Consider the following 904,954-nt stretch of genomic DNA (forward strand, 5'->3'; position numbering starts at 1 on the left):
CGGGGGCCCGCACAAGCGGTGGAGCATGTGGTTTAATTCGAAGCAACGCGCAGAACCTTACCACCTTTTGACATGCCTGGACCGCCAGAGAGATCTGGCTTTCCCTTCGGGGACTAGGACACAGGTGCTGCATGGCTGTCGTCAGCTCGTGTCGTGAGATGTTGGGTTAAGTCCCGCAACGAGCGCAACCCTCGCCATTAGTTGCCATCATTTAGTTGGGAACTCTAATGGGACTGCCGGTGCTAAGCCGGAGGAAGGTGGGGATGACGTCAAGTCCTCATGGCCCTTACAGGGTGGGCTACACACGTGCTACAATGGCGACTACAGAGGGTTAATCCTTAAAAGTCGTCTCAGTTCGGATTGTCCTCTGCAACTCGAGGGCATGAAGTTGGAATCGCTAGTAATCGCGGATCAGCATGCCGCGGTGAATACGTTCCCGGGCCTTGTACACACCGCCCGTCACACCATGGGAGTTGGTTCTACCCGAAGGCGCTGCGCTGACCGCAAGGGGGCAGGCGACCACGGTAGGGTCAGCGACTGGGGTGAAGTCGTAACAAGGTAGCCGTAGGGGAACCTGCGGCTGGATCACCTCCTTTCTAAGGATGCTTCTCCAGACCGTCTCTCACGAGGCTGTCTATTGAGGCTCCAATAAACTGCGGGACGCCGCCGTCTCCGTTTCTCTTTCCACTTTCGTCATCGACGCATCGACCATACGGGTTGATGTATTGGTGACGCGATCGCGAGCCTGGGTCTTATAGCCCGGCTGTCGCTGCCATAGGCCCGTAGCTCAGGTGGTTAGAGCGTACGCCTGATAAGCGTAAGGTCGGCAGTTCGAGTCTGCCCGGGCCTACCAGGACTTCTGGTTCGCTGGGGGTTCTCAGCCTCAAGACGGCATCGCCGACAGCTCTCCTGGGCTTCGCACTGTTCCTGATGGAACGGGGCCATAGCTCAGTTGGTAGAGCGCCTGCTTTGCAAGCAGGATGTCGTCGGTTCGACTCCGTCTGGCTCCACCAGGACCTTGTGATCGCATTCGAGTTTGCCGTTGGCCGTAAGGCTGGCGTGCATTGAAATCGTGAAGGAAGAACGTGACCGGCTCCCCTGAGCTTGAAGGTCTTGTTCGAGAAGAAGACATTGTCTGACAAAAATCAGGCTTGGTCCCCCGGCAACTTTCCAGTCGGGCGGAATAAACCAAGCATGAGTTTTGCTGAGAAACGATCAAACGTTGAAGGGCTTCTGACGGATGCCTTGGCGTAGAGAGGCGATGAAGGACGTGGCAAGCTGCGATAAGAACCGGGGAGGCGCTAGCACCCTTTGATCCGGTTATTTCCGAATGGGGAAACCCACCTTTACAGTCTTCCAACTTCGTTCTGACTTCGGTCAGGGCGGCGATTGGCGGATTGTTTAAAGGTATAATGAGCTGAATACATAGGCTTCATTAAGCGAACCCGGGGAACTGAAACATCTCAGTACCCGGAGGAAAGGACATCAACCGAGACTCCCGTAGTAGTGGCGAGCGAACCGGGACCAGGCCAGTGCTCTTGTGAAATAAAGACGAACGATCTGGAAAGGTCGGCCATAGTGGGTGAAAGCCCCGTAGTCATCAAACAGCAAGAGACTCGAGTAGGGCGGGACACGTGAAATCCTGTCTGAACATGGGGGGACCACCCTCCAAGCCTAAGTACTCCTCTACGACCGATAGTGAACAAGTACCGTGAGGGAAAGGTGAAAAGCACCCCGACAAGGGGAGTGAAACAGATCCTGAAATCGGAAGCCTACAAGCAGTCGGAGCCCCCAAGCGGGGTGACGGCGTACCTTTTGTATAATGGGTCAGCGACTTCATGTGTCGAGCAAGCTTAAGCCGTTAGGTGTAGGCGCAGCGAAAGCGAGTCTGAATAGGGCGCTAAGTTCGACGTATGACGACCCGAAACCAGGTGATCTATCCATGAGCAGGTTGAAGGTTGGGTAACACCAACTGGAGGACCGAACCCGTGAATGTTGAAAAATTCTGGGATGACTTGTGGATAGGGGTGAAAGGCCAATCAAACCTGGACATAGCTGGTTCTCCGCGAAATCTATTTAGGTAGAGCGTCCGACGAATTCCTTGGGGGGTAGAGCACTGGATGGTTGCGGGCTGCGCGAGCGGTACCAATACTAACCAAACTCCGAATACCCAAGAGAACTATCGGGCAGACACACGGCGGGTGCTAACGTCCGTCGTGAAAAGGGAAACAACCCTAACCATCATCTAAGGCCCCCAAGTCACGGCTAAGTGGGAAACGATGTGGGATTGCTTTGACAATCAGGAGGTTGGCTTAGAAGCAGCCATCCTTTAAAGAAAGCGTAACAGCTCACTGATCAAGCGATCCTGCGCGGAAAATGTAACGGGGCTCAAGCCGTGCGCCGAAGATATGGGTTTGCAGTTTACTGCAAGCGGTAGCGGAGCGTTCCGTAGGCCGGTGAAGGTCAGGCGTGAGCCTGGCTGGAGGTATCGGAAGTGAGAATGCTGACATGAGTAACGATAAGAGTGTGAGAGACACTCTCGCCGAAAGACCAAGGGTTCCTGCGTAAAGCTAATCTGCGCAGGGTTAGTCGGCCCCTAAGGCGAGGCTGAAAAGCGTAGTCGATGGGAAGCAGGTAAATATTCCTGCACCAGCTGGAAGTGACGGATGGCTTAACTCGTACCCACTTATTGGATTGTGTGTGCGGGGGCGTTGTCCCAGGAAATAACTCCAGCAGAGACCGTACCCGAAACCGACACAGGTGGTCAGGTAGAGCATACCAAGGCGTTTGAGAGAACTATGCTGAAGGAACTCGGCAAATTGCACGCGTAACTTCGGAATAAGCGTGACTCACCCTGGGCAACCAGGACTGAGTGGCACAAGCCAGGGGGTAGCGACTGTTTAGCAAAAACACAGGGCTCTGCGAAGCAGCAATGCGACGTATAGGGTCTGACGCCTGCCCGGTGCCTGAAGGTTAAAGGGAGATGTGAAAGCGTCGAACTGAAGCCCAGGTAAACGGCGGCCGTAACTATAACGGTCCTAAGGTAGCGAAATTCCTTGTCGGGTAAGTTCCGACCTGCACGAATGGCGTAACGACTTCCCCACTGTCTCCAGCATAGGCTCAGTGAAATTGAATTCCCCGTGAAGATGCGGGGTTCCCGCGGTCAGACGGAAAGACCCTATGAACCTTTACTATAGCTTCGCCTTGGCGTTAGCGACCGTATGTGTAGGATAGGTGGGAGACTATGAAACCGGGGCGCCAGCTCTGGTGGAGTCGTCCTTGAAATACCACCCTTACTGTCGTTGACGTCTAACCGAGGGCCGTTATCCGGTCCCGGGACATGGCGTGGTGGGTAGTTTGACTGGGGCGGTCGCCTCCTAAAGTGTAACGGAGGCGCGCGATGGTGAGCTCAGAGCGGTCGGAAATCGCTCGTCGAGTGCAATGGCATAAGCTCGCCTGACTGCGAGACTGACAAGTCGAGCAGAGACGAAAGTCGGCCATAGTGATCCGGTGGTCCCGAGTGGAAGGGCCATCGCTCAACGGATAAAAGGTACTCTAGGGATAACAGGCTGATTTTGCCCAAGAGTCCATATCGACGGCAAAGTTTGGCACCTCGATGTCGGCTCATCACATCCTGGGGCTGGAGCAGGTCCCAAGGGTATGGCTGTTCGCCATTTAAAGTGGTACGTGAGCTGGGTTCAGAACGTCGTGAGACAGTTTGGTCCCTATCTGCCGTGGGTGTTCGAAGCTTGAGAGGATCTGTCCCTAGTACGAGAGGACCGGGATGGACATACCTCTGGTGTACCTGTCATGGCGCCAGCTGTGCAGCAGGGTAGCTAAGTATGGAATAGATAACCGCTGAAAGCATCTAAGCGGGAAACTAACCTCAAAACAAGGCTTCGCTGAGGATCGTGGAAGACTACCACGTTGATAGGCCAGGTGTGGAAGTGGGGCGACCCATGAAGCTTACTGGTACTAATAATCCGATCGGTTTGATCGTTTCTCAGCAAAACTCATTCGATGATTGCTCCTTGACCGAAGCAATCTCAGACAATGTCTTCTCATCATCCGCTGTCCGCCTTGTTGACCTGGTGGCTATGTCGGAGGTTCCCCACCCGATCCCATTCCGAACTCGGTCGTTAAGCCCTCTAGAGCCAATGGTACTTCGTCTCAAGGCGCGGGAGAGTAGGTCGCCGCCGGGTCTACAAGGCGGACAGCCGATGATGAAAAACAAATCACCGCTCTAAGCGGTCTTCTCGAAACGTTCTTCCTCACGAAACTACCGTTTGCCGCGGGATGGAGCAGCCCGGTAGCTCGTCAGGCTCATAACCTGAAGGTCGTAGGTTCAAATCCTACTCCCGCACCCAGATCAACCTCACACCTTGTGAGGCCCCCAGAAGCCCCGCCCGAAACGGCGGGGCTTTTTGCTGTCTGGGCTTCACTCAGACCTAGCAACACGGCCAGGCTGCCATGCACCTGCAGGTCGAACTTGCCCAGGCCTTCCAACGGATAGAAATCGACGTGGTCGATCAGCTTGCGGATCTCTGTGCGGACCTCTTCGCCGTCATCGCCGTCTAAGGCTTCGTGCAAGCGTCCGGCGAGTTGGCCGTAGGCGCTCGCGGCGGAGGGATGCAGCGTGACCACGCTGGGTTCGTCGACCTCGGCCAGCAAGGCCTGAAGCTCGCTGCGGCGCGCCTTCAGTGGAAGGCTGCGCGTCTTGAGGTCTTCGATCTCCATCGCGCCTTCCATACACATCAGCTGAGCGCGTTCGATCTGACGTTCGATGGACGCGAGTTCCTTCTCCATCGGAGCCCGCGCCGACAGCGTCGCCTGCCGGCGGGCGTCGTTGGCTTGCCGCAGGCCCTCGACGGCCTCAGCCATGGCCTGTGGCGTGAGCAGCTTGGCGCGGATGCCGGCCAGAACCCGCGCTTCGACGGTCTTGGCGGCGATGATCTTGGTGTTGCTGCAGGTTCCGCGTTCACGCGCCGCGCTGCAGGCGAACTTCTGGCCGTTCAGCGTCATGCCTGATCCGCAGGTAGCGCACTTCATCAGCCCTGACAGAAGACGTTTGGGCTTGCGACTATGAGCACGGGGTTGATCCGCCACCGCCTCCTGCCTGGACTGCACGGCCGCCCAAAGGCTGTCGTCGATGATACGTAGGTCGGGCACGGCCTCGCGCAGCCATTCCGACTCCGGATTGAGCACCGACGAGCGCCGCCCTGTGTCTGGATGCTTGCGATAGCGACGGCGGTTGAACAGGCGCACGCCGATATAGAGCTCTTGGCACAGAATGCCGTCGCCGGCGCGGCGATCGCCGTAGATCGCGGACGGGGTCCAATCTCCGCCACGCGGACCTGGTTCGCCCTCAGCGTTGAGCGCGTGGGCGATGGTGCGCGGGCTCTTGCCGTTGGCGTAGTCGGAGAAGATCCGACGCACGACCCTAGCCTCTAGCGGATTGATCGCGAGGAGACCTCGCTCCTCGGTGGCGTCGCGGTAGAGTTGGTAGCCATAACAGCGGCCTCCGCCTGAGCGGCCGGCCTTCACGCGGGCCACCAAGCCGCGCCGTGTCTTCTTGCCGAGCTCCACCAGGAACAGCTGGTTCATCGTGCCATTGAGGCCGACGTGGAGTTCGCTGATGCGGCCTTCCGAGGTGGTCTCCAGGGCGACGCCGTAGAAGCATAACCGCTTGTAGAGGTGGGCGGTGCCCTCCTGGTCGCGCGACAGGCGGTCTAGGGCCTCGGTCATGACGACATCAAACCCGCCGCGCTCAGCCTCTCGTAGGAGGCTTTGCACGCCCGGTCGGTTCGCAAGGTTGGCGCCGGAGATGCCGCGGTCGGCGAAGCAGGCCACCTCGATCCAGCCACGCGCCTGGATGATGGTTCGCACCGCTGCGAACTGATCCTCCGCCGAACGCTGGTTCTGCAGGTCGGACGAGTACCGGGCGTAAAGGGCTACGCGCATCGACGCACCTCTGGGTCGCAGGATGGGGTCGCGGCGCATAGCTGCTTGTCGACCATCCGCGCAAGCGCGGAGATCAGCGGTTGCAAGATGACGAGCTCTTCAGCCGTGATTGAGGAGGGCAGGGGAGCGCCGGCGTCGGTGACGCAGGCCTCCCCAACGGGGGCGTTGTCGTTAGAACCGCGCACCATTCGCGCAGAGCCTCGCTTGGCATAGCCAGATGCGGACTTACACATGTGCGGCGTCCCGGAGCTTGCTCGTAATGGCGAAGCCGAAATCATTGGCGGCTTCGGGAAGGAGGGCGGCGAGTTTACTCCGCGCTTGTTCGGTGTTCGTGATCAAGGTGGGGGGCGAAGGTCGCCACTTCGCTTGGTTCACGTAGGAGAACATCTCGTTCTTGGTCAGGCGCTGCGCCAGGAGAAGGCGGACGTCCTCCGGAACGGGCATCAGCTCCACGCGTGGTGCGGTAGGGAGCGCATCGCCTTCGAATCCCGCGCCCAGAGCTAATTTAGAGCTCTTAGAGTCTTCCATATATGTAGGTCGAAACTCGCCGGACCGGTTGTCGAAACTGCCGGACCGCGCCCGTCCGGCTCTTCGGACGAGCGCCTGGATGGCGTCTTCATGGGGCGCGAGGAGATAGACCTTATAAGCGACGCTTGGACGGATCACGAGATCGCCTGTCTCTGCGATTAGACCCTCATCGATCAGGCGGCGCGTACTGGCTGTGATCGTGCGCACCTTGACGCCGACCAGGCCGGCAAACCGGTGGCGGCAAATGTAGACGGTGGCGTCTTCGGCGTTAGCGTGAGAGGCAAGGCGGAAGAGAAGGCTTTTAGCATTGCCGCCGACCATTCGCTCTCGGTCAGCCCAGTCTCGTAATGCGAGCTTGAGCGGGCTGAGGTTGTCATTTGCGGCGCGAGTTTGGGGACCGCTATTGTAGGGCGCCATGTGGCAAGGCCTTTTAAAGAGGCGCGGCAAGTTCCACGCCCCCAACAACTCGCGCGGTCGGCCGGTGCATTCTATGCGGCCTTGTTGTGCGGTGCGGGCCGCACAACAAGACGTGTGTTCAGGTCGGCTGATAACGGTTGGAAAGCACCGCGGCGCGGGCCTGGTCCCAACGATTCATCTCTTGATGCAGATTGAGGCCGTCCATCGAGCGACCTTGCAGGACGCTCAGGCGATCCTGAAAGGCAAGAGCCTGACTGAACCAGGCGTAGGCCGCCTCAGGGTCGCGCTCCCACCATCCGCCGAGATCATCGATCGGATGCTGGTCGAGAAATGCGGCCCAGTCCGCCGTGAAGGCAGGCGTTTTTAACGGTGCGTAGTTCGCCTCGACGACGCCCTCGAAGTCTTCACCAATGGATTCGACCGCGAAGGCGGCGACTTCGACGAGGTCGGCTTTGTGATGCTCTCTAAACGAGCGGAGCAGCATGGGTTCGAGGCCCGGAAGGATCGGCGTAAAGAGGGCGTCGAGTTGGTAGAAGGCGGCGGACCTCAGACTTCCCACGCGCGGAGGCCTACCGATCTGAACGGCGCCGCTGGCGGTCAGTCGGTTGAGACTCGCAGCATAGGCCTCGGCGGAAAGTCCCGCGACTGCTGCAATGCTCGTATCGGAAATGACGACAGCGAACGGATGTTGCGCTGCCCCTTCGCGATCTGCCCAGGCCCGCCACCATGTGGAAAGCAGAGCTTCGACGACCAGCACGTCGGTCTCTGGGCCCATATGCGACCCGGCAAACTGCCGGACAACGCGCATCGCCATCATCATGCGCAAGGCGTCCTGCTCAACCCGATCAAGGTTGCATTGGTCGTCCTGGAGGTCGTTGGATAGTGGCAGGTCGTTAGTGGTGGACTTAACGAGCATCGAAAACTCCAAAGGAAATCGTCGCCAGCGATAGCTCCAACAGCAATGACACGTCTAGGGGACAGCTTCGCGCTGTCGTTTGCGGCCATGTCCGGCCATGGATGTGGTCCAACTTCTTGGGCGGAATGTGCGCGAGAGGCGCACCCACCTCGGCCTGTCGCAGGAAGAGGTGGCGTTCCGCGCCGGTATGAAGCGCAGCTATCTCAGTGATCTCGAGCGGGGTGTTCGCAACCCGACGGTACGCGCCCTAGGGCGCCTGGCCGTCGCGCTCGAGTTGGACGCCTCAGAGCTACTCCGCTCTGAGGCTTGAACGCGTAGGTCGGTTCGAAGACGCGCGCCGCACTTTTCCCCCCGCCTCGCCCGCGGGCTTCCAATGTCGGAAAAAACTTACGGAGCGGCCCTGCGGAAACTGTGTGCAAGCCTGCTTGAACGAGACATTCGGCGCGCGTTTCTAGTACGCAGAACTACGCACACTTGCCGTTCTGAAGAATCGTCCGAATCTACGTCCTCTCGCCGGTGCGAACTCTCCGCGACACCGGTGCTCGTACCCTTCTAAAGTGCGCCGATTGCCGGTCGGATCAATATCGTCGCCGATGGCATCTGCGTGTTTGCGGCGGGTTGAACTTCCGGCTCAGAAACTTGGCGGGCGGCAATTCCCGCCCGCTCGCCCGCTGTCTTTTTGTGTCGGAAAGTCACCATCGACTCCCTCCAAACTCAGTGCCGGCGTGCTTGTCCCGCGAAGCATCGTCCCCGCCACGATCCAAGCCCATAGTTGCGCGCACCGCCGGGCATCCTCGGCAGATAGCCGTTGAAACGTCCCGCCGCGATTGCAAGACTACCTTGACGGGTCGCCTAGCTATCACAAGAGCCCCGGGGGAAGATTGTGAAGCCAGATAAATTGACCATCCACGACCTATTCCAGCGGGAACGTCGGTACGTCGTGCCGCTCTACCAGCGTGCTTATGTGTGGGGGCAGCAGGGCCAGTGGGAGCCCCTATGGGAGGACATCGAACGCCAGGCGGAAGCGTGTCTTGACCCCGAAACGCAGATTCCACGGCGATCTCATTTTCTTGGCGCGATAGTGCTGAACGTCTCGCGTATCGTCGGGGCTGGGGTTGCACGGTCGGAGGTGATCGACGGACAGCAGCGCCTCACCACCCTTCAGTTGCTGATTGCGGCGCTCCGTGACTTCGCCGTGGAGGCAGGGTCTGAGCATATATCGAAGCTCAAACGCCTGACGGTCAACGAAGACGAAAAGGAGGGGGCAGAGGGATCGTTCAAAGTCTGGCCGACCAATGCAGATCGGGCAGTGTATCGAGAGGTGCTGACGTCAGGCTCGCCGCAGGCCTTGCGAAAGGCCTTGGCAATCAGCGACCGCGCAAGCGCCCCGCGCCTTGCGGCGGCCTATCTCTTTTTCAGTGATCGGATCCTCGAGTTCGTAAACGCTGCTGGCGAGGGCAAAGAGGCCCGCGACGGTCGCCTCTTTGCGATCTACCAGGCGCTGCGGACCGCGCTGCAACTGGTGGTGATTGAACTCGAAGATGGCGACGACCCGCAGGTCATCTTCGAAACGCTGAATGCTAGGGGGCAGCCGTTGCTGCCGTCCGACCTCATTCGAAATTACATCTTTTTGAACGCGGCAAATGACCCAAGCTGCGACGCAGATGACCTCTACGAGCGCTATTGGCGGGCGTTTGACGATCACCGCATCGACGGGGTCGTCAACGGCGAGAACCGCTTTTGGCATGTCCCCGAGCGGCAGGGCAGGTTGCTACGGCCGAGGATCGATCTGTTCCTCTTTCACTACCTCACCATGAAGACCGAGCGCGACTTGAACATTGGTCAGCTCTTCGGTGAGTTCCGGGATTGGCGTGACAGCGACCCGCAGAAGATTGAGGCGCTCCTGGCCGATCTGAAGACCTATAGTGCCGTGTTCCAATCGCTGGTTCAGCCGAAGGGGGATGACCGAGCTGCGCTCCTAGCAAAACGCTTACGGGTGCTCGACAACAGCACCGTCTATCCCGTGCTGCTCTATCTGATGTCCGTGCCTGCCGAACGCTTGCCGGTTGCGTCGCGCGACCAAATCCTGGCCGACATAGAGTCCTGGCTGGTGCGTCGGTTCGTGTGTCAGCTGACCAACAAGAACTACAACCGCTTCTTCGTTCAGCTGCTCAGCAAGCTCAAAAAGGCACCGGTCAATGCGGACCTCGCGGACGTTGCTAGGGCGGAGCTCACGCGATCCCGCGACGTTACCACGCGATGGCCGTCTGACCAGGAGTTTGAAGCGGCGTGGCTGTCCAAGCCGATCTACGCCAAGTCCCGTCCTGATCGCAGCGCCATGGTTCTCCGCGCCATCGAGGCCCATATCAGGACCTCGAAAAGCGAAGCCGTAACCCTGCCCGAGGTGCTTACTGTCGAGCATCTCCTCCCGCAGAAGGGGTCTTTCGCCAACTACCCGTACGCGGACCAGCTGTTTCTGCAGACGGGAGAGACGGCGGAGCGGTGCCGGGACCGGCTGCTCCATACGCTTGGAAACTTGACCCTGCTCACAACTGAGCTGAACGCCTCCGTCAGCAATGGCCCATTCCCTGGGAAATGTGCCAGCATCGCCGCTAACAGCGACCTGCGCTTGAATGCATGGCTGCGCACCAACCCTCCTGAGGCCTGGTCCGAATCCTCGATCATCGCGCGCGGTGAAACCCTGTTCCAAGCGGCCGTCGAAATCTGGCAACGCGTCGAAGGCGGCTCCGAGGACCTCGACGACGAACTCATCCCGCAGTCGTTCAAGGGCGAGACGAAGGTCTCCGATCCAGTAATGCGGGAGGAGCGACGAGACGCGGTCATCGCAGCGTTGGAGGCTCGTGAGCACGTTAAGCTGAAGGCGGAAACGGTCTCCAAGCGCAGCAGCGTCGACGGGTCAGTGCGAGCGGTCGTCGCGGTCTCCAAGCTCTATGAGGATCGCGGCCACTGGTATGCCTATCATCCCGATTGGGTGGCCTATCTGAGCGACGCCGACCGCGGCTACCTGCTGCTGGGATGCATGGAGCGCGACGCCGGATACGCTATCCCACGGGATGTGTTTCATCCGTTGTTGGATGCGCTGAACGTCACCACCCGCCCCGACGGAAAGTTCCACTGGCATATTCATCTGGCCGAGAGAAACGGGCGATTGGAGCTCCTGCTGCCCAAGATCGAAAGCACGCTCAGCCTCGATCCCTACCGCCTTGAGGCACCCACGCCGCGCCCGGTGTCAGCGCCCGCGGAGGCCATGTAGATGGGGAGAAGCGCACTTAGGGCGGAACCGAGCGACATCACTGCTACAAATGCCGTTTCCGCCCGCAGCACTCGACAATCCGAATGACCATCGTTCGAGCAATCTATAGCTATCACGCAGTAGGCCAAGGACTATTCGCCTCTAGCCAGTTTTCGATCGGCTCTAAGCGCTTTCACTGGATTTATGACTGCGGAACCGTATCAAAGGGTAGTGCGAAGCTAATCGGCAACGCAATCGACAGAATGCTTCTGTTGCGGCGTTCCAGCACGAACACAAAGCCGTTTGTCGACTTGTTGGTCATTTCGCATTTCGACGCCGACCACATCAACGGTGTCCTTCAGCTGCTCAAGAGAGTGCGGGTGGGGACGTTGATGCTCCCCTACTTTGACCTCTGGCAGCGCCTTGTCATTGCGTTTGCTGACCCCGCACGTGCATCGTTCGTTGATTTTTGCACTGATCCAGCGGCCTTTCTGAACGCACTCCGTGGGGCATCCATCGACAGGATTATACTCGTCCCGCCCAGTGATCCTGACGAAAGAGGCTCCGTGGAGATGCCCCCGATCTCTGATGGGCCGCGGGACTTCGAACTGACGTTCAAGAGAGCCGACCTGGGGGCAGCGGAGTACCGGGACGATCCGATGCTCTCGTCACCCCCAGCCAACGTAGAAATGTTGGCTCCAAGCAGCGGATTAACGGTCGGTGGCTTTTGGGAGTTTGTGCCCTATTCGGATCCCAAGGCGAAGGCTGCCCCACGACCGAACTTCAAGAGGCACGTCGATTCGTTTTCTCGGGTTCTCATCGGCCGGCGGACGGATAAGCAGAGGGCTAGAGCCCTTTCCGCGCTGAAGGCTCTGTTTGATCGTACTTTTGCACGCGGCCCGACTGGCAGTGCCCCGGTGTCGTCCCGGGCGCGGAACCGCATATCTCTTTGCCTATACGCAGGCCCCATCGATCCTTCGTCTGTGGTCCTCCAATGCGCGCTAGTCGAAAAGCTTTCGGGGTCGTGCTCAACAAGTCTTTCATGCACCCCAAACCGGCGCGCCGGCCAGATATTCACTGGCGATGCGTTTTTAAAGTCAAAGGCTGCAACGCTTCGCTTTTCGACTCACTTCGATGCCACTCGGCTGGCCCGACTGGCGGGTTTTCAGGTGATGCACCACGGTGCCGACGCTAATCACGGACCACACATTTGCCGAATGGTGCGCCCGACCTTTAGCGTATTTAGCTCCGATCCTACCGAGTCCCCGTGGCACCCAAATGTCTCTGCTAAGAAGGCTTTTTCTAGCATTTCCCAGACGGTACAGGTCGACCTCGGACAGGAGTTCCACCTCTATACACGCGTTAAGTTCTAGTCAGTTGAGAGCGTGCAACGTGACTGGTGCCCCATGCTTTGATCAGTTTGATCTTCCCCCGCAAAAGTGGACGGGGTTAAGCCGCTCTGCGTTCGGCCTCGGCGGGGCTGATATAGCCCAGTGACGAGTGCAGGCGACGGGGGTTGTAGAAGCCTTCGATGTATCCGAACAGGTCTCGCCGGGCCTGGTCGCGGGTGGCGTAGACGCGGTGATGGACACGCTCGGTTTTGAGGGTGTGGAAGAAGCTTTCCATAGGCGCATTGTCCCAGCAGTCACCCTTGCGGCTCATGGACGGCGTGATGCCGGATCGGGCCAGGGCTGATCGATAAGCTTCGGCGGCATACTGGATTCCACGATCGGAATGGTGGATCAGGCCAGGCGCGGGGCGCTGGCGTTCGACGGCCATGTTGAGGGCGTCCAGAGCGATCTCGGTGTGCAGGGTCTGGCGCATGGACCAGCCGACGATCTTGCGGGTGTGCATGTCGAGGATGGCGGCGAGGTAGAGCCAGCCTTCACCCGTTGGGATATAGGTCAGATCGGCGAGCCAGACCTGGTTGGGCGCCGCCGCCTCGAAGTTCCGGGCCAGCCGGTTGGGCGCGATCGGATAGCCGTGGCGACTGTTCGTTGTCCGGGCGCGACGCGGCAAGGCCGCCAATCCTCTCAGGCCGGCGCGGCGCATCAGCCGTTCCACGCGGGAGCGACCGATCCGACGCCCATGCCGACGCAGGGTGGCGTGAATGCGCGGCGAGCCGTAGCAGCCGCTGCTCTCGGCATGGATCAAACGGATATCCTCGGTCAGCTCGCGATTGGCGACCGACCGCCGGCTCTCGGGGCGACCGCGCCAGGCGTAGTAACCGCTGGCCGACAGCCCCAGGACCGCGCACATCACGCGGACAGGCCAGACCTGACGATGCCCATCGACGAACCCGAACTTCATCGGGAGGTCGCTCCGAAGATGAGCGCGGCTTTTTTTAGGATGTCGCGCTCCATCCGAAGCTGACCGTTCTCCCGTCGTAACCGGGCCAACTCCGCCGCCATGTCCGACGGCGACGGGGACGACGCCTGCGTTGTGGGGCGCCGCGACGTCCCCGTCGCCTGCACCCCGAACTGCGTCATCCATCGACGCAGCACCGTCGCCTGCACCCCGAACTGCGTCATCCATCGACGCAGCACCGTCTCGTGCAGCCCGAGCTCGCGGGCAACCGCCCCGGCGCTCAGGCCGCTGTTGGCGACCCGATCAACGGCCTCACGCTTGAAAGAATCCGGGAAGTTCCGGCGTTGAACACTCATCAGACACTCCTCTCCAGCTCCGAAAAGCTAGCATGGGTGTCCACCAAAACGAGGGAGGATCAGATCGCAAACCTCCGTCGAAATCGGCGGCCCGGCGATCGGTTGATCGCGTTCAGGCGCTTCAGTGCAGAATAGGAAAATTGCACTTTCCGCGGCCACCTTAGCAGCCTGAGCTTATGAAAATGGATTGTTGAGCTCGCCGTTTGATGGCGTGTCAGACGCATAAATTGCTGTCCGCCGGCTTCTCTAGGAGATCCGCGTGAAACCCACCGCTGTAATCACCCTCGGTTGCGCACTGAGCGGCGGTCTAAGGGGGCTCAGTTGTACTGCAGCCTGACGCGCTAGGTTCGCCGTTTGCCGAGAATTCCGCTAAGCCGCACAAGTAGGCTGACCAGGTATATGCCGATAGCAATCTGAGCGACCACGGTAAGGGCGAATGCGGCTTTGATGGCGTCATATCGATACCTAGGATCAGAGGCGTATCGTCCAGTCTCGCTCACTACCGAAACCAGATCAGGCACAAAGATCGCGATAGATGCGATGACAAAGCAGGTGAGGGGGAGGACCCGCGTCCAAAGCGCAGCGCGGATCGTTTTGAGGGGCAGTTTTGCGTTGGCTTTTTGGGTGGGTATTTTCAGGGCTAGAGCCTGCTGAACTTCACCCGACCACAAAGCTACAAGAGCTGCGAGAGCCGCCAGGATGAGGCTTGAGGCAGAAAGCAGTGCTTCCATCTAGACACCGAATTCGGCGCAAAGGATTACGTACGACGCCGGAGCGATTTCGTAGATTGATACGCTGTCTTTCTGTTTGCGGACCCGGCGTTGTGAACCGTCGCGGACCGCAAGTCGCTGATTAAGAAGTTCGACGAGATTGATGCTGTTTATGGACAGCGTGAAGTCCGCGCCCTCTTCTTCCTGCTGTGCCGTCTGGAGGAGGGTGCGCACAGACCCGGATACGGCTTCCTGCAGCTGATACTGATATTTCGCCAGCAGGGCTCTAAGCATGCCGCGACTTGCTTGGGCGGATGTCTGGAAGAGCCGAGAAACACGCGCTTCGTCCGGAAGCGATCCGTCAAAAGCATGCTGTGTCAAAAGCCGAAGGCGGAACTCCAACAAGTCGCTCCCACGAGTGAATACGCCTCGCCCAAGGAACATTTCTGCATACTCACGTAGAGCTGCATCTGCATATCCACTGAGTTCATCGGCAAGCTGCGCGTGATCACATCCCAGGATCGCCGCTAAAGCCTGCTCATCTTCGTCGGACAGTTCGAGTGAGGCGGCGACTTCGACCATAGCATCTTCCTGGATATCAACCGAAGATAATCGCCATTGCTGGATTATGCTACCGACGATTTTGCTGGAGCCATCTGCGCGACCGTCGGGGTACATCCGGAAAAAATGCACTGACATCGACGGCAACGTCATTTCATCTTGAGGCGAGGAAAGCGCTGCGATCTAGACGCGCTAGCGCTGGTTCCTACCGTCCAAATGGCGTTCCGAATGGGCATCTGCGTGTGGTCTTAAGGCGTTGCCGAGCGATTAGATATCGAGCGGCGGAAGCGACCTGACGATCTTCATCGTTTCCAGGCTAACCGTGATGACGCGACGAAGGAGGTCGTAGGGATAGCGAGGGTCGCCGACGGTTTCATTGGCGTAGTCATTGGCGTCGTTAATGATGCCGCTGTCCTTGTCCTGCTTGACCACCTGACGCTCCATCACCCAATCGATCGCAGACTTCCCGTTGACGACGTAGTCGTAGGCTTCAAGCGGTACGCCCGTCAGGGTGATGTTCGGGTTGTAGTGGATAACCGAGCGGTCCTTGCCCTTGCCGTAAGCCATCTTTTCGACGCGGAAGAACTTCGCCGGATCATCGATCGAAGCCAGCGATAGGTCGCCCTGCTTCAGTGTGACTGGATGGGGTTCGACGCTTTCGTAGCCCACATGAAGGTCTCCTAGCGCGCGGCCTGCCTGGACGAATGCCCAGAAATCTCCAGCCTTTCTGACGCAAGGTATGCGGGGCAGCTCTTTGCTTAGGTTGTCGGCAAATCGACGGCGGTAGTCCTCGGAGTGCAGCAGGCCGTAAGTGTAATAGAAGATGTCATCCTTGGTGATCGCCTCACTAGGATAAGCCGTCTCAAATAGCTCTTTCCCCTCATCAGTGATGCCGTGTCGGCTGGTATAACCAGAGGCCCCTTCCTCGCGAACCGAGAAGAGATCATCCGATGAGGCGATTTCGGGGCGTTCATAAAGTGTGAGTGGGAAGCACTGATATCCACCCATTGCAGGAGCAAGATTGAGGTCTGGAATGTTGTCCAGCAAGAAGGCTGAAAAACCCTTGTCCCCGCCTTTACCTGGAACGGCGATTACGCGGTTATAGGTGTTCTTTTCTGGGAAAATCTTCGGAACTTGGTACATTCTCTCATTTAAACGACGGCTGAAATAGAGCCATTGCCGGAAGAATGGTCGATATGTCGCCGGTACAATCTGCCCATCTTCGTAGGCTAACGGTTTCAGCTTGGTGAAATCGTTGCGCAGGGCATCGGTCCACGAGATTTCTCTAAGTGCGGACCGCATGAAAATTTCAGCTTGCGCGGTTGATTTAGCGGAAATGAACTGATTTAGCTGCCTGTTGTAATAGTTGATCGTGTGACGCACTTGTTCTTCAAGCTGCTTAGGTGAAGAATTGTAGCACCACACGTCCCGCGCTGTAGCTACGCCACGTGAATAGTTCTCAAACAGTGTTGGGGTTGTTTTGTCTTTTTTATCACCGATGCTGATGTATTTTGCTGTGCTGTCATCACGCTGTTTAAGCCAGTCCCCGTGGTCATCTGGGATGATCTCTTGCCAGCCCGATTGGGCCGTGATGCCTCGGATCGAGCGGAGCTCTGCGACGATCTTCAGCTTGTCCTCACGAGACAGGTAGTCCCCGATATCGTGATAGAAGACCTGGCCCTGTGTTTCAGCGTTAGGGTTCTTAATGAAAATAGTGATGACGATAGGCGCGCGGCTACCTGCGCCGAATATCTTGCCGCCTTCTCTTTTTGAGGCCTCGCCAGAGGTGCGCTGATTGCCGCGGAGGTGGAAGACGTAGATTGAAGAGAACTCGTCCACCATCGACTTCCGCATACCGTCTGCCGTGTTGGCATCGACCCAGCCCCCGTTGGTGACATAGGCCAATACACCGCTGTCACCGAGTCGATCAGCGCCCCACCGGATGGCGCGGATGTAGCTGTCGTAAAGTGCGTTCTTGTTGGTGGCGGTCGAGCGGGCCGCGTAGGTATCGGCGATGCGACCGTCCAGGTGCGGATAGTCGATGTGTTGGGCGACCGCATAGGGTGGGTTGCCCATGATGACACGGATATCCAGCTCTTGCTGGCGACGACGGCGCTCTGAGTTGTCCGGCATGACAAGAGCCAGCTCATCCGTGCCCTCGCTCATGGCGAAGGTGTCAGTCAGCAGGATGCCGTTGAAGGGCGTGTAGGAACCGTCTTGAAGGCCGCTATAGACGCTCTCGATGTTGATCGCGGCGATATAATACGCCAGCAGCACGATCTCATTGGCGTGCAACTCGTAGCGGAATTTGTGCTCCAGCTCGGCGGGCGAGATCAGGCCCGATTGCAGCAGGCGCGTGATGAAAGTTCCGGTTCCAGTGAATGGGTCGATGATGTGGACCCCTTGAGAGCCGAGGGTCTGTCCGAACTCATCCCTTAGAACGTCGTTGACCGAGTGGATGATGAAATCGACGATCTCAATCGGCGTATAGACGATGCCCAGCTTGTCGCGGGTGTCTTTGAAGGCGACGCCAAAGAAGTTGTCGTAGAGCTGCCGAACAAGCTCCTGTTTGGCAGCGGGGTTGGTAATCCCCTGTGCCTTCATTCGGACGCTGCCGTAGAAGTCCTCTAAGTCGCGACTTTCCTTTTCCAGGTGCTCGCCATCCAGAGCGTCTAGGACGCTCTGGATGGCCTTAGAAACGGGGTTCTCTTGCGTGAAGGCATGGCCCTCAAACAGGGCGTCAAACACCGGGCGCGTGATGATGTGCTGCGCCAGCATTTCAACGGCTTCGATCTCGGTGATGCCGCCGTTCAGATCGTCACGGAGTTCTGCAAGGAAGCTATCAAAGGCCAAGCGGGCCGGGCTCCCCGCTACGGAAAGAATGCCGTTGAGGCGGGCGATATGAGCTAGTGCGATATCACGCAGGCTTGCGGACCAACGATCCCAGTATTCCCTGTCGCCACACTTTTTGACGACCTTGGCTTTGATGGCGCGGCTGAAATCGTCAAGGATTAGGCCGTATTGCTCGGGCTCAGTCTGACCACCGATGTCGATGTCTTCATCGCCAAGGTCGAAGCCGTTTTCTCCAACGCTTGAGCGTTTCTTGGGCTTGGCATTTGGCAGGTTTTCGACCGTGGCGGTGACGGAGCTAAGCTCCTTGCTGTCGAGGCCCAGGATTTCAAAACGATCCGATACATCCTGCCCCAGAGACATCTGATTGATGGTCGCATCGAAGCGTTCATCGTGGGCGCGCAGGGCGTTGAGAATTTGCCAGATGACGCGATATTTTTCGTTGTTGTTCAGGGCGTCTTCGGCGTTCATGCCAGCGGGAATGCCTACTGGAATAATGACATAGCCCATGCGCTTGTTCGGGGCGCGGCGCATAACGCGGCCCACCGATTGCACAACATCAATCTGGCTTTTGCGGGGGTGCAGGAACATGATGGCGTCGAGCGCCGGAACGTCCACGCCTTCTGACAGGCAGCGGGCGTTCGTCAGGATCCGACAGGTGTTTTCTTCGGTCTCGGCCTTTAGCCAGTCGAGAAGTTCGCCTCTGGTTTTGGCGTTATAGGTGCCGTCAACGTGCTCGATCGCGCATCTGAGCTGCTGCTCAACGATATCGGCTTCTTGCGTCTGGACCTCCGAAGAGGCCAGATAGTCATTCACCACCGCCGAGAACTCGTCGCGAACGAGCTTGGAAGATTTGATGTCCCGACAAAATGCCAAGGCGCGGCGCATGGGCTGGGTATCAGCACCCAGATCGGATGCGATATCGACCTTTGTAAGGGCCTTGTAGCAGCCGAGGATGCGTGTCGCGTCATCCAGCACCAGACCATTGTCAGGATCGGCCATGCGGGCTTGAAGAGTGCGCGCAACGCGGCCTTCGTCCATAGCTAGGACAATGACCTTGTAGTCTGTCAGCAGCTCGTTCTGCACCGCCCAACCAAAGCCCCGATAGAAGAGGGTTGGGCCAAACAGCTTCTCGTCATCCATCGTAGCGAGGGTGACGCCGAGATCGGCGGCTTTGGACTTTGCTCCATCGCCATAGATGCGAGGCGTAGCGGTCATATAGACGCGCTTGTCGCCGCCTACGACCTCATCGCGGTGGATGCGTACGAAGTTGCTTTCCTCATCACCGATCGTTGCGCCGGTGGTCCTGTGCGCTTCATCACAAATAATGAGATTGAAGCGCCCCATTCCGAAATGGATTTGGGCGTCTGAAACGGCCTGGATGGATTGATAGGTGGCGAACACCACCGTCATTTTGCCTGGAGCAGCCTCAGTAACGCCCTTAGCCAAGACGGCGGCGTTGGTTGTCGCTGGGAACGCTAGGTCCAGGGAGCTGATCTCAGCGACATCGTCCTTGGACACCCGGCGTTTGCCGACCTGTGTGTCAGAGCAAACCGCAAACGAGCGTAGAGGGGTCTTGGTATCGTTCGTCCATTCCCGAACCGTCTGAGCCATAAGAGCCAGCGAGGGTACAAGGAACAGGACGGTCCCATTGGCGCCGACCAGGTCTTCGGCGATCTTCAGGCCGGTGAAGGTTTTGCCCGTACCGCAGGCCATAATGATCTTGCCACGATCATGATCGGCAAGGCCGCTACGCACAGCGTTGAGGGCATCCTGTTGGTGGGGCCGAAGCTCTTTTTTTGTCTCAAGTACGATCTCTTCCGAGGCGGCGAACTGGCTCCACTGTATCGGAGATGCACGCATATCCCCCAAGCCGATCCGCAGAACCGGGATGCTCTGACCGACAAGCATGGTTTCAGCGTTGTCCGACCATTCTACCTCGGTGGAATCCATGACCACGCGGCGTGCGAAGGGCTCCTTTGAGGAGGCGGCAAGGAAGGAGTCGATGTCGGCTTTGGCGATCTTGTGCTTCGGGCTGAAGAACTTGCACTGAATGGCTGCAAAGCCTTCTTCATCACGGAGTTTCGCTACGAGATCGATCCCTGTATCTTTGCCGGACACACCGTGCTGGGGAGCCCATTCAGTCCAAGTCCATGCCGCAGAATATTGCTCGGCCTGTACTGGGTCATTCAGAAGGAATGCTTTGCAGAGGCGCTCGTAGTAGGTGCCTTTGTCCCTCTCTGTGATGGCGTACTCACGATATGTTTGCAGCAGATCGTCGACAGATAGAGACATTGTTTCCCCAGCAAGGCATGCGTGCACAGCCTTATGATTGTTCGATGCTATAGGCAATCAGACCTATGGCAGGCCAGACTTGGAGCGGTGTCAGGTTTATGAGAGCAAGGCCATCGACTTGCGCTAGGACAGCGTCCAGTCGATGAGCGTGGCCAATTTCGCGCATTTCATTCGCAACAGAGCACCTGTTCCCACCATTGAATGGGAAGGCCCAAGGTCCGAGGCCGACTCTCCAACCGCCGATTCTATACGACTGATCGCTCAGTGCAGATTGAGACAAATGCGCTGAAGAGGGGCGGGACCTCTGCCTTCCCCCAAGAGCAGACTCCCACCGCAGACCACCACCCCGGTTCATTGGCGGAAGTGAGGTATGCCCGGCGCGCCCGTTCGAGACATAGGAAGATAACTCCTGAGCGGGAGTTTCTTTTGGAAGGTGCCGCTAAGGCAAAGCTCTTTACTCGTGCGGCGCGAGAGCGTTACATCAAGCATGCTCTTAAGGGTTGATGCGGTTCAGGAAATCGGGCGCTTTTCGTCGCTCAAGCACAAGGCGCCTGCTTTTAGTCGCTTGAGCTTCATCTACGCGCGTAACGGCCTCGGGAAGAGCACCCTGTGTTCCATTCTTAGGTCCGCAGTCGAAGAGGACGTCAAGCTTATCGCCGCTCGCAAGCGGCTCGGGTCCGGCGCGGAATCCCGCGTCCAAACGAAATGGAAAACCCACGGGCAAATCGACTTCAGCGGCGGAAAGTGGAACGGGTGCCCTGGCGACGTCTACATCTTCGATTTAGAGTTTGTTCTTCGAAACCTTCATGTCGGGGAGAGCGTCACTCGGGAGAACAAGCGCAATCTTGTGCCGGTCGTTCTCGGCGCTCAGGGTACCTCAATCGCTGCCAAGATTTCCAATCTGGACAAAGAGCAAAGAGACATCGTCGCTGCGCAGGCGGCTCACGAGAAGGTCGTAAAGACAGCTCATCCCTCGGTGTCGGATATGCAGGCCTTTGCCGATGCACTGGTGCCGTCGGACATTGACGAAAAGATCGCGTCCGCCATTCGAGCGTTGGCTCTCGCAAATAGCGGGATGGCTGTGCGGCAGCGTCGCGAACTGACCAACATCGCGTTGCGGTCGCTCGAGGAATTTGAGGAGCTCGCAGAACGCTCGATCGATGACGTTTCCGAGGGTGCTGCTTCGATGGTGCAGACGCATCTAGATCAGCACGGTATGCATCCCAACGGATCGCGCTGGCTGAAATATGGGGTCGATCATATGAGCGGCGCCGATTGTCCGTTCTGCACTCAGGACACGTCGGGCATTCCTCTTGTCGCCGCGTTTCAGGGCTATTTCAGCGAACAGTTCACGCAGTTGACGCAGGACCTGGACGCAGCGCTGGACGAGGTCAAAACGCTCTACGGCGAGAACGGCAGCGCGTGGGATAAACTGCTTGCGGACCACGCCGCTGATTTTGATTTCTGGGGAACTGTCTGCGACCTCACCGCTATTCCCACCCTTTCAGACGAACAGCGCGCCTCTGCGACGTCGGCTTTGAAGATGGTTCAGGACTTGATGTCCGCCAAGGTGAAGAACCCTTTGGCGAGACAGTCTCTGTCGGTCGACCAACGCACTGAGGTGGCCACCGGGATCGCTGCGATCCGCACCTACATGAGGGCCGTGGCTGCTGAAGCGGTAACGATCGCAACTGCGCGCACGAATGCGTCGCAAGCTGATATTGCAGGCGCGACGTCCACGAGAAACAAGCTGCAAGCGCTCAAAGCTAAGGCCTCAAACCCTATCAAGGATGAGGTCGAAGAATGGACCAAGGGAGCCAAACGACGCCTGCAAATCGACGCCGACAAGAAGGCCGCTCAGAACGATCTGCGCACCTATGCAGCGGCGACAACGGGGGCCCGTCAGGACGACATCAATGCGCTGCTGGAGCTCTTCGGTGCCGACTTCCGCATCTGCGATACGAAAGCGAGTTTCGTGGGGCGTGAGCCAAACGCCGATTACTCGATCGAGATAGGAAATCACCGTGTGAATGCCGGCGAGCGCGCCGACGACAAACCTAGCTTCAACACCATCCTGAGCGCCGGCGACAAGTTCACGCTGGCCTTGGCATTCTTCATCACTCAGGTCCGTTCCGAGCCCAACCTGGCCAGCGCGGTGATCGTTTTCGACGATCCGTTCAGCAGTCAGGATATGCAGAGGCAATGGGAGACAACGAGCCAACTGCGCGCGCTGTCCAAGCAGGCGTGCCAGGTGATTGTGTTCTCGCACGATCCTCGTTTCCTGCACCTCATTGAGAAGAATGCGGACAAAGCGGATTGTGCATCGTTCCAGATCATGTGCGATGATCAGGGAGTTGCCAGCATCTCAGATTGGTCGTCGGAGAAAGAACTAGAGAACGCTTACGTCCGAAGCGCGCAGGTCATCCGTGAATACGCCAACAATGGTGTGTTTCTCGACGGCGAGAACGCGGACACCGTGGTCAAACGCCTGCGTCCCTTTGCCGAAGATTTCATTCGGGCACGCTTCCCAGCGCGCTTCCCGTCGTTGGTGATGCTCGACGCGATGGCTAACGACATTGACACTACAGGGGCATCAGATCCGCTTCACGACGACGTTCCCGCGTTCAAGGCGATCAACGAATACAGCCGGGACCACATGCACGCGAACTCGCCGCCGGTGAACCCTGCTGAGCTCCGTGCGCAGTGCAGGCGTATCGTTGCATTCCTCGGCCACTACTGACTGCTAGTTCCGGCAAGCCGGTGTCCAGAGGACCCCAGGTCCCTTTGGTCTATGTTCAGTGCACATTGCGAAAAGTGCTCTGATGGGTGGTATAGGCGCTGCTACGACCGTATTTGACGCGCGTCCGAGCCAAGCTTGATCGAAAGGAGACTTTTGATGAACTCACGTCCCTGGTTTGGAAAACTCACGACCGACCGCCGAGTGGCATTCTCTGAACTGACCTCGTTGGATCTCACCGTCCGCCAAGATCCGTTTCAAATGCACGCGCGACATGATTGGCAACGGATGAGCCGCTTCGACGAGACCAACTTCCCCACGCTCGTCGCCTGTCTGAACAACAGGTGTCAGCAGGGCGGGCTTGAACTCGAGAACGTCATCAGGTTCTCGCCTGAAGGCACCACGCGCCATTGCTGCCGTGGCCATGAGGGGACCCCCAAGGGCCGCCGCCGCGGCGATCCATGCGACAACTATTTCGACGTCGATCTCAAGATAGTGCGCGATTCCCGCTAGTCATCGTCGCATCGGCGACGGCGATCTCAGTAAGGCCACCAAAGGTTGTTTGTTACTGCTCGGATTTCGAGGAAGCGATCGTCGCTACCGGTGTGAGAAATGAAGGGGGAGTTCTGATCGGGGAGTGGCGTTATGTCGATAAGTTCGCCGCACGCTGTGTGAACGATCGAATGCGCTGCGATGTATGCGGTGTCGGCCGACGTGCTGATCACCACCCACCCTCTGATCGGACGTGATCCCGGGTTCTCGCAAACGTATTGATCGACGTTGTCGTGGCAGTGCGAGGCCTGCGGCCGCGATCCGTCCTGAAAAACAACCTCACGCCGCTCGATGTGCACCGCTTGGTGCAGTCGAGAAGTCACGTCGTCGAGGTAGGTCGCTATCTCAGGTGTGATTTCGATCATCCGCTGTCCTCGACCGTCAAAGAGCGCATACTGCAGATGAAGACAAACGCACTGAGACACTTGTGCAGCGATCTCATGGGGCAGGGCAGCGCAACTCACCATAGCGGATTATCGCGAATCCGCCCTCGACCTGGGCGCAGGAAAGATCGCGTTCTTCAACCGCACAGAACGCGACAACGCGCCCGTATCGATCGGTGTCGGTTTGGCGGCAGATGATCTCGCCCCCCGCAGTCAAAGTCTCCAGATTGCTCTTGCTCGCTATCGGGTCACCCGGCACGCACGTCCGCCCTCGGCGACAATGGCCAGGCATTTCCGATGAATCGATCGAGGCCAACCGAACCGAGATGTCTCCGCAGTGAATCGTATCCCCATCAATCACGCGATGGCGATCACAGATGAAAGTGTTGCCGACGCGGACCGTGGATGGCTGGGGCACCGCCGCGACGGGCGGGTCAGCAAAGTCATTCGATTCTGGCTGTGATGACGGACGTTCGAGTGGGGCAGGTTGTTGGCCTCCATGATGCCTAGCCAACGCGAAGCAAAACGCTGCAATAAAAATCACCGCCACGAGCGCCATGATTGCCGTGTCTCGAAGACGTGACCGACCAGCTCCAGTCGCGGCATGAGACCTTGGACGATCGCGCGAATACCGCCCAGCGGTGCTCTTGTCGCGCGAAGTGTATCGCCGGTGCTTTACCGGCTTCGCCAAAGGATCAATCGTTCGAAAAGTGTCGGCCGCCGGTCGCTCAGACTTGGCCCCGTCTCGGACAGCCGCTGCGTGGTGCGGGGGGCTAAGAGCGCTCGCCGAAGCCGTTCTAGATTTCTGTCCAGCTCGTCGGGTCCGGATGCCATGGTCAGTTTTCCCTTTGCGGGACGGCTTGGTCAGTAGACTTGCGAAGGCGAATTTCAATGCGACGGCGGGACTGATCGTCGCGGGCGGCGGTGCCATCGGCCATTCGGTCGATGGGTACAATCATCTGAGCGCCAGAGAGGGGGAGGATCGCCGTGCTGGCCAAGCGAGGGTCGGACCTCAGCACGCGAACCACTGCGACAGCGCGCGCCATCGCCAGCCCAGCGTTGTCGGTAGAACGGAGGTCGGAGATCGGGACTTGGCTGACCGACGCGGCAATCAGGCTTTTGTCGAGGTTGCTGGACCCCACCATTGGAACTTCATCAGTGTGCCCAATGACTTCGATCACATCCACGTCGTAGTCTTCGATCTGAGTGGCGAGCATGGGGATGATTGTTGAACGGAGGCTACGCTCGAATTCAGGTCTGAGTGTCGCTTTGCCGCTCTCAAAATAGTAACCGCCGGCCTCGCTGAGACTGAAGAACGGTGGCCATTCCCCCTCTCTGCCGCGTTGAGCGGCTGAGATCGCCCGACGAACATAGGCATCAGGATCTGTGGAGCCCGCGGCCTCTCGCATTTTCCGACCCAGCTCCGCATCTTCCACCAAGGTCGCTGCGCCGGCTTTTTCCCCTGACGCCTCCACTCGCTTGCGGATGTCGATGGCCCGAACAAGCTCCTTGAAGTAGTCGTCGCTCGTCTTGGCTTGAGGGTAAGCGCTTTGGAGCTGCTCAATCATCCGAGAGGCACCGCCGCTGTCGAGCGCGGCGATGCGTTGATCGCGGTTCTGGAGCGTCGCGCCTAGAGCCATGAGCAGCAGGAAAATGAGCAGGATCATGACTTCGGCCATAGTCAAGCCGAGGACGAGCCCTCGCCTGTAGGCCTTTTCCTGACGGATGTCGGGGTGGTCGGTCATCAGAGGCTGGCTTCCGCCCGTGAAGCGAGCGTTCCGGTCATATCGACGAGCGCGGAGTGTACCTTTGCGACGTTGTCGCGCGATCTGGCCAGCTCAGTCTCAAGCGCAGCGTTGTGACGACCAGCCGTTTCGGCACCACGTTTGATCTGGTCGTTCAATCCCTCGACCACCTTACCCTGTGCGTCGACGATCGATTGGAGGTCAGCCTGCAGACGTCCGATCGCCTCTTCCACCGCTGAGATCGCCGCCTGGGCGACAGCTTGTGGAATGGCCTGAACTTGCTCGATCTTATCTACCAGAACGCCTTCAAAACGATCGGTCGAGGCTGTCATTCCGCCAACCTGATCGCGGAGGGCTGACGCCGCCTCAGTCAAATCCCTAACGGCAGAGGCCGCGCCGGACTGAATCTGGCTGACTTGGCCAGTCTGCGTCACCAAGCCGTCGAGGATTGTTTTCGAGTTACCTGCTGCCCCCTCCAGGGCCGCTAGACTCGCAGCAATGCTCGCATGAGCACTGTCTAGCCCAGATAGGCTTTCAGTGTGCCTCTCCATGCCACCGACGATTTTGTCGGTCGCGTTCGTCAGTTTCTTGGAGCGCGCAACAGCGGCTTCGGCATGCTCTGCCACAGCTGTCGAGGCTCTTTCGGAGCTCTCCTTTACAGACAGTTCGGCGGCGTCTTTGATCTGCTGGATGCTGGCGACGACTTCATCCCGCAATTCCTCCAGCGACTGACGCGTCTGACGGCTGAAGTCGTTCATGCTGACGATCGATCTGGACAGCTCGGACTTGAGTTTTCCGGAAGCGGCGGCCAGTTCTAGGCGCGCGGAGGTCTCGGATTCGGCTATGTCGGGGCGGCTTTGGTTGAAATACACCCGAAGAACCAAGCCGATGATTGTCGTCGCCAAGGCGACACCGAACCCCTGGATGATCGTGGTCGCTGTGTCAGCAGGATCGAAGGTGAAGATCGCATAGGCCAGACTGGCCAGCGTATAAATCAGGCCCAGATAGTAGCAGTTGTCACCAGCCTGATCAGACCGAAGGCGGCCTGTTCCGGTACCCTGGACCAAAACAGCGTAGACGACGATCGCCACTGCCGCCGCTACCGCGACGATCAGCGCAGGAACGCTGAAAGCCTTCGCTAAGACGATGAGAGCAGCACCGCCGAAGGCGAAGCACAAAAAACCAAATCGATCGACCAGACCACGCTCAGCCAGCCGATCTACAAATGCCAAGGCACCGCGCCGCATGGTTATCCACTCACATTGTAGATACGGCGAACGGAGCCGCCTTGTTCGGTAAAGGTCGTTTCCCAAAGCCGGCTGAGAGCGCGCGGCTGGGTTTGTGGCGCATCCGCGCGCTCCAACATCCAGACTTCGATTTCTATCTGGCGAAGGTCCGAACGGACGCGACGGAACGATGCAGAGTTGATCAACTCGTCGGGCGTGGGGAGGCCGGCGTAGAACGATATCGTGTCGGTGTTCTGGAGAAGGTCTGAGGCGAGTATGAGCGTGCGAGGCAGCTCGATTACGTCAGGGGTTAACAGTTCGGTCAAAGCCACTGACTGAACCGACTCGAATATCGGAGAGCGGTCGGAGCCACTGGCGATGGAAAGGCTGGCAAAGACATCGGCCAAAGGTTTTTCAAACCCCTCGCGATATTGCTTTTGCACCCCCTTAGGATCACCCGTCCAATCGCTTACGTCGTCCGCCGTACCGGGATTGCAGCGCACGATGACCGGCTTAAGCAATGTCTGCGATGTTGAATCCACCTTGGCGACAATTAGCTTTCCGTATCGCGGGATCGAGTTACGAAGCTTCGTGAGCTGGTTCTGGAAATCCTGACGCTGCGCTACCGTCATTGGGTCCGTAACATCGACCAGCAGCACGGTAATGCTCGACGGAATAGTCGGACAGAGCGTTTCCGGATCAAGGGATCGATTGCTACGAGACACCATGACAAAGGTCGTCGCGATCACGGCGACGACAGCAAGGACGCCCCCGATCTGCAGCCACCCCTTGCGCGTCTCCTCAGCCGCGCGTTGAGACGCTGCGGTCTGACGCTTCTGTCGCGGCTTACGCATCGCCGAGCCTCAACTTAAGTGTTTCCAACGGCTCAAAGCGTTGGATGCCCTCGTCAAAGGCTGCGGACATTTCCGTTACGGCCACGTCCAGTGCGGCTTCTGCTGCACGAATGTCGCTATCGTTCACAGCAATGATGGGGGGAGGGGGCACGGTCGACCTAGGCAGCGACCAGCGAGCGAAGAAGGTCTCAGGAGCCTCGCTGGAGCGAGCGGTAAGATTCGCCGTGCGGTATTCTTGGAGCAGAGCATTTGCGATCACTTCAAGCTGCGCACCAAACTCGTCAAAGCGTCTAACGAAGGCTGCACGTGCCGCGAGTATCTGACCACGTTCGGATTGCTGGCGATCAAGCTCGCTGCGCACGCTGAGCGCCTCGTTGATGGCTTCGTCTCTGATTCCGGTCAGTTGGTCTGTGGCAGCCTCGACATCCTCTGCGTAGATTTGGCATCGGTCATCGTGTCGGCGCGAGACGCCGCCGTAACCGGGGTAAGGATCATCCATGCGGAAACCCGAAAGGGCAGCCATGGCCGCGAAGACGATCCCTGCAAGCAGAAGGGCCCAAGAATAGATGCTATCGAGGCTTCCAAACATGAGATGGAGAGCCTCAACTTCCGGGCTATCGACCCCGCTCACTTTTGCATCGCGATAGTGGGCTGCGCCCCAGTTCCAAGTGACGACGAGTGCGAGCCACAGTGCGACGCCAACCCATCCAAGAGTTTTTTTCGCTGCTGACCGGTGTTGGGTGAGCGGCCACACCATTCGCCCGACGACAGCAGCGACCCCCACGTTGAGGGCGCCGATAGCCGCAGCTGCTATGACGCCGCCGAGCAAACCCATCGCGTCGTTCTGACGAAGTAGAACCGAGTTCAGCCCAGTTTCCAGGGCCCAAGAAACGAGAATGTATCCATAGGCCGATGCCGACGACGTCGATCGATGAGCCGGCCGGCGCAGGCTGTGTTCCAGGCGGAAGTCGCGCAGCTCGGAATAGGAACTCGTGATTGCATCGCGACTGTTTGAAAGTCTGTTTAGAGCGTTCGTCACGGCGGCCTTGAAGTCGCTCGCAGCCAGCCTTGCTGAGACTCCGATCTGCGACACGCCCGTCAGAAGACCGAGCTCTGCCATTCGCCCGTCATAGGTTCGCACGTTGTTTGCTGCGTCATTTTGTGCGCGCGAATAGACTTCGTGAACGTGCGCGACGATCTCGGATTCGACGACATCAAGCGTTCGCAGCTGGCTTGACGGCTGCTCCAGCGCGCCTTGCTCCGCTCCTCGCGCGCGGAGTTTCAGACGCTCCGACGTTGCAGTCGTGTCGATCTGAATAAACGGATCATCCATCGGCGCGAGCAGCGACTCATGCCGAACGAACAGCTCTTTTAGCTTTTGTAGTCCCCCCATGACGTTGGTTTAGCAGGTGCAATCGAGAGTGGAAGGCCTCTATTTTCGACAACGGGAAAAATGTTGATTCGTACTCATCGGAATGGATTGCAGCCTCTCAGTGCAGATCACGACAAACACCCTGAGACGCCCTTTGCGACTGCCGATGCTAATGATTGCGCTGGCGTCGCTCGCCGTTTCCGCATGCGACCAGATCGGGATCGCAGCCCAGAAGACCACAGACCTCATCGGCATCGGTCCGCGTTCAGAGCCCGCAGTTACCTTTTGCGCGCGCGTTGTAGGCGTGACCGATGGCGATACGCTGACTGTGCTTGATGAGAGCAATCAGCAGCACACGATCAGGCTTGCCGAGATCGACGCCCCTGAACGTGGGCAGCCATGGGGTGCGCGCGCGAAGCAGACATTATCCTCGCTCGTGTTCGGCAAAACGGTTTCGCTGCAGCAGACCGATACCGATCGCTATGACCGTGTCGTGGCGCGCGTCTTTGCCGACGTTGAAGACATCAATCGCGCGATGGTCGGGCAGGGTGCCGCGTGGGCTTACAGAAGGTACCTGAACGATCAGACACTGATCGCTGTCGAAGCGAGAGCTCGCCAGGACCGGCTGGGTCTGTGGTCGCTCAGCGATTCCGAGACGGTTGAGCCATGGGAATGGCGAAAGGGAAAGCGCGAGGGTGACGGTAACATCCCAACCGACGGCACCCGTGGGGTTCGATCACTCGTCGCCCCTCCTCAGAGCGTGGTGACCGAACCGGCAAACGGCAGATTTAACTGCTCTGGGAAACGCTATTGTCGCCAGATGAGTTCGTGCGCGGAAGCCCACTTCTATCTGCGGCAATGCGGGGTGGCTTCGCTGGACGGAAACAGCGACGGCGAACCATGTGAAATGCTCTGTGGGACGGCCCATTAGAGCGCGTGATCAGGACAACCTCTCCGACCGTTTCTGACGTATCGTCGCGCTAGCCCTCGATTCGAAACGTTAACGGTCGAAGGCCGACGGGAGGAATACGACGATGAACGAACCTACGATCACGTGCCCGAAGTGCAAGTCAGACATCAAGCTGACCGAGTCTCTGGCCGGGCCGCTCGTCGAGCAAACCCGTCTCGCCTTCGCTGAGCAGCTTTCTGCGAAAGACCAGCTGGTGGCGCAGGCTCATGCCGAAGTCGCTTCTGAAAAGAAGCGCATCGAACTCGAGCGCCAAGCGATTGATGCGACGCTAAACGCTAAAATGGACGAAGCGCGAAAGCAGATTGCTGTCGATGAGACTGAGCGCGCAAAGCGCGTCGTCGCCGCCGACATGGAGGAGCGCGATCGCAAGTTCGCTGAGCTTCAAGAAACCCTGGCCAGCCGCGAAGAGAAGCTGAGGCTGTCACAGGCCAAAGAGGCGGAGATGCTGAAAAAGCAGCGCGAGCTCGATGACAAGCTGCGAGAAGTGGACCTCGCTGTGCAGCGGCAGGTCAATGAGGGGCTGGAGGCTGTTCGAGCGACGGCCAAACAGGAAGCCGAAGACGTGCTTTCGTTGAAGGTCAAAGAGCGCGACACGCAGATCGCATCGATGCAGCAGAAGATCGAAGAGCTGAAAAAGAAGGCCGAGCAGGGATCTCAGCAGCTTCAGGGGGAAGCGCAGGAACTGATGCTCGAAGACATGCTGCGCGCACGCTTCCCCTTCGATCAGATTGAACCGGTCGGAAAGGGCGAGTTCGGGGGCGATGTCCTGCAGCGCGTGGTCAATCCAGCCGGCCAGGTTTGCGGATCCATCCTTTGGGAAACCAAGCGCACGCGAGCGTGGAGCGATGGCTGGCTCAGCAAATTGAAGGGCGACTTGAGGGCAGCGAAAGCTGACCTCGCGCTGATCGTCTCTCACGCTTTGCCAAAGGACATCGAGACGTTTGGGCAGATGGAGGGGGTCTGGATCACCGGCCCGAAGTGCGCAATGCCCGTCGCGATGAGCTTGCGCGAGAGCCTCGTGCTCATGAACGGCGTGCGGGCGGCCGGGGAGGGGCAGCAGACCAAGTCAGCGCTAATGTATGATTATCTGACAGGCCCGCGTTTTCGTCACCGTATCGAAGCGGTCGTCGAGAAGTTTTCAGAGATGCAGGATGACCTCGCTAGCGAGCGCAAAGCGACGATGAAACGATGGGCTAAACGCGAGCAACAGCTGCACACGGTGCTGGACTCGACGGCGGGGCTTTACGGCGATTTGCAGGGGATCGCTGGCCGTTCGATGCTGGAGATCGAAGCTCTGGAAGCGCCTTTGCTGGAAGGTCCGGACGACGAGGACTGATTGGTTGATCATCCCCATCACGGGCGAAATCCTCGCGCGAGATCCCTCTCAGAGCAGATGTAGAAAATGCACTAGTCTGTGTGTATTTCTGCATCTAGTAGCGCGGCGGAAGCGGGCGCTTTGAGCGCCAACGCTTCAGCCGCGCCGTCGGCAAACCAAATGGCGGCCTGCCTAGCGGGCTCCGAACGGGATCGCCGTCATCCCCGCCACCGTCCTTGATCCGCCCCACACGGCGGCTTCTCCGACGGTCCCGGCGCTTACTGGGTCCCGGTCCCCAAACGCACTTTGATCAGGCCGCTTGGGCGGTCTGATCCAGCGAGGCGGCCGACACGACCGATCGAAATGTCTGCAGCATCTCGGTGTGTGCCTCAGCCAGGTAGCTCTCAATCACGGGACGCGAGAGCAACCGCTCTAAGAAACCTGCGGCGATCACGAGCACGAGCGTGTCATCGCCATATGAGGCTTCGAGCTCGTGGTAGTCCTGCGATCCCGCGTCCAACTCCCGTTGCAGCTTTTCGATCTGCTCGGGATTTAAGCCGGGAATGTTCTTTGCTTCTGGCCTCACGAGGTCCGCTGGCCTCGTTGTGATAAGTAGGGCCCTGGCGTAGCTGGCGCTATAGTTGTTGGCGGACACCATCAGTTCGGCCACTTCCAACTGTCGAATGGGCCTCATTTTCCGCAGCTTCTGGAAGGCTTGAATGCCGACAGGCTTGTCCTTCAGGAGCTCGGCGACATCCTCGTGGATGCCATTCAAGAGCTGACGTCGCTGCCTGATCGCGCCGATATCGACGTTGAGTGCGCGGGCCAGTTTCTCTTCGGAAACACCGCGCTCAATCGCCCGCACGATCATGTAGTGCTCCTGGATCGTCGCCAGCCTGTTCACCCGCTTGTTGTAGGTGAAGCTCTCGTCGTCCGATGACACGACGCATCGTGCTGTCTCGACACCCAGCTCTTTCAAGATGCTGAGTCTGACGTGGCCGTCCAGAAGGGGATGGGCGTTTCCCGATCGGACCTGAGCCACGACAAGCGGCTCCACTAGGCCAACCTCTGCCACCGAGGCGGCGATCCGCTTGTATTTTGGGGAATCGATGACAGCGGCAGACAGCATCTTCGACGGAAGGATTTGATCGAGTGGAAGAACATGCACTCGTTGCTCGAAGGCGATCTTGACCGGGTCCATCACCCGCGCTCCTAGCTGAGCCGCGCCGCCAAAGCCGACGGGAGTGTATGAATTCCCTCAGCCCTCATCAGCAGCTGAAATCGCTCCTCCCCGAGTAGGTGCTTCAGAGCGTTGATGACGAACACCAGGCGGTTGCGCGTGAGGGAGGCGCGCCGCGCGAAAGACTGGCGGCGTTCAGTCTCTCGCTGGAGCGAGCGGATCAGCGTGTCAGCTGTGACCGGCTTCTGGTTCCGGTGAGCGGTGCGACGATTGTGAATGCCTTTGCCGCTGGTGTTGCGTTGCTCAATGATCTGCCGGATCGCGAGGATCTGATCCTCCCTCGTTTTGGTGGACACCCATGCTAGCTTTTCGGAGCTGGAGAGGAGTGTCTGATGAGTGTTCAACGCCGGAACTTCCCGGATTCTTTCAAGCGCGAGGCGGTTGACCGCGTCGCCAACGGCGGCCTGAGCGTCGGGGCGGTGGCCCGTGAGCTGGGTCTCCACGAGACGGTGCTGCGTCGATGGATGACGCAGTTCGGGGTGCAGGCGACGGGGACGTCGCGGCGCCCCACAACGCAGGCGTCGTCCCCGTCGCCGTCGGACATGGCGGCGGAGTTGGCCCGGTTGCGACGGGAGAACGGTCAGCTTCGGATGGAGCGGGACATTCTAAAAAAAGCCGCGCTCATCTTCGGAGCGGCCTCCCGATGAAGTTCGGGTTCGTCGATGAGCATCGTCAGGTTTGGCCGGTCCGCGTGATGTGTGCGGTCCTGGGGCTTTCGGCCAGCGGTTACTATGCCTGGCGCGGTCGCCCCGAGAGCCCGAGGTCCGTGGCCAATCGCGAGCTGACCGAGGACATCCGGCTGATCCATGCCGAGAGCAGCGGCTGCTACGGCTCGCCACGCATCCACGCCACCTTGCGTCGGCATGGACGTCGGATTGGTCGATCCCGCGTGGAGCGGCTGATGCGCCGTGCCGGCCTGCGAGGGCTGGCCGCCCTGCCGCGTCGCGCCCGGACGACGAACAGCCGCCACGGCTATCCCATCGCGCCCAACAGGCTGGCCCGGAACTTCGAGGCGGCGGCGCCCAACCAGGTCTGGCTCGCCGATCTGACCTATATCCCAACGGGTGAAGGCTGGCTCTACCTCGCCGCCATCCTTGACATGCACACCCGCAAGATCGTGGGCTGGTCCATGCGCCAGACCCTGCACACCGAGATCGCCCTGGACGCCCTCAACATGGCCGTCGAACGTCAGCGCCCCGCGCCCGGCCTGATCCACCATTCCGATCGCGGAATCCAATATGCCGCCGAGGCCTATCGCTCCGCGCTTGCTCGATCCGGCATCACGCCGTCCATGAGCCGCAAGGGGGACTGCTGGGACAATGCGCCCATGGAAAGCTTCTTCCACACCCTCAAAACCGAGCGCGTCCATCACCGCGTCTACGCCACCCGCGACCAGGCGCGGCGAGACCTGTTCGGATACATCGAGGGCTTCTACAATCCCCGTCGCCTGCACTCAGCACTGGGCTATATCAGCCCCGCCGAGGCCGAACGCAGAGCGGCTTAACCCCGTCCACTTTTGCGGGGGAAGATCAGATCTGGTTGCCGGGGATGGCCTTTTCTTCATACGCCTGCGCGAGGGCTCGCTGAACGTCGCCGTCCTTCGCGCGAGCAATTTCCATGGCGATCGTGTGTGGGATAACCCCGCGTTCAACGGCGGCGATCAGCTTCTCTTCGCCATTCTCGAGCAGGTAGCAGATGGCGCTGACGTAATCGGCGCTGAAATCGACTTTGGCGGCGATCTCATTGATCGAGTAGCCACGCTCACGCAGGGTGCCGATGGCGCGGACTAACTCCAGGGGCGTGTGCTGGCGACGGGCGAGGTTTTCGACCAAGCTCATAACGTAGCAATCGTCCTCAGACGCCTCGATGACGACGGCGGGGATCTGCTCCTGCCCAAGAGCTATGAAAGCTTCCAGACGGCCTTGGCCGCACACCAAGTCGTAGCGCGAGCGGCCCGGTCGCTGGCTTACGGTAATCGGCTTTTTCAGCCCTAACCGTTCGATGCTGGTGACCAGTTCCTGAAACACGCGCTTGTTGCGTGCGCGTGGGTTCAGAACTGTGATGCCGTTCACAGGGATCATGCGGATTTTTTGAGCGTCGATCATGCGGCGGCTAGCTCCGTGCGCTTGGCAAGGTCGTAGAAGGCCTCAAGGGTGTCGAACCGGAAGGTGTCCAGGAGGATGCCGTTGTCCGGCGCCAGGCGAACGCTCGGATCGGAGCCGTACTCAATCCAGGGGAGCAGGTAGTAGTCGCGAACATCGACGTTTCCCGGCTCCAAACGGACCGCGATCGTGATGTCGGGCCGGAGGCCCTGATCGATCCGGATTTTCCACCGCAACCCGCCTGCCGGCGTTTCCAGGCATCGCGCGATGACGATGGATGCTGTGAACTCGTCGTTGATGGTGACCAGTCCATCGGCTGCTGAGACCGCCTGGCCACCAGCATCGACAAGGCCCGCGAGAACTGACGCCATGACGTCCGGATGCATCGCGCGTATTGCTCGGTTCGCCTCGATGTAGCGATAGTCCCGGCCGGGCGAGTAGCCGATCAGCTGGTATGCTTGGAGTAGGCTGCCGAACCGGTGGCGATAGACAGAACTCGACGGCATGTCGTCGAACTCGTCAATGACGACGCCGGATAATGCCCCCCTGCGTTCCAGCAGCTGTGTCAGCTTGGCCAACAGCTCCTCATCGGTGAAACGGGCGCATCGACCCTGGATGATCCGTTGAGCCGCGTCGAAGAAGTCGGGGTCTACAATGCCTTCGAAAGCGCCATCCTTGCGCACCCACATATCGGGTGTGTTCGTCACCCGCTTGGCCTTCAACTTGAAAGATGAGCGGTTGAAGATGTTGTTGCCAATGTACTTCTCGTTGGTGAGGACCTGGTGCACCGACGCTCGCGTCCAGGGCTGACCGCGATCCGTTACCAGACCTTCGGCGTTAAGTTGTGCCGCGATTTCTGTCTCGGAGCGCTGCTGCAGCACGAAGAGCCGATAGAGCCGGCGGACGACTTCCACTTCCTTGGCCGGGCCGGGCGTAAGAATGACGCGATCAGTCTGGAAGCTCTTGTGTTCGCCCTTCGAAAGGATGGCTTTCGGCTTGCCGTGCTCATCGACGAGCTGGCGCCGAAGGCCATACCCGGCCGGACCGCCTTGCCGGTAGCCCAGAGTGATCAGACGGCATTGACCGGCGAAGACCTTCGCCGAGAGCTCGCGGCTGTATTCCCCAGCCATGGCGCGCTTCATGCTCTTGATGACCGTCGCGCTGAGGCTGCCGTCGTTCTCGAACTGCTCGGCACAGTAGTGAACCGCGAGGCCCGCTTCGCGGCATATGAACTCGTAGTAGGCGCTCTCGTCAGAGTCCTGAAAACGGCCCCAGCGGCTGACGTCGTAGACGAGGATGGCGTTGAAATCGGAGAGGCCGTTTCGGACGTCGGCGATCAGCTTCTGGAGCCCCGCACGGCCATCTATTCTCAAGCCGCTTTTACCAGCATCCTCGTAGGTCCTGACGATCTCAAATCCGCGCCTGGCTGCATAGGCAGCGATCGCCTCAGCCTGGTTCTCGGTCGAGTACTTCTGATGCTCCGTCGACATGCGCACATACTGCGCCGCGCGCACGACGCGCTTGGGATCGCCTTCGTGCTGAACGCGGTCTCGGTCCATATCGCACGCACAAGCTTGCCGCCGTTACGAGGCGGTCAAAGAAGGGGCGTAGTCACAGGCGCGTTGAAAGTCTTTTCCGATTTTGGACTGAAAACTTCGGTCCAAAACCGGAAAAAAATTTCCGGATTGTGAGGTGTAAGATGGACGCCTTCCCGAAGCTCATCGCTGATGCCCTGCACGCGGAGTGGGGATCAACGCTCTCGTCGCGAAAGATCGTCAGCCGAATAACCAACTCTAACGAGCGAGCCGTGAAGAACTGGTTCGAAGCAAAGAATGCTCCGAGCGGCGAAAACCTGGTTGTGTTAATTAAACACTCCGGTGCGGTGCTTGAGGCTGTGCTTACAGCTTCAGGCCGAAGCGGTGGGTTTCAATCCTACAATATCGAAGCGGTTGAAAAAGCGCTGCGTGAACTCCTTAACTTGATAGAGGGGGGACGCCGGAGGCACTAGCTGCAGAATCGTGGTCTTTGGTCTGCTGCCGCAGTGGTAGTGCCCAACACATGCGCTACTGCGATTGAAGTGGGCAACCGTCAACTTTCGAAACTTATGTTGCAGCGAAGCGCTCACGATGCTCCCGACTTTGACGCATCGATCTTAGGTCGCCAGATCCACTTAAAATCGTCGCGATCCCGTTTCAACTGTATTATTTCCGTCAGGCATTGAACTTCACCGCGGGTGTGAGGTGAAGCGGCGTGCGAGCTCCCGCACCCAAACAAATAAGCCGCCAGATCAATGATCCGGCGGCTTTTTGCTGTCTGAGATTGAGCGTGCCCAGCTAGCAGAAAGAACGCAAAGGGCGCAGTCCACATGCCCCCAAGGACGTGAAGGCTGGCGCTCGATCTTGCGCCTCAGTGACGTGCCCCCCCTTTTCTCATCCAGCCACAACGAGAGTCCTGTGGTGATCTGAACTGGGGTTTGTGGGGTTGGCAAGAGGCCGGTCAGCGCAGCGCTATAACCAGCGCAGCGGACCGGCCGATCTGTCCGTTGAGCGCATCTGCGTAAGCCTGCGGCGTCAGCCACCCAAGCTTCGAGTGCGGCCGAGTTTCATCGTAGTTGCGCCGCCAGGCCTCCAGCACCGCACGGGCGTGCGGCAGGGAGCGGAACAGCGTCTCGTTCAGCAGTTCTTCACGCAGCCGGCCATTGAAGCTCTCGTTGAAGCCGTTCTGCTGCGGCTTGTCCGGCGCGATGTAATGCCAGCCCACGCCGGTTCGCGACCAGGAGGATCTCCAAGGGACGCCGCGTGCCAATGGCCCGTTTGCGCCCGCCGCGCCGGCGCACCGTCAGCTTCTCCTCGCGATAGATCCGCTGGACCCGTCCGCCACCGGAACACCCGCCTCCTGCTCGCGCAGAATCCCGATGATCTGTTTCGGGGTGGCGTATACGCCACCCCATCAATCCGTGAACCGCGATCTCTTCATTTGGTCCGTCCTTTCAAGGGCCGGAATCTAGCTATTCTTGGAGGAGTTTCAGGGGGGGGGGGGGGGGCACGTCAGCCTCTACAAATTTCCCTTCCACACTAAGTTGAAAAATAATTCGGCCAACTAGGCCACTTCGTATTCCGCTGCGATTGGTTACTCTAAATCGCGCGCCTTGGGCTTCGGCCAGCGTGTGAACGATCGCCAGGCCGAGGCCGGAGCCGGACGCCTGGGATGAGTTGGCGCGGAAGAAGCGGTCGGTGAGGTGGGGAAGCGTGGCCTCATCCACGCCTGGCCCGTGATCCCAGACGCAGACCGCACCCGTCGTTTGCACATGAACCATCACGGGCGGCGCGCCGTGGTGGAAGGCGTTGTCGATAAGATTGAGGATCTGTTCGGCGATTAGGTCTTCGGCGCCGAGAACCGCAACTGACTCGGCCGGCAGGCGGAGGCGCAGGGCGCCGTCGGGAAAGCCGCGGCGCTCTTTGGCGGCCTGACAGGCGCGGCGTGCGGCGCGGCCAAGGTCGGCGGAGGACGAGATCCGTGCGCCGTCGGCGCGGGCCGTGGAAAGCAGTTGTCCGACGAGGCGCGTCATGCCGCTGACGGCGTCGCGAGAGTCGGCGATCAGCCGCTTCTCCTGAGGCGTCCAGGCTCGTGGCGAGCCTGCCAGAAGTTCGAGATTGGCGGACACGATCGAAAGTGGCGTGCGCAGTTGATGCGAGGCGTCGGCGGCGAACCGCTGAATGCCGGAGGTCGAGGTCTCCAGCCGCGCCAGAAGATGATTGAAGGCGGTCAGAACCGGCCAGAGCTCGCGGGGCGCCAGATCGACATTGGCCGGTGCAAAGTCGGCCGAGGGGCCGGGGCGGCGCGTGAGGTCGTCAATCAGACGCTTGAGCGAGTTCAATCCCCATTGCAGGGCGGGCCAGACCAGAAGTGCGGCGAGCACCACCAGCAGGGCGGGGAGAAGCAGCATGCTGCGGTAAAGCTCGCGCAGGCTGGCTCGGCGAGAATCCAAGCTCTGGGCGACCGAGACGCGCACGGGGGCGTCACGACCGGGGATGATGAGGGTCTGTTGCGCCATGCGCACCGAAACCCCTCTGACGGACAGGTCTGAAAAGACGGGTTGGTCCGCCTGGGCCTGAGGAAGGTTCGGCAGTTCGGCGTAGCCGGTGACCAGCCGGTCGCCTTCGCGGACGCTGTAGAAGACGGCGTCGCGTTCGGGGCCGTCCAGCAGCGCTAGGGCCCAGGGCGCGACGTCCACGGTGATACGGCCGTCGGCGACCGACACCGTCTCGCGGATGGTCTGAAGTGCGCCCGCCAGAAGGCGGTCAGCATTGTTCGCCACCACCCGCTGGGCCGTCCAGGCGCCGACCGCCAGGACGACAGTGGCGAAGATCGCCAGTGGAACCACCTGTGCAATCAACAGGCGTTTGACCAGGCTGTGGGAACGAGCAGGCGGCGCGCGGCTCATGGGTCGAGACGATATCCGCGGCCACGGATGTTGGTCACGGCGGGGCCGTCAGGCTGAAGCTTGCGCCGCAACCGGCCGACATGGATTTCCAGCGCATTGAGCGAGGGCGCCTCGTCCTGCGGAAAGACCTCGGCGGCCAGCAGGTCGCGGTCCACCACCTGTCCTGGCCGGGACGCGAGAACACGCAGCGCCGCCCATTCGCGGGGACGCAGGGCGAGGTCGCGCTCGTTGACGTGGGCGCGGCCGGTGCGCCAGTCGCAGAAAAGGGTTCCGATCACCACGGCGCCGGCCGCCTGCCCCTGGCGTCGACGCACGATGGCGCGCAGACGGGCGACCAACTCGGACGGGGCGAACGGCTTGATCAGATAGTCGTCGGCCCCAAGGTCCAGGCCCGCAACCCGGTCGCCGAGGCCATCGCGCGCGGTCAGCATCAGCACCGGCGTTGATGATCCCCGAAGCCTCAGGGTCCTCAACACTTCGAAGCCGTCGATGTCGGGAAGGCCGATGTCCAGGATGGCGGCGTCGAAAACCTCAGCGCTCTCGAGCTGCAGGGCCTGTTCGCCGCTTTCGACGCACCTTGCGTCGAAACCCGCATCGTGAAGACTGGCTTCGAGCGAATGCCGCAACGCCTTGTCATCTTCGACGACGAGTATTCTCATGGCGACGAGAGGGGGCGACGGATCATGCGTGACACATAACCAGAAAGCCGGAGCGGTGAAAACGGATCGACGACATCTGCTTCTCGGCTTGGCCGGGTTAAGCGCCGCCGCCTGTTCGCCGGAACCGGAAGGCGCGGGGACGGCGCCGCGGGTGCGCTGGCTGGCGCGGCGAGAAGAGGCGCTGCACATCCTGACCAACACAAGCCTGATGGGCCCTGTGTTGGAGGCCTTTCGTCGTCGCTGGCCCGAGATCCGGGTGCGTCTTGAGGACATAAACTCCACTCGGATCGCCGAGGAGGTGCGGCGGCTTGCGGACAGCGGGTTGGATGGCCCGGATCTGGTCTGGAGCACGGCGATGGACGTGCAGGTCAAGCTGATCAACGACGGCTATGCCCAAGCCTATAGATCGCCGCACCGCGCGGCCATGCCCGACGGGTCGGTATGGCGTGATCAAGGCTATGGATTGACGGCGGAGCCGATCGTGTTCGCCTATAATCGAAACCGGCTCGCGCCCGATCTGGCGCCCCGCAGTCATGCGGATCTGCTCCGGCTGCTGAAAAGCCGGCCAGAGGTGTTTGACGGTCGTGTGACCCTCTATGACGCCGAACGGAGCGGCGTCGCTCTCATGCAGTTGTCGGCGGACGTGCAGATCTATCCTGACGCCTGGCCGTTGATGGAGGCGCTGGGCGCCCAACGTCCGCGGCTGGACACTTCGGGGCAGAGAATGATGGGCCAGATCGCCGATGGGCGGATGGCGTTCGCCTATAATATGAACCAGTCCTACGGTGCGTCCTGGGCGGCGCGCGCGCCAGAGATCGGACTGATCACGCCGGACGATTATCACCTGTCGGTTTCGCGCGTGGCCTTCATCCCGCGCAACGCCGCCCATCCGAATGCGGCGAGGCTGTTTCTGGATTTCCTTCTGTCCAGAGAAGGGCAGCGGGTGATCGGCGCCCTGGGGGTTCGACCAGTCCGCGACGATGTGTATGCGCCCATGCGTCCCGCCGCGCCGGGTGTTCGACCTGTCCGGGTGGGGCCGGCCCTGCTGGCCAATCTGGATCAAGCGCGCCGCGCGACCTTGCTTACCCGATGGGGCGAAGCGATGCGGGACGGCGTCAGGGCGCCTTCAGATCCGGCCGCGCCGTGATCGTTCCTGTGGATAACTCCAAAAGATCCGAATCCCGACTTCCTGTCACGACGCCGTCATGGCGGCCGGCGCCGCGAAGCGGGCGGCGGATCTGGCCAATGGGATCTACGCGTGCATAGCAACGATAGGCGAATATTGCGCCTATTTGGGCAATAAAATTGCACAACCAGCGTATTTGACACAAACGAGAGGGTCGATCTTACTCGGCTTCAGCAAGGCGGGAGAGATCGGCTCCAGCCGACGCCGAAGGCGCAACCGCCCCGGAAACGCTCAGGCAAACGGACCGTCTTGCTGAAGGAACGCTGGAGAGAAGGCCGGATCCGGGGGATGCGGCCTCGCCGAAGGAGAAAGGGTCGGCGACGGCCCGAAACTCTCAGGCCCAATGACAGCGGGGGCGAACGGACGCCGGAGAGCGTCAGTCGCATTGGGCATCCCTGGGGAGGGGCGTCGTCGCCATGAGGAATCTCGCTTTGTCTCGTCTTAACCGTCACCTGACCCATTATTGCAGCGCTATTGCGCTATTGGCCTGCGCCACTTCGGTTCACGCCCAGGAAGCAGAAGGCTCTGCGGACGCCGACTCTTCCGTTGGTGAAATCGTCGTCACGGCCTCGCGCATCGACCGCGCCGGCTTCGAGGCGCCGACGCCGACCATCCACCTGTCCGCCGAGGATCTGTCGGTCGGGGCCCGTCCCAATATCGCCGCCGCGCTCAACGACATGCCGCAGTTTCGCGCCACCACCTCGGCCCAGACGACCGGCACCAACACCGGCGCCGGCAACGCACCGGTCGATCTTCGCGGTCTGGGCATCAACCGGACCCTGGTCCTGATCGATGGGCGCCGCGTCTCCAGCGAGAACGACCTGAACGCCGTGCCGTCGGTCTTGGTCAAGAGCGTCGACGTGGTCACCGGCGGCGCCTCCGCAGCCTGGGGATCGGGGGCCGTGGCCGGCGTCGTCAACATCGGCATCGACCGGTATTTCACCGGCGGCAAGCTGGGGGCCGAATACGGCATCTCCTCGTATGACGACGCCGAACAGGAACGGTTCGAAGGCGCCTGGGGCACGGACTTCGCCGACGGTCGCGGTCACTTCGTCATCGGCGGCGAGTATCTCGACAACGAAGGCGTCATCCCGAAGACCTCGCGCCCGAACATCGGCCGGTGGGCCACGGTCAACGGTGCGATTACGCCCGACGTCGGCTTCGCCAACGCCGCCTATGGCGGCCTGATCATGTCAGGCGTCAACGCCGGCAAGGTGTTCAACTCCGACGGCACGCTGCGCGCCTTCGGCTACGGCACGGTCAGCGGTACGAACTCGATCGGCGGCGAAGGTCCGTCGAACGACGACCTCAGCCCCCTGGTCACGCCGCAGCGCCGCTACACCGGTTTGGCCAGCGCGGTCTATGAGATCAGCGACAAGCTGCGGGTCACGGCCGATGTCCGTCACTCGCGGATGTGGAACAACTACGTCTGGTTCGGTGACCATGACCGCGGCGACCTGACGATCAGCATCGACAACGCCTTCCTGTCCGACGTGATCAAGCAGCAGATGGCGGACGCCGGTCAGACCTCCTTCACCTTCGGACGTTTCAACTCTGACCTGTCCTATTCGACCATCGATTTCGAGCGCGTCACCACCCAGGCCACTCTCGCCGTGGACGGCGAGTTCGGCGACAGCTGGCGCTGGGGTGTCTATTACAGCCACGGCGAGTTCGAGAACAACATCGACACGCCCGGCTTCCTGCTGAAGACCGAGTTCGCCAATGCGGTCGATTCCGTAATCGATCCCGGCACGGGGCAGGCGGTCTGCCGCGTAACTCTCACAAACGCCAACTCGGGCTGCGTCCCGATCAATCTGTTCGGCCTGGGTTCGCCGACGCAGGAAGCCATCGACTATGTCACCGGCACCCCGCAACAGCGCACCACGACCAAGCTGGACGTGGCGGGGGTCAGCCTGCGCGGCGAGCCTTTCAGCCTGCCGGCCGGCGACGTATCGATCGCCGTCGGTCTGGAAGCCCGCAAGGAGCAGACCGATCAGCGCGTCGGCGAATTGGACGCCGCCAAGGCCTTCAAGACCTTCAGCTTCTCGGCCATGTCCGGCGAGTTCAGCGTCAAGGAGGCCTTCGCCGAAGTCCTGGTCCCGATCGTCAAGGATCTGCCGATCCTAAACGATCTGCAGTTCAACGCAGCGGCCCGCATCTCGGACTACGACACCACGGGCTCGATCTGGTCCTGGAAAGTCGGCGCCACCAACGAGTTCTTCCCCGGGTTCCGCGGCCGCGTGACCCAGTCGCGTGACATCCGCTCGGCCAATCTATCGGAGCTGTTCACCACCACCACGACCGGCTGGAACAACATCAACGATCCGGCCAAGAACGGGGCCTTGGTCTACACGCTGAACAACGGCGGCGGTAATCCGAACCTGCGTCCCGAGACGGCGGACACCCTGACCCTCGGCGTCACCTATGCGCCGCCGTCCATCCCCGGTCTCAACCTGTCGCTCGACTATTACGACATCAAGATCGACGACGTGATCACGACCATTGCAGCCCAGGATCTGGTCAACCGCTGCTACAACGGCAACCTCGATCTCTGCACCAAGGTCGAGCGGGATGCGGCCGGCAACCTGACCCGCACTCTGTCCACCTATGTGAACCTGGCCGAGTATCACACGGACGGAATCGACGCCGAGGCGTCCTATGCGTCGGACGCCGATCTCTGGGTTCCGGGCGCGACGGGCCGGGTGACCATGCGTCTGGTCGGCACCTGGGTGAACAGCCTGACCACCGACGACGGCGTGACCGAGATCGAATATGTCGAATCCCAGGGCTATTCCTTCGGTCTGGGCGTGCCCAAGCTGCGCGTCAACGCCAGCCTAGGCTGGAAGGGCGAGGTGTTCGGCGCGAACCTGCGGGCCCGCTATATCTCGGCGGGCGATTACAACAGCACCGTCGCCATCTCGAACAACCACATCGACGCCTACACCTATGTCGATCTGGGGCTGACGGCCGACCTGGCACACTACGGTGCGAACGGGGTCGAGCTGTACGCCAACGCGACCAATCTGTTCGACAAGGACCCGCCCGTCGGGTCGCTCTATTCGCCGTACTACGACGTCATCGGTCGGTACGTCACGGTTGGCGCGCGGTACCGCTTCTAGTTCTGGTCCGCGCTCCGGATCGCCGGCCCCGCTCCTCCAAGGGGGCCGGCGATCTCCCCCATTTGCTTCTCCCAATTACTGCACGGTCTGTTCCATGATTACCCGTCTGCCGATGGCCCTATTGTTCGCCCTGGGCGTCGCCCCTGCGGCCCTGGCTGAAGCGCCCAAGCCGGCCGCCATCGTGGCGGACGGCCTGCCGGCGGTGCCTGACGATCTGGTCGCGGCGACCCAGCCCTATCTCCAGGCGCGCCGGGCCGCCTTCCTGGGCTGGAACGTCGCTGATCGTTCGATGCTGATCAAGACCCGGTTCGGCGCGACGGACCAGCTTCATGTCGTCGCCGGTCCGGACGGCGCACGCACGCAGATCAGTTTCGAGGCGGAGCCGATCCTGGCCGGCGCCCTGTCGCCGTCCGGCCAGACCCTGCTGGTCCAGAAGGACAATGGCGGGGACGAATTCTATCAGCTCTACACCCTGTCCGGCGGCCGGTTGACCCGCATCACCGACGGCAAGAGCCGCAACTGGTTCGGCGCCTGGAGCCCGGACGGGAAACGGGTCGGCTATGCCTCGTCGCGCCGCAACGGCGCCGACATGGACCTCTATGTCGTCGATCCTGAAAATCCCTCGACAGACCGTCTGGTGGCCCAGGTTTCCGGCGGCGGCTGGAACATCGCCGACTTCTCCAAGAACGGGACGAAGGCCCTCGTCCTGAACCGGATGTCGATCAACAACGCCGTGGTCTATGAGCTGGATCTGGCGTCCGGCCGCATGACCCCTCTGACCGATCCGGCAGAGCAGGTCTCCTATGTCGATCCCAAGTATGCGGCCGACGGCACGGTCTGGGCGACGTCGAACAAGGCGTCAGACTTCCTGCGTCTGGGGCGGATCGGGCAGGGCGGCTTCGTTCCCGTCAGTCCCGAGACCCGGTGGGACGTCAGCGACTATGCCCTGGCGCCCGACGGGAGCTTCGTCGCCTATGCGGTGAACGAGGCGGGCGTCTCGCGGCTCAAGGTCATGGATGTCGCCACGGGCGCCGTGCGTGTCGTCACCGGCCTGCCCCAGGGCGTCATCCCCTACAGCATCGGTCCGGCCATCGACATCGCCCCCTGGGGCGCAATCGGCCTGAGCCTGTCGTCCGCACGTGTGTCCGGCGACGCATTCTCGATCGATCCGACGACCCTGGCCGTCACCCAATGGACCCACAGCGAGACCGGCGGCCTGGACCCCGCCGTCAACATCGAGCCCCAGCTGGTCGAGGTGAAGAGCTTCGACGGCGAGACCGTGTCCGGCTTCCTCTATCGGCCCGACGCGACCAAATTTCCCGGCAAGCGCCCCCTGATCGTCGACATCCACGGCGGGCCGGAAGGCCAGACCCGCCCCGACTTTCTGGGGTCTCAGAACTATCTGCTGAACGAGCTGGGCGTCGCCCTCTTCTTCCCGAACGTGAGGGGGTCGTCGGGTTACGGCACGCGGTTCGTCAATCTGGACAACGGCCCGTTCCAACGCGAGAATTCGGTCAAGGACATCGGCGCCTTCCTCGACGCGCTGGAGGTCGATCCGACCCTGGACGCCGCGCGCTTCGCCGTCACCGGCGTCTCGTACGGCGGCTATATGTGCTACGCTACGGCGGTGCACTACAGCGACCGGCTGAAGGGGGCGAACTGCTACGTCGCCATCTCCAACTTCGTCACCTTCCTGGAAAACACCCAGTCCTATCGTCGCGATCTGCGGCGCGTGGAATACGGCGACGAGCGTGATCCGGCCCATCGCGCTCAGCTTCAGGCGATCTCACCCCTGACCAGCGTGAACAAGATCACTATTCCGCTGCTGGTCGCCACAGGCGGCAATGACCCCCGTGTGCCGGCGTCCGAAGCGGACCAGATCGTCAGCGCGGTTCGCAGCAACGGCGGCACCGCCTGGCACCTGTTGGCGCAGAACGAGGGCCACGGTTTCCACAAGAAGGAGAACGAGGACTACTATTTCTGGACCAGCCTGTTGTTCTGGAAACAGACGTTGTTGGGCGACGCCGCGCGCTGAGCCTGACCGGCGTCTTTCAGAAATCCATCCATGACTTTCAAACGCATCGTCGTGGCGAGCGCGGTTTTGGCCACGCTCCTTGCCGCGCCCGCGATGGCGCAGACCCGCATCCCGGTTCAGACCGACCATCACGTCCACGTCCATTCGCCGGCTATTCTCGAGATTTTGCCGGCCTATTGCGGCAGTCCGGGACGGCTCGGCGCCTGCGACCCGGCCTTCGTCGAACCGCGGACGGCTGATGCTCTGCTGGCGGATATGGACGAAGCGGGGGTGCAGACGGCCTGGATGATGTCCACGGCCTATCTGGCTGAAAGCCCGATGATGGTTCCCCCCCTGGCCGACGCCGCAACGCGGGTTCACGACGCCAACGCCTTCACCGTGGCCACGGCGGCGGCGCATCCAAGGCGACTGGTCGCCTTCGTGTCGGTCAACCCGGTGGCGCCCGATGCTCTGGCTGAGATCGAAGCGTGGAGGGACGAGCCTTTCGCCGACGGATTGAAGTTGCACCTGACCAACTCGGGTGTCGATCTGCGCAATCCCGCCCACGTCCGTCGCCTAGCGGACGTCTTCGACGCCGCATCCGACGCCCGACTGACCATCATGATCCACATGCGCACCCGCACAGAGGACTACGGTGCGCGAGACGTCCATATCTTTGTCGAAGAGATACTGCCCCACGCCCGCAACATCCCCGTCGTTATCGCGCATTCCGGCGGCTGGGGCGGGCTGGACGCGAACACCTGGGACGCATTGGAGGGTTTTCGGCAAATTCTGGCGGAACGGCCTGACACGGCGCAGAATCTCTTTTTTGACCTAGCTCAGGTCTTCGATGCTGAGACAACGCCGGAAAGCCGGGCGCGACTGGTCGAGGCCATGAGGGGAATCGGCGTTGAGCGTTTTGTGCCGGGTTCGGACTGGCCGTTCTCTGGGCCTTTGGACGAATATCTGAACGACGCCATGGGGTTGTTGCCGCTCTCGTCCCAAGAAGCGGCGGCTCTGAGGCAACGACACGTTGCCGTGAGGTGACGATATCGGTCATCGGGAGGCCGTTTAAAGCTGCATCGCCGGGTGATCTGGCGATCACCCGACAAAAAGCTTTTGAGAGACTTAGGGCTCCTGCGCGGTCGGGCGGAACAATATTTCGTTGATCCCGACGCCCTCGGTGACGATCAGGGTCTGGCCTAGCGGATGGACGTGCCAGGCGGTGCGGGCTCCGGGCTCGAAGTGGACGATGGCGCCGCTGACGCGCGACGGGGCCTCGCGCTGGAACAGGCTGGTGATGGTGACGCGTCCCGAGAACCATTCAGCCGGACCCTCGACGGTGGTCTGGTCGGCCTTGCGGGTGATATCCATGAAGGGGGCGTTTCCTGGCGTCTGCGGGGCGGCTTCGCCGCCGAACAGGGCTGCCGTGGTTGAGAGAACCGAAGTCATCATGAGAGATGCTCTTGGAAGAATTGGGTCAGCCGATCGAACGGGATCAGATCGACGCGATCATAGAGATCGACGTGGCTTGCGCCCGGAATGATCAGCAGTTCCTTGGGTTCGGCCGCCGCCGCAAAGGCCGTTTCGCTGAAATAGCGCGAGTGGGCGTTCTCTCCGTGAATCAGCAGAATGGGCCTGGGGGATATCTCCGCGATGTAGGTCATGAGCGGGAAGTTCATGAACGAGAGCAGGGTGGTGGCGGTCCAGGCGTTGCCGGAGTTCACCGCACGCGCATGGTAGCCGCGCGGCGTCATGTAGAAGTCGTGGTAGTCGACCATGAACTGGGGTTCGCCGCCCCTCAGCACATTACCCTTGGGACCATAGGTCGGGACGCCGTTGCGGGCGTCGACCCAGCGCTGACGGCTCACTTGTTCAAGCGTTTGCGTCCGCTGCGCAGGGGTGACGCTGTCGTTGTAGCCTCGCGACATGACGCGGCTCATGTCGTACATGGTGCTGGTCGCGACGGCCTTGACCCGCTTGTCGACCGCGACGGCGTTCAGCGCCATGCCGCCCCATCCGCAGATCCCGATGACGCCAATCCGCTCTTGATCGACCGAGGGGTGCAGACCGAGGAAGTCGACCGCCGCCATGAAGTCTTCGGTATTGATGTCGGGCGAGGCGAGGTTGCGGGGCTGTCCGCCGCTCTCGCCGGTGAAGGACGGATCGAAGGCCAGGGCGACGAAACCGCGCGCCGCCATCGTCTGGGCATAGAGACCCGACGACTGTTCCTTGACCGCACCGAATGGACCACCGACGGCGATGGCGGCCAGGCGTTCGCCGTCCCGGCCCTTGGGTCGATAGAGGTCGCCGCTCAGGGTGACGCCGAAGCGATTGGTGAAGACGACCTTCTGATGATCGACGGTCTCGTCACGGGGAAACACCTTGTCCCAGTCATTGGTCATGGTCTGCGCCTTTGCATCGGAGGTGGGGAGGAGCGACGCGGCGGCCAGGGCGGTCATGCCGGCGCCGGTCAGTTTGATCAGGCCTCTAGGGTCCATCGCGGGGGATGTTCGGGTCTGAAGGTTGGGGGAGGTCGAGGTCATGTCGGGGCTCCGGGTGTGTGTTCAGCGGGGTTTCAGCAGGGCGCGGCCGTCGCGGACGATCAGGACAGCCATGGCGGCGAGGGCGACGCTGGCGATCAGGACGGCGCGGATCGAGAGGTGGTCCAGCAGGAGGCCGCCAATGACGGCGCCGAGCAAAATCGAGGTCTGGACGGCGGCGACCATCAGGCCTCCGGCGGCCTCAGGCGCGTCGTCGGCGTTCTGCGACATCCAGGTCATCCAAATCACGGACATGGCGGTGTTCATCGCGCCCCAGACGACCAGGAGGAGACCCGCCGCAGTGGGCCAGGCGCCGACGAGCAGTAGGCCGGCGGTGGCCGCGCCCATGACTAGGGCCGGCAGGCGCAGAAGCCTGGAGACATCACCCTTGATGAAACGGCCAGAGGCCCAGGTGCCGACGAAGCCGGCGCAGCCGAGTGCGAGCAGCAGGATCGACAGGCCGGTGACATCCACGCCCGTGACCCGTTCGAGGAAGGGCCGCAGATAGGTGAAGAGGGTGAAGGCCGATCCCCACGACAGCATCGAAGCGATCAGGCCGACCAGGAAATACCGGCGGCGCAGCAGGTCGATCATGCCGCCGATCCCCCGCTGTCCACGGGCCGGCAGCGACGGCAAGGCGACGAGGTGCCAGACCAGATTGGCGGCCACGAGCGGCGTCAGCGCCCAGAAGACCTCGCGCCAGCCGAACAGGCCGCCGAGATAGCTGCCGATCGGCGCAGCGAAGGCGGCGGCGATCGCCTGTCCGCCATACATCAGAGCCAGGGCGCGCGGCACATCCGCCGCCGGGACCAGCCGCATGATGACGGATGTCGCCAGCGCCCAGAAGCCGCCGATGCACAGGCCCAGCAAGGCGCGCCCCGCCATCAGGACCTCGAAGTTCGGCGCTGCAGCGACCAACAACAGCGACACGCCCATCAGGCTTGTCAGGCCGACTAGAACCCATTTTCGGTTAAGCTGGCCCGCGACCGTGCTTACCCCCAGGCTTGCGACGACGGCGAACAAGCCGCTGATTGAGACGGCCTGGCCGGTGTGTCCAACCGATGCGCCCAGACCTTCGGCCATGGGTGTCAGCAGGCTGACCGGCATGAACTCGGACGCGATCAGCAACGCCACGCACAGCGCCATCGACATCATCGCACCCCAAGCGGCGGTCGGTGTCGTGGCTTCCGATGTCGGTGCGGTGGCCGCGGGCATGGTCGTCTCCCTCGTTCGTCGAGGGACAAACTAGGCGCCGGCGATCAAAACGATTAGTCAGGCAGATCGGCATGAACTAATCGATATAGGCGATTAATCGAGGAAGCCGTCCATGGCCGGACCGGACCTGAACCAGTTGACCTGGTTCCAGATCGTCGCGGAGGAGCGCAGCTTCACCAAGGCTGCCGCCCGGATCGGCGTGGCGCAGTCCACCCTCAGCCATGCCATTCGGCAGCTTGAGACGCGCCTCGGCATCCGGTTGCTGACCCGCACGACCCGCAGCGTCGCGCCCACGGCGGCGGGCGAGCGGCTGCTTCAGACGATCATGCCGCGCCTGGCCGAGATCGAACAGGAGATCGAAAGCCTGACCAGCGTGCGGGACAGGCCGGCGGGCTCCATCCGTTTGACCCTGTCCGATCATGCGCTGGACAGCGTTGTGTGGCCTAAGTTGAAGCCGGTGCTGGCCGCCTATCCCGAGATCCAGGTTGAGCTGATCCTCGACAGCACCTTCCGCAATATCGTCGAGGAGCGGTTCGACGCCGGCGTTCGGCTGGGCGAAAGCGTTGAGAAGGACATGATCGCCGTGCGCATCGGTCCCGACTGGCGTCTCGTCGCCGTCGCCTCGCCCGGCTATCTGGCCGAGCGCGGCAGGCCCTCTCACCCGAAGGACCTGGTGGCCCACTCGTGCATCAACATGCGCCACGAGTCGGCGGGCAGCCTCTATGCCTGGGAGTTCGAGAAGGACGGTCAGGCCCTGCGCGTTCGGGTCGACGGCCAGGTCACTTTCAACAACTCCTACGCCATGATCGACGCGGCGGTCAGCGGGCTGGGGATCGCCTACGTGCCGGAGGACATTGTCGCGTCCAGGATCTCGTCAGGCGCGCTGAAACTCGTCCTAGACGATTGGTCTCCGATGTTCGACGGCTATTTCCTCTACTATCCCAGCCGTCGCCAGAACCTCGCCGCTTTCCAGATTGTGGTGGATGCGCTTCGCCATCGAGGGAGCTGAAGGACTGCTTTCCAGCCAGACGTCAATGTCCGCTGCTGGCGCATCTGCGGCATCAGCGAAAGACCTTGCCTGGCGCGTTTCCGGCCTACGCGGCCCGTCCGACGGTAGCTGAGTAATTCTCCGGATGATCCACGGCGGCGTACCTGCGAGAGGTCGGGCTCAGCCCTCTTTGGTGCGATTGCCTAAGACAGGCCTGATTCAGAGTCGCCGTCGGCAGAGACGCTCTGGACCTTCCCTCATGGTTTTTGACGGAAAGTCCGTCTTCACTCATCGTCCTCCTGAAGGGGGAGAGAATTGGCATCGGGTGGAGTGGAATCTGAGCAGGCGCGGGTGCGTTGGCTGGCGCAGGAGGTGCTGCCTCATGAGCGGGATGTTCGCGTCTGGCTGAAGCGTTCGCTTGTCACATCCAACGATGTCGATGACGTCGTTCAGGAAGCCTATTGCCGACTTGCCAATCTGAAGGAGGTGGAGCGGATCGAAAGCCCGCGCGCGTATTTCTTCCAGACTGCGCGTTCGATCGTGTTGGAACAGATGCGTCGGGCGCGGATCGTCAGGATCGACGCCGTGACGGAACTCGACGCCTTGCGCATCGAATGGGACGAGCCGTCGCCCGAACGTATCGCCGGGGGACGCAAGGAACTCGAACGCGTCATGAAGATCGTCGCCACCTTGCCCGAACGCAGCCGGCGCATCTTTGAGATGCGGCGGATACTGGGCCTTTCGCAGCGCGAGATCGCCGCCCGGCTGGGCGTGACCGAGAATGTGGTGGAGAACGAAGCCAGTCGTGGGCTGAAGGTTTTGCTCGCCGCCCTGGCTCAGGACGAAACCAAGGGGCGGGCAGACGCCGCCGAAGAGCGTCGGGCATGATCCGCGACACCCCGTCCGAAATTGAAGAGGTGGCTGCGCGTTGGGCCGTACGGCTGGACGCCGGGCCGATGACGGTCGGCGAGCAGGCCGCGCTCGACGACTGGCTGGGCGGCGATGTCCGGCGACAGGGGGCCTTGTGGCGCGCGAGGGCGGCCTTGAGCCTGCTCGTGGCGCCGGTCGAAACGTCACAGGCGCGAACGCCGCGCCCGAAACTGGACCGACGCATAGTGTTGGGCGGCCTGGGGCTCGCGGCGGCCGGCGTCGCGGGCGTCGTCCTGACGCCCCTGTTGTCGCGTCAGTTGTACCGCACCCAGGTCGGGGAAATTCGCCGCGTCCCGCTGGACGACGGCTCCATGGCTGCGATCAATACGGATACGACCGTCGAAGTGGCCTTCGAGACGTCCGTGCGCAGGGTGAAGCTGGATCGTGGAGAGGCCTGGTTCCAGGTCGCCAAGGATCGGACCCGCCCCTTCGTCGTCGCCGCAGGGCCCGTTCGTATTCAGGCGGTCGGAACCGCCTTCGCCGTGCGGCGCAAGGCCGTGGGCGCCGAGGTCATGGTGACTGAAGGGGTGGTCGAGGTCTGGACCGGCAAATCGGGCGCTAGCGCCCGTCGCAGGGTCTCCGCCGGCGAACAGGTCTTCGTCAGCGACGACGGGGGAGCGTCCCGCCCGGTCAAGCGGCCGTTGGAAATGGATCGCGCCCTGTCGTGGCGCGAAGGCGGCATCGTGCTCGACGGCGACACAGTCGCTGCGGCGGTCGCCGAGTTCAATCGCTACAACAGTCGCAAGATCGTGGTCGTCGATCCCGATCTGGAGCGGCGAACCGTCATCGGCTGGTTCCGCACCAATGAGCCGGAAAGCTTCGCCGCCGCTGTCGCCGTGGCCCATGGCGTTCGCGTTCAAACCTCGGACGGCGTGATCATGCTGGGAGGGCCGGACTGAATTTTTTCGGTCCGGCGACGGAAAATCGGCAGCCGGACATCGAGTCTTCGGAACCCTCGTCAGAAGGGTCCGGGAACCAGGAAACAGAAGGGAGGGCCGCCGCATGCCCATTTCGCGGTACGAAGGCGCCAAGGCGTCAATGATGATCGCCGTCAGCACGCTGGCTCTGGCCAGCGCCGGCGCGGTGCAGGCGCAAGCGCGACAGTTCAATGTTCCTGCCCAACCGGCGTCGACCGGCGTGCCCGCCTTCGCACGTCAGGCGAACCTGCAGATCCTCGCCTCGACGGACGCGGTCGCCGGCCAACGGACGGCTGCCGTGCAAGGCGCCTATTCGGTCGATCAGGGCCTGGGCCGTCTCCTTCAGGGCAGCAATCTGGTGGTGGCGTCGAACGACGGACGAACGGCGGTTCTCGCCGCCGGCGCCGTCCTGCCCCAGAGCGCGGCCCAGGGAAGCGAGGTCGAAGACCAGACGGCCGAAGTTGAAACCATTGTGGTAACCGGTTTCCGCGCCTCGCTGAGCAGTGCCCTGAGCACCAAGCGCCGGGCGAACGGCGTCGTCGATGTGATCAAGGCCGAAGACATGGCCGACTTCCCCGACGCCAACCTGGCGGAATCGATCCAGCGCGTGCCGGGCGTCTCCATTGCGCGTGACGCCGGCGAGGGACGCCAGATCACCGTGCGGGGCCTGGGGCCGCAATTTACGCGGGTGCGCATCAATGGCGTCGAGGGCCAGAGCACGGCGTCGGGCACCGACAGCTCCGGCGGAGCCAACCGTAACCGCGCCTTCGACTTCAACGTCTTTGCGTCCGAACTCTTCAACAGCATCACTGTGCGAAAGACCGCTTCGGCCGAGACCGAGGAGGGTTCGCTGGGCGCTACGGTCGATCTGCAGACCGGCCGGCCGTTCGACTATTCCGGCGCCAATCTCGTTCTGTCTGGCCAGTACGGCTACAATGATCTGTCGCGGAAGTGGGACCCGCGTTTCGCGGCCCTGGCCGGCAATACCTGGCTGGATGGTCGGCTCGGCGCACTGGTCTCGGTCGCCTACACCAAGCGCCAGCTGCTGGAAGAAGGCCACGGCTCCGGCGGCTGGCTGAACGGGACAGAGGCGGGTGGATATAATGTCGCGTCGCCGTTCGCAGAGGCGCGTGACGCCGATGTCTATTCGCCGCGCTTCCCGCGTTACGGCCGGCTGACGCATGATCAGGAACGTCTGGGTCTGACCGGATCGGTCCAGTTCCGTCCGCAGGAAAACACCCTGATCAACCTCGATCTGCTCTACTCAGATTTCAAGGCGACCCGTCAGGAGAACTGGCTGGAGGCGCTGTCCTTCGCCCGCAACGCCTCGCAAGGCGGGCGTCCTGAAATCATCGTCCGCGACGGCGTCGTCGATGCGAACGGAGACATGGTCTACGGCCTGTTCGACGACGTCGATGTGGAGACCGAGACCCGCTACGACGAGCTTGAGACCAAATATACGCAAGGCACGCTGAGCGTCGAACATGACTTCAGCGACCGGTTCCGGGTCAAGGCGCTGGTCGGCTATTCGAAGTCCGATTTCGACAATCCGATCCAGACCACGGTCATCCTGAACCGGGAAAATTCCGACAATTATTCATACGACTATCGCGGCAACCGGAATGCACCCCTGATCAGCTTCGGCTATGACGTCACCGATCCGCTGGCCTATAATTTCGGGGCGGCGCGGTCGGAAATCCGACTGCGGCCGCAGGGGGTGACCAATACGATCAAGACGGCCCAGTTCGACGCCGGCTATGATCTCACCCCGTCGCTGACGCTGAAGGGCGGTCTGAACTACAAGGAATATGAGTTCGATTCCTGGGCGCTGGCGCGCGTCAGCGAAGGCGTCGTGCCGCAGCTGCCCGCAGGCGTGACCCTGGCCAGCCTGACCGAACTGGTCAGCGGCTTCGGTCGCAACCTGGATGCGCCGGCCGGGTCCATCACGAGCTGGATCGCACCGAACCTGAGCGCCTTCGCCGACCTCTTCGACATCTACAGCGGCACAGGTCTGTTCGAACTCAGCGGCGCGTCGAACAGCAATGCGCGCGGCAATATCCGCAGCGTCACCGAAAAGGACTCAGCCGCCTATCTGCAGCTGGACTTCAATACCGAGGTCGGCGGCATGCCCATTCGGGGCGACGTCGGCGTTCGCTATGTGAAGACCGAACAGAGCTCGACCGGCTATCAGCTGGTTGCGGGCGCGGCGCAGCAGACGACCGTTGATCGTGACTATGACGACATCCTGCCGGCTCTGAACATCACGGCGGAGATCACGCCGGACGTCCTGGTGCGTTTCGGCGCGGCCAAGGTGATGACCCGGCCTAATCTGGGCAGCGTCACGCCCGGCCGCAGCCTCAGCACCGTGGGCGTGTTCAGCGTCAGTTCGGGCAATCCCTATCTCGATCCCATCCGGGCGACGACCTACGACCTGTCGGCCGAATGGTATTTCGCGCCGGAAGCCCTGCTGTCGGTCGGTCTCTTCTACAAGGATATCGACAGCTATATTCAGACGTCGCGCATCTCCCAGCCCTTCAACCAATCGGGCCTGCCGCTGGACCTGCTGGATGGACTGGGGGTTTCGCCCACCGACGTCTTCCTGTTCAGCCAGCCGGTGAACACCGAAGGCGGTCCGCTGAAGGGCGTCGAAATCAGCTACCAGCAGCCGTTCAGCTTCCTGTCCGGACCGTTCGACAATCTGGGCGCCATCTTCAACGTCACCCTGGTGGATTCGGAGATCAGCTACATCTCGTCCCGCTCGGCCACCGGCTTCGTCGACAACGACCTGATCGGACTGTCGAAGACCGCCTATAACGCCACTCTCTATTATGAGGACGACCGGTTCAGCGCCCGGGTCTCGGCCGCCTATCGCGACCGCTATCTGACGGCGGTGCCCAGCGGCACCAGCACCAATGACGTCGACGGGGTGCGTGAGATCGTGACGGTGGACGCCTCGGCCTCCTATGCCTTGAACGACCGGGTCAAGGTGACGTTCGAGGGGCTGAACCTGACCGACGCCTTCAACGAGCAATATACCGACAGCACGCGCGACAGCATCTACGTCTATTCGCACACCGGACGGCAGTACAACGTCGGCGTCCGCTACACCTTCTAGGAATCCTCTCCCTCCAGGGGATGGGCGTCGGCCAGTTTACCGGTCGGCGCCTTCTTTTCCATTCGGAGCCTCCATGACCTTGTCCTTCTCGCGTCGCCAGGCCCTGACGGCGGCGGCGGCCCTGCCGATGGCGCTCTCGACGAGGGCCTGGGCCGCGCCCAGCGGCTATGACGCCGTGGTCAGAAACAACGAGACCAACCTGGCGCCCGGCGCCCCCGCCTATCCCAGCCTGTCCGCCGCCGTCGCCGCCGCCCCCGCAGACGGGCGCAAACCCTTTCGGATCCTGATCAGTCGGGGGATATGGAACGACCAGGTCGTGGTCGACAAACCCTTCGTCCATCTGGTCGGCGAGGATCGGGCGGGGTCGGTGATCAACCATCTCGCCGCGTCAGGGCTGGCGGCGCCGGACGGCCGGATGTGGGGCACCTTCCGGACCCCGACCCTGTTCGTCCGCGCTCCGGATTTCAGGGCCGAACGGCTGACGATCAACAACGCCTTCGACGGTCTGGCCGAGATGACCAAGCCGAACGGCCTGCATTCCCACAATGGCGCAGGCCCCCAGGCCGTGGCCCTGATGATGGACCAGGGGTCCGACCGGGCGGCCGTGGTCGACTGCGACATCCTCAGCTACCAGGACACCCTGTTCCCCGATGCCGGCGCGACCCTGTTCGAACGTTGCCTGATCGCCGGCAGCTATGACTTCATTTTCGGCGGCGGGCGCGCCTGGTTCGAACGGTGCGAGATCCGGTCCAGGGTTCGGCCGACCGATCCGGTCGAAGGCTATATCACCGCCCCCAGCACGCCGATCGACCAGGAGTTCGGCTTTGTTTTTCATGATTGTCGCCTGACCAAGGATCGGGGCGTCGCCCCCCAGTCGGTCTTCCTGGGACGTCCGTGGCGGCCGTCGAGCGCCTTTCCTGACGGTCGTTACGGCGATCCGCGTTTCGTCGGCGCGGCCGCCTTCCTGGACTGCTGGATGGACGACCATATCGCCCCGGCCGGCTGGACCGAGATGTGGTACACGGGCCGCGACGGCAATCCACGCACCATGCTTCAGCCGGAAGAGGTCCGGTTCGCCACGTTCGGCTCCCGCGGCCCCGGTCGAGGAAGCTTCCCGCGCGGCGCGCGCCTGACGGCTCGTCAAGCGGACCGCCTCATGCGGGACGCCGCCCTTCCCACCAACGGCGGTTAGCCGGTCTTTGGGCAGAATGCCGACAATTTCCATCACGCCAGAGTGTCGCGCTTAAGAACCGACATCGTGTTCCGCTGCCGGCGCATCCTGGATTAATGGAGGCCGCCGCATCGTTAGTGGAAAGGCGCTGAACCTTAAAACAGGTGTGACACTTCCCCTGCAAACGCGGAAAGTCCTACTTCTCCATCGCAATCCAGGCGTCCATGCGCTGGTCCAGCAGCGCCAGCGGCAGCGGGCCCTCCGTCAGAAGCGCGTCGTGGAAGGTGCGGATGTTGAACCTGGAGCCCAGTTCGCGTTCGGCCCGCGCGCGGATCTCGCGCAGGCGGATCTCGCCGATCTTGTAGGCCGTGGCCTGGCCCGGCCAGCCGATGTAGCGCTGAAGCTCAGTCTCGATATTGTGGGGCGCCAGGGCCGAGTTGTCGCGGAAACAGGCGCGGGCCTGTTCCTCGCTCCAGCCCATCCAGTGCAGGCCGGTGTCGGCCACCAGACGACAGGCGCGCCACATCTCGTAGGACAGGCGGCCGAACCGTTCATACGGCGTGCGGTAGAAGCCCATCTCCTCGCCCAGATATTCGGCGTACAGACCCCAGCCCTCGGTGAAGGCGGTCACATTGGCCTGGCGACGGAAATAGGGTTGGCCCTCGGCCTCCTGCTGCAGAGCGATCTGGAGATGGTGGCCCGGCACCGCCTCATGCAGGGTCAGGGCCGGCAATTCGTACAGGGGCCGCTGGTTCAGTTTCGACGTATTGACCACATAATGGCCGGCGACGCCGTTCTGCATCGAGCCGCCGTTGTAACGGCCGGTGGTGTAGTTTTCCTCGATCTGGGGCGGGACCGGCTGCACCTCATAGGGCAGGCGGGGCAGGGTGGCGAACAGGGCGGGCAGGCCGCCGTCCGCGCGTTTCGCCATCTCCGACGCCTTTTCGATCAGGGCCTCGCGGGTGGGGGCGTAGAACTGCGGGTCGGTGCGCAGGAAGGCCAGGAAGCCGGCGAAGTCGCCGGTCCAGCCAGCGGCCTTCATCTCCACATCCATGCGGGCGCGGATCCGGGCGACCTCGGACAGGCCGATCTGGTGGATCTGGTCCGGCGTCAGGTCCGTGGTGGTGTGGCCCCGCACCAGATAGGCGTACATTTCCTTGCCGCCGGGGCGGTTCCCCAGACCCGGTTCGACCGGGGCCTTGGGCAGGTATTCGGCCTCAAGGAAGGTCAGCCAGGCCCGACGCGCCGGGACGATGGCCGAGGCGACGGCCGAAGCGGCCTGGGCGGTCAGCCGGTCCTTATCGGCCTGAGATACAGTCGGGGGCAGGGTGGTCAGAGGCTTCAGCAGAGGCTCGGCGTCGGGCGTGATCGCCACGTCGTTACGCGCATTGGCCAGGGCGCTTTCGGTCACGGATCGGGCCTGGACCATGCCGGTCGCCAGGCCGCGCCGGGCGTTGTCGGTGGTCTGGGCGTAGAGGCCGCCGAAGCCCTGGATGCGCCGGATATAGGCCTCGGCCTCCGCGACCGAGTTCAAGCGCGTGCCGCCCCCGACGTACAGCGCCCAGGTTCCGGGCCCGCCCTCGCTGTCGAAGGCCAGGCGCGAAATGTCGTAGTCCAGACCCTCGATACTGCGGTTGAGGGTGTAGAGCAGAAAGGCGTGGTTGATGCCCGCAGCCTGGGAAAGACCTGCCGGGTCTATGGCCTTGAGCCTATCGACGAAGGCTTGCAGCGGCGCGCGCTGGGCTAGTTCGAACGACCGCGACAGATCCGGGACGCGCGCCATGGCCTCGACGTCGCCCTCGCTGGAGGCGGCCATCGGGTCGACGGATTTCAGATAGGTCTCGTAATCGGCGATCACGGCGTCCAGCGCCCGCTCGGCCGGGTTCGCGGAGACGGCGGCGGGGGGCGTCGCGGGACGCGATTGCGCCCACGCCGCCGCCTGGGGCGTGGCGGCGATGACAGCCGCGACGGCCAGATAATGGAACTTCATGACACCCCTCCGGAACAGAATGCTCAGGCAAGCCGAGCGGGAGGGGGGCGTCAAGCCGCGCGGTTCATTTGCAGGCGACGAAGAAGCGTTCGATGTCGCCCTGCGACTGCGGATGGGCGACGTAGGTCCGCCGCGTTTCACCGTCCCAGACGGCGATCCAGCCTAAGCGGCGGAAGCGTTGGAAGACGGGATCCTTGGTCTTGGCGTCAGCCTGAGCGTAGTGGCCGTCGGTGATGCCGGCGTCTTCCGACACGGCGGCATAGCGTTCGGTGTCGCCGCCGGATTCGAGAAGCAACTGGCGGGACGGCTTTTCCAGCATCGCCGCGAGTTCCAGCGCGCCCGAGCCGGGGGCGCAGCGCAGCTGAAGCTTCACCTCGTCGCTGTTGGCCACGCCATAGGCCAGCCCCGCTTCCTGCGGCTCAAGACTGAGATGCCAGTCGTAGTTCGGCAAGGGCGCCGGCGCCCCAGAGCTCGCTAAAGGCGTCGTGTCAGGCGCGCCGCCTGGCGTGGCGCAGGCGGCGAGGGCCGACAGGGCGAACGCCGACGCCAGGATTTTCGATAAATGCATGAACGGCTTCCCCTATCCCGCACAACGATCCGCGAAGCGGCGCAGCTTGGCAAGATGGGGCCGGTCCACCTTGACGGCGAGGGTCTGGTCGCCGGCCATGACCGTCATGTCGCCCGAGCCGACGAAGGCCGCGAACAGGGGGTGGTCGGTGCGCAAGGTGATTTCCACCCGACCGCCCCGGCCGACACGGGCCTCGCCCGTGGTCGTTACGGCGCCCGAGGTCAGGCGGGCGAAGCCGGATGGGGCGGGGGACCGTCGGCCGTCGGGCGCATAGACCGCGACGTCGACGACGCTGGATCCCGGCGCGCATTGGAGGGTGGCCTTCAGATCAGGGGTGTCGGGCCGTTCGTTGGCGAGAACGATCGGACCGTCGCCCTCGTACAGCGTCCAGGTCCAGGCCGCAGGCGCCTGAGGCCCTGACGCCTGAAGACCAAGCGCCAGCACGGCCGATAGGATGAAGCTCATCGATCAGCCCCCGCTGACGGTCCGGCGCGAAACAGCGCCTCCATCCATTTCGTCAAGCGCGCGACGATCCGCAATAGGTAAGGAAACCTGCGATCATCCGACGCTCGTCGGCGCTGGCGCGCAGGGCGAAGGTTCCGGCGTCGCCCTGAACGTTCAGGACGCCTTGCGAGGCCAGGCCCGTAAGGCTGGCGTCGCGGAGAGCCAGTCGAGTCTCGGTCGCGTCTCCGCCGCTGATGGGATCGATCGGCGTCGGTCCGTGCGAAGCCGCAATCAAGCGCGGCGTGTCCGGCTGGACGTCGCCATAGACCACAGCGGTGGAGTCGCCGGGCGAGCAGGTGACCATCAGGGCCAATTGGTCTGAATTTTCAACGCCATAGGCCAGTTTCGCCATCGCGCCCTCGTGACTGAGATGCCAACCCATGGCCGGGGCTTGAACGGGGGAGGCCACCGGCATTGCCTCGGCTGCGACGGACTCGACCGACTGGGTGCTGGCGGCGAAGGCGACCAGGGCGATGGAGGCGGCGGCGGGGATCAGAACCTTGAACATGTCAGTACTCGCGTCTGACCAGCAAACGCGGTTACACGTTAAGGGTTCACGGCTGCGCTTCAACGAATCCCATCCGTGGCGCCTCAGCATCACAGGCATCAGGTCAGAACGGACTGAAACGCTCCACCAGGCTCTGGGCCGCCGGGGTCGCCTGCATCCGGCTGATGTCGCCGCGACCGCCGTAGGAGATGCGGGCTTCGGCGATCTGGGTGTGGTTGATGGCGTTGGCCGACGAAATGTCTTCCGGCCGAACGATCCCGGCGACGGTCAGTTCGCGGACCTCGCGGTTGGTGCGCACTTCTTGCCGACCCTGGATCACCATATTGCCGTTCGCCAGCACCTCGGTCACTACGGCGGCGACGGTCAGGGAGACCTTTTCCGAGCGGGAGACAGAGCCCGAACCAGAGGCGTTCGTTTCGCCCTCCATGCTGACCATGCTGGCGGGGTCGAACCCGCCGGGGAGGATACGGCCCAGGCTGCTTTCCAGGCCGAACAGGTTGGACACCCCTGCGGAGGAGTCGTTCGAGCGCGCTCGCGTGGTCGAGTTCTGTGTCTGGGCGCTGTCGTCGATGTCGATATTGACGGTCAGGATGTCGCCGACATGGCGCGCGCGCTGGTCGCCGAAGAAGGTGCGGGCGCCGACCCGCCACAGGCTGTTAGCGCTGGCGGGGGTGGCTTCACCCCGCATTCCGGGGCCGGCCATATAGGATTGCTGAACCGGCATCAGGGCGGCGGGATAGCCGATGGGCGCCAGTTGCGGGCCCCGCACGGCCTCGACGGCGGTGGAACAGGCGCCCAGCGAGGCGGCGACGGCGGCGACGATCAGGATATTGCGCATGACGAGGTTTCCCTAGCGGGCGGCGAATTGGTGGGTGTTGGCGCGGGCCATGTCAGCCGCAGGACCAGCGACGGCCTGCCCTGGGCCGGAAGCGACGGCGTCGATTATCCGGTTGGAACTGGTGTTCAGGACCGCCACGGGTTCGCCGATGGCGGCGTTGCGCATGGCCTTGCCCATGACGCTCAGGTTCACGCCGCCGACCTGGTAGGTGACGCGCACCATGTCGTTGCGGGCGATGACCGGCTGGCCCACGGGAGGAGCGGCCGTACGCAGCTGGGAGGCGGCGGGCTGGCTGGCCGTCGCGACCTGCATAGCCTGGACTGGGCCGGAGGACTGTCGAACCGCGATGCGGCGCAGTCCATTGGGATTGTCCCAGCTCAATCCGGCCTGACGCGCCTGGGCCTGGACCTGGCCGGCCTCGAGAACGACCGAGGGGCCGACGCGTTGCGCGACCACGACATCGCCGGCCGCGCCGGCGTTGTCGAAGATGTCGCCCAGGGTGACGCGGCCGTCGTCGTCCACCGGGTTCGATTTCAGCGAGACCGTGCCGGCCCAGGCGGCGCCTGCGAGAGCGCCGCTGAAGGCGACGGCGAGAAGCAGGGTGCGGCGGATCGCGATCATGGCTTAGCCCTTCACCTGAGCGGTCACCGACAGCATTTCGTCGGCGGTCGAGATCACCTTGGAGTTCATCTCGTACGCCCGCTGGGCGATGATCAGCGAGCTGATCTCCGACACGGCGTCGACGTTGGACGCCTCGGTGTAGCCGTGCAGGATGCTGCCGAAGCCGGCGTCGCCCGGCGTGCCGATATTGGCGGCGCCTGATGCGGCGGTCTCCAGCAGCAGATTGTCACCGATGGCTTCAAGCCCCGCCTCGTTGAAGAAGGTGGCCAGTTCGATCTGGCCGACCGTCGTCGGCGCGGTCTGACCGTCCTGGGTCACCTGGACCAGGCCCGACTTGGAGATGGTGACGTCCACCGCATCCTGCGGGATGGTGATGGCCGGCTCCAGCGCATAGCCGTCGTCGGTGACCATCTGGCCTTCCTGGTTGACCTGTAGATTGCCGGCGCGGGTATAGGCGATCTCGCCCGAGGGCAGGGTGATCTGGAAATAGCCCTCGCCGTCGATGGCCATGTCATAGTCGTTTCCGGTCTGGGCCGGCGTGCCCTGTTCGGTCACGCGATAGACGGCCCCGGCCTTGACGCCCGCGCCGATCTGGATGCCGGTCGGGACGACGGTGCCCTGGCTGGACGACTGGGCGCCCATCCGTTCGACGTTCTGGTAGAGCAGATCCTGGAACTCGGCGCGCTGCTTCTTGAAGCCCACCGTGTTCATGTTGGCGATGTTGTTGGAGATGACCTCCACGTTCAGCTGTTGGGCGGCCATGCCCGAGGCTGCGGTTCTGAGCGCGCGCATTGTCCGGCTCTCCCTTAAGCGGCCTTGCCGAGGCGCTCGACGGCGCGACGGCTCAGGTCATTGGTGTTCTCGATCATTCGGGTGATGCTTTCGTAGGCCCGGCTGATCTCGATGAGATTGGTGATTTCGGTCAGCGAATTGACGTTCGACGCCTCGAGCGATCCTTGGTGGATCTGGACGTCGTTGGCCTCGACCGGCTGAGTGTTGGACCCATTGCGATAGAGGCCGTCGCCGCCCTTCTCGAGCACGCCGAGCGTGTCGAAGCGGACGACGGACAGCCGGCCCGTGATCTGCCCGTCCTGGGTGATGGTTCCATCCGCGCCGACCGAAGGCTCGCCCAGCGCCGGGTCGAGCACGATTTCCGCGCCGCCGCCCAGTACGGCCTGCCCCTGTTTGGTGGTCAAACGGCCTTCGGCATCCAGGGTGAAGGCGCCGTCACGAGTGTAGGCCTCGCCGGCTGCGCCGTCGCGGACCGTGAAGAAGGCCCCTTCGCCGGCGATGGCGAAGTCGAGCGGACGGCCGGTCTCGGACATCGAGCCCTGACCGAAGTCGCGGCCCACGCCGTTGTCCAGCACGAAGCTGGCCGAGGGGCGGATGGAGTCGTTGCGGGCGCGCTGGCCCACTTCCGTGCCGACCATCAGCTGTTCGACCTTGAATCCGGTGGTGTTCGCGTTGGCGACGTTGTTGGCCACGATGTCGAGTTCGCGGCGCAGCGTCATCTGACGAGACAATCCGATATAGGCGGCGTTTTCCACGAGAGGCGTGCTCCTTCGCCCATCCGCCTCGCAACGGCCGTGCCAATAGGGTTAATCGAGGCGGAATGCGGGTTTGCGCCCTAAGGGCCTCCCCTTAGCTCGGCAAAATCTGCCGTTTGTAAACGTGGCGTTAACCAAGCCGGGTCGATCTTCCCAGTGAGATTCTCCGGGGCGAGCGCATGTTGAAGTTTGGCAAGAAGAAGGGCGATCCGAACGCTGAAGCCGAAGCGCCCGCTGCGGAAGGCGCCGAGGGCGAAGAGGGCGCGCCCAAGAAAAAGAAGCTGCCGATTCTGTTCATCATCGCCCCGGTCGCCCTGCTGGTGCTGGGGGGAGGCGGCGCTGCGGCCTTCTTCATGATGAAGCCCAAGCCAGCCGCCGAAGCGCCGGCGGAAGGTCACGGCGAGGAAGCCGCGGCGGGGCATGGCGAGGAAAAGGCCGAGGCCGGCGGACATGGCAAGGAAGAGAAGAAGGAAGAGGGCGGGGGGCACGGCGCGCCTGCGGAAGGCGGCGAGCCCGATCCGACCCTGGGCAAGATCGCCGAAGGTCCCGACGGCGTCACCTTCTACACCCTGCCGGACATGGTCATGAACATTCAGTCGCCCGACGGGAAGGCGACCTTCCTGAAACTGAAGCTTACGCTGGAGATGCATGACGCCGAGCTGGCGACCCAGCTTCAGTCCGAACTGCCGCGTCTGCAGGACATGTTCACCGGATTCGTGCGTGAGCTTCGTCCCGAGGATCTGAGCGGTTCGGCCGGCACCTATCAGCTGCGCGCCGAACTGCTGCGCCGCATCAACCTGGTCGCTGCGCCGGGCAAGGTCGACGCCGTGCTGATCGAAGAAATGCTGGTTCAGTAGGCATGACCGACACATCGCTCGAGTCCTTCGGCGGCATGGGTGATCCTGCGGACGCCGTCGCCGAACGCGTCCTGAACCAGGACGAGATCGATAGCCTGCTGGGTTTCGATCTGGGCGATGACGACGGCAGTGAAAGATCCGGCATTCGCGCCATCATCAATTCGGCGCTCGTCTCCTACGAGCGTCTGCCGATGCTCGAGATCGTGTTCGACCGCCTGGTGCGGTTGATGACGACCTCGCTGCGCAACTTCACCTCTGATAACGTCGAGGTGTCGCTGGACAATATCTCGTCGATCCGGTTCGGCGACTATCTGAACTCCATCCCGCTGCCGGCGATCCTGGCGGTGTTTCGGGCCGAGGAACTGGACAACTACGGTCTGCTGACCGTCGATTCCAACCTGATCTATTCGATCGTCGACGTGTTGCTGGGCGGGCGTCGCGGCACGGCGGCCCTGCGGATCGAAGGGCGTCCCTACACCACCATTGAACGGGTGCTGGTGCAGCGGATGGTCGAGGTGGTGCTGAACGACGCCCGCCAGGCGTTCGAGCCTCTGACACCGGTCAGCTTCAACCTGGACCGGCTGGAGACCAATCCGCGGTTCGCGGCGATCGCGCGCCCGGCCAATGCGGCCATTCTGATCAAGCTGCGCATCGACATGGAAGACCGCGGCGGCCGAATCGAGCTTCTTCTGCCCTATGCGACGCTGGAACCGATCCGGAAAATGCTGCTGCAGCAGTTCATGGGCGAGAAATTCGGCCGCGACAACATCTGGGAAGGCCACTTGGCCACCGAGCTCTGGACGACCGAGACCGAGGTGCGCGCCGTGCTGGACGAGCAGATGATGCCCCTGTCCACCGTACTGAACCTGAAGGTCGGCGACACGATGATGCTGAACGCCACGCCGGATTCGGAAGTCTCGATCCGCGCGGGCTCGATTCCGTTGACGACGGGACGCATGGGCCGAAAGGGCCAGCATATTGCGGTGCGTATCGAGGCGCCGGTGAATCCGGAAAGCGCCGCCCGCATAAGAGGAGCCCGCTGATGGCCGGCATGATCATGGATGCGGTGCTGATGCTGCTGCTGGTCGCGGCGGTGGGCTATGGGATCAAGCTGGAACGCAAGCTGGCGACCTTACGCGCGGGCCAGGTCGCCTTCGCCCAGGCGGTGAGCGAGTTGAACACGGCCGCCGGACGAGCCGAGACGGCGCTGGCGACCCTGCGCGCCTCGGGTCAGGAGACGGATCTCCTTCATGACCGCATCATTAAGGCGCGTGAGGTCAAGCAACAGCTGGAGAGCCTGATCGCCCGCGCGCCGGTCTCTGCGCCGGTTGAAGCGCCGGCCCCCGCGCGTGAACGCGACCTGGAGCTGGCGCCGGCCGTCGGCGTCTCGACCGCGCTGGTCAATGACGACGAGGAACGCGCCCGCCGCATGGCGGCGCTCGCCGATCGGATCCAGGGCATGTCCAAGCCTGCTGCGAAAGCCCAAGACGGCGGACGGAGGACGGCGGCGCCGGGCGGGCGCGACAATGTCGCCGCCATCGTCCAGGCCCTGACAGCCGCCGGCTCCGCTAACCACACTGCAAAACAAAGCCTCAACGCCGCGCGTCGTAATCTCGACGACGATCTGTTCGCCGCCTGAGTCCGGAACCCTCGTCCATGGCCCGTATCCCCCGCCTTCTGCCCCTGATCGCCGTCGCCATTGGCGGCGTCGTCGCGGTGCGCGCCATCGGCGTCGCGCCGGGCCTGTTTGAGGGCGCCAAGGCCTGGGCCGAGGAAGCCGCGCCGGCCGCTGCGGGCGCGCCGCCCAAGCCGGCCCTGCCGGGCACCTGCGCCCTGTCGCCGGAGCAGTTGGCCCAGCAGGCGGGCATCTCCCCGGCCGAACTGAAGATCATCCAGTCGCTGTCGGCGCGCCGCACCGAGCTGGACGCCCGCGATCAGGACTTCGCCACCACTCTGCCGCTGATGGTCGCCGCCGAACAGAAGCTCGATGCGAAGGTCAAGGCGCTCGAAGCGCTGAAGGCCGAGATGAAACAGATGCTGGGGCAGGTCGACGAGCGCGAGAAGGCCGAGATCGACCGCCTGGTCCAGGTCTACTCCGCCATGCGACCCAAGGAGGCCGCCCCGGTCCTGGCCACGCTGGAAGATCGTGTCCGCCTGCCGGTCGCCGCCGCTATGCGCCCGCGCACCCTGGCCGCCATTATGGCCCAGATGACGCCGGCCCAGGCTAAGGAACTGACCGAAAAACTGGCCGCCCGCTTCCAGGCTCAGCAGATGGCCGCCCGCGCCGCCGCCGCCGAGGCCGCCACGCCGCCGGCTGTACAGGACGCCCAGAACCCCGCCCCCGGCCAGACGGCCGCCCCGAGCGCTACGCCCGTCGCTGCGCCTGCTGCAGCCCCGGCGCGTCAGACGCCCCGTCCGGCGGCGCGCCGCCCCGCCCGTCCTGCGGCGGCCCCGGCCGCAACGCCCGCCGCTGCGGGGCCGCAGGCCTATCAGCCCTCCGGCGGGGACAACGCCCAGCCGCGTCAGACGGTGCAATAGGTCGCATCCGGACTCACCCCTAGTCCGGCTTAACCGACAAGCTAACCATTCTAGCGGATTATCCTCCTATGCCCCGTCAGAGGGCGAATTCATGGTGGATGGTCCGACATGATCGGCGAATTTCTTTATCTTGCTCACCGCCTGCGGCGGCCCCTGATCATGGGTCTGTTCGGCGCGCTCTACTGGTTCGCGGCCCTGGCCACCCAGATGGTCATAGGCCGCTGATCGGCGGTTTCGGTTGGCATAGGGGCCGGGCGCGGCTATCACCGCGCCTTCCCGATATTCGAGCCGCCGAACGATCATGTCCGACACGCCCCCCGACCGCCTTTCCGTCGATCCGTCCAGCCCCTTCCATGATGCGGACGTGCTGCAACGCGGCGTCGGCATTCGCTTCAAGGGCGAGGAAAAGACCAATGTCGAGGAATATTGCGTCTCTGAGGGCTGGGTGCGGCTTGCGCTGGGCAATCGGGTGGATCGCAAGGGCAAGGCTCTGACCGTCAAATTGCAGGGTCCGGTCGAACCCTATTTCCAGAACGGCTAAGTCTTTCTAGGGTCGCGGCCTTCCCCAGTCCGGAGTCTGCCGATGTCCCTTCGCCTGCTGTCCGTCAGCGCCCTCGCGCTCGGCCTTGTCGCCCTCGCACCGCAGGCTTCGGCCCAGGACGCCGCGACCGTGGAGCGGGCCATCGCGATCCGCGACGCCGCCCTGTCGTCGAACATCGCCCTGGATTACGTCACCCAGCTGACCACCCGTTTCGGCGCGCGGCCGGCCGGTTCGAAGTCCGAGCAGGACGCCGCCGCCTGGGCCGCCGACTATCTGCGCGCGCACGGCTTCCAGAACGTCCGCGTCGAGAAATTCCCGCTGGTCGGCTGGGAGCGGGGCGAAGGCTCCGCCGCGATTGTCGGCAAGAACGCCCAGGCCCTGGTCGCCGCCGCCCTTGGCCATTCGCCCGCCACGCCGAGGGGCGGGGTCGAGGCGGACGTAGTCCGTTTCTCCAGCCTTGAAGACCTTCAGGCGGCGCCCGACGCCGCTGTTCGCGGCAAGATCGTCTATGTCGATCTGGGCCAGATGCACCCCATGCAGGACGGTTCGGGCTATGGGCCCCAGACCGGCGTGCGCGGCGCCGGTCCGGGCGTGGCGGCGGCCAAGGGCGCGGCGGCCTTCGTCATGCGGTCGGTCGGCTCGGACGAGGACCGCATGCCCCACACCGGGACGACCCGCTATGTCGACGGCAAGCCCACCATTCCGTCCTTCGCCCTGTCCGCGCCGGACGCCGACCAGGTCAGCCGTCTGATCGCCCTGGGCGAGCCGATGCGGATGCGCCTGACCTCGACCGCCCACACCTATGAGACCCACAGCCAGAATGTGATCGGCGACCTGCCCGGCGCGACTCGGCCGGACGAGATCATCGTTCTGGGCTCCCATATGGACAGCTGGGATCTGGGCACCGGCGCCATCGACGACGGCGCGGGCGGCGCCATCACGGTCGCAGCGGCCAAGGTTATCGCCGACAGCGGCCGCCGTCCCGCCCGCACCATCCGGGTCATCTTCTACGGCTCCGAAGAAGTGGCCCAGCCGACGCCTGAGACCGGCAACGGCGGCGGGGTCTACGCCCGCAGCCTGGGCGCGGCGGCGGAAAAGCACATCATCGCCGGCGAAAGCGATTTCGGCGCCGACCGGGTCTACGCCCTGCGACTGCCGGCCGGCGCACAGGGGTCGGAATTCCAGAAGGCGGCTGATCGGGTTCTGTATCCGATTGGCGTTCTGGCGTCGGACCGGATCGAGACCTTTGGGGGCGTCGATGTCGGCCCCCTGGGCCCGCTCGGCGTGCCGTTCTTCGGCCTGGCCCAGGACGGAACCCGCTATTTCGACCTGCACCACACCGCCAACGACACTCTGGACAAGATCGATCCGGCCCAATTGACCCAGAATGTCGCCGCCTGGGCGGGGCTGGTCTGGCTGATTGCCGACTCCGACGTCGACTTCCGCGCCATGCGGTCCACCACTTCGACCGCCCCCGCGCGTTGAGCCGCTTGGCCCCGCGGGTCGGTTCTGGCTATAGAGCCGGACCGGCTCGCGGGCGTGGCGAAACTGGTAGACGCAGCAGACTTAAAATCTGCCGGACGAAAGTCCTTGCCGGTTCGATCCCGGCCGCCCGCACCAGGCTTGTTCTGCAACTAAAGATACGGCTCGAATCGCCGCTCTCTAGAACCGCGTTGTTTCTTCAGCGAGTCCTTCGGTTTTTCGTACGACTGTTTTCTGAACGTCACTGTTGAGCCGTAAAGCCCCATCCAGCGGGGGGCGAATGGCGGTTCAGGATCCAGGGGCAGAAGGCGTATTGGCGAAGAACGCCCCGCGGCTGCGCGCCTTCGTCAGAAGCCGCGTCCGTAACGACGCTGATGCCGACGACATCAGCCAGGAGGCCTACGCCCGCGTCCTGGCGCGCTCTCGCGGCGCGCCGCTGAAGGACCCTGTGGCCTACGCCTTTCGCGTCGCGCTCAATCTGCTCAGCGACAAGGGGCGGTCGGGCGCGCGAGGCGGCGAAGAGGAAATCGCCGACGACATGGCCTCGGCCGATCCCTCTCCGTTCGAGGTTCTGGACATGAAGCAGAGAGCCGACCTGTACGCCCGAGCCTTGCGGGCCATGCCGCGTCTCAGGCGCGAGGTCTTTGTCCTCCGCCAATCCACCGACTTGAGTTATGGGCAGATCGCCGACCGCCTCGGCATCTCCGTCGAGGCCGCACAAAAACACTTCAGCAGGGCGGTCATTGACGTGCGTCGCGCTATGGATACGGAGCGCGCCTGATGAGAGATGGATTGCGCGAAACCGAGGAACAGGCCGCGCTGTGGGCGGACCGTCTTAGACGTGGCCCGCTTGATGCGGATGAAGCTCGTCGTCTCGACGACTGGCTTGCCGCCGGGCCGGAACGCCTTGAAATGCTGGATCTGCATGGGAGGGTGCTGGCCGACCCCGCCCTGGCGGCTGCGATGCGGATGGTGGCCTTTGACGGCTTGCGACCAACCCGCAAGGTCTGGCGACCAATGGCTCGGCCGGCCTGGGCGGCGACGGGGTTAGGCGCGGTCGCTGCTGCGGCGATCGTCGCCGTGCTCGTCTGGCCTTCGGAGAAGGGCTTTGTCCACGAGACGCTTGCGGCGACGGCGGGCCAAACGGTTCAGGCGTCCCTTGAGGACGGGTCTTCGGTGCAACTGAACGGCGACAGCACTGTGCGAACGGCTTTCGGCGCCGGCCGTCGCGAAGTCTATCTGAAGGGCGAAGGCTTCTTTTCGGTCGCCAAGGATGCGAAGCGGCCCTTCTCGGTCATTACGGCGACACACCGGATCACCGCCCTCGGCACGCGCTTCAATGTCGACGAACGCAGCGGCGGGGCGGTCGAGGTCAGCGTGCTGGAGGGGAGGGTCGAGGTTGCGGCGTTGAAACACCCAGATCAGCGCAGGGTGCTGAGCGCCGGCGGGCGTCTGCTGGCGCAGCAGGATGGGCTGAGGGCCGTCGCCGTCGCTCGCCTTGATCCGGCGGCCACAAAGCCGGACTGGACCCAGGGGTGGATAGACGCCGAAGACATGACCTTGTCGGATTTGCTGGTGGAGCTCAGGCGACAGTCGCCGGGATTCCGCGCGGATTTCGCCGATCCTGACCTGAGCAAACGCCGCATCAGCGGTCGGTTCGAGACCGCCCAGCCTGAAAAAGTGCTGACGGTGGTTGCGGAGACGCAGGGGCTGACGCTGCGCAAGGACGCCTCCGGCCGTCTTCTGATCGACCGGTGAGCCGAGCGTGAAACCGGGGCGGGCATCTGTTCTGGGCGCAGCGGTGCTGGCGGGCTTGGCGGTTTGGGCCACGAGCGCGACGGCGGAGCCTTTGTCTGGCGGGGTGCGGCGATTCCAGATCTCGGCCGGTCCGCTGGCGGAGGCGCTGCGCGACCTGTCGCGGCAGTCGGGGGTGGCGGTCATCGCCGACGCCGACCTGGTGCGCGGTCGCACAGCCCGCGACGTCCGGGGGCGAACGACGGCGCGGGCCGCCCTGGCCGGTCTGCTGGCCGGCAATCCCGACCTGCGCAGTCGCATGGTGGGCGACACCCTGATCGTCGAGCGCGCCGCGCCGACGTCGGATTCGCCGCCGCCTTCGGCCGAGCTGGAGGAGGTCGTGGTACTGGGCCGCCCGGGGGCGATCCAGGAGGCGCTGGAGATCAAGCGCGACTATGACGGCGTCAGCGATGTGGTCAGCGCCGACGACCAGGGCCTGCTGCCGACCAGCAATATCGCTGAGAGCCTGGCGCGGCTGCCGGGCGTCAACGCCGTTCGCAACCACCAGACCGGGGAAGGCGACCGCCTGACGGTCCGGGGCATGTCGACCGAGTGGAACGCCTACCGGATCAACGGCGTGCGGTTGGGCGGCGCGGGGTCGCGGGCGGACAAATTCTATCGCGGCGTCCGCCTCAGCTATCTGCCGCCTGAGGGCGTACAGAGCCTGATCGTCCGCAAAACCCTGACGCCCGATCTTGACGGGGACGCCCTGGGCGGGCTGATCGATATTCAGACTCCGACGGCGTTTGACGCCGCGCAAGACTATGTGCGTCTGTCGGCGGAGACCGGTTGGCTGATGCGGTTCGATCAGCCAGGATCGGAAAAGCTGGCCGTGGCGGTGTCGCATCGCTTCTCGGATCGATTGGGCCTGTTCCTCGCCGCCAACTGGAGCGATGCGCGATCCAAGTTCGAGATGGTCGGCGGCGACAGCGACGACCTGCCGCCGGTCTGGTACGAAACTACCTATTCGACGGGGTGGGACTTCGACAGTTTCGTCATGCGCGGCATGGAGTTGGCCGTCGGCGAAACCCAGGTCCGACGCCTCGGCTTCAACGGCAGTCTGGACTGGCGTGGCGCCCAAAACGACCTGCACCTTCGTGTCCAGTACAATCGCTATGAAGGTGACGAGTACCGGAACCGTCTGAATTTCCGCAACGACGGCCTGGCGGGGACGGAGCGTCTGGTCCAGGTGGACAGCGGCTTGGCTGATCTGGCCCAACCGGACGAGATGGTGGTCGAGTCCGATCCCGAACTGGGCCGCATCTACGGCTATACGACAGCTCAGGTGAAGGACGCTGACGGGGACGGGCGGATCACTGACGCGGATCGCGCCGTCCGCTCGATCTACAGTCTGGCCGGCGCGTCGGGCGTGTGGGATCCGATGGGGTTCCGGCTCCGGCGGTTCTGGGAGGCGACGCAGGAATCCGGCCTGCTTTCGTCCGTCACCTTGGGCGGGCGAAGCTGGGGCGGTCCCTGGCGGATCGACTATGATCTCTCCCTGTCCCGATCACAGGACGATCTAGACAACGGCTCGACCTTGGAATTCAGGACCGACGCCGTCGAATGGCTGGGCAACCGCGGCGTCGAGGTGATCGAGACCGGCGACCCGCGTTTTCGGCTGTGGGGGCTAAATCCTGCGGGGCTGGCTGCAGTGCAGGATCCCGCCGCCTACGACTTCAGAAACCTGACCAACGGCTGGGAACAGACTTCGGAAAACCTGGCGCAGGCGCAGTTTGACCTCGCCTACGCCACGGGCGGCGGACTGCTGGAATCGGTCAAGCTAGGCGGGCGCTACATGTATTCGGATCGCCGCAGCGCCGCCGGCGCGCGTCCCGATCTGATCGGCCCCGAGACAATGGCCGACCTTCAGGGGCTGTTCGGCGCGACGGTGACCGACCTGTTCGACGGCCGCTACACCGGCGACCATCAGCTCGGCGTCGTGCTGGACAGTCGGCGAATGCTGGCGGAGATCGAACGCTCCTATCGCGGCGACAGCCCCTATTTCATTGTCGATCCCGAGTTCGAGGCGGACGAGGAACCCGAGAATTTCCGACTGAAGGAACAGGTGGCGGCCGGCTATGTGATGGCGACGGGCCGTTGGGCCGACACTGAACTCACGGGCGGGGTGCGGGTCGAGCACACCCGCTCGAACGTGGGATTCCCGGTTCTCGACGCGATCCGCGGCGACGGACGGGCCCATCGCCGCAACAGCTTCGTCAATGTCCTGCCGTCGTTCCATCTGCGACGCGCCCTGGGCGCCGAGGCCGTGCTTCGCGCCGCCGTCTGGACCAGTTTCGCCCGCCCGGACATCGCCCGCATGACCACGGCGCGGCAGTATGTCTATGATCAGGACCCCGACGACGACGGCGAGACCAATCCCAAGACCGACTGGGTGCTGCTAGAGGTTCGCGAGGGCAATCCCGATCTACAGCCGATGGAGGCGATCGGCTACGACCTCTCAATTGAACATTACGGACGATCGACGGCCTGGTCGGCGGCCCTGTTCCACAAGGACATCCGCAACTTCCTCTACAGGGCCTCGACCAGTTCGATCCGGGATGGCGGCCTGGAGGATCGGGGCGATGAAGACGGAGTACCGGTTCGGGCCTATGTCAACGGACGACGGGCGCGGATCAGCGGGGTCGAACTGGCGATGCGTCACGGGTTCGATTGGGCCCCGGCGCCGCTGGACGGGCTTGGTGTAACGGCCAATCTGACCTGGCAGGTCAGTCACGCCGACGCCAATATCTCCTGGCGCGCGGGCGACGTGCTTCCGTTTACGGAAACCCCGGAGACCTTGGCCGCCGTCGAGCTGTTCTGGCAGGGCGGCGGCTGGGAGGCGGCGGTTGGCTGGAGCCGCCAGGCCGGCTTCCTTGAGGGCATGGATAGTTTCGCCAACGACCCTTACGAGCGGCCCTACAGTTTCGTGGACGTCAGCTTGCGCAGGCGGCTGGGCGGCGATGGTCTGGCGTCAATCCAGATACGTAATCTCCTGAACAGCCATACCTATTGGTACACCTTTGGCTCGGGTTCTGAGAACTTGCGCGAGTATATCCGCACCGGGCCGACCGTGACGCTGGCGATCAGCCGCAGCTTCTGACGATCTCACAAATGCGAGCCTCGAGTCGCAGCAACGATGGGCTTCCGCGACGTCAATATGGCCACCAATCCAGTCAGTAAAATTGCCTATGATCTCATTATAAGGTCCGAAGGGTAGTTCGTCGTATTTAAGTGAACAAGCTAAAGATCGCAGGTGACGAATAGACGTTACAGAACGATCTGCATGCTGGTTCGAATATTCATCTAATAAATACGGGAAGAGTCGCCTTGAAATTTCTCTATCTCAGCGTTGCGCTGGCGCCCTTGTTAATCGCTACCCCCTCGTTCGCCCAAACTGAACAGGCTACGGCGCGCCAGACGGCCTGGGAGGCCAGTCGCACTAGGGCGAATGACGACCTCGTCGTCACCGGCGTCGCCAAGGCGCGGGACCGTCTGGACAGCGCCACTTCCACCAGTTCCATTGATGACGTTGATGTGCTGCGGATCGGCAATACCTCGATTAACGCCATCTTCCGCACCATTCCGGGCATCCGGGCCGAGGCCGGCTCGGGCGAGACGCTTGGCAACTACACGATTCGTGGGCTGCCGATGGTAAGCACCGGCGCCAAGTACCTGCAGTTCCAGGAAGATGGTCTGCCGGTGCTTCAGCTTGGCGATATTGTGGCCTTCACGCCCGACCATTTCATGCGCTTCGACTTCAATGTCGCCCAGATCGAGTCGATCCGCGGCGGCTCGGCCTCGACCTTCGCCTCCAACGCACCCGGCGGGGTGATCAACCTGATCTCGAACACGGGTGAAGTCGAGGGCGGGTCGGTGCAGGTCTCGACCGGTCTGGACTATGACAGCCAGCGCGTGGACTTCAGCTACGGCGGACACCTATCCGACACCCTGCGCTTCCACGTCGGGGGCTTCTACCGCGAAGGCGAGGGGGTTCGTGACATCGGCTTTGAAGGCCATCGCGGCGGGCAACTTCGCTTCAATGTGACCAAGGACTTTGACGGCGGCTTCTTCCGCCTCGAGGGCAAATTGCTCGATGACCGCGTGCCCGTCTACCAGTCCGTTCCAATCGCGGTGAGCGGCACAAATGACGATCCATCCTATGGCGATCTCCCGGGATTTTCGATCCGAGAGGGCAGTCTCACGTCGCGGAACATCGGCGTCATTCCCTACATGACCCCCGACGGGACTGTGGCTGAGACCGATATTCAAGACGGCAGCCATGCTCTGGTCCGGTCCATCGGCTTCCAGACCCGCTTCAATCTTGGCGGTTGGACGATCTCCGAACATATGCGGTACTCGGATCAGTCGGGTGACCAGTTCTTCAACTTCCCGGTCGGGCTGGCCCCTGCAGCGTCCCTCCCGCTGGCCTTCGGCGGCCGGTCTGGAACGATCGCCTATGCCTCGGGCCCGCAGCGTGGGCAGGCGATCTCCGATCCTGCGAGCCTGAATGGAAATGGCCTCATCGCCATCGCCAGTCTGGTCAACAGCCAGGTCGACAGCCTCAACAACTTTGCCAATGACCTGCGCGCGAGCCGCGTATGGGCCGTCGGCGGCGGCGACCTGACCACCACCCTCGGCGTCTATAACGCCACCCAGGACATCGGCTTCGATCGCCAGCAGATCACGGCCTTCCAGGACGTTGTCGATGGTGGGAACTCGGCGCTGGTGGACATCATCAATACCGACGGCACTCGTCGTACTCAGGATGGCGTCTATAGCTGGGCCAGCAACGCCCGGACCGATGTGGAGTACCGTATTCTGGCGCCCTACGCCTCGCTCAACTACCGCATCGGGCGACTGGCGCTGGGGGGGTCCGTGCGGCTCGAGACGGGTGAAGTGCGTGGCGAGACCTTCGGCAATACACCGACCTCGTCCCGGGCGATCGATATCAACGGCGACGGCGTGCTTTCTGAGGCCGAGCTCACCTTTGGCCAGACGTCGAGCCGTATTCCGGTCAACTATGACTACGACTACACCTCATACTCGATCAGCGCGAACTACCGGCTGTCTCAGAGCTACTCGACCTTCGCTCGCTACAGCAGCGGCGGCCGAGCGGCCGGCGAGCGCATTCTGCGCACGACTGCGATCAATCCGGTGTCGGGCGGTCTGACCAACACGGACATCTCCTACGACCCGGTCGACCAAGCCGAGGTCGGCGTAAAGTTCCGCACCCCAGGTCTCTTTGCGAACCTGACCGGTTTCTGGGCCGAAGTCGGCGAGACCAATCAACAACTGCGGCCGGACGCCAACGGTCAGACGACGTTCTTCCTTGTCACCCAGGGCTATGAGGCGATCGGCGCCGAATTTGAAGGCGGGATCCAGCGCGGCCCCTTCAGCCTGACGGGCAGCGTGACCCTAACCAGCGCCGAGATCACCGAAGCGGCGGACCCCGCCCTGATCGGAAATACGCCGCGTCGTCAGGCGGACATGATCTTCGCCATGATGCCGCAGTACGAGACGAACCTGTTCACGGTCGGCGCCAGCCTCGTCGGCACGACCGAGAGCTTCTCTCAGGACGTCAACCAACTGATCATGCCGGGCTACACCACGGTGAATGCTTTTATGGAGGTGCGGCCCATGGAGCGGGTCGTGGTGTCCCTCTATGCGACCAACTTGCTGGATGAGATCGCGCTCACGGAGGTCGCCGCGCCAACCTTGCCGGCTACCGGCGTTGCGCTAGGCCGCACCTTGCCGGGCCGGACGGTCACGGCAGCCGTGCGCTTCTACTTCTGATCGAGCCCAGGCTCACCGGAGGTTCGAGGGCGGGGTCGTAAGGCCCCGCCCTTCGACACGTTCCAGCCTGGGGCGGCGCTAGGCCTCGCTGATGTCCTGCGGCATGCGCACCCGACCCGCAAAACGACGGCGGAAAGCGCCGCCGACCCGTGAAATCGATACGTCGTACCAGCCGCCAGGCTGCACCGGCACGCGCAGATGGGGACGTTCGCCGGCGCGGACTCTCGAACGTCGCGCCGCTCGCCCGCCGGTCTCGTCGATGACGCAGAACCAAGCGGTCTCTGCACTTGTCAGGCCCAGGATCAGACCCAGGCCCCGGCGCGCCGGAACCAGCTTGGCCGAAGTCGCGCCGTCGTCAGCCGAGCGACCGGCGAAGCGCCTGTACAGGCCGTCGGGCGCGACGATGTGAAGATCATAGGGGTCGGCCGGCCAGTTCAGCGACAGCGCCTTGCCGGCCTTCAGGCGATAGCGATGCGCCGGGGGCGAAACCGCGAGGCCGTCGTATAGGTGGAAAACCGCCTCGTCCGGCCCGTCATTGCGGATATCCAGTATCAAAAGACCCTGGTCGAAATCGAGCCGGTCCTGGATCGCGAGGGGGAGGGGCGGCGTCGGCGACCGGCCGCCGCAAGACAGGAACGGGCCTTCGATGGAAAACGCCGCCTGAATGTCCCGGCCTTGGAACATCCGCGTCACTGCGCCGCCTCCAGGCCGCAGGCCGACAGCGTGCGTCGCAGGTCTTGGGGCCGGTCGGTCTGAATCACGTTGGCGTCCAAGCCGAGCAGAGCCTCCAGCCGGGCGCAGACATCGGGCGCGCCTGAGACGACGGCGGTATCGACATCGCCCAGGCTGTTGACCCAGACGCGTGCAGGCAGGGCCCGAATGTCCGCCCTCAACTGCGGCGCCAGCGACTCCGGATCGCCGTGGACCACCACCGGCGCCAGACGACGCATGGCGGCCGTCAGGCCGTCCGGACGGCTGATGCGCGGCATCGCCATGGCCTTCGGCGCCAACCGCCGCACCTGCGCCAGCACTTCGCTGTCGGAGTCGAAGAACAGGACCTGGTCCGTCATGCCCAGCCCCTCGACCACAGCGACAATGGGGGCGACGCGGTCCGTCTTGAGGTCCAGATCCACCAGCACGCGTCCGCAGGCGGTGCGCAGCGCCTCGACCAGGGTCGGCGGCGGCTCCGAACTGTCTTCCAGCCGCAGCGCCCGCACCTGGGCGTAGGTCAGGCTTTCGGCCTCGCCGACGCCGCCGGTGGTGCGGGTCACGGTCTGGTCGTGCATCAGGAAGGGGACGCCGTCGGCCGAAACCTTGACGTCGATCTCGATGATGTCCGCGCCGGCCCGCACGGCTTCGTCGATGGCGGCCAGCGAGTTCTCGGGCGCCTCGAGATGGCCGGCCCGATGCGCGGCAATCAGCAGGGCGCCGCGCGGCTTCGCCAGCTCGGCCTGAAGGCGCGACATGACGGCGGTTTCCCCGCAGACCGGATCGGCCAGGGCCGGCGTCCCCGCCAGCCCCGCCGCCCATGCCGCGAGCAGCCCGACGATCGCGGTGCGCGCGATCACTACTGGTCCTCGCGCCGCAGGATCAGCTCCGGCGTCGCCGGCTTCAGATCGGTCAGACGCGCCGGACCCGCTCCGGCCTTGTCCAACTGGAAGCCGTCGTACAAGGCGCCGTCCATGGTGAAGGCCCGCACCGTCAGTCGGGCCGAAGAGACCTCGACCTGCTGGAACACCTGCACGCCGCTGGCCTTGCGCTCCGTCCAGTTCAAGTCGCCCAGCGGATACTGCTTCGGCCCGACGTTGGAGACCATATAGACCGGGCCCTGATCGTGGGGGCGGCCGCGGCCATAGGTGTGGTCATGGCCGGCCAGAACCAGGTCGACGTGATAGCGGTCGAACAGGGGTTGCAGCACGGCGCGCAGTTCCTCGCCGCTGCGGCCCCGGGCGGTGGAATAGAGGGGGTAGTGCAGGAAGACGACCGTCCAGCGCGACGGGTTGTCGGCCAGTTGCCGCTCCAGCCAGGCCACCTGATCCTGTGCCGCCTGCGGGTCTTCGTCGATCATGTCGGCGTCGAGCGAGATGATGCGCACGCCCTGATAATCGACCCGATACACGGTTTCGGTCAGCGTGTCGGACGGGCCGTTCTCGGGCAGGGTGAACTGGAGCCGCCACTGGGGCGCCAGCAGCTGCGGGGTCGAGCCCTGGGGCTTCATGTATTCGTGGTTGCCTGGGGTCATCAGCGACGGGGTCTCCGCCAGCCGGTGGGAATCCATGTCGAACCACTCGCCCCATTCCGCGTCATTGTCGGCCCGGTTGATCAGGTCGCCGGCGAACAGCATGAAGGCCGCGTCCGGGGTCTGGCGCAGGGCGCGGCGCACGGCCAGGCCGCCCATGGAGCGGATGTCGTTCTGGACGTCGCCCATATAGAGGAAGGTGAAGGGGCGAACCTCGGCGGCGGCGGTCTTCACCTGGCGCCACGGCGACCAGGCTCCCTCCTTGCCCACGCGATAGACGTACTGGGTGTCGGGGGTCAGGCCGGTCAGCCGCGCGCTGTAATAGTCAGCGGCGACGTTCTGCTCGTCCCGCGTCGTGAAGGCGGCGGATGTGCGCTGTGCGGGGAGGCGAACGGCCTGGGCCGGATAGGCCGGCCCCGGCGTCAGGGTCGCATATTCGATGAAGCCGTCGCCCGCGCCCGCTTCGGCGCGCCAGTTGAAGGCCAGGCTGGTCGACGGCGTCTCGGTCAGATTGACGATGACGCGTTCGGGCAGGGAAGCCGTCTGGGCTTGCGTCTGGGCTTGCGTCGGGGCGGTCTGGATGGCGGCGAAGGCCAGGACGCTGCAGGACAGGGTCGCGGCGAGGCGCAGGGACAGGCGCATGGAGTATCCTCGATGTCTGGAAAAGGCGCCGCTCGCGGGAGATCTCCCGCGAGCGGCAGGCGCGATCAGAGCCGCCAGTTCAGGTTCAGGCTCAGGTAACGACCGTTCTCGATGTAGTCGCGGACGCCGCCCTTTCCTTCACCGAAGGTGTAGAAGTAGGTGTAGTTGTCCAACAGGTTCTGCACCTTGAAGGTCGCCGTCAGGTTCGGCGTGATCTGACGCCGGGCCATCAGGTCTACGAAGTGATAGTCCTGCTCGTACGGGTCGTTGCCGTAGTCCTCGATGTCTTCCAGCGACACGTCCTGATAGTTGTAGGCGACATAGGCCTCCCAGCCGTTGCGCTCCCAGAACAGTTCCAGGTTCACGATGTGGTCAGGGGTTTCCATGAAGGGCAGGGTGTAGCCTTCCGGGTGCCAGGACAGGCCGGTCTCGGCTTCCGAGCGCTGGATGGTGGCGTTCACCGCCACGCCCAGGCCGTCGAACGGCGCCGGCAACCAATGAAGCTGCTGGCGGGCGTTGATCTCGACGCCGCGGATCTCGGCCTTGCGGCCGTTCATCGGCATGGAGACGGGCACGCCCGACGGATCTTCGAACTCGCCCTCCGTGCCGTTCTGGATGACCGACGACGATGAGCGGAACAGGAACTTGTCCAGGTCCTTGTAGAACAGGGCGACCGAATAGGCGCCGGTGCGTCCGTTGTAATATTCCGCCGACAGGTCGTAGTTGACCGAGGTCATCGGCTCCAGGTCGGGATTGCCCTGAACGATGCCAGCCAGCACCCATTCGTTGGTCGGATTGGTCACGCCGTCGCCGTCGGGATCGCTCTCGTAGCTGTATTCCTTGACCGAGGTCATCCGGTTGATGTCCGGACGCGACACGCTGGTCCAGATCGCCGCCCGCAGCTTGGCGTTCCGGCTGACGTCGTAGTTGACGTGGATGGAAGGCAGCCAGTTGGTGAAGCCCGAGGTGTCGGTGGTGTAGTCCTCGCCCCGCACCGGGTCTTCGGTCCAGGCGCGGATGTCGTTGCTGGTGTCTTCGACCCGCACCCCGGCGATCACTTCGGCCGCGCCGAAACGAGCGGTGCCCATGACATAGGCCGACACCACCTGTTCGTCGTAGAACCAGGTCGAGGCGTAGTCGATCGAGTCCGCCTCGTTCAGCGTCAGCAGGGTCGAGTTCCCCGCCTTGGCGCGTTCGATCTCGGCCATCATCTTGCCGGTGTCGATGACGGCGCCGAGTTGGTGCTGGCCGGTGTACTGGCCGTCGAACATGTCGGTGACCGCCTCGCCGAACAGGGCGGAATAGTCGGCCATGGTGCCCTGCGGCTCCAGGTCGATCAGCGACCCTTCCAGGCGTTCACGCTCGGACTTGTAGTATTTGGCGCCGGCGCGGACCTCCTGCAGCCAGGAGCCGGTCGGCTCGTAGCGCAGGTTGAACTGGGCCTGGTTCAGGGTTTCCTTGGCGCCGCCGTAGCTGCCGCTCAGGCTGGAGGCGGTGTACTGGGTCAGGTCTTGGACGCCCGCCATGCCGGCGGGGTTCAGCACCCATTTCAGGTACTGCGGATCCCCCTGGCTGACGATCTCGACGCCTTCGTTGCCCTTCCAGAGGTAGGCGTTGCGACCGAAATACATCTCGTAGCTGTCGACGATATTGTCCTCGGACTCCGAGTGGGACAGATCGTAGTCGAGGATGAACTGGCCGAGGCGGCTCTCGCCCCCGAAGTTGACCATCTGCAGCACGCCCTCGGTCGTGCCGCCTTCCCAGTAGCGGCGCAGGCGGAAGCCTTTGGGATCCCAGGAGCCCGACGAGCCGTTCAGGCTGTAATAGCCGGTGGAGCCCTTGTCCGCGTCGGTGATTACCCCGTCCTTGTCGCGGTCCACGATTTGGGCGGTGGTGTAGTTGTAGATGGCGCCCTTGGGGCCATAGCCGATGACGGCGTTCGCGGGCTGGGTCAGGTCGCCGCGCGACTTGTCGACCTGCTCCAGGCGCGCCGAGGCGCTGGTGCCGGCCTCGTTGCGGAAGTTGAGACGGTTTCTGAACTGGGTCTCTTCGTACTCATTGTACTGGCCGCGCAGGTGGAAGTCGTGGTGGTCGCCGCGCCAGTCCAGCGAGCCGTTGAAGCCCCAACGGGTCACGTCGGTGTCGCCAGTGGACATTTCCAGACCGCGGGTCACGAAGGTCTGAGGATCGAAGTCCAGGCTCTGGGTCGTGCTGTACCAGGTGCGGGGCATATTGTCCCCGGAGTTGCCGACCTGCTCGAACTGCGAGGCGCGCTCCGAATAGTTTCCGGTCACGAACAGGCCCAGCCGCTCCGAGAACTGCTTGCCGAAGGCGACGTCGGCCGCCCACGAAGTCCGGTCGTCGCGCTGTTGCAGCAGGGTGCCCTCGATCGAACCGGCGACGTGGGTCGGGTCATAGTCGAAGGCTGTCGGCGTCTTGATGTCGATGGTGCCGCCGATGGCGTCGCCGTCCATATAGGGCAGCAGGCTCTTGTAGACCGTGATCGCATCGACGCCCGACGTCGGCAGGAAGCTGAGGCGCACGCCGCGGAAGAAGTTGTCGCCCGGCGATCCGGTGCCGCCCATGCGCACGCCGTTGACGGCGTAGGCGTTGTATTCGGTCGCCATGCCCCGGATCACCACCCGGTCGCCTTCGCCGGTGAAGTGGTTGCGGACCGCCGACACGCCGGGAATGCGCGATGCGGCCTCGGTCAGGTTGGACGAGGGCAGCTTGCCCATGTCGTCGGCGCTGACGCTGTCCGAGATCATGTCGTTGTTGCGCTTCTCGTCGATCGAGCGGCGCAGGCCCTGAAGATAGCCGGTGACGACGACTTCATCGAGCACCGCCTCCGGGGCGGCCTCTGCGGGCGCTGCTGACGGCTGTGTCTGGGCTAGAGCCCAGTGCGGAAATGCGGCGACGAGCGCCAGGCCGCCGGCGGCGGCCATATAGCGAGATTTGGTCTTGAGCATGTGATCCCCCGTGATCTGCTTCGGCGCAGACCGGGGAGAGACGGGCTGGTTAGCCAAGCCTGACAGGCGTCATCAAGATTTCATCCCCCTGTCGCTGATCCGCAGATTTCGGGCGCGGCAAGCGTGAAAAATCGTGCGGGCGGGTCGAAGCTGAAGTCTTTCTGTCACACCCGACTTCTATGAACCTCGCCCATCGACACCGAAGCGAACCTCGGCCGTCGCCGCCTGTCTCAGCCCGGATCCGCCATGCCCCAGATCGACCGCCGCGGCCTGTTGGCCGGCCTCGCCGCCGCCGCCGCTTTCCCCTCGTTGGCGCGGGCTCTGAGCATTGCGCCCAAGGTGCGGACGGGCACGATCCAGGACGTCGACCATGTGGTCATCCTGATGCAGGAGAACCGGTCCTTCGATCACTACTTCGGCACGATGAACGGGGTGCGGGGCTTTTCGGACCCGCATCCGGCCCCGGCGCCGGGCGTCGACGGCAAGGCCCGTGACGTCCTGCTTCAGCACGACGGCGGCGGCCAGGGGCCGGCCTGGCTGGCGCCTTTTCCGCTGAACACCCGCCAGACCTTCGCCCATATGCGGGTCGAGGGCACGCCGCACAGCTGGTCGGACGCCCAGGCGGCCTGGGACGAGGGGCGGATGGGGCGTTGGCCCGAGGCCAAGCACGCCCATTCGATGGGCTATTATGAGCGGGCGGACATCCCCTTCCAGTACGCCATGGCCGACGCCTTCACCCTGTGCGACGCCTATTTCTGCTCGCTTCAGACCGGCACCAATCCGAACCGGGTGATGCTGTGGTCGGGGACGAATGACGGGTCGGGCGAGCGGGGCGGGCCCTGTATCGGCAATTCGCACGACAGCCTGCCGGGCGAGGGCGAGGCTATGGAGCCCTATCGCTGGACCACCTATGTGGAGCGGTTGCAGGCGGCGGGGATCGACTGGCGCGTCTATCAGGACATGGCCGACAATTTCACCGACAACCCCCTGGTCGGGTTCGAGGCCTTCCAGAAAGCCGTGGCCGGCGCGCCGGGATTCGATCCCGCCCTGGTCGAACGGGGCCTGACCACGCGGGCGCTGGACGGATTGAAGGCCGACGTCCTCGCCGGACGACTGCCCCAGGTCTCCTATGTCATCGCCACAGCCAGCGGTTCGGAACACCCCGGCCCGTCCAGCCCGGCCCAGGGCGCCGACTATACGGCCCAGGTGATCGACGCCCTGACCGCTGACCCGGACGTTTGGGCGCGCACGGTCCTGCTGGTCAATTTCGACGAGAACGACGGCTTCTTCGACCATGTGCCGCCGCCGGCGCCGCCGTCGCGCGACGCCCAGGGCGGCCTGCGGGGCGGCTCCACTGTCGATCTGACGGGCGAGCATCACCTTCAGGCCGCCCGCGCAGACAAGCAGTTGGACCTGCCGCAGTATCGCGGGCGCCCCTACGGCCTGGGCCCGCGCGTGCCCATGTATGTGCTGTCGCCCTGGAGCCGGGGCGGGAAGGTCAATTCCGAGGTGTTCGACCACACTTCGGTAATCCGCTTCCTGGAGACCCGGTTCGGCGTCATGGAGCCCAATATCTCGCCCTGGCGCCGGGCCGTCTGCGGCGACCTGACCTCCTGCCTAGACTTCAGCGGCTCGGACGCCCGGCTGGTTTCATTGCCCGCGACCCAGGACGACGCCGTGCGCGCCGCCGCCCTGGGCGGACGCACCATCCCGCCGATCCCGGCGACCCCGGCGCGGCCCGAACAGGTTGCGGGCTTCAGACCCGCCTGTCCCAGCGTCTATGCGCTGGAGTGCGAGTTTGAAGTTCTGGCCGACGGCGGCGTGCGGCTGGCCTTCATCAACACCGGCGCGCGGGCGGCGGTGTTTCACGTCTATGACCGTCTCGACCTGGAGGCCGGCCCCCGGCGCTATACGGTCGAGGGCGGCAAACGGCTTCAGGACGTCTGGGCGGCGTCGGGCGGCGTCGATGTCCAGATCATGGGCCCGGAGGGCTTCCATCGCCGCTTCGTCGGATCTGGCGCGGCGCAGAGGGTGTCCGCGCGGCTGGAGTGGTCCGGCCAGGAGCCTGTCTTGGTGCTGACCGGCAAGGGCGCTGCGCGGGTCTATCTCGGCCAAGGCGAACAGAGTGTCGCCATGGATGGCGAACACAGGCTTCGCATTGACCGGATGGACGCCAACCAGACCTATGATCTGTCTGTCGAAGCCGGCGGCTGGCGAAGCGAGTTCGCCGGTCGGGCGCCGGCCGCGCATTTCAGGGCCTGATCAGCCGCCCCGCCCGCCCGCGATAAAGGCAGAGACCGTCGGGAAGGACTTGCCCTGTGGCCGCATGTCTTCGCAAGCGAAGGACTTCAGTCCGCCATAGACGCCGCCCGACGGGGTCGCTTCCCAAGGGCTCTCATCGGCGTAGCGGTCGGTTTCCGCCCCGGCCGGGCCATGGGTGATCGTCGCGACTGTGCGGGACTGACCGTCCGAACAGCGGATGGCGACCTCCTCGACCTCGTGGCTCAGGTCGGTGGCTTCGTTTCGGGCCGGGACGCGGGCGAAACGGACAGTCGCGACGCCGTCCGTGGCTGTCAGCGTGTCCTGATCGACGATGTAGATGATGCTGTCGCTAGCTGAAAACCGGGTCCAGGTCTCAGCCGCCACTGGCGAGGCTGCGGCCAGGACGCCGAGGCATAAGACTGTCAGTTTGGCGATTCCGCGCATGATGATCCTCCCGTTAGGGGAGGGATTTGATACCCGCGATCGTCCAATTTCAAGCCGGTTCCAGACAGACGTTTCGGCGTCCCGAACAGGGGCAGGGTCAGGGGCAGTAATGGAGTCAGGGACGCGCGCGGCTCGGCAGGGCGGCGACCTCTTCGGCGTTCAGCGACTTGGTCACGAAGGCCCGGCATTTGCCCGACCCGAACGACGAGCCGGGCACGAGGACGTGGACGGAATCGCCGACGCAGACATTGTCCGAACCGCCGGCCGTCGGCGTCACGGCGATCGAGATGGCGGAATCGAGATCGTGACACCCGCCGGCGGTGTTGATCAGGAAGACATCGTCACGCAGCGAGCGGATATAGAGGTCCGACTGCCGGTCGACACGGAAGTTGCGGATATTGTCGGTGCGGAAACAGCGGGCCGTCGCGCTTTCACCCTCGGCGACGGCCGCAGTGGTTGCAGCGGGCGCGCAGGCCGACAGGCTGACAGCAGCGGCTGTCGAGGCGACCAAGGTCAAAGACAGAATACGCATCGAACATCCCCTTGCTATGGCGGGATCAGCAAACCCCGCTGCAGATGAACACAGGCTGAACCGCGATCAGGCCGACGATGGGCGGTTCGGATCGATCCGCGCCGCAAGCACCGCAGGAAGGGGAGAGGGGGCGCCAGAAATCAACGCCGCGACATGCTCGCCCAGCAAGGGAGCGACGCATAGCCCGCGCGACCCCAGACCGGTCAAGACATAGACTCCGTCCGCCCGCCGTCCGGCCAGGGGCAGGCGGTCGCGCGTGGTGGCGCGAATGGCCACGCGGCGATGAAGGTCGGCCGTCTCCGCCTGATCGGCGAGCCGGGGCAGGCGGTCGCGCAGGATTTCCAGGTTTTTCGCGGTTTCGGCGTCTCGGGGTTCGAGCGAGACATCGCCCCGCCCATGGCTCGCGCCGAATAGGACGCCCCTCTGCGTCGGGGCGATGTAGCCGCCCCAGGCCGCCGCGGGTGCGGACGGCCCCTCGCACCAGTCGGCCTGGCCCCGGACGGGCGTCAGGCCGTTCGTCGGCGACAGTTCGGCCGACCCCCAGCCGGCCGTAACGACGACGGCGTCGGCAAGGGCCAGAGCCCGCCCCTCGGCGTCGTGAATGATCCAGCCGTCGGCGTCCTGTGTAATCCGTGCGGCGAAGCCCTTTACGACTTCCGCACCGGCCAGCCAGGCGTTCAGGGCGGCTGCGGGCTGGATGACGCGGGCGTCGGCCATCAGGAGCCCGCCTTCAGCCGTCGGTTCGCCCAACCGCGCCCCCGCCCCCTCGGCGTCGATGACGGTCATGGCGCCCTCGCGCCAGATCGGCTGGGCCGCAATCTTGGCGAAGCGTGCGGCGTCGCGCGGCGCCTGTGGCAATTGCAGGACGCCCCGGTCCAGCACGGCGCCGGGCGTGGCCTCATAGAGATGTCGCGCCCGCTCCAGCGCCTGGGCGTAAAGGCCCGCGATGGCCTGATCGCCGGCGTCCAGCCGCGGCGTCGCCAGACCGGCGGGAAAGCCCGATCCCCCCGCGCCAGGACGGTCGCCTTCGATGACGACGGAGGCGATCCCTGCGTCGGTCAGGGCGCGTACGACAGCGGCTCCGGCTATTCCGGCGCCGACGACGGCGACGCGAGCAGGGGCGGCGGCAGATGCGTCTCCGGCATCATCCGTTCGACGAGCCTCCAGTCGTTCGCGCTTGCGACCGTGGCCGGGCTTCTTTTCGACGACGAAGCCGCGCTCCGCCAACCCGCGCCGCACGGACCCTGCGACTGTGAAAGTCGCCAGGCGCGCGCCGGGCGCCGAACGGGCCGCGATCCCGTCCATCACCTCGGGCGACCACATGCCAGGGTTCAAGGCGGGCGAGAACCCGTCCAGGAACCAGGCGTCCGCCTGACCCGACCATTGGTCCAGAGCCCAGGCGGCATCGCCAACAGCCAGGTCCAGGACGGCGTTGAACGCCGGCAGGTCCACGCGGTGGAACCCGGGTGTCCGGTCCGGCCAGGCCTCGGTCAGGGCATGGGCGGCCTGCGCCAACTCGGGCCAGTTCGACAGGGCGCGCCCTGCCTCCTCGGCGGTCAGGGGGAAGCCTTCGATGGAGAAGATGTGCAGCCGTCCGCCTTCCGGACGCGTCCGCCGCCACAGGTCCAGCAGGGCGACGATGTTCAGACCGGTGCCGAACCCCAGCTCCGCCACTGTGAACCGGCGCCGCCCGGCCCAGGCTTCGGGCAGTCCACAGCCTTGCAGGAAGACCGCCCGGGTCTCCGCAAGCCCGTCATCGCGCGAGAAATAGACATCGCCGAACCGTCCCGAGCGGGGTTCGTCTTCATCGGTCCAGGTCAGGTGGGGGGAGGTGTCGTCGCGCGTCATGGCGCGGCTCTAGCACCTTCGGCCCCATTACGAAAAAGGCCGCCTCCCTGCGGTGGCGGCCTATTTATGAAATCGGCTTCAGTGCCCTTCGCTATGGGCTTCGCCGTGATCGGCCGTTGGGGCGGCGGCCGGCGCAGCGGCGGCGTGCGTCGTGTTCGGCGTGGCGTGCCCATCGGTTTGAGCGTCGGCGGTCTCGGCTGTGGCCGCGTCGGCTTCCGGGGCGGGCGCGTTTGCTGCGATGGCGGCTTCCGCTGCGGCCTGGTCCGCAGTCAGGACTTCCTCGGCGGCTGCGCCCGCCGCCTCGGCGGCGTCGCTCGGGGCGTCATGCGGTTCAGGTTCCGGCGCCTTCTGGCATCCGGCGATGACGAGAGCCGCGACCGAAGCGGCAATAACGGCTTTGATTCGCATGGGAAATCCTCAGATATCTGTCCGCGAGGTCTGAAACCCCGCCTTAACCTCAGTCGCTGCCGACATTGTTCAGCACTTCTTCCATTTCTGCGAACGAAGGCTGTGCGGTGGACGGGATGTCGACCCGGCCGAGCTCGACCGAGATCTGGGCGGCGTTGCCGTGAAGGTGTGCGACCAGGACCGACTGAATGATCTTGTAATAGGCGCTGTCGCCGTCGACGACCTCTTTCAGGCGCGCTGCGAGCGGCCCCACCAGCCCGTAGGCGAGAAACACGCCAAGGAAGGTGCCGACCAGGGCGCCGCCGATCATGCCGCCCAGAACTTCAGGCGGTTCGGTGATCGCCGCCATGGTCTTGATCACGCCCAGGACGGCCGCGACGATACCGAGCGCGGGCAGGGCGTCGGCCATGTTCTGCAGAGCATGCGACGGGCCCAAGGCCTCGTGGTGGTGTTTCTCCAACTGCTTTTCCATCGCATCCTCGACCTGATGCGGATCTTCCATGTTCATCGTCATCATACGCAGGGTGTCGCAGATGAAATCGACCGCGAAATGGTCCTTCAGCACCTTGGGGTACTTCTGGAAGATCGTGGATTCTTTGGGCTTTTCGATGTGGGTTTCCAGGGCGACGACGCCCTTGGACTTCATCGTCTTGGTCAGTTGGAACAGCAGGCTCAGCAGGTCCTTGTAGTCCTGCTTCTTCCACTTGTTCCCGCCGAACATGAGCCCGAAACTGCCCACCACGCCTTTGAGCGTCGCCGGAGAGTTGGACATGACGAGGGCTGCCACGGCGGCGCCGCCGATCATCATCATCTCGTAGGGCAGGGAGTGAATGATCACCCCCATCTTGCCGCCGGCGATGGTGTAGCCGCCGAACACCATGCCGAACAGAAGGACAATGCCGATGATCTGGAACATGTGACGCGGTAACCCAAGCCTAGAAGAGCTCAAGGATGGGCCTTTAATGATTAAGACGGCGTTTCGCGAACGCCGTCTTATCTCGCTTCAAAGCCGGCCTTCGCCGTTCAGGATGGCGGTGCGCGCCGCCGGCGTCAGCTTCTGATAGCCGGTCTTGCCGCCGCGAATATAAAGCGCCGTCCCAGTCTTTTCTGGATCGAAGCCGTCCGCCACCAGGTCGGCCTTGCGGTACTTGAAGGTGCCGGTGGTCTCGGCCGCCTCGATCAGACGCACGAACACCGGCTGGGCGTAGGCGGGCAGGCGTTCCTCGACATGGGCGGCGAAGGCTTTGGGGTCGAATTTGGCGTCGGTCACCAGGGCGGCCATGCCGGCCTTGCCGTCCTGACCGGGCACGGGAACGCCATAGACGATGGCCTCCGATACGCCGGGCGCTTCCATCAGGGCCTGTTCGACCTCTGAGGTCGAGACGTTCTCGCCCTTCCAGCGGAAGGTGTCGCCCAGGCGGTCGACGAAGTAGAAATAGCCCTCGGTGTCCTGTTTCATCAGGTCCCCGGTGCGGAACCAGCGGTCGCCCTTCTTGAAGACGTCGGTCAGGATCTTCTTCTGCGAGGCGGCCTTGTCGGCATAGCCCGAGAAGTCGTGGCGGATGTCGTTGCCGATCTCGCCGATGGCCTCGCCGATTTCGCCCACACGGGCCAGGCGGCACAGGCCGTCCGTGCCGCGGATCGGCTGTTCGCTGTCCACGTCGAACTGGACCAGCCGGATATTGATCTGCTTCTTCAGATAGCTGGGCACGCGACCGATGGCGCCCTGTTTGCCGTCGAAGTTGAACAGGGAGACATTGCCCTCGGTCGAGCCGTAGAATTCCAGCACGTCGGGAATGGCGAACCGGCTCTGGAACTCGGGCCAGACGTCGGCGCGCAGGCCGTTGCCGAAGGCCAGCCGCAGCTTGTGTTTCTGCTCATAGGCCTGGGGCGGGCAGTTCACCAGGTAACGGCACAGCTCGCCGATATAGACGAACATGGTCGCCCCGGACGCCACCACGTCAGGCCAGAAGCTGGAGGCGGAGAAGCGTTTGCGGATGACCAGCCGCGCGCCGTTCAACAGGGCCGCCCCGACGCCGACAAGGCCGCCGGTCGAGTGATACAGCGGCAGGACGTTGAAGATCCGGTCCTTCGGCGTCGAACGCGTGGCGCCGGCGAAGGCGCGCATATAGGTCCGGGCGCGCGAATGGGGGATGCGGGCGGCCTTGGGCAGGCCCGTGGTGCCCGAGGTGTAGATATAAAGGGCGGTGTCGCGGTTGGTCAGGCCCTCGCGGACCGAACGGGCCGGGCGCACAGACGAGGCGCCGCGCACGGGCTTGTCCAGGCCACGCCGGTCGCTGGTCTCGTCCTCGTCGCCCAGACCCAGCACCCACAGCATCAGGCTGTGGCCGACCAGGGGGCGGGTTGCCTCGATCTGGCGCCAGCAGTCCTCGTCCGCCACCACCTGGAAGGCGTTGGAAATGGTCAGGCAGTGGGCCAGGCCGGGCCCGCTGAGGTTGGTGTTGATCAGGGCGGTGGCGATGCCGACCTTGGAGAAACCGATCCAGGCCGCCAGATATTCGACCCGGTTGGTCATCATCAGGGCGATGGTGTCGCCACGGTTCAGGCCCCGACCCTTGGCCCAGTGCCCATAGCGATTCGCCATGGCGTCCAGGTCACGATAGGTCAGGCTGCGGCGCTCGTCTTCCAAGGCCACGTTGTCGGGGAACTTGTCGACGGCTTCTTCAATGTCGTCACACAGCAGGACGTCGCTATCCAGCTCGATCGGCTTGATGCGCTTGAGCAGACGGAACAGGCCGCGTGCGAACCGCACGTCCCTACCGATATTCGCTACCAAACCCATGCTCGCCGTTACTCCGGTCTATGCGTGTTCCACCCGCCCTCGTGATGAACGAAGGCGGCCCGTCCGGTCAACCGCGCGGCGAATAAACGCCTTGGAAACTGTCGCGATCATTACAGGGCCGTGTCTCATTTGTTCCGGTGACGTCGGGGAAATCCAGAGCGGGCCTGCGGATTTTCCCATTTGCTCGGTCTTTTCGGCCGGGAAAGATCCGACCTTGCCCCGAATGGACCTAGCGTGATGGCAGTTCGGGAAACTCCAGCCGGCTGACGTCATAGCCCAGCGCTCGCGCCCGATCCGTTAGGGCCCGCACCTCGGGCTCCGTCGGCACTTCCCGCGTATAGATGAACAGCCGCTCGAACGTCGGGTCCGCCGATATGAACCAGCTGTAGTCGTCGGCCCGGTCCAGCACCCAGTAGTCCCAGGTCACTAGTCCGTGCAGATAGCGGACCCGCAGCTTGGCGTTCACGCCCGGATCCAGGATGCGCCCGCCGCCCTCGATAGCCTTCTCCTTGCCTTGCGGCGAACCGACCTGGCAGGTGTCGCGCACGTCGATGCGGTCGCCGCCGACCGGCGTGTAGATCGACGCTCCCGCCACGCAGCCGTCCGTCAACCGGTCGGGCAGGCGGGCGACTTCGTGCCACCGTCCGGACCACAGCCGGTTCGGGTCGATGGCCTTGGTCGGCTGCGGCGCTCGATATTCGGACGGGGAGGGCGCGGTGACGCAGCCCGCAAGCGAGGTGAGAAGGCCGGCGGACAGCGCCAGGGCGGCGGTCAAGGTTTTCATCGCGGACATCGGGCTTTCTGTTCTCGCCATCAAGGCGCAACACGCGGTCAAGGTTCCGTCACCGAGGTGCGGCACGATGACGACCGTCTCCAAAATCTCACAGCGACCACCAGTATCAATCGCTTGCGACCCATTGCACAGTATCGTTTTACGTCGGCCCTCTATGGAGGCCTGACCTAGTGGACGCCGCTATCCTGACCGAAGTCCTGAACACATCCAGCCTGACCCAGCCCGATCCCTCGCGGCTGACCCATCTTCAGCGCCTGGAGGCCGAGAGCATCCACATCATGCGCGAGGTGGCGGCCGAGGCCGAGCGCCCGGTCATGCTGTACTCGATCGGCAAGGATTCGGCGGTGATGCTGCACTTGGCGCGCAAAGCCTTCTATCCGTCCACGCCGCCTTTCCCCCTGCTGCACGTGGATACGACGTGGAAGTTCCGCGCCATGTACGCGATGCGCGAACAGGCCGCCGCCGATCTGGGGGTGGAGCTTCTGGTTCACCAGAACCCGGAGGCGGTAGCGCGCGGGATCAATCCGTTCGACCACGGCTCGGCCCTGCACACCGACCTCTGGAAGACCGAGGGGCTGAAACAGGCTCTGTCGCACTATGGCTTCGACGCGGCCTTCGGCGGCGCTCGCCGCGACGAAGAGAAGTCGCGGGCCAAGGAGCGGATCTTCTCCTTCCGCACGGCCGAGCACCGCTGGGACCCCAAGAACCAGCGGCCCGAGCTTTGGCGACTCTACAACACCCGCAAACGGCCGGGCGAGAGCATCCGCGTCTTCCCCATCTCCAACTGGACCGAGCTGGACGTCTGGCAATACATCCACCTGGAGCAGATCCCCATCGTGCCCTTGTACCTCGCCGCTGAGCGGCCGGTGGTCGAACGCGACGGCGCCCTGATCATGGTCGATGACGACCGGTTCCGGCTGCGTCCCGGCGAGACGCCGCAGATGAAGTCGGTGCGCTTCCGCACCCTGGGCTGCTACCCCCTGACCGGGGCGGTCGAGAGCACGGCTGAGACCCTGAGCGAGGTCATCCAGGAAATGCTGCTGACCACCACCTCGGAACGCCAGGGCCGGATGATCGACCACGACCAGTCCGCTTCGATGGAGAAGAAGAAGCAGGAGGGCTATTTCTGATGGCTCACCAATCGGATCTCATCGCCCGCGACATTGACGCCTATCTGGACGCTCACCAGCACAAGAGCCTGCTGCGTTTCATCACCTGCGGCAGCGTGGACGATGGCAAGTCCACCCTGATCGGCCGACTGCTCTACGATTCCAAGATGATCTTCGAGGATCAGATGGCGGCGCTGGAGGCGGACAGCCGCCGAGTCGGCACGCAAGGCGGCGACATCGACTTCGCCCTGCTGGTCGACGGTCTGGCGGCCGAGCGGGAGCAGGGCATCACCATCGATGTGGCCTATCGCTTCTTCTCGACTGAAAAGCGCAAATTCATCGTCGCCGACACGCCGGGCCACGAACAATATACCCGCAACATGGTCACGGGCGCCTCGACCGCCGACGCCGCCGTCATCCTGATCGACGCCCGGCGCGGCGTCCTGACCCAGACGCGGCGGCACGCCTATCTGGTCAGCCTGCTGGGCATTCGCCATGTGATTCTGGCGGTCAACAAGATGGACCTGATGGGCTGGTCCCAGGACGTCTTCGACGCCATCGTCGCCGACTTCCGCGTCTTCGCCGACCAGATCGGGCTGAAGACCTTCGACGCCATCCCGATGTCCGCCCTGCGTGGCGACAACATCACTGAGCCCAGCGCCCATTCGCCCTGGTACGCCGGCCGGCCGCTGATGAGCCTGCTGGAGACGCTGGAGGTCGGGGACGATCTTCAGGCCGATCCGTTCCGCCTGCCGGTTCAGTGGGTTAATCGGCCCAATCTCGACTTCCGCGGCTTCTCCGGCCAGATCGCCGCCGGGACCGTGCGCCCCGGCGATCCCGTCCGCGTCCTGCCGTCGGGCAAGACCTCGACCGTCGCCCGCATCGTCACCGCCGACGGCGACCTGGCCCAGGCCGTCGCCGGCCAGTCGATCACCCTGACCCTGGCCGATGAGATCGACGTCTCACGCGGCGACGTCCTGGCCAGCGCCGACGCCCCGCCCGAGGCCGCCGACCAGTTCGAGGCCACCGTGGTCTGGATGGACGACGAACCCCTGCTGCCGGGCCGGCCCTATCTGCTGAAGATCGGCGCCAAACTGGTCGGCGCCACCATCACCGAGCCCAAGCACAAGGTGAACGTCAACACCCTGGAGCAGCAACCGGCCAAGCGGCTGGAGCTGAACGAGATCGGGGTCTGCAACCTGTCGCTGGACGCCCCGGTGGCTTTCGCTCCCTATGTCGAGAACAAGGACCTGGGCGGCTTCATCCTGATCGACCGGATCTCGAACCGGACGGTCGGGGCGGGCCTGCTGAACTTCGCCCTGCGCCGCGCCCACAACATCCACTGGCAGGCCCTGTCGGTGGACAAGGATGCGCGCGCCACGATCAAGAACCAAAGGGGTCGCGTGGTCTGGCTGACCGGCCTGTCGGGCGCCGGCAAGTCGACCATCGCCGACCTAGTCGAAAAGCGCCTCTACGCCGACGGCCGCCACACCTATCTGCTGGACGGCGACAATGTCCGCCACGGCCTGAACCGCGACCTGGGCTTCACCGAGGAGGATCGGGTCGAGAACATCCGCCGCGTCGCCGAGGTGTCGAAACTGATGGTGGACGCCGGGCTGATCGTCCTGGTCAGCTTCATCTCCCCCTTCCGCGCCGAACGCCGCCTGGCGCGCGACCTGCTGGGGCCCGGCGAGTTCGTCGAGGTCTATGTCGACACCCCGCTGGCCGTCGCCGAGCAGCGCGACGTCAAAGGCCTCTACAAGAAGGCGCGCGCCGGCGAACTGAAGAATTTCACCGGCATAGACAGCCCCTACGAAGCGCCTGAGGCGCCAGAGATCGTCGTGGACACGACCACCATGTCGCCCGAAGACGCCGCCGAACGCATCGTCGCCTGGCTGGACGGCCGGTTCTCGACGGAAGATTTCAGCATCTGATCCGGTGGGGAGGGCGGCGGTCAGCCGTTCTCGTATCCCCGCCACCATTTGACGAAGCGCGGCAGGCCGTCGGCCAGGGTGACCTTGGGCTTGTACCCGGTCAGGGCGTTCAGCTTAGAAACGTCGGCATAGGTGGCGGTGACGTCGCCGGGTTGCATGGGCCGCATGACCTTCTCCGCCTCGGCGCCCAGGGCGTCTTCCAGGGTGGTGATCATCTCCATCAGGCCGACGGGCGAGCTGTCGCCGATGTTGTAGACTTCGTGTCCGCCCTGCGCCGGCGGATGATCCAGCACGCCCACGATCCCGTCGACGATGTCGTCGATATAGGTGAAGTCGCGCGCCATCTTGCCTTCGCCATAGACCTCGATCACCTCGCCGCGCGCGATCTTCCGCGTAAAGCTGAAATAGGCCATGTCGGGCCGGCCCCAGGGGCCATAGACGGTGAAGAAGCGCAGGCCCGACTGGGGAAAGCCGTACAGTTTGGCGTAGCTCTGGCTCAACAGTTCGCACGAGCGTTTGGTCGCCGCATACAGCGACACCGGCTCCACCGTCGGATCGTCCTCGCGGAAGCCCGCCCCCTCCAGCGGCCGGTCGCCATAGACCGAGCTGGACGAGGCGTAGACCAGATGGGTCACGCCGTTGTGGCGCGCGGCCTCCAGCATCGACAGGTGGCCCGCCAGATTGGAGCGCTCATAGGCGAAGGGGTTCTCGATCGAATAGCGAACCCCGGCCTGGGCGGCCAGGTGGACGATCCGCTCCACGCCGTTGTCACGCACCAGGGCCAGCATCTTCTCATGGTCGGCGATGTCGGCCCGCACCATGTTGAAGCCCTCGCGCGCTTCCAGCCGCGCGGCGCGGGCTTCCTTCAGGGCGGGGTCATAGTAGTCGTTGAAATTATCGACCCCGATCACGGTCTCGCCGCGATCCAGCAGCCGTTCCGCCGTGTGCATGCCGATGAAGCCGGCCGCGCCGGTGACAAGGATCGGTGTCTTCATCCTGCCCGCCCGACTGTACCGATCATTACGACGCGCATTGAACATCCCTCTCGAAAACTGGGACGGCGTCTAGCGCCAATCCTGCCGTGAGGCGATGGACCGCTTCATCGAAATCCGAGCGTCGATCCTGTGGCTCGTCGCGGGCACGGACGAACCAGCGCGACACGTCGCCCGGTTCGTCCGTCCTGGCCTGCCTCAGGCCGAGTAGTATTTCTTGTACTCGCTGTAGTAGTAGCCGGCGTCGCCATAACCTTGCTTGGCCTGGGCGTTGACGTCGACCTGGGTCATCGCGGCGCCCAGGATATAGGCGCCGGACTGTTGCAGCATCTTGACCGCCGCATTGGTGGCGCGGGCAGGGGTCTTGCGCCAACGCACCAGCAGGATGGTCATATCGGCCTTTGCGGCCAGGATCCGGGTGTCGGCCAGGGCCAGAACCGGAGCCGTGTCCATCAGGATCAGGTCGAAGGATCCGCGCAGCTTGGCCAGCAGATCATCCATGGCCTGGGTTCCGAAGACATCCTGGGTCGCCACCACGTTGGACAGCGGCAGGATATAGGCGCCCGACGCCTCGTCACGTTTCAGCACGGTCTCAAGCGTGGCAGAGCCCTGAAGTAGTTCGACCAGGCCCACGTCGGTGTTCAGGCCCATAGCGCGGGTGACGGCGCGGCGACGCAGGTCGCAGTCCAGCAACAGAACCCGGCTGCCGGCGATGGCGGACACCTGAGCCAGGCCCACAGCCGTCGTCGTCTTGCCTTCGCCGGGAAGCGCCGAGGTGATGACCACCAGCTTGCTGCCCTGGCTGCCGGCGGCATAGTTGATCGAGGTCCGCAGCGACCGGAAGGATTCGGCGAAGACTGACAACGGCTTCTTGACGGCGAAGTCGATGGGGCTGATCCCGCGATCCGCCGATTCCGCGATCGACGAGACCAGCGGAATGGAGCCGACGGACGGCAGACCCAGTTTGCGCTCGACCTCGTCGGTTGTGCCGACGCCGGCCTCCATCATCTCCAGCAGCACGACAGCAGCGAGGCCCGCGCCGAGACCCAGGACCAGGCTGAGCGCCAGGTTGAGCATCACATTGGGCGCGCTTTGCGAGGTCGGGATGGAGGCGCGCGACACCAGGGTGGCGTCCGCCTGTTCGGTGCCGGCCTGGGCGCTGGTCTGGCGGTAGCGGTCCAGGAAGCTTTGATAGACCGCGCGCGCCGCTTCGGCATTGCCTTCAAGTTCACGCAGTTGAACGGAGGCGCCGCTGTTGCTGGCCAGGGCGCCGCGCGCCGCCGACAGGCTGGACTGGACCGAGGCGGTGCGTTCCTGGGCCACCCGGACCTGGGCTTCCAGGTTCGAGATGATGCGGCGGATTTCGGCCTGGATCTGGGCGTCGATATCGGCCAGTTCGCGTTGCGAGCGCACCATGTCTGGGTGCAGCGGGCCGTAACGGCTGCTCATGTCGGCGACGCGTGCGCTGATGGCGGCGCGTTGCGCCCTCAGATTCTGGACGACCTGGGACGTCAGGGCTTCGCCGACGTCGTCGCCGCTGGAGCCTGAGGCCAGTTGGGCGCGCGCGGTGCGAAGGCGGGCGACCTGCTCGGCCTCTTGAGCCCGGACCGAAGCCAGCTGCTGATTATAGGCCGAGATTTCCTGCTCCGTCAGGGTGAAGCCTTCGGAGCTGAGCAGGTTGTTGGCGATCCGATAGTTGGAGACCGCAGCATCCGCAGCCTGCATCTGTTGACGCAGTTCGTTCAGGCGCGAACCCAGGAAGCTGTTGGCGTCGCCGGTGGCGTCCAGCTTCCGGTTCAGCTGCGATTCAAGATATTTGTCGGCGAGCAGGTTGGCGATACGGGCCGCTTTGACCGGGCTTTCCGACGTGAACGCCAGATTCATCGAATAGGTCAGACCCACGCGGCGGGCGCTGAGCCGTTCGCTGACGGCGTTGATGACTTCCTGACGTTCCGCTTCGCGACCGGCTTCGGTGGTTGGTGCGCTGCGATCGGGTGCGAGGCCGAACCACCCTTGAATGGTTCCGATAATGCCTGGCGTCTGTAGCCGCGCATTGAACTCGGGATCTTGCACGAGCCGGAGCTCATCGACCACGGCAGCGGCCAGTTCTGGCGATTTGAGCGCCTCGACTTCAGTATCGACCACACTGGTCTCGGGCGTCAAACCCGACAGAACAGCCTTTGAATCCACCACCTGCTCGGTACGGGTATTGATTTGAAGGTTTGCGGTCGCCGTGTACTTCGGGGTCTCGCTGAGCGTGACAAGGGCCACGATCAGGAAAATACCGGCAGCAACGGCCGCGAATAGCTTCAACCGGCGGCGGAAAACCGCGAGCAGGCGATGTAGGTCGATCGTCTCTCCGGCGGCGTCGCCGGAAGAAGGCGAATAATCGTTCGTATCAGTCATCGCACCATCGTCAGGGCTCGGCCGAAGCCGGATTTCAAGGATCGTTCCGGTCGGGAAGCGAACGTCGCCTATTATACCGCACTGCACAAAAACAGCCTAGCGATGGTGAATAGGTGATCGAAATCGATCCAACAACCGGAATAGTGCCGTTCGCCCTGCACTTAGCATGCCGCGTCGCGACGCATGAAAGGAATCGAGCGCCAGCCAGATATCGTGGTGCGGCCTTTGATCTAATTCGCGTATTCGATCTCCATCTCACCCGAGACGAAACCGTTGTCGAGCACCTTGGATTTGCGATCTCACCCTAGGGAAGGAAGCCAGATGGAACTGATCATAGGCCCTCGGACCTATTCGACCTGGTCGTTGCGGGGCTGGCTGGTGATGAGGCGCACAGGCGCGGATTTCACCGTGATCGACGCCCGCTATGAGACCGAGGCGCAGAAGGCGGCGCTACGGGAGATGTCGCCGTCTGGCTTCGTGCCGGTCCTGAAGGTGGATGGTGAACAGATCTGGGACACGCTGGCCATCGCCGAATGGGCGGCCGAACACTATCCCGAGGCGCGCATGTGGCCCGCCGATCCGATTGCGCGCGCCCTGGCGCGTTCTGCGGCGGCTGAGATGCATGCCGGCTACTCGGCTCTGAGAAACATCTGTGGGACCAGTTCCGAGCGGCCCATGGTCGGCGATGCGCGGTCCGAGACGCCCTCCGACCCGGCGCTGGATCGCGATCTGTCGCGGCTGGTGACCCTGTTCGGGCAGATGCGCCGTCGGTTCGGCGCGGCCGGCCCCTGGCTGTTCGGCGAGTGGTCGATCGCAGACGCCTTCTACACCCCGGTCGCCGCGCGGCTGCGGCATTTCCAGATCGACCTCGCCGACTACGGCGACGACGGAACCGCCGGGGCCTACGCCGCAACCCTGCTGGCCCAGCCCGACTTTCGTCTGTGGGAGGCCGAAGCCCAAGCCTAGAGTCCGAGGTTTAACGGCCCGGAAACCAGTCCCGCGCACCCTGTATTAAGCTGACGTCGTTATCCGTGGATCACACACGGAACCGACTGTTCCGCCGGGAGGAAGACCAATGCGGGCTCCGGCCATAGAAACGACCCAGACCGACAAGGCGCGGGTTCAGGTTGTCGCGTCGCGACTGGTCAACCCGATCACGGGTTACGCCCTCGCCGCCGTCGTCAGCGCCGCCTTCTGGGCGATGCTGCTCACGGCCATCTTCTAAGCCTAGCGGCTACCGGCCACGCTGGGCTCCTGGGCGACCAGGATCGGTTCGGCCGTCGGCGCGGGCGGCACATAGTCCAGCGACACCGGCACCAATTTCGCGCCCGAAGCCACGGCGTCCAGGGTGTTCAGCGGCCCGCCGAACATCCGCTGGTAGATCCAGTAGCCGGCCACGACCTTTTCCACATAGTCACGCGCCTGGGGCACATCGATCGTCTCGATCAGCAGCAGCGGATCGGCGTCCGGCCCCAGTTTGCGCACCGCCGTCAGCATCGGCCCCGGCCCGGCGTTGTAGGAGGCGACTGCCCGCAGCAGGTCGCCTTGGAAGGCCGGCAGCTGAAGCATCCGATTGATATAGGCCTGGCCCAGCCGCATGTTGGTGGCGGGAACCAGCAGCTTGGACGGATCGGTGACGAAGGTCCGGTCGCCGGTCATTTCCGCCGCCGTCGTCGGCATCACCTGCATCATCCCATAGGCGCCGGCGCTGGAACGGGCGTCGGGGTTGAAGTCGGTCTCTTTGCGGGCAAGAGCGTAGACCAGAGCCTTCTCGATGACGAAGCCGCCCTCCGGCTCAAGCACCGGCATGGGAAAGCGGGTCGCGTCGATCCGTGTCGCATCGCCGCCGTTCCCCGACATCATCACGCGCGCCAGGGCGGTCCACATCCGCGCGGCGTCGCCCACGGCGGTGCGCAGGCCCGAGCGCAGTTCGTTTTCGCCTTCGCTGCGGCGACCGACTTCATAATAGGCGACGGTGCGTTTGGCCCGCGCGTCGTTGCGGACGAAGGCCTCCAACTCGGTGGCCTCGACGCCCGCGCCCTGGGGCACATAGACGGCGCGTCGCAGCCGGGGCGCCGCCTGATAGGGGCGGGGACCCAGGTTCTCGATCACCGGCTCTTCGCCCAGCTGACGCAAGGCGATTTGACCGTAGAAGGTCGCCGGCCATTGGGCCGACAGGCGCAGATAGTCTTCCACCCGGTCCTGCCGGCCCGACTGGGCGGCGGCGCGCGCGGTCCAGAAGGCGGCGCCGGCGCGCACCCACGGGTCCTCTGTCGGATCATTGGCGACCCGTTCGAAGGCCGTAAAGGATTCATGGAACTGACCCAGCCGCCATTCCGCCAGCCCAACCGTCCACCAGTCGCCGATCTCGCGCCCCAGGGCAGAGGCGCCGGTCAGATCGTCGTTGTTATAGGCAATGCGCGCCGCCTTCATCGGATCGACCGTCGGCCCGCCCGAGACGGCGGAGACGACGCTGTTCCAGGTCCGGCCCAGCAGGCCGCCGGGCTTCACGGGCTCGGGCGCGCCGTCGGGCCGGCGGCGCATGGCCAGGGTGTAGACCCGGTCGGCGCAGGGCAGGTCGGAATAGGTCTCCAGCCAGGCCGCCAGCTCATCGTAGGTGGCGACATGGTCGGGATGGAACAGGCTTTCGAACTCGACCTGACCCAGCAGGACCCGATCCTGAGCCTGTCGGGCCGAAGCGCGGGCCGCCTCGATATCGCCGCGCCTCAGGGCGTCGAAGGCGGTGGTGTAGGACAGTCGGTCGGCTGAACTCAGGGCCGTGGGACGGGTGGAACCGGAAGAGGCTGCGGACATTCCGTCATAAGGCGTCTCCGCCAGGACCGGACCTGCTGCGGCCCAACCTGTGACGGCGGCTGCAAAAATCAGCGTCGAGGCGAGACTTGCCCGGCGGAATATATTCATACGCGGCGGCCCCGTTGGCGTCGCCCTGCCCATTCTCGTCAGGCGGGGATCGTGTGGCGTTGGTCGTCAAACGACCAGCATGCCTTAAACCGGCGGTAACCTCAACCTGCGCCGTCCAGCCGCGCTGAAAGCGACAGCAGATCGGCCCAGACCTGCCGTTTGGCCTGGGGCTGCCGCAGCAGGAAGGCGGGGTGCAGGGTCGGCAGGGCAGGGGCGGACAGCCCCCCTTCCGCCAGCCGCCATTCGCGCCACTGGCCGCGCATCTTCATGATCCCGTCTTCGGTTTGCAGGATCGACTTGGCCGAGGCCGCCCCCAGCAGCAGCACCGCCTTGGGCTGCAGCAGGGCGAAGGTCCGCTCGACGAAGGGGGCGCAGACGGCCTGTTCCTGCGGGGTCGGGGTGCGGTTGCCGGGCGGGCGCCAGAAGACCGTGTTGGTGATGAAGACCTTGCCGGTCAGGCCCGCCGCCGCCAGCATCCTGTCCAGCAGTTTGCCGGCCGTGCCGACGAAGGGTTGGCCGATCCGGTCCTCGTCCGCGCCGGGGCCTTCGCCGATCACCAGCACCTGGGCGTTGGGATCGCCGCGCCCGAACACCGACTGGGTCGCCCCCATGCCGCGCAGGGAGCAACCCTCGAACGCCGCCACCGCCGCCGCCAAATCCTGCAGCGTCGCCGCGCCTGCGGCCAGACGACGCGCCTCGGCCACGGCATCTTCGGGGGTGTATCCGCCGATGGGGGCGACCACCGATGCGGTGGCCTTTTGCACCGCCTTCAGGGCCGGGGGCGGGGCGAGATGGGTGTGATCGACCGGCGCATCGCCATAGCAGGCGTCCACCCCCGCATCCCGCCAGAAGGCGAGCAGGCTTTCGACTGCAGCGATGTCATGGGGTTGTGCGTTCATGTCTAAGGTACCGATAGGCCTTGACCGCCCTCGCGTCACCTTCCGATAAGCGGCATAACCACACGAACAAGCTGGATTTCAGGGGAAGATATGGCCGAAGAAGCCATCGAGGGCGGCGCAGAGAACGCCCGCCAGGAAGCGATCATCGACAATCTGCCGCCGCTAGAGGCGCTGGCCGGGGTCGAGCGCGAGGTGATGGAATACGACGTCGTCATCGTCGGCGGCGGCCCCGCCGGCCTGTCGGCGGCCATCCGCCTGAAGCAGCGGGCGGAAAAGGACGGCAAGGAAATCACCGTCGCCGTGCTGGAAAAGGGCGCCGAGGTCGGCGGCCATATCCTGTCAGGCGCCGTGATCGATCCCAAGGCGCTGAACGAACTCTTCCCTGACTGGAAGGACCGCGGCGCGCCGCTGGAGACGCCGGTCACCAAGGACAAATTCCTGCTGCTGGGCCCGCAGGGCGAGGCGTCTTTGCCTATGCCCCTGCTGCCGCCCTTCATGCACAATCACGGCTGCTACATCGCCTCGCTGGGCAATGTCTCGCGCTGGCTGGGTGAACAGGCCGAGGCCCTGGGCGTCGAGGTCTATCCCGGCATGGCCGCCAGCCACGTCGTCTGGGAAGATCAAACTGGTCTAGTGAAGGGCGTCGTCGCCGGCGTCTTCGGCATCGACCGCGAGGGCAAGCCGACCGGCGACTTCCAGCCGGGCATCGAACTGCACGGCAAATATGTCTTCATCGCCGAGGGCGTGCGCGGCTCCCTGGCCAAGACCATCATCGCCAAACACAAGCTCCAGGACGGCAAGTCGCCCCAGAAGTACGGCATCGGCCTGAAGGAGTTGTGGCAGGTGCCCGCCGAACAGCATCAGCCGGGCCTGGCCCAGCACACCACCGGCTGGCCGCTGGACGAGCACACCGGCGGCGGCAGCTTCATGTATCATTTCGGCGACCGCTACGTGGCCATCGGCTATGTGGTGCACCTGAACTACAAGAACCCGTTCCTGTCGCCGTTCGACGAGTTCCAGCGCTTCAAACACCACCCGTCCATCGCCCCGCATCTGGAAGGCGGCACGCGCATCTCTTACGGCGCACGGGCGATCACCGAGGGTGGCTTGCAGTCGATTCCGAAGCTCAGCTTCCCCGGCGGCGTCCTGATCGGCTGCTCGGCCGGCTTCGTAAACGTGCCCCGCATCAAGGGCACCCATAACGCCATGAAGACCGGCATGCTCGCCGCCGACGCCGCCTACGAGGCCGTCCAGGCCGGACGCGGCGGCGACGAACTGGTCGAATACCAGACCGCCTTTGAAAAGAGCTGGGTCTACAAGGAACTGTCCGTCGTCCGGAACGCCAAGCCCCTGTTGTCGAAGTTCGGCACCACCCTGGGCGGGGCGCTGGGCATGGTCGACATGTGGTGCCGCACCCTGCTGGGCGGCTGGTCGCCGATCCCGACGCTGCAACACGACAAGACCGACGCCGCCTCGACCGAACTGGCGGTCAAGCACAAGCCGATCGTCTATCCCAAGCCGGACGGCAAACTGTCGTTCGACAAGCTGTCGTCGGTCTTCATCTCCAACACCAACCACGCCGAGGATCAGCCAGCCCACCTGAAACTGCTGGACCCGTCCAAGCCGATCCAGGTCAACCTGCCGAAATATGGCGAGCCGGCGCGGCTCTATTGCCCGGCGGGGGTGTACGAGGTCGTCTATGCCGACGAGGTCGCCAAGACCGATCCGCGCTTCGTCATCAACGCCCAGAACTGCGTCCACTGCAAAACCTGCGACATCAAGGATCCGTCGCAGAACATCGTCTGGACCACGCCCGAAGGCGGCGGCGGCCCGAACTATCCGAACATGTGAGGCAACGTCTCTAACCCGCTAATCCCGGCGAAAGCCGGGACCCAGATCTTTGGGCGCAAGGCGGTCGAGGTTGAAGGTCCGTGGTCATCCGACGCACCGGGGATGCGAAAGCACTGGGTCCCGGCTTTCGCCGGGATGAGCGGAGTTGGAGAAGCAACCGTTCGCCCTCTTGCGGGGGCGGATGAAAGCGTGAAGGGTCGGCGTATGATCGCCTCCCGTTCGCGCCTGTTCGCCGCCTCCCTGACCGTCCTCGCTCTGGCCCTGGCCCAAGGGGCTGTGGCGCAGCAAACAGGACCGGCCTCTGCGCCCGTCAATCCGTCCGACGCCCATCCTCCCGCCATCATTCTGGAGCCGGGCCAAACGCCCGACGTGGCGCCCGCCGAGGACGAACCGGAAGACGGCGCGCCGCAAACCGAAACGCCCGACGGCGATGTGGCCATCGACGTCGTGATCAACGACGAGCCGGCCGACCCGCCCATCCCTGAGATCTGGTCACCGATCCCGACCGACGCCCAGGGCCGCAGCGCCTACGGCCTCTATCTCGCCGGCAAACTGGCCCTGATGACGGGCGAGGGGGAGAAGGGCGCCGACCGGCTGGCGCAAGCCAACGCCCTGACGCCGGAACAGCCGCGCGTGCGCGAGCAGGCTTTCACTTCGGCCCTGCTGAGCGGCGATCTGGATGTCGCGGCGCGCCTGGCCCCGACTGCCGACGCTTCGCCCGCCTTCACCGAGGGCGGCCGGCTGATCTCGGCTGTTCAGGCCTTCGTCCATGGCGATCCCCGCGCCGCCAACGCCGCCCTGGCCGCCCGGCCCATCGCCGCCCCCCACAGCCGCGCCGGCCTGATGGTTGCGCCCTGGATCGCGGCCGCCGCCGGCGACTGGACCCGCGCCCTCGCCGCGCCCCCGACCCAGGGCGACGCCCTGACCCTGGCCTTCGCCCGCCAGAACCGCGCCCTGCTGCTGGAGAAGCGCCGCAACTACGCCGAGGCCGAAACCGAGCTGAAGGCCCTGTCCGACATGCCGACCATCGGCGTCCTGTTCCACCGCGCCTATGGCGAGTTCCTGGAACGACGTGGCAAGCGGGACGAGGCCTTGGCCGTCTATATCGCCGCTGTTCAGGGTCAGGCGGTCGATCTGGCCACCACCCGCGCCCTGGTGCGGGCGCGCTCCGGCGGGCGTCCCCCCGCTGCGCCGGACTTCCGCCAGGGCGCAGCCCAGGCCCTGACCACCGCCGCCGCCCAGGCCGTGGCCGAGCGCGGCAACGAGTTCGCGGTGGTCTATCTGCGCCTCGCCCTGAACCTGCATGAGGACGCCCCCACCCAGATCCAACTGGCCCAGGTGCTGGACCGGGTCGGGCTGAAGGCTGCGGCTCGCACCACCCTGTCGCGCGTCGGGCCCGAGGACCCGGTCCTCTACGCCAACGCCCGCGCCCAGCTGGCCCTCAATCTGGCCGAGGATGAACAGCTCGACGCCGCCTTGACGGAGTTGCGCGCCGCCGCTGCGGCCCAGCCTAACGACCCCCGTATCGCCTTGGTGATGGCCAGCCAGCTTCTGCAGCTGGAACAGTATCAGGAGGCGCTGGACCTGCTGAACGGCCCGCTGCTGAACACGGCCAACCAGGGCGCCCAGATCCACTTCCTGCGCGGCGTGGCGCTGGAATCCCTGAACCGCATCCCCGAGGCCGAGGCCGAGCTATGGGCGGCGCATCAGGCGGATCCGAACAACGCCGACACCCTGAACTATCTGGGCTATCTGTGGGTGGACCGGGGGCTGCGGGTCGATCAGGGCGCGGGCCTGCTGGCCCAGGCCCACGCCGCCGATCCTGAGAACGGCAATATTCAGGACTCCCTGGGCTGGGCCCAGTTCAAACAGGGCTATTTCGACACCGCCGTCGTCACCCTGGAGGAGGCGGCCGACAAGGAGCCCGCCAACGCCGAAATCAACGACCACCTGGGCGACGCCTATTGGCGGGTCGGCCGCCGCCGCGAGGCGGTCTGGCTGTGGAACCGCGTCCTGAGCCTGGACCCAGAGCCTGAGCGCAAGGTCGAGGTCGAACGCAAGATCGCCAACGGCCTCGACGACGCCTCGCCCGCGACCGGCGTTTCGCAGTAGGTCCTCGTACGTCCCATGTCCGCGCTTTCGGCCCTTGCTCCGGCCAAGATCAATCTGTTCCTGCACGTCGGCCCGGTGGACGCCGACGGCTATCATCCGCTGTCCAGCCTCGTCGCCTTCGCCGATGTCGGCGACCGGGTGACGGTCGAACCGGCGGAGCGGCTGTCGCTGACCGTGACCGGTCCGTTCGGCGCAGGCCTGGCGGCCGAGCCCGACAATCTGATCCTGCGCGCCCTTCGCGCTCTGGGCGAGGCGACGGGAACCGGTGAACCGCCGCTGAAGGTCACGCTGGACAAGCGTCTGCCCATCGCCGCCGGCCTGGGCGGGGGCTCGTCCGACGCCGGGGCGGCGTTGAAGCTGGCGCGTCGGGCCCTGGGGCTGGACCTCGACGATGCGGCGCTGGAGGCCGTGGCCGGCGTTATCGGCGCCGACGGTCCCATGTGCTTGCGGATGCGCACCGCCTGGGCCGAGGGCCGGGGCGATGTTCTGACCGACGAACCGCGCCTATCGCCGCTGTGGGCCGTCTTGTTCAATCCCGGCGTCCCGTCACCCACGGGGGCCGTCTACCGCGCCTATGACGCCGGCCCGCTCCGCGCCGCCGACCGGCCCGCGCCGCCTGGGGACTGGAGCCCGGCCGCCGTCATCGACTGGCTTGCGGGTCTCCGCAACGATCTTCAGCCGCCCGCCCAGGCCCTGACGCCCGCCATAGCCGACGCGGTTCGTGCGGTGGCGGCGACGCCCGGCGTGGCCCTGGCGCGCATGTCGGGCTCGGGCGCTACCGTCTTCGGCCTGTGCCGGTCCAGCGCGGACGCGGCCGCCGCCGCAACCTCTCTATCCGCCGCCCATCCGACCGCCTGGGTCGCCGCGACCCGCCTCGCCGCCGACTGAGCCATAAATCCCCAGCGCGTGTTGAAGCGGGCGGCGCCGGGCCCTATGGTCCGCCGTCCTTTTTCCAGCCCCTCCCGAGCCCGATTTGACCACCTCGACCGAGCCGCTCGCCTTCCAGGATCTGATCCTGACCCTGCACCGCTATTGGGGCGAGCAGGGCTGCGCCATTCTCCAGCCCTATGACATCGAGGTCGGGGCCGGCACCCTCCACCCCGCCACTGTCCTGCGCGCGCTCGGCTCAAAGCCGTGGAAGGCCGCCTATGTCCAGCCCAGCCGCCGCCCCGGCGACGGCCGCTATGGCGAAAACCCGAACCGCCTCCAACACTATTACCAATACCAGGTGATACTAAAACCGAACCCGGACAATCTTCAGGAGCTGTACCTGGGGTCGCTGGCGGCGATCGGGATCGATCCGAAGCTGCACGATATCCGCTTCGTCGAGGACGACTGGGAGAACCCGACCGTGGGGGCCTGGGGCCTGGGCTGGGAGGTCTGGTGCGATGGGATGGAGGTGACGCAGTTCACCTATTTCCAGGGCGTCGGCGGCATCGAGGTGGATGTGGTCTCGGGCGAACTGACCTACGGGCTGGAGCGTCTGGCCATGTATGTCCAGGGCGTGGACAACGTCTATGATCTCAAGTTCACCAAGGAGGGGCTGACCTATGGCGAGGTCTTCCTCGAGAACGAGCGTCAGCAGTCGGAAGCCAACTTCCACGGCTATGATGTGGACGGGCTGAAGCGCCGGTTCGAGGACATGGTGGCCGAGGTCTCGCGCCTTCTGGCCATGACCGGCCCGCAAGGCCAGCCCCTGGTCTTGCCGGCCTATGATCAGGTGCTGAAGGCCAGTCACCTGTTCAACCTGATGGACGCCCGCGGCGCCATCGCCGTCGCCGAACGCCAGAGCTACATCGGTCGCATCCGTGAACTCTGCAAAGCCTGCGCCCTGGCCTATGTCGAGCATGAGAAGGCCGCGTCGTGAGCACTGTTTCTGGAATCCTCTCCTTCGATCTGGCCGACATCAATCTGGAGCAGCACCCCGGCGAGCCGATCTCGCTGTTTTCGAGCGGCCGCGTGGAAATCGAAGGCCAGGAGTCGTGGGCCGAGGTTCGCATCCTCCGTCAGGCCGCTGACCTGAGCAGCCACCTGGCCTCGCAGCCCGGCGGCTGGCGCGGCGTGGTGGGGGTCAGCGAAGAGTGGTTCGGCATCCTGCAGAACGCCTTCCTGGCCCCGCGGCCCTTCCTGCTGAACATCGCCTTCAGTGCAGAGCCGGGTGCGGCTGACGCGCCGCTGGCCCTGCGGGACGTCGCCCTTACCCTGATGCGGTCTGCCGCTACGACCGAAGAGTCCGCCGCCTGATGCCCCAACTCCTTCTCGAAATCTTCTCCGAAGAAATCCCCGCCCGCATGCAGCAGGGCGCCGCGCGCGACCTGGAGCGCATGGTCTCCGACCGGCTGAAGGCCGCCGGCCTGACCTGGGATGCGCTGACGACCTACGCCGGGCCGCGCCGCCTGACCCTGGTCATCGACGGCCTGCCCGCCGCCACGCCCGACCGCGAGGAAGAGGTCAAGGGGCCGCGCGCCTCGGCCCCGGAACAGGCGCTGGAAGGCTTCCTGCGCAAGACCGGCCTGACCCGCGATCAACTGACCGAGCGTGACGGCGTCCTCTACGCCGTCCTGTCGTCCAAGGGGCAGCGCACTAAGGACATGCTCTTTGATGTCCTGCACGACGTTATCGGTAACTTCCCTTGGCCGAAGTCGATGCGTTGGGGCACGGGCCTTGTTAAATGGGTGCGACCGATCAAGCGCATTCTGTTTGTGTTCGATGGAGAGGTGGTCAAATTCAATCAAGGTAATGGTGCGCAAGTGATCGAAAGCGACGCCATCACCGAGGGCCACCGCTTCCTCGGCTCGGGCCAGTTGCTGAAGGTCAGCGACTTCGTCGACTACCGCACCCAGCTGGAAAAGAACTTCGTCCTGATCGACGTGGCCGACCGCAAGCTGCGTATCCTGGAACAGGCCAAGGCCGCCTGCGCCGCGCGCGGCCTGGTGCTGGTCGACGACGACGGCCTGCTGGACGAGGTGGCGGGGCTCGCCGAATGGCCGACCCCGATCCTGGGCGACATGGACCCGCAGTTCCTGGCCCTGCCGCCCGAGGTCGTGCGCCTGTCGATGAAGGTGCACCAGAAGTATTTCGCCGTCCGTGATCCGTCGAAGGACGGCCTGGCCCCCAACTTCCTCGTCGTCGCCAATGTCGAGGCCACTGACGGCGGCAAGGCCCTGGCCGCCGGCAACTCCAGAGTCCTGTCCGCCCGCCTGAACGACGCCCGCTTCTTCTGGGACGAGGATCAGAAGGTCGGCTTCGACGCCTGGAACGCCAAACTGTCCGGCGTCACCTTCCACGCCAAACTGGGCACATTGGCCGAGCGGGTCGAGCGCATCGCGGCGCTCGCCCGCGAAATCGCTCCCCTGGTGGGCGCCGACGCGGATGAAGCCGAGATGGCCGCCCGCCTGTCCAAGGCCGACCTGCTGTCGGGCATGGTCAGCGAATTCCCGGAACTGCAGGGGATCATGGGCGGCTATTACGCCCGTCTGGCCGGCCATTCCGACGCCGTCGCCGACGCCGTCCGCGACCACTACAAGCCGCAAGGCCCAGCCGACACCATCCCGACCGCGCCCGTCACGGTCGCCGTCGCCCTGGCCGACAAGCTGGACACCCTGGTCGGCTTCTTCGCCATCGACGAAAAGCCCACAGGCTCGAAGGACCCGTTCGCGCTGCGGAGAGCGGCGTTGGGGGTGATCCGGTTGGTGCTGGAGAATGGGGTTCGTCTTTCGATGGTCGACGTGGGCGAGAGAGCGGATTTCATTCGCGCTGAACAGCCGGCAGGGGCATTGGGCACCTTCAAGGCGCAAGACCTGACCTCCTTCTTCGCCGACCGCCTGACCGTCCTCCTCCGCGACCAGGGCCAACGCCACGACCTCGTCGCCGCCGTCTTCGCCCTGGGCGACGACGACCTCGTGCGCATCGTGCGCCGCGTAGAAGCGCTGGCCGCCTTCCTCGCCACCGACGACGGGGCCAATCTGCTGGCCGGCTACAAGCGCGCCTCCAACATCCTGCGCGCCGAGGAGAAGAAGGGACCCGTCCCGACCGGCATGGTCCAGACCGGTCTGCCGAACCAGCCCGAGCCCGAGACCGTCCTGGCTTTCGCCGTCGGCGCCGCCCGCACCGCCGTCGAGACCGCGCTGGAGACCGAGGATTTCGCCGCCGCCATGACCGCCCTGGCCGGTCTGCGCGCCCCGGTGGACCGGTTCTTCGAGGATGTGCTGGTCAACTCCGACGTGGCTGAGGAACGCGACAACCGGCTGAAGCTGCTGGGTCAGGTGCGGGAGGTGATGGGACAGGTGGCGGACTTCGGCCAGATCGCGGGCTGAGCCGGGCCCCCTCCGTCTCGCCGCTACGCGGCGATCCACCTCCCCCAAGGGGGGAGGATCTCTGTCATCACGGCGCGCATTCCTCCCCCGTTGGGGGAGGGGGACCGCCGCGCCTCTTGCGCGGTGGTGGAGGGGGCCTGACGCAGACGAGGTCTAGCCCGACGCCCCCAACCGCCCTAAACCTCGCGCTCACTCCGTCGGACCCGCCTTGACCCCAGTTTCGGACATTGCCGCCAAAACCCCCGCCTGGGTCTGCGCGCCCGGCGTGCTGAAGGTCCCCTTCCTCGACGTCTTCCTGAACGACTACGACCTGCGACGCCTGCCGGGGGCGGAGGTCCAGGCCGTGCTGGGCTGGGGCATGAAGCCCACCGCCGCCGCCGGCCGTCGCTGGGCGGAAGCGAACAATCGGCCCTATGTCGCGCTGGAAGACGGTTTCCTGCGCTCGGTCGGGATAGGAGAGGCGGGGGCCGCCAGCCTCAGCCTGATCGTCGATGACCTCGGCGTCTATTACGACGCCACCCGGCCCAGCCGCCTCGAACATCTTATCCAGACCGCCGACGCCTGGTGCGACGCCGCCATGACCGCCCGCGCCCGCGCCCTGATCGATCGGATCGTCGCCTCGGGCGTGTCCAAGACCAATATGGGCGGGCCGCTGGATCCCGGCCTGCTGCGGCCCGGCCGACGCGTCCTGATCGTGGACCAGACCTTCGGCGACGCCTCCATCGGCTACGGCCTGGCGAGGCAAGACAGTTTCGACGCCATGGTCGCCGCCGCCCGGCGCGACGAACCCGACGCCCAGCTGATCGTCAAACGCCACCCGGCGGTCGCAGCGGGCAGGAAGCGTGGCTGCGTCACGGACCTTGCGGGCGTCACCCTGGTGGACGCCGATGTGCGGCCCGCCGACCTGCTGGCGGCGGTGGACGCCGTCTATTGCGTGACCTCTGCCTTGGGGTTCGAGGCCCTGTTGCGCGGCCTGCCGGTGCGCTGTTTCGGGGCGCCCTTCTATTCCGGCTGGGGTCTGACGACCGACGCCGTGGCCACCGGCCGACGCGGCGTCGCCCGCACGGTGGAACAGGTCGCCGCCGCCGCCCTGATCGCCTACAGCCGCTATGTCGATCCCGTCACCGGCGAGCGGTGCGAGGCTGAACAGGCGCTGGAGCGGTTGATCGCCCTGCGTGACCGCGCCGACCGTCTGGCGGGACCCTGGTCCGCCGTCGGCTTCGCCCCGGCCAAACGCCCGCCGGTGCGTCGCCTGCTGAACTCGCCCAAGGCGCGGATGCGATACTTCATGTCGCCGTCGCGCGCCGCCGCCCACGCCTCCGCCACAAATGGCCGGCTGATCTGGTGGGCGGGCAAGGAGAGCGAGGCCGTGCGGCGGGCCGCCGACGCCTTTAGCGGCCCGACCGTCCGCATGGAGGACGGCTTCATCCGTTCGCGCGGCCTGGGGTCGGACTTCGTCGGCGCCCTGTCGGTCGCCCTGGACGACCAGGGCGTCTATTACGACCCGTCGCGCCCGTCGCGGCTGGAGACCCTGATCGAGACGACGGACGCGACGCCGGAGCAACTGGCCCGCGCCGCCGCCCTGCGGACCCGCATCGTCGAGGCGGGCCTGTCGAAATACAATCTGAAGGGCCAGGCTCCGGCCGATTGGCCTCTGGACCGCGACATCCTTCTGGTCGTCGGCCAGGTCGAGAACGACAAGTCGATCCTGCTGGGCTGCGAACCCGATCTGGCCACCAACTCCGCCCTGGTCGAGGCGGCGCGGGCCGATCATCCCGACGCCTTCCTGGTCTATCGCAACCACCCCGACGTCCTGGCGGGCAACCGGCCGGGCCGGCTGGAGGCCTCGGCCCTGGCCTCGGTGGACGCCAGCGCGGACGGGCTGGACATCATCGACTGCCTGAACGCCTGCGCGCGGGTGGCGACCCTGACCTCCCTGACCGGGTTCGAGGCCCTGATGCGGGGCAAGGCGGTGTCGGTCTATGGCCGGCCCTTCTATGCGGGCTGGGGCCTGACCGACGACCGGCTGGGGTTTGCGCGCCGTACCCGGCGCGCCACGGTCGATCACCTGATCCTGGCCGCCCTGATCCACTATCCCCTCTATGTCACGCCGACGGGCTGGCCCTGCGAGGCCGAGGATCTGGTCCAGGCCCTGATCGCCGCCCGCGACCAGCCGCCGCCCAAGGCGCCGCGCGGCCAGATCCAGCGCTGGGCCGCGGGGATCATCGCCTCTCTCGACCGCAGGCCGCCGCCGTCCTATTGAAGGCGTTCGTAAAGGAAACCCTCTTCCGGTCGCGCAACGACAGGACGAGCGTTTCCTCAAGCAGCGAGGCGCCGCGCGCCGAGCGTTAGGAAAAGCAAGAACGTGCAACACGCCGTCATCGCCGCAACCGGCCTCTTCACCCCCGAACAATCGGTCTCCAACGCCGAACTGGTCGACAGCTACAACGCCTGGGCCGACGGCTGGAACGCCCGCCACGCGGCCCAGATCGAGGCCGGGGAACTGGAGGCGAAGTCGCACTCCTCGCCCGAGTTCATCGAAAAGGCCTCGGGCATCAAACAGCGGTTCGTGCTGGATAAGGCCGGGGTGATCGACCCTGAACGGATGGCCCCCAACCTGCCGGAACGCAGCAACGAGGAACTGTCGATCCTGGCCGAGATGGCGGTCAAGGCCGCGCGTCAGGCCATCGAGGCCTGGGGCAAGCCGGTCAGCGAGATCGGCGCCGTCCTGTGCGCCGCCTCCAATATGCAACGCCCCTATCCGGCCATGGCCATCGAGGTGCAGCAGGCGCTGGGGATCGAGGGTTTCGCCTTTGACATGAATGTGGCCTGTTCTTCCGCCACCTTCGGCATCAAGACGGCGGCGGACTTCATCGCCGGCGGCTCGGTCAAGGCCGTGCTGATGGTCAACCCCGAGGTCTGTTCGGCCCACCTGAACTTCACCGACCGCGACAGCCATTTCATCTTCGGCGACGTGGCCACGGCCGTGGTCGTGGAATCTTCCGAGACGGCGGGGCCGGGCGGCTGGGACGTGCTGGGCACACGGCTGAAGACGGTGTTCTCGAACAATATCCGCAACAATTTCGGCTTCCTGAACCGCAACGCGCGCGACACCGACCAGATGGATTCGCCGGTCGCCGACGACAGCGTCCAGAACGACAAGCTGTTCATCCAGCAGGGCCGCAAGGTCTTCCGCGACGTCGTGCCGATGGTCTCGGACATGATCGTCGACCACGCCGGTGAACTGGGCCTGAATCCGCACGAATTGAAGCGGTTGTGGCTGCACCAGGCCAACATCAACATGAACACCATGATCGGCAAGAAGGTGCTGGGCCGCGAGCCGTCGTCGGATGAGAACGTCATCATCCTGGACGACTACGCCAACACCTCCTCGGCCGGCTCGATCATCGCCTTCCACCTGCACAACGACGGCTTCGCGCCGGGCGAGACCGGCCTGATCTGCAGCTTCGGCGCCGGCTATTCCGCCGGGACGGTGTTCGTGCGCAAACGCGGCTAGGCAAGCGGGTCGCGGTCAGGCGGCTTTCAGGCAGGTGTCGATCTGCTGGATTGCTGCGGTGTTCATGGCGTCCAGGCGCTCTGCGGCGTTGTTCGCCGCGGCGTCGGCCAGCGCCTTATCCACGGCCAGGACCCCGACGGCTCCCGGCGGCGGGGGCGGCGGGGGCGGCGGCGGCGGGGGGGCTGCGCCTTGTCTTAGCCGGGACGCCTCGCCCCTCGCATTGTTCATGAAGGCCTCGATCCCCTCTTTCGAGATCGCCCGACCGGTCCGGCGGGTCAGGAACTCGGAATAGACCGTGTCATAGCCGTTCCCCACGCTCATATAGGCGCCGCGATAGACGGCGAGTGCAGTGCGCTCCTTGTCCGTGGCGATCCCGCCCGCCACGCGCTGCTCGATCAGGGCGATGGCTTGAAGGGTCTTGGCGTCCATCCCCGTCATAGCCGCCCGGCTGAGGCAGGCCGTCTTGCCCAGGGCGTTGACCCAGGCCTCGGGACCGCCCTCGTTCACCAAGGGTTCTAATGCCCCTAGCGAAGTGCCGGTCAGGGCGCCGAGGAAGATGTTGTCGGCGTGGGCGCCCAGCCCTGCCGCTCCAGTCGTATAGGTCGTGGCGGCCCATATGCCGATATTGAACATCCGGCGCTGGCCGTTCGCCCTCTCGAACCCTTGCGCATAATAGCCGATCAGCTGCTGTCCGAAATGGTGGGCTTCCGTCATCGAGGTTACCGCCGGAAGACTGTCATAAGGCGAGGCTGCCCGGCCTTGCATCCCCATGGTTCCGCATCCGCCGAGGCTTATCAGGCCTGCGACGAGCGCCAGTAGTCCGAAACGACGCATAGTGATGTCCTCCCTGTAATTGTTGTTGAGAACAACGATATCTGAAATTTTAATCCATGCAACCTATGATTGGTTTTTGCTCGATGCCGGGTCGCCGCAGGCCGCTATTCATCATCGGCGTTCGATCTGACGGTGTTGGGGCCGAAACGGGTCCAGGGCCGGAGAACCAAAAAGTTTGACCGCCGTTACGTCAGGTTAATCCTGATCTGGGAGGATAATTGCTCAGGCCACGCTTGAATCCTGTACGGGTTTTTGCGAGGCCTTTGATTGTCGAGAACAGGGGAGTTCCCAGATGGCTCAGACGACACCGAAGACGGTGCTGGAAAGCCTGGCCCAGGATATCGCCGCCGTGCTGAAGAGCATGGGCGGTTCGGCCCATCAGAATCTGGTCGTGGACTGTGTCGCGGCCCTCAGACGTCAGCGCGGCGAGGCGGTGAACACGCCCGACCTGCGTCAGAAGATCATCGAGACCTTCGAACAGTACCGCGACTGGTTCGTGCGTCCGTTCGGCGAAGGCTCGCAGCGCTGGGCCTTAGCGGGCGACCTCGCTTAAACACAAAACAAAAGGCGCGCTCCTTGTGGAGCGCGCCTTCGTTATTTCGCCTGACCGTCGGGATCAGAAGCGACGGATGTAGCTGACCGAATAGGCGTCGGCCTCGCCCGCGTCGTCGCGGTAGTCGCGACGGGTCCAGTCGGCTCGCACGCCGTTCACGCCGTCGAGGTAGTAGTTGGCGCCGGCGCCGTAGTTCCAGCTGTCGCCGCCCACGTCGGTATTGGCGCCCGGGAAATCCTGCTTCAGTTCGGTATGGCCGTAGCCGCCGCGCGCAAACAGCTCCAGCTTGTCCGACACCGGGTATTTGCCGACCACGTAACCGGCGGCGTCCCACTCGTGCTTGATCGAGCCGTCGACGCCGGCGACGGTGAAGTCGTCGTCCTTCACGCCGACCGAGGCTTCGGTCTCGACGGCCAGGTAACGGTTCAGGTTTACGCCCAGGCGACCGGTGACGGCGCCCGTGGTTGCATTGTCGCCTTCAAGATGAGTGTAGCCCAAAGAACCGTATCCGCGCGGCTCGGGATTAGTTTGAGCAAATGCGGGCGCGGCGATTGCAGAGACAGCGACAGCGGCGAGAATAATGTTACGCATTGTTTCTTATTAACTCCTAGATGTGATGACCGGTTGGATCATCAGCCCCATCCAGCGAGTGCTTAAATAGGTGACGCTGTCGTCTGTTCCATAGGTAGTTTTGGCATTGCATCGTCTGTGCGCGCCGAGACACACACTGTGTTCCGTCAAGTGCGACAGAAATGCGACGCGCAACGAAAAGGGGCGGCGTCTCGCGACGCCGCCCCTGGCTCAGACCCTGGCTGACGGATCAGCGGTCCTTTTCACGCTCCACATTCAGCGCCGCCTGGGCCGCCGCCAGTCGCGCGATCGGCACGCGGTAAGGCGAGCAGGAGACGTAGTCCAGGCCGGCCTTCTCGCAGAAGGTGATCGACGACGGATCGCCGCCGTGCTCGCCGCAGATGCCCAGTTTCACCTCGGGCCGCACCGCGCGACCCCGCTCGGCCGCGATCTCGATCAGGCCGCCGACGCCGTCCTGGTCCAGACGCACGAACGGGTCGGTCTCGAAGATGCCCTTGTCCAGATAGGCCTGCAGGAACCGCCCCGAATCGTCGCGGCTGATGCCGAAGGTCGTCTGGGTCAGGTCATTGGTGCCGAAGCTGAAGAACTGGGCGTATTCCGCCAGGTCCCCGGCGCGGATGGCGGCGCGGGGCAGTTCGATCATGGTGCCGACCAGATAGTCGACGCTGTCGCCGGCGTCGGCGAACACGGCCTTGGCCGTGCGGTCGGTCAGTTCGCGCAGGTACTTCATCTCCAGGCCGAGGGCGACCAGCGGGTGCATGATCTCCGGGATCGGCGCCTGGCCCGAGGTCTTCTTCACCTCCAGCGCGGCCTCCAGCACGGCCCGGACCTGCATCTCGTAGATCTCGGGATAGGCCACGCCCAGGCGGCAGCCGCGGTGGCCCAGCATGGGGTTGGTCTCGTGCAGCTCCTTGGCCCGGCGCTTCAGCTTGTCGGCGTCGATGCCCGACGAGGCGGCCAGGGCGTCGATGTCCTCGTCCGTGTGCGGGATGAACTCGTGCAGCGGCGGGTCGAGCAGGCGCACCGTCACCGGCAGGCCGGCCATGATCTCGAACAGCTCTACGAAGTCCGATTTTTGGAACGGCGCAATCTTGGCCAGGGCCGTGCGGCGCCCGGCCTCGTCGTCGGCCAGGATCATCTCGCGCACGGCGGCGATCCGGGTGTCGTCGAAGAACATGTGCTCGGTCCGGCACAGGCCGATGCCCTCGGCGCCGAAGCCGCGCGCGGTCTTGGCGTCCAGCGGCGTCTCGGCGTTGGCGCGCACCTTCAGGCGGCGCACCTTGTCGGCCCAGGCCATCAGGGTCTGGAAGTCGCCGGTCAGCTCGGGCTCGATCATCGGCACGGCGCCGTCCAGCACCTCGCCCTTCGAGCCGTCGATGGTGATGATCTCGCCGGCCTTGAAGCTGCGGCCGCGTGCGGTGAAGACGCCCCTGGCCTCGTCGATATGGATCTCCCCGGCGCCAGAGACGCAGGCCCGGCCCATGCCGCGCGCCACCACGGCGGCGTGGCTGGTCATGCCGCCCCGCGCCGTGACGATGCCGCGGGCGGCGTGCATGCCGTGGATGTCCTCAGGCGAGGTCTCCTCGCGCACCAGGATGACCGCCTCGCCCAGGCCGGACATCCGCTCGGCCTCGTCGGCGTCGAACACGATCTTGCCGGTGGCCGCGCCGGGCGAGGCGGGCAGGCCGGCGGCGACGACGGTGCGGGCCGCATCCGGGTCCAGGGTCGGGTGCAGCAACTGATCGAGCGCCGAGGGCTCGACCCGGCTGATCGCCTCTTCCTGGGTGATTACGCCTTCGGCCGCCAGATCGACGGCGACCTTCAGGGCCGACTTGGCGGTGCGCTTGCCGTTGCGGGTTTGCAGCATCCAGAGCCGGCCCTGTTCGACCGTGAACTCGATGTCCTGCATGTCGCGGTAATGGCTCTCCAGCGTGTTCACCACCGTGACGAACTGGCCGAACACCTCGGGCATGGCCTCTTCCATCGAGGGGGCGGTCTCGCCCATCTCCTCGCGGCCGATCTTGGTCAGGGACTGGGGCGTGCGGATGCCCGCGACCACGTCTTCGCCCTGGGCGTTGATCAGGAACTCGCCATAGAGCCGCGCCTCGCCGGTCGAGGGGTTGCGAGTAAAGGCCACGCCGGTGGCCGAGGTCTCGCCCATATTGCCGAACACCATCGACTGGACGCTGACGGCCGTGCCCCAGCTTTCGGGGATGTCGTGCATGCGGCGATAGAATTTCGCTCGGTCGTTCATCCAACTGGCGAAGACGGCGCCGACCGCGCCCCACATCTGGTCGCGCGGATCCTGCGGGAAGGGGTGGCCCAGTTCGCGTTCGACCACGGCCTTGTAGTCGACGACGATCCGTTCCCAGTCCTCGGCCTTCAGGTCGGTGTCGACGCTGACGCCCAGCCGATCCTTGTGCGCGTCCAGAACCTCTTCGAAGTCGTCGTGGCTGAGGCCCAGCACCACGTTCGAGTACATGGTGATGAAGCGCCGGTAGGAATCAAAGGCGAAGCGCCGGTCGCCCGACAGCTTGGCCAGCCCCTCGACCGTCTGGTCGTTCAGGCCCAGGTTCAGCACCGTGTCCATCATGCCGGGCATCGACGCCCGCGCGCCAGAGCGAACCGAGACCAGCAGCGGGTTCTCGACGTCGCCGAAGGTCTTGCCGACAATGGCTTCGACCTTGGCCAGGGCGGCCTTCACCTGGTCTTCCAGATCGGCGGGATAGGTCTCGCCGTTGGTGTAGAAATAGGTGCAGACCTCGGTCGTGATGGTGAAGCCTGGCGGGACGGGCAGCCCCAGCGAGGACATTTCGGCGAGGTTCGCGCCCTTGCCGCCGAGAAGGTTCTTCATCGACGCGTCGCCGTCGGCGGACCCGCCGCCGAAGCCGTAAACCCACTGAGTCATCTATAGCCCCTGAGCTAGGAGAAGGTTCGGCGGGTTGGCCCGCTCGCAGATGCAACATGATCTAGCGCGGCGAAACCGGCTTGGCCATGGCGGATGTAACAATGCGTGAGCGGGAAACCGGTTTCCCATGCTCAGGCGTCACATCCCCGTTCGCCTTCGCGAACGGGATGCGAGGTCATCGGCTTTCGCCGACCCGGAACAGCAAAGACCCGTCGCCGTAGGAATAGAAGCGGTAGCCGTCGGCGACGGCGTGGGCGTAGGCGCTCTTCATCGCAGCCTGGCCGGCGAAGGCGCTGACCAGCATGAAGAGGGTGGATTTCGGCAGGTGGAAATTGGTCATCAGCACGTCAACGGCGCGGAAACGGTAGCCCGGGGTGATGAAGATGGCGGTGTCGCCGTGGAAGGGGCGGATTTCGCCGGCCTCGGTCGCAGCGGATTCCAGCAGGCGCAGCGAGGTGGTGCCGACGCAGACGATGCGGCCGCCGGCGGCGTGGACGGCGTTCAGGGCGGCGGCGGTGTCCGGCGAGACCTCGCCCCATTCGCTGTGCATCTTGTGGTCGGCCAGGTCGTCGGCCTTGACCGGCAGGAAGGTGCCGGCGCCGACGTGCAGGGTGACGGCGTGGGTGGAGACGCCCCTGGCCCGGATCGCCTCGAGCAGGGCGGGCGTGAAATGCAGGCCCGCCGTGGGGGCGGCGACTGAGCCGTCGTGTTCGGCGAAGACGGTCTGATAGTCCGACCGGTCGCGATCGTCCTCAGGCCGTTTGGCGGCGATATAGGGGGGCAGGGGCATGACCCCGACAGCGCGGATCGAGTCGTCCAGGGCCGGGCCCGAGACGTCGAACTTCAGGGTGATCAGGCCGTCGTCGCCCTTGGCCGTGACCGTGGCGTCGAGACGGCCCAGGTCGCAGGCGGCGTCGGTTTCCTGTCCGAAGCGGATTCTATCGCCGGGCTTGATGCGTTTGCCGGGCTTCATGAAGGCGGACCAGACATCTGGGGCGTCGCGGTGGTGCAGGGTGGCCTCAACCGCGACGGTCAGGATTTCGCCCTCAAGACCGGTGCGCTGGCGGACGCCCGACAGGCGGGCGGGGATGACGCGGGTGTCGTTGAAGACCAGGGCGTCGCCCGGCCGCAGGAAGTCGGGCAGGTCGCGGATGATGCGGTCGTCCAGGGCGCCGTCCTTGACCACCAGCAGGCGGGCGGAATCGCGCGGATCGGCGGGACGCAGGGCGATGCGGTCCTCGGGCAGGTCGAAGTCGAAATCGGCGGTCTTCATCAGGCGGGGCACAGGCCACGCCGCGCGCGAGGGGTCAAGAGGCGGGCGAGCGGGCGGGCAGATCCGGGGCGTCGGGCGGCGGCGGATTCCGCGACAGGTCGGCGATGAGCGTGTTCATTTCGCCGATCTCACGCACCTGGGCCTCGATGATATCGTCGGCGAGCGCGCGCACGCGCGGATCGCGGATATGAGCACGCTCGCTGGTCATGATGGCGATGGAGTGGTGCGGGATCATGGCCTTCATATAGGCGAGGTCGCCGACGGTGGCCTGGCTGCGGACCAGCCACAGGGAGCCGGCGAAGACGACCACGGCGCCCGCGACGATCATCTGTTTGACGCGCGGCTTCTCGTACATCGACCACATGAAGCCGATCATAATAGCGGCCATGACGGCGCCCATCAGCAGGGCCATGTAGAGCCGCGTCTCACTGAAACGGACGTGTTCGATCTGATAGGTGTTCAGATACATCAGGCCGTACATGACGACGGTGGAGACCGCGATCATGGCGGCGAAACGGCGATAGCTCATGGGAACCTCGATGAGAGCCTGTGCGGGATCTGTCAGAAGGACAATGCGAGTGCGCCGGGAATGATCCGGCTGAACCTTCCGACCCAGCGCGTGTTTAGCGGACATGAAAACCCTCGCACTCCTCCCGTCCGTCCTCATCGGCGCCGTCGCCAGCGCCCGGTCCATGACGCCCATGGCGGCCATTGCGGGGGCGCGGCTGGCGCACCGGGAGACGCCGGGGCGGCTGGTGCTGCTGGATCATCCGCTGTTCAAGTTCGGCGGTCTGGCCATGGGGGTGGGCGAGCTGTTCGGCGACAAGATGAAGTCGGCGCCGGATCGGACGGTCTTCCTGGGACTGTTGGCGCGGGTGATGAGCGCGGGGATCGCCGGGTCTGCGCTGGCGCCGCGCGGGCGTGAGAAACTGGGCGCGGCCCTGGCGGTTGGGACGGCCGTGCCGTTGGCTTATCTGGGGCTGGCGGGGCGGAAAAAGGCGATGAAGCGGATCGGGCAGACGAAGAGCGGGCTGATCGAGGATGTGGTTATCGTGGCGGCCGGGGCGGCGGTGGTGAGCTGGGCGGTGGGAGCGTTCGACCAAGGGCGGTGAGCGGGTATGATAGGGACCAACTAATCAGGAGCCCTCCCCATGATCACCCGTATCCAGCCCGGCGCCCGTATGAGCGAAGCCGTGGTTCACGGCGACACCGTCTATCTGGCCGGACAGGTCGGGGAGCCCGGCGACGATGTGATCGCCCAGACGAAGACGGCGCTGGCCGAGGTGGACGCCCTGCTGGCCCAGGCGGGCAGCGACAAGTCGAAGATCCTGATGGCCCAGATCTGGCTGGCCGACATCGCCGATTTCGACGCGATGAACAGCGTCTGGGACGCCTGGGTCGATACGGCCAATCCGCCGGCCCGCGCCACGGGCGAGAGCCGGCTGGCCTCGCCGGACTACAAGGTCGAGGTGATCGTCATCGCCGCCAGGGGCTGACGGGGCGGGGGATAAGGCGGTTGACCCGGCGGGTTGCAGACTGCAAACCGCCGCCATGCTTCAGAACCTCGAAATCCTCGCCCGTGAGGCCAAGTCCTGGCCGTTCGAACAAGCCCGCAATCTGCTGGCCCATGTTTTGAAAAAGCGGCTGGGCGAGAGCGAGCGGGCCGAGGCGCGGGCGCTGATCGATGCGGGCAAGGCCGACGAGGCCTTGGCGAAGTTCGAGGCTCTGCGGCGGCCGGTGGTGCTGGAGACCGGATACGGGCCGTCGGGCCTGCCGCACATGGGCACCTTCGGCGAGGTGGCGCGGACCACCATGGTGCGCAACGCCTTCCGGGCGCTGACCGGCGACCACTGGCGCACGCGACTGATCGCCTTCAGCGACGATATGGACGGGCTGAGGAAGGTTCCGGAAGGCGTGCCGAACCCGGAGATGCTGCGCGAGGACCTGAACCTGTCGCTGACCCGGGTGCGCGATCCGTTCGGCACGCACGACAGTTTCGGGGCGCACAATAATGCGCGGCTGCGGGCCTTCCTGGACTCGTTCGGCTTCGACTACGAGTTCATGAGTTCGACCGAGACCTACAAGTCCGGCGTGTTCGACGCGACCCTGCTGACCCTGCTGGAGCGGTTCGACGCGGTCATGGCCATCATGCTGCCGACCCTGGGCGAAGAGCGGCGGGCGACCTATTCGCCCTTCCTGCCGGTCAGCCCGATCACGGGCCATGTGCTGCAGGTGCCGACTCTGGAGCGGAATGTCGAGAAGGGGACCATCGTCTTCGACGATCCGGCCGGCGGGCGCACCGAGCTGCCGGTCACGGGCGGCCATGTGAAGCTGCAATGGAAGCCGGACTGGGCCATGCGCTGGGTCGCGCTGGACGTCGACTACGAGATGTCGGGCAAGGACCTGATCGAGAGCGTGCGCGAGAGCGGCAAGATCTGTCGCGCGCTGGGCGGCACGCCGCCGGAAGGGTTCAACTATGAACTGTTCCTGGATATCGAAGGCAAGAAGATCTCCAAGTCCAAGGGCAACGGCCTGACGATGGACGAATGGCTGCGCTACGGCACGCCGGAGAGCCTGAGCTGGTACATGTTCCAGTCGCCGAAGTCGGCCAAGAGCCTGCACTTCAACGTCATTCCGCGCGCCATCGACGACTATCTGGCCTTCATCGAGAGCTACAAGACCCAGGAGCCGGCCAAGCGGATCGACAACGCGGTCTGGTCGATCCATGCGGGTGAACCGCCGACCCATACCTCGCCGGTGTCGTTTGCGCTGCTGCTGAACCTGGTGGGGGTGGCCAACGCCTCGACCAAGGACCAGCTGTGGGCCTATTTCGCCAAATATCTGCCGGAGGCGACGCCGCAGAACGAGCCCCTGCTGGACCAGCTGATGGACCGGGCGTTGAACTATTACGAGGACTTCGTGAAGCCCTCGAAGGCGTATCGCCTGCCCGATGACAAGGAGAAGGCGGCGCTGCTGGATCTGGCGGAACGGCTGAAGGCGTTGCCGGCGGACACCACGGACGGCGAGCTGATCCAGAACGAGGTCTATGCGGTGGGCAAGGCGCATGAGTTCGAGCCGCTGCGGGCCTGGTTCGGGGCGCTGTACGAAGTGCTGCTGGGCGCCAGCCAGGGGCCGCGCTTCGGGTCTTTCGCGGCCATCTACGGCCTTTCGCAGACCATCGCCCTGATCGAGGCGGGCGCGCGCGGCGAATTGGCGCAAGCTTGACGTAAGGTAATATTTCTTAACTGTAACGCGATGGTATGTGGGCGTGGCCGGGGAGGCGACGTGCGTTACGAGATCGACGAACAGGCTCGGATCCTGTGGATGGACCTGGTCTCGGCCGGGTCAGCCGACAAGGTACTGACGGCGACGGTGGCGCTGATTACGGCGCGGCCCGAGCTGTGCGGCTGGGATTGGATCGTCGAATGCGAGCCCGTGCCCGACGACGCCGGGACCCAGCATCTGGCCCAGTTGTCCGAGGCTTGGGGGCCGCCGCCGGAGTTGGAGGCGGTCACGGTCTTCGTCACCCAGGATCGGCTGTTGCACCTGTGGGCCCGGGTGATGGACTTCCAGTTCGTCCGCCGAAAGCACTTGGTCGAGCGCGACATTGAGGCCGCGCGCCGATTGATCGAACGCCGACGCGCCCTGCGGCCGCTAAGATGAACCGAAAATAACGGCGAAGCTCCGGGAGCCTTCAGGTTCGGCCGGGCATTGTCTCCACATCGGCAAACCCGATGACAGGAGATACAGTGATGTCGAGCAAGTTTCTGAAGACGGGTCTGGCCACGGCTGCGGCCCTGGCCGCCCTGGTGACCGCCGCCCCGATGGCCGCCCAGGCCCAGGCCAATGGCGTGACCAACTGCGACGCCCCCGGCGGTCGCCAGCGCGCGGGCGCCCTGATCGGCGCCGTGGTCGGCGGCGTGGTCGGCTCGAACCTGGCGCGCAATGAGCGCACGGCCGGGACCGTGGTCGGCGCCGGCGCCGGCGCGGCGGCAGGTTCCTATATCGGCTGCAACCAGCAACGCACCCGCGCCGCGGCCCAGGCCAACGCCAACACCTATCGCGCCGGCACGAACCTGCGCATCCGCAGCGGCCCCGGCACCGGCTTCCGCCAGGCGGGCAGCCTGTCGGCCGGCCAACAGTTCACGGCCGTCGCCTCGCAAGGCGACTGGATCCAGATCGCCGGCGGCGGTTGGGTCAACGCCAACTATGTGACCCGCTAAGGGTCGCTTTCGGAAAGGCCGTTTCGGCGGCGGGGCCGTTCATGCCCCGTCCTGTTCCCGCCGCCGGGACAGTCGCAAGGCTCGCGGTTCGCCGTTGGAGCCTGGCCCCGTCCGGGTCGCCGGGCGGGGCATTTTACTGACTGACCCACAGGATGCGGGCCATCCATTCGATCTCGCGCCGGGGCACGACGCGGGGCGGATAGTCGGGATTGATCGAAGACAGGGTGGCGGCGCGGGCCGTCAGTCCAGTCACCTCCTTAGCCACCACCTCGCCCGAGGTCAGGCGGACCACGACCCGGTCGCCACGCCGCACGGCGGGGTCGCCGCGGTCGACGATGACCCGGTCGCCCTCGCGGTACAGGGGCGCCATAGAATCCCCTGTAATGCGCAGGCTGAAAGTGGTGGGGGTGACCTGCGGCAGGTCGGTCTGGTCCCAGCCGTCGCCGGTCGGCAGGCCCGCATCGTCGAAGAAGCCGTCCAGACCGGCCCGGGCCAGACCCAGCAGAGGCACGGTCGCCCGGCTCGGCGGCGCGTCCTCGGCCAGGGCCGCGAACTCGGCCAGGGAAACCCCGGTCGCCTGGAGGATCAGGGTCATGCTTTCGGTCGAGGGCCAGCGGGGACGCGGCGGATCCCCGGCGCCGAACCGTTTCGACGGATTGAAACTGGTCGCATCCAGCCCCGCCCGCCGCGCCAGCCCCGACGGCGACAATCCCTCGCGCCGCGCCAGGGCGTCCACGGCCTTCCACAGTTTGGCGTGCGACAGGGGCATGGGGGTCCCGAGGATGAGTCGGGAGGGAGTTTAGGGGATGGGGGTAGGAATATCTACCTAGCTATACGTTGCGCATACTCGTCGGCCGCTTTGCGGTCCTGCCAGACGAAGAAGGTGCCGACAGCGATGCAGATTATGATCAGATAGCCGATCAGGTTCATCGCCGTATAGATCGACGTCAGCGGCGCCTGGTTCGTGGTCACGATCATGATGTGGCCCATGACGGCGATCAACTGAAGGCCGGCCGCCCAGGTCGGCCAAGAGTGCGGGGATCGCCAAGCGATAGCGACGAGCGCCAGAAGCGTAGCAGTATCGATTGCGAATAAACCGTAGGGCCAGTCGCGAAAACCGGCGTTCTCTTGAGCGACAAGAGAAGCGAACCAAGCAAACAGGTAAACGCCTGCTCCCATCTTCTCACGGGGGCCGCCTTTCAGAAAGGCGAACAGTCCCATAACAACCATGAATATGGCGCCTACAACTGCGTAACCCATATTAATCATGCAAATCGCCCCCGCGCTGTGTGCACGGGGGCGATAATGACCGAATTCTGGTTAAGCTGAAATGTCAGTCTGCTAAGCTTACCAAGAATTCACCCGACAGAGCGGAGGCGGTTGAGCGGGCGTGCGTCCTCCGGATCGAGCCAATCGTCGGGCTTGCCGATCGGGCCGGCGGCGTAGGTTCCGAAGCCCATGCGGCGGTGGTCTTTTTGGAGTTCGGCGTGGCAGGCGACGATGGAGTCGCGAGCGGCGGCGAGGGCGGCGATGGTTTCCATGGCCTTGGCTTGCGACGCCGTGGCGGCGACGGGCGAAAGCGAGAGGGCGGCGCGGGCGCCGATGAAGGATTGCACCAGAACGGTCGCCTGGGTGATGGCGGCGTCGATGGCGTGTTCAGTCGCATGCAGATCGCCAGCGACGCTGGCGATGACTTCAGTCCGTTCCATTAGAAAAGCCCCTCAAACTAAGGTTTACAATGGATGAATCTTAACACGGCTTAACCATATCCGATAGAGTCTTGTTAACCATTTAAGCAATCGCGCACACAAGGCGCGACGTTCGTCGATCCTTGTCTTGTAAAGCTTTGGGGGAGGGGCGGGGGCGCTGGAAATCCCTAGGGATTGTCCAGCAGGAAATGGGCGGTGAGGGAGGCGATGGGTTGGTTGCGGGCCTCCTGCCAGGCCTCGGCCTGGACATGGGCGACGCGGCGGCCGGCGCGGCTGATGCTCGCGCGGGCGAAGACGTCGACCGGGCGGCCGGTGCGCAGATAGGCGACGGTGACATTGATCGGGCGGGGCAGGCGCGGGCTGGGGAAGGCCAGGGCGACCTGGGCCATGGCCGTCATCTCGAGCAGGGCCGCCGTCGAGCCGCCGTGAAGGGCGGGCAGCATGGGATTGCCGATCAGCCGGTCGGCGAAGGGCAGAATGACGGTGACCTCGTCCCCGCTGACCAGGGTCTGGAGGTTCAGGAAGCGGGCGTAGGGGATGCGGTCGAGAAGGTCGCTCATGCTGCAATCTCGTCTCGTGCGGCGCGCGTGCGGTTCAGGACATAGGCGGACTGGGCGGCGGCGACGGGGTCCGACGGATCGACCTCGAAGGCCCAGGCGCGGACGAAGGCGATGGTGGGCGTCAGGCGGAAGCATTTCGCCTGGGCCAGCAGGTCCATGCGCGGATGGGCGGCGCGCATATAGTCCACCCGCAGGTCCAGGGTGGCGATGGGCTGGAACTCGTCCATGGCGGTCCACACGGCCAGGCCGCCGATATGATCCAGCAGGGTGGTGACGAGGCCGCCGGCCAGGACCCCCGTGTCGGGATCCCCGACAAGGTCTTCGCGCCAGGGGACGCGAATGCGGGGATCGCCGTCGTGCAGGCCGTCGAAGACGAAGCCCAGGGCGCCGGTGTGGGCGGAGCCCGCCGCGAGCTGGGGCAGGATGGTGTCGACGAAACTGTCGTGCATGCGAACGGATGTCCGTGAAGCCGATGATCGTCTCCTGTATGGAGGGGGGACCCGACGGCGTCGAGAGCGTTACGGTCCCATGATCCGCCCCGAAGACCTGCTGCACCCCACGCCCGCCGGCCTGTATTGCCCGCCGGGCGACTTCTACGTCGATCCGGTGCGGCCTGTGGACCGGGCGGTGATAACCCATGGCCATTCAGACCATGCCCGGGCCGGGCATGGCGTGGTCCTGGCCACGCGACAGACCCTGGCCATCATGGCGGAACGATACGGCGCCGAGTTCGCCGGGCGACAGCAGTCGGTCGAATACGGCGAGGATTCTGCGATCAACGGCGTGGACCTGAGGCTGGTCCCGGCCGGTCATGTACTGGGTTCGGCCCAGGTCGAGGTGAAGTGGAAGGGGCTGACCATGGTGGTGTCGGGCGACTACAAGCGCCGGCGCGACCCGACCTGTCCGGCCTTCGAGCCGACGCCCTGCCATGTCTTCATTTCGGAGGCGACCTTCGGCCTGCCGGTGTTCCGCCACCCGCCGGCCGAGGAGGAGATCGGGCGGTTGGTGCGCTCGCTGGGACAGTTTCCCGAGCGGGCCCATCTGGTCGGGGCCTATGCCCTGGGCAAGGCGCAGCGGATCATCATGAGCCTGCGCGAGGCGGGGTGGGAGCGGCCGATCTATATCCACGGGGCGATGGAGCGCCTGAACGCCCTGTATGAACGCGAGGGGATCGACCTGGGGCCGATCCTGCCGGCGCGCGGTCTGGGAAAAGGGGTGTTGGGCGGCGATGTGGTGATCGCCCCGCCGTCGGCGATACAGGACCGATGGGCGCGCAGCTTCGCCGATCCGGTGACGGCCTTCGCTTCCGGCTGGATGGGGGTGAGGGCGCGGGCGCGCCAAAAGGGGGTGGAACTGCCGCTGGTGATCTCCGACCACGCCGACTGGGGTGAGTTGATCGCCACCTTCGAGGAGCTGAAGCCGGACGAGGTGTGGATCACCCACGGCCGCGAAGAAGGGCTGCTGCGCTGGGCGGAGCTGAACGGCCAGAAGGCGCGGGCGCTGCGCCTGGTCGGCTATGACGAGGAGGACGAAGAGACGCTGGAGGTCCGGCCGGACTGACGGCGGATCAGCCCGCCTTGCGCCTGGACGTGGATTGGCGGTGCTCGACCCGTTCAGCGCTGGCCAGGGCGGCGTTCATGGCCATGCGCAGACGTTCCGGCTTGATCGGCTTTTCGACCACGGCGGCCATGCCGACGGACAGATAGTGTTTGGCGTCTTCCGGATCGGCATTGGCGGTCAGGGCCACGATGGGGACGCAGCTGACGGGGCCGTCCAGGGCGCGAATGGCCTGGGTGGCCTGGACGCCGTCCATGCGCGGCATCTTGATATCCATCAGGATCAGGTCGTAGCGGTTTTCCTGAACGGCCTGGAGCGCCTCGAGCCCGTCCTCGGCCAGTTCCGAGCTGCAGCCGAACATCTCGCACAGAGCTTGGGCCACGACGCGGTTAGTGGCGTTGTCGTCGACGATCAGAATGTGGGGCGTGGACTGCAGGTTCAGCTCGGACAGGTCCGACACGTTCGACGGCGTCTCGACTGCGGCGACGGCGCGTCGCGCGGCCAGGTCGAAGGCGAAGGTGGCGCCTTGCCCCTTGTTGTTCTCGGCCCAGATGCGGCCGCCCATCCGGTCGATCACCTGGCGGCAGATGGACAGGCCCAGGCCGGCGCCGTCGGGGCCGGATCCATGGACGAAGGGTTCGAAGATGGAATCGACGCGGTCGCCGTCCACGCCCGGGCCGTCGTCGCGGACGCGGGCCTCCATATGGACCTGATCGCCCTCGACCCAGGCCTTGAGCCGCGCCTCGACCAGACCGTTGCGAGCGAATTTGAGGGCGTTGCCGATCAGGTTGCTGAACACCTGTTTCAGCCGCACGCCGTCGATGACTGCCGCCAGCTCGGTGTCGCCTTCGTAACCGACCATTAGGGTCACGCCGTCCTGGGATGCGCGCGGCTCCCACAGGGCCTGGATGTCGTCCATGACGGCGCGCAGTGGCGTGGGGGCGGGGCTCAGCTCCAGCTCGCCGGCCTCGGCTTTGGACAGGTCCACGGCGTCCTGAAGAATGCGCAGCAGGCTTTCGGAAGAGTCGACGATGGTCTGGACGTGGGCCTGGGCCGCCGCGTTCAGGGGTTGGCGGCGCAGCAGTTCGGCGACGGCGAGCACGCCGTTCATCGGAGTGCGCAACTCGTGGCTCATGATGGCCAGAAACTGGCTCTTGGCGCGGGCGGCGGCGAGGGCCTGGGCGCGGGTGTCGTCGAGGATGGCGGCCTGGTCGGCCATCTGGGCGTCATGCGCGCGCTGGCGATCCGTCGCGACCTTGAGCAGTGTGGCGGCCGTTCCGACGCCATGATAGCGGCCGGCCTTGGTGACGATGAAGCCGCGCAATAGGGCGGCGGGACCGCCCTTCAGAATAATGTCGCAGAAGGCGTCCATTTGGACGTCGCCTTCGACCACCGCAGGTTCGGGGTCCATAGCGAAGCTGATGGGGCGGCCGTCGTAGAGGGCGTGGCCGAAACGGCCGGCGATCTTTTGCAGGAAGGCGGTGCGTTCGACGAGGCCGACGGGGCGGTCATTCTCGACAACCGGAATGACCAGCGTGTCCGGTTCGCGCTCGAACCGGGCGAGGACCTGGCAGCCGAGGGTCGACGGCGCGACCGGCTGCGTCTGCTCTGAAAGGGTCTCGATAATCGGCATACTGCCTAGAACTCCTTACTCCAGCTGGTTATGCACAGGCAGCGCTTGCGGATTAGTTAAGCCGGATCAAAAAGTTTCGTCCGTTACAAGCGGTGTCATAGGCGGATTTTGCGCCGGGCCCCGGTCTGGTGTAGAAGGCCGCCCCGACCCATGTAGGGTCCTCATCCCTTTGAGCATGCGCGCGGCCGACCGGCCGACCGCAGATTCGTCATGAGCGTCATCCTGGAAAAGACCCCCACATCGGCTCTGGTTCTGTTCTCCGGCGGGCAGGACAGCGCGACCTGTCTCGCCTGGGCGCTGGAGCGGTTCGAACGGGTGGAGACGGTCGGCTTCGACTATGGCCAGCGGCACGTCGTGGAGATGGAGGCGCGCCAGGCTGTGCGTGCGGGGATCAAGACGGCCCTGCCGCAATGGGCCGGCCGGCTGGGCGACGACCATGTGGTGGACCTGACCGGCTATGGCCGGATCGCGGAGAGCGCCCTGACCGCCGACCGCAAGATCGAGATGGATGCGCGCGGCCTGCCGACCACCTTCGTGCCGGGGCGCAACCTGATTTTCCTGGTGGCGGCCGCCGCCCTGGCGGATCGGCGCGGGTTGGAGGTGCTGGTCGGCGGCATGTGCGAGACCGACTATTCCGGCTATCCCGACTGTCGCCACGAGACGATGGAGGCCATGGCGCGGGCCCTGTCGCTGGGGCTGGACAAGCCGGTGGTGATCGACACCCCGCTGATGTGGCTGACCAAGGGGCAGACCTGGGACTTGGCCGATCGGATCGGGGGCGAGGCTCTAGTCGAACTGATCATCGAGGACAGCCACACCTGCTATCAGGGCGACCGGACGCATCGGCACGCCTGGGGCTATGGCTGCGGCGAATGCCCGGCCTGCGAGCTGCGTGCGGCGGGGTATGAAGACTGGGTCGCGTCGAAGTGACCTATTCGGCCAAGGAAGTCTTTCTGACGGTGCAGGGCGAGGGCGGACAGGCGGGACGGCCGGCGGTCTTTCTGCGCTTCGCCGGCTGCAATCTGTGGAGCGGGCGCGAGCAGGATCGAGCGAGCGCCGTCTGCAGTTTCTGCGACACGGACTTCGTCGGCGTGGACGGGGACGGAGGGGGCAAGTTCGCCACGGCGGACCTGTTGGCCGATCATGTCGCGGCGATGTGGCGGGGCCGGGAAGGCGATCCGAAATTGGTGGTCTGCACCGGCGGCGAGCCCCTGTTGCAACTGGACCCGCCGCTGATCGCGGCCCTGCACGCGCGCGATTTCGAGATCGCCATCGAGTCCAACGGCACCCTGGCGGCGCCGGACGGGATCGACTGGATCTGCGTCAGTCCCAAGGCGGACGCGGCGGTGATCCAGATCAAGGGGCAGGAGCTGAAGCTGGTATACCCGCAGGCCAAGGCCTTGCCTGAGCGGTTCGAACACCTGGCGTTCGAGCGGTTCTGGCTCCAGCCCATGGACGGCCCCGACCAGGCGGCCAACACCGCCGCCGCTATCGAATACTGCCTGACCCATCCCCAGTGGCGCCTGAGCGTCCAGACCCATAAGTACATCGGCGTCCGCTAATGCCCGTCTTCGAGATCACCAAACAGGCCACCTTCGACGCGGCCCACCACTTCCCCAACGAACCCGAGGGCAGCATCTATCGCCGCGTCCACGGCCACTCCTTTACGGTCGAGGCGACAATCCGCTCCGAGACCCTGGACGTCGAGCACAACTGGGTCGCCGACCTGGGGGCGCTGGACCGGGCGCTGAGGGCGGCTGCGGAGCAGCTGGACCACGGCATGCTGAACGAGCACGAGGGGCTGGAACTGCCCAGCCTGGAGAACCTGTGCCTGTGGTTCGTGAAGACGCTGAAGCCGGACTGGCCGGGGCTTTGCCGGGTGCAGGTGGCGCGACCGACGATCAACGAGCGGTGCGTGCTGAGCCTATAGGCCCAGATTGCGGCGGATCACGCGAAGCGTCGGGTCTTCCGCCTTGCAGGCCGATTGGACCTTACGCCAGTCCTCGGCGGACAGGGCGGGGGCGCCGGGGCGTTCGGCGGCGCGGGCCTCGCGAGCGCGACGGCCGGAGGCCGGGTGGGTGGCGGCGAACTCGGCCGCCTCGGCCAGCTTCTGATCCTCCATCTTCGACAGGCGGTCGAAGAAGGCGGCCATGCCCTTCGAGCTTAAACCCGCTTCGTGCAGCAGGGCGCGGCCCCGTTCGTCGGCTTCGTGTTCGGCCGCGCGGCCGTAGCTGAGGTCAGTCGCCTGGCCGGCCAGGATCACCGCCTGCTGGCCCGCGCCGGAGCCGCCGCCGACCACGGCGTCGAGGATCAGGCCGAAGCCCAGGCTGCGCCACACCGCCTGCATGACGTGGCGCTTCTCGACATGGGCGATCTCGTGGGCGACCACGGCCGCGACCTCGTCGGGGGTGTCGGCCGCGCGGATCAAGTCGTCGGTGACGATGATGGAGCCGCCGGGCAGGGCGAAGGCGTTGATCATCGGCGCCTGGACGGCGCGGATGCGGATGTCGAACACGGTGTCGGCGTTGGAGGCCAGCCGGTCGGTCATGGCCTGGAGCGCGGCCTGACCCTCCTCGCCCTCGCAGCGCGGGAAGAGGGCGTTCATCTGCAGGTCGAAGTTTCGACCCATGTTGCGCTCGTATTCGACCGGCGTCGCCCGGGCGAGCGGACCCGACAGGGCCGGTATGCCGATGAAGACGAAGCCGGTCACGGCCGCCGCCACGACGGCGAGGGCCACGGCCAAGCGTCGCTCGCGCGAGCGGTCGCGGCGGGCGGTCTGTTTGGCCAGCAGACCGCCCGCTAGGGTCCAGTCGGACCGGGACACCACCAGCCGGGCGTCCGGTTCGGCGCTGTGCGACAGGCGGGCCTCGTTCGCCTCGAAGGTCACCGACAGGCCCTTCGACGGCCAGCGACGCTCCTGGCCGTCGACCGACAGGATAACGGCCTCCGCGTCCACGGAGACGACGACCGGATGAGACCGGGCGCTCTTGCCGTCGTAGAAGCGGCCGTCCACTTCAGATCGCCGAGAAGCCGAAGGCGTCGGCCAGGCCCTCGCCCGATCCGGGGCCGCGGCCGGTCTGATGCGCCAGCCCGACCTTGGCCTTGCCCGCGGACTTCAACCGCTGGATCAGGAACCGCGCCGTCCGGGCCTGGGCCCAGGGCATGAGGAAGCCCAGGGTGACGATGATCAGGAACAGGTTGCTGACCGTCAGCCACCACAGGGGCATAGCCTTGACGTCCAGTACGAAGCCGGCGCTGTCCATCGTCACCCCATGAGCGATCGACCGCATCATGGCCGCCTGATAGGGTGCCCAGACCAGCAGGAAGATCGGCGCCAGAACCGCCATGGCGGCATAGACGCCGAGCAAGACCACAACATCGGGCGGTACGGGCGTATCGGGCGTCGGAGCGGGGGCAGCCTGGAGATGGGCGAACGCCACTCCGCTGACGACGACGACCAACAGGATATAGCTCACTGCCGTGCCGAACCAGCCGATGGCGTAGGCGCCATAGACGCCCTTCTTTTCGGCGCGACCCATGCGGAAGGCCAGGCGGCGGTCGCCGAAGCGCAGTCCGTCCCAAAGGGATTCAGACAGCTTGCGCTCGGCGGTCGGCCAGAACCAGCCCACAGTGATGCTGGAAAGTAGCAGATAGCCAAGGAAGTTGACGCCGTAGATGGCGGCGGATCCGGTCAGTCTGAACCGTATCCCGCGCCAGGTCGTGCGGCTGGCCATGTAGCGGAAGGCGCTGAAGACGCCGAAGCCCCAAAGCCAATAGAGGAAGAGATACAGGGGCATGAGCAGCAACCCGAACAGGGCTGGGTGAAGGAACTGTCCGGCGAAGACCACCAGCAACAAGGGCGCGCCCAGGACGACCAGGGCCAGCAGGAAGCCGACGAACAGTTCGACGCCGCGCCCGGTGTATTCGAAGGCCTCGTCGTTCAGCCGGACGCCGCGCCAGACGCGGCGACGCACCTCGGTCTTGCCCCAGAACCGCCAGAGGGTCAGGGTCACGATGTTCAGCAGGCCGTTCTTCAGGCTGAGGCCCAGGAATTTCGACGGCTGCAGCGTGGTGGAGAAGACCAGGGTCTCGGCGCCTTCGTCGGGATCGGAGATCGGACCCAGGGCGTCATGAAGCGGACGCGCCGGCGTCGGCGCGTCTTCGGTGATGTCGGTCAAACTGTCCCCCTACCAATGTCCCCTGCTCTGGATATCCGCAGACAACGCGAGGGTGCAATCGATTAAATCGAAAGCGGGCGTCATCGCCGAGGGAGGCGGCTGACGGGGCGCCTCAGGCGGAGAGCCACTCCACCAGGGCGGCGCTGACCGCCTCGGGCTGTTCCAGGGTGGAGGCGTGGCCGCAATCGGGGATGACGACGAGGCGGGCGCCGGGGACGGCCTCGGCGATTTCCTGTGCGCGGTCCGGCGGCGTCAGCGGGTCGCGGTCGCCGACCAGGACGAGGGTCGGAACCCCGATGTGGGCGAGGTGCGGACGCGAGTCGATCCGCTTGGTGATCGCCGCTTCCTGGCGGATGAAACCGTCTGATCCGACATCGCGGCCCATGCGGATCTGGATGTCGATCAGGTCCTGACGGCCCCGATGGTTTGGATGAAGCAGGTTGGGCGTGACCTGGGCGAGGACCGCTTCCAGTTCGCCGTTCCGAACGCGTTCCATAAGCAGGCGTCGCGCCTCGATCTGTTCAGGGGTGTCTGCTCGGGCCGAGGTGTTGAGCAGGGCCAGTCTCACGACCCGTTCAGGCGCCTGGCGCAGGATCTCCATGGCGATATAGCCCCCCATCGAGATGCCGCCGAGCGCGAAACGGGCTGGGGCGTCGCGCAGGATGGCGGCCGCCATGGCGGCGATGCTGTCGCCCTCGAGCGTCGAGGCGACGGTGACGGGGCCGTGTGGCCACAGGGCGACGGTCTGGCGCGCGAACATTTCGGCCGTGCAGGCGAGGCCGGGGATCAGGACGGTCGGGGTCATTTGAGGACCGTAGCACGAAACCGCTTTCGGGCCGGAAGACGAGAGACTGTGGGATCAGCCGATCAGCAGCTCTTGCCCTGACGCTGGCGCTGTTCGCAGCGGCGTTGTTCGCGCTCGTGGTCGCGCTGCTCGCGTTCGCGACGGGCGCGGGTTTCCTCGTCGGAGGTGGTGACGGCGTCGAAGCCGGCGCCGACGACCGCGCCGCCGGCCTTGGCCGTGCCGCCCACGACGGCGGCGGTTCCGCCGACCACGGCGCCGACGACACAGCCCTGGAGCAACAGCGCAGCGCCCAGAAGGACGGGGAGGGCGGCGGCGCGCAGGGAGCGGCGGTCGGTCATCGGAGATTCTCTCGTGAGATGTCGAGGATACAGCCGAATGGTGAACGGGGCCTGACCGTCGTCGCCCCCAATCAGGCGCTGCGTTGCGGGAGCAGTTTGCGGCGTTGGCGCGCGATGGCCAGCGGGGTTCCGTCCGCACCCCAGGCTGTCGCCTCGTCCACTGTCCAGCCCAGGCCGAGGTCCAGCATTCGGAACTCGAAGAAGGCCCAGCCGTCCGGCGCGGTCTGCGGCGTCGGGTCGGTCAGGATGTCGATGCGCAGATCGACGGTGGTCATGGGCGTGAACGTGGAGGAGGCGGTCCAGGCCGGGGGATAGAGGGCGTCCAGCAGATAGCAGAGCCCGACCTCGTCCAGCGGCCGACGGTCGGCCATCCGCATCCAGGTGCGCTCGATCACCGGCTTGCCCGCATTGCCGCCCAGGATGTTGGGGCCGCCGTCAAAACGGTATTCGACGTGCTGGGCGAAGTGGGGCGACATCGGCCCGTGAATGGTGGCGGCGGGGTTCAGGCTGTCCAGCGGGGGCGGCGGCATATGAAGCGGGGTGAGCGGCGGGTTGTCGCCGTCCAGGCCATAGGTGCCGGTGGCGTGATGGGTCATGCGGCCGTCCTGTTCCGCCTCGACCGCCGCATAGATCACATTGCGGCCGCCCTTCAGCAGGCGCGGGCGAAAGGCGACCTGGTCGCCGAACCGGGCGGCCGACAGATACTGGACCGACAGGGTGCGTAGCGGCGCGGTCAGTGACAGGCCCCGGCGCATCGACTGGGCGCACAGGGCCGCCAGCAGGCCGCCGAAGGGGAAGCCCTTCTCCGGCGCCAGGCCCGAGGGGCCGTTGGAGAAATGACCGGGCACGGGGGCTGATAGACCGCCGTCGTCCAGGGTGTGGAAGGCCAGGGCGGCGTCGAGGGAAATGGGAGTCGTCATGTGAGCCATGGGCGCGATCCTGCGTCAGGCGAAGAAGAGGCGGAAGGCTAAAAGAGAGCCTTCCGCCAGTCGGGAACAAGGGCGACGAACCGGGAGGTCCGTCAGTCCGTTGCGAAACAAAACTGACCTAGCGGGTTCGGTTTGGCAACCCTCTTGCCAAGCGGCTGACGCGGGGTCACTTTTGTCGCATGGGACGCACCGCAGACTACAGCCGCCAAAGCTGCTCCATCGCCGCCACGCTGGAGGTGATCGGCGATCCGTGGACCCTGCTGGTCATCCGCGACGCCTTCAACGGGGTGCGCCGATTCGAGCAGTGGCAGGACAATCTGGGCGTGGCGCGCAACGTATTGGCGGCGCGTCTGAAAAGCCTGGTCCAGCACGGGGTGCTGGAGCCGCGTCCCTATTCCGAACGGCCGCCGCGCAACGAATATGTGCTGACCGCCAAGGGCAAGGATCTGTACGGGGTGCTGGTGACCCTGCACGGCTGGGGCGCCAAACACGTCTATGGCGAGACCGACTGCGGCATCGACATGGTCCACTCGACCTGCGGCCAGACCCTGACGCCGCGCATCGCCTGCGGCTGCTGCGGCGAGATCGTCAAGCCGAGGGAGATCCTGCTGACGCGCGCGGAGAACCGGCCGACGGTGGGGGATGTGATGCCGAAGGACGAGGCGGCTTAGGGGGCGGCCCCCCTTTCAGTTCGGTTGTCCAGCCGCCATCCAATCGTGCATGGCGCGGATCATCTCATCGGTCGGATAGGACCGGATGTCGTCCTCGGAGGAGCCGGCGGCCAATTGGCTTTCCCAGTACCATTCCTGAAATGCGATATATTTGCCTTGTATGAGGGCGGCGCCGATCTTGGGCGCACCAGCCTGTGCGATTAGCCAAGTGCGGACGTGGCGAATAGCCACTTCGAAACTGCCGCCATGAGCGCGGATATCCCAGCCGGAGATATCCGACAGTCCTTTCTGATAGTCGTAGCGGGCATCCTCGAGGACCAGGATGGTCTTGGTGTCGAGCGGCGCTGCGCCTGATTGTCGGCTGCCATAGTCGATGCCCAGTTCGAACGGCATATTCATGCGTGCGAAGTCGCCAGCCTGATCTGCTCGACATCGTGACAGGTCATGGATGCCGAACTTTGAGCCCTTAACTAACTCGACGATACGGTCCAGCCGGGCGGCTCCGTTGTCGGCGTTCTCGGGCGCCAATCGAGGATAGAGGCCCATGAAGACGACGCAGAAAGCGATTGCCTGGAGAATGGACGAATAATCCTCGTCGAACGGACAATTTATGAAGACGGAACGTTCGAAGGGAGGATGCACGCTCATCCCTTAGGCGGATGAGGGTCTTTTCCAAATGAACTGCGTTCGCGAATTCGGCCATCGACCCCGTGGACGTAGAGTTCCGTTTTCTGGTTTCGCGCAATCTCGGCTCCGGCCTTGATCGCGTCTGCTTGAGTGGCGTGTGTACTTGTTGCCCGTACGGCGCCAGCGCGTCGAACGCTCCATCCGCCTGCATGGGGGACAACGTGTTGCCCGTTCTTTGACATAAGAAGCCGCCTCTTTTCGGAGCAATCTCTAGGTGTGCTTGTTGATCATCTTAGATTGATTGAATGTTACCTCGAGATTGCGTGTGACGCCATCTGTTTTCAACGACGAAAGCCGGCCCCACCCTGCGGCGGAACCGGCTCCCGTCATCCCTTGACGCACACCACCTGACGCAGGGTGTGCACGACCTCGATCAGGTCGGTCTGGGCCGCGATGACCGCGTCGATGTCCTTATAGGCCATCGGGGTTTCGTCGATCACCTCGGCGTCCTTGCGGCATTCCACGCCCTCGGTGGCGCGGACGTGGTCCTCGATCGTGAAGCGGCGCTTGGCTTCGGTCCGGCTCATGGCCCGACCGGCGCCGTGCGAGCAGGTGCAGAACGAGTCCGCATTGCCCTTGCCGCGCACGATGAAGGACTTCGCCCCCATAGAGCCGGGGATGATGCCCAGTTCGCCGTCCTTGGCCGACACGGCCCCCTTGCGGGTCAGGAAGACGTCCTTGCCGAAATGCTTCTCCTTCGAGACGTAGTTGTGGTGGCAGTTCACCGCCTCCTGCGTCGTCTCCAGATCCGGCCAGAAGGCCTTCAGCACCCCGAGCACGCTGTCCATCATCACCTCGCGGTTGGCGCGCGCGTACTTCTGCGCCCACGACACCGCCCGCACATAGTCGACGAAGCCGTCCGTCCCTTCCGGGAAGTAAGCCAGGTCCTGGTCGGGCAGGTTGATGTGCCAGCGACGCATCTCGTGCTTGGCCCGTTCGATGAAATAGGTCCCAAACCGGTTGCCCACGCCGCGCGAGCCGGAGTGCAGCATCACCCACACATCGCCCGCCTCGTCGAGGCACAGCTCGATGAAGTGGTTGCCCGTGCCCAGGGTGCCCAGGTGGCCGAAGCCGCGCGGGTGCGCTGCCTTGGGGTGTTTTTCCACCACGGCGTCATAGCCCGCCTTCAGATCGGCCCAGCGCGTCACGGCCGAGGCCGGCGGTTCGGCGGCCCAGGCGCCCTTGTCGTTGCGCCCGCCATTGTCGGTGCGGCCGTGCGGAACGGCGGCCTCGATGGCGGAGCGGATGGCCGACAGGTCGTCGGGCAGGTGTTCGGCGCGGATCGAGGTCCGCACCGCCATCATGCCGCAGCCTATGTCCACGCCCACGGCGGCCGGGATGATGGCCCCCACGGTCGGGATCACCGACCCGACCGTCGCGCCCATGCCCCAGTGCACGTCGGGCATGACCGCGACGTGTTTGTGGATGAACGGCAGCGAGGCCACGTTCTTCAGCTGTTTCAGCGCCGCATCCTCGATGGGCACCCCTCGGGTCCACGCCTTGATCGGCGCGCCCGAGCCTTCGATCACGTCGTAGCCTGACATGGCCGACGTCTCCTTCTCTGTCTGTGATCCTCCCGGACCGGACGGAGAGACGTCGCTTGCGGATACAAGAAACCCCTCCGGCCGGTGGCGGGAGGGGTTGCTGGAAAACCGAAGTCGATGACCGGTCGTTCCCTACCTACCCCTCACGCATGTGCATTCGCCCTGGACCGGCAGTCGGTCCAAGCCCTTGGGCGCATTCATGGGGACGTAGTGGGTGAACATGGGTCTCTCGTCTTCGGAGGTGGGCGTTTACACTTCGAAGTCCGCCTGCACAACCCCGCCGGGCGCGAGGGGGCACAAGAGACCCGCGACCATTACCCCTGCGGCGTAATGAACACCGGGTTGGCGTAGAACCACAGGTCTTTCCAGGGGTCTTCGCCGGCGGGGTCGGGCGTGGGCTCAAGCTCGGCGCCGTTGGCGCCGCGCACGCGGATGTAGCGGGGCGTGGTTGAGGCGGGGAGGGTGTGGCGGATGGTGATGACCTCGCCGTCGCGGGTCCAGTCGGCGGCGGTGAAGCGGCGCTCGACCCGGGTGGAGGGGTTGTGGTCTGCGTCGCGGTCGGGGCGGGGGCCGGTGACGTCGCCGACGATCAGGTCCAGGCGGGCGACGGCGCTGTCCTTGCCCGAGGCGTTGGGGCCGGCGGGGTCGCGAAGACGGATGGTGACGACGACGGGCTGGTTCGCCGGGGCCTTCAGTTCGCCGCCGATGTCCGCCGAACGGCCGCCCGATTGGGCCGTCACGTTCAATTCGGAGATCAGGTCGCCGGTGGTGACGAAGATGCGGCCTTCGCGCAGCCCGTCCAGCACGTCGGCATGGTCGCGGCGGGCCAGGACATAGGTCTTGGAATATTCGCCGGGCCAGAAGTCGACGCCGCCCTCGGTATAGTGGCGGTGCGAATCCGAGGTCGAGGTGACCCACCAGCGGCGGCCCTCGCCCAGCATGGAGTCCCAGAAGCCGCCCAGGCGCGCTGTCATCTGGTCGAAGCCGCCCATGGTCGGGGCGCGGCCATAGATGCCGCGTACGCCGTTGGGCTTGATCGAGCCGTCGGGGTTCAGGGTGGCGGCCTGGTGGCCCGGCGCGCCCTCCATGCCCACAGCCACCTTGGGCGCGGTGTCGTTCCAGTCGCGCAACTCGGCCGGGTCGTACTGGCCGTATTCGCCCAGGCCCGTCGCCGAGCGCGACGGGTGGTTGGCGATCACCACGGGTCGGTCGTTCAGCGCGTCCATGACGCGCAGGGCCTCGATCATGCGCGGCTCCTGATCGCGGGCGGGGTCGGCGGGCCAGGGCTCACGCTTGGCGAAGCGGCTTTCGAGGTCGCGCAGGGTGTCGCGCTCGGCCTCGGTGCGCGGCAGGATCAGGCTGGAGTGATCGCCGCCGGGGGTGTCGAACTCCATGCCGTAGAAGAGCAGCAGGTCGGGGATCTCCTGGCGCGCCATCAGCAGTTCGGGATAGGCTTGTTCGGCGTTCAGCTTGGAATGGTTGGGGCCGCCGTGGTCGGTGGAGACCATCCAGGCCAGGCCGAAACGATGGGCCATGCGGGCGTTCTGGGGGATCGGATGGATGGCGTCGCCGGCGATAATCGCGGTGGGCGGGGCGTCCGGGTTGGCCGGATCGGGCGTGTAGCCGACGCTGTAGCGGCTGTGGACGTGGTGGTCGCCGGCCAGCCAGGTGCGCGCTTCGTCCGTGGCTGCGGCTGCGGCGGGCGCGACCGGCTGGAGTCGGGCCGGATGGTGGTGGTCGTGCCCCTCGTGCGCAAAGGCCGGCGCGGCGATGACGGTCAGGGCGATCAGGATCGCGGCGTGAGGGCGAAGGGTCATGCGACGGGTTCCGGCAGGGTTCGACCCCGCCTAACGGCTCCATATGACAGACTGACGAAAAGCCGGAGCGACAGATGGCGTCCAGGACGAGGTTGAGGGGAATGGATGCTGCCGCTTTCTGGCAGCAGGTCTGCTAAGGATCGCGTCGTGTCCCGGTCCGAACGCCTTCTCGATCTGCTGAACGCCCTGCGGCGGCGTCGCCGGCCGGTCAGCGGTCGTGCGCTGGCCGAGGAGATGGGCGTCAGTCTGCGCACCCTGTATCGCGACATCGCCAGCCTGCAGGCCCAGGGGGCGACGATCGAGGGGGAACCCGGGGTCGGCTATGTGCTGAAGCCGGGGTTCCTGCTGCCGCCTCTGATGTTCACGCCGGAGGAGGTGGAGGCCCTGGTGCTGGGGTCCCGCTGGGTGGCCGACCGGGCTGATGCGCGGATGCGCGAGGCTGCTCTGGGCGCGCTGGCGCGGATCGCGGCAGTGGTGCCGCCCGATCTGCGCGACGAGATGGAGACCTCGGCCCTGTTGGTCGTGCCCGGCGCGCCGTTTCCGACCGATCTGGTCGATCCCGCCCTGCTGAGGAAGGCGATCCGCACCGAGCGGCGGCTGAGGCTCTGTTATCGCGACGAGGCGGGGGCGGCATCGGAGCGGGTGGTCTGGCCCTTCGCCCTGGTCTTCTTCGACCGGGTGCGGCTGCTGCTGGCCTGGTGCGAGCTGCGGCAGGATTTCCGCAGTTTCCGCACCGACCGGATCGTCGAGGCCGAGGTGACGGAGGCCCGCTATCCCGCCCGCCGTCAGGCCCTGCTGAAGACCTGGCGCGAGGCGCAGGAAAGCGCCGAGCGCTCCGCATCATGCTGACAGGAACTGGCAGTAGTCCGGTCTAGGTTTGTTCTCGTAGAAGGCGGAGGGCGAACATGACTGACATCGACGACATTCTTCTGGCGGTGGCCGATCCCGAGGCCAGCGCCCGCTTCTATTCCGGCCTTCTGGGGCGCCGTCCCTTGATGGCCGGGCCGGACCGCGCGCTGTTCATGATGCGCTCGGGCCGGGCGCTGGGCCTGATGCGGCGGGCCGGCGCTGAGGCGGGCGAGGGGCGCGAACTGGAGTTCCCGCTCGACGACCCGGCCGCCGTCGAACAGGCTCATATCGACTGTTGGGACCGGGGCGCGCGCATCCTGATCCCGCCCACGGAGATGGAGGCCGGGCGCGGCTTCGTGGCGCGCGACCCGGACGGACATCGGCTGAGGGTTTACGCCGCCGTTTGAGGCTAAAGCGCTTCCAAGAAGGCGACGAGATCGGCCCGTTCCTGGTGCGTCAGGTCGCGCTTGACCAGCAGGGCGTCGGTGGTGGGGAAGAGCGGATCGTCCGTCTGGTCCGGGCCGGGGCGGGGACGGGCGCCGCCCGCGTCGTAAAAAGCGACCACTCCCTCAAGCGTCGGGAATAGGCCGTTGTGCATCCAGGGGCCCGTGCGGTTGGTGTTCAGCAGGGAGGGCGTTCGGAAGGCGCCGACGTCGGCGGGGTCGCGGGTGCCTTCATAGCGGCCCAGATCCTGACGCGCGCGGCCGTAGAAGCTGAGGCCCAGATTGTGGAATTTCTGGTCGCTGAGCAGGGGGCCGGAGTGGCAGTTGGCGCAGCCGGCCTTGGTGCGGAACAGGTGCAGGCCGCGCAGCTGTTGGTCATTCAGGGCGTCGGCCCGGCCGGCGAGGAAACGGGCGTAGGGGCTGGAGCGGGGCTTCAGGGTGCGCTGGAAGGCGGCCAGGGCCTTGGCGATCCGGTCGGTGGTGACCTCGGACGAGCCGAAGGCCTGGGCGAAGGGGGCGGCGTAGGATGGGTCGGCCGCGATGCGCGCGGTGACCACAGGCAGGTCGGCGGCCATCTCCTTGGCGTCGACGATGGGATGCAAGCTCTGCTCCTCCAGGGTCCTGACCCGGCCGTCCCAGAACAGGCTGGTCGCCCAGGCGGCGGTCGCCACAGATGGCGCGTTGCGCCGTCCCCTTTGGCGGTCATGGCCGAAGGAGGTGCGGACGCCGTCGGCGAAGCCCAGTTCCCGCGCATGGCAGGAGGCGCAGGCGATCTGGCCCGAGGCGGACAGTTTCGGATCCTCGAACAGGCGCCGGCCCAGGGCGGCCTTTTCCGGCGTGGTGGGGTTGTCGGCCGGTTCGGGCGCCGGGGGCAGGGGGGCGAACTCGGCGAAGCTCGCGCCCTCTTGCAGGAGCGGGCGGGGCCAGGTGTCCGGGCCGCCGGCGTAGGCGAGGCGAAGCTCGGCGTCGCTGGACGGCGTCTGAACCCGTGACACCGCCGCCCCCACGCCCAGATGGAGCGCGAGGACGGCGACGACGAGAGTGGTGATGTCGCGGGCGGGCTTCAAGGTGTTCAGTACTTGTATTTCAGCGTGACCCAGATGTTCCGGCCCAGCTGATAGGGCTGGGTCGTCGCGGTCGAGTTGTTGTTCCGGATCGTGTCGAAGAGGTTGTTGACCCGCAGGTCCAGGGTCGTCGTGCCGAACTGGGTGCGGGCGATTTCAGCCTGGAGCGACAGATTGGCATCGACGGAGGCGTCGTAAGTGATCGGGCCATAGACGGCGTAGCGGGCGCCATCGACGGTCATGGTTTCGCCGGTGGCTTCAACTCGGGAAAACTCGTCGCGGAACCGGGCATTAAGATTGGTCAGGACACGTCCGCCCAGCCAGGACGAGCCCCAGTCTGCATTGATGACGATCGGCGAGGCGAAATCTTCGCGCTGGTTGTCGGACAAGGCTTCGAACAAGGAGACGATCCGGCCGTTGTAATAAACCAGCTCAGCGCCATCGACATCGTCGCTTTCTTCGAAGAAAGTCAGGTTGGTCGATTGGGCGCGCGAGAAGTTGGTGTTCAACGCAAGGCTATGACGTCCGAAGTCTCGGTTCCATTCTAGCGAAACGCCGCGATAGTCGGAGTGCCCGTCATTGTTCGGCGTGGTCACCAAGCGTGAGCGGGTTTGGCCCAGTTCGTTGACATAGTTCTCACGGACGGCCGTCGTGGAGAACTGATCCTTGCCGTCGCGGAGTATGCCCTTGATCCGATAGCGACCTCCCAGAAGATCGCCCTGAATGGCCGCAGTCAGTTCGTCGGAATACGGGGTGGCGAGATTATATTGGGAAAAGCGGGTCGCTGTGGTGTCGCCAGTCTGAAACCATGTGTCGCCCCAGACGCCATCGACGGCTTCACGTTCATACTGCAGGGTCTGCAGGCCGTTCTCGCGCACCGCATAGCCCAGGAAGGACTGGCGATAGTAGCGGTTCGCCCCGATGGTCGCTGTCATGCCCCACCAGGGCAGGTGGCGGGCGACGGACAAGCGCGGCGCTATGTTGTGGTTCTCGAGATAGGTTTCATAATCGTACCTCAGGCCGGCCCTGACCTGGAAGCCCGACCAATCGAAGGCATACTCGCTCCACAGTCCGTAGGTCTGCACGGCGGTTTCGCTGCGATAGGCCTGATAGACTTGATGACGGGTCAGGACATACGAACCGGTCACACAGGTCAGCGAATCCTCGTTAGGATCAGCGCAGACGATGTCAGAGGATACGACGCCAGTTTGCCAATTATGATTGGTCTGCGGGCGATTCTTCCTCACCTCGGTTCGGGCGAAATCCAGGCCCAGCTTCAGCTCGCCGCCGCCCAACGGCTGACGCCAGTCAGCCTTTAGCCCGTAATCCTTCTGATTTTGGTCGATGTCGCCCAAGCCGCCGGTCGTGCAGTTGGGGTTTGTGCACCAATCGATCTCCTTAGCCTTGCTCGGCAGGCTGTACTGGACATCAGGGGCTTCGCGGCCGCTGTCTAGATCGGCATAGCTGAGCTGGACGCTCCAGTCGGCGTCGCCGCGCCGACCGCGCAACCGCCCCTTGGTGGTCAATCCGCCGCCCTGTTGATACATCAGGGCGTTGATCGCGACGAGAGAGGCATTGGTGCTTTCATAAGGGCTCCAGTTGATCTGGCCGTCGAAGGTCAGATCGTCGGCGATGTCGTACTCCGCCTTCAGCAGGAAATTCTCCGCCTTGCTGGACTGGCCAAAGTTTCGGTCCACGTATTTAGCGTTTCGATAGTAGGTGACCTCGGAGTCGGAATAGCTGTAGGCGGCGAGCAGACGCAGCCGTTCGTTGACGGGTAGATCGACGGTAAAGCCGTAACGGCTCTTCTCGTAATCAGGCGCTTCGGGCGCGTCGTCGCCAAGTTCGCGACGGACCGAATCCGGCATTCGGAAGCTGGCCATGTCGGTCCGGGTCATGCCGTAATAGGCGGTGACGCCGAAGACTGCGGCCGGCGCGCGGGTCTCTACATCGACCACTCCGCCGAGGAAGCCGCCATACTCGGCTGAGATGTTAGAATCGAGTAGGGTGATCTTTCCGATCAGGCTGGAATCGACCCAGGTTCCCTGAGGCGAGCCCCCGGCGACTTCGTCGATGGCCAGAAGATTACCGGCCTTATAGAGACGCGAGTTCACGCTCACCCCGTCCAGAATGAACTGGTTGTCCAACGGACTGGCCCCGGCGATGGATATCTGGGCCGGACGGATGTCTTGGACGCCTTCGCGGGTCGCCATGCCCTCGTCGTTGCTGAACTGCACTGTCGGGGCCAGTTTCAGCAATTGGTTACCGTCGCCGGAGCCGGGGGCGCGGTCGCGGATCGAGTCGGCGCTGAAGGTCGTTTCGCCGGAGTTGATCGGGGCGCCGTAGCTGTAGGCGGTGGAGGCGCGGGATTCGTCGGTGACGACGACGGTGGGAATGGCGGCGTCGGCTTGATCCGCCTGGTTCTGCGTCTGGCCCTGAGCCTGAGCTGCGCCGGCGAGCAGAAGAGCCGCCGCGCTGGCGGATGAGACGAGTGCGATACGCATGGTGATGAACCCCAGCCCTATTGAAGGGGACGCGGGGTACGCGCGACATGACTTAATTGCAACTCATTATCAGTTGCGTTCTCAACAATCCGGCTCTATCCGGTCGCGCATGCCGTCCGAGTTTGTTTCCCCGTTCGCCAAGGTGGCGACCGGACTGGTCGTCGCGGTCGTTCAGCTGGGTCTGCTGGCGGCGCTTGCGGTCGACGCCGTCCATCCGCCCGCGCCCGACCAGGGCGGGGCTCCGGTGATCGAGCTTACCCTGACGCCGCGTGCGGCCTTCGACAGCGAAAACGGATCGGCGGATTTTATGGCGGCCAAGTCCGCGCCACTCGCCGAGACGGCCCCGAAGCCGACGCCCAGCACGGCGCCTGTCCTGCCGACGCCGACGATCCGGCCGACCCCGGTTCTTGGCCTGGAGACGACACCTGTCGCCGCCCTGACCTCCGTCGCCTCGGCGCCGCTCGCGACGATCCAGACCGAAGGGACGGGCCGGGGTGAGGCGAGCGCAGACGGGGCGCGGGATTCACGGCGGGGTATGACGGGCGGCGGGGCGGCGGCGACGACCGGCGCCAATGCCGGCGCCCAGGTGGACGACTATTACGCCCAGGTCCTGCGCTGGGTGGAGATGCACAAGCGGCACCCCGGCGGGGTCACGGGCATGGTGACGGTGGCCTTCACCCTGGATCGGCGGGGGCGGGTCAGCAACGAGCGTATACTGACCGGCAGCGGCCGGGCCGCGCTGGACGCCGCGACTCTGAGCCAGATCAGGGCCGCAGAGCCCTTTCCCCGGCCGCCGGCCGATACGACCTGGCGGACGCGCGAGTTCCGGGTGCGGCTGGACTATAGGCCGCGCGAGGGCGGGCGATCTGCGCGCTGAGACCTAGACCGCGACGGCCGTCGTGTCGCGGATGAAGCCACCGCCCAGGACGCGGTCGGGGTCGGTCGGGTCGTACAGGGCGCAGGCCTGGCCGGGGGCGACGCCTTCTTCGCCCTCGTCGAAGACGATGCGGACATCACCGTCGATCAGGGCCAGACGGGCGGGCGAGGGCTGGCGGGTGGAGCGGACGCGGGCCAGGACGGGGAGGCCGGACGTGGCGGCCTCCTGGATCGTGGCTTCGTCGCCCAGCCAGTTGGTTTCTTCCAGCGTCAGGGACGCGGTCAGCAGGGCTTCGCGCGGGCCGACGATGACGCGGCGGGTTTCGGGTTCCAGCTTGACGACGAACAGGGGCTCGCCCACCGCGACGTTCAGGCCCCGGCGCTGGCCGATGGTGTAGTCGGTGATGCCGGGATGGGTTCCCAGCACCCGGCCATCCATGTGCACGATCTCGCCGGCCTCGCGCCCCTGCGGACGCAGACGGTCGATCAGGGTGCGATAGTCGCCGGAAGGGACGAAACAGATGTCCTGGCTGTCCGGCTTGGCCGCGATCTTCAGCCCCAGTTCGGCGGCGACGCCGCGCACCTGGGGCTTTTCCAGATCGGCTAAGGGGAAGCGCAGATAGTCGAGCTGGTCCTGGGTGGTGGCGAACAGGAAGTAGGACTGGTCGCGCGAATGGTCGATGGCCTTGCGCATCTGCGAGCGATTGCCGAGGGCGGCGCGGCGGACATAGTGGCCCGTCGCCATGGCCTCGGCGCCCAGGTCGCGGGCGACGTCCAGCAGGTCGCGGAACTTGACCGTCTGATTGCAGCGGATGCAGGGTACCGGGGTCTGGCCCTTCAGATAGGAGTCGGCGAATTGGTCGATGACGGCGTCCTTGAACCGGCTTTCGTAGTCCAGGACATAGTGGGGGATGCCGATGATCTCGGCCGCCAGGCGGGCGTCATGGATGTCCTGGCCCGCGCAGCAGGCGCCCTTCTTCTTCAGGGCCGCGCCGTGGTCGTAGAGTTGAAGCGTTACCCCCACCACGTCATAGCCGGCCTTGTGCAGCAGGGCGGCGACGACGGTGGAGTCCACCCCCCCCGACATGGCCGCGACGATGCGCGCCCCGACCGGCAGGCCCACCGCCGCCCGCGCGCTCTCGACCGCCGCATCCATGTCGGTGCGGCGAATGTCGGGAACGGGGCAGAGGTCTTCGGCCAGGGTCATTGCGGCCATTTAGTGCGTAACCGGCGCGATTTCGAGGCCCGACAAAGAAAAGGGCCGCATCCGTTTCCGGATGCGGCCCTCCTGGGTCGTCTTCGGGGAGAAGCCTTAGGACCGGTAGCTCTGGATCCGCGTCGTGCGCAGACCCTGCATGCCCCATTTGTCGATGGCCTTCTGCCAGGCGAGGAATTCTTCCGCCGTCAGGCGGTACTTCGCCAGGGCGTCGTCAAGACTCAGCAGGCCGCCGCGAACGGCGGCGACGACCTCGGCCTTGCGGCGGATCACCCACCGGTCCGTATTGGACGGCGGCAGATCGTTCAGGGTCAGGGGCGTGCCAGTCGGTCCGACCACGTATTGTTCGCCTTTGCTATTCAGGCGTCGCTCTTGCAACATGGGCTTATGCCTCTTTCACCAACACCGTAGTGTCATGAATGTAGGCCGGGCCCGCTAAGGTCGGTTTAAGCGTCGTGGTGAAGGAACGAATAAAATCCCTCCCTGCCCGAACGACTCTGTAAACCTTCCTTGAGCGACGATTCATTGAAACTAACGCTTACTTACTCGCCGATCAGCGTTTGATGTTGATCAGCTCGGCCAGCATTTCGTCGGCCGTGGTGATGATCTTGGATGAAGCGGAATAGGCCCGCTGGGTCGTGATCAGTCCGGTGAACTCGGCCGACAGGTCAACGGTCGAGCTTTCTAGTTGCTGGGCCGCCACCGTGCCGGCGCCGCCGGTGCCGGCCGCCTTCAGGTTGAAGGTGCCGCTTTCCAGGCTGACGGCGTAGGCGTTGCCGGAAACTTCCTTCAGGCTGTCGGGGCTGGGGAAGGTGGCGATGGCGACCTGGGCGATGCGGCGCATGACGCCGTTGTCGAAGATGGCGGTGACGAAGCCGCTCTCGTCGATGGTGATTTCGCTCAGATTGCCAAAGGCTGTGCCGTTGGTAACGGTCGATTGCACCACCGAGGCAGTGTTCAACTGGCTGAGCCCACCGGCCGAGGTGTTCAGGTCCAGGGTGACGGTCTGAGCCGCGATACCCAGGCCGTCGGCCCATTTGACCTTGCCGTTATCGAGCGGGTCGGCGGGGTCGATGGTGTTGTCGGGATCGGATTCCAGGAAGGACAGGGTCGCCTGTTCCGGATCGTCGAACAGGCCCATTCCGGATGGCCAAGTCTGCATCGTTTCGATGTCGAGACGACCCGACGGGGTGAAGGCGATCAGGCCCGTCTTGATCTGGCCGTTGTTATAAGGGGCGCCGGTGACGACGTCTTCGGCCGGCACCGCCACGATTTCGGCATACCACTGGTTCGGTTCCGCGCTCTTCAGGAAGCGGATTTCCAGATTGCGCTGGCCGCCTTTGGAGTCCGACACCGGGATGTTCATCTTGAAGTCCGGCTTAACGCCTACCGGGTTGTCGTCGTCGGCGTTGTACATCGCCATCGAGTTGACCGAAGGATCGTATTTGGTCTGGGCGATGCCGTCCGTGGCCATGCCGATGTCGGCGAAGTCGATCGCGAACGGCGTGCCCGCAACCGGCGGCGTGCCGCTGGTGGGGGTAATGGTGATTGCTGTGGCCGTCGCCGTGGCTGAACCATTGGTTCCAGCCGAGGGGACAAAGCCGGTCAGGGCGCCCGCCGCGTATGTCGCCGTACCGGTGATTCTGGTGATGCCGGTCTTGATCGTCACTTCATAGGTGTTGGCGCCGGTACGGACATAGGAAACGTCGATATCATGCTCGACCGGAGGCAGGGCGGCGTCTTCGACTCCGTTGTAGCGGTTCGGCGCGGCGGCGCTCGAGACGACCTGGGTAGAACGCAGGTTGGCGTTGACCTGGACGCGGGTCGTGGGTTCAGCCGTACCGCCGACCTGGCCGATATTGATCGAGCGCAGGCGCGAAAGGTCCGACGGATCGGTCGAGATGTCGCCGTTGGAATCGACGGGCCAGCCCTGCAGGTAAAGACCAGCGCTGTTTTTCAGATAGCCGAGGTTATCGACGCGGAAGGCGCCGGCGCGCGTGAACAGGCGCGTATCGGTAGCGCCGACATTCTCAGCCTGGGTGGTGGTGACGAAGAAGCCCTGTCCGCTGACGGCGAGATCGGTGTTCTCGGTCGTGCGCTGGAGCTGACCTTCCTGGCTGATGTACGACCGGGTGGCGGACATGACGCCGCCGGCGGAGAAGGAGCCGCCCGCGCGGGTCTGGCTGTTGACCAGGGTCTGGAACTCGCCCTGCGAGCGCTTGTAGCCGACGGTGTTGACGTTGGCGATGTTCTGGGAAATTGCCGCCAGGGCGGCGGAGTTGGCGGCCAGGCCGGACACGCCGGCCAGCATTGCGCTGTTCAAGCTCATGAATACGCTCCTTGAATGGAAGTCATCGGGAAGGCGGCGGAGCGCATCATGCGGCCGCCTCCTCGGTCGGGACGTCCGGATTCTCCGTATCGTCATTGTCTGCGTCGGCGGCCTTCTCGTTCAGCGAGATGACCGTCGAAAGCGGGAGTATGGAATCGCCGATCACCAGATAGGGGGCGCCGTCGTACATCTCGACGCCGGTGACGCGGCCGCGGATCAGGGCCTGGCTGTCGATCTTGGCGTTCTTGGCGTCGGTGGCCGCGACCTTCAGCGTATAGACGCCGCCGTCCTCGGCCGTGTCGCCGCCGGTCATCTTGCCGTCCCAGGTGAAGTCGTGCAGGCCGATGGTCTTTTCGGGGGCGTCGCCTTCCCAGACCACCTTGCCGGTGCTGTCGACCACCTGAAGCTTCACGTTTTCGGCCGTGGCGCCCAGTTCGTAGCTCCAGGTCGCCTTGCCGTCTTCCAGCGAGGTGGCGGTCCAGGCGGCGGTCACCTGCTTGCCGATATAGTTGGAGGCGTTGTCCAGGCCGCCGGCCGACTGGGCGGCGACCAGGCTGGTTAGCAGATCGTTGGTCAGCAGTTGCTGCTCAACCCCGGCCATCTGGGTCAGCTGGGCGGTGAACTCGTTGGAATCGAGCGGCGACAACGGGTCCTGGTTCTTCATTTGCGTGGTCAGCAGGGTCAGGAAGGTCTCGAAGTTCGAGGCCAGCATCGTCGTGCCGCTGTTCAGGCGGCCGGCGGCGTCGACGGATGAAACGGCGGTGGCCATGGGGTCAGACCCTCACATCGACGCGGTCGCGCGTCTGGGAATGGTTGGTCCAGGCGCCCGGAGGCGGCGTGACGGAAAGATCTGCCTGGTTTGTAAGGCGCGCGGCGCCGGCGAACAGGGATTGACGTTGTTGCTGCTGGCGGTCGAAGCCGCCGCCGGATGACGTGTCGCGCTGGGTGAAGTCGAGCGAGTCGCTGGCGACCTGGAAGCCGGCGTCCTGAAGCTGGCGGCGCAGTTCGTCGGCCCGTCCGCGCAGCTCTGCAGCCGCCGCAGGATTGTCGAAGGCGAGGCGTGCGGCCAGTTGGCCGTCAGCGCCGATTTCCAGGCTGACATCGACGCGGCCCAGATCCTCGGGCGTCAGGACCATGTCGAATCGGGTCGAGCGGCCTTCCAGCTTGCGGGCGATCTGTGCGGCGAGATGGGCCGTCGTCTCGATGGTGGCGCGGGACAGGGACGAGGCGGCGGTCTGGGTCGTGGTGGTCGCGCCGTCGAGCGCGCGGACTTCAGCCGGCGTGTCGACGGGCGTGGTCGGGTCGAGAGGCGCCACTGCGGCGTCGATGAGCGGAGCGGCGGCGGGTGTGACGCCGTCAGTCGCCGGTGCGACCTGACCCAGGCTGGCCTGTCGGGTCTGGCTCATGCTCGAGGCGGCGTCGGCCATGGCGACGTGATCGGTAGCGAGGGTGTCTGATCCGCCCAGCGGCGGCCGAGCGCCACTGGTGGGCGCGGTGTTGTCGAAGGCGGAGTGCAAGGGCGTCGAGGGTGCAGGTGTGGTCGCTGCGCCCTTGGTCGGCGCGGCCTGCGACGACTGAGTGGCCTCGATCAAGGGAGGATCGGTGTCGGAAACATTTTGCTGAGGCGCGTCGGCCTGGGTTTCGATCGCTTTGACCGCTTCGGCGACGGCAAGGTTGGAAACGACGGCGGCCGTCTGGATCGGCATGACGATCTGAGCGGCGGTGGTTGCGGGCTGGGCGGTGATCTTCACCTCAGCCTTGGGCGACGACAGCTCGGTCAGGCGAACCGCCGCGGCGACCTCGGCCTTGGCGGTGTTTGAGGCAGGCGTGGCCGTCGGCTTTTCAGGCGTGACTAACTGGGGAGCTGCGGCGGTTTCAGCCGTCGTTTGGTGGGATGGGTTGGAAATGGTGGGCGCTGCAGCGACGAGAGGTTCTGCCTTGGTTAGAGCAGACTCTGGAGACTGGGGCTGGGCCGCCGCCGCCATTTCAGTCGCGGCAGGCTGCGACGCGGGAGCGGTGTTTGGCGTCAGCGCGGGCTCAACTATGGGCGTGGAGATCGGCGTGGCGTCCACGACCTGCGCCTGGTCTTCGGAGACCGCTTGCAGCGCCGGGGCGGGTTCCCGCGTCGTTTCACTAGGCTTGGCCGTCGTGACGGCGCCGTCGGCCGCAAAATCTAAGGCCAGATCGGCGACGGGGGCTTCTTGGCCGACCTGAGTAGCCGGCGCCGGGGTCGGCCCGGTCGTTTCGGTCACGCCGTCTGTGGCGGCGCCCTCGGATGGCGGGGCCTGAATGGCCACAGGGACGACGATCTGTGGAGCCACTGGTTGAGGGGGGGGCGCGACGTCAGCGGCCTCCAAGGCGGCTTCTGCCGGTTCCGCATCTTGGTCCGACGGCGGGAGGTCGTGCGCCGCCTCCCGCAGGGCTTCGGCCGCAGATTCGGCGGCGAGGTCGGCGGTCAGGTTCGCGGAGTCTTCTGCTTCCACTGCCGCCAAGTCGGTGGTCGAGATTGCCTGCAGAGCGAGACGGCCAGGCGCGCGTTGCGGCGGCTCGGCCTTTGTGGCGCCGGCCTGATCCAGGTCCTGGAAGGCCTCGGCGAGCTTGGAAGAGAACAGATTCGCGGTCTGGCCGTCCTGACCGCTGGGCGCAGCAGCGGGTGTTCCGGCGGAGGCCGGAGGCGCTGAGGCGAACAGGGCGAATGCGGACGACATGGGGCGCAGGCGACTTTCAGGTCTGGGCGGCGCCTGCTGCGCCTGATTATTCGAACCGCCTGTCGCAAGGGGCGGGCCAGTTTCGTGGACGTTGATATTGCGGGAGAAAATCGACCATGGCGGAAGGGCTGGGCGGTCGGAGAGGCGTTTCTTGCCGTCCTTCGCTACTTTTTGCCCGGCAGCGAATGCAACGGGCCTGTGTCGAGTTCGTCAGGAAGCGGAGTCTTGGATTTCGCTATCGACACATTTGGCCCGAGGTTTGCGCACCTCACGGGTCATGAAGACTGCGCGATCCGCAATGTCACGTGAAAACAACGCTCTGTTTGAGCGGGGGCGACGCGTGGCCGGGCAAGATTTGCGCGCTGCAGGGCAGGGCCTGCCGGGTAAGGCGAGGAAGATGGTTCCATGTCGCTGACGTCCATCATGAACATCGCCACCACGGGTCTGCAGGCCGCGCAGACCCAGTTGCGCGTAACTTCGGACAATATCGCCAACGTCAACACGGCCGGCTATGTCCGCAAGGTCGCCGATCAGACTGCAGCGGTCACCGAGGGTTATGGCGCGGGCGTGGATGTCTCGCGCGTTCGTCTGGCCACCAATCGCTTCCTCCAAGCCGCAGGCATGGGCGCGAACGCGGACGCCGCCCGCCAGAATGTGCGGTACGAACTTTACGACCAGATCCAGACCCAGTTCGGCGATCCCAGCGGCGACGGCGGCTTCTTCGCCAAGATTGACAAGCTGTTCGCCAGCTATGCGACCCTGGGGGAAAGCCCGACATCGTCGGCGGCGCGGCAGGACACGGTCTACAAGACCCAGGCGATGTTCAACGAAGCGGCGAACATTGCGGCGCAGATCCAGACGGCGCGGCAGGAGGCGGACAGTCGTCTGCTGAGCGCCGTCGATGCGGTCAATCCGCTGCTGGAGCAGATCGACAAGCTGAACAAGACGATCGCCGCCGGCTCGATCATCAACCAGGATGTGACCGGGGCCCAGAACGCCCAGCAGACGCTGATCAACGAACTGTCCCAGTATATGGACGTCAAGATCGAGCCGCGGGCGAACGGCGGGGTGACGCTGCGGACCGGGACGGGGATGACCTTGGTCGGCGACGGGCATGCGGTGCTGTCGTACAAGGCTGCGGGGACCGTCGATTCCATGACGGCCTTCTCGGACATCATGGTCACAGAGCCCAACGGGACGCGCTGGCCGCTGCTGGACGGCGTGTCGTCGGGGGAGATCCGCGGCCTTATCGAACTGCGCGACACCGACGCCCCGGCGGCGGCAGCCCGCCTGGGCGAGCTGACGGCCAAGTTGGCGGACGAGCTGAACCGGGCGCACAACGCGAACAGCAGCGTGCCCGCTCCGACCCTGCTGAGTGGTCGAAACACCGGTCAGTCTCTGACGACCGCCCTGACCGGCTTCACCGGTACGACCACGATCACGGCGGTGGACAGCGCGGGGGTGGTCCAGGCCTCGGCCCAGATCGTTTTTTCCGGCGCCACCATGACCGTCAACGGCGTGGCTGCAGATCCGACGACCTTCCTGGCCACGGTCAACGCTCAACTGGGCGGCCAGGCCACGGTTGGGTTCTTTGACGGGCAACTGCGGATCGAGGGTCAAGGCGGCAACGGCGTCGCCGTGGCGGATGACGCGACCACGCCCAGCAGCAAGGGCGGACGCGGCTTCTCCCACTGGTTCGGGCTGAATGACCTGGTCAGCACGACGACTCCCACCTTTTACGACACTGGCCTGACGCTGACGTCGCAGCATGGCTTCGACGCCGGTGAAAGCCTGACCTTCCGTATCGGCAGCACCTCGGGCGCCCGGCTGCGAGACATCAGCATTCCCGTGCCGACGGGAACGGGCACGATGGGCGAACTGCTGACCGCGCTGAACGATCCGGTCGCGGGCGTGGGGCGGTACGGCGCCTTCAGCCTGGACTCGTCGGGGACGCTGAGCTTTAGAGCCTATGACTCCTCTTCCACGACCCTGAGCGTGGTGAAGGACAATACGACGCAGAACCCCTCGGGCGTGACCATGTCGCAACTGTTCGGCCTGGGCGAGACGGGTGCGACACGCGCGGGCGCCTATTCGGTCCGTAGCGACATCCAGAAGGACCCGAATAAGCTGGCCCTGGCCCAGTTGAACCTGTCGGCGGCTGCTGGAACCTCGGCCTTGAGCAAGAACGATGGTCGTGGCGGTCTTTTGCTGGCTGATGCGGGACGCAAGAACGTCAACTTCGCCGCAGCGGGCGGCAACAGCGGCGGCACCAAGAGCCTGTCCGCCTATGCGGCGGACTTCGCTGGCGACATCGGCGGCAAGGCCTCGGCGGCCAAGACCGCCAGCGAAACCGCCACGGCCATCGCGCAGGAAGCCGACAATCGTCGCAACTCCGCCGAAGGGGTCAATATGGACGAGGAGTTGGTCAACATGACCACCTTCCAACAAGCCTACAACGCCTCCGCTCGCCTGATCCAGGCGAGCAAGGACATGTACGACGTGCTGATCGGGATCCTATAATGACGCGGGTCGCCACCTTCGGAAATTATCAGTCCGCCCTGCTCAATCTGATGAGCGCCCAGACCCGCGCTGAGCAGGCCCAGGAACGGATCGACAGCGGGACCATCGCCACCGACATGTCCGGTTATGGTCGAGGCGCTGAGCAGCTGACCAGTCTGACCTCGACCCAGGCGCGACTGGACGGGTTTATCGGCGCGGGAGAGAGCGCGGCCGCGCGGCTGAGCGCGCAGGACCTCGCGATGAACCGCATCTATGACGCCGGCGCGGCGGCGCGGGAGGCGGTCGCCAATGGCATAGCGGCGGGCAACATCACCAATATGATGACCGAGCTGGGGCTTCAGTATCAGACCGTCCAGAGCGGGCTGAACGCCGAGCACCAGGGCGCCTATCTCTTCGGCGGCGGTCGCGGCGACGCGGCGCCGGCGACGGCCAAGACGATGGCGGATCTCGCCGCCGCGCCCTCGACGGCGTCGACCTTCGCCAACGACGACCTGAAGCAAAAGTCGCGTATCGACGAGAACACCATGGTCGAGACGGGATTTCTGGCCGATGAGATCGGCGGGCCCCTGACTGAGGTGTTCCGCAATATGCAGGCCTATCAGAACGGGAACCCGGTCATCATCGGCGGCGTCACCTATACGCCGACCGGCGCGGGCACCCTGACCGGCAAGCCGGGCGCGAACGTCGTCGCCTTCCTGACCGCCCAGATGGGCGAGTTCAGCAACGCGAACCAGGGCCTGACGAACCAGACCGCCAAGAACGGACTGGTCCAGAACCAGGTCGAAGCGGCGCTGGATGCGCACGAATCCCAAAAACTGGCCCTCGACAAGCTGATGACCGACAAGGCGGGATATGATCCCGCTCAGGCGATCACCGACCTGCAAGCGGCCCAAGTGGCGATCGAGGCCTCGGCCCAGGTGATCAACTCGCTCCGCAATACGTCGCTGCTCGATCTTCTTCGTTAAGCTGCTCTAGAAAGAAAAATACGGCTCAGCTGGACGATGATGTGTGTGGAACGTATCGTGAACATATGGCACGTCTCGATCTGCGGAAAAAGCTCTCAATCCTGGCGGATGCGGCCAAATACGACGCCTCCTGCTCATCGTCGGGGACGTCGAAGCGGGACTCGGTCGGGGGCAAGGGGATCGGCTCGACCGAGGGGATGGGCATCTGCCACGCCTATACGCCGGACGGGCGGTGCGTCAGCCTGCTGAAGATCCTGCTGACCAATTTCTGCATTTACGACTGCGCCTATTGCATCAACCGGGCGTCGTCGAACGTGGCGCGGGCGCGGTTTGATGTGGACGAGGTGGTGGACCTGACGCTGAACTTCTACCGCCGGAACTATATCGAGGGGCTGTTCCTGTCGTCGGGCGTGATCCGCACCAGCGACTATACGATGGAGCAACTGGTCCTGGTGGCCAAGACGCTGAGGGAGGTCCACGACTTCCGCGGTTATATCCATTTGAAGCTGATCCCAGAGGCCGATCCGAAACTGGTCGAGATGGCGGGCCTCTACGCGGATCGACTGTCGGCCAATATCGAACTGCCGCGCGACGAGGCCCTTGCGCGGCTGGCGCCGCAGAAGGACGTCGGGGTCATCAAGAGGGCGATGAGCCAGGTGCGGCTGGGTGTCGAGGCGGCCAAGCCCGGCAAGCGCGACAAGATCAAGCCGCCCAAATTCGCGCCGGGCGGACAGAGCACGCAGTTGATCGTTGGAGCGGACGGGGCGCCGGACACCGAGATCCTGGACCGAAGCGCCTCCCTGTACGGCGGCTATGGGTTGAGGCGGGTCTATTATTCGGCCTTCAGTCCTATCCCGGACTCCAGTTCAGCCCTGCCGCTGTCCAAGCCGCCGCTGATGCGCGAGCACCGGCTGTATCAGGCGGACTGGCTGATGCGGTTCTATGGCTTTTCCGCGCCCGAGATTGGGGAGGGGACGGCCGAGGGCATGCTGGACCTGGCGGTCGATCCGAAGCTGGCTTGGGCGCTGAACAAGCGTGCCCTGTTTCCCGTCGATGTGAATCGGGCGCCGCGCGAGATGCTGTTGCGGGTGCCGGGGCTGGGGGTGAAGGCGGTGGACCGGATCATATCGGTGCGCCGGTACCGAACGCTGAGGCTGGAAGACGTCGGACGGCTGACGCGGTCTGTGGAGAAGCTGAGGCCGTGGATCACGGCGCTGGACTGGACGCCGGGCGGGCTGACCGACGCGGCCGATCTGAAGGCCCGGGTGACGACGCGGGCTCCGGAACAGTTGAGCCTGTTCTGATGCGGACGGCTGTGCTGGCGTCGGAGATGGATTTCGACGGGTGGAGGGTCGCGGCGCGCGAGATGCGGCTGGCGGGGGTGGAGCCTGCGACGGCGCGGTTCGTGGTCGAGGGAGCGCCATCTTCTGTGCAGGGCGGGTTGTTTGAAGCGCCGGCTATGTTTGCCCACCCGCCCGCCACACCTCGTCATCCTCGCCCCTGTTGCAAGGATTTATACGCCGTGACGAAGACGGGGGGCACACTGGAAGCACCGGGAGTATGTGTCCTCGGGACAAGCCCGAGGATGACGGATCAGGGGAAGGGCGAGCGGAAGGAGAAGGGATTCTCCGCGCCCGCCGCCTTTGTGGATCTGGCGCGCGAGGTGATCCTGCATCGGTCCGCCGACCGGTTCGACCTTCTGTATCGGCTGCTGTGGCGGCTTAGGGATGAGCCGGACCTGATGAAGGTGATCTCGGACCGGGACGTGGCCGAGGCGATGGAGCGGGCCAAGAACGTCAGTCGGGCCTCGCACAAGATGAAGGCCTTCGTCCGGTTTCGGCAGGTCGAGGATGCGCAGGGCGAAGCCTGGGTCGCCTGGTTCGAACCGCCGCACCGCGTGCTGGAGAAGACCGCGCCCTTCTTCCAGCGACGGTTCACGACGATGCGGTGGTCGATCCTGACGCCGGACGGGTCGGCCCATTGGGATGGAGAGGCGTTGAGCTTCGGCCCGCCGGCGACTCGCGACATGGCGCCGGCCGAGGACGAGATCGAGGAGTTCTGGAAGACCTACTACGCTTCGACCTTCAATCCTGCTCGGTTGAAGGTGAAGACGATGCAGGGCGAGATGGCCAAACGCTATTGGAAGAACCTGCCCGAGGCGGCGCTGATCCCGGAACTGGTGGCCGCTTCGTCGGTTCGGACGGATGTCATGGTCGCCACGCCCGCCCCGCAACCCAACGCCCGTTTCGTCCGCGCCCTGGCGCGCGACCTGCACGCGGCCCGACCGGACCCCGAGGCGGTTCCCGACAGCCTGGCCGATGTCGAGCGCGGGGTTCAGGCCTGTCGGCGCTGCCCCCTGTACCGCGACGCGACGCAAGGGGTTTGCGGGGAAGGACCGAAGAATGCGCGATTGATGATCGTGGGCGAACAGCCGGGCGACCAGGAAGACTTGGCGGGGCGACCGTTCGTCGGACCGGCGGGCCAGGTGCTGGACGCCGCGCTGGAAGAGGCTGGGATCGATCGATCGGATGTCTATGTCACCAACGCCGTGAAGCATTTCAAGCACGAGCCGCGCGGCAAGCGGCGGCTGCACAAGACGCCGAATGCGGGGGAGGTCCAGGCCTGCCGCTGGTGGCTGGACGCCGAGCGGCGGCTGATCCAGCCCAAGGTGGTGCTGGCCCTGGGGGTGACGGCGGGTCTTGCGATCCTGGGGCGCAAGCCGGCGGTGACGAAGGAAAGAGGTCAGGCCCTGGCGCTGGACGACGGTACGGCCGGGATGGTCACGGTTCACCCGTCCTATCTGCTGCGGCTGCCGGATGCGGCGGCGAAGGCCCAGGCGCGTCGTGGATTTATTGATGATCTGGTCGCTGCGCGGCGTCTTGTAAGCTGAAGGCTCGAACGAAAGACGGTCGGCGGCGTTTGCATAGGTCGCCAGCGTGGCGGTTAGGGGAGATCAGATGAGGCGCGCAGGTTCGACACAGTGCGAAAGGAAAGCGCCGAACAAATGTCATCGCACGTTGACTTCAACTGGAGCCTTGACCATTAGGCGGATCAGGATTTCGGCTGTTCCTTGCGTGGGTTGGGATCGTCCGAGGCCCGTTCTGACTTCCGGGGCGTGATGAGCCAGACCGACTACGAAATCACGGACGCAGGCGACGGCGCGGCGAAGCTGCGTCTTGTCGGCGACTGGACGACGACCGCCCTGGGGAGGCTGCCTCAGCGGCTGGACAAGGATTTGGACGGCCGCAAGATCGCGAGCGTAGACACCAGCGACCTGGGCCGGTTCGACACGGCCGGCGCCCTGGCCCTGGTGCAAGCGTCGCATTGCGGCCTGCCCAAGTCGGCGTGGACGGATCGGCCCGAGGCCGGCCGCATCTACACGATGATCGAGACGCTGGAGCGCAAGAGTTCGCCTCCGCCTAAGCAGGCGGACGCCTTTACCCGAAGCTTCGCAAAGATTGGGCGCGGGGTTTATGATTTCGGGGCAGAGGCGATGCTGTCCCTGGCTTTCCTGGGACGCCTGATGGAGGCCGTGGTCGAGGCGGCCAAACATCCCGGCGGCATTCGTTGGCCGGCCTGGGTTAGCCAGGGCGAGCGGGCCGGGCTGGACGCCATTCCGATCGTGATGGTGACGAACTTTTTCATCGGTGCAGTGGTGGCCTTCATTGGGGTGGACCTGCTGACCGACTTCGGCGCCCAGGTGTTCGCGGTGCAGCTGATCGGCGTGGCCATGTTCCGCGAGTTCGCGGTGGTGATCGCCTCGGTCCTGCTGGCTGGGCGGTCGGCCTCTGCCTTCGCGGCCGAGATCGGCTCGATGCGGATGAACCAGGAGGTGGACGCCATGCAGGTGATGGGCGTCAATCCGTTCCAGGCCCTGGTGATCCCGCGCGTGGCCGCCCTGGTGCTGATGCTGCCGTTGCTGACATTCATGGGGATGATCGGCGGGCTGATGGGCGGGCTCATCGTCTGCTGGACTTCGCTGAACCTGGGGCCGGCCTTCTTCTTCCAGCGGTTGGTCGAGGATGGAACCATGGCGCAGCACATGATGGTGGGGCTGGTGAAGGCGCCGGTGTTCGCCCTGGTGATCGCGGCCATCGGCTGCCGTCAGGGAATGTCGGTGGCGGGCGATGTGGAAAGCCTGGGGCGACGGGTGACCGCGGCGGTGGTGCAAGCGATCTTCGCCATCATCCTGCTGGACGCCGTCTTCGCCCTGGTCTTCCTGGAGCTGGACATATGACCGACGCGACGATGTCGGCCGCCGCGCCGGAAGACAAGGTCGAGAACCTGATCGAGGTGCGCGGCCTGTTGAGCCAGTTCGGCGAACGGACCATCCACGAGAACCTGGATATCGACCTCAAGAGGGGCGAAGTCATGGGCGTGGTCGGCGGGTCCGGCGCCGGCAAGACGGTGCTGTTGAACACTATCATCGGCCTGAAGGAGCCCGAGGGCGGGTCGGTCAAGGTGCTGGGCTATGACCGGGCCACCCTGACCGGCGACGAGGCGGCGGATATCGAACAGAGGACGGGCATCCTGTTTCAGCAGGGGGCGCTGTTCTCATCGCTGACCGTGCTCGAGAATGTGGCCTCGCCGCTGGTGGAACACACCAAGCTGCCGAAGTCGGTCATGTACGAACTGGCGGAGCTGAAGATCGCTATGGTGGGCTTAAAGCCCGAGCACCATCACTTGAAGCCCGCCGAACTGTCGGGCGGGATGAAGAAGCGGGCTGGCCTGGCGCGGGCCTTGGCGCTGGACCCCGAACTGGTGTTTCTGGACGAACCGACGGCAGGGCTGGACCCGATTGGCGCGGCAGCCTTCGACGAGTTGATCCGCCAGTTGTCGGACGATCTGGGTCTGTCCGTCTTCATGATCACACACGACCTCGATAGCCTGTACGCCATCTGTGACAAGGTGGCGGTGCTGGCGGACAAGCGGGTCGTCGAAAAAGCCACGGTGCAGGAGCTGGAACGCTCCGATCATCCGTGGATCAAGGAATACTTCCTGGGGCCGCGCGGTCGCGCGGCCACCAAGGCGGCTTGAGGAGAGCCAGGTATGGAAAGAGACGCACATTACGCCGCCGTCGGCATCGCCACCGTCGCCTTGCTGGCGGCCCTGGCGGTGTTCACGATCTGGCTGGCCCGGTTACAGTTCAACAGCGACTATGACCTGTACGACATCGTCTTCTACGGGCCGGTCAACGGACTGTCGGAAGGCGGCGAGGTGCATTTCAACGGCATCCGCGTCGGCGAGGTGACCGACCTGAACATCGACACCCAGCGCGGCGACCAGGTCATCGCCCGGGTGCGGGTGGACGGCACGACGCCCGTCCGCGTGACCTCGCGCGCCCAGCTGGAGCCGCAGGGCATCACGGGCCTGAACTACATCCAGATCACGGCGGGCTCGCCCAACAGCGCCCTGCTGAAGGACCAGTATCCGGACAATGTGGTGCCGGTGCTACAGAGCCAGCCGTCGCCGATCGCCGAACTGCTGAGCGGGTCGGGCACGGTGCTGGCCCAGACGGTGGATGCGCTGAACCGGATCAACCGGGTCATGTCCGACGACAACATCCGCAGCTTCTCGACCAGCGTGAAGAACGTCGAGGCCCTGACGACCGAGCTAGAGGCCCGCAAGGCCATCTTCGCCGAGCTGGAAGAGGCGGTGAAGAACGCCAACGCCACCATTCTGGAATACCAGGGACTGGCGGCCGACATGCGCGCGGTGGTCAACACCGACGGCCGTGAAGCCATCGCCAATATCAATCAGGCCACGGCGGAGGCCCGCACGGCCATCGCTTCGGCCAACCGGTCCATTACGGGCCTGGAACGACCGTTGGGTGACTTCGCGACGTCCAGCCTGCCGCAACTTAGCGGAACCATAGAGGAACTTCAGGAGGCGACCCGTTCGCTGCAGCTCCTGATCGATGACGTCCGCACCAGTCCGCGGGATTTCATCGCGAAACCGCAATCGAAAGAGCTGGAGGTGCAGCCGTGATCCGTTCCCTGGTTCAACTGGGCGCCGTCGCCGGCGTCGTCGTGTCGCTGAGCGGCTGTTCGCTGCTGTCCACGCCGGATCCGGTGCAGAACTATCGGTTCGGCCTGCCGCTGGACGCGCCGTCGGTCGAAGGCGACACGCCGGCGCCCCTGTCGGTGTCGATCCGCCGGATCGAGTTTCCGGAGGCGAGCGGCGACGACCGGATCCTGGGCGTCACCGGGACCGAGACCGCCTATATCGGCGGCGCGCGCTGGGTGTCGCCCGCCTCGACCCTGTTCGACGACAGCCTGAAGGCGGCCTTCGCCAATCGGGCCGACCAGATCCGCGTCCTGGGCCGACGCGAGCCCGGCACGCCGCCGCTGGTGCTTCAGGTGTCGGTGACGATGTTCGAGGCGCGCTATGCTGCGCCGGGGGCGGCGCCGGACGTGGTGATCACCGCCCGCGCCCAACTGCGCTCGACTCCTGAGCGTCGCGCGGGCGGGGACGCGGCGATCCGCCCTGAAGAGGGGCGGTCTGTAGAGCGGGTGTTTACGGTGACCCAGCCGGCGAGCGAGAACCGGGTGTCGGCCATCGTCGCCGCCTTCGACACGGCGACGCGCGACATCAACACCCAGATCGCCGACTGGACGATTCAGTCGGCGAAGTGACGGCTCAGGTGACCCACTGAAGGGACTCGGCTTCGACCGGGTTCCTGTAGGGGGCGTCGTCGCGCTGGGCGCGGAGCAGGGCGGCCTTCGAGGCGAAGTAAAAGGCGGACGGGCGATCCGGGTCGCCGGCGAAGACCAGCGGCAGATGCGGGCTGCGGCCTTCCAGCCGCTCCAGTATGGCCACGTCCTGACGCAGGAAGGTCCGGCCCCAAGCGGACAGCAGCGGGCTGCCGAACCGCAGGGCGGCGACCGAGCAGAGGATCAGGTTGCGGATCACGACGTCGCCCTCCGCCTGAGGCGTGACGGTGGTCAGGTTGATCAGTTCGAACCCGCGCGCCGTGACGCGCTCCAGCCGGATCGAGGGCAGGCGGAACTCGATACTGACCTTGCGGTCTTCGGACACCAGATCATAGGCGGGGGTGGAGGCGAAGGCGTCGGCCGCGACGGCGGTGAAGCCGAAGGGCGAGGGGCTGTAGCTCTTGGTCTTGGTGCGTCGCGCCTGGCTGCGCCACCACCAGGCGTTATGGATCATCGGCACATGGGCCGGATCAAGCAGACCCAGGACCGCCTGGTCGTAGTCGGCGCGCGCGGGAGCCTTGGAGTAGGCGATCAGGGCCAGTGGCGCCTCGGGCGTCGGAGGCATGTCCGGCGGGACGATCGAACCGGCGGGGCAGGCCCAAATCAGTCCAAGCCGATTGATCAGTCGCCATCCGCCGCAAGCGGTCGTCTGGACGGCGTCTGACGCGACGGCGGCGGGTAGGTCGATCCATTCGCCGTGAAACTGAGCCCGCGTGGCGGTTCGGGTCCGAGCGGCTCGCACGGGGTACCAGGCGTGGATCGGGGCGCCGAAGCGGCGGTCGCCCGGCTGGCGCGCCATCAGAAGGGCGCCGAGATCGAGCGGGGCTTCCGGCGAGGCGTCGCCGTTGGTCTCTGCGGGCCGAGCCTGGAGCGAAGTCGCCATGGGACGGAGGTCGCCTGTTCTCGCCCCGGGAGGCGTCGAGTGCCGGGAGCGGGCGCCCGGGGTCGCACCCGGAGGTCACGAATGACTTCCGGGTCATCGACACTAGCGGGCGCGTCATCGCCCAACAAGGTTCGATTGGGCGACCCCGGAACGGCCGAAGATCAGGCCGACTTCAGTCCCTGCGACACCGTGTAGGCGGCCTCGGTCTTGGCGGCGACCTCGTCCAGGGTGACGCCGTCGGCGAGTTCGATCAGTTCAAGGCCCGACCCGTCCGGTTTGACGTCGAAGGTGGCCAGGTCGGTGATTATGCGGCTGACCACGCCCGTGCCTGTCAGGGGAAGGGTGCAGGACTTCAACACCTTGGACTGGCCGTGCTTGTTGGCGTGTTCCATGACGACGACCACGCGCTTGACGCCCGCGACCAGGTCCATGGCCCCGCCCATGCCCTTCACCAGCTTGCCGGGGATCATCCAGTTGGCGATGTCGCCGTTCTGGGCCACTTCCATGGCGCCCAGGATCGACAGGTTGATGTGGCCGCCGCGGATCATGGCGAAGCTGTCGGCGCTCGAGAAGTAGGACGACTCCGGGATCTCGGTGATCGTCTGTTTGCCGGCGTTGATCAGGTCAGGGTCCTCATCGCCCTCATAGGGGAAGGGCCCCATGCCCAGCATGCCGTTCTCGGACTGGAGGGTCACGGTCATGCCGGCGGGGATGTAGTTGGCGACCAGTGTCGGGATGCCTATGCCCAGGTTCACATAGAAGCCGTCCTGCAGCTCTTGAGCAGCGCGTTCGGCGAGTTGTTCGCGACTACGGGGCATCAGTTCTTCCTCGCGATGAGACGAGCGGAATAGGTCAGAAGCAGCCCAAAAAGGCCGACCCCAACAGCCACCCTGTCCAAGCTCATGCTCGACAGGACGGCTAAGGCCAGACCCGCAATGCCGCACAGGCAGACGGCCACGATGGCGATGATGTTCAGCTTGGTCATCAGCCGGCGACTCCGACAGTTTCTGAACGCTGACGCACAGTCCGCTGTTCGATGCGCTTCTCGGACACGGTTTGGACCAGGCGGTCGACATAGACGCCGGGCGTGTGGATGTGGTCGGGATCGAGCGAGCCGACCGGGACGATCTCTTCGACCTCGACGACGGTGACCTTGCCGGCGGTGGCCATCATCGGGTTGAAGTTGCGGGCGGTCTTGCGGAAGACGAGGTTGCCGCGCTCGTCGGCCTTCCAGGCCTTGACGATGGACAGGTCGGCGATCAGGCCGGTCTCCATGACGTAGTCGCGGCCGTTGAAGTTGCGGACCTCCTTGCCTTCGGCGACCAGGGTGCCGACGCCGGTGGCGGTGAAGAAGGCGGGGATGCCGGCGCCGCCGGCGCGGATGCGCTCGGCCAGGGTGCCCTGGGGGTTGAACTCCAGCTCCAGCTCGCCGGCCAGGTACTGGCGCTCGAACTCCTTGTTCTCGCCGACGTAGGACGAGATCATCTTGGCGATCTGGCGGGTGCCGAGCAGCTGGCCCAGGCCGAAGCCGTCGACGCCGGCGTTGTTGGAGATGACCGTCAGTCCCTTGACGCCGCTGTCGCGCAGGGCGGCGATCAGGTTTTCGGGGATGCCGCACAGGCCGAAGCCGCCGGACATGACCGTCATGCCGTCGAAGGTCAGACCCTCCAGCGCGGATGTGACGTCAGCGTAGATCTTACCCATCGCTCTCCCTTTTCACTGCCTGATGAATATCGGCGCGTTTGACCACGCGTAACGCGGAGGGGGGCGGGGGGCAAGTCGGGAGGCGGGGGAGACGCTGCATTTTACACGGAATCCACTCGATAATTTTTGAGTCTCTTTTCGTGTATCTTCCGACGTGCGGATCCGGGGACGGAAGTGCGTGCATCCGTAAATGATGGTCGGGCGTATTGAGAGAACAAGCCTGACCACGGACTCCCCATGAACCTGACCAATGTCGCCATTCGCCAGTTGCAGGACGCGCCCTTTCCCGATTTCGTCACCCGGCCGGCGATCGACAGCCTGGTAACGGACGCGCGCAAGCGGCTGGATCGCGACGGTCCGCATGACGAGGCGGCCTTTGCGCGCGAGATGGCCGAGCGGGGCATCGCCGAACATACAGAGGCGGCGAACCGTCAGCACTACGAACTGCCGCCCGAGTTTTTCCGCCTGTGCCTGGGCGAGCGGCTGAAATACTCGTGCTGCCTGTATCCGACCGGAACAGAGACGCTGGACCAGGCTGAGGTCGCGGCCCTGCTGGAGACCTGCGCCCACGCTGATCTGCAGGACGGTCAGACCATTCTGGAAATGGGCTGCGGCTGGGGTTCGCTGTCGCTGTGGATGGCCGAGACCTATCCGCGCGCGCGGATCACGGCGGTGTCGAACAGCCACGGCCAGCGCAAGCATATCGAAGGTGAGGCGAGGGCGCGGGGCCTGGCCAATCTGACGGTCGTGACCCAGGACATGAACCTGTTCGACACCGACCAGAGGTTCGACCGGATCGTCTCGGTCGAGATGTTCGAGCATATGGCCAACTGGCGCGCCCTGCTGACCAAGGCGAAATCCTGGCTGAAGCCGCAGGGGCGGATGTTCATCCATGTCTTCACCCACCGCGACGCCCCGTATCGGTTCGACCACACCGACAGCGGTGATTTCATCGCCCAGCATTTCTTCACCGGCGGGATCATGCCCAGCCACGGGCTGATCCAGCAGTTCCCCGACCTGTTCGCGGTCGAGCAGGAATGGACCTGGAACGGCGGACATTACGCCCGCACCGCTAATCACTGGCTGGCCAATATGGACCGCAACGCCGCGCGGATCGCCGTGCTGATGCGCGAGACCTATGGCGACGACGCCAAGCTGTGGACCCGGCGCTGGCGGCGTTTCTACCTGGCGACCGCCGGCCTGTTCGGCAACGACTGGGGCTGCACCTGGATGGTCAGCCATTATCGCTTGAAACCCGCCTGAGGAGTTTGTCGTGATCAAATATGTCTTCGCCTATCTGGGAGCCGGGATCACCTTCGCGGTGATCGACGCCGTCTGGCTGACCACCATGACCGACCGGCTGTACAAGCCGGTGCTGGGGCCGATCCTGGCGGATAAGCCGGACATGAGGGCGGCGGTTCTCTTCTATCTGATCTCCATCGCCGGGACGGTCTTCCTGGCCATCGCACCGGCCTTGAAGGATGGAGGCTGGACACGGGCGGCGCTTAATGGGGCCGTGCTGGGCTTCGTCGCCTACGCCACCTATGACCTGACCAATCAGGCGACCCTGGCGATCTGGCAGACCAAGCTGACGGTGATCGACCTGATCTGGGGGACGGTCCTGACCATGGTTTCGGCGACCGGCGGCTATTTCGCCGCGCGCTGGGCCGAGGGGCGTTTCGGCTGAGGTCGCTGTCGTCGGGCTGTCTTTCGCCTGACACGGGACCGGCATGGCGCAGGCCGGGGTCGTTAAGCTATAGCTAACCCTGTTTTCGACGGGGGCGGATTTGCGCGCAGGCATCAACGGATTGACGGCGGCCCTGGTCGTCGGGGTCGTGATCGGCCTGGCCCTGACGCCGGACGGGCGCGACTGGCTGCGCCATCCGACCCTGATGCTGGGCGGAACCGCCAACGCATCGGCCAGTTCGCCCGCAGTCGTCGCGCCGGTCGAGAGCCTGACGCCCGCGCCGGTCGCCAAGGCGACGGTGACGCCGCTGAAGACGCGGCTCGCGCGGGGCGAACTGAGGATCGGGGTGTTCGGTGATTCGATGGCGGACGGTCTGTGGGCCGCCCTGTATCGCGATCTGCACGGCGAGACGGGGGTGACGGTGACCCAGTTCAGCGCAGTTTCCACCGGCCTGTCGCGCTATGACTATGTGGACATCCAGGCCAAGACGGCGCGGCAGTTGAGCGAGACGCCGGTCGATGCGGCGGTGGTGATGTTCGGGACCAATGACGCCCAGGGCATTAGCCTGGACGGGGTGATCCATGATTTCGGCACGCCTGGCTGGAAGGCCGCCTACGCCAAGAGGATCGACGATCTTGTGGGCCTGCTGCGGGCCAATGACGTGGCCGTCTATTGGGTTGGGCTGCCCAAGATGAAGCGGGCCGGGTTCGACGCCAAGATGACGGTGATCAACGCCGTGATGCGCGAGCGGATGACGGTCCTGGGCGTGCCTCTGATCGAGACGACCGGCGTCACGGCCGATGGCGCCGGCGAATACGCGGCCTATCTGCCCGGCGCGAACGGTCGGCCGCAACTGATGCGGGCCAATGACGGGATCCACATGACCATGGCCGGCTATCGCCGCATGGGCGCGCCGGTGGTGGAGCGGCTGAAGCGCGACGCGGGTCTGGATGCGGCGGCGGCTCAGCCGCAGACGACCGGCTGACTATGAGTCTGGGGGCCGTGGGGGCGGCGGTGCTGATGCTGGGGATGCACAGCGGGACCGAGGTCCCCTATGCGCCCATGCCCGCGCCGGCGCCGGGGGCGTCGGTCTGTCCTGAAGGCATCTGCGGGGTCGAGGCGCTGGAGAGGGTGTTCGCGGCCTTGCGGACGGCGGAGATCGGCCGGGGCGAGCGGCCGGTTCACATCCTGCAGATCGGCGACAGTCATACGGCCGGGGACCGGATCACCGGCGCCCTGCGCGCCCGGTTGCAGGCGCGGTTCGGCGCCGGCGGTAGAGGAGGCTTACCGCCGGGAATTCCCTATGCCGGCTACGGGCCGATGCAGGTCGAGGTGACGGCTAGTGATTGGCCCATATCGGTCGCGCCCCTGATCGGGCCGGACGGGGCGGCGACCCTGAGGGCGGGGTTGAGCGGGGCGTGGTCGGAGACGGGCGAGGGGGCGGTGCTGAGCCTGACCGCCGAGCCGGGCGCGGCCTTCGACATTGTGGGGCTGTGCGGCGACAGCGGGCCGCAGGCGGGACGGATCACGGTGACGACGCCGGAAGAGACGGTCGAGGCGGAGTTCCGCGCGACCGAGGCGGCCCCCCTGTGTCGGAGCCTGCGGCTGGGCGCTGCGACGACTTCCGTCAGGCTGGGCCCGACGGGGGCCGTGACCCTGCACGATGTCTGGATCGAGCGGCGCGGGCCGGGTGTGGTCGTGTCCAGCCTGGGCGTGGTCGGGGCGAAGTTGCGGGATCTGGCGGCGCGGGATCAGGCGGTGGTCGCGGCGGAGCTGGAGGCGTGGCGGCCGTCGCTGATCATTCTGGCCTTTGGCGTCAATGATGGATTTGAAGGGGTGGAGTCCGAGGCCTACGCTGGCCTGCTGCGGGGCCAGATCGAGCGGCTGCGGCGGCTGGCGCCGGGGGCGTCGCTGCTGATCCTGGGGGCGCCGGAGGGGCTGAAGTCAGGCATGGCGGGCGGTTGTGGGGCGGACGGATCGCGGGCGGCCCCGGCGGCTCTGGCGGTGGTCCGGGATGTGCAGCGTCGGGTCGCGGGCGAGACGGGCGTCGCCTTCTGGGACTGGTACGGACGGATGGGGGGCGACTGTTCGGCGGAGCGGCTGGCGACTAGCCCTGAGCCCTATATGCGGCCCGACCGGGTGCATTTCACCTCCCAGGGGGCGGAGTGGATCGGCGGGGTGCTGAGCGACGATCTGACGGGCGCCTATGACCGTTGGGCGGCGGCGAAGGGGGAGGCGGACTGATGCTGTTTCCGACCCTGGCCTTCGCGGTCTTCTTCCTGTTCGTCTATCTGGTCAGCTGGAGCCTGGATCGCGAGAACGGGCGGCGCAAACTGTTCCTGCTGCTGGCCAGCTGGTTCTTCTACGCCCAGTGGGACTGGCGGTTCGTGGGCCTGCTGATCGCTTCGGCCGTGCTGAACTGGGGCGTGGCGGCCTTGATCGTGCGCAGCGACCGGGCGGGACGGCGCAAATTGTGGGTCAGCCTGGGTGTGGCGGCCAATCTGATCATCCTGGGCTTCTTCAAGTATTACGGCTTCTTCGTCGAGCAGGCCGTTGATCTGCTAGCCCAATTCGGTTGGGAGCGTGATCTGCCGTTGTTGCAGGTGGTGCTGCCGGTGGGGATCAGCTTCTTCACCTTCCAGGGCATCAGCTATGTGGTCGACGTCTATCGCGGCAAGACCGCGCCGGCCGAGAGCCTGCTGGACGTCATGCTGCTGATGAGCTTCTTCCCGCATCTGGTGGCGGGGCCCATCGTGCGGGCGTCGGACCTGTTGCCCCAGTTCGCGCGCGTGCCCAGGCTGACGCGCGAAATGGCGACCCATGGGCTGCTGCTGATCGTCTGGGGCCTGTTCAAGAAGACGGTGATCGCGTCCGAGCTGGCGACGCGGCTGGTGGACCCGGTCTTCTTCGACCCGTCGGCCTACGGGGCGATCGACATCGCGGCGGCGGTCTATGCATATGCGGTCCAGATCTACTGCGACTTCTCGGCCTATTCAGACATGGCCATCGGGATCGCGGCCCTGCTGGGCTATTCCTTCCCGCGCAACTTCGACCAGCCGTACCGGGCCGCCTCGATGCAGGCCTTCTGGCGGCGGTGGCATATCAGCCTGTCCAGCTGGCTGCGCGACTATCTGTATGTGCCGCTGGGCGGGGGGCGGAAGGGGCTTTGGTCGTCGTGCCTCAATGTGATGATCACCATGCTGCTGGGCGGGCTGTGGCACGGGGCGGCCTGGACCTTCGTGGCCTGGGGCGCGCTGCACGGCGGGGCGCAGGTGGTCGAGCGTTTAGGGCGCGCGTTGGTCAAGGACCGCAAGGTCATCCCCACCTGGCTGGGCGTCCTCATCACCTTCCACGTCGTCTGTTTGGGATGGATCCTGTTCCGGGCCGAGACCTTTGACCTGGCGATGCAGATGCTGGCCGGGCTGGGGCGGTTCGAGGCGTTCAGCCTGGTGACGCCGTTCGTGCTGGTGCTGATCGTCGGCGGGCTGGCCATGCATGGGCTGCCGCCGCGCGCTGTCGAGGGGCTGGCGGAACGGCTGAAGACGGCGCCGTCGCCGACCCTGGGGGTGCTGATCGGGGCGGCGATATTGCTGATCGAGGCGATGCGGCCCGAGGGCGTGGCGCCCTTCATCTATTTCCAGTTCTGAGGCCTTGATCCGACGATGAGCGATCCCAAGGACCCGGTCGATCCCTTCCCGACCCAGGCGCACCCGCCGGTGTCGCCGTTTCCGCCGCTGGATCCACCCAGCGACTGGATCGATACGGCGGACGCCCACGACCTGCCGACGCGGGAAAACGCCCTGGTCGCCCTGGGCCGGTTCGCCTTTCCGCCTGCGCCGGCTCTGGATGAGGAGGGCGAGGCGTCGCGGGCGCGGCGGTGGACCAGCCAGACCCTGTTCATCGTCTGCGTCTTACTGATGATCTTCAACGCGGGGTCGGTGCAGAACTGGGCGCGTCAGCAGCCGCCGGGCTGGGGGCAGTCAACCGTTGATCGACTGGCGACCGTCTGGGTGGAGCAGTTGAGCCTGCTGGGCACCGATCTGCCGGTGGAAGGTATGCGCCAGACCTGGCGCGAGCTTCAGGCGGTGCGGTTCGACGGGCGCAAGGACGAGCCGGCCTGAACGACCACGCCTTGTCGTTCTGATTTTGACGTGTATTATCTGCTCGCGCAGGTTGCTTTCGCGAGGGCGATAATGGACGGGAGCGGGCGGCCATTGTTGTCGGCCAGGGGCGTGATCGACGCCGGGCTGGTCTATGGCGCGCACGGCCTGCGGTTCCTGGCGCCCCTGCTGCTCTATCCGGTGCTGACAAGACGGTTCGGGGTCGAGGGGTTCGGCCTCTATGTGGCGGCGGTCTCGCTGGCGACGATGGTGGCGGTGGTCGTCGATTACGGCGTGTCGCTGTCGGGGCCGCGCGACATCGCAACAGGCATGGGGGCGGCGGGCAGACAGGCGGCGGGAGCGATCATCGGACGGGCGCTGGCGCTGCGGGCCGTGTTGGTCCTGCCTGCGGTCCTGCTGGGTTTTGGGCTGAGTTGGATCAATCCGGTGCTGGACGGCGCCTGGGCGGTCGTTGGGGCGGGGATCGCCCTGGGCGTCGGGCAAGGGGCGAGCCTGGTCTGGGTGTTTCAGGGTCTGCGCGAGCCTGGGCCGGCGGCCCTGGCCGAGGTCGGGGGCACGTTGGCGGCGGCGGTCGTGGTGATGTTGTCGCCGGGGCTGGGCGTGGCCGGAGCCCTGGCCGTGCAGGCGGCGGGGCTGTGGCTGGGCGTGGGGGTCGGGGCGGGGCTGATGTTGCGGTGGGTCCGGCTGGAATGGCCGGGGCGGGGCTTTGTCCGGCAGGGACTGATCGAGGGCGGCGCGCTGTTCGCCAGTCGGGCGGCGGTGGTCGCCTATACGGGTGCAGGGGGATTTGTGGTCGCGGCCCTGGCGGGGCCGGGGCAGGCGGCGATCTACGCTGTGGCGGACAAGGTCGTGGCGGCGGCGAGTTCGCTGATGCGGCCGCTGGCGGGGCTGGTGGGGCCGAGGATCGCCGGTCTGTTGGCTGAGGATGCGCCGACCGCCTTTCGCACCGCGCGGTGGAGTCTGATCGTGACGCCGGGGCTGTTTCTGGGCGTGGCGGCGGGGCTGTGGCTGGCGGCGCCGGTGCTGGTGCGGTTGCTGGTCGGGGATGGGTTCGAGGACGCGGTCGGGGTGTTGAGGACCCTCCTCTTCGTCCTGCCGCTGGTGGCGGCCAGCCAGGTGCTGGGGCTGCAACTGATGACGGCGCTGCGGATGGATGGACGGTTCGCCCTGATGGTGGGCGTCGGCAGCGTCGCCACCCTGGGGCCGGCGGCGCTGCTGGCGCCGGCATGGGGCGCGCAGGGCATGGCCTGGGCGCGGCTGATCGGGGAGGCGGTGGTGGTGCTGACCTGTCTGGTCTGCCTGCGGCCGCACTGGCGTTTCCTGTTCGCAAGGGGGCGTCATGTCCCGGCAGTATGACTGGCTGATCGTCGGGGCGGGCTTCACCGGGGCGACGGTGGCCGAGCGGCTGGCGCGCGGGCTGGATCAGACGGTGCTGGTCATCGACCGGCGCGACCATGTCGGCGGCAACGCCCATGACCGGCGCGACGAGAGCGGGCGGACGGTCCATCCCTATGGCCCCCACATCTTCCACACCAACAGCCGGCGCATCTTCGACCATCTGGGCCGGTTCACCGAATGGCGGCCCTATTTCCATCGGGTGCGGGGGCATGTGGACGGCCAATTCGTGCCGATCCCGTTCAACCTGGATTCGATGCGGATGCTGTTTCCGTCGGGGATGGCGGAACGGCTGTCGGAGCGGCTGATCGCCGCCTTCGGCTTCGGGGCGCGGCCGACCATCGCGGATCTGCGGCAGGCCAGAGAGGATCCGGACCTGCGGTTCCTGGGCGACTATGTCTTCGACAAGGTCTTCGCCGCGTACAGCCGCAAACAGTGGGGCATGGAGCCGGAAGATCTGGACCCGTCGGTCACCGCCCGGGTGCCGGTGGCGGTCAGCCGCGACGACCGGTATTTCACCGACCGCTATCAGGCCATGCCGCGCGACGGATATGCCGCCCTGTTCCAGCGGATGCTGGATCACCCGAACATCCATGTCTCGCTGAACACCGACCTGTCGCAGGTCGAGCCGGGGCGGTTCGAGCGGATGGTCTATTGTGGGGCGCTGGACGACTATTTCGGCCGGGTGGCCGGGGCGCTGCCGTATCGGAGCCTGAGGTTCGAACACCAGGTCGTGGGGGCGGAGGACGGGCTGCCGGTCGGGACGGTCAACTATCCCAATGAGTTCGACTTCACCCGCGTCACAGACTTCCGCCACCTGACTGGCGAGCGGAGCGAGACGACCTGTCTGCTGACCGAATACTCGATCCCGCATGAGCCGGGGCGGACCGAGCCCTTCTATCCGATCCCGACCGAGGCCTCGCAGGCGCTGGCGGACCTGTACCGGGCCATGGCGCGGACGCTGGAGGGGCGGGTCTGGTTCGCCGGGCGGCTGGCCGACTATCGCTACTACAATATGGATCAGGCGGTGGGGCGGGGGCTGAGCCTGGTTGAGAAGGCGCTGGCGCCGGCGATCCTGAAGGCGGCGGCGTGAGCGGGGCCTCGAGAGTCTGGGCCGTGGTCGTGACCTGGAACCGGCGGGATCTGCTGGAGCGGTGCCTGGACCATTTGGCCGCCCAGACGCGGCCCTGCGACCGGATTCTGGTGGTGGACAACGCCAGCGACGACGGCACGGCGGAATGGCTGGATCAGGTCTGGGCCGGGCGGATCGACCGGCTGAGACTGTCGGTCAATACGGGTGGGGCGGGCGGCTTCAACGCCGGAATACGGGCGGCCATGGAGGTCGGGGCGGGGCGGCTGTGGCTGATGGACGACGACGTCCTGCCGGCGCCCGACGCCTTGGAGCGGCTGTTACAGGCCGAGACCGAACTGGCGGCGGAGGGGGTGGAGCCGGCCTTCCTGTGTTCGACGGTTCGGACGCCCGAGGGCCTGCTGACCAATACGGCCGAGATCGATCTGCGGACTAACGCCCTGGGCTATGCGGCCTGGGGCGAGCGGCTCGAGCGTGGGCTGGCGCCGGTGCGGCAGGCGACCTTCGTGTCCCTGCTGGTCGCACGGTCGACGGTGCAGAGATGCGGGCTGCCGCTGGCGCCCATGTTCATCTGGGGCGACGACACCGAATATACGCTGCGGCTATCGGCGGAGCGGCCGGGATTTCTGGTCGGGGCCAGCCGAGTCGAACATGTCCGGGCCGCGCCGGGCGGGCTGAGCCTGGAGACCGAGACCGACCCCCGGCGCGAGCGGCTGCACCGCCTGCTGACGCGCAACGTCATCCTGGCCAAGCGCCGCCATGAGGGGACGGGGTCGGCCCTGCGCTATGCGGCGTCACGGGGGCGGATCGCGCTGAGGCTGGCGGCGAAGGGGCAGTGGCGCAAGGCGGGGGTTCTTATCGCGGGAGTTCTGGATGGCGCGCGGTTCGACCCGGAGGTCGAATATTGCGCGTCATGATCCCGCGCACGACGCCGTGGCGAGGTGTTCGCCTGTCGGATGTCCGGGCGGCCTATGAGGCGTGGGTGCTGGTGCTGCTGGGCGTGGGGGTGACCCTGCCGGTGTTTCTCGTGCCGGGATGGGTCAGTGCGCCGCGTCTGGGTGATCTGGCCCTGGCGGCGGCGCTGCCGCTGACGGTCCTTCAATGGCGGCGGATGGGGCCGGTGGCGCGGGCGGTGGGACCGGCGGCGGGCTTGGTGCTGGTGGCGACGATGCTGATCCAGGTGTCCAGTATCGGGCAGACGTTGAACGTCTCGGACGTCGCCTTCTGGTTCCGCTGGTTGGCGGCGGCGATGATCGCACCGGCGGTCGCCGTCCTGATCGTCGAGGATGCGGGGCGGCGTCGGCTGTTCTTCGCCGCCGTCCTGGCGGGGGCGGTCTGTCATCTGGCGACCTATGGGCTGTTGTCGCTGTTAGGGCGGGACGGGCTTCAGGCCGTGGGGCTGGCGTCGCCGCGCGCGGCCTATACCTCGGTCGTGGCGCGGGTGCGGATTACGACCGTGGCCGAGCATCCGAACGCCGCCATGGGGATGATCGGCCTGGCTGTGCCCGCCGCCTTCGAAGTGCTGAGCCGGCGGTGGTCGCGGCGGACGGTGGCCTTGTCTGCAGCGGGCGTGGCGGCGGTGGGTTTCCTCTGCACCCTGTCGCGGGGCGGGCTGATTGCGGCGACGGCGGCCTGGCTGGCGCGGGCGGTGGTGGGGCGGCGGTGGCGAGAGCCGGGCAGTCCGCTGGGTCTGCTGCTGGCGGTGTGCCTGCTGGCGGGCGGTCTGGTCGCGATTCAGGTGGCGCGGGTCGAGGTGGATGTCAGCCGGTTCGCGGCGCGTCTGGATATGGACCAGATGGACGAGAATCTGCGCGGGCGGATTGAGACCTGGACCCGCACCCTCGACTTCGTGGCGGAGCGGCCGCTGGGTGTCGGCTGGTCGACGGCGGACGAACTGGGGACGTTTCGGGCGCTGACGGTGAGCCACAACGGCTATCTGTTCATGGCGCGGACGGTGGGGGTTTTGGTCGCGGTCGTGGCCCTGGGGCTGCACCTGTGGTCGGCGGCGCGGCTGGACGCCTTTACGCCCCTGTCGGTCTATCTGCTGACGATGATGTTCAGCGAGGATCTGGCCCAGGGGGCGGGGTTCATCTTCCTGATCTGCCTGGTCGCCGCGCTGGCCTGGCGCAGGCCGGTCGCGCCGTGAGGGTGCTGTTGGTCAACAGCCTGTACCCCCCGGCCGATGTGGGCGGGGCGGAGCGCAGCGTCGAGCAACTGACGCGTGGGCTGTCGGTGGCGGGCGTGACGGTGTCGGTGGCGACCTTGGTCGAGAAGGACGGGGACGTCGAGGTTCGCGACGGGGTGCGGGTCCATCGTCTGCCGTTGCGGCATGTCTATTGGCCCTATGGCGGGCGGCGACGGGCGGGTGTGCTGCGCGCCCTGTGGCATGGGCTGGAGGCGGTCAGTCCGCTGATGGACCGGGCGGTGACGCGGGTGGTGCGGGTGGAGCGGCCGGACCTGATCCATGCCCATGTGACGACCGGGTTCGCGGGGGCGGTGCATCGCGCGGCGCGGCAGGCGGGACTGCCGCTGGTGCAGAGCCTGAGGGACTATTCGACCCTGTGCAGTCGGGCCGCCCTGTTTCGGCGGGGAAGGCTTTGCGAACGGCGATGTGGGGACTGCGTGCTGCTGGGCGAGCCGCGGCGGCGGGCGACGGCGGGCGTGGATCATGTGGTTGGGATCAGCCGGGCGGTGCTGGAGCGGCATCAGGCGGCGGGCTGTTTTGGCGACACGCCTGCGACGGTCATCGGCAATGCGGCCGGATCAGTCAGGCGCGGCCTCGAGGTGGTTCGCGACGGCGGCGCCGGCTTCGGCTTTATCGGGCGGATCGAGCCGGAGAAGGGGATCGAGGTCCTGCTGAGGGCGACGACAGACCTGCGCGGGGACTGGCGGCTGAGGATCGCGGGGCGGGGGGAGGCGGCCTATGTCGCGCGGCTGCGTCAGGCCTTTCCCGATCCTCGCATCGACTGGTTGGGACAGGTGGAGGCCGAGCTCTTCTATCGGAGCGTCGATGTGGTCGTGGCGCCGGCGATCTGGGCCGAGCCGTTTGGGCGGGTGGTGGTCGAAGCCTTAACGCGGGGGCGGGGCGTGATCGCCTCACGCATCGGCGGCCTGCCGGAAGCGGCGGCGGGCGGGGAACGGGTGACGCTGGTCGAGGCCGACGACGCAGGGGCCTTGGCGGCGGCGATGGGGGCGGTGGTTCAAGATCCCTCCTTCTGGCGAAATCCTGGACTCCCGTTCAAGCCGGTATGGACCGAGGCGTCGGTGGCCCAGGCTCATCTCGCCGTCTATCGGGAGGTGTTGGCGGGGCGGTCCTCGGCCAGCAGGGCTTCGAGCCGCCGCGCCGATCCGTCCCAAGTGTAGAGGGCCAGACGGGCGCGGCCTTGTGCGAGACGCTGCGGAGTAGGGCCTGCGCGCAGCAGGGCGGCCATGCGGTCGGCCAGGGCCGCATCGTCGTGCGGATCGAAATAGTCGGGGGCGTCGCCGCAGACCTCGCGCACGGCCGGAATGTCGGAGGCGATGACGGGGCAGTCCTGGGCGAAGGCCTCCAGCGGGGGGATGCCGAAACCTTCATAGAGGCTTGCGAAGACCAGGGCGCGGGCGCCGCGCAGCAGAACTGCGACTTCGGCGTCGGTGCGGCGGCCGGCGAAGAGGATGCGGGGATCGGAGGCGGGAGCGGACCGGTCAAAGACGGCGGGAGCGTCGGCGCCGATCAGGACCAGCCGCAGGGCTGGATCGGGCAGGCGGCGCAGGGCGCGGATCATGACGGCGATGTTCTTGTTCGGCGCCAGATTGCCCAGGGCGACGAAATAGGGGCGGCCGGACAGGCCGAGCGTTGAGCGGACGCGGTCGTCGGGCGCGGAGCGCGCCAGATGGTCCGCGCCGTTCGGGACGACCGTGATCGCGGATGCGGGCCTGTTCAGCACCGACGCCAGTTCGTCGCGGGAAAACTGCGAGACGGTCGTCAGCCGGGCGCGGAGGGCGAGGAGGCGCCCCATCCCCCGATGAAAAGCGGCGTAGCCCCGGCGGAAATGGCCCGGGTGGCGGAAGACGGCGGCGTCGTGGATGACGACCTGCTGGCGCGGATGAAGGATCGGGCCCGCGCCGCCTAGAGACAGCAACTGTCCATGGCGCGCCGCCCAGGCCAGGGCGGTCTGCTCCCACAGGTGACCGCGCCCGCCCCTGACGGGACGAACGGGGATGGATTGCAGGTCCAGGTCCGATGCGTCGGCGCCTTGGGGCGTCAGCAGCACATAGCGGGCGCCGGCGCCGGGCCTTCGATCCAGGGCGCGGACCATCTCGCGCGCATAGCGCTGGACGCCGCTGAGCGACTGGGTCAGGAATCGGCCGTTGATGAAGACGGTAGGCTCAGCCACGGGCGGCCCAGCGGCGCGCATGGGCCATCCGGTAGACGGCGATTGTGTCGGCGGTCATGCGCTCGGCCGAGAAGCGTTCGAGCAGGGCGGGCGTGACCGAGGGCGGGGTCGGGTGCTGGAACGCCGCGACAATGGCGTCGCCCCATTGCCCGGCCGTGGCGGACAGGGGCAGGGACGAGATGCGCGCCCCGGCCTGCGCCACGGTCGAGACCCCGCCTACGGCCGTCGTCAGAATGGGCAGGCCCGCCGCCGCCGCCTCCACCATGGCGTAGGAGAAGCCTTCGTAACGGCTGGTCATGGCGAAGAGGTCGAACCCGGCCATCAGGCGGCGGGCGTCGAGGGCGCCCAACAGCCGGACCGCGTCGCCTCCGGCGGCGCGAGCGTCATTGGACAGCGGGCCTTCGCCGATCATGGCGCCGATGATGCGGGGATCGCGCGTGTGGGCCAGGCAGAGCGCTTGGGCGAAACGGACAGGATCCTTCTGGGGACAGAGCCGGCCGACGAAACCCACGACCCAGGCGTCGTCGTCCAGTCCCATGATCCGGCGGGCGGCGAGACGGTCCGCGGTTTGGCAAGCCGCCACACCATTGGGGATCGTGTGCAGACGTTCGATTGGAAAGCCCCGGCGGGTGGCGTGAAGCGCCTCCTCGTCCGACACGGCGATGACGGCCTCGCTGGCCAGCCGCGCCAGCAGGGTCTCGACCAGGCCATAGGGCGTCGCGCCGACCTTGAGCGGGCTCTGCGTGGCCAGGGCATGGGGGGTGTATATCCGGGCGGCGGACAGGGGCGCCGCAAGTCGAGCCAGGGCCCCGGCCTTGGCGCTGTGGCCGTGGATGATGTCGAATGGCCCCAGGCGCGCGATCAAACGGCGCAGGCCGATCAGGGCGCCGATGTCCCAAGGGCCGACGGCGCGGCGCAGCGGGAGGCGTTCGAGATGTTGCAAGGGGAGGGCGGCTGCCTCGGCTTCGAAGCGCGGCTCGGCCCGGGTCGGCGAATAGATTAGGGAGACCATATGGCCGTCGTCGATCAGACCCTGGGCCAGATCGACGACATGACGCCCGGAGCCGCCGCCTGACGGCTCGATCACCAGCAGTATGCGCACCCCACGTCCCCCGCGGATCGTATCGGTATGCAACCGACACGATCTACGAGAAACGTCAAGGTTGTTTGGTTAGTTGACGGTCGCCTTGACGATCTTGCCCGGCGCGCGCGGCGGCTCGCCCTTCGGCAGGGCGTCGACGTGTTCCATGCCGGATTCGACTTCGCCCCAGACCGTGTACTGGCGGTCCAGGAAGGTGGCGTCGTCCAGGCAGATGAAGAACTGCGAGTTGGCGCTGTTGGGATCGGACGTGCGGGCCATCGAGCAGACGCCGCGCTTGTGCGGCTCGGCCGAGAACTCGGCCTTCAGGTTCGGCTTCTTGGAGCCCGAGGTGCCGGTGCCGGTCGGGTCGCCGCCCTGGGCCATGAAGCCGGCGATCACGCGGTGGAAGACGACGCCGTCGTAGAAGCCTTCCGAGGCCAGTTCGGTGATGCGTTCGACGTGGCCGGGAGCCAGGTCAGAGCGCAGTTTGATGACCACGTCGCGGGCTTCGCCGTCGCCGGTGTCCAGGGTGAAGGTCAGGGTTTCGGCCATTTCGGTCGTCCTCTTGGGGGTTGATTTGAGGCGGGACATAGCCCGCAACGCCGGTCGGGGCTATGTGGGAACGATGAGTGAAGATGAAAAGCCGCAGGAACGTCGCCGAATGGTGAGGCCGCCCACGGGCGGAACCGCCGCCGGGCGCGGCATGGGCACCAAAATGAAGACGGCCGACACCAAGTCGATGTCGAGCCAACAGTGGATCAAGCGCCAGCTGTCCGACAAATGGTCCGAGAAGGCGCGGGCCGAGGGCTGGCGTTCGCGCGCGGCCTTCAAGCTGATCGAGATCGACGACCGGTTCCACCTGATCAAGCGTGGCTCGAAGGTCATCGACCTAGGCGCGGCGCCGGGCGGCTGGATCCAGGTGGCGGTCAATCGCGGGGCCGGGGCGGTGGCGGGCGTGGACCTGCTGATGATCGAGCCGATCCCGGGTTCGACCCTGTTGCAGGCCGACTTCACCCATCCGGGCGTGGATCAGCAACTGATCGACGCCATCGGCGGGGCGCCCGATCTGGTGCTGTCGGACATGGCGCACAATACGGTCGGCCACCGCCAGACCGACCACCTGAAGATCATCGCCCTGATCGAGATCGCCGCCGACTTCGCCATCCGCACCCTGCGGCCGGGCGGGAATTTCGTCTCCAAGAACTTCCAGGGCGGCGACGCCGGAGGGGTTCTGGCGCGGCTGCGCGAAGAGTTCGAGACGGTCAAATACGTCAAGCCGGAATCGAGCCGGAAGGACAGCGCCGAGGTGTTTCTGGTGGCGCTGAACAAGCGATGAGCCCGGTCGGATCCGCCTAGCTGCAGAAGTCGTCCGCATGCGGCCCAAGCGTAGCCTTATGACAACATCCGTCGTCCATCGGCATTTCGGATACCTCTGTCATCAAACTCCAGCGAAGAGTTTGCTGAGCCGTCATCGGTCGGCGCTAGCTCGGGCTTAAGCGCGATCTGCGCTGACAGCGGGGGCTGACATGACTTCCAATCGTTTCCTTTCGGGCGCGTCGCTTCTGACGTTGGCCCTGTTGATGGCTCCTGGCGTCGTCGCCGCTCAGGACGCCACCGTCGCCATGGCGACGGCCGACACCCAGGTCGCCGAAATCGACGAAGTGGTGGTGTTCGGCCGCGGCCAAACGCGCCAGCAGGCCTCGGTCAACGCCGAGGCCATCGCCATCGAGGCGCCGGGCAGCAGCCCGCTGAAGGCCATCGAGCGTCTGCCGGGCGTCAGCTTCCAGTCGGCCGACGCCTTTGGGTCGTATGAATGGTCGGCGCGCATCACCCTGCGCAGCTTCAACCAGAACCAGCTGGGCTTTACGCTGGACGGCGTGCCGCTGGGCGACATGAGCTACGGCAACCACAACGGTCTGCACATCTCGCGCGCCATCATCTCCGAGAACGTCGCCCGGGTGGATGTGGCCCAGGGATCGGGCGCGCTGGGCACGGCGTCGTCCAGCAATCTGGGCGGCACGGTCGAGTTCATCAGCCGCACGCCGACCCAGGACTTCGGCGTGGATGTGTCGGGCGCCTTCGGCAGCGACGACACCCTGCGCGGCTTTGTGCGTCTGGACACCGGCGCACTGGGATCGGCCGGCACGCGCCTGTCGGTGTCGTACGCAGACCAGAACGCCGACAAGTGGAAGGGCGAAGGCGAGCAGAAGCAGCAGCAGATCAACGCCAGCTTCGTCCAGCCCATCGGCGCCGGCGAGTTGCGCGGCTTCGTCAACCATTCCGAGCGCCGCGAGAACGACTACCAGGACATGTCCCTGGGCATGATCGACCGCCTGGGCCGCGACTGGGACAATATCTCGGGCGACTACGCCCTGGCGGTCCAGGTCGCCGACATCTACCAGGCCAATCCGGCCGGCGACTGCACGACCAATGCCTATCCCAGCCCGATCAAATGCGTCGATGACGCCTATTACGACGCGGCGGGTCTGCGCGACGACACCATCGGCGCCGTGACGCTGGATTACCCCGTCACTGACAACTTCAGCATCTCGCTGACCGGCTATGGCCACAAGAACGAGGGCCAGGGTCTGTGGTGGACCCCCTATGTGGCGACGCCGACAGGGGCGAAGGGACAGGACGGTTCGGTCATCGCCAGCCCGGCCCCGCTGGCCGTCCGCACTACGGAATACGACATCGACCGCAAGGGCGCGATCGGGTCGGCGACGCTGGATCTAGGCGCCCACAGCATCGAGGCCGGCTTCTGGGTCGAGGACAATGACTTCAACCAGGCCCGCCGCTACTACGGCCTGAGCCGCAGCGGCGACGGCGGCCGCGACTCGCTGGATTTCCTGGAAAACCCGTTCGCGACCGAGTGGGAATACAGCTTCAACACCAAGACGACCAACCTGTACCTGCAGGACGCCTGGTCGATCACCGACGCCCTGACGGTGAACGCCGGCTTCAAATCGCTGAAGGTCGAGAATGAGGCCAGTACCGTCGTCGGCGCCAACAAGACCGGATCGATCAAGGCGGAAGACAACTTCCTGCCGCAGATCGGGGTCAGCTATGATCTGAACGCCGACCATCAGCTGTTTGCGTCCTATGCCGAGAATATGCGGGCTTTCGAATCCTCGAACACTGGCGGACCCTTCTCGGCCTCGGCGGCCGGTTTCAGCGCGCTGAAGAACACGCTGGAGCCGGAAAGCTCGCGCACGATCGAGGCAGGCTGGCGCTTCCGCTTCGACGGCGGGCTGCAAGGCTCGGTCGCGGCCTATGACGTCGAGTTCGAGAACCGTCTGCTGACCGTCGCCCTGGGCGCCCCGATCCTGGGCCTTGGCAACGGCATCCAGAACGTCGGCTCGGTCAAGAGCCGGGGCTTTGAGGCGGCCGCCCTGTGGAACTTTGCACAGGATTGGTCGGCCTTCGGCTCCTACAGCTACAACGACTCGACCTACGAGGATGACGTTCGTGACGGGGCCGGCGTCCTGGTCGCCGCGACGGCCGGAAAGCGGGTCGTGGCGACGCCTGAAAACCTGTTCCGGGCCGAGCTGTCGTATGACAATGGCGCGGTGTTCGGGACCTTGGCCGCCGCCTATACCGGCGAGCGTTTCTCCAGCTACCTGAACGACGAAAGCGTCGACGCCTACACCACGGTCGAACTGACCGCTGGGTATCGGTTCGACGGTACGGGAAGCTGGCTGGACGGGACGCAGGTGCAGGTCAATGTCGTCAACCTGACGGACGAGGACTATATCTCGACGGTCGGGTCCGGCGGCTTCCAGAACAACGCGGGTCGTCAGACCTTCCTGCCGGGCGCGCCCCGTCAGGTGTTCGCCAGTATCCGTCGCCGCTTCTAAGAGACCCTTGGAAAGGGGATGCGCCTTCGGGCGCGTCCCCGATCCTGCTTTTACGCCGTCGCCGGCTGCCGGCTGGCGCGGCGTTCCTCGATCCGCGACCAGATGCGGTCGTGGACGGTGAAGAAGACAGTCTGAACCAGGGGTTCGATCATGCCAATGGCCAGGGCGGTGCGGATGTCCTGGGTCAGGGCGAAGGCGACGGCCACCGCGACGGTGAAGTGCATGACGCCGTAGGTGACGGTCTTGACCGCCACCTGTTTGAACGAGCGGGGCAGGGCGTGGCTATGGCCGTGCCCATGGTGATCGTGGACGCGGGTCTGCTCGTCCGGCGACATGATGTCGAGCCGCGCGGTGAAGGCCTCGGCCGCCTCTTCGATGTTCGACGCCATGCGGCGGCGTTCGATACGGTGCCAGACGCGGTCGTGGATCGAATAGGCGATGGTCTGGAAGAAGGGCTCGACCATGCCGACCGCCAGGGCGATGCGCCAGTCGCGGGTGATGGCGAAGGCCACCAGGATGGCCACGACAAGGTGCATGACGCCGTAGCTGGCGATCTTCAGAGCCAGTTTGCGCGCGGTGCTGAGGATGACGCCGACCATGTTGCAAGAATGGTCATTGGCCGCCTCGGTTGCAAACCAATAAAATCTATCGGGGCCATAAGCCGCAAGACCCTTGCCGTAGCCCCCCGCACCCCGTTATACGCGGCCCGCAAAACGGAGACTCCCTATGGAGATACGCGAAGGACTGACCTTCGATGATGTTTTGCTCGAACCCGGCCCGTCCGAGTTCATGCCGGCGATGGTCGATGTCTCGACCCAGCTGACACGCGACATCAGACTGAACATCCCGCTGCTGTCGTCCGCGATGGACACGGTGACGGAAAGCCGCCTGGCCATAGCCATGGCCCAGTCCGGCGGCCTGGGCGTGCTGCACCGGAACATGACCATCGAGGAGCAGGCCGATCAGGTCCGCGCCGTGAAGCGTTATGAGAGCGGCATGGTGGTCAACCCGGTGACCGTCGGTCCGCAGACGACCCTGGGCGAGGTCCGCGAGATCGTCGCCGCCAAGAAGATCACCGGTTTCCCCGTCGTCGATCCGGCGACCGGCAAGCTGGTCGGCATGCTGACCCACCGCGACATGCGGTTCGAGAGCGACCTGAACCTGACGGCCGCCGCGCTGATGACCACGGGCGACCTGATCACGGTGCGCGAGGGCGCCGGCAAGGAAGAGGCGCGCCAACTGCTGAAGACCCGCAAGATCGAACGGGTCATCGTGGTGGACGAGGATTATCGGGCCGTGGGCCTGATCACCATGAAGGACATCGAGAAGGCCCAGGCCTTCCCCCATGCGGCCAAGGACGACCAGGGTCGTCTGCTGGTCGGCGCCGCCTCGACCGTGGGCGATGCGGGCTACGAGCGGGCCATGGTCCTGGCTGACGCCGGCGTGGACGTGGTGGTGATCGACACCGCCCATGGGCACTCGGCCTCGGTCGCCCAGGTGGTCGAGCGCATCAAGCGCGAGAACAACCGGCTGCAGATCATCGCCGGCAATGTCGCCACCTATGACGCGACGCGGGCCCTGATCGACGCGGGCGCGGATGCGGTCAAGGTCGGCATTGGTCCCGGCTCCATCTGCACCACCCGGATCGTCGCGGGCGTGGGCGTGCCGCAGTTGACGGCCGTGATGGACTCCGCGCGGGCCGCCAAGGGCACGGGCGCTTCGGTCATCGCTGACGGGGGGATCAAATACTCGGGCGACCTGGCCAAGGCCATCGCGGCCGGCGCCAATGTGGCCATGATGGGCTCGATGTTCGCGGGCACCGACGAAAGCCCCGGCGAGGTCTTCCTGTACCAGGGCCGGTCCTACAAGTCGTACCGCGGCATGGGTTCGGTCGGCGCCATGGCGCGCGGCTCGGCGGATCGCTATTTCCAGAAGGAAGTCTCGTCCGAGAAGCTGGTGCCCGAGGGCATCGAGGGCCAGACGCCGTACAAGGGGCCGATAACCCCGGTTCTGCACCAACTGGTCGGGGGGCTGCGCGCCTCCATGGGCTATGTGGGGGCCGGCGCCATCGCCGACTTCCAGGAGCGCGCCCGCTTCGTGCGCATTACCGGCGCGGGTCTGCGGGAGAGCCACGTCCACGACGTGATGATCACGCGCGAAGCGCCGAACTACAGACAGGGATAAGGCCATGACGACCGAACTGACCTATCTGGCCCTGACCTTGATCCTGGCCCTGGTGCAGATCTTCCTGCCGGCGGGGGCGCGGACGGTCGAGTTCGGTTCGAAGTGGAATGCGGGTCCGCGCGACGAGACGCCGGCGGCGAAGAAGCCGCTGACCGGCCGTCTCGAGCGCGCCCAGTCCAACCTGTATGAAACCCTGCCGCTGTTCATCGGCGCGGTGCTGATCGCCCATGTGATCGGGGCGTCCAGCGCCCTGACCGTGTGGGGCGCGGCCCTCTATTTCTGGGCGCGCGTCGTCTATGTGCCGTTCTACGCCCTTGGCGTTCCCTATATCCGGTCGCTGGTCTGGCTGGTCTCGCTCGCGGGACTGGTCATGGTCCTGGCCTCCCTGTTCCTTTGATCTCTGAAAGTTCGCATTGACCCCAGCCGCCCGTCTCGCCGCCGCAGCCTCTGTCCTGGACTCCATCGCCCAGGGCAACCAACCGGCGGAAACCGTCCTGAAGGCCTGGGGGACCGCCAACCGCTATGCCGGGTCCAAGGATCGCCGGGCCATCGCCGATCATGTGTACAAGGTGCTGCGCGCGCGCGGCCGCCTGTCGTGGATCATGGGCGGGCGCGAAGACGGTCGCGCCCTGGTGATCGGATCGCTGCACGCCATTGACGGCCTGTCGGTGGAAGAGATCGAGGCTCTGCACTCGGGCGACGGCTATGGCCCCCGGCCTCTTTCAAAACAGGAACGCAGCCGTATCACCGCCGCGCCGGGCGAACTGCCCGGCTGGGTCGCGGCGGGCCTGCCCGAGTTCGTGGTCGAGGATTTCAAGGCCACTTTCGGCGACCGCTGGGCCGAAGAGGCCCACGCCCTGATGGCGCCGCGCGCGCCCATCGATCTGCGGGTCAATGGCGCGGCGGCCACGGTCGACGAGGTCGAGGCCGAGCTGCGCGAGGCCGGTCTGGAGGTGACGCGCACCCCCTGGTCGATCTGGGGCCTGCGCGTGCCGTCGGAGCCGCCGCCCAATATCCAGGCCCTGGACGGGTTCAAGGCCGGCAAGTTCGAGATCCAGGACGAAGGCAGCCAGGTCGTCTGCTGGCTGGCGGGCGCCGAACCGGGCACGACGGTGGTGGATTACTGCGCCGGCGGCGGCGGCAAGACCCTGGGTCTGGCCCAGGCCATGACGGGGCAGGGCAAGCTGGTCGCCTCGGATGTCGTCAACAAGCGGCTCGAGAACATCCGCCCCCGCCTGCAACGCGCAGGTGTCGAGGCCGAGCTGGTGCTGATCGGTCAGAACGGCGGCGGACTGGAAGCCGTCAACGGCCAGGCCGATCTGGTCTTTGTCGACGCCCCCTGCTCGGGTTCGGGCACGTGGCGGCGTCGGCCCGAGGACGCCTGGCGTCTGACGGCCGAAGAGGTCGAGAAGCTGCACGCGCTCCAGGTGCGTATCCTGAGCCAGGCGACCAAGCTGGTGAAGCCGGGCGGCCGTCTGGTCTATGTCACCTGTTCGATGCTGGCGCGCGAGAACGAGGCCAGCGCCGACGCCTTCGAGGCCGCCAATCCCGACTTCCGCCCGGTGGCCGTCGCCGATGTCCTGTCGGCTCCGCAACTGACCGAGGCGGCCCGCGCCAAGTTCGCCGAACTGGCGTCCGGCGCGCGTCTGCGCCTGTCGCCGGCGACCGCAGACACCGACGGCTTCTTCGCCGCCGTTTATCAGCGCGCCGCCTGATGGGGGCTGGGCTGGCGCAGTATGGCGAGGTTTCGGTCCTCCACGTCATGGCTGCGCCCGCCGAATACGGCGACCATCTGCGCGCCCGCATCCAGCCCTTGATGACCGGCGTCGGCCCGGTCGAGGCCGCCGTCGTCCTGACCGCCGCCCTGGCGCGGCTGGAGGCGGCGGGCGACCTGCCGGACCTGATTGTGTCGCTGGGCTCGTGCGGCTCGCGGGTGCTGGACCACGCCGCCGTCTATCAGGCCGCGTCGGTCGCCTATCGCGATATGGACGCCAGCGCCCTGGGCTTTCCCAAGGGGGTGACGCCTCTGCTGGATCAGCCCGCGGTCCTGTTCCTGCCGTGCCCCATCCCCGGCGTGCCGACCGCGACCCTCTCGACCGGGGCCAATGTCGTCTCCGGCGCCGCCTATGACGCCATAGACGCCGAGATGGTGGACATGGAGACCTGGGCTTTGGTCCGGTCGGCCCAGACGTTTGGCCTGCCCCTGATCGCCCTGCGCGGCGTGTCGGACGGCCGGGCCGAACTGAAGGCGCTGGAGGACTGGACCTCGACCCTGCACCATGTGGACGAGAACCTGGCCGCCGCCCTGGACCGTCTGATCTCCGTGCTGGAGGCCGACGGCCTCGCCGCGCTTGAAATTCCGGCCTCACAAGGCCAAGACCCCGCGCAACTCTCCCCGGATTCGATCACGCCATGACCACGCCGCACGACCACCAAAAGGTCCTCATCGTCGATTTCGGCAGCCAGGTGACGCAGCTGATCGCGCGCCGCCTGCGCGAGGCCAGCGTCTATTGCGAGATCCATCCGTTCCAGAAGGCCGAGGCGGCGCTGGCGGGGATGAACCCGGCGGCCATCATCCTGTCGGGCGGTCCCGAGAGTGTCCACGAAGAGGGCAGCCCCCGCGCGCCCCAGGCCGTGTTCGAGGCCGGCGTGCCGGTGCTGGGCATCTGCTACGGCGAGATGACCATGTGCGAACAGCTGGGCGGCAAGGTCGAGGGCGGCCACACCCGCGAGTTCGGCCGCGCCGAGATCACCGTCGAGAAGACCTCGCCCCTGCTGGCCGACCTGGCCCCGGTCGGTGAGGAGGAGACGGTCTGGATGAGCCACGGCGACAAGATCGTCGCCATTCCCGAGGGCTTCGACGTCGTCGCCTCTTCGGCCGGTTCGCCCTATGCGGTGATCGCCGACGAGACCCGCCGCTTCTACGGTGTGCAGTTCCACCCCGAGGTCATGCACACCCCGCGCGGCCACCAGATGCTGAAGAACTTCACCCACGGCATCGCCGGGCTGAAGGGCGACTGGACCATGGCCGCCTATCGCGACGAGAAGATCGCCCAGATCCGCGAACAGGTCGGCGACGCCAAGGTGATCTGCGGCCTGTCCGGCGGCGTCGATAGTTCGGTCGCGGCCGTGCTGATCCACGAGGCCATCGGCGACCAGCTGACCTGCGTCTTCGTGGACACCGGCCTGCTGCGCAAGGACGAGGCGAAACAGGTGACCACCCTGTTCCGCGAGCACTACAACATCCCTCTGGTGCATGTGGATGCGTCGAAGGAATTTCTCGGCGAGCTGGCGGGTCAGTCGGACCCGGAGACCAAGCGCAAGATCATCGGCCGCGTCTTCATCGAGGTGTTCGACCGCGAAGCCAACAAGATCGAGGGCGCCGAGTTCCTGGCCCAGGGCACCCTCTATCCCGACGTGATCGAGAGCGTCTCCTCGTCCAGCGGCAAGGCCCACGTCATCAAGAGCCACCACAATGTCGGCGGCCTGCCCGACTATATGAAGCTGAAACTGGTCGAGCCCCTGCGCGAACTGTTCAAGGATGAGGTTCGCGCCCTGGGCCGCGAGCTGGGCTTGACCGACGCCTTCGTCGGTCGCCACCCCTTCCCCGGACCGGGCCTGGCCATCCGCATCCCCGGCGAGATCACGCCCGAGGCCGTCGAGACCCTGCAACAGGCCGACGCCATCTATCTGGACGAAATCCGCAAGGCCGGGCTGTACGACGACATCTGGCAGGCCTTCGCCGTCCTGCTGCCGGTCAAGACCGTCGGCGTCATGGGCGACGCCCGCACCTACGAAAAAGTCCTGGCCCTCCGCGCCGTCTCCTCCACCGACGGTATGACGGCCGACTTCTACCAGTTCCCCTGGGACGTCCTGGCCAAGACCGCCACGCGCATCATCAATGAAGTCCGCGGCGTCAACCGGGTGGTCTACGACGTGACGTCGAAGCCGCCTGGGACCATCGAGTGGGAATAATTCGGGGTGATCCTCCCTCGTTTTGGTGGACACCCATGCTAGCTTTTCGGAGCTGGAGAGGAGTGTCTGATGAGTGTTCAACGCCGGAACTTCCCGGATTCTTTCAAGCGCGAGGCGGTTGACCGCGTCGCCAACGGCGGCCTGAGCGTCGGGGCGGTGGCCCGTGAGCTGGGTCTCCACGAGACGGTGCTGCGTCGATGGATGACGCAGTTCGGGGTGCAGGCGACGGGGACGTCGCGGCGCCCCACAACGCAGGCGTCGTCCCCGTCGCCGTCGGACATGGCGGCGGAGTTGGCCCGGTTGCGACGGGAGAACGGTCAGCTTCGGATGGAGCGGGACATTCTAAAAAAAGCCGCGCTCATCTTCGGAGCGGCCTCCCGATGAAGTTCGGGTTCGTCGATGAGCATCGTCAGGTTTGGCCGGTCCGCGTGATGTGTGCGGTCCTGGGGCTTTCGGCCAGCGGTTACTATGCCTGGCGCGGTCGCCCCGAGAGCCCGAGGTCCGTGGCCAATCGCGAGCTGACCGAGGACATCCGGCTGATCCATGCCGAGAGCAGCGGCTGCTACGGCTCGCCACGCATCCACGCCACCTTGCGTCGGCATGGACGTCGGATTGGTCGATCCCGCGTGGAGCGGCTGATGCGCCGTGCCGGCCTGCGAGGGCTGGCCGCCCTGCCGCGTCGCGCCCGGACGACGAACAGCCGCCACGGCTATCCCATCGCGCCCAACAGGCTGGCCCGGAACTTCGAGGCGGCGGCGCCCAACCAGGTCTGGCTCGCCGATCTGACCTATATCCCAACGGGTGAAGGCTGGCTCTACCTCGCCGCCATCCTTGACATGCACACCCGCAAGATCGTGGGCTGGTCCATGCGCCAGACCCTGCACACCGAGATCGCCCTGGACGCCCTCAACATGGCCGTCGAACGTCAGCGCCCCGCGCCCGGCCTGATCCACCATTCCGATCGCGGAATCCAATATGCCGCCGAGGCCTATCGCTCCGCGCTTGCTCGATCCGGCATCACGCCGTCCATGAGCCGCAAGGGGGACTGCTGGGACAATGCGCCCATGGAAAGCTTCTTCCACACCCTCAAAACCGAGCGCGTCCATCACCGCGTCTACGCCACCCGCGACCAGGCGCGGCGAGACCTGTTCGGATACATCGAGGGCTTCTACAATCCCCGTCGCCTGCACTCAGCACTGGGCTATATCAGCCCCGCCGAGGCCGAACGCAGAGCGGCTTAACCCCGTCCACTTTTGCGGGGGAAGATCACTTCTGGTGTCTGGATCTGCGGGTCGATTTTGCTCTGTTTAGCAACGGCCGGCGCCAGTTCTCCGAACTGGGTCTGCCCGGCGACTTCATGGACCTGCACAGCCTGGTGATGAAGCGGCTTGATCACAGCGTCATGGCGATCTCGGAGTGTGACCTGGCCGCCGGCTGCGCAAGTTGGTGGCGGACATGTCGCTGGACCGGGAGATGTTACAGGACGTCATCCGGCGAACCGAAGATCGGCGTAGCCAAAGCTCTGCGGCCTGGTCGCAAGCGCGAGCTGGTGAACGGGTGTCGAAGTGATTGGGGCGTGTCGATCCGGCGGGCTTGCCGGGTGCTTGAGATGGACACGTCGAGCTATCACTACCGATCCCGTCGCCCCGACCAGGCCGGTCTCGAATCCCGGATCAAGGCGATGTGTCAGACGCGTGTGCGCTATGGCTATCGCCGGATCCATGTTTTGCTGCAGCGCGAAGGCTGGCGGCTTAAGCCTACGCCCACGGCGTCACCCTGGACTTCTCCCGCCCCGGCAAGCCGACGGACAACGCCTTCATCGAAGCCTTCAACGGCCGCTACCGCGCCGAGTGCCTGAAAGCCCACTGGTTCCTCACGCTTGCAGACGCGGCCGAATAGTTCGAGGCTTGGCGCAGAGACTACAACGAGGTTCGGCCCCATGGGGCCATAGGCAACAAGCCGCCGATCGCGTTGATGAAACCGAGTGACGCAGCCAGCCCGTCACCCTGACTCGGGCCGGAAAACTCCAGCTCCGGGTGCTCCAGAGAATGGGAGCAGATCACGCGTATGACCCGGTTCTGGATTTCACTGCGTCGGGGCGTTGACCACTATGTGATCGCGCCCACGACCCGCTTCCACAGCTCAAATGCGGATTTCGGCCGCAACGCCTTGGGGGAAATCGGCGAGCGGGTCACGCCCGGCTTCCAGTATGATTCCGCGACCAGTCCCCACTTCCTGACGGTCGAGGAAACGCGGGCCTTCAACGCCCAGGCCGCCTACTAACCTGACCTGACCAACTGCATCTTCAGCTCGGCCAGTCGCCAGTCCGTCAGGGTGTCGATGTCCTGTGCCTCCATCGCATCGATGACGAAGCTGCCGGCCCGGCCGGCGAATGTCGGCTGTTTTGTCACGCAGATTTCGCGGGTCATCCAGTAGAACTGAGCCGCGTCATGATACGCGGGCTCCAAGTCCTGCGATCGACTGGCGTAGTGTTCCGGCTGGCGCATTTCCGTCCGGCCGTGCAAGTCACGGCGCAGGGCGCGCTGGATCGGATAGTCGAAGGCGACAACGGGAAAGACCGTATCGAAATCCCCAGTGTCCATCAGATCGGCGGCGCGCTTCAACGTCGAGGAGCGCAAGAGCGGCGCCGTCGCCGAAATGCAGCACAGGCGATCGAACCGCTGGCCGTCCGCCTCGTAGCGCTCTACCACCTCGGCCATCACGTCGAGGATGATAGCATGATCGTCGGCGGTCCTGGCGCTGCGCAGGAACGGGACGCTGGCTCCGGCGGCGCAGGCCGCCTCGGCGATCTCCTCGCTGTCGGTCGACACCATCACCGTGTCGAACAGGCCGCTTTCCAGCGCCGCCTCGACCGACCAGGCCAGCATCGGTTTGCCGGCGAAGTCGCGGATGTTCTTGCCCGGCAGCCGATTGGAGCCTGCACGCGCGGGAATGACGGCCAGCGACTTCACGCCATACACCCCGACGCCAGGCCCTTCACCGCAGAAATCACGCGCTCCACCTCCTCGTCGGTCATGGCGGGGAAAAGCGGCAGGCTGAGCGCTCTCTCGTAGTAGCGATCGGCGGCGGGGAAGGGGCCGGCCTCGCCATAGGTCTGGCGATACCAAGGCTGTCTCGGGACGGGGATGTAATGCACCTGCGAGCCGACGCCCAAGGCGGCGAGGGCGGCCATCACCTCGGCGCGGGACCGGCCGATACGCTCGAAGTCGATCTGGACGACGAACAGGTGATATGCGGTGCGAGTGAGCTCCCGGCGCGGCGGAAGAAGCCAGTCCAACTCTGCGAATGCGGCCTGATACTGGTCGACGATGGCGAGTCGCCGATCAATGAAGCGATCCAGCTTGCTCAGTTGGCTCGAGCCCAGGGCCGCCTGGATCTCGGTCATGCGATAGTTGAAGCCCAGCAACTGCTGTTCGTACCACCAGGTTCCGGGCTGCTCTGAGAGGCGGGCAGGGTCGCGGGTTATGCCGTGGGAGCGGAGGAGGAGAAGGCGTTCGTAAAGCTCCGGATCATTGGTCGTCACTGCGCCGCCTTCTCCCGTCGTCATCGTCTTGACGGGATGAAACGAGAAGACGGTCGCGTTCGAGTGGCGGCAGTCGCCGACCTTGCCGTCGCCATGTTCTGAGCCGATCGCATGGGCGGCGTCCTCGACGATACGGACGCCGGTCTCGTCGGCGATTTTGCGGAAGGCGGCCATGTCGGCCGGGCGGCCGGCGAAATGGACTGGCGCAATGACGCGAGTTCGATCTGTCATTGCGGCGCGCGTGGCCGCAGGCGACAGGTTCAGGGTCTCCGCGTCAATATCGGCGAACACCGGGGTTAATCCCACATAGGCCATGGCGTTGGCTGTCGCCACGAAGGTGATCGGGCTGGTGATCCCCTCGCCGGGACCGAGATCCAGCGCCGCCATCGTCAGATGAAGGCCTGCAGTGGCGTTGCTCACCGCGACTGCGAACCGGGCGCCGACGTAGGCGGCAAGCTCGGCCTCGAACTGGGGCGTCGCCGGGCCCTGGGTCAGAAAGTCGGATCGGAGCGCGGCCAGCACGGCGCGCTCATCGTCCGCGTCGATCCACTGGCGACCGTAGGGGATGAAGCCTTGGGGCTCCATGTTCAGCGGCCCTGCGCTGCCGGCGCCCGAAGGATTTCAGGCCGCATCAGGCCGCGATCCGCTCGTGCGATCCGACAGAAGCTCCTCGCTCAGGGCCTCGGCCATCTGCTGCATCACCTGCTCCCACTGATCGAACTGTGTGGCGTGGAAGACGCGGGCGGAAGGATAGCAGGGCGCTTGATCCGAACCGAACCCCGTCCACGAACCCGGACCGGCGCTGACAAACACCCGCGCGCCCACCGCCGCTGCGATATTGGTCGTCGCCGTGGATGGCCCCATGACGGCGTCCAGCGCGCAGCAGAGCGCCGCCAGGTCGTCGAGATCCATCTTCAAATCGATGCCGGGCGGCGTCCAGATGTCGAACCCGCGCGCCCTGGCCGCCGCCAGGTCTTCCTCGGCATTGGCGTACTGGAGGTTGACGAACCGAACGCCTGGCGTTTCGAGAACGGGGCTCCACAGTGTGAACGGCGAATAGTGGCGCTGGCGCGACCCGCCCATCTTCATGCTCTTCCACAGCACGCCGACATAGGGGCCGGGTCCGCTGTCTTCGAGCACCTGACGCCAGTGCGCCACGCGTTGCGGATCGGGGGCCAGGAACCCCGGATCGCGGGGGAAGGCGGCGAGGCTGGTCCGGAAACGCCGGAAGAGACTGGCCATGGGAGTCCAGAAGTCGATCGGCGCGGGCTGATCGCCCAGATCGACCATCCGAAACAGGGTGTTGAACTGACGGACGGTCTTGTGCGGCCGCACGTCTGCCTGCGGAAAGCTGCGCTGGAACAGGGTCACCAGTCTTCGTTCGACAGCGATGATCAGCCGGCCATCTGGGCCGAGGGCGTCCAGGGTGTCGCTTATGATATTGGCGAAAAGGACTTCATCACCCAGGCCCTGTTCGCCGTAAATCAGCAGGCTCTTGCCGCGCAGGTCGTCGTCAAGCGCCCACCGCCTGCCGAATTCGGTGAAGACAAAGGCGCCTTCCGAGGCCGCATCGAACCGAGCCTCATAGCTGTCGAACCCGCCGACCAGGTCGCCGGTCAGCAACTGGGTGAAGGCCTTCGCCAAGCGGATGGAGGCAATTTCGCGGGGGTGGGTCAGGCCTTGCGAGGCAAGGTCCATGTCCTGAAGCGCCCTTTCGGATTCGCCGAGAACGGTGAGGCAGTAGGCCCGGTTATGGCGGGCCTTGTGGAAGCCTGGATCCAGTCGAAGCGCCTCGTCATAATAGACCATCGCTCCGGCAATATCGCCGCTCTCGCTCAACACCGTGCCGAGGGTGTTCCATAGAACCGGGCGTTCGGGATTGCCGTTGATGCTGTCGCGCAGCAGCGCGAACGCCTCATCATATCGGTTCTGGTCGCGAAAGACGCAGGCCAGGCCGTCGGCGACCTCTTCATTGCCTGGCTCGCCCGCCAGAAAGCGTCGGAACAGCCTCTCGGCGATCTCCAGCTTGCCGAGGCGATAGGCCAGCTGACCCACTTCGCGCACCACGGAGAGGTCATCGGGGGCCAGCCGCGCGGCGGCTTCATAGGCGGTGAACGCCTTGGCGAACTCGCCCTGTTTGTCGAAAGCCACGGCCAGCATCCGCCAGGCCAAGGCATTGCTGTCGTCCAACTCGAGCGCCCGCTGAAGACGCGTCGAGGCGGTGACATAGTCCTGGCGAGCCAGGGCCTCCAGGCCGGTCTTCAACCGGATCAGGGTCTTTCGCCGACTCGCCTGCGCCTTGGCCGAAAGCTTGGCGCCGCCGCGGCTGTCTTTTTCCTGCGCCTTTATGAGGCGGGCGAGGGAGTCCGATAGGGCCGAATCCCCTTTAAGCCCTTCGAGGATGGGGCGCGGTCGTGATGCGGAATCTTTGAGCCGGTTCACCAACTATCTCCTCGATCGGAACATAGTTGCAAAACGGGGTTAACGTGATCTTTCCCCGCCTCGGCCAAGTCCTCCAGGACCCGGCGGCGCGACTTTGCGAGCGACCCTGTGCGGCGACGGCGCAACGGGCTCTCTTTCTGGAGAGCGCCAGGCGATTAGGCTGTCTGGTCAGGAGGACTCTGAAGATGCGCAGCGCTCGAGCGACGTGCAGCGTCTCGTTAACGCCTCGTTTAACGAAGCACACCAACTTGAACATAAAAGGATAGACGGTCGCTCATCATGCTGGTTTCCCATGCCCTCGAGGACGTCACTTTCCCGCCGACCCTGGAGGACGGCTGCGGCGCCCTTGCCCGTGGAGATGCGGACCAAGCGGTCGAACTGTTCTACGCCATAACGCAGAACAAGCCTGCTGACTGGGAAAGCCGATACTGGCTTTACAGCGCGCTTGTTGCAGCCGGACATGAGACTCTTGCGCGTCAAATTCTGACCGATGCCTGCAATCTGCATGCTGTGGCGGTCATGCGGGCGGGCGGCACGGACATGGAGCGGTTCCGCTCCGATCCCGGCTACTGCGGGTCCGTGGGTCGACAGCTGTATATCGCCAATCAGATGGGAGCCGCGACGCTGGCTCTGAGCAATGCGCTGGATTTCGACAATCTCGTCCCGGATGTCCTGATCAGTTACGGCCTCTCGATGCAGCATCAGGGTCGGATGGCCGAGGCGATCGATGTCTTTACCCTTGCCGTCGAGCGCTTTCCCGGGCCTGCAATCCACGGCTTTCTGATCTACGCGCTGTTTCACGGGCCTGACCGTCTGAAGCAGGTCTCCGATGAGGCGCGCAAATGGGCCGCGCTCTACGCCGCGCCACACACATCTGGGACGAAGACGATCGCCAATTCGTCGGCCGCAAATCGACGCCTGCGGATCGGCTATGTCGGCCCGAGCTTCTCGCGCAATCAGGTGGCCCAGTTTCTTGTTCCCGTTCTTGAGTCTCACGACCCGGCGTCCGTGGAAGTCTTCCTCTACTGCGCGGATCCATCCGTTGAGATCGGCCTGCCAGAAGCCTGTACAGTCAGGGCGATCGGGGCGATGCCGGACACCGAGGTCGTCGAGCAAATCCGCGCGGATGGGATCGATGTCCTCGTCGACGTCTGGGGTCACACGGCTGGCAGCCGGCTATCGGTCTTCGGGCATCGTCCGGCGCCCGTGCAGGTGGCCTGGATCAATTTCGTGCAGACCACCGGACTGAGCAGCATGGACTATGTGCTGCACGCCGACAGCATGGACGCCCCCGGAACGGCGGATTATTTCGTCGAGAAGATTTGGCGAATGGGCGACATCATGGCGCCCTATCGACCGGCGCCGGATCGCCCCGAGCCTGCGCCGACGCCGGCGTTGCGCAACGGTTACGTCACCTTCGGATCCTTCAACAATCCGGCGAAGATCAGCGAACAGACCGTGATCGCCTGGGCGGAAATCCTTCGGACCCGTCCGACGAACCGGCTGCTATTCAAGTACCGATACTACGTCGATCCCGTCCTGCAACGGACCACGCAGGCTCGATTTTCCGCCTATGGGGTCAGCCCCGAACAACTGCAGTTCCAAGGCCACAGCACGGGGCCGGACTACCTGAACGCCTTCTCCGAGGTCGATCTGGCGCTCGATCCTTCGCCCTGCACGGGCGGCACCACCACATGCGACGCCTTGGCGAACGGCGTGCCGGTCCTGACGCTCGAGGGCGAAGACTTCTTCTCGCGGATTGGCCTGCCCGCGCTTGTGCCGTGCGGACTGACCGAGTTGATCGCGAAGGACTGGGGCGACTACGTCAGGCGCGCCTTGGACCTGACCGGCGATGCTTCACGCCTTGACGGTCTCCGTCAGCGGGTTCGCCCCGCGTTTGACGCCTCGCCCTACCGTGACGAGGTCGGCTTCACGCGCAATCTCGAAAGTATTTTTCGCGAGATGCACGCGCGCGCGATCGCGGAGGCGCACTGAAGTCATGACCGAAACAGTCCTCGTCTTTCCGGCCGGGACGCCGGACGCTCTGAAATACCGGAGCGAGGCGGCTGAGCGGGGACATCGTGTCGTCGGGGCGTCGTCTCTTGCGTGGAATCCCGAGGCGGGTCGCTACGACAGCTGGGAGTACCTGCCTTATGTCCATGATCCTGACTTCGCCGAGGCCTTGCGACGCCTGATCGCGCGTCTGGGCGTCACGGCCATCTATTCCCCTCATGAAGTCGTCAGCGCCCATCTTGCCGAAGTTCTTCCGCGGCTCTCTGCGAAGGTCAGCTTGATCAGTGTCTCGCCGCTTCTGGCCAAGGAGCGGGCTTACCGCGCTCTCTGGGACCGCGCAGCCGAGATCAGCACTGCGCCCGACTGGTTCGGCGGCGGCGCTCCGCGTCTCGCCGGTCCCCGGCTGGCCGGTCTCTTGCGTTTCGTGGACGATGTGCCCGGCATGTCCGACAACGACAAGATCGCGGCGATGATCGAGGTCGCGCGTCACGTTCCAGCCGGAGATATCGTCGAGATCGGTTCGTGGTGGGGCCGGTCAGCAGCCTTGTTGGCCCTGTTGTCACGCCATCACGATCTTGGGCCGGTGCTGTGTATCGATCCATGGCGAGCCGACGCCTTGGCGCAGGGCGTGGCGATGTTGGACAAGGCCAGCGCAGCCATGAACCTGGACGACGCTCTCACCATCTTCGAGACCAATCTCGCGCCCCTCGCGGACGGGCGAATCAACTATATTCGCGCGACATCGACTGTGGCCGCCGAATCCTATTGTTCCGGCTTGACGGTAGAGACCGAGGTCCTGGGCCGCACCGTCTATGAGGGCCGGATCGCTCTTTTGCATATCGACGGCAACCATTCTCTGGAGCGGGTGACCGAAGACGTTGAGAACTGGACGCCGCACGTGGCGCCTGGGGGCTGGGTGGTTTTTGACGACTATGTCTGGGCCTTCGGCGATGGACCTCGAACCGTAGGCGACGCCTGGTGCGCGCGTCACGCGGACCGGATCGCCCGCAGCTTCGTCATGGGCACCGCCCTGTTCGTCCAACTGGAACCCTAATGACCTTGGATCAGAGCCAGATCGACGAACAGATGCGGACCTTGGGATGGGTGCGTTTCGAGGGCGTGCTGGACGCAGACCATGTCGCCGCCTTGGGACGAGACGCAGAGGCCCTCTATGCCGAGCGCCGCATGGTCCAGGTGCGGAACGGCGTCGCCGCCAATATGGAGGGCGCGGGTCATCACGCGCTCGGCCTGAACAATAGTCTGGATCGTCTTGTCGGGGATATGCCGTTGATGGGCCAGATCGAGCACTATTTCGACGGCAAGACCATTCTGCTGAATTTCGGGGTGACGCTGCACCCCCCGGGGGTCACGACCTATACGCACAAGCCCCACAGGGACATCCGGACCTGGTCCAACGGTTTTCGACTGTCGCTGAACATGCTGGTGATGCTGGACGACTTCACCATCGAAAACGGCGCGACCCGACTACTGGAAGGATCGCACCGCGTAGAGGACATGCCCTCGGCGGACCATTTCGCCCAACAGGCTATTTCTCTTACCGGCCAGGCAGGGGACATCATTCTGTTCGACAGCCTGGCGGTTCATAGCGCGGCGCCCAATCGTAGCGGCGCGCTGCGCCGCGGCCTGACGCTTTGTTTTGGCCGCCCGTTCATGAAACCGCATATGGACTGGCCTCGCTTCCTGCCCGTCGAAACCCATTCCGGCCTGACGCCGACAGCGCGCCAACTTCTGGGATTTCATGCCCGGGTGCCGACCAGCGTCGAGGACTATTATCAACCCCCCGAAAACTGGGCGTTCAAGGCGGATCAGATATGAGCGCGACAGATCCAACTCTCCCCCCCAGCACCCTCGCCTCGGCCGAACATCACCGGTTGGCGGCGGCCGTGGCCTCCTACGGCGAGGGCGCAGCTCCGTTCGACGCCCTGATGCGGGGGTACATGATGCGCGCCTTTTCACCATGGTTCGCGGACGGCGCCTGTCTTCAGGTCGGCTGCGCGCACGGCGACCAGACCAGCCTGCTGCTTGAGCGGTTCGACGACCTGACGGTTCTGGAGCCTGATCCCACTTTCGTCGCCCACACGCGCAAACGGCTGGGTGATCGTGTGGTCCTCATCGAGGCCCTGCTCGAGGACTACGAGACCGATCGGCGGTTCGACACCATCGTATTTTCGCACGTGCTGGAGCACGTCGCGGACCCGGTGGCCGCCCTGCGTCGACTGGGTGCGCTTCTGGCGCCCGGCGGGCGTCTCTATGTGGTTGTGCCCAACGCCGAGGCTCCATCGCGACGCATCGCGGTGAAGATGGGCTTGTTCAGCCATCTGGAAGGCCTGTCCGCCGCAGATGAGGCGGCGGGTCATCGCCGTGTCTACAGGCTGGACACCCTGCAACGCGATGTCGCGGCCGCGGGACTGAACGCTGAGCACAGCGGAGGAATTTTCTACAAGCCCTTGGCCAATTTTCAGTTCAACGCGCTGATTGGAGGTCCGCTGATCAGCGACGATTTCCTCGAAGCCTGTTATGCTCTCGGCCAGGAACGGCCGAGCGAATGCGCCAGCATCTTCGTCGTCGCAAAGGCTGCAGAATGAGCATTTCAGGTCGCCGAATACGTCTGCGGGCGCTGGAGCGGGGCGATATCCCGATGCTTCATCGCTGGGCCAATGACCCTGACATCTGGAGGCAGTTGGGCGGCTGGCAATTTCCCTCCAGCGAGGCGAGCACCGTGGCCTGGCTGGACGGTCTGGCGACCGACCGGTTGAGTCAGCGTTTCGCGATCGAACGCTTGGACGACGGCCTGCTGCTCGGTACGGCCAACCTCGTCGCCATAGACTGGAAGAATGGGACCGCCTTCCACGGCATGATGCTGGGCGCCGCCGAGATACAGGGCAAGGGCTATGGTCTCGACACGGTCATGACGGTCATGCGCTATGCCTTCGATGAGCTGCGGCTGGAAAGGCTGGACGGCGACATAATCGAATACAACGCCGCATCGCACCGGCTCTATGTCGGCAAATGCGGGTGGCGCGAGGAGGGTCGGCAAAGAGGCTGGCATTTCCGCGAAGGACGTCGCTGGGACAGGATCCTCGTCGGCGTCACACGCCAGGACTATGCCGATCTGGTCGCCGAAAACCGTTACTGGGACAGCTGAGCTCGTGCATCCCTATGCGAGCCTGGCCTACGCCCACGCGCTAGGCCACGCGGGACGGCCGGTGGCCGTACCGGAGTGGGGCGTCCCGATCCTGGCGCGCTCCATTCCTCGGGATCTCAATCCCGCCTTTGGCTACGGCGAGGATGCCATGGGCCTCTACCCCTTGGCGGCGCTTGCGACGACCGCAGACTTGAGCGGCGGACTGGAGCGGTTGCGCGGCCTCGGTCTGATCTCGGTCGTTCTCGTGCCTGATCCGCTTGCAGGCCCCCCGCGGGTGCGTCTCTCGGAGGCGTTCGGCTTCGTCCAGCCGTTCAAGGCCCATCTGACCATCGACCCCGCCCGCGGCCGCTACAGCCCCAGCCGGCATCACGCCGAACGCATCCGCCGGGGACATCGCCGGTGCCGAATCGATGTCGGCTCCTTGCCGCTCTGGCTGGAAGACTGGAAACGCCTCTACCGGGGTCTGGTGACCCGCCGGAGCGTCTCCGGGGTGGCCGCCTTTCCCGACGCCAGCTTCGAGGTCATGGGGAAGGAACCGGCGCTGGTGGCCTTCGCAGCCTCGGTCGGAGATCGTGTCGTCGGCATGACGCTATGGTTCGCCTGCGACGGCGTCATCTACAACCACCTGACTGCGGTCGATGAGGATGGATACGCCAACGGCGCCAGTTTCGCCCTTTACGACACGGCCATCCAACATTTCGAGGGGCGGGGCGTGGTCAACCTGGGCGGAGGCGCCGGGATCGGCTCCGGAGAGGGGGGGCTCTTTGCCTTCAAAAGCGGTTTCGCCAACGGAGAGGTCATGACTTCGCTGTGCGGTGCGGTTCTCGATCCTGCGCGATATGCCGCCCTGAGCGCCGGCGTGGAGACCGAATTTTTTCCGGCTTACCGCGCTTAAGCGGTGGGCAGAGGTGTAGAGCCTGCGAATTCCAGGACGGCGTCGACGATGCGCATCATCTCTGGCCGCCCGTAACGGCCGTCCAGGGGCAAGGAAACACAACGATCGCTGAGCCGGTGGGCGGCGCCAAATTGGCTGGGAGAGGGAAGGTTCTCCCAATGGCGAGCAGCCCAGATTCGCCGGTCCGCAAGATGGGCGACGAGATCGGCTGCATTCGGGACGACGACAGGAAAAGCCAGGGGCGCGAATTGCGGAGCCGGATCGGGCCACAACGCAAACGGAGCCAGATGTGCAGCGAGGCTTTCCCAGTTGCGGCGGCGGGCGTCCGCTTCGGGTTGGATGGCTACGAGATCAAGAGCGGCGAGGGTTCGATCGCTGCAACAGCGGGGCTCGGCGTCATAGGCTGTCTCGCGGGCTCGGTAGTCTGGGAACCATGTGTCAGGATCCCGCCCCTCGGGGTCCGCACGCCGGCGGTCATTGGCCGTCCACAGGTCGGGCGACCCGGGCCGGGTCGGGGGAGCAGGCAGGTCTGACCCAACGAGAAGGCCGCCGTCAGCCACGCCCAGCAGCTTGCGCGGACTGTAAAGCCGGATTGCCCCTGGGATGCCCGCTCCCGGGTCCAACGCCTGGGCGCGGTCCTCGATGATCAGGAGGGAGGGAAAGTCGGAAGCCAGCATCTGGAACTTGGCCTCGGGCGGGCGACCAAACCAGCAGATCGTCAGGACCGCATCATCGGGCGCCAGGCCGGCGCGCACCGCCTCGACGTCGCAGTTGAGTTGATCGTCCACTCCGTACCAGATCGGTTCGACCCCCGCCCTTGTCACGCCCTCGACCAAGGCGCGGCAAATATAGGCCGGCAGCCAGAGCCGTTTCACTTGGCGGGCCACAAGCAGAGCGGCGAGGGCCGCGCGGGCGGTCGAAAAAGCGCGGTTGTCGCTCTGTCCAGCCGTCCAAGCCGACCACACTGTCGCCGCGAATGACGATGGGCTGGCCCGGTCAGCCGCAGGGAAAAGGCTGCCTATGCCTTTGGGCGGCGTTCCCATCATCGACTTTCCTTCCTGCTCCGTGACACGGAAGGAGCCGGCGCTGCCGCCATTGACGAATTGGGTGCGCGGCACACGCGGTCAACGGCCTGCAAGCGCCAATTTCAAGGCGGCGGCGACACGCGAAATATCATCCCCGTCCATGTCGATCGCGAAGGGCAGGCCGAGCACGGAACGGCTCAGCGTCTCGGTCACGGACAGATCCCCACGCGGGCATTCAGCGAAAGCCGGATTCAAGTGACAACCCCGATCCCACCAGCGCCGGGTGTGAATGTCCTGGTCCTGGAGCCTGTGTTCAACGGCGTCAACCGATCCGTTCGGAAGGCCCACGGAGCACACGCTGGTGACCCAGCCGTCGCCCCAGCCCGGCTGGAACTGAACCTCAGGAAGAAAGGTCATGGCGACCTTCATCATCTGCGCGGCGCGTAGAAACTGCAGCCGGTCGCTCTCCCAGCTGTCCAGGGCGGCCAGCCCCACTGCGCTCGCATACTCGCTGAGTTTCGCATTCGTCGCCGCGATGTCCGAGAGGCGTGAGCCGCGAAAACCGAACGTCGTTGACTGCCTGACGCGCGCCGCCAGTTCGGCGTCCGTTGTCGCCAGAAATCCACCTTCGCCGATACCGAGGACCTTGGTCGCGTGCAGGCTTACGACGGTGGGGATTTCCGCTACGCGCGCCTGATCGAAGGCGGCGGCGGCGTCCAGCACGACCGGCAAGCCGGTGTCTTCGCGCAGCGCTTTCCAGGCTTCGAGATCCGGCATGGCGCCGAAGGCGGCGACAACGACCACGGCCGATACCTGAGCGGGCGCCCATACAAGGGCGTCGCGCACGGTCTCAGGTCGAAGCATCCAGTCGTTCGGCTCCACGTCGAGAAACAGGGGGGTCAGGCCGGCGGCGATAACGGCATGGGCTGTGGCGACGAAGGTGTAGGACGGAATGGCGACCAGACTGCCCTTCGCGAGGTCCAGCGCATTTAGGGTCAGGGTCAGGGCCTGGGTTCCATTCACGCAGGTGACCACCTTGGAACCCGGCTCGAAGCGCCTCGCAAGTCGGGATTCGAACTCCGTGAGAAGAGGGCCAAAGTTCGAATAGCTCCGAGCCGCGTCTATGCGACGCAGATACGGGAGAATTGCGTCGGCGTCGGGTAGGCGCGGACGAGCCGCTGGAATAAGTCGCCGAGCGAATTCGATGGGCTGATGTTGGGCGGCGATGGGGTCAGACATGTTCAGGGCTGCGCAATTTTCTCGATGAGAAGATGTTGGGCACGATTCATGCGGCGTTGGCACGTAAGGGGGTCAACCCTCGGCTGTGCGCACCAAGTTGTTTTTGATCTGCGCTGATCCGTCCGCTGCCAGATCCATCCGCGTCGTCTCCAGGAGAAGCGGGCCTCGAATGGCTGCGTTCACGGCGGTAAGTCCCCCTGCGGAAGGGGATCGCCGGCTGATTAGATAGCGCAACGAGATACGTTCGTGGTCCGCAGTATCCGGCTGAGTTCCATGCAGGGTGAAAGGGTGCCAGAGGGCGGCAAATCCCGTCTGGCCTGTCAGAACGGTCTGTCGCACCTCTACAGACTGCCCATCCAGGCTGTTGTAGAGCCAGGCTTGTCCGTCCTTGCGCGAGAGCATGTGCGGGAAGGTCGTCGCACCGAGCACATGGCTGCCCTCGAGCAGGAAAAGCGGCGCGTCAGATCGGGCGACCGGATGAAGGTAAACATATACCGTGACAAAATCGGCTTCCCGGTCTTTGAAGTCGATGATGTCCTGGTGGAAGTCGATCCCGTAAAAATAGGTCACATCCCGGTACTCGGGTTTCACATACGGACCCAGATTGTTGACGGGGGCGCCTTCGATGCGCGCCTTCAACCAGTTTGGAATCGATCGGGATGGGACGCCGCAGACAATCTTGCGGTCTGTGATGACATAGTCAGGTCCAAGCACCTCTGTGAGGGCGCTCATCATACCGCGATCCTGCTCAACAAAAGCCAGCTCGGCATCGAACCGTTCAAGAAGATTTCGCCCAGGACGAGGGTTTACGCCGCGATACTGCGGATTGAGGTCGAAGGCTTTTTCTTCCAGGAACAGGCTCTCGTCGAACCGACGCACAGCCCTGATCTTGTTCAGCAGCGCTGTCGCGCCTGCGGGGTCCAGCGGCCATTCGAACCGATATGCGCCATCAGAGATCAGCGCCTCTGTCACAGATGGCCCTATGCTGGTGTTCTCGGCCGCCGTGCTCATTGCCTTCCCCCGCTTGTAGTCGTTTTCATCTTATCCTTCGGCGTCGAACCGCTCGTGAGCGGTAGGCAAAAAGAGGTTCTCAACCGTGCGAGCCCTCGAAACTTGAGGGACATTCGGATCAAACTACCCTGATTCCGGACCGGAGCGAGCGGTTAGGGTTTCGGTGGCAAAGCCAACGGAGGGTCGACTATAGGGTCAAAGTCTTCGTGCAGCGACTTTGGTCGTCGCGACAGCTTGTTGAGCCTTATTGTCAGTTCAATAGTCGTGCATCGCCGCGGCAAATCGCGTAGCTAGCTAGGCGAGACGACAACCCGGCCTAACCCTTTCGCGGGGACATTATACGCAATGACCCACGTCGAAATCGAGGTTCAAGACATGGACGCCAAAGTGGATTGGCGGCTGACCGAACGCCAACAAAGTCTGCCTCATTCCGGCGCATCGCGATGACTACGCCGGGATTGCTTATAGTGTTCACCGAAGGCGATCGGGTCCGGGGCCTCGGCCACGTCAGTCGGTGCAGCGCATATGCGGAAGGCTGGTTGCTGCGAGGCGGACAGGTTCGCTGGATTCTGGACGGTGACGCGGTCGCTGTCGCCGCGATCGGCTCCGGGCAGGACGTGATCCAGCGTCGCTGGCAGGAGGACGGGGAGACCCCGGGCGGTATTCGGGCGGGCATCGCTCTGATCGACAGCTATGCCGCCTCGGCCGAGGCCATGGAGACGATCGCATCCAATTCTGACGTCACAGTCTTCATCGATGACCTGGGCTGGTCCTATCCGTCAGGCGTGGTCGTTCATCCGGCCCCGGATCGGCCGGTCTCCGAGACGTCCGAAAGCGAAAGGGTGCTGAACGGCCCGTCGTGGCAGCCTTTGCGTCCGCCGTTCTGGGATCTGCCGGAGCGCCTGCCCGCGCGGCCTGACGTCGAGCGGATTCTGGTGATCTTCGGCGGAGGCGACCTGCACGGGCTCGGCGTGCCCATGGCCCGTTTGGCCCGGGAGGCCTTTCCTGCGGGGAGGATTGATCTGGTGCTGGGCGCCGGCCAGCCGGCGCCGCCCGTGATGCCCGGCGTGTCCGTGCATCAGGCGATCGACGCCGCCGCCATGGCGTCCCTGATGCTGGAGGCGGACATCGCAATCAGCGGTGCGGGGCAGACGGTGTTCGAACTCGCCCGGTGCGGCACGCCGGCCATCCTCGTCGGAATCGCCGCAAACCAGAAGGCCAATCTCGATCACTGGCCGGCCTTGTGCGGCTACATTGTCGCGGGCGTTTGGGACGCTGCGGACCTCGAGGTGCGAGTGAAGGCGGCGATGGCTCATCTGCAGGATCCCGTCGTGCGACAGAGCATCGGCGCCAGAGCCGCAGGCGTGGTCGACGGGCAGGGGGTTCGACGTCTGTTCGATCATCTCGAGCGGTCCATGGTTCAGGAGCGCGTCTGATGCGATACGCCGACTGCCGATTGCGGCCGATGGCTGAGGAGGATCGCGCCCTCGTCCTGTCGTGGCGCAATCAGGATCGCATACGCGCCAACATGTACAGTGACCACATCATCACGGTCGACGAGCATGACCGTTGGTTTGATAGCAGCCTGGTGGACCGATCCGCCGCCTATCGCATATTTGAATACAGCGACCGGCCGGTCGGCTTCGTATCCTTCACCGAAATTGACCGGGCCCATGGCCGCGCCAACTGGGCCTTCTATCTCGGAGAGTCGGACATGCCGCGCGGATCGGGCGCCGCCATGGAACTGCTCGCGCTGGACGAGGCGTTCGGGCCGCTTGGGATCCGTAAACTGTGCTGCGAGGTGTTCGCCTTCAACGGCGGCGTCGTCCGGCTGCACGAGCGGTTTGGTTTCACCCGTGAAGGCTTGCTTGCGAAAGCGCGTCTGAAGGATGGCGAGATGCAGGATATCATCTGTATGGCGCGGTTGGCCGACGACTGGCCTTCTGATCGGGCGGCCTTGATGGCGAGCGTATTCAAGGAAGATGCGGCATGAGCTTCACCTATCCGGACCATGTGTTCATGGTGGCGGAGCTTTCGGCCAACCATGGCGGTTCGCTTGAGGTTTGCCTCGAGACCGTGCGCGCTGCGGCGGCGGCTGGGGCCGATGCGATCAAGGTCCAGACCTACACGGCCGACGGGATCACCCTTGACTGCCGGACGACGCCTTTCCAGATCAACGACGGAACCCTGTGGGACGGCGCGACCCTGCACGACCTCTACCTCGAGGCTCAAACGCCGTGGGAATGGCATGCACCGATCCAGGCGGAGGCCCATCGTCTCGGCCTGACCTTCTTCTCGTCGCCGTTCGATCTCGAGGCTGTCGACTTCCTGGATGAGATGGACGTGCCGATCTTCAAGATCGCCTCGTTCGAGATCGCGGACATCCCGCTGATCGAACATGCGGCGTCCAAGGGGCGCGCGATGATCATCTCCACCGGCATCGCCAACATGGGGGACATCGAGGAGGCGATCACGGCCTGTCATCGGCAAGGCAACCATGACATCACCTTGCTGAAATGCACCTCGGCTTATCCGGCGCTGCCGTCGGACGCCAATCTGGCGACGATACCGGTCTGGGCCAAGACCTTCGGCCTCAGGATGGGCTTGTCGGATCACACGACCGAGAATGCGGTCGCCATCGCCGCAGTGGCGCTGGGCGCCCGGGTGATCGAGAAGCACTTCATTCTCGACCGCGCCATCGGCGGACCTGACGCCAGCTTCTCGCTGACGCCGGACGACTTCGCCAGCCTGGTCAAGGGAGTCAGGATCGCCGAGCAAGCCATAGGCGGCGTCCAGTCTGGCCCCACGGGCCAGGCTCTGATCAACCGCCGCTTCGGCCGATCACTGTTTATCGCGATGGACATGAAGAAGGGGGAGGCTTTGACCCCCGAGAACCTTCGTTCCGTTCGCCCCGGCGACGGCCTCCACCCCCGCCATTATCGCGAACTCCTCGGGCGCAGACTGCGGCAGGACGCCGTGAAGGGCACCCCGCTGGTCTGGTCATTGCTGGACTGACAGACCATGGGGCGATCGCGGGAGGCTCTCGGCGCCTTGGAGAGTGTTGCTGATGCTGCTCAGGACATGCGAAAACTTGCATTAGAGCCTTCCGGGCGCTCTTCAGACGCGTCGGCGCTGCGGATGCCCTGCGCGCAGCATTAGTTTAGGGCACCAGAAATCGCCATGTTCGACGACAAATCGGTACTGATCACGGGAGGCTCGGGCTCCTTCGGGCGGATGTATGTCCGCACCATCCTGGAGCGCTACGATCCTAAGCGGGTAATTGTCTATTCGCGCGACGAGCTGAAGCAGTTCGAGATGCAGCACGAGTTTTCCGATCCGCGCATGCGTTTCTTTCTCGGCGACGTGCGTGACAGGGAGCGGCTGATACAGGCCACGCGCGGCGTTGATTTCATCATCCATGCGGCGGCGATGAAACAGGTGCCGGCGTCGGAATACAATCCGACGGAGTGTATCCGCACCAACATCAGCGGCGCCGAGAACGTCATTGCTGCGGCCCTGGCCAATGACGTCGAGAGCGTGATCGCCCTGTCGACCGACAAGGCCGCCAGTCCGATCAACCTCTATGGAGCGACCAAACTCGTCTCGGACAAGCTGTTCGTGGCCGCCAACAATATGGCGGGCAGCCACCGCACGCGCTTCTCGGTGGTCCGCTATGGCAATGTGGTCGGCTCGCGGGGCTCGGTTCTGCCTCTGTTTGAAAAGCTTATCGCAGAAGGGGTGGAGTCCCTGCCCATCACCGACCCGCGCATGACCCGGTTCTGGATTTCACTGCGTCAGGGCGTTGATTTCGTCCTCACCAACTTCGAGCGGATGCAAGGCGGCGAAATCTTCATTCCGAAGATTCCCTCGGTGAGGATCCTCGACCTGGCAGAGGCGCTGGCCCCGGGAATGCCTACGCATGTCATCGGCGTGCGGCCAGGCGAAAAGCTGCATGAAGTCATGTGCCCGACCGATGACTCCCACCTGACCTACGGCTTCCCTGACCACTATGTGATCGCGCCCACGATCCGCTTCCACAGCTCAAATGCGGATTTCGGCCGCAACGCCTTGGGGGAAATCGGCGAGCGGGTCACGCCCGGCTTCCAGTACGATTCTGCGACCAATCCCCACTTCCTGACGGTCGAGGAGACGCGCGCCTTCAACGCCCAGGCCGCCTACTGACCCGACCTGGCCAACTGCATCTTCAACTCGGCCAGTCGCCAGTCGATCAGGGTGTTGATGTCCTGTGTCTCCATCGCATCGATGACGGCGCGGGCCTCGGCCAGGCAACGCCAGTGCGGTTGGTCCATTCAAGGATCGCCCGGCTGGTCATCTGGCTGCGCCGTCCTTCGGTTCGGTCCCGCTGTCGCTGACGATCATGGCCGGGCGCCCGCGTCGGGCGATCAGCCGATCCAGCTCACGGACCAAGAAGCGCGGCAGCGTCAGAAGCCTCTCGCGCAACATCTATAAATCTTCATAGTTTATATAGGTGCGTATTTTAGGGTGGCGGGTACATTTTGAACCGCCTAATCATGCGTGATGAATTTTATTGAGAACACGCTTGCCGTCGAAGGCGCACTCGGCGCTGCGGGGCTGCGCCCCCTTCGCATTAATGATCCGGCGCCGGACTTCATCGCGCGCACGACCCAGGGCGAGAAGCGGCTCAGCGACTATCGCGGGCGTTGGCTGGTGCTGTTTTCGCATCCGGCCGATTTCACGCCGGTCTGCACCAGCGAGTTCATTGCCTTGGCCAAGCGGGCGGATGCGTTTGAGGCCTTGGGCTGTGACCTGATGGCCCTGTCGGTCGACAGTCTGTATTCCCACCTGGCCTGGCTGAAGGACATCTATCGCCGCTTCGACGTCAAGGTGACCTTCCCGATCATCGAGGATCCGTCCATGGCCATCGGCCACGCCTTCGGCATGGTGGACGCCGGCGCCAGCGACAGCGCCACGGTGCGGGCGAGCTTCGTCATCGATCCGGCCGGAATCGTGCGCGCGATCAGCTGGTATCCGATGAACATCGGCCGTTCGGTCGAGGAACTGCTGCGGCTGGTGACGGCGCTGCAGACCGCCGACCGCGAGCAGGCGTCGACTCCGGCGGGATGGTCTCCGGGCGAGCCCTTGCTGGAGCCCGCCGCCACCACCCTGGACGCAGCCCTGATCGACGGCGAGGGCGACGCGCCCTGGTATTACCGCGAGCGCGGCGTATGAGCGAAGATCACGCCGCCGCTATGGAGCGGCTGAGGAGCAAGGCGCCCCAGGCGGCGGAACTGCTGCGTCAGCTGGCCAATCCCAATCGCTTGCTGATCCTCTGCCATATCGCCGCAGAAGAGCGGTCGGTCGGCCAACTTGAAGCCGATCTGGGCATCAAGCAGCCGGCGCTGTCGCAGCAGCTGGCGGAGTTGCGCCAGTCCGGCCTGGTGAAGACCCGGCGCCAGTCCCGCTCGATCTACTACTCCATCGCCGACGCCAAGGCTCAGGCTGTGATGGGTATGTTGTACGAAATCTTCTGCGGCGACGGCGGCAGGCTCTCCCAGCGCGCCGAGCCGAGGGTGTCAGATGCGCCGCCCCGTCCGCGCGGCGACGCGGCTCATTTCGCCCGCGTGGCTCCTGTGCATCGGGGGTAGCGGCGAACGGCTGTCGTGGGGCGGAAACGCCCCCGGCCGGTCAATGGCTCAACCGCGGTTTTTCTGGACGACCGAAGCGGTCGCATAAGGTTTCTACGAGCTGGCGTACCTCAGGGTCGGCGAGGCTGTAGTAGATTGTCGAGCGGACGCGGCGCGTCTTGACCAGACCGCCCTCGCGCAGACGTCTGAGGTTTTGCGAGACGCCGGATTGGGACGAGCCGCACAGGGCCACGAGCCGCCCGACCGACATCTCCTCCTGGGCCAGCCGGCAGAGCAGCAGCAGGCGGTGTTCGTTGGCCAGCAGCTTCAGTACGGCGGCGGCCTGGTGGGCGTGGTCGGCCAGATCCGCCAGGGGGGCGTCCTGCGTCGTCATCGGGTCGCCGGCTTTCCGTCATCCCGCAGCACGACATAGATGGCCGGAATGACCAGGACGGTCAGCAGGGTCGAGGAGGCCAGGCCGAACAGCAGCGAGATCGCCAGACCCTGGAAGATCGGATCCGTCAGGATCACCGCCGCCCCGATCATGGCCGCCAGGGCGGTCAGCAGGATCGGCTTGAACCGGATGGCGCCCGCCTCGATCAGGACGTCGCGCAAGGGTTTGTCGGGCGAGGCCGTATGCCGGATGAAGTCCACCAGCAGGATCGAGTTGCGCACGATAATGCCCGCCAGGGCGATGAAGCCGATCATTGAGGTCGCGGTGAAGGGCGCGCCGAACAGCATGTGGCCGATGACGATACCGATCAGGGTCAGGGGGATGGGGGTCAGGATGACCAGGGGCAGTCTGAAACTGCGGAACTGGGCCACAACCAGCACATAGATGCCTAGCAGGGCGACCATGAAGGCGGCGCCCATGTCGCGGAACGTGACCCAGGTGATCTCCCACTCGCCGTCCCACAGCAGCGAGGGGACGGATTCGTCCTCTGGCTGGCCGTTGAGGCGGATCGCCGGCTTTTGCAGGCCCAGCGCGTCCCAGTCGTGGGCCTCGATGGCGCGATTGACCGCCAGCATGCCGTAGATGGGGGCCTCGTATTCGCCGGCCAGTTCGGCGGTCACCATGTCGAGCGGTCGGCCGTCGCGACGGAAAACGGCGTGACTGCCCGCTTCACGGCGACCGTCAACGACCTCGCCCAGTTCGATCAGGCGCGGCCCCGCAGGGCCGGTCGTCACCGCCACCGGCGTCGTGGCCAGGGTGCGGCTCCAGCTGCGCGCCGACTGGGGCAGGGCGACGGTGATCGGCAGGGGGACGCGACCGTCCCCTCGCGGGGCGTAACCGACCGTGGAGCCGGCCAGGATCGCGCCTATGGAATCCTGTAACTCGCGTTCGGACAGGCCATAGTAATCCAGGCGATCCCGTACCGGGACCAGCCGTAGCCGTGGCCGTTCCTGGCCGAAACTGTTGTCGACATCGACGATATAGGGGACGGAGCGGAACAGTTTTTCGACTTCCAGCGCGGTCTTGCGCCGGGTTTCAGCGTCGGGGCCATAAATCTCCGCCAGCAGGGTGGCCAGGACGGGCGGTCCGGGCGGCGTCTCCACCACCTTGATAGAGGCTCCGGCAGGCAGAGGCAGGGCCTTCAGCTTGGCGCGCAGATCCAGCGCAATGGCGTGGCTGGAGCGGCTCCGCTCGTCCTTGGGCAGGAGGGAGATCATCAGATCGCCCATCTCGGGCCGGTCGCGCAGGAAATAGTGCCGCACCAGGCCGTTGAAGTTGAACGGCGCCGAGGCGCCGGCATAGACCTCCATGGCCGCCGCCTCCGGCAGGGCGCGGATCTGGGCGGCCGCCTCGTCAAGGGTGCGGGAGGTGGCTTCCAGGCTGGTCCCTTCGGGCATATCGACCACCACCTGGATCTCCGACTTGTTGTCGAAGGGCAGCAGTTTCACCGTGACCGCCTTGAAGTAGAACATCGAACAGGCGAGCAGGGTCGCGACGCCGACGCCGATCAGGAAGTTGCGGGCTGACGACCGCTTGTCGATCACGCGATGGGCCACGCGGGCGTACAGCCGCCCCAGCTTGCCGCCGCCCTCTTCATGGGCCTGATCGGGCCCGCCGTGGGCCAGGGTCTTTCGCGCGAACCGGATCATCAGCCAGGGTGCGATCACCACAGCCACGAAGAAGGAGAAGATCATCGCCGCCGAGGCGTTGACCGGGATGGGGGCCATATAGGGCCCCATCAGTCCCGACACGAACAGCATGGGCAGCAGGGCCGCCACGACGGTCAGGGTCGCCACGACGGTGGGGTTGCCTACCTCGGCCACCGCCTCGACGGCCGCTTCCGTTCGGCTGCGGCCGTCGCGCATCGCCCAGTGACGGGCGATGTTCTCGATCATGACGATGGCGTCGTCGACCAGGATGCCGATGGAGAAGATGAGCGCGAACAGGCTGACGCGGTTGATCGTGTAGCCCATCACATAGGAGGCGAAGAGGGTCAGCAGGATGGTGGTGGGAATGACCACGGCGGTGACGGCGGCCTCGCGCCAGCCGATGGCGAAGCCGATCAGCACGACGATCGACACGGTCGCCAACGCCAGGTGGAACAGCAGCTCGTTGGCCTTTTCATTCGCCGTCTCGCCATAGTCGCGGCTGACGGCGACTTCGACTCCCTCAGGGATCAGCTTGCCTTCCAGGTTTTCGACGCGCTGACGCACGGCCTCGGACACCACCACCGCATTGGCGCCGGCGCGTTTGGCGATGGCGATGCTGACGGCGGGCGTGCTGGCCCACTGACCGTCATGCCGGGCCCAGCGCCAGACGCGGGCCTGGTCTTCGCGCGGCCCCTGGGCCACGTCTGCGACGTCGCGCAGATAGACCGGCGCGCCGGTGACGGAGCGGACGGTCAGCAGGCCGACGTCCTGGGATGAGGCCAGGGTCTGGCCTGAGGTGACGGCGACGGCCTGACCGTTCTCGCGGATATTGCCGACCGGGAAACTGCGGTTGGCCTGGGACGCCGTCTCGATCACGCGGCCCAGCGGAACGCCATACTGATTGAGCTTGGCCGGATCGGGGGCGATGCGGATCTCGTCGGGTCGGCCGCCGGTGATGAAGGTCAGGCCCACGTCATCGACCTTGGCGATTTCGGTGCGCAGCTTGTGCGCCAGGTCATAGAGGGCCTGATCGGTCCATTGACCCGCTGCGCCCGGCTTTGGGGTCAGGGTCAGGACGATGGCCGGAACGTCGTCGATCCCGCGCACCGTCACCTTGGGATCGGGGACGCCCACCGGAATCCGGTCCTGGTTGGCGCGCAGCTTTTCCTCGATCCGTATGGCGGCGTCCTCGGGATTCGACCCCACCAGGAAGCGCGCTGTCACCAGCACCCCGTTGTCTTCGGCCTGGGTGTAGACGTGCTCGACCCCGTTCACGCTCTTGACGATGGTCTCGAGCGGAATGCCGATCAGTTCGACGGCGTCGGCGGCCGCCAGGCCGGGCGCCGCCACCTGGACGTCGACCATGGGCACGCTGATCTGCGGCTCTTCCTCGCGCGGGATCGAGAACAGGGCCAAGAGGCCGACCGCGATGGCCGCCAGCAGGAACAGCGGCGTCAGCGGCGAGGCGATGGTGAAGCGCGTCAGGCGCCCGGAAAGGCCCAGTTTCATCCTTGCGTCCTCGTCGCGACCAGCCGGTCGCCGGCCTTGACGCCGCTCAGGATTTCGAGCGTTTCAGGGTCGTTCGTGGGGGCCGTCTGGACCGGGACGGCGCTGCGCTTCCGGTCAGGGGACATCACCTCCACATAGTCCAGGCCGTAGCGGGTCGTCACGAAACGCCGGGGTACGGTCAGGGCCTGACGTTGGCCGATCTCGATCGAGGCCGCGACCCTGCGGCCGACCAGTTCGGTGGTCAGGCCCGGTACGGTCGCATCAATCTGAATCCGCCCGCCGACGATGGCGGGATAGACCTGGGTCACCTGTCCCTGGCGCGCTTCGGCCGGAAGATCGTCGGCCGTCAGCAGGACGCGCGCGCCGGGTTTGACCTGGCCGGCGAGCGATTCCGGCAGCTCAAGACGCAGGACGGGCGGACCGGCGGTGATGGTCGCGATCGACATGCCGGGGCTGACCGCCGACCCCGCCGTGACCTCGACCTTCAACACACGTCCGGCGGCCGGCGCCAGGATCGCGCCCTGGCCGGCCATGCTGGCGCTGGCGCCCCGTTGCGCGCGAGCGGCGGCGGCCTGGGCGTCGGCGGCGCGCGACGCTGCGACGGCCTGATCCAAGCGCGCCTTGGCGTAGATATTGTGGTCGTACAGATCCTGAATCCGTCCCAGATCGGCGCGGGCGCGAGTCGCCTCGGCCTCCGCGGCGGCGATCTGGGCGTCATAGGCGCGGGTCTCGAAACCGATCCGGTCGTCGACGACCCGTCCGATCTGCTGGCCTTTGCCGACCATATCCCCCTCGCGCACCGACAGGACGACGAGGACGCCCGAAATGCGCGCGCGGGCCTGTGACTGGTCGCGGGTAGTGATCTCGCCGCCGACCGTCTTGGTGTCGGCAAGGCTGTTGGAGGTCAGGACGAGCTGCTCTCCCACGGCCGCAGCCTTGGCGGACGGCGTCGTGTTTTCTTCCGAGCCGCCGCAGGCGGACAGGGTCAGGGCGACCGCCGCCATGAGGGTCCACATCTTCATCGCCGTCGTCCTTCCGTCTTTCCCGCGGGTCAACCGCGCTCGACCGGGAGGCCTGCCGACTTCCAGGCGCCCAGGCCTCCGGCCAGATGGGTGTCGATCGCGGCCTGCGCCTTGGCGCAGCGTTCCAGCGCCATGCCGGAGCGCTTTCCGCCGGCGCACTGGAGGATGACGGTCTTTCCGTCCGCCGCGGGCAAGCGGGCCGGATCGAACGACGACAGAGGCAGGTTGACCGCGCCCGCTATGCGTTCGGCGGAAAACTCGTCCGGTTCTCGTACATCGACCAGCACCGCCTGGCCCTGTGCGAGCATGGACTGCAACTCGGCCGGACCGATCTCGCGATGGGTCGTCGTCTTTCCAAATCCGAACATTTCAACATCCCTTGATCCGCCGATCGCGGCGTCACACTTTTATGATTGTATATATCATGTAATCATTATATTCAGTCAAGCCACATAAGGGCGATTGAAACGCCTCTGGAGGAAACCGTGAGCAAGCCCAGAATTGTGATTATCGGCGCCGGATTGGGCGGGACAATCGCCGCCTACGAGATTCGAGCGGCGGTCAAAGGTCGCGCCGACGTTCTGATGATCGCTGAATCGGAGACATATTCATTCGTGCCGTCAAACCCTTGGGTCGCAGTTCGCTGGCGCGAGCCTGAGGAGATCCAGGTCCACCTGCCGCCCATCTTCGCGCGCAAGAAGATTGGCTTCACCGCCGTCGGCGCAAAACGCCTCCACGCCTCTGAGAAGAGGGTCGAGCTGAACAACGGCGAGAGTGTTGATTACGATTATCTTGTAATTGCGACGGGGCCCGATCTGGCCTTCGATGAGATCGAAGGGCTGGGGCCGGATGGCTACACGGTGTCGGTCTGCCAGACGTCGCACGCCTCGCACGCCGCCGCTATGTTCGACGCCTATGTGGAGAACCCCGGTCCGATCGTCGTCGGCGCCGTCCAGGGCGCGTCCTGCTACGGTCCGGCCTATGAGTTCGCTCTGATCCTGGACACCGAGCTGCGACGTCGGAAGATCCGCGACCGGGCGCCGATGACCTTCGTCACCGCCGAACCCTATATCGGCCACCTTGGCCTAGACGGCGTCGGCGACACCAAGTCCCTGATGGAAAGCAAGCTGCGTGAGCGGCACATCAAATGGATCACCAACGCCCGTGTCGCCAAGGTCGAGCCGGGCCTGATGCACGTCGAGGAGATCGCCGAGGACGGCGCCGTCGCCAAGAGCCATCAGCTTCCGTTCGGCTATTCGATGATGTTGCCGGCGTTCCGAGGCGTGCCTGCGGTCCGCGACATCGCGGGCCTGACCAATCCGCGCGGCTTCATCCTGATCGACAAGCACCAGCGCAATCCCACCTTCCCGGAGATCTTCGCCCTGGGCGTCTGTGTCGCCATCGCCCCGACCGGCCCGACCCCCGTGCCGGTGGGCGTGCCCAAGACCGGTTTCATGATCGAAAGCATGGTCGCCGCCGTCGCCGCCAATATAGCCGCCCTGATCGCCTGCGAGACGCCCCAGGCCGAGGCGACCTGGAACGCCGTCTGTCTGGCGGACTTCGGCGACGGCGGCGTCGCCTTCGTGGCCCAGCCGCAGATTCCGCCTCGGAATGTGAACTGGGCCGCGAGCGGCAAATGGGTCCACCTGGCCAAGGTCGGCTTCGAGAAATACTTCCTGCGCAAGGTCCGCAAGGGCGAGAGCGAACCCTCCTACGAGCGGCTGGCGATGCACATCATGGGCATCCGCAAGCTTCGCATGTGACCCATTTTTCTTGAAACGGAGCCTACCGATGAACCTTGATCGCGCTGTTATGATCTTCGCCGGATGCGTCGTGCTGGCGGGGGTGGCGCTGTCCCTCGCCGTCCATCCCTGGTGGATCGCCCTGACCGTCTTCGCGGGCCTCAACATGATCCAGGCGGGCTTCACCGGCTTCTGCCCCGCGGCGATGGCGTTCAAGGCGCTGGGCCTGCGTACGGGAAACGCCTTCCGATGAGCCTGCGCCGCGCCATTCCGTGGGCCTTGGCCCTGATCCTGGCCGCGCCGGGTCTGGCGCAGGCGACGACGCTGGAGGAGGCGATCGCCGCCGCCATCGTCAACGCGCCCGAAATCACCGCCGCCGACGCCGAAGTCGACGCCGCGAAAGGTCGGCTCAGCCAGGCGCAATCCGCCCGCGCCCCGTCTCTGAGCCTGAGCGGGACCATCGGCCAGGGCCGACTGGATCCGAGGGATTTCTTCGGTCTGGGCGCGGCGGACGTCACGCCGCGCGCCGCCCAGCTGACGTTCGAACAACCCCTGTTCACCGGCGGTCGAGCAGGGGCGGGGATTGCACAGGCGCGCGCCGGAATGGCGGCCGCCGACGCCGGCGGGGACGCTGTTCATGGCCAAGTCGTCCTGGCTGTGGTCCAGGCCTATGGCGACATGCTGACGGCTGAAGAAGTGCTGAGACTCTATCGTGAGCTTGCCGTCCAGACCGTAGAGATCGAGCGACAGGCGCGGGAACGTTTTCGGGTTGGCGAAACCCCGATCACCGATGTCGCCCAGGCTGCGTCGCGCGCCGCCGAAGCGCGGGCCGACCTGGCCCGCGCGGAGGGCATGGTGGTGTCCGCCAGGGCCCGCTACCGCAATCTGACCGGCCTGGAGCCGATCGACCTAAAGCCGTTGCCGTTCAATCCCCCATTGCCGGGTTCACTGGACGAGGCCCTGGCCTTGGCCGTCGGCGGCAGTCCCGCCCTGCGGCGGGCGAGGGCCGACCTCGACGCGAAGGAGGCCGCCGCCCGCGCCGCCAGAGGCGAACGCCTGCCGACCGTCAGCGCCTTCGCCGAGGCGGGTTCGGTTCGGGATCAGTTCTTCCCCGACTATCGCGCCGACAGCGCGACAGTGGGAATTCGTGGCCGCTGGACCCTGTTCAGCGGCGGTCTGACCTCCGGCAAGATTGCAGAGGCGAGCGCCGAGGTGCGCGCCGCCTCTGCTCGCCTGCGCGCGGCCCGCATGAACCTTGAGGAACAGGTTCTCGCCGCCTGGCAGGACATCCACACCGCCGAACTGGTGGCCAAGGCGTCCGACGAACAGAGGGCCGCTGCGGTCCAGGCCCTGACCAGCGTCCGTCATGAAGTCCGCGTCGGCCTGAAGCCCCAAATCGACCTGTTGAACGCCGAGCGCGAGGCCACAGGCGCCGCCGCCAGCGCCACCCGGGCCAATACCGCCCGGATCGTCGCCGCCTATCGCTTGAAGGCCTTGATAGGATCGGTGTGAGGTTAGGGCGTGAGGTCAGGAAGCGGCGACTGAGGCCGTGTCGTGACTATCCCTAAGGCCTGCCGCAAGCCTGGGGCGCGGCCCTATCGGCCTGCCGTTGGTTCGGGCGCGCAATTCATCCGTCATTTGCCGGCTCGGTCCAAGCGATCGCTGACGGGAAAGGATGAAGCGCCGCTGGACGAAGCGGGCGAGTGTTTCTATGATCCGGCTCAGCCGTCGGGTCTTTTCTGCGGTGATTTCGCGTGGGTTTGACGACGTGCTGAACAAGATTTTCGCCTGGTGGAACGGGGCCACGATCGGCACCCTCTTCACGATCGCCAAGCGTGGCCGCTACGTCGGGACCGACGAAATCGGCAATAAGTATTACGAGGCTAAGGACAACTCGAGCTACGACGGCCGCAAGCGCCGTTGGGTCGTGTACGAAGGCTATGCCGACGCGTCCAAGGTTTCGGCCGATTGGCACGGCTGGCTGCGCTACACCTTCGACCTGCCCCCGACCGAGGCGCCCTTGCCGCGCCGCGCCTGGGAAAAGGACCACCTGCCCAATTTCACCGGCACGCCCATGGCGTGGCGCCCGCAGGGTTCGCTGGCCGCCGAGGCCAAGCGTCCCGCCGCGACCGGCGACTATCAGGCCTGGACGCCCGAGTGAGACCGAATCGGCTCCTGCTGGGCGGAGCGGCCGTTGCTGCGGTGCTGAGCGCCGGGGCTGTGACCGCCAGCGTCCTTCAGGATTCGCCGCGTGACGCCCGTCCGGTGCAGGAGCCGGCCGCGCCTGCGTCCACTGCTCCGGCCGAGACGCCGCCTGCCGGCGCGCCTGCGCCTTCTACGCCTGTGGTCGTGACCCCGCCGCCGTCCGTCATCATCGCCGAAGACGCCGCCGTCGCCGAAAAGGCCGAAGAAGAGGCCGAAGCTGAGAAGCCGGTCGTCGAAAAGGCCATCGAACAGCCGGCCACGCCCGCCCGCCGCCAGCGGCGCAAGTTCGCGGTCATCCAGGCCATCGACAAGACCACCGCCGAGACCATGAAGTTCGAGGTCGAGGTCGGCGGGCGGCCCGTGCGCTTCAACCGCAACCTGATCTTCAGCGTCCGCGCCTGCGAGGTCAGCACGCCTGACGAACTGACCGAAGACGCCATCGCCTATGTCGACGTCTCGCTTCAGTCGCGCGGCGTGAACCAGCCCGCCGATCCGCGGCAGCTGTTCCGGGGCTGGATGTTCGCTTCGTCCCCGGCTGTCAGCGGCCTGCAGAGCCCCAACTACGACGCCTGGGTGGTGGGCTGTAAGAACTGAGCGCGAGGAGGCCGGAATGAACCGCCAAAGACCCCTCAAGAAGAGCGAGACGGTGGAGGTGCGCCTGCCGCACGCGACCAAGACCGCCTTTATGGACAAATGCCGCACCGAGGGCCGCACGGCCAGCGACGCCATCCGCCGCTTTATCGACAGCGAACTGGATCGGTCGAGCACAAGCCGGTCGTCGGTCCGCATGGGCTGGCGTCAGTTGCTGGCGGCGGCCATCGCCGGACTGGCGCTAGGCGCCGTCGCTGCCCCGTCTCTGGCCCAATCCGTGACCCCGGATCGGACGGTGTTCGAGCGGCTGGATCGGAACCATGACGGCGCGGTCAGCTTCGAGGAATTCCGCGCCCGCTAGCGGATGGGCTTCAGGAACCGGTCCCATTGCAGGTTCAGCCAGGTCCAGGGCTTGAACAGGCCGGCGCCGGGCTTCCACGAGGCGGCGATGATCTCCGCGCGTCCGACGATGTTCGCGGCCGGCAGCAGGCCGACGCCCAGATCGGCAGGCCAGCGGCTGTCCAGCGAGTTGTCGCGATTGTCGCCCATCATGAAGTACTGACCCGCCGGCACGCGGTAGATCGGCGTGTCGTCGCCCGGCTGATCGGGCCCTCCCTCATAGGTGACATAGGTCTTGCCGCTCGACAGGGTTTCGCGGACTTCGAGCACGCGGCGATGGGGGGCGTCATGGTCGCTGACCATCTGGAGAGGGGTCTGAGCGACGCCCTGTCCATTGACGAAAACCTGCCCGTGCCGGACCTGAACGGCGTCGCCCGGCAGACCGATGACGCGCTTGATCCAGACCTCGTCCGGGTCGTGGGGACGCTGGAACACCACGACGTCGCCCCGTTTCGGCTGACGTCCCAGCAGCCGGCCGTCGGGCAGGGGCGGATTGAAGGGCAGGGACGCTCGGCTCCAGCCATAGGCGTATTTGGACACGACGATATAGTCGCCGGTCACGAGCCCCGGCTCCATCGACGAGGAGGGAATGGTGAAGGGCTGGAACAGCAGGATGCGGAAGAGGGTCGCCAGGACCAGGGCGACAAGGACGGTGACGCCGATCTCCCGGAGTTCGCGCAGGCTGGAGACGACGGACGGGGCGTCGGCGGATGAGGCGGCGGTTTGGGTCATGCCGTCATAGGCCGCACAGCAGAGGGGCTGCGCCAGCTCAAGCTTGTCCGGACAGGGCTGAAACCGTGTCCGGACAGGGATCAGGCGGGGCGAAGCGCCCAGTCCACGGCTTCGGCCCCGGTCATCGGCGCCATCAGAGCCGTCTCGTCCACGGCCTGCTTCAACGCGGGCTTCAGCCGCCTCAGATAGGCCGCCTGGGGCGTCTCCACCGCGCCGAACTGGCTGAGGTGGTCGGTCAGGAACTGAGCGTCCAGCAGGGTCCAGCCGCCCTTTCGCAGACGCGCGACCAGATGCACCAGCGCCACCTTGGAAGCGTCGCGTTCGCGGCTGAACATGCTCTCGCCGAAGAAGGCGCCGCCCAGGGTCACGCCGTACAGGCCGCCGACCAGCCGCTCGTCCTTCCAGCATTCGACGGAATGGACGAAGCCCTGGGAGAACAGGGCGGCGTAGAGGCGGCGGATCGGGGCGTTGATCCAGGTGTCCTCGCGCTCGGGCCCCTGGACCGCCGCACAGCCGTCCAGCACGGCCTCGAAGGCGGTGTCCACCCGCACCTCGAACGGTTCGCCGCGCACGGTGCGGCGCAGACGGGTGGGGATGTGGAAGCCGTCCAGCGGAATGACGCCCCGCTGCTCCGGCTCGATGATGAAGACGCGCGGATCGTCGCGCGTCTCAGCCATCGGGAACACGCCCCTGGCGTAGCAACCCAGCAGGTCCTCGGGACCGAAGCCGCCGAAAGGCCCCTGGGCGCTGTAGTCGGGCTCGTTCATGGGGCGGGGCGGATCTGGTCGGCGGTGACCCGATTGGCGGGGACGCGGCCGGCCTCGATCTCGGCCAGACCCGACAGGGTGGTCACGGCGATGGCCGTCAGCGCCTCTTCGGTCAGGAAGGCCTGGTGGCCGGTGACCAGGACGTTCGGGAAGGTCAGCAGGCGCTGGAACACGTCGTCCTGAACGATCTCGTTCGACAGATCCTCGAAGAACAGGTCGCCTTCCTGCTCATAGACGTCCAGGGCGACGCCGCCGACACGATGGCTCTTCAACGCGTCGATCAGGGCCTGGGTGTCGATCAGGGCGCCCCGGCTGGTGTTGACGATCATCACCCGCGGCCGCGCCGCCGCCAGGGTCGGGCCGTCGATCAGGTGGCGCGTATCCGGCGTCAGCGGACAGTGCAGGCTGATGATGTCGGACTGACGCAGCAGGGTTTCGCGATCGACGTAGCGGACGCCGATCTGGGTCAGGGCCGGATCCTCGACCACATCATGGGCCAACACCTCGCAGCCGAAACCCAGTTTCAACGCCCGCGCGACTAGGGCGCCGATGCGGCCCGTGCCGACGACGCCGGCGGTTCGTCCCGACAGGTTGCGGCCGATCAGGCCGTCCAGGGCGAAGTTGTTCTCGCGCACCCGGGCCGAGGCGCGGGGGATGTTGCGGTTCATCGCCAGCAGCAGGCCCAGGGTGAACTCGGCGACCGCCTCGGGCGAATAGGCCGGCACGCGGATGACGGTCAGGCCCAGGCTTTGGGCGGCGCGCAGATCGACATTGTTGTAGCCGGCGCAGCGCAGGGCCACGGCGCGCACCCCGCCTTGCGCCAGGCGGGTCAGGGCGGCGGCGTCCAGCCGGTCGTTGACGAAGACGCAGACGGCGTCGAAACCGTCGGCCAGTGGCGCGGTGGTCTCGTCCAGCCGCGCCTCGAACCAGCTCAGGTCGTGGCCGAAGTCGGCGTTGGCCAGATCGAGGAACCGGCGGTCATAGGCCTTGGTCGCAAAGACCGCGATACGCATGGGCCGGTTCCTCTGATCAAGCGGGCGTCAGGCGTCGCCCTTCTGACGGGCGGCCCACTTCTCCAGCCAGTGGATGTCATAGTCGCCGGACAGGATGTCGGGTTCCTGCAACAGCTTCTGGAACAGGGGGATGGTGGTGTCGACGCCGCCGATGACGATCTCGTTCAGCGACCGCTTCAGGCGGGCGATGGCCTCTTCGCGGTCGCGGCCGTGGACGATCAGCTTGCCGATCAGGCTGTCGTAATAGGGCGGGATCGAATAGCCGGCGTAGATGGCGCTATCCAGACGCACGCCCAGGCCGCCGGGGGCGTGGAAGTCGGTGATCTTGCCCGGCGACGGAGTGAAGGTCTCCGGGTTCTCCGCGTTGATCCGCACCTCGATGGCGTGGCCCTGGAACTTGATGTCGTCCTGGGTGAAGGACAGGGGCAGGCCGGCGGCGATGCGGACCTGTTCGCGGACCAGATCGACGCCGGTGATCATTTCCGTAACCGGATGCTCGACTTGCAGGCGAGTGTTCATCTCGATGAAGAAGAACTCGCCGTCCTCCCACAGGAACTCGATGGTGCCGACGCCCAGATAGCCGATGGCGGCGATGGCCTTGTTGACCGTCTCGCCGATCTGCTTGCGACCCTCGGCCGACAGGGCGGGCGAGGGGGCCTCTTCCAGCACCTTCTGGTGACGGCGTTGCAGCGAGCAGTCGCGTTCGCCCAGGTGGACGACATTGCCGTGGCTGTCGGCGATGACCTGGATCTCGATATGGCGCGGCTTCTGGAGATAGCGCTCCATATAGACGGCGCCATTGCCGAAGGCGGCCTTGGCCTCGGACTGGGCGGTCTGCACCGCCTCGACCAGGTCGTCAGCCGTCAGGGCGACCTTCATGCCGCGTCCGCCGCCGCCCGCCGCCGCCTTGACGATCAGGGGGAAGCCGATGGTCTTGGAGGCCTCGATCGCCGCCTCGACGGTCTCGACCTCGCCCTTGGAGCCGGGGACCACCGGGATGCCGGCGTCCATGACGGTCTGTTTGGCGCTGATCTTGTCGCCCATGACCCGGATATGTTCGGGCTTGGGGCCGATGAAGGTCATGCCATGGGCCTCGACGATCTCGGCGAAGCGGGCGTTTTCGGACAGGAAGCCGTAGCCGGGGTGGATCGCCTGGGCGCCGGTGATCTCGGCCGCCGCGATGATCGAGGGGATGTTCAGATACGACTTGGCCGCCGAGGCGGGGCCGATGCAGACGCTCTCGTCCGCCAGCCGCACCCACATGGCGCCGCGGTCGGCTTCGGAGTGCACGGCGACGGTGGAGATGCCCATCTCCTTGCACGCGCGGTGGATGCGCAGCGCGATCTCGCCGCGATTGGCGATCAGGACCTTGGTGAACATGGCTTAGCCCTCGAGCAGGACGAGGGGCTCGCCGAACTCGACCGGCTGGGCGTCGCCGACCAGGATCTCGACCACCACGCCGTCGCGCGGGGCCTGGATCGGGTTCATGGTCTTCATGGCCTCGACGATAAGAAGGGTCTGGCCCTTCTTGACCTTGTCGCCCGGCTGGACGAAGGGCGGCGCCTCGGGCGAGGCCTGCAGATAGGCGGTGCCGACCATCGGCGACTTCACCTCTTCGCCGGCGCGGGCGACGATGGTGGCCGGGTCCGACGGCATGGAGACCGGAGCAGCGGCGGCGGCCGCGGGCGCAGCGGCCGGAGCGGGGGCGGCGGCGTACTGGACCGGGGCGGCGTGCATGGTGATTTCGCGCGCCACGCGGATGCGCAGCTCGCCGCGCTCGACCTCGACCTCGGTCAGGTCGGTTTCGTTCAGGATTTCGGCCAGCTGGCGAACCAGGGCGGCGTCGATCTCGGCGTGTTTCTTGTCATCGGCCATTGGGGTGCGCCTTTGTCTTTCGTCTTGGAATGCGAACGGGTCGGCCCTCAGGCGCGTTCCCGAACCTTGGTGAGGGCCGCCTGGACGGCCAGTTCATAGCCGGCCGAGCCGAAGCCGGCGATGACGCCGGTCGCCGCGGACGACACATAGGAGTGATGGCGAAACGCCTCGCGCGCCGCCGGATTGGACAGATGAAGCTCGATCACCGGAATGGTCAGGGTCTTCAGCGCGTCGTGCAGGGCGACCGAAGTGTGGCCATAGGCCGCCGGGTTGATGATCAAGGCCTGCGCGCTCTCACGCGCCTCCTGGATCCAGTCGACCAGCACGCCTTCGTGGTTGGTCTGGCGGAACACGATCTGCGCCTGGCCCCCCGCCGTCACGCAGCGCTGTTCGATGTCCGCCAGGGTGTCGCGGCCATAGATCTCCGGCTCCCTTGCCCCGAGAAGGTTCAGGTTGGGGCCGTTCAGCACATAGATGACGGACGTGTCGGACATCGGTTCTCGAATCGAGGCTCCGGAATCGGGCGACCTCTGACGGTTCAGGGCCGGCCTTGTAGCTTAGGCGCGGCGCGGGTCAAAGCGCAGCGTCGAAACGGCTTGACCTAGCGTCATGCGCGCGGGCGTCAACGGATTTCCCGTCGCGGGGGCGATAAGGGCTGGGAAAAGGGGGAGGGCGGACGGTTTGGAGGGCAGCAGCCGGGGCGGCGGCGGTCTTGGTCCTTCGGCAGACTAGGCGCTCGAGAACCGTTAAGTGGCCTTGCGTAGAACGAGGATGCTGGCAAAGCCAAGGATCACACCTAAGATCAAAATCCAGGTGATTGTGGGGACCAGAATGCCCTGGCGGAATCCATAAAATAACAAGCCAGCACACAAAGCTCCGAACCAGGCCACCGCCTGTAGAATGGCGAAACCTCTAGAATGCTTCTTCATTTCGCCACCCATGGAACCGCGACTTGGAGGTTTGTCAAATCGTCGGGTCTTGGCAAGAGGGCGAGTAGCGATGGAGCTTGAGATGCGGTTTCCAATCACCCGCCACCGTCATCCTCGGGCTTGACCCGAGGATCGGGCGCGGATCGGGCGTTGCGTCTGGGCGGTCGCACAAGCGGCGGGCCACGCGATCCTCGGGTCAAGCCCGAGGATGACGAATAGGGGGAGGCCACGTGATGCGGCGGCGCCTCATGCCCTCCGCGCCGAAACGCGCTATGACACGCCTACATAGGATATCGAGGCAGACGGTTTGCGTATTCAAGTCAACGGCGATCCACGCGAGGTCTATGCGACGACCGTGACGGAGCTGGTCCAGGAACTGGCGCTGGACCCCCGCAAGGTGGCGGTCGAGCGTAATCTGGAGATCGTGCCCCGGTCGCTGCACGCCGTCACCGCCCTGGCCGAGGGGGACCGGATCGAGCTGGTCCAGTTCGTCGGCGGCGGGTGATCAGACTGCCAGTATGGCCTCCTGATAAAGGGTGATGTCGCGGTCGGCGGTCATGAGGACCAGGTTTTCGCAGCGGGCCTGTGCGATCAGGGCGCGGTCGAACGGGTCGCGGTGCAGTAGCGGCAGGGCCTGGACGGCGAGGCCGTGCAGGCTGGTGAAGTCGATCTCGTTGTAGCCGTTGGCCAGAAACTGATTTCGCAGCCGCTCCGGGTCCAGCTGGAAGTCGAGCCGTTCCAGCCGGCGCTTTATCCCAATCTCCCAGATGCTGACCGCGCTGAAGAACAGGAGGTTATGCGGATCTTCCAGATAGCCGCGCGCCCTGGCCGACAGACGCTCGGGCCGTGTCGCCGTCCAGACCAGCAGATGGGTGTCCAGCAGGATGTTCACGGCTTGCCGTAGAACATCTCTTCGATCTCGTCCTTGAACGGCGTCTTGATGTCGTCCGGGATGACGCCTTCGCCCTCCATGAAGCCGATGCGTTGCACGACCTTTTTCGGGGCCTCGTCCAGCGGGACCAGTTTGGCGACGGGCTTGCCCGCCTTGGCGATGGTGATGGTTTCGCCCTTGGCCGCCCGGTCCAGCAGGCGCGACAGGTGGGTCTTGGCCTCGTGGACGTTGACCGTTTCCATGCGTCGCTCCGGGTGAACTTAGTCCACTTAGTTTAGTCCATCGGGGGGCATCTCGCAACGCGGCGTGATCGATCCGCCCTTTCGCATCGGGCGCGACAGGACTAGGTCACCACCCATGACCGATACAGCCCCCGAAACCTGGTCCGTCGCCGGCCGCACCTTCAACTCCCGCCTGATCGTGGGCACCGGCAAATACGCCGACTACGCCCAGAACGCCGCCGCCGCCGAGGCGGCGGGGGCCGAGATCGTGACCGTGGCCGTGCGCCGGGTGAACCTGACCGATCCGAACCAGCCGATGCTGGTCGACTATGTGAAGCCCGACCGGTTCACCTTCCTGCCCAACACCGCGGGCTGTTTCACCGGCGAGGACGCGGTGCGGACCCTGCGCCTGGCGCGCGAAGCGGGGGGATGGAGCCTGGTGAAACTGGAGGTGCTGTCCAACACGGCCCACCTGTATCCCGACATGATCGAGACACTGCGGGCGCTGGACCTGCTGATCAAGGACGGGTTCGACGTCATGGTCTATTGCACCGACGACGTGGTCATGGCCAAGCGGCTGGAAGACGCCGGGGCCGCCGCCATCATGCCGGCCGCTGCGCCGATCGGCTCGGGCCTGGGCATCCAGAACGAGGTCAATGTCCGGCTGATCGTCGAACAGGCCAAGGTGCCGGTTCTGGTGGACGCCGGCGTGGGCACGGCCTCGGACGCGACCCGGGCGATGGAGCTGGGCTGCGACGCCGTGCTGATGAACACCGCCATCGCCGGAGCCAAGGATCCGATCCGCATGGCGCGGGCGATGAAGCATGCCGTGATCGCCGGCCGCGACGCCTATCTGGCGGGACGGATGGCCAAGCGGATGTATGCGGACCCCTCGTCGCCGCTGGCGGGATTGATTTAATAGCCTTCCCTCTCCCGCCGGGAGAGGGCTTGAGCGCCCGAGAGCGTCAGCGATCGGTCTTGCGCGAAAGGGTGAGGGGCACAGGGGTGCGAACTGGCCCACCGGCGGACCCCTCATCCGGCCCTTCGGGCCACCTTCTCCCGCAAGGGGAGAAGGAAAGTCGGTGGGCGCCATCGCGCACAATGACGCTGGTCTCACTCTTGCGTTTTCAACCGCTTGCCCGTTTCTCGCGCCGTCTTTCCCACCGGGGTTCGCCGCGCCTGTAAAATGCGTCCCATGACCCACGGCGGCGCCATCTCAATGCATAGTCTGTCGCCTTGGCGGTTTGGCGGTTTGTCACCCTGTTTTTACGACAGGGCGCCAAACCCTCACCAACCCAGCGCCGCCTCGCCCCTCAGAATCGCCTCGGCCTCGGGCGTGTGTTTGGCCCCCGAGCGGTCGTGCAGGACCAGGGGCGGCAGCAGGCGCAGGGGCGCCTTGCCGGTCTTGATCGCCTGGACCAGCACCCGCTTGGCAGGCTGGTCGACAAACGGTTGCACCGGGCGGATGGCGAAAGAGCCCGCCTTTTCCCCCAGCAGGGCCAGCAGGTCCGCCAGACGGTCGGCCCGGTGGATGATCACGATCCGGCCCCCCTCGCGCACCGCTTTCAGCAGCAGGCCGGTCCAGGCCGCCAGGCCGTCGTCGGCCATCCAGGCGCCCTGTTTGCCCGGCGCCGGCGCGCGCAGGGCGCCGGGGTCGTCGAAGAAGGGCGGGTTCGACACGGCCCAGTCGAAGGGCGTCAGGTCCAGGGCGCGAAACCCCGCCGCCACATCGCCGTCGATGATGGTGGTGCGATCCCCAAACCCGTTCAGCGCCGCATTCTCGCGCGCCAGATCTGCGGCGAGCGAATCGCGCTCCAGGCCCGTCAGCGACGTCCCGTCATGACGGGCGGCGATCTGCATCAGCACGGCGCCGGCGCCGCAGCCCGCCTCGAACAGCCGCTCGCCCGACCTGGGCGCGACAGCGGCGGCCAGCAGGGCCGCATCCATGCCGGCGCGATAGCCGCGCGCGGGTTGCCGCAGGTGCACGCGGCCGTTCAGCAGGGCGTTCTCCACGACATCCGGCGCGGCGGGGACGGTGTCCAAACCTCAATCTCCTTGACCCTCCGGGGGTCGATCACCATTGTGCGCGCCATCGCGATCCGGCAAGCGGACGCGGTCGGAATTAGCTGCGCGGCGGACGTCGCGCGACCTGTGAAAGAGTATCTCTTGGACGTTGTCCCCGCCGCCTTTCCCCGTCCGAAGGGGGATGTGAACGCCCTCGTCCGGCTGGCCGGAACCGACATGGCCGAGGTGGATTCCCTGATCATCGACCGGATGCAATCCGACGTGCCGATCATCCCCAAACTGGCCGAACACCTGGTCTCGGCCGGGGGCAAGCGGTTGCGGCCCCTGCTGACGGTCGCCGCTGCAAGGGCGTCGGGCGCTGAGGGGGACATCCTGTCGCCGAAGAAGCTGGCCGCCGCGGTCGAGTTCATCCACACCGCCACCCTGCTGCACGACGATATCGTCGACGCCTCCGAACTGCGGCGCGGCAAGGTCGCGGCCCACCTGATCTGGGGCGCCCCCACCAGTGTTCTGGTGGGCGACTTCCTGTTCGCCCGTGCTTTCGAGCTAATGGTCGAGACCGATTCGATGCGGGCCCTGGGCATTCTGGCCCAGGCGTCGCGGGTGATCTCGGAAGGCGAGGTGCTGCAGCTGACGCGCGCCCACGACCTGAACCTGGATCAGGCCACCTATCTGCAGATCATCTCGGCCAAGACCGCCGAACTGTTCGCCGCCGCCGCCGAGGCGGGAGCCGTGGGCGCCGGCGCCGATGCGGCTGCGACCGCCGCCCTGCGCGACTACGGCATGGCCCTGGGCATCGCCTTCCAGCTGGCCGACGACGCCCTGGATTACGGCGCGACGGCCGAGGCCCTGGGTAAGAACGCCGGCGACGATTTCAACGAGGGCAAGGCCACCCTGCCGCTGCTGTTGGCGGTCGCCCGCACCCGGGGTCGCGAGGACGATTTCTGGGAGCGGACCGTGACCAAGGGCGAACGCACGCCTGAGGATTTCGCCCGCGCCCGCGAACTGGTCGTCGGTTCCGGCGCCATAGGCGCGACCCTGGATCTGGCCGGCGACTATGCCGATCAGGCCAAGGCCGCCCTGTCGGTCCTGCCCGCCACGGACTGGCGCGCGGCCCTGGAAGACCTGGCCGATTTCGCCGTTTCGCGTGCCGCCTGAACCTGTGCATGAACCCGATCCGGCGGCGGTGGCGGGAACCCTGGACGCCCAGGTCCGCGCCGCCGACCTGGACCGCTGGCTCTCTAGCCGCCTGGTCGCCGACGAGCGCGCCCGCGCCGACCTGATCACGCTGTACGCCTTCGAGGCCGAGCTGATGGCCATACCCACGCGGGTGACCCAGCCCCTGCTGGCCGAGATGCGCTACACCTGGTGGGCGGAACAGCTGGACGGGGTCTTCGCCGGGATCGCGCGCAAGGGCCATCCGGTGCTTGAGGCCCTGACCGACCTGGTCGCCCGCTACGCCCTGGACCGCGCCCCCCTCGACGCCCTGATCGAGGCTCACATCGGCCGCGTCCACGGCGAGCCCCACGACCTGGACGCCTTCTACCTGGGGCCGATGCAGACGGCGGTCGATGTGCTGGCCGGACCGGGCCACGCCGACAAGGTGGTCGAGGCGGGGCGGGTGCGGGGGCTTGGACAGGTGGGGCGCGCGGACGAGGCGAGGGCGGGGCGCAAGGCGGCGAACGCGGCGTTGAAGGGCTTGCCCCCAGCGGCGTTTCCGGCTGTGGCCTCGGCGACCTTGATACGTGCGGATGAGCCCGAACCGGTCAAACGCCTCCGCCTCATCTGGGCGACCCTCCGCGGGCGGATTTAGGTCGCCGCCTACGCGCAACACCCCGGATCCATACCCTCGGCCTGGAAGCGGGATACCGCCGCCGGCTTCGGGATTATGGACCTTAGGATGATGGGACTTGTATTCGCCAGCCTTAAGCGGCCTGGTTCGACCCTTCCGGCGCGGACCAGCGCAGGACCGGCGAGCGGGCGGCGCGGGTCTCGTCCAGGCGCTTCAGCGGGGCGTGGAAGGGCGCGCCCTTGAAGCGATCCACGTCGCCGGCTTTCGCGGCCTCGGCCAGCAGGCGCATCGCGTGGATGAAGCGATCCAGCTCGGCCTTGGACTCGGTCTCGGTCGGCTCAATCAGCATGGCCCCGTGGACGACCAGGGGGAAATACATGGTCATCGGGTGGAAGCCCTCGTCGATCATCGCCTTGGCGAAGTCCAGCGTGGTGATGTCCGTGCCCTTCAGCCATTCGTCGTCGAACAAGGCCTCGTGCATGCAGGGGCCGTCGGGGAAGGCCGCCGACATCAGGTCCGACAGTCGGGCCTTGATGTAGTTGGCGTTCAGCACGGCATCCTCGGCCACCTGACGCAGGCCGTCGGCGCCGTGGCTCATCATGTAGGACAGGGCGCGCACATACATGCCCATCTGGCCCTGGAAGGCGCACAGGCGACCAAAGGCCTGAACCGCCTCGTCCTCCTCGCGCTCGATCAGGCGATAACCGTCCTCGTCGTGCACGACCCAGGGCGCCGGGGCGAAGGGCGCCAGGGCCTCCGACAGCACCACCGGACCCGCGCCCGGCCCGCCGCCGCCGTGCGGCGTCGAGAAGGTCTTGTGGAGGTTGATGTGCATCGCATCCACGCCCAGGTCGCCCGGACGAACCCGGCCGACGATGGCGTTGAAGTTGGCCCCGTCGCAGTAGAAGTAGGCGCCCGCTTCGTGCGTCAGCCGGCTGATCTCCAGGATGTCGCGCTCGAACAGGCCGCAGGTATTGGGGTTGGTCACCATGATGGCGGCCACGTCGTCGCCCAGCTTCGACGCCAGGTCGGCCACGTCCACGCGGCCGTCCTCGGTCTGGGCGACCTCGACGACGGTGTAGCCGACGAAGGCGGCGGTGGCCGGGTTGGTGCCGTGGGCGCTGGTGGGCACCAGAACCTTGCGGCGCTTCTCATGCTGGCCCGAGGCCTCGTGCGCTGCGCGGATGGCCATCAGGCCGCACAGCTCGCCGTGCGCGCCCGCCTTGGGCGAAAGGGCGACGGCGGGCATGCCGGTTAGGGTCTTCAGCCAGTGGGCCAGCGTATCCATCAACTCCAGCGCGCCCTGCACCGTCGAGATCGGCTGCAGCGGGTGGATGTCCGAGAAGCCGGGCAGGCGCGCCATCTTCTCGTTCAGACGCGGGTTGTGCTTCATCGTGCACGAGCCCAGCGGATAGATGGCCAGGTCGATGGCGTGGTTCTTCTGGGACAGGCGCACATAGTGGCGCATGGCCTCGGGCTCGGACAGGCCGGGCAGGCCGATCGGATCCTTGCGGACCAGGTCGCCCAGGTCCGAGCCATCGGTCTTGGGCTCAGCCAGATCGACGCCGGTCTTGCCCCAGCCGTCGCCCTCGAAGATCAGGGCTTCGTTCTGCAACAGGCCGCGGCCGCCGGTCAGGGTGGCGGGCTTTGAAGCGACTTCGTTCGGGGCGGTCGGGCGGCCGACAGTGTTCATGGTGCTCATGGTCGTTATCCCTTACGCGCCGAGGACTTTGGAGAGCGACTTGGCGAGGATCTGGATGTCGACATCCAGGGTGGTCTCGGTCGCGGCGACCAGCAGGACGTCGTCCATGCCGGCGTCGGGGGCCAGGCGGCTGTAGGGCACGCCGGCCAGCACATGATGATCGGCTAGGGTAGAGACGACCTCGGCCGCGTTCCTGGGCAGGCGCACCGCGAACTCGTTGAAGAAGCGGTCCGTCAGAATCTCGACGCCGGGAATCGCCGCCAAGGCGTCGCGCGTGGCGACGGCCTTCTCATGGTTCAGCAGGGCCAGTTTACGCAGGCCCGTCTCGCCCAGCAGGCTCATGTGGATGGTGAAGGCCAGGGTGCAGAGGCCGGAATTGGTGCAGATGTTCGACGTCGCCTTGTCGCGGCGGATATGCTGTTCCCGCGTCGACAGGGTCAGGACGAAGCCGCGCTCGCCGTCGGCGTCCACCGTCTCGCCGGTCAGGCGGCCGGGCATCTGGCGGATCAGCTTCTCGCGGGTGGCGAACAGGCCGACATAAGGACCGCCGAAGTTCAGGGCGTTGCCGATCGACTGGCCCTCGGCCGCGACGATGTCGGCGCCCATCTCGCCGGGCGACTTCAGCAGGCCCATGGACACCGCCTCCGTGACCACGACGATCAGCAGGGCGCCGGCGGCGTGGGCGGCCTCGGCGATCTTCGTGACATCAGTTGCGGTGCCGAAGACGTTCGGGGTCTGGACGACGACGCAGGCGGTGTCGGGACCGATCTGGTCGATCACGGCGGCCTCGGCGTCCAAGGCGGGAGCCAGAACTTCCGTCTCAACGCCGACGGCGTGGACCACGGTCTCGGTCGCCTTGACGTAGTGGGGGTGCACCCCGCCCGAGATCACCGCCTTGTTGCGACGGGTCACGCGGGTCGCCATCAGCACGCCCTCGGCCATGGCGGTCGAGCCGTCATAGAGGGAGGCGTTGGCCACCGGCATGCCGGTCAGGTTCGCGACCTGGGTCTGGAATTCGTACAGATACTGCAGGGTCCCCTGGGCGATTTCCGGCTGATAGGGGGTGTAGCTGGTCAGGAACTCGGACCGCTGGATCACGTGATCCACCGTCGCCGGGACATGGTGCTTGTAGGCCCCTGCGCCGCAGAAGAAGGGCACGGCGCCGGCCGTGGCGTTCTTGGCCGCCATGGCGGACAGGGCGCGTTCGACCTCCATCTCGCCGGCCACGCGGGGCAGGTCCACCGGCCCGTCCAGCCGCGCCGCCTCGGGCACGTCCACGAACAGGTCGTCGATCGATTTCGCGCCGATGGCGGCGAGCATCGCCGTGCGGTCGTAGGGCGTCAGGGGGAGATAACGCATGGTCTTGTCCTGGGCCATGAAAGGCCGAAGACCCGCTGACTCTTAATCAGCGGGTCCGATGGGGGCTTAGAGGGTGGCGAGGAAGGCGTCGTAGGCGGCCTGGTCCATCAGGGCGTCCAGCTCCGAGGCGTCCGACACCTTGATCTTGGCGAACCAGCCGTCGGCCTGCGGGGCGGAGTTGACCGTTTCCGGCGCGGTCGACAGGGCGTCGTTGGCCTCGACCACTTCGCCCGAGACGGGGGCGTAGACGTCCGAGGCGGCCTTGACGCTCTCGACCACGGCGAAGCTGGCGCCCTTGGCGACGGTCTTGCCGACCTCAGGCACTTCCACGAACACCACGTCGCCCAGAGCGTCGGCGGCGTGCTTCGAGATGCCCACGGTGGCGATGTCGCCGTCCAGGCTGACCCACTCGTGATCCTTGGTGAACTTCATGATCTGATCCTCAGACGGTCTTCGGTTTGCGGTAATAGCGCTGCGCCACGAAGGGCATGGCGACGACTTCGGCGGCGGCGGACTTGCCGCGCACGATGACCTTCAGGTCCGTGCCCAGGGCCGCAAAGGCCGGCGGCACGAAGCCCATGGCGATGTTCTTGCCCAGGGTGGGGGAGGGGCCGCCCGAGGTGACCTTGCCGACGACATTGCCCTCTGCGTCGGCGATCTCGGCGCCTTCGCGGGCCGGGGCGCCTTCCTTGACGATCAGGCCCACGCGGACGCGTGCGGCCCCATCGGCCAGTTCCTTCAGGATGCGGTCGGCGCCGTTGAAGTCCGCGCGCTCCTTGCGCGACTTGGACAGGGCGAAGGTCAGCGCCCCTTCGACCGGCGAGGTCGTCGGGTCGATGTCATGGCCGTGCAGCGGCAGGCCGGCTTCGAGCCGCAGGCTGTCGCGGGCGCCCAGGCCGATCGGCTTGACGCGGGCGTCTTCCAGGATGGTGTTCCAGACGCGCTCGGCCTGGTCCGCCGGGACCGAGATCTCATAGCCGTCCTCGCCGGTATAGCCCGAACGCGAGACATAGCAGTCGACGCCGAACAGCATCAGCCGGGCGCATTCCATGAAGCCCATTTCCGCCAGGATCGGTTCGTGGGCGGCCATGACCTCGGCGGCCTCCGGCCCCTGGATGGCGATCAAGGCGCGGTCCAGCACCGTTAGCTTGGCGTCGCCTTCGAGGTTCGCCTCCCAGAAGGCGAAATCCTCGTCCTTGTTGCCGGCGTTGACGACGACGAACAGGCCGTCGTGGTCGGGGCGGCCGGCCATCAGGTCGTCGATGATCCCGCCGTCCTTGTTCAGCAGCAGCGAATACTTCTGCTTGCCGGCCTTCAGGATTTCATAGTCGCCGGGCACGAACCGCTCGAACTGGGCGGTGGCGTCGGCGCCGGTGATCTTGCACTGGCCCATGTGAGACACGTCGAACAGGCCGGCGTGTTCGCGGGTCCAGCGGTGCTCGGCCAGGACGCCCTCATACTGAACCGGCATGTCATAGCCGCCGAAGCCCACCATACGGGCCCCCAGGGCGCGGTGCGCGGCGTTCAGGGGCGTGGTCTTCAGGGTTTGGTCGGTCATGGTTCAGACTTTCACGGTCGCGTGTTTTGGCGGAGCTCCGCCGTCGTCGCGCCCCCGCTGTCCTGAAGCCTGAGAGATTCCGGCGGTCAGACCGCCTTGCTCCGTCGGCGCGCCCCTAAGAGCGGCTTTCCAGCGTCCGTATGCTGTCGCGGTCCGTTTGCCTGAGCGTTTCCGGGGCGGTTGCGCCTTCGGCGTCGGCACGCTGAAAGCGCGCCGAACTCTCCCGCGAGAGCGCCCGACCTAAGGCATCGACTCAGGCTCAAAGTCAAGCGCCGTCGGCCCGATCTGGCGCGCATCTACGAGCCGCATGGCCATTCCGAGGACAAGCTGTACCCGGTCGTAGTCTATTTTCACCGTTCAACGCACGAGTTCTTCGGCATGGCCATGGTCATGCCCGACGCTATGGCGGCCCAAACCTTCGCCGCCCACGAACTGAAGCGCGCATTCGATACGGCGATCCTGCCGATTTGACCTTGCTCAAAGCCTAGAAAGACAGGGGTGAGATGTCCCGTACCCGGTACGATTTTAGGGCATGCTTCCCTAGCGGCATCTTGCGCTCGCCGCAGAGTGGCGCATCCTCCCGTGTAACGGTCGCGATACACGACGATCGTGGGAGGAAATAAATGTCACGCTATCTCACCGGCGGCGCCGTCGCCGCCTTGGTCGTCGCCGCCTGCGCCTTTGCGGGCTCGGCCTCGGCCCAGACCTACAACCGACTGGTCGTGTTCGGCGACAGCCTGAGCGACAACGGCAATCTGTATCTCGCGTCCGGCGGCACGCAGCCGCCCAGCCCGCCCTATTTCCAGGGGCGTTTCTCGACGGGTCCGGTGTTTACGGAACTGCTGGGCTTCAACGCGGTCAATTTCACCGGATCCGTCAGCGGCAGCATCAACTACGCCTTCGGGGGCGCCCGCACCGACGCCTCGGTTGGCCCGCCGCCGGGCATGCTGACCCAGTTGGCCGCCTACACCAGCAGGGGCGGGACCTTCGGATCCAATGATCTGGTCAGCGTCCTGGGCGGCGCCAATGACATCTTCCAGGGCCTGCCTGCCGCCGGCGCCTCCGCCAGTCCGGTGGCGGCCATCACTCCTGTGGCGACGACGGCTGCCGCCAACATCAACAGCCTGGTCAACAGCGTCGCCGGGGCGGGAGCGGGGACCGTACTGGTGACCAACCTGCCCAAACTCAGCCTGACTCCGCAGTTCCGCGGCACGGCGGCGGCGCCCCTGGCCGATTATGCGGTGACGACTTTCAACTCGAGCCTGCTGACGGGTTTGAACACGACGGCGGCCGCGCGGCCCGGCAGCAACATCATCCTGATGGACCTGTTCAAGATCGGCGACACCGTGGCCGCCAATCCCGGTCAGTTCGGCATCACCAATGTCACCCAGGCCTGTTTCAACGGGGTGACGGTCTGTTCGAACCCTAACAGCTACTTCTACCTCGACGGGGTGCATCCGACCGCAGCTGGGCACCAGATCATCGCTCGTCTGGCGACCGACTACCTCTATTACGGCGATATTGGTTCTCAGGCGGCCTTGCAGGGCGAAACCGCCTTCCGGCACCGCGAGGACGCCCTGGATGCGGCGAGCGAAGCCCTGTCCGGGCGTGAAGCCTGGGAGGCCGGCGTGGCGGTCACCGCCTCGGCCATGGTCGACAGCGTGGATACGGACGCCCGGGGCGCGGTCACTGAATCGTCCAGCGACGGCTGGGGCGGTCGTATCGCGCTGGAGGCTGGACCGTCGGCGAATTGGCGCTTCGGCATGGCCGGCACGGCGCGCAAGACCGATGTCGAGAGCCAGGCTCTGACGTTCAACGTCGAGAGCTTCGGCCTGGATCTGTATGGCGGCTGGCGCTCAGGCGACCTGTTCGTCAATGCGGCGGTCGGGGTGGCGCGCGACAATATCGACGACATCGAGCGCACCACCAGCCTGGCGCCCATCGTCCACACGGCCGAGACCCGCGCCTTCAGCACGGGCGCTCGACTGCAGGGCGGGATGTGGTTCGACATGGGGGGCGTGGCCCTGTCGCCGCGCGCCGCCGTGACCTGGGCGACCAGCGACGTCGACGGCTATTGGGAGCAGGGCGTCGCCGCCCAGTACCAATATGAGGACCGCGAGATGAAGGCGATCAGCGGCGAGATCGCGCTGCGGGCCGAGGCGGAAATGGGCGGGTTCGGCCTGTTCGCCGAGGGCGGCTATCGCGACGCCCTGGACGACAGTTCGGACCCGGTGCGCGTCGGGATCTACAACAACCCGGCGCAGGTGCTGGAGCGGGAGGTCGAGGATCCCTTCGGCGGCCAGTTCCTGGCCTCGGCCGGGGTCGAAGGCTCGGTGGGACCGGTCAAGGTGACGGTCGCCTATCGTGGCCGGTACGGCGAACACGCCGACAGCCATATGGGCGGCATTCAGTTGCGGCTGCCGTTGTAAGACAAAGGGCGGGGAAGGGGCCTCAGCGCCCCTTCTTGCGCACCCACATGGCGGCGTCGGCCTCGGTCAGCCAGACCTCGGGGTCCGAATGGCCGTCCCAGGCGCGGACGCCGAACGAGCCGCCCAGCGGGGTCTGCTCGCCGTTCCAGACGAAGCCTTCCGTCTTCAAAGCTTCGGCCAGCTGGCGCGCCTTGGCCCGGCCTTCCTCGACGCCGGCGTTCAGCATCAGCAAGGCGAACTCGTCGCCGCCCAGTCGCCCCACGGCGTCTGATTCGCGCAGGTGGCCCAGCATCATCCGCGCTACGGCCACCAGGGCGGCGTCGCCAGCGGCATGGCCCAGCCGGTCGTTGACGCCCTTGAACCCGTCCATGTCGAGGTACAGTAGCACCGCAGGCACATCGTGCCGCTGGCAGTAGGCCATGGTGCGCTGGAGGGCGGCGATGAAGCCGCGGCGATTGAGGGCCGGGGTCAGGACGTCGTGATCCGCCGCCGCCTCGGCCGCAGCGGCGCGCTGCTTCCAGGCGTCCAGCTCGGCGCGCAGGCGCTCGATCTCGGCGGTCAGGTCGTGTTCGGCCACGTCGGTCACGGCGCAGGCAGGCTCCGGCGGCGCGACTCAGTCGGACGCGCGATAGGCAGATGGTAGAGGCTGAACGGCCGAGATTGAAGGCGGGGCCGTACCGAAACCCATCTCAACCTCAGCCTGTTTCGGTTGCGGGCGTCCGCCGCGTGCTGTAACGGGCGGCCTTTCCGCGAGGGGCCTTGAAGATATGGCGACTTCCGCAACGCCGGTGGCGATCATCATGGGCAGTCGTTCGGACTGGCCGACGATGAAGCTGGCCGCCGACAAACTGGATCAATTGGGCGTCGCCTGGACGGCCAAGGTCGTCAGCGCGCACCGCACCCCCCAGCGGCTGGTCGAGTTCTCGACCGGCGCCAAGGCGGCGGGTTTCAAGGTCATCATCGCTGGGGCCGGGGGCGCCGCCCACCTGCCGGGCATGGCCGCCTCGATGACCGAACTGCCGGTGCTGGGCGTGCCGGTTCAGTCCAAGGCCCTGAAGGGCATGGATAGCCTGTTGTCCATCGTGCAGATGCCGGCCGGGGTTCCGGTCGCCACCCTGGCGATCGGCGAGGCGGGCGCCGCCAACGCCGGCATTCTGGCCGCCCAGATCCTGGCCCTGTCGGACGAGGCCCTGGCCGCACGTCTGGCCGCCTTCCGCGCCGCCCAGACGGATTCCGTCGCCGAAACCGTCGAGGACTGAGTGCCCACGCTTCCGCTTCCCCCCGGTTCGACCCTCGGCATTCTCGGCGGAGGCCAACTGGGCCGGATGCTGAGCCAGGCCGCGTCGCGCCTGGGCTTCGACGTGGTGATTCTGGATCCGGAGCCGGACAGCCCGGCGGGCCGGGTCTCGACCGCCCAGATCGTCGCCGCCTATGACGATCCCGAGGCCCTGACGGCTCTGGGTCGGGCGGCCGATGTCGTGACCTTCGAGTTCGAGAACGTGCCCGCCGCCTCCATCGAACGGCTGGCCGAGGCCGGGGCCCTGGTCGCGCCGGGCCCCACGGCCCTGCGCGTGTCGCAGGACCGGGTGGACGAGAAAACCTTCCTGAACGCCGTCGGCGCCCCGACGGTCGCCTTCGCTGTGGTCGATACGCTGGACGATCTGGTCGTCGGCCTGACGGAACTGGGCCTGCCGGCCCTGCTGAAGACGCGTCGCGAAGGCTATGACGGCAAGGGCCAAGTCTGGATCCACACCATCGAGGACGCGCCTGCGGCGCTGGAAAGCCTGGGCGGTCGCCCGGCGATCCTGGAGGCCAAGGCGACCTTCGTGCGCGAGCTGTCGGTCATCGCCGCCCGCGACTGGGACGGGCATATGGCGGTCTATCCCCTGGGGGAGAACCGCCATGAGGGCGGCGTCCTTCGCACCACACTTGCGCCCGCCGCCGTGGACGAAAAGACCCAGGTCCGCGCCCGCGCCATCGCTGAGGCGATCCTGGACGGTCTGGATTATGTGGGCGTCGTGGGCGTCGAGCTGTTCGACCTCGGGGACGACATCCTGCTGGTCAACGAGATCGCGCCCCGCGTCCACAACACCGGCCACTGGACCCAGGACGGCTGCGTCTGCGACCAGTTCGAACAGCATATCCGCGCCGTCGCCGGCTGGCCTCTGGGCCCGACGACGGCCCATGCCCGCGTCGAGATGAAGAACCTGCTGGGCGACGAGGTCGATGAGTGGCGGGCTTTGTCGGCCAAGGCGGATGAGCGTCTGCACCTGTACGGCAAGACCGAGGCCCGGCCAGGCCGCAAGATGGCGCATGTGAACCGGGTGCTGGGGGCGGTCTGAGTTCACCCATTGCCCCGTCATCCTCGGGCTTGACCCGAGGATCAGATGTGGACCTGGCGTTGCGTATCACGTTCGCATAAGCGGCGGATGGCCCGGTCCTCGGTTAAAGCCCGAGGATGGCGGAAAAGGGGGAGTTGGCTTTACTCCCGCGCCCCGTACCGCACGCGACTCAGTACATCCGTCACCTTGCGGAACGGCGCTTCGAAGTCCTTGCCGGCCTTCCACTTCTCGAAGGCCATGACGTTTTCGATGCGGCGGGCGACGAAGGCTTCCGCCGCCTCGCGGCCGTCGAACCAGCGCATCGTCAGGGCGGGGATCAGTATGCCCGACAGGATGGTGCGCTTCGAATAGTGGTTCCAGTCGGTCGATTCGTCGCCGGCCCAGCGCCACAGATGGTCGGCGCTTTCCCAGGCCAGTTTCAGGCCCAGATCGGCATTGACCGGCAGGGCGAGGAAGGCGGCGCAACGGCGCGTGGCCTCCAGGTCAGCGGCGCCGGCCTCCATCCGTTCGGACACGGCGCGGGCGATTCGTTCGCGAATCTTCAAAGACTTGGCGTCGATCGCCGCCAGGGCTTCCAGCGCACGGGCGTCGTGACGGCGCGACAGCAGGGCGGCCAGATCGCGCGCGCCGTTGGGCAGCAGCAGTTCCTCGTCGCCGCGCGACAGGCCGCAGGCCTCGCAGGCTTCGCGGACCAGACGGGCGTTCCAGCCCAGGGCGGGCGCTCGGGCGACGGCCGCGTCCAGCACGGTCTGTTCAGTCCGGTCGGCCCAGTCGTCATTCTGTGTCATGGGTCGATCATACGCCGGTCCGATCGGGGTTTCGAGCCTCGAAGAATGGTTGCGACGAACTGGCCAGGCGATCTGGACAGAAACGGGCGGCTCGTGTACTAGCGCGCCTTCATCCGAGGGCTTGGCTTTCGGACGCTGATTTTATTTGTTCGCCCGTCTCCCTCAACAGGACGCGGCGGGCGGCCAAAGGAGAGTTCAACCTGGTACAGATTTTCGTTCGCGATAATAACGTCGATCAAGCGCTGAAAGCCCTCAAGAAGAAGATGCAACGCGAAGGCAGCTTCCGTGAAATGAAGCGCCACGTGCATTACGAAAAGCCGTCGGAAAAGCGCGCCCGTCAAAAGGCCGAGGCTGTCCGTCGCGCTCGCAAGCTGGCTCGCAAGCGCGCCCAGCGCGAGGGTCTGCTGCCCGCGCCGAAGCCGCGCGTTCCGGGCGCCGGCGCCGGCAGCCGGTAAGTTCTCGCGAACTGAAGAATTCGAGGCCGTCTCCGCAAGGAGGCGGCCTTTTTCTTGGTCTGGCTCTGATCCGTCGTTGCGCCGCACGCCTTGATCCCGCCCGAAAAGCCGGGCGGTATGGGGAGATTGAAGGCTGTGCTTCCCGGATGACAATGACGACTCGCTCGATCGTGCTCGCCGCCGCCCTGGCCCTGTCGGCCTGCGGCAATCCCACCAACTCCAAGGCGCAGGAGGGCGAGTTCGCCCAGCCGACCCGCACGGCCCCCAGTGACGCGGCGGGGATGAAGTCCAGCTTCGCCCCTGTGGTGCGATCGGCCGCTCCGGCGGTGGTCAATATCTCGGCCCGCAGCGTCCAGCGGGTCCAGGCGGATCCCTTCTTCCAGTTCTTCGGCGGCGGCATGCCTCAGGCGCGGGTGGCCGAATCCGTGGGCTCGGGCGTCATCGTGCGATCCGACGGAATCGTGGTGACCAACAACCACGTCATCCAGGGCGCCCAGCAGATCAAGGTCGTGCTGAACGACCGGCGCGAGTTTCCGGCCACCGTCATCCTGGCCGACGAGCGCAGTGACATCGCCGTGCTGAGGCTGGAGAACGTCAGCGACCGCCTGCCGGTCCTGGCCATCGACGATCAGGAGGAGCAGCAGGTCGGCGACCTGGTTCTGGCCATCGGCAATCCCTTCGGGGTGGGCCAGACCGTGACCAACGGCATCATCTCGGCCCTGAACCGGACTGAGACCGGCATTTCCGACAGCGGCTCCTTCATCCAGACCGACGCGGCCATCAACCCCGGCAATTCCGGCGGGGCGCTGGTGGACATGGACGGCGACCTGATCGGCATCAACACCGCCATCTTCTCGCGCTCGGGCTCGTCCGCCGGGGTCGGGTTCGCCGTGCCCGCCGCCATGGTCAAGCGGGTGGTCGATTCGGCTCTGGGCGGGGCCAAGGCGGTGGTCCGACCGTGGCTGGGCGTAAAGGGCGACACCGTCACCGGCGACATCGCCGGCAGCCTGGGCCTGAGCCGGCCGCAGGGGCTGGTGGTCACCGACGTCTATGCGAACGGTCCCGCCGCCCGCGCGGGCATCCGCCAAGGCGACGTCATCACCGCCGTGGACGGCCAGGAGATCAACGACCAGAACGGGCTGAACTACCGCATCGGCTCTCGCAATCCGAACGACCAGGTTCAGGTCGCCATCCTGCGTGACGGTCGGGCCCAGACCCTGACCGCGCGCGTTCAGACCCTGCCGGGCGACGCTGATCCGGATCAAGGCGTGACCATCCAGTCCGGCCCCTTCGCCGGCGCCGAGGTGGTGGCCCTGAATCCCGCCCTGGCCGACCGGCTGGGCGGAGATCCGTTCGCGACGGGCGTGATCGTCACCGGCGTCTCGGGCCGAGGCTACGCCGCCCGCGCCGGCTTCCGCCAGAATGACCTGATCGTCAGCATCAACGGCCGCGCGATCGTCTCGGCGCGCGACGTCGAAGCCGCCGGCGCAGGTCGCGGCCCGTGGGAGATCGTCGTCAACCGTGGCGGGCGTCAGATCAGGGGCGTGCTGAGATAGGGACTGGACACAGTTATCGGTTGTGGAAGATGGTTGGGAAATGGGTGAACCATCTATTTTCGAGCTTTTCATCGCAGCCGTTGGCTTTGCGGTCTTCGTGGTCGCCGCCTGGAGGCTTGCTTCGTGGTTCACAAAGCGGGGGAAGGTGATCCGACCCCTCACGCTGATGGATTCACTCATGACGAAGGCCGAGAAGGCGGCGGCTAAACAGAGGCGCGTCGAAGGGACGCCGGGCAAGCACGATTGATCCCGTATCAGCCCTTCGTCGGTCCGCCGATCGACCAGGTGTGGCCGAAGGGGTCGCGAAGGACGCCGTAGCGGTCGCCCCAGAACTGGTCCGCCATGTCCATCAGCGGCTCAGCGCCGCCGACAGTCATGGCCCTGGTCCACCAGGCGTCCGGGTCGGCGACCCGGAGATGAAGGGTCACCCCGACCGGGCGAATGTCCGCCTGACCCGTGTATTCCGGGAACTCGTCGTTCAGCATCAGGCTGGCGCCGTTCACCTTCAGATGGGCGTGGATCAACCGTTCGCCGTCTTCGGCCAGGCGGCGATCCAGCACCTCGGCGCCGAAGGCGATGATGTAGAAGTCGACGGCGGCCGAGGCCCCGCGCGACGGAATCGTCAGGTGCGGGGTGAGGCCTGAGCTGGGGCCTTGGTTCGGATGGGCGTCGGTCATGATCGATCTCTACAGCGCTGACCGATACTAACGGGTGAAAACCGCTTTAGGCACGACTACATAGGTCGCAATGAGCGATCTTTTCGAAGCCTCCGGCATCTTGCCGCCCGACGCGCCCTTGGCCGACCGTCTGCGCCCGCGCACGCTGGACGAGGTGGTGGGCCAGGACCATCTGCTGGGGCCGGGCGGGCCGATCCGTCGGATGATTGAGGCGGGGCGGCTGGGCTCGATGATCCTGTGGGGGCCGCCCGGCACCGGCAAGACCACCATCGCCCGGCTGCTGGCCCAGGCGGCGGGCTATGAATACCAGTCGATCAGCGCCGTCTTTTCCGGCGTCGCCGATCTGAAGAAGGCGTTCGAGGCGGCGCGGATGCGGCGGGCGGCGGGCCAGAGCACTCTGTTGTTCGTCGACGAGATCCACCGGTTCAACCGCGCCCAGCAGGATGGCTTCCTGCCCTTCGTCGAGGCCGGGGTCGTCACCCTGGTCGGGGCCACGACCGAGAACCCCAGTTTCGAACTGAACGGGGCGTTGCTGTCGCGGTCGCAGGTCTATGTGCTGAAGCGGCTGGACGATGCGGCTCTGGATCAACTGTTGAGCCGCGCCGAGGCCCATATGGAGCGGCCGCTGCCGCTGTCGCCGGAAGCGCGCCAGGCCATGCTGGCCCTGGCCGATGGCGACGGTCGCTATCTGCTGACCATGTCGGAGGTGCTGTTCGACCTGCCCGCCGGCGAAACCCTGGACGTTCAGGGTCTGGCCGGCGTGCTGCAACGCCGCGCGCCCGCCTACGACAAGTCGAGAGAAGAACACTACAACCTCATATCCGCCCTGCATAAATCGGTGCGGGGGTCGGACCCGGACGCGGCCCTGTACTGGCTGGCGCGGATGCTGAACGGGGGCGAGGACCCGCTGTATCTGGCGCGGCGGATCGTGCGGATGGCGGTCGAGGACATCGGCGAGGCGGACCCCCTGTCGATCCTGGTCGCCAATGCGGCCAAGGACACCTACGACTTCCTGGGCAGTCCCGAGGGCGAACTGGCCCTGGCCCAGGCCGTGGTCCACCTGGCCACAGCGCCCAAGTCGGTCGGTGTGTACGAAGCCTTCAAGGCGGCGAAGAAGGCGGCCTATGAGACCGGCTCGCTGATGCCGCCCGCCCATATCCGCAACGCCCCGACCAAGCTGATGAAACAGCTCGGCTACGGCAAGGGCTACCAGTACGATCCGGACACGCCCGAGGGCTTCTCGGGCGCCAACTTCTTCCCCGACGAGATGGAACGCCGCACCTTCTACAAGCCCAAGGGCGAGGGGCATGAGGAGAAGGTCAAGGCGCGGCTGGAGCGCTGGGCCGAGATGCGGGCGCGGATGGCGGGTGAAGCAGAGGAGCAAACATGAATCTGAATCAGGTCACCGTTCAGGTCACGGACATCCCGTCGTCGCGCGCATTTTACGAGACCTTGGGTCTGACCCTCATCGTTTCCAGCCCCCACTACGCACGCTTCTTGTGTCCAGGCGGTGCGACCTTCTCGATCCATCTCGCGTCCGATGTGCGAGCGAACGGGACAGCGGTCTATTTTGAGTGTCAGGATCTGGATGAGCGCGTCGCGGCTCTTAAGACGGCAGGTCTGGCGTTTGACGTCGACCCCGTCGAGCAGACTTGGCTGTGGCGGGAGGCCTGGCTGCGAGACCCGGATGGCAATCGGATTTGCCTGTATTTTGCAGGCGATAACCGGATCAACCCGCCATGGCGTATGAAAGATGAGGCCTGATGCCTTATCCGGAAAAGACATGAAGCCGGACTCGGATTTTTGGCGATGAAACGTCTAGAAGCCCCCGATGAGCACTCGCCAACCCGTCGCCCTGTCCGAGGATGAGATCGCCGCCGTCCGGTCGTGGGTGATCCATGAGGACGCCCATGTGATCGCCTTCTCCAAGCCGTCGGGCCTGTCCAGCCAGGGCGGGCGGATACAGGCCCATACGCTCGACGATCTGTTGTGGGCCTTTGCGCGGTCGAACGGCAAGCGGCCGGAGCTGGTGCATCGTCTGGACCGCGACACCTCGGGCGTCATCCTGGCGGCCAAGACCAAGCCGGCGGCGGGTTTCCTGGGCAAGGCGTTGCAGATGCGGCGGTTCCGGAAACAGTATCTGGCCCTGCTGTCCGCCGCGCCTGAGCCGGCGTCTGGGACGATCGACGCCCCGCTGCGGCGGGAGGAGATCGGGCGCGAGTCCTATATGCGGGTCGTCGCCTTCGACGCGCCCGGCGCTCAGGGCTCGCAGAGCCGTTATCGGACCCTGGCCGCCAATGATCAGGGGGCGGTGGTCGAGCTGGAGCCGCTGACCGGGCGGATGCACCAGTTGCGGGTCCATATGGCCCATCTGGGCCGGCCGCTGATCGGGGACGTCCGCTATGGCGGCGCCCTGACGACGCCGGTCGGAGCGGCGCCGCGCCTGATGTTGCACGCGGCCAAGCTGAGTTTTCCTCATCCCGAAGGCAGGACCACCACGGTGGAGGCGCCGGCGCCGGCCGATTTCGCGGGTTTGCGAACCGCGCTGGGCCTCTAGACGGAACGCTCCGGCTCAAGCAACGCTATCTCCGTCAAAGGGAGACAACGCCATGAAGCGCCTCGCCATTCTCAGCCTCGCCGCCTCGACCTTCGCGCTGGCCGCCTGCGCCAGCCTGGCCCCCTACGGCGCTCAGCGCGCGCCGGGCGGGCAGGGGTATTCGGAGCAGCGAATCGAGTCGAACCGCTATCGCGTCACCTACAACGGCGTCGGCGCGCCGGGCGCTGTGGCTGATTTCGCCCTGGTGCGGGCCGCCGACCTGACCACCGATCAAGGCTATGACTGGTTCGAAGTGACCCAGAGCTGGACCGACGGCCGCCCCGGCGGCGCGGGCGGGGTTCGTCCCAGCGTCTCCATCGGCGGCGGCTCCAGCCGGTATGGCGGCTATTCCGCCTCGGGCGTCGGCGTCGGCCTGGGCCTGAACTTCAGCGGGCCCAGCCCGACCTCGACCTCGCTGGAGATCGTCATGGGACGGGGTCAGAAGCCCGACCGTCCGAACGCCTATGACGCCCGGTCGGTGCAGGCCTCCATCCCGCGCTGATCAGCGGCCTCGGGTCAGGGCGCGATATTCGACCAGCCGCTCCTTGTCGCGCCGCACCTGGTCGCCGACGGTATTGTCCACGTCCAGCGAAGCGTAGCGGACCCAGCCCTCGGCCCCCAACTTGTCCTGGATCGCCTGGGCGGGCGTCTGCCAGCGGAAATAGGACAGCCAGGACACGCCGCCCGCCAGCAGGACGGCGATGATCTGAAGGATACGGAAGCCGATCTCATTAGCCTGTGGCGCGGGGAAGAAGGCGAAGAAGATCAGCCAGATCAGCAGCACCGCTGGCGCGGTGATCCGTCCGAACCAGCGCATCCAGTAGCGTTCGCGACGCACGCGCCACAGCTCCATCTGGATGAACTTCTCCAGATACTCCATCCGCGCCCCGATCCACATGACCAGACGCGTCAGATAGAGGGCGCGCTGGCCCCAGGCCTTGCCGTCCATCTGATAGGTGGTCTCGGCCTGGTCCGACAGGGCGCGGGCGTTGGTGAACAGGTTCTGCAGCTCACGCGTCCTCTGCACGATCTCGCGCGACAGTTCGTAGGAGTCGTTCTCCAGCCGGAAACGGTACTGGATGAACAGGATGGTCGAGACGCCGAAGAAGATCCCGCCCGTGATGAGCATGGCCAGGACGCTCAGGCCCAGACCGGCCGGTTGCCCGCCGGCCCAGTCCGCGAACAGGGTCGGGCCCATTTCGGCCAGGACGGCGAAGGCGATCAGGGCCAGGGCCTGGGTCAGCCGCTTGATGCCGACATGGACGCACAGGGCGCGGAAGATGCGCCGGCCGTAGGCGTGAACCCGGCCGCGGATGTCGCGGTCCGCCGGAAACCGCTCTTCGATCTGGCGCGCGAACAGGACGTGGAAACGGTCGGGCTTCTTCTCGTTCTCCCAGAAGGGAAAGATCTCAAGCGGCTGGTTGAAATAGAGGTCGATATTGCCCGAGATCTTGGCGATCGAGGCGTCGTCCAGGGTGAAATAGTCGCTTTCCTGGATGGGCCGCAGCACGCCTTCATCGGACACGGCCGGGGTGTCGCTGGGCGTCGGTGTCGGCGGCGCGGTGCGCGGAGCCTCCGCCGGAGCCTCGGCCAGATCGTGCGGCTGCTCGGCTGCGGGCGTTTCCGGCTCGGCGGCGGGCGGCGGCGGCGTCATCGTCGGCGCGATCACCGGGCTCTGGCTGTCTTCCTGCGACATGACTTGGCTTCCCCCAAACCGCTGACGGCTCATCTTGGATATCGCCGTTAACCGTGTCCGAGGGCAAGTGAAGTTTCGGTCAGACGGGCGTGACGGCGCGGGAGGCTTCGCTTTCGGCGGCGGCGGCGTATATAGCGCGGGATCATGACACGGTTTCTTCTCGTCGCCGCCGGCGGAGCCCTGGGCTCCATGGCCCGGTTCGGCCTCGGCCTTCTGGCCGCCCGGCTGGCCCCGAACGCCACATGGCCGATGGGCACCTTTGCGGCCAATGTTCTGGGCGGTCTGGCCATGGGGCTGCTGGTCGGCTGGCTGGCCTTCAAGGGCGGCGCGCACCAGGAGACCATGCGCCTGTTCGCCGCCGTCGGCGTGCTGGGCGGGTTCACCACCTTCTCCTCCTATTCGCTGGAGGCGGTGATGATGATCGAGCGGCGGGATTACGCCCTGGCCGCCGCCTATGTGGTCGGATCGGTGGTCTTGGCCGTTGTCGCCCTCTTTATCGGCCTGATGGTCGCCCGCCGCGCCTTTGGAGCCGCCCTTTGACCGACCAGCCCCCCATTGAGGACGCGCCCAAGCGCGAGGTCCTGACCATCTACGTCGCCGAGGACGAGGACGGCATCCGTCTGGACCGCTGGTTCCGCCGCCGCTGGCCGCACCTGTCCAACATCCAGGTGCAGAAGATGGCCCGCAGCGGCCAGATCCGCGTGGACGGCGCGCGGATCAAGCCGGAAGGCCGCCTGACCGCCGGCGCCGCCGTGCGCGTGCCGCCGATCCCCGACGACACCTCGCGTCAGGCTGGGGATCTGCACACCCTGTCGGAACGCGACATCGCCTTCGCCAAGTCCCTGGTCCTCTATGAGGACGACATGGTCATCGCCATCAACAAGCCGCACGGCCTGGCGGTGCAGGGCGGCACCAAGACCAGCCGCCACGTCGATCGTCTGCTGTCGGCCTGGGGCGAGGGGATGGACCGGCCGCGCCTGGTTCACCGTCTGGACCGCGACACCTCGGGCGTTCTGCTGCTGGGCAAGGGGCCTGAGGCGGCCAAGCGGCTGGCAGGGGCCTTCGCTCGGCGTCAGGCCAAGAAGACCTATTGGGCCATCGTCATCGGCAATCCGAAACCCTATTCGGGCCAGATCGACATGCCGCTGAAGAAGACCGGCATCAACGACTTCGAGATGATGCGGCCGGCCGAGCGCAAGGATCCTAAGGCTGAACCGGCCGAGACGGCGTTCAGCACGGTGTCGCGCGCCTCGCACCGCGCCTCTTGGATGGCTCTGCGCCCCTTCACCGGCCGGACCCATCAGCTGCGCGCCCATATGGCCGGGATCGGCCATCCGATCCTGGGCGATCCCAAATACGGGGATGAGAAATCCAGGGAACTGTCCGGTCCGCTGAAGCTGCAGCTCCATGCTCGAAGCATCGAACTGGATCACCCACGCGGTGGAGTGCTGAAAGTCACCGCGCCCCTGAGCCCCGAAATGAAGGCCGGATTCGCCCACTTCGGCTTCTCGGAGGACGAGGCGGAGGATGATCCGTTCCTGGGCGTGAAGAGAATTCGATGAGCCATATTCCCCCGCTCGATCCCATGGTCGCCGCCCGCAAGGGGTTTCGCGAGACCGAGGAGGCAGTGCGTCGCTTCTGGACCGATGTGACCGTCGGCCCCCATTCCGGCGGCGGCTGGGCCGTGCTGCTGGACGGGCGGACGCCCAAGACGCCGGCCAAGGCGCCGTTGGTGCTGCCGACGCAGGCCGCCGCTCAGCTGGCGGCCGAGGAGTGGGCGGCGCAGAGGGAAATCGTCGAACCTTCGACCATGCCCGCGACGCGGCTGGCCTCGACCGCCATCGACCGGATCGGCCAGGCGCGGGAGCCGGTTGCTGACGAGATCGCCGCCTACGCTGGGTCTGACGTGGTCTGTTATCTCGCCGAACATCCGACGCCGCTGGTCGAGCGCCAGCAGCGCCAGTGGGGACCGTGGCGCGACTGGGCGGCGCGCGAGATAGGGGTGGTGCTGGAGCCTGTCGCCGGGATTGTGCATCGGCCTCAGTCAACGGAGGCGATAGCACGGGTGAAGGCGCACGCCCTGTCTATGGACGATTTTCGCCTGACGGGGCTGGCGACGGCCGTGCCATTGCTGGGATCGGCGGTGCTGGCCTTGGCTGTGGAGCAGGGCGCGCTGGCAGGCGGCGTCGCGTTCGACCTGTCCCGGATCGATGAGCTGTTTCAGGAGGAACAGTGGGGCGTGGACGCGGAGGCCGCAGAACGCACCCAGGCGCGTCGCGCCGAGGCGGAACTATTGGACCGGTGGTTCAGGACGTTGGACTAGCGGTCGAGGCGGCGATGAGCGCGGCGCGTTCCTGATCGGTCAGGTGACGCCACCGCCCCTCGGGCAGCTCGCCCAGCTCCAGCGGACCGATGCGGATGCGGTACAGGTCGATGACCTCAAGCCCGACCAGTTCACACATGCGGCGGATCTGGCGGTACTTGCCCTCGGTCAGGACGAAGCGCAGGCGTTGGGGTTCGATCTGCGTGACGCGGGCCGGCTTGAGCGGCTTGTCGTTCAGCACCAGTCCGTGGCGCAGGCGGCTGAGCTTGCCCTCGGTGATCACGCCGTCGACGACGACCAGATATTCCTTGTCGAGTTCGGACGCCGGGCCGATCACCGCCTTGGCCACGACGCCGTCCGACGACAGCAGCAGCAGGCCACGCGAATCCTCGTCCAGTCGGCCGATGGGGGGCAGGGAGGCGTCACGGGCCGGCGTCTCGCCCTCGCCGATGCGATTGGGCGTTTTCAGCAGGCGGACGGCGGGGATCTTGCCGGGGTCTGGCTGGCCCGAGACGTAGCCGACCGGCTTGTGCAGAACCAGGGTCATGCCCGAGGCCAGGGCCTGCTGGGCCGTGTCGTTCAAGGTCAGGGTCTGGCCGGGCTCGATCTTGCGGCCGGCGTCGCTGATGGTCTCGCCGTCTATGGAGACCAAGCCTTCGGCGATCAGACTCTCGGCTTCGCGCCGCGAACAGACGCCGGTCTGGCCCAGCCACTTGTTCACGCGAACCGGTTCGTCGCCGTCGTAGGTGCGGGTGAAGGCCATCGGATTCCGTCGCTCAGTCAATGCCGCTCTCTAGAGCCGGGTGGTGATGCGAGCAAGCCGATCCGGCGCGTCAGGATCACGACACGTTCAGGCCTTGGTCGGAAAGGTTGATCTCGGCGCCGTTTTCACTATATCAGGCGGCATTCCACAAACGATCCAGAGTGCGGGACGGCCAGCGCCGGACCCGTCGATTTTCGTTATTCTGGTCATTTGTATCGCTGGTTCGACGGTCCTGATCGTTGGATCTGGATTTTTATTGAAACCCTTGAAGGAGACGTCTTGTACGCTCAAAGCAAATCTTCCGCCGGACCCCGTCGCACTGGTTACAATCGTCCTGTTCCGACCCGACTCCGCATGGGGCTGGTGATGCGACGTGACATGGAATTCGGCGAGCTGGGCGACGTCGAAGGCGCGCTGCGGGCCGAAGGCGTGGGCCTGGCGCCCATCTCGACCGGCGACGCCAGCTTGGTCACCGGCGGCGTCACTGTACTGGCCACTGCGACGGCCAACGACATCGTCGAAGGGCGGTTGCGGGGCCTGGTCGTGCCGGGCGGTTCGCAAGATGAAGCTTCGTTGGCCGCTGTGCGGTCGCTGATCGATCTGGCCCGCGCCAACGACCTGTTGGTGATCGCCTTCGCTGACGGCGTGGCTGTAGCGGCCGAAAGCTTCGGCGTCGCGGCAGAGGCGCACGGCTCCCTGTTCAAGGCCGGCAAGGCCACTCTGCTCAACGAGCGCGCCGACCTCTCGGCCGCCGTCTCCGTCCTGTAATCAGGCGCTTCTGAACAGAAGCATCAGATTATTGGCCGGCATCTGCACCCGACGCGTGGCGGCTAGGCCATGCGATCGGGCCAGAGCCTCGACCGCCTCGCGGTCGCGCAGGCCCCAGGCGGGGTCTCGCGCCTTCAAGCTGTCGTCGAAGGCCGCGTTCGATTCCGCCAGCGGGACCTCCGCCTCGCGATAGGGGCCGTAGAGGGCCAGAAGACCGCCGGGGCGTCTCAGGACGCGACCGGCCAGATCCATCAGCCCCTCGGTCGCCGACCAGGGGCTGATGTGCGTCATGTTCGCACAATAGAGGGCGTCGAAGTCGTCCAGAGGCCAAGTCTCCGGATCGCCGGCGTCCAGCGCCAGCGCCGTACGCAGGTTCGATGGGCCGCCGTGCGCCCAGGCCGAGATGCTGGCGCGCGCCTCTGCGCTAGGATCGCTCGGCGTCCAGTCCAGGTTCGGCAGGGCCGAGGCGAAGGCCAGGGCGTGTTCGCCCGAGCCTGCGGCGATTTCCAGCACCCGTCCGCGGGCAGGCAGATGCGTTCTTAGCACGCCTAGAATCGCGTCGGCGTTTCGTTGGGCGGCCGGGGAGGAGAGGGCCCCGTCAGGAAGGGCGGCGAGCGAGTCCAGAGTCTGCATGCCTGTTCTTAGACGTCCTGGATGGGGAAGGGGAGGCGACGCCCGTCTTCTGTTTCGTCTGGCAGGCGCATTCATTTGCCTGGGGTTTAATCAATCGTTTATGTCTGTCATCGACGTTAAGCGATTGGTAACCACGATGCGGCGCGCGCTTCATATCGGATTGTTCATCGGCACCGTGCTGGGCATGTCCGCCTGCGCGTCGCAATATGACGCCGACGGCCGGCCGGTTTCAGGGGCCTATGGCTCGGTCGAGGCCGGGCGGGCGGGTTGAGGTCGAAGGAAAACATGGCGTAAAGCCGCGTCGTCCTCTAGTATCCTTGCGCGGACGCCGTCTGTCGCGCCGCGTTGGTCTCCAAAAACCCCTAGATGTTACTCATCGCTATTGTCGTCGTTCTGCTCCTCGTGGTGCTCAACGGCCTGTTCGCCATGACCGAATTGGCGGTCGTCTCGTCACGGAGATCCAGGCTCCAGAGCAGGGCGGAAAGAGGGGACCGTGGCGCGCGCAAAGCGCTGAAACTGTCAGAAGAGCCGACGCAGTTTCTGTCCGCCGTCCAGGTCGGCATCACCCTGATCGGTATTTTGGCCGGCGCATACGGCCAAGCGACCATTGCGGCCGAACTGGATCGGATTCTGGAAGTCAGCTTCCCGGCTTTGGCGGCCTATACCGAAGTCTTCTCGACCGCCCTGGTGGTCGTCTGCATCACCTATATCTCGCTGATCGTCGGCGAACTGGTGCCCAAGCGTCTGGCTCTGATCTTCCCCGAGACGATCGCCTCGAAGATGGCGCCGCCGATCTCGACGCTGGCGATTGCGCTGAAACCCTTCGTGCTGCTGCTGACGGCCTCGACTTCGGGCATTTTGAAGCTAATGGGCGTCAAGGATCGCGACGGTTCGGATGTCACCCAGGAAGAGGTGGCGACCATCCTGGCCGAGGGCACCTCCGCTGGCCTGATCGAGCCGGAAGAACAGGTGATGATCGAGGAAATCCTGCGTCTGGGCGACCGCCCGGTGCGGGTGGCCATGACGCCGCGCCATGACGTCTTCTGGATCGCCCTGGACGATCCCGAATCGGTGCTGCGCGAGGAGATCCGCACCTGTCCCTATTCGCGTATCGTGGTGGCGCGCGAGAGCGACGTCGATAATCCCCTGGGCGTGGTCCACAAGAAGGACCTGCTGGACGCCCTGCTGACCGATGGACGGTTCGACATCGAACCCCTGGTCGCTGAGCCGGCCTTCATCCCCCAGTCGACGTCTGTCCTGAAGGCGCTGGAGATCCTGAAGGGCTCCAAGGTCCACATGGCCTTTATTGTCGACGAATACGGCGCCTTCGAAGGTGTGGTGACGGCGACCGACATCCTGGAAATGATCGCCGGCGACTTCAACGAAGGTCACGACGAGGAACAGGCTTGGATCCATCAGCGCGCCGACGGCAGCTGGTTGGTCGACGGCCAGACAGATCTGGACGAACTGGCCGACACTCTGGGCGAGGACTTCGGCGAGCACGAAGGCTTCCACACGGTCGCCGGTCTGATTCTGCACCAGCTGTCGCGCGTGCCGGACGAGGGCGAGGTGGTGCAGGTTGGCCGATTCGAGGTCGAGGTCGTCGATATGGACGACCGCCGGATCGACAAGCTGATCTTCAAGGAACTGATCCAGGCCCAGGACGAGCGGGCCGCCATTGCGGCGCATCTGGAAGACTAGGCACAAGTGTCACATCGCCCTTGAAATGCAGGGCGGTGTCGGGCATACGCCCCCCTCTGGCGAACGCAAGGACCCGAGGGTTCGTGCGATTGTCTAGGAGTTTAGCTCAGCTGGTAGAGCACCGGTCTCCAAAACCGGGGGTCGTGGGTTCGAGTCCCCCAACTCCTGCCAATCCCCCCTGTCGCTTCCGGATGGGACTTCCCATCTGGGGCGACAGGAACAATTGTGTGAAGAGCAACTGATGGCCAAGGCCAAATCTCCCGGCAAGCGGCCCCAGGCGGGCGCCAAGCCCCAGACGGCTGCGGCCGCGGCCGCCATCACCGTCGATGCGCCCGCGCCCAAGAGGCCGCGCACGAGCCCCGGCGACTTCTACAAGCAGGTCATGGCCGAGGGTCGCAAGATCGTGTGGCCAAGCCGCAAGGAGACCTGGATCACCTCGGTGATGGTCTTCATCATGGTGGTCATCGCCGCGATCTTCTTCTGGGTGGTCGATTCCCTTCTGGGTATCGCCTTCCGCTACATCATCGCTCTCGGATCCTGAGAAAGACGCGCCCATGACCGATGCAGCGCCCGCAAAGCCCGCCAATCCGCGCCACAAGTGGTATATCGTCAACGCCTACTCGAACTTCGAGAAGAAGGTGGCGGAGCAACTGCGCGACCAGGCCAAGCAGCAAGGCCTGGAAGACGCCTTCTCCGAAATCCTGGTTCCGACCGAGGACGTCGTCGAGATCCGTCGCGGCCGCAAGGTGAACTCGGAACGTAAGTTCTTCCCCGGCTATGTGCTGGTGAAGATGGAAATGACCGACCAAGCCTATCACCTGGTCAAGAACACGCCGAAGGTTACGGGCTTCCTGGGCGCCGCCGGCGGCACCAAGCCCCTGCCGGTTTCGGAACGTGAAGTTCAGAACATCATCGGCCAGGTGGAAGAGGGCGTCGAACGTCCGAAGCCCACGATCCGCTTCGACATCGGCGAGAAGGTCAAGGTCATCGACGGCCCGTTCGCCAGCTTCGACGGTTCGGTCGAGAGCGTGGACGAGGAACAGGCCCGCCTGCGCGTCGCCGTTTCGATCTTCGGCCGCGCCACGCCGGTCGAGCTGGAATACGCCCAGGTGGAGAAGGTCGCGGGCTGAAGCTCACGCACCTGTCGAGATTTGAAGCCGCGTCCGAAAGGGCGCGGCTTTTTTCTTGTCGTCTCCGAATGGGGGCAGGGGGCACGTGTTGCCTTCCACTCGCGCCTGCTGGATGTTTCATCCCGTCAGGGGAGGATGTGATGTCGGCCGTTAGGATCCACGAAGGCGGCTGCGCCTGCGGTGCGGTGCGTTATCAGGTCGAGGGCGAACCCATCTTCGTCAACAACTGCCACTGCCGCCTTTGCCAGAGGCAGACTGGGTCCACCTCCGTGGTCAACGCCTTCTATGAGACGGAACGGCTGACCCTGATTGAAGGCGAGCTCTCCGATCACACCGTCCCGGCCGGCAGCGGCGGACCGCACGTCATACGGCGCTGCAAATCGTGCGGGGTGGCCGTTTGGAGCCACTATCCCCGTCTGGGCCGGCTGGGCGCCGGCGTGCGGGTCGGCACGTTGGATCAACCCGGCGACTTTAGGCCTGACGCGATCATCTTCACCGAGAACGCCATGCCGTGGGCGGTCTTTCCGGACGACATTCCCGTGTTCGAGACGGTCTATGACCAGACGCAGCTTTTGCCGCCCGAGCGGGTCCAACGGCTGATGGGATTGATCGAGCGACGCAAGGCGGGAGAGGGCTGAGGCGGAGCGCCGCGTTCGACCTCCGTTTGCCTTTCCGCCCCCCCTCTGTTACACGCGCGCCTTCGCTCGGCAGGCCTCGGCTTGCGGAGCGTTAAATCCGTGGGAGGCAGCCATGCCGCACCACGGCTCACCGGCCCTGCGTTCATTCGTCGGGTCATTCATAGGAGAGACCAATGGCCAAGAAGATTCTCGGCTATATCAAGCTGCAAGTGCCGGCCGGTTCGGCCACGCCTTCGCCCCCGATCGGCCCGGCTCTGGGTCAACGCGGCGTGAACATCATGGGCTTCTGCAAGGAGTTCAACGCGCGCACCGAGAAGGAAGCCAAGGGCACCCCGCTTCCGACCGTGATCACCGTCTATCAGGACAAGTCGTTCACCTTCCTGACCAAGACGCCGCCGGCGACCTGGTACCTGAAGCAGGCCACGGGCCTGAAGTCGGGTTCCAAGCTGGTCGGCCGTGAAACGGCTGGTACGGTCAAGGTTTCGCAACTGCGCGAGATCGCTGAAAAGAAGATGAAAGATCTGAACGCGAACGACCTCGACGCCGCGACCAAGATCATCGAAGGCTCCGCCCGCGCGATGGGCCTCGAAGTGGTGGAGGGCTAAACCATGGCCAAGCAAACCAAGGCTCAAAAGGCCCGCACCGGCGTCACCCAAGACCTGCTGCCGTTCACCGACGCCATCAAGCTGGCCAAGGAAAACGCCAAGGCCAAGTTCGACGAATCCCTGGAGATCTCGGTCAACCTGGGCGTCGATCCGCGTCACGCCGACCAACAGGTCCGCGGCGTCGTCAACCTGCCGTCGGGTACGGGCCGTGACGTTCGCGTCGCCGTCTTCGCCAAGGACGCCAAGGCGGCCGAAGCCACCGCAGCCGGCGCCGAACACGTCGGCGCCGAAGATCTGTATGAAAAGATCGCCGGCGGCTTCATGGAGTTCGACCGCGTGATCGCATCGCCGGACATGATGGCCCTGGTCGGCCGTCTGGGTAAGGTGCTGGGCCCGCGCGGCCTGATGCCGAACCCGAAGGTCGGCACCGTGACCCCGAACGTCGCCCAGGCCGTCAAGGACGCCAAGGGCGGCGCTGTCGAGTTCCGCGTCGAGAAGGCGGGCATCGTCCACGCCGGCATCGGCAAGGTCTCCTTCACCCAGGACGCCCTGGAAGCCAACGTGAAGGCCATCGTGGACGCCCTGGTGCGCTCCAAGCCGGCCGGTGCCAAGGGCACCTATGTGAAGCGCATCAGCCTGTCGACCACGATGGGCCCGGGCTTCAAGGTCGACCCGTCCTCGCTGGGCGCCTAAGCCGCCTGCGTCGAAAGACAATCGGTACTGAAGAGCGGCGGGGAGCAATCCCCGCCGCTTTTTTGTCTTACCGCCTCAGCCCTGCATGAAGGCGCGTTGGGCCTTCATCATGGCCGTGATCAGCAGCTTTTCCTGCTCGGTTAGATAGGGGTTCCAGACGTCGAAGATCAGGATGACCCGCATGTCGTCGGCGTCGTTCCAGGCCTCGTGCTCGATGGTGTCGTCGAAGACCCAGGCCTGGCCCATCTTCCAGTTCCGCACGGTATTGCCCACGCGGAAGCGCGCGCTGCCCGGCAGCCGCAGTGGAAGGTGGGCTAGCAGCCGAACGTTGGAAGATCCGGTGTGCGGCGGAATATGGGTGTGCGGCTGAAGCGCCGAGAAGACGGCCGTGGGCGAGAAGCCGTCCTGATGGGCCATCGGAAGGCCTTCCAGTATCCGCGTCGTCTGCGGGCAGCGGTCGCACATCGCCTGCTGTTTCTCGCCGTTCTTCCAAAGGAAAAGCGACGTCCATTTGCGAGAGTGATTCAGCTCGCCCCACTGGTTGACCGGGGCGCCTTTTGGGAAGGCTATGTAGGGAGTGAAGGCGTCGAAACTCTCTTCCAGCAGCGGCTCCAGCTCAGCCTGGATGGTCTCGGTCGCCGCCTCCAGTTCTGCCAGCCAAGGAAAGAGCGTTCGGTCGTAGAACGGAATGACGGGCAGCCGGGGGTAGTTCAGCAACAGCGGCTGCTGCTTCACCGGCTGTTTGAGCCCCGCATAGATTTCAAGGCTCTCGTCGAAACGGTCGCGAACGGTGTCGTCGAGGCCGTCCTTCAGAGCGGCGACCTCGGCCTGCATGAAGTCGCGCAGGGCGTTTGCGTGTGTGTCCACGAGATGGGCGGCGTAGTCCATCTGGGCCGTCACCGTCGGCGGAATATGGGTGCGCGGCGGGGCGATCTTCAGGGCGTCGCGATAGATGGGAACGGCGGCCCTCGCGCCCGCGATCTTCTCGACCATGGCGCCCTTGGCCAGAAGCGCCATGAAGTCGTAGGGCTGCAGTTCAAGCGCCTGGTCGAGAATGCCGATCGCCGCCGTGAAGTCGCCGAGAAGACGATAGGCGATGGACCGGTTGAGCAGGCCGTTGTGCGTGCGTCCGAAGGCGTCGGCGCGATCCAGCAACGTCAGAGCCGTACGGGCGTCATGTCGCGCCAACGCCTGGCCCGCCTGGAGCAGAAGCGTCTCCTGCTCGCTGTCGATCTTGGCCATGCGACGCTCCCCCAAGCGCAGATGAATATTCTGTAACCTTGCACGCCCCAGCCCGGGGTCAATGCGGAATCGTCCGTATCGGGAGGGGTGTCGCTATTTGGCGGCGAGTGTTGCAGAGGCCTGTGGCGGCGGGACCGAAGTCCCGCCGTCGGCTGTGTCTCAGTAGGCGGCCGTGAAGCGGGCGCGGCTGTGGTTGTGCTGTTCCAGTTCGTCCACCATGGCGATGGCGTAGTCGGCGAAGCTGATGCGGCTTTCGCCCTTGTCGTCGGTGATCAACTGGTCCCCGCCGGTGCGGAAGACGCCCAGGCGGGGGCCCTCTTCGATGAAGGCGGCCGGGGAGAAGAAGGTCCAGTCGATCTCGGTCTCGCTCCGAAGGACGTCCAGGAAGATGATCCCCCCTTGCGCGAAGGTCTTCCATTCTTCCGGGAACTCGGGCGTGTCGATCAGGCGGACGCCAGGCGCGACCTCCAGGCTGGCGGCGCCGCCCGTGACCAGCAGGCGGGGAACCTCGGCGGTCTTCAGCGCCCCGAGTAAGGTCGCAGCGGGCACGTCGAAATGTAGGGCGCTGATCACAGCGTCGGACCCCTTGATGATCGCGGCCAGGGCGGTTGCGTCCGAGGCGTCTCCGGCGACTGGCGTGACGCCGGGTGCGGCAGGGACGGCGTCGGGTTTGCGCGCGATGGCGACGACGACGTGACCGCGAGCGGCCAGTTCCTTGGTGATTTCCGAGCCGGCGCGACCGCTGGCGCCGAGAACTGCGACCTTCATGGATTGATCTCCTATGGTATCCAATGGGTACCAAGTGTTATGAGATGGGCCATGTCACAAGAAGGCACTTTGCTCTCATCTGGTCACCTGACGGAAACCCGTCCGCCTGACGTCTATTCCTCCGCCTGCCCGACGCGGCAGCTGCTGGACCGGGTCGCGGACAAGTGGACGACGCTGGTCCTGACGCTGCTGCGGGACGAACCCATGCGGTTCAACGCCTTGCGTCGGCGTATCGAGGGCGTCTCGCAGAAAATGTTGAGCCAGACCTTGCGCCAGCTGGAGCGGGACGGATTGGTCACCCGCACGGTGACGCCGACCGTGCCGGTCTCGGTATCCTACGCCCTGACGCCGCTGGGCGGCACGCTGGTCGATGCGCTTCAGGCCATGATCGACTGGGCCGAGGACAATATGGCCGAGGTCGGCAAGGCGCAGGCGGCCTATGACGAACGGCGCCTCGACTGAACTTTCCGGGCGCGGAGCGGTTGACGGAATGACGGAAACGGCGTTCTGGAGGCCGCGCCTGACGGGGATAGAGTATGGCCAAAGCCGCGAAACGCACAGGCCGGTCCGAAACGCGCCAGGTCGCCGCCCTGCCTTGGCGACGCGGCGAGGCGGGTCTGGAAATCCTGATGATCACCTCACGTGAGACGCGTCGTTGGGTCATTCCCAAGGGCGGTCGCATGGCCGGCAAGACCGACGCCGAGGCGGCGGCGCAGGAGGCCTTGGAGGAGGCGGGGATCCACGGTCCAATCGGGGCGACGACCATTGGTCATTTCCGCTACGCCAAGATCGTTCGCAGCGGCGAGCTGAGGCGCCACGTCGTCGCCGTCTATCCGATGGAGGTCGTGCTGCAGCTGGGCGACTGGCCCGAGGCGCACCAACGCGACCGGCGTTGGATGACGCCCGAGGCGGCGGCGGACAGCGTTCACGAAGCTGACCTCGCCCTGCTGATCCGCGACTTCGCCGCCACGCCTCCGAGCGATTGAGCAACCGAGGGGCGATTCTCTCTGGTCACCTGCACGCCGTGCTCGGATAAGAAGGGCGAGGGGGATGATATGCGTATCATTGGGCTTTTGACGGTCGCGGCTCTGTTTGGCCTGTTCGCGGTCGGACCTGTCGCAGCGCAGGATCGCGGCCTGGCTCAGCGGACGGCGTTGGCGGAGCGGGTAATTCGACTCTCAGCCGGGCCGAACTTTAGCAAGGTCATGGAGGCGATGATCGCCGATCAATTGGCCAAGGCGGACGCAGAGGGGCAGGGCACCGAGGAGGCGGCTTGGATGCGGAGCAATGCGCCGCGCATGCTGACCGCCATGGTCGATGACATGATGGCGGACATGGTCCCTCACTATGCCGCCACCTTCACAGTCGAAGAGCTGGAGGCCCAGATCGCCTTCTATGACAGTCCCGTAGGCCGCCAGGTCGCGACGAAGACGCTTCAGCTAAGCGCGGTGATGAACGAGATCACTATGGAACATCTGACGATCTTCACCGAAGAGTTGATGACCAAATATTGCGCCCAATTCGACTGCGAGGCGGGTGGCCAAACAGGGCGCAAGTCCGGGCGCCAGTAAGCCTCAGCCGTCCAGTTCGGGATAGCGACGGAATATGCCGTCGTCGTTGAACGGGATGCGGCGGTCGCTCTTTAGATAGGCGCTGACGCGGGGCAGAGCGGCGACCCTGTCGCGGACGGCGACAATATGCGGCGTGGTCTTGAGCACGGCCTCGGTCGCTTTGGGGAAGGCATAGCCTAGGCCCTCCACCACTTGGAACAGAGACAGGTCGGCATAGGTCAGGCTTTCGCCGACCAGCCAGTCCTGGCCGGAGGGATTGGCTATGAGGACCTGTTCGGCCCAGCGGAAAAATTTCCCGATCCGCTGCTCCCGGAAGACTTTCGATCGGCGTGCGGCCTCGGATTTCTGCGCGTCGTAGTAGGCCATCAGATCGACCGGGTGGTGGGTGTCGTGGGTCTCGGCGATCAGGTCGGCGAAGGTCAGCTGGATCTGGTTAAGCCAGGCGCGGTCGCTGTCGCCGTTCGGGCTGAGCCCCAGTTGCGGACCCAGCCAGGCCAGGATGGCGGCCACCTGGCCGATGGTGCGGTCCCCCAGGCGCAGAAAGGGCGGAGCAAAGGAGGGCGTCGCTGCGGTGTCCATCAGCGTCATCATCGCCTTGCCCTCGTCCTGCCGCGAGACGTCGACATAGTCGGCGCCGGCGGCCTCGAGCGCCAGGCGGACGAACTCGCCCCGCCCCTGGATGGTCGGCCAGTAGTAGAGTTCATAGGCCATGCGCTCGGCTCCTTGATTTCCTGTCGGGCTCCCTGTATGAGCGCCGCTTCCCGTCAGAGGTTCATGCCTTTGACGGTCCTGTCCGAGAACTTCGGGGCGTGGGGGTCACCTAGGCCATAACTGTCAGAGAGCCCTCTGACGCCGTGGGGAGATGGGGACGCGACCCTGCGCTGTCAGCCCGCATTCCGGGACGGACGCCGTCAGACGCATCCTTCGGACAATACGACCGGCCTGAACGCTTCGCAGCGATGCGCGGCGCTTTGGCCAATCCGTCGTCGGGAATAAGCCCGGCGGCGAATACCAAGACTGGAGACCGCAATGGACCGCGCTCAAAAAGCCGAGTCGATCGAAACGCTCAAGGGCGTATTCGCCGACGCCGGCTCCGTGGTCGTGACCCACAACCTGGGTCTGACCGTTGCGGAAATGGAAGATCTGCGCGGCCGTCTTCGTAAAGAAGGCGGCGCGTTCAAGGTGGTCAAGAACCGCCTGGCGCTGAAGGCGCTCGAAGCCGAAGAAGGCAGCGACTACCACGGCCTGTTCAAGGGTCCCGTGGGCATCGCATACGCCGAGAACCCCGGTACGGCCGCCAAGGTCGCCACCGAGTTCGCCAAGGCCAATGATCGTTTCAAGATCATCGGCGGCTTCATGGGCGAAACCGTCGTCGACGTGAAGGGCGTGGAAGTTCTTTCCAAGCTCCCGACCCTCGACGAGGTCCGCAGCCAACTCATCGGCCTGCTCAATGCGCCCGCGACCAAGATCGCCGGCGTGCTGCAAGCACCCGCCGGTCAGCTGGCTCGCGTGTTCAACGCCTACGCCACCAAGGAAGCCGCGTAAGCGGCCCAGCCTTTCATCTCTGCATCACTCCCTAATCCCAATCCTCCGAAGGAAAACTGACAATGGCTGACCTCGCCAAGATCGTCGAAGACCTGTCCGCTCTGACCGTTCTCGAAGCTGCTGAACTGTCGAAGCTGCTTGAAGAAAAGTGGGGCGTCAGCGCCGCTGCTCCCGTCGCCATGGCCATGCCGGCCGGTGGTGGCGCCGCTCCGGCTGAAGCCGCCGAAGAGCAAACCGAGTTCACCGTCGTCCTGATCGACGGCGGCGACAAGAAGATCAACGTGATCAAGGAAGTCCGTGGCGTGCGTTCGGACCTGGGTCTGAAGGAAGCCAAGGACCTGGTCGAAGGCGCTCCGCAGAACGTCGTCGAGAACGTCTCCAAGCAAGCCGCCGACGAAGTCGCCAAGAAGCTGACGGAAGCCGGCGCCAAGGTCCAGATCAAGTAAGATCTGACTTTCGGCATTTGCTGAATATCGGAAAGGCCCGGCGGGAAACCGCCGGGCCTTTCTTTTTGGGGGCCTATCGCGCTTCGCGCTACTTGAGGCCGTTGGTCGGGGCGTCAGTTCTGCGGGCGTGATCGGGCGGCGAAGAAGGCCCACATGGCTTCGTTGTCGGCGACCCAGCTGTGGCCGCCGTCGCGGGTGATGCGGCCGACGACGTCGGCGCCCTCGCGGCAGTCGGCGTAGCCCTCCTCATAGACCGAGGCCGAGACCCAGAGCGTCGGGCGGGTCGTGGCGCAGCCGTTCAACTGAGCCCAGCGCTGCTCGGCCGCGTGCATCGTATAGCTCCAGTAGGGCGCGCCGCCGCCCTGGATCGGATTGGTGGTGTCGGCGTCGCCGGCGAAGGCGATGACCGGCATGGGGCGGGACGGCCGGCAGGTGGTCGCATCGGGCCGCTCAGGCGAGCCTTTGCGAGGGTTGCCCGCTCGCAGGCCGACCACCGGCGCAATGGCGGCGAACCGGTCGGCGGCCACGCAGCCCAGCCAGGACGTCATCCGACCGCCGCCTGACAGGCCTGTGGCGTAGACCCGGCTGTCGTCGACGCAGCCTTGGGACGCCAGTTCCTCGACCGTCTCCACCAGGAAGGCGACGTCGTCGGCGTCCTGTGGACCCGGCACGTCGCCGGTGATGGTCGGCACGCCGGGGACGTTCCAGACGAAGCCCCGTTCGACCGGGATGCCGGCGTCGGGCGCGGCGACGATGAAGCCGTGGCGGTCGGCGGTCTCGGCCAGTTTGGAATCTCTCAGGATCGCCGCGCCTGTGCCGCCGCTGCCGTGCAGGACGAAGACAAGGGGCGCGGGCCGAGCGGGGGCGAAGCTGCGCGGAATGTGGATCTGCACCGTGCGCCGGTCGGGACCGAAGGCGACGCTGCGGGTGGCGCCGGGCTCCCCGATCGCGCAGTCCGCCTTGGCGACCGAGGTCAAACCAAATGCGGCCAGTCCGAACGCCATGGCTCCGAGCCAATGTCTCATGCTTCGTGTCTCCTCTGAACTGCTCGCAGGGTGCAGCGATTCCCGAACTGCGACACACGGCCGACCGTCGCATTGGCGGGATCGGTCTGGCTTCCCATTTGTTAGGCCTGAAAAGGAGATCCCCCACATGAAGATCCTGATGGTTCTGACCTCGCACGACCAACTCGGCGACACCGGCAAGAAGACCGGCTTCTGGCTGGAGGAACTGGCCTCCCCCTATTATGCGATGAAGGACGCGGGCGCGGAGATCGTGCTGGCTTCGCCGAAGGGCGGACAGCCGCCGCTGGATCCCAAGAGCGATGACGCGGACGCCCAGACCGAGGACACCCGCCGGTTCAAGGCCGACGCCGAGGCTCAGGCCGCCCTGGCGGCGACGGTCGAACTGGCGTCGGTCAAGGCCGAGGATTTCGACGCCGTCTTCTACCCCGGCGGGCACGGGCCGCTGTGGGACCTGGCGAACGACGCCGATTCCATCGCCCTGATCGAGGCCTTCGCCAAGGCGGACAAGCCGACTGGCTTCGTCTGCCATGCGCCCGGCGTATTGAAGTCGGTCAATGGCCCGAATGGCAATCCGCTGGTCGAGGGCCGCAAGGTGACTGGGTTCACCAACTCGGAAGAGGAGGCCGTGGGCCTGACCGAGGTGGTGCCCTTCTTGGTCGAGAATGTGCTCAGCGCCAACGGCGGCGACTATTCCAAGGGGCCGGACTGGGGGTCGTATGTCGTGGTCGACGGCAAGCTGGTGACGGGGCAGAACCCGGGCTCATCGCGTGAAGCGGCTGAGGCCCTGCTGGGGTTGTTGAAGGGGTGATGCTCACCTCTCCGCGCGCGAAGGCGCGTGGGGAGGACCGGTCGCGCTTGCGACCAGGCGGGGGCGACTCCGACGGCGGTGACGACCACGCCAGCGTCAGACACCGCCTCGCCCCCTCCTGGCGCGCGCTGACGCTCCCGCCTGTCCTCCCCGTCGGCCTTCGCCGACGGGGAGGTGACCGTTCTAACGCCGACGTGGCGCGAGGATGTCCGACAGGCGATCCGCCGTTCCCTCGATCCGTTCCAGGCGCGGATAGCGCAGGCCGTCGTGGTAGTCGAAGGCGACGGTGCGGAAGCGGTCGCCGGACTTGATCAGCAGTTCGAGGGGGGCGTCCGTCCCCTTGGCGGCGGTGACGGCGTTGCGCAGCGCCTCGGCCGAGCCGGCCTTGCCGTTGACGGCGACCAGGCTCCAGCCCGCGCCAATCCCCTGTTCGAAGGCGGGACCGCCCCAGCGGACGTTGGCGATCTTGTCGCCGGCCAGGGTGAAGCCCAGCGAATACTGGAAGTCGTTGGCCCAGCCGGTGTTGACGGCCTTCTCGTCGGCGGTGGGGGTGTCGGTATAGGTCAGGCGCCAGCCGCCGCGCTCGATCCCCGCGAGAGGGGCGCGGGCGTCGGGGCCGACGGCGTCGAGCCGGTCGCGCAGGAAGCTGGCCCAGTCATGCGGGTGGACGGCGTTCAGGGCGGCGACCACCTGATCGAAGGTATAGCCTTGGGGATCCCATTCGCCGTCGCCGTGGCCGAAGAAGCCCTTGGCGAAGTCGTCGAGCGACTTGCGGCCGTTGGTCTCGGCCCGGATCAGGGTGTCGGCGTCCAACCAGACCAGCAGGCTTTCGCGGTAGTAGTCGCCTGTGCCCCGCATCCATGACGGGAACTGGCCCGGCACGCGGTAGCCGAGCAGGTTGTGGTTGTTCGTGTCCTGAAGGGCCCGCCACTGCCGGCCCGGCTGGTTGTCGTAGAAGGCGGCGACATTGGCCAGGGTGGCCAGGGCGACGGGCTTGGAGTGCAGGCCGGCGCGGGCGGCCAGAACGTCGCCCCAGTATTCGGTCTGGCCCTCATAGACCCACAGCAGGGTGTTCTGGGTCGGGACATTGTGGTTCGCGGTCAGTTCGTCCGCCGGACGCATGAATTTGCCGTTCCAGGAGTGGGTGTATTCGTGCGGCAGCAGGCCCCGGTCGCCGGCGCTCTTGGCCCAGTCGGTGAAGAAGCCGGGGGCGCCGGTGTTCTCGGAACTGCGGTGATGCTCCAGGCCGATGCCGCCCATCTGGTCGGTCAGGGCGAACAGGAACTCGTACCGGTCGAAATGGCGGGCGCCGAACAGCCGGTCGGCCTGGGCGACCATATTCTCGTAGAGCTTCAGCTGCTCGTCGGTGGCGGCGAGGCCCTTCTCCTCGTCGGCGAGGAGGTTCAGGTGCACCCGGTCACCGGTCGGGTCGATGTCCACGCGGCGGTAGTGGGCGCCGGCGAACATCGGGCTGTCGATCAGGGTGTAGAGGTCGGTCGTCTCGAAGGCGGCGACGTCGCCTTCGCGGGACGCCGTAGTCAGGGCCGTGCCGTACTTCCAGTTTGCAGGTAGGACGACGGAGGCGGCGACCGGGATCTGGCGGCTGTAGTAGCCGGCCGGATAGAGGATGGCCTTCTCCCACTGGAGATTGACCATGGCCTGGGTCATCAGGACGCGCCAGTTGGAGCTGTCCGGCTGGGTCAGTTGCTGGAAGGCGACCTCGATGCTGGTCACGCCCGCCGGGATGTCGAGGTGGAAGGCGTAGGGTTCGAGGGTGTCGCGCAGCCACTCGATCCGCTGTCCGTTCGCCGTGACCGTGAGGCCGGCCAGCAGCTGGATCGGGCCGGTGTCGGCGTGGTTGCCCGGAAGGTATTTCGGATAGAGCAGGGTCAGGGGACCGGGACCGGCGACGGGGATGGTCTGGCGGACGCGGATGATGCGGCGGTCGAGGTCGGTGATGTCGGCCCGGTACTGGATGACGCCGGGATAGGGGGTGTCGGCAGGGGCGGGGATGGCGGGCTGAGGCCGGGGCAGGGCCAGGGCGGCCCGGCTGGCGTCGGTGACGACCGGGGTGGACTGGAAGTCCTGGGCCAGGGCCGGGGCTGCGGCGGTCATCAGGGCGGCGAGGCAGGCGGCGGCGGTCAGGCGGGTACGCGACATCAGGTCATCCGAACGGGAGGGCAGGCACGCACCGTCGGGGAGCGGAGGAGAGGCGTCAAGGGACACAACGTCACCTCCCCGTGCGCGAAGGCGCGCGGGGAGGACCGGTCGCGCTTGCGACCAGGCGGGGGCGACTCCGACAGCGGTGATGACCCTTGCCAGCGTCTGACACCGAGTCGCCCCCTCCTGGCGTTCGCTGACGCTCCCGCCTGTCCTCCCCGTCGGCCTTCGCCGACGGGAGGTGAGTGGGGTTCAGCGTTTGCGGGGCGTCAGGATGTCGCTCAGGCGGTCGGGGGTTCCCTCGATCCGTTCCAGGCGCGGGTAGCGCAGGCCGTCGTGGTAGGCGAGGGCGATGGTCCGGTACTGGTCGCCGTCCTTGACGATCAGGGTGACGGAGACGGCCGGGTCCTTGGCGGCGGTGATGGCCGAGGCGATGCGGTCGGGGTTGGAGGCCCGGCCGTTGACGGCGACGATCTCCATGCCCGGCGCCAGGCCGGCGTCGAAGGCGGGGCTGCCCCACTGGACGCTGCGGATGGCGTTGTTCTCGCCGGTCTGGAAGCCCAGCGAATAGGTGAAGTCGTTGCGCTTGAACTCCCCGAACAGGGTCTTCTGATACGCGGTCGGGGTCTCGCCATAGGCCAGGCGCCAGCCGCCGCGCGTCAGGCCGTCGAGGGGGGCGTTGGCGTCGGGTCCGGTCGCGTCCAGGCGGGCGCGCAGGAAGGTCGCCCAGTCGTTGGCGACGACGCCGTTCAGGGCCGCCACCACATCCTCGAAGGTGTAGGGCGCGGGTTCGAAACTGCCGTCCTGGACGCCGTAGAAGGCATTGGCGAAGTCATCCAGCGACTTGCGGCCGCCGGTCATCTCCCGGATCGTCGTATCGACGTCGAGCCAGATCAGCTGACCTTCCGAATAATAGTCCTCGTCCCGCTGCCAGGCGAGCCAGCCCTTGGGCCGGCGCTGGCTGATGATCGGGTCGTTGGTCGTGTCCTGAAGCGCGCGCCATTGGCGGCCGACGCGGGCGTCATAGGTCGCGGCGGTCATGGCCAGGGACTCCATCGCCTGGTCCTTGGTCAGCAGGCCGGAGCGGGCGGCGATCACCTGGCCGTAATACTGGGTCTGGCCTTCATAGACCCAGAGCAGACTGTTCTGCATCGGGCTGTTGAAGTTGGGGACGAGCTGGTCGGCGGGGCGACGCCATTTGCCGTCCCAGGAGTGGTTCATCTCGTGGCTGAGCAGGTCGCGGTCGCCGAGATGGGTGGCCCAGCCGGTGAAGAACTCTGGATCGACCGAGTTCTCGGAACTGCGGTGATGCTCCAGTCCGATGCCGCCCAGCTTGTCGGTCATGGCGATCAGGAAGTCGTAGTGGTCGAAGTGGCGGGCGCCGTACAGGCGGTCCATCTGATCGACCAGATTGCGCAGGATCTGGATCTGCTCGTCGGTGGCCTCAAGGCTCTTGGCCTCGTCGGCGACGAAGTTGGCGCGGACGGGCGAGCGGCCGCCGGGGTTCAGGTCGATCTGGCGATAGTGGAGGCCGGCGAAGACCGGGCTGTCGACCAGGACCTCCAGATTGACCGGCTTGAAGGTTTGAACGTCGCCGGTCTTGGTCTGGGGCTCCAGCGCCGTGCCAAACCGCCAGCCGGTCGGGAACTTGACCGTAGGCTGGACCATGATGTTCCGCGACCAGTGGCCGGCGGGATAGAGCAGCATCTTCTCCCACTGGATGTTCAGCATCTCGGGCGTCATCGTCACCCGGCCCTGATTGCCGCTGGTCGGCGACAAGTGCTCCATGGTCACAGTCAGGCTGGTCGCGCCGGCCGGGACGGTCAGGTGGTAGGCGAAGGGCGAGAGGGTGTCGCGCACCCATTCGACGCGCTGGCCGTTCGCGGTGATCTCGATGCCCGCCAGTTGGGTGATCGGGCCGACGGGGCCGTGGTTGCCGGGCAGCCATTCAGGGAAGAACAGGGTCATCGGACCCGACTGCGCCACCGGAATGGTCTCGGTGATCGCGAAGATGTGCTGGGCCAGGTTGGTGGCGTCGATATCGAGCGTGATCACGCCCGGATAGGCGACGTCGCGGGCGGCCGGGATGGCGGGCAGGGGCGCGGCCAGGGCGGGCGGCGCGGCCGACGCCTGCTGGGCCAGGGCCGCCGGCGCGGCAGAGACGAGCAGGAGGGCGACGCCAAGACCGAGGGAGGCGGCGCTCAGGCGGGAAGGGGACATTGACACGAACTCTAAAGCCACGGGAGGGCGCGACAGTCCGTCGCAGGGCGCAGGGCGTCAAGGGTTCCCGGCGGCGCATTCGCAGCTATGGGCGCCGGGCAGACGAAACCGGGCCCGAGTGGCCGGCGGCTGCTGCCCTTAGTTCGCAGAACCCGCAGGCTTGACCTCAAGCAGTTCGACCGAGAAGCGCAGGGTCGAATTGGGCGGCAGCTCGCCGCCGCCGACCCAGCGCGAGCCGTAGCCGAGCGAGGCGGGGATGACGAACTCGTAGATCTCGCCCACGCGCATCAGGGCGACGCCCTCGGTCCAGCCCTTGATGACGCGGTTGAGCGGGAATTCGGCCGGCTCGTTGCGGGCGTAGGAGCTGTCGAACTCGCGTCCGTCGATGAAGGTGCCGCGATAGTGGACCTTGACCGTGTCGGTCGCCGACGGCTGGGCGCCTTCGGGATGGGCCTTGCCGACACGACGATATTGCAGGCCGCTGGCGGTGGTGGTCCAGCCGCGCCGGGCGCCGTTCCAGGCCAGATAGTCGGTGTTGCCCGCGTCCCAGACCTGCTGCGGCGTCTGAGACGCCTGACCCTCCACCTCGGCGGCCGCGCGGGCGGCGGCCGAGGCAGTCTCGGCATAGGTGACGGGCTCGCCGCGCGTGGCGCAGGCGGATAGGGCGAGGGCGGCGAGCAGGGGCAGGGCGATGCGAGTCATAAGGCGACGCTAGGACGCCCTGCAGGGCGCGTCCAGTTCAGAGCCCGGCCAAGGCCGCCGAAACGCGGGGCTGGAAGTCGGGCTGTTTACCGACGTCGTTATGACCGGCCTGAGGGAACGCCAGGTGCTCGACGGCGACGCCTTCGGCTTCAAGGTCATGGGCCAGGCGGAGACTGAGCGACGCGGGCAAAGTGTCGTCGCGACCCGCCTCCAGCACCACCACCTTTCCGGGATAGCCCTGAAGCGCGGCCGGGATGTCGATACTGTCCAGATTGGGGGCGATATGGATGCGCACGAAGGGGCGGGCCCAGCCGACCATGGTGTCGACGGCGGCGCGGGTGCTGGGGGTCGTCGTCTCCAGCACCAGGGCGTCGGCGCGCATATATTGCGCGGCCTGGGCGCAGACGGGGCCGCCCAGGGAATGACCCCAGGCGATCAGCTTGCGGCCCTCGGCGTCGGCCTGGGCGCGGGCGGCGTCGGCGACGGCTGCGCCGGCGGCCATGAAGCTCGCGTAGTCAGCCTGGCCCGCCGTGTCGCCATAGCCGGGATAGTCGAACATCAGGGCGTCGCCGAACGGGGCCAGCTTGACGGCGGTCTTGCCCGCGCCGGCGCTGCGCCGGAACATGTTGCCGCCGCAGAACAGGATCAGGGGCGCATCGGCGCGACCGGTCCGAACGCGGGTGACGCCCACGGTTCCGCCCGAGTAGGGAAGGCTGAGGACGTCGGCCTCAAAACCCATGGGGATATCGGCGGGCAGGGTGATCTTCTCGGCGGCCAGCCGGGTGTCGGGATAGAAGAAGGCGTCCTCAGGGACGTTCATCGACAGGCAGCCGGACACCAGAACGGCGGCGGCCAGGATCGTAAGGCGTCTGTGCATGTATCGCGCTCCCTTGAAACGATCATGCGGCGGTCGTCGAGGTTGTCAATCGGGTGTGGAGGCGGTGGTTTGCAGGCAGCGTCGTCTGGTTCCCGAAAATCTGCGATCCAGGTCTTTATTTCGCCGTGGAAGCGAGTATATGTTCGCGTTCCGCAACACTCCTAAAGAGTCTGCGCGCAAGCGCCGAGGCCCGGTCCGTCGCCCTCCGACCGGAGCGAAGGCGCGGCTCCTTCCCCAGGGAGCCGGTACAATTCAGGCGTCCTGGCCCGGCAGCGGGCCGAGGGTGGACGCCGAAAACCTGGCTACGGACGCGGAAACGCGCACCGTGGCTGCTGCATTTCACGCGCGACTTCCCCGGGTCGTGCGTCATGGGAAACACTGAATGACTGACGTCGCCCACGATCTCGCCATCAACGGTCAGATCGCTTCCGCCACTTCGTTCACCGGCAAGAAGCGCATCCGCAAATCCTTCGGGCGCATCCCCGAAGCGGTCGCGATGCCGAACCTGATCGAGGTCCAGCGCGCTTCCTATGAACAGTTCCTGCAACGCGAGGTCCGTCCGGGCCAGCGCAAGGAGCAGGGCATCGAGGCGGTCTTCAAGTCGGTGTTCCCGATCAAGGACTTCAACGAACGCGCCATCCTGGAATACGTCTCGTACGAGTTCGAGGATCCGAAGTACGACGTTGAAGAGTGCATCCAGCGCGACATGACCTATGCCGCGCCGCTGAAGGTCAAGCTGCGCCTGATCGTGTTTGAGACCGACGAGGAAACGGGAGCCCGTTCGGTCAAGGACATCAAGGAGCAGGACGTCTACATGGGCGACATCCCGCTCATGACGGACAAGGGCACCTTCATCGTCAACGGCACCGAGCGCGTGATCGTGTCGCAGATGCACCGTTCGCCGGGCGTCTTCTTCGACCACGACAAGGGCAAGACGCACAGCTCGGGCAAGCTGCTGTTCGCCGCCCGCGTGATCCCTTACCGCGGTTCGTGGCTCGACTTCGAGTTCGACGCCAAGGACGTGGTCTACGTCCGCATCGACCGCCGTCGCAAGCTGCCGGCCACGACCTTCCTGATGGGTCTGGGCATGGACGGCGAAGAAATCCTGAAGACCTTCTACGAGACCGTGCCTTACGAGAAGCGCGGCGAGGGCTGGGTCACGCCGTACAAGGCCGAACGCTGGCGCGGTGTGAAGCCGGAGTTCGACCTGGTCGACGCCGACACCGGCGAAGTGATCGCCCAGGCCGGCCAGAAGATCAGCGCCCGCGCCGCCAAGAAGCTGGGCGACACGACGACGTCGCTGTCGCTGGCCGCCGACGCCCTGGTCACCAAGTACCTGGCCAATGACGCCGTCAACTTCGAGACCGGCGAGATCTTCGCCGAGGCCGGCGACGAGCTGGACGCCCCGACCATCGAAGTGCTGGAGCAAAACGGCTTCACCACCATCGAAGTGCTGGACATCGACCACGTCACGGTCGGCGCCTACATGCGCAACACCCTGCGCATCGACAAGAACGACACCCGTGAGGACGCCCTGTTCGACGTCTATCGCGTGATGCGTCCGGGCGAGCCGCCCACCCCGGAAGCCGCCGACAACATGTTCAACTCGCTGTTCTTCGACAGCGAGCGCTACGACTTGTCGGCCGTCGGCCGGGTCAAGATGAACATGCGCCTGGAGACCCCCGAGGTTTCCGACGAGATCCGCGTTCTGCGCAAGGACGACGTGCTGAAGGTGCTGCAGATCCTGGTCGGGCTGAAGGACGGCCGCGGCGAGATCGACGACATCGACAACCTGGGCAACCGCCGCGTCCGTTCGGTCGGCGAACTGCTGGAAAACCAGTACCGCGTCGGCCTGCTGCGGATGGAGCGCGCCATCAAGGAGCGCATGTCCTCGGTCGATATCGACACGGTCATGCCGCACGACCTGATCAACGCCAAGCCGGCCGCCGCTGCGGTTCGCGAGTTCTTCGGTTCGTCGCAGCTGTCGCAGTTCATGGACCAGACGAACCCGCTGTCGGAAATCACCCACAAGCGTCGCCTTTCGGCGCTTGGCCCGGGCGGTCTGACGCGTGAGCGCGCGGGCTTCGAAGTCCGCGACGTTCACCCGACCCACTACGGCCGCATCTGCCCGATCGAAACGCCGGAAGGCCCGAACATCGGCCTGATCAACTCGCTGGCCACCCACGCGCGCGTCAACAAGTACGGCTTCATCGAGAGCCCGTACCGTCGCGTGAAGGACGGCGTGGCCCAGAACGAGGTGGTCTACATCTCGGCCATGGAAGAGTCGAAATACACGATCGCCCAGGCCAACATCGAACTGAAGAACGGCAGCATCGTAGAGGACCTGGTCCCCGGCCGGATCAACGGCGAATCCCAGCTGCTGAACCGCGACGCCGTGGACATGATGGACGTGTCGCCGAAGCAGGTCGTTTCGGTCGCCGCCGCCCTGATCCCCTTCCTGGAAAACGATGACGCCAACCGCGCCCTGATGGGCGCGAACATGCAACGTCAGGCCGTGCCTCTGGTGCAGTCGGACGCGCCGCTGGTCGGCACCGGCATGGAAGCGGTCGTGGCCGTGGACTCCGGCGCCGTCGTGGTCGCCCGTCGTGAAGGCGTCGTCGAACAGATCGACGGCACCCGGATCGTCGTGCGCGCCACCGGCGACGTGGACGCCGCCCGCTCGGGCGTCGACATCTATCGCCTGTCGAAGTTCCAGCGTTCCAACCAGTCGACCTGCATCAACCAGCGCCCGATCGTGCGCGTGGGCGACCAGGTGAAGGCCGGCGACGTCATCGCCGATGGCCCGTCGACGGACCTGGGCGAACTGGCCCTGGGCCGCAACGCCCTCGTCGCCTTCATGCCCTGGAACGGCTACAACTTCGAAGACTCCATCCTGATCTCGGAGCGCATCGTGCGCGACGACGTCTTCACCTCCATCCACCTCGAGGAATTCGAAGTGATGGCGCGTGATACGAAGTTGGGTCCGGAAGAAATCACCCGCGACATCCCCAATGTCGGCGAGGAAGCCCTGCGCAACCTCGACGAAGCGGGCATCGTGGCCATCGGCGCCGAGGTCCAGCCGGGCGACATCCTGGTCGGCAAGGTGACGCCGAAGGGCGAAAGCCCGATGACCCCCGAAGAGAAGCTGCTGCGCGCCATCTTCGGCGAGAAGGCTTCGGACGTGCGCGACACCAGCCTGCGCCTGCCGCCCGGCGTCGCCGGCACGATCGTTGACGTTCGCGTCTTCAACCGTCACGGCGTCGACAAGGACGAGCGCGCCATGGCGATCGAACGCGCCGAGATCGAACGCCTGGGCAAGGACCGCGACGATGAGCTCAAGATCCTTGAGCGCAACGTCTATGGCCGCCTGAAGCCGCTGATCCTGGGCAAGAACGCCGTCTCCGGTCCCAAGGGCATCGGTCGCGGTGAACTGACCGAAGAGAAGCTGGCCGAGGTCAGCCGTGGTCTGTGGTGGCAGATCGCCCTGGACGACGAGAAGGCCATGGGCGAGCTGGAGGCGATGAAGCGCCAGTTCGAGGACGCGCGTAAGCAACTGGACCGTCGTTTCGAAGACAAGGTCGAGAAGCTGCAACGCGGCGACGAACTGCCCCCCGGCGTGATGAAGATGGTCAAGGTCTTCGTGGCCGTGAAGCGCAAGCTTCAGCCCGGCGACAAGATGGCCGGCCGTCACGGCAACAAGGGCGTCATCTCCAAGATCCTGCCGATCGAGGACATGCCGCACCTGGAAGACGGCACGCACGTTGACGTCGTTCTGAACCCGCTGGGCGTGCCTTCGCGCATGAACATCGGCCAGATCTTCGAAACCCACCTGGGTTGGGCCGCCGCCGGCCTGGGCAAGCAGATCTCCGGTCTGCTGGAAGCCTGGCAGCAGGGTGGTCAGAAGCAGGCGCTGATCGATCGTCTGACCCATATCTACGGCCCGGAAACCCCGTTGCCGCAGGATGAGGAAGAGCTGATCGAACTGGCGAAGAACCTGTCCAAGGGCGTGCCCTTCGCGACCCCGGTCTTCGACGGTGCGCACATCGGCGACATCGAACGCCTGCTGGAAGAGGCGGGGCTGAACAAGTCGGCCCAGTCGATCCTGTACGACGGTCAGACCGGCGAGCAGTTCAAGCGTCCGGTCACGGTCGGCTACATCTATATGCTGAAGCTGCACCACCTGGTCGACGACAAGATCCACGCCCGCTCGATCGGCCCATACTCGCTCGTCACCCAGCAGCCGCTGGGCGGCAAGGCGCAGTTCGGCGGTCAGCGCTTCGGGGAAATGGAGGTCTGGGCTCTGGAAGCTTACGGCGCCGCCTACACCCTGCAGGAGATGCTGACGGTGAAGTCCGACGACGTGGCCGGCCGGACCAAGGTCTACGAGGCCATCGTCCGCGGCGACGACAGCTTCGAGGCCGGCATTCCCGAGAGCTTCAACGTGCTCATCAAGGAAATGCGTTCGCTGGGTCTGAACGTGGAGCTGGAGAACAGCTGAGGGTGAGCAAGGTGTGAAGAGTGAGCGAAGGAGTGAGCGCGCAGGTTGCTCTTTCTTCGCTCACGTCTTGCTCACTTTTCACTTTTCACCAGCGGCTCCCACGCTCTCAAAGATTTACCGCGGCCCCCGCCGCAGAAGGAAAACAAGATGAACCAGGAAGTCCTGAACATCTTCAACCCGGTCCCGGTCACCCCGACCTTCGACCAGATCAAGATCGCCCTGGCCTCGCCGGAGAAGATCCGGTCGTGGTCGTTCGGCGAGATCAAGAAGCCGGAAACCATCAACTACCGCACGTTCAAGCCCGAGCGTGACGGCCTGTTCTGCGCCCGCATCTTTGGCCCGACCAAGGACTACGAATGCCTGTGCGGCAAGTACAAGCGCATGAAGTACAAGGGCATCATCTGTGAGAAGTGCGGCGTTGAAGTCACGCTGGCTCGCGTTCGCCGCGAGCGTATGGGTCACATCGACCTGGCCGCCCCGGTCGCCCACATCTGGTTCCTGAAGTCGCTGCCGTCGCGCATCTCGCTGATGCTGGACATGGCGCTGAAGGACGTCGAGCGCGTCCTGTATTTCGAGAACTACATCGTCACCGAGCCGGGCCTGACCCCGCTGAAGCAGAACCAACTGCTGACGGAAGACGAGTTCTACCGCTACCAGGAAGAATACGGCGATGACGGCTTCACCGCCGAGATCGGCGCCGAGGCCGTCCGCAACCTGCTGATGGGCATCGACCTGCACGCCGAGGCTGAAAAGCACCGTGGCGAGCTGGCCGACAGTCCGTCGGAAATGAAGGCCAAGAAGGCGTCCAAGCGCCTGAAGCTGATCGAGGCCTTCCTGGAATCGGGCAACAAGCCCGAGTGGATGATCCTGACCATCGTGCCGGTCATCCCGCCGGAACTGCGCCCGCTGGTGCCGCTGGACGGCGGTCGTTTCGCGACCTCCGACCTGAACGACCTGTATCGCCGCGTCATCAACCGGAACAACCGCCTGAAGCGCCTGATGGAGCTGCGGGCGCCGGACATCATCATCCGTAACGAAAAGCGGATGCTGCAAGAGTCCGTCGACGCCCTGTTCGACAACGGCCGTCGCGGTCGCGTCATCACGGGCGCCAACAAGCGTCCGCTGAAGTCGCTGGCCGACATGCTGAAGGGCAAGCAAGGCCGCTTCCGGCAGAACCTGCTGGGCAAGCGCGTCGACTACTCGGGCCGTTCGGTCATCACCGTGGGTCCGGAACTGAAGCTGCACGAGTGCGGCCTGCCCAAGAAGATGGCGCTGGAGCTGTTCAAGCCGTTCATCTATGCGCGCCTGGACGCCAAGGGCCTGTCGGGCACCGTCAAGCAATCCAAGCGCATGGTCGAGCGCGAGCAGCCCGCCGTCTGGGACATTCTGGACGAGGTCATCCGCGAGCACCCGGTTCTGCTGAACCGCGCGCCGACGCTGCACCGTCTGGGCATCCAGGCGTTCGAACCGAAGCTGATCGAGGGCAAGGCCATCCGCCTGCACCCGCTGGTCTGTACGGCGTTCAATGCCGACTTCGACGGCGACCAGATGGCCGTTCACGTTCCGCTGAGCCTCGAGGCCCAGCTGGAAGCGCGCGTCCTGATGATGTCGACCAACAACATCCTGTCGCCCGCCAACGGCAAGCCGATCATCGTGCCGTCGCAGGACATCGTTCTGGGTCTGTACTATCTGTCGCTGGTCAAGGACGGCGAGCCGGGTGAAGGCAAGCTGTTCGCCAACATCGGCGAGATCGACGCAGCGCTGGACGCCAAGGTCGTTACCCTGCACAGCCGCATCAAGGCGCGCTGGACGGAACAGGACGCCGAAGGCAAGGAGGTGACCAAGGTCATCGACACCACGCCGGGCCGGATGAAGCTGGCGGCCCTGCTGCCGCGCAACCCGAACGTCGGCTATCGCCTGCTCGAGAAGAACCTGACCAAGAAGGAAATCGGCAATCTGATCGACGTGGTCTATCGCCACTGCGGTCAGAAGGCGACGGTCATCTTCGCCGACCAGATGATGGGCCTGGGCTTCCGCGAGGCCGCCAAGGCGGGCATCTCGTTCGGTAAGGACGACATCGTCATTCCGGCGAAGAAGGCCGAACTGGTCGCCGAGACCCGCACCCAGGTCGAGGAGTACGAGCAACAGTACGCCGACGGCCTGATCACGCGCGGCGAGAAGTACAACAAGGTGGTTGACGCCTGGGCCAAGGCCACGGACCGGATCGCCGACGCCATGATGGGCGAGATCGCGCAACCGCGCGTGCTGATCGAGGGTGAAAACCCCGACATCAACTCGGTCTTCATGATGGCCAACTCCGGCGCCCGGGGTTCGCAGGCGCAGATGAAGCAACTGGGCGGCATGCGCGGCCTGATGGCCAAGCCGTCCGGCGAGATCATCGAGACGCCGATCACCTCGAACTTCAAGGAAGGCCTGACCGTCCTTGAATACTTCAACTCCACCCACGGCGCCCGTAAGGGTCTGGCCGACACCGCGCTGAAGACCGCCAACTCGGGTTATCTGACCCGCCGTCTGGTGGACGTGGCGCAGGACTCCATCGTCACCGAACAGGACTGCGGCTCGACGCGCGGCATCACCCTGCGTGCGGTGATGGAAGGCGGCGACGTCCTGGTCTCGCTGGGCGCCCGGATCCTGGGTCGCTATGCGGCCGAGGACATCAAGGAGCCGGGCACGGACACCGTCCTGTTCCCCGCCGACACCTATCTGGTGGAAGAAGTGGTCGAGGCGGTCGACGCCGCCGGCGTTCAGTCGGTCAAGGTCCGTTCGGCCCTGACCTGCGAGGCGGAAGCCGGCATCTGCGCCCACTGCTACGGGCGTGACCTGGCGCGCGGCACCAACGTCAACATTGGCGAAGCGGTCGGCGTCATCGCCGCCCAATCGATCGGCGAGCCGGGCACCCAGCTGACCATGCGGACCTTCCACATCGGCGGTACGGCCCAGGTGGCGGAAACCTCCTTCATGGAGGCGACCAACGCCGGTACGGCCAAGATCACCGGCCCGACCGTCACCGCCGCCCACGGCGACCTCGTGGCGATGAGCCGCAACGTCATCGTGACCGTGGTCGTGGACGGCAAGGACCGCGAGACCCACAAGGCCCCCTACGGCGCCCGGATCCGGGTCAAGGAGGGCGGCGAGGTCAAGAAGGGCCAACGTCTGGCGGAGTGGGACCCCTACACCACCCCGATCCTGACGGAAGTCGGCGGTCTGATCCGCTTCGAGGATCTGGTCGAAGGCCTGTCGGTCAAGGAAGAAACCGACGAAGCGACGGGCATCGCCCAGCGCGTCGTCAGCGACTGGCGCGCCAGCCCTCGTGGTTCGGACCTGCGTCCGGCCATGGGCGTCACCCTGGGCGACGCCTACGCCAAGCTGGCCTCGGGCTCTGACGCCCGTTACCTGCTGCCCGTGGGCGCGGTTCTGTCCGTGTCGAACGGCGACGAGGTCAAGCCGGGCGAGATCATCGCCCGCGTCCCGACCGAAGGCGCCAAGACCCGCGACATCACCGGCGGTCTGCCGCGCGTCGCCGAACTGTTCGAAGCCCGTCGTCCCAAGGACTGCGCGGTCATCGCCGAGATGGATGGTCGTGTCGAATTCGGTCGCGACTACAAGAACAAGCGCCGCATCAAGATCACGCCGGAAGTCAACGCCGACGGCGTGCAGGGCGAACCGGTCGAGTTCCTGATCCCGAAGGGTAAGCATATCTCCGTCCACGACGGCGATCTGATCCAGAAGGGCGACTACATCATCGACGGCAACCCGGATCCGCACGATCTGCTGCGCATCCAGGGCGTCGAGGCGCTGGCCGAGTATCTGGTGAACGAAGTGCAGGAGGTTTACCGACTGCAAGGCGTGCCGATCAACGACAAGCACATCGAAGTCATCGTGCGTCAGATGCTTCAGAAGGTCGAAGTCCTGGATTCGGGTGAAACCACCCTGATCCGCGGCGATACCGTCGAAGTGGCTGAAGCCGTGCTCGAGAACGAGAAGGTCGAGAAGCGCGGTGGCCGGATCGCCACCACCCAGCCCGTCCTGCTGGGCATCACCAAGGCGTCGCTGCAGACCCGCAGCTTCATCTCGGCGGCGTCCTTCCAGGAGACCACCCGCGTCCTCACCGACGCCTCGGTCCACGGCAAGAAGGACATGCTGGAAGGCCTGAAGGAGAACGTCATCGTCGGCCGCCTGATCCCGGCCGGTACGGGCGCCTATCTGCGGGCCCTGCAGAAGATCGCCAACGATCGCGACGCCGAGCTGACGCAAGCCCGCGAAGACGCGATCGAGCCGTTGCCGGCCGATCTGCAACTGGAGCTGGAGAGCAGCGAAGGCTGATCTCCGGGTTCGGATGTGATGAAGTGAAGAGGGGCGGCGCCGGCGACGGCGCCGCCCTTTTTCGTTCAGTCCTTCCAGCGCTCCAGCGGCGCGGAAGCGCCTGGCGTGATCGGCACGCCGCCGGCCCGGTGGCCGTCGCGCCGGGTTTGGACGTTGCGGCTGGAGTCCGGGGCGAGCGATGGGTTCAACTGAGCGCCTGCGCAGCCCGTGCCGAAGTTCGAGCCGACGCAATCGGCGGGACCGACCACGCCTACGCCGCCGGACAGGGGCCGACGCGTGGCCTCCCATTCCGCCAGACGGCGCGCGCCCTCGCGGGCGAAGGCGGCGTCGCGCTGGGGATTGCCCGAGCCGGTGATCGGCGCGGCGTTTTCCCCCCGGCGGGCGAACTCATCGCGGCAGTGGCGGCGTTCCATCTCGTTCAACAGGTCGGGCGAGGCGCAGCCGGGCAGACCTTGGCGCAGCGACCGCGCCATGGCCCCGCCGCGATTGGCGGGATCCACGCGCCAGACATCGGCGGGCGGGGGCGCGCCTGGAGGGGCCGGCGCCGCCAGACGTGGACGCAACGGGGCAGGGCGGGGCACAGCCTCCGCTTCGGGCGCGGGCGCTCGAACCGAAGGCGCCGCCGAGGACGTCTGGGCGGTTGCGGCGGGCGCGATATCCGGCGCGGCCAAGGTCGGCACGCGGGGCCGTTCGTTGGGCAGCAGGGGGCGAGGGTCGATGTCCAGATAGATCGGCGGCGGCGCGGCGACGATGTCGCGCCTCTCTATCCCCAGGGCCGTGAAGGATAGGGCGGCGATCAGGGCGGTGTTGATGGCGATGGAGGCCGTCGCCAAGCCCGCCTTGCGCCAGTCCGGGCGCCGAGGGTTTGGACGGGGCAGGGCGGACACGCTCATTCACGACGCTTTCGCAGATTGGGCAGGAGGCTGTCCCGCGAAAAGAAGAGATCGACTTTATGTTCACGCCTGCGTGCTTGGACGTCGGCTTGGGATCGTCCGCAGGGCGGTTCGCCCCTTCGCCGAATCGCCCCGTTGGTCACCCCCCGCTGCCAGCCGACTGTGGCCACAGGCGTATCCCTAGCTGGGGCGCAAGCATGGCGACTTTCGGGTCGATACGTCATCCTGATCAGTTCTTGCCGAACAGGGATCGAAGGCCGGGATATTCGCCTTCCCCCGCCCGGTAGTCACGCCACCGCTTCTTGGCGGCCGCCTCGCGGGCGAAACTTGAGGTTCGGTCTTCGTCGCCGGATCGTTGCGGCGGCGTGTTGCTCGGATCGACCTGGGCGACGGCGAAATCCTGGCAACGGCGCTGTTCGGTCACCGTCAGGGTTTCCGGCCAGGCGCAGTTCGGCGGGCCATGGCGTGGCGCACGCTCCCCCGAAGGCGCTCTGTGTGCGAGTAGGCTGTTGCGCCGTTCGAGCCACTCACGGGAAAGGCCCGCCGGGCCAGGCGCCGGGCCAGGCGCCGGGGCGACCGGCGGAGCCTTATACGCCTCCGGCGCCTGAGGAATTTGGATCCTAGGCGAGGCTGAAGGGAGAGAGGGTACGGCGATGCTGTCGCCTCTCCGATTCTGGGTGCTCGCTGCGGGAAGCTTGGCGCGGATATGAGAGGGCGCGGGTTCCATTTCGAGATATAGAACCGGTGCAGCAGCTGGGGAGCGCGGCGTCCGCGCCCGTCGGTCCTCGATAGACAGCAGGGCTAGAACCACGGCGTTGACGCCCAGAGCAACGGCCGTCGCACCCGCCCAGCCGATCTTGCCCGTCCTCGCCATGCCGTCCCCCGACCGTTCGCTGCGAAGCTCGACTGCAAGGGTGGCTGGATTCAGGCGCTGGTTTGACTTGTTCGCGTCACGGCTGTGTAGTGTCGTACTGTTAGGGGATGCGGCCGATGTCGATATTGGTGGTCTTGGTCTTGTATCTTCAAGCGACTCCGGCGGTCGCCAGGCCGGCGCTTATCGACGACCTGCAGCATTGTCCCGCCGTGCCGGTCGAGACCAATTCGGGTCGCGAGTGGGAGGATTTCGAGTTCTCCACGGACAAACCCGGCAGTCCGATGTGGTACGCCGATCAGGGTTGCTACCGGCGAGCGGCCGAGGCCAGTCGGGAGTATCTGGCGCGCGGGCCGCTGCTCGGGGTGCGGGAGTCAGCGATTTCGCATCTGCATATGGCGCGTTACCTGGCCTTTGCCGGAGACGAAGCCGGCGCCGCCCAAGCGCTGGCCGGAGCGAGGCGGTCGGATCAGCGGACGGGCGCCGAGATTCCGCTGGACTGGAACGCCTATGTCGAGGGGCTGTATGAATTCCTGGTCAAGGATCGGGGACTGCTGGAATCGCGGTTGGAGACGTTGCGAGCTTCACCCAACGAGGGCGACCGGTATAACGGCCGGAATCTCTACTGGCTGTCTCGGTGTTTCGAGCGGACCTATATGGAGGCTCAGACCGCAACGGAATGCGCCGTCGAGCCCCCGCCGCCTTGACCTTTCCCCCCATCGCGCGTAGAAGCCGCCCACTTTCGAGGCGTGGCCGGTTCGCTGGTCGCTGAGATCGTGACAATTGAACGGACGGGCTGTGCCCGCCGGAACGCCCAAAGCGCGCGTTCCGGCCCTTTGTGTTTTCCGGCTCGCCGGAACAAACCTGGGCTGTTTGTTGTCACGCGATCAGTCTCGATGACACCCGGGCGAGGGGATGGTCCCCCGTTCACAAGAAGGCGAGAGGCGCTTCGGTCGAAAGACACACGCCTCCATCAGAAGTCGAGATAAGTTTCGAATGCCTACGATCAACCAGCTGATCCGCAAGCCGCGCAAGCCCAAGCCTACCCGTAACAAGGTGCCGGCTCTGGAGGGTTCGCCCCAGCGTCGCGGCGTCTGCACCCGCGTTTACACCACGACCCCGAAGAAGCCGAACTCGGCTCTGCGTAAGGTCGCCAAGGTTCGTCTGGCCAAGAACGGCTACGAAGCCGTTTGCTACATCCCCGGTGAAGGCCACAACCTTCAGGAACACTCGGTTGTTCTGATCCGCGGCGGCCGCGTGAAGGACTTGCCCGGCGTTCGCTACCACATCCTGCGCGGCGTGCTCGACACGCAAGGCGTCAAGGACCGCAAGCAGCGTCGTTCGCACTACGGCGCCAAGCGTCCGAAGTAAGCCATTCGCGTCCGGGCCATCGCGCCCGGAGGCCTTTTCGAGATCTTCCCGGCGAGCGCCGGGCACTGCAAGGAATACTCCATGTCGCGTCGTCACCGCGCCCAGAAGCGTGAAGTTCTGCCGGATCCCAAGTTCGGCGATCTGATCGTCACCAAGTTCATGAACTACGTCATGTACGAAGGTAAGAAGGCCGTCGCCGAGAACATCGTTTACGGCGCCTTCGACATCCTGGCGGACAAGAAGAAGGAGCAGACTGCGGTCGAGACCTTCCACACCGCTCTGGACAATGTCGCGCCTTCGGTCGAAGTCCGCTCGCGTCGCGTCGGCGGCGCCACCTATCAGGTGCCGGTCGAGGTCCGTCCCGACCGTCGCCGCGCCCTGGCCATCCGCTGGCTGGTGAACGCTGCGCGCAAGCGCGGTGAAAACACCATGACCGAAAAGCTGGCCGCCGAGCTGCTGGACGCCTCGAACAACCGCGGCACCGCGGTCAAAAAGCGCGAAGACACCCACAAGATGGCCGAGGCGAACCGCGCCTTCAGCCACTATCGCTGGTAAGCGTCTTAAAACCGTCTCCCTTTCGAAGCTAAGGGACGGTTCCTATCTAAGACTATCCGGCGCGGGCGGTTTAAGCTAAATCGCCCGCGCTCGCTTATCCGCCGCATCGACGATCATTCCCGGGGGCGCCGTCGCGTCCTTGACCTACTTCTAAGGCACGTTTTCATGGCTCGTACGCACAAGCTCGAGGACTACCGCAACTTCGGCATCATGGCCCACATCGACGCGGGCAAGACGACGACGACCGAGCGGATCCTCTATTACACCGGCAAGAACCACAAGATCGGCGAAGTCCACGACGGCGCCGCGACCATGGACTGGATGGACCAGGAGCAGGAGCGCGGCATCACCATCACGTCCGCCGCGACGACCGCCTTCTGGCAGGGCAAGCGCCTGAACATCATCGACACCCCCGGCCACGTGGACTTCACCATTGAAGTCGAACGTTCGCTGCGCGTCCTCGACGGCGCCGTGACGGTGCTGGACGGCAACGCCGGCGTTGAGCCGCAGACCGAAACCGTCTGGCGCCAGGCCGACAAATATTCGGTGCCGCGCATCGTCTTCGTCAACAAGATGGACAAGATCGGCGCCGACTTCGACGCCTCGGTCCAGTCGATCCGCGACCGCCTGGGCGCCAAGGCCGTGCCGATCCAGTTCCCGATCGGCGCCGAGTCCTCGCTGACCGGTCTGGTCGACATCGTCGAAATGCGTTCGGTTGTCTGGGACAACGACGCCCTGGGCGCCAACTTCACCGTCGGCGAGATCCCGGCTGACCTGCTCGACAAGGCCAACGAAGCCCGCCAGTACCTGATCGACAACGCCGTCGAACTCGACGACGAGGCGATGGAAGCCTACCTCGAAGGCACCGAGCCTTCGGTCGAAGTGCTGAAGAAGTGCATCCGTAAGGCTGTGCTGACCGGCGCCTTCTACCCGATCCTGTGCGGCTCGGCCTTCAAGAACAAGGGCGTGCAGACGCTGCTGGACGCCGTCGTCGACTATCTGCCGTCGCCGCTGGACATCCCGCCGACCCCGGGCATCGACTTCAAGACGGAAGAGCCGATCACCCGCAAGGCCTCGGACGAAGAGCCCCTGTCGGTCCTGGCCTTCAAGATCATGGACGACCCCTTCGTCGGTTCGCTGACCTTCTGCCGCCTGTACTCGGGCAAGATGGAAACGGGCATGAGCCTGCTGAACTCCAGCCGTGACAAGCGCGAGCGCGTCGGCCGGATGCTGCAGATGCACTCGAACAACCGTGAAGACGTCAAGGAAGCCTTCGCCGGCGACATCGTCGCCCTGGCCGGCCTGAAGGAAACCCGCACCGGGGACACCCTGTGCGATCCGCTGAAGTCGCCCGTCATCCTCGAGAAGATGGAATTCCCGGCCCCGGTCATCGAGATCTCGGTCGAGCCCAAGACCAAGGCCGACCAGGAGAAGCTGGGCGTCGCCCTGGCCAAGCTGGCTTCGGAAGATCCGTCCTTCACCGTCTCGACCGACCACGAGTCGGGCCAGACCATCCTGAAGGGCATGGGCGAGCTTCACCTGGACATCAAGATCGACATCCTGAAGCGCACCTACAAGGTCGAGGCCACCATCGGCGCGCCGCAGGTCGCCTATCGTGAATCCCTGGGCCGCAAGGTCGACATCGACTACACCCACAAGAAGCAGACCGGCGGTACGGGCCAGTTCGCCCGCGTCATGATCACCTTCGAACCGGGCGAGCCCGGCTCGGGCTTCGTGTTCGAAAGCGCGATCGTCGGCGGCGCGGTGCCGAAGGAATACATCCCCGGCGTCGAAAAGGGCCTGAACTCCATCAAGGACTCGGGTCTGCTGGCCGGTTTCCCGCTGATCGACTTCAAGGCGACCCTGACGGACGGCAAGTACCACGACGTCGACTCCAGCGTGCTGGCGTTCGAAATCGCGGCCCGCGCCGCCTTCCGCGAACTGAAGGAAAAGGGCGCGCCGAAGCTGCTCGAGCCGATCATGGCGGTCGAAGTCGTGACCCCCGAGGAATACCTCGGCTCGGTCATCGGCGACCTGAACGGCCGTCGCGGCATGATCCAGGGTCAAGACATGCGCGGCAACGCCACCGTCGTGAACGCCTTCGTGCCGCTGGCCAACATGTTCGGCTATGTGAACACGCTGCGCGGCATGTCGCAGGGCCGCGCCCAGTTCACCATGCAGTACGACCACTACGAGCCGGTGCCGCAACACGTCGCCGACGAAGTGATCAAGAAGTACGCCTAAGCTTTTCCTTTCGGAAAAGCGGACCTAAAAGCGCCCGGCCCGAAAGCCGGGCGCCCTTAACCCCCAGACTGCAGGAACCCCGGTTCGGGGACCTAGGAGCTAGAAAATGGCCAAGGAAAAGTTCGAACGCACGAAGCCGCACTGCAACATCGGCACGATCGGTCACGTTGACCACGGCAAGACGACGCTGACGGCGGCGATCACGATGACGCTGGCGAAGGCCGGCGGCGCGAAGGCGATGGCCTATGCGGACATCGATGCTGCGCCGGAAGAAAAGGCGCGCGGCATCACGATCAACACGGCGCACGTGGAATATGAGACGGCCAACCGTCACTACGCCCACGTCGACTGCCCCGGCCACGCCGACTATGTGAAGAACATGATCACCGGCGCGGCGCAGATGGACGGCGCGATCCTGGTGGTTTCGGCCGCTGACGGCCCGATGCCGCAAACGCGCGAGCACATCCTGCTGGCCCGTCAGGTCGGCGTGCCGGCCCTGGTGGTCTTCATGAACAAGGTCGACCTGGTCGACGATGAAGAACTGCTCGAGCTGGTCGAGATGGAAGTGCGCGAGCTGCTCTCGTCGTACCAGTTCCCGGGCGACGATATTCCGATCACCAAGGGTTCGGCCAAGGCCGCGACCGACGGCGTGAATCCGGAAATCGGCGAACAGCGCGTTCTGGCCCTGATGGAAACCGTCGACGCCTACATCCCGCAGCCGGAACGTCCGGTCGACCTGCCCTTCCTGATGCCGGTCGAAGACGTCTTCTCGATCTCGGGCCGCGGCACCGTGGTCACGGGCCGCGTCGAAAAGGGTATCGTCAAGGTCGGTGAAGAAGTCGAAATCGTCGGCATCCGTCCGGTCCAGAAGACGACCTGCACCGGCGTCGAAATGTTCCGCAAGCTGCTGGACCAAGGTCAAGCGGGCGACAACGTCGGCGTTCTGCTGCGCGGCACCAAGCGTGAAGACGTCGAGCGCGGTCAGGTTCTGTGCAAGCCGGGTTCGATCACCCCGCACACCAAGTTCCTGGCTGAAGCCTATATCCTGACCAAGGAAGAGGGCGGCCGTCACACCCCGTTCTTCACCAACTATCGCCCGCAGTTCTACTTCCGCACGACCGACGTGACCGGCATCGTGCAGCTGAAGGAAGGCGTCGAAATGATCATGCCCGGCGACAACGCCGAGCTGAACGTCGAACTGATCACCCCGATCGCCATGGACCAAGGCCTGCGCTTCGCCATCCGTGAAGGCGGCCGCACCGTCGGCGCCGGCGTCGTCGCCAAGATCATCGAGTAATCATTCTTTTGGCCTAACGCGCTCACGCGCTACTTGAGGCCAGACGGATGTAGTCTGCGTAACAGAACGGCCCCCGGAGAAATCCGGGGGCCGTTTTGCTTTGGGGCATAGGACGAAAGGTCCGGGTCCTGCGGCTTGCATTCGGCGCGGCGCGGGTCGATCTGGAGGCGGTGATGTCTTCCCCTACCATCGTGATCGTGGGCGCCGGCGTGCTGGGCCTGAGTACGGCGTTCGAGCTGAAGCGGCGCGGCCATGCGGTGACCGTGATCGATCCCGGCGGACCCAACGCCTCGCGCGTGGCGGCGGGCATGGTGGCCCCGGCCATGGAGGCGGCGATCGACGACGTGTCGCCCGACAGGGCGGCCTTGTACCGCGCCGGCCGGGACCTGTGGCTCGGCTTCGCCGTCGCCTCAGGCGTGGCCCTGACGCAGGGCCCTGCGGAGTGGCGCGGCGGGGACGCGGACGCCATAGAGGCGCGTCTGCAGGCCCTGGGGTTCGCAGCCTGGCGCGACGGGGATCGCGTGATTACGGACGAGGATCTTCAGATCGAGCCGGAACAGGCGATGGGCGCCCTTTCCGCCGCTCTGGGCGACGCAGTTGTCGAAGGGCGCGTCACCGGGCTGCAACAGGAGGCGGGCGGTTGGCGGGTCGAGGTGGACGGTCTGCCGCTGACGGCGTCGGCGGTCGTTCTGGCGACCGGCGCGGAGGCGTTCATTCCTGGGACGCCCGAGGCGACACGCGCCCTGGTCGAAAGCGTTCAGCCGATCCGAGGGCAGATCGGGACGGCGCCCCAAGCCCTGACGCCGCGCGTCGCTCGCGGGCCAGGGGCCTATGTGGCGCCGATGACCGGCGGGACCGTGATCGGGGCGACGATGGAGCCGGGACGGCGTGATACCGCGCCCGATGCAGCCGTGGGCGAGCGACTGACCGAGGCCGCCTGGCGGGTTCTGGGCCAGGCGCCGGAACCCCTGAACATCGAATGGCGCGCCGGGGTGCGCGGCGCCTCGGCGGACGGTCTGCCGATGGCCGGGGCGGCGCCGGACGGGGAGGGGCTGTTCCTGGCCCTGGCGCCCCGTCGCAACGGCTGGCTGCTGGGGCCGCTGGTCGCCAGCGTGGTCGCCGATGCGATCGAGGGGCGGACGCCGTCGCCGGAAGCCCGCGCCCTCGATCCTCGACGTTTTTAATCCGCCATGGCGAAGCGGACGGTGAAGTTGACCGTCGCCCCGTCCACCGCGCGGCCGTCGACCGTGCGGGGGTTCATGCGGAAGTCGCGCGTCAGGCTCATGGCCGCCCGCCCGAAGCCTTGCCCCTTGGGGGTTTCGTCGGCGACACGGCAGGCGGTCAGGCCGCCGTCGATACGCACGATGCAGGACAGGTTGGCTGCACCGGAAAGACCATTGTCGGCCGCGCGGGTCGGATAGGCGCGCGCCATCTGCGCGGCCGAGGGGCGGCTGGCCCAGGTCGGATTATTGATGACCGAGACAGCGCGGATGGGCGGCGTCTCAATCGTCGCTGTCCCACCTTCGACGCCCTTGGGGGCCGTACTGACGATTAGGCCCGGCGTCGTCCCGACGACAGGGACGTCAGGCGGTGTGAACGGCGATAGCTCCGTTGTCGGGAAGACCACCGGCGGTTTGTGGGTCGGGGTCTGCGGTGCGGGCGGCGCCGCTGTCTCGACCTTGGGCAGGGGCTTCGGCTTGGGCAGATCCAGGGTCACGATGGTCGGCGGCGTCGGCAGCGGAGCGGCCTCGGGCATCTCCAACTGGAACCGCTGATTATAGAGGGCCACGCCCACCCCGACATGCGCCAGGACAGACAGGCCGATGGCGGCCCACATCCAGCGCGGCAAAGGTTTTCTACGTTCCCCGAAGTCGATGGGGCTGATTGCGCCGGGTCCTCCGGCGGCACGGATCATCATCTCGACATTCCCTCGTTCACCGCCCCCGCAGCGCCCGTAACCGAAAGTGAGCGCGCAGGTTGTGGCGACTTTGCGGCGCGGCGCCAGGGCTCGACCAACGTCGATCCCCAGCACTGGTTAACGCTGCCGTTAACGATTAAGGGTTGATTAACCACGTTCGACGAGGCTTCGCCTGTCATGGGCATCCGAGCGATTCCATCTTCCGGCGGCGTAGAAGCGGCCATCCGGCGCGCCTCCACCGCCGTGGGCGTGGATTATGACTTTCTGATCAAGACGGCGCGCCGCGAGAGCGCGATGAATCCGTCGGCCAAGGCACCGACCTCGTCGGCGGCGGGCCTGTTTCAATTCATCGAACAGACCTGGCTGGGCACGGTCAAACAGCATGGCGCCCAGCACGGCTATGGCCAGTATGCCGACCTGATCCACAAGGGATCGGACGGGCGCTGGCGGGTCGAGGGATCGGCGCGCAATGTGGTGCTGGATCTGAGGTTTGACCCCCATGCGGCCTCGACTATGGCGGCGGAGCTGACGGCGTCGAACGCCGCCTATTTGCGCGGCCGCACCGGCAAGGAGCCGGGAGCGGGGGATCTGTACGCCGCGCACTTCCTGGGGGCGGCGGGCGCGGCCAGCCTGATGACGGCGATGGATCGCAATCCGGGCGGAAGCGCCGTCGCGCTGTTTCCCGAGGCGGCGCGGGCCAATCGCAGCATCTTTTACAAGGACGGCCGGGCGGCCACGGTCGCCGAGGTCCACGCCAATCTGCAACGCACCGCCGGCCATGGCGCGCCGGCGGCTGGGATTGGCGAGACGCGCTCGCCGTCGCCGGAGCTGAGTGACCGCGATCAGGCCCTGGCCGCGCGCATGGACCGGCTGAAACAGGAGCAGGGCCTCCTGGCCCTTTTGCTGGGGCAGGATGGATCGTCGTCGTCAGGGTTCGGCGGAGCCTTTTCGCCCAATGACAAGGATTCGACCTGAGATCGGCAAGCCTCGATGGTAAACCGACCGTTAAGCATGGCAGGGTCATGATGTCGGCAAGCCCGATTCCCTGACGAGCCGTCCATGACCGCCTTCCGCGCCCGCCTCACCGAAATGGACATCCAACGCCTGGTCAAGGCGGTGGATGAGGACGAGCGCGCCGAGGCCGCCCACAAGCTCTGCCGCAACATGGATCGGGCCGAACTGGATGACCGCGAGCGGGAGGCGGCGCAGAAGATCGTGCGTCTGCTGGCCAATGATGCGGCCGAACTGGTGCGCCGGGCCATGGCCGTGACGCTCAAATCCTCGGACCTGATACCCAATGATGTGGCGCGGCGTCTGGCGGCGGATCTGGACAGTATCGCCCTGCCGATCATCGGCGCCTCGCCGGCGCTAAGTGACGACGATCTGATAGAGATCGTGCGCGCCGGTTCAGCCCTGCGCCAGATCGCCATCGCTGGACGGCCGAGCGTGTCCCGCGACGTGGCCCAGGCCCTGGCCGACGAGGGGAACGAGCAGGCGGTCCGGGTTCTGGCGGCCAATGACAACGCCGATCTGTCGGAACGCGCCCTGGGCGTGATCGTGGATCGTTTCCCGGAGTCGGGCGAGGTGGTCGCCGCCGTCGCCTATCGTCAGGTGCTGCCGCTCCATATCACTGAACGGCTGATCGAACTGGCCAGCGAGACGGTGCGCGAACACCTGGTCTCGCGCCACGCCGTGGCGCCTGAGACGGCCATTCGACTGGCGCAATATTCCCGCGAGCGGGCCACGATCGATCTGGTCGAACAGGCCGCGTCCAGCGCCGACCTGCCGGCCTTCATGGCGCAGCTGAACCTGCGTAAAGTCTTGAACGCTTCGCTGTTGCTGCGTGGGTTGGCGCGCGGCCAGATGACGATGCTGGAACATGGCTTGGCTGAGTTGGCGGCGACGCCGCATCACCGGGCCTGGCTGATGATCCATGACGCGGGGCCGCTGGGGCTGAAAGCCATCTATGATCGGGCGGGCCTGCCGCCGCGCCTGTTCCAGGCCTTCCGCGCCGGGGTGGACACTTGGCGGGCGCTGTCGGCCGAGGGGGTGGATACGTCGAGCGACGTCTTCCGTCAGCGGATGTTGGAGCGGTTCCTGACCCAACGGCCCAACGTGCCGCGCGATGACCTGGCCTATCTGATGGAGCGGCTGGACCAGGCGCCGATGCGTCCGGCGCAGATGGCGGCCTCCGCCGCCTGAATCCTCGCGTCGCGGAGAAAAAAAGGGGCCGTCCGCAGACGAGCCCCTTTGCTGTAGTCGACCTGGAATGGCTCAGCGGGACTTGTGCTGAGAGACCTCGGCTTCGAGGGACTCAGCCAGGACGCGGCCGGTGGGGTTTTCGTCGGTCTTGATCTGATCGCGGACCACGGAGCGGATCGCATCGACGTGGGCGTTGACGATGGTCAGGGGCGCATCCGCGCGGGCCGCAGCGTCGTCCAGCAGCCGGCACAGCGAACCGGCGATGCGGGTCACCAGGGGATATTCGTAGGTGGTTCCCAGGCCCTTCAGATCATGGGCGCGGAAATAGAGAGCTTCCGCCGTTTCGGCCGTCAGGCCCTTTTCGCGGATGTCGGCCTGGGCCTGATCCAGTTTGACGATCTCGTCGTTGAGCCACTGGCCGAACTGGGCCGACATGGCCTTCAGCGCTTCCTCGGCTCGGGCGATAGCGTCGGCATTGATGCCGAAGCCGCCGCCTACCCGGGGGCGAAAGGACGGCGTAGGGGACTTGACGTTCGCCGGATCGCTCATGGCGGACCTCCATAGAATTTGGGCGGAGCTTAGCCCTGCCGCCTTAAGAAGCCGTATAAGCGGGGCGTCAGTTGGTGAACTGCTCGGTCATGACCCGTTCGTCGAAGGATCGGCCGGCGTCGAACAACATGGTCAGGGCGACGTCGCGCCGTTCGCGCACCTCGACCCGCGACACGCGCCGGACCTCGAAATTATCGGCGGTGGCGGAGACCGGGCGCTTGTCCGCCTCCAGAACGTCGAACCGCACCCTGGCGCCATGGGACAGGAGGGCCCCGCGCCAGCGTCGGGGGCGGAAGGCGCTGATCGGGGTCAGGGCCAGTATGCGGGCGTCCAGGGGGATGATCGGGCCGTGGGCCGACAGATTATAGGCCGTGGAGCCCGCCGGGGTGGCGACCAGACAGCCGTCGCAGGACAGTTCTTCCAGTCGCACCCGTTCGTCGACGGTGATCTTCAGCTTGGCGCTCTGGCGCGTCTGGCGCAGCAGGGAGACCTCGTTGATGGCCAGACCGGTATGGACCTCGCCGCTTTCGGTCCAGGCGTCCATCTGAAGCGGATGAATGACGGTGCGTTCGGCGGCGACGACGCGGGTGATCAGGTCGTCTTCGTCATAGTCGTTCATCAGGAAGCCAACCGACCCTCGGTTCATGCCGTAGACGGGGGTGCGGCGGCGAAGATTGCCGTGCAGGGTTTCCAGCATCTGTCCGTCGCCGCCGAGGGCGACGATGATGTCGGCCTCTTCCTCGGGCACAGCGCCATAGCGGGCGATCAGGGCCTGGCGCGCCGCCTGAGCTTCGGGTCGGTCGCTGGCGACGAAGGCGAGTGCGGGGATCTGGGTCACGCCGAACGTGAGCCCCAGCTTGACCGCGAAGTCAAACGGTCGCGGTCTTTTCCATCATCTGACGAAAAGCGCGGGCGGCCGAATGGCTGTTCATCGGCGTGGTGGTCCAGCCGCCGTCGCCGGGCAGACCGTCCGCCAGTTTGCGCACCTCGGCCAGCAGGGAGGGGAAGACGGCCTTGTCCATGCCGACGGCGAGGCAGGCGAGATACAGGGGCTCTGCGGTCGGCGCATAGACGGCGGCGCGGATTTGGGCGGGCGTGAAGTTTCCGAGTTGACCCAGAGCCTGTTCGAACAGGCCGAGGCGCTGCTCACGCAGGGCGCGGATCAGGATGCCGGGGCGGAGTTGACCCGCAGCCATCAGCTTTTCGATCAGGCGACGCTCCATCTCCTGGCGCTCGCGATCCTCGATTCGGCGTTCGTTCGGAATTGGGCGCCATGTCGGATTACGCGCGGCGTTGGCGGAGGCGGCGCGCACCGCCGCGTTCAGCAGACGGTCGTCGATCTCGAACCGTTCGCCGATGGACTGACGCAGGGCCTGCCCGACCCATTGGTAGAGCTCGTGGGCCAGGGATTCGCTCAGCCGCGGATGGCGGGTCAGGGGCGCGCGCAGACCGGCGATGCGACGCGAATGCTCGACCAGCCGGTGCATCGCCGCTTCGCCGATATCGGCGCTGCGGTTCGACGCCAGGGCGGTCATGGTGATCGGATCGGCCTGGTCCAGTATGGCGTCCACGACCCCACCCGAGAGGTGGGGGCGGCGGGCGACCGCGATCTGATGCTCGAGCGTGGTTTCGACCAGGACGCGGATCAGGGCGGCGTCCTTCAGCACGGGACTGGATGCGATGACCGGGGCGGCGATGTCGATCTCGTCCAGCGCCAGCATTTCGACTAGCGTCAGCGGGGCCCAGTCGGCGGAGGCGATACGTTCGGCCAGCTGCTGGCGGATGTCCCGCTCGGCCTGGACGGCCAGGGTCAGGAAGATTTCGCCGAGCACGGGCGGCATGGGCGTGGACGGGACGGCGGCTTCGCAAAGGCTGATGACGCCGGAGAGAAGGCGTAGGCGGTCGTCGGGGGCCTTGCTGCGCGCCAGATCAAGGAGGTCCGTTGCGGAGAGGCCGGGCGCGAGCGCCTCAGACGTCGGCATTCGAAGGGCAGCGGACACGGCGACTCCCGGACGCAGTAAGCTCACACGCAGCACATTATGGTCCCTGTCGTGAAGGTGCGGTTAACGGAAGCTGAAAGGCGAAGGTTAACGTCGCCGTCTTAAGTCCGCCGCTTGACGGATGGCGGGTGCGGGAGGACGGTCAGGCAAAGCCCGTGAGAGGCATGTTGAACCCAGGAGGAACCCCATGGCCGATGGCGCCAGCCCCGCGTTGAAAACCCGTGTGTCCGAAGCCGAGTGGCAGGTCCGTGTCGAACTGGCCGCCCTTTACCGCCTCGTGGCGTTGCACGGCTGGGACGACATGATCTTCACCCATATCTCGGCCCGCGTGCCGGGGCCGGAACATCATTTCCTGATCAATCCCTACGGCTACTATTTCGAGGAGATCACCGCCTCGTCGCTGGTGAAGGTCGATCTGGACGGGAACATCGTTCAGGAGACGACGAACTTCATCAATCCGGCGGGCTTCACCATCCATTCGGCGGTCCATGCGGCGCGCGAGGATGCGAAGTTCGTGATCCATCTGCACACCGTCAGCGGCGTGGGCGTGGCGGCGCAGCAGCATGGCCTGCTGCCAATCAGCCAGAACGCGTGTTTACTACAGCATCAAGTTGCGTATCATGGGTATGAGGGATTGGCGCTGAACCATGACGAGCGCGAACGTCTGGTGGCCGATCTTGGAGACAAGCCGCTGATGCTGTTGAGAAATCACGGTACGCTCGCGGTCGGGGAGACGGCGGCGCAGGCATGGATCGGGATATTCTTCCTGGAAAGGGCCTGCGCGCAGCAGGTGGCCGCCCTGGCCGGTGGGCGCGAACATGTGCTGATCGCCCCGGATCACGCCCAGGCGGAGACGAAGGAGCAGGGGCGGGGGATCGGCTTCATCTCGGCGCTCGCCTGGCCGGGGGCCTTGCGACAACTGGATCGGAAGTCGCCAGGCTACGACGCCTAGGTCAAACCGGGGCGGTCGCCGGGGTGGCGGTCGCCCTCGCGGGCCTGGCGAGTACGGCCTCCGCCGGAGCCTGGACTCAGCCTAAAGGCCAGGCACAGGCGATCGTCAAGTATGACGACATGCTGGCCAAAGAGGGGTTTGATCCCGCAGGCGAGAGGCGGCCGCTGGAATTGGATCGAACGGACCGGACGGCGGGCCTGTTCGCCGAATACGGACTGACCGACCGGCTGACGCTTCAGCTGAAGGCTGATTGGCAACAAGGGGAAGACGCCTTCATCGATTACGAAGGTCGGGGACCGATCGAGGTCGGGGCGACCTGGCAGGTCTGGCGAACCGATCACAATGCCGTCAGCCTGTATGGCGGTTACGCTCGCGCGGGGCAGGGGCGCAACGCCGGTTACGCCGCGCCCGGCGTCGGCGAGCACGACTGGGAAGCGCGGGTTTCAGCCGGTCGGTCGCTGGGCGCCGTCGGGGGCCGCTGGGGGATGGATCGATCGTTCGTCGAGTTGCAGGCGGCGCGTCGGTTGCGTGACGGTCTACCCGACGAAACCCGCGTGGACGCTACGGTTGGCGGCAGGATCGGGCGGGATTGGCTGGTGATGGGCCAGGCGTTCGGCGGCGCGGCGGACGGCGGGGCCCGTTGGCTGTCGGTGGAAACCTCGGTGACGCGCGACTTCGGCGACTGGAGCGTGCAGGCGGGCTGGCGACAGACGGTGGCGGGTCGGGAGACGGCTATCGCGCAGGGACCGGTTGTGGCGATCTGGCGCAGATTTTGATCGTCATCTGTGCGACGGAATTCGTCGTACACGACGTTACCAATAGGTAATCTTGCGCCCGGTCGAGAAGCCGCTAAGCGTGCGCGTCCTCTGAATTTGAAAGTCTGTTGCGTGATAAGACGCCACTTCTTCCTGATCGCCGCAGCTGTGCTGTTGGGGCTGATGGTCCTCGCCGCCGTGCTGAAGGTGGCGTTCGCCGACGATGAGGCTGCGGGCGGGCCGGGCGGTGGGCGCCGGGGCGGGCAGCAGGTGTCCGAGGCGACCGTGTCCGAACGCCAGTTCTCGGATCAGATTCGCGTCCTGGGCGTCGCAAGGGGGCAGAGGTCGGTCAATATCACCTCTTCGACCACAGAACTGATCACCCGTGTTCTGTTCACGGACGGGCAGACGGTCTCGGCGGGCGCGCCTCTGGTTGAATTGCAGGCGCGTGAAGAGGACGCGGCCATCATCGAGGCGCGCGCCAATGTCGCTCAGGCGCAGCGGGAATATGAACGCTACAAGGCGCTGACGGATCGCGGCATCGCCCCGCAGGTGCTGCTGGAACAGGCCGAGACGGCGCTGGAGACCGCACGCGCATCGCTGGACGCAGCGCAGGCGCGGCGCGGCGATCGTGTTATCCGCGCGCCTTTCGCAGGGACTTTGGGCCTGACGACCGTCACGCCCGGAACCCTTATCAATCCTGGCGCAGTGATTGCGACCCTGGACGACACATCGACCATTCGCGTCGATTTTCCCTTGCCCGAGCGTTACCTGAATGTCCTGCGCGCCGGCGTCTCGATCACCGCCACGGCCGACGCCTATGGCGACACGCCGTTCCAGGGGCGGATCGCCCTGATCGACACGCGTGTCAACGAAACCACCCGCGCCGCCACCGCCCGCGCCGAATTCCCCAATCCCGGTGGTCGCATCCGCCCCGGCATGCTGCTGCGCGTCGCGGTTCAGCAGGGCCAGCGCCAGGCGCCTGCCGCGCCGGAGTCCGCCATTCAGTATGAGGGCGAGGGCGCCTTCGTCTATCGCATCGCTCCCGGCGCCCAGGGCACGACGGCCCAGCGTGTGGAGATCGAGACCGGCGTCGTCGAGAACGGCTTCGTCGAGATTCTGTCCGGCTTGGAGGTGGGCGACCGGATCGTCGGTTCGGGCCTGAACCGAATCCAGCCCGGCGCGCCGATCAGCGTCGCCGGCGCCGGACGCGGGCCAAATCTTAAGGCCGCTGAGAGCGCCGCACGATGATGCTGTCCGACGTTTCGGTCCGGCGACCGGTCTTTGCGGCCGTCGCCGCCATCGTCCTGTGCGTGATCGGGGCGGCCGCCTTCTTCTTCCTGCCCGTGCGCGAACTGCCGGACGTGGATCCGCCGATCGTCTCGGTCAACACCAGCTACGCCGGCGCCTCGGCCGAGGTGATCGAGAGCCGGATTACCGAGCCGATCGAACAGCAGATCGCCGGCATCCAGGGCGTCGAACGCATCAACTCGACCAGCCGCGACGGCCGCTCGAACGTCAATATCGAGTTCTCGCTGGACCGGAACATCGACGACGCCGCCAATGACGTGCGCGACCGCGTCAGTCGGGTGGTCGGACGTCTGCCGGACCAGGCCGATCCGCCGGAAGTGGCCAAGGCGGATTCCGACAGCCAGCCGATCATCATTGTCTTCCTGCGCTCGACGACGATGAACCGGCTGCAGCTGACCGACTATGCCGACCGCTATCTGGTGGATCGGATGGCGACGGTGCCGGGCGTGGCCCAGGTCAATATCTACGGCGAGCAGCGCTATTCGATGCGGATATGGCTGGACCCCGCGGCGCTGGCGGCGCGGGGTCTGACGGTCAATGATGTCGAGACTGCTCTGATCAGCCAGAACGTCGAACTGCCGGCCGGATCTCTGGAATCGACCGACAAGGATTATACGGTCCGGGTGGCCCGCACCTACGCCCGGCCTGAGGACTTCCGACAGCTGCCCATCGGCACGCGGGGCTCTGCGTCGGCGTCGGCTTCGGTCGCGACCGGTACAGGCAGCGGCTCTTCGGCCATCATTCAGGGGCAGCCGACCTATGTGACCCGCCTAGGCGACGTCGCCCGCGTCGAAGAGGCGCCGGAGGAGGATCGCCGCCTGTTCCGTGGCAACAGCATGGACCAGATCGGTCTGGCCGTGACCCGCCAGGCCCAGTCGAACGATCTGGCCATCTCGGACGGCGTCCGCAAGATGATCGACGACATTCGCCCCAGCCTGCCGCCTGGCGTGACGCTGGAGATCGGGTCGGACAACTCGGTCTTCACCTCGCACGCCATCGACGAGGTGTGGATCACCATCGGCATCTCCATGGCCCTGGTGGCCCTGGTCAACTTCGTCTTCCTGGGCAGTCTTCGGGCTGCTCTGATCCCGTCCATTGTCGCGCCCATCTGTCTGTTAGCGACCTTCATCGTCCTGGCGCCCCTAGGCTTTTCGCTGAACCTGCTGACCCTGCTGGCCCTTGTGCTGGCCATCGGTCTGGTCGTCGACGACGCCATCGTGGTGGTCGAGAACATCCAGCGTCGTCTGGATCACGGCGAGCCGCCGTTGGTGGCCGCCGAACGGGGGGCGCGGCAGGTGTTCTTCGCCGTTGTGGCGACGACCATCGTCCTGCTGTCGGTGTTCGCGCCGCTGCTGTTCCTGCCCGGCTATGTCGGGCGGTTGTTCGTCGAACTGGCGGCGGCGATTGCTGCGGCGGTGGCCTTCTCGGCCTTCCTGGCGCTCAGCCTGTCGCCCATGCTGGCGTCCAAGATCCTGAAGCCGGCGCAAAGCGGCGGCTGGCTGGCGCGGCGGGTCGACTGGGCCATGGACGGGCTGAAGACCTCTTATGGCCGTTCCCTGGACATGCTGCTGGGGCGTCGCATCGCGGTGATCGGCGTCGGCGCTCTGATCGCCCTGGTCGCGGCCGGCGCGGGCGGCATCTTCCTAATCCTGCCGAACGAGCTGGTGCCGGACGAGGACCGGGGCCGTGTGTCGGTTCGCGTCGCGGGACCTGAGGGTGCGGGCTTCGACTATACCCGCAAGATCATGATGGGCTTGGAGCCGCTGTTGGCTGACTACAAGGCCAGCGGGGAGGCGGACTCCTATCTGGTGTCGGCCCCTGGTTTCGGCGGCGGCAGTTTCAACACCGGCAACGGGGTTCTGGTTCTGTCCGACTGGTCCAAGCGCGACCGGTCGGCCGCCGAGATCGCGCAAGAGCTGAACGGCAAGCTGCGCGGACAGACGGACGCCCAGGTCAACGCCTCGACCCCCGGCGCCTTCCAGCGCGGCGGCGGCAACTCCAACTCGGTCGAGCTGGTCGCCACCGGGACGGACTACGACCAAATCTATAGGTGGCTTCAGCCCATGCTGGCGGCGGCGCAGGCCAATCCGGGCTTTTCGCGTCCCCGCCTGAACTATGAGCCGAACTCGCCGCGCCTGCTGGTCGATGTCGATCCGCAGAAGGCGGCCGCCTTGGGCGTGTCGTCCCAGTCCATAGGCCGAACGCTGGAGACCATGTTCGGGTCGCGCACCGCCACCACCTATATCAAGGGCGGGCAGGAGTATGACGTGATCCTGCAGACGGATCGCGACAACCGTCGCGAAGTCGCGGATCTGGAGGCCCTGTATGTCGCGACCGGCGCCGGGCAACTGGTGCCCCTGTCGGCGGTGGTGACAACCCAGACCTCGGGCGACACGCCGGACCGGCGTCGTCTGGATCGCCAGCGGTCAATCTCGCTCCAGGCCGATCTGAACCCCGGAACGACCATCGACGATGCGGTGCAGTTCCTCAGCGCCGAGGCGGCGAAACAGCCCCAAGGCGGCGTCGTCACCCAATGGGGCGGTGCGGCGCGGGATCAGCAGGAGGCGGGCGGCGCTGTCGTCGCGGCCTTTGGTCTGGCCTTGCTGCTGGTCTTCCTGGTGCTGGCGGCCCAGTTCGAAAGCTGGATCACGCCGGCGGTCATCATGCTGACGGTGCCGCTGGCGGCGGCGGGGGGACTGTTTGGCCTGCTGATGGCCGGGTCCAGCCTGAATCTCTACAGCCAGATCGGCCTGATCATCCTGATCGGGGTGGCGGCCAAGAACGGCATCCTGATCGTCGAGTTCGCCAACCAACTGCGCGATCAGGGACGGTCGATCCGCGAGGCGATCATCGAGTCGGCCTCGCTGCGTCTGCGGCCGATCATCATGACCTCCATCGCCACCGCCTTCGGCGCCCTGCCGCTGGTGCTGTGGCAGGGGGCGGGGGCGGGCAGTCGCCAGACCATCGGCGTGGTCATCTTCACCGGCGCCATCTTTGCGACCGTGCTGACCCTGTTCGTGGTGCCGGTGATCTACGGCGTCCTGGCGCGCTTCACCAAGTCGCCGGAATGGACCGCCCGCAAGATCGAGGAGTGGGAGGCCCACGAGCAGCGTGAAGGCGGCCCCAAGCCGATCACCGAAGGCTGAGGCTCAGGCTGAGGCTTCAGGGCGCGGGCGCCGTAGGCGCAGGCGGGCGATAGCCCGTTTCGGTCTTCAGGAAGGCGATCACGTCGCGACGATCGTCGGCGTCGGGCAGGCCGGCGAAGCTCATCTTGTTGCCGGGCAGGAAGCCGCGCGGGCTCTGAAGCCAGCGATCCAGGGTCGGGGCGTCCCAGACGAAGGTCGCCGTTCGCATGGTGTTGGAATAGTTGTAGCGCGGCCGGTCGCCGGCCTTGCGCCCAAATACGCCGTAGAGGTTGGGGCCCGCCAGATCCGGCCCATCCTGACCGATGGTGTGGCAGGCGCGACAGCGCGCGAAGACACGCCGGCCATTCGCCAGATCGCCGGCGTTGTAGGGCGCCGGCAGCGAGGCTAGCAGACTGGCCTTCTCCGTCTCGGTGAGGCCAGGCGCGGGCTTGGCCTTGGCGACGGTGGGGGTGTCGTCACCACTCGCGTCAGGACTACAGGCTGCGAGCGCCAGAACAAGAGGGACGGCGAGGGACAGGCGGCGCATCGGAGACTCCAGTTTGCGGCAGGTTAGGGCGGCGGATAGGGCAAATGTCCAGCGCGGCAATTGGTCAAGCTGTCCCGCTGGACGGGGAGGGGGCGCGCCTGATAATCAGTGTCAATGAAACGCGGAGCCGTTGGGGCGGCACCCGCTCGTGCGAGCCTAGATTTGACCGATACAATAAAGCTGAGCCAGGCCCGACGCGGTGATCGTGGCGTCATCGTCCAGGTGGGCGGCCACTGTCACCACAAGGATAACGAGGTCGAGCTGGAACGCCGGCTGCTGGAGCTGGGCTTTGTCGAGGGGGCCAGGATCGAACTGCTGCACGAAGGCCTGTTCGGTCGCGACCCGATCGCCATGAAGGTGGACGACATGCGCGTGGCCCTGCGCCGCCATGAGGCCGCCAGCCTGACGATTAAGCTGGACGCCGCTTGATGGACATGGCCCTGAAGATCGCCCGCGTCGCCCTGGTCGGCAATCCGAACAGCGGCAAGACCGCCCTGTTCAACGCCCTGACCGGCGCCCACCAGAAGGTCGCCAACTACGCCGGCGTCACGGTGGAGCGCAAAGAGGGGCTGATCCGCGCCTCTTCCGGCCGGACCATGTCGGTGCTGGACCTGCCCGGCACCTATTCTCTGCGCGCCCGCAGCCCCGACGAGGAAGTCACGCGTGACGCCGTCCTGGGCCGTCTGGCCGGTGAGACGCCGCCGGACTTGGTGGTCTGCGTCGCCGACGCCACCAACCTGCGGCTGGTGCTGCGGCTGATCCTGGAACTGAAGGCGGTTGGCCGGCCGATGGTGCTGGCGCTGAACATGTACGACATCGCCCAGCGCCAGGGGTTGCGGATCGATCTGGAGCAACTGCGCGCCGAACTGGGCGTGCCGATCATCACCACGGTGGCGACGCGCAAGCGCGGGATCGACGACCTGGTCGCCGCCGTCGAAGCGCAGGCCGAAGCGGCCGCCCTGGGCGAGAACATCTGGCATAGCCCCGACGCCGCCGAGCTGCGCACCGCCGCCCGCGAGGCCGAGCGGATCATGAAGACCTGCGTGCGCCCGCCTGAGCGGCCCGACACCCTGACCGGACGGATCGATTCCGTCCTGTTGCACCCTGTCGGCGGTCTGATCGTACTGTCGGTCATAATGTTCGTCATGTTTCAGGCGGTGTTTAGCTGGGCGACGCCCGTGGCTGACGGCATCGACGCGATTTGCGTCGCTTTTGGAACTTTTGTGGCCGGTTTGATCCCCGACAGCGGCGCGGGGGTCTTGCTGCAGAGCCTGCTCGTGGACGGCATAATTTCAGGCGTGGGCAGCGTGCTGGTCTTCCTGCCGCTAATTTTGGTCCTGTTCCTGTTCATCATCGCGCTTGAGGATTTCGGCTACATGGCGCGGGCTGCCTTTTTGCTGGACCGCATCATGGGTTTCGCGGGCCTGCATGGCCGCGCCTTCATTCCGCTGCTGTCCAGCGTGGCCTGCGCTATTCCGGGCGTCATGGCGGCGCGGGTGATCGATTCCAAACGTGACCGCCTGACCACCATTCTGGTCGCGCCGCTGATGACATGCTCGGCGCGGATCCCGGTCTATACGCTGATCATTGCCGCCTTCATCCCGAACGAGACGGTCTGGGGTTTCGCCAATTTGCAGGGGCTGGTCATGTTCGGCCTCTACGCCGCCGGCATCGTCAGCGCGCTTCTCGTGTCGTTGGTAATTCGCAAGGTCTTCTGGCGCGGCGCGGTCGAGCCCTTCATGATGGAACTGCCCACCTACAAGGTTCCCGATCTGAAGAGTGTCGGCTTCAACCTGTGGCTCCGGGCGAAGATATTTCTGAACCGGGCGGGCCGCATCATCCTGCCGCTCGTGATCATTGTTTGGGTGCTGGGGACCTTCCCCTATCCGCCCGAGAACGCGACCCTTCCGGCCATCGACTATTCGTTCGCCGGCATGATCGGTCGGGCCCTGGAGCCGATCTTCGCCCCCATCGGCTTCAACTGGCAGATGGTCATCGCCCTGATTCCCGGCATGGCGGCGCGCGAGGTTGCGGTGGCGGCCCTGGGCACCACCTACGCCATCGCCGACGCCGAGAATGCGACGGGTCTGCTGGCCTCGACCCTGTCGGCCCAATGGTCGCTGGCGACGGCCCTGTCCTTCCTGGCCTGGTACATCTTCGCGCCCCAGTGCGTGGCGACCCTGGGCGTGGTGAAGCGCGAGACAAACTCGTGGAAATGGACCTGGGTCATGATCGTCTACATGTTCGGTCTCGCCTATCTGGCCTCGTTCGCGACCTATCATGTGGCGGTGGCGCTCGGGGGCGGCTAAGCGGGGGCGGTTCTTCACCGTCCGGACCTAGAAATGAGCCCTGTCTTCGCCGCCGTCGTCATGGGCCTTCTGGGCCTGATCATCGGCAGCTTCCTGGCGGCGGTCAGCGTCCGCCTGCCGCGTGAAGAAGACATCGTCGTCGCCCGGTCGCGGTGCATGGGCTGCGACCAGCCCCTGCGGCCGTGGGAACTCGTCCCGTTGGTCAGTTGGCTGGTGCTGCGCGCGCGCTGCGCCCGGTGCGGCGTCGCCATCTCGCCGCGCTATCCGCTGATCGAACTGGGAGCAGGGCTGGTCGGCGCCTGGGCGGGCTTCAGCGGATCGTCATGGCTGATGGTCGCAACGACCGCCGTGCTGGGCTGGCAACTGCTGCTGATCGCCATCATCGACGGCGAGAATTTCTGGCTTCCCGATGTCCTGACCTGGCCGCTGGCGGCGACGGGCCTGATCGCGGCCGCTTTGATTGGATGGGACGTGGCCCTGTCGCACCTGATCGGGGCAGCGGTCGGTTTCGGCGGGCTGTGGCTGGTCGGCTGGATGTACAAGGCGGTCCGCAAGCGCGACGGCCTGGGCGGGGGCGACCCCTTCCTGTTCGCCGGAGCGGGGGGCTGGGTCGGATGGATCGGCCTGCCCAGCGTGCTGCTGTGGGCCTCGGCCGCGGGGCTTAGTCTGGTGTTCGGTCTGCTGGTGGTGCGCCGCTCGGTCAGCGCGACGGACAAGCTGCCCTTCGGGGTGTTTCTGGCCGTGGGGATCTGGCTAACCTGGCTGTATGGGCCGCTGGGCCTCTAGCGCCCCGTCGTCAGCTTGACGATGATGATGGCGGCCGTGTCCAGAATGGCCTCGGGCGTGTCGGCGCGACGCAGCAGGTCGAAACTGGCGGCCGTGGATTCAGCGATCGAGGCGATCTGGTAGGAGGCCAGGCGCGGATTGTAATCCTTGGGGTGCAGACCTGCGGCGTGGGCCTGAGCAACGCGGCGCTCGATCGCCAGGTGCAGCCGACGCAGGCGGCGAACCCGACTTTCGACAAAGGCCGCGTCGCCATTGTCGGCCAGCATGTGCTCGACCCGCAGAACCTGGCCGTGATCGCGCCAGATGGCCATGACGTCCAGAATGAAGGCCCGGCCTATGCCAAAGGCTTTGTCGCCGGGCCAGTCGGCCTGGAAGTGGGCGGCTAGACCCTGAAAATCGGTCGCCGCGGTCTCGCATAGGGCCAGGACCGGTTCTTCGACCGTCTTGAAATAGGTGTAGAAGTTGGAGGGCGACACGCCCGCGGCCGAGGCCAGGTCGGCGACGCGGATTTCGCCATAGTGACGCGAGTTGAGCAGTGTCCGGGTCGCGTCGAGGATCGCCTGGCGGGTTCGGCCCCCGCGCGCGCCGATCTTGTGGCCCAGCTTGTTGGTCTTGTCGGCCATATCCCCGATGGTCGGTAAAGGCGGAGCGCGAGAACTTCGAGCCGGCCGCATTCGGTACGCGGAAGCGAAACTGTATCGTAGGCGGATCAGGTTATTGCACAGGTGGCCAAAAATCCAGCGGCTGTCGGGATTTAGTCGCTTTCGTTTCGCTTCTGGATGCACGGGTGGCGATCTCGAGCTCACAGGCTTTCGACCTAGAGTGTCGGCCTTCATCCCGGCGTCCGATCATGCCAAAACCTTGCTTCGACGGTTTCGGCCAGAAGCGCGCAGCGATGGATGGACGGTCTAGATGGCCGCCCCTCACGGCCTCGCCGCCGCCTGGGGCGGGCTGTGCGGACCCGCCAGACCGCCCGCCAGCGGCTCCTGCGCGGCAACAGCGGGGGCGGGCGGCTCGTAGTGGACGCCCACGCCCGGCCCCACGGGCAGGTCGAACGCCACCCAGGCCGCCACCATGGCCAGGCCGGCGACTAGGAAGGCCCCCGCATAGGGCAGCATGGTCGCCATTAACGACCCTAGGCCGAAGCGCGGGTCCCAGCGCTGGGCGAAGGTCAGGATCAGCGGAAAATAGCTCATCAGCGGCGTGGCGATATTGGTCACCGAGTCGCCCATCCGATAGGCGGCGGTCGTCATCTCGGGCGAGATTCCCAGCAGCATGAACATGGGCACCACGATGGGCGCCAGGGCGGACCATTTGGCCGATGCCGAGCCGATGAACAGATCGAAGACGCAGGAGACCAGAACGACGCAGATCAGCAGCAGTGGGGCGGGCAGGGCCAGGGTCTTCAGCTCGGCTGCGGCGTTGACCGCGAGGATCGGCCCCAGGCCCGACCAGTTGAACATGGCGACGAAGTGGGCGGCGAAGAAGGCCAGGACGATATAGGGCGCTAGCTGGGCGATCCCGTCGCGCATCATCTTCACCAGGTCGCGATGAGACTGGATCGAACCGGATCCGGCTCCATAGGCGCCGCCCAGGACAAAGAAGGTCACGGCGAAGAAGGCGACCAGCGAACGATACAGCGGATTGAACCTCTGTTCCGCCACCGCCTCCGGATCTACGAATGGCGAACCGGGTAGAAGAGTGATCAGGGTCCAAAGGCCGATCATGCCCAAAAGCGCCAGGCCGGCCCAGGACAGACCGCGCTTTTCCGTGGCGGTCAGGGGCTGCTTTTCCGACGCTGCGGGCGCGGCCACGCCTTCGGACGGGGTCCAGCGGCCCAGTCGGGGTTCGATCACCCGGTCGGTCAGGAACCAGACGATGGGCGTGAAGACGACCACCACCCCGACGATGAAGAACCAGTTGCCGGCGATGTTCACCGAATAGGAGGGGTCGATCAGATGGGCCGCCGGCTCGGTGATGCCCAGGATCAGGGCGTCGCTGGCGCCGGGGAACAGATTGCCGGCGTAACCGCCTGATACGGCGGCGAACCCCGCCGCTAGCCCCGCCAGAGGGTGGCGACCCGCCGCCGCGAAGATCACAGCCGCCAGCGGGATCACCACCACATAGGAGGCGTCGGACGCATGGTGGGACACCATGCCGGTGATCACCACGACGGGCGTCAGTATGGCGCGCGGCGCATTCAGCAGGGCGCCGCGAATCGCTGTGGCGAACAGGCCGGTCCTTTCCGCGACTGACGCGCCATAGATGATGGTGATGACGATCCCCAACGGTGGGAAGTCCGCAAGGGTGCGCGGCATGCCGATGATCAGCCGCTCGAGGTTCTCTGCCGAAAGCAGGCTTTGCGCCACCAGCCGATCTCCGGTGACCGGATTGACGGCGGACCATCCCAGACCGGCGCCGACCAGACTGAGCAGGATCAGTGCGCCGATCAGCCACAGAAAGAGGAAGACGGGATCGGGCAGCCGATTCCCCACTCTCTCGACGGCGTTCAGAAGACGGCTGCCAGCGCTCATCCAGATGACTTTCGGTTACGATTTCAAGGCGCCAGTAGGGCCGGGAAGGGGGCAAAACAGCAAGCGGAGCCGCTGCGACATATGGCCTCGCGACTTGCGATCCGTTCTCAATAAAAAACCAATCACAGCAGGGGTTTGAACCGCGCGAACGTTGGGTCTAAGAAGCGCCGAATCCCGCCTCTCCCCGGCGGCCGAGGTTCTTTGAATGAACGCTTTTCTGCTCGAATATCTGCCGGTCCTGATCTTCGCCGGCATCGCCGCCTTCATCGGCGTGCTTTTCATCGCCCTGCCGATGCTGCTGGCCCCCAAAAACCCCGACGCGGAAAAGCTGTCCGCCTATGAGTGCGGGTTCAACGCCTTCGACGACGCACGGATGAAGTTCGACGTTCGCTTCTATCTGGTGTCGATCCTCTTCATCATCTTCGACTTGGAAGTGGCCTTCCTCTTCCCGTGGGCGGTGTCGATGTTCGACCTGTCGCACGCGGGGATGATCTTCGCCTTCTGGTCGATGATGGTCTTCCTCGGCGTCCTGACCATCGGCTTCATCTACGAATGGAAGAAGGGAGCCCTGGAATGGGAATAGTCGCACCTTCCTCGCCGCTTCCCGGCGCGCTGGTTCCGGCCAATTCGGCCGCTCGTTCGACGGTCGAGGGCTATGATCCCAAGATCCACGACAAGTTCTTCGAGTCGGTGAACATGGAGCTGGGTGAGCGCGGCTTCCTGACCGCCTCGCTTGACGACGTGATCACCTGGGCGCGCACCGGGTCGCTGATGTGGATGACTTTCGGCCTGGCCTGCTGCGCCGTCGAGATGATCCAGATGTCGATGCCGCGCTTCGACGTCGAACGCTTCGGCATGGCTCCGCGCGGCAGCCCGCGTCACTCGGACCTGATGATCGTCGCCGGCACCCTGACCAACAAGATGGCCCCCGCCATCCGCAAGGTCTACGACCAGATGCCCGACCCGCGCTATGTCGTGTCCATGGGCAGCTGCGCCAATGGCGGCGGCTATTATCATTACAGCTACAGCGTCGTTCGCGGTTGCGACCGCGTTGTTCCGGTGGACGTCTATGTGCCCGGCTGTCCGCCGACGGCGGAGGCGTTGCTGTACGGGCTGCTGCAGCTGCAGAAGAAGATTCGTCGTACGGGGACCATCGACCGATGAGCTCGCTGGCTGTTCAGGCCCAGTTCGAGGCCGCGCTGACGCCGATGGGCGCCGAGCTGGTGGGCGCGCTTGGCGTCGAGGCCCAGGTGGCGTTCGGTGAGCTGACCCTGGTGGCGCCGCGCGAACGGATCGTCGAGGTCATGACCGGGCTGCGTGACCGCTTCGGCTTCCAGCAACTGTTGGACGTGTGCGGCGCGGACTATCCGGATCGCGAAGAGCGGTTCGAAGTCGTCTATCATCTGCTGTCGATGACCCGGAACGCGCGGGTTCGCGTCAAGGTCGTGACCGACGAGGTCCAGCCCGTTCCCACGGTCTGCCACGTCTATCCGTCGGCCGGCTGGTTCGAGCGCGAAGCCTACGACATGTACGGCGTGATCTTCTCGGGTCACCCCGACATGCGCCGCCTGCTGACCGACTACGGGTTCGAAGGCCATCCGCTGCGCAAGGACTTCCCGATGACGGGCTATGTCGAGGTCCGTTACGACGAGGAGCAGAAGCGGGTCGTCTATGAACCCGTCAAGCTGACCCAGGAATTCCGGACGTTCGACTTCCTGTCGCCGTGGGAGGGCGCCGACTATCCGGCGCCTGTGCTGCCCGGCGACGAAAAGGCAGGAGTGAAGGGCTGATGGCTGACGACGTCCGCATCCCCGCGTCCGCAAACAGCGGCGGCGCCGTCGATCCGTTCGAGGACATGCCGGTCGATCACCGCACCGACCATGCCAAGGCGATGGACGACCGCAAGTTCACCATCAACTTCGGTCCGCAACACCCGGCCGCGCACGGCGTGCTGCGCCTGGTGCTGGAGCTGGACGGCGAGATCGTCGAACGCGTCGATCCTCACATCGGCCTGCTGCACCGCGGCACCGAAAAGCTGATGGAGGCCCGCACCTATCTGCAGAACGTGCCGTATCTGGACCGGCTCGACTATGTCGCGCCGATGAACCAGGAACACGCCTTCTGCCTGGCCATCGAGAAGCTGCTCGGCATCGAGGTTCCGTACCGGGCCCAGCTGATCCGCGTCCTCTATTCGGAGATCGGCCGGATCGGGAACCACCTGCTGAACGCGACCATGCAGGCCATGGACGTCGGCGCCCTGACGCCCCCGCTGTGGGGACACGAAGAGCGCGAGAAGCTGATGGTCTTCTACGAGCGCGCCAGCGGCGCCCGTCTGCACGCCAACTATTTCCGGCCCGGCGGCGTCCACCAGGACCTGCCGATGGACCTAATCGACGACATCGGTCGCTGGTGCCTGGAGTTCCCCAAGGCCCTGGCCGATATCGAGAGCCTGGTCACCGAGAACCGCATCTTCAAGCAGCGCAACGTCGACATCGGCGTGGTGTCCAAGGAAGAGGCCCTGGCCTGGGGCTTCACCGGCGTCATGCTGCGTGGCTCGGACATCGCCTGGGATCTGCGCAAGTCGCAGCCGTATGAGTGCTATGCCGAGCTGGAGTTCGATATTCCGGTCGGCAAGAACGGCGACTGCTGGGATCGTTACCTCTGCCGCATCGAGGAGATGAAGCAGTCTGTGCGGATCATGGAGCAGTGCATCCACAAGCTGCGCAACTGCCCCGGCGAACCGGTGATGCTCGAGGACAACAAGATCGTTCCGCCGCGTCGCGGCGAGATGAAGCGGTCGATGGAATCCCTGATCCATCACTTCAAGCTGTACACCGAGGGCTTCAAGACGCCCGAGGGCGAGGTCTATGCCTCGGTCGAAGCGCCCAAGGGCGAGTTCGGCATCTATCTGGTGTCGGACGGCACCAACAAACCTTATCGCGTCAAGATCTCGGCGCCGGGCTTCCGTCACCTGCAGGCGATGGACTGGATGAACCGCGGCCACCAGCTGGCCGACGTCTCCGCCATCCTGGGCTCGCTCGACATCGTTTTCGGAGAAGTGGACCGATGAGCGTTCGTCGTCTCGCCAAGGAACAACCGGCCTCGTTCGCCTTTTCGAAGGACACCAAGGCCAAGGCCGAATGGTGGATCAAGAAATATCCGGAAAACCGCCGCCAGTCGGCGGTGATCCCGATCCTGTGGCTGGTGCAGAAGCAGGAAGGCTGGGTCTCCGAGCCCGCCATCCGCGCCATCGGCGAACTGCTGGGCATGCCCTTCATCCGGGTGCTGGAGGTCGCGACCTTCTACACCATGTTCATGCTGGAGCCGGTCGGCAAGACCGCCCTGATCCAGGTGTGCGGCACCACGCCGTGCATGCTGCGCGGCGCCAATGAGCTGATGAAGGTCTGCAAGGAGAAGATCGGTCCCAAGGACCATCTGTCCGCCGACGGCCGTTTCACCTGGCAGGAAGTCGAATGCCTGGGCGCCTGTTCGAACGCGCCCATGGCACAGATCAACGACTATTATTTCGAAGACCTGACGCCCGAAACCATCGGCCAGATCATCGACGACTTCGCCGCCGGCAAGACGCCCAAGCCGGGCTCCTATCAGGGCCGTGCGACGTCCGAGCCGGCCGGCGGGGCCAAGACCCTGCTGGATCCGAAACTGTATGACGGTTCGGCCGCCAAGCCGATCAAGAAACTGCCCAACAGCGATCCGGCGCCGGTCGAGAAGGCCCCGGCCTGATGCCTGCACCCGACCTCGACAGCGACGAAGGCCGCGCCGCATACCGCAAGGAGCTGCGCCAGGTCGCGCGCCCCCTGCGCGCGGGCGGGCTCGCGCTCGTGGTCGGCGCGGCCATGCTGATCCTGCTGACCCGTCAGGGGACGCCGGGCCTCGGCGAATGGGCCTTCACCCTGTCCTACGTCATGCTCGGCTTCGGCTGGGCCTGCGTCATCGGCGCCATCTACACCCGCAATCGGCATCACAAACGCCGGATGCGCGAGTTGGAAGGCGCAACGTCATGACGCCGTCGATCTATTATGTTTCCATGAATTCGATGCAGCGTGCCGGGGGGCGCCATGTCGATGGATCAGAAACGGGCAGGGCGCCGCGCGCCCAAGCGCGGCCGAGGCGGGTGGAGCCCCGCCGGGACGGGCCGATTGCTGGTCAATCTGGCCGGCGCGGCCAGTCTGTCGCTGAGCGCCGGGCCCGTATCGGCGCAAACCCCGCCAACATCCCCTTCGGTCGCCCCCGCGACCGCTCCTTCTACGCCTTCACCCGGTCCTGCTGATGCTTCCGAACCGCGTAACAACCCCAGCCCTGAACCGCGTCAGCCGCCTCCCGGCCAGCGCGATCTCGGCCTCGAACGCCAGTCCGCTCTCGGTCCCCCCCGTCGGCGTAGACGGAGGAGCAGCCTGATGGTCGGCATTCTCGAAGACAAGGACCGGATCTTCACCAACCTGTACGGTTTCCAGGACTGGACGCTGGACGGGGCGAAGAAGCGCGGCGCCTGGAACGCCACCAAGGACATGCTGGACCTTGGCCGCGACTGGATCATCAACAACGTCAAGGCGTCCGGCCTGCGCGGCCGTGGCGGCGCCGGTTTCTCGACCGGGCTGAAGTGGTCCTTCATGCCCAAGGAAGTGAAGGACCGTCCTCACTACCTGGTCGTCAACGCCGACGAATCCGAGCCGGGCACCTGCAAGGACCGGGAGATCATGCGTCATGATCCCCAGCTGCTGATCGAAGGCTGCCTGATCGCGTCCTTCGCCATGCAGGCCCACGCCTGCTACATCTATCTGCGCGGCGAATATGTGCTCGAGCGCGAGCGGATGGAGGCGGCGGTCAAGCAGGCCTATGAGGCCCGTCTGATCGGCAAGGACAACGTCCACGGTTGGGACTTCGACGTCTATATCCACCACGGCGCCGGCGCCTATATTTGCGGCGAAGAGACCGCCCTGCTGGAATCGCTGGAGGGCAAGAAGGGTCAGCCTCGTCTGAAGCCGCCGTTCCCGGCCGGCGCGGGCCTGTACGGCTGCCCCACCACGGTGAACAACGTCGAGTCGATCGCCGTCGTCGGCACCATCCTGCGTCGCGGCGCCGGCTGGTTCGCCGGCTTTGGTCGTCCGAACAACACCGGCACCAAGCTGATGGCCATCTCGGGCCATGTGAACGCGCCCTGCGTGGTCGAAGAGGCCATGTCGATCCCGCTGCGGCAGCTGCTGGAAGAACACTGCGGCGGCGTGCGCGGCGGCTGGGACAATCTGAAGGCCATCATTCCGGGCGGTTCGTCCGTGCCGCTGATCACGCGCGAAATGTCCGAGACGGCGCTGATGGACTTCGACAGCCTGCGCGAAATGCGTTCGGGCCTGGGCACCGCCGCCGTCATCGTGATGGACAACTCCACCGACCTGGTGAAGGCCATCGCGCGCATCAGCTATTTCTACAAGCACGAGAGCTGCGGCCAGTGCACGCCGTGCCGCGAAGGCACCGGCTGGATGTGGCGCGTGCTGGAGCGGATGTCGGTGGGCGAGGCCGATCCGTCGGAAATTGACCTGCTGCTGGACGTCGCCGGTCAGGTCGAGGGCCACACGATCTGCGCCTTGGGCGACGCGGCCGCCTGGCCCGTTCAGGGCCTGATCCGTCACTTCCGCCACGAGATCGAAGAGCGTATCGCCAACTACCGCAGCCGCCGCGCGAACTTCGCCGGCCACGCGATCGCTGCGGAGTAGGAATGCGCCGTTTGTCCGCCATCGTGATCGGAGCCTTGGCTCTCGCCGCTTGCGGCGAGCGCGAAGCTGCGCCCACGCCTGCGGAAAAGGTTGCGGCTGCGGCCAAACCGTCCGACGCCGTGCAGACGGCGCCTGAGGTTCTGAACGCGGCCGATCTGCGCCGCGTCTGCCGCGCCGGTCTGGCCGCGATCCACGGCCAGCCGCCGATGGCGATCGACGTCGACGGTGTCGACGGCGGGGTGGTCCACGCCTCGTGGCGCGCCCCGGTCGACGGCGGCCGGATGCGCGCCGACTGCCGGGTCGAGAAAGACCTGATCGTGTGGAAACCGCTCGATCTGCCTGACGCCACGCTCGTTCGCTGGATGAACCAGGCGGATGACCCGGTGATCCGCTACGTCATGGACGGTCAGGCAATCACCGTCACTCAGACGCTCCCGGACGGGACGACGGAACAGGCCGAACTGGCCGTTCCCGCAGAAGAGGAGGCGCGGTGATGGCGGATGAACCCGACAACCTCGTTCTTCAGATCCTGCGTCGCGTCGAAGGACGTCTGACGTCGATGGAAACCAAGATGGATCGGCTCGGCGAGGACATGCACGACCTGAAGGTCCGCACCACCCACGTCGAAGAAGGGCTTGCAGGCGTCAATCGTCGCCTGGATCGCCTGGATCAACGTATCGAACGGGTCGAGACACGTCTGACCCTGGTAGACAGCCCTTACGGCGGAGTTCGAGAATAATGCCCATCGCCAAGGTCAACGGCGTCGAAGTCGAGTTCGAGCCCGGGATGACCGTGCTCCAGGTCGCCGAGCGCGCCGGGCAGGAAATCCCGCGCTTCTGCTATCACGAACGCCTGTCCATCGCCGGCAACTGCCGCATGTGCCTGGTCGAGGTGAAGCCCGGGCCGCCGAAGCCGCAGGCCTCGTGCGCCCTGCCGGCCGCCGAAGGCCAGGAAATCTTCACCGACACCCCGATGGTCAAGAAGGCCCGGGAAGGCGTGATGGAGTTCCTGCTGATCAACCACCCGCTGGATTGCCCGATCTGCGACCAGGGCGGCGAGTGCGATCTTCAGGACCAGTCCATGGCCTATGGCCGCGATGGATCTCGCTATGCCGAGAACAAGCGCGCGGTCGAAGAAAAGAACATGGGTCCGACGATCAAGACCTTCATGACGCGGTGCATCCAGTGCACCCGTTGTGTCCGCTTCATCACCGAGGTCGCCGGCGTGCCGGACATCGGCATGATCTCGCGCGGCGAAGACGCCGAGATCACCACCTATCTGGAGAAGTCGGTCGGGTCGGAACTGTCGGGCAACGTCAATGACCTGTGCCCGGTCGGCGCCCTGACGCACCGGCCCTGGCAGTACCACTATCGTCCGTGGGAACTGAAGAAGACCGAGACCATCGACGTCATGGACGCCCTGGGCTCGAACATCCGCGCCGACTTCCGCGGCTCCGAGGTCATGCGGGTTCTGCCGCGCGTGAACGAGGGCATCAACGAGGAGTGGCTGTCGGACAAGAGCCGCTATGTCGTCGACGGCCTGACCGCGCGCCGCCTGGACCGCCCGTGGATCCGCGAGAACGGCAAGCTGCGCGCCGCCTCGTGGAACGAAGCCCTGGACGCCGTCGCCGCTCGGCTGAAGGCGGCTTCGGCCGACCGGATCGGCGTGATCGCCGGCGACCTGCAGGACGCCGAGTCGATGAAGGCGACCCTGGACCTGTTCCGCGCCCTGGGGTCCAAGAACACCGACTGCCGCCAGGACGGCGCCGCGCTCGGCTATGGCCCGCGCGAGAGCTGGTTGTTCAACTCCGGCCTCGAAGGCATTGAAAAGGCGGACGCCATCCTGATCGTGGGCGTCAACCCGCGCATCGAGGCGCCGCTGCTGAACGCCCGCCTGCGCAAGAGCTGGATCAAGGGCGGGGTCGAGATCGGCGTCATCGGCGAACAGGCCGACCTGACCTTCGACTACGCCTATCTGGGCGCCGGGTCGAAGACCCTGGCCAAGCTGCCGAAGTCGGCGATGGACTTCCTGACCAAGGCGGAGCGTCCGGCGATCATCGTCGGCTCGGGCGCGCTGAACGGGGAGGGCGGCGCGGCCGTCCTGAACGCCCTAGGCGCCCTGGCCAAGAAGGTCGGCGTCATCGGCGAAGGCTGGAACGGCTTCAACGTCCTGCACCACGCCGCCGCGCGCGTCGGCGGTCTGGACATGGGCTTTGTGCCGACCGAAGGCGGTCTGACGGCAGCGGACATGCTGAAGCCGGGCGCGCTGGACGTGCTGTTCCTGCTGGGCGCCGATGAGGTCGATCCCACTGGTTCGAACGCCTTCCGCGTCTATCTGGGCAGCCACGGCGACCGCGGCGCGCACGGCGCCGACGTCATCCTGCCGGGCGCGGCCTATACCGAGAAGTCGGGCCTTTACGTCAACACCGAGGGCCGGGTGCAGATGGCCGAACGCGTCGTCTTCCCCAAGGGCGAGGCCAAGGAAGACTGGGCCATCATCCGCGCCCTGTCCGCCCGTGTCGACCAGACCCTGCCGTACGACACCCTGGACCAGCTGCGCGCCAAGCTGATGGCCGATCATCCGACCTTCGGCCGGATCGACTATCTGCCGACGCCGGCCGCCTTCGATCCGTCCAAGCTGGGCGTCAAGGGCGACCTGGGCGACCGGGTCTTCGCCTCGGCGATTTCGGACCCCTATCTTTCCAACCCGATCGCGCGCGCCAGCGCGACCATGGCCGAGCTGTCCGCCCTGCGGATTGCCCCGGTCGCGATGGCGGCAGAATAACCGATGACCGACGTTCTTCCTGTCCAAAAGAAAAATCCGCTGCTGGCGATCGTGATCGGCGCATTGGTGCTGGTTGCTCTGGCCGCCATCGGCTTTGGTCTCGTCAAGGCTTGGGGGCTCATTCCGCCTGCGTTCTGGACTTCTGCCGGCGGCTGGACGCTGATCACCGTCGGTCAGATCCTGCTGATTACGGTCGGCGTGCTGATCGCCGTGGCCTTCCTGCTTCTGGCCGACCGCAAGGTCTGGGCCTCGGTGCAGATGCGCAAGGGACCGAACGTGGTCGGCCCCTTCGGCCTGCTGCAATCCTTCGCCGACATGCTGAAGTTCGTGCTGAAGGAGGTGGTCATCCCCTCCGGCGCCGACAAGGCGGTCTTCATTCTGGCGCCGATCATCACCGTCATCCTGGCCTTCATGGCCTGGGCTGTGATCCCGTTCGCGCCGGGCTGGGTGGTGTCCGACCTGAACGTCGGCATCCTGTACATCTTCGCGGTCTCGTCGCTGGGCGTGTACGGCATCATCATGGGCGGCTGGGCTTCGAACTCGAAGTATCCGTTCCTGGGATCGCTGCGTTCGGCGGCGCAGATGGTGTCCTATGAAGTCTCGCTGGGCCTGATCATCATCAATGTGATCCTGCTGGCCGGCACGATGAATCTGTCGGAGATCGTCGAGGGCCAGAGCGGCTATTTCTGGAACTGGTACGCCTTCGGCGGCGGGCAGGGCACCTGGCCCCTGATCTTGATCCTGTTCCCGATGTCGATCGTCTTCTTCGTCTCGGCCTTGGCGGAAACCAACCGCCCGCCGTTCGACCTGCCGGAAGCGGAATCCGAGCTCGTGGCCGGCTATCAGGTCGAATACAGCTCGACCACCTATCTGCTGTTCATGATGGGCGAGTACGTCAACATCGTCTTCATGTCGGCGATGATGAGCATCCTGTTCTTCGGCGGCTGGAACCCCGGCTTCCTGTCTCAGGAGACGCTGGACGATCTGCCGGCCTGGATCGCCTACACCATCTATCTGCTGACCTTCGTCACCAAGACCGTCTTCTGGTTCCTGGCCATCGCCCTGGTGAAGGCTTTCGTGCCGCGCTACCGCTACGACCAGCTGATGCGCCTGGGCTGGAAGGTCTTCCTGCCCGCGTCGCTGGTGGCCGTGGTCATCACCGCCGCCTGGCGCGTCTTCGCGGTGGGTGCGTAGATGAACCCACGCGCCGTCATCCTGGCCCTGGTCGCGTCGTGGGGCCTCGTCGCCTGCACCTTCGCGCCCATCGCCGCTCCGGCGCCGACCGATCCGGTCGCGTCGATGGAGCGGCGCGAGGATGACGTGCGTCGCGGCGGCGAACGGGTCAACCTGTGCCGGATGATGAGCCGGGACGACCCGCGCTATAAGACGATGGACTGCAAGGACGTGCTGCGGGGAGGCGGGGCATGAGCCGTATGAGCCTGCTGCTGCTGGTCCTCGCACCCGTGATCACAGCCTGTGCGCCCGATACGCGCATGCCCGAGTCCGGCTATCAGTGGGAACGCCGTCAGGAACGCATCGAGCGTGAATGGCGCGACGCCCAGACCAAGGCCGCTTCCCAGGCCGCACCGACCAAGACTTCAACCAACGGCGCCCCGGCGCCAGAGGATCGCTTCTGATGTTCACTCGTATCGCCCAGGCCGCAAAGGGCGCGATGATGCTCGATGCCATCGGCGCCATCGGCCTGACCCTGAAGTACATGGCTCGCCCCAAGGCGACCGTGAACTATCCGTTCGAGCGAAACCCGCAGTCGCCGCGGTTCCGCGGCGAGCACGCCCTGCGCCGCTATGCGAACGGCGAAGAGCGGTGCATCGCCTGCAAGCTGTGCGAGGCCATCTGCCCCGCCCAGGCTATCACCATCGAGGCCGAACCGCGCGCCGACGGCAGCCGCCGCACGACCCGCTACGACATCGACATGGTCAAGTGCATCTATTGCGGCCTGTGCCAGGAGGCCTGCCCGGTGGACGCCATCGTCGAGGGGCCGAACTCCGAATTCGCCGTCGAAACGCGCGAGGAGCTGCTGTTCGACAAGGCCCGACTGCTCGACAACGGGGATCGCTGGGAACGGCAGATCGCCAAGAATCTGGAACTCGACGCGCCTTACCGCTAAGGCGCTCACGCTAACGGGTCAGCGATTCCCAAACTGGGGTCGCGGCCGAGACGAAAGGGGCTTCGTCCCGACATGCTGCAAGGCATTGCCTTCTATCTGCTGGCGGCGACCGCCGTGGTGTCCGGCCTCCTGGTCGTGACCGCGCGCAATCCGGTGCACAGCGTGCTGTGGTTGATCCTCGCCTTCTTCTCGGCGGCGGGTCTGTTCGTCCTGCTGGGGGCCGAGTTCCTGGCCATGCTGCTGGTCGTCGTCTACGTCGGCGCCGTGGCGGTGCTGTTCCTGTTCGTCGTCATGATGTTGGACGTCGACTTCCTGAAGCTGCGTGAGGGCTACGCCAAATATCTGCCGATCGGCGGCGTCGTCGCGGCCGTGCTGCTGGCCGAGATGATCGTGGTGTCCAGCGCGGTGATCCAGGGCGGGGCGACCGCCGGCCTGACCGGACCCGGCGCGCCCGATCCCGACATGAGCAATGTCGAGGCCATCGGCCGGGTGCTCTACACCGACTATATCTACTTCTTCCAAGCCGCCGGCATCGTGCTGCTGATCGCCATGATCGGGGCCATCACCCTGACCCTGCGCCACAAGCCGCACATCAAGCGCCAGAACATTTCGGACCAAGTCAACCGCTCCGCCGCCAAGGCGATGGAGATCAAGTCGGTTCCGACCGGGCAGGGCGTGACGCCCGAGGAGCTTCTCTGATGGACATCGGTCTCATCCATTATCTCAGCGTGGCGGCGATCCTGTTCACCATCGGGGTCTTCGGCATCTTCGTGAACCGCAAGAACGTCATCATCATCCTGATGTCGATCGAGCTGATCCTGCTGGCCGTGAACATCAACTTCGTCGCCTTCTCGACCTATCTGAACGACATCAGCGGGCAGATCATGGCCATGTTCGTCCTGACCGTCGCCGCGGCCGAGGCCGCCGTCGGCCTGGCCATCCTGGTGACCTTCTTCCGTAACCGCGGCGACATCGCCGTCGACGACGCCTCCGTGATGAAGGGCTGAGCGTGAACCTCCACACCCTGATCATTCTCGGGATCTTCGCCCCGCTGCTGGGCGCGACCGTCGCCGGCCTGTTCGGCCGCCGGATCGGCAATATCCCGTCGCAGACCATCACGACCGGCCTGCTGTTCTTCTCGTGCGCCGTGGCCTGGACGGTGTTCGGCCAGTGGACCTGGGGCCATCTCGAGCCCTTCACCATCCGCCTGGCGCCCTTCATCAATGTGGGCGACTTCCAGTCGGCCTGGTCGATCCGAATCGACGCCCTTTCGGCGACCATGCTGATCGTGGTCACCAGCGTCTCGTCACTGGTTCACCTGTATTCCTGGGGCTATATGGCCGAGGACGACAGCCGGCCGCGCTTCTTCGCCTATCTGTCCCTGTTCACCTTCATGATGCTGGCGCTGGTGACGGCCGCCGACTTCATGCAGATCTTCTTCGGCTGGGAAGGCGTGGGTCTGGCCTCCTATCTGCTGATCGGCTTCTGGTTCAAGAAGCCGACCGCCAGCGCCGCCGCCATCAAGGCCTTCGTCGTCAACCGGGTAGGCGACTTCGGCTTCGTCCTGGGCATCATCACCATCTTCTGGATGTACGGCACGATCGAGTTCGCCGAACTGTTCCCGCTGGTGGCGACCAAGGCCGGCACGACCTGGGAGTTCCTGGGCGTCCAGTGGTCCGCGCTCGACCTGGCCGGCTTCCTGCTGTTCATCGGCGCCATGGGCAAGTCGGCCCAGTTCTTCCTGCACACCTGGCTGCCGGACGCGATGGAAGGCCCGACCCCGGTCTCGGCCCTGATCCACGCCGCCACCATGGTGACCGCCGGCGTCTATATGGTCTGCCTGCTGTCGCCCATCTATGAGTACGCCCCCGGCGCGTCGCAGATCATCGCCATCATCGGCGCGATCACGGCCCTGTTCGCCGCCACGGTCGGCCTGACCCAGAACGACATCAAGCGGGTCATCGCCTATTCGACCTGTTCGCAGCTGGGCTACATGTTCTTCGCGGCGGGCGTCGGCGCCTATCAATCGGCCATGTTCCACCTGTTCACCCACGCCTTCTTCAAGGCTCTGCTGTTCCTGGGCGCCGGTTCGGTGATCCACGGCATGCACCACGAGCAGGACATGCGGAAGATGGGCGGGCTCTGGAAGCTGCTGCCGATCACCTATGCCGTCATGACCATCGGCACCATCGCCATCACCGGCCTGGGCATCCCCGGCGTCGGCGGCTTCGCGGGCTTCTATTCGAAGGACTCGATCATCGAGAGCGCCTTCGCCTCGGCCGCTTCGGGTCATTCGGCGGTCGGCATGTTCGCCTTCTGCATCGGCCTGATCGCGGCCGGTCTGACGGCCTACTATTCCTGGCGTCTGATCTTCATGACCTTCCACAACAAGCCGGTGTGGAAGGAAGAGGGCGACGCCCATCATGAGGACGACCACGCTTCGCACGCCCAGCTGGAAACCCATTCCGAGCCGGTCGCGGATTCGCACGCCCATGACGACCATGCTCATGACGATCACGGCCACCACGGCCCGCTGCACCCGCACGAGAGCCCCTGGGTCATGCTGGTGCCGCTGATCCTGCTGTCGGTCGGCGCCGTCGCCGCAGGCTTCGTGTTCGCGCCGCACTTAATCGGCCACCACGAACACGAGTTCTGGCGTGGAGCCATCTTCACCGGTGAGCACAACCATGTGCTCCACGAGAGCCACGACGTCCCGACCTGGGTGAAGTGGTCGCCGCTGATCCTGACCCTGACCGGCACGGCCTTCGCCTACTGGATCTATGTCGCTCGCGAGGGCATGGGCCGTCGCATGGCCGAGCGAGACGGCGCGATCTACCGCTTCCTCTACAACAAGTGGTATTTCGACGAGCTGTACGACTTCGTCTTCGTGCGCGGCTTCAAGGCCATCGGCGACTTCTTCTGGAAGATCTTCGACGTGAAGATCATCGACGGCCTCGGCCCCAACGGCGCCGCCTGGGCGTCGCTGAAATCGGCCGGCTGGCTGTCCAAGTTCCAGTCCGGTTTCCTCTATTACTATGCCTTCGTGATGCTGCTCGGGGTGGCCGGTCTGCTCACCTTCGCCATCTTCGCGTGGGGAGTCTGAGCCCGTGCCCTACATCCTGAGCCTCGTTACATTCCTGCCGCTGGTCGGCGCCCTGGCGATCTTCCTCGCCCGGCTGGCGTCCAAGACCCAGGACGCCGCCGCCCCGGCCGCGCGCTGGATCGCTCTGCTGACGACCCTGGTGGTGCTGGGCGTGTCGGTCGTGCTGGTCGCCGGTTTCGATCCGTCGAACCCTGGATACCAGTTCGTTGAAATGGTCCCCTGGTTCGCCGGGGCCAGCTATCATCTCGGCGTAGACGGGATTTCGATCCTGTTCGTCCTGCTGACGGCCTTCCTGATGCCGATCTGCATCCTGGCCAGCTGGAAATCGATCGAGACGCGCGTCGTCGAATATATGATCGCCTTCCTGGTGCTCGAGACCCTGGTCATCGGCGTCTTCACGGCGCTGGACCTGTATCTCTTCTACATCTTCTTCGAAGGCACCCTGGTGCCGATGTTCCTGATCATCGGCATCTGGGGCGGCGCCAACCGGATCTACGCCGCCTACAAGTTCTTCCTCTACACCCTGCTCGGATCGGTGCTGATGCTGCTGGCCATGCTGTGGATGTCGCACACCGCCGGCACCACCAGCATCCCGGAACTGAAGCAATACGCCTTCGACCCGGCGGTTCAGCCCCTGCTGTGGCTGGCCTTCTTTGCCTCCTTCGCGGTGAAGATGCCGATGTGGCCGGTTCACACCTGGCTGCCCGACGCCCACGTTCAGGCGCCGACGGCGGGTTCGGTCATCCTGGCCGGCATCCTGCTGAAGCTGGGCGGTTACGGCTTCATCCTGTTCAACGTGCCCATGTTCCCGGTCGCGTCCGAGATGTTCCGCCCGCTGGTCTTCACCCTGTCGGTGATCGCCATCGTCTACACCTCGCTGGTCGCCTGGCGTCAGACGGACATCAAGAAGCTGATCGCCTATTCCTCGGTCGCTCACATGGGCTTCGTCACCCTGGGCATCTTCGCGGGCAACGACCAGGGCATGCAGGGCGCCGTCTTCCAGATGATCAGCCACGGTCTGATCTCGGGCGCGCTGTTCCTCTGTGTCGGCGTGGTCTACGACCGGATGCATACGCGTGAGATCGCCTTCTACGGCGGCCTGACCTCGCGCATGCCCTGGTTCGCCGCCATCTTCCTGATGTTCACCATGGCCAACGTCGGCCTGCCGGGCACCTCGGGCTTCATCGGCGAAGTCCTGACCATGACGGGCGCCTATCAGGCCTCGACCTGGGCGGCCCTTGTCGCGGCCTCGGGCGTCATCTTCTCGGCGGTCTACGCCCTGACCCTGTATCGTTCGGTCATGTTCGGCGAGATCACCAATCCGAAGCTGATGACCATCGCCGACATCGACAAGCGTGAGCTTGCGCTGTTCGTGCCGTTGATCCTCGGCACCCTGTGGCTGGGCGTCCATCCGGCCGCCGTCCTCGATTACACCGGGCCCGCCGTCGAGGCCCTGACCAATGCCTATCGCGTCGCGATCGGCGGGTGAGACCAAGCATGCCTGATCTGTCCTCCGCCCTGCACCTCGCCGCCTCGGAGCTGACCCTTGCGGTCGGCGCCCTGGTCCTGCTGATGGTCGGCGCCTTCATCGGCGACAAGAGCGCCCGGCTGGTGTCCATCCTCTCGGTCCTGCTGCTGATCGCCGCCGCCGTCATCGCCTTCATGGGACCGTGGGGCGTCGCCTTCAACGGCGCCTATGTGGCCGATCCGCTGGCCATCTACGGCAAGAGCGTCATCTATCTGTCCGCCGCCGTGGCCATCATCCTCGGCGACGGCTGGATGAAGCGCACGCACATCGCCAAGTTCGAATATCCGGTCCTGATCGTGCTGGCCTCGGTCGGCATGGGGATGATGGCGTCCTCGGGCGACCTGATCTCCATGTATGTCGGCATCGAGTTGCACTCGCTGGCCCTGTACGTCCTGGCCGCCTTCCACCGCGACGACGTCAAGGCGTCGGAAGCGGGCCTGAAGTATTTCGTCCTAGGCGCCCTGTCGTCGGGCCTGCTGCTGTACGGCTCCAGCCTGATCTACGGTTTCGCCGGTTCGATGCGGTTCGAGGACATCGCCGCCTTCGCCCAGAACAATCCGGGCCCCGGCCTGGTGTTCGGTCTGGTCTTCCTGATCTGCGGTCTGGCGTTCAAGGTCTCGGCCGCGCCCTTCCACATGTGGACGCCCGACGTCTACGAGGGTGCGCCGACGCCGGTCGTGGCCCTGTTCGCCACGGCCCCCAAGGTCGCCGCCATGGTCCTGATCGCCCGCGCCCTGGAGGGCGGCTTCAGCGAGGCCCACGCCCAGTGGTCGCAGGTCCTGGTCGCCATTTCCCTGCTCAGCTTCGTCGTCGGCGCCTTCGGCGGTCTGGCCCAGAAGGACATCCAGCGCCTGCTGGCCTATTCGTCGATCGCCAACATCGGCTACGCCCTGTTGGGCATCGCGGCCGGCACCAGCGAAGGCCTGCAGGCGATGCTGATGTTCATGACCCTGTATGTCATCGATCAGCTCGGCTTCTTCGCCATCCTGCTCAGCCTGTCCAAGTCGGGCCGTCCGATCCGCCGCATCGCCGATCTGGCTGGTCTGAAGAAGGACCGTCCGGTCACGGCCGTCGCCCTGACCATCCTGTCGCTGTCGGTCCTGGGCATGCCGCCGTTCTCGGGCTTCTGGGGCAAGTATTATGTCTTCGGCGCCGCCGCCGACGCCGGTCTGTGGCCAGTGGCCGCCGCCGGTCTGGTCGCCTCGGTCGTCGCCGCCTTCTACTACCTGCGGATCATCAAGCTTATGTGGTTCGACGCACCCGTAGACGACATCCAGATGGACAAGTCCTCGCCCGAAACCAGCATCATTGGCTGGGCCTGCGCCGCCTTCGCCTTCCCGCTGGTGATCGTCGGTCTGACCTGGCTGGAGCCGCTGACCAAGGTTGCGAGCGCCGGCTTCGGGAACGGTTAGGGCGTTGACGCCCGCCCCCCTGGTCATTCTCGACGAGGTCGACTCGACGCTGTCGGAAGCCCGGCGGCTGGCGGAGGCAGGCGAGGTCGGCCCGAAGTGGATCATCGCGCGCCGCCAGACGGCGGGGCGTGGCCGCCGTGGTCGGAGCTGGGTGGACAAGCCCGGCAATCTGGCCGCGACCTTGCTGATCAGGGTTCATGCGACGCCGCGTGAGGCGGCTCAGGCGACCTTCATCGCCGCCCTGGCCGTCGCCGACCTGTTGGACGTCTTCGTCTCGCCTGCCCTGGTCTCGATCAAATGGCCGAACGACGTCCTGCTGGACGGTCGCAAGGCGTGCGGCATCCTGGTGGAAAGCGGCGCACACGCGTCCGGGGGGCTTTGGCTGGCCGTCGGGATCGGCGTCAACCTGACCCATGCGCCCGAGGGAACCGAGAAGGCCTCGGCGGCGATCGCGGAAAAGCTGCGCGAGGACCTCGCCTTCGCGCCGCCGGTTGAGGCCGCCGCCGAGATATTGGCCGAGACCTTCGCCGTCTGGTGGGGGCGCTGGCAGACGATGGGCTTCGAGCCGGTTCTGGACGCCTGGACCAGTCGTCTGACCGGGCTGAACGGCCCGTGCACCGCGCGTCTGGACAACGAAACGATCGAGGGCCTGGCCGAGGGGGTGGAGCCTGACGGGGCCTTACGCCTGCGTCTGGCCGACGGTTCGGTTCGCCTGATTTCGGCCGGCGACGTCTTCTTCGGCAAGGCCGCGTGATGCTGCTCGCCATCGAACAGGGCAACACCAATACGCTGTTCGCCGTTCACGACGGGACGGACTGGATCGCCCAGTGGCGCGCCGCCACCGAGGCCAGCCGCACCGCCGACGAATACGCCGTCTGGCTGAACCAGCTGATGGTCATGAAGGGTCTGGCCTTCGGCGCCCTGACCGGCTGTATCATCTCCAGCGTCGTGCCCCAGTCGATCTTCAACCTGCGCAATCTGGCGCGCCGTTATCTGAACATCGAACCCCTGGTCATCGGCGAGAACGCCGAGCTGGGCATCGACGTCCGCATCGCCAAGCCCAGCGAGGCCGGCGCCGACCGCCTGGTCAACGCCATCGGGGCTAAGCTGGTCTATCCCGGCGATCTGATCGTTATCGACAGCGGCACGGCCACCACCTTCGACATCGTCGCCGACGATGGCGCGTTCGAGGGCGGCCTGATCGCCCCCGGCATCAATCTGTCGCTCCAGGCCCTGCACGAGGCGGCGGCCAAACTGCCCCGCATCGCCATTCAGAAGCCCGAACACGTGATCGGCAAGGGCACGGTCGAGGCCATGCAGTCCGGCGTCTTCTGGGGCTATATTTCGTTGATCGAAGGCTTGGTCGCGCGCATCAAGGCGGAATGGGCGCGGCCCATGACCGTCATCGGAACCGGCGGCGTCGCCAGCCTGTTCGAAGGCGCGACCGACAGCATCGATCACTTCGATCCCGACCTGACTATTCGCGGCCTCCTGGAAATCTGGCGTCGTAACGCCCAAATGACTGACTGAATGAAAAAGCAAACCCAAGACGAACTCGTTTTCCTGCCGCTGGGCGGCTCGGACGAGGTCGGTATGAACCTCAACGCCTATGGCTTCGGGCCAGAGGCCAATCGTGAATGGCTGATCGTCGATGTCGGCGTTACCTTCGGCGACCTGTCCACGCCCGGCGTGGACGTGATCGTGCCCGATCCTTCCTATCTGGAAGGCGAGACGATCAAGGGTATCGTCCTCACCCACGCGCACGAAGACCATATCGGCGCCCTGGGCTGGCTGTGGCCGCGCATCAAGGCGCCGATCTACGCCACCCCCTTCACCGCCTATCTGATCCGGGACAAGCTGCGCGAACGCGGCATCCTGGACGAGGTGCAGTTGATCGAGGTGCCGCTGGGCGGGACCGTCGACATCGGCTCGTTCGGCGTGACCTTCGTCAATATGAGCCATTCGATCGCCGAGCCGAGCGGCCTGGCCATCGACACCCCGTTGGGCGTGGTGTTCCACACCGGCGACTGGAAGATCGACGACCAGCCGATCATCGGCGAGAAGACCGACGCCCCCGCTATTCGCGCCATGGGCGACGAGGGCGTGCTGGCCATGGTCTGCGACTCGACCAATGTCTTCGTGCCGGGCGTCGCCGGGTCCGAAGGCGATGTGGCCGTCGCCATCACCAAACTGATCTCCAGCCTCAAGGGCCGGGTCGCCGTGGGCTGTTTCGCCTCCAACGTCGCCCGGATGGACAGCGTCATCCGCGCCGCCGAAGCCTGCGGTCGTCGCGTGTCCCTGGCCGGCCGTTCGATGCACCGGATCACGGCGGCGGCCAAACACGTCGGCATGCTCCAGGACGTCAAACCCTTCCTGTCGGACGAAGAGGCCCGCGTCTGGCCCGCCGACCAGATCCTGTATCTGTGCACCGGCAGCCAGGGCGAGGCGAGGGCGGCCCTGTCGCGCGTCGCCGACGGCACTCATCCGGTCGTCAAACTGGGCCTGGGCGACCACTGCATCTTCTCGTCGCGCCAAATTCCCGGCAACGAACTGGCCATCGGTAATCTGCAGGATCGTCTCGCGGACCGGGGCGTGCGCCTCTACACCGAGAAGGACCACCCCGGCATCCACGTCTCGGGCCACCCGTGCCGCGACGAGTTGAAGCAGATGTACGAATGGGTGCGGCCGCAGATCGCGGTGCCGACCCATGGCGTGCGTCGTTTCCTGCTGGAACACGCCAATCTGGCCAAGGACATTGGCGTCAAGGAAACCGTGACGCCGCGCAACGGCGACATGGTGCGCCTGGCCCCCGGGCCGGCCAAGATCATCGACGAGGTGCCGAACGGCCGCCTGTACGTCGACGGCGGCATGCTGGTGACCGAACAGGGCGAGGCCCTAAAGGAACGCCGCCACGCCTCGACCAACGGCGTGCTGATCGTCAGCTTCGCCCTGGACAAGCGCGGCCGCATCGCCAGCGACATCGATATCCGCAGCGTCGGCCTGCCCGGCGACACCGCCACGCCGCTGGGGGATGCTTTGGACAAGCTGGCCGAGCGCGTCGAACAGGTGGTCAAGGGCCTGAAGGGCGACGCCCTGGACGACGAAATGGTCATCGAACAGGCCGTTGCTCGCGTGTTGAAGAAGGCCAGCCAGCAGATCTGGGATCGCCGTCCCATCGTCGAGACGGTCGTCCTGCGGGTCTGATGCAACCTTGACCGTTCAGGCGCATTTCTTGCGCCTGAACGGTTGGGGAAACTCATGTCGGACAAGCCCGCGCGCGCGCGCCGTCTGCTGGAAAGGGTGCGCCACGCCCGTCACCCCTTGCGCGGGTGGCGCCGCTGGGCGGTGATCGCGGGGCAGGGGATCGGCGGCTTCGTCGCCCTGTTCGCCGCGGTGAACCTGGCGCTCAGCCTTTCGACCTTTCGCGGCGACGAGCCGCTGTCGCGCACCGTCCACGAACTGCGCGTCCTGTGGTTCAGCCCGCCCGACGGCCAGCCCATGTCGCCTACGGCCTTTCCGACCGTCTATGGCCGCGACCTCGGCCCCGCGCCCGACACCGCCGCCATCCAAGCCTATCTGGAGCGGGAGGCCGAGGACGGGGTCTTCCTGCTGGACGATGTGATGGTGGACCGGATCCTGAAGCTGAACGGACGGATCGACGCGCGCAGCCTGCCGTCCGGCGTCTACGTCGGCGCCCATGCCCTGGGGCCGGATCGCCTGCCTTTGGTGCCCGTGACCAAATACATGGCCCACTATCTGCTGTTTCCGCGCCACGCCTACATTCTGGTCGTGCCGCAGACGGGCCCGGCCATCGCTTTTTCCGCCAGCCAGAACGCCAAGTTCGGCGTCACGGATCACCCCGACCGTCTCTCGGCCGAGATCGCCCCCTATACGCCTGAGGCCTATGACTTCCCCAGTTCGGGCGAGGCCCTGCACGAGATGACGCGGATCACCAGAGACCCGGCCCGCGTCGCCGAGGCGGTCGAGGCCCTGAAAGCCGCCCAGGCCCGACTGGAGGCCGAAGGTCTGACCTACGGCCTGCTGGCCCCGAACTCGAACACCGCGGTCGGCTGCGTCCTGGAACGGTCAGGCTCCATCACCCAGGCGGAGCGGTCGTCCATCCTGTTGGCGTTACGCGCGCCGGGCTTCGGCGCGCCCTGCGAATAGACGTCGCGGAATCCGGTGGAGGTCCGCTATATCCCGCCCATGACCGAACGACTTTTCCTGCTGAACCCCGACTGGCACGACGCGCAGGGCGGCCCGTGGTTCTGCCCGGCCGGCGCCTATATCGAGGGCGTTCTGGCCTTCTATCCCCAGCTGAGGAACGCGCTTGAGGTGGTCTATCTGGACCATGCCCGGCCGCGCCCGCCGGTAATCGCCGAGGTCGGCGAGGCGCATCAAAGCTGTCCGATCCTGATCCTGGACGGCGAATTGGACTGGCCCGAGGTCCAGGTCAGCGAAACGACCGGGCGCCGCTTCCTTCAGGACCACGCCATCGCCCCCTATCTGGCGGCGCGGTATGGCGTCGGGCGGCCGCATCCCTGAAGGCGCAGCCAACCAGCATGTCGCGTCAGCCGAGCGTGGCCTTGCGATAGGTCTCGTTCAGTTCGAACACCTCGGCCGACACCTCGACCTTGCCGGTCGGCTGGGGCAGGGCGGCGGTCAGTATCTCCAGCACCCGTTCGCTTAGCGCGCTCTTCTGCTCCGGCGTGCGGCCCAGCATCAGGCCGATGCGGCAGGCCAGCATGCCGGTCTCCGGCGCATCATCGGCGATGACGACATGGTCCAGGGCGATCAATCGGGTCTTGCAGGCCGACAGGGCGGCGCCGGCGATCTCGACGGCGGCCTGGTGGATCTCCAACGCGACGGGGGGCCAGTCGGTCTCGGCCAGGTGGCGGGTGTATTCCAGGGTGATCTGCGGCATGTCGGGGACTCGTCGAGGGGAGGCTGATCCTCTAGACCGGTTTTAACCGGACGCCAAAGTTCGGACAGGAGGTCTCATGCCCATCGGCCCCGCCACCATGTTCGGCATCTACATCATCGTCTGGTGGACGGTGTTGTTCGCGGTCCTGCCGCTGGGAACCTCGCGCGAAACCCACACGCCACCGACGGACGGGGCGCAATGGGGCGCGCCGGCCACGCCGAACCTGAAGCGCAAATTCATCACCACCACCTGGGTCGCGGCCATCGTCTGGGCCTTCGTCATGGTGCTGATCTTCACCGGCTGGCTGCCCCTGCCGGACTTCTCGCGCGCGCCAGCGGTCTGACCGTTTACGTGAGACCGTCACCGCTCTCCAATCGTCGTTTTAGGCGCAAGGCCTAAGATGACGGGTGTCGGGGTGTGCTGGCCGCCAGTCGCCACGCCGCCGCGACCGGTTGGATGTCCAGATCGGCGGCTTTTGCCAGCCGGATCAGGCGGTCGATATCCTCGGGCTTGCAGCCGTAGGGGGTGGGGGCGTCGCTGACGTCGTGGCCATAGGCGATCAGCCAGCCCTTCGAAGCCGCGGTGTCGTCGATAAGTTTGTCGAGATCGTAGCCGGGGAGGCGGCGGCTCTCCAGGCCAATCGCCTGCAACAGGTTGCGGTCGACTCGGCCCTCGTTGATCCCGTCGCGCACACCTCGACCGCACAGAAAGCGACCGTCGATCAAAGACTTGGCCCCCGCGGCGCAATCGCCGAACGGATAGGCGAAGCTGAGCATCTGATAATCGTCCAGCCGTTCCGACACCCAGGCGGCGTTGCGGGCCAGGCTGGCGTCCAGTTCGGCCGGCGACAGGCGCAGGGTCGAGACGTGTTCATAGGTGTGGCAACCGACTTCGTGACCGGCCTCGTGCAGAGCCTGAAGGTGCTCGGTCTCGAATTGCGGCAGGTCCAGATTGCGCCCGCCGGCTAGGCCGCCACAGACATAATAGGTGGCCTTCACCCCGTGCTGGGCCAGCACCGGTCCGGCTTCCAGCCAGGCGGAGGCGGGGATGTCGTCGAACGACAGGCTCAGTACGCCTCGCGCGGGCTGGATCGTCGCGGGGCGGACATCCAGATAGCGGCCGGCGCGGCGGCGCATCTTGTCGATGAAGGCGTTCATGCCGCCCTTATGACCTAACGGACTTAAGGGCGGGTTTCAGACCTCGACCGGTCGTGCGGTCAGGCCGCGGACGCCGAAGACGCGGCGATAGCGTTCGATTTCGGCCGGATCGCCGACCGCTTTCTCCGGATTGTCCGACAGTTTGACGGCCGGGCGCCCGCCGGCCTCGACGACCTTGCAGACCAGAGAGATGGGCTCGAGCTCAGGGGCGGGCGCAGGCGAACAGTCACGGAAGTCGTTGGTCAGATTGGTGCCCCAGCCGAAGCTGAGACGCGCTCGGCCATGGAAATGGGCGTGGGCGGCTTCGATGCCGTCGATGTCCATGCCGTCGGAGAAGATCAGCAGTTTCTCCTTCGGATCGCGCCCGCGCTCGCGCCACCAGTCGATCAACCGTTCGCCTGCAGCGATGGGCGGGGCCGAGTCGGGGCGGAAGCCGGTCCAGTCGGCGACCCAGTCGGGAGCCTTGTCCAGGAAGGCCTCGGTGCCGAAGGCGTCGGGCAGGACGACCAGCAGGTTGCCGCCATAGTGTCTGCGCCACTCGTCCAGCACCGCATAGGGCGTCTGGGCCAGGGCCGCGTCGTCGGGCGCCAGGGCGGCCAGGACCATCGGCAGCTCGTGGCCGTTGGTGCCGATGGCCTCCAGATCGTTCTCCATGGCGTGGAGCACGTTGGAGGTGCCGATGAAGGACCGGCCCAGACCTTCCTTGAGCGCCTGGATGCACCAGCGCTGCCACAGGAAGCCGTGGCGACGACGGGTGCCGAAGTCGGAGATGGCCAGGTCAGGCAGGTCGCGCAGCCGCTCCACCTTGGACCACAACCGGGTTTTGGCCCGGGCATAGAGGATATCGATCTCGAACCGTCCGAGGCGACGCAGTCCGACCCGGCAGCGCAGCTCGTTGAGGATGGCCAGGGCCGGGATCTCCCACAGGGTGACCTCGGCCCAGGCGCCGGAGAAGGTCAGGACATACTGGCCGTCCTGGACCGACAGGTCGTAGGCGGGCAGGCGGTAGTCGGTCAGCCAGGCGATGAAGTCAGGCGAGAAGATCTGTTTGACGCCATAGAAGCTGTTGCCCGCCAGCCAGACCAGCTCCTTGTTGGTGAACCGCAGGGTGCGGGCGTGATCCAGCTGGTCGCGCAGGGCGGCGATGTCGATCTCGTCGGCCAGGCGGACGGACTTGGTGCGGTTGATGACCTGGAACACCACCGGCGTGTCGCGATGCTCGCGCCAGATCATCTGCAGCATCAGCAGCTTGTAGAAGTCGGTGTCCAGCAGGCTGCGGACGATCGGGTCCAGGCGGAAGCCATGGTCGTAGGCGCGTTTGGCGAGGTCCATGCGGCTTCCTAAGACTTCAGCGCCCGTCCCGCCACCACGGCGTCCTTGCCAAATTTTTCTCGCAGTTTGTCGATGGCGCGTTCGGTCTTCAGGGTTCGGGTTTCGGTGGTCTGGAACAGGCCGGCGGGGGCGTCATCGGCGTCCTGGATGTCCGCCATGCCGATGCCGATCAGCCGATAGGGCTGACCCAGTTCCGGCTTCAGCAGGTCACGGCCGGCGGCGAACAGGGCGCGGGCGGTCTGGACGGGTTCGGCTAGGCTGATGCGGCGGGTGATGATCTTGAAGTCGGTGCGGCGCAGCTTCAGCACCAGGACGCGGCTGGCGACGCCGTCGCGGCGGGCCTTGGACGCCAGTTTCTCGCACAGGGGCCAGAGTTCGGCCTCGAGCGCCTCGGCCGTGATCAGGTCTTCGTTGAAGGTGGTCTCGGCGCTCATGCCCTTGCGGTCGCGGTCCGGGTTTACAGCGCGGGCGTCGCGGGCGTGGGACAGGTCGTAGAGGCGCAGGCCGGACTCGCCATAGCGTTTGACCAGGTCGCGCACGTCGGCGCGGGCCAGGTCGCCGATGGTGGCGTAGCCGTCGCTGCGCAGGGCCTTGCCGAACACCGGGCCGACTCCGGGCAGCGTGGTGACCGCGCGGGGCGCCAGCAGGGCCTGGGCGTTGGCGGCGCCCACGACCGAAAAGCCGCGCGGCTTGTCCATCTCTGACGCCATCTTGGCCAGAAAGCGGTTGGGGGCCAGTCCGATGGAGACGGTCAGGCCGGTCTCTTCCTCGATCTGCTTCTGGAAACGGATCAACTGGTAAGCCGGCGGGCCTCCGTTCAACCGTTCCGTGCCCGACAGATCGACCCAGGCCTCGTCCAGTGACAGGGGTTGGATCAGCGGCGTGAGCCGGCCGAGGGCGCCGAGGATGCGTTCTGATTCGAAAACATATTTGGCGAAGTCGGGCTTGATCACCACGGCTTCGGGACAGGCCTTCAGCGCCTTGAACATCGGCATGGCGCTGCCGACGCCGTATTGGCGTGCGACATAGCAGGCGGTGGAGACCACGCCCCGCTTGCCGCCGCCGACGATGACGGGTTTGTCACGTAGCTCAGGCCGGTCACGCTTTTCCACCGAGGCGTAGAAGGCGTCGCAGTCCATGTGGGCGATCGAAAGTTGATCCAGTTCCGCGTCCGCAACGATGCGGCGCGACCCGCACGACGGACAGCGGCGTCCAGGCGGGCCGGCGGGATCGTCGCCGGTCCACAGGCAGTCGCGGCAAACGGCCTTTATGGCCACGCTTAAGGTCTCCGTAACCTTGGCTTCATCCCAACTTAAGACTGGGACGGGCAGTATCGCACACAACGAAGCGTCGCCAATTCGCAGGCGCCGCAGGTCAGGTGACGATGTCCAAAAAAGTCCTCATCGTCGAGGATAACGAGCTGAACATGAAGCTTTTTCATGATCTGCTCGATTCCCAGGGCTATGAAACCTTGCAAACCCGTGAGGGCCTGCAGGCGTTGGCTCTGGCGCGCGCGCATCATCCGGACCTGATCCTGATGGATATCCAGCTGCCCGAAATCTCGGGTCTCGAAGTCACCAAATGGCTGAAGGACGACGAGGAGCTGAACCATATCCCTGTCATCGCCGTGACCGCCTTCGCCATGAAGGGCGATGAGGAGCGTATCCGCCAGGGCGGGTGCGAGGCCTATATCTCCAAGCCGATATCCGTCATGCACTTCCTCGACACCATAAGGCAGCATCTGGGATGAGTGCGCGGATCCTGGTGGTCGACGATGTGGACGTGAATGTTCGTCTGCTGGAAGCCAAGCTTACGATTGAATATTATGACGTTCTGACCTGCAACAGCGGGGCGGCCGCGCTGGAACTGGCGGCTGAGCATCAGCCGGACCTGATCCTGCTCGATGTCATGATGCCCGGCATGGACGGGTTCGAGACTTGTCGACTGCTGAAGGCGCGGGCTGAGACGCGGCATATTCCGGTGGTGCTGGTGACGGCGCTGGACGGGCGAGAGGACCGGATTCGCGGCCTGGAGGCTGGGGCCGACGACTTTCTGACCAAACCCATCGACGATGTCGTCCTGTTCGCGCGCGTCAAGTCGCTGACGCGGCTGAAACAGGTGATGGACGAACTGCGCGAGCGCGAGGAAAGCAGCCGGCGCATGGGCGTGGAAGGCGAGGGGGCCGCGCGGCTGCGCAGCGAAGGCGGGCGGGTTCTGATCGTCGACGACAACGCCGCCCAGGCTGAGAAGATTGCTGCGGAGCTGGGGCGCGAGCATCGCGTCGCCATCGAGACCGATCCCGATGCGGCCATGGCGGCCGCTAAGGGGCCGCTGGATCTGATCATCGTCAACGTGGCGGCCGAGAGTTTTGATGGTCTCCGGGTTGTGGCCCTGGCCAAATCGGGCGACGCGCGTCGGGCGCCGATCCTGGCCATCGTCGAGCCGAGCGAGCGACCGCGCATGGTCAAGGCGCTGGAGCTGGGCGCCACAGACATACTGCCGCGTCCCGTCGATCCCGAGGAATTGTCGGCGCGTGTCCGCACCCAGATTCGTCGCAAGCGCTACACTGATTTCCTGCGCCAGAAGCTGGACAGCAGTCTGGAGATGGCCGTCACGGACGCCCTGACCGGCCTGCACAATCGACGCTACATGACCGGGCAGTTGCAGGCTCTGGTGGGCCGTGCCGCGCACGGTGGCGCTTCTGTGGCTGTGTTGGTGCTCGACATCGACCACTTCAAGTCGGTCAACGACGGCTTCGGTCACGATGCCGGGGACGAGGTGCTGGCCGAGTTCGCCGTGCGTCTGGCCACCAACGTGCGCGCCGTCGATCTGCCGTGCCGGATGGGCGGCGAAGAGTTTGTGGTGGTCATGCCCGGCGCAGGGCTGGACGACGCCCAGATGGTGGCCGAGCGAATCCGTCGCGATATCGCCTCCGCCCCCTTCCGGGTCATGGGCGGCAAGGAGCATCTGACCATCACCATTTCGATCGGCGTCGCTGCGACGACGGGGGACGGGGATACGCCGGAAGGCTTGCTGAAGCGAGCCGACGAGGGCGTTTACGAGGCCAAGGCGAGCGGACGGAACAAGGTCATCACCAAGGCCGCCTGAACGCCGAACCAGGCGCCAGACAAACGAAAACGCCCGGCTGTCACCAGCCGGGCGTTTTGCATTATCTCAGCCGATCAAGGGATTACTTGATCTTGCCTTCCTTGAAATCGACGTGCTTGCGCACGACCGGGTCGTACTTCTTGACGACCATTTTCTCGGTCATGGTGCGGGCGTTCTTCTTGGTGACATAGAAGAAGCCGGTGTCGGCCGTGGAGTTCAGGCGGATCTTGATGGAAGCCGGTTTGGCCATCGGAATTACCTCTGCGACGGCGAAAGCCGCTTAAAATAAGAGGCGCGGAACATACTCAGGATCGCCCCAAAGTCAACGGGCGCGATGCCGCCTTGATGCGGTGCGGCGCATATATAATCTGGGCGTATGAAAATCGCATCCTTGCTGGCCGCAGCGGCCCTGATTTCCCTGTCGTCTGTGGGCGTCGCAGATGCGGGCCCCGCTCCGGTCCAGAACGATTTCCTGGCGCGGCTGAACGCCCTGTGTGGCCAGCGATTCGAAGGCCGGGTCGTCACGACCGACGCCGCCGACGCCAGGTTCGCGAGCGAGCGGCTGATCATGCACGTCCGCGACTGTTCGCCGGACGAGGTGCGGATACCGTTCGCGGTGGGCGAGGACCGGTCGCGCACCTGGGTTGTGACCAGGACGGACGCCGGTCTGCGTCTGAAGCATGATCACCGGCATGAGAACGGCACGACCGACGTGCTGCACTGGTACGGCGGCGATACGACGAGCGTCGGCACGGCCGAGCGGCAGGAATTCCCGGTCGACGCCGAATCGATCGCCCTGTTCAAGGCCAACGACGCGGCGGTCTCGACCACCAATGTCTGGGCGATGGAGGTCCATCCCGACCGGATGTTCGCCTATGAGCTGCGCCGGCCGAACCGGCACTTCCGCGTCGAGTTCGACCTGACGAAGCCGGTCGCCGAATAGGTCAGACGGCGCGCCAGGGCTGGAGTGGGCGCACGGTGGCGCAAGCCGGGCCGCCGTCGCGGGCGCGGCCGGGCAGGATGACTTCCAGCACGCGCCCCTCGCGCGCCAGGGCCAGAAGGTCGGCGGGAATGTCATGGACGTCGATCTTGGCGCGACGGCTCCATTCGCTGTGCTGTCCGGCCGATGTGCCGATGGCGATATAGACGAAACGTCGCGACGGTCCCTCGCGCCTCACGAAGGGGCCCGTCAGCCGGCCGTCGTCGGACAGGGTGACGGGGACGTCGAAACTGATCGGACCATCGTCGGCGATACGGGGATCGACCGGCGCGTTGGCCTTATCCTGCAGGCTGTATGCGACGCCTGGGACCGGGTCGGCGGTGGTCAGGCGCAGGGTGATGGCGCTGGGCATGGTCAGTCCCTGTGATCGACGACGTGGCGGCCGCGCACCATGCGGACGAAGGGCAGGGGGCGGTCAGGATTGGCGCGGTCCTGGGCCAGGCGCTCGGCCAGTTCGCCCAGCACGAAGCGGGTAATGGCGGGCAGATCAAGGGCGCGAGCGTCTTCCAACGGCAACCAGGCGATTTCGTCCAGTTCGCCTGATCCTGCGGTCGGCTCGGGCGTCAGCAGGGCCTCGGCCGGGGCCATGAAGAAGCGGGCGTCGAACCGGCGCGTGCGGCCGGGCGGGGTGATGGCGCGGGCGATGTAGGAGAGGACCGACAGGTCGGGCAGGGCGCCCGCTTGCCGATATTCGCGCCACGGTCCGGCTGTGTTGGCGGGCGGCGCGGGGCGGCCCAGGATCAAGCCGGTCTCCTCGAAGGTCTCGCGCACCGCCGTCAGGGCCAGGGCGCGCGCGCGGCGGGCGGGAACCTCGGCCTCCAGCCTGCGGGCGACGTCGGACGTCAGATCGCCCGTTGCGGCGGCGGTGAAATCCGCCCGGTCGATCCGCCCGCCTGGAAACACCCACTTCGACGCCATGAAGACATGGCCCGGCGCGCGTCGCCCCATCAGTACTTCCGGGCGCGCCCCGCCCCGCGTCAAGATCAGGGTCGCCGCGTCCTTGGGCCGCTGGCCGCCGCCGACGCGAGGGGCGTCGGTCAGGTCCTGGGCGGCGTCGAAGGGGGCTGGCGACATGACAGGTTCAATGAACCGAGACGGCAGGGCGGGCAAGCCGCCCCGCCGCCCCGATGCGTGTCAGGTCTTTCGACGCCAGTAGGAGGCGAATACGGCGGAAGACGATGGTCCGTTGGTGGAGCTGAAGTGGTGGACGACGGCGTCCAGCGGCAGGCGCGGCTCTGATCTGTCCAGCCCCTGAACGCCCTCCATGAACGCATTCATGTCGTCGCTGGAGATGTCGGCGCGCGCCTTGCCAGCGACTTCGCACAGGGTCGCTGCGCAGGTCACGCTGAGGACCTCGACACTGTTCTCGAAGCCGGGAAGGGCATGATAGCGCTGAGACAAGGTCTGTTCCGTGGAGGAGGACCAAGCTTGGTCAGTTGAGGGCGTCGCGGCTTCGGCATGAAGGGTGGCGATATCGGGCGAAGCCGGCATATCCGCGAGGATTTCTGCAATGGGGTTGTCGCCGGTCGATGTCTGTGGCGACGCGACCGGCGGCGTGGCGGTCTGATAGGCCAGAAGGCCGGCGGCCACCAGGGCGGTGATGATCACGATCAGTCTCCATCGTCTGGTGAGGAACGCGCGGCCGGAGGGCGGCGCGTCGGGACGAGGAAGGCTTGCTGCTTGGCTCGGGATGGCGGCTAGATCGATTAAATCGTCACGATTTTCTTGGGCGACCAGCAGCCGGGCGATCTCCCGACTGCTGCCCAGACCCGTTTTGCGACGGGCCGAGCGGAACCGCTCGTTCACGGCCGCGACCGAAAGGTCTTTCATAGTCGCAATGGACTTGGCGGTATGGCCCCGCCCTAGCAGAAGCAGCAGTTCCCGCTCTGTCGCGTTCAGGCGGTCGAGCGCTGGCAAGATGTCCGCTGGGGCCATGGCGACCTACTTCCGCTTGCCCTTGCGTACGCCCTTCAGTCCGCCCGCCGGCTTGGAGCCGTTGCGAGGCTTGGGGCCGCCCGGCCGGCCCTTGCCACGCATCGGCGGGCCGTCGCCGCCGCGTCCGCGAATGCCATAGCGCGGGGCAGGGGCGTTGGGATCGCGCGGCTCCGGTTCGCTGAGCATTTCGAACACCAGGCCGCCGGTGACGGGGGTGGCCTCCATCAGCTTGACCTCGACCTTGCGGCCCAGGGTGAACCGCTTGCCGGTGCGTTCGCCGACCAGGGCGTGGGCGCGGTCGTCGTGGGCGAAATATTCGCTGCCCAGGGTCGAGACGGGGACTAGGCCGTCAGCGCCCGTCTCGTCCAGCCGGATGAACAGGCCGAAGCGGGTGACGCCGGTGATCCGTCCGGTGAAGGTGGCGCCGACCCGGTTCTCCAGGAAGGCGGCGATATAGCGGTCCATGGCGTCCCGCTCGGCGGCCATGGACCGGCGCTCGGTCATGGTCACGCCCTCGGCGATGGCGGGCAGTTCGGCGATTTCGCGATCCGTCAGCCCGTCCTTGCCGAAGCCCAGCGCCCGGATCAGTCCGCGGTGGACAATCAGGTCGGAATAGCGCCGGATCGGCGAGGTGAAGTGGGCGTAGCGATCCAGGTTCAGGCCGAAGTGGCCGACGTTGTCCGGCGAATAGATGGCCTGCATCTGGGTGCGTAGAACCACTTCGTTGACCACATCGGCGTATTCGCCGTCGCGCGTCTCGTCCAACAGCTTGTTGAACCGCTTGGTCGTGCCCGGCTCGCCCTTGTTCCACGGCTTGCCAATGGTCGAGAGGAAGTCGGCCAGGTTGAAGATCTTCTCCTGACTGGGCGCGTCATGGACGCGGTAGATCAGCGGTGTCTTCTTCTGCTCCAGGGTCTCGGCGGCGCAGACGTTGGCCTGGATCATCATCTCCTCGATCAGCCGGTGCGCCTCCAGCGAGGCGCGTTTTTCGATCGAGGCGATGCCGCCATCAGGCGCCATGCGGATGCGGCGTTCAGCGGATTCGATCTGCAAAGGACTGCGCTTCAGACGGCCCTTCAGCATGGCGTGGTAGGCGTTCCACAGCGGATAGAGGATGGCCTCCATGATCGGGCCGGTGGCGTCGTCGATCTGGCCGTCGATGGCGGACTGGGCCTGTTCGTAGCTGAGCTTGGCGTGGGACCGCATCAGGCCGCGAACGAAGCGATGGCCGGTCTTGCGGCCGTCCTTGTCGAACACCATCCGCACGGCTAGGCAGGCGCGGTTCTCGCCTTCCTTCAGGCTGCACAGGCCGTTCGACAGCACCTCCGGCAGCATCGGTTCGACGCGGTCGGGGAAATAGGTCGAGTTGCCCTTGTCGCGGGCCTCGCGGTCCAGATGGGTGCCGGGCCGGACATACGCGGCGACGTCGGCGATGGCGACCCAGACGATCCAGCCGTTGGGGTTCTTCGGATCCTCGTCACGCGCCGCATAGACGGCGTCGTCGTGGTCGCGCGCATCGGCGGGGTCGATGGTGATGAAGGGGACCTCGCGCAGGTCCTCGCGGCCCTTCAACGTCGGCAGGGCCTGATCCTCGGCCTCGCGCTCGACCGCTTCGGAGAAGCCGGTCGGGACGCCGTGGGCGTGGATGGCGATCAGGGAGGCGGCGCGGGGATCGTCCTCCTTGCCGATATGTTCCAGGATCTTGCCGCGCTTGGGCCCATAGCGCTGCTCGCCCTTTTCGATGGCGGCCAGGACCAGGTCGCCGTCACGCAAATCACCCGACTGGGCCTGGGGCACCAGCAGCACGTCCTTGGAGCGGCGGTCGACCGGCTCGACGCGGGTCTCGCGCGCCGATTTGCGGATGACGCCCAGAACGCGGTTGGTCCCCACGTCCAGCTTCTTGATCAGCCGGGCCTCCCAGCCGTCGCCGCCGCGCTGGAACTTGACCAGCAGACGGTCGCCCAAGCCGGGCGCGGGGCCGGGCTTGCCCTTGTCGGGCATCAGCAGGGCGCGCGGGGCGTCTGCGCTGGCCTCGACCAGGCGGACATACAGTTCGCCGTCGCCGTCGCGTTCGATCACATCGGCGACGCCGACAGGGGGCAGGGCGCCGGCTTCGGAAAAGCCCTTGCGACCGCGCTTGCCCAGTTTTCCTTCTTCTTCCAGTTCGCGGATCATTTCGCGCAAGGCCCGGCGGTCGCCGCCCTTCAGGCCGAAGTGGCGCGCGATATCGGTCTTCTCGGCCGATCCGGCCTCGCGCAGGAAGGCGAGGAGGGTGTCTTTGTCGGGGAGACCGGCGGGCGGCCTCTTGGATGAATTGGTCATTGCGTCTTTCGTAGCGCGGAACCGCGCCCTTGGGTCAAATCTTGCGTGAGTTGACCATGTGAATGTGAGGCCTCAGCCTCTCTGCGTCCTGAACCGGAGTCTTCGATGTCCCTGAACGCCCCCGCCCTGAGCGCGACCGTCAAGTCGCCGCTGGATCTGATCGGCAAGACGCCGATGGTGGAGGTGACGAAGATCGACACCGGCAACTGCCGGCTGCTGTTGAAACTGGAGTCCCAGAACCCCGGCGGTTCGATCAAGGATCGGATTGCGGTTGAGATGCTGGATGCGGCCGAGAAGGAAGGCTGGCTGAAGGAAGGCGGCACCATCGTCGAGGCGACGGCCGGCAATACGGGGCTGGCGCTGACCCTGGTCGGTCGGGCGCGGGGTTATAAGGTGCTGCTGGTCATTCCGGACAAGATGTCGAAGGAAAAGATCCAGCATTTGCGGGCCATGGGCGCCGATGTTCGCCTGACCCGTTCGGACGTGCCGCACGGGCATCCGGAATATTACACCGACATGGCCGAGCGCCTGTCGCAGGCCATTCCCGGCGCCTATTACGTCAACCAGTTCGCCAACCATTCGAACGCTGACGCCCATGTGAAGACGACGGGGCCGGAGATCTGGGAGCAGACGGGGGGCGACATCGACGCTTTCGTCGCCGGTATCGGCTCGGGCGGGACGATCACCGGCGTGGCGCGCTACCTCAAGAGCGTCGGCTCCAAGGCCCAGATCGTCCTGGCCGATCCGGTCGGATCGACCCTGGCCGGCATCGTCAACGACGGCGTGCCCGGCCCGGACGGCAGCTATACCGTCGAAGGCATCGGCCAGAACTTCGTGCCCGATACGGCGGACATGAGCCTGATCGACAAGGCCTATTCGATCCCCGACGCGGAGGCGATCGCCACGGCGCGCGAACTGCTGCTGAAGGAAGGCATCCTGGCGGGATCGTCCTCGGGCACCCTGATTGCCTCGGCCCTGCGCTGGTGCCGCGAACAGACCGAGGCCAAGACCTGCGTCACCTTCGTCTGCGACACCGGGGCCAAGTATCTGTCCAAGGTCTATAACGACGCCTGGCTGGCGGATCAGGGCCTGGGCGAGCGCGAGCTGCACGGCGATCTGTCGGACCTGATCAACCGCAAATACGAGAAGGGCGACGTGGTCGTTGCCGGCCCGGGCGACACCCTGGACACCGCCTTCAAGCGGATGAAGGGCGCCGACGTGTCCCAGCTGCCGATCATCGAGGACGGCCGTCTGGTCGGCATCCTGGACGAGAGCGATCTGATCCAGGTGATGAACACCGACGAGATCACCCGCAAGGAGCGGTTCGCCAAGCCGGTGGCCTCGGCCATGACGCGCGATCTGGATACGCTTCAGGTCAAGGAGTCGTTGGACGCCCTGATCCCCGTGTTTGACCGCGACCGGGTGGCCATCGTGCTGGACGGCGAGCGGTTCGTGGGCCTGATCACCCGCACCGACCTGATCAACCACCTCAGCCTGAACCGTTAATGCTGAAGCTGATGGGCCATGAGTTCGCGGACGATCAGGCGGCCATCGTGTGCAGGCATGTGACCGATGGTCAGCCGGTGGTCGAGGTGGCTCATGACGTTGATAGGGTCGTGCAGGTGTTGTGCGCCCGGTTCGATCATGGCGCCGAAGATGCCCAGGTCGTGCACCTGCACCACTTAATGCCCGTACTTGCGCCGCTCGGTTTACCCGCCATAGAGCCTGGCCATCTGGCCCAGCTTTCGGAAGGGGGATGGATCGTCAAGGCGATGCCTCCCGAAGAGGAAGACGAATGAATTCCGACAAGAAGAACAGCCAGGGTTTCTCGACCCGCGCCATCCATGCCGGTCAGCACCCCGACCCGACGACCGGGGCGGTGATGACGCCGATCTACGCCACCTCGACCTACGCCCAGGAAAGCCCGGGGGTGAACAAGGGCTATGAGTATGCGCGGGGCAAGAACCCGACGCGCGAGGCGTTCGAGGCCTGTATCGCCGACCTGGAGGGCGGGACGCACGGCTTCGGCTTTGGCTCGGGCATGGCGGCGACCTCGACGGCGCTGGAGCTGCTGGACGCGGGCGACCACGTGGTCACGGGCGACGACCTGTACGGCGGTTCGTGGCGGCTGTTCGAGCGAGTGCGTCGGCGCACCATGGGGCTGGATTTCGCCTATGTGGATCTGAGCGACATCGCCGCGGTCGAGGCGGCCATCACGCCCAAGACGAAGATGCTGTGGGTCGAGACCCCGACCAATCCCTTGATGAAGCTGGCCGACGTCACCGCCCTGTCGAAGGTGGCCAAGGCGCATGGCCTGCTGCTGATCGTGGACAACACCTTCGCCACACCCTTCTGCCAGCAGCCGCTGAGCCTGGGGGCGGATGTGGTGATGCACTCGGCGACCAAATATCTGAACGGCCACTCGGACATCATCGGCGGGGTGCTGGTGACGGCCGATGCCGACTTGGCGACGCGGATCAAGTTCCTGCAGAACTCGGTCGGCGGCATCATGGGGCCGTTCGACGCCTTCTTGGCCAACCGGGGCCTGAAGACCCTGGCGCTGCGGATGAAGGCCCACTGCGAGAACGCCCTGGCGGTGGCCCGCTGGCTGGAGACCCGCAAGGGGGTGGCCAAGGTCATCTACCCCGGCCTGATCGCCCATCCGCAGCACGCGCTGGCGGCGCGGCAGATGCACGGGGGCTACGGCGGCATGGTGACGGTGATCCTGGACGGCGACCTGGAGCGGACCCGGCGGGTGCTGGAGCAGGTGCAGGTCTTCACCCTGGCGGAGTCGCTCGGCGGGGTCGAGAGCCTGGTGAACCACCCGGCCATCATGACCCACGCCAGCGTGCCCAAGGAGGTGCGCGAGGCCGGCGGCATCACCGACAGCCTGATCCGGCTGTCGGTCGGGGTCGAGAACGTCGAGGACCTGATCGCCGATCTGGATCAGGCCCTGGGCTGATCCTGGGCGTCGCTCATGCTCAGGGCGACGAAGCTGCCTTCGAACCGTCCTGCGGCCTTACCATCCTCGGTCAAGGTCGCAACGACTGTGACTCGCGCCTTGCCGCGCCGATTGAACAGGGCGACGAAGCGCGGCCAGCCGGCGGGATCGGCCAATGTGGCGGTGGACTGGAATGTCCCCGCCATCGCTCGGTCATAGTGGACGGTGTTGGACTGGATCACCAGTCGCGCCTTCAGCCCTTCGGCTGTCAGCCGGGTGTGCACGAGCGACCAGGCGGAGAGAATGGCCAAGGCTGAGGCGCTTCCACCAAACACTGTGTCGCGGTGATTGATATTGGGCGCGAGAGGCGCCTGAAGCGTCAGGGTGTCCGGTGTGATGGCCTCGACACTGGCCTGCATCGCGCGGGAGAGCGGGATGTGGTCTTGGAGATAGGACTGGAGGGCGTCAGGCGTCATGGACGCCTTTTAGCAACCTTGCAGCACGCCCAGCCAGCCTGGTGTCGTCGTCAGCCTCAGCTGGACGGCAGAGCCGTCTGGTGGCCGGTGACGGGCGGCAGCTTCTTCTTGGGGGCGGCGCGCTTGACCGGGGCCTTGGCGGCCTTGGGCAGGGCGGCGCGGCGGGCGAGTTCGTCGTCGATGACCGGCAGGATGTCGCTGGCGGCCATGACCTGGGTCGAGGCGCCGTGTTCGACCAGGCGGGCCGCGTTGGCGCGCAGGGTGTTCAGGTCGGCGTCGGTCATCGTCGGGATCATGTCGGCGAGCGGGGTCATGTCGTCATCCGTGCAGAAAGGCTTCAGGGCCGGCGCGCGAGGCGCCAGCCCTTCAGCTGATTGAAGGCGATCTCGACCACGACCTGGTCGCCCAGCCCGGAGACGCCGTTAGGCGAACCGAGCGTGGGCAGAACCGTCACGACGTGGCCGTTGTCCAGGCGAACCTTGCGGCGGCCCAGCGGCAGTAACTTCGTCACCTCGCCGGCGAAGGCGATGGTGTTGAGGCGCGTGTCCTACTCCGCCGCCGTGAGGCGACCGGCGGATTCCTTGCCGGAGCGCTGGTCGCGCTCGATTTCGTAGCCGATTTTTTGGCCTTCGTTCAGCGAGCCGAGGCTCGAGGTTTCGACGGCCGAGGCGTGGACGAAGACGTCCTTGCCGCCATCATCGGGAGCGATGAAGCCGTAGCCTTTGGTGGGGTTGTACCATTTAACAGTGCCGGTAGCCATTTGGAGACCTCCGTCTGGCGTTGACCGCAGGGAGGGATCCCTGGTCGGCCTGTCGGGTCTGAATGGGATCGGCTTTTGGACCTCGGTGCGTGATGCAAAGGGAGCAGCGGCGTTACGCAGAGAGATCGACCCTCCCCATATGGGCCTCCCGCCCCCCAGGCGCAAGGGCGGGGGGTCAGAAGGCGTAGGCGACCTCTGCGACCAGAGCATCCTCGTACTGTTCGCCGAAGGTGTGGGCGTTGGTGTCGTAGTAGCGGATGTCGAGGTCCAGCGCGTCGGTCAGCGCATAGGTCACGCCGGCGTTCCAGCCTGTGTAGTCGGGTGCGCCGTTCTGTTCGCGACGACCGACGGCGGCCGTGCCGTTCAGGCGATTGGTGAAGTCCCAGCCGACCCGGCCCTCGACCCAGGTGAAAGAGTCGGTCGAACCGGCGGCGTCCGGCGAATACTGGACCTGGAGCCGTGCGCTGGCGGGGCCGATGGAGCGGCTGATGTTGCCCGTCAGCTCCCAGCCATCCTCGTCGTAGCCGGCCTCGGCGTCGAGGCGGTTCTTGTAGGCGGCGTTGAAGTCGAAGCGGTAGCCGAAGGCCTCGGGCTGATAGCCGACCACGAACTCGGCCTCGACATTGGAGCCGCCCGCCTGGATCGTCTCGACGCCGGGGGAGACGTAGAACAGGCCGTCCGCGCTTTCCCAGACTGCCGAGCCGAAAACGTAGCCGTCGTTGCCGGACTTGGACGCCGCCTTGGAGCGGTTGTCCGTCCCGGCGCCCACCACGAACGACCAGGCGTCCCACGACGTCGAAGGGTTTGAGCCCGATTGGGCCGCCGCAGGGGTGGTGAGGATGGCTGCGGCGAGGACGGCGAGGGCGGTGCGGATCATGAGGGCTCCAACGCGCGAGAGGCGAGTTGGAGCCGCCCTTAACCTGCTCTGGTTTTGATGGCGAATTCTTCCGTGGCCTGAGCGAACTCTTGTCGCAGGCGGGCGACCAGTTCGGCGGTGGGCAGGACGTCGTGGATGGCGCCCGCGCCTTGGCCGGCGGACCAGACGGTCTTCCAGGCCTTGGCCTCGTCGCCCATGTCCAGCTTGTGCTCGGGCAGGTGTTTGGGATCGATCCCGTTTTCGATCAACGATTTGCTCATGAAGTTGGCCGGGATGCCGGACACCGCCGGGGTGTGGATGATGTCGGTCGAACCGCTGTCGATGATCATCTGCTTATAGGCGTCGACCGCCAGGGCTTCGGTCGTATTGATGAACCTGGTGCCCATATAGGCGAAGTCGGCGCCCAGCATCAGGGCCGCCGCGACATCCTGTCCGGTCGAGAGGGCGCCGGACAGGATGATGGTCCCCTTGAAGAAGCTGCGCACCTCGTTGACCAGGGCGAAGGGGTTGATGATCCCGGCGTGGCCGCCCGCGCCGTTGGCGACCAGGATCAGGCCGTCGACGCCGGCCTCGGCCGCCTTCCGGGCGTGGCGGATGTTGGCGATGTCGTGGAAGACCTGACCGCCATAGCCGTGGACGGCGTCCACCACGTCGCGCACCGCGCCCAGCGAGGTGATGATCAGCGGCACCTTCTCCTCGACCGACACCATCATGTCGGCCATCAGCCGGGGATTGGTCGGGTGGACGATGTGATTGACGCCGAATGCGGCCGCCTCGGGCTTCAGCCGGCCCTTGATCTCGTGGATCCAGTCGCGATAGCCCTCGGTCGTGCGCTGGTTCAGCGACGGGAAGGTGCCGATGATCCCGGCGTTGCAGGCCTCGACCACCAGATCCGGGCCGGAGACCAGGAACATGGGCGCCGAGATGATCGGCAGGGTCAGGCCTTTTGCGAGCGAAGCGGGAATGGCCACGGGCGTCTCCAGGGTTTTGTTTCGCTACGCTTAGCGGGGTGTCGCGGGGGAAGGCAATCGGGAGGGTGCAGTCTGCAAAGCAGTGAAATTGGGGCGGCGGGCCGACTTCGTCCCCTCTCTCATGGGATGGAAGCTGTGTGCGGGGAGGATTTTCTTACGCGCCGCAAACGCCTAAATGCGCCCCATGACCCACTACACCGACAATCTCAGCCAGCTCGGCGCCCAGACCGCCGCCCCGACCAGCCCCGAGACGGCCGTGCTGGAGCGGGTGCCTAACCCGCATGCGGATACGCTGTATCTGGCCCGATTCACGGCGCCCGAGTTCACCAGCCTGTGCCCGGTGACAGGCCAGCCGGACTTCGCCCATATCGTCATCGACTATGCGCCGGGCGAGTGGCTGGTCGAGTCCAAGAGCCTGAAACTGTACCTGACCAGTTTCCGCAACCACGGCGCCTTCCACGAGGACTGCACCGTGGCCATCGGCCGGCGGCTGGCGGACCTGCTGGCGCCGAAATGGCTGAGGATCGGGGGGTACTGGTATCCGCGCGGGGGGATACCGATCGACGTCTTCTGGCAGACGGGCGTCGCGCCGGAGGGGCTGTGGCTGCCGGATCAGGGCGTGCCGACGTATCGCGGGCGGGGGTGAGGGCTTGCGTCCTTCTCCCTCTCCGAGCGAAGGTGGCTCATTGAGGGGTGCAGAGGGGCGCAATGCTGCTGTTCATTTTCGCCATTCTGACAGGCCAGGACGCCGGTCAGAATACGGCCCCGGATGTCGCGGATCGGACGCCGCCTGTTCTTGAGGCATCGCCCTTCATCCAGCCGCCAGCGGATTTCATGGATCTGGAAGGCGAAGGGGTTGTTAGACTGACCTGTTTGGTCACGACGGAAGGCCGTGCGCGCGACTGCAGCGTCGTCTCGGAAACGCCCGAGGATCTCGGGCTGGGCCAGGCCACTCTGGCGGCGAGTACGGATTTCCGTTTTCAGCCTGCGACCGCAGCCGGTTTGCCCGTTGAAGATGAGATCAGCTTCAATGTTCGCTTCAGAGTCTCAGGCGAGATGGGACCAAGGCGAGAAGGAGCCGTCCGGGCGCCCCCAGAGATGGATAGGGCGATAAGGCCGGTCGATCATTTGGGTTATATCCAGGGTCTGTGTGCGAGGTTCCTGAGTGCAGGCGAAAGGGGACGGCTCGAGGCGGGGTACGCGCGGTTTAAAGCCGATCAAAAGAAGTTGCCCCTGTTCGATCAGGTTCTGTTCGGCGCCTTTGGCCGCGCCAAATATGGGGACAGCGCACCACCGATGTCCGAGGATTACTGCGCCGCCTCGCTAGAGTCGGCGTGGGAGGGATACGAGGAGGCGTCCGAACTGATAGCGACTGTTGAGGCTTCGCTTCCGCCGATGGCCAGACGGCGATAGGCGGTTGTTCCTCGATCTGCGAACTTGCGTCCTCCTCACCCTGTGGGAGAAGGTGGCCGAGCGGAGCGAGGTCGGATGAGGGGTTGTTCGGTCTTGCCGCCTGTCTTGTTATTCGCGTCGAGGTTTGTGTGCCCCCTCATCCGTCGGCCTGCGGCCGCCCCCTTCTCCCGCAAGGGGAGAAGGAATGAGTCATCGCCTTCCGCTGGAAGTCTGGGGGCGCCGTCTCCTCACACGCGCCGAGACCTGGGCCGACCGGTCCCGCCTGCGGCGCTACGCCTACGAATTCCTCTGGTTCGGGCTGAAACAGGGGTGGGCCTGCCTGTTCGGGGGGCTGATGCTGGCGCTGATCATCGGCACCTTCCTGTGGTGGCCGGATCAGGCGCCCATCTCGCGCTATGATTTTCTGGCCGTCGGGGCGGTGGTGATCCAGGCGGCCATGCTGGCCTTCCGGCTGGAGAGCTGGGAGGAGGCGCGGGTGATCTTCCTGTTCCATGTGGCCGGGACGATCATGGAGCTGTTCAAGACGGCGCACGGGTCGTGGGTCTATCCGGAGGACAGTCTGCTGCGGATCGGCGCCGTGCCGCTGTTCTCGGGCTTCATGTATGCGGCGGTGGGCAGCTATATCGCGCGGGTGCAGCGGATCTTCCATATCCGGGTGCGGGCCTATCCGCCGCTGTGGACGACCTGGGCGCTGGCGGCGGCCATCTACGTCAACTTCTTCGCCCATCACTGGCTGCCGGACGTGCGGATCGTGCTGTTTGCGGCGACCTTGGTGCTGTTTGGGCGGGGGTGGTTCTATTTCACGGCGGACCGGCGCAGGCGGTCGATGCCGCTGCTGCTGGGGTACGGGCTGGTGGCCCTGTTCATCTGGTTCGCCGAGAACCTGGGCACGTTCGCGCGGGCCTGGTCCTATCCGGGGCAGGAGGCGGGGTGGGAGATGGTGTCCCTGGGCAAGCTGGGGGCCTGGTTCCTGCTGATGATCATATCCGTGGTGCTGGTGTCGATCGTGCACCGGCCGGAGGAAGAACCGTCAGGCGGTGCGGGCCAGTGAGGTCGTCGCGCGTGGCCATGCGACCGGCGCCAGGGCCTCAAGCGCCGGCTTGCCCAGCAGATAGCCTTGCATCAGATCGACGCCCAGGTCGCGCAGGATGTCGTGTTCGGCCAGGGTCTCGACCCCTTCGCACACCGGCTCGACGCCCAGGTCGCGCAGCATGTTCAGGGTGTTGCGCACGATGGTGCGCTTGACCGGGTCGGTGTCGATGTCGCGGATCAGGGCCATGTCCAGCTTGACGATGTCCGGCTGGAACAGGGCCAGCAGGCCCAGGCCGGCATAGCCGGCGCCGAAGTCGTCGATGGCGGTCTTGAATCCCATGGCGCGATAGGACCGCAGGATGTTCAGGATATGATCCGCGTCCATCGCCTCGCTCTCGGTGAACTCGAAGATGATCTGGTTCACCGGGAAGCCGGTGCGCATCGCCGCCGCAAGCGTGGTGCGGATACAGGCGCGCGGCTCATAGACCGCATTGGGCAGGAAGTTGATCGACAGGTTGGCGCCCTCGGCCGCCATGTCGAGGCTGGCCGCCAGTTCGATGGCGGTGGTTCGGCACAACTGGTCGAAGGCGTAGCGGTTGTCGGCTGAGATCTGCGCCAGGACCTGCCCGGCGCCGGCGCCGTCCTTGCCGCGCACCAGGGCCTCGTAGGCGAAGACGGCCTGGTTCGCCACATCGACGATCGGCTGAAACGCCATGGTGATGGGCAGATCGAAACCCGTTCCGTCTTTGCAACCCACACAGGACATCGGCCGTAACGTCTCCAGTTAAGGCGCTGATGTTAAGAGGGGAAGATTAACAGAGGCCACTGCTCCGCTTAGGGCAGGCGCGTGACCTTGGCGGTCAAGTCCGGGCGGGGACGTTCCAGGGCGGGTTCGGTCAGGGATCCGATGTGGATGAAGCCGGCGACGGTTTCGCCCTCGGTCAGGCCGAACAGGGCTGTGGCCTGGGGGTCATAGCTGTACCAGTCGGTGATCCAGCTGGACGAATAGCCGAAAGCGCCGGCCGCGTGTTCCAGGTTCATGCAGACGGCGCCGGCCGACAGTTGCTGCTCCCAGATCGGCTTGGCGTCGGGGACCGGGGTCGAAACGACCAGAATGGTGATGGGCGCGGCGGTCAGCTTGGCCAGGACAGCCTGATCCTTGGCCGGCTTGTCGCGGAGCTCGGCCAGGACGGCGAGCTTTTCGGCGATTTCGGCCCGGCTGCGCGGGCCCAGGACGACGAACCGCCAGGGGAAGAGCTTGCCGTGGTCGGGGGTGCGGGCGCCGAGGGTGAGGATCTGGTCCAGCTCGGTCTCGGTCGGGCCGGGGCCGGTCAGGGCCTGGGCCGGGGCGGAGCGGCGCGTGGCCAGTCGGTCGCGCAGTTCCTGTGAGAGAACGGGGGCAGGCAGGGGCGCGTTCAAGGGGATCATGGGCAGCTCGGTCATGCGGTCTAGCTAGGCTTTCGGGTGGTCATCCGCCATAGCTGGGGCATGAGCAATTCCGACGAACCGAAATGGGCCGAGGGGCTGGTCAATCCCCCGGTCTGGCGCAGCGAGACCGAGGAGACGGTGTTCGAAAATCCGTGGATGCGGTTGACGCGCCACCGGGTGATCGCGCCGACGGGCAACCGCGGCGAGTATACGGTGATGCGGCCCAAGAACTTCGCCGCAGGGGTGCTGCCCGTTCACGACGACGGGACGGTGGTTCTGGTCGGTCAGCAGAGGTTCGCCTTCGGCAACTATTCCTGGGAGATGCCCGAAGGGGGCGCGCCTCCAGGCGAGGATCCGTTTGACGGTGCGCAGCGGGAACTGGCCGAAGAGGCCGGGCTGGAGGCGGCGTCCTGGGTTCCGGCCCTGACGATGGAGATGTCGAATTCGATCACGACGGAGCTGGCCCAGACTTGGATCGCCTGGGATCTGAGCCCCGTGCCCGTGGCCCCGGACCCGACTGAGGTGATCGCCCTCGTGCGCGTGCCCTTCATGGACCTGCTGGACGAGATCGGGCGCGGGACGGTGAAGGATGCGATGACGGTGGCGACGGCCTACAAGGCCTATCATATGGCGTTGAACGGGGAACTGCCTCCGGCGCTGGCGCAGGCCATGCTGGGGCGGGTATGATGTCGCCGAAGGAGCCGGTCATGGCCAAGCTTGAAATCGTTGCGGAAACCGACAGCGTGTGGCGCCAGCTGCGCGCCTCGGCCGAGGCTGCGTCGCGGGAAGAGCCCCAGCTGGGGTCGCAGATGAACGCCGTCATTCTGTCGCACGACGATTTGGCCGGCGCCCTCAGCTTCCAGATCGCGCGCAAACTGGCCGACGGGGAAATGAGCGCCATGTCCGTGCGCGAGGTCTGCCTATCGGCCTTTATCGCCGATCCGGCCATGGTGGCGGCGGCCGAGGCCGATCTTCAGGCCGTGGCCGAACGCGACCCAGCCATCCGCAACCTGTTGCAGCCCTTCCTGTATTTCAAAGGTTTCCAGGCGCTGCAGGCCTGGCGCGTGGCGCACTGGCTGTGGCGGCAGGGGCGCGAGACCCTGGCCTTCCATTTCCAGAGCCGGATCTCCGAACTGTTCCAGCTGGACATCCATCCGGCGGCGCGGCTGGGCCAGGGGCTGTTCCTGGACCATGGCACCGGCATCGTCATCGGCGAGACGGCGGTGGTCGGCGACGACGTCTCGATGCTGCACGGGGTGACCCTGGGCGGCACGGGCGCCGAGCGCGGCGACCGCCATCCCAAGATCGGCAAGGGCGTCCTGCTGGGCGCCGGGGCCAAGGTGCTGGGCAATATCCACGTCGGCGACTACGCCAAGGTGGCCTCGGGCTCGGTGGTGCTGAAGGCCGTGCCGTCGGGCTGCACCGTCGCCGGGGTGCCGGCGCGCCTGGTCAACTGCCCCACCGGGGCCGAGCCGGCGCGGACCATGGACCATACGCTGGCCGACGTGGTGTACGACTTCGTGATCTGACGGGTTCCCCTTACGGCCCGACTTCTCTAGGGTCCGCCGCCAACCCAAGACCATGAGGCCCCCCGTGAAAGACACCGACCTGAAGCGCATCGAGGCCCACCTCAAGCGCACCTTCAACACCGGCGGCATCATCGTGAAGGCCCGTCCCAAGCAGAACGACTCGGCCGAGGTCTATGTCGGCGACGAGTTCATCGGCATCGTCTTCGAGGACGAGGACGAGGAAGGCTCGTTCATGTTCGAGATGGCGATCCTGGCCGAAGACCTGCCGGAATAGGCTGTCGTCCCATTCGTGATCGTCCGGCGCAGACCGGGCGATCACGCACGACGGCGGGCGGGGGCCCCTAGAGCCAGCCTGCCGCTTTCAGCACGGGGCCGTGGGTCCGGCTGACCGGCGCCGTCAGGCCGCCGACGAGGCGGATTTCGCCCGTCCCACGCCGCCAACGCACCTCTTCTACAGCATCCGCCGCCACCCACCACGAGCGATGGACCCGCCATCCGTGCGCCCGCGCCAGTTCGTCCAGGGCGTCGGCGAACCGCAGGGTGATCAACTCCGCGCCCGCATCGGTATGGACCCGCAGGTAATGGTCGTGCGCCTCAATGGCGATCAGCCGCGCGCTGCGGCGTCTGGCTGACAGTCTGCGGCGGAAGACCGCCTCGGCCTCGGGCAGGGGCGGGACGACGAGGGTGCGGGTCTCGACGCGCGTGGGAAGCCGACGCCAGACGAGGGCCCGAACCGCCATGGCCGCCAGCATGATGGGCCAGACCTGCCAGAGCAGCGGCAGATAGATCGACCAGCGCTGCTCTGCGAACATCAGATGCTGGGTCAGGACGACGAACAGGGTCACCAGCGGGGTGGCGAGCGCCGAGGTGAGGAACACGCGTCTCCACAGGACGGGCAGGCGACGGCCCAGGCTCTCGTCCACCGCGACGGCGATCAGCCCGCCGCCCAGCATACAGATCATCCAGTAGGCGTAGCGGGGCGCGAGGGGCGTATCGTTCGAGTCGAAGGGGCCGAGGAAACCTAGCAGCAGCCCCATGGCGGCGAGCATGAGGGCGTCGACGGCCCAGCGTCGTGCGGTTTTCGCCCCGATGATGGTCTTCGCCCTGTGGCCCATGCCGTCCCATTCGCGCACCCACGGCGCCGTTCGCGAAGTCGGGCCTAGCGAGCCGGCGGCCGCGCGGCAATGGCGTTGGGCGAGAACCCACCCGCTGATCGGAACACCCATGTCGCAATCCTGGCTCATCGCCGCCCTGATTCTCGTCGTCTCCACCGTCTCCACCGTCGCCGCCCCAGCCTTGGCCCAGGCGCCGGGGGCCGACGTCGATGCGCGGCCCGATCCGGCCGTGGTCTGTCATGTCGGCGTCTATCGGCTGGACGACGGCAGTTGGGTGGATGTCGCGCCGCTGGCGAACAAGGGGCTGCGGTGGCGTCGACTGGACGGGTCCACGGCCAGGATGATGCCGGACGCCCAGGGTCGTTGGGGCAGCACTCTGGGATTTACCACCCGCGTCGAAGGCCCGCAGCCGCAGCTCGGACCCTGCGAAGAGGGGCGGATCGTGTTCGAGGGGCGCACCGGCAGGCGCCTGGTCCAGGACGTGCGCGAGACGAGCTTCGTCGGCCAGGGCGGCACGCGTTTGAAGGGGCGGCTGATCCTTCCGCCGGGCGACGGGTCGGTCCCCATCATGGTCGAGGTGCATGGGTCGGAGGGCGCCAATGCGCTGGACTTCAACGCCTTCCAGCGGTTCGCCCCGGCCGAGGGCGTGGGCGTTTTCGTCTACGCCAAGCGGGGTTCGGGCGGCTCGGAGGGGCGGTACACCCAGGACTTCCATGTCCTGGCCGAGGACGCCGCCGCCGCCGTGGTCGAGGCCCGTCGGCTGGCCGGAGGTCGGGCGGGCCGGGTCGGCCTGCACGGCGCCAGCCAGGGCGGCTGGATCGCGCCGCTGGCCGCCAGCCTGACGCCGGTGGACTTCGTCACCGTGGGCTTCGGCCTGGCCTATGGGGCGTTGGCGGAGGACAGCGACCAGGTCATGCTGGACCTGAAGGCCAAGGGCTGGGGCGTCGATGTGCTGGAACAGGCGCGCGAGATCACCGATGTGACGGGGGGCTTCATCGCCTCGCACGGGGCGGTCGGTTTCGACGGCCTGGAAGCCGTGCGGGCCAGATATCGCGCCCAGCCCTGGTTCGGCGACATCCGGGGCGAGTTCACCGGCTTTTTGCTGAACACGCCGAACGCGCAGATCGTGGCCATGGCCCCGGTGCTTGATGTCGGAACCTCGTGGGACTACGACCCGCTGCCGGTGCTGAGCCGTCTGGACGCGCCCATGCTGTGGATCCAGGCGGAGGACGACACCGGCGCGCCGCCCGAAGCCACACGACAACGGCTGATCGACCTGGCGGCTCAGGGACGACCGGTCACCCTGCTGGAATACCCCGACACCGACCACGGCATCGTCCGGTTCGAGACGGCGGCGGACGGCAAGCGCACCGCGATCGGCTATGCGTCCGGCTATTATCAGGCCGTGCTGGATTGGGCGCGGACGGGGCGGCTGGGCGGCGTGTATGGCGACGGGCGTCTGCTGGCGACGCCCAGGCCGTGAAACGTGGCTCACGGTCGCCCTGCGACATCGTGCGCAGGGCGATCCTGAGAACGTTCTCAAAAATGGCTTGACGGTTCGTCGCGTCCCGTCCCTAATCCGCGCCGAAGGGCGGCGGATCGATCGCTCGGGAGCAGACGCACAGGGTGAGGGGCCGGAATATCGCCATTCCGCCGCGCCTGTCCGCCTGTCTTCCGATCCGTCAGACGCACGCCTCCTGGTTCATCCTGCGAGGAAAATCCGATGCGCGCGACTGTGTCCCTGATGGTGCTGGCCCTGGCCGTAGGCGGCGGCGCCCCAGCCTTTGCCCAGACGGTGGCGGTTCCCGAGGCCTCGAGGGCCCATCCGGCGCTGTGGCCCAAGGCGGCGACCCCCGCGGCGATCAGCGACGCGCGGACCGAGGCCTTCGTCACCGAACTGATGGCCAAGATGACGCTGGAGGAGAAGGTCGGTCAGCTGATCCAGGCCGACATCGGCTCGATCACGCCGGACGATCTGAAGACCTATCCGCTGGGCTCGATCCTGGCGGGCGGCAGCTCGGGTCCGTGGGGCGACGACAAGGCGACGGCGCAGAAGTGGCTGGACTTGGCCCGCGCCTTCCGCGCCGCCAACGAAGCGCGCGGGGGCACGACTATCCCGCTGATCTACGGCATCGACGCGGTTCACGGGCACAACAACGTGCCGGGCGCGACCATCTTCCCGCACAACATCGGCCTGGGCGCCGCGCGCGATCCGGACCTGATCCGGCGGATTGGGGCGGCGACGGCGCTGGAAGTGGCCGTGACAGGGGCGGAATGGACCTTCGGCCCGACCCTAGCCGTGCCGCGCGACGACCGGTGGGGCCGGGCCTATGAGGGCTATGCCGAGGATCCGGAGGTCCAGCGGTCCTACGCCGGGCCGATGACCCTGGGGCTTCAGGGCGAGCTGCAGCCGGGGCGGCCCTTGGCGCCCGGCCATATCGCCGGATCGGCCAAGCATTTCCTGGCCGACGGCGGCACCTTCGAGGGCGAGGACCAGGGCGATTTCCGGGGCACGGAGCAGGAGCTGATCGACGTCCATCTGGGCGGCTATGTCCAGGCCATCGACGCGGGCGTGCTATCGATCATGGCCAGTTTCTCGGGCTGGAACGGGTTCAAGCATTCCGGCAATCCGACCCTTCTGACCGACGTGTTGCGCGGGCCGCTGGGGTTCAAGGGCTTCGTGGTGTCCGACTGGAACGCCCATGGGCAACTGCCGGGCTGCACCAACGAGAGCTGCGCCCTGGCGGTCAACTCCGGCATCGACATGCTGATGGCGCCCGACAGCTGGAAGCCGCTTTACGCCTCGACCCTGGCCCAGGCCAAGTCGGGCGAGATCCCGATGGCGCGGGTGGACGAGGCGGTGCGCCGCATCCTGGTCGCCAAGGTCAAGACCGGCCTGTTTGAGCCCGCGCGGCCGATGGAGGGCCGGTTCGAGGAGCTGGCCTCGCCCGCGCACCGCGCCCTGGCGCGCGAGGCGGTGCGCAAGTCTCTGGTGCTGCTGAAGAACGACAGCGTCCTGCCGGTGCGGGCCAATGCGCGTGTTCTGGTCGCGGGGACGGCGGCCGACGACATCGGCCAGGCCTCGGGCGGCTGGACCCTGAGCTGGCAGGGGACGGGCAATTCCAACGCCGACTTCCCCCAGGGCCAGTCCATCTGGGGCGGCATCGAGGAGGCCGTCAAGGCCGGGGGCGGGAGCGCGACCCTGAGCGCGGACGGCAGCTTCACCCAAAAGCCCGACGTGGCCATCGTCGTCTTCGGCGAGACCCCCTATGCCGAGTTCCAGGGCGACGTGGACAATCTGGATTACGTGCCCAGCGCGCCGCTGGAGACGCTGAAGCGGCTTAAGGCGGCAGGGATTCCGACCGTGTCGGTCTTCCTGTCCGGGCGGCCGATGTGGACCAATCCGGAGATCAACGCCTCGGACGCCTTCGTGGCCGCCTGGCTGCCGGGGACCGAGGGCGGCGGGGTCGCCGACATTCTGGTGGGCGGCGCCGACGGCAAGCCGCGCAACGACTTCCACGGCAAGCTGTCGTTCAGCTGGCCCAAGGATGCGACGGGGACGCCGCTGAACCACGGCCAGCCCGGCTATGATCCCCAGTTCGCCTATGGCTATGGCCTCAGCTACGCCGCGCCGGCGACGGTCGGGATGCTGTCGGAGGAGAGCGGAGTCTCGGCCCAGGCGACCAATCTGGACCGGTATTTCGTCGATGGGCGGTTCGTCTCGCCGTGGAGCCTGCTGCTGAACGACGCGGGCGGCCAGACCCGGCCCGGCACGGCCAAGACTGCGTCCAGCCCGCGCGCCGGCGTCGCCTCGCGCCCGGTTGACGACCTGGCCCAGGAAAGCGGCCAGCAGTTCGCCTTTGCGGGAACGGGAGCGGCCAGCGTCGAGATCTGGGGCACGCCCGTCGATCTGACGCGTCAGGCCAATGGGGCCGTGGCCCTGGGCTTCCGCTACCGGGTGGACGCTGCGCCGAGCGCGCCGGTGGCCTTCAAGCTGGGCGGCGGAGCCATCGACCTGACCGGCCTGCTGCGCTCGGCCCCGGTGGGCCAGTGGCGCGAGGCCCGCATCCCCCTGACCTGTTTCCGCACCGACGGCGGGGATCTGTCGAAGGTCGAGGTTCCGTTCCACATGGCGACCAGCGGGACGCTGACGGTGTCGGTGTCGGAGATCAAGCTGGACTCCAGCCAGACCGAGACGCGCTGCCCGGCATAAGGGGCTGTGAACACCCTAAGCGGAAGCGCTGAGCTTCCGCTCAGGGTGGAAAGCGCACATTCAGATGCTTGGCTCTTCGTCAAAGCCTCGACGAAACGTTCAGTTGATCCGGTCCGTCACTGGCGACCTCGTCCGGCGCATATTCGAGGATGTCGGCGGGCGTGCAGTCCAGATAGCGGCAGATGGCGTCCAGGGTCGCGAACCGGACGCCCCGCACTTTCCCGGACTTGAGTAGGGACAGGTTGGTCTCCGAAATCCCGATCGCGCGGGCGAGCACCTTTGAACGCACCTTGCGACGGGCCATGATGACGTCAAGGCGGACGACGATAGGCATCAGACGAACCGCGATGCGTCGTCGTGGACCTCGGCCGCCAAGGCCATGACACGGGCCACGACGAACAGGATCAGCCCCAGACCCAAGGCCTTGACGCTGTCCATCCGCAACCAGCCCTCGTCGTCGAACCCGGCCAGGGTCACCACGACATGGCCCAACGACGGAGCGACCGCATAGGCCATCAGCCACAACGCGATCGCCGTCATGCAACGGGCGTTCTCGGGCTCCAGCACGACGCCCGCTCCATAGAGCCGGAACAGCCGCCGGAGGTGCCACAGCACTGCAAGAGCCGGGGCCATCATTAGGGTGGCGGAGGTCGCTAAGGCCAGCTTCTGGATCACAGGCAGACTGCCCACCGTCCACCAGCCCGGGTGCAGGGCCGGCGCTTGGGCCTCGATGAAGATCTGCATTCCGCCCGGTCGGACCTGAAGCCGCGTCCCCGCATAGGCGAGGACCGCCACGACCGCGACGGCGAGCAGAAGCGCGCCGAGAACGAAGAGACCGGCGAACAGCCATTCCAGCGGCCGGCTCAGCCGGCGAATGCGGCGGAACGCCTCCGGCTCGGACGGAACGGGGGGTGGAAACTCAAAAAGCAGGGCCATGGAGCACGTCTGACTGGCTGATTGACAGCTATATTTTTATGTATTTCGATATGCGCCTGAACGCAATCGAGGATATTCCATGGCACGCCCGCTCCTGTCTCTGCTCGCCGGATTGGGGAGCGCCCTCGCGCTGTCGGCCTGCGCGACCCCGACCACGCGCCACCCCGTCATCACCGCCGATCTCGGCGCATCGGCCGCGACCTCGGACATGGCCGCCAGCTTGGCGCGGCCGGGGATCGTGACATTCGAGCGTGTCGCCTTCGCCCGCTGGACCAGCGGCCGCGGTACCTTCATCGACCGCAACGATCCCCGCACGGCCTCCGTGCCCAAGGGAGATGAGGAGGCAACCATCTATGCCTACGTGATCGACCATCCTCGGTTCGGGCGGATCCTGATCGATTCAGGCGTTTCGGCCGGGCTGGACGACCGGCTGAGCTGGGTCATGCGGCGTGGGGTGCGAGACCTGAACATCCGGATCGAGCGGACGACGGGCCAGTGGCTGGCGGGTCAGGCCGCGCCGGGCGCCGTCTTCCTGACCCATCTGCATTTCGACCATGTCGGCGGCCTGATCGACCTGCCCGTGACGACACCAGTCTACGTCGGACGGGGCGAGGCCGAGGAGCGCAGCCGGATCAATCTCCTGCTCGGCAGCCCGGCCGACGCCATTCTGGAAGGGTACGGCCCCTTGCACGAATGGGCCTTCCCGTCCGACCCGGACGGCGCGTTCGACGGCGTCCTCGACGTCTTTGGTGACGGCTCGGTCTGGGCCCTCAGCGTCCCCGGCCACTCGGCGGGCTCCACCGCCTATCTGGTAAACGCGGTCGACGGGCCGAAACTGGTCGTCGGCGACGCGGTCAGCACCCGTCTCGGCTGGGAGTCCGCCATGCCACAGCTCGTCCCTGCGGCCGCCCGTGCCGCCACCGAGCGGTCGGCAGATCGCCTGAGACGCTTTGCGGAAGCCCATCCCGAGGTGGAGGTGTTCCTCGGGCACCAATCGCGAACAGGGCAAGCAGAAGCGCTGAACGAGGTTCGGCTACCGATCAGCCTGCGATGATCTGAACGACCGCAACGGGTCGATTTGCGAAATGGGGTGCGGTCCGGAAAGCGGGCAGGGGTTCGCCGGGCCTGTTTTCGTCGAGGGGGGCTCCGGGCGCCTCCGCTCTCGACCGGAAGGCGCGCGTTCAGGCCGGCGTTTGCAGCGGGTCGAGTGGGAAGACGACTTCGACGATCAGCCCGTCGGTCGCCCACTGGCGGGTCAGCGCGCCGCCTAGCTGACGGACCACGCTGGCCTTCAGGGAGGATCCGAAGCCTTCTCGGGTCGGCGGAACAACCGTGGGGCCGCCGGTTTCGCGCCACTGGAGCGTCACCTGACCTTCCTTCAGCGTCCAGGTCACCGAGACACGGCCGCCGCCATTGCTGCAGGCTCCGTATTTGTTGGCGTTGGTCGCCAGTTCGTGGAGCAGCATGCTGAGGGGCTGGACCTGTTCGGGCGAAAGCCCGATCTCGGGCCCCTGCGTATCCACGGTGTCCCTGGGGCAAAGGGCTTCCAGCTCTTCCCTGACCACATCCTCCAGCCGGCCGCCTTCCCAACGCCGACTGGCCAGGGAGGTCTGAGCGCGCGCGAGGGCGCCGATCCGCCCGGCGAGGACGTCCCTGTAGGTTTCGACATCGTCGGCGCGGGTCAGTCGCGTGAGCGACTGGACGATGGACAGAACATTGCGCGCCCTGTGATCGACCTCGTTCATCAGCAACTGGCGAGCTTCCTCGCTGCGCCTTTGTTCGCTGATGTCACGCGCTTCGATGACGGTGCCGACCACCTTCGCCTCGCCGTCGTAAATCGGGCTGGCGGTGAAGGCGACGGGATAGAAGGAGCCGTCCTTGTGAACAAAAATCTCCTCGCCCTGTATCCCGGCCTTCTTCGGAAAGGCGCGGTCAATGGCGCACTCCGAAATGGGGAAGGGCGAGCCGTCCGGATAGGTGTGATGGATCACATCGTGGAGGGGACGTCCGGTCGTTTCTTTGAAGGCGTAGCCTGTGAGTTTCTCCGCCGCCCTGTTCATGAATACACAGTGCTGTCGCTCATCCATGAGGAAGACAGCCATGGTCGTATTGCTCAATATTACATCAAGCCGGGTGGCTGTTTCTCGTAGCGCAGCTTCAACGCGCTGATAATCTGTCGTGTCTTTTATAGCGGCATAGAAGACTGCGTCATCGCCGTCGTCGAATAGCTGAAGCTTGACGGACACATTGTATGTGCTGCCGTCCTTGCGCATGTGGACGGTGTCGAAGTCAAGTCTGTCGATCTTGCCGGATTGGAGTGGTTTGATCAGGGTCAGGAAATCAGAACGACTGATGTTTGGCTTGATATCCCAAGGAGTCAGCCGAGAGATTTCTTCAGCGCTATAGCCGAGATTGTCACGTGCGCCCTTGTTTACAAGCCGAAATAAGAAGTCATTTGCACCAAATATATAAACTTCGCTTGCAGCTTCTTCGACGATCCGCCCTAAGCGCTCGCTGGTCATACCGGTAGTTTTGTTCATGACCATCTGCTTCCAACGGGCGTACGACCGTAGATAGTCGCTCGATCCGTGGCAATGGGCTGATGCGATCAGCAATGGTCAAGCTTTCATCTAAAGCCGGTGATCAAGAGAAGGGAAAATAAGCTCCTCGGCGAAATGGAAGGCCCCCGCGCGGACGCGTCTGTTCACCCACCGAGAGGAGACGGCGATGGCGAAGCGTGCGTGGGTGTTCTGGGCCGGGAGCGTCGGCGGTTCGGGCGCGTCCGCCGGCTATTTTGACTGGAGCCGCGCCTAGCTAAAAGCCAGGCGCGGCCCGCCGCCTCACCCCGCGTCGGCGATGAAGGTCAGGGTGTGGGTGTAGCTGCGGTAGGGGGTGGGGGCGCCGGCCGGGGCGGCGGTGCGATGGCGGACCTGGGTCATATAGGCGCCGGGCGCTGAGACGCGCAGGGTCAGGACCCCCGAGGCGTCGGTGGCGGTTTCGGCCTCGACCTTCTTGCCGTCGTATTGGCCGGCTTCGCGGAAGACGGTGACGGGGGTGTTGGCCAGGGGCTGGCCGTCGAACAGCAGGCGGAAGCTTGCGTCCTCGCCGGCGACGATCTCGTTCGGCTGGATCAGGGGTTGGAGTTCGAGACCCTGGCCGGTGGGCTTGAGCGCCGCCTCGTCGGGGGCGCCGCGCACCACATAGACCTCGGCGACGGTGATGCTTTGCACATCGACCAGTCCCGCGCCGGGCGGAGGCGGCGTGTCTTCCTCGCCGACCATCTTCCAGCCGGAGGGGGTGTTGTACATCTTGGCCGCGCGGCCGGCGCGGGGGCCGGACGACAGGCGGTAGAGGCCGTCCACCGGCGTCGGCGCCTCGAACACCGCCAGGTCGCGCAGATAGGTGACGGCGCTGATCGGCGTGGCGCCATTGGGGCCGACCACGTGGAAGCTGTCGGAGCGCATGACCACCTCGGCGTTGAAGACGTCTTCGGTGAAGCTGGCTTCGACGGTCACATGGTCGCGCCGACCGGCGTCGAACAGGTTCGGCCGCAGATAGGGGGAGTGGGCCTGGGCCGCCCCGGCGCTCCAGACCGCTAGGATGGAGGCCAGCAGGCCGGCGTGGATGGTGGGTCGAGTCATGGGGGCGTCCTCCGCTTTCGGGCGGGGAGATTATAAGATTGAGAGTCGTTTGCAATTCATTTCAACTTGCACGACCGGGGCGTGCGCGGGCAGGCTTGGGGTTCAGACATCCCCGCTTTTGAGGTTCCCATGCCCGTCAAGACCGTCGCCGAGTTCGTCGCCGCCTATAGGGAGAAGGACGTCAGCCCCGAAGCCTTCGAACTGGAGAACCCCTATCTGCTGGAGGTGCGGCTGAACGGGTCGGTCTGGGCCAAGTCCGGGGCCATGGTGGCGCGGACCGGTCAGGTGAAGTTCACGCGTCAGGGCCTGATGGAGCAGGGCCTCGGCAATCTGCTGAAAAAGGCGGTCAGCGGCGAAGGCATGGTGCTGATGAAGATGGAGGGCCAGGGGCGGGTCTATCTGGCCGACAAGGGCAAGAAGATCACCCTGCTGCGGCTGGAGAATGATACCATCTTCGCCAACGGCAATGACGTACTGGCGCTGGAGACCGGCGTCAGCAACCAGATCACCATGATGAAGCGGGTCGCGGGCATGATGTCCGGCGGCCTGTTCAATGTGAAGCTGAGCGGCAGCGGCATCGTGGCCATCACCTCCCACTATGATCCGCTGATCCTCAAAGTCAGCGCGGTCACCGGGCCGGTATTCACTGATCCGAACGCCACCGTGGCCTGGTCGGGAAGCCTGTCGCCGGAGATCGCCACCGACATCTCGTTCAAGACCCTGATGGGCCGGGGTTCGGGCGAGAGCATTCAGCTCAAGTTCGCCGGCGAGGGCTGGATCGTGGTCCAGCCCTATGAGGAAACCTATATGCAGGCCAGCAGCGGGGGCTGACGGGCGTCAGGGTGTGAGGGGCGAAACCTCCAGGCTGAGCCTGTAGTCCGTGCCGCCGATCACCATTTTGGCCTGTCCGTTGCGCCGCAAGGTCAATGTTGGGGCTGACTTCATATGGTCGCCATGGTCGATGTTGAGAAACAGGCCGAGGTCTGCGTCCGTCTCATTCTCCGCCTGCACGACCAACTCAGCGTTCAGGAGGAAGAAGGCGTCGTTCCCGTCGGACACCGAAATTTCCGCCTGTCCCTCTTCGCTGATCAGGGTGCGGGCGGCGACCGTCTCGACGCCTTCGCTGATGACCGAGACCTCGATCGCGTAACGAGCGGTCGAAGGAGCGGCGTCGGCGGGCGCGTCGGCGGGCGCGGCGGCGGTGCCGAGAATGGCGAGAAGTGCGGCGAGCATGAGCGATTCCCCCTGGATGTCGAAGGGGATTTGGGCATGGCCTCACGTTGAGGTCAATAACTACGCCACCTCGGCGAGCGCCTCTTCCGCAGCGACCCAGGCGACTTCGGCGGCGTCCAGGTCGGCTTGCGTTTTGGCGCGGGCGCGGGTCAGACCTTCCAGGGCCTTGGGGTTGTTGATTGAGGCGGTGGCCATGTCGTCGTCGATGCGGGCGATCTCGGCGGTCAGGCGCACCATGGTCTCCTCCGCCTTCTTCACCGCGTGACGCAGGGTCGAGGGCGAAGGCCCTGATTTGCGGTCGTTCTTCTTGCCCTTGTTGTTCTGGGCGGCGGGAGCGGCGGCGGCCTCTTCCTTCTTGATCTGGCTGGGCTTGGCGATGGCCTGTTTGGCGCGGTCCAGGACGAATTTGGCGTAGTCGTCCATGTCGCCGTCGAACGGCTTGACCGTGCCGTCGGCGGCCAGCCACAGCCGGTCCGCGACCATCTCCATCAGCGAGCGGTCGTGGGTTATCAGGATGACGGCGCCGGAATAGTCGTTCAGCGCGTCGAGCAGAGCCCGGCGGCTGTCGATGTCCAGGTGGTTGGTCGGTTCGTCGAGGATCAGGACGTGGGGCGCGTCCATCGCCACCATGTTCAGCAGTAGGCGGGCGCGTTCGCCGCCCGACAGGCTGTCGACCGTGGTTTCCTGCTTCTCATAGCCCAGGCCGAACTGGGCCAGTTTGGAGCGGCGGGCGCTTTCGGGGGCGTCCGGCATGGCGCGGCGGATGATCTCCAGCGGCGTGTCGGTGGGGTCCATAGCTTCGATCTGGTGCTGGTGGAACCAGCCCACGCGCATCTTGCGGTCGCGGTGCAGTTCGCCCTCGGACACGTCCAGGGCGCCGGCGATCATCTTGGCGAAGGTGGACTTGCCGGCGCCGTTGACGCCCAGCAGACCAATCCGGTCATCCAGGTCCATCCGCAGGTTCAGATTACGCAGGATCGGCTTGCCGACGTCATAGCCGACATTGGCCCGTTCCAGCCGGATCAGCGGCGGGGCCAGGGGGCGCGGCGGCGAGGGCAGGGTGAAGGGAGCGACCCGTTCCTCGATCGTGGTGGCGACAGGCTGCATCTTCTCCAGCCGCTTCATCCGCGACTGGGCCTGGGCGGCCTTGGAGGCCTTGGCCTTGAATCGGTCCACGAAGGCCTGGAGGTGGGCGCGTTCGGCGTCCTGCTTGGCCTTGGCCGACAGCTGCAGCCGGGCCTTCTCGGCGCGGGCCTTTTCGAAGGCGTCGTAGTTGCCGGTGTAGAGGGTCAGGGTGTGGTTCGCGAGGTGCAGGATATGGGTGCAGACCTCGTTCAGCATCTCGCGGTCGTGGGAGATGATCAGGGCAGTGTGCGGATATTTCTTCAGCCGCGCCTCAAGCCACAGGGCGCCTTCCAGGTCGAGGTAGTTGGTCGGTTCGTCGAGCAGCAGCATGTCCGGCTCGGCGAACAGGGCGGCGGCCAGGGCGACGCGCATGCGCCAGCCGCCCGAGAACTCGGACATGGGCCGGGCCTGATTCTCCTGGTCGAAGCCCAGGCCGACCAGGATTTCGGCGGCGCGCGCCGGGGCGGCGTCGGCGTCGATTTCTATCAGGCGCGACCAGATCTCGCCCATCTCTTCCGGCTCGGCGGTCTCCAGCCGGCCGAGCAGGGTGTGGCGTTCGACGTCGGCCTCAAGGATGGTGTCGATGACGCTGACGGGGGTGGCCGGGTGTTCCTGGTCGACCGAGCCGATGCGGGCGGTCTTGGGCAGGCTGATCTCGTCGCCGGCGGCGTGAAGCTCGCCCAGGATCAGTTTGAACAGGGTCGACTTGCCGATGCCGTTGCGGCCGACCAGGCCGACCTTGGAGCCCGGCGGCAGGCTGACGGAGGCGTCCACTAGGAATTTGCGGCCCCAGGCGTTGAAGGTCAGGTCGGTGATCTGGAGCATGGGAGGCGCAATGGACTTTCTGACCGGTCATCTCTATATGACCAGTCATGACGTATGATCTTGTAAGCGGCGAGGTCGTCATAACGGCCACGGAGTTCAAGGCCAAGTGCCTGGACCTGCTGGATCGCGTGAACTCGGGCGAGATCCGCAGGGTTCGCATCACCAAACGCGGCAAGGAGGTGGCGGTTGTCAGGTCTCCTGACCACCCGACAGAGAAGCCGTGGGACCCCAACAGCATCTTCGGCGGTATGAAGGGCACAGTGATTATACCCGAGGGGTTGGACATCGATGGTCCGATCTACGACCCCGCCATCCACGGGGTGTGCGACCCGGAGCGTGGTCTGTGGGATGAAGGATGAGCGGCGTCCTTCTGGACACGAACGCCTTCATCCGCATGGTTCTTGGAGCTTCGATCCGTCAAGAGGCGCGCGACGTCATCGCCAAGGCGGCGCAAGCCGACGACCTCTGGATTTCTTCGGTCTCGGCCTGGGAAATCGGCATGCTGGCGACCGCGACCCGAACGGGGCGCGTGCTGCAGATTACCGGAGATCCTGTCGTCTGGTTCGAAGCGGCGAGGTCCAGCGCAAGTGCGCAGGCTTTGCCTCTTTCGACGGCGGCGGCGATCACCGCCGCAAGTCTGCCTGCACCGTTTCACAAGGATCCTGCTGACAGATTGCTGGTGTCGCAGGCTCGGGTAGACGATCTCGTCGTCGTGACCCGCGACCGCGCTATTCTGGACTACGGCGCCGCCGGTCACGTGCGGGCCATCGCCTGCTGAAAGACGGCTTGGCGCGGGGGCGGGGCGTCGCTATAAGCCCGCGACCTTAATCTCCCTAACAAGAAGTCAATTCCCATGACCGAACGCACCTTCTCGATCATCAAGCCCGACGCGACCCGCCGCAATCTGACCGGCGCGATCAACGCCGTGATCGAAGGCGCCGGCCTGCGCATCGTGGCCCAGCGCCGCGTCAAGCTGTCGACCGACCAGGCCAAGAAATTCTACGAAGTCCACGCCGAACGCCCGTTCTACGGCGAGCTGGTCGAGCAAATGACCGCCGAGCCGGTCGTCGTCCAGGTGCTGGAAGGCGACAACGCCGTCGCCGCCTATCGTGAAGTCATGGGCGCCACCAACCCGGAACAAGCCGCTGAAGGCACGATCCGGAAGCAATTCGCCCTGTCGATCGGCGAAAACTCGGTCCACGGCTCGGACAGCCAGGACAACGCCAAGCTCGAGATCGCCCAGTTCTTCACCGATGACCAAATCGTCGGCTAAGGCGCTCAAGCCGCGAGGGACCGCGTCCCAAGCGTAGCGCAAAGTCAGCGCTCAAGTCGCGTTCCGCAGTTCGCAACAGCGACTGAGACATTAAGGCCCGCGTCCGGAACCGGACGCGGGCCTTTTCGTTGGGTCAGTCTCGTCTCAGTCCCCCGGAGTAGCCTTATGAAAATCCTGCTGAAACTGACCCCCGTCATCGGCGCCGTGGCCCTGCTGGCCGCCTGTGGCCAGACCATGGAACAGCGCGCCGCCACCGGCGCCCTGGGCGGCGCTGTCGCCGGCCAGGTCGTGGGCGGCAACACCGGCTCGACCGTCGCCGGCGCCGCCATCGGCGCTGTCGCCGGTGCAGCCACCACGCCCAAGTAAGACCTTCGGCTTCACGGCTGAAAAGCCCAACGGCTGAAAAGAAAGGCCCGGAGCGATGCTCCGGGCCTTTTTCGTTAGGGCTGTGTGATCGCTTACCAGATGCGGGCGCGGGCCTCGGGGGCGATGTACGCCTTCTGGTCCGGCGAGACGCCGAAGGCCGCGTACCAGGCGTCGATGTTGCGCGGCGAGGTGGCGGCGCGGACCGAACCCGGCGAATGCGGGTCGGTGGTCAGCTGTTCCTTCAGCGCCGCCTCACGCGACTTCTCGCGCCAGACCTGGGCCCAACCCAGGAAGACGCGTTGGTCGCCCGACAGGCCGTCGATCACCGGCGCCGGCTGGCCGTTCAGCGACTTGTGGTAGGCGTCCAGCGCCAGCAGCAGGCCGCCCAGGTCGGCGATGTTCTCGCCCATGGTCAGGTCGCCGTTGACGTGAACGCCGGGCAGGGGCTCCAGGCTGTTGTAGATGTCGCCCAGCACCTTGGCGCGCGCCTCGAACCGGGCGGCGTCTTCCGGCGTCCACCAGTCGCGCAGCACGCCGTCGCCGTCGGACTTGCGGCCCTGGTCGTCGAAGCCGTGGGTGATCTCGTGGCCGATGACCGCGCCGATGCCGCCGTAGTTGACGGCCGGGTCCGCGTTCGGATCGAAGAAGGGCGCCTGCAGGATGGCGGCCGGGAAGACGATCTCGTTGCGCGGCGGGTTGTAATAGGCGTTCACCGTCTGGGGCGTCATGCCCCATTCCAGCGGATCGACCGGCTTGCCGATCTTGCCGCGCTGATACGCCCACTCGAACGCCGAGGAGCGTTCGACATTGCCGTACAGGTCGCCGGCGGTCAGTTCGAGCCCGTCATAGGACCGCCACTTGTCGGGATAGCCGATCTTCACTCCGAACTTGGACATCTTGTAGAGCGCCTGTTCGCGCGTGGGCTCGCTCATCCAGTCCAGGGTCTTCAGCCGCTCCGTCATGGCGGCGCGGATGTTGTCGACCAGGGTCTCCATCTGGGCCTTGGACGAGGCGGGGAAGTGCAGGCGGACATATTCCTGGGCCAGGACCTCGCCCAGCTGGCCGTCGACCAGGGCCACGCCCCGGTTCCAGCGCGGACGGTTTTCGGGTTGGCCGCGCAGGGTCTTGCCGCGGAACGCGAAGCGGGCGTCGACGAAGGCCTTGGACAGATAGGGGCTGGCCTGATCGACGATCTGGGTGGCTGCCCACGCCTTCAGGGTCTCGATCGGGGTTTCGGCGAAGACCTGGGCGATGCCCGGGAAGGCCGTGTTCTCCATCAGCACCAGGGTGTCGAGGTTCCCCACCTGGGCGCCGTCGAGGAAGGCGGCCCAGTCGAAGCCGGGGGCCAGCGTCGCCAGATCGGCGACCTTGGACGGGTTGTAGAGCTTGTCGATCTGGCGACGCTCGACCGTGGTCCAGTGCTTCTCGGCCACCTTGGTTTCGAAGGCCAGGATGTCGGCGGCGCTCTGGGCCGGGTTGGTCCAGCCGATGGCGGTCAGGGTCTGGGTCAGATAGGCCAGATAGGCGTCGCGCTGGGCGGCGAAGTCCGGCTTCAGATAATAGTCGCGGTCGGGCAGGCCCAGGCCGCCCTGGGCCAGATAGGCGGAGTTGATGTTCGGGTTCTGCAGGTCCTCGAAGACTGCGACGCCGAACAGGGTACCGCCGAAGCCCGAATGGCTGGCGCCCATCAGGCGGGCCATGGCGGCGTGGTCGGTCACGGCCTTCACGGCGGCGAGGTCGGCGGCCATCGGCGCGGCGCCCAGCTGTTCGACGCGGGCCTCGTCCATGAAGCTGGCGTAGAGGGCGCCGACCTTCTGGGCGTTGGCGTTGACCGGATTGGCGGCGCTGGTCTCGATGATCGCCTTCAGCTGGGACTGGGCGTTCTCATAGAGGACGTCGAAGGGGCCGAACCGGGCCTTGTCGGCGGGGATCTCTGTGGTGCTGAGGTAGGTTCCGTTGGCGTATTCGTTGAAGTCGTCGCCCGGCTTGACCGCCGTGTTGCGACCGGCCAGGTCGAAGCCCCACGCGCCGAAGCCAGGCGCGGCATGGGCCCCGTGCGAATGGTCCTGGGCCGAGGCCCCGCCGGTCAGGGCGACGACGATACAGGCCGAGCAGGCGGCCATCAGGCGAATACGTTGCATGAAGAATAAGGTCCCGATTTTGGTCGGCGGCACCTTTGCGCCGGTGCGACGCCCTGTCGCATGAAGTTTTCGTAATCTGGGGACGGAGGGTATGCGCAAAGAGAGAGGGCGTCAGGCGGGATGAGGGCGTGCGACGGTAAGACGGTCGTGGGAGGCGAGGCGCGAATATCCCCAACCCGGCCTAGCTTTCGCCCCGGTCCAGCGGCTAAAGCCTTGGTCTGTCTCTACGCCTAGGATTCCCCATCATGCGCCTGTCGCGCTTTTTCCTGCCCACGCTGAAGGAAGCCCCTTCGGACGCCCAGATTGTCTCGCACCAGCTGATGCTGCGCGCCGGCATGATCAAGCAGGAGGCCGCCGGCATCTACGCCTGGCTGCCGCTAGGCCTGCGGGTGCTGCGCAAGATCGAGCAGATCGTCCGTGAAGAGCAGCAGCGGGCCGGGGCGGTCGAACTGCTGATGCCGACCCTGCAACTGGCCGACCTGTGGCGCGAGAGCGGCCGCTATGACGCCTATGGCCCCGAGATGCTGCGCATCACCGACCGTCACGAGCGCGAGCTGCTTTACGGCCCGACCAATGAGGAGATGATCACCGACATCTTCCGCGCCTATGTGAAGTCCTACAAGTCGCTGCCGCTGAACCTGTTTCACATCCAGTGGAAGTTCCGCGACGAGCGCCGCCCCCGCTTCGGCGTGATGCGCGGCCGCGAGTTCCTGATGAAGGACGCCTATTCCTTCGACGTGGACGAGGCCTCGGCCCGCAAGGCCTATAACCGCATGTTCGTGGCCTATCTGAACACCTTCGCCCGCATGGGCCTGAAAGCCGTGCCGATGCGCGCCGACACCGGCCCGATCGGCGGCGACCTGAGCCATGAGTTCATCGTCCTGGCCGAGACGGGCGAGAGCGCGGTCTTCTGCGACAAGGCCCTGGTCGAAATGCCGGCGCCGGGCGCGGACGTGGACTGGGACGATCTTCAGTCAATCGTTGATCAACGAACCGCGCTCTACGCCGCGACCGAGGAAATGCACGACGAAGCCCGGTTCGAGGCCGAGACCGCCGAGGGCGACCGCCTGTCGGCGCGCGGCATTGAAGTCGGCCACATCTTCTATTTCGGCGAGAAATATTCGGCGCCGATGAAGGCCAAGGTGGCCGGTCCGGACGGCCAGGACGCCAATGTCCATATGGGCAGCTACGGCGTCGGCGTATCGCGCCTGCTGGGCGCCATCATCGAGGCCAGCCACGACGAGGGCGGCATCATCTGGCCCGACGCCGTGGCCCCGTTCGACGTGGTCGTGATCAATCTGCGCGCCAATGACGCCGCCGTCTCCGCCGCCTGCGAGGACGCGGTCGCCCAGCTGGAAAAACTGGGCAAGGACGTGTTGTACGACGACACCGACGAACGGCCGGGCGGCAAGTTCGCCACCGCCGATCTGATCGGCGTGCCCTGGCAGCTGACCATCGGTCCCAAGGGTCTGGCCGACGGCGTGGTCGAGCTGAAGCGCCGCGCCACCGGCGAGAAGGTGTCCGTGCCCCTGGCTGAAGCCATCGAAAGGTTGACTGCTTGAACCTGCCGTCCCGTCCTTCCGGCGCCTTCTCCTCGTGGGAGATCGGCCTGGCCCTCCGCTACCTGCGCGCCAAGCGCAAGGAGGGCGGGGTGGCCACCATCGCGGTGATCAGCTTCATCGGCATCATGCTGGCCGTCGCGGTCCTGATCAGCGTCATGAGCATCATGGCCGGCTTCCGCTCGGAACTGCTGGGCCGGATGCTGTCGTTCAACGGCCATATGTACGTCCAGGGGCCGGTGCTGACGTCGGAAGACCGGGACGCCGCCTTGAAGCGCATCGCCGACGTGCCCGGCGTGGTCAGCGTCACGCCTCTGAACGAGAGCCAGAGCCTGGTCCGGGTCGGCAACTTCACCACGGGCGCCATGGTGCGCGGCGTGCGGCCCCAGGACCTGGCCACCACCAAATACGTCTTTGACAGCCTGACGCCCCAGGAACGGGCCGACTTCGGCAAGGGCGCCTATGGCGGCGACCGCATCCTGATGGGCGCGGCCCTGGCCAACTCCCTGGGCCTGCGGGTCGGCGACCCCGTCACCCTCTATTCCCCGACCGGCGCCGACAGCGCCTTTGGCAATCTGGGCGGTCTGGAAAAGACCTATTTCGTCGGCGGCCTGTTCCGCTCGGGCACGGCCGACTTCGACCGCGCCTTCCTGTTCATGCCGCTGGAGCAGCAGCAGCTGTTCTTCGGCAAGGAGGGGGTCTGGGACGCCATCGAGATCAAGGTTGACGACCCCGACCGGGTCGGTGACCTGACCCCCGCCATCCGCGACGCCGCCGGCCCGGGTTCGGTCATCAGCGACTGGCGCGAGCGCCTGGCCGCCTTCTACGGCGCCCTGCGGGTCGAGCGGGTGGCCATGAGCATCATCCTGGGCCTGGTCGTCGCCATCGCCGCCATGAACATCATCTCCGGCATCGTCATGCTGGTGAAGAACAAGACGCGCGACATCGCCATCCTGCGCACCGTCGGCGCCAGCCCGTCGTCGATCCTGCGCATCTTCTTCATGTCCGGCGCCATGATCGGCGTGGCGGGCACCCTGGCCGGTCTGGCCCTGGGCCTGCTGTTCTGCTGGAACATCGGCGCCATCCAGCACGCCATCGAGGGCCTGCTGGGGGTCCAGTTGTTCAACGCCGACGTCTATCAGCTGGACGCCATCCCGGCCCTGGTCGATCCAATGGACGTGACCTGGGTCGCCCTGCTGTCCTTCAGCATGAGCTGCCTGGCCAGCCTGCCGCCGTCCTGGACGGCCTCTCGCATCGATCCCGTGGAGGCGCTCCGCTATGAGTAGTCCCATTCTGTCGGTGCGCGGCCTGACCCGCACCTATGACACCGCCAACGGCGGCCTGACCGTGCTGAAGGGCGTGGATCTGGACGTCATGCCCGGCGAGATGGTCGGCCTGATCGGCCCCTCGGGCTCCGGCAAGTCCAGCCTGCTGCACGCCGCCGGCCTGCTGGAGAAACCGACCGAGGGCACGGTCGCCATCGACGGCGAGATGGTGGGCGATCTGGACGAGCGCGCCCGCACCCGCCTGCGCTTGTCGCGGATTGGCTTCGTCTATCAGTTCCACCATCTGCTGGCCGAGTTCGACGCCCGCGACAATGTCGCCCTGCCGATGCGGATCGCGGGCATGAGCCTCGCCAAGGCCCGCGCCCAGGCGGAGGAGACGCTGACGACTCTGGGCCTGGGCGAACGCCTGACCCACCAGCCGGCCCAGCTGTCGGGCGGCGAGAAACAACGCGTCGCCATCGCCCGGTCCCTGGCCAACAAGCCCCGCCTGCTGCTGGCCGACGAACCGACCGGCAACCTCGACCCGACCACCAGCCAGTCTGTGTTCGAATCCCTGCGCGACCTGGCCAAGACCACGGGCGTCGCCGCCCTGATCGCCACCCACAATATGGAACTTGCCGGCCACATGGACCGCGTCTTCGCCCTGAAGGACGGCCATCTGGAAGAGCGGGCGGCCCAAAGCCAGGCCTACTGAGCCAGGCCTACGGAAGGCCCGCCTGCGTCACCCCACGGCCGCATCGCCCCAGATGGCGCGCAGCTGTTGGGGGCGGCGGCAGCCCTGGCGGTAGGCTTCGTAGTGGGCGTGGTGGCGCCGGGCGTAGTCCTGGTGCTCCGCCCCGGCGGGCCAGAACCTCTGAGCGCCGACGACAGGAGTGGTGAAGCTCTTGCCCAGCACGCGCATCGCCGCATCGCGTGACGCGACCGCTGCCGCCCGCTGATCCGCTGTGGCGAACACGGCCGTCCTGTACGACGGCCCCTGATCGCAGAACTGTCCGTCCGGATCGGTCGGATCGATGGTGCGCCAATAGCGGTCGACCAGGGCGCGATAGCTGACGACGCGCGGATCGAAGGTCACCTGGACCGCCTCCATATGGCCGGTCCCGCCGCGCACCACCTGCTCATAGGTCGGGTTAACCGTCTGGCCGCCGACGAAGCCCGACACAGCCGAACGGACGCCGGGCAGGCCGTCGAACGCCTTTTCCTCGGACCAGAAACAGCCGCCGGCGAAGACGGCGGTTTGGGTGGCGGGCGGGTTCTGCGCGTCGGCGGCGCCCAGCGGCGACAGGCCGGCGATCAGCGACAGGGCCAGGGCGGCGGCGAAGGTGCGGGTCTTGGGCATGGGACATCTCCCTTTCTGCAAAGCCCATACGACGCGCCGGGGCGATTGGTTTCAACCCCGCCCGCCTGGGGCTAAGAGCGGGGGTTGACGAGAACAATGAGAGAACATAGAACAAGTCAGGAACATTGATCGACCTGGGGATAAGACCATGCCGCGTTTGATGAGAGATCTGCTGTCGCTTGCATCGTGCGGCGGCTTCGTCTGGATGGCCTGGCAGGCGGCCCTGATGGTCACCTCGGTCTGACAGGCAGGCATTTGGCACGTTTGGCGCCTTGTCACCCTGTTTTAGCGCCAAGGCGCTGGGCGCCATTGGTGCGTTGACCGAGTCGGGGTCTTATCTGCATTCAAGCTGAAGGAGTGGACGGGTGAGCGCGGCAGAAGGTCAGGGTTTCGTCCATCTGCGGGTCCGCTCGGCCTATTCGCTGCTGGAAGGCGCGATCAAGGCGGGCAAGCTGGGCAAGCTGGCGGCGGACGCCGGCATTCCGGCCGTAGCCATCGCCGACCGGTCCAATCTGTTCGGCGCGCTTGAGTTCAGCCAGTACACCAAGGACGCAGGCGTCCAGCCGATCGTCGCCTGCGCGCTTCCGGTATTGGGCATCGGCGGCCAGCAGGCCGTCCGCTGGGCCAAGACCCCGACCGTAGTTCTGCTGGCCCAGAACGAGGCGGGCTGGCGAAACCTGTGCGCCCTGTCGTCCTCGGCCTATCTGGACGCGGGGGAGATGGCAGAGCCCGGCGTGGCCTGGAGCCTGATCGAGGCGCGGTCCGAAGGCCTGATCCTGTTGTCGGGTGGACCGGACGGCCCGGTCGATCCCCTGTTCGCTCAAGGCAAGACGACGGAGGCGGCGGCCGCCCTGGCGACGATGAAATCCGTCTTCGGCGACCGCTTCTATGTCGAGCTTCAGCGCCACGGCCTGGACGACGAGCGGCGGGCCGAGCCGGGTCTGGTCGAATGGGCCTATGCCAACGACGTCCCCCTGGTCGCCACCAACGACGTCTATTACGCCAAGGCGGCCCAGGCGAAGTCCCACGACGCCCTGCTGTGCATCGCCGACGGCGCCTTCACCGGCCAGGAAGACCGCCGCCGCATCACCGGGGAACACTGGTTCAAGTCGGCCGAGGCCATGCGGACCCTGTTCGCCGACCTGCCCGAGGCCTGCGACAACACCATCGACATCGCCCGGCGCTGCGCTTTCCTGGTCAAGACTCACGCGCCCATCCTCCCGCGCTTCGACACCGGGGCGGGGCGGTCCGAGGCCGACGAACTGGCCCACCAGGCGCGCGAGGGATTGAAGGTCCGCCTGAGCCAGATCACGCCCGCCGTGTCGGTCGAGGAATACTGGAGCCGGCTGGAGTGGGAGGTCGGCATCATCCAGCAGATGGGCTTCCCCGGCTATTTCCTGATCGTGTCGGACTTCATCAAATGGGCCAAGGAGCACGGCATTCCGGTGGGGCCGGGGCGGGGCTCCGGGGCCGGGTCGCTGGTCGCCTGGTCCCTGACCATCACCGATCTGGATCCGCTGCGGTTCGGCCTGCTGTTTGAGCGGTTCCTGAACCCCGAACGGGTCTCCATGCCCGACTTCGACATCGACTTCTGCCAGGAGCGGCGCGAAGAGGTGATCGACTATGTCCAGGCCCACTACGGTAAGGACCGGGTCGCCCAGATCATCACCTTCGGCACCCTGCAGGCGCGCGCCGTGCTGCGCGACGTCGGCCGGGTGTTGCAGATGCCGCTGGGCCAGGTGGACCGGCTCTGCAAGATGGTGCCGAACAACCCGGCCGCCCCGGTCACCCTGGCCCAGGCCATCGACCTTGAGCCGCGCCTGAAGGAGGCGAGGGACGCCGAGCCGGCGGTCCGCACCCTGCTGGAAACTGCGCTGGAACTTGAGGGGCTGTACCGCAACGCCTCGACCCACGCGGCCGGCATCGTCATCGGCGATCGGCCCCTGGTCGAACTGGTGCCCCTGTACCAGGATCCGCGCTCCACCATTCCGGCCTCCCAGTTCAACATGAAATGGGTCGAGCCGGCGGGTCTGGTGAAGTTCGACTTCCTGGGCCTGAAGACCCTGACCGTGCTGGACCGGGCGCGCGGCTATCTGGAGCGGCGCGGCGCGGCGCCGGACTGGAGCGGCCTGCCGCTGGACGACGCCCGCACCTATGAACTGATGGCCTCTGGCCAGACGGTCGGGGTGTTCCAGCTGGAATCCCAGGGCATGCGCGACACCCTGCGCAAGATGCGCTGCGGCTCCATTGAGGAGATCACCGCTCTGATCTCGCTGTATCGGCCGGGGCCGATGGAGATGATCGACACCTATATCGACCGGAAGTTCGGCCGGGCCGAGGTCGATTATCTGCACCCCAGCCTGAAAGAGGTGCTGACCGAGACCTACGGCGTCATCATCTACCAGGAACAGGTGATGAAGATCGCCCAGATCCTGGCGGGCTACAGCCTGGGCGAGGCCGACCTGCTGCGTCGCGCCATGGGCAAGAAGAAGAAGGAGGAGATGGACTTCCAGCGGGCGCGCTTCGTCAAGGGCGCCCTGGAGAAGACCGTCCCCGAGACCCAGTCCGGCTCGATCTTCGACCTGGTGGCCAAGTTCGCCGGCTATGGTTTCAACAAGTCGCACGCCGCCGCCTATGCGCTGATCTCGTTCCAGACCGGCTGGCTGAAGGCCAATCATCCGGTCGAATTCTTCGCGGCGTCCATGAGCCTGGACCTGTCGAACACCGACAAGCTGGCGGTCTTCTATCAGGACGCCAAACGCTTCGACGTGCCGGTGCTTCCGCCCGATCTGAACCGGTCCTCGGCTGACTTCGACGTGGCCTGGGACGACAGCCGGGGTTCGGTCCTCTACGCCCTGGGCGCGATCCGCAACGTGGGTCTCGAGGCGATGCGTCACGTGATCGAGGTGCGCCAGACCGGCGGCCGGTTCGCCGACATCTTCGACTTCCTCGAGCGGGTCGATCCCCGCAGCGTCAACAAGCGTGCGCTGGAAGGCCTGGCCAAGGCCGGGGCCTTCGACAGCATCCACCCCAACCGTCGCCAGCTGGTCGAACAGGCCGACGTCCTGATGGCCTATTGCCAGAGCGTGGCGGCCGAGCGCGCCTCGTCCCAGGTCTCCCTGTTCGGCGGCGATCAGGCCCATGTGGGGCGGCCCCGCCTGAAGAGCGTCGAACCCTGGGTCGGGCCGGAACGTCTGGACCATGAACTCTCCGCGGTCGGCTTCTATCTGTCGGGCCACCCGCTGGACGAGATGACCTCGGCCCTGAAACGCAAGCGCGTCACCTTCGTCGCCGAGGCCATCCCCTTGGCGGAGTCGGGCCACGAGGCCTTCCAGATGGCCGGGGTGGTGCGCCGCAAACAGGAACGCGCCAGCGCCCGCACCGGCGAGAAGTTCGCCTTCGTCACCTTCTCGGACCCGACCGGCGAGTTCGAATGCCTGTTCCCGCCCGAACAGCTGCGCAAATGCCGCGAGGTGCTGGAGCCCGGCGCCTCGGTCATGGTGCGGGTCCGCGCCAAGGCGTCCGAGGGCGAGGTGCGGTTCTTCGGCGACGACGCCAGCCAGATGGACAATCTGCTGGACGACGCCAACATCGGCCTGCGTATCCACGTCTCGGCCCGCACCGCCGACGCCGACGCCCTGAAGGCCCGTCTGGAGCGGGCGCGTTCGGGCGCCATCGGCAAGGGCGGCGAGGTGTCGCTGATCGCCTCGCTGGAGGGGCTTCAGGAGGTCGAGGTCAAATTGCCCGGCCGTTACCGGCTCGACGGCGCCCTGCGTGGCGCGCTGAAGTCGGCCCCGGGCGTGCTGATGTTGGAGGAGGCCTGATGATCGCCCTCATCCTGACCGCCGCCCTCTTGTCCGCTGCCTCCGATCCCGCCCCCATCGCGACCGCGGCCGCGCCCGCCGTCAGGAGCCCCGCCATGTCCCACGCCGTCGGAACCTTCGACGTCCAGATCACGCCCGTCGAGCCAGACCCGGACGCGCCCGCCGGCGCCCCGGGCCGCATGCTGCTGGCCAAGACCTTCCACGGCGCGTTTGAAGGCAGCGGCGCCGGCGAGATGCTGGGCCTCTTGGCCGGCGGATCGGGCGCCTATGTCGCCATGGAGCGGGTGACGGGCGTGCTGGACGGCCGCCGTGGGGCCTTCGCCATGGTCCATCGCGGCGTGATGGACGCCGGCGCGCAGGACCTCCTGATCACCATCGTCCCCGGCTCGGGCGAGGGTGAACTGGCCGGGATCAGCGGCGTCTTCCATCTGACCATTGCCGAGGGCGAACACCGCTACGACCTGGAATACAGCCTGCCCGACGCCCCTTGACGGGGATCAGGCCTCGCCGGGGGTGTTCAACAGCCGTCCATAACTGTCCACCAGGCTGGTATAGACCGGCACGAAGATCACCGCCGTCGACCCGCCCGAGGTCACCGGCGCCTTGATCTCGAAGTGCAGATGGATCGTCGTCGCGTTCCCGCCGAAGTCGGCCGAGACCGTGCCGATCTTCTGCCCCCGGGTCACGGCCTGCCCCTCATGGATCAGGGCCCGGACCCCAGGCATGTCCATGTGCAGATAGCGATAGATCCGGCCGCTGGCCCCCTGGATGAAGACAGTATAGCTGCCGATGGAGGTCACCGTACCGGACTCGGCCGCGACCACGGCGTGCACCTTCTTCACACAGGTCGAGGGCCGAATATCCTGCCCCTGGTGCCCCTTGCCGCTGGGACACATTCCGTTGGTCCAGGACCGGCTTTCGCAGAAGTTGTCCCGCCAGGGATAGGCGTAGTTCCGACTATCGCACTGCCCGCCCTCGCCCGGCGCATGATAGCCGCCGTAGCCGTAGACCTGGGAGTTGGCGAAGGCCGGCGCCGCCTCGATGGGAAACCGCATGCCCGGCGCCCAAACAGTCACGTCCGTCGCCCCGGCCCCAGACCCTGGGTAAAGGCTCCCGGCGGGTTCGTGCGGCCAGGTGACGGGCTCCGGCGCCGGCGGAGTGGGCTGCGGTTCAGCCGGCGGGACGGGAGGTGTGGATGGCGTCGCCGGGGCGTCCGCCGGGGGCGTCGTCTGGCCGCAGCCCGATGGTGAACAGGCGGCGAGCAGAAGAAGAGCGGGGAGGGCCAGACGTCTCACTGTCCGCCTCCGCCCAGCAGTTGCAGAGACGCGGCGAAGGCCAAGGCGGCCGGCTCCGTACAATCCGGCGGCCCCATGGAGTCACAGACGAAGGTCAGATTATAGGCGGCGCCGAACCGGACAAAGGCGACGTCGACGCCATATTCCGTCTGTTCGGTATGGACCTGCGTGAGGCCACGCTCCGCCGCCAAGGCGCGCGCGGCCGGCGCAGCCGCGGGCGGCCGCACCAAGGCTCGAGTTTGCGGGGCGACGGGGGCGGGGGGCGCGGCGCCCGTCGGTGACTGAAGCGCTCGGATCGAGCCGAAAATCTCGACGATCAAGCCCTCTTTGCGGACCACCAGCGTGTACTGGCGGTCGCCCGGGTAAAAGCGGGCGCTACGCAGCAGGCTGGGATCGGCGGGGCCAAGCACGGGGACCGGCGAGGCTTCGATCTGCGATAAGAGCGGCGCCGTTGCTCTGTCCTGGCCAAGAATGCTTCGAAGCCGCCCCGCCAAGGGATCTTGTCGCGCGAGACCGACCGCGGCCTGGTCCGCGCGACTGCGGGTAAGGGGAACCTCCGCCGGCGCCGGGCCAGCAGGTGGCGGTCGGTTCGCCTGCTGAGGCTGCGCCTGCGTCCAGGCAACGCCGGCCCCGAGAGCCGCCGCCGCAAAAATCGCCCCTAGGCTGGCTCGCCAAGCCATAGCCGCATCCCCCATTCTTCAGGTGAAAATATCACTGTTTGCTGAAGTGAGCGAGAGTCGGAATGCACGGATCGGAATATGGCTAAGCTTATGAAATCGTGGAACCTCGTTGTGGCGGAGGGGTTTTGAGGGTCTCAAGGGAGACAACCAATGAAGAATATTCTCATCGCCGGCGCCGCGTCGCTGGCTCTTCTTGCAGCCTGTAACCAGGGCGACGACACTGCGGCTCAGAATACCAGTGAGGCTGTGAACGCGACGCAGGACGCAGCCGCAGGCATGGTTGGGCAGACCTCTGCCGCCACTCTGGGCGCCAACACCGTCGATGGCTTCGTCACGAACTTGGCGGAAGGCAATATGTACGAGATCGAGGCCGCCCGTATCGCCGAGACCAATTCCAATAACGCCGACGTCAAGGCTTTGGCCTCGATGATCGAGGAGGACCATACGGCCGCCGGCGAAAAGCTGCGGTCGACGGCTTCCACCGCTGCTCCCGACGTCACCATGCCGACGATGCTGGACCAGCGCCGCCAGGGCATGATCGACAATCTGAACGCCGCCGCGCCTGACGACTTCAATAGGGTGTATCTGGATCAGCAGGTGGCCGCTCACAACGAGACTTTGACGCTGCTGAACGGCTTTTCGGACAATTCCGACGCCCCGGCCCTGGCGACCCTGGCGCGGGAGATGATCCCCACCATCACGAAGCATCGCGACCGGGCCCAGGCCTTGGTCAACGCCATGTAGTTTGATCCTCCGGGTTACAAGACGAGGGCGGTCCCGCAAGGGGCCGCCTTTCGCCTTTGTGGGCGCAGCGCTTGCTATTTGGGCGCATCCCGCCTACATGGCCCCCGCACTTCGCAACGCGGGCGAGGCGCGTTTCGGGGAGACATCCCGACACGCTCCATTCCGAGGGTCCTCAGGCCTTTAATCCCCGCGCCACGTTTGATCGGAAAAAGGAACTAACGATCATGGCTCTGCCTGAATTCTCGATGCGCACCCTGCTGGAAGCGGGCGCCCACTTCGGCCACCAGACTCACCGCTGGAACCCGAAGATGGACCGCTACATCTTCGGCTCGCGCTCGAACATCCACATCATCGACCTGTCGCAGACGATGCCGCTGTTCCACCAGGCTCTGGTGGCTGTGCGCGACGTCGCCGCCAAGGGCGGTCGCGTCCTGTTCGTCGGCACCAAGCGCCAGGCCGCCGATCCGGTCGCCGAGGCCGCCAAGCGCTGCGCCCAGTACTACATGAACAACCGTTGGCTCGGCGGCACGCTGACCAACTGGCGCACCGTCTCCGGCTCGATCGCCCGTCTGCGCGAGCTGGAAGGCATCCTCGAGAACGGCGGCGAAGGCCGCGTCAAGAAGGAGCTGCTGAACCTGCAGCGCGAGAAGGACAAGCTGGAACTGTCGCTGGGCGGCATCAAGGACATGGGTTCGATTCCGGACATCATGTTCGTGATCGACACCAACAAGGAAGCGATCGCGATCCAGGAAGCCCGCAAGCTGAACATCCCGATCATCGCCATCCTGGACACCAACTCGGATCCGGACGGCATCACCTATCCGGTCCCCGGCAACGACGACGCTGCCCGCGCCATCCAGACCTACTGCGACCTGATCGCCGACGCCGTCCTGGACGGCTTGGCCGCCGGCGCCTCCGCCTCGGGCGTGGACCTGGGCGCTGCGATCAATCCGGAAGAGCCCATGCTGCGTGAAGCCTCGACCCCGGTCGAAGCCGAAGCCGCGCCGGCCGGCACGGAAGAAGTCGCCGCTGAGATGCTGGCCTCGGACGACGCTTCGGCCAACACCGAAGCTCTGGACGCGGTCGAAACCGAACAGGCTGCAGGCTAAACGTCTGACGGCCTTCGCGCTAAAGCAGCGAGCCGCCGTGCGGCAAGCGATAGCGCAATATGAAGGCCGTGGTTTGAACTGACACACGGCCGGGCTAAGTCAGCCCGGCCGTTCCCACATACGAAATCCCCCAAGGAGAAGAACATGGCCGAGATCACTGCCGCCCTCGTGAAGGAACTTCGCGAGCGTTCGGGCGTCGGCATGATGGACTGCAAGAAGGCGCTGGTCGAAAACGACGGCAACATCGAAGCAGCAATCGACTGGCTGCGCGCCAAGGGCCTGTCCAAGGCCGCTAAGAAGGCCGACCGTGTCGCCGCCGAGGGTCTGGTCGCCGTGGCGTCCAAGGAAGACGGCAAGGGCGAAGTCGCCGCCGCCATCGAGTTCAATGCGGAAACCGACTTCGTCGCCCGCAACGAGCTGTTCCAGAACGCCGCCAAGTCGTTCGCCCAGCTGGGCCTGGAGCATCACTCGGTCGAAGCCCTGCACGGCGCCGAACTGGAAGCCGGCAAGACGGTCCAGGACGAAGTGACCAACATGATCGCCACCATCGGCGAGAACATGCAACTGCGCCGCGCCGCCCGCCTGTCGGTGTCGGAAGGCGTCGTTTCGACCTATGTCCACAACGCGGTTTCGCCGGGCGTGGGCCGTATCGGCGTGCTGGTCGCTCTGGAAGGCGAGGGCGACAAGACCGCCCTGCGCGAACTGGGCCGCAAGATCGCCATGCACGTGGCCGCGACCGCCCCGCTGTCGCTGAACACCGACGACCTGGACCCGGCCGCCATCGAGAAGGAACGCACCGTTCTGACCGAAAAGGCCAAGGAAGAAGGTCGCCCGGAAGCCATGATCGCCAAGATCGTGGAAGGCCAGATCAACAAGTTCCAGAAGGACGTGGTGCTGTCCAAGCAGCCGTTCGTGATGGACCCGGACGTGACCATCGAACAACTGGTCGCCAACTCGGCCAAGGAACTGGGCTCCTCCAACCTGCACCTGGCCGGCTTCGTCCGTCTGGCGCTGGGTGAAGGCGTCGAGAAGGTCGAAGGCCCCGATTTCGCGGCCGAAGTCGCCTCGATGATGGGCGGCAACTAAGCCTCACTCCCTCATTCGTGAGGGATTTCTATCAGAAGGGCGCGTTCGGCTTTGATGGTCGGCGCGCCCTTCGTCTATAAGAAGTCGCCTGATTCAACGGCGCCGCAGACAACGGACCCACCCGCATGCCCGACGCCCCCTCGAACTTCCGCTACAAACGCGTCCTGCTGAAGGTTTCCGGCGAGGTGCTGATGGGCGATCAGTCCTTCGGCGTCGACATGAAGACCGTGGACACGGTCGCCAAGGCCGTGGCGCAGGTCGCCGCCGAGGGCGTCGAGATCTGCCTGGTGATCGGCGGCGGCAACATCTTCCGCGGCCTGTCCAAGGCGGCTGCGGGCATGGAGCGCGCCCAGGCCGACTATATGGGCATGCTGGCGACGATCATGAACGCCCTGGCGATGCAGTCGGCGTTGGAGAAGATCGGCGTCTCGACGCGCGTGCAGAGCGCCATTCCTATGGCCGCCATCGCTGAACCCTACATCCGCCGTCGCGCCCTGCGTCATCTTGAAAAGGGCCGGGTGGTGATCTTCGCCGCCGGCGTCGGCGCGCCCTTCTTCACCACGGACTCCGGCGCCGCCCTGCGCGCCGCCGAAATGGGTTGCGACGCCCTGTTGAAGGGCACCAGCGTGGACGGCGTCTATACCGCCGACCCCAAGAAGGACCCGACCGCGACCCGGTACGAGACCCTGACCTATCAGGACGTCCTGGCCAAGGACTTGCGGGTCATGGACGCCTCCGCCATCGCCATGATGCGCGACACGGGCATTCCGATCGTCGTCTTCTCGATCCGCGAAGACGACTCCCTTCGCCGGGCCCTGACCGGCGAAGGCACCTGCACGATCATTCAGGACCTCGCCTGATCGTTCGGACGACCGTTCAAGACAAGAGAGACCAAGACCATGGCCAAGCCCGAAGTGAAAACCTATCGCGACCGCATGGAAAAGGCGGTCGTGGCGCTGAAGGAAGAGTTCAGCGGCCTGCGCACCGGACGCGCCAACGCCGGCCTGCTGGAGCCCGTGCGGGTCGAGGCCTATGGATCGGCCTCGCCCCTGTCGGCGGTGGCCGCTATCAGCGTGCCCGAGCCGCGGATGATCTCCGTGAACGTCTGGGACAAGGGGATGGTGGTCGCGGTCGAAAAGGCCATTCGCAACGCCAACCTGGGCCTGAACCCCATCGTCGACGGCCAGACGCTGCGCATCCCGGTGCCGCCGCTGACCGAGGAGCGCCGCAAGGATCTGGTCAAGCTGGCCGGCAAATACACTGAGCAGCAGAAGATCGCCGTGCGTAACGTGCGCCGCGACGCCAATGACGATCTGAAGAAGGCCGAGAAGGCCGGCGAGATCAGCCAGGACGAACAGAAGAAGCTGGAGGCGGACATCCAGAAGGAGACGGACGCCGCCATCAAGCGCATCGACGAGGCCTTGAAGACCAAGGAACAAGAGATCATGCAGGTCTGAGGCGGATCAACTTGGGCCTGAAGGGATCGAACGACAGATGACGGCAGACAGCGCCGCGCCTTCAGGCCCGGGTCCGGATGGACCGCGCCATGTCGCCATCATCATGGACGGCAATGGGCGCTGGGCGAAGGCGAGGGGGTTGCCGCGCGCGCTGGGCCACCGCGAGGGCGTCCAGGCGTTGAAACGGACGATCCAGGCTGCGCCGGACTTCGGCATCCGCTGCCTGACCGTCTTTGGCTTCTCGACCGAGAATTGGAGCCGCCCCGCCGAAGAGGTCTCGGACCTTATGGGACTGGTGCGGACCTATGTCGCCAGCGACCTGGCGCGGCTGGAAAAGGCGGGGGTGCGTCTGCGCATCCTGGGGCGTCGCGAGGGCCTGCCCGCCGACATCGCCGCCATTATCGACAAGGCCGAGGCGCAGACGGCCCACAATGAGAAGTTCATGCTTCAGGTCGCTTTCAACTATGGCGGCCGGGCTGATCTGATCGACGCAGCGCGGCGGCATGCGGAGCGCATCCTGGCCGGCGAGACGACCGAGCCGCTGAACGAAGAGAATTTCGCGGCTGGGCTGGCGACGGCGGGGTCGCCGCCGCTGGATCTGATTATCCGCACCTCGGGCGAGCAGAGGTTGTCGAACTTCCTGCTTTGGGAGGCGGCCTATGCCGAACTGGTGTTCCAGGACATCCTGTGGCCCGACTACGGCCCCAAGGCCTTGGGCGAGGCGGTCGCAGCCTTCGCCCAACGTGAGCGCCGCTATGGCGGACGAGAACCCGCGCCTGCCCGTGTGCCGGCCTGATGGCGGTCAAGGGACGTGATATCGCGCTGAGGGCGGCGTCAGCCGCCGTGCTTGCGCCGGCTGCCGTCGCGGCCACCTGGTTCGGGGGCGTCTGGTTCCTGGCGCTGGTTCTGGCCGCCAGCGTGGTGCTGTCCTTCGAATGGGGGGCGATGAGCGCGCCGGGAGCCCGACGCCCGGTCGGCGTCGCTGTCGCGCTCGCGGTCATGGCCTCGGTCGTCAGCGCCTATTTCGGCGTCATGTCCGTGGCCTTCGTCGTTCTGGTGTTCGGCGCGGCTGCGGCAGGCCTCTATGCCCGCAAGCAGGGACAGCAGGCGATCGATGCGGCCTATGGCGTCCTCTATCTGGGCTGGCCCTCCGTTCTGCTGATCTGGCTGCGTGACGGCGAAAGTCCGGTCGGGCTGCACTGGACGGCGCTGGTCTTCGCCGTCACCTGGTCGGCGGACATCCTGGCCTATCTGGCCGGTTCCACCTTCGGCGGCCCCAAGCTGTGGCCGCGCTATTCGCCCAACAAGACCTGGTCTGGTTTTGTCGGCGGCATTCTGGCGGGCGCAGTCGCCGGCGCCGTGCTGACGGCCTGGTTCGACATGGGGCGGCTGACGATTTTCTGGGGCGCGATCCTGGGGCTGGCGGCGGCGCTGGCGACCATGGCGGGCGATCTCTGGGAATCCGCGCTCAAGCGGCGGTTCGGGGTCAAGGACGCGGGCAACACTATCCCCGGGCATGGAGGCTTGCTGGACCGCGTGGACGGATTGATGTTCGCCGTGGTCGTGGTGGCGGCCGGCCGTCTGCTGGTGGTTCTTCTGGAACGAGGCGCGTCTTGATCCGTCGTCGCGTCACGGTTTTGGGCTCGACCGGCTCGGTCGGCTCATCGACGCTTGATCTGATGGATCAGGCCGAGGCGACGGGCACGGGCGGATTCGAAGTCGAGGCCCTGACTGGCGGCGCCAATATCGTGAAGCTGGCCGAGCAGGCGCGGCGGTGGAAGCCCAAACTGGCTGTGACCGCCGATCCGGCAAGGTTGGACGATCTGCGAGACGCTCTGGCGGGAACCGGCGTGGGTGTGGCGGCGGGCGAGGCGGCGATTGTCGAGGCGGCGACGCGGCCGGCGGACTGGATCATGGCCTCCATCGTCGGAGCGGCGGGGCTTAAGTCGGCCTGGGCGGCGGCGGACACAGGCGCAATTCTGGCTCTGGCGAACAAAGAGAGCCTGGTCTGTTGCGGACCCGCGCTGATCGAGCGCGTCAAGCGGGCAGGGGGGCGGCTGATCCCGGTCGATTCCGAGCATTCGGCCATCTTCCAGGTCTTTCCCGCCGAGGCGCCCGAACAGGTGGCGAAACTGGTGCTGACGGCGTCCGGCGGTCCTTTCCGGCAGACGTCGCTCGCCCAGATGGCGGGGGTCACGCCCGAACAGGCCGTCGCCCACCCGAACTGGAGCATGGGCGCCAAGATTTCGGTCGACAGCGCCACCATGGCCAACAAGGGCCTGGAGATGATCGAGGCTGCCTATCTGTTCGGCATGCCGCAGGAGCGGATCGAGGTGGTGGTCCACCCGGAGTCGATTATCCACAGCCTTGTGGAATATGTGGATGGCTCCACCTTGGCCCAGATGGGGCCCCCGGACATGCGCACGCCGATCGCCTGCGCCCTGGCCTGGCCGGATCGGATCGCCTGGCCTGCACCCAGGCTGGACTTGGCCGCCTTGGGGCGGCTGACGTTTGAAGCGCCCGATCTGGCGCGGTTTCCGGCCTTGGACCTGGCGCGCCAGGCACTGGCCGCAGGGGGCGCCGCCCCGGCTGTGTTCAACGCCGCCAACGAGGCGGCGGCCTTCGCATTTCTTGACCGCAAGCTGGGCTTTCTCAATATTGCCGCAGTCGTCGCCGAAACCCTTGAGCGTGCGACGAAAGCGGGGATGGTTTTCGGCTCTGGAGACGCCTGTGGCGCGGCCCTTTCGGTCGATGCCGAGGCCCGTCTGATGGCTGGGACCATAATCGCCGGACTGGCGAACGCGGCCTGATAGGCCTGGGGAGACGAATTTAATGCTGGGCGCCCTGGGTCAGATCCTGATCTACATCGTGCCGTTCCTGCTGGTGCTGACCTTCATCGTCACCATCCATGAGCTGGGTCACTTCCTGGTCGCCCGCGCCTTCGGCGTGAAGGTGGATCGTTTCGCTATCGGCTTTGGCAAGGCGATCTTCAGCCGCACGGATCGCCACGGCATTGAATGGCGGTTCGGCTGGATGCCGCTGGGCGGCTATGTGAAGTTCTCGGGCGATCTGGACGCCTCCAGCGTGCCCGACCAGGCGGGGTTGGCTGAACTGCGCCAGCGGGTGATCGCCGAGGGCGGTCCGGGCGCCGAGCGTGACTATTTCCACTTCAAGCCGGTATGGCAGCGCGCGCTGATCGTCGCGGCGGGCCCGATGGCCAACTTCATTCTGGCCATCACCATCTTCGCGATCGTTTTCATGAGCGTGGGGACGCAATTGCGTCCCGCCCGCGTGGCGCAGGTCCAAGCCGGTTCGCCCGCCGCTGCGGCTGGCTTTCAGGTCGGCGATCTGATCACCGGCGTGAACGGCAAGGCGATTAAGGACGGCGGCGAGGTGACTCGCACCGTCATGTTGTCGAGCGGCGATCCGGTTCGCTTCACTGTCGAACGTCAGGGACAGGCTGTTGAACTCACGGCCACGCCCGAACGTCGCGAGGAAAACGACCCTATCGCGGGGCGGGTCAAGGTCGGCCGTATCGGCCTGGGTCTCGCGCCGGCGCCCGGTGATCTGCGCCATATCCGCTATGGCCCGGTCGAGGCTGTGGCCGAGGGCGTGCGCCAGACCGGCGACGTCATCGGCTCGACCCTGACTTATCTTGGACGTCTGGCGACAGGGCGTGAGTCCGGCGATCAGTTCAGCGGTCCGCTGGGCATAGCCAAGGCGACGGGGTCTCTGACGACGGCTGCGGTCGAGGCCAATCCCGATCCCGGCGCCATCGCGATCAATCTTCTGCTGACGTTGACAACCTTCGCCGCCATACTTTCGATCGGAATCGGCTTTCTAAATCTGTTGCCCATTCCTGTGCTGGACGGCGGCCATCTGCTTTTCTACGGCTATGAAGCCGTAGCCCGGCGGCCCGTGGCGGCGCGGTATCAGGAGATGGGCTATCGCGCAGGTCTTGCGCTTCTGGCGGGATTTATGTTGTTCGCGACGTGGAACGACCTACAGAAGCTCAACATCTTCCAATTCCTCGGCGGGCTCGTCTCGTGAGCCGACGCCAGCCCCCGATGGTTTTCAGAATGAACGACATGAAATCTCGCGCCGCCGTCCGACTGGGCGCCCGTTCCAGCCTCCTCGCGCTGGCCGTCGCCGCCGGGCTCGGCGCCCCCGCTCTGGCGCAGTCGGCTCCGGCGCCTGCCCCCCAGGCCGCGCCCGCTGAAGGCCAACCGCCGCGAGTCGAGATCGCCGCGCCCCAGACGCTGACGGTCAACCGTATTCTGGTCCAGGGCGCGCAACGGATCGACCAGACGACGGTCCTGTCCTATCTGCCGATCCGTCCCGGGGACAATGTCGACGCCCAGGTGCTGGACGTCGCAGTGCGGACCCTGTCGCGCACCGGTCTGTTCGCCGACGTGCAGCTCGGCGTCCAGAACGGCGACCTGATCGTTCAGATCGTTGAGAACCCGATCATCAACCAGGTGGTGTTCGAGGGGAACAGCGCCTTGTCCGAGGACAAGCTGACCAAGGAGGTCACGCTCCAGCCTCGTGGCATCTATACCCGCGCCAAGGTGCAGGAAGACGTCGGCGCCATCGTCGAACTGTATCGCCTGCAAGGCCGTATTTCCGCGACCGTGACGCCCAAGCTGGTCCAGCTTGAGCAGAACCGCGTTGACGTCATCTTCGAGATCAACGAAGGCCCCCAGACCGGCATCAGCGCCATCAATGTGCTGGGCAACCAGGCCTTCTCCGACAATGACGTGCGTGACGTCATGGTGACGGAGCGCTCGCAGTGGTGGAAGTTCTTCTCCAGCAACGACAACTACGATCCGAACCGCCTGGATTATGACCAGGAGCAGCTGCGCAAATTCTATACGAACCGCGGCTATTACGACTTCCGCATCATTTCGTCGGTCGCCGAGTTGCAGCCGGATGACCAGGCCTTCCAGATCACGCTGACCCTGAACGAAGGCGACAAGTACAATTTCGGCAAGGTCGACGTCATCACCGAGAATGACCGCCTGAACGCCGAGTTCCTGAAGGCCCTGGTGCCGATACGCGAAGGCCAGCTCTATGAGAGCGACAAGATCGAGCAGGCGGTCGACGCCCTGACCTTCGCCGCCGGGTCGGCCGGCTACGCCTTCGTCGAAATCAATCCGACCTACAAGGCCAATCCCGAGACCGACACGGTGGACGTCACCTTCAACGTCTCTGAAGGCCAGCGCGTCTACATCGACCGCATCAATGTGGTCGGCAACACCCGCACTGTCGATCCGGTCATCCGGCGCGAACTGATGCTGACCGAAGGCGACGCCTTCAATCGCGCCCTGATGGAGCGTTCGCGCAACAATCTGCGCGCACTCGGCTTCTTCAAGGATGTGACGATCGAGGAGACGCGCGGCAGCGCGCCGGACCGTTCGGTCATCAACGTCAATGTCGAGGAACAGCCCACGGGCGAGCTCTCGGTCGGCGCCGGGTTCAGCTCGGTCGACTCCTTCACGGTCAACCTGGGCATCTCGGAGCGGAACTTCCGCGGCCGCGGCCAGAACGTCGTCGCCCGGATGGAATGGGGCTCGCTGCGCCAGCAGGTCGATTTCCGCTTCACCGAGCCCAAGTTCCTGGGCCGCGACCTGCGCGCCGGCTGGGATCTGTTCCACTCGCGCTACGACCTCAGCGAATATTCGTCGTACGACTACCGCTCGACCGGCGGCGGCCTGCGCCTGTCCTATCCGCTGAACGGCAATATGCTGCTCAGCACCCGCTACTTCCTGAAGTCGGACGAGATCATCGTGCCGACCGGCTATTGCACCACGACCGGCAGCGGTTCGTCGGCCCTGTGCGACCAGGTCGGCTCCTATCTGAACTCGTCGATCGGCTATACCCTGCAGATGAACTACACCAATGACCCGGTCCGGCCGACGCGCGGCTGGTCCAGTTCGTTGCGCCAGGACTTCGCCGGCATCGGCGGCGACGTGAACTATGTGAAGACTGAGGCCGACGCTGCCTGGTACTATGGCTTCACGCCGCAGTGGGTCGTCAGCGTTCAGGGCCAGACCGGCTATATCAGCGGCTGGAACGGCGATCCTATCCGGATCAACGACCGCTTCTTCAAGGGCGGCAACAGCTTCCGCGGCTTCGAAACCGCCGGCATGGGGCCACGCGATCTGGATACGACCGACGCCCTGGGCGGCAACTTCTATGCCATCGGCACCGTGCAACTAACCCTGCCGAACTATCTGCCCGAACAGTATGGCATCAAGACCGAGCTATTCGTCGATGTCGGTACGCTGGGCGTGCTCGATGACCGCTACAAGCTGACCTCGACCGGCACCGTCGATTCGACCATCGCCGACGAACTGTCGCTGCGGGCCTCGGCCGGCGTCAGCATCCACTGGAAGTCGCCGATGGGTCCCATTCGGTTCGACATCTCTAAGGTTCTGTCCAAGGAAGACTACGACAAGACGGAATCCTTCCGCTTCTCGACCTCCACCCAGTTCTAAGGAAGCGACGCAAAAGCGCTCGCACGAGGATTACCCCATGAAAGCTCTGATCATCGCCGCCACGGCCGCCGCTTCTCTGGTCGCCACCGCCGCCTCTGCCCAGACGGCCGCGCCTGCCAACCCGGGTCCGGTCGTTCCGGGCGTCTGCGTCTTTTATAACGCCCGCCTGCTGGCCCAGTCGGCCGCCGGTCAGGCCGTCGAGGCCCGTATGCAACAGCTGGCCCAGGAAGTTCAGGGCGAGCTCCAGCCCTACGCCACGGCCATCCAGTCTGAAGCCCAGCAGCTGCAGTCTCAGGGCGCCAGCATCCCTGCCGACCAGCTGCAACAGCGCCGCCAGCAACTGCAACAGCGCGCTCAAGAGGCCCAGCAACTGGAAGGCACGCGCGAGAACGAACTGCGCTACACTCTGGCCATGCAACGCCAGGCCATCACCGAGGCCGTGTCGCCCATCCTGACCGCCCTGTACCAGGAGCGCGGCTGCGGCCTGCTGCTGGACCGCGAGAGCGTCTTCATGATGAACCCGGCCATGGACCTGACCGATGCGGCCATCCAGCGCCTGAACACGGCCCTGCCGACCCTGTCGTTCAACCGCATGGCGGTTCCGGCCCAGCAGTCGCAACAGCCGGCCGCCGCCAACTAAGGTCCACATGCCCGATACCCGCTTCTTCGAAACCCTCGCCCCCCTGTCCGTCGCCGATCTGGCGGCGCAAATCGGAGGCGAGGTCGAGAGGGGCGGGGATCGGATCATAGGTTCCGTCGCGCCCCTGTCCTCTGCGGACGGGGGCGCGATCGCGTTTCTGGGCGACCGAAAGTTCGCTGCGGCCCTGGCGACGACCAAGGCGGGCTGTGTGATCGTGCCGGCCGAGGCTGTCGCATCCGCGCCGCCCGAAGCCGCTGTCATCGTTTCCCGCACGCCCCAGGCCTCTTGGGCCATGGCCTCGGCCCTGCTGCACCGCCCGGTCGCCCTCGATCGCGCCATCACGGCTTCCTCGGCGGCCGAAGACGACAGTGTGGTCGTGGAGCCGGGCGTGGTTCTGGGCGAGGGCGTCCGTATCGGACGCGGAACGCGCATCTGCGCCAACACCGTCATCGGTCCGGGCGTGCAGATCGGCCGGAATTGCGTGATCGGGTCGAACGTCACCGTCGGCTTCGCCCTGATCGGTGATCGGGTGAAGCTGTACGCCGGTGCGCGCATCGGCGAGGCGGGCTTCGGCGCCACCGGCACGGCCGCCGGCGCCATGGATATTCCCCAGCTGGGCCGCGTCATCCTGCAAGATGGTGTGACGGTCGGCGCCAACTCGTGCATCGATCGTGGCGCCTATGACGACACGGTCATCGGCGAGAACACCAAGATCGATAATCTGGTCATGGTGGGCCACAACTGCGTCATCGGCCGCAACAATCTGATGGCCGCCAATACGGGCATTTCGGGCTCGGTGACCAGCGGCGACAATGTCATCTTTGGCGGCAAGGCGGGGATCGGCGACCACATCACCATCGGCGAGGGCGCGCGGGTCGCGGCCGGGGCCGGGGTGCTGGCGAACATTCCGGCGGGCGAGACCTGGTCCGGTTATCCGGCCCGTCCGATCCGACAGTTCTTGCGCGAAACCATCTGGCTCGCCAAACAGGCCTCTTCAAAGAAGGCCCCGAAGGAATCATAGGGATGAGCGAAGACGGCAAGATCGATTACGCCGAGGTGATGCGGCGGCTGCCGCACCGTTATCCCTTCCTGCTGGTGGACAAGGCCGAGGCCTTCGTGCCCCGGACCTCCATCGTGGGCATCAAGAACGTCACCCATAACGAGCCCTTCTTCCCGGGCCATTTCCCCATCGATCCGGTCATGCCGGGCGTGCTGATCGTCGAGGCCATGGCCCAGACGGGCGCACTGCTGATGTCCAAGACCCTGGACGTGGCCGTGGCCGACAAGGTCATCATGTTCATGTCCATCGACGGCGTGCGCTTCCGCAAACCGGCGCGGCCGGGCGACCAACTGCGCATGGAGGTCAAGGTGATCAAGGCGCGCGGCGACGCCTACAAGTTCCGCGGCGAGACCTTCATTGACGGAAAGCTGGCCGCCGAAGCCGAATTCATGGCCATGGTCGTGACCGTACCCACTCCAGCGACAGAGCCCGCCGCCTGATGACCATCCACACCACCGCCCTGATCGACGCCACGGCGACCCTGGCCGAAGGGGTCGAGGTCGGGCCCTGGTGCACCGTCGGGCCGAATGTGGTCCTGGCCGAGAACGTGCGTCTGGTCAGCCATGTGGTGGTTCAGCAGGACACGACGGTGGGGGCCGGGACGGTGATCCATCCGTTCGCCGTCATCGGCGGCGACCCGCAGCACAACGGCTACAAGGGCGAGCCGGTGCGGCTGGAGATCGGCGAGAACAACCAGATCCGCGAGCACTGCACCTTCAACCGGGGCACGCCGCAGGGGACGGGCGTGACCGTGGTCGGGTCCAACAATCTGTTTATGACGGGCGCACACATCGGTCACGACTGCGTGGTCGGCAGCAATCTGGTCATGGCCAACAACGCGACCCTGGGCGGCCATGCTCATATCGGCGACAAGGTCTTCCTGGGCGGCCTGTGCGCCGTCCACCAGAACGGGCGTGTGGGGCAGGGGGCGATTATCGGCGGTCTGGCCGCCGTGACCCGCGACGTCATCCCCTATGGCTCGGCATGGGGCAATCACGCGCGACTGCGCGGGCTGAACCTGATCGGGCTGAAGCGCAAGGGCTACGGCAAGGATCAGGTGCGGCGTCTGCTGGCGGCCTATCGCGACCTGTTCGAGGGGCAGGGCGAGTTCGCCGGCCGGATCGACGGCGTGGCCCAGGCCTATGCCGACCTGCCCGAGATCATGGAGATCATCGCCTTCATCCGCGACGGCGGGCGGCGTCCGCTGTGTCTGCCGAACGCGGAATGAGCGCGCCCGGCAAGCTGGGCCTGATCGCCGGCGGCGGCGACCTGCCGGCGGCGGTGGCGGCGCGGTGCGACGCCGAGGGCCGGCCGCTCTTCATCATCCGTCTGGCCGGGTTCGCCGACCCCCATCTGACCCGCTGGCCGGGCGCCGAGTTCGGCATGGCCCAGATCGGGGGCATACTGAAGGCGCTGAAGGCTGAAGCCTGTACGACCGTCTGTCTGGCGGGGATCGTCAACCGACCCGATTTCAAGAGTTTGAAGCCGGATTTCAAGGGCGCGACCCTGCTGCCGGGGATCGTCGCAGCGGCGACCCAGGGCGACGACGCCTTGCTGCGTAAGATACTGTCGGTGTTCGAGGCGGAAGGGTTCGCGGTGGAAGGCGCCGACGACATCCTTGGCGGCGAGACCCTGGCGCAGGGCGCGCTCGGCGCTGTGACCCCGACGCCCGAGCAGTTGGCCGATCTGAGAAAGGCGCTGTATGTCGCCGAAAAGTCGGGCGAATTGGACATCGGCCAAGGCGCGGTCGTCTGTGACGGCCTGGTGCTGGCGGTCGAGGCCCAGGAGGGCACTGACGCCATGCTGAACCGGGTGGCGGGCCTGCCGGCCGATCTTCGCGGTTCGGAGGCTGCCCGCAAGGGCGCGCTGGGCAAGGCGCCCAAGCCGATCCAGGACCTGCGCGTCGATATGCCGGTGATCGGGCCGCGCACGGTTGAGCTGGCGGCGGCCGCGGGCCTGGCGGGCATAGGCGGCGTGACCGGGCGGCTGATCCTGATCGACCGGTCGGCTATAGTGGCGGCGGCGGACCGTCTGGGTCTGTTCGTCTGGGGTGAAGACCGATGAGCCGTCCGTTGAAGATCATGCTGGTCGCGGCGGAGGCCTCGGGCGATGCGCTCGGCGCCGGCTTGGCGCAGGCGCTGCGGAAGCGGCTAGGCGAGGCGGTGAGCTTCGTCGGCGTCGGCGGGCCTCGCATGGCGGCGGAGGGCGTCGTCAGTCCGTTCGATATCGCCGAGCTGTCGATCCTGGGCTGGATCGAGGGGCTGCGCGCCTATGGCATGGTCCGGCGCCGGGTCCAGGAGACGGCGGCCCTGGCCGCAGCCGAACAGCCCGACGCCGTGGTCCTGATCGACAGTTGGGGCTTCACAATCCGGGTGGCCGAGGCGATCCGCGCCGCACGACCGGACGTGCCCCTGATCAAATATGTCGGACCACAGGTCTGGGCGTCTCGCCCCGTCCGGGCCAAGACTCTGGCGCGGACCGTCGATCACCTGCTGGCCCTCTACAGCTTCGATGCGCCCTGGTTCGAGCGGGCGGGCCTGCCCACGACCGTGGTGGGGTCTTCGGCGCTTCATGTGGATATGGACCACGCCGACGGCGCGGCCTTCCGGGCTCGGCGGGGCATAGCCGCTGATGCGAAACTGCTGCTGATCCTGCCGGGCAGTCGCCCCGCTGAGATCGTGCGGATGACGCCCGTCTATGAGGCGACGGTGGCTCGCCTGAAGGCGCAGGATCCGAAGTTGGAGGTCGCTGTGGCGGCCGCGGGCACGGTGTCCAAGGATGTGATCGGTCGGGTCTCCGCCTGGCCCTTCCGCGTCCATCTGGTCGACGAGGCCGAGAAATACGACGCCATGCGCGCCGCGACGGCGGCCCTGGCCACCAGCGGCACGGTCTCGACCGAATTGGCCCTGGCCGGGGCGCCCATGGTCATCGCCTACAAGATCGGCGGGCTCAGCTATGAGCTGATGAAACGGGTCGTGACGGCGAAACACATCACCCTGTTCAACATCGCCGCCGATCAGCGGATCGCCCCGGAGTTCATCCAGGGCGAGGCGTCTGCGGAAAATCTAGCGGCCGCCGTCGGGCGTTTGCTGAACGATGCCGAGGCTGCGGCCGAGCAGGCAGGGCGTCAGACGGCGGCGCTGGATCTTATGGGGCGGGGCGGGCCGGATCCTTCGGCCCTGGCCGCCGAGGCGGTGCTGCGGGTCATAGAGGCCAAGGCCGCCAGATAGGCGCGTCGGTTCTGTCTCAGACAAAGAAAAACGCCGGGGCCAGCGCCCCGGCGTTCTGCATTTCAGGCCCTTGGCCGTCGATCAGCCGCGCTGTTCGATCGGCACATAGTCGCGCTCGGTCGGGCCCGTGTAGAGCTGACGCGGGCGGCCGATCTTCTGCGACGGATCCGCCATCATTTCCTGCCACTGGGCGATCCAGCCCACGGTGCGGGCCAGGGCGAACAGGACGGTGAACATGCTGGTCGGGAAGCCCATCGCCGACAGGGTGATGCCCGAATAGAAGTCGACGTTCGGGAACAGCTTGCGCGAGGTGAAGTATTCGTCGTTCAGGGCGACCTTCTCCAGCTCCTTGGCGACCAGGAACAGCGGGTCGTTCTCGCGGCCCGTGGCGGCCAGGACTTCATAGGCCGACTGCTGCATGACCTTGGCGCGCGGATCGTAGTTCTTGTACACGCGGTGGCCGAAGCCCATCAGCTTGTACTTGCGGTCCTTCACGCCCTGGATGAACTCCGGGATGTTGTCCGGGGTGCCGATCTGCTTCAGCATGGTCAGCGCCTCTTCGTTGGCGCCCCCGTGCGAGGGGCCCCACAGGCAGGCGATGCCGGCGGCGATACAGGCGAACGGATTGGCGCCCGACGAACCGGCCAGGCGGACGGTCGAGGTCGATGCGTTCTGCTCGTGGTCGGCGTGCAGGGTGAAGATGCGGTCCATGGCGCGAACCAGGGCCGGATCGACGTGATAGTCCTCGGCCGGCACGGCGAAGCACATGCGCAGAAAGTTCTCGGCATAGGACAGGTCGTTGCGCGGCGACACGAACGGCTGGCCGACGTGATACTTGTAGGCGCGGGCCGCGATGGTCGGCATCTTGGCGATCAGGCGGATGGCCGAGATGTCGCGCTGGACCGGATCATGGATGTCTAGGCTGTCGTGATAGAAGGCCGACAGGGCGCCGACCGTGCCGACCATGATCGCCATCGGGTGGGCGTCGCGGCGGAATCCTTCGAAGAAGCGGTCGAACTGGCTGTGAAGCATCGTGTGCATGGTGATGCTGTTTTCGAACTTCTCGTACTGCGCCGCAGTCGGCAGTTCGCCGTGCAGCAACAGGTGGCAGACCTCCACGAAGTTCGACTTTGACGCCAGTTGGTCGATCGGATAGCCACGGTGCAGCAGCACCCCGGCGTCGCCGTCGATATAGGTCAGGGCCGACTCGCACGCAGCGGTGGAGGTAAAGCCCGGGTCGAAGGTGAAGGCGCCCGTACCCGCATACATCTTGCGGATGTCGATGACGTCCGGGCCGGTGGAGCCCGAAAGGACCGGCAACTCGATGGTCTTGCCCTCGAAGGACAGGGTCGCCGAGCCGGCGGTATTGGCTTGTTCAGTCATGAAATGCCCCTTTGCATCACACGTCCAGGCGCGGGGAGGCGTCGGCCGCTTTTTTGGTTGTGGGTGATCACTTAGTCTGTTGCAGCGCATCATCCAAGCGCCCGAGACTTTCGTCGCGCCCAAGAGCGGACAAAGTTCGTGCGATATCGGGTGAAGTTGACCCAGCGGTAAGGGCCGTCCGCATCGGCGGACCGATCTTGCCGAACCCGACCTGTTCGGATTCGGCGAAGCTTTTGAGTTCGGCTTCCAGGGCGAAGACGTCCCAGGACTGGAACAGGGCCAGCCGGTCGCGCAGGCGCGCCAGGCGATCCAAGGTGTCGCCCGACAGCAGGGCGCGACCCTTTTCGTCCAGGGCCAGGGGGCGGGCCTTGAGCACAAACTCGGTCTGGTCGGCCAGGTCCAGCACGGTCTTGGCGCGGTCCTTCACGAAGGGCATGGCGCGCTGAAGCCTGGCCTCGTCGGCTTCGGCAAGGCTGCGGCCTCGGGCCAGATGAACGTCCAGCGTCAGCTTGGCCAGCCGCTCGTCGTCGGCCAGGCGCAGCCAGTGCGAATTGACGTGGGCCAGCTTGTCGAAGTCCAGCCGGGCCGGGGCCTTGCCGATTCCGGCCAGGTCGAACCATTCGATCGCCTGGGCGTCGCTGAAGAGTTCGTCGTCGCCGTGCGCCCAGCCCAGCCGGGCGAGGTAGTTGCGCATGGCCTCGGGCAGATAGCCCATCTCGGCATATTCGTGGACCGCTTGGGCGCCGTGCCGTTTCGACAGCTTGGCGCCGTCGGGGCCGTGGATGAGGGGGATGTGGGCGAAGGTCGGGCGGGTCCAGCCCAGGGCGTCGTAGATCAGGCTCTGGCGGGCGGCGTTGTTCAGGTGGTCGTCGCCACGGATGACATGGGTGACTCCCATATCGTGGTCGTCGACCACCACGGCGAGATTATAGGTCGGGGCCCCGTCCGAGCGCAGCAGGACCAGGTCGTCGAGGTCGTCGGTCGACCAGCTGACCGAGCCCTGGACCTCGTCCGCGACGGTGATGGTGACGGACTGAGGCCGGCGGAAGCGGACGACGTGCGGCAGGGCCAGGTCGTCGACGGTCGGGGTGCGGTCGCGCCAGGGCGATTCGAAGGCTCGGCGCTCGGCCTTGGCGGCGTCGCGCAGGCGGCCGGTTTCCTCGGCGGTCGTGAAGTCGCGATAGGCGTGACCGGTCTCCAGCAACTGATCGACCACTTCGCGGTGACGGTCGGCGCGGCTGAACTGGAAGACGGGTTCTTCGTCGGCGAACAGCTCCAGCCAGCTCAGGCCGTCGAAGATGGCCTTCACCGCTTCGTCGGTCGAACGTTCGCGGTCGGTGTCCTCGACCCGGATCAGGAAGCGCCCCGCGTGTCTCTTGGCGTACAGCCAGTTGAACAAGGCGGTTCTCGCACCGCCGATATGCAGATAGCCTGTCGGCGAGGGGGCGAAGCGGGTGACGACAGTCGAAGAGGGCAGGGTCATGGGGGAAGGGTCCGTAAGCGAGGCCCTTATACGCCCCGACGCGTCAAAGCCTACCCCCGCCGCGAGATTGAGCGCCTGGCTGGCTGAAGAGGTCGCAGCCCAGACGCTGCGATGGCGGCTATGGGCGCCCGTGGCCTTCGGGGCGGGAAGCGCGATCTATTTCGCCCTGCGGTTCGAGCCCTTGTTGTGGCCGCTGCTGGCGGCGGCCGGACTGGCGCTTGCAGCTTGGCTGATGGTCAAGCGGCGCGGTTGGAGGCGGAGCCGGACTTGGCCGTTGATGATCCTCGCCTGTCTGCTCGGGGGCATGGCGGCCGCGAAGGTGCGAACCGAGGCCGTCACCGCGCCGATCGCGCCCACCTTGAGCGAGGCGACGATTATCGAAGCCTGGGTGGTCGATGTCGATAGCCCGGGCCAGAACGGCGCGCGTGTTGTAGCGGCGCCGGTTTTGATTCGAGGGGTCGAGGCGGAGCGGACGCCGGTGCGGTTGCGGGCCACGGTGCGGGGCGAGCCGCCGAGACCGGGCGAGGCGATCCGACTGTTCGCCATCCTCAATCCGCCGCCTGCGCCCGCCAGCCCCGGCGCTTATGATTTTGGCCGCAACGCCTTCTTCCAAGGCATGGGGGGCGTGGCCTTCGCCTTGGGCGAGACGCGGCGGATCGATTTACCGCCGGCGCCGTGGCGACTGCGGCTGGCTATGGCGGTGAACGGAGCGCGCTACGCCCTGGCGGAACGGATCGTGGCGCGGCTGGGGGAGCGGACCGGCGGGATCGCGGCGGCGATGACCACCAGCCACGAGGCCTGGATCAGCCAGGAGGATATGGATGTGATGCGGGATTCGGGCCTAGCCCACATTCTGTCGGTCTCGGGCCTGCACATGGCGATTGTCGGGGGCTTCGTATTTTTCGCTGCGCGTCTGGTAGTGGCGGCCTGGCCTTGGCTGGCGCTGCGGGTTTCGGGCAAGAAGGTCGCGGCTGTCGCGGGCCTGGCGGCGGTGGGCGCCTATCTGGTGGTGTCGGGCGCGCCGCCGCCAGCCGAGCGGGCGGCGATCACGGCCTCCATCGCCTTCCTGGCCATTCTCCTGGATCGGCAGGCGGTGACGATGCACGGGTTGGCGGTGGCGGCGTTCGCCGTGCTGGCGATACAGCCTGAAGCCATCGTCACGCCGGGCTTCCAGATGTCGTTTGCGGCGACGGCGGCGCTGGTGGCCCTGGTCGAGGCCTGGCCCAAGCGGGTGCGCGAGATTTCCGCGCCCTGGCCCATAGTGGCGGCGCAGAGGTTCGGCGGCTGGCTGGCGGCGGCGGTGGCGGCCAGCGTCGTGGCGGGACTGGCGACGGGACCGTTCGCCATGCAGCACTTCAACCGGACGGCCATGTATGGGCTGCTGGCCAATCTGGGGACGGCGCCGGTGGCGGACTTTGTCTTGATGCCAGCCTTGGCGCTGGGGGCGGCGCTGGAGCCGTTGGGGATGGGGGCCCCGTTTCTGGCGGTGGCGGGGTGGGGCGTCGACCTGATGTTGGCGATAGGGGGCTGGACGGCGGGGCTGCCGGGCGCTGTGCGAACGGTGGCGAGTGCGCCTGACTATGTGCTGCCCCTGGCCTTTCTGGGCGTGCTGTTCGTCTGTCTGTGGCAGGGGCGGCTGCGTTGGCTGGGGTTGCCGCTGGCGGCAGCGGTGCTGGTCTGGCCGCGCGCGCCGACGCCGGACGTCTGGATCGGCGACGGCGGGACCAATGCGGCGTTTCATCATCAGGGCGAGGCGGTCGTGATCCGGCCGGGTGTGCGTGAGTTCGCGGCGGACCTTTGGTCCCGGCGGCGCGGGCTGAGCCTGGCGGATCGGGCGGAGGCGGGCTGGGCCTGCGACCGATACTCATGCCGGCCCGAGACCGCCGAGGCGGGGGCGGTCGCCCTGTGGTGGGGCAGGCGGGCGCCGGATGTGCAGCAGATGGGAGCCCTGTGCCGTGCGGCGCCGGTCGTCAGCGTGCGGGCGGTCGTTCATGCCCTGCCCAGCTCATGCGAGGGGCGGCTGGTGCTGGACGGAGCCGACTTCGCGCGCGGCGGGGCGGTGGAGTTGTGGCGCGACGGAGCGGACCGCTGGACAGCGGTGTGGACGGCCGACGTGCGCGGGGATCGACCCTGGGCGCGCCGGCCGGATCCGGATGTCAGTGATAGCGGCGCATGAGGCCGACCAGCTTGCCCTGGACCTCGACCTGGTCGGGGCCGAAGATGCGGGTCTCATAGGCGCGGTTTGCGGGCTCCAGGGCGATGGAGCCGCCCTTGCGGCGCAGGCGTTTCAAGGTGGCTTCTTCGCCCTCGACCAGGGCCACGACGATCTCGCCGTTGTTGGCCGTGTCGCCGCGACGGATGACCACAAGGTCGCCGTTCAGGATGCCGGCCTCGATCATCGAGTCGCCCTCGATCTCGAGGACATAGTGATCGCCCTTGCCCAGCATGGATTCGGGCACGGACAGGCGCTCCTGCTCGTGCTGAATGGCGGCGATGGGGGTGCCAGCGGCGATCTTGCCCAGCAAGGGCAGTTCGCGCGTGTCGTTGGCGGCGGATGCCGCAGCGGGGCGGGGCGCGCCGCCGCCGCCTTCGATGACGTCAGGCTTGAAGCCGGCCCGGCCGCGCGGGGCGCCGGCGGTCGCCTGTTCAGGCAGTTTGGTCACTTCCAGAGCGCGGGCGCGGTGGGCGAGGCGGCGGATGAAGCCGCGTTCCTCCAGCGCCGTGATCAGCCGGTGTATGCCCGACTTGGACGCCAGATCCAGCGCCTCCTTCATCTCGTCGAACGAGGGTGAGACGCCGGTCTCTTGAATCCGTTCGTGGATGAACATCAGCAATTCGTGCTGCTTGCGCGTGAGCATCGCCTGGCCCTCATGAGCCCCTTCCTCGAATCGGAACGGGCCGTGAACATTGACGATGTTCTGTAAGTGTTCCTTCCTAATGTCAACTTAACGGCGTCGCTTCACCACGCGCCTCGGGCTGAATCAGGCGGCCAGCAGCTTGCGGGTGGCGGCCTCGACGTCGGCCTGACGCATCAGGCTTTCGCCGACCAGAATGGCCTGGGCGTGGGCGGCGGAGACGCGCTCGACGTCCTCGGGCGTGAAGATGCCGCTCTCGGCGACCAGCAGGGCGCGGACGGGGCTGAGCATGGACAGGCGCTCGGTCACTTCCAGATCGACCTCGAAGGTGCGGAGCGACCGGTTGTTGATCCCGACCAGGTCGCCGTTCAGGGCGCAGGCGCGGGCCATTTCGGCTTCGTCGTGGGTTTCGATCAGGGCGTCCATGCCGAAGCGCTCGGCCTCGGCCAGCAGTTCGGCGGCCAGGGCGTCGTCGATCATCGCCAGGATGATCAGAATACAGTCGGCGCCCAGGGCCCGGCTTTCGGCCACCTGCCAGGGGTCGACCAGGAAGTCCTTGCGCAGGCAGGGCAGGGCCGTGGCGGCGCGGGCCTGGCCCAGATAGGCGTCGTCGCCCTGGAAACTGGGGCCATCGGTCAGAACCGACAGGCAGGACGCGCCGCCGGCCTGGTAGGCGATGGCCAGGGCGGTCGGGTCGAAGTCAGGGCGGATCAGGCCCTTTGACGGGCTGGCCTTCTTGATCTCGGCGATCAGGGCGGGGCGGCCGGTTTCTTCGACGGTTCGGTCGAGGGCGGCGCGGAAGCCGCGCGGAGCCGAGGCGGCCTGGGCCAGGGCCTCGATGGCGTCCTGGGAGGTCGCGGCCTTGCGGGCGGCGACATCCTCGCGCTTGTAGGCGGCGATGCGGTCCAGGACGTCGGTCATGCTTTGTCTTCGGTATCCAGCGGCGTGGAGGTGATGCGGGCCAGACGCTCCAGCGCCTGTGCGGCGCGGCCGTCGTCGATGGCGGCGGCGGCGAGGACGGCCCCTTCGGCGAGGTCCGTCGCCTGATCCGACACCACCAGGGCGGCGGCGGCGTTCAGCAGGACTATGTCGCGATAGGCGCCGGTCTGACCCGCCAGCAGGGCGCGCAGGGCCGCGGCGTTCTCCTCGCCGTCGCCGCCGCGGATGGCGTCGATGGAGGCGCGAGGAAGACCGGCGTCCTCGGGCGTGACCTGGAAACGGCGGACGGCGCCGTCCTTCCATTCTGCGACTTCCGTCGGGCCGGATGTGGCCAGTTCATCCAGGCCCTGGCCATGGACGGTCCAGGCGCGGGTGGCGCCAAGCCGGCCCAAAACTTCGACCAGGGGCTCGAGCAGGCGGGGGTCATAGACGCCCATGACCTGGCGTTTCGCCTGGGCCGGGTTGGACAGCGGGCCGAGCAGGTTGAAGACGGTGCGGAAACCGATCTCGGCCCGCACCGGCCCGACGTGGCGCATGGCGCCGTGATAGGCGGGGGCGAACAGGAAACAGATTCCGGCCTCGTCCAGCGCCTTGCGCTGCTGATCCGGGGTGGCGGCCAGGTTGACGCCCAGGATCGACAGGACGTCGGAGGAGCCGGATTTCGAGGATATGGCCCGGTTGCCGTGCTTGGCGACCTTCAGGCCCGCGCCGGCCAGGACCAGGGCGGCGGCGGTGGAGATGTTGTAGGTGTGCTGGCCGTCGCCGCCGGTGCCGCAGGTGTCGATCACCTCGTAGGGATGGTCCAGCGTCAGGGCGGCGTCGCGCATGGCCTGGGCGAAGGCGGCGATCTCGTCCACCGTCTCGCCCCGGATGCGCAGGGCGGTGACGGCGGCCGCGACCTGCGACGGGGTCGGTTCGCCACGCAGGCAGGCGGCGAAGAAGTCGTGCGCCTGCTCGGACGTCAGGGGGTGGCCCTCGACCAGTCGGGCGAGGATCGGCTTGAATCCGTCAGCCATGATCAGGCCGCCACGATCAGGCGGCCGCGAGGCGCTTCACGCCGGCGATCTCGAGGAAGTTGGCCAGCATGTCGTGGCCGTGTTCGGTGGCGATGGATTCCGGGTGGAACTGGACGCCATGAATCGGGCGGCTGCGGTGCTGGAGCCCCATGATCTCGCCGTCGGCGGTCCAACTGGTGACTTCCAGACAGTCGGGCAGGGTTTCGCGCTTCACCGCCAGTGAATGATAGCGGGTGGCGGTGAAGGGCGAGGGCAGGCCGGCGAAGACGCTCTTGCCGTCGTGCAGAATCGGCGAGGTCTTGCCGTGCATCAGGGTCTTGGCGCGGATCACGTCGCCGCCGAAGGCCTGGCCGATGGCCTGGTGCCCCAGGCAGACGCCCAGGATCGGCATGGAGGCCGGGGCGCTCTCGATCAGCGGCAGGCATATGCCGGCCTGGTCCGGCGCACAGGGGCCGGGGGACAGCAGGACGGCGGCGGGGTTCAGCGCCCAGGCCTCGTCCGCCGTCAGGTCGTCGTTGCGCACCACATGGGTCGGCGCGCCCAACTCCGCGAGGTAGTGGACGAGGTTGTAGGTAAAGCTGTCGTAGTTATCGACGACGAGGATCATGATCTGGCTTCTAGGCGTGACAAGCCGCCGCGCCAAGCGTGCGCGGCGTTAAAGCGCATCTTAACATTGGTGCGGGCAGATGGGGGTTGTGAAACTGAGCGCCGAAAAAGACATCGCCGACAAGATCGCCGCCGCCAAGGCGAAGCTTGTCGTGGTCGAACCCAAGCCAGCCAGCCCCTATGCGGCCCTGGCCGCCGCCGCCCTGGCCGCGACGGCGGCCGTGGTCATGGCTGGGGTCGTCGTGTTGGGGCCGGGCGTCCGCTTTGACGAACCCCCGGCGACCTACGGGCCCTAGCGATTGCCGGTGCGGAAGCGCCAGGCGTCGTCGGCGGCCCGCATGGGTGCGCGGGCCTTGTGCCGGGTCTCGGCGTATTCGGCCGCAGGATCGCTGTCGGCGACCACGCCGGCGCCGGCCTGGACGAAGATCTGATCATCGGCGAACAGGGCGGTGCGCAGGGTGATGCAGATATCCGCCTCGCCCCCGGCCGAGATGTAACCGACCCCGCCGCCGTAGCCGACGCCGCGCTTTTCGGTCTCCAGCTCGTCGATCACTTCCATGGCCCGCACCTTGGGCGCGCCTGACAAGGTGCCGGCGGGAAGCGCCGCCAGCAGGGTGTCGACGGCGTCCAGTTTCGGATCGGCCTTGCCGCGCACATTGGAGACGATGTGCATGACCTGGCTGTAGCGTTCGACGACGAAGCTCTCGGTCACTTCGACCGTGCCCGGCGCCGCGACGCGGCCGACGTCGTTGCGGCCCAGGTCCAGCAGCATCAGATGTTCGGCGCGTTCCTTGGGATCGGCGAGCAGTTCGACCTCCAGCGCCTTGTCGGCCTCGGGCGTCGCGCCGCGCATGCGGGTGCCGGCTAGCGGGCGGATGGTGACCTGGCCGTCCTTCAGCCGAACCAGGATCTCCGGGCTGGAGCCGGCCAGCTGGAAGCCTTCGAAGTTCAGATAGAAGAGATAGGGCGACGGGTTCTGGCGACGCAGGGAGCGGTAGAAGGCGAAGGGATCTTCGGTCCAGGGGGCCGAGAAGCGGTGGCTGAGCACGACCTGGAAGATGTCTCCGGCGGCGATATAGTCCTTGGCCTTGGCCACCATCTCGCCGAACCCGGCCTCATCTACGGGTGAGGCGAAGGTCGGAGCGGGCGTCGGCTGCGGGGCCGCGCGCACCGGGAGCGGCTCGCGCAGGGCGGTCTCGAAGGCGTCCAGCCGGGCGACGGCGGCGTCGAAGGCGTCACGTGCCGCGCCCCCCGTGTCGGGATAGGCGGCGGAGACCAGGATGATCTCCTGGCCCACCGAATCGAAGATCGCCACCAGGGAGGGGCGGGTCAGGACCGCGTCGGGCAGGTCCAGCGGATCGGGATTGGGTTCGCCCAGCGGCTCGAGCAGGCGCACCATGTCATAGCCGAAGACGCCGAACAGGCCGGCGGCCATGGGCGGCAGGCCCTCCGGCAGGTCGAATTTGGAAGCGGCGATCAGGGCGCGGAGCGACTGGAGCGTCGGCAGGGCCTCGGAAATGAACCGGCCCTCGGCGATGGCGGGACCGCGCGCCAGTTCGGCCGCGTTCGACCGGCAGCGCCAGACCACGTCGGGATCCAGGGTCAGGATCGAATAGCGGCCCTTGACCGCGCCGCCTTCGACCGATTCCAGCAGGCAGGCGTAGGGCCGGCTGTGACCCAGTTTCAGGTAGGCGGAGACCGGCGTCTCCAGGTCATCGATGACGCGCCGCACCAGCACCTGCGGCCGACCGGCCGAGAGGCCGGCGGCGAAGGCGTCGAAATCGGGTTTGCCGGAAGTCGCGTCGGTCATTGGGCCGGAGCGGCGGGGGCGGTCGGCTGGGCGGGCAGACCCAGGGCTTGACGCGCCAGGGCGACGTCGTTCTTGGCCTTGGAGCGTTTGGCGCCGGCGGTCATCGAGGTCTGGACCATGGCCTGGACCATTTCCTGGGTGATGCGCGGACGGGCCTGTTCAGCCAGTGGGCCGGCGACGGCCGGGTTGGCGGCGTGGATGTTATCGACGCGGCCGACCAGATAGCCGCCTTCGCCGGGTTGCGAGAAGACCTGGCCCTTGGCCGGGCCGAACAGGCCCTGCAGCACGCCCTGACCGAGCGACTCCTGCGTGGCCTGGTCGCGCACCACGCCGGTGCGGACCGTCAGGGGCGCGTTGACCGAGCGGGCCACGGCGGCGATGTCCTGGCCCTGGCGGACGCGGCCAGCCAGTTCCTCGGCCTTGGCGGAGATGCGGCGCGAAATCTCGCGTTGGGTCCATTGGGCGGCCAGAGGCTCACGAACCTCGGCCAGGGTCGGCAGGGCCGACGGGCGGATGTCGTTCACGCGAACGGCGAAATACTGGCCCTGGCCGGCGTCGATCAGGTCGCTTTCGCCGCCCTTGGTCAGGCTCCAGGCCGTTTCGAAGATCTGCGGCGGAGCATTCAGGGCCTGGCCGTTCGTCAGTTTGCCGTCCTGGGTGAAGGGGGGCAGATTGACGATCCGGCCGCCGGCTTCACGCGCGGCGTCGGCCAGGTTCTTGCCGGCGGTGCGGGCGGCCTCGTATTTCTCGACCTTGGCGTAGGTCTGGCCCTTCACGTCCTCGGCGCGCAGTTCCTGGACGATCTGCTCTCGGGCGCTTTCCAGCGTGGCGGGCTGGCCCGGCTGGACCGCAGTCAGTTTGGCGACGGCGAAGCCGACGCCGGCCTGGACAGGATCAGAAACCTGACCGGCTTGCAGGCCGAAGACGGCGGCGGCGGTGGCGGCGTCGCCGATGGCGGCGCGCGGGGTGGCGTTGAAGTTGGCGGGCTGGATGCTGTTGGCGCGACCGACGTTTTCGGGCGACTGACCGGCGCGCAGAGCGGCGGCGATCTTCTGAGCCACGTCGCGGCTGGGCGCCGTCAGGGTGACGAAGGTGCGGGTTTCGGGCTGGCTCAGGCTGTCCTTCTTGAACTCGAAACGTTCGCGGATCCGGTCATCGGAGATGGCGGGGGCCGCGCCGGGGTCGGGCGTGAACAGCACGACCGAGACCATCCGGAACTCGGGCGCGCGCAGACGGGCGGCGTTTTCCTGGATGAAGGCGTTCAGCTGGGCGTCGGTGGGGGCGGGAACTTCGCCGGTCATGGCGGGCGTGACCTCGAACCAGCGGCCGTCGCGGGTTTCGAAGGCGGCGCCGGCGAGCAGGGCGCCATAGATGCGCGGCGCGCGGGCGCCGGCGAAGATGGCGGAGCCGAAATGCTCGGTCGCATACTGGTCGCGCAGGTCCTGCTCCAGCATGGCCGGGGTCAGGTTTTGCTGAGCCAGAGCGCTCTCATAGGCCTGCTGGTCGAACTGGCCGGTGACCGAGTTGAAGAAGGCCGGGATCTGGCGGATCTGTTTGACGATCAGTTCCTTGCCGGGGCGGATGCCCGCCTTCCAGGCCCAGTTCAGGAAGCCGAGCTGTTCGGTCTGGCTGTCCAGGAAACGGGTATGGATGTTCTCGGCGATCAGGTCCTCGTTGGTCACGGGACGGCCGGCCTGCTGCTGGATGTTCTCGCGCACCCGCCCGAAGGCGGCGGTGAACTCGGCCTCGTTCATCGAACGATCGCCGGCGTCGATCACATGTCTCGGGCCCAGGTTGGCGAAGACATCCATCCGCGCGCCCACGATCACGAAGCTGATGGCGATCAGCACGAGCAGGGCGGCGGCCCACTTGGAGCGCGAGAAGGCGCGGAAGGCGGTGATCATTCGAAGACCCGGAGATTTGCCGACAGTGGCGTCGCTCCGGCGTATAGTCGGGGCGGGCGCGCCCCCGCAAGGACAGCGTGGTGTCCAGATTGCGGCGCCCCCCTTGGCTTGGCCCTTTTCGCCCCCTAGACAGGCGCGATGAAACAATCCGTGAAGCTGATCATCGGCAATTGGAAGATGCACGGCGTGGCGGCCGACTTAGCCGAGGTTCGGGCGCTGGTTGAAGGGGGGCAAGACTTTCGGTCTGACTGCCGCATCGCCCTGTGTCCTCCTGCCACTCTGACGGATCGCATGCGGCATGTCCTGGCCGGCAGCCGGGTCGAACTGGGCGGGCAGGACTGCCATCAATCGCCTTCCGGCGCCTGTACCGGATCGGTCTCTGCCGAGATGCTGGTCGATGCTGGCGCCACTCTGGTGATTCTGGGGCACTCGGAACGTCGCGGGGCCTTTGGTGAGACGGACGCCGAAGTGGCGGCCAAGGTCGAGGCGGCGATTGCAGTGGGACTGGAACCCATCGTCTGCGTCGGCGAGACCCTGGAGCAGCGCGAGGCGGGGCAGGCGGCTGCGATCGTCAGCGCCCAGGTCGAGGGGGCGCTGGCGGACGGTCTATCCGAGAGGCCGTTTGCGGTCGCCTATGAACCGGTCTGGGCCATAGGTACGGGCCTGACGCCTAGCCTGGAGCAGATTGCAGAGGTTCACGCCGCAGTGCGATCCGCCATGATCCGGCGTCTGGGTCAGGCGGCGCGGCGGGCGCCGATCCTTTACGGCGGGTCGGTAAAGCCGGACAATGCGGCCGAAATTCTTGGCGTGTCCGAGGTTGGCGGCGCCCTCGTCGGCGGGTCTTCGCTGAAGGCTGAGGATTTCCTGAAGATCATCCGCGCGGCCTGACGACGGCTTGAGGTTTGCCCCCCGGCGGCTTCGGTGATAGAGGCCGCCGCTTGATCGGCGCAGCTCCGCGCCTACATGAATGACGCCATGCTCCAGACCATCCTGCTCGTCGCCATCATCCTGATCGCCGTCTCCTTGACGGGCGTCGTGCTGCTGCAGCGCTCCGAGGGCGGCGCGCTGGGCATGGGCGGCGGCCCTTCGGGCTTCATGACGGCGCGCGGCGCCGGCAATCTGCTGACCAAGATCACCTGGGTGCTGGCCTTCCTCCTGTTCGGCCTGACCATCGTGCTGACGGTCGTGGGCAATATGGACCGCGCCTCGGTCTCGGTGATCGACGCCGACGCCGTGGGCTCGCTGGCCACTACGCCGCAGACCCAACAGCAACAGCCCGCTCAGCCGCAACCGGCCGCGCCGGCCCAGCCGGCGGCGCCTTCGCTGGACGATCTGGAAGCTAGTCTGCCGTCGGCGACGACGGCGCCGGCGACCGCTCCGGCCCAGCAGCCCGCCCAGTAACGGGCCGGCGACCGACCCGAAATCCCCGAAAGCGCGCCGCAGGGCGCGCTTTCTTCTTTTGATCAACAGTTCGATTCGCGGCGGCCCATGCGTCGTTCGCGAATCATGGAGTAAGGTGTCCGCCCATGGCTCGCTATGTGTTCATCACCGGCGGCGTGGTTTCCTCGCTAGGAAAAGGCCTCGCCTCCGCCGCTCTCGGCGCTCTTCTGCAGGCGCGCGGCTACAAGGTCCGTCTGCGCAAGCTCGACCCCTATCTGAACGTCGATCCGGGCACGATGAGCCCGTACCAGCACGGCGAGGTCTTCGTGACCGACGACGGCGCCGAGACCGACCTGGATCTGGGCCACTATGAGCGGTTCACCGGGGTGTCGGCGGCCAAGTCCGATAATATCACCACGGGCCGGATCTATTCGACCATCCTGGAGAAGGAGCGTCGCGGCGACTATCTGGGCGCCACCGTCCAGGTCATTCCGCACGTCACCGACCAGATCAAATCCTTCTGCCTGACGCCGGCCCTGACCGATGAGGGTGAGGCCGTCGACTTCGTCCTGGTCGAGATCGGCGGCACGGTCGGCGACATTGAGGGCCTGCCCTTCTTCGAGGCCATCCGCCAGCTGGGGCAGGACCTGCCGCGCGGCCGGTCGTGCTTCGTCCATCTGACCCTGCTGCCCTTCATCAAGACGGCCGGCGAGATGAAGACCAAGCCGACCCAGCATTCGGTCAAAGAGCTGCGCTCGATCGGCATTCAGCCGGACATCCTGCTGTGCCGCTGCGAACAGCCGATCCCGGCCGAAGAGAAGCGCAAGATCGGCCAGTTCTGCAACGTCCGCGAAAGCGGCGTCATCCAGGCGATGGACTCGGCTGACATCTATGCCGTGCCGCTCGATTATCACCGCGAGGGGCTGGACAAGGAGGTCCTGGCTCATTTCGGCATCGAGGACGCTCCGGAGCCCGATCTGTCGCGCTGGCAGGAGATCGCGCGCCGCCGGCTGCACCCGGACGGCGAGGTCACCATCGCCGTGGTCGGCAAGTACACGGTGCTGAAGGACGCCTATAAGTCCCTGATCGAGGCCCTGCACCACGGCGGGGTGGCCAATAACGTCAAGGTCAATATCGACTGGGTCGAGGCCGACACCTTCGAGGGCGACCCTGAGGCCTGCGAGGAGCGTCTGCAGGGCGCCCATGCTGTTCTGGTGCCCGGCGGCTTCGGCGAGCGCGGTTCGGAGGGCAAGATCGAGGCGGCGCGGTTCGCTCGCGAGCGCAAGATTCCCTATTTCGGCATCTGTTTCGGCATGCAGATGGCGGTGATCGAAGCGGCGCGGAACCTGGCCGGCTATCCCAAGGCCTCGTCCACCGAGTTTGGTCCGACGGCCGAGCCGGTCGTGGGCCTGATGACCGAATGGACCCAGGGCAATCAGCGGGTCCTGCGTCAGCAGGGCGGCGACCTTGGCGGCACCATGCGGCTGGGCGCCTATGATTCGACGCTGACCGAGGGCTCGAAGATTGCAGAGATCTATGGCTCTACCGCCATCAGCGAGCGGCACCGCCACCGCTATGAGGTCAATATCAACTATCGGGAAGCGATTGAGGCCAAGGCCGGCCTGGTGTTCGCCGGCCTGTCGCCCGACGGCGTCCTGCCGGAGACGGTGGAGCGGCCGGACCATCCGTGGTTCATCGGCGTCCAGTATCACCCTGAGCTGAAAAGCCGGCCGTTTGCGCCGCACCCGCTGTTCGCCAGCTTCATCGAGGCGGCCGTGGTGCAGAGCCGGCTGGTCTGATCAATCCGTGTTCACGGACCTGCGATTCCGTCCGGTGCCGGTTTTGCAGTAAAATGCCTGGAACGGATCGAATTGGGACGATCCGACAGGATGGATCGTCGATGATCGGCGCCTTGCTTTATCACCTGCACCGGCATGTCCGCCTGGTGCTGATCGCCGGAGGGCTGGGGCTGGTTTTCGGCATGGCGGTGGTCGGCTATGAGCTGGCCCGCAGCCTGGAGGCGCCGTCGGCCCACTCGGCGGAGGCCGAGCGGGCCTGAGCGGTCAGTCGATCTTCAGGCGCATGAAGATCATTCCGCCGTCCGGATCGCCGCCGTAGATAGGCTCCAGCGCGTCCGGCACGCGGTTCATCGCGTAGAGAGCGCCCAGGCCGAAGCGGACGCGGGGGGCGATCCGCCAGTCACGAACCGCGCCAAGCGAGGCTTTCCCGACCGTGTAGAGGTCGCCGTGGCCGCCGTGGTCGCCGGGGACCAGTTCGTCCGTCTCGATCCGTTCGGCCCGGGCGAAGACGGTCCAGCGGTCGTTCGGATGGACGGCGGCTTCCAGCAGCCAGCCGTCCTTGGACTCTTCGTGACTGTTGGTCTTGCGGCCCCAAGCCAGGGTCGAGGACCACCAGCCGGTCTTGCCCAGGCGGCGGGTATGGATCGCGCTGGCCGACCATTTGGTCTCGTCCTCGTCTGGCTCCAGCTGTTCCGGGGCCGAGACGTCGGCGTAGGAAGCCTGGAAAGACCAGTCGGCCGTCGGATTCCACGAGCCCCGCACCGACCAGCTGTCCAGTTTGGGCGTATCTATGCCCCAGCGTTCCTCGTCGGGTTCGCGGCCCTTGAAGGCCGAGGTCTCGATCTTGAAGCGGTCGTGGGCCCAGCCCAGGGTGGTGACGCCGAAGACGATATGGGTCGAGTCCAGCCAGTGGTGGGTGATGGGCGCCTCGGGACTGTCCATGGCGCTCATCCGGTGCATGAAGGCGGGCGGGCCGAAGGCGGGCTCGCCGGGCAGGCCGATGTAGCCGTACACGCTGTCCTTGTCGGACAGGCGTTTCGAATAGCTGGCCGACAGCTCCATGAAGAAATCGTGCGGATGCTGGCGGTCGACCAGGGGATCGACGCCGTTCGCCGTTTCGCCGGCGGCCAGCAGCAGAGGATAGCCGGACTTGCCCATCAGGGGGTCGGGGCTGAGCATGGCGCGCAGGTTCAGGGTCGAACCGTCGTCGAAGGCGCGGCGGGCCGTGGTCATCAGCATGCCCGAGACGAAGGTCTTGTCGCCGCCGCGCGGCCCGGACTGGGTGTCGTAGGTCAGGTTCAGCAGGGCGTGGGTCATCACCGTCCAGTCGCCCCGGACGGTGTGGATGCCGGCGTGTTCGCCGGAGTCGGGCTGCCAGCTGGTGCCGGAGGCGTCGCGGCTCATGGGCCAGGGGCCGTAGGGGCTGGTCATGATGTGGGGCATGTCGGCCATGTCGTGGCCGGCATGGGGATCGGCGGCCGGAGGCGTCTGGTGGTGAGAATGGTCCTGCGCCGTCGCCACCTGAGCGAGGGCGAGCAGGGAGACGCCGGCGAGGGCGCCGACGAGGGTATGGGGAGCCATGAAGGCCTCCTTGAATGATCGTGACTGAGGGCGCCGCGAGGGGCGGGGGAGTTCAGGCGATCGGGAGGCGGGGCGGGCCGGGCTCGGGCGAGAGCCGACGGCCTGCGGGCAGGTCGAACAGGGGGGCGTTCAGGCGAGCCGGGGCGACGGTTGGCCCGGGACGGGAAACGGGCTCCAGCGCCGGCGCCGTGACGCAGGCGGCGCAACAGGCCATGGCCTTCATCGCCTTGTTCTGGTGAGCGGGCGTCTGGTCCGGCGCGGCGCGACGGGCCTCCGCGCTCGTCTCGTGGCAGGGCGCCTCGGCCATGGCCGGCCCGGCCGAGACGCCGAGGGCGCCCAGGGTCAGCACCGCCAGGGCGCCGATCAGCAGCAGAAGGGACGAGACGATCTTCACGACGCCGAGGATAGGCGTTGCAACCCGGCGCCGCAATGTATCGCCCGTGTCATTCACCGTGCGGGCTTCTTGTCGACCAGAGGCAGGCCCGGGGCGTCCGGCGGGGTCTGTCCGCCCGGACCCAGCTCGCGCTGCATGAAGACGACGTCGCGCCAGTCGTCGTGTTTCCAGCCGGCCGCCTTGAACACGCCGGCGTCGGCGAAGCCGCGCGCGCGGTGCAGGGCGATGGAGCCGGCGTTGTCGGAATCGCCGATCACGGCGACCATCTGGCGCAGGCCCAGGGCTTCGCAGGCGAGGATCAGTTCGTCGAGCAGGGCGCCGGCGACGCCGCGGCCCCGGGCTTCGGGGGCGACATAGATCGAGTCCTCGACCATGTAACGGTAGGCCTGGCGGGTGCGGAACGGGCCGGCGTAGGCGTAGCCGACCACCGCGCCGTCGATCACGGCGACCAGACGGGGCAGGCCCAGGGCCTGGACCGCCGCGAACCGGGCGGCCAACTCGATCTCGTCCGGCGGCTCCAGCTCGAAGGTGCCGCGCCCGTTGGCGACGCTTTCGGCATAGATAGCGGTGATCGCCGCCATGTCGGTGGAGGTCGCCGCGCGAATCTGGACGTCAGGCCGCATCAGCCCAGCAACCGCGCGGCCTGGGGCGCGAAATAGGTCAGGACGCCCGCGCAGCCGGCGCGCTTGAACCCGTGCAGGGTCTCCAGCACGGCGCGGTCGTGATCCAGCCAGCCGTTGGCGACGGCGGCCTGGATCATCGCGTACTCGCCCGACACCTGATAGGCGAAGGTCGGGACGCGGAAGGTTTCGGACACGCGGCGAACGATGTCGAGATAGGGCATGCCCGGCTTGACCATGACCGCATCGGCGCCTTCCGACAGGTCCATGGCGACCTCCTTCAGGGCCTCGTCGGAGTTGGCGTAGTCCATCTGATAGGTCTTCTTGTCGCCTTTCAGCGCTTTCGAAGAGCCGACAGCGTCGCGATAGGGGCCGTAGAAGGCCGAGGCGTATTTGGCCGCATAGGACAGGATCAGGGTGTCGTGGAAGCCGTTGGCCTCCAGCGCCTCGCGCACCGCCTGGATGCGGCCGTCCATCATGTCTGACGGGGCGACCACGTCGGCGCCGGCGTGGGCGTGGATGAAGGCCTGTTCGGCGAGGCGGTCCAGGGTGGCGTCATTGACGATCCGCTCGCCCTCCAGCACCCCGTCGTGGCCGTGGTCGGTGTAGCAGTCGAGCGCGACGTCGGTCATGACGCCGATCTCCGGCGCGGCGTCCTTGATGGCCTTGATACAGTCGGGGATCAGGCCGTCGGGATCGGTGGCGCCCGTGCCGACCGCGTCCTTGATGGCGCCGTCCACATTGGGGAAGAGGGCCAGCATCGGAATGCCCAGGTCGCGCGCCTCGACCGCCGCTGCGGCGGCCGCCTTAGGCGACAGGCGGAAGACGCCGGGCATGGAGGCGACGGGGACGCGGTCCTCGGCGCCGTCGTGGACGATCAGGGGCCAGATCAGGTCGGCAGGGGTCAGGACGGTCTCGGCGACCAGACGGCGGACCCAGGGACTGGCGCGCAGGCGCCGGGGACGGGCGAGCGGGAAGGGGGCGGGCTGGTAGGGAAGCATGGCGGGACTTTCGAAATCTGTCGCCGGACTAGCGCCGCCGGGGCCGGGGCGCAAATCGCGTGAAGCTTCGGATCGTTTCGAACGTGATACCGGCTTGCGCGCGTCGACGAAATGCGAGCCTATCCCATCAAAATCTGGCGCATCAAATCCAGGGAGACGGCGATGATGAGACGTTTGGCGGCGAGCGCGGCGGTTCTGGCCCTGGCGGCGGGGCTGTCCGGATGTCTGATCATCGCCTCCGACGGCGGCGAGCGGACGGTGGTCGTGGACGGCGCAGCCCCGTCCGCGCCCGCCTATGTCTCGCTCTATACGGATGCGGTCGCCGATCCGAAGCGTCCGGCGGAGGAGGTGGCGCGCGATCCGCTGCGTCATCCGGCCGAGATCCTGGCCTTCGCTCAATTGGCGCCCGGCGACAAGGTGGCCGATGTGCGCCCCGGCGCCGGCTATTTCACCCGCCTGTTCTCGGACGTGGTCGGGCCGAACGGTCGAGTCTACGCCTTCGTCCCCGAGCGGACCATGACGCGGGAGAACCCGCTGGCCGACGCCCTGGTCGCCGCCTATCCGAACGTGACGCGGGTCAACGGCCTGCTGGACGCCATGACCTATGACCAGCCGTTGGACATGGTCTTCATGAGCCAGGAATATCACGACTTCCACATTCCCGGTTTCAACACCGACGTGGCCCGGATGAACGCCGCCGTGTTCGCGGCGCTGAAGCCCGGCGGCCGCTATATCCTGATCGACCACCAGGCGGCGGCGGGGACCGGGATCTCGGCTGTCCAGACCCTGCACCGGATCGAGGGTGACTATCTGAAGCGCGAGGTCGAGGCGGCGGGTTTTGTCTTCGAGGGCGAAAGCGCGGCCGTGGCCAATCCGGCCGACGACCACAGCCTGAACGTCTTCGACGCAGCCATTCGCGGCAAGACCGACCAATTCGTCTATCGCTTCAGAAAGCCGGGCTGAGGTCTTCAGGTTCGGGATCGTCGGTCGAGCGGGCGCTCGCCTCCCGCGCCTCCCGCGCCCGTCTGAGGGCGCCGGTCTCGGCCCGGAGAAGCGGACCGGGGACGATATAGTCGGCATAGGCCGGACGGCGACGGGCCTTGACCTGCCGCAGGAACAGGCGTTCGCGCTCCGTCAGGGGTTCGGCCTCGCCCGAGGCGATCAGCTCCAGCCGATGTCGCTGAAGCGTATAGACGAAGGCGTCGTCATGGCGGGCGCTGGACGGACGGCGAGGGCGCATCGGAGGCTCCTTCCGGGGCTCGGGTGAATTGGCTCTGTCTTCGCGGCGGACCAGCGAAGTTCGGGGAGGGGTCGGGACGCCGGGACTGCGCCCGGGGTGGAATTGTTTTTACCGTTTCGGCGCAGGCGTCGTCCCGAGCGGCCGTTTTCCACACGCGCTCCGGCTGGCGGCCCTATTCTTCGAGCCTTGCCGGATCGGCGGGCCGCCTTGCGACGGCTTCGCCGGGGCGGACATGCCGATTGAAAATCGACAGCGGTCCGCTTTCCTAGGCGTGCGGCGAGCAGGAGACGGCATCCATCGCCGCCCCTAAGGACCCCGGCGGTCTCCTTCCCGCCGGCTTCATCGCTCGACCACAGCCCCGCCGCCGTCAGGGCGCTGGATCCGACGCCCTCCCCATCGGCGGGGATGGGAGGAGGTTACGCGCGATTGCTGGTATGGCGCGGAAGTCGGGGTGAGATTCTTTTAGGCCATTGAAATCGTTCGATTCAGACCAGCGTCATTGTGGGCGTTGGCCTAGGTTGTCGATCATCACTTTCGTCATTCCGGGCGGAGGGCCGCTTGGCCCGCAGACCCGGAACCCAGCGGCGCCGAAGGCGAAATCTATCCGCCGCACCGCTTCTGGAGGCTGAGTCCGCGACAACTTCGCGCTCTCGCGCGCCACTGGGTTCCGGGTCTCCGCTGCGCTTCGGCCGGAATGACGAAAGAGGGAGGGCAGCGTCACCTCTCCGCGCGCGAAGGCGCGTGGGGAGGTGAGAAGTCAGCCGCCGAAGCCGCCTTCGTCGAGGAAGGCCTGTTCCTCGGGCGTGGTCGTGCGGCCCAGGGCGGAGTTGCGGTGGGGGAAGCGGCCGAAGCGGAGGATGATGTCGCGGTGGAGGCGGCCCCATTTCTCGAGCTCGGCGTCGCCGGCGATCAGGGCCATGTAGCGGTCCTGATCCTCGAGCCGTTCGGAATGTTCGAAGGGGAGGAGGAGGAAGTTCTTCAGCTCGGGGGCGACCTGAAGATGGAGGTCGCGCGCCACGGCCTGGTTCGCGAACATCAGCGCCAGGGGGTCGGTAGCGAACTGATGCGCCGTGCCGCGGAAGCTGTTGCGCGGGTACTGGTCCAGCAGGATCAGCAGGGCGAGGGCGGTCTCGGGGGTCTCGATCCAGTCGTCGCATTCGCGGCGGGCGGCGGACAGGTGCAGATCATGGCCCCGCGCGCGAAATTCGGCGTCGAACGCCTCGTCCTTGGCGAACCACTTGTCGGGACCAGCCTCTTTCCAGAAGGCGACGACGTCGGATGGGGCTATGAAGGCGGTCATGAGCCAGATCCTAGCCAATCCGTTGCCCGTCTTCCATGACCGCGACTGCGACCTTTCGATCCTTCGCGGCAAGCGCGTGGCCATGATCGGCTACGGCAGCCAGGGGCGAACCCATGCGCTGAACCTGCGCGATTCGGGCGTGACCGACATCGTCGTGGGCCTGAAGGCCGGGTCGAAGACGCGGGAACGCGCCCAGGCCGACGGATTCGCCGTGATGACCGCGGGCGAAGCGGCGGCGGGGGCGGATGTCGTCGCCGTCATGACCTCGGACGAGGCGCACCGTGACCTGTGGCGCGACGAACTGGCGCCGAACGTGCGGCCTGGGGCGGCCCTGGTCTTCGCCCACGGCCTGTCGGTGCGGTTCGGGCTGGTGGAGCCGCGCGCCGACCTGGACGTCATCCTGGCCTCGCCCAAGGGGATCGGGCCGCGTATCCGCGACCTGTACGAGGCCGGGGAGGGGGTCTTCTGTCTGTTCGGGGTGCATCAGGACGCCACGGGCGGCGCCCACGCCCTGGGCCTGTCCTATGCGGCCGCCCTGGGCTGCGGACGCAAGGGCATCCTCGAGACGACGATGAGGGACGAGTGCGAGAGCGATCTGTTCGGGGAACAGGTGGTGCTGTGCGGCGGGATCGCCGAACTGATCGATTCGGCCTTCATGAAACTGGTCGAGGCCGGCTATCCGCCCGAGGTGGCCTGGTTCGAGTGTTTCTACGAGGCCAAGCTGGTCACCGACCTGATGTACGAGCGCGGCATAGCCGGCGCCTTCGCCAAGATCTCCAATACGGCGGAATACGGCGCCTATCTGACCGGGCCGCGCATCATCAACGCCGCCTCGCGCGCGGCGATGGACCAGGTGCTGGCCGAGGTGCAGGGCGGGGGGTTCGTGCGGGCCCTGATGGCGGATTACGACGCCGGCTCGCCCGACCTGCTGGCGCGGCGCGGGGCCCTGGGGCGGCGGCCGATCGAGGCGGTGGGGGCGCATCTGAACGAGGTGGCGCGTCTGGCGCGCGAGACGGCGGCGAACGACGACTGAGGCGCGTGGGCTTCGTTATCATCGGGCTGAGCGACCTCATTGAGGCAATGCGGCGGACGGCCCGGCCCTCGGGGCGAGCCCGAGGGTGACGATTATTGGATTTTGCAAAAAGAGAAGATGGTCGGAGTGAGAGGATTCGAACCTCCGACCCCTGCGTCCCGAACGCAGTGCTCTACCAGGCTGAGCCACACTCCGACCGTGGGGGCTGGCCTGGCGGCGTCGCCCCGAAGTGAGGACGCGGCTTATAGCCATGGGTTTCAGACCCCGCAAGCACCCATTTCGACCTTCTTTGCACGGGGCTTTGCACGGGGCGAAAATAGTCCTGAAAGAGGGTGTTGCATCCGAAAACGGTTTGGCCTATCTGACCGCCTCCGCCGCGCGAGAGCGCAGCGGTCGCCGGACCTGCTGGGGAATGGTGTAATGGTAACACTCCGGTTTTTGGTACCGTCATTCTAGGTTCGAGTCCTAGTTCCCCAGCCACCGCCCTCACTGGATTTGAGCGCTTTTGAGCCCCAGTCTGGTCCAGAGCCCCAAGACCACCTTGGATCACATGGCGTCCGTGGACGACTACATCGACCTCGATGGCGGGCCCCCTCGGCGGAATAGCGCGCTTCGATCTCCCGCGCGCTGATCCCGATCTGCCCGCCTGAAGTAAAAACGACATCAACTCGTCGAGTTTCCGTTACGGGCCGCTTCTATATCCGCCCCTTCGGTAAGGGGCTGCCAGTTGAGTCACGAGCACGAGGTGGGGCAGGCGCTTGTGACGCACAATCGTGTGCTTCTCGCCTATGTCCGACGGAGACTGGCGTCGAGCGCTGATGCGGAAGATGTCGCGCAGGAGGCCATTCTGCGTGTTCTTTCCCGGGCGCGCGTGGCGCTGATCACCGATCCGCTGTCCTATGCGATGCGGGCCGCCCGCAATATTCTGATCGATCGCGCGCGCCGGTCGGACTCCACGCCCTTTGACGATTTTGGCGACGCGGACCATCAAGCCGACGACGCCGCGTCCCCCTTGGAAGCGCTGGACATGAGCGAAAGGCTGCGCCTGTGTCAGAAAGCCCTGGACGCTATGCCCGCCGTGCGCCGCGAAGTGTTCGTGAGACGCCGCGCCGGCGAGGAATCCTATGAACATATCGCCGGCGAATTGAACATGTCGGTCGAGGCGGTGCAGAAACACTATAGTCGCGCCGCTCAGACGCTTCGCAAGACGGCGGAGGGGCGTCATGTCGATTGATTCCTTTGACGCTCGCGACGACCGGGCGGCGGCCCTTTGGGCGGATGAAAAACAGGGGGGCGGCTGGACCCCAGCAAGGCAGTCCGCTCTGGACGCCTGGCTGGCGGGACGGCCGGATCGACAGCGGCTGCTGCAGCAGCACGAGGCCCTGATCGCCGATCCGGCCGTCCTGTGGGCGGCGCGGCGAGCGGCTCACAGCACGGTGAAGCCGGGCCTGTTCGCCTCTACGCCGGTCTGGGTGAAGGTCTGGGGGCCGGCGGGGCTGGCCGCCTGTGTCGCCTGCGCGGCTCTGTTCGGCGCAACCTCCTCCCTTCGGGGAGATCTGATCGTGGGTCGCCGCGGTGCTCCGCAAGCTGTGGCCCTGGCGGATGGGTCGGCGGTTCGGCTGAATGGCGCAAGCCAGGTGCGTGTTCTGCTGGGCGACACGGAACGGCGACTACGACTGGACGGCGAAGGCTTCTTCGAAGTCGCCCATGACGCCGCACGCCCGTTCACGGTGGAAGCCGAAGGGGTGCGGATCACCGCAGTCGGCACGCGGTTCAACGTGGACACGCTCGAGACCCCCGACGGCCCGATGGTCGAGGTCGTGGTGTTCGAAGGCGCCGTCGATGTGGCGCCGAACAAGGGGGACGTCGTGAGAATCCGAGCCGGAGAGCGTGTTCGGGTGCTGAAGGCCGGTGTGCAACGCGCTCGTCTGCGACAAGCCGAGGCCGAGACGGACCTTCCATCCTGGACCAAGGGCTGGCTGGAACTGGACGAGACGACCCTGATCAGCGTGATCGACGATCTGAAACGGACCACGGGGGTGGAGGTCTCGCTCTCTGATCCGCAACTTGGCCGCGCGCTCGTCAGCGGCCGCTTCTCTTACGAAAATCCCGAGAACGCCTTGGCCGCGATCGCCCGGCTTCATGGGCTCAGACTGATCCGAAAAGACACCGGTCACTATCTGCTGTCTGAAGCTTAGGTGACGGATAGAGCAAGTTTTCACGACGGGTGTCAGGACTGCGAAGTCGGTCGTCTTCCCCAATAGCGGCCAGGTTCGGCCGCGGGGGATCTACCATATGCGTATTTACAAGACTGGCCTCCTTGCGGCGGCCGCCGTCGCCGTCCTGACATCCGCCGCCGCCCCGGCCCAGGCCTGGCAGGCCGCCAGCAGCGCCGAGGCGCGCGCCACTTTCAATATCCCGGCGCAGGACCTGGGGCGCGCGATCCAGACCTTGTCACGTCAGACCGGCCTGCAGATTGTCTTCGACCCTGAACTGACGCGCGGGCTGCGGGCTCAGGCCGTTTCCGGCTCGATGACGCCCCGAGAGGCGCTCCGTCGGATGATTGCGGGGTCCGGGGTTGAGGCGCGCGAGGTGCGCGGCGTTCTGACCCTGGTGCGTCAGTCGGCCGAGGCCTTGACGCCCAGCCCGGATGCGACGGTGTTGGAGGAGGTCCTGGTGGTCGGCTACGCCGCCGGCATGCGGCGCTCGCTGGACGCCAAGCGCGACGCCGACTTCATCTCTGACGTCATCAGCGCCGACGACATGGGCGACCTGCCGGCTAACAATGTGGCCGAGTCCCTGTCGCGCCTGCCTGGCGTCAACGCCGTGCGCAACCACACCACGGGCGAGGGCGACCGGATCACCATCCGGGGTCTGTCGACCGAGCTGAACAACTACACCATGAACGGCGTCCGCATCGGCGGCACAGGCTCGCCCGACGACAGCTTTTATCGCGGCGTGCGGCTCAGCTTTCTGCCGCCCGAAGGCATCGACTCCATCACCGTGGTCAAGAGCCTGACGCCGGACCGCGACGGCGACGCCCTGGGCGGCTCCATCGACATCCGCACCCCCACGGCCTTCGACCATAAGCCGACCTACGGCGTCCTGTCCGCCTCGGCCGGGTTTCTAGACAAGTTCGACGACAAGACCTCGGGCGAAGTCTCAGGCTCCTTCGGCCGCCAGTTCAACGACCACTGGGGCGTGTTCGTCACCGCCAGCTGGTCGCGACGCAAGTCCCAGTTCGAACAGAACGGCGTCGATGGCGATAACCAGCCTCCGGTCTGGTACGAAGACAGCGAGAGCCTGGGCTGGGATACCAGTACTTTCGTTCTGCGCGGCATGAACCTGGCGTTCGGCGAGACCGAGGTCGAGCGCAAGGGGCTGAACGCCAGTCTCGACTATCGCGGCGATAACCACGACTTCCACTTTCGCGGCCAGTTCAATGAATACACCCAGGACGAGTTCGACAACCGTCTGAACTTCCGCAACGACACGTCAAAAAACTCGACGCGACTGACCCAGGTGGACAAGACCGCCACGGGCTTGGTCAACCCGGACGACGCCATCATAGGTTCAGGCGCCAAGGGCAATATCTATTCCTATACCACCGCCCAGATCGTCGACCGGGACGGCGACGGCGTCATCACCGATGCGGACCGATCGACCAAGTCCTACTACACGCTGAACGGCGCCTCGGGGACCTGGGATCCGCAGGGCTTCCGCCTGCGTCGCTTCTGGGAAGGCTCGCGCGAGACCGGCTCGCTGATGTCGCTGAACCTGGGCGGCGTCAGCCGCTACGGCGATGTGAAGGTGGATTACGATCTGTCCTACGCCAAGTCCGAAGACAATATCGACGACAGCTACGAGATGGAGTTCCGCAGCGACAAATACGGCTGGCTGGGCAACGAGGGCGTCGATATCGTCAACTTCGGCGACAGCCGCTTCCCCAAATGGGTGCTGAACGACGCCGGCATGGCGGCGGTGCAGGACCCGAACCAATACAACTACGCCGGCCTGTCCGGCGAGGTCGGCGGGGCGGAAGAGGATCTGTGGCAGGGCCAGTTCAACGCCGAATGGCGGCCCGTTTCGCCCTGGCTGGAGTCGGTTAAGGGCGGGGCGAAATTCTATTCCTCCAAACGCGCGACCTATAGCGGCGAGTTCCTTGATCTGGACGCGGAGGGGACCCTGGCGGACTTCTCGGCCTTCTACGGCAAGGAGGTCACGAACCTGTTCGACGGCGAATACACGGGCCTCTATCGCCTGGGCGTGGTGCTGGACAATCAGGCCGTGTTGGCGGAGCTGAGCCGGGCGATGAACGGCGACAGCAGCTTCTTCGAAGGCTTCGCCACCGACCCCTCCAGCGCCGAACTCAGCAACGAGGACAGTTTCGAGTTCAAGGAAGACATTCTCGCCGGCTATCTGATGGCGACGGCCCGCTTCGGCGACGCCCAGATCATCGGCGGCCTGCGGGTTGAGAGCACGCGCAACGACATCTCGGCCTATGTGCTGGACGAGGTTCAGGGCGAGCGGTTCACTACGGACAAGAGCGACTTCGTCAACGTCCTGCCGTCGATCCATCTGAACTATGCGCTGAACCGCAGCACTAAGGTGCGGGCGGCGATCTGGACCAGTTTCGCCCGTCCCGACATCGCCCGAATGACCTCGGCGCGGGAGTACAGCTACGACATCGATCCGGATGGCGATGGCGAGGAAAATCCCACCTCGGACTGGGTGCTGATCGGCATCGAACAGGGCAACCCGGATCTGAAGCCGATGAAGGCGATCAACTACGATCTGTCGATCGAGCGCTACAACGGCGACACCGGCGCCTATTCGCTGGGCCTGTTCTACAAGGATATCGAGAACTTCCTGTTCCGTTCGGCCTCCAGCAACATCCGCGACGGTACGGCGGGGGCGAACATCGGGCCGGATGGCGTCACCATCTCCATGCCCAACAACGGCAAATGGGCCGAGGTTTACGGCGTCGAGATGAGCGCGCAGCAGATCTTCTACTGGTTGCCGGGCGCCCTGTCGGGCCTGGGCGCCAGCGTGAACGTGACGCTGCAGCGCTCGGAAGCCGAGACTGGAATCTCCTGGCACCCGGCGGGCTACACCCTGCCGCTGATGGAGACGCCCGAGGCCATCGCCAATGTGCAACTGTTCTGGCAGTACAGCGGATGGGAAGCTTATGCCGCCTACAGCTATCAGTCGGAATTCCTGGAGGGAATTCAGGACTTCGGCAATAATCCCTACGAACAGGACTATGAGTTCGTGGACCTGAACGTGCGGCGCAAACTGTGGGGCGGCGCCACCGCCTCGCTGCAGGTGCAGAACCTCTTCGACAACCACACCTACTGGTACACGGCCGGTTCGAGCACGGCCTCCAGCCGGGCCTATATCAAGAACGGGCGGTCGATCTCGCTCGGCCTGACCTACGTCTTCTGAGGGTGACCAAAATGAAGTTTGCTCGATCCCTCATGCTCGGGGCCGCCGTTGCGGCCCTGAGCGCTTCTCTCGCCATGGCCCAGACGCAGCGTCCGGATCGCCCCGAACCGGCGCCGGTCCAGGCGTCCGAACGCCCGATAGCGCCGGCGACGGTCCAGCCGGAGCGGATCATTCTGAACCTGACCGCCGATCCGGCGCATGAGATGGCCGTCACCTGGCGCACCGCGCCGGGCCTGGACGGGCAGGTGGAGTTCGCCGAGGCCCAGGACGGGCCGGACTTCATCGCCTCGGCCGTTCGTGTGGCCGCAACCACCGACGACGCCGTCCTGGCCGTGCGTGAGGCGACGGACTTCCGGGCCGCCTATCATTCGGCCGTGATGACGGGGCTGAAACCGGCGACCGTCTATGTCTATCGGGTCGGTTCGGGCGGGGCCTGGTCGGAATGGCTGCAGTTCAAGACGGCGGCTGCGACGCCCGAGCCCTTCACCTTCCTGTATTTCGGGGACATGCAGAACAATATCCTCAGCGAGGCGTCGCGCACGCTCAGGATGGGGTTCCGCAAGGCGGGCGACGCCGCCTTCGTCATCCACGCCGGCGATCTGATCAACCGGCACGACAGCGACAATGAATGGGGCGAATGGTTCGCCTCGGGCGGCTTCCTGTACGCCCAGACGCCGCAGATGCCGACGCCGGGCAATCACGAATACGGTCGTGGCCCGATCCTGAACCCCCAATGGCGCCGGCAGTTCACCCTGCCGGAGACCGGACCGGCGGGCGTCGAGCGGCTGAAGGAAACCGCCTGGACCGTCGATTATCAGGGTCTGCGCCTGATCTCGATCGACGCCCCGCTGTTCCACGGCGACGAGGCCATGCGGGCCGAAATGGTGCGATGGCTGGACCAGATTCTGGCCGATAATCCGAACCGCTGGACGGTGCTGTTCCTGCACTTCCCGCTGTTCTCGATCGATCCCGACCGCGACAACAGCCGGGTTCGCGACGCGCTGAAGCCGCTGATCGACAAATATGGCGTCGACCTGGTGCTTCAGGCCCATGACCACGGCTACGCCCGCGGCGCCATAGGCGAGGGCGCCATGAGCAACGTCGGGCCGGGGCGCCGGTCGGACCACGGCTCGACCTATGTTGTCTCGGTCGCCGGTCCGAAGATGTACCCTGTGGCGAACCTGACCTGGGCCGATCGGATGGCGGAGCGGACGCAGACGTTCCAGACCCTGGACGTGTCGCAGGAGGCGGTGGTCTATCGGGCCTTCACCGCGACTGGCCGAGAACTGGACGCTTTCCGACTGACGAAAGGGGAGGACGGCGTGGGCAGGGTGGAAACGCTCACCCGCGACAGCCAGGCGCACTAGGGGCGCTTCCTCCTTCAGCATAAGGCGGCGCTCGCGGCGACCGTCCTGGATAAGGCGTGGGCGTAGCGTTCGAACCTCGGGCGACGGCAGGAAGCAGTCCTGCCGTCGTTGCCCATATGAACCCGCCGACACGTGTTGGTTTCGTCGTCGGAAATTCCGGGTCAGGCTCGGGATGCGATGGTTTGGTCGAAACCAAAGGCGTGGTTCGACGCAAGGGTTTTGCGAAGACGCAGCGAAAAATAGGTCTGCGGACAGCCGAGGCCGCCCGCGCGTCGCCGCCCTATCGGCCTATAGCGTAAGACGCGTCCAGACCCTCGCCGCCGACCTTGGCCTCGATCAGATCGCCGGACTGGATCAGGCCCTTGGTGAAGGGACGCTGGTCATAGACCTGGAAGCGGACGGTCGACTCGGGCCGGATCGTCGTCGTGTAGCGGTACAGGGTCGGATCCGTCGCGTCGGGCGACAGTCTGACGATCATGTCATTGGCCCCCAGGAAGTCGCCCCAGAGCCACAGAGGCCCCGTCGCGCCTTGCGGGCGCCGGATGGTGATCTCGACCGGCGCGGGCTCCTGATAGGTCTCCTTGGCGAAATAGGCCGCCGGGGTCGGCTCGTTGCCGCGCCGCCAGTCGAAATAGGTCGCGTTCTCCCAGTTCGAGCCCTGGCCCCAGCGGGTGGAGCAGGGGGTCGAGACCCAGGCCGGCTCCCAATAGACCACGCCGACGCCGCCCGCGAACTTCACCCTCTGGGTCAGGTCGTGCATGTACTGGCGCTGGCCCTCATAGGTGGCCGGATAGCCGGGGAGGAGCGAGTCCTCGCCCAATAGATTCGGAGAGTTATCGGCCGAATCTGTCGTGAAGGGATAGGCGGTCTCGACCACCACCACCTCAGCCGGATAGCGGTGACGCAGGCGAGTGATCGTCTGCTCCAGTCCATCCAGACCCTGGGTCGACCATTTGCGATAATAGCTGACGCCGATCAGGTCGAAGTCGGTGACGCCGTGCTTCCAGGCGTCGGCGAACCAGGGTTCCACGTTCTCGGGCTGGGCGATGTGCAGCATGACCAGGGGCTGGATGCTGGATTGAGCGCCGGCGTCACGCACGGCCTTGATGCCGGCGTTGAACAGGGCGGCGTTGCGTTCCCAGTTGATGCCAGGGCGGGCGGTCTTCCAGTCGAGCTCGCCCATCATTTCGGGATTGGTCTCGTTGCCGACCTGAACCTGGTCCGGCATCAGGCCTTCGGCGTCGAGGGCCCGAAGGGTCTGGAAAGTGTAGTCATAAAGGGTCTGGGCCAGAGCCGGCGTGTCATCCCGCATCGACCGCCAGGCCTTGGGCACGATCTGCTTGTCCCCGTCGGCCCAGTCGTCCGAATAGTGGAAGTCGAGCAGCACCTCCATGCCCGCGGCACGGGCACGGCGGATGGTTTCGCGCACGTCGTCCAGGTCGCTGTAGTTGGTCCATTCGGCGTCGTTCCAGATCCGGACCCGCACCAGATTGGTCCCCATTTCGGCGAACAGGCCATAGGGATCGCGGGCCTGACCGTCCTTGCGATAGATCGCGCCGCAGTCCTCCATCTCGTTCACATAGGACAGGTCGGCGCCGAAATAGAAGGGCGCCGGCTGTCCCGCCTGCTGGGCTTGCGCGGGCAAGGCCATCAGGGCGGCGAAGGCGGGAAGGAGGATGCGGCGGATCTTCATGGGCGATTCCGTAGGCTTGAGGTGCGACGCGGGGTCAGTAGCGGAAGGTGGCGTCGAGGCTGAACCGGCGACCGAAGCGGGTGTTGCTGGCCAGACGGTTCTCGTCGTTGTCGTAGTAGGTGTTGACCTCTTCATCGGTCAGGTTGCTGGCCTGGAAGCGCACGCCCAGGTTCGACGTCACCTGATAGGAGGCGCTGAAGTCCAGGGTGGATTCGCTGTCCAGCGTGCGCAGGGCGGAGCCGTCCCAGCCGCTGATGACGGTGAAGGGGCTGTGGTACTTGTAGCCCAGGCGGCTCTCGAACTTGCCGTCGGAGTACCAGAGGTCGACCGTCGCCGTCTCGCGGGCCAGGCCGGTCGACTCCAGCGGGTTGTTGGCCGGCGAGAACTCCTTCACGTCGGAATCGACGTAGGCGAAGTTGGCGTAGACGCCGAAGTTCTCGAGCGCCGGGATAAAGCGGAACGGCGTCTGGAAGGTCAGCTCGATGCCGCTGATGCCGCCGCCGTCGCCGTTGAACGGACCGGTGACATTGTAGGTCACGCCGTCGATCGTAACCGGCTGGGTGAAGTAGCCGATGTGGGTCTCGACATCCTTGTAGTAGGCCGCGGCCGCGAACAGGGCTTCCGGCGCGAAATACCACTCGTAGGACAGGTCGACCTGGTTGGCGATGTAGGGGTTCAGGTTCGGGTTGCCGGCCGTGCCCGACGGGGGCGGGCTGGTGTTGTACAGGGTGCGGCCGGCGCGCAGTTCATCCAGAGGCGGACGCGCCATGGTGCGGGCCAGGCCGAACCGCAGTTGCTGCTCCTCGGCCAGGGCGAAGGTCAGGTTCAGGCTGGGCAGCAGTTGGAAATAGTCATTGTCGATCGAGATCGGCGTCAGGGCGCCGCTGTTGACGGATTCATAGCCGTTGCTGGTGGTCTCGGTCTGAACCGCACGCATGCCGACGTTGCCAGTGACGGGCAGGCCCGCGAAGTCGCCGGCGAAGTCGACCTTCACATAGGCCTCGAACACCGTTTCATCGACGGACCATCCCGAGGCCTCGTCCACGGCGTCTGCGGGCTGGACGAAGCCGCCGTAGGCCGCCTGGGCCACAGCGTCGAAATCGCCGTTCAGGAAGCCCGGGGTGTCGAAGTCGGAGACGGTGAAGCTGCTGAGCAGCGACGAGGGAAGGGTGGCGACGATCGGCGCCTGGGTCCACAGCAGTCTTTCGTAGGCCTTGGACCGGTCAGAGGCGCGGACGCCGAAGGAGGTCTTGGTGACGCCCGTCTCGCCGCCGTAGTGGGCGACGTCGAACTGGGCCGACGTCAGCTCGTCCGTCAGCTTGCCGCCGTCCGCCTGGCCGGGAACATAGTCAAACAGCGGCTGGAAGCTGGGGTCTGACGTATCATAGCTGGCGAAGGCCGACGGCGTCTGGCCCGGCGTCATGTCGACGCCGGCGAGCGCCGGATAGTGTTCGGTGAAGATCGCGCGCCACAGGTTCTCGCGCTCGGCCTTCGAATAGGCGACGTCGCCGGTCAGGGTCCAGGCGCCCGACATCCACTTGCCGTTCAGGCCGGTGGCCAGCAGCGTCTTGTCCTCGACGTATTTGGCGATGACGTTGGTGACCGACGCGAAGGGCAGGGTGGCGGCAACCACTGTGCCGTCGATGATGGTGTAGGCGGCGGCGGGATCGCCGTAGGCCCAGCCGGAGGCGCCGTCAAAGTTCGCGTAGGCGTTGTTCCTGCCAAACCAGATCTGGTTCTGGTCCTCGTCGATCTCGACCTTCGAATAGAGGGCGTCCATGTTCAGTTCGAACTGGTCGGACGGCTTCCACTGCAGAGCGCCGTTGACGCCGTTGCGGGTCTCGGTCAGGCGCTTGACCTGAGCCTGGGCGCCCCAGAAGGTCGCGTCCAGATCGCCGTCGCCGTCGATGTCGCCGGGCGAACCGCCCGTATCTTCGTCGTTCCAGCCCCATCCCTCGAAGGTCGAATAGCCGTTCTTCTGCTCCTGGTGGGTCACGCCGAGGTTGACGCCCAGGGTGTCGGTCAGCCGATGGGTCAGGCTGGCGCTGAAGCGGGAGCCCAGCGGATCATAGTCGGGCAGGTCCTCGCCGCCCTCGTAATAGACCGCGCCGGCCGTGCCGACGAAGCTGGGGCCGCGATAGTCCAGTGGGCGGATGGTGCGGATGTTGATGGTGCCGGCGATGCCGCCCGAGATCAGATCGGCGGACTGGGACTTGTAGACCTCGACGCCCGAGACGACCTCCGAGGGGTAGATTTCCCAGCGGACGTTGCGGTCCGGCTCCGACGAGGCGACTTCGCGGCCGTTGACGAGGCCCAGCACCAGACGCGGGCCGAGGCCTCGGATCGAGGCCTGGCTCTGGTTGCCGCGGTCACGCGTGCCGTTGACGCCGGGCAGACGGACCAGTTCTTCGGCGATGGTCACGTTCGGCAGTTGGCCGATGTCCTCGGAGGAGATGGCCTCGACCACCAAGTCCGAGCGGCGCTTGACGCCGATCGCATCGCGCAGCGAGGCGCGGATGCCGGTGACGACGACCTCATCGACCTGTGCGGCCTCCGTAGGCTCGGCGGCCGGCGCCTCCTGGGCCCAGACGGGCGCGGCAGTGAGAAGGGCGGCCAGCGATACGCTGGCGGCGGCGATGGTCTTGCGATTGGCGGTCATTAGAACTCCCCCTGTGCTCGCCTGATTTTCAGGTCGATTGTTTGGTGGTGCGGGCGTCGAGACGAAGCACGGCGGGGCGCAGCCCCTCCGCCCGCGCCGTGACGGTGATGGGGCCGCCTTTGCGGCCCGTCTGGACGATGGCCTGGGCCAGTCCGTTGAACAGATGTCTGCGGTCGCTTCGGTCCGCCTCGTGGCTCACCGGATCGCCGTTGCCGACGCCGATGACCCGGGCGTCGCCCGCGACTTCGAAGACGACAAGGTCGCTGGCGCGCGGACAGGGTCGGCCGCGGGCGTCCACGACGCTGGCGGCGATCATGGCCACGTCCTCGCCGTCGGCAGTCAATCGTTGACGATCAACGGACAGACGCAGAGTCGCCGGGGCGCCGGCGGTCTCGCGACGCTGGGTCGAGACCAGCCGGCCGTTCTTGTACCCGCGCGCCTCCAGCACGCCCGGCGCATAGGGCACGGACCAGGCCAGGTGACGATTGCGCTCGACGGTCTTCGCTCCGACCGAACGGCCGTTCACGAACAGTTCGACGCGATCCAGGTTGGAATGGACCCAGACCTCGATCTCCTCGCCTTCGCGCCCTTCCCAATTCCAGTGCGGGAACAGGTGCAGCAGCGGCTCAGGCCGCCACCAGGCGCGGTAGTACCAATAATTGTCCTTCGGGAAGCCGCAGGAGTCCATGGCGCCGAAGTAGGAGCCGACGCTGGGCCAACGGCTGTAGGGCGTCGGTTCGCCGCGATAGTCGAAGCCGGTCCAGATGAAGCCGCCGGCGATATAGGGCCGCTCCGCCGCAATGGTCCACCATTCCTCGGCGGTCGAGGCCCACCAGGGGTGTTCGCGGTCATAGGCCGGGACGATGTGGCGGGCCGCGTCCAGCACATATTCGCCCCGGGTCGAGACGGTGCTGCCCGTCTCGCTGCCGAGGATGGGCTGATCCGGGAAGCGGGCGTGATAGCCCTCCATCTGGGGGGTGCGATAGTTGAAGCCCAGCACGTCGACGACGCGCGACACGCCGGTGTCGAAGTCCTGGTCCTTGGCGGCGGTGACAGGACGGGACGGATCCAGCCGGTTGACCAGCCGCTTCATGGTGCGGGCGATGGCGGCGCCGGTCTGATTGCCCTGGATCGCCTGTTCTTCATTGCCGATCGACCAGGCGATGACCGAGGGGCGGTTGCGGTCGCGCCGAACCAGGGTGGCCAGTTCCGTCATCGACTCTTCGTCGGAGGACATGCGCCGCGTCTCGGCGATGACCAGCATGCCCAGGCGGTCGCAGGCGTCCATCAGTTCCGGCGTGGCCGGATTGTGCGAGGCGCGATAGGCGTTGCAGCCCATGGCCTTCAACTGCTCGATGCGCCAATCCTGGAGCCGATCCGGGATGGCCGCGCCGACGCCGGCGTGGTCCTGGTGGCAGCAGGCGCCGAGAAGCTTCAACGGCTGGCCGTTGAGCAGGAAGCCGCGCTTGGCGTCGAACACCACCGAGCGGACGCCGAACGCGGTCTCGGTGCGATCTGTGATCCGACCTCCGACCTCGACCTCGACCACGAGGCGGTGCAGTTGCGGATCGGACGGCGACCACAGGGGAGCGGTGTTCCAGGCCAGATCATGCTCGACCTTGCCGTCGCCCCAGGAGGTGATGGTTAGCCCGGTCTCATGGCGGGCCATCTCAAGACCGTTCGGGGCCAGGACGAAGGTGCGAATTCGGGCTTCGGGGGCGGCGTCGGACTGGTTACGAACGTTGATGCTGATCTTGGCGGTCGCGCCCGCGCCGCGCGGGGCGGCCTGGATGAAGACGCCGTGCGGCGGAAGGTGGATGGGGGCCGTGGCCGTCAGATGAACATGGCGGTACAGGCCCGCGCCTTCATAGAACCAGCCTTCGCCGAGGCTGGCGTCTACGCGAACGACCAGCCAATTGGTTTCGCCCGGCCGAGCGACGTCGGTGATATCGACAGTGAAGGGGACGTAGCCGCCGGCGTGTTCGTCGACGATGATGCCGTTCAGGAAGACCACGACCTGACGGAAGGCGCCGTCGAACTCCAGGCTCAGCCGCCGTCCAGCCCAATCCGCAGGAATGTCGAGAGGCCGTCGATACCAGCCGACGCTGTTCTCAGGATGATCGCGTCCCAAGGCGCGATAGCCGTGGGCCGCCCGAGGGTCGTCCTGGTCGGGACCGAAGCCGCCGGGGCCCGGATCGAAAGGCAGATCGATGGCCCAGTCGTGGGGGATTTGGACCGGGGTCCAGCCGGAATCATCGAAGCCGGCCATCGCCGCCGTCGCGATCGGCGAGGTCTCCGAGCCGCCGGTCTTGGCATAGGTGCGCTGATCGCGGCCAAAGCCGAAATCCTTTGCCATATCTGAGGCGTGACCGAGCGCGAACTTCCAGTCGAACGCCAGTCTTACGTTCTGACGGGGCGACAAGTTTGAAGCAGGCGTCGCCGAGTCCGCGACTGCTGGCCCAGCCAAAGCGGTCGAGGCGAGCGTCAAGCCGCCTGCGCCCTGCAACACGACACGGCGATCAACCGTCAGATCTGAACCCTTGCGCTGCAATGCGCGTCTCCCTGAGCACTCGGGCCTGTTGGCGGCCTCTTGAGGTCAAGAAAGCGGTCGTCGCCCCGTTCTGTCAATGAAATAATTTTCATATGCGATATGAAGTCGCTGCGGCAGCGGTGTGGAGCAGGCCTGTTCCTGCATAGGGGCATGGGCCCTAAACCCTTGCGGGCTTAGCGGCGCGTCGGAATGTGCCCACAGAGGCACGCCAACATATTGTCGGAGGTCGCTTGGCTCGGCTTGGCGGCCGGCGCCTTGTGCGGAGAGCGCCGGTCCTTGGACGTAATCGGTCGCTGCGTCGCCAAGCTGGGCGGGGACGTGGTGCCGGTTGCAGGAATCGAACCCGCGACATCCAGTTTACAAAACTGGCGCTCTACCAACTGAGCTAAACCGGCGCCGTCCTTGAGACAGCAGGCCTTATGCGGATGGATCGTAGCGGGTGCAAGATGCCGCCGGCGGGAATTCAGTCCAGCGCCGCCGCGATCTTTTGGGCCAGGGGCTGCAAGACGGCCGCCTCGGCCATCGGCGCGTGCCCATGTCCCTTCATCGGACGATCGGCCCAGCGGGGAATGATGTGGAAGTGCAGGTGGAAGACGGTCTGACCGCCCGCGTCGCCGTTGAACTGCATGACCGAGATCCCGTCGGGTTTCAGAGCCTTCTCGACGGCCTTGGCCGTGCGTTGCAGGGCGGCGGTCACACGGGCAAGAACCTCAGGCTCGATCTCCAGCAGGGTCCGAGCTTGCGACTGTTTGGCGATGACCAGGACATGGCCCTCCGACTGGGGGAAGACGTCCATGAAGGCCAGGACGTGATCGTCTTCCCATACCTTCACCGAGGGAATCTCGCCGCGCAGGATCTTGGCAAAGATATTGTCGGGGTCGTAGGCGCCGTGAAGGCTCATGGCTGGTCTCCGTCTGATCTTGATCGGCGCACTGGTTAGCAGCGTGGGACGGCGAGGGGGAGCCTTCCTGGATATCCGGCGTTATGGTGACGCTTCACAAGCTGTCGAGGACCTCATGATCCGTTTCATCATTCAAGCCGCCGTCACCATGATCGGTCTTTGGCTTTCAGCCCAGGTCGTGCCGGGCGTCGATTTCACCAATACGGGTTCGTTGGTCGCGGCGGCCATTATTCTGGGACTGATCAACGCCGTGGTCCGGCCCATCATGGTCGTGCTGACCTTCCCGATCACGGTCATCACCCTGGGCCTGTTCCTGCTGGTGGTGAACGCCGCGATGATCGGCCTGACCGCCGTCTTCCTGGGCGGCTTCGCCGTCGACGGACTGTGGGCCGGGATCGGCGCGGCCATCGTCACCGGCGTCGTCAGCTGGATCGCCGGGGCCTTCATCGGCGGGGACGAGAAGCGCGGCTAAAGCCTTGTGAAGGCGCGGCCGTTCGCATCGAACAGATGGGCCTGGGCGGCGGAGACGTGAAGGCGCATGTTCTCGCCCGGCCGGGTCGGAACCTCGCCCGCCAACTGCACCGTCAGTGTGTCGTCCGAGGCCGCGTGCCTGAGGTGGACCATGGTCGCGGCGCCCAGGGTTTCGACGAAGAGAACCTCGGCGGTCAGGGTGTCGGCGTCAGGGGCGGTTTCGCCGGTCGGCCGGGTCAGATGCTCCGGGCGGACGCCGAGGGTGACGGCGTCTCCGGCCTTGGCGGAGGTCGCGTCGACCGCCACCTGCAGGGTCTCGCCGGCCGTCGTCCGGATCGTGGCGCCTGTGGACGAGCCCTCGACCAACTCGGCGGCAAGCATGTTCATGCGGGGGCTGCCGATGAAGCCGGCGACGAACAGGTTGGCGGGACGTTGATATAGATCCATCGGCGCGCCGACCTGTTCGATCCGGCCGCCGTTCAGCACCACGATCCGGTCGGCCAGGGTCATGGCCTCGACCTGATCGTGGGTGACGTAGATCATCGTCGTCTTCAACTCGGCGTGGAGCCGTGCGAACTCGTAGCGCATTCGGACTCGAAGGGCGGCGTCCAGGTTCGACAGCGGCTCGTCGAACAGAAAGACCTCGGGTTCCCGCACGATGGCGCGGCCGATGGCGACCCGCTGGCGCTGCCCGCCCGACATGGCCTTGGGCTTTCGGTCCAGATAGTCGGTGATGCTGAGGGCCTCGGCGGCGGCGCGGACGCGGCGGTCGATCTCGACCTTGTCCGTCTTGGCCAGCTTGAGCCCGAAGGCCATGTTCTCGTAGGCCGTCATATGCGGGTAGAGGGCGTAGGACTGGAACACCATGGCGATGCCCCGGTCCGAGGGCGACAGGTCGTTGACCACGCGGCCGCCGATGGACACCTGGCCCGTCGTCGCCTCTTCCAGGCCGGCGATGGTGCGCAGCAGGGTGGACTTGCCGCAGCCCGAAGGGCCGACGAAGACCACGAACTCGCCGTCGGCGATCTCAAGATCGACGCCCTTCAGCACCTCAACGGCGCCGAACGCCTTCTTCACGTCGACCAGACGGACGTCCGCCATGCTTCCTGTTCCCTGAGCCGTTTGATTTTGCGCGCACCGTAACCGGTTACATGGCGGGATCAACGGCTCGTTTGCCGCGCCCCGTATCGTCAGCTGTTGGGCGCGCAAATTTGCAAAACTGCAAAATTGATCTTTCGCAAATAGCGAGCGATGGCTAGAAGCCCGCGGGCAAATCGCGGGGAGATATGGTGATGCGGCGTTCAATCCTGATGGCGACGGCTTCGGCCGCATGGCTGGCCGGCGTCTGCGCAGTGCAGGCGCAAGAGGCCGCGTCGTCTGTGGACGATATCGTCGTCACCGGCTCGCGGATCGCGCGCGGGGACCGGATTGCGCCGGTCGAAACCGTGGACCGCGACGTCATCGCGGCGGCGGGCGTCGCCGACGCCTCGCAGTTGGTCCGACTGGTGACCGCCAATTCGGGCTCGGAAGCCCAGGTCGATCAGTTGAACCAGCCGCAGAGCTCTGGGACGGCCCAGTTTAATCTGCGCAATCTCGGCCTGGGCTCGACCCTGGTGCTGGTCGACGGTCAGCGCTGGACGTCCAGCGCCGTGGTCGCGACCGACGGCTCGGCCTTCGTCGACATCAACTCGCTTGTGCCGATGATCGCCCTGCAACGGGTCGAGGTGGTCAAGGACGGCGCCTCGGCCGTCTATGGCTCCGACGCCGTAGCCGGCGTGGTCAATTTCATCACGCGTCATGATGTCGCCCGGCCCGAGGTCAGCGCCAAATATGCGGTCGCCGACGGGTCCGAGGAGAGCGTTGTCCAGGCCATCGGCGGGTTCGGGCTGCTGGGCGGCGACCTGACCCTGGCGGCCTCGCATTTCCACAGGTCGGCCCTGAGCACCGACGAGCGCGACTTCACCCAGGCCGAAGGCTACGACCGCGCGTCCTGGACCGCCGTGACCAGCTATGGGCAGCCCGGATCCTATTATCGGCCGAGCGCCAACGCCTATGCGCCGGACCCCGACTGCGACAACCCCGCCTTCGACGCCGCCTATCGCAACAGTGCGAGCGATGCGTTCTGCCGTCTCGACTATTCCGACTTTTTCGATCTGACGCCGGAAGAGACGCGGACGCAGCTGTTCGCCGACTATCGTCGGCCGGTCGGGGACATGACCCTGTCGCTGCAGGGGGCCTGGTCATCGACCGGGACCGTGGCGCGACAGACGCCGTCCCTGCCGATCCTGGCGCAATCATTGACCGTGCCGGCGTCCCATCCAGACAATCCGTTCGGCGAGGACGTGTTGTTCCGGGGGCGGCTGTTGGGCGCAGAGGCCGGGGCGTCGAAGGCGGAGTTCGACTATGAGACCTGGCGTCTCGCCGCGGGACTGGAGGGTGGTTTCGCCAATGGCTGGAGCTGGAGCCTTGCCGCCACCGCCAGCCGTCAGCATGTCGCCTATGACAAGCCCGATGTGATCGGAAGCGCATTGCAGAACGCGCTGAACGGCTTGGGCGGCGCGGGCTGCGACGCCGCCACCGGCACGTCCGGGGTCGGCGCCTGCCAGTATTTCAACCCGTTCGGCAGCGCCTATCTGGGGACGGGTACGGCCAATAGCGACGCGCTGATCGACAGTCTGATCGGCTCCACGGGTCTGCGCGGTTCCGCCAGCCTGACGACCGCAGACGCCTCCACCAGCGGTCAGGCGTTCGCCTGGTCCGGCGGCTCTGTCGATGTCGCCCTGGGCGTCCAGTACCGGCGCAGCGCCTTCCGTCATGACTGGAGCGACCTGGTGAACGCCGGCGATTTGCTGACGGCGGGCTATTCGCCCGACTTCGACGGCGATCAGCAAACCCTGGCCGCCTATGCCGAAGGGCGCCTCCATCTGGGGGAGCGGGTCGAGGCGCAACTGGCTGGGCGGTACGAATCTTATGACGGGGAAAGTCGGTTCAGCCCGAAGGCCGCCGTCCGTTGGGATGTCGCCGAAACCGTCGCGCTCCGGGCGTCGTGGGGGCAGGGTTTCCGCGCGCCGTCGGTCTATGCGCTGTCCGGGGCCCAGGCGTCCCAGCCTTCGGTGTTGGATCGCGGCGCCTTTGTCTTCGTCAACACCCTGACTTCGGGCGATGCGGACCTGAAGCCCGAGAAGTCCGAGAGCCTGACTTTCGGGGTGCAATGGCGTCCCGTTCAGGGCCTCGAGTTGGGCCTGGACGCCTGGCGGTTCGACTATACCGACCAGGTCGTCAAGGAATCGGCCCAGGCGATCATCAACCAGGCGGCGGCCGACACGGCGGCGGGTCTGACGGGCACGGACGCCCAGTCGCGCCTGACCCGCTCGGCCAGCGGCGCCCTGACCTTCGTCCAGCTCTATTTCGTCAATGCGTCGTCGGTGGAGACCCAAGGCGTGGATGTCTCGGCCCGCTATGGTCATGGGCTCTGGGGCGGTCAGGCGACGGCCTCGGCGACCTGGACCCATGTGGATCGTTACGACATCCGCCTGAACGACAGCGCGGCGGAAGCGTCCGGCGTCGGTTCGACCAATCTGAACAACATCGGCCGTTCCCTGCCGCGCAATCGCGGGGAGTTCGTCCTGGGGTGGAGCGGCGGCGTCCATTCGGTGACCGGGCTGGTTCATTATACTGCCGGCTATGACAATGACCGCAGCGGCGTCACGGACACGACCATCGCCAGCCAGACGACGATCGACCTTCTGTATAGCCGCGCCCTCGGCCCCGATCTCGACCTGGCTGTGGGCGTGGTCAATCTGGCCGACAAGGCGCCGCCCCTGGCGCAGTTCGCCTTCGGCTATGATCCCGTCGTCGCCGATCCGCGCGGACGTGTGTTCAGCCTGGGGCTGACAAAGCGCTTCTGATCAGGCCGCCAGGGGCGTGCAGGGGGCAGGGCGGCGCTCATGGCCTCGATCAACATGTGAACGTCCAGCGGCTTGGCGACGAAGCCGTCCAGGCCGGCTTCTCGGCCCTGTTCGCGGACCGAGGCGGAAACGTCGCCGGAGAGCAGGATCAACGGGGTGCGGCGTCCGTCAGCCTCTTCCGTGCGGATCCTGCGGGCAGCCTCGAAGCCGTCGCAGACCGGCATGCGAAGGTCCAGAAGGACCATGTCGTGGGCGCCGTCGCGCCATGCGGCGACCGCCTGGTCGCCGTCCTCCACAACCGTGACCTCCATTCCGAGGTTTGGCAGGATGGCGGCCAGCACCTTGCGGTTGACCGCATTGTCGTCGGCCGCCAGCACGCGCAGTCCGGCCAGGCAGGGCGCGCTCTCCGCCTCGGCAGCGACTGCGACGGCGCGACCGCGCTTGAGCGGCAACTTAACCGTGAAGCAGGACCCCTGGCCGGGCGTACTCTCGACGGTAATATCGCCGCCCATCATCCGGGCCAGAGACCGGGAAATGGACAGGCCGAGGCCCGTGCCTCCATGGGTGTGCGAGGTTTCGGCGCTGGCCTGCACATAGGGGGCGAACAGTCTTCCGAGGGCGGCCTCGTCCATGCCGATGCCGCTGTCGCGCACATCCACGCGAAGCCCACCCGCCGTCGAGACTGAGACGGCCACGAGGACCTCGCCACGAGCGGTGAACTTGACGGCGTTGGAGATCAGATTGGCCAGGATCTGCCCTATCCGAACCTTGTCGCCGATCCAGTCTCCGGCGGCGTCCGGCGTGACTTCGATCCTCAAAGCGACGCCATTTTTGTGGGCGACTTCGCCGAACGCGGCCTTCATGCGATCCAGCAACCGCGCCAGGTCGAAGTCCGCCTCCACGAGTTCCAGTCTGCCGGCTTCGATCTTCGAGGCGTCCAGGAGATCGTTGAGAAGGGACGTCAGGGTTTCGCCCGACTCCAGAGCAACCTCCAACCTCTGCTTCTGGGCGGGATCCATCGGCTCGCCGGCCATGACCTGCAACATGCCCAGCATGCCGTTCAGCGGCGTACGAATTTCGTGGCTGACCACGGCCAGCATTCGCGTCTTGGACTTGGCGAAGGCCAGGACCTCGCGTTCACGTCGGTCGGCGATGCGAACAGCCCAAAGGCCCATGCCGGCGCCGAAGCCGAGGGCGGCCAGACCGACGGCGACGATAGTGACACGCGCGGTCGCATAGGCGAGATTGCGCGCGCCCTCGCGTTCGAGCGTCATGGCGGCCTCTTGCGCACGAAGGGCTTCCAGCCGGCGGCGAAGCTCGTCCATCGCGGCTTGTCCCTCGATCGCCAGGATGGGGTCGGCGCCCTTGTCGCTCAAGCTCGACAGGCGAGGTTCGGCGTAGACCGTTCGCCAGGTTTCCATCGCCGTCCGCACGCCGTCGAGCTGAGCCTTCTGGGAGGGATTGCCGAACGTCAGCCGGGACAAGATCTGGAGCTCGTCAGAAAATTTCTGCTGGCCCTGGATGTAGGGAGCCAGGAAATTTCCATCGCCGCCGCTCTCGACATAGCCTCTGACGCCCGTTTCCTGATCAAGAGCCGCCGTCAACAGATTGGCCGCTGCGCGTTCCACCATCGCCGTGTGCCTGACGGACTGATCGGCTGAGTTGAGCGTGGATAGATTGGCCCAGACCACCAGCAACATGACCGCGACCATCGCCGTCATCGTCGCCAGCATGGTCAGGGCGGAGCGCGCCGCCCGTGTCTGGATCAAGGCCCGAAGGCGAGCCGTCGGGACGGAGATCGTCATTTGGGAACCGTATGTCAGCGTCTGACGCGACTTACGGCGCTCCCGATGAAAAATGTCTTTCAGGACCGATCAGGATGATTATCTAGGCGGCTGAAATCTTCTCCTCAGCATGGATCTCCGATGGCTGTCGTTCTGTATGGCATTCCCAATTGCGACACCGTCAAAAAGGCGCGCGTCTGGCTGGAGCAGCAGGGCGTCGACTACGTCTTTCATGACTACAAGAAGGCGGGCGCCGATGCCGGCGCTCTGGGGCGTTGGGTCGATGAGCATGGCTGGGAGACGGTGCTGAACCGCGCCGGGACGACGTTCAAGAAGCTGCCTGAAGCCGATAAGACAGATCTGGACGTCGACAAGGCCATCGCCCTGATGCTGGCCCAGCCGTCGATGATCAAGCGGCCGGTGCTGGACCTCGGCGATCGCCGCCTGGTGGGGTTCAAGCCTGAGGCCTATGCGCAGGCCTTCAGTTGAGCGCGACCGTCGCGGTGACGCCGAAATGATCTGACGGGTATTCGCCGTTCGTGGGCTGGTCGCCAAAGACATGGGCGGCGGTTGGGGTGAAGAACTCCGGCTCCACGAAGATATGGTCGATCACGCGGCTGGCGTGGCCCTTGGCGGGATTCAGGGTGGTCGTCGCCGAACCGGGGGGGAGGGCGCTGGCGAAACGAGGGCCGGTCATGGTCGCCAGACCGGGATCCTCTTGCGGCGCATTGAAGTCGCCCATGACAACGAGGGGGACGCCGTCCTGGGGCAGCCAGGACAAGAGGTGTGAAATCTGGCGGGCCCGCACGGCTCCCGCCTCGGGCTGGTGCGCCAGGTGGGTGACGACGACATCGACCGGCCGGCCCGCAACGGACACTCGCACCCGCAGCGCCGTGCGGTAGTCATCGAGCGGCTCCAGCCGAACGGAATCCTGGGCCAGTGTGGGCAACCGTGTGAGCAAGGCGCTTCCGTATCGGCGAGGCGCACCCTCGGGGTCGGTCGAGACGAAGGCGACCTCATAGCCGCCCAGTTCTCGCGCCAGCATCTCAGCCTGGTTCTCCAGCCCAGTGTTGGCGTCTTCCAGGACTTCCTGCAAGGCGATGACGTCCGCGTTCTGGGCGCGCAAGGCATCGATCAGCAGCGGCCGCCGCGCGGGCCAGTCGCCCATGTTGTGCCAGATGTTGAACGTCGTCAGCGTCAGGTGCGATGAGCCGGCCGTGACCGGCTCGGAACCCAAGCCGGCGTTCAACGCCGGCGCGCAGGCCGCCAGCGGCAGAAGCGAAGCTGCGGCGATCAAAAAGCGGCGGGAAACCACCGGCGACGCCCTTAACCTTCGACCTCGGTGGTGGGCCGGTCGTGGCCGTCGGCGGCTTCGGTGATCCAACGACCGTCTGCGGTTTCGTATTCGATGGCCGCGTTCTGGTCTGGAACCTTCTGTTCGCGGGCGGCGCGGACAGCGGCGGCCTTAGCGGCGTCGTGGCTGGAGAAGGTCTCGGAATAGGTGCCGTCCGACTGATAGGCCCAGCCGCCGTCGTGCTCGACGATGCGATAGGTGACGGTGGTCATGGGAACTCTCCTCTTGGGGTCGGGCGATCATCGTAGCCCGAACCGGCCGCCGCAGGAACAGCAGTTGCACCGTCGCCCTCCTTCGATCAGCCGGGACGTTTTGTCGGCCCCAAGTCATGCTGTTCGACAAATATTGATCGACGGCGCATCCAATGGCTCGGTCGGTGACGACTATTCCCGGTGAACGCAGGACGATGGTCGTGCTGCTGAGGAGATGAGACATGGCTGATCTGGCGCGCGAGTTCTGGTGGATACTTTTTCCCATGTCCGCCTTCGCTTTTGTCGGCTGGTCGCAATGGTTGAACTACCGACGTCAGAAAGCGCTGCTCGATGTCGTGAAGACCTATGCGGAAAAGGGGCGGGACGCGCCTCAGGCGATCATGGATGCCCTTGCCCGAGCCTCTGCAAACGATGTCCCCGCCCGGCAGAGCGTACGGCAAGGGACGGCGGCCCACTACTGGTCGTTGGTTGGATTGTTCACGGCGCTCTGCGTCGGTTTCACGGCGGCAAGCTGGGGCGGACTGGACGGCGGCACCGGGGCCTTGTTCATCGTAGCCTTTGTCATGGGGACGGTCGCGCTATGGTCCTTGGTCTGCGCCTTGGTGTTGCAAATGCGCAGGCCGCGCGACTGAGCGGACGCGAGGACAGGCGTCGTGACCGACGTTGAACTTGTACACGCCGCTCGTGACGGGTCCGACGCCGCATTTGCGCGGCTTGTCGAGCGCCATCAGGCGGCGGTCCGCAACTTCCTCCGCCGGATGCTCGCCGGCGGGTGGGCTGAGGCCGACGATCTGGCGCAGGAGGTATTCCTTGCCGCATGGCGGGACCTGGGGCGGTTGAGAGATCCCGCGGGGCTTCGCGCCTGGCTGCTCGGGATCGCCTGGCGCAAGGCGCAAGACCGCAACCGGAGCGCGCTGCGAAGTGCGGCCCGTGATGGGATCTGGGCGCAGGATCATCCGCCGTCATCTGGTGTGTCGCCTGAAGAGAGGATCGCACTAAGCCGTGCGATGGCCGAATTGCCACCGGCCGTCCGAGCTTGCGTGGCGCTTTGTGTTGCGGACGGATGGTCCCATGTTGAGGCGTCCGTTGCGCTAGGCTTGCCGGTTGGCACCGTGAAGTCGCATATCAGCCGCGGGCGTAGCCGCCTTCTGGCGGTGCTGGGAGGTCGTGATGACACCTGAAGACAAGCTGCAGTCGCTATTCGCAGCTGAAGCCGCGCCCGTGCGTGATCCCGTTTTTGAGGCGGTGGTGGTCGAACGGATCGCCCGTCGTCGCGCCGTCGCTGTTGTCGCGGCCTTTGCGCCGCTGGCGGTGGCGATGGCGACGATCTTGTGGGGGCTCGGGCCGGTATGGCGCGGCCTGGCGGATATTCCACGCGAAGGCGCGCCCGTTCTGATGGCTGCGATCATGGCGACGGCGACGGCCTTGGCGGTCATCCGACAAGTGCTGCGGACCTGATGGAGCGACCTTACGAAGATTTCACGTCCGCTTGCGCATCCATGGGCGCATCCCGCAGCCTCTTGTGATCAGAAGGCCGCCGCATCAGGCTGTCGCACTGGATCAAGAGGGCCCACGCCATGGAAGACTTCATCCCGCTGTTCGCCATATTCGCCGTCTTCGGCACCATCACGGCCATCGTCTTCGGTCCGACATTCCTGAAGTATCGCGAGAAGCGTGACATTCAGGAGACCGTTCGTCATGCGGTGGACAAGGGGCAGGAGTTGCCACCTGAGTTGATCGACGCCCTTACCAAGGACGTCCAGAAGAGCCTTCCCTCGCGAACCAAGGACATCCGCCGCGGCATCATCTGGCTGGCGACAGGCATCGGCATCGCAGCTTTTGGCGTTGTCAGCGACCTCGGCGGCAATGAATGGAATGGCGGCATGCAGAATCCCCTATTGGGCGTGTCCTGCATCCCGATCACCGTGGGCATTGCCTTTATCGTCTTGAGCTTCTTCAACAAGCATATGGACTGACGGCCGCCGATTGGGGGGACCTGTCATGAACAAGTCACTGCGCGATCTCCACGACGTCGAACTGGCTGCCCAGGCGGCGGCCGGCGGCCGGCGGGAGTATGGCGAACTGGTCCGCCGGCATGGTTCGGCGGTCCGGGGGCTTCTGCGCCGCATGGGCGCGGCGCCGTCCCTGGCCGATGACGTGGCCCAGGACGCCTTCCTGCAGGGGTTCCAACGCTGCTCGGAATTCCGAGGGCAGGGGACGTTTGCGGGCTGGATCAAGAAGATCGCCGCGCGCCTCTATCTGAAGCGCGTCGCCCGCGAGGCCCGCTATGTCGCCGAGGTCGAGGCTGATGAGGCCGACGTCGTCGTCGATCGGGCGGGAGTCATGGACCTGGACGAGGCCCTGAAGACGCTCAGCGAGACCGAGCGTGTGTGCGTGTCCCTGTGCCACGGCGCAGGAATGTCCCATCCCGAAATCGCGGCGGCCATGGATTTGCCGCTCGGCACGGTGAAGTCCCATGTCAAACGTGGTCTGGATAAACTCCGCGCCCGGCTTCAGCCGGCGCAGGCATCAGGCGGGAGGTCGACCCATGTCGGCTGATGAATTCGATCCGATGATCGAGCGGCTGTTCGCGCAGACGCCTCGAATGGCCGATGAGGCCCTGTTCCTGGCCACGGTTCAGGCCAGTATGGAGAAGCGGTCGCGCTGGCGGACCCTGGCTCTGACGAGCGCCGGCTTGGTCGGCGGCGTGTTGGCGGTGAGGGAAGGGGTCAATGTCAACTTCTCCGCCAGCGACGAAACGACCCTGACGCAAGGGGTGCGGACGGCGGCGGCGACGGCCCAGGGGGCGGCTCAATCCGGGCTGGAAGGCTTGGGTGTCGGGTCGTTCGATCTGATGGACGGGTCGGGCATGATGGCCTTCTGGATCGTGGCGGGGGCGCTTGTCGCCCTGCTGGCGGCGGGGCTGGTGAAGCTGTCGCAGGACGTCTGAGGGTGACTTGGCGGAGCGCGGGGCCTATCTGACCCGACTTGAAGTCAGGAGGCCCTTCGATGTCCGTTCACACCCAGGAGACGATCAAGCGCATTTCCGTGCCTGATGTCGCCGGCCGCAAGGGCGGCGAGCCCATCGTCTGTCTGACGGCCTATGACGCCCCCATGGCGGGATTGCTGGATCCGCACTGCGACGTGCTGCTGGTCGGGGACAGCCTGGGCATGGCGGTTCACGGCCTGCCGAACACCGTCGGGGTGACGTTGGAGATGATGATCCTGCACGGCCAGGCGGTGGTGCGGGGATCGCGTCGGGCCCTGGTCGTGGTGGATATGCCTTTCGGTTCGTACGAGGGCGGCAAGGAGGTCGCCTACGACAACTGCGTGCGGGTGATGAAGGAGACCGGCGCCCAGGCGGTGAAGCTTGAGACCAGCGTCGAGCTGGCCGAGATCGTCGCCTTCCTGGTCAAGCGCGGCATCCCGGTCATGGGTCATGTGGGGCTGCGGCCTCAGGCGATTTTGGCCGAGGGTGGGTTCAAGGCCAAGGGACGCACTGATTTTGAACGCGACCGTGTCATGGCGGAAGCAAAGGCCACGGCCGAGGCCGGCGCCTTCTGCATCGTCATCGAGGGTGTCGCCGAATCGCTGGCGCGGGAAATCACCGAGAGTCTTGACGTCCCGACCATCGGCATCGGCGCCTCTGCCACCTGTGACGGCCAGGTGCTGGTGGTCAACGACATGCTGGGGATGTTCGATTGGACCCCGAAATTCGTGCGGAAGTACGCGGATCTGCGCACCGAGATCGACCGCGCGGCCGCCGCTTTCGCCAATGATGTGAAAACCCGCCGTTTTCCTGCCGAAGTCGAGACCTACTTCTCGAAAAAGCCGGCTTCGCAGTAACGGACGACGTTGCGGGCGGGGAGCCGACCTTCTAGGGTCCGCGCCGGTTTGCTTTTTGCGATTTTGGGGCGACGTTTCAGTGGTTGATGTCTTCGAGCAGGTCGAGGAGGAGCTTCGCTCCGACCGGTACAAGCGCCTGGCCCGCACATGGCTGCCTGTCGTGGGCGTCGTTCTGGTGGTCGCCCTGGTCGCGGCCCTTGGCTGGTGGGGCTGGGACAGCCTGAACTCGAGCAAGGGCGCCAAGGCCGCCGAGGCCTATGATCGCGGCATGGAGGCCCTGCGGGCCGAAAAGCCCGCCGAAGCCCGTCTTGCCTTTGAGGAAGCGGTCAAGGAAGGCAATGGCGCCTACAAGGTTCTGGCCTTGCAGCAGCAAGCCGGCCTGGCCGTGACCGCCGACAAGATCCCTGACGCGGTTCGGCTGTTCGATGAGGCCGCAAAGGCGTCGAGCGACCCGATCCTGTCCGATCCGCCCGCCTTGAAGGCCGCCTTCCTGGTGATGGACACCGCGCCGCTTGCCGATATCGAGGCGCGTCTGACCCCGCTGGCCGAGGATGACCGCCCCCTGCACGCCTTCGCTCAGGAAGCTTTGGCCCTGGCGCGTCTCCAGCATGGCAAGACCAAGGAGGCTCGTGAGGCCTTCGTCCTGCTGCAACTGGGGCAGGACGTTCCTGACGACGTTCGCCAGCGCGCCAATATCGCCGTGGCCACCATCGACGCCGGCACGGCGGGTGCGCTCAAGGACATTGCGAATGCGGCCAAGACCGCCGCTCCGTCGGCCGCCGGCGCCGCCAATGCGCCCACTTCCGCGGCCCCGGCCCAACAGTGACGACCCCTTACAGGACGCCCAAGATGAACCGAGTTCTGAAAGTCGCGCTGATTTGCGGCGTCGCCACGACCATGGCTTCCTGCGGCGCAGTCAGCCGCAACCTGCCCTTTGGCCTGGGCAAGAAGGATGATCCGCAGGCGACCGCATCCGCCGGCGACCGAATCTCGGTGCTGGAGTTCGAACAGCAGCTGACCCCGTCGGCGGCCCTGTCCGGCCGCGACTTCTTCCTGCCGGGGCCCCAGGCTGCGACGGCCTGGACCCAGCCGGGCGGTTCGTCCGAGAACCTGGTCGAGCATGTCATCGCGGCTCCGAACTTCCAGATCGCCTGGAAGCGCAGCATCGGCGAAGGTTCGGCGCGGGTCGGCAATGTCATGGCGCCGATCGTCGCCGCCGACGGCAAGATCTTCGTCATGGACGGCGAATCGACCGTCTCGGCTGTTTCGGCCGACAGCGGCGAGATCCTGTGGAAGGCCAACGTCAAGGACGCCGACCGTGACCGCAACGGCGGCTTCGGCGGCGGCGTCGCCTACGCCGGCGGCAAGCTGTTCGTCTCGTCCGGCTATCGCTCCATGACTGCGCTCGACGCCGGCACCGGCGCCGTCGTCTGGACCCAGCAGGTCGATTCCCCGATTCACGGCGCCCCCACGGTCGTCGGCGCCCACGTCTTCGTCGTCGATGTGGACAGCCAGCTGTTCGCTTTTGACGTGAACACCGGCGCCCAGGACTGGACCTATCGCGGCATCGCCGAGCCGGCGCGTGTGCTGCGCGCCTCAAGCCCCGCCGTGACGGGCAATACGGTCATTGCGCCCTTCGCCTCGGGCCAACTTGTCGCGCTCAGCGCCCTGAACGGTCAGCCCCTGTGGGAACAGACCCTGTCGCGCACCAGCCGCACCAGCGCACTTTCCGAAGTGCGCGATGTCGCCGGTCGTCCGGTCATCAGCCGGGGCATGGTGTATGGCGTCAGCCATTCGGGCGTGCTGTCGGCGCTGGACCTGCGCTCGGGCCAGCCCAAGTGGCAGCTGCCGGTCACCGGCGTGAACGCGCCCCTGCCGGTCGGCGACGTCGTCTTCGCTGTGTCGAAGTCGGGCGAACTGATCACCGCCAACCGCGACACGGGCCAGATTTACTGGACCCGCGAGTTGAACGAGGGACGTCAACGCAAGGTCGGCGGCTTCCTGAACTTCGGGCGTCGCACCATCTATCCGCAATGGTCGGGACCTCTGTTGGCCTCCAACCGCCTGGTGATGGTCAATTCCTACGGCGAGGCCGTCGCTTTCGACCCGAAAACCGGCGTGGCCCAGACGACGCTGAAGCTCGGCGCGCCGGCCTATATCGCGCCCGCCGCCTACAACGGCGCCCTGTACGTGCTGACCGACAATGGCCAGCTGATCTGCATCCGCTGACTCTTCAGCCCGAAATAAGCTAGAAAGCCGAAATGGCTCTGAAGGTCGCGATTGTCGGCCGCCCCAATGTGGGCAAATCGACACTGTTCAACCGCCTCGTCGGCAAGCGCCTCGCGCTTGTCGATGATCGCCCCGGCGTGACCCGGGACCGGCGCTACGCCGACGGCAATATCGGCGACATGGATCTGACGCTGATCGATACGGCCGGCTACGAGGATGTCACCGACGACAGCCTGGAAGCCCGGATGCGCGAGCAGACGGAGGCCGCGCTGGACGACGCCGAACTGGTCATGTTCATGATGGACGCCCGCGAAGGCGTCACCTCGCTGGACCGGATCTTCGCCGAGCGCCTGCGCAAGGTGCACAAGCCGATCATCTTGCTGGCCAACAAGTCCGAGAGCCGCGAGAGCGGCGGCGGCGTCGGCGAAGCGCATGCTCTGGGCTTCGGCGAGCCGGTCGCCATCTCGGCCGAGCACGGCGAGGGCATGGCCGACCTGTACAAGGCCATCCGCGCAGCGTCCGAAGACATCTTCATCGAAGAGATCGACGAGCCGGACAAGCCGATCCGCATCGCCGTGATCGGTCGTCCCAACGCGGGCAAGTCCACCCTGATCAACCGTCTGATCGGCGACGACCGCCTCCTGACCGGACCTGAAGCGGGCATCACCCGCGACTCCATCTCGGTCGACTGGCAGTTCGAGGGCAAGAACATCCGGCTGGTCGATACGGCCGGGATGCGTCGCAAGGCGCGGGTGCAGGAGAAGCTGGAGAAGCTGTCGGTCGCCGACACCATCCGGGCCATCACCTTCGCCGAAGTCGTCATCCTGATGATGGACAAGGACGACGCCTTCGACACCCAGGACCTGCAGCTGGCCGACCTGGTCGAGCGCGAGGGCCGGGCCCTGGTCTATGTCGCCTCCAAATGGGACCTGGAAGACGAGCCCCAGGCCCGCATGGCCAAGTTGAAGGGCATGGCCGAGGACAAGCTGCCCCAGCTGAAGGGTTCGCCCTTCGTGGCCCTGTCTTCGCACAGCGGGCGCGGCGTCGAACGCCTGATGCCGGCCGTGCTCCAGGCCTATGACACCTGGTCGGTCAAGGTGAAGACCAAGGACTTGAACACCTGGCTGTCCATGGCCACCCAGCGGCACCCGCCCCCCGCCGTGGACGGCAAGCGGATCAAGCCGAAATACATCGCCCAGACCAAGGCCCGTCCGCCGACCTTCGTGCTGATGGCCAACCGCGCCGAGTCGATGCCGGAGCATTACAAACGCTATCTGGTCAACTCGATCCGCGAGAGCTTTGACCTGCCGGGCACGCCGATCCGCCTGAACGTCAAGTCCAGCGGCGTGAACCCCTATGCCGAGGGCGGCGCCAAGTCCGGCCCGGAACGCTATAAGGGCGACGCCAAGACCGCGCCGCGCCGCATCAAGAAGGCCGAGAAGGAAGAGGCCCTGTCCAAGCTGCCCGGCAAGGCGCTGGAGCAGAAGAAGACCCGCAAGGCCCAGCCCAAGGTCCTGGGCGGCCTGAAGTCCAGCGCGTCCAAGAAGGCGGGATCGTCGGTGGCCGTTCAGAAGGGCGCCCGTGGCGGCGCCCGTCAGGTCTCGCGTTCGGGCCGTATCCGTACCGGGCAAAAGGGCGGCGCCAAGAAGTGACGGCGTGACCGAGGTCGCGCCTGTCCTTCCCGACCGGCCGACCGCGCGCTGGCTGATCTTGGACAGGCAGGGGCGGGTGCTGCTGTTCCGGTTCGCCTTCGCCGACGGCCCCCTCGCGGGGTCTGAGTTCTGGGCCACGCCCGGAGGCGGCTGCGAACCGGGCGAAACCTACGAGGACGCCGCTCGACGCGAACTGTTCGAGGAGACCGGCTTGGTCGTTGCCGATCCAGGCCCCCAGGTCGCACGCGTTCGTGTCAGCTTCCGTCTGCCCGACGGCCGCATGGCGGATGTAGATCAACGGTTTTTCCTGCTCCGCACTGAAACCTTCGACCTGTCCTCTGCCGGTTGGACCGAGGAGGAGCAGCGAGTCCTGGCTGAACACCGCTGGTGGAGCCTCGATGAGATCCGCGCTTCGAACGAGACGATCTGGCCGGAGGAATTGGCGGACGTCATGTCGACACTCTGAATCCGTCCGTTTCCGGCCTTTTCGAGACCGATTTTCGCTTGCAAACATACCGCTTGCGCCGATGCGCAAAGCGGCGCTTGGCTTTGTGAGCAATCGGAGTGCGTCATGACCACGACCCAGATTTTTGATCTTCAGGCGGTTCAAAAGGTCCGCAAGGGCGCTGTGCTGGTCGCTCTGTTGGCCCTGGTGGGGCTCACAATGGTGTCCCAGTCCGCCACAGGGCTGGAGAGCCCGCTTCATGAAGGCGTCGAGGCCGTGGGCCTAGCGGCCATCATCTTCGCCATCGTCGGCCGCGCCTGGTGTTCCCTCTACATCGGCGGGCGAAAGAAGGCCGAGATCGTCTCGCGCGGGCCCTATTCAATCAGCCGCAACCCGCTCTACATCTTCAGCTTCTTCGGCGCCTTCGGCATCGGCGCCCAAAGCGGAAGCCTCACTTTGGCGGTGTTGTTCACCCTTGCGTCGCTCGCGGTGTTCTACCTGACGGTCCGCCGTGAAGAGGCCTGGCTCGGCGCGACGTTCGGCGCCGACTATGCGGCGTACAAGGCCCGCACGCCGCGTTTCCTGCCCAACTTCGCCCTGTGGCGCGACGAGCCCGAACTGTCGGTGCGACCTTCCTTCTTTCTGACGACCATCCGCGACGGCCTGGTCTTCCTGCTGGCCATCCCCTTGTTTGAAGCCATCGACCTAGCGCAAGCAGAAGGCTGGCTAATGGTCTTGGCCCACCTGCCTTAAGCCTCTCGACTCCTGTTCGGCTCATCGACCGCGTAGGTCTTGCGCATCCGCGCCGCATCCCGCCCCGGCGGCAGGCCGAACTGGCGGGCGTATTCGCGGCTGAACTGGGACGGGCTGTCATAGCCGACGGCGAAGCCGGTTTCGGCCGCGCCGTCGCCGCCGCTCAACAGTCGGGCGCGCGCCTCTCGCAGCCGCACCTGTTTGTGGAACTGCAGCGGGCTCATGGTCGTCACCGTGCGGAAATGCCGGTGGAAGGTCGACAGGCTCATGCCCGCCAGGTCCGACAGGGCCTCCAGCCGCATTGGTTCGGCGTAGTGGGCGCGGATCCAATCGATGGCGCGGCTGACGCCCGACAGGCGGCTTTCGGTCGAGCCGATCTGACGCACGGTCGCGGCGTACCGGCTGTGCAGTAGCCGCCAGACCAGCTCGCGCTCGATCATCGGCGTCATTACGGCGATCTCTGCGGGGCGGTCCAGAAGGCGCAACAGGCGGGCCATGGGCTCCAGCAGTTCGTCCTCCAACCGCGTCACATGGATGCCGGATGGCGGCGGCTGATCCGAGGCGGCAGGGGCGTCGATCTCCAGCATCAGGCCGGCGATGGTCGCGGTGTTCAGGTCGAAGCTGAGGGCGCGATAGGGCGCCTCTACGATGCTGCCGCACACCGGCAGTTCGGCCGACACCACCAGGCAGTCCCCGGCCCGATAGGAATAGACCGTCTCGCCCAGGATCGTCTGTTTGGCGCCGCACACCACCAGGCACAGCATGGGATCATAGGCGACGGCGATCATTCGCGTCTGCGTGTCGCTGCCATACAGGCGCAGGCCAGGCACGGCGGAGCGCGACAGGTCCGGCGGCGCGTGGCGCGCGACGATGTCGGTCATTTCGGGCAAGAGGCTCATGAACGCATCCAACGCTCGTCGTCACGTTCGCGCAAGCCGACGCGTGGAGCTTGACAGGATTGTGCAAGAGAACGCTCGGATCGCCCTAACGCGGTGCGGCCGAAACGGCGTCTTCTCCACCTTGTCAGACAGAGGAGACTTCCAATGACAACGACCACTCAAAAGACCTGGTTCGTCACCGGCGCGGCCCGTGGGCTGGGCGCTGGCATCGCTCGGGCGGCCTTGGACGCCGGCGATCGCGTCGTCGCCGCCGGTCGAAACCGAGACGCCTTGGTCAAGACTTTCGGGCCGGATAGCGACATCGTCCTGTCCGTGGCGCTGGACGTCACCGACACGGCCGCCGTCGCCGCCGCTGTCGAGGCCGCCATGGCCCGCTTTGGCCGCATCGACGTGCTGGTCAATAACGCCGGCTATGGCCACCTGGGCATCTTCGAGGAGACGACCAGCCACGACGCGCGCATCCAGTTCGACACCAATGTCTTCGGCCTGTTCGACATGACCCGCGCCGTCCTGCCGGTCATGCGTGCCCAGGGTTCAGGGCATGTGTTCAACGTCTCGTCCGTGGGGGGCATGGTCGGCGGGGCGTCCGGCGCGATCTATTGCGCCTCCAAGTTCGCCATCGAGGGCTTCAGCGAGTCGATCGCCCAGGAAGTCAGTCCCTTTGGAGTCCATGTGACCATTGTCGAGCCGGGCTTCTTCCGCACCGACTTCCTGGACGCCTCATCGGTCGTCTACGCCGCCCATCCCATCGCCGACTATGCTCAGGCCTCGGCCGCACTTCGCGGATTCTATGAGGCCCGCAGCCATAACCAGGCGGGTGATCCGGCAAGGCTGGGTCAGGCTCTGGTGGCCTTGGCCAATGCCGAAAATCCGCCCCTGCGATGGGCGGCCGGGACGGACGCCTTGGGCATGATCGAGGGCAAGATCGCCGGGCTGACGACGGAGTTGGAGGCCTGGCGCGACCTGTCCGCCTTCACCGACGGCGACTTCGCTTTCCGTGAGGAGCCGGGCGCCGGCGCCTGGGGCTGACCTCGGCCTAGACCAGGGCTTCCGCCGTCGGTCCGGCCTTCCAGTCGCGGAAGCGGATCGTTGGCGGGGGCGTGGCGTCGCCGCGCGCCAGGTCGACGACCAGTTGGCCGATCTCGGACGGGTGGGGCAGGGTCTGCGGATCCTCGCCTGGGAAGGCCTGAGCCCGCATGGCCGTGCGCATCCGGCCGGGATCGACGATGCTGACGCGGATCGGGGTGCTCTCCACCTCGTCGGCCCAGGCCTTGATCAGGGCCTCGGCGCCGGCCTTGGTCGCGGCGTACATGCCCCAGAAGGCGCGGGGCGTCGTCGCGACGCTTGAGGTGAAATGGATCGCTCGCCCGGCGTCGGAGGCGCGTAGCAGCGGCTCCAGCGAGCGGATCAGTCGATAGACGGCGGTGAAATTGACCTTCTCGACCTTGGCGAACTCGCGCGGATCGGCATGGGCGACCGGCGTCAGGCCTGACGGCCCCATGGTCGCCGCCGCCTGGACCCAGATGTCCAGCTTCTTGAAACGATCGAAAATGGCTCCGCCGAGCCGGTCGATCCCGCCGCCGTCCACCAGGTCGAAGGGGACCAGGGTGGCGTGTTTGCCGGTCGCGGCGAAGATGGCGTCGTCCAGTTCCTCAAGCCCGCCTTGCGTCCGTGCCGTGGCGACCACGTGGGCCCCGGCCTTGGCCAGCGCCAAGGCGCCCTCGTAGCCGATACCTCGAGAGGCCCCGACGACGAGGGCGATACGGTCTTTCAGGGGCAGGACGTCAGTCATCCTAGGGTGGTAGGAGTGGCGATGCGACGGGTCAATGTGTTATGATGTGTTCAGATGTGCACAGGAGCATTTCGCCATGGCCGCCAGCACGACCGTCACTGTCCGCATGAGTGGAACGCTCAAAGAGCGGTTGGGGCTGCTTGCCGAGAAGACCCAGCGTACGCAGTCTTTTCTCGCTGAACGCGCCATCGCCGGCTACGTCGATCGCGAGTTGGAAATGATGGCGGCCGTCGAGCAGGGGCTGGAAGATTTTCGCAACGGCGAAGTCGTTTCGCACGATGAGGCCAAGCGTCGGATTCGCGAGACCATCGCCAAATACGAACCCTGATGCGCGCAGTCGTCTGGTCGCGGCGGGCCTTGCTCGAACTGACCCATGCCATCGACTATCTCGCACAGCGAAACCTGGCCGCCGCCCAACGGATCGAGTTGAGAATCCTCGAGACGACGGAAAAGCTAGCCGCACGGCCCATCGGGCGACCAGGCAAGCGGCCCGGGACGTATGAGAAGTTCGTCACCGGCGCGCCATATCTGATCGTCTACGCCCTGACCGACGGCGCTGGCGGCGGCCAGGTTCAGATCATTCGCCTGTTCCATACGGCCCAGGATCAGGGTTGATATCCCTCAGGCGCTGACGAGCAACGACAACTGCTTGGCCCCAAATTCCCGGCCACCTTCCTCGATCTCGCGATCCAGCAGACGGGTGGGGTAGTCGCCGGTGAAATAGTGGTCGGTGAACTGGGGGGCGGCGTTGTTGCGGCCGGTCTCGCCCATGGCGCGGTACAGGCCGTCGATGGACAGGAAGCCGAGGGAATCGACCTCGAGCAGTTCGCGCATTTCTTCCAGCGTCTTGTTGGCGGCCAGCAGTTGGGCCCGTTCCGGCATGTCGATGCCGTAGAAGTCGGGGAACAGGATCTGTGGGCTGGCCGAGCGCAGGTGGACCTCCGTCGCGCCGGCGGCGCGGACGGCGCGGACCAGTTTGACCGAGGTGGTGCCGCGCACGATGGAATCGTCGATCAGCACGACCCGCTTGCCGGCCAAAGCCGACTTGTTGGGGCTGTGCTTCATGCGCACGCCCTTCTGACGGGCGCCCTGGCTGGGCTGGATGAAGGTGCGGCCCAGATAGTGGCTGCGGATGATGCCCATCTCGTAGGGGATGCCGCTTTCCTGAGCATAGCCCAGGGCCGCCGGCACGCCCGAGTCCGGCACCGGCACGACGATGTCGGCCTCGACGCCCAGTTCGCGGGCCAGGCCGCGACCCATCTCCTTGCGGACCTCATAGACCGAACGGCCGTTCACGACCGAGTCGGGGCGTGAGAAATAGACATATTCGAACAGGCAGGGGCGGGCGGCGCGGGCGGGGAAGGGTTTGATCGATTCCACGCCGTTCTCGTCGATGACCACGACCTCGCCATGTTCGACGTCGCGTACGAAGGTGGCGCCCATCATGTCCAGGGCGCAGGTCTCGGACGCCAGCACCCAGGCCTCGCCGACCTGGCCCAGCACCAGCGGACGGATGCCCAGCGGGTCGCGGGCGCCGATCATCTTGTGACGGGTCTGGGCGACCAGGGCGTAGCCGCCCTCAATCCGCGCCAGGGCGTCGATGAACCGGTCGACGATCTTGGCCTTACGGCTGCGAGCGATCAGGTGGAGGATGACCTCCGAGTCCGACGTGGACTGGAAGATGGCGCCTTCGCTGACCAGCTGGCTGTGCAGGAACTTGAAGTTGGTCAGATTGCCGTTGTGGGCGATGGCGATGCCGCCCTGGTCCAGGTCGGCGAACATCGGCTGGATGTTGCGGAGGAAGGACCCGCCGGCGGTGGAATAGCGGGTGTGGCCCACGGCCGCACGGCCGGGCATGCGGGTCATCAGGTCGGCGCCGCCGAAGGCTTCACCCACCAGGCCTTGGTGCCGTTCGGTGTGGAACCGCTCGTCCTTGACGCTGGCGATGCCGCAGGCTTCCTGGCCGCGATGCTGCAGGGCGTGGAGGCCCAGGGCGACGACGGCCGAGCCTTCATCCTCGTCCGCGCCCCAGACGCCGCAGACGCCGCACTCCAGGCGGAGTTGATCATCCTCCGGCTCGCGCCAGTGCTCGCGGTGAACGACGGGATCGGCGATATGGTGGCGCATCGTGGGGCTCCGATGACCGGGGAAACTTACGGGGCGGCTTCGCGCGGCGAGTTAGTCTCGGATTGCGTCCGAGGCAAGGCTTCGTCGTTCGAAAACCCTTTGCGCACGGATGAATCCACCACAGGCGTGATCGCATCGGCGCCCCGCCCGATCCCGGGCAGGATGATCTGAATGGCTCGAGCGCCTACGGCGCTGACTTTGTAGAGGGCGGCTTCGCTGAGCCAACGCGGCGTCCGTTCGCCCGGCATGGCGGCCACGATGACCAGATGCACGGCCCCCAGCAGCACCAGGGCCCGGCCGGCCCCGACGAAAACCCCGATGAATCGATCGATCCCGCCCAGTTGCGGATGGGCCTGGGCCTGCTTCGACAGATAGGAGCCGAAGATGCGGATGCCGAAATAGACGATCAGGAAGGCGACGATCGCCGCCAATATGGTTCCCGCCCAATCCGGATTGACCAGGGCCCGCCCCAGCATCGCCGTCCACGGCAGGGTGACCAAGGCGACCAAGGCCGCCAGCAGGGCGCTGAGCAGGGTGATGATCTCGCGCACGCCGCCGCGCACCCAGCCGGCCGCTGCGGAGAACAGGATCACCACGATGGCGAAGACGTCGTAACCGGTCACTCAGAGGTCCAGCGGCTGTTGCGTCTGTCTAATAGCGGTTTTGCGAGATTCGTTCGACCACATCCGTCAATCGTGTCGCAGACGTCACCTTGACCCCCTTGGTTTTGCCGCCGTTCTGGGCCAGGGGCGGGCAGAGCACATGTTCAAAGCCCAGTTTCTGGGCCTCCCGAACCCGCGCCTCGGCCCGGCCGACGCTGCGGACCTCGCCCGACAGGCCGATCTCGCCGAACACGACGCAGCCCTGGGGCAGGGGCATGTCCAGGGCCGAGCTGATCAGGGCCGCCGCCGCCGCGAGGTCTGCGGCGGGCTCGTTGATCCGCAGGCCGCCGGCGACGTTCAGATAGACGTCCTTGTCCCCGAACCCCAGGCCGCACCGCGCCTCAAGCACCGCCAGCAACATGGCCAGGCGCCCGGAATCCCAGCCAACCACCGCTCGGCGCGGCGTACCATAGGCGGACGGCGCCACGAGGGCCTGGATCTCGACCAGCACGGGCCGCGAGCCCTCGATCCCGGCGAAGACCGCCGCGCCGGGCGCCCGGTCCTTGCTGTCGCCCAGGAACAGGGCCGACGGATTGGCGACTTCGCGCAGGCCGCTGTCGCCCATTTCGAACACCCCGATCTCGTCGGTGGCGCCGAACCGGTTCTTGCCGGCGCGCAGGATGCGGAACGGATAGCCGCGCTCGCCCTCGAAGGTCATGACGGCGTCAACCAGGTGTTCGACGACGCGGGGGCCGGCCACCTGGCCGTCCTTGGTGACGTGTCCGACCAGGACGACCGCCACCCCTTGGGTCTTGGCCAGACGCACCATCTCGCCGGCGCAGGCGCGGACCTGGGTGATCGAGCCAGGGCCGCTCTCATGGACGTCGGACCACAGGGTCTGGATCGAATCGACGATGACGATGTCGAACTGCTCGCGCTTCAACGTACCGAGGATGTCGCGCAGGGCCGTCGCCGCAGCCAGATTGACCGGCGCCTGCTCCAGCCCCATCCGCTTGGCTCGCGCCCGGATCTGTTCGACGGCCTCCTCGCCGGAGATATAGGCGATGCGGGCGCCGCGCAGGGCGGCCTTGGCCGCCACCTCCAGCAGCAGTGTGGACTTTCCCACCCCTGGATCGCCGCTCAGCAGTATGGCCGATCCCGGCACCACCCCGCCGCCGCAGACGCGGTCGAACTCGGCGACGCCCGTCGTAATGCGCGGCGGCTCGGGCGTGTCGGATTGAAGCGTCTCGAACTGCAGACCGCGTCCGCGCGCCGAAGCGGCCGCCGAGGGCTTGATCGCCCCCGGTGGGGCCGAGCGGCTCTCTTCAGTGAGGGTGTTCCATTGTCCGCATGACGAACACTGGCCCGACCACTTGCCGTGGACCGAGCCGCAGGACTGACAGACATAGAGGGCGGAATCACGAGCCATGGGCTTCCTTAGCAGAAGGGCGAAGCGGGGGTGGGCGTCCGCGCTTCGCCTTCATCGCCGCCCGCGACGTCAGCTTCGGTCGTAGCGGCCGACATGGGCGCGAGGAATCCGGTCGCTGACGGCGGTCAGCAGTTCATAGCTGATGGTCCCGGCCGCTGCGGCGGCATCATCCAGGGAGCGGTGGGCGCCGAATAGTTCGACCCGGTCGCCGACTGCGACCTCAAGGCCGGTCACGTCGATTGTGCAGACGTCCATAGAAATCCGGCCCAACAGCGGCCGGGTCTCGCCCGCGACCCAGACTGCGCCGTGCGTCCCAAAGGCACGCATCACCCCGTCCGCATAGCCCGCCGCTACGACGGCCGCTCGCACAGGAGCATCGGCGACGAAACCTCTGGAATAGCCGATGCTTTCGTCCGACCTCACGTCGCGGACCTGCAAGATCTCGGCCGTCAGGGTCGCCACGGCGGCGATCCGGTCGTCCGGCCGCCCCTCCGGCCCGCCGCCGTAAAGACAGACGCCGGGGCGCACGGCGTCGAAGCTGTAGTCGCGGCCCAGGAAACAGCCGCCCGAGTTGGCCAGCGACCGCGTCACGCCCGGATATCGCGCGGCCGCCGCCGCGAAGGCGTCGCGCTGGCGTCGGTTGATCGGCTGGTCGGGTTCGTCGGCGCAGGCCAGGTGGCTCATGACAAGGCTGAGGCCCGCGAACGGCGCCGGCGCGTCTTCGGGGCGGAACCCCAGCCGGTTCAGGCCGGTGTCGATCTGAAGCCCGCAGGCTCCGCCGCCCGCTTCGGCCCAGGCCTGCATCTGCCTCGGCTGGTTCAGCACCGGACGCAGGTCGGCCGCCTTCAGCACGCCTGCCGCGCCGTCGTGGCAGCCGTCCAGCACATAGATGGTCGGCGCATCCCCCAGCGCCGCCCGCAAGGCCACACCCTCGTCGGCGCGGGCGACAAAGAAGGTCCGCGCCCCCTCGGCCATCAGCCGGGTCGCGCAGGCTTTGGCGCCAAGCCCGTAGGCGTCGGCCTTGACCACCGGATGCACCGGCACGCCGGTCACGGCTTCAAGCGTGTGGAAATTGCGGGCCAAGGCGTTCAGATCGACGGACAGCAGGGCGGGGGAGGGCATGGCGGCCCTTATTGGCGCAACTTCCCGACGATGGAAGAGCCGGGAGGGATCAATCCTCGTCGCTGAACGGCGGGGGCAGTCGTCCGGACTTGAAGATGATGGTCGGTTCTTCGTCGTAGTCGCCCATCTCGGTGTCCGCCGAGACCGAAAAGGCCACCACGCCCAGCCGCAGGGGCGCCAGTCGTTCCGCTTTGCGGCGCGCCTCCTCGGCGTCCTTGCAGCCCACCTGCGGCTCGGCCTTCAGCCCCTTGCCGCGTCCCTGCACATAGGTCTGGAGGATGTAGACGGTTTCACTGGCCATCCGCACCCAAGGGGCCTGTTCGCGGTCGAGGTCAACCGCTGCCTGCTATTCGTAGCTGACTTCCTCATAGCCGTGCGCCAGGTTGCCGAACCGGACCGTGTCGGCGTCGAAGGCCAGTTTGACGATGCCGATGGGGCCGTGGCGTTGCTTGCCGATGACGACCTCGGCCTGGCCTTGCAGCCGGTCCATGTCCTGCTGCCATTGCAGGTGTTCCTCGGTGCCTTCGCGCGGCTCGGCCCGGCCCAGGTAGTAGCTTTCGCGATAAACGAACATCACGCAGTCGGCGTCCTGCTCGATCGAGCCGGATTCGCGCAGGTCGGACAGTTGCGGCCGCTTGTCCTCGCGCTGTTCCACCTGACGCGACAGCTGCGACAGGGCGATGATCGGCACCGACAGTTCCTTGGCCAGGGCCTTCAAGCCGCCGGTGATCTCGGACACCTCCTGCACCCGGTTCTTCTGCCCGCCACTGTCGCCGGTCGTCACCAGTTGAAGATAGTCGACGATGATCAGATCCAGCCCGTGCTCCATCCGCTTCAGCCGTCGCGCCCGCGCGGCCAGCTTGGACATGGACAAACCGCCGGTGGCGTCGATGTAGAGGGGGCTCTCGCCGATCTCGACCGCTGCGTCGCGGAGCTTGCCGAAGTCGGTGGCGTCGATCTCGCCCTTGCGCAGCTTGTCGGACGACACGCCGGACGCATCGGCCAGGATCCGCATGGCCAGTTGTTCGGCGCTCATTTCCAGCGAGTAGAAGGCCACCACCCCGCCGTTGACCGTCTTGCGGCCCTCGGGCGTCGGCTCCCACTGATAGGCGCGGGCCACATTGAAGGCCATGTTGGTGGCCAGCGCCGTCTTGCCCATCGAAGGACGGCCGGCGAGGATCAGAAGGTCGGAGGGGTGCAGCCCGCCCAGTTTGCGGTCCAGGTCGTTCAGGCCCGTCGCCAGACCCGCCAGCTTGCCTTCGCGCTGATAGGCTTCGGCCGCCATCTGAACGGCGCCGGACAGGGCGTGGGAAAAGCTGACGAAACCGGACGACGGCTTGCCAGTCTCGGCGAGCGAATACAGGGTCTGTTCGGCCTGTTCGATCTGTTCGTCGGCGGGCGTCTCGGGATTGGGCGCCTCCTTGATGATCTCGCCGCCGATGCGGATCAGATCGCGGCGCAGGGCCGTGTCATAGACCACCCGCGCATAGTCGGGGGCATTGGCCGCCGGCGGCGCCCGGTCTACCAGATCGGCGAAATAGCGCAGGCCGCCGAACTCCTGGAAGGCGGGGTCCTGTTTGAACCGTTCCATCAGGATCGTCGGTTCGGCCAGCATGCCCTGGCGGATATGATCCTCGATCGCCTCGAACAGCCGCTGGTGGAAGGGCTCGTAGAAATGCTGGCCGCGCAGGCGGTCGCTGAGCCGTTCGAACACGCCGTTGTCGAACATCAGCGCGCCCAGCAGCGCCTGTTCCGCCTCCAGATTATGGGGCATCGAGGCGACGCCGCTGGAATCCATCGGCGAGGACGAGAAGGGCATGGGGGCGAAGGCGTTCATTGTCTTAACGCTTTATCCCTGACACGCGCCTGCGTCAGTCGGGGACGTCGCCGCGACCGTGGACAGATCGTCCGGCCTGTGGGTGAACCGGAATTCCTCAACCGCCGCGATCAGGCTCCGGCGGTCAGTCCCGCCATGGCGAAGATCCAGAAGATCCATTTCAGCCCGATGGCCTGACATGCCGCCCGGCCCCAGGAGACCTGCCGCTCCAGAAGATAGGCGCCGGTCACGATGCTCCAGACCCAGGTTGAGACCACCAGTCCCAGCCAGCCGTTGTCCCAGTGGATCGCGATGACATAGCCGGCGAACCCCCCCGCGACGCCGGGCCAAGCCCGTTTCAGGAACCGCCGCGACAGTTCGATCGGCAGGAGGGTGAACAGCGCAGCTTCGGCCGTCATGACGGCTAGGCCCAGTGCGAACAGGGCGGCGGGATGAGGTCCCTTCGGGGTGTGTGAGGTGTCGATTTCGCCCGACCCCAACAGCAAATCGAGTCCGGTCAGACCGCCCACAGTCAGCAGGGCGCCAGCGATAAATATGGCCGCTGAACGAAGCGCTGACGTGCGCGTAGCGGCGCCTCGGATCATGCCGGGCAGGGGTATTTCTGCGCCATCCATTCACGCACGGCCTGGGTCGTGCTGATGCTGCGCCGTTCGGCGGGAATGGTGTTGAACCGAGCCAGAATGTCGTCGGCCGAGAGGCTGACTTTATCCGGCATACAGGTGGCGGGGCGTCGTCCCGCAGCCGTCGCCGCAGTCTGTTCCGTGCGCACGGTCTGCACCGCGCCGCGGAACTCCCCCATCAGCCGACGGGTGTCGGACCGCAGCAGGGCGGTGGGGTTGCGGGGAATGCCGTTGGCGGTGGTCAGAAATTCCTGGACCGTCATGGCCTGTGCAGCGCCTGCGACCAGCGTCAGGGCTAGGACGCCCGCAGTGATTTTGGCCTTCATAGTATCCCCCTCCAAACGTGAACCACCAGATTGAGCGGCGATATGTGGCGCAACGGGGGCGCGAAGCGGGGGTGGTTCTGAAGCTTTGGTAATCTTCGCTCGCCAGGCGGACCAAGCAAAAAGGGGCGCGTCCCTTTCGGAACGCGCCCCTGATGTCTCGGCGATCCGTCGGATCAGGCTTCGTCGCCGAAGCCTTCTTGTTGACCGGCGCCGCCTTCGATCAGTTCCTGGGCCGATTGCTCGGCGGCCTGGCGCTCATCGTCGAACTGGCTGCGGATCACGTCCTCGCCCTTGGCTTGACGCTCGGCTTCATCCATCGAACGGGCGATGTTGATCTTGACCGATGCGCGGACCTCGGCGTGCAGGCGGACCGGCACTTCGTGGACGCCCAGGGTCTTGATCGCCGTGTTCAGGACGACCTGCGAACGCTCGACCTTGCCGCCTTCGGCCTGGATGGCCTCGGCGACGTCGCGGCCGGCGACCGAACCGTATAGGTGACCGGTTTCACCGGCCTGACGGATCATGATGTAGGTCTGGCCGTCGATCTTGTCGGCGACCTTCTGTGCATCGGCCTTGTTCTTCTCGTTGCGCTGCTCGATGGCGGCGCGGTCGAGTTCGAACGCCTTCAGGTTGGCGGCGGTGGCCCGGCGGGCCTTGTCGCGCGGCAGAAGGAAGTTACGGGCGAAGCCGTCCTTGACGGACACGACGTCGCCGATGGCGCCGAGATTCTCGACGCGTTCCAGCAGAACGACCTTCATCTTACTTCACCACATACGGCAGGAGGGCCAGATAGCGGGCGCGCTTGATGGCCTTGGCCAGTTCGCGTTGCTTCTTCTGGGAGACGGCGGTGATGCGCGAAGGCACGATCTTGCCGCGTTCGGAGACGTAACGCTGCAGCAGCTTCACGTCCTTGTAGTCGATCTTCGGCGCATTGGCGCCCGAGAACGGGCAGACCTTGCGGCGACGATAGAAGGGGCGGCGGCCGGCGGCGCCGGAGCCAGCCGGGGCGCCCGGGGTCGGGGCGGTGGTATCGGTCATGTTCCGGGTTCCTTATTCGGCGTCGGCGGCGGCGTCGTCGCGCGGGGTGCGCTCGCGCTCACGCTCGCGTTCACGCTCGCGGCGGGCCAGCAGCGGCGACAGTTCCAGGTCGAGTTCCTCGACGCGGACGGTCAGCCAACGCAGCACGTCTTCGTTGATGCCCAGCTGACGTTCGACTTCGGCCATGGCGGCCGGAGGGGCGTCGACGGCCAGCAGCGAATAGTGAGCCTTGCGGTTCTTCTTCACGCGGTACGTCAGGTTGCGCAGACCCCAGTACTCGATCTTGGCGACGGAACCGCCACCTTGCACGATCAGGTCCTTGATGGTGTCGTTCAGCGCTTCGGCCTGTTGCGCCGAGATATCCTGGCGCGTCATGACCGTGTGCTCGTAAAGAGCCATGCGGTAGTCTCCCTTGTGGGCGTCGGCGCGGAAACGACCGGGTAAGTCGATCCCCACGATGGCTCCTGGCGCGGCGGCCGGACCGAACGTCCAACCCTTTGGTGTTCCACGACAGGACCGAAGCCCTGGAAAGGCGGGGCCTATAGGGGAAAAGGGGCGGCGAGGCAAGGATGGTCGCAGGCGCTTGTGACGCTCCGCTAGCCCGCCTAAACCAACCCCATGCCGAAGCTGACGTCAGCGGTCGATCCGCAGAGCCCCAGATACAAGTCCCTGCACGCGCACAACAGCGCCCTGGTCGCCGAGCTTCGCGACCACGTGGCAAAGGCCGCGCGCGGCGGGTCCGACAAGTCGCGCGAACGCCATGTGGCCCGTGGCAAGCTGTTGCCTCGCGATCGGGTCGAGCGTCTGCTGGACCCCGGCTCGCCCTTTTTGGAGGTCGGTCAGCTGGCGGCCTATGGCATGTATGACGGCGAAGCCCCGGCCGCCGGCGTGATCGCGGGGATCGGCCGCGTCTCGGGTCGCGAGGTGATGATCGTCGCCAACGACCCGACGGTTAAAGGCGGCGCCTACTTCCCCATGACGGTGAAGAAGCACCTGCGGGCTCAGGAGATCGCCGAGCAGAACCGCCTGCCGTGCGTCTATTTGGTGGACTCTGGCGGGGCCAACCTGCCGCACCAGGCCGAGGTCTTCCCCGACCGCGACCACTTCGGCCGCATCTTCTTCAACCAGGCCCGGATGAGCGCCAAGGGCATCGCCCAGATCGCCTGTGTCATGGGTCTGTCCACCGCCGGCGGCGCCTATGTGCCCGCCATGTCGGACGAGACGATCATCGTGCGGAACCAGGGGGCCATCTTCCTGGCCGGCCCGCCCCTGGTGAAGGCCGCCACGGGCGAGGTCATTTCGGCCGAGGAACTGGGCGGGGCTGAGACCCACGGCCGTCGCTCGGGCGTGGTGGATCATGTGGCCGAGAACGACGAACATGCGCTTGAGATCGTCCGCTCTATCGTCGCCAATCTAAACACGACCAAGTCGGTGGACATGGACGTGCGCGAGCCCCGCGCGCCGGCCTTCGCGGCCGAAGAGTTGTATGGCCTGATCCCTGACGACGTCCGCGCCCCCTATGATGTGCGCGAGGTCATCGCCCGGCTGGTGGACGGATCCGAGTTCGATGAGTTCAAGGCCTTGTACGGCTCGACCCTGGTCTGCGGTTTCGCTCGCATCTGGGGCTATCCGGTCGCCATCCTGGCCAACAACGGCGTCATTTTCTCCGAGAGCGCCCAGAAGGGCGCGCACTTCATCGAACTGGCCTGCAAGCGGAAGATCCCGCTGCTGTTCCTGCAGAACATCTCGGGCTTCATGGTCGGCGGCAAGTACGAGGCCGGGGGCATCGCCAAGGACGGCGCCAAGCTGGTCACCGCCGTCGCCAGCGCCGAAGTGCCCAAGTTCACCGTCCTGATCGGCGGCAGCTTCGGAGCCGGAAATTACGGCATGTGCGGCCGCGCCTATTCCCCGCGCTTCCTCTTCACCTGGCCCAACAGCCGGATCGGCGTCATGGGCGGGGAACAGGCGGCTTCGGTCCTGGCCACTGTCCACCGCGACGCGGAGACCTGGTCGCCCGAGGAGGCCGAGGCCTTCAAGGCGCCGATCCGTCAGAAGTATGAGGACGAAGGCAATCCCTATTACGCGACGGCGCGTCTTTGGGACGACGGCATCATTGATCCTGCGCAAACACGGGATGTGCTCGGTCTGGCTATATCGGCGAGCCTGAACGCGCCGATCCCGGAGACCACGTTCGGCCTCTTCCGGATGTAACCTATTCTTCCGCCCTTCGTTGGAAGCGGAACCTCAGATGGAGACGACCATGGCCGAGCAACCGACCGAAGCTGAACTGAACGCCCTGGACGTCACCGACGCCGAGGCGGCGGAGATCAACAGCATCGCCCATCCGCTGCTGGCCGACGCTGCGCCGGACGCCAATGACGACCTGGTCCAGATCCGGTCCACCGCCGATGGCGTCGTCTTCGTCACCATCAACCGGCCGGCCAAGAAGAACGCCTTCGACGCCGCCACCATCGCCGCCCTGCACGAAGCGTTCGAAACCCTGCACGGCGCCGACCATGTGCGCGCCGTGTTTGTTCGCGGGGCGGGCGGAACCTTCAGCGCCGGGGCTGACCTAAACTGGATGCGTGACGCCGCCGACTGGTCCGAGGCGGACAACCGCGACGACGCCCTGGGCCTGGCGAAGATGTTGAAGGCGCTGCACGATGTGCCTGCCCTGACGTGCGCCATCGTCGAGGGCGCCGCCATGGGCGGTGGAGCGGGCATTGTCGCGGCTTGCGACATGGCCGTGGCGGTCGAGGGCGCGCGTTTCGCCTTCTCCGAGGTCAAGCTGGGCTTGATCCCGGCGACGATCGCCCCCTATGTGATCGAGGCCGTCGGCGCCCGCCGCGCCCGCCAGCTGTTCCTGACCGGCAACAGTTTCGACGCCGACTACGCCGCCCACGCGGGTCTGATCGACCTGGTTCTGCCCGAAGGGTCGGTGGACGAATTTATCGCCATGCTGACGGACAGCCTGACCGGAAACGCGCCCGGGGCCATGGGCGAGGCCAAACGACTGGTCAACGACATCGCCGGCCACAAGATCGATAGCGGCCTGCTGGACGACACGGCCAAACGGATCGCCCGCGCTCGTGTCTCGCGCGAAGGCCAAGAGGGGGTCAGGGCGTTCCTGGACAAGCGCAAACCCGATTGGGCGGGGTGACCGCTTCTCAGGCGCCGATTGTCGAATATTGACCCTTGCGGGGGTTCCAATCGGCGCCTCAGGCGTTAGACCCGCCCCATGTTGAGCGCTTCCCCTATCGCAGAAGCCGTCGCCGCTGGGCGTCAGGCCGTCGCCGTCGACACCGTCATGATCGCCAAGATCACCGACATGGCCGGCGACTTCGCCATCAATCTGACCGTCGCCGCCCTGATTTTCGCAGCGACGCTGTTCGCGGCGAAATGGGCGGCGCGGCTGGCCCGCAACGCCCTGTCGCGGATCGGGGCCTTCCGGCACGATCAGACGGTGCTGAGCTTCGGCGTTCAGGTGGTCAGGGTGGTGGTGATCATCATCGGCATGATCGCCGTCCTGCAGCGGCTGGGGGTGCAGACGACCTCCATCATCGCCGTGCTCGGCGCCGCCTCGCTGGCGGTCGGCCTGGCGCTGCAAGGGACGCTGTCGAACGTGGCGTCGGGGATTATGCTGCTGGTGTTGAGGCCTTACCGGGTCGGCGACGTGGTCGATGTGGGCGGCATGGCCGGCACGGTGCAGCGGCTGGATCTGTTCACGACCCAGCTGTCGAACGCCAATAACCACAAGATCGTCATTCCCAATTCCAAGGTGCTGAGCGATCCCCTGACCAATCTGACGGGTCAGCAGACCCGTCGGATCGAGATCAATTTCGGCGTCGGCTATGGCGACGACCTGAACAAGGCGCGCTGCGTCCTGGCCGACATGGCGGCGGCGCACGAGAAGGTGCTGGACGATCCGCATCCATGGACGGGCGTGACCGGGCTGCTGGACAGCGCGGTTCAGGTGACTCTCCACGCCTGGGTCAAGGTCGAGGACTGGTGGCAGACCCAGGCGGATCTGATGCAGGCCGGCAAGGAAGCGCTGGACGCCGCCGGGATCGAGATTCCCTTCCCGCATCAGGTCGCCGTGCCCTATGGCGACGAGGATGTCATGCCGGTCGTTCGTGTGCGGACGATTGAAGACGGCAAGAGCGATTTGACGGCGAAGAAGAGCTGATGCGTTACGATTTCGGATCCGACAACACCGCCGGCATGGCGCCCAGCGCCGTCGATGGCCTGATCCAGGCCAACGCCGGATTCGCTCCTTCCTATGGCGCTGACGAGATGACGGCGCGGGCCGCCGACGAGATCCGCCAGAGGCTGGACGCCGACGCCGACATACGGTTCGTCTTCAGCGGCACGGCGGCGAACGCCATCGCCCTGTCGATGCTGGCCTTCCCCTTCGAGGCGGTGATGGCCCACCATACGGCCCACGTCTGCACGGATGAGACGGGCGCGCCTGGGTTCTTCGGCCAGGGCGTCGGCCTGATCGGCCTGCCCGGCCTGTCGGGCCGGATCGATCCGCTGGCGCTGAAGGCGCAGCTGGCCGAGCCTGAGGTCGGCCATCGACAGCCGCCGGCGGCCCTGTCCCTGACCCAGGCCACCGAGTATGGCGCGGTCTATACCGAGGAGGAGCTGCGCCATCTGATTGAGCCGGTGAAGGCGAGGGGCTATGGCGTCCATATGGACGGGGCGCGGCTGGCCAATGCGGCGGCGGCGGGTTTCGACCTGAAGGATATTCCGCGCCTGGGCGTCGACATCCTGGTGTTCGGCGGGGCCAAGGCTGGCGCCAACTGCGTCGAGGCGATCGTGCTGTTCGACAAGAGCCTGGGGCGGCGGCTGGACAACCGGTTGAAACAGGCCGGGCAGGTGGCGTCCAAGGCGCGGCTGCTGGCCGGACCGATGCTGGGCCTGCTGGAGAGCGGCGACTGGGAATCGGGCGGCGCCCACGCCAATCTGATGGCGCAACGGCTGGCTGGGGGTGTGGCGACCCGTTCGCCGTATGTGCTGGCGCACCCCGTTGAGGCCAATACGGTGTTTGTGCGGATGCCGGCCGAGGCGCACCAGAGGCTGAACGCCCTGGGCTGGGCCTGTTATCGGTTCGACGACGGATCGGTGCGGTTCGTCTGTTCCTGGGCGACCCGGGAAGAGGTCGTCGACGAACTGCTCGAAGCGATCGCGGGCCTGAACTGAGCCGTCGGGCGTCTGCGGCCTTTTCCCGGTCGCATAGACTGTCCATATGCGGAGCATGGCAATGCGCGGAGAGCGCTCCGGCGGCCGGCGCGACCCTATGGTCAAGGCGCAACAGGCGGGGAGCATGCAGGAAAAGACGGAAGGGCCCCCGACGCTGAAGGCGTTGGCGGATCTGGTGCGGCTGGTTGGCCGGTCGGGGGCTCCGCATTTGCGGTTGCGTCTGGCTTCGGCCATCGGGCTGACGCTGGCGGGCAAGGGGCTGGGGGTGCTGGCCCCGCTGGTGCTGGGCGCGGCGGTGAACCGGCTGGCGGCCGGGCAGGGGGCGGCCGTGGCGGTCGGCTGGGGCTTTGCGGCCTTCGCCGTGGGTTGGGCCCTGGTGCGGTTTCTGTCGTCGGCGGCGCCGCAGTTGTCGGATGTCGTGTTCGCCCCCGTCCGCGCAGCCGCGCAACGGACGACGGCGGCCGAGGCCTTCGCCCATGCGCTGAGCCTGTCCTTGGATTTCCACCAGACCAAACGGTCTGGCGCCCTGTCGCGGACGATGGATCGCGGGTCGCGGGCGGTGGATTTCCTCCTCCGCATCCTGGCCTTCAACCTGGTTCCGACAGGGTTGGAGCTGATTCTGGCGGCGGCCGTGCTGGGCGGCAAGTACGATTGGCGCTTCGCCGCCGTCGCGGTGGCGGTGGTGGTGGTCTACACGGTCACGACCTTCGCCCTGTCCAACTGGCGGCTGGAGCATCGGCGGGTGATGAACGCCGCCGATTCCGAGGCGGCGGGCGTCTCGGTCGACGCCCTGCTGAACTATGAGACGGTCAAGTCGTTCGGAGCCGAAAGTCGAGCGGCCCAGACCTATGATCGGGCGCTGGGGGACTACGCCCAGGCGTCGCTGAAGGCCAATAGTTCTCTGGCCCTGCTGAACGGGGTGCAGGCCCTGATCATGAACATCGGCCTGGGCGTCATGGCGGTGATGGCCGGGTTCGAGGCCGCGGCCGGGCGGATGGGGCCGGGGGACGTGACGGCGGCGGTGTTGATCATGATCTCGCTGTACGCCCCGCTGAACATCCTGGGCTTCGCCTATCGCGAGATCCGCCAGTCCTTTATCGACATGGAGGAGATGCTGAAGGTGACGCGCCAGACGCCGCAGGTCGCCGACGGGGCCGACGCGACGCCTCTACCGCGCCCGGCGGACGCGCGCGGCGCGTCGGTCGAGTTCCAGCATGTCGGGTTCCGCCATGACGCCCGGGCCAATGGTCTGGAAGACGTCAGCTTCGTCGCCGCGCCGGGAACGACCACGGCCTTGGTCGGACCTTCGGGCGCCGGCAAATCAACCATCGTCAAGCTGGCGCTAAGGCTGATCGATCCCCAGGAGGGTCGGGTGCTGATCGATGGTCACGACGCACGCGACGTGACCCAGGCTTCGCTACGGGCGGCGGTCGCTCTGGTGCCGCAGGATGTGGCCCTGTTCAACGACACCCTGTACGCCAACATCGGCTTCGCCCGCCCGGATGCTGAAGACGCCCAGGTGTGGGAGGCGGCCGAGGCGGCCGAGCTGTCAGACTTCATTCGCGGCCTGCCCGACGGCATGGCGACGCGGGTCGGCGAACGCGGGCTGAAGCTTTCAGGGGGAGAACGCCAGCGAGTGGGGATCGCCCGCGCCCTCCTGGCCGACCCCTGTATCCTGATCCTGGACGAGGCCACCAGCGCCTTGGACAGCCGCACCGAGGCCGCGATCCAGAAAACCTTGAGACGAGTCAGCGCCGGTCGCACCACCCTGGTGGTGGCGCACCGGCTATCGACGGTGGCGGACGCCGATCAGATCCTGGTTCTGAAGGCCGGGCGGATCGTCGAACGTGGAGCCCACCATGAACTGGTGGCGCGGCTGGGCGGGGAATACGCCGCCCTGTGGCGCAAGCAGACGCGGACGGGTCGGGCGGTTCAGGCCTGAGCTTGAGGAAGCTTGCGTTTGAGGACCTCGCCGAGGTTGGCCATGATGGCCGTGCGCGCCTCGGGCGTTTCGGGGGCGTCGGCCGGAAGGGCCAGCAACAGCTTCATGGCCTGGGCGTGGACCGTGGCGATACGCCAATCGAAGCCGCCCTCGCGCGGGGCGGCGTCCAGAAGGTCGCACAGGCCCTTGGCCGCCGTGCAAAGGTCGTCCAGAGCGAAGGGGCTGGCGGCGTCGATGATCTGGCTTGAAGCGGCGTAGGCGGCATCCAACCGGCTGGATTCGGAGATGTCGGATGCGGACTCGGCCAGCAGGGCGGCAATGTTCTCGACGATGATGGCGTGGCCTTGGTCTTTCAGCGCATCCAGATTGGCTTTGGCCTGGGCCAGGGCGACGCCGACGCTGACGCCGCCGGGACGATCAATCATCTCGGCAAGGCGGGAGGGCCGTCTGGGGTGGGTGATGACCGTCATGCGAATTCCACCGTCTTGGTGCTGATCATGCGGCCGCGCCGCTCCTCGCCCTCATAGCCGTCGTTTCGAAACCGGCGGTCCGGCCCCAGGTAGTCGCCGACCTCAAGGAAAGGGCGGTCGTCGCGAGCGACCCACAGGATCCGTTCCAGCAGGAGGGCGGCGCTGAAGGGCTTGGTCACGACGAAGTTGGCGCCGCAGTCGCGCGCCTCGGCCACCCGTCCTCGGCGGATGTGACTGGCGGTCATGATGACGGGCGTGAAGGCGTTTGGGTTAGGCCCAGAACGTCGCAGCCAACGCACCAGTTCGAATCCGTCAATCTCGGGCATGTCGGTGTCGACCAAAAGCAGATCGACCGGTTTTTCCTGAAGGATACGCCGCGCCTCGACGCTTCGCCCGATGGTGAAGGCGGGGCGGACGCCGAAGCCCGCGAGCACACCTGTCGTAAGGGCCAGGGAGAACGGGGAATCATCGACGACCATGGTGATGGCGCCGCTCAAGTTGAAAACCGCGCTGTCCCTCAGAGAGTCGCCCGCCGCCATGCCCGCCAATGCTCTGTCCGATAAGACCGGCAGGGTCGCGCCATATGATGGACGGGCGATTAACGCCGTTCGGTCAGAGGGTGCCGATCGCGTAGAATCGGTCGGCGCGCCGGGTCTTGATCTGCTGCGGCGACAGGCCTTCGAAGCCCTTCAACTCTTCGGCCAGGACGTCGCCGACATTGGCCATGGCGGCGTCGCGATCGGCGTGCGCCCCGCCGACGGGTTCGTCGATCAGACGATCGACAATCTTCAGACCCATCAGATCCGGGCCGGTGATCTTCATCGCCATGGCCGCGTCGCGCGCCCGGGCGCCGTCGCGCCACAGGATGCCGGCCGCGCCCTCGGGCGAGATGACCGAATAGATCGAATGCTCCAGCATCAGCACGCGGCTGGCCGCCGCGATAGCGATGGCGCCGCCCGATCCGCCTTCGCCCGTGATGGTGGCGATGGAGGGCACGCCCAGGGTCAGGCAGCGTTCGGTCGAGCGGGCGATTGCCTCGGCCTGTCCGCGCTCCTCGGCGCCCAGGCCCGGATAGGCGCCTGCGGTGTCGATGAAGCTGAGAACCGGCAGGCCGAACTGTTCGGCCATGTCCATCAGGCGCACGGCCTTGCGATAGCCCTCGGGCCGGGCCATGCCGAAGTTGTGGGTGATGCGGGTTGCGGTGTCATGGCCCTTTTCGTGGCCCATGATCACGACCGGACGGCCCCGGAAGCGGGCGAGGCCGCCCAGGATGGCCTGGTCGTCGCCGAACTGGCGGTCGCCGTGCAACTCGTTCCAGTCGGTGAACAGGCTTTCGACGTAATCGATGAAATGCGGCCGCTGGGGGTGGCGCGCCACCTGGGTTTTCATCCAGGGGTCGAGACCGGCGTAGGTCTTCTTGCGCAGTTGCTCGGCCTTCTTGCGCAGCCCGGCGATCTCGGCGTCGAAGCCGCCGGAGGTCTCGGACAGGGCCGACAGTTCCTCGATCTTGGCTTCCAGATCGGCGATCGGCTTTTCGAAGTCGAGATAGTGCGTGGCCATAAAGGCGTCCGGGACTGCAGGCGGGAAAACCGCCCCTAGGGAAGGCGGGGGAAACTAGAGAGGTCGGCGCGATGGGGCAAGCGGCGGTTCAATCATCCCGCGCCAAGGGGTGGTTCTGCTGGACGACCTGGGCCAGGCGGTCGGTGGCGATATGGGTGTAGATCTGGGTCGTGGCGATGTCGGCGTGGCCCAGCAGGGTCTGGACGACGCGCAGGTCGGCGCCGCCCTCCAGCAGGTGGGTGGCGAAGGCGTGACGCAGGACGTGGGGACTGACGCGGGCGGGGTTGATCCCCGCCGTGATCGCCGCCCCGTCCAGCAGTTGGGCGAAACGGCGCGGGGTCAGATGGCCGGTGCGGCCCGTCGAGGGGAAGAGCCAGGGACTGTCGGGCGCCTCGGGCTTTCGCCCGGCGTCGCGGGCGGTCAGCCAGGCCTTGATCGCCTCGCGGGCGGCGGTGTTCAAGGGCGCGAGCCGTTCCTTGCCGCCCTTGCCGCGCACGATCAGATAGGTTGGGTCGCGGCGCACGGCCTCGACCTTAAGTCCCAGAAGCTCCGACACTCGAAGACCTGAGGCGTAAGCCATTTCGACCAGTGCGACCAGGCGCAGGCCCGCTGCCGCGTCACGAGCGGCGGAAGCGGCCAGCAGGCGGTCGATCTCGTCGCGGCTGAGCAGTTTGGGCAGGGGGCGGCCCTGCCGGGGCGCGTCCAGACGGCGGGACGGATCGTCGGTCCGCCATCCCTCGGCCAGGGCGAAGCGATAGAACTGGCGCGCGGACGAACGACGGCGCGCGGCGGTGGCGGCGGACAGGCCGCGGCGCGACAGGTCGGCGAACCAAGCCTCGACGGCCGCCGCGTCCGCCTTCAACAGACCACCAGCCGGCGAGAGGGCCGCCTCGGCGTCGCTCAGATCCCGCCCATAGGCCGACAGGGTATGGGGCGATGCGTCGCGTTCGACCGCCATCATTTCCAAAAAGGCTTCGATCTGGGGCGTCATGCCGCAATCCGTCCTGCGAACGGATGGCGTGTGGTCAGGCTTGGTGTAGAGGTTTTCAGGATCATGCCTGCCTTCGTCGCCGCCTTCGCCGTTTCCTCGACCGTCCGTTCCGCCGGAGCCGCCGGATGAGGCGGCGCGCGAATCCGGGACCGAGCCGCACCATAGCCCTGGTCGGACTGATGGGGGTGGGCAAATCGTCGGTCGGACGCCGACTGGCTAACCGACTGAGGCTGCCGTTCGCCGATGGGGATGTGGAGATCGAATCGGCGGCGGGAATGACCGTGTCCGAAATCTTCGCTGCTCTGGGGGAAGACGAGTTCCGGGCCGGCGAAGCGCGGGTGATCCGCCGCCTGCTGGAGGGGCCGCCCATTGTGCTGGCCACCGGCGGCGGGGCGATGATGAATGCGGAGACACGGGCTCTGCTGAAGGAACGGGCCGACACGGTCTGGCTGAGGGCTGATCTGAAGGTCATTGCCGAACGGGTGGCGCGTCGCGACACCCGGCCGCTGCTACGCGGCAAGGACCCGCTGACGGTGCTGACCGACCTGGCCGAGGCCCGCTATCCAATCTATGGCGAGGCTGACGTGGCCGTGGATGTGGGGCAGGGCTCTCACGGTCAGGCGGTGGACGCCATTCACAAGAACCTGCGCCGGCACTGGCGCCAGAGACGGCGCGCGGAGACGAAGACGTGACGATCATTCCAGTCAGCGGCGGGGCCTTCGCGGCCTATGACGTCGTGGTGGGACGCGGGCTGTTGGCCCAGGCGGGCGAACGGATCGCGCCGCTGGCCAAGGGCCGGATCGTCATCGTCACCGACGAGACCGTGGCCCGCATTCACGCGCCGGCCCTGACGGCGTCGCTGACGGCGGCGGGCGTGAAGAGCGAGATCGTGGCGGTGCCGGCGGGCGAGGGGTCGAAGTCCTTCACCCAGTTGGAGCAGGTGCTGAACCGACTGTTGGAGATCGGGCTGGACCGCAAGGACGTCGTCATCGCCCTGGGCGGCGGCGTGGTCGGCGACCTCGCTGGACTGGCGGCCGCGCTGTACATGCGTGGGATCGACTTCGTGCAGATCCCGACGACCCTGCTGGCCCAGGTCGATTCGTCCGTCGGCGGCAAGACCGCCATCGACACGCCGCGCGGCAAGAACCTGGTCGGCGCCTTCCATCAGCCGCGTCTGGTGCTGGCGGATATCGACGTGCTGGCGACCCTGCCGGCGCGGCAGGTGAAGTCGGGCTGGGCCGAGGTGCTGAAGCACGGGCTGATCTGCGACGCGGGCTTCTTCGACTGGCTGGCGGGCGAAGGGTCGGCTGGCGCGACGGGGGATCCGGCGGCGCTGGAACGGGCCGTGATCCGCTCGGTCGAGATCAAGAGCGCCGTGGTCGGCGAAGACGAGAAGGAGGCGGGGCGGCGCGCCCTGCTGAACCTGGGCCACACCTTCGGCCATGCGGTGGAGACGGAGGTGGGGTTCGACGAAGACGCGCTGGCGCACGGCGAAGCCGTGGCCTTGGGGTGCTGTATGGCCTTCCGCTATTCGGCGCGCGAGGGACTGTGTTCGGCTGAGGACGTGGCGCGGGTCGAGGCGGTGGTCGCGGCGGCGGGCCTGCCGAATCGGCTGGGTCAGGCCGGGTCGTTCGCGGCCGAACGGCTGCTGGCCCTGATGGCGGGGGACAAGAAGGCCGAGGGCGGGGCGCTGACCCTGATCCTGGCGCGCGGCGTCGGCCAAGCTTTCGTGTCCAAGGGCGTGGATGCGGACAAGGTACGCGCCTTCCTGATTGAGGAAGGCGCGACGGCGTGATGCGGATCGCTACGGTCCCGCTGGAGGATCGGTTCGTGCGGCTGGAGCCGTTCGAGGACAGGCTGAAAGACGAGGTCCGCGCGGCGCTGGACTGCGATCCCGAGGCATGGTCGGCTCGGCCCAGGGGGAGTATTTCGACGGCTGGTGGGAGAGCGCGCTGAAGGCCATGCGGGCCGGGACGCGGATCGCCTATGCGGTGCGGCGGCGCTCAGACGGGGCGGTGGTCGGCACGACCAGCCTGTACGAGATCAACCCGGCCTATCGCCGCTGCGAGATAGGCTCGACCTTTTATCGGCCCGAAGTGCGCGGCGGACCGATCAATCCGGCCTGCAAGCGGCTGTTGCTTGGCCACGCCTTCAACGCAGGCGCGGTGCGGGTGGAGATCATCACCGACGCCCTCAACGCCCGGAGCCAGGCGGCGATCCTCAAACTGGGCGCCAAGGCCGAAGGCGTTCTGAGGAAGCACAAGATCACCTGGACGGGGCGTGCGCGGGATACGGCCATGTTTGCGGTGATCGATGAAGACTGGCCGGTGGTTCGCGACGGCTTGGATCAGCGGCTGTCGGGTTTCGCCTAATCCACCGCCCGGCATTGCGTCGGCTGGCGGCCTTCGACGGACCAGGTGGCCAGGACGCCCTTGCCGCGCAGTTCGACGTTGGAGGCGCGGTACCAGATGCCGTCGGCGGCCCGTTCCTGGTACAAATCGATGGCCTCGCCGGACGAGTTGCGGATGGTGGCCATCTGGCGGGGATTGTCGAAATCGACCGACAGGCGTTCGCCGTTGTCGCACAGATAGACGGTGTGGACGACGCGGTTCAGGGTGCGGTCCTGGACCTCGGCGCCGGTGCGCTTGCGGGCGGTCTGGGCCTCGATGGCGCGTTCCTTGACCTCGTCGCCGGTGCTGGGCGCCTTGTCGGGGTCGGGACCGCAGGCCGTCAGGAGAAGGGCGGCGGCGAGGCCGCTGAACATGATCGACGGCGGCAGGCCCGGCTTGGACAAGGCGATACTCCTCACAACGGCGCCGCTTGGCGCCGCGGTCTAACGTGCGCCGCTCGCCGCTGTTCCCCTCCGTTGACGGAAGAAGGACTTCAGCAGGGCGGACGCCTCCTCGCCCAGAAGACCCGAGTCCGTCGTCGGGCGCCAGTGGCAGGTCGGTTGTTCGAACAGGCGGGGGCCGTGGATGACGGCGCCGCCCTTGGGATCGTCGGCGGCCCAGACGACGCGGCCGATTCGGGCGTGGCTGATGGCGCCGGCGCACATGGCGCAGGGTTCCAGCGTCACATAGAGGGTGAGGCCGGTCAGTCGGTAGTTCTGCAGCGCCGTCGCCGCGCCTCGCATGGCGACGATCTCGGCGTGTGCCGTGGGGTCGTGCGCGGCAATCGGACCGTTGGCGCCGGTCGAAATTACCTCACCTGAGGCAGGATCGACAAGAATTGCGCCCACAGGCACCTCTCCTGCGTCCGCCGCCGCTTGCGCTTGGTCCAGCGCCATGCGCATGAACCGCTCATCATGGTCCGCCATACAGACGACAACGACAAGAAGCCCCGCGCCCGTCAAGACGAACGGTCGCCTCGGCCCTTTAAATCCTCCGGTCCTCGCAAGAGCGGCGACGGGACGAAATCATTCGGCGACAAGCCGCGCAGCCCTCGCGAAGACGGTCCCAAGCGGTTCGGCGACAAGCCGGACCGAGGCGACCGGCCGCGCGCCGGCAAGGACGGCAAGCCGTCGTCCGGTTCGGGCAAGAGCGACACGCCCCTGCGCGCCGAGCGAATCGCCAAGACCATGGCCCGCGCCGGCATCGCCTCGCGGCGCGAGGTCGAACGGCTGATCGGTCTGGGCAAGGTGGCGGTCAACGGCCGCATCCTGGACACGCCCGCCACCCTGGTGACGCGTGACGACGTGATCACGGTGGACGGCAAGCCCATCGGTTCGACCCAGGCGACGCGGGTCTGGCGCTATCACAAGCCGGCCGGCCTGCTGACCAGCCACAGCGATCCGACCGGACGGCCGACCGTGTTCGACGCCCTGCCGGCGGGTCTGCCGCGCGTGATCTCGGTCGGGCGGCTCGACCTGGCGACCGAGGGCCTGCTGCTGCTGACCAATGACGGCGAACTGAGCCGGGCGCTGGAACTGCCGGCGACCTCGCTGGTGCGTCAGTACCGGGCGCGGGCGCGGGGCAAGATCACCCAGGCGCAACTGGACGCGCTGAAGGACGGCGTGGTCGTGGACGGCGTCTCCTATGGCCCCATCGAGGCGACCCTGGACAAGGCCAAGGAGTCCAAGTCCGAGGACGGCAAGGCCCCGGCCAACCTGTGGATCTCGGTCTCGATCACCGAGGGCAAGAATCGCGAAGTCCGCAAGGTGCTGGAATCGGTCGGGCTGACGGTCAACCGTCTGATCCGCCTGGCCTATGGTCCGTTCCGTCTGGACGTCCTGCCCATCGGCTCGGTCGAAGAGGTCGGGCCGCGCGTAATCCGCGAACTGCTGGCCGACTACATCCGGCCCGAGAACCTGCCGACCGGCAATACGGTCGAGACTCCCGCGCCCATCCCCGGTCGCCGGGTGTCGACGCCGATCGTCAAGGGACGCTCGGGCTCGGCCATGTCGGACCCGTCGCGCAAGCCCAGCCGTGTCCGCGCCGCCGAAACGGCCCAGGCCGACGCGGTCGAGCGCCGCGAGCGTCCGCCGAAGAAGGAAGGCTGGGCCAAGGCTGCGCCCAAGACCGGCCATCCGAAGAAGAGCTTCAAGCCCCGCGAGGGCGCCCCGACTGACGGCGAACGCCCGGCCCGCACCTACAAGCCGCGCGAGGAGGGCGATCGTCCCGCACGGGCCTTCAAGCCCCGCGAGGGGGCTCCGGCCCGCAGCAGCGACGGACCCAAGCGCGAGTACAAGCCGCGCACGGCGGGCGCCGACGCGGGCAAGCGGGAGTTCAAGCCCCGCGGGTTCGGCGCGGCCTCGCCCAGCGGACGCGAAACCCGGCCGCCTCGCACCGGCGGCGGCAAGCCGGCGGGGCCTTCGGGCACCAGCGGCCGCGCGCCGGGGGGCAAGCCCCGCACGCCGCGCTAAGAGGCGAACGGAGACCTGACGATGGATGCACGCCTGTCCGGCCGGTGCCTGTGCGGCGCGGTGACGTTCACAGCCACGTCTAACGGCGGCATGCACGCCTGCCATTGCCCCACCTGCCGGCGGCAGTCAGGCGGCATCCTGTTCAGCGTCGATTGCGGCGACAGCGTTGAGGTCCAGGGGGATGTGGCGACCTACGTCTCGTCCGACTGGGCCACGCGGCAGTTCTGCCCGTCCTGCGGGACCGGCCTGTTCTGGCGCGCCAACGACGGCGGGATCACCATGGTCTCGGCCCAGGCGTTCGACGATCCGACGGCTTTTGCGCTGGAGGATGAGTTCTGCATCGAGAGCAAGCCGGCGACCTATGCGCTGGCGGGCGACCGGCCGCGCCTGACCACCGAAGAACTGTGGGCCCAGTTCTCGCCGCCCCAGGACTGACGCCATGCGGATCGTTGCGGGAAGCCTGAAGGGCCGGACCATCGTCGCGCCGGAGGGGCAGGGCACGCGCCCGACCTCGGACCGGGCGCGGCAGGCCGTGTTCAATGTGCTGGAGCATGCCGCGTGGGCCGAGAGCCTGAACGGCGCGCGGGTCATCGACCTGTACGCCGGATCGGGCGCCCTGGGGTTCGAGGCGATCAGTCGGGGGGCGGGCTTCTGCCTGTTCGTCGAGACCGATGACGGGGCGCGGGGCGCGATCCGCGAGAACGCCGACGCCTATGGGGTGATGGGGCGCACGCGGGTGCATCGGCGCAGCGCGACGGACCTGGGCGTGCGGCCCGGATCGGACGGCGAGGCCTTCGACATCGCCTTTCTGGACCCGCCCTATGGCAAGGGTCTGGGAGAGCAGACGCTGGCGCGGCTGCTGGAGGGGAACTGGCTGAAGCCCGGCGCCCTGGTGGTGTTCGAGCGCGGCTCGGACGAGCCCGACATCGACACGCCGGGCTATGACCGGCTGGACGCGCGGGATTATGGCGCAGCGCGAGTGCTGTTCCTCCGGGTCGCCTAATCCGGACCTACGGGGCGTCTATTTCCAACGCCTCCAGCGCCGCCCGATGCGCCGCCATCCGACGGCGGCAGCGGCGGGCGTGACGCAGGTAATAGCCGATGCAGATCACCAGGAAGACGAACATCCCGGCGATGACGGCCCCGGCGGGGCCCCGCGCGGGATCGACCGTCGTCAGGACGACGAGCAGGAAGATCATGGCCGCCACGCTGATGGCGACGCCGGACAGGGCCCAGCGATAGCCGGTGCGAGCCTGACCCAGGGCGAAGCGCAGCCCGGCCTGGGGCGTCTCGGTCAATAGGCCGGGATGGTCGCGTCGCGCCCAGACGGTCAGGCCCAGAGCCACGAGGACGAAGGCCAGGCCGGCCGCGAGCGGGGCCAGGGGAATGCCGCGATACGCGCCCCAGCCCACGACCCCCAGCACGACGACCCCGCCGCCCATCTCCAGCCAGAAATTGAGCCGCGCCAGTCGGTCGCGGCGGCGCAGCGACCGGATGAAGCCGGCGTCCAGGCGGGGTTCGGGGTCGGGGGTCTCGGTCCAGGCCTGGGTCAGGTCGGTCCAGTCGTCATCAGGGCGGGTCATGGGCGGACCTCTTGGGACGGTGTGGGGTTCAGCGCCTCGCGCAGCGCGGCCTTGGCGCGGGTCAGGCGGATGGACACGGCGTTGGGCTTCAGGCCCAGCATGTCGGCGATCTCGGCCGGGGCGAAGCCTTCCAGGGTCAGAAGCGCCGGCTGGCGCAGCGACAGAGGCAGGGCGCGCACCGCCTGGCCCAGTCGGTCGTGCAGATCCCGCGTCTCGGCCGCCTCGTGCGGGGTGGGGGCGTCCGAGGGGGCGGCCTCGTCCAGGGGCTGGCGGCGCGGCTCGGCCGCCTCGCGCGCCACATGGGTGACGGCGCGGTTGTGGGCCACGCGGGCGATGAAATGGCGCAAGGGCGCCTCGCCCCGGTGCTTGGGCAGGGCGCGCCAGACGGCCAGCAAGATGTCCTGCTCCAGTTCGCGCCGCCGCTCGCGATCCGCCTCATAGGCCGAGGCGATGCGGCGCAGCATGCCGCCGTGCTCGGCCAGCAGGGCCTCAAAGGTCTGGTCGCGTCCCAAGCGCGGCGGTCTCCGTGAAAAATCGTCGGTCGGGATGAAAGACTCAGGAACCGGCCGAGACTTTCAGGTCAGGCGTCGAAAAACAAAGGAGTTCGCCATGACCATTGAGACAGGGACCGTAGAGACGCCGAAAAAGGGCGTGCTGACGCGCGGTAAGGGATTTTTGAGGGCCCTGGCGGCGGCCCTGCTGGTGGCGGCGGTGTGCGCCTGGGCCGGGTTCGGGTTGGGCCTCTATCTGGATCTGGATCGCGGGGCGCGCATCACCCTGGCCATCGTCGCGGCGGTGACGACCGAGGCCCTGTTCTGGACCACGGCGGCCCTGCTGGGCGTGTCGGTGGTCGAGGCGCGCAAGCGCATCTGGCGCAAGATCACGGGACGGGGGACGCCCGAAGCCGCGCCGCCAGCTGTTCCGCCGCAGCCGTAACCTCGGCCCAGGTGATCTCGAACCCGGCGTCGTCGCCGAAATAGGGATCGGTCACGGCCTGGCCCTCGCGGCCGGGCACGTGGTCGAGCAGCAGGCTGAGTTCCGCGACGCCGTCGGCGGGGGCGATCCGGCGCAGATTGGCCAGGTTGTCGTGGTCCAGGGCGATGACGTGGGTGAAGCGGCGGAAGTCGGCCGGCGTCACCTGCCGGCCCTGATAGCCGGAAATATCGATCCCATGTTTGCGCGCCACGGCCTGGGCGCGCGGATCGGGCGGATGGCCGACATGCCAGTTCCCCGTGCCGGCGGACTCGACGATCAGGTCGAGGCGCAGGCGTTCAGCCTCGGCGCGGAGGGCGGCCTCGGCGAGGGGGGAGACAGATGTTGCCGAGGCAGACGAATAGGATGGAGGGCATGGGCTACTTTGAAGGAGCGGCAAAGTTTATGTCTGAAAGCTCTGTTGGCACCGCCCTGATTGGGCGTGGAGACCGCTATGACCCGTGTAGGATGCGCAGGGCCTCTCGCAGGTCGATGCGGAATCTATAACCATGTTGGTCTAGCAAGCCGAGGAGCTGAGAACCGTCGATAAGCGTGAGGGGCTTGCCTTTCGCGAACTGGTGGGCGTCAGGGCCGAATGAACTTGTGGTAACCAAAAACCCCTTGCTTGCACCCTCATTCTGCACCGTTCCGAACAGATCGCGTACGGCTGAAACTTCGACAGTATTCACGTAGCGTTTGGCCTGTATCACGTACTTTCCGCCCATAATCGGGTCGGGGTCGTAGACTAAAGCGTCCACCCCGTAATCGCGACTGGCACGAGTTACATGGACCTCGGCACCAGAGCTACGAGCGCTGAACATCTTTGCGAATAGTTCACGTACCACGTGCTCAAAATCCTCCCAATCCATCGCCGCGAGATTTGTAGAGACGTCCAGAGAGTCTACAACGTTGCGGCCCTCCACAATGCGGCGGTCGTCCTTATCGAAATGCAGTAGCGGTTTGACGGAAGCGATTTCGTCGTAGCTTGGCGTCTCGACGCCTCGCAGGCTGCGGAAACACTTCTTGGGATCTACCTCCGAAATGTTCAATTGCTCGAACTCTTCACGCGTCGCGGTCATCGACGCGACGATCTCGTGCCGAGGTTGGCCGTTGCGCCTGTCTATGTAGGCTAAGCGGACGTTTACCCCAACCAACCGAACGGACTCCATCTCAGGGGATGCGTAAACCTCATGTACGATGCGCAGAGGTAGAACGTGATTGATGCTCTGCTGAGCGGCCCGTCGTGCTCGTTCGCTGACCGGCTTTCGGGCGGACGACTTCAGTAGTGTCGTCAAGGGGACTCGTTCAAAGTCAGGCGCGTCTATTATGAGCAGCAGGACGCCGGACTCAGGATCGAACTGCGCTTCAAAAATCCTAGGAAAGTCGGCCGGTAATGGGATGGCCCGCCACAGCGCGAGAGCCAGCGCTTCTACGCCGCCAGTATGGTTCTGGGATGCCTCGTCCAACAGGCGTTCGAGTGCCCCCCGATCTTTAGCGATAGCTTCGGCGTTCGCGGCTCGCTCTCGCGCATCCTCCGTCTTCGCTTCTGCAAGAGCAGTATTCAGCGCAATTCTGCGGTCGTCGTAGGCTTTTTGCGCCGCAACCGCCCTTTCGTGATTTTCCTCGTAGTCTTTGACTAGCCGATCATGGTTCTGCTCGTACGTCTTATGACTGCGTTCATAGCGTCGCCACTCTTGACTGAAGGCTGCCATCGCGGCGGCGTATCTGCGTTGCTCTTCATAGCTCGGTCCCGGTTCGCCAAACACTGCACGGCTGAGCCGACGCAATGCTGTGTCTTCGCCTGCGGGGGCGCGGAATTCCTCAGGTCGTGGCTCCAAAGGCGGGTTTGGTGGGACCGGTAGGTCAAGAACTGGAAGCTCTGGCCGAAGAGGAAAACCACCGCTCAGCGAAGGCTCAGGTTCGTCCACCGCCGTGGTCCTATCGAGCGCACGAATTCCTTGCCTGATTGCAGGTGAAGAGGTGACGCGGAGGATGCCGCTGATATCTGTTGGCGAACATTGCCCGGTGCTAACCGACACCTGAGGGTCGAGGATCGATTCATAAGGCGGGATCCAACTGCGCCTAACCGATGGCCAAACGGTATATGCCGACCCTTCAGCCGAATTTAGGCTAGTCGAAAAACGCGGCGATTTCCGCCTGTATGTCCGCCTCGCCATTGTGCCCCCAAGTGAATGCTCCTGTGCAATGATGCGACAAGGACTAACCATCTTCTAGAGCAAGGGTCGGGCTTCGCCATCCCAGTGGGGCAGAGCGTTCTCAACCGTCATCCTCGCCCTTGTGGCGAGGATCCATACGCCCGGTATGTCCGCAGGGTGCGACGGCGTTGAGACCGGGCGTATGGATCCTCGGGACAAGCCCGAGGATGACGCGGTGGGGTGGATAGGTGCGAACGCCCGAGGACGGGGTGTGGCGTGGGGGCGCGCGCTCACGACTCACCACTCACCACTCACCGTCACCTCCGCCCGAACAACTTCTCCAGATCGTGCAGCTTCAGCTCCACATACGTAGGCCGTCCGTGGTTGCACTGGCCCGAATGGGGGGTGGCCTCCATCTGGCGGAGCAGGGCGTTCATTTCGGGGGCGGTGAGGATGCGGCCGGAGCGGACGCTGCCGTGGCAGGCCATGGTGCCGCAGACCTCGGCCATCCGCTCCTTCAGCGACAGGGCGGCGCCGTGTTCGGCCAGGTCGTCGGCGATGTCGCGGATCAGGCCCTGGACGTCGGTATCGCCCAGCATGGCCGGGGTTTCGCGCACCAGGACGGCGCCGGCGCCGAAGGCCTCGACGATCAGGCCCATCTCGGCCAGTTCCTCGGCGCGCGAGGCGACGCGTTCGGCCTCGGCCGGGTCCAGATCGACCACCTCGGGCGTCAGCAGGGCCTGGCGGGTCACGGACCCCTCGGCCATCTGGGCCTTCATCCGCTCATAGACCAGCCGCTCGTGGGCGGCGTGCTGATCGACGATGACCAGGCCGTCGCGGGTCTGGGCCACGATATAGTTGGCGTGGAGTTGGCCCCGCGCGGCGCCGAGGGGGTAGTCGAGGGGGTCTTGGGGCGTGGGGTGACTAGTGAGTCGTGAGTCGTGAGCGGACGGGTCGTGTGCAGCTGACGGCTGAGGCCATGACGGGGCGTCCCAGCTGGGTTCGACGCGGGCGCTGCGTTCGTTGAGGCCGGGCAGGACTTGGGCGGCGGCGGCGGGCTGGGACCAGCCGGTCCAGCCGCTGAAACCCTGGGCCGACGGGGAACTGGGGCTGTAGGCCGGTCCGGTGGAGACGCCGGTGTGGGGCTGGAACCCCGCCATCGCGTCGGCGGCGACGGTGGTGGAGGCGCGGTGGCCGGCGGCGTGGAGCGCATGCCTCAGGGCGCCGACGATCAGGCCCCGCACCAGGGCCGGGTCGCGGAACCGGACCTCGGCCTTGGCGGGGTGGACGTTGACGTCCACGTACAGCGGGTCGATGTCCAGGAACAGGACGGCGGCCGGGTGCCGGTCCCTGGCCAGAAAGTCGGCATAGGCGCCGCGCAAGGCCCCTTGCAGCAGCCGATCCTTCACCGGGCGCCCGTTGACGAACAGATACTGATGCGCCGCATTGCCGCGCGAATAGGTGGGCAGGCCGGCGTAGCCCGACAGGCGCACTCCGTCGCGCTCCTGATCGATCAGCAGGGCGTTGGCCTCGAAATCGCGGCCCAGCAGGGCCGACAGCCGCTTCAACCGGCCCTCGTCGCCGGGGTGTTCGGCGGGCAGGCGCAGGGCGACCTTGCCGTCCAGCGACAGGGTGAAGGCGACGGCCTCGTGCGCCATGGCCTGGCGTTTGATCTCTTCCGAAATGGCCATGGCCTCGGCCCGTTCGGACTTCATGAACTTGAGCCGGGCGGGGGTGGCGTAGAAGAGGTCGCGCACCTCGACCCGCGCGCCGTGCGGGCCGGGGAAGGGGGCGGGGGCCAAGGGACGGGTCGCGCCGCCCTCGACCTGGATGACCCAGGCCTCGGTCTCGTCACGGGACCGGGTGGTGATCGACAGGCGGGCGACCGAGCCGATCGAGGGCAGGGCCTCGCCCCGGAAGCCCAGGGTGTGGATACGTAACAGGTCCACGTCGCCGGCGTCGTCGGGTTCCAGCTTGGACGTGGCGTGGCGCTCGATGGCCAGGGGCAGCTCGTCTTTCGGGATGCCCTTGCCGTCGTCGGCGATCAGGATGCGCGACAGGCCGCCGCCGTCGGCCTGGATCTCGATATTGCGGCCGCCCGCGTCCAGGGCGTTCTCGACCAGTTCCTTGATGGCGCTGGCCGGCCGCTCGACCACCTCGCCGGCGGCGATGCGGTTGACGGTTTCGGGGGAGAGGCGGCGGATGGGCATGGGAGGGGGAAGATAGGGGGGCGAAGGGATTCGCGCCATTGATGGTTGGGGGGCTGGGCGGACGGGCCCCCCTCCGGCTCGCCGCTGCGCGTCGATCCACCTCCCCCAAGGGGGGAGGAGAGGCGTTGCCCGACTCCGCGCGGGCGGGTAGAGCGTTCGGCTTCTCCCGCCCAGCCGAAGTTCCAGACCATGCACGATATCCGAGCCATTCGCGAGAACCCCCAGGTTTACGTCGCGGGCTGGTCGTCGCGCGGGGTGGACGAGCCGGACGGGCTGGTGGCGGACATCCTGCGGCTGGACGCCGAACTGCGCCACGCCCAGACCACGGGCCAGGACGCCCTGGCCAAGCGCAACGCCGCCTCCAAACTGATCGGCGCCGCCATGGGCAAGAAGGACATGGCCGAGGCCGACCGGCTGAAGGCCGAGGTCGAGGCGCTGAAGGGCGACATCGCGGCGGCGGCCGAGGTCGAGGCGCGCGTCGGCAAGGAACTGCGCGACCTGCTGGCGGGGTTGAAGAACCTGGCGGCCGAGAACGTGCCGGACGGCGAGGATGAGGCGGGCAATGTCGAGGTCTCGCGCTGGGGAACGCCGCGCGAAGGCGGCCCGGCCAAAGATCACGCCGACCTGGGCGAGGCCCTGGGGATGCTGGACTTCGAGGCGGCGGCGAAGATGTCGGGCGCCCGGTTCGCGGTGCTGAAAGGCCAACTGGCCCGGCTGGAACGGGCCGTGGGCCAGTTCATGCTGGACCTGCAGACGGATCAGCACGGCTATCTGGAAGTGAACCCGCCGCTGCTGGTGCGGGACGAGGCGATGTTCGGGACCGGGCAATTGCCGAAGTTTGCGGAGGATCTCTTTGCAGCGGGAGAGTTTCGCTCCATCGCGCTTTCCAGCGATCCTGTCGTTGACCTGCTTACGGAGATCTACGGCAACCGACCGATGGCCGAAGCCATGATTGGTGCTCGTAGTTTGGCGTCCTTGGGCGTCTCTGACCCAGACACGCTGGGAGAACTTCCGACGCGAATGGTCAAGCTTGAAGGCGTCGTCCGAGATTTGATCAAGGAAGGGAGCTTGGACAACAAGCGTTGGCTCATCCCCACCGCCGAAGTCTCCCTGACCAACCTCGCGCGCGAGACCATTCTGTCCGAGGACGACCTCGCCACGCCGATGCGGATGACGGCCTTGACGCCGTGCTTCCGGGCCGAGGCCGGGTCGGCGGGGCGGGATACGCGTGGGCTGATCCGTCAGCACCAGTTCTCCAAGGTCGAGATGGTGTCGATCGCGCGGCCGGAAGACTCCGACGCCGAGCATGAGCGGATGACGGCCTGCGCCGAGGCGGTGCTGAAGGCGCTGGAGCTGCCGTTCCGGCGGATGCTGCTGTGCAAGGGCGACATGGGCTTCTCGGCCCAGAAGACCTTCGACCTGGAGGTCTGGCTGCCCAGCCAGGGGACCTATCGCGAGATCAGCAGCTGCTCGAACTGCGGGGACTTCCAGGCGCGGCGCATGGATGCGCGGTTCAAGCGGGCTGGCGAGAAGAAGACCGAGTTCGTCCATACGCTGAACGGATCGGGGCTGGCGGTCGGTCGGACGCTGGTGGCGATCATGGAGAACTATCAGCAGGAGGACGGACGGATCGCGGTGCCGACGGTGTTGCAGCCGTATATGGGCGGTCGCGAGTTCGTAGGCTGATGCGTATCCTCCTGACAAACGACGACGGGATCGAGGCTGAAGGTCTTGAATCCCTTGAGCGGATCGCCCGGACGCTGAGCGACGACATCTGGGTGTGCGCGCCCGCCGTCGAGCAGTCGGCCAAGGGGCGGGGCATCACCCTGAGCGAGCCGTTGCGGGTGCATAAGCTGGGCGAGAAACGGTTCGCGGTGACGGGGACGCCGACCGACTGCGTCGTGCTGGCGGTCAATGACCTGATGCCGGAGCGGCCCGATCTGGTGCTGTCCGGCGTGAACCGGGGGCACAATATCGGCGAGGACGTCAGCTATTCCGGCACGGTGGCGGGCGCCCTGCAGGGCATGGCCTTCGGCATCCGCTCCATCGCCCTGAGCCAGAGCCTGGAACGGTTCCACGACGAGGTGGTCGCCCATTGGGAGACGGCCGAGGCCTTTGCGCCGGCGATCATCAGCAAGCTGCTGGACCAGAAATGGGCCAATGGGGTGGTGATGAACCTGAACTTCCCCAATCTGCCGCCGGAACGGGTCGAGCAGATCGAGGTGACGACCCAGGGCTTCCGCGACGTGGGCGAGATGCATGCGGTGCGACGCACCGACCTGCGCGGGCGCGACTATTACTGGATGAGCTTCCGCGGCGAGAAGCAGGAGCATGCCGAGGGCACGGACCTGAGGGCCATTGAGGCGGGGCGGATCTCGGTCACGCCGCTGCACATCGACCTGACCCATATGGCTAGCGTCCATGACCTGAAGAAGGTGCTGGGCGGGGCGCCGCCGAAGGTGGTGAAGGCCGCATGAACCTGCACGACGACCGCGCCGGACGGCTGATCCTGTCGCTGCGCCAGCAGGGGGTGACGGATCCCCGGGTGCTGGGCGCGATGGAGAGCATCGACCGCGCGGTCTTCGTGCACGAGAAATTCCTGGACCAGGCCTGGGAAGACCAGGCCCTGCCCATCGACTGCGCCCAGACCATCAGCCAGCCCTATATCGTCGGCCTGATGACCCAGGCCCTGGACGTCCAGCCCCGCCACCGGGTGCTGGAGATCGGCACCGGCAGCGGATACCAGTGCGCGGTGCTGAGCCGGCTGGCGCGCTATGTCTATTCGGTGGAACGCTATCGCAGCCTGCTGGTCGAGGCCGAGGCCAAGCTGCGGACGCTCCAGATCGACAACGTCATCACCAAGCACGGCGACGGCGGCCTGGGCTGGATCGAACAGGCGCCTTTCGACCGGATCATGGTGACCGCGGCCTCGCCGGGCGAGCCGACCGAACTGTTGAAACAGCTGAAGCCGAACGGGGTGCTGGTCGCGCCCGTGGGCCGGACCTCGGTGCAGATGCTGCACCGTTATGTCGGCCAGGGCGACGGGTCGTTCCACCGCGAGAGCCTGACGGAAGTCCGGTTCGTGCCCTTGGTCGAGGGGACGGCGAAGGAGGGGTAGGTAGGCGTGAGTGGTGACACGTGAGTCGTGACTGAATGTCGCCGCTCGATTCACGTCACGATTCTCCTCTTACGAGTCACGCCGTCTCGCCGTTAACCTTCTCGCCCAATTTTGGCGATGATTGCGGGCTTGGCTTGGGCGGCGCGAGCGGGCACACCGGGCGGGCGGATTTAACCATGTGAGGGGAGCGGCCGGTGGCGGTGATTTCGGGCTGGATGAGAGCGACTGTGATCGCGGGGGCGTCGCTGAGTGCGGCGGCCTGTATGACCTATCCGTCCGAGCCGCAGTATTCGACGCGACCCACGCCGGTCGGGCAGACGGCCGGGCAGGGGGGCCAGCCGCCGGCTCAGCAGGGCCCGTATGGACAGCCTGCCCAGCCCTATCAGCCGCCGGTTACGGCCCCGGTCGGGGCGGTGGAGGGCGGGGCCCTGCCGCCGCCGGTTTCGGTTGCGCCGACCTATCCGGCAACGCCTGCTCCGGCTTCGCCGTCCACCGTGGTCATGCCGGGCGCGGCCTATGTGATCCAGCCGGGCGACACCATCTCGGGCGTCGGGCGGCGATTCCAGACGCCGGTGCAGACCCTGATCGACCTGAACGGCCTGGGGCCGCGTGGAGCGATCACCAGCGGTCAGAGAATCATCCTGCCAGACTCCGCCGTGGACACAGGGCGCGATCCCTACGCCACCGGGCCGTCGCCGGCCGGGGTGCTGGTGCCGAACACCGGCGTGGTTCCGCCGCCGCCCCCGCCGCCCTCGGGCAATGCGGCCCTGCCGGCCCAGACACGGCCGGTTGAGACCCCCGCTCGTCCGCCGGTCAGCGCCGCGCCGTCGACAACGCCGATCGCGGGCGGTCCCATCGCCTTGCAATGGCCGGTGCGGGGCGATGTCCTGCGGCGGTTCGGCCCGGTGGGGATGGGCGAGCGCAATAATGGGATCAATATCGGCGCCTCGGCCGGCGCCTCGGTCGTGGCGGCCGCCGGCGGGCGGGTGGCCTATGTGGGCGACGATCTAGTGGGGCAGGGTCTGACCGTTCTGGTCGTCCACAACGGCGGCTGGCGCACGGTTTACGGCCATCTGGGTTCGGCGACGGTCAAGGACGGCGACGACGTGCGCGCGGGCCAGCAGATCGGCACCGTGGGCCTGACGGCCGGCGATGGTCGCCCGTCGATCCATTTCGAGACCCGCCAGATGCGCGGCGACGACCCTGTCGCGGTCGATCCGCTCACCGTATTGCCGCGCTGACGGCCGTTCAGGAGCCTGATTCACGCCGTGGTCTTAGCCGTACTTGGGAGCTGCGCGCTTTCGCCCACGACGATCAGGCTCTAGCCGCGTTGCAATCCGCGAAGCGCGGCCCTAGGTTCCGCGCCTCGTTTTAATGGGGTGCCGACGAGGGCCGCCCCTCTTATGTTCGGAGACTACCCATGGGCGCCCCAGCTGACGGCGGCATGATGGCCGTGATCATGCAGTTCCTGCCGATCGTCGCCATCTTTATCCTGTTCTACTTCCTGCTGATCCGTCCGCAGCAGAAGCGCGCCAAGGAACATGCGGCCGCCATCGCCGCCGTAAAGCGCGGCGACACCGTCGTGCTGTCCAGCGGCACCATCGGCAAGGTCACCCGCGTGGAAGAGGGCGAGGTCAATGTCGAAATCGCCCCCAGCGTCAATGTGCGCGTCGTCAAGACGATGATCGCCGAGGTGCGCAACCGCACCGCCATCGCCGCCAACGATTCCAAGGCCTGAGACCCAAGCGTATCGCTGAACCTGGACGGTCCTCATGATTCAGCTGTCGCGCTGGAAAGTCATTCTCGTCGTCGTTTCGGCGATCCTGGGCTGCCTGCTGGCCTTCCCCAACCTGCTGAGTCCGGCTCAGCGGGAAGCCATGCCCGGCTGGCTGCCGAAGAACGCCCTGAACCTGGGGCTGGATCTACAGGGCGGATCGTACCTGCTGCTGGAGGTCGATGTGGCGGCGATGCGCGAAAAGCGCATCACCAACCTGATCGAGGATGTGCGCGTCACGCTGAACGGCGAGGGCGTCGCCACCAACGGCTTCCAGCGTGAAGCCGGCGGGGTGATCGTGACCCTGGCCAATCCGGGCCAGCAGACGGCGGCCTTCGAAGCCCTGCGCCAGCTGGCCGGGGCGGCGGGACCGTCGGGTCAGGTCGAACGGACCGCGACCCGCGTGGGCGGCGACCGCATCCGTTTCGCCTATACGGACACGGCCCTTGCCGGCATGGGATCGACCGCCGTGGACCAGTCGATTGAGGTGGTGCGCCGCCGGATCGACAGCCTGGGCACGCGCGAACCCTCGATCACCCGCCAGGGCGCCGACCGGATCGTGGTCCAGGCGCCGGGCGAGAGTGATCCGCGCAAGCTGGAAGAAGTGATCGGCCAGACGGCCCAGCTGACCTTCCAGATGGTGGACAGCGAGAATTCGGTGACCGAGGCCATGGCCGGCCGCGTGCCGCCGGACGCCGAACTGCTGATGGACGAACAGGGCACGCCCTATCTGGTCAAGAAGCGGGTGCTGGTCTCGGGCGAGAACCTGACCCGTGCCGGCGTTGGCGCTGACCAGAGCGGCCGTCCGGCCATCGACTTCCGCTTCGACGGCGCCGGCGCACGCCGGTTCGGTGAGGCGACTGCCGCCAATATAGGCAAGCCCTTCGCCATCATCCTGGACGGTAAGGTGATTTCGGCGCCGACCATCCAGGTGCCGATCACGACCGGGTCGGGCCAGATCACCGGCAGCTTCTCGATCCAGGAAGCCGCCACCCTGGTCAACCTGCTGAACGGGGGCGCCCTGCCGGCGCCGCTGAACGTCGAGGAACGCCGGACCGTGACCGCCGAACTGGGCGCGGACGCCGTGGCGGCGGGCGCCCTGTCGACCGCGGTTGGCTTCGGCATCATCGTGGTCTTCATGATCCTGGCCTATGGTTTCCTGTTCGGGGGCGTGTCGGTGCTGGGCCTGATCCTGAACGGGGTGCTGATCGTGGCGGCCATGTCGCTGACCCAGGCGACCCTGACCCTGCCCGGCATCGCCGGTCTGATCCTGACCTTCGCCGTGGCCGTGGACGCCAATGTGCTGATCTATGAACGGATGCGCGACGAGGCCCGGTCGGGCCGCAGCGTGATCGCCAGCATGGACGCCGGCTTCTCTAAGGCCTGGGGCACGATCCTGGACGCAAACGTCACCACCCTGGTGGCGGCGGCGATCATGTTCGTCTTCGGCGCCGGTCCGGTGCGCGGCTTCGCCTGGACGCTGAGCATCGGCGTCTTCACCTCGGTGTTCTCGTCGGTTCTGGTGGCCCAGGTGCTGCTGGCCTACTGGCTCAAGACCGCCAAGCCCAAAAAACTGCCGATCGCGGAGTAATGGCGATGCGTGGATGGCCCCTCATCAAACTGCTGCCGCAGAAGACGAATTTCCATTTCGTCAAATACGCCCGGTTCGCCGCGGTGCTGTCGGTGGTTCTGTGCGTCGCCTCGATCGTGGCGTGCTTCATTCCCGGCCTGAACATGGGCATCGACTTCCGGGGCGGCGCCTCGATGGAGGTGTCCAAGCCGGCCGGTCAGGTGATCCCACTGGACAATGTGCGTGAGGCGGTGAACGGCCTGAACCTGGGCGACGTCCAGGTGCAGGGCATCGCCCGGCGCGACACCAATATCGATGACGGTTCGACCGCCATCCTGCGCTTCCAGGTGCCGGAAGGCCGCGACCAGACCCAGGTGGTCAACCAGGTCGAGACCGCCATCAGCCAGACCGTGGGCGAGGTCCAGTACTCGGGCGTCAGCGTCGTCGGCTCCAAGGTTTCGGGCGAGCTGTTCACCTCGGGCCTGCTGGCCCTGGGCGTCGCCATCGGCCTGATGTTCCTCTACATCTGGTTCCGGTTCGAGCCGCAGTTCGGCTTCGGCGCCGTGATCGGCCTGCTGCACGACGTGGTCCTGACCTTCGGTCTGATCGTGCTGTTCCGGCTGGAGTTCAGCCTGAACATGGTCGCCGCCATCCTGACCGTCATCGGCTATTCGATGAACGACACCGTGGTGGTGTTCGACCGTCTTCGCGAGAACCTGCGCAAGTACAAGACCATGCCCCTGGGCGAGGTGATCGACCTGTCGCTGAACGAGACCCTGTCGCGGACCATCATCACCGGCGTGACCGCCGTCATGGTGCTGGCGGCCCTGGCCGTGTTCGGGGGCGAGGCCCTGTTCGGCTTCTCCATCGCCCTGATGTTCGGCATCATCATCGGCACCTATTCGTCCATCTATGTCGGCGCGCCGATCATCCTGCTTTGGGGCGTCAAGCGCGGCGCCCTGGCCGAGGACGCCAAGCCGATCAAGCTGGGCATGGCCAGCCGGCCCTGACTGCGGCATCCTCTCCCGGAAACGGGGGAGGGTGTGATGGGGCGAAGGCTTTTGCTTGCGGCGATTCTGGCGCTCGGGCCTAGCATCGCCGCCGAGGCCCAGACCCATGTGGGCAAGGACGCCTATCAGGGCCTGCCCTGGTCGGTCGCCGCGCCGCAGGGGGCGTCCTGGACCTTGGTCTGTCGATTTCGACCAGTGACGGTCTGGATCAGTCCCTATGAGCGGGACCGCTGGATGAACATCATGACGCAGCAGGGGCGGGGCGGCCGCCATGGACGCCTGCCCGGCGACAACGGCCGCTGCACCCTGACCAAGACCGGCGGCGAAGGATCGGTCGGCATCGCCCTGGTCAAGAACGGCGTGGCGACGGCGGCAGGCACGCGCGACCCGGCGACACCGGCGAAGGTGACGGTGTTCTGAGCTGCGCCAAACCGGGCGTCAGCGGCAAGCAGCCTCGGCCTCGGCGGCGATCTGGTCGGCGATGGCCTCGTCTATCGGTCCGAGCAGAACCTCGGGACCCAGCGTATGGCCCCGACCCGGATGCGTGACGAACCGCGTCCGCTCGGGGGCAAGGACGCCGGACGCGGCCTGGCGCTGGCGATCCTCGCGAACCTGCGAGTCCAGGCTGCCGTAATGCAGGCTCATCGGGGCGTTCCAAGCGGCGAAACGGGTCGCGATAGGGCGCTCGTCCGTGAACCAGGACTTCCACCAGCCGTAGCTAAAGGCGGGCGTCTGGGCATTGGGGTAGGGGACGTCGTCGGCCTGGGCCAGGGCGGCTGTCTTGCCCTGCTCGTACAAGGTCGTCTGCACCGTCCGAACCGAGGCGATCTCTTCGGCGCTCCAGGCGCCGTCGGGCTGAAGGAAGGGCTCCAGTCGACCGAAGACGCCGGAGGGCGTGGTCTGCCAAGTCTTGCGGACTTCGTCGTTGGTGACGACGCCGTCGCCATCCTCGTCCATCATCAGAAGCGAATCCGCATCCCGACCGGTGGATTGCCATTTGACGGCTGAGACCTTGCTTTCCAGCGGGGCGCCCATGCCGATGATCAGGTCGGGTGCGGACTGCCGGCCGCCGTCCGCGACGCCGGCGACGTGAACTGCACCCTCGGAATGGGCGAAGATCACAATGCACTTGGCGTTCAGACCGGCGGGAGAGCGGGCCCAGGCCAAGACGGCTTCGGCGTCCAGGCTCAGGTTCTCGGCCGTAACGCCGGGAATGGCCAGGGTGTCCACGGCCGAGGCGGGCGGCGCGCCGAAGGTCACGCCGCGCCGGTCGTATCGAACTGCGGTCAGGCCACGCGCCGCGAACCTCTGACCGAGATCCTTGAAGACGGCGTCGCGCGGCGTGCCGGATCGGCCAAACCTCATGTCGCGGTCGAAAGCGCCTGTGCCCGCCACCAGGATGACGGCGCCGATAGGGACTGCGTCCGGCCGGTCGGTCACCCCTTGAAGAACATAACCGTCGGCGGATGCGACCGAGAAGGGCTCGGTGGCGGGTTCCACCAAAGTCGCTAAGGCCAGCGCAGTAAAGAGTGCGAGCATGACGTCTCCCCCTGTTCAGACGGTCATCTGAACGGCAGGGCTGTCATCATGCAAGCGTAGAGTGTGCCGCATGTCGGGCGGAGGCGAGGCCCCCGCCCGAAATCCTCAGCGCAGCGAGGCGGCGAAACGCTGGATGCGGGTGCAGGCTTCTTCCAGCACGGCGTCGGAGGTGGCGTAGCTGATGCGGAAATAGGGCGACAGGCCGAAGGCCTCGCCCTGGACCACGGCCACGCCCTCGGCGTTCAGCAGTTCGGCGGCGAAGGTGGAGTCGCCGTCGATAACTACGCCCGATTCCGTCGTCTTGCCGATCAGACCGGCGATGGACGGATAGACGTAGAAGGCGCCTTCCGGCGTGGCGCAGGTGAGGCCGGTCGCCTGGTTCAGCATGGACACGACCAGGTCGCGGCGCTTCTCGAAGGCGGCCTTGCGCTCGGGGATGAAGTCCTGGGTTCCGTTCAGGGCCTCGACCGCCGCCCACTGGCTGATGCTGGTGGGGTTGGAGGTGGTCTGGCTGGCCACCTTGCGCATCAGGTCGATCAGCGGCTTGGGGCCGCCGGCGTAGCCGATTCGCCAGCCGGTCATGGCATAGGCCTTGGACACGCCGTTGACGGTCAGGGTGTGGTCGATCAGGTCGGGCGCGACCTGGGCGATGGTGGTGTATTCGAAGTCGCCATAGACGAGGTGTTCGTACATGTCGTCGGTCAGCACCCAGACGTGCGGGTGGCGACGCAGCACGTCGGCCAGGGCCAGCAGTTCCGCCTGGGTGTAGGCGGCGCCGGTCGGGTTGGAGGGGCTGTTGAGGATCAGCCACTTGGTGCGGGGCGTGATGGCGGCCTCCAGCACCTCGGGGCGCAGCTTGAAGCCGTCCTTCTCCTCGCCGACCACGGTGACGGGCTCGCCGCCGGCCAGCAGCACCATGTCGGGATAGGACACCCAGTAGGGGGCGGGCACGATGACCTCGTCGCCGGGGTTCAGGGTGGCGACCAGGGCGTTGAAGATGACCGGCTTGCCGCCTGGGGCGACGTGGATCTGCGACACGTCGTAGGTCAGACCGTTCTCGCGCGCGAACTTGGCCACGATGGCCTTCTTCAGCTCGGGCATGCCGTCGGCGTCGGTGTATTTGGTTTCGCCGCGGTTGATCGCGTCGATGGCGGCCTGTTTGATATTCTCGGGCGTGTCGAAGTCCGGCTCTCCGGCGCCGAGGCCGATCACGTCGCGGCCCTCGGCTTTAAGCTTCCGGGCCTGGGCGGTCACGGCGATGGTGGCCGAAGGCTTGACGCGGGCGAGGGCGGAAGATTGCAGGCTGGACATGGGTATCCCGTCGATCTTGGAAGGTTCGTGCCGGGGAAGGCGGGGTTCCTTACGCGCGGAGGCCGTCCGGGACAATCCGCCGACGCTCGCTAATCGCCGGTCACGGTGATAAGCGGCCCGTCTGATGCGCTGGATCCTCGATTTCTTGTCCAATATGGAGGCGCGGCGCTGGCGCGCCGTGCTGGCGACGGTCGTGTTGCTGGGCGCGATGGTCGCCCTGTTCGCCGTGGGCAAGAGCCAGTTGGGGCTGGACGCCGAGGTGAGGCTGGAGGCCTGGCTCGGCGGGTTCCGGCATGGGCCCTGGGGTCTGCCGGCCGCAGTGATCGTGTTTACGGTCGCGGCCTTCTTCGGGGCGCCGCAGTTCATCCTGATCGCCGCCTGCGTCGTGGCCTTCGGGCCGTGGTTCGGATTTCTGTACAGCTGGATCGCGACAATCGCCTCGGCCGCGGTCACCTACTGGATGGGGCGAGGGCCGACGGCGCGGCTGCTGGAGCGGCACGGCGGCAAGACGGTCGGGCGGCTGACCCGGTTCGTGGGCAAGAACGCCTTCTACGCCAGCTTCATGATCCGCAACGTGCCCTCGGCGCCCTTCATCGTCGTCAATATGGCGTTCGGCGCGGCGCGGGCGTCCTTCCCCGGCTTCCTGGCCGGGTGCGCCCTAGGGGTGCTGCCCAAGACGGCCCTGGTGGCCTTCTTCGGCGGATCCTTCATGACGGCGGTCAGCGGTGACGGGATCTGGACCTCGGCCATATTGGCGGGGGTCGCCCTGGCCTGGTTGGGGCTGATGCTGGGCGTGCGCGAATGGGTCAGACGCCGCGAGGTCGCACGCGGCGACTGAATTGCGGGCGCGAAGGCAGCATGTTTCACAGGCCGTTTGTCCCCCTCATGACGCTATCGTGAACGGCCTCAAGGGCCAAGCTTATACAGGGCTGGGGGTGAACTGGGGTCCGTCACGCGAAGGGGGTTGTATTCCCTGTTTCATACGGGCACACGAGCCAGCGGTAGGCGTGGCGAAGACGATCAGGAAGCTGTCCGGCAAGGGGATGCCAGGGCAGCGGGGCGTCGCCAGGTCAACTGCGAAACTGACGCCCTCGGTCAAAGAACAACGGTATCGATTCCCATGAGCTTTTCCCTTTTCGGCGCGATCTCCAACGACATCGCGATGGACCTGGGCACCGCCAACACCCTGATCTACATGAAGGGTAAGGGCATCGTCCTGAACGAGCCTTCGGTCGTCGCCCTGCGCAATGTCGGCGGGCGCAAGATCGTCCATGCCGTGGGCATCGAGGCCAAGCAGATGCTGGGCCGCACCCCGGGCCACATGGAGGCCATCCGCCCCATGCGCGACGGCGTCATCGCCGACTTCGAAGTCGCCGAAGAGATGATCAAGCACTTCATCCGCAAGGTGCATAACCGCAAGGGCTTCGTGAACCCGAAGATCATCGTCTGCGTGCCGTCCGGCGCCACGGCTGTCGAGCGTCGCGCCATCAACGACTCCTGCCTTAACGCTTCGGCCCGCCGCGTGGGCCTGATCGACGAGCCGATGGCCGCCGCGATCGGCGCCGGCCTGCCGATCCACGAACCGACCGGCTCGATGGTCGTAGACATCGGCGGCGGCACGACCGAGGTCGCCGTCCTGTCGCTGTCGGGGATCGTCTATTCGCGTTCGGTCCGCGTCGGCGGCGACAAGATGGACGACAGCATCATCAGCTACATGCGCCGCAACCATAATCTGCTGATCGGCGAGACGACCGCCGAGCGCATCAAGAAGGACATCGGCACCGCCCGTATCCCGGCCGACGGCGAAGGCCTGTCGATCGAGGTCAAGGGCCGCGACCTGATGCAGGGCGTGCCGCGCGAGGTGCGTATTTCGGAACGCCAGGCCGCCGAAGCGCTGGCCGAGCCGGTGACCCAGATCATCGAGGCCGTGAAGGTCGCGCTGGAAGCCACCCCGCCGGAACTGGCCGCCGACATCGCCGACAAGGGCATCATGCTGACGGGCGGCGGCGCCCTGCTGCGCGGCCTCGACATCGAGATCCGCGATCATACCGGCCTGCCGGTCTCGGTCGCCGACGATCCGCTGTCGTGCGTCGCCATCGGTTGCGGCCGCGTGCTGGAGCATCCGCGCTGGATGAAGGGCGTGCTCGACTCGGCGCTCTGATTTTCGATCCGCGGCCAGGTGAAAGCCTGGCCGCAAATCCTTTTCAGCCCTGCGTGATCGACGGTTCCATTCCGGCCCCGATTTTGCGATAGGCAGGCAGACGGCAGGGGTCCCCTTGCCGATTCCAACCCCTTGTGTGGAAGGTCGCCCGTGGCGTTTCGCGACGGCCCCTTTGAGAACCTGAAGGTGCCGCTGGCCTGGACCGCCGCGGTGGTCGCTGTCGTGGGCATGGTCGGGGCGGGTCTGCTGCTGGTCAGCGACCGCACGGCGCCTGACGGCGCCGCTGGCTACAATGCTGTGCGGGGCGCGACGGAAACGGTGACGGGCCCGGTCAGTGGAGTTCTGGCCGCGCCGGTGCGCTGGGTCGGGGCGGTGACGGACTATGTCGGCGGCTATTTCTTCGCCGTGTCCGAGAACCGGCGCCTTAAGGCCGAACTGGCCGAGCTGCAGCCGTGGCGCGACCAGGCCATCGCTCTGAAGAATATCAACGGCCGTTACGAGGCCATGCTGGATCTGCGGACCGAGCCGGCCGTCCCCATGTTGACGGCGCGGGCGATCTCCGAGAGCCGGGGTCCGTTCAAGAACGCCAAACTGATCGACGTCGGTGCGGGCAAGGGCGTGCGGATCGGCAATCCGGTCATCAACGAACATGGCCTGGTCGGCCGCGTGACCGGCGTGACCGGCGGAGTCAGCCGCATGGTCCTGCTGACCGACGTGGCGTCGCGTACGCCGGTGCTGGTGGACCGCACCGACGCTCGGGCCCTGCTGACCGGCGACGGCAGCGGCAATCCCCGGCTGGAGTTCGTGCGCGGCGCCGGATCAGTGCAGGCGGGCGATCGTATCCTGAGTTCCGGCGACGGCGGCGGCCTGCCGCGCGGCATTCCGATCGGCATCGCCGCCAAGGGCATCGACGGCAGCTGGCGCGTCAAGCTGTTTAGTGATCGCGGCGCCATCGACTATGTCCGGGTGCTGCTGTTCCAGGACTTCGGTCAGCTGATCGATCCGAACGCGCTGAACGCTCCGCCTCTGGCCGGCTTGACCACCGCCCCGCCGCCCAGCGAGGCGCAGGTCGGCGCCATCGGCGATGCGGCTGCGCGTCGGCAGGCGGCGGCAGAGACCCAGGCGGCCCGTGTGCGCGCCGCTACAGCGGCGCCGACTGCGGCGCGTCCAGCACCGGTTCGCTCCGCCGAGACAGCGCCCCAGACGCCGCCGGGGCCCGCGCCGACCCCGGGGGGCGCGACGTGAGACGGCCGGTCGCGGTCCGCGTCGTCGGGCCCCTGCAGTGGATTGTCTATCCGGCCCTGGCGGCGGTCGCCGCCACCATCGTCTTCGCCACCCCCGTCGAACTGTTCGGCCTGACCCTGCCCGAGCCGGTGTTCCCCATGGTGCTGGCCTTCGCCTGGCCGCTGATCCGCCCGTCGATGACGGCGCCGGCGGTGCTGTTCCTGCTGGGCCTGTTCCTGGACCTGTTCTGGGGCGGGCCTCTGGGGCTGTGGTCGCTGTGTCTGATGGGGGTCTATGCGGTGATCCTGCTGTCGCGCAATCTGTTGGCGGGGCATGAGGGATTGATCCGTTTCGCCTGGTATGCGGCCTGCACCCTGGGCGCCTTCCTGACGGCCTATGTGATCGTGGCGATCCGGGCGACCAATCCGCCGTCGATCCTGTCGCTGATCGGCCAGGTCACGCCCACCCTGATCCTGTATCCAATCGCGGACTGGATGCTGGAACGGTTCGACGACGGGGACACGCGCTTCCGATGAGCGGCGAACCCTCCATCTTCTTCGCCGACGTCAACGAGCGCCAGGGCTCCTTCCTGCGCCGCACCTTCGTATTTGGCGGCCTGACGGGACTGGGGGTGGCGGCCCTGATCGGGCGGCTGGCCCAGCTTCAGGTCGTTCAGGCCCAGGAATATGCGACCCTGTCGTCGCAGAACCAGTTCAACTTCCGCATGGTCCCGCCGCCGCGCGGCCTGATCAAGGACCGCAACGGCGTGGTCATCGCCGGCAACCGGCCCAGTTTCCGGGTGCTGGTGGTCCGCGACGAAACCAAGGATCTGGACCAGACGCTGGACCTGCTGGGCCGTCTGCTGCCCGACACGCTTGAGCGGCGCCGCGCCATCATCCGCGACGTCAACGCCTCGTCCAAGTTCAACCCGGTCCCGGTCAAGAGCGACCTGACCTGGGAAGAGTTCGCCAAGGTCAATCTGTACGCCAACGAGCTGCCAGGCGTCATGGCCGACATGAACGACGCCCGCTACTATCCCTTCGGCGGTTCGTTCGCCCATGTCATCGGCTATGTCGCCAAGGTCAATGACCGCGACATCAAGGCGATCCGTGACAAGGGCGAGACGCCGCCGCCGCTGCTGTTCAACCCCAGTTTCCGCATCGGCCGCCAGGGGGTGGAGCGGTCGCTGGACGAGGCGCTGCGCGGAGAGCCGGGCGGCAATCGCGTCGAGGTGGACGCCCGTGGCCGGGTGGTGGCCGAGGATGTGGGCGGGTCTCGGCCTGCCGTGCCCGGCCAGGAGGTGGTCCTGACTTTGGACGCCGATGTCCAGAACAGGGCGCTGGAAGTGTTCGGCGAAGAGGCCGGCGCCTGCGTCGTGATGGACGTGCGCAATGGCGATATCCTGGCGATGACGTCCGCGCCCTCGTTTGATCCAAACCTGTTTGTCGGCGGCGTGCCGTCCAAGACCTATGCGGCGTTGCGCGACTATGAGCGTCGCCCGCTGACGGACAAGGCGCTGGCGGGAACCTTCGCTCCGGGCTCGACCTTCAAGCCCGTCGTCGGCCTCACGGCTCTGAAGCGGGGAGGCGATCCGAACCGACGTATCGTCTGCAACGGCGCCTATTATTTGGGACGCCGGTTCGCCTGTCTGGGACGTCACGGCTCGCAGGACATGCGGGAAGCGATCAAGAACTCCTGCAACGTCTACTTCATGACGCTGGCCGTGGAGATGGGGCCGGACGCCATCGCCGAGACGGCGCGGGAAATGGGCTTCGGCCAGACCTTTGACATCGGCGTACCGGGCCAGAAGCCCGGCCTGGTTCCCGACCGCAAGTGGCGACGCGAAAATCCCGTCCGGGGCGACGGCAAATGGTATCCGGGGGAAACGCCCAGCTACGGGATCGGGCAAGGGGCCCTGACGGTCAACGCCTTGCAACTGGCCGTTTATGCCTCACGGCTGGCCAATGGTCGCAAGGCCGTCATGCCGCGACTGATCAAGTCGATCGGAGGCGTCGAGCAGGGCGCTGACCGAACCTTCGCAGACCTTCCCTATGACCCCGCCTTCGGGCAGGTGATGCGCGAGGGCATGGAGGCCGTGACGGACATCGGCGGCACCGGCTTCAGAAACAGCCAGCTGGGGCTGGGCGATATTCGTATGGCCGGCAAGACCGGCACGGCTCAGGTGCAGAACTATGGCGCGGGCTCGCGCAAGGGCGCGGGCCGACCTTGGGGCCAGAAGGACCACAACCTGTTCATCGCCTTCGCGCCTGCCGACAATCCGCGCTATGCGGTGTCCGTGATCGTGCAGCACGGAGGCCTGGGCGGCGGGACCGCCGGGGCGCCGCGGGCGCGCGAGGTGATGAAGGTGGCGCTGCTGAAGGATCCGGAAATGCGTGCGCGCATGGAGCGGCCGCCGGCGCCGGAGCCGGAGCCGGTTGAGCCGACTCCCCTGGACGAGCCGCCGGTCGTGGCTGAGGCCACGCCGCAGCCCCTCGCCGTCGAGCCGCCTGTTTCTCCGAACGAGCCGCTCTGATGACCGCTTCCGCCCTGTCCCGTCCCGGCGAGCGCGAGCGCGTTTCGACCAAGATCAGCCAGATCGACTGGCGTCTGCTGCTGCTTATCTGCGCCGTCGCTGGGGCGGGCGGGCTGATGCTCTATTCCGTGGCGGGAGGATCCTGGTCGCCCTGGGCGGCGAAGCATCTGATCCGGTTCGGCGTCTGTCTGGTGCTGATGCTGGGCCTGTCCATGATCAACATCCGGTACTGGTTCGCTCTGGCCTATCCCATCTACGGCGTGGCCCTGTTCCTGCTGGCCCTGGTCGAGACCCCGCTGGGCTATACCGCCCTGGGCGCCACCCGCTGGCTGGACCTGGGCGTCACCCGCATCCAGCCGTCCGAAATCATGAAGATCGGCGTCGTTCTGGCCCTGGCGCGTTGGTACCACGGAGCGTCGGCCAAGGAGGCCAGCTTCCACTGGAAGCTGATCATCCCCGTCGGCATCATCGGCTTGCCGTTTATTCTGGTGGCGCACCAACCCGACTTGGGGTCGGCCATGCTGATCGGTCTGACCGGCGCGGCGATCATGTTCATGGCGGGCCTGAACTGGAAGATCATCGCCGCCGTCGCCGCGATCGGCATCGTCGCCGTGCCGCCCTATGTGATGTTCGGCATGCACGACTATCAGCGGCACCGGGTGCTGACCTTCCTGAACCCCGAGGCCGATATGGCCGACAAGGGGTATCAGATCGTCCAGTCGAAGATCGCCATGGGATCCGGCGGCCTGCTGGGCAAGGGCTACGGCCTGGGCAGCCAGAGCCAGCTGGAGTTCCTGCCCGAGCGGCACACCGACTTCATCTTCGCCGCCTTTGCCGAGGAGTTCGGCTTCGTCGGGACCTTCTTCCTGCTGACCGCCTATGCGGCGATCATATTGATTTCACTTCGAATAGCCTCTCTGTCTCATAGTCATTTTGGACGATTGGCGGCGTCGGGCGTCATCGCCACCTTCGCCATGTATGTGCTGATCAACGGGGCCATGGTCATGGGTCTGGCGCCGGTCGTCGGGGTGCCCATGCCGCTGCTGTCCAACGGCGGCACCGTGATGCTGACGGTGATGATCGGCTTCGGTCTGGTGATGGCGACGCGAGTCCACCGATACGCCGAACTGCCGAAGGGGCATGGTCTGATCTGATGGCGTACGCGCCGACCTTCGTCCGGGTGCTGGACATGTGCGCCCAAGCTGTGGTCGTGTCGCGCCGATGACTTCCAAGACCGGCCAGGGCCGCAATCGCACCATGGGCGACATCGCCCGCCTGGCCGGCGTATCGCCGATGACCGTCTCGCGCGTGGTCAATGGCGACGCCCGCGTGCGCGAGGCGACGCGGACCAAGGTCGAGGAGATCATCCGCGAGACCGGCTATGTGCCCGATCCTGCCGCGCGCATTCTGGCGCGGGCGGGGGCAGGGCGGATCGGGCTTTTGTACGCCAACCCGTCCAACGCCTATCTGGCCGAGGTCCTGTCCGGCGCCCTGGAAGGGGCGCGGTCGGTCGGCCTGCTGCTGCTGATCGAGCCGTCGCAGGCCGGGGCGCCGGAGGAGGAGCGCGAGGCGGTGCAGAGGTTGAGCGCGGGCGGCGCGCAGGGGGTGATCGTGCCGCCGCCGCTGGGCGAATCACAGGCCACCCTGGACGCCATCGCCAAGAGCCGGATGAAGGCCGTGGTCCTCGCCGCGCCCGCCGCCAGCGAGGATCTGGTCTCGCTGAAGGTGGACGACGTCGGCGCCGCGCACCAGATGACGAAACACCTGCTGGACATGGGCCATCGCGTGATTGGCTTCATCCTGGGGCGGGAAGACCAGAGCGCCAGCGAGGACCGTCGTCGCGGGGCGCTGGCCGCCATCAATGACGTCGAAGGCGCGGTGCTACAGGTCGAACCGGGCGACTTCACCTATCGGTCCGGGTTCGAGGCCGGACGCCGGCTGCTGGCCCAGGCGCGTCGCCCGACCGCCATTTTCGCTAGCAATGACGACATGGCCGCCGGGGCTCTGGCGGCCGTCCATGCGGCGGGCCTGTCGACGCCACGCGACGTCTCGGTGGTGGGTTTCGACGACACCTATCTGGCCGCCAGCGTCTGGCCCGGCCTGACCACGATCCGCCAGCCGGTCGCCGCCATGGCCCGCCGCGCCGCCATCATCCTGGGTCGCGGCGGCGAGAATTCCGGCCCCGTCGCCCACGAAATGATCCTTCGCGAGAGCACGTCGCCGCCTTCCGATTGACAGCGCGTTTGCGATGCAAGATGGTAGCGCTACCACATCGTAGAGTGTGGAAGGGGAGACGATTTTGAACCTAGCCTCACACCTGCCGGCGGACTGGCGCGATGCGCGCCTGCTGGGACGGATCATGACCCCGGCGGGCCCTTCGCCGGTTCTGGCCAGGGGCGGGCGCCTCTATGACATCTCCGGCCAGGTCGCCACGACCGCTGAGGCCGTGTCTCGGGACGATTTGGACCGAATCGAAGGCGTCGATTTGGGGGCGCTGGATGATCTGTTGTTCGCCACGGCCTGGGACGCGGCGGGCGAGGCGGACATTATCTTGCTGTCGCCGCTGGACCTGCAGTGCATCAAGGCGTCGGGCGTCACCTTTGCGGTCTCGGCCCTGGAGCGGGTGATCGAGGAGCGGGCGCGCGGCGACGCCGACGCCGCCAATGCGGTGCGTCAGTCCATTCTGGATCGGATCGGCGGCGACCTGAAGGATCTGCGGCCGGGCTCCGAACAGGCTGAAGCCGTCAAGGCGCAGCTGATCGCCGAGGGTCTGTGGTCCCAGTATCTGGAGGTCGCCATCGGCCCCTATGCCGAGATCTTCACCAAGGCCCCGGTGCTGGCCTCGGTCGGCTGGGGCGCTGAAGTGGGCGTTCGCGCGGATTCGGCCTGGAACAACCCCGAGCCCGAGGTTGTGGTCATCTGCGATCCGGCGGGCCGGCCCGTCGGGGCCAGCCTGGGCAATGACGTCAATCTGCGCGACATCGAAGGGCGTTCGGCCCTGCTGCTGGGCAAGGCCAAGGACAATAACGCCTCCGCCGCCATCGGCCCCTTCATCCGCCTGTTCGACGACGGCTTCGGTATGGACGATGTTCGCGCCGCGACCGTGCGGCTGGAGGTTGAGGGGCAGGACGGCTTCGTCATGACCGGCGAAAGCTCGATGCGGCTGATCAGTCGCGATCCCGAGGAGCTGGTGCGCCAGACCCTGAGCGCCCACCAGTATCCGGACGGCTTCGCCCTGTATCTGGGCACCATGTTCGCGCCGATCGACGACCGTGACGCGCCGGGCAAGGGCTTCACCCACAAGATCGGCGATCGGGTCCGCGTCTCGTCCGAGAAACTGGGCGTGCTCGAGAATATCGTGGCCACCTGCGACCAGGCCCCGGCCTGGCGGTTCGGCGTGGTCGAGTTGATGCGTAATCTGGCCGGTCGCGGCCTGCTGGGAGTCTCTGTATGAGTCGCGCCGTCTATCCGTCGCTGAAGGACCGTCTGGTTGTCGTCACCGGCGGCGGTTCCGGCATCGGCGCCGGTTTTACCGAGGCCTTCGCGCGCCAGGGCGCCCGCGTCGTGTTTCTCGACATCGCCGAAACCGAGTCCCGCGCGCTGGAAGCCTCGCTGGCCGAGCTGTCGCCGGCCCCCGTGTTTCATCCCTGTGACCTGATCGACGTCGCAGCGCTGCAGACCTGTCTGGCCGATGTGATCGCGGCCCATGGTCCGATCGACATCCTGATCAACAACGCCGCCAACGACGACCGCCATACGCTGACCGAGGTCACGCCCGCCTATTGGGACAATCGGATCGCGGTGAACCTGCGGCACCTCTATTTCGCGGCCCAGTCGGTCGCGGCCGGGATGCGCGAGAAGGGGCGGGGGGTGATCATAAACCTCGGCTCGATCAGCTGGCACCTGGGTCTGCCCGACCTGTCGCTGTACGAGACGGCCAAGGCCGGCATCGAGGGCATGACCCGCGCCTTGGCCCGCGAACTGGGCAAGGACGGGGTACGGGTGGTCTGTATCGTGCCGGGCAATGTCCAGACCCCGCGCCAGATGAAATGGTACACGCCCGAGGGCGAGGCCGAGATCGTCGCGGCCCAGTGTCTGCCCGGTCGGCTTCAGCCCGAGGACGTCGCCGCGCTGGGCCTGTTCCTGGCCTCGGACGACGCACGTTTGATTACAGGCCACGAGTATTTCGTGGACGCAGGCTGGCGATAGGCTTTCCTGCGACGTTCAACGCCCGCGTCAGACGGGCTCTTTGGGAGTAGATCGAAATGGCAGGACCAACGGGGGGCTCTGGCCCGGACATCGCGGGGGATGACCGCGTCAACATGGCCTTCATCGCCCTGATTGTGGCGGTCGCCACCATCGGCGGCTTCATGTTCGGCTATGACTCGGGCGTCATCAACGGCACCCAGGACGGGCTGGAGGCGGCCTTCAACCTGTCGGCGCTCGGCACCGGGTTCAATGTCGGCGCCATCCTGCTGGGTTGCGCCGTCGGCGCCTTCATCGCCGGACGCCTGGCCGACGCCATCGGCCGTCGCACGGTGATGCAGATCTCGGCGGTCCTGTTCATCATCTCGGCCTTCTGGGCCGGCGCAGCCGACACCTCGGCCCACTTCATCATCGCCCGCTTCATCGGCGGGCTGGGCGTCGGCGCGGCCTCGGTGCTGTCGCCGGCCTATATCTCCGAAGTCACCCCGGCCTCGATCCGCGGCCGGCTGTCGTCGGTGCAGCAGATCATGATCATCACCGGTCTGACCGGGGCCTTCGTGGCCAACTATGTGCTGGCCCGTACCGCCGGCGGATCGACCGCTGACTTCTGGCTGGGCTTCCCCGCCTGGCGTTGGATGTTCTGGCTGCAGGTCATCCCGGCCGCCGTCTATCTGCTGGCCCTGCTGGTGATTCCGGAAAGCCCGCGTTATCTGGTGGTCAAGAAGAAGGACGCCCAGGCCGAGGCCGTGCTGTCCAAGCTGTTCGGCGCCGGCGCCGGCGCGCGCAAGGTTCAGGAAATCCGCGCCTCCCTGGCCGCCGACCACAAGCCCAAGTTCTCGGACCTGCTGGACCCGACCACGCGAACCGTGCGCCCCATCGTCTGGGCTGGACTGATACTGGCCGTCTTCCAGCAACTGGTCGGCATCAACATCGTCTTCTACTACGGCGCAGTGCTGTGGCAGTCGGTCGGCTTTTCCGAGAACGACGCGCTGCAGATCAACATCCTGTCCGGCGTCCTGTCGATCGCGGCCTGTCTGGCGGCCATTTCGGTCATCGACAAGATCGGTCGCAAGCCGCTGCTGCTGATCGGATCGGCCGGCATGTTCGTGACCCTGGCGGTCGTGGCCTGGTGCTTCTCGCGCGCCGCCCTGATCGACGGTTCGCTGCACCTGGACGACAACACCGGCCTGACCGCCCTGATCGCGGCCAACGCCTATGTGGTCTTCTTCAACTTCAGCTGGGGCCCGGTCATGTGGGTCATGCTGGGCGAAATGTTCCCGAACCAGATGCGCGGTTCGGCCCTCGCCGTCGCCGGCTTCGCCCAATGGATCGCCAACTTCGCCATCTCGGTCAGTTTCCCCTGGATGGCCGCGACGCTGGGTCTGGTCGTCACCTACGGCTTCTATTCGGTCAGCGCCCTGATCTCCTTCTTCCTGGTCCAGGCCTGGGTGAAAGAGACGCGTGGTCGCGAACTGGAAGACATGACGGGCTGACTTCCGGCCTCTCCATACCTATCTCCCCGAGACGGGCGGCGCTCCCCCGCCGCCCGTCAGCCTTATGAAAAGGACATCCCATGACCGACACGCTTGAACTCTCGCACTGGATCGGCGGCGAAAAGGTCTCCGGCGCGTTCGCCGGCGAGAGCCTGAACCCGTCCGACACGCGCGACGTCGTGGCCCGCACGCCCAAGGGTGGAGCGGCCGAGGTCGATCAGGCCGTCGCCGCCGCCCGCGCCGCCTTCCCCGGCTGGTCCGACGCCTCCCCGGAAGTCCGTTTCGACGTGCTGGACAAGGCGGGATCGCTGATCATGGCGCGCGCCGCCGAGATCGGCCGCCTGCTGGCACGCGAAGAGGGCAAGACCCTGCCCGAGGGCATCGGCGAGACCATGCGCGCCGCCCGCATCCTGAAATATTTCGCCGGCGAGGCGCTGCGCGTCCACGGCCAGAACCTGGCCTCGACCCGTCCGGGCGTCGAGATTCAGACCTATCGCCAGGCCGTCGGCGTGTTCGGGCTGATCACCCCGTGGAACTTCCCCATCGCCATCCCGGCCTGGAAGATCGCCCCAGCCATCGCCTTCGGCAACACCGTCGTCATCAAGCCCGCCGGCCCGACCCCGGCGACGGCCGAGGCCCTGATCGCCGTCCTGCATGAGGCCGGCCTGCCCAAGGGCGTGGTCAATATGGTCATCGGCGACGGCGACGTCGGCCGCGCCATCGTGGCACATCCCGGCATCGACGGCATTAGCTTCACCGGCTCGCAGGCCGTGGGCGCCGGCGTCGCCGAGGGCGCGATGAAGCGTCAGGCCCGGGTCCAGCTGGAGATGGGCGGCAAGAATCCGCTGATCGTGCTGGATGACGCCGACCTGGACCGCGCCGTCGCCATCGCCCTGGACGGCAGCTTCTTCGCCACCGGCCAGCGTTGCACCGCCTCCAGCCGCCTGATCGTTCAGGACGGCATCCACGACCGCTTCGTGAAGGCGCTGGGCGAGAAGGTTGCGGCCCTGCGCGTCGGCGACGCCCTGGACTCCAACACCCAGATGGGCCCGGCGGTCAGCGAAGCCCAGCGCGAAACCTCGTACAAGTACATCGACATCGCCAAGGAGGCCGGCGGCCGCATCGTCACCGGCGGCGAGCGTCTGAACCTCGACAAGCCGGGCTGGTACGTCCAGCCGACCCTGATCGCCGACACGGTCGCCGACGCCAGGATCAATAACGAGGAGGTCTTCGGCCCCGTCGCCTCGACCATCCGCGTCGCCAGCTATGAAGAGGCCCTGGCCGTCGCCAACGGCGTCGAGTTCGGCCTGTCGGCCGGCATCGTCACTCAGTCGCTGAAATACGCCCGCGACTTCCAGAAGAACGCCCGCGCCGGCATGACCATGGTCAATCTGGCCACCGCCGGGGTCGATTATCACGTGCCGTTCGGCGGATCGAAGAAGTCCAGCTATGGCTCCCGGGAACAGGGCTTTGCTGCGGTGGAATTCTACACCCAGATCAAGACCTCCTACTCGGCGAGCTGATCTATGAGCGATGTGGAACTGGTCTGGGATATTCAGGCGGAGCTGGGCGAAGGCCCCGTCTGGGACGCCGAGCGCAAGGCGGTATGGTTCGTCGACATCAAGGGTCGCAAACTGCACCGCTACACGCCCGCGAGCGGCGAGACCGCTTCGTGGGATACGCCCGACCAGACCGGTTTCGCCCTGCCGTCGGAAGACGGGTCGCTGATCTGCGGGGTTCGGGGCGGTCTGCACCGCTTCGACCCCGAGAGCGGCGTCTTCACCCTGATCCAGCCGGTCGAAGAGGACCGGCCGCAGAACCGCCTGAACGACGGCTTCGTCGCGCCGGACGGCTCGCTGTGGTTCGGGTCGATGGACGACAGCGAAGAGGTCCAGACCGGCGCCCTCTATCGCTGGTTCCAGGGCGAGCTGACCCGGCATGACGACGGCTATGGCGTGACCAATGGGCCGTGCCTGAGCCCGGACGGCCGGATTCTGTATCACCACGACACCCTGGCCAAGACGGTCCTCGCCTTCGACCATGCGGACGGAGTGCTGTCGAACCGGCGGGTCTTCGCCGTCACCGAGGACGGTTACGCCGATGGACCCAGCATGGATTCCGAAGGCGTCCTGCACGTCGGCCTGTTTAACGGCTGGGGCGTGGCGAAGTTCGCTCCCGACGGCCAGCGGATCGGCAAGATCGAGGTTCCGGTCCAGACCGTGACCAAGGCGGCCTTCGGCGGCGAGGATCTGCGCGACGTTTATATGACCACGGCCTGGCTGGGGAATGCCGACAAGCGCGGCGAACAGCCGACCCTGGGCGGCCTGTATCGTGTTCGGGTCGAGACGCCGGGCCTGCGCCAGAACAAGATCCGCCTGTGAGCCTGCTGATGCTGACGGCCGGCGACTGGCGCGCGACCGTGGCGCCGGAGCAGGGGGGGGCGGTCCTGAGCCTGGACTGGCGAGGACAGCCTGTGTTCCGACCGACGCCCGAAGGGGCGACCGACATGCTGGAGACGGCCTGTTTCCCCCTGGTTCCCTATGCGAACCGGATCGCCGACGCGCGGTTCGGTTTCGAGGGCCGGGACGTGCGTCTGACGGCGCTTGATCGGTTTGCGCCCCACGCTCTGCACGGCGACGGCTGGCTGAACCCCTGGACGGTCGAGACCGCCTCGGAAGACAGCGTCGAGATGAGCCTGAACTGGCCGGGTGACGTCGATCCTGACGGCGCGGGTTGGCCCTGGCCCTGGCTGGCGCGGCAGACGGTTCGACTGTCCGAAGGCGGTCTCGAGATCATCCTGTCGGTGACCAACACCGGCGATGCGGTCATGCCGGCGGGCCTGGGGCTGCACCCCTATTTCCACAAGTCCGCCGACAGTCGCCTCAGCCTTTCGGCGACGGGGGTCTGGCTGACCGACGCGCGCGAAATTCCTGAGCGGCTGGCGGCGCCCGCTGTGGTGACGGACTGGAGCGGCGGACTGGCCCTGGCCGAAGCGCCCTTCGTCGATCACGCCTATGCCGGCTGGAACGGCGATGCGGTCATGGAAGGCGGGGGCCGGCGCGTGATCATGCGCGGCGGGCCTGGCGCAGACTGGGCGCAGATCTATGCGCCCGTTGGCGCTGACTTCTTCTGTGTGGAGCCTGTGACCCATCGGCCGGACGTGTTGAATGCGCCGGCGGGCGAGCGGGGCGGTCTGGCGCGGCTGCTGCCAGGCGAAAGCCTGAGCTTGATCATGACCGTTACGGCCGAAGCCCTCTAAGGCGTGGGCAGGCCCAGCCGGGTCCGCCACGCTGGATAATCAACATTGATCAAGGCGGCGGGCCAGGTCCCGACATAGTGGTAGCCGGCGCGGCGCTCCTGCTCGATCTCGGCCAGGCTGGCGCGAGCGATGGACTCCCGGCCCATGAAGATCGGCGCGTCCGTCCTCAGGTCATAGAAGCGCGCCCACAGCGGACCTTCGCCCGGCGCCGCCACGATGCGGCGATCCGGCTTGCCATCGGTCTGGGTGGCCTCGACCCGAAGGTCTGGCATGGCCACAGCCTGGAACCAGTCCACGGCGCCCTCGACTGCAGCGATCACTTCGGGCGAGGGGCGGTCGATGCTCATCAGAAAGCGAACGACGCCGACGCTCTCATTGCCGGACAGCGACGGGGGTTCGAACCGGCGGGCCCAGACGGGCTCCAGGGTCACGGCGTCATGCTGGGCGCACCAGGCGGTCAGGCGACCGTTGCGACGCACCTGGGTCTTCAGGATCAGGGCCGTTCCCGCCTCAACCGCTTCGGCCGCGCGGGCGCGGCGCGCGGCGTCGACGAAGGCGTAGGGCGGTTGACCGGCGGCGACGCCCTGCAACAGGCGCAGGACGCGGACCATGGCGTCGTCATTATAGGTGATCTGGTCGTAATAGCCGCCCCGCAGCGGATAGAACTGGGGCCATCCGCCGTTCGGCCGTTGCGCCTCCAGCAGATAGTCCAGACCCCGGTCGAAGGCCGGGCGCGTCGTCTCGTCGCCCGCGCTTATGACACGCGCAAGAAAGTCGAGCGGCAGGGTGGTGCCGTCGTTGTCGATGGTGTTGGTCAGGCCCGGATCGGCGTCTGGGCTGGGCGGGGCGAACAGGTCGGTGTTCTTGGGCCATCCGCCTTCGGACGACTGATGCAGGACCACCCTCGCGGCCATGTCCCGTGCAGCGTCGGACCCGTACCAATCCGCCGGCCGCCGCACCACCTGCGACCCCCAGGCGGGTGCGTCCGTCTGAGGTGCGGCAAAAACGGGGGCCGGTGCGGTCGAGCACAGGATCAGGGCGAGGGTCGATGTCAGGATCAGACGACGCGGGCTCATGAGACTCTTTCCGACTTCACTCAAAAATTAAGGGGCGCCGATGCTCCAGCGCCCCTTCAGGTTCGTTCCTTGGGAGAAGGTGACGAGCTTAGAAGACGAAGCGGGCGCCGACGAAATACTGGCGGCCGGTGCTGCCGTAGCTGTTGACCAGCGGGTCGTCCTGATAGGCCCAGCGCTCGTCCTTCTGGTTCGTCAGGTTCAGGGCTTCGGCCGTGATCGTGACATTATCCGTCAGCTTGTAGGTGAAGGCCGCGTCGACGTTCAGGGTCTCGTTCGAGCCGATGAAGTCGTTGATCAGCGGCGAATCACACTGACCCGGATCGCAGCCGCCCGCCGCCAGCGGATAGGTGGTCTGATAGGCGGCGCGATAGGCGGCCGAGACACGAGCGCTCCAGCGCGGGACTTCGTAGAAGACGGTCGCGTTGAAGGATTCCGGCGAAGCTCCCAGGAAGGGCGCGGTGCCCGTCAGATTTCGCGCCGGGTCCAGGATATATTCGAGCTCGGACTCGATGTTGGTGTAGTTGGCCTGCACCCCGAAGCCGTCGAAGGGCGCCGGCAGGAAGGTGAAGTTCTGCTGATAGGCGATCTCGAACCCGGACAGGGTTCCGCCGGGCGCGTCATCATACTGGCGCAGCACGAAGGGCTGATCCGCGTCGATATAGGCGCGGCGGCTGTCCGATGCGAGATCGACCAGGCCGTCATAGGCCGCGCGCAGATTGGCGATCTGTTCCGCGTCGAAGATGTCGCTCAGCTTGCCTTCGCGCAGCACGACCTGCGGGAAGCTCTCGATCTCCTTGTGGAAATAGGCGACCGACAGCAGGGCGTCCTTGGCGAAATACCATTCGACGTTGAAGTCGAGATTGGTCGCGCGGAACGGCTTCAGCTTGGTGTTGCCCAGAGTGATCTGGGCGTTGGAGCCGTCAAACTCGGCTGCGGCGCCGGCTACGCCGACAGGCACGGTGAAGGCGGTGACACCGGGTTGAAGCGCCGTCATCTGCGGCCGGGCCATGACCTTGGAGGCCGCGAAGCGGAAGATCAGCTTGTCGTTGGGCTCCCACGCCAAGTTCAGCGACGGCAGGGTGTCGTTGTATTCGTTATCGTTGGTGATGGGGCGGCCGCTGGGCGAACGGCCGCGCGACTCCACGCTGGTCTCGGCGCGGCGCAGGCCGGCGTTGCCGCGCAGCGTGCCGATCGGCAGCGGCAGGTCGAAGTCCATCTGGCCGTAGTAGGACAGGCTTTCCTCATCGACCCAGAAGGTGTTGACCCCGCCGTTGCGCAGATCCGACAGACGCCAGTCGCCCCACTCATTGATGCAATCGCAGTCGAAGCCGAAGCGGTTCTGGAAGGCCTGCAGGTTCGGCGCGAAGAAGGAGGTCGGCATGCCGTCCGGCACATCCAGACCGTCGCCCCAACTCACCGCCTGACCCATGTCCCCGACCGTGGTCGCCTGGGCCAGGCCCGTATTCACCCCTTCCAGCAGGCTGGGGTTCATGGTGTCGGAGACCAGCCGTTCGAAACGCGTATAGTAGAAGTCGAACTTCCGCTTGCCGATGCCGAACCGCAGGGTGACGTAGTCGTTATAGTCCCATCGGAAGTCGGCCTTGGCCGTCTGATAGCCGTTCTCGGTGACGGTGCGGAAGGCCCGCAGGGCGGAGTAGCCCTTGACGAAGTCCCAGTTGTTCGGGTCGGCCACGTCGAAGCCGAAGTCGATGAACGGCATGTCGCCGCCCGCGCGGTCGTCATAGACGAAATAGTCGTTGCCGGCGACGCCCTGGCCGGAGTCCAGACGGATGAAGTCCGCCAGCACGCCGGTGTTCTCGTTGGTCGATTCCGAGTCGCCGATCAGCAGCGACATGCTGAAACGATCGCTGAAGTCATGCTCGATATTGATCGAGTTCTGACGGAACTTCGTGGTGTAGGATCCCTGGTCCACCGCCGAACGCATGTCGACATTGCCCAACACCAGATAGTTGGCGTTAGCCCCGGTCGCGCTAAGCCCCGCATCCATCAACCGCACCGACGGCCGCCCAATAAACGCGCCCCGCCGCGCCAGATAGTCCGGATGGGCGATATAACCGACCGAACCCGGCTGGTTGTAGTAGTCGTAGACCTCAAGGTTGTTCGGATTGAAGCTGCCGGTTCCGGCGTTCAAGGTCTGGCTCGTCGCGCCTGGCGCAGTGGTAAACAGCGGCGTGCTGCCATAGAGAGACTGGCCGCAGTCGATGGCGTCGCGGAACTCCGTCGCGGCCTGAGCCGTGCAGTTGGCATAGACGCTTCGCCGGTTGCGATAGCTGTTGTTGCCAGAACTGGCCGTGGGTTCAGTGAAATAGCTGAACGACGTCAGTGTGCGGTTGCCGTTGGTGTTGTTGCGGTTCAGCCCGACCGGTCCGATCTGGTAGTTGGTCGAGGTCTGGGTCATCTCCGAATAGAGATTGTCGAAGTTGATCGTCGTACGATCCGTCGGTCGCCATTGGCCCGACAGGGTCACGCCCAGACGGTCCTGTTCGACCTCGCGGTGGTTGAGCGTCGCCAGGGCGGGAATGCGGACCAGGGATCCGCGCGTGCCGCCGCCGTTGATCAGGGCGTAGGCCTCGGGGTCCGACCCGATCAGATAACCGAGGGCCTCTGGATTGGTCACGCGGGGCAGGGCTGAAAGCGGAGTTCCGATGGGCAGGGCGAAACCCTGATGATCACCGGCTGAGTTGGACCCGACGTTGTTGAACGTCGCGCCGCGATAGGCGTAGTCCATGGACCCGACTTGACGCTGATAGCTGTCGATCACCTGCTTGCGTTCATTGTAGGCGAGAGAGCCCAGCAGGCCGAACTCGCCGATCTTGCTGGTCCAGCGGTCCGACGCCAGCAGGGCGACGCGGGGGCTGTGGTTGCCCCCGTTCTCGTAATAGGCGTCCTGAAGGGTCAGGGCGAGACGACGCTCGGAAAAGTTGAACGGACGGCCCGAGATCAGATCGACCGTCGCTCCCAGAGAGCCTTCGTCGGTCTGGGCGTCGGCGGACTTCTGCACCTTCAGCGAGTTGAACAGTTCCGACGCGAAGGTGTTGAACTGGAAGCCCCGATCCCGGCGCAGGGCGCCGTCGGCGCTGCTGGCGCCCGAAGTCGACAGGGTTTCGAGGCCGTTCAGCCGAACCCGTGTGAAGTCGCCGCCCAGACCGCGCACCGAGATCGAATTGCCTTCGCCGTTCTCACGGTCGATCGAGACGCCGGGGATCCGCTGCAGGGATTCCGCCAGGTTGGCGTCCGGGAAGTCCGCGATGTCCTCGGCATTGATCACATCGACGATGGTGTTGGAGCGGCGCTTCTCGCTGAGCGCGCTGGCCAGCGAGGCGCGGATGCCGGTAACGACGACTTCATCGACCGTCGCGGCCTGCTCAGTCTCCTGAGCAAAAGCAGGGGCGGCGAACAGCATCGCCCCCATCAAGATCGCCGCCGGCGAGGCCGCCGCGCGCAAATGTCCTATGGTTTGGTTTTGCATCCGTTCCCTCCGTTTCATCCGCTCCAGCCTCTGACGGGCCGGATGCCGATATCCCCGTCCCTCGCTCACCGGGGGACAGCCTGCTTCATTTCACTACGATCCAACGACCGTCTTGCAATGTCACCGGTGTCATATGGCTAAAATAAGGCGAGCGCCAGCCCCAAATTTTGCTTTCGGATCCTGCAGTGTTGGACGCGCCAACGGCGGTAGGGCCGGGCGGCCCTCCGCCGTGGGTTGCTGTTACAAGGCTTTGAACTTGAAATTGCGGAAGCGCGCCTCACCGTCTCCTGCCGCGTAGAGACCGGGGCGCAGCATCATGAAGCCGCCGCGAACATTTTGATTATAACCGGAAACTTCCATGCCTCGGTCGAACCGGGACCAAGTCTGGCCATCGGGCGAGGTGTCGAAATAGAGGTTCTGGTAGGCGTTGGTCAGGCGGATGAACATGCGTCGGCCGTGCGGATTCGCCGGGCGTCCGCGTTCGATTCCGTACTGGTGGGTGACGAACCTCTGGGCGTCGAATCCGAGGCCGGCATATAAGGCGCGGTCATAGAACAGGATCAGACCCGCCACGGCCCCCGGGTCGATCTCGATCTCGCATTCGATCTGATACGCCTGCTCGCCCTGGACGAAGGTCAGGGGTGAGCAATCGACGGGCGCCTTGCCCTTGGCCCGCATGTGCAGCACGCCGTTCTGGCGACGCAAGCGGTCCTTTTCGTTGGGCTGCGGGTCGTAGAAGCTCCACTGAAGGCCGAACTTGTCGGTGGAGAAATCATCCGACAAGGCCATGCCGTGAGGTACGGCCTGGCCACCCTTGGGCTGGGGAATTGGCTGCGACAGATCGCCGCCCTTGGCGTGGAACCAGCCGTCTTCGGTCCATTCAATGGGATCCAAAAGCGTCTGACGGCCCAGGCTCCAATAGGCGTTCTCATAGCCGTGATAGACCATCCACCAGTCGCCGGCCGTCGGCCCTTCCACTAAGGTGGCGTGGCCGCGCGACCACCATTTTTCCGCACCAGACCGGGTGCGTACGATCGGGTTATGGGGGCAGTCTTCCCAGGGGCCATTGATCGATTTCGACCGGGCGGCGATGACCATATGGCCGGTGGGCGGTCCGGCGGTGCCGCCGATGGCGGTGATCATGTAGAAATACTCGCCGCGTTTCAGCAGCTTGGGTCCTTCCTGGGCGAAGCCTTCAACGATCCAATCGTCGGGATAGCGCCACGCCTTGTAGACGCCCTTGTCCACCGGCCCATCAAGGGCCAGGCCATCATCGGTCAGCTTCACTCGGTCGCCGCCGCTCAGGAACAGATAGCGTTTGCCGTCTTCGCCGACGATGTGGCCCGGATCGATGTGGGCGGGGAGCTTCAGGTCGATCGGCTCGCTCCACGGCCCTTCGATCCGGTCAGCCCAGATGACATAGTTGGAGCGGTATTCGGGGAAGCGAGCCGGAATATAGCAGTAGAATCGCCCCTCGTGCTTGATCAGCTCCGGCGCCCAGACCGAGCCGATATTGGTGGTCAGGGCCGCGGTCACCGGCCGCCAGTTCACCAGGTCGCGCGAATGCCAGATGTGGATGCCCGGCACCGACTCGAACGACGAGAAGGTCATATAGTAGTCTTCGCCGTCCTTCAGGATCGACGGATCCGGGTGGTCGCCGGCGACGATGGGATTGAGGAATGTGCCGTCGCCGAGGTCGGCCATCCGCTGGCCCTCGACGCCGCGACGCCATTTCATGTGCGCCCATTCCCGCCCCAGGGGCGCGGCTTCCTCATGGGTCTGGGCGAAGGCGGCGCGAACGGGCAGGGCCGAGGCCGCGACGCCGCCCAGCAGGCCGGCCAAGGCGGCCCGGCGGTCGATGAATCTCATGGTCGTTTCCTCGTCTGCTCTTATTGGCCGAAGCGAGCGACATAGGAGCCGGGCTGTGTCACCGGTGTCAATTTGAAAAAGCGCGACATCCTGCCCAAGGTGATCGGACGGAGTGGACGTTTTGGATAGTGCGGGCCAGGCCTTGCTCAGCGCGCCGGGGCGGCGGCGGTCCAGGCCGAGACGAAGGCGGCGGCGTTGCGGCCGACCTCTTCAGCAGACTGGCCGGGCTTGAACACGGCGGAGCCGATGCCGAAGCCGGAAGCGCCGGCGGCCAACCACTGAGCCATGCTGTCGGGATCGACGCCGCCCACGGGATAGACGCGGGTGGCGGCGGGCAGGACGGCGCGGACGGCCTTCAGACCCGGCGTTCCCGCGACCTCGGCCGGAAACAGTTTCAGGGCGTCGGCGCCGGCTTCTAGGGCTGCAAAGGCTTCGGACGGAGTGAAGAAGCCGGGCAGGGACAGCAGGTCCAGCGCCTTGGTCTCGCGGATCACGTCGGTATTGGTGTTGGGCGAGATGATCAGCTGACCGCCGGCCTGCGCGACCTCGCGCGCGGCGGCGACGGTCAGGACCGTGCCGGCGCCGACCAGGGCGCGGCCGTCCAGGGCTGCGCGCAGACGGCGGATGCTCTCCAGCGGATCGGGTGAGTTCAGCGGCACTTCCAGGCAGCGGAAGCCGGCAGCGACGACGGCTTCCCCGACCGCGACCGCCTCGTCAGGCGTCAGCCCGCGCAGGATGGCGATCAGCGGCAGGGCGTCCAGGCTTTCGACGGTGGGGGTAATCATCGGGATACAGCCTCGTGAATGCGCCACAGGCCGAGGGCCGTGGCGGCGGCGCCGTCCGCGATGCGGACGTCTTGGAAATCGCCCAGGGCCAGAGCGGCGGCGTAGCGGCGACACAGGGGCTCGGCGCCGATCAGGATGATCGGACGGTCGCGAGCGTCGACCTGGGCGGTGATCTCGGCCCCGATCAGCAGGCCGGACAGATAGTCGGCGGCGGCCGCGGCCGAGAGCCGCCCCGCGAGACCTTCGACCCGCACCGAGAATAGGTTGGCGGTCACGGCCGGGTCGTGCAGCGCCCGCGCCACGCCGGCGGCGAAGGCGTCGTCATCCACGCCCGGATCGCCCATGTCGGCGCCCAAGATCGTGCCTTTGCGGATGGCGGCGAACAACTCGCCGGTCATGAAGGTGCGGAAACCGGTGATCCGGGCCTGGGCGGTGCGGACCCATTTGCTGTGGGTGCCGGGACCGACCACTACGGCGTCGTCCTGAAGGTCCAGACCCAGGACCTGGGTCTCTTCGCCGCGCATCACGTCTTGCAGGCGGCCGTCTTCAAACGCCGCGACGCCGGGTACTAGGCGGACCAGAGGCGCGTCATCCGGCGAAGCGACGGCGCCGGCCAGATCCGTGACGCCGGCGGGGCAGGGCAGATAGGCCATTTCTCGCCAACGGCCGCGTGCGCCGGCCATGCCGCTGACCAGGACAGGCAGGCCTTCATCCAACCAGTCGCCGGCGACGTCCTGAAGGACGTCGTGGAACTGGTCAGGCGTCAGGCCGCCCGCGCCGCGCGGGTCCGAACGACTGTCCAGAACCCGCCCGCCTTCGGCGATCCGCATGGCGCGCAGATTGCTGGTGCCCCAGTCAATGCCGATAAGGCCTGGTCCGATCAGACCTGTCGTCACGCTCACCTTACCACCAGATCGAATAGACCAGGATCAGGAAGCAGACCACGCCGACGGCGGCCAGGTTGAAGCCCAGCGACGTCTTGTAGCTGATCTGGTCCAGTTTGATCTTCATGGCGTCCGGCTTGGCCGGGACCAGCAGGGAGACGATGACGGCTGCGATCAGGGAGACGACGAAGACGACGCCGACCCGGTTCATGAAGGGGAAGATGAACTGACCGGTTTCCTGCAGCCACCAGAAGATGGCCGACAGCACCACCGAGCCGATGGCGGCGGTCAGGGCGCCGGCTTCAGACGCGCGCTTCCAGAACAGGCCCAGCATGAAGATGACGACGATGCCCGGCGTGAAGAAGCCCGTGAACTCCTGGATGAACTGGAAGGCCTGGTCGAAGCCGCCCAGAAGCGGACGGGCGGTCAGGATGCCGATGATCACGGCGACGACGGCGGCGATGCGGCCGACGGTGACCAACTGATGCTCGGGCACGTCCTTCCTGATCTTGGCGTAGAGGTCCAGGGTGAAGATGGTCGAGATCGAGTTCACCTTGGACGCCAGCGAGGCGATGATGGCGGCGATCAGGGCGGCGAAGACCAGGCCCTTCAGACCCACCGGCAGCAGGTTCATCATCGAGGGATAGGCCTGGTCCGGCGCCGACAGGTTCGGCGCCAGGATCAGGGCGGCCATGCCCGGCAGGACCACGATCACCGGCATCAGCAGCTTCAGATACGCGGCGAAGGCGATGCCCTTCTGGGCTTCGTGCAGCGACTTGGCGGCCAGGGCGCGCTGGATGATGTACTGGTTGAAGCCCCAGTAGCTGATGTTCATGACCCACAGGCCGCCCAGCAGAACGGCGATGCCCGGCAGTTCCTGATAGTGGGGGCTGTCCTTGGACAGGATCATGTCGAACTTGTCCGGGAACTCGGTCAGCAGGGTGTTGAAGCCGGCGAGGGCGCCGCCCGCGCCGCCGATGGTGGACAGGGCGATGAAGCCGATGATCAGGCCGCCGCAGACCAGCAGGGCCACCTGGACGATGTCGGTCAGGGCCACGGCCTTCAGACCGCCCCACAGCTGATAGGCCAGGGCGAAGACGCCGATGGCGACGATGGCGTAGTCCTGGTTGAACCCGGTCACGGTGTGGACGGCGATGGCGCCCAGCCACAGGATCGAGGTCACGTTGACGAAGACGTAGAGCAGCAGCCAGAAGACGGCCATCACGTTGCGGATCGTCGGTCCGTACCGCTGCTGCAGGAACTGCGGCATGGTGACGATGTCGTTGCGCAGGAAGATGGGCAGGAAGAACTTGCCGACGATCAGCAGGGTCAGGGCCGCCATCCATTCGTAGGAGGCGATGCCCAAGCCAATCACATAGCCCGAGCCGCTCATGCCGATGATCTGTTCGGCCGAGATGTTGGCGGCGATCAGCGAGGCGCCGATGGCCCACCAGGGCAGGCTCTTGGACGCCATGAAATAGTCGGTGGAGGTCTTCTGCTCGCCGGCCTTGCTGCGAGAGACCCACTGGGCCAGGCCGAAGATGAAGACGGCGTAGATCGCCAGAATGGCCAGATCGATGCCCGCAAGCGTCATGTGCATTTCCCCTACAGCCCTTGGTGCGGGCGGCCCTTGGTCCGGGCTTCCCGCAAAGCCTAGGGGAGGCGTCCATCCGCCGCAACGATATTTTTATATATGCGGGGAGATTTTACCCGCAACAATGCTAAGGTCGGCGCGCTCGCGGCTTCACTCAAAGGTGACGCCCCGTTAGCCTCTGGATCTTGCCGTAGGATTCTCATGACCGATCAAGACCCGACTGACGACCGCAAATATAGAGCGCCCGCGCTGGAGAAGGGGCTGGACGTTCTGGAACTGCTGTCGGCTCAGGGCGAACCGATGACGCCGTCGCAGATGTCGGCGACGCTGGGACGTTCGGTCAGCGAACTGTTCCGCATGATCCAGGTGCTGGAGTTTCGCGGCTACATCGAACAGTCGCCGGACGGCTATCGCCTGACGAATCGCCTTTTTACCCTGGGCATGACCCAGGCGCCGATCAAGTCGCTGGTCGATGTGGCCATGCCGGCCATGCGGGATCTGGCGTCGAACACTCTGCAGTCTTGCCATCTCGTCGTCCCGTCCGGCGACCAGATCGTCGTGATCGCCCGGATCGAGAGCCCCGGCGACCTCGGCTATTCGGTGCGGATCGGCTATCGCCGCAGCATCCTGCACGCGACGTCTGGCTTGATGTTCTATTCCCGGTCCAATCCGCGGGCGCGCAAACATCTGCACGACAGTCTGGTCTCCCTATTTGGAGAGGCGGATGTGACCGAGTTCGCAGAGCGGGCCATGGCCATGACCCGAGGCGCTCATGTCGAGCGCGCCAGTGATTTCGTGGTCGGTGTCACCGACCTGGTCGCGCCTATCATGGGGTCGGACGGCGTCATCGCCACCCTGATCACGCCCTTTATCGAGCAGGCGTCGATGGTCTGTACCAAGGATCAGGCGGCGACCCTGCTGGTCCAGGCGGCCGGGGCGATTTCCGATCAGATGAGCGCCGTCTCACAAGCTTGATCTCCGGCGAGTTTCGGCCGTTGACAGGAGCAAAGCCAGTCGTCATTTTCGTTGACGGTAACGACTTTCATTTGTGAAAGATCAGCAGCCGTCGATAAAACGGCGGGCGTCGAGGAGGCGCGCTTCGAATCATGGCCGCCATCTACACTGACCTCAAAGGCAGGACCGTCATCGTCACCGGCGGCGCCGGCGGCATCGGCGAAGGCATTGTCCGCGCCTTTCACGCCCAGGGCGCCCGCGTGGGCTTTCTCGATATTGATGCGCAACGGGGACCCAAGCTTCAGGCCGAGCTGGGGGCGGACACGCTGTTCGTCGCCTGTGACCTGACCAATATTCCGGCGCTGAAGGCGGCGGTGGCCGAGGTGCGCGCCGCGTTCGGCCCAATCGACATCCTGGTCAACAACGCCGCCCATGACGAACGCCATGCGACCCTGGACGTGACCGAGGAATATTGGGACGGCCGGATGGCCGTGAACCTGAAGCATCAGTTCTTCGCCGCCCAGGCGGTGCTGCCCGACATGAAGGCGAGCGGCAAAGGCGCCATCGTCAACCTGGGCTCCACCTCCTGGATCATCGGGCAGGGCGGAATGCCGGCCTATACGGCGTGCAAGTCCGCCGTCATCGGCCTGACCCGTTCGCTGGCCCGCGACTTTGGCCCCTTCGGCGTTCGGGTGAACGCTGTGGCGCCCGGCTGGATCATGACCGAACGCCAGCTCGAGCTGTGGGTCACGCCGGAGACCGAGAAAGAAATCTACGCCAACCAGTGCCTCAAGCGCCGGCTCGTGCCGGACGACATCGCCAAGATGGTCGTCTTCATGTGTTCGGACGAGGCCGGGGCGATCACCAATCAACACTATGTCGTCGATGGCGGCTGGACCTGAAATGACCGATACCTCGAAGCCCCATAAGACGCTCCGCAGCCGCGCCTGGTTCGACAATCCGGAAAACCCGGACATGACGGCCCTCTACCTGGAGCGTTATCTGAACTATGGCCTGACGCGAAAAGAGCTTCAGTCCAATAAGCCCATCATCGGTATCGCCCAGACCGGGTCGGACCTTTCGCCGTGCAACCGCCACCATCTGGTGCTGGCTGAGCGCGTGCGCGAGGGCATCCGCGAGGCGGGCGGCATCGCCATGGAATTTCCGGTCCATCCGATCCAGGAAACGGGCAAGCGCCCGACCGCCGGTCTGGACCGCAACCTGGCCTATCTGGGTCTGGTTGAGAGCCTGTACGGCTATCCGCTGGATGGGGTCGTTCTGACCATCGGCTGCGACAAGACCACGCCCGCCTGCCTGATGGCCGCCGCGACCGTGGATATTCCCGCCATCGCACTGTCGGTCGGACCGATGCTGAACGGCTGGCACAAGGGCGAGCGCACCGGCTCGGGCACGATCATCTGGAAGGCGCGCCAGATGATGGCGGCCGGCGAAATCGACTATGACGGCTTCATCGAACTGGTGGCGTCCTCGGCCCCTTCGGTCGGCTACTGCAACACCATGGGCACGGCGACGACGATGAACTCGCTGGCCGAGGCCCTGGGCATGTCGCTGCCCGGCTCGGCCGCCATTCCGGCGCCCTACCGCGAGCGCGCCCAGGTCGCCTATGAGACCGGTCGGCGCATCGTCGAAATGGTGCGCGAAGATCTGAAGCCGTCGGACATCCTGACAAAGGAAGCCTTCCACAACGCCATCGTCGTCAACTCCGCCATCGGCGGCTCGACCAACGCCCCGATCCACCTGACCGCCCTGGCCCGCCATTCTCATGTCGATGTGCCGTTGCAGGACTGGCAGACCGAGGGACTGCACGTGCCGTTGCTGGTGAACCTTCAGCCGGCGGGCGACTATCTGGGCGAGGACTATTTCCATGCCGGCGGCGTGCCGGCGGTCGTGTCCGAGCTGATGAAGCAGGGACTGATCAATGAGAACGCCCTGACCGTCACCGGCAAGTCGATCGGCGACAACTGCCGCGACGCGGAGATCGTTCTGCCGGACGTGATCAAGAGCTTCGACGCTCCGATGAAGACCGACGCGGGCTTCGTCGTCTTCACCGGCAATCTGTTCAACTCGGCCATCATGAAGCTGAGCGTGATCTCGCCCGAGTTCCGCGAGCGCTATCTGTCAAACCCCGACGACCTGAACGCCTTCGAAGGCCCGGCCGTCGTGTTCGACGGGCCCGAGGACTATCACCACCGGATCGACGACGAGAGCCTGGGCATTACAGAACAGACCCTGCTGTTCATGCGCGGCGCCGGCCCCATCGGCTATCCCGGCGCGGCCGAAGTCGTCAACATGCGGCCGCCGTCCTATCTGATCAAGAAGGGCGTCAGCGCTCTGGCCTGTATCGGCGATGGACGCCAGTCGGGCACCTCGGGCTCGCCCTCCATCCTGAACGCCTCGCCCGAGGCGGCGGCCGGCGGCAATATCGCCCTGCTGAAGACCGGCGACCGGGTGCGGATCGACCTGAACACCGGTCGCGCCGACATCCTGATCTCCGACGAGGAACTGGCCGAGCGCCGTAAGGCGTTTGAAGCGACGGGCGGCTACAAGTACCCGGCCTCCCAAACGCCTTGGCAGGAGATTCAACGCGCCACGGTCGGTCAGCTGGAGACGGGCGCCGTGCTTGAGCCCGCGATCAAATACCACCGCATCGTCGACAAGTTCGGCCTGCCGCGCGACAACCATTGAGGTTGAGCTGCATCAGTTCAGGCGGGTTGAGGTGAAACTCAGCCCGCCGGACCCGCCCGGCATCGGGCCGCGATATAATCGTCGTGGGTCGGCATCTGTTCGACTGCGCGCCGGATCGCCGATCTGATCTCGTTCAGTCGGAGCCGAACCTGCTCTTGAGGCACGGTTTCGGTCAGGGGGTCGCAGCGACCAGGGATTACGCCCTGGCCCATTAGGACGGCGATCCAACTGGCCTCCTGGAACAACTCATCATCGTAGCGGAAGACCCGCCCGCGACTCCGGAACAGCTCAATCTTTTGTGTCAGGCTGTCCGGCACGGCCATGTTGCGCACCTGGCGCCACAGCGCGGCGTCGTCCCGCTCGGTCGCATGGTAGTGCAGGATGATGAAGTCGCGGACCCGTTCGAATTCGGTCTGCATCAGCCGGTTATAGTTATCAATGTCCGCCTGCGCGAAGCCGGTGTCGGGAAAGCTGAGCAAGAGCTTGGACAGACCCGACTGGATCAGGTGGATGCTGGTCGATTCCAACGGCTCTATGAAGCCCGAGGCCAGACCCAGGGACAGACAGTTCTTGTTCCAGGTCTTGCGCCGGCGGCCGGTTGTGAACCGAAGGAAGTTGGGCTCGCCCGCCGCAAGTCCGTCCAGCGACGCCCGAAGCGTCGTCTCGGCTTCATCGTCGGACAGGAAGGCGCTCGAATAGACATAGCCGTTGCCGGTCCGGTGCTGAAGCGGGATCCGCCAGCGCCAGCCTGCCGACAGGGCCGTGGACTGGGTGTAAGGCGTTGGCGGCGCCACGCGGGCGCAAGGCATGGCTACGGCGCGGTCCGCAGGCAGCCAGTGTGTCCAGTCCTCGTAGCCGGTCTTAAGCGCGCCCTCGATCAGCAGGCCTCGGAAACCGGAGCAATCGATGAAGAAGTCGGCCGCCAGTTCGCGCCCGTCCTCAAGTTTGACGGACTGGATGAAGCCGTCGCTGTCCCGTAATTTTACGTCGGCGATACGGCCTTCGTAGCGGGTCACCCCGCGCGCTTCCGATTGACCCCGCAAAAAACGCGCATAGAGACCGGCGTCGAAATGGAAGGCGTAGGTCATCCGCGCCAACGGCGCGTTTGGCGTGTCCTCCGGACGGGCGAACCGCCCCAGTCGCGCCGCCATTTCGGTGGGCGAATATTCACCCAAGCCGCCGACATCGCCGCTCGCGCTAGCCCTCAACCAGTACTGGTGAAAGGCCGCCACGCCGAGCGGCGCGCCATAGGCGCCGAAGGGATGGAAATAGCTGTGCCCTTGGCGAAACCAATCCTGGAAGGCGATGCCCAGTTTGAACGTAGCTTGGGTCTCGCGGATGAAGGTGTTCTCGTCGATGCCTAGCAACTGGTTGAAAAGCTTGATCGGCGGGATCGTGGCCTCGCCGACGCCGACCGTGCCGACGGCCTCTGACTCGACAAGATCGATCCGAACCGCCCTGCCCAGTATGTGCGACAGGGCGGCCGCCGCCATCCATCCGGCGGCGCCGCCGCCGACGATCAGGATGCGTTGAACCGGCGCCGGGACCATCAGGCGTAACCGGTGAAATGGTCTGAGTGGGGGGGCAGGCTGGCGACGGCCTGACCGATCAGGTCCGCGAAGCGTGCGGCCTGTCGTTGGACGTCGTCAAGCTTGTCCAGCCCGACCAGAGGCGTCGTACGCCGAGGCCAGACGCCCAGGCCGGTGAAGACGGCGGTCCAGCTGTCCTCGCGGAAGGACTCGTCTTCCAGTAAGGGGATGTCGCCGCGCGCGCGGAACAGTTCGATCTTGTGCATCAGACTGTCGGGCGGCGCGGTCTCGCGGCAGTGACGCCAAAGATCGCCGTCCGTCCGTTGCGCCAGGTGATAGTGCAGGACGATGAAGTCGCGGATCCGCTCGAGCTCTAGCGCCGAACGACGATTGTACTCGCGGACCAGCAAGGGATCGAAACTGCGATCTGGGAACATCTCGAGCAGCCGGCCGATGCCGTTCTGGATCAGATTGATACTGGTCGACTCCAGCGGCTCCAGAAATCCCGAGGCCAGTCCGAGGGAGACGACATTGCCCTTCCAGACTTCCCGCCGACGTCCGGTGACGAACCTCAGTCGGTTGGGCTCAGCCAGGGGCGACGATTCCATCTGACCGATCAGGTCGTCCAACGCCGCCTGATCGTCGATGTGAGCGCTGGAATAGACATAGCCGTTGCCGACCCGGTGCTGCAGCGGAATACGCCATTGCCAACCGGCCGAACGGGCGCGAGCCGTCGTGAACGGCTCTGCCGGGCGGGTTGCCGCGCAGGGCAGGGCGATGGCCCGGTCACAAGGAAGCCAGTGGCTCCAGTCCTCGTATCCCGCCTTCATCGTCTGTTCGATCAACAGACCCCGGAAACCCGAACAGTCGATGAACAGGTCGGCCTCGACCTGCCGGCCATCTTCCAACTGTACGGCCGCGACATGTCCTGTTTCCGGGCTTTGAACGACATCGACGATCCGACCTTCGCAGCGCATCACGCCAAGACCTTCCGCCAGGGTCCGCAGACGACGCGCGTACAGGCCGGCGTCGAACTGGAAGGCGTAGGAATAGTGGGAGAGAACGGAGCGGGGGTCGTCCGCCGGCGGGGCGAACCGGTTGGCGCGCGACATGGCGGTCGGCACCGACCAGGGGTCCAGGCCCTGTATCCGGCCTGCCGCCTTCAGACGGAACAGGTATTGCCGCCAAGCCTGTCCGGCGACGGTCGGGCCATAGTCGCCGAAGCCATGGAAATAGTCGGATCCGAGGCTGCTCCAGTCCTTGAACGCGATGCCCAGCTTGGCGGTGGCGGCCGTGGACCGGATGAAATCATCTTCAGCCAGTCCCAGCATGCGGATGAACTGACGGATCGGCGGGATGGTCGCTTCGCCGACGCCCACGGTTCCTATGGCTTCCGATTCGACCAGGGTGATTTCGAGCGCGGGGCCCGACGGGCGGGTGAAGGCGCGGGCCAAGGCGGCGGCGGCCATCCAGCCGGCGGTGCCGCCGCCGACGATGGCGATGTGGCGCACCTCTCCTGACGTGTCGCTCATTACCTCTCCCTCCATGCCGACTTTGCGCCGGTCCTGATTGCCGCACACCGTAAAGCAAAGCTCGTCGGTCGGCATTAATGGTAGCGCTATCAGAAAATGCTTTTCAACGCATGAAAACCTGTGCATCCTTGAAAGGTGGTCACGTCGTCTTAGAGCGGCGGACCTCAACTTCGGGAGGGATGTCGTCCCACGACGCTGATAAGCGACGGGCGCGACCAGCAGGAAGGTTTGAGGCAAATGTCTCGTCAAAATCACGTTCGCCGTGTCGCGCTTCTGTGCGGCGCTTCGCTTGTCGCCGTCGCAGCCATGGCGCCGACGACGTCCATGGCGCAGGAATCTGCCCAATCTGACGACGCCGCCACGGTCGATGAAATCGTCGTCACTGGCATCCGCGCTCAGTTGCGGTCGGCTCAGGCGATCAAAAAGAACTCTGAAGTCATCGTCGATTCGGTGACGGCCGTAGACATCGGCGCCCTGCCGGACCGTTCGGTCTCCGAGGCGCTGCAACGCATCCCCGGCATCACCCTGCAACGCACCAACTCCGCCCGCGACCCCGCCCGTCTGGCGGCCGAAGGCGGCGGCGTCTTCGTGCGCGGCCTGTCGGGCGTTCGCTCCGAAACCAACGGCCGCGACATCTTCTCGGCCTCCAGCGGCCGCGGTCTCAGCTTCGAAGATGTGTCCGCTGACCTGTTGTCCGGCGTGGACGTGTACAAGAACGTCGCAGCCAACATGATCGAAGGCGGCATCGCCGGCACGATCAATCTGCGCACACGCGTTCCGTTTGATAACAGCGAGCCCCTGCTGGCGATCAACGCGGACTACAACTACGGCGACCTCTCGGAAAAGGGCTTCTGGTCAGGCAGCATCATCGGCTCCGACCGCTGGGACACGCGGATCGGCGAGTTTGGCCTGCTGGCCAACGTCAGTATCTCGAACGTGGGCAACCGCACCGACAGCATCTCGGCCGACCGTTATGACCCGGTGGTACTGACGGCTGACAGCGCCGACGGCACGGGCCAAGCCAATGAAACGGTCTATATTCCCAAGAATATGGGCTGGCGCACCATCGACTGGGAACAGAAGCGCACGGCGGTCGCGCTGGCGGCGCAATGGCGCCCGAACGACCAGTGGCTGTTCACCCTGCAGGCGCTGGGTTCGCAGGCCGAGACCTATAACGTCGAATATGCGATGGGCAGCGAGAGCATCCTTACGCCGAACTCGACCTATTCGTATAACGAAGACAACGTCTTTGTTTCTGGCATCGTGCCCAACGCCAACTACAACACCGACACCCGGATCGGCGACGACACGAAAAAGACCGGCGATGTCGCGCTGAACTTCAAATATACGCCCGGCGGCGCCTGGTCGTTCAGCGGTGATCTCCAATACGTCAAGTCGACGGCCGAGATCTATTCGATGACGGCCTTCACCCAGCTGGAAAATCGTCCCAATCTGCAGTTCACCATCGACGGCGACCTGCCGACCATCACCTCCACGGGCGGGTCGATGGAAGACAAGTCGAGCTACTGGTGGGCCGCTGCTATGGACCACATCGAGGACAACGAGGCCGACGAAATGGCCGGCCGTCTCGATGCGCGCTACGACTTTGAGAACAACGACTTCTTCCGCTCGGTCGAGTTCGGCGTTCGTATGACGGACAAGAACTACACCAACCGCCAGACGGGCTATAACTGGGGGCTGCTGTCGAACCAGTATTGGCTGTTCAACGCCAATACGGTCTATCTAGACGATGCTGGAGCTGTGGGAGGGGCGCAGGATCCGCGTCTGCTGGATTCCTCCTTCTTGTACACGTTCGACAACTTCTTCCGTGGGGATACTTCGGTTCCTGGCGTCGCTTGGTTCCCGACTGCCGGCCTGCTGAATCAGGGCACCGCCCACGCCTATGACATCTTGAAGACCACCCAGAGCGCCGGTTGGGGCTGGGCGCCGCTCAGCGACGACTACGACAGCTATCGTCTGGGCAGCGGCAACGGCGGGGTTACTGATCTTCAGGAGAAGACCGAAGCTGCCTATATCTATAGCCGTTTCGGCAATGACACGGGCTTCTTCGGTCGCGCCTTCGACGGCAACTTCGGTGTCCGCGTCGTCAAGACCAAGACCGAAACCAACCAAGTGGTCACCGTACCGTCGATCACGGGCGTCTGCCCGACGGGCGCTGACTGCACAGACTTTAATGAAGCGGTTCAGTTCGTGTCCGGTGGCGCCTTGGACGCGGGGGCGAACATCAGCAAGGAGTACACGAATGTACTCCCCAGCCTGAACCTGCGGGCCTTCCTGACCGAAACCCTTCAGGCGCGCGTCGCCGTGTCGCGCGCTATCCTGCGACCGGAAATGTACCAGTTGCAGCCCTTCACCAACCTGTCGATCAACTTTGAGGCTGACGGCTATACGCTGAACCCGACGACGCCCTTCACGGGCACCGGCGGCAATCCGAACCTGGAGCCTCTGAAGGCGACCAACTACGATTTCAGCCTGGAGTGGTACTTCGCGCCGACCGGCAGCCTGACCTTCGCCGCCTTCCACAAGGATCTGGAAGACTTCATCTTCTCCGGCAGCTCCACCGAGACCTACACCAACGGGGGGGTCTCCTATGACTTCCTTATGACCCGCTACACCAATGGTGACGAGGGCAAGATCGACGGCTTTGAACTGGCCTATTCCCAGTTCTACGACTTCCTGCCCGGTCCGCTCAGTGGCTTGGGGGTTCAGGCCAACTTCACCTATGTGGACAGCAGCGGCGGTCGCAACACCAGTCAAAATATCCTGGATCCGATCCAGAACGGCGCCGCCGGCGAAGAACTGCCGCTCGAAGGTCTTTCCAAGACCAGCTATAATCTTGCGGTCCTTTACGAGAAGTACGGTATCTCGGCGCGCCTCGCCTACAACTGGCGCGAGGAGTACCTGATGACGACCTCGGCGGCCAACATCAACGCGCCCGTTTGGTCCAGCGACTTCGGTCAACTGGACGGCTCCATCTTCTACAGCCTGACCCCGGATGTGAAGATCGGCGTCCAGTCGACCAATATCCTTAACGAGCGGACCGTGCTGAAGGTGGGCGGCGAGAGCCGCAAGGCGCCTTACAACTGGGTGGACACCGATCGCCGGATCGCTGTGGTGCTGCGCGCCGCCTTCTGATCCGGACCTGAGTAACGGGGCGTCGGCAGCCGCCGGCGCCCCGACTGTTTTCTTATCGACGTTGGGAGGCGGCGATGGGTTTTTTCGCACGCGGTTTGAGCACGGCCCTATCGTTCGCGGCCGTCGCAGTCGTGGCGGCGGCGCCGGTCCAGGCGCAGTCGCCAATCCCTCGGCTCGTCCAACAGGACGGACGACATGCGCTGATGGTCGACGGGGCGCCGTTCACTATCCTGGGCGCTCAGGTCAATAACTCGACCAACTATCCGGCGCCCCTGGCCGAGGCCTGGCCCGCGATCCGCTATGTCGGCGCCAATACGGTTCAGGTTCCCATCGCCTGGGAACAGCTGGAGCCGGAGGAGGGGCGTTTCGACTTTTCCTTCGTCGATCATCTGGTGCAGGAGGCGCGTCGCAACGACGTGCGTCTGGTTATCCTGTGGTTCGCCACCTGGAAGAACACCTCGCCCAAATATGCGCCGGCCTGGGTCAAGCTGAACCCCGCGCGCTTCCCGCATCTGATCCAGAAGGACGGCGCCGAATCCTACGCCATGTCGCCCTATGGCGAGGAGACCATGGCCGCCGACGCCCGCGCCTTCGCCGTCCTGATGCGTCACATCCGCCAGATCGACGAGCGCCAGCGCACCGTCATCATGGTCCAGCCGGAAAACGAGACCGGCACCTACGGATCGGTGCGTGACTATTCCCCCGCCGCCCAGGCCGCCTTCGACGGCCCCGTGCCCCAGGCCCTGCTGGACCGGACGGGCAAGGCGCCCGGAACCTGGTCCGCCGTCTTCGGCGACGAGGCGGAGGAATTCTTCCACGCCTGGTCCATCGCCGCCTACGTCAATACGGTGGCTGAGGCGGGCAAGCGCGAATATCCGCTGCCCATGTACGTCAATGCGGCCCTGCCTGACCCGCATGAGCGCACCGCCCCGACCAACTATGCCTCGGGCGGTCCCGTCTGGCCGGTCATTGACGTCTGGAAGGCCGCAGCGCCGTCGATCGAGATGCTGAGTCCGGACATCTACAATCGCGATTCATACACCTACGAGGGGCATCTGGACCGCTATGAGCGGCCCGACAACGCCCTGTTCGTCGCCGAGACGGGCAATGACATCCCCTATGCCCGCTATCTGTTCTCGGTTCTGGGCCGGGGCGGCATAGGGTTTTCGCCGTTCGGCATCGACTATACCGGCTACGCCAACTATCCGCTCGGCGCCCCGGCCATCGACGAGAAGGCCCTGACGCCGTTCCGCGACGCCTACCGGCTGATCGCGCCGTGGCAGCGGGTCTGGGCGCGCGCCGCCTTCGCCGGCAAGGTTTGGGGCGTGGCCGAACCCGACGACCGATCTTCACAGACCCTGGATCTGGGCGACTGGACCGCGACGGTCGGCTATCGCCGCTGGCAGTTTGGTCAACCGGACTGGACCTGGCTGGGGCCGCTGGCCGATGTGCCGGGGACTGAAAAGCCCAATGGCGGCGCTCTGATCGCCGAGATCGCGCCGGGCGAGTTTATTGTCACCGGCTATCGCGCCCGCATCGATTTCGCCCCCAAGCCCGCGACCGACGGCAAGCGCCGCATGGTCGTGCGCTATGAGGAAGGCCGTTTCGACGACGCCGGGAAATGGGTCTTCGAACGCATCTGGAACGGCGACCAAACCGACTACGGCCTGAACTTCACCGACCGACCGCAGCTGTTGCGCGTCGTCACCGCCACCTACTGAACGCACCCCTGATAGAAGCGAGAGCCCCCATGACCTCGACCCTCGCCCGCCGGCTGATGCTGGCCACCCTGATGATCGCTCCTCTGGGAGCCTGTTCGACCCTGATGGACAGCGCCTCGGCCGGCGCGATCCAGCAAGCCGCCTTTGAACGCATCCCCGCCGGCGTCGTCATAGCCCCGACCGAAGGCGCCGCGCGCCGCGTTCGACTGGAGGTCTATGGTCCCGAGACGATCCGCGTCACCGCGACCGAAGACGCAAACCTGGATCTACCGGCCAGCCTGATGGTCACGGCCCAGCCCTCGACCACCACCCCGTTCGAGGTCGAGACTCAGGGCGACGTGGTTGTGCTGAAGACAGCCGAGGCCACGGCGGAAGTGTCGCGCACCACCGGTGCCGTCCGCTTCCTCGACGAGAACGGCCAGGAGGTCCTGAAGGAGCGCCCGGGCAGCCGCGAACTGACCCCCGTCACGGTCGAGGACCAAAAGGGCGATCATCGTTTCCTGGCCACGCGCCAGGTGTGGGAAAGCCCCGCCGACGAGGCCTTCTACGGCCTGGGTCAGCATCAGCAGGGCGTGATGAACCACAAGGGCCAGGACGTGCTGCTGGCCCAACACAACATGGACGTGGGCGTGCCCTTCGTCGTCTCCAGCCGCAACTACGGCCTGCTGTGGGACACCAACGCCATCACCCGCTTCGGCGACCCGCGCCCCTATGGGATGTTGTCGGATCGGCTGATCGTTCGTGACGAGGGGGGCGCCTTCGGCGGCCTGACCGCGCGCTATTATCAGGACGGCGTGCTGAAGGTCAGCCGGCCGGAAGGCGAGATCAATTATGAGTTCATTCGCGACCAGCAGCGCTGGCCGGAAGGCCTGAAGGCCCAGCCCGGCGCTCCGGTTCAGACCGGCGATATGGGCAAGCCCGGCCAGGCCGGCGTCAGCGTCGTCTGGGAAGGCTCGATCGAGACCGCGACCGCCGGCCTGCACAAGTTCCGCCTCTATTCGTCCGGCTATGTGAAGGTGACGATCGACGGCAAGGTGGTCGAGCAGAACTGGCGCCAGAACTGGAACCCCTTCGACCATGATTTCCAGGTCCAGATGGCGGCCAACACGCGCGTGCCGATCAAGATCGAGTGGACCCCGGAAGACGGCTATATCTCCCTGCGCCATATGGACCCGCTGCCGGCGGCCGACCAGGGCGCCCTGAGCCTGGCCTCGGAAGTCGGCACGGCCATCGACTATTTCTATGTCGGCGGCGACGACATCGACGGCGTCATCTCCAACTATCGCGGCCTGACCGGCAAGTCGGTGATGCTGCCCCGCTCGGCCTATGGCTTCTGGCAGAGCCGCCAGCGCTACAACACGCAGGAAGAGGTGGTCGGCGCCGTGCGGCGTTACCGCGAGCTGGGTCTGCCGATCGACATGGTGGTTCAGGACTGGTTCTATTGGCCCGAAAACGCCTGGGGCTCGCACCAGTTCGACCCGGCGCGTTATCCGAACCCGACCCAGATGGTGAAGGACGTTCACGACATGAACGCCGACATCATCATCTCGGTCTGGCCGAAATTCTATCCGACGACCGAACACTACAAGCAGCTGGACGCCATCGGCGGCATGTACACGCGCAACGTCGATGTCGGCGCGCGCGACTGGGTCGGCCCCGGCTACGCCAACAGCTTCTACGACCCCTATCTCCCGGCCGCCCGCGACCTGTACTGGAAGCAGATGTCCGACAGCTTCAAGGGCATGGGCTTCGACGGCTGGTGGCTGGATTCGGTCGAGCCGGACATGCACTCCAACCTCGACATCCCCGAGCGGACCCTGCGGATGGGACCGACGGCGGCCGGTCCGGGCGCCTATGTGTTCAACTCCTATCCGCTCGTGAACGCCGAGAACGTCTATCGTCGTTTCCGGGCCGAACATGAGGGCCAGCGCACCACCATCCTGACCCGTTCGGCCTGGGGCGGCCTGCAACGCACCGGTTCGATCCTGTGGTCCGGCGATGTCGTGGCGCGTTGGGACAATCTGCGCGACCAGATTTCGGCGGGCGTCAACGCCGGCCTGTCGGGGATCGCCAACTGGACCCACGACATCGGCGGCTTCTCGGTCGAGGCCCGCTATTCGAACCCGGCCGGCATGAAGCCCGAGGACAAGGCCGAGTGGGACGAGCTTCAACTGCGCTGGTTCCAGTTCGGCGCCTGGTCGCCGATCTTCCGCTCGCACGGCGAATACCCACTGCGTGAAGTGTACAATCTGGCCAACCCGGGCACGGACTATTACACCGCCTATGCCGAGCAGATGCGCACCCGCTACCGGCTGATGCCCTATATCTACAGCCTGGCCGGCGACACCTATCTGCGGGACGGCACCATCATGCGCGGCCTGGTCATGGACTTCCCGTCCGACCGCAAGGCGCGGGACATCGCCGACCAGTACATGTTCGGTCGTGACCTGATGGTGGCGCCCGTCACCGAGTACAAGGCGCGCAGCCGTTCGGTCTATTTCCCCGTCGGCGCCGACTGGTACGACCTGAAGACGGGTCAGACCTTTGCGGGCGGTCAAACCGCCTCCGTTGCGGCCGCTCTGGGCAAGATCCCGGTATTCGTCCGTGCGGGCTCGATCCTGCCCACGGGTCCGGCCATCACCTATACGTCCGAAAAGCTGGACGGCCCGCTGACCCTGATCGTTTATACCGGGGCGAACGGGACCTTCTCCCTCTATGAGGACGATGGCCAGGACTACGGCTACGAGCGGGGCGAGTTCTCGACCATTCCGATGACCTGGGACGACGCGCGCGGCGTCCTGACCATCGGCGCTCGCTCGGGCGCCTATCCGGGCATGCCGATGAACCGGACGATCAACGTCCGCTTCGTCAGCGGGCCCGGCGCCGATGTCGGTAACTTCGACGCAGCCCCGGCCAGGACGATCCAGTATTCCGGCCGGGCGGTCGAGGTGCGTCGCTAGAAGACGGAGGGCATCGACATCGTGCGCAATGTCGATGCCCTATCCGTTGTTTTTCACCGGGCCGGCCAGGGATCGAGCCTGATTGCACTTGATTGCACGTTGCATCGATTTTCGCCGTGCAATGCAATTTCGAAACGCCCGCCCCGGCGGGGTGAAGGGGAGGCGCCGATGCGCTCGTTGTTGCTGTCCGCCGTCGCTGCGACCGTTCTGGTCGTCGGCGCCGCTCAGGCCCAGGGCCAGACGCCTGCGGCCCCCTTGCTGGACCCGATGTTTCAGGATCACGCCGTCCTGCAACGGGGCCGTCCGATCGCGGTCTGGGGCCAGGCCGCGCCCGGCGCGGTCGTCTCCGTCGGCCTCAGCCAAACTCAGGTCCAGGTGACCGCCGGCGCTGACGGCGTCTGGCGCGCCACCCTGCCGACCTTGAGCGCCGGCGGACCCTATGTCCTGACCGCCCAGACCTCGGACGCGACCCAGACGGTCTCGGACGTCATGGTCGGCGATGTCTGGCTTTGCTCGGGCCAGTCAAACATGGAGTTCGCCGTCCGTCAGGCGACCAATGCCGACACTGAAATCGGCGCCGCTAACGACCCCAATCTGCGTCTCTTCCTTGTGGGCCGCTCCAGCCTGCCCGCGCCGTCGTCTGCGCCGCACCCGGTCGGTCAATGGCGCACGACCGATCCCGCCAGCGTCCGTGATTTCTCTGCCGCCTGCTATTTCATGGGACGCGATTTGCGCCGGTCCGAGAATGTACCGGTCGGCCTGATCGCCGCCTCGTGGGGCGGGTCGATCATCGAGGACTGGCTGAGCCGGGACGCCGTGACGACCCTGGGCGGTCATGAACAGGCGCTGGAAGCGCTGGACTCCTACGCCCGCGACCCATCCCAGGGCGACGCCCTCTGGCGGCAAATCACTCAAGCCTGGTGGGCGGCCAATGATCCCGGCACCAAGCAGGGTTGGAACCTGGTGCGCACGACCGACTCCGACTGGGCGTCGATCCCCGCCGAAGGGTTCTGGGAGTCTACCGTTCCCGGTCTCGCCACCTTTGACGGCGTCGTCTGGCTGCGCAAAACGGTAGAACTGACCGCCGCCCAGGCCCGTCAAGCCGCGACGATCGAACTGGGTCCGGTTGACGATGCGGACGTGACCTGGATCAACGGCAAATATGTCGGCGGCCAGCAGGGCTGGGATACGCCACGCACCTACGCTGTTCCGGCAGGGACGCTTAAGGCGGGCCGCAACCTGATCGCGGTCGGGGTGCTGGACACCAATGGCGGCGGCGGCGCCTGGGGACCGGCCGCGAACAAGCGTCTAGTCCTTGCCGATGGAACCAGCGTCGCCCTGTCTTCAGGCTGGCGCCATCGTGTCGCGGCGCCCCTGGGCGATCTGCCCAATCCGCCGCGCACGCCGTGGATCGGCGGCAGCGGCACCACCACCCTCTACAACGGCATGATCGCTCCTCTGGGCGCCTATGGTGTGAAGGGCATGGCTTGGTACCAGGGCGAGTCCAACGTGGGCGATTACGTCGGCTACCGCCGTCTGCTGCCAGCTCTGTTCGCTGACTGGCGCAGGCAGTTCCAGAACCCCGAGATGCGGATGCTGGTGGTTCAACTGGCCAATTTCGGCCCCGCCGCAGGCCAGCCGACCAACTCCTATTGGGCCGCCTTGCGTGAAAGCCAGCGCACGGTCGTCAACGCCGATCCTCTGGCGGGTCTGGCCGTCGCCATCGATATCGGCGACCGCTACGATATACATCCGACCAATAAGCTCGAGGTCGGGCGTCGGCTGGCGCTGGAGGCGCGGCGTCTGGACGGGACGGTTCAGCCTGTGTCGCCTCAGCCGAGCTCGGTCGACCGCGCTGCCGACGGCGTTCACGTCCGCTACGCGCCGGGCACAGCGCTGACCGCTTCCGGCTTCAATCGCCCGATCGGTTTCGAACTGTGCGGCCCTGGCGACGTCTGCCGCTTTGTCGATGCGAGCCTGGCTGGCGATCAAGTGGTGCTGACTATGGCCCAGCCGACGGACGTCAAGGTGCGCCTCTGCTGGGCCGACAGCCCGGTGTGCAACCTCTATGGACCGGCAGGGCTGCCGGCGGTCCCGTTCGAGGCGAAGATCCGCTGATTTGGGGGGGCGAGTTCAGACGAGACCCGCTCCCCGCAAACGCACCGCCGGCGCAACGGCCACCGGTCGCGCCTCCGGCAGGTCGATGACCAGGCCCTTATCTGTTTGCCGGAAGGGCAGGGCGGGGCCGCCCAGCATATCGACCGCCTCGACTCGTCCCCCTTGGGGCGTCAGGGCGTGGATCTGCATCTGGCCGTCTTGCGGCCAGTCGAGGGCGAAGGCGTACAGGGTCTGGTCCTTGGTGGTGAAGCGGATGTCCTGGCCGGTCCACGGCCGCGCCGCGCCCTCGCCGTGCATACCCGCGACCACCGTCGTCGGTCCTTCGCCGTAGATCCGCCAGGGGCGGGTGTCGAAGATGGCCTCGCCGTTGACCCTCATCCAGGCGGCGATGTCAGTCAGGATCTGGCGTTCGTCGCTGTCGATCGACCCGTCGCCGCGCTGGGGGATGTTCAGCATCAGGTTGCCGTTTTTGGACACCACATCCACCAGTCGCTGGATCACGCTGTGGGCAGGCACATAGTAGTGGCTGGTGTAGCGGGCGCGGTTGTAGTGCCAGTCGCCGATACAGGTGTCGGTCTGCCACGGTTCGGGCTTCAGACTGTCCGAGAAGCCGCGCTCCACCGTCTCGACAATGCCCTTGCGCTTGCGTTCATCCAGGCGCTTTCCGTTCACGACCGGCAGTTCGCCGCGCCATTGAAGGGAGGCGTTGTAGAACTCGGCCGTCGCCTCCAGCCCGTACCGCCCCAGCGGCAGTTCATAGTTGTCGAAATAGACCATGTCCGGGCGGTATTTGGTGATCAGATCGCGCTGGCGCAGCACCCACGACCGGACGAAGGCGGGGTTGTTCTCCGGAGGCGTTTCGATCCACTGGCCGTCGCGGGCGTCGTGCCAGGCATTCATCTCGGCGATGGAGCCGATCCCGTCGGGTGGGGCGAAGGTCGGGCCGGTGTAGAGCTCTTGCGGGTCCAGCCCGTCCCACCATTTGCCGGCGCCGTCGGCTTTTGTCAGGCGGGCGGCGTCGTAGCGGACGCCCTTCATCGGCCCCTCGGCGTCATAGCCATAGGCCGTCTGCCACCAGTGCCAGGCGTGGGCCGCGTGGTTTGACACGGCGAACCGAAGTCCTCGCGCCCGAACCGCCTTCTCCCACGTCCCGACGATGTCGCGTTTGGGGCCGACCCGCATGACGTTCCAGTCGTGGTGGGCGCTATCGAACATGTCCAGATTGTCGTGGTGGTTGGCCATCGACATGATGTAGCGGGCGCCCGCTGCCTGATAGAGATCCAGCAGACCCTCGGGATCCCACTGGTCGGCTTTCCACTGGTTGATGAACTCCATGAAGCCGAACCGGCTGGGGTGGTCGTAGGTGGCGACGTGGTGCTCGTAGAAGGGGTTGCCCTGGATATACATCTGGCGGCCGTACCAGTCGCCGAACTCGGGCACGCACTGCGGCCCCCAGTGCGACCAGATCCCGAACTTGGCGTCGCGGAACCAGTCAGGGGTCTTATAGCCCTGGATCAGACTATCCCACGTCGGCTTGAACGGGCCGGCCGCGAGCTGGTCCGGAGCCGTTGCGCATGCGCCCAGCATGGACGCCGAGGCGCCCGCCCCCAAAAGTCCGCGTCGTGACAAGTTCATTCCGGTTCTCCATAGACGACGCCGCGTCCATCCGTGGCCACATAGACGCGGCCAAACACTCTGGGATCGCCGGCGATGGCGCGATAGCGGCGTCCGTATTCGTGACGGTCGTCATTGACCCTGACCCATGACCGGCCTCGGTCGTCAGAGCGGAAGACGCCCCGGACTGGACCGTGCGTCCCAATGGCGAACAGGGCGGGGTAGGTCGATCCGGTCGGCGGTTTGCCGAAGTCCAGCATCTCCACCGCCAGCCCTCCGTCGATCCTTGCGAAATTCTGGCCGCCGTCCCGGCTGTTGTAAAGCCCGGAGCGGGAGACGAACCACAGGTCGCCGTCATGGCCGGGTGTAGCCTTCAGCGGGAAGGCCTGCTCGCGCCAGTTCGGCCGGTCAGCCGATACGTCGGGCAGGCCGCGCGACGGCACCGGCGCAAAACTGCGCGCCTGGTCCACGCTGACCAGCCATTCGCCGGTTCGGAAATCCAGGGCGTAGAACAGGCCAGGGTCCTTGCGGTCCGCGACCGGACGCAGAAGCGGCGGCAGACCGAGGCAAGGTCGCCAGGTCGCGCCCCGGTCGTCCGACCAGGCGGCTTGCGGCGTCGCCAGCACGAAGGCCGATCCGTCCGCCGAGACGGTGATGGGCGCGTCGCGGTACAGGTCCATGCGCGGATTGTCCGGTGACGCCGCAGCTGCGCCGGAGGCCGGACGGGGGCGACCCAGGGGTTTCCAGCTGCGCCCCGCATCGGCTGACCAGGCTAGGGTGGAGCCGTCGTGGCCTTCGGAGCCGACGCCTTCGTGCGGCGTGCCGCTGCGCACCACCACATTGGGCGCCATGCCGGCGTAGTCGATCTGGTTGGTGTTGGCGAAGACGGGGGTGGTGAACTGCAAATCCGGCGACCGGGCCAGGTCCTCGTGGGCGAAGCCGGAGATGTCGCCGAATCCTGTCAGAAGCTGCGGCCCGACCGGCGGGCTGATCAGGGTGATCACCGCCGTCTGCTCAATGCCCTCGACCCAGGGGGCCCAGTCAGTCGGCCGCTCGGCGTCGGCCGCCGACAAATTGCGCGTTTCATAGACGGTGGCCCCGGTCGCATAGACCAGCCGGTCGCTGTCGAACGGATCCAGAGCCAGGGCGGCGATCCACCAGCCGAAGTCGGGCTTGTCGTTGCCCCAGTTCAGATAAGGGGTGGCGCTGACGTCGTGACGGGCCGCCTCCCGAAGGCTGATCCAGGTCTTGCCGTCGTCGATGCTGCGCCAGATCGTATCTCCGGGCCGCCATCGGTTCAGGGTCGAGACCATTAGGACGCCCGGCCGCTGGCGGTCCACCGCCACCCCCATGAAACCGCCGAGAGGGCGAGGCGGGGTGATGTCGGTCCATTCGCGGGTGTTCGTGTCCAGCCGCCATACCGCGCCGTCGGTGACGCCGTTGGGGCCTATCCCAAGGGTGCACGTGACGTACAGCACGCCTCGGTCATCGAGCTCAGCCTTGGCCGCCGACAGTTCGGCGCGGGGCCCGCCCTCGACCGGCCGCCAGGTTTGGCCCGCATCGTCGGAGCGATAAAGCGCGTGCTCGTGCGGATCGGCGACGCCGACGAACAGGGTCTGGGACCGCTGTCCCTCGGACCCCGTGCGGGGATCGAAGATCACGAAGCTGAGGCCGCCGTGCGTCTCACGTCCGGTCGGTAGACCCAGGCCTTTCAGTGGGAAGCTGTCGACCTTGCTCCAGGTCCGCCCGCCGTCGCTCGACGTCTGCAAACCGTCGTGGCGCGAGCCGAAATAGAGGATCCGGTTATCGTTCGGATCGATCGCCAGCCGCTCGCCGAGTCCTCTCCCGTCCTCATTGCCGCCCATTCGGAAGGGAACCTCCACACGCGACCAAGTTTCGCCGCGGTCGTCGGAGCGCAGCATGGCCCCCGGATCGCCCCGGTGAACGCCTACCGCCATGTGAACCACGTCCGCATCGACGGGATCGGCGGCTACACTTTCCACACCGAAGTCGGCCGATCGGGGGCTGGAGTCCTGCAACGGCCGCCATCGTCCGGCGGCGGCGTCGAAGCGATACGCGCCGCCCATATCTGACCGGGCGTAGGCTAGGCCTTGCTCGACACGGCTGAAGATGATGCCCGGTATGAAGCCCCCGGCGCCAACCTTCACATTGCGCCACCTGTAGGTCTCGGCCTTCGGTTCGGATTGCGCAATTGCCCTCATGGAGGGGAAAGCGGTTGCAAGTCCTAGAGTCAGGACGCCGGCCGCGCGCCTCGTGATTCCGTTCTTCATGCCGTTTCTCCCTTGAACTCGGACATCTGTCGGCCCGTTTGTGGTAGCGCTAACTTATTCCAGTTGACAGCATTGTCATGGGTGCATCAAGTTGCGCTGGTGAAAATCAACGTCGGTCAACGACGTGCGGGAGTGAGGCTAGAGTTCCAATGGATTTCGCCCCGCCTCGCGCGTCTGAGACGCCTGATCTTTTGCACCCTGAGCGAACTTCCGGTGCGGTCTAAGGACCGCACCGGGCTTTTCGCGCCCAGTTTCTCGCCCGCCGAATGGACGGACTCGATATGACCCCGCGCTTCCTGAATTCTCACCGCAACGCCGTGTCGATCATGGCGTTGAGCCTTGCTCTGGCGGCGGGCGCTTGCGCGACGACGACCTCGCAATCGACGCCGATCAACTATGTGAAGCCGTCGGATACGATCGTCACCGACGCCAGCCGGGCTCATCCTGACCTGTGGCCACATGCCGCATCCCCCGCCGCCATGACGGACGCCGCCACCGAGGCCTTCGTCACCGAACTGATGGCGAAGATGACGCTGGAGGAGAAGGTCGGTCAGACCATTCAGGCAGACATCGCCTCCATCAAACCGGAAGACCTGCTGACCTATCCGCTGGGGTCGATCTTGGCTGGCGGCAACTCCTCTCCGGGCGGAGACGAGCGCGCCTCGGCCCAGAAGTGGGTCGAGCTGGCCCAGGCCTTCCGCGAGGCGGTGGCCCAGCGTCCGGGCGCCAAGATCCCGATGATCTATGGCATCGACGCCGTTCACGGGCACAATAACATCGTCGGCGCGACCATCTTTCCGCACAACAGCGGCCTGGGCGCCATGCGGGACCCCGATCTGATCCGGCGCATCGGCGCGGCGACGGCGCTGGAAGTCGCCGTGACCGGCGCGGACTGGACCTTCGGTCCGACCCTGGCTGTGCCGCAGGACGACCGTTGGGGTCGTGCTTATGAAGGGTATGGTGAAAACCCCGAGATCGCCCAGAGCTATGCAGGGCCGATGACCCTGGGCCTGCAAGGCTCGCTTTCCGCCGATCATCCGCTGACGCCGGGTCATATCGCCGGATCGGCCAAGCATTTCCTGGCCGATGGCGGGACGACCGGTGGTCATGACCAGGGCGATTTCGCCGGCTCGGAACAGGAGATGATCCGTACGCATCTGTCTGGCTATCCCCAGGCCATCGATGCAGGCGTCCTTTCCATCATGGCCAGCTTCTCCAGCTGGAACGGCGTCAAACACTCCGGCAATGAGACCATCCTGACCGACGTGCTCCGTGGGCCCCTGGGCTTTGACGGTTTTGTCGTGTCCGACTGGAACGCCCATGGCCAATTGCCGGGCTGTTCGAACGAAAGCTGCGCCCTGGCCTTTAATGCCGGGATCGATATGTTTATGGCGCCCGACAGTTGGAAGCCGCTCTATCAGAACACCCTGGCCCAGGTGCGGTCGGGCGAGATTCCAATGGCGCGACTGGATGAGGCGGTGCGCCGGATTCTGCGGGTCAAGGTCAAGACCGGCCTGTTCGTCGATAGCCGGCCGGTTGAGGGCCGACTGAACGAGCTGGGCTCCCCGGCACACCGCGCCATTGCGCGCGAGGCTGTGCGCAAGTCGCTGGTCCTGCTGAAGAACGAGGGGGCGGTCCTGCCGATCCGTTCGGGCGCGCGGGTCCTGGTCGCCGGCCACGCCGACGACATCGGCCAGGCTTCGGGCGGCTGGACCCTGACCTGGCAGGGGACGGGCAACACCAACGCCGACTTCCCCAACGGCCAGTCGATCTGGGGCGGCATTCAAGAGGCCGTCGCCGCGGGCGGTGGTCAGGCGACGCTCAGCCCTGACGGCGCCTTCACGCAAAAGCCTGATGTCGCCATCGTCGTCTTCGGCGAGACCCCCTATGCCGAGTTCCAGGGCGACGTCGATACGCTGGACTTCCTGCCCACCGAGCCGCTGGAGACGCTGAAGCGCCTCAAGGCTGCTGGGATTCCGACGGTGTCGGTCTTCCTGTCCGGCCGTCCGATGTGGACCAATCCTGAGATCAACGCCTCTGACGCCTTTGTCGCCGCCTGGCTGCCGGGTACGGAAGGCGGCGGCGTGGCTGACGTCCTGATCGGCGATGCTGCGGGCAAGCCTCGCACCGACTTCAATGGCAAGCTGTCGTTCAGCTGGCCCAAGAACGCCAAGGGCGAACCGCTGAACGTCGGGCAGCCGGGCTATGATCCCCAGTTCGCCTACGGTTACGGCCTCACTTATGCTCAGGGCGGGCGGGTCGGCGTCCTGTCCGAAGATAGCGGGGTTGCGGGCGAGATCGGCAGCATCGATCGCTATTTCGTCGATGGCCGTTTCGTTGCGCCCTGGTCGCTGATGCTGCGCGACGCAGGCGGTGAATTCCGCCTTGGAAACGAGAGCAGCGGCTCCAGCCCGCGCGGGGGCGTCAGTGTTCGGTCCGCCGACGGCGCAGCTCAGGAGTCGGCTCGCGCCCTGACGTTCGGCTCGGTCGGCGGCCATGCTTTGATTGCCGCAAAGCCGGTGGACCTGACCCGTCAGGCCAATGGAGAAATGGCTCTTGTCTTCCGTTATCGCGTTGATGCGCGTCCGTCGGGCCCTGTCATGCTGACCCTGGGCGAGGGCAGGGTGGATGTGACCGCCTTGTTCAATGCGGCGCCGCTCGGGCAATGGAATGTCTTGAAGGTCCGGCTTTCGTGCCTGCGCGACGCCGGGGCGAACCTGGCGGCTGTCGATCAACCCTGGGGGCTGAGTGCCTCTGGCGGCTTCGGCGTTACGGTCGAGGATGTTCGGCTGGGCTCCAACGAGGGCGACGCCATCTGCCCCGCAGGATGACCGTTATGGCGTAGGAGCCGCTAAAATTCTGAGGCCGAGACGGGTCGTGCGCCATGCACGGCCCGTTTTTTATTGTGATCGGGACAAAGAAAAACCCCGGCCTCGCTGGCGGCGAGACCGGGGCGGATCGTCAGGTGGAAGCCCGTATCAGCTCTTGGCGACGCGGGTCTTGTCCGAGGAGCTGCGCGCCAGCTCCCGGTTCAGCCACAGGGCGACAAGGGTCAGGACGGCGCCGGACAACAGATAGGCGCCGGCCGCGATCAAGCCGAACTGGCTGGAGATCCACAGGGCGACGAGGGGCGCGAAGCCCGCGCCGAACAGCCAGGCCAGGTCGGACGTCAGGGCCGAGGCAGTGTAGCGGTTGGCCAGGGAGAAGCTGGACGCCACCGGACCGGACGCCTGGCCGAACGACAGGCCCAGCAGGATGAAGCCGGAGATCATGAAGATCAGCTCGCCCATTGCGCCGCCGTTCAGCAGTTGAGGCGCGAAGCCCGAGAAGGCGGCGATACCCGCCGCCGTGGCGGCCAGAAGCGAACGACGACCGTAGCGGTCGGCCAGGACGCCAGAGGCGAGGATGGCCAGCAGGCCGAACACGGCGCCCACCATCTCGATCAGCAGGAAGCGCACCGGCGTTTCCTGGGTGAACAGAAAGACCCACGACAGCGGGAAGACGGTGACCATGTGGAACATGGCGAAGCTGGCCAACGGGGCGAAGGCGCCGATGGCGATGCGGGGACCTTCCGCCTTGATGGCGGTGTGAACCGGGGTCGGCTGCAGTTCGCGGGTCTCGAACATCTTCTGGAAGCTGGGCGTCACGACGATGCGCAGTCGCGCAAACAAGGCCACCACGTTGATGGCGAAGGCCACGAAGAAGGGATAGCGCCAGCCCCAGTCGAGGAAGTCGGCCGCCGACAGGGTGTTCAGGAAGAAGGCGAACAGGGCCGAGGCGACGATCAGGCCGATGGGCGCGCCCAACTGCGGGATCATCGCGTACCAGCCACGACGATTCTCCGGCGCGTTCAGGGCCAGCAGAGACGCCAGACCGTCCCAGGCGCCGCCTAGCGCCACGCCCTGGCCGATACGGAAGACGGCCAACAATACGGCGGCGGCGATGCCGATGGTTTCATAACCGGGCAGGAAGGCCACCGCGACGGTCGAGGTGCCTAGCAGGAACAAGGCGATGGTCAGTTTGGCACCACGCCCGAACTTCTGGTCGATCGCGATGAAGAGGGCCGTTCCCAGCGGACGCGCTAGGAAGGCGAGGGCGAAGACTGCGAACGACAGCAGGGTGCCCCCGATCGGGCCCGCGAACGGGAAGATCAGCTGCGGGAACACGACCACGGAGGCGATGGCGTACACGAAGAAGTCGAAGAACTCCGAGGTGCGGCCAATGATCACGCCGATGGCGATTTCACCGGGGTCCACCTTGCCGTGATCGTCGTGGAGGGCGGCAGCGTCGCGTTCCAGCGACTCTGACGAAGGGGTCGTCGAGGCGGACATGGGCTGGGATCGCTCCGTTTAAACTTAAGGAATTTGGGTATACGGCGGTAATGCGCATTATGACCGCGCGCCCTTTGCGATGAAAGTCGCCACATGAGGATAGGACAGATTGTCCAATGTCGCTCCTGACCGAAGCTGACTATCCGGCGCAGTTCGAACGCCAACCGTCGCGAGTCCTCCCCATGGCCCGACGTTTTCCGATTGGAGCTGCCTTGCGCCGTCTGCGCCTACTTATGCTCGTGCCCGTGGTGGCGCTGCTGTCGGCCTGCAACCTGGTCGTCTTGAAGCCCGCCGGCGACGTTGCCCAGCAGCAGGGCGACCTGCTCATGGTCTCGACCCTGCTCATGCTCCTGATCATCGTGCCGGTCATGGCGCTGATCGTCTATTTCGCCTGGAAGTACCGGGCGTCCAACACGGATGCGAAATACACCCCGGACTGGGACCACTCGACCCATCTGGAAGTGGTGATCTGGGCCGCGCCGCTGCTGATCATCATCTGTCTGGGCGCCCTGACCTGGGCCGGAACCCACCTGCTGGATCCCTATCGACCGATCGACCGGATCAAGCCGGGTCAGCCCGTCGCGGAGGGTGTCGAACCGCTGCAGGTCAATGTGGTCGCGCTCGACTGGAAATGGATGTTTATCTATCCGCAGTACGGCGTCGCCACGGTGAACGAGCTAGCCGCGCCGGTGGATCGTCCGATCCGCTTCCACATCACTTCGTCCTCGGTGATGAACAGCTTCTACATTCCCGCCCTGGCCGGCCAGATCTACGCCATGCCGGGCATGGAAACGAAGCTGCACGCCGTGATCAATCGTCCGGGCGAATACCAAGGACTGTCGGCCAACTATTCCGGCGACGGCTTCTCCAACATGCGGTTCAAGTTCCATGGCCTGGACCAGGCGGGCTTCGACGGTTGGATCGCCGGGGTTCGTCGCAGCGGCCAGCCGCTGGATCGCGAGCGCTACCTCGAGCTGGAAAAGCCCAGTGAGAAGGTTCCGGTGATGCGCTTCTCCACCGTCGACGGCGGTCTTTGGGACGCCATCCTCAACATGTGCGTTGAGCCGGGCAAGATGTGCATGGGCGAGATGATGGAGATCGACCGCAAGGGCGGTCTGACCATGGCCTCGATCCGCAACACCATGCCGCTGGTCTATGACAAGTACGCCGGTCGCGGGAAGAACGCCGCCATCTTCGGCTCGAACGAGAGCTATGTCATGACCATCTGCACGCCGCTTCAGGCTGAGGCTGCGGCCGCCGAGCGCATCCGCCGCGCCGAACTGGATGCGACCAGCGCCCCGGTCAGCATGGCGCCCCTGTCGGGCCTGGGCCTGGCCCAAGGTCTGCCGATGGCGTCTCTTTCCATAAACAAGCAATCGACGGGGCCGGTTTCGACCGACGTCCGTTCCTCCCCCAACGCTTGAGCGAACACAGTCGATGAACGCTGACACCCTCATTCCACTCATCTTCGGGCGGCTGACGCTCGAAGCCCTGCCGCTTCACGAGCCTATTCTGGTCGTGACCATGAGCGTCGTTCTTCTCGGCGGCTTGGCCCTGTTCGGCGCCCTGACCTATTTCAAGCTGTGGGGCTATCTCTGGAAAGAGTGGTTCACCACCGTGGACCACAAGAAGATCGGGATCATGTACATGATCCTGGGTCTGATCATGTTTGTGCGCGGGTTCGCCGATGCGATCATGATGCGCCTGCAGCAGGCCATGGCCTTCGGCGGGTCCGAGGGATACCTGAACGCCCACCACTATGATCAGGTCTTCACCGCCCACGGCGTGATCATGATCTTCTTCGTGGCCATGCCCATGGTCACGGGCATCATGAACTATGCCGTGCCGCTGCAGATCGGCGCGCGCGACGTGTCCTTCCCGTTCCTGAACAATTTCAGCTTCTGGATGACCACGGCCGGCGCCATCATCATCATGGCCTCGCTGTTCGTCGGTGAGTTCGCGCGCACCGGCTGGCTGGCCTATCCGCCGCTGTCGGGCATCGGCTACAGCCCGGGCGTCGGGGTCGACTATTATATCTGGGGACTGCAGATCGCGGGGGTCGGCACGACCCTGTCCGGGATCAACCTGATCGCGACCATCGTGAAGATGCGCGCGCCGGGCATGGGTATGATGAAGATGCCGATCTTCACCTGGACCTCGCTGTGCACCAACGTGCTGATCGTCGCGTCCTTCCCGGTACTGACCGCTGTCCTGGCCCTGCTGACGCTGGACCGGTACGTCGGCACCAACTTCTTCACGAACGACTTCGGCGGCAACCCGATGATGTACGTGAACCTGATCTGGATATGGGGTCACCCGGAAGTCTACATCCTGATCCTGCCGCTGTTCGGCGTCTTCTCCGAGATCGCCTCGACCTTCTCGGGCAAGAAGCTGTTCGGCTACACCTCCATGGTCTACGCCACGGTCGTCATTACGATCCTGTCGTACCTGGTGTGGCTGCACCACTTCTTCACCATGGGGTCGGGCGCTTCGGTGAACTCCTTCTTCGGCATCACGACGATGATCATCTCGATCCCGACGGGCGCCAAGATCTTCAACTGGCTGTTCACGATGTACCGTGGCCGTATCCGGTTCGAACTGCCGATGATGTGGCTGGTCGCCTTCATGCTGACCTTCGTCATCGGCGGCATGACCGGCGTGCTGCTGGCTGTTCCGCCTGCAGACTTCGTGCTGCACAACTCGCTGTTCCTGATCGCTCACTTCCACAATGTGATCATCGGCGGCGTGCTGTTCGGCCTGTTTGCAGCCATCAACTTTTGGTGGCCCAAGGCCTTCGGCTTCAAGCTGGACAAGTTCTGGGGGCTGGTCAGCTTCTGGTGCTGGGTTCCGGGCTTCTGGCTGGCGTTCACGCCGCTGTACGTCCTGGGTCTGATGGGCGTGACGCGTCGCATGCGGGTGTTCGATGATCCGTCGCTGCAGATCTGGTTCGTCATCGCCGCCATCGGCGCCGGCGTCATCGCCCTGGGCATCGCTGCCATGTTCATCCAGTTCGCGGTCTCGATCATCAACCGGGACAAGCTGCGCGACGTGACGGGCGACCCCTGGGGCGGCCGCACTCTGGAGTGGGCGACCTCTTCGCCCCCGCCGGCCTACAATTTCGCCTCCACGCCGGTCATCCACGACTCCGACGCCTGGTGGGATATGAAGAAGAAGGGCTATCAGCGTCCGCTGTCCGGCTACCGCGCGATCCACATGCCTTCGAACACAGGCACGGGCGTCATCCTGTCCGGTCTGTGCCTGGTGATGGGCCTGGCTTTGGTCTGGTACATCTGGTGGCTGGCGGTGCTTAGCTTCATCGGCGTGCTAGCGGTCTCGATCGCCCACACCTTCAACTACAAGCGCGACTACTACATCCCTGCGGATGAGGTTCGCGAGACCGAAGAGGCGCGTACCCGCGCCCTGGCCGGAACGGAGGCCTGATCCATGAGCGCGACCGCGACTGCGACTGAGATCGACCCGAACGTCTTCCATCTGGAAGAGGAGCCGCACCACGAGGAAGGCTCCAGCACGATGCTGGGCTTCTGGCTCTATCTGATGAGCGACTGTCTCATCTTTGCGATGCTGTTCGCCGTGTTCGGCGTCCTGGGCGGCAACTACGCCGCCGGGCCGGGTCCGAAAGAGCTGTTCGACCTAGAGCTGGTGGCGATCAACACCGCCATGCTGCTGTTCTCGTCGATCACCTATGGCTTCGCCATGCTGGCGATGGACCAGAACAAGAAGACCCAGACCCTGATCTGGCTGGCTGTCACCGGCCTGTTCGGTCTGGCCTTCCTGGGGATCGAACTCTACGAGTTCGCGCACCTGATCCATGAAGGCGCCACGCCGCAACGCAGCGCCTTCCTGTCGGCCTTCTTCACCCTGGTGGGCACCCACGGCCTGCACGTGACCTTCGGCATCATCTGGCTGGTGACGCTGATGGTTCAGGTCAGCTGGAAGGGTCTGATCCCCGCCAACAAGCGCCGCCTGATGTGCCTGTCGATGTTCTGGCACTTCCTTGACGTCATCTGGATCGGCGTCTTCACCTTCGTCTATCTGCTGGGCATGGTTCGATGAGCGCCGACAAGAACGACCACTCCCCGGAGTCGCATGACACCGACCATCTGGGCCACGAGACGCATAATCACGGCTCGTTCAGGAGCTATATGATCGGCTTCGTGCTGTCGGTGATCCTGACGGCCATCCCGTTCTGGCTGGTCATGACCGGCGTGCTGCCGACCCAGGCCACCGCCCTGATCGTCATGGCCTTCGCCGTGGTGCAGATCGTGGTTCACATGATCTATTTCCTGCACATGAACACGAAGTCCGAAGGCGGATGGACCATGTTGGCCCTGATCTTCACGATCATCGTCGTGGTCATCGCCCTGTCGGGTTCGCTGTGGGTCATGTACCACCTGAACACCAACATGATGCCCACACACGAAATGAGCGGGATGGGCTCCTAAGGGGCCGACCAGGGAGGTCGTGATCACAGGCGACAGCCATAACGCGCCGCGTCGACATCTGACCCTTGTCTGGGCCGGAGTCGGCGCGGCCTTGTTGTTTCTGAGCTTCGTCGCTCTGGGCGGCTGGCAGGTCCAGCGGTTGGCCTGGAAGACCGAACTGATCGCGCAGGTCGAGGCCCGCGTTCACGCCCCGCCCGTCGCGGCGCCCGGACCCGCGTTTTGGGCCGGCCTGTCTCGCGAAGACGACCAGTACCGGCGCGTTATGATGCGGGGTGTCTTCCAGCACGACCAAGAGGTCCTGGTTCAGGCTGTCACCGACTATGGCTCGGGCTTCTGGGTCATGACGCCGTTGTCTACCGATGAAGGCTTCACGGTTCTGGTGAACCGCGGATTCGTCTCGCCTGACCGTCGTTTGCCGGCCGAGCGCTCGTCTGGACAGTTGGGCGGCCTACAGACGGTGACCGGTCTGTTGAGAATCACCGAACCGGGAGGCGGCTTCCTGCGCACCAATGATTCGGCCGGGGACCGTTGGTATTCTCGTGACGTGGCGGCCATCGCCACGGCGCGAGGCTTGTCGAACGTGGCCCCCTATTTCATTGACGCTGACTCGACGCCCAATCCGGACGGCTGGCCGAAAGGCGGGCTGACGGTGGTGCGATTCCCGAACAGCCATCTGGTCTACGCCCTGACCTGGTTTGGCATGGCGCTGCTGACCCTGGTTGGATACGGCATCGTGGTGCGTGAAGTCCGTCGCCGGCGACGGCCCGAATGACCTCCACGCTTCAACGCCTGCTGGGTTTTGGCGCCTGGCGCGAGACGGCGGTGTCGCAGGAGGCGGCGAACCGGCGCAATCTTCGCCTTTTGGTCCAGTTGCGATGGCTGGCTGTCTTCGGCCAAGTCGCGACGATTCTGATCGTCCACTTTGGCCTGGGCATCCGGCTTCCGGTGCTGTGGCTTCTGATCGCGCCGGTCAGCCTGGCGCTGGTCAATCTGGTCAGCCTGCCCCTGACGCAGCGTCGGGATTCCATTTCAGACCATGAGCTGATGTTGGCCTTGCTGGCCGACGTAGCGGCCCTGACGGGGCAGCTGTTTCTGACCGGAGGCGCGACCAATCCCTTTGTCGGCCTCTATCTGCTTCAGGTCGTGCTGGGGGCGGTTCTGCTGCGGCCTTCGTACGCCTGGTCCCTGATCGCGATCACCAGCGTCTGCTTCGTCTGTCTTGGCGTGTTTCACCTGCCGCTCGATCTGCCGCCCTATCAGGAAGGCGGCGTGCTTAGCCTCTATATGGCGGGAGGCTTGATCTGCTTTTTGCTGATGGCTGTGCTGCTGGTGCTGTTCATGACCCGGATTAATGAAAATTTGCGCGCGCGCGATGCCTATGTGGCCGACGTGCGCCAGCAGGCGGCTGAGCAGGATCATATCGTCCGCATGGGGTTGCTGGCGTCAGGCGCCGCCCATGAACTGGGCACGCCATTGGCCTCACTGTCGGTGATCCTCAGCGACTGGCGGCGGATGCCGGTCCTGAAGGGCGACGTCGATCTGAGCCAGGACATGGATGTGATGCAGGCCGAGGTCGAGCGCTGCAAGGCGATCGTCACCGGCATTCTGATGTCAGCGGGCGAGGCGAGGGGGCAGGCGCCGTCTCACACCACCCTGGTCCGCTTCCTCGACGAAGTGGTCGAAGGCTGGACCACGCGCGATATCCGGGTCCGGGTGGATGTGACGCCGTGGACCGGACCTGACCCCCGGATCATCGCCGACCCGGCGTTGCGTCAGGTCTTCGGCGTCCTGTTCGACAATGCCGTTGAGGCCGGCGCGCGGCGGATCGTCGTTTCGCCCACTGTGAGCGAGGGAAGGCTGCAGGTGGCGGTGAGAGACAATGGCCCAGGTTTCCCTGCAACCGTTCTGGACCGGCTGGGCAAACCCTATAATTCGACCAAGGCCCGTCCCGGCGCCGGCTTGGGGCTGTTTCTGCTGGCCAATGTGATGCGATCACTGGGTGGGTCAGTCGAGGCTTGCAATCCGGCCGGAGGAGGCGGCGAGGTCAGGCTGACCCTGCCGATCGACGTGCTGGCGCCCGAGGAGATTGCAGATGACCGATGAAGCCCCTGTTCTTCTGATCGTCGAAGATGACGACTCCTTCTCCCGCACCCTGCGGAAGTCGTTCGAGCGACGAGGATATGTCGTGGTCAGCGCCGATGGGCCGGATCAGATGGCTGAGGTTCTCAAGATCCATCGGCCGGGATTCGCTGTCGTGGACCTCAAGCTGGGCGGGGCGTCAGGCCTGGGTTGCGTTTCCACGCTGCACACTTTCGATCCGGACATGAATATCGTCGTCCTGACCGGTTTCGCCAGCATTGCTACGGCGGTGGAGGCGATCAAGCTGGGCGCCCGTCACTACCTGGCCAAACCCTCCAGCACCGATGATATCGAAGCCGCCTTCGGCAAGGCTTCCGGCGATGCCGCCACGCCGCTGACTACGCGTCCCACCTCTATCAAAACGCTCGAGTGGGAGCGGATTCACGAGACCCTGGTTGAGACCGACTTCAATATCTCGGAAGCGGCGCGTCGGCTGGGAATGCACCGCCGGACCCTGGCGAGAAAGCTGGAGAAGCGACGGGTCACCTGACGCTGTGGCGGATTGGGCGTTAGCGGGGCGGCCGCTCGGCCCATTTCAGCAGGGGGATAAGGGGCAGCCCCCAGGCCGTACCGCCGATGCCGAAGAAGAGAAAATCGATCCAGGGCGAAGCCGGCAGCAGGCCGCGCAGGGCGATCAGTCCCCAGACCCAGAAAACCAGAAAGGCCAGGACGCCGATCGCGGCGACGAACCGACGCGCGCGGGGCGGCATCAGCGCTTGTTCCTGAACAGGAAGAAGGCGACCAGGCACACGGCGGACCCGACGAGCGCCCATGGCGTCCAAACCCAGCTGTCCATGGTGCTGACGGCGAAGACCCGCACCGCCAGGAACCAGCCGCAGGCCAAGCCGACGCCGGACACAAGAATGGTGCCGCCCAGCCCGCGCCGCCCAGTCAGCAGGTCGGCGATCCAGGCCAGCAGGATTCCGCCCAGAACGGCGGCGGCGATGTCGGCGTATTGCAACCCTGATCTCCCTCTCGGCCTGTACGCCGTCTCTCAATCCGACTCGATCTTGTGATCGTACCAAGGCATACCGCCACGGTCGCGTTTTGGTCACGGTCGGAGGCGACATCATATCCGGGTCAGTGTCGGGCGTCGAATGAACCGTTTCGGAAATCCAGATCGCAATCGCGCCGTCGCCGTGTGGCTGTTCGCCACTGCGGCCTTCGTCTTCCTCATGGTGGTGGTCGGCGGCATCACCCGCCTGACCGGTTCGGGCCTTTCCATCACTGAGTGGCAGCCGATCATGGGGGCGATTCCGCCGCTGAACGACGCCCAATGGGCTGAGGCCTTCGAGAAGTACAAGCAGATCCCGCAGTACGCCCAGGTCAACGCCGGTATGAGCCTGGGCGAGTTCCAGGGCATCTTCTGGTGGGAATGGCTGCACCGCCTGATCGGGCGGCTGATCGGACTGGTTTTCGCCCTGCCGCTGGCCTTCTTCCTGCTGTGCCGGATCGCGCCGCTGCGGTCCATTTTCCCTCAGTTCGCCCTGCCGGATCGCCTGATCTGGCGGTGTCTTCTGTTGTTGGCCTTGGGCGGCCTGCAGGGGCTGATCGGTTGGTGGATGGTTTCCAGCGGCCTGTCCGAGCGCGTCAGCGTCGCGCCCGAACGTCTGGCGACCCATCTGGGTCTGGCCTTCGTCCTGTTCGCCGCCCTTATTTGGACGGGGCTCGAAGCCTGGCACGGAGAGGACAGAGGGCGTCCGCCGTCGGGTTGGGCGCGAGGCGCCGGCTTCCTGCTGGGCTTGGTCTTCCTCCAATGCCTGCTCGGCGCGCTGGTCGCCGGAGGGCATGCTGGGTTGGTCTACACGGATTGGCCGCTGATGAATGGGGCCGTGCTGCCTCCGGCTGATTGGAGTCTGGGCGCTTCAGCTTTTTTGCACGACCAGGCGCTGACCCAGTTCAACCACCGGCTCGTCGCCTATGGGCTGCTGATCGCCGTCAGCATCTATGCCTTCCAGGCTTGGCGGTGGCGCGTGGCTGAGGGCATGGGGCTGGGCGCCTTTATCCTTGCGGCCGTGATCTGGCTTCAAGCCGTTTTGGGCATCATCACCCTTGTTCACGCCGTGCCGGTATGGCTGGGCGTGCTGCACCAGGCTGGGGCCGCCGTCGTCCTGGCTGTGGCGACGGCGAACCTGTGGCTGGTGCTACGGGCTCAGCCCCGGATCTTCATGTCCGGACCGAGGTCCATGGGCCTCTGATCGCCAGGGTCATGCCCGGGTACATGATGTTGACGAACAGCACCTCGCCGTCAGGCGAGAAGCATGCGCCCGCGAACTCGGAGTTGCCGGTGAAGACATTGCGGCCGATCGTATAGACCTTGCCCTCCGGCGTGACGCCCTTCAGGTGGTTGCGAACCTCGGTGGAATAGTTGTCCTCGCACAGGATCAGGTGACCCCACGGCGCGACGGTGATGTTGTCGGCCATGTTCATCGTCTTGACGTCCGTGCTTTCAACGAACAGCTGCAGCCGGTCGGTCGCGCCGTTCAGGCCAGGAACAAGTCGCATCACCTGACCGCGCCGGATCGGCCCGCCGGACGTTGCGGTGAAGTACATCTCATTGTCGCCCCACCAGACGCCTTCGCCGCGGGCGACCCAGGCTGCGCCGGCTGCGTGGCCGCGCTTGGCTAGGTCGCCGTTGGGGGATTCGACGTCCTCCATGTCTATCCACTCGATCTCGCGCCAGTCGCCGACAGCCCAGGTGCGGCTTTCCTGGTTGCGGGTGTCGGCCGCGGGCACGCCCTTCCAGGCCATGGCCTGGAGCTTGCCGCCTTCGACCAGCTTGCCCGGCGTCTTGGGAAGGAAGCGGTAGAACAGGCCGGAATTGTCGTCCTCGGTCAGATAGACGATGCCTGTGCGCGGATCGATGCAGACCGCCTCGTGATCGAACCGTCCCATGGCCTTTAGCGGCACGGGGTCGACGAGGCCGGTCGCCGTCGAGGGCACTTCGAACACCCAGCCGTGGCTCTTGGTCACGTCGGCGTCGGCAGGGGTCTCGAGCGTCTCCTCGCATGTCAGCCAGCTGCCCCAGGGCGTCGGGCCGCCGCAGCAGTTGGTCGAGGTGCCGGCCAGGGTCATATGCTGGCTGACCTTCTGCCGCGTCTTGAGGTCGTAGATGATTGTGGAGCAGCCGCCGGGCAGGGGGCGGCCGTCCTTGTAGGTGTCATAGGCCTTGGCCGCATCCAGCAGGCCGAGACGTTCTTCATGCAGGCCGCCGGGACCCAGATTGCGGTGCAGGCCGGATGAACCCTTCAGCTCGTGATTGACGACCAGGGCGACCCGCGAACCTTCCAACGGGAAACAGGCCATTCCGTCGGGTTGGCCCGGCACGAACAAGCCGTCATCCATGGTGTCGCCGCCTTGGACTATCACCTGGTAGGAAAAGCCTTCGGGCAGATCGAGCAGTCGGCTGGGATCACGGATCAGCGGGCCATAGCCGTGAACCTCATTGATGTAGGTCTCTTCACCTTCCGTCTGGGCGGCGGCGTGACGGGCCAGTCCTGCGAAGGCGAGGGCGGCGCTCGAGGCGATCAGGCCGCGACGGTGAAGGTTCATGGGAGGCTCCGGAAGTTTGTCTCCCGATGACTCCGATTGGCTATGGTTTGATGACAAAGGCCGTTATTTTGTAACGAGCAAGCGTACAAAGTTTCGGGTATTTTAATACCGTATACAAAATAACTTTATTAAACATGAGGTTGTCGGTGTCCTTGTGTCGTGCGGTGCGTTGACGCGCCTCATCCTCTCCTGTATCAGCGCGCCTTCATTCGGTTCCCTCGGGGGCCGGACCCGATTTTCGTCTCCAGGAACCCCCTCAATGCTGAAGAGCACCACGGCTTCGTTGAAGCCGGCCGAGGTCGAGAAGAAGTGGATCCACATCGACGCCGAAGGCGTCGTGGTGGGCCGCCTCGCGACCTTCATCGCCAACCGTCTGCGCGGCAAGCACCGCGGCGACTACACCCCGCACGTTGACTGCGGCGACTATGTCGTCGTCACCAACGTCGACAAGGTGGTGTTCACCGGCAAGAAGTCGACCGACAAGGTCTATTATCGCCACACCGGTCACCCGGGCGGCGTCAAGTCGACGACCCCGCAGAAGGTCCTGGGCGGCCGCTTCCCCGAGCGCGTGCTCGAGAAGGCCGTCGAGCGCATGCTGCCGAAGGAAAGCCCGCTGGCCCGCAAGCAGATGACGCACTTGCGCCTGTTCGCCGGCGGCGCGCACGATCACGAAGCCCAGCAACCGGAAACGATCGACTTCAAGTCGGCGTCGCCCAAGAACACCCGGAGCGTCTGAGCATGACCGACGTGACCAACACCGAAGCCGCCACCGGTTTCGACGCCCTGAAGGGCCTGAGCTCTTCGGTCGAGAACGACGCCCCCGTCTACGTCCAGAAGCTGGACGCCCAGGGCCGCGCCTATTCGACCGGCAAGCGCAAGAACGCGATCGCCCGCGTCTGGGTGAAGCCCGGCACCGGCAAGATCACCATCAACGGCAAGGACCAGGAGCAATACTTCGCTCGTCCCGTGCTGCGCATGATGATTGCCCAGCCGCTGACCGTCTCGGATCGCGCCACCCAGTATGACGTCGTCTGCACCGTCGAAGGTTCGGGCCTGTCCGGCCAGGCCGGCGCCATCCGCCACGGCCTGTCGCACGCCCTGACGCACTTCGAACCGGAACTGCGCAAGGTTCTGAAGCCGCACGGCTTCCTGACTCGCGACAGCCGCGTCGTCGAGCGTAAGAAGTACGGCCGCGCCAAGGCTCGCCGCAGCTTCCAGTTCTCGAAGCGCTAATCGCAGTTTCGCGATTTGGATTTGGGGCGCTTCGGGGAGACCCGGAGCGCCCTTTTTCTTGCCTCTCTCCTCTCGCATGTGAGGAGGGTCAGGAGCAGCCTATGACCCACACCATCTTCATCGACGGCGAAGCCGGCACCACGGGCCTCGAGATCCGCGAGCGGCTGGAGGCGCGTTCCGATCTGGAGCTGATCCTGCTGGGCGACCGTCGGCGCGATGTCGAGGCGCGGCGAGAGGCCTTGAACAGCGCCGACGCCGTGATTTTGTGCCTGCCCGATGATGCGGCGCGCGAGGCGGTGGCCATGGTGGAGAACCCGTCGGTCAAGGTGATCGACGCCTCGACTGCCTTTCGGGTCGCGCCGGGCTGGGCCTATGGCTTTCCCGAAATGGATGCAGGCCAGCGCGATCTGATCGCGCGGTCACAGTTCGTATCCAACCCCGGCTGCTATCCTACCGGCTTCATCGGCCTGATGCGGCCGCTGGTGAAGGCGGGCCTGGTTCCTGCCGGCCATCCGGTCACGGTCAATGCGGTCTCGGGCTATTCCGGCGGCGGCAAGGCCATGATCGCCGAGTTCGAGGCTGAAGGCGCATCGACCGCATATCGCGCCTATGGTCTGGCGTTGAGGCACAAGCACGTGCCGGAAATGACGAAACACACGGGGCTGAGCCGCGAGGTGCTGTTCGCCCCGGCGGTCGGGAATTACCGCCAGGGTATGCTGGTCGAGATTCCGCTGCACCTTGCCGCCCTGCCGGAGACCCCTTCGGTCGAGCGGATTCACGGCGCCCTGGTCGAGGCCTATGACGGTCAGAGGTTCGTCGAGGTGGTTGATCTGGACGAGACCGAGGCGATGACGGGACTGGAGCCCGAAGGGCTGAACGGGACAAACCGCCTGCGTCTGCACGTCTTCGGCGACCGATCCGGCGAGCTGGTGCGGCTGGTCGCCCTGTTGGATAACCTGGGCAAGGGCGCGTCCGGCGCTGCGGTGCAGAACCTCAACATCATGCTGGGACTGGATGAGGGCGTGGGTCTGAACTGATGGCGTGAAGGGCGAGAAACCTTTTCGCGCGCGCCGTCGTACTGGGAGTCATGACCCAGTCCCTGATCTTTAACCGCCGGGGCCTTCTAAGGGGCGCCGGCGCGTTCGCCCTGTCCGCCTGTTCTCCCGAGCCTGTCGAAGCCGGGGAGAGTCAGTATGCTGCGTCTCCCTATCGCCGTATATCAGAAGCGGAGTGGCGGCGGCGGTTGGGCGACGCGGCCTGGACCGTCATGCGTCGTGAGGGGACGGAGCGTCCGTACACCAGTCCGCTGAACAACGAACACCGACGGGGAACCTTCGTCTGCAAGGGGTGTGACCTGCCGCTGTTCCGTTCTAGCTGGAAGTTCGATTCCCACACCGGCTGGCCCAGCTTCTATCAAGTCATTGCCGATAACATTGGCCGCAAGCGCGATTTCGCCATCGGCATTCCCCGCACGGAATACCATTGCGCCCGCTGCTTGGGGCACCAGGGGCATGTGTTTAACGACGGGCCGAGGCCCACGGGCCTGCGCTACTGCAACAATGGCGTCGCCTTGAAGTTCGTGCCGGCTTAGCGCCGGTTGGCGCGGATGGCGGAGTCGACCGTCACGCCGAACCAGACCGCCGCGATGATGATCAGCAGGCCGTAGTCATGGCCGGGCAGAAAGACCGGGGCGACCGCCGCCGCAATGAGTAGCAGGGGAAACAGACCGGCCCAGACGGCGGTCGATGGCGTTGCTGTGTTTATCATCGTCCGCGGCTCAGGCCGGTTCATCACTCGGGCCATCCAGCCGTTCAGGGCGACGAACAGAACCGTACAGACCACGGCGCTGATCACATATTTCGCCGTATTGCCCGGCTCGCCGAAGAGGGCCGCCGTCATGACCAAAAGCACCAGCGCGACGCCCGTGCTGACAGCCAGCAGAAGATTGGGTTCAATACGGTTCAAGACTTCACTTTCACATAGACACCCGGCGCCGGCGCCAGGGGAGGGAGCGGTCCCTTAGCAGGGTCTCGCGCGGGAATCCTGTCGCCCGACCGTGCGTGCAGCCAGTCGGCCCAGTGCTCCCACCAACTGCCGGGATGTTCGGCCGCGCCGGCCTGCCATTCGGTCAGGGTTCCTGGCAAAGCGGCGTTGGTCCAGTGCTGGTATTTCTTCGCCGCCGGGGCGTTGACGACGCCGGCGATATGACCCGACCCCGCCAGGGTGAAGGTGACGTCCTTGCTGCCGAACAGCCGCGCCGAGCGATAGACGGAGTTCATCGGCGCGATGTGATCCTCGCGGCTGGCTTGGAAATAGAGCGGGATCTTTACCTTGGACAGGTCCGCCGTCAGGCCGCCGATCTTGAATACGCCGCGCGCCAGCGCGTTGGCGCCGTACATCTGGCGCAAATAGGCCAGGTGCAGGGTCTTGGGCATTCGGGTCTGGTCGGCGTTCCAGAACAGCAGGTCGAAGGCGGGCGGATCCTTGCCCAGCAGATAGTTGCTGATGAAGAAGGACCAGATCAGGTCGTTCGAGCGCAGGGCGTTGAAGGTCTCGGCCATGGCGGCGCCGGGCAGAACCCCGCCGGCCGCGTCCATCTGGCGTTCGATCTCGGCGATCCAGTGCTCGTCGGTGAAGAGCAGCAGGTCGCCGGCTTCGGCGAAGTCGTGCTGGGCGGCGAAGAAGGCGGCTGCTGAGACACGCGTATCGCGCGTGGCCGCCATATGGGCGAGGCCGGCGCCGAGCAGGGTGCCGCCGATGCAATAGCCGACGGCGTTCAACTGGGCCGCGCCTGTCTGTTCCAGCGTCTTTTCGACGGCGCGATAGACGCCCTTTTCCAGATAGTCGTCGAAGCCGAAACCGGCCTTGTCCAGATCCGGATTGACCCAGGAACAGACGAAGACGGTGAAGCCCTGAGCCGACAGCCAGCGGATCAGCGAATTGGTCGGTTGAAGGTCCAGGATGTAGAATTTGTTGATCCAGGGCGGGAAGATCAGCAGCGGAATCTCGTGCTGGGTCTCGGTCGTCGGGGCGTACTGGATCAGCTCGAACAGTTCGTCGCGCCAGACGACCTGGCCCGGAGCCGTGGCGATGTTTTCGCCGACGACGAACTTGCCATAGTCGGCCTGGCTGATGCGCAGCGAACCTTGCCCGCGTTCCAGGTCGGCGGCGAAGTTCTGCATTCCCTTCACAAGGGATTCGCCGCTGGTTTCCGCCAGGGCCTTCAGCGCAACCGGGTTGGAAGCCAGGAAGTTGGACGGCGAGAAGGCGTCGGTCAGCAGACGAGTGAAGAACTGAGCACGGCGCTTGACCGCCGGATCGACGTCCTCGACCCCCGCGATCAGCCCGTTCATCCAGTCCGAGGTCAGCAGATAGGACCGTCGCATCATGTCGAACATTGGATTGTCCGACCATGCGGGGTCTTTGAACCGTTTATCGGCGGGGGCGTCGGGCAGGGGTTCGCCGGCCGCCTGGCGGACCGTGCCGGTCCAAAGGTCCATGTATCGGCTGAACAGGTCCGCCTGGGCCTGGAACAGCTTCTCGGGCCGGGAGGCCAGACTGCTCATGACCGAGGTCATCGCGGGGGCCACGTTGAATGGATCGGGCGATAGAGCCGCGGGACGGTCAGCTTGCGCCAAGGCGGCCTCGGCGAGCGCGCCCTGAGCCATCATGGCGGCCTTGGCCAGGTTCATGGACAAGGTTTCGAGCAACTGGGCTTGTTCGGCTCCTGGGAAGGCGGCGGCGGGCTCGGCGGCTTTTTCCGCAACCGCCTCTTCGGTGTGCGCGGGGGGCGATTCGGTTGAAGACGCTTGCGGGTGGGGCGACGTCTTCGCACGAGGTGGGCGTGGCTTTGCGGATGTGGGGCGGCCGGGCTTACGCGGAGTTTTGACTGCGGGAGCATCGAACGACGTTGTCGGCTCGGGCTTGCCGGCTGGGACGGGGTTGGCCTTTGGGGATTTGGCTATCGCGGGCGACTCACCGGAGGCCTCGGCCTTCGGACCCTTCTTCTTCGGAGCTTGGGCCATGGATTTCCTTCGCGTTCCTGAATGCGGAGGCCCGGTTCGACGCCTCGCCCTTCCGCACGGGGCGATGATGGCATAAGACCGACCCCGACATGAACGCGCACTTTCGAAAAAGGACGAAGCTGAAGGCTTTGTCGCTGTGTTTGGCGGCGCTGCCGGCGTTGCTGGGGGCCTGCGCGCCTGCGTTCGCGCCAAAAACTGATCCGTCATCCCCCATTGCGCCGCGCGTCCAGGCTCTGGTCGACGCCAATCGTCATTATCCTAGCTGGGAGAATTTCCCTGCCGCCCCGGCGGACTTGCCTGGAGCCACCCAAGTCGCTTCCAATGTGAGGAGGCTGGAGGGGCAGGGAGGAGCTTTGGAAGCCGAGGTCTCACGGATCGACTGGACGCTGAAGGACGCGGAAACATTGGCCGCAGAGACCCGTGCCCAGGTTGACGCCGTTCCCGTCTCGCCTGATTCCGCTCGCACCCAGGCCGAGATCGACGCCTTCGCCCAGAGCCTGCGCGACCGCGCCAAGGCCCCGCCTCCGGTCGATCGGCGCCCGGTTGAATGAGACTGTCGCCGGGGATCGAGAATCCCCGGATGATGCGCCGATGGCGGACGACGGCGGCTTCAAGATCGACAGCGCATTTTTGGGGGTCACTCAGTCCCTGTCCGGCCGCGTCTGGCGTCAGAGACCGGCCGAAGCCGCGACCATACGCGCTCATATGCAAGGTCTGGGGCTGGACGAGCCGCTGGCGCGCGCCTTGGCTTCGCGGGGGGTGCGCGCCGACCAGGGCGCCGATTTCCTGACGCCCACCCTGCGCGCTCTGTTCCCGGATCCGTCCAGCTTCATGGATATGGATGCGGCGGCGGACGCAATCCTCGACGCCTTCCAGGCCAGCGCCAGGGTCCATGTGTTCGCTGACTATGATGTAGACGGCGCCGCCAGCGCCGCCCTGCTGGTGCGTTGGTTCCGCGCCATGGGGGCGGATCTGCCCATCTATGTCCCCGACCGGCTGACCGAGGGCTATGGCCCCAGCGCCAAGGCCTTCGACAGTTTGAAAGCGGCAGGCGCCGATCTGGTGGTTACGGTCGATTGCGGCGCAGCGGCGAACGAGGCTCTGGCCCATGCGGCGGCCATCGACCTGAAGGTCGTCGTCATCGACCACCATCTGATGCGCAGCGAACCGCCCAAGGCGTTGGCGGTGGTCAACCCGAATCGGCCCGGCTGCAACTCGGGGCAGGGCAATCTGGCGGCCGCGGGCGTGGTCTTCGTGTTGCTGGCGGCGCTGAATCGCGAGGCCCGACGGCGCGGCCTGTTCGTCGAGCGGCCAGAACCCGACCTTCGCCAATGGTTGGATCTGGCGGCCCTGGGCGCCATCTGCGACGTGACGGCCTTGACCGGGTTCAATCGCGCCCTGACAGGGCTGGGCCTGAAGGTCATGAGCGACTGGAAGAACCCCGGCCTGCGCGCTCTGCTCGCTGCAGCCGGCGCCGAGGAAGGCCCGGCCAAGAGCAACCATGCGGGCTTCATCCTGGGGCCGCGCATCAATGCCGGCGGACGCATTGGTCGGTCCGATCTGGGCGCGCGCCTGCTGTCGACCGATGACCCAACAGAGGCGCAGGTCCTCGCACTCGAATTGGACGCCCTGAACCTTTCGCGCCGCGAGGTCGAGCGCGCCGTCACAGAGACTGCTGTCCGTCGGGTCGAGGCGACCGGCGCCCACGCTGACGATACGGCCCTGGTCGTGGTGGCGGGCGAAGATTGGCACCCCGGCGTGGTCGGCATCGTCGCCGGTCGTCTGCGCGAACGTTGGCGCAAGCCTGTGATCGTCGTCGGTATCGATCCGGTGACTGGACTAGGCAAGGGCTCCGGCCGGTCGCAGCCCGGCATGAACCTGGGGCGTGCAATTCAGGCGGCGTGGGAAGAGGGAATCCTGCTGGCCGGCGGAGGTCATGCCATGGCGGCCGGCCTGACGATGGACAGCGCGCGACTTGCTGAGCTGACCAAGTTCCTGAATGCAAGGCTGGCCGACGAAAGAGTCGAGTCCGTGGCGATGGATGCGCTGGACATCGACGCTCTTATCGATCCAGGCGCGGCGACGCGCGCCCTGTTCGAGTCGTTCGAACAACTGGCCCCTTTCGGTCCCGCCAATCCCGAGCCCGTCTTCGCCTTGAGCGGGGTGCAGGCGCGCGAACCGGTGCAGATGAATGGCGGTCACGTCCGCTGCCGGTTGGTCGGACCGGACGGCGCCTCCGTGCGCGCCATCGCCTGGCGCTGCGCCGATCTGCCGACTGGAGAGGCCCTGTTGAGCGGGCAGGGCGGCTTGAACGTCGTGGGTCGTCTGAAGGCGGACGACTGGAACGGTCGTCGCGGCGTGCAGTTCGAGATCGAGGACGTCGCCGATCCCCGCAGGGTTTGAACGGCGCCGCAGCGGATTAGGCGGTCGCAAAAAACTCGAAATCCACGCTTGCACCCGTCCGAGGGCGCGGCTATATCGCCGGCTCTCCCGCGCAGCGGTCCCTTCGTCTATCGGTTAGGACGTCAGGTTTTCAACCTGAAAAGAGGGGTTCGACTCCCCTAGGGACTGCCACGCGGGATGATGAGCGGCCGAGCCGAAAGGCCGCCTGCACTGCCCCTGATATCCATTCTTATGTTGCCGTGCACCGATCAGCGTCAGTAGTGGCGTTGACGCGACACAACTGCAACGTTTCTGCTGAGGGGCGCAACTTTCTACACCCTTTTCCGGATTTTGGCCTTTCCAAAGATTCACGGAACAGTGTTAAACGTAACCTGTTGTCCGTTAGAGGAGCGGACGGGGGTGTAAACTTGTCTGATTTCGATGGGATGGAAACGGCGGAGACCGTTCGTGTCGTCGGTCGCGTGAAATGGTTTGATCCGGCGAAGGGCTATGGCTTCATCGTTCCGGACGATCCGACGCTGACTGAACTGCGTGACGTTCTCCTGCACATTAGCAGTCTGCGTGATACCGGCCGTGATACGGCTGATGAAGGCGCGCCGATAACCTGTGCTTGCGTGAAACGCGCCAAGGGTTGGCAGGCGGTCGAGATACATGAGCTTGGCGCGGGCGAGGCGAGCGTCATCACCCGTCGACCGGCGCCGGTGTCCGAACCTCATATCGTTTCTCCTGAAGCCGATGGCGCGCTCGAGCCCGCTATGGTGAAGTGGTTCAATCGAACCAAGGGCTACGGATTCGTCGTGCGCGACCGCGAGCCCGGCGATATCTTCGTCCATATCGAAACCCTGCGTCGCTGTGGCCTTGACGATCTCGTGCCGGGCGATGTTGTTCAGGTGCGGTTCGCTAGCGGTCCCAAGGGCCTGGTGGTCGCCGAAATCAGACCGGGCGGTTGATCATTCGCCCAGAGGACGGGCGCATGTTCAACACGACAAGACGTTTCCTGGTGGCCGGATTTACGGCCTTGGCCGTGGCCGGTTGCGCCGCCAAGGCTCCAGAAGGCCCGAATGGCGAGCCCCTTCAGAGGCTCGCCGTCGTCACGGCGTCCGGTGAACACACCTTCTGGGTCGAGATTGCGGACGATGAGCCCGAGCGCCAGCGCGGCCTGATGTTCCGCCCGCCACTGGAGGCAGACCGCGGCATGCTGTTCCAATGGCCGGGCGCCGCGCCGCGTGAGCAGAGCTTCTGGATGCGCAACACGCCCAGTTCGCTCGACATACTTTATATCGACCCGCAGGGACGCATCGTCTCGATCACTTCCCACGCCACCCCCTTTTCTGAGGCGCCCATCCCCTCGAACGGACCCGCCAACGGCGTGCTCGAACTCCGCGCGGGCCGAGCGGCGGAGATAGGGGCCCAGGCCGGCGACAAGGTTTTACATCCTTATTTCAAGCCTTGATTGCGGATTGCGTCGCGAAGTGCCAATAGAGCGCTCCGTTCGGTCCGGGGTGTAGCGCAGCCTGGTAGCGCATCTGGTTTGGGACCAGAGGGTCGGAGGTTCGAATCCTCTCGCCCCGACCAAGGAACGGCCGCTGGATTCCGTGTCCCGCGCGCGTTATGGCAGGTCCACAGGACCTGCCGATCACTAGGGATTTCGCCATGCTCGCCCGCATCTACCGCCCGGCCAAGACCGCTATGCAGTCCGGCAAGGCCAAGAGCCGCGACTGGCGCCTTGAGTTCGAGCCGGCGTCGGCCCGTACGATCGATCCGTTGATGGGCTGGACCAGTTCTTCGGACATGAACGGCCAGGTGCGCCTGGCCTTTGATTCGAAGGAAGAGGCCGTCGCCTATGCCGAACGCCACGGCATTCCGTTCCGCCTGCACGAGCCGAACGAAGCCCCGACGATCCTGAAGGCATACGCCGACAATTTCGCACCTAATCGCAAACAGCCCTGGACGCACTGACGCCCGGCTCGCTGCCGAGCGCCCTTAGCTCAACCGGATAGAGCACCCGCCTTCTAAGCGGACGGTTGCAGGTTCGAGTCCTGCAGGGCGCGCCACCCTCGCGACGGCGCAGCTGAAAGCCACGCCATGACCGAATCAGCATCCTCGAACATCGGCCAGATCCGCGTCGCGGCCCTTTATCGATTCTCACCCATCGACGAGGTCGAAGCCGTGCGGGCGCGTTTGCAGACCGTCTGTGACGCGGGCGGGGTCAAGGGCACGCTGCTGGTCGCCAACGAGGGTCTGAACGGCACCATCGCCGGGCCTGAAGTGGGGGTAGAGGCGGTGCTGACCACCATCCGCGCCTTTGCCGGCTTTGCTGATCTGGACGTCAAATACGCCTGGACCGCCGAGATGCCGTTTCTGAGGATGAAGGTCCGGATCAAGCGCGAGATCGTCACCATGGGCCAGCCGGATCTGGATCCGGCGCGGCAGGCGGGGGTCTATGTCGCGCCTCAGGACTGGAACGCTCTGATCGCTGATCCGACCACCTTGGTGATCGACACTCGTAATGACTACGAGGGCGAGATCGGCGCCTTCGAAGGTGCGGTGCAGCCGAACACGCGCAGTTTCCGCGACTTCCCCGACTGGTTCCGCACCGAGGGTCGGGCGCTCCTGGAAGAGCGGAAACCTCGGCGTGTGGCCATGTATTGCACCGGCGGCATCCGCTGCGAAAAATCGACCGCCTTCCTGAAGGCCGAGGGAGTGAAGAATGTCCACCACCTGGAAGGCGGCGTCCTGCGCTATCTCGAGGAGGTCGAGCCGGCCGACAGCCTGTGGCGGGGCGACTGTTTCGTCTTTGATGAGCGAGTCTCTGTGGGGCATGGTCTGGCGCAGGGCGACCACACCCTTTGCCGGGGGTGTCGCATGCCGGTGGATGCGGCGGGACGAGCCTCGCCTCACTTTATAGAAGGTGTCTGCTGCGAACGCTGCCGCGACACGCGCGACGACGCCCAACGGCTGCGCTACGCCGAGCGGCAGAAGCAGATCGAACTGGCGCGTCGACGCGGCGAGACCCACATGGGCCGCCATGGTCCTGCCTGACGCGCTCAATTTGGGTGGCTGTCAGTAGACCACACGCGCCATCGCGGGTGGGGCGCCGCAGTCAATGTTGCGAGACCGGAACGCTAGTCGACGGCGCTCGTTGGAAATCGGTCAAAGGCTTGTGAACCTCCAACCGAAAGGCAGCGGATGGGCGAGGTGATCCCATTTCCGGGCGGCGTGAGTCGTCCTCGAACCAAGCGTAGGGTCTGGGTGGTTCTCGCCGTCCTGAGCCTGTCCGTGGTCCTGGGCGGCGCGGTGCTGGCTGGGCGCGACCTCTTGAGAGGCGCGCAGGCCGACCGGGCGCCAGACCGAAGCCAAAGTGATATCCGCGTTTTGAAGGCTGATGGCCCCTCTCCGGACCGGTCCTTTCCTGTCTGAAAAGGCGCCGTGATTCGCAGCGGTTGTGGCCCGTCAGGGGTCCAGGCTCTTCAACGGATGTCTGCGGATGCCGGGCTGGCGGAAGCGGTGGGATTCGAACCCACGGACGGCTTTCACCGTCGCTGGTTTTCAAGACCAGTGCCTTAAACCACTCGGCCACACTTCCTTGCCGGTCTCGCCGGTCGGGCGGACGCCATAGCAGGGGAAGGGGGCGTTAACCAAAGCGGAAATGTCTTCGGTCATCTTGTTTTTGAACGAGTGTGGCGAGGCGTGCGGATGCGGATTGGGCAATGGGTGCGGAGCGGCCTGATTTTGGGGCTGTTCTCGCTGCTGGCGGCCTGTTCGACGTTTGGCGGCGAGGGGGCCGGCGGAGCCGTGCCGGTGGTCAAGGATCCGGCGCCGATCGTGTCGGGCACGATGCGGCCCTATCAGGTGCGCGGGCGGTGGTACACGCCGAAGGAACAGCCGGACTATGAAGAGGTCGGTCTGGCCTCCTGGTATGGCGACGCCTTCAACGGGCGGCCGACCTCGACCGGCGAGCGGTTCGACATGAGCCAGCTGACGGCGGCGCATAAGACCTTGCCGCTGCCGGGGCTGGTGGAGGTCACCAATCTGGAGAACGGGCGGCGGATCGTCGTGCGGGTCAATGATCGCGGGCCGTTCGTCGATGGGCGGATCATCGATCTGTCGCGGGGGGCGGCGCAGGAGCTGGATATGCTGCGGCAAGGCGTGGGCCGGGTGCGGGTTCGCTACCTGGGACGGGCGCCGAGGTTGGGCGGAGGGACGGTGCTGCGGGCTGAGGCGCCGCCGCCCGCGCAATCCACCACGGCGAGGCCGTATCAGCCCGTGCCCCAGACCGCGCCTGTCGAAGCGACGGCGGTCGTGAGTGGAAACGGCTCCTACTGGGTTCAGGCCGGGTCGTTTTCGGATCAGGCGGCGGCGCGGCGAATCGCCGAGCGGCTGGGCGCACGGGCGACCGTGGACGCCAGCGGGGGCGCCTATCGCGTGATGGTCGGGCCGTGGATCGACGCCAATGCGGCCGAGACGGCCCGTCAGGCGGTCGTGGCGCGCGGATATGCGGACGCTCTGTTGATATCCGGCGGCTAAGGCTTGCCTCCCGCGCCGCGGTCGCCATTGTGCGCCCGTGACCCGTGGAAAATTCATCAGCTTCGAAGGCGGCGAGGGGGCCGGCAAGTCGACTCAGGTCGGGCGGCTGGTCGAGCGGCTGCAAAACGTCCTGGGCGATCGCCAGGTGGTGCGGACGCGCGAACCGGGCGGTTCGAAGGGCGCGGAGGTGATCCGCAACCTGGTCGTGGCCACCGACGCAGAGCCCTGGTCGGCCATGACCGAGACCCTGCTGATGTACGCCTCGCGCTCCGACCATCTGGAGCGGACCATTCGGCCGGCGCTGGAGGCGGGCGACTGGGTCGTGTGCGACCGGTTCGCCGACAGCAGTCGGGCGTATCAGGGCGCGGGCGGCGGCGTGGCCCAGAGCTTTATCGAACAGATCGATGCGGGCGTGGTCGGGGACGACCAGCCGGACCTGACCCTGGTGTTTGACCTGCCGGTCGAGGTCGGGCTGGAGCGGGCGTTCGGGCGCGGCCTGTTCGAGACGCGGTTCGAATCCAAGGGGCTGGAGTTCCATCAGCGACTGCGCGAGGGCTTCCTGCGCATCGTCGAGGCCAATCCGCAGCGGTGCGTGCTGATCGACGCGGTGGGATCGCTGGACGAGGTCGAGGCGCGGGTTTGGCAGGCGGTTCAGGACCGGTTGCTGTGAGCGACGATCATCCCCGAGACCGGTTCGACCTGGTTCCCGATGCGGCGGCGGAAGCGGCCTTTCTGGACGCCTGGGAGCGGGGCCGTCTGCACCACGCCTGGCTGTTGTGCGGGGTCGAGGGGACGGGCAAGGCGACCTTCGCCTATCGCGCGGCGCGGCGGCTGCTGGGGGCGGCGGCCGATCCGGCGCGGGGGCCGCTGGGCGCGCGGCGCGAGGATCCGGTCAGCCGGCTGATCTCGGCCCAGTCCCACCCGGACCTGCTGGTGCTGGAACGGCTGGTCGAGGGCGGCAAGACCAAGAAGTCGATCTCGGTCGATCAGTCGCGCGACCTGCCCGAGTTCTTTTCCAAGAGCCCGTCCCAGGCCCAGCACCGGGTGGCGATCATCGATGCGGCCGACGACCTTAACATCAACGCGGCCAACGCCTTGCTGAAGGTTCTGGAGGAGCCGCCCGAGCGGGGGGTGCTGTTCCTGGTGACCCATGCGCCGGGGCGGCTGCTGGCCACGATCCGGTCGCGCTGCCGGCGGCTGAGCTTCCCCATCTGGACGCCGGAGCGGCTGGAGACCCTGGTGCGGAACCGCACGGGGGCGGAGCCTGAGGAGGCCGAGCACGCGGCGGCCATGGCGGGCGGATCGCCGGGCGCGGCCCTGGCCCTGGCGTCGGGGGCGACCTTCGAGATGGACCAGCTGGCGCGGCGCTGGGTCGAGGGGGATGTGGACCGGGCCGAGGCCCTGGCCATCGCCGACAAGTTCCGGGGGGCCGAGGGGCAAGAGCGGTTCGAGACCCTGATGGAGCGGCTGATCGCGGCGGTGCGGATGCAGGCCCTGAGCAGTCCGGCCGGCGCAGGCAATCGCTGGGCCGAGCTGTGGGAGCGGCTGCAGCCACTGCCGGAGCGGGCGGCGGGGCTGAACCTGGACAAGGCCGATGTGCTGGCCGGGGCGCTGGCGGACTTGAAGCGGGTCCAGGCCCAGCAGGCGCGGATGGGCTGATGCTGATCGACAGTCATGTGAACCTGCACGCGCCCCAGTTCGACGAGGACCGGGACGCGGTGATCGCCCGGGCGCGCGAGGCCGGGGTCGGTCTGATGGTCGAGATCTCCGACAAGTTGACCACCTTTGAGGCGACCCATGGGATCGCCATGGCCAACCCGGACATCTGGTGCACGGTCGGGGTCCATCCGCACGAGGCCAAGGATGCGGCGGAGCTGACGGCGGCGACCCTGGTGGAGCTGGCGCAGCGGCCCAAGGTGGTGGGGATCGGCGAGTGCGGGCTGGACTTCCACTATGACTTCAGTCCGCGCGAGATCCAGGCGGCGGTGTTCCGCCAGCATGTGGCGGCGGCGCGGGAGACGGGGCTGCCGCTGGTGATCCATACCCGCGAGGCGGATGAGGTCATGGGGGCGATCCTGAAGGAGGAGCACGCCGCCGGGCCGTTCAAGATGCTGATGCACTGCTACACCAGCGGGGCGGAACTGGCGGGAATCGCAGCGGAACTTGGGGCCTGGTTCTCGGTCTCGGGGATCGCCACCTTCAAGGCGGCCGAGGATGTGCGGGCGGTGATCCGGGACATGCCGGCCGAGCGTATAATCGTCGAGACCGACTGCCCCTATCTGGCGCCCATCCCGCATCGCGGGCGGCGCAACGAACCGGCCTATATCAGCCATGTGCTGGACAAGCTGGCCGAGATCAGGGGCTGGAGCGCCGAGGAGGCGGACCAGAGAACCACCGAGGCCTTCTTCGGCCTCTTTGACCGGATACCGAGATCGGCATGAGTTTCGAAGTCGTCATCCTGGGCAGCGGATCCTCGGGCGGGGTGCCGCGGGGCGACGGCGACTGGGGCGTCTGCGACCCGGCCGAGCCGAGGAACCGGCGGACGCGCTGCGCGATGCTGGCGAGGAAGACCGGGCCGGAGGGGATGACCAACATCCTGATCGACACCTCGCCGGACCTGCGCGAACAGATGCTGGCCAGCGAGACCCGGCATGTGGACGCCGTCCTCTATACCCACGACCATGCGGACCAGACCCATGGGATTGACGACCTGCGGACTTTCGCGACGCGGGCGCGCAAGCGGATCCCGGCCTGGATGGACGAGGCGACCCTGACGTCCCTGTCGCACCGGTTCGACTATATCTTCGAGAGCAAGTTCGGCTATCCGCCGCTGCTGGACGCCCAGGTCATTCCGCCCCACGGGACGGCCTGGTCGGTGGAGGGGCCGGGGGGCGCGATCCCGGTCGTGACCTTCGATCAGGGGCACGGGCCGATCCGGTCGGTCGGCTATCGGCTGGGCGACATGGCCTATTCCAGCGACGTCTCGGACCTGGACGAGGCAGCGATCCGTGCGGTGGCGGGGAGCCAGGTCTGGATCGTCGACGCCCTGCGCTACACCCCCCATCCGACCCATGCCCATCTGGATCGGACGCTGGAGTGGATTGCGGCGGCGGATGTCGAGCGGGCCGTGCTGACGAACCTGCATATCGACATGGATTACAAGGAATTGTCGGCGATTGTTCCGGCCAATGTCGAGGTCGGGTTCGACGGCTGGCGCTGCATGATCGGCTGAGGCCGCTCAGTTTGTCGTAAAAACAGGGTGACAAACCGCCAAACCGCCAAATGCGCCATGGGGCGACCGCTGCGGCGTTAGGATCGGCTGAGGCCGGTCAGTTTGGCGCGAAAACAGGGTGACAACCGTGCCAAAGGCGCCAAACGCGCCAGGGGCGACGATTGTGGCGTTGATGGGGAGCGGACGTCGCAGGCGGACTGCGGCGCGCGCCCGATGTCAAAGACCGGACGACGAGGCTAACACAGTCTGGAGGCGTGTTAGGTTGATGGCGGTTGGGGCGCGTTAGGGTGTTGAAAGGATTAGCTTCAGTTCGACAAATTGGGGAAGGTGAGCTTCGTTTGCCTTCCTCGGTTCATCTATGCGAACCGCTCTCCTCACATTTTCATTCAGCAGAGCCGCGCTGGAAAGCGCACGTCCCGAACATCTGTTCGGGGCGGATATCCGACTTTAACAACTATGCCTTTCAGCGACGTCCATACGGTATTGATATTCCCAGAACCACTGAGGTAGCTGTGCGCTGATTTTTAGGTCTATTTCGGCGGATGATACCGGATCAAGATGACCGCTGGCGAAGCACAGGCGACTGGGCTTTCAGAACACCAGTCGGTCCGGCTGCTGATCGGGCGCTGCGGGCCGGGTCGTCATGCAGTCCTGAGGGGTAACGAAGCCTCGTCCGGGGATCCATGAGGGATGCTCATCGCCATCGATTACAAGCATTTGATTGCGCAGCGACTCGGGCAGGCGTTCGATCAGGGCTTGGCGATCCTCCATCCACCAGACATTGGTGCTGTTGATGCGAAACCGGCTCATCCATCGCGGGCCGATGATGATCAGGGTCGGGCCTGCGGGTGCGCATCCGTAGTTCGGGCGCATCTCCAGGGTCCGCATCACCTCCACGAACCGCGTCGCATAGGCCTCGTCCTTCTGAACGTCCGCGTAATACTGCACCTCGGGCAGGACGACTTCCGTCACATGCTGAGGAAAATCTCGCTGAAATTCGAAGAACGTCGTGGGGTCGGCCATGAGCGCTTCAACAGTCTGGCCGGACTCTACACGCCGCGCCTCGATATAACCGAACAGGCCCCGCGGCGGCGTGCCGTGCATGGCGATAAACGACCCCTCGGTGACGTGGAGTTTCCGGTGCCCTACCGGAGCAAGATAGTTGGCGCATGAAGACGAGCATTCTCCGTCCACGATAATCTCCGCCTTGTCCTTGAACAGACGTCGCCCAACTCGCAGGGACGCGGCCATATCCCCGCCTGGCGTATTCAGCACGACGGCCTTAAACGGTTCCGGGTGAGCCTCGACCGCGACGGCCATCTCCATTGTAATGATCCCAGCCAGGCAAACCGTATCTCCGATGATTTCGAACGATGAGTCACCGCATACCGCCAGGGCCCGGCTAACATTTCTCGCTTGGTCCCCAGCCCCGGCTCTCCCTTGTTCCTGGGCTTCGGCTTGGTCGCAAAGCGCCAAAGCAACAACGATGGCCGCAAGTCTGATACCTGATGTCATGTCTTTGGGCTCTCAGCTGTGGCGATTTGGAAGGGCGGGCGGGTGCCCGCCCTCCCGTGAAGACTAGCTAGTCGTCGCTGAACTACCTTCAAAGATGACGCGAATGCGTCACCACCACCACCCCACTGTCCGTAAAACAGCCTATTGCGCGCGAACATGGCGACCGCGCCAATCAAACCCGCGAATCCGCACAACCGCACTGTAGATGCATTCATCTCGTCCTCCGCTGATAGTTTAGCTGGCCGCTTCAACGGGACAACCGGAACCGCCAAGCTGAATTTCCGCAACGGGTCGGGACCCGTCTCAGGCCAGCGGCCGGAAAGCCGATCAGCGCCCTCCGACGAGGTCCGGATTGTCGCACGATCGCGGCGGCTACGCTCCAGTAGCAGCCGAACGAGGGCATCCAAGAACCGACGGTGGGCGCTGTCTGTGTTCGACCGATCTACGCCGTCCCCTCCGCCACCATCGACCGGGCGACGGCTTCGGCCACCTTGATGCCGTCAACGGCGGCCGACAGGATGCCGCCGGCATAGCCGGCGCCTTCGCCGGCAGGGAACAGGCCGCGCACGTTCAGGCTCTGAAAGTCGGCGCCGCGGGTCATTCGGATCGGGGATGAACTGCGGGTTTCGACGCCCGTCAGAACCGCCTGGGCGTCGTCGTAGCGGGCGATCTTGCGGCCGAAGACGGGTAGGGCCTCGCGCATGGCGGCGATCACATAGTCGGGCATCAGGGGCGCCAGGTCGGTCGGGCGCACGCCCGGCTTATAGCTGGGGACGACCTCGCCCAGCGCGGTCGAGGGGCGGCCCGCCAGGAAGTCGCCGACCAGCTGGCCCGGCGCGAAATAGTCGCCGCCGCCGGCCGCATAGGCGCGGGTCTCCAGCTCCCGTTGCAGTTCGATGCCCGCCAGCGGGTGGTCGCTGGGATAATCCTCGGGCGAGATGCCGACCACGAAACCGGAGTTGGCGTTGCGCTCGTTGCGCGAATATTGGCTCATGCCGTTGGTCACGACGCGGCCGGGCTCGCTGGTCGCCGCCACCACGGTGCCGCCCGGGCACATGCAGAAGCTGTAGACGGTGCGGCCGTTCGAGCAGTGGTGCGAGAGCGTATAGGCCGCCGCGCCCAGATCGGGGTGGCCGGCGCAGGGGCCGAACATGGCCTTGTCGATCCACGACTGCGGATGCTCGATGCGGAAGCCGATCGAGAACGGCTTGGCCTCGATATGGACGCCGCGCTCGTAGAGAGTCTGGAAGGTGTCGCGCGACGAATGGCCGATGGCGAAGACCACGTGATCGGCCTCCAGCGTCTCGCCGGTGTGCAGGCGCACGCCCCGGAGGGCGCCCTTGTCGAGATCGATGTCCGTGACCCGGTGCTCGAAGCGGTACTCGCCGCCCAGCTGTTCGATCTTCTCGCGCATGGCCTCGACCATGGTCACCAGGCGGAAGGTGCCGATGTGCGGGTGGGCCTCGGTGAGGATTTCCTCCGGCGCCCCGGCCGCGACGAATTCGGTCAACACCTTGCGGGCCAGGAAACGCGGATCCTTGATCTGGCTGTAGAGCTTGCCGTCGGAGAAGGTGCCCGCGCCGCCCTCGCCGAACTGCACGTTGGATTCCGGGTCCAACTTGCTGCTTCGCCACAGGCCCCAGGTGTCCTTCGTCCGCTGCCGCACCACTTTTCCGCGGTCGAGGATGATCGGCTTGAACCCCATCTCGGCCAGGATCAGCCCGGCGAACAGGCCGCACGGCCCGGCCCCGATCACGAGCGGGCGAAGGCGCTCGGTCTTGGTTGCGAGAGCGACCGGGCGATAGGCGACGTCTGGCGTCGGCGCCACATGCACGTCGTCCGCAAGGCGGGCCAGCACCGCTGATTCATCCCTCACCTCGACGTCGAGGATATAGACTTTCAGAATCGCGGATTTCCGGCGGGCGTCGTGCGCCCGCTTCCATATCGACCAAGAGACAAGATCGTGCGGCGGCACGCCCAGGCGGGCGGCGATCGCGGCGGGCAAGGCCTCCGGCGGGTGGTCGAGGGGCAGTTTGAGTTCTGACAGGCGCAACATCGGGGGCGTTCTAGCCGCTTGAGTCTTTGGATCCTAGGCGCAAGGCCCAGGATGACGGGCGCGGGCGTGGGCGTCCCCTTCAATCCGCCCCCGCCTTGTGCCCCTTCCAGTCAAACAACTCCTCCAGCACCTGCACGGCCTGGCCGCGCTCGGACGTAAGGTCGGGGTCGCGGTTCAGGATCAGGCGGGCGTCGTCGGCGGCGGCCAGCATCAGGGACCGGTGGCGGATCGGGTCTGCGAAGCGGTAGGCGGGGAAGCCGCTCTGTTTCAGGCCCAGGGGGTCGCCGCCGCCGCGTAGGCGGAAGTCTTCTTCGGCGATGACGAAGCCGTCCTCGGTGCGGCGCAGGGTTTCGAGCCGTTCCTTGGCCGTTTCTCCGAGGGCGCCGTCCTGGCCGCCGTACAGCAGGATGCAGGAGCTGGCCTTTGAGCCCCGTCCGACGCGGCCGCGCAGTTGGTGCAGCTGGGCCAGGCCGAAGCGGTCGGCGTGTTCGATGACCATGATTGAGGCGTTGGGCACGTCCACCCCGACCTCGACAACGGTGGTGGCGACCAGCAGGGGGAGGCGGCCGTCGGCGAAGTCGGCCATGACGGCTTCGCGCTCGGCGCCGGGCATCTGGCCGTGGGCGAGGCCGACCTCGACCCCCAGCAGGCGGCGCAGGTCGTCGGCGCGATCGACGGCGGCGGCGAGGTCGATGGCCTCGGATTCGGCGACCAGGGGGCAGATCCAATAGGCCTGGGCGCCGGCGTCCAGCGCCGTCTTCAACCGGGCGGCGACCTCGCCGATCCGAGCCAGGGGAACGACGGCGGTGGTGACGGGGGTGCGGCCCGGCGGCTTCTCCATCAGGCGGCTGACTTCCAGCTCGCCATACTGGGTCAGTTCCAGGGTGCGAGGGATGGGGGTGGCCGACATGGTCAGCAGGTGGACGGCGCCGATTCGCGGATCACCCTTGGCCTGGAGCCGCTGGCGCTCGCTGACGCCGAACCGGTGCTGTTCGTCGATGACGGCCAGGGCCAGGCGGTCGAAGCGGACGGCGTCCTGGAACAGGGCGTGGGTGCCGATGGCGACCTGGGCTTGGCCGGAGGCCAGGGCGGCCAGTTTCTCGCGCCTCTGGCCGTTGGTGTCGCGACCGGTGAGCAGGACGGAGGCGACGCCGGCCGCCTCCAGCAGGGGGCCGAGTTTCTCGTAGTGCTGGCGGGCCAGGATTTCGGTCGGGGCCATCAGGGCGGACTGGAAGCCGCTGGAGGCCGCGTCGGCCAGGGCCAGGGCGGCGACGGCGGTCTTGCCCGAGCCGACGTCGCCCTGAAGCAGGCGGCCCATCTGTTTGCCGGAGGCCAGGTCGCGGCGGATTTCGGCGACGGCCTGGGCCTGGGCGTTGGTCAGGGTGAAGGGTAGGGCCTGGAGCAGGCAGTCGGAGGCGGCGCCGGGCGCGATGTCGGGCGAGGGCTTGATCTCGCGGGCGCGGCGACGGCGGGCCAGGGCCAGCTGGTGGGCCAGGAACTCGTCATAGGCCAGACGCTGGCGGGCGGGGGCGTCGGGCGTCAGGTCCAGCTCGCTCGCCGGGGCGTGCAGGGCGTCCAGCGCGGCGCGCCAGCCCAGCCAGTCCTGCTTCTTCAGCCAGGCGGGATCCTGCCATTCCGGCAGGTCGGGGGCGGCGGGCAGGGCGGCCTGGACCAGTTTGCGCAGCTGGCGCGAGGTCAGGCCCTGGGTCGCCGGATAGACGGGTTCGGAGGCCGGGATGTCGGCGGCCTTGTCCAGGGTGACGATGTCCGGGTGGACGATCTGGACCTCGCCGTTGAACCGCTCGACCTTGCCCGAGACCAGCCGGGTCTCGCCGCGCGGCAGCAGCCGGTCGATATGCTGGGGCGAGCCGCCGAACCAGACCAGGTGGACGAAACCGGTCGGGTCGCTGGCGCGGACCTTCAGCGGGGCGCCGGGGCGGCTGGGGACGAACAGGCGGTCGATGACGATTTCGAAGATCCCGACCTCGCCGTCCACGGCGGTCGCCGCCTCCATGGGCCGGCGCACGATGACGCCCGAGGGGCCGAGGAAGGCCAGATCGCGCACCAGCGGACCCGCGACCTTCTGCACCAGGGGCAGGGCGCGGGGGCCCACGCCCTTCAGGCTGGAGACCTCGGCGAACAGGGGAAAGAGAATCTGCGGACGCATCGCCGGGAACATAGCGTGACCATGACGGGTGGCGAAGTGGGCGAAGGAGCGCTATCTGCGCTTCTTCCATTTTAGGACGCTGAGGTTCGCCACGCGGTGGATCGCGGCTTGAACGTCCTTCAACCTTGCCGGGCCAGGATTGCTTGTGACCGAAATCCCTCAAGACGACAGTGGCGACCAGGCGGCGCTGGCCCGCAAGCAGCGGCTGGGCCGGATCCAGTTCCGGTCCTGGCGGCGGGGCTTCCGCGAGGCCGACATGGTGCTGGGTCCGTTCTCGGACCAGGTGGCGCCGACCCTGACCGACGCGGAACTCGACCAGCTCGAACTGCTGATCGACGAGGAAGACCAGTGGCTTTACGGCTGGATCATCGAGCGTGACCCGACGCCGCCCGAGTTCGAGACGCCGGTGATGGCCAAGGTGCGGGCCTTCATGCGCGAGCATGTGGCGGCTGAGGTCGGCAAGGGCATCGGCTGATGGATCAACAGGTCACTGTGCAGCACCGCACCGACGCCGATCTGGGCGGGGCGCCCGAGGGGCTGGACGCCCTGGTCGTCGCAGAGCGGATCAAGGCGAGCGGCGGGGTCGGCGTCTTTGTAGCGCGCGACTATCAGCGGTCGGGCGGGTTTGTTCAGGCGTTCCGATTCTTCTCGCAAGATATCGAAATTCTTGAATATCCGGCCTGGGACTGCCTGCCCTATGACCGGCTGAGCCCGACGGCGGGCATCGCCGCCCAGCGGATGGCGACCCTGACGCGGCTGGCCCAGCGCAAGCCGGGGGACGCGCCGGTTCTGGTGGTCACGACCGTCGGCGCGGCCATGCAGAGGACGCCGCCCAAGTCGGTGACGACCCAGGCCGGGTTCGAGACCAAGGTGGGCCGCGATCTGGATATCCAGGCGCTGGAGCGATATTTCGCCGCCAACGGCTATGTCCGGGCCTCGACTGTATCTGAGCGGGGCGAGTTCGCCGTGCGGGGCGGGGTGGTCGATGTGTACCCGCCGGGCTTCGAGGAGCCGGTGCGGCTGGACATGTTCGGGTCCGAGCTGGAATCGATCCGCACCTTCGATCCCGAGACCCAGAGATCGACCGGCCAGATGACGGCGGTGTCGCTGGCGCCAGTGTCGGAGGCTCTGCTGGATGCGGACGCGATTTCGCGCTTCCGTACCGGTTATCTGAACCTGTTCGGCGCGCCGGGCGACGACCCGCTGTATGCGACTATCAGCGAGGGCGCGCGGCGTCAGGGCATGGAGCAGTGGCTGCCGCTGTTCTACGAGACGCTGGATTCGCTGTTCGACTATCTGCCGGATCAGGCGCAGATCTTCCTCGACAATCAGGCCGAGAGCGCGCGGGCTGAACGGTGGGACCTGATCGCCGACGCCTATGAGGGGCGGACCGAAGCGGCCAAGACCAAGGGGCATGCGGCAGCCAATCGGGCGCTTCCGCCCCGGTCGCTGTATTTGGACGCCGGCGACTGGAACCAGGCGCTGGCGGGTCGCGCCTTACGGCGGTTTACGCCGTTCTCGGGCGGCGGCGAGGACGCCGGCGGCCGACTGGGCCGGACCTTTGCGGCCGAGCGGGCGCAGGACAGCGTCAACCTGTTCGAGGCGGTGGCGGCCCATGCGGCGGCGCTGAAGGCCGACGGCAAACGGGTGCTGTTCGCCTCGTGGACCGAGGGCTCGTCGGAACGTCTGGCGACCATGCTGGCCGATCACGGCCTGGATCATATCGTCGCCGTGCGCGACTGGGCCGATGTTCAGGCGGCGCCCAAGGACCTGTATCTGCGCGGCGTCCTGCCGGTCGAACATGGCTTTGCGACGGACGAGGTCGCGGTCATCTCCGAGACCGACATCCTGGGCGACCGGTTGGCGCGTCCGCGCAAGAAGCGGCGGGCGTCGAACTTCCTGGCCGAGGCCTCTGCCCTGACGACCGGGGATCTGGTGGTGCACCTGGATCACGGAATCGGGCGGTACGAGGGGCTGAAGACGCTGGAGATCCAGCAGGCCCCACACGACTGCCTGGAACTGTTGTACGCCGGTGAGAGCAAGCTCTATCTGCCGGTTGAAAATATTGACCTTCTGACCCGGTACGGCACGGACGCCGCCGGGGTTCAACTGGACAAGCTGGGCGGCGCCGGCTGGCAGGCGCGCAAGTCCAAGGCCAAGGAACGCCTGCGCGCCATGGCCGAGGGGCTGATCGCGCTCGCCGCCAAGCGGGCGCTGCGCGAGACCGACGCGGTGGTGCCGCCGCCGGGCCTGTTCGCCGAATTCTGCGCCCGCTTCCCCTATGAGGAGACGGACGACCAGCTGAACGCCATCGGCGACGTGCTGGAGGATTTGGGCAAGGGCACGCCGATGGATCGGCTGATCTGCGGCGACGTCGGCTTCGGCAAGACCGAGGTGGCGCTGCGGGCCGCCTTCGTCGTGGCAATGACGGGACAGCAGGTGGCCATTGTGGCGCCGACGACTCTGTTGGCGCGGCAACACTACAAGACCTTCACCGAACGGTTCGCCGGCTGGCCTGTGAAGGTGCGCCAACTGTCGCGGATGGTGGGGGGCAAGGACGCGTCAGAGACGCGGGCGGGGCTGAAGGACGGCTCGGTCGAGATCGTCGTCGGCACCCATGCGGTGCTGTCCGAACAGGTCGGCTTCCGCGACCTGGGCCTGGTGATTGTGGACGAGGAGCAGCATTTCGGCGTCAAGCACAAGGAGAAGCTGAAGTCGCTGCGCGCCGATGTCCACCTGCTGACCCTGACCGCCACGCCGATCCCGCGCACCCTGCAGATGGCGCTGTCGGGTATTCGCGAGATGTCGATCATCGCCACCCCGCCGGTCGATCGCCTGGCGGTGCGGACCTATGTGACGCCGTGGGATCCGGTGCTGGTGCGCGAGGCCCTGCTGCGCGAGAAATATCGCGGGGGCCAGGCCTATTATGTCGCGCCGCGCCTGAAGGACCTGCCGGCCATCGAGAAATTCCTGCGTGAGCAGGTGCCCGAGGTGAAGTTCGTCGTCGGCCACGGCCAGATGTCGGCGACCCAGCTGGAGGAGGTGATGAGCGCCTTCTACGAGGGGGAGTACGACGTGCTGGTCTCGACCACCATCGTCGAGAGCGGGCTGGATATTCCGACGGCCAATACGCTGGTCGTGCACCGCGCCGACATGTTCGGCCTGGCGCAGCTGTACCAGATCCGGGGCCGGGTCGGCCGGTCCAAGGCGCGGGCCTTCGCCTATCTGACCACGGACGCGGTCAAGCCGATGACCCTGTCGGCCGAGCGGCGGTTGCAGGTCTTGCAGTCGCTGGACAATCTAGGCGCCGGCTTCCAGCTGGCCAGCCACGACCTGGACCAGCGCGGCGGCGGCAATCTTCTGGGCGACGAACAGTCGGGCCATATCCGCGAGGTCGGCGTCGAACTGTACCAGCAGATGCTGGAAGACGCGGTCGCCGAGCTGCGCGAGAAGGGCGAGGGGGCCAATGTGGATCGTGGCTGGTCGCCGTCGATCAACGTCGGGGCTTCCGTCCTGATTCCAGAGGAATACGTCCCGGATCTGAACGTTCGTCTGAGCCTGTACCGCCGCCTGTCCGACGCGGAACAGGCCGAGGATCGCGAAGCCCTGGCCGCCGAACTGATCGACCGGTTCGGGCCCCTGCCGGACGAGGCGCAGCAACTGCTGAAGATCGTCGGCATCAAGTCGAACTGCCGCCGCGCCTGTATCGAGAAGATCGACATCGGTCCGCGCGGCGCGGTGCTGACCCTGCGCGACAACAGCTTCCCCAATCCTATTGGATTGGTCGGGCTGATCCAGAAGAACCAGGCCTTCTGGAAGATCCGGCCGGATCAGAAGATCGTGGTGACCGGCGACTGGCCGACGGCGGAGGAGCGGCTGAAGGTGGCGGAGCGGATCACGGCCGATCTGGCGCGGGTGGCGGGGGCGTAGGGCGGATGCGGTGATCGTTTGTTCGATAAGCGGACGTCATGGTGGCGCCTAAAGATCTGCTGACGTCATCTTAGTCGGGCTCCTGTTCTCACCGTGTCGTTCAACGTCTGTGCCCTCGTCCACCTTGGCCCCGCACATGTCGAACTCCACAAATGCATTCACCCGACCTTCGATAGTTGGGATTTCCATGTAAACGGCCCACAGCTCAGGCTTGTCCAAGGTCATGGGCTTATGAACCACATCGCAACACGTCGTTTCATCGATAGCTCGATCAGACATCGCCCTGCCGCTTGCGATCAAATATTTGCCGCTTTCGCGCCTTTGAATCCAGCGTATCGCCGCGTCGAGCGCCTTGTCTTCTGTCATGTGTGGCCCCTTACACAAGGGCACGTAACTGCCGCACGACGATAGCGACCAGCACGACAGGACAGCTCCGCAGACAAGAGGTTTTGGCAGGCGCATGTCGCGATGCTTCACCTATCTTCTCGGCTTCTGCAATGGGTCGAGCGTGGACGGTCGGCCGGGATGAGAAGCAGCGCTAGAGGAAGCGGATCGTCGGCCTCTCGAAGCAAACCACCTCAACACATTCTTGCGCGGTCGCTATCAGGCAAGAGAACGTGGGTTCGGTCTCCGACGGACGCACATGAGTTCGATAGTCGATGACGTAAGGAGCGTTCTCGCTCATGAACACACCGCTGCCCCCGTCCTGCGTGGTGATTAGTGGTTCGCCTTCGAAGGTTTGCAGATAATCAAAGAAGTCGCTCTCAGCGAATGAGCGAAATGCCCTAGGCGGATCGAACTGAACCTCGAAATACGGTTCGCCCCCAACTGCCAGCGTGACGATGAGTGAGCCGACGTCATACCGGATGTGGTGGAGGAAAAAGTCAGGAACTCGATGAGGTGTTTCGGCCATCCCGAACCATCACCTGCCTGCGGCAAGACCGCAACGGGGTCGACCTCGCGCTTCCGGCCGGGCGCCGACTTTGGCTATTGAACTATCCAAGACGCGCAATTTCCGCTTTTGCGGCAGATGCGCCTTGGGGCGCTATGACCAACCCCTACCGCGTCTTGTCGAACAAATCGGCGGAGGCGCGTTCGAGGAGGGCGCCGGCGGATTCGTTCGGGCGCATTTCGGCGGCGCCGACGTCGAATTCGGCGACGAAGGGCGAGCGGTCGGGGCCGGCGTCGAAGGCGGTGCAGCCGATGACCGCGGCGATCCGTTCGGCGGCCAGGCGGGCGGCCTCGCCGCGTGTGGCCGGCAGGGCCAGGGCGAAGACTTCCTTGGCCAGGCGGGCCGGCGTGTCCTCGACCCGCACCAGGCGCGAGACCATGGCGCCGATCTGGGGCAGGGCGCGATCCAGCCAGCCGCCCTGGCGCGCCCAGGTCACGGCCTCGTTCTCGCGCACCCGCAGCACGCACACCGACAGGGGGCGTCGTCGGGCGCGCGAGGCGTCGGCGACCCGCGCAAGGTGGGCGGCGAACAGTTCCGGGGTGAACAGGCCGGTCGTGGCGTCCATGACGTCCAGGCCCCGAACTGAATCCAGCGCCTTGCGGATGGTCAGGTAGCGGCGGTGCGACTTGGCCAGGGCCAGCAGGCGTTCGGCGGTTTCGTCTTCGCGGGTGTCGGCGGTGGCGACGTCGGAGAAGCCCCGGTTGAACAGCTCGTCCAGGCTCATCTCACTGCCGCCGCGGAGATAGAGCATCAGGGGGATGTGATAGAGGCGGGTGTTGCGCTTCATGCCCGAGGCGATGGACAGGGCCGGGGCATGGTCCTTGGCGCCCCACAGGACGGCGGCGTCGAACGGGCTTTCGTGCAGATAGTCGAAGGCGGTGTAGGGAGTGGGGGCGGCGACGACCTCGACCCCGGCTGCCGTCAGGGCGTTGGACAGGGCCAGGAAGCGGCGCTCCGCCACGCCAGCGGCCAGAATGCGCAGGGGCGAATGATCCGGGCCGCCGGGCTGCAGATCCAGGCCGCGGGCGGCGAAGGTGGCGCAGCGGAGATCGAACTCCTCCTCGGCCACGGCCGCGCGGGTCATCTGTTCCAGACGCAGGGCCGCCTGGGCCGGATGGGGCGGGGTGGTGACGGCGAGATCGGCGTCGGCCGCAGAACCGCGCGGCGCGCCGACCACCATGACGGGCAGGCTGCGCGGCTGGGCGGCGGCGCGCAGTCGCGCGACGGCGTCGTCCTGATACGAATCGAAATCGATCACGGCGGCGTCCAGCGGGAAGTCTTGCAGCGTCGCCTCGGCCGCAGCCAGGTCGCGCGCAGTGACGGTCGTCCAGCCGAGGGCGTCCAGCCCGGCCGCGAGCGGCCCGATCCGGCCGTCCTGTGCCGCCAGGATCAATACACGCGCGTCGAAAGCCAAGTTGGTCGTCTCCCCCTGGACGTTGGAACGTCCATAGCCCGTAAAGGCGGGCGGACCATAGCGAAGCGCCCCTTAACGAAGCAATGTCTTGGCGCGTCTGGAGCGGGGATAGACGGGTGTTTCGGAGTGGGATTTTCCTCAGCGAAGGAATGCTCTAGGTTAAGCCGCCTGTTCAACGGCTGTGAGAACCGGCTTGAGTGACCACCTGACCCGCACGGTTCTGAAGGCGCCCGGATTCTGGGGCGGGTTGGCGGTGCGCGCCTTTACCCGCAGTTGGGGGCGCGACGTGATGCTGTACACCGGCGGGGTGTCGTTCTTCGCCCTGCTGGCCGTGTTTCCCGCCATCGCCATCCTGATCGGCTTCTACAAGCTGGGTTTGTCGATCAGCGAGGTCAGTGCTCAGGCGGCGGCTCTGTCGGACCTGTTGCCCAAGGCGGCGCAGACCATTTTCCAGGATGAGATCACGCGGCTGACCAATGCGTCGGCCCGCACGGTGTCGGCCCAAAGCGCCTTCGCCCTGGTCGTCGGCGCCTATGCGGCGCACAGGGGATTCAAGGCCTTGTTGGCGGGTCTGAACCTGATCCACGATGAGACCGAGCCGCACGGCTTCTTCAAGTTCAACCTGCTGGCCTTCTTCGTCGCTGTCTTCGCCTTCGCCCTGTTCACGATCGTGTCCGGCGCCGTGGTGACGGCGCGGATCCTGGCCCATACGGCCTCATCGGCGGCGGAACCGTTTGGGGGCGGACTGATGCCGTTGGACGCCTTCCTGCCGGCGTTGGGCCTCGTGGTGGGGCTGACGCTGCTCTACCGCTACGCCATGAGCCACAGTTCTCGCGTCGCCTGGCTGCCGGCGATCACGGGCGGCCTGGTGGCGACGCTGATGTCGGTGATTTCGTCCTGGCTGTGCGCCATCTATGTGGAGCAGATTGCGCCGCTGGGGGCCACCTATGGGTCGGTCGGCGCGGTGGTGGTGCTGCTGATCTGGCTGTCGTGGAACATCAACGCCATCTTCTACGGCGGCGCCTTCGCCACCGAGATGGAGATCGCGGCCGAGGCCGAGGCGAAGGACAAGATCACGCCGCCGAGCGCCCCGGCCGATGTGGTCGACCTGTCCGAGCGTCGCGCCAGCCGCCGGTCTCGGCCTTAGGATCGGCGTTCAGCCGGTCTGCACCGTGAGGCGAATCACGCCTTCGGTTTCCTGAATGTCGAGCAGGCTGCCGTTCTTCTGGGTCATCAGATAGGGCACGTCGATCCGCGCCATCGGGTCTGTGGCCAGAAGGACGAAGACCGTACCGGCCGGGGTGCCCTCCATGGCCTTCATCAATCTGAGGCTGGGCGTCGGGCAGAGATGTCCGCGCGCATCGACGAGGTGTGGGTCGGTCACGAGGCGAGCCGGTCCGCCAGCATCTCCAGGGCCATGCGGACGGCGGCCATGCGGATGGCGTCGCGGCCGATGTCGCCGAAGTTTTCCTGGCGATGGATCAGGCCGTCCGGACCCTGGGCGGCGAAATGGACCAGACCGACCGGCTTTTCGGCCGATCCTCCGCCGGGGCCGGCGATGCCGGTGACGGCGACGCTGACGGCGGCGCGCGAATGGGCGACGGCGCCCTGGGCCATGGCGCGGGCCGTAGGTTCGGAGACGGCGCCATGGGCGATCAGCGTCGCCTCGGGCACGTCCAGCATCTGTTGCTTGGCCTCATTGCTGTAGGTGACGAAGCCACGGTCCAGCGCGGCGGACGAGCCGGGAACGGCGGTCAGGGCGGCGGCGACCAGGCCGCCGGTGCAGCTTTCGGCCGTCGCCAGCATCAGGCCGCGCGCGGTCGAGGTTGCGACGATCTGTTGCGCCAGGCGCTGAATGTCTTGCGGGAACATGGCCTTTTCATAGGCCGCGAGTCCCGCTCTAACCAGAGCCATGAGCGATGTGGTCCAGGCCCAAGTCCCGATCCGTGACGGCGCCCCGCAGGCGACCGCGCTCCTGTTCGCCGTCGCCGTCTTCACCTCGGCCTGTCTGGTCTTCGTGGTCCAGCCGATGGCGACCAAACTGATTCTGCCGACCCTGGGCGGATCGCCGTCGGTGTGGAATGCGGCCATGGTCTTCTTCCAGACCGCGCTGCTGGCCGGATACCTCTATGCGCACCTGTTGCAGAGGATCGGATCGATGCGTCTTCAGGCGGCGGTGCATCTGGGCCTGCTGCTGATCGCGGCCCTGTTCCTGCCGTTGCGGATCAGCGGGCTGCTGGGGGATCCCGATCCGTCGGCGCCGACGGTCTGGTTGCTGGCGACCTTGGCGGTGTCGATCGGCGTTCCCTTCGCAGTTCTGTCGGCGACGGCGCCGCTGTTGCAGGCCTGGTATGCCCGGGTCACGGCCATGGCTGGAGGTGGCGCCGGGACGGCGGGGGCCAGTAATCCCTATGTGCTTTACGCCGCCTCGAACCTGGGAAGTTTCCTGGCCCTGCTGGCCTATCCGGTCCTGATCGAGCCCCTGGTCAGCTTGTCGGGGCAGAGGTGGGGGTGGAGCCTGGGTTATGGGCTGTTCGTGGTCATGATCGCGGGTCTAGGCGTCTTCGCCTGGCTGCGGCGCGAGGCGGTGGCGACGGAACCGGCGCGGCTGGAGGCCGGCCCCCGCATCGCCTGGCGCGAGAAGGGGCTGCTGGTTCTGCTTGCGGCGGCGCCGTCCAGCCTGATGCTGGGGGTGACGGCGCATCTGTCGACGGACGTGGCCTCGGCGCCCTTTCTCTGGGTCATCCCTCTGGCGCTGTATCTGCTGACCTTCGTCATCGCCTTCCAGGCGCGGCCGGTCATTCCGATCTACCTGACCCTGGCGATCCAGGCGGGGGTGTTGGCGGCCTGTGCGGCCCTGGCGGCGTTCCGGACGACCGAGTGGCTGTTCGTCTTCGGGGTCAATCTGACGGCCTTCTTCTTCAGCGCCCTGATGTGCCACCAGCTGATGGCCGAGCGGCGGCCGGCGCCGGGGCGGCTGACGGAGTTTTATCTGCTGTTGTCGCTGGGCGGGGTTCTGGGCGGGGTGTTCAACGCCCTGATCGCGCCGGTCGTGTTCAACATGGTGTGGGAATATCCGCTGGTGCTGGTCGCGGTGGGCCTGCTGCGGCCGTGGTCAGGACGCGAGGTGCGGACCTGGGAGATCATAGCCTGCGTCGTCGGCGTGCTGATCGCCCTGTCCGGGCCGTTGGGCCTGGCGCTGGTGCGGTATGCGCCGGACATCCGCGCCAATGTGCCGGATGCAGAGCTGGTGCGGATCGCCCAGGCGGTGCTGGGGATCGCGGCCCTGTTCGCCTTCCTGCTGCGCGATCGGGCGGTCATGTTCACCGTGGTGATCGGGGCCATGATCTGGTCCGGCTATCATGTGGCGCGGGGCTATGACTGGACGCTGACGGAGCGCAGCTTCTTCGGCGTCATGCGGGTGGCCAGCACCCATATCGAGGGTCTGGACGGGCCGGTTCATGTGCTGATGCACGGCACCACCCTGCACGGCGCCCAGGCGCAGTCGGAGCGGTATCGCTGTCTGCCGACCCTCTATTACGCCACGACTACGCCCATCGGACAGGCGGGCATGATCGCTCATGAACGCCACCCCGACGGCGCGGTGATCGGGGTGGTGGGGCAGGGCGCGGGGGCCATGGCCGCCTATAAGCGATCCCAGGATCGGATGAGCTTCTTCGAGATCGATCCGATGGTGGACCGGCTGTCGCGCGATCCGCACTGGTTCAGCTTCATCAACGGCTGCGCCCAGGGACCGGTGCGGACGGTGCTGGGCGACGCCCGTCTGACGATGGAACAGGAGGCGCCGGGCAGCTATGATCTGCTGATCATCGACGCCTTCTCCTCGGACGCCGTGCCGACCCATCTGCTGACGGTGGAGGCGATCGCCGGCTATCTGCGCCTGCTGAAGCCGGACGGAGTGGTGGTGTTGCACCTGTCGAACCGGAACCTAGAGATCACCCTGCCGGCAGAGGCGGCCGCCGCCACCCTGAATGCGCCGGCCCTGCACCAGATCTATAGGGAACGGCCCGAGGCGGTGCAGATGTCCGAATCCTCGACCGAGGCCCTGGTCATCGGCAAGTCGGAGGCGGCCATGGCGCCCTATCGGGCAGACCCGCGCTGGCGCAGGCTGGAGACGACCGAGGTGCGGCCTTGGACTGACGACTATGTCAATCTGTTCGGGTCGCTGGTTCGCCAGATCCAGTACTCGGCGCGCTAGGGGTCAGGCCGGGACAGGGATCTCGACCGTGGCCACGGCCTGGGCCGCCAGGCCTTCGCCCCGGCCCGTGAAGCCCAGGCCCTCGGTCGTGGTGGCCTTGACGCTGACGGCGTCGAGCGGAAGCGACAGCAGGCCGGCGATCCGTTCGCGCATGGCCTGACGGTGCGGCTTCACCTTGGGGCGTTCGCAGATCAGGGTCACGTCAACATTGACGATGCGGCCGTTGCGGGCGGCGACAAGCTCTGCGGCGTGAAGCAGGAAGAGGTCGGAGGAAGCGCCCTTCCATTTCGGATCGGTGGGGGGGAAGTGGTCGCCGATGTCGCCCTGGGCGATCGCGCCCAGAAGGGCGTCGGTCAGGGCGTGAAGGCCGGCGTCAGCGTCGGAATGGCCGATCAAGGTCTGGTCGTGCGGCACCTCGATCCCGCACAGCCAGACCGACCCGCCGGGGCCCCAGCGGTGAACGTCATAGCCCGAGCCGATGCGGGTCTGATAGCGGGTCGCTTGCGACAACAGGGCCTCGGCCATGGCGAAATCCTCGGGATAGGTCAGTTTCATCAGGCGCGGATCGCCCGCGACGAGGGCGACGCGTCCGCCGTGGCGTTCGACCACGACGGCTTCGTCCGTCGGGGTGTCGGAACCGGTCCAGGCGGCGTAGGCGGCCTCGATGGTCTTGCGACGGAAAGCTTGGGGCGTCTGGGCCCGCCAAAGGCCGTCGCGCTCGACCACCCCCGCCATCAAGCCCTCGGCGCCGCGACGGAGGCTGTCGGCGACCGGCAGGACGGGCAGGACGCCGTCGGCGTCCGACAGGGCCGCGATCAGGCGGTCGATAACGGCGTGCTCCAGCAAGGGGCGGGCGGCGTCGTGGATCAGGACGGGCTGGTCGTAGGGGCAGTTCAGTGCGGCCAGGCCGGCGCGGACCGACTGGGCGCGGACGTCGCCGCCCACGACCGCGCGCCAGTTGGACAGGCCGGCCAGGGCCTCGGCCACGCGCGGTTCGGCGCCGGGGGCGATCACGACGATCAGTTCATCAGCGCCCGCGTTCAGCAGGGCCTCGGCCGACCAGCGCAGGACGGGTTTGCCTCCCAGGGTGCGCCATTGCTTGTCGCCGCCGGCGCGCGAGCCTGAACCGGCCGCGACGATAATGCCCGAGAAAGTCATGACGGCCTTCTAAAGCGCGCCGTCGGCGGGCGAAACCATCAAACCGCCGCGGTGGTGCTTGACGAAGCGGCCTCGGATGCTGCGAAAGGCGGAGATGGCCAAGACCTTACAGATCGGCGACGTGACCGTGCCCGGCCAGGTGCTGATGGCGCCCATGACCGGCGTCACCGACCTGCCGTTCCGCGTGCTGGCGTCCAAACTGGGCGCGGCATATGTGGCGACCGAGATGGTGGCGGCCAAGGAGCTGGCGCGCGAACGACCCGACGTGGTGCGTCGTGCGGCTGTCGGCGCCGGCTTGCCGCTGACGGTGATCCAGCTGGTCGGGCGCGATCCGGGCCAGATGGCCGAGGGGGCGCGGATGGCCGAGAAGGCGGGCGCGGACATCGTCGATCTGAACTTCGGCTGTCCGGCCAAGGAGGTCACGGGCTCGGCCGCCGGCTCGGCCCTGATGCGGACGCCGGACCTGGCTTGCCGGATCATGGAGGCGGCGGTGCAGGCGACCGGCCGGCCCGTGACGGTCAAAATGCGGCTGGGCTGGGACGACGACAGCCGAAACGCCGCCGAACTGGCGAAGCGGGCTGAGGCGATCGGGGTCAAGGCGGTGACGGTGCACGGCCGCACCCGCCAGCAGTTCTATACCGGGCGAGCGGACTGGGACGCGGTGGCGGACGTCAAGGCAGCCGTCGCCATTCCCGTGATCGTCAACGGCGACATACTGACGGCGGATGACGCGCGGGAGGCCCTGGCGCAGTCGGGCGCGGACGGTCTGATGCTGGGGCGCGGCGTCTATGGACGGCCCTGGTTGGCGGCGCATCTGGAGCGGGCGCTGATCGACGGGGTGTCGCTGGAAGAACCCGGGCCGGAGGCGCGGTTGGCCATCGTCGTCGAACACCTGCGGGCCTCGGCGGACTTCTACGGTCTGCCGCTGGGGTTGAAGATGTTCCGCAAGCACCTGGGTTGGTACATCGAACAGGCGCCCTGGCCGGCCGATCCGCAACACCGCAGGGACGCCAAGGCAAGAATTTGCCGCTTGGATGAGCCGATGGCCGTCGAGGTGGCGATGGCCGAGCTTTGGCGGCGGAATTTACCGGAGAAGGGTAAGTCTGTTGTTGAAAATGCGCCACAGTTGATCGACACTGCTGTGGCATGACGGATACGCCCTCAGACGTGGCCTCTAAAACCGACCGGGTGTCGGACGATGAGTCATTCTGGGGACGGTTCGACGTTGAAAGATCGCGAGCCGGGTTCGGTTTCGCTTATTTCATAGCCGTCGTGATCACCGCAGCGGCCGTTTGGTTGGTGGCGGTGGCGCCAGGCGCGGCTTCGGGCGCGGCGCGCGGTTCGAGCAGCCAATTGGTGCTGTTCGTGCTGCTCGCCAATCTGGTGCTGATCTCGGGCCTCGCCTTTATCGTCGGTCGTCGGGTTCTGACCCTGGCGCGTAGCACGGGCGAGGCGGGGGCGAGGCTGCACCTGCGGTTTGTCGCCTTGTTCTCCATGGTGGCCGTGATTCCGGCCGTGCTGATCGCGCTGGTTTTCGGGGTGCTGGTGACACGCGGCGTGGACCAATGGTTCAGCCAGAATGTCCAGGCTTCGGTCGAGAACGGCGCGGTGGTGGGGCGCGCCTATGTGCAGGACGTCGCCTCGGCTGTGGATGCTGACCTTGTGACGATCTCCGAACAGCTGAGCAGCGCGAAAGGTCTGTTCGGCAACCGGATCCAGTTCAACGACGCCCTGGCCCAGGTCGGTGAAATTTTCGGCTATCCGGGGATCTATATTCTGAACGGGCAAGGTGAAGTCTTGGCGCGCGCGGAACGCCCGGATGCACCGCCCTATCTGGCCCCCCCGCTCACCTATCTGGAAGACGCCGCCCAGGGTGGGAAGCCGCCGACGGACGTGACGCAACATCCCGATACGGTGCGGTCCTTGATTGCCTTGCCGGCCTATGGCGACGCCTATCTCTACCTGGTGCGACCGCTTCAGGACGGTCTGATCGCCCGGATGAACGCGTCCGACCGGTCAATCCAGGCCTATCGCGAGGCCAGCGAAAGCCGGTCGCGGATTCAGTCGGCCTTCATTCTTAGCTATCTGGAAACGGCCCTGCTGGTTCTCGTCGGCGCGGTCTGGCTGGGCATGTCGGCCGCCAGCAGTATTTCAGCGCCCATAGGACGTCTGGTGAAGGCGGCGGATCAGGTGGCGGGCGGCGATTTCAGCGCGCGGGTGGACAGCGATGGAGCGCCGGCCGAGATCGCAACCCTTTCTGACGCCTTCAATCGGATGACGGGCGACCTGCAGGCCCAGCAGACGGCGCTGAAGGCCGCAAGCGACGAGGCGCAGGATCGAAGCCGGTTCATCGAGACCGTCCTGTCCGGGGTCAGCGCCGGCGTCATTGGCCTGGATCGACGTGGTCGGGTCTCGGCCATCAACGACAGCGCTCTTCAACTGCTGCACATCGAAGATGAGGCGGTGCTGGGTCACGAGCTGGCGGCCCTGTCGCCGGAGTTGAGCGATCTGGTGGGGCGGGTCGAGGCGCATATCGAAGAGGATATCGACATCAGCCGGGGCGGCGAGACCTTCCGGTTGCGCGTCAGGATCGAGGGTGGTCAGGGCGGCGAGATGGTCCTGACCTTTGACGACATCACCCGGCTGGTGACCGCTCAACGTAACGCCGCCTGGCGCGATGTGGCCCGGCGGATCGCGCACGAGATCAAGAACCCGCTGACGCCGATCCAGCTGTCAGCCGAGCGGTTGAAGCGGAAATATCGGGACAAGGTGGACGACGTCGAGATCTTCGATCGCTGCACCGACACCATCATCCGCCAGGTCGGCGACATCGGCCGGATGGTGGACGAGTTCTCGTCCTTCGCCCGCATGCCGGCGCCGCGCTTCGGCGCGGCCAATCCGGCGGAGATGTTGCGCGAAGCCGTGTTCGCCCAGAGGGTCGCGGCCGCCGATATCGTGGTCGAGATGCACGAGCCCCTGCCCAAGGCGACGCTACGATGCGACGCCCGGATGGTAGGGCAGGCCCTGATCAATATCCTGAAGAACGCCGGCGAGTCTGTGGCCGCGCATCGTTTGGCGGACGGCGAGGCCGCCGCGTCAGACGCGGCGGGGATCATCGCCTCGCTGATTGTCGAGAACGGCGTGGCGACCTTCATGGTCGAGGACGACGGGATCGGCCTGCCGGCCAAGGATCGCGATCGTCTGACCGAACCCTATGTCACCACGCGCGAGAAGGGCACGGGCCTGGGCCTGGCTATCGTCAAACGCATCTGCGAGGACCACGGCGGCGAGCTGAAGCTGGCCGACGCTGAGACCCTGCGCGGCGCGCGTGTGTGCCTGATCTTCCCCCTGAAACCCAACGGCAAGACCGGCGACGTGACGGAGCGCAAGCTCCAGACCGTCGTCGCCGAATAAGCGAGGCAAGATGCGACCTACCGGTTCCGACATTCTGGTCGTCGACGACGAGGCGGACATCCGCGATCTGGTTTCGGGCCTGCTCGAGGACGAGGGGCACGCCGTGCGCGTGGCCGCCAACTCCGACGAGGCCCTGGCTGCGATCCGCGCGAGGAAGCCGTCGCTGGCGATCCTCGACATCTGGATGCAGGGCGGCGGTCTGGACGGGCTGGAGCTGCTGGAGGTGGTCAAGGAGATCGACCCCGACCTGCCGGTGGTGATGATCTCGGGCCACGGCAATATCGAGACGGCGGTGACCGCGCTGAAGCGCGGCGCCTATGACTTCATCGAAAAGCCGTTCAAGTCGGACCGGCTGGTGGTGGTGGTCGAACGGGCCATCGAGGCGGCGACGCTGAAGCGCGAGAACCGGCGGCTTCGGGCGCAGACGATGACGCCATCCGGCCTGATCGGCCGGTCGCAGGCGGCCCAGGCCCTGCGCGGCACTATCGCCAAGGTGGCCCAGGCCAACAGCCGGGTGCTGATCGCCGGGCCGGCGGGGTCCGGCAAGGAGCTGGTCGCGCGCCAGATCCACGAGGCCAGTCCGCGCGCCCGGGCCGAGTTCGTGGCCATTTCGGCGGCCGGGATGACGCCGGAGCGGCTGGATGTCGAACTGTTCGGCGAAGAGGGGCAGGACGGCCGCCCGCGCAAGATCGGCGTGTTCGAACGGGCCCATAACGGCACGCTTTATCTGGACGAGATCAGCGACATGCCGCGCGAGAGCCAGAGCCGCATTCTGCGCGTTCTGGTCGATCAGCGGTTCCGTCGCGTCGGCGGTGAGCAGGATGTGCAGGTCGATGTTCGCGTGGTCACCTCCACGTCCCGTGACCTGAAGGCCGAGATCGCTGAGGGGCGGTTCCGCGAGGATCTGTTTCACCGGCTGAACGTGGTGCCGATCCGCGTGCCGGCCTTGTCGGAACGGCGCGAGGATATCGCCGAACTGGTCGAATATTTCGTGGAGACCATCAGCGCGTCCCAAGGCCTGCCGCGGCGTCTCGTCGGCGATGATGCGGTGGCGGTGCTGCAGGTCCATCCTTGGCCGGGTAATATCCGCCAGCTGCGCAACAATATTGAGCGGCTGCTGATCCTGGCGACCGGCGATCCCAACGAGCCGATCACCGCTGACATGCTGCCGCAGGAGGTGGCGACGTCGAACGGGGGCGCGTCCACGATGGGCGCCGAACGCACCATCGCCCTGCCGCTGCGCGAGGCGCGCGAAGTGTTCGAGCGGGACTATCTGGCGGCCCAGATCATGCGGTTCGGCGGCAATATCTCGCGGACGGCGTCCTTCATCGGCATGGAGCGGTCGGCGCTGCACCGCAAATTGAAGTCGCTGGGCGTGTCGCCGGCCCGCGGCGGCGAAGAGGAAGATCCGGCCTGATGTCCCGCGTCGCCTATGTCAACGGAACCTATAGCCCGCATGGCCAGGCCGTGGTCCATATCGAGGATCGGGGCTTTCAGTTCGCCGATGGAGTCTATGAGGTCTGGTCCGTGTTCGACGGTCGGCTGGCGGACTTCGACGGTCATATGACCCGTCTGCACCGCAGCCTGAACGAGCTGCGCATCGACATCCCCATGTCGGTGGCGTCCCTGACGCGAGTGCTGCGCGAGACCGTCCGTCGCAACCGGGTGAAGAACGGCATCGTCTATCTGCAGGTCACGCGCGGCACGGCGCGCCGGGATCACCCGTTCCCCACGCCGGGAACGCCGCCTAGCGTCATCGTCACCGCCAAGTCGATTTCGTCGGCGCGGGGAGAGGCGCAGGCGCAAAAGGGGGTCGCTGTCCTGACCCAGCCCGACATCCGTTGGGGACGATGCGACATCAAGACGGTCGGGCTTTTGCCAAATATTCTGGCCAAACAGGCGGCGCGCGAGGCCGGCGCCTATGAGGCCTGGTTCGTGGACGACATGGGCCTAGTCACCGAGGGCTCTTCCACCAACGCGTGGATCGTGGATGAGCACGGCAAGCTGCGGACCCGCGACACCCAGGCCAACATCCTGAAGGGCTGCACCCGCACCACCCTGATGGCGCTGATTAAGGAACACGGGGTCGAACTGGACGAGCGTCCATTCAGCGTCGAAGAGGCCAAGCGGGCGCGTGAAGCCTTCTTCACCGCCGCCGGCGCCTTCGTCACCCCGGCGATCTCGATTGACGGAACCAAGATTGGCGACGGCAAACCGGGGCCCATCACGCTGAAGCTGCGCCAGCTCTATCTTGATCAGGCGCGCCGAGACGCCATTTAGGGCGTTGCCGGAGCATGGAGGGGGCGGTTAAGGTCGCCCCCGGTCGCTATCGGCCCCGACGCCGCTCCCATGGCGACGAACAACCAAGAACAGGAAAAACCTGCCATGTCGCAAGACAAACGTCAGAACCTTCAGGACACCTTCCTCAACTCGGTCCGCAAGACCAAGACGCCGCTGACCATCTTCCTGGTGAACGGGGTCAAGCTGCAGGGAATCGTGACCTGGTTCGACAACTTCTGTGTGCTGCTGCGCCGTGATGGCCAGTCCCAGCTGGTGTACAAGCACGCCATCTCCACCATCATGCCGTCCGCGCCCGTGCAACTGTACGAGCCCGACGCCGAAGAAGACTGATTGACCCAAAAACTGATCGACCACGCCGTCCCGCTGATCCGGGCGGTCGTCATCCATCCCGACCGACGCTCAGACAGCCCTCGGCTGGCAAGCGAGCGCCTTGAGGAAGCCGTGGGCCTTGCCCGCGCGCTGGACCTTGACGTGCGCGCTGAAGAGATCGTGCGACTGCGAGGGACCACGCCTGCCACTCTGTTCGGAAGCGGCAAGGTCGAGGAACTGGCCGCCCTGGTCCGCGCGGCTGATGCTGAGGCGGTCATCATCGATGACGCCCTGACGCCGGTGCAGCAACGCAATCTGGAGAAGGCGTGGGAGGTGAAGGTCATCGACCGCACCGGCCTAATCCTGGAAATCTTCGGACGCCGCGCGCGGACCAAGGAAGGCCGGCTGCAGGTCGAGTTGGCGCGGCTTGACTATGAGCGGTCGCGCCTGGTGCGGACCTGGACCCACCTTGAGCGGCAACGCGGGGGCACCGGCTCGACCGGCGGCCCCGGCGAAACCCAGATCGAGCTGGACCGGCGCCTGATCGCCGACCGGATCGTGCGGCTGAAGGCCGAGCTGGAAGAGGTGCGCCGCACGCGCGGCCTGCACCGCAAGCAGCGCCAGAAGGTCCCGTTCCCGACCATCGCCCTGGTCGGTTATACCAACGCCGGCAAGTCGACCCTGTTCAACCGGCTGACCGGATCAGAGGTCTTCGCCAAGGACCTGTTGTTCGCCACCCTGGACACGACGCAGCGGACCATCCGCCTGCCGCAGGGTCGGCCGGCCATTGTCGCGGACACCGTCGGCTTCATCTCCGACCTGCCCCACGAACTGGTCGAGAGTTTCCGCGCCACCCTGGAAGAGGTGGGCGAGGCCGATCTGATCCTGCACGTCCGCGACATCGCCTCGGCCGACAGCGACGCCCAGGCCAAGGACGTCGAAACGGTGCTGAAACAGATCGAGACGCCCGAGGGCAAGACCCGCCGGGTGCTGGAGGTCTGGAACAAGATCGACCTGCTGGACGACGAGGCCCGCGAGGCCGTTCTGGGCCAGGCCGAACGTCTGGCCAAGGAAGGCGAGGCCGTCGCCGTCTCGGCCTGGACGGGCGAGGGGATCGAGCCTCTGCGCCAGATCATCGCCGGCCTGATCGACGATGATCCGGAGACGCAGTTGCGGCTGGAGCCCGAGCAAGGCGAGGCCCTGGCCTGGTTGTACGAGCACGGACGAGTGACGTCGCGCGACACTGACGCAGAAGGCCGCACCCATGTCACAGTGAGGCTTCATCCTGCGGCGCTGGGGCGATTCGAGCGTCTCTATCCTGACCTGGCCGACTGACCCATGCATCTGATCGAGACCGTGCTGCTGCTGCTTCTGGCCGTCGTGGTGTCGGGATCGGTCGCACGGATCACACGCATCGCCCTACCGCTGGTTCAGATCGGCCTGGGTGCCGCCATCGTCCTGGTCACAGGGACGACGGTGGATCTGGAGCCGGACATCTTCTTCCTGCTGTTCCTGCCGCCCCTGCTGTTTCTGGACGGGTGGCGGATCCCCAAGGAGGCCCTGTTCCGCGACCGGGCGGTGATCCTGGAGCTGGCCCTGGGGCTGGTGCTGTTCACCGTGGTCGGCCTAGGCTTCCTGATCTGGTGGATGATCCCCGAGATGCCGCTGCCGGTGGCCTTCGCCCTGGCCGCCATCCTGTCGCCGACCGATCCGATCGCGGTCAAGGCCATCGCCGCGCGCGCGCCGATTCCGAAGCGGCTGATGCATATTCTCGAGGGCGAATCGCTGCTGAACGACGCCACGGGCCTGACCTGCATGCGGATCGCGGTGGCGGCGGCGACTACGGGCGCCTTCTCGGTCGGCAGCGCCTTGGGGACCTTCGCCTGGTTGGCGCTGGTCGGGGTGGCGGTCGGGGTGCTGGTGACCATGGCCATCAGCTCGGCCAAGGCTTTCGTCAGTCGCCGTTGGGGCGAGGACGTCGGGGCGCAGATTCTGATCAGCTTGCTGATCCCGTTCGCGGCCTATCTGGTCGCCGAGGAATTGCACGCTTCAGGCATTCTGGCGGCCGTGGCGGCGGGCGTGACCATGAGTTTCACGGAACGGGGCGGCGGGATCGGCGGTCAGTCCCTGGCCATGACTCGCATCCGACGCGGCGTGGTGTGGGACACGGTTCAGTTCGTCGCCAACGGCATAATTTTCGTCATCCTGGGCGAACAGATGCCGTCGATCATGGCGCGTGCGGCGGAGGTGGTGCGGGGAACCAGCCGACCGGAAGTCTGGTGGCTGGCCGTCTATGTCTTCGCCATTGTCGCCGCCCTGGCCGCCCTGCGGTTCGTCTGGGTGTGGACCTCGCTGAAATTGACCCTGTTCCGGCGCCGCCATCGCGGCCCGCCCGCCAAGGTGGGGCTGCGGCTGACGATGGTGATGTCGCTGGCCGGGGTGCGCGGGGCCATTACCCTGGCGGGTATTCTGACCCTGCCGTTCGTCCTAGCGGACGGATCGCCGATGCCGTCGCGAAACCTGGCGATTTTCCTGGCGGCGGGGGTGATCATCGTGTCCCTGCTGGTCGCCACCTTCGCCTTGCCGCGTCTGATGAAGGACGTCGAACTGCCGCCGGAGCCGTCGCAGGAACGCGAGGCGGATCGCGGTCGCGTCGCCGCCGCGTCCGCCGCTCTGCGCGCCGTCGAGGATGTGTCCCACGCCATGGCCGAGGGCAAGACCAACCCCGACCTCTATTCCGATATCGCCAGCCGGATCATGGAGGTCTATCGCCGACGCATCGAGACCCATACCCGCACCGACGAGGACGACGCGGTTCTGGCCCGCAAGATCGACGATGTGGAGCGTCGGCTGTGGCTGGCGGGGCTGGCGGCGGAACGTGACGAACTGGCGCGGATGGCGCGGTCGCGGCAGCTGGATGAAGTCACCGCGCGGCGAATGATCCGTGAGGTCGATCTGCAGGAGTTGCGGTACCTCTGACCCTCGCTTTCGAGGCGTCAGATCTAATGCAGTTTCAGGCGGCCCGAGACGCGGCGGTGCAGCAGGCGGGACAGGGCCAGCAAGGCGGTGCGGCGCACGCCCAGAATGGCGCGGTGATGGTCCAGGTGCAGGGCCATATAGGCCCATTTGGCGATCAGGCCCTCGATCAGGAAGTTCGGACCGCCGAGGTTGCCCATCAACGAGCCGACGCCACGATCGCCGCCTAGCGACACCAGCGAGCCCTTATCTTGATAGACATAAGGTCCGTGATCGCACGACGGGTCGGACAGGGCCTTGGATAGATAGGCGGCTTGCTGGGCGGCGGCCTGGGCGCGGGCGGGGACCGGGCGGCCATCGGGCCCCGGCGCCTCGGCGCAGTCGCCCATGGCGTAGACCCCCGGCGCAGAGGCGCGCAGATGGTCGTCCACCACGAACTGGTTGATGCGGCCGGTGGCCAGGCCCAGGTCGCGGTTCGTGTCGGCCGCTTTGACCCCGGCGGCCCAGACGATCAGGTCGGCCGGAACCGGGCCCCTGGAGGTGTCCAGCCGGTCGGCTTGAACGGCGTCGACCTTGGCGTCGGTCAGCAAACGCACGCCCTTGGCTTCCAAGGCGTGAGCCGCCTTAGTCGAAACGGTTTCGGGAAGGCCGCCCAGGATGCGCGGCGCCGCCTCGACGATGGTGACGTTGAGATCGAATTTCTGGTCCGGCGCCAGGCCGGCCGACAGCTCGTCGTGACCCTCGATCAGTTCGGTGGACAGTTCGACGCCGGTCGCGCCGGCGCCGACGATGGCGATGTTCAGCGTCCGCTCATCGGAATAGGCGGAGGCGAGGAAGGCGGCGGTCAGGCGCTTGTTGAAGGCTTCGGCATCGGCGACGTCTTCCAGCAAGTGGGCGTGTTCGGCTGCGCCGGGCGTGTTGAACAGGTTCGATCCGCTGCCGATCGCCAGCACCAGGGTGTTGAACGTCAGGGTCCGGGGCTTGACCAGGATCACGCCGTCCTGATCCCGGATTTCGCCCAAGGTCAGGGTTTTGTTGCTCGGATCGAGACCGGTCAAATCGCCAAAGGCGAAGCTGAAATGATTGCGGCGGGCCAGGACCGGATAGGACAGACCTTCCTGATGGCTGTCCAACGACCCGGCCGCGACCTCATGCAGGCTGGGCTTCCACAGATGGAAGATCGAACGGTCGATCAGCAGGACGCGCCGACGGCCCTCGCGCGGGCCGAACTTCCTGCCCAGGCGGGCGGCGAGCTCAAGCCCGCCGGCGCCGCCGCCGATGATGACGATGTCATGCTTCATACGGGACTCCAATGCGAGACCCGAAGATGGGTTCAGGCCGGCTTTTCTTCCAGGCGCTTGTCCAGGTAGGCGCCGACGCGGCGTTCGACGGCGCTCATATGGTCCTGCCAGAAGTGGCTCGCGCCCTCTTCCAGTTCGTAGTCGATGATGATGCCCTTCTGGGTGCGCAGCTTGTTGACCACGCGCTCGACCTCGACCGGCGGCACGATGGTGTCGGCCGTACCGTGCAGGAACAGGCCCGAGGCCGGGCAGGGGGCCAGGAAGCTGAAATCATACATGTTCGACGGCGGCGAGACCGAGATAAAGCCGTCCGTTTCCGGCCGTCTCATCAAGAGTTGCATGCCGATATAGGCCCCGAATTGGTAACCGCCGACCCAGGTCTGGCTGGCGCCGGGGTTGTTCGACTGAAGCCAATCTAGGGCGGTGGCCGCGTCGGCCAGTTCGCCGATGCCGGAATCGAACTCGCCCTGCGACTTGCCGACGCCGCGCGAATTATAGCGCAGGGTGGCGAAGCCGCGTTGCTGGAAAAGCTGGTGCAGGGTGACCGTGACCGGGTTGTTCATATGCCCGCCCGCTTTGGGATGCGGGTGCAGAATCAATGCGATCGGGGCGTTCGGGCGCTTGCCCGGGGAATAGCGGCCTTCGATGCGACCGGAGGCGCCGGGCAGGATGACTTCAGGCATAGGGGCTCTGGAATCCGTTCAACTGTCATTTCGCGTGTGCGTAATACTTGACCGCTGAGGTGGGACTTTCTAAGTCCCTCCGCAAGCGAGCCGCCTTTGCGAAGGCGCGGGTTCTAGCACAAGAGCCCCGAAAAGCCCGCAATTTTTGAGGCTGGAATATGCGTCTGTCGACCAAGGGACGATACGCCGTAATGGCGATGGCCGATCTGGCGAAGAACGGACGCGGCGAGAGCGGTGAAATCCGGGCGGTTTCGCTGGCTGAAATCGCTGCGCGGCAGGAAATTTCGCTCAGCTATCTGGAGCAGTTGTTCGCCCGACTGCGCAAGAGCGGCCTGGTGAAGAGCGTGCGCGGACCGGGCGGCGGCTATCGCCTGGCCAAGGGCGCGCAGGAGACGGTGGTGGCCGAGATCGTGCTGGCGGTGGATGAACCGATCCGGGCGACGCGCTGCGTGGCCCACGGATCGCCCAAGGGCTGTATGCTGGCCGGCGAGCGCTGCATCACCCATGAACTCTGGGAAGACCTGGGCGACGAGATCCATCGCTATCTGGCCGGGGTGTCGCTGGAAGACGTGGTGATGAACCGCACGGGTCAGCGTCGCCGCAACGTCGAACCGCCGCAGGCTGTGGGGGTGGCGGCATGAGCGCGATCTACCTGGACTACAACGCCTCGGGCCTGGTGCGGCCCGAGGTGCTGGAGATTATGACGCGGGCCCTGGCCGACAACGGCAACCCGTCGGCGGTCCACGCGGCCGGACGGCGGGCGCGGGCGCGGGTCGAGACGGCGCGGGCTCAGGTGGGCGAATTGGTCGGCGCCGATCCGACGGCTGTGGTGTTCAACAGCGGCGGCACCGAAGCCAACGCCCAGGCCATCGCCAGCGCCCTGGCGGCCGGGTGCGAGCGGCTGATCGTCTCCGCCACCGAACATCCGTGCGTGGCCGAGGCGGCGGCGAATGCGGGCGCGCCTGTCGAGGTGCTGCCGGTCGATGTCAACGGCGTGGTGGATCTGGCCTGGCTGGCGGAGGCCCTGACGCGTCCGGGGCGGGCTTTGGTCGCCGTCCATCATGCGAACAACGAGAGCGGCGTGATCCAGCCGGTGGTCGAAGCCGCAGCTTTGGTGCGTGCAGCAGGGGGCTGGCTGCACGTCGATGCGATCCAGTCGGCGGGCAAGATCCCGGTCGATATGCGGGTTCTGGACGCGGACAGTCTGACCCTGTCGGCGCACAAGCTGGGCGGGCCGCAGGGCGTCGGGGCCTTGATCCTCAAGGAAGGCGTGTCGGGTGTTCGCATCCTGCACGGGGCGGGGCAGGAGCGGGGCCTGCGCGCCGGGACCGAGAATGTTCCGGGCATCGCCGGTTTCGGCGTGGCCGCTGACTGCGCCGCGCGGGATCTGGAGACGATGGCTTCGCATGTCGGATGGCGCGATTCCGCCGAGGCCAAGGTCGAGGCCGCCGGGGCGACCGTGATTGGCGGAGGTGTTCCGCGCCTGCCCAACACCCTGTTCATGGCGGTCGAGGGCTGGGACAGTCCTCAACAGTTGATCACGCTCGATCTGGCCGGCGTCATGGTGTCGGCGGGCTCGGCCTGTTCGTCCGGCAAGGTCAAGCCGTCCAAGACCATCAGCGCCATGGGATTGAACGCTCTGGCGACCGGGGGCGTGCGCGTTTCCGGCGGCTGGGGCACGACCGAGAGCGACTGGGTGCGGTTCGCCGACGCCTGGATCGCCGCCTACGACAAGCACAAGACACGCGCCGCAGAGCGCGTGAGAGAGGTCGCCTGATGGCCGCCGTCAAGGAAACCATCGACGCCGTCGCCGCGCTGGAGAAATACGCGCACGGCTTTACGTCTGACATCGAGCAGGAGTTCGCGCCGCGCGGCCTGAACGCCGACATCGTGCGCTTCATCTCCGAGAAGAAGGGCGAGCCGGAATGGATGCTGGAATGGCGTCTGGCCGCCTATGAACGCTGGCTGGCGATGGAGGAGCCGACCTGGGCGGCGGTGAAGTATGAGCCGGTCGATTACCAGTCGCTGTTCTACTATGCCGCGCCCAAGCAGAAGGAAGGGCCGAAGTCTCTGGACGAGGTCGATCCCGAGATCCTGGAAATCTACAAGAAGCTGGGCATCCCGCTGAAGGAGCAGGAAGTGCTGGCGGGGGTGCAGGGCGCGCCGCGCGTGGCGGTGGACGCCGTGTTCGACAGCGTCTCGGTGGTCACGACCTTCAAGGAGGAACTGGCCAAGGTCGGCGTGATCTTCATGCCGATTTCCGAGGCCTTGCGCGAATATCCTGAGCTGGTGCGGCAATATCTGGGGTCGGTGGTGCCGGTCTCGGACAACTATTTCGCGGCCCTGAACAGCGCGGTCTTTTCGGACGGGTCCTTCGTCTACATTCCGCCGGGCGTGCGCTGCCCGATGGAGCTGTCGACTTATTTCCGCATCAATGCGAGCCAGACGGGCCAGTTCGAACGCACCCTGATCATCGCCGACAAGGGCAGCTACGTCTCGTACCTTGAGGGCTGCACCGCGCCGATGCGCGACGAGAACCAGCTGCACGCGGCCGTGGTCGAGATCGTGGCCCTGGACGACGCCGAGGTGAAATATTCGACGGTCCAGAACTGGTACCCCGGCGACGCCGAGGGCAAGGGCGGCATCTACAACTTCGTCACAAAGCGGGCGGATTGTCGGGGTGATCGGTCCAAGGTGTCCTGGACCCAGGTCGAGACCGGTTCGGCGGTGACCTGGAAATACCCGTCCTGCATCCTGAAGGGCGACGACAGCTCAGGCGAGTTCTATTCCATCGCCATCACCAACGGACATCAGCAGGCGGACACCGGCACCAAGATGATCCACCTGGGCAAGAACACCAAGTCGCGGATCATCGCCAAGGCGGTCTCGGCGGGGAAGTCGGACTCGACCTATCGCGGTCTGGTTTCGGTGCATCCGAAGGCGACGGGCGTGCGCAACTTCACCCAGTGCGATTCCTTGCTGATCGGCAAGGAGTGCGGCTCGCACACCATCCCCTATATCGAGGCCCGCAACGGCTCGGCCCAGCTGGAGCATGAGGCGACGACGACGCGTCTGAGCGACGACCAGTTGTTCTACGCCCAGCAGCGCGGGCTTTCGCAGGAAGAGGCGGTGGCCCTGCTGGTCAACGGCTTCGTCCGTGATGTGATGCAGAAGTTGCCGATGGAGTTCGCCGTCGAGGCGCAGAAGCTGGTAGCGATCAGTCTGGAAGGGAGCGTGGGGTGAGTTTAGCCCTACCGGCATTGGGAGTTGCACAACGCCGCTTCGCAGCGACGATCATTCTCGCTTTGCTGGCGTGTGCTGCTCAGGTTCTTAGGTTCGAATATAAGCTGATCGGCTCTGAAAGCATCCACGCAGCAGTGATTGTTGTTCTCGCAGGAGTCTGGCTTTTCGCCCTCACGCTCACATTTCGTGCTGATTGGCGCTGGGGTCTTGTTGCGATTCTGAGTGCTCCTTTAGCCCTCCTATTTTTCGTCTGGATGGGCCTGATTGTTTACGCCTGCGCTGTGAACGGTGCTTGCTTATGAGTTCAAATAAAATGCTGTCCATCTCCAACCTCCACGTCTCCGTCGGTGAAAAGCCGATCCTCAAGGGCCTGACGCTCGAAGTGCCGGCGGGCGAGGCGCACGCCATCATGGGGCTGGGTCGTGGTATCATCGAGAAATCTGGTCTGATCCGATTGTCGAGGACATTCTGATGGAAACAATCGCCGTTCCTTTCCGAGAAGACACCGCAGATCGCCTGAAGCGTGCGGCGGCCGAGATCGGGATGCCGGTCGGCGAATTTATCGCCTCGGCGGCCGAAGGTTTCATCACGGACAGTGAAGTTCACCGTGGCTCGCCGTTATCGGCGGATCAGATCGCGCAGATCGAGGCGGGACTGACCGCAGAGCGGGAGGGGCGGATCATTTCGAATGTGGAGGCGGAAGCCCGGCTTGCGGCGCGTCGTACGCGGTGAAGGATTTCGAATGGTCTGAGCCCGCGCTGACGGCCTTCTCCGATTTTCTGGATCACCTTGATGCGCACAATCTCGCAACTGCGGACAGGGCGGAAGCGGAGATCAAGGCCACGCTCTGGCGTCTGGCCGAGCATCCTCATCAAGGTCACCTGTCCCGCTGGCCTGGGCTTCTCGAATGGAGCGCAGCCGACTGGAAGAAGATCATCGTCTATCGCGAACGCCCGGACGGCATTCGCATCATCGCCTTCTACGACGCTCGACAGGATTTGAGCGCCGTTCATCCCACTCCGAACGACTGATTGAACATGCTTTCCATTTCCAACCTCCACGTCTCCGTCGGCGAAAAGCCGATCCTCAAAGGCCTGACGCTCGAAGTGCCGGCGGGCGAGGTGCACGCCATCATGGGGCCGAACGGGGCCGGGAAGTCGACGCTGGGTTACGCCCTGTCGGGACGGCCGGGCTATGAGGCGACCGAAGGCGCGGTCGAATGGGCCGGCGAGGATCTGCTGGCGCTGGACCCGGCCGAACGGGCGGCCAAGGGCGTCTTCCTGTCGTTCCAGTATCCGATCGAGATCCCCGGCGTGCCGGCCCTGACCTTCGTGCGGACGGCGCTGAATGCGCAGAAGCGCGCGCGGGGCGAGGAGGAGGTGGCGGCGCCGGCCTTCCTGAAGCTGGTGCGCGAGGCGTCCAAGGCGCTGAAGATGGACTTCGACATGCTGAAGCGGCCGCTGAACGTCGGCTTCTCCGGCGGCGAGAAGAAGCGGATGGAGATCCTGCAGATGGCCTTGCTGGAGCCGTCGCTGCTGATCCTGGACGAGACGGATTCGGGCCTGGACATCGACGCCCTGCGGATCGTGTCCGAAGGGGTGAACGCCCTGCGTCGCCCGGACCGGGCCATGCTGGTCATCACCCACTATCAGCGCCTGCTGGACTACATCAAACCGGACCGGGTCCATGTGCTGGCCGGCGGCCGGATCGTGGCCTCGGGCGGGCCGGAGTTAGCGCATCAGCTGGAGGCGGAAGGATATGACAAATATCTTCCGGAACCCGCATGAGCGCGACCTTCGCCATCGACCTGACCGACGCGGCCACCTTCCCGTCGCGGCGGGATGAGGCGTGGAGGTACAGCGACCTGAAGCGTCATCTGCGCGAGGCGCCGGCGCCGTCGGGTACGACCGCAGTGGGCGCGCCGGGTCCCTTCTATGCCTTGGGCGGAGAGGCCATCGTCTTCGCCAATGGCCGACCGGTGGGCGTGACCGACTTCATCGCCTCGGGCGAGCAGACCCTGCGGCTGCGCTATATCTCGGACGCCGTCGGGACCGGCCATACGGCTAGGGCGCGGGTGGCCGTGCGGGCGGGCGCCAAGCTGCTGCTGCTGGAGACGCACGAGGGCGCGGGCTCGGCGTATGTCGCCCACAATACGCTGGAGCTGGACGTGGCGGCCGGGGCCGAGGTGACGCGCGTCGTTTTGGTCGAGGAGCCGGAAGACGCCATTTCCGTGTCCGAGGCCCATGTGAAGGTCGAGGCTGGCGGCGTCTATCGCCAGACCATCATCGCCACCGGGGCTAAGCTGCAGCGGATCGAGACCCGTATTTCTCATTTCGCCCAGGGTGCGCAGGTTCAGGCGGACGGTCTGTATCTGCTGAACGGATCGCGCCACACCGACCTGACCAGCGTGGTGCGGCACATGGAGCATGACGGCGCGACGTCGCAGCTGATCAAGGGCGTGGCGCGCGATACGGCGCGCGGCGTCTTCCAAGGCAAGATCGTCGTCGAGCGCGGCGCTGACGGCACTGATGCGCGGATGGGCCACCACGCCCTGATCGCCAGCGAACGGGCCGAGATCGACGCCAAGCCGGAACTGATCATCTACGCCGACGACGTGCAGTGCGCGCATGGCAATACGGTGGGGACGCTGGACGAAAGCGCCCTGTTCTACATGGAGCAGCGCGGCATTCCGGCCGAGGAAGCCCGCGCCCTGCTGACCCAGGCCTTCCTGATCGAGGTCATCGACCGGATCGAGCATGAGGGCGCGAGAGAGGTGGCGCGGGAATGGCTGACGGCTCGGTTGTGAACACCTTCGATCCCTACGCCGTCCGGGCGCAGTTCCCGATCCTGTCGCGACAGGTGAACGGCAAGCCGCTGGTCTATCTGGACAATGCGGCCTCGGCCCAGAAGCCGCGCGCGGTGATCGACGCCCTGGTGGCGACGATGGAGGGCGGCTACGCCAACGTCCACCGCGGCCTGCACACCCTGTCGAACGAGGCGACCGAGTCGTTCGAAAAGGCGCGCGAGATCGTCGCCCGCTTCCTGAACGCCGAGAGCCCCGAACAGGTCGTCTGGACCAAGGGCGGCACCGAGGCGATCAATCTGGTGGCCAACGGGCTGGGGCTTAGCATCGAGCCGGGCGACGAGATCATCGTCTCGGAGATGGAGCACCATTCCAACATCGTGCCCTGGCACCTGCTGCGCGAACGACGCGGGGCGGTGCTCAAGTGGATTCCGATGCTGGACGACGGCACGCTGGACATGACGGCCTATGTCGAACTGTTGGGACCGAAGACGCGGATGGTCGCGGTCACCCATATGTCGAACGTGCTGGGCACCATCAATCCAGTGGCGGAGATCACTCGCCTGGCGCATGCGGCCGGCGCCCAGGTGCTGATCGACGGGTGCCAGGGGGCGGTCCACGCGACGCCGGACGTCCAGGCCATCGGTTGCGACTTCTATGTCCTGACCGGCCACAAGCTGTTCGCTCCGACCGGCATCGGCGCCCTGTACGGCAAGGCCGAGGCGCTGGAGGCTCTGCCGCCGTATCAGGGCGGGGGCGAGATGATCGAGACGGTCGAACAGGACCGCGTGACCTATGCCAAGCCGCCCCATCGGTTCGAGGCGGGGACGCCGCCAATCCTGGAGGCCATCGGCCTGGGCGTGGCGCTGGAGTGGCTGGCGCAACACGATCGCGCGGCCGTTCAGGCGCATGAGCACGCGCTGTACCAGCACGCTGTGGACCGTCTTCAGGGTCAGAACTGGCTGCGGATTCTCGGGCAGGCGGAAGGGAAGGGCGCGATCCTGACCTTCGCTGTCGAGGGCGCGCACGCCCATGACGTCGCCCAGATCATGGACCGTTACGGTGTGGCCGTGCGGGCCGGACTGCACTGCGCCGAGCCATTGTCGAAAAGAATGGGGGTGACGTCGAGCACCCGCGCCTCCTTCGCCCTATATAACACCGTGGAGGATGCCGACGCCTTCGTGGACGCGCTGATCAAGGCGCGGAACTTCTTCGTGTAAGCTGATGACAGACGACACCATTCAAGACAGCGACGCCTTCAAGGACGCCTGGGATGAACCCCAGAAGAGCGCCCTGTCGCAGGCCGAGCTGGACACGCTGACCGAACAGCTGATCGAGGCCCTGAAGTCGGTCTATGATCCGGAAATTCCGGTCGACATCTATGAGTTGGGCCTGATCTACCGGGTCGACGTGTCTGACGACCGCGACGTGGTGGTGGATATGACTTTGACGGCCCCCGGTTGCCCCGTCGCCGGCGAGATGCCTGGCTGGGTCGAGACGGCGGTCGAAAAGGTCGAGGGAGTGCGCAGCGCCAAGGCCAATCTGGTGTTCGATCCGCCTTGGGATTCCTCGAAGATGAGCGACGAGGCCAAGCTCGCGCTCAACATGTTCTGACGGGGATAGTCCAATGACCGAACTCCAGGCCACATCCCGTCCGCGCCGCCCGCGTCCCAAGGCCGTGACCCTGACGGACGCCGCCGCCGAACGTGTGCGCGAGATCCTGGACAATGCCGAGAACGACCACATCGGTCTGCGGATCGGGGTCAAGAACGGCGGCTGCGCCGGGCAGGAGTATACCTTCGCCTATGCCGACGCGATCGGCCCCATGGATGAGGTGGTCGAGGACAAGGGCGTCACCATCCTGATCGAGCCCAAGGCCGTGCTGTTCCTGATCGGCACCGAGATCGATTACGAGACGACCCGGCTGGCGTCCAAGTTCGTGTTCAACAATCCGAACCAGACCGACGCCTGCGGCTGCGGCGAGAGCGTCACCATCATCCCGGCCGCCGCCGTCTGAGATGGCCTACGACGCGGACTTCGGCGAATGGGTGCGTGAGCATTTCGCGGGCCTGGGTCGGTTGGAGATCAAGCGGATGTTCGGCGGAGCCGGAGTCTACGCCTCCGGCGTGATGTTCGCCTTGCTGGACGACGGGGTGGTCTGGCTGAAGGGCGACGAGACGCTGGGCGATGCCTTCGTCGAGGCCGGGTGTAGGCAATTCAGATATCCGACCAAGGACGGGCGGACGATGTCCATGGGATACTGGACTTTGCCGGAGACGGCGCTCGATGATCCCGACGAGGCGGTCGCCTGGGCGCGGCGGTCGCTGGAAGTCGCGGTGCGCAAGGCGTCAGGCAAGAAGCCGAAGAAGGTTATTTAGGCGCATCCACCAGAACGGCCGGGGTGACCGGTTGACCCGTGGCCTCGGCGATCAGTTCGGCCGTGCGGGTCTCGACCACGGCTTCAAGGCGCGCCAGGAATTCGTCCTTGGACAGGCCCACGGGAATGGGGTCCAGGAACTCCAGCGTCGCCGTGCCCGGATGTTTCTCGTACTTCTCCTCGGGCCAGAACAGACCGAGGTTGGTGGCGAGGGGCACGACGGGCATATCGAAGTCGCGATACATGTGCCAGACGCCGGAACGGTAGCGATACTTCTGGCCGACCGCGGCCAGATGGCCTTCGGGATAGATCAGGATCTTGCGGTTCTCGGCCTTGGCTTCGGCGGCGCGGGTGGCCAGGGCCTGACGGGCTTCGTGGCCGCCGCAGCTGTTGACCACGATGGCGCCCAGCTTCTTCAGCACCCCGCCCAGTAGCGGAAACTTCTCCAGATGGTCGCCGGTGACGAAGGCCAGGTCGTCGAACTGATCGTAGGTGGCGAAGCCGTCGCCCCAGCTCTGATGTTTGGAGGCGATGATGAAGGCGCCGTCGGGCAGGCGGTCCTTGCCGCGCACGTCCAGTCGGATGCCGGCGAAGACAGCCATGGCCTGGACCATGCGCCTGACATAGGCGCGGATCACCCGGCTGGTCGGACCGCGTCCAGGCGCGAGGGCGGCGAAAGCCGCCGTCAGGCCGTAGCCGATCGAAAGGATCCAGTAGGCGATATTAAAGGCGAAGCTGCGCATGGCCCGACTATGGCAGAAAGCTTGACCTTGTCAGGTGTTTAGGCGGCGTTCTCGAGTGCGATCGCACTGGTCACCCGATTGCGGCCGGCATGCTTGGAGGCATAGAGCGCCGCGTCTGCGCGCTCCAGCAGGCTGGAGGCGGCCTCGCCGGACATATGCTCGGCGAATCCTGCGGACAGGGTCACGGCGCCGAGATCGTCGTTGGTCGAGCGACGACGCAGCGAACGTGAGGAGACCTCTTCCAGGATGGTCTCCAGCGCCATGGTGACGGCGCCCGCGCTCTCGCCGGGGAAGATGATCGCGAATTCTTCACCACCGAACCGGGCGACGAACCGATTGCCGCTGCAGACGCGCGACAGGATGGTGGAGACATAGCGCAGCACCTGGTCGCCGGTCTGGTGTCCCCAGGTGTCGTTGAAACGTTTGAAGTGGTCGATGTCGAGGATGGCCAGGGTCAAGGGAGCGTGGTCGTCGCCGGCGCAGGCTCTTTCCAGCCGTTCGTCGAAGGCCTTGCGGTTGGCCAGGTTGGTCAGGGCGTCCGTCATGGCGTCCCGGCGGACCTGTTCCAGGTGTTCGCGCAGCCGGGCGACCTCCTTGTTGGAGCTCTCCAGACGTTTCTCGAGAATGGCGGTCTCGCGCCGCACACGTTTCGTGGCGATGGTCAGACCGCCGACCAGAGTCTTCAGGGGCGCGCCGTTTTCGGCCGCCTCCATGGTCTGGGATGCGGCCACCAGGGTTTCGCCGTAGTCGGCCTGGGTTTTGTGGGCCTTGGCGATGGCGCCGGCCACATTGGCCAGTTCACGGTCCAGCACGGCGCCGGCGTCGCGGATGTCTTCTGACAGGCGGCTGCGCGGCAGGAACTCCGCCGCCAGAAGTTCGGCAGTCTCGTCGTTGATGACGATCTTTTCGGAAAGAAGGCGTTTGATCTCGCGGCCCAATGGGGCCTCAGGATCGCCCATATAGTGGAGCCAGAGCTCGAAATTCAGAGGCGTCGGCCAGACGCCGACCTTCTCCATGTCGGAGATGACGTCTCGCGCAAGAGAATAGGCTTCCGGTCCCCGAACCGCCATTTCGATCTGCGCCGTCATTCATCTCTCCCGAAGCTCCATTCTGAAGCTCGGGAAAGAGTACAGGCCTATCCGTAATAGCGAGTAAACGCGTCGGGGCTCAGGCGCGAATGACGACCGGGCGGCGCAGGAAGGCAGGGATGTCGTCACCGAAGCCTTTGACGCCAGAGCGTTCGCGCTCTTCCGGGCGACGCTCGCCGCGACGGTCCGACTGACGCAGATGGGGTTCGCGATCGGTGCGGGCGGTGCGGGCCTCTGCGATGGGCGCGGGCTCGGCCTCGATCTTCGTTTCCTGGAGTGGCTCCGGACGAGGGGCGGGCTTGGTGCGATTGCGGCCTCGACCGGCGGGCTTTTCGGCGGCCGACTTGTCAGCAATGTGCGCGATCTCGGTTTCCATCACGGTTTCAGCGGAAACCTCGGGCTTGGTCTTGCGGCGGCTGCGTGACCGGGTCGTGGCCTCGACGGCTGAGGCCTCGGCTTCGACTGCAGCCGGAACGGCGGCGGAAGCCTGGGCCGGCTCGGCGGCGCGTGAACGGCCGCGACCGCCCGAGCGAGACTCGCTCGAACGGGGCGAGCGCTTGTCGTCCCGTCCACCGTCCTTGATCGCGTCGAAATCGATGTCGTCGAGAACCAGCTCCTTCGGGTCCATCTTGATCAGCTTCAGCACCTTATCCAGCGACTTGTCGTCGCCGGGGGTCACGATCATGAAGGCCTGGCCCAGCTTGCCCGCGCGACCGGTGCGACCGATGCGGTGGACATAGTCGTCGGCATGGTGCGAGACGTCGTAGTTGAAGACGTGGCTGACGTCCGGGATGTCCAGACCGCGCGCGGCGACATCGGAGGCCACCAGGATCTTCAGCGCGCCCGAACGGAAGTCCGCCAGGGTCTTCATCCGGTGCGACTGGTCCAGGTCGCCGTGGATCGGCGCGGCGTCGAAGCCATGGGTCTTCAGCGACTTGGCGACGATATCGACTTCAGACTTTCGGTTGCAGAAGACGATGCCGTTGCGCACGTCCTCACGACCGACCAGGGCGCGCAGGGCGACGCGCTTGGCCTTGGGATCCGAGGTCGGGATGCGGACGATATACTGGGTGATGGTGTCGGCGGTCATCGCCGGACGCGAGGCCTCGATCCGGGTCGGATCCTTGAGGAAGGCGGTCGTCAGGCGGGTGATCTCGGGCGGCATGGTGGCCGAGAAGAACAGGGTCTGGCGACGCGGCGGCGTCAGTTTGAAGATGCGCTCGATGTCGGGAATGAAGCCCATGTCGAGCATGCGGTCGGCCTCGTCGACGACCATGATCTCGACGCCGGTCAGCAGCATCTTGCCGCGTTCGAACAGGTCCAGCAGGCGGCCCGGGGTGGCGATCAGGACGTCCACGCCCTTGTTCAGCGCCGCCACCTGGTCGCCCATGGAGACGCCGCCGATCAGCAGCACCCAGGTCAGTTTGGTGCCCTTGGCGTATTTGGCGAAGCTTTCGGCGACCTGGTCGGCCAGTTCGCGGGTCGGGGCCAGGACGATGGCGCGCGGCATGCGGGCGCGGGCCCGGCCCGAGGCCAGGCGTTCGACGAGGGGCAGGGTGAAGGCGGCGGTCTTGCCGGTGCCGGTCTGGGCGATGCCCAGGACGTCGCGGCCGGCGAGGGCGACGGGGATCGCCTGTTCCTGGATGGGGGTGGCGGTCGTGTAGCCGGTGTCGGCGACGGCCTGAAGAGTCGTGGGCGAAAGGCCCAGTTGGGAAAATTCGGTCATGAATCCTTGGGGTGGAAAGCGTCTGCGTGCATAGCAGCAACGGAACCGCCCCTCTTTGGGCGAGCGGGCGGCGCGGATCGCAGACCTGTCCCGAGGCTGGTGGCGATATAGAAGTCCCTGCGTGAAAGTCAAGTATTCTCGATATTTCGTTCGACCGGCGGGCGCGGAATAAATTCCCATGGTCAAGCTGGGACTCCGCTTGACTCGCTGCGGTGTGCAAGAGGCATATGTTGGAACAAAAGGAGAACTATTGTGGGTTCGAGCCCTAAGATCGAAGCCCTGCGCGAACATCTGAAAGCTCTGGAGGGCGACGGCCATCCGGTCGATGACGTGCGCTTCGATCTAGGGCTGGAGGCGGCGGACCGGCACCTTGGCGGGCTGGCGACACATGCGCTTCACGAGGTTTACGCCGCGACGACCCCTGATGCGACGGCCGCTATGGGGTTCGCCCTGGGGCTGGTGCGCCGGGCGGCCGGCGAGCGGCCCGTGGTCTGGGGCGTCCAGACCATGGCGGGGCTGGAAACCGGGCAGATCTATGGGCCGGGCTTGCACGAACTGGGGCTGGATCCCGGACGGCTGGTTCTGGTGCGGGTCAAGGAGATGAAGGACCTGCTGGCGGCGGGCGAGGAGGCCCTGGCCTGCGGGGCTGTGGGGGCGGTGCTGCTGACGGCGTGGGGCGAGAGCAAGGTTCTGGGTCTGACGGCCACCCGCCGCCTGTCGATGGCGGCGGGGCAGGGGCGAGCGACGGCCGTGCTGACGCGGCTGTCAGCCCAGCCCCAGCCCAGCGCGGCCGAGACCCGGTGGCGGGTCAGTGGGGCCTTGTCTCGGGCGTTGGAGGCGGAGGCTCCCGGTCACCCGACCTATGCGGTCGAACTGTTGCGGCATCGGCTGGGTGCTCAGCCGAGGAGCTGGATCATGGAGTGGGATCGTGAGCGCGGAGTCTTCGAACAGGGCGGGCAGAATGCCGGATATGAACAGTCGCACCGACCGGCGCTACCTGGCGGTCTGGTTTCCCCTGCTGCCGACGGATCGGCTGCGGCGGGAGGAGGGGCGTTCCGACGCTACGGCTGAACCCGCGACCGTGCTGGTGGAGAAGGTGAAGGGGGCTCTGCGTTTGGCCGCCGCAGACGGGTCGGCCCTCGCCCTGGGGCTATCGCCGGGCATGACCTTGGCCGATGCGCGGGCGCGGGCGCCGGACATCCGGGTGGTCGCGCATCGGCCCGAGGCGGACGCAGGGCTGCTGAAGCGCGTGCTGCTGGATTTCGGCCGCTTCACCCCGATGGCGGCGACCGATGGTGCGGACGGGCTGGCGCTGGATGTGACGGGTTGCGCGCATCTGTTCGGAGGCGAGGGGGGGCTAGTTCAGGCGGTCGCGGCGCGGGCGCAGGGTGTCGGACTGGCGGTGCGTCTGGCCATGGCCGGCACGCCCGAGGCGGCGCGCGCCCTGGCCCGGTTCGGGCGCGGCGGGATCCATCAGGGCGAGGGGCAAAGCCAGGCGCTGCGCCGCCTGCCGGTCGCGGCCCTGGAGCTGTCGGACAAGGAGACACAGGCCCTGTCGCGCGCGGGGCTGAAGACCCTGGCGCATCTGGCCGACCGCCCCACCGCCCCCATCGCCGCCCGGTTCGGCGCGGCGGCGGCGACGCGGCTGAACCGGGTGCTGGGGCGCGAGGACGCCCGCATCCGGCCCGAACGGCCGGTCCCGCTGATTTCTGTTGATCGCATCCTGGTCGAACCGATCACCGAGACGACTGATGTTGAGGCGGTGATTGGCGACCTGTTGGTTGAGGTCATGGACCGTCTGGATCTGCGCGGTCAGGGTGGGCGGGTTTTCCAGGTCGCGTTCTTCCGCCTGGACGGGGAGGTGCGCCATATCACTGTGCGCACGGGCCGGCCCACGCGCGACGCAGCGGCCGTGCTGCGTCTGTTTCGCGAGCGGTTGGCCAGTCTGGCGCGGCCGCTGGACCCGGGGTTCGGGTTTGACCAGTTGCGCCTGTCCGTGCCGGTCGCCGACCGTCTGGCCTCGCGCCAGCGCGGCTTCGACGCTGCCCCGCCGGGCGCGGAGGATCTGGGACGACTGATCGATCGTCTGACAGCGCGGCTGGGGCCGGAGGCGGTCAGCCGGTTTGAGCCGATAGAGTCGCACTGGCCCGAACGCGCCGTGCGCCTGACGCCTGCGACCCTTCCGTTGGGCGAGGTCGCCGCCTGGATCGAACCAGACCCCGCCGACCCGCCGCTGCGGCCGTTGCAGATGTTCGATCCGCCGCAGCCGGTCCTGGCCACGGCGGAGGTGCCCGACCATCCGCCGAACCGCTTCATCTGGCGGAGGGTCGATCACCGCCTGGTCCGGGTCGAAGGCCCCGAACGCATCGCCCCTGAATGGTGGCGCAGGCTGCGGGGGCCGCTGGAGCCGACGCGCGATTATTACCGCGTCGAGGACCAGGAGGGGCGGCGCTTCTGGCTCTTCCGCTCCGGCTTCTATGGCGAGGAGCCGGCGCCGCGCTGGTTCGTGCACGGGGTCTTCGCGTGACCGCCTATGCAGAGCTGGCGACGCGCAGCAACTTCTCCTTCCTGGAGGGAGCGTCGCATCCGAAGCATCTGGTGCTGAGCGCCATCCTGCGCGGCCATACCGGAATGGGGCTGGCCGACCGCAACACCCTGGCCGGGGTGGTGCGGGCGTGGAGTGCGTTGAAGACGCTGCGGGAGGAAGGCTGGTCGCCGCCGGATCGGGTTCGCCAGGGCGGCAGTCCCGGCGAGACGGTGCTGGTGGAAGACTCGTTTCCCGTCGATCTCGATCCGGAGCAGATCAAGGCGCGGGCCAAGGCCTTCAAGCTGGTCCTGGGGGCGAGGCTGCGGTTCAACGATGGGACGCCGGACATCCTGGCCTATCCCGAGGACCGGCAGGGGTGGGGGCGTCTGTGCCGCCTGCTGACCCTGGGCAACAGCCGGGCGAAGAAGGGGCAGTGCGAGATCGGGCTGCGCGACTTGCTGCGCGCGTCCGAAGGTCTGTTGCTGATCGTCATGCCGCCCCGCCGACTGGAGGGGTTGGAGGTTCTGCTGCGCCAGGTGAACGACGCCGCGCCGGGCGCCGTCTGGCTGGGCGTCGCCATGGGCCGGAGGGGCGACGACCGCCGCCGACTGGCGCGCATGAAGGTCTTGGCCGGGGCGACGGGCGCGCCGTTGCTGGCGGTCAATGACGTCCTCTATCACGACGCCGACCAGCGCGACCTGCAGGACGTCGTCACCTGTATCCGCGAGGGGGTGACGCTGGAGAGCGCCGGCCGCCGACTGGATCAGAACGCCGAACGCCACCTGAAACCGCCCGCCGAAATGAGCCGCCTGTTCGCCGACGCGCCGGAGGCGGTGACAGAGACGCAGGACGTGCTGGCGCGGGTGGCGTTCGATCTGGGGGACCTGAGCTACAATTATCCTGAAGAGCCGGTGCCGCCCGGCATGACGGCGCAGGATCGGCTGGCCGAACTGGTGTCGATCTATGAGGAGCGGAAATATCCGCAAGGCGTGCCGGACAAGGTGCAGGACCTCCTGAAAAAGGAGCTGGCTTTCATCGCCAAGGAGAATCTGGCCCACTATTTTCTGACGATCCACGACATCGTCAGATTTGCAAATGACCAGCGCATCCTGTGTCAGGGGCGAGGTTCGGCGGCGAACTCGGCCGTCTGCTATGTTCTAGGCATCACCTCGGTCGATCCGAGCGTGCACGACCTGCTGTTCGAGCGGTTCCTCTCGTCGGATCGAAAGGAGCCGCCGGACATCGACGTCGATTTCGAGCACGAGCGGCGCGAGGAGGTCATCCAGCACATCTACGAACGATATGGTCGCCACCGGGCCGGCATTGCCGCCACCGTGATCCGCTATCGTCCGCGCAGCGCCATCCGCGAAGTCGGCAAGGTCATGGGGCTGACCGAGGATGTGACGGCGCGTCTGGCGGGAAGCCAGTGGGGCAGTTTCGGATCGGATATTCCGGATCGGCATCTGGAGCAGGCCGGGCTCGAGGTCGGCAATCCGACCGTGATCCGCGCCGTCGCCATGACCCGGCGGCTGCTGGAGTTTCCCCGACATCTGTCGCAGCACGTCGGAGGTTTCGTCCTGACCCAGGATCGACTGGACGAACTGGTCCCCATTGGCAATGCGGCCATGCCGGACCGGACCTTCATCGAATGGGACAAGGACGACATCGATGCGCTGCGGCTGATGAAGGTCGATGTGCTGGCTCTGGGGATGCTGACCTGTATCCGAAAGGCGTTCGACCTGCTGGTTGAGCATGGGGGGTTGAATCTCAGGCTGGACACGGTCCCTGACGCCGACGAGCCGACCTACAAGATGCTGCAACAGGGGCGTTCCATCGGGGTCTTCCAGGTGGAGAGCCGGGCGCAGATCAACATGCTGCCGAGGCTGAAGCCGAAGCGGTTCTATGATCTGGCCATTCAGGTGGCGATCGTTCGCCCCGGGCCGATTCAAGGCAATATGGTTCATCCCTATCTGCGGCGGCGGCAGGGTCTGGAAGCCGTCGACTATCCTTCTCCCGGTGCAGAGTTCGGACATCCCGATGAGTTGAAGGACGTGTTGAAGGCGACGCTGGGCGTGCCGCTTTTTCAGGAACAGGCGATGAAGATCGCCATGGTCGCCGCGCGGTTTGACGACAAGCAGGCGAACGGCATGCGCAAGGCCATGGGGACCTTCAGGGGCGACGGGAACCTGAGCCACTATGGCCAGCTCATGGTCGAGGGCATGAAGGCGCGAGGGTATGATGCGGCCTTCGCCGAGCGTTGCTACGAACAGATCAAGGGCTTCGGCTCTTATGGTTTCCCCGAGAGCCACGCCATCTCGTTCGCCAGGCTGGTCTACATCTCGTCCTGGATCAAATGCCATCACCCGGCGGTGTTCGCCTGTGCGCTGCTGAACAGTCAGCCGATGGGTTTCTACGCCCCGGCCCAGTTGGTGCGGGATGCGCAGGAGAGCCCGCAGAAGGTCGAGGTGCGGGCGATCGATGTGAACCACAGCCTTTGGGACAATAGGCTGGAGCCGGGCGATAGGGGATTGGCTCTGCGGCTGGGCTTACGTCAGATCGACGGGTTCAAGGAAGGTTGGGCGACGAAGCTGGCGGAAGCACGCGACGCGCCTTTTACCGACGTCGAGGAGATGGCGCGGCGGACGGGACTGGAGGCGGCCGCGATGCGCAAACTGGCGGATGCGGATGCCTTCCGCTCTCTGGGGCTGGATCGGCGCGAAGGGCTGTGGGCGGTGCGGCGGTTGCCGGACGACGAGCCGTTGCCGCTGTTCCAGGCGGCGCGCGCCAGAGAGCTGGGCGTCGAGGCGGCGGCGAACCTGCCGCTGATGCCGCTGAAGGAGCATATCGCCACCGATTATCAGACGACGCGGCTGTCGCTGAAGGGGCATCCGATGCAGATCCTGCGGCCGGTGTTCGACGCCGAACGGGTGCTGAGCGCTGAGGCGGTCGAGGCCAAGAGGCACGGAGCGCTGGTGAAGACGGCGGGGGTAGTGCTGGTGCGGCAGAGGCCGGGCACGGGCAACGCGATCTTCGTGACCTTGGAGGATGAGACCGGGGTGGTGAACATCCTGTTGTGGGCGCGGCTGTTCGAGACCTTTCGGCGCGAGGTCATGGCCGCCCGGCTGATGGAGGTGGAGGGCACGGTCGAGAAGAGCGTCGAGGGCGTGCTGCACGTTATGGCGCGGCGGGTGATCGACCGGTCGGCCGAGTTGGGGCGGCTGTCCGAGGACTATGATCTGCAGGTTGAGCTGTCGCGGGCGGATGCGGTGAAATATCCGCAAGGGCCGCGCAGCCCGACCGGCCGGCATCCACGCGACGTCCGCATTCTGCCGGGGTCGCGTGACTTTCACTGACGGTCACTGACGGAGCTCAGCCGATGGCGGGCGCCGTCGCCGGGGCCCGCTTACGCGTCAGGAACAGGACCAGCAGCAAGCCCAGTCCCGAAGCGACGGCCCCGGCCAGAGACACAGCCGGATAGCCCAGGCCGCCGGCGATGACCGCTCCGCCCACGGCCGCGCCAATGGCGTTGCCGAGGTTGAAGGCGCCGATGTTCATGGCCGAGGCCAAGTTGGGCGCATCGCCGGCTGCGGCCATGACCCGCACCTGGAGCGGCGGCACCAGGGCGAAGCTGGCGATCCCCCAGAGGAAGACGAGGATTGAGGTCGGGACCGCGAACGGCATGGCCACGGCGAAGGCGACCAGAATGGCCGATAGGGAGGCCAGGGTCACGATCAAGGTCCGGTCGACCGACCTGTCCGCGAACTTGCCGCCCAGCCAGTTGCCGAGCGTCAGCCCCAGCCCATAGGTCACCAGCATGGCGGTGACGAAGCCGAGCGAGGCCTGGGTCTGCTCGCGCAGGATCGGGGCGATATAGGTGAAGACGGTGAACATGGCGCTGGAGCCGATCACCGTCAGGGCCAGGGCCGCCAGCACGGGACCGCGACCGAGGACGCGCAGTTCGGCGGCGATGTTCCCGCCGGTTGGGGCGGGCAGATTGGGCAGGGTCAGGCGCAGAGCGGCCATGACCCCCACGCCGATGGCGGCGATGCCCCAGAAGCTGGCGCGCCAGCCTAGGGCTTCGCCGGCCCAGGTCGCGAGGGGCACCCCGACGACATTGGCGATGGTCAGGCCCATGAACATGGCGGCGACGGCGCCCGCCTGACGGTTCGGCGCCACCAGGCCGGCGGCCACGATCGAGCCGACGCCGAAGAAGGCGCCGTGGTTCAGCGAGGTGATGACCCGCGCGATCAGAAGCATCGTGTAGTCGGTCGAGATCGCCGACAGCAGATTGCCGATGGTGAAGATGGCGGCAAGGCCGATCAGCAGAGCCCGACGCGGCACGCGGCCGGTGGTCAGGGTCATCAGGGGCGCGCCCAGCATCACGCCCAGGGCATAGGCGCTGATCAGCAGGCCCGCCGTGGGGATGGAGACGCCCAGGTCGGAGGCGATGACGGGCAGCAGGCCCATCGGCGCGAACTCGGTCACGCCGATACCGAAGGCGCCCGCCGCGAGGGCCAGGAGGGGAGGATTGAGTTTCATGGTTGTCCTTCGGCGATGTCCTTGTCCAGGCGCACAGATGGACGGCGGTTCGCTGGGGCGGTAGGCAGGCTTAAGGCCAAGGATTTTTGATCTGGACGCACAGATGCAGACGACCGGCGTGGACCGCGCGAGAGAGATGGAAGTGTTCGCCGCCGTGGCGCAGAGCGGCAGTTTCTCGGCGGCGGGGCGGACGCTGGATCTGACGCCGTCAGCGGTCAGCCGGACCATCGACCGGATCGAGTCGCGGCTTGGCGTGCGGCTGATGCTGCGGACCACGCGGGTGCTGACGCTGACGGCGGAGGGACAGACCTATCTGGTGGCGGCGCGTCGGATCCTGGCCGATCTGGACGATGCTGAGCGGGTCATTGCTGATCAGGGGGCGCCGCGCGGACGGGTCAGGGTCAGCGCTTCGCTGGCGCACGGCCGCCAGCGAGTCGTGCCGCTGCTGGGCGAGTTCGCCCGCCTGTATCCGCACATATTGATCGACTTCAATCTGACCGATGTCGTGGTCGATGTGGCGGCGGGTCAGGCCGATGTCGCCATCCGGTTCGGACCGCTGGCCGACAGTCCGCTGACGGCGCGGCGGCTGGGCGAGACGGGGCGGACTATCGTCGCCTCGCCGGACTATCTGGCGCGACGGGGTACGCCCCAGGTTCCGGAGGACCTCCACGCGCACGATTGTCTGAACTTCAATTTTCGCCGGGCCGAGCCGGTCTGGCCGTTCCGGCGCGACGGGCGGGATTACGCGCTTACGGTGAAGGGACCGATCGAGGCCAACAATGGCGAGACGCTGACGCAGTTGGCGCTGGCCGGCGTTGGGGTGACGCGAGTGGGCAATTTCAGCGTGGCGGACGCCATCGAAATGGGGCGGCTTGTCCCACTGCTGGAAGCCTTCAATCCCGGCGACCGCGAGCCGATCCACGCGGTCTTTGTCGGCGGGGCCAATATGCCGGCGCGGGTAAGGGTGTTCGTGGACTTTCTGGCGGAGCGCCTGAGATAGAAATCGCCGGACGGGTGGACCCGTCCGGCGATCTTCAGTCTCGACTGCGATCCGAAATCAGCGCTTGCCGAAGATCATGTCGCCCAGCTTGGCGAAGAAGCTCTTTTCTTCCGCCTTGGGAGCGGGGGTGGGAGCGGGCTTGGCGGCCGGCTTGGGGGCTTCGACGGGCTTGGGCGCCGGAGCCGCAGCGACGGGCGCAACGACCGGAGCGGGCGTCGGCGCTGCGACGACGGCGGGAGCCGCCTTGGGCGCAGCCGCAGCTTTGGCGGCGGGCTTGGCGGCCGCAGGCTTGGCTGCGGTTTTGGGCGCCGGCTTTGCAGCGGCGGGCTTGGACGCCTTGGCCGGTGCGGTTTTCGGAGCGGCGGCCTTCACCGGCGCGGCCTTGGCGGCCGGCGTGGCCTTGGGCTTGGCGGCCGCCTTGGGCGCAGCGGCCTTCGGAGCGGCGGTCTTGGCGACCGCAGCCTTGGGAGCAGCGGCCTTGGGCGCAGCAGATTTCGCAGCGGGCTTGGCGGCCGTGGTCTTGGCGGCAGGCTTGGCGGCGGCCGGCTTGGTCGCCTTGGGCGCCGCTGTTTTCTCGGCGACAGGCTTCACAGCGCTCGACTTCGGCGCGGCTTTAGGCTTGGAAGCGGCGGTCGCCGGCTTCGGCGACGCAGTTTTAGACGTAGACGGTGACTTGGCCATGTATTCCCCGACCCCTCGGTTAGTTAAAAAGCCCGGCGGCGTCGGGAAGACGAAGCGCCGGATCGCAACGATTCGCCATCTTAGCGGTGTTTGAAAAATGTCCGAGTCCGCAGTTCAGATAATCGCACGGGGTCCGCGCGAAAACGCAGAGGCCGCCGCCGCCGCCATCGACGCCGATCCCACGCTGGAGGGCGCGACCTATTCCATCCTGGAGGAGGACGAGGATCGCAACATCTGGCGCATCGACGCCTTCCCGACCACGGCCGAAGAGGTCGAGGGGCTGAAGGCGACCCTGGCCGACTATCCGGTCACCGTCACGGTCGAGAAACTGGCCGACGCCGACTGGCTGGCCATGTCGCTGTCGGGCCTGCCGCCGGTGCGGGCCGGGCGCTTCTTCGTCTATGGGGCCCATGACGAGGGACGAGTGCCGCCCAACGCCGTCAATCTGAAGATCGACGCCGGCGCCGCCTTCGGCACTGGCCACCACGGCACGACGGTCGGCTGTCTGGAGGCCTTCGACGACCTGCTGAAGCGCGAGCGATTCGAGCGGGTGCTGGACGTCGGCTGCGGCACGGGCGTCCTGGCCATTGCGGCGGCGCGGACCGGCAGCCGGATCGCGGTTGGTACCGACATCGACGCCCCCTCGGTGCGGATCGCCAATGAGAACGCCGCCCTGAACCAGGCCCACGCCAGTTTCGTCCACGCCTCGGGCCTGAACGATCAGCGGGTGCGCCGTCATGGGCCGTATGACCTGGTCTTCGCCAATATCCTGGCCCCGCCGCTGGTGGCCCTGTCGCAGGACATCAAGATGGCGCTGAGCCTGGGCGGGGTCGCCATCCTGTCGGGCCTGTTGCGGACCCAGGAACGCCGGGTGACGGCGGCCTATACCTCGCGCGGCTTCCGGCTGGAGAAGCGCATCCATCACGACGCCTGGAGCGCCCTGGTGCTGCGGCGGATGGGCTGAGGAACGAGAGACGAGACGATGCGCCAGACCTTCGATGAGACCACCGATCCGTCCTTCGGGGCGAAGCACCTGCCGCTGCTGCGCGCCCGAATGGCGGAGCAGGGCCTGGACGGCTTCCTGATCCCGCACGAGGACGAGCACCAGAACGAATATCTGCCCGACGCCAACGAGCGGCTGGCCTGGGCCACCGGCTTCACCGGCTCGGCCGGGGCGGCGGTGGTGTTCCAGGACCGGGCCAGCATGTTCACCGACGGCCGCTATACGGTGCAGGTCAAGGCCCAGACCGATCCGGCCCTGTTCGAACGGCGCGATCTGAACGAGGTCGCCGCCTATCTGGAGACGGCGAAGCCCGGCCAGGTGATCGGCTATGATCCGAAGCTGCACAGCCCGGACGCCCTGGTCGCCCTGAAGCGGGCGGCGCAGAAGGCGGGCGCCGAGCTGAAGCCGGTCGCGGTCAATCCGCTGGACCAGGCCTGGGGCGCGGATCGTCCGGTCCAGCCGGCCGCGCCGGTCACGCCGCACGAAGACGTCTATTCCGGCGAGCCCCATGCGGCGAAGCGGGCGCGCATCGGCCAGGCCGTGGCGGACGCCGGCGCCGAGGCTGTGGTTCTGACCGCACCCATGTCGATCGCCTGGCTGTTCAATGTGCGCGGCGGCGACGTGATCCGTTCGCCCCTGCCGATCGGTCATGCCGTGCTGACGGCCGAGGGCAAGGCGCGGCTGTTCCTGGACGGGGCCAAGGTGACGAATGAACTGCCGGCCTGGCTGGGCGACGACGTCCAGCTGGAGGCGCCGGAACGGCTGGCCGAGGCGCTGGACGGTCTGACGGGTCGGAAGGTGATGATCGATCCGGCCCTGTCCTCCGCGTGGTATTTCGACCGGCTGGAGCAGGCGGGAGCGACGGTGGTGCGGGCGGCGGACCCCTGCGCCCTGCCGCGCGCCACCAAGAATGCGGTCGAGATCGAGGGCAGCCGCCAGGCCCATATCCGCGACGGCGCGGCCCTGGCCAACTTCCTGCACTGGGTCGATACGACGGCGCAGCAGACCCTGCCGGACGAGCGCGAGGTGGTGGAGACGCTGGAGCGGTTCCGCGAGGCGACCGGGGCGCTGAAGGACCTGAGCTTCGACACCATCGCTGGCGCCGGGCCGAACGGCGCCCTGCCGCATTACAAGCCGGTCGGCGCCACGATCCGCCGGATCGAGAACGGCTCCCTGCTGCTGGTGGACGGCGGCGGCCAGTATCTGGACGGGACGACCGATGTGACCCGCACCATGGCGGTGGGGGAGGCGACGGCGGATCAGCGTCACAAGTTCACCCTGGTGCTGAAATCCCATATCGCCATGGCGACCATCCGCTTCCCGGCGGGGACCAGCGGCATGGCCCTGGACGCCATAGCGCGGGCGCCGATGTGGGCGGCAGGGCTGGATTACGACCATGGGACGGGTCATGGCGTCGGTTCGTATCTGGGCGTCCACGAGGGGCCGCAGCGGATCGCCAAATGGGGTACGGCCCAGCCGCTGCTGGAAGGGATGATCCTGTCCAACGAGCCCGGCTATTACCGCGAGGGCCATTGGGGCATCCGCATCGAGACCCTGCAGGTGGTGACGCCGGCGGTGGTTCCGGAGGGCGGCGAGCGGCCGATGCACGGGTTCGAACAGCTGACCTTCGCCCCCATCGATCGCAAGCTGATTGCGGTGGATCTGCTGACCCCGGACGAGCGGGCCTATGTGGACGCCTATCACGCCGAGACCCTGGCCAAGGTGGGGCCCCTGGTCGAGGGCGAGGTTCGGGCCTGGCTTGAGCGGGTCTGCGCCCCGCTCTGACCTCACGGCTCGATGGCGCGGGTCGGGCGCCGCCGCAGGTGGGTGACGGGGACGGTCAGGTCCGCCAAGGCGGCCCGGGTCGCCTCGTAGCCGGCGGCGACCGGCTCGTCATAGGCCTTCCAGTCGCGGATGTCGGTCCCGCCGATCCTGGGCAGGATCAGCACGTCGGCGGCGGCGCGCGACTGCTCCATCTCCGCGTCGGTGGTGATGGTCGCTGAACGCATCAGGATGGAGACGATGGGCGGGCCGGCCTTCCAGGCGCCCGACAGCACCCATTTCCACCATGAGGGCGGATTTTCCAGCGACGCCGGATCGACGCCGCGCGTCTGGGACATGTCCACGCCGATGATGGGGCCGCTGTTCAGCTGTCGCATCACGCTGGTCGGGAAATTCTTCAGCACGGCGCCGTCCACCAGCACCTGACCGTCGATGACCACGGGCGGCAGGACGCCGGGAATGGCGATGGAGGCGCGCATGGCCCGGCGCATCAGGCCGGTGCGATGGACCTCGATCCGGCCCGAGGTCAGGTTGGAGGAGACGGCGAAGAAGGGCAGGCAGAGATCGGCCAGATCCATGTCGCCATAGGCCTGCTCCAGCAGGCGGGCCACCTTGCGGGCGCGGGACATGGCGATGATGGGGAAGGCCAGGTCCGACAGGGGATCGGATTCGACGAAGGCGCGGCGGATCTCGTAGTCCAGCCGCTCGAACGACCAGCCCAGGGCCGGGCCGGCGGCCACGACCGCGCCCATGGAGGCGCCGCCGACGAAGTCGATGGGGACCTTGGCCTCTTCCAGCGCCTTGATCGCCCCCATGTGGCAATAGGCGCGGGCGCCGCCGCCCGACAGGACCAGGCCCACGGCGGTGCCGGTGATGACGCGGGCCATGCGGGCGGTGTCCGCCTCGACCCCCGCGACGCAGTGGAACCAACGGTCGGGTTGGAGCGCATTGAGCCAGACGCGAGTGTTGGCCGGCTGGTTCATGCGCGGATCGCGCAGCAGGATCAGGTCGGTCAGGCGCCGGTCGTCGCCGAATCCCATCCGGCGCGGCAGGTCGGACGGCGGGACCAGAAGCCCGCTCCCGACGATGAACAGCCGGTCCACCTGGCGGGCGCACAACTCGGCCCAGGCGGTCTGGTCCAGTTCGGCGACATAGAGGACATAGTCGTGATCGTCCTCGACCCGGCTGAACCATTCTGCGGCCGAGGTCAGGGCCGACTGGTCGATGACCTTGCAGGTGAAACCCATGGCCTGGACGGCGGCGGCGATCCGTTCGACGAAGGCGCGGATCGGACGGGGACGGGCCGAAACGAAGCCGAAGACATTGGGTTCGGCGGCGCCGACGGTCCGTTCGCGGGCGCGGTGGATCATCAGGCGCGACAGTTCGACCAGCAGGTCCGGCTCGGATCGGGCGGCCTCGAAGAAGGCTTCGCGCGGCAGGGCCAGGATTTCGGTGTCGCGCAGGGCGACCACGTCGGCCGTGTGCGGGGTGCCGGCCACCATGGCCATTTCGCCGACGGGTTCTCCGGGCCGGATGACGCCGACCAACTGGGGCGGCTGATCCGGCTCGACGTGAAAGACCCCCAGCCGCCCCGAGCGGACCAGATAGAGGGTGTCGGACGGATCGCCGGCCGCAAACAGTCGCTCGCCCCCGGTGAGGGCGAACCAGCTGGCGCGATCGATCATCGGCCCTTCGAAGATGCGCGACAAAGCGGAGGCCAGGGTGTCGGGACGAAGCGGAGCCATGGGAGGGTTGTAGGAGAGATTCCGGTCAGGGTGAATTGGCTCTGTCTTCGCGGCGGACCAGCGAAGTTGGGGAGGGCGTGGGACGCCGGGTCTGCACCCGGGGTTTGGAGTTTTAAGTACCGTTTCGGCGCAGTCGTCGTCCCACGCGGTCGTTTTCCACACGCGCTCCGGCTGGCGGCCCTATTCTTCGAGCCTTGCCGGATCGGCGGGCCGCCTTGCGACGGCTTCGCCGGGGCGGACATGCCGACGTAGGTCGACAGCGGTCCGCTTTCCTAAGCGTGCGGCGAGCAGGAGGCGGCATCCATCGCCGCCCCTAAGGACCCCGGCGGTCTCCATCCCGCCGGCTTCATCGCTCGACCACAGCCCCGCCGCCGTCAGGGCGCTGGATCCGACGCCCTCCCCATCGGCGGGGATGGGAGGAGGTTACGCGCGATTGCTGGTATGGCGCGGAAGTCGGGGTGAGATTCTTTTAGAGCGTTGAAATTGTTCGATTCAGACCAGCGTCATTGTGCGCGCTGACCTAGGTTGTCGATCATCACTTTCGTCATTCCGGGCGGAGGGCCGCTTGGCCCGCAGACCCGGAACCCAGCGGCGCCGAAGGCGAAATCTATCCGCCGCACCGCTTCTGGAGGCTGAGTCCGCGACAACTTCGCGCTCTCGCGCGCCGCTGGGTTCCGGGTCTCCGCTGCGCTTCGCCCGGAATGACGAAAGGGGGCTGGCGTCACCTCTCCGCACGCGAGTGGGGAGGTGAATGTGGAGGGAGCGTCATTGTGTGGTGCGGCGTCAAAGAGCCCCTCCGTCTCGCCGCTACGCGTCGAGCCACCTCCCCACTGCGTGGGGAGGAGACGGGTGGTCGGTCTGTCTCCTCCCCGCTTTGCGGGGAGGGGGACCGCCGCGCCGCTTTGCGCGGTGGTGGAGGGGCTCTTAGCCGCGAATTCGTTCCCGAGCCTTGAGCGCGCGGCGGCTGGGAAGTGACTGTGTGAGGTCAGGCGTCGACGGATTGGCTCGCCCCCAGGATGACGGCCTGGAGGGCGGGGGTTTCGATGGGTTTGCGCAGGACGCCGTCGGCGCCGGCGGCCATGTAGCGAGCCACGTCCTCGTCGAACACATTGGCGGTGAGCATATGGATCGGGGTGCGGGGACGGCCTGCGGCGGCCTCGGCGGCGCGGATGGCGGTCACGGCTTCGACGCCGTCCATGACCGGCATCATCACGTCCATCAGCACCAGGTCGAAGCGTTCGGCGGCGACGGCCTGGACCGCCTCCTGCCCGTTCTCGACCAGGACCAGGTCCAGACCGAAGGCCTGGAACAGGAGGGTCAGCAGCTTGCGATTGGCGGGGTGGTCCTCGGCGGCGAGGACGCGCAGCGTGGTGGAAGCCTCGACCGGCCCTTGGGCGGCGAGCCCGGCGTCCGCCGCCCGGACGGTCGGGCGTGGAGCGGGCTCGGCCGTGAAACGGACCCAGAAGACAGCGCCTTGCGCGCCGTTTTGCGGCCTGGCCGCGCGGACGCCGAGGGCGCCGCCCAGCGCCTGGGCGGAGGCGCGGCAAAGTGACAGGCCCAGGCCGGCGCCCCCGGCGGCGCGACCGGGGGCCAGTTGTTCGAAGGGTTCGAAGATCCGTTCGCGCTGATCCTTCGGCACGCCGGGGCCCTGGTCGTGAACCTCGAGATCGAGGTCGATGCGGCCGTCGGCGGCGGGCAGGGCGCGGGCCAGGATGCGGACGGTCCCGGACGGCGTCAGTTTCAGGGCGTTAGACAGATAGTTGATCAGGATCTGTTCGACCCGGGCCTCGTCGGTCAGGACCAGAAAGTCCTCACGGCGGCCCTGAAGCTCGACCTCGAGCCTGAGACCCAGTTCGTCGACACGCGAGCGCCAGACGCGGGCGATCGCCTCGATCCGCGCGGCGACATCGACGGGGGCGAGGCGAAGATCGACCTGGCCCGATTCGATCTTGGAGATGTCCAGGGCGCCGTTGAGCAGGCGAAGCAGCATGCCCCCGGCCTCGGCCATGTCGTCGATGACGGCGGCCTCGGCCTTGGGACGGCGACGGCCGCGCAGGACTTCGGTCAGGCCGAGGATGACGTTCAGCGGGGTGCGGACCTCGTGGCTGATCATGGCCAGGAAGCGGGACTTGGCCTGATTGGCGCGGGCGGCGGCGGCGTGGTCGGTCTCGGCCTGGGCCAGGGCCGCTTGAAGCTCGCGCGAGCGTTCGGTCACAGCCACCATCAGATCGACGGTCTCGCGGTCGCTGCGCCACTGACGCCAGGCCGCGCTGACGACGCCGAACAAGAACAGGGCGACGCTGAGCTGCAGGGCTGAATTCCTGGGCGCTTCGCCGACGGTGATCCACGCGATGGCTGCCGAGGGGGGGATGACGGCGGCGGCGAAGCTGAGCCGGCTGGAATGGACCTGAAGCGCGCCGACCATCAACACGCCGCCAATCAGCAGCAGCAGCTGGAGGTGATATTCGGGCATCGCGCGCCAGACGGCGAGAAAGAAGAGGCTGTTGTGCAGCGCCAGACAGAAGGTGATCGCCTCGGTGCCATGTCTCAGAATCGGCTCGGCGCGCGGCGCTGCCGGATTGGCGCGCAATCCCTGGACCATGCGCCAAAGCAGGCCATAGAGCAGGCTCTGGATCAGGAGAAACCCTAGCGCCCACTCCCAGCCCAGCTTCCACCAGGCCATCACGGCAATGGCCCCGACGGCGGCCAAGCGCACAGGGAACATGTCCCGATAGCGGTCGGCGTAAGCCTTTACGTAATCTGCACTGTCGGCCACGTCGCCAAGTCCCCGCTTCAAGCGTGGCCTTACCCGAGGGAGTTTAACGAGGCCTCAATAGTGAAGGTTTCAGCCCACCTTCACCCGCGTCGCTGACTCGGGCAGGTCTTCGCCGAAGGCGCGCTGGTAGAACTCGGCGATGGTGGGGCGTTCCAGTTCGTCGCACTTGTTGAGGAAGGTCAGGCGGAAGCTGAGGGCCAGGTCGCCGCCGAAGATCAGGGCGTTCTGGGCCCAGGTGATGACGGTGCGGGGCGACATGACGGTCGAGATGTCGCCGTTCATGAAGGCGTTGCGGGTCATGTCGGCGACGCGGACCATGGCGGCGATGCGACGGCGGCCCTCGGCGTCCGACCATTCGGGCACCTTGGCGGCGACGATCTCGGCCTCGACGTCGTGGTCGAGGTAGTTCAGCGTCGTGACGATGTTCCAGCGGTCCAGCTGGGCCTGATTGATCTGTTGCGCGCCATGGTACAGGCCCGTGGTGTCGCCCAGGCCGATGGTGTTGGTGGTGGCGAACAGGCGGAAATGCTTGTTGGGGCGGATGACGCGGTTCTGGTCCAGCAGGGTCAGGCGGCCCTGGGCCTCGAGCACGCGCTGGATCACGAACATCACATCGGGGCGGCCGGCGTCATATTCGTCGAACACCAGGGCGACGGGGCGTTGCAGCGCCCAGGGCAGGATGCCCTCGCGGAATTCGGTGATCTGCTTGCCGTCCTTGAGGACGATGGCGTCCTTGCCGATCAGGTCGATGCGGCTGACGTGGCTGTCCAGGTTGACGCGGACCAGGGGCCAGTTCAGGCGGGCGGCGACCTGTTCGATATGGGTCGACTTGCCGGTGCCGTGATAGCCCTGGACCATGACGCGGCGGTCGAAGGCGAAGCCGGCGCAGATGGCGATCGTCGTCTGCGGGTCGAAGCGATAGGCCTCGTCGATCTCGGGCACATGGCTGTCGCGCTCGGCGAAGACCGGCACGGTCATGTCGCTGTCGACCCCGAAGGCTTCGCGCAGGGTCACGCGGCGGGCGGGTTCGAGCGTCAGCAGGGGATCGGGGAGGGCGTCGTGCAGGGAGGTCATGGTCTGCGATTAGCGCAGGTTCAGGGCCACTGAAACCCCGCTCGTCCCCGCGAAAGCGGGGATCCAGTTCTTTTGCTCGGCAGGGCCTTGGACCACGACCGCGAGAAACCCCGTCCGATCATCGCCCAAAGCCCTGGGTCCCCGCTTTCGCGGGGATGAGCGGAGTGTGTTTACTTGGCCGCCAGGCGAACATCCACATTGCCGCGCGTGGCGTTGGAATAGGGGCAGACCTGGTGGGCCTTTTCGATCAGGTCGTCGATGACCGCCTGATCCAGGCCGTGGTCGGTGACGGTCAGGTCGACATCGAGGTTGAAGCCCTCGCCGTGCGTATTCTTGCCGAAGCCGATGCCGGCGGTGATCTTGGTGTCCGGGCCGACCGGCGTGCCGGCCTTGCCGCTGACCAGACGAAGCGCGCCGAGGTAGCAGGCGGCGTAGCCGGCGGCGAACAGCTGTTCGGGATTGGTCCCGTCGCCGCCCTTGCCGCCCATTTCTGTGGGCGTGGACAGTTTTACGTCGATCTTGCCGTCGTCGGTGGCCGAACGTCCATCTTCGCGGCCGCCGCCGGAGGCTGTGGCCTGGGCGCGATATAGAACTTCCATGGGGGGCTCCTGGGGTTGGGAAGGCTTCAGATGGGGGCTTAACGGGTGACGGGAAGGGTGCGTTGCATCCGCGCCCTAGCCTTTGGGGGGCGACGCGGGCTAAAGCACGATTTCGGGGCGCGTCGTCGGAGTACGCAGTGAAGATTGCCGAACGCTGGTTCGTATGGGCGGGCATGGTTCTGCTGGGCGGCATCGCCCTGGCGGGGTTGGTCGTCGCCGTCTATGCGGCATGGCTGTTTCATGACCTGCCGGACGCGTCCGAGCTGGCCGACTACCGGCCGCCGACGGCGACGCGGGTCTATGCCGGCGACGGCACCCTGATCGGCGAGTTCTCGGACGAGCGGCGAATCTATGTGTCCTATGACCAGATTCCGGAAACCGTGGTCCAGGCCTTCCTGGCCGCCGAGGACCGCAACTTCTTCCAGCACGGCGGGATCGACGTGGGCGGCATCGGCCGGGCCTCGATCAAGAACGTCTTCAACCTGGTCCAGGGGCGCCGGTTGGAGGGGGGATCGACCATTACCCAGCAGGTGGCCAAGAACGTCCTGCTGACCAACGAATCGAGCCTGAACCGCAAGCTGAAGGAAGCCATCCTGGCCAATCGCCTGGAGGCGACCCTGTCCAAGGAGCAGATCCTCAACCTGTATCTGAACGAGATCTTCCTGGGCTATCGCTCGTTCGGCATCGCCTCGGCGGCCTATAATTATTTCGGCAAGTCGCTGGCGCAGCTGACGCCGGACGAGGCGGCGTTCCTGGCGTCCCTGCCCAAGGGGCCGAACAATTATCACCCCAAACGCCACCCAGGCGCGGCCAAGGGCCGGCGGGACTGGGTGCTGGGCGAGATGGAGCAGAGCGGCTGGCTGACCGAGGCCCAGCTGGTCGAGATGCGCGCCCGGCCGCTGGCCACGCGCGATGCGCCGCAACGGTCGGAATACAAGGACGCGGACTTCTTCGTGGAGGAGGCGCGGCGTCAGGCGGCGGCCAATCCGGACTTCGGGGCGCAGTTGCGCGCCGGCGGCTTCTATATGCGCACCACCCTGGACCCGACGCTGCAGACGGCGGCGCGCCAGGCCCTGATGCAGGGTCTGGAGAATTATGACCGGCGCCACGGCTGGCGCGGGGGCTGGGGCACGACGGACTTCGCCGAGGGCTGGCAGGCCGCCGCCCTGAAGGAACAGGCGCCGCCCGAGCGCCGCACCTGGCAGGCCGCCGCCATCGAGAGCGTCAGCGGAAACACCGTCCGCATCCGCACCGCCAAGGATAACGAGAGCGGGACCCTGATCGCCGCCGACGCCGCCTGGGCCAACGCCAACAAGCAACTGCGGCGCGGCGAGCTGATCTTCGTCGAGAAGAAGAACGGCCAGTTCGCGCTGAAACAGGTGCCGCGCGTCAATGGCGCCCTGGTGGCGATCGAGCCTCAGTCGGGCCGGGTGCTGGCCATGGTGGGGGGCTATTCCTACGCCCTGTCCAGCTTCAACCGGGCGACCCAGGCGAAACGCCAGCCCGGGTCGGCGTTCAAGCCCTTCGTCTATTCGACGGCGCTGGAGGGTGATTTCACCCCGGCCTCGATCGTGCTGGACGCCCCGATCAGCTTCGCCGGCGGGGCCAATGGCCAGCGCTGGACGCCCGAGAACTATAGCCGGGAATATTACGGGCCGCAGAGCCTGAGGCGTGGGCTGGAGCTGTCGCGCAATGTCATGACCGTGCGTCTGGCCGAGGCCGTGGGCATGAAGAAGATCGTCGATCAGGCGGATCGGATGGGGATTCCCGGCCTGACGCCGAACCTGTCGGTGTCGCTGGGCGCCGGCGAGGTGACGCCGCTGGAGATCACGGCCGCCTATTCGGCCTTCGCCAACGGCGGACGGCGGATCACGCCCTATCTGATCGACTATGTGCAGGACCGCGACGGCGAAACCATCTTCAAGGCCGACAGCCGCAGCTGCCGCGACTGCGGCCGGGGCTTCTCGGGCCAAGAGTCGCCGCGTCTGCAGCCGCGCGGAACCCAGGTGATCGATCCGATCACCGCCTACCAGATGAGTTCGATGCTGGAGGGCGTGGTCCAGCGGGGCACCGCCGCCAGCGCCCGAGGCCTGGGCCGCTGGGTCGCGGGCAAGACCGGCACGACCAACGAGTACCGCTCGGCCTGGTTCGTCGGCTTCACCACGGACGTGGTGGTGGGGGTCTTCATCGGCTTTGACGACAACCGTTCGCTGGGATCGGGCGAGACCGGCACGACGGCGGCGGTGCCGGTGTTCATCGACTTCATGCAGACGGCGCTGAAGGAACGGCCGGCGCGTCCGTTCGTGCGGCCCAAGAACGCCGTCTTCCGCACCGTGAACGGGATCGAGGAAGCCTTCCGCCCCGGCACCGAACGCCAGGCCCCGGCGCCGACCCAGGCGCCGACCCAGCCGGTCGGGCCGCAGAACTATTACGACGTCGTCCGTCGTGAACAGGAGGCCGCCGCCGCCGGCGCCAATGCTCCGCCGCCGCCCGCAGCCGCGCCGCCGCCGAAGAAGGCGCCGGCTGAGGACTTGAGCGGACTGTACTGAGGCTCTAGGTAGGCCCTTCGAACGGCGCGTCCTCGTGGCGCGCCGTTCTTCATTAGTTCCTGCCCTATCGTGAAGCCTGCGGGCTTCGCTGCTTGAGGGCCTTGTGTCGCTGGGAGATTGCGATGAGACCGGATGTCGAGGCCATGAAGGCCGACATCGAGCAGAGCGTCGCTCTGCTCAGGAGGCGTCTTTGACTGGGATGTCGCTCTAAGAAAGCTCGATGAGCTGAACGCGCGGGTCGAAGACCCGACGCTGTGGGACAAGCCCGACGAAGCCCAGGCCGTCAGCCGCGATCGCTCGCAGCTGGAAGCCAAGATCAACACCGTCAAGGCGATGGAGCAGGACCTCGAGGACGGGGTTATGCTGGCCGAGATGGCGGATGAGGAAGGCGACGAGGGCGCGCTGGAAGACGCGCGCGCGTCGCTGCGCGGCATCAAGGACCGTGCGGCGCGGGCCGAGCTGGAGGCCCTGCTGTCCGGCGAGGCCGACGGCAACGACGCCTATCTGGAAGTGAACTCCGGCGCCGGCGGCACCGAGTCGAACGACTGGGCCGGGATGCTGCTGCGGATGTATTCCCGCTGGGCCAAGGCGCACGGCTATGAGGTCACGATCGAGGCCTATGAAGAAGGCGAACAGGCGGGGGTAAAGTCGGCCACCATCCTGGTCGCCGGGCCCAACGCCTATGGCTGGCTGAAGTCGGAATCGGGCGTGCACCGTCTGGTGCGGATCAGCCCCTATGACGCGGCGGCCAAGCGGCACACCAGCTTCGCCTCCATCGGGGTGTCGCCGGTCGTGGACGACACGATCGAGATCGACATCAATCCGTCCGACGTGCGCACCGACACCTATCGCGCCTCGGGCGCCGGCGGTCAGCACATCAACAAGACCGACTCAGCCGTGCGCCTGACCCACGTTCCGACCAATACGGTCGTGGCCTGTCAGGCCGGCCGGTCGCAGCACCAGAACCGCGAGATGGCGTGGAAGATGCTGCGGGCGCGGCTGTACGAGCTGGAACTGCAGAAGCGCGAGGCGGCGGCTCAGGCCCTGGCGGACGCCAAGACGGACATCGGCTGGGGTCACCAGATCCGATCCTATGTGCTGCAGCCGTATCAGATGGTGAAGGACCTGCGGACCGAGGTCGAGACCTCGGACACCCAAGGGGTGCTGGACGGCGATCTGGACGCCTTCATGGGCGCGGCCCTGGCGGCGCGGGTCGGCGAGACGCGCGGATCGAACGTGGACTGAAGGCCTCCTCCCCATCCGTGATGGGGAGGAGACGTTTCGTTCAGACCGCGGCCTTTTCAGCCGGCTTGTCGGACGAGGCGTCCGAAGCCGAGGCGACGATCACCGGAGCCGGCGACGCGGGGCTGGCGATGGGCGCAGGCGCCGCTTGCGGCGCGACCGGGGTGACGGCGGCGGGCGCCGGGGCCTGGCGCTGGCCCTGGGCGACGCGCCCCTGGAAGAAGGCGCCGACGTCGATCGACAGCTGTTCGGCGGTGATGTCGCCGTCGACATAGGCGGTGGCGACCAGTTTGACCTGTTTGCCCTGGACGCCGCCGACGATACGGCCGCGCACCTCGATATAGTCGGCCTGGACATTGCCCTCGACCGCGCCGGTCTCGCCGACGATCAGGCGGCCGACACGGACGTCGCCCTTGACCTGGCCGTCGATCTGAAGGTCGCCGGCGCCGGAGACGTTGCCTTCGAACACGAGGTCCGACGACAGGGTCGACAGGCCGCGGCCGGTCGGGACAGGCGAGGGCGTGGGCGGGGCAACGCCGGCGCGGGGCGCGGACGGCATGTCCGGAAGCGGCGGAATGACGGGCGCGCTCGGCCGAGGCGACGGCGCCGGGGCGGGGGTTTTATTGGTCTTGTTGAACAAGTTGATCTCCTGCTCTGAGGAAGCGTGCGGGGTTCTGGGGTCGGCCGTTCAGCCAGACTTCGTAATGGAGGTGGACGCCCGTGGAGCGGCCCGTCGTGCCCATCGCGCCGATGCGTTGGCCGAGCGCGACCGACTGGCCGGGCTTGACCCCCAGGACGTTGAGATGGGCGTAGCGCGTCTTGAAACCGCGTCCATGGTCTAGCTCAACAGTATTGCCATAGCCTGAACGAACGCCAGCGAAGGACACGACGCCGGGGGCGGTGGCGTAGATCGGCGTGTTCAGAGGGGCGGCGAAGTCCTGGCCCTGATGGATGGCGGGGCGGCCGTTGAACGGATCGAAGCGAACGCCGTAGCCGGAGGTGGTGCGCGCCTGGGTCGGGCGTTTGAACGGCAGGCCCTTGGCGGCGTCGGTCAGGGCCCGCATCTCATGCAGATTGGTGGCGGCGTGGCGAATTCGGATGGCGAAGGGTTCATCCACGTCGAGGATGGCCGCAAGGGCGCGGGGATCGCGCGCCTCGACCAGCGGACCGCCTAGGGGGCCGGAGGCAGCGACATAGGCGGAGGGGTTGAGGCCGGCCAGGCGGAAGGCGACGCGCAGGCGCTCGGCCCGGGTCTGGGCGAAGTCCTCGGCGCGGTCCAGCAACCGTTCCTGGTCGAGGCGCACCGCCAGGATCCGCTGGATCGGGGTGGCGGACGCAGGGATGGGGGTCGGGGCCAGGGCCTTTTCCGCCCCTTCGACGCCGTGGAAGTCGGCCATGACATTGGTCAGGGCGGCGTGGCGCCGCTCGATCATCGCCGCAGTCTGCTCCAGCGATCCGTTGGCGGCCGACATGCGCACCACGGCGCTTTCCAGCCGGGCCTGAAGATCGGCGTTGAGGCGTTCGGAGGCGGCGCGGGCGCGGATGACCTCGGCGTCGGACCGGTGCTGGGCGATCAGGTCGAACAGGAAGGCGCCGGAGGCCATCAGCGACCAGCCCAGGGCGGCGACGGCCAAGAGAGCGATCATCACCTGTCGCCGGGCGGTCAGGGCGTAGGCGCGGATGTCGTCATGGCTGCGAAGGTACAGGTAGCGCACCGGCAAGAAACGTTCGTGCCAGGATGGTTCCTGCGATTGTTCTTGCACACTCATAAGCAACGCCCCCACGTCGAGGTGAGGTTTATCCGGTGCAACGATGACACGGGCAAGACTGTTTAGCGCCCGTTAACCACGATTATGGCGCTAAAACGGCATTATCACGCGATTGTTGATTGAGACTCGCGTTCAAGGGGAATTCACGAATCGGCTTTTCAACCGGCTGGGTGTCGGGCCGGCGGGGAGCCGTCAGCCGAGGGCGCGGGCGGCGTCCAGAACGGCGGCGGCGTGGTCGGCCACCTTCACATTGCGCCAGGCCTTGGCCACCCGACCGTCGGCGTCGATCAGGAAGGTGGCGCGTTCGATCCCCATATATTCGCGGCCGTACAGCTTCTTCTCCACCCAGACGCCCCAGGCCTCGCAGGCGACGCCGTCCTCGTCAGAGGCCAGGGTTACGGCAAGGTCGTATTTGGCCTTGAACTTGTCGTGCTTCTTCACCGTGTCCTTGGACACCCCGATGACGGGCACGCCCAGGGCGGCGAAGTCGGCCGCCAGGGCGGTGAAGTCCTGGGCCTCGCGGGTGCAGCCGGTCGTGTCGTCCTTGGGATAGAAATAGACGACGGCGGGCTTGCCCTTGAGGGCAATGAGGGAGACCCGGCCGCCGTTGTCGGTCGGCAGGTCTAGGGCGGGGGCGGGCTGGCCTTCGGCAGCGGACATTTCATACTCTGAATGGGTCCGGCGAAAGCCGGGGCTGGTTCTGTCGCGCGACAATACGTCGGATCAGGCGCAGCGGACGCCTAGCCCGGCGAAGCTTGCCAAGCCCTGGGGCCCGAGCCTCGCCGGGATGAGCGGGATCAGATCGGGCAAACCAGAACGATCTTCTTCTTGCCGGCCGCCAGCTTGATCACGCCGTCCTTGAGGTCGGCCTCGGTCAGCAACTGGGCACCGTCGGCCACGGCGGCGTCATTCAGGCGCAGGCCACCGCCCTGGGCCAGGCGGCGGGCCTCGCCGTTGGATGCGGTCAGGCCGGCCTTGGTGACGACGGCGGCGATCATGGCGCCGTAGACCTCGGCCGACGGCAGTTCGACGGTCGGCAGATCGGCGGAGACCTGACCCTTTTCGAAGGCGGTCTCGGCGGCGGCGCGGGCCTTGGCGGCTTCGTCGGCGCCGTGCAGCAGGGTGGTGGCGGCGTCGGCGAGGGCCTTCTTGGCGTCGTTGATGGCCGCGCCCTCCAGGGCCTCGTATTCGGCGATCTGCTCCAGGCTCAGGTCGGTGAACAGGCGCATGAAGCGGCCGACGTCGGCGTCCTCGGCGTTGCGCCAGAACTGCCAGTAGTCATAGGGGCTCAGCTGTTCGGCGTTCAGCCAGACGGCGCCCTGGGCGGTCTTGCCCATCTTGCCGCCCGAGGCCGTGGTCAACAGCGGGGTGGTCAGGCCGAAGGCGGCCTTCTGATCCACCCGACGCACCAGATCGACGCCCGAGGTGATATTGCCCCACTGGTCCGACCCGCCCATTTGCAAGGTCACCTTCAGGGCGCGGTTCAGCTCCAGGAAGTCCACCGACTGCATCAGCATGTAGTTGAACTCGAGGAAGGTCATCGGCTGCTCGCGCTCGAGCCGCAGCTTGACGGAATCGAAGCTCAGCATCCGGTTGACGGTGAAATGCGTGCCGAAGTCGCGCAGGAACTGGATGTAGCCGTAGCCCGACAGCCAGTCGTCGTTGTTGACCATGACCGCTTCGGTCGGGCCGTCGCCGAAGGTCAGGAATTTGGCGAAGACCGTCTGGATCGAGTCGATGTTCGACTGGATCGTCTCTTCGGTCAGCTGGGGGCGCGACGTGTCCTTGCCGGTCGGGTCGCCGACCTTGGTGGTGCCGCCGCCCATCAGGACGATGGGCTTGCCGCCCGCCTGCTGGAGCCGGCGCAACATCATGATCTGGATCAGGCTGCCCACGTGCAGCGACGGGGCGGTGGCGTCGAAGCCGATGTAGCCGGCAACCACGCCGTCGGCCGCCGCCGCATCCAGCTCGACCGGATGGGTGATCTGGTGAATGTAGCCGCGCGCCTGGAGGGTGCGGAGGAAGTCGGATTTGAAGGCTTGTTCGGTCATGGCGGGGCTCCGTTAGCAGGGATGCCGGCGGTCGTCTTCCATTTCCGAAGAGCGCGTCGCCAGCGAAGGCGGCGCGTGTTCGCGGGCCGCTCGCTTACAGCGGGCGGTAATACAGGCCGGCGATGGCGCGGGCGGCGAACATGGGTTCTGGATAAGGCGCAGCGTTGACCGGCGTCAAGCCTTCGCTACGAAGGACGGATGCGTCTGCCCCTGATCCCGCACCCGACCTGTTCCCCCGCTGGGCTGACGCTGGAGGTCGAGGCGCGGCGGGCGGGGCGGGTGTTGAGCCTGGAATATGTCCTGGCCGGGCCGGTCGAGTTTGTGCGTTGGCCGCAGGCGGCGGCGCGGGCGCGGACGGACGAGCTTTGGCGGACGACCTGTTTCGAGGCCTTCGTGCGGACGGCGGACGGCTATGTCGAATATAATCTGTCGCCGTCGGGGGCGTGGGCGGCCTATCGGTTCGACGGCTATCGCGAGGGGATGCGGGCGCTGGAGATTGCGCCGCCCTTCATCGTGACGCGGATGGCGCCCGGGCGGTTCGGGCTGACGGTCGATGTGGAGCTGCCGGAGGATGCGACGGGCGTCGTCGGCCTGACGGCGGTGATCGAGGGGCTGGACGGGGCGATCGCCTATTGGGCCCTGGCCCATCCATCGGATAAGCCGGACTTTCATCATCCCGACTCGTTCGCGCTGGAACTGCCATGAATTTCGGTCTCGACCGCCTGCTGTCCGACGACGCCCTGAGGGCGCAGCTGAAGGGGCGGCGCGTGGCGTTGCTGGCGCATCCGGCCTCGGTGACGAAGGATCTGGGTCATGCGGTGGACGCCCTCGCCGCCTGTCCCGAGATCAACCTCACCGCCGCCTTCGGGCCGCAACACGGGATGAAGGGCGACCTTCAGGACAATATGATGGAGAGCCCGGATTATCGCGATCCGGTGCACGGGTTTCCGGTCTTCAGCCTGTACGGCGAGGTGCGCCGGCCCAGGGACGAATGGATGGAGACGTTCGACGTCGTCCTGATCGACCTGCAAGACCTGGGCTGCCGCATCTACACCTATGTGACCACGCTTCTGTATGTGCTGGAGGCGGCGGCGAAACACGGCAAGTCGGTGTGGGTGCTGGATCGGCCCAATCCGGCAGGGCGGCCGGTCGAGGGGCAGACGCTGAAGCCCGGCTGGGAGAGTTTCGTCGGGGCGGGGCCGATGCCGATGCGGCACGGGATGACCCTGGGCGAACTGGGCCTGTGGTTCATCGACCAGTTCAAGCTGGATGTGGATTATCGCGTCGTGGAGATGCAGGGCTGGGCGCCCGAGGCGGGGCCGGGCTTCGGCTGGCCGCTGGGCGAGCGGGCCTGGGTCAATCCCAGCCCGAATGCGCCGAACCTGTCGATGGCGCGGGCCTATGCCGGGACGGTGATGCTGGAGGGGGCGACCCTGTCGGAGGGGCGGGGCACGACCCGGCCGCTGGAGCTGTTCGGGGCGCCGGACATCGATGCGCGGGCGGTGATCGCGGAAATGCACGTTCTGGCGCCGGAGTGGCTGGGCGGCTGCGTGCTGCGCGACATGTGGTTCGAGCCGACCTTCCATAAGCATGTCGGGAAACTGTGCAGCGGGGTGCAGATCCATGTCGATCACCCCGGCTATGACCATGCGGCCTTCAAGCCGTGGCGGGTGCAGGCCCTGGGGTTCAAGGCGATCCGGCGGCTGTATCCCGACTATGATCTGTGGCGGGATTTCCCGTACGAGTATGCGTTTGGGAAACTGCCCATCGATGTGATCAACGGCGGGCCGGGGCTGCGGGAATGGGTGGACGACGCGGCGGCGACGCCGGGCGATCTGGATGCGGCGACGCAGCCGGACGAGGCGGCGTGGGAAGAGGTCCGACGGGGGTTCCTGCTGTATTGACCCGGCGCTAGAACAGCACCGCGGGGTTCATGATGCGCTTGGGGTCGATGGCGCGGCGGATCGCGGCCATGGTCTCGATCTCGAGGGGGGATTTGTAGCGTTTGACCTCCTCGGTCTTCAGCCGGCCCAGCCCGTGTTCGGCGGAGATGGAGCCGTCGTAGGTTCCGACAACGTCGTGAACCACTTGCGAGCCTTCCTTCCAGCGACCGATGAAGGCGGGGATGTCCTGACCCACGCCGGGCAGGATGTCGTAGTGCAGATTGCCGTCGCCGACGTGGCCGAAGACCGAGATGCGGGCGCCGGGGTGGAAGCGTTCGACGGCGGCCGAGGCTTCGTCGATGAATTCGGCGATGCGGCTGATGGGGACCGAGACGTCGTGTTTCCAGCCGCCGCCCTCGGGCTTGAGCGCCGCCGAATGTTCTTCGCGCAGACGCCAGAAGGCGGCGCGCTGGGCGTCGTTCTGGGCGATGGCGGCGTCGGTGATCAGGCCTTGCTCGAAGGCGACCTCCAGCAGGGCCTCCATCTGGGCCTCGGCGCTGCCGGGCGTGCCGGAGGCGATCTCGATCAGGACGTACCAGTCGGGGGTCGAGTCCAGCGGTTCGCGGGTGTCGGGGATGTTCTTGAGCACCAGTTCCATGCCCAGCCGCTTCATCAGCTCGAACGCCTCGACCCCGCCGCCGGTCTCGGCCTTGGCGCGGGCCAGAAGCTCGACCGAGGCGGCGGCTGTCTCCAGGCCGACGACGGCGACGGCGCGCGAGCGCATGATGGGGAAGAGTTTCAGGGTGGCGGCGGTGACGACGCCCAATGTGCCCTCGGCGCCGATCAGCAGCTGTTTCAGGTCGTAGCCGGTGTTGTCCTTGCGCAGGCGCTTCAGGCCCCGGAAGATCTCGCCATTGGGCATGACGGCTTCGAGGCCCAGCACCAGGTCGCGCATCATGCCGTAGCGCAGCACCTGGGTGCCGCCGGCGTTGGTGGAGATGACGCCGCCTATTGTGGCCGACCCTTCCGCCGCGAGGCTGAGCGGGAAATAGCGGCCTGCCGCCGTCGCCGCCTGTTGCGCCTCCAGCAGGGTCAGGCCGGCCTCGACCGTCATGGCGTCGTCCAGGGGGGTGACGTCGCGGACGGCGCGCATCTTGCGGGTGGACAGCAGGACCTCGCCGAAGGGGATCTGGCCGCCGACCAGGCCGGTGCCGCCGCCCTGGGGCGTGATGGCGACGCCTTCACGGGCGCAGATCGTCACGGCCCTGGCCGTTTCCTCGGTCGAGCGCGGGGTCAGCAGGATGGGGGTGTCGCCGGTCCAGCGGTTGCGCCATTCGGTCAGGTGCGGGGCGATGACCTCGGGATCCTGGGTCCAGCCGCCTGGACCGAGGGCGGCCTTCAGTTCGTCCAGAACGGCGGGAGAGGGGGCGGGCGTGCTCATGGCCCCCTTTTGTCAGGGGGCGCGGGACGTGGGAAGGCGTTTTCGCCCATCAAAGGCCGTCATCCTCGGGCTTGTCCCGAGGATGACGAAAACTGAAGATGGCGGACGCCTCAGACGTCCAGGTCTTCCTTCACGAACTGGGCGTTTTCCTGGATGAACTGGAAGCGGGCGTCGGCGCGCTTGCCCATCAGGCGTTCGACCAGGTCTTCGACGCTGGTTTCGGCGTCGGGGACGGTGATCCGCGCCAGGGTGCGCTTCTTGGGGTCCATGGTGGTCTCCTTCAGCTGGGAGGCCATCATTTCGCCGAGGCCCTTGAACCGGCCGATCTCGGTCTTCTTGCCCTTGAAGACGGTGGCCAGCAGTTCGTCGCGGTGGGCGTCGTCGCGGGCGTATTCGCTCAAGGGGCCGGCGGAGATCCGGTACAGGGGCGGCAGGGCCATGAAGACACGGCCCTGGCGAATCGTCTCGGGCATGACCCGGTAGAAGAAGGTGATCAGCAGGGCCGCGATATGGGCGCCGTCCACGTCGGCGTCGGTCATGATGACGATCCGCTCGTAGCGCAGGTCGTCGATGTTGAACCGGTTGCCGGGCTGGACGCCCAGGGCCAGGGCCAGGTCGGACAGTTCGATATTCTGGCGCAGCTTGTCGGCCGTCGCCGAGGCGACGTTCAGGATCTTGCCGCGCAGGGGAAGGATGGCCTGGGTGGTGCGGTCGCGCGCCTGTTTGGCCGAGCCGCCGGCCGAATCGCCTTCGACGATGAAGAGTTCGGTGCCCTGGGCCGATTGACGGCTGCAGTCCGACAGCTTGCCCGGCAGGCGCAGCTTGCGGGTGGCGGCGGCGCGCTGGACCTCCTTGTCCTTGCGGCGGCGCAGGCGGTCTTCGGCGCGATCGACGACGAAGCCGAGCAGGGCGTTCGCCTGTTTGGGGCTTTCGGTCAGCCAGTGGTCCAGCGGGTCGCGCAGCAGCTGTTCGACCAGACGAGCGCCCTCTGGTGAGGACAGGCGGTCCTTGGTCTGGCCCTGGAACTCGGGATTGCGGATGAAGACGCTGATCAGGGCGCCGGCGTTGGCGGTGACGTCCTCGGCCGTGATGATGGCGGCGCGCTTTTCGTTGGTCAGTTCGCCGTAAGATTTCAGACCCTTGACCAGGGCGGCGCGGAAGCCGGCCTCGTGGGTGCCGCCGTCGGGGGTGGAGACGGTGTTGCAGTAGGACTGGATGAAGCCGTCGGCCTCGCCGAAGCCGATGGGCGACCAGGTGACGGCCCATTCAAAGGCGCCCGCCTCGCCCTGACGCTCGGCGCGGCCGGCGAAGGTGGGGGTGACGGTTTCCAGCTCGCCGATCCGGTCGGTCAGGGCGTCGGCCAGGCCGCCGGGGAAGTGGAGCAGGGCCTGGGTCGGGGTGGCGTCGGTGATCCGCTCGGGCGCGCAGGTCCATTTGATCTCGACGCCGCGGAACAGATAGGCCTTGGAGCGGGCCATGCGGAACAGGCGGGCGGGCTTGAAGGCCGCGCCCATGCCGAAGATCTCGTCGTCCGGCTTGAAGCGGATCAGGGTGCCGCGCTTCTTGGACGGCTGAACCTGCTGGATCGGGCCCAGGACATTGCCGCGCGAGAAGGACTGTTTCCACTCGAAGCCGTCGCGCCAGACGACGACATCCAGATGTTCGGACAGGGCGTTGACGACCGAGACGCCGACGCCGTGCAGGCCGCCCGAGGTCTCATAGGCCTTGCCCGAGAATTTGCCGCCCGAGTGGAGGACGGTCATCACCACCTCCAGCGCCGACTTGCCCGGGTGTTTGGGGTGGGGGTCGACGGGGATGCCCCGGCCGTCGTCGCGGACGGCCAGATAGCCGTCGGCGTCCAGCTCGACCGTGATCAGCTTGGCGTGGCGGGCCACGGCCTCGTCCATCGCATTGTCGAGGACTTCGGCGAACAGGTGGTGCAGGGCGCGTTCGTCGGTGCCGCCGATATACATGCCGGGGCGTTTGCGGACGGGCTCGAGCCCTTCCAGCACCTCGATGGATGAGGCGGAATAGGCGTTCTGGGCGCCGGCGGTCGGCGCCGGCGTCGCGGTTGCGGCGACGGGCGACGGGACCGGTTTTGACGCAGGCGCGGGCGCGGCCTGGGGCGGGAGCGCCGCGACAGGTTTGGGAGCCTCGGGCTTGGGAGCGTCGGGCGTGTCGTCAAAAGCGAAGAGGTCTGCGGCCATTCACATAGTCTGAGGCGATTCGGAGCCGGTTCTGGTAGGCCCGTGTCGCCGGTCGAGCAAGCGGCGGTCGCACCGGGACCGGATCGAAGGTCACGGCGCGGGCCAGAATCGCCAGCATCAGGATCCACGGCAGGTTGGCGTGGGTCAGCAGGACGCTCTCGGACAGGCTGAGGACAAAGAAGCCCGCCATATAGCCGAGGCTCCAGAACCCCTCGCGGGCGCCCATGCCGTTCAGACGGATGAGAATCAGGATCGCCGCCGTCAGCATCAGGGCGCCGACCGCCACGGCGCCGGGCCAGCCCAGCTGGACCAGCAGATCGATCCATCCGTTGTGGGCGCTGGGGACGGGCCACTGGGTCTCGAGCCGGATTTCGCGCGCCGGGATGGAGTCCTTGCCCCAGAAGGCGCTGAAGCCGTAGCCGGTCCAGGGGCGGTCGGCGACCTTGCGCATCAGGGCCTCCCAGATCAGGGTCCGGCCGGTCAGGGAGGGGTCCTTGCCCAGGGCCTCGAGAATGGCGGCGGAATTGGTGTTCCAGACCCAGGCGCCGACGGCGGCGGTCACCACGCCGAGCCAGACGGCCGCGACAGTGACGGCCGCGCCGCCCTGTTTCAGCGTCCACCAGCCGCCGACCATGCCGACGCCCAACATCCAGCACAGCAGCGAGGTCTTGGACTGGGTGGCCACAACCAGGAGGGTGGTCAGGGCGAAGGTGACGACGGCGACCCAGGGCTTGCGGCCGTTCTGGGCCAGATGATCGGCGGCGAGGCAGGCGGCGGCAGAGACGGCGCCGACCACCATGACCAGGCCCATCTGGTTCTTTTCGTACCAGAGTCCGCGCCACAGGCCGGCGTTGTCGAACTGATGAACCCCGATGCGGGGAAAGGCGAAGACCATGATCAGGCTGCCGACCGCCATGACCAGACAGGAGTGCATCAGGACGCGCGGCAGGGCGACGCCCCGGAAGACGGCGCCCAGATAGACGGCGAAGGCGCTGTTGATCGCCAGAGCGATGACGCGCCGGTCGGTGACGCCGGGATCGATGGACCAGTATTGCGAGACATAGGCCAGGCCGACCAGGCCGCCGACCATCAGCCAGGCGGGCCAGGCGCGGACGACCTTTTCGAAACGGAACAGGATCAGGCCCAGGGTGACGGCGTAGACCGGCAGCCAGAGCAGGCGAAGGATCGGGGTCTCGCCCTGGTCCGGTGCGATGACGGGGGCGAACAGGGCGCCGGTCAGCATGAAGACGACAAAGCCCGCCGCCCCCTGTTCCCAGGCGGGCGGGGCGTCCGAATCATCGATCTGGACGGGTGAGGCATACACGGGGCGACTGTCGCCCCGGCCGCTTAAGGAAGGGTGAGCGCCGCGCGGAAGGCGGCGAAGCCGTGTTCGAGGTCGGCGATCAGGTCGGCGGGGTCTTCAAGGCCGATGTGGAAGCGGATCAGTTCACCCTCCAGCACCGGGGGCTCGACACGATAGGCCATCTGGTGGGTCTCGTGGGTGGTCAGGCTTTCGAACCCGCCCCAGGAATAGCCGATGCCGAACAGGGTGAAAGCGTCGAGCAAGGCGCCGGCGGCGGCCTCGGTCCCGCCGTTCAGCACCACGCCCATCAGGGAGGCGGCGCCGGTGAAGTCCCGCTGCCACAGATCATGGCCGACCGCGCCGGGCAGGGGCGGATAGAGGACGCGCGACACCTCGGGCCGGGACTGCAGCCATTCGGCGACCCTCAGGCCTGAACGTCCCTGTTCGGCATAGCGCAGCGGCAGGGTGCGCAGGCCCCGCAGGGCCAGCCAGGCGTCGTCGGGCGAGACGTGCCAGCCCAGATCCTCGATCGTGTCGGCGACGGCGCGCAGACAGGCGGGGTCGTTGGCGGCGATCCCGCCCATCAGGACGTCGGAATGGCCGGAGACATATTTGGTCAGGGCCTGGACGCTGACATCGACGCCGTGGGCCAGGGGCTTGAAGGCCAGGCCCGCGCCCCAGGTGTTGTCGAGCATCGTCAGGACGCCGCGTTCGCGACAGGCCGACGCCACGGCGGCCACGTCGATCATCTCGAACGTGAGCGAGGCGGGCGATTCCATCAGGACCATGCGGGTGCGCTCGCCGAGGGCGGCGATCAGGCCGGCCGCATCCGTATCGGCGGGCAGGAAGCGGGTCGTGACGCCGCGCGCGGCCTGGTAACGGGCCAGGAAGCGGCGGGACGGGCCATAGACGGCGTCGGTGGCGATCACCTCATCGCCCGGCCGGGTCAGGGCCAGCAGGGGCACGGTGACGGCGGCGAGGCCGGACGGGACGATGAAGGCGTCGGCGGCGCCTTCCAGATCGGCCAGGGCGGCGCGCAGCTGGCGCGCGGCGGAGCCGCCGTCGAGGCCGTAGGTGGGGCCGTCGGCGTCGTCCCGAATGGCCTCGGCCCGGTCGCTGAGCATGGTCGAGGCGCGTTCGATGGGCGGATTGACCGGGCGGCGGCCCTGACCCCGGCGGGTGGCGGACGAGATCAGGCGGGTGCGGTCCGAATGCGGCGACATGGCCTCTCCGATGGGTTGCGGATCGGGGCCTAAAGGCCTCTAAAGTCAGCGGGGCGCAAGCGGCGAGGGATGTGAAACGCGATGCGGATCTTGACGATCGGAGCCTTGGGGGCGGCGTTGCTGCTGACGGCGGCGTGCGGACGCCGGGATGCGGATACGGCCCCGGAGGCCGCGACTCCGAGCCCGACCGTGACGACGGCGACCGAACGCCCCGATAGTCCGACCCTGGCCGCCGTCAAGCGGCGCGGCCGCCTGAACTGCGGGGTGCATCAGGGGCTGGTCGGCTTCGCATATACGGACAATCGCGGGCAGTGGCGCGGGTTTGACGTCGATTTTTGCCGCGCGATGGCGGCGGCCATATTCGACGATCCGGATGCGGTGCGGTTCGTGCCCCTGTCGGCGTCGGACCGGTTTGCGGCCCTGAACGAGGGACGGGTGGACGTGCTGTGGCGCAACTCGTCCTGGACGATGAGCCGGGATGCGGGCGAGGGGTTCGTCTTCGCGGGGATCAACTATTACGACGGCCAGGGCTTTCTGGTGCGGCGGTCGCTGAGTCTGGCCAGCGCCACGGAACTGAACGGCGCCCGGATCTGCGTCCAGGCGGGATCGAACGCTCAGGCCAACGCCGACGACTTCTTCCGCTCGCGCGGCATCGCCTATCGCCCCGTCGTGTTGGAGACCGAGGAGGCGGCGCGCGACGCCTATGGCCGCGAGGATTGCGACGCCTTCAGCGCCGACATCTCGGCCTTGGCCGCAGCCCGAACCGTTCTGGCCGATTCGCAGGCGCACACGATATTGTCAGACGTGGTCTCGAAAGAGCCGCTGGGGCCGGTGGTCAAGGCCGGGGACGAACGCTGGATCGCCCTGGTGCGGTGGACCCTGAACGCGGTGATTCTGGCCGAAGAACTGGGGGTGACACGCGAAAACGCGGAGGCCCTGTCCGAAAGCTCCAACGACCCGCGCATCAAGCGTTTGCTGGGCGTCGAGGGGGAGTATGGGGCCATGCTTGGACTGTCGGACGACTGGGCCAAGGACGCCGTCCTGGCGGTCGGCAACTATGGACAGATCTTCGATCGGAACCTGGGCTCGCAATCGCCGCTCGACCTGGCGCGTGGATTGAACGCACAGTGGAACGCACGGCCTGGCGGCTTGATCTATGGTCTGCCAATCCGATAAGCGGCGCAGCTTGTGTCTTTTCCTGGGGGATAGATGACCGAGACCAAACGCGGGGGCATCGCCCTTCACTGGCTGATGCTGATGGGCTTCGCCGTCGGCCTGGGCGGCGGCCTGTGGGTCAATCTGACCCTGGGGGGCGATACGGCCTGGGTGATCTGGGTCACCGACAATGTCACGGGGCCGGCAGGGCAGATCTTCCTGCGCCTGCTGTTCATGATGGTCATCCCTCTGCTGTTCTCGGCCCTGGTGATCGGCGTCGCCGAGATGGGCGACCTGAATTCGCTGGGCCGGGCGGGGATCAAGACCCTGATGCTGACCATATTGGTGTCCGGCATCGCGGTGGTGATCGGCCTGGTCATGGTCAATCTGTTGCAGCCCGGCCGGGGCGTCGATCCCGCCATGGCGCAGCAGTTGCTGGAACAGGGACGCGACGGCGCGGCCGGTATTGTCCAGAACGCGCCCGAGAGCATCCAGCTGGGCGACTTCTTCCTGGGGCTGGTGCCCTCCAACGCCGTGACGGCGGCGGCGGAGAACCAGATCCTGCCGCTGATGGTGTTCGCCCTGTTCTTCGGCATCGGCCTGGTCATGGCCAAGAGCCCCGCCACCGATCGCCTGCAAGAGGTGATCGAGGGGCTGCTGGAAGTGACGATGAAGCTGATCAACCTCTTCATCAAACTGGCGCCCATCGCCATCGCCTGCCTGATGTTCAACCTGGCCGCCCTGTTCGGGTGGGACCTGCTGGTGCGTCTGGCGGCCTTCGTCGGCGTCGCCGTCGGGGCCATGGCGATCCATATGTTCGTGGTCTATCCGCTGGTCATCTGGATCCTGGGCGGCCGTTCGCCGATCACCTTCTTCAGGGCTGTGCGCGAGCCCATGGTGGTGGCCTTCTCCACAGCCTCGTCTAACGCCTCGCTGCCGGTGGCGTTGAAGGCGGCCGAGCATGAACTGAAACTGCCGCGCAAGATCGCCCGCTTCGTCCTGACCGTCGGCGCCACCGCCAACCAGAACGGCACGGCCCTGTTCGAGGGGGTGACGGTGCTGTTCCTGGCCCAGTTCTTCAACATCGAGCTGAGCCTGACCCAGCAGGTCATCGTCATGCTGGTCTGTATCCTGGGCGGGATCGGTACGGCCGGGGTGCCGGCGGGGTCGCTGCCGGTGGTGGCCATGATTCTGGTCATGGTGAAGGTGCCGCCGGAAGGGATCGGCCTGATCCTGGGCGTCGACCGCTTCCTGGACATGTGCCGCACCACGCTGAACGTCACCGGCGACCTGGTGCTGGCCACGGTGGTCTCGCGCGGCGAGAAGGATGAAGTGATCGAACCGGTCGATCCGATAGAATCCGACGGCCTGCCGGGCGCTGGCCGACGCGGCCTTAAGCACGGGACTGCTGGCTGAGTTCAGACCTCAGCCAAGGACGACGGGGGTGTCGGTTCGAGACCCCCATTCGGCCCATGAGCCGTCGTAGAGGCGCGACGGCACGTCGAGCGTGGCGAGGGCCAGGGTGAGGATGGCGGCGGTGACGCCCGAGCCGCAGCTGGTGATGATCGGACGGTCGAAGGCCACCCCGGCCTCAGTGAACCGGGCGCGTAGCGCCTCAGGCTCCAGAAGCCGGCCGTCGTCGCCAATCACGCTGGGGAACGGCAGGTTCAGCGCCCCCGGCATATGGCCGGAGCGCAGGCCGGCCCGGGGTTCCGCCGCCTGACCCGCGAATCGGGCCGCCGGCCGCGCATCCAGAATCTGAGCCTCGCCGGTCAGGGCCGCCAGTACGGTGGGCAGGTCGGCGACCGCGTCGCTGCGTCGCGATGCGGCGAACGACGCCGGGGGCGGGGTCTGCGCCGGACCCGAGACCAGAGGCCGCCTTTCGGCCCGCCAGAGCGGCAGGCCGCCGTCCAGCACCCGGACGTTCGTCGCCCCCATCAGCCGGAAGGTCCACCAGACGCGCGGGGCGGAGCGCAGGCCGACCGTGTCATAGATGACGATGGTGTCGGTCGCGGCGATGCCGAGCGCGCCGACCGCCTCGGCGAAGGCGGCCGCGCTCGGCAACATGTGCGGCAGGTCCGAACCGTGGTCCGAGACCGCCTCGAGGTCGAAGAAGACCGCGCCCGGCAGTCGGGCCTGGGCGAAGTCCGCCTGGGCGTCCCGGCCGTCCAGATGCCACGACCCATCGACGATCCGCAGCGTAGGATCCTCCATCAGGGCGGCGAGGGCGTCGGTGGAGATTAGGGGGGAGGACTGGGTCATGGCCCCAGCCTAATGTCAGGCGCGGTCCAGCACCAGTTGCACCACGTCGGTCCGGCGCGACCGGAAGCCGGCCTCGCAATAGGCCAGGTAGAAGCGCCACAGGCGGCGGAACCGCTCGTCGAAGCCGGCGATGCGGCGGATGTCGCCCCAGGCCGCCTGGAACCGGTCGTCCCAGAGTTTCAGCGTCTCGGCATAGTCTAGGCCGAACCGTTCGATAGGGCCCCAGGCCAGGCCGGCGGCGGCGACGACAGGCTTCAGCCGCTCCTCCGACGGCAGCATCCCGCCGGGGAAGACGTATTTCTGAATGAAGTCGGTGCGGGCGTTGTATTCCTCGAACAGGGGCTCCTGGATGGTGATGATCTGAAGCCCGGCGCGGCCGCCGGGGTTCAGGACGTCGTGGATCTTTTCGAAATAGGTCGGCCAGTATTCCATGCCGACGGCCTCGAACATTTCGATGGAGGCGACGCGGTCGAACCGGCCCTGGACGTCGCGATAGTCCATCAGGTCGATTGTCGCGCGGTCCGACAGGCCGGCGTTGAACAGACGCTGGCGGGCGAAGTCGTGCTGTTCCTTCGAAATCGTCACGCCGGTGACCTGGGCGCCGATCTCGCGGGCGGCGAACTCGGCGAAACCGCCCCAGCCGCAGCCAATCTCCAGCACCGACATGCCCGGCTTCAGGTCCATCATCCGGGCCAGGGCGGCGTATTTGGCCTTCTGGGCGGCGTCCAGCGGGGCGTCCGCCCGCTCGAACCGGGCCGACGAATAGGTCATCGAGGGGTCGAGCCAGGTTTGATAGAAGGCGTTGCCCAGATCGTAGTGGGCGTGGATATTCTTCTTCGACCCGATCTTGCTGTTGCGATTGCGCCGATGGGCCAGCCAGTTGACCGCCATCATCAGCCAGTTGCCGTCGAACAGGCGGCGGATGTGGTCGTAGTTCTCGACCAGGGTCTCCAGCAGGGCGGCCAGATGCGGGCTGTCCCACTCGCCGGCCATATAGGCCTCGGCGAAGCCGATGTCGCCGGCGGCCAGGACGCGGCGGGCGAAGCCGTAGTCCTTGATGTCGAGCACGCCGCTGGGGCCGGGGCGTTCGCCGTCCAGCACATGGGTCTCGCCATTGGGCAGGTGGACGGTCAGACGGCCGAAGGTCCAGTTCGACGCCAGCAGACGCAGCAGCATGGCGAACATGCGCGGGGTGCGGGCGGCAGCGGCCTCGATATCGACGGTGGCGACACTCATGTGGGAACCTCTTTGTGCGTCGTCAGTCATGACCGGCCTCGGCGTCTCGGCCGCTGACGGCCTTCAGGGCGTCGAGGGCGCGGGCGCGGGCCTGGGCATGATCCAAGATGGGGTGGGGATAGTCTTTGCCAAGACGCACGCCGACGTCGCGCAGCACCTCCGGCGGCGCGGTCCAGGGCGACTGGAGCCAGCGATCGGGCAGGCGGCGAAGTTCGGGAACCCAGCGGCGGACATAGCCGCCCTCGGCGTCGAACTTCTCGCCTTGGGTAATGGGGTTGAAGATGCGGAAATAGGGGGCGGCGTCGGCGCCCGAACCGGCGACCCACTGCCAGTTCTGCACATTGCTGGCCAGGTCGGCGTCGACCAGAGTGTCCCAGAACCAGGCCTCGCCCTCGCGCCAGTCGATCAGCAGATGTTTGACCAGGAAGGAGGCCACGACCATCCTCACGCGGTTGTGCATCCAGCCGGTCGTCCACAGTTGACGCATGCCGGCGTCCACCAGCGGATAGCCGGTGCGACCGCGCTTCCAGGCTTCCAGACCCTCGGGATCGTCGCGCCAGGGCATGGATTCGTATTCGGGGCGGAAGGCGCGGTCGGTCATGGTCGGGAAATGGTGGAGCAGGTGGGCCGAGAAGTCGCGCCAGCCCAGTTCCGCGACGAACTTATCCGTCTCGCCCGCCGGAACGGCGCCGGCTTCCGCCGCGTCCTGGGCCTGTTGAGCCGCGCGCCACGGACTGATCTCGCCCCAGTGCAGATGGGGAGACAGGCGGCTGGTGGTCGGAAGGGCGGGATGGTCGCGGCCCTTGGCGTAGGTCTTGAGGCCCTGTGTGAGGAAGTCGGACAGGGCGGCGTCGGCGCCGGCCTCGCCCGGCGTCCAGTCGAAACCCTGGGACCAGTCGGGGCGGGTCGGGTGGAGACCCCAGTCGTCAACCGACTCGGTCTGGACGGCTTCGGGCGTGTCGATGCGGCGGGGGGCGGGCGTGGGCGGCGGCGGCTCGGCGGCGGCCAGCAGGGCCTTCATGAATGGGGTGAAGACCTTGTAGGGCGCGTCCGATCCGTTCAGCACGGCGCCCGGCCGCGCCAGCAGCGACCCGTTGAACCCCCGGCAGTCGACGCCGGCCGATTTCAGCTCATGGGCGATCTCAGCGTCGCGGGCGAAGGCGGCGGGTTCGAACAGCCGGTTCATAAACAGAGCGTCGGCCCCGGTTTCCTGAACGAGACTCTGAAGCTGGGTCAGCGAATCGCCGCGGCGCAGGATCAGCCGCGAGCCGCGTTCCTGAAGCGACGCGTCGAGCGCGCGCAGGGACTTGTTCAGCCACCACAGCGAGGCGGCACCGGCCGGACGATCCGGATCGCGGTCCAGGATGAAGACCGGCAGGATCGGGCGGCCGGTGGCGACGGCGTGATACAGGGCGGGATTGTCGTTCAGGCGCAGGTCGCGGCGAAACCAAAGGACGACAGGCTTGGTGGCCACGCAGGCGAACTCCATGATAACTTGCGCTCATCCAGAACGAGCGCCACCTGATGGCCTCATAGCTGCGGCAAACGCCGCTCCCATAACGCCCGAACTTCGAAAGAGCCGCCTCGTGAGCCGACCCAACGCCGTCATTACGTTGTCCGAAGGTCTTCGGACGCCTGTCGTCATCGGCGGCAGCGCACGAATCGCCTTCATCGCCGGACCTTGCCAGATGGAGAGCCGCCAGCACGCGCTGGAAACGGCCCATGCGCTTAAGGAAATCGGCCAGCGGCTGAACGTCGGCATCATCTACAAGACCAGTTTCGACAAGGCGAACCGCACCAGCGCCAGCGCGGCGCGCGGCATCGGCCTGAAGGACGCCATGCCGATCTTCGCCGAGATCCGCGAGACTGTCGGCCTGCCGACCCTGACCGATGTCCACTCCGAGGCCCAGTGCGGCCCGGTGGGCGAGGTGGTCGACGTGTTGCAGATCCCGGCCTTCCTGAGCCGCCAGACCGACCTGTTGCTGGCCGCCGCCGCGACCGGCAAGGCGATCAACATCAAGAAGGGCCAGTTCCTGGCGCCCTGGGACATGAAGAACGTCGTGGCCAAGGTGGTGGGGGCCGGCAATCCGAACGTCATGGCCTGCGAGCGGGGCGCCAGCTTCGGCTACAACACTCTGGTCAGCGACATGCGCGCCCTGCCGGTGCTGCGCGACATCGGCTGCCCGGTCGTGTTCGACGCGACCCACAGCGTGCAGCAGCCCGGCGGGCAGGGCACGTCTTCGGGCGGCCAGCGCGAGTTCGTGCCGGTTCTGGCCCGCGCCGCCGTCTCGGTCGGCGTGGACGCGGTCTTCATGGAGACCCACCCGGATCCCGACAACGCCCCGTCGGACGGCCCGAACATGGTGCCGCTGGACCAGTTCGAGGCCCTGGCTGCGCAGCTGATCGCCTTCGACGACCTGGCCATCAAGATCGGGGCCAAGGCGCCGGTGGCGCAGGCCGCCTGAATCCTCTAGGTCGGGCCCATGTCTGACACCCTCGATCTGGGCGCCCTGCAACAGCTGCTGGAGCGCGTGCGCGACCTGAAGACGGCCTGCGTCGGCGACCTGATGCTGGACCGCTACGTCTATGGCGAGGTCAGCCGGATTTCGCCCGAGGCGCCGATCCCGGTGTTGCGCACCCGCCGGACCACGGCCATGCCCGGCGGCGTGGGCAATGTGGCGCGCAATGTCGCGGCCCTGGGCGGTGTGGCGCATCTGGGCGCCGTGACGGGCGAGGATGCGGCCGGCGTGGAGCTGCGCGACCTGATCGCCGCCGAGGAGCGGATCGTCGATTTCATCGACAGGCCGGTCGGCGCGGCGACCATCGTCAAGACGCGGTTCGTGGCGGCGGGCCAGCAGCTGTTGCGGCTGGACGAGGAGGCGGCGGCTGCGCCCCTGAACGAAACGGACGCGTTTTCAGGCGTCTCCGCCATTCTGCTGTCGGACTACGCCAAGGGGGTGGTCGGCGAAGCCTTGATCGCCTCGGCCCTGAAGGCGGCTCGCGAGACGGGGGCGCCGGTCATCGTCGATCCCAAGGGGCGGGATTTCGCCCGTTATGGGGCGGTGGACGTCATCAAGCCTAACGCGTCGGAACTGGCCGGGGCCACGGGCCTGCCGGTCGAGACGGACGCTGAGGTCGAGGCGGCGCTGGCGGCCCTGCTGGCGGGGACGACGGCGAAGGCCATCATCGTCACTCGAGCGGGCAAGGGTATGAGCCTGGCGCGGCGCGACGGGCCGGTGCGGCATTTCCCCGGTCGGGCGCGCGAGGTGTTCGACGTGTCCGGCGCCGGGGACACGGTGCTGGCTTCGCTGGGCCTGGCCCTGGGCGCCGGGGCCTCGCTGGAGACGGCGGTTCAGTTCGCTATTCTGGCCTCGGGCGTCGTGGTCGGAAAAGCGGGCACGGCCGTCGTCACGCCGTCCGAACTGATCGAGGCGGAGCTGAGCCAGCACGCCGTAGCGGCCCAGGCCAAGGTGACGCCGCTGGACGAGCTGGCGGCCGAGGTCGAGGCCTGGCGGCGGCAGGGGCTGAAGGTCGGCTTCACCAACGGCTGTTTCGACATTCTGCACCGAGGCCATGTGGCTTATCTGGCCCAGGCGCGGTCATGGTGCGACCGGCTGGTGGTGGCGCTGAACACCGACGCCTCGGTCAGGCGGCTGAAGGGCGAGGGACGGCCGGTCAATGATCTGGACAGTCGCGCCGTGGTGATCGGCGGCCTGAGCAGCGTGGATCGGGTGACGTCGTTTGACGACCCGACGCCCATCGCCCTGATCGAGCGGTTGCGGCCGGACGTGCTGATCAAGGGGGCGGACTATACGCGCGAGGGCGTGGTGGGCGGCGATCTGGTCGAGAGCTGGGGCGGGGTGGTCCGTCTGGCGGAATTCAAGGATGGGTATTCGACTACCCGGACGATCGAGAAGATGACGGGAAGCGCGCAATGACGCCCAGAATGATCGTGGTGACGGGCGGGGCCGGTTTCATCGGCTCCAACATCGTGGCGCGGCTGACGGCCGAGACGGCCTATGATGTGGTGGTGTGCGACCGGCTGGAAACGGCCGACCTCGCCAAGTGGAAGAATCTGGTCAAACATCCCATCGCCGACTTCTGGGCGCCGGAAGAGATGTTCGAACAGCTGGAGCGTCATGCGGAGCGGATCGAGGCCGTGGTGCATATGGGCGCCATCTCCTCGACGACCGAACCGGACGCGGACCTGATCCTGCGCACCAACTTCACCCTGTCGCGCGATCTGTGGGACTGGTGCGCGATCCGCAATGTGCGGATGATCTACGCCTCGTCGGCGGCGACCTACGGCGACGGAGAGGCCGGGTTCAATGACGATGACGATGCGGAGTCGCTGTCGAAGCTGAGGCCGCTAAACGCCTATGGCTATTCGAAAATGCTGTTCGACCAGTATGCAGTGCGCCAGTCGGATCGCGGCCAGGCGCCGCCCCAGTGGGCGGGGCTGAAATTCTTCAACGTCTATGGGCCGAACGAGGGGCACAAGGGCGGGATGAAGTCGGTTGTGGCGCAGATCTGGCCCAAGGTGGCCGCCGGCGAGACCGTCAGCCTGTTCCGGTCGCACAATCCCAACTATGCCGACGGCGGCCAGTTGCGCGACTTCGTCTATGTGGACGACGTGGTCGACATCATCGAATTTCTGCTGCAGTCGCCGGAAGTCTCGGGCGTGTTCAACGCCGGGTCGGGCCAGGCGCGGTCGTTCGACGATCTGGCCAAGGCCACCTTCGCCGCCGCCGGGAAAGAACCGTCGATCCAGTATGTCGACATGCCCGAGGCGATCCGCGACCGCTACCAGTATTTCACGCAGGCCCGTATGGACCGCATCCGCGCCGCCGGGTTCGAGGGCCAGTCCACGCCGCTGGAAGAGGGCGTGCGTCGCTACGTCCAGAACTTCCTGGCCCAGCCCGATCCATACAGATGAGACGCCTGACGACCCGGCAGTGGATCGGCTACATCGGGTTCTGCCTGGTGTTCCTGCTGACCGCTGCGGTCGCGGTGTGGCGCGGCGACATCCTGCGCGCCGGTCTGGATCCCCAGGTGCCGTTCCAGACCTATGAGCCTCCGTCGGCGCCCGATTACGCTGATCCGCGCGCCTGGGCCCTGCTGGACGCACGCGCGCCAGGATCGGGGGGGGCGAATGTTTTCTTCGTCCATTCGACCACCTTCAACGGCGGACGCGAGTGGAACGGGGCCATCGGCGACCCCAAGGCCGACGCCTATCTGTACCGGGTCGTGCTGCCCAACTATGCGGGGCCCTTTTCGCGGGCGGGCGCAGTCAGCGCGCCGCGTTACCGACAAGCCAGCCTCTATACGCGCCTGACCCTGCGGGACGATGCCCGCGAGGCCCGCGCCTTCGCCTATGGAGACGTGCTGGCGGCCTTCGACGCCTGGCTGACCCGCCATCCGTCCGGCCCCATTGTCCTGGCGGGGGTGGAGCAGGGCGCCGATCTGCTGGACCGACTGATCCGTGAGCGAATCGCACCGGATAAGGCGGTTCGAGATCGGCTGGTCGTGGCCTATCTGATGGATACGATCATCGCCGCCGAGAATCTGCCGGCCTCAATCCCTCCTTGCGCGGATCGGCGCCAGATCCATTGTGTCGTCGCCTGGTCCCAGGTCGGCGAACGGGATGAGGGGGCGGCCCACCGTCGCCTGCGTCGCGCGACGGTCTGGGACGATCGGGGACAACTGGTCAATCTTGAGGGCCGGGCCGCGGTCTGCGTCAATCCCGTCAGCGGCGGGACGGGCGAAGACCGTATTCCCGCGCGATTGCAAAGGGGGGCGACCAATGCGACGGGGCTCGAATGGGGCGCCCGGCCGGCCCTGATGGCACGGGAAGTCGAGACCCAATGCCGCGACGGTTTGTTGCGCCATTCCTGGCCCGACCTCGAATCCTTCCGCGAAACCGGCAATTGGGCGGATAGAAGAAAGGCCAGGCCTTACAACCTGTTCTACGGTGATCTGGAAGCCGATGTTGCGCAACGGCTGGCGATCTACGCCAAGGCGGCCGGCTGAAATCGGACGAACGCCGTCCGGTTTCGGTGGCGCGGCTCGCGCCCCGCGCGTAACCTCCTCGCATAGGGAGGATATCTATGGACGTTCTGACCATCTTTGCCGGCGTGCTGCTGTTCCTGGCGATCGCGCTCTTGTTCAGCGTGATCAAGATCGTGCCGCAAGGCCGTGAATTCACAGTCGAACGCTTCGGCAAATACACCAAGACCCTGAGCCCCGGCATCGGCTTCCTGACCCCGTTCGTGGAACGGGTCGGCAAGCGGATGAACATGATGGAGCAGGTTCTTGATGTTCCGACTCAGGAAGTCATCACCAAGGACAACGCCATGGTCCGGGTGGATGGCATCGTCTTTATCCAGGTGATGGACGCCGCTCGCGCCGCGTATCGCGTCGATGATCTGCCCTACGCGATTTCGCAGCTCTGCATGACCAATCTGCGCACCGTGGTCGGGTCGATGGAACTGGACGAGGTGCTGAGCCAGCGCGACAGTATCAACACGCGGTTGCTGCACGTCATCGATGCGGCGACCGAGCCCTGGGGCGTCAAGGTCAACCGGATCGAGATCAAGGATCTGACGCCGCCGACCGACGTGACCAACGCCATGGCCCGCCAGATGAAGGCCGAGCGCGAGCGCCGGGCCGTGGTCACCGAGGCCGACGGCGAGAAACAGGCCGCCATCACCCGCGCCGAGGGCGCCAAACAGGCCGCCATCCTCGAATCGGAAGGTCGCAAAGAGGCCGCCTTCCGCGACGCCGAGGCGCGCGAACGCGAAGCCGAGGCCGAGGCCCGCGCCACCGCCATGGTGTCGGAGGCCATCGCGCGGGGCGACGTCAACGCCATCAACTATTTCGTGGCGCAGAAATACGTCGAGGCCTTCGCCGAACTGGCCCGCAGCCCGCAACAGCGGACCGTCATCGTGCCCGCCGAAATGGGCGCCCTGGTCGGCACCATCGCCGGCATCGGCGAGATGGTGAACCTGGCCAAGGGGCAGCAGCAGGACCCGACCCCGGTCAAGCCCGCCGCCGCGCCGCGTCGCCCGTCCGTTCCGCCCACCGCCTGATTCTGGAGCCTAGATCATGACCGTCGTCGCCGATCTGTACGCCGCCCAGCCGTTCTGGATCTGGCTGGCCATCGGGGTTCTGCTGCTGGCTGTCGAAGCGATGTTCTCGACCGAATGGCTGTTGTGGCCGGCGGTCGCTGCGGGGCTGGTGGCCGTGATGACGGCGGTCGGGGTGAGGCTGGGCCTGCCGGGCGAAGTCGCGGTCTTCGCCGTCCTGACGGTCATCGCCACCTTGTTGTCGCGACGCCTGATCCAGAAGGCCAATCCGGACGGCGTAGACATCAACGACCGTGACAGTCGACTGATCGACCAGCGCGCCCGCGTGGTCGAGGCCTTCGTCGGCGGGCGGGGTCGGGTCTTCGTCTCCGGCGCCGAATGGCCCGCTGTGATCGAGGGCGAGGCGCCGGACGTGGGCCAGGATGTGGTGGTCCGTGGGGTCAGCGGCTCTCTGTTGACGGTGCGGCCCGCGACCTGAGCGCTCGGCGTCGGCAACCTTCGCCGTGACACGACGTTCGAGGGCGATGCCCGCCCGTCCGATCCCCGCCGCCGCCCCCTCTCCGGATGGACTGCCGGTGCCGACGCGGTACTGGGCCATCGTCTCCATCGGACTGGGTATCACCCTGGCCGTGCTGGACGGGGCCATCGCCAATGTGGCCCTGCCGTCTATCGCCCAGGATCTGCAGGCGTCCGAGGCCGCCTCGATCTGGATCGTCAACGCCTATCAGATCGCTATCGTGGTCGCGCTTCTGCCGCTGGCGTCGCTGGGCGAGATCGTCGGCTATCGGCGAGTGTCGCAGGCGGGGCTGGCGGTCTTCACCCTGGCCTCTCTGGCCTGCGCCCTGTCCGATTCGATCCTGACCCTCAGCCTGGCGCGGGTGCTGCAGGGCTTCGGCGCTGCGGGGATCATGAGCGTCAACGGCGCCCTGGTGAGGTTCACCTACCCGCAGCGGCTGCTGGGCCGGGCGGTCGGGATCAATGCGGTGATCGTCTCCATGGCCGCCGCCGCCGGCCCGACCATCGCCAGCGCCGTGCTGAGCCTGGGCGAATGGCGATGGCTGTTCGCGCTGAACATCCCGCTGGGGGTTCTGGCGGTGTCGATGGCCGGTTTCACCCTGCCGCACAATCCGTTGCAGAAGCGCAAGCTGAACCTGGTCGGGGCGGCGCTGAGCGCGGCGGCCTTTGGGCTCGTCATCACCGGGATGCAGGCCCTGGCCCACGGCGAGGCCTCGATTTTGGGCTTTGGCCTGACCGGTCTGGGGCTGGCGGCCGGGGTGCTGCTGGTGCGGCATGAGCGGCCCAGCAAGACGCCGTTGATTCCACTGGATCTGCTGGCGCGGCCGATGTTCGCCCTGTCGGTGGCGACCTCGATCATCTCCTTCACCGCCCAGATGATGGCCTTCGTCTCCCTGCCGTTCTTCCTGCAAGGTTCGCTGGGGCTGAGCGCGGTGGAGACCGGGCTGCTGATGACGCCCTGGCCGCTGGCGACCATGTTCGCCGCGCCGCTGGCGGGGTGGCTGTCGGATCGGTATTCGGCCGGGATCCTGGGGGCGATAGGTCTGAGCCTGTTCGCCTGCGGGCTGATGGGCTTGAGCTTCCTCGACGGTGATTCGTCGAAGTTCGACATCATCTGGCGCATGGCCCTGTGCGGGGCCGGGTTCGGCTTCTTCCAGTCGCCCAACAACCGCGCCCTGCTGTCGGAGGCTCCGCGTGAGCGGGCCGGGGCGGCAGGCGGCGCCCTGGGCACGGCGCGGGTGTTGGGCCAGTCCCTGGGGGCTGTCGTGGTGGCCTTCCTGCTGTCGGCGGCGCCGACCACCGGGGTGCGTCACGGCTTCGAGCTGGCCGCCGTCGCCGCTCTGTTCGGCGCGGTGATGAGCGGAGCGCGCATCCGGCGGCGCACAGCCGAGCCGGAGAAGGAGGTCGAGGCGGTCTAGCGCGCCCTCAGATCCGCGACGCCGCGATTCGCCAACTGGTCGGCGCGCTCGTTCAATTCATGGCCGGCGTGACCCTTGACCCAGCGCCATTTGACGTCGTGCTTCAGCCGGGCGGCGTCCAGGCGCTGCCACAGGTCGGCGTTCTTGACCGGTTTCTTGTCGGCGGTTAGCCAACCGCGCGCCTTCCAGCCGCGCATCCATTCGGTGATGCCCTGCATGACGTATTTGCTGTCGGTATGAAGCTCGACCTTGCACGGGCGTTTCAGGGCCTCCAGCGCCATGATGGCGGCCATCAGCTCCATGCGGTTGTTGGTCGTATTGGCCTCGCCGCCCCACAATTCCTTTTCGTGACCGCCGCCGGCCTGGAGCAGGGCGCCCCAGCCGCCGGGGCCGGGATTGCCCTTGCAGGCGCCGTCGGTGTGGATGATGACGTGATCGGAGAGACTCATGGTCGCGCAGACCTACAGCCTCCCTTGGCGTGGGGCCATCACTGCGCCTATATGCGGGTCGAAGAATAGTGGATGGGATCGATCATCGGTCCCTTCGAGGAGATTATCCAATGGGCGCCATGAGCATCTGGCATTGGGCCATCGTCATCGTCGTGATCGCCCTGCTGTTCGGCGGACGCGGCAAGCTGTCGGGCATCATGGGCGACGCCGCCAAGGGCATCCGCGCCTTCAAGGACGGCCTGAAGGACGACGACAAGAAGGACGGCCCGCACGACGGCGTCAGCTCGCTGCCGCGCACCGATGCGGAAAAGGAAGAGCTGAAGCGCTAGTCGTCGTCTGTAAGGGCTGACGCATGGGCGGGCTCGGCCCCGGTATTGGGGGTTTCGAATTAGTGGTGATCGGCCTGGTGGCCCTGCTTGTGGTGGGGCCAAAGGACCTGCCTATGCTGATGCGTCGCGTGGGTCAGATGGTCGCCAAGGCGCGGGCCATGGCCAACGAGTTCCGCTCGAGCTTCGACGAGATGGCGCGTCAGTCCGAGCTGGACGACCTGCGCAAGGAGGTCGAGGCGCTGCGGACCGGGCAGGGGGCCATGTATCCCCTGGGCGCAGAGGCCGATGCGGCGTTCAAGGAAATCAATGCGGGTCTGGCGGGTCCCGCGACTTCGGCGGCCTTGCCTGCGCCTGAAGAGCCGGCCGTGACGCCGACGGCCGATGAGTGGCCGGACACGCCGCCCCTGGCTGAGGCGCAGGCCGCGGCCGAACCCAAACCGAAGCGCGCCGCGACCAAGACGGCGACAAAGGTTGCTGGCGACACAGGGGCGAAGACGCGTGCGCCCGCCAAGGCCAAGGCCAAGGCCAAGACTGAGGCTGCTCCGGCCGCTGTCGCCAAGACGCCCGCCAAGCCCCGGACCCCGCGCAAGAAGGCCGCCGAGCTTTGACTTTCTCTGATCGTGACGAGGCCGAGATCGAGGCGTCGCGTGCGCCGCTGATGGATCACCTGATCGAGCTGCGCGGACGGTTGCTAGTCTGCGTGATCGCCTTCGCCCTGGGCTTCATCCTGTGCTTCGCCTTCGCCAACCAGATCCAGATCGCCCTGATCAAACCCTATCAGGCGGCGGCGGCCATCCACGCGGCGGCCCTGGCCTCGGGCGGACACGCCAATCCGCTGGAGCTGATCGCGACCATGATGGGGCTGAAGCCCTATCCGCCCGGTTCGGCGGCCGTGGTCCAGCTGATCGCCACGGCGCCGCTGGAACAGCTGTTCACCAAGATGAAGATCGCGGCCTTCGGTGCGGCGGTCCTGACCTTCCCGGTCATCGCCTGGCAGCTGTACCGGTTCGTGGCGCCTGGTCTGTATCGCAATGAGCGCGGGGCCTTCCTGCCCTTCCTGCTCGCGGCGCCGGTGATGTTCTGCCTGGGCGGGGCGCTGGTCTATTATGTCATGCTGCCCTTCGTCATGCTGTTCTCGCTGGGACAGCAGGTGGTCAGCGACGGGATTTCCGTGGCCCAGACGACGAAGATCTCTGACTATCTGAGCCTGGTGACCTCGCTGCTGCTGGCGTTTGGGCTCTGCTTCCAACTGCCGGTCGTGACGACCCTGCTGGGCTTGGCGGGACTGATCAACTCCAAGGTCATGGCCTCGGGGCGTCGCTACGCCATCGTCGCCGTGGTGGTGGTGGCGGCCGTGGTGACGCCGCCCGATCCGATCAGCCAGCTGATGCTCGCCGTGCCGCTGGTCATCCTCTACGAGGTGTCGATCTGGTGCGTGCGGTTGATCGAGCTGCGCCGCAAGAAGACGGACGAGGCGGAGGGCCTGGCCTAGTCCCAAGTTCAGCCGCGCTTCTTGTCCGTGTGATCCACCGGGCAGACCCGCCGTGAGCCGGTCTGGCGGAAGGGCGACAGTCTGAGCTTGGACTGATGGTCGTCGGGGCCGGCATGGCCCTCGGGGTGCAGGCCGCGATAATAGAGTTTCTGCCACTGATCGGCCGGCGCCGTGGGCTTGGTCCTTTTGACCCAGTCCTGGAAGGCCAGCCGTGACGCCCGCCAGGCGTCGAAGGTCTGCAACATCTCGGGCTGGTCCTCCATCGGCCGCAGCTCCGGCTTAAGCCGGTCCAGCACCCCGCGCGGCGTGGGGAAGAAGAAGCAGAAGGGCTCGTTTTCCTCGAACCGGATCCAGACGTCGGGGCGGGTGAAACGCCAGTTCATGGTGAAGGTATAGGGCGACCAGTCCGTTTCGATCACGCCGCCCATAGGGGCGATCCCGTCCTTCATGGCGTTGGGCGGGCCGCCGACCCACAGGTTCCAGCCCTCCGAGGTGCGCATGATGCCGTCGACGTGGAAGGTCAGGGTTCCGCTGCCGAACAGGGAGACCGGCCCCCGCTTCGGGTCCGAGCCGGGATCGAGCACGATCTCGACCGAACTGGCGTCGACACCGCCGTGCCAGCGGGCCTTGAAGCCGCAGGGGCTGAGCATCTCCCAGCCATGCGTATTGGCGATGGCGAGGGGCAGGCAGCGATAGGCGAAACTGTCGGGGGTGTCTGTCATCCAGTCGCGCTTGGGCGAGGCGGGTGCGACGCGTGGGGCCCAGCCCTCGCGCACATAGCAGACCAGTTCGGTTTCAGCCGCGCGAACCGGGGCGCCCTTGGGACGCGCTGGAACAGACCCCTTCAAACGCTTGGTCATTTCTAGTCTCGTATGCCGCCAACCTGGCCCTATGGAGCGGGCGCTTTGGCTTTAGGACAGCCGCATGTCCAACCCGTGACGGTTACGCGGGGAAAAGAAAAACCCCGGATGGCAGACCATCCGGGGCTCTCCTGAAGTCAGACTGCCGAGTCGATCAGCAGCTGTAGTACATGTCGAATTCGACGGGGTGCGGGTGCAGCTGCAGGCGCATCACCTCTTCCATCTTCAGCTCGATGTAGCTGTCGATGAAGTCGTCATCCATGACGCCGCCCTTCTTGAGGAAGGCGCGGTCCTTGTCGAGGTTCTCGAGGGCTTCACGCAGCGAGCCGCAGACCTCGGGGATCGAGCCGCGCTCTTCCGGCGGCAGATCGTACAGGTTCTTGTCGGCGGGCGCGCCCGGATCGATCCGGTTCTCGATCCCGTCCAGGCCGGCCATCAGCAGGGCGACGAAAGTCAGATAGGGGTTGCCCATCGGGTCGGGGAAGCGGGCTTCCAGACGCTTGGCCTTCGGCGACGAGACGTGCGGGATGCGGATCGAGGCCGAACGGTTGCGGGCCGAATAGGCCAGCTTCACCGGGGCTTCGTAGCCGGGGACCAGACGCTTGTAGCTGTTGGTGGTCGAGTTGGCGAAGGCGTTGATGGCCTTGGCGTGCTTGATGATGCCGCCGATGTACCAGAGGCATTCCTGCGACAGGCCGGCGTATTTGTCGCCGGCGAACTGGGGCTTGCCGTCCTTCCAGATCGACATGTGGACGTGCATGCCCGAGCCGTTGTCGGCGAACATCGGCTTGGCCATGAAGGTCGCCGACTTGCCATAGGCGGCGGCGACGTTGTGGATCACGTACTTATAGAGCTGCAGCCGGTCGGCCATGGTCAGCAGGTCCGAGAATTTCAGACCCAGTTCGTGCTGGGCCGGGGCCACCTCGTGGTGGTGCTTCTCGGGCTGGAGGCCCAGGTCGCGCATGACGCCCAGCATTTCGCCGCGCAGGTCCTGGCCGGAATCGACCGGGTTGACCGGGAAATAGCCGCCCTTGGGCCCAGGGCGGTGGCCCATATTGCCCTCGGTGTATTCGGCGCCGGTGTTGGCCGGCAGTTCGGTCGAATCATACGAGTAGGAGGTGTTGTGCGGCTGGGTCGACCAGCGCACGTCGTCGAAGATGAAGAACTCGGCTTCCGGGCCGAAATAGACGATGTCGCCGATGCCCGAAGACTGGACATAGGACAGCGCCTTCTTGGCCATCGAGCGGCTGTCGCGGTTATAGGGTTCGCCGGTGTCCGGGTTCAGCACGTCGCAGAACAGGAACATGGTCGTCTGCTGATAGAACGGATCGATATAGGCCGTGGTCAGGTCCGGCTTCAGCAGCATGTCGGACTCGTTGATGGCCTTCCAGCCGGCGATGGACGAACCGTCGAACATCGTGCCTTCGTTCAGGAAATCCTCATCGACCAAGTCGATGTCGAAGGTGACGTGCTGCAGCTTGCCGCGAGTGTCGGTAAAGCGAACGTCGACGTATTTGACGTCCTTCTCCTTGATCTCCTTGAGGATCTTGCTGGCGCTCATTCTCGGAAGTCCTATTTTTTGGTCGTTGGGGAGGAACCGAACACACGACTCCGTAGGGGCCGAGCGACGGAGGAGGGTACGCGAACTCAGACGGCCTGGGCCCCGGTCTCGCCGGTGCGGATACGGATCACTTCGGCGACGTCGGACACGAAAATCTTGCCGTCGCCGATCTTGCCGGTGCGGGCCGAGGTCTGAATAGCCTCGACCACGGCCGGCGCGAGATCGTCGGCGACGACGACCTCGATCTTGATCTTGGGCAGGAAGTCGATGACGTATTCCGCGCCGCGATACAGTTCGGAATGGCCTTTCTGGCGGCCATATCCCTTGGCCTCCAGCACGGTCATGCCTTGCACGCCGACGTCCTGGAGCGCCTCTTTGACGTCATCCAGCTTGAAAGGCTTGATGATGGCTTCAATCTTCTTCATGGCGACCCCTGAGCGGCGGGCGGAATGCCACGGCGCTCGGGCGGGAATGGGACACATCAAGGCCGTTCAAAGCAAGCGGTTTTCGCAGAAAAGTCACGGATATTCGGAGCCCGGATGATAGAAACCAACGACCCCGCCTTATGGCGCAATTTTCTTCCGTGGCCGGGCGCGGAAACGCACAAGCATGCGCGGGGCCGTCTTGGCGTGGTCTCCGGGCGAGCACACCAGACCGGGGCGGCGCGGCTGGCGGCGCGGGCAGGGTTGCGGATCGGGGCAGGGGTTGTGCGGATTTTCTGCCCGCCGGATGCGGTCGCAGTGATCGCTCCGGCCATCGAGGCCATCATGCTGACGCCCTTCGCCACTGCGGACGGCCTGGCCCGCGAGGTCGAGGAGATGGACGCCGTCGTGGTGGGACCGGCCGCCGGTCTGGACGAGACGACCGTCAACAATGTCCAGGCCCTGGCCCTGAGCGGCGCAGCCCTGGTGATCGACGCCGACGGGCTGTCGGTGTTCAAGGGGCGGAGCGCCGAACTGTTCGCCGTTCTGGACCGGGACGACGTGCTGACGCCGCACGAGGGGGAGTTCGACCGTCTGTTTCCCGGTCTTCTCCGCAAAGGCCGAACGAGCGCGGCCGTGGAGGCGGCCCGGCGCGCCCAGGCCATCGTCGTGCTGAAAGGCGCGGAAACTGTCATCGCGGCGCCTGACGGCCGCCTGCGCATCAATCGGAACGGCTCGCCTTGGCTGGCGACGGCGGGAACCGGCGATGTCCTGTCCGGCATGATCGGCGGACTGATCGCCCAGAGGATGGACAGTTTCGACGCCGCCTGCGCCGCTGTCTGGATTCACGCCGATGCGGCGGACCGATTTGGGCCGGGCTTGATTGCGGAAGACCTGAGCGAAATCATGCCGCAGTCGCTGAAGGGCCTGCGGTCGGATGGCGAGGGCGCGCTTCGAGATTGATCGCCTTGTCCACGACTTCGTCCGTACGAAAACACTCCCAGGAGTGAACTCTTTCCGAACTTGGCCGTTTCAACACGCTGCTTCCACAATTCACGGAGGGCCCATGTGCGGCCTCAGCGGCGAGATCAATTTCGACGGACGACCAGCCGACGCCGGCGCGGTCCAACGCATGACGGATGCGCTCTCGCCTCGGGGACCGGACGGGTCCGGCATTGTGATGCGCGGCCCGGTGGGGCTGGGGCACCGACGGCTGAAGATCATCGACCTGTCCGAGGCGGCGCAGCAGCCGATGGTCGACGCCGACCTGGGCGTGACCCTGGCCTTCAACGGCTGCATCTACAACTATCCTGAACTCCGCGAAGAGCTGCAGGGGCTGGGCTTCCGCTTCTTCTCGCACGGCGACACCGAGGTCATCATCAAGGCCTGGAAGGCCTGGGGCGAGGCCTGCGTCGAGCGGTTCAAGGGCATGTTCGCCTTCGTCCTGCATGAGCGGGATACCGGCCGCACCGTGATCGCCCGCGACCGGTTCGGCATCAAGCCGCTGTATCTGGCCGAGAGCGGCCAGCGGCTGAGGTTCGCCTCGACCCTGCCGGCCCTGCTGGCCGCGGGCGACGTGGACAAGACCATCGATCCGGTCGGCCTTCACCACTATATGACCTTCCACGCCGTGGTGCCGCCGCCGCACACCATCCTGAAGGGCGTGAAGAAGTTTCCGCCGGCGACGATCCGGGTGATCGAGGCGGACGGGACGGCGATGGACCGGCTGTACTGGCGGCCGGACATGACCCGCCATGCCGAGGACGCGGCCCTGACCGCCGAGGACTGGCGCGACCGGGTGCTGGACAGTCTGCGCGAGGCGGTGAAGCGCCGCATGGTCGCCGATGTGCCTGTCGGCGTCCTGCTGTCGGGCGGGGTCGATTCCAGCCTGATCGTCGGCCTGCTGGCGGAACTGGGCCAGAAGGATCTGATGACCTTCTCGGTCGGCTTCGAAGAGGCCAATGGCGAGAAGGGCGACGAGTTCGTCTATTCCGACCTGATCGCCAAACACTATGGGACCCAACACCACCAGATCTTCGTGCCGCATCAGCGGCTGATGGAGGCCCTGCCGGGGACCATCGGGGCCATGTCGGAGCCGATGGTCAGCTACGACAATGTCGGCTTCTATCTGCTGAGCCAGGAAGTCTCGAAACATATCAAGGTGGTGCAGTCGGGCCAGGGCGCGGACGAGGTCTTTGCCGGCTATCACTGGTACCCGCCGATGCTGGAGACGACCGACCCGGTCGAGACCTACGCCAAGGCCTTCTTCGACCGCAGCCATGCGACGCTGAAGACCCAGCTGAACGGCGCCTATATGGCCGACACCGACGTCAGCCGCGCCCTGGTCGAGGCCCATTTCGCCCAAGGCCGCGCCGCCACGCCGGTCGATCAGGCCCTGCGCCTGGACAGCCAGGTGATGCTGGTCGACGATCCGGTAAAGCGGGTCGACAATATGACCATGGCCTGGGGTCTGGAGGCGCGCGTGCCCTTCCTCGACCACGAACTGGTCGAGCTGGCCGGGCGGATTCCGCCCGAACACAAGCTGGCCCAGGGCGGCAAGGGGGTGCTGAAGGAGGCGGCGCGTCTGGTGATCCCGTCCGAGGTGATCGACCGCAAGAAGGGCTATTTCCCCGTCCCGGCGCTGAAATACATCCAGGGCCCGTATCTGGAGATGGTGCGCGAGGCCCTGACCAATTCGGCCGCCCGCGACCGGGGCCTGTTCGACACGGCCTATCTGGACACCCTGTTCGCCAGTCCGACCGAACATATCACGCCGCTGCGCGGGTCGGAGCTGTGGCAGGTCGCCGTGCTCGAGATGTGGATGCAACAGCATGGCGTCTGACGTCCGACCCGAACGGTCCAAGGCGCACCGGCTGAAGCGGCTGCGCCACGAAGGCCTCAAGCCGCCGGTGCGGACGGGAGAGGGGCCCAGCCCCAACGCCGTGCTGGATTGCGGCTGGGGCCGGCTGCTGTTCGCCCAGACCTTCGAGACGGCCGAGCCCCTGGTGGACGCCCTGCGCGCCGAGGGACCGGATCGTCGCGACATCGCCTTCTATGTCCGCAATCCGCACGTCCTGCTGGCCTCGGCGCCGCAGGAGCTGTTCCTGGATCCGTCGCACACCTACCGGTTGGAACTGGCCACCTATCGCACCGGCCGTCGCCAGCCGAGGGGCTTCACCGTCCGCCGCATGACGTCGGAAATGGACGCCCAGGCGGTCAACGACATCTACGCCAAGCGCAAGATGGTGCCGGTCCCGCCGGACTTCTTCTGGTCGCACCGGGACGACCGGACCCTGACCTATTTCGTCGCCGAGGATACGACGACCGGGGCGGTGATCGGCACGGTGACCGGGGTCAATCACGCCCGCGCCTTCGACGATCCCGAATGCGGTTCGTCGCTCTGGTGTCTGGCGGTCGATCCCCAGGCGACCCAGCCGGGCGTCGGCGAGGCCCTGGTCCGGCGTCTGGCCGAGCATTTCAAGACGCAGGGCCTGGCCCACATGGACCTGTCGGTCATGCACGACAACGACCAGGCCATCGCCCTGTACGAGAAGCTGGGGTTTCGTCGCGTCTCCTTCTTCGGGGTCAAGCGCAAGAACCCGATCAACGAGGCCCTGTTCGTCGGCCCGACCGACGACCACGACCTGAACCCCTATGCCCGGATCATCGTCAACGAGGCGCGGCGGCGCGGCATCCATACCGAGATCATCGACGCCGAGGGCGGGCTGTTTCGCCTGAACTGGGGCGGCCGGTCGGTGCGGTGCCGCGAGAGCCTGTCGGAGCTGACCTCGGCCGTGGCGCTCAGCATCTGCGACGACAAGCGGATGACGCGGCGCATCGTCGAGGGCGCCGGGGTCCGCGTGCCCGAGCGGATCGACCCGGACGACCTGTCCGCCATCGACGCGGCGCTGGAGACCTATGGCGCCCTGGTGGTGAAGCCGGCGCGGGGCGAGCAAGGCCAGGGGGTCGCGGTCGGGCTGAAGACCATGAGGGAGGTGCAGACGGCCCTGACCCGCGCGCGCCGCATCTGTTCCGAGGTTCTGATCGAGGAGCAGGTCCAGGGCGAGGATCTGCGTCTGGTGGTGATCGACTACAAGGTCGTGGCCTGCGCCCTGCGTCGGCCGCCGCGTGTCGTCGGCGACGGTCGCTCGACCCTGCGCGCCCTGATCGAGCATCAGAGCCGCCGTCGCGCCGCCGCCACCGGCGGGGAATCGACCATTCCCATCGACGAAGAGACCGAGCGGACCCTGGCCGAGGCCGGCTATCGGCTGGACGATGTGGCCCCGGACGGCGCCGAGGTTCTGGTGCGCAAGGCGGCCAATCTGCACCTGGGCGGCACCATCCATGATGTGACGGAGGAGGTGCATCCGACCCTGATCCGCGCCGCCGTCGCCGCCGCCCGCGCCATCGACATCCCCGTCACCGGCATCGACCTGATGGTGAAGTCGCCGCGCGAGCCCGACTACGCCTTCATCGAGGCCAACGAACGCCCCGGCCTGGCCAATCACGAACCCCAGCCGACGGCCGAGCGTTTCGTCGATCTGCTGTTTCCCCTGTCCGCCCCGACCTCGGCGCGCGCCGTGGTCCGGGCCGACGTCTGAAGGAGGCCCCTTGGCCCGTCCTGCGATAGACCTAGACTACCTCAAGGCCCGTCTCGCCGATCTGCTGAACACGCCCAGCCCCACCGGCTATACCGACGAGGCCGTCTGGCTCTTGTGCCGGGAGTTGGGGCGTCTGGGCCTGGAGTATGAGCTGACCCGGCGCGGCGCCATTCGCGCCCGGCTGCCGGGCCGCACGCCCAAGCCCGCCCGCGCCGTCGTCGCCCACGTCGACACCCTGGGTGCCCAGGTCAAACAGGTGAAGGACAATGGCAGGCTGGAGCTGGTGGCCATCGGTCACTGGTCGTCCCGCTTCGCCGAGGGCGCGCGGGCCACGATCTTTTCGGAAGGCGGCGCCTGGCGCGGGACCATCCTGCCGCTGAAGGCCTCGGGCCACACCTTCAACGAGGAGGTGGACACCCAGCCGGTCAGCTGGCGCCAGATCGAACTGCGCATCGACGCCGTGACCCACGGGCGCGACGACACCCTGGCCCTGGGCGTCGACGTCGGCGACATCGTCGCCATCGACCCCCAGCCGGAGTTCATGGACACCGGCTTCATCGTCTCGCGCCATCTGGACGACAAGGCGGGCGTCGCCACCCTGCTGGCCGCCCTGGAATGCATGATCCGTGAAGACCGCACCCCGACGGTAGACACCTGGTGGCTGTTCACCATCGCCGAAGAGGTCGGCCTGGGCGCCTCGTCAGTGCTGATCCCCGACGTGGCGGCCATGGTCACGGTCGATAACGGCACGACCGCCCCGGGCCAGAACTCGTCAGAGTTCGGCGTCACCATCGCCATGGCCGACCAGACCGGCCCGTTCGACTGGCACCTGACGCGCAAACTGGTCCAGCTGGCCCGCGATCATGAGATTCCGCACCAGAAGGACGTCTTCCGCTACTACCGCTCGGACTCGGCCTCGGCGCTGGAATCGGGCGCCGACATCCGGACGGCCCTGGTCACCTTCGGCGTCGACGCCAGCCACGGCTATGAACGGATCCACGAAAGCGCGCTGGCGGACCTGACGCGCCTGCTGATCGCCTATGCCGAAAGCGAGGTCGAGATCGGCCGCGACGCCAAGCCGCTGAGCGACGTCAAGGGCTTCACCCACCAACCGCTCGATGAGGACCACGATTGATCGCTCTCGCGTAGACCAAAGCGATCACTCCGAAGCGGCGTCCAGTTGCCTGGCGCTACGACGAACCAGACCGCCGATTGTCGCGCCCTGAGCGAGGACGGAGAACAGGACGACCATATAGGTCGCGGCCAGGATGACGTCCTTCATCGGCCCGGCCGGCAAAGAGAGGGCCAACGCAATGGAGATGCCGCCGCGTAGGCCGCCCCAGGTCATGACCGGAAAAGCCAGCCGTATCGGGAGAAGGCGTCGCCAGAAGAGGAGGGGGGCGCCCACGGACACGGCGCGCGCGATCAGCACCAGGGGAATGGTCAGCAGACCCAGTCCGAGCAAGCCGATACGGTCCGCCAGGACGACGGCTTCCAGTCCGATCAGAAGGAACAGAACGGCGTTGAGGATTTCGTCGATCAAGGCCCAGAACTTCAGCACATAGTCCTTGGTGGTGTCGCTCATGGCGTAGCTGACGCCTTGATTGCCGACGATCAGGCCGGCCACGGCCATGGCCACAGGCCCGCTGACGTGAAGCGCCAGGGCGACGGCGTAGCCGCCCATGACGGTCGCCAGGGTGATCATGACCTCCACGGAATAGTCGTCGATCATCTTCATGGCTCGGTAGGCCACCCAACCGACGACGGCGCCGAGCACCGCCCCGCCCAGGGCTTCCACCAGGAACAGCTCGCCCGCATGCGGAATTGAAAAGGCCTCGCCGCCGACCGCGCTCGCCAGAAGGATCGAGAAGACCACGACGCCGACGCCGTCGTTGAACAGGCTCTCGCCCGCGATCGTGGCCTGAAGGGTCGGAGGGATCTTCGCGGTCTTCAACACGCCCATGACCGCGACCGGGTCCGTCGGGCTGATCAGGGCGCCGAACACGAAACACCAGATCAGCGGCGCATCAATGCCCACAAGGCTGGTGAGCGCCTTCAGGCCGAAACCGACGATCAGGGTCGAAGCCGCCACGCCGATCGTGCTCAGAATGGCGATCTGCCATCGCCCGCGCCGAAGGTGCTCGATGTCGACATGGAGGGCGCCGGCGAACAGCAGGAAGGACAGCATGCCGTTCATCAGGGTGTCGTGGAAATTGATGTCCTCGAGAAACCGGCTCACCTCCGCCGAGACGTTGCTGTCCTGGAAGAGGGCGTCGACGCCGACGACGGCGAGCGAGGCCACCGCCCCCATCAGCGTCATCGCGACCGTGCCGGGAAGCCGGAAATACCGGTGATTGATCCAGCCCAGAACGGCGCTGAGCACGATCAGGATCGCGGCTGCGTCAAAAGGAGAGAGGTGGATGGGCGTCATGGCGTCCGCGTGATGTGAATTTAGGCCGGCCTTAGCGCGACAGATGACCTTTGGACGCAACTCCCGTCCACCGTGGTGGTTTGTCTGCCATGTCCTCTAATTCTCTTCCAGAAGCTCTGTTCGACGGCTGGTTCGGCATAGTGCGGATATTGATCATCGCGCCGGCCGCCTATGCCGCACTGGTGCTGGTTCTGCGGGTGTCGGGCAAACGAACGCTATCGAAGTTGAACGCGTTCGACCTGGTTGTCACGGTCGCCATCGGCTCCACCCTCGCGTCGATCATCACGAACAGGTCGCTCGCGCTGGTCGAAGGCCTGATCGCGCTCTTGGCGCTGGTGGTCATGCAACTGGTCGTCACCGCCGCCTCCGTCCGGTTCAAGCGGATCGACCGACTGGTCAAGGCCGAGCCGACGCTTCTTTTGCGAGACGGGGAGTTGTTGCGGGGGGCGATGAGACGACAGCGTGTCACCGAGGGGGAGATGCTGGCCGCGGCGCGATCGGCCGGGGTTTTGCGTCTTGACCAGCTGCAGGCCGTATTCCTGGAAACCGACGGGTCTCTGACGGCCTTGCCGCAGTCAGGCTGACATCATCGCTGATCCGTCTTGCGGGTCTCCAGCAGCTCGGCCCTGCGCCAGGGCCAGCAGCCCTCGATCTCGGTCTCCAGGGCAAAGCTCAGGAAGGTCCGGATCAGGATGACGAGACCAAGCATGCCGACGGTTTCCAGGGTCAGCGGCGCCGTAATCGTGCTGATGATGTCGGCGCCGACAAGAAACTCCAGTCCGAGAAGAATGCCGCGCCCGAGGTTGGCGCGGTAGTTGGTGTAGGCGTCGCGCCAGCTGCGATCCCGCGCGCCTTTCAGGCAGAAGAGGATGGTCGCCAGTCCCACGCCGCCGACGATGATGCCGGCGCCGACCAGCTCCAGCAGGATGGCGAACGGCTGGATGAAGGCGTGGACGTCGCTCAGCATGTTCAGCCCGTCCGCCAGAGGTGCAGGTGGTCAAGCACATCCGCGACGATCTGCTCCCGTGTGAAGCCGGTCAGGTCGCGGGGCCGCCCGGCGCCGTCGGAGCGGGCGGACAAGCGCCATTCCATCGCGCGGCGTCGTTCCGGGGCGTCCAGCGCCGTCATGGCGGGGCGAGGGCGCTCGCGTGCTACGAGCCTGTAGTGGAAGGCGGGACCTGCGCCGGTTGAGGTGGTCAGGGACAGGCCGCTTTCGTCCCGCGTGACCTCCGCCTCCAGCCCTTCGGACAGCAGGCCCGCCCTGACGGTTTCGAGCGCGGGCGCGCCGACCTGTTCGATCTGGCGTTCGATGTCGCGACGGTTGGCCGGCGACAGGATCCGCTTGAGCTGTTCGGCCAGGGGCGGACCTTCCGTCTCGACGGCTCGGCCGGCGAGATCGGCGTTCATCTGCCGCACCAGTCCGGCGGCCAGCAGGATCATGATGACCGCAAAGGGCAGGGCCGCCACCAGGGTCGCCGCCTGCAGGGCCCCGAGCCCGCCGGCGAGCAGCAGCAAGGCCGCGGCCAGCCCCTCGAGCGAACACCAGTAGACCCGCTGCCAGCGCGGGGTGTCGTCCGCTCCGCCTGAGGCGATGGTGTCGATCACCAGAGACCCCGAATCCGCCGAGGTGACGAAGAAGACCGCCACGAGCAGGACGGCGAGGGTCGAGGTGACGGCTGCGCCCGGTAGCTCCTCGAAGAAGCGGAAGAGGGCGGTCGACAGGTCCGCCGTCACCGCCTCCGAAATCGCGCCCGCCGCCACGCCCACGTCCAGATTGATCGCGGTATTCCCGAAAACCGTCATCCACAGGAAGGTGAAGCCGGTGGGGACCAGCAGCACGCCGATGACGAATTCGCGCACGGTCCGCCCGCGTGAAATCCGGGCGATGAACATGCCCACGAACGGCGACCAGGCGATCCACCACGCCCAGTAGAACAGCGTCCAGTTCGCCATCCAGCCGCGGGGCTCGTAGGCGTAGAGATTGAATGTCCGGACGAAGAAATGGTCTAAATACAGACCGAAATTCTGCACCAGCGCCTTCAGCAGGAAACCGGTCGGCCCGACCGCCAGGACGAACAGCATGAGGAGCACGGCGAGAACCAGGTTCAGCTCCGACAACCGCCGAACCCCCTTGTCCAGCCCGGTCAGGACCGACGCGGTCGCCCCGGCCATCACCAGCACGATCAGTCCGACCTGCATCCAGGGCGTGTTGGGCAGGCCGGTCAGATAGTTCAGCCCGCTGTTGATCTGCGAGACGCCCAGGCCCAGCGAGGTGGCGATCCCGAACAGGGTGCCGCAGATGGCGAAGATGTCCACCGCATCGCCGATCGGCCCATTGATTCGCTTGCCCAGAAGCGGCGCCAGACCGGATCGCAGGGTCAGGGGCAGGCCTTTGCGGTGCGCGAAATAGGCCAGGCTCAAGCCCACCAGCGCATAGATGGCCCAGGCGTGAACCCCCCAGTGGGTGAAGGTGATGACCATCGCCTCGCGCGCCGCGCCGAAGGTCTGAGGCCGAGCCTCGGGCGGGCTGGCGTAATGCTGGATCGGTTCGGCCACCGCGAAATACATCAGGCCGATGCCCATGCCAGCCGCGAACAGCATCGCCAGCCAAGAAAGGTAGGGGAAGTCGGGCTCGGAATCGTCCGGCCCCAGCTTCAAAGCCCCGGTCGGGCCGAGGGCCAGAAACAGCACCAGCGCCAGAAATCCGGCCACCGAGGCGATATAGAACCACCCGAAAGTATCGATCACCCAGGCTTGGGCGGCCTGGAACATCCGGTCGGATTCGCCGGGCGCGGCAACAGCGGCGGCCAGCAAAATCGCCACGATCAGGCTGGCGCCCCAGAAGACTCGCGGGTTCATCTTGGATCTGAGCATGGACCTATAGCGTGACAGTTGGCGCAAGGTTGCGACGCCTTGGCCCGGCGGTGACGGCGCTCAACGCGCTATCGCTTGCCTCCGCCGTCAAGCCAGCTCCATAAACGCTAAGGGGGCTTCATGTTCAATCGCCGACAAATTCTCTCCGCGTCCACAGCGGCGGTTGCGCTTCCTGGCGCCGCAGCCTGCGCCACAATGCCCGCAGTGGCCTCACCCGCAGGATTCGTGCGGCGCGAAGGCGCGTCCTTCACAGTGAACGGCAAGCCCTATCGCTACGCGGGCGCCAACGCCTGGTACCTGCCTTGGCTGGGCGCTGCGGCCGACTACGGCGACAACGCTCGGCTGGGACGCGAGCTTGATCGTTTGAAGGCGGACGGGGTGACGAACATCCGGGTCTCCGCCTCAGCCGAACTGTCCCCGCTGACGAATTCGGTGCGTCCGGCCTTCCGCGATCGGGGAACGGATTACAACGAGACGCTGTTGGCGGGCTTGGACCGGACCCTGGCCGAGATGGCCAGGCGCGACATGAAGGCGGTTCTATATCTGACCAACTTCTGGGAGTGGTCGGGCGGGATGATGACCTACCTGCACTGGGTCAACGGCGGTCGCTACATCAATATGAACGATCCGGCCCATCCCTGGCCGGAATTCGCCGACATGAACGCCGACTTCTATCGCAGCCCAGAAGCGGTGGCCCTCTATCATCATTATATCCGCGCCGTCGTCGGTCGCACCAATACGGTGACGGGCCGCGCCTATCGCGACGATCCGACGATCATGAGCTGGCAGCTGGCGAACGAGCCCCGCGCAGCAGGCGATGCGGAAAAAGTGCGCCAGAACCAGCCGGCCTTCCTGACCTGGGTCAACAGCACCGCGAGCCTGATCAAGTCCATCGCCCCCAACCAGTTGGTTTCGACCGGCAGCGAGGGGCTGAAGGGTTCGGGAGAGCAAGCCGACATCGTCGTCGACACCCACCTTTCGGCTGATATTGACTATGTGACGGCTCATATCTGGCCCGGCAACTGGGGCTGGCTGGATCGGCAAAACATGGCCGGGACCCACGCCAACGCCAAGGCGCAGACGGCCGACTACATCGCCCAGCATGTCGACATCGCGCGCGGCCTGAACAAGCCGCTGGTCATCGAAGAGTTTGGATATCCCCGCGACGGCGACCTGTATGATCCATCCGTTCCTACGACCATGCGGGACGACTTCTACGAGACGATCTACCAGGCGGCGCTGAACGATGCGCGCGCCGGCGGGCCGATCGCGGGCACCAACTTCTGGGCCTGGAACGGCGAGGGCCGCGCGGCTCACCGCGACCATCGTTTCAAGGCCGGCGACGCAGCCTGGCTGGGCGATCCGCCGCATGAGCCGCAGGGTTGGTACGGCGTGTTCGACACCGACGCCTCCACCCGTGCGCGTATTCGGATGCACGCCTCCGCCATGCGCGCATTCACCGTCTGATGATCACCCCCTCGGACAGATGGTCGATTGCGCAAACGGCAGGGGGGGAACGAGTTAGTCATATGCCCCTGCCTTGGGTGGACGCCGGTCAAGCTTGGACGTATGGCGCGCAGATGCTGGCGAGGGAGTGGCGAATGGACAGGGTGAAGATTCTTTGGTGCGCGGCCTTGCTGTCTGTCGCCATGAGCGCGCCCTATGCAGCCAGCGCCCAGACGCTGCAGGTTTCCCCGGCGACTGAGGTTCAGGCGGGTAGTCGATCCCTTCCTCTGCATGTCGGCGGCAGGGTGCAGCAGCGAGGCGGAGCCTACTTCAGCCAATGGCCCGGCGCCTATTTCGAAGCCGCCTTCAGCGGCCGAGAGGTGTTTTTCCGCACGGGAGAAGGTGATGTTCATCTGCGCGTGACGGTGGACGGCCAGGCGGTCTCCGTCCTGAGGCCGGTCCTGGGCCTGCATCGAATCGACGGCTTGGCTGACGGCGACCACCGTCTGCGCATCGAAATCGTCAGCGAGAACCAGGCGGCGCCGGTCCATTTCGAAGGCGTCTTCGGCGTGCCGGCCCGCGCCATGGTCGTCGGCGCCCGTGCTCGACAGATCGAATTCATCGGCGACTCCCAAACCGTGGGTTACGCCAACACCACATCGGTGCGCGACTGCTCTGCCGAGACCGTGTGGGAGACCACGGACACCGGCGCCGGGATCGCGGGCTTAATAGCCAGGCGATATGACGCCGACTACCAGGTGAACGCTATTTCGGGACGAGGCGTGGTGCGCAACTATGGCGGCATGGCGCGGGACACCTTGCCGCAAGCCTACCCCTTCTCCTTGTTCGACAAGCAGATCTGGTACGCCGACGCGACGTGGCGGCCGCAGGTTATCGTCGTGGCCCTGGGCACCAACGACTTCTCGACCGAATTGACGTCTGACGAGCGGTGGAAGAGCCGTGAGGTCCTGACGGAAGACTATGAGATCGCCTACGCCGCCTTCCTGCGTGGGCTCAGGCTGAGATCGCCCGGCGCGCGCATTGTGGCGTGGGGCGGGGAGGGCAGCGAAATGGCGGCGGCGTCCCAGCGAGTGGTGGCGCGTCTAAGGGCAGAGGGGGATGCACGCATCGCCTTTGCACCTGTTGCGGGAATGGGGCTGAACGCCTGTCACTGGCATCCTGACCTAGCCGACGATCGGGCCGTCGCAGCCGCTTTAGCCGCCATGCTGGACGTCGACGCCGACATATGGGCCGATCGATGAGTCCGACTTACGCCTGCGAAGGCGGATTGGTTTAAGACTAGTCAAATGCGGCGTAACGCGCATGGAGGAACGGGTATGGTTTTCAAGGCGATAACAGCGGCCTGTGCAGCCTTGCTGGTCCTGGGCGCGACAGTGGCCTCGGCACAGACGACGGGGCGACTGCAACTGGATAAATCCGGCCCAGTCATTGCGCCCGAGGTCTACGGCCAGTTCATGGAACAGCTGGGGACCGGCATCGACGAAGGCGTATGGGTAGGGCCGGATTCCGCCATCCCCAATACGCACGGCTTCCGCAACGACGTGATCGCCGCGCTGAAGGCGCTGGATGTGCCGGTCGTTCGCTGGCCGGGCGGTTGCTACGCGGACATCTATCACTGGCGCAACGGCGTCGGCCCGCGGGCGCAGCGCCCCGTCACGCTGAACCGCTGGTGGGGCAACAAGGAAGAGAACAACGCCTTCGGCACGCATGAATTCTTCGAGTTTGCCGAGCTGATTGGGGCCAAGACCTATCTCAGCATCAATCTGGGCACCGGCACGCCAGGCGAGGCCGCAGACTGGATCGAATACATTACCTCGACCACCGGCTCGCGCCTGGCGCAGGAGCGGCGCGCCAACGGCCGCGAAAAGCCGTGGAAGATTGACTATCTGGGCGTGGGTAACGAACCCTGGGGATGCGGCGGGCGGATGCGTCCTGCCTATTACGCCGACCTGTTCCGGCACTATGTCGGCTTCGTCAAACCCAATGACGTGATCGTGGTCGCCGCAGGGCCGGATGCGACCAACTACGACTGGACGCGCACCCTGATGACGGTTGCGGGCAAGGACTTCGACGCCCTGTCCCTGCATTATTACACCCTGCCGACGGGGGACTGGACGACGAAGGGGCCGGCGCTGGGCTTTGACGAGGCGCAATGGCGCGCCACCTTCGAACAGACCTATCGCATGGCCGATATGCTCCGCGAGCACGACGCCATCATGGACGAGACAGATCCAGCAGGCGCCAAGATCCTGGCCGTCGATGAATGGGGCGCCTGGTATGACCCCACGCCGGGATCGCCGGGCGGTTGGCTGCAACAGCAGAACAGCCTGCGGGACGCCCTGCTGGCGGCGGTCAACTTCAACATATTCCATCGCCACGCCGACCGGGTTCGGCTGGCCAATGTGGCCCAGATGGTCAATGTGCTTCAGGCCATGATCCTGACGGACGGCGAGAAGATGGTGCTGACCCCCACCTATTACGCCTTCCAGATGTACCGCCCGTTCCAGGGCGCGACGGTGCTGCCGCTCAGCCTCGAGGCGCCGGCCTATGGGACGGTGAAGGTGGTGGACGGGACGGCGGCGCGGGGAACGGACGGCAAGGTTCACCTCGCTCTGGTCAACCTCGACCCTCGCAACGCCCAAGCGGTGTCGTTCGATCTGGAGGGCGCACAGCTGCGCGCGGTCACGGGCCAGGTCCTGACGGCGGGCCAGATGGATGGTCACAACGGGTTCGATACGGCTCCGGTCGTCCAACCGGCGCCTTTCCGCGATGCGCGCGTGTCCGACCGTCGCCTGACGACCACGCTGCCGCCTAAGTCGCTGGTCGTGCTGACGCTGGAATAGGCGAGGAGAGGTCCCATGAAGGGTTCGTCGGAGCGCCGCAGCCGGCGCCGTCTTGGCAGGCTTGGCCGTGGGACCATATAGGCGGTCGATCCGCCCGGAATAGAGCGGGTCGCTTATCGATTCATCTCGCGCAGATGATCGCGCACCAATCGACCCGAGGGCGTCAGCCAAGGCTCTGCCCAGCCGCCGTGCGGCGAGGCGCCGGGCCGCAAGGCGACCGATGTTTCCGGCTTGTCGGCGATGGACCAGTTCAGCGAGCTGAGCCCGTTCGCCTCCATGAACGCCCACCACAGGCGGGTCTCGTCGGGGTCGAACGCCCCGGCGCCGTCAGCCTCGCTTGTTCCCCACTCCGTGACGAACAGGGCGGCGCCGCGATCCAGAGCGATCTGGGCCTTGTCCCGCAGTTCCTGACGATGCGTCGCCGCATAGAAGTGCAGCGTATAGGCCAGGTTGGAGAAGGGCAGGGGATCAGCCGCCGCAATATCGACGTCCTGCGACCAGCTCGGTGTTCCGGCCACGATCAGGTTGTCGGGATCTATGGCTCGGATCGCTGCTGCGACGCGCATATGGTAAGGGCGCACCACTTCGGCCCAGCCGTGTTCGGGCAGAGGCTCGTTGTAGATCTCGTAGATCAGGTTCGGATAGTCGCCGTACTTCTCGGCGATCCGGGTGAAGAAGGCGACCGCTTCCTCGGGGTGCGGCTCATGCGCGTGCCAGTCCACCACCACATACAGGCCCTCTGCTATGGCGGCGTCGATCACGGCCTCGGCCTTGGCGGTCTCCCGCTCGGGATGATCCAGATAACCGTCGTGATCGACGGCGACAGCGGCGCGGATCACCGTGATGTTCCAATCGTCCTTCAGCCACCGGACCACGTCATGATTATAGAATTCCGGCTGCCACTGACTCCAGAACAGGGACATGCCTCGCAGCACCACGGGCCGCCGGCTTGAATCGACGACCCGCCCTCCCTCGACGGCCAACGCCCCATGGGCCTGCACCGGCGTCTGCCCGTAGGCGGGGAAGGCCGTGACCAGCAGGGCCAAGGCCAAGACAAGCGGTCGCTTCAACTGTCGTCTCCGTTGTCCGGACTGATCCGATCTTGCGACCCCGCCAATTATCAGACGTCCACCACTTCACGGCCGGGGGGCACATTGACCCCCATCGACTTCAGATAGCCGCGGATGTTGCGCGCAGCCTGTCGAATGCGCTGCTCGTTTTCGACCAAGGCGATGCGGACGAAACCCTCGCCATTTTCGCCGTAACCGACCCCCGCCGCGACCGCGACCTTGGCGTGCGTCAACAGTTGCTTTGAAAACTCGAGACTGCCCAGATGGGCCAGGGCCGGGGGCAGGGGCGCCCAGGCGAACATCGAGGCGGCGGGCTTGGGGATGTCCCAGCCGGCGCGGGCGAAACTGTCCACCAGGACGTCGCGGCGACGGTGATACAGGGCCCGATTCTGATCGACGATATCCTGCGGCCCGTTCAGGGCGGCGACGGCGGCCGCCTGAATCGGCGTATAGGCGCCGTAGTCGAGATAGGACTTCACCCGCGCCATGGCGGCGATCAGCTTGGGATTGCCCACGGCGAAGCCGATGCGCCAGCCGGCCATACTGTAGGTCTTGCTCAGCGAGGTGAATTCGATCGCCACGTCCTTGGCGCCCGGCACCTGCAGGATCGAGACGGTCGGCTTGCCGTCGTAATAGAGCTCGGAATAGGCGAGGTCGCTGATGATCCACAGGTCGTTGGCCTTGGCGAAGGCGACGACCCGCTCGTAGAAGGCCAGATCGACCGTCTCCGCCGTCGGGTTTGATGGATAGTTCATCACCAGGATCTTGGGGCGCGGCACGGTATAGGCCATGGCCCGCTCCAGCGCCTCGAAATAGCGCTCGTCGGGCGTTGTCGGCACGCTGCGGATCGCGGCGCCGGCGATGATGAAGCCGAAGGTGTGGATCGGATAGGAGGGGTTGGGCGCAAGAACAACGTCGCCGGGCTCGGTTATGGCGGTCGCAAGGCTGGCCAGACCTTCCTTGGAGCCCATGGTGACGATCACCTCGGTCTCGGGATCCAGCTCAACGCCGAAACGACGGCCGTAATAGTTGGCCTGGGCGCGGCGCAGGCCGGGGATGCCCTTGGACGCCGAATAGCCATGGGCGTCGGGCTTGCGCGCCACCTCGCACAGTTTGTCGATAACGTGGGGCGGGGGCGGCAGGTCGGGGTTGCCCATGCCGAGGTCGATGACGTCCTCGCCGGCCTGACGGGCGGCGGCTCGCATGGCGTTGGTCTCCGCGATCACATACGGAGGCAGGCGCTTCATGCGATAGAATTCTTCGGACATCTCGATCTTCATGGGTTGAGGATTGCGGGGCGCCAGCGATGCCACCGATGCGCGCCTCGCGAAACAGAAAGATGATAGCTGACGCTGATAAGTGGCGAAAACTTGTGACGCATCACTGGTTCAGCTCGGTCAAAGCAAGAAGCTTGCGAGAGGCGGCAGCCTCACCGCACGAAGCTGTGCGGCTCCTCGCCGACCCGGTCGCGGTCGCGAGGGCTGAACTGCGGCCCCCGCCGTCGCCGCACATAGTCGGACAGGCCGCGCACCTCGGCCTCATCGACCCCGTCGCGCTCCATCAGACGACGCACGATGGGGTCGGCCAGCATCTCGTCCAGGGTCAGGTCGCAAGGCGCCATAATACAGCTCCAGCTCTTGGTTTCGGCCCCCGACCGAGGAGATGGTGAGGGGCGCCTGAGGCGCCAGTCTTGCGAGCGGATGTCGTAGAAATTTCACGGCGCATGCGCCCTTGCGGAAGGGCGTAATCCGCAGGCTGAGCGAATTGCCGATTGCGTCATGCGCGGCGGAGCGCCACCTTCGCCGCCAAGACAGATCAGACGAGGACGCCGATGGCCCGCAAACCCAACTATAGTTTCGAACGTCAGGAACGAGACCGTGCGGCCGCAGCCAAGGCGGCGGAAAAGGCGGCCGCCAAGGCCGAGCGCAAGGCGGCCGAGGCGACCGAAAAGGCGCCGTCCGACGAGGACTGAGGCTGAACGGCAAAATCTATTCGTGTTTTCGTTGTTTGAGCGGCTGCAAAGTCCTATTCTTGCACAATGACACGCTGGACCCCCGAAAGCTGGAGAACCAAGACCGCCCTGCACATGCCGGCGGACTATCCGGATCCCAACGCCCTGGCCCTGGTCGAGGACGAACTGCGAGCCCTGCCGCCGCTCGTCTTCGCCGGCGAGGCGCGCCGCCTGACGTCGAAGCTGGCCCAGGTGGAGCGAGGCGAGGCCTTCCTGCTCCAGGGCGGCGACTGCGCCGAGAGCTTCAAGGAGTTCTCGACCGACAATATCCGCGACACCTTCCGGCTGATCCTGCAGATGGCGGTCGTCCTGACGTTCGCCGGGCGCAAGCCGGTCGTGAAGGTGGGGCGGATCGCCGGCCAGTTCGCCAAGCCGCGCTCGTCGCCGCTGGAGGAGATCGACGGCGTCGAACTGCCCAGCTATCGCGGCGACATCATCAACGGCATGGGGTTCACGCCGGAAGAGCGCGCGCCCGATCCTCAGCGTCTGATCCGCGCCTATAACCAGTCGGCCTCGACCCTGAACCTGCTGCGGGCCTTCGCCGGCGGCGGCTATGCCGACCTGTACAACATCCACCGCTGGACCCTGGGCTTTGCGGGCGACAACGCCGCCGGCGCCCAGTACCGCGAACTGGCCGATAAGATCACCGAGGCCCTGGCCTTCATGGAGGCCGTCGGGGTCACGCCCGAGACCCATCCGGACTTGAGCCGGGTCGAGGTCTTCACCAGCCACGAAGCCCTGCTGCTGAACGTCGAGAGCGCCTTGACGCGCCTGGACGGCGGTTCGGGTGAATGGTTCGACACCTCGGCCCACATGCTGTGGATCGGCGAACGCACGCGCCAGCTGGACGGCGCCCACGTCGAGTTCATGAAGGGGATCAAGAACCCCATCGGCGTGAAATGCGGACCGACGATGACGGCCGACGACCTGCTGCCGCTGATCGACGCCCTGAACCCGGACAATATCTCGGGTCGCCTGACCCTGATCGGCCGCTTTGGGCACGACAAGGTCGGCGAGCGCCTGCCCAAGCTGATGCGTGAAGTGAAGGCCTCGGGCCGCAAGGTGATCTGGTCGATCGACCCGATGCACGGCAACACGCTGAAGGCCGGCAACGGCTACAAGACCCGGCCGTTCGACCGGATCCTGGGCGAGGTTCGGACCTTCATCGACGTGGCCGAATCCGAGGGCGTCCACCCCGGCGGCGTCCACCTGGAGATGACCGGCCAGAACGTCACCGAGTGCATCGGCGGGGCCCAGGCCGTGACCGAGGACGACCTGTCCAACCGCTATCACACCCACTGCGACCCGCGCCTGAACGCCGACCAGGCGCTGGAGCTGGCCTTCCTGGTGGCTGAACGGTTGAAGTCGGGCCGGATCAGCCGGTCGGAAGCCGCCTGATCGACGGGAACAACGGGGCGACGAGGCCGATGGTCGCGTTCGCCTCGGCTCGGTCCGGCGTCTCGTCGTCGATGCCGACGCCGTTCATGTCGTTGCGCGTGGCCTGAACCACGATCCCGTCCGGTCGCGACAGCACGGTCACGCCCCGGAAATGCAGGCCGTAGTTCGCCTCCGGCTGGGGCGCGAGCCAGGCGATTTGACCGCGCACCGGGATCAGCTCCTTGTCTTCGAACAAGGCCTTGGCGCCATAGCCGGTGCAGTTGACGACGATCTTCTCAGCCAGGGTCGTCAGATCCGCCGGCGTGTTGAAGGTGCGGGTCTCGATCTGCCCGCCCTGGCTCAGAAACTCGGTCTCCAACCTGTGCGCCAGTTCGGCGACGTTGAACTGCATGGCGCTGACCATCCGGGTTTCCCCGACCGGAAAGGGCGAGGCCGAGGCGGGGAGGGGGATGGATCGCGGCGCCAGCCCGTCCAGCCTGTATTCGGCGAATCGGATCGGCTTCACGCCGGGGCCGGTGCGGATCGGCGGCGGTTCGGGCGAACGGGGCAGGGCCGCGCCGCCGGACAGCATGTAGCGGTCGCTGAAGACGACCGGGTCGCCCTCTGTTCCCAGATAGGTCTGGTGGGTCGCATAGGTCTCGCGCGCCATCTGCTCCCACAGCGCCGGGAATTCGGTCGAGACGCGGTCGGCGTCGGCGATGCGGCTGTCCGGCGTCCAACTGCCCGTGGCGCGCATCGACCGGGTGAAGGCGGCGCGTTCACGGGCATAGATGGTCACCCGCGCGCCCATCCGCTGAAGCTGGAGCGCCGAGGTCAGACCCAGGGCGCCGCTGCCGATCACGGCGATGGCAGGCTGACCGCCAGCCGGACCGGCCAGGGCCATGGCCTTGCGCGCCGCGATAGCGCTGGAGCCCCAGGACAGCGACCAGCCGCTGCCGCCGTGACCATAGTTGTGCACCACCTTGGTCTCGCCGACCGACTCCACGTCCAGGCGGGGGCCGGTGGGGCGGAAGGGTCGGGTGCAGACGGTGATGCGGATTATCCGCTCGGGCGCCATCAGGATCGGCGCGATTCGGCGTGGTGCAAAGCCCGTGACAGGCGCAGCAGGCGTCACGGCGCAGCCCGCAACTGTCCCCGCCAGACCGGTCAGAACCGCCCGACGGCTGGCGCTCGCTATGACAGACATGGGACCTCCGGGGAGTGGGGAATGGTCAGGCTAGCGCGCCCAAGAGCCGCCTGATAGCGGGCGCCCGTCACATTCGCCTTGTCGTAACAGGGACGGCGCCGCAGATACGCTTCGAAACGGCCACGCCTCGGACAAGGACGTTCCGTCTGATCGGCGTGGAAAACGGCAAGGAAGGCTTTCGGGCCAGAATCCGGGAGTGACGGACATGGACAAGCCAGCGCAGCAAGACGAGAAGCCCGGCCGGGTCGCCTATCAAGGCGCGCCGGGGGCGTTCAGCCATGAGGCCTGCGCGGTCCTGCGGCCCTGGGACACCGCCGTGCCGTTCGAGACCTTTGCGGCGGCGCTCGACGCCTTGAAGACCGGCGATTGCGACTGCGCCCTGATCCCGGTCGAAAACTCCTCCATCGGGGTGGTGGAGCCGGCGGCGACCTTGGTGCGCGAGTCCGGGCTGACCGTCGTCGCCGAGGCCTGGCGGCCGATCCGTCACGCCCTGATGGGGCTGGACGGGGCGCGGATCGCCGATCTGAAACGGGTGCTCAGCCACCCCATCGCCCTGGCCCAGTGCGAGCAGACGCTGAAGGGGCTGAGGCTGAACGTGGTCGAACATTTCGACACCGCCGGCGCCGCCCGCGACGTCGCCGAGGCGGGCGATCCGACCCAGGCCGCCATAGCCCCGATGGGGGCTGCGGAAGTCTACGGCCTGTCGATCCTGCGCAACGATCTTCAGGATTCCAGCGACAACCGGACGCGTTTCGTCCTGTTGTCGGCCTGAGGGGGCTTGACGACGCACGGTCTTTGCGTGCTTTAAGGCCCCACGGATCGCAATCGATCCGCATAACCGGACCCGGACCCATGTCCCGCCAGCGCGTTCTTTCTGTTTCCTTCGACCGTTCGCGCACGGTTTCCGGCCTCTATTTCGGCTACGGCTTTTACGGCTTTCGATACGCCGGCTGAGGCGTCGGGCGCTCTTCGTCCCTGACAGTCTCGCCGGCGACCGCTCTGGACCAGAGCGGCTGTCCGCCCCTGCACATCGAAATCCTACCTTTGCCGAAAGCCTAATCCCATGCCCAATTCCAACGTCCAGAAAGTGTGGCCTGACGTGGTCGAACTGACCCCCGAACAACAGGCCCTGGCTGCTCTGCGCGCCGAGATCGACGCCATCGACGACCAGATCCTGGCCCTGTTCGAACAGCGCCTCGCCGTGGCCGCCACCGTCGGCCGGGCCAAGGACGCCCCCACCGGCCCTCACACCAAGTTGCGTCCCGACCGCGAACAGACGGTCCTGTCGCGGATGCTGTCCAAGGCCCAGCCCGAGAACGCCGAAGCGGTCGAGCACCTCTGGCGCGAGATCGTCGGCTGGGGTCTGGCGCGCCAGGGCCGGCTGCAGGTCCAGGTCTGGGCGCCGATCGAGCCGACCCGCGCCTATGACGGCGCCCGGCTGCGCTTCGGCGCGGCCGCCGATATCAAGATGGTGCGCGACCCGCAGAAGGCCCTGGCCTTCGCGGCCGAGGGTCACGGGGTGGCCGTCCTGGCCATCAACACCGAAGACGCCTGGTGGATGGGCCTGCGTCGCGAATGGTCGATGCTGAGCGTGTTCGACGGTTACGGCGGCGAGACGCCGACATCGCTGGCCGTGGGCAAGATCGACCCGCCGGCCCTGCCGAGGGGCCGCCGCGTCGTTGTCACCGCAGGCGGTGATGCAGGCGACGGCGGCGGCGCGCGTCGCTGGGGTCTGAACACCCACCACGGCTGGACCATCGCCCTGACCGAGGCGGAACTGACGCCCGGCGAGGCGGAAGGCTGCGTCGGCGCGATCGGCTGACCACGCCGACTGATGCGGCTCAGGAGGCGTGTGCCTTCTGGGCCTTGGTCAGTTCGATCATCCCCTGGGCGGCGCCCATCTCCGGCACGATCTCTTTCGCGCGGTCGGAGATGGCGTCGAAACGGGCCGCCACCTGCTCCGGCGCATCCTCGCCCATGATGTGGACGCCCTCGGTCAAGGTGACATAGGCGCGTTCGAACCCGCCGGCGCCCGCCGCGAGTATACAGCGGCTCGGCGCGTCCCGGCTCAGCAGATACAGCAGGCCCGGCGTCACCAGTTCCGGCCCCAGGGCCTCCAGCGGCAATGCGGCGCCGAGATCTTCGGTCATGCGGGTATGGGCCGTCGGCGCCAGGCAGTTGATGCGGATATCGTTCTTCGCCCCCTCGATCGACAGGGTCTGCATCAGACCGACCAACGCCATCTTGGCCGCGCCATAGTTCGACTGGCCGAAGTTGCCGTACAGGCCCGAGGATGAGGTGGTCATGACGATACGGCCGTAGTTCTGGCCGCGCATGATCTCCCACACCGCCTTGGTGCAGTTGACGGCGCCCATCAGGTGGACGTCGACGACGAAGCGGAAATCCTCCAGCTCCATCTTCGCGAAACTCTTGTCCCGCAGCACCCCGGCGTTGTTCACCAGCAGGTCGACCCGGCCCCATCTGGCTATGGCCGCATCGACCATAGCCTGGACGGCGGCGAAGTCGGTCACCGAGGCCGCATTGGCCATGGCCTCTCCGCCCGCCGCCTCGATCTCGGCCACGACGGCCTCGGCAGCGTTGGCGGAACCGCCGGAACCGTCGCGGGCGCCGCCCAGGTCATTGACCACCACCTTGGCCCCGCGCACCGCCAGAGCCAGGGCGTGTTCCCGCCCCAGACCGCCGCCCGCGCCGGTTACGATCGCCACCTGGCCGTCAAACCTAATCGTCATCTCGTCGTCTCCACCCAAGGACTGAGGCGTTCGACCCTAGGGCCTCTGCCCCTTGATCCGGTTTTGACGACGCCGGGCGCGGCGCACAAGCCCAGCCTGATCAGCCCGCGCGGTTCTTGACCAGATCCTCGACCACGGACGGATCGGCCAGGGTCGAGGTGTCGCCCAGGGCCCCGATCTCGTTCTCGGCGATCTTGCGCAGGATGCGGCGCATGATCTTGCCGGATCGGGTCTTGGGCAGGCCGGGGGCCCACTGAATCACGTCGGGCGCAGCAATGGGGCCGATCTCGCGACGGACATGGGCGCCCAGGGCCTTGCGCAGGTCCTCGGTCGCCTCGACCCCCTTGTTCAGGGTGACATAGGCGTAGATGCCCTGGCCCTTGATGTCGTGGGGATAGCCGACCACGGCCGCCTCGGCGACGTCGTCGTGCAGCACCAGGGCGCTCTCGATCTCGGCCGTGCCCATCCGGTGGCCCGAGACATTGATGACATCATCGACCCGGCCGGTGATCCAGTAATAGCCGTCCGCGTCCCGGCGGCAGCCATCGCCGGTGAAGTACCGGCCCGGATAGGTCGAGAAATAGGTGTCGAAGAACCGCTGATCGTCGCCATAGACGGTGCGCATCTGACCCGGCCAGCTGTCGGTGATGCACAGATTGCCGGAGACGGCCCCGACCAGTTCCTGGCCCTCGGCATCGACGATCTGAAGTTCGACACCGGGGAGGGGCAGGGTGGCGGAACCGGGCTTCAGGTCCGTGGCGCCGGGCAGGGGGGTGATCAGATGACCGCCCGTCTCGGTCTGCCACCAGGTGTCCACGATGGGGCAGCGGCTGTCACCGACCACCTCGTGGTACCAGCGCCAGGCCTCCGGATTGATCGGTTCGCCGACCGTTCCGAGCACCCGCAGGGATTTGCGCAATGTCGCCTTCACCGGCGCGTCGCCTTCACGCATCAGGGCGCGCAGGGCCGTGGGGGCGGTGTAGAAGACCTCGACCTTGTGCTTGTCCACCACCTGCCAGAACCGGCTGGCGTCGGGATAGTTGGGCACGCCCTCGAACATCAGGGTGGTCGCCGCATTGGCCAGCGGCCCATAGACCAGATACGAATGGCCCGTGACCCAGCCCACGTCGGCGGTGCACCAGAAGACCTCGCCGGGGCGATAGTCGAACGTCAGCTCATGGGTCCAGGCGGCCCAGAACAGATAGCCGCCAGTCGTGTGAAGAACGCCTTTCGGTTTTCCAGTGGAACCTGAGGTGTAGAGGATAAACAACGGATCTTCCGCATTCATCGGCTCGGGCGGACAGTCGGTGGAGGCCTTGGCCGCCTCGGTCGCGTAGTCCACGTCCCGGCCTTCGACCATCGGCACGTCGGCCCCGGTGCGGCGGATCACCAGAACGGTGTCGACCTTCACCTTTTCCAGAGCCGCGTCGACATTGGCCTTCAGCGGCACGACCTTGCCGCCGCGCAGGCCTTCATCTGCGGTGATGACCAGGGTGGAGCCGCAGTCCTCGATCCGGCCGCACAGACTGTCGGGCGAGAAGCCGCCAAAGACGACCGAATGGACCGCCCCGATGCGCGCGCAGGCCAACATGGCGTAGGCCGCCTCGGGGATCATCGGCATATAGATGGTGATCCGGTCGCCCTTCTTGGCGCCGTGGGATTTCAGCACATTGGCCATGCGACAGACTTCGTCGTGCAGACGGCCATAGGTGATGTGCTGGCTGTCGGTCGGATCGTCGCCTTCCCAGATGATAGCCGTTTCGTCCTGCCGATGGGGCAGGTGCCGGTCGATGCAGTTGGCGGCGACGTTCAGGACGCCGTCCTCGAACCAGCGAATGCGGAAATCCTCCTTCCTGAAGGAGACGTCCTTGATCTTGGTCGGCGCCTTGATCCAGTCGAGGCGTTTGGCCTGTTCGGACCAGAAGGCTTCGGGCGTCTCGCGCGCCGCGACCCGCGCCGCCTCATAGGCTCGCCGGTCCATATGGGCCTTGGCGGCGAAGTCTGCGGGGACGGGGTAGAGGTCGGAATCGGGCACGCGAGACGTCTCCAGCATTTTCAGAATCCGTATTTGGCGAACAGGATCAGTCGGGTCATGTCGCCGCTCGCGCCGGATTCGATCTCGCGATCCGCGAACATCAGCTCGGCGCCCACATCAAACGCTGTAACGGGCGACCAGATCAAGTTGGCGTGGATGCTCTGGGCCGACCGATTGACGGCCAGGCCGGTGACGGTCGTGTCGTTGTCCACCTTCTGGGCCGACCAGATCAGGCTGGAGCGCCAGCCGGGCGCCCAGATGTGGCGATAGGCGGCGAAGCCGGCGACGACGCCGATCGCGTCCAGTTCGCCCGAGGCGTCCAGCACGGCGTCGTTGGAGAAGTTCAGCCCCACATACCGGCCGATGCCCTCGCCGCCGGTCACCATCAGACGGACATCGTCCTTGGCCCCGACCTTGATCTTGGTCGAGGCGGACAGGCCCCAGCCGGTGGCGGTGGAATCGATGTCCGTCGCCGGGTTCTGGTATTTCAGCTGGCGCAGCAAGCCGGCGAACTGCAGATCGCCCCATGGCCGCGCCATGGCGTAGCGAGCGGTGAAGTCCGGCAGGCTGCTGTCGTCCGCGATGATTCGCGTTCCGCCGCTAAATGGGGTGACGGTCGTCTCGGGATTTTCCACCGAGACCGAGAAGGGGCCGCGCGTGTAGCGGACCTGGACCTGACGGGCGAAGACCGTGCCCTCGGCCGCGCCGATGAAGTCGGCGGATTCGGGCAGGACGGCGGTGTTCTGGAAATTGGTCCATTCCTGGCCGATCAGCCAGTTGTCGATGGTGACGAAGGCGCGACGCAGGGCGGGATTCGCTGGGCTGGTGGTGCGCTGGTCTGCCGTGCCGGGCAGGGTCTGGAAGTCCATCTCCAGCCGGGTGGCGACCTTGTGACCGCCGACCAGTCCGTCGGTCGTCAACCAGAACCGGGTCTGGCGCGCATTGAAGTCGGTCGCCGTGTCCTCGTCGGCCCCGCCAATGGGGATGGAGCCGGGGATGTGGAATTCGCGCAGGGCGTCGCCGTTGACCGGATCGCCGCCGGAATAGTTCGAGGCCGAGGCATCGACCTTGATGAAGCCGCCGAACTTCACCGTATGGTCGCCGATGCGGAAACCGTCGCTGGGCGCGGCGGCTTGCTGAACCGGCGCCGGCGGGGCAGGGCGAGTCTCCAGCCGGATGATGTCCTGCTGCTGCGCCGCCTGCTGGGTGCGGGCGGCGACGACTTCCGACTTGAGGGCGTTCAACTCGGCTTCGAGTTGGGCGATCCGGGCTTCGAGCGCAGCCTGGGCGTCCTGAGCGAAGGCGGCGCCGGGCGCGAGAAGCATGGCTGCGGCCACACATCCCCCCAGCAGACTGGACTTGATCATGATGGTTCCTCCCGCGCCCGTCTGATGCGAGCGTCCTAGCGAACCCTTTCCTTTAGGGGCGTAGGCGGCCATTAGCCATTGGTCTAGTTTCGACGAAAGTCGAACCGCGCCATGCTGCCGCCGACGTGGCCGCAAAGCATGCTGCGCAAGGGAAGGACGCCTTATGGACCGTGTCGTCGTCGCCGACGATCACCCGCTGTTTCGCGCCGCTCTGCGGTCTGCGGTAGACAAGGCGGCCCCCGGCGCCGCGATCGACGAATGCGCCAGCCTGGCCGAGGCCCGCCGGGCCTTGGCGGCGGGGTCTGTCGATCTGCTGCTGCTGGACCTGAAACTGTCGGACAGCGAAGGGATGGCCGGCCTTGCCGCCATCCGCGCCGAACATCCCACGGTGCCGGTCGCCGTGGTTTCGGCCAGCGAGGACGCGTCGGTCGTTCGCCATGCGCTGGGCCTGGGAGCCGCGGGCTTCATCCCCAAGTCGGCCAGCCTGCCCCAGATGGTTGAGGCTATCACCGCCATTCTCGCCGGCGACGGCTGGGCGCCGGAAACGCCCGAGGGCGACGCCGACGACGATCTGCCCGCCCGGGTCGCCAGTCTGACGCCGTCGCAACTGCGGATTCTGGAAGGCCTGAAGGCCGGGCGGCTGAACAAGCAGATCGCCTTCGACCTCGGCGTATCCGAGGCCACGATCAAGGCCCACCTGACCAGCGTCTTCCGCAAGCTGGGCGTCCATAACCGCACCCAGGCGGTGATTCTGGCGAAACAGCTCGATCCCGCCTAGCTCGACAGAAAGGCCTTCAGCGCCGCCGGCTTGATCGGCTTGGGCAGCAGAACCGCCCCTGCCGCATTGGCCTTTTCGTTCAGACCATCGCGGGTGTCGGCGGTTACCAGTGCGATCCTGCGCACGCCGCGCGGCCTCAAGCCGTCGATGACCGCAAATCCGTCGGCCCCGTCGCCCAGGTGCAGGTCCACGACGGCGGCGTCGAACGGTCCCGCCGCCTCCAGGGCCGCCTCCACTCCGGACGCCAACGTCGGTCGGGCGCCCCATCGCGTCAGCAGGGCGTCGAGGGCTTCCAGGATCACCGGTTCATTATCCACGCACAGCACCCGCAAACCCGCCAGGGGCAGTCGCACCTCATGGGTCGGGGGCGCCTCGACAACCGCATCCGCGACGCCGCGCGGCACGGTGATGCGGAAAATCGAACCGCGTCCGACGCGCGAGTTCAGCTCAAGCGGGTGATCCAGCAAGCTGGACAGACGCCGTACAATGGCCAGCCCAAGACCGGCGCCGGGTTCATCGACCGGTGCGCCAGGCAAGCGTACGAACTCGCCGAAGACCGTCTCCTGGTCCGCGTCGGGAATGCCGCGCCCGGAGTCGCAAACCAGCAGCCGCACCGTCTCGCCCTGCCGACGCGCGCCCACCAGCACCCGGCCCACATCCGTGTATCGGATGGCGTTGGCGATCAGGTTCTGCAGCATGGACCGCAGCAGGTCTCGGTCAGACCTGACCCACAGGCCGCTAGGTACGAGGGTCAGGGCCAGCCCCTTGGCCTCGGCCACCGGGGCGTATTCGCGCCTCAGTTCATCGAACAGACCGTCCAGCGACAGACGTGTAACCGCCGCCTTGACCCCGCCGGCCTCCAGCTTGGACAGATTCAGCAGGGCGGTCAGCAGGCGGTGGGCGCTGTCAATGGCGCGGTCAGCGTTGACGGCCAGGGTGCGGCTGTCCGGTCCGGCGTCCGGACCGGACACCGCCGGTTCCTCCTTCAGAGCTGCAATGAACAGGCGGGCGGCGTGCAGCGGTTGCAGCAGATCGTGGCTCGCGGCCGCCAGGAAACGGGTTTTCGACGCCGTGGCATCCTCGGCCACGCGCCGAGCCTCCTCTAGCCGGGCCGTGCGATCGGCGACCCGCGCCTCCAGCCTCTCGTTGGCCTCTTCCAACTGGCTGGCCGCCCGCCGCAGGGCGGTGATGTCCGTATAGCTGGTGACATAGCCGCCGCCGGGAATAGGGGCGCCGGACGACCGCAGCACCCGCCCATCCGGCTGAAGCCGCTCGTGATCATGCGGAATGCGGCGGCTGAGCGCTTCCAGCCGGCGCTCGACCCAGGAGTCGATATCGTCGGGACTCTCGCCGCGTTCGGCGTTCAGCCGATAGATGCTGGCGATGGGCAGGCCGACGTGAACAAAGCCGACCGGCAGCTCGAACATGGAAACATATCTTCTGTTCCATGCCGTTACGCATAAATCCTCATCCACCACGATCACGCCTTGATCGATATTGTCCAGGGTGGTCTGCAACAAATCTCGGCTGAACTGGACGGCCTGGGACGCCTCGTCGAGCATCCGCACCACATCCTCGGGCGCGCGGCCGCCCCCCGCCAGGGCCGCGGCGATGACGCGCCGCGCCGAGGCCGCGCCGATGGCGCCGGCCAGCATCCGTTCCGCCGCCCGCGCCAGCCCGGCGTCGGCCGGATCGGCGTCACGCAGTCGGATGTCGGTTTCTGCGCTCCAGGCGGTGAAGGCCCGCTCGGCCCGCTCGTCGCCGATGAAACGGGCGACGAGAGCGCGCAGATCACCGACCGAGGCGCCGGACGGCGACGGCTTGGCGTCCAGCCAGTCCGGCCCCAGCCGATCGACAAAGGCCCGCGCCTGCACCCGGTCGATCAGCCTGGGCTGAGCGAAACGCGACACCCCGACATAGGCCGCCAGATTCAGCCCCAGGCTGACGAATACGCCCAGGGCCAGCGGATCCTTGACCCCCAGCATCACATGCGGATGCCAGGGTGCGCCGGGCGCCAACTGGGGCAGGGCCAGCATGACGATCCAGACCGCGATTCCGACCATCATACCCGCCAGCGCCCCATGGGCATGCCCGCCGCGCCACAGCACGGCCCCGAACAGGGCCGGCGCCAGTTGCGCCATGGCGGCGAACGACACCAGGCCCATGGCCGCCAGGCCGCGTGACTGATCGGTCGCCTGGTAATAGAGCCAGGCCAGCAGCAGCACGGCGACGATGGCCCCGCGTCGCACCTGCAGGATCACGCCGGACATGTCCGAGGCGTCGCCGCGCAGCCGCCAGCGGTCCCGCGCCAGGAAGGGCAGGATCAGACTGTTGGACACCATGGCCGACAGGGCCACGGCCTCGACGATGACCATGGCCGTCGCGGCGGAAAATCCGCCGACGAAGACGACGGCGGTCAGCAGGGATTCGCCCCGCCCGAACGGTAGGGCGAGGACCAACAGATCGGGATTGGTCGACGGCGCGAACAGGGCGCCCGCCGCCACCAGCGGCAGGACCGCCAGACTGGTCAGCACCAGATAGGCCGGGAAGATCCAGCGCGCGCGCCGGACGTGGCTGGGATCCGCGCCCTCGACGAAGGCCACATGGAACTGACGCGGCAGGCAGAAGATGGCCAGGGTCGCGATCAGGGCGATGGCCAGGAACCGGGGCGTCAGTTCAGGCGGCGCGGCGAGAGCGCCCAGGCCTTCCAGACTGCGTGCCGCAGACCCGTCCTGCACAAGAAGCACAAGGGCAAAGCCCGCCACCAGCAGCAGGGCGCCCAGCTTGACCAGGGATTCCAGGCCGATCGCCTGGATCAGACCCCGGTTGTGCTCGGTCAGGTCGGGCCGTCGCGCCCCGAACAGGATGGCGAAACCCGCCAGCACCCCGGCCAGAACCAGGACGGTCAGGCTCTCCGACCCCGCCACCGGGGTCCCCGCCGTCAGCAAAGCCCCGGCCATCGACAGGGATTTCAGCTGAAGCGCGATATAGGGAAGGGACCCCAGGATGGCGACCAGGGTGACGGCGGCGCCGAGCGTCTGGCTCTTGCCGTAGCGCGAGGCGACGAAGTCGGCCATCGAGCCGACGTTCTCGCGCCGTGCAGCGGCGGCGATCCGACGCCACAGCGGAAACAGAACCGTCAGCCCCAGCACAGGGCCGATATAGATGGGCAGATACTCCCACCCGTCGCGCGCCGCCGTGCCGACCGCGCCGTAATAGGTCCAGGAGGTGCAGTATATGGCCAGCGACAGGGCGTAGACCGACGGACCCAGTCCGCGTCCCCGCGCCCGCGCGGCCGGCCGTTCCTGATGCCAGGCCACGGCGAACAGAACCGCCATATAGGCGACCACCAGGCCGAGGATCATCAGGCTGAACATGGCGGCATCTGAACCGGGCAGGGGAGGTTTAACAAGTGAAAGGCGGGCCGTCTTTCGACGACCCGCCCCTCATTCACGCCCGAAAGCAGGATCAGGCGTTCAGATCGACATCCTTGCCTTCCTTGACCAGCAGGAAGCCCAGCACGACCGTCGCCAGGGCGACGATGATCGGATACCAAAGGCCGGAGTAGATGTTCCCCGTCGCCGCCACGATGGCGAAGGCCGTGGTCGGCAGGAAGCCGCCGAACCAGCCGTTGCCGATATGATAGGGCAGGGACATGGAGGTGTAGCGGATATTGGTCGGGAACATCTCGACCAGGGCCGCCGCGATCGGTCCGTAGACCATGGTCACATAGAAGCCGAGGATGAACAGGATCAGCACCACCATCGGCTTGTTGACCAGAGCGCTGTCCGCCTTGGCCGGATAGCCGGCGGCGGTCAGGGCGGCGCTCATATCCTTGTCCCAGGTCTTCTTCTGGGCCGCGAAGTCCGCCGGCGTCATGGCGTCGCCGCGGAAGCTCTGTACGACCGCCTGATCACCGATCCGCACCTCAGCCACCGTGCCTGCGGGCGCCTCAATATTGGTATAGGTGACGCCGGCCTTGGCCAGGTGAGACTTGGCCACGTCGCAGGACTGGTTGAACACGGTCTTGCCGATGGGGTCGAACTGGACGTTGCAGTCCGCCGGATCGGCGTAGACCACGACCGGCGCCGAGGCGGCGGCGGCGGCAAGGCGCGGATTGGCGGCCTGGGTCAGGGCGTTGAACAGCGGGAAATAGGTGAGGGCGGCGATCAGGCACCCGGCCAGGATGACCGGCTTGCGTCCCACCTTGTCCGACAGCCAGCCCCAGAAGATGAAGAAGGGCGAGGCCGCGACCAGGGCGATGGTCAGCATCACATAGACCAGGGTCGCATCCACCTTCATCACCCGTTCCAGGAAGAACAGGGCGTAGAACTGACCCGTGTACCAGATCACGGCCTGGCCGGCGGTCAGGCCGAGCAGGGCGATCAGCACCAGCTTCAGATTGGGCCATTTGCCGAAGGAGTCCTTCAGCGGGGTCTTGGAACCCTTGCCCTCGGCCTTCATCCGCTTGAACGACGGGCTCTCGGACAGTTTCAGACGGATCCACAGCGATACCGCCAGCAGCAGGATCGAGACCAGGAACGGAATCCGCCAGCCCCATTCCGCAAAGGCGTCTTCACCCACGGCGACGCGAACGCCCAGGATGACCACCAGGCTCAGCACCAGGCCTGCGGTCGCGGTGATCTGGATGAAGGAGGTGTAGAAGCCGCGTTTACCATGTGGCGCATGCTCGGCCACATAGGTGGCGGCGCCGCCGTATTCGCCGCCCAGGGCCAGGCCCTGAATCAGTCGCATCAGCACCAGGATGATCGGCGCCGCGATGCCGATGGCCGCATAGGGCGGCAACAGACCGACCACGAAGGTCGAAAGACCCATAAGCAGCATGGTCACCAGGAAGGTGTTCTTGCGACCCCAAAGATCGCCCAGCCGCCCGAACACGATGGCCCCGAACGGCCGCACTGCGAACCCGGCGGCGAAGGCCATAAGGGCGAAGATATAGCCGGTCGTTTCGTTGACGCCCGAGAAGAACTGAACCGTGATGATCGCGGCCAGCGACCCGTACAGATAGAAATCATACCACTCGATAACGGTGCCGACCGACGACGCCAGGATCACCAGCTTGTCGTTCTTACCCACCACATACTCATCGACCGGCGCACCCGTGGCGCTGTCCGTCATTAGCGTAGCCTCCCAGCTATCAGGTCTTTCCGACCGTTTCACGCCGCAAGCGGCGCTTATCGGCGGGAGAGTGGCTCAGCCTGCAGCCAAGCGTCAGGGAGACTTTGGTCGAAGACGTCATTTTCTCGCCTAAGAGATATTATGTGAAGGAGGCGCATATTCCAGGCGGATAAAGTGTCGGTGTTCCAGATTCTCGAGACTCTGGGCCTGAGCGGCAGTTTGGTTCCGGGTTCGTTGGACTCAGGCGCTAGGTGGATGCGCCATTTTCGAACCTCAGTTGCCGTCCTGAAAGCCGACATTCGATCGCATTGCGCAATCATTGCATTCACGCCCTCGACAGCTTGTCCCTTGGATTGCATTGAGGCGCATGCCTGAAGTCCAAGCGACGAGCCGCACCGCCGACGCCCAGCAGATCATCAACGCGGCGATTACCCATGCCGCCTCGAACGGGCTTCATAGTCTGACGATGCGCGACCTGGCTCAGGCGGTCGGCAAGAGCACGACGGTCATCGTCAATCTTTTCGGGGCGAAGTCGGGCCTTATACAGGCGGTCGCGGAAGAGGCGATGCGCAGAGACGGCGCCTTTCATGCTGAGTTCTTCGCAGCCGTTCGCGGCCTGCCCCTGGACCGGGACACCCTCCTGCCCCTCGCCCAGCATTACCTGCGCCTACGCGCTGGTGAAGCGGCCGGGTTTGCGCGCATTTGGGAGGCCCTGGTTCTGGACGCGGATCCCGCTCCGGCTAGACGCGCCCTGATGATCCGGTGGGAGGCGCTGCGGCGAGACGCATGGCTGACTCATCTCGCCCAAGCCCCCCGGGTCGCCGAATTCGCTCCGGCCCTGATCTCCTGGCTGACGGTGGAACAGTTCTACGCCGGCGCGCTGATGGGGCGCGCCGACTACGAGGTCATCGCGGCGGAGGGGTTGTCCAGCCTGCTGGATCACGCCTTTGGTCATCCCGACCGTCCCGCAACGGCGACCTTCTGGTACCGTGAAAGACTGGTCCTGCCCCAGGCGCCGGCCGACGGCCTGGAGCCCGGATCCATGCGCCACAAGCTTCTGGACATCGCCGCTGATCAAATAATGACGAAGGGTCTGACGGCCGTCACCAACCGCTCGGTCAGCGTCGTGGCGGGAACATCGACCTCCACCATCGCCTACCACTGGCCGGACATGCGACGGTTCGTGCTGGACGCGGTCTGGCACAGCGTGTTCCGCGACATGCCCCGCTACCTGGCCGGTCGTAGGCCCGAGGGCGATCCCGCCGCAGCCGATCTGGACAGTTGGGGTCGGATCATGGCGCCGACCGTCTCCATCGAACCGGACGCCGAGGGCTTCTACGTGCGGTATGTTCGGCTAATCGCCAGCGTTTGCATGGAGGCGCGGCGCGACCCGTCGCTCCAGGATCTGGCCATGCTGCTGCGCGGCCCCGAGGGTGGCGGTACATTTTACAACAGCGCGGGCGTCTGGCCCGCCGATTTCGATCTGAACCGGTTGGCGGCGACGCGGTTCGCCCTCTGGATCAAGGGCGCCGCGCTGATGGCGTGCGCGACCGGCGTACCGCTGACCACAACCGACCTTGAGGCGGCTGCGCTCCAACTGGTTGCGTGTCGCACCTGATAGAACGTGCGTTATCCGCGCTGAGACACCAGCGTTCTTGGCACTGAAAGAAACACTTCAGGCAAGCTTCACAAAAGCATCGTACGGCCGGACTATTGCCGAACCGTTGTCGAACAGTTGTTTTTCCGGCGCACCGAAGGCGGCCTCGCCCTTCCTCCCCGCTGCGTGAGACGCCTCGACCAACGGCCGGACAAGCGGCTGTTCGACGACATCCCGCAACGCATCGACACGCGAGGGAGGGGGTGTCCCCGCGCGTCGCCCGATGGATGGTCAAAATGCAACGTCTTCTTCTCGGCGCCTCGAGCGTCGTCCTCGCCCTGGCGGCCATGCCCGCTTCAGCCCAAACCCATACCGAAAGCCATGCGGCGACGGTTCATGACATCGTCGTCACCGCTCAGCGTCGCGAACAGTCCAGCCAGGACGTCGGCGTCGCCCTGTCCGTGATCGGCGGACAGGATCTGGACGAGAAGGGCGTCAACGTCATCAACGACATCGAGAACGTCGTGCCCAATCTGGAGGTCGACAGCCAGTTCGGCAGCGGCCAGCCCGCCTTCCGCATCCGCGGCATCGGCACGCGCGAATACTCCAGCAACAACGCCTCCACCGTCGGCGTCTATGTCGATGAGGTCGCGCACCCCTATACGGTCACGACCCAGGGCGCGATGTTCGACATCGCCCGGCTTGAAGTGCTGCGCGGACCGCAGGGCACCCTGTACGGCCGCAACACCACCGGCGGCGCAGTGAACATCATCACCAACGCCCCGACCATGGACCAGCGCGCCGGCTTCACGGCCGAATACGGCTCCTACGACCGCTACAAGGTCGAGGGCTATGTCTCCGGTCAGATCGCTTCCGGCCTGCTGGGCCGCCTCGCCGCCGTGACCGAACAGGGCGGCGCCTGGCAGTACCATCGTACGACCGGCGAGAAGTTGGGCGATCGCGACAAGACCGCCGTGCGCGGCCGCCTGACCTGGGACGCGACGCAAGACGTCACGGTTGATCTGTCCGCCACCTACGCCGTCGACAAGTCGGACGGCCTGGGCTTCCGCCTGCGCGCCCCCTACCCTGTCTTCGACGGCAGCGTGACCTATCCGGCGGACACCGCCCGCCGCATCACCGGCTGGCAGATTTCCGAGGCCCTAGCCGGCGTGTCCGGTCGCAGCCTGGACGCTAAGCCTGGCCGCGACAACGACGGCCTGGATCTGAGCGCCCGCGTCCGCGCCGACCTGGGCTGGGCCACGCTGAACACGATCACCGCCTACCAGACCTTCAGCCGTTCGGAATACAATGACTGGGACGGCACGCCTGCCGCAGAATCGGACGTCTATTTCTACAACGATCTGACGGCCTTCTCGCAGGAGGCGCGTCTGTCCAATGAGGCCGGCCGCCTGAACTGGATGGTCGGCGCCCACTATGCCGACGAAAGCATAGACGGCGGCTTCTACACCGAGTTCCGCGGCGCCAACCGCAACCTGATCAACACCCCCTATGACCAGTCGGTCGAGGCTATCGGCGTCTTCACCCACAACAGCTTCGCCCTGACCGATCGCCTGAGCCTGATCGCGGGCCTGCGTTACGAGAACGAAGACCGCAGCCTGACCACGACCGGCACGCGCCGCCTGAACGTCGCGGTAGGACCGGAAAAGTCCTACGAGACCTCGCTGTCGGAATGGACCGGACGTTTCGGCCTGGAATACGACCTGGCCGAAAACGCCCTGCTCTACACCAGCGTGGCGCGCGGCGTGAAATCGGGCGGCTTCACCACCTACAACGGCCAGTCCCAGACCCCGTTCAAGCCGGAAGTCGTCATCGCCTATGAGACCGGGATCAAGTCGGATCTGTTCGAAAATACCTTGCGCGTCAACGGCGCGGTCTTCTTCTACGACTACGAAAACCAGCAGATCCAGGGCACCGAATACAGCCGCGAAACCGGCCAGCTGGGCAAGATCACCAATGTGCCCAAGTCCGAAATCTACGGCGGCGAGATCGAACTGACCTGGACCCCGTTCGCCGGCCTGACGATCAGCCAGAACTACGGCTACAAGGAAGGCGAATACAGCGAGTATTTCGCCATCGACGCCGCAGCGACCAACGCCGCCAACCCGGTCGACGGTCCCTGGGACATCATCATCTCGAACGACCGCTCGGGCGAGCCGCTGCAGTTCCCGAAGTTCAACTACGGCGGCTCCATCGCTTATGACTGGTCGATGGCCGGTTTCGCCCTGCGGGCCGAGACCAACTACAACCAGCGTGACGGCATCTATAACGCCTCTTCGGCCTCGGTCCTGCCGGGCTACTGGCTGTGGAACGCCAATCTGAGCGCGGGTCCGGAGAACGCCAACTGGCGTGTGGGCCTTTGGGCGCGCAATCTCTTCAACACCGAATACGAAGAGACCCGCAACAACTTCAACGGCGGCGCCCGCCCCACCAGTTCGCCGAACGAAGGCCGCACGGTCGGCGCGCGCCTGACGATGGACTTCTAAGCGACGTCGCCTACAGGCGGGCCGGCTGGTCCGGCCCGCCGATCTCTTCCGCTGTTGTTTCGCCTGCCAGGACGTCGCCGATGATACTGCTCAAACCCTCCTTGCCGATGAGCCGGCGCGCCCTGATCGGCGGCCTGGTCGCCGCACCGGCGGTCCTGCGCTTCGGCCAAGCGCACGCCGGCGGCGCCTATCTGTTCCCCCTGGGCGTCGCCAGCGGCGACCCCTGGCCCGACGGCTTTGTCCTGTGGACCCGCCTCGCCGCCGATCCGATCGCGCCCGACGGCCTGGGCGGTCTCTCGGGACCGATGGACGTCCTGTGGGAAGTCTCGGCCGACGAGCGCTTCACTCGTATCGCTGCGGCGGGTCGCGTCACCGCCGAGGGTTCCGCCGCCCACGCCGTCCATGTGGAGGTTCAGGGCCTGCCCCCCGGCCGTCCCTACTGGTACCGTTTCTCCGCCGCCGGTCAGCAGAGCCCGGTGGGTCTGGCGCGCACCGCTCCGGCCGCCAACGCCGACGTTGATCGCCTCAAGCTGGCCGTGGCTTCCTGCTCGAACTGGGAGGTCGGCTATTTCAGCGCCTATGGCCACATGGCCGACGAGGCGCCGGACCTGACCCTGTTCCTCGGCGACTATATCTACGAGTACAGCCGCACCGGCGAACGGGCGGCGGGCAATGTGCGGAACTATGGGTTCGAGGAGGCCACGACGCTGGCCGGTTATCGCAACCGCTACGCCCTGCACCGCACCGACGCGGATCTTCAGCGCCTGCACGCAGCTGCGCCCTGTCTGGTCACCTGGGACGACCACGAGGTGCTGAACAACTATTCCGGCGTCTGGCCCGACAAGGGCGGCAAGCCCGGAGACTTCCTGCGGCGCCGCGCCGCCGGCTATCAGGCCTTCTACGAAGCCATGCCGATCCGCCGCACCCGTGTGGACGCCCGGCTGCAGATGCCGATCCACAAGCGTGTCCGCTATGGCAATCTGGCCGAGTTCTTCATGCTGGACGGGCGTCAATATCGGTCCCGCGGCGCCTGTATCGATGAAGGCGGCGCCCAGGGCCAGATTGTCGCCGACAGCCAGTGTTCCGATCGTCTGGACCCGTCGCGCACCTTCCTGGGCTTCGAACAGGAGCGCTGGCTCTATGACGGTCTGGCGGGGTCGGACGCCCGGTGGAACATCCTGGGCCAGGATCTGGTCATGGCCGGGCTGAGGTTCGAGAACCGAGGCGACGAGGTCCGCTACTGGACCGACACCTGGGACGGCTTCCCCGCCGCGCGCGACCGGATGACCCAGGCGCTGCACAGCCTGAAGCCGCACAATCCCGTGGTTCTGGCCGGGGACTATCATTCGTTCTGGACCAATGACGTGCTGCTGGACAGCAGGGACGAGTCCTCGCCTGTCGTGGCGACGGAGTTCGTCGGCACCTCGATTACCTCGGGCGGCCCGCCCTATGAGGGGCTGATGTCGGCCATGCCGGCCAATCCGCACATCAAATTCTTCGACAGTCGCGTGCGCGGCTATATTTCGATGGATGTCACGCCCGGCCTGATGACCACCCGCTACCAGGCGATCAGCGACGTGCGCGATCCCAAAGCCGCCCTGTCCACCCTGAACACCTGGGTCGTCGAGGACGGCCGCCCCGGCGCCCAGCGCGCCTGATTTCCAAAGAGTTCTAGAGTTCCTCCATGAGCATCCTGCCCTTCGGTCGCCGCCTGGCGGCGACCGCCCTCGCGTTCGCCCTGTTCGGCTGTGCCTCCGCCCCGGCCGCGACCCCGACCTTCTGGACCGGTTTCCGCGACCATCCGCACGGCTATCTGGATACGGCGACCGCGCCCAACGCCGCCGCCTTCCTGCCGCCGCCGCCCGAGGCCGGATCCCTGCGTGACCAGGACGATATCGCCATCTATCGCGGGACCCGCGCCCTGAAGGACACGCCCCGCTGGGCTCAGGCCCGCGCCGACAACGAGATCGAGACGCCTGGCGCCCCGCGCGTCTTCGACGACGCCCTGGGTATCGAATTCGTGCCGGAGCGGATGCCGACCCTGACCCGCCTGCTGGGCCGAATGCTGGGCGACCTGGAGACGATCCAGACCCCGGCCAAGCGCGGCTTCACCCGCCCGCGGCCCTTCGTGACCGACCCGGCCGAGACCTGTTTCACCCCGCCGGCCTGGCTGACGGCCAGCGGCTCCTATCCGTCGGGCCATTCGGCCCTGGGCTGGGCCTGGGCCCTGGTGCTGGCCGAGATGGCGCCCGACCGCGCCGACGCCGTCCTGGCGCGCGGCCTGGCCTATGGCGAAAGCCGGATGATCTGCGGCGTCCACTACGCCAGCGACGTCGAGGCGGGCCGGATCGTCGGCGCGGCCTTGGTCGCGGCGTTGAAAGCGGACCCAGCCTTCCAGGCCGACTTCGCCGTGGCGGCCCGCGAACTGGCTCAGGCCCGGTGGGCGGGCCAGTAGCCGGCGGCGACCGCCCCGACTGCGCCTTCGCGCGGCCTTATGTTGAAGACCGTGCGGAAGGATCCGGACATATCCGCCCCCCCGTCGCTCGACGCCCTGGCCCGCGACAAGGCAAGTTGCCCATTGTCGGTCAGGAAGGCTCGGCCTCGGTCGCGCCCTCGCGGAACTCTTCTGCGGACACGAAGGCAGAACCGTCCTCGTCGAGCACCCACACGCCAATCAGCGCGGCGTGATCGGGCGTGATGTCCTCGTCGATCAGATCGCCATCATAGACGCCGACATTGCTGTAGTCGAAATCGAGCAGCAGCTGGTGAGCCATGTCGATCATCTCATCAGCCATCCGACGTGCGTAGCCCAGCGCCTCGCTGTCATTGGCGAAGTCGTCCGTCAGCGTGTTGACCTCGGCGGTGTCGCCGCCCTGGGTCGCACTGGTGGTTACGATTGTGTACGCGGGCATTTTTGAACTCTCTCAGGTTTGAATCTTCCGACTAGCCTGATTGCCTGCGGGAAAGGCGATAATTCGTCCGAACCGCCCTGTCTTAAATGGGACTCGACCAAGGCCCTGTTCGATCAGTCGGCCGAGCCCCGGTCGTTCCTCTTCGTGGCGCGGTACGCCTTCTGGAGCGCGCCGAGCCGGCGGCGCTCGACAGCCTTCGCCGCCCTCTCCTGTTCGTGCTGCGCCGCAACCGCTTCGAGCGTCAATTTCTGGTAGTGCGCCCACCGGGAGGGATCGAGCGCGCCGCTCTGCACGGCGGCTTTTACGGCGCAGCCCGGCTCGTTGGCATGACTGCAGTTGGTGAACCGACAGCCCTGGACAAGACTTTCGACATCTTCGAATACGGCGCTCACGCCTTCTTCGGCGTCGATCAAACCGACTTCGCGAATGCCTGGAGTGTCCAGGATCAACCGGCCGCCGGGAAGCAGGATGAGTTCGCGGTGGCTGGTGGTGTGCCGCCCCTGATCGTCGGTCTCGCGGATCGCCTGGGTGGCCATCCGGTCTTCGTTCAGGAAGGCGTTGACCAGGGTGGACTTGCCGACGCCGGATGAGCCGATCAGCACGCAGGTGTCTCCCCTCCCCACCTGGGCGAGCAAGGCGTCAAGACCCACGCCTTGGCGGGCCGACACCATCAGGACAGGACAACCCGGTTCCGATGCGACGATACTCTCGACCTGGCCTTCCGGATCGTCGCACAGGTCCGATTTCGTCAGCACCAATACAGGTCGGGCCCCGCTCTCCCAGGCCGCCGCCAGATATCGCTGGATCCGGCGCAGGTTGAGATCACCGTTCAAGGATGTGACGATGAAAGCCACGTCGACATTTGCGGCCAGGATCTGCAGTTTCCGCATGCTGTCCGACGCCCTTCGGACGAACGCGGTGCGGCGCGGCAAGACGGCGTGGATCGTGGCCGTGCGCTCCTGCGCGCTGGGCGAAAAAGCGACCCAGTCCCCTACCGCGGGATGCCCGATTTCCCCCGCCTCATGACGCAGCCGACCCGAAAGCTTGGCGCGTATGTCTCCGTCGTTTGTCGCAACGACGTAGCCGTCCCGCTTGTGGAGGATGATGCGTCCCGGCGTGTGGCCCTCATGCTCGTGGGGCTCGAAGGCCTTCGCCAGAGACGCAGACCAACCATAGTGTTCGATCAAATCAAGGGATCCCTGTTGGCTGCGACGACATCGTCCTGCCGTCGCCTTGAAACCCTTTAGCAGGCGTCTCAGAAACCGCGGGCGCCCACACCCTATCACTTCCTCGGCGCAGCCTACGACGTCCGAATTATCTTGCGGAGAGCGTCCGAAATCCGTCCCTGAGGCGCGCCGGAGTGAAACGCGATCGCGCGCTTGATCCGTTCGGATATTCCGAGCGGGTCAAGCCTGTGGTCTTAGAAAAGGAAAGATGGTGGATGCGACAGGGATTGAACCTGTGACCCCCTCGGTGTGAACGAGGTGCTCTCCCGCTGAGCTACGCATCCATGCCTTGCGGAGGCGGCGACATAGCCCGGTCGTTCGCGCCGCGCAAGCGTCCGTTTCAGATTCCGGCGGCTTGTACGGTTTCCGGCGTCTCGGCCTCGGGATCGCCGGGCAACCAGGCGACGTGACCGTTGTAGACGCCTTCGTCCAGAATGCCCTCTTCCTTGGCCACCAGCACAGGCACCAGCATTTGTCCGGTGACGTTGGTCGCCGTCCGCATCATGTCAATGACGCGGTCGATGGCGACGATATAGCCGATGCCTTCCAGCGGCAGGCCGGCGGTGGACAGGGTGAGGGTCAGCATGACGATGGACGTTCCCGGGACTCCGGCGGTGCCCAGCGACCCCAGGACCGCTGTCAGGCCGATCAAAATGTACTGGGTCAGCGTCAGGTCGATCTGGAAATACTGGGCGATGAAGATCGCGGCGATGGCCGGATAGATGGCGCCGCAGCCATCCATCTTCACGTTGGCGCCGAGAGGCACGGCGAAGGCGGCGTAGGCCTGGGGCACGCCCAGTCTTTCGACCGTCTGGCGGAGGGTGATCGGCAGGGTGCCCAGCGACGACGAAGTGGCGAAGGCCGTCTGCTGGGCAGCGAAGGCGCCGCGGAAGAAGCTGGTCACCTTCAGGCCGTGGACCTTCAGCAGGCCCGAATAGACGATCAGGATGTGGAACAGGCAGGCGGCGTAGATGGCGCCGATGAACTTCAGTAGGGGCAACAGGGCCTCCCAACCATAGCCGCCGACGACCGACCCGATCAGGCCGAACACCCCGAACGGGGTCAGCTGGATCACCCAGCGGGTGATGCGGAAGATGACGGCGGCGCCCTCGTCCACCAGCCGTCGCACGCCCTGGGCCCGGTCGCCCAGCGCCACCAGGGCCATCCCGACCAAGGCCGAGAAGAAGATGATCTGCAGCACCTTTCCTTCGGCGAGGGCGGCGAACGGGTTGGTGGGAACAACGCCGATCAACACCTCCAGCGGGGTCGGAATCACCCGCTCCTTGACCTCGCCCAGCGGCAGGTTGGACAGGCCCAGGCCCGGATTGATGATCTGGCCGAAGGCGAAACCGACCAGCACCGCCAGCAGGGAGGTGATGGCGAACCAGACCAGAGTCCGCACGCCCAGCCGCACGGCCCCGGCGCCCTCCCCCAGCTTGGCGATCGAACTGGCGATGGTGAACAGCACCAGGGGCGCCACGACCATGCGGATCAGGTTCAGATAGACGTCGCCGATCGGCTGCAGCCAAACCTCGGCGCGTTCGCGCAGGATCAGACCCGCAATGACGCCCAGAGCCAGGCCGGCGAAGGTGCGTTGCCACAGGGGGATTTTGAAGAAACGAGCGAACATGGACGCGCTTTCGATGGGGTGCGCCAAACTGGCCATCGCGCCCCGCATCCGCAACCGCGCGAGCGCGGGTTTAGACCCCAGATTTACTGTCCGGCGCCCTCAGAATTTCAGCGCTCTCATCACATAGAAGTCGGACAGGACGCCGTCGATCGCCTCCTCGACGTCCTCGAAGGCGTCGATCAGGACGTCGCCGCCCAGGCTTTCGACGGGCACCGGCGTATAGCCGAAGGTGGTCAGAATACAGGGCATGCCTGCGTCCCGCGCCGCCTCGGCGTCCGGCGCTGCGTCTCCGACCATAATGGCCCGCTCTGGGTCGCCGTCGCCCTTGACCACGGCTTCCCTCAGATGGGCGCCCGATGGCTTGCGCGCGCTGACCCGATCCGGCCCGACGATGGCGGCGAAATGCCGGGTCAGGTCCAGCTTCTCGAGCAGAAGCTCGGACAGGTCCGACCGCTTGTTGGTCGCCACAACCAGGATGGCCCCGCGTTCCGTCAGGCGTTCAAGGGTTTCGACCACGCCCTCGAACGCTCGGGACCCGTCGGCGATATGGGCGGCGTAGTCGATCAGAAATCGTTCGAACAGCTCGTCCGATTGGGCTCGCTCAACCGAGGCGCCCGCCGCCTCGAACCCGTGGACCAGCAGCGCCCGCGCGCCAGACCCGATCAGGGTCTGGGCCGAGCTCATGGGCACGGGCGGCAGCCCCTCCTCGACCAGCAGGCGGTTCAGGGTTCCGACCAGGTCCGGCGCAGAATCGACCAGGGTCCCGTCCAGGTCGAAGGCGATGGTCCAGCCTTCAAGGTCGCGATCGGTCATGGTCACTCTCGTTTCGTTTCGTCATAGGGCATCAAGCCTGAGGATGACGGAATGGCGGCCGCGCTGTAGACGGCGGACGACGACTAGACGCCGGAACGATTCATGACCAGCCAGACGCGCCCTCGCGCCGCCATCATTCTCGCCGCCGGCCAGGGCACGCGGATGAAATCGCCCCTGCCCAAGGTGCTGCACCCCGTCGGCGCCCGCGCCATGCTGGACCACGCCATTGACGCGGCGGAGGGGCTGGGCTGCGAGCGGATCGTCGTGGTGGTCGGAACCCATTCGCCCGAGGTCCGCGCCCATGTCGCCAAGCGTCTGGGCGAGGCGGCGATCGCGGTTCAGGATCCGCCTTTGGGCACCGGTCACGCCGTTCGCGCTGCGGAACAGGCTTTGGCGGGTTTCGACGGCGAGGTGGTGGTCACCTATGGCGATGTGCCCCTGCTGAAGGCCAGCGACATCGAGCCCGTGTTCAACGTGGACGGCGTGACCGTCATCGGCTTCGAAGCCCGCGATCCCGGCGCGTACGGCCGGCTGATCCTAAACGGCGACACCCTGACCGCCATCACCGAGGCCAAGGAGGCCTCGCCCGAGGTTCTGGCCGTCACGGCCTGCAACTCCGGCGTCATGGCCGCCCCGGCCGCCCTGCTCTTCTCGCTGCTGGCCGAGGTCCGCAACGACAACGCCAAGGGCGAATACTACCTGACCGACGTGGTGGAGCTGGCCCGCAAGGCCGGTCATCCGACCCGCGCCGTCTTCGCTGCCGAGGATTCCGTCATGGGCGTCAATTCCCAGGCCGAACTGGCCCAGGCCGAAGCCCTTTTCCAGAGCGTCCAGCGCGAGACCTTCCTGGCGGCGGGCGTGACCATGAGCGCGCCCGACACCGTCCATTTCGCCTGGGACACGCAGGTCGGCGGCGGAACCGTGATCGAACCCTATGTCGTCTTCGGGCCCGGCGCGGTGATCGAAGGCGGCGCGCGCATCCGCAGCTTCAGCCATGTGGAGGGCGCGCGTGTCGCCTCCGGCGCCGAGATCGGACCCTACGCCCGCCTGCGCCCCGGCGCGGACCTGGCCGAGGGGGTCAAGGTCGGGAATTTCGTCGAGGTGAAGAATGTGAAGATGGCCGCAGGCGCCAAGGCCAATCACCTGGCCTATCTGGGCGACGGATCGGTCGGGGCCGGCGCCAACATCGGGGCCGGGACCATCTTCTGCAACTATGACGGCTTCAACAAGGCCCGGACCGAGGTCGGAGCCGGCGCCTTTGTCGGCTCGAACTCCAGCCTGGTCGCGCCGGTCTCGGTCGGCGCCGGGGCTATCGTCGCCTCGGGTTCGGTGATCACGGAGGACGTGCCGGAGAACGCCCTGGCCTTCGGCCGTGCGCGTCAAACCCTCAAGCCGGACGCCGGCGCCGCCTTCCGCGAGAAGGCCAAAGCCAAGAAGGAAGCGGCGAAGGCCGCCAAGCTGAAATGAGCGACATCCAGAAAAAGAACGCCGGCGAGGCCGCCGCCGCCCATGTCGAGGCCGGCATGGTCGTGGGCCTGGGCACCGGCTCGACCGCCGCCTGGTTCGTCAAGGCCCTGGCGGCGCGCGGCCTTTCTGGGCTGCGCTGTGTCCCTACCTCGGAAAAGACCGCCGATCTGGCGCGGGAACTGGGCTTGACCCTGTCCACGCTGGAAGACACGCCCCGCATCGACCTGACCGTCGACGGCGCCGACGAGGTCGGTCCCGGCCTGGCCCTGATCAAGGGCGGCGGCGCGGCCCTGCTGCGCGAGAAACTGGTGTGGGAGGCGTCGAGCCGCTGTATCGTCATCGCCGATGCGGCCAAGGTGGTGCCGGTGCTGGGAACCTTCCCCCTGCCGATCGAGGTCGTCGCCTTCGGCCACAAGACCACGGCCAACCGCATCGCCGACGTCCTGATCGATCATGACATCAGCCAGCCCGCCCGGGTGCGCCAGGCGGATCGCGGCCTGGTCCGCACCGACGGCGGCAATCTGATCTATGACGCTGGGTGCAAGGCCATCCATGATCCGGTGCGCTTGGCCGACGACCTGAAGCTGATCACGGGCGTGGTTGAACACGGCCTGTTCCTCGACCTGGCGGATCTGGCGATCATCGGCACGGACCAAGGCTTCGAAACCATCCAGCCGTAAACGCGACAGTTCGGAACGACCCCGGCCTCTCGCCCGCTATCCCTTCACCACAGACAAAAGGGAGCGAACCATGCCGCACCAGAATACCGAATCTCCGACCGCGACAGCTCAGAACGCCGCCAACGAACCGCAGGCGCCCAACGATCAAGCGCGTGAACAGCATGTGACAACCCACCCTGAGGCGAAATCCTACGTCGCCGACGACTATCGGGATGCAACCTTGGCGGCCCCTGCGGCGGGCGAAGTTGCTGACTACGCCGACGACGGCGAACCGCTGGATGAGCCGTTTCAGCAAGGCGGCAACCACAACAACCGGCCCCACCGTACCGAGGTGATGACCGGCCAAGGGTCAAAGACACGCGAGGCCAACGCCCGCATAGCGAAGGGTCGGCCAGCCAGCTGAAGCTTCGTCAGCCTTGCCCCAGCCGGCGCCGGCTCTTAAGTCCAGCGCCAAGCTGCGGCGTGTCCGTCGCGGCATTCAAGCGAACCAGATGGTTCAGGCGCTTTTCCGTACCTGAATGCCGGAGCACCCGATGGCTGACTATGACTACGACCTCTTCGTCATCGGCGCCGGTTCCGGCGGAGTGCGCGCCGCACGCCTGACCGCACTGGGCGGCAAGAAGGTCGCGGTGGCGGAGGAGTACCGTGTCGGCGGCACCTGCGTGGTCCGGGGCTGCGTGCCAAAGAAGTTCATGGTCATGGCGTCCGAGGTCAGCCACGCGCTGGAGATCGCCGAAGGCTATGGCTGGTCATTCGACAATGCGAAGTTCGATTGGCCGACTTTCCTGGAAGCCAAGGACGTCGAGATCGCCCGTCTGTCCGGCATCTACGCCGCCAATCTGGGCAAGGCCGGGGTCGAACTGGTTCATGGGCGCGCCGTGCTGAAGGACGCCCATACGGTCGAGATCGTCGGCAAGAACCAGACCTTCACCGCCGAGAAGATCCTGATCGCCACCGGCGGCCGGCCCTGGAAGCCGGAAAGCTTGCCCGGCATTGAACACGCCATCACGTCGGAAGAGGCCTTCCACCTACCCGAACTGCCCAAACGCATACTGATTGCAGGCGGCGGCTATATCGCGGTGGAATTCGCCGGCATCTTCGCCGGCCTCGGTGTCGAGACGACCTTGATCTATCGCGGCCCCAACATCCTGCGCGGCTTTGACGACGATGTCCGCGCCCACCTGGCCGGCGAGATCGAGAAGCGCGGCATCAAGGTCGTCCTGGGCTGCCAGCACGAGAAAATCGAGAAGACGGCGACAGGTCTGGTCAATCACCTCGAGAACGGGATGAAGCTGGAAACCGACGTGGTCATGTTCGCCACCGGTCGGATTCCTCACGTCAAGGGTCTGGGCCTCGAGGCGGCCGGCGTAGAGCTGAACGACGAAGGGGCGATCAAGGTCGATCCCTATTCCAAGACTACGGCCAACAACATCTGGGCGATCGGGGACGTCACCGACCGGATGAACCTGACTCCCGTCGCCATCCGCGAGGCCGTCGCCTTCCACCAGACTGTCTATCGCGACAACCCTCAGCATTTCGACTACGAGGCCGTCGCGACGGCGGTCTTCAGCCAGCCGCCGGTCGGGATTGTCGGCCTATCGGAAGCCGAGGCCCGGCGTTCCTGCTCGGCGGGTGTAGATGTCTATGTGACCCGGTTCCGGCCGATGAAATACGCCTTCACCGGTTCGGAAGAACGCGTGTTGATGAAGCTGGTGGTCGACGCCGAAAGCCAACGTGTCGTCGGCGTCCACATCGTCGGGCCGGACAGCCCGGAGATGATTCAGCTCGCCGCCATCGCCGTGAAGGCGGGCCTGACCAAGGCCCAGTGGGATGCTACCTGCGCCGTTCACCCCACCATGGCCGAGGAGCTGGTTACGCTGAAGGAGAAACAGTCGGGAGCGACCTCGGCGGGGTGACCGCTGGCTTGTTGATCGGATGAGGCCGTTCCCGGAACATCTCGATCAGATCCAGCCGTCCCGCCTCGGGAACCCCAGTCGCGACGGGACCGTCGTTCCGGAACTGTATCAGCTGGGTATCGCCCAGCTCCGCCATGGGCCAGTTCGGCCGCCCTACTCCATTGGGATCGCCTGATCTGGCGAAGGCGGTCCAGTAGCGGGTCATCGCCTCCGACGCCGCGCGATCTGCGTCTCGTACGGAATAAGGCAGCAGAGGCAGGGTTCCGAACACATAGGGGCGTTCGATGGCGTGAGTCGCCCCGCCGTGAGGCTCAGGATTGTCCGGCGAGGAAATATCGAACCGGTACAGATAGGCCGGATGTCCCGCCGCCGTGTGCAGCCGCGCCAGCCGTCGCGCGGGCTCGCTGAAAACGGCATCGGTGATGAAGCCCCGGTCGAAGCCCGCCTCTCCGCCATAGGCGGCCGTGATCATGGCCCGCTCCAGCCAGGTCATGTCGTCGTCGATCATGCCGTAGCCGTTGCGATCCGTCGGCTTCATCCACCAGAACTCGGCGCTGTTCGTCCCGATCATCATCGGCACGGGCGCCTGACGTCCGGCCCGGAAGGCGGCCTCGACGGTCGAGGTCACGATCCGGCCGTCGATGAGGCTCAAGTCGCCGTTGGCGAAGACCGGCGCCGGAGTCAGCAACTGCTCCACCGGAGCCGCGCGCAGATCGGCCGCCGTTACAAGATTGTGGCCATGGGCCCAGACCTCGCCCCTCTCGCGCGCCGACGGAAGATCATAGGCGCCGCGCCGATCCAGCGGTGTCTGCAGTTCGCGCCCCAGGCCCGACTGGACAACGGCCCGGTCGAACAGCCCCCGCGCCGGCGGCGAAATCATCATCCGCGTCACGATGGCCCCGCCCGCTGACTCGCCGAAGATCGTCACATTGCCCGGGTCGCCGCCGAAGGCCGCGATATTGCTCCTGACCCACTTTAGCGCGGCGATGACGTCCATCAGCCCGTAATTGCCGGCCGCCTCTTCCGCCGGTCGTTCCGCCGCCAAGGCCGGATGGTCGAAGAAGCCCAGACGTCCCAAGCGGTAGTTCAGCGTCACCACCACCATGCCCTGCCGCGCCAGGTGCGAACCGTCATAGAGGGCGGCGGTGCCCGATCCATTGACCAGCCCGCCGCCGTGGATCCACACCATGACCGGGGCCGGAGCCGTCACGTCCAAGGGCCGCCAGATATTCAGATTCAGACAGTCTTCGCTCATCGGCAAGGGGCCGACGCCGGGATCGCCCTGCGGTGTGGCCTGGATGCAGATGGCGCCATAGGTCGTAGCGTCCCGTTGGCCTTCCCAGCGCGGAGCCTCGCCTGGCGGCCGCCAGCGCTGTTCCGCGACCGGCGGGGCGGCATAGGGGATATTCTTGAACGAAGCGACGGTGTCTTCAGTCCGTCCGGCCAAGGCGCCTTGCGGCAATTGGACAACAGGCTGAGCCACCGGCGGCTGATCTGTCGGTTGAGCCATCATGAGGGAGAGAGTGGCCAAGGCGCCTACGAAAGTCATGCCGCGTCCTTAGCAAATTCTCTCAACAGGCCAATGACGAACGAACAAAGGGAAAAATTCTGTGTTCGGTAGCGAACCCTTTTCGCCCGTCGCGCATTATGGCTTGGCTGAGGTCGGGGCTTCGATTGACTACACATAAAACAACGAGCGCTTCCCTCGTGGAGGTGGCGAGCGCCTTTGAGGCTTCGCCCAATCCCTATCTGCTGCTGACGCCGGATCTGCGCATCGTCGAGATGAATCAGGCCTATCTCGACGTCACGGGCGCGCGACGCGAGGAGATCATAGGCCATCCCCTGTTCACGGCGTTCGATTCTGGCCCCGGCGACGACGCCCCCGACAATGTGAGACAGGTCAGGGCGTCGCTGGAAAAGGCGCGCGATACGCGCCAGCGCGACGACCTCGCCGTCGTGCGCTACGCCATGCCCCGCGTGCGCGACGATGGAAGCGAGGTGTTCGAAGAGCGGATCTGGAGCGCGACACATACGCCGTTGATGAATGCAGAGGGCGAGGTCGTCCTTCTTCTTCAACACACGATGGACGTCACAGATCTCTCGCCGGCGATACGAACCGACGAGCCAACGACGGCATTGGACGCTCTGATCGGCGGGTCAGTCCTTCGGCGCGCTCAATCGGTGCAGGAAGACAATCGGCGGCTGGAGACGGAACGCAACCGCCTAGTCGAAATGTTCATGCAGGCGCCGGGATTCGTCGCCATTCTGACCGGGCCTGAACACCGCTTTCAGATGCACAATCAGGCTTACAGCCAATTGATCGGGCATCGTGACATCGCCGGAAAGCCGCTCCGCGAGGCCCTGCCGGAATTGGCGGGTCAAGGCTACTATGAGTTCCTGGACGCAGTCTTCAAAACGGGCCAGGCCCACGAAGGTCGAGAGAGCCAAGCGCTGTTGCAGCGTACGCCCGGCGGGCCGCTAGAAACCCTGTATCTCAACTTCATCTACCAGCCGATCCGTGACGAAGGGGGCGCTGTCGTCGGCGTCTTTGTGCAGGGACACGACGTCACAGAGAACGTGAAGGCCGCTAGACTACAGAAGCTTATGATTGACGAGCTCAACCATCGCGTGAAGAATACGCTATCTACGGTGCAGTCGATCGCCATTCAGACAGCGCGTTCCCACACCGACCCGGCCAGTTTCGCCTCAACCTTCCAATCCCGCATCCTGGCCCTGTCTCACACCCATGATCTCCTGACCCTCAGCCACTGGGAGGGCGCCGATCTGCAGGCCATCCTGATGCACGAGACGGAGGCGTTTGGGCTCAGTCGCATCAGCCTGAACGGTCCCGTGACTGCTCTGACGCCGGCAACGGCCTTGTCCCTCGGCATGATTTTCCACGAGTTCGCCACCAACGCCGCGAAATACGGCGCCCTTTCCACGCCAGACGGCCGCGTCCTGATCGATTGGAACATCAAGGACCAACCGGAACGCATTCTCAAGCTGACTTGGCGTGAAATCGGCGGCCCGAAAGTTACGCTACCGGACAGAAGAGGTTTCGGTAGTCGATTGATTGAACGAAACATTCGCCATGATCTGGCGGGCGAGGTCGATCTGGTCTACGCCAACGATGGATTGATTGCGGAACTGACGGTTCCACTCGACAGGACGCATGCCCAATGACCCAACCCTTGAACGGCCGACGTGTTTTGGTGGTGGAGGACGAGTCGCTCGTCGCCATGCTGCTCGAGACCATCCTGGAGGATATGGAGTGCATCCCCATCGGTCCGGCCTCAAATATCGATGAAGGCGAGGCCATGGCCCGCGACACCGTCGGTCTCGACGCCGCCCTGCTGGACGTCAATGTGGCTGGCCGGCAGGTCTTCCCGGTGGCGGAGGCGTTGAGAGCCCGCGGCGTGCCCTTCGTCTTTTCGACCGGCTATGGCGAAGGCGGCCTGCCCGAGGAATGGCGGGGCTCGGCCACCGTGCAGAAACCTTTCACCGAGGCGGCGATCCGGGACGCCCTGATGAAGGCTATGGGCGTCGGCCAAGCCTAGGCTTGAGGTCTATAAGGATCGCCCGCGCGGCGTTATGACCCGGCGCGCCCGTTACGCCGCCGCCGGGATGAGCCCCTGATCCGCACAGGTAAAGTCCCGGGACCGGCATTCGGTAGTCGGCATGCCCCAGAGCCGGACGAGCGCTGAACAACTGGTCCAGACTCAGTCTTCCGTGGAATATGTCGCCGCGGACCAGTCCAAAACGTCGCTCCAGATCCTTTGGGCCCAAGGCGATCCGCCCCAGAACAGAAGCCTTGAAGCCCGGCGCATGGGCGTCGACCGTATCAATCATCAGATCGGCGACCGTGTCGCGATGCGCGTCTTCCAGATCAGGCGAGACATGCTGGCAGAACAGGCTCGCCACATGAGCGCCCGCCGGCGCCAGACTGTCGTCCAGTGTCGAGGGGATCAGCATCTCAACGATCGGCGTCGAGGACCAGCCGTTCAGTCGCGCCTCGGCATGGGCGCGGTCCATATAGGTCAGGCTGGGGGCGATGATGATGCCCGCCGTCAGATGATCGCCGGCTTCAGGCAGGACGGTGAACTTCGGCAGTTCCGATAGCGCGACATTCATTCGGAATGTGCCCGAGCCGGAGGCGTACCGCCCTATCCGCTCCATGAAGTCCGCCGGCGCCGCTCTGGGGTCGACCAGAGTCTCAAACAGCAGGCGGGGATGAAGGTTCGACGCCACAGCACGCGCCCGCACGACGTCGCCGTCCTGGGTGACCGCGCCGATCGCCCGGCCCTTCTCGATCAGGACCTCGCTCACAGCCGTATCCAGCCGCACCTCGACCCCCTGTTCGGCGCAGGCCAGCGCCATGGCCTGGGTGATGGCCCCCATGCCGCCCAGGGCGTGACCCCAGACGCCCCTCTTCCCGTTCAGCTCGCCGAAGACATGGTGCAACAGCACATAGGCGGAACCGGGCGTGTAGGGACTGGCGTAGTTGCCGACCACGCTGTCGAACCCGAACAGGGCCTTGATCGGATCGCTTTCGAACCAGCCGTCCAGCCAATCGCCCGCAGATTTGGTGAACAGGTCCAGCAGGTCGCGGCGCCCCGTCTGATCCAGCCCGGCGACGCGTCGCCCCAGGCTTCCCGCCTTCAGCATCTCCGGCAGAGCCGCCGACCAGCCGCCCTCGACCATGTTCGGCGGCGATTTCAGCGTCAGATCCCGCAGCAGGGCCGCCACCGTCTCCAATCGCGCCTCATAGGCCTCCAGCCGCTCGGCGTCCCGCGTCGAGAATTTCGCGACCTCCGCCCGCGTCCGGCCCGGCCCCGCCGCCAGATAGCGTCCGTCGTCCAACGGCAGGAAGTTCGACATCCGCCGCTCGACCATCCTCAGCCCGTGTCGCGCCAGTTCCATGTCGGCGATGACGGCGGGACTGAGCAGGCTGACGGTGTAGCTGGCGGTCGAGTTGCGAAAGCCAGGGTGGAACGGCTCCGTCACGGCTGCGCCCCCGACGACCGAGCGGCGCTCCAGCACGGTCACTTTCAATCCCCGACGGGCGAGGTAAAAGGCGCAGACCAGTCCATTGTGGCCTGCCCCAAGGATGACGACGTCGGTTTCGGTCTTTGCCATGGTCCCTCTCCGACCAAGCCATAGCACCGTCTGTCGGATCAGCCAGGGCCGCCCCGTCTTGGCGCGAACCATCCGCCTTCCGACCTCTGAACCGCGCCGGAAACCCCCAGGACGGCCAGGGTGTGCTCGATCGTTCGCCGCTTGCGCAGCCCGCCGCCGTCGAACGCCCTCGCCAACTCCTCGGGACGCGTGGGCATGCCGGATCGACGCAGACTGGCCAGAAGGGCGGCCGCCAGTCGACCGGGATCGTCTGGCAGGTGGGGCGCGATCGCTTCGTGAGACAGGATGGCTTCGATCTGAACCGGCGCTGACGGAGTTCTGACCCGCTCCATCTGATAGGCGGGGCGAATGAACCGCACTCGTCCCTGCGCCTCCTCCGCCGCGCGCGTCCGATTGAGTTCCGCCAGTCGGGTCGCCGTCTCGGCGTCGGACAAATTGACGGGCCAGCCATAGGCTTCGGCCGTGACCCGGTCGATCATCCCGTGAAGATGATCCAGGATGCCGATGCGGCCGGCGTCGTGGACCGAGCGCTCCACGGCGTCCATCGCCGTAAGGTCGTCGAGACGCGCCCGCGCGTTGTAAAGGCCGGTCATCGTCAGGCCTGGGTGCTCCGCTAGGACGCCCGCCCGCGTCGCATCTAGTTCTTCGCCCAGGGCCGCCAATTCCGCCGACTGCGCCGACGTCGGCGACGGAAAGGGGAACCGGTCAAAACATGCCCCCTTCACATAGACGGCCTCGCGCCGGTACTCGCCGATCCGACCGGCATTGGCGGCGAACCAGGCGCGATGCTGACGGGACGAGAGCACGGCCAGGACGGCGGGATCATCGCTGGCGATGACCACCAGCTTGTTGTCAGGCAGGACGGCGGACTCGAGAAAGCGAAACCAGCGGTGTTTGGCCGTCTCGACGGTGACGATATAGCGGTCGAGCCCCTCAAGCGCGACTCTCAAGTCCCGGCGAGGTTCGCCGAAGATCCACCAGTTGTCCCGGTAAGAAGCGCGGTTGTTGCGGTCCCGCTCAGGCTTCACCGTCTCCAGCAGATGCTGATAGATCAACGGATGGCGACGCCGCACCTCGGCCTCGTCCCAGCCGAACAGATCGATCGCCTGCAGATCTCGCGACCGATCCGCAAGATCCCGGCCGTTGCGATAGGTGCGAAGCGGACACGGGGCGTCGTGTTCCGACCCCGCAAGAAGGTCCTGCCCCTGCGCCGGCTTGACCAGAAAGCCAGCCCCCATCAGCTGAACCCCGCGATAGGCTAGACCCGTATTGGCCTTCAGATCGACCGTGCGACTTAGACCCGACTCGATCATCAGGTCGGCGCCGATGACGCCTTCCCTTTCCCGGAAACTCAGCTTCGGCAGATCGGTATGCAGGTCGTCTTCGCCGATAACCTCCAGCCACCGCCCACGACCGTCCGGCTCGCCCCGTTCGGCGACGGACATGGCGATCCGCACATCGGCGCGCCCGGCGCCCGTCACCCAGGGGTGATCGGGAATAGCGAAGACCAGACGGATCGGCGGTCGGCGGGTCAGATGATGTTCGATCACCCGTCGTGAGAAAGTCTGGGTCACCGAGTTGGTCGTGATGAACCCGAACCGCCGCAGGGTCGATCCCTCACGGGTCAGGATGTCCGCCGCTCGATCCCACCAGGCCGTGACGATGTCGGCCGAGCGGAACCGACCGCCTCTGAGGCTGTCCAGAGCATCGACGTAGCCGTCGCCCAGTTCCGCACGCAGATCCTTGCCGGCGATGAAGGGCGGATTGCCGACGATGAAATGCGCTTCCGGCCATGGTGTGGGATAGGGATCGACATAGTGTTCGACCTCTCGCTCGGCCGCGCCATCCGACAATCGCCCCACGGGCCGGGTGATCACCCGGCCCTCTGCATCGCGCGCCAGATCCAGGCGCGAACAACTGACCAGCGCGTCCGTTCGCACGACACGCTGGAAATCCTTCAGGATCGGTTCGGATTGCTTGGCTTCACCGAACAGATGGAAATGCCATTGCAAGTAGCCGATCCACATCACCATTTCCGCGATCCAGGCCGCGCAGGCGTTCTTCTCCAGCCAATAGAATTGTTCCGGGCTGACGACGTGGCCCTCCATGCCTAACCGCCCCTGGGTCTCGCCCATCTCGCCAAGAACGCCCAGAACCTCGCCCTCAAGTTCCTTCATCATCCGCATTGCGACATAGAGAAGGTTCCCCGTGCCGCAGGCCGGGTCCAGAACCCGCACCCGACAGAGCTGATCATGAAAGGCGCGAACCATCCGCCGAGCGCCCGCACTCTCCCCCTCCAGATGAAGACCAATGGCCTGGGCCTCTACCGCTTCCCATTCGGCGCGGAGGGGCTCCATGATCGTCGGCTCCAGCAGCCGCTCGACGTAGGCGCGCGGCGTATAATGGGCGCCCAGCTCCGCCCGCTCAGACGGGTCCAGCGCCTGTTCCAGCAGGGCGCCGAAGATGGCCGGCTCCACCAGGCTCCAGTCGCATTTCGAGGCCTCGATCAGGGCCGCCAGCTCCGCCTCGGTGATCGGCATCGGATCGACCACCTTGAACAGGCCTCCGTTGAACTGGCGAATGCGCTGCTGGGTCGCCAGGCAATGGCCGCCCATATCCATGGTGCTGAAAAACACCCGAGCCGCATCATGGAACCGGTCCGCCTTTCCGCGATAGGACTCGAGGAAACGCTGAAAGCCGCGCGCCTCGATCAGCCGGACACTGTCAGCGAACATGGCGAAGATGCACTGCATGACGAACAAGGCGATCTGCCCTGCCCTCGCCGCCCGCGCCGCCTGATCATCGGTCGGCTGCGACTGCCTTTGACGGATGGATCGGACCAGCAGGGCCAGGCGGGCGGCGATATCCATGGTGACTTCCGCTACGCGGGGGGCGGGGTCCAGCGACATCGGATCGGTCCAGACCCGACGCAGCCGTTCGCGCACCTCCGCCTGACGCAGCTGGTCCAGTTCAATCCGGTAGCTGGCGCGATCCGGAAACTGGGCATAGGCCTTGCCCTGCCGCGCGAAGTCGGACCACAGCTCGATGGCTCGGCCGACATCGACCACGATCAGAAACGGCGGCCATTCGTCCAGGGCCTTGGCGTAGTTCTCCGCCTGGCGCTTCGCCACCCGCATCACCCGATCCAGAGCTTCCGGGGAAGGAGCGCGGACTTTGCGCGACGGGTGTACGAACCGGCCCAGCTGCACCGCCGGGTCCAGCGGCCCGCCGTCTCGCCGCTTTCGCGACTGTTTGGCCTCAAGCACGAAACAGCCGCGCTTGGCGCAGTCGATATAGCAAGGATGGCTGACCCCGTCCTCGTGAACGAACCGGACCGGCCGTTCGAAACAATAGTCCAGGTCGCCCATCTGCTCGTCATCCGGCGCCGGGACGCCGATGAGCCGGCAGAGCTGGATGATGAAGGTCTGGTACTGGGCCCTTTCGCTGATCGGGACATGGGCCCAGTGAGCGATGAAGGCATCAACATCGTGGGGTTGCTTTCCGACCATGAAAGCAACCTATGGTTATTTTGTAGGTAGATGCAATCTAAGATCGTATTCCGGCGATCCAACGTGCGTGCAGCATCGGCTTGCCAAGCCAGTAGGCCAGCTCAGCGGGCCGCGAGATGTCCCAGGCTGCGAGGTCCGCCGCCTGTCCCGCCTGCAGCACGCCTGCTTGATCCTGCAAGCCGAGCGCCCGCGCCGCCTCGCGCGTCGCCCCGGCCAGAGCCTCCTCCGGCGTCAGGCGAAACTGCACGCAGGCCAGGTTCAGGGCGTCGGTCATGGAGACGACCGGCGAGGTGCCGGGGTTGCAGTCGGTGGCGACGGCCATTCGCACGCCATGTGTCCGCAGCAGGGCTACCGGCGGAGCCTGGGTCTCGCGCAGCATCAGGAAGGCGCCGGGTAGCAGAACGGCGACCACTCCGGCGCTGGCCATCGCCGCGACGCCCGCTTCTGTGGCGTATTCGATGTGGTCGGCCGACAGGGCTCGGTAGCGCGCCGCCAGTTCCGCCCCGCCGCCGTCCGACAACTGGTCGGCGTGCAGTTTGACCGGTAGTCCCAAAGCCTGGGCGCGATCAAACAGGCGCGACACCTCCTCGCGTGAAAAGGCGATGGGCTCGCAATAGGCGTCCACGGCGTCCACCAGGCCTTCGGCGTGGGCGGCCGGCAGAATGTCGTCGATGGCGAGATCGACATAGGCGGCGCGGTCCGTCCGGTATTCCGGCGGCATGGCGTGCAGGCCCAGATAGCTGGTGCGGACGCGGACCCCGCCCTCGCGCCCGATGCGCCGCGCGACGCGCAGCATCTTCAACTCCGACTCCCGGTCCAGACCATAGCCGGACTTGATTTCGACCGTCGTCACCCCGGTCGCCTTCAACCCCTCAAGCCGCGCCATGGCCGAGCGGAACAGGTCATCCTCGGACGCTGCGCGCGTGGCCTGGACCGAGGCGACGATGCCGCCGCCCGCCCGCGCGATCTCTTCATAGGTGGCCCCACCCAGCCTCTGCTCGAACTCGCCCGAACGATCTCCGCCGAAAACCAGATGGGTGTGGCAGTCGGTCAGTCCCGGCGTCAGCCAACGGCCGTCGAGCCGCTCGATCGTCTGGGCCTCGACCGACGGGAGGTCCGCCCGCGGGCCGATCCAGGCGATCCGTCCGTCCGCGATCACCACGGCGGCGTCTTCGATCGCGCCGTAAGGCGTTGCGCTCTCCGCCATGGTGGCGGCGTGACAGTCGATGAGAAGTCGCTCGGCCTTCATCAAACCTGATCCTTGGCATGAACAGAGGAGAACAGGGCGACGAGATCATAGCGATCGCCCGGGAAGATCTGGCGCACCCGCGTCACCCCCTGCCCGTCCCGCCAGGTTCGTCGTTCGACGCAGAGGCAGGCGGCGCCGGCCCGGATCTGCAACAGCCGGGCGGACGGCGCATCCGCCTCCAGGGCGCCGATCCGGTTTTCGGCCTGAGTCCAGGGCTCGGAGTCCAGAAGCCAGCTCCCCGGCGGAACGGACTGAAAATCCACGCTTTCAGCCTGAGGTGCAGCCGCCAAGGCTATCAGGCGCCGCTCCAGAGCCAGAGGAACCGAGTCTGCGCTGTGCAGGCAAGTCAGCGCAATCAGGCGGCCGCCTGCCGCCAGTTCGGCTTCCTCCGGGTTTTGGGGCGGACGAACCAGGCGTTCCAGAAGTTGATAATCATAGACTTGTCCCCGTTCATTGATCTCAGCTCTGAGGTCGGGAATGGCGAGGAAGGCGGCATGGGCCTTGGGCTGGGCCACAAAGGTGCCCGCTCGCCGCCGACGGACCACCAGACCCCGCCCCGCCAGTTCCGACAGGGCCTTGGACACGGTTGCTCGCGCGCAGTCGTAGCGATCCGTCAGTTCGTGCTCGTACGGCAGCCGCGCGCCGGGCGACAGGTCTCCCGACAGGATCTGGGCTTCCAGATCGGCGTAGATTCGCCGGTGAAGGGCGTTCGCCGTCATGACAGAACCGTTTTCAAGGCTGCGCGGAAACGCGCTTCCAGGGCGTCCCTGGCCACATGGCGCCCTTGGCGCACGACCTCCCGACCGGCCCGCCAGACCGAGGCGATCGATCCCGTCGGGGCGGCGAATATCCAGCTGTCCAGCACCGCGTCGCCCGAGCGGCCGGCGAAGGCGAGGCGGTGCGTGTCCAGCGAGACGATGTCGGCGACCTGCCCCACCGCCAGACCGCAAGACGCCCCGCCCGCCAAAACGCGTTCGAACAGGGCCCGTCCCGTCGACCGGGCTGCGTCCGCCGTCAGGGCGCGCCCGCGCAGGCCCAGCCGCTGGCTGTACTCCAGCATCCGAAGCTCCTCGGCCAGGCCGATCTGCACGTTGGAATCCGTCCCCACCCCGAGCCGGCCGCCAGCCTGCAGATAGGGCGTCGCCGGAAAGATCCCGTCGCCCAGATTGGCCTCAGTGATCGGGCACAGGCCGACGACGGCGCCGCGCGCGACGATCTCGCGCCATTCGGCCTCGGTCACATGGGTGGCGTGGATCAGGCACCATTGCTCGTCGACCGGCGCGTGGTTCAGCAGCCACTCCACCGGACGCGCGCCGGACCAGGCGAGACAGTCCTCCACCTCCTTGGTCTGTTCCGCCACGTGAATATGGATCGGTCCCTGCTGGGCCAGTCCGGGCAGCACCGCCAGTTCGTCGGCGCTGACGGCGCGCAGGCTGTGCGGGGCCACGCCGACGCGTGCGTCTTCCATGTCCTGCGTCAGACGACGGCAGGCCGCAACCAAGTCGGCGAAGCCGTCCAGATCGGTGATGAACCGCCTCTGTCCCCGGACCGGCGGCAGAGCCCCGAAACCGGAATGGGCGTAGAAGACCGGCAGCAGGGTCAGGGCGATCCCGCTGACCTGAGCGGCCGCCACGATCCGACCGGCGATTTCGCTCCGGTCCGCATAGGCCGCGCCTGCGGGGTCATTATGCAGGTAGTGGAACTCGGTCGCACGGGTGAAGCCGCCTTCCAGCATCTCCGCGAAGGCCAGGGCGGTGATGGCCTCAATCTCGTCCGGGCCGCCCCGGTCGAGGAAGCGGTACATCAACTCGCGCCAGGTCCAGAAGTCGTCGTCAGAAGGTCCACGCGCCTCGGTCAGGCCGGCCATAGCGCGCTGAAAGGCGTGGCTGTGGACATTGGTCACGCCCGGCAGGCCGATCCCGCCGCCCCCGTCTGTCGGCGCCCGCATAATCCCCACGTCGATGGAGGCTATCCGGCCCGCTCTAACGCCGATCCGCACGTCCTTGGCCCAGCCGTCGGGCAAGAGAGCGGCTTCGAACCAGAGAGCGAGGTCCACAGGTTCCGGCTCAGGGGTCACTGGACAGGTCCGTCATGTTGCGATCAATATGTCTAGACATAAACCCGGCGGATCGATTTGGCGAGGGAAGCGCGGATGACCGATGACTGGCTGACCGTCGTGGAGGGCTCCGCGCCCCTGGTGATCGGCCTGCCGCACACGGGGACCGATATCCCCGACGCCATACTGGCCCGGATGATCTCGCCCTGGCTGGCGCGCAAGGACGCCGACTGGTGGGTGGATCGGCTCTACGACTTCGCCGTCGATCTGGGCGCGACCCTCGTGCGCACCGCCGTCTCTCGCAGCGTCATCGACGTAAACCGCGATCCGTCGGGCGTCTCCCTCTATCCCGGGATGACCACGACCGGCCTGTGCCCGACCGAGACCTTCGACGGCGAGCCCCTGTACCGCTCCGGCCAAACGCCGGACGAGGCCGAGATCGCCGAGCGGCGTGCGACCTGGTTCGATCCCTATCATGCGGCGCTTCGGGCCCAGATCGACCGTCTGGGCTCCCGGGGGGCGGTCGTCCTCTACGACGCCCATTCGATCCGTTCGGTCGTGCCCCGCTTGTTCGACGGCGAACTGCCGCAGTTCAACATCGGCGACAACGGCGGCGTCACCTGCGCGCCCGAACTGACCCGGGCGGTGGAGGCGGCCTGCGCCGCCAGCGGCGACAGTCTGGTCGTCGACGGACGGTTCAAGGGGGGCTGGACGACGCGCCACTATGGTCGGCCCGAGACCGGCGTCCACGCCATCCAGATGGAGCTGGCGGACCGGGGATACATGCTCGATCCGACGGGCGCGGTCTCGCCCGACAACTGGCCCAGCCCCTACGATCCGCAACGCGCCGAACCGATGCGCGCCCATCTGCGCCGCGTACTGGCCGCCTGCATAGCCTTCGCCCAATCCAGCCGGTGATCGCCCGATGAACACGCCCAACGCCCGGATCGTTCGCAGCCCGCGCGGCCCGGAAAAGACCGCCAAGACCTGGGTCGCCGAGGCGGCCATGCGGATGCTGATGAACAATCTCGACCCCGAGGTCGCTGAACGGCCCCAGGACCTCGTCGTCTATGGCGGCATCGGCAAGGCGGCGCGCGACTGGCCCGCCTTCGACCGGATCGTCGAGACCCTAAAGACGCTTGAGGCGGACGAGACCCTGTTGGTCCAGTCGGGCAAGCCGGTCGGCGTCTTCCGCACCCACGCCGACGCGCCCCGCGTCCTGATCGCCAATTCCAATCTGGTGCCGAAGTGGGCGACCTGGGAGCATTTCTCAGAACTCGATCGCAAGGGCTTGATGATGTACGGCCAAATGACGGCCGGCTCATGGATCTACATCGGCACCCAGGGCATAGTTCAAGGCACCTACGAGACCTTTATGGAGGCGGGTCGCCAGCACCACGGCGGCGACTGGGCCGGCAAATGGACCCTGACCGCCGGTCTGGGCGGCATGGGCGGCGCCCAGACCCTGGCGGCGACCATGGCGGGCGCCTCCTGCCTGGCGGTCGAATGCCAGCGCAGCCGGATCGAGATGAGGCTCAAGACCCGCTACCTCGACGTCATGGCCGAGACGCTCGACGAGGCCCTGGCCCTGATCGAGACGGCCAATCAGACCAGAAAGCCGATATCGGTCGGGCTGTTAGGCAATGCTGCGGACGTGCTGCCTGAGATGGTGCGTCGGGGCGTGCGACCCGATCTGGTCACCGACCAGACCAGCGCCCACGATCTGGTCAACGGCTATCTGCCCTCAGGCTGGACCGTGGCCGAATGGGAGGACCGGCGGGTCAGCGATCCCGCCTCGGTCTCGGCCGCCGCTCGTTCCTCCATCGTCGCCCACGTCCAGGCGATGCTGGATTTCCAGACCGCGGGCGTGCCGGTCGTCGATTACGGCAACAACATCCGTCAGGTGGCCTTCGACGAGGGTGTGGCGAACGCCTTTGACTTCCCCGGTTTCGTGCCCGCCTATATCCGCCCGCTGTTCTGCCGTGGAATCGGCCCCTTCCGTTGGGCGGCCCTGACCGGCGATCCGGGCGACATCCGCAAGACCGACGCCGCCATGAAACGGTTGTTCCCCGACAATCCCGGTCTGCACCGCTGGCTCGACATGGCGAGTGAACGTATCGCATTCCAAGGGCTTCCAGCCCGTATCTGCTGGATCGGATTGGGTGATCGACACCGCGCCGGCCTGATGTTCAACGAGATGGTTGCGTCGGGCGAACTGTCCGGCCCCATCGTCATCGGCCGCGATCATCTCGATTCCGGCTCGGTCGCCAGTCCGAACCGCGAGACCGAGGCCATGATGGACGGGTCGGACGCCGTCTCCGACTGGCCTCTGTTGAACGCCCTGCTGAACACCGCCTCGGGCGCCAGCTGGGTGTCCCTGCACCACGGCGGCGGGGTCGGCATGGGCTATTCCCAGCATTCGGGCGTGGTCGTTGTCGCCGACGGCACGCCCGAAGCCGCCCGACGCCTGGAACGGGTGCTGTGGAACGACCCCGCCACCGGCGTCATGCGTCACGCCGACGCCGGCTACGACATCGCCCGCGCCGCGGCCCGCGAGCATGGCCTGAACCTCCCCAGCCTGAAGGCCTGACACATGACCCGGATCGCCATCGGCCAATCCCCCCTGACCCTCGCCCAGTTGCGCGCCGTAATGGACGGCCCGGTGACGGTCACGATCTCCGCCGACGCCTGGGGCGATGTCGACAAGGGGGCGGCCACCGTCGCCGCCATCGTGGCCGAGGGGCGCACCGTCTATGGGGTCAACACTGGCTTCGGCCTGTTGGCCAACACCTCCATCGCGTCGGAGGATTTGGAGACGCTGCAGCGCAATCTGGTGCTCAGCCACGCCTGCGGGGTCGGCCCCTTGTTGCCGGACGCCGTGACCCGGTTGTTGATGGTCCTGAAGATCGCGAGCCTTTCGCGCGGCGCCTCTGGGATCCGCCGCCAGACGCTGGAAGCACTGGTCGCCCTGGTGAACGGCGACGTCCTGCCCTGCGTCCCGTCCAAGGGTTCGGTCGGCGCCTCGGGCGATCTGGCGCCCCTGGCCCATATGAGCTGCGTCCTGATTGGCGTCGGTCAGGCCCGGCTGAACGGCGAGGTCCTCGACGCCGAGGCGGCCCTGGCGCGGGTCGGGCTGACGCCCCTGACCCTGGGGCCGAAGGAGGGCCTGGCTCTTCTGAACGGCACCCAGTGCTCCACCGCCCTCGCCCTGGCCGGACTGTTCGCGACTGAGGCGGTGTTCGCCGCCGGTCTTGCGGCAGGCGCCCTGTCGGTCGACGCGCTAAAAGGGTCGGATGCGCCGTTCGATCCGCGCATCCACGCCCTGCGCGGCCAGCCCGGCCAGATCGCCGTCGCGGCGCGGCTGCGCCAACTAATGACCGGCTCCGCCATCCGCGACAGTCACCGCGACGACTGCGCCAAGGTGCAGGACCCCTATTCCCTGCGGTGCCAGCCCCAGGTCATGGGGGCCATCCTGGATATCCTGAATGCTTCGGCTGCGACGCTGGAGCGGGAAGCCAACGCCGTCACCGACAATCCCCTGGTCTTCATCGAGGACGGCGACGTCATATCCGGCGGCAACTTCCATGCCGAACCTATTGCTTTTGCAGCCGATCAGATCGCCATGGCTCTGTGCGAGATCGGAAATATCTCCGAGCGTCGCACCGCCATTCTGGTCGACCCGAAGATGAGCGAACTGCCGGCCTTCCTGGTCAAGGAGAGCGGCCTGAACTCGGGCTTCATGATCGCCCAGGTCACGGCGGCGGCCCTGGTGGCGGAAAACCGCATGGTCGCCCATCCGTGCAGCATCGACACCGTCCCGACCAGCGCCAACCAGGAGGATCACGTCTCCATGGCCACGCATGGCGCGCGACGCCTGCTGGACATGGCCGAGAACGCGGCGACGGTCGTGGGCATCGAACTACTGGCGGCCGCCCAGGGGCTGGAGTTTCACCGCCCCTTGACCAGTTCGCCGGCGCTGGAACAGGTCCTGTCCATCGTCCGTGAAGCCGCTGCGCCCTACGCCAGCGACCACTATTTCGCGCCGGACATCGCCCGGGCGACGGACGGCGTGCGGAACGGTCGCTATCGCATCTTCACGCAGGACCTTCTGCCATCGACATAAGCCACTGAACAGTCAGTCAAAGGGTTGGAGCGGCGCCCGTCGCAAGGCGGCCAGATTAGCCGAGCCGGTGCAGAAGCAGACCGTCCTCATCTGACGGACGACCCGTTGGAAATGCGCTACGACCGCATCGGTGGATTCGGTCGCTGCCGTCAGCACCCCGGCAGCCTGACCGACGATGTCGGCCCCCAGTCGAATGGCGCGGGCCGCATCCACCCCGTCCCGAACTCCGCCTGATCCGATGACCACGGCCTCAGGACAGGCGCGGCGAACATCGACGATGGCCTGAGGCGTAGTCACGCCCCAGTCTCCGAAGGCGGCGGCGTGGATCCGGTCGTCCGGATCGGTCGCCCGTTCGCCCTCGATCAAGGCCCAATTGGACCCTCCGGCGCCCGCAACATCGACAGCGGCGGCGCCCATGTCGATCAGGCGGCGCGCCGTCCGACCGGACAGGCCTGCGCCGGTCTCCTTGACCACGACCGGAATCTCGATCTTTCGGATCAGGGCCTCCAGCGCGGCTCCAACGCCCCACCAGTCGCGGTCGCCCTCGGGCTGGCAGGCTTCCTGAAGCGGGTTCAGATGCACGACCAGGGCGTCGGCCCCGACCATGGCCACCGCGCGTCGTGCTTCGTCCGGGCCGAAGCCGCGCGTCAGCTGCGCCGCGCCGATATTGGCCAGGATCGGCGTGTCCGGGGCGCGCCGCCTCAGATCAATGTCCAGCCCACCGCTGGGACCGCCCTCAAGCGCCGCCCGCTGCGACCCGACGGCCAGGGCGATGCCCAGATGCTGGGCCGCCTCCGCCAAGCGCGCATTGACGGCCTCGGCCCGCGTCGGGCCGCCGGTCATGGCGCTGATCAGCAGGGGCGCCTTCAGCCGTCGCCCCAGAAAATCCGCCCCCAGGTCGATCTTGTCGTGATCCAGGTCCGGCAGGGCCTCGTGGACGAAGCGGATGGAGTCGAACCCGGCGTCGCGGGCGTGGCGACCCCGCCCGGACAGCACGACATCCAGGTGCTGGTCCTTGCGGCTGGGCGAAACAGCGTCGGTCATTCCCCTCGCCTAGGACCGGATCGTGGCCCGGATGGGGCGGTCAGGGCTGGCGTTCGACGGTCAGGGCGTAGGCGCCGGTCTCATTCGGCCCCAGCGACCGGGCCCGCACCACGTACCAGCCGTCCTCCGGCGCGGTCCAATCCAGCTTGGCGTGGGTGTCCGACAGGCTGTCGTCGTCGGAAGCGATGCTGGTGAAGTCCTCACCGTCTTCGCCAAGGTCGATGAAGGCGTCGAAGGCGTTCGAGACCAGGGTGATCCGCAGCTTTTCGTCCTTCTTCGCCTGGAACCTGTAGGCGTCGTAGTAGGCGCCTTCGTCCGCCAGCGCGTCGGCGACGCTCAAAGTCCCGCGCGCGGTGGCGCCGACCAGGACACTGCCCGGTTTGGGCTCGGGACCGCGATCGATCAGCTCAAGCGAATACAGGCCCTTCTCATCGCCGGTCAGGGGCGAGGCGCGAACCACATAGTCGCCCGTCGACGGCAGGGTGAGGTTCAGTCGCGAGTCCGTCCCCTCCCCCAGGCCGTCGTCGTCGGTGGCCAGGGCGGTGAACTCGTCCTCGGCCGATCCGATCGCGAGCACGGCGTCAAAATCGCCCGAGCGCAGGATGGCCTGGACGCGCTGGCCCTCGGTCCCGCTGAAGACATAGGCGTCATAGTGTTTGCCGTCGTCGTCCTGAGGCGCGTCGGTCGTGATTTCGCCCTCGACCGTCTGACCGAAAGTCAGCGGCGACGGCGCGGGCGGCGGTGCGACCTCCTCAAGGCTCAGTTTGAACCGCCCCTCGCCGTCCCCGCTGAAGGCGCGCGCCTCGATCACATAGTCGCCGGCTTCTTCCAGGGTCTCGGCGATCCGGGAATCGGTCCCGGATCCCGCCCCGTCGTCGTCCTCGGCCACGACCGAGTTGTCCGACGCCTTGCGTAGGGTCAAATAGGTGTCGAAGTCCTTGGACGAAAGTTCGATGGCCACGCGCTGTCCGGCCTCGGCCGAGAACCGATAGAATTCCGCGCGCTGCCCCTCATCGTTCGCACCCGTTTCGTCATCCAGATTTCCATCGACGCTGTCGCCGATGGCGATGGGTTTGGCCGGCGGAGCGGGCGGCGCCTCGCTCAGTCCGACCGTATAGCGCCCCTCGCCCTCCTGCAGTGCAGTGGCGCGGATCACATAGTCGCCGGCGGCCGGGGCAGTGAAGACCAGACGCGAGTTAAGCCCGTCGTTCGGTCCATCGTCGTTCTGCGCTAGTTCGACGAAGTCGGCGCCGTTCATCCGTCCGACCAGGACCTTGGGATCAAAGGCCTCGGACTCCAGCGTCACGATCACGCGCTGCCCCGCCGCAGCGCGGAAGACGTAGGCGTCATACCTGCCGCCGTCCTCCTGTTCCGGATCGCGCCCGTTCAGCTCCCCGGCCTGCTCGCCGCCGACGCGGAGCGTGGACGGACGCGGCGCGCGCGGCGGAGCGGGACGCTCGCGCAGCGACAGGCTGTAGTCGCCGCCGTCCGTGCCCGACAGAGTGCGGGCGCGCAGGATGTAGGTCCCGTTCGTCTTGGGCGTGAAGCGCAGCCGCGCATGGGTGGCTTCGCCCAAACCGTCGTCGTCCTCGGCCAGGGGCTCATCGGCCCCTTCGGCGTAGAGCGCCAAATAGGCGTCGAAAACGTCCGACCGCAGAACGGCCTCAAGTCGCTGCCCCGCACGGGCCTCGAACCGGTAGTCGTCATAGCGATAGGCGTCATCGCCGGTCGTCGCCGAATCCGCATCCGTCAGCGCGCCGTTCACCGACGCCCCGAGCCGCAGCGCCTGGACGTCCTGGGCCAGGACGGGCGAGACGGCCCAGGCCAGGGCGATGGCGCTGACGGCGGCGACGAGGGGCGGACGGTTCATAGAAGACTCCAGAGTTTGAAGCCGATCATAGACGCCGAACCATGACGGCTGTAAATCGCCGCCATTCCCCTTTTGCATTCCCCCAATCCAATCTGTACCGGAGCCCTCATGTCGGCCGAGCCCACACGCGCGACCCTGATCGACGGCAAGGCCTTTTCGATCGACCTGGTGGACCGCGTCGCCGCCGCCGCCGCCCGCCTGGAAGCCAGCCAGGGCGTCAAGCCGGGCCTGGCCGTCGTCATCGTAGGCGAAGACCCCGCCAGCCAAATCTATGTCCGCAACAAGGGCGAAACGACCCTGCGCGCGGGCATGCGGTCCGACACCCACCGCCTCGCCGACACCACGACCCAGGACGAACTTCTGGCCCTGATCGCCTCACTGAACGCCGACGCCGGCATCCACGGCATTCTGGTCCAACTGCCCCTGCCGAAACATATCGATTCATCGGTCGTGCTGGACGCCATCGACCCTGATAAGGATGTGGACGGTTTCCACGTCGTCAACGCTGGGCGCCTTGCGGTCGGCCTTCCGGGCCTGGTGCCCTGCACCCCCCTCGGCAGCGTGATGTTGCTGAAGGACCAGCTGGGCGACCTGAGCGGCCTGAACGCCGTCATCGTCGGCCGGTCCAACATCGTCGGCAAGCCGATGGCGCAGCTGCTGCTGGCCGAAAGCTGCACCGTCACCGTCGCCCATTCCAGAACACGCGACCTGCCCGCCCTGTGCCGCACGGCCGACATCCTGGTCGCCGCCGTCGGTCGGCCTGAGATGATCAAGGGCGACTGGATCAAGCCGGGCGCGACCGTCATCGACGTCGGCATCAACCGCGTGCCCTCCGCCGATCCGGTCAAGGCGGCCGACGGCAAGACCCGCGTTGTCGGCGACGTCGCCTTCAAGGAGGCGGTCGAGGTCGCCGGCCGCATCACACCCGTCCCCGGAGGCGTCGGCCCCATGACCATCGCCTGTCTGCTGGCCAACACCTATTCGGCCGCCTGTCGCTCGATTGGAATCGAACCGGAGCCATTGGACGCTTGAAGCGTTGCGGTGCTGAGGCGATAGTCGCCGCACCGGCGCAATCGCCGATAGGGGAAAATCCATGGCTCGCTTCAACGCTCGCGCTCTGGCTCTGACCGCCGCTCTCGTCGCGGCGCCCGCCGTCACCGGCTGCGGCTACAACACCATCCCGACCAAGCAGGAACGGGCCGAGGCGGCCTGGGCCGATGTCCAGGCCCAGTACCAGCGTCGCGCCGACCTGGTGCCCAATCTGGTCGCAACCGTCCAGGGGGCGGCGATCCAGGAACGCACCACCCTGACGGACGTGATCAACGCCCGCGCCCGCGCCACCTCGGTCAATGTCTCCGCCGCCGACCTCAGCAATCCGCAGGCCTTCCAGCAGTATCAGCAGGCCCAGGGCCAGCTGTCCGGCGCCCTGTCGCGCCTGCTGGTCTCGGTCGAGGCCTATCCCCAGCTTCAGGCCAATCAGAACTTCCTGACCCTCCAGTCCCAACTGGAAGGCACCGAGAACCGGATCACCATCGCGCGGCGCGACTACAATGAGGCGGTGCGCGACTACAACACCACCCTGCGCACCTTCCCGAACGTGATCTGGGCCAAGACGGCCCACGCGGGCTCCCAGCCGATGCAACTGTTCACCGCCACGGCCGAGGCGCAGTCCGCGCCGCAGGTGAACTTCAATCTCGGCGGGACGCCCGCAGCCGCACCCGGCGGGGGCGCTGCTCCGGTCGCGCCGGGTTCGCCCCCGCCGGCCCAGTGAGCGCCCTCCCCGTTCGGACACGGCGTCCAGCGGGCGTCGTCGCGGGTCTCTTCGGCCTCATGGCCGTCCTGCTGTTCGCCATGCCGGCGGCGGCGCAGGCGAAACTGGACTTCCCGCCCCTGACCGGTCGAGTGGTGGATCAGGCGGATCTGCTCGACGCCGCGACCGAACAGGCGCTGACGGAAAAGCTGGCTGCGCTCGAAGCCAAATCCAGCGACCAACTGGTCGTGGTCACGGTCCGCAGTCTCCAGGACCAGGAAATCGAGGACTACGGCTACCAGCTGGGCCGCGCCTGGGGCATCGGCCAGAAGGACGGCGACAACGGCGCCCTGCTGATCGTCGCCCCCACTGAACGCAAGGTGCGGATCGAGGTCGGCTACGGGCTGGAGCCGATCCTGACCGACGCCATTTCCTCCATGGTCATCCGCAATGAGATTCTGCCGGCCTTCCGCGACGGTGACTATCAGACGGGCGTCGTCCGAGGTGTGGACGCCCTGATCGGCCAGTTGGAGCTCGATCCTGCGGAGGCTCAGGCACGAGCCGCCGCCGTCCAGGAAGCAGATGAAGCCGGCGCCGCGCCGATCCTGCCTATCGTGATCATTGCGGTGATCTTCATCCTCTTCCTTCTGGTGGCTGTCGGTTCCGCAGGACGCGGGCGTCGCCATCGCGGCGACAGTGTGACGCCCATTCTGCTGTGGGCAGCGTCGGAAGCGCTGAGAAACGCTGGGCGCGGCGGCGGCGGTTTCGGCGGCGGCGGAGGTGGATTTGGCGGAGGCGGCGGCGGCTTCGGCGGCGGCGGCGCTTCGGGAGGATGGTGATGCGCTTCACGAACGAAGACCGGACGCGGGTCGCCGCCGCCATCGCCTCGGCCGAGACCGGCACCTCGGGCGAGATCTTCTGCGTCGTCTCGCGCGGCGTATCGTCCTATGTGGACGTCAGCCTGGCCTGGGCGGCGGGCGCGGCCCTGCTGACGCCGACCCTGCTGATCCCCTTCGGCTTTGATCTGTCCTGGCCGTTCGGCGGCACCTGGGAAGCCGCCCACGCCTCGGCCCAGGCCGCCGGCGTCGGCCAGGCCCTGGCGGCCTACGCCTTCATCCAGGCGGCGATCTTCGTCGGTGTCTTCCTGCTGACGCGGCTGCCGCCGATCCTGCGCTGGGTTACGCCGCGCGGTCTGCGTCGGGCCCGAGTGCGCAAGGCGGCCCTGCAACAGTTCCTGGCCCACGGCGTCCACGTCACCCAGGACCGCACCGGGGTTCTGATCTTCGCTGCTCTCAAGGAACACCAGGTCGAGCTGATCGCCGACGAACTGATCCATCAAAAGGTCGATGAAGGCGTCTGGGCCGACACCGTCGCCGTCCTGACCCGCGAGCTCAAGGCGGGCCGGCCCGTCGCCGGTTTCGAGGCCGCGATCGAGCGATGCGGCCAGGTTCTGGCGACTCATTTCCCGCCCCGCGCAAATAACCCCAATGAGCTGCCGGATCACCTGATCCTGCTTTGATCGTCGTATCGGGGTCGCAATCCGCGCCCAAAAGGCCTAGCCATCCGCCCAAGTCTCGGCACGTCCTCGGGAAACCATGCCCCGCCTTCTAACCTATAACGTCCATCGCTGCGTCGGCACGGACAAGCGCCTGGATGTCGACCGCATCGTCGCCGTCATCAGCGAGCACGAACCGGACATCGTCTGCCTCCAGGAACTGGATGTCGGCCGCGCCCGCACCGGCAAGGTCGATCAGGCCGAAGCCATCGCCGAAGGCCTGTTCATGACCTCGCGCTTTCACCCGGCGATGCGGGTGGAGACCGAACTCTATGGCGACGCGGTCATGACGCCACATCCCGAGCGTTTGATACGCGCCGACGCCCTGCCCACTGTTCGCGGCATTCCAGGGCTGGAGCCACGCGGCGCCATCTGGTCCGAGATCGAGATCGACGGTGTCGCGATCAATGTGCTGACAACCCACCTGGGCCTGGTCCCGCGCGAACAGAGGCTTCAGGCGTCGGCCCTGGCCGGAACGGGATGGCTAGGCGGCTGTACCGGCCCCACGCTGTTGGCCGGCGACTTCAACGCCACCTCGATCACCCGCCCCTATCAGATCCTGGTGCGCAAACTGGCGGACTGCCAACGGTTGCTGAACCTCAAGCCGTCCGTGAAGACCTTCCCGTCGGGCTTCCCGGCCATCCGCATCGATCATTGTTTCGTCAGCCCGGAAATCCGCATCACGGGGGTCAAGTCGGACTTCTCGCCCCTGGCCCGCGTGGCCTCTGATCACCTGCCGCTGATCATCGACTTCGAGATCGTTCAGCCCGGCGCCTGACCGCCTTCGGACATCGGTCGGGTGCGTTGCGACCGGTTCAACCGTTTCCATGGCCGCCAGGCGTCGCTCGAAGAGGTCGGATCGCCCAGCTGCCATTCAGCGAACAGCCTCTGGATCCGCGTCGGTGGCTCCGATCCCAGCGGTTTCAGCCGGTCGCTGGCGAAACTGCAGATGGCGGCGCCGGTCGATCCCATGACCGCCTCGACCGCCGCGAAATCCTCGGCCGGCACCCCGATCCAGTGTCCGATCGTCCGATGCCTATGGGCGACGATTACCGCGCGCCCCGCCGCATCGGTCGGCTCGGCGGCAATGTCGCACTCGGTATCCAGCCCCATCGACCGATTGTTAAGATTGGATGACCCGATCCGCAACAGCCGGTCATCGATGATCGACACCTTGGCATGGACGATGATCCGGTCGCCCTCGGCCGTCAGGGGGGCGAAGGCGAAAAAGCGGTTATGCTTGTCCGCCTGTTCCAGTCGGTACAGCACTTCGGCGCGGGCCGTATCCATGGTCAGGCTGTCGAACCAGCTCGGGCTCTTGCCGGTCGAGACCACCACCACCTCCGGCCCGTCCACCTCTGCGAGCCGCTCGGCCAAAGCTGCGGCGATCACCGGCGAGGTGAAGTACTGGTTCTCGAAATAGATCAGCTTTTTGGCGCGCCGTATGGACTGCAGGTGCAGGGCCTCGTTCTCGCGCACCTCGTGCCGCCCGCTCCACTTGGGCTCGGTGCGGGCTATGCCGACAGGGACGTTCGTCATCTGCACGGCGACCCCGCCCGGCCAGGGATCGCTCTCGACCTCATCGGGAATCGTGCGCTCCCAGGTCGCCTTGAACCAGCGTTCCCGCGCCAGATCGCCCAGCGCCCGCGCCGCCGGTCCGTCCATCACGCTCATCACCTCGTGGCGGGCCTTGCAAATCAGGCCGTTCGGCAGGGCGCGTCGCGGATCGCCGTCAAAATGATCTTCGGAATCCCAGCGGTCGGTCGAGATGTCGCCGCCGCCGCAGAAGGCCACGCGGTCGTCGATGACGATCACTTTCTGGTGGTGACAGGCCCCGATCGGCCCGGGCGAATCCATGCGGAACTCGACCATCCGCTTGCGGAACCAGCGCTGCGCCCGGTGTGGATAAAAGCCCTGGGACGCCGCGATCAGCAGTGGGGACTTCCAGATCAGCAGCCGGATATCCAAATCCGGCTTTCGCTTCACAAGCATGCGCAGCTGATGACCGATCTCAAACTGTTTCTCGCTGGGTCGGGTTTCGGGATCCAGATGGGTGCGCGGGTCGAACTGCCAGCCCAGCACCACAATGGACCGTTCGGCCTTGTTGAGCGCCGACGACAGGGCGTCGAAATAGGCCTCGTTCTCCATCAATATAGAAAACCGGTTCGCGACTTCGCTGCGCCAGACGCCCGCTCCCGGGGTCAGCAGACTGCCGTCATAGCTGTCGCTGTCTTCGGTCATTCAGCCTGCCTGCCCGATTCGCGTGACACTGCGATGGGGACGCCCTCGCCTCTTCCGTTTCACGCGCGCTACGCCGGGTCAATCTTTGCGCGGCGGGATTGTGACGTTCGCCAAAAAGGCGCATAAGGCGGTCGGCCATGGGGGCTGTGGGAGACGCCGTCATGCAGGCGCTGGTGGAATTAATTGCGGGCTTCATCGCCTTGCTAGCCGCCGCCGTCCTGTCGCAATTCGGCGTCGACATCCATTCTCCGCAGCCCGCCGATCGGGAAGTTCACCGCGTGGCGGATTGCCCTGCCGAGAAGGCTGCGACCTTCGCCGCCGAGTCCGATCGCGACTGCTGAGAACGAACAGTCCACGGCTCAACGATCTCTACGTCTTGGACCTTTGGTTTCAAGCCGCTAGGGTCGAATCGGCGCGTTTCGCGCGCCGCGCGCATGAATCGAGCTCGACGCCTGATGAAATCCCGTAACCGGCCGCCGCTGAAGCTGACAGACGAAGACGCCGTCGCGCCCGTCGACAGGGCTCACGACGCAGCGGTTGAGGCAGAGGTCGAACAGACGCTGGTTGAGGCGGAAACGCCGTCCGAACCGCCTTTGGAACTGGACCCCCTGCCCGCGCCGCCGCCTGAACGCCCGATCTCGGAACGCCGGCGCCGTCGAATGGCCGAAGAGGCGCGTCAGGCCCAGCTGCGCGCCGCCGCCCCGCCGCCGCCGCCGCCGCCCCATCCGGCGCCTGAGGAACCCGTAGCGGAAGCCTCGGAACAACCGCCCGCAGCGTCCGAGGTCGTCGCCGAACCGACGCCGGAATCCACCGCCGCCGTCGAAATGGCCGTGGCGGCCGGCCAGCCTCCCGCGCCCGTCGATATGGCCTGGCCGCCGATGCTGAGGTCCAGCGTGTCCGAGCGGGCCTCTATCGCGACGCGCAGCCAGACCGCCTATCTCATCGCCGCACTGGCCTCGACGCTATGGGTGGGCGGCGTCGCCTCCTGGGCCGCGTTCGAACTGGGATCCAGCGGCGCCGAACTGGATCCGCTCCGGCTGGCCATCTACGGCCTGATCGCCCTGGCGCCCGTCGGCCTTTCCATCATGCTGGCCCATGCCCTGCGGCAGGGCGCCGGATTGGCGGCCGAGACCCGCCGCGCCCGTGACCTGGCCGAGGCCCTGGTCGCCCCGACCGCCCTCGCGGCCCAGCAAACGGGCCAGGTGCTGAGCACCCTGCGTTCCGACATCGACCACGCCGCCCTGGCGGCCGAGCGCGCCCGCAACGACATGGCCCTGCTGCGTCAGGCCCTGATGGAAGAGACCAATCGTCTGAACGAGGCCGCCGAACACGCCGGCCGCACCGCGCGTCGCCTGACCGAGAACCTGGCCCGCGAACGCGACCAGATGCAGACTCTCGGCCTTCATCTCGACAGCCAGGCGACCAGCGTCATCGACGCGGTCGAACGCCAGTCCCGCATGGTGGCCGACGCCTCGGACCTGGCCCAGGCCCAGTTGCGCGAGGCCGAAGCCGCCCTGGCCGCCCGCGCCGCCGATCTGGCCGCCGCCGCCGGGGAGGCCCAGGACGCCGCCCGTGTCGCCGCCGACGACCTGGCCCGCCAGACCATCCGGCTGGAGAACGCCGGAACCGGAGTCGCCGAACAGATCCAGTCGGTCGAGGAAGGCCTCAGCCAGCAGCGCGCCGCCCTGGTCACCGCCGCCTACGCCCTGCGGACCGATCAGGAAGACTTCTCCGCCCAGGTCGAGAGCCAGCGCGCCCAGTTTGTCGAAAACCTGTCCGCCACGCGCACTGCGCACGATCAGATGAACAAGACCTCGCAGGTCTCGATCGAAAGCTTGCGCGAAATCCTTGAAGCCGCTGGAGACCAGTTCCGGGCCCTGGTCGACATGTCCCAGCGCGAGGCCGACGGCTTCGACGCCGCCACCAAGGTTTCGCTGGATCGGTTCGAGGCCCTGGCCGCCGACGCCCGCGACACCCTGATGGAAGAGACCCGCCGCGCCCTGGAGCAGATGCGCGCCACGGCCGAAGATTCCCGCGCGGCCGCCGCCGACGCCTCCGAACAGGCCCGTCTCCGCGCCGATCGCCTGGGCGAGGCCCTGTTCGAGGCGGCGCAGAAGGCCGACCAAGCCGCCGACGCCCGCATCGAGGACGCCCGCCGCATCGTCGGCGAAACCTCCGGTCTGGTGGACAAGGCCGGCGAGCGGATGGTCCAGCGGCTGGAAAGCCTGGTCGATCGCCTGAACTCGGCCCTGTCCGAGATCGACACCGCCGTCGCCGACGTCGACGAACGGGCGGCCCGACTGCCGGAACAGGCCCGCGCCCGGGTCGAGGCCGTGCGCGCCAGCGTCGAACAAGGCCTGTCCTCGCTCGCCGCCGCCTCGCGCAAGGCAGCCGAGGACACCGAAGCCCTGGACATCGGCTTCCAGGAACGGGTCCGCCGCAACTACGACATGCTGACCGAAGCCGTTCGGCTGATGGGCGTGGTCTCCGGCGACGCGCCCGCAGGCCGTCATCGCGAGCCCCTGGCTGAAACCGAGCGGGCCCGCCCGCCCCGGCCCGCGCCGGAGGATTCGTCGCAGGAGCGGTCCGGCGACCGGAGTTTCGGCCTGCGCAATCGCCTTCGTTTGTCCCCGGCCGAGGCGCCGCGCCCGACGCCCGGCCCTGAAGGCGGTCTAGACTGGAACGATCTCGTCTCGGATGGCCAGGACGAGGCCCCGCTGGAGTTGGAGCGTCCGGCCGTCGACGCCGCTGACTCGGTCGCCTTGTCCGATCGCGTCGCCGCGGCGATCCGCCGGATGGGCGTCGATCCCAACGCGCTTCTGCCGCGTTCGCGCGTCGAGGAGGCTGCCCGGCTTCTTGGGGCCGGTGATCCCGACGGCGCCCGTCGCATCGTCCGCCGCGTCGCGCCGGCCGCCGTGCGCAGCGTCTCTCGCCGCGTGCTGAGCGATCCTGAGTTGCGCGCCGACGCGGAGCGCTATGTGGTCGTCTTCTCTCAAGACCTCGCCGCCTACGCCCGCAGCGGAGACGCCCAGGCGGTTCAGAACCGCCTCGCCTCCGACAGCGGCCGCGCCTTCATGCTGCTCGACGCGGCCGTGGGCGACCTTGGTTGAGGCTTGACGCCGGGGTGAAGTTCACGCCACCTAGTCCGCGTCACGAAAGCGTCACGCTGGGTGAGAGTAAAGCCTGAATGACAACCGAAATTGAAGGCTCAAGCCGCCCTGACCGACGCCCCGGCATAGCGATCTGCGCCTATGACGCGGATCCCGGCTGGGACATGGTCGAAGATCTATCGGGAGAGGCCTGGAGCCCGCCCGGCGCCCGCACCGTCAGCATCTCCTCTGATGATCCGGCGCGTCTAGCCGCACGATTGGGCGATCATCTGAGAAATGGCGATTGCCGCGCGGTCCTGCTGGTGGGACGAGCCGCCAAGAGCAATGGTTTTCGCATGCAGATGCGGGCAGAGAACCGCGCTCTCGATCATGAAGAACGCCTGTCGCAAACCGGGCCTGGTCTGGCGCGCACGACCGCCCCTGTCGCCGATATTGTCCGCGCCATCAATGCAACCGGCATCCCTGCCGAGGCGACGTCGGAGGCCGAGGCGGATGTCGGCTCCTATCTGCTCTATCGCGTGCTGGTCGAACTGGCTGACGGTCCGCACACGCCCGCCGTCGGTTTGTTGCGCACCCCGGCCACGGCCGACGAGAACACGGTGAAGCGGGCGATCAAGGCTGCGGCCTCCGTCATGGCCGGCCAGATGGCCCTGCTGCCCCGCGCCTAACCCCGCGCGCCGAGCATCGGCTTCAACGCCAATCCCGCGATCAATCCCAGGCCGGCCAGTCCCGCCATCGCCAGGTATCCCCCCGCGCCCCAGGCGTCGTAAAGCGGACCGCTCGCCAGGGTGGCGACGCCGATCAAAACCCCCGCCGAAAGGGTGGAGTTCAGAGTTTGGGCCGCCGTCTGACTGTCGTGCGGCGCCAATCGTTCAATAAGCTCGACGCCGGCGAGATAGTTGGCGGCGAAGCTGACGGCGTGCAGGGCCTGTAACGGCCACAACGCCCATAGAGGCGGGGCTGCGGCCATGAACAGCCAACGCACCATCGCCGCCCCCGCCGCGATCATCAAAATGGGCCAGGCCCCAATGCCCCGCCGCCGTCGCCACGGCTCGAAAACCCACATCAACGCGATCTCCGCGACGACGGCGAAGGCCCACAAGATCCCGGTCAGATGCGGCTCGATCCCCTGTTCGCGCCACAGGATGGCGGAGAATCCGTAGTAGAAGGCATGCGCCGCCTGCACGGCGCCAATGGCCGCAAGCGCGGTCACCAGCACAGGATCCTTCAACAGCCGCCCCATGCCGCGAAACCGGTCCCACCCGGCCAGCGGCGGCCCGTCATGGACGGGCTCATCCGGCAGCACCCGCCAGGCCGTCACGGCAATGCCGACGCAAATAAGGGTCACCCCGACGATGACCGCCTCGCTCCCCGTCTTCCGCAGCACGAATCCCATGGCGATATTGGCGGCGACAAAGGCCGCCGAGCCGAAACCGCGCGGCACAGCAAAGGCGAAGCTTTCTCGCCGCGCCCGCCGCAGCACCAGCACATCGGTCAACGGCAAGATCGCCGCCGCCCCCGTCGCGGCGATGAACCAGCAAACCATCCACGCCAGGAAACCGTCCACCAGGCCGGCCGCGCCGTACCCCACGGCCGCGATACCCGCCAGCAGGGCGATGGGCGTCCTACGATACTTGAACCCGTCGGCCCAGACGGCGATAGCCGGCCCTGTGACCAGCCGCCCCAGCATGGGCGCGGCCAGCAGTGTCCCGATCTCCGCCCCGCTGAGCCCTTGCGCCTTCATCCACAGACCGGCGTAGGGTAGGCTGACGCCCAGCCCGCCGTACATCAAGGCGTAGTGCGACGCCGCGCGCCATTTCGAGGCGAATCCCATAGGCGCCGCCATAGCAGAACTTCCGCCCGTCTAGACCGGTTTGCTCCACGCTCATCGCAGTCTAGGGTGGGTTTATGACAGCGAGTCGCAACCTGATCATCTTCGCCGCCCTCAACGGGGCCATGGCCATAGGGCTGGGGGCCTTCGCCGCTCACGGGGCCGGGCCGCAGATCAAGACCCTGCTGTCGACCGGTGCTCATTACCAGTTGGCGCACGCCGTCTTCGCTCTGGCTTGCGCCCTTTGGACATCAGGCGGCGGCTTAGCGCGGCTCGCCGGGTGGCTCGGCGCCGCGGGCGGGCTGGTCTTCTGTCTGGCCCTGGCTCTGGTCGCTCTCCTCGGCCTGTCGGCCATGGGCGCCGTCGCACCGGTCGGCGGCCTGCTGATGATCGCCGGTTGGCTTTGCCTGGCCTTTGCGGCATTCCGTTCATAACGCTCAGTACGGCCAAGCTTGGGCCGAGTAGAAAGACCGCCACGCATGGCCTTTTCCGCGCCTCTCGAACCTCGCCGGGATCTCTATCCAGAGATCGAACCTTTTGCGTCCGGCTGGATGACGTCTGACGAAGTTCACGAAATCTACTACGAGGAGAGCGGCAACCCCCAGGGTCTTCCGGTCGTGGTTTTGCACGGCGGCCCAGGCGGCGCCGTCAATTCCGGCATGCGCCGCTTCTTCGACCCGGCCAAGTACCGGATCATCATGTTCGACCAGCGCGGCTGTGGCCAGTCGCGCCCGAACGCCTCGCTCGAGAACAACACCACCTGGACCCTGATCGAGGATATCGAACGCCTGCGCGAGCGCTGCGGCGTCGATAAATGGGTTGTGTTCGGCGGCTCATGGGGTTCGACCCTGTCCATGGCCTACGCCATCACCCACCCGGAACGCGTCCGCGCCTTGGTCCTGCGCGGCATATTCCTGCTGACCAAGAAGGAACTGCACTGGTTCTACCAGGACGGCGCCTCAATGATCTTCCCCGACGCCTGGGAAAGGTTCGTCGCCCCGATACCGGAAGCCGAGCGCGGCGATCTGATGGGCGCCTATTACAAGCGGCTGATCGGGGACAATGTCGCTGAGCGCGAGAGGTGCGCGGTCGCCTGGTCCAGTTGGGAAGGCGAAACCGTCAGCGTCGAAGGTCCGAACGCCCGACCTGACAAATTTTCGGAACCCGAGTTCGCCCTCGCCTTCGCCCGGATCGAGAACTGGTTCTTCACCAACGCCGGCTTCTTCCCCGAGGACGGCTGGCTGCTGAAAAACGTCGATCGGATGCGCCATATCCCGTGCTGGATCGCCCAGGGCCGGTTCGATGTGGTCACGCCCATCGCCAGCGCCTGGGCCCTGCATCGCGCCTGGCCCGAAGCGAAGCTGGACATCGTCGGCGACGCCGGCCACGCCTCGTCTGAACCCGGAATCGTCGACAGTCTCGTTCGCGCGACGGATTGGGCGGCGGGGCTGTAATCCTGGTTCCTTTCCGGATATCAAGACGTTCGCCAGAGCTTTGAGGCCCTGGCGAACGTTTTATTGCTGCCGTTCGACGACAGCGTCAGACGCGTGACTAGACTTTGGGACGCAGCCGGGCGTCCACGCTCCACGAGCCGGCGCCGGCCGCGAACAGATACAGGAAGATGAAACAGAACAGGATGGCCGCATCGCCCCCGTTCACCGCCGGATAGGGGCTGGAGGACGCGTGGAACATCCAGTAGGCCACCGCCATTTCACCGGCCAGGATGAAGGCGACCGGCCGGGTGAAGGCGCCGAGCACCAGCAGAGATCCGCCGACCAGTTCCAGGATGGCGCCGATCCCGAACAGCGACAGGATCTCGACCTGGCCCGGCTGGGCGCCTTCCGGGAATCCGAACAGTTTCACCACGCCGTGAGCCAGGAACAGCACGCCGGCGACGATACGCAGCACCGCGCGAAAATGCGGTGACGAGGCTTCAAGTTGGTTGAACATCTGATGGTTTCCTCCCCGATTGGGGACTGACCCGCATTAGGCGGGCTGTCCGACCGAACCGCGTTCGGCCGGACAGGTTGATCTGAAAACTCCGACCCTGTCGATCAGGCGGCGTCCACCAGCACAATCTCGGCGTCCGAGATCGCCTTGACCCTCACGACGTCCTCCTGGGCGATGGCCGCGCCGTCGCGAGCGTTCAGACGAACGCCGTTGACCTCGATCTCGCCCTTGGCCGGCACCAGATAGGCCCGCCGGTTCGATCCCAGGGCATAGTCGGCGCTGTCGCCGGCGTTCAGGGTCGCCGCTACGATCCGTGCATCGGTGCGGATCGGCAGAGCATCCGTGTCGCCTTCAAAGCCCGAGGCCAGGACCACGAACTGTCCCGAACGCTCGCCCTTGGGGAAGGGCTTGGAACCCCAGCTGGGCGCCTCGCCGCGCTTGGTCGGCTCGATCCAGATCTGGAAGATTCGGGTCAGCTCCGGCTCGGCGTTGTATTCGGCGTGGCGGATTCCGGTGCCGGCGCTCATCACCTGGACGTCGCCGGCCACGGTGCGGCCCTTGTTGCCCAGGCTGTCCTCGTGAGTGATGGCCCCGTCGCGGACATAGGTGATGATCTCCATGTCGGCGTGCGGGTGGGGCGGGAAGCCGGATCCGGCGGCGATCTCGTCGTCGTTCCAGACCCGCAGATTGCCCCAGCTCATCCGCTTGGGATCATAATAGTTGGCGAAGGAGAAGTGATGTTTGGCGTTCAGCCAGCCATGGTTGGCGCCGCCCAGCGATTCAAAAGGTCTGCGCTCGATCATCGATCTATCCTCAAGCCGGGCCGTCCCGGCGTCATTGACTTGACGTCAAGATAGAGATCGACGACCGAACAGAAATAGAAACACCTGAAACTCATCGTTTCCAACTCGGAGGCCGCCATGTCCCGCCTGCCTGACCTCGAGGCCATGGCCATCTTCGCCAAGGTTGCGGAAAGCCAGTCCTTTTCAGGGGCCGCCGACGCGCTGGCGATGTCCAAGGCGACCGTGTCCAAGGCCGTGACCCGGCTGGAGCAGCAGCTGAAGACCACCCTGCTCCACCGCACCTCGCGCCGCTTCGCCCTGACTGACGCCGGGCGCAATCTGGCGGCGCGCGCGGGCCTTATGCTGGCCGAGGCCGAGGGGGCGGTGTCGGAGGCCCTGGATATGTCGGTCACTCCGCGCGGCCTGGTGCGGCTCGCCGCCCCCATGTCCTTCGGCATGGCCTATGTCGCCCCCGCCCTGCCCGAGTTTCTGGCCACCCACCCCGACGTCTCGGTCGATCTGCATCTGTCGGACGAGGTGATCGATCTGGTCGGCGGCGGTTTCGACTGCGCCCTGCGCATCGCCGCCCTGCCCGATTCCTCTCTGACCGCCCGCCGCCTGCGCCCGGTCGAGCGGTTCCTCGTGGCCTCGCCCGACTATCTGACCCAGCGTGGACGACCGACACATCCCGACGATCTGGAGCGGCATTCCTGCCTCAGCTACGCCTATATGCCGACGCCCGACGCCTGGCGCTTCGTCAATGATGCGGGCGAAGAAGTGGTGGTGCGGCCGCGCGGGCCGCTCCGGGCCAACAACTCCGACGCCCTGACAGCGTCTCTCTGCGCCGGCCTGGGCGTCTTCCCCCAGCCGGATTTCATCTATTGGAAGGACGTCGCGGAAGGAAAGCTGGAGACGGTGATGACCGACTGGCGCCTGCCGCCCATCGCCCTGCACCTGGTCGCCCCCAGCAGCGGGCCTCGCCCCGCGCGGGTCACGGCCCTGATGGACTATCTGGCCAGGAAGTTCAGCGCGCCCCTTTGGCCTGGCGACACAGCTGGACGCTGACGCCTCAGCCGCACTTGACCTGCTGGATCACGCCCGACGCCTCGTCATAGACGAAGTTCACCCGGTTCTCCCGATAGTCCATCGTGGCGGCGCATGTCGTGCACAGGACGCGGAAGGTCTGACCGTCCGGCGCACTCGGAACCGTCGAGCGGTTGCGGCCGACATAGGCCTGATAGTCCTCGACCTTGCAGGCCTTGAAGCCGGCGGCGTCGCCCGGCGTCCTTATCACCGGTGTTTCCGTGGGCGCACACGCCGACAACGCCAGCCCGGCGGCCATCAGGGAACTCAGGATAAAGCCGGTCTTCATGGTCGTCTCTCCTTGGGTCTCAATCAGCCGCAGCGGACCTGTTCGATCACGCCGGTATCGGCATTGTAGAAGATGTTCAGCCGGTAGGCCGAGAAATCCTCAGTCACTGGGCAGGTCGTGCAGGTCACGCGCCGGTTGACGACGTCCACCGGCACAGGGATCTCGGTCCGTTGCCTGCCGACCAGATATTGCAACTCTCCGGCCTTGCAGACATCGGTCGTCTGGGCGGTCGGCATGCGGCTGCCGACCGGCGGTGTCAGTTGCGCGCGCTCCACGGTTCGGGGTGCCGGCTGCTCAGCGACGGGCGTGGAACACCCCGCCAGCAGCACCAGGGCGATCAGGCCGCCTTTTCCCAGCGTCCCTCGTCCGTCTGGCGCCAATAGGCCAGATTGGCGCCTTCCGCCTTCAGCGCCTTCCAGCGCGCTCGCGCATTCTGGAGCGCCGGCTCGTCGCGTCCGTCGAAAATGATGAAGCATCGTTCGATCCCTTCCGTCACGCCCAGTTCTGCGTCGTCGACGATGAACAGCGCCTGAGCGCCGTTCAGGTTCTCCCCCGATTCGCTCAGCAGCACAGGCTGACGATCCGCATGGGGCTGATCCGCCCGACCGTGCGGCAGGAAGCTTTCTTCGTGGAAGGTCCATAGCCGCTCGTCCACGTCGTCCAGCCGATGGGCGTGGGACGACTTGATCAAGGCGCGCCAGCCCCGCTCGAGGGTCTTCTCGAGCAGGGTCGGCAGCACCTGGTCCAGCGTCGAACGCTCCAGGTGGTAGAACCAGATTTCGGGCTTGCCGCTCATCCGGCTCTACCGTCCGGAACTCAGGCTTCGTAAGCGTCGGCCACCATGCGATCCAGCGTGCGCACGGCGAAGCCGACGCCGCCTTCCGGCACGGTGGGGCTGGGGCTCTTGTTGGCCCAGGCGGTCGGGGCGATGTCCAGGTGGGCCCACGGCACGCCGTTGGTGAAGCGTTGGAGGAACAGGGCGGCGGTGATCGAGCCGCCGGCGCGACCGTTGCCGGTGTTCTTCACATCGGCGATCTTCGAATCGATGTGCTGCTCATAGATGGCCGGTATCGGCATGCGCCAGAAATTCTCGCCCACCTTCTTCGACGCGGCCAGGATCGGATCAGCGACCTCGTCCGAGTTCGAGAAGACGCCGGCGTAGTCCAGGCCCAGGGCCACGATCATGGCGCCGGTCAGGGTGGCCAGATCGATCATGAATTTCGGCTTGAAACGCTCTTGTGTGTACCAGAGGGCGTCAGCCAGAACGAGGCGACCCTCGGCGTCGGTGTTGATTACCTCGACCGTCTGGCCCGACATCGACACGACCACGTCGCCCGGACGCTGGGCGTTGCCGTCCGGCATGTTCTCGACCAGGCCCAGCACGCCGATGGCGTTGACCTTGGCCTTGCGGCCGGCCAGGGCGATCATGGTTCCGGTCACGGCGGCCGCGCCGCCCATGTCCCACTTCATGTCTTCCATGCCGTCGGCCGGCTTGATCGAGATGCCGCCGGTGTCGAAACAGACGCCCTTGCCGACGAAGGCGATCGGCTGGCCGCCCGCTTCGCCGCCATTCCATTTCATGATGGCCAACTGGCTCTCGCGACGGCTGCCTTGGCCGACGCCCAGCAGGGTGCGCATGCCCAGCTTCTCCATCTCGGCTTCGCCCAGGATCTCGACTTCCAGGCCCAGGCTCTCCAGCGCCTTGACCCGCTTGGCGAACTCGGCCGGGTACAGGACGTTGGCGGGCTCGGACACCAGGTCGCGGGCGAAGATCACGCCGTCGGCGACAGCCGCCAGCGGCTCTAGAGCAGCCTCGGCGGCGCGAAGATCAGAGGTCACGACCCGGATCGCAGTGATCGACGGGATCTTGTCCGCCTTCTGGGTGGTCCGATACTTGTCGAACCGGTAGGCGGCCAGACGAGCGGCGAAGCCGACGCGAGCGGCCTGTTCCGGCGTCAGGTTCGAGGCGTCGATAGTCAGGACCTCGGCGCCCGACAGTTTCACGGCCGCATAGGCGTTGCCGCCAAAGGCTTCGACCGCCAGGTCGTCGATCTTGTCAGCCGGTCCGGCGCCGACCAGCAGGATGGTGTCGGCGCTGACGCCTGACGGGGCGGCGACGCTCAGCGTCTGGCCGGACTTGCCGACGAAACGGCCCTTGCTCATCGCCCGGGTAAGGGCGCCGCCGGACTTGGCGTCCAGCTCCGTACCAGAGCCCGCCAGGGTCCGGTCCTCATGGACCGGTACGGCGAGAATTTCAGCAGCGTCTACGGCAGCGACGAATTCGATCTTCATTCACAAACTCCAGCCAGGCCCCACCCGGCGTCTACAACGGAAGAAAAAGACAAATGGCGCGTCTGCTTGTCGCGGACGCGCCCTCCTGTGCTACTAGATGCGCCTCATTATCGCCGCCTGCAACCGGGCGAAGTCCTTCCGCCCATGACCCTGATTCAAAGATACCTTTTTCGCCAGATTTCGCTGCCTGTGGTTGCGGCCTGCGCCTCGCTGGCGGGGATCGGAATCCTGAGCCAGAGTCTGGACCAACTGGAGGTCATCGTTGAGCGCGGCCAGAGCGTGTGGGTGATGGTCAAGCTGACCCTGCTCGCCCTGCCACAGCTGCTGGCGGTCATCCTGCCGATCGGTCTTTTCGTCGGGGTTCTGATCGCCCTGACCCGGATGCAACGCGAGCAGGAACTGACGGCGGCCTTCGCAGGCGGCATGACGCGGTGGCAGGTGATTGCCCCGGCGGCGCGCCTGGCCATGCTGGTGCTGATCCTCAACCTCTTCATGACCCTGTTCGCCCAGCCCTGGGCCCAGCGGGAGGCCCGCAACCAGGCCTTCGCCATCCGCACCGACCTGGCGGCGCTGCTTGTCGAGGAGGGCCAGTTCGTCCAGGGACCGGACGGTCTGACGGTCTATGTCCAGCAGATCGAGCAGAACGGCCTGCTGAAGAACATGTTCGTCTATCTGGACGACGGCAAATCGACCCAGAACTGGAGTGCGGCCGAGGCGCGGTTCGGCCGTGACGCCGCTGACGAGCCGGTCCTGACCATGATCGACGGCTCATGGCAAAAATACTCGTCGCGGGGCGTGCTGGAGACCCTGTCCTTTGACCGCTACGACTTCCCCCTGGGTCAGTTCTCCGCCGTCACCGAGCAGATTCGCTACAAGCCCGCCGACCTCTATCTGCGTCAGCTGCTGAACCCGACGCCCCGCGTGCTCGAGACCGCTGGCTCACGCGACGAACTGCTGGCCGAGGCGCACGCCCGGATCTCGGCGCCCCTTTACGCCCTTGTCGCCGTCGCCCTGGCCCTTGCCGCCGTCATGGGCGGGTCCTTCAGTCGCACCGGCTATTCGCTCCGCATCGCCAAGGCCGCCGGCGTCTTCCTGCTGGTCCGGGTGATCGGCTATGGCTTGGTCGCGGCCAGCGCCTGGGATCCCTGGATGAACATCCTCCAATATCTGGCGCCCCTGGTCGCCGTCGCCCTTGCCGCCCGATTGCTGTTCCGCGCCCTGAAGCCTCAAAGACACCGCGAACACCCCGTCATCGACCGGATGCGGGCTCAGTTCCGCGCGAGGTTCGCATGAGCCTGGCCCTGCCGTCCCTGACCTCTCTCAATCCGCCCCGCCTGGGCCGGATTGAACGCTATGTCCTGGTCCAGCAGCTTCGGTCCCTCGGGGTCGCCCTCGCGGTGATCGGGGCCCTGGTCATGCTGATCGATTTCGTCGAGGTGTCGCGCGGCGTGGGTTCAGATCAGAACCTGTCGGCCGTACGTATTCTGGGCTTGGTGGCGCTGAAGTCGCCGTCGGTCATCGTGCAACTGCTGCCATTCGTCTTCCTGTTCGGCACCCTGACCGCCTACATCGGTCTCAATCGCCGCAGCGAGCTGATCGCCATGCGGGCGGCCGGAGTGTCGGCCTGGCGCTTCGTTCTTCCCGCCGCAGGCATGGCCTTGGTGCTGGGCATCCTGACGGTCACCATACTCGGCCCCCTCGCCTCGGCCGGCGACGGCCTGTGGCAGCGAGAGCGCGCGCGCATTTCCGGCGCCGCTCTAGACACCGGTTCGGACGCCGCAATCTGGCTGCGCGAGGGCGATGATCAGCGCCAGATGATCATCCGCGCCGGACGTCAGGACCGGGCCAACGCCCGGCTGCTGGATGTCACCTTCTTCATCTACATGACGGACGCCTCGGGCAATCGCGACTTCGCCGAGCGGATCGACGCCCAGTCCGCCGCCCTCAGCGCCGGCCGCTGGCGGCTGACCAATGCGGTTGGCGCCAGCATCGGCCAGCGCGCCGTGACCTATTCCAGCCTCGACCTGATCTCCAGTCTGGCCGACGAAGAGGCGTTCGAGCGGTTCGCCCGCCCACAGTCCACGCCCTTCTGGTCGCTGCCAAACCAGATCGAGCGAATCGAGAACGCCGGCTTCGCCTCGACCGCCTACCAACTGCGGTTCCAGCAACTTCTCGCCACGCCCCTGGTCTTTGCCGCCATGTCGATTCTAGCGGCCGCTTTTTCCCTACGCCTGATGCGACTGGGCGACCTTGCCAAGATGAGCGTCGCGGCCGTGGTGCTGGGCTTCGCCTTCTTCTTCCTGAATCAGTTTTCTTCCGCCATGGGCTCGGCAGAGGTGGTTCCGCCGGTCGTGGCGGCCTGGCTGCCGCCCATATTGACGGGCCTCGCCGCCTTCACCTTGCTGTTCTATACCGAAGACGGCTAAGCGAGCGCCTCGCTCAAGACAGACGGATGCTTCATGCAGGGTGATCGCGATCAGCGTTCGAAGGCCTTCCGGGCGCGGCTTCTGGCCGGCGCGGCGCTGTTCATCTGTGTCCCCTCCGGCGCGGCCCTGGCCCAAACGGCTCCCGTCACGGCACAAGACGGGCTGGACAAGGGCGCCGTCTATGTCGACGCCGCCACGGCCGGCCGCTCCGGCGACGTCATCACGGCTCGAAGCGACGGCGGCGACCGCGTCTACTTGCGCACCGAGGGCAATGTCCTGCGCGGTGATGACCTGGCCTACGACCTGTCCAGCGGCGCGGCCTCCATCAGCGGCCGGGTCGAGGCGATTTCCGCCGACGGCACGGTCGTCTACGGCAGTCATCTGGAAACCGACCGCGAACTGAAGGCGGCGGTCGCCGTCGATTTTGCGACGCGGCTGGAGAATGGCTCCAGCCTGATGGCGGCGACGGCGGTCAGGCGCAGCGAGAACGTCAACGAGCTGAACTACGCCATATTCACCCCCTGCCCGATCTGCGACGCCGACGGCCCAAGGACGCCCAGCGTCTCGATCCAGGCTGAAAAAGTGGTTCAGGACGAGGCCCTGCGCGCCGTCATCTATCGCAACGCCATTTTCCGCGTCGGCGGCGTGCCGGTCTTCTACACCCCCTTCTTCGCCCATCCCGACCCGACAGTGGAGCGGGCCTCGGGTCTGCTGGTGCCGATCATCAACTATGACGAGGGTCGTGGCGTCTCGGTCGAACAACCCTATCTGCACGTGGTCTCTCCGTCGGAAGACTGGCTGATCAGCCCCCAGATCAACAGTTCGGTCGCCCCCCTGCTGAACCTGCAATGGCGCCGCCGGTTCGCCAACGGGTCCATCGTCGCGCGCGGCGGCTACACCTACGAGCGAAATTTTGGCGACTTCGACCTGGACGGCGACGGCGACTACGAGAGCAATGTCCGCTTCGGCGACGAGGAGCACCGCTCCTATCTGCTGTCCAACGGCGACTTCGATCCCCAGGGCCCGTGGCGGTTCGGCTTCACCGCCGAACGCACCTCGGACAAGACCCTGTTCGACCGCTACGACATTCGCGATCCCTATCAGGACAACGGCCTCTATTACGGCGATCGTCGCCGCCTGATCAGCCAGATCTACGCCGAGCGCCAGACCGACCGCTCCTATGTGTCGGTCGCCGCCTTCTCGATCCAGAGCCTCCGCCTGGACCCCGCCTTCGAGGACAACGACTTCCGCGACCCCGCGGGCTTCAAGGTCTTTGAGAACGACGACACCCTGCCCCTGGTCGCGCCCCTGGTCGACGCGCGCTGGGAACCCGCCGGCCCCGTTTTCGGCGGGCGTCTGCGGATCAAGGGTTCCGCCGTATCCCTGTACCGCGACAGTTTCGTCGGCGCCCCGGTCCTGAATCCCGATATCGTGCCGGCCGACACGACCGGCCTCGCCGGCGTCGACAGCCGCCGCGTGACGGCTCAGGCGGAATGGCGCCGCGTCTTCATCACCGGCCGGGGCCTGCGGATCGAGCCCTTTATCGACACGCGCATCGACCTCTATTCCCAATCCGATCTTCCGCCGATGCTGGGCGTGGAAAGCGACGAGAGCCTCAGCCGGACCCGCGCCAGCGCCGGTGTGGACATCAGCTATCCGCTGATCCGCCGCACCCAGCGCGCGGACATCATCCTGGAGCCGGTCGCCCAGGTGTCGATCTCCAACAAGGCCGACATCGACCCCCGTATTCCCAACGAGGATTCGCAGGTCATCGAGCTCGACGAATCCTCGCTGTTCCGCATGGACCGCTTCTCAGGCTACGACCTAGTCGAAGGGGGCTCGCGGATCACAGCGGGAGGGCGGGCGACGATTCGCTGGTCGGAGGGCCGCAGCGCCAGTCTGTTCGTCGGGCGCAGCTACCGCGCTGACGACGAAGACGCCTTCCGCACCACGATCCCCGACAGCACGACCGGCCGGCTTTACGATCCGACCGGCCTGGCCTCGTCGGCCTCGGACTGGGTCGTTCAGGGCAGTTTTTCGCCGTCTGACCGTATCCGCAGCTGGGCTCACGCCACCATCGACGGCTCAGGCGGAATTCGCCGGGCCGAGGCGGCGCTCGACGGGCGCTGGGGCCGTCGCAACCTGGCGGAGGTCAGCTATATCGTCGACAGCTCCAATCCTTTGTCCGGCGACCTGAACCGAAACTACGAATTCATTCAGCTGGCGGCGCAACAGTTCGTCTATGGCGACTGGGGCATCGCCGTCGCCGGCATCGCCGACCTGGAAACCAATATCATCACGCGCCAGGAAATCGGCCTCCTGTTCGACGACGACTGCTTCCGTGTCGAGTTCGGCTATCGCCGCAACAATACCCGCGTTCGGGCCAGCGGCCCCTCCGACGGGATCTATGTGCGCCTAAACCTCGCCACTTTCGGAGGTTCAGGTTATGGACAGGGCGAGATGCGTTGAGCATGACGCTTTACGGGGCGCGACCGCCTGCCGGCCTGGCAGATGGACCGCTGTGAGGAATCAGGACGACCAATGGGTTTGATGCGTTATTCGACGGGGGCTGCGCTCGCGGCGGTCCTCCTCGCCGGTTCGGCCCAGGGTCAGACGGCGTCCGCTCCGGCCGCTCAGCAGGCGCCTGCCGCTGGGGCGCCCAATCCTGCGGCCGGCGACGGCCCCGCCGCCGCGCGCCCTGCGCCCCAGTTCGAAATGGCCGACGGCATCGTCGCCACGGTGAATGACAAGATCATCACCGGCTTCGACCTGCGCCAGCAGATGCTGATGCTTATCGCCTCGTCCCAGGTCCAGCCGACCGAACAGAACCTGCCCGCGATCCAGCAGGCCGCCTTGAACCGCCTGATCGAACAGCGCCTGAAGGCGCAGGAGATCACCAAGTTCGAGACGCTCAGGATCACCGATCAGGAAGTCGACGAGGAAATCGCCCAGATGGCCCGTCAGGCTGGGGTCGCCCCCGCCGCCTATCTGGAGTTCCTCGAGCAGGGGGGCATCCAGCCCAACGCCTTCCGCGAGAGTCTGCGCACCGAGATCGGCTGGGGTCAGCTGGTGCCGGGTCGCTTCAACAGCCGCGCCCGCCCCAGCACGCTCCAGGTCGATCAGGAGGTCCGTCGCCTTAACGACGCGGCGGCCCAGCCCCAGTATTTGATCGGTGAGATCTACATCGAGGCCTCCCGCGTCGGCGGCCAGGAAGCCGCCATGAACGGCGCCCGCCAACTGGTGCAGCAGATCATCCAGGGCGCACCCTTCCAGGCCGTGGCCCAGCAATTCTCGGCGGCGCCCTCGGCCTCGGCCCGCGTTCCCGGCGACGCCGGCTGGGTGGTCAAGGGCACGGTCCAGCCGGCGCTCCAGAGCATCTTCGACCAGCTCCAGCCCGGCCAACTGTCCAACCCGGTCCCGGTCGATGGCGGGGTCTACATCATCTATATGCGCGACAAGCGCGACGGCGCCGCGACCAGTCTGGTGTCGCTGAAACAGCTGATGGTCGAACTGCCCGAAGCCGCCTCGGAAGCCGACCTCGCCGCCGCCACTCGAACCCTGGAAGCCATGCGTCATGGTCTGAACTGCGACAACATCCTGTCCCAGTCGCGCGCGACGGCCGGCGTCATTGGCGCCGACCTCGGCGAATCCGACGTCGCGGATCTGGCCCCCCAGTTCCAGCAGTTCGCTCGCACCGGCGAGATCGGCTCGGTCTCCACGCCGATCCGCACCCCGCTGGGCCTGCACCTGGTCGCCGTCTGCGGCCGTCGCGTCGGCGGCCCCGAGGCCCCGAATCGTCAACAGGTCGAAGGCCGCCTGCGGTCCCAGAACCTGGCCGTGCTCGAGCGCCGCTACCTGCGCGACCTGCGCAACGACGCGCTCATCGAGTTCAAATGATCCGGCCTCTGGTCCTGACGCTGGGCGAACCCGCCGGCGTCGGGCCGGAGATCGTGGCCGCCGCCTGGCGGGCGCTCAACACCGAACCCCTGGCCTTCGCCGTCATCGGCGACGCCGCGCTGCTGCGGGACCAGGGTGTTCCGGTCATCGAGATCAACAGCCCCGCTGACGCCCTTGACCGATTCGCGCGGGCCCTGCCGGTCATCCACCGACCGCTGCCTGCCCCGGTCGTGGTCGGAACCCCCGACCCCGCCAACGCCTCCGCCGTCGCCGACGGCATCGAGGAGGCGGTCAGCTTCGTCCTGTCCGGCGAGGCGTCCGGCGTCGTCACCGCCCCCATCGCCAAGGCGCCCATGTACGCCTCGGGCTTCCGCTTCCCCGGCCACACCGAATTCATCGCCGAACTGACCGCCGACGCCCCCTACGCCGGCACGCGCGGCCCGGTCATGATGCTGACCGCCCGCGACCTGCGCGCTTGCCTGGTCACCATCCACGTCGCCCTGGACCAGGTGCCGGAACTGGTTACGGCCGAGCGCGTCGCCCGCACCGCCCGCGTCGTCCACGAAAGCCTGAAGCGCGACTTCGCCATTGCCCGCCCGCGCCTGGCCATGGCCGCGCTGAACCCGCACGCGGGCGAAGGCGGCGCCCTGGGACTTCAGGAAATCGATATCCTGATCCCGGTCGCCCGACAGCTGCGCGCCGAGGGGATCGACATCACCGATCCAAAACCCGCCGATACGATGTTCCATGACGACGCCCGCGCGACCTATGACGCGGCGATCTGCATGTACCACGACCAGGCCCTGATCCCGGTCAAGACCCTGGACTTCTGGGGCGGCGTGAACGTGTCCCTGGGCCTGCCCGTCATCCGCACCTCGCCCGACCACGGCACCGGTTTCGACATCGCCGGCAAGGGGATTGCGCGCCCCGACAGCCTGATCGCCGCCGTTCGTCTGGCATCGGAGATGGCGGCGGCCCGCGCCGCGCGCTAACAGGGCGTGTGACCGACCTTCCCTCCCTCCGCGAAACCCTCGACGCCCACGGCCTGTCGGCGAAAAAGAGCTTCGGCCAGCATTTCCTGCTGGACCTCAATGTGACGCGCAAGATCGTCCGCCTGGCCGGCCCATTCGAGGGCCGCGCCGTGATCGAGGTCGGCCCCGGCCCCGGCGGCCTGACCCGCGCCCTGCTGGAATCCGACGCCGGCCCCGTGGTCCTGGTCGAAAAGGATCCGCGCTTCGTCCCCCTGCTGACCGAGCTGGACGACGGCTCCGGCCGCCTGACCATCGTCGAGGCCGACGCCCTGAAGGTGAAGGAGGCCGATCTGGTCTCCGGCCCGACCCATCTGGTCTCCAACCTGCCCTACAACGTCGGCACGCCCCTGCTGATCAAATGGCTGACCGGCCCCTGGCTGCCCCACAGCCTGACCCTGATGTTCCAGAAGGAAGTCGCCGAGCGCGTCGCCGCCGGGCCAGGCGAGGACGCCTATGGCCGTCTGGCGGTCATTTCCCAGGCTGTCTGCACCGCCCGCATCGTCATGCACCTGCCCGCCGCCGCCTTCACCCCGCCGCCCAAGGTGGCCTCGGCCGTGGTCCATCTGGTCCCGCTGGACGAACGCCCGTCGCCCGAACGCCTGAAAAAGCTGGAACGCGTCACCGCCGCCACCTTCGGCCAGCGCCGCAAGATGCTCCGCTCCAGCCTGAAACAGCTCGGCGGCGCCGCCCTGTGCGAGGCCGCCGGCATCGAGCCGGATGTCCGGGCGGAAACGGTGGATGTTGCAGGCTTCCTCAGATTGGCGGACGCACTGCCATGACCGTCGAACCCTTCCGCGCCATCACCGTCAGCCGCCTGGCGCACCAACTGAAGTCCGAAGGTCGATCGATCATTCACATGGAGTTCGGCCAGCCCTCGACCGGCGCGCCAGCCGCCGCCATCGTCCGCGCGCACCAGGTGCTGGACGCCGACGCCATGGGCTATTGGGAAAGCCCCGACCTGCGCGCCCGTATTGCTCGCCTGTACCAGGATCGATACGGCGTGACGGTCGATCCCGCCAATATCCTGCTGACCTGCGGCGCCTCGCCCGCCCTGGTCCTGGCCCTCAGCGCCCGATTCAAGCCCGGCGACCGCATCGCCCTGGCCCGCCCCGGCTATGTCGCCTACCGCAACAGCCTGCGCGCCCTGCATCTGGAGCCGGTCGAGATCGCCTGCGGCCCCGAGACCCGGTTCCAGCTGACCGCCGCCCAGCTCGAGGCGCTCGACCCCGCACCCGCCGGCGTCATCATCGCCAGCCCCGCCAATCCGACCGGCACCATCATCCCCGAGGACGAACTCGCCGCCATCGCCGAGGTTTGCCGCGCGCGAAACATCGCCATCCTGTCGGACGAGATCTACCACGGCCTGTCCTACGTCGGCCCGACCCCGTCCATGCTCCAGTTCGCCCCCGACGCCATGGTGATCAACAGCTTCTCCAAATACTGGAGCATGGCCGGCTGGCGCCTGGGCTGGCTGCTGGTCCCTGACGTTCTGGTGGACGCCGCCCGCGCCTATATCGGCAACATGTTCCTGACCCCGCCCAGCCTCAGCCAGCACGCCGGCCTGGTCGCCATGGACGCGATCGACGAACTCGAGGGTCATATCCAGACCTACGCCCGCAACCGCGACCTGATGCTGGCGGCGCTCCCCGCCCTCGGTTTGAGAAAGATCGCTCCGCCCGACGGAGCCTTCTACATCTGGGCCGACATCGGGCATCTGACGAACGACAGCGTGGCCTTCTGCGAACAACTCCTGCGCGATACCGGTGTGGCCACCGCGCCCGGCGTCGACTTCGATCCCGTCGACGGCCATCGCTTCATCCGCATCAGCTTCGCCGTCTCCACGCCCGAGGTCGAGGCGGCTCTGACGCGACTCACGCCCTGGTTCGCGGCGCGAACGCCGCTCTGACCGCCTCTGCAAATCCGCCGATTCGGCAATCGTGGTGCGTACCTAAGCAATCGCCCCTAGATAGAAATTTACCCTCTGGAACCCCTGTTGTGGGATAAGGGGTGCAGTTGAGTAGCGCTGAAGACGACATCGCGTGGGACGCCCCCGCCTGGCGCGATGTCGTCACCGCCCTCAGCCGAAGACGACACCGCGGCGGCCTTGTCCCCCCTCCGCCGGCCGCGGTGTCGTTGTTCTTCTCAGATCGATTGGCCCAGGCCGCGTCTATATCAGACCGGCTCTCGCAGCAGGGCGGCCTTGTAGTCCCCGACCCACAGGTTGCGGAAACGACGCGACCGCTCAGCGTGATAGATGTGCGCCAGTTCGGCGTAGGACCGGTCGAAATCCTCGTTGACGATCACATAGTCAAAGGCGTCGCAGTGTTCGATCTCGCCCTTGGCGTTGGCGACGCGGCGCTCGATGACGTCGTCCGAATCCTGCGACCGCGTGATCAGGCGACGACGCAGCTCTTCCAGGCTGGGCGGCAGGATGAACACCCGCACCGCATCCTCGGGGCATTTCTCGGCCACGTCGCGCGCGCCCTGCCAGTCGATGTCGAACAGGACGTCGCGTCCCTCGGCCAGGGCGCGGTCCACGGGGCCGCGCGGGCTGCCGTACAGATTGCCGTGCACATCGGCCCATTCCAGGAAGGCGTCGGCGTCGATCAGCTTCTGGAATCGCTCGCGATCGACGAAATTATAGTCGCGCCCATCGACCTCGCCCGGCCGGATGCCGCGCGTCGTCATCGAGACCGACAGCTCCAGCCCGCCGTGATCCGCCATCAGCCGGCGGCACAGCGACGTCTTGCCTGCGCCCGATGGGCTGGCGACGATCAGGAGGACTCCCCGACGGGGCGAGCGTTCATTCGACATTCTGGACCTGTTCACGCAACTGTTCGATGACGGCCTTGAGCTCCAGGCCGATTCCGGTGAGCGCGGTCGTAGCCGATTTCGAACAGAGGGTGTTGGCCTCGCGCATGAATTCCTGACTTAAAAAGTCCAGCTTCCGCCCCGCCGGCGGCGCCGCCATCAACTGACGCGCCGCGCCCACATGGGCCGTCAACCGGTCCAGCTCCTCGCGCACATCGGCCTTGGCCGCCAGGGCCGCCGCTTCCAGGAATATCCGATCCTCCAGACCCGGCGCATCGGGCGCCAATTCGGCCATGCGGCGGCTGAACCGGTCGCGTATGGCCTCGACCTGGGCCTGGGCCTCCCCCTCGGCCGAGGCGACAAGGGTTTCGATACGGCTGATGAAGTCCTGCAGCAGAGGCGCCAGTTGGGCGCCCTCGGCATGGCGAGATCCCTTCAGGGCGTCCAGCGCCGCCTCCACCGTCCGCGCCATCGCGATCTCCAGCGCCGCGCGCGCCTCGGGATCCTCGACGTCTTCCGGCGTCTCGATGACGCCCCGCAGGGCCAGCAGGCCGTCGGCGGAGGGCGGCGTCGCCCCGTCCTCGGCCAGTTCATTGGCCAGGGTCAGATAGCGGGCCAGCACCGCCGCATTGATCGTGACCGCCGCCTCACCGCCCTCGACCCGCTTGGCGTGGACCCCGAGGGTGATCTGGCCGCGCGCGAACCGCGCCTGCCCGGCCGTCTTGGCCGCCCGATCCAGGGCGTCGAATCCGTTCGGCCCTCGAAACCGGACCTCCAGATTGCGACCGTTGACCGAGCGCGCCTCGACCGACCAGGTCCAGCCGTGACCGGCGCCCTCGGCCCGACCGAAGCCGGTCATTCCTGAAATCAGGCTCATCTCAGACCTTGGCTCGCGCCCGCAGGCAGGGTGATGGTGGCCTGGTCAGAGGGCGCCGTCATCGGCGTAGCGCTGGCGTCCGGCGCGGCCGGAGCCGGCGCTTCCGGCGGCAGCCCCGCCTTCTGGCGCTCGATCTGACGCCAGCGCGCGACATTGCGCAGATGCTCTTCATAGGTGGCGGCGAAGGCGTGGCCGCCCGATCCGTCGGCGACGAAGAACAGGGCCTGGTCCGCCGGCGGGTTCAGCACCGCCGCCAGGGCCTCCTTGCCCGGATTGGCGATCGGCGTCGGCGGCAGGCCGTCGATCTGATAGGTGTTCCAGGCCGTCTCGCGTTGCAATTCGGACCGGCGAATGCCGCGCCCCAGGGGCCGCCCCTGGGTTAGGCCATAGACGATGGTCGGATCACTCTCCAGCCGCATCCCCTGCCGCAGCCGATTGGAAAACACTGCCGCCACGCGCGGACGCTCGGCCGCCAGACCGGTTTCTTTCTCGACGATGGAGGCCAGGATCACCGCCTCCTCGGGATTGCGCACCACGGTTCCCGGACCCCGCTGGGCCCACAGCAGCCGCAGGTTCTCATTGGCCGCGCGCTGCATCCGGTCGATCACCGACTGCCGCGTGTCGCCGCGTGCGATCTCATAGGTGTCGGGCCACAGGCTTCCCTCTTCGGGCGTCACCGCGACCGTCCCCGTCAGCACCGACTCCTTGGCCAGGATGTCCAGCGCCTGAACCGAGGACCAGCCCTCCGGCAGGGTCACGAAATGGCGCACCACCCGCCCCTCGACCAGCAGGTTCAGCACCCCCGCCAGCGAGGTTCCCGACGGCACCTCATACTCCCCGGCCCGCAGCTTGCGGTCCGCTCCGGTAAAGGTCGCCGCCGCCTTGAACAGGTCGGTCGAGCGGATCACCCCCGCCGCCTTCAGCTGGGCGGCGATGGCCGAGACCCCCGAGCCGCTGGCCAGGGTCACGACCGTCTGGTCCCCCTGACGCGCCCCCGGCCCCGGGCCGTAATAGACGCCCCAGACAATGGCCAGGGCGGCGATCAGGAACAGGCTGAACGTCGCCGAGGCGGTCAGCAAGGTCACCGTCAGACCCGACCGTCCCCGCCCCTTTTCAACCCGCCCCCGTCCGAACATGTCAGTCGACCTTCTTGAAGATCACCGAGGCGTTGGTGCCCCCGAAGCCGAAACTATTGGACATGGCGACATCGATCTTCATCGGCTTGGCCTTGTTCGGGACCAGGTCGATCGGCGTCTCCATCTCCGGGTCGTCCAGATTGATCGTCGGCGGCGCCACCTGATCCCGGATCGCCAGGACGCAGAAGGCCGCCTCGATGGCCCCAGCCGCGCCCAGCAGGTGGCCCGTCATCGACTTGGTGGAGCTGACGGCCAGGTTCTTGGCGTGATCGCCGACCAGACCCTCGATCCCCTTCAGCTCGATCCAGTCGGCCATGGTGGAGGTGCCGTGGGCGTTGACGTAATCCAGGTCCGACGGCTCCATGCCTGCCCGCTTCAACGCCATCTTCATGGCCCGCACCCCGCCCTCGCCGTCTTCGGACGGGGCGGTGATGTGGTGGGCGTCGCCGCTCATGCCGTAGCCGACGACCTCGGCGTAGATCTTAGCCCCGCGCGCCTTGGCGTGCTCGTATTCCTCCAGCACCAGAATCCCGGCGCCCTCGCCCATGACGAAACCGGCGTGGCCACGGTCGTAAGGCCGCGACGCTTTCTCCGGCGTGTCGTTATAGGCGGTGCACAGGGCCTTGCAGGCCAGGAAGCCGGCGATGCCGATCGGCACGACCGAGCTTTCCGCCCCGCCCGCCACCATGACGTCGGCGTCGTCCAGGGCGATCATCCGGGCCGCGTCGCCGATGGCGTGGGCGCCGGTGGCGCAGGCGGTCACCGCCGCATGGTTCGGGCCCTTCAGACCATGGCGGATCGAGATCTGCCCGCCCGCCAGATTGATCAGGGCGCTGGGGATGAAGAAGGGGCTGACGCGGCGCACCCCCTGTTCCTTCAGCACAATGGCCGTCTCAGCTATGACGCCCAGGCCGCCGATGCCGGAGCCGACCATGACCCCGGTGCGCTCCTTGTCCTCGTCCGTCTCGGGCTTCCAGTTGGCGTCGTGCAGCGCCTCGTCCGCCGCCGCTATGGCGTACAGGATGAAGTCGTCGACGCGCTTCCTGTCCTTGACGGACATGATCTTCTCGGGGTCGAAATCGCCCTCGCCGCCGCCGCCGCGTCCATCAACGCTCGGCACTTCGCCGGCGATGGTGCAGCCATAGCCCGTGGTGTCGAACGAGGTGATCGGACCGATGCCCGACCGCCCCTCGACGATACCCTTCCAGCTCTTGTCGACACCCCAGCCAAGGGGGGTCAGCAGACCGATGCCCGTAACGACGACGCGGCGCATGGTGCGTGCTCCTAAAACTCCAATCCCGGCCCAAGGAATCACTGCGGATTCGCAAGGGTCAGAAACAGTAAAGGCCGCCGGGCGTCTCCGCTAGGAGCGCCGGGCGGCCCTGTGAACCGTCAGCCTTTCGGCCGCCAGTCGGGGGCTGGGATCAGCCGGCCGACTTTTCGTCGATGAACTTGACCGCATCGCCGACCGTCTGGATGTGCTCGGCGGCGTCATCCGGGATCTCGATGTCGAATTCTTCTTCGAAGGCCATCACCAGCTCGACGTTGTCGAGCGAGTCGGCGCCCAGGTCGTCGATGAAGCTGGCTTTTTCCGTGACCTTGTCCGGATCGGCGTCCAGGTGGTCGATGACGATCTTGCGAACGCGCTCGAGGGTGTCGGACATGAGTGTCTCTCTGCCTGTTTAAAATCGCCGTAGAGGCGGGGTAACTTCGAAATCGCCGTCTCACGGCAGCGAAGGCGACGCAAGCCCGAAAGCCCGAACCGCCGTTGCATCCAGCCCTTTAGCACAGGCTTTCGGGCAAGAAATAGTCTGTTGAATTTCGTGATCGCGATCAGATCATCGCCATGCCGCCGTTCACGTGCAGCGTCTGGCCCGTGACATAGGCCGCTTCATTCGACGACAGATAGACGGCGGCGGCCGCAATCTCGTCGCCCGTGCCCAACCGACCGGCCGGAATCCGGCCCAGAATGGTCTCGCGCTGCTGCTCGTTCAGCACATCGGTCATCGGCGAGGCGATGAAGCCCGGTGCGATACAGTTCACCGTAATGCCGCGCGACCCGACCTCCTGCGCCAGCGACTTGGAGAAGCCGATCATCCCGGCCTTGGACGCCGAATAATTGGTCTGGCCCGGATTGCCGGTCACGCCGACGACCGAGGTCACGCCGATGATTCGGCCCGAACGCCGCTTCATCATCCCCTTCACCGCCGCGCGGGTCAGGCGGAAATAGCTCTCCAGATTGATCTGGATGACCGACTGGAAGTCCTCGTCCTTCATCCGCATCAACAGGCCGTCCTTGGTGATGCCCGCATTGGCCACCAGAATGTCCAGCGGCGCGCCCGCCGCCGCCTCGGCCGCCGCGACCAGATTATCGACCGACTCGGGATCCGACAGGTTCGCCGTCGCGAAATGCGCCCGCTCCCCCAGCTCCTTGGCCAGATCCGCCAGCACCGCCTCGCGCGTGCCCGACAGCACCACGGTCGCGCCCTTGGCGTGCAGCGCCCGCGCCACCGCCCCGCCGATCCCGCCCGTCGCGCCAGTCACCAGCGCGGTCTTGCCTGCAAGATTGAACATCTGTTCCCTCTATTCCTTCCGTCATCCTCGGGCTTGACCCGAAGATCAGGCGCCGTGCGGCGCCGATGTTTATGATGGCGCTCAGACGCCGAAGTGCGGACGGTCCGATCCTCGGGTCAAGCCCGAGGATGACGACCTGGGTGGCCTCACAACGCCTTCGCGAAGGCTTCCAGCTCTTCCGGCGTATTTAGCGGCAGACACTCGGCCTCCGGCGCGATCCGCTTGGCCATGCCGGTCAGCACCTTGCCCGAGCCGATCTCGACGAAGCGGGTGACCCCACCTTCGGTCGCCATCCACTCCATGCTCTCGCGCCAGCGCACCCGGCCGGTCACCTGTTCGACCAGCAGTCGGCGAATGACTTCCGGATCGCTCTCCGGCCGCGCCAGCACATTGGCCACCACGGGAACCGCCGGCGCCAGAATGGTCGTCGACGCCAGCGCCGCCGCCATCTCGTCTGCCGCCGGCTGCATCAGCGGGCAGTGGAAGGGCGCCGAGACGTTCAGCGGGATCGCCCGCGCGCCCAGTTCCTTGGCCTTCTCGATGGCCCGGTCCACGGCGGCCTTCTCGCCCGAAATGACGATGTTCCCGGCGTTGTTGTCATTGGCGACCACGCAGACGCCCAGTTCGGCGCCCGCCGCCGCCGCCGCCTCGGCCAGGGCCAGATCGGTCTTGGGTCCGATCAGCGAGGCCATCGCCCCCTGCCCCACCGGGACCGCGCGCTGCATGGCCTGGCCCCGCAGCTTCAGCAGCCGCGCCGTATCCGACAGCGAAATCGCCCCCGCCGCCGCCAGGGCCGAATATTCGCCCAGCGAGTGACCGGCCACATAGGCCGCCGTCGCGACATCGAAACCGAACTCGACCTTCAACGCCCGGATCGCCGCCATGGACACCGCCATCAGGGCGGGCTGGGCATTCTCGGTCAGGGTCAGCTGGTCCTCCTGACCTTCGCGCATCAGCACCGACAGCTTCTGGCCCAGGGCTTCGTCCACCTCGGCGAAGACCTCGCGGGCGGAGGCGAAGGCGTCGGCCAGTTGCGCGCCCATGCCGACGGCTTGGCTGCCCTGTCCCGGAAACAGAAGTGCGAGGGTCATCGACCGCTCCCTGAATCATTGATCAAGAGCGCGGACCCCTAAGGCCTGACTTCCGTCAGGGCAAGCGGCGGCGCATTCGGCGCCCTACTCCGCCCGTCGCGCCGAGACCTTGATCTGGACATCGATCATCTTCGAGACCCAGTCCCCGGACGCGTCGGTCTCCGTCCCCAGGTTCAGCGCCGTCCGGTCCAGCTCCAACCGCCCCTGCACCGTGGCGATCCCGCCGGTCTCGCGGAAGCTGAAGGGCAGGACGACGCGCAGGCTCGTGGCCTTGATCCTCAGCGTGCCCCTCGCCTCATACCGATCCCCGCCCAGGGCGCGGAAACCTGACGTCTCGAACCGGGCGGTCGGATACTGCTCGGGATCGAACCATTCAGCCCCCTGCAATGAGCCCTCCTGGGTCGCATCGCCCGTTCGAGCCGAGGCCGTCTGAACCGTGATCACCGCCTTCGAGCCCGCCAGATCGGCCGGGTCGAACCGGACCTGACCGTCCCACCGTTCGAACCGGCCCTTGAAGGCCGCGCCCGACTGGGTTCCGCCGAAAGCGATGCTGGAGGCGTGGCGATCAATGGTCCAGGCGCCGGCCTTCACGGGTTGGGACGTCGTCTCCTCCTCGACCGGTTCAGGCGCCGTGATTTCCGGCGCAGCGGCGATCTCGGGCGCGGACGTCGAGGCTGGAACGGACGCCTCCGTCCGAACCGGCTTCAACTCAGCTCTTGCATAGGGCCGCGCCGCCACCGCCCCGGCCATGGCCACGACCGCAATCAGGGCCACGCCCACGCCCCGCTCGACCCAGGGCGAAGACGGCGGGGAAACCCGCGTCTCATGCCCCGCCTTCAGAAAAGGAACCATGTGGGCCAGCACACCGTCGCGGTCGACGAACTGATGCTTCAGCGCCGCCCCGACGTGCAGGACCACCAGGACGACTGCGCCCCAGGCCATGGCCGCATGGGCCCCCATGGCCTGGAAGGCCAATGCCCGCCGCGCGCCCGCCGCCAGTTCGGCCACGCCCGGCAGATGCGGGATCGGAAACAGGCCGAACCAGTTGGTCGCCACCTCCAGAGCCCGGTCCTGCGCCACGGCCCAGCCGGCCGAGACATACAGCCACCCCGTCAGCGGCAGGGCCAGCATCAGGGCGTAGAAGGCCACATGGGTCGTATTGGCGGCGAAGGCCTCCCACCGCTTCATCCCGCCCGGCAGGGCCGGCGGCCGATGCGTCAGCCGCCAGACGATCCGCACCACAGTCAGGGCCAGGATCAGGAAACCGATCGACTTGTGGATTTGAAACACCCGATAGGCCAGGGCTTGGCTGCCCGGCTGTTCGATGGCGTCGGTCATCCACCACCCCATCGGGATCATCGACAGGATACAGACGGCGACAGCCCAGTGCAGGGCGATCGCGACGGCGGAATAGCGGTTGGGCGCGGTCATGAGCGCCAGATAGACCCAGCGCATATGTTTTAGCAACAGATACAGTGTCTGTTTTTGCTTAGGAACATTGACCGGGCACGAAGCGAACAAATGTTCTTGCTATGTTCCCCCTTCTAACCCATGCTCCTTCCCATGAAATCCGCCAAGGGAAGAGGCGCGCGTTCGAATGCCACAGGCCGTTACGAGCCCGAGCAGCACGAGTCGTTCGACGACGGCTGGACGACCGACGACGCCGAGGCCGCGCCGCTGCGCACCACGCTCACGCCCGAACACGCCCGCACCATCATCGCCCGGAACGACAGTCCGGACATCGGCTTCGACCGCTCCATCAACCCGTACAAAGGTTGCGAACATGGCTGTATCTACTGCTACGCCCGTCCGTCCCATGCCTGGATGGGCCTATCCCCGGGCCTGGATTTCGAGAGCCGGATCTTCTTCAAGCCCGAGGGGGCGCGTCTGCTGGAACAAGCCTTCCTCGCCCCCCGATACCGGTGCAAACGCATCCACATAGGCGGCAATACCGACCCCTATCAGCCGGTCGAACGCGAACTGAAATCGACCCGCTCGATCCTTGAGGTCATGCGGCGCTTCAACCACCCCTTCAGCATCATCACCAAGTCGGTGCTGATCGCGCGCGACGCCGATATTCTGGGCCCCATGGGTCAGGCCGGCCTGGCGTCGGCCTTCGTCTCCATCACCACCCTGGACCGGGGCCTGGCCCGCGCCATGGAGCCCCGCGCCTCGACCCCGGCCAAACGGCTGGAGGCGATCAGCCGGCTCGCCGACGCGGGCTGTCCCGTCGGCGTCGGCTTCGCCCCGGTCATTCCCGGCCTGAACGACCACGAACTGGAATCGGTGCTCGAGGCGGCGGCCAAGGCGGGGGCGACGCGGGCCATGTATGTCACCCTGCGCCTGCCGCTGGAGATCAAGGATCTGTTTCGCGAATGGCTGGCCGACGCCCGCCCCGACCGCGCCGCCCGCGTCATGTCGCTGATCCGCCAGACGCGCGGGGGCAAGGATTACGACGCCGACTGGTCCCAGCGCATGAAAGGAACCGGCCCCGTCGCCGAACTGATCGGCGCCCGCTTCAAGGCCGCCGTCAAACGCTACGGCCTGGATGCGCCGCTGCGACTGCTGGACGAAACCCAGTTCCGCGTGCCGGCCGACGCGCGGCCGCAGTTGGAGCTGTTCGGTTAATCGACGTCCGCCGCCGAGGGATCGACGGCCCGCGTCACCAGATCGCGCCAGGTTGGGTCGGTATCATCGACCAGATCGACGTCCTCCATCAGGGCCACCGCCCCCTCCCCATCCGGCAGGATCAGGCCCAGGATCTCCATCTCCTCGCCGTCCGGCCCCAGATGGCTCTCGGCCTGAACCGCCACCGCCGCCTGTTCGCCGTCCTCTTCCCACCAGATCACCGGCTGGGGCAGGTCCATGGCGATGGGGCGCGGATCGTCGGTCTCGCCCAGGGCGAAGACGGCCCGGCGCGCCTGAACATCGTCCAGCGTCGCCACCGCCCCGACGAAGGGCTTCAGCCGGTTCCAGTCGTCAGCGTCGAACCCGCCGCCATCTTCCAGCTCGTCATCCATGGGGCCTACCGCTTGAAAACACTGACAAGTTCGACATGGGCCGACCACAGGAACTGGTCCACCGGCGTGACCCGCTCCAGCCGGAACCCGGCGTCGATCAGCACCCGCGCATCCCGCGCAAAGGTCTGGGGATTGCACGACACCCCGACCACCACCCCGGCCTTGGTCCCGGCGATCTGGGCCGTCTGGTCGATGGCCCCGGCGCGCGGCGGGTCGAACACGATGGCCTCGCACCCCTTCAGGTCATAGGGGGTCAGCGGCCGCCGGAACAGGTCGCGCGCCTCGGCCGTGATCGCCTTCATCCCCTTGGCCGAGCCCACGCCCGCCTTCAGCGCCTCGATCCCCGCCTTGGAGGCATCGGCCGCGATCACCGGCGCCACCGTCGCCAGCGGGAAGGTGAAGGTCCCGGCGCCGCAGAACAGGTCGGCGATCTTCTTGGCCCCCTTCACAGCCGCCACGGCCCGCTCCACCATGGCCGCCTCGGCCTGGGGCACGGCCTGCAGGAAACCGCCCGCCGGCAGGGGCACGGTCGCGGGACCGAAGCCGATCTTCGGCTGGCGCGCCATGACCAGGGTGTCGCCGGCCAGACTCAGCCGCGCCAGATCCGCCCGGTGCGCCGCCACTATGGCCCGCATCTGGGCGTCGGCCGACAGCCCCCCGCCCGAGCGCCGCTCGACCCCCGTCACATCCACGTCCAGCCCCGACAGGGTCCAGGTCACGTGCAGGGTCGGCGCCGACTTGGGATGCTCCAGAAAGGCCGCCGCCACCTCGGTCAGGGCCGGTATGGCGCGGATGATCCGGGGATCGGCCACCGGGCACTCCCGCACCTCGACCAGCCGCCACGACCGCCGCGCCTTGAAGCCCAGCACCACCCGGCCGTCCTGGGTCCGGCGCGCGTGCAGGGCCACCCGCCGCCGCGTCCCGGCCGGGCTCGCCACCGTCGCCTCGATCTCGGTCTCGATCCCCTCGCGCGCCAGGGCCAGCCGCACCTGCTCGCGCTTCCACTCCAGATACGGCTTGTCCGCCCAGTGTTGCAGCGAGCACCCGCCGCAGTCGCCGTACTGGGGCGACACCGGCGCGATCCGGTCCGCGCTGGGGGTCAGGATCTCGACCTGCTCCAGCCGTCCATCGACGACCTCGCCCCGCACCGTCTCCCCCGGCAAGGTCAGGCCCACGAAGACCGGCCCCTGCGGCGTCTCGGCGACACCGTCGCCCTGTCCGCCGACGCGGCTGATCGTAAAGGTCTGCATCGCCGGGCTTCTAGCCCCGCCGCCGCCCCGCGCCAAGCGGCGCGCTCGGAACAGCCCCACACACCAGCCGGTCTCAATCGGCCTCAAGTAGCGGTAGCCTACCAACGGCCTCAAGTAGCGCGAAGCGCGATAGGCCCCTCCAACATGAACGAAGATGAACGGGGCGCTCAAAAGCCGTTCAGCTTCACCCCAATAGACAGGATGCAACAGACAGCCGGTCCACCCGTTCAGCCCTCGTCACTGAACGTCCGACCACAAGGGGTTGAAGATGCGTCTCTCCACCAAGTCCTTTGCCGCCGTCGCGGCCCTGACCGTCGGCGCCGTCGCCGCGCCCATGGCCGCCTCGGCCCAGAGCTACGGCTACAGCCAGAACTACGGCACCGGCGCCTACGCCCCCTCCTATGACTACAGCCGTTATCCGCAGCAGTCCTACGATCCCTGCGCCCGCGAACGTCAGGGCCGCACCGGCGCTGGAGCCGTGATCGGCGGCGGCGCAGGCGCCGTCATCGGCTCGCAACTGGCCGCCCGTGGTCGCCGCACCGAAGGCAGCATCCTGGGCGGCGTCGTCGGCGCGGTTATCGGCTCGCAAGTCGGCCGCTCCAGCTCCGACGCCTGCCGCAGCTACCAGAGCAGCTACGGTTCCAGCGGCTATTACAGCCAGGGCTATGGGCAACAGGGCTACAGCCAACCCAGCTACGGCTACTATGACGACCGTTACAGCGGCGATCAGGGCCGTCGCTACGACGACCGCCGTGATGACTACGCCTACAACGGCAATGACTATTACGACGACCGCTCCCGCTCGGTCTCGCCCTATCAGAATTCAGACGGTTGCCGCCTGGCCGAAAGCCAGATCCGTCTGCCCGATGGTCGCACGGACACCCGCTACGTCCGCACCTGCCCCGACCAGTACGGCCGCTATCGCGTCGTCGATTAATTTTCAGCCCCCCTGTCGATCGACGACGTGACGGGAGCCGCCGGAGGACTTGTCCTCCGGCGGTTTCTTATTTGTGAGAGGGCTATCGGCCTTCGGCCTACTTGAGCCCATTTTGAGGGGCTACCGCGCTCCGCTACTTGAGCCCGTTTAGCCTGACTTCTTGGCCCACAGCAGGAACTCGAGGTTCCCATCGCCGCCGGTGATGGGGCTCTCGGTCGTGGCCTGCACGGCCCAGCCCATCGCCTCCAGCCAGTCACGGACCCGCGCCACGGCCGCCGCATGCGCCTGCGGATCCTTGACCACCCCCTTCTTGCCGCCGCCTGGACCGTCGGCCTCGAACTGGGGCTTGATCAAGGTGATCAGGTCCGCCCCCGCCGCCGCCAGATCCAGCGCAGCGGGCAGCACCTTGATCAGGCTGATGAAGCTGGCGTCGCACACGATCAGCGACGGCGCCTCCGGGATCAGGTCGCGCGTCAGGTCGCGGGCGTCCGTGCGCTCCAGATTGACCACCCGAGGGTCGGCCGCGACCCGGTCGTGCATCTGGCCAAAGCCGACATCGACCGCGAACACCTTGGCCGCGCCGCGATCCAGACAGACCTCGGTGAAGCCGCCGGTGGACGCCCCGACGTCCAGCACCACCCGTCCTTCGACGGCCACGGGCCAGACAGTCAGGGCGTGATCCAGCTTCAGCGCCCCGCGCCCGACCCAGCGGTGGGCGTCGACATAGCCGATGGCCGACTTGGGCCCCACGGTCTGGGAGCCGGACTTGGCCGGCGCCCCATCCACGGTGACGCCGCCGGCCTCGATGGCCGCCTTCGCCCTGGCCCGGCTTTCCGCCAGGCCGCGCGTGACCAGAAGCTGGTCCAGCCTCATCCGATCTCGCTCAGCCGCGCCAGCGCCGCCTGCAACTTGACCTTGCCCGCCTCGGCCTCGGCCAGTTTGGCCCGCTGTTCATCGACCACGTCCGGCGCGGCCCGCGACACGAAATTGGGATTGCCCAGCTTCTTGTTCACATGGCCGATATCGCTTTCGAACACGGCGATCTCCTTCTCCAACCGCGCCCGTTCGGCGGTCAGGTCGATGATCCCCGCCAGCGACAGGGCGACCGTCGATCCGCCCGAAACAAAGGTCACGGCCCCCGTCGGCGCGGCCTCCGCCGATCCGACCTCGGACACACGGCCCAGGGTCAGGATCAGGTCGCGATGGCGCGCGATCCGCTCGGCCGTCACGGCGTCCGGCGCGACAAAGGCCAGCGGCGGCTTGGCCGCCGGCGGCACGTTCATCTCGGCCCGCAGCCCCCGGATTTCGCCGACCAAATCGACCAGCCAGCCGATCTCGGCCTCGGCCGAGGCGTCGATGAAGGCATCGGGCAGCACCGGCCATTCGGCGCCGATCAGCAGGCTCTCGCGCGCCGGCCCTTCCTTGCCCAGCTCCGCCCACAGCTCCTCGGTGATGAAGGGCATGACCGGGTGCAGCAGCTTCAGCGTCTGATCCAGGGTCCAGGCGGTCATGGCCCGCGTCTCGGCCTTGGCGGCTTCATCGGCGCCGTTGAACACCGGCTTGGCCAGTTCCAGATACCAGTCGCAGAAGACGTTCCAGACGAACCGGTACAACGCCCCCGCCGCATCATCGAACCGCCCGCCCTCGATGGCCTCGGACACGGCGCGCTCGGCCTTGGTCAGTTCGCCCCGGATCCAGCGGTTGATCGTCTGTTCGACCGCCGCGGGATCAAAGTCCTCGACGCGGCGCGCCTCGTTCATCTGGCTGAACCGGGCGGCGTTCCACAGCTTGGTGCCGAAGTTGCGATAGCCCTCGATTCGCTGTTTCGACAGCTTGATGTCGCGGGTGCCCGACAGGATGGCCATGGTGAAGCGCAGCGGATCGGCGCCCAGTTCGTCGATGATGCCCAGGGGATCGATGACGTTCCCCTTGGACTTGCTCATCTTCTGGCCCTTCTCGTCGCGGACCAGGCCGTTGATGATGACCCGTTTGAACGGGACCTCGCCCATGAAGTGCTGGCCCATCATCATCATCCGGGCGACCCAGAAGAAGATGATGTCCGCCGCCGTGACCAGGTCGCTGGTGGGATAGAACCGCTCCAGATCCTCGGTCTTCTCGGGCCAGCCCATGGTCGAGAACGGCCACAGGGCCGAGCTGAACCAGGTGTCGAGGACGTCTTCGTCCTGACGAATGAGGATCGGCATGTCCGAGCCGTAGACATACTGCGCTCGCCAAGATTCAAACGCATCATCGGACTCAGCCAAATCAACTTGGCGCCCCGCATACTTTTTACGAGCCAAAGCCAAGGCTGATTGAGCGTCCTCGGCTACGAAAATTTCCGGCACGAGCGAGTTTGCGTCTCGGCCATAAGGCTCCTGCGGCCCATACCAGGCCGGGATGCGGTGACCCCACCACAGCTGGCGGCTGATGCACCAGGGCTCGATGTTCCTCAGCCATTCGAAATAGATTTTCTCGTACGACTTCGGCTCGAACACCGTCTCGCCCTGCTCCACCGCCTTCAGCGCGGGCTGGGCCAGGACCTTGGCGTCGACGTACCACTGGTCCGTCAGCCACGGCTCGATGACCACGCCCGAACGGTCGCCGTGCGGGACGACATGCTTGGTCTTCTCGATCTCGCGCAGCCAGCCCTCTTCCTCGGCGCGCGCGACGATGGCCTTACGCGCAGCGAAGCGGTCGAGGCCGACGTAGTCGGACGGGACGTCCGGCGTATCGACATCGGTGATCCGGCCAAAGGCGTCGAGGATGTTCAGCGACGTCAGGCCGGCGCGCTTGCCGACGCCGAAGTCGTTGAAGTCGTGCGCCGGCGTGATCTTCACCGCGCCCGAACCCTTGGTCGGATCAGCATAGTCGTCGGCGACAATAGGGATGCGGCGGCCGACGATGGGCAGGGTCACGAACTTGCCTACCAAGCCCGCATACCGCTCATCCTCGGGATGAACCGCCACGCCGGTGTCGCCCAGCATGGTCTCCGGCCGGGTCGTCGCCACCACGATGAAGTCGCGCGTCTCCCATTCCGTCGCCTTGCCGTCCTCGTCGAAGGCGATGGGGTGTTCGTAGGTGACGCCGTCCGCCAGCGGATAGGCGAAATGCCAATAGGCCCCATCCACCTCGCGCTGCTCGACCTCCAGGTCCGAGATGGCGGTCTGGAAATGCGGATCCCAGTTCACCAGCCGCTTGTCGCGATAGATCAGGCCTTCCTTGTGCAGTTGCACAAAGACCTTGCGCACGGCGGCGTTCAGCCCCTCGTCCAGGGTGAACCGCTCGCGCGACCAGTCGCACGACGCGCCCAACCGGCGCAGCTGGCGCACGATGGTCCCGCCGCTTTCGGCCTTCCATTCCCAGACCTTCTCAATGAAGGCGTCGCGGCCCATGTCGCGGCGGCCCACATTGCCCGCCGCCGCCAGCTGGCGCTCGACCACCATCTGGGTGGCGATGCCCGCGTGGTCCGTGCCCGGCAGCCACAGCACCGCCTTGCCCTTCATCCGGTGATAGCGGGCCAGGATGTCCTGAAGCGTATTGTTCAGCGCATGGCCGATGTGCAGGCTGCCCGTCACGTTCGGCGGCGGAATGACGATCGAATAGGCGTCGGCGGCGCCGTCCGTGGCCGCAGCGGCGCGCGGCGCGAACAGGCCGCTCTCTTCCCACTGGGCGTACAGGCGGGGTTCGGCGGCCTGGGGTTCGAAGGTCTTCTCGAGCATGGGACTTCTTTGATCGTTGTCGTGTGGCCGGGAGACGGCCTTGAATGACAAAGGGCGGCCCCCGCAGGAGCCGCCCCTCGATAGTCTGCGGTGAAGCGAAGGGCTAGGCGCTGCGCGCGATGCGTTCGACTTCCTTTTGTACCGCCGCCTGAACGATGCCGGGCAAATTATTGTCCAGCCAGTCCTTCAGCAGCGGACGCAGCATCTCGGCGACCATGGCCTCGACGGTGTTGCCGCTGACGAACGGCATGTCGCCCGACGCCGGAGCCTCCGGCTTCTTGAACGACGCGGCCAGGCCTGCAAAGGCCGAGGCGGCGCTGGCGGCGGCGCTTTCGCCGACCAGCGAATCATAGGCCGGCTCGGGCGCCGAGGCGGCGGCTTCGACGGGCTCGGGCTCGGGCTCGGGTTCGGGCTCGGGCGCTGTCTCAACGATGTCGAGATCGCCGATGGTCTCTGACGACGCCGCCTCTTCCGCCGGCGCCTCGTACAGCTCAGTCAGTTCGAGCACGTCTTCCTCGACGGCTTCCGGCTCAGCCTCGGGCTCAGCCGGGGCCTCAAAGATGGTCTCAGGGGCGGCCGGTTCAGGCTCCGGCTCCGGCTCCGGGGCCGGCTCCGGCTCCGGGGCCGGCTCAGGCTCCGGCGTCGGGGCGGCGGCTGCCGGGGGCGTCTCCGCCGGCGCGTCGTCTTCGGAGATGATCCGGCGAATCGACGCCAGGATCTCCTCCATGGTGGGTTCCTGGGCGGACTGATCGGACATGACTAACCTGGGAGAGGCCTGGGATGAAACGGGGGCGTCGAGGCGACCCCCGACACTATTCACGGATTGGGGCTGGAAAGATCAAGTCTTTCCGGTCCCGGTTAGTGTCGTCGCATCAACGCCCGCCAGAATCAACGGGCGTTTTGGAGCACGCCGCCCGACCGAAGTCAGGCGCCGGGCGCGGTCCGGATGACGTCGGTCTTCAGCTGGGTGTCGATCGGCGCATCAGGCGCGTCGTCGGCGTCGACGACGGGCGGCGAGGCGACGCGGTCCAGGGTCTCGATCACACCGTCCCACGGCAGGCCGCCGCGATTGCGGACGCGGTCGTAATTGGCCTTGGCGTCATAGACGGCGAGGTTGGCGTTCAGGCTCGGCCCTTCCAGTTGCCCCATGGCCGACAGCAGCGAGGCGCGGGCCACATATTCGGCGGCGCGAGCGGTGGCCAGCGAGGTTTGCGACGCCCGCAGGGTCACTTCCTGGTTCAGCACGTCCAGGGTGGTGCGCAGGCCGACCTGGGCCTCCTGCCGCACGCCCTCGGCGGCGACCGATGCGGCGCGCACCGCTTCTTCGCCGGCCGCGACGTTCGCACGGGTCGACAGGACCTGGGCATAGGCCGAGCTGACGTTCTGCAGCACGGTGCGGCGCTCGCCCTCGACGGCGATCTGGGCGGCGTTGGCCTGTTCCAGGGCCTGGGCCACGCGTGACCGGTTCAGGCCGCCCGTGAACAGGGGCACCGACAGGGTGGCGCCGGCGGTGAAGCTGCGGCGATCCGCCAGCTCGTCCAGATTCCCCAGATCGGTCGCCGTGCCGCCGTATGAAGCCGTGGCGCGCACCGACGGCAGATATTCGGCCCGCGCGGCCGCGACGGCGGCTTCCGCCGCCTGTAGCGAATAGGTGGCCGACAGCACGCCGGGATTACGCGCCAGGGCGATCTCCATGGCGGCGTCGAAATCGGTGGGAACGATCGGCAGAACCGGCGTGGTCTCCAGATCGCTGGGCGACTGGCCCACCACGGCGGCATAGGCGGCGCGGCTGGTCGACAGCTGGGCCTGGGCGTTGGCCAGGTCGGCTTCGGACTGGGCCAGCGAGGCCTCGGCCTGGGCCACGTCGGTCCGGGTGATTTCGCCGACCTCGAATCGGGCGCTGGTCTCATCCAGCTGGCGTTGCAGCACGGCGAGGTTTTCCTGGCGGATGCGCAGGATTTCCATGTCGCGGGTGACGTTCACATAGGCCTGGATCACCGACAGCATGACCGACTGTTCGATCTCGCGCAGGTTCTCCCGCCCCGCCATCACTCTGGCCCGGGCCTGATCGATCGCCAGCGAAGTGCGGCCGCCGGTCCAGATGTTCTGCGACAGGCTGACGCCCAGGTTGGCGCCGTCGCTGTCCGTCGATGAACTGGACACCTGGGTGTCCGGCACGCCATCGCCGTTCGTATCCACGAACTGGGTCACGGTCGGGAAATCGTTGCGGGTGTAGTCGACCCCGGCCGAGGCGCTCAGCGTCGGGCGCAGACCCGACCGCGCCTGAACCACGGTTTCATCCAGCGCGCGCTGATTCGCCCGCTGGGCCAGCAGGCTGGGATTGGTCTGATAGGCCAGGGCGATCGCTTCCTGCAGCGTCTCGGCCCAGGCGGGCGCCCCCAGACCCGTCACAAGAGCCACCACAGCGGCCGAAGCCAGCACACGCGAGCGTTTCAACATTGTCCGTCCTTGCCTGACGCCCCCGGGAGCGCCCGAATGTCATCAAGCGTAACTGCGGCCTCAGTCGAGCTGACGCCAGTTAAGTTTTTTTCACGCTTTCCGCGAGCGCCACGGACGACGTCAGAATGCGAATGTAGGCGCCGGCGTCAGTTCCGCGAGAAGCGCCGGCGACGAATCGAAAAGTTCCCGACGCGACAGGCCTTCGCGACCCTTCACATACAGGGCGGCCTTGCCGATGGCGCCGCGCCGTTCGACCAGAACCATGCGCCCGCCCGTCCGCAGCGCCTTGCCCCAGGCCTCGGGCAGAGCCGCCACGCCACCTTCGCACACGATCAGATCCCAGCCGTCGCCCGCCGGGGCGTCCAGGGGCGCGACCGACGTGGCGACGCCCTCTTCGGCCAGGGCCTCGCCCACCACCTCGAACACGGCCGGATCGGCCTCCTGCGCCGTGACCGTCAGTCCCATGCGGGCCAGAACAGCGGCGGCGTAGGGGGCGGCGATGGCCAGGGCCTTCTCGCCTTCGCGTGCATCCGCCGCCTGCAGCAGCTTGGACAGGTCGCGCGCCGGCATCAGCCTGCGGTCGCCCGCGATCTCGACCGCCGCGTCCGAATAGGCGGCGAAGACCCGCTCTGGGGCGCAATAGCGCTCGCGGGCGACGTCCATCATGGCCATGTGGATTTCATGACTGGTGACGTCGTTCACGCGGACCTGCGAGTCGACCATGGCCTTGCGCTCGGCGGTGAAATCCATCTTTGGGCAGCTTTCAATCGATAGTCGGGAGAGGAAATCTCGCGCGCTTATAGTTCCGTGCGTTGCAGCGGACAATCCGATCTGATAGCGAACGCCCCTCGCGATGACCGCCCCCGAGAAATCGGGACAAAAAGCGGCCTGATGGCGGAGTGGTGACGCAGAGGACTGCAAATCCTTGCACCCGGGTTCGATTCCCGGTCAGGCCTCCATCGCGACAATAGAACAAGAGGCGCGGATCCCCGGATCCGCGCCTCTTTTCGTTTCAGCGCTCGCCGATCAGCTGACCGGGGCGGTGATCCAGCCAATCACCCCTGCCGCGCCCAGCCCGGCGGCGGCGACCGCGACAAAGATCGCAGCCCGGACGTTTCGGCTCAGAAAATACAGAATGTTCATCGCGCGCCCCCACACCAACGGGACCCATGGCGTCACAGTTTCGGCCGCGCGACAAGGTGTACAAATCCTTAACGTGTCACATCCTGGTGAGCGGCGGGCCTAGGCTGCGGCTGTGGCGCTGGTCACATGATGCAGAGCCAGGGCGCTGGCGACGGCGACGTTCAGCGAATCGAAGCCGCCCGCCATGGGCACGCCGACGGCGCGGCACCGTTCGATCACCGCCCGCGGAAGGCCCGGCCCCTCCGAACCGACCATCAGGGCGACCGGCCCCTGTCGCCGATAATCCGCCAGTCTTTCAGTCGCCGAGGGCGTCAGGGCCACCACCTCCACCCCCCGCGCCTGCATCGCCGCCACCAGGGCCTCGGCGGAATCGGAAACCGACGACGGCGTCCTCAACACCGCCCCGACCGAAACCCGGATGGATTTGCGATAGAAGGGATCGCAGCAAGACTGGTCCAGCAAGACGGCGCGCGCGCCGAACGCCGCCGCATTGCGGAACAGACCGCCCATATTGTCGTGATTGCCTATGCCGCTGGCGATCACGAAGACGTCGTCGTCCGCCACCGTCTCCAGCACATCCGACAACGGCGGAGCGACCGGCTTCTCGCCCAGGGCCAGAATGCCCCGGTGCAGGGGAAAGCCGGCGATCCGGTCCAGAACCGCCTGACCGGCGACATAGACGGGCGTCGCATCCGCAAGCGCCTCGATCACGTCCGCCAGCGCCTCCGCCCGCTTCTCGGCCAGCAGCAGGGCCCGCGGCCGGCACAGCGACGCCGCCGACGCCAGAACCCGCACCACCACCTCCCCTTCGGCGATGAACAGGCCTTCGCGGCCCGTCAGGTCGCGTTCGCGGATATCGCGAAAGCCGGATATCCGGGGGTCTTCAGGGTCATTGATAGAGATCGTGCGCATTCGTCGTTTTTCCCATTGCACGAATCGAATGGCCGCTGCTATAGGCCCGCCTCCCGAGCAGTTCCGCGGTAGCTCAGTGGTAGAGCAGCCGACTGTTAATCGGCTGGTCGTAGGTTCGAATCCTACCCGCGGAGCCACTCGGGGCAGAACAGCGTTGCGATACGACGCGTTCTGGCGGGCTTTGTCCCAGACCCAGATTTCCCCGAAATTTCCAGTTCGCAATCCGACGAGATTTTTGTTCGGGTGCGGTGATTTTCGGGCTCGACGGGGAAGCGTCGCAGCAACTTTGCTATGGCGGTTGGACGAAAAAACCTCGTCCAATCAAACTTGGCCTTAGGAACGAACACGGTCGACGGTCCCTTTTTTGGTGGCAACCCTGAAAGGAACGCCACCATGTTAAGAGCCGCACTCGCCCTCTCGGCGACCGCCGCCCTCCTGACCGCCTGCGGAAACGGGGAACAGACCGACGCCACCGTCGAGGGGCCCGCCGTGTCTTCTGCTGAATCGCCCATGAACCCCGCCGTCGACACCCAGGACACGACGGGCGAGACCGCACTTACGCCAGGCGCCAACTCCTTCACCGAAGGCCAGGCCCGCGAAGCGATCGAGAAGCAGGGCTATGTCGTTTCCGGCGCCCTGACCCAGGACGAACAAGGCATCTGGAAAGCCCAGGCCGCGCGCGCCGGCGGTGAAACCACGACTGTCTCGGTCGATTACAAGGGCGTCGTGACGCCTCAATAGGCCTCGGCCTCCTCACCCTTCCTCATAATTCTCAAGGAGCCCATCATGGCGACCGTCACTCGGCTGTTCGACAGCCACACCGAAGCCCTCGACGCCGTTTCGAAACTCGAAGCTTCGGGCGTTTCCCACGACAAGATCAGCATCGTCTCCAACAATACCGAAAACTGGCACAGCGGCTCCGGCGACCATAAGGCCGGGCCCCTGGGCGACCGGAACGGCGACGGTGAAAACGACGTGGCTGACGGCGCCGGCAAGGGCGCAGCCACCGGCGGCGTGCTCGGCGCCGGCGCCGGCGTGCTCGCTGGCCTCGGCATGCTCGCCATTCCCGGCCTTGGTCCTGTGGTGGCGGCGGGCTGGCTAGCTTCGACAGCGGTCGGTGCAGCCGTCGGCGCCGCAGCCGGCGGCGCGACCGGCGGCCTGCTCGGCGCCTTGAAGGAAGCCGGTCACAGCGAGGAAGAGGCGCACGTCTATTCCGAAGGCGTGCGTCGCGGCGGAACCCTCGTCAGCGTCAAGGCGGACGGAGACGAAGCCGATCAGATCCAGGCGATACTCGACGGCAGCCGCGGCTACGACGCGACCACCCGGGGCGAAGCCTACCGTCAAACGGGCTGGTCCCGTTTCGACGCCGAGGCCCAACCCTATACCGCCGCCCAGATCAACGAGGAACGCGCCCGGTATCGCTAGGCTTTCGTACGATCCTAGGCCCCTCGTAAGAAGCAACGACCCGGCGTTTCAGCGTCGGGTCGTTGTAATTTCGATCGCCGACGGCCGCCGTGGCGCTATTGGCGGCCAAAGGTCAACTTGCTCCGGCCCGGTCAGATCGCCACGCCTCGATCCGCGCCATAACGGACTTGGGTGCGGACTTGATGCCGCAGGCGTGTCGAGACCGGCGCCCGAAACGCCAAAGCAAAATTGCAAAAGGGCCGCCCGAAAGCGACCCTTTCAACCAACCAACCGTCTTCTTTGGGGAAGATGGTCGGAGCGACAGGATTCGAACCTGCGACCCCTTGACCCCCAGTCAAGTGCGCTACCAGGCTGCGCCACGCTCCGAAGGCGCTCCCTATAGACGGGGCGACCGTTGTCCGCAAACGCTAAAACGACTTTTCCACCGACCGCGACAGGACGGCGTCCAGACGCGCCTTCGCCTGCTCCAGATCGGCCAGAACCCCCAGCAAATCCGCATGTTCGGCGCGGCCGCCCGTGGGCGCCGGTTTCCCGGCGGCGGCGAAATTCTCTCCGTCCTCGATCAGGGCGGCCGTCTCGGCGCCGACCAGCTTCTTCAGCCCCTGCTCCTTGTGCAGGCGCTGGACGCCGCGGATCGTCAGGCCGTCGTCATGCAACAGTCGCCGCACGGCCTTCAGCACAGCGATGTCCTGCGAGCGATAGAAGCGCCGTCCGCCCGCCCGTTTTACAGGCGCCACGAAGGTGAACTTAGTCTCCCAGAACCGCAGCACATGCTGCGGCGCCCCGACCTCCTCGGCCGCCTCGGAAATGGTGCGGAAGGCGTCGGCGCTCTTGGCCAAGCGAATCAGGCCTCGACGACGGCGTCGTGAACCCGGCTCTTCATGATCTGAGAGGCGCGGAAACTGATGACGCGACGGGGGTTGATCGCCGCCGGTTCGCCGGTCTTGGGGTTGCGGCCCATGCGGGCGCGTTTCTCGCGGACCTGAAAGACGCCGAACCCAGACAGCTTGACCGTGTCGCCCTGCTCCAGGGCTTCCACGATCAGTTCGAGGGTCCGTTCCACCAGGGCCGAACACTCCTGCCGGGACAGGCCGACCTCCTCATGCACGGCTTCGCAGAGATCGGCGCGCGTTACGGTCTGTTGGCCTGACATCATATCCCCGGCTTGGTTCGGTCCGTTGCGCCTATAGGCGCGCAAAGTCTGCGGAAAATCAATGCCTATGGGCTTAACCTAGAGTCGCAACGCGCAGGCGCCCCAGGTCAGGCCGCCGCCCATAGCCTCCAGCAGGACCATGTCGCCCTTCTTGATCCGTCCGTCCTGGATCGCCGCATCCAGCGCCAGGGGTATGGAGGCGGCCGAGGTGTTGGCGTGCATCGCCACGGTCGAGATCACCTTGTTCTCGTCCAGACCCAGTCGGTCGCCGACCCCCTTGATGATCCGCTGGTTGGCCTGATGGGGCACGAACCAGTCCACGTCGGCGATTTCGATGCCCGCCGCAGCGCAGGCGGCGGTGATGCCTTCGGCGATGTTCACCACGGCATGACGGAAGACCTGGTTCCCGGCCATCCGCAGATGGCCCACGGTCCCTGTCGTGGCCGGACCGCCGTCGACGTAGAGCAGATCGGTCTTGGACCCGTCGGCGCGCAGGGCGAAGCCCAGCATGCCCTGGTCGGCTGAGGCCCCCTGTCCCTCACGCGGCTCCAGCACCACGGCGCCGGCGCCGTCGCCGAACAGGACGCAGGTGGTCCGGTCGGTCCAGTCCATCAGCCGCGTCATTTCCTCGGCGCCGATCACCAGGGCGCATTTCGACAGGCCGCGCGCCACGAAGCCGTCGGCCACGCTCAGCGCATAGACGAAGCCCGAACAGACCGCCTGGACGTCAAAGGCCACGCCCACCCCGGCGCCCAGCTTATGCTGCACGATCGAGGCGACGGCGGGGAAGGTCATGTCGGGCGTGGTGGTGGCGACGATGATCAGGTCAACGTCCGCCGCCGTCTTGCCGGCGTCGGCCAGGGCCTTCTTGGCGGCTTCCACGGCAAGGTCGCTGGTCGGCTGGTCGTCGCGCGCCTTGTGGCGCTGTTTGATGCCGGTGCGTTCCTGGATCCATTCGTCGGAGGTGTCGACGAACTTGGCCAAGTCGGCGTTGGTGACGATCTGCTCCGGCAGATAGGAGCCGACGCCGGTCACGGCGCTGCGGGTGACGCTCACTGAAGGGGTTCTCCGGCGGGGACGGCGGGCGGGCTGGAATGGTCGAACACGGCGTCCAGCTTGCCCAGATTGGCGCCCACCTTGGTCATATAGTCGCTTCGGGCCAGATCGACCGCGATACGGATCGCATTGCCGAATCCCTTTGCGTCGGCGCCGCCGTGGCTCTTCACCACAATGCCGTTCAGCCCCAGCAGAGGGCCGCCGTTGATGGTGCTGGGATCGATCTTCTCGCGCATCTTCTTCAAGGCGGGCATGGCGATAGCGGCGCCCAGCTTGGACTGCAGGTTCGAGGTCAGGGCCTCGCGCAGCAGGGCGGAAATATAGCGCGCCGTGCCCTCGGCCGTCTTCAGGGCGATATTGCCCGTGAAGCCGTCGGTCACGACCACGTCCACCGTGCCCTTGGCGATGTCGTCGCCCTCGACGAAGCCGTGATAATTCAAATCGAACGGCCCGTCGCGCAGGATAGCGTGCGCCTCCTTGACCTGCTCGTTGCCCTTCATGTCTTCCGAACCGACGTTTAGCAGACCAATCGTAGGCCGGGCGATGCCGCGCACCGCCGACTGGAAGGCCTCGCCCATGATGGCGAATTCGACCAGTTGTTCGGCGTCGCTGCCGATATTGGCGCCCACGTCCAGCACCGCCGTATGGCCCTTGAAGGTCGGCCAGCTGGCGACGATGGCCGGCCGCTCCAGCCCCGGCGCGGACATGCGCAGAATCAGTTTGGAGATCGCCATCAGGGCGCCGGTGTTGCCGGCCGAGACGATGCCGCCGGCCTCGCCCGTCTTCACCGCCTCGACGGCGTTCCACAGGCTGGAGCCCTTGCCCCGGCGCATGGCCTGGGCGGGCTTCTCGTCCATAGCCACGACCTTTTCGGTGTGGCGAATCTCGGCGACCGCATCCGACAGGTCGGCGCGCGCCAACTCAGGACGAATCTGGGCTTCGTCGCCGTGCAGCAGGAAGCGAACCCCCTCCCCGCCATGGGTGCGGACATAGCTGCGGATGCCGGGAACGACGACGGATGGCCCGTGATCGCCGCCCATGGCGTCAAGCGAGATCGTAACTGGGGCTGGCAAATGGACCTCGAATAGCCGCGTCGTCTTGTCGCGCGACGCTGTATATAGGGCGCTGGACGATAGCGCTGAAGCCGGGGGATGCAACCACCCGGCCCTTACGTCAACCTCAGCCTTGGTCGTCCTGGGGCTTCAAGGCCTTCAGGGCGGCGAAGGGCGAGATTTCGGCGGGCTCTTCCGGTTGCACGAACTCCGCGCCCGGCTTGCGCGGGAACGGGTCCAGCGACAGCACCAGTTGCTCGACGGCGTATTGACCCAGATCGATCTTGCCGTCCTCGATCAGATCAGCGTCTTCCTCGTCCAGGGTGACCTCGATCTCATCGGTCTCCTGCGGCGCGGCCTCGACCAGCTGGATGGAGAATCGGCGGTCCACATCGACCGGCAGCGGCTCCAGCGTCAGGCCGCAGGTCTGGACCGCATGGGCCGAGACCCGGCCCTTCATCGTCCACTCGCTGGTCGACGGGGTCGGCTTGACCTCGATCTCGACGACGAAGTCCTCCAGCCCCTGCAAATCCAGGGCGCGGGCGATTCGCTTGCGCACGTCCGCGTCCGGCTCCAGCCGCCGGCTCAGCCCGGCGCCGATCTGATTGACCCGCACCGTCTCGCTGTAGGGAAGGTTCACGCTCATCGTCTCAAACATCCGTCCAGGCCGGCTTCGCCAGCACTTCGTTAAATTTCTGCGCCGCCAGACCGGTCCGCGCGGCCAGGGCGTAGCGCGCCAGATCAGCCGCTCGTTCCGCCCCCGTCTCTGCATAGACGTTGCGCGCCAGGGCCTCGGTCAGGGCCGCCGCGTCGTCGTCGCGCAACGGCGTCTCATAGGCGTTCATCCGCCCGTACAGGGCCTCGCCCAGCTTGCGCATCTTCTTGCCGACCGAGACATCGCCCACGCCCTCTTCCCGCAGCGCATGATCCAGAGCCGAGACATAGACGTCGAACAGGGCCTGGGCCGCATCCCGCCCCGGCTCGGTGTTCTCATCGCGCAATCGCAGCACCAGCAACAGCACGTGCAGCGTATAGAGCTCGAACCGCGCGTCGATCCGATCAGCCACGCCCAGACGCGTGTAAAATCCGACATTTCGCGCCTGTTCCACCGCCAGGGCGTACAGGGCGTCGCCGATACGGACGCCGGTCCGGGTTTTGAACAGGTTTTTCAGCATGGTTTTATACGGCCCCTTTTCCGCCGCGCCGTTGAACTAGGACGCAGGTCCGTCTAGGTCAAAGACCTTGTTCTCTCGCAGGCGCCCGATCATGTCTCGTTTCGTCCCGCTTTTCGTCGCCGTTTCCCTGGCCGGCCTGTCCGCCGCCTGCGCCCCGATGATCGGTTCCAACGGCTTCCAGGCCATCGACGCCAAGCCCCAGGACATCGTGGCGGGCACCGACACCAAGGAATCCGTCCTGGCCCGCCTCGGTTCGCCGTCGACCACCTCGACCTTCGAACCGGACCAGGTCTGGTACTACATCAGCCAGACGACCGAGAAATACACCTACAACCGCCCGGTCATCTCCAGCCGCACCATCACCGAAGTGACGTTCGAGCCGAACGGCGACAAGGTCTCCGCCGTCCGCACCCTGGGCCTGACCGACGGCGAGCAGATCGCCATGAACACCAAGGAAACCCCGACCCGCGGCCGCGCCCTGACCGTGCTGGAACAGCTGCTGGGCAACGTCGGCCGCGGCCAGCTGCCGCGCACCGAGGACGACACCCCCGGCCAACGTCGCCCCGACTAAGGGCCCCGCGTCGCCAAGGAAAAACGCCCCGGAGATCGCTCTCCGGGGCGTCTTCGTATGGGTCAGCCGATATTCCCGCTCGCCAGCACCGCCAGCAGCAGCAGGGCCACGATATTGGTGATCTTGATCATCGGGTTCACCGCCGGGCCGCTGGTGTCCTTGTAGGGATCGCCCACCGTATCGCCGGTCACAGCGGCCTTGTGCGCCTCCGAGCCCTTGCCGTGGACCACGCCGTTCTTGTCGGTGAAGCCTTCCTCGATCACCTTCTTGGCGTTGTCCCAGGCGCCGCCGCCCGAGGTCATCGACACAGCCACGAACAGCCCGGTGACGATCACCCCCATCAGCATGGCGCCCAGCGAGGCGAAGGCGTTGGCCTTGTCCGAAATCGCCAGCACCGCGACGAACAGCACGACGGGCGACAGCACCGGCAGCAGCGACGGCACGATCATCTCGCGAATCGCCGCCTTGGTCAGGATGTCGACCGCCCGGCCGTACTCCGGCTTGACCTGATAGGTCATGATGCCGGGGTTCTCACGGAACTGACGCCGCACCTCGGCCACCACAGCCTCGGCCGCGCGCCCGACCGCCATCATCGACATGCCGCCGAACAGGAAGGGCAGCAGCCCCCCGAACAGCAGGCCCACGACCACATAGGGGTTGGTCAGGTCAAAGGCGATCGGCCCCATGTCGGCGAAGAAGGGATAGTCCGCCGGATTGGCCGAGAAATACTGCAGGTCCGACGTATAGGCGGCGAACAGCACCAGCGCCCCCAGGCCGGCCGAACCGATGGCGTAGCCCTTGGTCACGGCCTTGGTCGTGTTGCCCACCGCATCCAGCGCATCGGTCGAATGCCGCACCTCGCTGGGCAGGCCCGCCATTTCGGCGATCCCTCCGGCGTTGTCCGTCACCGGCCCAAAGGCGTCCAGCGCCACGATCATCCCCGCCACGCCCAGCATGGTCGTGGTGGCGATGGCGATGCCGAACAGGCCCGCCAGCTGGAAGCTGGCCACGATGCCGACGATGATGGTCAGGGCCGGAAGCGCCGTGGCCTCCAGCGACACCGCCAGCCCCTGGATCACATTGGTCCCGTGACCGGACACCGAGGCGTTGGCCACCGACTGCACCGGCCGGAAGTTCGAGCCGGTATAGTACTCGGTCACCACCACAATGGCCGCCGTCACCGCCAGCCCGACCATGCCGGACCAGAACAGGGCCATCGGCTGGATCGTCAGGCCGCTCCCGGTCACGATCGGTCCCGTCACCATCTGGTCGATCACCCACCAGACCGCGCCGATAGACAGGACGCCGGTCACGATCAGTCCCTGATACAGGGCGCCCATGATGTTCTGGCTCTTGCCCAGCCGCACGAAGAAGCTGCCGATGATCGAGGTCACGATACAGACCGCACAGATCGCCAGCGGCAACACCATCAGCGTATCCACATAGGGCTGGTCGCGGAAGAAGATGGCCGCCAGCACCATGGTCGCCACCGTCGTCACCGCATAGGTTTCGAACAGATCGGCCGCCATCCCGGCGCAGTCGCCGACGTTGTCGCCCACATTGTCGGCGATGGTCGCGGCGTTCCTGGGATCGTCCTCAGGAATGCCCGCCTCGACCTTGCCCACCATGTCGCCGCCCACGTCGGCGCCCTTGGTGAAGATCCCGCCGCCCAAACGCGCGAAGATCGAGATCAGCGAGGCGCCGAAGCCCAGGGCCACCAGGCCGTCGATCACTTCGCGCCCGACCGGGTCCAGCCCCATGTGGCGCGTCAGCACGATATAATAGCCCGACACCCCGATCAGGGCCCCGCCCGCCACGAACATGCCGGTGATCGCCCCTGACCGGAAGGCCAGGTTCAGCCCCTTGGACAGGCTTTCAGAGGCCGCCTGCGCCGTGCGCACATTGGCCCGCACCGAGATCAGCATGCCGGCGTAACCAGCCGCGCCCGACAGGACGGCCCCGATCACGAAACCGACCGCCGCATAGACGCCGATCAGCAGATAGGCGGCGATCAGGATCACGATCCCGACCAGGCCGATGGTCAGATATTGCCGCTTCAGATAGGCCGAGGCGCCTTCCTGAATGGCGGCCGCGATCTCTCGCATCTTGTCGTTACCGGTGCTCGCCTTCATCAGCACGGCGGTCTGGGCGGCGCCGTACAGCACCGCCAGAACACCGGCCGCGAAGACCAGCGTAAGATAGATCGTCATTGGCGTTTCCATGCCCTTGCAACAAGCGCACGGGCCCTTGCGACGGGCGGGCGTTATCGCCTCTGTCCGACGTCCGGTCCCCCCGAGCGCGGCGGACGCGTCAGTGCGTCCCGTGGGATTTGCAAGGTCAGCGTGTCATGGGCGCCGCGTTGACGCAACCGTGATCGATCAGGCGGCTCAGCGCGCTGCGATCATGCCCGCCCGACGCCGCGGGGCCTGGCTCAAAACTTCGACCCGGGTCACCGAGCCTCGCCCCGAAATCGTGTTGGCGGCGGATATCAGAGCGGCCGACATCCGTCCCTCGTCCAGACGTGTCCAGTCTCCGGTCACCGTGAAAGGCGCGCGATGCGCCGCCTTCACCAGGGCGTCTCGGAAGAAGGCCTCTTTCAGCCGCATGTCTTCCGGGGTCTTGCCCCCTCCGATATGGAGCTTCAGCGACACGAAGACATAATTCCGAACCCGCCCGTCCGCGATGACGGGCAGGCCCAGGCCGGGCAAACTTAGAGACGGGGCCTCGGCAGGAGTCTTGCTGGACGATGCGCCTGCGACGGCTGGCGTCGCGGCCGCCGTGGCGACCGCGCCGGCCAGGGCGACGGTTCCGGATGTGATCAGGGTTCTGCGATCCATGACCGCCATCCTAGCCAACTGCGGTTAGGATTGTGTTTCCACCTCAGTCGTGGGTCCAACCGCCCTGTTTCAGGGGCACAACGCGCCCCGCATAGCGAACCGTCACGCCCGCGCCGTCGGTCACGGCTCCAATCTTGGTCAAGCGTGTGAAACGGTGTTCGGCCTCGCGCCGCAGCGTCTCCTCATGACGGGGATGGGCCGTGAAAACGATCTGATAGTCGTCGCCGCCGGTCGCCAGGATCGACAGAGCCGCCTGCGCATCGACCCGGTTGTCGACCCAGGCCTGGGCGGCGGCGGACAAGGGCAGGACCGCTAGGTTCAGCTCGACCCCTCGCCCGCTGGCCTTGGCGATATGGGCGACATCGGCCGCCAGTCCGTCGGACACGTCCGCCGCTGCGGTCGCCAGTTCGCGAACCACCTTGGCGAAATCCAGCTGGGGCGCCGGCGTGCGATAACGGGTGATCAGCGCCTCCAGACGCTCGGGCTCCAGCGACAGCTCGCCCCGCGCCGCCCTCAACCCCAGCACCCCGTCGCCGATGGTCCCGGTCACAAACACCAGATCCCCGACCTGGGCCCCGCCCCGCGACACCGTCTCGCCCTCGGGAACCCAGCCCAGGGCGGTCAGGGAAAACACCGCCGGCCCCGGCGTCTTCACCGTATCCCCGCCGATCAGGAAGACGCCGAACCGCGCCTGATCCTCGGCCAGCCCGGCCGCAAAAGCCTCGCGTTCGGGCCAGCCGCAGCGCTCCGACCAGCAGCAGGCCATCAGATAGCCGAAGGGTTCGGCCCCCTTCGCCGCCAGATCCGACAGGTTCACCCGCAGCAGCTTCTTGGCCACCGTGTCCAGCGGATCGTCGGGCAGGAAATGCACGCCCTCGACGATGGCGTCCTTGGTCAGAACCAGGTCATAGCCGGGCCGCGACGGCAGCACCGCCACATCGTCCGCCAGCCCCCGGCCCCATTCGGGATGGGCCAGGGGCCTCAGCAGCCTCTCGATCGTCTCGAACTCGCCCGCGACGTCGAGCGCCGGCATTATTTGCGCGTGTCTCTGGACACGCCGTCCAGCGCCGCATTGACGAACCGCGCTTCGGAGTCGTCGAAGAAGGCCTTGGCCAGCTCGACATATTCGTCGATCACCACTTCGCGCGGCGTCTCCGGGTGCTTGATCAGCTCCCAGGCCCCGCAGCGCAGCAGGGCGCGCAGGGTGGCGTCGATCCGCTCCAGCTTCCAGTTGGACGCCAGACGCGCCTTGACGGCGGCGTCGATGTCGCGCTGGCTCTCGATCACGCCGCGCACGATGTCGGCGAAATAGGCCTCGTCCGCCTCGGCCAGGGCCTCGCCCTCGATATCGGTGTCGAAGCGGAAGTTGGAGAATTCGGTGATCACCGTCTCCACGCCCTCGCCCGCCAGCTCCATCTGGTACAGGGCCTGGACGGCGGCCAGACGCGACACGGTGCGCGCACGGCGCTGTTTGGAGCTCAGATGGGGCTCGGCCCGCTGCTTCTCGGCCTCGGCCAGTTGCTCGAGGACGGCTTTGACGCTGTTCGGTTCACTCATGCGCCGAGGCCTAGCCGCAACCGCTTCTTCAATGCAATGAGCTCGAGGCAGGCTTTCGCTGCTCCGCCGCCCTTATCCCCTTCGGAAAGCCGCGCACGCGCCCAGGCCTGGTCCTCGTCCTCGGTGGTCAGGATGCCGTTGCCGATGATGAAACCCTTGACCCCCAGGGCCATGATGCCGGCCGCCGACTGATCCGAGACGATCTCGAAATGATAGGTCTCGCCGCGGATCACGCAGCCTAGGGCGACATAGCCGTCATAACGGGGCGCGGTCGGGAAACGCCCGGCCTCCTCGGCCATGGCGATGACGGCCGGGATCTCCAGGGCGCCCGGCACGGTGACGACGTCGAATTGAGCACCGCGCGCCTTCAGGGTCTCCTTGGCGCCCTCCAGCAGGGCGTCGGCCAGTTCATCGTAGAAGCGCGCCTCGACGATCAGAATACGGGGGGCCTCGGTCACGCCTTGTCTTCTCCATCCATGTCGCGCCAGCCGACGATGCGCAGGCCATAGCCCTCCAGCGCGGTCGGTTCGGGTCGCGTCGAACTCATCACGATCATGTCCTTGACGCCCAGGTCCAGCAGGATCTGCGCCCCGACGCCATAGGCCCTAAGCGACCGGTCCACCGCCGCCGGCTTGTCCACGCCCGCCAGTCGCTCTGCCAGCGAGTTCAGCGACGGATCGCGCAGGAAGACGACCACGCCCGGACCGTCATGATCGGTGATCTGTTTCAGCGCCTTGGGGACATAGTCCTGGCGCGTCTCGACATGGCCCAGCAGGTCGCAGGCGAAGTCCACCTGGTGCATCCGCACCAGGGTCGGCTTGGACGGATCGATCTTGCCGTGGACCAGAGCGACGTGTTCCGCACCCTCGATGGTGTTCCGGTAGAGCATCAGGCGGAACGGCCCGCCGTGGACGCTCTCGAACGGCGTATCCATGACCCGCTCGACGAACCGCTCGGTGCGGCGGCGATAGGCGATCAGGTCGGCGATGGTGCCGATCTTAAGCCCGTGCAGCTGTGCGAAGGCGACAAGATCCGGCATCCGCGCCATCTCGCCGTCGTCCTTGATGATCTCGCAGATCACCCCGGCCGGGGTCAGGCCCGCCATCCGGCTGATGTCCACCGCCGCCTCGGTATGGCCGGCGCGGACCAGGACCCCGCCGTCGCGCGCCACCAGGGGGAAAATGTGGCCGGGCGAGACGATGTCGTCCATGCCCTTCGACGCATCGGTGGCCACATGAATGGTGCGCGACCGGTCAGCGGCGGAAATGCCGGTGGTCACGCCGTCCTTGGCCTCGATCGAGACCGTGAAGGCGGTCTTCATGCTCTCGCGATTGTCCGCCGCCATCGGCGGCAGGCGCAGCTGGTTCGCGCGCTCGGCCGTGATCGCCAGACAGACCAGGCCCCGCGCCTGGCGGATCATGAAGTTGATCTGGTCGGGGGTGGCGAACTGGGCGGGGATGATGATGTCCCCCTCGTTCTCTCGATCCTCGGCGTCCACCAGGATATAGGGACGGCCGTTGCGGGCGTCCTCCAGGATGTCCTCGATGGGACTGATCGGGCTGTCGTTCATGTTAGCGGCCAATTGCATCACGCCGTCTCCTGCCACCGCGCGAGGTATCGCGCCAGCATGTCGATCTCGAGATTGACCGGATCGCCCGCCTTCAGACGGCCCAGGGTCGTCACATCCCACGTATGCGGAATGATATTCAACGAAAACACCCGCCCCGCGACGCTGTTCACCGTCAGGGACACCCCATCGACCGTGATCGAGCCCTTGGCGGCGATATAGCGGTGGAGGGGCGCCGGCGCCTCGACCTCGACCCGGTGCGAGCCGCCCTCCGGCGTGATCGACACGACGCGGCCCAGGCCGTCGACATGGCCCGACACCACATGGCCGCCCATCTCGTCGCCCAGCTTGGCCGCCCGCTCCAGATTGATCCCGTCGCCGGCCCTCCAGCCGCCCAGGGTGGTCTTGGACAGGGTCTCGTTCGACACCTCGACCGCGAACCAATCCGGGCCCTTCTCCGTCACCGTCAGGCAGCAGCCCGCATGGCTGATCGAGGCGCCCAGGTCGATCCCGGACACGTCCCAGGCGGTCTGGATCTCATAGCGGCGATCCCGCTCGGTCTTGCGGACGTCGCGAACGCGCCCGATGTCGGTGACGATTCCGGTGAACATTTCGGCTCCGGTCCCTTCCGGACCCAACAAACACAGTCTGACAATACGAAGATCGGCGACGAACCTTAAGGTTTCACGCCCGCTCGTAGCGTTCCCACAGATCGTCTCCGACAGGCTCCACGCCCAGGCGACGGAACTTGGGGGCGTCAGCCAGCTTTGCAAGAGCCAGGGCCGCCACGCAGGGCCGCCCCTCCCCGCCCAGCAGGATCGGCGCCCGGAACCACTCCAGCCGGTCCACCGCCCCGGCCTTCAGGAAGGCGGCCGCGACCTGCCCCCCGCCCTCGATCAGCACCGACCCCACGCCGGCCGCCTTCAGCGCCTTCAGCACCGCCGGGATCGCCGGACGCCCGTCCTCGGCCTCGACCTGTCGGACCTCGGCCGAGCCGATCGCACGCGCTTCGACCGCCGTCAGGATCAGCGTATTCTCGCCCGCCAGTTTCGCCGTCTCCGGCGTGCGCAACCGGCTGTCCAGCACCACCCGCAACGGCTGATCCACGCTCCGCCCGGGCAGGCGCGCGGTCAGTTCGGGATCGTCCTTCAGCACCGTCTCGACGCCCACCAGTATGGCGTCATGGCCGGCGCGCAGCCGATGGCCTTCCAGCCGAGCCGCCTCGCCGGTGATCCACCGGCTCTCGCCGTCAGCCGTGGCGATCCGCCCGTCCAGCGACGTGGCCAGCTTCAGGGTGACGCGCATCAGTCCTTGCCAGAGGGCTCGTCGAAGCCTTCGTCGCCCAGGAATTTGGCGAAATCGCCGGTCGCGCGGAAGTCCTTGTAGACCGAGGCGTAGCGGACATAGGCCACCTCATCCACGCCCTTCAGCGCCTTCATGATGAAGTCCCCGACGACGCTGGACGGCACCTCGGTCTCGCCCAGGCTCTCCAGCTGGCGCACGATCCGGTTGACCATCTGCTCCACCTGCTCCGGCTGGACCGGCCGTTTGCGCAGCGCCACGCCCAGCGACCGCTCCAGCTTGTCGCGCTCGAACGGCGTGCGCCGCCCGTTGCGTTTCAGGATGACCAGTTCGCGCAGTTGCACCCGCTCGAAGGTGGTGAAACGCCCATTGCAGTTCGGACAGGACCGCCGCCGTCGGATCGCCGAGCCGTCGTCCGACGGCCGGCTGTCCTTAACCTGGGTGTCCTGATGACCGCAGAAGGGGCACTTCATCGGTCAGATCATCCGTAGATGGGGAAGCGGTTCGTCAGCTCCCGCACCTGGGCCGCCACGCCCGCGACCACGGCCGGATCGGCTTCGTCGCCGCCGTTCATCGACGAGACGACGTCGGCGATCCAGTGACCGATCTGCTTGAACTCGTCCTCGCCGAAGCCGCGCGTGGTGCCCGCCGGCGTGCCCAGGCGAACGCCCGAGGTGATGGTGAAGGGGGCGGTGTCGAACGGCACGCCGTTCTTGTTGCAGGTCATCAGCGCCTTTTCGAGTTCGTGCTCGGTCGCCTTGCCGGTCACGCCCTTGGGCCGCAGATCGACCAGGGCCAGGTGGCAGTCGGTGCCGCCCGAGACGATGGCCAGGCCGCGCTCGACCAGCACCCCGGCCAGGGCCTGGGCGTTCTTGACCACCTGTTGCGCATACAGCTTGAACTCGGGCTGCAGCGCCTCGCCGAAGGCCACGGCCTTGGCCGCGATCACATGCTCCAGCGGCCCGCCTTGCAGGCCGGGGAAGACGGCCGAGTTGATCTTCTTGCCCAGGTCCGCGTCGTTGGACAGGATCAGGCCGCCGCGCGGCCCGCGCAGGGTCTTGTGCGTCGTCGTGGTCACGACATGGGCGTGCGGGATCGGATCAGGATAGGCGCCCCCGGCCACCAGGCCGGCGTAGTGGGCCATGTCCACCATCAGATAGGCCCCGACGCTGTCGGCGATCTCGCGGAACCGCTTGAAGTCGATGTGGCGGCTGTAGGCGCTGGCGCCGGCCAGGATCAGCTTCGGCTTCTCCTTCTGCGCCATCTCCGCCACGTGGTCATAGTCGATCAGATGGGTGTCTTCGCGGACCTTGTAGGTCACGGGCCGGAACCACTTGCCCGACTGGTTCGCCGGCGACCCGTGCGTCAGGTGCCCGCCGCAGGCCAGGTCCATACCCAGGAAGGTGTCGCCGGGTTGCAGCAGCGTAAAGAACACCGCCTGGTTGGCCTGAGCGCCCGAGTGGGGCTGCACATTGGCGAAGGCCGCGCCGAACAGTTTCTTGGCCCGTTCGCGCGCCAGATCCTCGGTCACATCGACGAATTCGCAGCCGCCATAATAGCGGCGACCGGGATAACCCTCGGCGTATTTGTTCGTCAGAACAGAACCCTGCGCGTCCAGCACCGCCTGGGAGACGATGTTCTCGGACGCGATCAGCTCGATCTGCTCCTTCTGCCGGCCCATCTCGCCCTGAATGGCCTTGAAGACGTCCGGATCGGCGTCGGCCAGGGTCTTGGTGAAATAGGCGTCATGGGTGAAGGCGGTCACGTCGGAATCCCCGCGTCTGAGAAGGTCGCCTATCTAGTCCGCAGCGCGCCGAACCACAATATCTTGTGGTGATACCCCTTAATCAGGCTCAAGCGCCCGACGGAGGAAAGCGGGTGAACCGCGCCGTATCGTCGCCGCCCGTGCTCGCGCGAACCTCCACACTGCAGGGACGGCAGCTCTTGCGATCAATCAGAACGGCTGGCCCCTCGAACAAGGCCAGCGATCCGTTGGGCAGATATTGCTGCACACGGACGGACGAGCCCATTTCGACAATCTCGAAACCTAAGTCAGGATCAAACTTGCGATTGGGGCGCGGATTGTTCGCCACCGCGATCTTTGCGGTTTCGATGAAGTCGCAGCGCCTGACCTCCGGCCCTGTGCATCCCGGCGCGGCATGGTCGGCGCCGGTCAGCAGCACCAAGCCGCCCAGCATGGCGAAAATCGAAAAGGCCCCGAAACCTAGAACCGCCGGCCCGCCTGGTTGCAACATGATCGCCTCCCACGACACGCAGGAAATCACCGTTCGACGTTGAAGTCGATCTCAGGCGCCTATCGACCTGCCTCTAAAGCCCGCTTCAACTTCGCGATCGCCACCCGCTCAACCGCCTTGGGCTCGTTGACCGGCCCCATGGCGCTGACCTCCCTACCGCTGGCCACATGGATGGCCGAGCATTTGATGTAAGGTCCGTTGCGCACGAACTCGACAATGATCTCGCCGTCGTCGCCCATGATCAGAGGGTCTTGAGCGCCCGCGACAGATCGACGGTGTCGAGCTCGCCGTTCCAGTATCCAATCAGGGCGTCGCTGTTCAGCCTAATCCACGCCTGCACCGCCTTCAGATCGGCATTGGGCAAAGGCCCGTGGATCAGTTCCGGCTCGGGCCGCACGCTGACGGTCGCGATATCGTCCACGTCCATACGGTCGCCATGCGCCCGGCACACCTTGACCCGGGCGTCATGCCGGGCGTGGCCCTTGGGACTGACCCAGACGGTCATCGGCAGGCCCGTATGTCTCGGATACAGGTTCGCCATCTCGAAAAGGTCGACCTCCTCGGGCGGCGTGTCCGGCGCGGGATGATGGACGTTCATCGCGTCATCATAGCCCAATGCGGGTCTTCGGGAAACGATCAGGCCGCCACAGACCGCCGCGCCACATTGCAGTGGGCGAACAGCCGGTCCATCGCCAGGACCAGATGATCCATCATCTCATCGGTATGGTTCGGCGAGGGGGTAAAGCGCAACCGCTCGGTCCCCTTGGGCACGGTCGGATAGTTGATCGGCTGAACATAGACGCCGTATTCGTCCAGCAGCATGTCCGAGATCATCTTGCAGTGGATCGGATTGCCGACATGCACCGGCACGATATGGCTCTCGCTGTCCATGACGGGGATCCCGGCCGCGGCGAACCGCGCCTTCAGAGTCGCCGCCCGTTCCTGATGCTGTTCGCGCAGTTCCGGATGGGCCTTCAGATGCCGCACCGAGGCCAGGGCCCCCGCGGTCAGCGCCGGCGGCAACGATGTCGTGAAGATGAAGCCCGAGGCCCAGCTGCGCACCGCGTCGATGATCACGGCGTCGGCGGCGATGTAGCCGCCCATGACCCCGATGGCCTTGCCCAGGGTGCATTCGATGATGTCGATCTGGTCCAGAACGCCGTCACGCTCGGCAACGCCGGCGCCGGTTTCGCCATACAGGCCGACCGCGTGTACCTCGTCCAGATAGGTCATGGCGCCGTATTTCTTGGCCAGGGCGATGGTCCCGGCCAGGTCGGCGATGTCGCCGTCCATCGAATAGACGCTCTCGAAGGCGACCAGCTTGGGCGCCCCGGCCGGGGCGGCGGCCAGCAGGGCCTCCAGATGGGCCAGATCATTGTGCTTGAAGATGTGCCGCTCGCCCCCGCCCTGGCGGATGCCGGCGATCATCGAGGCGTGGTTCAGCGCGTCCGAGAAGGTGATCAGGCCGGGCAGGATCTTCTGCAGCGTCGACAGCGTCGCCTCGTTGCCGACATAGCCCGAGGTGAACAGCAGCGCCGCTTCCTTCTGGTGCCAGTCGGCCAGTTCGGCCTCCAGATCCACCGCCGAGCGCGTCGTGCCCGAGATATTGCGCGTGCCGCCGGCCCCGGCGCCCACGGCATCGATCTCGTCCTGCATGGCCTTCAGCACGTCCGCGTGCTGGCCCATGCCGAGGTAGTCGTTGGAGCACCAGATCACGACGTCCTGTTCGGACCCGTCCTCGCGGCGACGCACCGCCTGCGGAAACTGGCCGCGCACCCGCTTCAGATCGGCGAAGACACGATACCGGCCCTCGCTCCGCACCTGCTCCACCGAGTTTTCAAAGGCGGCCTTATAGTCGAACACGATATTCGTTCTTTCGCTTATGGCGATGTCTGTCCGTTCTTTGCGCCCGACGCCGCCGCTTGTCCATGCGCGGCATGTGGTCAAAACGCCCCAAACCCTTCATTGATAACGGTTCTCAGGAGCACACTCACCTCCCCGTTCGCGAAGGCGAACGGCGAGGACAGGCGGGAGCGTCAGCGAGCGCCAGGAGGGGGCGACTCGGTGTCAGACGCTGGCTCAGTCATCCTCAATGTCAGAGTCGCCCCCTCCTGGTCGCAAGCGCGACCCGTCCTCCCCACGCGCTCCGCGCGCGGAGAGGTAACGCCTTTCTCTCTTTCGTCATTCCGGGCGAAGCGCAGCGCACACCCGGAACCCAGCGGCGCGCGAGAGCGCGAAACTGTCGCGGACTCGCTGTTCCAACATCCTGCGGCTTACAGATTTCGCCTTCGGCGCCGCTGGGTTCCGGGTCTGCGGGCCAAGCAGCCCTCCGCCCGGAATGACGAAAGGGAAGAGCGGCCAGCGCGCACAATGACGCTGCCTCCCCCTCAACGATTTCAACGCCCTAACAGAATCTCACCCCCTTCTTCTAATCACCCCTCAAACCTCCCGCATAATCCTCTCATCCCCGCCGATGGGGAGGGCGTCGGATCCAGCGCCCTGACGGCGGCGGGGCTGTGGTCGAGCGATGAAGCCGGCGGGATGGAGACCGCCGGGGTCCTTAGGGGCGGCGATGGATGCCGCCTCCTGCTCGCCGCACGCTTAGGAAAGCGGACCGCTGTCGACCTACGTCGGCATGTCCGCCCCGGCGAAGCCGTCGCAAGGCGGCCCGCCGATCCGGCAAGGCTCGAAGAATAGGGCCGCCAGCCGGAGCGCGTGTGGAAAACGACCGCGTGGGACGACGACTGCGCCGAAACGGTACTTAAAACTCCAAACCCCGGGTGCAGACCCGGCGTCCCACGCCCTCCCCAACTTCGCCCCAAACCGGCGAAGGCGCCTGCGCATGTCTTCGCCTCATTTGCTCTCCCGCCTCAGGATCGCTACATCCGCCCAAACCTCCCAATCCGACGAAACCCGAAGGGCGAAACCGCACCTCATGGCGCAGCAATATATTTTCCAGATGCAGGGTCTGACCAAGACCTTCCCCGGCGGCCGCAAGATCTTCGAGAACATCTGGCTCAGCTTCTATAACGACGCCAAGATCGGCGTCGTCGGGGTCAACGGCTCGGGTAAATCCACCCTGCTGAAGATCATGGCCGGCCTGGACACCGAGTTCACGGGCGAGGCCCGCGCCGCCGACGGCATCAAGCGCGGCTATCTGGAGCAGGAGCCCAAGCTCGACGACAGCCTGAACGTCCGCGAGAACGTCGAGGCCTGGTGCGAAGAGAAACAGTGGGTCAACCGCTTCAACGCCGTCGCCGCTGAACTGGGCGAGAACTACACCGACGAGCTGATGGAGGAGATGACCTCTCTCCAGGAGAAGATCGACGCCGGCGACGTCTGGGACATCGACAGCCGCATCGAAATGGCCATGGGCGCCCTGCGCTGCCCGCCCGACGACTGGGAGGTCACCAACCTGTCCGGCGGTGAGAAGCGCCGCGTGGCCCTGGCCCGTCTGCTGCTGTCCAAGCCCGACATGCTGCTGCTCGACGAACCGACCAACCACCTGGACGCCGAATCCGTCGCCTGGCTACAGCACCACCTGGAAAACTTCCCCGGCTGCGTCATCCTGGTGACCCACGACCGCTACTTCCTGGACCTCGTCACCAAATGGACGCTGGAGCTGGACCGCGGCAAGGGCCACCCGCACGAGGGCAATTATTCCTCGTGGCTGGAAGCCAAGACCAAGCGCGTCGTGCAGGAACAGTCGGAATCCGAAGCCCGCCAGCGCGCCCTCACCCGCGAACTGGAATGGGTCCGTTCGGGCGCCAAGGCCCGTCAAGCCAAGTCCAAGGCCCGTCTGGCCGCCTACGAGCGAATGGTCGAGGAACAGGAATCGATGCGCGGGGCCCAGACCCACGCCCACATCCAGATCCCGCCCGGCCCGCGCCTGGGCAATGTCGTGCTGGAGGTCGAAGGCCTGGCCAAGACCTATGGCGACAAGACCCTGTTCGACAATCTGACCTTCAAGCTTCCGCCCAACGGCATCGTCGGCGTCATCGGCCCCAATGGCGCCGGCAAGTCGACCATGTTCAAACTGATCACCGGCCAGGAAACGCCTGACGGCGGCACGATCAAGGTCGGCGAGACCGTCAAACTGGCCTATGTCGACCAGTCGCGCGACGACCTGAAGCCGGACGAGACCATCTGGCAGGCCATCTCGGGCGGCACCGACGTGATGATGGTCGGCAAGCGCGAGATCAACACCCGCGCCTATGTCGGCAGCTTCAACTTCAAGGGCGGCGACCAGCAGAAGAAGGTGGGGCAGCTGTCCGGCGGTGAACGCAACCGCGTCCACCTGGCCAAGACCCTGGCCTCGGGCGGCAATCTGATCCTGCTCGACGAACCGACCAACGACCTGGACATCGAAACCCTGCAGAACCTCGAAGAGGCCCTGGAAGAGTTCGCCGGCTGCGCCGTCGTCATCTCCCACGATCGCTGGTTCCTGGACCGTCTGGCCACCCACATCCTCGCCTTCGAAGGCGACGGCCATGTGGAATGGTTTGAGGGGAACTTCGAAGCCTACGAACAGGACAAGATGCGCCGCCTGGGCGCCGACAGCATCATCCCAAAACGTATCCAGCACCAGAAGTTCGGGCGGTAACGCCTGATTTAAAAAGAGGAGCCGCTGCATGACCCAACGCCCCGCCGTTCTTATCATGCAGCGGCATCTCGCCCCGCTCTCGCCGATTCTCGAGAGCGCCTATGACGTCTACCGCTTCTGGGAAGGCCCGCCGATCGAGGCCGCCCACGACATCCGCGCCCTGGTCGTCGCCGGCGAGGCGCCGCTGGACAAGGCGCTGATCGAACAACTCCCCGCTCTCGACCTGATCGCCTGTTTCACCTCCGGCTACGACGGGATCGACATCGACTGGTGCCGTGAACGCGGCCTGCCCGTCACCCATGCGCCGGGCGTCAATCATGAAGACGTGGCCGATCACGCCCTGGGCCTGATCCTGGCTGCGCGTCGCCAGATCGTCTCGGGCGACCGCCAGGTCCGGTCCGGCGGCTGGACCGCCGACACCCGCACCATCACCGCTTCGATCGGCGGCCAGAAACTGGGCGTCGTCGGCCTCGGCGCCATCGGCAAGGCGGTCGCCGACCGCGCCGAGGCCTTCCGCATGGACGTCGCCTGGTGGGGCCCCCGCCCGCACGACGCCGAATGGCCTCGCGCCGACAGCCTGCTGGCTCTCGCGAAACAGAGCGACATCCTGGTGGTGGCTTGCAAGGCCGACGCGACCAATCGCGGCCTGATCTCGCGCGAAGTGCTCGAGGCGTTGGGGCCCGAAGGTCTGCTGGTCAATGTTTCGCGCGGCCAGGTCGTCGACGAGGACGCCCTGATCGCCGCGCTGAAATCCGGCGCCCTGGGCCAAGCCGCCCTGGACGTCTTCATCGAGGAGCCGACCGACCCATCACGCTGGACCGATGTGCCGAACCTCGTCGTGACGCCCCACACCGCCGGCGCGACGACCGCCGGGGTGCAGGGCATGCTGATGCTGCTGATGCAGAATCTTCAGGCGCATTTCGCGGGCCAGCCGCTGAAGACGCCGGTCGCGTGATTCAGCCCGGGCGCCGGGGCGGCTGCGGGCGTTCATCGGCCGTGACGACGCCGTCGCCGTTCTTGTCCATGGCCTTGAACATGGTCTCGGCGCCGGCTTCCATTTCGGCCTTGGTGATGAGCCCGTTTCCATCGGCGTCGGCACGGCTCAGCATCCGCCCGCCCGGCGAACCGGCCAGCTCCGACGCGTTGATCACGCCGTCATGATTGGCGTCGAGGCGGTCTAACATCCCGCTCATCCGCGTCTTCATTTCGGCCAGGGTCTCGCGCTCCGGCGGACGCATCCCGCCCATCGGCGGCGGACCGGACATCTGCCCGCCCATCGGCGGCTCGGGAAAATCGCTCTGCGCCAGGGCCGGACCGGCGGCGACGAGAGCGAGGGTGGAAATCAGGAGACTGCGCATAGAACCACTCCAAAGGGATTGCGTGTCCTTAAACGGCGGACTGAAGCTTTCCCGTCGCGCCATGTACGAGGTCGTTTTTGCTTGCCAAATCATATAAGGATATCTTTATATGATCGGATGAGTTTAACCGCCGACCAGACTGTCGAAGCCCTTCGCGCCGCCGGCGAACCGACGCGCCTGCGCATCCTTTCCCTGCTGGCCAGCGAAGAGCTTTCGGTCATGGAGATGTCGCGGATTCTTGACCAGAGCCAGCCGCGCGTCTCTCGCCATCTGAAGCTGATGACCGACTCCGGCCTGATCGAGCGGTTTCCGGACGGCGCCCGCGTCTATTACCGCCTGTCGCACGACGCCCAGGCCCGCCGGCTGATCGACACCGTGCTGGACATTCTCGCCGACGACGCCGGAGAGGCCGATCATCGTCGGTTGAGCGAGGTCCAGAAGGATCGCCAACAGGCCGCCGAATCCTATTTCGAACAGATCGCCCCCCAGTGGGACCGACTGCGCTCCCTCTATGTCAGCGAGAGCGCCGTCGAGGCCGCCCTGGAAGAAGCGGTCGGCCCCGGCCCGTTCAAACGCGTCGTCGATCTGGGCACCGGTTCCGGCCGGATGCTGACCCTGTTCGGCAAGAAGGCCAAGATGTCGGTCGGGCTGGATCTGAGCCAGAATATGCTCAACATCGCCCGCGCCAATGTCTCCAAGGCCGGGCTGAACAAGGTCGAACTGCGCCACGGCGACATCTTCGCCACCCGCCTGCCCGCCGCCAGCGCCGATCTGGTGATCGTCCACCAGGTTCTGCACTATCTGGCCGACCCCTTCGCCGCCGTGGCCGAGGCCGCGCGGCTGGTCTGCCCCGGCGGCCGGCTGGTGATCGTCGATTTCGCCCCGCACGACTTCGAACATATGCGCGAGGCGCATCAGCATCGCCGCCTGGGCTTCGCCGACCAAGAGATCAACGGCTGGCTGACCGACAGCGGCCTGACGCCCTCCCCCCCTGTCGCCCTGCCGCCCGATAACGAGGGCCTCACCGTAACCATCTGGACGGCCGAACGCCCCGCCCCCGCATCCTTGGCCCCGGCCAGAAAGACCGCATGATGGCTGCGCCCTCGACCAATCTCGCCGAAGCCCGCGCCCTGCTGCTGTCGCCGCTGGGTCCGGTCGCCCGCGCCGGCTCGAACCAGGACGCCGTTCGCGTCTCCTTCGAATTCTTCCCGCCCAAGACCGACGAGGCCGAGGCCAATCTGTGGACGGCGATCCGTCGCCTCGAGCCGCTGAACCCGGCCTTCGTCTCCGTAACCTATGGCGCCGGGGGCTCGACCCGCGAACGCACCCACCGCACTGTCCAGCGGATCATCGCCGAGACTTCGCTGCGACCCGCCGCCCACCTGACCTGCGTCGAGGCCAGCCGCGACGAGGTCGATGAGGTCATCGCCGGCTACAAGACCATCGGTGTCGATCATATCGTCGCCCTGCGCGGCGATCCTCCCGGCGGGGGCGGCATCGGCGGGATCTATCAACCCCGCGCAGACGGCTACGCCAACGCCACCGAACTGACCGCCGCCATCAGCCGCGTCGGCGGTTTCGACGTCACAGTCGGCGCCTATCCCGAAAAACACCCTGAAAGCCCTTCCATCGACCACGACATCGATGTGCTGAAGGCCAAAGTGGACGCCGGCGCCACCCGCGCCATCAGCCAGTTCTTCTTCGACATCGACGCCTTCCTGCGTTTCCGCGACCGGGTGCGGGCGGCGGGCGTGACCATTCCCCTGATCCCCGGCGTCATGCCCGTGTCCAACTTCGCCGGCCTGACCCGGATGTGCGGCGCCTGTGGGACTAGCATCCCCGACTGGCTGAAGGCCCATTTCGACGGTCTGGACGACGACCCCGAAACCCGACGCTTGCTCGCCGCCTCGGTCGCCGCCGAGACCTGCGCCCGTCTGCAGGAAGAGGGCTTCTCCGACTTCCACTTCTACACCCTGAACCGCGCCGATCTGGTCTATGCGATCTGCCGCGTGCTGGGCGTGCGTGAAACAAAGGCTGTGGCGTAATGACCTCTCCCCTCACCCGCGCCGAACGGATCGCCGCCCTGCATGCGGCGGCCAAGGAACGCATCCTGGTCCTCGACGGCAGCTGGGGCGTGATGATCCAGCGTCGCGGCCTGTCCGAAGCCGACTTCCGCGCCGACCGCTTCGTCGCCGCCAACGGCTATGACGAGGCGCACCAGATGAAGGGGAACAACGACATCCTCTGCATCACCCGCCCGGACATCATCTCGGACCTGCACGACCAGTATTTCGGCGCCGGCGCCGACATCTCCGAGACCAACACCTTCTCCGGCACCACCATCGCCCAGGAAGACTACGCCCTGGACGCCCAGGCGGTGTGGGACATCAATCTGGAAGGCGCCAAACTGGCCCGCGCCGCCGCCGACCGCTGGACGGAAAAGGAGCCGCACAAGCCGCGCTTCGCCGCCGGCTCCATCGGCCCGCTGAACAAGATGCTGTCGATGTCGTCCGACGTGAACGACCCCGGCGCCCGAAGCGTGACCTTCGACCAGGTCTATGAGGCCTATCGTCATCAGATCCGCGCCCTGAACGAGGGCGGTGTCGATCTCTATCTGGTCGAGACCATCACCGACACGCTGAACTGCAAGGCCGCGATCAAGGCCATCAAGGACCTGGAGGACGAGGGCATGGACGCCCTGCCCATCTGGATTTCGGGCACCATCACCGACCGCTCGGGCCGCACCCTGTCGGGCCAGACGGCCGAGGCCTTCTGGAACAGCGTGCGCCACGCCAAACCCTTCGCCGTCGGCTTCAACTGCGCCCTGGGCGCCGACCTGATGCGCCCCTTCATCGCCGAACTCAGCCGCGTCGCCGACACCCTGGTCGCCGCCTATCCCAACGCCGGCCTGCCCAACGCCATGGGCCAGTACGACGAGGAACCGCACGAGACCGCCCACTTCATCGAGGAATGGGCGGCCTCCGGTCTGGTCAACATCGTCGGCGGCTGCTGCGGCACGACGCCGGACCACATCAAGCACGTCGCCGAAGAGGTCGCGCCGCTGAAGCCGCGCGTGATCCCGGAACGGCCGGTGGCCTTGCGGCTGTCGGGGCTGGAACCGTTCGAGATGGTGGCGTGATGGCGACGCGTTCTTTCCTTCTCCCATTGGGAGAAGGTGGCCCGCAGGGCCGGATGAGGGTTCGCCGGTGGGCCAACTCGCACCGCCTATCCCTCACCCTTTCGCGCCAGAACGACGGCTTCGCCGCCGTGCGCTCAAGCCCTCTCCCCACGGGAGAGGGAGGACAGTCATGAGACCCACCTTCATCAACGTCGGCGAACGGACCAACGTCACCGGCTCGGCCAAATTCCGCAAGCTGGTGGTCGAGGGCGACTATTCGGCCGCGCTCGACGTCGCCCGGCAACAGGTCGAGGCCGGGGCCCAGATCATCGACATCAACATGGACGAGGGCCTGCTGGACGGCGCCGTCGCCATGCGGACCTTCCTCAACCTGATCGCGGCCGAGCCCGACATCGCCCGTGTGCCGGTGATGATCGACAGCTCCAAATGGGAGGTGATCGAGGCGGGGCTGAAGTGCGTCCAGGGCAAGCCCATCGTCAACTCGATCAGCATGAAGGAGGGCGAACAGGCCTTCCGCGATCATGCGATCAAATGCCTGCGCTATGGCGCCGCCGTGGTGGTCATGGCCTTCGACGAAGTGGGTCAGGCCGACACCGCCGCCCGCAAGATCGAGATCTGCACCCGCGCCTATAATATCCTGGTCAACGAGGTCGGCTTCCCGCCTGAAGACATCATCTTCGACCCCAATATCTTCGCCGTGGCGACGGGGATCGAGGAGCACGACAACTACGCCGTCGACTTCATCGAGGCGGTCAAGGTTATCAAATCCACCCTGCCCTACGCCCGGATCAGCGGCGGGGTGTCGAACGTCTCGTTCAGCTTCCGCGGCAACGAGCCGGTGCGCCGCGCGATCCACAGCGTCTTCCTGTACCACGCCATCCAGGCGGGCATGGACATGGGCATCGTCAACGCCGGCGACCTGCCCGTCTATGACGACATCGACCCGACCCTGCGCGAAGCGGTCGAGGACGTGATCCTGAACCGGCCGCAGCGGACCAATGTCTCGAATACCGAGCGCCTCGTTGACATCGCGCCCAACTACAAGGGCGACAAGGGCGTCGCCCGCGTCGTCGATCTGAAATGGCGCGATCAGCCGGTCGCGGCCCGCATCGCCCACGCCCTGGTCAACGGCATCACCGAATATATCGACGCCGACACCGAAGAATCCCGCCTCTCATTCGACCGCCCCCTGCACGTCATCGAAGGCCCGCTGATGGACGGGATGAATGTGGTCGGCGACCTGTTCGGCTCGGGCAAGATGTTCCTGCCGCAGGTGGTGAAATCCGCCCGGGTGATGAAACAGGCCGTCGCCTGGCTGGAGCCCTATATGGAGGCTGAAAAGGCCGGCAAGCCCCGCGAACAGGCTGGCCGGATCCTGATGGCCACGGTCAAGGGCGACGTCCACGACATCGGCAAGAACATCGTCGGCGTCGTGCTTCAGTGCAATAACTACGAGGTCATCGACCTGGGCGTCATGGTCCCCGCCGACCGGATCCTGGACGCCGCCGTCGAGCATAAGGTGGACATCATCGGCCTGTCCGGCCTGATCACCCCGTCGCTGGACGAGATGGTCTTCGTCGGCGCCGAGATGGAGCGGCGCGGCTTCGACATCCCCCTGCTGATCGGCGGCGCCACCACCAGCCGCACCCATACGGCGGTCAAGATCGAACCCGCCTACCGCCGGGGCTCGACCACCTATGTCGTCGATGCTTCGCGCGCCGTCAGCGTCGTCTCTGGCCTGCTATCCAAGACCGAGCGCGCCAAGAACGAGGCCGCCACCCGCGACGAATATATCCGCATCCGCGAGCAGTACGCCCGCGGCCAGGAGGTCAAGGCCCGCGCCACCCTGGCTCAGGCGCGCGAGAACCGTTTCCGTATCGACCCGACCCAGCCCATGCCCGGCAAGCCGTCCTTCATCGGGGTGAAGACCTTCGACGCCTGGGACCTGCAGGACCTCGCCGACCACATCGACTGGACCCCCTTCTTCGCCAGTTGGGAGCTCATCGGCCGCTATCCCCTGATCCTGGAGGACGAGATCGTCGGCGAGGCTGCGCGCGACCTGTTCGAGGACGCCAAGCTCATGCTGAAGCGGATCATCGACGAGAAATGGTTCACCGCCAAGGGCGTCGTCGGCTTCTGGCCCGCCCGCGCCGACGGCGACGATGTCATCGTCTTCGCCGATGAAAACCGCGACGCGGAGATCGCCCGTTTCCACACCCTGCGCCAGCAGATCAAGAAGTCGAACGGCAAGCCGAACCTGGCCCTGTCCGACTTCATCGCCGAAGAAGGCGACGACTATATCGGCGCCTTCGCCGTCACCGCCGGCCACGGCGAGCTGGAGATCGCCAAGCGCTTCAAGGACGCCGGCGACGACTATTCCGCCATCCTCGCCACCGCCTTGGCCGACCGCCTGGCCGAGGCCTTCGCCGAACGCCTGCACAAGGAAGTCCGCACCCAGCTCTGGGGCTATGCCGCCGACGAAGTGACCAACATCGACGACCTGATCACCGAACAATACCAGGGCATTCGACCGGCCCCCGGCTATCCGGCTCAGCCCGACCACACGGAGAAGGCCACCCTGTTCCGCCTGCTTCAGGCCGAAACCAACGCGGGCATGGCCCTGACCGAAAGCTTCGCCATGACGCCCCCGGCCTCGGTCTCGGGCCTCTATTTCGGCCATCCGGGCAGCCACTATTTCGGCGTCGGCAAGATCGATCTGGACCAGGTCGAGGACTACGCCCGGCGCAAGGGCTGGGACGTGACCACCTGCGAGCGCTGGCTGGCCCCCATCCTCAACTACGATCCCTACGCCGCCAAACGCGAAACGGCGGCCTGAGCCGAGGCTCAGACCGCCGTTCCATAGTCCATCGTCTGCCGATCAGTTGGCGGGCGCCGGCGCCTCAAGCCCGACTTCGGCGGGGGTCGCCGGCGGGGTCGTGATGTTGTTCCGGATGCGCCGCGCCGCATGTTCGCAACGCCCCGGCAGACCGTAGAACAGCCCGAACGACTGGCTCCGCGCCGCCTCGTCCTCGCTGGCCAACAAGGGCGCCCATTGAGCCTTCGCCGCCGCTGCCGCCTGTTGCGCAGCAGCCCTGGCCGCCGCCGTCTGACGCGGCTCGGCCGCCGCCAGAGCGCTGCGGAAGTCCTGCGCCTCCAGGCGGCCCAGACGCACCAGTTCGACGTCCTCGGGCGCACGGTCAGTCAGGGTCTCGCCCAAATCCGCATGCCCCGTCACCAGGGCGTCGCACCAGGCCACCAGCGGATAATCCTGCGTCGGCGCGCCACGCGGCAGTGGATTCGCATAGGCGATCGCCTCGCGCACCTTCAGGGCTTCAGCGGTTTCAGCGCTCCGCACGCCGGTGACGATCGGTCCGTCCTGGTCCTGGGCGGAGGCTGGAGCCAGCCCCGACATGAGCGTGACGGTGGCGGCGAGCGCTGCGGCGGTCTTTAACATCGGCATCCTTGATCTTGAGCCCCCCGGCCCGGTCTCAATGCACCGTAACGCTTGAGCACCCGAATGGTTTTTCTACGGCGCATAAAAAAGAAGGGCGGCGAACCCGAAGGTCCGCCGCCCAAACTCTAGTGGTGAAGATGCGGGTTTAGAAGCTCGCGGTCACGCTGATGAAGGCGTAACGGCCCATCGCATCATAGACTTGCGGATAGGTATTGTTGTTACCCGTGGTGCCGACCGAGTAGGACAGCGGCGGATCGTTATCGAGCACATTGTTGACGCCGCCCCGCAGGGTGACGTTGTCTTGCAGCTGCCACGACCCGTTGAGGTCGAGGTAGTGCTGCTCTTCCAGAGTGCTGTCCAGACGGGTGGTGACGCCGGAGTCAATATCGACTGCGGAGATGTAACGCCACGTCGCGCCCAGATTGACGCCATCCCACGGCGTACCCCAGGACACCGAGGCGCGGTGACGCCACTCGGGCGAAGCGGCGATGTTGTTGGCAGCGCAGGTGTTGCCGAACTTGCCGGCGCAGTCGAACACCGAGTTGGCGAAGCCCAGGCCGGTGTCGGTCTCCAGGCTTTCCAGCCAGGTGCCGGTGAAGGAGAAGCCAAGGGTGCCGAAGCTGGCCGCGCCGAAGTCGGCGAGGTCGATGTTGTAGCCGGCGTTAACGTCGATGCCTGAAGTCTTCAAACCACCGATGTTGGTGTTCAGATCGACCACCACGCCGTCACCGGACCACAGCGAGCCGTTGTCGTTCCGCTGGATCAGTTCGCACGCCTGTTGCAGACCGCCCGTGTAGCAGGCGTTCAGCGTATTGGCGGCGCCGATCGAAGAGATCAGATTGGTGATCTCGATATCGAAATAATCGACCGACATGTTGAAGCCCGGCAGGAAGCTGGGCGTGAAGACGATGCCGAAGGTCGTGGTTTCGGAATCTTCCGGGTTCAGTTCGGGGCTGCCGCCCTGTAGGAAGTTGTATTGGCCGGCAGGGCTGGTCAAAAAGCCGTTGTTCGCTTGAGCAGCTGTGACTTGCCAGGAATTCGAACCGATACAGGCGCTCGACGAAGCGGTCCCATCTTCGCCCGGGTCAGTGAAGTCGCAGGGATCGTCATCCAGGTCGAACAGGCTAAATCCCTGCGCCGTAAACAGGTCGATGACGTTCGGCGCGCGCGTCGCTTGCTGATAGCTGGCGCGGAACCGAATGTCCGAAACCGGCGCGTAGTCGAGACCCAGTTTCCAGGTGTCCGTCTTGCCACCCAGCGTATAATCGGAAGCGCGATAAGCACCGTCGACCGTGATCGATTCCGCGAAGGGCATGCCTTCGACGATCGGCAGTTGGAATTCGCCGAACAGGTCGTAGGTCGAGTTCGCTCCGCCGAGGCCGATGGTGGCGCCGCCTTGACCCGCGCCGTCGCCGGTCGAGTAGGTCACGTCGGTGGTCAGGTCCAGGGCGTCACGACGGTATTCCATGCCCAGGGCCAGCTTCAGGCCGCTTTCGGCCCAGGGCGAAACAAGGCCCTTGTCGGTCAGATCGCCGGTGACCGACGCCGTCACGACCTGCTGCTCGGTGTAGCCGGACATGACCAGCGGCACCTGCACATAGTCCAGGGCCTCCTGGGTCACGCCATCGCGACGGAAGAGATTGTAGGGCACACAGTTCGGGTCCGTGCCTGTGCCCCCTTGAGCGAGCGACGCGGCCGACCGACAGGTAGCAACGCCATCGACATCGATAACGTCGAGGGCGCGCGTCAGACGGGAGACCGAGAACTCATTACGATAGATTTGGGCCAGTCGCACCTTGGAGTACTGGGCCGAAACCTCATAGCTCCAGGCGGCGTCCAGCTCGCCGCGAATCCCGATGACGCCGCGATAGGACTCATAGTTCAGATGGGATTGGCGACCGCCGCCTTCGACATTGCGCCGCAGGATATACAGCGGGCAAGGATCGATCAGATTGGCTCCGGTACCGGTGCAAGATTGCACCCCGGCCGCAGCAGCGATCTGAGCCAGGGCATCTGCGGACGTGCCGCCGCCGGCGATCACGCCGTCGATGAAGTCCTGAACCTCGTTGTCGGTAGTGTCCGGATCGTCGATGATGTCAGCGACCAGATCACTTTCGCAGATCAGACCCCGTTGTTGGGTCGACATCAGCGGGTTGTCGCAGTTGATCGTGGCGGTGTTGCCGAAGTTGCCCGACGGCGCAATCTGAGCCACCGACTGATAGTCGTTGAACATCAGCTGGGCGAAGGCCTCGATCTTATCGTTGACTTGATAGTGCGCGAAGGCGCCCAGATTGTAACGCTCGTCGGGGCGCTGATAATAGTTCAGCGGGCCGAAGTTATAGGCGTCGCGCGATCCGACGTACGGGACGAAGTCATTGTTGGCGTCCAGCGTGTAGGCGTAGTTGGCGAAGTCGGTGAACTGCCCCGGATATGAAGTGCCGGAACCGCCGCAGGTGAAGCTGTCGCCCGCCGCGTTTTGTCCACCGAGCGAGCACGACGCGTAATCATAGTCGCGCCCGAGCACCTTGTTGTTCTTACGATAGCCGGCATAGGCCGTGATGTTGCCCTTACCGTCAGGCGAGCTGACCCCCATGACGGCGGTGATCTCACGGCTGAAGCCGGTCTGAACATCGTCGTCGGGCAGTTGGAACTGCGCCGGGTTGGTGGCGGCGCGTCCAGCGATCACGGAACGCAGGTTGCCCGGGCCGTCGTAATCGTTGTGATGCAGATATTGGCCGTACTGGGCGGTGATCTCGAGACCTTCGAAGTCCTTCTTCATGATGAAGTTGACGACGCCGGCGATCGCGTCCGAACCATAGACGGCGGAGGCGCCGCCGGTCAGGACTTCGACACGTTCGACCAACTGGGCCGGAATCTGGTTGAGGTCGGCCGCCGCGTCCAACGGCGAACCATATGGCATCCGCTTGCCGTCGATCAGGACCAGGGTGCGGGTCGAGCCGAGGTTGCGCAGCGATACCGTCGCCGTGCCGGAGGCGCCGTTCGACACGGTCGAGTTCTGGGCGGCGAAGGCCTGGGGCAGTTGGGTGACCAGATCTTCGACGCGGCTCACGCCCGATTCACGAACATCCTCAGCCGTAACCTGGGTCACCGGACTGGTCGTGACCAGGTTCGCCTGACGGATACGAGAACCCGTGACGACGATCTCCGAAACCGACGCGCTCTCCTCGGTTGATTGAGCCATTGCCGGGGCCGCCATCCCGATTGCGGCGAAGCCCGCGATCATGGTTGACGCTAGCAGACGCCTACGCTGGTTCTGTGCTCTCACGTGGATACCCCTCCAAGGTTCAAGTCGCATCGGCCCAACGGGCGCGAAGACATAAAATTCCTCGTGTCTTGTCGCTTCCAACACGACACGAACAACCGAGTGTTGACCCGCCTTTCGCCGGACCGCCATGAGAATTGCATATCCGTAGCGCCATTGTGGCAGGACTGTCGCAAATCAGCCACGCCATGGACACGACCGGTGAGAGAATGCAAAATCCTTCACGCAGGAAGCACGCTTCGAACGTTTTGTTCGAAATGGGCCGCAATTTGAGGTTCGAAAATGCGATCAATTGGGGCTTTTTTGGCGATTTTGACGGCGCCGGTTTGTTTGATCGGCAATGCCGCAGCCGCCCAAAATCAGGAATTGAGCCGCGCGGGGAGCCTCAGCGAGGTCGCTAGATGTCGCTCGATCACGACGGACGCAGAGCGTCTCGCCTGTTTTGATCGAGCAGTGGCGGCCTTTGACGCCGCCGAACGTGCGGGTGAAGTGGTCGTGCTTGATAGGGCACAGGTTCGTGAGACGAATCGCCAGCTCTTCGGATTTGAGATCGCCAATCCGTTCGCAGGCCGACCTAATGTAGCGCCTGAACCGGTTCTCGAGGCGGTCGAGACAACACTGTCCTCCGCCACACATTCCGGCGAGGGCAAATGGATCTTCAGATTGGCGGACGGATCGGAGTGGCGGCAGATCGACTCTGGCGATGTCCGCTTCAGAAGCCGTGCGGGAGAGGCTGTGCGCGTCCGCCGGGCGTCTCTCGGCAGCTATATGTTGACGGTCGGAAACAGTCGCGCGGTTCGCGTTCGGCGGCAGTAATCAATCAGCGCTGGATCGCCACTCGACTTGCGTACGGCGCCGGCTCCGGGGTGCAGGAGGCGATGATGAGTTGCGCCGCCATGAGACAGATTAGGGCCGCGACGACGGGCTGGAGCCGATTTGAGACAGCAAAGGCGATAGAACGGGCCATGACCGGCGCTCCGACAGAGGTTACCGAGGCGTTAAGGCAAGGCGCAGGCCAGCTTCGGAGCCATCGACCGTGATTCCTTTCGTCCGTGATTTCGAGTTCGCCTATGGGCGTCGGGACCAGGTCTCCCCGCTTGTGCAGCGGGTGATCGCTGAAAATCCGGGGCCCTTCACCTTCACGGGAACGGGGACCTACATCGTGGGCCGGCCGGAGGCGGGAGCAACTATCGCGGTGATCGACCCCGGACCACTCGACGGTTCGCATCTGAGCGCCTTGCTGGCGGCGGTCGAAGGGCGGACGATCAGCCATGTTCTGGTGACCCACACCCACCGCGATCATGCCCCCCTCGCCCGCCCCTTCGCCGAGCGAACAGGCGCTAAGATTCTGGCGGCGCGACCGCCGGCGCGCGAGACCCACGCCTCAGGCGCCTTGGACGAAGACGAGGACGCTGGGTTCGCGCCCGACGTCTTGCTCTCTGGCGGCGAGTTGATCGAAGGCGACGGCTGGACGATGGAGGCGATCTTCACGCCCGGTCACGCCTCGAACCATATGGCGTTCGCTCTGAAAGAGGAAAACGCCCTGTTCAGCGGCGATCACGTCATGGGGTGGGCGACCAGCGTCGTGGCGCCGCCGGACGGGAATATGCGGGACTATATGGCCAGCCTGGACGTCGTGATCGTCCGGGATTTTGCGACCTTGTGGCCGACGCACGGTGCACCCGTAACGGATCCAGCGCCCTTCCTGGCCGCCTATCGGGCGCACCGGCTGGAGCGGGAGGCCCAGGTGACGGAACGGCTTATGGCCGGCGACCGCACAGCAGCCCAGATGGTCCCGGCCCTCTATGCGGCAGTGGACCAACGGCTTTGGCCGGCGGCGTCGCTGTCAGTCCTGGCTCACCTGATCAAGCTGCTGGAAGACGGCGCGGCGACGGTCGCCGGCGAACCTGGACTCCACGCCGAATTTCGTCCCGCCTAACGGACTTCCTCTTCGAGCGCGGCAACGATCTTGCCCATCAGGCGACAGGTCGCGCCGCCATCAGGTCGCGGATCGCGCGCGGCGACGCGGATATCGGTGCGGCCGGGCCGGATTCGAATCACGGCGTCATAGGCGAAACCGAACCAAGCGCCTTCATGAACGCCTTCTACCTCGAAGGTGGCGGCCCGAACCACGGGGAAGCCCGCGTCCACCAGGGCCGAAACCGCCTGTTGCGCCAGGACCTGGGTCGGGATCGAACGGGCGGCAGGGCAGGTTTCCGGCCCCGTCACACCCGAGGCGTCAGGATGCAGAGCCTCAAGTCGGCGATAGGTCGGAGGTTCGGCGGCATGGGTGCTGATGTCACGCGGGGTCGGTTCTGCCAAGCGTTGGCCCTGATACAGGAAGACGCCCAGGGTCGCGCCAGCCAGGATCAGGGCGATCGCGGCGTAGATCCAACGCCGCTCGAAATTACGGAACGTCAGGACCGCCACGACCAGGGCCGCGATGCACCCGACCCAGGCCAGTCCCTGCCCCACTTTCCAGGTCAGCAGATCATAGGTGATCGCCCGATCCACCCCGCCGAACAGGGTCGCGGCCATCGCCGCCACCACCAGAACCAGCGGCGCCGCCGTCAGCGCGGTCAGCCAGGGGATCAGCGCGGGAACAGGCTTGGCCGACGGCATCGACGCTCCATGGGATCAGGCGGGTTGGATGTCCGGCAGACGGTAGTCCTTCATCCGCTCGCGCAGAAGCTTCTTGTCGATCTTCCCCGTGGCTCCCAGCGGAATCTCATCCACGGCCACCACGTCGTCCGGCATCCACCATTTGGCGATCTTGCCCTGCAGGAAATCGAGATGCTCCTGCTTGTCCAGCGCCTCGCCGTCCTTCAGCTTGACCAGCAAAACCGGGCGTTCATCCCATTTGGCGTGGGCCGCGCCGATCACGGCGGCCAATTCGACCTTGGGGTGGCCCACGGCGATGTTCTCGATCTCGATGGAGCTGATCCATTCGCCGCCGGACTTGATGACATCCTTGGACCGGTCGGTGATCTGCATGAAGCCCAGTTCGTCCACCGTCGCCACGTCGCCGGTGTCGAAGAAGCCGCCGGCGTCCAGGATCGAACCTTCCTCGCGGAAATAGCCACGAGCCACGGTCGGCCCCTTGACCATCAGATGGCCGAAGGTGGCCCCGTCGTGCGGCAGTTCGCGGCCCGCGTCATCCTTCAGCGTCAGCTCGATCCCCAGCGGCGGCGTCCCCTGTTTGGTGCGGTATTTCAGTTGCTCCTCGAACGGCAAAGCCGCCGTCTCGGGCGTCATGTTCGACAGGGTGCCGATGGGCGAGGTCTCGGTCATGCCCCAGCCCTGAAGCACCTCGATGCCATAGTCGTCATGGAAGGCGCGGATCAGGCTCTCCGGCACGGCCGAACCGCCGATCAGCACCCGGTTGACGGTCGACAGCTTCAGTCCGTTCTGACGCATATGGGCCAGCAACCCCTGCCAGACCGTCGGCACGGCGGCGGAGAAGGTGACCCCCTCGGTCTCGAGGAGTTCGTACAGGGCCTCGCCGTCCATCCGGGCGCCCGGCATCACCAGCTTGCAACCCGATGCGGGGCCGACGAAGGCGATGCCCCAGGCGTTTGCGTGGAACATCGGCACGACCGGCAGGATGACGTCGCTGGTCTTGCCGCCGACCACCGAGGACTGGAGCGCCATGAAGGTGTGCAGGAAGTTCGAGCGGTGCGAATACAGAACGCCTTTGGGATTGCCCGTCGTGCCCGAGGTGTAGCAGAGGCCGCAGGCCGTGTTCTCGTCAAAGGCGCCCCACACGACATCCGCCGACTGCTCCGCCACGATCCGTTCATAGGATTCCGCACGCGGCAACGGCGTTTGCGGCATATGGGCGTCGTCGGTCATGATGATGACGCGCTCGACCTTGGGGATATGCGGCAGGATGGCTTCCAGCAACGGCACGAAGGTCAGGTCGGTGAAGATGACCCGGTCCTCGGCGTGGTTGATGATATAGACGAGCTGTTCCGGGAAAAGGCGCGGGTTCAGGGTGTGGCAGACCGCGCCCATGCCCATGACGCCATACCAGGTCTCGATATGGCGATCTGTGTTCCACGCCAGGGTGGCGACCCGGTCGCCCGGCTGTATGCCCCACGCCTTCAGCGCGTTGGACACCCGCTTGGCGCGGTCGTGGATCTGGCCGTAGGTCGTGCGGACAATGGGGCCCTCGACCGAGCGGGTGACGACCTCGCGGTCGCCATGCCAGTTCTTCGCATGATCGATGATCTTGTCGACCGTCAGCGGCCAGTCCTGCATCAAGCCCAGCATGGTGCGTCTTCCTTGTCCCTTGGTGCGTCTGCTTGGCTGCGACGCTTGAACAGACGCTATCATCGGTGATCAGCGATAAGCAACGTAACGCAACGTCATCCTCGCGCGACGGATCGTCTCCCGTGGCGCTGAGACGCCCGGCGCCCTAGAAGGCGGCCCATGGCCATATTGATCGCGATCACGGGGGGCTCCGGCTCCGGCAAGAGCACCCTGGCGGAGGCGCTCGTCTCGGCCCTGCCTGAAGGCAAGGCTGTGCTGGTGCGCGAGGACTCCTACTACAGGGACGCCGCCAGCCTGCCCGGTTTCGACGCCGCGACCTTCGATTTCGACGATGTGGCCGCCCGCGACCATGACCTGATGATCACAGATCTGAAGGAACTCAAGGCCGGTCGTTCGGTGACCGCGCCCCTCTATTCCTTCATCCACCACGGGCGCGAACCGGGCGGCGAACCGATCCCGGCGGCCGAGGTGGTGATCGTTGAGGGGACTCATGTGCTCTGCACCGCCGATCTGACCGCCCTGTTCGACATCCGGGTCTTCGTGGACACCCCCGCAGACATCCGCTTCATCCGCCGCCTGCTGCGCGATCAGTCCGAGCGCGGGCGGTCAGCGGATTCGGTCGTGGCCCAGTATCTCGCCACCGTGCGACCCGGCCACGAACGCCTGACCGAGCCGTCGCGCACCCACGCCGACTTCATCATCGCCGACGCCACGGCGGCGGTTCGCCTGGAGGATCCGCAGGCCGTGGTGCGCCTGGCGGCGCCCGTCCTGGCCCACCCCCTGCTGCTTCGCCTGCTGGAGGCCTGACGGCAGTCCCATCGAGAGCGAACCGTTTCGTTTTCTGTGGACGCCGTCCGCGCCGCCGCGGGTTCCGCGTTTCGAATCACTCAATCTGAGGCAAGCTCTCGCCATGAACGCTCAGGTCGCCACCGTCGAACTCCAGGCCCGAACGGCCGCAGCCGCCGCAGATCATCCCGAGCGGCAGTATCTGAACCTGCTGCGCGACATTCTGGACAATGGCGTGCGCCGCGACGATCGCACCGGAACCGGAACGCTGGGCGTCTTCGGCCGTCAGATGCGGTTCGACCTGTCCAAGGGCTTCCCGGTCCTGACGACCAAGAAACTGCACCTGCGCTCGATCATCGTCGAACTGCTGTGGTTCCTGCGCGGCGAAACCAATATCGGCTGGCTGAAGGACAACGGCGTCCGTATCTGGGATGAATGGGCCGACGCCGAGGGCGAACTGGGTCCGGTCTATGGCAAGCAGTGGCGGTCCTGGACCGCGCCTGACGGCCGGGTCATCGATCAGATCGAGAAACTGGTCCACGGCCTGAAGACCAACCCCAACAGCCGCCGCCACATCGTCACCGCCTGGAACCCGGCCGACGTCGACGACATGGCCCTGCCGCCCTGCCACTGCCTGTTCCAGTTCTTTGTCGCGGACGGTAAGCTGAGCTGCCAGCTGTACCAGCGCAGCGCCGACGTCTTCCTCGGCGTGCCGTTCAACATCGCCTCCTACGCCCTGCTGACCCTGATGCTGGCCCAGGTGGTCGGGCTCGAGCCTGGCGACTTCGTCCACACCTTCGGCGACGCCCACCTGTACCTGAACCACCTGGAACAGGCCGAGCTCCAGCTGACGCGCGAGCCCCTGCCCCTGCCCGTCATGCACATCGCGCCTAAGACCGACCTGTTCGCCTTCGAACTGTCGGACTTCACGCTCGAGGGTTACGAGGCCTGGCCGCACATCAAGGCCGCAGTGGCCGTTTGATGGACCTCAAGTCGCTGCAGGCCGCCGTCCTGCGCATCTCAGACATCTACGCCGCCGAACACCAGATCGACCGCGACCGCGACTGGGCTCTGCTGAAGCTCCAGGAAGAGCTGGGAGAGCTGACGGCAGAGCATCTGCGTCTGTCCGGACGGGCGCGCGGCACGCCGGACGCTAACGCCTTGAGCGACGAAGCGGCCGACGTTCTGGGCATGCTGCTGATCTATTGCGCGGGCGCAGGCGTTGATCTGGAAACGGCCATGCGGCGCAAATGGCTCAAATGGCTCGAACCCCAGACGGAAGACACGCCATGAGCATTCCCCTGATCTCCCTGGTCGTCGCGCGCGGACGCAACGGCGTCATCGGTCGCGACGGCGATCTGCCCTGGCGGCTTCGTTCGGACCTTCAGCGGTTCAAGGCCATCACCGTGGGCAAGCCCTGCCTGATGGGCCGCAAGACCTGGGAAAGCCTGCCGCTGAAGCCCCTGCCCGGTCGCCTGAACCTGGTGCTGACCAAGGACGAGTCCTATGAGGCCGACGGCATGTCCAAGGGCGCCCTGGTCTGCGCCACTCTGGACGAGGCCATAGAGATCGGGCGCGAAACGGCCGAGGAGGACGGGGTGGACGAAATCTGCGTCATCGGCGGCACCGCCGTGTTCGAAGCCGTCCTGCCGCGCGCCAAACGCCTCTACATCACCGAGGTCGAGGCCTCGCCCGAGGGCGACGCCGTCTTTCCGGCATTCGACGAAACGGCCTGGGTCGAGGTATCGTCGGAATCACACCAGGCGGGCGAGAAGGACGATCACGCCTTCACCTTCCGGGTGCTGGAACGCCGCTAGGAGAAGTCGATGTACGTCACGACCACCAACGACCTGCCCGGTTTCCGCGTCACCCGCCATATCGGCCTGGTGCGCGGCGTGACGGTGCGCTCGCGCAACGCAATCTCCGACGCCATCGGCGGGGTCCAGTCGATGCTGGGCGGCCGGGTCGGCGCCTATGTCAAACTGGCCGAGGCCGGGCGTCAGGAAGCCTATGACGAACTGGTCAAACACGCCGAGGCCCACGGCGCCAACGCCATCCTGGCCGTTCGCTACGACGCCACCGAGATCATGCCCGGCGTGACCGAGGTACTGTGCTACGGCACGGGCGTGATCGTCGAGCCGGCCTGACCTCCGCAGAGACCGGACCGGCTCGACTCATCAGGTCAGGACAGGCTCATCAGGGCCGAACGTTCGAAGTTCTGAAGTTCGTCGGTGCGTCCCTCGCGGATCTTGGCCGCCCACTGCGGATCAGCCAATAGGGCGCGACCCACGGCGACCAGATCGAACTCTTCGTTCTCCAGCCGGCGCAGCAAGCCGTCGAGTGACGCGGGTTTGGAGCCCTCGCCGCCAAAGGCTGCGATAAACTCGCCGTCCAGGCCCACTGAGCCGACCGTGATGGTCGGCTTGTTCATCAGCTTCTTGGTCCAGCCGGCGAAGTTCAGGTCCGAACCTTCGAACTCCGGCTCCCAGAAGCGGCGTTGCGAGCAGTGGAAGACGTCCACTCCGGCGTCCGACAGGGGCGTCAGCCATTCGACCATCTGGTCCGGCGTCTCGGCGATCCGGGCGGTGAAGTCCTGCTGCTTCCATTGCGACAGGCGCAGGATGACGGGGATGTCGTCGCCCACGCCTTCACGCACCGCCTTGACCACCTCGGCGCCGAAACGAGCCCGCTCGGCGATGGTCGGCCCGCCCCAGCGGTCCTCGCGCACATTGACCCCGCCCCAGAAGAACTGGTCGATCAAATAGCCGTGGGCGCCGTGGATTTCGACGGCGTCAAAGCCCAGCTCCCGCGCCGCGCGCGCAGAGCGACCGAACGCAGCGATAGTGTCGGCGACGTCCTCTTCCGTCATCGGCTCATACTTGGCCTTGCCCGGCGCCGTCAGGCCCGACGGACTGTCGACCTTGCCCAGCGGCGACCAGGCCTCGCCCTGCCCCCGCGCCGATCCGACATGCCAGATCTGCGGCGCGATCAGCCCGCCGGCGGCGTGCACCTCGTCCACCACCGCCTTCCATTGCGGCAGGGCGTCACCGTGAAAGACCGGGACATTGGCGTCATTACGGGCGGCGGGCCGCTCCACCACCGTGCCCTCGGTGACGATCAGCCCCACCCCGCCTTCCGCCCTGCGACGATAATAGCCGGCCACATCAGAGGTCGGGATGCCGTTGGGAGAGAAGGACCGCGTCATGGGGGCCATGACAATGCGGTTGGGCAGGGTCAGCCCCTTGATGGTGAAGGGACGAAACAGGGCGTCGACAGTCATCGGATCTCCTCGGGTATCGGTAAGACCCAAGGTGGCGAATACAGTTGCGTTTGAAAACCCCCTGCCGTGAAGTTTCTACAGCCGCAGGGCGACCGCCACCTGATCGGCTATCGCGGCGAACCGGACAGCGATTTCGCCACCCGGGTCGTCCGCCACAACGGGCAGACCCGCATCACCGCCCTCGCGCAGCGCGGCGTCCAGCGGCAGGTCTCCCAGGAAGGGAATGGACAGACGGTCCGCCTCCGTCTTGGCTCCGCCCTGTCCGAACACCGGGCCGGTCATGTTCTCGATCAGACCGAGGGTCGGCACATTGACCCGCTGGAACAGCGTGTGCGCCCGCCGCGCATCGGCAAGAGCCACTTCCTGCGGCGTCGAGACGATGACGGCGCCGTCCAGCGGCGTCTTCTGGATCAAGGTCAGTTGGACGTCGCCGGTGCCGGGGGGCAGATCAACGACCAAGACATCCAGCGGCGCCTCGGCCGTGCCCCAACGGGTCTGGGTCAGCATCTGCGTGATCGCCTGCGACGCCATCGGCCCGCGCCAGATCATGGCGTCGTCCATCTTGGTCAGCAGGCCGACCGACATGGCCTTCATTCCATGGGCGACGTGCGGAACAATGGCGCCGTCCTCATAGGCGGGCTGGCCGCTGATCCCCAGCATGGTCGGCAGCGACGGACCATAGACGTCTGCGTCCAGTATCCCGACCGACAGGCCGCGCGCCGCCAGGGCTGCCGCTAGGTTCACCGCGACCGTGGACTTGCCCACCCCGCCCTTGCCGCTGGCCACGGCCAGGACGCGACGAACATGGGCTGGACGGTCGGTCGGGACCGGCGCCTTGGCGCGCCCCTGATCCACAGCGGCCTTCGAAAGACCGGCGGTGCGCGGCGCCGGCTTGCTGAGCCCGGGTTTAGCCTCGGCCGTCAGGATCACCGACACCCGGTTCATACCGGGCACGGCCTTAAGCGCCGCCTCCGCGGCGTCACGGACAGGCGCATAGGTTGCGACCAGACTGCGATCGACTTCCAGTGCAAAACCGGCCCGATCATCAGCAACCACCAGCCCTTGAACGAGGCCGGACGCGATCAGCCCCTGCCCGGAAACCGGGTCTTTGACTGCGTCTAGCGCGGCGATGACGACGGAACGTTCGACCAAGACGGTCTCCACAGGACTTGCAGGCGATAAGGGGCGCGTTCTATCGCCCATGGATGCCGCCCGCGAGCCTCGATTTGTCCCAGCCGCCATTAGTCACCCTGATCGCCGGCCCCACCGCCTCGGGCAAATCGGCCCTGGCGTTGAAGATGGCGCGCAAGACCGGCGCCGTGATCATCAACGCTGATAGTCAGCAGTTGTACGCTGACCTGCGAGTCCTCACCGCCCGGCCATCGCCTGACGAAGAGACCCAGGCGGACCACCGTCTGTATGGCGTCGCCGACGCGTCCGAAGCTTGGTCGGTCGGCAAATGGAGCCGCACCGCCCTCGCCGTCCTCGACGAACTCCGGACGGAGAAGCGCCCAGCCATCCTCGTGGGCGGAACCGGACTGTATTTTATGGCCCTGACGCGGGGGTTGGCGGATATTCCACCCGTTCCCGCAGCCGTGCGCGACAAGGTCGAGGCGGATTATGCGATGCAAGGCGAAACGGCCTTTCGCGCACATCTGGCGGAGATCGATCCGCAGTCGGCAGGCGCCATCGAACAAGGCGACCGCCAGCGCCTCGTTCGCGCCATGAGCGTTTTTTACGCCAGTGGCCGATCATTGACGGAGTGGAAGGCGCAAACCCACCCCCTGCTAAAACCAAATTCCTGGTCCGGCCTGGTGATCGAGCCGGATCGACGCGCGCTGTATGACAACTGCGACCTTCGGGTAGACCAAATGATGGACCAGGGAGCGCTGGACGAAGTTCGAGCCTTGGCCAGACGGAACCTGCCCTCAGCACTCCCCGCGATGAAGGCTGTAGGCGTTCGAGAACTCGCGGAACACATTGCCGGGCTTCGCACATTGGACGAGGCCACGAACGCTCTGAAACAGGCCACCCGCAACTACGCCAAGCGCCAGCTGACGTGGTTCAGGAACCAAACGCCGACATGGCGAAAAGTACTTTCGTCTGTGCAACTCTGAGGTAACATGTCCTCCTATTTTGGAGGTTCCCATGTCTTTCACTGTGGCCTTTATCGCCGCTGCCCTGCTGCAAGAGGCCCCCGCCCCTCGGGTCGTCCAGGTCACGCCCAACAGCTCTGTGGCGGTCACCGCGCCGGGCTCCCTGCCTGACGCCGTTAAACCGGGAGATCGGTTGATCTGCCGCACGGAAAGCGTGGTCGGGTCGAACCGTCGCCAGCGCGTTTGCATGACCGAGTCGCAACGCACAGCCATGCGCGAGCAGAGCCGCGACATGCGCGAACGACTGGACAATCAGACCGCACCCCAGTTGCCGAACGCTTCTGGCGGTTGATCTCAGAAACGGTTCTTTTCAGCGATCCAACTCGATCCCCTTGGAATGAGACGTGTATAGACCTATATTCCGAGGGTCCGGTTTCGGCCGGACTATAGCGATAAACGCGCTTGTAATAAGCGGACCGGACCCGGGTGCGATTCCCGGCGGCTCCACCATTCTCTTCCCCGCGTTATCGGCGGAGGCGTCATGGGGCCGACTAGCATCGACGGACGTGTAAAGAGGATTGCTTTCGCTCGTCCTGGCCCACCGTATCGGGCCATTTTCTAACTGCGAACGATAACTTCGCTGGAGAAGTCGCTCTCGCCGCGTAATGCGGTTCGGGTGATTTCGAACCTTAAGTCCTAGGGGTTCAGATCCTTGGGCGGGGCCTGTCGGGAGCCTGGCAACAGAATCCCGGCGCTTAATCCTTCATATCCTGTGCGTTTACCTCTTTCGCATCTTTCGCGCGCGCGCCTGCGCCGCTATCAGTCGCGCTCAATTGCGAGGTGACGATGACCGACCAGGCCCCTCCGGTCGACGAGATGCAGTACGAGCGGCTGGCGCATGAAGCGCTGCGCGGCGTGATCCGTTCTGCGCTCGAACATGTTCTGGCCGAAGGCCTGCCCGGCGCACACCACTTCTACATCACCTTCAAGACCCGGGCCGCCGGCGTCAGCATCCCCCCGGACATGCTGGCCAAATACCCGGACGAGATGACGGTGGTGCTGCAGCACCAGTACGAAGACCTGCAGGTCGAGGCCGACCGATTTTCGGTCAAGCTGCGCTTCGGCGGCGTGCCGCGCACCCTGGCCATGCCCTATTCGGCGGTCACTCGCTTCTACGATCCCAGCGTCCAGTTCCTGCTGCAGTTCGACGAGCCCGAGATCGTCGAAGCCGTCGAGGAAGCGACGCCGCCCGAAGACCCAACGCCCGGTTCGGACGGCCCTAAGGTCGTGTCGCTGGATCAGTTCCGGAAAAAGTAGGCCCTTCCCTCCTCGCCACCTCGCGATAAGCTCTGGGAGCAGACGAAGGCGGAGGGGTACGCGATGTTTCGTTTCATAGCGGCGCTCTCGGTGCTGGGCCTGATGGTCTTGGGCTGCGCGGCTCATGCCCAAAGCCGTTTCGATGGCTGGGCCTCGGCGGTGATCGCCGCCGACTGGCGCGACAGCGACGGCCGCCCTATCGCCGCCTTCGACAACGCTCAGCGCGACCTGACGACCGCTTTCCAGCGCGCCGGCTTCGACCCTGACGCCATGATCAGCGTCAGCCTGCGACCCGATGTCCCCAACCCCGTCGAGGCGGAAGACAGCCTGCGTCGTTTCGCCGAGGCGGCGCAACGGGCGCCCCGCGGCTGCCTGTTTTACGTCACCTCGCACGGCTCCCCCGAAGGCCTGGTCTTCGGTCCAGAAGCCACCCTGGAGCCGGAACGCCTGATTCCGGTTCTGCGCAGGATCTGCGGCGACCGCCCGACGGTGGTCGTGCTGTCAGCCTGCTTCTCCGGAATCTTCGTCGATGGATTGAAGGCGCCCAATCGCATGGTGATGACCGCAGCCCGCCGAGACCGGTCGTCGTTCGGCTGCGCCGCCGATGCGACCTATCCCTATTTCGACGAATGCGTGCTGGAGAGCCTGAAGACCGCGCCGGACTTCATCGCCCTGTCCCGCGCCACAACCGCCTGCGTCGCCGCCCGCGAACAGGCCGAGGGCCTGACGCCCGCGTCCGAGCCCCAGACCGCGATCGGTGCCACTTTGCAACTATTGCTGCCGACCCTGAGGTTCAGGCCTTCCGGGGATAGGATCGGATCGTGATCCGCTCCCGCTCGCCTTCATGGCGCTCCACCAGTAGGCGGGCGACCTGGCTGTCGTCGTGGAACAGATAGCCCTTGATGGAATCGAGCAGGGCCTTGGCCAAATTGTCGAGGTCCATCCACGGCGGTTCGCCGACATGCTCCATGCGGATTTCGACGACATGATCGCCCCAGGACGGGCGCGACGCCCATTCTTTGCGCATGAACTCATAGACCAGGGGCTTGTAGTATTTGGCCTGGGTGGTCAGACCTTCGATGACGATCTCGACCGCCTGCCCATCCTCCCGCGCGCGGACCTTGCCTGTTCCGATCCAGCCGGCCGTCATGGGTTCGCCTTTGGTCGGAGGATGGCTGCGCTATTCTTGCCCTGCATGACTGCCGTGCTACACCGCCGCGCAACCAACCGCCACGTCTGAGACGAGATCCGCGCATGAGCAACGTCCGCATCGAAACCGACACCTTCGGCCCCATCGAGGTCGCCGCTGATCGCTACTGGGGCGCCCAGGCGCAGCGGTCGCTGGGGAACTTCAAGATCGGCTGGGAGAAGCAGCCCCTGCCGGTCGTGCGCGCTCTGGGCATCGTCAAGCGCGCCGCCGCCGAGACCAACCGCGACCTGGGCAAGCTGGATCCGGCCCTGGCCGACGCCATCATCAAGGCCGCCAACGAGGTGATCGAAGGCAAGCTGAACGACCACTTCCCCCTGGTCGTCTGGCAGACGGGTTCGGGCACCCAGTCGAACATGAACGCCAACGAGGTGATCTCGAACCGCGCCATCGAGATCCTGGGCGGCGAGATGGGCTCCAAGAAGCCCGTCCACCCCAACGATCACGTCAACATGAGCCAGTCGTCGAACGACACCTATCCGACCGCCATGCACGTGGCCTGCGCAGAACAGGTGGTCAACGACCTGATCCCGGCGCTGAAGCACCTGCACGCCGCCCTGGACGCCAAGGCCAAGGCCTGGGCCCACATCATCAAGATCGGCCGCACCCACACCCAGGACGCCACCCCCCTGACCCTGGGCCAGGAGTTCGGCGGCTATGCGCAACAGGTCGCCAACGGCATCGAGCGGATCGAACAGACCCTGCCCAAGCTGATGGAACTGGCCCAGGGCGGCACCGCCGTCGGCACCGGCCTGAACGCCCCCATCGGTTTTGCGGAAAAGGTCGCGGCCCAGATCGCGGAAATCACCGGCCTGGCCTTCACCACGGCGCCGAACAAGTTCGAGGCCCTGGCCGCCCATGACGCCATGGTCTTCAGCCACGGCGCGATCAACACGGTCGCCGCCTCGCTGTTCAAGATCGCCAACGATATCCGCTTCCTGGGTTCCGGTCCGCGTTCGGGCCTGGGCGAACTGGCCCTGCCGGAGAACGAGCCCGGCTCGTCGATCATGCCGGGCAAGGTCAATCCGACCCAGTGCGAGGCCCTGACCCAGGTCTGCGTCCAGGTGTTCGGCAACAACGCCGCGCTCACGTTCGCCGGCTCGCAGGGGCATTTCGAGCTGAACGTCTACAACCCCGTCATGGCCTATAACTTCCTGCAGTCGGTGCGCCTGGTCGCCGACGCGGCCATCAGCTTCACCGACAACTGCGTCGTCGGCATCGAGGCCCGCGAAGACAACATCTCGCGCGGCCTGAACAACTCGCTGATGCTGGTGACGGCCCTGAACGGCAAGCTGGGCTATGATATCTGCGCCAAGATCGCCAAGACCGCGCACAAGAACGGCACCACCCTGCGCGAGGAAGCCGTCGGCGGCGGCTATCTGACCGACGCCGAGTTTGATGAAGCGGTCCGCCCCGAGAAGATGATCTCGCCGGGCTGATGCGATGACCGCCCTGGAGCGTCCCTACTGGATCGAGGCCCTTTTCGAGCGCCGCGACGGCTGGGACGCTTCCGTCTATCCCTTCAACCTGCCGGTCGTGCGCACGCTCGACCGGCTGGCCTTCCATCCGAACGTGACCTTTCTGGTCGGTGAGAACGGCTCGGGAAAATCCACGCTGATTGAGGCGCTGGCGGTCGCGTGGGGGTTTAATCCCGAAGGCGGCGGACGCGAACACCGTTTCGGCACCCGCGACAGCCATTCCCCTTTGCACAGGTTTGTGCGGCCAGTTCGCTCGCCGCAACGAGTTCAGGACGGCTTTTTTCTGCGAGCCGAGAGCTTCTTCACGGTCGCCAGCTATCTGGAACACCCTGAGGTCAGAGGCGAACGCTATGGCGGCCGTCGCCTGCATGAGCAGTCGCACGGCGAATCCTTCTTTGCCCTGTTTGACAACCGCTTCATCGGCGACGGCCTGTACATCCTTGACGAACCCGAAGCCGCCCTGTCGCCCAGCCGTCAGTTATCCTTCCTCAGCCGTCTTCATGAACTTGTCATGGCGCGGTCTCAGTTGATCATCGCGACACACTCTCCGATCCTCCTCGGTTATCCCAACGCCTGGATTTATCAGGTGTCCGAGCACGGCCTTGAACGGATCGAATACGAGGACACCGACCACTACCAGGTCACGCGCAACTTCTTGCTTCGGCGTGAAATGATGCTGGATATCTTGCTCAAGCTCGAATGAACCTAAGGCTTGTCGCGGATCGTCCGACCGATCGGCGCCAGGGCCAGCTTGGCCAATTCCAGGTCCTTCAGGGCGAAGGGAATGCCGATGATTGTGATGGCCTCGGCGACCGCGATCAGCACGTGCGTCAAAGCGATATACCAGCCGGCGACCACGAACCAGATGACGTTCAGGCCAATGCCGAAGCAGCCCGCCCCCAGCGCGGTCGCATCCGGCTCACGCCAGACGACTTCACGTCCGAAAGGCCAGAAGGAATAGCTGGCGATCCGCCACGCTGCGAAGGTCCAGGGCAGGCCCACGATGGTGATGGCCAGGATCGCGCCGCCCAGCAGCCACAGCAGGCCGGACAACCAGCCGCCGAAGATGAACCACAGGATATTCAGGATCAGTCGGATCATCGCGTCCCTCCGAGAACAATGCCCTCCAGATAGAACGAAGGCCCCGCCGGCGACAGCGGAGCCTTCATTAATTCGCCGAAACCTGCGGCCTAGTGAGGCTTTTCGGTCCAGCGCGACTTGGCGTCGTCCTGGGTCAGGTTCAGGTGGACATGTTTGTCGTCGACCCGTTCGACCCAGCTGACCGGGATCATGTGGTGCTTGAACCCGCCCGCCATATCCAGCTTCGCCAGCTCGATCTGGTCCCCGAGCACATGGTCCACGCGACCGACATGACCGCCGTCCGATCCCACGACTTCCAGATGTTCCTTGATGAGCGTTGCGTCGACCATGGCGATTGTCCTTGAGTTTGTTGTTCCGCCTGAACGAACGTTCGTCGAGTCGCACGGTTTCAAACCGCAGCGCTTGTTGCTGTTGTCTCCCGGTGATGACAGACCCTTCACTCGAGCGGTATGAGTGCAGCCTGGGATCGGCGGAGAAGGCATCGGATGAGACGGATCTATTCCAGCCTGCTGGCCGTCGTCATGGCCCTGTCGGTCGCGTCTTGCGGCACCCTGGATCGTCCCGTCGGACCTTTGCGCCTCGCCGACGGCGCCCTGGCGCCAGCGCGGGACCCCCGCATCCGCGCCAATGACTACGCCCGGCTGGAAGCCTTCACCGAGGAGGTCGGATCACAACTCAACCAGAACCATGACTTGTCGATCCTGGCCTTGTCGGGAGGGGGCGCGAACGGGGCCTATGGCGCGGGCGTTCTCGTCGGCTGGACCGAACGGGGCGACCGTCCGGTGTTCGACATCGTCACTGGCGTCAGCACGGGAGCGCTCGCCGCCCCCTTCGCCTTCGCCGGGTCCGAATGGGACCCGCAACTGGGTCACGCCTATACCGACGGCGGCGCCAGCAGCCTGCTCAGTTGGAGAAGCTTGGCCATCTTCCTCTACCCCAGCCTGTTCAGCGCCGGCGCCCTGCGCGATCTGGTGGACGACAACGTCACGCCGGACCTGTTGGCGGCCATCGCCCGCGAACACGCCAAGGGCCGACGCCTGCTGGTCGCCACCACCAATCTGGACAGCGAGGAGACGGTCATCTGGGACATGGGCCTGCTGGCCAGCCAGAACGACGACAATTCGCGCGCCCTTTTCAAGGAGGTGCTGGTCGCATCGGCCAGCATACCCGGCGTCTTTCCGCCGGTGCTGATCGCCGGACTTCAACCCGACCGAACCGTGGTGATGGAGATGCACGCCGACGGCGGGGTAAACACGCCCTTCCTGGCCATCCCCGAAAACCTGTCGCTCTGGACCCGCGGCCCTGACCAACCGGGCGGCGGGGCGCTCTATGTCGTCGTCAACGGACAGGTGGGACGCAACGACGGAGTCACGCCGGGCCGGCTGACCGCCATCCTGATGCGCAGCTATGACAGTATGAGCAAGGCCTCGCTGCGCACCCATCTGGCGACGACGGCGGCCTTTGCCCAGCGCAACGGCATGAGCCTGTCGCTGGCCGCCATCCCCGACAATGTCGAGGCCTCGAGCCTGAAGTTCGACCAGAAGACCATGACCGCGCTGTTCGACCTGGGACGCGAACGGGGGCGGTCGGCCGACGGCTGGACCCGACTGGACCAGACCGCATCCGCGCCCGCTTTCATTCCCCCTTCCACACTGCCGGCCGACCAAGTGCCCGAGGCTCTCAAGCCCAAAGAGACGCCGGCGACGGCGGCGCCTCAGGACTAGCCATGGCCGACATCATCAACCTGAACCGGGCCCGTAAGGTCCGCGCCAAGGCCGACGACAAGGCCCAAGCTGCGGCGAACCGCATCGCCCACGGCCGAACCAAGGGTCAGAAGAAGGCCGCTCAGACCGAGCAGACGCGGGCGGCTCGTCTGCTCGACGGCCAAAAGCTGGACGGCGAAAAGCTGGACGGCGAAAAGCCGACGGATTGAAATCACGCCGTCTTCGGCGCCCGGATCAGCAAAACCTGCCCAGCCAGCACCAGGGCCAGCCCAATCAACATGGTCACCCCGACATGGGCGCCCTCGAACAGGACGGACATGATGACGGCGATCGGCGGCGTCAGGGCGGAGATATAGCTGGCCAGGGCGAAGCCCCGCTGCCGCGCCAGGGTGAAATACAGGCCGAAGGCGATGACCGACCCGAACAGCGACAGGTGCAGCAGCGACAGGACATAGGCGGGCGTCGGCTCAATCCGCCATTCGACGCCCGTCGCAAATCCATAGATGGCCAGCATGGCCGTGCCATAGGCCATGGCCCAGGCGGTCGCGGCCATCACCGGCGCTCCGGCCTGTTGTCCCCGCCAGGCGAACCAGTTGCCGAAGGCCGAAGCGACAACGGCGATCAGGGCGAAGACAATCCCCAGCGCCGGCGCGGACCCAGCCGATACCCCCGCCCCCGACAACTGTCCGAACGAAAGCACGGCCACCCCGAATATCCCCAGGATCGCGCCCTGCCAGGCGCCGACGGCCGCCTTCTGCCCTTCCAGAAGGCGAAACAGCACCAGGTTGACGAAGGCCAGGGCGGCGAAAATCACGGCGACGACCGCAGATGCGACCCGCTCTTCCGCCGCATAAACAAAGCCGTAGCTGACGGCGAAGACGAACGCGCCCTGCCCTACGGCGGCCATATGCTGGGCCCGCGTCAGGCGCAGCGGCCGACGCGTCGCGGCGCAGAAACCGAACAGCACGACAGCCGCTAACCCGAACCGCCAGACGATTGACACGATCGGATCCACCACGCCCAGCTGCAGGGTGATGGCGAACCAGGTCGTGCCCCAGATCAGGGCGCAGGCGAGGATGGCGAGAACAGTGAAGGGGCGACTCATGCAAGGCTCCGAGGGGCGACGCCCGCATATCATCGTCCCGTCTCGAACGCCGCTCACGTGTTGCGCCCGAGTGTGACAAACTGCGCTTCACAGGAGACCCGACATGCGCAGCAGCCCCATGATCCCATCCGCGCATCGGCGACGCCCCGCGCAATGAGCGGCCTGACCAAACGGTCGGTCGTTCTGGCCGGTCACGCCACCTCTGTGGCGCTGGAGCCGGAATTCTGGGCCGTTCTGGACAGAATCGCTGCGGCGCGCGGCTTCAGCAAGGCTCAGCTTCTGGCCGATATCGACGCGAATCGTGGTCGCCGGCCGCTCGCCTCCGCCTGCCGTCTTCTGGCCCTGTCCTGGGTGGCGGAGCACGGGCCGAAAGCGTAGCATTGGCCTTCAAAAGGAGCCCGACATGGACACCCAACGCCTGATCCCCGCCGCCGCCTTCGGGGGCCTGCTGGCTGTCGGCCTGATCGGGGCCGGCGCGCTGATCGGCCAGGGCGTGATCCATGCCCGCGCCGGGGACCGAACCGTAACGGTGCGCGGTCTGTCGGAACGCGAGGTGAAGGCGGATCTGGCCGTTCTGCCGCTGCGCTTCACCGCCTCGGGCGAGGTCTTGTCCGAGGTCCAGGCGCGCATCGACGGCGACCTGGCCCTGGTGCGTCAGTTTCTGAAGACCCAGGGCTATCCGGCCGACGCCGTCGATCTGGGTCGGCTGGAGGTCGCCGACACCCGCTCGCGCGAATACGGCGTCCAGAACGGCGGCCCCCGCTTCATCCTGGCCCAGACGGTCATCGTCCGCACCGGCGACGTCGCCCGCGTCCAGGCCACCACCCGCGCACTGAACGACCTCGTGCGCCAGGGCGTGGTGCTGCAGGACTTCCAGGGCCCGTCCTATATCTTCACCAAGCTGAACGCCGTCCGGCCCCAGATGATCGCCGAGGGCACGGCGGCGGCGCGCACCGGCGCAGAACAGTTCGCCAAAGATTCCGGCACGCCTCTCGGTCCGATCCGTCAGGCGACCCAGGGCTCGTTCGAAATCCTGCCGCGCGACGGTTCAGGCGGCGACGAGTCCGGCTCCATCGACAAGAAGGTCCGGGTGGTGACCACCATTACCTATAGTCTGAAATAGGCGGGTCGGCGCTGAGCGTCTCCGCCTGATCGGCCTGGGCCATGGGCCGCCCGATCGGTTGCACCTCATCAAGCTTGGGGTCGCCGCCCTTCTCGAACAGGGCGATCCAGACGGCGATAACGACGAACATCCCCACCATGCCCAAGGCGAAGGCGCGCCAGCCGCCTCTGTCTCGTCTCGGTCTTTGGTTTGGTTGTCGCTTCATCCTCTGCGCCTTTCGTTGCATCGCTATGGTGAACAGGCCGTCGATCAAGGCGGTTCCGCCGTTTCATTTCTGCGGCGGCCCTGACATCGCCTTCCGGTCCCCTTATGTTCCCTATTCGATTCTGACTGACCGGACCTGTTCCCGCCTGTGACCGATCTTCCCGCCCCCCGTATTTCAGACCTGGCCCGGGCGCGCGCGCCGCAGGAGGAAGAGGCGCGCGACTATCTGTCGGGTCTCAACCCCGAGCAGCGCGAGGCGGTCGAGACGACCGAGGGGCCGGTCCTGGTCCTGGCCGGCGCCGGCACCGGAAAGACCCGGGTGCTGACCACGCGGCTGGCGCACATCCTGGCGACCGGTCGGGCCAAGCCGTGGGAGTTGCTGGCCGTCACCTTCACCAACAAGGCCGCGCGCGAGATGCGCGAGCGGATCACCCATCTGATCGGTCCCTCGGCCGAGGGCTTACGTTGGTTGGGCACCTTCCACTCCATCGCCGCCCAGATCCTGCGTCGCCACGCCGAACTGGTCGGGCTGAAGTCCAGCTTCACCATCCTGGACACCGACGACCAGGAACGGGTGCTGAAACAGCTGTTGGAAGCCGCCAATATCGACACCAAACGCTGGACGCCCAAGTCGCTGTCCGGCCTGATCGACCACTGGAAGAACCGCGGCTGGACGCCAGAGAAGCTGCCGCCCGGCGAGGACTTCGCCAACGGCAAGGGCCAGGGCCTGTACGCCGCCTATCAGGCCCGCCTGCGCAGCCTGAAAGCCTGCGACTTCGGCGACCTGCTGCTGCACAACATCACCATCCTGTCGAAACACGCGGATCTAGCGGACGAATACCGCCGCCGCTTCCGCTACATCCTGGTCGACGAATATCAGGACACCAATGTCGCCCAATATCTGTGGCTGCGGCTGCTGACGGCCTCGACCGGCAATGTCTGCTGCGTCGGCGACGACGATCAGTCGATCTATGGCTGGCGGGGGGCCGAGGTGGACAACATCCTGCGCTTCGAACGCGACTTCCCCGGCGCCAAGATCGTCAAGCTTGAGCGCAACTATCGCTCGACCAGCCATATCCTGGGCGCGGCCTCGGGCCTGATCGCCGCCAACCGCGACCGCCTGGGCAAGACCCTGTGGACCGAGGACGACAGCGGCGACAAGGTGCGGGTGCGCGGCGTCTGGGACGGCGAGGCCGAGGCCCGTCTGATCGGCGACGAGATCGAGACTGCGCGCCGCCCCCATGCCGGCGAACCGGGTCTGAAATACAAGGACATGGCCATCCTGGTCCGCGCCTCGTTCCAGATGCGGGCCTTCGAGGAACGGCTGGTCATGCTGGCCGTCCCCTACAAGGTCATCGGCGGGCCGCGCTTCTTCGAGCGGGCCGAGATCCGCGACGCCCACGCCTATCTGCGGCTGATCCTGTCCGAGGACGACGATCTGGCCTTTGAGCGGATCGTCAATGTGCCCAAGCGCGGCATCGGCGACACCTCGGTTCAAAAGGTCCTGCAGATCGCCCGCCAGCACGACCTGTCGGCCCTGACCGCCGTGCGCGGCCTGATCAACACCGACGAGCTTCAGGCCCGCACCCGCACCGCCCTGTCCAACTTCGTGCGCGACATCGACCGCTGGCGCACATTGTCAGAGACCACACCCCACTGGCAGGTCATGGAGACCGTGCTGGAGGAGAGCGGCTACACCGACATGCAGAAGGCCGACCGCACCAGCGGTCAGACGCGGTTGGACAACCTGAAGGAACTGACCCAGTCGATGCAGCAGTTCGAGACGCTGCAGGCCTATCTGGAGCACGTCTCCCTGGTCATGGATCTGGAACGCGCCAACAGCGACGATCCGAACGGCGACGGGGCGGTCCAGATCATGACCCTGCACGGCGCGAAAGGGCTCGAGTTCCCGCTGGTCTTCCTGCCCGGCTGGGAGGAAGGCGTCTTCCCCAGCCAGCGCAGCATCGACGAAAAGGGCGAGAAGGGCCTCGAGGAGGAACGCCGCCTGGCCTATGTCGGCGTCACCCGCGCCAAACAGGACGCGCGCATCTCATTCGCCGCAAACCGTCTCGTCTATGGCCGCTGGACCTCGCAACTGCCCAGCCGCTTCGTCGACGAACTGCCCATCGCCCACGTCGATCCGCAATCCGACACCGGCTACTACGGCGCCTCCGCTGGCATGAAGGAGGCCAAGAGCCGCTGGGACGACGCGCCCAGCTTCGGCAGCGGCTATTCCTCCCCCGGCTGGAAACGCGCCCAAACCTTCACCGCCGCCCAGACCCCGAACAAGATCCCCGCCCGCAAGGCCGTGATCGAAGGCGACGGCCGCCTGATCGCCACCGCCGATCCCAAGTCCGGCTCCGGCTGGAAAAAGGGCGAACGCGTCTTCCACCAGAAGTTCGGCTACGGCCACGTCCGCGTCATCGAGGGCAACAAACTGCTGGTCGATTTCGAAAAGGCGGGCGAGAAACGGGTGATCGACAGTTTCGTGGAGAAGGCGGAGTAGACGAGTCCAAACCCACGCGCCGGGCCTCAACCGCCTTTGCCGCGGCCAAGCTTTGGCCTAAGCCATCGCCTTCCCGTCTACGACCGAGTCCGCCATGTCCGCCCCTGCCCGTCCCACCGTTGATCGCGCCTGGCTGAGCTGGGCGATGCGGCGGATCGAGGCGGACTACAACCGCTCGGCAGACACCCATCTGATCCCGGTGGACATGCCGGCCCTGTCGGACATCGCCCTGTATCTGAAGGACGAATCCAGCCACCCGACCGGCAGCCTGAAGCACCGTCTGGCGCGGTCGCTGTTCCTCTACGCCCTCAGCAACGGCTGGATCGGCGAGGGCATGACCATCGTCGAGGCGTCCAGCGGTTCGACCGCCGTGTCCGAGGCCTATTTCGCCCGGATGCTCAACCTGCCCTTCATCGCCGTGGTGCCGCGCTCCACCGCCCAGGAGAAGATCGCCGCCATCGAATTCTACGGCGGACGCTGCCATTTCGTGGACGTGCCCGGCGACGCCTACGCCGAGAGCCAGCGGCTCGCCGATGAACTGGGCGGCCACTACATGGACCAGTTCACCTATGCCGAACGAGCCACGGACTGGCGCGGCAACAACAATATCGCCGAGTCCATCTTCGCCCAGATGCGACGCGAGCCCTGCCCCGTCCCCCGCTGGATCGTGTGCGGGGCGGGCACAGGCGGCACCTCGGCGACCATCGGTCGGTTCGCCCGTTTCAACCGCCACGACACCCAGATCTGCGTCGCCGATCCGGAAGCCTCCGTCTTTCACCGCCACTGGGCCGATGCGACGGTCCAGACCAGCCTCGACCGTCCATCCCTGATCGAGGGCATCGGTCGCGCGCGAGTCGAACCTTCCTTCGTTCCCAACGTCGTGGATCGGATGATCGTCGTGCCCGATGTCGCCTCCATCGCCGCCACCCGCGTGCTCAGCCGGCGTCTGGGCCGCCCCTGCGGCGGATCGACCGGCACCAACCTGTGGGCCTGCGTCAAACTGGCCCAGGAAATGGCGCGCGCGGGCGAGTGCGGATCAATCGTGTCCATCCTGTGCGACCACGGCGACCGCTACGCCTCCACCTATTTCGACGACGCCTGGATCGCCGCCCAGGGCCTGGACACCGCCCCATGGGAAGCCCGCATGGACGCCTTCTTTGAAACAGGCGTCTTGCCGGAGGCCTGAACCGCCTGTTTCACCGGGGCGGACAGGTCTAAGAAGGCCCAAGCGGCCGGACCGGTCAAAACCTCAACAGGAGCCGACCATGGCGGGACTAAAGGACAAGCGCGGCTTCATCGACAAGGACCGCATCGACCTGTCGGAGCGGCAGTCGGTCGAATACTGGATGAAGCGCTGGGGCGTGACCAAGGACCAAATCACCGCCGCTCACCGCAAGGTCGGCCGCATGACCAAGGACATCGCCGCGGAATTGGGCAAGAAGCGTTAGGCTCGAGCAGTCGCACCATAGCTCAGGCGGCGCGCAATCCCGCCAGCAGCTGCGGGTTCTTGCGCAGGTAGGCAACAGCCTTCAGCCGGGCGCGCTCAATCTCGGGCTTCAGATAGCGGCCCATCCCCCCGTCATCCTCCCGCAACTCAGCAAAGATGGCCAAAGCAAAGGCCCAGCTGTTTGGGGAAAGATAACCGCTGGTCTGACTTTGCCAGCCCTGACTGAATGCATCGCCATGCTGGGAGAAGCTGAAAGCCGCATTGGCGCCGAACACGCCCAGACCGGCATAGGCCACGGTCAGATCGGTGATCAGTTCGTGGGTCTGGTCATCGACGAGGTCGGATTCCTCCGACAGAAGGAGGTGCGACAATTCGTGCGCCAGAACCGCCACGAGTTCCGTCGGCTTCTCGATCAGGTCCGGTGCATAGGTGATCACCGGCTGACCGGCTCCGTCGAAGCTGAACGTTCCTGCCGGATCTTGCGCGCCTTGGATTGAGACGAACTCCGCCACACGCAGCCCCGTCACCCGGGGCGGCTGTGCGCGAAGGCCGCAGCGCCAGTCCTGCATTCCCATCGCAGCCTTTACGCAGTCAAAGACATGAAGCGCGCGTTCATGCCCAACTGCGTCAGACGGCGGGAAAAAGTCTCGCGTCGGCAAGACGACAGGCGTCTGTTTGAGGGGAAGATAGACGCCGAACCGGTCGATCAGAATCGACCAGGTTTCCAGGTGCCAGTCTTCCAAATCCTTATCCAGAAAGCTTCGCGACATCAGCTTTCCGAACATGTCCGCCTCTCGCCCCAAGCCTGATTGATCAGACGCAACCATAGACCGAAGCACGTTCAACGCCAGGCGTCACATATGGCTTTGACGGTCGGAGCTCAGGGCGCGACGGACAAAAAATGGTCTCCTGCAAGCGGCCTTGAAAAAGACCACTCCTTGATCAGATGTGCAACACACGGCCGTAGGCGTCCAGCGCCGCCTCGTGCATGGCTTCCGACATGGTCGGGTGCGGGTAGACGATGCCGTGGATGTCTTCTTCCGTCGCCTCCATGGTGATGGCGGTGACATAGCCCTGGATCATCTCGGTCACTTCGTGGCCGATCATATGGGCGCCGATCAGGGCGCCGGTCTTGGCGTCGAAGATCACCTTAACGAAGCCGTCGATCTCGCCGGCGGCCACGGCCTTGCCGTTCACGCGGAACGGGAAACGACCGATCTTGACCTCGCGCTTCTCGGCGCGGGCAGCCTGTTCGGTGACGCCGACCGAGGCGACCTGCGGCTGGGCGTAGGTGCAGCCGGCGATGGGCGAATGGACGTTCGGGGTCTTGTAGCCGGCGATGAATTCGGCGGCGTGGATGCCTTCATGCGAGGCCTTGTGCGCCAGCCAGGGCGCGCCGGCGCAGTCGCCGATGGCGAACAGGCCCTTGACGTTGGTCTGGCAGTGGCCGTCGGTCTTGATATGGCCGCGGTCCAGTTCGACGCCCAGCGCCTCCAGGCCGATGCCGTCGGTGTTGGCGGTGATGCCGACCGCCGAGATGCAGACCTCGGCCTCCAGAGACTCGGCCTTGCCGCCGACCTCGATGTCCACCTTCACGCCGGCGCCGGTCTTGGAGACCTTGGTCACCTTGGCGCCGAGCTTGAACTTGAAGCCGCGCTTCTCGAACGACTTCTGGGCGGCCTTGGAGACTTCCTCGTCCTCGACCGGCATGATGCGCTCGACCGCCTCGACGACCGTCACCTCGGCGCCCAGGGCGCGATAGAAGCTGGCGAATTCGATGCCGATGGCGCCCGAACCGATGACGACGAAGGACTTGGGCAGTTTCTTCGGCGCAAGGGCGTCGCGATAGGCCCAGATCTTGTCGCCGTCGGCCTCCAGGCCGATCTGCGGCAGGGCGCGCGCCCGCGCGCCGACCGCCAGCATGACCGCCTTGGCCTCGACCGTGCGCGAACCGCCGGCCTTCAGGGCGATGACCACCTTGGGCGCCGCAGCGCCCTTCTCCAGCTTGGCCGAGCCCTCGATCACCTCGATCTTGTTCTTCTTCATCAGGAAGGCGACGCCCTTGTTCATCGTCGCCGCGACGCCGCGCGAGCGCTGGATGATGGCGTCGAAGTCGAACGACGCGCCGGACGCTGACAGGCCGTAGTCCTTCAGATGGCTCAGGCTCTCGAACTTCTCACCCGACTTCAGCAGGGCCTTGGTCGGGATACAGCCCCAGTTCAGGCAGATGCCGCCCAGGTTCTCGCGCTCGACGATCGCGACCTTCTGGCCCAGTTGGCTGGCGCGGATGGCCGCGACGTAACCGCCGGGGCCCGAGCCGATGACGACGAGATCGAATTCAGCAGCCATGATCAGATCAACTTCTCGATGTCGGCCTTGATGGCCTCGGGTTCTGTTTGCGGGGCGTAGCGGGAGACCACCCTGCCCTCGCGGTCGGTCAGGAACTTGGTGAAGTTCCACTTGATGGATTGCGAGCCGAGGAAGCCGCGCTTCTGCCTGGTCAGCCAGGCATAGAGCGGATGCCGCTTCGGACCGTTGACCTCCACCTTGTCGAACAGGGGGAAGGTCACGTCGAAACTGGTGGCGCAGAAGGCGGCGATTTCCGCCGCCCGTCCCGGCTCCTGCTCGCCGAACTGGTTGCAGGGAAAGCCCAGCACCTCGAACGGCCGGTCGGCGAACGTCCGGTGCAGCTTCTCCAGCCCGTCATACTGGCCGGTGAAACCGCACTTGGACGCCGTATTGACGATCAGCAGCGCCTGACCGCGGAAACGGTCCAGCGAAACCTCCGTGCCGTCAATGGCGCGGGCGGAGAAGTCATAGACCGAGGTCATGACCTCACCCTCCCCTTACGCCAGCATCGCGACGGGATCTTCGATCAGCGGCTTGAAGGCCTGCAGGAAGCGGGCGCCGGTCGCGCCGTCCACCACGCGGTGATCGCAGGTCAGGGTCACGGTCATGACCGTGGCCGGCACGACCTGGCCGTTCTTGACGACCGCGCGCTGCTCGCCCGCGCCCACGCTCATGATACAGCCCTGGGGCTCGTTGATGATCGAGGTGAACTGCTTGATCCCGAACATGCCCAGGTTGGACACCGAGAAGGTGCCGCCTTGGAACTCTTCGGGCTTCAGCTTGCGTTCGCGGGCGCGCTTGGCCAGGTCCTTGGACTCGGTCGCAATCTGGGCCAACCCCTTGGTCTCGGCCTTCCTGATGATCGGGGTGATCAGGCCGCCGTCGATCGCCACCGCCATCGAGACGTCGGCGTTGTGGTGCATGGCGATGCCTTCGGGGGTGTAGGAGGCGTTCGCCTCCGGCACCATCTTCAGCGCCAGGGCCGCAGCCTTGATGACGAAGTCATTGACCGACACCTTGATCCCCTGCGGCTCCAGCAGCTTGTTCACCTTGGCGCGAACGGCCATCAGCTGGTCGATCTCGCAGTCGATGAACAGCGGGAAGTGCGGCACGTTCTGGATGCTGTCGACCATGCGACGCGCCACGGCCTTCTTCATCCCGTCCAGCGGGATCAGGTCGTAGCTGCCGTCCGGGATCCCCATCTGGGCCAGCGACTGCACCTGACGCGGCGCAATGCCCGAGGTCGCGGCGGCGGCAGTCTTCGCGGCGGCCGGTTGGGCGCCCTTGCCGGCGGCTTCGACGTCGCGCTTGACGATCCTGCCGTGCGGGCCCGTGCCCTTGACCGACTTCAGATCGACGCCGTTCTGGGCGGCGATGCGACGCGCCAGCGGCGACGAGAAGAGGCGTTCGCCACTGTCCGACTTCGGCGCGGCCGGAGCCGGGGCGACCGGTGCGGACGCCTTGGGCGCCTCGGCGGCGGCCGGTGCAGCCTTCGGGGCCTCTTCAGCCTTTGCCGCAGGTTTCGGCGCAGCGGCCCCGCCCTCGTCCTTCAGGCGGGCGATCGGGGTGTTGACCTTCACGCCTTCCGTGCCCTCTGCGACCAGAATATCGGTGATCTCGCCCTCATCCACGGCCTCGACTTCCATCGTGGCCTTGTCGGTTTCGATCTCGGCGATCACGTCCCCGGCGGAGACGACGTCGCCCACCTTGACATGCCACTTGGCCAGAACGCCCTCTTCCATGGTCGGAGACAGGGCGGGCATCAGGATGTCGGTCATTGAGCAACTTCCTTCTCGGTCAGGGCGGCGCGGGCGTGAGCGTCGGTCCAGCCGTCGCAGATGGCCTTGAAGGCCTCCTTCTGGTCCAGACCCGCCATCTGGGCGTAGGCGTTAGAGAAATGCCAGGCGCACTCGGCAAGGACCGTCCCCATGTGGCGCGGTTCGTTCAGCGCCGGGCGGATGTTCATATGGGGCGTAGTTCCGCCCCACCAGATCCGCGCCAGTTCGGTGACCTGGGCCGGATCGACCTGGCTCAGCTGTTCCGGGATGGCCAGGGCCTTCTCGTCCAGGCTCATGCCATCACCTGCTTCACGGCGGCGATGATCTTGTCCACGCCCGGCAGCGACAGGGCTTCCAGATTGGCGGCATAGGGCAGCGGCACGTCTTCCTGGTGCACCCGCAGCGGCGGCGCGTCCAGATAGTCGAAGGCGTGTTCGATGACGCGGGCCACGACCTCGGCGCCGACGCCCATCGGACCCCAGCCCTCTTCGGCCGAGACCAGACGGCTGGTCTTCTTGACGCTCTCGACGATGGTGTCGGTGTCCAGCGGACGCAGGGTGCGCAGGTCGACGACCTCGCACTCGATGCCTTCCTCGGCCAGTTTCTCGGCGGCCTGGAGGGCGAAGCCGACCATGCGGCTGTGCGCCGTGATGGTGACGTCCTTGCCTTCGCGACGAACCTTGGCCTTGCCGATCGGCAGGACGTAGTCCTCGACCTCGGGCACGTCGAACTCGAGGCCGTACATCATCTCGTGTTCGAGGAAGACAATCGGGTTCGGGTCGCGGATAGCAGCCTTCAGCAGCCCCTTGGCGTCGGCCGCGTCATACGGCGCAATGACCTTCAGACCCGGAACCTGCGCATACCAGGCCGAATAGTCCTGGCTGTGCTGGGCGCCGACGCGCGAGGCGGCGCCGTTCGGGCCACGGAAGACGATGGGCGCGCGGATCTGACCGCCCGACATATACAGGGTCTTGGCGGCCGAGTTGATGATGTGGTCGATCGCCTGCATGGCGAAGTTGAACGTCATGAACTCGACGATGGGCTTCAGGCCCGCCATGGCCGCGCCGACGCCCAGACCGGCGAAGCCGTGCTCGGTGATCGGGGTGTCGACGACGCGCTGGTCGCCGAACTCCTGCAGCAGCTCGCGGCTGACCTTATAGGCGCCCTGATACTGGGCGACTTCCTCGCCGATCAGGAAGACCTTGTCGTCGCGGCGCATCTCTTCGGCCATGGCGTCGCGCAAGGCGTCGCGGATGGTCGTCTTGACCAGCTTGGCGTCGGCCGGGATTTCCGGGTCGCGCAGTTCGACCTTGGGGGTCGAGGTCTGGGTCGGCGCCTTCTCGGGATCGCCGGTCTTGCCTTCAGCGGTCGCCTTGGGCGTATCTGCCTCGGCCTTCGGCGCGGGCGCCGCTGCGCCGTCTTCACCGGCCAGACGCGCGATGGGCGTATTGACCTTCACGTTCTCCGAACCTTCGGCGACCAGGATTTCCAGCACTTCGCCTTCATCCACGGCCTCGACTTCCATCGTGGCCTTGTCGGTTTCGATCTCGGCGATCACCTGGCCGGCCGACACGGTGTCGCCTGCCTTGATGTGCCATTTGGTCAGCGTGCCCTCTTCCATCGTGGGGGACAGCGCCGGCATGAGGATGTCGGTCACGGATCAGGCCTCCACGTAGACGTCGGTGTAGAGCTCGGACGGATCGGGCTCCGGGCTTTCTTGGGCGAATTGAACGGCCTCGGCGACGATGGCCTTGATCTCGTTATCGATGGCCTTCAGCTCGTCTTCGGTCGCATTGGCGGCGGCCAGCAGCGTCTTGATGTGGTCGATCGGGTCGCGGGTCTTCTTGACCTCGTCCACCTCTTCCTTGGTCCGGTATTTGGCCGGATCGGACATCGAGTGACCGCGATAACGGTAGGTCTTCACTTCGAGGATATAGGGGCCTTCGCCGGCGCGGGCGCGATCGACGGCCTTCTTGACAGCATCCCGAACCGCGATGACGTCCATCCCGTCCACCTGCTCGCCCGGAATGCCGAAGCTGGCGCCGCGCTGGCTCAGCTGGGTCGTGGACGACGAGCGCTCGATGCTCGTACCCATGGCGTACTGGTTGTTCTCGATGATGTAGATGGCCGGCAGCTTCCACAGCTGCGCCATGTTGAAGCTCTCGTAGACCTGACCCTGGTTCGAGGCGCCGTCGCCGAAATAGACGAAGGCCACCGAATCATCGCCGCGGTACTTGCCGGCGAAGGCCAGGCCCGTGCCCAGCGACACCTGGGCGCCGACGATGCCGTGGCCGCCATAGAAACCGGTCGGCACGTCGAACATGTGCATCGAGCCGCCCTTGCCGCGCGACGAACCGCCGATGCGGCCGGTCAGTTCGGCCATGACTTCCTTGGGATCCATGCCGGCGGCCAGCATGTGGCCGTGGTCACGGTAGCCCGTGATGATCTTGTCGTGGCCCTGCTTGACGCTCTCTTGAACGCCGACGGCCACGGCTTCCTGGCCGATGTACAGGTGGCAGAAGCCCCCGATCAGACCCATGCCGTACAGTTGGCCCGCACGCTCCTCGAAGCGGCGGATGAGAACCATCTCGCGGTAAAAGCGGAGGAGGTCCTCCTTGGACGCCGAAGGCGTATTTGAAAGCTTGTCAGGCGCAGTGGTCTGAGCGGCTTTGGCTGGGGCTTTCGCCATCCGGCATCTCCCGGCTAGGCGCCGGGGAGCGACGCCTTCTTATCGTTACGGAAGGGGGCTTTAGCAGCCTTCCTTCCCGGAACGCAAAGGGGTGCGGGCTCGGCTGTAACAATAGTTCAAGTGGCGAGGGCTTTCACCCTTGAACGGGTTGTTCCTGAACGCGGATCACATAGTCGCGTGGGTCGGAAAAGCCGAGAACGGCACGGGCGCGCTCCTCCAGCAAGTCCTTGGAAAGGCTGTCAGTACGAAGATAGCGCACCCGCGTCTCCAGATCGCGCCGCTGTTCGGTCAGGTGGGCGAGCTGATCCTCACGCCGCCCCATCAGAGCGTCGCGCGACGATCCGCTCAGCAAGCCGCGCTCGCCCGTCAGAGCCTGCACGCCCAGATAGGCGAGCAACAGCAACAGGGCGAGGGAAAGGCGGTACGGCTTCATCCGTTCGGGCACTCAAACGCTCCTTCTGAGCGCGAAAAACACAGTTCACGAACTGTGCCCGAAAATGCCTAATAAAATGTAGCTTGACCGTAAGAAAGTCGGCGAAGAACGCTGATTCTTCGCCGACAATTCACGGGTTTAGCGCAGCAGCATGCCGTCGCCGAAATAAACGGCCTGATCGCCCAGCATTTCCTCGAGGCGCAGCAGCTGGTTATATTTCGCCACCCGGTCCGAGCGGGCCAGTGAGCCGGTCTTGATCTGCCCGCAGTTGGTGGCGACGGCCAGGTCGGCGATGGTAGAATCCTCGGTCTCGCCCGAGCGGTGGCTCATCACGGCGGTATAGCCGGCGCGGTGGGCCATATCGACGGCGTCCAGGGTCTCGGACAGGGTGCCGATCTGGTTGACCTTGATCAGGATGGAGTTGGCCAGGCCTTCGCCGATGCCGGCGGCCAGACGTGCAGGATTGGTCACGAACAGGTCGTCGCCGACCAGCTGGACCCGGTCTCCCAGGCGCTCGGTCAGCAGGCGCCAGCCGTCGAAATCGTCCTCGGCCATGCCGTCCTCGATCGAAACGATCGGGAAGCGCTCGCACAGATCGACCAGATAGGCGGCCATGCCCTCGGCGTCGACGGTCTTGCCCTCGCCGGCCATGACGTACTTGCCGTCCTTGAAGAACTCGGTCGAGGCGACGTCCAGGCCCAGGTGGAAGTCTTCACCGGCCAGATAACCGGCCGCCTGGCCCGCCTTGGTGATGAAGCTCAAGGCTTCTTCGGCCGAGGCCAGGTTCGGGGCGAATCCGCCCTCGTCGCCGACGTTGGTGTTGTGGCCGGCGTCCTTCAGCTGCTTCTTCAGGGCGTGGAAGATTTCCGTACCCATGCGCAGGGCGTCGGTGAAGGTCTCGGCCCCGGTCGGCAGGATCATGAACTCCTGGATGTCGATCGGATTGTCGGCATGGGCGCCGCCGTTGATGATGTTCATCATCGGCGTCGGCAGAACGCGGGCCGAGACGCCGCCGATATAGCGGTGCAGCGGCAGACCGGCCGAGATGGCGCTGGCCTTCGCCGCCGCCAGGGACACGCCCAGGATAGCGTTGGCGCCCAGACGGGCCTTGTTGGGCGTGCCGTCCAGGTCGATCATCGCCTCGTCCAGACGGCGCTGGTCCTCGGCGTCCATGCCGGATAGGGCGTCGAAGATCTCGCCGTTGACGGCGTCAACCGCCTTCTGCACGCCCTTGCCGCCCCACAGGTCCTTGTCGCCGTCGCGCAGTTCGACGGCTTCGTGTGCACCGGTCGAGGCGCCCGACGGAACGGCGGCGCGGCCGAACGAGCCGTCATCGAGGATCACATCGACTTCCACCGTCGGATTGCCCCGGCTGTCGAGGATCTGGCGGGCGACGATGTCGGCGATGTCGGTCATGGCTCGGCTCTTTGGCTCAGGCGGAAAACAGGTTCGAGGGGTTTAGCCGTCTCCCCGCGAATCGCCAATGCCTGTTGCCGTTCGCCGTCAGGAACAGCCCTCGACCAGCTGAATCGACGGATCGCCCGCGTGAACCATGGTCACCTTCCCGTCCGTGCCGACTTCGTAGCGGACGCCGCGTGCGGCGGGATCGGTCACATAGGCAGTCGATCCGCCACGGGACCAGACAAACAGGTCCTCAGCCGGCGCCGGCCAGTACTTATGCGGCTGAGCGAAGACGGCGCCGCCATAGGCCTGTTTGATCGCCATTCCGGTGTCGCCGACGCCGAACCCGCGATCCGTCTTGATCGTCGCCCCCCGGCCGGCTGTGATCCGAGTCAGCACCCCGTTCTGGATCATAACCCGCACATCGGTGGGCGCATTCACCGGATGAAACTCGTCGCAGGTCTCCGGATCGGCCCCGCCGACCGCATCGGGCTGCGAATCCTCGCCCCATACCTGGACCAGCTCGGCGCGCGTCATGCCGATTCGCGCCGGGCCTAAGCCGTCTGCGGTCAGGGTCGAGGCGTCGACCCGCGCCGGCGGAGTCGCTTCGGCGGGCGCCGGCGCTGCGGCTGAAGGCGGCTGGGCCACGGGGTCGTCACGGCGTTCGCAGGCGGCGAGCGTGAGCAGCGCCACAGCGCTGACGGCGGCGAAACGAATCATGGGCGTGCATCCTTCAGAGAAGCTTCACCGCTCAGAACGCACGAAAACGGCGCGCGGGTGACCGCGCGCCGTAAAAAACTTCGTCCAGCCGAAACTGGGCCGTTAAAAGACTAGTCTTCCTTCGGCGTGATGACTTGGCGACCGCGATAGGTGCCGGTCTTCAGGTCAATGTGGTGCGGGCGCTTCAGCTCGCCGGTGTCCTTGTCCTCGACATAGACGTTCGAGCTCAGGGCGTCGTGGGCGCGGCGCATGTTGCGACGCGAGGGGGATACTTTCCGCTTCGGAACGGCCATGTCCGTCTCAATCTTCTAAGTCGGGCGCCGCCCAGAGCCGAAGCCTGATCAAGCGCGAAAACAATAGCGGCGGCCCCAACAGAGCCGCCACGCGAGGCGCGGCTTATGCATGAACCGCACGATGATTTCAAGGCGTCTTGCACGACTTCCAGCGATCACGGTCCAGCCCGAAGTAAAGACTGTCCATCCAGACGCCTCCGACCAGCCAGGTTCGGGTGGCGGCCCCCGTCTGTTCGAAGCCCAAACGCGTCAAAAGCCGAATGGACGCCGCATTGGCGGGATCGACGTCGGCGGTCACTGCAGCGACATCCCGCGTGGTCATCACATGATCAATTACGGCGGTCAGAGCCTCTGTCGCCAAGCCTCGGCCCCAATGGTCCGGGTGCAGGATGTAGCCGATCTCGGGCAGACGCCAGAACCCCGCCTTGCCGATGGCCCGTCCCTGCGCCTCGATGACGAAATCATCGCTGTTTTCAGGGTCAGCGGCGATCATGCTCTCCAGCCACTCCACCGTCTGTTCCCTGGTCTCATGCGGTGTGGTCGACCACCACCGCATGGCGTCCGGCGATGAAAAGACCTGATGCAGATCATCGACATCGCCTGGTCTCGCCCGTCGCAAAATGAGGCGTGGCGTGACGAGCTGACGGATCACGGGATGGCGTTCCGAGTCAGATGTTTGACCACCTTGGCCGGGTTGCCGACCACGACGACGTCAGGCGGCACGTCCTTGGTCACGATGCTGCCTGCTCCAACGACGGCGCGATCTCCGATCGTCACCCCCGCCAGAACGATCGCCCCGCCGGCGATCCATACATCATCGCCGATGGTGATCGGTCGGGCGGATTCTAGCCCTCGCCGTTCGACGGCGTCCAGCGGATGTTCCGGTGTCAGCAACTGCACCCCAGGCCCCGCCTGGAAGTTGTCGCCGATTCGAATTTCGGCACAGTCCAGAAAAACACTGTTGGCGTTGACGAAGGCGTTCGCTCCGAAATGGATATTGACGCCATAGTCGCAGAAAAAGCCCGGCATGATCACCGCCTTGCCATCGGCCGCGCGCACCAGTTCATTGACGAGGGCGCGGCGCTTGTCGCGATCCGGCTCGGCGTTGATGGCGACCGTCAGGCCCACGGCGCGCGCACGCCCGTCACGCAGATCCGGGTCGCCCGGGTTATAACCCAGGCCCGCCAACATCTTTTCGCGTTCAGTCATGCCGTCGCCGTCAGCGCAGCGGCCACAGCCTCGCCTATGGCCAACGAGCTGGTCAGGCCGGGGCTTTCGATGCCGAACAGAGCCATCAGCCCCTCGATCCCGTGGTGCTCGACGCCGTGCAGTTGGAAGTCCGGCTGCGGTTCGCCCGGACCATGCAGCTTCGGCCGGATCCCGGCGTAGTCGGGCGTCAGGGCGCCGTCGGGCAGGCCGGGCCAGAAGCGGCGGATATAGGCGGCGAACACCTGCGCCTTGGCCGGATCGACCGAATAGTCCTCGGTCTCGACATAGGCCAGGTCGGGGCCGAACACCGCCTGGCCGCCCAGATCCTTGCGGTAATGGGTGCCCAGGGCGCCGGGAATCGGCGGCGGATAGATCAGTCGGTCGAACGGCGCCTTGCCGACCAGCCGGAAGTAGACGCCCTTGCCGAAATGGCCGGCGGGAATGTCGCCAGCCGGATAGCCCTCGACGGCCGCCGCGACAGCCTGCGCCGACAGGCCAGGCGCCGTCACCAGCAGGCGGCTGGAGACCTCCATCGCCCCCTCCCCGCCCACGCGGATCGTGAAGCCGCCGCCCGGCAGCGATTCGGCCCCCTCGAACGGGGCTGAGACCACGACCGATCCGCCCGCATCCTCGATCTCGCCCTGCAGGGCCAGCATATAGCCGTGACTGTCGAACAGGCCGCTCTCGGGCGACAGGATGGCGGCGTGGGCGTTCAGCTCGGGCTCCAGCGCCCGCGCCTGGGCGCCGGTCAGGTGCTCCAGCCCCTCGACCCCGTTGGCCGTCGCCTGTTCGAAGATGGCCTCGATCCGCTCGACCTCGGCCTCTTGCGTAGCCACGACCAACTTGCCGCATTTCCGGTGATCGATCTTGCGGCTGGCCAGGAAGTCATAAAGCGCCCGCCGCCCTTCGACGCAGAAGCGCGCCTTCAGCGACCCGGTCGGATAATAGAGGCCGCCGTGAATGACCTCGGAATTGCGCGACGAGACGCCCTGGCCGATGTGGCCTTCCTTCTCCAGCACCAGCACCGTCAGGCCCCGTTTCGACAACGCCCGACCGCAGGCCAGGCCAACCGCCCCGGCGCCCACGACGGTCGCGTCGAAATCGAAACTCATGGCCTGCCGTACCTCCGCTTCGCCTCAGCTTCGAAACAGCCGATCAGCTTTTCCACCGCCCGGTCGAAGTTGGCCGACAGCATCAAATCCAGCATGCGCGACTTGAAGGCGAAGTCGATCATGAACTCCAGCCGGGCGCCGTCGGGATGGGGGAAAAACTCCCACCGATTCTTCAGGTGCTTGAACGGCCCGCGCAGCAGGCCGACCTCCACCTTGGGCGCGTTCCGGTCATGCCGGACCCAGGTGGAGAACCGTTCCTTCAGGAAGGAGAAACCCACGCCCGCCTCGGCGTCCGAGACCGTGACGCCCTCGCCTTCGGCGCGCTCGTTCCAGACCCGCATCGAGGTGACCCAGGGCACGAAGTCGGGATAGGCGCGCACATCGGCGACCAGATCGGCGAGCTGTTCGGGCGCATACGGAAGGATGCGCGTTACGCGGTGGACGGCCATTCGAACCTTAGCGGCGCAGCTGCGCCTCGCGCGCGGCCTTCAGCCGGGCGAAGTCGTCGCCGGCGTGGTGCGACGAACGCGTCAGCGGCGACGAGGACACCATCAGGAAGCCCTTGGCCCGGGCGATCGCCTCATAGGCCTTGAACTCTTCCGGCGTGACGAACCGGTCGATGGCGGCGTGTTTGCGCGTCGGCTGCAGGTACTGGCCGATGGTGATGAAGTCGACGCCGGCGGACCGCATGTCGTCCATCACCTGCATGACCTCTTCCTTGGTCTCGCCCAGACCGACCATGATGCCGGACTTGGTGAACTGTTCCGGGTCGCGTTCCTTGACCATCTGCAGCAGACGCAGGGAGTGGAAGTAGCGCGCGCCCGGCCGGATCTTCAGGTACAGGCGCGGAACGGTCTCGAGGTTGTGGTTGAAGACGTCCGGCTTGGCGTCGATCATCACCGCCGCCGCCCCGTCCTTGCGCAGGAAGTCGGGCGTCAGGATCTCGATGGTGGTGTTCGGCGCCTGGATGCGGATCTGGCGCACCACCTCGGCAAAGTGGGCCGCGCCGCCGTCCGCCACGTCGTCACGGTCGACCGAGGTGATAACGACGTGGTTCAGGCCCATCTGCCCCACCGCCAGTCCGACCTTGCCCGGTTCTTCCGGGTCCAGCGGCTGGGGCAGGCCTGTCTTGACGTTGCAGAAGGCGCAGGCCCGCGTGCAGGTGTCGCCCATGATCATCAGGGTGGCGTGCTTCTGGCTCCAGCACTCGCCGATGTTCGGGCAGGCCGCCTCTTCGCAGACCGTGTGCAGACCCTTGGAGCGGACGATGTCCTTGGTGGCATTATACTGGCCCGAGCCGGGCGCCTTGACCCGCAGCCAGTCGGGCTTTTTCAGAACGACCGACTCCGGCCGGTTCTGCTTTTCCGGGTGGCGCAGCTCCGACGGCTTGCGCTGAAGGGTGTCGATCAGGGTGACCATGGCCGGTATTTCGGCCTTCCGACGTCTAATGGCAAGCCACGGCCGGTTACAGATGATGGCGCGCCCCAGGTCGGGCTTGGGAACTCACGCCGCGTAACCTATCTTTTCAAGACGCCGTCGCGTCATTAATGACGGACGCCCGACAACAGAGAGGGCCCCTCGCGCCCTCCGCAGGAGACGCGTTTGCGCCAGGCCCTCGATCCCTCGCTGTACGACACCTCGCTGATCGACGCGTTGATCGATGCGCGCGCCCGCTTCGGCGACAAGGAAATCCTGGAGGACCAGGATCGCCATCCCCTCACCTACACCGGCCTGATCCGCGCCGCCTTCGTCCTGGGCCGCAAGATCGCGCACATGACCGAGCTGGGCGAACGGGTGGCCATCCTGCTGCCGTCGTCCATGGGCGTGGTCGTCACCTTCTTCGGCCTGCACGCGCATGGCCGTGTGCCGGTAATGCTGAACTTCACCGCCGGCGAGGCCAATCTGAAGGCCGCGATCAAGGCCTCGGGCGTCAAGAAGGTCCTGACCGCCAAACGCTTCATCGACCAGGCCAAGCTGGACGATCTGATCGTCGAACTGAAAACGGTCGCCGAAGTCGTCTGGCTGGACGATGTGCGCAAGACCATCGGCCTGGCCGACAAGCTGTACGGCCTGGCCGCCGGCGCCGCGCCCAAGCGTTTCCGCGTCAAGACCGATCCAGACTCGCCGGGTGTCGTGTTGTTCACTTCCGGCAGCTTCGGCACGCCCAAGGGCGTGGTGCTGAGCCAGAAGAACCTGGTCGCCAACGCCCGTCAGGTCGCGGCTCATATCGACCTGCTGCCGGAATGGGTGATGTTCAATCCCCTGCCCACCTTCCACTGTTTCGGCCTGACCGGCGGGGTCATCCTGCCCCTGCTTCAGGGCTTGAAGGCCTTCCAGTATCCGTCGCCGCTGCACGCCAAACAGATCACCGACCTGCTGCCCCAGGTGAACGCCTCGATCCTGTTCGCGACCGACACCTTCCTGAATCAGTACGGCCGCGTCGCCGAGGCCGACGATTTCGCCACCCTGAAGTTCGTGGTCGCCGGCGCCGAAAAGGTGCGCGAGGAGACCCGGAATCTGTTCAACACCAAGTTCGGCGGCGTCGAACTGCTTGAGGGCTACGGCGCGACCGAGGCTTCGCCGGTCGTCGCCGTCAACCACCCGGACCGCAACGCCCCCGGCACGGTCGGCCAGATCCTGCCCGGCCTGGACTGGAGGCTCGAGCCGGTCGAAGGCATCGCCGACGGCGGCCGCCTGTTCCTGCGCGGGCCCAATGTGATGAGCGGCTATGTCACCTCGGCCGAGCCCCTGGAATGGTCGCCGGTGGAGGACAACTGGCTGGACACCGGCGACATCGTCGATGTGGACGCCGAGGGCTACATCACCATCAAGGGCCGCGCCAAACGCTTCGCCAAGATCGGCGGCGAAATGGTCTCCCTGACCGCGGTCGAGGGCATCGCCGGCGCGGTCTGGCCGGACCAGCGCCACGCCGTCGTCTCCATCCCCGACACCCGCAAGGGCGAAAAACTGGTCCTGGTCACCGACCACGCCGAGGCCGAAGTCGCCCCCCTCGCCGAATGGGCCCGCACAAACGGCGCCCCCGAGCTGATCGTGCCCAAAAAGATCGTCAAGGTCGCCGAGGTCCCGGTCCTGGGCACCGGCAAGACCGACTATGTGACGATCCAGAAGATGGTCGAGAGCGACAAGGCGGCGTGATCGGGCTCACCCGATCCTGACCCCTGTCATCGAAATCGATCCGCCCTCGATCCGGTCGTTGAAGAAGCTCACCGCCTCCCCGACCGCCTGCTGGGCGGCCACATAGAGCACCGGCAGGAAGTGCTCGTCGGTCGGCACGCTCAGCTGGGCATCCTCGGCCAGACCGACCCAGTCGATCAGCGCCTCGTGGTCGCCCCGCTCGAACGCCGCCTTCACCGCCGTATTGAACCCGGTCGCCCAGGCATAGGGCTCGGCCCCCGCCTCCCGCTTCCAGGTCCGCAGATTGTGGACGAAATCGCCTGAGCCGGCGATGACGATCCCCTCGTCCCGCAGCGGCCGCAGGGCCTTGGCCACTTCGTAATGCTGACGCGCCGTCAGCTCCCGGTTCAGCGACAGCTGCACCACCGGCACGTCGGCGTCCGGCCAGACGTGGCACAACACCGACCACGTCCCGTGATCCAGACCCCATTGCTGCGTCTGCACCGCGCCGGTCAGTTCCGCGACCCGCGCCGCCAGTTCGGGCGACCCGGGCGCGGGATATTGCATCTCGTGAAGTTCACGCGGAAAATTCCCGAAATCATGAATGGTTTCGGGTCGTTCCTGCGCGGTAACGCCCAGCCCGCGCGTCTCCCAGTGGGCGGAAATCATCATCACCCCCTTGGGTTTGCCGACGGCCTCGCCCAGCGCGCGCCAGGCGGCCCCATAGGGACCGCCCAGGGCGTTCATCGGCGAACCATGACCGAAGAAGACGGCGGGCTGGCGCATCGGATCAGCCGAACTGCTTCTTGGCGATCTCGGCGATATGCTTGCCCTGGAAGCGAGCGCCGTCCAGGTCGATCTGGCTAGGCATGCGCGAGCCGTCGCCCTTCGTCAGGGTGGTGGCGCCATAGGGGCTGCCGCCGACGATCTCGTCCATATTCATCTGGCCCTGGAAGGCATAAGGCAGACCGACGACGATCAGACCATGGTGCATCAAGGTCTGGACCAGGCCCATCAGGGTCGTTTCCTGGCCGCCGTGCTGGGTCGCGGTCGAGGTGAAGGCGCCGCCGACCTTGCCCACCAGGGCGCCGTTGAACCAAAGCCCGCCGGTCTGATCCAGGAAGTTGCGCATCTGCGAGGCGACGGTGCCGAAACGAGTGCCGGCGCCGATGATGATGGCGTCATAGTTGGCCAGGTCCTCGACCTTGGCGATAGGCGCCGCCTGGTCCAGCTTGTAACCGGACGCCTTAGCCAGTTCCTCGGGCACCAGTTCGGGCACGCGCTTGATATCGACGACGGCGCCTTCGACTTGGCGCGCGCCTTCAGCGACAGCGTCGGCCATGGCTTCGATATGGCCATAGGTGGAATGGTAGAGGACGAGAATCTTGGGCATGAGGGAGGCTCCGTTAAACAACTGGGCCGTATTCGCAACAACGACCGTTGCTAACTTGGCGTGAGCCGGTCCCTCATTCAAGTCCTCTGGATCGGTTTTCCTGTCGCAGGCCCGGCTCGGCCAGGTTCACGGCGCGAAGGCCGGATCCCACGGCCGCACATATTCCCAGTGCCACGGCTCATAGACATAGGGGACGAACCCGAACCGGCCGGCGTTGGCGACCAGCCACCGATAGGTCGCGCCCTGCGCCATATGTTCGCGACTGGCCGGCGCGGTCGAATCGACGCCCCGCCCCGGCGCCTGGCCGACGTACAGATCAACCGCCGTCCCTGTCCGGTGCGGCGAACAGACCGCGCGGCGCAGACCGTCGCAATTGCCCTGTTGGGCGCAGCGCGCTGCGTCGGCCTCGGGATCGCGGAAGCCTGAAAAGATCTGCAGCAGTTCGGGATCGGCGGCGACCTCGGGAACCTCGGCCCGGGCGGCGGCGACCATCCGGCGATAGGCGTCCAGCACGTCGCGCCGCAACAGCCGGGTCAGCCGGTCGGCGTGCTCCTCTGACGCGACCAGATAGCCCAGTTGGTTGATCGGCGGCGGATCAGGGCATTCCCCGCGGGTGCGCGCCATCACGAACGGCCGCCGCTCCTGCCACAGACCGCGCAACACCTGAAAGGTTGCGGCGTCGAACAGGCCGGTCGGCGCCAGGCCATGGGTCTGCTGGAACCCCGCCAACTGCGAGGCGAAGATCGGCGTGCCGGGTCCGCACTGGGTGTGCAGCTCCTGCTGGATCAGCGGGACATAGGTCCTCCAGCCGTACTCGGTCGCCCCGAACGGCGCCCACTCCAGTCCATAGGCCGAGGCCGCATTGGCCAGGGCCTCCTCGCCCCAGACGTCGGCGTTGGTATGGCACGGCCCCGCCGCGCGCGCTGCGCCGGCGAAGGCCAGAACCAGCCAGATCGTCAGAAACGCGAGAAGACTTCGCCACATCTCCCCAGCAAGCCTCAAGCGGCCCTCTGGAGCAAGCGCGCAGACGGCCTTCCGCCCGAATCCGACTCCGCTCCCGCGTCCAAACCTGCAATCTTGCGTCGGCCCGACTCATCCGGGCTGTCCCGGACCCGTCGCATGACCGCCGCCGCCGCGCCCCGTCGCTCCAACGCCGTGCTCGCCGCCTTCTCCGGCCCCTGCTTGCCGCTGGCGGCCTTTGGCGTGGCCCTGCCCGTCACCCTGCCGGAGTTCTACGCCACCCACGTCGGGCTTGAGCTGGGCGTGGTCGCGACCGTCTTCATGGCCGTGCGTCTGATCGACATCGTCTTCGATCCCTTCCTCGGCTGGGGCATGGACAAGACCAAGACCCGGTTCGGCCGCTATCGCCCCTGGATGGCGATCTCGACGCCGATGCTGATGCTGGCGGCCCTGATGATGTTCGTCGTGGTTCAGCCGGGCGCGCCGCCGATCTACTTGTTCGGCTGGCTGCTGTTTCTCTACCTCGGCTTCTCCATCGGCACCCTGGGCCAGCTGGGCTGGGCCGCCGTTCTCGCGCCGCAATATGATCAGCGCAGCCGCGTCTACGGCTGGTGGCAGGTGTTCAACATCATCGGGGTGGTGTTGATCCTGGTCCTGCCGACCGTGGTGGTCCAGACCGGGATCGGGACCTATGCCGACGGGGTGCGGATCATGGGCTGGGGCATCATCATCGCCCTGCCGGTCACCGTCGGCCTGGCCATGGTCGCCGTACCCGAGCCCGTCACCGCCGGGGATCAACCGCACGGCAGTCTCGGCGCCTATCTGGCCCTGCTGAAGACGCCCGTGGTGCAGAAACTGCTGATCGCCGACCTGCTGCTGGGCGTGGCGCCGGGCATCACCGGTTCGCTGCTGTTCTTCTTCTTCGGCCAGATCCGCGGCTATGATCACACCGAGGCCGGGCTCTTCATGCTGTTCTATTTCGTCGCCGGCCTGTGCGGCGCCCCCTTCTGGGCTTGGCTGGCGACCCGGGTCGGCAAGGACCGGGGCCTGGCGATCGCCAGCCTCGTCTCGGCCGTCCTCTATGTCGGCGCAACCCTGGTTCCCGGCGGCAATTTCGTCCTGACCGCCGTGGTCATGTTCATCGCCGGCCTGCCCTACGCCGCCGGCCTGTTCCTGACCCGCGCCATGATGGCCGACGCCGGCGACCAGGAGCGGTTCGAGACCGGCGTCGACCGCACCGGCCTGATGCTGTCCATCCTCTCGGCCACCACCAAGATCGGCCACGTCGTGGCCCTGGTGCCTTATCTCATCCTTCAATGGGTCGGCTTCCGCGCCGTGCCCGGGCCGGGCGGCAACAGCGACGCCGCCCTGCTCACGCTCCAGATCCTCTTCATCCTGGTCCCCGGCGTGCTGTTGGTCTTGGCCGGCTGGGTGCTGAAGGCCTATCCGCTGACCGCCGCCCGCCACAACGAGATCCGCAAAGCCTTGGACGCCCGTGACGCGGAGGCTCAGGCATGAGGCCCATCGACCGCCTGCTCGGCGTCATGGAGCGGCTGCGCGACCCCGACGGCGGCTGCCCCTGGGACGTGGAGCAGACCTTCGCCACCATCGCCCCCTATACGATCGAGGAGGCCTACGAGGTCGCCGACGCCATCGAGCGCAATGACCTGAACGAGCTGAAGGGCGAGCTAGGCGACCTGCTGTTCCAGGTTGTCTTCCACGCCCGCATGGCCGAGGAACAGGGGCTGTTCGCCTTCGACGACGTGGTCACCGCCATCGCCGACAAGCTGGAACGCCGCCACCCCCATGTCTTCGGCGACGAAGCCCATCGCTCGTCCCAAGAGCAGACCGTCGCCTGGGAAGCCATCAAGGCCGCCGAGCGCAAGGATCGGAAAAAGCCCGGCGTCCTCGACGACGTCCCGGTCGGCCTGCCCGCCCTGACACGCGCCGCCAAACTGACCAAGCGCGCCGGCCGCGTCGGCTTCGACTGGCCCTCGACCGACGAGGTGTTCGACAAGCTGGCCGAAGAGGTGGCGGAACTGCGCGTCGAGATCGCCGCCGGCGACATGGCCAAGGCGCGCGAGGAGTTGGGCGACCTGCTGTTCGTCGTCGCCAACCTGGCCCGTAAGCTGGACGTCGAGCCCGAGGACGCCCTGCGCGCCGCCAACGCCAAGTTTGTGCGCCGCTTCGGCTTCATCGAGGCGGAACTGGCCAAGGACGGCCGCACGCCCGACCAATCGACGCTGGAGGAGATGGACCGCCTCTGGGACGCCGCAAAGCGCGCCGAGAAGGCCGGCTCCCCATCCTGAGCCGCCGCATGCCCTACGACCTGATCATCTTCGACTACGACGGCGTCGTCGCCGACAGCGAGGTGCTGAACAGCACCGTCATGGCCGAGCAGCTGACCGCCATCGGCCTGCCCACCAGCCTGGACGATGTCCTCGCCGCCTATACGGGCAAGCGCTGGCGCGACAACCGGCCGGCGGTCGAGGCCGCCCTGGGCCGGCCCTGTCCCGAAGACTTCCACACCACCTGGTTCGCCACCTGCCGCGCCCGCGCGCCGATCCATCTGAAGCCCGTCCCCGGCATGATCGACTTCGTCGCCGCCCGGTCCGAGGCCCGCTGCATCGCCTCGTCCAGCGGCCCCGACTGGATCGGCGTCGGCCTGGACCTGTTCGGACTGACCGACCATTTCGACGGCGCCGTCTTCACCGGCCTGGTGGTCGAGCGCGGCAAGCCGCATCCCGACATCTTCCTGCACGCCGCCGACACCATGGGCGTAGACCCGGCCCGCGTCCTGGTGATCGAGGACAGCGAGGCGGGCGTCACCGCCGGGGTCGCCGCCGGCATGACGGTGGTCGGCCTGACCGCCGGCGGCCATATCCGCGACGGCCACGCCGAACGCCTGGTCGCCCGCGGCGCCCACCATATCGCAGACAGCTACGCCGCCGTCGCCGCCTTCATGGACCGTTAGACGCCGGACCCCGCCCGGCTTGCGCGTGGCAAACCGCCGGTAACCCAATCTCTATACCTGCGCTTCAGGCTTCGCCGTACAGCATCGGCTCGATGGGACGACACTCAGGCGAGGGAGCGGGCGAGTGAACGACGACAAGCACAGCTGCACCGGGGGTTACGACGCTCCGCCGACGCGCCCCCGCGAGGAGCCCCAGACCCGTGAAGCCTACGCGGGCGGATCACACGGCGGCGGTGCGCCAGGCCTGGGCGGCCTGTTCGCCCAGGGCCTCGTCCTGCTGCTGGCGTTCTGCTGGATCTTCGACCAGGTCGCTTTAAAGTAACGACCGAAAGACCCGCCATAAGCCGCTGGCGAACCTGACGATCAGGCCGCCACGACCTCTTCCTTGGCCGGCACGGTGCGGATCATATAGTCGAAGGCCGCCAGCCCCGCCTTGGAGCCCTCGCCCATCGCCACCACGATCTGCTTGTAGGGCACGGTCGTCACATCACCGGCGCCGAAGATGCCCGGCTGAGACGTCTCGCCGCGATGATCCACCTCGATCTCGCCTCGCGGGGTCAGGCCCACGGCCCCGTGCAGCCATTCGGTGTTCGGGATCAGGCCGATCTGAACGAAGACGCCTTCCAGGTCGACATGATGATGGGCGTCCGAATTGCGGTCCTTGTAGAACAGGCCCGTCACCTTCTCGCCGTCGCCGCGCACCTCGGTCGTCAGGGCCGAGGTGACGATCCGCACGTTAGGCAGGGTCGCCAGCTTGCGTTGCAGCACCGCGTCGGCGCGCAGATCACTGTCATATTCGATCAGGGTCACATGGGCCACGACGCCCGCCAGATCGATGGCCGCCTCGACGCCCGAGTTGCCGCCGCCGATCACCGCCACCCGCTTGCCCTTGAACAGCGGCCCGTCGCAGTGCGGGCAATAGGCCACGCCCTTGTTCTTGTACTGGTCCTCGCCCGGCACGTTCATCTGGCGCCAGCGAGCGCCGGTCGACAGGATCACGGTCCGCGATTTCAGGCTGGCGCCGTTCTCCAGCACCACCTCGTGCAGACCGCCGGGAACCTTGGCCGGGATAAGCTTGGCCGCCTTCTGCAGGTTCATCAGGTCCACCTCATATTCGCGGACATGCTGCTCCAGATGGGCGGCCAGTTTCGGCCCCTCGGTATGGGGCACCGAAATGAAGTTCTCGATCGCCATGGTGTCCAGCACCTGGCCGCCGAACCGTTCGGCCACGATGCCGGTACGGATGCCCTTGCGCGCCGTATAGATGGCGGCCGCCGCCCCGGCCGGGCCGCCGCCGACCACCAGCACGTCGAACGGATCCTTGGACTTGAGCCGCTCGGCGGCCCGCGCCTCGGCGCCCGAATCCAGCTTGGCGACGATCTGCTCCAGCTCCATCCGGCCCTGGCCGAACAGTTCGCCGTTCAGGAAGACCGTCGGCACGGCCATGATCTTGCGCTCGTCCACCTCGTCCTTGAACAGGCCGCCTTCGATGGCGACGTGTTTGATGCGCGGGTTCAGCACGCTCATCAGGTTCAGGGCCTGCACCACGTCGGGACAGTTCTGGCAGGACAGCGAGAAATAGGTCTCGAACACATAGTCGCCGTCCAGGTCCTTGACCTGCTGGATCAGTTCCTGCGCCGCCTTGGACGGATGGCCGCCGACGTGCAGCAGGGCCAGCACCAGCGAGGTGAACTCGTGGCCCAGCGGAATGCCCGCGAACCGCACGCCGATGTCCGTGCCCTTCCTGCGGATCAGGAAGCTGGGCTGGCGTTCGTCGTCATAGTCGCGACCCATCTCGACCTTGCCGTGCGAGACCGAGACGATCTCCTCCAGCAGGGTCTTCAGCTCGATCGACTTGGGCCCCGCGCCCAGCGAGGCGACCAGTTCGACCGGATGGACGATGTTCTTGAGGTAGCCCTCGAGCTGAGATTTCAGATTGGCGTCCAGCATGGGGCAGTCCTCGAATTTCAGGGGTTGCGCGCCGCCTTCGAGCCGATCCCGGCGAGGCCTGCGCGATAGCGTCCGGCCCCACGAGACAGGGAGGCGGCCGGGTGGGTCCGACCCGAAGGCCGGACCCGATAGGCGTTCAGTCTTAGATCTTGCCGACGAGGTCGAGCGACGGCGCCAGGGTGGCTTCGCCTTCTTCCCACTTGGCCGGGCAGACTTCACCCGGGTGCGAACGCACATATTGCGCGGCCTTGACCTTGCGCAGCAGCTCGGCGGCGTTGCGGCCGATGCCTTCCGAGGTGGTCTCGGTGAACTGGATCACGCCGTCCGGATCGACCAGGAAGGTCGCACGGTCGGCCAGGCCCACGCCCGGACGCATGGCGTCGAAGTTGTTGGTCACCAGGCCCGAGGGATCGCCCAGCATGGTGTAGGTGATCTTGCCGATGGCCGGCGACGAGTCGTGCCAGGCCTTGTGCGAGAAGTGGGTGTCGGTCGACACCGAATAGATCTCGACGCCCAGCTTCTGGAACTCGGCGTAATGGTCGGCCAGGTCTTCCAGCTCGGTCGGGCAGACGAAGGTGAAGTCGGCCGGATAGAAGAAGAAGATCGCCCACTTGCCCGCCACGTCGGCGTCGGTGACCGTCAGGAACTTGCCGTCCTTATAGGCCTCGGCGGTGAAGGGCTTCAGGGTCGTGTTGATGAGGGCCATGCAGGGCGTCCATTCAGCAAGAGTTGGGGAGGCCCGCTTCCTATCGCACTGCAACAAATAAGCCCAATCACTTATTTGCAGATGCGTGATAGATTTTAGTTATAGTCCGTTCTCGGCCTCAATGGGATGAGACTCGCCAATCTCACCGGTTTGACTATCATGCGCGCCGCATTCCACGGGCTCCGCGCGTAGGCCGGGCATGCCCTGGGCGACCCCGCGCCGCACCCGGTTCAAATCGTCGCCGAAGCGGCCTATGTGAGCGGCGCTGACAAGGAGCCGCCTCTTGCTGATCGTTCTTTCTCCCGCCAAGCGGCTCGACTTCGCCGAAGCCGATCCGGCCATCCCCGGCACGGAACGCCGCTTCCGGGAGGACACCGCCAGCCTGTCCACGACCGCCCGGCGTCAGACCAAGGCCGATCTGCGTCGCTTGATGGGCATCTCCGACGATCTCGCCACCCTGAATGTTGAACGGTTCAAGGCCTTCGATCCCGAATCGACCGACGGCGTCCAGGCCGCCTTCGCCTTCGCCGGCGACGTCTATGAAGGCCTGAAGGCCCGCGAGATGGACGCCAAGGCCCTCGCCTTCGCCCAGGACCGGCTGCGCATCCTGTCCGGTTTCTACGGCCTGTTGCGCCCGCTCGACCGTATTCAGCCTTATCGGCTGGAAATGGGTACGAGGCTGAAGACCCGGCGCGGCTCCAGCCTGTACGACTTCTGGGGCGACCGGATCTCGAAACAGCTCAACGCCGACGCCGAGGGTCATTCCGACCCCACCCTGGTCAATCTGGCCAGCCAGGAATATTTCGGCGCCGTGGACGCCAAGGCCCTGAAACTGCCGGTCGTCACCCCCCAGTTCCGGGAAGAGAAGAACGGCGAGAGCCGCATCATCTCCTTCTTCGCCAAGAAGGCGCGCGGCGCCATGGCCCGGTTCGTCATCGACGAGCGGGTGGAACAGGTCGCCGATCTCAAGGCTTTCGACCGGGACGGCTACAAGTTCGACAAGGCCGCCTCGACCGACAACGAGTGGATATTCATCAGATCGGGAAATTCTTGATCCCCGACCCCTCCTGCCGCTAGTCTGACGCCAAAACACCAAAGGGCGGATCCATGTTCAACTGGTCGAAGTCATCCAAGGGGCCTGGCGCCGCCCACGGCGACGCCCCGGTCTTTCGCGACATCGGCGACCTCAAGGGCCAGGTCGCGGTCATTTCGGGCTCGACCTCGGGCATAGGCCTGGCCCTCGCGCGGGCGGTGGCGGCGCGCGGCGGCGATGTGGTGCTGAACGGCCTGGGCGATCCGGCCGAGATCGAACGCACCCGCGCCGGGCTTGAGGCCTCGTCCAGCGGCCGGGTCCGCTATCACGCCGCCAACATGACGCGTGGCGAAGAGATCGCCGACATGGTCGCCTTCGCCAAGCACGAGTTCGGCCGGCTCGACATCCTGGTCAACAACGCCGGCATCCAGCACGTCGAATCCGTCGAGAAATTCCCCACCGACAAGTGGGAGCAGATCATCGCCATCAACCTGTCCTCGGCCTTCTACGCCACGCGGGCGGCCATCCCGATCATGAAGGCCCAGGAGCGCGGTCGGATCATCAACATGGCCTCGGCCCACGGTCTGGTCGCCAGCCCGTTCAAATCGGCCTATGTCGCGGCCAAGCACGGGATCGTCGGCTTCACCAAGACCGTCGCCCTGGAACTGGCTCAGGACAATATCACCTGCAACGCCATCTGCCCCGGCTTCGTCGAGACCCCGATCGTCGAGAAACAGATCGCCGACCAGGCCCGCACCCGCGGCCTGACCAAGGAACAGGTGCTGAAAGACGTCATCCTGGCGGCCCAGCCGACCAAACAGTTCGTGACGACCGACCAACTGGCGGGCCTCTTCCTCTATCTGGTCAGCGACCTGGGCGCCTCGGCCAACGGCGCCAGCTTCTCCATCGACGGCGGCTGGACCGCGCAATAGACCAATGATCTAGGGAGCGGCGGCATGGCGATCTTCAAAAGAAAGGCCGCCGAACCGACGGATATTGTCGCCGTATCATCGGGACGACGCCCCCTGTCCCTGGCGTTGCAGGGCGGCGGGTCTCACGGCGCCTTCCAGTGGGGCGTCCTGGACCGGCTGCTCGAAGACGACCGGATCGATGTCCGCGCCGTCTCCGGGGTTTCGGCCGGCGCCATGAACGGGACGGCCCTGGTCTCGGGCCTCGCCGCCGGCGACGCCCGCGCCGCCCTCGACAAGCTCTGGCGCGAGATCAACCAGTCGGGCGGCCGCAACGTCTTCGGCGACAGCGCCCTGTGGAACCCGGCCCAGGCTCCCGACTGGATCAAGGACACGCCCCTGTGGCGCGCCGGCGAAAGCCTGGCCCTGTCTATGAGCCCCTACGAATTCAATCCCCTGAACCACAATCCTCTGAAGCGGGTTCTGAAGGCGGCGGTCGATTTCGGCGCGGTCCAGGCTTCGGACATCAAACTGTTCGTCGCCGCCACCGCCGTCCGTCAGGCCCGGGCCCGCGTCTTCGAAACCCGCGAGATCAGCGCCGACGTCCTGATGGCCTCGGCCTGCCTGCCCCACCTGTTCCAGGCGGTCGAGATCGACGGCGAACCCTATTGGGACGGCGGCTATCTGACCAATCCCCCCCTGTGGCCCCTGACCGGCGACGACACGCCCGACGACGTGCTGCTGGTCACCCTGAACCCCATGGTCCGCGAGGAGACCCCGCGCGCCGCCGGCGACATCGTCGATCGGCTGAACGAAATCGTCTTCAACGCCCCCCTGATCGCCGAACTGCGCGCCATCGCCATGGCCGCAGAGATGATCGCCGACGGCCAGCTGAAACACGGCGCCGGCGCCTATCGCCAAGTCCGTCTCCACGCCATCGAGGCGGACGGCTGGCTGTCGGACCTGTCGCTGCGGTCCAAGTTCAACACCGAATGGAGCTTCCTCAACGATCTAAAGAGCCGGGGTCGCGCCGCCGCCGAAGACTGGCTGACCACCTGCCTGCCCTGCGTGGGACGCCAGTCCAGCGTCGATCTCCAGGCCCGGTTCGGCTGAGGTGGCGTTCGCCCTAGCCGACGAAGCCGGCGGCGCGACGCAGCCGGTCGTTGATCGCCTCGCCCAGCCCCTGCGCCGGGATCGGCGATACGGCGATGCCCACAGGATGCGTCCGATCCGCTTCCCTGAACAATCTGAACAGGTTGGCGGCCGCTTCTCGCAGATCGCCCGACGGACTCAGGCTCCAGCGCGCCTCCCCCACCCCGGCCCCGAAGCCCAACAGAACCTCGCCTTCACGGGGCTCGACCACATCGATCCGCACCGGGGCGTCCGGCGCATAGTGGACGGCCAGCCGCCCCGGCGAGCGATGCCCCTCCCCGCTGTCCGTCAGCGGGCCGACTACAGCCTCGATCTCGGCGCGGGTCACGGCGCCCGGTCGCAGCAGCGCCACCCGTCCGCCCAGCACCGATACGACCGTGCTCTCCAGCCCCACCGCGCACGGCCCGCCGTCCACGGCCGCCGTCACGGCGAACCCCGTCTCATCCACGGCGTCGGCGAAGGTCGTCGGGCTGGGCCGCCCGGACCGATTGGCCGAGGGCGCCACGACCGGTCTGCCGAAGGCCGACAGCACGGCTCTCGCCCCGGCATGGCCCGGAACCCGGATGGCCACGCTGTCCAGCCCGGCCCGCGCCAGATCGCACACCCGGTCGCGATCCCGCACCGGCGTCACCAGGGTCAAGGGTCCCGGCCAGAAGGCCTCGGCCAGAGCCCGCGCCTGGCTGTCGAACACACCGATCGCTTCCGCCGCCATGGCGTCGACGACATGGGAAATCAGCGGGTTGAACCGCGGCCTTCCCTTGGCCTCAAAGATGGCCGCCACCGCCTCCGGCCGACCTGCGTCCGCGCCCAGCCCATAGACGGTCTCGGTCGGCAGCAGGATCAATTCGCCCCGCCGCAAGGCCTCCGCGGCCTGTTCAGGCGTGTCGCCGCCTCGCGGGCTCATGGCCGACGCGGGATCAGCGGGATCATCCGATGAAGCACATTGTCTCGATTGATGAATTGATGCTTCAGCGCACCCAGCACATGAAGCGCGATCAGGACGTACAGCCCCTTCATCACCAGCTCATGCACGTCCATCAGCCGCCCCGCCGTCTCACGTCCGCCGCCGACCGGCAGCAGCGGCCAGTCGAACAGGCCGAACCAGGCGATCTCGCGCCCGGCGGCCGAGGACGCCAGCCAGCCGGTCATCGGCATGGCGATCAGGACCACATAGAACAGCACATGGGTCGCCCGTGCCGTCCATTTTTGCCAGCGCGGCGTCTCGACCGGCAGGGGAATGGCCGGGTGCGCCAGTCGCCAGCCGATTCGCGCCAGGGTCAGGACCAGGATCGTGATCCCCACCGACTTGTGCAGCATGACGAACTGACCCGACAGAGGCCCTTCGGTGTTCTCATGGGCGGTGATCAGCAGCACCTGCGTCAGAACGCCCAGGGCGATGATCCAGTGCAGCGCCAGGGACACCGTGGAATAGCGATTGCGGGGCTCGGCCATGACTTCCATTCCGTTGCGGCAGGGCGCCAGTGTGCCCTGACGAAGGCCCCCGCGCCAAGTCGCTTGCTAGAACAGGCGACCAACAGGCACTTAGGCCTGAAGACAGATCGAGGAAACCCATGAGCTACCGCGCCCCCGTTCGTGACCTGGCCTTCACCCTTGAGGCGATCGCCGGCATGGCCGACGTCTCCGCAACCGGCGCCTTCCCGGACTACGACAGCGATGTCGCCGGGGCGGTGCTGGAGGCGGCCGGCCAGTTCTCCGAAGAGGTGCTCGCTCCGCTGAACCGCATCGGCGATCAGCAAGGCTCTCATTATGCGAACGGCGCCGTCACTGCCGCGCCCGGATTCGCCGACGCCTATCGCCAGTTCGCCGCCGGCGGCTGGACCGGCCTATCCGCCCCCGCCGAGGTCGGAGGCCAGGCCCTGCCCAAGGCGCTTGAGCTGGCGGCCTTCGAGACGGTCCATTCCGCCAACATGGCCTTCGGCCTCTGCCCCATGCTGTCCCTCGCCGCGATCGAGGCGCTGGACCAGGTCGGGACCGAGGACCAGAAGGCCAAATATCTGACCAAGCTGGTCAGCGGCGAATGGACCGGGGCCATGGTCCTGACCGAGCCGGGCGCGGGATCGGACCTGGGATCGCTGATCACCACGGCGACGCCGAACGGCGACGGCACCTACGCCCTGAACGGCCAGAAGATCTACATCACCTGGGGCGATCACGACGCCACCGACAACATCATCCACCTGGTGCTGGCTCGTCTGCCTGACGCGCCCAAGGGCCCCAAGGGCATCAGCCTGTTCCTGACGCCCAAGTTCGCGGTGAACGACGACGGAAGCCTGGGCGAGCGCAACGCCTTCCGCCCCGTCGGCGTCGAGCACAAGCTGGGCATCCACGCCTCTCCCACCTGCGTCATGAGCTATGAAGGCGCCCGCGCCGAACTGGTCGGCCGTCCGAACGAGGGCCTAGCCCATATGTTCGTGATGATGAACGCCGCCCGCCTCGCCGTCGGGGTCGAGGGCGTCGGCATCGCCGAACGCGCCTATCAGCACGCCCTCGCCTATGCGCTGGACCGTCGCCAGGGCCGTTCGGTCTGGACCGGCGAGGCCAATGCTCCGATCTTCGACCATCCCGACGTGCGCCGGATGCTGGGCGTGATGAAGGCCAAGACCTCCGCCGCCCGCGCCATCTGCCTGTCGACGGGCGTCGCCGCCGACCTGGCCCGTCACGCCGGAACTGAGGATGACCGCCGCCGCTGGAAGGCCCGCGAGGACCTGTTCACCCCCATCGCCAAGGCCTGGTCCACCGACGTCGGCTGCGAGGTCGCCTCGCTGGGCATCCAGATTCACGGCGGAATGGGCTTCATCGAGGAGACCGGCGCCGCCCAATACTATCGCGACGCCCGCATCGCGCCGATCTACGAAGGCACCAACGGCATCCAGGCCATGGACCTGGTCGGCCGCAAGCTGTCGATGGACGGCGGAGACGCGGCCAAGGCCGTAATCGCCGACATGAAGGCGACCTTGACGCAGCTGGGCGCACTCTATTCCGGCAAGCCCCTCGAGCGGTTCGCCACGGGCATCGAGGCGGTTCAGGACGCCACCCTGTGGCTGCTTGACCGCAAGGCCGACGCGGACGGCGCCGCCGACGTCCTGGCCGCCGCCGACGCCTATCTCAAACTGATGGGCGACGTGGTCGGCGGTTGGATGCTGGCCAAGGGGGCCCTGGCCGCCAAGGCGCGGCTGGACGCCGGCGAGGGCGATCCGATCTGGCTGCAAGGCAAGCTGGACCTGTACGAGGTCTATGCCGCCAACGTCCTGGGCCATGTCTCCAGCCGCCTCGCGGCCGTGGGCCAGGGCGGAGACCTGTTGCAACGCCTGACCGCCGAAGCCCTGACCGGCTGAGGCGGCGAGCGCCCGGCGCCTCAGGGCGCCGGCGCGGCCTTCTGATCCAGCAGGGCCACCGCCTCGCGGATATAGTCGGCATGGACGACCACCCCGATCCCCAGCCGTTCTTCCTGCACGATGACTTCCTGGGTCAGCACGCCGGCGACATAGGGGTGGATCGGCTTGTCCACATCCGCCTGTCGCTGCACGGTCGGGGTCCAGAACACCGGTCCGCCCGAGTTGCCGGGGAAGACGGCGAAGTCGAGCAGGAAGGTCGGAAAGGCGCTGATCGGCGTCAGCGGCCAGGAGGCGATCCGACCCACCCGCAGGATCGGGAACCCGGCCCGGTTGGCCGACAGGCCGCGCGGAAAGCCCAACGACAGCATGTCGTCGCCCGGCCCGACCTCAGCCGCATCGAACGTGTCCTTGTCGGCCAGCCAGGCCATCGGGATGGCGGCGCGGGCGAAGGCCTCGGGCGCCGTGATCTCCATCACCGCCACATCGCGGTCTTCCGGCTTGGTCCACAGCGGATCGGACGCCGTATCGCGGATCGTCAGGGGCTGGGGGTCGAACCGCCACCGGCCGTCGGGCAGCTCCGTTCGCCAGCCGATCCGCGCCTCGGCCTCCGGCATTCGGCTCAGAACATGGTCGGCCGTCACCAGGACGATGCGCGGCGTGCCGTCCGGCCGGGGCGCGTTCAGCAGAAAACCGGTCCCCACCGTCCGCGTCCCGTCTCCGGTGGGCTGGTCGATCTGAACCGTCGCGTTGATCAGCGATACTGTCAGGTCCCACGCCGGACGGCGTTCGGTCTGAGCCGCCTCGACATAGGGCGTCGGCTGAGTCTGAAGGTCGAACATCAATGGAAAGCACTTCCCCGGCTTTTCTTCATTTGACGTCGGCCATAGGCCACGCACAAGCTCCGGTCATCCGAATAAAGGGGGCCTAGCCTATGAACCGTCGCCAGTTGATCCTTTCCACGGCCGCGACAGCCGCCGCTGCGGCCTCCCCCGCCTTTGCCCCCGCTTTTGCTATGCCCGCCAAACCTGCCGGAACCTCGATGCCTCAACCTCCTGTCGCCAAGAAGATCCCCTTCGTCATCGAACAGCTGGGGCGCACCCGGACCGACGACTATCATTGGATGAAGGACGACAACTGGCAGGCCGTGCTGAAAGATCCGACCCTGATCAAGGCCGAGGTCAAGGAGCATCTGACCGCCGAAAACGCCTACCGCGAAGCCATGATGGCCTCCACCGTGCCGTTGCAGGAGGCGATGTTCGCGGAGATGCGCGGCCGCATCAAGGAAGACGACAGCTCCGTTCCCGCCGCCGACGGCGATTGGAATTACTTCGTCGAGTACCGCACTGGCGACCAGCATCCCCGTTACATGCGGGTCGAACGCCAGGGCACATGGATGGTGAACGGTCAGCCGGTGACGAAAAACTTCGTCATGGCCCCCACGCCCCAACTGCTTCTGGACGCCAACGAACTGGCGAAGGGCAAGGCCTATTCCGAAGTCTCGGCCGCCTCTCACAGCCCCGACCACGCCCTGTTCGCCTATGCCGAGGACGCCCAGGGGTCAGAGGTGCACAAGATCTATGTGAAGGATCTGGCGACCGGCGCCGTCCTGCCTGACCCCATCGAGAATTCGAACGGCGACTTCACCTTCTCGCCCGACAGCCAGTGGATCTTCTGGACCAACCGCGACGACAACGGCCGGCCGGACAAGATCTTCCGCCGCCCCGCACGCGGCGGCGAGACCACCCTGGTCTATCAGGAAGAAGACGACGGCATGTTCATCGGCGTCGGCCGCACCGCCGACGACCAGTTCATCGTCATCAGCATCCAGAACCAGGAGACCTCCGAGGCCCGCTACATCCCCGCCTCCACCCCGACAGCAGCGCCGGTGGTGCTGGAACCGCGCGTGGTGGCCATCCGCTACGACGTCGATCACTGGGGCGACCGCTGGGTGATCCGGACCAACGCCGACGACGCCATCGACTTCAAGATCGCCCAGGCGCCGACCGCGACCCCGTCCAAGGCCCATTGGACCGATCTCGTGCCGCACACGCCCGGCCGCTACATCGAAGGCCTGGACCTGACCAAGGACCACCTGGCTCGCCAGGAACGCGCCGACGCCAATACCCGCATCATCATCCGCGACCGCGCCGGCGCCGAGCACGAGATCGCCGTCGACGAACCCGCCTTCGCCCTGTCGCTGTCCGGCGCCTCCGAGTTCGAGACGACGAATACGCGCTACAGCTACAACTCGCCGTCCACCCCGACCCAGACCTTCGACTACGACATGGCGACCCGCGCGCGGACCCTGCGCAAGACCCAGCAGATCCCGTCGGGCCACAATATCGCGGACTATGTGGTCGAGCGGCTGAACGCCCCCGCTTCGGACGGACAGCTGGTGCCGGTCACAGTGCTGCGTCGCAAATCCACGCCCGTCGATGGTTCGGCGCCCCTGCTACTGTACGGCTACGGCTCCTACGGCATTCCCATGCCCGCCAGCTTCTCGACCAACCGGTTGTCTCTGGTGGATCGCGGCTGGATCTACGCCATCGCCCATATCCGGGGCGGCTCGGACAAGGGCTGGGGCTGGTTCCTGGACGCCCGCCGGATGACGAAGAAGAACACCTTCACCGACTTCATTGCGGCCGCCGAACACCTGATCGAAGGCAAATATGTCGCCGCCGGGAACATCGTCGCCCAGGGCGGGTCGGCCGGCGGTCTGCTGATGGGCGCGGTCAACAATATGCGGCCCGACCTGTGGGCCGGCGTCATCGGCCAGGTGCCCTTTGTCGATGTCATCAACACCATGAGCGACACCTCCCTGCCCCTCACCCCGCCCGAATGGCCCGAGTGGGGCAATCCGATCGAGGATCCGGAGGCCTACGACTATATGATGAGCTACAGCCCCTATGATCAGGTGGGCCCGAAGGCCTATCCGGCCATCCTGGCGACCGGCGGCCTGTCCGACCCCCGCGTCACTTATTGGGAGCCTGAGAAATGGGTCGCCAAGCTGCGACCCGCGACCACCTCGGGCAAGCCGGTGCTGCTGAAGATCAATATGGAAGCCGGGCACGGCGGCGCGGCCGGCCGGTTCGACTATCTGAAGGAAGTCGCCCACGACTACGCCTTCGCCGTCTGGGCCGTCGAGAAGGGCTGGGAGGCCGCCTGATTTCCGTTCCCGACATCCGCCTGGCGACGGACGATGATTGGCCGGATCTCTGGCCGATCATCGAAGGCGTGACCCGCGCCGGCGACAGCTACGCCTATCCGCTCGACATGAGCGAGACGGTCGCCAGGGCCCTCTGGACGCCGCCCCCGCCCGGCGGCGTCCTGGTCGCCGTCGAGGACGAACGGGTGATCGGCGCCGCAAAAATCGTCCCGAACCGTCCCGGCAACGGCGCCCATGTCGCCAACGGCAGTTTCATGGTCGCCCCCCAGGCGCGCGGCCGTGGCGTCGCCCGGCGCCTGGGCGAGGCGGCGCTGGACTTCGCCCGCGACGCCGGCTTCCGGTCCATGCAGTTCAACGCCGTGGTCGAGACCAACACCATCGCCGTCGCCCTATGGAAGTCACTCGGCTTCGAGACCCTCGCCACAGTCCCCGAAGCCTTCGACCATCCCGCGCACGGTCTGGTCGGGCTCCACCTCATGTATCGACGCCTATAGCCCGTCAGTCGCGCGACTGGAGCCGCGCCGCCAGGCTGGAAGTGTCCCACCGATTGCCGCCCATGGCCTGCACCTCGGCGTAGAACTGGTCGACCAGGGCGGTCACGGCGAGACGCGCGCCGTTCGACCGCGCCTCGTCCAGCACAAGCCCCAGATCCTTACGCATCCAGTCGACGGCGAAGCCGAATTCGAACTCGCCCCTGGCCGCCGTCTTCCAGCGATTGTCCATCTGCCAGCTCTGGGCCGCGCCCTTGGACACGGCGTCAAAGGCGGCGTCGGTGTCCAGGCCCGCCACCTGGGCGAAATGCACCGCCTCGGCCAGACCCTGAACCACGCCGGCGATGGCGATCTGATTGACCATCTTGGTCAGCTGCCCCGACCCCGCCGGTCCCATATGCTTGATCGCCTTCGAATAGGCCTTCAGCGCCGGCTCCGCCCTGGCCAGGGCCTCGGCGTCTCCGCCCGCCATGACGCTGAGCTGACCATTCTCCGCCCCCGCCTGGCCGCCCGACACCGGGGCGTCGACGAAGGCGCGCCCCCGCTCGGCCGCCAATGACGCCATCTCGCGCGCCAGCTTGGCGGAGGTCGTGGTGTGATCGACGATCACCGCCCCCTCGGCCAGATGCGGCAGGGCCTCGGTCACGACCGCGCGCACGTCGTCGTCATTGCCGACGCACAGAATGAACAGATCGACCGCCTGCGCCGCCTCGGCGACAGTCTCGCCGAACCGCCCCCCCGTCGCCTCGGCCCAGGTCTGCGCCTTGGCGGTCGTGCGGTTGAAGCCGACGACATCATGGCCGGCCTGCACCAGATGACGCGCCATGGGGGCGCCCATGACGCCCAGGCCGGCGAATGCGATCTTCATGACAGGCTCCTTGGTTCAGGCCCGGACTAGGCCGCGTCGGGCGGGCGTTCAAGCCGCTCGCCTCGGATCAACGCACGGTTAACCTTGGGGCCTCACATTGGGTCAGGAAATTCCCGGGGTGCGTCCATGTCCGTGAGCGATCGTCCGATCCTCATCAAAAAGGTCAAGAAGGTGTCCGGCGGCGGCCACCACGGCGGCGCCTGGAAGGTGGCCTATGCGGACTTCGTGACCGCCATGATGGCCTTCTTCCTGCTGATGTGGCTGATCAATACGACCGACCCAGAACAGAAGAAGGGCATCGCCGACTACTTCGCCCCCGCCAGCGTATCCGAGACCACGTCGGGGTCGGGCGGCATCCTGGGCGGCACCGCCCTTGGCGACGACGGTCCCAAGAGCTCGGGCTCGCAGTCGGTGATCGAACAACTCGCGCCCGAGGCCCCGGCCGACGCCACCAACCCGGGGTCCAGCAGTGATCTTTCGAGCGCCAGCGAAGCCGCGCTCCAGGCCGAGATCAAGAAGCGTGAGTCTGAGGAATTCGCCAGCGCCGCCGAGTCTCTTCGCCAGGCCATGCAGTCGATGCCGGAACTGGCCGAGCTGTCGAAACAGCTGATCGTCGACCAGACGCCCGAAGGATTGCGCATCCAGCTGGTCGATCAGGAGGGCCGCTCGATGTTCGACAACAACTCGGGTCGGCCGAACGCGCGCGCCCAGGTCCTGCTGCGCGCCGTGGCCAAGGTCATCAACCAACTGCCGAACCGCATCTCCATCACCGGCCACACCAGCGCAACGCCCGGCTCCAACCGCGCCAGCGCCCCCGCTGACTGGGCCCTTTCCTCGGAACGCGCCAACGGGTCTCGACTGGTGCTCCAGAACGCCGGCGTAGACCCCGACCGGGTCTATTCGGTCGCCGGCAAGGCGGGTTCCGACCCCCTCTACCCCGACGACCCCACGCTGCAAGGCAATCGCCGTATCGCCATCGTCCTGTTGCGAGAGGCGCCGGTCCTGCCGATGGACACCTCGCTGTGATCGTGTGCGGCTGTGGCGCCCAGGCGCTTGCGGCCGGGCCGTCAATGACGGCAAATCCAGGCATGAGCCTTCGACCGTCGTATTTTTGGCCTGTTCGGGTGCGGACATAGAGCCGTGACCCAGCACGTTCCGACACGACAACTCCGGTTCTTCATGACCTCGGTCGCGCCGTGTCCCTATCTGCCGGGCAAGACCGAACGAAAAGTATTCGCCAACCTGCCCTTCTCCGACGGCGCCCACGTCAATGACGAGCTGACCCTGGCCGGCTTCCGCCGCAGCCAGAACATCGCCTATCGCCCGGCTTGCGAGGCCTGCGACGCCTGTGTCTCTGTGCGTCTGCCCGTGCCCGAGTTCGCCTTCAGCCGGTCCCAGCGCAAGGTCCTGGCCCGCAACGCCGACCTGTCGCGCGACTTGGTCGAGGCCGAGGCCACGACCGAACAGTTTCAGCTGCTGCGCCGCTACCTGACCACCCGCCACCCGACCGGCGGCATGAGCGACATGGGCTGGCTCGACTATGTCGCCATGGTCGAGGACACCGCCGTCCGCACGCACCTGATCGAATATCGTCTGGCCTCCGACGACGGCGGTCCCGGCGACCTGGTCGCCGTCACCCTGACGGACCTCCTGAAGGACGGTCTGTCGATGGTTTACAGCTTCTACGACCCTCGCCTGGACCGCCGCAGCCTGGGCCGGTTCGCCATCCTGGACCATATCCGCCAGGCCGCCCAGGTCGGCCTGCCCTACGTCTATCTGGGCTACTGGGTCCGGGGTTCGGAAAAGATGGACTACAAGGCCGACTTCCGCCCCATGGAAGTGCTCGGCAAGCTCGGCTGGTCTAGGTTGGAAGACTAGGCGACCGCCTCTCCCTCCCCGACCGGGGAGAGAGGCCAAACCCTACCTGAACTTCCGCAAGCCCCGCGGCCCCTGACGTCCGGCCCCGGCGCGCTTGCCCAGCCAGTCCTTCCAGTCCGGCCAGTTGCGACGCCGTCCGCCGCCGTCGGCCCATTCCGGCCCCTGTTCGGCGTTGAACACGGTCACGTCGGCCAGGCCGCCCTGTTTGAAGTTCTGCAGCCGCACGCCCTTGCCGCGTCCCATCTCGGGCAGTTCGTCCAGAGGGAAGATCAGGGTCTTGATGTTTTCGCCTATCGTCGCGACGTGGTCGGCCGTCGGCGTTTGCGGAATCCGCAGCATGGCCAGCATGTCGCCGTTCAGCACCTGTTTGCCGCCCCGCTTCTGGGCCAGGGTGTCGTCTTCCGGCGCAATGAAGCCATAGCCGGCCTTGGAGGCGATCAGCAGTTTCCCGCCCGGCTGGTGCGCCAGCAGATTGATGATCTCGGCCTTCTCGTCCAGATCGATCATCAGGCGCAGCGGCTCGCCATGCCCGCGACCGGACGCCAGCTTATCGGCCCCGATGGTGAAGATCCGTCCGTCCGACGCCCCGACCAGCAGCTTGTCGGTCGTATAGGCCGGCACCAGATAGGCCAGCTGGTCGCCTTCCTTGAACTTCAGCTCCGACGGATCCTCGACCTTGCCCTTAGCGGCGCGGATCCAGCCCCGTTCTGACAGGATGACCGTGATCGCCTCACGCGGAATAAAGGCCTCAGGCGCCACGAATGCGCTCGTGTCCACAGCGTCGGCGATGGTCGTCCGGCGCGGCGAGATCAGCGCCTTGCGCACCGCCTCCAGCTCCTTGGAGATCGCCTTCCACTGCTTGCCTTCCGACGACGTCAGGGCCTGCAGGTTGGCCAGCTCCTCCGAAAGCTCCTTGAACTCCTTCTCGATCGTCATCTCTTCCAGACGCGCCAACTGACGCAGCCGGGTGTCGAGGATGAAGTCGGCCTGGACCTCGGTCAGGCCGAAGCGCGCGATCAGGACGGCCTTGGGCTGTTCCTCCTCGCGGACGATGCGGATCACCTCGTCGATGTTGAGGAAGACGATGCGCAGGCCTTCCAACAGGTGCAGCCGCTTCTCGACCCGCGCGATCCGCCATTGCGAACGTCGGTTCAGGACCTCGCGCCGGTGATCCAGGAAGGCCCTCAGGCAGGCCTTCAGCCCCATGACGCGCGGCGTGCCGTCGGCGTCCAGCACGTTCATGTTGATCGGGAAGCGGACTTCCAGATCAGACAGCTTGAACAGGCTCTCCATCAGCATCTCAGGCTCGATGGTGCGGTTCTTGGGCTCGAGGATCAGGCGGATGTCTTCCGCCGACTCGTCGCGCACGTCCCCGAGGAGCGGCGCCTTCTTGTGCTCGATCAGGTCTGCCAGCGCCTCGATCAGACGCGACTTCTGCACCTGGTACGGCATCTCGGTGACGATGATCCGCCACACGCCGCGCCCCAGGTCCTCAGTCTCCCAGCGCGCCCGCAACCGCACGCCGCCCCGGCCCGTCTCATAGGCGTCCAGGATCGAAGCGTGGCCCTCCACGGCGACCCCGCCGGTCGGGAAGTCAGGCCCCGGCACCAGTTGCACCAGTTCAGCCGTCGTCGTCTCGGGCCGGTCCAGCAGCATCTGACAGGCGTCGATCAGTTCGCCGACATTGTGCGGCGGGATCGAAGTCGCCATGCCTACGGCGATGCCGGACGAGCCGTTGGCCAGCAGATTGGGGAATCCGGCCGGCAGAACCACCGGCTCCTCGTCCTGGTCGTCATAGGTGGCGCGGAAATCGACCGAGTCCTGGTCGATCCCGTCCAGCAGCAGAACGGCCGCCGGGGTCAGCTTGCACTCGGTGTAGCGCATGGCCGCGGCGCTATCGCCGTCGATATTGCCGAAGTTGCCTTGCCCGTCGACCAGTGGATAGCGCTGGGCGAAATCCTGGGCCAGACGCACCAGGGCTTCATAAATCGAGGCGTCGCCGTGCGGGTGGTATCCGCCCATCACCTCGCCGACGACCTTGGCGCATTTGCGCGCCGCCGCCTGCGGGTTCAGCCGCATCTGGTGCATGGCGTACAGGATGCGCCGGTGCACGGGCTTGAACCCGTCCCGAACATCGGGAAGGGCGCGGTTGGTGATGGTCGACAGGGCGTAGGCCAGATAGCGACGGCTGAGGGCCGTCTCCATCGGCTCGTCGATGATACGGCCGCCTTCCGGCGGCGGAGCGTGGATCGTCATGGGCCAGCGAATCGGGGATCGGAAGCGCGAAGTCTAGCCCGTTCGAGCAGGGACAGGGCGTCTATCTGTGGGAGATCGTACGCCGAAGGGTAACCGAACGCCTCCCCGCTTCGTATGTGAGTGACCCCCGTCACGTCAGGCCCGCCTTCATGATCCTGTTCCTGCTCTCCTATCTCGCTGGCGCCCTGACCATTGTCAGCCCCTGTATCCTGCCGGTCCTGCCCTTCGTCTTCGCCCGCGCCGGCCGGCCGTTCGTCCGCAACGGCCTGCCTCTGCTGGTCGGCATGGCCGTCACCTTCGCCGGGGTGGCGACCCTGGCGGCCCTGGGCGGCGGCTGGGCCGTGCGCGCCAATGAGGTCGGCCGCTGGATCGCGCTCGCGGTCATGGCCGTCCTGGGCCTCAGCCTGCTCGTGCCCTCCATCGGAGATCGGCTGATGCGCCCGTTCGTGGCGGCCGGCTCCTGGCTGACCGACCGCGTCGAGCGCGGCGCGGGCGATCAGGGCGACGTCCGCGCCTCCTTGCTGCTGGGCGTGGCCACCGGCCTGCTGTGGGCGCCTTGCGCGGGTCCGATTCTGGGCGTCATCCTGACCGGCGCGGCCCTGCAAGGCGCTGGCGTGGGCTCGACCGTGCTGTTGCTGGCCTATGCGGCGGGCGCCGCCACCTCACTGGCTCTGGCCCTGCTGGTCGGCGGACGGGTGTTCAAGGCCATGAAGGGCGCGCTGGGCGTCGGCGAATGGGTGCGCCGGGGCCTGGGCGCTCTGGTCCTGATCGGTGTGGTCGCCATCGGCCTGGGCCTGGACACGGGCCTGCTGACCCGGATTTCCGCTGGAAGCACGGGCCGTCTGGAACAGGCGCTGCTGAGCGGGATCGGTCGCGGCGTGCCGACGAACGCTGCGCCGGCGGACCTGGCCAATCTGCCGATCGAGGGGACCATGCCGCCCCTGACTGGCGCCACCACCTGGATCAACTCCCCGCCCCTGCCCCCGCAACAGCTGCGCGGCAAGGTCGTGGTGGTCGATTTCTGGACCTACTCCTGCATCAACTGCCTGCGCGCCCTGCCCTACGTCCGCGCCTGGGCCGAGAAGTACAAGGATCAGGGCCTGGTCGTCATCGGCGTCCACACGCCCGAGTTCGCCTTCGAGAAGTCCGAGGCCAACGTCCGCGACGCGGTCCGCCGCCTGGGCGTCGACTATCCGGTCGCCATGGACAACGACTTCGCCATCTGGCGCGCCTTCAAGAATCAGTACTGGCCCGCTCACTATTTCATCGACGCCCAGGGTCGCATCCGCCACCACCATTTCGGCGAAGGCGACTACGACGGCTCCGAACGGGTCATCCAGCAACTGCTCAAGGAGGCGGGCGCCGCCGACGTCGCTGCGGACGTGGTCCAGATCCAGGCCCAGGGCGCTGAAGCCGCCGCAGACATGAGCCAGCTCGGCTCGCCCGAAACCTATGTCGGCTATGCCCGCGCAGAAAACTTCCGTTCACCCGGCGGGTTCGCCCGGGATGCGGTCAAGACCTATGCCTCCCGTCCGCTGGCCCTCAACGACTGGAGCCTGACCGGCCCCTGGCGCGTGACCCGAGAACACGCCGAACTGACGGCCGCCGGCGGCAGGGTCTCGTTCCGCTTCAAGGCGCGCGATCTTCATCTGGTCATGGCGCCCGGCGCCGCCGGCTCAGCGCCGAGGTTCCGCGTCCTGATCGATGGTCAGGCGCCGGGCGCCGCCGCCGGGTCTGACATCGACGCCGAGGGCATGGGGCGCATCGACGGGCAGCGCCTGTATCAATTGGTGCGGCAATCCGGCCCGGTGCGGGAACGCACCTTCGAGATCGAATTCCTCGATCCGGGCGCCCAGGTCTTCGCCTTCACCTTCGGCTAGATATCCAGCAGAAGCCGCAGCTGTTTGCGGGCCAGCTGACGTCGCTTTCTGACCAGTTCGCGGCTGATGTTCAGATGGGCGGCGATCTGCTCGTCGCTCCAGTCGTCCAGATGAAGCTTCAGCGGCTCGACCAGGCTCGCCGGCAGGGCCCTCATCGCCCGTCCCCAGGCGGCGTCGCTCTCCTGCTGAGACAAGACCTCCTCCGGCGAGGGCTCAGCCGCAGCCCAGGCGGCCGCCGACGGCGGCGGCAGATCATCATCCTCAGTCTTGATCGGAACCCGGCTGGCGTTCTGGCGGTGCTGGTCCATGCAGGTGTTGTGCAGGATGCGCACCAACCAGGCGCCCGGATTCTGGATCGGCTGTCGGTCGAAGGCCTGGGCGGCCCGGACCATGGCCGCGCTCAACGCATCCTCGGCGTCGGCGCGATTGCCGCCGCTGAGGCGAAGGCTCCGTTGCCGCAGACCATTCTGATGCGCCATCCACACCACCCAGAATTGGTCCAGCGAAGGTCGGCGATCCAGCGACTGCGCGATGATCTCGGCAGGCGTCACAGACCGCCCACGCCCTCCTCCGCCCGCCCTGGCCAGAACCTCCACCGGCGAGGGCGAACGCCGCGATGGTCCATAGGCTCTAGACGGACGCGCGGGCCCGGCCACAGGCTCCGCAGAATTCGCCTGCTCGCCCTTCTCCGCATTCCAATCTGGAAACAGCGGGACGATGGTCATGGCGTCATTCCCCTTCCCGTGAAGAAGACCGCCAAGCCTGAACAGGCTCGCTCCTCGGCCTCCGCCTCCCCCTGGGCGGTTGTCCGACGGCCATTGCAAACACGGCCACAGCCCACCCATGCAACCTAAACGGGTGGTTTCGCTTTTTGTGAAGGCTGGACGAGCAATCTAAGTAAATGCCCTTGTCTCCTTGGCCTTGAGAACCCGCGACAATGGCCGGACGCCCGCTTGTGAGCGACGCATACAGGGGGTTGGCGCGACCGGCGGAATCTTCTCCACAGCCTATCGTGCCGCATGGTCGGTCTTTCTCGGAAAAGGCCGCTTGACGCGATGGGTCAGCCCGCCTAAACGACGCCCCTCGCCGGGGCGCACAGTCGCTTCGGCCGGGAAACGCGGGTGTAGCTCAGTTGGTTAGAGTGCCGGCCTGTCACGCCGGAGGTCGCGGGTTCGAGCCCCGTCACTCGCGCCACTCTTTCTAGAAATAGACAGAGTGGCGCTACCGCCTTCCCTCTAAAGTTTTCGAAACAACTCAAAAGTTTCGACGCAGATAACGCGGGTGTAGCTCAGTTGGTTAGAGTGCCGGCCTGTCACGCCGGAGGTCGCGGGTTCGAGCCCCGTCACTCGCGCCACTTCTTACAGACAAAGAAGTGGCGCGCCCCCGCTCTCTGACGAGTGGAAGACAGCGCCTCATTTCCTGGATTTTCGCGCTGGCCTCAGTGAACGGCGAAGGCCTCGTCAGGCTGCACGAAAGCGGCTTCGCCCGTCAGCTCGCCATAGACCATGCACAGGTCCTCGAAGACCCGATTCCAGGCGAACTGATTGACGGCCTTTTCCCGCGCGGCCCGGCCGATGGCTTCGATGTCCCGCGCAAACAGGGCTTCGACCGCCTCGGCATAGGCGCCGGCCTCGGCGCTGGCCGCCAACTGCCCCACCGACTCATCGACCGTCTCGGCCACGCCGCCGGCGTTGACCCCGACCACGGGACGACCACAGGCCATGGCCTCCAGCACGATCAGTCCGAAGGGCTCCTTGTCGTTAGCGTGCACGAAGGCGTCGCAGCTGGCGATGATCCGGGCCACCGCTTTCGGATCCTTCTCATAAGGCATCGAAATCACCCGATCCTCGTCCGGCATGCCCGACCCGGCGCCGACCAGCACCAGATGATAGGGCGCGCCCAGCTTCTGGACGGCTTCGATAAGGATATCGACGTTCTTCTCCTTGGCCGGACGACCGGCGAAGCAGAGCAGCCGGGCGTCCTCGCCCAGGCCGAGTTGCTTCAACAGCCATTGGCGGTCGCGACGCTCAGGCCGGAAGGTGTCTATCTCGACGCCCAACGGCCGGATGACGATATTGTTCACCCCCGCTTCTTCCAGACGCCTCGCAATGAATCGGCTCGGCGAAACCACCCGGTCGAACTGGGAGAACAGACGGGCCCAGCGCTTTTCGACCGGCTTCTTGGCCCATTCGCCGAAATGCAGGGCCGCCAGGCTGGCCGGATCGGAGTGACAGAACCCCACGACGGGGCATCCGACGCGCTGTCCCGCCTCGAGGGCGCCCTGCCCCGGCGTATAGGGGTCGCCCGCCTCGATGATCGACGGCTTCATGGCCGCCACCCAGGCGCTCCAGCGCTTGACCGAGCTGGGCCAACGATAGCCGTCCCCGAACGGCAGTTTCGTCGCCCGCAGTTGCACGATCCCGTCGGTCCGCGCCTTGTGCCGCGCGCCCGGCACGATCAGCGAATGACTGACCCCCGGCCGGTTGGCCTCGATCCAGGCCTTCTTCGACAGCAGATAGCGTTTCACCCCGCCGGAACGCGGCGCATACAACATGGTGCTGTCCACCAGCCGGGGCCGATCATCCATCGCCGCCAGCTTAAGCGCCCGCAGCGTGTCCGCGACTTCGACGTCCAGTCCGGGAATCAGCCGGAGCTCGCTTTCGTGAACGTCGAGGTCGGTCAGTGTCATGAAGAGGTTCTCGTCTGGTCTGGGCTCGCCAACGCCGAAGGGCGTGGATTGGATGCGTCGTCGTGAAACGCGTTTGACCATGCTTCCGCCCCTAGACCCCGGCGTGGCAAAGCTCAATAGCCGCGTCGGAAATCCTTCCGCACCCGCCGCAACGCCCCGCAAAACGGGACGTTTCACAAGGCTTCACGCCCGACGCGGAACCGCAACATGCTGAACACGGCCTTGCATTCGCCTCAAATTCGATAAAGTTGAGCAAGGTTGGCGTCGATCCTGTAATGGACCGCCTTGTTCGTGATCGCGTGGCCACCAGGGGTTTTCTTCCGAATGCGTATTCTGCTCGCGACCGCTGTAGCGATCGCTCCCTTGCTGGCTGTGACGGGCGCTCAGGCTGAGGTCGTCGTCTCGACTGCTCGCACCACGCCGATCCAGACCTCCAACGCCACCGGCACGGCGGCCGACAACGTTCGGATCGCCAGCGGCGGCTCGATCGCCGTCACCTCCGGCGCCGCGATGACGCTGAATTCGAACAATACGCTGGACGTCGATAGCGGCGGCTCCATCACCATGGCCAAGTCGGCCGATGGCGCGACCGGCATTCTCATCAACGGCGGAAACACCGGATCGCTCGCTATGGGCGGCTCGATCTCCATCACCGATTCGCTCGAAGACGCGGATTACAAGGACACAGACGGCGACGGCGATATCGACGGGCCTTTTGCGACCGGAACGGGCCGCTATGGCGTGCGCGTCGCCGGCCCCTCCGCCTTCACCGGCAACATCACCCTTGAACCGACCAGCGCGATCACCGTCGAGGGGAACAACAGCTACGGCCTGGCGGTCGAGACAGACCTGAACGGCCGGCTGCAAAGCCTCAGCACCGTCCGCGTGTTGGGCGACGGCACGGTCGGCCTTCGCACCACGGGCGCAGTGTCGGGCAATGTCGATCTGGCCGGCTCGATCACCGCGACGGGCGCAGGCGCGACCGGGGTGTCGATCGAAGGCGACGTGGGCGGCGCGCTGAAGATTCACTCGGCCGTGACCACGACCGGCTATCGCTACACCACCGCGCCGTCCGCAAAACCGACATCGGGAACGGTGTCGGAGTCCGCCCTCTATCTCGAGGACCTCGACGCCGACGACCTGCTGCAAGGCGGCCCGGCCGTCCGGGTGGCCGCAGACATCAACGGCGGCGTGCTGCTGGACACCGGTCCGACCTACGGCTCTGCCGGCATCGAGGGCGATGACGACGGCGACGGCGTCAAGAACGGCGACGAAGACAACGACGGCGACGGCGTCAAGAACCGCGACGACACCGATCGCGACGGCGACGGCATTCTGGACACCAGCGAGACGACCGCCTCCCTGACCTCGCTGGGCGGCGCTCCCGCCCTTCTGATCGGCTCGGCGACCAACACTGTCACCCTGGGCGCTGTCGGCACAGGCGACGCCGCCTACGGCCTGATCAACCGAGGAGCCATAAGCGGCTCGGGCGTCTATGCCGGTATTGAAGCGCGCGCCTTGCAGCTGGGCGTGGCCGGCGGCCAAGCCGTCACCGTCGCTGGCGGCGTCAGGAACGAAGGCACAATCTCCGCCTCTGCATCCAAGGCCGATGCGACCGCCGTCTGGGTCGGCGCCAATGTCAGCGCCCCTGCCCTCTCCAACACCGGCACGATCCAGGCCGGCGGCTCCGGTAATACGGCCACGACCGCGACCGGGGTGCTGATCGGGGCCGGCGCCAATGTCGCCTCCGTGACCAACACGGGCCTCATCACCTCGGCCTTCACCGGCAATCACGGCGACGCCGTGGCCGTTCGGGACGCGTCGGGAAGCGTGACCCAGTTCACCAACGCCGGCACGATCGCAGTCGGCAGAACCCAGGACACGACCGACACCACCGCGGTGGACGGCGACGCCATAGCCGTCGACCTGTCGGCCAACACCACCGGGGTGGTCTTCCGTCAGTACGGCATAGCGGCCGCCGCCGGCAGCACCGCGACCGACACCGACAAGGACGGCGTGCCCGACAGCGCTGAACCCGCGATGGTCGGCGCGATCCGGCTTGGCTCGGGCGGCGACACCCTGAACGTCGAGAACGGCACCATCATCGGCGACATCTCGTTCGGCGGCGGCGCCGACACGATGAACATCACCGGCGGCGCCGCGATTTCGGGCGCGATCACCAATGCGGCCGGGCTGTCGCTCAATGTGACGAACGGCTCCCTGTTCGCCAACCAGACCACAGCCACCAATATCTCCAGTCTGAACGTCGGGGCGGACGGCACTCTGGTGCTCACCGTCGATCCGGCGGCGAACAACGCCGGCGGCTTCAATGTCAGCGGCGCGGCCAATATCGCGACCGGCGCCGCACTGGGCGTCCGCTTCGCGACCCTGCTGCAAGACCCGGCACGCTTCGACGTCATCACCGCGGGTTCGCTGACCGTCGGGACGATCGACCAGACCCTGCTGGGCGAGAACTCGCCCTACCTCTATGTCGTCTCGGCCGGGACCGACACCGCCGCTGGGAAGGTCTATATCGACGCCCGCCGTCGCACCGCCCAGGAAGCCGGGCTGATCCCGGTCGAGGCTTCGGCCTTCGACGCGGTTTACGCCGCCCTCGGCGACAACACGACGCTGCAGAACCTGTTCCTCAGCCAGACGACCCGCGAGGACTTCGCCAACGTCTATGAGCAGATGCTCCCCGATCACTCGGGCGGTCCGCTGATGTCCCTGTCGGCTGGCGTCGACGCCGTGACGCGCGCCCTGACGGGCCGCAACGCCTCCGCCGCTCCGGGCGAAACCAGCGCCTGGGTCCAGGAGATCAACTTCTACGCCGACAAGGACAAGACCGATTCCTACGGCTTCCGTTCGGAAGGCTTCGGCGTCGCCGGCGGCGTCGAAAAGGGCACCAGCGTCGGCGCCTTTGGCGTCACCGCCGCCTTCACCTCCTCGGACATCGAGGATCCCGAAGCCGAGGCCGAGGAAATCCTGTCCGCCAATCTGCTGGAACTGGGCCTCTACTGGCGCGCCCAGGGCCAGTACTGGACGACCTGGGCCCGCGCAGCCGGCGGCTACGCCAGCTTCAGCGCCGACCGCTCCCTGGTCGCCGACGGCGTCTATCTGAACAACACCTCCGACTGGCACGGCTGGACCGCCGCCGCGGCCGGCGGCGCCTCGTATGAACGCAACTACGGCCGCCTGAACGTGCGCCCCGAAGTCTATGCCGAGTTCTTCCACCTGTCGGAAGGCTCCCGCACCGAAAGCGGCGGCGGCGACGGCTTCGACCTCGACATCGATTCGCGCGACAGCCACATCTTCTCCGCTGTCGCGGCGATGAATGTGGGCTACGGCTTTGGCCGCGACGGCTGGATCCGCCCCGAACTGCGCATCGGCTATCGTCAAAATCTCTCGGTCGACGCCGGCGAGACCATCGCCCGCTTCGCCAGCGGCGGGCCGGACTTCACCCTGTCGCCCGACTCGGTCGAGGGCGGCGGTCTGATCCTCGGTTTCCGCCTGAACCTGGGCAACGACCTGGGCATGCTGTCCCTGACCGGGGACGCCGAACTGCTCGAGGACTATGTCCGCTATTCGCTTCTGCTGCGGGCCAGCTTCCGCTTCTGATCTGAAGCCGCCTGGACGACAAAAAGGCCGCCGGATCGCTCCGGCGGCCTTTTCATTGGGCGATCTGCTGAAAGCCCCGGTCCGCATTGCGGCCTTAGGTTTCGGTGGGTGCGGCTGGAGCCTCCGCCTTGCTCCGTTCGATCATGGCGCAGATGGCCAGATCCAGCTGCCGGGTCACCTCGCGGGCGATGATCTTCTGCAAGGCCTCGACAATCTCGAGACTGACCTGGGCCGACGGCCCCATCTCGGCGCGTCGCATGTCTTCCGGCATTGCGGCCAGCCGCTGTTCGGCCACAGCCCGCTTCAGCACGGTGCGTTGATCGGCGAAACTGTCGACCACCGAATTCTTCTGCTCCGAGATGGAATCATACAGGTGGCGGCCCGCCGCGCCATGGGCGTCGCTCACGTCTTGTCTCCCTTGGTCTCGGGCGCCACGCCCAGCGCCCGCGTCACCTGGGCCTGCAACTGAGAGAGCATGCCCTCGGTGAATTTCTGAACCTCGGCGCTGGCCGCCGCCTGGTTCGGCGCCTGGCCCTGGACCTGCGCCTTCATCAGGTCAGGCATCTGTTTGGCGGCCATGCTGAACATCTCGACGACCATGCGTTGCGCCGCCAGGACGACGGGATCCTTGACGGGTTCTGGCGTCCCCGGCTCAGCCGGCGCTGCGGGCTGTTCTTCGGCCATGGCAAGCCCCCTTTTCCGGCTCATTCCTTGTCCGACGAAGCCGGGACGAGCGAGACCTTCTCGACCAGTTCGCCCCCCTCGATATCCGCCAGCAGCGCCTTGGCCTTGTCCATCTCGGCGGCCGCCAGGGGCGCATAGGGATCGGCCAGCATCGGCTCCTGAATGCGATAAAGCAGCGCGACCACCCTCTGTGCGGCGTCGCGCAACTCCTGGTACCGCGCCTGACTGTCTTCCAGTCGCTCAGCATTCGACAGGTCGGCGGCGGCGTTCAGCCACGCCTCGGTGTCGGCCCGCGTCTCCCGCTCCAGCGCCTGGGCCTCTTCAACAACAGCCTCGGCTTCGCTGGTCTTCAACACCGTCAAACTGGACATGGCATGCTCCTTGGTTCTGGGTTCAGCTTCTAGGGAAGGTCTGGACGGCCTTGGTGACGGACTCCGCCGCCAGCCCCGCCGCGATGGGCGCCGCGAACGAACTGACCAGGGCCATGGCGTAGGCGATCAGGGCCGGCTCGTTCATCCCGCCCGAGGCCAGCATCATCGCCATGGCCTTGCCCTGGACGGCCGTGCTGATCGACAGGACATTGCGCTGGTAATCGGCGGCGTCCTGGACCGACAGGGCGGCGGCCTGGGTGGCCTTGTCATAGGCGATGACGCCCCCGGCCGAGACCCGCGTGGAGCTGGCCGGCGTGCCCTCGTCCAGGGTCGCGAATCCCAGCGCCCAGTTGGTCGAGGTCTGGACGGCGTCCTTGATCTGGCTGTTGACGGCATCGGTCACGGCGGAGCGGCTTTCTCTTCAGGCCTGGCGCTTATTTCTGCGCCGCGTTCATGATCATGGTGACGGCGCTTGAGGTCACGGCGTTGCCGATCTGCTGGAGGCCGCCTTGCGCCTGTTGCGCATTCTGCATGGCCAGCGAGATCGAATGCGCCATGCTCTGATAGACCAGCGCCATGGACTGGGCCGGCGCTTCGCCCAGCACCTTGACGTTGGTCTGGGTGACCGCGTCGGTGACCTGCGAGTTGACGGGCGTGTCGGCGGCCATGGTTCAGATCCTGACGTTCTAGAGTTTCAGCAATTTGAGGGCGACAAGCAGGACAAGTGCGTTTTCCAGACTGTTCGATGGGGGCGCCTTGTGGGCGATCCGCGTGGTGGCCAGGGCCGAGACCATGCTTCCCATCTCATAGACCTGCATGACCCCCTGGTTGGTCGCCGCCTGGGCGCAGATCGACGCCTGGCGCTGCGTCTGGACTGCGTTCTCGAAGGCGATCGACATGGAATGGGCGGCGCTCTGGTAGATCGAGCCCATGGCGATGGTCGAGGCGGCGCCCAGGACCATCAGGTTTTGCTGCGTCACCGCATCGGTGATCTGGCTGTTGACGGGAGTCGGATAGGCCATGGCTCAGGCCGGAATTTCGAGGATCTTGGCGATCAGAGCGCCGACTGCGGCATTGTTGATCTGCTGCATCCCCCCCTGGGCCTGACTGGCGTTTTCGACTGACAGGCTGGTGGCGTGGGCCACAGCCTGGACCGAAATGGCCACGGCCTCGGCCGGGCCTTCGCCCAGCACCTTGACGTTGGTCTGGGTGACGGCGTCGGTGATCTGCGAATTGACGGTGTCTGTCATGACGAAGCCCCCCCTTTCCTATTCTTCAGGTGACGACCGGCGGACCGTAGAAGATCGACGGCGCCTCCTGGCGGACCTGGGACACGGCGTGCGCCGCGAACGCTGCAGGCGCGGCCAGACCGACCCCCACCGGCGCCGCCGCGCGCAGCGGCTGCATCTCCGCCAGACTGGCGGCGAGGTGGCGCGTCTGCAGCGTCGCCAGCTCCGCCGCATGATGGGTGGACGCCGCCAACCGGGCGGCGAAGGCGTCCGCCGAGGCCATGATGGTGATCATGCTGGCCTGGCAGATGCCCGCCCCGGCGCACAGCAGCAGGGGCTCCTCGCGGCAGAAGTCGGGCTCCCGCCGGTCTTCGCGCTTCTCACGTCTCGTCTGCGGGCTCATTCGAACGCCTCCTCGCGACGCGGCCCCAGATCCGGCCAGGGGATCACCGACGGCTTGTCCATCAGGGCCTGGACGCAGTTCATGGTGGCGACCATGCTCAGGATATTGGTGGTCTGCTGATTGGCGACGGCGTTGTGGTACATCATGCCGCTGGCCTGATTGGCGGCCACCAGGCTCTGCATCGCCGCGAAGCTCGGCCCCGAGCCGATGACGGTCAGCAGGGTGTTGGCTACCGCTTCCGCCGTCGGGGCGGTCGCCGGGTTGTTGCTGAGCTCAAGCATCAGCTTCATGACGTCCTCGAAGTCGCCCAGGCGCGCCGTTGAGCCTTCCGTGGCCTTGTCCGCCGGTTTGTCGGTCGTCTTCGCCTCGGCCATGGTCGTCCTCCAGGGGTGGGCGCGGCGGGCGCCAGCCTCCCGCCGCGGCATGACGTCCGAACTCGACGGATGTGAACTACTCTTGGTTGATTTTCTTTTTCCATGCCCGTTCACGGATCGCGCCGCCCACCGTCATCCTCCTCGGGCGATCCAGGCGCGGGGTCATGGCATCCCGCCCTGCCGACAGACCAGGGAGGTGTCATCCATGGGGACCGCTTTCGACCTGCTGCTCCTCAGCCTCGCCGCCAAGGCGACGCGGCAAGAGCCCTTCGCGCCTGGCGCCGCCCGCTCGCCCACTCAACCGCCGGCGGTGAAGCCGGCCCCTCATCGGAGACCTGGTCCAATGCCGCTTTCCACCCGTGATTTCCTCACCCTGGTCCAGGGCTGGGCGAACGCCAACGTCAACCGAATCAGCACCGTCTGGCCCCTGAACGGCGGCTGGGAGGCCTGGGCCCAGGCCGAGATCGCCGCCTGCGTCAACGCTTCGGCGCCGGAGGCCTGGATCATGCGTGAACCCCGCGCCTATCCCGACAACACGCGCGCCGACTTCCTGGTCAACGATCCCTTCTTGAACGCGCCCGCAGACGAAATCGTCGTCGAGATGAAATGCGAGTCCCTCCAGAACTGGGACGGCTTCGTCAACGGACTTCGCTATGACGCCTATAAGCTACATGGCGACCTGGGAATGGGCTTGAATCCGGCGCACCGGATGGTCCTCGGCATCTTCTTCTCGCCGGAATCGGAGGCCCAACTTGCACAGCTCGCAGGCTTCACCATCACCTACACCGCTGGCCACGAGATCGGAATCGCCAGCATGGTCTGGCAAAATCCATAGCCTCCGCCTGAGCCGGCAGACGGGGCGGCGCTCTACAGCCGCCCCGTCTCGGCCAGCTTGTCCAGCATCCACACCCGCGCGGGCGGCAAGGGCTTGTTCTGAGGGTGGAAGACGAACTGCTCCAGGAAATGCCCGGTCAGGTCGAACCCCGCCTTGACGTCGCCCTCGACCAGCCCGGCCTGCGCCCCCAGCATAAAGGGCGGCAGGGTCAGCATCTTGTCGGCATAGGGGGCGCCGGCTTCGCGGCTGACCGCCCGCCCGGTGCGGGGACTGACGTAGATCAGCTCGTCCGCCGTCCCGGTCGCCGCGCACTTCGACACATCCAGCCCGAAGCCCAGGTCCTCCAGCAGCCCCGCCTCGAACCGCACGAAGATGGCCGGCCAGACGTCCGGCAGGGCGAAGGCCCCCATCAAGGCTTCAAAGGCCAGAAACACCCCCGGATGCGGCTCGCGCTCGGGCAGGGCGCCCTGGGCCACCCCCGCCGCCGCCGCCAGACCGGTCAGGGCCAGGGCGTCATCGAACAGGGCGCTGGGCCCCTCGCCCACCGGCTCCAACCGCGCCCCGCCCAGATGATCCGACGTCCGCGCCCGATAGTCGGCGACGACCCGCGCCCCGGCTTGCAGGAAAGGTTTCATCTTCCGCGACGCCCCGCCCGCCACATAGGCCGCGCGCCGCCCGTGGTTCTCGGTCAGCAGGTCCACCACGGCGCCGGTGTCGCCATGGCTGCGTGCCGACAGGACGAAGGCCTCTTCATGGAAATCCATCAGTCGGCAGCGGCGGACTTGATCACGTCCACGACCGCCTTGGCCTTGTCGTTCGGCACCGTGAAACTGAGCACATACTGCTCGATCTTCCAGACCTCGCCCGGCCCGATCCGCCTCAGCAGCCCGGATCCCCGCAGCGCGCCATAGGAGTCATTCTCCAGCTTCTCGTCGAACCAGGCGAAGTCGCCCGAGATGATCAGGGTCCGGTCATACGGCCGATAGGTCCACCCCTGCCCCCGCGCGAATATCGGTTCCGCATAGGCTTTGAACGCCCCAATATCCCAATGCTCCGAGGCGTCGGTCCCGACAAACCGTGCGCCGTCGCTGAACTGGGCGAAATAGGTTGCGCCGTCCGCATCCGCCGCCGCCTGGTGCATCCGATCCAGGGTCGCCGCCGCTTCGTCCGCCTCCCGTTGGGCGGCGGTGCTGATACGGTCGTCCCGCGCGGGGACCATGGCCGCCAGCGGCGGCGCGGATTGAAGGACCAGGGCGGTGAACAGAGCGGCGATCATGTCGCCTGTTCTAGTCCTGTTCTCAGCTTTCGGGAACGGGGTAGGTGTCCGGTGTCAGCACTTTGGCCAGCGCCAGCATATTCCGCGCCGCGTTGCGCCCAACCCGATCCGAATAGTCGTGCCCCTCGTCGGTCTCGACATAGTCCGGCCCCGCTCCAGGGCCGAGGTGCCAATAGGTCCAGCTCTGCGCCGGAATGGTGAACCCCATGTCGATCAGGGCCTGGGAGACCGTCGCCACGATATGGTGGGCGCCGTCCTCATTGCCGGTGATGACGATACCGCCCACCTTGCCGAACGCCACAGGCCGGCCGCTGTCGTCCGTCTCCTCGAACAGGGCGTCCATCCGCTCCAGGGCCCGCATACAGACGCTGGACATCTGCCCGACCCAGGTCGGGGTGGCGAAGACGACGATATTGGCCGCCATGATCTTCTCATGGACAGCCGGCCAGTCATCGCCGGCCCCTTGATCCGTCTTCACGCCCGGCTTGATGTTCAGGTCGACCAGCCGGACCATCTCGACCTCGGCCCCACCCTTCTCCAGTTCGTCGATCACCACCTTGGCGAGAGCTTCGGTGCTTGAGGTCTCCGGCGACGGCTTGAGCGTGCAGTTCAGAACAAGGGCTTTCATGGCGATCCTTCCTAGCGGTCTCTCGCTAACCGACGGTCCCGTCTGGCGTTCCATAGGATCGAACGGATCATTTGACGGAGATCATGGACGCACCGCCCATCCTCGACCAAGGTCGAATGGATCGCCTTCGCGGCGCCGCCTACCCGAGACGCCCAGGCCCCCCCGGCCGTAACCTTGAAGAGCTCCATGTCGCGTATTCGCAGCCAATCCCTGCGCTCCAGGCTGATGTCCGCCCAGGACGCCGCCGCCCTGATCCCCGCCGGCTCCACTGTGGGCATGAGCGGCTTCACCGGCTCGGGCTATCCCAAGGCCGTCCCCGCCGCCCTGGCTACGCGAATCGAGGCCGCCCACGCCGCCGGCGACGCCTTCCGCCTGAACCTCTGGACCGGCGCCTCCACCGGCCCGGAACTGGACGGCGCCCTAGCCAAGGCCGACGGGATCGAACGCCGCCTGCCCTACAACTCCGACCCCATCGCGCGTGAGAAGATCAACTCGGGCCAGATGGACTATCTGGACATGCACCTCAGCCAGCTGGCCCCCATGGTCTGGCAGGGCGTGCTGGGGCCGCTGGACACCGCCGTGGTCGAGGTCTCGGCCATCAACGCCGACGGCAGCCTGGTGCCCTCCTCCTCCATCGGCAACAACAAGACCTGGCTGGACCGGGCCGAGCGGGTGATCCTCGAGGTCAACGCCTGGCAGAATCCGGCGCTGGAGGGGATGCACGACATCTATTACGGCACGGCCCTGCCGCCCGACCGGGTGCCCATCCCCCTGACCCGGCCCGACCAACTGATCGGCCAGCCGACCTTCCGCTGCGATCCGGACAAGATCGTCGCCATCGTCGAGACCGAGGCCCCGGACCGCAACCTGCCCTTCGCCGCGCCGGACGCCAACGCCCGCGCCATCGCCGGCCACCTGATCGAGTTCCTGAAGCACGAGGTCCGGGTCGGCCGCCTGCCCGCCGCCCTGCTGCCGCTTCAGTCCGGCGTCGGCAATGTCGCCAACGCCGTCCTGGCGGGCCTGATGGACAGCCCGTTCGAACGGATGGCCGCCTATACCGAGGTGATCCAGGACGGGATGCTGGACCTGCTGGACGCCGGCAAGCTGACCGTCGCCTCCGCCACAGCCTTCTCCCTCAGCCCCGAGGCGGCGGCGGATATGAACAGTCGGATGGAGCAGTTCCGCGGCAAGATCATCCTGCGCCCGCAGGAGATCTCGAACCATCCCGAGCTGATCCGCCGCCTGGGCTGTATCGCTATGAACGGCCTGATCGAGGCCGACATCTACGGCAACGTCAACTCGACCCAGGTCATGGGGTCGCGCATCCAGAACGGCATCGGCGGCTCGGGTGACTTCTCGCGCAACGCCTTCATCTCCTGTTTCGTCACGCCTTCGACGGCCAAGGGCGGCGCCATCTCGGCCATCGTCCCCATGGCCAGCCACGTCGACCACATCACCCAGGACGTCCAAGTCATCGTCACCGAACAGGGCCTGGCCGATCTGCGCGGCCTGTCGCCGAAACAGCGGGCCAAGCTGATCATCGCCCACTGCGCCCATCCGAAATACCGCGACGGCCTCAACGACTACTACGAGCGCGCGCTGAAGGGCTCCTACGGCCTCCAGTCCCCCCACCTGCTGAACGAAGCCCTGTCGTGGCACCAGCGCTACATCGACACAGGGTCCATGCTCCCCGCCTGACGGCCCAAATTTATTTTCCATCCATCCTGAACACGGCGGCGCAAGGCTTTGCGCCCCGTTTTCACCCTTCATCTCACCGCGCCCTCAAACGCCCTTAGACTGGGAGCCGGTGTTGATGGGGAGACTGAGGTATGGCGCGTTTGGCAGGTTTGGCGCCTTTGGCACGTTTGGCACGTTTGGCGCCTTTGGCACGTTTGGCGCCCTGTTTTTACGCCATGCCGCCGGCTTGGGCCTATCGGTCCAGGGTCGTCGGGAACTCGCGGCCCAGGGCTTCGGCCATGGCCTGCTGGCTGATCAGAAAGACCTGGTCGCGCAGGTGATAATTGTTGGACAACACGATCACCGTCACATCGGCCTCAGGCTGGTACAGCATCAGATTGCGGAACCCGCCCCAGCTGCCGGTGTGATAGATTTGGCGATCCTGGAAACTGGGCTGGACCTGATCGCCCAGCCGGTTCGAAAATATCCCGTAGCCCCAGTCGCGGCGCGGTCTGCCCCGCTCCTTGGGCGCGTCCGCCGGCGCATGGTCAGCCAGCATCTGCTGATAGCTGAACGGCTTCAGCAGTTCCCCGCGATGCAACGCCCTCTGCCATACGAGCAAATCGTCCAGCGTCGAATAGACCGCGCCTGCGCCGGCGACGATGGAGGTGTTGGCGTTCGGCTGGGCCGCCAGTCCTGCGGGGAAGTTGGCGTAACCCATGATCGCCCCATGGTCGCCGCCGTCCAGGTCCAGCCCGCTGTCCTTCATGCCCAGAGGACCAAAGAAGGTCTCGCGCATATAGGCTTGATAGGGCCGGCCGCTGGCCTTCTCGACAATGGCCGCCGCCAGGTTGAAGCCCGCATTATCGTACCGGACCTTGGTCCCCGGCGCGAACTGCAGGCCGAACCGCTTCGAATCCTCGGTCAGTTCGTCCAGGGTCGCCGGCGTCGTGCGCCGCATGCCCCAGCCCGGCCGCGCCATCAGATCCGGAATGCCCGAGGTGTGCGACAACAGGTGGCTGATCCGCACCGGCTCCCACGCCTTGGGACAGGGCTGGATCCATTTGCAGACCGGGTCGGAGACGCTCAGCCTCCCCTCGTCCTGCAGGCGCAGGATGGCCGCCGCCGTGAACTGTTTGGAGATCGAGGCCAGCCGGAACCGCGAGTCCAGCTTCAGCGGCCGATCCTGCTCATAGTTCGCCTTGCCATAGACCTGGCGGAACAGAACCCGGTCGCCCTTGGCCACCAGAACACCGCCCATGAACCGCCCAGCCGCGCCCTCGCGTTCCAGCCTCGCGGCCAGTTGCGGCAGATCCTCGACCACGACCAGGGGCGGACGCGGCGGCGTATCGGGGCTGGCCGCCGCCCGCATCGCATCGCTGACGGGTTTGACCGACGTCGAAAACCCGGCCCAGACTACGCCGCCGAGGATCAGCGCCCCCAGGACGCCCAGAACAAGCCGGGGATGGCCCCCAGGGGTACGCGGCACTTCAAACACGGGAACTCAGACGTCGAAATCGAGACCGAACTGGGCGTAGAGCGCCCGCGAATCCTGCCACTTCGGATCGACCTTCACCGTCAGGAACAGGTGGACCTGACGGCCGAGGATCTCGTTCAGCTCCTCGCGCGCCTTCTGGCCGATCCATTTCAGGGTCTGGCCGCCCTTGCCCAGGACGATGGGCCGCTGGCTCTCGCGCTCGACATAGATGGTCTGTTCGATCCGGGCCGAGCCGTCGGCGCGCTCCTCGAAACTGGTCGTCTCCACGGCCGCCGAATAGGGCAGTTCCTCGTGGACGCGCAGATAGACCTTCTCGCGCGTGATCTCAGCCGCCAGAACCCGCACCGGCACGTCCGCCGCCTGATCCTCGGGATAGAGCCAAGGCCCCTTGGGCATCGACCGCGCCAGTCGCTGCTTCAGGTCCTCGACCCCGTCGCCGTTGGCGGCGGAGATCATATAGACCTCCTCATAGACGCCGCTCTCGAACAGTTTCTGCGACAGGGCCAGCAGGGTGTCGCGGCGCATGCCGTCGATCTTGTTCAACGCCAGGATGACCTTCGTCCCGGTGGACTGAAGATTGGCGATGATGGTCTCGGTGTCCTCGGCCGAGCGGCGGTCCGCCGCCGTGCCTTCACGACCTTCCGAGTTGATGTGCGACTGGGCGTCGATCAGGTGGACGACCACGTCCGCGTCCTGCGCCCCGCCCCAGGCCGAGGCGACCATGGCCCGGTCCAGACGACGGCGCGGGGTGAAGATGCCGGGGGTGTCCACCAGCACGATCTGGGCCTCGCCTTCCATGGCGATGCCGCGCACCGGGAACCGCGTCGTCTGCACCTTCTGGGTGACGATGGAGACCTTGGACCCGGTCAGCCGGTTGACCAGCGTGGACTTGCCGGCGTTCGGCGCGCCGATGATGGCGGCAAAGCCCGCGCGCTGGTTTTCAATATCGGTCAAATGACGCCTTCACGTTTGAGGAGAGCCGTTGCGGCCGCCTTCTCCGCCTCCTGACGCGAACGCCCCAGTGCGGTCAAGGGCTCCACGCCTTCGACGGACACCTCGACGGTGAATGTCGGCGCATGATCCGAACCCGTCCGATCCGCAACCCTATAGGTCGGCAGCGGCCGGCCCCGCCCTTGGGCCCACTCCTGCAGGGCGGACTTGGGGTTGGTCACGGACCGCGAAGGCGGGGCCGCGAACTCGGCCGCCCAGGCCCTGTCGAAGAAGGCCCGCGCCGCCTCCAGCCCGCCATCCAAATAGACGGCCGCCAGGATGGCCTCGACCGCATCGGCGATGACCCCGGCCTTGCGACGTCCGCCTGTCTTGGTCTCGCCCGGCGACAGACGCAGGGCCGGACCGACGCCCAGGGCTTCCCCCACCCGCGCGCAGGCGGTCTTGTCGACCAGGGCGTGCAGGCTGGACGACAGTTCGCCTTCGTGGGCGGTGGGATAGTCGCGCGACAGCTTCTCCGCCACCAGCAGGCCCAGCACCCGGTCGCCCAGGAACTCCAGCCGCTCGTTGTCGCGCGGTCCATGGACACCGACCGGCGCACCCTCGCCGACGCTCGCGTGGGTCAGGGCGCGCTCCAACAGGTCCGCATCCTTGAAGGAATGGTCGATCCGCGACTGCAACGCCGCGACCGCCTCAGCTCTCAGATTGGCCATCAATGCAGAACGTTGAAGAACCGTCCGAGCCGCACATTGGCCCAGGTCCAGGGCTTGAACAGCGACGCGCCGGGCTCCCACGAGAACAGGATGATCTGCGCCTTGCCGACCAGGTTCTCGGCCGGGACCATGCCGACACCGCTGGACTGTTCGACCCGGCTGTCGATCGAGTTGTCCCGGTTATCGCCCATCATGAAGTAATGACCGACCGGCACCTCATAGACCGGCGTATCGTCCAGGTCGTTCCCGGGGCCGAAGTCCTGGGTCATGAAGCTCTTGCCCTCCGGCAGGGTCTCGCGCACCTGCGCGACCGGATGCGCCCCGAAGATGTCGTTGATCTCGCGCTCGCTGACCACGACGTCTTCAACCGGCCTGTCGTTGATATAGAGCTTGTTCGAGATCATCTGGATCCGGTCGCCCGGCAGGCCGATGACCCGCTTGATGAAGTCCGTCTTGTCGTCGCGCGGCAGCTTGAACACGACGATATCGCCGCGCTTCGGCGCCGATCCCATCACCCGGCCGTCAAACAGCGGCGGGCTGAACGGGATCGAATGCTTCGAATAGCCGTAAGACCATTTCGACACGACGATATAGTCGCCCTCATAGAGGTTCGGCTCCATCGAGGCCGACGGAATGGTGAAGGGCTGGAACAGGAAGATCCGCAGCACCATGGCGATCAGCAGGGCGAAGAAGATCGTCTTCACGATCTCCATCGTCTCGTCGCCGGCGGTCGGTTCGGCCTTGGCGCTCTTGGCGGCCTTGCGCGCATAGACGGGCGTCTTGGGCGCCTCTTCAAAGGGCGCATCCCCCTCGTCGCTCCAGACCGGGCGCTTCTCAGCCGTTTCGCTCTTTACGGCTTCGACCGGCGTATCAGCCTCAGACGCGGCGAAGACCTCCTCCGGCGTGGGGTCGGTCGCATCGGTCTTGGCCGCATCGGCGTCTTGCGGCTTCTGGTCTTCGCTCATGCGATCAGGAATCCCCTTGCCGCGTCTGCGCGGTCGTCCCCTGAGGGGTATATCGCGATTACGACAGCGGCAAGGCTTCGATCACCACGAAGGCGAGTGCATAAGGGTGTTCGTCGCTCAGGGTCAGGTGAATCTTGGCCTCATGACCCGCCGGCGTCAGGCTCGCCAGATGCTCGGCGGCATGGCCGGTCAGGGCCAGGGTCGGCTGTCCGGAGCGCAGGTTCACCACCCCCATGTCGCGCCAATAGACGTCCGCGCGCATCCCGGTGCCCAGCGCCTTGGCGCAGGCCTCCTTGGCCGCGAACCGCTTGGCGTAGCTCCAGGCCGGGTCCGGTTTCCGATCCGACCGGGTCCGCTCGATGTCCGTGAAACAGCGTTGCTTGAACCGTTCGCCGAACCGATCCAGCGAGGCCTGGATACGCCGGATGTCCGACAGGTCGGCGCCGACGCCGATGATCACTTCGCCGCGTCCATCACCGCCCGCATCCGCCGGATCGCCGCATCCAGGCCGACGAAGATGGATTCGCCGATCAGGAAATGACCGATGTTCAACTCGCGGACTTCCGGAATGGCCAGCATGCGCGGGGCAGTATCGTAATCCAGACCATGGCCCGCATGGACCTCCAGCCCCAGAATATCGGCCTGGGCCGCAGCGGCTGCGATCCGTTCGAACTCGACCTCCCGCTCGCCCGGATCGGTCAGATGGCAATAGCGGCCGGTGTGGAACTCCACCACCTGGGCGCCGACAGCCGCAGCGGCCTCGACCTGGGCTTCGGACGGCTCGATGAACAGCGAAACCCTGATTCCGGCATCGGCCAGGGCCTTTGCAACGGGCGCGATCCGCGCCTCATGCCCGGCGACGGCCAACCCGCCCTCTGTGGTCACTTCCTCGCGCCGTTCCGGCACCAGGCAGGCGGCGTGGGGACGATGTCGCAGGGCGATGGCCAGCATCTCGTCGGTCACCGCCATCTCGAAATTCAGCGGCTTGCCCGCCCGCGCGCACAGGGCGCTGAGCACGTCGATGTCGGGATCAGTGATATGACGGCGATCCTCACGCAGGTGGGCGGTGATCCCGTCCGCGCCGGCGGCCAGCGCGGCCTCGGCGGCCCGGACAGGATCCGGATGGGCGCCGCCGCGGGCGTTCCGCACTGTGGCGACGTGATCGATATTGACGCCCAGCCTGACCCGTTCGCGCATCTCAGCTCCTCGCCAAACCGAACATCACTTCGAAATTCTGCGGCTGCCCGGATCTTCGATCGGCAGGGCCGCCAGTTCCGGCGGCAGGGCATCGGCCGGATAGGCCGGAACCTCCAGAGACGCCAGAGCGATCAGCGGCACGCCGACGTCCGCCTTGCCGCCCGACCGATCGACGATACAGGCGGCCGCCACGACCTCGCCCCCGGCGGCCTGGATGGCGGCGATACACTCACGCGACGACAGGCCCGTGGTGACGATATCCTCGACCATCACCACCTTCTGCCCCGGCTCGACCGAGAAGCCGCGCCGCAGTTTGAACTGGCCGCCCTCGCGCTCGACATACATCGACTGCACGCCCAGGTGACGCGCGGTCTCATACCCGGGAATGATGCCGCCCACGGCCGGCGAAATGGCGACGTCCACCGGCCCCACGGTCGCGACGATCTTGTCCGCCAGCGCCTTGCACAGCCGCTCACAGCGATCCGTCTGCATGAAGACCAGGTTCTTCTGCAGGAAGACCGGGCTGTGCAGGCCCGAAGACAGGACAAAATGGCCTTCGCGCAGGGCGCCGGCGTCGCGGAACTCGTTGAGGACGTCTTGGGTGTTCATGGCGGCGGTCTTAGCGCCTCGCCCCGCCGAGCGAAAGGCTCAGCCTCGACCGCGATCCACGTTGTCGACCGACGGATTGGCCCGCAGCGCCGCCATGATCATGGTCGCGTGTTTCGCGTCCTCGACCTCGACATCCAGGGTCACGTCGAAAAAGTCCTGCTGCCGATAGGCCATCGACAGGTTGATGATATTGCCGCCGGCCTCCCCGATCAGGGTGGTCACCTGCCCCAGGACGCCTGGCGCATTGCGGATGGTGGCGTTCAGACGCACCGCAGCCACCGCGTCGGTCTCGGCTTGGGGCGTCCATTGCAAGTCGTGCCAGACCGAATCGTCATCAGCAAAGGCCGCCAGCGACTGGCAGTCGATGGTGTGAACGGTCAGCCCCACCTCCGGCTCCAAAATGCCGACGATCCGATCACCCGGCACGGGCGTGCAGCATTGGCCGAAATGAACGCTGACGCCGGGCGTCAGCCCGCCGCCCCGGACGAACAGACGGGCGGTGTCCCCTTCGATCCTCTGCTTCTCCGGCCCCGCCTTCAGCCGCCCCTTCAGCGCCGGGAACAGGGTCTCAGCCACCGTCGTCGGCGACAGCCGTCCACGCCCCAGGCTCTCGAACACATCATCGTCGCCGGCGACCGCCAGGGTCTCCAGTATCGGTTTCAGCGACACTTCAGCCAAGGTCTTGTCGATACGCGCCAGGGTCTGCTGCAACGCCACCCGGCCCAATTTGACGAACTCCTCGCGTTCGGAGGTACGGATATGGCGCCGGATGGCCGACCGCGCCCGGCCCGTGACGGTCAGACTGCGCCAATCGGCCGGAACCTCGCGCTTGGCCCCGCGAATGATCTCGACCACGTCGCCGTTCTGCAACGGCGTGCGCATCGGCTTAAGCTCGCCATTGACCTTCACGCCGACGGCCGTGTCCCCGACCTCGGTATGGACGGCATAGGCGAAGTCCAGCGGCATGCCCCCCCGCGGCAGGGTCACCAGCCGCCCCTTGGGGGTGAAGACGAAGACCTGATCCAGATACATTTCGAGCTTGGCGTGCTCGACCCAATCCTCGCCGCCCTCGCCGTGTTCGATCACCTGAACCAGGTGGCGCAGGTTCTGCAGCGGGTCGCGACCGCCCCCCTGCTCCATCGCCTCGCGGTCGAAGCCATAGGACTTGTTCTTGTACCGCCAGTGGGCCGCAACCCCATCCTCGGCGACCCGGTCCATCGCCTCGGTGCGGATCTGCATCTCGATGCGCAGACCGCGCGGCCCGACCACGGTCGTGTGCAGCGAGCGATAGTTGTTCGACTTGGGCGTCGAGATGAAGTCCTTGAAGCGCTCCGGCACCATCGGCCATTCACGATGGATCACGCCCAGGGCGCGGTAGCAGTCGTCCTCAGCCTCCACGATCACGCGGAAACCGTAGATGTCCGACAGGGACGAAAACCCGACCGACTTGCGCTGCAACTTCCGCCAGATCGAATAGGGCGTCTTCTGGCGCCCGAAGACGTGGGCGCCGACCCCAGCCTCCGACAGCACACGTTCGACTTCGCCCGCCACGCCCTCGATGGCGCGACCGTGCTCCAGCTTCAGGGCCTCCAGCCGCCGCTCGATGGCGGTCTTGGCCGTAGGGTTCAGGTGGGTGAACGCCAGTTCTTCCAGCTCGGACGCGATCGAGTGAATACCGATCGACCGCCCCAGCGGCGCATAGACTTCCAGGGTCTCGCGGCTGATCCGCTCGCGCTTCTCAGGCTTCACATACTGAAGCGTGCGCATGTTGTGCAGCCGGTCGGCCAGCTTGACCAACAGCACCCGCACGTCCCGGCTGATGGCCAGGATGAATTTCCGCAGGTTCTCGGCCTGGCGCGTGTGCTCGGCCTGAAGTTCAAGCCGGCTCAACTTGGTCACGCCCTCGACCAGGACCGCAACCTCTTCGCCAAACATCTGGGCGATGTCGTCGCGCGTCGCGGACGTGTCCTCGACCACATCGTGCAGCAGGGCTGTGACAATGGTCGCAGTGTCGAGCTTGTAGTCGGTCAGTATGCCCGCGACCTGGATCGGGTGGGCGAAATAGGGATCGCCCGAGGCTCGCATCTGCGAGCCGTGCATCTTCATCGCATAGACATAGGCGCGGTTCAGAAGCGCTTCGTCGGCGGTAGGGTCATAGGCCTTGACGGCCTCGATCAGCTCGAACTGGCGCAGTATGGGCGCGCGCTTCGGCGCCGGCGCCGCATCGTCCGCGGTCGGCATGGGATCGTTTTTGTTCGCAGCTTGGGGCGCCGGCGGAACCGTTTCGGTCCGCGCCGGCAGGATAGTGACGCCAGGGGCTCCCTCGGGCGTCAGTACCGCTCCTCCTGGCCGCCGTCGCGGTCGCTTTGCAGGGCGCGGATCAGCTCGGCTTCGGCCATGTTCATGTGTTGCGGCTCGGCCAGCAGGGCGACCGTTTCCGCCTCGTCCTCGGCTTCGGTGCGCTCATCGACGCGTTGCAGCGTGGTGATGATGGTCTCGCGCAGTTCGTCCGGCACGACCGTGTCGTCGGCGATCTCGCGCAGGGCGACGACGGGGTTCTTGTCGTTGTCGCGGTCGATGGTCAGGGCGGCGCCATTGGCGATGCTGCGCGCGCGGTGACCGGCCAGCAGAACCAGGCCGAAGCGGTTCGGGACCTTCTCGATGCAGTCTTCGACGGTGACGCGGGCCATGAAAATTCCTCGAACGCGGGGGAGAACCGCGTCAAATACAGATAGGGACTGTGTTTTGCAACGCTAGCGGGGCGAAAGTGCGGCGTCAGACCGGATGGGCGTCCTGCGCCACGGTCGCTGATGCGGCCAGGTCCCGCGCCAGGCCGCCGTGGGGATGCACCCAGTCCGCCGCGATCTCCGCGATGGGCCCCATGACGAACCGCCGCTCGGCAGAGCGCGGATGCGGCAGGATCAGTCCGTCCAGATCACCGCTCAGCCGGCCATAAGCGATAAGGTCCAGGTCCAGAGTGCGCGGCGCGTTGCGGACGGACCGCAGCCGACCAAACACGTCCTCGATCCGGCCCAGCGCCGCCATCAGGGCGTGCGGATCGTGGCGGGTCTGAACGATCACCACCCCGTTCAGAAAAGGCGGGTCCTGCGGATCGGGCCAGGCCATCGACGACCACCAGGACGACCGGGCCACGATGTCGATCCCTTCGCTGCGGAAACGCGCCAGCGCCGCTTCCAGCGCCTCGCGGCAAGAGGACCACACCCCCTTGTCATTACAGCCCAGCGCCACGATGACTGCTGCGTCCAGATCGAGCGCCCCGTCGATTCCCACATCGACCGGAGCCCCCGCCGGGACGTCATATTCTTCATCCCTTTCGACGGCCTCGACCATGTTTCATTCCACCGACCGCCTGGCGATCTTCATCGACGGGTCAAACCTCTACTCCGCCGCCCGCGCGCTGCAATACGACCTGGACTTCAAGCGGATGCTGGACTGGTTTCGCGAGAAGTCCGTCCTGACACGCGCCTATTATTACACGGCGGTGGTTGAGGGCGAAGAGTTCTCGCCGGTGAAACCCCTGGTGGACTGGCTCGACTACAATGGGTTTTCGGTCGTGACCAAGCCGGTGAAGCGCTTCACCGACGGTTCCGGGCACAGCCGGATCAAGGGCAATATGGATATCGAGATCGCGGTGGACATGCTGGAGTTGGCTCCGCATCTGGATCATGTCGTGCTGTTCTCCGGCGACGGCGACTTCCGCCGGGTCGTCCAGGCGGTGCAGGCTAAGGGCGTCCGCGTCACCGTCATCTCGACCCAGAAGACCCAGCCGCCGCATATCGCCGACGAACTGCGCCGCCAGGCCGACGCCTTCCTGGATCTGAACGATCTGATGGCCGAGTTCGGCCGGCCCAAGACCGGCGGCGCCCAATGAGCCTGACTCCCGAGCCGCCGCGCGACTGCCCCCGCTGCCCCCGCCTGGTGGAATATCGCCGCGAGAACGCCCGTCAAAACCCCGACTGGTGGAACGGTCCCGCCCCCTCCTTCGGCGACACGAACGCGCGCCTGCTGGTCGCCGGCCTGGCGCCGGGTCGCACCGGCGCCAACCGCACAGGCCGCCCCTTCACCGGCGACCACGCGGGCTGGCTCCTGTACGACACCCTGAAGAAGGCCGGCTTCGCTCAAGGGTCTTATGATCCGGACGGAAACGACGACCTGAAACTGGTGGACTGTATGATCACCAACGCCGTCCGCTGCGCCCCGCCGGGCAACAAGCCCTTGCCGATCGAAGAAACGACCTGCCGCCCCTTCCTCGTCGACCGGCTAGCCCTGCTGCCCAATCTGAAGGTGATCGTGACCCTGGGCGACGTCTCCCGCCGCAATATCCTGAAGGCTTTCGGCCGCCCGGCCTCTGCCATGCCGGCCGGCCACGGAGCGGAGGGGGAGGCCGGCGGCTATGTAATCCTGAATTCCTACCACTGCTCGCGGCTCAACACGAACACGGGCCGCCTGACCCCCGCCATGTTCGAAGCCGTTTTCGATCGTGCGCGCGAACTGATCGCCCGCTAACCATCAACTGTTACTCGCCTGTCGCACGAATCCGCCAATCTGAAATAAGGCGGAACAGAGGCGAGCCTTCGGCGTTCGTCTCCCAGCGGGGAGGCTGGATTATGCGACGCACGAACGGGGTGTTTTCACGGAGCGAGCGCAGGCTCGCGCTCTTGGCTGCGGTCATCGTCGTGGCGGTGACGACGCTGACCTTGATCACAGGCGGCCTCTTCACCCCTTCGGCGGGAACAGGGGGACGAACAGGATATGCGTTCGCCGATCTGCCCGGCGTGTCCGACGCTCGACCGCTGGGTTAAGCGCTCAGCCCGCTCAAGGCTCGCTCAGCCCTTGTCTCGCATCAGCCGGGCCTTGTCGCGCTGCCAATCCCGTTCCGCCGAGGCTTCGCGCTTGTCGTGCAGCTTCTTGCCCTTGGCCAAGGCGATCTCCAGCTTCGCCTTGCCCGCGTCGTTCAGGTACAGCTTCAGCGGAATGATCGTCTGACCGTCCCGCTGCACCGCCCCGATCAACCGGTCGATCTGCTTTCTGTGCAACAGCAGTTTGCGGGGCCGGCGCGGCTCGTGATTGAAGCGGTTGGCCTGTTTGTAGGGCGGAATGTCAGCGTTGATCAGGACGATTTCGCGCCCCTCCACCGCCGCATAGCTTTCGGCGATATTGGCCCGCCCGTCGCGCAACGCCTTGATCTCGGTACCCAGCAGTTGGATCCCGGCTTCGATATTGTCCTCGAGGAAATAGTCGAACCGCGCGCGGCGGTTTTCAGCGATGACCTTGGACTTCGACTGGGGTTGCGGCGCCATCAGACGACGCCCGCATCCGCCATGGCGCGGTCGATCAGCGGCTTGACCTCATCCGACGTCGGCGACAGCGGCAGGCGCGCCTCCTCGCGGCACAAACCCAACCGGGCCAGGGCGTACTTGGTCGGCGCCGGCGAGTTGTCGAGGAACAGCGCCTTGCACAGGCCGATCAGCCGATCCTGCCAGTCGCGGGCGGCGGCGTAATCCCCGGCCGCCAGCGCATTGTGAAGCGCCACCATGGCCTCGGGCGCGACATTGGACGCCACCGAGATCAGTCCGACCCCGCCATGGGCATGATAACCCAGATAGCTCGAATCATCGCCCGAGATCAGGTCGAACTGGCCGCTGATGTTGGCGCGCATCCAGCTCGCCCGACTCATGTCGCCGGTGGCGTCCTTGATGCCGACGATGTTCGGATGGACCGCCAGCCGCGCCACCGTCTCATTGGCCAGATCGGCCCCGGTTCGCCCCGGGACGTTGTACAGCAGGATCGGCAATTCGACGGCGTCGGCGACGGCCTCGAAATGCGCCGCCATCCCCGCCTGCGAAGGACGGATATAATAGGGGGTGACGATCAAGGCCCCGTCCGCCCCCACCGTCTTGGCGTGGCGGGTCAGTTCGATGGCTTCCTTGGTGTAGGGCGACCCGGTCCCCGCAATGACCCGGACGCGCCCGGCCACCAGCCGCACGCACAGGTCGATCACATGCTTGTGCTCGTCCAGATCCATACTGGCGCCCTCGCCCGTCGTGCCGACGGGTACGATGCCGTCGACGCCTGCGGCGATCTGACGCTCGACGAGGGCGGCGAATGCGGCTTCGTCCACGTTTCCGTCATGAAGTGGTGTGATCAGGGCGGTGATCACGCCCTTGAACAAGGGGGCGGTCATGGGACTAGCTAGCCTGCGTGGGGAGGGGCGATGGACGGATGTCCAGAACCTCTGTCTTAAGAGCGCGGGACGTTAGGTCGCCAGCGGCTTCGCCGCAACCGGGATGAATGAGAACAGGAAATATCATGATCGCGACCAGCCTGGCGGCGGCCCTCGCCATCCTCGCTCCGACCCCGCAGGACGCCCTGCCTGGTCAGCCTGTTCCCTATTCCGCCGTCTCACAAACCGTTCCCGGCTACAGCCCCACCTATCAGGGCCGCGTCCTCAATGATCAGGACACGGCGCTGTTCCGCCAGGGCCTGGCGGCGGCGCGCGCACGCGACATTCCTGGCGCCCAGTCCGCGATCTCGCAGTTGCGCGACCCTGCGGCGCGCAAACTGATCGAGTGGGCTCTGATCGACACCTCGGGCGAACAACTGTCTTACGCCGAGCTCGCCCAGGCCCAGATGGCCTTGAAGGGCTGGCCGCGCGCCGAATCACGTCGCGCCGCCGCAGAAGCGGTTCTGGACCGCGTCGGCGCCGCGCCGGACGCTGTGATGGCCCTCTTCTCCGACCACCCGCCCGAAACCGTCCAAGGCGCCATCGCCAACGCCTCGGCCCTAGAACAGCGCGGACGGCGGCGCGAGGCCCACGCCCTGATCCGCGACTGGTGGCGGACCCGGTCGTTCGACGAGGCGCCGCAATCGCGCATCCTCGCGCGCTGGGGCGGCGAACTGACCCATGCGGATCATGAGGCGCGGCTGAACATGCTGCTGCTCGGTCCGCACGGTCCGGCGACGCGCGCCATGCTCAACCTGGTCTCGCCAGAACGGGCGGCCATCGCTAATACGGTCATGAGCCTGCGGACCGCCTACAGCCCGGACGCCGTCGTCGCCGGCCTGACGCCCGCCCGGGCGGCCGATCCTGCGGTGACGCTGGAACGGGTCCGCATCCTGCGTTCGCAGAACCGCCAGTCGGAAGCCTTCCCGCTTCTGGCCAACCTGCCCCCCGCGCCCGCCCATTCTGCCGGCGACAACACCCTGTGGACCGAGCGCCGCAACTATTATCTCGACGCGCTTCAGCAAGGAAACTGGCGCGCTGCCTATGACGCCATGAACGGCCACGGCTTCACCTCCGGCGACCGGATGGTGGACGCGGAATTCTTCGCCGGCTGGGTCGCCCTGACCAAGCTGAATCAGCCCGAGGTCGCCGCCCGCCATTTCGAGGCCCTGCGCACAGCCTCCTCCACCCCCATCACCCAGGGCCGCGCCTACTACTGGCTGGGCCGAGCCGCCGAGGCGCGGGGCGAACGCGACGCCGCCCAGACCTATTATCGCAACGGCGCCCAGCACTGGCAGACCTTCTACGGCCAGCTGGCGGCGGAAAAGGCGGGTCTGACCACCCTGCAACTGCCCGGCGAGCCGGCGCCGACCCAGGCCGACATCACCCGGTTCGAGTCCAACGAACTGGTCCGCGCCACCCGCATTCTGGGAGAAACCGGCGAAACCAGCCTGCTGCGCGTCTTCGCCTACCAGCTCGACAATGATCTGCCGACCATTGAAGACTTGGCCCTGTTGATCGACCTGACCCGTAGCTATGGCGAAGGCTTCACCGCCATGATGGTCGGTCGCGCCGCCAGCCAGCGCGGTTTCGTCCTGCCCGAGCGCATGTATCCGATCCGCATCCCGCCCCAGGTCGCCGGCGCCGCGCCGCTGGAGTTCACCCAGGCCATCACCCGCCAGGAATCCAGCTTCGACCCCCGCGCCCGCTCCGGCGCCGACGCGCGCGGCATGATGCAGTTCCTGCCCGCCACCGGCTCCGGCGTCGCCCGCCGCCTGGGCATGAGCTTCTCGGCCGAACAACTGTGGGATCCGGACTACAACATGACCCTGGGCAGCTACCACCTGGGCGAGCTGATGGCGGCCAATAACGGCTCGATGCTGCTGGCGACGGTCGGCTACAACGCCGGCCCAGCCCGTCCGAACCAGTGGATCGCCCGCTGCGGCGACCCGCGCGGCGACGCCAACGCCGCCATCGACTTCATCGAATGCGCGCCCTTCACCGAGACGCGCAACTATATGATGCGGGTGATGGAGAATATGGCGGTCTACAAGGCGCGCCTAAACGGCGGTTCGGCCCCGTTGACGACCTCGACCGACATCGCGCGCGGCGCGGCCGCAGGTCCTCGGCCCTATATGGCCTACTGAGCGCGGCGGGCCGCCAGCAGCGGCCCGTCCGGACCCTCGATCCACTGACCGTCGAGGCCGAAAACCTGACGCAGGACGGCGGGCGACAGGGCTGAAACCGGGGCGTCGTCGGCGACGACGCGCCCATGATCCAAGACCACGACCCGGTCTGCGAAGGCGACGGCCAGGGTCAGGTCGTGCAGGCTGACCAGCACCCCGCCCCCCGATCCCGCGCGCGCCCTCAACCGTTCAAGCACCAGCCTCTGGGCGTCGGGATCCAGCCCTGCGGTCGGCTCATCGGCCAGCAGCAGCGGCGCATCGGCCACCAGGGCCCGCGCCAGCAGCACCCGCGCCCGCTCGCCGCCCGACATTTCGGCCACGCCGCGATCTGACAGATGCCCGGCGCCGACCGCGTCCAGCACCGCCCTCGCTTTCGCCAACGCCGCGTCGCCCGACAGGAAGGGCGCGCCCAGAGCCGCGACCTCGGCCGCAGGCAGGTTCCAGGCGATCCGCCGTTCTTGCGGCAGATAGGAAAGGCGCTCGGCCCGCTGGCGCGGCGACAATGCGCCCAAGACGGCGTCGCCCAGCGTCACCTCGCCGCTCTCGACCGGCAAAAGCCCGGCCGCCGCGCGAATGACGCTGCTCTTGCCCGCGCCATTGGGACCGCACAGAGCTACTACCTCTCCAGCCGAAACCTTGAGGTCCACCCCGTCCAGCACCTGATTAGACCCGATCCGCGCCCGGACCGCCTTCAGCGACAACAGGCTCACAGCCGCCACTCCCGCGCCGCCCGCCAGGCGATCAGGGCGAACAGGGGCGCGCCGATCAGGGCCGTGAACACCCCCAGCTTCAGCTCCTGATCCGTCGGCGTCAGCCGCGCCGCCAGATCGGCGACCACCAGCATCAGCCCGCCGGCCAGGGCCGAGGGCGCCAGAATACGCCCCGCATCCCCTCGCACAGCCGCTCGCACCAGATGGGGCGCCGCCAGACCGACGAAACCGATCACGCCCGCGACCGCCACAGCCGCGCCCGTCGCCACCGCCGCCGCGATCAAGGCGAAGACCCTCAACCGCCCCATGGACAGGCCCGACGCCGCCGCCGTCTCGTCGCCCAGGGTCAGCATCCGCAAGCCTTTCGCCGACAGCCCGGCGAAGAGCGCCGCAACCGCCAGGGCGGGCGCGACCCAGGCCACATCGACCCAGCTCCGGTTTTGCACCGATCCCAACAGCCAGGACATGACTTCGGCCTGGGCGATGGGCGACGGCGACAAATTGAAGATCAGGGCCGTCGCCGCTCCCGCGAAACTGGACAAGGCGACGCCGAACAGGATCAGCGCCTCGGGCGCCCGCATCAGTCCGGCGGCGACGATCAGCAATCCGCCCGCCACGCCGGCCCCGACCAAGGCCGACATCTCGACCGCTCCAGCCACCCCAGCGCCGCCCAAAACAATGGCGAGCGCTGCCCCCAGAGCCGCCGTCGCCGACACGCCCAGCACCCCAGGATCGGCCAGCGGATTGCGAAGCAAGCCTTGCATCACCGCCCCCGCCAGTCCCAGGCAGGCCCCGACGACCAAGGCACACACGGCGCGCGGCGCCCGCACCTGCCACAGCACTTCCCACGGCCCCGAGGCCGGGTCGCTGAACGCCGCCACATATTGTGCGCCGTCAAAAGCCGTCTCGCCGAACAGAACCGCCGCCGCCACAGCCGCCACGCAGACCAGTCCTAGGATCAGGCCCAACCGAACCGTCCGGCTCATGGCCGTCCCTTCGCCATCATCTCCACCCCGTCCGCCGCGAACCAGGCGGGGCAGGTCAGAACCGCCGCAGGCAGTTTCGCCGCCGTCCGGCCCTGGGCGGCGCGTTTCACCACCGGATGACGCCCCGCCCCACGCCAGTCGGCCCGCAATTGATCAAAGAAGCCCAGCACGAACCGGATCGGCGGCTCCAGCGCGATCCGCTCGACGCTGATGGCCCCAAAGCCCGGCGCTTTGGTCAGATTGCGGAACCCCGCCGCGCGCATCATCGCATCCATCAGCGTGCCCGGCCCCGACGTATAGCCGCCCGACGTCAGATAGACCGCCCCCGGCCTCGGACCTCCGACAGGCGGCGCGGCGCGATCCAGCTTAGTTTGCATGGCCCGCTCCAGCCGCACGCCGCGCTCGACCTGTCCGAGTCCCTGCGCCGCCACACGGATGTTGGCCCGCACACCGTCCAGATCGGTCGCGTCCGCTATGGTGACCACCTTGGTCCCGCGCTGCTCCAAGGCCGTCAGCAGCCGGGGCTCGCCGCCCCAATATCGCACGACCACATCGGGTTTGAACCCGACCGCCGCCTCCAACGTCGGGCGCAGCCGCCTGTGTCCAGCGGCCTCGCGCCGCATCCAGGCGTCGGGGTCGTCGGCGCGCGGCGACAGGGCCAAATCGGCGTCGGGCGCCAGGGCCAAAACATATTGGTCGGCGCACTGATCCAGCGCCATCACCCGTAACGGCCGCGCCTCGACGCTTCCGGCCACAGCCAGGACCGCAACCGTCGCCGCCAGCCCCCAGACCGGTCTCACGGCTTCAGCAGACCGGCGAAGACGGCGTCCAATGTGGTCTTCACCAGGGTGTCGCGGTCGGCCCAGGGGAAATAGGGCTTGGTGATCATCAGCGAGACCACGCCGTGGGTTGCAGCCCAGATTGCCTGGGCGATGGTGCGGGGATCGCCCGTCATCCGCCCGGCCGCCACGGCTTCGCCCACCAGTCGTTCGAACGCCGAGAACACGCCCGCCCCCAGTTCCTGCGACAGGCTCTGGGCCCCTTCGCGCGCCTCGACGGGCCGGGTCAGATAGATCAGCCGGTAGGCGTTCGGATGGTCGAAGCCGAACTGGGCATAGGCCTCGATCATCCGCCTCAGACGCACCTCCGGGGCTGCGTCCAGCGCGTCCAGCGACGCCCCGGTCGCGATCAGCCGCCCGAAGGCTTCGCGGCATATCTCCTGCAGGATCGCCCCCTTGTCGGGGAAATGCATATAGAGCGCCGTCGAAGACAGGCCGACCTCGTCGGCGATCTTGCGGATCGTCGCCCCCTCGTAGCCGTGCTCGACGAAGATGCGCTCGGCGGCGGCCAGGATTTCACCGCGCCGCGAATGGCCTTCGCCCTTGGGTTTGCGATTGGAACGCGAGGATGGCGAAACGACGGACAACGGCGACTCCGGATCAGGCCGCCGTTGAATAGCGACAATCTGTCATCGAAGCCAACAGACCTTGCATAACACGGTTGCGTCATCGGCGCATTCTGGGTTGTATGTAGCTATAGCGTGGGGCGAACGGGCATGATGAAACACAGGCAACGACTGTCTGGCGCCGCGCGGCGAACGCCGACCCTGTGGCAATCCTTCATCGCGTCCGGCCTGATCAGCGGCCTGACGGCCGCGCTTTTCGCCTGGCCGCGCCCCACCTTGATGGCGCTGATCGTGGCGCTGCAGGTCGGCTTCGTCATCGGCGCCTTGTGGCGCGCGGCCTTGGCGGTCGCCAGCCTTCGCCCTCGGTCGTCACCGCCCAAGCCCCCACGCTGGCCGCGCTACACGATTTTGGCAGCGCTTCACGACGAGGCGGCGGTCGTGCCCCAGCTGATCCGAAACCTATCGCGCATCGACTACCCCCGACGTCAGCTCGAAGGCTTTCTGGTGCTTGAGGCCCACGACCGCGCGACCCTAGATGCGGCCCAGGCCACACCCCGCCCGGACTGGCTGCAGATCATCGTCGTCCCACCGGGCTCGCCCCAGACCAAGCCCCGCGCCCTAAACCACGCCCTGTCCTCCGCGACCGGGGAATTCGTCACCATCTACGACGCCGAAGACGCGCCTGATCCCGCTCAGCTCCGCGAGGCTGCGGCGCGCTTCGCCGACACGCCGGAACTGGGTTGTCTTCAGGCGCCGCTTCGCATCCGGCGAAGCGGGCCAGGCCTCACGCGCTTCCTCGACCGCCAGTTCGCCTTCGAATACGCTGCCCTGTTCGAGGTCAATCTGCCCGGCATGGCCCATTTGAACCTGCCCTTCCCGCTGGGCGGCACCAGCAATCACCTGCGCACCGCCGCGCTCCGCGCCGCAGGCGGCTGGGACGCCCACAATGTGACAGAGGACGCGGATCTCGGTTTCAGGCTGTGGTCGGCCGGCTGGCGGCTCGGCGTGCTGGAAAGTCCGACCTGGGAGACTCCGCCCGGCGGGCTCGAGCGTTGGCTGCCGCAGCGGACGCGTTGGCTCAAGGGCTATATGCAGACCTGGGGCGTCCACACCCGCACGCCCTTGGCCCTGGGTCGTCGGGGGCTGCTGTCCCTGGTCATGACCCTGGGCGCCGCCATCGTGTCCGCCGCCTGTCACGCGCCGACCCTGGCCTGGATCATTTCGGCCCTGATGGTGGGACTACACGCCGGCATGGCCCCGGATACCCCGCTAGCATCGTTCGCGGTGCTCGCCTTGGGGGTCATCGCCGCCTGGATGGGCTGTGCGGTCGGCGCACGACGCGCGGGCCTGGACTATCGGCTGACCGACATGCTCGCCGCTCCAGCCTACTGGTCCCTGCTCAGCCTGGCCTTCATCCATGCGTTTTGGCGCCTGATCGTCGCGCCCTATGCATGGGACAAGACGGCGCACGACGCCGAGGAGGATGTCAAATGCGCGCCCGTCATTACGGTGGACGCTGGACGCGAGGCCGCCTGACCGCCTATCAGCGGCACAATGGCGCCCCTGCTCTCCCCCACTCCCGAAACCCTTGTGACGCGCGGCTGGTCCGACTACGCCCTGCTGGACTCCGGCGACGGCAAGAAGCTGGAACGCTACGGTCGCTACACCGTAGTCCGTCCCGAGCCCCAGTGCTTCTGGTCTCCGCGCGATCCGGCGGCGTTCGACAAGGCCACGGCCACCTTCGATCCGCAGCAGGAGGAGGAAGACTCCGGCCGCTGGAAATTCGACCAGCACGGCCCCATTGACGCCTTCCCCCTAAAATGGCGCGACGTGAAATTCACCGGCCGTTTCACCCCCTTCCGCCACCTGGCCTTCTTCCCCGAACAGGCCGCCAACTGGGAATGGCTGGACAACCGCGTGCGCAGCTTCTCGCGCGAAGCCGGCAGAGCCCCGAAGATCCTCAACCTGTTCGGCTACACCGGCGTCGCCAGCCTGGCCGCCGCCGCCGCCGGGGCAGAGGTCACCCACGTCGACGCCTCGAAGAAGTCAGTCAACTACGCCCGCGAGAACGCCGAACAGTCCGGCCTGGCGCAACACCCGATCCGCTGGATCATCGAGGACGCCCGCAAATACGTCGCCCGAGAAGTGCGCCGCGGCTCCAAGTACGACGGCATAATTCTCGACCCGCCCAAATACGGGCGCGGCCCGACCGGCGAGGTCTGGCGCCTGTTCGAGGACATGCCGGCGCTGTTGAAGGACTGCGCCGCCCTTCTGGCCGACGACGCCGACTTCCTGTTGCTGAACGCCTATGCGGCGCGGGTCTCGGGCCTGTCCCTGGCCCATCTGATGGCCGAGACGACCCATGATCGCGGCGGCCGCATCGACTGGGGCGAACTGGCCCTGTCCGAAGACGGCCCGGACGCCCGCGCCATCGGCCTGTCCTTCTTCGCGCGGTGGAGCCGATGAGCGCCAAAGACGAATATCGCGTCATCACCTCCCTGACGAACGACACGATCAAGAGCGTTCGCGCCCTGCACATGCGCAAGGAACGCGACCTGACCGGCGCCTTCCTGGCCGAAGGTCTGAAGTTCATCGGCGAGGCGCTGGACCTGGGCCGCGCGCCCCGCATGCTGCTGGTCGGCGAGGAGGCCCGCCCCCACCCCCTGCTGGACCGGGCCAAGGCCGAGACGCGCAAGGCCGGCGGCGACATCATCATCGTCACCCACGCTATCCTCGAAAAGATCAGCCGCCGCGACAATCCGCAGACCGTGCTGGGCGTGTTCGACCAGGCCTATGCGCCTCTCGACAGCCTGGACCCGGCTTCCGCCCCCTGCTGGGTCGCTCTGGAACAGGTGCGCGATCCCGGCAATCTGGGCACCATCATCCGCACCGCCGACGCGGCCGGATGCGGCGGCGTCATCCTGATCGGCGACTGCGTCGATCCCTATTCGGTCGAGGCCGTGCGCGCGACCATGGGCTCGGTCTTCGCCGTCTCCATCACCAAGACCGATCCCGAGGCCTTCCTGGCCTGGCGCAAGACCTGGCCCGGCAGTGTCGTGGGTACCCGACTGGATGCGACGGTCAGCCACCGCTCCGCCGTGATGCAAAAGCCGTCGCTGATCCTGATGGGCAATGAACAGGCCGGCCTGACCGACCAACTGGCCGCCGCCTGCGACGTCAACGTCAAGATCCCGATGCGCGGCCGGGCCGACAGCCTGAACCTGGCGATAGCGACCGGCATCATGGTCTACGCGGCCACGGACGAGGCCTAGAGTTCGGTTTCCGGGCTCACTCGTCCCATGCCCCACAGTGCCAGGATGGTGACCACCGCCGACAGGGCCAGATAGCCGCCCACCGCCGCCAGCCCATAGTTCCGCGCCAGCCATGTCGCCAGATAGGGCGCCAGCGACGCCCCAACGATCCCGGCCAGATTGAAGGCCATCGACGCCCCGGTATAGCGAACCGTCGTCGGGAAGGGCCGCGCCATGGCCGCGCCGATAGGGCCATAGGTGCAGCCCATCAGCCCGAACCCCAGAGCGAAGAAGATCAACAGCCCCGTCAGGCCGGCGTCAAACAGCGGTGCGAACAAGGCGCCGAACAGGCCGATCCCGACTGACGAGGCGATCAGCACCTTCACCTGCCCATACTTGTCCGCCAGCAGGGCCGTCACCGGAATAAAGGCGGCGAAGAACAGCACCCCGATCAGCTGGACCGGCAGGACATCGCCGCGCGCCAGGCCCATCCCCGTGGTCGCCCAACCCAGGGCGAAGACGGTCATCAGATAGAAGAGGGTGAAGGTCGTCACCCCGCTGAACGTCCCCAGAAACAGCGCCATCTTGTGGTGCGCAAACAGGGTCACGGCCGGCGCCTTGACCCGCTCGTTGCGATCGACCGCCTTCTGGAACTCTGGCGTCTCGGTGATCTTCAGCCGGACCCACAGGCCGACGAACACCAGCAAGGCGCTGGCCAGGAAGGGAAGCCGCCACCCCCAGGCTTCGAACTGCGGCTCGCTCATGGTGGAGGTCAGAACGATGAATGAGGCGGTCGACAGTATAAAGCCGATGGGCGCGCCCAGTTGCGGGAACATGCCGAACCAGGCCTTCTTGCCCGGCGGGGCGTTCTCGGTGGCCAGCAGCACGGCCCCGCCCCATTCGCCGCCCAGGCCCAGCCCCTGTCCGAACCGGCACAGAGCCAGCAACAGCGGCGCGATGATCCCGACCGAGGCATGGGTCGGCAGCAGGCCGATGGCCACCGTCGAGACCCCCATGGTCATCAGGGCCGCCACCAACGTCGCCTTGCGCCCCACCCGGTCCCCGAAATGCCCGAAGGCCAGGGCGCCCACCGGCCGCGCGAAGAAGGCGATGGAGAAGGTGGCGAAGGACGACAGCATGGCCGTCGTCGGATCGGCGCCGGGGAAAAACAGCTTGGGAAACACCAACACCGCTGCCGTGGCGTAGATGTAGAAGTCGTAGAATTCGATCGTGGTGCCGATCAGGCTGGCGAAAAGAACCCGCCCCTTTCGGGCGGTCGGCGAAATCGTCTTTGCGTCAGACACGGCGGAATCCTGTTTGGGCGCAAAGGCATTGCTTGATCATCCGCCCCGGTCAAGCCCGCGCCTCAGGTTCCGCGCGGTTTGACCCGGTTGGTCGCCTGCGCCTCGGCCGGGTTCTCCGGCCAGGGGTGGCGCGGATAACGGCCCCGCATCTCCGAGCGCACCGCCGCCCAGGACCCCGCCCAAAAGCCGGGCAAATCCTTGGTCACCTGCACCGGCCGCCGCGCCGGCGACAACAGCGACAGGGTCAGCGGAACCCGCCCGCCTCCGACCGTCGGATGGGTGGTGACGCCGAACAACTCCTGCACCCGGATCTCCACGCGCGGCCCGCCTTCGGCGCCATAGTCGATCCCGGCCGACCCCAGCGGCGTTGTCAGCCGCACCGGCGCCAGTTCATCCAGCTTTCTCTGCAGGTCCCAGGGGACCAGCCCCCGCAACGCCTCGGCCAACCGCCCGTCAACGATTGACGACAAGGACCGCGCGCCCTCCAGCAACGGCCACAGCCAGTCCGCCCGCGCCTCCAGCAGGGCGACGTCCGACACCTCGGGCCAGGCGGGATCAAGTCCGTGCAGGAACCCCAGCCGCGCCCGCAGCCCGGCCGCCTGCTCGCCCCAGTTCAGCGCGCCCAGCCCCTCGGCCTCCACCTGGGACTTCAGGGCCGCCGTCATGGCCTTGGCGTCGGGCGTACCGATGATCTTTTCGTCCAGCACCAGGGCGCCGATCCGCCGCGCGCGCCGGATCACCATTCGGCCCGACGGCTCCTTGACCAGCCGGTCCTCGATCTCGATCAATCGACCCAGGTCCGCTTCGATCCGCGTCCCGTCCAGCGCCGCCGCCAGCCGCACCCGGTCGCGCGCCTCGCCGCCACCCAGTTCCGCGACGGCCAGCCAGGGTTCGCGCGCCAGGTGATCGGTCGCGTCCAACACCGCGCCCCGCCCGCTGGCCAGCAGCAGCTCCCCGGCCTTGCCCCGCGCCTTGGCGATCCGTTCGGGGAAGGCCTCGGCCAGCAACAGGCCCGGCTCGACCGCGCCGCCAGCGCCTCCACCCGCCGCTCGCGCCCAGCGCTCGGCCAGCTTCAGGGCGTCGCGCGCGCGCGGCGACCGATCCCGGTCCAGCCCTACCAGCCGGTCCGCCAGATCAATCCCGTTTCCGCCCAGGCCCGGCTCGCTCAGCACCGCCGCAATCCGCGCGCCCGTCATCGCGTCGCCCCCGTCCGACGCCACCGCGACCATATGGGCCAGGCGCGGTGACAGCGGGATGCGCGTCAACCGTCGCCCATGCGCCGACAGGCCGCCGTCCGTATCCAGCGCCCCCAGCCGCGTCAGGACCTTGCGCGCCTCCGCCATGGCCCCGGCCGGCGGCGGGTCCAGCAGGGCCAGCCCCTCGACCGAACGCGCGCCCCATCGCGCCAGGTCAAGCGCCAGACCGGTCAGGCCCGCCTCCTGGATCTCCGGCCTCTGATGCGGAACCAGACCCCGCGTCTGTTCCTCGTCCCACAGGCGATAGCAGACGCCCGGTTCGGTCCGCCCCGCCCGCCCCCGCCGCTGTTCGGCTGAGGACCGGCTGACCCGCACGGTGGCCAAGCGCGTCAGGCCGCTGGACGGCTCGAACCGGGGCACGCGCGACAGACCGCCGTCCAGCACCACCCGAACCCCGTCGATGGTCAGACTGGTCTCCGCCACCGAGGTCGCCAGCACCAGTTTGCGCCGTCCCGTCGCCGCCGGCTCGATGGCCCGGTCCTGCTCCGCCCGGTCCAGCCCGCCGTACAGCGGAACCACATCGACGTTCGGCAGCCGCAGCCGTTCGTTGACCAGTCGCGCCACCCGGTGGATCTCGCCCTGTCCCGGCAGGAAGGCCAGCACCGAACCGGTCTCTTCGCCCAGGGCCGTCAGACAGGCCCGCGCCATCGCCTCCTCGAACCGTTCGGCGGGATTGCGCCCCACATAGCGGGTCTCGACCGGATAGGCCCGCCCCTCCGCCTCGATCACCGGCGCGCCGTCGAGCAGTCTCGACACCCCCGCAACGTCCAGCGTCGCCGACATGACCAACAGCCGCAGGTCCTCGCGCAACAGGGCTTGCGTCTCCCGCGCCAGGGCCAGGCCCAGGTCGGCGTCCAGGCTGCGCTCGTGGAATTCGTCGAACAGGACGGCGCCCACGCCCTCCAGGCCGGGATCTTCCAGGATCATCCGGGTGAAGACGCCCTCGGTGATCACCTCGATCCGCGTCTTCGGCCCGATCCGGCTTTGCAGCCGCGTGCGATAGCCGACGGTTCCACCTGCGGTCTCGCCCAGAGTGCTCGCCATCCGGTCTGCGGCGGCCCGTGCGGCGATACGGCGTGGCTCCAGCACCAGGATCCGTCCCCCCTCCAGCCAAGCCTGGTCCAGCAACGCCAGGGGCACGACCGTCGTCTTGCCCGCGCCCGGCGGGGCGGCCAGGACCGCCGTGTTTCCACCCTCAAGAGCGGTTTTCAGGGGTTCGAGAACCGCGTGAATCGGCAACATGACCCGCCTTTAGCCCGATGCGCCCCCGATGCGCCACGATCACGAAAGCGTCGTGAGCGCTTAACCCCGTCGTCATGCGCGTTGCGCGGCCCGCTATCCGCCGCTAGCGTCCCGCCGACGCGGCCGAGGGGCCGCTGTAAACGTGGGGATATTTATGTGGCGCATTAAGTCGCTCGACGCGATTCTGGCCACGGCCGAGAAGAAGTCGCTTCATCGGTCGCTCGGACCTATTCAACTGACCTTGCTGGGCATCGGCGCCATCATCGGCACCGGCATCTTCGTGCTGACGGCTGCGGCTTCGCAGAAGGCCGGCCCAGGCATGATGGTCAGCTTCGTCATCGCCGGCGCCGTCTGCGCCGTCGCCGCGCTCTGCTATTCGGAACTGGCGGCCATGGCCCCGGTCTCGGGCTCGGCCTACACCTATACCTACGCCGTCATGGGCGAGTTGCTCGCCTGGTGCGTGGGCTGGGCCCTGATTCTGGAATACGCCGTGGCGGCCTCGGCCGTGTCGGTGGGCTGGTCCGGCTATGTTCTGGGGCTGATAGAACAGGGGCTCGGGTTCGACTTCCCTGACCTCTTATCCGCCGGACCGACCTGGGCCATGAACGGCTTCATTCCTATGCCCGATTTCTCGGTCGGTATCGTCAACATCCCCGCCATCGTGGTGGCCCTGCTGGTCACCGGCCTGCTGATGCTCGGCACGACGGAATCGGCGCGGGTCAACGCGGTCCTGGTTTTGATCAAGGTCGTCGCCCTGACCGTCTTCATCGTCATCACCCTTCCGGTAATCAAGACGGCCAACCTGTCGCCCTTCGCGCCGAACGGCATGTTCGGCGCCTCTTCCGGCATGGGAATCGTCGGCGCCGCCGCCTCGATCTTCTTCGCCTATGTCGGCTTCGACGCCGTCTCTACGGCGGCTGAAGAGACCAAGAACCCGCAGCGCAACGTGCCCATCGGCCTGATCGGTTCGCTGGCCATCTGCACCGTCTTCTATCTGCTGGTCGCCCTGGGTGCAGCCGGCGCCATCGGCGCGCAGCCGGTCCTCGGCGCGGCCGGCGAAGCCGTCCAACCCGGCTCGCCCGCCTTCGTCGCGGCCTGCGCCCTTCCAACCAACGCCGAGGCCTTGGTCTGCTCCAACGAGGCTTTGGCCCACGTCCTGCGCGTGATCGGTCATCCCCAGATCGGCAACGCTCTGGGCACCGCCGCCCTGCTGGCCCTGCCCTCGGTCATCCTGATGATGATCTACGGCCAGACCCGCATCTTCTTCGTGATGGCGCGCGACGGCCTGCTGCCGGAAGGTCTGACTAAGATCCACCCGAAGTGGAAGACGCCCTATATTGTGACGGCCGTCACCGGCATCGCCGTGGCCATCGGCGCCGCCCTATTCCCCGTCGGCAAACTGGCCGACATCTCGAACTCCGGCACCCTGTTCGCCTTCTTCATGGTGTCGATCGCGGTGCTGATCCTTCGGGTCAAGGAACCGAACCGCAAACGTCCGTTCCGGACGCCGCTGATCTGGGTCTTCGCACCCCTTTCGGCCTTTGGCTGCGCCTTCCTGTTCTGGAACCTGCCGCACGACGCCAAGATGGTGCTGCCGATCTGGGGCGGCGTCGGCCTGTTGATCTATTTCTTGTATGGCTATCGCAAGAGCCATCTGGGACGCGGCCTGATCGAGGTCCACGAGGCGGACAGCGACCTGCCGCCCCCGCCCGTCCCGCCGATCAGCTGAGACACGCGCTGATGTCCTCAGGCAGGCCAACCAAAACGGCCATAAGTCCTGAGGGCGACCAGCCCAAAACCGGCCTCAAGTAGCCCGCGAGGGCGATAGGCCAAAACAAGAAAAGGCCCCGGAGCGATCCGAGGCCTTTTTGCTTTGGTGCGGATGAGAGGACTCGAACCTCCACGCCTCTCGGCGCTGGAACCTAAATCCAGTGCGTCTACCAGTTCCGCCACATCCGCGTGGGCAGGCTGAGGGCTCTAGAGGGGCGGGCCGCGCCTGACAAGAGCCCAACCGGCTTCAACGACGACCGGCGACCAATTCGTTGCGGATAGTGCGTCCTAGGGGATCGCGGGCCCGCCAGCTATCACCGATATCAGCCTCGACCATGCGGCTGCAAAAACGGGGCAGAATCTGGCGCGGGCGGAAGCCGCTCAGGCAGATCTTGTCGCCCTCTCGGCTCCAGCGGGCGCTCAGCTGGCGCCCGTCCGAGAACTGGGATTCATACCGCCCGTCCGGCTCGAAGAAATGCTTCACCCACTGGCCGTTGGGATAGTGGGACACGATCGTATTGCCGAACGCCTCGGACATATCCGCCCGCACCGGTGACGCCGCCACGACGAATCCCAGCGCCAAGCCACAGCCGACTACCGCAATCCGCATCCACCCCTCCAACCTGACGCAACGGGATTATTACCGTCCGTTAAGGTTTGGCAAGCAAGGAGAGTTCCGGGCGCGCAGCCTCAGACGTTGCCGCGGCGGCACGATTCGAACAGGAACCAGACCCGCTTCTCGGTCTCATCGACCCAGTTTTCCAACAGGCTGGCGGTGGCGATGTCCTTGTGCTCGTCACACAGATCATGGACCTCGCGCATCCGGCTCACCAGGTCGTTGTTGTCGTCCCGCAGCTCGGCCAGCATGTCGAGCGGATCCACATAGTCGGCGTCGTTATCGAGCACCCGCGATTCACGGGCGATCTGGCCGACGGAACGCAGAGTGGTCCCGCCGATCTTGCGCGCACGCTCGGCGATCAGATCGGTCATGGCCAGGATCTCGGCCGCCTGTTCATCCAGCAACAGGTGATAGTCCCGGAAATGCGGACCCGACACGTGCCAGTGAAAATTCTTGGTCTTGATATAGAGCGAGAAGACGTCCGCCAGCACGGTGGTCAGGGCGGCCGAAATATCGCGCGTCGCATCCTCGGACAGACTCGTTGGGGTTCTTAGCGGCGCAAGAC

General features: G+C 66.2%; 843 protein-coding genes, 19 tRNA genes, 2 rRNA genes, 1 other RNA gene, 7 pseudogenes, 3 riboswitches and 1 other annotated feature (1 of these 876 cut by a window edge). Of the genes and pseudogenes, 471 read left to right on the forward strand and 401 right to left on the reverse strand.

Annotated features, from left to right (window positions below; translation table 11 throughout):
- Positions 1 to 596: a sequence feature (16S ribosomal RNA rRNA prediction is too short), on the forward strand.
- 180 nt (positions 597 to 776) lie between these two features.
- The 6 genes from ACW17X_RS00005 (at position 777) to ACW17X_RS00030 (ending at position 5,028) form a co-directional block, all read left to right on the forward strand.
- Positions 777 to 853: transfer RNA gene (locus tag ACW17X_RS00005), tRNA-Ile, on the forward strand.
- Between the two features lie 84 nt (positions 854 to 937).
- A tRNA-Ala gene (locus ACW17X_RS00010) sits at positions 938 to 1,013 on the forward strand.
- A 200-nt stretch (positions 1,014 to 1,213) separates the two neighbouring features.
- Positions 1,214 to 4,000 (forward strand): 23S ribosomal RNA (locus ACW17X_RS00015).
- An 87-nt stretch (positions 4,001 to 4,087) separates the two neighbouring features.
- A 5S ribosomal RNA gene (gene rrf / locus ACW17X_RS00020) occupies positions 4,088 to 4,202 on the forward strand.
- Between the two features lie 88 nt (positions 4,203 to 4,290).
- Positions 4,291 to 4,367, forward strand: a tRNA-Met gene (locus tag ACW17X_RS00025).
- A gap of 262 nt (positions 4,368 to 4,629) precedes the next feature.
- Entirely contained in the window at positions 4,630 to 5,028 is a 399-nt protein-coding gene (locus ACW17X_RS00030) for a hypothetical protein (RefSeq protein ID WP_492098847.1), read from the forward strand.
- Here the strand turns inward: ACW17X_RS00030 and ACW17X_RS00035 are convergent.
- The 3 genes and pseudogenes from ACW17X_RS00035 to ACW17X_RS00045 all read right to left on the reverse strand — a co-directional run.
- Positions 4,966 to 6,000 (reverse strand): annotated as a pseudogene (locus tag ACW17X_RS00035) (recombinase family protein); the annotation flags it as partial. The gene ACW17X_RS00030 and the pseudogene ACW17X_RS00035 overlap by 63 nt on opposite strands.
- 186 nt (positions 6,001 to 6,186) lie before the next feature.
- The gene (locus tag ACW17X_RS00040; RefSeq protein ID WP_492098848.1) at positions 6,187 to 6,906 is read right to left on the reverse strand and encodes a hypothetical protein; all 720 of its coding nucleotides are present in this window, start codon (positions 6,904 to 6,906) and stop codon (positions 6,187 to 6,189) included.
- Positions 6,907 to 7,024: 118 nt separating this feature from the next.
- Positions 7,025 to 7,822, reverse strand: a complete 798-nt coding sequence (locus ACW17X_RS00045; protein WP_492098849.1) for a hypothetical protein — start codon at positions 7,820 to 7,822, stop codon at positions 7,025 to 7,027.
- Positions 7,823 to 7,919: 97 nt separating this feature from the next.
- On the opposite strand from ACW17X_RS00045, the gene ACW17X_RS00050 reads away from it, so the two are divergent.
- Together ACW17X_RS00050 and ACW17X_RS00055 are read left to right on the forward strand one after the other, a co-directional pair.
- Positions 7,920 to 8,132 carry a helix-turn-helix domain-containing protein gene (locus ACW17X_RS00050; RefSeq protein ID WP_492098850.1) on the forward strand — a complete coding sequence of 71 codons (213 nt, stop codon included), beginning with the start codon at positions 7,920 to 7,922 and terminating at the stop codon, positions 8,130 to 8,132.
- Between the two features lie 588 nt (positions 8,133 to 8,720).
- Positions 8,721 to 11,096: a GmrSD restriction endonuclease domain-containing protein gene (locus ACW17X_RS00055; RefSeq protein ID WP_492098851.1), complete on the forward strand. Its 2,376-nt coding sequence runs from the start codon at positions 8,721 to 8,723 to the stop codon at positions 11,094 to 11,096.
- A gap of 1,428 nt (positions 11,097 to 12,524) precedes the next feature.
- On the opposite strand, the gene ACW17X_RS00060 is transcribed toward ACW17X_RS00055, so the two are convergent.
- From ACW17X_RS00060 to ACW17X_RS00075, 4 genes are all read right to left on the reverse strand, one after another.
- Positions 12,525 to 13,738 (reverse strand): IS3 family transposase gene (locus ACW17X_RS00060; RefSeq protein WP_492098852.1). Its coding sequence is split into 2 segments (ribosomal slippage): positions 12,525 to 13,423 and positions 13,423 to 13,738, totalling 1,215 coding nucleotides; the frame shifts between segments, so codons are not numbered across the junction.
- Positions 13,739 to 14,079: 341 nt separating this feature from the next.
- Positions 14,080 to 14,469: a hypothetical protein gene (locus tag ACW17X_RS00065; protein ID WP_492098853.1), complete on the reverse strand. Its 390-nt coding sequence runs from the start codon at positions 14,467 to 14,469 to the stop codon at positions 14,080 to 14,082.
- Positions 14,470 to 15,030 (reverse strand): hypothetical protein, encoded by a 561-nt coding sequence (locus ACW17X_RS00070; protein WP_492098854.1) that lies wholly within the window; start codon positions 15,028 to 15,030, stop codon positions 14,470 to 14,472.
- 246 nt (positions 15,031 to 15,276) lie between these two features.
- Positions 15,277 to 20,154 carry a DEAD/DEAH box helicase gene (locus tag ACW17X_RS00075; protein ID WP_492098855.1) on the reverse strand — a complete coding sequence of 1,626 codons (4,878 nt, stop codon included), beginning with the start codon at positions 20,152 to 20,154 and terminating at the stop codon, positions 15,277 to 15,279.
- Between the two features lie 460 nt (positions 20,155 to 20,614).
- On the opposite strand from ACW17X_RS00075, the gene ACW17X_RS00080 reads away from it, so the two are divergent.
- Positions 20,615 to 22,894 (forward strand): AAA family ATPase, encoded by a 2,280-nt coding sequence (locus ACW17X_RS00080; protein WP_492098856.1) that lies wholly within the window; start codon positions 20,615 to 20,617, stop codon positions 22,892 to 22,894.
- A 156-nt stretch (positions 22,895 to 23,050) separates the two neighbouring features.
- Positions 23,051 to 23,404, forward strand: a complete 354-nt coding sequence (locus tag ACW17X_RS00085; protein WP_492098857.1) for a hypothetical protein — start codon at positions 23,051 to 23,053, stop codon at positions 23,402 to 23,404.
- A 26-nt stretch (positions 23,405 to 23,430) separates the two neighbouring features.
- Here the strand turns inward: ACW17X_RS00085 and ACW17X_RS00090 are convergent, their stop codons facing one another.
- From ACW17X_RS00090 to ACW17X_RS00110, 5 genes are all read right to left on the reverse strand, one after another.
- The gene (locus ACW17X_RS00090) at positions 23,431 to 23,808 is read right to left on the reverse strand and encodes a hypothetical protein (protein ID WP_492098858.1); all 378 of its coding nucleotides are present in this window, start codon (positions 23,806 to 23,808) and stop codon (positions 23,431 to 23,433) included.
- Between the two features lie 854 nt (positions 23,809 to 24,662).
- Positions 24,663 to 25,571, reverse strand: a complete 909-nt coding sequence (locus ACW17X_RS00095; RefSeq protein WP_492098859.1) for a hypothetical protein — start codon at positions 25,569 to 25,571, stop codon at positions 24,663 to 24,665.
- On the reverse strand, positions 25,571 to 26,818 hold the full coding sequence (locus tag ACW17X_RS00100; RefSeq protein WP_492098860.1) for a hypothetical protein: 1,248 nt from the start codon (positions 26,816 to 26,818) through the stop codon (positions 25,571 to 25,573). Before ACW17X_RS00100 ends, ACW17X_RS00095 begins: the two co-directional genes overlap by 1 nt.
- 2 nt (positions 26,819 to 26,820) lie before the next feature.
- Complete coding sequence (locus ACW17X_RS00105) at positions 26,821 to 27,651, reverse strand: hypothetical protein (protein WP_492098861.1); 831 nt, start codon at positions 27,649 to 27,651, stop codon at positions 26,821 to 26,823.
- A complete protein-coding gene (locus ACW17X_RS00110; RefSeq protein ID WP_492098862.1) occupies positions 27,644 to 29,044 on the reverse strand; it encodes a hypothetical protein in 1,401 nt (466 codons plus the stop codon). The genes ACW17X_RS00105 and ACW17X_RS00110 overlap by 8 nt, the downstream gene beginning before the upstream one ends.
- Positions 29,045 to 29,144: 100 nt before the next feature.
- Between ACW17X_RS00110 and ACW17X_RS00115 the strand changes: the two genes are divergently transcribed.
- Positions 29,145 to 29,954, forward strand: a complete 810-nt coding sequence (locus tag ACW17X_RS00115; RefSeq protein ID WP_492098863.1) for a thermonuclease family protein — start codon at positions 29,145 to 29,147, stop codon at positions 29,952 to 29,954.
- 103 nt (positions 29,955 to 30,057) lie between these two features.
- Complete coding sequence (locus ACW17X_RS00120) at positions 30,058 to 31,329, forward strand: DUF2130 domain-containing protein (protein WP_492098864.1); 1,272 nt, start codon at positions 30,058 to 30,060, stop codon at positions 31,327 to 31,329.
- Between the two features lie 289 nt (positions 31,330 to 31,618).
- Here ACW17X_RS00120 and ACW17X_RS00125 read toward each other — a convergent pair whose 3' ends face one another.
- Positions 31,619 to 32,509, reverse strand: a complete 891-nt coding sequence (locus ACW17X_RS00125; RefSeq protein ID WP_492098865.1) for a plasmid partitioning protein RepB C-terminal domain-containing protein — start codon at positions 32,507 to 32,509, stop codon at positions 31,619 to 31,621.
- A gap of 11 nt (positions 32,510 to 32,520) precedes the next feature.
- Complete coding sequence (locus ACW17X_RS00130) at positions 32,521 to 32,844, reverse strand: hypothetical protein (protein WP_492098866.1); 324 nt, start codon at positions 32,842 to 32,844, stop codon at positions 32,521 to 32,523.
- A gap of 36 nt (positions 32,845 to 32,880) precedes the next feature.
- Here ACW17X_RS00130 and ACW17X_RS00135 point away from each other — a divergent pair.
- Positions 32,881 to 34,052 (forward strand): IS3 family transposase gene (locus ACW17X_RS00135; protein WP_492098836.1). Its coding sequence is split into 2 segments (ribosomal slippage): positions 32,881 to 33,154 and positions 33,154 to 34,052, totalling 1,173 coding nucleotides; the frame shifts between segments, so codons are not numbered across the junction.
- A 25-nt stretch (positions 34,053 to 34,077) separates the two neighbouring features.
- Here the strand turns inward: ACW17X_RS00135 and ACW17X_RS00140 are convergent.
- Both ACW17X_RS00140 and ACW17X_RS00145 read right to left on the reverse strand, forming a co-directional pair.
- On the reverse strand, positions 34,078 to 34,653 hold the full coding sequence (locus tag ACW17X_RS00140; RefSeq protein ID WP_492098867.1) for a ParB/RepB/Spo0J family partition protein: 576 nt from the start codon (positions 34,651 to 34,653) through the stop codon (positions 34,078 to 34,080).
- The gene (locus ACW17X_RS00145; protein WP_492098868.1) at positions 34,650 to 36,209 is read right to left on the reverse strand and encodes a recombinase family protein; all 1,560 of its coding nucleotides are present in this window, start codon (positions 36,207 to 36,209) and stop codon (positions 34,650 to 34,652) included. The genes ACW17X_RS00140 and ACW17X_RS00145 overlap by 4 nt, the downstream gene beginning before the upstream one ends.
- Before the next feature lie 140 nt (positions 36,210 to 36,349).
- On the opposite strand from ACW17X_RS00145, the gene ACW17X_RS00150 reads away from it, so the two are divergent.
- A complete protein-coding gene (locus ACW17X_RS00150; protein ID WP_492098869.1) occupies positions 36,350 to 36,658 on the forward strand; it encodes a hypothetical protein in 309 nt (102 codons plus the stop codon).
- A gap of 488 nt (positions 36,659 to 37,146) precedes the next feature.
- Here ACW17X_RS00150 and ACW17X_RS00155 read toward each other — a convergent pair.
- From ACW17X_RS00155 to ACW17X_RS00165, 3 genes and pseudogenes are all read right to left on the reverse strand, one after another.
- Positions 37,147 to 37,413, reverse strand: a pseudogene (locus tag ACW17X_RS00155) (integrase core domain-containing protein); the annotation flags it as partial.
- Positions 37,414 to 37,657: 244 nt separating this feature from the next.
- On the reverse strand, positions 37,658 to 39,094 hold the full coding sequence (locus ACW17X_RS00160) for a sensor histidine kinase (protein ID WP_492098870.1): 1,437 nt from the start codon (positions 39,092 to 39,094) through the stop codon (positions 37,658 to 37,660).
- Positions 39,091 to 39,753 (reverse strand): response regulator transcription factor, encoded by a 663-nt coding sequence (locus tag ACW17X_RS00165; RefSeq protein WP_492098871.1) that lies wholly within the window; start codon positions 39,751 to 39,753, stop codon positions 39,091 to 39,093. The genes ACW17X_RS00160 and ACW17X_RS00165 overlap by 4 nt, the downstream gene beginning before the upstream one ends.
- 88 nt (positions 39,754 to 39,841) lie before the next feature.
- Between ACW17X_RS00165 and ACW17X_RS00170 the strand changes: the two genes are divergently transcribed.
- The 4 genes from ACW17X_RS00170 to ACW17X_RS00185 all read left to right on the forward strand — a co-directional run bounded on the left by ACW17X_RS00170 (position 39,842) and on the right by ACW17X_RS00185 (position 47,119).
- The gene (locus ACW17X_RS00170; protein WP_492098872.1) at positions 39,842 to 40,900 is read left to right on the forward strand and encodes an ABC transporter substrate-binding protein; all 1,059 of its coding nucleotides are present in this window, start codon (positions 39,842 to 39,844) and stop codon (positions 40,898 to 40,900) included.
- Positions 40,901 to 41,108: 208 nt separating this feature from the next.
- A riboswitch (glycine riboswitch) is annotated at positions 41,109 to 41,196 on the forward strand.
- A 174-nt stretch (positions 41,197 to 41,370) separates the two neighbouring features.
- On the forward strand, positions 41,371 to 44,058 hold the full coding sequence (locus ACW17X_RS00175; protein ID WP_492098873.1) for a TonB-dependent receptor domain-containing protein: 2,688 nt from the start codon (positions 41,371 to 41,373) through the stop codon (positions 44,056 to 44,058).
- Positions 44,059 to 44,152: 94 nt separating this feature from the next.
- Positions 44,153 to 46,093 carry a S9 family peptidase gene (locus ACW17X_RS00180; RefSeq protein ID WP_492098874.1) on the forward strand — a complete coding sequence of 647 codons (1,941 nt, stop codon included), beginning with the start codon at positions 44,153 to 44,155 and terminating at the stop codon, positions 46,091 to 46,093.
- A 30-nt stretch (positions 46,094 to 46,123) separates the two neighbouring features.
- Positions 46,124 to 47,119: an amidohydrolase family protein gene (locus ACW17X_RS00185; protein ID WP_492098875.1), complete on the forward strand. Its 996-nt coding sequence runs from the start codon at positions 46,124 to 46,126 to the stop codon at positions 47,117 to 47,119.
- Positions 47,120 to 47,200: 81 nt separating this feature from the next.
- On the opposite strand, the gene ACW17X_RS00190 is transcribed toward ACW17X_RS00185, so the two are convergent.
- Genes ACW17X_RS00190 through ACW17X_RS00200 form a run of 3 tightly spaced genes read right to left on the reverse strand, consistent with a single transcriptional unit; the run spans position 47,201 to position 49,830 of the window.
- On the reverse strand, positions 47,201 to 47,527 hold the full coding sequence (locus ACW17X_RS00190) for a cupin domain-containing protein (protein WP_492098876.1): 327 nt from the start codon (positions 47,525 to 47,527) through the stop codon (positions 47,201 to 47,203).
- On the reverse strand, positions 47,524 to 48,618 hold the full coding sequence (locus ACW17X_RS00195) for an alpha/beta hydrolase (protein ID WP_492098877.1): 1,095 nt from the start codon (positions 48,616 to 48,618) through the stop codon (positions 47,524 to 47,526). The genes ACW17X_RS00190 and ACW17X_RS00195 overlap by 4 nt, the downstream gene beginning before the upstream one ends.
- Positions 48,619 to 48,639: 21 nt before the next feature.
- Positions 48,640 to 49,830, reverse strand: coding sequence for an MFS transporter (locus ACW17X_RS00200; protein WP_492098878.1), 1,191 nt, complete (start codon positions 49,828 to 49,830; stop codon positions 48,640 to 48,642).
- Positions 49,831 to 49,942: 112 nt separating this feature from the next.
- Here ACW17X_RS00200 and ACW17X_RS00205 point away from each other — a divergent pair, with 112 nt between their 5' ends.
- The 5 genes from ACW17X_RS00205 to ACW17X_RS00225 all read left to right on the forward strand — a co-directional run bounded on the left by ACW17X_RS00205 (position 49,943) and on the right by ACW17X_RS00225 (position 56,972).
- Positions 49,943 to 50,839, forward strand: coding sequence for a LysR family transcriptional regulator (locus tag ACW17X_RS00205; RefSeq protein ID WP_492098879.1), 897 nt, complete (start codon positions 49,943 to 49,945; stop codon positions 50,837 to 50,839).
- A gap of 309 nt (positions 50,840 to 51,148) precedes the next feature.
- Positions 51,149 to 51,706, forward strand: a complete 558-nt coding sequence (locus tag ACW17X_RS00210; protein ID WP_492098880.1) for an RNA polymerase sigma factor — start codon at positions 51,149 to 51,151, stop codon at positions 51,704 to 51,706.
- The gene (locus ACW17X_RS00215) at positions 51,703 to 52,647 is read left to right on the forward strand and encodes a FecR family protein (RefSeq protein WP_492098881.1); all 945 of its coding nucleotides are present in this window, start codon (positions 51,703 to 51,705) and stop codon (positions 52,645 to 52,647) included. The genes ACW17X_RS00210 and ACW17X_RS00215 overlap by 4 nt, the downstream gene beginning before the upstream one ends.
- Positions 52,648 to 52,750: 103 nt before the next feature.
- Positions 52,751 to 55,780 (forward strand): TonB-dependent receptor, encoded by a 3,030-nt coding sequence (locus ACW17X_RS00220; protein WP_492098882.1) that lies wholly within the window; start codon positions 52,751 to 52,753, stop codon positions 55,778 to 55,780.
- Between the two features lie 73 nt (positions 55,781 to 55,853).
- A complete protein-coding gene (locus ACW17X_RS00225; protein ID WP_492098883.1) occupies positions 55,854 to 56,972 on the forward strand; it encodes a pectinesterase family protein in 1,119 nt (372 codons plus the stop codon).
- Positions 56,973 to 57,147: 175 nt separating this feature from the next.
- Here ACW17X_RS00225 and ACW17X_RS00230 read toward each other — a convergent pair whose 3' ends face one another.
- The 8 genes from ACW17X_RS00230 to flgF all read right to left on the reverse strand — a co-directional run bounded on the left by ACW17X_RS00230 (position 57,148) and on the right by flgF (position 63,527).
- The gene (locus ACW17X_RS00230; protein ID WP_492098884.1) at positions 57,148 to 58,941 is read right to left on the reverse strand and encodes a DUF885 domain-containing protein; all 1,794 of its coding nucleotides are present in this window, start codon (positions 58,939 to 58,941) and stop codon (positions 57,148 to 57,150) included.
- Positions 58,942 to 59,005: 64 nt separating this feature from the next.
- Entirely contained in the window at positions 59,006 to 59,509 is a 504-nt protein-coding gene (locus tag ACW17X_RS00235; protein ID WP_492098885.1) for a hypothetical protein, read from the reverse strand.
- 12 nt (positions 59,510 to 59,521) lie between these two features.
- Positions 59,522 to 59,974 (reverse strand): hypothetical protein, encoded by a 453-nt coding sequence (locus ACW17X_RS00240; protein ID WP_492098886.1) that lies wholly within the window; start codon positions 59,972 to 59,974, stop codon positions 59,522 to 59,524.
- Positions 59,975 to 60,026: 52 nt separating this feature from the next.
- A complete protein-coding gene (locus ACW17X_RS00245; RefSeq protein WP_492098887.1) occupies positions 60,027 to 60,521 on the reverse strand; it encodes a hypothetical protein in 495 nt (164 codons plus the stop codon).
- Positions 60,522 to 60,624: 103 nt separating this feature from the next.
- On the reverse strand, positions 60,625 to 61,359 hold the full coding sequence (gene flgH / locus ACW17X_RS00250; protein WP_492098888.1) for a flagellar basal body L-ring protein FlgH: 735 nt from the start codon (positions 61,357 to 61,359) through the stop codon (positions 60,625 to 60,627).
- Positions 61,360 to 61,371: 12 nt separating this feature from the next.
- Positions 61,372 to 61,980: a flagella basal body P-ring formation protein FlgA gene (locus ACW17X_RS00255; protein WP_492098889.1), complete on the reverse strand. Its 609-nt coding sequence runs from the start codon at positions 61,978 to 61,980 to the stop codon at positions 61,372 to 61,374.
- 3 nt (positions 61,981 to 61,983) lie between these two features.
- Positions 61,984 to 62,772, reverse strand: coding sequence for a flagellar basal-body rod protein FlgG (gene flgG, locus ACW17X_RS00260; RefSeq protein ID WP_492087529.1), 789 nt, complete (start codon positions 62,770 to 62,772; stop codon positions 61,984 to 61,986).
- A 14-nt stretch (positions 62,773 to 62,786) separates the two neighbouring features.
- A complete protein-coding gene (gene flgF / locus ACW17X_RS00265; RefSeq protein WP_492098890.1) occupies positions 62,787 to 63,527 on the reverse strand; it encodes a flagellar basal-body rod protein FlgF in 741 nt (246 codons plus the stop codon).
- Between the two features lie 179 nt (positions 63,528 to 63,706).
- On the opposite strand from flgF, the gene ACW17X_RS00270 reads away from it, so the two are divergent.
- From ACW17X_RS00270 to ACW17X_RS00320, 11 genes are all read left to right on the forward strand, one after another.
- Positions 63,707 to 64,384: a flagellar basal body-associated FliL family protein gene (locus tag ACW17X_RS00270; protein ID WP_492087527.1), complete on the forward strand. Its 678-nt coding sequence runs from the start codon at positions 63,707 to 63,709 to the stop codon at positions 64,382 to 64,384.
- Between the two features lie 2 nt (positions 64,385 to 64,386).
- Positions 64,387 to 65,427, forward strand: a complete 1,041-nt coding sequence (fliM, locus tag ACW17X_RS00275) for a flagellar motor switch protein FliM (protein ID WP_492098891.1) — start codon at positions 64,387 to 64,389, stop codon at positions 65,425 to 65,427.
- A complete protein-coding gene (locus ACW17X_RS00280) occupies positions 65,427 to 66,023 on the forward strand; it encodes a DUF6468 domain-containing protein (RefSeq protein ID WP_492098892.1) in 597 nt (198 codons plus the stop codon). Before fliM ends, ACW17X_RS00280 begins: the two co-directional genes overlap by 1 nt.
- A gap of 17 nt (positions 66,024 to 66,040) precedes the next feature.
- The gene (locus tag ACW17X_RS00285) at positions 66,041 to 66,922 is read left to right on the forward strand and encodes a MotE family protein (protein WP_492098893.1); all 882 of its coding nucleotides are present in this window, start codon (positions 66,041 to 66,043) and stop codon (positions 66,920 to 66,922) included.
- A 301-nt stretch (positions 66,923 to 67,223) separates the two neighbouring features.
- Positions 67,224 to 67,463: a DUF3297 family protein gene (locus ACW17X_RS00290; protein WP_492026161.1), complete on the forward strand. Its 240-nt coding sequence runs from the start codon at positions 67,224 to 67,226 to the stop codon at positions 67,461 to 67,463.
- A 42-nt stretch (positions 67,464 to 67,505) separates the two neighbouring features.
- A complete protein-coding gene (locus ACW17X_RS00295; RefSeq protein WP_492098894.1) occupies positions 67,506 to 68,948 on the forward strand; it encodes a M20/M25/M40 family metallo-hydrolase in 1,443 nt (480 codons plus the stop codon).
- A 48-nt stretch (positions 68,949 to 68,996) separates the two neighbouring features.
- A tRNA-Leu gene (locus tag ACW17X_RS00300) sits at positions 68,997 to 69,083 on the forward strand.
- Positions 69,084 to 69,258: 175 nt separating this feature from the next.
- On the forward strand, positions 69,259 to 69,726 hold the full coding sequence (locus ACW17X_RS00305; RefSeq protein WP_492098895.1) for an RNA polymerase sigma factor: 468 nt from the start codon (positions 69,259 to 69,261) through the stop codon (positions 69,724 to 69,726).
- Positions 69,726 to 70,703, forward strand: a complete 978-nt coding sequence (locus tag ACW17X_RS00310) for a FecR family protein (protein WP_492098896.1) — start codon at positions 69,726 to 69,728, stop codon at positions 70,701 to 70,703. Before ACW17X_RS00305 ends, ACW17X_RS00310 begins: the two co-directional genes overlap by 1 nt.
- A 7-nt stretch (positions 70,704 to 70,710) precedes the next feature.
- Positions 70,711 to 73,839 carry a TonB-dependent receptor gene (locus ACW17X_RS00315; RefSeq protein WP_492098897.1) on the forward strand — a complete coding sequence of 1,043 codons (3,129 nt, stop codon included), beginning with the start codon at positions 70,711 to 70,713 and terminating at the stop codon, positions 73,837 to 73,839.
- A gap of 227 nt (positions 73,840 to 74,066) precedes the next feature.
- Positions 74,067 to 76,532: a TonB-dependent receptor gene (locus ACW17X_RS00320; protein ID WP_492098898.1), complete on the forward strand. Its 2,466-nt coding sequence runs from the start codon at positions 74,067 to 74,069 to the stop codon at positions 76,530 to 76,532.
- 78 nt (positions 76,533 to 76,610) lie between these two features.
- Here ACW17X_RS00320 and ACW17X_RS00325 read toward each other — a convergent pair whose 3' ends face one another.
- The 4 genes from ACW17X_RS00325 to ACW17X_RS00340 all read right to left on the reverse strand — a co-directional run bounded on the left by ACW17X_RS00325 (position 76,611) and on the right by ACW17X_RS00340 (position 82,382).
- Complete coding sequence (locus ACW17X_RS00325; RefSeq protein WP_492100416.1) at positions 76,611 to 77,216, reverse strand: phospholipase domain-containing protein; 606 nt, start codon at positions 77,214 to 77,216, stop codon at positions 76,611 to 76,613.
- A 5-nt stretch (positions 77,217 to 77,221) separates the two neighbouring features.
- Positions 77,222 to 78,100, reverse strand: a complete 879-nt coding sequence (locus ACW17X_RS00330) for a glycerophosphodiester phosphodiesterase family protein (RefSeq protein WP_492098899.1) — start codon at positions 78,098 to 78,100, stop codon at positions 77,222 to 77,224.
- Complete coding sequence (locus ACW17X_RS00335) at positions 78,100 to 79,413, reverse strand: purple acid phosphatase family protein (RefSeq protein ID WP_492098900.1); 1,314 nt, start codon at positions 79,411 to 79,413, stop codon at positions 78,100 to 78,102. Before ACW17X_RS00335 ends, ACW17X_RS00330 begins: the two co-directional genes overlap by 1 nt.
- Before the next feature lie 65 nt (positions 79,414 to 79,478).
- On the reverse strand, positions 79,479 to 82,382 hold the full coding sequence (locus ACW17X_RS00340; protein ID WP_492098901.1) for a TonB-dependent receptor: 2,904 nt from the start codon (positions 82,380 to 82,382) through the stop codon (positions 79,479 to 79,481).
- 246 nt (positions 82,383 to 82,628) lie between these two features.
- Between ACW17X_RS00340 and ACW17X_RS00345 the strand changes: the two genes are divergently transcribed.
- Positions 82,629 to 84,644, forward strand: a complete 2,016-nt coding sequence (locus tag ACW17X_RS00345) for a phosphocholine-specific phospholipase C (RefSeq protein ID WP_492098902.1) — start codon at positions 82,629 to 82,631, stop codon at positions 84,642 to 84,644.
- Here the strand turns inward: ACW17X_RS00345 and ACW17X_RS00350 are convergent, their stop codons facing one another.
- The 7 genes from ACW17X_RS00350 to ACW17X_RS00380 form a co-directional block, all read right to left on the reverse strand.
- Positions 84,645 to 85,088: a hypothetical protein gene (locus tag ACW17X_RS00350; RefSeq protein WP_492098903.1), complete on the reverse strand. Its 444-nt coding sequence runs from the start codon at positions 85,086 to 85,088 to the stop codon at positions 84,645 to 84,647.
- Positions 85,089 to 85,203: 115 nt separating this feature from the next.
- Positions 85,204 to 85,620 carry a DUF6491 family protein gene (locus tag ACW17X_RS00355; RefSeq protein ID WP_492098904.1) on the reverse strand — a complete coding sequence of 139 codons (417 nt, stop codon included), beginning with the start codon at positions 85,618 to 85,620 and terminating at the stop codon, positions 85,204 to 85,206.
- A 66-nt stretch (positions 85,621 to 85,686) separates the two neighbouring features.
- Complete coding sequence (gene mnmC1 / locus ACW17X_RS00360; RefSeq protein WP_492098905.1) at positions 85,687 to 87,468, reverse strand: FAD-dependent 5-carboxymethylaminomethyl-2-thiouridine(34) oxidoreductase MnmC1; 1,782 nt, start codon at positions 87,466 to 87,468, stop codon at positions 85,687 to 85,689.
- Positions 87,469 to 87,546: 78 nt separating this feature from the next.
- Positions 87,547 to 87,876, reverse strand: coding sequence for a hypothetical protein (locus ACW17X_RS00365; protein ID WP_492098906.1), 330 nt, complete (start codon positions 87,874 to 87,876; stop codon positions 87,547 to 87,549).
- A gap of 49 nt (positions 87,877 to 87,925) precedes the next feature.
- Positions 87,926 to 88,792, reverse strand: coding sequence for a flagellar motor stator protein MotA (gene motA, locus ACW17X_RS00370; protein WP_492087510.1), 867 nt, complete (start codon positions 88,790 to 88,792; stop codon positions 87,926 to 87,928).
- Positions 88,793 to 88,879: 87 nt separating this feature from the next.
- Positions 88,880 to 90,679, reverse strand: coding sequence for a long-chain-acyl-CoA synthetase (locus tag ACW17X_RS00375; RefSeq protein WP_492098907.1), 1,800 nt, complete (start codon positions 90,677 to 90,679; stop codon positions 88,880 to 88,882).
- A 229-nt stretch (positions 90,680 to 90,908) separates the two neighbouring features.
- Positions 90,909 to 91,472, reverse strand: coding sequence for a lipocalin family protein (locus ACW17X_RS00380; RefSeq protein WP_492098908.1), 564 nt, complete (start codon positions 91,470 to 91,472; stop codon positions 90,909 to 90,911).
- A gap of 170 nt (positions 91,473 to 91,642) precedes the next feature.
- Between ACW17X_RS00380 and cysD the strand changes: the two genes are divergently transcribed.
- Together cysD and cysN are read left to right on the forward strand one after the other, a co-directional pair.
- Positions 91,643 to 92,602, forward strand: a complete 960-nt coding sequence (cysD, locus tag ACW17X_RS00385) for a sulfate adenylyltransferase subunit CysD (RefSeq protein WP_492098909.1) — start codon at positions 91,643 to 91,645, stop codon at positions 92,600 to 92,602.
- Positions 92,602 to 94,515 carry a sulfate adenylyltransferase subunit CysN gene (cysN, locus tag ACW17X_RS00390; RefSeq protein ID WP_492098910.1) on the forward strand — a complete coding sequence of 638 codons (1,914 nt, stop codon included), beginning with the start codon at positions 92,602 to 92,604 and terminating at the stop codon, positions 94,513 to 94,515. The genes cysD and cysN overlap by 1 nt, the downstream gene beginning before the upstream one ends.
- 20 nt (positions 94,516 to 94,535) lie before the next feature.
- On the opposite strand, the gene ACW17X_RS00395 is transcribed toward cysN, so the two are convergent.
- Both ACW17X_RS00395 and ACW17X_RS00400 read right to left on the reverse strand, forming a co-directional pair.
- Entirely contained in the window at positions 94,536 to 95,510 is a 975-nt protein-coding gene (locus ACW17X_RS00395) for an NAD-dependent epimerase/dehydratase family protein (protein WP_492098911.1), read from the reverse strand.
- A 195-nt stretch (positions 95,511 to 95,705) separates the two neighbouring features.
- Positions 95,706 to 97,913 carry a GumC family protein gene (locus ACW17X_RS00400; RefSeq protein ID WP_492098912.1) on the reverse strand — a complete coding sequence of 736 codons (2,208 nt, stop codon included), beginning with the start codon at positions 97,911 to 97,913 and terminating at the stop codon, positions 95,706 to 95,708.
- Between the two features lie 321 nt (positions 97,914 to 98,234).
- Between ACW17X_RS00400 and ACW17X_RS00405 the strand changes: the two genes are divergently transcribed.
- Both ACW17X_RS00405 and ACW17X_RS00410 read left to right on the forward strand, forming a co-directional pair.
- Positions 98,235 to 98,879 carry a glutathione S-transferase N-terminal domain-containing protein gene (locus ACW17X_RS00405; RefSeq protein WP_492098913.1) on the forward strand — a complete coding sequence of 215 codons (645 nt, stop codon included), beginning with the start codon at positions 98,235 to 98,237 and terminating at the stop codon, positions 98,877 to 98,879.
- 109 nt (positions 98,880 to 98,988) lie between these two features.
- The gene (locus ACW17X_RS00410; RefSeq protein WP_492098914.1) at positions 98,989 to 99,138 is read left to right on the forward strand and encodes a hypothetical protein; all 150 of its coding nucleotides are present in this window, start codon (positions 98,989 to 98,991) and stop codon (positions 99,136 to 99,138) included.
- Between the two features lie 2 nt (positions 99,139 to 99,140).
- On the opposite strand, the gene ACW17X_RS00415 is transcribed toward ACW17X_RS00410, so the two are convergent.
- Positions 99,141 to 100,727, reverse strand: coding sequence for a lytic transglycosylase domain-containing protein (locus ACW17X_RS00415; RefSeq protein WP_492098915.1), 1,587 nt, complete (start codon positions 100,725 to 100,727; stop codon positions 99,141 to 99,143).
- A 209-nt stretch (positions 100,728 to 100,936) separates the two neighbouring features.
- Positions 100,937 to 101,734: a uracil-DNA glycosylase gene (locus ACW17X_RS00420; RefSeq protein WP_492098916.1), complete on the reverse strand. Its 798-nt coding sequence runs from the start codon at positions 101,732 to 101,734 to the stop codon at positions 100,937 to 100,939.
- A gap of 195 nt (positions 101,735 to 101,929) precedes the next feature.
- Between ACW17X_RS00420 and ACW17X_RS00425 the strand changes: the two genes are divergently transcribed.
- The 8 genes from ACW17X_RS00425 to ACW17X_RS00460 all read left to right on the forward strand — a co-directional run bounded on the left by ACW17X_RS00425 (position 101,930) and on the right by ACW17X_RS00460 (position 113,530).
- The gene (locus tag ACW17X_RS00425) at positions 101,930 to 103,585 is read left to right on the forward strand and encodes an electron transfer flavoprotein-ubiquinone oxidoreductase (RefSeq protein WP_492100417.1); all 1,656 of its coding nucleotides are present in this window, start codon (positions 101,930 to 101,932) and stop codon (positions 103,583 to 103,585) included.
- Positions 103,586 to 103,789: 204 nt separating this feature from the next.
- Entirely contained in the window at positions 103,790 to 105,697 is a 1,908-nt protein-coding gene (locus ACW17X_RS00430; protein WP_492098917.1) for a tetratricopeptide repeat protein, read from the forward strand.
- A 15-nt stretch (positions 105,698 to 105,712) separates the two neighbouring features.
- Positions 105,713 to 106,585 carry a 4-(cytidine 5'-diphospho)-2-C-methyl-D-erythritol kinase gene (locus ACW17X_RS00435; RefSeq protein ID WP_492098918.1) on the forward strand — a complete coding sequence of 291 codons (873 nt, stop codon included), beginning with the start codon at positions 105,713 to 105,715 and terminating at the stop codon, positions 106,583 to 106,585.
- An 85-nt stretch (positions 106,586 to 106,670) separates the two neighbouring features.
- Positions 106,671 to 107,564 (forward strand): glycine--tRNA ligase subunit alpha, encoded by an 894-nt coding sequence (locus tag ACW17X_RS00440; protein WP_492087497.1) that lies wholly within the window; start codon positions 106,671 to 106,673, stop codon positions 107,562 to 107,564.
- The gene (locus ACW17X_RS00445; protein WP_492098919.1) at positions 107,561 to 107,941 is read left to right on the forward strand and encodes a hypothetical protein; all 381 of its coding nucleotides are present in this window, start codon (positions 107,561 to 107,563) and stop codon (positions 107,939 to 107,941) included. The genes ACW17X_RS00440 and ACW17X_RS00445 overlap by 4 nt, the downstream gene beginning before the upstream one ends.
- On the forward strand, positions 107,941 to 110,013 hold the full coding sequence (gene glyS, locus ACW17X_RS00450; RefSeq protein WP_492098920.1) for a glycine--tRNA ligase subunit beta: 2,073 nt from the start codon (positions 107,941 to 107,943) through the stop codon (positions 110,011 to 110,013). Before ACW17X_RS00445 ends, glyS begins: the two co-directional genes overlap by 1 nt.
- A gap of 208 nt (positions 110,014 to 110,221) precedes the next feature.
- Entirely contained in the window at positions 110,222 to 112,276 is a 2,055-nt protein-coding gene (locus tag ACW17X_RS00455; protein WP_492098921.1) for a capsule polysaccharide biogenesis protein, read from the forward strand.
- Positions 112,277 to 112,378: 102 nt separating this feature from the next.
- Complete coding sequence (locus tag ACW17X_RS00460; protein WP_492098922.1) at positions 112,379 to 113,530, forward strand: beta-ketoacyl-ACP synthase III; 1,152 nt, start codon at positions 112,379 to 112,381, stop codon at positions 113,528 to 113,530.
- A gap of 15 nt (positions 113,531 to 113,545) precedes the next feature.
- On the opposite strand, the gene ACW17X_RS00465 is transcribed toward ACW17X_RS00460, so the two are convergent.
- Complete coding sequence (locus ACW17X_RS00465) at positions 113,546 to 114,244, reverse strand: hypothetical protein (RefSeq protein WP_492098923.1); 699 nt, start codon at positions 114,242 to 114,244, stop codon at positions 113,546 to 113,548.
- A gap of 412 nt (positions 114,245 to 114,656) precedes the next feature.
- Here ACW17X_RS00465 and ACW17X_RS00470 point away from each other — a divergent pair, with 412 nt between their 5' ends.
- Positions 114,657 to 114,917: a hypothetical protein gene (locus ACW17X_RS00470; RefSeq protein WP_492098924.1), complete on the forward strand. Its 261-nt coding sequence runs from the start codon at positions 114,657 to 114,659 to the stop codon at positions 114,915 to 114,917.
- A gap of 63 nt (positions 114,918 to 114,980) precedes the next feature.
- On the opposite strand, the gene ACW17X_RS00475 is transcribed toward ACW17X_RS00470, so the two are convergent.
- From ACW17X_RS00475 to ACW17X_RS00490, 4 genes are all read right to left on the reverse strand, one after another.
- Complete coding sequence (locus tag ACW17X_RS00475) at positions 114,981 to 115,508, reverse strand: porin family protein (RefSeq protein ID WP_492098925.1); 528 nt, start codon at positions 115,506 to 115,508, stop codon at positions 114,981 to 114,983.
- Between the two features lie 229 nt (positions 115,509 to 115,737).
- On the reverse strand, positions 115,738 to 118,416 hold the full coding sequence (gene ppdK, locus ACW17X_RS00480) for a pyruvate, phosphate dikinase (RefSeq protein ID WP_492098926.1): 2,679 nt from the start codon (positions 118,414 to 118,416) through the stop codon (positions 115,738 to 115,740).
- A gap of 175 nt (positions 118,417 to 118,591) precedes the next feature.
- A complete protein-coding gene (gene queA, locus ACW17X_RS00485; RefSeq protein ID WP_492098927.1) occupies positions 118,592 to 119,689 on the reverse strand; it encodes a tRNA preQ1(34) S-adenosylmethionine ribosyltransferase-isomerase QueA in 1,098 nt (365 codons plus the stop codon).
- Between the two features lie 34 nt (positions 119,690 to 119,723).
- Positions 119,724 to 120,218 carry a DUF305 domain-containing protein gene (locus ACW17X_RS00490; protein ID WP_492098928.1) on the reverse strand — a complete coding sequence of 165 codons (495 nt, stop codon included), beginning with the start codon at positions 120,216 to 120,218 and terminating at the stop codon, positions 119,724 to 119,726.
- 103 nt (positions 120,219 to 120,321) lie between these two features.
- Between ACW17X_RS00490 and ACW17X_RS00495 the strand changes: the two genes are divergently transcribed.
- The 5 genes from ACW17X_RS00495 to ACW17X_RS00515 all read left to right on the forward strand — a co-directional run bounded on the left by ACW17X_RS00495 (position 120,322) and on the right by ACW17X_RS00515 (position 123,912).
- Positions 120,322 to 120,801, forward strand: a complete 480-nt coding sequence (locus ACW17X_RS00495) for a hypothetical protein (protein WP_492098929.1) — start codon at positions 120,322 to 120,324, stop codon at positions 120,799 to 120,801.
- A 39-nt stretch (positions 120,802 to 120,840) separates the two neighbouring features.
- Entirely contained in the window at positions 120,841 to 121,185 is a 345-nt protein-coding gene (locus ACW17X_RS00500) for a RidA family protein (RefSeq protein WP_267514057.1), read from the forward strand.
- A 55-nt stretch (positions 121,186 to 121,240) separates the two neighbouring features.
- Positions 121,241 to 122,914, forward strand: a complete 1,674-nt coding sequence (locus ACW17X_RS00505; RefSeq protein WP_492098930.1) for a lysine--tRNA ligase — start codon at positions 121,241 to 121,243, stop codon at positions 122,912 to 122,914.
- Between the two features lie 60 nt (positions 122,915 to 122,974).
- A complete protein-coding gene (locus tag ACW17X_RS00510) occupies positions 122,975 to 123,352 on the forward strand; it encodes a hypothetical protein (protein ID WP_492098931.1) in 378 nt (125 codons plus the stop codon).
- Positions 123,353 to 123,441: 89 nt separating this feature from the next.
- Positions 123,442 to 123,912: an SH3 domain-containing protein gene (locus tag ACW17X_RS00515; RefSeq protein ID WP_271164135.1), complete on the forward strand. Its 471-nt coding sequence runs from the start codon at positions 123,442 to 123,444 to the stop codon at positions 123,910 to 123,912.
- 133 nt (positions 123,913 to 124,045) lie between these two features.
- Here ACW17X_RS00515 and ACW17X_RS00520 read toward each other — a convergent pair whose 3' ends face one another.
- The 5 genes from ACW17X_RS00520 to ACW17X_RS00540 all read right to left on the reverse strand — a co-directional run bounded on the left by ACW17X_RS00520 (position 124,046) and on the right by ACW17X_RS00540 (position 126,630).
- Positions 124,046 to 124,681, reverse strand: a complete 636-nt coding sequence (locus ACW17X_RS00520) for a S24 family peptidase (protein WP_492087485.1) — start codon at positions 124,679 to 124,681, stop codon at positions 124,046 to 124,048.
- A 53-nt stretch (positions 124,682 to 124,734) separates the two neighbouring features.
- Positions 124,735 to 125,142, reverse strand: coding sequence for a hypothetical protein (locus tag ACW17X_RS00525; protein WP_492098932.1), 408 nt, complete (start codon positions 125,140 to 125,142; stop codon positions 124,735 to 124,737).
- Positions 125,143 to 125,270: 128 nt separating this feature from the next.
- Positions 125,271 to 125,621 carry a hypothetical protein gene (locus tag ACW17X_RS00530; protein WP_492098933.1) on the reverse strand — a complete coding sequence of 117 codons (351 nt, stop codon included), beginning with the start codon at positions 125,619 to 125,621 and terminating at the stop codon, positions 125,271 to 125,273.
- Positions 125,622 to 125,788: 167 nt separating this feature from the next.
- Complete coding sequence (locus tag ACW17X_RS00535) at positions 125,789 to 126,181, reverse strand: PaaI family thioesterase (protein WP_492098934.1); 393 nt, start codon at positions 126,179 to 126,181, stop codon at positions 125,789 to 125,791.
- The gene (locus ACW17X_RS00540; protein WP_492098935.1) at positions 126,178 to 126,630 is read right to left on the reverse strand and encodes a PaaI family thioesterase; all 453 of its coding nucleotides are present in this window, start codon (positions 126,628 to 126,630) and stop codon (positions 126,178 to 126,180) included. Before ACW17X_RS00540 ends, ACW17X_RS00535 begins: the two co-directional genes overlap by 4 nt.
- Before the next feature lie 79 nt (positions 126,631 to 126,709).
- Here ACW17X_RS00540 and ACW17X_RS00545 point away from each other — a divergent pair, with 79 nt between their 5' ends.
- Entirely contained in the window at positions 126,710 to 127,741 is a 1,032-nt protein-coding gene (locus tag ACW17X_RS00545) for a ligase-associated DNA damage response exonuclease (RefSeq protein WP_492098936.1), read from the forward strand.
- 7 nt (positions 127,742 to 127,748) lie between these two features.
- On the opposite strand, the gene ACW17X_RS00550 is transcribed toward ACW17X_RS00545, so the two are convergent.
- Positions 127,749 to 129,371, reverse strand: a complete 1,623-nt coding sequence (locus tag ACW17X_RS00550; protein WP_492098937.1) for a response regulator — start codon at positions 129,369 to 129,371, stop codon at positions 127,749 to 127,751.
- Between the two features lie 210 nt (positions 129,372 to 129,581).
- Here ACW17X_RS00550 and queC point away from each other — a divergent pair, with 210 nt between their 5' ends.
- The 3 genes from queC to ACW17X_RS00565 are packed head-to-tail and all read left to right on the forward strand — an operon-like array spanning position 129,582 to position 131,301.
- Positions 129,582 to 130,301 carry a 7-cyano-7-deazaguanine synthase QueC gene (gene queC, locus ACW17X_RS00555; protein WP_492098938.1) on the forward strand — a complete coding sequence of 240 codons (720 nt, stop codon included), beginning with the start codon at positions 129,582 to 129,584 and terminating at the stop codon, positions 130,299 to 130,301.
- On the forward strand, positions 130,298 to 130,933 hold the full coding sequence (gene queE, locus ACW17X_RS00560) for a 7-carboxy-7-deazaguanine synthase (protein ID WP_492098939.1): 636 nt from the start codon (positions 130,298 to 130,300) through the stop codon (positions 130,931 to 130,933). The genes queC and queE overlap by 4 nt, the downstream gene beginning before the upstream one ends.
- Positions 130,933 to 131,301: a 6-pyruvoyl trahydropterin synthase family protein gene (locus ACW17X_RS00565; RefSeq protein WP_492098940.1), complete on the forward strand. Its 369-nt coding sequence runs from the start codon at positions 130,933 to 130,935 to the stop codon at positions 131,299 to 131,301. Before queE ends, ACW17X_RS00565 begins: the two co-directional genes overlap by 1 nt.
- Here ACW17X_RS00565 and ACW17X_RS00570 read toward each other — a convergent pair.
- The 5 genes from ACW17X_RS00570 to ACW17X_RS00590 all read right to left on the reverse strand — a co-directional run bounded on the left by ACW17X_RS00570 (position 131,296) and on the right by ACW17X_RS00590 (position 135,621).
- Entirely contained in the window at positions 131,296 to 132,384 is a 1,089-nt protein-coding gene (locus ACW17X_RS00570) for a M48 family metallopeptidase (protein ID WP_492098941.1), read from the reverse strand. The genes ACW17X_RS00565 and ACW17X_RS00570 overlap by 6 nt on opposite strands.
- A gap of 1 nt (position 132,385) precedes the next feature.
- A complete protein-coding gene (locus tag ACW17X_RS00575; RefSeq protein ID WP_492098942.1) occupies positions 132,386 to 133,549 on the reverse strand; it encodes a YjgN family protein in 1,164 nt (387 codons plus the stop codon).
- Positions 133,550 to 133,661: 112 nt separating this feature from the next.
- Positions 133,662 to 134,354: an alpha/beta fold hydrolase gene (locus ACW17X_RS00580; RefSeq protein ID WP_492098943.1), complete on the reverse strand. Its 693-nt coding sequence runs from the start codon at positions 134,352 to 134,354 to the stop codon at positions 133,662 to 133,664.
- A gap of 62 nt (positions 134,355 to 134,416) precedes the next feature.
- Positions 134,417 to 134,692, reverse strand: coding sequence for a hypothetical protein (locus ACW17X_RS00585; RefSeq protein ID WP_492098944.1), 276 nt, complete (start codon positions 134,690 to 134,692; stop codon positions 134,417 to 134,419).
- A 71-nt stretch (positions 134,693 to 134,763) separates the two neighbouring features.
- Positions 134,764 to 135,621: an acyl-CoA thioesterase gene (locus ACW17X_RS00590; protein WP_492098946.1), complete on the reverse strand. Its 858-nt coding sequence runs from the start codon at positions 135,619 to 135,621 to the stop codon at positions 134,764 to 134,766.
- 179 nt (positions 135,622 to 135,800) lie between these two features.
- Here ACW17X_RS00590 and ACW17X_RS00595 point away from each other — a divergent pair, with 179 nt between their 5' ends.
- Positions 135,801 to 136,292 carry a winged helix-turn-helix transcriptional regulator gene (locus ACW17X_RS00595; protein WP_426025019.1) on the forward strand — a complete coding sequence of 164 codons (492 nt, stop codon included), beginning with the start codon at positions 135,801 to 135,803 and terminating at the stop codon, positions 136,290 to 136,292.
- 15 nt (positions 136,293 to 136,307) lie between these two features.
- Here ACW17X_RS00595 and ACW17X_RS00600 read toward each other — a convergent pair whose 3' ends face one another.
- The 4 genes from ACW17X_RS00600 to ACW17X_RS00615 all read right to left on the reverse strand — a co-directional run bounded on the left by ACW17X_RS00600 (position 136,308) and on the right by ACW17X_RS00615 (position 140,340).
- Positions 136,308 to 136,940, reverse strand: coding sequence for a hypothetical protein (locus tag ACW17X_RS00600; RefSeq protein WP_492098947.1), 633 nt, complete (start codon positions 136,938 to 136,940; stop codon positions 136,308 to 136,310).
- Positions 136,937 to 137,161 (reverse strand): DUF2188 domain-containing protein, encoded by a 225-nt coding sequence (locus tag ACW17X_RS00605; RefSeq protein ID WP_492098950.1) that lies wholly within the window; start codon positions 137,159 to 137,161, stop codon positions 136,937 to 136,939. The genes ACW17X_RS00600 and ACW17X_RS00605 overlap by 4 nt, the downstream gene beginning before the upstream one ends.
- Before the next feature lie 144 nt (positions 137,162 to 137,305).
- Positions 137,306 to 138,523 carry an RtcB family protein gene (locus tag ACW17X_RS00610; protein ID WP_008262927.1) on the reverse strand — a complete coding sequence of 406 codons (1,218 nt, stop codon included), beginning with the start codon at positions 138,521 to 138,523 and terminating at the stop codon, positions 137,306 to 137,308.
- Positions 138,524 to 138,837: 314 nt separating this feature from the next.
- Positions 138,838 to 140,340 (reverse strand): CehA/McbA family metallohydrolase domain-containing protein, encoded by a 1,503-nt coding sequence (locus tag ACW17X_RS00615; RefSeq protein ID WP_492098952.1) that lies wholly within the window; start codon positions 140,338 to 140,340, stop codon positions 138,838 to 138,840.
- A 147-nt stretch (positions 140,341 to 140,487) separates the two neighbouring features.
- Here ACW17X_RS00615 and ACW17X_RS00620 point away from each other — a divergent pair, with 147 nt between their 5' ends.
- Both ACW17X_RS00620 and ACW17X_RS00625 read left to right on the forward strand, forming a co-directional pair.
- Positions 140,488 to 141,189 carry a helix-turn-helix transcriptional regulator gene (locus ACW17X_RS00620; protein ID WP_492098954.1) on the forward strand — a complete coding sequence of 234 codons (702 nt, stop codon included), beginning with the start codon at positions 140,488 to 140,490 and terminating at the stop codon, positions 141,187 to 141,189.
- 56 nt (positions 141,190 to 141,245) lie between these two features.
- Positions 141,246 to 141,596, forward strand: coding sequence for a VOC family protein (locus ACW17X_RS00625; protein ID WP_492098956.1), 351 nt, complete (start codon positions 141,246 to 141,248; stop codon positions 141,594 to 141,596).
- Between the two features lie 2 nt (positions 141,597 to 141,598).
- Here the strand turns inward: ACW17X_RS00625 and ACW17X_RS00630 are convergent, their stop codons facing one another.
- Positions 141,599 to 142,699 carry a cytochrome-c peroxidase gene (locus ACW17X_RS00630; protein WP_492098958.1) on the reverse strand — a complete coding sequence of 367 codons (1,101 nt, stop codon included), beginning with the start codon at positions 142,697 to 142,699 and terminating at the stop codon, positions 141,599 to 141,601.
- 5 nt (positions 142,700 to 142,704) lie between these two features.
- Positions 142,705 to 145,200 (reverse strand): TonB-dependent receptor plug domain-containing protein, encoded by a 2,496-nt coding sequence (locus ACW17X_RS00635; protein ID WP_492098961.1) that lies wholly within the window; start codon positions 145,198 to 145,200, stop codon positions 142,705 to 142,707.
- Between the two features lie 109 nt (positions 145,201 to 145,309).
- On the opposite strand from ACW17X_RS00635, the gene ACW17X_RS00640 reads away from it, so the two are divergent.
- Positions 145,310 to 146,077 (forward strand): energy transducer TonB family protein, encoded by a 768-nt coding sequence (locus ACW17X_RS00640; RefSeq protein ID WP_492098963.1) that lies wholly within the window; start codon positions 145,310 to 145,312, stop codon positions 146,075 to 146,077.
- Between the two features lie 3 nt (positions 146,078 to 146,080).
- On the opposite strand, the gene mnmA is transcribed toward ACW17X_RS00640, so the two are convergent.
- The 5 genes from mnmA to ACW17X_RS00665 form a co-directional block, all read right to left on the reverse strand.
- Positions 146,081 to 147,292: a tRNA 2-thiouridine(34) synthase MnmA gene (gene mnmA / locus ACW17X_RS00645; RefSeq protein WP_492098965.1), complete on the reverse strand. Its 1,212-nt coding sequence runs from the start codon at positions 147,290 to 147,292 to the stop codon at positions 146,081 to 146,083.
- 96 nt (positions 147,293 to 147,388) lie between these two features.
- Positions 147,389 to 147,673, reverse strand: coding sequence for a CtrA inhibitor SciP (gene sciP / locus ACW17X_RS00650; RefSeq protein WP_026108337.1), 285 nt, complete (start codon positions 147,671 to 147,673; stop codon positions 147,389 to 147,391).
- A gap of 172 nt (positions 147,674 to 147,845) precedes the next feature.
- A complete protein-coding gene (gene flgE / locus ACW17X_RS00655) occupies positions 147,846 to 149,621 on the reverse strand; it encodes a flagellar hook protein FlgE (RefSeq protein ID WP_492098967.1) in 1,776 nt (591 codons plus the stop codon).
- A 46-nt stretch (positions 149,622 to 149,667) separates the two neighbouring features.
- The gene (locus ACW17X_RS00660; protein WP_492098969.1) at positions 149,668 to 150,390 is read right to left on the reverse strand and encodes a flagellar hook assembly protein FlgD; all 723 of its coding nucleotides are present in this window, start codon (positions 150,388 to 150,390) and stop codon (positions 149,668 to 149,670) included.
- Positions 150,391 to 150,394: 4 nt separating this feature from the next.
- Positions 150,395 to 152,329 carry a flagellar hook-length control protein FliK gene (locus ACW17X_RS00665; protein ID WP_492098971.1) on the reverse strand — a complete coding sequence of 645 codons (1,935 nt, stop codon included), beginning with the start codon at positions 152,327 to 152,329 and terminating at the stop codon, positions 150,395 to 150,397.
- Positions 152,330 to 152,734: 405 nt separating this feature from the next.
- Here ACW17X_RS00665 and flgK point away from each other — a divergent pair, with 405 nt between their 5' ends.
- The 8 genes from flgK to ACW17X_RS00705 all read left to right on the forward strand — a co-directional run bounded on the left by flgK (position 152,735) and on the right by ACW17X_RS00705 (position 162,449).
- Complete coding sequence (gene flgK / locus ACW17X_RS00670; RefSeq protein WP_492098973.1) at positions 152,735 to 154,849, forward strand: flagellar hook-associated protein FlgK; 2,115 nt, start codon at positions 152,735 to 152,737, stop codon at positions 154,847 to 154,849.
- Positions 154,849 to 155,814: a flagellin gene (locus tag ACW17X_RS00675; RefSeq protein WP_492098975.1), complete on the forward strand. Its 966-nt coding sequence runs from the start codon at positions 154,849 to 154,851 to the stop codon at positions 155,812 to 155,814. Before flgK ends, ACW17X_RS00675 begins: the two co-directional genes overlap by 1 nt.
- Positions 155,815 to 155,879: 65 nt before the next feature.
- Positions 155,880 to 157,118, forward strand: a complete 1,239-nt coding sequence (locus tag ACW17X_RS00680; RefSeq protein ID WP_492098978.1) for a putative DNA modification/repair radical SAM protein — start codon at positions 155,880 to 155,882, stop codon at positions 157,116 to 157,118.
- Complete coding sequence (locus tag ACW17X_RS00685) at positions 157,118 to 158,704, forward strand: UdgX family uracil-DNA binding protein (protein ID WP_492098980.1); 1,587 nt, start codon at positions 157,118 to 157,120, stop codon at positions 158,702 to 158,704. The genes ACW17X_RS00680 and ACW17X_RS00685 overlap by 1 nt, the downstream gene beginning before the upstream one ends.
- Before the next feature lie 228 nt (positions 158,705 to 158,932).
- A complete protein-coding gene (locus ACW17X_RS00690) occupies positions 158,933 to 160,051 on the forward strand; it encodes an MlaE family ABC transporter permease (protein WP_492098982.1) in 1,119 nt (372 codons plus the stop codon).
- On the forward strand, positions 160,048 to 160,851 hold the full coding sequence (locus ACW17X_RS00695) for an ABC transporter ATP-binding protein (protein ID WP_492098984.1): 804 nt from the start codon (positions 160,048 to 160,050) through the stop codon (positions 160,849 to 160,851). The genes ACW17X_RS00690 and ACW17X_RS00695 overlap by 4 nt, the downstream gene beginning before the upstream one ends.
- Positions 160,852 to 160,863: 12 nt before the next feature.
- Positions 160,864 to 161,802, forward strand: a complete 939-nt coding sequence (locus ACW17X_RS00700) for an MlaD family protein (protein ID WP_492098986.1) — start codon at positions 160,864 to 160,866, stop codon at positions 161,800 to 161,802.
- Entirely contained in the window at positions 161,799 to 162,449 is a 651-nt protein-coding gene (locus ACW17X_RS00705) for an ABC-type transport auxiliary lipoprotein family protein (protein ID WP_492098990.1), read from the forward strand. Before ACW17X_RS00700 ends, ACW17X_RS00705 begins: the two co-directional genes overlap by 4 nt.
- A 4-nt stretch (positions 162,450 to 162,453) precedes the next feature.
- Here the strand turns inward: ACW17X_RS00705 and ACW17X_RS00710 are convergent, their stop codons facing one another.
- The 4 genes from ACW17X_RS00710 to ACW17X_RS00725 all read right to left on the reverse strand — a co-directional run bounded on the left by ACW17X_RS00710 (position 162,454) and on the right by ACW17X_RS00725 (position 165,114).
- Positions 162,454 to 163,410, reverse strand: a complete 957-nt coding sequence (locus tag ACW17X_RS00710; protein ID WP_492098992.1) for an SRPBCC family protein — start codon at positions 163,408 to 163,410, stop codon at positions 162,454 to 162,456.
- Positions 163,411 to 163,571: 161 nt separating this feature from the next.
- Complete coding sequence (locus ACW17X_RS00715; RefSeq protein WP_492098994.1) at positions 163,572 to 164,228, reverse strand: 3-oxoacid CoA-transferase subunit B; 657 nt, start codon at positions 164,226 to 164,228, stop codon at positions 163,572 to 163,574.
- Positions 164,228 to 164,395, reverse strand: coding sequence for a hypothetical protein (locus ACW17X_RS00720; RefSeq protein WP_492098996.1), 168 nt, complete (start codon positions 164,393 to 164,395; stop codon positions 164,228 to 164,230). Before ACW17X_RS00720 ends, ACW17X_RS00715 begins: the two co-directional genes overlap by 1 nt.
- A complete protein-coding gene (locus ACW17X_RS00725) occupies positions 164,395 to 165,114 on the reverse strand; it encodes a CoA transferase subunit A (RefSeq protein WP_492098997.1) in 720 nt (239 codons plus the stop codon). Before ACW17X_RS00725 ends, ACW17X_RS00720 begins: the two co-directional genes overlap by 1 nt.
- 237 nt (positions 165,115 to 165,351) lie before the next feature.
- Here ACW17X_RS00725 and ACW17X_RS00730 point away from each other — a divergent pair, with 237 nt between their 5' ends.
- From ACW17X_RS00730 to ACW17X_RS00780, 11 genes and pseudogenes are all read left to right on the forward strand, one after another.
- The gene (locus ACW17X_RS00730; RefSeq protein ID WP_492098999.1) at positions 165,352 to 166,377 is read left to right on the forward strand and encodes an SAM-dependent methyltransferase; all 1,026 of its coding nucleotides are present in this window, start codon (positions 165,352 to 165,354) and stop codon (positions 166,375 to 166,377) included.
- A 10-nt stretch (positions 166,378 to 166,387) separates the two neighbouring features.
- A complete protein-coding gene (locus ACW17X_RS00735) occupies positions 166,388 to 166,801 on the forward strand; it encodes a DUF2177 family protein (RefSeq protein WP_267513993.1) in 414 nt (137 codons plus the stop codon).
- A gap of 100 nt (positions 166,802 to 166,901) precedes the next feature.
- A complete protein-coding gene (locus ACW17X_RS00740; protein ID WP_492099002.1) occupies positions 166,902 to 167,786 on the forward strand; it encodes an SGNH/GDSL hydrolase family protein in 885 nt (294 codons plus the stop codon).
- Between the two features lie 2 nt (positions 167,787 to 167,788).
- On the forward strand, positions 167,789 to 169,045 hold the full coding sequence (locus ACW17X_RS00745; protein ID WP_492099004.1) for a GDSL-type esterase/lipase family protein: 1,257 nt from the start codon (positions 167,789 to 167,791) through the stop codon (positions 169,043 to 169,045).
- Complete coding sequence (locus tag ACW17X_RS00750) at positions 169,045 to 170,448, forward strand: MBOAT family O-acyltransferase (protein WP_492099006.1); 1,404 nt, start codon at positions 169,045 to 169,047, stop codon at positions 170,446 to 170,448. The genes ACW17X_RS00745 and ACW17X_RS00750 overlap by 1 nt, the downstream gene beginning before the upstream one ends.
- 15 nt (positions 170,449 to 170,463) lie before the next feature.
- Positions 170,464 to 170,922: a hypothetical protein gene (locus ACW17X_RS00755; protein ID WP_492099008.1), complete on the forward strand. Its 459-nt coding sequence runs from the start codon at positions 170,464 to 170,466 to the stop codon at positions 170,920 to 170,922.
- A gap of 72 nt (positions 170,923 to 170,994) precedes the next feature.
- Positions 170,995 to 171,804: pseudogene (locus tag ACW17X_RS00760) on the forward strand (oligosaccharide flippase family protein); the annotation flags it as partial.
- Between the two features lie 457 nt (positions 171,805 to 172,261).
- A complete protein-coding gene (glf, locus tag ACW17X_RS00765) occupies positions 172,262 to 173,410 on the forward strand; it encodes a UDP-galactopyranose mutase (protein ID WP_492099010.1) in 1,149 nt (382 codons plus the stop codon).
- Positions 173,407 to 174,324: a glycosyltransferase family 2 protein gene (locus tag ACW17X_RS00770; protein ID WP_492099011.1), complete on the forward strand. Its 918-nt coding sequence runs from the start codon at positions 173,407 to 173,409 to the stop codon at positions 174,322 to 174,324. Before glf ends, ACW17X_RS00770 begins: the two co-directional genes overlap by 4 nt.
- Positions 174,321 to 175,553, forward strand: a complete 1,233-nt coding sequence (locus ACW17X_RS00775; protein WP_492100418.1) for an O-antigen ligase family protein — start codon at positions 174,321 to 174,323, stop codon at positions 175,551 to 175,553. The genes ACW17X_RS00770 and ACW17X_RS00775 overlap by 4 nt, the downstream gene beginning before the upstream one ends.
- On the forward strand, positions 175,550 to 176,770 hold the full coding sequence (locus ACW17X_RS00780; RefSeq protein ID WP_492099013.1) for a glycosyltransferase: 1,221 nt from the start codon (positions 175,550 to 175,552) through the stop codon (positions 176,768 to 176,770). Before ACW17X_RS00775 ends, ACW17X_RS00780 begins: the two co-directional genes overlap by 4 nt.
- Here the strand turns inward: ACW17X_RS00780 and ACW17X_RS00785 are convergent.
- From ACW17X_RS00785 to ACW17X_RS00795, 3 genes are all read right to left on the reverse strand, one after another.
- Complete coding sequence (locus ACW17X_RS00785; RefSeq protein ID WP_492099016.1) at positions 176,695 to 177,783, reverse strand: glycosyltransferase family 4 protein; 1,089 nt, start codon at positions 177,781 to 177,783, stop codon at positions 176,695 to 176,697. The two genes, ACW17X_RS00780 and ACW17X_RS00785, sit on opposite strands and share 76 nt — an antisense overlap.
- Complete coding sequence (locus ACW17X_RS00790) at positions 177,776 to 178,885, reverse strand: glycosyltransferase family 4 protein (RefSeq protein WP_492099018.1); 1,110 nt, start codon at positions 178,883 to 178,885, stop codon at positions 177,776 to 177,778. The genes ACW17X_RS00785 and ACW17X_RS00790 overlap by 8 nt, the downstream gene beginning before the upstream one ends.
- Before the next feature lie 69 nt (positions 178,886 to 178,954).
- Positions 178,955 to 179,416 (reverse strand): peptidylprolyl isomerase, encoded by a 462-nt coding sequence (locus ACW17X_RS00795; RefSeq protein ID WP_135193159.1) that lies wholly within the window; start codon positions 179,414 to 179,416, stop codon positions 178,955 to 178,957.
- A gap of 73 nt (positions 179,417 to 179,489) precedes the next feature.
- Between ACW17X_RS00795 and ACW17X_RS00800 the strand changes: the two genes are divergently transcribed.
- Positions 179,490 to 180,200: an RlmE family RNA methyltransferase gene (locus ACW17X_RS00800; RefSeq protein WP_267513978.1), complete on the forward strand. Its 711-nt coding sequence runs from the start codon at positions 179,490 to 179,492 to the stop codon at positions 180,198 to 180,200.
- 190 nt (positions 180,201 to 180,390) lie between these two features.
- Positions 180,391 to 182,721, forward strand: a complete 2,331-nt coding sequence (locus tag ACW17X_RS00805; protein WP_492099020.1) for a TonB-dependent receptor family protein — start codon at positions 180,391 to 180,393, stop codon at positions 182,719 to 182,721.
- Between the two features lie 50 nt (positions 182,722 to 182,771).
- Here the strand turns inward: ACW17X_RS00805 and ACW17X_RS00810 are convergent, their stop codons facing one another.
- Positions 182,772 to 183,320: a DUF2061 domain-containing protein gene (locus ACW17X_RS00810; protein ID WP_492099022.1), complete on the reverse strand. Its 549-nt coding sequence runs from the start codon at positions 183,318 to 183,320 to the stop codon at positions 182,772 to 182,774.
- Positions 183,321 to 183,447: 127 nt separating this feature from the next.
- Here ACW17X_RS00810 and guaB point away from each other — a divergent pair, with 127 nt between their 5' ends.
- The 8 genes and pseudogenes from guaB (at position 183,448) to ACW17X_RS00850 (ending at position 191,163) form a co-directional block, all read left to right on the forward strand.
- Positions 183,448 to 184,905: an IMP dehydrogenase gene (guaB, locus tag ACW17X_RS00815; protein ID WP_492099024.1), complete on the forward strand. Its 1,458-nt coding sequence runs from the start codon at positions 183,448 to 183,450 to the stop codon at positions 184,903 to 184,905.
- Positions 184,906 to 184,909: 4 nt separating this feature from the next.
- Positions 184,910 to 185,302, forward strand: a complete 393-nt coding sequence (locus tag ACW17X_RS00820) for an MAPEG family protein (RefSeq protein ID WP_492099026.1) — start codon at positions 184,910 to 184,912, stop codon at positions 185,300 to 185,302.
- A 16-nt stretch (positions 185,303 to 185,318) separates the two neighbouring features.
- Positions 185,319 to 186,620: an RsmB/NOP family class I SAM-dependent RNA methyltransferase gene (locus ACW17X_RS00825; protein WP_492099028.1), complete on the forward strand. Its 1,302-nt coding sequence runs from the start codon at positions 185,319 to 185,321 to the stop codon at positions 186,618 to 186,620.
- Positions 186,620 to 187,321, forward strand: coding sequence for a 5'-methylthioadenosine/S-adenosylhomocysteine nucleosidase (locus ACW17X_RS00830; RefSeq protein WP_492099030.1), 702 nt, complete (start codon positions 186,620 to 186,622; stop codon positions 187,319 to 187,321). The genes ACW17X_RS00825 and ACW17X_RS00830 overlap by 1 nt, the downstream gene beginning before the upstream one ends.
- A complete protein-coding gene (gene guaA / locus ACW17X_RS00835) occupies positions 187,318 to 188,880 on the forward strand; it encodes a glutamine-hydrolyzing GMP synthase (RefSeq protein WP_492099032.1) in 1,563 nt (520 codons plus the stop codon). The genes ACW17X_RS00830 and guaA overlap by 4 nt, the downstream gene beginning before the upstream one ends.
- A 69-nt stretch (positions 188,881 to 188,949) precedes the next feature.
- Positions 188,950 to 190,121 (forward strand): IS3 family transposase gene (locus ACW17X_RS00840; protein WP_492098836.1). Its coding sequence is split into 2 segments (ribosomal slippage): positions 188,950 to 189,223 and positions 189,223 to 190,121, totalling 1,173 coding nucleotides; the frame shifts between segments, so codons are not numbered across the junction.
- A gap of 190 nt (positions 190,122 to 190,311) precedes the next feature.
- Positions 190,312 to 190,890, forward strand: a pseudogene (locus ACW17X_RS00845) (integrase core domain-containing protein); the annotation flags it as partial.
- Between the two features lie 57 nt (positions 190,891 to 190,947).
- Positions 190,948 to 191,163, forward strand: coding sequence for a hypothetical protein (locus ACW17X_RS00850; RefSeq protein ID WP_492099035.1), 216 nt, complete (start codon positions 190,948 to 190,950; stop codon positions 191,161 to 191,163).
- Here ACW17X_RS00850 and pseF read toward each other — a convergent pair.
- The 3 genes from pseF to ACW17X_RS00865 are packed head-to-tail and all read right to left on the reverse strand — an operon-like array spanning position 191,160 to position 194,866.
- Entirely contained in the window at positions 191,160 to 191,852 is a 693-nt protein-coding gene (gene pseF / locus ACW17X_RS00855; protein ID WP_492099037.1) for a pseudaminic acid cytidylyltransferase, read from the reverse strand. The genes ACW17X_RS00850 and pseF overlap by 4 nt on opposite strands.
- Positions 191,849 to 193,009 (reverse strand): UDP-4-amino-4,6-dideoxy-N-acetyl-beta-L-altrosamine transaminase, encoded by a 1,161-nt coding sequence (pseC, locus tag ACW17X_RS00860; RefSeq protein WP_492099040.1) that lies wholly within the window; start codon positions 193,007 to 193,009, stop codon positions 191,849 to 191,851. Before pseC ends, pseF begins: the two co-directional genes overlap by 4 nt.
- A 36-nt stretch (positions 193,010 to 193,045) precedes the next feature.
- Positions 193,046 to 194,866: a tetratricopeptide repeat protein gene (locus ACW17X_RS00865; protein ID WP_492099042.1), complete on the reverse strand. Its 1,821-nt coding sequence runs from the start codon at positions 194,864 to 194,866 to the stop codon at positions 193,046 to 193,048.
- A gap of 279 nt (positions 194,867 to 195,145) precedes the next feature.
- Here ACW17X_RS00865 and ACW17X_RS00870 point away from each other — a divergent pair, with 279 nt between their 5' ends.
- Genes ACW17X_RS00870 through ACW17X_RS00895 form a run of 6 tightly spaced genes read left to right on the forward strand, consistent with a single transcriptional unit; the run spans position 195,146 to position 200,940 of the window.
- Positions 195,146 to 196,861, forward strand: coding sequence for an O-linked N-acetylglucosamine transferase, SPINDLY family protein (locus ACW17X_RS00870; RefSeq protein WP_492099043.1), 1,716 nt, complete (start codon positions 195,146 to 195,148; stop codon positions 196,859 to 196,861).
- Between the two features lie 4 nt (positions 196,862 to 196,865).
- On the forward strand, positions 196,866 to 197,933 hold the full coding sequence (locus tag ACW17X_RS00875) for a class I SAM-dependent methyltransferase (protein ID WP_492099044.1): 1,068 nt from the start codon (positions 196,866 to 196,868) through the stop codon (positions 197,931 to 197,933).
- Positions 197,933 to 198,715: a phytanoyl-CoA dioxygenase family protein gene (locus ACW17X_RS00880; RefSeq protein WP_492099046.1), complete on the forward strand. Its 783-nt coding sequence runs from the start codon at positions 197,933 to 197,935 to the stop codon at positions 198,713 to 198,715. Before ACW17X_RS00875 ends, ACW17X_RS00880 begins: the two co-directional genes overlap by 1 nt.
- Positions 198,712 to 199,485: a class I SAM-dependent methyltransferase gene (locus tag ACW17X_RS00885; protein ID WP_492099048.1), complete on the forward strand. Its 774-nt coding sequence runs from the start codon at positions 198,712 to 198,714 to the stop codon at positions 199,483 to 199,485. Before ACW17X_RS00880 ends, ACW17X_RS00885 begins: the two co-directional genes overlap by 4 nt.
- Positions 199,482 to 200,045 carry a GNAT family N-acetyltransferase gene (locus ACW17X_RS00890; RefSeq protein ID WP_492099050.1) on the forward strand — a complete coding sequence of 188 codons (564 nt, stop codon included), beginning with the start codon at positions 199,482 to 199,484 and terminating at the stop codon, positions 200,043 to 200,045. The genes ACW17X_RS00885 and ACW17X_RS00890 overlap by 4 nt, the downstream gene beginning before the upstream one ends.
- A gap of 4 nt (positions 200,046 to 200,049) precedes the next feature.
- A complete protein-coding gene (locus ACW17X_RS00895; protein ID WP_492099052.1) occupies positions 200,050 to 200,940 on the forward strand; it encodes a GNAT family N-acetyltransferase in 891 nt (296 codons plus the stop codon).
- Here ACW17X_RS00895 and ACW17X_RS00900 read toward each other — a convergent pair.
- The 3 genes from ACW17X_RS00900 to ACW17X_RS00910 form a co-directional block, all read right to left on the reverse strand.
- On the reverse strand, positions 200,937 to 202,058 hold the full coding sequence (locus ACW17X_RS00900; RefSeq protein ID WP_492099054.1) for an aspartate aminotransferase family protein: 1,122 nt from the start codon (positions 202,056 to 202,058) through the stop codon (positions 200,937 to 200,939). The genes ACW17X_RS00895 and ACW17X_RS00900 overlap by 4 nt on opposite strands.
- A 6-nt stretch (positions 202,059 to 202,064) precedes the next feature.
- Positions 202,065 to 203,204, reverse strand: coding sequence for a DegT/DnrJ/EryC1/StrS family aminotransferase (locus ACW17X_RS00905; RefSeq protein WP_492100419.1), 1,140 nt, complete (start codon positions 203,202 to 203,204; stop codon positions 202,065 to 202,067).
- A 72-nt stretch (positions 203,205 to 203,276) separates the two neighbouring features.
- A complete protein-coding gene (locus tag ACW17X_RS00910) occupies positions 203,277 to 204,215 on the reverse strand; it encodes a phytanoyl-CoA dioxygenase family protein (RefSeq protein ID WP_492099057.1) in 939 nt (312 codons plus the stop codon).
- A 467-nt stretch (positions 204,216 to 204,682) separates the two neighbouring features.
- Here ACW17X_RS00910 and ACW17X_RS00915 point away from each other — a divergent pair, with 467 nt between their 5' ends.
- The 4 genes from ACW17X_RS00915 (at position 204,683) to pseB (ending at position 208,397) form a co-directional block, all read left to right on the forward strand.
- The gene (locus ACW17X_RS00915; protein WP_492099059.1) at positions 204,683 to 205,651 is read left to right on the forward strand and encodes a hypothetical protein; all 969 of its coding nucleotides are present in this window, start codon (positions 204,683 to 204,685) and stop codon (positions 205,649 to 205,651) included.
- Positions 205,651 to 206,208: a UDP-4-amino-4,6-dideoxy-N-acetyl-beta-L-altrosamine N-acetyltransferase gene (gene pseH, locus ACW17X_RS00920; protein ID WP_492099061.1), complete on the forward strand. Its 558-nt coding sequence runs from the start codon at positions 205,651 to 205,653 to the stop codon at positions 206,206 to 206,208. Before ACW17X_RS00915 ends, pseH begins: the two co-directional genes overlap by 1 nt.
- Positions 206,205 to 207,230, forward strand: a complete 1,026-nt coding sequence (gene pseI, locus ACW17X_RS00925; RefSeq protein WP_492099064.1) for a pseudaminic acid synthase — start codon at positions 206,205 to 206,207, stop codon at positions 207,228 to 207,230. Before pseH ends, pseI begins: the two co-directional genes overlap by 4 nt.
- Positions 207,231 to 207,395: 165 nt before the next feature.
- Complete coding sequence (gene pseB, locus ACW17X_RS00930) at positions 207,396 to 208,397, forward strand: UDP-N-acetylglucosamine 4,6-dehydratase (inverting) (RefSeq protein ID WP_492099067.1); 1,002 nt, start codon at positions 207,396 to 207,398, stop codon at positions 208,395 to 208,397.
- Here pseB and ACW17X_RS00935 read toward each other — a convergent pair.
- Positions 208,391 to 208,525: a hypothetical protein gene (locus ACW17X_RS00935; RefSeq protein WP_492100486.1), complete on the reverse strand. Its 135-nt coding sequence runs from the start codon at positions 208,523 to 208,525 to the stop codon at positions 208,391 to 208,393. The genes pseB and ACW17X_RS00935 overlap by 7 nt on opposite strands.
- A 229-nt stretch (positions 208,526 to 208,754) precedes the next feature.
- Here ACW17X_RS00935 and ACW17X_RS00940 point away from each other — a divergent pair, with 229 nt between their 5' ends.
- Both ACW17X_RS00940 and ACW17X_RS00945 read left to right on the forward strand, forming a co-directional pair.
- Complete coding sequence (locus tag ACW17X_RS00940) at positions 208,755 to 209,426, forward strand: peroxiredoxin (RefSeq protein ID WP_492099071.1); 672 nt, start codon at positions 208,755 to 208,757, stop codon at positions 209,424 to 209,426.
- Complete coding sequence (locus ACW17X_RS00945) at positions 209,423 to 209,842, forward strand: metalloregulator ArsR/SmtB family transcription factor (protein ID WP_492099073.1); 420 nt, start codon at positions 209,423 to 209,425, stop codon at positions 209,840 to 209,842. The genes ACW17X_RS00940 and ACW17X_RS00945 overlap by 4 nt, the downstream gene beginning before the upstream one ends.
- A 40-nt stretch (positions 209,843 to 209,882) precedes the next feature.
- On the opposite strand, the gene ACW17X_RS00950 is transcribed toward ACW17X_RS00945, so the two are convergent.
- The 4 genes from ACW17X_RS00950 to ACW17X_RS00965 are packed head-to-tail and all read right to left on the reverse strand — an operon-like array spanning position 209,883 to position 214,823.
- Positions 209,883 to 210,215: an ArsR/SmtB family transcription factor gene (locus ACW17X_RS00950; protein WP_492099075.1), complete on the reverse strand. Its 333-nt coding sequence runs from the start codon at positions 210,213 to 210,215 to the stop codon at positions 209,883 to 209,885.
- Positions 210,212 to 213,433, reverse strand: a complete 3,222-nt coding sequence (locus tag ACW17X_RS00955; protein ID WP_492099077.1) for an efflux RND transporter permease subunit — start codon at positions 213,431 to 213,433, stop codon at positions 210,212 to 210,214. The genes ACW17X_RS00950 and ACW17X_RS00955 overlap by 4 nt, the downstream gene beginning before the upstream one ends.
- On the reverse strand, positions 213,430 to 214,455 hold the full coding sequence (locus tag ACW17X_RS00960; protein WP_492099079.1) for an efflux RND transporter periplasmic adaptor subunit: 1,026 nt from the start codon (positions 214,453 to 214,455) through the stop codon (positions 213,430 to 213,432). The genes ACW17X_RS00955 and ACW17X_RS00960 overlap by 4 nt, the downstream gene beginning before the upstream one ends.
- 29 nt (positions 214,456 to 214,484) lie before the next feature.
- Positions 214,485 to 214,823 (reverse strand): rhodanese-like domain-containing protein, encoded by a 339-nt coding sequence (locus ACW17X_RS00965; protein WP_492099081.1) that lies wholly within the window; start codon positions 214,821 to 214,823, stop codon positions 214,485 to 214,487.
- Positions 214,824 to 214,958: 135 nt separating this feature from the next.
- Here ACW17X_RS00965 and ACW17X_RS00970 point away from each other — a divergent pair, with 135 nt between their 5' ends.
- The 6 genes and pseudogenes from ACW17X_RS00970 (at position 214,959) to ACW17X_RS00995 (ending at position 219,354) form a co-directional block, all read left to right on the forward strand.
- On the forward strand, positions 214,959 to 216,218 hold the full coding sequence (locus ACW17X_RS00970; protein WP_492100420.1) for an NAD(P)/FAD-dependent oxidoreductase: 1,260 nt from the start codon (positions 214,959 to 214,961) through the stop codon (positions 216,216 to 216,218).
- Positions 216,219 to 216,246: 28 nt separating this feature from the next.
- Positions 216,247 to 216,402 (forward strand): annotated as a pseudogene (locus ACW17X_RS00975) (YgaP family membrane protein); the annotation flags it as partial.
- Between the two features lie 44 nt (positions 216,403 to 216,446).
- A complete protein-coding gene (locus ACW17X_RS00980; protein WP_492099083.1) occupies positions 216,447 to 217,709 on the forward strand; it encodes a TolC family protein in 1,263 nt (420 codons plus the stop codon).
- A gap of 256 nt (positions 217,710 to 217,965) precedes the next feature.
- The gene (locus ACW17X_RS00985) at positions 217,966 to 218,358 is read left to right on the forward strand and encodes an NADH:ubiquinone oxidoreductase subunit NDUFA12 (protein WP_271164000.1); all 393 of its coding nucleotides are present in this window, start codon (positions 217,966 to 217,968) and stop codon (positions 218,356 to 218,358) included.
- Entirely contained in the window at positions 218,355 to 218,996 is a 642-nt protein-coding gene (locus tag ACW17X_RS00990) for a DUF2155 domain-containing protein (RefSeq protein WP_492099085.1), read from the forward strand. The genes ACW17X_RS00985 and ACW17X_RS00990 overlap by 4 nt, the downstream gene beginning before the upstream one ends.
- A 16-nt stretch (positions 218,997 to 219,012) precedes the next feature.
- Positions 219,013 to 219,354 (forward strand): hypothetical protein, encoded by a 342-nt coding sequence (locus ACW17X_RS00995; RefSeq protein WP_492099087.1) that lies wholly within the window; start codon positions 219,013 to 219,015, stop codon positions 219,352 to 219,354.
- Here the strand turns inward: ACW17X_RS00995 and lepB (ACW17X_RS01000) are convergent.
- The 6 genes from lepB (ACW17X_RS01000) to aroQ all read right to left on the reverse strand — a co-directional run bounded on the left by lepB (ACW17X_RS01000) (position 219,351) and on the right by aroQ (position 224,273).
- A complete protein-coding gene (lepB, locus tag ACW17X_RS01000; RefSeq protein WP_492099088.1) occupies positions 219,351 to 220,124 on the reverse strand; it encodes a signal peptidase I in 774 nt (257 codons plus the stop codon). The two genes, ACW17X_RS00995 and lepB (ACW17X_RS01000), sit on opposite strands and share 4 nt — an antisense overlap.
- Positions 220,125 to 220,204: 80 nt before the next feature.
- Positions 220,205 to 220,891 (reverse strand): leucyl/phenylalanyl-tRNA--protein transferase, encoded by a 687-nt coding sequence (gene aat, locus ACW17X_RS01005; RefSeq protein ID WP_492099090.1) that lies wholly within the window; start codon positions 220,889 to 220,891, stop codon positions 220,205 to 220,207.
- Complete coding sequence (locus tag ACW17X_RS01010; RefSeq protein WP_492099092.1) at positions 220,888 to 221,904, reverse strand: 2-hydroxyacid dehydrogenase; 1,017 nt, start codon at positions 221,902 to 221,904, stop codon at positions 220,888 to 220,890. Before ACW17X_RS01010 ends, aat begins: the two co-directional genes overlap by 4 nt.
- A 27-nt stretch (positions 221,905 to 221,931) precedes the next feature.
- The gene (accC, locus tag ACW17X_RS01015; protein WP_492099094.1) at positions 221,932 to 223,284 is read right to left on the reverse strand and encodes an acetyl-CoA carboxylase biotin carboxylase subunit; all 1,353 of its coding nucleotides are present in this window, start codon (positions 223,282 to 223,284) and stop codon (positions 221,932 to 221,934) included.
- Positions 223,285 to 223,287: 3 nt separating this feature from the next.
- The gene (accB, locus tag ACW17X_RS01020) at positions 223,288 to 223,779 is read right to left on the reverse strand and encodes an acetyl-CoA carboxylase biotin carboxyl carrier protein (protein ID WP_492099096.1); all 492 of its coding nucleotides are present in this window, start codon (positions 223,777 to 223,779) and stop codon (positions 223,288 to 223,290) included.
- Between the two features lie 47 nt (positions 223,780 to 223,826).
- Complete coding sequence (aroQ, locus tag ACW17X_RS01025; protein WP_492099098.1) at positions 223,827 to 224,273, reverse strand: type II 3-dehydroquinate dehydratase; 447 nt, start codon at positions 224,271 to 224,273, stop codon at positions 223,827 to 223,829.
- A gap of 742 nt (positions 224,274 to 225,015) precedes the next feature.
- Between aroQ and thiS the strand changes: the two genes are divergently transcribed.
- Positions 225,016 to 225,213 (forward strand): sulfur carrier protein ThiS, encoded by a 198-nt coding sequence (gene thiS, locus ACW17X_RS01030; RefSeq protein ID WP_492099100.1) that lies wholly within the window; start codon positions 225,016 to 225,018, stop codon positions 225,211 to 225,213.
- Here thiS and ACW17X_RS01035 read toward each other — a convergent pair whose 3' ends face one another.
- Entirely contained in the window at positions 225,214 to 225,600 is a 387-nt protein-coding gene (locus tag ACW17X_RS01035) for a type II toxin-antitoxin system VapC family toxin (RefSeq protein WP_492099102.1), read from the reverse strand. It abuts the gene before it with no gap.
- On the reverse strand, positions 225,597 to 225,842 hold the full coding sequence (locus tag ACW17X_RS01040) for a type II toxin-antitoxin system Phd/YefM family antitoxin (protein ID WP_287929612.1): 246 nt from the start codon (positions 225,840 to 225,842) through the stop codon (positions 225,597 to 225,599). The genes ACW17X_RS01035 and ACW17X_RS01040 overlap by 4 nt, the downstream gene beginning before the upstream one ends.
- Positions 225,843 to 225,957: 115 nt before the next feature.
- Here ACW17X_RS01040 and ACW17X_RS01045 point away from each other — a divergent pair, with 115 nt between their 5' ends.
- The gene (locus ACW17X_RS01045; RefSeq protein WP_492043124.1) at positions 225,958 to 226,740 is read left to right on the forward strand and encodes a HisA/HisF-related TIM barrel protein; all 783 of its coding nucleotides are present in this window, start codon (positions 225,958 to 225,960) and stop codon (positions 226,738 to 226,740) included.
- A 368-nt stretch (positions 226,741 to 227,108) separates the two neighbouring features.
- Here the strand turns inward: ACW17X_RS01045 and ACW17X_RS01050 are convergent, their stop codons facing one another.
- Complete coding sequence (locus ACW17X_RS01050) at positions 227,109 to 227,864, reverse strand: tRNA1(Val) (adenine(37)-N6)-methyltransferase (RefSeq protein WP_492099106.1); 756 nt, start codon at positions 227,862 to 227,864, stop codon at positions 227,109 to 227,111.
- Between the two features lie 198 nt (positions 227,865 to 228,062).
- Between ACW17X_RS01050 and ACW17X_RS01055 the strand changes: the two genes are divergently transcribed.
- Together ACW17X_RS01055 and ACW17X_RS01060 are read left to right on the forward strand one after the other, a co-directional pair.
- A complete protein-coding gene (locus ACW17X_RS01055) occupies positions 228,063 to 229,004 on the forward strand; it encodes a polyprenyl synthetase family protein (RefSeq protein ID WP_492100421.1) in 942 nt (313 codons plus the stop codon).
- Entirely contained in the window at positions 228,994 to 229,659 is a 666-nt protein-coding gene (locus ACW17X_RS01060; protein WP_492099108.1) for a squalene/phytoene synthase family protein, read from the forward strand. Before ACW17X_RS01055 ends, ACW17X_RS01060 begins: the two co-directional genes overlap by 11 nt.
- A 112-nt stretch (positions 229,660 to 229,771) precedes the next feature.
- Here the strand turns inward: ACW17X_RS01060 and gcvPB are convergent, their stop codons facing one another.
- The 4 genes from gcvPB to gcvT form a co-directional block, all read right to left on the reverse strand.
- On the reverse strand, positions 229,772 to 231,340 hold the full coding sequence (gcvPB, locus tag ACW17X_RS01065; protein ID WP_492099110.1) for an aminomethyl-transferring glycine dehydrogenase subunit GcvPB: 1,569 nt from the start codon (positions 231,338 to 231,340) through the stop codon (positions 229,772 to 229,774).
- A gap of 12 nt (positions 231,341 to 231,352) precedes the next feature.
- On the reverse strand, positions 231,353 to 232,699 hold the full coding sequence (gene gcvPA, locus ACW17X_RS01070) for an aminomethyl-transferring glycine dehydrogenase subunit GcvPA (protein ID WP_492099112.1): 1,347 nt from the start codon (positions 232,697 to 232,699) through the stop codon (positions 231,353 to 231,355).
- Positions 232,700 to 232,765: 66 nt separating this feature from the next.
- A complete protein-coding gene (gene gcvH, locus ACW17X_RS01075) occupies positions 232,766 to 233,131 on the reverse strand; it encodes a glycine cleavage system protein GcvH (RefSeq protein ID WP_271164830.1) in 366 nt (121 codons plus the stop codon).
- Between the two features lie 10 nt (positions 233,132 to 233,141).
- Complete coding sequence (gcvT, locus tag ACW17X_RS01080; protein ID WP_492099114.1) at positions 233,142 to 234,257, reverse strand: glycine cleavage system aminomethyltransferase GcvT; 1,116 nt, start codon at positions 234,255 to 234,257, stop codon at positions 233,142 to 233,144.
- A gap of 55 nt (positions 234,258 to 234,312) precedes the next feature.
- Positions 234,313 to 234,392: riboswitch (glycine riboswitch) on the reverse strand.
- Between the two features lie 4 nt (positions 234,393 to 234,396).
- Positions 234,397 to 234,493: riboswitch (glycine riboswitch) on the reverse strand.
- A 387-nt stretch (positions 234,494 to 234,880) separates the two neighbouring features.
- On the opposite strand from gcvT, the gene ACW17X_RS01085 reads away from it, so the two are divergent.
- Complete coding sequence (locus tag ACW17X_RS01085) at positions 234,881 to 236,686, forward strand: autotransporter domain-containing protein (RefSeq protein WP_492099115.1); 1,806 nt, start codon at positions 234,881 to 234,883, stop codon at positions 236,684 to 236,686.
- A gap of 22 nt (positions 236,687 to 236,708) precedes the next feature.
- Here ACW17X_RS01085 and ACW17X_RS01090 read toward each other — a convergent pair whose 3' ends face one another.
- Complete coding sequence (locus ACW17X_RS01090; protein ID WP_492099117.1) at positions 236,709 to 237,272, reverse strand: GGDEF domain-containing protein; 564 nt, start codon at positions 237,270 to 237,272, stop codon at positions 236,709 to 236,711.
- Between the two features lie 181 nt (positions 237,273 to 237,453).
- On the opposite strand from ACW17X_RS01090, the gene purE reads away from it, so the two are divergent.
- On the forward strand, positions 237,454 to 237,945 hold the full coding sequence (gene purE, locus ACW17X_RS01095) for a 5-(carboxyamino)imidazole ribonucleotide mutase (RefSeq protein WP_271163950.1): 492 nt from the start codon (positions 237,454 to 237,456) through the stop codon (positions 237,943 to 237,945).
- Positions 237,946 to 239,028 carry a 5-(carboxyamino)imidazole ribonucleotide synthase gene (locus ACW17X_RS01100; protein WP_492099119.1) on the forward strand — a complete coding sequence of 361 codons (1,083 nt, stop codon included), beginning with the start codon at positions 237,946 to 237,948 and terminating at the stop codon, positions 239,026 to 239,028. It abuts the gene before it with no gap.
- 140 nt (positions 239,029 to 239,168) lie between these two features.
- Here the strand turns inward: ACW17X_RS01100 and ACW17X_RS01105 are convergent, their stop codons facing one another.
- Positions 239,169 to 239,816, reverse strand: coding sequence for a COQ9 family protein (locus ACW17X_RS01105; protein ID WP_492099121.1), 648 nt, complete (start codon positions 239,814 to 239,816; stop codon positions 239,169 to 239,171).
- 200 nt (positions 239,817 to 240,016) lie between these two features.
- Here ACW17X_RS01105 and rpsU point away from each other — a divergent pair, with 200 nt between their 5' ends.
- From rpsU to ACW17X_RS01120, 3 genes are all read left to right on the forward strand, one after another.
- Positions 240,017 to 240,271, forward strand: a complete 255-nt coding sequence (gene rpsU, locus ACW17X_RS01110) for a 30S ribosomal protein S21 (RefSeq protein WP_267516790.1) — start codon at positions 240,017 to 240,019, stop codon at positions 240,269 to 240,271.
- Positions 240,272 to 240,423: 152 nt separating this feature from the next.
- Positions 240,424 to 241,827: a Do family serine endopeptidase gene (locus ACW17X_RS01115; RefSeq protein ID WP_492099123.1), complete on the forward strand. Its 1,404-nt coding sequence runs from the start codon at positions 240,424 to 240,426 to the stop codon at positions 241,825 to 241,827.
- Between the two features lie 40 nt (positions 241,828 to 241,867).
- A complete protein-coding gene (locus ACW17X_RS01120) occupies positions 241,868 to 242,074 on the forward strand; it encodes a hypothetical protein (protein WP_492099124.1) in 207 nt (68 codons plus the stop codon).
- A gap of 7 nt (positions 242,075 to 242,081) precedes the next feature.
- Here the strand turns inward: ACW17X_RS01120 and ACW17X_RS01125 are convergent, their stop codons facing one another.
- The gene (locus ACW17X_RS01125; protein ID WP_492099127.1) at positions 242,082 to 242,504 is read right to left on the reverse strand and encodes a VOC family protein; all 423 of its coding nucleotides are present in this window, start codon (positions 242,502 to 242,504) and stop codon (positions 242,082 to 242,084) included.
- Between the two features lie 70 nt (positions 242,505 to 242,574).
- Between ACW17X_RS01125 and ACW17X_RS01130 the strand changes: the two genes are divergently transcribed.
- From ACW17X_RS01130 to ACW17X_RS01145, 4 genes are all read left to right on the forward strand, one after another.
- Positions 242,575 to 243,894: a replication-associated recombination protein A gene (locus ACW17X_RS01130; RefSeq protein WP_492099128.1), complete on the forward strand. Its 1,320-nt coding sequence runs from the start codon at positions 242,575 to 242,577 to the stop codon at positions 243,892 to 243,894.
- Positions 243,891 to 244,268 carry a VOC family protein gene (locus tag ACW17X_RS01135; RefSeq protein WP_492099130.1) on the forward strand — a complete coding sequence of 126 codons (378 nt, stop codon included), beginning with the start codon at positions 243,891 to 243,893 and terminating at the stop codon, positions 244,266 to 244,268. The genes ACW17X_RS01130 and ACW17X_RS01135 overlap by 4 nt, the downstream gene beginning before the upstream one ends.
- A 67-nt stretch (positions 244,269 to 244,335) precedes the next feature.
- Positions 244,336 to 245,061, forward strand: a complete 726-nt coding sequence (locus tag ACW17X_RS01140; protein WP_492099132.1) for an RluA family pseudouridine synthase — start codon at positions 244,336 to 244,338, stop codon at positions 245,059 to 245,061.
- A 52-nt stretch (positions 245,062 to 245,113) separates the two neighbouring features.
- On the forward strand, positions 245,114 to 245,602 hold the full coding sequence (locus ACW17X_RS01145; protein ID WP_492099134.1) for a CC0125/CC1285 family lipoprotein: 489 nt from the start codon (positions 245,114 to 245,116) through the stop codon (positions 245,600 to 245,602).
- Here ACW17X_RS01145 and ACW17X_RS01150 read toward each other — a convergent pair whose 3' ends face one another.
- Entirely contained in the window at positions 245,603 to 246,796 is a 1,194-nt protein-coding gene (locus ACW17X_RS01150) for a hypothetical protein (protein WP_492099136.1), read from the reverse strand. It abuts the gene before it with no gap.
- Between the two features lie 144 nt (positions 246,797 to 246,940).
- Here ACW17X_RS01150 and crcB point away from each other — a divergent pair, with 144 nt between their 5' ends.
- The 3 genes from crcB to ACW17X_RS01165 are packed head-to-tail and all read left to right on the forward strand — an operon-like array spanning position 246,941 to position 249,119.
- The gene (crcB, locus tag ACW17X_RS01155; RefSeq protein WP_492099138.1) at positions 246,941 to 247,336 is read left to right on the forward strand and encodes a fluoride efflux transporter CrcB; all 396 of its coding nucleotides are present in this window, start codon (positions 246,941 to 246,943) and stop codon (positions 247,334 to 247,336) included.
- Positions 247,333 to 248,358, forward strand: coding sequence for an RluA family pseudouridine synthase (locus ACW17X_RS01160; RefSeq protein ID WP_271163940.1), 1,026 nt, complete (start codon positions 247,333 to 247,335; stop codon positions 248,356 to 248,358). The genes crcB and ACW17X_RS01160 overlap by 4 nt, the downstream gene beginning before the upstream one ends.
- Complete coding sequence (locus tag ACW17X_RS01165) at positions 248,355 to 249,119, forward strand: ATP12 family chaperone protein (protein WP_492099140.1); 765 nt, start codon at positions 248,355 to 248,357, stop codon at positions 249,117 to 249,119. The genes ACW17X_RS01160 and ACW17X_RS01165 overlap by 4 nt, the downstream gene beginning before the upstream one ends.
- On the opposite strand, the gene ACW17X_RS01170 is transcribed toward ACW17X_RS01165, so the two are convergent.
- On the reverse strand, positions 249,103 to 249,882 hold the full coding sequence (locus tag ACW17X_RS01170; RefSeq protein ID WP_492100422.1) for a pseudouridine synthase: 780 nt from the start codon (positions 249,880 to 249,882) through the stop codon (positions 249,103 to 249,105). The two genes, ACW17X_RS01165 and ACW17X_RS01170, sit on opposite strands and share 17 nt — an antisense overlap.
- 366 nt (positions 249,883 to 250,248) lie before the next feature.
- Between ACW17X_RS01170 and ACW17X_RS01175 the strand changes: the two genes are divergently transcribed.
- Positions 250,249 to 250,650 carry a hypothetical protein gene (locus ACW17X_RS01175; RefSeq protein ID WP_492099142.1) on the forward strand — a complete coding sequence of 134 codons (402 nt, stop codon included), beginning with the start codon at positions 250,249 to 250,251 and terminating at the stop codon, positions 250,648 to 250,650.
- Here the strand turns inward: ACW17X_RS01175 and ACW17X_RS01180 are convergent, their stop codons facing one another.
- Positions 250,651 to 251,283: a DUF938 domain-containing protein gene (locus ACW17X_RS01180; RefSeq protein WP_492099144.1), complete on the reverse strand. Its 633-nt coding sequence runs from the start codon at positions 251,281 to 251,283 to the stop codon at positions 250,651 to 250,653.
- 136 nt (positions 251,284 to 251,419) lie between these two features.
- Here ACW17X_RS01180 and ACW17X_RS01185 point away from each other — a divergent pair, with 136 nt between their 5' ends.
- The 8 genes from ACW17X_RS01185 to rplA all read left to right on the forward strand — a co-directional run bounded on the left by ACW17X_RS01185 (position 251,420) and on the right by rplA (position 256,050).
- Positions 251,420 to 251,554: a hypothetical protein gene (locus tag ACW17X_RS01185; protein WP_267513835.1), complete on the forward strand. Its 135-nt coding sequence runs from the start codon at positions 251,420 to 251,422 to the stop codon at positions 251,552 to 251,554.
- Between the two features lie 95 nt (positions 251,555 to 251,649).
- Positions 251,650 to 252,984: a hemolysin family protein gene (locus ACW17X_RS01190; RefSeq protein WP_492099146.1), complete on the forward strand. Its 1,335-nt coding sequence runs from the start codon at positions 251,650 to 251,652 to the stop codon at positions 252,982 to 252,984.
- Between the two features lie 95 nt (positions 252,985 to 253,079).
- Positions 253,080 to 253,155, forward strand: a tRNA-Trp gene (locus tag ACW17X_RS01195).
- A 70-nt stretch (positions 253,156 to 253,225) separates the two neighbouring features.
- On the forward strand, positions 253,226 to 253,525 hold the full coding sequence (secE, locus tag ACW17X_RS01200; protein WP_492099148.1) for a preprotein translocase subunit SecE: 300 nt from the start codon (positions 253,226 to 253,228) through the stop codon (positions 253,523 to 253,525).
- A gap of 13 nt (positions 253,526 to 253,538) precedes the next feature.
- Positions 253,539 to 254,114, forward strand: a complete 576-nt coding sequence (nusG, locus tag ACW17X_RS01205; protein ID WP_271163931.1) for a transcription termination/antitermination protein NusG — start codon at positions 253,539 to 253,541, stop codon at positions 254,112 to 254,114.
- A 140-nt stretch (positions 254,115 to 254,254) separates the two neighbouring features.
- Positions 254,255 to 254,752 (forward strand): GFA family protein, encoded by a 498-nt coding sequence (locus tag ACW17X_RS01210; RefSeq protein WP_492099151.1) that lies wholly within the window; start codon positions 254,255 to 254,257, stop codon positions 254,750 to 254,752.
- Between the two features lie 173 nt (positions 254,753 to 254,925).
- Positions 254,926 to 255,357, forward strand: a complete 432-nt coding sequence (gene rplK, locus ACW17X_RS01215) for a 50S ribosomal protein L11 (RefSeq protein WP_135193053.1) — start codon at positions 254,926 to 254,928, stop codon at positions 255,355 to 255,357.
- Between the two features lie 3 nt (positions 255,358 to 255,360).
- Positions 255,361 to 256,050: a 50S ribosomal protein L1 gene (gene rplA / locus ACW17X_RS01220; RefSeq protein ID WP_492099154.1), complete on the forward strand. Its 690-nt coding sequence runs from the start codon at positions 255,361 to 255,363 to the stop codon at positions 256,048 to 256,050.
- A gap of 75 nt (positions 256,051 to 256,125) precedes the next feature.
- Here rplA and ACW17X_RS01225 read toward each other — a convergent pair whose 3' ends face one another.
- Positions 256,126 to 257,292 carry an aspartyl/asparaginyl beta-hydroxylase domain-containing protein gene (locus ACW17X_RS01225; protein ID WP_492099155.1) on the reverse strand — a complete coding sequence of 389 codons (1,167 nt, stop codon included), beginning with the start codon at positions 257,290 to 257,292 and terminating at the stop codon, positions 256,126 to 256,128.
- 159 nt (positions 257,293 to 257,451) lie between these two features.
- Positions 257,452 to 258,060, reverse strand: coding sequence for an NAD(P)-dependent oxidoreductase (locus ACW17X_RS01230; protein ID WP_492099157.1), 609 nt, complete (start codon positions 258,058 to 258,060; stop codon positions 257,452 to 257,454).
- Between the two features lie 51 nt (positions 258,061 to 258,111).
- Between ACW17X_RS01230 and ACW17X_RS01235 the strand changes: the two genes are divergently transcribed.
- From ACW17X_RS01235 to ACW17X_RS01245, 3 genes are all read left to right on the forward strand, one after another.
- On the forward strand, positions 258,112 to 258,522 hold the full coding sequence (locus ACW17X_RS01235; protein ID WP_492099158.1) for a winged helix-turn-helix transcriptional regulator: 411 nt from the start codon (positions 258,112 to 258,114) through the stop codon (positions 258,520 to 258,522).
- Positions 258,523 to 258,596: 74 nt separating this feature from the next.
- A complete protein-coding gene (locus ACW17X_RS01240) occupies positions 258,597 to 259,046 on the forward strand; it encodes an NUDIX hydrolase (protein ID WP_492099160.1) in 450 nt (149 codons plus the stop codon).
- 69 nt (positions 259,047 to 259,115) lie between these two features.
- Entirely contained in the window at positions 259,116 to 259,631 is a 516-nt protein-coding gene (locus tag ACW17X_RS01245; RefSeq protein WP_492099162.1) for a DUF2059 domain-containing protein, read from the forward strand.
- 3 nt (positions 259,632 to 259,634) lie between these two features.
- Here the strand turns inward: ACW17X_RS01245 and ACW17X_RS01250 are convergent, their stop codons facing one another.
- Positions 259,635 to 260,342 carry a glutathione S-transferase gene (locus ACW17X_RS01250; RefSeq protein ID WP_492099164.1) on the reverse strand — a complete coding sequence of 236 codons (708 nt, stop codon included), beginning with the start codon at positions 260,340 to 260,342 and terminating at the stop codon, positions 259,635 to 259,637.
- A gap of 318 nt (positions 260,343 to 260,660) precedes the next feature.
- On the opposite strand from ACW17X_RS01250, the gene rplJ reads away from it, so the two are divergent.
- Together rplJ and rplL are read left to right on the forward strand one after the other, a co-directional pair.
- On the forward strand, positions 260,661 to 261,176 hold the full coding sequence (gene rplJ, locus ACW17X_RS01255; protein ID WP_008264370.1) for a 50S ribosomal protein L10: 516 nt from the start codon (positions 260,661 to 260,663) through the stop codon (positions 261,174 to 261,176).
- Between the two features lie 62 nt (positions 261,177 to 261,238).
- Complete coding sequence (gene rplL, locus ACW17X_RS01260; RefSeq protein ID WP_008259470.1) at positions 261,239 to 261,622, forward strand: 50S ribosomal protein L7/L12; 384 nt, start codon at positions 261,239 to 261,241, stop codon at positions 261,620 to 261,622.
- A gap of 113 nt (positions 261,623 to 261,735) precedes the next feature.
- Here the strand turns inward: rplL and ACW17X_RS01265 are convergent, their stop codons facing one another.
- Positions 261,736 to 262,647 (reverse strand): CE1 family esterase, encoded by a 912-nt coding sequence (locus ACW17X_RS01265; RefSeq protein ID WP_492099166.1) that lies wholly within the window; start codon positions 262,645 to 262,647, stop codon positions 261,736 to 261,738.
- A gap of 127 nt (positions 262,648 to 262,774) precedes the next feature.
- Here ACW17X_RS01265 and ACW17X_RS01270 point away from each other — a divergent pair, with 127 nt between their 5' ends.
- The gene (locus tag ACW17X_RS01270) at positions 262,775 to 263,455 is read left to right on the forward strand and encodes a type 1 glutamine amidotransferase domain-containing protein (protein WP_492099168.1); all 681 of its coding nucleotides are present in this window, start codon (positions 262,775 to 262,777) and stop codon (positions 263,453 to 263,455) included.
- A 183-nt stretch (positions 263,456 to 263,638) separates the two neighbouring features.
- Here ACW17X_RS01270 and ACW17X_RS01275 read toward each other — a convergent pair whose 3' ends face one another.
- The 4 genes from ACW17X_RS01275 to ACW17X_RS01290 form a co-directional block, all read right to left on the reverse strand.
- Positions 263,639 to 265,615, reverse strand: a complete 1,977-nt coding sequence (locus ACW17X_RS01275) for a M61 family metallopeptidase (protein WP_492099169.1) — start codon at positions 265,613 to 265,615, stop codon at positions 263,639 to 263,641.
- Between the two features lie 252 nt (positions 265,616 to 265,867).
- Complete coding sequence (locus ACW17X_RS01280; protein ID WP_492099171.1) at positions 265,868 to 267,835, reverse strand: M61 family metallopeptidase; 1,968 nt, start codon at positions 267,833 to 267,835, stop codon at positions 265,868 to 265,870.
- Positions 267,836 to 267,973: 138 nt separating this feature from the next.
- Positions 267,974 to 268,537, reverse strand: a complete 564-nt coding sequence (locus ACW17X_RS01285) for an FKBP-type peptidyl-prolyl cis-trans isomerase (protein WP_492099173.1) — start codon at positions 268,535 to 268,537, stop codon at positions 267,974 to 267,976.
- A 37-nt stretch (positions 268,538 to 268,574) separates the two neighbouring features.
- Positions 268,575 to 269,414 (reverse strand): alpha/beta hydrolase, encoded by an 840-nt coding sequence (locus ACW17X_RS01290; protein WP_492099175.1) that lies wholly within the window; start codon positions 269,412 to 269,414, stop codon positions 268,575 to 268,577.
- Between the two features lie 382 nt (positions 269,415 to 269,796).
- Between ACW17X_RS01290 and rpoB the strand changes: the two genes are divergently transcribed.
- Positions 269,797 to 273,912, forward strand: a complete 4,116-nt coding sequence (gene rpoB / locus ACW17X_RS01295; RefSeq protein ID WP_008260904.1) for a DNA-directed RNA polymerase subunit beta — start codon at positions 269,797 to 269,799, stop codon at positions 273,910 to 273,912.
- A 147-nt stretch (positions 273,913 to 274,059) separates the two neighbouring features.
- A complete protein-coding gene (rpoC, locus tag ACW17X_RS01300; protein WP_492099177.1) occupies positions 274,060 to 278,256 on the forward strand; it encodes a DNA-directed RNA polymerase subunit beta' in 4,197 nt (1,398 codons plus the stop codon).
- A 65-nt stretch (positions 278,257 to 278,321) separates the two neighbouring features.
- On the opposite strand, the gene ACW17X_RS01305 is transcribed toward rpoC, so the two are convergent.
- Together ACW17X_RS01305 and ACW17X_RS01310 are read right to left on the reverse strand one after the other, a co-directional pair.
- Complete coding sequence (locus ACW17X_RS01305) at positions 278,322 to 279,149, reverse strand: hypothetical protein (RefSeq protein WP_492099180.1); 828 nt, start codon at positions 279,147 to 279,149, stop codon at positions 278,322 to 278,324.
- A 229-nt stretch (positions 279,150 to 279,378) separates the two neighbouring features.
- Complete coding sequence (locus tag ACW17X_RS01310) at positions 279,379 to 279,573, reverse strand: hypothetical protein (protein ID WP_492099182.1); 195 nt, start codon at positions 279,571 to 279,573, stop codon at positions 279,379 to 279,381.
- 566 nt (positions 279,574 to 280,139) lie between these two features.
- Between ACW17X_RS01310 and ACW17X_RS01315 the strand changes: the two genes are divergently transcribed.
- The 6 genes from ACW17X_RS01315 to ACW17X_RS01340 all read left to right on the forward strand — a co-directional run bounded on the left by ACW17X_RS01315 (position 280,140) and on the right by ACW17X_RS01340 (position 286,671).
- Positions 280,140 to 280,727 carry a hypothetical protein gene (locus tag ACW17X_RS01315; RefSeq protein ID WP_492099184.1) on the forward strand — a complete coding sequence of 196 codons (588 nt, stop codon included), beginning with the start codon at positions 280,140 to 280,142 and terminating at the stop codon, positions 280,725 to 280,727.
- Between the two features lie 289 nt (positions 280,728 to 281,016).
- Positions 281,017 to 281,391, forward strand: a complete 375-nt coding sequence (gene rpsL / locus ACW17X_RS01320; protein WP_008260482.1) for a 30S ribosomal protein S12 — start codon at positions 281,017 to 281,019, stop codon at positions 281,389 to 281,391.
- An 81-nt stretch (positions 281,392 to 281,472) separates the two neighbouring features.
- A complete protein-coding gene (rpsG, locus tag ACW17X_RS01325; RefSeq protein ID WP_267513794.1) occupies positions 281,473 to 281,946 on the forward strand; it encodes a 30S ribosomal protein S7 in 474 nt (157 codons plus the stop codon).
- A 165-nt stretch (positions 281,947 to 282,111) separates the two neighbouring features.
- On the forward strand, positions 282,112 to 284,190 hold the full coding sequence (gene fusA, locus ACW17X_RS01330; RefSeq protein ID WP_492087329.1) for an elongation factor G: 2,079 nt from the start codon (positions 282,112 to 282,114) through the stop codon (positions 284,188 to 284,190).
- Positions 284,191 to 284,296: 106 nt separating this feature from the next.
- Positions 284,297 to 285,487 carry an elongation factor Tu gene (gene tuf, locus ACW17X_RS01335; protein WP_008260274.1) on the forward strand — a complete coding sequence of 397 codons (1,191 nt, stop codon included), beginning with the start codon at positions 284,297 to 284,299 and terminating at the stop codon, positions 285,485 to 285,487.
- 173 nt (positions 285,488 to 285,660) lie between these two features.
- Positions 285,661 to 286,671, forward strand: a complete 1,011-nt coding sequence (locus tag ACW17X_RS01340) for an NAD(P)/FAD-dependent oxidoreductase (protein ID WP_492099185.1) — start codon at positions 285,661 to 285,663, stop codon at positions 286,669 to 286,671.
- On the opposite strand, the gene ACW17X_RS01345 is transcribed toward ACW17X_RS01340, so the two are convergent.
- On the reverse strand, positions 286,668 to 287,405 hold the full coding sequence (locus tag ACW17X_RS01345; protein ID WP_492099187.1) for an energy transducer TonB: 738 nt from the start codon (positions 287,403 to 287,405) through the stop codon (positions 286,668 to 286,670). The two genes, ACW17X_RS01340 and ACW17X_RS01345, sit on opposite strands and share 4 nt — an antisense overlap.
- A gap of 177 nt (positions 287,406 to 287,582) precedes the next feature.
- Between ACW17X_RS01345 and ACW17X_RS01350 the strand changes: the two genes are divergently transcribed.
- Positions 287,583 to 288,380: a transglycosylase SLT domain-containing protein gene (locus ACW17X_RS01350; RefSeq protein WP_492099189.1), complete on the forward strand. Its 798-nt coding sequence runs from the start codon at positions 287,583 to 287,585 to the stop codon at positions 288,378 to 288,380.
- 84 nt (positions 288,381 to 288,464) lie between these two features.
- Positions 288,465 to 289,607 (forward strand): SpbR family protein, encoded by a 1,143-nt coding sequence (spbR, locus tag ACW17X_RS01355; RefSeq protein WP_492099191.1) that lies wholly within the window; start codon positions 288,465 to 288,467, stop codon positions 289,605 to 289,607.
- Positions 289,608 to 289,679: 72 nt separating this feature from the next.
- Here the strand turns inward: spbR and ACW17X_RS01360 are convergent, their stop codons facing one another.
- From ACW17X_RS01360 to ACW17X_RS01370, 3 genes are all read right to left on the reverse strand, one after another.
- On the reverse strand, positions 289,680 to 290,156 hold the full coding sequence (locus ACW17X_RS01360; protein ID WP_492099193.1) for an Hpt domain-containing protein: 477 nt from the start codon (positions 290,154 to 290,156) through the stop codon (positions 289,680 to 289,682).
- Between the two features lie 67 nt (positions 290,157 to 290,223).
- Positions 290,224 to 290,994, reverse strand: coding sequence for an NAD kinase (locus tag ACW17X_RS01365; protein ID WP_492099195.1), 771 nt, complete (start codon positions 290,992 to 290,994; stop codon positions 290,224 to 290,226).
- A gap of 31 nt (positions 290,995 to 291,025) precedes the next feature.
- A complete protein-coding gene (locus tag ACW17X_RS01370) occupies positions 291,026 to 292,156 on the reverse strand; it encodes a DUF2336 domain-containing protein (protein WP_492099197.1) in 1,131 nt (376 codons plus the stop codon).
- A 187-nt stretch (positions 292,157 to 292,343) separates the two neighbouring features.
- On the opposite strand from ACW17X_RS01370, the gene ACW17X_RS01375 reads away from it, so the two are divergent.
- From ACW17X_RS01375 to ACW17X_RS01390, 4 genes are all read left to right on the forward strand, one after another.
- Entirely contained in the window at positions 292,344 to 293,108 is a 765-nt protein-coding gene (locus ACW17X_RS01375; RefSeq protein WP_492087321.1) for a class II aldolase/adducin family protein, read from the forward strand.
- Positions 293,109 to 293,131: 23 nt separating this feature from the next.
- On the forward strand, positions 293,132 to 293,884 hold the full coding sequence (locus ACW17X_RS01380) for a hypothetical protein (RefSeq protein ID WP_492099198.1): 753 nt from the start codon (positions 293,132 to 293,134) through the stop codon (positions 293,882 to 293,884).
- 111 nt (positions 293,885 to 293,995) lie between these two features.
- Entirely contained in the window at positions 293,996 to 295,114 is a 1,119-nt protein-coding gene (locus ACW17X_RS01385) for an efflux RND transporter periplasmic adaptor subunit (protein WP_492099200.1), read from the forward strand.
- The gene (locus ACW17X_RS01390; protein WP_492100423.1) at positions 295,114 to 298,320 is read left to right on the forward strand and encodes an efflux RND transporter permease subunit; all 3,207 of its coding nucleotides are present in this window, start codon (positions 295,114 to 295,116) and stop codon (positions 298,318 to 298,320) included. Before ACW17X_RS01385 ends, ACW17X_RS01390 begins: the two co-directional genes overlap by 1 nt.
- Positions 298,321 to 298,336: 16 nt before the next feature.
- On the opposite strand, the gene ACW17X_RS01395 is transcribed toward ACW17X_RS01390, so the two are convergent.
- Positions 298,337 to 298,846, reverse strand: coding sequence for a c-type cytochrome (locus tag ACW17X_RS01395; RefSeq protein ID WP_492099202.1), 510 nt, complete (start codon positions 298,844 to 298,846; stop codon positions 298,337 to 298,339).
- A 162-nt stretch (positions 298,847 to 299,008) separates the two neighbouring features.
- On the opposite strand from ACW17X_RS01395, the gene ACW17X_RS01400 reads away from it, so the two are divergent.
- From ACW17X_RS01400 to ACW17X_RS01410, 3 genes are read left to right on the forward strand one after another with little or no spacing between them, the layout of a single operon-like run.
- Positions 299,009 to 299,275 (forward strand): FeoA family protein, encoded by a 267-nt coding sequence (locus tag ACW17X_RS01400; RefSeq protein ID WP_492025833.1) that lies wholly within the window; start codon positions 299,009 to 299,011, stop codon positions 299,273 to 299,275.
- Positions 299,275 to 301,155 carry a ferrous iron transporter B gene (gene feoB, locus ACW17X_RS01405; protein ID WP_492099206.1) on the forward strand — a complete coding sequence of 627 codons (1,881 nt, stop codon included), beginning with the start codon at positions 299,275 to 299,277 and terminating at the stop codon, positions 301,153 to 301,155. Before ACW17X_RS01400 ends, feoB begins: the two co-directional genes overlap by 1 nt.
- 33 nt (positions 301,156 to 301,188) lie before the next feature.
- Positions 301,189 to 301,941 (forward strand): prepilin peptidase, encoded by a 753-nt coding sequence (locus ACW17X_RS01410; protein WP_492099208.1) that lies wholly within the window; start codon positions 301,189 to 301,191, stop codon positions 301,939 to 301,941.
- Here the strand turns inward: ACW17X_RS01410 and ACW17X_RS01415 are convergent.
- Together ACW17X_RS01415 and ACW17X_RS01420 are read right to left on the reverse strand one after the other, a co-directional pair.
- Positions 301,938 to 302,564 carry a TetR/AcrR family transcriptional regulator gene (locus ACW17X_RS01415; RefSeq protein WP_492087315.1) on the reverse strand — a complete coding sequence of 209 codons (627 nt, stop codon included), beginning with the start codon at positions 302,562 to 302,564 and terminating at the stop codon, positions 301,938 to 301,940. The two genes, ACW17X_RS01410 and ACW17X_RS01415, sit on opposite strands and share 4 nt — an antisense overlap.
- A gap of 300 nt (positions 302,565 to 302,864) precedes the next feature.
- A complete protein-coding gene (locus ACW17X_RS01420) occupies positions 302,865 to 304,475 on the reverse strand; it encodes an AbgT family transporter (RefSeq protein ID WP_492099210.1) in 1,611 nt (536 codons plus the stop codon).
- 205 nt (positions 304,476 to 304,680) lie between these two features.
- Here ACW17X_RS01420 and ACW17X_RS01425 point away from each other — a divergent pair, with 205 nt between their 5' ends.
- From ACW17X_RS01425 to ACW17X_RS01540, 24 genes are all read left to right on the forward strand, one after another.
- Entirely contained in the window at positions 304,681 to 305,058 is a 378-nt protein-coding gene (locus ACW17X_RS01425) for an NADH-quinone oxidoreductase subunit A (RefSeq protein WP_492099212.1), read from the forward strand.
- Positions 305,028 to 305,639, forward strand: a complete 612-nt coding sequence (locus tag ACW17X_RS01430) for a NuoB/complex I 20 kDa subunit family protein (RefSeq protein WP_492087312.1) — start codon at positions 305,028 to 305,030, stop codon at positions 305,637 to 305,639. The genes ACW17X_RS01425 and ACW17X_RS01430 overlap by 31 nt, the downstream gene beginning before the upstream one ends.
- A complete protein-coding gene (locus ACW17X_RS01435) occupies positions 305,636 to 306,265 on the forward strand; it encodes an NADH-quinone oxidoreductase subunit C (protein ID WP_492087311.1) in 630 nt (209 codons plus the stop codon). Before ACW17X_RS01430 ends, ACW17X_RS01435 begins: the two co-directional genes overlap by 4 nt.
- A gap of 65 nt (positions 306,266 to 306,330) precedes the next feature.
- A complete protein-coding gene (locus ACW17X_RS01440; RefSeq protein WP_492100424.1) occupies positions 306,331 to 307,545 on the forward strand; it encodes an NADH-quinone oxidoreductase subunit D in 1,215 nt (404 codons plus the stop codon).
- A complete protein-coding gene (gene nuoE, locus ACW17X_RS01445; protein ID WP_271165786.1) occupies positions 307,542 to 308,219 on the forward strand; it encodes an NADH-quinone oxidoreductase subunit NuoE in 678 nt (225 codons plus the stop codon). Before ACW17X_RS01440 ends, nuoE begins: the two co-directional genes overlap by 4 nt.
- The gene (locus ACW17X_RS01450; RefSeq protein ID WP_271165785.1) at positions 308,219 to 308,500 is read left to right on the forward strand and encodes a hypothetical protein; all 282 of its coding nucleotides are present in this window, start codon (positions 308,219 to 308,221) and stop codon (positions 308,498 to 308,500) included. Before nuoE ends, ACW17X_RS01450 begins: the two co-directional genes overlap by 1 nt.
- Before the next feature lie 393 nt (positions 308,501 to 308,893).
- On the forward strand, positions 308,894 to 310,207 hold the full coding sequence (gene nuoF, locus ACW17X_RS01455) for an NADH-quinone oxidoreductase subunit NuoF (RefSeq protein ID WP_492087309.1): 1,314 nt from the start codon (positions 308,894 to 308,896) through the stop codon (positions 310,205 to 310,207).
- Between the two features lie 2 nt (positions 310,208 to 310,209).
- On the forward strand, positions 310,210 to 310,701 hold the full coding sequence (locus ACW17X_RS01460; protein ID WP_492099214.1) for a hypothetical protein: 492 nt from the start codon (positions 310,210 to 310,212) through the stop codon (positions 310,699 to 310,701).
- Entirely contained in the window at positions 310,701 to 310,946 is a 246-nt protein-coding gene (locus ACW17X_RS01465) for a hypothetical protein (RefSeq protein ID WP_271165781.1), read from the forward strand. The genes ACW17X_RS01460 and ACW17X_RS01465 overlap by 1 nt, the downstream gene beginning before the upstream one ends.
- Positions 310,946 to 312,991, forward strand: coding sequence for an NADH-quinone oxidoreductase subunit NuoG (nuoG, locus tag ACW17X_RS01470; RefSeq protein WP_492099216.1), 2,046 nt, complete (start codon positions 310,946 to 310,948; stop codon positions 312,989 to 312,991). The genes ACW17X_RS01465 and nuoG overlap by 1 nt, the downstream gene beginning before the upstream one ends.
- A gap of 120 nt (positions 312,992 to 313,111) precedes the next feature.
- Positions 313,112 to 314,185, forward strand: coding sequence for an NADH-quinone oxidoreductase subunit NuoH (gene nuoH, locus ACW17X_RS01475; protein ID WP_492100425.1), 1,074 nt, complete (start codon positions 313,112 to 313,114; stop codon positions 314,183 to 314,185).
- Positions 314,186 to 314,419 carry a hypothetical protein gene (locus tag ACW17X_RS01480; protein WP_492099218.1) on the forward strand — a complete coding sequence of 78 codons (234 nt, stop codon included), beginning with the start codon at positions 314,186 to 314,188 and terminating at the stop codon, positions 314,417 to 314,419.
- Entirely contained in the window at positions 314,416 to 314,628 is a 213-nt protein-coding gene (locus tag ACW17X_RS01485) for a hypothetical protein (protein WP_492087304.1), read from the forward strand. Before ACW17X_RS01480 ends, ACW17X_RS01485 begins: the two co-directional genes overlap by 4 nt.
- Positions 314,628 to 315,119 (forward strand): NADH-quinone oxidoreductase subunit NuoI, encoded by a 492-nt coding sequence (gene nuoI / locus ACW17X_RS01490; RefSeq protein ID WP_492099220.1) that lies wholly within the window; start codon positions 314,628 to 314,630, stop codon positions 315,117 to 315,119. Before ACW17X_RS01485 ends, nuoI begins: the two co-directional genes overlap by 1 nt.
- A gap of 72 nt (positions 315,120 to 315,191) precedes the next feature.
- Positions 315,192 to 315,818 (forward strand): NADH-quinone oxidoreductase subunit J, encoded by a 627-nt coding sequence (locus ACW17X_RS01495; protein ID WP_492099222.1) that lies wholly within the window; start codon positions 315,192 to 315,194, stop codon positions 315,816 to 315,818.
- Positions 315,818 to 316,126 (forward strand): NADH-quinone oxidoreductase subunit NuoK, encoded by a 309-nt coding sequence (nuoK, locus tag ACW17X_RS01500; RefSeq protein ID WP_008264046.1) that lies wholly within the window; start codon positions 315,818 to 315,820, stop codon positions 316,124 to 316,126. The genes ACW17X_RS01495 and nuoK overlap by 1 nt, the downstream gene beginning before the upstream one ends.
- Positions 316,127 to 316,128: 2 nt before the next feature.
- On the forward strand, positions 316,129 to 318,222 hold the full coding sequence (gene nuoL / locus ACW17X_RS01505) for an NADH-quinone oxidoreductase subunit L (protein ID WP_492099224.1): 2,094 nt from the start codon (positions 316,129 to 316,131) through the stop codon (positions 318,220 to 318,222).
- Between the two features lie 4 nt (positions 318,223 to 318,226).
- On the forward strand, positions 318,227 to 319,711 hold the full coding sequence (locus ACW17X_RS01510; protein WP_492099226.1) for an NADH-quinone oxidoreductase subunit M: 1,485 nt from the start codon (positions 318,227 to 318,229) through the stop codon (positions 319,709 to 319,711).
- A gap of 8 nt (positions 319,712 to 319,719) precedes the next feature.
- On the forward strand, positions 319,720 to 321,162 hold the full coding sequence (gene nuoN / locus ACW17X_RS01515) for an NADH-quinone oxidoreductase subunit NuoN (protein WP_492099228.1): 1,443 nt from the start codon (positions 319,720 to 319,722) through the stop codon (positions 321,160 to 321,162).
- A 4-nt stretch (positions 321,163 to 321,166) separates the two neighbouring features.
- Positions 321,167 to 321,916, forward strand: coding sequence for a biotin--[acetyl-CoA-carboxylase] ligase (locus ACW17X_RS01520; RefSeq protein ID WP_492099231.1), 750 nt, complete (start codon positions 321,167 to 321,169; stop codon positions 321,914 to 321,916).
- Positions 321,913 to 322,692, forward strand: a complete 780-nt coding sequence (locus tag ACW17X_RS01525) for a type III pantothenate kinase (protein ID WP_492099232.1) — start codon at positions 321,913 to 321,915, stop codon at positions 322,690 to 322,692. Before ACW17X_RS01520 ends, ACW17X_RS01525 begins: the two co-directional genes overlap by 4 nt.
- Positions 322,693 to 324,366: a ribonuclease J gene (locus tag ACW17X_RS01530; RefSeq protein WP_492099235.1), complete on the forward strand. Its 1,674-nt coding sequence runs from the start codon at positions 322,693 to 322,695 to the stop codon at positions 324,364 to 324,366.
- A gap of 54 nt (positions 324,367 to 324,420) precedes the next feature.
- A complete protein-coding gene (locus tag ACW17X_RS01535; RefSeq protein ID WP_492099237.1) occupies positions 324,421 to 325,329 on the forward strand; it encodes a hypothetical protein in 909 nt (302 codons plus the stop codon).
- Between the two features lie 39 nt (positions 325,330 to 325,368).
- The gene (locus ACW17X_RS01540) at positions 325,369 to 325,707 is read left to right on the forward strand and encodes a DUF3088 family protein (protein ID WP_492099239.1); all 339 of its coding nucleotides are present in this window, start codon (positions 325,369 to 325,371) and stop codon (positions 325,705 to 325,707) included.
- A 25-nt stretch (positions 325,708 to 325,732) separates the two neighbouring features.
- On the opposite strand, the gene ACW17X_RS01545 is transcribed toward ACW17X_RS01540, so the two are convergent.
- Positions 325,733 to 326,086 carry a 5-carboxymethyl-2-hydroxymuconate Delta-isomerase gene (locus tag ACW17X_RS01545; protein WP_492099241.1) on the reverse strand — a complete coding sequence of 118 codons (354 nt, stop codon included), beginning with the start codon at positions 326,084 to 326,086 and terminating at the stop codon, positions 325,733 to 325,735.
- 76 nt (positions 326,087 to 326,162) lie between these two features.
- Between ACW17X_RS01545 and ACW17X_RS01550 the strand changes: the two genes are divergently transcribed.
- Positions 326,163 to 326,429 (forward strand): DUF1467 family protein, encoded by a 267-nt coding sequence (locus ACW17X_RS01550; RefSeq protein ID WP_492099242.1) that lies wholly within the window; start codon positions 326,163 to 326,165, stop codon positions 326,427 to 326,429.
- A 52-nt stretch (positions 326,430 to 326,481) separates the two neighbouring features.
- On the opposite strand, the gene ACW17X_RS01555 is transcribed toward ACW17X_RS01550, so the two are convergent.
- The 3 genes from ACW17X_RS01555 to ACW17X_RS01565 are packed head-to-tail and all read right to left on the reverse strand — an operon-like array spanning position 326,482 to position 329,852.
- Positions 326,482 to 327,243 carry a polysaccharide deacetylase family protein gene (locus ACW17X_RS01555; RefSeq protein WP_492099245.1) on the reverse strand — a complete coding sequence of 254 codons (762 nt, stop codon included), beginning with the start codon at positions 327,241 to 327,243 and terminating at the stop codon, positions 326,482 to 326,484.
- A gap of 36 nt (positions 327,244 to 327,279) precedes the next feature.
- Positions 327,280 to 328,575 carry a nicotinate phosphoribosyltransferase gene (gene pncB, locus ACW17X_RS01560; protein ID WP_492099247.1) on the reverse strand — a complete coding sequence of 432 codons (1,296 nt, stop codon included), beginning with the start codon at positions 328,573 to 328,575 and terminating at the stop codon, positions 327,280 to 327,282.
- An 8-nt stretch (positions 328,576 to 328,583) separates the two neighbouring features.
- Positions 328,584 to 329,852: a DNA polymerase IV gene (locus ACW17X_RS01565; RefSeq protein ID WP_492099249.1), complete on the reverse strand. Its 1,269-nt coding sequence runs from the start codon at positions 329,850 to 329,852 to the stop codon at positions 328,584 to 328,586.
- Positions 329,853 to 329,959: 107 nt separating this feature from the next.
- On the opposite strand from ACW17X_RS01565, the gene ACW17X_RS01570 reads away from it, so the two are divergent.
- Entirely contained in the window at positions 329,960 to 330,325 is a 366-nt protein-coding gene (locus ACW17X_RS01570) for a response regulator (protein WP_166622562.1), read from the forward strand.
- Positions 330,322 to 331,683: a PleD family two-component system response regulator gene (locus ACW17X_RS01575; RefSeq protein ID WP_492099251.1), complete on the forward strand. Its 1,362-nt coding sequence runs from the start codon at positions 330,322 to 330,324 to the stop codon at positions 331,681 to 331,683. The genes ACW17X_RS01570 and ACW17X_RS01575 overlap by 4 nt, the downstream gene beginning before the upstream one ends.
- An 82-nt stretch (positions 331,684 to 331,765) precedes the next feature.
- Here ACW17X_RS01575 and rpmG read toward each other — a convergent pair whose 3' ends face one another.
- Entirely contained in the window at positions 331,766 to 331,933 is a 168-nt protein-coding gene (gene rpmG / locus ACW17X_RS01580) for a 50S ribosomal protein L33 (protein ID WP_008262536.1), read from the reverse strand.
- Positions 331,934 to 332,059: 126 nt separating this feature from the next.
- Here rpmG and ACW17X_RS01585 point away from each other — a divergent pair, with 126 nt between their 5' ends.
- Complete coding sequence (locus ACW17X_RS01585; protein WP_492099253.1) at positions 332,060 to 332,626, forward strand: hypothetical protein; 567 nt, start codon at positions 332,060 to 332,062, stop codon at positions 332,624 to 332,626.
- A gap of 1 nt (position 332,627) precedes the next feature.
- On the opposite strand, the gene ACW17X_RS01590 is transcribed toward ACW17X_RS01585, so the two are convergent.
- The 4 genes from ACW17X_RS01590 to rnr are packed head-to-tail and all read right to left on the reverse strand — an operon-like array spanning position 332,628 to position 336,940.
- A complete protein-coding gene (locus tag ACW17X_RS01590) occupies positions 332,628 to 333,035 on the reverse strand; it encodes a DUF5990 family protein (RefSeq protein ID WP_492099255.1) in 408 nt (135 codons plus the stop codon).
- 2 nt (positions 333,036 to 333,037) lie between these two features.
- Positions 333,038 to 333,757, reverse strand: a complete 720-nt coding sequence (locus tag ACW17X_RS01595; protein WP_492099256.1) for an NUDIX hydrolase — start codon at positions 333,755 to 333,757, stop codon at positions 333,038 to 333,040.
- A 60-nt stretch (positions 333,758 to 333,817) separates the two neighbouring features.
- A complete protein-coding gene (locus ACW17X_RS01600) occupies positions 333,818 to 334,618 on the reverse strand; it encodes a hypothetical protein (RefSeq protein WP_492099258.1) in 801 nt (266 codons plus the stop codon).
- A 6-nt stretch (positions 334,619 to 334,624) separates the two neighbouring features.
- On the reverse strand, positions 334,625 to 336,940 hold the full coding sequence (rnr, locus tag ACW17X_RS01605) for a ribonuclease R (RefSeq protein WP_492099260.1): 2,316 nt from the start codon (positions 336,938 to 336,940) through the stop codon (positions 334,625 to 334,627).
- A 105-nt stretch (positions 336,941 to 337,045) separates the two neighbouring features.
- Between rnr and ACW17X_RS01610 the strand changes: the two genes are divergently transcribed.
- Genes ACW17X_RS01610 through ACW17X_RS01620 form a run of 3 tightly spaced genes read left to right on the forward strand, consistent with a single transcriptional unit; the run spans position 337,046 to position 339,902 of the window.
- Positions 337,046 to 338,446, forward strand: a complete 1,401-nt coding sequence (locus tag ACW17X_RS01610) for a pyridoxal-phosphate dependent enzyme (protein WP_492099262.1) — start codon at positions 337,046 to 337,048, stop codon at positions 338,444 to 338,446.
- Positions 338,446 to 338,739 carry a hypothetical protein gene (locus ACW17X_RS01615; protein ID WP_492099263.1) on the forward strand — a complete coding sequence of 98 codons (294 nt, stop codon included), beginning with the start codon at positions 338,446 to 338,448 and terminating at the stop codon, positions 338,737 to 338,739. Before ACW17X_RS01610 ends, ACW17X_RS01615 begins: the two co-directional genes overlap by 1 nt.
- Complete coding sequence (locus ACW17X_RS01620) at positions 338,736 to 339,902, forward strand: cystathionine gamma-synthase (RefSeq protein ID WP_492099265.1); 1,167 nt, start codon at positions 338,736 to 338,738, stop codon at positions 339,900 to 339,902. Before ACW17X_RS01615 ends, ACW17X_RS01620 begins: the two co-directional genes overlap by 4 nt.
- Here the strand turns inward: ACW17X_RS01620 and ACW17X_RS01625 are convergent.
- The 6 genes from ACW17X_RS01625 to ACW17X_RS01650 form a co-directional block, all read right to left on the reverse strand.
- Positions 339,887 to 340,357, reverse strand: a complete 471-nt coding sequence (locus tag ACW17X_RS01625) for a thioesterase domain-containing protein (protein ID WP_492099267.1) — start codon at positions 340,355 to 340,357, stop codon at positions 339,887 to 339,889. The genes ACW17X_RS01620 and ACW17X_RS01625 overlap by 16 nt on opposite strands.
- Before the next feature lie 56 nt (positions 340,358 to 340,413).
- Positions 340,414 to 340,671 carry a hypothetical protein gene (locus ACW17X_RS01630; RefSeq protein ID WP_492040822.1) on the reverse strand — a complete coding sequence of 86 codons (258 nt, stop codon included), beginning with the start codon at positions 340,669 to 340,671 and terminating at the stop codon, positions 340,414 to 340,416.
- Between the two features lie 23 nt (positions 340,672 to 340,694).
- Entirely contained in the window at positions 340,695 to 340,868 is a 174-nt protein-coding gene (locus ACW17X_RS01635; RefSeq protein ID WP_492099269.1) for a hypothetical protein, read from the reverse strand.
- Positions 340,869 to 340,904: 36 nt separating this feature from the next.
- Complete coding sequence (locus ACW17X_RS01640; RefSeq protein WP_267513731.1) at positions 340,905 to 341,117, reverse strand: cold-shock protein; 213 nt, start codon at positions 341,115 to 341,117, stop codon at positions 340,905 to 340,907.
- A 175-nt stretch (positions 341,118 to 341,292) separates the two neighbouring features.
- Positions 341,293 to 341,994 carry a TorF family putative porin gene (locus tag ACW17X_RS01645; RefSeq protein ID WP_492099271.1) on the reverse strand — a complete coding sequence of 234 codons (702 nt, stop codon included), beginning with the start codon at positions 341,992 to 341,994 and terminating at the stop codon, positions 341,293 to 341,295.
- Between the two features lie 38 nt (positions 341,995 to 342,032).
- Positions 342,033 to 342,965 (reverse strand): NAD(P)H-dependent flavin oxidoreductase, encoded by a 933-nt coding sequence (locus ACW17X_RS01650; RefSeq protein ID WP_492099273.1) that lies wholly within the window; start codon positions 342,963 to 342,965, stop codon positions 342,033 to 342,035.
- 184 nt (positions 342,966 to 343,149) lie between these two features.
- On the opposite strand from ACW17X_RS01650, the gene queF reads away from it, so the two are divergent.
- From queF to ACW17X_RS01665, 3 genes are all read left to right on the forward strand, one after another.
- Entirely contained in the window at positions 343,150 to 343,611 is a 462-nt protein-coding gene (gene queF, locus ACW17X_RS01655; RefSeq protein ID WP_267513726.1) for a preQ(1) synthase, read from the forward strand.
- A 62-nt stretch (positions 343,612 to 343,673) separates the two neighbouring features.
- A complete protein-coding gene (locus tag ACW17X_RS01660; protein ID WP_492099275.1) occupies positions 343,674 to 344,378 on the forward strand; it encodes a TonB family protein in 705 nt (234 codons plus the stop codon).
- A gap of 184 nt (positions 344,379 to 344,562) precedes the next feature.
- Positions 344,563 to 345,429, forward strand: a complete 867-nt coding sequence (locus tag ACW17X_RS01665) for a DUF817 domain-containing protein (RefSeq protein WP_492099277.1) — start codon at positions 344,563 to 344,565, stop codon at positions 345,427 to 345,429.
- On the opposite strand, the gene ACW17X_RS01670 is transcribed toward ACW17X_RS01665, so the two are convergent.
- Together ACW17X_RS01670 and ACW17X_RS01675 are read right to left on the reverse strand one after the other, a co-directional pair.
- Positions 345,409 to 346,176 carry an EAL domain-containing protein gene (locus ACW17X_RS01670; RefSeq protein ID WP_492099279.1) on the reverse strand — a complete coding sequence of 256 codons (768 nt, stop codon included), beginning with the start codon at positions 346,174 to 346,176 and terminating at the stop codon, positions 345,409 to 345,411. The genes ACW17X_RS01665 and ACW17X_RS01670 overlap by 21 nt on opposite strands.
- Before the next feature lie 68 nt (positions 346,177 to 346,244).
- Positions 346,245 to 346,853 (reverse strand): nitroreductase family protein, encoded by a 609-nt coding sequence (locus ACW17X_RS01675; protein WP_492099281.1) that lies wholly within the window; start codon positions 346,851 to 346,853, stop codon positions 346,245 to 346,247.
- Between the two features lie 45 nt (positions 346,854 to 346,898).
- Here ACW17X_RS01675 and ACW17X_RS01680 point away from each other — a divergent pair, with 45 nt between their 5' ends.
- Genes ACW17X_RS01680 through ACW17X_RS01690 form a run of 3 tightly spaced genes read left to right on the forward strand, consistent with a single transcriptional unit; the run spans position 346,899 to position 348,641 of the window.
- Positions 346,899 to 347,525: an NUDIX domain-containing protein gene (locus ACW17X_RS01680; RefSeq protein ID WP_492099283.1), complete on the forward strand. Its 627-nt coding sequence runs from the start codon at positions 346,899 to 346,901 to the stop codon at positions 347,523 to 347,525.
- A gap of 20 nt (positions 347,526 to 347,545) precedes the next feature.
- Entirely contained in the window at positions 347,546 to 348,367 is an 822-nt protein-coding gene (cysE, locus tag ACW17X_RS01685; protein ID WP_492099285.1) for a serine O-acetyltransferase, read from the forward strand.
- A gap of 52 nt (positions 348,368 to 348,419) precedes the next feature.
- Complete coding sequence (locus ACW17X_RS01690) at positions 348,420 to 348,641, forward strand: DUF3126 family protein (protein ID WP_040349403.1); 222 nt, start codon at positions 348,420 to 348,422, stop codon at positions 348,639 to 348,641.
- 67 nt (positions 348,642 to 348,708) lie between these two features.
- Here the strand turns inward: ACW17X_RS01690 and ACW17X_RS01695 are convergent, their stop codons facing one another.
- A complete protein-coding gene (locus ACW17X_RS01695; protein WP_492099286.1) occupies positions 348,709 to 349,593 on the reverse strand; it encodes a LytTR family DNA-binding domain-containing protein in 885 nt (294 codons plus the stop codon).
- On the opposite strand from ACW17X_RS01695, the gene ACW17X_RS01700 reads away from it, so the two are divergent.
- Both ACW17X_RS01700 and ACW17X_RS01705 read left to right on the forward strand, forming a co-directional pair.
- Positions 349,592 to 350,965 carry an alpha/beta hydrolase family protein gene (locus ACW17X_RS01700; RefSeq protein WP_492099289.1) on the forward strand — a complete coding sequence of 458 codons (1,374 nt, stop codon included), beginning with the start codon at positions 349,592 to 349,594 and terminating at the stop codon, positions 350,963 to 350,965. The genes ACW17X_RS01695 and ACW17X_RS01700 overlap by 2 nt on opposite strands.
- Before the next feature lie 240 nt (positions 350,966 to 351,205).
- Positions 351,206 to 353,695, forward strand: coding sequence for a glycoside hydrolase family 3 protein (locus ACW17X_RS01705; protein WP_492099291.1), 2,490 nt, complete (start codon positions 351,206 to 351,208; stop codon positions 353,693 to 353,695).
- A 79-nt stretch (positions 353,696 to 353,774) separates the two neighbouring features.
- Here the strand turns inward: ACW17X_RS01705 and ACW17X_RS01710 are convergent, their stop codons facing one another.
- Positions 353,775 to 354,029, reverse strand: a complete 255-nt coding sequence (locus ACW17X_RS01710; protein WP_492099293.1) for a helix-turn-helix domain-containing protein — start codon at positions 354,027 to 354,029, stop codon at positions 353,775 to 353,777.
- Positions 354,029 to 354,631, reverse strand: a complete 603-nt coding sequence (locus ACW17X_RS01715) for a DUF2975 domain-containing protein (RefSeq protein WP_492099295.1) — start codon at positions 354,629 to 354,631, stop codon at positions 354,029 to 354,031. Before ACW17X_RS01715 ends, ACW17X_RS01710 begins: the two co-directional genes overlap by 1 nt.
- Positions 354,632 to 354,710: 79 nt before the next feature.
- On the opposite strand from ACW17X_RS01715, the gene ACW17X_RS01720 reads away from it, so the two are divergent.
- Positions 354,711 to 355,685: an MBL fold metallo-hydrolase gene (locus ACW17X_RS01720; protein ID WP_492099297.1), complete on the forward strand. Its 975-nt coding sequence runs from the start codon at positions 354,711 to 354,713 to the stop codon at positions 355,683 to 355,685.
- Positions 355,686 to 355,812: 127 nt separating this feature from the next.
- On the opposite strand, the gene ACW17X_RS01725 is transcribed toward ACW17X_RS01720, so the two are convergent.
- Together ACW17X_RS01725 and ACW17X_RS01730 are read right to left on the reverse strand one after the other, a co-directional pair.
- Positions 355,813 to 357,171, reverse strand: a complete 1,359-nt coding sequence (locus tag ACW17X_RS01725) for a PAS domain S-box protein (protein ID WP_492099299.1) — start codon at positions 357,169 to 357,171, stop codon at positions 355,813 to 355,815.
- Positions 357,172 to 357,471: 300 nt separating this feature from the next.
- Complete coding sequence (locus ACW17X_RS01730) at positions 357,472 to 358,272, reverse strand: DUF4198 domain-containing protein (RefSeq protein WP_492099301.1); 801 nt, start codon at positions 358,270 to 358,272, stop codon at positions 357,472 to 357,474.
- A gap of 129 nt (positions 358,273 to 358,401) precedes the next feature.
- Here ACW17X_RS01730 and ACW17X_RS01735 point away from each other — a divergent pair, with 129 nt between their 5' ends.
- Positions 358,402 to 359,103, forward strand: coding sequence for an AIM24 family protein (locus tag ACW17X_RS01735; protein WP_492099302.1), 702 nt, complete (start codon positions 358,402 to 358,404; stop codon positions 359,101 to 359,103).
- Between the two features lie 6 nt (positions 359,104 to 359,109).
- Here ACW17X_RS01735 and ACW17X_RS01740 read toward each other — a convergent pair whose 3' ends face one another.
- Positions 359,110 to 359,505 (reverse strand): hypothetical protein, encoded by a 396-nt coding sequence (locus ACW17X_RS01740; RefSeq protein ID WP_492099304.1) that lies wholly within the window; start codon positions 359,503 to 359,505, stop codon positions 359,110 to 359,112.
- A 60-nt stretch (positions 359,506 to 359,565) separates the two neighbouring features.
- On the reverse strand, positions 359,566 to 361,455 hold the full coding sequence (locus ACW17X_RS01745; RefSeq protein ID WP_492099306.1) for an ABC-F family ATP-binding cassette domain-containing protein: 1,890 nt from the start codon (positions 361,453 to 361,455) through the stop codon (positions 359,566 to 359,568).
- 47 nt (positions 361,456 to 361,502) lie between these two features.
- On the opposite strand from ACW17X_RS01745, the gene ACW17X_RS01750 reads away from it, so the two are divergent.
- From ACW17X_RS01750 to ACW17X_RS01765, 4 genes are all read left to right on the forward strand, one after another.
- Complete coding sequence (locus tag ACW17X_RS01750; RefSeq protein ID WP_492099308.1) at positions 361,503 to 361,814, forward strand: type II toxin-antitoxin system Phd/YefM family antitoxin; 312 nt, start codon at positions 361,503 to 361,505, stop codon at positions 361,812 to 361,814.
- Positions 361,811 to 362,233, forward strand: coding sequence for a type II toxin-antitoxin system VapC family toxin (locus ACW17X_RS01755; protein ID WP_492099310.1), 423 nt, complete (start codon positions 361,811 to 361,813; stop codon positions 362,231 to 362,233). Before ACW17X_RS01750 ends, ACW17X_RS01755 begins: the two co-directional genes overlap by 4 nt.
- 75 nt (positions 362,234 to 362,308) lie before the next feature.
- Positions 362,309 to 362,728 (forward strand): nucleoside-diphosphate kinase, encoded by a 420-nt coding sequence (gene ndk, locus ACW17X_RS01760; RefSeq protein ID WP_492099312.1) that lies wholly within the window; start codon positions 362,309 to 362,311, stop codon positions 362,726 to 362,728.
- 165 nt (positions 362,729 to 362,893) lie between these two features.
- Positions 362,894 to 363,094 (forward strand): YMGG-like glycine zipper-containing protein, encoded by a 201-nt coding sequence (locus ACW17X_RS01765; RefSeq protein WP_492087258.1) that lies wholly within the window; start codon positions 362,894 to 362,896, stop codon positions 363,092 to 363,094.
- A gap of 92 nt (positions 363,095 to 363,186) precedes the next feature.
- Here the strand turns inward: ACW17X_RS01765 and ACW17X_RS01770 are convergent, their stop codons facing one another.
- The gene (locus tag ACW17X_RS01770) at positions 363,187 to 365,235 is read right to left on the reverse strand and encodes a M13 family metallopeptidase (RefSeq protein WP_492099314.1); all 2,049 of its coding nucleotides are present in this window, start codon (positions 365,233 to 365,235) and stop codon (positions 363,187 to 363,189) included.
- A gap of 245 nt (positions 365,236 to 365,480) precedes the next feature.
- Between ACW17X_RS01770 and proS the strand changes: the two genes are divergently transcribed.
- From proS to ACW17X_RS01785, 3 genes are read left to right on the forward strand one after another with little or no spacing between them, the layout of a single operon-like run.
- A complete protein-coding gene (gene proS, locus ACW17X_RS01775; RefSeq protein ID WP_154725278.1) occupies positions 365,481 to 366,797 on the forward strand; it encodes a proline--tRNA ligase in 1,317 nt (438 codons plus the stop codon).
- A complete protein-coding gene (locus ACW17X_RS01780) occupies positions 366,794 to 368,080 on the forward strand; it encodes a lipoprotein-releasing ABC transporter permease subunit (protein ID WP_492099317.1) in 1,287 nt (428 codons plus the stop codon). Before proS ends, ACW17X_RS01780 begins: the two co-directional genes overlap by 4 nt.
- Positions 368,073 to 368,774, forward strand: coding sequence for an ABC transporter ATP-binding protein (locus tag ACW17X_RS01785; protein WP_492099319.1), 702 nt, complete (start codon positions 368,073 to 368,075; stop codon positions 368,772 to 368,774). The genes ACW17X_RS01780 and ACW17X_RS01785 overlap by 8 nt, the downstream gene beginning before the upstream one ends.
- 27 nt (positions 368,775 to 368,801) lie before the next feature.
- On the opposite strand, the gene msrA is transcribed toward ACW17X_RS01785, so the two are convergent.
- Positions 368,802 to 369,419, reverse strand: coding sequence for a peptide-methionine (S)-S-oxide reductase MsrA (gene msrA, locus ACW17X_RS01790; protein ID WP_492099321.1), 618 nt, complete (start codon positions 369,417 to 369,419; stop codon positions 368,802 to 368,804).
- Positions 369,420 to 369,784: 365 nt separating this feature from the next.
- Between msrA and dnaE the strand changes: the two genes are divergently transcribed.
- Positions 369,785 to 373,243, forward strand: coding sequence for a DNA polymerase III subunit alpha (dnaE, locus tag ACW17X_RS01795; RefSeq protein WP_492099323.1), 3,459 nt, complete (start codon positions 369,785 to 369,787; stop codon positions 373,241 to 373,243).
- On the forward strand, positions 373,243 to 373,734 hold the full coding sequence (locus ACW17X_RS01800; protein ID WP_492099325.1) for a DUF3224 domain-containing protein: 492 nt from the start codon (positions 373,243 to 373,245) through the stop codon (positions 373,732 to 373,734). Before dnaE ends, ACW17X_RS01800 begins: the two co-directional genes overlap by 1 nt.
- Positions 373,735 to 373,740: 6 nt before the next feature.
- Here ACW17X_RS01800 and ACW17X_RS01805 read toward each other — a convergent pair whose 3' ends face one another.
- Positions 373,741 to 374,298: a M23 family metallopeptidase gene (locus ACW17X_RS01805; RefSeq protein WP_492099327.1), complete on the reverse strand. Its 558-nt coding sequence runs from the start codon at positions 374,296 to 374,298 to the stop codon at positions 373,741 to 373,743.
- A 236-nt stretch (positions 374,299 to 374,534) separates the two neighbouring features.
- Positions 374,535 to 374,948, reverse strand: a complete 414-nt coding sequence (locus ACW17X_RS01810) for a hypothetical protein (RefSeq protein ID WP_492099329.1) — start codon at positions 374,946 to 374,948, stop codon at positions 374,535 to 374,537.
- A 420-nt stretch (positions 374,949 to 375,368) separates the two neighbouring features.
- Between ACW17X_RS01810 and ACW17X_RS01815 the strand changes: the two genes are divergently transcribed.
- The 16 genes from ACW17X_RS01815 (at position 375,369) to lpxB (ending at position 391,041) form a co-directional block, all read left to right on the forward strand.
- A complete protein-coding gene (locus ACW17X_RS01815; RefSeq protein ID WP_492099331.1) occupies positions 375,369 to 375,962 on the forward strand; it encodes a DUF4142 domain-containing protein in 594 nt (197 codons plus the stop codon).
- Positions 375,963 to 376,186: 224 nt separating this feature from the next.
- Positions 376,187 to 377,071 (forward strand): 30S ribosomal protein S2, encoded by an 885-nt coding sequence (gene rpsB, locus ACW17X_RS01820; RefSeq protein ID WP_492025305.1) that lies wholly within the window; start codon positions 376,187 to 376,189, stop codon positions 377,069 to 377,071.
- 144 nt (positions 377,072 to 377,215) lie between these two features.
- Complete coding sequence (gene tsf, locus ACW17X_RS01825; protein WP_267513680.1) at positions 377,216 to 378,157, forward strand: translation elongation factor Ts; 942 nt, start codon at positions 377,216 to 377,218, stop codon at positions 378,155 to 378,157.
- A gap of 125 nt (positions 378,158 to 378,282) precedes the next feature.
- Entirely contained in the window at positions 378,283 to 379,017 is a 735-nt protein-coding gene (gene pyrH / locus ACW17X_RS01830; RefSeq protein WP_492099332.1) for a UMP kinase, read from the forward strand.
- Between the two features lie 39 nt (positions 379,018 to 379,056).
- A complete protein-coding gene (gene frr / locus ACW17X_RS01835) occupies positions 379,057 to 379,614 on the forward strand; it encodes a ribosome recycling factor (protein WP_008263615.1) in 558 nt (185 codons plus the stop codon).
- Positions 379,615 to 379,651: 37 nt separating this feature from the next.
- Positions 379,652 to 380,410: a polyprenyl diphosphate synthase gene (gene uppS / locus ACW17X_RS01840; protein WP_492099335.1), complete on the forward strand. Its 759-nt coding sequence runs from the start codon at positions 379,652 to 379,654 to the stop codon at positions 380,408 to 380,410.
- Positions 380,410 to 381,231, forward strand: coding sequence for a phosphatidate cytidylyltransferase (locus tag ACW17X_RS01845; protein ID WP_492099336.1), 822 nt, complete (start codon positions 380,410 to 380,412; stop codon positions 381,229 to 381,231). The genes uppS and ACW17X_RS01845 overlap by 1 nt, the downstream gene beginning before the upstream one ends.
- Positions 381,228 to 382,424: a 1-deoxy-D-xylulose-5-phosphate reductoisomerase gene (dxr, locus tag ACW17X_RS01850; RefSeq protein WP_492099338.1), complete on the forward strand. Its 1,197-nt coding sequence runs from the start codon at positions 381,228 to 381,230 to the stop codon at positions 382,422 to 382,424. Before ACW17X_RS01845 ends, dxr begins: the two co-directional genes overlap by 4 nt.
- 22 nt (positions 382,425 to 382,446) lie before the next feature.
- Positions 382,447 to 383,664, forward strand: coding sequence for a M50 family metallopeptidase (locus ACW17X_RS01855; RefSeq protein WP_492099342.1), 1,218 nt, complete (start codon positions 382,447 to 382,449; stop codon positions 383,662 to 383,664).
- Positions 383,665 to 383,693: 29 nt separating this feature from the next.
- Positions 383,694 to 386,111, forward strand: coding sequence for an outer membrane protein assembly factor BamA (gene bamA / locus ACW17X_RS01860; protein WP_492099345.1), 2,418 nt, complete (start codon positions 383,694 to 383,696; stop codon positions 386,109 to 386,111).
- A 37-nt stretch (positions 386,112 to 386,148) separates the two neighbouring features.
- Positions 386,149 to 386,751, forward strand: a complete 603-nt coding sequence (locus ACW17X_RS01865) for an OmpH/Skp family outer membrane protein (protein ID WP_492099351.1) — start codon at positions 386,149 to 386,151, stop codon at positions 386,749 to 386,751.
- A gap of 7 nt (positions 386,752 to 386,758) precedes the next feature.
- On the forward strand, positions 386,759 to 387,772 hold the full coding sequence (gene lpxD, locus ACW17X_RS01870; protein WP_492099353.1) for a UDP-3-O-(3-hydroxymyristoyl)glucosamine N-acyltransferase: 1,014 nt from the start codon (positions 386,759 to 386,761) through the stop codon (positions 387,770 to 387,772).
- Between the two features lie 2 nt (positions 387,773 to 387,774).
- Positions 387,775 to 388,251: a 3-hydroxyacyl-ACP dehydratase FabZ gene (gene fabZ, locus ACW17X_RS01875; RefSeq protein WP_135195914.1), complete on the forward strand. Its 477-nt coding sequence runs from the start codon at positions 387,775 to 387,777 to the stop codon at positions 388,249 to 388,251.
- Positions 388,251 to 389,039: an acyl-ACP--UDP-N-acetylglucosamine O-acyltransferase gene (lpxA, locus tag ACW17X_RS01880; RefSeq protein WP_492099355.1), complete on the forward strand. Its 789-nt coding sequence runs from the start codon at positions 388,251 to 388,253 to the stop codon at positions 389,037 to 389,039. The genes fabZ and lpxA overlap by 1 nt, the downstream gene beginning before the upstream one ends.
- Positions 389,036 to 389,875, forward strand: coding sequence for a UDP-2,3-diacylglucosamine diphosphatase (gene lpxI / locus ACW17X_RS01885; protein ID WP_492099357.1), 840 nt, complete (start codon positions 389,036 to 389,038; stop codon positions 389,873 to 389,875). The genes lpxA and lpxI overlap by 4 nt, the downstream gene beginning before the upstream one ends.
- Positions 389,872 to 391,041: a lipid-A-disaccharide synthase gene (gene lpxB, locus ACW17X_RS01890; RefSeq protein ID WP_492099359.1), complete on the forward strand. Its 1,170-nt coding sequence runs from the start codon at positions 389,872 to 389,874 to the stop codon at positions 391,039 to 391,041. The genes lpxI and lpxB overlap by 4 nt, the downstream gene beginning before the upstream one ends.
- A gap of 81 nt (positions 391,042 to 391,122) precedes the next feature.
- Here the strand turns inward: lpxB and gltA are convergent, their stop codons facing one another.
- A complete protein-coding gene (gltA, locus tag ACW17X_RS01895) occupies positions 391,123 to 392,424 on the reverse strand; it encodes a citrate synthase (RefSeq protein WP_492040572.1) in 1,302 nt (433 codons plus the stop codon).
- Positions 392,425 to 392,491: 67 nt separating this feature from the next.
- Complete coding sequence (gene gltX / locus ACW17X_RS01900) at positions 392,492 to 393,907, reverse strand: glutamate--tRNA ligase (RefSeq protein ID WP_492099361.1); 1,416 nt, start codon at positions 393,905 to 393,907, stop codon at positions 392,492 to 392,494.
- Between the two features lie 67 nt (positions 393,908 to 393,974).
- On the opposite strand from gltX, the gene ACW17X_RS01905 reads away from it, so the two are divergent.
- The gene (locus ACW17X_RS01905) at positions 393,975 to 396,083 is read left to right on the forward strand and encodes a ComEC/Rec2 family competence protein (protein ID WP_492099363.1); all 2,109 of its coding nucleotides are present in this window, start codon (positions 393,975 to 393,977) and stop codon (positions 396,081 to 396,083) included.
- Here the strand turns inward: ACW17X_RS01905 and lexA are convergent.
- The 4 genes from lexA to ACW17X_RS01925 all read right to left on the reverse strand — a co-directional run bounded on the left by lexA (position 396,064) and on the right by ACW17X_RS01925 (position 399,324).
- Positions 396,064 to 396,765, reverse strand: a complete 702-nt coding sequence (gene lexA, locus ACW17X_RS01910; protein ID WP_492087232.1) for a transcriptional repressor LexA — start codon at positions 396,763 to 396,765, stop codon at positions 396,064 to 396,066. The genes ACW17X_RS01905 and lexA overlap by 20 nt on opposite strands.
- A gap of 123 nt (positions 396,766 to 396,888) precedes the next feature.
- Positions 396,889 to 397,683 carry an indole-3-glycerol phosphate synthase TrpC gene (gene trpC / locus ACW17X_RS01915; RefSeq protein ID WP_492099365.1) on the reverse strand — a complete coding sequence of 265 codons (795 nt, stop codon included), beginning with the start codon at positions 397,681 to 397,683 and terminating at the stop codon, positions 396,889 to 396,891.
- Positions 397,680 to 398,717, reverse strand: a complete 1,038-nt coding sequence (gene trpD, locus ACW17X_RS01920) for an anthranilate phosphoribosyltransferase (RefSeq protein ID WP_492099367.1) — start codon at positions 398,715 to 398,717, stop codon at positions 397,680 to 397,682. The genes trpC and trpD overlap by 4 nt, the downstream gene beginning before the upstream one ends.
- A gap of 16 nt (positions 398,718 to 398,733) precedes the next feature.
- A complete protein-coding gene (locus tag ACW17X_RS01925) occupies positions 398,734 to 399,324 on the reverse strand; it encodes an anthranilate synthase component II (RefSeq protein WP_183195200.1) in 591 nt (196 codons plus the stop codon).
- Positions 399,325 to 399,412: 88 nt separating this feature from the next.
- Here ACW17X_RS01925 and ACW17X_RS01930 point away from each other — a divergent pair, with 88 nt between their 5' ends.
- Positions 399,413 to 399,619: a peptidoglycan-binding protein gene (locus tag ACW17X_RS01930; protein ID WP_492099368.1), complete on the forward strand. Its 207-nt coding sequence runs from the start codon at positions 399,413 to 399,415 to the stop codon at positions 399,617 to 399,619.
- Here ACW17X_RS01930 and trpE read toward each other — a convergent pair.
- On the reverse strand, positions 399,616 to 401,133 hold the full coding sequence (gene trpE, locus ACW17X_RS01935) for an anthranilate synthase component I (protein ID WP_492099370.1): 1,518 nt from the start codon (positions 401,131 to 401,133) through the stop codon (positions 399,616 to 399,618). The two genes, ACW17X_RS01930 and trpE, sit on opposite strands and share 4 nt — an antisense overlap.
- Complete coding sequence (locus tag ACW17X_RS01940; RefSeq protein ID WP_492099372.1) at positions 401,130 to 403,037, reverse strand: peptidylprolyl isomerase; 1,908 nt, start codon at positions 403,035 to 403,037, stop codon at positions 401,130 to 401,132. The genes trpE and ACW17X_RS01940 overlap by 4 nt, the downstream gene beginning before the upstream one ends.
- 138 nt (positions 403,038 to 403,175) lie before the next feature.
- Between ACW17X_RS01940 and tpiA the strand changes: the two genes are divergently transcribed.
- The 4 genes from tpiA to ACW17X_RS01960 all read left to right on the forward strand — a co-directional run bounded on the left by tpiA (position 403,176) and on the right by ACW17X_RS01960 (position 406,476).
- Entirely contained in the window at positions 403,176 to 403,925 is a 750-nt protein-coding gene (gene tpiA / locus ACW17X_RS01945; protein WP_492099374.1) for a triose-phosphate isomerase, read from the forward strand.
- An 87-nt stretch (positions 403,926 to 404,012) separates the two neighbouring features.
- Positions 404,013 to 404,438, forward strand: a complete 426-nt coding sequence (gene secG / locus ACW17X_RS01950; protein ID WP_492099376.1) for a preprotein translocase subunit SecG — start codon at positions 404,013 to 404,015, stop codon at positions 404,436 to 404,438.
- A gap of 125 nt (positions 404,439 to 404,563) precedes the next feature.
- Positions 404,564 to 406,216: a CTP synthase gene (pyrG, locus tag ACW17X_RS01955; RefSeq protein WP_492099378.1), complete on the forward strand. Its 1,653-nt coding sequence runs from the start codon at positions 404,564 to 404,566 to the stop codon at positions 406,214 to 406,216.
- 101 nt (positions 406,217 to 406,317) lie between these two features.
- On the forward strand, positions 406,318 to 406,476 hold the full coding sequence (locus ACW17X_RS01960; RefSeq protein ID WP_492099380.1) for a hypothetical protein: 159 nt from the start codon (positions 406,318 to 406,320) through the stop codon (positions 406,474 to 406,476).
- Positions 406,477 to 406,480: 4 nt separating this feature from the next.
- Here ACW17X_RS01960 and ACW17X_RS01965 read toward each other — a convergent pair whose 3' ends face one another.
- The 4 genes from ACW17X_RS01965 to hemB are packed head-to-tail and all read right to left on the reverse strand — an operon-like array spanning position 406,481 to position 409,812.
- Positions 406,481 to 407,797 carry a hypothetical protein gene (locus ACW17X_RS01965; protein WP_492099382.1) on the reverse strand — a complete coding sequence of 439 codons (1,317 nt, stop codon included), beginning with the start codon at positions 407,795 to 407,797 and terminating at the stop codon, positions 406,481 to 406,483.
- A 52-nt stretch (positions 407,798 to 407,849) separates the two neighbouring features.
- A complete protein-coding gene (locus tag ACW17X_RS01970; protein WP_492099384.1) occupies positions 407,850 to 408,191 on the reverse strand; it encodes a hypothetical protein in 342 nt (113 codons plus the stop codon).
- Positions 408,192 to 408,244: 53 nt separating this feature from the next.
- The gene (locus tag ACW17X_RS01975) at positions 408,245 to 408,814 is read right to left on the reverse strand and encodes a GNAT family N-acetyltransferase (RefSeq protein ID WP_492099386.1); all 570 of its coding nucleotides are present in this window, start codon (positions 408,812 to 408,814) and stop codon (positions 408,245 to 408,247) included.
- Positions 408,814 to 409,812: a porphobilinogen synthase gene (hemB, locus tag ACW17X_RS01980; protein ID WP_492099388.1), complete on the reverse strand. Its 999-nt coding sequence runs from the start codon at positions 409,810 to 409,812 to the stop codon at positions 408,814 to 408,816. Before hemB ends, ACW17X_RS01975 begins: the two co-directional genes overlap by 1 nt.
- Positions 409,813 to 409,974: 162 nt before the next feature.
- On the opposite strand from hemB, the gene ACW17X_RS01985 reads away from it, so the two are divergent.
- Positions 409,975 to 410,775: a class I SAM-dependent methyltransferase gene (locus tag ACW17X_RS01985; protein WP_492087217.1), complete on the forward strand. Its 801-nt coding sequence runs from the start codon at positions 409,975 to 409,977 to the stop codon at positions 410,773 to 410,775.
- On the opposite strand, the gene ACW17X_RS01990 is transcribed toward ACW17X_RS01985, so the two are convergent.
- A complete protein-coding gene (locus ACW17X_RS01990; protein ID WP_492099390.1) occupies positions 410,759 to 411,052 on the reverse strand; it encodes a hypothetical protein in 294 nt (97 codons plus the stop codon). The two genes, ACW17X_RS01985 and ACW17X_RS01990, sit on opposite strands and share 17 nt — an antisense overlap.
- 757 nt (positions 411,053 to 411,809) lie before the next feature.
- Complete coding sequence (locus ACW17X_RS01995) at positions 411,810 to 412,352, reverse strand: DUF924 family protein (protein WP_492099392.1); 543 nt, start codon at positions 412,350 to 412,352, stop codon at positions 411,810 to 411,812.
- Here ACW17X_RS01995 and ilvC point away from each other — a divergent pair.
- Positions 412,351 to 413,385 carry a ketol-acid reductoisomerase gene (gene ilvC / locus ACW17X_RS02000; RefSeq protein ID WP_492099394.1) on the forward strand — a complete coding sequence of 345 codons (1,035 nt, stop codon included), beginning with the start codon at positions 412,351 to 412,353 and terminating at the stop codon, positions 413,383 to 413,385. The genes ACW17X_RS01995 and ilvC overlap by 2 nt on opposite strands.
- Before the next feature lie 118 nt (positions 413,386 to 413,503).
- Here the strand turns inward: ilvC and ACW17X_RS02005 are convergent.
- Positions 413,504 to 413,580, reverse strand: a tRNA-Pro gene (locus tag ACW17X_RS02005).
- Between the two features lie 211 nt (positions 413,581 to 413,791).
- On the opposite strand from ACW17X_RS02005, the gene ACW17X_RS02010 reads away from it, so the two are divergent.
- From ACW17X_RS02010 to ACW17X_RS02030, 5 genes are all read left to right on the forward strand, one after another.
- A tRNA-Gln gene (locus ACW17X_RS02010) sits at positions 413,792 to 413,865 on the forward strand.
- Positions 413,866 to 414,112: 247 nt separating this feature from the next.
- Positions 414,113 to 414,619, forward strand: coding sequence for an RNA polymerase sigma factor (locus tag ACW17X_RS02015; RefSeq protein WP_492099397.1), 507 nt, complete (start codon positions 414,113 to 414,115; stop codon positions 414,617 to 414,619).
- Positions 414,609 to 415,583, forward strand: a complete 975-nt coding sequence (locus tag ACW17X_RS02020) for a FecR family protein (protein ID WP_492099399.1) — start codon at positions 414,609 to 414,611, stop codon at positions 415,581 to 415,583. Before ACW17X_RS02015 ends, ACW17X_RS02020 begins: the two co-directional genes overlap by 11 nt.
- A 97-nt stretch (positions 415,584 to 415,680) precedes the next feature.
- The gene (locus tag ACW17X_RS02025) at positions 415,681 to 418,830 is read left to right on the forward strand and encodes a TonB-dependent receptor (protein ID WP_492099401.1); all 3,150 of its coding nucleotides are present in this window, start codon (positions 415,681 to 415,683) and stop codon (positions 418,828 to 418,830) included.
- 32 nt (positions 418,831 to 418,862) lie between these two features.
- The gene (locus ACW17X_RS02030) at positions 418,863 to 420,197 is read left to right on the forward strand and encodes a purple acid phosphatase family protein (RefSeq protein WP_492099403.1); all 1,335 of its coding nucleotides are present in this window, start codon (positions 418,863 to 418,865) and stop codon (positions 420,195 to 420,197) included.
- 280 nt (positions 420,198 to 420,477) lie between these two features.
- Here ACW17X_RS02030 and ACW17X_RS02035 read toward each other — a convergent pair whose 3' ends face one another.
- The 5 genes from ACW17X_RS02035 to ACW17X_RS02055 all read right to left on the reverse strand — a co-directional run bounded on the left by ACW17X_RS02035 (position 420,478) and on the right by ACW17X_RS02055 (position 428,001).
- The gene (locus tag ACW17X_RS02035) at positions 420,478 to 421,890 is read right to left on the reverse strand and encodes a glycoside hydrolase family 53 protein (RefSeq protein WP_492099405.1); all 1,413 of its coding nucleotides are present in this window, start codon (positions 421,888 to 421,890) and stop codon (positions 420,478 to 420,480) included.
- A gap of 34 nt (positions 421,891 to 421,924) precedes the next feature.
- Positions 421,925 to 424,549, reverse strand: a complete 2,625-nt coding sequence (locus tag ACW17X_RS02040; RefSeq protein ID WP_492099407.1) for a TonB-dependent receptor — start codon at positions 424,547 to 424,549, stop codon at positions 421,925 to 421,927.
- A 28-nt stretch (positions 424,550 to 424,577) separates the two neighbouring features.
- Complete coding sequence (gene galA, locus ACW17X_RS02045; protein WP_492100426.1) at positions 424,578 to 427,079, reverse strand: beta-galactosidase GalA; 2,502 nt, start codon at positions 427,077 to 427,079, stop codon at positions 424,578 to 424,580.
- 340 nt (positions 427,080 to 427,419) lie between these two features.
- A tRNA-Thr gene (locus ACW17X_RS02050) sits at positions 427,420 to 427,495 on the reverse strand.
- Positions 427,496 to 427,563: 68 nt separating this feature from the next.
- Complete coding sequence (locus ACW17X_RS02055; protein ID WP_492099409.1) at positions 427,564 to 428,001, reverse strand: HIT family protein; 438 nt, start codon at positions 427,999 to 428,001, stop codon at positions 427,564 to 427,566.
- Between the two features lie 115 nt (positions 428,002 to 428,116).
- On the opposite strand from ACW17X_RS02055, the gene ACW17X_RS02060 reads away from it, so the two are divergent.
- On the forward strand, positions 428,117 to 428,473 hold the full coding sequence (locus ACW17X_RS02060; RefSeq protein ID WP_492099411.1) for a phage holin family protein: 357 nt from the start codon (positions 428,117 to 428,119) through the stop codon (positions 428,471 to 428,473).
- Here the strand turns inward: ACW17X_RS02060 and ACW17X_RS02065 are convergent.
- Complete coding sequence (locus ACW17X_RS02065; RefSeq protein WP_492099413.1) at positions 428,470 to 429,573, reverse strand: ABC transporter ATP-binding protein; 1,104 nt, start codon at positions 429,571 to 429,573, stop codon at positions 428,470 to 428,472. The two genes, ACW17X_RS02060 and ACW17X_RS02065, sit on opposite strands and share 4 nt — an antisense overlap.
- Positions 429,574 to 429,764: 191 nt before the next feature.
- Here ACW17X_RS02065 and ACW17X_RS02070 point away from each other — a divergent pair, with 191 nt between their 5' ends.
- Entirely contained in the window at positions 429,765 to 432,380 is a 2,616-nt protein-coding gene (locus ACW17X_RS02070; protein WP_492099415.1) for a TonB-dependent receptor domain-containing protein, read from the forward strand.
- Here the strand turns inward: ACW17X_RS02070 and ACW17X_RS02075 are convergent.
- Positions 432,314 to 434,185, reverse strand: coding sequence for an ATP-binding protein (locus ACW17X_RS02075; protein WP_492099417.1), 1,872 nt, complete (start codon positions 434,183 to 434,185; stop codon positions 432,314 to 432,316). The genes ACW17X_RS02070 and ACW17X_RS02075 overlap by 67 nt on opposite strands.
- Positions 434,186 to 434,305: 120 nt before the next feature.
- Between ACW17X_RS02075 and ACW17X_RS02080 the strand changes: the two genes are divergently transcribed.
- The gene (locus tag ACW17X_RS02080) at positions 434,306 to 434,653 is read left to right on the forward strand and encodes an ArsC family reductase (protein ID WP_492099419.1); all 348 of its coding nucleotides are present in this window, start codon (positions 434,306 to 434,308) and stop codon (positions 434,651 to 434,653) included.
- Here the strand turns inward: ACW17X_RS02080 and ACW17X_RS02085 are convergent.
- Both ACW17X_RS02085 and ACW17X_RS02090 read right to left on the reverse strand, forming a co-directional pair.
- Entirely contained in the window at positions 434,646 to 435,479 is an 834-nt protein-coding gene (locus ACW17X_RS02085; protein ID WP_492099421.1) for an endonuclease/exonuclease/phosphatase family protein, read from the reverse strand. The genes ACW17X_RS02080 and ACW17X_RS02085 overlap by 8 nt on opposite strands.
- Before the next feature lie 11 nt (positions 435,480 to 435,490).
- A complete protein-coding gene (locus ACW17X_RS02090) occupies positions 435,491 to 435,730 on the reverse strand; it encodes a DUF2188 domain-containing protein (RefSeq protein WP_492087165.1) in 240 nt (79 codons plus the stop codon).
- Positions 435,731 to 435,951: 221 nt separating this feature from the next.
- Here ACW17X_RS02090 and ACW17X_RS02095 point away from each other — a divergent pair, with 221 nt between their 5' ends.
- The 12 genes from ACW17X_RS02095 to ACW17X_RS02150 all read left to right on the forward strand — a co-directional run bounded on the left by ACW17X_RS02095 (position 435,952) and on the right by ACW17X_RS02150 (position 444,655).
- Positions 435,952 to 436,362 (forward strand): hypothetical protein, encoded by a 411-nt coding sequence (locus ACW17X_RS02095; protein ID WP_492099423.1) that lies wholly within the window; start codon positions 435,952 to 435,954, stop codon positions 436,360 to 436,362.
- A 21-nt stretch (positions 436,363 to 436,383) separates the two neighbouring features.
- Entirely contained in the window at positions 436,384 to 436,911 is a 528-nt protein-coding gene (locus tag ACW17X_RS02100; protein ID WP_492099425.1) for an RNA polymerase sigma factor, read from the forward strand.
- Positions 436,901 to 437,188, forward strand: a complete 288-nt coding sequence (locus ACW17X_RS02105; RefSeq protein ID WP_492099427.1) for a hypothetical protein — start codon at positions 436,901 to 436,903, stop codon at positions 437,186 to 437,188. Before ACW17X_RS02100 ends, ACW17X_RS02105 begins: the two co-directional genes overlap by 11 nt.
- Before the next feature lie 119 nt (positions 437,189 to 437,307).
- A complete protein-coding gene (locus tag ACW17X_RS02110; RefSeq protein WP_492099429.1) occupies positions 437,308 to 437,706 on the forward strand; it encodes a DUF6249 domain-containing protein in 399 nt (132 codons plus the stop codon).
- 25 nt (positions 437,707 to 437,731) lie between these two features.
- Positions 437,732 to 438,289 (forward strand): RNA polymerase sigma factor, encoded by a 558-nt coding sequence (locus ACW17X_RS02115; protein ID WP_492099431.1) that lies wholly within the window; start codon positions 437,732 to 437,734, stop codon positions 438,287 to 438,289.
- Complete coding sequence (locus tag ACW17X_RS02120; RefSeq protein ID WP_492087158.1) at positions 438,279 to 438,680, forward strand: hypothetical protein; 402 nt, start codon at positions 438,279 to 438,281, stop codon at positions 438,678 to 438,680. Before ACW17X_RS02115 ends, ACW17X_RS02120 begins: the two co-directional genes overlap by 11 nt.
- Positions 438,681 to 438,739: 59 nt before the next feature.
- Entirely contained in the window at positions 438,740 to 439,576 is an 837-nt protein-coding gene (gene panB / locus ACW17X_RS02125; RefSeq protein WP_492099433.1) for a 3-methyl-2-oxobutanoate hydroxymethyltransferase, read from the forward strand.
- Positions 439,577 to 439,655: 79 nt separating this feature from the next.
- Positions 439,656 to 440,402 carry a tetratricopeptide repeat protein gene (locus ACW17X_RS02130; protein WP_492099435.1) on the forward strand — a complete coding sequence of 249 codons (747 nt, stop codon included), beginning with the start codon at positions 439,656 to 439,658 and terminating at the stop codon, positions 440,400 to 440,402.
- 23 nt (positions 440,403 to 440,425) lie between these two features.
- The gene (locus ACW17X_RS02135) at positions 440,426 to 441,805 is read left to right on the forward strand and encodes a PQQ-binding-like beta-propeller repeat protein (RefSeq protein ID WP_492087155.1); all 1,380 of its coding nucleotides are present in this window, start codon (positions 440,426 to 440,428) and stop codon (positions 441,803 to 441,805) included.
- A 32-nt stretch (positions 441,806 to 441,837) separates the two neighbouring features.
- Positions 441,838 to 443,457, forward strand: coding sequence for a ribosome biogenesis GTPase Der (gene der / locus ACW17X_RS02140; protein WP_492099437.1), 1,620 nt, complete (start codon positions 441,838 to 441,840; stop codon positions 443,455 to 443,457).
- A gap of 4 nt (positions 443,458 to 443,461) precedes the next feature.
- Positions 443,462 to 443,923, forward strand: a complete 462-nt coding sequence (locus ACW17X_RS02145; RefSeq protein ID WP_492099439.1) for an NUDIX hydrolase — start codon at positions 443,462 to 443,464, stop codon at positions 443,921 to 443,923.
- A 105-nt stretch (positions 443,924 to 444,028) separates the two neighbouring features.
- On the forward strand, positions 444,029 to 444,655 hold the full coding sequence (locus tag ACW17X_RS02150; RefSeq protein ID WP_492099442.1) for a methyltransferase family protein: 627 nt from the start codon (positions 444,029 to 444,031) through the stop codon (positions 444,653 to 444,655).
- Here ACW17X_RS02150 and ACW17X_RS02155 read toward each other — a convergent pair.
- Entirely contained in the window at positions 444,652 to 445,554 is a 903-nt protein-coding gene (locus tag ACW17X_RS02155; protein ID WP_492099444.1) for an AraC family transcriptional regulator, read from the reverse strand. The genes ACW17X_RS02150 and ACW17X_RS02155 overlap by 4 nt on opposite strands.
- A 144-nt stretch (positions 445,555 to 445,698) precedes the next feature.
- Here ACW17X_RS02155 and ACW17X_RS02160 point away from each other — a divergent pair, with 144 nt between their 5' ends.
- Positions 445,699 to 446,583 carry an oxidoreductase gene (locus ACW17X_RS02160; RefSeq protein WP_492099446.1) on the forward strand — a complete coding sequence of 295 codons (885 nt, stop codon included), beginning with the start codon at positions 445,699 to 445,701 and terminating at the stop codon, positions 446,581 to 446,583.
- A 7-nt stretch (positions 446,584 to 446,590) separates the two neighbouring features.
- On the opposite strand, the gene ACW17X_RS02165 is transcribed toward ACW17X_RS02160, so the two are convergent.
- A complete protein-coding gene (locus tag ACW17X_RS02165) occupies positions 446,591 to 447,346 on the reverse strand; it encodes an SDR family NAD(P)-dependent oxidoreductase (RefSeq protein WP_492099448.1) in 756 nt (251 codons plus the stop codon).
- A 76-nt stretch (positions 447,347 to 447,422) separates the two neighbouring features.
- Between ACW17X_RS02165 and ACW17X_RS02170 the strand changes: the two genes are divergently transcribed.
- Together ACW17X_RS02170 and ACW17X_RS02175 are read left to right on the forward strand one after the other, a co-directional pair.
- Positions 447,423 to 447,674 (forward strand): CopG family ribbon-helix-helix protein, encoded by a 252-nt coding sequence (locus ACW17X_RS02170; RefSeq protein ID WP_492087146.1) that lies wholly within the window; start codon positions 447,423 to 447,425, stop codon positions 447,672 to 447,674.
- On the forward strand, positions 447,674 to 447,961 hold the full coding sequence (locus tag ACW17X_RS02175; protein WP_492099450.1) for a type II toxin-antitoxin system RelE/ParE family toxin: 288 nt from the start codon (positions 447,674 to 447,676) through the stop codon (positions 447,959 to 447,961). Before ACW17X_RS02170 ends, ACW17X_RS02175 begins: the two co-directional genes overlap by 1 nt.
- Positions 447,962 to 447,967: 6 nt before the next feature.
- Here the strand turns inward: ACW17X_RS02175 and purF are convergent, their stop codons facing one another.
- From purF to rpsF, 11 genes are all read right to left on the reverse strand, one after another.
- Positions 447,968 to 449,473 carry an amidophosphoribosyltransferase gene (purF, locus tag ACW17X_RS02180; protein ID WP_267513590.1) on the reverse strand — a complete coding sequence of 502 codons (1,506 nt, stop codon included), beginning with the start codon at positions 449,471 to 449,473 and terminating at the stop codon, positions 447,968 to 447,970.
- Between the two features lie 26 nt (positions 449,474 to 449,499).
- Entirely contained in the window at positions 449,500 to 450,096 is a 597-nt protein-coding gene (locus ACW17X_RS02185) for a CvpA family protein (protein ID WP_492099452.1), read from the reverse strand.
- Between the two features lie 28 nt (positions 450,097 to 450,124).
- Entirely contained in the window at positions 450,125 to 451,504 is a 1,380-nt protein-coding gene (gene radA / locus ACW17X_RS02190) for a DNA repair protein RadA (RefSeq protein ID WP_271165882.1), read from the reverse strand.
- A 69-nt stretch (positions 451,505 to 451,573) separates the two neighbouring features.
- Positions 451,574 to 452,626: an alanine racemase gene (alr, locus tag ACW17X_RS02195; RefSeq protein ID WP_492099455.1), complete on the reverse strand. Its 1,053-nt coding sequence runs from the start codon at positions 452,624 to 452,626 to the stop codon at positions 451,574 to 451,576.
- A gap of 49 nt (positions 452,627 to 452,675) precedes the next feature.
- Entirely contained in the window at positions 452,676 to 452,927 is a 252-nt protein-coding gene (locus tag ACW17X_RS02200; RefSeq protein ID WP_267513585.1) for a hypothetical protein, read from the reverse strand.
- A 45-nt stretch (positions 452,928 to 452,972) separates the two neighbouring features.
- Positions 452,973 to 454,463, reverse strand: coding sequence for a replicative DNA helicase (locus ACW17X_RS02205; protein WP_492087139.1), 1,491 nt, complete (start codon positions 454,461 to 454,463; stop codon positions 452,973 to 452,975).
- A 110-nt stretch (positions 454,464 to 454,573) separates the two neighbouring features.
- Positions 454,574 to 455,077 carry a hypothetical protein gene (locus ACW17X_RS02210; protein ID WP_492099456.1) on the reverse strand — a complete coding sequence of 168 codons (504 nt, stop codon included), beginning with the start codon at positions 455,075 to 455,077 and terminating at the stop codon, positions 454,574 to 454,576.
- Entirely contained in the window at positions 455,044 to 455,409 is a 366-nt protein-coding gene (locus tag ACW17X_RS02215; RefSeq protein WP_492099457.1) for a hypothetical protein, read from the reverse strand. Before ACW17X_RS02215 ends, ACW17X_RS02210 begins: the two co-directional genes overlap by 34 nt.
- Before the next feature lie 173 nt (positions 455,410 to 455,582).
- Positions 455,583 to 456,167, reverse strand: coding sequence for a 50S ribosomal protein L9 (gene rplI, locus ACW17X_RS02220; RefSeq protein WP_271165877.1), 585 nt, complete (start codon positions 456,165 to 456,167; stop codon positions 455,583 to 455,585).
- Position 456,168: 1 nt separating this feature from the next.
- A complete protein-coding gene (rpsR, locus tag ACW17X_RS02225; RefSeq protein ID WP_008259463.1) occupies positions 456,169 to 456,447 on the reverse strand; it encodes a 30S ribosomal protein S18 in 279 nt (92 codons plus the stop codon).
- Positions 456,448 to 456,459: 12 nt separating this feature from the next.
- Entirely contained in the window at positions 456,460 to 456,846 is a 387-nt protein-coding gene (gene rpsF / locus ACW17X_RS02230; protein WP_040349448.1) for a 30S ribosomal protein S6, read from the reverse strand.
- Between the two features lie 219 nt (positions 456,847 to 457,065).
- Here rpsF and ACW17X_RS02235 point away from each other — a divergent pair, with 219 nt between their 5' ends.
- The 5 genes from ACW17X_RS02235 to ACW17X_RS02255 all read left to right on the forward strand — a co-directional run bounded on the left by ACW17X_RS02235 (position 457,066) and on the right by ACW17X_RS02255 (position 463,591).
- A complete protein-coding gene (locus ACW17X_RS02235) occupies positions 457,066 to 458,658 on the forward strand; it encodes a carboxyl transferase domain-containing protein (RefSeq protein ID WP_492099459.1) in 1,593 nt (530 codons plus the stop codon).
- A gap of 49 nt (positions 458,659 to 458,707) precedes the next feature.
- Positions 458,708 to 459,607, forward strand: a complete 900-nt coding sequence (locus tag ACW17X_RS02240; protein ID WP_492099462.1) for an enoyl-CoA hydratase-related protein — start codon at positions 458,708 to 458,710, stop codon at positions 459,605 to 459,607.
- 78 nt (positions 459,608 to 459,685) lie between these two features.
- Positions 459,686 to 460,633 carry a mechanosensitive ion channel family protein gene (locus tag ACW17X_RS02245; RefSeq protein WP_492087135.1) on the forward strand — a complete coding sequence of 316 codons (948 nt, stop codon included), beginning with the start codon at positions 459,686 to 459,688 and terminating at the stop codon, positions 460,631 to 460,633.
- Entirely contained in the window at positions 460,633 to 461,649 is a 1,017-nt protein-coding gene (locus ACW17X_RS02250; RefSeq protein WP_492099464.1) for a threonine aldolase family protein, read from the forward strand. The genes ACW17X_RS02245 and ACW17X_RS02250 overlap by 1 nt, the downstream gene beginning before the upstream one ends.
- 61 nt (positions 461,650 to 461,710) lie before the next feature.
- Positions 461,711 to 463,591, forward strand: coding sequence for an ABCB family ABC transporter ATP-binding protein/permease (locus ACW17X_RS02255; RefSeq protein WP_492099466.1), 1,881 nt, complete (start codon positions 461,711 to 461,713; stop codon positions 463,589 to 463,591).
- Here the strand turns inward: ACW17X_RS02255 and ACW17X_RS02260 are convergent.
- From ACW17X_RS02260 to ACW17X_RS02275, 4 genes are all read right to left on the reverse strand, one after another.
- Positions 463,582 to 464,061 carry a chemotaxis protein CheE gene (locus tag ACW17X_RS02260; RefSeq protein WP_492099467.1) on the reverse strand — a complete coding sequence of 160 codons (480 nt, stop codon included), beginning with the start codon at positions 464,059 to 464,061 and terminating at the stop codon, positions 463,582 to 463,584. The genes ACW17X_RS02255 and ACW17X_RS02260 overlap by 10 nt on opposite strands.
- A complete protein-coding gene (locus ACW17X_RS02265; protein WP_492087131.1) occupies positions 464,058 to 464,558 on the reverse strand; it encodes a response regulator in 501 nt (166 codons plus the stop codon). Before ACW17X_RS02265 ends, ACW17X_RS02260 begins: the two co-directional genes overlap by 4 nt.
- A 115-nt stretch (positions 464,559 to 464,673) precedes the next feature.
- Positions 464,674 to 465,621, reverse strand: coding sequence for an acetyl-CoA carboxylase carboxyltransferase subunit alpha (locus tag ACW17X_RS02270; protein ID WP_492099468.1), 948 nt, complete (start codon positions 465,619 to 465,621; stop codon positions 464,674 to 464,676).
- Positions 465,622 to 465,709: 88 nt separating this feature from the next.
- The gene (locus ACW17X_RS02275) at positions 465,710 to 466,612 is read right to left on the reverse strand and encodes a site-specific tyrosine recombinase XerD (protein WP_492099469.1); all 903 of its coding nucleotides are present in this window, start codon (positions 466,610 to 466,612) and stop codon (positions 465,710 to 465,712) included.
- Between the two features lie 125 nt (positions 466,613 to 466,737).
- Between ACW17X_RS02275 and ACW17X_RS02280 the strand changes: the two genes are divergently transcribed.
- The 3 genes from ACW17X_RS02280 (at position 466,738) to ACW17X_RS02290 (ending at position 468,984) form a co-directional block, all read left to right on the forward strand.
- Positions 466,738 to 467,304 carry a shikimate kinase gene (locus ACW17X_RS02280; RefSeq protein WP_492099470.1) on the forward strand — a complete coding sequence of 189 codons (567 nt, stop codon included), beginning with the start codon at positions 466,738 to 466,740 and terminating at the stop codon, positions 467,302 to 467,304.
- Complete coding sequence (gene aroB, locus ACW17X_RS02285) at positions 467,301 to 468,407, forward strand: 3-dehydroquinate synthase (protein WP_492099472.1); 1,107 nt, start codon at positions 467,301 to 467,303, stop codon at positions 468,405 to 468,407. The genes ACW17X_RS02280 and aroB overlap by 4 nt, the downstream gene beginning before the upstream one ends.
- A 106-nt stretch (positions 468,408 to 468,513) precedes the next feature.
- Positions 468,514 to 468,984 (forward strand): GNAT family N-acetyltransferase, encoded by a 471-nt coding sequence (locus tag ACW17X_RS02290; RefSeq protein WP_492099474.1) that lies wholly within the window; start codon positions 468,514 to 468,516, stop codon positions 468,982 to 468,984.
- Here ACW17X_RS02290 and ACW17X_RS02295 read toward each other — a convergent pair.
- The gene (locus ACW17X_RS02295) at positions 468,981 to 469,406 is read right to left on the reverse strand and encodes an MliC family protein (RefSeq protein WP_492087125.1); all 426 of its coding nucleotides are present in this window, start codon (positions 469,404 to 469,406) and stop codon (positions 468,981 to 468,983) included. The genes ACW17X_RS02290 and ACW17X_RS02295 overlap by 4 nt on opposite strands.
- 39 nt (positions 469,407 to 469,445) lie before the next feature.
- Positions 469,446 to 469,904: a tRNA adenosine(34) deaminase TadA gene (gene tadA / locus ACW17X_RS02300; protein ID WP_492100427.1), complete on the reverse strand. Its 459-nt coding sequence runs from the start codon at positions 469,902 to 469,904 to the stop codon at positions 469,446 to 469,448.
- A 12-nt stretch (positions 469,905 to 469,916) separates the two neighbouring features.
- Between tadA and ACW17X_RS02305 the strand changes: the two genes are divergently transcribed.
- The 3 genes from ACW17X_RS02305 to rsmD are packed head-to-tail and all read left to right on the forward strand — an operon-like array spanning position 469,917 to position 472,476.
- Complete coding sequence (locus ACW17X_RS02305) at positions 469,917 to 471,473, forward strand: pseudouridine synthase (RefSeq protein ID WP_492099476.1); 1,557 nt, start codon at positions 469,917 to 469,919, stop codon at positions 471,471 to 471,473.
- A gap of 21 nt (positions 471,474 to 471,494) precedes the next feature.
- On the forward strand, positions 471,495 to 471,908 hold the full coding sequence (locus ACW17X_RS02310) for a GFA family protein (RefSeq protein WP_492099477.1): 414 nt from the start codon (positions 471,495 to 471,497) through the stop codon (positions 471,906 to 471,908).
- A 4-nt stretch (positions 471,909 to 471,912) separates the two neighbouring features.
- A complete protein-coding gene (gene rsmD / locus ACW17X_RS02315) occupies positions 471,913 to 472,476 on the forward strand; it encodes a 16S rRNA (guanine(966)-N(2))-methyltransferase RsmD (protein WP_492099479.1) in 564 nt (187 codons plus the stop codon).
- A gap of 7 nt (positions 472,477 to 472,483) precedes the next feature.
- On the opposite strand, the gene ACW17X_RS02320 is transcribed toward rsmD, so the two are convergent.
- Positions 472,484 to 473,056, reverse strand: coding sequence for a hypothetical protein (locus tag ACW17X_RS02320; RefSeq protein WP_492099481.1), 573 nt, complete (start codon positions 473,054 to 473,056; stop codon positions 472,484 to 472,486).
- Positions 473,053 to 473,568: an RNA polymerase sigma factor gene (locus ACW17X_RS02325; RefSeq protein WP_492099483.1), complete on the reverse strand. Its 516-nt coding sequence runs from the start codon at positions 473,566 to 473,568 to the stop codon at positions 473,053 to 473,055. Before ACW17X_RS02325 ends, ACW17X_RS02320 begins: the two co-directional genes overlap by 4 nt.
- Before the next feature lie 97 nt (positions 473,569 to 473,665).
- Between ACW17X_RS02325 and ACW17X_RS02330 the strand changes: the two genes are divergently transcribed.
- A complete protein-coding gene (locus tag ACW17X_RS02330; RefSeq protein WP_492099485.1) occupies positions 473,666 to 473,992 on the forward strand; it encodes a hypothetical protein in 327 nt (108 codons plus the stop codon).
- Here the strand turns inward: ACW17X_RS02330 and ACW17X_RS02335 are convergent.
- The 3 genes and pseudogenes from ACW17X_RS02335 to mutL all read right to left on the reverse strand — a co-directional run bounded on the left by ACW17X_RS02335 (position 473,937) and on the right by mutL (position 478,394).
- Positions 473,937 to 474,405: pseudogene (locus ACW17X_RS02335) on the reverse strand (low molecular weight protein-tyrosine-phosphatase). The gene ACW17X_RS02330 and the pseudogene ACW17X_RS02335 sit on opposite strands and share 56 nt — an antisense overlap.
- 75 nt (positions 474,406 to 474,480) lie before the next feature.
- Positions 474,481 to 475,815, reverse strand: coding sequence for a restriction endonuclease (locus ACW17X_RS02340; protein ID WP_492099486.1), 1,335 nt, complete (start codon positions 475,813 to 475,815; stop codon positions 474,481 to 474,483).
- Between the two features lie 686 nt (positions 475,816 to 476,501).
- A complete protein-coding gene (mutL, locus tag ACW17X_RS02345; protein ID WP_492099487.1) occupies positions 476,502 to 478,394 on the reverse strand; it encodes a DNA mismatch repair endonuclease MutL in 1,893 nt (630 codons plus the stop codon).
- A 189-nt stretch (positions 478,395 to 478,583) separates the two neighbouring features.
- Between mutL and serS the strand changes: the two genes are divergently transcribed.
- From serS to ACW17X_RS02385, 8 genes are all read left to right on the forward strand, one after another.
- Positions 478,584 to 480,080: a serine--tRNA ligase gene (gene serS / locus ACW17X_RS02350; RefSeq protein ID WP_492099488.1), complete on the forward strand. Its 1,497-nt coding sequence runs from the start codon at positions 478,584 to 478,586 to the stop codon at positions 480,078 to 480,080.
- The gene (gene surE / locus ACW17X_RS02355; RefSeq protein WP_492099489.1) at positions 480,080 to 480,871 is read left to right on the forward strand and encodes a 5'/3'-nucleotidase SurE; all 792 of its coding nucleotides are present in this window, start codon (positions 480,080 to 480,082) and stop codon (positions 480,869 to 480,871) included. Before serS ends, surE begins: the two co-directional genes overlap by 1 nt.
- A complete protein-coding gene (locus ACW17X_RS02360; protein ID WP_492099490.1) occupies positions 480,868 to 481,512 on the forward strand; it encodes a protein-L-isoaspartate(D-aspartate) O-methyltransferase in 645 nt (214 codons plus the stop codon). The genes surE and ACW17X_RS02360 overlap by 4 nt, the downstream gene beginning before the upstream one ends.
- Before the next feature lie 194 nt (positions 481,513 to 481,706).
- On the forward strand, positions 481,707 to 482,753 hold the full coding sequence (locus ACW17X_RS02365) for a peptidoglycan DD-metalloendopeptidase family protein (protein ID WP_492099491.1): 1,047 nt from the start codon (positions 481,707 to 481,709) through the stop codon (positions 482,751 to 482,753).
- A gap of 179 nt (positions 482,754 to 482,932) precedes the next feature.
- Positions 482,933 to 483,250 (forward strand): preprotein translocase subunit YajC, encoded by a 318-nt coding sequence (gene yajC / locus ACW17X_RS02370; RefSeq protein ID WP_271166406.1) that lies wholly within the window; start codon positions 482,933 to 482,935, stop codon positions 483,248 to 483,250.
- 34 nt (positions 483,251 to 483,284) lie between these two features.
- Positions 483,285 to 484,877 carry a protein translocase subunit SecD gene (secD, locus tag ACW17X_RS02375; protein ID WP_492099492.1) on the forward strand — a complete coding sequence of 531 codons (1,593 nt, stop codon included), beginning with the start codon at positions 483,285 to 483,287 and terminating at the stop codon, positions 484,875 to 484,877.
- Positions 484,877 to 485,866, forward strand: a complete 990-nt coding sequence (gene secF / locus ACW17X_RS02380) for a protein translocase subunit SecF (protein WP_492099493.1) — start codon at positions 484,877 to 484,879, stop codon at positions 485,864 to 485,866. Before secD ends, secF begins: the two co-directional genes overlap by 1 nt.
- 36 nt (positions 485,867 to 485,902) lie before the next feature.
- Entirely contained in the window at positions 485,903 to 486,286 is a 384-nt protein-coding gene (locus ACW17X_RS02385) for a hypothetical protein (RefSeq protein WP_492099494.1), read from the forward strand.
- Between the two features lie 18 nt (positions 486,287 to 486,304).
- Here ACW17X_RS02385 and ACW17X_RS02390 read toward each other — a convergent pair whose 3' ends face one another.
- Both ACW17X_RS02390 and ACW17X_RS02395 read right to left on the reverse strand, forming a co-directional pair.
- Positions 486,305 to 487,405: an alpha/beta hydrolase gene (locus ACW17X_RS02390; protein WP_492099495.1), complete on the reverse strand. Its 1,101-nt coding sequence runs from the start codon at positions 487,403 to 487,405 to the stop codon at positions 486,305 to 486,307.
- A gap of 105 nt (positions 487,406 to 487,510) precedes the next feature.
- Positions 487,511 to 488,716, reverse strand: a complete 1,206-nt coding sequence (locus ACW17X_RS02395) for a pyridoxal phosphate-dependent aminotransferase (protein ID WP_492099496.1) — start codon at positions 488,714 to 488,716, stop codon at positions 487,511 to 487,513.
- Between the two features lie 124 nt (positions 488,717 to 488,840).
- Here ACW17X_RS02395 and ACW17X_RS02400 point away from each other — a divergent pair, with 124 nt between their 5' ends.
- The 13 genes from ACW17X_RS02400 to ACW17X_RS02460 all read left to right on the forward strand — a co-directional run bounded on the left by ACW17X_RS02400 (position 488,841) and on the right by ACW17X_RS02460 (position 503,592).
- Positions 488,841 to 489,554: a TVP38/TMEM64 family protein gene (locus ACW17X_RS02400; RefSeq protein ID WP_492099497.1), complete on the forward strand. Its 714-nt coding sequence runs from the start codon at positions 488,841 to 488,843 to the stop codon at positions 489,552 to 489,554.
- Positions 489,555 to 489,836: 282 nt separating this feature from the next.
- Positions 489,837 to 490,877: a rod shape-determining protein gene (locus tag ACW17X_RS02405; RefSeq protein ID WP_008260883.1), complete on the forward strand. Its 1,041-nt coding sequence runs from the start codon at positions 489,837 to 489,839 to the stop codon at positions 490,875 to 490,877.
- A gap of 150 nt (positions 490,878 to 491,027) precedes the next feature.
- Positions 491,028 to 492,122, forward strand: coding sequence for a rod shape-determining protein MreC (gene mreC, locus ACW17X_RS02410; RefSeq protein WP_492099498.1), 1,095 nt, complete (start codon positions 491,028 to 491,030; stop codon positions 492,120 to 492,122).
- Complete coding sequence (locus ACW17X_RS02415) at positions 492,119 to 492,637, forward strand: hypothetical protein (RefSeq protein ID WP_492099499.1); 519 nt, start codon at positions 492,119 to 492,121, stop codon at positions 492,635 to 492,637. The genes mreC and ACW17X_RS02415 overlap by 4 nt, the downstream gene beginning before the upstream one ends.
- Positions 492,634 to 494,634 carry a penicillin-binding protein 2 gene (mrdA, locus tag ACW17X_RS02420; RefSeq protein ID WP_492099500.1) on the forward strand — a complete coding sequence of 667 codons (2,001 nt, stop codon included), beginning with the start codon at positions 492,634 to 492,636 and terminating at the stop codon, positions 494,632 to 494,634. Before ACW17X_RS02415 ends, mrdA begins: the two co-directional genes overlap by 4 nt.
- Complete coding sequence (rodA, locus tag ACW17X_RS02425; protein WP_492087099.1) at positions 494,634 to 495,788, forward strand: rod shape-determining protein RodA; 1,155 nt, start codon at positions 494,634 to 494,636, stop codon at positions 495,786 to 495,788. Before mrdA ends, rodA begins: the two co-directional genes overlap by 1 nt.
- A gap of 67 nt (positions 495,789 to 495,855) precedes the next feature.
- Complete coding sequence (locus ACW17X_RS02430) at positions 495,856 to 496,869, forward strand: LacI family DNA-binding transcriptional regulator (RefSeq protein WP_492087098.1); 1,014 nt, start codon at positions 495,856 to 495,858, stop codon at positions 496,867 to 496,869.
- 64 nt (positions 496,870 to 496,933) lie between these two features.
- Entirely contained in the window at positions 496,934 to 498,088 is a 1,155-nt protein-coding gene (locus tag ACW17X_RS02435) for a fumarylacetoacetate hydrolase family protein (protein ID WP_492099501.1), read from the forward strand.
- Positions 498,085 to 498,843, forward strand: a complete 759-nt coding sequence (gene xylB, locus ACW17X_RS02440; RefSeq protein WP_492087096.1) for a D-xylose 1-dehydrogenase — start codon at positions 498,085 to 498,087, stop codon at positions 498,841 to 498,843. The genes ACW17X_RS02435 and xylB overlap by 4 nt, the downstream gene beginning before the upstream one ends.
- Positions 498,844 to 498,899: 56 nt before the next feature.
- Positions 498,900 to 500,333 carry a sugar porter family MFS transporter gene (locus ACW17X_RS02445; RefSeq protein ID WP_492087095.1) on the forward strand — a complete coding sequence of 478 codons (1,434 nt, stop codon included), beginning with the start codon at positions 498,900 to 498,902 and terminating at the stop codon, positions 500,331 to 500,333.
- Positions 500,334 to 500,413: 80 nt separating this feature from the next.
- Positions 500,414 to 501,856, forward strand: coding sequence for an aldehyde dehydrogenase family protein (locus ACW17X_RS02450; RefSeq protein WP_492099502.1), 1,443 nt, complete (start codon positions 500,414 to 500,416; stop codon positions 501,854 to 501,856).
- A gap of 3 nt (positions 501,857 to 501,859) precedes the next feature.
- Entirely contained in the window at positions 501,860 to 502,714 is an 855-nt protein-coding gene (locus ACW17X_RS02455; RefSeq protein ID WP_492099503.1) for an SMP-30/gluconolactonase/LRE family protein, read from the forward strand.
- Complete coding sequence (locus ACW17X_RS02460) at positions 502,711 to 503,592, forward strand: aldose 1-epimerase (RefSeq protein ID WP_492099504.1); 882 nt, start codon at positions 502,711 to 502,713, stop codon at positions 503,590 to 503,592. Before ACW17X_RS02455 ends, ACW17X_RS02460 begins: the two co-directional genes overlap by 4 nt.
- On the opposite strand, the gene pelA is transcribed toward ACW17X_RS02460, so the two are convergent.
- From pelA to ACW17X_RS02490, 6 genes are all read right to left on the reverse strand, one after another.
- Positions 503,589 to 504,668, reverse strand: a complete 1,080-nt coding sequence (gene pelA, locus ACW17X_RS02465) for a pectate lyase (protein ID WP_492099505.1) — start codon at positions 504,666 to 504,668, stop codon at positions 503,589 to 503,591. The genes ACW17X_RS02460 and pelA overlap by 4 nt on opposite strands.
- Positions 504,669 to 504,756: 88 nt before the next feature.
- Positions 504,757 to 508,158 (reverse strand): TonB-dependent receptor domain-containing protein, encoded by a 3,402-nt coding sequence (locus ACW17X_RS02470; RefSeq protein WP_492099506.1) that lies wholly within the window; start codon positions 508,156 to 508,158, stop codon positions 504,757 to 504,759.
- A 240-nt stretch (positions 508,159 to 508,398) separates the two neighbouring features.
- The gene (locus ACW17X_RS02475) at positions 508,399 to 510,027 is read right to left on the reverse strand and encodes a family 43 glycosylhydrolase (RefSeq protein ID WP_492099507.1); all 1,629 of its coding nucleotides are present in this window, start codon (positions 510,025 to 510,027) and stop codon (positions 508,399 to 508,401) included.
- Between the two features lie 146 nt (positions 510,028 to 510,173).
- Positions 510,174 to 510,812: a 2-dehydro-3-deoxy-6-phosphogalactonate aldolase gene (locus ACW17X_RS02480; RefSeq protein ID WP_492099508.1), complete on the reverse strand. Its 639-nt coding sequence runs from the start codon at positions 510,810 to 510,812 to the stop codon at positions 510,174 to 510,176.
- A complete protein-coding gene (locus tag ACW17X_RS02485) occupies positions 510,809 to 511,714 on the reverse strand; it encodes a 2-dehydro-3-deoxygalactonokinase (protein ID WP_492099509.1) in 906 nt (301 codons plus the stop codon). The genes ACW17X_RS02480 and ACW17X_RS02485 overlap by 4 nt, the downstream gene beginning before the upstream one ends.
- Position 511,715: 1 nt before the next feature.
- Positions 511,716 to 513,290 (reverse strand): sodium/sugar symporter, encoded by a 1,575-nt coding sequence (locus tag ACW17X_RS02490; protein WP_492087085.1) that lies wholly within the window; start codon positions 513,288 to 513,290, stop codon positions 511,716 to 511,718.
- A 201-nt stretch (positions 513,291 to 513,491) separates the two neighbouring features.
- Between ACW17X_RS02490 and ACW17X_RS02495 the strand changes: the two genes are divergently transcribed.
- The 3 genes from ACW17X_RS02495 to ACW17X_RS02505 all read left to right on the forward strand — a co-directional run bounded on the left by ACW17X_RS02495 (position 513,492) and on the right by ACW17X_RS02505 (position 516,950).
- Positions 513,492 to 514,265 (forward strand): IclR family transcriptional regulator, encoded by a 774-nt coding sequence (locus tag ACW17X_RS02495; RefSeq protein WP_492099510.1) that lies wholly within the window; start codon positions 513,492 to 513,494, stop codon positions 514,263 to 514,265.
- A 131-nt stretch (positions 514,266 to 514,396) separates the two neighbouring features.
- Positions 514,397 to 515,146 (forward strand): SDR family NAD(P)-dependent oxidoreductase, encoded by a 750-nt coding sequence (locus tag ACW17X_RS02500; RefSeq protein ID WP_492099511.1) that lies wholly within the window; start codon positions 514,397 to 514,399, stop codon positions 515,144 to 515,146.
- 1 nt (position 515,147) lies between these two features.
- A complete protein-coding gene (locus ACW17X_RS02505; RefSeq protein ID WP_492099512.1) occupies positions 515,148 to 516,950 on the forward strand; it encodes an IlvD/Edd family dehydratase in 1,803 nt (600 codons plus the stop codon).
- Positions 516,951 to 516,988: 38 nt separating this feature from the next.
- Here the strand turns inward: ACW17X_RS02505 and ACW17X_RS02510 are convergent, their stop codons facing one another.
- Entirely contained in the window at positions 516,989 to 518,500 is a 1,512-nt protein-coding gene (locus ACW17X_RS02510) for a tryptophan halogenase family protein (RefSeq protein WP_492087081.1), read from the reverse strand.
- Positions 518,500 to 520,011, reverse strand: a complete 1,512-nt coding sequence (locus ACW17X_RS02515) for a tryptophan halogenase family protein (RefSeq protein WP_492099513.1) — start codon at positions 520,009 to 520,011, stop codon at positions 518,500 to 518,502. Before ACW17X_RS02515 ends, ACW17X_RS02510 begins: the two co-directional genes overlap by 1 nt.
- A 324-nt stretch (positions 520,012 to 520,335) precedes the next feature.
- Between ACW17X_RS02515 and ACW17X_RS02520 the strand changes: the two genes are divergently transcribed.
- The 4 genes from ACW17X_RS02520 to ACW17X_RS02535 all read left to right on the forward strand — a co-directional run bounded on the left by ACW17X_RS02520 (position 520,336) and on the right by ACW17X_RS02535 (position 529,966).
- A complete protein-coding gene (locus ACW17X_RS02520; protein WP_492099514.1) occupies positions 520,336 to 523,167 on the forward strand; it encodes a TonB-dependent receptor in 2,832 nt (943 codons plus the stop codon).
- A gap of 74 nt (positions 523,168 to 523,241) precedes the next feature.
- Positions 523,242 to 524,888 (forward strand): DUF5597 domain-containing protein, encoded by a 1,647-nt coding sequence (locus ACW17X_RS02525; RefSeq protein WP_492099515.1) that lies wholly within the window; start codon positions 523,242 to 523,244, stop codon positions 524,886 to 524,888.
- Positions 524,889 to 524,917: 29 nt separating this feature from the next.
- Positions 524,918 to 527,848, forward strand: coding sequence for a TIM-barrel domain-containing protein (locus tag ACW17X_RS02530; RefSeq protein WP_492099516.1), 2,931 nt, complete (start codon positions 524,918 to 524,920; stop codon positions 527,846 to 527,848).
- 168 nt (positions 527,849 to 528,016) lie between these two features.
- Entirely contained in the window at positions 528,017 to 529,966 is a 1,950-nt protein-coding gene (locus ACW17X_RS02535; RefSeq protein WP_492099517.1) for a sialate O-acetylesterase, read from the forward strand.
- A 15-nt stretch (positions 529,967 to 529,981) separates the two neighbouring features.
- Here ACW17X_RS02535 and ACW17X_RS02540 read toward each other — a convergent pair whose 3' ends face one another.
- Together ACW17X_RS02540 and ACW17X_RS02545 are read right to left on the reverse strand one after the other, a co-directional pair.
- Positions 529,982 to 531,601, reverse strand: a complete 1,620-nt coding sequence (locus ACW17X_RS02540; RefSeq protein ID WP_492099518.1) for an alpha-L-fucosidase — start codon at positions 531,599 to 531,601, stop codon at positions 529,982 to 529,984.
- Positions 531,598 to 533,748 carry a WD40/YVTN/BNR-like repeat-containing protein gene (locus ACW17X_RS02545; protein WP_492099519.1) on the reverse strand — a complete coding sequence of 717 codons (2,151 nt, stop codon included), beginning with the start codon at positions 533,746 to 533,748 and terminating at the stop codon, positions 531,598 to 531,600. Before ACW17X_RS02545 ends, ACW17X_RS02540 begins: the two co-directional genes overlap by 4 nt.
- Positions 533,749 to 534,152: 404 nt before the next feature.
- Between ACW17X_RS02545 and ACW17X_RS02550 the strand changes: the two genes are divergently transcribed.
- The gene (locus tag ACW17X_RS02550; RefSeq protein ID WP_492099520.1) at positions 534,153 to 536,702 is read left to right on the forward strand and encodes a glycoside hydrolase family 3 protein; all 2,550 of its coding nucleotides are present in this window, start codon (positions 534,153 to 534,155) and stop codon (positions 536,700 to 536,702) included.
- A 147-nt stretch (positions 536,703 to 536,849) separates the two neighbouring features.
- Here the strand turns inward: ACW17X_RS02550 and ACW17X_RS02555 are convergent, their stop codons facing one another.
- Positions 536,850 to 538,202, reverse strand: coding sequence for an MFS transporter (locus ACW17X_RS02555; RefSeq protein WP_492099521.1), 1,353 nt, complete (start codon positions 538,200 to 538,202; stop codon positions 536,850 to 536,852).
- 212 nt (positions 538,203 to 538,414) lie between these two features.
- Here ACW17X_RS02555 and cyoA point away from each other — a divergent pair, with 212 nt between their 5' ends.
- The 7 genes from cyoA (at position 538,415) to ACW17X_RS02590 (ending at position 545,294) form a co-directional block, all read left to right on the forward strand.
- Positions 538,415 to 539,626: a ubiquinol oxidase subunit II gene (gene cyoA, locus ACW17X_RS02560; protein WP_492099522.1), complete on the forward strand. Its 1,212-nt coding sequence runs from the start codon at positions 538,415 to 538,417 to the stop codon at positions 539,624 to 539,626.
- Between the two features lie 13 nt (positions 539,627 to 539,639).
- On the forward strand, positions 539,640 to 541,643 hold the full coding sequence (gene cyoB / locus ACW17X_RS02565; protein WP_492099523.1) for a cytochrome o ubiquinol oxidase subunit I: 2,004 nt from the start codon (positions 539,640 to 539,642) through the stop codon (positions 541,641 to 541,643).
- Positions 541,644 to 541,646: 3 nt separating this feature from the next.
- Positions 541,647 to 542,276 (forward strand): cytochrome o ubiquinol oxidase subunit III, encoded by a 630-nt coding sequence (gene cyoC, locus ACW17X_RS02570; protein ID WP_492099524.1) that lies wholly within the window; start codon positions 541,647 to 541,649, stop codon positions 542,274 to 542,276.
- Positions 542,273 to 542,665, forward strand: coding sequence for a cytochrome o ubiquinol oxidase subunit IV (gene cyoD / locus ACW17X_RS02575; protein WP_492099525.1), 393 nt, complete (start codon positions 542,273 to 542,275; stop codon positions 542,663 to 542,665). The genes cyoC and cyoD overlap by 4 nt, the downstream gene beginning before the upstream one ends.
- 91 nt (positions 542,666 to 542,756) lie before the next feature.
- Positions 542,757 to 543,437: an SURF1 family protein gene (locus ACW17X_RS02580; protein WP_492099526.1), complete on the forward strand. Its 681-nt coding sequence runs from the start codon at positions 542,757 to 542,759 to the stop codon at positions 543,435 to 543,437.
- Positions 543,434 to 544,768 carry an ATP-binding protein gene (locus ACW17X_RS02585; protein ID WP_492099527.1) on the forward strand — a complete coding sequence of 445 codons (1,335 nt, stop codon included), beginning with the start codon at positions 543,434 to 543,436 and terminating at the stop codon, positions 544,766 to 544,768. The genes ACW17X_RS02580 and ACW17X_RS02585 overlap by 4 nt, the downstream gene beginning before the upstream one ends.
- Positions 544,758 to 545,294 carry a response regulator transcription factor gene (locus ACW17X_RS02590; protein ID WP_492099528.1) on the forward strand — a complete coding sequence of 179 codons (537 nt, stop codon included), beginning with the start codon at positions 544,758 to 544,760 and terminating at the stop codon, positions 545,292 to 545,294. The genes ACW17X_RS02585 and ACW17X_RS02590 overlap by 11 nt, the downstream gene beginning before the upstream one ends.
- A gap of 19 nt (positions 545,295 to 545,313) precedes the next feature.
- Here ACW17X_RS02590 and ACW17X_RS02595 read toward each other — a convergent pair whose 3' ends face one another.
- Both ACW17X_RS02595 and ACW17X_RS02600 read right to left on the reverse strand, forming a co-directional pair.
- The gene (locus tag ACW17X_RS02595; RefSeq protein ID WP_492087064.1) at positions 545,314 to 545,514 is read right to left on the reverse strand and encodes a DUF2842 domain-containing protein; all 201 of its coding nucleotides are present in this window, start codon (positions 545,512 to 545,514) and stop codon (positions 545,314 to 545,316) included.
- Positions 545,514 to 545,765 (reverse strand): transglycosylase, encoded by a 252-nt coding sequence (locus ACW17X_RS02600; protein ID WP_492099529.1) that lies wholly within the window; start codon positions 545,763 to 545,765, stop codon positions 545,514 to 545,516. The genes ACW17X_RS02595 and ACW17X_RS02600 overlap by 1 nt, the downstream gene beginning before the upstream one ends.
- A 136-nt stretch (positions 545,766 to 545,901) precedes the next feature.
- Here ACW17X_RS02600 and ACW17X_RS02605 point away from each other — a divergent pair, with 136 nt between their 5' ends.
- Complete coding sequence (locus ACW17X_RS02605; RefSeq protein ID WP_492099530.1) at positions 545,902 to 547,002, forward strand: COX15/CtaA family protein; 1,101 nt, start codon at positions 545,902 to 545,904, stop codon at positions 547,000 to 547,002.
- Here ACW17X_RS02605 and ACW17X_RS02610 read toward each other — a convergent pair.
- Positions 546,971 to 548,356: an alkaline phosphatase PhoX gene (locus tag ACW17X_RS02610; RefSeq protein ID WP_492099531.1), complete on the reverse strand. Its 1,386-nt coding sequence runs from the start codon at positions 548,354 to 548,356 to the stop codon at positions 546,971 to 546,973. The two genes, ACW17X_RS02605 and ACW17X_RS02610, sit on opposite strands and share 32 nt — an antisense overlap.
- Before the next feature lie 262 nt (positions 548,357 to 548,618).
- Between ACW17X_RS02610 and rplM the strand changes: the two genes are divergently transcribed.
- The 4 genes from rplM (at position 548,619) to msrB (ending at position 551,180) form a co-directional block, all read left to right on the forward strand.
- The gene (rplM, locus tag ACW17X_RS02615; RefSeq protein WP_492089183.1) at positions 548,619 to 549,092 is read left to right on the forward strand and encodes a 50S ribosomal protein L13; all 474 of its coding nucleotides are present in this window, start codon (positions 548,619 to 548,621) and stop codon (positions 549,090 to 549,092) included.
- A 2-nt stretch (positions 549,093 to 549,094) separates the two neighbouring features.
- Entirely contained in the window at positions 549,095 to 549,589 is a 495-nt protein-coding gene (rpsI, locus tag ACW17X_RS02620) for a 30S ribosomal protein S9 (RefSeq protein ID WP_008260755.1), read from the forward strand.
- 101 nt (positions 549,590 to 549,690) lie between these two features.
- On the forward strand, positions 549,691 to 550,626 hold the full coding sequence (gene argC, locus ACW17X_RS02625; protein ID WP_492099532.1) for an N-acetyl-gamma-glutamyl-phosphate reductase: 936 nt from the start codon (positions 549,691 to 549,693) through the stop codon (positions 550,624 to 550,626).
- A 50-nt stretch (positions 550,627 to 550,676) separates the two neighbouring features.
- Positions 550,677 to 551,180 (forward strand): peptide-methionine (R)-S-oxide reductase MsrB, encoded by a 504-nt coding sequence (gene msrB, locus ACW17X_RS02630; RefSeq protein WP_492099533.1) that lies wholly within the window; start codon positions 550,677 to 550,679, stop codon positions 551,178 to 551,180.
- Here msrB and ACW17X_RS02635 read toward each other — a convergent pair.
- A complete protein-coding gene (locus tag ACW17X_RS02635; RefSeq protein ID WP_492099534.1) occupies positions 551,177 to 551,554 on the reverse strand; it encodes a hypothetical protein in 378 nt (125 codons plus the stop codon). The two genes, msrB and ACW17X_RS02635, sit on opposite strands and share 4 nt — an antisense overlap.
- Positions 551,551 to 553,281 carry a class I poly(R)-hydroxyalkanoic acid synthase gene (gene phaC / locus ACW17X_RS02640; RefSeq protein WP_492099535.1) on the reverse strand — a complete coding sequence of 577 codons (1,731 nt, stop codon included), beginning with the start codon at positions 553,279 to 553,281 and terminating at the stop codon, positions 551,551 to 551,553. The genes ACW17X_RS02635 and phaC overlap by 4 nt, the downstream gene beginning before the upstream one ends.
- Positions 553,282 to 553,703: 422 nt before the next feature.
- Here phaC and ACW17X_RS02645 point away from each other — a divergent pair, with 422 nt between their 5' ends.
- From ACW17X_RS02645 to trhO, 9 genes are all read left to right on the forward strand, one after another.
- Entirely contained in the window at positions 553,704 to 554,165 is a 462-nt protein-coding gene (locus ACW17X_RS02645) for a hypothetical protein (RefSeq protein WP_492099536.1), read from the forward strand.
- 40 nt (positions 554,166 to 554,205) lie between these two features.
- Complete coding sequence (recJ, locus tag ACW17X_RS02650) at positions 554,206 to 556,017, forward strand: single-stranded-DNA-specific exonuclease RecJ (protein ID WP_492099537.1); 1,812 nt, start codon at positions 554,206 to 554,208, stop codon at positions 556,015 to 556,017.
- Between the two features lie 96 nt (positions 556,018 to 556,113).
- A tRNA-Glu gene (locus ACW17X_RS02655) sits at positions 556,114 to 556,188 on the forward strand.
- 254 nt (positions 556,189 to 556,442) lie between these two features.
- Positions 556,443 to 556,967 (forward strand): cold-shock protein, encoded by a 525-nt coding sequence (locus ACW17X_RS02660; protein ID WP_492100428.1) that lies wholly within the window; start codon positions 556,443 to 556,445, stop codon positions 556,965 to 556,967.
- Between the two features lie 23 nt (positions 556,968 to 556,990).
- A complete protein-coding gene (locus tag ACW17X_RS02665; RefSeq protein WP_492099538.1) occupies positions 556,991 to 557,470 on the forward strand; it encodes a DUF192 domain-containing protein in 480 nt (159 codons plus the stop codon).
- Between the two features lie 45 nt (positions 557,471 to 557,515).
- Positions 557,516 to 557,592: transfer RNA gene (locus ACW17X_RS02670), tRNA-Pro, on the forward strand.
- 78 nt (positions 557,593 to 557,670) lie between these two features.
- Positions 557,671 to 557,976, forward strand: coding sequence for an ETC complex I subunit (locus ACW17X_RS02675; RefSeq protein WP_271166349.1), 306 nt, complete (start codon positions 557,671 to 557,673; stop codon positions 557,974 to 557,976).
- A gap of 18 nt (positions 557,977 to 557,994) precedes the next feature.
- Positions 557,995 to 558,071 (forward strand) — tRNA-Arg (locus ACW17X_RS02680).
- Positions 558,072 to 558,126: 55 nt separating this feature from the next.
- Positions 558,127 to 559,059 (forward strand): oxygen-dependent tRNA uridine(34) hydroxylase TrhO, encoded by a 933-nt coding sequence (gene trhO, locus ACW17X_RS02685; RefSeq protein WP_492100429.1) that lies wholly within the window; start codon positions 558,127 to 558,129, stop codon positions 559,057 to 559,059.
- Positions 559,060 to 559,513: 454 nt separating this feature from the next.
- Here trhO and ACW17X_RS02690 read toward each other — a convergent pair.
- A tRNA-Ser gene (locus tag ACW17X_RS02690) sits at positions 559,514 to 559,603 on the reverse strand.
- Positions 559,604 to 559,713: 110 nt separating this feature from the next.
- Here ACW17X_RS02690 and ACW17X_RS02695 point away from each other — a divergent pair.
- From ACW17X_RS02695 to ACW17X_RS02715, 5 genes are read left to right on the forward strand one after another with little or no spacing between them, the layout of a single operon-like run.
- Complete coding sequence (locus tag ACW17X_RS02695) at positions 559,714 to 560,544, forward strand: septal ring lytic transglycosylase RlpA family protein (RefSeq protein ID WP_492099539.1); 831 nt, start codon at positions 559,714 to 559,716, stop codon at positions 560,542 to 560,544.
- Between the two features lie 37 nt (positions 560,545 to 560,581).
- On the forward strand, positions 560,582 to 561,214 hold the full coding sequence (gene tmk / locus ACW17X_RS02700; RefSeq protein WP_492099540.1) for a dTMP kinase: 633 nt from the start codon (positions 560,582 to 560,584) through the stop codon (positions 561,212 to 561,214).
- Positions 561,211 to 562,203 (forward strand): DNA polymerase III subunit delta', encoded by a 993-nt coding sequence (locus ACW17X_RS02705; RefSeq protein ID WP_492099541.1) that lies wholly within the window; start codon positions 561,211 to 561,213, stop codon positions 562,201 to 562,203. Before tmk ends, ACW17X_RS02705 begins: the two co-directional genes overlap by 4 nt.
- On the forward strand, positions 562,203 to 562,985 hold the full coding sequence (locus ACW17X_RS02710) for a TatD family hydrolase (protein ID WP_492099542.1): 783 nt from the start codon (positions 562,203 to 562,205) through the stop codon (positions 562,983 to 562,985). The genes ACW17X_RS02705 and ACW17X_RS02710 overlap by 1 nt, the downstream gene beginning before the upstream one ends.
- Positions 562,982 to 563,776, forward strand: coding sequence for an MBL fold metallo-hydrolase (locus tag ACW17X_RS02715; RefSeq protein ID WP_492099543.1), 795 nt, complete (start codon positions 562,982 to 562,984; stop codon positions 563,774 to 563,776). The genes ACW17X_RS02710 and ACW17X_RS02715 overlap by 4 nt, the downstream gene beginning before the upstream one ends.
- 591 nt (positions 563,777 to 564,367) lie before the next feature.
- Here the strand turns inward: ACW17X_RS02715 and ACW17X_RS02720 are convergent.
- The 3 genes from ACW17X_RS02720 to recG form a co-directional block, all read right to left on the reverse strand.
- The gene (locus tag ACW17X_RS02720; protein WP_492099544.1) at positions 564,368 to 565,102 is read right to left on the reverse strand and encodes a hypothetical protein; all 735 of its coding nucleotides are present in this window, start codon (positions 565,100 to 565,102) and stop codon (positions 564,368 to 564,370) included.
- A gap of 631 nt (positions 565,103 to 565,733) precedes the next feature.
- The gene (locus tag ACW17X_RS02725; protein ID WP_492099545.1) at positions 565,734 to 567,347 is read right to left on the reverse strand and encodes an NAD(P)/FAD-dependent oxidoreductase; all 1,614 of its coding nucleotides are present in this window, start codon (positions 567,345 to 567,347) and stop codon (positions 565,734 to 565,736) included.
- A gap of 79 nt (positions 567,348 to 567,426) precedes the next feature.
- The gene (gene recG, locus ACW17X_RS02730; protein WP_492099546.1) at positions 567,427 to 569,514 is read right to left on the reverse strand and encodes an ATP-dependent DNA helicase RecG; all 2,088 of its coding nucleotides are present in this window, start codon (positions 569,512 to 569,514) and stop codon (positions 567,427 to 567,429) included.
- Positions 569,515 to 569,659: 145 nt separating this feature from the next.
- Between recG and ACW17X_RS02735 the strand changes: the two genes are divergently transcribed.
- Complete coding sequence (locus ACW17X_RS02735; protein WP_346496910.1) at positions 569,660 to 569,989, forward strand: FAD assembly factor SdhE; 330 nt, start codon at positions 569,660 to 569,662, stop codon at positions 569,987 to 569,989.
- Positions 569,989 to 573,444, forward strand: a complete 3,456-nt coding sequence (mfd, locus tag ACW17X_RS02740; protein WP_492099547.1) for a transcription-repair coupling factor — start codon at positions 569,989 to 569,991, stop codon at positions 573,442 to 573,444. Before ACW17X_RS02735 ends, mfd begins: the two co-directional genes overlap by 1 nt.
- Positions 573,445 to 573,492: 48 nt before the next feature.
- On the opposite strand, the gene ACW17X_RS02745 is transcribed toward mfd, so the two are convergent.
- The 3 genes from ACW17X_RS02745 to ACW17X_RS02755 form a co-directional block, all read right to left on the reverse strand.
- On the reverse strand, positions 573,493 to 573,810 hold the full coding sequence (locus tag ACW17X_RS02745) for a hypothetical protein (protein ID WP_492099548.1): 318 nt from the start codon (positions 573,808 to 573,810) through the stop codon (positions 573,493 to 573,495).
- Between the two features lie 172 nt (positions 573,811 to 573,982).
- Complete coding sequence (locus tag ACW17X_RS02750; RefSeq protein WP_492099549.1) at positions 573,983 to 574,357, reverse strand: hypothetical protein; 375 nt, start codon at positions 574,355 to 574,357, stop codon at positions 573,983 to 573,985.
- A gap of 145 nt (positions 574,358 to 574,502) precedes the next feature.
- Positions 574,503 to 575,810, reverse strand: coding sequence for a diguanylate cyclase domain-containing protein (locus ACW17X_RS02755; RefSeq protein WP_492099550.1), 1,308 nt, complete (start codon positions 575,808 to 575,810; stop codon positions 574,503 to 574,505).
- 193 nt (positions 575,811 to 576,003) lie between these two features.
- Between ACW17X_RS02755 and ACW17X_RS02760 the strand changes: the two genes are divergently transcribed.
- Complete coding sequence (locus tag ACW17X_RS02760) at positions 576,004 to 576,957, forward strand: YihY/virulence factor BrkB family protein (RefSeq protein ID WP_492099551.1); 954 nt, start codon at positions 576,004 to 576,006, stop codon at positions 576,955 to 576,957.
- A 9-nt stretch (positions 576,958 to 576,966) separates the two neighbouring features.
- Here ACW17X_RS02760 and ACW17X_RS02765 read toward each other — a convergent pair whose 3' ends face one another.
- Positions 576,967 to 577,194, reverse strand: coding sequence for a sulfurtransferase TusA family protein (locus ACW17X_RS02765; RefSeq protein WP_492099552.1), 228 nt, complete (start codon positions 577,192 to 577,194; stop codon positions 576,967 to 576,969).
- The gene (locus tag ACW17X_RS02770; protein ID WP_492099553.1) at positions 577,191 to 577,682 is read right to left on the reverse strand and encodes a CinA family protein; all 492 of its coding nucleotides are present in this window, start codon (positions 577,680 to 577,682) and stop codon (positions 577,191 to 577,193) included. The genes ACW17X_RS02765 and ACW17X_RS02770 overlap by 4 nt, the downstream gene beginning before the upstream one ends.
- A 40-nt stretch (positions 577,683 to 577,722) precedes the next feature.
- Between ACW17X_RS02770 and ACW17X_RS02775 the strand changes: the two genes are divergently transcribed.
- A complete protein-coding gene (locus tag ACW17X_RS02775) occupies positions 577,723 to 580,029 on the forward strand; it encodes a spermidine synthase (RefSeq protein WP_492099554.1) in 2,307 nt (768 codons plus the stop codon).
- Positions 580,030 to 580,032: 3 nt separating this feature from the next.
- On the opposite strand, the gene ACW17X_RS02780 is transcribed toward ACW17X_RS02775, so the two are convergent.
- Complete coding sequence (locus ACW17X_RS02780) at positions 580,033 to 581,187, reverse strand: bifunctional 2-C-methyl-D-erythritol 4-phosphate cytidylyltransferase/2-C-methyl-D-erythritol 2,4-cyclodiphosphate synthase (protein ID WP_492099555.1); 1,155 nt, start codon at positions 581,185 to 581,187, stop codon at positions 580,033 to 580,035.
- A 94-nt stretch (positions 581,188 to 581,281) separates the two neighbouring features.
- Here ACW17X_RS02780 and dusB point away from each other — a divergent pair, with 94 nt between their 5' ends.
- The 7 genes from dusB (at position 581,282) to ACW17X_RS02815 (ending at position 590,190) form a co-directional block, all read left to right on the forward strand.
- Positions 581,282 to 582,337, forward strand: a complete 1,056-nt coding sequence (gene dusB, locus ACW17X_RS02785) for a tRNA dihydrouridine synthase DusB (protein WP_492099556.1) — start codon at positions 581,282 to 581,284, stop codon at positions 582,335 to 582,337.
- Positions 582,334 to 584,601, forward strand: a complete 2,268-nt coding sequence (locus ACW17X_RS02790; protein WP_492099557.1) for a sensor histidine kinase NtrY-like — start codon at positions 582,334 to 582,336, stop codon at positions 584,599 to 584,601. Before dusB ends, ACW17X_RS02790 begins: the two co-directional genes overlap by 4 nt.
- A gap of 10 nt (positions 584,602 to 584,611) precedes the next feature.
- A complete protein-coding gene (gene ntrX / locus ACW17X_RS02795; RefSeq protein ID WP_492087031.1) occupies positions 584,612 to 586,018 on the forward strand; it encodes a nitrogen assimilation response regulator NtrX in 1,407 nt (468 codons plus the stop codon).
- Entirely contained in the window at positions 586,018 to 586,881 is an 864-nt protein-coding gene (locus ACW17X_RS02800) for a D-amino-acid transaminase (protein ID WP_492099558.1), read from the forward strand. The genes ntrX and ACW17X_RS02800 overlap by 1 nt, the downstream gene beginning before the upstream one ends.
- A gap of 105 nt (positions 586,882 to 586,986) precedes the next feature.
- Positions 586,987 to 587,232 carry an RNA chaperone Hfq gene (hfq, locus tag ACW17X_RS02805; RefSeq protein ID WP_003164861.1) on the forward strand — a complete coding sequence of 82 codons (246 nt, stop codon included), beginning with the start codon at positions 586,987 to 586,989 and terminating at the stop codon, positions 587,230 to 587,232.
- The gene (gene hflX / locus ACW17X_RS02810; RefSeq protein WP_492099559.1) at positions 587,233 to 588,546 is read left to right on the forward strand and encodes a GTPase HflX; all 1,314 of its coding nucleotides are present in this window, start codon (positions 587,233 to 587,235) and stop codon (positions 588,544 to 588,546) included.
- Positions 588,547 to 588,549: 3 nt separating this feature from the next.
- Positions 588,550 to 590,190, forward strand: a complete 1,641-nt coding sequence (locus tag ACW17X_RS02815; RefSeq protein WP_492099560.1) for a Na+/H+ antiporter — start codon at positions 588,550 to 588,552, stop codon at positions 590,188 to 590,190.
- 23 nt (positions 590,191 to 590,213) lie between these two features.
- On the opposite strand, the gene ACW17X_RS02820 is transcribed toward ACW17X_RS02815, so the two are convergent.
- A complete protein-coding gene (locus ACW17X_RS02820; RefSeq protein ID WP_492099561.1) occupies positions 590,214 to 591,488 on the reverse strand; it encodes an NAD(P)/FAD-dependent oxidoreductase in 1,275 nt (424 codons plus the stop codon).
- A gap of 32 nt (positions 591,489 to 591,520) precedes the next feature.
- Positions 591,521 to 592,171, reverse strand: coding sequence for an alpha/beta hydrolase (locus tag ACW17X_RS02825; protein WP_492099562.1), 651 nt, complete (start codon positions 592,169 to 592,171; stop codon positions 591,521 to 591,523).
- 158 nt (positions 592,172 to 592,329) lie between these two features.
- Between ACW17X_RS02825 and ACW17X_RS02830 the strand changes: the two genes are divergently transcribed.
- The 13 genes and pseudogenes from ACW17X_RS02830 to ACW17X_RS02890 all read left to right on the forward strand — a co-directional run bounded on the left by ACW17X_RS02830 (position 592,330) and on the right by ACW17X_RS02890 (position 600,595).
- Positions 592,330 to 592,812: an Rrf2 family transcriptional regulator gene (locus ACW17X_RS02830; RefSeq protein WP_271166253.1), complete on the forward strand. Its 483-nt coding sequence runs from the start codon at positions 592,330 to 592,332 to the stop codon at positions 592,810 to 592,812.
- On the forward strand, positions 592,809 to 593,948 hold the full coding sequence (locus ACW17X_RS02835) for a cysteine desulfurase family protein (RefSeq protein ID WP_492099563.1): 1,140 nt from the start codon (positions 592,809 to 592,811) through the stop codon (positions 593,946 to 593,948). Before ACW17X_RS02830 ends, ACW17X_RS02835 begins: the two co-directional genes overlap by 4 nt.
- The gene (gene sufB, locus ACW17X_RS02840) at positions 593,948 to 595,414 is read left to right on the forward strand and encodes a Fe-S cluster assembly protein SufB (RefSeq protein WP_267513402.1); all 1,467 of its coding nucleotides are present in this window, start codon (positions 593,948 to 593,950) and stop codon (positions 595,412 to 595,414) included. Before ACW17X_RS02835 ends, sufB begins: the two co-directional genes overlap by 1 nt.
- Positions 595,411 to 595,716 carry a hypothetical protein gene (locus ACW17X_RS02845; protein ID WP_492099564.1) on the forward strand — a complete coding sequence of 102 codons (306 nt, stop codon included), beginning with the start codon at positions 595,411 to 595,413 and terminating at the stop codon, positions 595,714 to 595,716. Before sufB ends, ACW17X_RS02845 begins: the two co-directional genes overlap by 4 nt.
- A gap of 11 nt (positions 595,717 to 595,727) precedes the next feature.
- Positions 595,728 to 595,829 (forward strand): annotated as a pseudogene (gene sufC, locus ACW17X_RS02850) (Fe-S cluster assembly ATPase SufC); the annotation flags it as partial.
- Between the two features lie 56 nt (positions 595,830 to 595,885).
- Positions 595,886 to 596,146, forward strand: a complete 261-nt coding sequence (locus tag ACW17X_RS02855) for a hypothetical protein (protein ID WP_492099565.1) — start codon at positions 595,886 to 595,888, stop codon at positions 596,144 to 596,146.
- Positions 596,143 to 596,445, forward strand: a complete 303-nt coding sequence (locus ACW17X_RS02860; RefSeq protein WP_492099566.1) for a type II toxin-antitoxin system RelE/ParE family toxin — start codon at positions 596,143 to 596,145, stop codon at positions 596,443 to 596,445. Before ACW17X_RS02855 ends, ACW17X_RS02860 begins: the two co-directional genes overlap by 4 nt.
- Before the next feature lie 6 nt (positions 596,446 to 596,451).
- Positions 596,452 to 597,201, forward strand: coding sequence for a Fe-S cluster assembly ATPase SufC (gene sufC, locus ACW17X_RS02865; RefSeq protein ID WP_492099567.1), 750 nt, complete (start codon positions 596,452 to 596,454; stop codon positions 597,199 to 597,201).
- Positions 597,198 to 598,220: a Fe-S cluster assembly protein SufD gene (sufD, locus tag ACW17X_RS02870; RefSeq protein ID WP_492099568.1), complete on the forward strand. Its 1,023-nt coding sequence runs from the start codon at positions 597,198 to 597,200 to the stop codon at positions 598,218 to 598,220. The genes sufC (ACW17X_RS02865) and sufD overlap by 4 nt, the downstream gene beginning before the upstream one ends.
- Entirely contained in the window at positions 598,199 to 599,437 is a 1,239-nt protein-coding gene (locus ACW17X_RS02875; protein ID WP_492099569.1) for an aminotransferase class V-fold PLP-dependent enzyme, read from the forward strand. The genes sufD and ACW17X_RS02875 overlap by 22 nt, the downstream gene beginning before the upstream one ends.
- Positions 599,438 to 599,441: 4 nt before the next feature.
- A complete protein-coding gene (locus tag ACW17X_RS02880) occupies positions 599,442 to 599,831 on the forward strand; it encodes an SUF system Fe-S cluster assembly protein (RefSeq protein WP_183195062.1) in 390 nt (129 codons plus the stop codon).
- A gap of 13 nt (positions 599,832 to 599,844) precedes the next feature.
- Positions 599,845 to 600,234, forward strand: coding sequence for a HesB/IscA family protein (locus ACW17X_RS02885; protein ID WP_492099570.1), 390 nt, complete (start codon positions 599,845 to 599,847; stop codon positions 600,232 to 600,234).
- A 1-nt stretch (position 600,235) separates the two neighbouring features.
- On the forward strand, positions 600,236 to 600,595 hold the full coding sequence (locus ACW17X_RS02890) for a TfoX/Sxy family protein (RefSeq protein WP_492099571.1): 360 nt from the start codon (positions 600,236 to 600,238) through the stop codon (positions 600,593 to 600,595).
- On the opposite strand, the gene ACW17X_RS02895 is transcribed toward ACW17X_RS02890, so the two are convergent.
- The 3 genes from ACW17X_RS02895 to ACW17X_RS02905 form a co-directional block, all read right to left on the reverse strand.
- Positions 600,588 to 601,337, reverse strand: coding sequence for a lysophospholipid acyltransferase family protein (locus ACW17X_RS02895; RefSeq protein WP_492099572.1), 750 nt, complete (start codon positions 601,335 to 601,337; stop codon positions 600,588 to 600,590). The two genes, ACW17X_RS02890 and ACW17X_RS02895, sit on opposite strands and share 8 nt — an antisense overlap.
- A 38-nt stretch (positions 601,338 to 601,375) precedes the next feature.
- Entirely contained in the window at positions 601,376 to 602,425 is a 1,050-nt protein-coding gene (locus ACW17X_RS02900; protein ID WP_492099573.1) for a GGDEF domain-containing protein, read from the reverse strand.
- A gap of 79 nt (positions 602,426 to 602,504) precedes the next feature.
- Positions 602,505 to 604,151, reverse strand: a complete 1,647-nt coding sequence (locus tag ACW17X_RS02905; protein ID WP_492099574.1) for a DEAD/DEAH box helicase — start codon at positions 604,149 to 604,151, stop codon at positions 602,505 to 602,507.
- A 252-nt stretch (positions 604,152 to 604,403) separates the two neighbouring features.
- On the opposite strand from ACW17X_RS02905, the gene ACW17X_RS02910 reads away from it, so the two are divergent.
- The 3 genes from ACW17X_RS02910 to ACW17X_RS02920 are packed head-to-tail and all read left to right on the forward strand — an operon-like array spanning position 604,404 to position 610,031.
- Positions 604,404 to 605,222, forward strand: a complete 819-nt coding sequence (locus tag ACW17X_RS02910; RefSeq protein ID WP_492099575.1) for an ImuA family protein — start codon at positions 604,404 to 604,406, stop codon at positions 605,220 to 605,222.
- Positions 605,122 to 606,678, forward strand: coding sequence for a Y-family DNA polymerase (locus ACW17X_RS02915; RefSeq protein WP_492099576.1), 1,557 nt, complete (start codon positions 605,122 to 605,124; stop codon positions 606,676 to 606,678). Before ACW17X_RS02910 ends, ACW17X_RS02915 begins: the two co-directional genes overlap by 101 nt.
- Complete coding sequence (locus ACW17X_RS02920) at positions 606,675 to 610,031, forward strand: error-prone DNA polymerase (protein WP_492099577.1); 3,357 nt, start codon at positions 606,675 to 606,677, stop codon at positions 610,029 to 610,031. The genes ACW17X_RS02915 and ACW17X_RS02920 overlap by 4 nt, the downstream gene beginning before the upstream one ends.
- 16 nt (positions 610,032 to 610,047) lie before the next feature.
- Here the strand turns inward: ACW17X_RS02920 and ACW17X_RS02925 are convergent, their stop codons facing one another.
- On the reverse strand, positions 610,048 to 611,217 hold the full coding sequence (locus ACW17X_RS02925; protein ID WP_492099578.1) for an MFS transporter: 1,170 nt from the start codon (positions 611,215 to 611,217) through the stop codon (positions 610,048 to 610,050).
- Positions 611,218 to 611,320: 103 nt separating this feature from the next.
- Between ACW17X_RS02925 and ACW17X_RS02930 the strand changes: the two genes are divergently transcribed.
- Positions 611,321 to 612,217: a LysR family transcriptional regulator gene (locus ACW17X_RS02930; RefSeq protein ID WP_492099579.1), complete on the forward strand. Its 897-nt coding sequence runs from the start codon at positions 611,321 to 611,323 to the stop codon at positions 612,215 to 612,217.
- Between the two features lie 57 nt (positions 612,218 to 612,274).
- On the opposite strand, the gene ACW17X_RS02935 is transcribed toward ACW17X_RS02930, so the two are convergent.
- On the reverse strand, positions 612,275 to 612,808 hold the full coding sequence (locus tag ACW17X_RS02935) for a hypothetical protein (protein WP_492099580.1): 534 nt from the start codon (positions 612,806 to 612,808) through the stop codon (positions 612,275 to 612,277).
- A 187-nt stretch (positions 612,809 to 612,995) separates the two neighbouring features.
- Here ACW17X_RS02935 and ACW17X_RS02940 point away from each other — a divergent pair, with 187 nt between their 5' ends.
- Positions 612,996 to 613,862 (forward strand): 50S ribosomal protein L11 methyltransferase, encoded by an 867-nt coding sequence (locus tag ACW17X_RS02940; protein ID WP_035310799.1) that lies wholly within the window; start codon positions 612,996 to 612,998, stop codon positions 613,860 to 613,862.
- 18 nt (positions 613,863 to 613,880) lie between these two features.
- Positions 613,881 to 615,686: an aminopeptidase P family protein gene (locus ACW17X_RS02945; RefSeq protein WP_492099581.1), complete on the forward strand. Its 1,806-nt coding sequence runs from the start codon at positions 613,881 to 613,883 to the stop codon at positions 615,684 to 615,686.
- A 2-nt stretch (positions 615,687 to 615,688) separates the two neighbouring features.
- On the opposite strand, the gene ACW17X_RS02950 is transcribed toward ACW17X_RS02945, so the two are convergent.
- From ACW17X_RS02950 to ACW17X_RS02965, 4 genes are all read right to left on the reverse strand, one after another.
- Positions 615,689 to 617,428 carry a patatin-like phospholipase family protein gene (locus ACW17X_RS02950; protein ID WP_492099582.1) on the reverse strand — a complete coding sequence of 580 codons (1,740 nt, stop codon included), beginning with the start codon at positions 617,426 to 617,428 and terminating at the stop codon, positions 615,689 to 615,691.
- 985 nt (positions 617,429 to 618,413) lie between these two features.
- Positions 618,414 to 620,204, reverse strand: coding sequence for a response regulator (locus ACW17X_RS02955; protein WP_492099583.1), 1,791 nt, complete (start codon positions 620,202 to 620,204; stop codon positions 618,414 to 618,416).
- A 69-nt stretch (positions 620,205 to 620,273) separates the two neighbouring features.
- Positions 620,274 to 621,278, reverse strand: coding sequence for a cobaltochelatase subunit CobS (gene cobS / locus ACW17X_RS02960; protein WP_492099584.1), 1,005 nt, complete (start codon positions 621,276 to 621,278; stop codon positions 620,274 to 620,276).
- 170 nt (positions 621,279 to 621,448) lie between these two features.
- On the reverse strand, positions 621,449 to 621,877 hold the full coding sequence (locus ACW17X_RS02965; protein ID WP_492099585.1) for an organic hydroperoxide resistance protein: 429 nt from the start codon (positions 621,875 to 621,877) through the stop codon (positions 621,449 to 621,451).
- Between the two features lie 137 nt (positions 621,878 to 622,014).
- Between ACW17X_RS02965 and ACW17X_RS02970 the strand changes: the two genes are divergently transcribed.
- Complete coding sequence (locus ACW17X_RS02970) at positions 622,015 to 624,426, forward strand: penicillin-binding protein 1A (protein WP_492099586.1); 2,412 nt, start codon at positions 622,015 to 622,017, stop codon at positions 624,424 to 624,426.
- A gap of 122 nt (positions 624,427 to 624,548) precedes the next feature.
- Positions 624,549 to 625,671, forward strand: a protein-coding gene (prfB, locus tag ACW17X_RS02975; protein ID WP_492086863.1) for a peptide chain release factor 2 whose coding sequence is annotated in 2 segments (ribosomal slippage) — positions 624,549 to 624,617 and positions 624,619 to 625,671 — 1,122 coding nt in all. Because the reading frame shifts where the segments join, the coding sequence is not laid out codon by codon here.
- Positions 625,672 to 625,711: 40 nt separating this feature from the next.
- Here the strand turns inward: prfB and ACW17X_RS02980 are convergent.
- The 4 genes from ACW17X_RS02980 to tyrS form a co-directional block, all read right to left on the reverse strand.
- Entirely contained in the window at positions 625,712 to 626,308 is a 597-nt protein-coding gene (locus ACW17X_RS02980) for a bactofilin family protein (protein WP_492099587.1), read from the reverse strand.
- Positions 626,289 to 627,437 (reverse strand): M23 family metallopeptidase, encoded by a 1,149-nt coding sequence (locus ACW17X_RS02985; protein ID WP_492099588.1) that lies wholly within the window; start codon positions 627,435 to 627,437, stop codon positions 626,289 to 626,291. Before ACW17X_RS02985 ends, ACW17X_RS02980 begins: the two co-directional genes overlap by 20 nt.
- 192 nt (positions 627,438 to 627,629) lie before the next feature.
- Positions 627,630 to 628,097, reverse strand: coding sequence for a peroxiredoxin (locus ACW17X_RS02990; protein WP_492099589.1), 468 nt, complete (start codon positions 628,095 to 628,097; stop codon positions 627,630 to 627,632).
- Between the two features lie 137 nt (positions 628,098 to 628,234).
- Positions 628,235 to 629,488: a tyrosine--tRNA ligase gene (gene tyrS, locus ACW17X_RS02995; protein ID WP_492099590.1), complete on the reverse strand. Its 1,254-nt coding sequence runs from the start codon at positions 629,486 to 629,488 to the stop codon at positions 628,235 to 628,237.
- A gap of 198 nt (positions 629,489 to 629,686) precedes the next feature.
- Here tyrS and ACW17X_RS03000 point away from each other — a divergent pair, with 198 nt between their 5' ends.
- Positions 629,687 to 630,193, forward strand: coding sequence for a DOMON-like domain-containing protein (locus ACW17X_RS03000; protein WP_492099591.1), 507 nt, complete (start codon positions 629,687 to 629,689; stop codon positions 630,191 to 630,193).
- On the forward strand, positions 630,190 to 631,392 hold the full coding sequence (locus ACW17X_RS03005; RefSeq protein WP_492099592.1) for an exo-beta-N-acetylmuramidase NamZ family protein: 1,203 nt from the start codon (positions 630,190 to 630,192) through the stop codon (positions 631,390 to 631,392). The genes ACW17X_RS03000 and ACW17X_RS03005 overlap by 4 nt, the downstream gene beginning before the upstream one ends.
- Positions 631,393 to 631,399: 7 nt before the next feature.
- Here ACW17X_RS03005 and ACW17X_RS03010 read toward each other — a convergent pair whose 3' ends face one another.
- The 4 genes from ACW17X_RS03010 to metC all read right to left on the reverse strand — a co-directional run bounded on the left by ACW17X_RS03010 (position 631,400) and on the right by metC (position 637,545).
- A complete protein-coding gene (locus ACW17X_RS03010; protein ID WP_492099593.1) occupies positions 631,400 to 632,812 on the reverse strand; it encodes an FAD-binding oxidoreductase in 1,413 nt (470 codons plus the stop codon).
- Between the two features lie 110 nt (positions 632,813 to 632,922).
- Positions 632,923 to 635,019 carry a DNA topoisomerase IV subunit B gene (gene parE / locus ACW17X_RS03015; RefSeq protein WP_492099594.1) on the reverse strand — a complete coding sequence of 699 codons (2,097 nt, stop codon included), beginning with the start codon at positions 635,017 to 635,019 and terminating at the stop codon, positions 632,923 to 632,925.
- Entirely contained in the window at positions 634,994 to 636,343 is a 1,350-nt protein-coding gene (locus ACW17X_RS03020; RefSeq protein WP_492099595.1) for an O-antigen ligase family protein, read from the reverse strand. Before ACW17X_RS03020 ends, parE begins: the two co-directional genes overlap by 26 nt.
- A gap of 23 nt (positions 636,344 to 636,366) precedes the next feature.
- Complete coding sequence (gene metC / locus ACW17X_RS03025) at positions 636,367 to 637,545, reverse strand: cystathionine beta-lyase (RefSeq protein WP_492099596.1); 1,179 nt, start codon at positions 637,543 to 637,545, stop codon at positions 636,367 to 636,369.
- 81 nt (positions 637,546 to 637,626) lie between these two features.
- Between metC and ACW17X_RS03030 the strand changes: the two genes are divergently transcribed.
- Both ACW17X_RS03030 and ACW17X_RS03035 read left to right on the forward strand, forming a co-directional pair.
- Positions 637,627 to 638,721, forward strand: a complete 1,095-nt coding sequence (locus ACW17X_RS03030; protein ID WP_492099597.1) for an amino acid ABC transporter substrate-binding protein — start codon at positions 637,627 to 637,629, stop codon at positions 638,719 to 638,721.
- A 33-nt stretch (positions 638,722 to 638,754) separates the two neighbouring features.
- Positions 638,755 to 640,116, forward strand: a complete 1,362-nt coding sequence (locus ACW17X_RS03035; RefSeq protein ID WP_492099598.1) for a dicarboxylate/amino acid:cation symporter — start codon at positions 638,755 to 638,757, stop codon at positions 640,114 to 640,116.
- A 9-nt stretch (positions 640,117 to 640,125) separates the two neighbouring features.
- On the opposite strand, the gene sseA is transcribed toward ACW17X_RS03035, so the two are convergent.
- The 3 genes from sseA to ACW17X_RS03050 are packed head-to-tail and all read right to left on the reverse strand — an operon-like array spanning position 640,126 to position 643,672.
- On the reverse strand, positions 640,126 to 640,962 hold the full coding sequence (gene sseA, locus ACW17X_RS03040; RefSeq protein ID WP_492099599.1) for a 3-mercaptopyruvate sulfurtransferase: 837 nt from the start codon (positions 640,960 to 640,962) through the stop codon (positions 640,126 to 640,128).
- 15 nt (positions 640,963 to 640,977) lie between these two features.
- Positions 640,978 to 642,198 carry a class I SAM-dependent methyltransferase gene (locus ACW17X_RS03045; protein WP_492099600.1) on the reverse strand — a complete coding sequence of 407 codons (1,221 nt, stop codon included), beginning with the start codon at positions 642,196 to 642,198 and terminating at the stop codon, positions 640,978 to 640,980.
- A 22-nt stretch (positions 642,199 to 642,220) separates the two neighbouring features.
- Entirely contained in the window at positions 642,221 to 643,672 is a 1,452-nt protein-coding gene (locus ACW17X_RS03050; RefSeq protein WP_492099601.1) for a cryptochrome/photolyase family protein, read from the reverse strand.
- Between the two features lie 112 nt (positions 643,673 to 643,784).
- Between ACW17X_RS03050 and kdsA the strand changes: the two genes are divergently transcribed.
- From kdsA to ACW17X_RS03085, 7 genes are all read left to right on the forward strand, one after another.
- On the forward strand, positions 643,785 to 644,663 hold the full coding sequence (gene kdsA / locus ACW17X_RS03055) for a 3-deoxy-8-phosphooctulonate synthase (protein ID WP_492099602.1): 879 nt from the start codon (positions 643,785 to 643,787) through the stop codon (positions 644,661 to 644,663).
- An 18-nt stretch (positions 644,664 to 644,681) separates the two neighbouring features.
- Positions 644,682 to 646,136: a D-glycero-beta-D-manno-heptose 1-phosphate adenylyltransferase gene (rfaE2, locus tag ACW17X_RS03060; RefSeq protein WP_492099603.1), complete on the forward strand. Its 1,455-nt coding sequence runs from the start codon at positions 644,682 to 644,684 to the stop codon at positions 646,134 to 646,136.
- Complete coding sequence (gene rfaD / locus ACW17X_RS03065; RefSeq protein WP_492099604.1) at positions 646,133 to 647,134, forward strand: ADP-glyceromanno-heptose 6-epimerase; 1,002 nt, start codon at positions 646,133 to 646,135, stop codon at positions 647,132 to 647,134. Before rfaE2 ends, rfaD begins: the two co-directional genes overlap by 4 nt.
- Positions 647,131 to 648,228, forward strand: a complete 1,098-nt coding sequence (locus ACW17X_RS03070; RefSeq protein ID WP_492099605.1) for a DUF3089 domain-containing protein — start codon at positions 647,131 to 647,133, stop codon at positions 648,226 to 648,228. Before rfaD ends, ACW17X_RS03070 begins: the two co-directional genes overlap by 4 nt.
- A 77-nt stretch (positions 648,229 to 648,305) precedes the next feature.
- Positions 648,306 to 649,286, forward strand: coding sequence for an SPFH domain-containing protein (locus ACW17X_RS03075; protein WP_492099606.1), 981 nt, complete (start codon positions 648,306 to 648,308; stop codon positions 649,284 to 649,286).
- 16 nt (positions 649,287 to 649,302) lie between these two features.
- Positions 649,303 to 649,761: an NfeD family protein gene (locus ACW17X_RS03080; protein WP_492099607.1), complete on the forward strand. Its 459-nt coding sequence runs from the start codon at positions 649,303 to 649,305 to the stop codon at positions 649,759 to 649,761.
- Between the two features lie 46 nt (positions 649,762 to 649,807).
- Entirely contained in the window at positions 649,808 to 651,217 is a 1,410-nt protein-coding gene (locus ACW17X_RS03085) for an MFS transporter (protein ID WP_492099608.1), read from the forward strand.
- On the opposite strand, the gene rnhA is transcribed toward ACW17X_RS03085, so the two are convergent.
- Positions 651,214 to 651,666 (reverse strand): ribonuclease HI, encoded by a 453-nt coding sequence (gene rnhA, locus ACW17X_RS03090; RefSeq protein ID WP_492099609.1) that lies wholly within the window; start codon positions 651,664 to 651,666, stop codon positions 651,214 to 651,216. The genes ACW17X_RS03085 and rnhA overlap by 4 nt on opposite strands.
- Before the next feature lie 110 nt (positions 651,667 to 651,776).
- Here rnhA and ACW17X_RS03095 point away from each other — a divergent pair, with 110 nt between their 5' ends.
- The 3 genes from ACW17X_RS03095 to tatC are packed head-to-tail and all read left to right on the forward strand — an operon-like array spanning position 651,777 to position 653,487.
- Entirely contained in the window at positions 651,777 to 651,995 is a 219-nt protein-coding gene (locus ACW17X_RS03095; protein WP_492086886.1) for a twin-arginine translocase TatA/TatE family subunit, read from the forward strand.
- Positions 651,996 to 652,018: 23 nt separating this feature from the next.
- Positions 652,019 to 652,603 (forward strand): Sec-independent protein translocase protein TatB, encoded by a 585-nt coding sequence (gene tatB, locus ACW17X_RS03100; RefSeq protein ID WP_492099610.1) that lies wholly within the window; start codon positions 652,019 to 652,021, stop codon positions 652,601 to 652,603.
- Complete coding sequence (gene tatC, locus ACW17X_RS03105) at positions 652,600 to 653,487, forward strand: twin-arginine translocase subunit TatC (RefSeq protein ID WP_492099611.1); 888 nt, start codon at positions 652,600 to 652,602, stop codon at positions 653,485 to 653,487. The genes tatB and tatC overlap by 4 nt, the downstream gene beginning before the upstream one ends.
- A gap of 8 nt (positions 653,488 to 653,495) precedes the next feature.
- On the opposite strand, the gene ACW17X_RS03110 is transcribed toward tatC, so the two are convergent.
- From ACW17X_RS03110 to ACW17X_RS03120, 3 genes are all read right to left on the reverse strand, one after another.
- Positions 653,496 to 654,347: a DUF6065 family protein gene (locus ACW17X_RS03110; RefSeq protein ID WP_492099612.1), complete on the reverse strand. Its 852-nt coding sequence runs from the start codon at positions 654,345 to 654,347 to the stop codon at positions 653,496 to 653,498.
- A 154-nt stretch (positions 654,348 to 654,501) separates the two neighbouring features.
- The gene (gene glnA / locus ACW17X_RS03115; RefSeq protein WP_492025479.1) at positions 654,502 to 655,908 is read right to left on the reverse strand and encodes a type I glutamate--ammonia ligase; all 1,407 of its coding nucleotides are present in this window, start codon (positions 655,906 to 655,908) and stop codon (positions 654,502 to 654,504) included.
- Between the two features lie 86 nt (positions 655,909 to 655,994).
- Positions 655,995 to 656,333 (reverse strand): P-II family nitrogen regulator, encoded by a 339-nt coding sequence (locus tag ACW17X_RS03120; protein ID WP_008261682.1) that lies wholly within the window; start codon positions 656,331 to 656,333, stop codon positions 655,995 to 655,997.
- A gap of 114 nt (positions 656,334 to 656,447) precedes the next feature.
- Between ACW17X_RS03120 and ACW17X_RS03125 the strand changes: the two genes are divergently transcribed.
- From ACW17X_RS03125 to ACW17X_RS03140, 4 genes are all read left to right on the forward strand, one after another.
- Positions 656,448 to 657,293, forward strand: coding sequence for an NAD(P)H-hydrate dehydratase (locus ACW17X_RS03125; RefSeq protein ID WP_492099613.1), 846 nt, complete (start codon positions 656,448 to 656,450; stop codon positions 657,291 to 657,293).
- 103 nt (positions 657,294 to 657,396) lie between these two features.
- A complete protein-coding gene (locus ACW17X_RS03130) occupies positions 657,397 to 659,172 on the forward strand; it encodes an N-acetylglutaminylglutamine amidotransferase (protein WP_492099614.1) in 1,776 nt (591 codons plus the stop codon).
- Positions 659,162 to 660,931: an N-acetylglutaminylglutamine synthetase gene (ngg, locus tag ACW17X_RS03135; protein WP_492099615.1), complete on the forward strand. Its 1,770-nt coding sequence runs from the start codon at positions 659,162 to 659,164 to the stop codon at positions 660,929 to 660,931. Before ACW17X_RS03130 ends, ngg begins: the two co-directional genes overlap by 11 nt.
- A gap of 10 nt (positions 660,932 to 660,941) precedes the next feature.
- Positions 660,942 to 662,066: an osmoprotectant NAGGN system M42 family peptidase gene (locus tag ACW17X_RS03140; protein WP_492099616.1), complete on the forward strand. Its 1,125-nt coding sequence runs from the start codon at positions 660,942 to 660,944 to the stop codon at positions 662,064 to 662,066.
- Between the two features lie 24 nt (positions 662,067 to 662,090).
- Here ACW17X_RS03140 and ACW17X_RS03145 read toward each other — a convergent pair whose 3' ends face one another.
- Complete coding sequence (locus ACW17X_RS03145) at positions 662,091 to 663,362, reverse strand: cation:proton antiporter (RefSeq protein WP_492099617.1); 1,272 nt, start codon at positions 663,360 to 663,362, stop codon at positions 662,091 to 662,093.
- Between the two features lie 140 nt (positions 663,363 to 663,502).
- Between ACW17X_RS03145 and ACW17X_RS03150 the strand changes: the two genes are divergently transcribed.
- On the forward strand, positions 663,503 to 663,946 hold the full coding sequence (locus ACW17X_RS03150) for a DUF421 domain-containing protein (RefSeq protein WP_492100430.1): 444 nt from the start codon (positions 663,503 to 663,505) through the stop codon (positions 663,944 to 663,946).
- Positions 663,947 to 663,948: 2 nt separating this feature from the next.
- Here ACW17X_RS03150 and ACW17X_RS03155 read toward each other — a convergent pair whose 3' ends face one another.
- Positions 663,949 to 664,329 carry a DUF1622 domain-containing protein gene (locus ACW17X_RS03155; RefSeq protein WP_492099618.1) on the reverse strand — a complete coding sequence of 127 codons (381 nt, stop codon included), beginning with the start codon at positions 664,327 to 664,329 and terminating at the stop codon, positions 663,949 to 663,951.
- A 2-nt stretch (positions 664,330 to 664,331) separates the two neighbouring features.
- Positions 664,332 to 666,221, reverse strand: coding sequence for a BCCT family transporter (locus tag ACW17X_RS03160; RefSeq protein ID WP_492099619.1), 1,890 nt, complete (start codon positions 666,219 to 666,221; stop codon positions 664,332 to 664,334).
- 240 nt (positions 666,222 to 666,461) lie between these two features.
- On the opposite strand from ACW17X_RS03160, the gene ACW17X_RS03165 reads away from it, so the two are divergent.
- From ACW17X_RS03165 to ACW17X_RS03175, 3 genes are all read left to right on the forward strand, one after another.
- Positions 666,462 to 667,703 carry a glycoside hydrolase 5 family protein gene (locus tag ACW17X_RS03165; protein ID WP_492099620.1) on the forward strand — a complete coding sequence of 414 codons (1,242 nt, stop codon included), beginning with the start codon at positions 666,462 to 666,464 and terminating at the stop codon, positions 667,701 to 667,703.
- Between the two features lie 134 nt (positions 667,704 to 667,837).
- Positions 667,838 to 668,944 carry a GDSL-type esterase/lipase family protein gene (locus ACW17X_RS03170; RefSeq protein ID WP_492099621.1) on the forward strand — a complete coding sequence of 369 codons (1,107 nt, stop codon included), beginning with the start codon at positions 667,838 to 667,840 and terminating at the stop codon, positions 668,942 to 668,944.
- Positions 668,945 to 669,019: 75 nt separating this feature from the next.
- Entirely contained in the window at positions 669,020 to 670,546 is a 1,527-nt protein-coding gene (locus ACW17X_RS03175) for an alpha-N-arabinofuranosidase (RefSeq protein WP_492099622.1), read from the forward strand.
- A gap of 113 nt (positions 670,547 to 670,659) precedes the next feature.
- Here the strand turns inward: ACW17X_RS03175 and ACW17X_RS03180 are convergent, their stop codons facing one another.
- From ACW17X_RS03180 to ACW17X_RS03190, 3 genes are all read right to left on the reverse strand, one after another.
- Positions 670,660 to 671,616 carry a glycoside hydrolase family 5 protein gene (locus ACW17X_RS03180; RefSeq protein WP_492099623.1) on the reverse strand — a complete coding sequence of 319 codons (957 nt, stop codon included), beginning with the start codon at positions 671,614 to 671,616 and terminating at the stop codon, positions 670,660 to 670,662.
- A 50-nt stretch (positions 671,617 to 671,666) separates the two neighbouring features.
- Positions 671,667 to 672,884 carry an LL-diaminopimelate aminotransferase gene (locus ACW17X_RS03185; protein ID WP_492099624.1) on the reverse strand — a complete coding sequence of 406 codons (1,218 nt, stop codon included), beginning with the start codon at positions 672,882 to 672,884 and terminating at the stop codon, positions 671,667 to 671,669.
- A 161-nt stretch (positions 672,885 to 673,045) separates the two neighbouring features.
- Positions 673,046 to 673,237: a hypothetical protein gene (locus ACW17X_RS03190; protein ID WP_492099625.1), complete on the reverse strand. Its 192-nt coding sequence runs from the start codon at positions 673,235 to 673,237 to the stop codon at positions 673,046 to 673,048.
- Between the two features lie 210 nt (positions 673,238 to 673,447).
- On the opposite strand from ACW17X_RS03190, the gene ACW17X_RS03195 reads away from it, so the two are divergent.
- Both ACW17X_RS03195 and ACW17X_RS03200 read left to right on the forward strand, forming a co-directional pair.
- On the forward strand, positions 673,448 to 673,588 hold the full coding sequence (locus tag ACW17X_RS03195; protein ID WP_304934846.1) for a hypothetical protein: 141 nt from the start codon (positions 673,448 to 673,450) through the stop codon (positions 673,586 to 673,588).
- A gap of 66 nt (positions 673,589 to 673,654) precedes the next feature.
- A complete protein-coding gene (locus tag ACW17X_RS03200; RefSeq protein ID WP_492099626.1) occupies positions 673,655 to 675,025 on the forward strand; it encodes a class II 3-deoxy-7-phosphoheptulonate synthase in 1,371 nt (456 codons plus the stop codon).
- Here ACW17X_RS03200 and ACW17X_RS03205 read toward each other — a convergent pair.
- Complete coding sequence (locus ACW17X_RS03205; RefSeq protein ID WP_492099627.1) at positions 675,003 to 676,211, reverse strand: FAD-dependent oxidoreductase; 1,209 nt, start codon at positions 676,209 to 676,211, stop codon at positions 675,003 to 675,005. The genes ACW17X_RS03200 and ACW17X_RS03205 overlap by 23 nt on opposite strands.
- Positions 676,212 to 676,416: 205 nt before the next feature.
- Between ACW17X_RS03205 and ACW17X_RS03210 the strand changes: the two genes are divergently transcribed.
- Positions 676,417 to 676,983 (forward strand): prephenate dehydratase domain-containing protein, encoded by a 567-nt coding sequence (locus ACW17X_RS03210; RefSeq protein ID WP_492099628.1) that lies wholly within the window; start codon positions 676,417 to 676,419, stop codon positions 676,981 to 676,983.
- Between the two features lie 291 nt (positions 676,984 to 677,274).
- On the forward strand, positions 677,275 to 678,033 hold the full coding sequence (locus ACW17X_RS03215) for a chorismate mutase (RefSeq protein ID WP_304936218.1): 759 nt from the start codon (positions 677,275 to 677,277) through the stop codon (positions 678,031 to 678,033).
- A 19-nt stretch (positions 678,034 to 678,052) separates the two neighbouring features.
- Here the strand turns inward: ACW17X_RS03215 and ACW17X_RS03220 are convergent, their stop codons facing one another.
- From ACW17X_RS03220 to ACW17X_RS03230, 3 genes are all read right to left on the reverse strand, one after another.
- Entirely contained in the window at positions 678,053 to 678,961 is a 909-nt protein-coding gene (locus ACW17X_RS03220; RefSeq protein WP_492099629.1) for an SDR family NAD(P)-dependent oxidoreductase, read from the reverse strand.
- Positions 678,962 to 679,061: 100 nt separating this feature from the next.
- Complete coding sequence (gene acs / locus ACW17X_RS03225; protein ID WP_492099630.1) at positions 679,062 to 681,014, reverse strand: acetate--CoA ligase; 1,953 nt, start codon at positions 681,012 to 681,014, stop codon at positions 679,062 to 679,064.
- A 2-nt stretch (positions 681,015 to 681,016) separates the two neighbouring features.
- The gene (locus tag ACW17X_RS03230) at positions 681,017 to 682,363 is read right to left on the reverse strand and encodes a DcaP family trimeric outer membrane transporter (protein WP_492099631.1); all 1,347 of its coding nucleotides are present in this window, start codon (positions 682,361 to 682,363) and stop codon (positions 681,017 to 681,019) included.
- A gap of 163 nt (positions 682,364 to 682,526) precedes the next feature.
- Between ACW17X_RS03230 and ACW17X_RS03235 the strand changes: the two genes are divergently transcribed.
- On the forward strand, positions 682,527 to 683,141 hold the full coding sequence (locus ACW17X_RS03235) for a response regulator (RefSeq protein ID WP_492099632.1): 615 nt from the start codon (positions 682,527 to 682,529) through the stop codon (positions 683,139 to 683,141).
- Here ACW17X_RS03235 and ACW17X_RS03240 read toward each other — a convergent pair.
- Both ACW17X_RS03240 and ACW17X_RS03245 read right to left on the reverse strand, forming a co-directional pair.
- Positions 683,138 to 686,518, reverse strand: coding sequence for a hybrid sensor histidine kinase/response regulator (locus ACW17X_RS03240; protein ID WP_492099633.1), 3,381 nt, complete (start codon positions 686,516 to 686,518; stop codon positions 683,138 to 683,140). The genes ACW17X_RS03235 and ACW17X_RS03240 overlap by 4 nt on opposite strands.
- Before the next feature lie 91 nt (positions 686,519 to 686,609).
- Positions 686,610 to 688,280, reverse strand: a complete 1,671-nt coding sequence (locus ACW17X_RS03245) for an MFS transporter (RefSeq protein ID WP_492099634.1) — start codon at positions 688,278 to 688,280, stop codon at positions 686,610 to 686,612.
- Between the two features lie 367 nt (positions 688,281 to 688,647).
- On the opposite strand from ACW17X_RS03245, the gene ACW17X_RS03250 reads away from it, so the two are divergent.
- The 4 genes from ACW17X_RS03250 to ACW17X_RS03265 all read left to right on the forward strand — a co-directional run bounded on the left by ACW17X_RS03250 (position 688,648) and on the right by ACW17X_RS03265 (position 694,836).
- Entirely contained in the window at positions 688,648 to 689,898 is a 1,251-nt protein-coding gene (locus ACW17X_RS03250; protein WP_492099635.1) for a TetR/AcrR family transcriptional regulator, read from the forward strand.
- 275 nt (positions 689,899 to 690,173) lie between these two features.
- Positions 690,174 to 692,381 carry a TonB-dependent receptor gene (locus ACW17X_RS03255; RefSeq protein WP_492099636.1) on the forward strand — a complete coding sequence of 736 codons (2,208 nt, stop codon included), beginning with the start codon at positions 690,174 to 690,176 and terminating at the stop codon, positions 692,379 to 692,381.
- 80 nt (positions 692,382 to 692,461) lie between these two features.
- Complete coding sequence (locus tag ACW17X_RS03260) at positions 692,462 to 694,039, forward strand: alkaline phosphatase D family protein (protein WP_492099637.1); 1,578 nt, start codon at positions 692,462 to 692,464, stop codon at positions 694,037 to 694,039.
- Between the two features lie 26 nt (positions 694,040 to 694,065).
- Positions 694,066 to 694,836 carry an acid phosphatase gene (locus ACW17X_RS03265; RefSeq protein ID WP_492099638.1) on the forward strand — a complete coding sequence of 257 codons (771 nt, stop codon included), beginning with the start codon at positions 694,066 to 694,068 and terminating at the stop codon, positions 694,834 to 694,836.
- A 130-nt stretch (positions 694,837 to 694,966) separates the two neighbouring features.
- Here ACW17X_RS03265 and ACW17X_RS03270 read toward each other — a convergent pair whose 3' ends face one another.
- From ACW17X_RS03270 to ACW17X_RS03290, 5 genes are all read right to left on the reverse strand, one after another.
- Positions 694,967 to 695,293 carry a hypothetical protein gene (locus tag ACW17X_RS03270; protein WP_492086915.1) on the reverse strand — a complete coding sequence of 109 codons (327 nt, stop codon included), beginning with the start codon at positions 695,291 to 695,293 and terminating at the stop codon, positions 694,967 to 694,969.
- Positions 695,294 to 695,406: 113 nt separating this feature from the next.
- A complete protein-coding gene (rsgA, locus tag ACW17X_RS03275; RefSeq protein ID WP_492099639.1) occupies positions 695,407 to 696,480 on the reverse strand; it encodes a ribosome small subunit-dependent GTPase A in 1,074 nt (357 codons plus the stop codon).
- A 248-nt stretch (positions 696,481 to 696,728) separates the two neighbouring features.
- Positions 696,729 to 696,803: transfer RNA gene (locus tag ACW17X_RS03280), tRNA-Val, on the reverse strand.
- Between the two features lie 56 nt (positions 696,804 to 696,859).
- A complete protein-coding gene (locus tag ACW17X_RS03285; RefSeq protein WP_492099640.1) occupies positions 696,860 to 698,149 on the reverse strand; it encodes a dicarboxylate/amino acid:cation symporter in 1,290 nt (429 codons plus the stop codon).
- 99 nt (positions 698,150 to 698,248) lie between these two features.
- Positions 698,249 to 698,962, reverse strand: coding sequence for an HAD-IA family hydrolase (locus tag ACW17X_RS03290; RefSeq protein WP_492099641.1), 714 nt, complete (start codon positions 698,960 to 698,962; stop codon positions 698,249 to 698,251).
- 102 nt (positions 698,963 to 699,064) lie between these two features.
- Here ACW17X_RS03290 and glmU point away from each other — a divergent pair, with 102 nt between their 5' ends.
- The 4 genes from glmU to gor all read left to right on the forward strand — a co-directional run bounded on the left by glmU (position 699,065) and on the right by gor (position 703,025).
- Positions 699,065 to 700,429, forward strand: a complete 1,365-nt coding sequence (gene glmU / locus ACW17X_RS03295) for a bifunctional UDP-N-acetylglucosamine diphosphorylase/glucosamine-1-phosphate N-acetyltransferase GlmU (RefSeq protein WP_492099642.1) — start codon at positions 699,065 to 699,067, stop codon at positions 700,427 to 700,429.
- Positions 700,426 to 701,109: a ribose-5-phosphate isomerase RpiA gene (gene rpiA / locus ACW17X_RS03300; protein ID WP_492099643.1), complete on the forward strand. Its 684-nt coding sequence runs from the start codon at positions 700,426 to 700,428 to the stop codon at positions 701,107 to 701,109. Before glmU ends, rpiA begins: the two co-directional genes overlap by 4 nt.
- Positions 701,110 to 701,179: 70 nt before the next feature.
- Positions 701,180 to 701,512 (forward strand): hypothetical protein, encoded by a 333-nt coding sequence (locus tag ACW17X_RS03305; protein WP_492099644.1) that lies wholly within the window; start codon positions 701,180 to 701,182, stop codon positions 701,510 to 701,512.
- 130 nt (positions 701,513 to 701,642) lie between these two features.
- The gene (gor, locus tag ACW17X_RS03310) at positions 701,643 to 703,025 is read left to right on the forward strand and encodes a glutathione-disulfide reductase (RefSeq protein WP_492099645.1); all 1,383 of its coding nucleotides are present in this window, start codon (positions 701,643 to 701,645) and stop codon (positions 703,023 to 703,025) included.
- Here the strand turns inward: gor and ACW17X_RS03315 are convergent.
- Positions 702,982 to 704,574, reverse strand: a complete 1,593-nt coding sequence (locus tag ACW17X_RS03315) for a carboxylesterase/lipase family protein (RefSeq protein WP_492099646.1) — start codon at positions 704,572 to 704,574, stop codon at positions 702,982 to 702,984. The genes gor and ACW17X_RS03315 overlap by 44 nt on opposite strands.
- Before the next feature lie 98 nt (positions 704,575 to 704,672).
- Here ACW17X_RS03315 and ACW17X_RS03320 point away from each other — a divergent pair, with 98 nt between their 5' ends.
- Together ACW17X_RS03320 and ACW17X_RS03325 are read left to right on the forward strand one after the other, a co-directional pair.
- The gene (locus tag ACW17X_RS03320; RefSeq protein WP_492099647.1) at positions 704,673 to 706,208 is read left to right on the forward strand and encodes a sensor histidine kinase; all 1,536 of its coding nucleotides are present in this window, start codon (positions 704,673 to 704,675) and stop codon (positions 706,206 to 706,208) included.
- Positions 706,205 to 706,582 carry a response regulator gene (locus ACW17X_RS03325; RefSeq protein WP_492086926.1) on the forward strand — a complete coding sequence of 126 codons (378 nt, stop codon included), beginning with the start codon at positions 706,205 to 706,207 and terminating at the stop codon, positions 706,580 to 706,582. The genes ACW17X_RS03320 and ACW17X_RS03325 overlap by 4 nt, the downstream gene beginning before the upstream one ends.
- Here ACW17X_RS03325 and ACW17X_RS03330 read toward each other — a convergent pair.
- Genes ACW17X_RS03330 through ACW17X_RS03350 form a run of 5 tightly spaced genes read right to left on the reverse strand, consistent with a single transcriptional unit; the run spans position 706,560 to position 714,996 of the window.
- Complete coding sequence (locus tag ACW17X_RS03330) at positions 706,560 to 708,161, reverse strand: phytoene desaturase family protein (protein WP_492099648.1); 1,602 nt, start codon at positions 708,159 to 708,161, stop codon at positions 706,560 to 706,562. The two genes, ACW17X_RS03325 and ACW17X_RS03330, sit on opposite strands and share 23 nt — an antisense overlap.
- A 38-nt stretch (positions 708,162 to 708,199) precedes the next feature.
- On the reverse strand, positions 708,200 to 711,670 hold the full coding sequence (locus ACW17X_RS03335; RefSeq protein WP_492099649.1) for a class I SAM-dependent DNA methyltransferase: 3,471 nt from the start codon (positions 711,668 to 711,670) through the stop codon (positions 708,200 to 708,202).
- Positions 711,671 to 711,707: 37 nt separating this feature from the next.
- Positions 711,708 to 712,919 (reverse strand): imidazolonepropionase, encoded by a 1,212-nt coding sequence (gene hutI / locus ACW17X_RS03340; RefSeq protein WP_492099650.1) that lies wholly within the window; start codon positions 712,917 to 712,919, stop codon positions 711,708 to 711,710.
- Positions 712,919 to 713,638 carry a histidine utilization transcriptional repressor HutC gene (hutC, locus tag ACW17X_RS03345; RefSeq protein ID WP_492099651.1) on the reverse strand — a complete coding sequence of 240 codons (720 nt, stop codon included), beginning with the start codon at positions 713,636 to 713,638 and terminating at the stop codon, positions 712,919 to 712,921. Before hutC ends, hutI begins: the two co-directional genes overlap by 1 nt.
- Positions 713,635 to 714,996, reverse strand: coding sequence for a formimidoylglutamate deiminase (locus ACW17X_RS03350; RefSeq protein WP_492099652.1), 1,362 nt, complete (start codon positions 714,994 to 714,996; stop codon positions 713,635 to 713,637). The genes hutC and ACW17X_RS03350 overlap by 4 nt, the downstream gene beginning before the upstream one ends.
- A 75-nt stretch (positions 714,997 to 715,071) precedes the next feature.
- Here ACW17X_RS03350 and hutG point away from each other — a divergent pair, with 75 nt between their 5' ends.
- The 3 genes from hutG to hutH are packed head-to-tail and all read left to right on the forward strand — an operon-like array spanning position 715,072 to position 719,098.
- Positions 715,072 to 715,893: an N-formylglutamate deformylase gene (gene hutG / locus ACW17X_RS03355; protein WP_492099653.1), complete on the forward strand. Its 822-nt coding sequence runs from the start codon at positions 715,072 to 715,074 to the stop codon at positions 715,891 to 715,893.
- Positions 715,894 to 715,900: 7 nt separating this feature from the next.
- Complete coding sequence (hutU, locus tag ACW17X_RS03360) at positions 715,901 to 717,565, forward strand: urocanate hydratase (protein ID WP_492099654.1); 1,665 nt, start codon at positions 715,901 to 715,903, stop codon at positions 717,563 to 717,565.
- 3 nt (positions 717,566 to 717,568) lie between these two features.
- Positions 717,569 to 719,098: a histidine ammonia-lyase gene (gene hutH / locus ACW17X_RS03365; protein ID WP_492099655.1), complete on the forward strand. Its 1,530-nt coding sequence runs from the start codon at positions 717,569 to 717,571 to the stop codon at positions 719,096 to 719,098.
- Between the two features lie 12 nt (positions 719,099 to 719,110).
- Here hutH and fni read toward each other — a convergent pair whose 3' ends face one another.
- Together fni and ACW17X_RS03375 are read right to left on the reverse strand one after the other, a co-directional pair.
- Positions 719,111 to 720,142: a type 2 isopentenyl-diphosphate Delta-isomerase gene (gene fni / locus ACW17X_RS03370; protein WP_492099656.1), complete on the reverse strand. Its 1,032-nt coding sequence runs from the start codon at positions 720,140 to 720,142 to the stop codon at positions 719,111 to 719,113.
- Positions 720,143 to 720,182: 40 nt separating this feature from the next.
- Positions 720,183 to 722,012 carry a PPC domain-containing protein gene (locus tag ACW17X_RS03375; protein WP_492099657.1) on the reverse strand — a complete coding sequence of 610 codons (1,830 nt, stop codon included), beginning with the start codon at positions 722,010 to 722,012 and terminating at the stop codon, positions 720,183 to 720,185.
- 108 nt (positions 722,013 to 722,120) lie between these two features.
- Here ACW17X_RS03375 and ACW17X_RS03380 point away from each other — a divergent pair, with 108 nt between their 5' ends.
- From ACW17X_RS03380 to ACW17X_RS03400, 5 genes are all read left to right on the forward strand, one after another.
- Positions 722,121 to 723,044 carry a bifunctional methylenetetrahydrofolate dehydrogenase/methenyltetrahydrofolate cyclohydrolase gene (locus ACW17X_RS03380; protein WP_492099658.1) on the forward strand — a complete coding sequence of 308 codons (924 nt, stop codon included), beginning with the start codon at positions 722,121 to 722,123 and terminating at the stop codon, positions 723,042 to 723,044.
- Positions 723,045 to 723,105: 61 nt separating this feature from the next.
- A complete protein-coding gene (locus tag ACW17X_RS03385) occupies positions 723,106 to 723,783 on the forward strand; it encodes a LemA family protein (RefSeq protein ID WP_492099659.1) in 678 nt (225 codons plus the stop codon).
- Between the two features lie 59 nt (positions 723,784 to 723,842).
- On the forward strand, positions 723,843 to 724,601 hold the full coding sequence (locus tag ACW17X_RS03390) for a TPM domain-containing protein (protein WP_492099660.1): 759 nt from the start codon (positions 723,843 to 723,845) through the stop codon (positions 724,599 to 724,601).
- The gene (locus tag ACW17X_RS03395) at positions 724,601 to 725,281 is read left to right on the forward strand and encodes a TPM domain-containing protein (RefSeq protein WP_492099661.1); all 681 of its coding nucleotides are present in this window, start codon (positions 724,601 to 724,603) and stop codon (positions 725,279 to 725,281) included. Before ACW17X_RS03390 ends, ACW17X_RS03395 begins: the two co-directional genes overlap by 1 nt.
- A gap of 76 nt (positions 725,282 to 725,357) precedes the next feature.
- Positions 725,358 to 726,095 (forward strand): endonuclease/exonuclease/phosphatase family protein, encoded by a 738-nt coding sequence (locus ACW17X_RS03400; protein WP_492099662.1) that lies wholly within the window; start codon positions 725,358 to 725,360, stop codon positions 726,093 to 726,095.
- Here the strand turns inward: ACW17X_RS03400 and ACW17X_RS03405 are convergent.
- A complete protein-coding gene (locus tag ACW17X_RS03405) occupies positions 726,080 to 727,558 on the reverse strand; it encodes a phospholipase D-like domain-containing protein (RefSeq protein ID WP_492099663.1) in 1,479 nt (492 codons plus the stop codon). The two genes, ACW17X_RS03400 and ACW17X_RS03405, sit on opposite strands and share 16 nt — an antisense overlap.
- A gap of 161 nt (positions 727,559 to 727,719) precedes the next feature.
- Between ACW17X_RS03405 and ACW17X_RS03410 the strand changes: the two genes are divergently transcribed.
- The 3 genes from ACW17X_RS03410 (at position 727,720) to ACW17X_RS03420 (ending at position 731,336) form a co-directional block, all read left to right on the forward strand.
- Complete coding sequence (locus ACW17X_RS03410) at positions 727,720 to 727,899, forward strand: hypothetical protein (RefSeq protein ID WP_492086943.1); 180 nt, start codon at positions 727,720 to 727,722, stop codon at positions 727,897 to 727,899.
- A 114-nt stretch (positions 727,900 to 728,013) separates the two neighbouring features.
- Positions 728,014 to 730,668 carry a coiled-coil domain-containing protein gene (locus tag ACW17X_RS03415; RefSeq protein WP_492099664.1) on the forward strand — a complete coding sequence of 885 codons (2,655 nt, stop codon included), beginning with the start codon at positions 728,014 to 728,016 and terminating at the stop codon, positions 730,666 to 730,668.
- 77 nt (positions 730,669 to 730,745) lie between these two features.
- Positions 730,746 to 731,336, forward strand: a complete 591-nt coding sequence (locus ACW17X_RS03420) for a C15 family peptidase (protein WP_492099665.1) — start codon at positions 730,746 to 730,748, stop codon at positions 731,334 to 731,336.
- Here ACW17X_RS03420 and ACW17X_RS03425 read toward each other — a convergent pair.
- Positions 731,333 to 732,502: an MFS transporter gene (locus ACW17X_RS03425; protein WP_492099666.1), complete on the reverse strand. Its 1,170-nt coding sequence runs from the start codon at positions 732,500 to 732,502 to the stop codon at positions 731,333 to 731,335. The two genes, ACW17X_RS03420 and ACW17X_RS03425, sit on opposite strands and share 4 nt — an antisense overlap.
- Positions 732,503 to 732,576: 74 nt before the next feature.
- Here ACW17X_RS03425 and ACW17X_RS03430 point away from each other — a divergent pair, with 74 nt between their 5' ends.
- A complete protein-coding gene (locus ACW17X_RS03430; protein WP_492099667.1) occupies positions 732,577 to 732,933 on the forward strand; it encodes a DUF423 domain-containing protein in 357 nt (118 codons plus the stop codon).
- 45 nt (positions 732,934 to 732,978) lie between these two features.
- Positions 732,979 to 733,953 (forward strand): prolyl aminopeptidase, encoded by a 975-nt coding sequence (gene pip / locus ACW17X_RS03435; RefSeq protein WP_492099668.1) that lies wholly within the window; start codon positions 732,979 to 732,981, stop codon positions 733,951 to 733,953.
- Between the two features lie 97 nt (positions 733,954 to 734,050).
- Here pip and ACW17X_RS03440 read toward each other — a convergent pair whose 3' ends face one another.
- Together ACW17X_RS03440 and ACW17X_RS03445 are read right to left on the reverse strand one after the other, a co-directional pair.
- Positions 734,051 to 734,449: a DoxX family protein gene (locus tag ACW17X_RS03440; RefSeq protein WP_492099669.1), complete on the reverse strand. Its 399-nt coding sequence runs from the start codon at positions 734,447 to 734,449 to the stop codon at positions 734,051 to 734,053.
- Between the two features lie 104 nt (positions 734,450 to 734,553).
- Entirely contained in the window at positions 734,554 to 735,252 is a 699-nt protein-coding gene (locus ACW17X_RS03445; protein ID WP_492099670.1) for a pirin family protein, read from the reverse strand.
- Positions 735,253 to 735,369: 117 nt separating this feature from the next.
- On the opposite strand from ACW17X_RS03445, the gene ACW17X_RS03450 reads away from it, so the two are divergent.
- Positions 735,370 to 736,296, forward strand: a complete 927-nt coding sequence (locus ACW17X_RS03450) for a LysR family transcriptional regulator (protein WP_492099671.1) — start codon at positions 735,370 to 735,372, stop codon at positions 736,294 to 736,296.
- Between the two features lie 4 nt (positions 736,297 to 736,300).
- Here the strand turns inward: ACW17X_RS03450 and ACW17X_RS03455 are convergent, their stop codons facing one another.
- From ACW17X_RS03455 to ACW17X_RS03470, 4 genes are read right to left on the reverse strand one after another with little or no spacing between them, the layout of a single operon-like run.
- Positions 736,301 to 736,603 carry a hemolysin gene (locus ACW17X_RS03455; protein ID WP_492099672.1) on the reverse strand — a complete coding sequence of 101 codons (303 nt, stop codon included), beginning with the start codon at positions 736,601 to 736,603 and terminating at the stop codon, positions 736,301 to 736,303.
- A 23-nt stretch (positions 736,604 to 736,626) separates the two neighbouring features.
- On the reverse strand, positions 736,627 to 736,932 hold the full coding sequence (locus ACW17X_RS03460) for a hypothetical protein (protein ID WP_492099673.1): 306 nt from the start codon (positions 736,930 to 736,932) through the stop codon (positions 736,627 to 736,629).
- An 8-nt stretch (positions 736,933 to 736,940) separates the two neighbouring features.
- Positions 736,941 to 737,399: a DNA polymerase III subunit chi gene (locus tag ACW17X_RS03465; protein WP_492099674.1), complete on the reverse strand. Its 459-nt coding sequence runs from the start codon at positions 737,397 to 737,399 to the stop codon at positions 736,941 to 736,943.
- Between the two features lie 20 nt (positions 737,400 to 737,419).
- A complete protein-coding gene (locus tag ACW17X_RS03470) occupies positions 737,420 to 738,895 on the reverse strand; it encodes a leucyl aminopeptidase (RefSeq protein WP_492099675.1) in 1,476 nt (491 codons plus the stop codon).
- Between the two features lie 144 nt (positions 738,896 to 739,039).
- On the opposite strand from ACW17X_RS03470, the gene ACW17X_RS03475 reads away from it, so the two are divergent.
- The 7 genes from ACW17X_RS03475 to ACW17X_RS03505 all read left to right on the forward strand — a co-directional run bounded on the left by ACW17X_RS03475 (position 739,040) and on the right by ACW17X_RS03505 (position 748,155).
- A complete protein-coding gene (locus ACW17X_RS03475) occupies positions 739,040 to 740,188 on the forward strand; it encodes an LptF/LptG family permease (protein WP_492099676.1) in 1,149 nt (382 codons plus the stop codon).
- Positions 740,185 to 741,321 carry an LPS export ABC transporter permease LptG gene (lptG, locus tag ACW17X_RS03480; RefSeq protein ID WP_492099677.1) on the forward strand — a complete coding sequence of 379 codons (1,137 nt, stop codon included), beginning with the start codon at positions 740,185 to 740,187 and terminating at the stop codon, positions 741,319 to 741,321. Before ACW17X_RS03475 ends, lptG begins: the two co-directional genes overlap by 4 nt.
- A 33-nt stretch (positions 741,322 to 741,354) precedes the next feature.
- Positions 741,355 to 743,790 (forward strand): LPS-assembly protein LptD, encoded by a 2,436-nt coding sequence (locus ACW17X_RS03485; protein WP_492099678.1) that lies wholly within the window; start codon positions 741,355 to 741,357, stop codon positions 743,788 to 743,790.
- A 72-nt stretch (positions 743,791 to 743,862) separates the two neighbouring features.
- Positions 743,863 to 745,218 (forward strand): peptidylprolyl isomerase, encoded by a 1,356-nt coding sequence (locus tag ACW17X_RS03490; RefSeq protein ID WP_492099679.1) that lies wholly within the window; start codon positions 743,863 to 743,865, stop codon positions 745,216 to 745,218.
- The gene (gene pdxA / locus ACW17X_RS03495; RefSeq protein ID WP_492086961.1) at positions 745,215 to 746,210 is read left to right on the forward strand and encodes a 4-hydroxythreonine-4-phosphate dehydrogenase PdxA; all 996 of its coding nucleotides are present in this window, start codon (positions 745,215 to 745,217) and stop codon (positions 746,208 to 746,210) included. The genes ACW17X_RS03490 and pdxA overlap by 4 nt, the downstream gene beginning before the upstream one ends.
- Before the next feature lie 8 nt (positions 746,211 to 746,218).
- Positions 746,219 to 747,028, forward strand: coding sequence for a 16S rRNA (adenine(1518)-N(6)/adenine(1519)-N(6))-dimethyltransferase RsmA (gene rsmA, locus ACW17X_RS03500; RefSeq protein WP_492099680.1), 810 nt, complete (start codon positions 746,219 to 746,221; stop codon positions 747,026 to 747,028).
- Complete coding sequence (locus tag ACW17X_RS03505; RefSeq protein WP_492099681.1) at positions 747,025 to 748,155, forward strand: pyridoxal phosphate-dependent aminotransferase; 1,131 nt, start codon at positions 747,025 to 747,027, stop codon at positions 748,153 to 748,155. The genes rsmA and ACW17X_RS03505 overlap by 4 nt, the downstream gene beginning before the upstream one ends.
- A gap of 266 nt (positions 748,156 to 748,421) precedes the next feature.
- On the opposite strand, the gene gmk is transcribed toward ACW17X_RS03505, so the two are convergent.
- From gmk to ACW17X_RS03545, 8 genes are all read right to left on the reverse strand, one after another.
- Positions 748,422 to 749,063 (reverse strand): guanylate kinase, encoded by a 642-nt coding sequence (gene gmk / locus ACW17X_RS03510; protein WP_271166112.1) that lies wholly within the window; start codon positions 749,061 to 749,063, stop codon positions 748,422 to 748,424.
- Positions 749,053 to 749,937 (reverse strand): YicC/YloC family endoribonuclease, encoded by an 885-nt coding sequence (locus ACW17X_RS03515; protein ID WP_492099682.1) that lies wholly within the window; start codon positions 749,935 to 749,937, stop codon positions 749,053 to 749,055. The genes gmk and ACW17X_RS03515 overlap by 11 nt, the downstream gene beginning before the upstream one ends.
- On the reverse strand, positions 749,934 to 751,073 hold the full coding sequence (gene mltG, locus ACW17X_RS03520) for an endolytic transglycosylase MltG (RefSeq protein ID WP_492099683.1): 1,140 nt from the start codon (positions 751,071 to 751,073) through the stop codon (positions 749,934 to 749,936). The genes ACW17X_RS03515 and mltG overlap by 4 nt, the downstream gene beginning before the upstream one ends.
- Position 751,074: 1 nt before the next feature.
- Complete coding sequence (gene fabF / locus ACW17X_RS03525; protein WP_267513214.1) at positions 751,075 to 752,346, reverse strand: beta-ketoacyl-ACP synthase II; 1,272 nt, start codon at positions 752,344 to 752,346, stop codon at positions 751,075 to 751,077.
- 151 nt (positions 752,347 to 752,497) lie between these two features.
- Positions 752,498 to 752,737 carry an acyl carrier protein gene (locus tag ACW17X_RS03530; protein WP_008264317.1) on the reverse strand — a complete coding sequence of 80 codons (240 nt, stop codon included), beginning with the start codon at positions 752,735 to 752,737 and terminating at the stop codon, positions 752,498 to 752,500.
- Between the two features lie 169 nt (positions 752,738 to 752,906).
- Positions 752,907 to 753,647 (reverse strand): 3-oxoacyl-[acyl-carrier-protein] reductase, encoded by a 741-nt coding sequence (gene fabG, locus ACW17X_RS03535; protein ID WP_492099684.1) that lies wholly within the window; start codon positions 753,645 to 753,647, stop codon positions 752,907 to 752,909.
- A 146-nt stretch (positions 753,648 to 753,793) separates the two neighbouring features.
- Positions 753,794 to 754,738, reverse strand: a complete 945-nt coding sequence (fabD, locus tag ACW17X_RS03540; RefSeq protein WP_492099685.1) for an ACP S-malonyltransferase — start codon at positions 754,736 to 754,738, stop codon at positions 753,794 to 753,796.
- An 84-nt stretch (positions 754,739 to 754,822) separates the two neighbouring features.
- A complete protein-coding gene (locus tag ACW17X_RS03545; RefSeq protein ID WP_492099686.1) occupies positions 754,823 to 756,193 on the reverse strand; it encodes a cytochrome b/b6 domain-containing protein in 1,371 nt (456 codons plus the stop codon).
- Positions 756,194 to 756,301: 108 nt separating this feature from the next.
- Between ACW17X_RS03545 and ACW17X_RS03550 the strand changes: the two genes are divergently transcribed.
- Complete coding sequence (locus tag ACW17X_RS03550; RefSeq protein WP_492099687.1) at positions 756,302 to 757,366, forward strand: PA0069 family radical SAM protein; 1,065 nt, start codon at positions 756,302 to 756,304, stop codon at positions 757,364 to 757,366.
- Here ACW17X_RS03550 and ACW17X_RS03555 read toward each other — a convergent pair.
- Positions 757,363 to 757,758 (reverse strand): hypothetical protein, encoded by a 396-nt coding sequence (locus tag ACW17X_RS03555; RefSeq protein WP_492099688.1) that lies wholly within the window; start codon positions 757,756 to 757,758, stop codon positions 757,363 to 757,365. The two genes, ACW17X_RS03550 and ACW17X_RS03555, sit on opposite strands and share 4 nt — an antisense overlap.
- Before the next feature lie 5 nt (positions 757,759 to 757,763).
- On the reverse strand, positions 757,764 to 759,008 hold the full coding sequence (locus ACW17X_RS03560) for a class I SAM-dependent RNA methyltransferase (RefSeq protein WP_492099689.1): 1,245 nt from the start codon (positions 759,006 to 759,008) through the stop codon (positions 757,764 to 757,766).
- 268 nt (positions 759,009 to 759,276) lie between these two features.
- Between ACW17X_RS03560 and ACW17X_RS03565 the strand changes: the two genes are divergently transcribed.
- The gene (locus tag ACW17X_RS03565; RefSeq protein WP_492099690.1) at positions 759,277 to 759,945 is read left to right on the forward strand and encodes a YMGG-like glycine zipper-containing protein; all 669 of its coding nucleotides are present in this window, start codon (positions 759,277 to 759,279) and stop codon (positions 759,943 to 759,945) included.
- Between the two features lie 147 nt (positions 759,946 to 760,092).
- Here the strand turns inward: ACW17X_RS03565 and ACW17X_RS03570 are convergent, their stop codons facing one another.
- The 5 genes from ACW17X_RS03570 to ACW17X_RS03590 form a co-directional block, all read right to left on the reverse strand.
- Positions 760,093 to 760,818 carry a TlyA family RNA methyltransferase gene (locus ACW17X_RS03570; protein ID WP_492099691.1) on the reverse strand — a complete coding sequence of 242 codons (726 nt, stop codon included), beginning with the start codon at positions 760,816 to 760,818 and terminating at the stop codon, positions 760,093 to 760,095.
- Positions 760,815 to 763,664 (reverse strand): valine--tRNA ligase, encoded by a 2,850-nt coding sequence (locus ACW17X_RS03575; protein WP_492099692.1) that lies wholly within the window; start codon positions 763,662 to 763,664, stop codon positions 760,815 to 760,817. The genes ACW17X_RS03570 and ACW17X_RS03575 overlap by 4 nt, the downstream gene beginning before the upstream one ends.
- Positions 763,665 to 763,767: 103 nt before the next feature.
- The gene (locus ACW17X_RS03580) at positions 763,768 to 764,421 is read right to left on the reverse strand and encodes a DUF2497 domain-containing protein (RefSeq protein ID WP_492099693.1); all 654 of its coding nucleotides are present in this window, start codon (positions 764,419 to 764,421) and stop codon (positions 763,768 to 763,770) included.
- 167 nt (positions 764,422 to 764,588) lie between these two features.
- Complete coding sequence (locus ACW17X_RS03585; RefSeq protein ID WP_492099694.1) at positions 764,589 to 766,124, reverse strand: TolC family outer membrane protein; 1,536 nt, start codon at positions 766,122 to 766,124, stop codon at positions 764,589 to 764,591.
- Positions 766,125 to 766,244: 120 nt separating this feature from the next.
- Positions 766,245 to 766,874, reverse strand: a complete 630-nt coding sequence (locus ACW17X_RS03590; RefSeq protein WP_492099695.1) for a protein-L-isoaspartate O-methyltransferase family protein — start codon at positions 766,872 to 766,874, stop codon at positions 766,245 to 766,247.
- Positions 766,875 to 767,009: 135 nt separating this feature from the next.
- On the opposite strand from ACW17X_RS03590, the gene ACW17X_RS03595 reads away from it, so the two are divergent.
- Positions 767,010 to 767,083: transfer RNA gene (locus tag ACW17X_RS03595), tRNA-Cys, on the forward strand.
- A 283-nt stretch (positions 767,084 to 767,366) separates the two neighbouring features.
- On the opposite strand, the gene ACW17X_RS03600 is transcribed toward ACW17X_RS03595, so the two are convergent.
- Entirely contained in the window at positions 767,367 to 768,179 is an 813-nt protein-coding gene (locus tag ACW17X_RS03600) for a TrmH family RNA methyltransferase (protein ID WP_492099696.1), read from the reverse strand.
- A 62-nt stretch (positions 768,180 to 768,241) separates the two neighbouring features.
- On the opposite strand from ACW17X_RS03600, the gene ACW17X_RS03605 reads away from it, so the two are divergent.
- From ACW17X_RS03605 to ACW17X_RS03615, 3 genes are all read left to right on the forward strand, one after another.
- Positions 768,242 to 768,316, forward strand: a tRNA-Asn gene (locus ACW17X_RS03605).
- Between the two features lie 256 nt (positions 768,317 to 768,572).
- Positions 768,573 to 768,920 carry a hypothetical protein gene (locus ACW17X_RS03610; RefSeq protein WP_492099697.1) on the forward strand — a complete coding sequence of 116 codons (348 nt, stop codon included), beginning with the start codon at positions 768,573 to 768,575 and terminating at the stop codon, positions 768,918 to 768,920.
- Between the two features lie 45 nt (positions 768,921 to 768,965).
- Positions 768,966 to 769,604 carry a hypothetical protein gene (locus tag ACW17X_RS03615; protein WP_492099698.1) on the forward strand — a complete coding sequence of 213 codons (639 nt, stop codon included), beginning with the start codon at positions 768,966 to 768,968 and terminating at the stop codon, positions 769,602 to 769,604.
- A gap of 289 nt (positions 769,605 to 769,893) precedes the next feature.
- Here the strand turns inward: ACW17X_RS03615 and ACW17X_RS03620 are convergent.
- The 7 genes from ACW17X_RS03620 to ACW17X_RS03650 all read right to left on the reverse strand — a co-directional run bounded on the left by ACW17X_RS03620 (position 769,894) and on the right by ACW17X_RS03650 (position 774,040).
- Positions 769,894 to 769,970, reverse strand: a tRNA-Pro gene (locus ACW17X_RS03620).
- 41 nt (positions 769,971 to 770,011) lie between these two features.
- The gene (locus ACW17X_RS03625; RefSeq protein WP_492099699.1) at positions 770,012 to 770,443 is read right to left on the reverse strand and encodes a MerR family transcriptional regulator; all 432 of its coding nucleotides are present in this window, start codon (positions 770,441 to 770,443) and stop codon (positions 770,012 to 770,014) included.
- A gap of 5 nt (positions 770,444 to 770,448) precedes the next feature.
- Positions 770,449 to 770,757: an integration host factor subunit alpha gene (locus tag ACW17X_RS03630; RefSeq protein ID WP_267516756.1), complete on the reverse strand. Its 309-nt coding sequence runs from the start codon at positions 770,755 to 770,757 to the stop codon at positions 770,449 to 770,451.
- Between the two features lie 78 nt (positions 770,758 to 770,835).
- A complete protein-coding gene (locus tag ACW17X_RS03635; protein ID WP_492099700.1) occupies positions 770,836 to 771,813 on the reverse strand; it encodes a beta-ketoacyl-ACP synthase III in 978 nt (325 codons plus the stop codon).
- Entirely contained in the window at positions 771,810 to 772,886 is a 1,077-nt protein-coding gene (gene plsX, locus ACW17X_RS03640) for a phosphate acyltransferase PlsX (RefSeq protein ID WP_492099701.1), read from the reverse strand. Before plsX ends, ACW17X_RS03635 begins: the two co-directional genes overlap by 4 nt.
- Before the next feature lie 106 nt (positions 772,887 to 772,992).
- Entirely contained in the window at positions 772,993 to 773,511 is a 519-nt protein-coding gene (locus ACW17X_RS03645; RefSeq protein WP_492099702.1) for a YceD family protein, read from the reverse strand.
- Between the two features lie 4 nt (positions 773,512 to 773,515).
- Positions 773,516 to 774,040 (reverse strand): ubiquinol-cytochrome C chaperone family protein, encoded by a 525-nt coding sequence (locus ACW17X_RS03650; RefSeq protein WP_492099703.1) that lies wholly within the window; start codon positions 774,038 to 774,040, stop codon positions 773,516 to 773,518.
- Between the two features lie 91 nt (positions 774,041 to 774,131).
- Here ACW17X_RS03650 and ACW17X_RS03655 point away from each other — a divergent pair, with 91 nt between their 5' ends.
- Complete coding sequence (locus ACW17X_RS03655) at positions 774,132 to 774,611, forward strand: outer membrane protein assembly factor BamE (protein ID WP_492099704.1); 480 nt, start codon at positions 774,132 to 774,134, stop codon at positions 774,609 to 774,611.
- Between the two features lie 62 nt (positions 774,612 to 774,673).
- Here ACW17X_RS03655 and ACW17X_RS03660 read toward each other — a convergent pair whose 3' ends face one another.
- From ACW17X_RS03660 to hemA, 14 genes are all read right to left on the reverse strand, one after another.
- Positions 774,674 to 776,821 carry a sodium-translocating pyrophosphatase gene (locus ACW17X_RS03660; RefSeq protein ID WP_492099705.1) on the reverse strand — a complete coding sequence of 716 codons (2,148 nt, stop codon included), beginning with the start codon at positions 776,819 to 776,821 and terminating at the stop codon, positions 774,674 to 774,676.
- 177 nt (positions 776,822 to 776,998) lie between these two features.
- The gene (locus ACW17X_RS03665) at positions 776,999 to 777,448 is read right to left on the reverse strand and encodes a hypothetical protein (protein WP_492099706.1); all 450 of its coding nucleotides are present in this window, start codon (positions 777,446 to 777,448) and stop codon (positions 776,999 to 777,001) included.
- A 43-nt stretch (positions 777,449 to 777,491) separates the two neighbouring features.
- Entirely contained in the window at positions 777,492 to 778,481 is a 990-nt protein-coding gene (gene thiL, locus ACW17X_RS03670) for a thiamine-phosphate kinase (RefSeq protein ID WP_492099707.1), read from the reverse strand.
- Positions 778,481 to 779,005: a transcription antitermination factor NusB gene (gene nusB / locus ACW17X_RS03675; RefSeq protein WP_492099708.1), complete on the reverse strand. Its 525-nt coding sequence runs from the start codon at positions 779,003 to 779,005 to the stop codon at positions 778,481 to 778,483. Before nusB ends, thiL begins: the two co-directional genes overlap by 1 nt.
- On the reverse strand, positions 779,002 to 779,463 hold the full coding sequence (gene ribH, locus ACW17X_RS03680; RefSeq protein ID WP_492099709.1) for a 6,7-dimethyl-8-ribityllumazine synthase: 462 nt from the start codon (positions 779,461 to 779,463) through the stop codon (positions 779,002 to 779,004). Before ribH ends, nusB begins: the two co-directional genes overlap by 4 nt.
- Entirely contained in the window at positions 779,460 to 780,593 is a 1,134-nt protein-coding gene (ribB, locus tag ACW17X_RS03685) for a 3,4-dihydroxy-2-butanone-4-phosphate synthase (protein WP_492099710.1), read from the reverse strand. Before ribB ends, ribH begins: the two co-directional genes overlap by 4 nt.
- Positions 780,593 to 781,183: a riboflavin synthase gene (locus tag ACW17X_RS03690; RefSeq protein WP_492099711.1), complete on the reverse strand. Its 591-nt coding sequence runs from the start codon at positions 781,181 to 781,183 to the stop codon at positions 780,593 to 780,595. Before ACW17X_RS03690 ends, ribB begins: the two co-directional genes overlap by 1 nt.
- Before the next feature lie 73 nt (positions 781,184 to 781,256).
- Complete coding sequence (locus tag ACW17X_RS03695) at positions 781,257 to 781,877, reverse strand: RibD family protein (RefSeq protein WP_492099712.1); 621 nt, start codon at positions 781,875 to 781,877, stop codon at positions 781,257 to 781,259.
- Positions 781,877 to 782,347 carry a transcriptional regulator NrdR gene (gene nrdR, locus ACW17X_RS03700; RefSeq protein WP_492099713.1) on the reverse strand — a complete coding sequence of 157 codons (471 nt, stop codon included), beginning with the start codon at positions 782,345 to 782,347 and terminating at the stop codon, positions 781,877 to 781,879. Before nrdR ends, ACW17X_RS03695 begins: the two co-directional genes overlap by 1 nt.
- Positions 782,348 to 782,355: 8 nt before the next feature.
- Positions 782,356 to 783,639 (reverse strand): serine hydroxymethyltransferase, encoded by a 1,284-nt coding sequence (gene glyA, locus ACW17X_RS03705; RefSeq protein ID WP_492099714.1) that lies wholly within the window; start codon positions 783,637 to 783,639, stop codon positions 782,356 to 782,358.
- Positions 783,640 to 783,727: 88 nt separating this feature from the next.
- A complete protein-coding gene (locus ACW17X_RS03710) occupies positions 783,728 to 784,129 on the reverse strand; it encodes a hypothetical protein (RefSeq protein WP_492099715.1) in 402 nt (133 codons plus the stop codon).
- A gap of 59 nt (positions 784,130 to 784,188) precedes the next feature.
- Positions 784,189 to 784,368, reverse strand: coding sequence for a DUF6898 family protein (locus ACW17X_RS03715; RefSeq protein WP_492099716.1), 180 nt, complete (start codon positions 784,366 to 784,368; stop codon positions 784,189 to 784,191).
- A 2-nt stretch (positions 784,369 to 784,370) separates the two neighbouring features.
- Positions 784,371 to 784,727 (reverse strand): DUF4160 domain-containing protein, encoded by a 357-nt coding sequence (locus ACW17X_RS03720; protein WP_492099717.1) that lies wholly within the window; start codon positions 784,725 to 784,727, stop codon positions 784,371 to 784,373.
- Between the two features lie 38 nt (positions 784,728 to 784,765).
- On the reverse strand, positions 784,766 to 785,992 hold the full coding sequence (hemA, locus tag ACW17X_RS03725; protein ID WP_492099718.1) for a 5-aminolevulinate synthase: 1,227 nt from the start codon (positions 785,990 to 785,992) through the stop codon (positions 784,766 to 784,768).
- A gap of 1,072 nt (positions 785,993 to 787,064) precedes the next feature.
- Between hemA and ettA the strand changes: the two genes are divergently transcribed.
- Both ettA and ACW17X_RS03735 read left to right on the forward strand, forming a co-directional pair.
- Complete coding sequence (ettA, locus tag ACW17X_RS03730; RefSeq protein WP_271165996.1) at positions 787,065 to 788,732, forward strand: energy-dependent translational throttle protein EttA; 1,668 nt, start codon at positions 787,065 to 787,067, stop codon at positions 788,730 to 788,732.
- Positions 788,733 to 788,760: 28 nt separating this feature from the next.
- Positions 788,761 to 789,687, forward strand: a complete 927-nt coding sequence (locus ACW17X_RS03735) for a 2-hydroxyacid dehydrogenase (RefSeq protein ID WP_492099719.1) — start codon at positions 788,761 to 788,763, stop codon at positions 789,685 to 789,687.
- 1 nt (position 789,688) lies between these two features.
- Here the strand turns inward: ACW17X_RS03735 and ACW17X_RS03740 are convergent, their stop codons facing one another.
- On the reverse strand, positions 789,689 to 790,090 hold the full coding sequence (locus ACW17X_RS03740; protein WP_492099720.1) for an EF-hand domain-containing protein: 402 nt from the start codon (positions 790,088 to 790,090) through the stop codon (positions 789,689 to 789,691).
- A 117-nt stretch (positions 790,091 to 790,207) separates the two neighbouring features.
- On the opposite strand from ACW17X_RS03740, the gene ACW17X_RS03745 reads away from it, so the two are divergent.
- From ACW17X_RS03745 to metH, 4 genes are all read left to right on the forward strand, one after another.
- The gene (locus ACW17X_RS03745) at positions 790,208 to 791,182 is read left to right on the forward strand and encodes an ArsR/SmtB family transcription factor (RefSeq protein WP_492099721.1); all 975 of its coding nucleotides are present in this window, start codon (positions 790,208 to 790,210) and stop codon (positions 791,180 to 791,182) included.
- Entirely contained in the window at positions 791,179 to 792,135 is a 957-nt protein-coding gene (gene metF, locus ACW17X_RS03750) for a methylenetetrahydrofolate reductase [NAD(P)H] (protein WP_492099722.1), read from the forward strand. Before ACW17X_RS03745 ends, metF begins: the two co-directional genes overlap by 4 nt.
- On the forward strand, positions 792,135 to 793,229 hold the full coding sequence (locus ACW17X_RS03755; protein WP_492099723.1) for a homocysteine S-methyltransferase family protein: 1,095 nt from the start codon (positions 792,135 to 792,137) through the stop codon (positions 793,227 to 793,229). Before metF ends, ACW17X_RS03755 begins: the two co-directional genes overlap by 1 nt.
- A 169-nt stretch (positions 793,230 to 793,398) precedes the next feature.
- On the forward strand, positions 793,399 to 796,065 hold the full coding sequence (gene metH / locus ACW17X_RS03760) for a methionine synthase (protein WP_492099724.1): 2,667 nt from the start codon (positions 793,399 to 793,401) through the stop codon (positions 796,063 to 796,065).
- Positions 796,066 to 796,107: 42 nt separating this feature from the next.
- On the opposite strand, the gene ACW17X_RS03765 is transcribed toward metH, so the two are convergent.
- Both ACW17X_RS03765 and ACW17X_RS03770 read right to left on the reverse strand, forming a co-directional pair.
- On the reverse strand, positions 796,108 to 796,683 hold the full coding sequence (locus ACW17X_RS03765; RefSeq protein ID WP_492099725.1) for a hypothetical protein: 576 nt from the start codon (positions 796,681 to 796,683) through the stop codon (positions 796,108 to 796,110).
- A gap of 145 nt (positions 796,684 to 796,828) precedes the next feature.
- Positions 796,829 to 799,885 carry a TonB-dependent receptor domain-containing protein gene (locus ACW17X_RS03770; RefSeq protein ID WP_492099726.1) on the reverse strand — a complete coding sequence of 1,019 codons (3,057 nt, stop codon included), beginning with the start codon at positions 799,883 to 799,885 and terminating at the stop codon, positions 796,829 to 796,831.
- A 384-nt stretch (positions 799,886 to 800,269) separates the two neighbouring features.
- Between ACW17X_RS03770 and ACW17X_RS03775 the strand changes: the two genes are divergently transcribed.
- Both ACW17X_RS03775 and ACW17X_RS03780 read left to right on the forward strand, forming a co-directional pair.
- Positions 800,270 to 800,782 (forward strand): hypothetical protein, encoded by a 513-nt coding sequence (locus ACW17X_RS03775; protein ID WP_492099727.1) that lies wholly within the window; start codon positions 800,270 to 800,272, stop codon positions 800,780 to 800,782.
- A 220-nt stretch (positions 800,783 to 801,002) separates the two neighbouring features.
- Complete coding sequence (locus ACW17X_RS03780; protein WP_492099728.1) at positions 801,003 to 801,905, forward strand: MBL fold metallo-hydrolase; 903 nt, start codon at positions 801,003 to 801,005, stop codon at positions 801,903 to 801,905.
- Here the strand turns inward: ACW17X_RS03780 and ACW17X_RS03785 are convergent.
- Positions 801,902 to 802,588 (reverse strand): DUF1499 domain-containing protein, encoded by a 687-nt coding sequence (locus tag ACW17X_RS03785; RefSeq protein WP_492099729.1) that lies wholly within the window; start codon positions 802,586 to 802,588, stop codon positions 801,902 to 801,904. The genes ACW17X_RS03780 and ACW17X_RS03785 overlap by 4 nt on opposite strands.
- Positions 802,589 to 802,603: 15 nt before the next feature.
- A complete protein-coding gene (locus ACW17X_RS03790) occupies positions 802,604 to 804,238 on the reverse strand; it encodes a long-chain-fatty-acid--CoA ligase (RefSeq protein WP_492099730.1) in 1,635 nt (544 codons plus the stop codon).
- 159 nt (positions 804,239 to 804,397) lie between these two features.
- Between ACW17X_RS03790 and udk the strand changes: the two genes are divergently transcribed.
- From udk to ACW17X_RS03815, 5 genes are all read left to right on the forward strand, one after another.
- Positions 804,398 to 805,045, forward strand: coding sequence for a uridine kinase (gene udk / locus ACW17X_RS03795; RefSeq protein WP_492099731.1), 648 nt, complete (start codon positions 804,398 to 804,400; stop codon positions 805,043 to 805,045).
- 103 nt (positions 805,046 to 805,148) lie between these two features.
- Complete coding sequence (locus ACW17X_RS03800; protein WP_492099732.1) at positions 805,149 to 806,006, forward strand: thymidylate synthase; 858 nt, start codon at positions 805,149 to 805,151, stop codon at positions 806,004 to 806,006.
- Positions 806,006 to 806,317, forward strand: coding sequence for a phosphoribosyl-ATP pyrophosphohydrolase (locus ACW17X_RS03805; RefSeq protein ID WP_492099733.1), 312 nt, complete (start codon positions 806,006 to 806,008; stop codon positions 806,315 to 806,317). The genes ACW17X_RS03800 and ACW17X_RS03805 overlap by 1 nt, the downstream gene beginning before the upstream one ends.
- A complete protein-coding gene (locus tag ACW17X_RS03810) occupies positions 806,314 to 806,841 on the forward strand; it encodes a dihydrofolate reductase (protein ID WP_492099734.1) in 528 nt (175 codons plus the stop codon). The genes ACW17X_RS03805 and ACW17X_RS03810 overlap by 4 nt, the downstream gene beginning before the upstream one ends.
- Before the next feature lie 9 nt (positions 806,842 to 806,850).
- Positions 806,851 to 807,171: a YbjQ family protein gene (locus ACW17X_RS03815; RefSeq protein ID WP_159851431.1), complete on the forward strand. Its 321-nt coding sequence runs from the start codon at positions 806,851 to 806,853 to the stop codon at positions 807,169 to 807,171.
- A gap of 35 nt (positions 807,172 to 807,206) precedes the next feature.
- Here the strand turns inward: ACW17X_RS03815 and ACW17X_RS03820 are convergent, their stop codons facing one another.
- Both ACW17X_RS03820 and ACW17X_RS03825 read right to left on the reverse strand, forming a co-directional pair.
- The gene (locus tag ACW17X_RS03820) at positions 807,207 to 808,304 is read right to left on the reverse strand and encodes an NADH:flavin oxidoreductase (RefSeq protein WP_492099735.1); all 1,098 of its coding nucleotides are present in this window, start codon (positions 808,302 to 808,304) and stop codon (positions 807,207 to 807,209) included.
- A gap of 75 nt (positions 808,305 to 808,379) precedes the next feature.
- A complete protein-coding gene (locus tag ACW17X_RS03825) occupies positions 808,380 to 809,456 on the reverse strand; it encodes an Mrp/NBP35 family ATP-binding protein (RefSeq protein ID WP_492099736.1) in 1,077 nt (358 codons plus the stop codon).
- Between the two features lie 53 nt (positions 809,457 to 809,509).
- Between ACW17X_RS03825 and miaA the strand changes: the two genes are divergently transcribed.
- The 5 genes from miaA to ACW17X_RS03850 all read left to right on the forward strand — a co-directional run bounded on the left by miaA (position 809,510) and on the right by ACW17X_RS03850 (position 812,542).
- A complete protein-coding gene (miaA, locus tag ACW17X_RS03830) occupies positions 809,510 to 810,421 on the forward strand; it encodes a tRNA (adenosine(37)-N6)-dimethylallyltransferase MiaA (protein WP_492099737.1) in 912 nt (303 codons plus the stop codon).
- Positions 810,422 to 810,452: 31 nt separating this feature from the next.
- A complete protein-coding gene (locus ACW17X_RS03835; protein ID WP_492099738.1) occupies positions 810,453 to 810,752 on the forward strand; it encodes a hypothetical protein in 300 nt (99 codons plus the stop codon).
- Between the two features lie 36 nt (positions 810,753 to 810,788).
- Positions 810,789 to 811,156: a transfer-messenger RNA gene (gene ssrA / locus ACW17X_RS03840) on the forward strand.
- Between the two features lie 90 nt (positions 811,157 to 811,246).
- Positions 811,247 to 811,717 (forward strand): SspB family protein, encoded by a 471-nt coding sequence (locus ACW17X_RS03845; protein ID WP_492099739.1) that lies wholly within the window; start codon positions 811,247 to 811,249, stop codon positions 811,715 to 811,717.
- A gap of 63 nt (positions 811,718 to 811,780) precedes the next feature.
- Positions 811,781 to 812,542: a C13 family peptidase gene (locus ACW17X_RS03850; protein WP_492099740.1), complete on the forward strand. Its 762-nt coding sequence runs from the start codon at positions 811,781 to 811,783 to the stop codon at positions 812,540 to 812,542.
- Here ACW17X_RS03850 and ACW17X_RS03855 read toward each other — a convergent pair.
- The gene (locus tag ACW17X_RS03855) at positions 812,511 to 812,867 is read right to left on the reverse strand and encodes a RusA family crossover junction endodeoxyribonuclease (protein ID WP_271165975.1); all 357 of its coding nucleotides are present in this window, start codon (positions 812,865 to 812,867) and stop codon (positions 812,511 to 812,513) included. The two genes, ACW17X_RS03850 and ACW17X_RS03855, sit on opposite strands and share 32 nt — an antisense overlap.
- Positions 812,868 to 812,971: 104 nt before the next feature.
- Between ACW17X_RS03855 and fumC the strand changes: the two genes are divergently transcribed.
- Together fumC and ACW17X_RS03865 are read left to right on the forward strand one after the other, a co-directional pair.
- Positions 812,972 to 814,363 carry a class II fumarate hydratase gene (fumC, locus tag ACW17X_RS03860; RefSeq protein ID WP_492099741.1) on the forward strand — a complete coding sequence of 464 codons (1,392 nt, stop codon included), beginning with the start codon at positions 812,972 to 812,974 and terminating at the stop codon, positions 814,361 to 814,363.
- Positions 814,364 to 814,367: 4 nt separating this feature from the next.
- Entirely contained in the window at positions 814,368 to 815,105 is a 738-nt protein-coding gene (locus ACW17X_RS03865) for an AAA family ATPase (protein WP_492099742.1), read from the forward strand.
- A gap of 2 nt (positions 815,106 to 815,107) precedes the next feature.
- Here the strand turns inward: ACW17X_RS03865 and ACW17X_RS03870 are convergent, their stop codons facing one another.
- Both ACW17X_RS03870 and ACW17X_RS03875 read right to left on the reverse strand, forming a co-directional pair.
- Entirely contained in the window at positions 815,108 to 815,503 is a 396-nt protein-coding gene (locus tag ACW17X_RS03870; RefSeq protein ID WP_492099743.1) for a YccF domain-containing protein, read from the reverse strand.
- Between the two features lie 89 nt (positions 815,504 to 815,592).
- Positions 815,593 to 815,832 carry a DUF2171 domain-containing protein gene (locus ACW17X_RS03875; RefSeq protein ID WP_492086831.1) on the reverse strand — a complete coding sequence of 80 codons (240 nt, stop codon included), beginning with the start codon at positions 815,830 to 815,832 and terminating at the stop codon, positions 815,593 to 815,595.
- Positions 815,833 to 815,988: 156 nt separating this feature from the next.
- Here ACW17X_RS03875 and ACW17X_RS03880 point away from each other — a divergent pair, with 156 nt between their 5' ends.
- Complete coding sequence (locus tag ACW17X_RS03880; protein WP_492099744.1) at positions 815,989 to 817,227, forward strand: patatin-like phospholipase family protein; 1,239 nt, start codon at positions 815,989 to 815,991, stop codon at positions 817,225 to 817,227.
- A 2-nt stretch (positions 817,228 to 817,229) separates the two neighbouring features.
- Positions 817,230 to 817,436 carry a DUF4169 family protein gene (locus ACW17X_RS03885; protein ID WP_492099745.1) on the forward strand — a complete coding sequence of 69 codons (207 nt, stop codon included), beginning with the start codon at positions 817,230 to 817,232 and terminating at the stop codon, positions 817,434 to 817,436.
- A gap of 2 nt (positions 817,437 to 817,438) precedes the next feature.
- On the opposite strand, the gene ACW17X_RS03890 is transcribed toward ACW17X_RS03885, so the two are convergent.
- Positions 817,439 to 818,332: a DMT family transporter gene (locus tag ACW17X_RS03890; RefSeq protein ID WP_492099746.1), complete on the reverse strand. Its 894-nt coding sequence runs from the start codon at positions 818,330 to 818,332 to the stop codon at positions 817,439 to 817,441.
- A gap of 153 nt (positions 818,333 to 818,485) precedes the next feature.
- Here ACW17X_RS03890 and ACW17X_RS03895 point away from each other — a divergent pair, with 153 nt between their 5' ends.
- Entirely contained in the window at positions 818,486 to 818,710 is a 225-nt protein-coding gene (locus ACW17X_RS03895; RefSeq protein WP_492099747.1) for a ribbon-helix-helix domain-containing protein, read from the forward strand.
- A 25-nt stretch (positions 818,711 to 818,735) separates the two neighbouring features.
- Complete coding sequence (locus ACW17X_RS03900) at positions 818,736 to 819,455, forward strand: SIMPL domain-containing protein (protein WP_492099748.1); 720 nt, start codon at positions 818,736 to 818,738, stop codon at positions 819,453 to 819,455.
- Here ACW17X_RS03900 and ACW17X_RS03905 read toward each other — a convergent pair.
- Positions 819,436 to 819,660 (reverse strand): hypothetical protein, encoded by a 225-nt coding sequence (locus tag ACW17X_RS03905; protein ID WP_492099749.1) that lies wholly within the window; start codon positions 819,658 to 819,660, stop codon positions 819,436 to 819,438. The two genes, ACW17X_RS03900 and ACW17X_RS03905, sit on opposite strands and share 20 nt — an antisense overlap.
- A 147-nt stretch (positions 819,661 to 819,807) precedes the next feature.
- On the opposite strand from ACW17X_RS03905, the gene ACW17X_RS03910 reads away from it, so the two are divergent.
- From ACW17X_RS03910 to ACW17X_RS03920, 3 genes are all read left to right on the forward strand, one after another.
- Positions 819,808 to 822,165 carry an ATP-dependent helicase gene (locus tag ACW17X_RS03910; RefSeq protein ID WP_492099750.1) on the forward strand — a complete coding sequence of 786 codons (2,358 nt, stop codon included), beginning with the start codon at positions 819,808 to 819,810 and terminating at the stop codon, positions 822,163 to 822,165.
- A gap of 94 nt (positions 822,166 to 822,259) precedes the next feature.
- Entirely contained in the window at positions 822,260 to 823,351 is a 1,092-nt protein-coding gene (locus ACW17X_RS03915; RefSeq protein ID WP_492099751.1) for a PLP-dependent cysteine synthase family protein, read from the forward strand.
- A 79-nt stretch (positions 823,352 to 823,430) separates the two neighbouring features.
- The gene (locus ACW17X_RS03920; RefSeq protein ID WP_055753752.1) at positions 823,431 to 823,613 is read left to right on the forward strand and encodes a DUF3606 domain-containing protein; all 183 of its coding nucleotides are present in this window, start codon (positions 823,431 to 823,433) and stop codon (positions 823,611 to 823,613) included.
- Between the two features lie 22 nt (positions 823,614 to 823,635).
- Here the strand turns inward: ACW17X_RS03920 and ACW17X_RS03925 are convergent, their stop codons facing one another.
- From ACW17X_RS03925 to lipA, 16 genes are all read right to left on the reverse strand, one after another.
- Positions 823,636 to 824,397, reverse strand: a complete 762-nt coding sequence (locus ACW17X_RS03925) for a hypothetical protein (protein WP_492099752.1) — start codon at positions 824,395 to 824,397, stop codon at positions 823,636 to 823,638.
- Between the two features lie 157 nt (positions 824,398 to 824,554).
- Positions 824,555 to 825,961 (reverse strand): dihydrolipoyl dehydrogenase, encoded by a 1,407-nt coding sequence (gene lpdA / locus ACW17X_RS03930; RefSeq protein ID WP_492099753.1) that lies wholly within the window; start codon positions 825,959 to 825,961, stop codon positions 824,555 to 824,557.
- 2 nt (positions 825,962 to 825,963) lie between these two features.
- Entirely contained in the window at positions 825,964 to 826,443 is a 480-nt protein-coding gene (locus tag ACW17X_RS03935; RefSeq protein WP_492099754.1) for a glutathione peroxidase, read from the reverse strand.
- A gap of 15 nt (positions 826,444 to 826,458) precedes the next feature.
- Complete coding sequence (locus tag ACW17X_RS03940) at positions 826,459 to 827,739, reverse strand: pyruvate dehydrogenase complex dihydrolipoamide acetyltransferase (RefSeq protein ID WP_492099755.1); 1,281 nt, start codon at positions 827,737 to 827,739, stop codon at positions 826,459 to 826,461.
- Complete coding sequence (locus ACW17X_RS03945) at positions 827,736 to 828,035, reverse strand: DUF5076 domain-containing protein (protein ID WP_492025543.1); 300 nt, start codon at positions 828,033 to 828,035, stop codon at positions 827,736 to 827,738. Before ACW17X_RS03945 ends, ACW17X_RS03940 begins: the two co-directional genes overlap by 4 nt.
- Positions 828,032 to 829,396 carry a pyruvate dehydrogenase complex E1 component subunit beta gene (locus tag ACW17X_RS03950; protein WP_492099756.1) on the reverse strand — a complete coding sequence of 455 codons (1,365 nt, stop codon included), beginning with the start codon at positions 829,394 to 829,396 and terminating at the stop codon, positions 828,032 to 828,034. The genes ACW17X_RS03945 and ACW17X_RS03950 overlap by 4 nt, the downstream gene beginning before the upstream one ends.
- A gap of 3 nt (positions 829,397 to 829,399) precedes the next feature.
- Positions 829,400 to 830,428, reverse strand: coding sequence for a pyruvate dehydrogenase (acetyl-transferring) E1 component subunit alpha (gene pdhA, locus ACW17X_RS03955; RefSeq protein ID WP_271165954.1), 1,029 nt, complete (start codon positions 830,426 to 830,428; stop codon positions 829,400 to 829,402).
- Positions 830,429 to 830,561: 133 nt separating this feature from the next.
- Positions 830,562 to 830,861 (reverse strand): FtsB family cell division protein, encoded by a 300-nt coding sequence (locus ACW17X_RS03960; protein WP_492100431.1) that lies wholly within the window; start codon positions 830,859 to 830,861, stop codon positions 830,562 to 830,564.
- A 138-nt stretch (positions 830,862 to 830,999) separates the two neighbouring features.
- Entirely contained in the window at positions 831,000 to 832,277 is a 1,278-nt protein-coding gene (gene eno / locus ACW17X_RS03965; RefSeq protein ID WP_271165952.1) for a phosphopyruvate hydratase, read from the reverse strand.
- An 87-nt stretch (positions 832,278 to 832,364) separates the two neighbouring features.
- Positions 832,365 to 832,982 carry a hypothetical protein gene (locus ACW17X_RS03970; protein WP_492099757.1) on the reverse strand — a complete coding sequence of 206 codons (618 nt, stop codon included), beginning with the start codon at positions 832,980 to 832,982 and terminating at the stop codon, positions 832,365 to 832,367.
- A 110-nt stretch (positions 832,983 to 833,092) separates the two neighbouring features.
- Positions 833,093 to 833,275 carry a 50S ribosomal protein L32 gene (gene rpmF, locus ACW17X_RS03975; protein ID WP_035305966.1) on the reverse strand — a complete coding sequence of 61 codons (183 nt, stop codon included), beginning with the start codon at positions 833,273 to 833,275 and terminating at the stop codon, positions 833,093 to 833,095.
- Positions 833,276 to 833,402: 127 nt separating this feature from the next.
- Entirely contained in the window at positions 833,403 to 833,927 is a 525-nt protein-coding gene (locus ACW17X_RS03980) for a GNAT family N-acetyltransferase (protein ID WP_492099758.1), read from the reverse strand.
- Positions 833,924 to 834,484, reverse strand: a complete 561-nt coding sequence (locus ACW17X_RS03985) for a sugar O-acetyltransferase (RefSeq protein ID WP_492099759.1) — start codon at positions 834,482 to 834,484, stop codon at positions 833,924 to 833,926. The genes ACW17X_RS03980 and ACW17X_RS03985 overlap by 4 nt, the downstream gene beginning before the upstream one ends.
- Positions 834,481 to 835,596, reverse strand: coding sequence for an NAD(P)/FAD-dependent oxidoreductase (locus ACW17X_RS03990; protein WP_492099760.1), 1,116 nt, complete (start codon positions 835,594 to 835,596; stop codon positions 834,481 to 834,483). Before ACW17X_RS03990 ends, ACW17X_RS03985 begins: the two co-directional genes overlap by 4 nt.
- Positions 835,593 to 836,045: a type II toxin-antitoxin system RatA family toxin gene (locus ACW17X_RS03995; protein WP_492099761.1), complete on the reverse strand. Its 453-nt coding sequence runs from the start codon at positions 836,043 to 836,045 to the stop codon at positions 835,593 to 835,595. The genes ACW17X_RS03990 and ACW17X_RS03995 overlap by 4 nt, the downstream gene beginning before the upstream one ends.
- A gap of 7 nt (positions 836,046 to 836,052) precedes the next feature.
- Entirely contained in the window at positions 836,053 to 837,015 is a 963-nt protein-coding gene (gene lipA, locus ACW17X_RS04000; RefSeq protein ID WP_492043460.1) for a lipoyl synthase, read from the reverse strand.
- 183 nt (positions 837,016 to 837,198) lie between these two features.
- Between lipA and ACW17X_RS04005 the strand changes: the two genes are divergently transcribed.
- Positions 837,199 to 838,752: an AMP-binding protein gene (locus ACW17X_RS04005; RefSeq protein ID WP_492099762.1), complete on the forward strand. Its 1,554-nt coding sequence runs from the start codon at positions 837,199 to 837,201 to the stop codon at positions 838,750 to 838,752.
- 6 nt (positions 838,753 to 838,758) lie between these two features.
- Here ACW17X_RS04005 and ygiD read toward each other — a convergent pair whose 3' ends face one another.
- The 3 genes from ygiD to ACW17X_RS04020 all read right to left on the reverse strand — a co-directional run bounded on the left by ygiD (position 838,759) and on the right by ACW17X_RS04020 (position 841,108).
- Positions 838,759 to 839,517 (reverse strand): 4,5-DOPA-extradiol-dioxygenase, encoded by a 759-nt coding sequence (gene ygiD, locus ACW17X_RS04010; protein WP_492099763.1) that lies wholly within the window; start codon positions 839,515 to 839,517, stop codon positions 838,759 to 838,761.
- A 4-nt stretch (positions 839,518 to 839,521) separates the two neighbouring features.
- Positions 839,522 to 840,124 carry an NAD(P)H:quinone oxidoreductase gene (gene wrbA, locus ACW17X_RS04015; protein ID WP_492099764.1) on the reverse strand — a complete coding sequence of 201 codons (603 nt, stop codon included), beginning with the start codon at positions 840,122 to 840,124 and terminating at the stop codon, positions 839,522 to 839,524.
- A gap of 126 nt (positions 840,125 to 840,250) precedes the next feature.
- Complete coding sequence (locus tag ACW17X_RS04020) at positions 840,251 to 841,108, reverse strand: D-alanyl-D-alanine carboxypeptidase family protein (RefSeq protein WP_492099765.1); 858 nt, start codon at positions 841,106 to 841,108, stop codon at positions 840,251 to 840,253.
- 135 nt (positions 841,109 to 841,243) lie between these two features.
- Here ACW17X_RS04020 and ACW17X_RS04025 point away from each other — a divergent pair, with 135 nt between their 5' ends.
- The 4 genes from ACW17X_RS04025 to ACW17X_RS04040 all read left to right on the forward strand — a co-directional run bounded on the left by ACW17X_RS04025 (position 841,244) and on the right by ACW17X_RS04040 (position 844,380).
- Positions 841,244 to 842,602 carry an MFS transporter gene (locus ACW17X_RS04025; RefSeq protein ID WP_492099766.1) on the forward strand — a complete coding sequence of 453 codons (1,359 nt, stop codon included), beginning with the start codon at positions 841,244 to 841,246 and terminating at the stop codon, positions 842,600 to 842,602.
- Complete coding sequence (gene mazG, locus ACW17X_RS04030) at positions 842,599 to 843,393, forward strand: nucleoside triphosphate pyrophosphohydrolase (protein WP_492099767.1); 795 nt, start codon at positions 842,599 to 842,601, stop codon at positions 843,391 to 843,393. The genes ACW17X_RS04025 and mazG overlap by 4 nt, the downstream gene beginning before the upstream one ends.
- 8 nt (positions 843,394 to 843,401) lie before the next feature.
- Positions 843,402 to 844,058 (forward strand): HAD family hydrolase, encoded by a 657-nt coding sequence (locus ACW17X_RS04035; protein WP_492099768.1) that lies wholly within the window; start codon positions 843,402 to 843,404, stop codon positions 844,056 to 844,058.
- A 124-nt stretch (positions 844,059 to 844,182) separates the two neighbouring features.
- Positions 844,183 to 844,380: a hypothetical protein gene (locus ACW17X_RS04040; protein WP_492099769.1), complete on the forward strand. Its 198-nt coding sequence runs from the start codon at positions 844,183 to 844,185 to the stop codon at positions 844,378 to 844,380.
- A 41-nt stretch (positions 844,381 to 844,421) separates the two neighbouring features.
- Here the strand turns inward: ACW17X_RS04040 and ahpF are convergent, their stop codons facing one another.
- On the reverse strand, positions 844,422 to 846,008 hold the full coding sequence (gene ahpF, locus ACW17X_RS04045; protein ID WP_492099770.1) for an alkyl hydroperoxide reductase subunit F: 1,587 nt from the start codon (positions 846,006 to 846,008) through the stop codon (positions 844,422 to 844,424).
- Positions 846,009 to 846,150: 142 nt separating this feature from the next.
- On the reverse strand, positions 846,151 to 846,714 hold the full coding sequence (gene ahpC / locus ACW17X_RS04050; RefSeq protein ID WP_008260815.1) for an alkyl hydroperoxide reductase subunit C: 564 nt from the start codon (positions 846,712 to 846,714) through the stop codon (positions 846,151 to 846,153).
- Between the two features lie 283 nt (positions 846,715 to 846,997).
- Between ahpC and yaaA the strand changes: the two genes are divergently transcribed.
- From yaaA to ACW17X_RS04065, 3 genes are read left to right on the forward strand one after another with little or no spacing between them, the layout of a single operon-like run.
- Positions 846,998 to 847,768 (forward strand): peroxide stress protein YaaA, encoded by a 771-nt coding sequence (yaaA, locus tag ACW17X_RS04055; RefSeq protein ID WP_492099772.1) that lies wholly within the window; start codon positions 846,998 to 847,000, stop codon positions 847,766 to 847,768.
- 53 nt (positions 847,769 to 847,821) lie between these two features.
- Positions 847,822 to 848,679, forward strand: a complete 858-nt coding sequence (locus tag ACW17X_RS04060) for a 3-hydroxybutyrate dehydrogenase (protein ID WP_492099773.1) — start codon at positions 847,822 to 847,824, stop codon at positions 848,677 to 848,679.
- A gap of 24 nt (positions 848,680 to 848,703) precedes the next feature.
- Positions 848,704 to 849,768, forward strand: a complete 1,065-nt coding sequence (locus ACW17X_RS04065; protein ID WP_492099774.1) for a patatin-like phospholipase family protein — start codon at positions 848,704 to 848,706, stop codon at positions 849,766 to 849,768.
- Between the two features lie 13 nt (positions 849,769 to 849,781).
- On the opposite strand, the gene ACW17X_RS04070 is transcribed toward ACW17X_RS04065, so the two are convergent.
- On the reverse strand, positions 849,782 to 850,711 hold the full coding sequence (locus tag ACW17X_RS04070) for an L-threonylcarbamoyladenylate synthase (RefSeq protein ID WP_492099775.1): 930 nt from the start codon (positions 850,709 to 850,711) through the stop codon (positions 849,782 to 849,784).
- Positions 850,708 to 851,259 carry a cytochrome b gene (locus ACW17X_RS04075; RefSeq protein WP_492086802.1) on the reverse strand — a complete coding sequence of 184 codons (552 nt, stop codon included), beginning with the start codon at positions 851,257 to 851,259 and terminating at the stop codon, positions 850,708 to 850,710. Before ACW17X_RS04075 ends, ACW17X_RS04070 begins: the two co-directional genes overlap by 4 nt.
- A 119-nt stretch (positions 851,260 to 851,378) precedes the next feature.
- Between ACW17X_RS04075 and ACW17X_RS04080 the strand changes: the two genes are divergently transcribed.
- Positions 851,379 to 853,163, forward strand: a complete 1,785-nt coding sequence (locus ACW17X_RS04080) for an acyl-CoA dehydrogenase (RefSeq protein WP_492099777.1) — start codon at positions 851,379 to 851,381, stop codon at positions 853,161 to 853,163.
- A gap of 20 nt (positions 853,164 to 853,183) precedes the next feature.
- Here the strand turns inward: ACW17X_RS04080 and ACW17X_RS04085 are convergent, their stop codons facing one another.
- Positions 853,184 to 854,002 (reverse strand): trypsin-like serine peptidase, encoded by an 819-nt coding sequence (locus ACW17X_RS04085; protein WP_492099778.1) that lies wholly within the window; start codon positions 854,000 to 854,002, stop codon positions 853,184 to 853,186.
- Positions 854,003 to 854,094: 92 nt separating this feature from the next.
- On the opposite strand from ACW17X_RS04085, the gene ACW17X_RS04090 reads away from it, so the two are divergent.
- Together ACW17X_RS04090 and ACW17X_RS04095 are read left to right on the forward strand one after the other, a co-directional pair.
- Complete coding sequence (locus ACW17X_RS04090; protein ID WP_492099779.1) at positions 854,095 to 856,329, forward strand: S9 family peptidase; 2,235 nt, start codon at positions 854,095 to 854,097, stop codon at positions 856,327 to 856,329.
- Positions 856,330 to 856,349: 20 nt separating this feature from the next.
- Positions 856,350 to 856,823, forward strand: a complete 474-nt coding sequence (locus ACW17X_RS04095; RefSeq protein WP_492100432.1) for a GNAT family N-acetyltransferase — start codon at positions 856,350 to 856,352, stop codon at positions 856,821 to 856,823.
- A 4-nt stretch (positions 856,824 to 856,827) separates the two neighbouring features.
- Here the strand turns inward: ACW17X_RS04095 and ACW17X_RS04100 are convergent, their stop codons facing one another.
- The gene (locus ACW17X_RS04100) at positions 856,828 to 857,688 is read right to left on the reverse strand and encodes an NAD(P)-dependent oxidoreductase (RefSeq protein ID WP_492099781.1); all 861 of its coding nucleotides are present in this window, start codon (positions 857,686 to 857,688) and stop codon (positions 856,828 to 856,830) included.
- A gap of 126 nt (positions 857,689 to 857,814) precedes the next feature.
- Here ACW17X_RS04100 and ACW17X_RS04105 point away from each other — a divergent pair, with 126 nt between their 5' ends.
- Together ACW17X_RS04105 and ACW17X_RS04110 are read left to right on the forward strand one after the other, a co-directional pair.
- Positions 857,815 to 858,714: a flagellar motor protein MotB gene (locus ACW17X_RS04105; protein WP_492099782.1), complete on the forward strand. Its 900-nt coding sequence runs from the start codon at positions 857,815 to 857,817 to the stop codon at positions 858,712 to 858,714.
- A 114-nt stretch (positions 858,715 to 858,828) separates the two neighbouring features.
- Positions 858,829 to 859,566 carry an arginyltransferase gene (locus tag ACW17X_RS04110; protein WP_271166061.1) on the forward strand — a complete coding sequence of 246 codons (738 nt, stop codon included), beginning with the start codon at positions 858,829 to 858,831 and terminating at the stop codon, positions 859,564 to 859,566.
- Between the two features lie 42 nt (positions 859,567 to 859,608).
- Here ACW17X_RS04110 and parC read toward each other — a convergent pair whose 3' ends face one another.
- Positions 859,609 to 861,822 carry a DNA topoisomerase IV subunit A gene (gene parC / locus ACW17X_RS04115; RefSeq protein ID WP_492099784.1) on the reverse strand — a complete coding sequence of 738 codons (2,214 nt, stop codon included), beginning with the start codon at positions 861,820 to 861,822 and terminating at the stop codon, positions 859,609 to 859,611.
- A 149-nt stretch (positions 861,823 to 861,971) separates the two neighbouring features.
- Between parC and ACW17X_RS04120 the strand changes: the two genes are divergently transcribed.
- Positions 861,972 to 863,702, forward strand: coding sequence for a cytochrome c biogenesis protein DipZ (locus ACW17X_RS04120; RefSeq protein WP_492099785.1), 1,731 nt, complete (start codon positions 861,972 to 861,974; stop codon positions 863,700 to 863,702).
- On the opposite strand, the gene ACW17X_RS04125 is transcribed toward ACW17X_RS04120, so the two are convergent.
- On the reverse strand, positions 863,699 to 864,427 hold the full coding sequence (locus ACW17X_RS04125; protein WP_492099786.1) for an RNA polymerase sigma factor: 729 nt from the start codon (positions 864,425 to 864,427) through the stop codon (positions 863,699 to 863,701). The genes ACW17X_RS04120 and ACW17X_RS04125 overlap by 4 nt on opposite strands.
- Positions 864,428 to 864,819: 392 nt before the next feature.
- On the opposite strand from ACW17X_RS04125, the gene ACW17X_RS04130 reads away from it, so the two are divergent.
- Both ACW17X_RS04130 and ACW17X_RS04135 read left to right on the forward strand, forming a co-directional pair.
- Positions 864,820 to 864,896, forward strand: a tRNA-Asp gene (locus tag ACW17X_RS04130).
- Positions 864,897 to 864,979: 83 nt separating this feature from the next.
- Positions 864,980 to 865,056 (forward strand) — tRNA-Asp (locus tag ACW17X_RS04135).
- An 84-nt stretch (positions 865,057 to 865,140) separates the two neighbouring features.
- Here the strand turns inward: ACW17X_RS04135 and ACW17X_RS04140 are convergent.
- Entirely contained in the window at positions 865,141 to 866,391 is a 1,251-nt protein-coding gene (locus ACW17X_RS04140) for a glycosyltransferase (RefSeq protein ID WP_492099788.1), read from the reverse strand.
- Positions 866,392 to 866,715: 324 nt separating this feature from the next.
- Here ACW17X_RS04140 and ACW17X_RS04145 point away from each other — a divergent pair, with 324 nt between their 5' ends.
- Positions 866,716 to 870,009: an autotransporter outer membrane beta-barrel domain-containing protein gene (locus ACW17X_RS04145; protein ID WP_492099789.1), complete on the forward strand. Its 3,294-nt coding sequence runs from the start codon at positions 866,716 to 866,718 to the stop codon at positions 870,007 to 870,009.
- A 94-nt stretch (positions 870,010 to 870,103) separates the two neighbouring features.
- Here the strand turns inward: ACW17X_RS04145 and ACW17X_RS04150 are convergent, their stop codons facing one another.
- The 9 genes from ACW17X_RS04150 to ACW17X_RS04190 are packed head-to-tail and all read right to left on the reverse strand — an operon-like array spanning position 870,104 to position 873,070.
- Positions 870,104 to 870,415 carry a hypothetical protein gene (locus tag ACW17X_RS04150; protein WP_492099790.1) on the reverse strand — a complete coding sequence of 104 codons (312 nt, stop codon included), beginning with the start codon at positions 870,413 to 870,415 and terminating at the stop codon, positions 870,104 to 870,106.
- The gene (locus tag ACW17X_RS04155) at positions 870,412 to 870,693 is read right to left on the reverse strand and encodes a hypothetical protein (protein ID WP_492099791.1); all 282 of its coding nucleotides are present in this window, start codon (positions 870,691 to 870,693) and stop codon (positions 870,412 to 870,414) included. The genes ACW17X_RS04150 and ACW17X_RS04155 overlap by 4 nt, the downstream gene beginning before the upstream one ends.
- 20 nt (positions 870,694 to 870,713) lie before the next feature.
- Positions 870,714 to 871,064 (reverse strand): hypothetical protein, encoded by a 351-nt coding sequence (locus ACW17X_RS04160; RefSeq protein WP_492099792.1) that lies wholly within the window; start codon positions 871,062 to 871,064, stop codon positions 870,714 to 870,716.
- A gap of 22 nt (positions 871,065 to 871,086) precedes the next feature.
- Positions 871,087 to 871,467, reverse strand: coding sequence for a hypothetical protein (locus ACW17X_RS04165; protein ID WP_492099793.1), 381 nt, complete (start codon positions 871,465 to 871,467; stop codon positions 871,087 to 871,089).
- A gap of 31 nt (positions 871,468 to 871,498) precedes the next feature.
- Entirely contained in the window at positions 871,499 to 871,732 is a 234-nt protein-coding gene (locus ACW17X_RS04170; protein WP_008262209.1) for a RebB family R body protein, read from the reverse strand.
- A gap of 18 nt (positions 871,733 to 871,750) precedes the next feature.
- Positions 871,751 to 872,086: a RebB family R body protein gene (locus ACW17X_RS04175; RefSeq protein ID WP_492099794.1), complete on the reverse strand. Its 336-nt coding sequence runs from the start codon at positions 872,084 to 872,086 to the stop codon at positions 871,751 to 871,753.
- A gap of 3 nt (positions 872,087 to 872,089) precedes the next feature.
- On the reverse strand, positions 872,090 to 872,314 hold the full coding sequence (locus ACW17X_RS04180) for a RebB family R body protein (RefSeq protein WP_267513027.1): 225 nt from the start codon (positions 872,312 to 872,314) through the stop codon (positions 872,090 to 872,092).
- 25 nt (positions 872,315 to 872,339) lie between these two features.
- Positions 872,340 to 872,696, reverse strand: coding sequence for a hypothetical protein (locus ACW17X_RS04185; RefSeq protein ID WP_492099795.1), 357 nt, complete (start codon positions 872,694 to 872,696; stop codon positions 872,340 to 872,342).
- On the reverse strand, positions 872,693 to 873,070 hold the full coding sequence (locus ACW17X_RS04190) for a RebB family R body protein (RefSeq protein ID WP_492099796.1): 378 nt from the start codon (positions 873,068 to 873,070) through the stop codon (positions 872,693 to 872,695). Before ACW17X_RS04190 ends, ACW17X_RS04185 begins: the two co-directional genes overlap by 4 nt.
- 343 nt (positions 873,071 to 873,413) lie before the next feature.
- Here ACW17X_RS04190 and ACW17X_RS04195 point away from each other — a divergent pair, with 343 nt between their 5' ends.
- On the forward strand, positions 873,414 to 873,905 hold the full coding sequence (locus ACW17X_RS04195; RefSeq protein WP_492099797.1) for a hypothetical protein: 492 nt from the start codon (positions 873,414 to 873,416) through the stop codon (positions 873,903 to 873,905).
- Between the two features lie 32 nt (positions 873,906 to 873,937).
- Here the strand turns inward: ACW17X_RS04195 and recO are convergent, their stop codons facing one another.
- From recO to ACW17X_RS04210, 3 genes are read right to left on the reverse strand one after another with little or no spacing between them, the layout of a single operon-like run.
- On the reverse strand, positions 873,938 to 874,669 hold the full coding sequence (gene recO, locus ACW17X_RS04200; RefSeq protein ID WP_492099798.1) for a DNA repair protein RecO: 732 nt from the start codon (positions 874,667 to 874,669) through the stop codon (positions 873,938 to 873,940).
- Entirely contained in the window at positions 874,669 to 875,181 is a 513-nt protein-coding gene (locus ACW17X_RS04205) for a nuclear transport factor 2 family protein (protein WP_492099800.1), read from the reverse strand. The genes recO and ACW17X_RS04205 overlap by 1 nt, the downstream gene beginning before the upstream one ends.
- Before the next feature lie 22 nt (positions 875,182 to 875,203).
- A complete protein-coding gene (locus ACW17X_RS04210; RefSeq protein ID WP_492086776.1) occupies positions 875,204 to 875,809 on the reverse strand; it encodes a flavodoxin family protein in 606 nt (201 codons plus the stop codon).
- Positions 875,810 to 875,995: 186 nt separating this feature from the next.
- Between ACW17X_RS04210 and scpC the strand changes: the two genes are divergently transcribed.
- Complete coding sequence (gene scpC, locus ACW17X_RS04215; RefSeq protein ID WP_492086775.1) at positions 875,996 to 877,507, forward strand: succinyl-CoA:acetate CoA-transferase ScpC; 1,512 nt, start codon at positions 875,996 to 875,998, stop codon at positions 877,505 to 877,507.
- A gap of 232 nt (positions 877,508 to 877,739) precedes the next feature.
- On the opposite strand, the gene ACW17X_RS04220 is transcribed toward scpC, so the two are convergent.
- The 10 genes from ACW17X_RS04220 to folK form a co-directional block, all read right to left on the reverse strand.
- Entirely contained in the window at positions 877,740 to 878,975 is a 1,236-nt protein-coding gene (locus tag ACW17X_RS04220; RefSeq protein ID WP_492099801.1) for a serine hydrolase domain-containing protein, read from the reverse strand.
- Positions 878,976 to 878,990: 15 nt separating this feature from the next.
- Complete coding sequence (era, locus tag ACW17X_RS04225) at positions 878,991 to 879,938, reverse strand: GTPase Era (protein ID WP_492099802.1); 948 nt, start codon at positions 879,936 to 879,938, stop codon at positions 878,991 to 878,993.
- Complete coding sequence (gene rnc, locus ACW17X_RS04230; RefSeq protein WP_492099803.1) at positions 879,935 to 880,645, reverse strand: ribonuclease III; 711 nt, start codon at positions 880,643 to 880,645, stop codon at positions 879,935 to 879,937. The genes era and rnc overlap by 4 nt, the downstream gene beginning before the upstream one ends.
- Positions 880,645 to 881,610, reverse strand: coding sequence for a signal peptidase I (gene lepB / locus ACW17X_RS04235; RefSeq protein WP_492099804.1), 966 nt, complete (start codon positions 881,608 to 881,610; stop codon positions 880,645 to 880,647). The genes rnc and lepB (ACW17X_RS04235) overlap by 1 nt, the downstream gene beginning before the upstream one ends.
- 58 nt (positions 881,611 to 881,668) lie before the next feature.
- Positions 881,669 to 882,070, reverse strand: a complete 402-nt coding sequence (acpS, locus tag ACW17X_RS04240; protein ID WP_267513014.1) for a holo-ACP synthase — start codon at positions 882,068 to 882,070, stop codon at positions 881,669 to 881,671.
- Positions 882,067 to 882,807 (reverse strand): pyridoxine 5'-phosphate synthase, encoded by a 741-nt coding sequence (locus ACW17X_RS04245; RefSeq protein ID WP_492099806.1) that lies wholly within the window; start codon positions 882,805 to 882,807, stop codon positions 882,067 to 882,069. The genes acpS and ACW17X_RS04245 overlap by 4 nt, the downstream gene beginning before the upstream one ends.
- A gap of 24 nt (positions 882,808 to 882,831) precedes the next feature.
- Entirely contained in the window at positions 882,832 to 883,416 is a 585-nt protein-coding gene (pyrE, locus tag ACW17X_RS04250) for an orotate phosphoribosyltransferase (RefSeq protein WP_492099807.1), read from the reverse strand.
- Positions 883,417 to 883,455: 39 nt separating this feature from the next.
- Complete coding sequence (locus ACW17X_RS04255; RefSeq protein WP_492086767.1) at positions 883,456 to 885,657, reverse strand: RelA/SpoT family protein; 2,202 nt, start codon at positions 885,655 to 885,657, stop codon at positions 883,456 to 883,458.
- 89 nt (positions 885,658 to 885,746) lie between these two features.
- On the reverse strand, positions 885,747 to 886,106 hold the full coding sequence (gene rpoZ / locus ACW17X_RS04260) for a DNA-directed RNA polymerase subunit omega (protein WP_271166033.1): 360 nt from the start codon (positions 886,104 to 886,106) through the stop codon (positions 885,747 to 885,749).
- A gap of 85 nt (positions 886,107 to 886,191) precedes the next feature.
- Positions 886,192 to 886,767 carry a 2-amino-4-hydroxy-6-hydroxymethyldihydropteridine diphosphokinase gene (folK, locus tag ACW17X_RS04265; RefSeq protein WP_492099808.1) on the reverse strand — a complete coding sequence of 192 codons (576 nt, stop codon included), beginning with the start codon at positions 886,765 to 886,767 and terminating at the stop codon, positions 886,192 to 886,194.
- Between folK and ACW17X_RS04270 the strand changes: the two genes are divergently transcribed.
- A complete protein-coding gene (locus ACW17X_RS04270; RefSeq protein ID WP_492099810.1) occupies positions 886,766 to 887,308 on the forward strand; it encodes a LabA-like NYN domain-containing protein in 543 nt (180 codons plus the stop codon). The two genes, folK and ACW17X_RS04270, sit on opposite strands and share 2 nt — an antisense overlap.
- Positions 887,305 to 887,943, forward strand: coding sequence for a uracil-DNA glycosylase (locus ACW17X_RS04275; RefSeq protein WP_492099811.1), 639 nt, complete (start codon positions 887,305 to 887,307; stop codon positions 887,941 to 887,943). Before ACW17X_RS04270 ends, ACW17X_RS04275 begins: the two co-directional genes overlap by 4 nt.
- A gap of 10 nt (positions 887,944 to 887,953) precedes the next feature.
- On the opposite strand, the gene ACW17X_RS04280 is transcribed toward ACW17X_RS04275, so the two are convergent.
- From ACW17X_RS04280 to dapA, 3 genes are all read right to left on the reverse strand, one after another.
- A complete protein-coding gene (locus tag ACW17X_RS04280; RefSeq protein ID WP_492099812.1) occupies positions 887,954 to 888,142 on the reverse strand; it encodes a hypothetical protein in 189 nt (62 codons plus the stop codon).
- A gap of 121 nt (positions 888,143 to 888,263) precedes the next feature.
- Positions 888,264 to 888,737 (reverse strand): SsrA-binding protein SmpB, encoded by a 474-nt coding sequence (smpB, locus tag ACW17X_RS04285; protein ID WP_008259266.1) that lies wholly within the window; start codon positions 888,735 to 888,737, stop codon positions 888,264 to 888,266.
- Positions 888,737 to 889,621, reverse strand: coding sequence for a 4-hydroxy-tetrahydrodipicolinate synthase (gene dapA / locus ACW17X_RS04290; RefSeq protein WP_492099813.1), 885 nt, complete (start codon positions 889,619 to 889,621; stop codon positions 888,737 to 888,739). Before dapA ends, smpB begins: the two co-directional genes overlap by 1 nt.
- A gap of 125 nt (positions 889,622 to 889,746) precedes the next feature.
- On the opposite strand from dapA, the gene ACW17X_RS04295 reads away from it, so the two are divergent.
- Positions 889,747 to 891,807, forward strand: a complete 2,061-nt coding sequence (locus ACW17X_RS04295) for a lytic transglycosylase domain-containing protein (protein ID WP_492099814.1) — start codon at positions 889,747 to 889,749, stop codon at positions 891,805 to 891,807.
- Here ACW17X_RS04295 and ACW17X_RS04300 read toward each other — a convergent pair.
- Genes ACW17X_RS04300 through ACW17X_RS04315 form a run of 4 tightly spaced genes read right to left on the reverse strand, consistent with a single transcriptional unit; the run spans position 891,801 to position 894,968 of the window.
- The gene (locus tag ACW17X_RS04300) at positions 891,801 to 892,556 is read right to left on the reverse strand and encodes an ABC transporter ATP-binding protein (RefSeq protein ID WP_492099815.1); all 756 of its coding nucleotides are present in this window, start codon (positions 892,554 to 892,556) and stop codon (positions 891,801 to 891,803) included. The genes ACW17X_RS04295 and ACW17X_RS04300 overlap by 7 nt on opposite strands.
- Positions 892,553 to 893,542 (reverse strand): FecCD family ABC transporter permease, encoded by a 990-nt coding sequence (locus ACW17X_RS04305; RefSeq protein WP_492099816.1) that lies wholly within the window; start codon positions 893,540 to 893,542, stop codon positions 892,553 to 892,555. Before ACW17X_RS04305 ends, ACW17X_RS04300 begins: the two co-directional genes overlap by 4 nt.
- Positions 893,539 to 894,342, reverse strand: a complete 804-nt coding sequence (locus tag ACW17X_RS04310) for an ABC transporter substrate-binding protein (RefSeq protein ID WP_492099817.1) — start codon at positions 894,340 to 894,342, stop codon at positions 893,539 to 893,541. The genes ACW17X_RS04305 and ACW17X_RS04310 overlap by 4 nt, the downstream gene beginning before the upstream one ends.
- The gene (locus ACW17X_RS04315) at positions 894,339 to 894,968 is read right to left on the reverse strand and encodes a TetR/AcrR family transcriptional regulator (protein ID WP_492099818.1); all 630 of its coding nucleotides are present in this window, start codon (positions 894,966 to 894,968) and stop codon (positions 894,339 to 894,341) included. Before ACW17X_RS04315 ends, ACW17X_RS04310 begins: the two co-directional genes overlap by 4 nt.
- 129 nt (positions 894,969 to 895,097) lie before the next feature.
- On the opposite strand from ACW17X_RS04315, the gene ACW17X_RS04320 reads away from it, so the two are divergent.
- Genes ACW17X_RS04320 through ACW17X_RS04330 form a run of 3 tightly spaced genes read left to right on the forward strand, consistent with a single transcriptional unit; the run spans position 895,098 to position 898,219 of the window.
- Positions 895,098 to 896,483, forward strand: coding sequence for a glycosyltransferase (locus ACW17X_RS04320; RefSeq protein ID WP_492099819.1), 1,386 nt, complete (start codon positions 895,098 to 895,100; stop codon positions 896,481 to 896,483).
- Positions 896,484 to 896,501: 18 nt separating this feature from the next.
- On the forward strand, positions 896,502 to 897,413 hold the full coding sequence (locus ACW17X_RS04325; protein WP_492099820.1) for a class I SAM-dependent methyltransferase: 912 nt from the start codon (positions 896,502 to 896,504) through the stop codon (positions 897,411 to 897,413).
- On the forward strand, positions 897,410 to 898,219 hold the full coding sequence (locus tag ACW17X_RS04330; protein WP_492025628.1) for a TrmH family RNA methyltransferase: 810 nt from the start codon (positions 897,410 to 897,412) through the stop codon (positions 898,217 to 898,219). Before ACW17X_RS04325 ends, ACW17X_RS04330 begins: the two co-directional genes overlap by 4 nt.
- Here the strand turns inward: ACW17X_RS04330 and ACW17X_RS04335 are convergent.
- Both ACW17X_RS04335 and hrpB read right to left on the reverse strand, forming a co-directional pair.
- Positions 898,216 to 899,502, reverse strand: a complete 1,287-nt coding sequence (locus tag ACW17X_RS04335; protein ID WP_492099821.1) for an MFS transporter — start codon at positions 899,500 to 899,502, stop codon at positions 898,216 to 898,218. The genes ACW17X_RS04330 and ACW17X_RS04335 overlap by 4 nt on opposite strands.
- 62 nt (positions 899,503 to 899,564) lie before the next feature.
- The gene (gene hrpB / locus ACW17X_RS04340; protein ID WP_492099822.1) at positions 899,565 to 902,000 is read right to left on the reverse strand and encodes an ATP-dependent helicase HrpB; all 2,436 of its coding nucleotides are present in this window, start codon (positions 901,998 to 902,000) and stop codon (positions 899,565 to 899,567) included.
- A 154-nt stretch (positions 902,001 to 902,154) separates the two neighbouring features.
- On the opposite strand from hrpB, the gene ACW17X_RS04345 reads away from it, so the two are divergent.
- Positions 902,155 to 903,729 (forward strand): amino acid permease, encoded by a 1,575-nt coding sequence (locus ACW17X_RS04345; protein WP_492099823.1) that lies wholly within the window; start codon positions 902,155 to 902,157, stop codon positions 903,727 to 903,729.
- A 145-nt stretch (positions 903,730 to 903,874) separates the two neighbouring features.
- Here ACW17X_RS04345 and ACW17X_RS04350 read toward each other — a convergent pair.
- The 3 genes from ACW17X_RS04350 to ACW17X_RS04360 form a co-directional block, all read right to left on the reverse strand.
- A tRNA-Leu gene (locus ACW17X_RS04350) sits at positions 903,875 to 903,959 on the reverse strand.
- A 58-nt stretch (positions 903,960 to 904,017) separates the two neighbouring features.
- A complete protein-coding gene (locus ACW17X_RS04355; protein WP_492099824.1) occupies positions 904,018 to 904,380 on the reverse strand; it encodes a hypothetical protein in 363 nt (120 codons plus the stop codon).
- 80 nt (positions 904,381 to 904,460) lie between these two features.
- Positions 904,461 to 904,954 carry the 3' portion of a Dps family protein gene (locus ACW17X_RS04360; RefSeq protein ID WP_492099825.1) on the reverse strand. Its footprint extends 22 nt past the window's final position, so the window shows 494 of its 516 coding nt (coding positions 23-516); the start codon falls outside the window, past its right edge — the gene reads right to left on this strand; the stop codon is at positions 904,461 to 904,463.

The sequence above is a fragment of the Brevundimonas sp. FV1ye4L genome, from assembly GCF_058681255.1.

Coding starts and splice junctions, on each gene's coding strand:
- ACW17X_RS03585 (WP_492099694.1), bottom strand. CDS start 766,124: ATGTTGAAACGCTCGCGTGTGCTGGCTTCGGCCGCTGTGGTGGCTCTT.
- fliM (WP_492098891.1), top strand. CDS start 64,387: ATGACCGACACATCGCTCGAGTCCTTCGGCGGCATGGGTGATCCTGCG.
- gltX (WP_492099361.1), bottom strand. CDS start 393,907: ATGACCCTGCCCTCTTCGACTGTCGTCACCCGCTTCGCCCCCTCGCCG.
- ribB (WP_492099710.1), bottom strand. CDS start 780,593: ATGCAATTGGCCGCTAACATGAACGACAGCCCGATCAGTCCCATCGAG.
- ACW17X_RS00335 (WP_492098900.1), bottom strand. CDS start 79,413: ATGCGCCTGTCCCTGCGCCTCGCCGCGACCCTGTCCTGCAGCGTCCTG.
- aat (WP_492099090.1), bottom strand. CDS start 220,891: ATGAACGAGCCCGACTACAGCGCCCAGGGGCCTTTCGGCGGCTTCGGT.
- ACW17X_RS02065 (WP_492099413.1), bottom strand. CDS start 429,573: ATGGCGGACGTCCGTCTGGTCGACGTGAAGAAGGCGTTCGGCGCCGTT.
- ACW17X_RS00590 (WP_492098946.1), bottom strand. CDS start 135,621: ATGGCTCACATGACGACTCCCATTTCCCTCGACGCCGCCCTGGCCTTC.
- pdhA (WP_271165954.1), bottom strand. CDS start 830,428: ATGGCGAAAGCCCCAGCCAAAGCCGCTCAGACCACTGCGCCTGACAAG.
- ACW17X_RS03885 (WP_492099745.1), top strand. CDS start 817,230: ATGGCCGACATCATCAACCTGAACCGGGCCCGTAAGGTCCGCGCCAAG.
- ACW17X_RS03845 (WP_492099739.1), top strand. CDS start 811,247: ATGACCGACCAGGCCCCTCCGGTCGACGAGATGCAGTACGAGCGGCTG.
- ACW17X_RS03155 (WP_492099618.1), bottom strand. CDS start 664,329: ATGCTGAGCGACGTCCACGCCTTCATCCAGCCGTTCGCCATCCTGCTG.
- ACW17X_RS00850 (WP_492099035.1), top strand. CDS start 190,948: ATGACCCGGTTCTGGATTTCACTGCGTCGGGGCGTTGACCACTATGTG.
- mnmC1 (WP_492098905.1), bottom strand. CDS start 87,468: ATGACGCGCGACGACACCTCCCCCCACCTGACCTGGACCGATGAAGAC.
- pseB (WP_492099067.1), top strand. CDS start 207,396: ATGTTCGACGACAAATCGGTACTGATCACGGGAGGCTCGGGCTCCTTC.
- pyrE (WP_492099807.1), bottom strand. CDS start 883,416: ATGAACACCCAAGACGTCCTCAACGAGTTCCGCGACGCCGGCGCCCTG.
- nuoG (WP_492099216.1), top strand. CDS start 310,946: ATGCCCATCGCCAAGGTCAACGGCGTCGAAGTCGAGTTCGAGCCCGGG.
- ACW17X_RS03710 (WP_492099715.1), bottom strand. CDS start 784,129: ATGTTGCAACCAGGCGGGCCGGCGGTTCTAGGTTTCGGGGCCTTTTCG.
- ACW17X_RS02210 (WP_492099456.1), bottom strand. CDS start 455,077: ATGGATGGCGCAGAAATACCCCTGCCCGGCATGATCCGAGGCGCCGCT.
- ACW17X_RS02530 (WP_492099516.1), top strand. CDS start 524,918: ATGACCTCGACCCTCGCCCGCCGGCTGATGCTGGCCACCCTGATGATC.
- ACW17X_RS02945 (WP_492099581.1), top strand. CDS start 613,881: ATGCGCCAGACCTTCGATGAGACCACCGATCCGTCCTTCGGGGCGAAG.
- ACW17X_RS01125 (WP_492099127.1), bottom strand. CDS start 242,504: ATGACCGACGCCCATCCGAACCAAGGCCCCAGCTCAGGCCTCACCCCG.
- ACW17X_RS01485 (WP_492087304.1), top strand. CDS start 314,416: ATGAGCCGTATGAGCCTGCTGCTGCTGGTCCTCGCACCCGTGATCACA.
- ACW17X_RS04075 (WP_492086802.1), bottom strand. CDS start 851,259: ATGGCCGAGCCCCGCAATCGCTATTCCACGGTGTCCCTGGCGCTGCAC.
- ACW17X_RS03035 (WP_492099598.1), top strand. CDS start 638,755: ATGACCGAGACCAAACGCGGGGGCATCGCCCTTCACTGGCTGATGCTG.
- ACW17X_RS03690 (WP_492099711.1), bottom strand. CDS start 781,183: ATGTTCACCGGAATCGTCACCGACATCGGGCGCGTTCGCGACGTCCGC.
- lpxD (WP_492099353.1), top strand. CDS start 386,759: ATGCCCGATACCCGCTTCTTCGAAACCCTCGCCCCCCTGTCCGTCGCC.
- mrdA (WP_492099500.1), top strand. CDS start 492,634: ATGAGCGGCGAACCCTCCATCTTCTTCGCCGACGTCAACGAGCGCCAG.
- flgE (WP_492098967.1), bottom strand. CDS start 149,621: ATGAGCTTGAACAGCGCAATGCTGGCCGGCGTGTCCGGCCTGGCCGCC.
- tpiA (WP_492099374.1), top strand. CDS start 403,176: ATGAAACAATCCGTGAAGCTGATCATCGGCAATTGGAAGATGCACGGC.
- ACW17X_RS03870 (WP_492099743.1), bottom strand. CDS start 815,503: ATGATCCGACTGATCCTGAATATCCTGTGGTTCATCTTCGGCGGCTGG.
- ACW17X_RS02280 (WP_492099470.1), top strand. CDS start 466,738: ATGAGGCGGCGCGCGAATCCGGGACCGAGCCGCACCATAGCCCTGGTC.
- ahpC (WP_008260815.1), bottom strand. CDS start 846,714: ATGGCCCTCATCAACACGACCCTGAAGCCCTTCACCGCCGAGGCCTAT.
- ACW17X_RS02075 (WP_492099417.1), bottom strand. CDS start 434,185: ATGACGATCTCCGTCCCGACGGCTCGCCTTCGGGCCTTGATCCAGACA.
- metH (WP_492099724.1), top strand. CDS start 793,399: ATGAGACCCACCTTCATCAACGTCGGCGAACGGACCAACGTCACCGGC.
- lptG (WP_492099677.1), top strand. CDS start 740,185: ATGAGCCTGGCCCTGCCGTCCCTGACCTCTCTCAATCCGCCCCGCCTG.
- ACW17X_RS04120 (WP_492099785.1), top strand. CDS start 861,972: ATGATCCTGTTCCTGCTCTCCTATCTCGCTGGCGCCCTGACCATTGTC.
- ACW17X_RS02790 (WP_492099557.1), top strand. CDS start 582,334: ATGACGGATACGCCCTCAGACGTGGCCTCTAAAACCGACCGGGTGTCG.
- argC (WP_492099532.1), top strand. CDS start 549,691: ATGACCCACACCATCTTCATCGACGGCGAAGCCGGCACCACGGGCCTC.
- rpmF (WP_035305966.1), bottom strand. CDS start 833,275: ATGGCCGTTCCGAAGCGGAAAGTATCCCCCTCGCGTCGCAACATGCGC.
- ACW17X_RS03995 (WP_492099761.1), bottom strand. CDS start 836,045: ATGGCCGTCCACCGCGTAACGCGCATCCTTCCGTATGCGCCCGAACAG.
- ACW17X_RS04245 (WP_492099806.1), bottom strand. CDS start 882,807: ATGCGCGAACGGGTCAGGCTGGGCGTCAATATCGATCACGTCGCCACA.
- recG (WP_492099546.1), bottom strand. CDS start 569,514: ATGCGTCCGCAGATTCTCTTTCCCCTGTTCGCCGAGGTCTCCAGCCTG.
- ACW17X_RS01105 (WP_492099121.1), bottom strand. CDS start 239,816: ATGACACAGAATGACGACTGGGCCGACCGGACTGAACAGACCGTGCTG.
- ACW17X_RS01735 (WP_492099302.1), top strand. CDS start 358,402: ATGCCCGTCAAGACCGTCGCCGAGTTCGTCGCCGCCTATAGGGAGAAG.
- ACW17X_RS02745 (WP_492099548.1), bottom strand. CDS start 573,810: ATGACAGAAGACAAGGCGCTCGACGCGGCGATACGCTGGATTCAAAGG.
- ACW17X_RS03990 (WP_492099760.1), bottom strand. CDS start 835,596: ATGAGTTTCGATTTCGACGCGACCGTCGTGGGCGCCGGGGCGGTTGGC.
- ACW17X_RS03160 (WP_492099619.1), bottom strand. CDS start 666,221: ATGAACCCGCGAGTCTTCTGGGGCGCCAGCCTGATCGTGGCGATTTTG.
- ACW17X_RS02320 (WP_492099481.1), bottom strand. CDS start 473,056: ATGACCCGCCCTGATGACGACTGGACCGACCTGACCCAGGCCTGGACC.
- ACW17X_RS04210 (WP_492086776.1), bottom strand. CDS start 875,809: ATGAAAGCCCTTGTTCTGAACTGCACGCTCAAGCCGTCGCCGGAGACC.
- ACW17X_RS00805 (WP_492099020.1), top strand. CDS start 180,391: ATGACTTCCAATCGTTTCCTTTCGGGCGCGTCGCTTCTGACGTTGGCC.
- ACW17X_RS03765 (WP_492099725.1), bottom strand. CDS start 796,683: ATGTTAAAGACCGCCGCAGCGCTCGCCGCCACCGTCACGCTCATGTCG.
- ACW17X_RS01145 (WP_492099134.1), top strand. CDS start 245,114: ATGAAGCGCCTCGCCATTCTCAGCCTCGCCGCCTCGACCTTCGCGCTG.
- ACW17X_RS01665 (WP_492099277.1), top strand. CDS start 344,563: ATGAGTCATCGCCTTCCGCTGGAAGTCTGGGGGCGCCGTCTCCTCACA.
- accC (WP_492099094.1), bottom strand. CDS start 223,284: ATGTTCACCAAGGTCCTGATCGCCAATCGCGGCGAGATCGCGCTGCGC.
- ACW17X_RS02200 (WP_267513585.1), bottom strand. CDS start 452,927: ATGGCCAGTGAAACCGTCTACATCCTCCAGACCTATGTGCAGGGACGC.
- aroQ (WP_492099098.1), bottom strand. CDS start 224,273: ATGTCCGACACGTCCGTCATCTATGTGCTGAACGGCCCCAACCTGAAC.
- ACW17X_RS03920 (WP_055753752.1), top strand. CDS start 823,431: ATGGCGGGACTAAAGGACAAGCGCGGCTTCATCGACAAGGACCGCATC.
- rsmD (WP_492099479.1), top strand. CDS start 471,913: ATGCGGATCGTTGCGGGAAGCCTGAAGGGCCGGACCATCGTCGCGCCG.
- metC (WP_492099596.1), bottom strand. CDS start 637,545: ATGTCGCCGCATTCGGACCGCACCCGCCTGATCTCGTCCGCCACCCGC.
- rnc (WP_492099803.1), bottom strand. CDS start 880,645: ATGGCCAATCTGAGAGCTGAGGCGGTCGCGGCGTTGCAGTCGCGGATC.
- ACW17X_RS01250 (WP_492099164.1), bottom strand. CDS start 260,342: ATGGCCTATGAACTCTACTACTGGCCGACCATCCAGGGGCGGGGCGAG.
- ACW17X_RS02540 (WP_492099518.1), bottom strand. CDS start 531,601: ATGAACTTGTCACGACGCGGACTTTTGGGGGCGGGCGCCTCGGCGTCC.
- ACW17X_RS00190 (WP_492098876.1), bottom strand. CDS start 47,527: ATGATGACTTCGGTTCTCTCAACCACGGCAGCCCTGTTCGGCGGCGAA.
- fumC (WP_492099741.1), top strand. CDS start 812,972: ATGAGCAACGTCCGCATCGAAACCGACACCTTCGGCCCCATCGAGGTC.
- ACW17X_RS02515 (WP_492099513.1), bottom strand. CDS start 520,011: ATGAGCGACACGTCAGGAGAGGTGCGCCACATCGCCATCGTCGGCGGC.
- lpxI (WP_492099357.1), top strand. CDS start 389,036: ATGAGCGCGCCCGGCAAGCTGGGCCTGATCGCCGGCGGCGGCGACCTG.
- ACW17X_RS02110 (WP_492099429.1), top strand. CDS start 437,308: ATGGAAGACTTCATCCCGCTGTTCGCCATATTCGCCGTCTTCGGCACC.
- ACW17X_RS03545 (WP_492099686.1), bottom strand. CDS start 756,193: ATGCGCTGGGTCTATCTGGCGCTCATGACCGCGCCCAACCGCTATTCC.
- ACW17X_RS02330 (WP_492099485.1), top strand. CDS start 473,666: ATGACCATTGAGACAGGGACCGTAGAGACGCCGAAAAAGGGCGTGCTG.
- ACW17X_RS03440 (WP_492099669.1), bottom strand. CDS start 734,449: ATGTTCAACCAACTTGAAGCCTCGTCACCGCATTTTCGCGCGGTGCTG.
- ACW17X_RS03915 (WP_492099751.1), top strand. CDS start 822,260: ATGTCCGCCCCTGCCCGTCCCACCGTTGATCGCGCCTGGCTGAGCTGG.
- ACW17X_RS01710 (WP_492099293.1), bottom strand. CDS start 354,029: ATGCCTATCGTCGTCCGCCTTGACGTCATCATGGCCCGTCGCAAGGTG.
- ACW17X_RS02405 (WP_008260883.1), top strand. CDS start 489,837: ATGAGCTTTTCCCTTTTCGGCGCGATCTCCAACGACATCGCGATGGAC.
- mazG (WP_492099767.1), top strand. CDS start 842,599: ATGAGGCCCATCGACCGCCTGCTCGGCGTCATGGAGCGGCTGCGCGAC.
- ACW17X_RS03890 (WP_492099746.1), bottom strand. CDS start 818,332: ATGAGTCGCCCCTTCACTGTTCTCGCCATCCTCGCCTGCGCCCTGATC.
- ACW17X_RS01575 (WP_492099251.1), top strand. CDS start 330,322: ATGAGTGCGCGGATCCTGGTGGTCGACGATGTGGACGTGAATGTTCGT.
- motA (WP_492087510.1), bottom strand. CDS start 88,792: ATGTTCCAGATCATCGGCATTGTCCTTCTGTTCGGCATGGTGTTCGGC.
- ACW17X_RS04305 (WP_492099816.1), bottom strand. CDS start 893,542: ATGAGCCGGACGGTTCGGTTGGGCCTGATCCTAGGACTGGTCTGCGTG.
- ACW17X_RS01390 (WP_492100423.1), top strand. CDS start 295,114: ATGCTGTCCGACGTTTCGGTCCGGCGACCGGTCTTTGCGGCCGTCGCC.
- ACW17X_RS04155 (WP_492099791.1), bottom strand. CDS start 870,693: ATGGCCGAAGAACAGCCCGCAGCGCCGGCTGAGCCGGGGACGCCAGAA.
- ACW17X_RS01275 (WP_492099169.1), bottom strand. CDS start 265,615: ATGTCGCGTACCCGCCTGACCGCCGCCGCCTGCCTCGCCGCCCTGATG.
- ACW17X_RS03755 (WP_492099723.1), top strand. CDS start 792,135: ATGACCTCTCCCCTCACCCGCGCCGAACGGATCGCCGCCCTGCATGCG.
- ACW17X_RS00755 (WP_492099008.1), top strand. CDS start 170,464: ATGAGCGATCCCAAGGACCCGGTCGATCCCTTCCCGACCCAGGCGCAC.
- sseA (WP_492099599.1), bottom strand. CDS start 640,962: ATGACCCAGTCCTCCCCCCTAATCTCCACCGACGCCCTCGCCGCCCTG.
- rpsR (WP_008259463.1), bottom strand. CDS start 456,447: ATGACCGATACCACCGCCCCGACCCCGGGCGCCCCGGCTGGCTCCGGC.
- gcvH (WP_271164830.1), bottom strand. CDS start 233,131: ATGAAGTTCACCAAGGATCACGAGTGGGTCAGCCTGGACGGCGACATC.
- wrbA (WP_492099764.1), bottom strand. CDS start 840,124: ATGCCCAAGATTCTCGTCCTCTACCATTCCACCTATGGCCATATCGAA.
- flgK (WP_492098973.1), top strand. CDS start 152,735: ATGTCGCTGACGTCCATCATGAACATCGCCACCACGGGTCTGCAGGCC.
- ACW17X_RS03290 (WP_492099641.1), bottom strand. CDS start 698,962: ATGACCGATCGCGACCTTGAAGGCTGGACCATCGCCTTCGACCTGGAC.
- ACW17X_RS01770 (WP_492099314.1), bottom strand. CDS start 365,235: ATGCAACGTATTCGCCTGATGGCCGCCTGCTCGGCCTGTATCGTCGTC.
- ACW17X_RS02040 (WP_492099407.1), bottom strand. CDS start 424,549: ATGACCGCCAATCGCAAGACCATCGCCGCCGCCAGCGTATCGCTGGCC.
- ACW17X_RS00745 (WP_492099004.1), top strand. CDS start 167,789: ATGAGTCTGGGGGCCGTGGGGGCGGCGGTGCTGATGCTGGGGATGCAC.
- rplL (WP_008259470.1), top strand. CDS start 261,239: ATGGCTGACCTCGCCAAGATCGTCGAAGACCTGTCCGCTCTGACCGTT.
- ACW17X_RS03645 (WP_492099702.1), bottom strand. CDS start 773,511: ATGAGCGTGAACCTTCCCTACAGCGAGACGGTGCGGGTCAATCAGATC.
- ACW17X_RS02360 (WP_492099490.1), top strand. CDS start 480,868: ATGAACCTGCACGACGACCGCGCCGGACGGCTGATCCTGTCGCTGCGC.
- secF (WP_492099493.1), top strand. CDS start 484,877: ATGGCGATGCGTGGATGGCCCCTCATCAAACTGCTGCCGCAGAAGACG.
- ACW17X_RS03610 (WP_492099697.1), top strand. CDS start 768,573: ATGTTAAGAGCCGCACTCGCCCTCTCGGCGACCGCCGCCCTCCTGACC.
- ACW17X_RS04320 (WP_492099819.1), top strand. CDS start 895,098: ATGATGAAACACAGGCAACGACTGTCTGGCGCCGCGCGGCGAACGCCG.
- ACW17X_RS03530 (WP_008264317.1), bottom strand. CDS start 752,737: ATGTCCGACACCCTCGAGCGCGTTCGCAAGATCGTCATCGACCACCTG.
- ACW17X_RS02660 (WP_492100428.1), top strand. CDS start 556,443: ATGGAAACGGCGGAGACCGTTCGTGTCGTCGGTCGCGTGAAATGGTTT.
- secE (WP_492099148.1), top strand. CDS start 253,226: ATGGCCAAGGCCAAATCTCCCGGCAAGCGGCCCCAGGCGGGCGCCAAG.
- ACW17X_RS03285 (WP_492099640.1), bottom strand. CDS start 698,149: ATGTTCGCTCGTTTCTTCAAAATCCCCCTGTGGCAACGCACCTTCGCC.
- purF (WP_267513590.1), bottom strand. CDS start 449,473: ATGCGCCACCATATCGCCGATCCCGTCGTTCACCGCGAGCACTGGCGC.
- ACW17X_RS03895 (WP_492099747.1), top strand. CDS start 818,486: ATGAGCGGCCTGACCAAACGGTCGGTCGTTCTGGCCGGTCACGCCACC.
- ACW17X_RS03565 (WP_492099690.1), top strand. CDS start 759,277: ATGCGTCTCTCCACCAAGTCCTTTGCCGCCGTCGCGGCCCTGACCGTC.
- ACW17X_RS00185 (WP_492098875.1), top strand. CDS start 46,124: ATGACTTTCAAACGCATCGTCGTGGCGAGCGCGGTTTTGGCCACGCTC.
- ACW17X_RS02605 (WP_492099530.1), top strand. CDS start 545,902: ATGAACCGTTTCGGAAATCCAGATCGCAATCGCGCCGTCGCCGTGTGG.
- ACW17X_RS02925 (WP_492099578.1), bottom strand. CDS start 611,217: ATGAAACTCAATCCTCCCCTCCTGGCCCTCGCGGCGGGCGCCTTCGGT.
- ACW17X_RS00955 (WP_492099077.1), bottom strand. CDS start 213,433: ATGAAACTGGGCCTTTCCGGGCGCCTGACGCGCTTCACCATCGCCTCG.
- ACW17X_RS02175 (WP_492099450.1), top strand. CDS start 447,674: ATGCGCGCAGTCGTCTGGTCGCGGCGGGCCTTGCTCGAACTGACCCAT.
- ACW17X_RS02455 (WP_492099503.1), top strand. CDS start 501,860: ATGAGCGATGTGGAACTGGTCTGGGATATTCAGGCGGAGCTGGGCGAA.
- ACW17X_RS00070 (WP_492098854.1), bottom strand. CDS start 15,030: ATGGTCGAAGTCGCCGCCTCACTCGAACTGTCCGACGAAGATGAGCAG.
- ACW17X_RS01715 (WP_492099295.1), bottom strand. CDS start 354,631: ATGGCCCTGCTTTTTGAGTTTCCACCCCCCGTTCCGTCCGAGCCGGAG.
- ACW17X_RS02775 (WP_492099554.1), top strand. CDS start 577,723: ATGAGCGATGTGGTCCAGGCCCAAGTCCCGATCCGTGACGGCGCCCCG.
- ACW17X_RS02150 (WP_492099442.1), top strand. CDS start 444,029: ATGACCACGACCCAGATTTTTGATCTTCAGGCGGTTCAAAAGGTCCGC.
- miaA (WP_492099737.1), top strand. CDS start 809,510: ATGCCGCCCGCGAGCCTCGATTTGTCCCAGCCGCCATTAGTCACCCTG.
- ACW17X_RS03600 (WP_492099696.1), bottom strand. CDS start 768,179: ATGCGCACGATCTCTATCAATGACCCTGAAGACCCCCGGATATCCGGC.
- ACW17X_RS00145 (WP_492098868.1), bottom strand. CDS start 36,209: ATGGACCGAGACCGCGTTCAGCACGAAGGCGATCCCAAGCGCGTCGTG.
- ACW17X_RS02215 (WP_492099457.1), bottom strand. CDS start 455,409: ATGAAGGCCAAAATCACTGCGGGCGTCCTAGCCCTGACGCTGGTCGCA.
- ACW17X_RS02750 (WP_492099549.1), bottom strand. CDS start 574,357: ATGGCCGAAACACCTCATCGAGTTCCTGACTTTTTCCTCCACCACATC.
- ACW17X_RS03095 (WP_492086886.1), top strand. CDS start 651,777: ATGGGCGCCATGAGCATCTGGCATTGGGCCATCGTCATCGTCGTGATC.
- ACW17X_RS01595 (WP_492099256.1), bottom strand. CDS start 333,757: ATGTCGCCAGCCCCCTTCGACGCCGCCCAGGACCTGACCGACGCCCCT.
- ACW17X_RS02950 (WP_492099582.1), bottom strand. CDS start 617,428: ATGGCTCCGCTTCGTCCCGACACCCTGGCCTCCGCTTTGTCGCGCATC.
- ACW17X_RS00610 (WP_008262927.1), bottom strand. CDS start 138,523: ATGTCAGGCTACGACGTGATCGAAGGCTCGGGCGCGCCGATCAAGGCG.
- ACW17X_RS02395 (WP_492099496.1), bottom strand. CDS start 488,716: ATGTCCAGCCTGCAATCTTCCGCCCTCGCCCGCGTCAAGCCTTCGGCC.
- ACW17X_RS03800 (WP_492099732.1), top strand. CDS start 805,149: ATGAACGCTCAGGTCGCCACCGTCGAACTCCAGGCCCGAACGGCCGCA.
- glnA (WP_492025479.1), bottom strand. CDS start 655,908: ATGAGCGCCAGCAAGATCCTCAAGGAGATCAAGGAGAAGGACGTCAAA.
- ACW17X_RS02035 (WP_492099405.1), bottom strand. CDS start 421,890: ATGAAGATCCGCCGCATCCTCCTTCCCGCCTTCGCCGCCCTGATGGCC.
- ACW17X_RS02290 (WP_492099474.1), top strand. CDS start 468,514: ATGGTCGGCTCGGCCCAGGGGGAGTATTTCGACGGCTGGTGGGAGAGC.
- ACW17X_RS00595 (WP_426025019.1), top strand. CDS start 135,801: ATGGGACGCACCGCAGACTACAGCCGCCAAAGCTGCTCCATCGCCGCC.
- scpC (WP_492086775.1), top strand. CDS start 875,996: ATGTCGCGTATTCGCAGCCAATCCCTGCGCTCCAGGCTGATGTCCGCC.
- rpoB (WP_008260904.1), top strand. CDS start 269,797: ATGACTGACGTCGCCCACGATCTCGCCATCAACGGTCAGATCGCTTCC.
- queF (WP_267513726.1), top strand. CDS start 343,150: ATGACCCACTACACCGACAATCTCAGCCAGCTCGGCGCCCAGACCGCC.
- ACW17X_RS04100 (WP_492099781.1), bottom strand. CDS start 857,688: ATGAAGATCGCATTCGCCGGCCTGGGCGTCATGGGCGCCCCCATGGCG.
- ACW17X_RS02965 (WP_492099585.1), bottom strand. CDS start 621,877: ATGGAAGTTCTATATCGCGCCCAGGCCACAGCCTCCGGCGGCGGCCGC.
- ACW17X_RS00205 (WP_492098879.1), top strand. CDS start 49,943: ATGGCCGGACCGGACCTGAACCAGTTGACCTGGTTCCAGATCGTCGCG.
- ACW17X_RS02270 (WP_492099468.1), bottom strand. CDS start 465,621: ATGGCCACGCACTATCTCGACTTCGAAAAGCCGATCGCCGATCTGGAA.
- ACW17X_RS03030 (WP_492099597.1), top strand. CDS start 637,627: ATGCGGATCTTGACGATCGGAGCCTTGGGGGCGGCGTTGCTGCTGACG.
- rpiA (WP_492099643.1), top strand. CDS start 700,426: ATGAGCGACATCCAGAAAAAGAACGCCGGCGAGGCCGCCGCCGCCCAT.
- ACW17X_RS04170 (WP_008262209.1), bottom strand. CDS start 871,732: ATGGCCGCCGACACGCCCGTCAACTCGCAGGTCACCGACGCGGTCACC.
- ACW17X_RS02645 (WP_492099536.1), top strand. CDS start 553,704: ATGAACGCGCACTTTCGAAAAAGGACGAAGCTGAAGGCTTTGTCGCTG.
- ACW17X_RS03080 (WP_492099607.1), top strand. CDS start 649,303: ATGACCGTCGTCGCCGATCTGTACGCCGCCCAGCCGTTCTGGATCTGG.
- accB (WP_492099096.1), bottom strand. CDS start 223,779: ATGGCCGATGACAAGAAACACGCCGAGATCGACGCCGCCCTGGTTCGC.
- parE (WP_492099594.1), bottom strand. CDS start 635,019: ATGGCCGCAGACCTCTTCGCTTTTGACGACACGCCCGACGCTCCCAAG.
- ACW17X_RS00340 (WP_492098901.1), bottom strand. CDS start 82,382: ATGCTCAAGACCAAATCTCGCTATATGGCCGCCGCCGGCGGCCTGGCG.
- gltA (WP_492040572.1), bottom strand. CDS start 392,424: ATGACTGAACAAGCCAATACCGCCGGCTCGGCGACCCTGTCCTTCGAG.
- ACW17X_RS03200 (WP_492099626.1), top strand. CDS start 673,655: ATGACACGCTGGACCCCCGAAAGCTGGAGAACCAAGACCGCCCTGCAC.
- ACW17X_RS00545 (WP_492098936.1), top strand. CDS start 126,710: ATGATCCGCCCCGAAGACCTGCTGCACCCCACGCCCGCCGGCCTGTAT.
- ACW17X_RS00230 (WP_492098884.1), bottom strand. CDS start 58,941: ATGAAGTTCCATTATCTGGCCGTCGCGGCTGTCATCGCCGCCACGCCC.
- ACW17X_RS03255 (WP_492099636.1), top strand. CDS start 690,174: ATGCAACGTCTTCTTCTCGGCGCCTCGAGCGTCGTCCTCGCCCTGGCG.
- ACW17X_RS01720 (WP_492099297.1), top strand. CDS start 354,711: ATGGCACGCCCGCTCCTGTCTCTGCTCGCCGGATTGGGGAGCGCCCTC.
- ACW17X_RS00935 (WP_492100486.1), bottom strand. CDS start 208,525: ATGGACCAACCGCACTGGCGTTGCCTGGCCGAGGCCCGCGCCGTCATC.
- ACW17X_RS00665 (WP_492098971.1), bottom strand. CDS start 152,329: ATGTCGTCCGCATTCGCCCTGTTCGCCTCAGCGCCTCCGGCCTCCGCC.
- ACW17X_RS01230 (WP_492099157.1), bottom strand. CDS start 258,060: ATGAAGGTCGCAGTTCTCGGCGCCAGCGGTCGCGCCGGCTCGGAAATC.
- tsf (WP_267513680.1), top strand. CDS start 377,216: ATGGCCGAGATCACTGCCGCCCTCGTGAAGGAACTTCGCGAGCGTTCG.
- ACW17X_RS01135 (WP_492099130.1), top strand. CDS start 243,891: ATGAATCTGAATCAGGTCACCGTTCAGGTCACGGACATCCCGTCGTCG.
- ACW17X_RS00465 (WP_492098923.1), bottom strand. CDS start 114,244: ATGACGGAAGCCCACCATTTCGGACAGCAGCTGATCGGCTATTATGCG.
- ACW17X_RS03475 (WP_492099676.1), top strand. CDS start 739,040: ATGACCCTGATTCAAAGATACCTTTTTCGCCAGATTTCGCTGCCTGTG.
- ACW17X_RS03815 (WP_159851431.1), top strand. CDS start 806,851: ATGTACGTCACGACCACCAACGACCTGCCCGGTTTCCGCGTCACCCGC.
- ACW17X_RS00375 (WP_492098907.1), bottom strand. CDS start 90,679: ATGGGTTTGGTAGCGAATATCGGTAGGGACGTGCGGTTCGCACGCGGC.
- ACW17X_RS04275 (WP_492099811.1), top strand. CDS start 887,305: ATGAGCCTGACTCCCGAGCCGCCGCGCGACTGCCCCCGCTGCCCCCGC.
- ACW17X_RS03125 (WP_492099613.1), top strand. CDS start 656,448: ATGATAGAAACCAACGACCCCGCCTTATGGCGCAATTTTCTTCCGTGG.
- nusB (WP_492099708.1), bottom strand. CDS start 779,005: ATGAGTGAACCGAACAGCGTCAAAGCCGTCCTCGAGCAACTGGCCGAG.
- ACW17X_RS02890 (WP_492099571.1), top strand. CDS start 600,236: ATGGCCTACGACGCGGACTTCGGCGAATGGGTGCGTGAGCATTTCGCG.
- ACW17X_RS02825 (WP_492099562.1), bottom strand. CDS start 592,171: ATGCCTGAAGTCATCCTGCCCGGCGCCTCCGGTCGCATCGAAGGCCGC.
- cyoD (WP_492099525.1), top strand. CDS start 542,273: ATGAGCGCCGACAAGAACGACCACTCCCCGGAGTCGCATGACACCGAC.
- pncB (WP_492099247.1), bottom strand. CDS start 328,575: ATGGACCTCGCCAAACGCGCCTACGACCATGGCTTCCGCCTGGACCCG.
- guaB (WP_492099024.1), top strand. CDS start 183,448: ATGGAGATACGCGAAGGACTGACCTTCGATGATGTTTTGCTCGAACCC.
- ACW17X_RS01180 (WP_492099144.1), bottom strand. CDS start 251,283: ATGCAGACTCTGGACTCGCTCGCCGCCCTTCCTGACGGGGCCCTCTCC.
- ACW17X_RS02120 (WP_492087158.1), top strand. CDS start 438,279: ATGTCGGCTGATGAATTCGATCCGATGATCGAGCGGCTGTTCGCGCAG.
- queC (WP_492098938.1), top strand. CDS start 129,582: ATGAGCGTCATCCTGGAAAAGACCCCCACATCGGCTCTGGTTCTGTTC.
- ACW17X_RS01345 (WP_492099187.1), bottom strand. CDS start 287,405: ATGATGATCCGTGCCGCCGGAGGACCCGGCGCAATCAGCCCCATCGAC.
- gcvPB (WP_492099110.1), bottom strand. CDS start 231,340: ATGAGCACCATGAACACTGTCGGCCGCCCGACCGCCCCGAACGAAGTC.
- ACW17X_RS03330 (WP_492099648.1), bottom strand. CDS start 708,161: ATGGCAAAGACCGAAACCGACGTCGTCATCCTTGGGGCAGGCCACAAT.
- ACW17X_RS02770 (WP_492099553.1), bottom strand. CDS start 577,682: ATGTTCCCGCAAGACATTCAGCGCCTGGCGCAACAGATCGTCGCAACC.
- msrA (WP_492099321.1), bottom strand. CDS start 369,419: ATGCCCAAGACCCGCACCTTCGCCGCCGCCCTGGCCCTGTCGCTGATC.
- ACW17X_RS01815 (WP_492099331.1), top strand. CDS start 375,369: ATGAAGAATATTCTCATCGCCGGCGCCGCGTCGCTGGCTCTTCTTGCA.
- ACW17X_RS01675 (WP_492099281.1), bottom strand. CDS start 346,853: ATGACCGAGCTGCCCATGATCCCCTTGAACGCGCCCCTGCCTGCCCCC.
- ACW17X_RS01785 (WP_492099319.1), top strand. CDS start 368,073: ATGAGTAGTCCCATTCTGTCGGTGCGCGGCCTGACCCGCACCTATGAC.
- ACW17X_RS02070 (WP_492099415.1), top strand. CDS start 429,765: ATGCGGCGTTCAATCCTGATGGCGACGGCTTCGGCCGCATGGCTGGCC.
- ACW17X_RS01985 (WP_492087217.1), top strand. CDS start 409,975: ATGATGAGACGTTTGGCGGCGAGCGCGGCGGTTCTGGCCCTGGCGGCG.
- ACW17X_RS01305 (WP_492099180.1), bottom strand. CDS start 279,149: ATGAGCGTGTCCGCCCTGCCCCGTCCAAACCCTCGGCGCCCGGACTGG.
- ahpF (WP_492099770.1), bottom strand. CDS start 846,008: ATGCTGGACGCCAATCTGAAATCTCAGCTCGAGGGCTACCTCAAGAAC.
- pseH (WP_492099061.1), top strand. CDS start 205,651: ATGCGATACGCCGACTGCCGATTGCGGCCGATGGCTGAGGAGGATCGC.
- ACW17X_RS03455 (WP_492099672.1), bottom strand. CDS start 736,603: ATGAAGACCGGCTTTATCCTGAGTTCCCTGATGGCCGCCGGGCTGGCG.
- ACW17X_RS01415 (WP_492087315.1), bottom strand. CDS start 302,564: ATGGCCGACAAGACCAACAAGCTGGGCCACAAGATCGGCGCGCGCGGG.
- ACW17X_RS02020 (WP_492099399.1), top strand. CDS start 414,609: ATGTCGATTGATTCCTTTGACGCTCGCGACGACCGGGCGGCGGCCCTT.
- ACW17X_RS03735 (WP_492099719.1), top strand. CDS start 788,761: ATGACCCAACGCCCCGCCGTTCTTATCATGCAGCGGCATCTCGCCCCG.
- ACW17X_RS02895 (WP_492099572.1), bottom strand. CDS start 601,337: ATGCGCAGCTTCGCCTTTAATATCGCCTACTGGATCCTTTCGATCGGC.
- ACW17X_RS00535 (WP_492098934.1), bottom strand. CDS start 126,181: ATGAGCGACCTTCTCGACCGCATCCCCTACGCCCGCTTCCTGAACCTC.
- ACW17X_RS01375 (WP_492087321.1), top strand. CDS start 292,344: ATGGCCGATGGCGCCAGCCCCGCGTTGAAAACCCGTGTGTCCGAAGCC.
- ACW17X_RS01855 (WP_492099342.1), top strand. CDS start 382,447: ATGCTGGGCGCCCTGGGTCAGATCCTGATCTACATCGTGCCGTTCCTG.
- cyoB (WP_492099523.1), top strand. CDS start 539,640: ATGAACGCTGACACCCTCATTCCACTCATCTTCGGGCGGCTGACGCTC.
- ACW17X_RS03385 (WP_492099659.1), top strand. CDS start 723,106: ATGGCTCGCTTCAACGCTCGCGCTCTGGCTCTGACCGCCGCTCTCGTC.
- ACW17X_RS02030 (WP_492099403.1), top strand. CDS start 418,863: ATGCTCGGGGCCGCCGTTGCGGCCCTGAGCGCTTCTCTCGCCATGGCC.
- ACW17X_RS02470 (WP_492099506.1), bottom strand. CDS start 508,158: ATGCAAAACCAAACCATAGGACATTTGCGCGCGGCGGCCTCGCCGGCG.
- ACW17X_RS02595 (WP_492087064.1), bottom strand. CDS start 545,514: ATGCCGCCCCGCGCGCGTCGGTTCGTCGCCGCGATCGGCGTCCTGGCC.
- ACW17X_RS01120 (WP_492099124.1), top strand. CDS start 241,868: ATGGGTGAACCATCTATTTTCGAGCTTTTCATCGCAGCCGTTGGCTTT.
- ACW17X_RS01085 (WP_492099115.1), top strand. CDS start 234,881: ATGTCACGCTATCTCACCGGCGGCGCCGTCGCCGCCTTGGTCGTCGCC.
- ACW17X_RS00105 (WP_492098861.1), bottom strand. CDS start 27,651: ATGCGTAAGCCGCGACAGAAGCGTCAGACCGCAGCGTCTCAACGCGCG.
- ACW17X_RS02525 (WP_492099515.1), top strand. CDS start 523,242: ATGGGTTTTTTCGCACGCGGTTTGAGCACGGCCCTATCGTTCGCGGCC.
- ntrX (WP_492087031.1), top strand. CDS start 584,612: ATGCGACCTACCGGTTCCGACATTCTGGTCGTCGACGACGAGGCGGAC.
- ACW17X_RS03615 (WP_492099698.1), top strand. CDS start 768,966: ATGGCGACCGTCACTCGGCTGTTCGACAGCCACACCGAAGCCCTCGAC.
- serS (WP_492099488.1), top strand. CDS start 478,584: ATGCACGATATCCGAGCCATTCGCGAGAACCCCCAGGTTTACGTCGCG.
- gmk (WP_271166112.1), bottom strand. CDS start 749,063: ATGTCGAATGAACGCTCGCCCCGTCGGGGAGTCCTCCTGATCGTCGCC.
- frr (WP_008263615.1), top strand. CDS start 379,057: ATGGCCAAGCCCGAAGTGAAAACCTATCGCGACCGCATGGAAAAGGCG.
- ACW17X_RS01280 (WP_492099171.1), bottom strand. CDS start 267,835: ATGTCCCCTTCCCGCCTGAGCGCCGCCTCCCTCGGTCTTGGCGTCGCC.
- ACW17X_RS01040 (WP_287929612.1), bottom strand. CDS start 225,842: ATGGAAACGGTCAACGTCCACGAGGCCAAGACCCACCTGTCGCGCCTG.
- ACW17X_RS03575 (WP_492099692.1), bottom strand. CDS start 763,664: ATGCTCGAGAAGACCTTCGAACCCCAGGCCGCCGAACCCCGCCTGTAC.
- ACW17X_RS02240 (WP_492099462.1), top strand. CDS start 458,708: ATGGCCGAGCAACCGACCGAAGCTGAACTGAACGCCCTGGACGTCACC.
- ACW17X_RS03720 (WP_492099717.1), bottom strand. CDS start 784,727: ATGAACGTCCATCATCCCGCGCCGGACACGCCGCCCGAGGAGGTCGAC.
- ACW17X_RS01430 (WP_492087312.1), top strand. CDS start 305,028: ATGGAAGAAGGGAGCCCTGGAATGGGAATAGTCGCACCTTCCTCGCCG.
- ACW17X_RS02535 (WP_492099517.1), top strand. CDS start 528,017: ATGCGCTCGTTGTTGCTGTCCGCCGTCGCTGCGACCGTTCTGGTCGTC.
- ACW17X_RS04085 (WP_492099778.1), bottom strand. CDS start 854,002: ATGTTCGACCTTCAGACTCAGCCGACGCCCTATGTCGAGGCGGCTCAG.
- rfaD (WP_492099604.1), top strand. CDS start 646,133: ATGACGCCCAGAATGATCGTGGTGACGGGCGGGGCCGGTTTCATCGGC.
- ACW17X_RS03170 (WP_492099621.1), top strand. CDS start 667,838: ATGGACAGGGTGAAGATTCTTTGGTGCGCGGCCTTGCTGTCTGTCGCC.
- ACW17X_RS00140 (WP_492098867.1), bottom strand. CDS start 34,653: ATGATCGACGCTCAAAAAATCCGCATGATCCCTGTGAACGGCATCACA.
- ACW17X_RS00225 (WP_492098883.1), top strand. CDS start 55,854: ATGACCTTGTCCTTCTCGCGTCGCCAGGCCCTGACGGCGGCGGCGGCC.
- ACW17X_RS02830 (WP_271166253.1), top strand. CDS start 592,330: ATGCGTCTGTCGACCAAGGGACGATACGCCGTAATGGCGATGGCCGAT.
- ACW17X_RS00125 (WP_492098865.1), bottom strand. CDS start 32,509: ATGGACCCGGTCAAGATCGCCTTCGAGCAACGAGTGCATGTTCTTCCA.
- ACW17X_RS00420 (WP_492098916.1), bottom strand. CDS start 101,734: ATGAACGCACAACCCCATGACATCGCTGCAGTCGAAAGCCTGCTCGCC.
- ACW17X_RS01350 (WP_492099189.1), top strand. CDS start 287,583: ATGGGCATCCGAGCGATTCCATCTTCCGGCGGCGTAGAAGCGGCCATC.
- ilvC (WP_492099394.1), top strand. CDS start 412,351: ATGAGCCAGATCCTAGCCAATCCGTTGCCCGTCTTCCATGACCGCGAC.
- ACW17X_RS00290 (WP_492026161.1), top strand. CDS start 67,224: ATGTCCGACACGCCCCCCGACCGCCTTTCCGTCGATCCGTCCAGCCCC.
- spbR (WP_492099191.1), top strand. CDS start 288,465: ATGACCGCCTTCCGCGCCCGCCTCACCGAAATGGACATCCAACGCCTG.
- ACW17X_RS02160 (WP_492099446.1), top strand. CDS start 445,699: ATGACAACGACCACTCAAAAGACCTGGTTCGTCACCGGCGCGGCCCGT.
- ACW17X_RS03560 (WP_492099689.1), bottom strand. CDS start 759,008: ATGCAGACCTTTACGATCAGCCGCGTCGGCGGACAGGGCGACGGTGTC.
- ACW17X_RS03665 (WP_492099706.1), bottom strand. CDS start 777,448: ATGGATCGCAGAACCCTGATCACATCCGGAACCGTCGCCCTGGCCGGC.
- ACW17X_RS04185 (WP_492099795.1), bottom strand. CDS start 872,696: ATGAGCCCGCAGACGAGACGTGAGAAGCGCGAAGACCGGCGGGAGCCC.
- ACW17X_RS01270 (WP_492099168.1), top strand. CDS start 262,775: ATGAAGATCCTGATGGTTCTGACCTCGCACGACCAACTCGGCGACACC.
- ACW17X_RS02905 (WP_492099574.1), bottom strand. CDS start 604,151: ATGACCGAATTTTCCCAACTGGGCCTTTCGCCCACGACTCTTCAGGCC.
- ACW17X_RS03335 (WP_492099649.1), bottom strand. CDS start 711,670: ATGGTCGGAAAGCAACCCCACGATGTTGATGCCTTCATCGCTCACTGG.
- pdxA (WP_492086961.1), top strand. CDS start 745,215: ATGATCCGGCCTCTGGTCCTGACGCTGGGCGAACCCGCCGGCGTCGGG.
- ACW17X_RS01960 (WP_492099380.1), top strand. CDS start 406,318: ATGATCGGCGCCTTGCTTTATCACCTGCACCGGCATGTCCGCCTGGTG.
- cyoC (WP_492099524.1), top strand. CDS start 541,647: ATGAGCGCGACCGCGACTGCGACTGAGATCGACCCGAACGTCTTCCAT.
- ACW17X_RS04080 (WP_492099777.1), top strand. CDS start 851,379: ATGAGCTACCGCGCCCCCGTTCGTGACCTGGCCTTCACCCTTGAGGCG.
- ACW17X_RS03085 (WP_492099608.1), top strand. CDS start 649,808: ATGCCCGCCCGTCCGATCCCCGCCGCCGCCCCCTCTCCGGATGGACTG.
- ACW17X_RS00830 (WP_492099030.1), top strand. CDS start 186,620: ATGGGGGCTGGGCTGGCGCAGTATGGCGAGGTTTCGGTCCTCCACGTC.
- ACW17X_RS00680 (WP_492098978.1), top strand. CDS start 155,880: ATGGCACGTCTCGATCTGCGGAAAAAGCTCTCAATCCTGGCGGATGCG.
- ACW17X_RS00110 (WP_492098862.1), bottom strand. CDS start 29,044: ATGGGGGGACTACAAAAGCTAAAAGAGCTGTTCGTTCGGCATGAGTCG.
- ACW17X_RS00875 (WP_492099044.1), top strand. CDS start 196,866: ATGACCGAAACAGTCCTCGTCTTTCCGGCCGGGACGCCGGACGCTCTG.
- ACW17X_RS01570 (WP_166622562.1), top strand. CDS start 329,960: ATGTCCAAAAAAGTCCTCATCGTCGAGGATAACGAGCTGAACATGAAG.
- ACW17X_RS01395 (WP_492099202.1), bottom strand. CDS start 298,846: ATGCGCCGCCTGTCCCTCGCCGTCCCTCTTGTTCTGGCGCTCGCAGCC.
- ACW17X_RS00525 (WP_492098932.1), bottom strand. CDS start 125,142: ATGGTTGTTATGGGACTGTTCGCCTTTCTGAAAGGCGGCCCCCGTGAG.
- ACW17X_RS00600 (WP_492098947.1), bottom strand. CDS start 136,940: ATGAGCGTGCATCCTCCCTTCGAACGTTCCGTCTTCATAAATTGTCCG.
- ACW17X_RS03390 (WP_492099660.1), top strand. CDS start 723,843: ATGGCCGTCCTGCTGTTCGCCATGCCGGCGGCGGCGCAGGCGAAACTG.
- ACW17X_RS01630 (WP_492040822.1), bottom strand. CDS start 340,671: ATGACCCCGCTCGCCGACATGATCCCGACGATGACCGACGCCGACCTG.
- ACW17X_RS00075 (WP_492098855.1), bottom strand. CDS start 20,154: ATGTCTCTATCTGTCGACGATCTGCTGCAAACATATCGTGAGTACGCC.
- ACW17X_RS04255 (WP_492086767.1), bottom strand. CDS start 885,657: ATGCCGACCGCGGACGATGCGGCGCCGGCGCCGAAGCGCGCGCCCATA.
- ACW17X_RS02165 (WP_492099448.1), bottom strand. CDS start 447,346: ATGACTGACGTCCTGCCCCTGAAAGACCGTATCGCCCTCGTCGTCGGG.
- ACW17X_RS03805 (WP_492099733.1), top strand. CDS start 806,006: ATGGACCTCAAGTCGCTGCAGGCCGCCGTCCTGCGCATCTCAGACATC.
- ACW17X_RS02115 (WP_492099431.1), top strand. CDS start 437,732: ATGAACAAGTCACTGCGCGATCTCCACGACGTCGAACTGGCTGCCCAG.
- ACW17X_RS01590 (WP_492099255.1), bottom strand. CDS start 333,035: ATGCCCAGCGCCATCACCCTGCGCCTGACCACCGCCGACCCGGTCCCA.
- ACW17X_RS04355 (WP_492099824.1), bottom strand. CDS start 904,380: ATGCGGATTGCGGTAGTCGGCTGTGGCTTGGCGCTGGGATTCGTCGTG.
- ACW17X_RS00625 (WP_492098956.1), top strand. CDS start 141,246: ATGACTGACATCGACGACATTCTTCTGGCGGTGGCCGATCCCGAGGCC.
- ACW17X_RS01530 (WP_492099235.1), top strand. CDS start 322,693: ATGAAAAAGCAAACCCAAGACGAACTCGTTTTCCTGCCGCTGGGCGGC.
- ACW17X_RS03555 (WP_492099688.1), bottom strand. CDS start 757,758: ATGGATGACGAGCTGGAAGATGGCGGCGGGTTCGACGCTGACGACTGG.
- ACW17X_RS01210 (WP_492099151.1), top strand. CDS start 254,255: ATGTCGGCCGTTAGGATCCACGAAGGCGGCTGCGCCTGCGGTGCGGTG.
- ACW17X_RS03745 (WP_492099721.1), top strand. CDS start 790,208: ATGAGTTTAACCGCCGACCAGACTGTCGAAGCCCTTCGCGCCGCCGGC.
- ACW17X_RS01545 (WP_492099241.1), bottom strand. CDS start 326,086: ATGCCGCAGATCACCCTGGAATACACCCGCCACCTGGCCGAGACCGAC.
- ACW17X_RS04190 (WP_492099796.1), bottom strand. CDS start 873,070: ATGGCCGAGGCGAAGACGACCGACAAACCGGCGGACAAGGCCACGGAA.
- tyrS (WP_492099590.1), bottom strand. CDS start 629,488: ATGACCGAACAAGCCTTCAAATCCGACTTCCTCCGCACCCTCCAGGCG.
- ACW17X_RS03045 (WP_492099600.1), bottom strand. CDS start 642,198: ATGAGTGTCGCCACCGTCGATATCGAGGCCGCTGCCGCCCGCACCCCG.
- ACW17X_RS00890 (WP_492099050.1), top strand. CDS start 199,482: ATGAGCATTTCAGGTCGCCGAATACGTCTGCGGGCGCTGGAGCGGGGC.
- ACW17X_RS02390 (WP_492099495.1), bottom strand. CDS start 487,405: ATGCTCGCACTCTTTACTGCGCTGGCCTTAGCGACTTTGGTGGAACCC.
- ACW17X_RS00685 (WP_492098980.1), top strand. CDS start 157,118: ATGCGGACGGCTGTGCTGGCGTCGGAGATGGATTTCGACGGGTGGAGG.
- ACW17X_RS03425 (WP_492099666.1), bottom strand. CDS start 732,502: ATGGGATTCGCCTCGAAATGGCGCGCGGCGTCGCACTACGCCTTGATG.
- mnmA (WP_492098965.1), bottom strand. CDS start 147,292: ATGGCCGCAATGACCCTGGCCGAAGACCTCTGCCCCGTTCCCGACATT.
- ACW17X_RS01460 (WP_492099214.1), top strand. CDS start 310,210: ATGCGCCGTTTGTCCGCCATCGTGATCGGAGCCTTGGCTCTCGCCGCT.
- ACW17X_RS03505 (WP_492099681.1), top strand. CDS start 747,025: ATGACCGTCGAACCCTTCCGCGCCATCACCGTCAGCCGCCTGGCGCAC.
- ACW17X_RS00240 (WP_492098886.1), bottom strand. CDS start 59,974: ATGAGCTTCATCCTATCGGCCGTGCTGGCGCTTGGTCTTCAGGCGTCA.
- ACW17X_RS02835 (WP_492099563.1), top strand. CDS start 592,809: ATGAGCGCGATCTACCTGGACTACAACGCCTCGGGCCTGGTGCGGCCC.
- ACW17X_RS00165 (WP_492098871.1), bottom strand. CDS start 39,753: ATGAGAATACTCGTCGTCGAAGATGACAAGGCGTTGCGGCATTCGCTC.
- ACW17X_RS00500 (WP_267514057.1), top strand. CDS start 120,841: ATGATCACCCGTATCCAGCCCGGCGCCCGTATGAGCGAAGCCGTGGTT.
- ACW17X_RS03130 (WP_492099614.1), top strand. CDS start 657,397: ATGTGCGGCCTCAGCGGCGAGATCAATTTCGACGGACGACCAGCCGAC.
- ACW17X_RS03835 (WP_492099738.1), top strand. CDS start 810,453: ATGTCTTTCACTGTGGCCTTTATCGCCGCTGCCCTGCTGCAAGAGGCC.
- guaA (WP_492099032.1), top strand. CDS start 187,318: ATGACCACGCCGCACGACCACCAAAAGGTCCTCATCGTCGATTTCGGC.
- ACW17X_RS00550 (WP_492098937.1), bottom strand. CDS start 129,371: ATGCCGATTATCGAGACCCTTTCAGAGCAGACGCAGCCGGTCGCGCCG.
- ACW17X_RS01315 (WP_492099184.1), top strand. CDS start 280,140: ATGTCGATATTGGTGGTCTTGGTCTTGTATCTTCAAGCGACTCCGGCG.
- rnr (WP_492099260.1), bottom strand. CDS start 336,940: ATGACCAATTCATCCAAGAGGCCGCCCGCCGGTCTCCCCGACAAAGAC.
- pseC (WP_492099040.1), bottom strand. CDS start 193,009: ATGGAGCCCCAAGGCTTCATCCCCTACGGTCGCCAGTGGATCGACGCG.
- ACW17X_RS01645 (WP_492099271.1), bottom strand. CDS start 341,994: ATGATCCGCACCGCCCTCGCCGTCCTCGCCGCAGCCATCCTCACCACC.
- ACW17X_RS03235 (WP_492099632.1), top strand. CDS start 682,527: ATGGACCGTGTCGTCGTCGCCGACGATCACCCGCTGTTTCGCGCCGCT.
- rplA (WP_492099154.1), top strand. CDS start 255,361: ATGGCCAAGCAAACCAAGGCTCAAAAGGCCCGCACCGGCGTCACCCAA.
- ACW17X_RS00355 (WP_492098904.1), bottom strand. CDS start 85,620: ATGCGTATTCTGTCTTTGACCTTGGTCGCCTCGACAGCCGCTGCTGTC.
- ACW17X_RS00045 (WP_492098849.1), bottom strand. CDS start 7,822: ATGCTCGTTAAGTCCACCACTAACGACCTGCCACTATCCAACGACCTC.
- ACW17X_RS00710 (WP_492098992.1), bottom strand. CDS start 163,410: ATGGCGACTTCGCTCCAGGCTCGGCCCGCAGAGACCAACGGCGACGCC.
- ACW17X_RS01765 (WP_492087258.1), top strand. CDS start 362,894: ATGAAAATCCTGCTGAAACTGACCCCCGTCATCGGCGCCGTGGCCCTG.
- ACW17X_RS03580 (WP_492099693.1), bottom strand. CDS start 764,421: ATGTCCGATCAGTCCGCCCAGGAACCCACCATGGAGGAGATCCTGGCG.
- ACW17X_RS02255 (WP_492099466.1), top strand. CDS start 461,711: ATGCGCGGAGAGCGCTCCGGCGGCCGGCGCGACCCTATGGTCAAGGCG.
- rpsB (WP_492025305.1), top strand. CDS start 376,187: ATGGCTCTGCCTGAATTCTCGATGCGCACCCTGCTGGAAGCGGGCGCC.
- ACW17X_RS01730 (WP_492099301.1), bottom strand. CDS start 358,272: ATGACTCGACCCACCATCCACGCCGGCCTGCTGGCCTCCATCCTAGCG.
- trpD (WP_492099367.1), bottom strand. CDS start 398,717: ATGGCTGACGGATTCAAGCCGATCCTCGCCCGACTGGTCGAGGGCCAC.
- nusG (WP_271163931.1), top strand. CDS start 253,539: ATGACCGATGCAGCGCCCGCAAAGCCCGCCAATCCGCGCCACAAGTGG.
- uppS (WP_492099335.1), top strand. CDS start 379,652: ATGACGGCAGACAGCGCCGCGCCTTCAGGCCCGGGTCCGGATGGACCG.
- ACW17X_RS03770 (WP_492099726.1), bottom strand. CDS start 799,885: ATGGCTCAATCAACCGAGGAGAGCGCGTCGGTTTCGGAGATCGTCGTC.
- ACW17X_RS00775 (WP_492100418.1), top strand. CDS start 174,321: ATGATCCCGCGCACGACGCCGTGGCGAGGTGTTCGCCTGTCGGATGTC.
- ACW17X_RS00065 (WP_492098853.1), bottom strand. CDS start 14,469: ATGGAAGCACTGCTTTCTGCCTCAAGCCTCATCCTGGCGGCTCTCGCA.
- ACW17X_RS01535 (WP_492099237.1), top strand. CDS start 324,421: ATGTCGGACAAGCCCGCGCGCGCGCGCCGTCTGCTGGAAAGGGTGCGC.
- ACW17X_RS02450 (WP_492099502.1), top strand. CDS start 500,414: ATGACCGACACGCTTGAACTCTCGCACTGGATCGGCGGCGAAAAGGTC.
- ACW17X_RS01670 (WP_492099279.1), bottom strand. CDS start 346,176: ATGTCCTGTGTGGGTTGCAAAGACGGAACGGGTTTCGATCTGCCCATC.
- ACW17X_RS03970 (WP_492099757.1), bottom strand. CDS start 832,982: ATGATTCGTTTCGCCGCCGTCAGCGCTGTGGCGCTGCTCACGCTCGCC.
- ACW17X_RS02875 (WP_492099569.1), top strand. CDS start 598,199: ATGGCTGACGGCTCGGTTGTGAACACCTTCGATCCCTACGCCGTCCGG.
- cobS (WP_492099584.1), bottom strand. CDS start 621,278: ATGACCTCCCTGCACGACGCCCTCCCCGATCCCCTGCTGACGCTCGAA.
- ngg (WP_492099615.1), top strand. CDS start 659,162: ATGGCGTCTGACGTCCGACCCGAACGGTCCAAGGCGCACCGGCTGAAG.
- ACW17X_RS01975 (WP_492099386.1), bottom strand. CDS start 408,814: ATGCGGCCTGACGTCCAGATTCGCGCGGCGACCTCCACCGACATGGCG.
- ACW17X_RS00750 (WP_492099006.1), top strand. CDS start 169,045: ATGCTGTTTCCGACCCTGGCCTTCGCGGTCTTCTTCCTGTTCGTCTAT.
- ACW17X_RS00200 (WP_492098878.1), bottom strand. CDS start 49,830: ATGCCCGCGGCCACCGCACCGACATCGGAAGCCACGACACCGACCGCC.
- rfaE2 (WP_492099603.1), top strand. CDS start 644,682: ATGTCTGACACCCTCGATCTGGGCGCCCTGCAACAGCTGCTGGAGCGC.
- ACW17X_RS00095 (WP_492098859.1), bottom strand. CDS start 25,571: ATGACCGACCACCCCGACATCCGTCAGGAAAAGGCCTACAGGCGAGGG.
- ACW17X_RS01550 (WP_492099242.1), top strand. CDS start 326,163: ATGCCCATCGGCCCCGCCACCATGTTCGGCATCTACATCATCGTCTGG.
- ACW17X_RS03110 (WP_492099612.1), bottom strand. CDS start 654,347: ATGACCAAGCGTTTGAAGGGGTCTGTTCCAGCGCGTCCCAAGGGCGCC.
- ACW17X_RS01185 (WP_267513835.1), top strand. CDS start 251,420: ATGCGGCGCGCGCTTCATATCGGATTGTTCATCGGCACCGTGCTGGGC.
- ACW17X_RS04195 (WP_492099797.1), top strand. CDS start 873,414: ATGCCGCTTTCCACCCGTGATTTCCTCACCCTGGTCCAGGGCTGGGCG.
- ACW17X_RS02585 (WP_492099527.1), top strand. CDS start 543,434: ATGACCTCCACGCTTCAACGCCTGCTGGGTTTTGGCGCCTGGCGCGAG.
- ACW17X_RS01465 (WP_271165781.1), top strand. CDS start 310,701: ATGGCGGATGAACCCGACAACCTCGTTCTTCAGATCCTGCGTCGCGTC.
- ACW17X_RS04205 (WP_492099800.1), bottom strand. CDS start 875,181: ATGATCGCCGCTCTGTTCACCGCCCTGGTCCTTCAATCCGCGCCGCCG.
- ACW17X_RS00880 (WP_492099046.1), top strand. CDS start 197,933: ATGACCTTGGATCAGAGCCAGATCGACGAACAGATGCGGACCTTGGGA.
- ACW17X_RS03905 (WP_492099749.1), bottom strand. CDS start 819,660: ATGAAGCGACAACCAAACCAAAGACCGAGACGAGACAGAGGCGGCTGG.
- ACW17X_RS01045 (WP_492043124.1), top strand. CDS start 225,958: ATGACCGATACAGCCCCCGAAACCTGGTCCGTCGCCGGCCGCACCTTC.
- flgG (WP_492087529.1), bottom strand. CDS start 62,772: ATGCGCGCGCTCAGAACCGCAGCCTCGGGCATGGCCGCCCAACAGCTG.
- ACW17X_RS01450 (WP_271165785.1), top strand. CDS start 308,219: ATGCCTGCACCCGACCTCGACAGCGACGAAGGCCGCGCCGCATACCGC.
- nrdR (WP_492099713.1), bottom strand. CDS start 782,347: ATGAAGTGCCCCTTCTGCGGTCATCAGGACACCCAGGTTAAGGACAGC.
- ACW17X_RS02820 (WP_492099561.1), bottom strand. CDS start 591,488: ATGAAGCATGACATCGTCATCATCGGCGGCGGCGCCGGCGGGCTTGAG.
- ACW17X_RS00295 (WP_492098894.1), top strand. CDS start 67,506: ATGTCCCTTCGCCTGCTGTCCGTCAGCGCCCTCGCGCTCGGCCTTGTC.
- ACW17X_RS00695 (WP_492098984.1), top strand. CDS start 160,048: ATGACCGACGCGACGATGTCGGCCGCCGCGCCGGAAGACAAGGTCGAG.
- pip (WP_492099668.1), top strand. CDS start 732,979: ATGGCCTTTTCCGCGCCTCTCGAACCTCGCCGGGATCTCTATCCAGAG.
- ACW17X_RS01290 (WP_492099175.1), bottom strand. CDS start 269,414: ATGCACAGACGCCTTACGATCCTGGCCGCCGCCGTTCTGGTGTCCGGC.
- ACW17X_RS00345 (WP_492098902.1), top strand. CDS start 82,629: ATGCCCCAGATCGACCGCCGCGGCCTGTTGGCCGGCCTCGCCGCCGCC.
- ACW17X_RS03960 (WP_492100431.1), bottom strand. CDS start 830,861: ATGAAGCCGTACCGCCTTTCCCTCGCCCTGTTGCTGTTGCTCGCCTAT.
- fabG (WP_492099684.1), bottom strand. CDS start 753,647: ATGTTCAATCTTGCAGGCAAGACCGCGCTGGTGACTGGCGCGACGGGC.
- fabD (WP_492099685.1), bottom strand. CDS start 754,738: ATGACCCTCGCACTTCTGTTTCCGGGACAGGGCAGCCAAGCCGTCGGC.
- ACW17X_RS01555 (WP_492099245.1), bottom strand. CDS start 327,243: ATGAACGCCTTCATCGACAAGATGCGCCGCCGCGCCGGCCGCTATCTG.
- nuoN (WP_492099228.1), top strand. CDS start 319,720: ATGCCTGATCTGTCCTCCGCCCTGCACCTCGCCGCCTCGGAGCTGACC.
- ACW17X_RS03550 (WP_492099687.1), top strand. CDS start 756,302: ATGAAATCCGCCAAGGGAAGAGGCGCGCGTTCGAATGCCACAGGCCGT.
- ACW17X_RS01285 (WP_492099173.1), bottom strand. CDS start 268,537: ATGACTCGCATCGCCCTGCCCCTGCTCGCCGCCCTCGCCCTATCCGCC.
- ACW17X_RS02235 (WP_492099459.1), top strand. CDS start 457,066: ATGCCGAAGCTGACGTCAGCGGTCGATCCGCAGAGCCCCAGATACAAG.
- ACW17X_RS00310 (WP_492098896.1), top strand. CDS start 69,726: ATGAGAGATGGATTGCGCGAAACCGAGGAACAGGCCGCGCTGTGGGCG.
- lepB (WP_492099804.1), bottom strand. CDS start 881,610: ATGAGCGAAGACCAGAAGCCGCAAGACGCCGATGCGGCCAAGACCGAT.
- ACW17X_RS01700 (WP_492099289.1), top strand. CDS start 349,592: ATGTCGCAATCCTGGCTCATCGCCGCCCTGATTCTCGTCGTCTCCACC.
- ACW17X_RS01425 (WP_492099212.1), top strand. CDS start 304,681: ATGAACGCTTTTCTGCTCGAATATCTGCCGGTCCTGATCTTCGCCGGC.
- hrpB (WP_492099822.1), bottom strand. CDS start 902,000: ATGTTGCCGATTCACGCGGTTCTCGAACCCCTGAAAACCGCTCTTGAG.
- ACW17X_RS03430 (WP_492099667.1), top strand. CDS start 732,577: ATGACAGCGAGTCGCAACCTGATCATCTTCGCCGCCCTCAACGGGGCC.
- ACW17X_RS02095 (WP_492099423.1), top strand. CDS start 435,952: ATGGCTGATCTGGCGCGCGAGTTCTGGTGGATACTTTTTCCCATGTCC.
- trpC (WP_492099365.1), bottom strand. CDS start 397,683: ATGACCGACGTCCTGGACCGCATCGCCGCCTACAAGCGCGAGGATGTC.
- ACW17X_RS03650 (WP_492099703.1), bottom strand. CDS start 774,040: ATGCTGAAAAACCTGTTCAAAACCCGGACCGGCGTCCGTATCGGCGAC.
- ACW17X_RS01540 (WP_492099239.1), top strand. CDS start 325,369: ATGACCGAACGACTTTTCCTGCTGAACCCCGACTGGCACGACGCGCAG.
- folK (WP_492099808.1), bottom strand. CDS start 886,767: ATGGTCGAGGCCGTCGAAAGGGATGAAGAATATGACGTCCCGGCGGGG.
- ACW17X_RS03660 (WP_492099705.1), bottom strand. CDS start 776,821: ATGACGATCTATCTTACGCTGGTCTTCGCGGCCGGTGTTCTGGCGGTG.
- ACW17X_RS02915 (WP_492099576.1), top strand. CDS start 605,122: ATGAACAGTCGCACCGACCGGCGCTACCTGGCGGTCTGGTTTCCCCTG.
- ACW17X_RS00220 (WP_492098882.1), top strand. CDS start 52,751: ATGCCCATTTCGCGGTACGAAGGCGCCAAGGCGTCAATGATGATCGCC.
- ACW17X_RS01680 (WP_492099283.1), top strand. CDS start 346,899: ATGAGCAATTCCGACGAACCGAAATGGGCCGAGGGGCTGGTCAATCCC.
- ACW17X_RS03865 (WP_492099742.1), top strand. CDS start 814,368: ATGACCGCCCTGGAGCGTCCCTACTGGATCGAGGCCCTTTTCGAGCGC.
- ACW17X_RS03810 (WP_492099734.1), top strand. CDS start 806,314: ATGAGCATTCCCCTGATCTCCCTGGTCGTCGCGCGCGGACGCAACGGC.
- ACW17X_RS02480 (WP_492099508.1), bottom strand. CDS start 510,812: ATGATTACCCCCACCGTCGAAAGCCTGGACGCCCTGCCGCTGATCGCC.
- ACW17X_RS00475 (WP_492098925.1), bottom strand. CDS start 115,508: ATGCGTAACATTATTCTCGCCGCTGTCGCTGTCTCTGCAATCGCCGCG.
- ACW17X_RS04330 (WP_492025628.1), top strand. CDS start 897,410: ATGAGCGCCAAAGACGAATATCGCGTCATCACCTCCCTGACGAACGAC.
- ACW17X_RS03175 (WP_492099622.1), top strand. CDS start 669,020: ATGGTTTTCAAGGCGATAACAGCGGCCTGTGCAGCCTTGCTGGTCCTG.
- ACW17X_RS04160 (WP_492099792.1), bottom strand. CDS start 871,064: ATGTCCAGTTTGACGGTGTTGAAGACCAGCGAAGCCGAGGCTGTTGTT.
- ACW17X_RS03490 (WP_492099679.1), top strand. CDS start 743,863: ATGGGTTTGATGCGTTATTCGACGGGGGCTGCGCTCGCGGCGGTCCTC.
- ACW17X_RS02710 (WP_492099542.1), top strand. CDS start 562,203: ATGCTGATCGACAGTCATGTGAACCTGCACGCGCCCCAGTTCGACGAG.
- ACW17X_RS03075 (WP_492099606.1), top strand. CDS start 648,306: ATGGACGTTCTGACCATCTTTGCCGGCGTGCTGCTGTTCCTGGCGATC.
- ACW17X_RS01420 (WP_492099210.1), bottom strand. CDS start 304,475: ATGAGCGCTGGCAGCCGTCTTCTGAACGCCGTCGAGAGAGTGGGGAAT.
- ACW17X_RS00285 (WP_492098893.1), top strand. CDS start 66,041: ATGGCCCGTATCCCCCGCCTTCTGCCCCTGATCGCCGTCGCCATTGGC.
- ACW17X_RS01140 (WP_492099132.1), top strand. CDS start 244,336: ATGAGCACTCGCCAACCCGTCGCCCTGTCCGAGGATGAGATCGCCGCC.
- ACW17X_RS04345 (WP_492099823.1), top strand. CDS start 902,155: ATGTGGCGCATTAAGTCGCTCGACGCGATTCTGGCCACGGCCGAGAAG.
- ACW17X_RS00720 (WP_492098996.1), bottom strand. CDS start 164,395: ATGACCAAGCTGAACATCATCGCCATCGTGGCCGTCTGCCTGTGCGGC.
- hutG (WP_492099653.1), top strand. CDS start 715,072: ATGACCGATGACTGGCTGACCGTCGTGGAGGGCTCCGCGCCCCTGGTG.
- ACW17X_RS00195 (WP_492098877.1), bottom strand. CDS start 48,618: ATGACCTCGACCTCCCCCAACCTTCAGACCCGAACATCCCCCGCGATG.
- pyrG (WP_492099378.1), top strand. CDS start 404,564: ATGGCTCGCTATGTGTTCATCACCGGCGGCGTGGTTTCCTCGCTAGGA.
- ACW17X_RS02060 (WP_492099411.1), top strand. CDS start 428,117: ATGATCCGTTTCATCATTCAAGCCGCCGTCACCATGATCGGTCTTTGG.
- ACW17X_RS00585 (WP_492098944.1), bottom strand. CDS start 134,692: ATGACCGACCGCCGCTCCCTGCGCGCCGCCGCCCTCCCCGTCCTTCTG.
- ACW17X_RS03325 (WP_492086926.1), top strand. CDS start 706,205: ATGACCCAACCCTTGAACGGCCGACGTGTTTTGGTGGTGGAGGACGAG.
- ACW17X_RS03395 (WP_492099661.1), top strand. CDS start 724,601: ATGCGCTTCACGAACGAAGACCGGACGCGGGTCGCCGCCGCCATCGCC.
- ACW17X_RS03205 (WP_492099627.1), bottom strand. CDS start 676,211: ATGTCTGTCATAGCGAGCGCCAGCCGTCGGGCGGTTCTGACCGGTCTG.
- ACW17X_RS04090 (WP_492099779.1), top strand. CDS start 854,095: ATGAACCGTCGCCAGTTGATCCTTTCCACGGCCGCGACAGCCGCCGCT.
- ACW17X_RS03855 (WP_271165975.1), bottom strand. CDS start 812,867: ATGACGGCCGGCTGGATCGGAACAGGCAAGGTCCGCGCGCGGGAGGAT.
- ACW17X_RS01410 (WP_492099208.1), top strand. CDS start 301,189: ATGAGCCCTGTCTTCGCCGCCGTCGTCATGGGCCTTCTGGGCCTGATC.
- glmU (WP_492099642.1), top strand. CDS start 699,065: ATGACCAGCCAGACGCGCCCTCGCGCCGCCATCATTCTCGCCGCCGGC.
- ACW17X_RS02815 (WP_492099560.1), top strand. CDS start 588,550: ATGCATCTGATCGAGACCGTGCTGCTGCTGCTTCTGGCCGTCGTGGTG.
- ACW17X_RS00365 (WP_492098906.1), bottom strand. CDS start 87,876: ATGCGAATCAAAGCCGTTATTGCCGCTTCGGTCGCGGCTCTCGTCATC.
- ACW17X_RS02715 (WP_492099543.1), top strand. CDS start 562,982: ATGAGTTTCGAAGTCGTCATCCTGGGCAGCGGATCCTCGGGCGGGGTG.
- ACW17X_RS02555 (WP_492099521.1), bottom strand. CDS start 538,202: ATGTCCGCCTCGACGACCCCTTCGTCAGAGTCGCTGGAACGCGACGCT.
- ACW17X_RS03465 (WP_492099674.1), bottom strand. CDS start 737,399: ATGAGCGGCAAGCCCGAAATCTGGTTCTACCACCTGGAGCGTTCGACG.
- sciP (WP_026108337.1), bottom strand. CDS start 147,673: ATGTTGCAAGAGCGACGCCTGAATAGCAAAGGCGAACAATACGTGGTC.
- ACW17X_RS04140 (WP_492099788.1), bottom strand. CDS start 866,391: ATGACACTGACCGACCTCGACGTTCACGAAAGCGAGCTCCGGCTGATT.
- surE (WP_492099489.1), top strand. CDS start 480,080: ATGCGTATCCTCCTGACAAACGACGACGGGATCGAGGCTGAAGGTCTT.
- ACW17X_RS00270 (WP_492087527.1), top strand. CDS start 63,707: ATGTTGAAGTTTGGCAAGAAGAAGGGCGATCCGAACGCTGAAGCCGAA.
- ACW17X_RS00435 (WP_492098918.1), top strand. CDS start 105,713: ATGTCCGCGCTTTCGGCCCTTGCTCCGGCCAAGATCAATCTGTTCCTG.
- ACW17X_RS02495 (WP_492099510.1), top strand. CDS start 513,492: ATGACCGATCAAGACCCGACTGACGACCGCAAATATAGAGCGCCCGCG.
- ACW17X_RS01245 (WP_492099162.1), top strand. CDS start 259,116: ATGCGTATCATTGGGCTTTTGACGGTCGCGGCTCTGTTTGGCCTGTTC.
- hutH (WP_492099655.1), top strand. CDS start 717,569: ATGACCCGGATCGCCATCGGCCAATCCCCCCTGACCCTCGCCCAGTTG.
- rnhA (WP_492099609.1), bottom strand. CDS start 651,666: ATGAGTCTCTCCGATCACGTCATCATCCACACCGACGGCGCCTGCAAG.
- ACW17X_RS03445 (WP_492099670.1), bottom strand. CDS start 735,252: ATGATCGAGCGCAGACCTTTTGAATCGCTGGGCGGCGCCAACCATGGC.
- ACW17X_RS00395 (WP_492098911.1), bottom strand. CDS start 95,510: ATGAAGACACCGATCCTTGTCACCGGCGCGGCCGGCTTCATCGGCATG.
- ACW17X_RS03935 (WP_492099754.1), bottom strand. CDS start 826,443: ATGACCTCGGTCTATGACTTCTCCGCCCGCGCCATTGACGGCACGGAG.
- ACW17X_RS01010 (WP_492099092.1), bottom strand. CDS start 221,904: ATGCGTATCGCGGTCTTTGCGACCAAGGCCTATGACCGCCGGTTCCTC.
- ACW17X_RS02205 (WP_492087139.1), bottom strand. CDS start 454,463: ATGAACGCCTTCGCCCCCATGCCCTTCTCGTCCTCGCCGATGGATTCC.
- ACW17X_RS00960 (WP_492099079.1), bottom strand. CDS start 214,455: ATGAAGATGTGGACCCTCATGGCGGCGGTCGCCCTGACCCTGTCCGCC.
- ACW17X_RS00430 (WP_492098917.1), top strand. CDS start 103,790: ATGATCGCCTCCCGTTCGCGCCTGTTCGCCGCCTCCCTGACCGTCCTC.
- cysN (WP_492098910.1), top strand. CDS start 92,602: ATGGCTCACCAATCGGATCTCATCGCCCGCGACATTGACGCCTATCTG.
- nuoF (WP_492087309.1), top strand. CDS start 308,894: ATGGTCGGCATTCTCGAAGACAAGGACCGGATCTTCACCAACCTGTAC.
- ACW17X_RS02855 (WP_492099565.1), top strand. CDS start 595,886: ATGGAAACAATCGCCGTTCCTTTCCGAGAAGACACCGCAGATCGCCTG.
- ACW17X_RS03000 (WP_492099591.1), top strand. CDS start 629,687: ATGCGTCTGCCCCTGATCCCGCACCCGACCTGTTCCCCCGCTGGGCTG.
- ettA (WP_271165996.1), top strand. CDS start 787,065: ATGGCGCAGCAATATATTTTCCAGATGCAGGGTCTGACCAAGACCTTC.
- ACW17X_RS02610 (WP_492099531.1), bottom strand. CDS start 548,356: ATGAACCTTCACCGTCGCGGCCTGATCGCCTCGAGCGCCGCCCTCGCC.
- ACW17X_RS00470 (WP_492098924.1), top strand. CDS start 114,657: ATGGCTCAGACGACACCGAAGACGGTGCTGGAAAGCCTGGCCCAGGAT.
- ACW17X_RS00810 (WP_492099022.1), bottom strand. CDS start 183,320: ATGGTCGGCGTCATCCTCAGCACCGCGCGCAAACTGGCTCTGAAGATC.
- ACW17X_RS03590 (WP_492099695.1), bottom strand. CDS start 766,874: ATGGATTTCACCGCCGAGCGCAAGGCCATGGTCGACTCGCAGGTCCGC.
- mfd (WP_492099547.1), top strand. CDS start 569,989: ATGGATCAACAGGTCACTGTGCAGCACCGCACCGACGCCGATCTGGGC.
- ACW17X_RS03185 (WP_492099624.1), bottom strand. CDS start 672,884: ATGTCCGAAGAATTCTATCGCATGAAGCGCCTGCCTCCGTATGTGATC.
- ACW17X_RS03785 (WP_492099729.1), bottom strand. CDS start 802,588: ATGCCGTCGGCCAAGCCTGTTCCCGCGCTGATCCCCTGGCTGACCGCG.
- tuf (WP_008260274.1), top strand. CDS start 284,297: ATGGCCAAGGAAAAGTTCGAACGCACGAAGCCGCACTGCAACATCGGC.
- ACW17X_RS02250 (WP_492099464.1), top strand. CDS start 460,633: ATGCGTTACGATTTCGGATCCGACAACACCGCCGGCATGGCGCCCAGC.
- recJ (WP_492099537.1), top strand. CDS start 554,206: ATGGCGGACGACGGCGGCTTCAAGATCGACAGCGCATTTTTGGGGGTC.
- rplK (WP_135193053.1), top strand. CDS start 254,926: ATGGCCAAGAAGATTCTCGGCTATATCAAGCTGCAAGTGCCGGCCGGT.
- ACW17X_RS02475 (WP_492099507.1), bottom strand. CDS start 510,027: ATGAGATTCATCGACCGCCGGGCCGCCTTGGCCGGCCTGCTGGGCGGC.
- ACW17X_RS02430 (WP_492087098.1), top strand. CDS start 495,856: ATGACTTCCAAGACCGGCCAGGGCCGCAATCGCACCATGGGCGACATC.
- ACW17X_RS02090 (WP_492087165.1), bottom strand. CDS start 435,730: ATGACCACCGTCACCTATCGCATCGTCGAGCACGACGGCGGCTGGGCC.
- trpE (WP_492099370.1), bottom strand. CDS start 401,133: ATGACCGACGCGACTTCCGGCAAACCCGATTTCGACGCCTTCGCCGCC.
- lpxA (WP_492099355.1), top strand. CDS start 388,251: ATGACCATCCACACCACCGCCCTGATCGACGCCACGGCGACCCTGGCC.
- ACW17X_RS01615 (WP_492099263.1), top strand. CDS start 338,446: ATGCTGAAGCTGATGGGCCATGAGTTCGCGGACGATCAGGCGGCCATC.
- ACW17X_RS03220 (WP_492099629.1), bottom strand. CDS start 678,961: ATGACGATTAGGTTTGACGGCCAGGTGGCGATCGTAACCGGCGCGGGC.
- ACW17X_RS00040 (WP_492098848.1), bottom strand. CDS start 6,906: ATGGCGCCCTACAATAGCGGTCCCCAAACTCGCGCCGCAAATGACAAC.
- ACW17X_RS03945 (WP_492025543.1), bottom strand. CDS start 828,035: ATGAGCCTGGACGAGAAGGCCCTGGCCATCCCGGAACAGCTGAGCCAG.
- hutU (WP_492099654.1), top strand. CDS start 715,901: ATGAACACGCCCAACGCCCGGATCGTTCGCAGCCCGCGCGGCCCGGAA.
- ACW17X_RS04070 (WP_492099775.1), bottom strand. CDS start 850,711: ATGAGCCCGCGAGGCGGCGACACGCCTGAACAGGCCGCGGAGGCCTTG.
- rplJ (WP_008264370.1), top strand. CDS start 260,661: ATGGACCGCGCTCAAAAAGCCGAGTCGATCGAAACGCTCAAGGGCGTA.
- ACW17X_RS00425 (WP_492100417.1), top strand. CDS start 101,930: ATGGAATACGACGTCGTCATCGTCGGCGGCGGCCCCGCCGGCCTGTCG.
- ACW17X_RS01585 (WP_492099253.1), top strand. CDS start 332,060: ATGAAAATCGCATCCTTGCTGGCCGCAGCGGCCCTGATTTCCCTGTCG.
- ACW17X_RS01660 (WP_492099275.1), top strand. CDS start 343,674: ATGCTGCTGTTCATTTTCGCCATTCTGACAGGCCAGGACGCCGGTCAG.
- ACW17X_RS00215 (WP_492098881.1), top strand. CDS start 51,703: ATGATCCGCGACACCCCGTCCGAAATTGAAGAGGTGGCTGCGCGTTGG.
- ACW17X_RS01235 (WP_492099158.1), top strand. CDS start 258,112: ATGTCACAAGAAGGCACTTTGCTCTCATCTGGTCACCTGACGGAAACC.
- ACW17X_RS02985 (WP_492099588.1), bottom strand. CDS start 627,437: ATGAGTGTGCAAGAACAATCGCAGGAACCATCCTGGCACGAACGTTTC.
- ACW17X_RS00795 (WP_135193159.1), bottom strand. CDS start 179,416: ATGGCCGAAACCCTGACCTTCACCCTGGACACCGGCGACGGCGAAGCC.
- ACW17X_RS03145 (WP_492099617.1), bottom strand. CDS start 663,362: ATGACGCCCATCCACCTCTCTCCTTTTGACGCAGCCGCGATCCTGATC.
- ACW17X_RS03005 (WP_492099592.1), top strand. CDS start 630,190: ATGAATTTCGGTCTCGACCGCCTGCTGTCCGACGACGCCCTGAGGGCG.
- ACW17X_RS00415 (WP_492098915.1), bottom strand. CDS start 100,727: ATGTCCGCAGCCTCTTCCGGTTCCACCCGTCCCACGGCCCTGAGTTCA.
- ACW17X_RS03515 (WP_492099682.1), bottom strand. CDS start 749,937: ATGAGCCTGATTTCAGGAATGACCGGCTTCGGTCGGGCCGAGGGCGCC.
- rplI (WP_271165877.1), bottom strand. CDS start 456,167: ATGAAGGTCGTTCTGCTGGAACGCGTCGAGAATCTCGGCGCCATCGGC.
- ACW17X_RS00245 (WP_492098887.1), bottom strand. CDS start 60,521: ATGTTCAAGGTTCTGATCCCCGCCGCCGCCTCCATCGCCCTGGTCGCC.
- ACW17X_RS03250 (WP_492099635.1), top strand. CDS start 688,648: ATGCCTGAAGTCCAAGCGACGAGCCGCACCGCCGACGCCCAGCAGATC.
- ACW17X_RS00660 (WP_492098969.1), bottom strand. CDS start 150,390: ATGGCCACCGCCGTTTCATCCGTCGACGCCGCCGGCCGCCTGAACAGC.
- ACW17X_RS00350 (WP_492098903.1), bottom strand. CDS start 85,088: ATGCGCGGAATCGCCAAACTGACAGTCTTATGCCTCGGCGTCCTGGCC.
- ACW17X_RS04125 (WP_492099786.1), bottom strand. CDS start 864,427: ATGACCATCGTCCCGCTGTTTCCAGATTGGAATGCGGAGAAGGGCGAG.
- ACW17X_RS03485 (WP_492099678.1), top strand. CDS start 741,355: ATGCAGGGTGATCGCGATCAGCGTTCGAAGGCCTTCCGGGCGCGGCTT.
- ACW17X_RS03400 (WP_492099662.1), top strand. CDS start 725,358: ATGCCCCGCCTTCTAACCTATAACGTCCATCGCTGCGTCGGCACGGAC.
- ACW17X_RS03880 (WP_492099744.1), top strand. CDS start 815,989: ATGAGACGGATCTATTCCAGCCTGCTGGCCGTCGTCATGGCCCTGTCG.
- ACW17X_RS04180 (WP_267513027.1), bottom strand. CDS start 872,314: ATGACAGACACCGTCAATTCGCAGATCACCGACGCCGTCACCCAGACC.
- ACW17X_RS00180 (WP_492098874.1), top strand. CDS start 44,153: ATGATTACCCGTCTGCCGATGGCCCTATTGTTCGCCCTGGGCGTCGCC.
- ACW17X_RS01625 (WP_492099267.1), bottom strand. CDS start 340,357: ATGACGCCTGACGCCCTCCAGTCCTATCTCCAAGACCACATCCCGCTC.
- smpB (WP_008259266.1), bottom strand. CDS start 888,737: ATGGCGCCGCAACCCCAGTCGAAGTCCAAGGTCATCGCTGAAAACCGC.
- mutL (WP_492099487.1), bottom strand. CDS start 478,394: ATGCCCATCCGCCGCCTCTCCCCCGAAACCGTCAACCGCATCGCCGCC.
- ACW17X_RS03305 (WP_492099644.1), top strand. CDS start 701,180: ATGCCGCACCAGAATACCGAATCTCCGACCGCGACAGCTCAGAACGCC.
- ACW17X_RS03470 (WP_492099675.1), bottom strand. CDS start 738,895: ATGAAGATCGAATTCGTCGCTGCCGTAGACGCTGCTGAAATTCTCGCC.
- ACW17X_RS04145 (WP_492099789.1), top strand. CDS start 866,716: ATGCGTATTCTGCTCGCGACCGCTGTAGCGATCGCTCCCTTGCTGGCT.
- xylB (WP_492087096.1), top strand. CDS start 498,085: ATGAGTCGCGCCGTCTATCCGTCGCTGAAGGACCGTCTGGTTGTCGTC.
- ACW17X_RS00085 (WP_492098857.1), top strand. CDS start 23,051: ATGAACTCACGTCCCTGGTTTGGAAAACTCACGACCGACCGCCGAGTG.
- ACW17X_RS02900 (WP_492099573.1), bottom strand. CDS start 602,425: ATGACGGCGCAGATCGAAATGGCGGTTCGGGGACCGGAAGCCTATTCT.
- lpxB (WP_492099359.1), top strand. CDS start 389,872: ATGAGCCGTCCGTTGAAGATCATGCTGGTCGCGGCGGAGGCCTCGGGC.
- ppdK (WP_492098926.1), bottom strand. CDS start 118,416: ATGACTCAGTGGGTTTACGGCTTCGGCGGCGGGTCCGCCGACGGCGAC.
- ACW17X_RS01440 (WP_492100424.1), top strand. CDS start 306,331: ATGCCGGTCGATCACCGCACCGACCATGCCAAGGCGATGGACGACCGC.
- ACW17X_RS00940 (WP_492099071.1), top strand. CDS start 208,755: ATGAATTTTATTGAGAACACGCTTGCCGTCGAAGGCGCACTCGGCGCT.
- ACW17X_RS02695 (WP_492099539.1), top strand. CDS start 559,714: ATGCGGATTGGGCAATGGGTGCGGAGCGGCCTGATTTTGGGGCTGTTC.
- ACW17X_RS00520 (WP_492087485.1), bottom strand. CDS start 124,681: ATGCCCCTGTCGCACGCCAAACTGTGGAAGGCCGTGGACGCCCTGGCG.
- ACW17X_RS04065 (WP_492099774.1), top strand. CDS start 848,704: ATGGCGATCTTCAAAAGAAAGGCCGCCGAACCGACGGATATTGTCGCC.
- ACW17X_RS03240 (WP_492099633.1), bottom strand. CDS start 686,518: ATGTTCAGCCTGATGATCCTCGGCCTGGTGGTCGCCTATATGGCGGTT.
- ACW17X_RS00605 (WP_492098950.1), bottom strand. CDS start 137,161: ATGTCAAAGAACGGGCAACACGTTGTCCCCCATGCAGGCGGATGGAGC.
- ACW17X_RS00565 (WP_492098940.1), top strand. CDS start 130,933: ATGCCCGTCTTCGAGATCACCAAACAGGCCACCTTCGACGCGGCCCAC.
- rpsF (WP_040349448.1), bottom strand. CDS start 456,846: ATGGCTCTTTACGAGCACACGGTCATGACGCGCCAGGATATCTCGGCG.
- ACW17X_RS01965 (WP_492099382.1), bottom strand. CDS start 407,797: ATGGCTCCCCATACCCTCGTCGGCGCCCTCGCCGGCGTCTCCCTGCTC.
- ACW17X_RS02720 (WP_492099544.1), bottom strand. CDS start 565,102: ATGGAGATGGCCGTCGCGGTCGAGGCTCACCCGGAACCGTTTAAGGCC.
- ACW17X_RS01695 (WP_492099286.1), bottom strand. CDS start 349,593: ATGGGTGTTCCGATCAGCGGGTGGGTTCTCGCCCAACGCCATTGCCGC.
- ACW17X_RS00235 (WP_492098885.1), bottom strand. CDS start 59,509: ATGCATTTATCGAAAATCCTGGCGTCGGCGTTCGCCCTGTCGGCCCTC.
- lipA (WP_492043460.1), bottom strand. CDS start 837,015: ATGGTCACCCTGATCGACACCCTTCAGCGCAAGCCGTCGGAGCTGCGC.
- rpsG (WP_267513794.1), top strand. CDS start 281,473: ATGTCGCGTCGTCACCGCGCCCAGAAGCGTGAAGTTCTGCCGGATCCC.
- queA (WP_492098927.1), bottom strand. CDS start 119,689: ATGAAGACCGCCGATTTCGACTTCGACCTGCCCGAGGACCGCATCGCC.
- nuoI (WP_492099220.1), top strand. CDS start 314,628: ATGTTCACTCGTATCGCCCAGGCCGCAAAGGGCGCGATGATGCTCGAT.
- ACW17X_RS00150 (WP_492098869.1), top strand. CDS start 36,350: ATGGACGCCTTCCCGAAGCTCATCGCTGATGCCCTGCACGCGGAGTGG.
- crcB (WP_492099138.1), top strand. CDS start 246,941: ATGACACGGTTTCTTCTCGTCGCCGCCGGCGGAGCCCTGGGCTCCATG.
- ACW17X_RS02505 (WP_492099512.1), top strand. CDS start 515,148: ATGACCGATACCTCGAAGCCCCATAAGACGCTCCGCAGCCGCGCCTGG.
- ACW17X_RS03415 (WP_492099664.1), top strand. CDS start 728,014: ATGAAATCCCGTAACCGGCCGCCGCTGAAGCTGACAGACGAAGACGCC.
- ACW17X_RS02135 (WP_492087155.1), top strand. CDS start 440,426: ATGAACCGAGTTCTGAAAGTCGCGCTGATTTGCGGCGTCGCCACGACC.
- ACW17X_RS01640 (WP_267513731.1), bottom strand. CDS start 341,117: ATGGCTACCGGCACTGTTAAATGGTACAACCCCACCAAAGGCTACGGC.
- ACW17X_RS03695 (WP_492099712.1), bottom strand. CDS start 781,877: ATGCGCGTCACCCTGAAGCTGGCCACGTCGCTGGACGGGCGGATCGCC.
- ACW17X_RS00675 (WP_492098975.1), top strand. CDS start 154,849: ATGACGCGGGTCGCCACCTTCGGAAATTATCAGTCCGCCCTGCTCAAT.
- ACW17X_RS03420 (WP_492099665.1), top strand. CDS start 730,746: ATGACAACCGAAATTGAAGGCTCAAGCCGCCCTGACCGACGCCCCGGC.
- ACW17X_RS01745 (WP_492099306.1), bottom strand. CDS start 361,455: ATGCTCCAGATCACCGACCTGACCTTCAACGCCTGGGGCCGCAAATTC.
- ACW17X_RS03410 (WP_492086943.1), top strand. CDS start 727,720: ATGCAGGCGCTGGTGGAATTAATTGCGGGCTTCATCGCCTTGCTAGCC.
- secD (WP_492099492.1), top strand. CDS start 483,285: ATGATTCAGCTGTCGCGCTGGAAAGTCATTCTCGTCGTCGTTTCGGCG.
- ACW17X_RS00100 (WP_492098860.1), bottom strand. CDS start 26,818: ATGCGGCGCGGTGCCTTGGCATTTGTAGATCGGCTGGCTGAGCGTGGT.
- ACW17X_RS00730 (WP_492098999.1), top strand. CDS start 165,352: ATGAACCTGACCAATGTCGCCATTCGCCAGTTGCAGGACGCGCCCTTT.
- ACW17X_RS00820 (WP_492099026.1), top strand. CDS start 184,910: ATGACGACCGAACTGACCTATCTGGCCCTGACCTTGATCCTGGCCCTG.
- ACW17X_RS04060 (WP_492099773.1), top strand. CDS start 847,822: ATGTTCAACTGGTCGAAGTCATCCAAGGGGCCTGGCGCCGCCCACGGC.
- ACW17X_RS02800 (WP_492099558.1), top strand. CDS start 586,018: ATGTCCCGCGTCGCCTATGTCAACGGAACCTATAGCCCGCATGGCCAG.
- radA (WP_271165882.1), bottom strand. CDS start 451,504: ATGGCTCGTGATTCCGCCCTCTATGTCTGTCAGTCCTGCGGCTCGGTC.
- lexA (WP_492087232.1), bottom strand. CDS start 396,765: ATGCTCACGCGCAAGCAGCACGAATTGCTGATGTTCATCCACGAACGG.
- nuoE (WP_271165786.1), top strand. CDS start 307,542: ATGAGCGTTCGTCGTCTCGCCAAGGAACAACCGGCCTCGTTCGCCTTT.
- ACW17X_RS03985 (WP_492099759.1), bottom strand. CDS start 834,484: ATGACTGAACGCGAAAAGATGTTGGCGGGCCTGGGTTATAACCCGGGC.
- ACW17X_RS03570 (WP_492099691.1), bottom strand. CDS start 760,818: ATGAGGCTGGACCAGCTTCTGGTCACGCGCGGCCTGGCGGAAAGCCGG.
- ACW17X_RS01240 (WP_492099160.1), top strand. CDS start 258,597: ATGGCCAAAGCCGCGAAACGCACAGGCCGGTCCGAAACGCGCCAGGTC.
- ACW17X_RS00640 (WP_492098963.1), top strand. CDS start 145,310: ATGCCGTCCGAGTTTGTTTCCCCGTTCGCCAAGGTGGCGACCGGACTG.
- ACW17X_RS00910 (WP_492099057.1), bottom strand. CDS start 204,215: ATGAGCACGGCGGCCGAGAACACCAGCATAGGGCCATCTGTGACAGAG.
- ACW17X_RS03070 (WP_492099605.1), top strand. CDS start 647,131: ATGAGACGCCTGACGACCCGGCAGTGGATCGGCTACATCGGGTTCTGC.
- ACW17X_RS01480 (WP_492099218.1), top strand. CDS start 314,186: ATGAACCCACGCGCCGTCATCCTGGCCCTGGTCGCGTCGTGGGGCCTC.
- mltG (WP_492099683.1), bottom strand. CDS start 751,073: ATGTTCGGACGGGGGCGGGTTGAAAAGGGGCGGGGACGGTCGGGTCTG.
- ACW17X_RS00700 (WP_492098986.1), top strand. CDS start 160,864: ATGGAAAGAGACGCACATTACGCCGCCGTCGGCATCGCCACCGTCGCC.
- ACW17X_RS02510 (WP_492087081.1), bottom strand. CDS start 518,500: ATGGTCCCGGCGCCGGTTCAACGCATCCTGATCGTCGGCGGCGGCGCC.
- ACW17X_RS00405 (WP_492098913.1), top strand. CDS start 98,235: ATGGAACTGATCATAGGCCCTCGGACCTATTCGACCTGGTCGTTGCGG.
- ACW17X_RS01495 (WP_492099222.1), top strand. CDS start 315,192: ATGCTGCAAGGCATTGCCTTCTATCTGCTGGCGGCGACCGCCGTGGTG.
- ACW17X_RS02170 (WP_492087146.1), top strand. CDS start 447,423: ATGGCCGCCAGCACGACCGTCACTGTCCGCATGAGTGGAACGCTCAAA.
- ACW17X_RS01360 (WP_492099193.1), bottom strand. CDS start 290,156: ATGAGCGATCCGGCGAACGTCAAGTCCCCTACGCCGTCCTTTCGCCCC.
- glyS (WP_492098920.1), top strand. CDS start 107,941: ATGCCCCAACTCCTTCTCGAAATCTTCTCCGAAGAAATCCCCGCCCGC.
- ACW17X_RS02305 (WP_492099476.1), top strand. CDS start 469,917: ATGGTCCGCCATACAGACGACAACGACAAGAAGCCCCGCGCCCGTCAA.
- ACW17X_RS00965 (WP_492099081.1), bottom strand. CDS start 214,823: ATGTTCGGATTTGGAAAGACGACGACCCATCGCGAGATCGGTCCGGCC.
- ACW17X_RS00980 (WP_492099083.1), top strand. CDS start 216,447: ATGAGCCTGCGCCGCGCCATTCCGTGGGCCTTGGCCCTGATCCTGGCC.
- ACW17X_RS01800 (WP_492099325.1), top strand. CDS start 373,243: ATGATCGCCCTCATCCTGACCGCCGCCCTCTTGTCCGCTGCCTCCGAT.
- ACW17X_RS04325 (WP_492099820.1), top strand. CDS start 896,502: ATGGCGCCCCTGCTCTCCCCCACTCCCGAAACCCTTGTGACGCGCGGC.
- ACW17X_RS01620 (WP_492099265.1), top strand. CDS start 338,736: ATGAATTCCGACAAGAAGAACAGCCAGGGTTTCTCGACCCGCGCCATC.
- ACW17X_RS00800 (WP_267513978.1), top strand. CDS start 179,490: ATGAGTGAAGATGAAAAGCCGCAGGAACGTCGCCGAATGGTGAGGCCG.
- ACW17X_RS03120 (WP_008261682.1), bottom strand. CDS start 656,333: ATGAAGAAGATTGAAGCCATCATCAAGCCTTTCAAGCTGGATGACGTC.
- ACW17X_RS01845 (WP_492099336.1), top strand. CDS start 380,410: ATGGCGGTCAAGGGACGTGATATCGCGCTGAGGGCGGCGTCAGCCGCC.
- ACW17X_RS00505 (WP_492098930.1), top strand. CDS start 121,241: ATGCTTCAGAACCTCGAAATCCTCGCCCGTGAGGCCAAGTCCTGGCCG.
- ndk (WP_492099312.1), top strand. CDS start 362,309: ATGACCGAACGCACCTTCTCGATCATCAAGCCCGACGCGACCCGCCGC.
- fabF (WP_267513214.1), bottom strand. CDS start 752,346: ATGCGCCGCGTCGTCGTTACGGGCATCGGTCTGCTGACCCCCCTTGGC.
- ACW17X_RS02930 (WP_492099579.1), top strand. CDS start 611,321: ATGCAGACGACCGGCGTGGACCGCGCGAGAGAGATGGAAGTGTTCGCC.
- ACW17X_RS02490 (WP_492087085.1), bottom strand. CDS start 513,290: ATGACGCTTGCGGGCATCGATCTGGCCATTCTGGCGATCTACGCCGTC.
- ACW17X_RS01600 (WP_492099258.1), bottom strand. CDS start 334,618: ATGGCCCCAGCGGACATCTTGCCAGCGCTCGACCGCCTGAACGCGACA.
- ACW17X_RS00540 (WP_492098935.1), bottom strand. CDS start 126,630: ATGCACGACAGTTTCGTCGACACCATCCTGCCCCAGCTCGCGGCGGGC.
- ACW17X_RS00950 (WP_492099075.1), bottom strand. CDS start 210,215: ATGACGACGCAGGACGCCCCCCTGGCGGATCTGGCCGACCACGCCCAC.
- tadA (WP_492100427.1), bottom strand. CDS start 469,904: ATGCGCATGGCGCTGGACCAAGCGCAAGCGGCGGCGGACGCAGGAGAG.
- rpoC (WP_492099177.1), top strand. CDS start 274,060: ATGAACCAGGAAGTCCTGAACATCTTCAACCCGGTCCCGGTCACCCCG.
- gor (WP_492099645.1), top strand. CDS start 701,643: ATGGCTGACTATGACTACGACCTCTTCGTCATCGGCGCCGGTTCCGGC.
- sufC (WP_492099567.1), top strand. CDS start 596,452: ATGCTTTCCATTTCCAACCTCCACGTCTCCGTCGGCGAAAAGCCGATC.
- recO (WP_492099798.1), bottom strand. CDS start 874,669: ATGGATTTCCATGAAGAGGCCTTCGTCCTGTCGGCACGCAGCCATGGC.
- tatB (WP_492099610.1), top strand. CDS start 652,019: ATGGGCGGGCTCGGCCCCGGTATTGGGGGTTTCGAATTAGTGGTGATC.
- ACW17X_RS00255 (WP_492098889.1), bottom strand. CDS start 61,980: ATGATCGCGATCCGCCGCACCCTGCTTCTCGCCGTCGCCTTCAGCGGC.
- msrB (WP_492099533.1), top strand. CDS start 550,677: ATGACCCAGTCCCTGATCTTTAACCGCCGGGGCCTTCTAAGGGGCGCC.
- ACW17X_RS03380 (WP_492099658.1), top strand. CDS start 722,121: ATGTCGGCCGAGCCCACACGCGCGACCCTGATCGACGGCAAGGCCTTT.
- rpmG (WP_008262536.1), bottom strand. CDS start 331,933: ATGGCCAAACCGGCTTCCATCAAGATCCGCCTGAACTCCACGGCCGAC.
- pelA (WP_492099505.1), bottom strand. CDS start 504,668: ATGAGCCCGCGTCGTCTGATCCTGACATCGACCCTCGCCCTGATCCTG.
- ACW17X_RS01115 (WP_492099123.1), top strand. CDS start 240,424: ATGACGACTCGCTCGATCGTGCTCGCCGCCGCCCTGGCCCTGTCGGCC.
- ACW17X_RS04020 (WP_492099765.1), bottom strand. CDS start 841,108: ATGTGGCGAAGTCTTCTCGCGTTTCTGACGATCTGGCTGGTTCTGGCC.
- proS (WP_154725278.1), top strand. CDS start 365,481: ATGCGCCTGTCGCGCTTTTTCCTGCCCACGCTGAAGGAAGCCCCTTCG.
- pseI (WP_492099064.1), top strand. CDS start 206,205: ATGAGCTTCACCTATCCGGACCATGTGTTCATGGTGGCGGAGCTTTCG.
- ACW17X_RS01130 (WP_492099128.1), top strand. CDS start 242,575: ATGAGCGATCTTTTCGAAGCCTCCGGCATCTTGCCGCCCGACGCGCCC.
- ACW17X_RS03630 (WP_267516756.1), bottom strand. CDS start 770,757: ATGTCAGGCCAACAGACCGTAACGCGCGCCGATCTCTGCGAAGCCGTG.
- sufB (WP_267513402.1), top strand. CDS start 593,948: ATGGCCGCCGTCAAGGAAACCATCGACGCCGTCGCCGCGCTGGAGAAA.
- ACW17X_RS00945 (WP_492099073.1), top strand. CDS start 209,423: ATGAGCGAAGATCACGCCGCCGCTATGGAGCGGCTGAGGAGCAAGGCG.
- thiL (WP_492099707.1), bottom strand. CDS start 778,481: ATGCCGGCGCTCGACGTCGCGGGCGAGTTCGAGACGATCGAGAGGCTG.
- ACW17X_RS00905 (WP_492100419.1), bottom strand. CDS start 203,204: ATGTCTGACCCCATCGCCGCCCAACATCAGCCCATCGAATTCGCTCGG.
- ACW17X_RS01610 (WP_492099262.1), top strand. CDS start 337,046: ATGTCCCTGAACGCCCCCGCCCTGAGCGCGACCGTCAAGTCGCCGCTG.
- ACW17X_RS00530 (WP_492098933.1), bottom strand. CDS start 125,621: ATGGAACGGACTGAAGTCATCGCCAGCGTCGCTGGCGATCTGCATGCG.
- rpsI (WP_008260755.1), top strand. CDS start 549,095: ATGACCGACGTGACCAACACCGAAGCCGCCACCGGTTTCGACGCCCTG.
- ACW17X_RS01755 (WP_492099310.1), top strand. CDS start 361,811: ATGAGCGGCGTCCTTCTGGACACGAACGCCTTCATCCGCATGGTTCTT.
- ACW17X_RS03405 (WP_492099663.1), bottom strand. CDS start 727,558: ATGACCGAAGACAGCGACAGCTATGACGGCAGTCTGCTGACCCCGGGA.
- dusB (WP_492099556.1), top strand. CDS start 581,282: ATGGCCAAGACCTTACAGATCGGCGACGTGACCGTGCCCGGCCAGGTG.
- ACW17X_RS02550 (WP_492099520.1), top strand. CDS start 534,153: ATGACCCCGCGCTTCCTGAATTCTCACCGCAACGCCGTGTCGATCATG.
- ACW17X_RS03260 (WP_492099637.1), top strand. CDS start 692,462: ATGATACTGCTCAAACCCTCCTTGCCGATGAGCCGGCGCGCCCTGATC.
- ACW17X_RS04295 (WP_492099814.1), top strand. CDS start 889,747: ATGATCGCGACCAGCCTGGCGGCGGCCCTCGCCATCCTCGCTCCGACC.
- ACW17X_RS02155 (WP_492099444.1), bottom strand. CDS start 445,554: ATGAGCCTCTTGCCCGAAATGACCGACATCGTCGCGCGCCACGCGCCG.
- ACW17X_RS03740 (WP_492099720.1), bottom strand. CDS start 790,090: ATGCGCAGTCTCCTGATTTCCACCCTCGCTCTCGTCGCCGCCGGTCCG.
- ACW17X_RS01750 (WP_492099308.1), top strand. CDS start 361,503: ATGACGTATGATCTTGTAAGCGGCGAGGTCGTCATAACGGCCACGGAG.
- ACW17X_RS00615 (WP_492098952.1), bottom strand. CDS start 140,340: ATGACCCTTCGCCCTCACGCCGCGATCCTGATCGCCCTGACCGTCATC.
- ACW17X_RS03245 (WP_492099634.1), bottom strand. CDS start 688,280: ATGACGGACAGCGCCACGGGTGCGCCGGTCGATGAGTATGTGGTGGGT.
- ACW17X_RS01865 (WP_492099351.1), top strand. CDS start 386,149: ATGAAAGCTCTGATCATCGCCGCCACGGCCGCCGCTTCTCTGGTCGCC.
- ACW17X_RS01805 (WP_492099327.1), bottom strand. CDS start 374,298: ATGCGGTTTCCCATCGAGGCGGCGCCGGCCTTCGCCAACTCCCAGGTC.
- ACW17X_RS02675 (WP_271166349.1), top strand. CDS start 557,671: ATGCTCGCCCGCATCTACCGCCCGGCCAAGACCGCTATGCAGTCCGGC.
- ACW17X_RS04175 (WP_492099794.1), bottom strand. CDS start 872,086: ATGGCCTATCCGACTCCCGTCAACAGCCAGATCACCGATGCGGTGACG.
- ACW17X_RS02260 (WP_492099467.1), bottom strand. CDS start 464,061: ATGACGGTCATCACCCACCCCAGACGGCCCTCCCGCCTTGCCGAGATG.
- ACW17X_RS00280 (WP_492098892.1), top strand. CDS start 65,427: ATGGCCGGCATGATCATGGATGCGGTGCTGATGCTGCTGCTGGTCGCG.
- ACW17X_RS03655 (WP_492099704.1), top strand. CDS start 774,132: ATGTCTCGTTTCGTCCCGCTTTTCGTCGCCGTTTCCCTGGCCGGCCTG.
- hutC (WP_492099651.1), bottom strand. CDS start 713,638: ATGACGGCGAACGCCCTTCACCGGCGAATCTACGCCGATCTGGAAGCC.
- ACW17X_RS01725 (WP_492099299.1), bottom strand. CDS start 357,171: ATGAACAAAACTACCGGTATGACCAGCGAGCGCTTAGGGCGGATCGTC.
- rodA (WP_492087099.1), top strand. CDS start 494,634: ATGACCGCTTCCGCCCTGTCCCGTCCCGGCGAGCGCGAGCGCGTTTCG.
- ACW17X_RS01925 (WP_183195200.1), bottom strand. CDS start 399,324: ATGATCCTCGTCGTCGATAACTACGACAGCTTTACCTACAACCTCGTC.
- ACW17X_RS02780 (WP_492099555.1), bottom strand. CDS start 581,187: ATGACTTTCTCGGGCATTATCGTCGCGGCCGGTTCAGGCTCGCGCGCC.
- ACW17X_RS00495 (WP_492098929.1), top strand. CDS start 120,322: ATGAAAACCCTCGCACTCCTCCCGTCCGTCCTCATCGGCGCCGTCGCC.
- ACW17X_RS02940 (WP_035310799.1), top strand. CDS start 612,996: ATGTCCGAGTCCGCAGTTCAGATAATCGCACGGGGTCCGCGCGAAAAC.
- ACW17X_RS01995 (WP_492099392.1), bottom strand. CDS start 412,352: ATGACCGCCTTCATAGCCCCATCCGACGTCGTCGCCTTCTGGAAAGAG.
- ACW17X_RS04270 (WP_492099810.1), top strand. CDS start 886,766: ATGTTTCATTCCACCGACCGCCTGGCGATCTTCATCGACGGGTCAAAC.
- ACW17X_RS00400 (WP_492098912.1), bottom strand. CDS start 97,913: ATGACTGATACGAACGATTATTCGCCTTCTTCCGGCGACGCCGCCGGA.
- ACW17X_RS04035 (WP_492099768.1), top strand. CDS start 843,402: ATGCCCTACGACCTGATCATCTTCGACTACGACGGCGTCGTCGCCGAC.
- ACW17X_RS02665 (WP_492099538.1), top strand. CDS start 556,991: ATGTTCAACACGACAAGACGTTTCCTGGTGGCCGGATTTACGGCCTTG.
- ACW17X_RS00635 (WP_492098961.1), bottom strand. CDS start 145,200: ATGCGTATCGCACTCGTCTCATCCGCCAGCGCGGCGGCTCTTCTGCTC.
- nuoK (WP_008264046.1), top strand. CDS start 315,818: ATGGACATCGGTCTCATCCATTATCTCAGCGTGGCGGCGATCCTGTTC.
- yajC (WP_271166406.1), top strand. CDS start 482,933: ATGGGCGCCCCAGCTGACGGCGGCATGATGGCCGTGATCATGCAGTTC.
- ACW17X_RS02445 (WP_492087095.1), top strand. CDS start 498,900: ATGGCAGGACCAACGGGGGGCTCTGGCCCGGACATCGCGGGGGATGAC.
- gcvPA (WP_492099112.1), bottom strand. CDS start 232,699: ATGCGTTATCTCCCCCTGACGCCCTACGACCGCACGGCGATGCTCGCC.
- feoB (WP_492099206.1), top strand. CDS start 299,275: ATGGACATGGCCCTGAAGATCGCCCGCGTCGCCCTGGTCGGCAATCCG.
- ACW17X_RS00490 (WP_492098928.1), bottom strand. CDS start 120,218: ATGAGCTATCGCCGTTTCGCCGCCATGATCGCGGTCTCCACCGTCGTC.
- ACW17X_RS02590 (WP_492099528.1), top strand. CDS start 544,758: ATGACCGATGAAGCCCCTGTTCTTCTGATCGTCGAAGATGACGACTCC.
- ACW17X_RS03195 (WP_304934846.1), top strand. CDS start 673,448: ATGGCCCGCAAACCCAACTATAGTTTCGAACGTCAGGAACGAGACCGT.
- ACW17X_RS00580 (WP_492098943.1), bottom strand. CDS start 134,354: ATGACCCCGACCGTCCTGATCCCCGGCCTCGCCTGCACGGCCGAAATG.
- rpoZ (WP_271166033.1), bottom strand. CDS start 886,106: ATGGCCCGCGTCACCGTCGAAGACTGCATCGAGAAGGTCCCGAACCGC.
- secG (WP_492099376.1), top strand. CDS start 404,013: ATGCTCCAGACCATCCTGCTCGTCGCCATCATCCTGATCGCCGTCTCC.
- cysE (WP_492099285.1), top strand. CDS start 347,546: ATGGCCAAGCTTGAAATCGTTGCGGAAACCGACAGCGTGTGGCGCCAG.
- ACW17X_RS03820 (WP_492099735.1), bottom strand. CDS start 808,304: ATGACTGTCGACGCCCTGTTTCGTCCCTTCACCATCAAGGGGCTGACC.
- ACW17X_RS01055 (WP_492100421.1), top strand. CDS start 228,063: ATGGCCGAGGTGGATTCCCTGATCATCGACCGGATGCAATCCGACGTG.
- hfq (WP_003164861.1), top strand. CDS start 586,987: ATGTCGCAAGACAAACGTCAGAACCTTCAGGACACCTTCCTCAACTCG.
- ACW17X_RS01175 (WP_492099142.1), top strand. CDS start 250,249: ATGCGACGTGACATGGAATTCGGCGAGCTGGGCGACGTCGAAGGCGCG.
- ACW17X_RS02400 (WP_492099497.1), top strand. CDS start 488,841: ATGCGCTGGATCCTCGATTTCTTGTCCAATATGGAGGCGCGGCGCTGG.
- ACW17X_RS01740 (WP_492099304.1), bottom strand. CDS start 359,505: ATGCTCGCCGCACTTCTCGCCATTCTCGGCACCGCCGCCGCGCCCGCC.
- ACW17X_RS00715 (WP_492098994.1), bottom strand. CDS start 164,228: ATGCCCCGTAGTCGCGAACAACTCGCCGAACGCGCTGCTCAAGAGCTG.
- purE (WP_271163950.1), top strand. CDS start 237,454: ATGGCGACTTCCGCAACGCCGGTGGCGATCATCATGGGCAGTCGTTCG.
- ACW17X_RS00030 (WP_492098847.1), top strand. CDS start 4,630: ATGCAGCGTGACCACGCTGGGTTCGTCGACCTCGGCCAGCAAGGCCTG.
- ACW17X_RS01435 (WP_492087311.1), top strand. CDS start 305,636: ATGAGCTCGCTGGCTGTTCAGGCCCAGTTCGAGGCCGCGCTGACGCCG.
- ACW17X_RS04025 (WP_492099766.1), top strand. CDS start 841,244: ATGACCGCCGCCGCCGCGCCCCGTCGCTCCAACGCCGTGCTCGCCGCC.
- udk (WP_492099731.1), top strand. CDS start 804,398: ATGGCCATATTGATCGCGATCACGGGGGGCTCCGGCTCCGGCAAGAGC.
- ACW17X_RS01940 (WP_492099372.1), bottom strand. CDS start 403,037: ATGATCACCGCCTTCCGCGCCTTCTCGCGCTCCAAGTGGGCCGCCGCC.
- glf (WP_492099010.1), top strand. CDS start 172,262: ATGTCCCGGCAGTATGACTGGCTGATCGTCGGGGCGGGCTTCACCGGG.
- ACW17X_RS00160 (WP_492098870.1), bottom strand. CDS start 39,094: ATGAGCCGCGCGCCGCCTGCTCGTTCCCACAGCCTGGTCAAACGCCTG.
- ACW17X_RS03190 (WP_492099625.1), bottom strand. CDS start 673,237: ATGGCGCCTTGCGACCTGACCCTGGACGAGATGCTGGCCGACCCCATC.
- flgH (WP_492098888.1), bottom strand. CDS start 61,359: ATGCGCAATATCCTGATCGTCGCCGCCGTCGCCGCCTCGCTGGGCGCC.
- ACW17X_RS01190 (WP_492099146.1), top strand. CDS start 251,650: ATGTTACTCATCGCTATTGTCGTCGTTCTGCTCCTCGTGGTGCTCAAC.
- ACW17X_RS03010 (WP_492099593.1), bottom strand. CDS start 632,812: ATGAGCACGCCCGCCCCCTCTCCCGCCGTTCTGGACGAACTGAAGGCC.
- ACW17X_RS02725 (WP_492099545.1), bottom strand. CDS start 567,347: ATGTTGCGCCTGTCAGAACTCAAACTGCCCCTCGACCACCCGCCGGAG.
- ACW17X_RS00995 (WP_492099087.1), top strand. CDS start 219,013: ATGAACCGCCAAAGACCCCTCAAGAAGAGCGAGACGGTGGAGGTGCGC.
- pyrH (WP_492099332.1), top strand. CDS start 378,283: ATGCCCGACGCCCCCTCGAACTTCCGCTACAAACGCGTCCTGCTGAAG.
- acs (WP_492099630.1), bottom strand. CDS start 681,014: ATGCTGGAGACGTCTCGCGTGCCCGATTCCGACCTCTACCCCGTCCCC.
- ACW17X_RS03315 (WP_492099646.1), bottom strand. CDS start 704,574: ATGACTTTCGTAGGCGCCTTGGCCACTCTCTCCCTCATGATGGCTCAA.
- der (WP_492099437.1), top strand. CDS start 441,838: ATGGCTCTGAAGGTCGCGATTGTCGGCCGCCCCAATGTGGGCAAATCG.
- ACW17X_RS00410 (WP_492098914.1), top strand. CDS start 98,989: ATGCGGGCTCCGGCCATAGAAACGACCCAGACCGACAAGGCGCGGGTT.
- hemB (WP_492099388.1), bottom strand. CDS start 409,812: ATGCTTCCCTACCAGCCCGCCCCCTTCCCGCTCGCCCGTCCCCGGCGC.
- hutI (WP_492099650.1), bottom strand. CDS start 712,919: ATGAAGGCCGAGCGACTTCTCATCGACTGTCACGCCGCCACCATGGCG.
- ACW17X_RS02880 (WP_183195062.1), top strand. CDS start 599,442: ATGACAGACGACACCATTCAAGACAGCGACGCCTTCAAGGACGCCTGG.
- ACW17X_RS00725 (WP_492098997.1), bottom strand. CDS start 165,114: ATGGGTAAGATCTACGCTGACGTCACATCCGCGCTGGAGGGTCTGACC.
- alr (WP_492099455.1), bottom strand. CDS start 452,626: ATGCCCTCCCCCGCCCTGCTGTCCGTCGATCTGAACGCCTTGGCCCGC.
- ACW17X_RS01150 (WP_492099136.1), bottom strand. CDS start 246,796: ATGTCGCAGGAAGACAGCCAGAGCCCGGTGATCGCGCCGACGATGACG.
- ACW17X_RS02885 (WP_492099570.1), top strand. CDS start 599,845: ATGACCGAACTCCAGGCCACATCCCGTCCGCGCCGCCCGCGTCCCAAG.
- ACW17X_RS00090 (WP_492098858.1), bottom strand. CDS start 23,808: ATGATCGAAATCACACCTGAGATAGCGACCTACCTCGACGACGTGACT.
- ACW17X_RS03270 (WP_492086915.1), bottom strand. CDS start 695,293: ATGCCCGCGTACACAATCGTAACCACCAGTGCGACCCAGGGCGGCGAC.
- ACW17X_RS02520 (WP_492099514.1), top strand. CDS start 520,336: ATGGCGCAGGAATCTGCCCAATCTGACGACGCCGCCACGGTCGATGAA.
- ACW17X_RS04105 (WP_492099782.1), top strand. CDS start 857,815: ATGTCCGTGAGCGATCGTCCGATCCTCATCAAAAAGGTCAAGAAGGTG.
- ACW17X_RS03265 (WP_492099638.1), top strand. CDS start 694,066: ATGAGCATCCTGCCCTTCGGTCGCCGCCTGGCGGCGACCGCCCTCGCG.
- ACW17X_RS03215 (WP_304936218.1), top strand. CDS start 677,275: ATGCCCAATTCCAACGTCCAGAAAGTGTGGCCTGACGTGGTCGAACTG.
- phaC (WP_492099535.1), bottom strand. CDS start 553,281: ATGAACCTGGCCAAGGCCGCCATGATGGCTCAGGGCGCGCTCGCCGAG.
- ACW17X_RS02055 (WP_492099409.1), bottom strand. CDS start 428,001: ATGAGCCTTCACGGCGCCTACGACCCCGACAATATCTTTGCCAAGATC.
- fni (WP_492099656.1), bottom strand. CDS start 720,142: ATGACCGACGCTGTTTCGCCCAGCCGCAAGGACCAGCACCTGGATGTC.
- ACW17X_RS00515 (WP_271164135.1), top strand. CDS start 123,442: ATGTCGAGCAAGTTTCTGAAGACGGGTCTGGCCACGGCTGCGGCCCTG.
- ACW17X_RS00885 (WP_492099048.1), top strand. CDS start 198,712: ATGAGCGCGACAGATCCAACTCTCCCCCCCAGCACCCTCGCCTCGGCC.
- ACW17X_RS03230 (WP_492099631.1), bottom strand. CDS start 682,363: ATGATCAAGTCCAGTCTGCTGGGGGGATGTGTGGCCGCAGCCATGCTT.
- ACW17X_RS01170 (WP_492100422.1), bottom strand. CDS start 249,882: ATGGCCTTCACCCGCACCTACGACGGCGACGAACCGGTTCGCGTGAAC.
- ACW17X_RS00690 (WP_492098982.1), top strand. CDS start 158,933: ATGAGCCAGACCGACTACGAAATCACGGACGCAGGCGACGGCGCGGCG.
- ACW17X_RS03790 (WP_492099730.1), bottom strand. CDS start 804,238: ATGCTGGGCTTGATGCAGGACTGGCCGCTGACGGTCGACAAGATCATC.
- ACW17X_RS01690 (WP_040349403.1), top strand. CDS start 348,420: ATGAGGCCCCCCGTGAAAGACACCGACCTGAAGCGCATCGAGGCCCAC.
- ACW17X_RS00870 (WP_492099043.1), top strand. CDS start 195,146: ATGCTGGTTTCCCATGCCCTCGAGGACGTCACTTTCCCGCCGACCCTG.
- ACW17X_RS01340 (WP_492099185.1), top strand. CDS start 285,661: ATGTCTTCCCCTACCATCGTGATCGTGGGCGCCGGCGTGCTGGGCCTG.
- ACW17X_RS02105 (WP_492099427.1), top strand. CDS start 436,901: ATGACACCTGAAGACAAGCTGCAGTCGCTATTCGCAGCTGAAGCCGCG.
- ACW17X_RS02385 (WP_492099494.1), top strand. CDS start 485,903: ATGGGGCGAAGGCTTTTGCTTGCGGCGATTCTGGCGCTCGGGCCTAGC.
- rpsL (WP_008260482.1), top strand. CDS start 281,017: ATGCCTACGATCAACCAGCTGATCCGCAAGCCGCGCAAGCCCAAGCCT.
- dapA (WP_492099813.1), bottom strand. CDS start 889,621: ATGACCGCCCCCTTGTTCAAGGGCGTGATCACCGCCCTGATCACACCA.
- ACW17X_RS01265 (WP_492099166.1), bottom strand. CDS start 262,647: ATGAGACATTGGCTCGGAGCCATGGCGTTCGGACTGGCCGCATTTGGT.
- ACW17X_RS02310 (WP_492099477.1), top strand. CDS start 471,495: ATGGATGCACGCCTGTCCGGCCGGTGCCTGTGCGGCGCGGTGACGTTC.
- ACW17X_RS00120 (WP_492098864.1), top strand. CDS start 30,058: ATGAACGAACCTACGATCACGTGCCCGAAGTGCAAGTCAGACATCAAG.
- sufD (WP_492099568.1), top strand. CDS start 597,198: ATGAGCGCGACCTTCGCCATCGACCTGACCGACGCGGCCACCTTCCCG.
- ACW17X_RS03940 (WP_492099755.1), bottom strand. CDS start 827,739: ATGACCGACATCCTGATGCCCGCCCTGTCTCCGACCATGGAAGAGGGC.
- ACW17X_RS02245 (WP_492087135.1), top strand. CDS start 459,686: ATGTTGAGCGCTTCCCCTATCGCAGAAGCCGTCGCCGCTGGGCGTCAG.
- ACW17X_RS02990 (WP_492099589.1), bottom strand. CDS start 628,097: ATGTCCGCTGCCGAAGGCCAGCCCGCCCCCGCCCTAGACCTGCCGACC.
- ACW17X_RS03450 (WP_492099671.1), top strand. CDS start 735,370: ATGTCCCGCCTGCCTGACCTCGAGGCCATGGCCATCTTCGCCAAGGTT.
- gcvT (WP_492099114.1), bottom strand. CDS start 234,257: ATGACCGACCAAACCCTGAAGACCACGCCCCTGAACGCCGCGCACCGC.
- ACW17X_RS01165 (WP_492099140.1), top strand. CDS start 248,355: ATGAGCCATATTCCCCCGCTCGATCCCATGGTCGCCGCCCGCAAGGGG.
- ACW17X_RS03715 (WP_492099716.1), bottom strand. CDS start 784,368: ATGGGCGACGACGGCGAGATCATTGTCGAGTTCGTGCGCAACGGACCT.
- ACW17X_RS01225 (WP_492099155.1), bottom strand. CDS start 257,292: ATGGCCAAGATCGACAGCGAGCAGGAGACGCTTCTGCTCCAGGCGGGC.
- ACW17X_RS00325 (WP_492100416.1), bottom strand. CDS start 77,216: ATGTTCCAAGGCCGGGACATTCAGGCGGCGTTTTCCATCGAAGGCCCG.
- panB (WP_492099433.1), top strand. CDS start 438,740: ATGTCCGTTCACACCCAGGAGACGATCAAGCGCATTTCCGTGCCTGAT.
- ACW17X_RS00050 (WP_492098850.1), top strand. CDS start 7,920: ATGGATGTGGTCCAACTTCTTGGGCGGAATGTGCGCGAGAGGCGCACC.
- ACW17X_RS00380 (WP_492098908.1), bottom strand. CDS start 91,472: ATGTCCGCGATGAAAACCTTGACCGCCGCCCTGGCGCTGTCCGCCGGC.
- ACW17X_RS02025 (WP_492099401.1), top strand. CDS start 415,681: ATGCGTATTTACAAGACTGGCCTCCTTGCGGCGGCCGCCGTCGCCGTC.
- ACW17X_RS03320 (WP_492099647.1), top strand. CDS start 704,673: ATGGCTTGGCTGAGGTCGGGGCTTCGATTGACTACACATAAAACAACG.
- fusA (WP_492087329.1), top strand. CDS start 282,112: ATGGCTCGTACGCACAAGCTCGAGGACTACCGCAACTTCGGCATCATG.
- bamA (WP_492099345.1), top strand. CDS start 383,694: ATGAACGACATGAAATCTCGCGCCGCCGTCCGACTGGGCGCCCGTTCC.
- ACW17X_RS03900 (WP_492099748.1), top strand. CDS start 818,736: ATGGACACCCAACGCCTGATCCCCGCCGCCGCCTTCGGGGGCCTGCTG.
- lpdA (WP_492099753.1), bottom strand. CDS start 825,961: ATGGCTGCTGAATTCGATCTCGTCGTCATCGGCTCGGGCCCCGGCGGT.
- ACW17X_RS02275 (WP_492099469.1), bottom strand. CDS start 466,612: ATGACGCCCCAGATCGAAGCCTTTTTGGAAATGATGGCGGTCGAACGC.
- ACW17X_RS02080 (WP_492099419.1), top strand. CDS start 434,306: ATGGCTGTCGTTCTGTATGGCATTCCCAATTGCGACACCGTCAAAAAG.
- ACW17X_RS03210 (WP_492099628.1), top strand. CDS start 676,417: ATGGACAAGCCAGCGCAGCAAGACGAGAAGCCCGGCCGGGTCGCCTAT.
- eno (WP_271165952.1), bottom strand. CDS start 832,277: ATGACCGACATCGCCGACATCGTCGCCCGCCAGATCCTCGACAGCCGG.
- ygiD (WP_492099763.1), bottom strand. CDS start 839,517: ATGCGCCAGCCCGCCGTCTTCTTCGGTCATGGTTCGCCGATGAACGCC.
- parC (WP_492099784.1), bottom strand. CDS start 861,822: ATGACGATCCACGCTCCGCCGCCGGAAGGCGGCCGTATCATCGACGAG.
- ACW17X_RS01990 (WP_492099390.1), bottom strand. CDS start 411,052: ATGCGCCCTCGCCGTCCGTCCAGCGCCCGCCATGACGACGCCTTCGTC.
- ACW17X_RS03875 (WP_492086831.1), bottom strand. CDS start 815,832: ATGGTCGACGCAACGCTCATCAAGGAACATCTGGAAGTCGTGGGATCG.
- ACW17X_RS01705 (WP_492099291.1), top strand. CDS start 351,206: ATGCGCGCGACTGTGTCCCTGATGGTGCTGGCCCTGGCCGTAGGCGGC.
- fabZ (WP_135195914.1), top strand. CDS start 387,775: ATGAGCGAAGACGGCAAGATCGATTACGCCGAGGTGATGCGGCGGCTG.
- ACW17X_RS02500 (WP_492099511.1), top strand. CDS start 514,397: ATGGCCGCCATCTACACTGACCTCAAAGGCAGGACCGTCATCGTCACC.
- metF (WP_492099722.1), top strand. CDS start 791,179: ATGATGGCTGCGCCCTCGACCAATCTCGCCGAAGCCCGCGCCCTGCTG.
- ACW17X_RS03850 (WP_492099740.1), top strand. CDS start 811,781: ATGTTTCGTTTCATAGCGGCGCTCTCGGTGCTGGGCCTGATGGTCTTG.
- ACW17X_RS03375 (WP_492099657.1), bottom strand. CDS start 722,012: ATGAACCGTCCGCCCCTCGTCGCCGCCGTCAGCGCCATCGCCCTGGCC.
- ACW17X_RS03925 (WP_492099752.1), bottom strand. CDS start 824,397: ATGTTCGGAAAGCTGATGTCGCGAAGCTTTCTGGATAAGGATTTGGAA.
- lepB (WP_492099088.1), bottom strand. CDS start 220,124: ATGACCCAAACCGCCGCCTCATCCGCCGACGCCCCGTCCGTCGTCTCC.